At 73.3% G+C, this 914,453-nt stretch carries 788 protein-coding genes, 12 tRNA genes, 3 rRNA genes, 13 pseudogenes and 3 riboswitches (1 of these 819 only partly in view); of the genes and pseudogenes, 305 read left to right on the top strand and 511 right to left on the bottom strand.

The annotated features are described in order from the left end of the window. The 8 genes from OU787_RS22610 to OU787_RS22575 form a co-directional block, all read right to left on the bottom strand. Positions 1 to 1,224, bottom strand: the 5' portion of a protein-coding gene (locus OU787_RS22610) for a sensor histidine kinase (protein ID WP_268660382.1). Its footprint begins 141 nt before the window's first position; 1,224 of the gene's 1,365 nt are visible here — the first part of the coding sequence; it begins with the start codon at positions 1,222 to 1,224; its stop codon lies off the left edge, out of view. Between the two features lie 234 nt (positions 1,225 to 1,458). After that, positions 1,459 to 1,575 (bottom strand): 5S ribosomal RNA (gene rrf, locus OU787_RS22605). An 84-nt stretch (positions 1,576 to 1,659) separates the two neighbouring features. Beyond that, positions 1,660 to 4,766 (bottom strand): 23S ribosomal RNA (locus OU787_RS22600). 285 nt (positions 4,767 to 5,051) lie between these two features. Continuing rightward, positions 5,052 to 6,568: ribosomal RNA gene (locus tag OU787_RS22595) — 16S ribosomal RNA — on the bottom strand. Together the 16S, 23S and 5S rRNA genes form the textbook arrangement of a ribosomal RNA operon. 699 nt (positions 6,569 to 7,267) lie before the next feature. Further along, complete coding sequence (locus OU787_RS22590; RefSeq protein ID WP_123552600.1) at positions 7,268 to 8,794, bottom strand: CoA-acylating methylmalonate-semialdehyde dehydrogenase; 1,527 nt, start codon at positions 8,792 to 8,794, stop codon at positions 7,268 to 7,270. Positions 8,795 to 8,900: 106 nt separating this feature from the next. Further along, positions 8,901 to 9,650: a hypothetical protein gene (locus OU787_RS22585; protein ID WP_268660381.1), complete on the bottom strand. Its 750-nt coding sequence runs from the start codon at positions 9,648 to 9,650 to the stop codon at positions 8,901 to 8,903. Between the two features lie 135 nt (positions 9,651 to 9,785). Beyond that, a complete protein-coding gene (locus OU787_RS22580) occupies positions 9,786 to 10,232 on the bottom strand; it encodes a hypothetical protein (protein WP_268660380.1) in 447 nt (148 codons plus the stop codon). 135 nt (positions 10,233 to 10,367) lie between these two features. Continuing rightward, positions 10,368 to 11,882, bottom strand: coding sequence for a gamma-aminobutyraldehyde dehydrogenase (locus tag OU787_RS22575; RefSeq protein WP_268660379.1), 1,515 nt, complete (start codon positions 11,880 to 11,882; stop codon positions 10,368 to 10,370). Between the two features lie 185 nt (positions 11,883 to 12,067). On the opposite strand from OU787_RS22575, the gene OU787_RS22570 reads away from it, so the two are divergent. Then, positions 12,068 to 13,708 (top strand): PucR family transcriptional regulator, encoded by a 1,641-nt coding sequence (locus OU787_RS22570; protein WP_268660378.1) that lies wholly within the window; start codon positions 12,068 to 12,070, stop codon positions 13,706 to 13,708. 23 nt (positions 13,709 to 13,731) lie between these two features. Here OU787_RS22570 and OU787_RS22565 read toward each other — a convergent pair whose 3' ends face one another. The 5 genes from OU787_RS22565 to OU787_RS22545 all read right to left on the bottom strand — a co-directional run bounded on the left by OU787_RS22565 (position 13,732) and on the right by OU787_RS22545 (position 18,950). Continuing rightward, a complete protein-coding gene (locus OU787_RS22565; RefSeq protein ID WP_268660377.1) occupies positions 13,732 to 14,394 on the bottom strand; it encodes a hypothetical protein in 663 nt (220 codons plus the stop codon). Further along, entirely contained in the window at positions 14,391 to 15,410 is a 1,020-nt protein-coding gene (locus tag OU787_RS22560) for a WXG100 family type VII secretion target (RefSeq protein WP_268660376.1), read from the bottom strand. Before OU787_RS22560 ends, OU787_RS22565 begins: the two co-directional genes overlap by 4 nt. Continuing rightward, on the bottom strand, positions 15,407 to 15,721 hold the full coding sequence (locus OU787_RS22555) for a WXG100 family type VII secretion target (protein WP_268660375.1): 315 nt from the start codon (positions 15,719 to 15,721) through the stop codon (positions 15,407 to 15,409). Before OU787_RS22555 ends, OU787_RS22560 begins: the two co-directional genes overlap by 4 nt. Before the next feature lie 115 nt (positions 15,722 to 15,836). After that, complete coding sequence (locus OU787_RS22550) at positions 15,837 to 17,195, bottom strand: aspartate aminotransferase family protein (protein WP_268660374.1); 1,359 nt, start codon at positions 17,193 to 17,195, stop codon at positions 15,837 to 15,839. 309 nt (positions 17,196 to 17,504) lie between these two features. Next, positions 17,505 to 18,950, bottom strand: coding sequence for a gamma-aminobutyraldehyde dehydrogenase (locus tag OU787_RS22545; RefSeq protein WP_030458781.1), 1,446 nt, complete (start codon positions 18,948 to 18,950; stop codon positions 17,505 to 17,507). A gap of 266 nt (positions 18,951 to 19,216) precedes the next feature. Here OU787_RS22545 and OU787_RS22540 point away from each other — a divergent pair, with 266 nt between their 5' ends. From OU787_RS22540 to OU787_RS22525, 4 genes are all read left to right on the top strand, one after another. After that, positions 19,217 to 19,690, top strand: a complete 474-nt coding sequence (locus tag OU787_RS22540) for an Lrp/AsnC family transcriptional regulator (RefSeq protein WP_030458782.1) — start codon at positions 19,217 to 19,219, stop codon at positions 19,688 to 19,690. Next, on the top strand, positions 19,687 to 21,081 hold the full coding sequence (locus OU787_RS22535) for an aspartate aminotransferase family protein (RefSeq protein WP_030458783.1): 1,395 nt from the start codon (positions 19,687 to 19,689) through the stop codon (positions 21,079 to 21,081). Before OU787_RS22540 ends, OU787_RS22535 begins: the two co-directional genes overlap by 4 nt. Positions 21,082 to 21,321: 240 nt before the next feature. Then, complete coding sequence (locus OU787_RS22530; protein WP_030458784.1) at positions 21,322 to 22,029, top strand: ABC transporter ATP-binding protein; 708 nt, start codon at positions 21,322 to 21,324, stop codon at positions 22,027 to 22,029. 10 nt (positions 22,030 to 22,039) lie between these two features. Beyond that, positions 22,040 to 23,176, top strand: coding sequence for a hypothetical protein (locus tag OU787_RS22525; RefSeq protein ID WP_268660373.1), 1,137 nt, complete (start codon positions 22,040 to 22,042; stop codon positions 23,174 to 23,176). A 62-nt stretch (positions 23,177 to 23,238) separates the two neighbouring features. On the opposite strand, the gene rlmN is transcribed toward OU787_RS22525, so the two are convergent. The 6 genes from rlmN to rpsB form a co-directional block, all read right to left on the bottom strand. Then, positions 23,239 to 24,339 carry a 23S rRNA (adenine(2503)-C(2))-methyltransferase RlmN gene (gene rlmN / locus OU787_RS22520; protein ID WP_268660372.1) on the bottom strand — a complete coding sequence of 367 codons (1,101 nt, stop codon included), beginning with the start codon at positions 24,337 to 24,339 and terminating at the stop codon, positions 23,239 to 23,241. An 80-nt stretch (positions 24,340 to 24,419) separates the two neighbouring features. Continuing rightward, complete coding sequence (locus tag OU787_RS22515) at positions 24,420 to 25,286, bottom strand: phosphatidate cytidylyltransferase (protein ID WP_030458787.1); 867 nt, start codon at positions 25,284 to 25,286, stop codon at positions 24,420 to 24,422. Positions 25,287 to 25,469: 183 nt separating this feature from the next. Further along, positions 25,470 to 26,027 (bottom strand): ribosome recycling factor, encoded by a 558-nt coding sequence (gene frr / locus OU787_RS22510; protein ID WP_030458788.1) that lies wholly within the window; start codon positions 26,025 to 26,027, stop codon positions 25,470 to 25,472. An 80-nt stretch (positions 26,028 to 26,107) separates the two neighbouring features. Continuing rightward, the gene (gene pyrH, locus OU787_RS22505; protein WP_030458789.1) at positions 26,108 to 26,863 is read right to left on the bottom strand and encodes a UMP kinase; all 756 of its coding nucleotides are present in this window, start codon (positions 26,861 to 26,863) and stop codon (positions 26,108 to 26,110) included. A gap of 296 nt (positions 26,864 to 27,159) precedes the next feature. Continuing rightward, positions 27,160 to 27,999: a translation elongation factor Ts gene (gene tsf / locus OU787_RS22500; protein ID WP_030458790.1), complete on the bottom strand. Its 840-nt coding sequence runs from the start codon at positions 27,997 to 27,999 to the stop codon at positions 27,160 to 27,162. Positions 28,000 to 28,131: 132 nt separating this feature from the next. Further along, on the bottom strand, positions 28,132 to 29,001 hold the full coding sequence (rpsB, locus tag OU787_RS22495; protein ID WP_030458791.1) for a 30S ribosomal protein S2: 870 nt from the start codon (positions 28,999 to 29,001) through the stop codon (positions 28,132 to 28,134). An 801-nt stretch (positions 29,002 to 29,802) separates the two neighbouring features. Here rpsB and OU787_RS22490 point away from each other — a divergent pair. Further along, positions 29,803 to 30,210, top strand: a complete 408-nt coding sequence (locus tag OU787_RS22490; protein ID WP_268660371.1) for a M23 family metallopeptidase — start codon at positions 29,803 to 29,805, stop codon at positions 30,208 to 30,210. A 184-nt stretch (positions 30,211 to 30,394) separates the two neighbouring features. Here OU787_RS22490 and OU787_RS22485 read toward each other — a convergent pair. The 18 genes and pseudogenes from OU787_RS22485 to proS form a co-directional block, all read right to left on the bottom strand. Beyond that, a pseudogene (locus OU787_RS22485) lies at positions 30,395 to 30,967 on the bottom strand (TetR/AcrR family transcriptional regulator); the annotation flags it as partial. A 131-nt stretch (positions 30,968 to 31,098) separates the two neighbouring features. Further along, positions 31,099 to 32,892: an RNA polymerase sigma factor WhiG gene (gene whiG / locus OU787_RS34615; RefSeq protein ID WP_327059411.1), complete on the bottom strand. Its 1,794-nt coding sequence runs from the start codon at positions 32,890 to 32,892 to the stop codon at positions 31,099 to 31,101. 481 nt (positions 32,893 to 33,373) lie between these two features. After that, complete coding sequence (dprA, locus tag OU787_RS22475) at positions 33,374 to 34,615, bottom strand: DNA-processing protein DprA (protein ID WP_268660370.1); 1,242 nt, start codon at positions 34,613 to 34,615, stop codon at positions 33,374 to 33,376. A gap of 437 nt (positions 34,616 to 35,052) precedes the next feature. Beyond that, the gene (locus OU787_RS22470) at positions 35,053 to 36,720 is read right to left on the bottom strand and encodes a YifB family Mg chelatase-like AAA ATPase (protein ID WP_268660369.1); all 1,668 of its coding nucleotides are present in this window, start codon (positions 36,718 to 36,720) and stop codon (positions 35,053 to 35,055) included. Further along, a complete protein-coding gene (locus OU787_RS22465) occupies positions 36,721 to 37,191 on the bottom strand; it encodes a YraN family protein (RefSeq protein ID WP_369794916.1) in 471 nt (156 codons plus the stop codon). A 276-nt stretch (positions 37,192 to 37,467) separates the two neighbouring features. After that, positions 37,468 to 37,794, bottom strand: coding sequence for a DUF2469 domain-containing protein (locus OU787_RS22460; RefSeq protein ID WP_030458804.1), 327 nt, complete (start codon positions 37,792 to 37,794; stop codon positions 37,468 to 37,470). 56 nt (positions 37,795 to 37,850) lie between these two features. After that, entirely contained in the window at positions 37,851 to 38,324 is a 474-nt protein-coding gene (locus OU787_RS22455; RefSeq protein WP_268660368.1) for an NUDIX hydrolase, read from the bottom strand. An 82-nt stretch (positions 38,325 to 38,406) separates the two neighbouring features. Next, positions 38,407 to 39,147: a signal peptidase I gene (gene lepB, locus OU787_RS22450; protein WP_268660367.1), complete on the bottom strand. Its 741-nt coding sequence runs from the start codon at positions 39,145 to 39,147 to the stop codon at positions 38,407 to 38,409. A gap of 167 nt (positions 39,148 to 39,314) precedes the next feature. Further along, positions 39,315 to 40,229: a signal peptidase I gene (gene lepB, locus OU787_RS22445; protein ID WP_030458807.1), complete on the bottom strand. Its 915-nt coding sequence runs from the start codon at positions 40,227 to 40,229 to the stop codon at positions 39,315 to 39,317. Between the two features lie 204 nt (positions 40,230 to 40,433). Continuing rightward, positions 40,434 to 41,414 (bottom strand): signal peptidase I, encoded by a 981-nt coding sequence (gene lepB / locus OU787_RS22440; protein ID WP_051816674.1) that lies wholly within the window; start codon positions 41,412 to 41,414, stop codon positions 40,434 to 40,436. A 139-nt stretch (positions 41,415 to 41,553) separates the two neighbouring features. Next, positions 41,554 to 42,453 (bottom strand): signal peptidase I, encoded by a 900-nt coding sequence (gene lepB / locus OU787_RS22435; RefSeq protein WP_030458809.1) that lies wholly within the window; start codon positions 42,451 to 42,453, stop codon positions 41,554 to 41,556. A 65-nt stretch (positions 42,454 to 42,518) separates the two neighbouring features. Continuing rightward, complete coding sequence (rplS, locus tag OU787_RS22430; RefSeq protein WP_030458810.1) at positions 42,519 to 42,869, bottom strand: 50S ribosomal protein L19; 351 nt, start codon at positions 42,867 to 42,869, stop codon at positions 42,519 to 42,521. 156 nt (positions 42,870 to 43,025) lie between these two features. Continuing rightward, the gene (gene trmD, locus OU787_RS22425; protein ID WP_030458811.1) at positions 43,026 to 43,844 is read right to left on the bottom strand and encodes a tRNA (guanosine(37)-N1)-methyltransferase TrmD; all 819 of its coding nucleotides are present in this window, start codon (positions 43,842 to 43,844) and stop codon (positions 43,026 to 43,028) included. A gap of 5 nt (positions 43,845 to 43,849) precedes the next feature. Further along, positions 43,850 to 44,515 carry a ribosome maturation factor RimM gene (gene rimM / locus OU787_RS22420; protein ID WP_030458812.1) on the bottom strand — a complete coding sequence of 222 codons (666 nt, stop codon included), beginning with the start codon at positions 44,513 to 44,515 and terminating at the stop codon, positions 43,850 to 43,852. Positions 44,516 to 44,681: 166 nt separating this feature from the next. Continuing rightward, positions 44,682 to 44,921 carry an RNA-binding protein gene (locus OU787_RS22415; RefSeq protein ID WP_030458813.1) on the bottom strand — a complete coding sequence of 80 codons (240 nt, stop codon included), beginning with the start codon at positions 44,919 to 44,921 and terminating at the stop codon, positions 44,682 to 44,684. A 2-nt stretch (positions 44,922 to 44,923) separates the two neighbouring features. Further along, positions 44,924 to 45,352, bottom strand: coding sequence for a 30S ribosomal protein S16 (rpsP, locus tag OU787_RS22410; RefSeq protein ID WP_030458814.1), 429 nt, complete (start codon positions 45,350 to 45,352; stop codon positions 44,924 to 44,926). A 327-nt stretch (positions 45,353 to 45,679) separates the two neighbouring features. Further along, on the bottom strand, positions 45,680 to 46,258 hold the full coding sequence (locus OU787_RS22405) for a hypothetical protein (protein WP_030458815.1): 579 nt from the start codon (positions 46,256 to 46,258) through the stop codon (positions 45,680 to 45,682). Between the two features lie 423 nt (positions 46,259 to 46,681). Beyond that, positions 46,682 to 48,094, bottom strand: coding sequence for a proline--tRNA ligase (gene proS / locus OU787_RS22400; protein WP_030458816.1), 1,413 nt, complete (start codon positions 48,092 to 48,094; stop codon positions 46,682 to 46,684). Between the two features lie 299 nt (positions 48,095 to 48,393). On the opposite strand from proS, the gene OU787_RS22395 reads away from it, so the two are divergent. Further along, the gene (locus OU787_RS22395; protein WP_030458817.1) at positions 48,394 to 49,209 is read left to right on the top strand and encodes a class I SAM-dependent methyltransferase; all 816 of its coding nucleotides are present in this window, start codon (positions 48,394 to 48,396) and stop codon (positions 49,207 to 49,209) included. A gap of 89 nt (positions 49,210 to 49,298) precedes the next feature. Here OU787_RS22395 and ftsH read toward each other — a convergent pair whose 3' ends face one another. From ftsH to nsdA, 7 genes are all read right to left on the bottom strand, one after another. Then, on the bottom strand, positions 49,299 to 51,203 hold the full coding sequence (ftsH, locus tag OU787_RS22390) for an ATP-dependent zinc metalloprotease FtsH (RefSeq protein ID WP_030458818.1): 1,905 nt from the start codon (positions 51,201 to 51,203) through the stop codon (positions 49,299 to 49,301). 61 nt (positions 51,204 to 51,264) lie between these two features. Next, positions 51,265 to 51,789 carry a GNAT family N-acetyltransferase gene (locus tag OU787_RS22385; protein WP_232794866.1) on the bottom strand — a complete coding sequence of 175 codons (525 nt, stop codon included), beginning with the start codon at positions 51,787 to 51,789 and terminating at the stop codon, positions 51,265 to 51,267. A 63-nt stretch (positions 51,790 to 51,852) separates the two neighbouring features. After that, on the bottom strand, positions 51,853 to 53,412 hold the full coding sequence (gene ffh, locus OU787_RS22380; RefSeq protein WP_030458820.1) for a signal recognition particle protein: 1,560 nt from the start codon (positions 53,410 to 53,412) through the stop codon (positions 51,853 to 51,855). A gap of 103 nt (positions 53,413 to 53,515) precedes the next feature. Next, positions 53,516 to 55,945 (bottom strand): [protein-PII] uridylyltransferase, encoded by a 2,430-nt coding sequence (locus tag OU787_RS22375; RefSeq protein WP_030458821.1) that lies wholly within the window; start codon positions 55,943 to 55,945, stop codon positions 53,516 to 53,518. An 87-nt stretch (positions 55,946 to 56,032) separates the two neighbouring features. Beyond that, entirely contained in the window at positions 56,033 to 56,371 is a 339-nt protein-coding gene (locus OU787_RS22370) for a P-II family nitrogen regulator (RefSeq protein WP_030458822.1), read from the bottom strand. Next, the gene (locus OU787_RS22365; RefSeq protein WP_030458823.1) at positions 56,368 to 57,690 is read right to left on the bottom strand and encodes an ammonium transporter; all 1,323 of its coding nucleotides are present in this window, start codon (positions 57,688 to 57,690) and stop codon (positions 56,368 to 56,370) included. The genes OU787_RS22370 and OU787_RS22365 overlap by 4 nt, the downstream gene beginning before the upstream one ends. Positions 57,691 to 57,951: 261 nt before the next feature. Continuing rightward, the gene (nsdA, locus tag OU787_RS22360) at positions 57,952 to 59,409 is read right to left on the bottom strand and encodes a transcriptional repressor NsdA (RefSeq protein WP_030458824.1); all 1,458 of its coding nucleotides are present in this window, start codon (positions 59,407 to 59,409) and stop codon (positions 57,952 to 57,954) included. A 441-nt stretch (positions 59,410 to 59,850) separates the two neighbouring features. Between nsdA and OU787_RS22355 the strand changes: the two genes are divergently transcribed. Continuing rightward, on the top strand, positions 59,851 to 60,528 hold the full coding sequence (locus tag OU787_RS22355; protein WP_030458825.1) for a bifunctional DNA primase/polymerase: 678 nt from the start codon (positions 59,851 to 59,853) through the stop codon (positions 60,526 to 60,528). Between the two features lie 90 nt (positions 60,529 to 60,618). Here the strand turns inward: OU787_RS22355 and ftsY are convergent, their stop codons facing one another. From ftsY to OU787_RS22330, 5 genes are all read right to left on the bottom strand, one after another. Further along, on the bottom strand, positions 60,619 to 61,866 hold the full coding sequence (gene ftsY / locus OU787_RS22350) for a signal recognition particle-docking protein FtsY (RefSeq protein ID WP_030458826.1): 1,248 nt from the start codon (positions 61,864 to 61,866) through the stop codon (positions 60,619 to 60,621). Between the two features lie 24 nt (positions 61,867 to 61,890). Then, a complete protein-coding gene (gene smc, locus OU787_RS22345; protein ID WP_030458827.1) occupies positions 61,891 to 65,487 on the bottom strand; it encodes a chromosome segregation protein SMC in 3,597 nt (1,198 codons plus the stop codon). A gap of 246 nt (positions 65,488 to 65,733) precedes the next feature. Further along, the gene (locus tag OU787_RS22340) at positions 65,734 to 65,937 is read right to left on the bottom strand and encodes a hypothetical protein (RefSeq protein WP_030458828.1); all 204 of its coding nucleotides are present in this window, start codon (positions 65,935 to 65,937) and stop codon (positions 65,734 to 65,736) included. Positions 65,938 to 66,318: 381 nt separating this feature from the next. Further along, positions 66,319 to 66,612, bottom strand: coding sequence for an acylphosphatase (locus tag OU787_RS22335; protein ID WP_030458829.1), 294 nt, complete (start codon positions 66,610 to 66,612; stop codon positions 66,319 to 66,321). A 115-nt stretch (positions 66,613 to 66,727) separates the two neighbouring features. Beyond that, complete coding sequence (locus OU787_RS22330; RefSeq protein ID WP_030458830.1) at positions 66,728 to 67,540, bottom strand: hypothetical protein; 813 nt, start codon at positions 67,538 to 67,540, stop codon at positions 66,728 to 66,730. Positions 67,541 to 67,709: 169 nt separating this feature from the next. On the opposite strand from OU787_RS22330, the gene OU787_RS22325 reads away from it, so the two are divergent. Beyond that, positions 67,710 to 69,002, top strand: a complete 1,293-nt coding sequence (locus tag OU787_RS22325) for an MFS transporter (protein ID WP_035954417.1) — start codon at positions 67,710 to 67,712, stop codon at positions 69,000 to 69,002. 44 nt (positions 69,003 to 69,046) lie between these two features. Here OU787_RS22325 and OU787_RS22320 read toward each other — a convergent pair whose 3' ends face one another. Then, entirely contained in the window at positions 69,047 to 70,417 is a 1,371-nt protein-coding gene (locus tag OU787_RS22320) for a hypothetical protein (protein ID WP_268660366.1), read from the bottom strand. A gap of 203 nt (positions 70,418 to 70,620) precedes the next feature. Here OU787_RS22320 and OU787_RS22315 point away from each other — a divergent pair, with 203 nt between their 5' ends. Continuing rightward, the gene (locus tag OU787_RS22315) at positions 70,621 to 71,535 is read left to right on the top strand and encodes a hypothetical protein (RefSeq protein WP_035954420.1); all 915 of its coding nucleotides are present in this window, start codon (positions 70,621 to 70,623) and stop codon (positions 71,533 to 71,535) included. 223 nt (positions 71,536 to 71,758) lie between these two features. Next, positions 71,759 to 72,406, top strand: coding sequence for a hypothetical protein (locus OU787_RS22310; protein WP_268660365.1), 648 nt, complete (start codon positions 71,759 to 71,761; stop codon positions 72,404 to 72,406). Between the two features lie 13 nt (positions 72,407 to 72,419). On the opposite strand, the gene mutM is transcribed toward OU787_RS22310, so the two are convergent. The 10 genes from mutM to OU787_RS22260 form a co-directional block, all read right to left on the bottom strand. Further along, positions 72,420 to 73,277, bottom strand: a complete 858-nt coding sequence (mutM, locus tag OU787_RS22305) for a bifunctional DNA-formamidopyrimidine glycosylase/DNA-(apurinic or apyrimidinic site) lyase (protein WP_268660364.1) — start codon at positions 73,275 to 73,277, stop codon at positions 72,420 to 72,422. 12 nt (positions 73,278 to 73,289) lie between these two features. Further along, a complete protein-coding gene (gene rnc, locus OU787_RS22300) occupies positions 73,290 to 74,087 on the bottom strand; it encodes a ribonuclease III (RefSeq protein WP_030458836.1) in 798 nt (265 codons plus the stop codon). Between the two features lie 20 nt (positions 74,088 to 74,107). Beyond that, on the bottom strand, positions 74,108 to 74,281 hold the full coding sequence (gene rpmF, locus OU787_RS22295; protein ID WP_030275709.1) for a 50S ribosomal protein L32: 174 nt from the start codon (positions 74,279 to 74,281) through the stop codon (positions 74,108 to 74,110). 49 nt (positions 74,282 to 74,330) lie between these two features. Further along, positions 74,331 to 74,924, bottom strand: a complete 594-nt coding sequence (locus OU787_RS22290; protein WP_030458837.1) for a YceD family protein — start codon at positions 74,922 to 74,924, stop codon at positions 74,331 to 74,333. Positions 74,925 to 75,078: 154 nt separating this feature from the next. After that, positions 75,079 to 76,257 carry a cell division initiation protein gene (locus tag OU787_RS22285; RefSeq protein ID WP_268660363.1) on the bottom strand — a complete coding sequence of 393 codons (1,179 nt, stop codon included), beginning with the start codon at positions 76,255 to 76,257 and terminating at the stop codon, positions 75,079 to 75,081. 131 nt (positions 76,258 to 76,388) lie between these two features. Beyond that, the gene (gene coaD, locus OU787_RS22280) at positions 76,389 to 76,874 is read right to left on the bottom strand and encodes a pantetheine-phosphate adenylyltransferase (protein WP_030458839.1); all 486 of its coding nucleotides are present in this window, start codon (positions 76,872 to 76,874) and stop codon (positions 76,389 to 76,391) included. 32 nt (positions 76,875 to 76,906) lie between these two features. Further along, positions 76,907 to 77,491 carry a 16S rRNA (guanine(966)-N(2))-methyltransferase RsmD gene (gene rsmD, locus OU787_RS22275; protein ID WP_030458840.1) on the bottom strand — a complete coding sequence of 195 codons (585 nt, stop codon included), beginning with the start codon at positions 77,489 to 77,491 and terminating at the stop codon, positions 76,907 to 76,909. 98 nt (positions 77,492 to 77,589) lie between these two features. Continuing rightward, a complete protein-coding gene (locus OU787_RS22270; protein ID WP_030458841.1) occupies positions 77,590 to 78,099 on the bottom strand; it encodes a hypothetical protein in 510 nt (169 codons plus the stop codon). 106 nt (positions 78,100 to 78,205) lie between these two features. Then, a complete protein-coding gene (gene recG, locus OU787_RS22265) occupies positions 78,206 to 80,407 on the bottom strand; it encodes an ATP-dependent DNA helicase RecG (RefSeq protein WP_268660362.1) in 2,202 nt (733 codons plus the stop codon). A gap of 36 nt (positions 80,408 to 80,443) precedes the next feature. Next, on the bottom strand, positions 80,444 to 82,051 hold the full coding sequence (locus OU787_RS22260; protein ID WP_030458843.1) for a DAK2 domain-containing protein: 1,608 nt from the start codon (positions 82,049 to 82,051) through the stop codon (positions 80,444 to 80,446). A 242-nt stretch (positions 82,052 to 82,293) separates the two neighbouring features. Between OU787_RS22260 and rpmB the strand changes: the two genes are divergently transcribed. After that, a complete protein-coding gene (gene rpmB, locus OU787_RS22255; RefSeq protein WP_014138233.1) occupies positions 82,294 to 82,479 on the top strand; it encodes a 50S ribosomal protein L28 in 186 nt (61 codons plus the stop codon). A 242-nt stretch (positions 82,480 to 82,721) separates the two neighbouring features. Here rpmB and thiD read toward each other — a convergent pair whose 3' ends face one another. The 3 genes from thiD to OU787_RS22240 form a co-directional block, all read right to left on the bottom strand. After that, entirely contained in the window at positions 82,722 to 83,528 is an 807-nt protein-coding gene (gene thiD / locus OU787_RS22250) for a bifunctional hydroxymethylpyrimidine kinase/phosphomethylpyrimidine kinase (protein ID WP_268660361.1), read from the bottom strand. 31 nt (positions 83,529 to 83,559) lie between these two features. Further along, positions 83,560 to 84,585 (bottom strand): 6-phosphofructokinase, encoded by a 1,026-nt coding sequence (locus tag OU787_RS22245; protein WP_030458845.1) that lies wholly within the window; start codon positions 84,583 to 84,585, stop codon positions 83,560 to 83,562. A gap of 141 nt (positions 84,586 to 84,726) precedes the next feature. Beyond that, positions 84,727 to 85,695, bottom strand: coding sequence for a thiamine-phosphate kinase (locus tag OU787_RS22240; RefSeq protein WP_030458846.1), 969 nt, complete (start codon positions 85,693 to 85,695; stop codon positions 84,727 to 84,729). A 201-nt stretch (positions 85,696 to 85,896) separates the two neighbouring features. Between OU787_RS22240 and OU787_RS22235 the strand changes: the two genes are divergently transcribed. Beyond that, on the top strand, positions 85,897 to 86,130 hold the full coding sequence (locus OU787_RS22235) for an Lrp/AsnC ligand binding domain-containing protein (protein ID WP_030458847.1): 234 nt from the start codon (positions 85,897 to 85,899) through the stop codon (positions 86,128 to 86,130). A 44-nt stretch (positions 86,131 to 86,174) separates the two neighbouring features. Beyond that, positions 86,175 to 86,714, top strand: a complete 540-nt coding sequence (locus OU787_RS22230) for a DUF3515 domain-containing protein (protein ID WP_051816676.1) — start codon at positions 86,175 to 86,177, stop codon at positions 86,712 to 86,714. Positions 86,715 to 86,736: 22 nt separating this feature from the next. Here OU787_RS22230 and OU787_RS22225 read toward each other — a convergent pair whose 3' ends face one another. From OU787_RS22225 to OU787_RS22215, 3 genes are read right to left on the bottom strand one after another with little or no spacing between them, the layout of a single operon-like run. Then, entirely contained in the window at positions 86,737 to 87,879 is a 1,143-nt protein-coding gene (locus OU787_RS22225; protein ID WP_268660360.1) for a D-alanine--D-alanine ligase family protein, read from the bottom strand. A gap of 30 nt (positions 87,880 to 87,909) precedes the next feature. Next, positions 87,910 to 88,893, bottom strand: a complete 984-nt coding sequence (locus OU787_RS22220; protein ID WP_162870153.1) for an NAD(P)H-dependent glycerol-3-phosphate dehydrogenase — start codon at positions 88,891 to 88,893, stop codon at positions 87,910 to 87,912. Between the two features lie 14 nt (positions 88,894 to 88,907). Then, positions 88,908 to 89,708: a lysophospholipid acyltransferase family protein gene (locus OU787_RS22215; RefSeq protein WP_268660359.1), complete on the bottom strand. Its 801-nt coding sequence runs from the start codon at positions 89,706 to 89,708 to the stop codon at positions 88,908 to 88,910. A gap of 218 nt (positions 89,709 to 89,926) precedes the next feature. Between OU787_RS22215 and cofC the strand changes: the two are divergent. Then, positions 89,927 to 90,633: pseudogene (gene cofC / locus OU787_RS22210) on the top strand (2-phospho-L-lactate guanylyltransferase); the annotation flags it as partial. A 232-nt stretch (positions 90,634 to 90,865) separates the two neighbouring features. On the opposite strand, the gene OU787_RS22205 reads toward cofC, so the two are convergent. Both OU787_RS22205 and OU787_RS22200 read right to left on the bottom strand, forming a co-directional pair. Continuing rightward, positions 90,866 to 91,258, bottom strand: a complete 393-nt coding sequence (locus OU787_RS22205; RefSeq protein WP_268660358.1) for a hypothetical protein — start codon at positions 91,256 to 91,258, stop codon at positions 90,866 to 90,868. Beyond that, positions 91,255 to 91,500 (bottom strand): hypothetical protein, encoded by a 246-nt coding sequence (locus tag OU787_RS22200; RefSeq protein ID WP_157852197.1) that lies wholly within the window; start codon positions 91,498 to 91,500, stop codon positions 91,255 to 91,257. The genes OU787_RS22205 and OU787_RS22200 overlap by 4 nt, the downstream gene beginning before the upstream one ends. 141 nt (positions 91,501 to 91,641) lie before the next feature. Between OU787_RS22200 and OU787_RS22195 the strand changes: the two genes are divergently transcribed. Next, positions 91,642 to 92,385: a GntR family transcriptional regulator gene (locus OU787_RS22195; protein WP_268660357.1), complete on the top strand. Its 744-nt coding sequence runs from the start codon at positions 91,642 to 91,644 to the stop codon at positions 92,383 to 92,385. Between the two features lie 321 nt (positions 92,386 to 92,706). Here OU787_RS22195 and OU787_RS22190 read toward each other — a convergent pair whose 3' ends face one another. The 4 genes from OU787_RS22190 to leuC all read right to left on the bottom strand — a co-directional run bounded on the left by OU787_RS22190 (position 92,707) and on the right by leuC (position 95,985). After that, a complete protein-coding gene (locus OU787_RS22190; RefSeq protein ID WP_268660356.1) occupies positions 92,707 to 93,390 on the bottom strand; it encodes an HU family DNA-binding protein in 684 nt (227 codons plus the stop codon). A 133-nt stretch (positions 93,391 to 93,523) separates the two neighbouring features. Then, positions 93,524 to 93,814, bottom strand: a complete 291-nt coding sequence (locus tag OU787_RS22185; protein WP_380377054.1) for a hypothetical protein — start codon at positions 93,812 to 93,814, stop codon at positions 93,524 to 93,526. Between the two features lie 134 nt (positions 93,815 to 93,948). Continuing rightward, a complete protein-coding gene (gene leuD / locus OU787_RS22180) occupies positions 93,949 to 94,560 on the bottom strand; it encodes a 3-isopropylmalate dehydratase small subunit (RefSeq protein WP_030458858.1) in 612 nt (203 codons plus the stop codon). A 3-nt stretch (positions 94,561 to 94,563) separates the two neighbouring features. Next, on the bottom strand, positions 94,564 to 95,985 hold the full coding sequence (leuC, locus tag OU787_RS22175) for a 3-isopropylmalate dehydratase large subunit (RefSeq protein ID WP_030458859.1): 1,422 nt from the start codon (positions 95,983 to 95,985) through the stop codon (positions 94,564 to 94,566). Positions 95,986 to 96,217: 232 nt separating this feature from the next. Here leuC and OU787_RS22170 point away from each other — a divergent pair, with 232 nt between their 5' ends. Beyond that, positions 96,218 to 96,931 (top strand): IclR family transcriptional regulator, encoded by a 714-nt coding sequence (locus tag OU787_RS22170; protein WP_030458860.1) that lies wholly within the window; start codon positions 96,218 to 96,220, stop codon positions 96,929 to 96,931. Between the two features lie 144 nt (positions 96,932 to 97,075). Here OU787_RS22170 and OU787_RS22165 read toward each other — a convergent pair. From OU787_RS22165 to OU787_RS22130, 8 genes are all read right to left on the bottom strand, one after another. Beyond that, positions 97,076 to 97,150: transfer RNA gene (locus OU787_RS22165), tRNA-Gln, on the bottom strand. A 4-nt stretch (positions 97,151 to 97,154) separates the two neighbouring features. Then, positions 97,155 to 97,227 (bottom strand) — tRNA-Glu (locus tag OU787_RS22160). A 13-nt stretch (positions 97,228 to 97,240) separates the two neighbouring features. Continuing rightward, positions 97,241 to 97,313 (bottom strand) — tRNA-Glu (locus OU787_RS22155). Between the two features lie 35 nt (positions 97,314 to 97,348). Continuing rightward, a tRNA-Glu gene (locus OU787_RS22150) sits at positions 97,349 to 97,421 on the bottom strand. Positions 97,422 to 97,442: 21 nt separating this feature from the next. Next, positions 97,443 to 97,514 (bottom strand) — tRNA-Gln (locus OU787_RS22145). Between the two features lie 198 nt (positions 97,515 to 97,712). Beyond that, positions 97,713 to 99,236 (bottom strand): glutamate--tRNA ligase, encoded by a 1,524-nt coding sequence (gltX, locus tag OU787_RS22140; RefSeq protein WP_268660355.1) that lies wholly within the window; start codon positions 99,234 to 99,236, stop codon positions 97,713 to 97,715. Beyond that, on the bottom strand, positions 99,229 to 100,029 hold the full coding sequence (locus tag OU787_RS22135) for a fumarylacetoacetate hydrolase family protein (RefSeq protein WP_030458862.1): 801 nt from the start codon (positions 100,027 to 100,029) through the stop codon (positions 99,229 to 99,231). Before OU787_RS22135 ends, gltX begins: the two co-directional genes overlap by 8 nt. A 155-nt stretch (positions 100,030 to 100,184) precedes the next feature. Continuing rightward, on the bottom strand, positions 100,185 to 100,376 hold the full coding sequence (locus tag OU787_RS22130) for a hypothetical protein (RefSeq protein WP_030458863.1): 192 nt from the start codon (positions 100,374 to 100,376) through the stop codon (positions 100,185 to 100,187). Positions 100,377 to 100,900: 524 nt separating this feature from the next. On the opposite strand from OU787_RS22130, the gene OU787_RS22125 reads away from it, so the two are divergent. The 9 genes from OU787_RS22125 (at position 100,901) to OU787_RS22090 (ending at position 112,017) form a co-directional block, all read left to right on the top strand. Continuing rightward, entirely contained in the window at positions 100,901 to 104,437 is a 3,537-nt protein-coding gene (locus OU787_RS22125; RefSeq protein ID WP_327059410.1) for a sensor histidine kinase, read from the top strand. After that, positions 104,410 to 104,748, top strand: a complete 339-nt coding sequence (locus OU787_RS34610; RefSeq protein ID WP_327059409.1) for a hypothetical protein — start codon at positions 104,410 to 104,412, stop codon at positions 104,746 to 104,748. Before OU787_RS22125 ends, OU787_RS34610 begins: the two co-directional genes overlap by 28 nt. A gap of 10 nt (positions 104,749 to 104,758) precedes the next feature. After that, positions 104,759 to 105,172: a roadblock/LC7 domain-containing protein gene (locus OU787_RS22120; protein ID WP_097236138.1), complete on the top strand. Its 414-nt coding sequence runs from the start codon at positions 104,759 to 104,761 to the stop codon at positions 105,170 to 105,172. Between the two features lie 173 nt (positions 105,173 to 105,345). Next, the gene (locus OU787_RS22115; protein WP_030464762.1) at positions 105,346 to 105,792 is read left to right on the top strand and encodes a DUF742 domain-containing protein; all 447 of its coding nucleotides are present in this window, start codon (positions 105,346 to 105,348) and stop codon (positions 105,790 to 105,792) included. Beyond that, positions 105,773 to 106,360, top strand: a complete 588-nt coding sequence (locus OU787_RS22110; protein WP_014138206.1) for a GTP-binding protein — start codon at positions 105,773 to 105,775, stop codon at positions 106,358 to 106,360. The genes OU787_RS22115 and OU787_RS22110 overlap by 20 nt, the downstream gene beginning before the upstream one ends. Positions 106,361 to 106,679: 319 nt before the next feature. Further along, complete coding sequence (locus OU787_RS22105; RefSeq protein ID WP_268660354.1) at positions 106,680 to 110,222, top strand: sensor histidine kinase; 3,543 nt, start codon at positions 106,680 to 106,682, stop codon at positions 110,220 to 110,222. A 10-nt stretch (positions 110,223 to 110,232) separates the two neighbouring features. Beyond that, positions 110,233 to 110,646, top strand: coding sequence for a roadblock/LC7 domain-containing protein (locus tag OU787_RS22100; RefSeq protein ID WP_035873526.1), 414 nt, complete (start codon positions 110,233 to 110,235; stop codon positions 110,644 to 110,646). 167 nt (positions 110,647 to 110,813) lie between these two features. Then, positions 110,814 to 111,449: a DUF742 domain-containing protein gene (locus tag OU787_RS22095; protein ID WP_081967407.1), complete on the top strand. Its 636-nt coding sequence runs from the start codon at positions 110,814 to 110,816 to the stop codon at positions 111,447 to 111,449. After that, positions 111,430 to 112,017 (top strand): GTP-binding protein, encoded by a 588-nt coding sequence (locus tag OU787_RS22090; protein ID WP_014138206.1) that lies wholly within the window; start codon positions 111,430 to 111,432, stop codon positions 112,015 to 112,017. Before OU787_RS22095 ends, OU787_RS22090 begins: the two co-directional genes overlap by 20 nt. A 90-nt stretch (positions 112,018 to 112,107) precedes the next feature. Here the strand turns inward: OU787_RS22090 and cimA are convergent, their stop codons facing one another. From cimA to OU787_RS21965, 25 genes are all read right to left on the bottom strand, one after another. After that, positions 112,108 to 113,712, bottom strand: a complete 1,605-nt coding sequence (gene cimA, locus OU787_RS22085; protein ID WP_030464579.1) for a citramalate synthase — start codon at positions 113,710 to 113,712, stop codon at positions 112,108 to 112,110. A 332-nt stretch (positions 113,713 to 114,044) separates the two neighbouring features. Then, a complete protein-coding gene (locus tag OU787_RS22080; RefSeq protein WP_268660353.1) occupies positions 114,045 to 114,608 on the bottom strand; it encodes a Uma2 family endonuclease in 564 nt (187 codons plus the stop codon). A gap of 100 nt (positions 114,609 to 114,708) precedes the next feature. Next, complete coding sequence (locus tag OU787_RS22075; protein WP_268660352.1) at positions 114,709 to 115,821, bottom strand: branched-chain amino acid aminotransferase; 1,113 nt, start codon at positions 115,819 to 115,821, stop codon at positions 114,709 to 114,711. A gap of 173 nt (positions 115,822 to 115,994) precedes the next feature. Continuing rightward, positions 115,995 to 117,032, bottom strand: coding sequence for a 3-isopropylmalate dehydrogenase (locus OU787_RS22070; protein WP_030464577.1), 1,038 nt, complete (start codon positions 117,030 to 117,032; stop codon positions 115,995 to 115,997). Between the two features lie 62 nt (positions 117,033 to 117,094). Continuing rightward, positions 117,095 to 117,664, bottom strand: a complete 570-nt coding sequence (locus OU787_RS22065) for a Uma2 family endonuclease (protein ID WP_268660351.1) — start codon at positions 117,662 to 117,664, stop codon at positions 117,095 to 117,097. Between the two features lie 4 nt (positions 117,665 to 117,668). Then, positions 117,669 to 120,764, bottom strand: coding sequence for a S8 family serine peptidase (locus tag OU787_RS22060; protein WP_268660350.1), 3,096 nt, complete (start codon positions 120,762 to 120,764; stop codon positions 117,669 to 117,671). Between the two features lie 95 nt (positions 120,765 to 120,859). Continuing rightward, the gene (locus OU787_RS22055) at positions 120,860 to 121,027 is read right to left on the bottom strand and encodes a hypothetical protein (protein WP_268660349.1); all 168 of its coding nucleotides are present in this window, start codon (positions 121,025 to 121,027) and stop codon (positions 120,860 to 120,862) included. Between the two features lie 279 nt (positions 121,028 to 121,306). Next, positions 121,307 to 122,887, bottom strand: coding sequence for a phosphoglycerate dehydrogenase (gene serA, locus OU787_RS22050; protein WP_268660348.1), 1,581 nt, complete (start codon positions 122,885 to 122,887; stop codon positions 121,307 to 121,309). A gap of 214 nt (positions 122,888 to 123,101) precedes the next feature. Beyond that, positions 123,102 to 124,100 (bottom strand): ketol-acid reductoisomerase, encoded by a 999-nt coding sequence (gene ilvC, locus OU787_RS22045; RefSeq protein WP_030460833.1) that lies wholly within the window; start codon positions 124,098 to 124,100, stop codon positions 123,102 to 123,104. A 110-nt stretch (positions 124,101 to 124,210) separates the two neighbouring features. Next, entirely contained in the window at positions 124,211 to 124,735 is a 525-nt protein-coding gene (gene ilvN, locus OU787_RS22040; RefSeq protein ID WP_030460834.1) for an acetolactate synthase small subunit, read from the bottom strand. 31 nt (positions 124,736 to 124,766) lie between these two features. Next, entirely contained in the window at positions 124,767 to 126,617 is a 1,851-nt protein-coding gene (locus OU787_RS22035) for an acetolactate synthase large subunit (protein WP_030460835.1), read from the bottom strand. A 275-nt stretch (positions 126,618 to 126,892) separates the two neighbouring features. Then, positions 126,893 to 129,916, bottom strand: a complete 3,024-nt coding sequence (locus tag OU787_RS22030; protein WP_268660347.1) for a putative bifunctional diguanylate cyclase/phosphodiesterase — start codon at positions 129,914 to 129,916, stop codon at positions 126,893 to 126,895. A gap of 233 nt (positions 129,917 to 130,149) precedes the next feature. Then, positions 130,150 to 133,191, bottom strand: a complete 3,042-nt coding sequence (locus tag OU787_RS22025) for a helix-turn-helix transcriptional regulator (RefSeq protein WP_268660346.1) — start codon at positions 133,189 to 133,191, stop codon at positions 130,150 to 130,152. A gap of 74 nt (positions 133,192 to 133,265) precedes the next feature. Next, entirely contained in the window at positions 133,266 to 133,472 is a 207-nt protein-coding gene (locus tag OU787_RS22020; protein ID WP_268660345.1) for a hypothetical protein, read from the bottom strand. A gap of 193 nt (positions 133,473 to 133,665) precedes the next feature. Then, a complete protein-coding gene (gene gatB, locus OU787_RS22015; RefSeq protein WP_442788641.1) occupies positions 133,666 to 135,156 on the bottom strand; it encodes an Asp-tRNA(Asn)/Glu-tRNA(Gln) amidotransferase subunit GatB in 1,491 nt (496 codons plus the stop codon). Positions 135,157 to 135,161: 5 nt separating this feature from the next. Next, complete coding sequence (locus OU787_RS22010; protein ID WP_268660343.1) at positions 135,162 to 135,755, bottom strand: DUF4276 family protein; 594 nt, start codon at positions 135,753 to 135,755, stop codon at positions 135,162 to 135,164. Between the two features lie 35 nt (positions 135,756 to 135,790). Further along, the gene (locus OU787_RS22005) at positions 135,791 to 136,942 is read right to left on the bottom strand and encodes an AAA family ATPase (protein WP_268660342.1); all 1,152 of its coding nucleotides are present in this window, start codon (positions 136,940 to 136,942) and stop codon (positions 135,791 to 135,793) included. Positions 136,943 to 136,975: 33 nt separating this feature from the next. Next, a complete protein-coding gene (locus OU787_RS22000; protein WP_030919494.1) occupies positions 136,976 to 137,215 on the bottom strand; it encodes a hypothetical protein in 240 nt (79 codons plus the stop codon). Next, on the bottom strand, positions 137,212 to 138,705 hold the full coding sequence (gene gatA / locus OU787_RS21995; protein WP_030460840.1) for an Asp-tRNA(Asn)/Glu-tRNA(Gln) amidotransferase subunit GatA: 1,494 nt from the start codon (positions 138,703 to 138,705) through the stop codon (positions 137,212 to 137,214). Before gatA ends, OU787_RS22000 begins: the two co-directional genes overlap by 4 nt. A 5-nt stretch (positions 138,706 to 138,710) precedes the next feature. Next, the gene (gene gatC / locus OU787_RS21990) at positions 138,711 to 139,007 is read right to left on the bottom strand and encodes an Asp-tRNA(Asn)/Glu-tRNA(Gln) amidotransferase subunit GatC (RefSeq protein WP_030460841.1); all 297 of its coding nucleotides are present in this window, start codon (positions 139,005 to 139,007) and stop codon (positions 138,711 to 138,713) included. Positions 139,008 to 139,175: 168 nt separating this feature from the next. Beyond that, a complete protein-coding gene (locus OU787_RS21985; protein ID WP_081966980.1) occupies positions 139,176 to 140,765 on the bottom strand; it encodes a putative bifunctional diguanylate cyclase/phosphodiesterase in 1,590 nt (529 codons plus the stop codon). A gap of 302 nt (positions 140,766 to 141,067) precedes the next feature. Continuing rightward, entirely contained in the window at positions 141,068 to 143,425 is a 2,358-nt protein-coding gene (gene ligA, locus OU787_RS21980; protein WP_268660341.1) for an NAD-dependent DNA ligase LigA, read from the bottom strand. After that, a complete protein-coding gene (locus OU787_RS21975; protein ID WP_442788640.1) occupies positions 143,422 to 144,393 on the bottom strand; it encodes a methionine synthase in 972 nt (323 codons plus the stop codon). The genes ligA and OU787_RS21975 overlap by 4 nt, the downstream gene beginning before the upstream one ends. A gap of 120 nt (positions 144,394 to 144,513) precedes the next feature. Then, the gene (locus OU787_RS21970; RefSeq protein ID WP_268660340.1) at positions 144,514 to 145,203 is read right to left on the bottom strand and encodes an SDR family oxidoreductase; all 690 of its coding nucleotides are present in this window, start codon (positions 145,201 to 145,203) and stop codon (positions 144,514 to 144,516) included. 11 nt (positions 145,204 to 145,214) lie between these two features. Further along, positions 145,215 to 145,751 carry a TIGR00730 family Rossman fold protein gene (locus OU787_RS21965; protein WP_268660339.1) on the bottom strand — a complete coding sequence of 179 codons (537 nt, stop codon included), beginning with the start codon at positions 145,749 to 145,751 and terminating at the stop codon, positions 145,215 to 145,217. A gap of 254 nt (positions 145,752 to 146,005) precedes the next feature. Here OU787_RS21965 and OU787_RS21960 point away from each other — a divergent pair, with 254 nt between their 5' ends. After that, the gene (locus OU787_RS21960) at positions 146,006 to 147,628 is read left to right on the top strand and encodes a hypothetical protein (protein ID WP_268660338.1); all 1,623 of its coding nucleotides are present in this window, start codon (positions 146,006 to 146,008) and stop codon (positions 147,626 to 147,628) included. 25 nt (positions 147,629 to 147,653) lie between these two features. On the opposite strand, the gene mnmA is transcribed toward OU787_RS21960, so the two are convergent. The 4 genes from mnmA to OU787_RS21940 form a co-directional block, all read right to left on the bottom strand. Then, the gene (gene mnmA / locus OU787_RS21955; RefSeq protein WP_030460848.1) at positions 147,654 to 148,787 is read right to left on the bottom strand and encodes a tRNA 2-thiouridine(34) synthase MnmA; all 1,134 of its coding nucleotides are present in this window, start codon (positions 148,785 to 148,787) and stop codon (positions 147,654 to 147,656) included. Positions 148,788 to 148,856: 69 nt separating this feature from the next. Next, entirely contained in the window at positions 148,857 to 150,263 is a 1,407-nt protein-coding gene (locus tag OU787_RS21950) for an MFS transporter (protein WP_268660337.1), read from the bottom strand. Positions 150,264 to 150,357: 94 nt separating this feature from the next. Further along, positions 150,358 to 150,849: a MarR family winged helix-turn-helix transcriptional regulator gene (locus tag OU787_RS21945; RefSeq protein ID WP_268660336.1), complete on the bottom strand. Its 492-nt coding sequence runs from the start codon at positions 150,847 to 150,849 to the stop codon at positions 150,358 to 150,360. Between the two features lie 54 nt (positions 150,850 to 150,903). Further along, a complete protein-coding gene (locus OU787_RS21940; protein ID WP_268660335.1) occupies positions 150,904 to 152,085 on the bottom strand; it encodes a cysteine desulfurase family protein in 1,182 nt (393 codons plus the stop codon). Between the two features lie 103 nt (positions 152,086 to 152,188). Here OU787_RS21940 and OU787_RS21935 point away from each other — a divergent pair, with 103 nt between their 5' ends. Next, positions 152,189 to 153,010, top strand: a complete 822-nt coding sequence (locus OU787_RS21935) for an IclR family transcriptional regulator (protein ID WP_268660334.1) — start codon at positions 152,189 to 152,191, stop codon at positions 153,008 to 153,010. Here OU787_RS21935 and OU787_RS21930 read toward each other — a convergent pair. From OU787_RS21930 to OU787_RS21885, 10 genes are all read right to left on the bottom strand, one after another. Further along, complete coding sequence (locus tag OU787_RS21930) at positions 152,946 to 153,605, bottom strand: trimeric intracellular cation channel family protein (protein ID WP_030460853.1); 660 nt, start codon at positions 153,603 to 153,605, stop codon at positions 152,946 to 152,948. The genes OU787_RS21935 and OU787_RS21930 overlap by 65 nt on opposite strands. A gap of 45 nt (positions 153,606 to 153,650) precedes the next feature. Beyond that, on the bottom strand, positions 153,651 to 154,430 hold the full coding sequence (locus OU787_RS21925) for a ferritin-like domain-containing protein (protein ID WP_268660333.1): 780 nt from the start codon (positions 154,428 to 154,430) through the stop codon (positions 153,651 to 153,653). 164 nt (positions 154,431 to 154,594) lie between these two features. Next, positions 154,595 to 155,506, bottom strand: coding sequence for a DUF6891 domain-containing protein (locus OU787_RS21920; RefSeq protein ID WP_268660332.1), 912 nt, complete (start codon positions 155,504 to 155,506; stop codon positions 154,595 to 154,597). A gap of 122 nt (positions 155,507 to 155,628) precedes the next feature. Continuing rightward, the gene (locus tag OU787_RS21915) at positions 155,629 to 156,678 is read right to left on the bottom strand and encodes an ABC transporter ATP-binding protein (protein WP_030460856.1); all 1,050 of its coding nucleotides are present in this window, start codon (positions 156,676 to 156,678) and stop codon (positions 155,629 to 155,631) included. Between the two features lie 28 nt (positions 156,679 to 156,706). After that, positions 156,707 to 157,753, bottom strand: coding sequence for an ABC transporter ATP-binding protein (locus OU787_RS21910; RefSeq protein ID WP_268660331.1), 1,047 nt, complete (start codon positions 157,751 to 157,753; stop codon positions 156,707 to 156,709). Then, a complete protein-coding gene (locus tag OU787_RS21905; protein WP_030460858.1) occupies positions 157,750 to 158,748 on the bottom strand; it encodes an ABC transporter permease in 999 nt (332 codons plus the stop codon). Before OU787_RS21905 ends, OU787_RS21910 begins: the two co-directional genes overlap by 4 nt. Before the next feature lie 113 nt (positions 158,749 to 158,861). Further along, positions 158,862 to 160,637 (bottom strand): ABC transporter substrate-binding protein, encoded by a 1,776-nt coding sequence (locus OU787_RS21900; protein ID WP_268660330.1) that lies wholly within the window; start codon positions 160,635 to 160,637, stop codon positions 158,862 to 158,864. 28 nt (positions 160,638 to 160,665) lie between these two features. Next, complete coding sequence (locus tag OU787_RS21895) at positions 160,666 to 161,664, bottom strand: ABC transporter permease (protein ID WP_030460860.1); 999 nt, start codon at positions 161,662 to 161,664, stop codon at positions 160,666 to 160,668. Positions 161,665 to 162,253: 589 nt separating this feature from the next. Then, positions 162,254 to 163,078: an enhanced serine sensitivity protein SseB C-terminal domain-containing protein gene (locus OU787_RS21890; protein WP_030460861.1), complete on the bottom strand. Its 825-nt coding sequence runs from the start codon at positions 163,076 to 163,078 to the stop codon at positions 162,254 to 162,256. 117 nt (positions 163,079 to 163,195) lie between these two features. Continuing rightward, on the bottom strand, positions 163,196 to 163,963 hold the full coding sequence (locus OU787_RS21885) for an enhanced serine sensitivity protein SseB (protein WP_268660329.1): 768 nt from the start codon (positions 163,961 to 163,963) through the stop codon (positions 163,196 to 163,198). A gap of 139 nt (positions 163,964 to 164,102) precedes the next feature. Then, a riboswitch (glycine riboswitch) is annotated at positions 164,103 to 164,206 on the top strand. Between the two features lie 151 nt (positions 164,207 to 164,357). Here OU787_RS21885 and gcvT point away from each other — a divergent pair. The 4 genes from gcvT to OU787_RS21865 all read left to right on the top strand — a co-directional run bounded on the left by gcvT (position 164,358) and on the right by OU787_RS21865 (position 168,913). Then, positions 164,358 to 165,476 (top strand): glycine cleavage system aminomethyltransferase GcvT, encoded by a 1,119-nt coding sequence (gene gcvT / locus OU787_RS21880; RefSeq protein WP_268660328.1) that lies wholly within the window; start codon positions 164,358 to 164,360, stop codon positions 165,474 to 165,476. Between the two features lie 92 nt (positions 165,477 to 165,568). Further along, complete coding sequence (gcvH, locus tag OU787_RS21875) at positions 165,569 to 165,943, top strand: glycine cleavage system protein GcvH (RefSeq protein ID WP_268660327.1); 375 nt, start codon at positions 165,569 to 165,571, stop codon at positions 165,941 to 165,943. Positions 165,944 to 165,958: 15 nt separating this feature from the next. Beyond that, positions 165,959 to 167,227 carry a serine hydroxymethyltransferase gene (gene glyA / locus OU787_RS21870; protein ID WP_268660326.1) on the top strand — a complete coding sequence of 423 codons (1,269 nt, stop codon included), beginning with the start codon at positions 165,959 to 165,961 and terminating at the stop codon, positions 167,225 to 167,227. 318 nt (positions 167,228 to 167,545) lie between these two features. Further along, on the top strand, positions 167,546 to 168,913 hold the full coding sequence (locus OU787_RS21865; RefSeq protein ID WP_268660325.1) for an L-serine ammonia-lyase: 1,368 nt from the start codon (positions 167,546 to 167,548) through the stop codon (positions 168,911 to 168,913). A gap of 233 nt (positions 168,914 to 169,146) precedes the next feature. Here OU787_RS21865 and OU787_RS21860 read toward each other — a convergent pair whose 3' ends face one another. The 4 genes from OU787_RS21860 to OU787_RS21845 all read right to left on the bottom strand — a co-directional run bounded on the left by OU787_RS21860 (position 169,147) and on the right by OU787_RS21845 (position 174,007). After that, a complete protein-coding gene (locus tag OU787_RS21860; protein WP_369794973.1) occupies positions 169,147 to 169,632 on the bottom strand; it encodes an ATP-binding protein in 486 nt (161 codons plus the stop codon). Between the two features lie 187 nt (positions 169,633 to 169,819). Further along, on the bottom strand, positions 169,820 to 171,022 hold the full coding sequence (locus OU787_RS21855; protein ID WP_268660324.1) for a L,D-transpeptidase: 1,203 nt from the start codon (positions 171,020 to 171,022) through the stop codon (positions 169,820 to 169,822). A gap of 175 nt (positions 171,023 to 171,197) precedes the next feature. Continuing rightward, on the bottom strand, positions 171,198 to 172,451 hold the full coding sequence (locus tag OU787_RS21850) for a L,D-transpeptidase (protein WP_268660323.1): 1,254 nt from the start codon (positions 172,449 to 172,451) through the stop codon (positions 171,198 to 171,200). A 308-nt stretch (positions 172,452 to 172,759) separates the two neighbouring features. Beyond that, on the bottom strand, positions 172,760 to 174,007 hold the full coding sequence (locus OU787_RS21845; RefSeq protein WP_268660322.1) for a L,D-transpeptidase: 1,248 nt from the start codon (positions 174,005 to 174,007) through the stop codon (positions 172,760 to 172,762). Positions 174,008 to 174,221: 214 nt separating this feature from the next. Here OU787_RS21845 and glgX (OU787_RS21840) point away from each other — a divergent pair, with 214 nt between their 5' ends. Next, entirely contained in the window at positions 174,222 to 176,423 is a 2,202-nt protein-coding gene (gene glgX, locus OU787_RS21840; RefSeq protein ID WP_268660321.1) for a glycogen debranching protein GlgX, read from the top strand. A 47-nt stretch (positions 176,424 to 176,470) separates the two neighbouring features. On the opposite strand, the gene OU787_RS21835 is transcribed toward glgX (OU787_RS21840), so the two are convergent. Beyond that, positions 176,471 to 177,880 (bottom strand): family 2B encapsulin nanocompartment shell protein, encoded by a 1,410-nt coding sequence (locus OU787_RS21835; RefSeq protein ID WP_268660320.1) that lies wholly within the window; start codon positions 177,878 to 177,880, stop codon positions 176,471 to 176,473. A gap of 313 nt (positions 177,881 to 178,193) precedes the next feature. Between OU787_RS21835 and OU787_RS21830 the strand changes: the two genes are divergently transcribed. The 5 genes from OU787_RS21830 (at position 178,194) to OU787_RS21810 (ending at position 187,638) form a co-directional block, all read left to right on the top strand. Beyond that, on the top strand, positions 178,194 to 180,038 hold the full coding sequence (locus tag OU787_RS21830) for an ABC transporter ATP-binding protein (protein ID WP_030460873.1): 1,845 nt from the start codon (positions 178,194 to 178,196) through the stop codon (positions 180,036 to 180,038). Beyond that, positions 180,035 to 181,867, top strand: coding sequence for an ABC transporter ATP-binding protein (locus OU787_RS21825; RefSeq protein ID WP_268660319.1), 1,833 nt, complete (start codon positions 180,035 to 180,037; stop codon positions 181,865 to 181,867). Before OU787_RS21830 ends, OU787_RS21825 begins: the two co-directional genes overlap by 4 nt. A 146-nt stretch (positions 181,868 to 182,013) precedes the next feature. Next, positions 182,014 to 183,975 carry a discoidin domain-containing protein gene (locus OU787_RS21820; protein ID WP_268660318.1) on the top strand — a complete coding sequence of 654 codons (1,962 nt, stop codon included), beginning with the start codon at positions 182,014 to 182,016 and terminating at the stop codon, positions 183,973 to 183,975. A gap of 157 nt (positions 183,976 to 184,132) precedes the next feature. After that, on the top strand, positions 184,133 to 185,896 hold the full coding sequence (locus tag OU787_RS21815; RefSeq protein ID WP_051817068.1) for an ABC transporter transmembrane domain-containing protein: 1,764 nt from the start codon (positions 184,133 to 184,135) through the stop codon (positions 185,894 to 185,896). Beyond that, complete coding sequence (locus OU787_RS21810; RefSeq protein WP_030460877.1) at positions 185,893 to 187,638, top strand: ABC transporter ATP-binding protein; 1,746 nt, start codon at positions 185,893 to 185,895, stop codon at positions 187,636 to 187,638. The genes OU787_RS21815 and OU787_RS21810 overlap by 4 nt, the downstream gene beginning before the upstream one ends. 55 nt (positions 187,639 to 187,693) lie before the next feature. On the opposite strand, the gene glgP is transcribed toward OU787_RS21810, so the two are convergent. Next, a complete protein-coding gene (gene glgP, locus OU787_RS21805; RefSeq protein ID WP_030460878.1) occupies positions 187,694 to 190,378 on the bottom strand; it encodes an alpha-glucan family phosphorylase in 2,685 nt (894 codons plus the stop codon). 1,057 nt (positions 190,379 to 191,435) lie between these two features. Here glgP and OU787_RS21800 point away from each other — a divergent pair. From OU787_RS21800 to OU787_RS21780, 5 genes are all read left to right on the top strand, one after another. Then, positions 191,436 to 193,391, top strand: a complete 1,956-nt coding sequence (locus OU787_RS21800) for an alpha-1,4-glucan--maltose-1-phosphate maltosyltransferase (protein ID WP_030460879.1) — start codon at positions 191,436 to 191,438, stop codon at positions 193,389 to 193,391. Continuing rightward, on the top strand, positions 193,388 to 195,106 hold the full coding sequence (gene treS, locus OU787_RS21795; protein ID WP_030460880.1) for a maltose alpha-D-glucosyltransferase: 1,719 nt from the start codon (positions 193,388 to 193,390) through the stop codon (positions 195,104 to 195,106). The genes OU787_RS21800 and treS overlap by 4 nt, the downstream gene beginning before the upstream one ends. Positions 195,107 to 195,376: 270 nt before the next feature. After that, a complete protein-coding gene (locus OU787_RS21790) occupies positions 195,377 to 196,867 on the top strand; it encodes a maltokinase N-terminal cap-like domain-containing protein (protein WP_232795011.1) in 1,491 nt (496 codons plus the stop codon). 136 nt (positions 196,868 to 197,003) lie between these two features. Beyond that, on the top strand, positions 197,004 to 199,445 hold the full coding sequence (gene glgB, locus OU787_RS21785; protein ID WP_268660317.1) for a 1,4-alpha-glucan branching protein GlgB: 2,442 nt from the start codon (positions 197,004 to 197,006) through the stop codon (positions 199,443 to 199,445). A gap of 109 nt (positions 199,446 to 199,554) precedes the next feature. Next, positions 199,555 to 200,448, top strand: a complete 894-nt coding sequence (locus tag OU787_RS21780) for an undecaprenyl-diphosphate phosphatase (RefSeq protein ID WP_030457673.1) — start codon at positions 199,555 to 199,557, stop codon at positions 200,446 to 200,448. Between the two features lie 2 nt (positions 200,449 to 200,450). Here OU787_RS21780 and OU787_RS21775 read toward each other — a convergent pair whose 3' ends face one another. Continuing rightward, positions 200,451 to 201,479 carry a Fic family protein gene (locus tag OU787_RS21775; protein WP_255358032.1) on the bottom strand — a complete coding sequence of 343 codons (1,029 nt, stop codon included), beginning with the start codon at positions 201,477 to 201,479 and terminating at the stop codon, positions 200,451 to 200,453. A 382-nt stretch (positions 201,480 to 201,861) separates the two neighbouring features. On the opposite strand from OU787_RS21775, the gene pta reads away from it, so the two are divergent. The 3 genes from pta to pyk all read left to right on the top strand — a co-directional run bounded on the left by pta (position 201,862) and on the right by pyk (position 206,799). Beyond that, a complete protein-coding gene (pta, locus tag OU787_RS21770) occupies positions 201,862 to 204,054 on the top strand; it encodes a phosphate acetyltransferase (RefSeq protein ID WP_442788639.1) in 2,193 nt (730 codons plus the stop codon). Continuing rightward, on the top strand, positions 204,051 to 205,256 hold the full coding sequence (locus OU787_RS21765) for an acetate/propionate family kinase (protein ID WP_030457675.1): 1,206 nt from the start codon (positions 204,051 to 204,053) through the stop codon (positions 205,254 to 205,256). Before pta ends, OU787_RS21765 begins: the two co-directional genes overlap by 4 nt. Before the next feature lie 112 nt (positions 205,257 to 205,368). Then, positions 205,369 to 206,799 (top strand): pyruvate kinase, encoded by a 1,431-nt coding sequence (gene pyk, locus OU787_RS21760; protein ID WP_030457676.1) that lies wholly within the window; start codon positions 205,369 to 205,371, stop codon positions 206,797 to 206,799. Positions 206,800 to 206,881: 82 nt separating this feature from the next. On the opposite strand, the gene OU787_RS21755 is transcribed toward pyk, so the two are convergent. The 5 genes from OU787_RS21755 to trxA form a co-directional block, all read right to left on the bottom strand. Continuing rightward, positions 206,882 to 207,694, bottom strand: a complete 813-nt coding sequence (locus tag OU787_RS21755; protein WP_268660316.1) for a hypothetical protein — start codon at positions 207,692 to 207,694, stop codon at positions 206,882 to 206,884. A 10-nt stretch (positions 207,695 to 207,704) separates the two neighbouring features. After that, positions 207,705 to 208,124, bottom strand: a complete 420-nt coding sequence (locus OU787_RS21750; RefSeq protein WP_268660315.1) for a hypothetical protein — start codon at positions 208,122 to 208,124, stop codon at positions 207,705 to 207,707. Further along, positions 208,121 to 208,687, bottom strand: coding sequence for a DUF6114 domain-containing protein (locus tag OU787_RS21745; protein ID WP_268660314.1), 567 nt, complete (start codon positions 208,685 to 208,687; stop codon positions 208,121 to 208,123). Before OU787_RS21745 ends, OU787_RS21750 begins: the two co-directional genes overlap by 4 nt. Positions 208,688 to 208,834: 147 nt before the next feature. Then, entirely contained in the window at positions 208,835 to 209,488 is a 654-nt protein-coding gene (locus tag OU787_RS21740) for a DUF6230 family protein (protein ID WP_268660313.1), read from the bottom strand. Positions 209,489 to 210,079: 591 nt separating this feature from the next. Then, positions 210,080 to 211,060 (bottom strand): thioredoxin, encoded by a 981-nt coding sequence (gene trxA / locus OU787_RS21735; protein WP_268660312.1) that lies wholly within the window; start codon positions 211,058 to 211,060, stop codon positions 210,080 to 210,082. 338 nt (positions 211,061 to 211,398) lie between these two features. Here trxA and OU787_RS21730 point away from each other — a divergent pair, with 338 nt between their 5' ends. Continuing rightward, positions 211,399 to 212,091, top strand: a complete 693-nt coding sequence (locus OU787_RS21730; RefSeq protein WP_030457681.1) for a TetR/AcrR family transcriptional regulator — start codon at positions 211,399 to 211,401, stop codon at positions 212,089 to 212,091. A gap of 30 nt (positions 212,092 to 212,121) precedes the next feature. Here the strand turns inward: OU787_RS21730 and OU787_RS21725 are convergent, their stop codons facing one another. From OU787_RS21725 to OU787_RS21715, 3 genes are all read right to left on the bottom strand, one after another. Then, on the bottom strand, positions 212,122 to 213,807 hold the full coding sequence (locus tag OU787_RS21725) for an acyl-CoA mutase large subunit family protein (protein WP_030457682.1): 1,686 nt from the start codon (positions 213,805 to 213,807) through the stop codon (positions 212,122 to 212,124). Positions 213,808 to 213,982: 175 nt separating this feature from the next. Beyond that, positions 213,983 to 214,315, bottom strand: coding sequence for a DUF3817 domain-containing protein (locus OU787_RS21720; protein ID WP_030457683.1), 333 nt, complete (start codon positions 214,313 to 214,315; stop codon positions 213,983 to 213,985). Between the two features lie 20 nt (positions 214,316 to 214,335). Then, a complete protein-coding gene (locus OU787_RS21715) occupies positions 214,336 to 214,875 on the bottom strand; it encodes a MarR family winged helix-turn-helix transcriptional regulator (protein WP_030457684.1) in 540 nt (179 codons plus the stop codon). Between the two features lie 460 nt (positions 214,876 to 215,335). Here OU787_RS21715 and OU787_RS21710 point away from each other — a divergent pair, with 460 nt between their 5' ends. Further along, a complete protein-coding gene (locus tag OU787_RS21710) occupies positions 215,336 to 216,970 on the top strand; it encodes a M4 family metallopeptidase (RefSeq protein WP_268660311.1) in 1,635 nt (544 codons plus the stop codon). A gap of 79 nt (positions 216,971 to 217,049) precedes the next feature. Here OU787_RS21710 and OU787_RS21705 read toward each other — a convergent pair whose 3' ends face one another. Then, positions 217,050 to 217,379 (bottom strand): DUF3817 domain-containing protein, encoded by a 330-nt coding sequence (locus tag OU787_RS21705; RefSeq protein ID WP_035953674.1) that lies wholly within the window; start codon positions 217,377 to 217,379, stop codon positions 217,050 to 217,052. A 161-nt stretch (positions 217,380 to 217,540) separates the two neighbouring features. Between OU787_RS21705 and OU787_RS21700 the strand changes: the two genes are divergently transcribed. The 4 genes from OU787_RS21700 to OU787_RS21685 all read left to right on the top strand — a co-directional run bounded on the left by OU787_RS21700 (position 217,541) and on the right by OU787_RS21685 (position 220,735). Then, positions 217,541 to 218,314 carry a DUF2127 domain-containing protein gene (locus OU787_RS21700; RefSeq protein ID WP_268661904.1) on the top strand — a complete coding sequence of 258 codons (774 nt, stop codon included), beginning with the start codon at positions 217,541 to 217,543 and terminating at the stop codon, positions 218,312 to 218,314. A gap of 125 nt (positions 218,315 to 218,439) precedes the next feature. Beyond that, complete coding sequence (locus tag OU787_RS21695; protein WP_268660310.1) at positions 218,440 to 219,078, top strand: AIM24 family protein; 639 nt, start codon at positions 218,440 to 218,442, stop codon at positions 219,076 to 219,078. Next, entirely contained in the window at positions 219,078 to 219,728 is a 651-nt protein-coding gene (locus tag OU787_RS21690) for an AIM24 family protein (RefSeq protein WP_268660309.1), read from the top strand. Before OU787_RS21695 ends, OU787_RS21690 begins: the two co-directional genes overlap by 1 nt. Positions 219,729 to 219,886: 158 nt before the next feature. Then, positions 219,887 to 220,735, top strand: a complete 849-nt coding sequence (locus OU787_RS21685; protein WP_051816493.1) for an AIM24 family protein — start codon at positions 219,887 to 219,889, stop codon at positions 220,733 to 220,735. A 266-nt stretch (positions 220,736 to 221,001) separates the two neighbouring features. On the opposite strand, the gene OU787_RS21680 is transcribed toward OU787_RS21685, so the two are convergent. From OU787_RS21680 to OU787_RS21655, 6 genes are all read right to left on the bottom strand, one after another. Further along, entirely contained in the window at positions 221,002 to 222,180 is a 1,179-nt protein-coding gene (locus OU787_RS21680) for a cytochrome P450 (RefSeq protein ID WP_030457691.1), read from the bottom strand. Continuing rightward, the gene (locus OU787_RS21675) at positions 222,177 to 222,725 is read right to left on the bottom strand and encodes a GTP-binding protein (RefSeq protein WP_268661903.1); all 549 of its coding nucleotides are present in this window, start codon (positions 222,723 to 222,725) and stop codon (positions 222,177 to 222,179) included. Before OU787_RS21675 ends, OU787_RS21680 begins: the two co-directional genes overlap by 4 nt. Before the next feature lie 70 nt (positions 222,726 to 222,795). Beyond that, positions 222,796 to 223,164: a DUF742 domain-containing protein gene (locus OU787_RS21670; protein ID WP_030457693.1), complete on the bottom strand. Its 369-nt coding sequence runs from the start codon at positions 223,162 to 223,164 to the stop codon at positions 222,796 to 222,798. Next, a complete protein-coding gene (locus OU787_RS21665; RefSeq protein WP_268660308.1) occupies positions 223,161 to 223,580 on the bottom strand; it encodes a roadblock/LC7 domain-containing protein in 420 nt (139 codons plus the stop codon). Before OU787_RS21665 ends, OU787_RS21670 begins: the two co-directional genes overlap by 4 nt. Further along, on the bottom strand, positions 223,577 to 224,974 hold the full coding sequence (locus tag OU787_RS21660; RefSeq protein WP_268660307.1) for an ATP-binding protein: 1,398 nt from the start codon (positions 224,972 to 224,974) through the stop codon (positions 223,577 to 223,579). The genes OU787_RS21665 and OU787_RS21660 overlap by 4 nt, the downstream gene beginning before the upstream one ends. A 53-nt stretch (positions 224,975 to 225,027) precedes the next feature. After that, a complete protein-coding gene (locus OU787_RS21655; protein ID WP_268660306.1) occupies positions 225,028 to 226,008 on the bottom strand; it encodes an MBL fold metallo-hydrolase in 981 nt (326 codons plus the stop codon). Between the two features lie 190 nt (positions 226,009 to 226,198). Between OU787_RS21655 and OU787_RS21650 the strand changes: the two genes are divergently transcribed. Then, positions 226,199 to 226,720 (top strand): MarR family winged helix-turn-helix transcriptional regulator, encoded by a 522-nt coding sequence (locus OU787_RS21650; RefSeq protein ID WP_030457697.1) that lies wholly within the window; start codon positions 226,199 to 226,201, stop codon positions 226,718 to 226,720. Between the two features lie 9 nt (positions 226,721 to 226,729). On the opposite strand, the gene meaB is transcribed toward OU787_RS21650, so the two are convergent. Beyond that, complete coding sequence (gene meaB, locus OU787_RS21645; RefSeq protein ID WP_030457698.1) at positions 226,730 to 227,683, bottom strand: methylmalonyl Co-A mutase-associated GTPase MeaB; 954 nt, start codon at positions 227,681 to 227,683, stop codon at positions 226,730 to 226,732. A gap of 90 nt (positions 227,684 to 227,773) precedes the next feature. Next, positions 227,774 to 228,964: an acetyl-CoA C-acetyltransferase gene (locus OU787_RS21640; RefSeq protein ID WP_268660305.1), complete on the bottom strand. Its 1,191-nt coding sequence runs from the start codon at positions 228,962 to 228,964 to the stop codon at positions 227,774 to 227,776. Positions 228,965 to 229,207: 243 nt separating this feature from the next. Between OU787_RS21640 and mce the strand changes: the two genes are divergently transcribed. The 3 genes from mce to OU787_RS21625 all read left to right on the top strand — a co-directional run bounded on the left by mce (position 229,208) and on the right by OU787_RS21625 (position 235,444). Then, complete coding sequence (gene mce, locus OU787_RS21635; protein WP_030457700.1) at positions 229,208 to 229,642, top strand: methylmalonyl-CoA epimerase; 435 nt, start codon at positions 229,208 to 229,210, stop codon at positions 229,640 to 229,642. 348 nt (positions 229,643 to 229,990) lie between these two features. Beyond that, positions 229,991 to 234,406: a hypothetical protein gene (locus OU787_RS21630; protein WP_268660304.1), complete on the top strand. Its 4,416-nt coding sequence runs from the start codon at positions 229,991 to 229,993 to the stop codon at positions 234,404 to 234,406. Positions 234,407 to 234,514: 108 nt separating this feature from the next. Next, complete coding sequence (locus OU787_RS21625) at positions 234,515 to 235,444, top strand: cellulose-binding protein (protein WP_030457702.1); 930 nt, start codon at positions 234,515 to 234,517, stop codon at positions 235,442 to 235,444. Positions 235,445 to 235,538: 94 nt separating this feature from the next. Here the strand turns inward: OU787_RS21625 and OU787_RS21620 are convergent, their stop codons facing one another. Continuing rightward, positions 235,539 to 236,330 carry an alpha/beta fold hydrolase gene (locus OU787_RS21620; RefSeq protein ID WP_268660303.1) on the bottom strand — a complete coding sequence of 264 codons (792 nt, stop codon included), beginning with the start codon at positions 236,328 to 236,330 and terminating at the stop codon, positions 235,539 to 235,541. Positions 236,331 to 236,426: 96 nt separating this feature from the next. Between OU787_RS21620 and OU787_RS21615 the strand changes: the two genes are divergently transcribed. Next, a complete protein-coding gene (locus tag OU787_RS21615) occupies positions 236,427 to 237,404 on the top strand; it encodes an ABC transporter ATP-binding protein (RefSeq protein ID WP_030457704.1) in 978 nt (325 codons plus the stop codon). A 1-nt stretch (position 237,405) separates the two neighbouring features. Next, positions 237,406 to 238,173 carry an ABC transporter permease gene (locus OU787_RS21610; RefSeq protein ID WP_030457705.1) on the top strand — a complete coding sequence of 256 codons (768 nt, stop codon included), beginning with the start codon at positions 237,406 to 237,408 and terminating at the stop codon, positions 238,171 to 238,173. A 14-nt stretch (positions 238,174 to 238,187) separates the two neighbouring features. Here the strand turns inward: OU787_RS21610 and OU787_RS21605 are convergent, their stop codons facing one another. Continuing rightward, positions 238,188 to 238,502 carry a hypothetical protein gene (locus OU787_RS21605; RefSeq protein WP_030457706.1) on the bottom strand — a complete coding sequence of 105 codons (315 nt, stop codon included), beginning with the start codon at positions 238,500 to 238,502 and terminating at the stop codon, positions 238,188 to 238,190. Between the two features lie 425 nt (positions 238,503 to 238,927). Here OU787_RS21605 and OU787_RS21600 point away from each other — a divergent pair, with 425 nt between their 5' ends. Continuing rightward, positions 238,928 to 240,037: an LLM class flavin-dependent oxidoreductase gene (locus OU787_RS21600; RefSeq protein WP_268661902.1), complete on the top strand. Its 1,110-nt coding sequence runs from the start codon at positions 238,928 to 238,930 to the stop codon at positions 240,035 to 240,037. A gap of 183 nt (positions 240,038 to 240,220) precedes the next feature. Here OU787_RS21600 and OU787_RS21595 read toward each other — a convergent pair whose 3' ends face one another. Next, complete coding sequence (locus OU787_RS21595; protein ID WP_030457708.1) at positions 240,221 to 240,613, bottom strand: SCO5389 family protein; 393 nt, start codon at positions 240,611 to 240,613, stop codon at positions 240,221 to 240,223. A 581-nt stretch (positions 240,614 to 241,194) separates the two neighbouring features. On the opposite strand from OU787_RS21595, the gene nucS reads away from it, so the two are divergent. The 3 genes from nucS (at position 241,195) to OU787_RS21580 (ending at position 243,781) form a co-directional block, all read left to right on the top strand. Next, a complete protein-coding gene (nucS, locus tag OU787_RS21590; RefSeq protein ID WP_268660302.1) occupies positions 241,195 to 241,854 on the top strand; it encodes an endonuclease NucS in 660 nt (219 codons plus the stop codon). A 71-nt stretch (positions 241,855 to 241,925) separates the two neighbouring features. Further along, a complete protein-coding gene (locus OU787_RS21585; protein ID WP_268660301.1) occupies positions 241,926 to 242,582 on the top strand; it encodes a hypothetical protein in 657 nt (218 codons plus the stop codon). Then, the gene (locus tag OU787_RS21580) at positions 242,579 to 243,781 is read left to right on the top strand and encodes a nucleotidyl transferase AbiEii/AbiGii toxin family protein (RefSeq protein ID WP_268660300.1); all 1,203 of its coding nucleotides are present in this window, start codon (positions 242,579 to 242,581) and stop codon (positions 243,779 to 243,781) included. Before OU787_RS21585 ends, OU787_RS21580 begins: the two co-directional genes overlap by 4 nt. 2,657 nt (positions 243,782 to 246,438) lie before the next feature. Here OU787_RS21580 and OU787_RS21575 read toward each other — a convergent pair. From OU787_RS21575 to OU787_RS21565, 3 genes are all read right to left on the bottom strand, one after another. Next, a complete protein-coding gene (locus OU787_RS21575) occupies positions 246,439 to 246,774 on the bottom strand; it encodes an STAS domain-containing protein (protein ID WP_030457713.1) in 336 nt (111 codons plus the stop codon). A gap of 420 nt (positions 246,775 to 247,194) precedes the next feature. Further along, entirely contained in the window at positions 247,195 to 247,851 is a 657-nt protein-coding gene (locus OU787_RS21570) for a response regulator (protein WP_030457714.1), read from the bottom strand. Next, complete coding sequence (locus OU787_RS21565; RefSeq protein ID WP_268660299.1) at positions 247,848 to 249,038, bottom strand: sensor histidine kinase; 1,191 nt, start codon at positions 249,036 to 249,038, stop codon at positions 247,848 to 247,850. The genes OU787_RS21570 and OU787_RS21565 overlap by 4 nt, the downstream gene beginning before the upstream one ends. Positions 249,039 to 249,161: 123 nt before the next feature. Here OU787_RS21565 and OU787_RS21560 point away from each other — a divergent pair, with 123 nt between their 5' ends. Beyond that, positions 249,162 to 249,692: a hypothetical protein gene (locus tag OU787_RS21560; protein WP_268660298.1), complete on the top strand. Its 531-nt coding sequence runs from the start codon at positions 249,162 to 249,164 to the stop codon at positions 249,690 to 249,692. Between the two features lie 7 nt (positions 249,693 to 249,699). On the opposite strand, the gene OU787_RS21555 is transcribed toward OU787_RS21560, so the two are convergent. The 26 genes from OU787_RS21555 to OU787_RS21430 all read right to left on the bottom strand — a co-directional run bounded on the left by OU787_RS21555 (position 249,700) and on the right by OU787_RS21430 (position 277,403). Continuing rightward, positions 249,700 to 250,272, bottom strand: a complete 573-nt coding sequence (locus OU787_RS21555; protein WP_030457717.1) for a cob(I)yrinic acid a,c-diamide adenosyltransferase — start codon at positions 250,270 to 250,272, stop codon at positions 249,700 to 249,702. A gap of 57 nt (positions 250,273 to 250,329) precedes the next feature. Continuing rightward, positions 250,330 to 250,830, bottom strand: coding sequence for a DUF2550 domain-containing protein (locus OU787_RS21550; protein WP_030457718.1), 501 nt, complete (start codon positions 250,828 to 250,830; stop codon positions 250,330 to 250,332). Between the two features lie 123 nt (positions 250,831 to 250,953). Then, entirely contained in the window at positions 250,954 to 251,337 is a 384-nt protein-coding gene (locus tag OU787_RS21545) for a F0F1 ATP synthase subunit epsilon (protein WP_030457719.1), read from the bottom strand. A 215-nt stretch (positions 251,338 to 251,552) separates the two neighbouring features. After that, positions 251,553 to 252,998, bottom strand: a complete 1,446-nt coding sequence (gene atpD, locus OU787_RS21540) for a F0F1 ATP synthase subunit beta (protein ID WP_030457720.1) — start codon at positions 252,996 to 252,998, stop codon at positions 251,553 to 251,555. Positions 252,999 to 253,000: 2 nt separating this feature from the next. After that, entirely contained in the window at positions 253,001 to 253,915 is a 915-nt protein-coding gene (locus tag OU787_RS21535) for a F0F1 ATP synthase subunit gamma (RefSeq protein ID WP_268660297.1), read from the bottom strand. A gap of 33 nt (positions 253,916 to 253,948) precedes the next feature. Beyond that, complete coding sequence (gene atpA, locus OU787_RS21530; RefSeq protein ID WP_030457722.1) at positions 253,949 to 255,523, bottom strand: F0F1 ATP synthase subunit alpha; 1,575 nt, start codon at positions 255,521 to 255,523, stop codon at positions 253,949 to 253,951. Between the two features lie 154 nt (positions 255,524 to 255,677). Further along, positions 255,678 to 256,493: a F0F1 ATP synthase subunit delta gene (locus tag OU787_RS21525; RefSeq protein ID WP_268660296.1), complete on the bottom strand. Its 816-nt coding sequence runs from the start codon at positions 256,491 to 256,493 to the stop codon at positions 255,678 to 255,680. Further along, the gene (locus OU787_RS21520) at positions 256,490 to 257,047 is read right to left on the bottom strand and encodes a F0F1 ATP synthase subunit B (protein WP_030457724.1); all 558 of its coding nucleotides are present in this window, start codon (positions 257,045 to 257,047) and stop codon (positions 256,490 to 256,492) included. Before OU787_RS21520 ends, OU787_RS21525 begins: the two co-directional genes overlap by 4 nt. A gap of 41 nt (positions 257,048 to 257,088) precedes the next feature. Then, positions 257,089 to 257,316 carry an ATP synthase F0 subunit C gene (gene atpE / locus OU787_RS21515; protein WP_014138091.1) on the bottom strand — a complete coding sequence of 76 codons (228 nt, stop codon included), beginning with the start codon at positions 257,314 to 257,316 and terminating at the stop codon, positions 257,089 to 257,091. An 81-nt stretch (positions 257,317 to 257,397) separates the two neighbouring features. Further along, a complete protein-coding gene (gene atpB, locus OU787_RS21510) occupies positions 257,398 to 258,210 on the bottom strand; it encodes a F0F1 ATP synthase subunit A (RefSeq protein WP_369794882.1) in 813 nt (270 codons plus the stop codon). A 279-nt stretch (positions 258,211 to 258,489) separates the two neighbouring features. Then, entirely contained in the window at positions 258,490 to 258,843 is a 354-nt protein-coding gene (locus OU787_RS21505) for a hypothetical protein (RefSeq protein WP_268660295.1), read from the bottom strand. Between the two features lie 351 nt (positions 258,844 to 259,194). Then, complete coding sequence (locus OU787_RS21500; RefSeq protein ID WP_030457727.1) at positions 259,195 to 260,538, bottom strand: MraY family glycosyltransferase; 1,344 nt, start codon at positions 260,536 to 260,538, stop codon at positions 259,195 to 259,197. Between the two features lie 173 nt (positions 260,539 to 260,711). Continuing rightward, positions 260,712 to 261,974: a serine hydroxymethyltransferase gene (glyA, locus tag OU787_RS21495; protein ID WP_268660294.1), complete on the bottom strand. Its 1,263-nt coding sequence runs from the start codon at positions 261,972 to 261,974 to the stop codon at positions 260,712 to 260,714. Between the two features lie 165 nt (positions 261,975 to 262,139). Next, positions 262,140 to 262,775 (bottom strand): arsenate reductase/protein-tyrosine-phosphatase family protein, encoded by a 636-nt coding sequence (locus OU787_RS21490; RefSeq protein ID WP_051816494.1) that lies wholly within the window; start codon positions 262,773 to 262,775, stop codon positions 262,140 to 262,142. A 35-nt stretch (positions 262,776 to 262,810) separates the two neighbouring features. Next, a complete protein-coding gene (locus OU787_RS21485) occupies positions 262,811 to 263,458 on the bottom strand; it encodes an L-threonylcarbamoyladenylate synthase (RefSeq protein WP_030457730.1) in 648 nt (215 codons plus the stop codon). 36 nt (positions 263,459 to 263,494) lie between these two features. Further along, positions 263,495 to 264,361, bottom strand: coding sequence for a peptide chain release factor N(5)-glutamine methyltransferase (gene prmC, locus OU787_RS21480; RefSeq protein WP_030457731.1), 867 nt, complete (start codon positions 264,359 to 264,361; stop codon positions 263,495 to 263,497). 26 nt (positions 264,362 to 264,387) lie between these two features. After that, the gene (gene prfA / locus OU787_RS21475; protein ID WP_030457732.1) at positions 264,388 to 265,464 is read right to left on the bottom strand and encodes a peptide chain release factor 1; all 1,077 of its coding nucleotides are present in this window, start codon (positions 265,462 to 265,464) and stop codon (positions 264,388 to 264,390) included. Between the two features lie 123 nt (positions 265,465 to 265,587). Then, a complete protein-coding gene (gene rpmE, locus OU787_RS21470) occupies positions 265,588 to 265,812 on the bottom strand; it encodes a 50S ribosomal protein L31 (RefSeq protein ID WP_014138082.1) in 225 nt (74 codons plus the stop codon). 125 nt (positions 265,813 to 265,937) lie between these two features. Then, the gene (locus tag OU787_RS21465; protein ID WP_232794796.1) at positions 265,938 to 267,119 is read right to left on the bottom strand and encodes an LCP family glycopolymer transferase; all 1,182 of its coding nucleotides are present in this window, start codon (positions 267,117 to 267,119) and stop codon (positions 265,938 to 265,940) included. A gap of 148 nt (positions 267,120 to 267,267) precedes the next feature. Beyond that, a complete protein-coding gene (gene rho, locus OU787_RS21460; protein ID WP_268660293.1) occupies positions 267,268 to 269,388 on the bottom strand; it encodes a transcription termination factor Rho in 2,121 nt (706 codons plus the stop codon). A gap of 511 nt (positions 269,389 to 269,899) precedes the next feature. Next, positions 269,900 to 270,817: a homoserine kinase gene (gene thrB / locus OU787_RS21455; protein ID WP_030457735.1), complete on the bottom strand. Its 918-nt coding sequence runs from the start codon at positions 270,815 to 270,817 to the stop codon at positions 269,900 to 269,902. Between the two features lie 290 nt (positions 270,818 to 271,107). Continuing rightward, complete coding sequence (gene thrC / locus OU787_RS21450; RefSeq protein WP_051816477.1) at positions 271,108 to 272,205, bottom strand: threonine synthase; 1,098 nt, start codon at positions 272,203 to 272,205, stop codon at positions 271,108 to 271,110. Between the two features lie 10 nt (positions 272,206 to 272,215). Next, positions 272,216 to 273,508 (bottom strand): homoserine dehydrogenase, encoded by a 1,293-nt coding sequence (locus OU787_RS21445; RefSeq protein ID WP_030457737.1) that lies wholly within the window; start codon positions 273,506 to 273,508, stop codon positions 272,216 to 272,218. 133 nt (positions 273,509 to 273,641) lie between these two features. After that, a complete protein-coding gene (lysA, locus tag OU787_RS21440) occupies positions 273,642 to 275,033 on the bottom strand; it encodes a diaminopimelate decarboxylase (RefSeq protein WP_030457738.1) in 1,392 nt (463 codons plus the stop codon). 96 nt (positions 275,034 to 275,129) lie between these two features. Beyond that, positions 275,130 to 276,785 (bottom strand): arginine--tRNA ligase, encoded by a 1,656-nt coding sequence (argS, locus tag OU787_RS21435; RefSeq protein ID WP_030457739.1) that lies wholly within the window; start codon positions 276,783 to 276,785, stop codon positions 275,130 to 275,132. Positions 276,786 to 276,902: 117 nt separating this feature from the next. Beyond that, complete coding sequence (locus tag OU787_RS21430) at positions 276,903 to 277,403, bottom strand: response regulator (protein WP_051816478.1); 501 nt, start codon at positions 277,401 to 277,403, stop codon at positions 276,903 to 276,905. Between the two features lie 179 nt (positions 277,404 to 277,582). On the opposite strand from OU787_RS21430, the gene OU787_RS21425 reads away from it, so the two are divergent. The 3 genes from OU787_RS21425 to OU787_RS21415 all read left to right on the top strand — a co-directional run bounded on the left by OU787_RS21425 (position 277,583) and on the right by OU787_RS21415 (position 278,602). Then, a tRNA-Arg gene (locus OU787_RS21425) sits at positions 277,583 to 277,654 on the top strand. Positions 277,655 to 277,808: 154 nt separating this feature from the next. Further along, positions 277,809 to 278,156, top strand: a complete 348-nt coding sequence (locus OU787_RS21420; protein WP_030457741.1) for a hypothetical protein — start codon at positions 277,809 to 277,811, stop codon at positions 278,154 to 278,156. 65 nt (positions 278,157 to 278,221) lie between these two features. Next, positions 278,222 to 278,602 carry a hypothetical protein gene (locus OU787_RS21415; protein WP_227480354.1) on the top strand — a complete coding sequence of 127 codons (381 nt, stop codon included), beginning with the start codon at positions 278,222 to 278,224 and terminating at the stop codon, positions 278,600 to 278,602. A gap of 7 nt (positions 278,603 to 278,609) precedes the next feature. On the opposite strand, the gene OU787_RS21410 is transcribed toward OU787_RS21415, so the two are convergent. The 5 genes from OU787_RS21410 to OU787_RS21390 all read right to left on the bottom strand — a co-directional run bounded on the left by OU787_RS21410 (position 278,610) and on the right by OU787_RS21390 (position 284,770). Beyond that, positions 278,610 to 279,365, bottom strand: coding sequence for a hypothetical protein (locus OU787_RS21410; RefSeq protein ID WP_030457743.1), 756 nt, complete (start codon positions 279,363 to 279,365; stop codon positions 278,610 to 278,612). 79 nt (positions 279,366 to 279,444) lie between these two features. Then, positions 279,445 to 280,416 carry a trypsin-like serine peptidase gene (locus OU787_RS21405; RefSeq protein WP_051816480.1) on the bottom strand — a complete coding sequence of 324 codons (972 nt, stop codon included), beginning with the start codon at positions 280,414 to 280,416 and terminating at the stop codon, positions 279,445 to 279,447. A gap of 246 nt (positions 280,417 to 280,662) precedes the next feature. Continuing rightward, entirely contained in the window at positions 280,663 to 282,270 is a 1,608-nt protein-coding gene (locus OU787_RS21400) for an MFS transporter (protein WP_442788523.1), read from the bottom strand. 61 nt (positions 282,271 to 282,331) lie between these two features. Continuing rightward, entirely contained in the window at positions 282,332 to 284,044 is a 1,713-nt protein-coding gene (locus OU787_RS21395) for a DUF885 domain-containing protein (RefSeq protein ID WP_030457746.1), read from the bottom strand. Between the two features lie 75 nt (positions 284,045 to 284,119). After that, positions 284,120 to 284,770, bottom strand: coding sequence for a rhomboid-like protein (locus OU787_RS21390; RefSeq protein WP_268660292.1), 651 nt, complete (start codon positions 284,768 to 284,770; stop codon positions 284,120 to 284,122). A gap of 139 nt (positions 284,771 to 284,909) precedes the next feature. On the opposite strand from OU787_RS21390, the gene OU787_RS21385 reads away from it, so the two are divergent. After that, positions 284,910 to 285,668, top strand: a complete 759-nt coding sequence (locus OU787_RS21385) for a TetR/AcrR family transcriptional regulator (protein ID WP_030457748.1) — start codon at positions 284,910 to 284,912, stop codon at positions 285,666 to 285,668. 17 nt (positions 285,669 to 285,685) lie between these two features. Here OU787_RS21385 and OU787_RS21380 read toward each other — a convergent pair whose 3' ends face one another. From OU787_RS21380 to OU787_RS21370, 3 genes are all read right to left on the bottom strand, one after another. After that, a complete protein-coding gene (locus OU787_RS21380; RefSeq protein WP_030457749.1) occupies positions 285,686 to 286,525 on the bottom strand; it encodes a fumarylacetoacetate hydrolase family protein in 840 nt (279 codons plus the stop codon). Positions 286,526 to 286,708: 183 nt separating this feature from the next. Continuing rightward, positions 286,709 to 287,818, bottom strand: coding sequence for a DUF6745 domain-containing protein (locus tag OU787_RS21375; RefSeq protein WP_051816482.1), 1,110 nt, complete (start codon positions 287,816 to 287,818; stop codon positions 286,709 to 286,711). 44 nt (positions 287,819 to 287,862) lie between these two features. After that, positions 287,863 to 288,189: a hypothetical protein gene (locus OU787_RS21370; protein WP_030457751.1), complete on the bottom strand. Its 327-nt coding sequence runs from the start codon at positions 288,187 to 288,189 to the stop codon at positions 287,863 to 287,865. 213 nt (positions 288,190 to 288,402) lie between these two features. Between OU787_RS21370 and OU787_RS21365 the strand changes: the two genes are divergently transcribed. Genes OU787_RS21365 through OU787_RS21345 form a run of 5 tightly spaced genes read left to right on the top strand, consistent with a single transcriptional unit; the run spans position 288,403 to position 293,500 of the window. Further along, entirely contained in the window at positions 288,403 to 289,353 is a 951-nt protein-coding gene (locus OU787_RS21365) for an STM4015 family protein (RefSeq protein WP_030457752.1), read from the top strand. An 11-nt stretch (positions 289,354 to 289,364) separates the two neighbouring features. Continuing rightward, positions 289,365 to 290,504 (top strand): STM4014 family protein, encoded by a 1,140-nt coding sequence (locus tag OU787_RS21360; protein WP_051816483.1) that lies wholly within the window; start codon positions 289,365 to 289,367, stop codon positions 290,502 to 290,504. A 1-nt stretch (position 290,505) separates the two neighbouring features. Beyond that, entirely contained in the window at positions 290,506 to 291,330 is an 825-nt protein-coding gene (locus OU787_RS21355) for an STM4013/SEN3800 family hydrolase (RefSeq protein ID WP_030457754.1), read from the top strand. After that, positions 291,327 to 292,652: an STM4012 family radical SAM protein gene (locus OU787_RS21350; RefSeq protein ID WP_030457755.1), complete on the top strand. Its 1,326-nt coding sequence runs from the start codon at positions 291,327 to 291,329 to the stop codon at positions 292,650 to 292,652. The genes OU787_RS21355 and OU787_RS21350 overlap by 4 nt, the downstream gene beginning before the upstream one ends. After that, positions 292,649 to 293,500, top strand: coding sequence for an STM4011 family radical SAM protein (locus OU787_RS21345; protein WP_030457756.1), 852 nt, complete (start codon positions 292,649 to 292,651; stop codon positions 293,498 to 293,500). The genes OU787_RS21350 and OU787_RS21345 overlap by 4 nt, the downstream gene beginning before the upstream one ends. 29 nt (positions 293,501 to 293,529) lie before the next feature. Here OU787_RS21345 and OU787_RS21340 read toward each other — a convergent pair whose 3' ends face one another. The 6 genes and pseudogenes from OU787_RS21340 to OU787_RS21315 form a co-directional block, all read right to left on the bottom strand. Further along, positions 293,530 to 294,516: an ABC transporter substrate-binding protein gene (locus OU787_RS21340; protein WP_030457757.1), complete on the bottom strand. Its 987-nt coding sequence runs from the start codon at positions 294,514 to 294,516 to the stop codon at positions 293,530 to 293,532. 30 nt (positions 294,517 to 294,546) lie between these two features. Then, entirely contained in the window at positions 294,547 to 295,323 is a 777-nt protein-coding gene (locus OU787_RS21335) for an amino acid ABC transporter ATP-binding protein (protein ID WP_030457758.1), read from the bottom strand. Beyond that, positions 295,320 to 296,299: pseudogene (locus OU787_RS21330) on the bottom strand (amino acid ABC transporter permease). Before OU787_RS21330 ends, OU787_RS21335 begins: the two are co-directional and overlap by 4 nt. A 14-nt stretch (positions 296,300 to 296,313) precedes the next feature. Next, the gene (locus OU787_RS21325) at positions 296,314 to 297,240 is read right to left on the bottom strand and encodes an ABC transporter substrate-binding protein (RefSeq protein ID WP_030457760.1); all 927 of its coding nucleotides are present in this window, start codon (positions 297,238 to 297,240) and stop codon (positions 296,314 to 296,316) included. Next, entirely contained in the window at positions 297,237 to 297,755 is a 519-nt protein-coding gene (locus OU787_RS21320; protein ID WP_268660291.1) for a GNAT family N-acetyltransferase, read from the bottom strand. Before OU787_RS21320 ends, OU787_RS21325 begins: the two co-directional genes overlap by 4 nt. Next, positions 297,752 to 298,900: an LLM class flavin-dependent oxidoreductase gene (locus tag OU787_RS21315; RefSeq protein ID WP_268660290.1), complete on the bottom strand. Its 1,149-nt coding sequence runs from the start codon at positions 298,898 to 298,900 to the stop codon at positions 297,752 to 297,754. The genes OU787_RS21320 and OU787_RS21315 overlap by 4 nt, the downstream gene beginning before the upstream one ends. Positions 298,901 to 299,495: 595 nt before the next feature. On the opposite strand from OU787_RS21315, the gene OU787_RS21310 reads away from it, so the two are divergent. The 3 genes from OU787_RS21310 (at position 299,496) to OU787_RS21300 (ending at position 304,732) form a co-directional block, all read left to right on the top strand. Then, positions 299,496 to 300,497, top strand: coding sequence for an amino acid ABC transporter permease (locus OU787_RS21310; RefSeq protein WP_268660289.1), 1,002 nt, complete (start codon positions 299,496 to 299,498; stop codon positions 300,495 to 300,497). 5 nt (positions 300,498 to 300,502) lie between these two features. Beyond that, a complete protein-coding gene (locus OU787_RS21305) occupies positions 300,503 to 302,389 on the top strand; it encodes an FAD/NAD(P)-binding protein (RefSeq protein WP_268661901.1) in 1,887 nt (628 codons plus the stop codon). A gap of 66 nt (positions 302,390 to 302,455) precedes the next feature. After that, a complete protein-coding gene (locus OU787_RS21300; RefSeq protein WP_268660288.1) occupies positions 302,456 to 304,732 on the top strand; it encodes an FdhF/YdeP family oxidoreductase in 2,277 nt (758 codons plus the stop codon). Between the two features lie 79 nt (positions 304,733 to 304,811). Here the strand turns inward: OU787_RS21300 and OU787_RS21295 are convergent, their stop codons facing one another. After that, entirely contained in the window at positions 304,812 to 306,302 is a 1,491-nt protein-coding gene (locus tag OU787_RS21295) for a C40 family peptidase (protein WP_268660287.1), read from the bottom strand. A 334-nt stretch (positions 306,303 to 306,636) separates the two neighbouring features. Between OU787_RS21295 and OU787_RS21290 the strand changes: the two genes are divergently transcribed. Further along, positions 306,637 to 307,800, top strand: coding sequence for an inorganic phosphate transporter (locus OU787_RS21290; RefSeq protein WP_268660286.1), 1,164 nt, complete (start codon positions 306,637 to 306,639; stop codon positions 307,798 to 307,800). Between the two features lie 14 nt (positions 307,801 to 307,814). Next, positions 307,815 to 308,042 (top strand): hypothetical protein, encoded by a 228-nt coding sequence (locus OU787_RS21285; protein ID WP_030457768.1) that lies wholly within the window; start codon positions 307,815 to 307,817, stop codon positions 308,040 to 308,042. A 78-nt stretch (positions 308,043 to 308,120) separates the two neighbouring features. Here OU787_RS21285 and OU787_RS21280 read toward each other — a convergent pair whose 3' ends face one another. Next, entirely contained in the window at positions 308,121 to 309,701 is a 1,581-nt protein-coding gene (locus OU787_RS21280; protein ID WP_327059407.1) for an MDR family MFS transporter, read from the bottom strand. Positions 309,702 to 309,842: 141 nt separating this feature from the next. Further along, entirely contained in the window at positions 309,843 to 310,307 is a 465-nt protein-coding gene (locus OU787_RS21275) for a MarR family winged helix-turn-helix transcriptional regulator (protein ID WP_051816485.1), read from the bottom strand. 118 nt (positions 310,308 to 310,425) lie between these two features. Here OU787_RS21275 and OU787_RS21270 point away from each other — a divergent pair, with 118 nt between their 5' ends. Continuing rightward, on the top strand, positions 310,426 to 311,469 hold the full coding sequence (locus OU787_RS21270; RefSeq protein ID WP_030457771.1) for an ABC transporter permease: 1,044 nt from the start codon (positions 310,426 to 310,428) through the stop codon (positions 311,467 to 311,469). A gap of 58 nt (positions 311,470 to 311,527) precedes the next feature. On the opposite strand, the gene OU787_RS21265 is transcribed toward OU787_RS21270, so the two are convergent. The 3 genes and pseudogenes from OU787_RS21265 to OU787_RS34850 all read right to left on the bottom strand — a co-directional run. After that, positions 311,528 to 312,055, bottom strand: a complete 528-nt coding sequence (locus tag OU787_RS21265) for a GtrA family protein (RefSeq protein ID WP_030457772.1) — start codon at positions 312,053 to 312,055, stop codon at positions 311,528 to 311,530. 286 nt (positions 312,056 to 312,341) lie between these two features. After that, positions 312,342 to 314,735 (bottom strand): endopeptidase La, encoded by a 2,394-nt coding sequence (gene lon, locus OU787_RS21260; protein ID WP_030457773.1) that lies wholly within the window; start codon positions 314,733 to 314,735, stop codon positions 312,342 to 312,344. 494 nt (positions 314,736 to 315,229) lie between these two features. After that, positions 315,230 to 315,802, bottom strand: a pseudogene (locus OU787_RS34850) (rhomboid-like protein); the annotation flags it as partial. 303 nt (positions 315,803 to 316,105) lie between these two features. On the opposite strand from OU787_RS34850, the gene OU787_RS21250 reads away from it, so the two are divergent. From OU787_RS21250 to OU787_RS21220, 7 genes are all read left to right on the top strand, one after another. Beyond that, complete coding sequence (locus OU787_RS21250) at positions 316,106 to 316,840, top strand: response regulator transcription factor (protein WP_193588041.1); 735 nt, start codon at positions 316,106 to 316,108, stop codon at positions 316,838 to 316,840. An 80-nt stretch (positions 316,841 to 316,920) separates the two neighbouring features. Further along, a complete protein-coding gene (locus OU787_RS21245; RefSeq protein WP_030457776.1) occupies positions 316,921 to 318,069 on the top strand; it encodes a HAMP domain-containing sensor histidine kinase in 1,149 nt (382 codons plus the stop codon). A 300-nt stretch (positions 318,070 to 318,369) separates the two neighbouring features. After that, positions 318,370 to 322,116, top strand: coding sequence for a multifunctional oxoglutarate decarboxylase/oxoglutarate dehydrogenase thiamine pyrophosphate-binding subunit/dihydrolipoyllysine-residue succinyltransferase subunit (locus OU787_RS21240; protein ID WP_268660284.1), 3,747 nt, complete (start codon positions 318,370 to 318,372; stop codon positions 322,114 to 322,116). Between the two features lie 202 nt (positions 322,117 to 322,318). After that, on the top strand, positions 322,319 to 324,232 hold the full coding sequence (locus OU787_RS21235; protein WP_268660283.1) for a serine/threonine-protein kinase: 1,914 nt from the start codon (positions 322,319 to 322,321) through the stop codon (positions 324,230 to 324,232). A 63-nt stretch (positions 324,233 to 324,295) separates the two neighbouring features. Next, entirely contained in the window at positions 324,296 to 324,475 is a 180-nt protein-coding gene (locus tag OU787_RS21230) for a DUF6104 family protein (protein WP_030457779.1), read from the top strand. Positions 324,476 to 324,692: 217 nt separating this feature from the next. Then, on the top strand, positions 324,693 to 325,586 hold the full coding sequence (locus tag OU787_RS21225; protein ID WP_035953695.1) for a DUF4097 family beta strand repeat-containing protein: 894 nt from the start codon (positions 324,693 to 324,695) through the stop codon (positions 325,584 to 325,586). Further along, positions 325,586 to 326,569: a PadR family transcriptional regulator gene (locus OU787_RS21220; RefSeq protein ID WP_030457781.1), complete on the top strand. Its 984-nt coding sequence runs from the start codon at positions 325,586 to 325,588 to the stop codon at positions 326,567 to 326,569. The genes OU787_RS21225 and OU787_RS21220 overlap by 1 nt, the downstream gene beginning before the upstream one ends. Before the next feature lie 93 nt (positions 326,570 to 326,662). On the opposite strand, the gene OU787_RS21215 is transcribed toward OU787_RS21220, so the two are convergent. After that, the gene (locus tag OU787_RS21215; protein ID WP_268660282.1) at positions 326,663 to 327,625 is read right to left on the bottom strand and encodes a zinc-binding dehydrogenase; all 963 of its coding nucleotides are present in this window, start codon (positions 327,623 to 327,625) and stop codon (positions 326,663 to 326,665) included. A gap of 182 nt (positions 327,626 to 327,807) precedes the next feature. Beyond that, positions 327,808 to 329,001 (bottom strand): NAD(P)-dependent malic enzyme, encoded by a 1,194-nt coding sequence (locus OU787_RS21210; RefSeq protein WP_030457783.1) that lies wholly within the window; start codon positions 328,999 to 329,001, stop codon positions 327,808 to 327,810. A gap of 558 nt (positions 329,002 to 329,559) precedes the next feature. On the opposite strand from OU787_RS21210, the gene OU787_RS21205 reads away from it, so the two are divergent. The 5 genes from OU787_RS21205 (at position 329,560) to OU787_RS21185 (ending at position 334,183) form a co-directional block, all read left to right on the top strand. Further along, positions 329,560 to 330,501 (top strand): ABC transporter substrate-binding protein, encoded by a 942-nt coding sequence (locus OU787_RS21205; RefSeq protein ID WP_030457784.1) that lies wholly within the window; start codon positions 329,560 to 329,562, stop codon positions 330,499 to 330,501. Between the two features lie 291 nt (positions 330,502 to 330,792). Then, a complete protein-coding gene (locus tag OU787_RS21200; protein ID WP_268660281.1) occupies positions 330,793 to 331,695 on the top strand; it encodes an ABC transporter substrate-binding protein in 903 nt (300 codons plus the stop codon). A gap of 79 nt (positions 331,696 to 331,774) precedes the next feature. Next, positions 331,775 to 332,671, top strand: a complete 897-nt coding sequence (locus OU787_RS21195; RefSeq protein ID WP_268660280.1) for an amino acid ABC transporter permease — start codon at positions 331,775 to 331,777, stop codon at positions 332,669 to 332,671. Next, positions 332,668 to 333,456 (top strand): amino acid ABC transporter ATP-binding protein, encoded by a 789-nt coding sequence (locus OU787_RS21190; protein WP_051816489.1) that lies wholly within the window; start codon positions 332,668 to 332,670, stop codon positions 333,454 to 333,456. The genes OU787_RS21195 and OU787_RS21190 overlap by 4 nt, the downstream gene beginning before the upstream one ends. 139 nt (positions 333,457 to 333,595) lie before the next feature. Further along, on the top strand, positions 333,596 to 334,183 hold the full coding sequence (locus tag OU787_RS21185; protein ID WP_030909334.1) for a CGNR zinc finger domain-containing protein: 588 nt from the start codon (positions 333,596 to 333,598) through the stop codon (positions 334,181 to 334,183). Positions 334,184 to 334,190: 7 nt separating this feature from the next. Here OU787_RS21185 and sodX read toward each other — a convergent pair whose 3' ends face one another. Then, positions 334,191 to 334,565, bottom strand: coding sequence for a nickel-type superoxide dismutase maturation protease (sodX, locus tag OU787_RS21180; RefSeq protein WP_081966697.1), 375 nt, complete (start codon positions 334,563 to 334,565; stop codon positions 334,191 to 334,193). A gap of 152 nt (positions 334,566 to 334,717) precedes the next feature. Between sodX and sodN the strand changes: the two genes are divergently transcribed. From sodN to OU787_RS21150, 6 genes are all read left to right on the top strand, one after another. Further along, the gene (gene sodN / locus OU787_RS21175; protein ID WP_030457790.1) at positions 334,718 to 335,113 is read left to right on the top strand and encodes a superoxide dismutase, Ni; all 396 of its coding nucleotides are present in this window, start codon (positions 334,718 to 334,720) and stop codon (positions 335,111 to 335,113) included. 209 nt (positions 335,114 to 335,322) lie between these two features. Continuing rightward, complete coding sequence (locus OU787_RS21170) at positions 335,323 to 335,670, top strand: GntR family transcriptional regulator (protein WP_030457791.1); 348 nt, start codon at positions 335,323 to 335,325, stop codon at positions 335,668 to 335,670. Between the two features lie 475 nt (positions 335,671 to 336,145). Beyond that, the gene (locus OU787_RS21165) at positions 336,146 to 336,646 is read left to right on the top strand and encodes a hypothetical protein (protein WP_268660279.1); all 501 of its coding nucleotides are present in this window, start codon (positions 336,146 to 336,148) and stop codon (positions 336,644 to 336,646) included. 116 nt (positions 336,647 to 336,762) lie between these two features. Further along, positions 336,763 to 337,245 (top strand): GNAT family N-acetyltransferase, encoded by a 483-nt coding sequence (locus tag OU787_RS21160; RefSeq protein ID WP_268660278.1) that lies wholly within the window; start codon positions 336,763 to 336,765, stop codon positions 337,243 to 337,245. A 170-nt stretch (positions 337,246 to 337,415) separates the two neighbouring features. Next, the gene (locus OU787_RS21155; protein WP_030457794.1) at positions 337,416 to 337,829 is read left to right on the top strand and encodes an anti-sigma regulatory factor; all 414 of its coding nucleotides are present in this window, start codon (positions 337,416 to 337,418) and stop codon (positions 337,827 to 337,829) included. A gap of 136 nt (positions 337,830 to 337,965) precedes the next feature. Continuing rightward, positions 337,966 to 338,856 (top strand): RNA polymerase sigma factor SigF, encoded by an 891-nt coding sequence (locus tag OU787_RS21150; RefSeq protein WP_442788638.1) that lies wholly within the window; start codon positions 337,966 to 337,968, stop codon positions 338,854 to 338,856. 98 nt (positions 338,857 to 338,954) lie between these two features. Here OU787_RS21150 and OU787_RS21145 read toward each other — a convergent pair whose 3' ends face one another. Further along, positions 338,955 to 339,383, bottom strand: a complete 429-nt coding sequence (locus tag OU787_RS21145) for a hypothetical protein (protein ID WP_268660277.1) — start codon at positions 339,381 to 339,383, stop codon at positions 338,955 to 338,957. A 51-nt stretch (positions 339,384 to 339,434) separates the two neighbouring features. On the opposite strand from OU787_RS21145, the gene OU787_RS21140 reads away from it, so the two are divergent. Together OU787_RS21140 and OU787_RS21135 are read left to right on the top strand one after the other, a co-directional pair. Next, positions 339,435 to 340,406, top strand: a complete 972-nt coding sequence (locus OU787_RS21140) for a diacylglycerol/lipid kinase family protein (RefSeq protein WP_030457797.1) — start codon at positions 339,435 to 339,437, stop codon at positions 340,404 to 340,406. 342 nt (positions 340,407 to 340,748) lie between these two features. Further along, positions 340,749 to 341,000, top strand: coding sequence for a WhiB family transcriptional regulator (locus tag OU787_RS21135; RefSeq protein WP_014138019.1), 252 nt, complete (start codon positions 340,749 to 340,751; stop codon positions 340,998 to 341,000). 354 nt (positions 341,001 to 341,354) lie between these two features. Here OU787_RS21135 and OU787_RS21130 read toward each other — a convergent pair whose 3' ends face one another. From OU787_RS21130 to OU787_RS21120, 3 genes are all read right to left on the bottom strand, one after another. Further along, complete coding sequence (locus OU787_RS21130) at positions 341,355 to 342,875, bottom strand: sensor histidine kinase (RefSeq protein WP_030457798.1); 1,521 nt, start codon at positions 342,873 to 342,875, stop codon at positions 341,355 to 341,357. Between the two features lie 357 nt (positions 342,876 to 343,232). Next, positions 343,233 to 344,321, bottom strand: coding sequence for an SIS domain-containing protein (locus tag OU787_RS21125; protein ID WP_268660276.1), 1,089 nt, complete (start codon positions 344,319 to 344,321; stop codon positions 343,233 to 343,235). A gap of 220 nt (positions 344,322 to 344,541) precedes the next feature. Next, positions 344,542 to 345,846: an extracellular solute-binding protein gene (locus OU787_RS21120; protein ID WP_268660275.1), complete on the bottom strand. Its 1,305-nt coding sequence runs from the start codon at positions 345,844 to 345,846 to the stop codon at positions 344,542 to 344,544. Between the two features lie 1,184 nt (positions 345,847 to 347,030). Here OU787_RS21120 and OU787_RS21115 point away from each other — a divergent pair. From OU787_RS21115 to OU787_RS21080, 8 genes are all read left to right on the top strand, one after another. Then, the gene (locus OU787_RS21115; protein WP_268660274.1) at positions 347,031 to 348,323 is read left to right on the top strand and encodes an extracellular solute-binding protein; all 1,293 of its coding nucleotides are present in this window, start codon (positions 347,031 to 347,033) and stop codon (positions 348,321 to 348,323) included. A gap of 164 nt (positions 348,324 to 348,487) precedes the next feature. Beyond that, positions 348,488 to 349,477 (top strand): carbohydrate ABC transporter permease, encoded by a 990-nt coding sequence (locus OU787_RS21110; RefSeq protein WP_030457802.1) that lies wholly within the window; start codon positions 348,488 to 348,490, stop codon positions 349,475 to 349,477. Continuing rightward, a complete protein-coding gene (locus OU787_RS21105; RefSeq protein ID WP_030457803.1) occupies positions 349,474 to 350,394 on the top strand; it encodes a carbohydrate ABC transporter permease in 921 nt (306 codons plus the stop codon). Before OU787_RS21110 ends, OU787_RS21105 begins: the two co-directional genes overlap by 4 nt. 65 nt (positions 350,395 to 350,459) lie before the next feature. Beyond that, entirely contained in the window at positions 350,460 to 352,034 is a 1,575-nt protein-coding gene (locus OU787_RS21100; RefSeq protein ID WP_030457804.1) for a glycoside hydrolase family 3 protein, read from the top strand. Between the two features lie 195 nt (positions 352,035 to 352,229). Beyond that, positions 352,230 to 353,015: a GntR family transcriptional regulator gene (locus tag OU787_RS21095; protein ID WP_030457805.1), complete on the top strand. Its 786-nt coding sequence runs from the start codon at positions 352,230 to 352,232 to the stop codon at positions 353,013 to 353,015. Positions 353,016 to 353,271: 256 nt separating this feature from the next. Then, the gene (locus tag OU787_RS21090; protein ID WP_268660273.1) at positions 353,272 to 353,541 is read left to right on the top strand and encodes a DUF3311 domain-containing protein; all 270 of its coding nucleotides are present in this window, start codon (positions 353,272 to 353,274) and stop codon (positions 353,539 to 353,541) included. 20 nt (positions 353,542 to 353,561) lie between these two features. Then, positions 353,562 to 355,157 carry a monocarboxylate uptake permease MctP gene (gene mctP, locus OU787_RS21085; RefSeq protein ID WP_035953734.1) on the top strand — a complete coding sequence of 532 codons (1,596 nt, stop codon included), beginning with the start codon at positions 353,562 to 353,564 and terminating at the stop codon, positions 355,155 to 355,157. 166 nt (positions 355,158 to 355,323) lie between these two features. Beyond that, the gene (locus tag OU787_RS21080) at positions 355,324 to 356,082 is read left to right on the top strand and encodes a histidine phosphatase family protein (RefSeq protein WP_268660272.1); all 759 of its coding nucleotides are present in this window, start codon (positions 355,324 to 355,326) and stop codon (positions 356,080 to 356,082) included. A gap of 123 nt (positions 356,083 to 356,205) precedes the next feature. On the opposite strand, the gene OU787_RS21075 is transcribed toward OU787_RS21080, so the two are convergent. Further along, on the bottom strand, positions 356,206 to 357,186 hold the full coding sequence (locus OU787_RS21075; protein ID WP_030457809.1) for a helix-turn-helix domain-containing protein: 981 nt from the start codon (positions 357,184 to 357,186) through the stop codon (positions 356,206 to 356,208). A 275-nt stretch (positions 357,187 to 357,461) separates the two neighbouring features. On the opposite strand from OU787_RS21075, the gene OU787_RS21070 reads away from it, so the two are divergent. The 3 genes from OU787_RS21070 (at position 357,462) to OU787_RS21060 (ending at position 361,781) form a co-directional block, all read left to right on the top strand. Then, positions 357,462 to 357,956 (top strand): GNAT family N-acetyltransferase, encoded by a 495-nt coding sequence (locus tag OU787_RS21070; RefSeq protein WP_268660271.1) that lies wholly within the window; start codon positions 357,462 to 357,464, stop codon positions 357,954 to 357,956. A 91-nt stretch (positions 357,957 to 358,047) separates the two neighbouring features. Further along, a riboswitch (cobalamin riboswitch) is annotated at positions 358,048 to 358,174 on the top strand. Positions 358,175 to 358,347: 173 nt separating this feature from the next. Beyond that, positions 358,348 to 360,762, top strand: coding sequence for a ribonucleoside-diphosphate reductase subunit alpha (locus OU787_RS21065; RefSeq protein ID WP_268660270.1), 2,415 nt, complete (start codon positions 358,348 to 358,350; stop codon positions 360,760 to 360,762). Then, entirely contained in the window at positions 360,762 to 361,781 is a 1,020-nt protein-coding gene (locus tag OU787_RS21060) for a ribonucleotide-diphosphate reductase subunit beta (protein ID WP_268660269.1), read from the top strand. The genes OU787_RS21065 and OU787_RS21060 overlap by 1 nt, the downstream gene beginning before the upstream one ends. Positions 361,782 to 361,862: 81 nt before the next feature. Here the strand turns inward: OU787_RS21060 and def are convergent, their stop codons facing one another. The 8 genes and pseudogenes from def to OU787_RS21020 form a co-directional block, all read right to left on the bottom strand. Beyond that, positions 361,863 to 362,489, bottom strand: a complete 627-nt coding sequence (gene def / locus OU787_RS21055) for a peptide deformylase (protein ID WP_268660268.1) — start codon at positions 362,487 to 362,489, stop codon at positions 361,863 to 361,865. An 82-nt stretch (positions 362,490 to 362,571) separates the two neighbouring features. Further along, on the bottom strand, positions 362,572 to 363,555 hold the full coding sequence (locus tag OU787_RS21050; protein WP_268661899.1) for a tetratricopeptide repeat protein: 984 nt from the start codon (positions 363,553 to 363,555) through the stop codon (positions 362,572 to 362,574). Positions 363,556 to 363,662: 107 nt separating this feature from the next. Then, positions 363,663 to 365,000, bottom strand: a complete 1,338-nt coding sequence (locus OU787_RS21045) for an HD-GYP domain-containing protein (protein WP_268660267.1) — start codon at positions 364,998 to 365,000, stop codon at positions 363,663 to 363,665. 7 nt (positions 365,001 to 365,007) lie between these two features. Further along, a pseudogene (locus tag OU787_RS21040) lies at positions 365,008 to 366,279 on the bottom strand (HD-GYP domain-containing protein); the annotation flags it as partial. Positions 366,280 to 366,579: 300 nt separating this feature from the next. After that, a complete protein-coding gene (rsrA, locus tag OU787_RS21035) occupies positions 366,580 to 366,942 on the bottom strand; it encodes a mycothiol system anti-sigma-R factor (RefSeq protein ID WP_030462816.1) in 363 nt (120 codons plus the stop codon). Further along, on the bottom strand, positions 366,939 to 367,652 hold the full coding sequence (locus OU787_RS21030) for a sigma-70 family RNA polymerase sigma factor (protein ID WP_081967205.1): 714 nt from the start codon (positions 367,650 to 367,652) through the stop codon (positions 366,939 to 366,941). Before OU787_RS21030 ends, rsrA begins: the two co-directional genes overlap by 4 nt. Before the next feature lie 322 nt (positions 367,653 to 367,974). Then, a complete protein-coding gene (locus tag OU787_RS21025) occupies positions 367,975 to 368,598 on the bottom strand; it encodes an alpha/beta hydrolase family protein (RefSeq protein WP_268660266.1) in 624 nt (207 codons plus the stop codon). A 51-nt stretch (positions 368,599 to 368,649) separates the two neighbouring features. Continuing rightward, positions 368,650 to 369,387 carry an SOS response-associated peptidase gene (locus tag OU787_RS21020; RefSeq protein ID WP_268660265.1) on the bottom strand — a complete coding sequence of 246 codons (738 nt, stop codon included), beginning with the start codon at positions 369,385 to 369,387 and terminating at the stop codon, positions 368,650 to 368,652. A 116-nt stretch (positions 369,388 to 369,503) separates the two neighbouring features. Between OU787_RS21020 and OU787_RS21015 the strand changes: the two genes are divergently transcribed. The 5 genes from OU787_RS21015 (at position 369,504) to hisN (ending at position 373,860) form a co-directional block, all read left to right on the top strand. Next, positions 369,504 to 370,211 carry a M50 family metallopeptidase gene (locus tag OU787_RS21015; RefSeq protein ID WP_030462820.1) on the top strand — a complete coding sequence of 236 codons (708 nt, stop codon included), beginning with the start codon at positions 369,504 to 369,506 and terminating at the stop codon, positions 370,209 to 370,211. A 28-nt stretch (positions 370,212 to 370,239) separates the two neighbouring features. Beyond that, the gene (aroA, locus tag OU787_RS21010) at positions 370,240 to 371,559 is read left to right on the top strand and encodes a 3-phosphoshikimate 1-carboxyvinyltransferase (RefSeq protein ID WP_030462821.1); all 1,320 of its coding nucleotides are present in this window, start codon (positions 370,240 to 370,242) and stop codon (positions 371,557 to 371,559) included. A 15-nt stretch (positions 371,560 to 371,574) separates the two neighbouring features. Next, entirely contained in the window at positions 371,575 to 372,630 is a 1,056-nt protein-coding gene (rsgA, locus tag OU787_RS21005) for a ribosome small subunit-dependent GTPase A (protein WP_268660264.1), read from the top strand. An 89-nt stretch (positions 372,631 to 372,719) separates the two neighbouring features. Further along, positions 372,720 to 373,043 carry a DMT family transporter gene (locus OU787_RS21000; protein ID WP_030462823.1) on the top strand — a complete coding sequence of 108 codons (324 nt, stop codon included), beginning with the start codon at positions 372,720 to 372,722 and terminating at the stop codon, positions 373,041 to 373,043. A gap of 19 nt (positions 373,044 to 373,062) precedes the next feature. Continuing rightward, positions 373,063 to 373,860, top strand: a complete 798-nt coding sequence (gene hisN, locus OU787_RS20995; protein ID WP_030462824.1) for a histidinol-phosphatase — start codon at positions 373,063 to 373,065, stop codon at positions 373,858 to 373,860. Positions 373,861 to 374,040: 180 nt separating this feature from the next. Here the strand turns inward: hisN and OU787_RS20990 are convergent, their stop codons facing one another. The 4 genes from OU787_RS20990 to OU787_RS20975 all read right to left on the bottom strand — a co-directional run bounded on the left by OU787_RS20990 (position 374,041) and on the right by OU787_RS20975 (position 381,713). Then, the gene (locus tag OU787_RS20990; RefSeq protein ID WP_268660263.1) at positions 374,041 to 375,993 is read right to left on the bottom strand and encodes a tetratricopeptide repeat protein; all 1,953 of its coding nucleotides are present in this window, start codon (positions 375,991 to 375,993) and stop codon (positions 374,041 to 374,043) included. Between the two features lie 352 nt (positions 375,994 to 376,345). After that, positions 376,346 to 378,364 (bottom strand): glycosyl hydrolase family 18 protein, encoded by a 2,019-nt coding sequence (locus OU787_RS20985; protein ID WP_268660262.1) that lies wholly within the window; start codon positions 378,362 to 378,364, stop codon positions 376,346 to 376,348. A 272-nt stretch (positions 378,365 to 378,636) separates the two neighbouring features. After that, a tRNA-Met gene (locus tag OU787_RS20980) sits at positions 378,637 to 378,710 on the bottom strand. Between the two features lie 57 nt (positions 378,711 to 378,767). Further along, entirely contained in the window at positions 378,768 to 381,713 is a 2,946-nt protein-coding gene (locus OU787_RS20975; protein ID WP_268661898.1) for a UPF0182 family membrane protein, read from the bottom strand. Positions 381,714 to 381,879: 166 nt separating this feature from the next. On the opposite strand from OU787_RS20975, the gene OU787_RS20970 reads away from it, so the two are divergent. Next, positions 381,880 to 382,440, top strand: a complete 561-nt coding sequence (locus OU787_RS20970; protein ID WP_030462828.1) for a PPA1309 family protein — start codon at positions 381,880 to 381,882, stop codon at positions 382,438 to 382,440. Between the two features lie 46 nt (positions 382,441 to 382,486). Here the strand turns inward: OU787_RS20970 and OU787_RS20965 are convergent, their stop codons facing one another. From OU787_RS20965 to OU787_RS20950, 4 genes are all read right to left on the bottom strand, one after another. Further along, positions 382,487 to 383,569: a YlbL family protein gene (locus OU787_RS20965; protein WP_030462829.1), complete on the bottom strand. Its 1,083-nt coding sequence runs from the start codon at positions 383,567 to 383,569 to the stop codon at positions 382,487 to 382,489. An 85-nt stretch (positions 383,570 to 383,654) separates the two neighbouring features. Continuing rightward, a complete protein-coding gene (locus OU787_RS20960; RefSeq protein WP_268660261.1) occupies positions 383,655 to 383,822 on the bottom strand; it encodes a hypothetical protein in 168 nt (55 codons plus the stop codon). 160 nt (positions 383,823 to 383,982) lie between these two features. After that, positions 383,983 to 384,423 (bottom strand): molybdenum cofactor biosynthesis protein MoaE, encoded by a 441-nt coding sequence (locus OU787_RS20955; protein WP_081967204.1) that lies wholly within the window; start codon positions 384,421 to 384,423, stop codon positions 383,983 to 383,985. Positions 384,424 to 384,506: 83 nt separating this feature from the next. After that, the gene (locus tag OU787_RS20950; protein WP_030462831.1) at positions 384,507 to 385,655 is read right to left on the bottom strand and encodes an NAD-dependent epimerase/dehydratase family protein; all 1,149 of its coding nucleotides are present in this window, start codon (positions 385,653 to 385,655) and stop codon (positions 384,507 to 384,509) included. Positions 385,656 to 385,846: 191 nt separating this feature from the next. Between OU787_RS20950 and OU787_RS20945 the strand changes: the two genes are divergently transcribed. Continuing rightward, positions 385,847 to 387,430, top strand: a complete 1,584-nt coding sequence (locus OU787_RS20945; RefSeq protein ID WP_268660260.1) for a zinc-dependent metalloprotease — start codon at positions 385,847 to 385,849, stop codon at positions 387,428 to 387,430. Then, complete coding sequence (locus OU787_RS20940) at positions 387,427 to 387,990, top strand: NUDIX hydrolase (protein ID WP_268660259.1); 564 nt, start codon at positions 387,427 to 387,429, stop codon at positions 387,988 to 387,990. Before OU787_RS20945 ends, OU787_RS20940 begins: the two co-directional genes overlap by 4 nt. 102 nt (positions 387,991 to 388,092) lie before the next feature. Here the strand turns inward: OU787_RS20940 and OU787_RS20935 are convergent, their stop codons facing one another. Then, complete coding sequence (locus OU787_RS20935) at positions 388,093 to 388,620, bottom strand: M48 family metallopeptidase (RefSeq protein WP_107066653.1); 528 nt, start codon at positions 388,618 to 388,620, stop codon at positions 388,093 to 388,095. Positions 388,621 to 389,123: 503 nt separating this feature from the next. On the opposite strand from OU787_RS20935, the gene OU787_RS20930 reads away from it, so the two are divergent. The 3 genes from OU787_RS20930 to OU787_RS20920 all read left to right on the top strand — a co-directional run bounded on the left by OU787_RS20930 (position 389,124) and on the right by OU787_RS20920 (position 393,097). Then, complete coding sequence (locus tag OU787_RS20930) at positions 389,124 to 390,233, top strand: ThiF family adenylyltransferase (protein WP_268660258.1); 1,110 nt, start codon at positions 389,124 to 389,126, stop codon at positions 390,231 to 390,233. A 290-nt stretch (positions 390,234 to 390,523) separates the two neighbouring features. Then, positions 390,524 to 391,873 carry an ABC1 kinase family protein gene (locus OU787_RS20925; RefSeq protein WP_268660257.1) on the top strand — a complete coding sequence of 450 codons (1,350 nt, stop codon included), beginning with the start codon at positions 390,524 to 390,526 and terminating at the stop codon, positions 391,871 to 391,873. Between the two features lie 90 nt (positions 391,874 to 391,963). Next, positions 391,964 to 393,097 (top strand): barstar family protein, encoded by a 1,134-nt coding sequence (locus tag OU787_RS20920; RefSeq protein ID WP_051816900.1) that lies wholly within the window; start codon positions 391,964 to 391,966, stop codon positions 393,095 to 393,097. Between the two features lie 26 nt (positions 393,098 to 393,123). Here OU787_RS20920 and OU787_RS20915 read toward each other — a convergent pair whose 3' ends face one another. The 5 genes from OU787_RS20915 to OU787_RS20895 all read right to left on the bottom strand — a co-directional run bounded on the left by OU787_RS20915 (position 393,124) and on the right by OU787_RS20895 (position 398,230). Then, positions 393,124 to 394,194, bottom strand: a complete 1,071-nt coding sequence (locus OU787_RS20915; RefSeq protein ID WP_268660256.1) for an aminoglycoside phosphotransferase family protein — start codon at positions 394,192 to 394,194, stop codon at positions 393,124 to 393,126. A 234-nt stretch (positions 394,195 to 394,428) separates the two neighbouring features. Beyond that, a complete protein-coding gene (locus OU787_RS34845; protein WP_030459980.1) occupies positions 394,429 to 394,674 on the bottom strand; it encodes a hypothetical protein in 246 nt (81 codons plus the stop codon). Between the two features lie 164 nt (positions 394,675 to 394,838). Further along, a complete protein-coding gene (locus tag OU787_RS20905; RefSeq protein ID WP_030459979.1) occupies positions 394,839 to 395,207 on the bottom strand; it encodes a WhiB family transcriptional regulator in 369 nt (122 codons plus the stop codon). A gap of 171 nt (positions 395,208 to 395,378) precedes the next feature. Then, complete coding sequence (locus OU787_RS20900) at positions 395,379 to 395,795, bottom strand: hypothetical protein (RefSeq protein ID WP_030459978.1); 417 nt, start codon at positions 395,793 to 395,795, stop codon at positions 395,379 to 395,381. 158 nt (positions 395,796 to 395,953) lie between these two features. After that, positions 395,954 to 398,230, bottom strand: coding sequence for an ATP-dependent DNA helicase UvrD2 (locus OU787_RS20895; protein ID WP_369794947.1), 2,277 nt, complete (start codon positions 398,228 to 398,230; stop codon positions 395,954 to 395,956). Between the two features lie 169 nt (positions 398,231 to 398,399). Between OU787_RS20895 and OU787_RS20890 the strand changes: the two genes are divergently transcribed. Beyond that, positions 398,400 to 398,651, top strand: a complete 252-nt coding sequence (locus OU787_RS20890) for a mycoredoxin (RefSeq protein WP_030459976.1) — start codon at positions 398,400 to 398,402, stop codon at positions 398,649 to 398,651. Positions 398,652 to 398,902: 251 nt separating this feature from the next. Here the strand turns inward: OU787_RS20890 and OU787_RS20885 are convergent, their stop codons facing one another. From OU787_RS20885 to OU787_RS20860, 6 genes are all read right to left on the bottom strand, one after another. Beyond that, a complete protein-coding gene (locus tag OU787_RS20885; protein WP_268660255.1) occupies positions 398,903 to 399,700 on the bottom strand; it encodes a GntR family transcriptional regulator in 798 nt (265 codons plus the stop codon). Positions 399,701 to 399,913: 213 nt separating this feature from the next. Next, positions 399,914 to 400,855 (bottom strand): NAD(+) diphosphatase, encoded by a 942-nt coding sequence (gene nudC / locus OU787_RS20880; protein ID WP_030459974.1) that lies wholly within the window; start codon positions 400,853 to 400,855, stop codon positions 399,914 to 399,916. A 43-nt stretch (positions 400,856 to 400,898) separates the two neighbouring features. Further along, positions 400,899 to 402,296 carry a dipeptidase gene (locus tag OU787_RS20875; protein ID WP_268660254.1) on the bottom strand — a complete coding sequence of 466 codons (1,398 nt, stop codon included), beginning with the start codon at positions 402,294 to 402,296 and terminating at the stop codon, positions 400,899 to 400,901. An 88-nt stretch (positions 402,297 to 402,384) separates the two neighbouring features. Next, positions 402,385 to 405,210, bottom strand: coding sequence for an FtsX-like permease family protein (locus OU787_RS20870; protein WP_268660253.1), 2,826 nt, complete (start codon positions 405,208 to 405,210; stop codon positions 402,385 to 402,387). Further along, the gene (locus OU787_RS20865) at positions 405,207 to 405,971 is read right to left on the bottom strand and encodes an ABC transporter ATP-binding protein (RefSeq protein ID WP_030459971.1); all 765 of its coding nucleotides are present in this window, start codon (positions 405,969 to 405,971) and stop codon (positions 405,207 to 405,209) included. Before OU787_RS20865 ends, OU787_RS20870 begins: the two co-directional genes overlap by 4 nt. Before the next feature lie 16 nt (positions 405,972 to 405,987). Then, positions 405,988 to 406,602: a PadR family transcriptional regulator gene (locus OU787_RS20860; RefSeq protein WP_030459970.1), complete on the bottom strand. Its 615-nt coding sequence runs from the start codon at positions 406,600 to 406,602 to the stop codon at positions 405,988 to 405,990. Between the two features lie 77 nt (positions 406,603 to 406,679). Between OU787_RS20860 and OU787_RS20855 the strand changes: the two genes are divergently transcribed. Continuing rightward, a complete protein-coding gene (locus OU787_RS20855; RefSeq protein ID WP_268660252.1) occupies positions 406,680 to 407,588 on the top strand; it encodes an endonuclease/exonuclease/phosphatase family protein in 909 nt (302 codons plus the stop codon). On the opposite strand, the gene OU787_RS20850 is transcribed toward OU787_RS20855, so the two are convergent. The 5 genes from OU787_RS20850 to OU787_RS20830 form a co-directional block, all read right to left on the bottom strand. After that, entirely contained in the window at positions 407,585 to 408,694 is a 1,110-nt protein-coding gene (locus tag OU787_RS20850) for an IS630 family transposase (RefSeq protein ID WP_268658401.1), read from the bottom strand. The genes OU787_RS20855 and OU787_RS20850 overlap by 4 nt on opposite strands. Positions 408,695 to 408,891: 197 nt before the next feature. Then, entirely contained in the window at positions 408,892 to 410,091 is a 1,200-nt protein-coding gene (locus OU787_RS20845) for a PP2C family protein-serine/threonine phosphatase (protein ID WP_051816898.1), read from the bottom strand. Positions 410,092 to 410,289: 198 nt separating this feature from the next. Continuing rightward, positions 410,290 to 413,481 (bottom strand): ATP-dependent DNA helicase, encoded by a 3,192-nt coding sequence (locus OU787_RS20840; protein ID WP_030459965.1) that lies wholly within the window; start codon positions 413,479 to 413,481, stop codon positions 410,290 to 410,292. Further along, positions 413,468 to 416,740, bottom strand: coding sequence for an ATP-dependent helicase (locus tag OU787_RS20835; RefSeq protein WP_030459964.1), 3,273 nt, complete (start codon positions 416,738 to 416,740; stop codon positions 413,468 to 413,470). Before OU787_RS20835 ends, OU787_RS20840 begins: the two co-directional genes overlap by 14 nt. A 107-nt stretch (positions 416,741 to 416,847) precedes the next feature. Then, positions 416,848 to 417,177 (bottom strand): MGMT family protein, encoded by a 330-nt coding sequence (locus OU787_RS20830; protein WP_030459963.1) that lies wholly within the window; start codon positions 417,175 to 417,177, stop codon positions 416,848 to 416,850. 142 nt (positions 417,178 to 417,319) lie between these two features. On the opposite strand from OU787_RS20830, the gene OU787_RS20825 reads away from it, so the two are divergent. Further along, positions 417,320 to 420,022, top strand: coding sequence for a lysylphosphatidylglycerol synthase transmembrane domain-containing protein (locus OU787_RS20825; protein WP_081966894.1), 2,703 nt, complete (start codon positions 417,320 to 417,322; stop codon positions 420,020 to 420,022). A 9-nt stretch (positions 420,023 to 420,031) separates the two neighbouring features. Here the strand turns inward: OU787_RS20825 and OU787_RS20820 are convergent, their stop codons facing one another. Beyond that, positions 420,032 to 420,943, bottom strand: a complete 912-nt coding sequence (locus OU787_RS20820) for an NAD-dependent epimerase/dehydratase family protein (protein ID WP_030459961.1) — start codon at positions 420,941 to 420,943, stop codon at positions 420,032 to 420,034. A 114-nt stretch (positions 420,944 to 421,057) separates the two neighbouring features. Here OU787_RS20820 and OU787_RS20815 point away from each other — a divergent pair. After that, positions 421,058 to 421,492: pseudogene (locus OU787_RS20815) on the top strand (TetR/AcrR family transcriptional regulator); the annotation flags it as partial. Between the two features lie 155 nt (positions 421,493 to 421,647). Next, positions 421,648 to 421,815: a hypothetical protein gene (locus OU787_RS34840; RefSeq protein WP_442788519.1), complete on the top strand. Its 168-nt coding sequence runs from the start codon at positions 421,648 to 421,650 to the stop codon at positions 421,813 to 421,815. Positions 421,816 to 421,876: 61 nt separating this feature from the next. Here OU787_RS34840 and moeZ read toward each other — a convergent pair whose 3' ends face one another. From moeZ to OU787_RS20780, 5 genes are all read right to left on the bottom strand, one after another. Next, entirely contained in the window at positions 421,877 to 423,055 is a 1,179-nt protein-coding gene (moeZ, locus tag OU787_RS20805; protein WP_030459959.1) for an adenylyltransferase/sulfurtransferase MoeZ, read from the bottom strand. Positions 423,056 to 423,215: 160 nt separating this feature from the next. Beyond that, on the bottom strand, positions 423,216 to 424,160 hold the full coding sequence (locus tag OU787_RS20800) for an NAD-dependent epimerase/dehydratase family protein (protein ID WP_123553055.1): 945 nt from the start codon (positions 424,158 to 424,160) through the stop codon (positions 423,216 to 423,218). A gap of 313 nt (positions 424,161 to 424,473) precedes the next feature. Then, positions 424,474 to 424,794, bottom strand: coding sequence for a hypothetical protein (locus OU787_RS20795; protein ID WP_268661983.1), 321 nt, complete (start codon positions 424,792 to 424,794; stop codon positions 424,474 to 424,476). Positions 424,795 to 425,569: 775 nt separating this feature from the next. Continuing rightward, positions 425,570 to 427,216: a DUF3492 domain-containing protein gene (locus OU787_RS20785; protein ID WP_051816897.1), complete on the bottom strand. Its 1,647-nt coding sequence runs from the start codon at positions 427,214 to 427,216 to the stop codon at positions 425,570 to 425,572. A 309-nt stretch (positions 427,217 to 427,525) separates the two neighbouring features. After that, the gene (locus OU787_RS20780; RefSeq protein ID WP_030459955.1) at positions 427,526 to 428,440 is read right to left on the bottom strand and encodes an alpha/beta fold hydrolase; all 915 of its coding nucleotides are present in this window, start codon (positions 428,438 to 428,440) and stop codon (positions 427,526 to 427,528) included. A 240-nt stretch (positions 428,441 to 428,680) separates the two neighbouring features. Here OU787_RS20780 and OU787_RS20775 point away from each other — a divergent pair, with 240 nt between their 5' ends. Further along, complete coding sequence (locus tag OU787_RS20775) at positions 428,681 to 429,328, top strand: TetR/AcrR family transcriptional regulator (RefSeq protein WP_035955088.1); 648 nt, start codon at positions 428,681 to 428,683, stop codon at positions 429,326 to 429,328. 142 nt (positions 429,329 to 429,470) lie between these two features. Further along, complete coding sequence (locus tag OU787_RS20770) at positions 429,471 to 429,698, top strand: DUF3107 domain-containing protein (protein ID WP_030459953.1); 228 nt, start codon at positions 429,471 to 429,473, stop codon at positions 429,696 to 429,698. Positions 429,699 to 430,126: 428 nt separating this feature from the next. On the opposite strand, the gene OU787_RS20765 is transcribed toward OU787_RS20770, so the two are convergent. Then, positions 430,127 to 430,852 (bottom strand): ferritin-like fold-containing protein, encoded by a 726-nt coding sequence (locus OU787_RS20765; RefSeq protein WP_030459951.1) that lies wholly within the window; start codon positions 430,850 to 430,852, stop codon positions 430,127 to 430,129. A gap of 657 nt (positions 430,853 to 431,509) precedes the next feature. On the opposite strand from OU787_RS20765, the gene OU787_RS20760 reads away from it, so the two are divergent. From OU787_RS20760 to OU787_RS20740, 5 genes are all read left to right on the top strand, one after another. Further along, on the top strand, positions 431,510 to 434,242 hold the full coding sequence (locus tag OU787_RS20760; RefSeq protein ID WP_268660251.1) for a DEAD/DEAH box helicase: 2,733 nt from the start codon (positions 431,510 to 431,512) through the stop codon (positions 434,240 to 434,242). 169 nt (positions 434,243 to 434,411) lie between these two features. Continuing rightward, positions 434,412 to 435,254, top strand: coding sequence for an alpha/beta fold hydrolase (locus OU787_RS20755; protein ID WP_030459949.1), 843 nt, complete (start codon positions 434,412 to 434,414; stop codon positions 435,252 to 435,254). A 429-nt stretch (positions 435,255 to 435,683) separates the two neighbouring features. Beyond that, a complete protein-coding gene (locus OU787_RS20750; protein ID WP_162869915.1) occupies positions 435,684 to 435,827 on the top strand; it encodes a hypothetical protein in 144 nt (47 codons plus the stop codon). A gap of 248 nt (positions 435,828 to 436,075) precedes the next feature. Beyond that, positions 436,076 to 436,714, top strand: a complete 639-nt coding sequence (locus OU787_RS20745; RefSeq protein ID WP_014137947.1) for a DUF6758 family protein — start codon at positions 436,076 to 436,078, stop codon at positions 436,712 to 436,714. A gap of 94 nt (positions 436,715 to 436,808) precedes the next feature. Further along, positions 436,809 to 437,657 carry a PHP domain-containing protein gene (locus OU787_RS20740; protein WP_268660250.1) on the top strand — a complete coding sequence of 283 codons (849 nt, stop codon included), beginning with the start codon at positions 436,809 to 436,811 and terminating at the stop codon, positions 437,655 to 437,657. Positions 437,658 to 437,678: 21 nt separating this feature from the next. On the opposite strand, the gene OU787_RS20735 is transcribed toward OU787_RS20740, so the two are convergent. Then, positions 437,679 to 438,323 carry a suppressor of fused domain protein gene (locus OU787_RS20735; RefSeq protein ID WP_232794943.1) on the bottom strand — a complete coding sequence of 215 codons (645 nt, stop codon included), beginning with the start codon at positions 438,321 to 438,323 and terminating at the stop codon, positions 437,679 to 437,681. A 436-nt stretch (positions 438,324 to 438,759) separates the two neighbouring features. On the opposite strand from OU787_RS20735, the gene corA reads away from it, so the two are divergent. After that, on the top strand, positions 438,760 to 439,875 hold the full coding sequence (corA, locus tag OU787_RS20730; protein WP_030459946.1) for a magnesium/cobalt transporter CorA: 1,116 nt from the start codon (positions 438,760 to 438,762) through the stop codon (positions 439,873 to 439,875). Between the two features lie 61 nt (positions 439,876 to 439,936). On the opposite strand, the gene OU787_RS20725 is transcribed toward corA, so the two are convergent. Further along, positions 439,937 to 440,857, bottom strand: a complete 921-nt coding sequence (locus OU787_RS20725) for a DMT family transporter (RefSeq protein WP_030459945.1) — start codon at positions 440,855 to 440,857, stop codon at positions 439,937 to 439,939. A gap of 119 nt (positions 440,858 to 440,976) precedes the next feature. On the opposite strand from OU787_RS20725, the gene OU787_RS20720 reads away from it, so the two are divergent. The 4 genes from OU787_RS20720 (at position 440,977) to OU787_RS20705 (ending at position 444,786) form a co-directional block, all read left to right on the top strand. After that, entirely contained in the window at positions 440,977 to 441,510 is a 534-nt protein-coding gene (locus OU787_RS20720; RefSeq protein WP_030459944.1) for a hypothetical protein, read from the top strand. A 129-nt stretch (positions 441,511 to 441,639) separates the two neighbouring features. After that, complete coding sequence (locus OU787_RS20715) at positions 441,640 to 442,926, top strand: magnesium transporter MgtE N-terminal domain-containing protein (protein WP_030459943.1); 1,287 nt, start codon at positions 441,640 to 441,642, stop codon at positions 442,924 to 442,926. A 40-nt stretch (positions 442,927 to 442,966) separates the two neighbouring features. Then, complete coding sequence (locus OU787_RS20710) at positions 442,967 to 443,569, top strand: DUF1003 domain-containing protein (RefSeq protein WP_369794949.1); 603 nt, start codon at positions 442,967 to 442,969, stop codon at positions 443,567 to 443,569. A 56-nt stretch (positions 443,570 to 443,625) separates the two neighbouring features. Beyond that, positions 443,626 to 444,786: an Mrp/NBP35 family ATP-binding protein gene (locus OU787_RS20705; protein WP_030459941.1), complete on the top strand. Its 1,161-nt coding sequence runs from the start codon at positions 443,626 to 443,628 to the stop codon at positions 444,784 to 444,786. 57 nt (positions 444,787 to 444,843) lie between these two features. Here the strand turns inward: OU787_RS20705 and OU787_RS20700 are convergent, their stop codons facing one another. From OU787_RS20700 to sigE, 5 genes are all read right to left on the bottom strand, one after another. Next, positions 444,844 to 445,323 carry a hypothetical protein gene (locus tag OU787_RS20700; RefSeq protein WP_268660249.1) on the bottom strand — a complete coding sequence of 160 codons (480 nt, stop codon included), beginning with the start codon at positions 445,321 to 445,323 and terminating at the stop codon, positions 444,844 to 444,846. Between the two features lie 21 nt (positions 445,324 to 445,344). Next, a complete protein-coding gene (locus OU787_RS20695; protein WP_107066530.1) occupies positions 445,345 to 446,034 on the bottom strand; it encodes a hypothetical protein in 690 nt (229 codons plus the stop codon). A gap of 169 nt (positions 446,035 to 446,203) precedes the next feature. Continuing rightward, entirely contained in the window at positions 446,204 to 446,617 is a 414-nt protein-coding gene (locus OU787_RS20690) for a sec-independent translocase (protein WP_030459938.1), read from the bottom strand. Between the two features lie 132 nt (positions 446,618 to 446,749). After that, positions 446,750 to 447,619 carry a zf-HC2 domain-containing protein gene (locus OU787_RS20685; protein ID WP_051816896.1) on the bottom strand — a complete coding sequence of 290 codons (870 nt, stop codon included), beginning with the start codon at positions 447,617 to 447,619 and terminating at the stop codon, positions 446,750 to 446,752. Beyond that, on the bottom strand, positions 447,616 to 448,323 hold the full coding sequence (sigE, locus tag OU787_RS20680; protein ID WP_078914669.1) for an RNA polymerase sigma factor SigE: 708 nt from the start codon (positions 448,321 to 448,323) through the stop codon (positions 447,616 to 447,618). Before sigE ends, OU787_RS20685 begins: the two co-directional genes overlap by 4 nt. Before the next feature lie 247 nt (positions 448,324 to 448,570). Here sigE and OU787_RS20675 point away from each other — a divergent pair, with 247 nt between their 5' ends. Continuing rightward, a complete protein-coding gene (locus tag OU787_RS20675) occupies positions 448,571 to 449,245 on the top strand; it encodes an O-methyltransferase (RefSeq protein ID WP_369794946.1) in 675 nt (224 codons plus the stop codon). A gap of 145 nt (positions 449,246 to 449,390) precedes the next feature. On the opposite strand, the gene OU787_RS20670 is transcribed toward OU787_RS20675, so the two are convergent. Continuing rightward, positions 449,391 to 449,558, bottom strand: a complete 168-nt coding sequence (locus OU787_RS20670) for a DUF3117 domain-containing protein (RefSeq protein WP_014137929.1) — start codon at positions 449,556 to 449,558, stop codon at positions 449,391 to 449,393. Between the two features lie 292 nt (positions 449,559 to 449,850). On the opposite strand from OU787_RS20670, the gene OU787_RS20665 reads away from it, so the two are divergent. After that, positions 449,851 to 450,651, top strand: a complete 801-nt coding sequence (locus tag OU787_RS20665) for an enoyl-CoA hydratase/isomerase family protein (RefSeq protein ID WP_030459934.1) — start codon at positions 449,851 to 449,853, stop codon at positions 450,649 to 450,651. Positions 450,652 to 450,763: 112 nt separating this feature from the next. On the opposite strand, the gene OU787_RS20660 is transcribed toward OU787_RS20665, so the two are convergent. Both OU787_RS20660 and OU787_RS20655 read right to left on the bottom strand, forming a co-directional pair. Continuing rightward, a complete protein-coding gene (locus OU787_RS20660; protein WP_030459933.1) occupies positions 450,764 to 451,333 on the bottom strand; it encodes a DNA-3-methyladenine glycosylase I in 570 nt (189 codons plus the stop codon). Beyond that, on the bottom strand, positions 451,330 to 451,833 hold the full coding sequence (locus OU787_RS20655) for a DivIVA domain-containing protein (RefSeq protein ID WP_063759610.1): 504 nt from the start codon (positions 451,831 to 451,833) through the stop codon (positions 451,330 to 451,332). Before OU787_RS20655 ends, OU787_RS20660 begins: the two co-directional genes overlap by 4 nt. A 183-nt stretch (positions 451,834 to 452,016) precedes the next feature. On the opposite strand from OU787_RS20655, the gene folP reads away from it, so the two are divergent. Next, positions 452,017 to 452,829: a dihydropteroate synthase gene (folP, locus tag OU787_RS20650; RefSeq protein WP_051816906.1), complete on the top strand. Its 813-nt coding sequence runs from the start codon at positions 452,017 to 452,019 to the stop codon at positions 452,827 to 452,829. Between the two features lie 62 nt (positions 452,830 to 452,891). Here folP and OU787_RS20645 read toward each other — a convergent pair. Both OU787_RS20645 and dapE read right to left on the bottom strand, forming a co-directional pair. Beyond that, positions 452,892 to 453,653: pseudogene (locus tag OU787_RS20645) on the bottom strand (TIGR00730 family Rossman fold protein); the annotation flags it as partial. 136 nt (positions 453,654 to 453,789) lie between these two features. After that, a complete protein-coding gene (dapE, locus tag OU787_RS20640; RefSeq protein ID WP_030459929.1) occupies positions 453,790 to 454,863 on the bottom strand; it encodes a succinyl-diaminopimelate desuccinylase in 1,074 nt (357 codons plus the stop codon). A 194-nt stretch (positions 454,864 to 455,057) separates the two neighbouring features. Between dapE and OU787_RS20635 the strand changes: the two genes are divergently transcribed. Together OU787_RS20635 and OU787_RS34835 are read left to right on the top strand one after the other, a co-directional pair. Beyond that, positions 455,058 to 456,053: a hypothetical protein gene (locus OU787_RS20635; RefSeq protein ID WP_030459928.1), complete on the top strand. Its 996-nt coding sequence runs from the start codon at positions 455,058 to 455,060 to the stop codon at positions 456,051 to 456,053. Positions 456,054 to 456,397: 344 nt separating this feature from the next. Continuing rightward, positions 456,398 to 457,120, top strand: coding sequence for a hypothetical protein (locus tag OU787_RS34835; protein WP_051816895.1), 723 nt, complete (start codon positions 456,398 to 456,400; stop codon positions 457,118 to 457,120). Between the two features lie 92 nt (positions 457,121 to 457,212). Here the strand turns inward: OU787_RS34835 and dapC are convergent, their stop codons facing one another. After that, positions 457,213 to 458,358: a succinyldiaminopimelate transaminase gene (gene dapC / locus OU787_RS20625; protein WP_051816894.1), complete on the bottom strand. Its 1,146-nt coding sequence runs from the start codon at positions 458,356 to 458,358 to the stop codon at positions 457,213 to 457,215. A gap of 22 nt (positions 458,359 to 458,380) precedes the next feature. Continuing rightward, the gene (fdxA, locus tag OU787_RS20620) at positions 458,381 to 458,707 is read right to left on the bottom strand and encodes a ferredoxin (protein WP_030459925.1); all 327 of its coding nucleotides are present in this window, start codon (positions 458,705 to 458,707) and stop codon (positions 458,381 to 458,383) included. A 127-nt stretch (positions 458,708 to 458,834) separates the two neighbouring features. On the opposite strand from fdxA, the gene OU787_RS20615 reads away from it, so the two are divergent. Both OU787_RS20615 and OU787_RS20610 read left to right on the top strand, forming a co-directional pair. Further along, on the top strand, positions 458,835 to 459,842 hold the full coding sequence (locus tag OU787_RS20615; protein WP_030459924.1) for a GNAT family N-acetyltransferase: 1,008 nt from the start codon (positions 458,835 to 458,837) through the stop codon (positions 459,840 to 459,842). A gap of 49 nt (positions 459,843 to 459,891) precedes the next feature. Further along, a complete protein-coding gene (locus OU787_RS20610) occupies positions 459,892 to 460,761 on the top strand; it encodes a transglutaminase-like domain-containing protein (protein WP_030459923.1) in 870 nt (289 codons plus the stop codon). Between the two features lie 12 nt (positions 460,762 to 460,773). Here OU787_RS20610 and OU787_RS20605 read toward each other — a convergent pair whose 3' ends face one another. The 5 genes from OU787_RS20605 to OU787_RS20585 all read right to left on the bottom strand — a co-directional run bounded on the left by OU787_RS20605 (position 460,774) and on the right by OU787_RS20585 (position 466,583). Beyond that, entirely contained in the window at positions 460,774 to 461,403 is a 630-nt protein-coding gene (locus OU787_RS20605) for a response regulator transcription factor (protein WP_030459922.1), read from the bottom strand. A 10-nt stretch (positions 461,404 to 461,413) separates the two neighbouring features. Continuing rightward, positions 461,414 to 462,646, bottom strand: a complete 1,233-nt coding sequence (locus OU787_RS20600; protein ID WP_030459921.1) for a sensor histidine kinase — start codon at positions 462,644 to 462,646, stop codon at positions 461,414 to 461,416. 8 nt (positions 462,647 to 462,654) lie between these two features. After that, a complete protein-coding gene (locus OU787_RS20595; protein ID WP_030459920.1) occupies positions 462,655 to 463,377 on the bottom strand; it encodes an ABC transporter permease in 723 nt (240 codons plus the stop codon). Next, the gene (locus OU787_RS20590) at positions 463,374 to 464,333 is read right to left on the bottom strand and encodes an ABC transporter ATP-binding protein (RefSeq protein ID WP_035955108.1); all 960 of its coding nucleotides are present in this window, start codon (positions 464,331 to 464,333) and stop codon (positions 463,374 to 463,376) included. The genes OU787_RS20595 and OU787_RS20590 overlap by 4 nt, the downstream gene beginning before the upstream one ends. A 132-nt stretch (positions 464,334 to 464,465) precedes the next feature. Continuing rightward, positions 464,466 to 466,583 carry a S9 family peptidase gene (locus tag OU787_RS20585; RefSeq protein ID WP_030459918.1) on the bottom strand — a complete coding sequence of 706 codons (2,118 nt, stop codon included), beginning with the start codon at positions 466,581 to 466,583 and terminating at the stop codon, positions 464,466 to 464,468. Between the two features lie 243 nt (positions 466,584 to 466,826). Here OU787_RS20585 and OU787_RS20580 point away from each other — a divergent pair, with 243 nt between their 5' ends. The 10 genes from OU787_RS20580 (at position 466,827) to OU787_RS20535 (ending at position 479,562) form a co-directional block, all read left to right on the top strand. Continuing rightward, complete coding sequence (locus OU787_RS20580; protein WP_030459917.1) at positions 466,827 to 467,021, top strand: DUF2304 family protein; 195 nt, start codon at positions 466,827 to 466,829, stop codon at positions 467,019 to 467,021. 62 nt (positions 467,022 to 467,083) lie between these two features. Then, complete coding sequence (mshB, locus tag OU787_RS20575; RefSeq protein ID WP_030459916.1) at positions 467,084 to 467,971, top strand: N-acetyl-1-D-myo-inositol-2-amino-2-deoxy-alpha-D-glucopyranoside deacetylase; 888 nt, start codon at positions 467,084 to 467,086, stop codon at positions 467,969 to 467,971. Further along, positions 467,968 to 468,423: a DUF6113 family protein gene (locus OU787_RS20570; protein WP_063759609.1), complete on the top strand. Its 456-nt coding sequence runs from the start codon at positions 467,968 to 467,970 to the stop codon at positions 468,421 to 468,423. The genes mshB and OU787_RS20570 overlap by 4 nt, the downstream gene beginning before the upstream one ends. 295 nt (positions 468,424 to 468,718) lie before the next feature. Beyond that, entirely contained in the window at positions 468,719 to 470,983 is a 2,265-nt protein-coding gene (locus OU787_RS20565; protein WP_030459914.1) for a peptidoglycan binding domain-containing protein, read from the top strand. Between the two features lie 259 nt (positions 470,984 to 471,242). After that, positions 471,243 to 472,895 carry an ABC transporter family substrate-binding protein gene (locus OU787_RS20560; protein WP_268660248.1) on the top strand — a complete coding sequence of 551 codons (1,653 nt, stop codon included), beginning with the start codon at positions 471,243 to 471,245 and terminating at the stop codon, positions 472,893 to 472,895. Between the two features lie 497 nt (positions 472,896 to 473,392). After that, positions 473,393 to 474,436: an ABC transporter permease gene (locus OU787_RS20555; protein ID WP_030459912.1), complete on the top strand. Its 1,044-nt coding sequence runs from the start codon at positions 473,393 to 473,395 to the stop codon at positions 474,434 to 474,436. 89 nt (positions 474,437 to 474,525) lie between these two features. Continuing rightward, positions 474,526 to 476,292: an ABC transporter substrate-binding protein gene (locus OU787_RS20550; RefSeq protein ID WP_051816891.1), complete on the top strand. Its 1,767-nt coding sequence runs from the start codon at positions 474,526 to 474,528 to the stop codon at positions 476,290 to 476,292. An 82-nt stretch (positions 476,293 to 476,374) separates the two neighbouring features. Further along, on the top strand, positions 476,375 to 477,352 hold the full coding sequence (locus OU787_RS20545) for an ABC transporter permease (RefSeq protein ID WP_030459910.1): 978 nt from the start codon (positions 476,375 to 476,377) through the stop codon (positions 477,350 to 477,352). Positions 477,353 to 477,416: 64 nt separating this feature from the next. After that, positions 477,417 to 478,484 (top strand): ABC transporter ATP-binding protein, encoded by a 1,068-nt coding sequence (locus tag OU787_RS20540; protein ID WP_030459909.1) that lies wholly within the window; start codon positions 477,417 to 477,419, stop codon positions 478,482 to 478,484. A gap of 10 nt (positions 478,485 to 478,494) precedes the next feature. After that, complete coding sequence (locus tag OU787_RS20535; RefSeq protein ID WP_030459908.1) at positions 478,495 to 479,562, top strand: ABC transporter ATP-binding protein; 1,068 nt, start codon at positions 478,495 to 478,497, stop codon at positions 479,560 to 479,562. Between the two features lie 61 nt (positions 479,563 to 479,623). On the opposite strand, the gene OU787_RS20530 is transcribed toward OU787_RS20535, so the two are convergent. From OU787_RS20530 to OU787_RS20450, 17 genes are all read right to left on the bottom strand, one after another. Further along, entirely contained in the window at positions 479,624 to 480,643 is a 1,020-nt protein-coding gene (locus tag OU787_RS20530; protein WP_157852312.1) for an ABC transporter ATP-binding protein, read from the bottom strand. Between the two features lie 55 nt (positions 480,644 to 480,698). Then, on the bottom strand, positions 480,699 to 481,751 hold the full coding sequence (locus tag OU787_RS20525; RefSeq protein ID WP_268660247.1) for an ABC transporter ATP-binding protein: 1,053 nt from the start codon (positions 481,749 to 481,751) through the stop codon (positions 480,699 to 480,701). Between the two features lie 17 nt (positions 481,752 to 481,768). Further along, positions 481,769 to 482,683 (bottom strand): ABC transporter permease, encoded by a 915-nt coding sequence (locus OU787_RS20520; RefSeq protein WP_051816904.1) that lies wholly within the window; start codon positions 482,681 to 482,683, stop codon positions 481,769 to 481,771. Positions 482,684 to 482,774: 91 nt separating this feature from the next. After that, positions 482,775 to 483,701, bottom strand: coding sequence for an ABC transporter permease (locus OU787_RS20515; protein ID WP_030459905.1), 927 nt, complete (start codon positions 483,699 to 483,701; stop codon positions 482,775 to 482,777). A gap of 82 nt (positions 483,702 to 483,783) precedes the next feature. After that, positions 483,784 to 485,409 (bottom strand): peptide ABC transporter substrate-binding protein, encoded by a 1,626-nt coding sequence (locus OU787_RS20510; RefSeq protein WP_030459904.1) that lies wholly within the window; start codon positions 485,407 to 485,409, stop codon positions 483,784 to 483,786. Between the two features lie 151 nt (positions 485,410 to 485,560). After that, positions 485,561 to 486,580, bottom strand: coding sequence for an ABC transporter ATP-binding protein (locus OU787_RS20505; RefSeq protein ID WP_030459986.1), 1,020 nt, complete (start codon positions 486,578 to 486,580; stop codon positions 485,561 to 485,563). Continuing rightward, positions 486,573 to 487,625, bottom strand: coding sequence for an ABC transporter ATP-binding protein (locus OU787_RS20500; RefSeq protein WP_268660246.1), 1,053 nt, complete (start codon positions 487,623 to 487,625; stop codon positions 486,573 to 486,575). Before OU787_RS20500 ends, OU787_RS20505 begins: the two co-directional genes overlap by 8 nt. A 17-nt stretch (positions 487,626 to 487,642) precedes the next feature. After that, a complete protein-coding gene (locus OU787_RS20495) occupies positions 487,643 to 488,593 on the bottom strand; it encodes an ABC transporter permease (RefSeq protein ID WP_268660245.1) in 951 nt (316 codons plus the stop codon). Next, positions 488,586 to 489,515, bottom strand: a complete 930-nt coding sequence (locus OU787_RS20490; RefSeq protein WP_268660244.1) for an ABC transporter permease — start codon at positions 489,513 to 489,515, stop codon at positions 488,586 to 488,588. Before OU787_RS20490 ends, OU787_RS20495 begins: the two co-directional genes overlap by 8 nt. Positions 489,516 to 489,656: 141 nt before the next feature. Beyond that, positions 489,657 to 491,282 (bottom strand): peptide ABC transporter substrate-binding protein, encoded by a 1,626-nt coding sequence (locus OU787_RS20485; protein WP_268660243.1) that lies wholly within the window; start codon positions 491,280 to 491,282, stop codon positions 489,657 to 489,659. A gap of 355 nt (positions 491,283 to 491,637) precedes the next feature. Further along, positions 491,638 to 493,542: a translational GTPase TypA gene (typA, locus tag OU787_RS20480; RefSeq protein ID WP_030459900.1), complete on the bottom strand. Its 1,905-nt coding sequence runs from the start codon at positions 493,540 to 493,542 to the stop codon at positions 491,638 to 491,640. A gap of 229 nt (positions 493,543 to 493,771) precedes the next feature. Beyond that, positions 493,772 to 496,237, bottom strand: coding sequence for a SpoIIE family protein phosphatase (locus OU787_RS20475; RefSeq protein WP_442788636.1), 2,466 nt, complete (start codon positions 496,235 to 496,237; stop codon positions 493,772 to 493,774). 156 nt (positions 496,238 to 496,393) lie between these two features. Beyond that, the gene (locus tag OU787_RS20470) at positions 496,394 to 499,231 is read right to left on the bottom strand and encodes a SpoIIE family protein phosphatase (RefSeq protein WP_268660242.1); all 2,838 of its coding nucleotides are present in this window, start codon (positions 499,229 to 499,231) and stop codon (positions 496,394 to 496,396) included. A gap of 248 nt (positions 499,232 to 499,479) precedes the next feature. Then, complete coding sequence (locus OU787_RS20465) at positions 499,480 to 499,881, bottom strand: NUDIX hydrolase (RefSeq protein ID WP_030463759.1); 402 nt, start codon at positions 499,879 to 499,881, stop codon at positions 499,480 to 499,482. A 33-nt stretch (positions 499,882 to 499,914) separates the two neighbouring features. Then, positions 499,915 to 500,385, bottom strand: coding sequence for a CYTH domain-containing protein (locus tag OU787_RS20460; protein ID WP_051817922.1), 471 nt, complete (start codon positions 500,383 to 500,385; stop codon positions 499,915 to 499,917). Positions 500,386 to 500,467: 82 nt separating this feature from the next. Next, positions 500,468 to 500,689: an SPOR domain-containing protein gene (locus OU787_RS20455; RefSeq protein WP_268660241.1), complete on the bottom strand. Its 222-nt coding sequence runs from the start codon at positions 500,687 to 500,689 to the stop codon at positions 500,468 to 500,470. Positions 500,690 to 500,819: 130 nt separating this feature from the next. Next, positions 500,820 to 501,647: a methyltransferase domain-containing protein gene (locus OU787_RS20450; protein ID WP_268660240.1), complete on the bottom strand. Its 828-nt coding sequence runs from the start codon at positions 501,645 to 501,647 to the stop codon at positions 500,820 to 500,822. A 138-nt stretch (positions 501,648 to 501,785) separates the two neighbouring features. Between OU787_RS20450 and OU787_RS20445 the strand changes: the two genes are divergently transcribed. The 4 genes from OU787_RS20445 (at position 501,786) to OU787_RS20435 (ending at position 504,397) form a co-directional block, all read left to right on the top strand. Continuing rightward, a complete protein-coding gene (locus tag OU787_RS20445; protein WP_030463756.1) occupies positions 501,786 to 502,370 on the top strand; it encodes a pyridoxamine 5'-phosphate oxidase family protein in 585 nt (194 codons plus the stop codon). 95 nt (positions 502,371 to 502,465) lie between these two features. Further along, positions 502,466 to 503,161 (top strand): RibD family protein, encoded by a 696-nt coding sequence (locus tag OU787_RS34600; protein ID WP_327059404.1) that lies wholly within the window; start codon positions 502,466 to 502,468, stop codon positions 503,159 to 503,161. Next, on the top strand, positions 503,148 to 503,669 hold the full coding sequence (locus OU787_RS34595) for a deaminase (protein ID WP_327059403.1): 522 nt from the start codon (positions 503,148 to 503,150) through the stop codon (positions 503,667 to 503,669). The genes OU787_RS34600 and OU787_RS34595 overlap by 14 nt, the downstream gene beginning before the upstream one ends. A 71-nt stretch (positions 503,670 to 503,740) precedes the next feature. Then, positions 503,741 to 504,397: an HAD-IA family hydrolase gene (locus OU787_RS20435; RefSeq protein WP_030463753.1), complete on the top strand. Its 657-nt coding sequence runs from the start codon at positions 503,741 to 503,743 to the stop codon at positions 504,395 to 504,397. Positions 504,398 to 504,484: 87 nt separating this feature from the next. Here the strand turns inward: OU787_RS20435 and OU787_RS20430 are convergent, their stop codons facing one another. The 5 genes from OU787_RS20430 to OU787_RS20410 form a co-directional block, all read right to left on the bottom strand. Continuing rightward, positions 504,485 to 505,216: an alpha/beta hydrolase gene (locus tag OU787_RS20430; protein ID WP_268660239.1), complete on the bottom strand. Its 732-nt coding sequence runs from the start codon at positions 505,214 to 505,216 to the stop codon at positions 504,485 to 504,487. 92 nt (positions 505,217 to 505,308) lie between these two features. Then, positions 505,309 to 505,686: a VOC family protein gene (locus OU787_RS20425; protein WP_268660238.1), complete on the bottom strand. Its 378-nt coding sequence runs from the start codon at positions 505,684 to 505,686 to the stop codon at positions 505,309 to 505,311. A 12-nt stretch (positions 505,687 to 505,698) separates the two neighbouring features. Further along, positions 505,699 to 507,108 carry an MFS transporter gene (locus tag OU787_RS20420; RefSeq protein ID WP_268660237.1) on the bottom strand — a complete coding sequence of 470 codons (1,410 nt, stop codon included), beginning with the start codon at positions 507,106 to 507,108 and terminating at the stop codon, positions 505,699 to 505,701. After that, positions 507,105 to 507,692: a TetR/AcrR family transcriptional regulator gene (locus tag OU787_RS20415; protein WP_268660236.1), complete on the bottom strand. Its 588-nt coding sequence runs from the start codon at positions 507,690 to 507,692 to the stop codon at positions 507,105 to 507,107. The genes OU787_RS20420 and OU787_RS20415 overlap by 4 nt, the downstream gene beginning before the upstream one ends. 76 nt (positions 507,693 to 507,768) lie before the next feature. Beyond that, positions 507,769 to 508,458: a 2-phosphosulfolactate phosphatase gene (locus OU787_RS20410; protein WP_268660235.1), complete on the bottom strand. Its 690-nt coding sequence runs from the start codon at positions 508,456 to 508,458 to the stop codon at positions 507,769 to 507,771. Positions 508,459 to 508,698: 240 nt separating this feature from the next. Between OU787_RS20410 and OU787_RS20405 the strand changes: the two genes are divergently transcribed. Both OU787_RS20405 and OU787_RS20400 read left to right on the top strand, forming a co-directional pair. Continuing rightward, a complete protein-coding gene (locus OU787_RS20405) occupies positions 508,699 to 508,968 on the top strand; it encodes a type II toxin-antitoxin system Phd/YefM family antitoxin (RefSeq protein ID WP_007266282.1) in 270 nt (89 codons plus the stop codon). Next, positions 508,961 to 509,224, top strand: a complete 264-nt coding sequence (locus OU787_RS20400) for a type II toxin-antitoxin system RelE family toxin (RefSeq protein WP_268660234.1) — start codon at positions 508,961 to 508,963, stop codon at positions 509,222 to 509,224. Before OU787_RS20405 ends, OU787_RS20400 begins: the two co-directional genes overlap by 8 nt. Positions 509,225 to 509,469: 245 nt before the next feature. Here the strand turns inward: OU787_RS20400 and OU787_RS20395 are convergent, their stop codons facing one another. From OU787_RS20395 to ychF, 3 genes are all read right to left on the bottom strand, one after another. Further along, the gene (locus OU787_RS20395) at positions 509,470 to 509,724 is read right to left on the bottom strand and encodes a Txe/YoeB family addiction module toxin (protein WP_030463747.1); all 255 of its coding nucleotides are present in this window, start codon (positions 509,722 to 509,724) and stop codon (positions 509,470 to 509,472) included. After that, positions 509,721 to 510,002, bottom strand: a complete 282-nt coding sequence (locus tag OU787_RS20390; protein WP_030463746.1) for a type II toxin-antitoxin system Phd/YefM family antitoxin — start codon at positions 510,000 to 510,002, stop codon at positions 509,721 to 509,723. The genes OU787_RS20395 and OU787_RS20390 overlap by 4 nt, the downstream gene beginning before the upstream one ends. A gap of 198 nt (positions 510,003 to 510,200) precedes the next feature. After that, positions 510,201 to 511,274 (bottom strand): redox-regulated ATPase YchF, encoded by a 1,074-nt coding sequence (gene ychF, locus OU787_RS20385; RefSeq protein WP_030463745.1) that lies wholly within the window; start codon positions 511,272 to 511,274, stop codon positions 510,201 to 510,203. A gap of 180 nt (positions 511,275 to 511,454) precedes the next feature. On the opposite strand from ychF, the gene OU787_RS20380 reads away from it, so the two are divergent. Both OU787_RS20380 and OU787_RS20375 read left to right on the top strand, forming a co-directional pair. After that, the gene (locus tag OU787_RS20380) at positions 511,455 to 511,673 is read left to right on the top strand and encodes a hypothetical protein (protein WP_268660233.1); all 219 of its coding nucleotides are present in this window, start codon (positions 511,455 to 511,457) and stop codon (positions 511,671 to 511,673) included. Between the two features lie 5 nt (positions 511,674 to 511,678). Next, positions 511,679 to 512,035: a DUF6542 domain-containing protein gene (locus OU787_RS20375; RefSeq protein WP_268660232.1), complete on the top strand. Its 357-nt coding sequence runs from the start codon at positions 511,679 to 511,681 to the stop codon at positions 512,033 to 512,035. Positions 512,036 to 512,045: 10 nt separating this feature from the next. Here OU787_RS20375 and ppgK read toward each other — a convergent pair whose 3' ends face one another. Beyond that, the gene (gene ppgK, locus OU787_RS20370; protein ID WP_051817918.1) at positions 512,046 to 512,822 is read right to left on the bottom strand and encodes a polyphosphate--glucose phosphotransferase; all 777 of its coding nucleotides are present in this window, start codon (positions 512,820 to 512,822) and stop codon (positions 512,046 to 512,048) included. A 155-nt stretch (positions 512,823 to 512,977) separates the two neighbouring features. Beyond that, on the bottom strand, positions 512,978 to 513,952 hold the full coding sequence (locus tag OU787_RS20365; RefSeq protein WP_030463742.1) for a 4-hydroxy-3-methylbut-2-enyl diphosphate reductase: 975 nt from the start codon (positions 513,950 to 513,952) through the stop codon (positions 512,978 to 512,980). An 83-nt stretch (positions 513,953 to 514,035) separates the two neighbouring features. Between OU787_RS20365 and OU787_RS20360 the strand changes: the two genes are divergently transcribed. The 3 genes from OU787_RS20360 (at position 514,036) to OU787_RS20350 (ending at position 517,654) form a co-directional block, all read left to right on the top strand. Further along, on the top strand, positions 514,036 to 515,382 hold the full coding sequence (locus OU787_RS20360) for an APC family permease (RefSeq protein ID WP_268660231.1): 1,347 nt from the start codon (positions 514,036 to 514,038) through the stop codon (positions 515,380 to 515,382). A 163-nt stretch (positions 515,383 to 515,545) separates the two neighbouring features. Beyond that, a complete protein-coding gene (gene xseA, locus OU787_RS20355) occupies positions 515,546 to 516,784 on the top strand; it encodes an exodeoxyribonuclease VII large subunit (RefSeq protein ID WP_268660230.1) in 1,239 nt (412 codons plus the stop codon). A gap of 165 nt (positions 516,785 to 516,949) precedes the next feature. Beyond that, the gene (locus tag OU787_RS20350) at positions 516,950 to 517,654 is read left to right on the top strand and encodes an RNA polymerase sigma factor (RefSeq protein ID WP_268660229.1); all 705 of its coding nucleotides are present in this window, start codon (positions 516,950 to 516,952) and stop codon (positions 517,652 to 517,654) included. Here the strand turns inward: OU787_RS20350 and OU787_RS20345 are convergent. Further along, on the bottom strand, positions 517,585 to 518,067 hold the full coding sequence (locus tag OU787_RS20345) for a GNAT family N-acetyltransferase (RefSeq protein ID WP_268660228.1): 483 nt from the start codon (positions 518,065 to 518,067) through the stop codon (positions 517,585 to 517,587). The genes OU787_RS20350 and OU787_RS20345 overlap by 70 nt on opposite strands. A gap of 73 nt (positions 518,068 to 518,140) precedes the next feature. Between OU787_RS20345 and OU787_RS20340 the strand changes: the two genes are divergently transcribed. Beyond that, positions 518,141 to 518,380 (top strand): exodeoxyribonuclease VII small subunit, encoded by a 240-nt coding sequence (locus tag OU787_RS20340; RefSeq protein WP_030460545.1) that lies wholly within the window; start codon positions 518,141 to 518,143, stop codon positions 518,378 to 518,380. 135 nt (positions 518,381 to 518,515) lie between these two features. After that, the gene (locus tag OU787_RS20335) at positions 518,516 to 519,109 is read left to right on the top strand and encodes a malonic semialdehyde reductase (protein WP_030460546.1); all 594 of its coding nucleotides are present in this window, start codon (positions 518,516 to 518,518) and stop codon (positions 519,107 to 519,109) included. 110 nt (positions 519,110 to 519,219) lie between these two features. Here OU787_RS20335 and OU787_RS20330 read toward each other — a convergent pair whose 3' ends face one another. Continuing rightward, positions 519,220 to 519,747 carry a DUF4245 domain-containing protein gene (locus tag OU787_RS20330; protein ID WP_232794983.1) on the bottom strand — a complete coding sequence of 176 codons (528 nt, stop codon included), beginning with the start codon at positions 519,745 to 519,747 and terminating at the stop codon, positions 519,220 to 519,222. 192 nt (positions 519,748 to 519,939) lie between these two features. Between OU787_RS20330 and glpX the strand changes: the two genes are divergently transcribed. After that, positions 519,940 to 520,980, top strand: coding sequence for a class II fructose-bisphosphatase (gene glpX, locus OU787_RS20325; protein ID WP_030460548.1), 1,041 nt, complete (start codon positions 519,940 to 519,942; stop codon positions 520,978 to 520,980). A 213-nt stretch (positions 520,981 to 521,193) separates the two neighbouring features. Here the strand turns inward: glpX and OU787_RS20320 are convergent, their stop codons facing one another. Then, positions 521,194 to 521,544: a WhiB family transcriptional regulator gene (locus tag OU787_RS20320; protein ID WP_030460549.1), complete on the bottom strand. Its 351-nt coding sequence runs from the start codon at positions 521,542 to 521,544 to the stop codon at positions 521,194 to 521,196. Positions 521,545 to 521,787: 243 nt separating this feature from the next. Further along, positions 521,788 to 522,516 carry a DUF1707 SHOCT-like domain-containing protein gene (locus OU787_RS20315; protein WP_051817014.1) on the bottom strand — a complete coding sequence of 243 codons (729 nt, stop codon included), beginning with the start codon at positions 522,514 to 522,516 and terminating at the stop codon, positions 521,788 to 521,790. Between the two features lie 160 nt (positions 522,517 to 522,676). Here OU787_RS20315 and OU787_RS20310 point away from each other — a divergent pair, with 160 nt between their 5' ends. Beyond that, a complete protein-coding gene (locus tag OU787_RS20310; RefSeq protein WP_030460551.1) occupies positions 522,677 to 524,338 on the top strand; it encodes a fumarate hydratase in 1,662 nt (553 codons plus the stop codon). Positions 524,339 to 524,425: 87 nt separating this feature from the next. Here OU787_RS20310 and OU787_RS20305 read toward each other — a convergent pair whose 3' ends face one another. Further along, a complete protein-coding gene (locus tag OU787_RS20305; protein ID WP_268660227.1) occupies positions 524,426 to 524,638 on the bottom strand; it encodes a hypothetical protein in 213 nt (70 codons plus the stop codon). Between the two features lie 211 nt (positions 524,639 to 524,849). Here OU787_RS20305 and OU787_RS20300 point away from each other — a divergent pair, with 211 nt between their 5' ends. The 3 genes from OU787_RS20300 (at position 524,850) to OU787_RS20290 (ending at position 530,802) form a co-directional block, all read left to right on the top strand. After that, a complete protein-coding gene (locus OU787_RS20300) occupies positions 524,850 to 527,831 on the top strand; it encodes an AfsR/SARP family transcriptional regulator (RefSeq protein ID WP_268660226.1) in 2,982 nt (993 codons plus the stop codon). A gap of 426 nt (positions 527,832 to 528,257) precedes the next feature. Continuing rightward, positions 528,258 to 528,995 carry a class I SAM-dependent methyltransferase gene (locus tag OU787_RS20295; protein WP_232794984.1) on the top strand — a complete coding sequence of 246 codons (738 nt, stop codon included), beginning with the start codon at positions 528,258 to 528,260 and terminating at the stop codon, positions 528,993 to 528,995. 52 nt (positions 528,996 to 529,047) lie between these two features. Further along, positions 529,048 to 530,802: an ATP-binding SpoIIE family protein phosphatase gene (locus tag OU787_RS20290; RefSeq protein ID WP_268660225.1), complete on the top strand. Its 1,755-nt coding sequence runs from the start codon at positions 529,048 to 529,050 to the stop codon at positions 530,800 to 530,802. A gap of 52 nt (positions 530,803 to 530,854) precedes the next feature. Here the strand turns inward: OU787_RS20290 and OU787_RS20285 are convergent, their stop codons facing one another. The 3 genes from OU787_RS20285 to OU787_RS20275 all read right to left on the bottom strand — a co-directional run bounded on the left by OU787_RS20285 (position 530,855) and on the right by OU787_RS20275 (position 533,593). After that, entirely contained in the window at positions 530,855 to 531,580 is a 726-nt protein-coding gene (locus OU787_RS20285) for an HNH endonuclease (protein ID WP_268660224.1), read from the bottom strand. Further along, positions 531,577 to 532,554, bottom strand: a complete 978-nt coding sequence (locus OU787_RS20280) for an AAA family ATPase (RefSeq protein WP_268660223.1) — start codon at positions 532,552 to 532,554, stop codon at positions 531,577 to 531,579. The genes OU787_RS20285 and OU787_RS20280 overlap by 4 nt, the downstream gene beginning before the upstream one ends. A gap of 97 nt (positions 532,555 to 532,651) precedes the next feature. Then, entirely contained in the window at positions 532,652 to 533,593 is a 942-nt protein-coding gene (locus tag OU787_RS20275) for a LysR substrate-binding domain-containing protein (RefSeq protein WP_035955484.1), read from the bottom strand. A 173-nt stretch (positions 533,594 to 533,766) separates the two neighbouring features. Here OU787_RS20275 and OU787_RS20270 point away from each other — a divergent pair, with 173 nt between their 5' ends. Continuing rightward, on the top strand, positions 533,767 to 534,318 hold the full coding sequence (locus OU787_RS20270; protein ID WP_030460559.1) for a peroxiredoxin: 552 nt from the start codon (positions 533,767 to 533,769) through the stop codon (positions 534,316 to 534,318). A 5-nt stretch (positions 534,319 to 534,323) separates the two neighbouring features. Then, on the top strand, positions 534,324 to 534,857 hold the full coding sequence (locus OU787_RS20265) for an alkyl hydroperoxide reductase (RefSeq protein ID WP_268660222.1): 534 nt from the start codon (positions 534,324 to 534,326) through the stop codon (positions 534,855 to 534,857). 114 nt (positions 534,858 to 534,971) lie between these two features. Here the strand turns inward: OU787_RS20265 and OU787_RS20260 are convergent, their stop codons facing one another. From OU787_RS20260 to OU787_RS20245, 4 genes are all read right to left on the bottom strand, one after another. Next, the gene (locus OU787_RS20260; RefSeq protein WP_123553143.1) at positions 534,972 to 536,408 is read right to left on the bottom strand and encodes an AI-2E family transporter; all 1,437 of its coding nucleotides are present in this window, start codon (positions 536,406 to 536,408) and stop codon (positions 534,972 to 534,974) included. Between the two features lie 422 nt (positions 536,409 to 536,830). Next, entirely contained in the window at positions 536,831 to 537,505 is a 675-nt protein-coding gene (locus tag OU787_RS20255) for a transglycosylase SLT domain-containing protein (protein WP_030460562.1), read from the bottom strand. 407 nt (positions 537,506 to 537,912) lie between these two features. After that, on the bottom strand, positions 537,913 to 539,244 hold the full coding sequence (locus OU787_RS20250; protein ID WP_030460563.1) for a PhoH family protein: 1,332 nt from the start codon (positions 539,242 to 539,244) through the stop codon (positions 537,913 to 537,915). 191 nt (positions 539,245 to 539,435) lie between these two features. Further along, positions 539,436 to 540,230 carry an isoprenyl transferase gene (locus OU787_RS20245; protein ID WP_268660221.1) on the bottom strand — a complete coding sequence of 265 codons (795 nt, stop codon included), beginning with the start codon at positions 540,228 to 540,230 and terminating at the stop codon, positions 539,436 to 539,438. Positions 540,231 to 540,567: 337 nt separating this feature from the next. Here OU787_RS20245 and OU787_RS20240 point away from each other — a divergent pair, with 337 nt between their 5' ends. Continuing rightward, complete coding sequence (locus OU787_RS20240; RefSeq protein ID WP_268660220.1) at positions 540,568 to 542,187, top strand: chitinase; 1,620 nt, start codon at positions 540,568 to 540,570, stop codon at positions 542,185 to 542,187. A gap of 114 nt (positions 542,188 to 542,301) precedes the next feature. Here OU787_RS20240 and OU787_RS20235 read toward each other — a convergent pair whose 3' ends face one another. Beyond that, entirely contained in the window at positions 542,302 to 542,973 is a 672-nt protein-coding gene (locus tag OU787_RS20235; protein WP_268660219.1) for a prepilin peptidase, read from the bottom strand. A gap of 119 nt (positions 542,974 to 543,092) precedes the next feature. On the opposite strand from OU787_RS20235, the gene OU787_RS20230 reads away from it, so the two are divergent. Next, positions 543,093 to 544,307, top strand: coding sequence for a pyridoxal phosphate-dependent aminotransferase (locus OU787_RS20230; RefSeq protein ID WP_030460567.1), 1,215 nt, complete (start codon positions 543,093 to 543,095; stop codon positions 544,305 to 544,307). Positions 544,308 to 544,367: 60 nt separating this feature from the next. Here OU787_RS20230 and OU787_RS20225 read toward each other — a convergent pair whose 3' ends face one another. Beyond that, entirely contained in the window at positions 544,368 to 546,197 is a 1,830-nt protein-coding gene (locus OU787_RS20225; protein ID WP_268660218.1) for a phosphoenolpyruvate carboxykinase (GTP), read from the bottom strand. 264 nt (positions 546,198 to 546,461) lie between these two features. Between OU787_RS20225 and trhA the strand changes: the two genes are divergently transcribed. Beyond that, complete coding sequence (gene trhA / locus OU787_RS20220; RefSeq protein WP_369794967.1) at positions 546,462 to 547,130, top strand: PAQR family membrane homeostasis protein TrhA; 669 nt, start codon at positions 546,462 to 546,464, stop codon at positions 547,128 to 547,130. Positions 547,131 to 547,146: 16 nt separating this feature from the next. Here the strand turns inward: trhA and OU787_RS20215 are convergent, their stop codons facing one another. Then, a complete protein-coding gene (locus OU787_RS20215; protein WP_030460570.1) occupies positions 547,147 to 547,416 on the bottom strand; it encodes a hypothetical protein in 270 nt (89 codons plus the stop codon). Positions 547,417 to 547,630: 214 nt separating this feature from the next. On the opposite strand from OU787_RS20215, the gene OU787_RS20210 reads away from it, so the two are divergent. Beyond that, positions 547,631 to 549,346, top strand: a complete 1,716-nt coding sequence (locus tag OU787_RS20210) for an MFS transporter (protein ID WP_268660217.1) — start codon at positions 547,631 to 547,633, stop codon at positions 549,344 to 549,346. Beyond that, positions 549,343 to 550,011: a TetR family transcriptional regulator gene (locus OU787_RS20205; protein WP_030460572.1), complete on the top strand. Its 669-nt coding sequence runs from the start codon at positions 549,343 to 549,345 to the stop codon at positions 550,009 to 550,011. The genes OU787_RS20210 and OU787_RS20205 overlap by 4 nt, the downstream gene beginning before the upstream one ends. Positions 550,012 to 550,029: 18 nt before the next feature. Here OU787_RS20205 and OU787_RS20200 read toward each other — a convergent pair whose 3' ends face one another. Beyond that, positions 550,030 to 550,965, bottom strand: a complete 936-nt coding sequence (locus OU787_RS20200) for an NADP-dependent oxidoreductase (RefSeq protein WP_268660216.1) — start codon at positions 550,963 to 550,965, stop codon at positions 550,030 to 550,032. A 144-nt stretch (positions 550,966 to 551,109) separates the two neighbouring features. Here OU787_RS20200 and OU787_RS20195 point away from each other — a divergent pair, with 144 nt between their 5' ends. Beyond that, complete coding sequence (locus OU787_RS20195) at positions 551,110 to 552,075, top strand: GlxA family transcriptional regulator (RefSeq protein WP_268660215.1); 966 nt, start codon at positions 551,110 to 551,112, stop codon at positions 552,073 to 552,075. A gap of 84 nt (positions 552,076 to 552,159) precedes the next feature. On the opposite strand, the gene OU787_RS20190 is transcribed toward OU787_RS20195, so the two are convergent. Both OU787_RS20190 and OU787_RS20185 read right to left on the bottom strand, forming a co-directional pair. After that, on the bottom strand, positions 552,160 to 552,999 hold the full coding sequence (locus OU787_RS20190; protein WP_268660214.1) for a hypothetical protein: 840 nt from the start codon (positions 552,997 to 552,999) through the stop codon (positions 552,160 to 552,162). An 11-nt stretch (positions 553,000 to 553,010) separates the two neighbouring features. After that, positions 553,011 to 553,658 carry a papain-like cysteine protease family protein gene (locus OU787_RS20185; protein WP_268660213.1) on the bottom strand — a complete coding sequence of 216 codons (648 nt, stop codon included), beginning with the start codon at positions 553,656 to 553,658 and terminating at the stop codon, positions 553,011 to 553,013. 242 nt (positions 553,659 to 553,900) lie between these two features. Between OU787_RS20185 and OU787_RS20180 the strand changes: the two genes are divergently transcribed. Further along, positions 553,901 to 554,839 (top strand): hypothetical protein, encoded by a 939-nt coding sequence (locus tag OU787_RS20180; RefSeq protein ID WP_268660212.1) that lies wholly within the window; start codon positions 553,901 to 553,903, stop codon positions 554,837 to 554,839. Between the two features lie 19 nt (positions 554,840 to 554,858). Here the strand turns inward: OU787_RS20180 and OU787_RS20175 are convergent, their stop codons facing one another. The 6 genes and pseudogenes from OU787_RS20175 to OU787_RS20150 form a co-directional block, all read right to left on the bottom strand. Continuing rightward, positions 554,859 to 555,710: a GNAT family N-acetyltransferase gene (locus OU787_RS20175; protein WP_268660211.1), complete on the bottom strand. Its 852-nt coding sequence runs from the start codon at positions 555,708 to 555,710 to the stop codon at positions 554,859 to 554,861. Between the two features lie 54 nt (positions 555,711 to 555,764). Beyond that, on the bottom strand, positions 555,765 to 557,801 hold the full coding sequence (locus OU787_RS20170) for a thioredoxin domain-containing protein (protein ID WP_268660210.1): 2,037 nt from the start codon (positions 557,799 to 557,801) through the stop codon (positions 555,765 to 555,767). A 702-nt stretch (positions 557,802 to 558,503) separates the two neighbouring features. Beyond that, entirely contained in the window at positions 558,504 to 561,950 is a 3,447-nt protein-coding gene (locus OU787_RS20165) for an AAA domain-containing protein (RefSeq protein WP_157852505.1), read from the bottom strand. A gap of 564 nt (positions 561,951 to 562,514) precedes the next feature. After that, a complete protein-coding gene (locus OU787_RS20160) occupies positions 562,515 to 562,766 on the bottom strand; it encodes a hypothetical protein (protein ID WP_030462777.1) in 252 nt (83 codons plus the stop codon). Continuing rightward, on the bottom strand, positions 562,763 to 563,116 hold the full coding sequence (locus tag OU787_RS20155) for a hypothetical protein (RefSeq protein WP_030462776.1): 354 nt from the start codon (positions 563,114 to 563,116) through the stop codon (positions 562,763 to 562,765). The genes OU787_RS20160 and OU787_RS20155 overlap by 4 nt, the downstream gene beginning before the upstream one ends. A gap of 169 nt (positions 563,117 to 563,285) precedes the next feature. Then, positions 563,286 to 563,442, bottom strand: a pseudogene (locus OU787_RS20150) (DUF255 domain-containing protein); the annotation flags it as partial. A gap of 320 nt (positions 563,443 to 563,762) precedes the next feature. On the opposite strand from OU787_RS20150, the gene OU787_RS20145 reads away from it, so the two are divergent. Then, a complete protein-coding gene (locus OU787_RS20145) occupies positions 563,763 to 564,329 on the top strand; it encodes a Uma2 family endonuclease (RefSeq protein WP_030462775.1) in 567 nt (188 codons plus the stop codon). A 94-nt stretch (positions 564,330 to 564,423) separates the two neighbouring features. Here the strand turns inward: OU787_RS20145 and OU787_RS34830 are convergent, their stop codons facing one another. The 3 genes from OU787_RS34830 to mca are packed head-to-tail and all read right to left on the bottom strand — an operon-like array spanning position 564,424 to position 565,646. Next, entirely contained in the window at positions 564,424 to 564,528 is a 105-nt protein-coding gene (locus OU787_RS34830) for a DUF255 domain-containing protein (protein ID WP_369795010.1), read from the bottom strand. Continuing rightward, on the bottom strand, positions 564,525 to 564,716 hold the full coding sequence (locus OU787_RS20140) for a hypothetical protein (RefSeq protein ID WP_030462774.1): 192 nt from the start codon (positions 564,714 to 564,716) through the stop codon (positions 564,525 to 564,527). The genes OU787_RS34830 and OU787_RS20140 overlap by 4 nt, the downstream gene beginning before the upstream one ends. Before the next feature lie 60 nt (positions 564,717 to 564,776). Continuing rightward, positions 564,777 to 565,646: a mycothiol conjugate amidase Mca gene (mca, locus tag OU787_RS20135; protein WP_268660209.1), complete on the bottom strand. Its 870-nt coding sequence runs from the start codon at positions 565,644 to 565,646 to the stop codon at positions 564,777 to 564,779. A gap of 157 nt (positions 565,647 to 565,803) precedes the next feature. Between mca and OU787_RS20130 the strand changes: the two genes are divergently transcribed. Both OU787_RS20130 and greA read left to right on the top strand, forming a co-directional pair. Beyond that, positions 565,804 to 566,229, top strand: coding sequence for a DUF4307 domain-containing protein (locus tag OU787_RS20130; RefSeq protein WP_030462772.1), 426 nt, complete (start codon positions 565,804 to 565,806; stop codon positions 566,227 to 566,229). Positions 566,230 to 566,562: 333 nt separating this feature from the next. Continuing rightward, on the top strand, positions 566,563 to 567,060 hold the full coding sequence (gene greA / locus OU787_RS20125; protein ID WP_030462771.1) for a transcription elongation factor GreA: 498 nt from the start codon (positions 566,563 to 566,565) through the stop codon (positions 567,058 to 567,060). Positions 567,061 to 567,229: 169 nt separating this feature from the next. Here greA and OU787_RS20120 read toward each other — a convergent pair whose 3' ends face one another. The 3 genes from OU787_RS20120 to ilvA all read right to left on the bottom strand — a co-directional run bounded on the left by OU787_RS20120 (position 567,230) and on the right by ilvA (position 570,582). After that, positions 567,230 to 568,090, bottom strand: a complete 861-nt coding sequence (locus OU787_RS20120; protein WP_030462770.1) for an ABC transporter permease — start codon at positions 568,088 to 568,090, stop codon at positions 567,230 to 567,232. 1 nt (position 568,091) lies between these two features. Further along, complete coding sequence (locus tag OU787_RS20115; protein ID WP_030462769.1) at positions 568,092 to 569,123, bottom strand: daunorubicin resistance protein DrrA family ABC transporter ATP-binding protein; 1,032 nt, start codon at positions 569,121 to 569,123, stop codon at positions 568,092 to 568,094. 247 nt (positions 569,124 to 569,370) lie between these two features. Further along, positions 569,371 to 570,582, bottom strand: a complete 1,212-nt coding sequence (ilvA, locus tag OU787_RS20110) for a threonine ammonia-lyase (protein WP_030462768.1) — start codon at positions 570,580 to 570,582, stop codon at positions 569,371 to 569,373. Between the two features lie 127 nt (positions 570,583 to 570,709). Between ilvA and OU787_RS20105 the strand changes: the two genes are divergently transcribed. Further along, the gene (locus tag OU787_RS20105; protein WP_030462767.1) at positions 570,710 to 571,159 is read left to right on the top strand and encodes a MarR family winged helix-turn-helix transcriptional regulator; all 450 of its coding nucleotides are present in this window, start codon (positions 570,710 to 570,712) and stop codon (positions 571,157 to 571,159) included. Between the two features lie 35 nt (positions 571,160 to 571,194). Here OU787_RS20105 and OU787_RS20100 read toward each other — a convergent pair whose 3' ends face one another. Beyond that, positions 571,195 to 572,349, bottom strand: a complete 1,155-nt coding sequence (locus OU787_RS20100; RefSeq protein ID WP_030462766.1) for a cystathionine gamma-synthase — start codon at positions 572,347 to 572,349, stop codon at positions 571,195 to 571,197. Between the two features lie 209 nt (positions 572,350 to 572,558). On the opposite strand from OU787_RS20100, the gene OU787_RS20095 reads away from it, so the two are divergent. Then, entirely contained in the window at positions 572,559 to 572,927 is a 369-nt protein-coding gene (locus tag OU787_RS20095) for a cupin domain-containing protein (RefSeq protein ID WP_123553169.1), read from the top strand. Between the two features lie 7 nt (positions 572,928 to 572,934). On the opposite strand, the gene OU787_RS20090 is transcribed toward OU787_RS20095, so the two are convergent. The 5 genes from OU787_RS20090 to OU787_RS20070 form a co-directional block, all read right to left on the bottom strand. Beyond that, a complete protein-coding gene (locus OU787_RS20090) occupies positions 572,935 to 573,432 on the bottom strand; it encodes a DUF1203 domain-containing protein (protein ID WP_268660208.1) in 498 nt (165 codons plus the stop codon). A 123-nt stretch (positions 573,433 to 573,555) separates the two neighbouring features. Further along, a complete protein-coding gene (locus OU787_RS20085) occupies positions 573,556 to 574,563 on the bottom strand; it encodes a hypothetical protein (RefSeq protein ID WP_268660207.1) in 1,008 nt (335 codons plus the stop codon). A 466-nt stretch (positions 574,564 to 575,029) separates the two neighbouring features. Continuing rightward, complete coding sequence (locus OU787_RS20080) at positions 575,030 to 576,313, bottom strand: L,D-transpeptidase (protein ID WP_268660206.1); 1,284 nt, start codon at positions 576,311 to 576,313, stop codon at positions 575,030 to 575,032. A gap of 135 nt (positions 576,314 to 576,448) precedes the next feature. Then, positions 576,449 to 576,775 carry a hypothetical protein gene (locus OU787_RS20075; RefSeq protein ID WP_030462761.1) on the bottom strand — a complete coding sequence of 109 codons (327 nt, stop codon included), beginning with the start codon at positions 576,773 to 576,775 and terminating at the stop codon, positions 576,449 to 576,451. Positions 576,776 to 577,280: 505 nt separating this feature from the next. Next, entirely contained in the window at positions 577,281 to 578,705 is a 1,425-nt protein-coding gene (locus tag OU787_RS20070; protein ID WP_369795009.1) for a cystathionine beta-synthase, read from the bottom strand. Between the two features lie 229 nt (positions 578,706 to 578,934). Here OU787_RS20070 and OU787_RS20065 point away from each other — a divergent pair, with 229 nt between their 5' ends. The 3 genes from OU787_RS20065 (at position 578,935) to OU787_RS20055 (ending at position 582,550) form a co-directional block, all read left to right on the top strand. Next, positions 578,935 to 580,035, top strand: coding sequence for an SGNH/GDSL hydrolase family protein (locus tag OU787_RS20065; RefSeq protein ID WP_030464727.1), 1,101 nt, complete (start codon positions 578,935 to 578,937; stop codon positions 580,033 to 580,035). A 56-nt stretch (positions 580,036 to 580,091) separates the two neighbouring features. Next, entirely contained in the window at positions 580,092 to 581,312 is a 1,221-nt protein-coding gene (locus tag OU787_RS20060; protein ID WP_268660205.1) for an acetyl-CoA C-acetyltransferase, read from the top strand. Positions 581,313 to 581,590: 278 nt separating this feature from the next. After that, a complete protein-coding gene (locus OU787_RS20055; RefSeq protein ID WP_268660204.1) occupies positions 581,591 to 582,550 on the top strand; it encodes a hypothetical protein in 960 nt (319 codons plus the stop codon). 103 nt (positions 582,551 to 582,653) lie between these two features. On the opposite strand, the gene OU787_RS20050 is transcribed toward OU787_RS20055, so the two are convergent. Together OU787_RS20050 and OU787_RS20045 are read right to left on the bottom strand one after the other, a co-directional pair. Further along, on the bottom strand, positions 582,654 to 582,992 hold the full coding sequence (locus tag OU787_RS20050) for a hypothetical protein (protein WP_268660203.1): 339 nt from the start codon (positions 582,990 to 582,992) through the stop codon (positions 582,654 to 582,656). A gap of 97 nt (positions 582,993 to 583,089) precedes the next feature. Then, the gene (locus OU787_RS20045) at positions 583,090 to 583,959 is read right to left on the bottom strand and encodes a Bax inhibitor-1/YccA family protein (RefSeq protein WP_268660202.1); all 870 of its coding nucleotides are present in this window, start codon (positions 583,957 to 583,959) and stop codon (positions 583,090 to 583,092) included. Between the two features lie 169 nt (positions 583,960 to 584,128). Here OU787_RS20045 and OU787_RS20040 point away from each other — a divergent pair, with 169 nt between their 5' ends. Beyond that, a complete protein-coding gene (locus OU787_RS20040) occupies positions 584,129 to 584,653 on the top strand; it encodes a peptidylprolyl isomerase (RefSeq protein WP_268660201.1) in 525 nt (174 codons plus the stop codon). A 62-nt stretch (positions 584,654 to 584,715) separates the two neighbouring features. On the opposite strand, the gene OU787_RS20035 is transcribed toward OU787_RS20040, so the two are convergent. Further along, positions 584,716 to 587,280, bottom strand: a complete 2,565-nt coding sequence (locus OU787_RS20035; RefSeq protein WP_030462620.1) for an ABC transporter permease — start codon at positions 587,278 to 587,280, stop codon at positions 584,716 to 584,718. 61 nt (positions 587,281 to 587,341) lie between these two features. Beyond that, positions 587,342 to 588,115: an ABC transporter ATP-binding protein gene (locus tag OU787_RS20030; RefSeq protein ID WP_030462621.1), complete on the bottom strand. Its 774-nt coding sequence runs from the start codon at positions 588,113 to 588,115 to the stop codon at positions 587,342 to 587,344. A gap of 386 nt (positions 588,116 to 588,501) precedes the next feature. On the opposite strand from OU787_RS20030, the gene OU787_RS20025 reads away from it, so the two are divergent. Further along, a tRNA-Leu gene (locus OU787_RS20025) sits at positions 588,502 to 588,583 on the top strand. A 57-nt stretch (positions 588,584 to 588,640) separates the two neighbouring features. Here the strand turns inward: OU787_RS20025 and OU787_RS20020 are convergent. Together OU787_RS20020 and OU787_RS20015 are read right to left on the bottom strand one after the other, a co-directional pair. Continuing rightward, entirely contained in the window at positions 588,641 to 590,257 is a 1,617-nt protein-coding gene (locus OU787_RS20020) for an FAD-binding oxidoreductase (RefSeq protein WP_030462622.1), read from the bottom strand. A gap of 194 nt (positions 590,258 to 590,451) precedes the next feature. Beyond that, positions 590,452 to 590,868: a hypothetical protein gene (locus tag OU787_RS20015; protein ID WP_157852499.1), complete on the bottom strand. Its 417-nt coding sequence runs from the start codon at positions 590,866 to 590,868 to the stop codon at positions 590,452 to 590,454. Positions 590,869 to 591,185: 317 nt separating this feature from the next. On the opposite strand from OU787_RS20015, the gene OU787_RS20010 reads away from it, so the two are divergent. The 5 genes from OU787_RS20010 to OU787_RS19990 all read left to right on the top strand — a co-directional run bounded on the left by OU787_RS20010 (position 591,186) and on the right by OU787_RS19990 (position 598,998). Continuing rightward, positions 591,186 to 592,529, top strand: a complete 1,344-nt coding sequence (locus tag OU787_RS20010) for a sugar phosphate nucleotidyltransferase (RefSeq protein ID WP_030462624.1) — start codon at positions 591,186 to 591,188, stop codon at positions 592,527 to 592,529. A gap of 116 nt (positions 592,530 to 592,645) precedes the next feature. Next, complete coding sequence (locus OU787_RS20005) at positions 592,646 to 593,338, top strand: SDR family oxidoreductase (protein ID WP_030462625.1); 693 nt, start codon at positions 592,646 to 592,648, stop codon at positions 593,336 to 593,338. A 7-nt stretch (positions 593,339 to 593,345) separates the two neighbouring features. Then, positions 593,346 to 595,481: a glycogen debranching protein GlgX gene (gene glgX / locus OU787_RS20000; protein WP_051817423.1), complete on the top strand. Its 2,136-nt coding sequence runs from the start codon at positions 593,346 to 593,348 to the stop codon at positions 595,479 to 595,481. Beyond that, positions 595,478 to 597,652, top strand: a complete 2,175-nt coding sequence (locus OU787_RS19995) for an AGE family epimerase/isomerase (protein ID WP_030462627.1) — start codon at positions 595,478 to 595,480, stop codon at positions 597,650 to 597,652. The genes glgX (OU787_RS20000) and OU787_RS19995 overlap by 4 nt, the downstream gene beginning before the upstream one ends. A 95-nt stretch (positions 597,653 to 597,747) precedes the next feature. Beyond that, positions 597,748 to 598,998 carry an IS701 family transposase gene (locus tag OU787_RS19990; protein ID WP_051817424.1) on the top strand — a complete coding sequence of 417 codons (1,251 nt, stop codon included), beginning with the start codon at positions 597,748 to 597,750 and terminating at the stop codon, positions 598,996 to 598,998. A gap of 83 nt (positions 598,999 to 599,081) precedes the next feature. Here OU787_RS19990 and OU787_RS19985 read toward each other — a convergent pair whose 3' ends face one another. The 9 genes from OU787_RS19985 to OU787_RS19945 all read right to left on the bottom strand — a co-directional run bounded on the left by OU787_RS19985 (position 599,082) and on the right by OU787_RS19945 (position 606,707). Next, positions 599,082 to 599,909, bottom strand: coding sequence for an SDR family NAD(P)-dependent oxidoreductase (locus tag OU787_RS19985; protein ID WP_030462629.1), 828 nt, complete (start codon positions 599,907 to 599,909; stop codon positions 599,082 to 599,084). A gap of 72 nt (positions 599,910 to 599,981) precedes the next feature. Then, positions 599,982 to 600,356, bottom strand: coding sequence for a nuclear transport factor 2 family protein (locus tag OU787_RS19980; RefSeq protein WP_030462630.1), 375 nt, complete (start codon positions 600,354 to 600,356; stop codon positions 599,982 to 599,984). Between the two features lie 41 nt (positions 600,357 to 600,397). Then, a complete protein-coding gene (locus tag OU787_RS19975; RefSeq protein WP_030462631.1) occupies positions 600,398 to 601,606 on the bottom strand; it encodes an MFS transporter in 1,209 nt (402 codons plus the stop codon). A gap of 147 nt (positions 601,607 to 601,753) precedes the next feature. Next, the gene (locus OU787_RS19970) at positions 601,754 to 602,941 is read right to left on the bottom strand and encodes a low temperature requirement protein A (protein ID WP_051817425.1); all 1,188 of its coding nucleotides are present in this window, start codon (positions 602,939 to 602,941) and stop codon (positions 601,754 to 601,756) included. A gap of 94 nt (positions 602,942 to 603,035) precedes the next feature. Further along, positions 603,036 to 603,482: a VOC family protein gene (locus OU787_RS19965; protein WP_030462633.1), complete on the bottom strand. Its 447-nt coding sequence runs from the start codon at positions 603,480 to 603,482 to the stop codon at positions 603,036 to 603,038. A gap of 7 nt (positions 603,483 to 603,489) precedes the next feature. Beyond that, complete coding sequence (locus tag OU787_RS19960; protein WP_030462634.1) at positions 603,490 to 603,861, bottom strand: nuclear transport factor 2 family protein; 372 nt, start codon at positions 603,859 to 603,861, stop codon at positions 603,490 to 603,492. 48 nt (positions 603,862 to 603,909) lie between these two features. Next, positions 603,910 to 604,713, bottom strand: a complete 804-nt coding sequence (locus OU787_RS19955; protein ID WP_030462635.1) for an ester cyclase — start codon at positions 604,711 to 604,713, stop codon at positions 603,910 to 603,912. A 21-nt stretch (positions 604,714 to 604,734) separates the two neighbouring features. Continuing rightward, entirely contained in the window at positions 604,735 to 606,282 is a 1,548-nt protein-coding gene (locus tag OU787_RS19950; RefSeq protein WP_268660200.1) for a GMC family oxidoreductase, read from the bottom strand. Next, on the bottom strand, positions 606,282 to 606,707 hold the full coding sequence (locus OU787_RS19945) for a hypothetical protein (protein WP_268660199.1): 426 nt from the start codon (positions 606,705 to 606,707) through the stop codon (positions 606,282 to 606,284). Before OU787_RS19945 ends, OU787_RS19950 begins: the two co-directional genes overlap by 1 nt. Before the next feature lie 320 nt (positions 606,708 to 607,027). On the opposite strand from OU787_RS19945, the gene OU787_RS19940 reads away from it, so the two are divergent. From OU787_RS19940 to OU787_RS19910, 7 genes are all read left to right on the top strand, one after another. Further along, positions 607,028 to 607,864, top strand: coding sequence for a type 1 glutamine amidotransferase domain-containing protein (locus tag OU787_RS19940; protein ID WP_268660198.1), 837 nt, complete (start codon positions 607,028 to 607,030; stop codon positions 607,862 to 607,864). A gap of 100 nt (positions 607,865 to 607,964) precedes the next feature. Further along, positions 607,965 to 609,629 carry a thiamine pyrophosphate-binding protein gene (locus OU787_RS19935; RefSeq protein WP_268660197.1) on the top strand — a complete coding sequence of 555 codons (1,665 nt, stop codon included), beginning with the start codon at positions 607,965 to 607,967 and terminating at the stop codon, positions 609,627 to 609,629. Between the two features lie 53 nt (positions 609,630 to 609,682). Then, a complete protein-coding gene (locus tag OU787_RS19930; RefSeq protein WP_030462640.1) occupies positions 609,683 to 610,219 on the top strand; it encodes a DJ-1/PfpI family protein in 537 nt (178 codons plus the stop codon). Between the two features lie 43 nt (positions 610,220 to 610,262). Continuing rightward, complete coding sequence (locus OU787_RS19925; RefSeq protein ID WP_268660196.1) at positions 610,263 to 612,278, top strand: alpha-1,4-glucan--maltose-1-phosphate maltosyltransferase; 2,016 nt, start codon at positions 610,263 to 610,265, stop codon at positions 612,276 to 612,278. A gap of 1 nt (position 612,279) precedes the next feature. Beyond that, positions 612,280 to 613,740 carry a maltokinase N-terminal cap-like domain-containing protein gene (locus OU787_RS19920; protein ID WP_268660195.1) on the top strand — a complete coding sequence of 487 codons (1,461 nt, stop codon included), beginning with the start codon at positions 612,280 to 612,282 and terminating at the stop codon, positions 613,738 to 613,740. A 35-nt stretch (positions 613,741 to 613,775) separates the two neighbouring features. Continuing rightward, complete coding sequence (gene glgB / locus OU787_RS19915; protein ID WP_442788510.1) at positions 613,776 to 615,998, top strand: 1,4-alpha-glucan branching protein GlgB; 2,223 nt, start codon at positions 613,776 to 613,778, stop codon at positions 615,996 to 615,998. Beyond that, positions 615,988 to 617,343, top strand: coding sequence for a phosphomannomutase/phosphoglucomutase (locus tag OU787_RS19910; RefSeq protein ID WP_268660194.1), 1,356 nt, complete (start codon positions 615,988 to 615,990; stop codon positions 617,341 to 617,343). Before glgB (OU787_RS19915) ends, OU787_RS19910 begins: the two co-directional genes overlap by 11 nt. Positions 617,344 to 617,424: 81 nt before the next feature. On the opposite strand, the gene OU787_RS19905 is transcribed toward OU787_RS19910, so the two are convergent. Further along, the gene (locus tag OU787_RS19905) at positions 617,425 to 618,780 is read right to left on the bottom strand and encodes a helix-turn-helix domain-containing protein (protein WP_232795123.1); all 1,356 of its coding nucleotides are present in this window, start codon (positions 618,778 to 618,780) and stop codon (positions 617,425 to 617,427) included. Positions 618,781 to 619,009: 229 nt separating this feature from the next. Between OU787_RS19905 and OU787_RS19900 the strand changes: the two genes are divergently transcribed. Further along, positions 619,010 to 619,165, top strand: coding sequence for a hypothetical protein (locus OU787_RS19900; protein WP_268660193.1), 156 nt, complete (start codon positions 619,010 to 619,012; stop codon positions 619,163 to 619,165). 49 nt (positions 619,166 to 619,214) lie between these two features. Beyond that, positions 619,215 to 620,405, top strand: coding sequence for a glycogen synthase (glgA, locus tag OU787_RS19895; RefSeq protein ID WP_268660192.1), 1,191 nt, complete (start codon positions 619,215 to 619,217; stop codon positions 620,403 to 620,405). A 23-nt stretch (positions 620,406 to 620,428) separates the two neighbouring features. Here glgA and OU787_RS19890 read toward each other — a convergent pair whose 3' ends face one another. After that, entirely contained in the window at positions 620,429 to 621,688 is a 1,260-nt protein-coding gene (locus OU787_RS19890; RefSeq protein ID WP_268660191.1) for a cation:proton antiporter, read from the bottom strand. A gap of 185 nt (positions 621,689 to 621,873) precedes the next feature. Here OU787_RS19890 and OU787_RS19885 point away from each other — a divergent pair, with 185 nt between their 5' ends. Continuing rightward, complete coding sequence (locus OU787_RS19885) at positions 621,874 to 622,326, top strand: DNA-binding protein (RefSeq protein ID WP_268660190.1); 453 nt, start codon at positions 621,874 to 621,876, stop codon at positions 622,324 to 622,326. Between the two features lie 220 nt (positions 622,327 to 622,546). Here OU787_RS19885 and OU787_RS19880 read toward each other — a convergent pair whose 3' ends face one another. Both OU787_RS19880 and OU787_RS19875 read right to left on the bottom strand, forming a co-directional pair. Then, positions 622,547 to 623,914 carry an NAD(P)/FAD-dependent oxidoreductase gene (locus tag OU787_RS19880; RefSeq protein ID WP_268660189.1) on the bottom strand — a complete coding sequence of 456 codons (1,368 nt, stop codon included), beginning with the start codon at positions 623,912 to 623,914 and terminating at the stop codon, positions 622,547 to 622,549. Between the two features lie 412 nt (positions 623,915 to 624,326). Then, positions 624,327 to 624,869 carry an NUDIX hydrolase gene (locus OU787_RS19875; protein WP_268660188.1) on the bottom strand — a complete coding sequence of 181 codons (543 nt, stop codon included), beginning with the start codon at positions 624,867 to 624,869 and terminating at the stop codon, positions 624,327 to 624,329. A 168-nt stretch (positions 624,870 to 625,037) separates the two neighbouring features. Here OU787_RS19875 and OU787_RS19870 point away from each other — a divergent pair, with 168 nt between their 5' ends. After that, positions 625,038 to 625,568: an NUDIX hydrolase gene (locus OU787_RS19870; RefSeq protein WP_268660187.1), complete on the top strand. Its 531-nt coding sequence runs from the start codon at positions 625,038 to 625,040 to the stop codon at positions 625,566 to 625,568. A gap of 121 nt (positions 625,569 to 625,689) precedes the next feature. On the opposite strand, the gene OU787_RS19865 is transcribed toward OU787_RS19870, so the two are convergent. From OU787_RS19865 to OU787_RS19855, 3 genes are all read right to left on the bottom strand, one after another. Next, positions 625,690 to 626,112, bottom strand: coding sequence for a DUF732 domain-containing protein (locus tag OU787_RS19865; RefSeq protein WP_268660186.1), 423 nt, complete (start codon positions 626,110 to 626,112; stop codon positions 625,690 to 625,692). Positions 626,113 to 626,223: 111 nt separating this feature from the next. Next, a complete protein-coding gene (gene cyaB, locus OU787_RS19860; protein ID WP_268660185.1) occupies positions 626,224 to 626,787 on the bottom strand; it encodes a class IV adenylate cyclase in 564 nt (187 codons plus the stop codon). Positions 626,788 to 626,798: 11 nt separating this feature from the next. Next, positions 626,799 to 627,650, bottom strand: a complete 852-nt coding sequence (locus OU787_RS19855) for a helix-turn-helix domain-containing protein (protein ID WP_268660184.1) — start codon at positions 627,648 to 627,650, stop codon at positions 626,799 to 626,801. 332 nt (positions 627,651 to 627,982) lie between these two features. Here OU787_RS19855 and OU787_RS19850 point away from each other — a divergent pair, with 332 nt between their 5' ends. Both OU787_RS19850 and OU787_RS19845 read left to right on the top strand, forming a co-directional pair. Then, a complete protein-coding gene (locus OU787_RS19850) occupies positions 627,983 to 628,183 on the top strand; it encodes a hypothetical protein (protein ID WP_268660183.1) in 201 nt (66 codons plus the stop codon). Further along, positions 628,170 to 628,526 carry a hypothetical protein gene (locus OU787_RS19845; protein ID WP_268660182.1) on the top strand — a complete coding sequence of 119 codons (357 nt, stop codon included), beginning with the start codon at positions 628,170 to 628,172 and terminating at the stop codon, positions 628,524 to 628,526. The genes OU787_RS19850 and OU787_RS19845 overlap by 14 nt, the downstream gene beginning before the upstream one ends. A 51-nt stretch (positions 628,527 to 628,577) precedes the next feature. Here OU787_RS19845 and OU787_RS19840 read toward each other — a convergent pair whose 3' ends face one another. From OU787_RS19840 to OU787_RS19810, 6 genes and pseudogenes are all read right to left on the bottom strand, one after another. Then, positions 628,578 to 629,513, bottom strand: coding sequence for a Ppx/GppA phosphatase family protein (locus OU787_RS19840; RefSeq protein WP_268660181.1), 936 nt, complete (start codon positions 629,511 to 629,513; stop codon positions 628,578 to 628,580). A 155-nt stretch (positions 629,514 to 629,668) separates the two neighbouring features. Beyond that, positions 629,669 to 630,196: pseudogene (locus OU787_RS19835) on the bottom strand (DUF501 domain-containing protein); the annotation flags it as partial. Positions 630,197 to 630,237: 41 nt separating this feature from the next. Continuing rightward, a complete protein-coding gene (locus OU787_RS19830; protein WP_232795124.1) occupies positions 630,238 to 630,678 on the bottom strand; it encodes an FtsB family cell division protein in 441 nt (146 codons plus the stop codon). Positions 630,679 to 630,765: 87 nt separating this feature from the next. Next, positions 630,766 to 632,046, bottom strand: a complete 1,281-nt coding sequence (eno, locus tag OU787_RS19825; protein WP_030462652.1) for a phosphopyruvate hydratase — start codon at positions 632,044 to 632,046, stop codon at positions 630,766 to 630,768. A gap of 290 nt (positions 632,047 to 632,336) precedes the next feature. Then, a complete protein-coding gene (locus tag OU787_RS34590) occupies positions 632,337 to 633,002 on the bottom strand; it encodes a transglycosylase family protein (protein ID WP_030462653.1) in 666 nt (221 codons plus the stop codon). Between the two features lie 3 nt (positions 633,003 to 633,005). Beyond that, positions 633,006 to 633,204: riboswitch (cyclic di-AMP (ydaO/yuaA leader) on the bottom strand. Between the two features lie 232 nt (positions 633,205 to 633,436). Next, positions 633,437 to 634,681 (bottom strand): cytochrome P450 family protein, encoded by a 1,245-nt coding sequence (locus OU787_RS19810; RefSeq protein ID WP_268660180.1) that lies wholly within the window; start codon positions 634,679 to 634,681, stop codon positions 633,437 to 633,439. Between the two features lie 156 nt (positions 634,682 to 634,837). Between OU787_RS19810 and OU787_RS19805 the strand changes: the two genes are divergently transcribed. After that, entirely contained in the window at positions 634,838 to 635,257 is a 420-nt protein-coding gene (locus tag OU787_RS19805) for an SDR family NAD(P)-dependent oxidoreductase (protein WP_081967186.1), read from the top strand. Positions 635,258 to 635,272: 15 nt separating this feature from the next. Here OU787_RS19805 and OU787_RS19800 read toward each other — a convergent pair whose 3' ends face one another. The 7 genes from OU787_RS19800 to OU787_RS19770 form a co-directional block, all read right to left on the bottom strand. Further along, a complete protein-coding gene (locus OU787_RS19800; protein WP_030462656.1) occupies positions 635,273 to 636,268 on the bottom strand; it encodes a MazG family protein in 996 nt (331 codons plus the stop codon). Between the two features lie 74 nt (positions 636,269 to 636,342). After that, positions 636,343 to 637,218, bottom strand: a complete 876-nt coding sequence (locus tag OU787_RS19795; RefSeq protein WP_051817430.1) for a JmjC domain-containing protein — start codon at positions 637,216 to 637,218, stop codon at positions 636,343 to 636,345. 56 nt (positions 637,219 to 637,274) lie between these two features. Beyond that, complete coding sequence (locus OU787_RS19790) at positions 637,275 to 638,144, bottom strand: JmjC domain-containing protein (RefSeq protein ID WP_268660179.1); 870 nt, start codon at positions 638,142 to 638,144, stop codon at positions 637,275 to 637,277. 98 nt (positions 638,145 to 638,242) lie between these two features. After that, on the bottom strand, positions 638,243 to 638,446 hold the full coding sequence (locus OU787_RS19785; RefSeq protein ID WP_268660178.1) for a hypothetical protein: 204 nt from the start codon (positions 638,444 to 638,446) through the stop codon (positions 638,243 to 638,245). Between the two features lie 60 nt (positions 638,447 to 638,506). Then, positions 638,507 to 638,710: a hypothetical protein gene (locus tag OU787_RS19780; RefSeq protein WP_030462659.1), complete on the bottom strand. Its 204-nt coding sequence runs from the start codon at positions 638,708 to 638,710 to the stop codon at positions 638,507 to 638,509. 92 nt (positions 638,711 to 638,802) lie between these two features. Beyond that, entirely contained in the window at positions 638,803 to 639,213 is a 411-nt protein-coding gene (locus OU787_RS19775; RefSeq protein WP_030462660.1) for a hypothetical protein, read from the bottom strand. Positions 639,214 to 639,396: 183 nt separating this feature from the next. Next, positions 639,397 to 640,428: a helix-turn-helix transcriptional regulator gene (locus OU787_RS19770; RefSeq protein WP_268660177.1), complete on the bottom strand. Its 1,032-nt coding sequence runs from the start codon at positions 640,426 to 640,428 to the stop codon at positions 639,397 to 639,399. A gap of 161 nt (positions 640,429 to 640,589) precedes the next feature. On the opposite strand from OU787_RS19770, the gene OU787_RS19765 reads away from it, so the two are divergent. Beyond that, positions 640,590 to 640,769: a hypothetical protein gene (locus OU787_RS19765; RefSeq protein WP_030462662.1), complete on the top strand. Its 180-nt coding sequence runs from the start codon at positions 640,590 to 640,592 to the stop codon at positions 640,767 to 640,769. A gap of 45 nt (positions 640,770 to 640,814) precedes the next feature. Beyond that, positions 640,815 to 641,081 carry a response regulator transcription factor gene (locus tag OU787_RS19760; RefSeq protein WP_051817433.1) on the top strand — a complete coding sequence of 89 codons (267 nt, stop codon included), beginning with the start codon at positions 640,815 to 640,817 and terminating at the stop codon, positions 641,079 to 641,081. A 14-nt stretch (positions 641,082 to 641,095) separates the two neighbouring features. On the opposite strand, the gene OU787_RS19755 is transcribed toward OU787_RS19760, so the two are convergent. The 4 genes and pseudogenes from OU787_RS19755 to OU787_RS34825 form a co-directional block, all read right to left on the bottom strand. Then, positions 641,096 to 641,608: a hypothetical protein gene (locus OU787_RS19755; protein WP_268660176.1), complete on the bottom strand. Its 513-nt coding sequence runs from the start codon at positions 641,606 to 641,608 to the stop codon at positions 641,096 to 641,098. 246 nt (positions 641,609 to 641,854) lie between these two features. Beyond that, positions 641,855 to 643,429, bottom strand: a complete 1,575-nt coding sequence (locus OU787_RS19750) for a serine/threonine-protein kinase (RefSeq protein WP_268660175.1) — start codon at positions 643,427 to 643,429, stop codon at positions 641,855 to 641,857. Continuing rightward, a complete protein-coding gene (locus OU787_RS19745) occupies positions 643,426 to 644,034 on the bottom strand; it encodes a hypothetical protein (protein WP_268660174.1) in 609 nt (202 codons plus the stop codon). Before OU787_RS19745 ends, OU787_RS19750 begins: the two co-directional genes overlap by 4 nt. 126 nt (positions 644,035 to 644,160) lie before the next feature. Continuing rightward, positions 644,161 to 646,265 (bottom strand): annotated as a pseudogene (locus OU787_RS34825) (N-6 DNA methylase). A 266-nt stretch (positions 646,266 to 646,531) separates the two neighbouring features. Between OU787_RS34825 and OU787_RS19730 the strand changes: the two are divergent. After that, a complete protein-coding gene (locus OU787_RS19730) occupies positions 646,532 to 647,134 on the top strand; it encodes a DUF4352 domain-containing protein (protein WP_051818023.1) in 603 nt (200 codons plus the stop codon). A gap of 192 nt (positions 647,135 to 647,326) precedes the next feature. On the opposite strand, the gene mfd is transcribed toward OU787_RS19730, so the two are convergent. Beyond that, on the bottom strand, positions 647,327 to 650,935 hold the full coding sequence (gene mfd / locus OU787_RS19725; protein WP_030464016.1) for a transcription-repair coupling factor: 3,609 nt from the start codon (positions 650,933 to 650,935) through the stop codon (positions 647,327 to 647,329). Between the two features lie 541 nt (positions 650,936 to 651,476). Between mfd and OU787_RS19720 the strand changes: the two genes are divergently transcribed. From OU787_RS19720 to OU787_RS19695, 6 genes are all read left to right on the top strand, one after another. Next, positions 651,477 to 652,784, top strand: a complete 1,308-nt coding sequence (locus OU787_RS19720; RefSeq protein ID WP_030464015.1) for a nucleotide sugar dehydrogenase — start codon at positions 651,477 to 651,479, stop codon at positions 652,782 to 652,784. Between the two features lie 148 nt (positions 652,785 to 652,932). After that, positions 652,933 to 654,189 carry a helix-turn-helix domain-containing protein gene (locus OU787_RS19715; RefSeq protein ID WP_268660172.1) on the top strand — a complete coding sequence of 419 codons (1,257 nt, stop codon included), beginning with the start codon at positions 652,933 to 652,935 and terminating at the stop codon, positions 654,187 to 654,189. A 321-nt stretch (positions 654,190 to 654,510) separates the two neighbouring features. Continuing rightward, positions 654,511 to 654,642, top strand: a complete 132-nt coding sequence (locus OU787_RS19710) for a hypothetical protein (RefSeq protein WP_268660171.1) — start codon at positions 654,511 to 654,513, stop codon at positions 654,640 to 654,642. Positions 654,643 to 654,645: 3 nt separating this feature from the next. Beyond that, positions 654,646 to 655,623: an ATP-grasp ribosomal peptide maturase gene (tgmB, locus tag OU787_RS19705; protein ID WP_268660170.1), complete on the top strand. Its 978-nt coding sequence runs from the start codon at positions 654,646 to 654,648 to the stop codon at positions 655,621 to 655,623. Next, positions 655,620 to 656,717, top strand: coding sequence for a methyltransferase domain-containing protein (locus OU787_RS19700; RefSeq protein WP_268660169.1), 1,098 nt, complete (start codon positions 655,620 to 655,622; stop codon positions 656,715 to 656,717). Before tgmB ends, OU787_RS19700 begins: the two co-directional genes overlap by 4 nt. Before the next feature lie 58 nt (positions 656,718 to 656,775). After that, positions 656,776 to 657,069, top strand: coding sequence for a DUF6087 family protein (locus OU787_RS19695; RefSeq protein WP_268660168.1), 294 nt, complete (start codon positions 656,776 to 656,778; stop codon positions 657,067 to 657,069). A 49-nt stretch (positions 657,070 to 657,118) separates the two neighbouring features. On the opposite strand, the gene OU787_RS19690 is transcribed toward OU787_RS19695, so the two are convergent. The 7 genes from OU787_RS19690 to OU787_RS19660 form a co-directional block, all read right to left on the bottom strand. Continuing rightward, positions 657,119 to 658,384, bottom strand: coding sequence for a hypothetical protein (locus tag OU787_RS19690; RefSeq protein ID WP_268660167.1), 1,266 nt, complete (start codon positions 658,382 to 658,384; stop codon positions 657,119 to 657,121). A 161-nt stretch (positions 658,385 to 658,545) separates the two neighbouring features. After that, positions 658,546 to 660,933 (bottom strand): SUKH-4 family immunity protein, encoded by a 2,388-nt coding sequence (locus OU787_RS19685; protein ID WP_268660166.1) that lies wholly within the window; start codon positions 660,931 to 660,933, stop codon positions 658,546 to 658,548. 28 nt (positions 660,934 to 660,961) lie between these two features. After that, on the bottom strand, positions 660,962 to 661,963 hold the full coding sequence (locus OU787_RS19680) for an HNH endonuclease (RefSeq protein ID WP_030464034.1): 1,002 nt from the start codon (positions 661,961 to 661,963) through the stop codon (positions 660,962 to 660,964). Between the two features lie 120 nt (positions 661,964 to 662,083). Then, entirely contained in the window at positions 662,084 to 663,193 is a 1,110-nt protein-coding gene (locus OU787_RS19675; RefSeq protein ID WP_268660165.1) for a DegT/DnrJ/EryC1/StrS family aminotransferase, read from the bottom strand. Between the two features lie 148 nt (positions 663,194 to 663,341). Further along, complete coding sequence (locus tag OU787_RS19670) at positions 663,342 to 664,478, bottom strand: DegT/DnrJ/EryC1/StrS family aminotransferase (RefSeq protein WP_268660164.1); 1,137 nt, start codon at positions 664,476 to 664,478, stop codon at positions 663,342 to 663,344. A 255-nt stretch (positions 664,479 to 664,733) separates the two neighbouring features. Further along, the gene (locus OU787_RS19665; RefSeq protein WP_268660163.1) at positions 664,734 to 665,717 is read right to left on the bottom strand and encodes an NAD-dependent epimerase/dehydratase family protein; all 984 of its coding nucleotides are present in this window, start codon (positions 665,715 to 665,717) and stop codon (positions 664,734 to 664,736) included. Continuing rightward, positions 665,714 to 666,898 carry a Gfo/Idh/MocA family protein gene (locus OU787_RS19660; RefSeq protein ID WP_268660162.1) on the bottom strand — a complete coding sequence of 395 codons (1,185 nt, stop codon included), beginning with the start codon at positions 666,896 to 666,898 and terminating at the stop codon, positions 665,714 to 665,716. Before OU787_RS19660 ends, OU787_RS19665 begins: the two co-directional genes overlap by 4 nt. A gap of 306 nt (positions 666,899 to 667,204) precedes the next feature. Between OU787_RS19660 and OU787_RS19655 the strand changes: the two genes are divergently transcribed. Together OU787_RS19655 and OU787_RS19650 are read left to right on the top strand one after the other, a co-directional pair. Beyond that, positions 667,205 to 667,660 (top strand): YwqJ-related putative deaminase, encoded by a 456-nt coding sequence (locus OU787_RS19655; protein WP_268660161.1) that lies wholly within the window; start codon positions 667,205 to 667,207, stop codon positions 667,658 to 667,660. 41 nt (positions 667,661 to 667,701) lie between these two features. Further along, a complete protein-coding gene (locus OU787_RS19650) occupies positions 667,702 to 668,217 on the top strand; it encodes an SUKH-3 domain-containing protein (RefSeq protein ID WP_268660160.1) in 516 nt (171 codons plus the stop codon). 21 nt (positions 668,218 to 668,238) lie between these two features. Here the strand turns inward: OU787_RS19650 and OU787_RS19645 are convergent, their stop codons facing one another. Then, on the bottom strand, positions 668,239 to 669,504 hold the full coding sequence (locus OU787_RS19645; RefSeq protein ID WP_268660159.1) for a sensor histidine kinase: 1,266 nt from the start codon (positions 669,502 to 669,504) through the stop codon (positions 668,239 to 668,241). Between the two features lie 193 nt (positions 669,505 to 669,697). Here OU787_RS19645 and ppc point away from each other — a divergent pair, with 193 nt between their 5' ends. Continuing rightward, a complete protein-coding gene (gene ppc / locus OU787_RS19640) occupies positions 669,698 to 672,496 on the top strand; it encodes a phosphoenolpyruvate carboxylase (protein ID WP_442788507.1) in 2,799 nt (932 codons plus the stop codon). Positions 672,497 to 672,574: 78 nt separating this feature from the next. On the opposite strand, the gene OU787_RS19635 is transcribed toward ppc, so the two are convergent. The 6 genes from OU787_RS19635 to OU787_RS19610 form a co-directional block, all read right to left on the bottom strand. Further along, positions 672,575 to 672,799: a hypothetical protein gene (locus OU787_RS19635; protein WP_123817531.1), complete on the bottom strand. Its 225-nt coding sequence runs from the start codon at positions 672,797 to 672,799 to the stop codon at positions 672,575 to 672,577. A 197-nt stretch (positions 672,800 to 672,996) separates the two neighbouring features. Next, positions 672,997 to 673,572: an aminoacyl-tRNA hydrolase gene (gene pth, locus OU787_RS19630; RefSeq protein ID WP_030464043.1), complete on the bottom strand. Its 576-nt coding sequence runs from the start codon at positions 673,570 to 673,572 to the stop codon at positions 672,997 to 672,999. 112 nt (positions 673,573 to 673,684) lie between these two features. Next, entirely contained in the window at positions 673,685 to 674,293 is a 609-nt protein-coding gene (locus tag OU787_RS19625) for a 50S ribosomal protein L25/general stress protein Ctc (RefSeq protein ID WP_268660158.1), read from the bottom strand. Positions 674,294 to 674,537: 244 nt separating this feature from the next. Next, entirely contained in the window at positions 674,538 to 675,518 is a 981-nt protein-coding gene (locus OU787_RS19620; protein WP_176189726.1) for a ribose-phosphate diphosphokinase, read from the bottom strand. Positions 675,519 to 675,673: 155 nt separating this feature from the next. Beyond that, complete coding sequence (gene glmU, locus OU787_RS19615) at positions 675,674 to 677,119, bottom strand: bifunctional UDP-N-acetylglucosamine diphosphorylase/glucosamine-1-phosphate N-acetyltransferase GlmU (RefSeq protein ID WP_268660157.1); 1,446 nt, start codon at positions 677,117 to 677,119, stop codon at positions 675,674 to 675,676. Positions 677,120 to 677,232: 113 nt separating this feature from the next. Further along, positions 677,233 to 677,303 (bottom strand) — tRNA-Gln (locus OU787_RS19610). A 217-nt stretch (positions 677,304 to 677,520) separates the two neighbouring features. Here OU787_RS19610 and OU787_RS19605 point away from each other — a divergent pair. From OU787_RS19605 to OU787_RS19595, 3 genes are read left to right on the top strand one after another with little or no spacing between them, the layout of a single operon-like run. Then, a complete protein-coding gene (locus OU787_RS19605) occupies positions 677,521 to 678,489 on the top strand; it encodes an acyl-CoA desaturase (RefSeq protein WP_030464047.1) in 969 nt (322 codons plus the stop codon). Continuing rightward, positions 678,486 to 679,199 carry a TetR/AcrR family transcriptional regulator gene (locus OU787_RS19600; RefSeq protein WP_051818035.1) on the top strand — a complete coding sequence of 238 codons (714 nt, stop codon included), beginning with the start codon at positions 678,486 to 678,488 and terminating at the stop codon, positions 679,197 to 679,199. The genes OU787_RS19605 and OU787_RS19600 overlap by 4 nt, the downstream gene beginning before the upstream one ends. 55 nt (positions 679,200 to 679,254) lie before the next feature. Beyond that, entirely contained in the window at positions 679,255 to 680,106 is an 852-nt protein-coding gene (locus OU787_RS19595) for a DMT family transporter (protein ID WP_030464049.1), read from the top strand. A 7-nt stretch (positions 680,107 to 680,113) separates the two neighbouring features. Here the strand turns inward: OU787_RS19595 and OU787_RS19590 are convergent, their stop codons facing one another. Next, positions 680,114 to 680,911 carry a methyltransferase domain-containing protein gene (locus OU787_RS19590; protein ID WP_268660156.1) on the bottom strand — a complete coding sequence of 266 codons (798 nt, stop codon included), beginning with the start codon at positions 680,909 to 680,911 and terminating at the stop codon, positions 680,114 to 680,116. A gap of 118 nt (positions 680,912 to 681,029) precedes the next feature. Here OU787_RS19590 and OU787_RS19585 point away from each other — a divergent pair, with 118 nt between their 5' ends. Further along, positions 681,030 to 681,524: a MarR family winged helix-turn-helix transcriptional regulator gene (locus tag OU787_RS19585; RefSeq protein WP_030464051.1), complete on the top strand. Its 495-nt coding sequence runs from the start codon at positions 681,030 to 681,032 to the stop codon at positions 681,522 to 681,524. Positions 681,525 to 681,534: 10 nt separating this feature from the next. Here OU787_RS19585 and OU787_RS19580 read toward each other — a convergent pair whose 3' ends face one another. From OU787_RS19580 to OU787_RS19560, 5 genes and pseudogenes are all read right to left on the bottom strand, one after another. Next, positions 681,535 to 683,067, bottom strand: coding sequence for a polysaccharide biosynthesis protein (locus OU787_RS19580; RefSeq protein WP_030464052.1), 1,533 nt, complete (start codon positions 683,065 to 683,067; stop codon positions 681,535 to 681,537). 77 nt (positions 683,068 to 683,144) lie between these two features. Continuing rightward, positions 683,145 to 683,989: pseudogene (locus tag OU787_RS19575) on the bottom strand (LuxR C-terminal-related transcriptional regulator). Between the two features lie 142 nt (positions 683,990 to 684,131). Next, complete coding sequence (gene galE, locus OU787_RS19570; RefSeq protein WP_030464054.1) at positions 684,132 to 685,091, bottom strand: UDP-glucose 4-epimerase GalE; 960 nt, start codon at positions 685,089 to 685,091, stop codon at positions 684,132 to 684,134. Positions 685,092 to 685,211: 120 nt separating this feature from the next. Further along, positions 685,212 to 685,871 carry a LuxR C-terminal-related transcriptional regulator gene (locus tag OU787_RS19565; RefSeq protein WP_030464529.1) on the bottom strand — a complete coding sequence of 220 codons (660 nt, stop codon included), beginning with the start codon at positions 685,869 to 685,871 and terminating at the stop codon, positions 685,212 to 685,214. A 151-nt stretch (positions 685,872 to 686,022) separates the two neighbouring features. Beyond that, positions 686,023 to 686,095, bottom strand: a tRNA-Thr gene (locus OU787_RS19560). 276 nt (positions 686,096 to 686,371) lie between these two features. Here OU787_RS19560 and OU787_RS19555 point away from each other — a divergent pair. Continuing rightward, positions 686,372 to 688,189 carry an FUSC family protein gene (locus OU787_RS19555; protein WP_268661893.1) on the top strand — a complete coding sequence of 606 codons (1,818 nt, stop codon included), beginning with the start codon at positions 686,372 to 686,374 and terminating at the stop codon, positions 688,187 to 688,189. Positions 688,190 to 688,220: 31 nt separating this feature from the next. On the opposite strand, the gene OU787_RS19550 is transcribed toward OU787_RS19555, so the two are convergent. After that, on the bottom strand, positions 688,221 to 690,056 hold the full coding sequence (locus OU787_RS19550; RefSeq protein WP_268660155.1) for an ABC-F family ATP-binding cassette domain-containing protein: 1,836 nt from the start codon (positions 690,054 to 690,056) through the stop codon (positions 688,221 to 688,223). A 72-nt stretch (positions 690,057 to 690,128) separates the two neighbouring features. Then, complete coding sequence (locus OU787_RS19545) at positions 690,129 to 691,115, bottom strand: aldo/keto reductase (RefSeq protein ID WP_268660154.1); 987 nt, start codon at positions 691,113 to 691,115, stop codon at positions 690,129 to 690,131. A 169-nt stretch (positions 691,116 to 691,284) separates the two neighbouring features. Here OU787_RS19545 and OU787_RS19540 point away from each other — a divergent pair, with 169 nt between their 5' ends. Beyond that, positions 691,285 to 691,863, top strand: coding sequence for a Uma2 family endonuclease (locus OU787_RS19540; protein WP_442788506.1), 579 nt, complete (start codon positions 691,285 to 691,287; stop codon positions 691,861 to 691,863). Here the strand turns inward: OU787_RS19540 and OU787_RS19535 are convergent. The 6 genes from OU787_RS19535 to rsmI all read right to left on the bottom strand — a co-directional run bounded on the left by OU787_RS19535 (position 691,844) and on the right by rsmI (position 697,709). Further along, positions 691,844 to 692,773, bottom strand: a complete 930-nt coding sequence (locus OU787_RS19535) for a 4-(cytidine 5'-diphospho)-2-C-methyl-D-erythritol kinase (RefSeq protein WP_268660153.1) — start codon at positions 692,771 to 692,773, stop codon at positions 691,844 to 691,846. The genes OU787_RS19540 and OU787_RS19535 overlap by 20 nt on opposite strands. Positions 692,774 to 692,775: 2 nt before the next feature. Beyond that, positions 692,776 to 693,669, bottom strand: coding sequence for a 16S rRNA (adenine(1518)-N(6)/adenine(1519)-N(6))-dimethyltransferase RsmA (rsmA, locus tag OU787_RS19530; protein WP_268660152.1), 894 nt, complete (start codon positions 693,667 to 693,669; stop codon positions 692,776 to 692,778). 21 nt (positions 693,670 to 693,690) lie between these two features. Then, on the bottom strand, positions 693,691 to 694,572 hold the full coding sequence (locus OU787_RS19525; RefSeq protein WP_268660151.1) for a TatD family hydrolase: 882 nt from the start codon (positions 694,570 to 694,572) through the stop codon (positions 693,691 to 693,693). Continuing rightward, positions 694,572 to 696,164: a methionine--tRNA ligase gene (metG, locus tag OU787_RS19520; RefSeq protein ID WP_268660150.1), complete on the bottom strand. Its 1,593-nt coding sequence runs from the start codon at positions 696,162 to 696,164 to the stop codon at positions 694,572 to 694,574. The genes OU787_RS19525 and metG overlap by 1 nt, the downstream gene beginning before the upstream one ends. Positions 696,165 to 696,222: 58 nt before the next feature. After that, complete coding sequence (locus tag OU787_RS19515; RefSeq protein WP_051817650.1) at positions 696,223 to 696,642, bottom strand: hypothetical protein; 420 nt, start codon at positions 696,640 to 696,642, stop codon at positions 696,223 to 696,225. A 221-nt stretch (positions 696,643 to 696,863) separates the two neighbouring features. Further along, positions 696,864 to 697,709, bottom strand: coding sequence for a 16S rRNA (cytidine(1402)-2'-O)-methyltransferase (gene rsmI, locus OU787_RS19510; protein WP_030463182.1), 846 nt, complete (start codon positions 697,707 to 697,709; stop codon positions 696,864 to 696,866). A 137-nt stretch (positions 697,710 to 697,846) separates the two neighbouring features. Between rsmI and OU787_RS19505 the strand changes: the two genes are divergently transcribed. Together OU787_RS19505 and OU787_RS19500 are read left to right on the top strand one after the other, a co-directional pair. Continuing rightward, positions 697,847 to 699,628, top strand: a complete 1,782-nt coding sequence (locus OU787_RS19505) for a dolichyl-phosphate-mannose--protein mannosyltransferase (RefSeq protein WP_268660149.1) — start codon at positions 697,847 to 697,849, stop codon at positions 699,626 to 699,628. Between the two features lie 148 nt (positions 699,629 to 699,776). Next, a complete protein-coding gene (locus OU787_RS19500) occupies positions 699,777 to 701,489 on the top strand; it encodes a penicillin-binding transpeptidase domain-containing protein (RefSeq protein WP_268660148.1) in 1,713 nt (570 codons plus the stop codon). 81 nt (positions 701,490 to 701,570) lie between these two features. Here OU787_RS19500 and OU787_RS19495 read toward each other — a convergent pair whose 3' ends face one another. The 7 genes from OU787_RS19495 to OU787_RS19465 all read right to left on the bottom strand — a co-directional run bounded on the left by OU787_RS19495 (position 701,571) and on the right by OU787_RS19465 (position 709,728). Further along, the gene (locus tag OU787_RS19495) at positions 701,571 to 703,082 is read right to left on the bottom strand and encodes a N,N-dimethylformamidase beta subunit family domain-containing protein (RefSeq protein WP_387854776.1); all 1,512 of its coding nucleotides are present in this window, start codon (positions 703,080 to 703,082) and stop codon (positions 701,571 to 701,573) included. A 68-nt stretch (positions 703,083 to 703,150) separates the two neighbouring features. Beyond that, the gene (locus OU787_RS19490) at positions 703,151 to 704,593 is read right to left on the bottom strand and encodes an APC family permease (RefSeq protein WP_268660146.1); all 1,443 of its coding nucleotides are present in this window, start codon (positions 704,591 to 704,593) and stop codon (positions 703,151 to 703,153) included. A gap of 69 nt (positions 704,594 to 704,662) precedes the next feature. Beyond that, positions 704,663 to 706,087 (bottom strand): penicillin-binding transpeptidase domain-containing protein, encoded by a 1,425-nt coding sequence (locus OU787_RS19485; protein WP_268661891.1) that lies wholly within the window; start codon positions 706,085 to 706,087, stop codon positions 704,663 to 704,665. A gap of 86 nt (positions 706,088 to 706,173) precedes the next feature. Next, positions 706,174 to 707,523, bottom strand: a complete 1,350-nt coding sequence (locus tag OU787_RS19480) for an FtsW/RodA/SpoVE family cell cycle protein (protein ID WP_035956998.1) — start codon at positions 707,521 to 707,523, stop codon at positions 706,174 to 706,176. A gap of 92 nt (positions 707,524 to 707,615) precedes the next feature. Then, positions 707,616 to 708,119, bottom strand: coding sequence for a DUF1269 domain-containing protein (locus tag OU787_RS19475; RefSeq protein WP_030463175.1), 504 nt, complete (start codon positions 708,117 to 708,119; stop codon positions 707,616 to 707,618). A gap of 116 nt (positions 708,120 to 708,235) precedes the next feature. Further along, positions 708,236 to 708,883: an ABC transporter gene (locus OU787_RS19470; protein ID WP_268660145.1), complete on the bottom strand. Its 648-nt coding sequence runs from the start codon at positions 708,881 to 708,883 to the stop codon at positions 708,236 to 708,238. Further along, on the bottom strand, positions 708,880 to 709,728 hold the full coding sequence (locus OU787_RS19465) for an ABC transporter ATP-binding protein (protein ID WP_268660144.1): 849 nt from the start codon (positions 709,726 to 709,728) through the stop codon (positions 708,880 to 708,882). The genes OU787_RS19470 and OU787_RS19465 overlap by 4 nt, the downstream gene beginning before the upstream one ends. A gap of 88 nt (positions 709,729 to 709,816) precedes the next feature. Between OU787_RS19465 and OU787_RS19460 the strand changes: the two genes are divergently transcribed. Continuing rightward, positions 709,817 to 711,154 (top strand): VWA domain-containing protein, encoded by a 1,338-nt coding sequence (locus OU787_RS19460; RefSeq protein WP_268660143.1) that lies wholly within the window; start codon positions 709,817 to 709,819, stop codon positions 711,152 to 711,154. Positions 711,155 to 711,156: 2 nt separating this feature from the next. Further along, complete coding sequence (locus OU787_RS19455; RefSeq protein WP_268660142.1) at positions 711,157 to 712,083, top strand: peptidase; 927 nt, start codon at positions 711,157 to 711,159, stop codon at positions 712,081 to 712,083. A gap of 67 nt (positions 712,084 to 712,150) precedes the next feature. Here the strand turns inward: OU787_RS19455 and OU787_RS19450 are convergent, their stop codons facing one another. Continuing rightward, the gene (locus OU787_RS19450) at positions 712,151 to 714,343 is read right to left on the bottom strand and encodes a terpene synthase family protein (RefSeq protein ID WP_268660141.1); all 2,193 of its coding nucleotides are present in this window, start codon (positions 714,341 to 714,343) and stop codon (positions 712,151 to 712,153) included. Between the two features lie 392 nt (positions 714,344 to 714,735). Between OU787_RS19450 and OU787_RS34580 the strand changes: the two genes are divergently transcribed. The 6 genes from OU787_RS34580 (at position 714,736) to OU787_RS19420 (ending at position 719,410) form a co-directional block, all read left to right on the top strand. Continuing rightward, on the top strand, positions 714,736 to 714,882 hold the full coding sequence (locus OU787_RS34580) for a hypothetical protein (RefSeq protein ID WP_327059401.1): 147 nt from the start codon (positions 714,736 to 714,738) through the stop codon (positions 714,880 to 714,882). Between the two features lie 124 nt (positions 714,883 to 715,006). Beyond that, positions 715,007 to 715,789, top strand: a complete 783-nt coding sequence (locus tag OU787_RS19440) for a CPBP family intramembrane glutamic endopeptidase (RefSeq protein ID WP_268660140.1) — start codon at positions 715,007 to 715,009, stop codon at positions 715,787 to 715,789. Continuing rightward, on the top strand, positions 715,786 to 717,063 hold the full coding sequence (locus OU787_RS19435) for a sensor histidine kinase (RefSeq protein WP_268660139.1): 1,278 nt from the start codon (positions 715,786 to 715,788) through the stop codon (positions 717,061 to 717,063). Before OU787_RS19440 ends, OU787_RS19435 begins: the two co-directional genes overlap by 4 nt. Further along, positions 717,003 to 717,647, top strand: a complete 645-nt coding sequence (locus tag OU787_RS19430; RefSeq protein WP_030464072.1) for a response regulator transcription factor — start codon at positions 717,003 to 717,005, stop codon at positions 717,645 to 717,647. Before OU787_RS19435 ends, OU787_RS19430 begins: the two co-directional genes overlap by 61 nt. A 66-nt stretch (positions 717,648 to 717,713) precedes the next feature. Next, entirely contained in the window at positions 717,714 to 718,871 is a 1,158-nt protein-coding gene (locus tag OU787_RS19425) for an acyltransferase family protein (RefSeq protein WP_268660138.1), read from the top strand. 2 nt (positions 718,872 to 718,873) lie between these two features. Then, on the top strand, positions 718,874 to 719,410 hold the full coding sequence (locus OU787_RS19420; protein ID WP_268660137.1) for a hypothetical protein: 537 nt from the start codon (positions 718,874 to 718,876) through the stop codon (positions 719,408 to 719,410). A 66-nt stretch (positions 719,411 to 719,476) separates the two neighbouring features. Here OU787_RS19420 and OU787_RS19415 read toward each other — a convergent pair whose 3' ends face one another. The 3 genes from OU787_RS19415 to OU787_RS19405 all read right to left on the bottom strand — a co-directional run bounded on the left by OU787_RS19415 (position 719,477) and on the right by OU787_RS19405 (position 721,917). Beyond that, complete coding sequence (locus OU787_RS19415; protein ID WP_268661890.1) at positions 719,477 to 721,123, bottom strand: SulP family inorganic anion transporter; 1,647 nt, start codon at positions 721,121 to 721,123, stop codon at positions 719,477 to 719,479. 56 nt (positions 721,124 to 721,179) lie between these two features. Beyond that, positions 721,180 to 721,368, bottom strand: a complete 189-nt coding sequence (locus OU787_RS19410; protein WP_268660136.1) for a hypothetical protein — start codon at positions 721,366 to 721,368, stop codon at positions 721,180 to 721,182. Positions 721,369 to 721,557: 189 nt separating this feature from the next. Continuing rightward, positions 721,558 to 721,917 carry an ArsR/SmtB family transcription factor gene (locus OU787_RS19405; RefSeq protein WP_232795229.1) on the bottom strand — a complete coding sequence of 120 codons (360 nt, stop codon included), beginning with the start codon at positions 721,915 to 721,917 and terminating at the stop codon, positions 721,558 to 721,560. Positions 721,918 to 722,231: 314 nt separating this feature from the next. Here OU787_RS19405 and OU787_RS19400 point away from each other — a divergent pair, with 314 nt between their 5' ends. Next, positions 722,232 to 722,582, top strand: a complete 351-nt coding sequence (locus tag OU787_RS19400) for a zinc ribbon domain-containing protein YjdM (RefSeq protein ID WP_268660135.1) — start codon at positions 722,232 to 722,234, stop codon at positions 722,580 to 722,582. Positions 722,583 to 722,723: 141 nt separating this feature from the next. Here OU787_RS19400 and OU787_RS19395 read toward each other — a convergent pair. The 8 genes from OU787_RS19395 to OU787_RS19360 all read right to left on the bottom strand — a co-directional run bounded on the left by OU787_RS19395 (position 722,724) and on the right by OU787_RS19360 (position 728,933). Continuing rightward, positions 722,724 to 722,797, bottom strand: a tRNA-Ala gene (locus OU787_RS19395). Positions 722,798 to 722,924: 127 nt separating this feature from the next. Next, complete coding sequence (gene sepX / locus OU787_RS19390) at positions 722,925 to 723,899, bottom strand: divisome protein SepX/GlpR (protein WP_268660134.1); 975 nt, start codon at positions 723,897 to 723,899, stop codon at positions 722,925 to 722,927. Positions 723,900 to 724,113: 214 nt separating this feature from the next. Beyond that, the gene (locus OU787_RS19385; protein ID WP_081967308.1) at positions 724,114 to 724,740 is read right to left on the bottom strand and encodes a GNAT family N-acetyltransferase; all 627 of its coding nucleotides are present in this window, start codon (positions 724,738 to 724,740) and stop codon (positions 724,114 to 724,116) included. Beyond that, on the bottom strand, positions 724,737 to 725,228 hold the full coding sequence (locus OU787_RS19380; RefSeq protein WP_268660133.1) for a MogA/MoaB family molybdenum cofactor biosynthesis protein: 492 nt from the start codon (positions 725,226 to 725,228) through the stop codon (positions 724,737 to 724,739). The genes OU787_RS19385 and OU787_RS19380 overlap by 4 nt, the downstream gene beginning before the upstream one ends. Continuing rightward, on the bottom strand, positions 725,225 to 725,662 hold the full coding sequence (gene moaC / locus OU787_RS19375) for a cyclic pyranopterin monophosphate synthase MoaC (RefSeq protein WP_051817932.1): 438 nt from the start codon (positions 725,660 to 725,662) through the stop codon (positions 725,225 to 725,227). The genes OU787_RS19380 and moaC overlap by 4 nt, the downstream gene beginning before the upstream one ends. Positions 725,663 to 725,777: 115 nt before the next feature. Next, the gene (gene glp / locus OU787_RS19370; protein WP_268660132.1) at positions 725,778 to 727,091 is read right to left on the bottom strand and encodes a molybdotransferase-like divisome protein Glp; all 1,314 of its coding nucleotides are present in this window, start codon (positions 727,089 to 727,091) and stop codon (positions 725,778 to 725,780) included. A 24-nt stretch (positions 727,092 to 727,115) separates the two neighbouring features. Further along, entirely contained in the window at positions 727,116 to 728,036 is a 921-nt protein-coding gene (gene galU, locus OU787_RS19365; protein ID WP_030463766.1) for a UTP--glucose-1-phosphate uridylyltransferase GalU, read from the bottom strand. A 54-nt stretch (positions 728,037 to 728,090) separates the two neighbouring features. Further along, entirely contained in the window at positions 728,091 to 728,933 is an 843-nt protein-coding gene (locus OU787_RS19360; RefSeq protein ID WP_051817928.1) for a GGDEF domain-containing protein, read from the bottom strand. A gap of 64 nt (positions 728,934 to 728,997) precedes the next feature. Here OU787_RS19360 and OU787_RS19355 point away from each other — a divergent pair, with 64 nt between their 5' ends. Next, positions 728,998 to 729,591, top strand: a complete 594-nt coding sequence (locus tag OU787_RS19355; RefSeq protein ID WP_268660131.1) for a 5-formyltetrahydrofolate cyclo-ligase — start codon at positions 728,998 to 729,000, stop codon at positions 729,589 to 729,591. 40 nt (positions 729,592 to 729,631) lie between these two features. Here the strand turns inward: OU787_RS19355 and OU787_RS19350 are convergent, their stop codons facing one another. Beyond that, positions 729,632 to 732,376: a penicillin acylase family protein gene (locus OU787_RS19350; RefSeq protein WP_268660130.1), complete on the bottom strand. Its 2,745-nt coding sequence runs from the start codon at positions 732,374 to 732,376 to the stop codon at positions 729,632 to 729,634. A gap of 218 nt (positions 732,377 to 732,594) precedes the next feature. Here OU787_RS19350 and OU787_RS19345 point away from each other — a divergent pair, with 218 nt between their 5' ends. From OU787_RS19345 to OU787_RS19335, 3 genes are all read left to right on the top strand, one after another. After that, positions 732,595 to 734,136, top strand: coding sequence for a potassium/proton antiporter (locus OU787_RS19345; RefSeq protein ID WP_030463770.1), 1,542 nt, complete (start codon positions 732,595 to 732,597; stop codon positions 734,134 to 734,136). A 205-nt stretch (positions 734,137 to 734,341) separates the two neighbouring features. Next, positions 734,342 to 735,649: an MFS transporter gene (locus OU787_RS19340; protein ID WP_268660129.1), complete on the top strand. Its 1,308-nt coding sequence runs from the start codon at positions 734,342 to 734,344 to the stop codon at positions 735,647 to 735,649. Between the two features lie 95 nt (positions 735,650 to 735,744). After that, the gene (locus tag OU787_RS19335; RefSeq protein ID WP_268660128.1) at positions 735,745 to 736,086 is read left to right on the top strand and encodes an FmdB family zinc ribbon protein; all 342 of its coding nucleotides are present in this window, start codon (positions 735,745 to 735,747) and stop codon (positions 736,084 to 736,086) included. A 334-nt stretch (positions 736,087 to 736,420) separates the two neighbouring features. On the opposite strand, the gene OU787_RS19330 is transcribed toward OU787_RS19335, so the two are convergent. Both OU787_RS19330 and OU787_RS19325 read right to left on the bottom strand, forming a co-directional pair. Then, complete coding sequence (locus OU787_RS19330; protein WP_268660127.1) at positions 736,421 to 736,741, bottom strand: hypothetical protein; 321 nt, start codon at positions 736,739 to 736,741, stop codon at positions 736,421 to 736,423. A 38-nt stretch (positions 736,742 to 736,779) separates the two neighbouring features. Beyond that, positions 736,780 to 736,986, bottom strand: coding sequence for a hypothetical protein (locus OU787_RS19325; RefSeq protein WP_157852561.1), 207 nt, complete (start codon positions 736,984 to 736,986; stop codon positions 736,780 to 736,782). Between the two features lie 196 nt (positions 736,987 to 737,182). Here OU787_RS19325 and OU787_RS19320 point away from each other — a divergent pair, with 196 nt between their 5' ends. From OU787_RS19320 to mscL, 4 genes are all read left to right on the top strand, one after another. Then, complete coding sequence (locus tag OU787_RS19320; protein WP_268660126.1) at positions 737,183 to 738,013, top strand: helix-turn-helix domain-containing protein; 831 nt, start codon at positions 737,183 to 737,185, stop codon at positions 738,011 to 738,013. Next, on the top strand, positions 738,010 to 738,228 hold the full coding sequence (locus OU787_RS19315; protein ID WP_268660125.1) for a DUF397 domain-containing protein: 219 nt from the start codon (positions 738,010 to 738,012) through the stop codon (positions 738,226 to 738,228). Before OU787_RS19320 ends, OU787_RS19315 begins: the two co-directional genes overlap by 4 nt. A gap of 152 nt (positions 738,229 to 738,380) precedes the next feature. Further along, the gene (locus tag OU787_RS19310; protein WP_268660124.1) at positions 738,381 to 738,599 is read left to right on the top strand and encodes a DUF397 domain-containing protein; all 219 of its coding nucleotides are present in this window, start codon (positions 738,381 to 738,383) and stop codon (positions 738,597 to 738,599) included. Positions 738,600 to 739,158: 559 nt separating this feature from the next. Continuing rightward, a complete protein-coding gene (mscL, locus tag OU787_RS19305) occupies positions 739,159 to 739,575 on the top strand; it encodes a large conductance mechanosensitive channel protein MscL (protein ID WP_030459020.1) in 417 nt (138 codons plus the stop codon). Positions 739,576 to 739,585: 10 nt separating this feature from the next. Here mscL and OU787_RS19300 read toward each other — a convergent pair whose 3' ends face one another. Together OU787_RS19300 and OU787_RS19295 are read right to left on the bottom strand one after the other, a co-directional pair. Further along, positions 739,586 to 739,777, bottom strand: a complete 192-nt coding sequence (locus OU787_RS19300) for a hypothetical protein (RefSeq protein ID WP_030459021.1) — start codon at positions 739,775 to 739,777, stop codon at positions 739,586 to 739,588. Positions 739,778 to 739,821: 44 nt separating this feature from the next. Then, positions 739,822 to 740,793: a sigma-70 family RNA polymerase sigma factor gene (locus OU787_RS19295; RefSeq protein ID WP_030459022.1), complete on the bottom strand. Its 972-nt coding sequence runs from the start codon at positions 740,791 to 740,793 to the stop codon at positions 739,822 to 739,824. A 654-nt stretch (positions 740,794 to 741,447) separates the two neighbouring features. On the opposite strand from OU787_RS19295, the gene OU787_RS19290 reads away from it, so the two are divergent. The 3 genes from OU787_RS19290 (at position 741,448) to OU787_RS19280 (ending at position 747,929) form a co-directional block, all read left to right on the top strand. Beyond that, on the top strand, positions 741,448 to 741,927 hold the full coding sequence (locus OU787_RS19290) for a phosphatase PAP2 family protein (protein WP_268660123.1): 480 nt from the start codon (positions 741,448 to 741,450) through the stop codon (positions 741,925 to 741,927). Positions 741,928 to 742,263: 336 nt separating this feature from the next. Further along, on the top strand, positions 742,264 to 744,378 hold the full coding sequence (murJ, locus tag OU787_RS19285; RefSeq protein ID WP_063759582.1) for a murein biosynthesis integral membrane protein MurJ: 2,115 nt from the start codon (positions 742,264 to 742,266) through the stop codon (positions 744,376 to 744,378). A 167-nt stretch (positions 744,379 to 744,545) separates the two neighbouring features. Further along, positions 744,546 to 747,929 (top strand): N-acetylmuramoyl-L-alanine amidase, encoded by a 3,384-nt coding sequence (locus tag OU787_RS19280; RefSeq protein WP_268660122.1) that lies wholly within the window; start codon positions 744,546 to 744,548, stop codon positions 747,927 to 747,929. 71 nt (positions 747,930 to 748,000) lie between these two features. Here the strand turns inward: OU787_RS19280 and OU787_RS19275 are convergent, their stop codons facing one another. After that, positions 748,001 to 749,017, bottom strand: a complete 1,017-nt coding sequence (locus tag OU787_RS19275; protein ID WP_030459025.1) for a LuxR C-terminal-related transcriptional regulator — start codon at positions 749,015 to 749,017, stop codon at positions 748,001 to 748,003. A gap of 278 nt (positions 749,018 to 749,295) precedes the next feature. On the opposite strand from OU787_RS19275, the gene OU787_RS19270 reads away from it, so the two are divergent. From OU787_RS19270 to OU787_RS19260, 3 genes are all read left to right on the top strand, one after another. After that, the gene (locus tag OU787_RS19270) at positions 749,296 to 749,625 is read left to right on the top strand and encodes a hypothetical protein (RefSeq protein ID WP_268660121.1); all 330 of its coding nucleotides are present in this window, start codon (positions 749,296 to 749,298) and stop codon (positions 749,623 to 749,625) included. A 280-nt stretch (positions 749,626 to 749,905) separates the two neighbouring features. Continuing rightward, positions 749,906 to 750,151, top strand: a complete 246-nt coding sequence (locus OU787_RS19265) for a hypothetical protein (protein WP_268660120.1) — start codon at positions 749,906 to 749,908, stop codon at positions 750,149 to 750,151. Between the two features lie 31 nt (positions 750,152 to 750,182). Then, positions 750,183 to 750,875, top strand: coding sequence for a response regulator transcription factor (locus tag OU787_RS19260; RefSeq protein ID WP_268660119.1), 693 nt, complete (start codon positions 750,183 to 750,185; stop codon positions 750,873 to 750,875). A 79-nt stretch (positions 750,876 to 750,954) separates the two neighbouring features. On the opposite strand, the gene OU787_RS19255 is transcribed toward OU787_RS19260, so the two are convergent. From OU787_RS19255 to OU787_RS19220, 8 genes are all read right to left on the bottom strand, one after another. Continuing rightward, positions 750,955 to 752,481, bottom strand: coding sequence for a SagB family peptide dehydrogenase (locus OU787_RS19255; protein WP_268660118.1), 1,527 nt, complete (start codon positions 752,479 to 752,481; stop codon positions 750,955 to 750,957). A 53-nt stretch (positions 752,482 to 752,534) separates the two neighbouring features. Then, positions 752,535 to 754,796 (bottom strand): TOMM precursor leader peptide-binding protein, encoded by a 2,262-nt coding sequence (locus tag OU787_RS19250; RefSeq protein ID WP_268660117.1) that lies wholly within the window; start codon positions 754,794 to 754,796, stop codon positions 752,535 to 752,537. Positions 754,797 to 754,824: 28 nt separating this feature from the next. Further along, on the bottom strand, positions 754,825 to 758,073 hold the full coding sequence (locus tag OU787_RS19245; RefSeq protein WP_268660116.1) for a type 2 lanthipeptide synthetase LanM: 3,249 nt from the start codon (positions 758,071 to 758,073) through the stop codon (positions 754,825 to 754,827). A gap of 1 nt (position 758,074) precedes the next feature. Next, on the bottom strand, positions 758,075 to 760,324 hold the full coding sequence (locus OU787_RS19240) for an ATP-binding cassette domain-containing protein (RefSeq protein WP_268660115.1): 2,250 nt from the start codon (positions 760,322 to 760,324) through the stop codon (positions 758,075 to 758,077). Continuing rightward, on the bottom strand, positions 760,321 to 762,783 hold the full coding sequence (locus tag OU787_RS19235) for an ATP-binding cassette domain-containing protein (protein ID WP_268660114.1): 2,463 nt from the start codon (positions 762,781 to 762,783) through the stop codon (positions 760,321 to 760,323). The genes OU787_RS19240 and OU787_RS19235 overlap by 4 nt, the downstream gene beginning before the upstream one ends. Next, on the bottom strand, positions 762,780 to 763,661 hold the full coding sequence (locus OU787_RS19230; RefSeq protein WP_268660113.1) for a hypothetical protein: 882 nt from the start codon (positions 763,659 to 763,661) through the stop codon (positions 762,780 to 762,782). The genes OU787_RS19235 and OU787_RS19230 overlap by 4 nt, the downstream gene beginning before the upstream one ends. Next, positions 763,658 to 764,896 carry a cytochrome P450 gene (locus OU787_RS19225; RefSeq protein WP_268660112.1) on the bottom strand — a complete coding sequence of 413 codons (1,239 nt, stop codon included), beginning with the start codon at positions 764,894 to 764,896 and terminating at the stop codon, positions 763,658 to 763,660. Before OU787_RS19225 ends, OU787_RS19230 begins: the two co-directional genes overlap by 4 nt. A gap of 131 nt (positions 764,897 to 765,027) precedes the next feature. Further along, on the bottom strand, positions 765,028 to 765,192 hold the full coding sequence (locus OU787_RS19220; protein ID WP_157852240.1) for a hypothetical protein: 165 nt from the start codon (positions 765,190 to 765,192) through the stop codon (positions 765,028 to 765,030). 275 nt (positions 765,193 to 765,467) lie between these two features. Here OU787_RS19220 and OU787_RS19215 point away from each other — a divergent pair, with 275 nt between their 5' ends. From OU787_RS19215 to OU787_RS19190, 6 genes are all read left to right on the top strand, one after another. Beyond that, positions 765,468 to 766,418 carry an ABC transporter ATP-binding protein gene (locus OU787_RS19215; protein ID WP_268660111.1) on the top strand — a complete coding sequence of 317 codons (951 nt, stop codon included), beginning with the start codon at positions 765,468 to 765,470 and terminating at the stop codon, positions 766,416 to 766,418. Continuing rightward, positions 766,415 to 767,224: an ABC transporter permease gene (locus tag OU787_RS19210; RefSeq protein WP_268660110.1), complete on the top strand. Its 810-nt coding sequence runs from the start codon at positions 766,415 to 766,417 to the stop codon at positions 767,222 to 767,224. The genes OU787_RS19215 and OU787_RS19210 overlap by 4 nt, the downstream gene beginning before the upstream one ends. A gap of 176 nt (positions 767,225 to 767,400) precedes the next feature. Then, entirely contained in the window at positions 767,401 to 767,883 is a 483-nt protein-coding gene (locus OU787_RS19205) for an ATP-binding protein (protein ID WP_268660109.1), read from the top strand. Positions 767,884 to 768,197: 314 nt separating this feature from the next. After that, a complete protein-coding gene (locus OU787_RS19200; protein ID WP_268660108.1) occupies positions 768,198 to 768,539 on the top strand; it encodes a hypothetical protein in 342 nt (113 codons plus the stop codon). A gap of 76 nt (positions 768,540 to 768,615) precedes the next feature. Then, entirely contained in the window at positions 768,616 to 769,320 is a 705-nt protein-coding gene (locus tag OU787_RS19195; protein WP_268660107.1) for an ABC transporter ATP-binding protein, read from the top strand. A gap of 122 nt (positions 769,321 to 769,442) precedes the next feature. Next, complete coding sequence (locus OU787_RS19190; RefSeq protein WP_268660106.1) at positions 769,443 to 771,563, top strand: hypothetical protein; 2,121 nt, start codon at positions 769,443 to 769,445, stop codon at positions 771,561 to 771,563. A 41-nt stretch (positions 771,564 to 771,604) separates the two neighbouring features. Here the strand turns inward: OU787_RS19190 and OU787_RS19185 are convergent, their stop codons facing one another. Genes OU787_RS19185 through OU787_RS19175 form a run of 3 tightly spaced genes read right to left on the bottom strand, consistent with a single transcriptional unit; the run spans position 771,605 to position 772,169 of the window. Next, positions 771,605 to 771,844, bottom strand: coding sequence for a hypothetical protein (locus tag OU787_RS19185; protein WP_268660105.1), 240 nt, complete (start codon positions 771,842 to 771,844; stop codon positions 771,605 to 771,607). Then, positions 771,841 to 772,026, bottom strand: a complete 186-nt coding sequence (locus tag OU787_RS19180; protein WP_030459040.1) for a hypothetical protein — start codon at positions 772,024 to 772,026, stop codon at positions 771,841 to 771,843. Before OU787_RS19180 ends, OU787_RS19185 begins: the two co-directional genes overlap by 4 nt. Further along, complete coding sequence (locus OU787_RS19175; RefSeq protein WP_268660104.1) at positions 772,023 to 772,169, bottom strand: hypothetical protein; 147 nt, start codon at positions 772,167 to 772,169, stop codon at positions 772,023 to 772,025. Before OU787_RS19175 ends, OU787_RS19180 begins: the two co-directional genes overlap by 4 nt. 324 nt (positions 772,170 to 772,493) lie before the next feature. On the opposite strand from OU787_RS19175, the gene OU787_RS19170 reads away from it, so the two are divergent. The 4 genes from OU787_RS19170 to OU787_RS19155 all read left to right on the top strand — a co-directional run bounded on the left by OU787_RS19170 (position 772,494) and on the right by OU787_RS19155 (position 774,344). Then, complete coding sequence (locus tag OU787_RS19170) at positions 772,494 to 773,324, top strand: helix-turn-helix domain-containing protein (protein WP_268660103.1); 831 nt, start codon at positions 772,494 to 772,496, stop codon at positions 773,322 to 773,324. Continuing rightward, on the top strand, positions 773,317 to 773,526 hold the full coding sequence (locus OU787_RS19165; protein ID WP_268660102.1) for a DUF397 domain-containing protein: 210 nt from the start codon (positions 773,317 to 773,319) through the stop codon (positions 773,524 to 773,526). Before OU787_RS19170 ends, OU787_RS19165 begins: the two co-directional genes overlap by 8 nt. Before the next feature lie 107 nt (positions 773,527 to 773,633). Further along, complete coding sequence (locus OU787_RS19160; protein WP_268660101.1) at positions 773,634 to 774,044, top strand: hypothetical protein; 411 nt, start codon at positions 773,634 to 773,636, stop codon at positions 774,042 to 774,044. Positions 774,045 to 774,134: 90 nt separating this feature from the next. Further along, a complete protein-coding gene (locus OU787_RS19155) occupies positions 774,135 to 774,344 on the top strand; it encodes a DUF397 domain-containing protein (protein ID WP_268660100.1) in 210 nt (69 codons plus the stop codon). Positions 774,345 to 774,907: 563 nt separating this feature from the next. On the opposite strand, the gene OU787_RS19150 is transcribed toward OU787_RS19155, so the two are convergent. From OU787_RS19150 to OU787_RS19135, 4 genes are all read right to left on the bottom strand, one after another. Next, positions 774,908 to 775,141 (bottom strand): DUF397 domain-containing protein, encoded by a 234-nt coding sequence (locus tag OU787_RS19150; RefSeq protein WP_268660099.1) that lies wholly within the window; start codon positions 775,139 to 775,141, stop codon positions 774,908 to 774,910. Between the two features lie 148 nt (positions 775,142 to 775,289). Then, positions 775,290 to 776,129, bottom strand: coding sequence for a helix-turn-helix domain-containing protein (locus OU787_RS19145; RefSeq protein WP_268660098.1), 840 nt, complete (start codon positions 776,127 to 776,129; stop codon positions 775,290 to 775,292). Beyond that, positions 776,119 to 776,640 (bottom strand): DUF6879 family protein, encoded by a 522-nt coding sequence (locus OU787_RS19140; protein ID WP_268660097.1) that lies wholly within the window; start codon positions 776,638 to 776,640, stop codon positions 776,119 to 776,121. The genes OU787_RS19145 and OU787_RS19140 overlap by 11 nt, the downstream gene beginning before the upstream one ends. Continuing rightward, complete coding sequence (locus OU787_RS19135) at positions 776,624 to 776,839, bottom strand: hypothetical protein (protein ID WP_030459052.1); 216 nt, start codon at positions 776,837 to 776,839, stop codon at positions 776,624 to 776,626. Before OU787_RS19135 ends, OU787_RS19140 begins: the two co-directional genes overlap by 17 nt. A gap of 193 nt (positions 776,840 to 777,032) precedes the next feature. Between OU787_RS19135 and OU787_RS19130 the strand changes: the two genes are divergently transcribed. Next, the gene (locus OU787_RS19130; RefSeq protein ID WP_268660096.1) at positions 777,033 to 777,458 is read left to right on the top strand and encodes an NUDIX hydrolase; all 426 of its coding nucleotides are present in this window, start codon (positions 777,033 to 777,035) and stop codon (positions 777,456 to 777,458) included. Between the two features lie 136 nt (positions 777,459 to 777,594). On the opposite strand, the gene OU787_RS19125 is transcribed toward OU787_RS19130, so the two are convergent. Further along, positions 777,595 to 777,667: transfer RNA gene (locus OU787_RS19125), tRNA-Arg, on the bottom strand. A 671-nt stretch (positions 777,668 to 778,338) separates the two neighbouring features. Here OU787_RS19125 and OU787_RS19120 point away from each other — a divergent pair. Both OU787_RS19120 and pcaB read left to right on the top strand, forming a co-directional pair. Continuing rightward, positions 778,339 to 780,246 carry an FAD/NAD(P)-binding protein gene (locus OU787_RS19120; protein WP_268660095.1) on the top strand — a complete coding sequence of 636 codons (1,908 nt, stop codon included), beginning with the start codon at positions 778,339 to 778,341 and terminating at the stop codon, positions 780,244 to 780,246. Further along, positions 780,243 to 781,709, top strand: coding sequence for a 3-carboxy-cis,cis-muconate cycloisomerase (gene pcaB / locus OU787_RS19115; RefSeq protein WP_442788500.1), 1,467 nt, complete (start codon positions 780,243 to 780,245; stop codon positions 781,707 to 781,709). Before OU787_RS19120 ends, pcaB begins: the two co-directional genes overlap by 4 nt. Positions 781,710 to 781,842: 133 nt before the next feature. On the opposite strand, the gene OU787_RS19110 is transcribed toward pcaB, so the two are convergent. Continuing rightward, on the bottom strand, positions 781,843 to 782,292 hold the full coding sequence (locus tag OU787_RS19110) for a 4'-phosphopantetheinyl transferase family protein (protein ID WP_268660094.1): 450 nt from the start codon (positions 782,290 to 782,292) through the stop codon (positions 781,843 to 781,845). A gap of 289 nt (positions 782,293 to 782,581) precedes the next feature. Here OU787_RS19110 and OU787_RS19105 point away from each other — a divergent pair, with 289 nt between their 5' ends. From OU787_RS19105 to OU787_RS19090, 4 genes are all read left to right on the top strand, one after another. Next, positions 782,582 to 783,382 (top strand): ABC transporter ATP-binding protein, encoded by an 801-nt coding sequence (locus OU787_RS19105; protein ID WP_369794925.1) that lies wholly within the window; start codon positions 782,582 to 782,584, stop codon positions 783,380 to 783,382. Beyond that, positions 783,376 to 785,817, top strand: coding sequence for an FtsX-like permease family protein (locus OU787_RS19100; protein ID WP_268660093.1), 2,442 nt, complete (start codon positions 783,376 to 783,378; stop codon positions 785,815 to 785,817). The genes OU787_RS19105 and OU787_RS19100 overlap by 7 nt, the downstream gene beginning before the upstream one ends. Before the next feature lie 185 nt (positions 785,818 to 786,002). Beyond that, a complete protein-coding gene (locus tag OU787_RS19095) occupies positions 786,003 to 786,764 on the top strand; it encodes a polyprenol monophosphomannose synthase (RefSeq protein ID WP_268660092.1) in 762 nt (253 codons plus the stop codon). 73 nt (positions 786,765 to 786,837) lie between these two features. After that, entirely contained in the window at positions 786,838 to 787,743 is a 906-nt protein-coding gene (locus tag OU787_RS19090) for a YhjD/YihY/BrkB family envelope integrity protein (RefSeq protein WP_030459060.1), read from the top strand. 249 nt (positions 787,744 to 787,992) lie between these two features. Here the strand turns inward: OU787_RS19090 and OU787_RS19085 are convergent, their stop codons facing one another. Beyond that, positions 787,993 to 790,335: a D-alanyl-D-alanine carboxypeptidase family protein gene (locus OU787_RS19085; protein ID WP_268660091.1), complete on the bottom strand. Its 2,343-nt coding sequence runs from the start codon at positions 790,333 to 790,335 to the stop codon at positions 787,993 to 787,995. A gap of 300 nt (positions 790,336 to 790,635) precedes the next feature. Here OU787_RS19085 and OU787_RS19080 point away from each other — a divergent pair, with 300 nt between their 5' ends. The 3 genes from OU787_RS19080 (at position 790,636) to OU787_RS19070 (ending at position 792,747) form a co-directional block, all read left to right on the top strand. Then, positions 790,636 to 791,361, top strand: coding sequence for a GOLPH3/VPS74 family protein (locus OU787_RS19080; RefSeq protein ID WP_030459062.1), 726 nt, complete (start codon positions 790,636 to 790,638; stop codon positions 791,359 to 791,361). Between the two features lie 325 nt (positions 791,362 to 791,686). Continuing rightward, entirely contained in the window at positions 791,687 to 792,544 is an 858-nt protein-coding gene (locus OU787_RS19075; protein WP_030459063.1) for a helix-turn-helix domain-containing protein, read from the top strand. After that, on the top strand, positions 792,541 to 792,747 hold the full coding sequence (locus OU787_RS19070; RefSeq protein ID WP_030459064.1) for a DUF397 domain-containing protein: 207 nt from the start codon (positions 792,541 to 792,543) through the stop codon (positions 792,745 to 792,747). The genes OU787_RS19075 and OU787_RS19070 overlap by 4 nt, the downstream gene beginning before the upstream one ends. 111 nt (positions 792,748 to 792,858) lie before the next feature. Here OU787_RS19070 and OU787_RS19065 read toward each other — a convergent pair whose 3' ends face one another. Both OU787_RS19065 and OU787_RS19060 read right to left on the bottom strand, forming a co-directional pair. After that, positions 792,859 to 793,962, bottom strand: coding sequence for an ADP-ribosylglycohydrolase family protein (locus OU787_RS19065; RefSeq protein ID WP_030459065.1), 1,104 nt, complete (start codon positions 793,960 to 793,962; stop codon positions 792,859 to 792,861). Between the two features lie 229 nt (positions 793,963 to 794,191). Beyond that, positions 794,192 to 796,792 (bottom strand): bifunctional FO biosynthesis protein CofGH, encoded by a 2,601-nt coding sequence (locus OU787_RS19060; RefSeq protein ID WP_268660090.1) that lies wholly within the window; start codon positions 796,790 to 796,792, stop codon positions 794,192 to 794,194. 185 nt (positions 796,793 to 796,977) lie between these two features. Here OU787_RS19060 and OU787_RS19055 point away from each other — a divergent pair, with 185 nt between their 5' ends. Further along, positions 796,978 to 798,243: a LolA family protein gene (locus OU787_RS19055; protein ID WP_268660089.1), complete on the top strand. Its 1,266-nt coding sequence runs from the start codon at positions 796,978 to 796,980 to the stop codon at positions 798,241 to 798,243. Between the two features lie 34 nt (positions 798,244 to 798,277). On the opposite strand, the gene OU787_RS19050 is transcribed toward OU787_RS19055, so the two are convergent. Next, positions 798,278 to 798,628 (bottom strand): hypothetical protein, encoded by a 351-nt coding sequence (locus OU787_RS19050; protein WP_268660088.1) that lies wholly within the window; start codon positions 798,626 to 798,628, stop codon positions 798,278 to 798,280. Positions 798,629 to 798,853: 225 nt separating this feature from the next. Here OU787_RS19050 and OU787_RS19045 point away from each other — a divergent pair, with 225 nt between their 5' ends. Beyond that, complete coding sequence (locus OU787_RS19045) at positions 798,854 to 800,104, top strand: extracellular solute-binding protein (RefSeq protein WP_268660087.1); 1,251 nt, start codon at positions 798,854 to 798,856, stop codon at positions 800,102 to 800,104. Between the two features lie 35 nt (positions 800,105 to 800,139). Here the strand turns inward: OU787_RS19045 and rarD are convergent, their stop codons facing one another. The 21 genes from rarD to OU787_RS18940 all read right to left on the bottom strand — a co-directional run bounded on the left by rarD (position 800,140) and on the right by OU787_RS18940 (position 824,587). After that, positions 800,140 to 801,078 (bottom strand): EamA family transporter RarD, encoded by a 939-nt coding sequence (gene rarD, locus OU787_RS19040; RefSeq protein ID WP_030459070.1) that lies wholly within the window; start codon positions 801,076 to 801,078, stop codon positions 800,140 to 800,142. 152 nt (positions 801,079 to 801,230) lie between these two features. Beyond that, a complete protein-coding gene (locus OU787_RS19035; protein WP_030459071.1) occupies positions 801,231 to 802,268 on the bottom strand; it encodes a 2-oxoacid:ferredoxin oxidoreductase subunit beta in 1,038 nt (345 codons plus the stop codon). Next, positions 802,265 to 804,154, bottom strand: a complete 1,890-nt coding sequence (locus OU787_RS19030) for a 2-oxoacid:acceptor oxidoreductase subunit alpha (protein WP_380376157.1) — start codon at positions 804,152 to 804,154, stop codon at positions 802,265 to 802,267. Before OU787_RS19030 ends, OU787_RS19035 begins: the two co-directional genes overlap by 4 nt. Positions 804,155 to 804,357: 203 nt before the next feature. Next, complete coding sequence (locus OU787_RS19025; protein ID WP_304414204.1) at positions 804,358 to 805,017, bottom strand: response regulator transcription factor; 660 nt, start codon at positions 805,015 to 805,017, stop codon at positions 804,358 to 804,360. Between the two features lie 59 nt (positions 805,018 to 805,076). Continuing rightward, positions 805,077 to 806,090 carry a polyprenyl synthetase family protein gene (locus tag OU787_RS19020; RefSeq protein WP_030459074.1) on the bottom strand — a complete coding sequence of 338 codons (1,014 nt, stop codon included), beginning with the start codon at positions 806,088 to 806,090 and terminating at the stop codon, positions 805,077 to 805,079. Positions 806,091 to 806,308: 218 nt separating this feature from the next. Then, a complete protein-coding gene (gene nuoN, locus OU787_RS19015) occupies positions 806,309 to 807,943 on the bottom strand; it encodes an NADH-quinone oxidoreductase subunit NuoN (protein WP_030459075.1) in 1,635 nt (544 codons plus the stop codon). Continuing rightward, complete coding sequence (locus tag OU787_RS19010; RefSeq protein WP_030459076.1) at positions 807,943 to 809,556, bottom strand: NADH-quinone oxidoreductase subunit M; 1,614 nt, start codon at positions 809,554 to 809,556, stop codon at positions 807,943 to 807,945. Before OU787_RS19010 ends, nuoN begins: the two co-directional genes overlap by 1 nt. Next, complete coding sequence (nuoL, locus tag OU787_RS19005) at positions 809,556 to 811,454, bottom strand: NADH-quinone oxidoreductase subunit L (protein WP_268660086.1); 1,899 nt, start codon at positions 811,452 to 811,454, stop codon at positions 809,556 to 809,558. The genes OU787_RS19010 and nuoL overlap by 1 nt, the downstream gene beginning before the upstream one ends. 15 nt (positions 811,455 to 811,469) lie before the next feature. Further along, the gene (gene nuoK / locus OU787_RS19000) at positions 811,470 to 811,769 is read right to left on the bottom strand and encodes an NADH-quinone oxidoreductase subunit NuoK (RefSeq protein ID WP_030459078.1); all 300 of its coding nucleotides are present in this window, start codon (positions 811,767 to 811,769) and stop codon (positions 811,470 to 811,472) included. Continuing rightward, positions 811,766 to 812,617 (bottom strand): NADH-quinone oxidoreductase subunit J, encoded by an 852-nt coding sequence (locus tag OU787_RS18995; protein WP_035954565.1) that lies wholly within the window; start codon positions 812,615 to 812,617, stop codon positions 811,766 to 811,768. Before OU787_RS18995 ends, nuoK begins: the two co-directional genes overlap by 4 nt. Next, positions 812,614 to 813,195, bottom strand: coding sequence for an NADH-quinone oxidoreductase subunit NuoI (nuoI, locus tag OU787_RS18990; RefSeq protein WP_030459080.1), 582 nt, complete (start codon positions 813,193 to 813,195; stop codon positions 812,614 to 812,616). Before nuoI ends, OU787_RS18995 begins: the two co-directional genes overlap by 4 nt. Positions 813,196 to 813,201: 6 nt before the next feature. Continuing rightward, entirely contained in the window at positions 813,202 to 814,527 is a 1,326-nt protein-coding gene (nuoH, locus tag OU787_RS18985) for an NADH-quinone oxidoreductase subunit NuoH (protein WP_030459081.1), read from the bottom strand. Next, complete coding sequence (locus OU787_RS18980) at positions 814,524 to 816,968, bottom strand: NADH-quinone oxidoreductase subunit G (RefSeq protein WP_268660085.1); 2,445 nt, start codon at positions 816,966 to 816,968, stop codon at positions 814,524 to 814,526. Before OU787_RS18980 ends, nuoH begins: the two co-directional genes overlap by 4 nt. Then, positions 816,965 to 818,323, bottom strand: a complete 1,359-nt coding sequence (gene nuoF, locus OU787_RS18975) for an NADH-quinone oxidoreductase subunit NuoF (protein ID WP_030459083.1) — start codon at positions 818,321 to 818,323, stop codon at positions 816,965 to 816,967. The genes OU787_RS18980 and nuoF overlap by 4 nt, the downstream gene beginning before the upstream one ends. After that, positions 818,323 to 819,042 carry an NADH-quinone oxidoreductase subunit NuoE gene (nuoE, locus tag OU787_RS18970; RefSeq protein WP_268661887.1) on the bottom strand — a complete coding sequence of 240 codons (720 nt, stop codon included), beginning with the start codon at positions 819,040 to 819,042 and terminating at the stop codon, positions 818,323 to 818,325. The genes nuoF and nuoE overlap by 1 nt, the downstream gene beginning before the upstream one ends. Before the next feature lie 17 nt (positions 819,043 to 819,059). Further along, positions 819,060 to 820,388: an NADH-quinone oxidoreductase subunit D gene (locus OU787_RS18965; protein WP_268660084.1), complete on the bottom strand. Its 1,329-nt coding sequence runs from the start codon at positions 820,386 to 820,388 to the stop codon at positions 819,060 to 819,062. After that, positions 820,388 to 821,110, bottom strand: coding sequence for an NADH-quinone oxidoreductase subunit C (locus OU787_RS18960; protein ID WP_030459086.1), 723 nt, complete (start codon positions 821,108 to 821,110; stop codon positions 820,388 to 820,390). Before OU787_RS18960 ends, OU787_RS18965 begins: the two co-directional genes overlap by 1 nt. Then, positions 821,107 to 821,661, bottom strand: a complete 555-nt coding sequence (locus OU787_RS18955) for a NuoB/complex I 20 kDa subunit family protein (RefSeq protein WP_030459087.1) — start codon at positions 821,659 to 821,661, stop codon at positions 821,107 to 821,109. Before OU787_RS18955 ends, OU787_RS18960 begins: the two co-directional genes overlap by 4 nt. A gap of 87 nt (positions 821,662 to 821,748) precedes the next feature. Further along, a complete protein-coding gene (locus tag OU787_RS18950) occupies positions 821,749 to 822,108 on the bottom strand; it encodes an NADH-quinone oxidoreductase subunit A (RefSeq protein ID WP_014137597.1) in 360 nt (119 codons plus the stop codon). 424 nt (positions 822,109 to 822,532) lie between these two features. Next, positions 822,533 to 823,435, bottom strand: coding sequence for a DMT family transporter (locus OU787_RS18945; protein ID WP_268660083.1), 903 nt, complete (start codon positions 823,433 to 823,435; stop codon positions 822,533 to 822,535). 189 nt (positions 823,436 to 823,624) lie between these two features. Next, the gene (locus tag OU787_RS18940; protein ID WP_268660082.1) at positions 823,625 to 824,587 is read right to left on the bottom strand and encodes a helix-turn-helix domain-containing protein; all 963 of its coding nucleotides are present in this window, start codon (positions 824,585 to 824,587) and stop codon (positions 823,625 to 823,627) included. 177 nt (positions 824,588 to 824,764) lie between these two features. On the opposite strand from OU787_RS18940, the gene OU787_RS18935 reads away from it, so the two are divergent. Next, positions 824,765 to 824,998, top strand: coding sequence for a type II toxin-antitoxin system VapB family antitoxin (locus tag OU787_RS18935; RefSeq protein ID WP_123817621.1), 234 nt, complete (start codon positions 824,765 to 824,767; stop codon positions 824,996 to 824,998). After that, entirely contained in the window at positions 824,995 to 825,402 is a 408-nt protein-coding gene (locus OU787_RS18930; RefSeq protein ID WP_268660081.1) for a PIN domain-containing protein, read from the top strand. The genes OU787_RS18935 and OU787_RS18930 overlap by 4 nt, the downstream gene beginning before the upstream one ends. A 71-nt stretch (positions 825,403 to 825,473) precedes the next feature. On the opposite strand, the gene OU787_RS18925 is transcribed toward OU787_RS18930, so the two are convergent. Next, on the bottom strand, positions 825,474 to 826,751 hold the full coding sequence (locus OU787_RS18925; protein WP_268660080.1) for a geranylgeranyl reductase family protein: 1,278 nt from the start codon (positions 826,749 to 826,751) through the stop codon (positions 825,474 to 825,476). Positions 826,752 to 826,909: 158 nt separating this feature from the next. Between OU787_RS18925 and OU787_RS18920 the strand changes: the two genes are divergently transcribed. Then, entirely contained in the window at positions 826,910 to 828,130 is a 1,221-nt protein-coding gene (locus OU787_RS18920; RefSeq protein ID WP_268660079.1) for an RNA-guided endonuclease InsQ/TnpB family protein, read from the top strand. Between the two features lie 133 nt (positions 828,131 to 828,263). Here the strand turns inward: OU787_RS18920 and OU787_RS18915 are convergent, their stop codons facing one another. From OU787_RS18915 to OU787_RS18890, 6 genes are all read right to left on the bottom strand, one after another. Then, positions 828,264 to 828,959 carry a demethylmenaquinone methyltransferase gene (locus OU787_RS18915; RefSeq protein WP_030459091.1) on the bottom strand — a complete coding sequence of 232 codons (696 nt, stop codon included), beginning with the start codon at positions 828,957 to 828,959 and terminating at the stop codon, positions 828,264 to 828,266. A gap of 44 nt (positions 828,960 to 829,003) precedes the next feature. Continuing rightward, a complete protein-coding gene (locus tag OU787_RS18910) occupies positions 829,004 to 829,507 on the bottom strand; it encodes a hypothetical protein (RefSeq protein ID WP_157852244.1) in 504 nt (167 codons plus the stop codon). Between the two features lie 338 nt (positions 829,508 to 829,845). Beyond that, a complete protein-coding gene (locus tag OU787_RS18905) occupies positions 829,846 to 830,445 on the bottom strand; it encodes a hypothetical protein (RefSeq protein WP_268660078.1) in 600 nt (199 codons plus the stop codon). A 25-nt stretch (positions 830,446 to 830,470) separates the two neighbouring features. Next, positions 830,471 to 831,679 carry a cyclic dehypoxanthinyl futalosine synthase gene (gene mqnC / locus OU787_RS18900; protein ID WP_268660077.1) on the bottom strand — a complete coding sequence of 403 codons (1,209 nt, stop codon included), beginning with the start codon at positions 831,677 to 831,679 and terminating at the stop codon, positions 830,471 to 830,473. Positions 831,680 to 831,723: 44 nt separating this feature from the next. Continuing rightward, positions 831,724 to 833,415, bottom strand: a complete 1,692-nt coding sequence (locus tag OU787_RS18895; protein WP_268660076.1) for a serine/threonine-protein kinase — start codon at positions 833,413 to 833,415, stop codon at positions 831,724 to 831,726. 148 nt (positions 833,416 to 833,563) lie between these two features. Continuing rightward, complete coding sequence (locus OU787_RS18890) at positions 833,564 to 834,451, bottom strand: menaquinone biosynthetic enzyme MqnA/MqnD family protein (RefSeq protein WP_030459096.1); 888 nt, start codon at positions 834,449 to 834,451, stop codon at positions 833,564 to 833,566. Positions 834,452 to 834,805: 354 nt separating this feature from the next. Between OU787_RS18890 and OU787_RS18885 the strand changes: the two genes are divergently transcribed. Continuing rightward, positions 834,806 to 835,009 (top strand): cold-shock protein, encoded by a 204-nt coding sequence (locus tag OU787_RS18885; RefSeq protein WP_003998944.1) that lies wholly within the window; start codon positions 834,806 to 834,808, stop codon positions 835,007 to 835,009. 243 nt (positions 835,010 to 835,252) lie between these two features. Next, positions 835,253 to 836,251 carry a bile acid:sodium symporter family protein gene (locus OU787_RS18880; RefSeq protein WP_268660075.1) on the top strand — a complete coding sequence of 333 codons (999 nt, stop codon included), beginning with the start codon at positions 835,253 to 835,255 and terminating at the stop codon, positions 836,249 to 836,251. Between the two features lie 171 nt (positions 836,252 to 836,422). Here the strand turns inward: OU787_RS18880 and OU787_RS18875 are convergent, their stop codons facing one another. Both OU787_RS18875 and OU787_RS18870 read right to left on the bottom strand, forming a co-directional pair. Next, positions 836,423 to 836,986, bottom strand: a complete 564-nt coding sequence (locus OU787_RS18875) for a TetR/AcrR family transcriptional regulator (protein WP_030459098.1) — start codon at positions 836,984 to 836,986, stop codon at positions 836,423 to 836,425. Next, positions 836,983 to 837,345 (bottom strand): DUF1304 domain-containing protein, encoded by a 363-nt coding sequence (locus OU787_RS18870; protein ID WP_030459099.1) that lies wholly within the window; start codon positions 837,343 to 837,345, stop codon positions 836,983 to 836,985. Before OU787_RS18870 ends, OU787_RS18875 begins: the two co-directional genes overlap by 4 nt. Positions 837,346 to 837,445: 100 nt before the next feature. On the opposite strand from OU787_RS18870, the gene OU787_RS18865 reads away from it, so the two are divergent. Continuing rightward, positions 837,446 to 837,994, top strand: a complete 549-nt coding sequence (locus OU787_RS18865) for a DUF1707 SHOCT-like domain-containing protein (protein ID WP_268660074.1) — start codon at positions 837,446 to 837,448, stop codon at positions 837,992 to 837,994. Positions 837,995 to 838,137: 143 nt separating this feature from the next. Here the strand turns inward: OU787_RS18865 and OU787_RS18860 are convergent, their stop codons facing one another. Further along, the gene (locus OU787_RS18860; protein ID WP_030458058.1) at positions 838,138 to 839,472 is read right to left on the bottom strand and encodes a dicarboxylate/amino acid:cation symporter; all 1,335 of its coding nucleotides are present in this window, start codon (positions 839,470 to 839,472) and stop codon (positions 838,138 to 838,140) included. A 417-nt stretch (positions 839,473 to 839,889) separates the two neighbouring features. Between OU787_RS18860 and OU787_RS34820 the strand changes: the two are divergent. The 3 genes and pseudogenes from OU787_RS34820 to OU787_RS18850 all read left to right on the top strand — a co-directional run. Then, positions 839,890 to 840,423 (top strand): annotated as a pseudogene (locus OU787_RS34820) (MFS transporter); the annotation flags it as partial. Positions 840,424 to 840,575: 152 nt separating this feature from the next. Further along, on the top strand, positions 840,576 to 841,091 hold the full coding sequence (locus OU787_RS18855) for a hypothetical protein (RefSeq protein ID WP_268660073.1): 516 nt from the start codon (positions 840,576 to 840,578) through the stop codon (positions 841,089 to 841,091). Between the two features lie 68 nt (positions 841,092 to 841,159). Beyond that, a complete protein-coding gene (locus tag OU787_RS18850) occupies positions 841,160 to 841,594 on the top strand; it encodes a GNAT family N-acetyltransferase (protein WP_268660072.1) in 435 nt (144 codons plus the stop codon). Between the two features lie 88 nt (positions 841,595 to 841,682). Here OU787_RS18850 and OU787_RS18845 read toward each other — a convergent pair whose 3' ends face one another. From OU787_RS18845 to OU787_RS18810, 8 genes are all read right to left on the bottom strand, one after another. Then, positions 841,683 to 842,693, bottom strand: coding sequence for a LacI family DNA-binding transcriptional regulator (locus OU787_RS18845; protein ID WP_268660071.1), 1,011 nt, complete (start codon positions 842,691 to 842,693; stop codon positions 841,683 to 841,685). A 5-nt stretch (positions 842,694 to 842,698) separates the two neighbouring features. Continuing rightward, the gene (locus OU787_RS18840; RefSeq protein WP_268660070.1) at positions 842,699 to 843,028 is read right to left on the bottom strand and encodes a DUF4229 domain-containing protein; all 330 of its coding nucleotides are present in this window, start codon (positions 843,026 to 843,028) and stop codon (positions 842,699 to 842,701) included. An 83-nt stretch (positions 843,029 to 843,111) separates the two neighbouring features. Then, positions 843,112 to 843,630 carry a GNAT family N-acetyltransferase gene (locus OU787_RS18835; RefSeq protein WP_030458063.1) on the bottom strand — a complete coding sequence of 173 codons (519 nt, stop codon included), beginning with the start codon at positions 843,628 to 843,630 and terminating at the stop codon, positions 843,112 to 843,114. A 9-nt stretch (positions 843,631 to 843,639) separates the two neighbouring features. Continuing rightward, a complete protein-coding gene (locus tag OU787_RS18830) occupies positions 843,640 to 844,962 on the bottom strand; it encodes an MFS transporter (RefSeq protein WP_268660069.1) in 1,323 nt (440 codons plus the stop codon). A gap of 84 nt (positions 844,963 to 845,046) precedes the next feature. Continuing rightward, positions 845,047 to 846,315: an MFS transporter gene (locus tag OU787_RS18825; RefSeq protein ID WP_268660068.1), complete on the bottom strand. Its 1,269-nt coding sequence runs from the start codon at positions 846,313 to 846,315 to the stop codon at positions 845,047 to 845,049. A 380-nt stretch (positions 846,316 to 846,695) separates the two neighbouring features. Next, the gene (locus tag OU787_RS18820; RefSeq protein WP_268660067.1) at positions 846,696 to 847,166 is read right to left on the bottom strand and encodes an ATP-binding protein; all 471 of its coding nucleotides are present in this window, start codon (positions 847,164 to 847,166) and stop codon (positions 846,696 to 846,698) included. Positions 847,167 to 847,555: 389 nt separating this feature from the next. After that, the gene (gene purU / locus OU787_RS18815; protein ID WP_030458067.1) at positions 847,556 to 848,419 is read right to left on the bottom strand and encodes a formyltetrahydrofolate deformylase; all 864 of its coding nucleotides are present in this window, start codon (positions 848,417 to 848,419) and stop codon (positions 847,556 to 847,558) included. Positions 848,420 to 848,534: 115 nt separating this feature from the next. Further along, positions 848,535 to 848,972, bottom strand: coding sequence for an SCO4402 family protein (locus OU787_RS18810; protein ID WP_232794820.1), 438 nt, complete (start codon positions 848,970 to 848,972; stop codon positions 848,535 to 848,537). Between the two features lie 296 nt (positions 848,973 to 849,268). Between OU787_RS18810 and OU787_RS18805 the strand changes: the two genes are divergently transcribed. Further along, positions 849,269 to 850,558 (top strand): ABC transporter substrate-binding protein, encoded by a 1,290-nt coding sequence (locus tag OU787_RS18805; RefSeq protein ID WP_268660066.1) that lies wholly within the window; start codon positions 849,269 to 849,271, stop codon positions 850,556 to 850,558. 321 nt (positions 850,559 to 850,879) lie between these two features. Here OU787_RS18805 and OU787_RS18800 read toward each other — a convergent pair whose 3' ends face one another. Beyond that, positions 850,880 to 852,034 (bottom strand): hypothetical protein, encoded by a 1,155-nt coding sequence (locus OU787_RS18800; protein ID WP_268660065.1) that lies wholly within the window; start codon positions 852,032 to 852,034, stop codon positions 850,880 to 850,882. 189 nt (positions 852,035 to 852,223) lie between these two features. Further along, positions 852,224 to 853,600, bottom strand: coding sequence for a hypothetical protein (locus tag OU787_RS18795; protein ID WP_030458071.1), 1,377 nt, complete (start codon positions 853,598 to 853,600; stop codon positions 852,224 to 852,226). Positions 853,601 to 853,855: 255 nt separating this feature from the next. On the opposite strand from OU787_RS18795, the gene OU787_RS18790 reads away from it, so the two are divergent. Further along, entirely contained in the window at positions 853,856 to 854,560 is a 705-nt protein-coding gene (locus tag OU787_RS18790) for a bifunctional DNA primase/polymerase (RefSeq protein ID WP_268660064.1), read from the top strand. Positions 854,561 to 855,141: 581 nt separating this feature from the next. Here the strand turns inward: OU787_RS18790 and OU787_RS18785 are convergent. Continuing rightward, positions 855,142 to 855,831, bottom strand: a complete 690-nt coding sequence (locus OU787_RS18785; protein ID WP_268660063.1) for a metal-dependent transcriptional regulator — start codon at positions 855,829 to 855,831, stop codon at positions 855,142 to 855,144. 197 nt (positions 855,832 to 856,028) lie between these two features. Here OU787_RS18785 and OU787_RS18780 point away from each other — a divergent pair, with 197 nt between their 5' ends. The 3 genes from OU787_RS18780 (at position 856,029) to OU787_RS18770 (ending at position 858,736) form a co-directional block, all read left to right on the top strand. Further along, the gene (locus OU787_RS18780; protein WP_030458074.1) at positions 856,029 to 856,778 is read left to right on the top strand and encodes a sugar isomerase domain-containing protein; all 750 of its coding nucleotides are present in this window, start codon (positions 856,029 to 856,031) and stop codon (positions 856,776 to 856,778) included. 109 nt (positions 856,779 to 856,887) lie between these two features. Then, positions 856,888 to 857,850: a DUF4231 domain-containing protein gene (locus OU787_RS18775; protein ID WP_268660062.1), complete on the top strand. Its 963-nt coding sequence runs from the start codon at positions 856,888 to 856,890 to the stop codon at positions 857,848 to 857,850. Between the two features lie 16 nt (positions 857,851 to 857,866). After that, positions 857,867 to 858,736 carry an alpha/beta fold hydrolase gene (locus OU787_RS18770; protein WP_268660061.1) on the top strand — a complete coding sequence of 290 codons (870 nt, stop codon included), beginning with the start codon at positions 857,867 to 857,869 and terminating at the stop codon, positions 858,734 to 858,736. A gap of 161 nt (positions 858,737 to 858,897) precedes the next feature. Here OU787_RS18770 and fxsT read toward each other — a convergent pair whose 3' ends face one another. The 11 genes from fxsT to pdxH all read right to left on the bottom strand — a co-directional run bounded on the left by fxsT (position 858,898) and on the right by pdxH (position 875,285). Then, complete coding sequence (gene fxsT, locus OU787_RS18765) at positions 858,898 to 862,899, bottom strand: FxSxx-COOH system tetratricopeptide repeat protein (protein WP_268660060.1); 4,002 nt, start codon at positions 862,897 to 862,899, stop codon at positions 858,898 to 858,900. Positions 862,900 to 863,010: 111 nt separating this feature from the next. Beyond that, positions 863,011 to 864,261, bottom strand: a complete 1,251-nt coding sequence (locus tag OU787_RS18760; protein ID WP_051816552.1) for a TIR-like protein FxsC — start codon at positions 864,259 to 864,261, stop codon at positions 863,011 to 863,013. 102 nt (positions 864,262 to 864,363) lie between these two features. Continuing rightward, positions 864,364 to 865,206, bottom strand: a complete 843-nt coding sequence (locus OU787_RS18755) for an aminoglycoside N(3)-acetyltransferase (protein WP_268660059.1) — start codon at positions 865,204 to 865,206, stop codon at positions 864,364 to 864,366. Beyond that, positions 865,203 to 867,587 carry an FxsB family cyclophane-forming radical SAM/SPASM peptide maturase gene (locus OU787_RS18750; protein WP_268660058.1) on the bottom strand — a complete coding sequence of 795 codons (2,385 nt, stop codon included), beginning with the start codon at positions 867,585 to 867,587 and terminating at the stop codon, positions 865,203 to 865,205. The genes OU787_RS18755 and OU787_RS18750 overlap by 4 nt, the downstream gene beginning before the upstream one ends. Before the next feature lie 34 nt (positions 867,588 to 867,621). After that, positions 867,622 to 867,795, bottom strand: coding sequence for an FxSxx-COOH cyclophane-containing RiPP peptide (fxsA, locus tag OU787_RS18745; RefSeq protein ID WP_268660057.1), 174 nt, complete (start codon positions 867,793 to 867,795; stop codon positions 867,622 to 867,624). 248 nt (positions 867,796 to 868,043) lie between these two features. Beyond that, complete coding sequence (locus OU787_RS18740; RefSeq protein ID WP_268660056.1) at positions 868,044 to 870,668, bottom strand: SAV_2336 N-terminal domain-related protein; 2,625 nt, start codon at positions 870,666 to 870,668, stop codon at positions 868,044 to 868,046. Then, positions 870,665 to 871,627, bottom strand: a complete 963-nt coding sequence (locus OU787_RS18735) for an AAA family ATPase (RefSeq protein ID WP_268660055.1) — start codon at positions 871,625 to 871,627, stop codon at positions 870,665 to 870,667. The genes OU787_RS18740 and OU787_RS18735 overlap by 4 nt, the downstream gene beginning before the upstream one ends. Positions 871,628 to 871,671: 44 nt before the next feature. Further along, positions 871,672 to 873,738: a VMAP-C domain-containing protein gene (locus OU787_RS18730; protein ID WP_268660054.1), complete on the bottom strand. Its 2,067-nt coding sequence runs from the start codon at positions 873,736 to 873,738 to the stop codon at positions 871,672 to 871,674. 33 nt (positions 873,739 to 873,771) lie between these two features. After that, the gene (locus OU787_RS18725; protein WP_268660053.1) at positions 873,772 to 874,200 is read right to left on the bottom strand and encodes a CU044_2847 family protein; all 429 of its coding nucleotides are present in this window, start codon (positions 874,198 to 874,200) and stop codon (positions 873,772 to 873,774) included. A 129-nt stretch (positions 874,201 to 874,329) separates the two neighbouring features. Next, a complete protein-coding gene (locus tag OU787_RS18720) occupies positions 874,330 to 874,500 on the bottom strand; it encodes a hypothetical protein (protein WP_268660052.1) in 171 nt (56 codons plus the stop codon). 161 nt (positions 874,501 to 874,661) lie between these two features. Next, positions 874,662 to 875,285 (bottom strand): pyridoxamine 5'-phosphate oxidase, encoded by a 624-nt coding sequence (gene pdxH, locus OU787_RS18715; RefSeq protein ID WP_030458081.1) that lies wholly within the window; start codon positions 875,283 to 875,285, stop codon positions 874,662 to 874,664. A gap of 418 nt (positions 875,286 to 875,703) precedes the next feature. On the opposite strand from pdxH, the gene OU787_RS18710 reads away from it, so the two are divergent. The 3 genes from OU787_RS18710 (at position 875,704) to OU787_RS18700 (ending at position 880,290) form a co-directional block, all read left to right on the top strand. After that, a complete protein-coding gene (locus tag OU787_RS18710) occupies positions 875,704 to 876,804 on the top strand; it encodes a citrate synthase 2 (protein ID WP_030458082.1) in 1,101 nt (366 codons plus the stop codon). Between the two features lie 180 nt (positions 876,805 to 876,984). Beyond that, positions 876,985 to 878,109, top strand: a complete 1,125-nt coding sequence (gene serC / locus OU787_RS18705) for a phosphoserine transaminase (protein WP_030458083.1) — start codon at positions 876,985 to 876,987, stop codon at positions 878,107 to 878,109. Positions 878,110 to 878,523: 414 nt separating this feature from the next. Continuing rightward, positions 878,524 to 880,290 (top strand): glycoside hydrolase family 35 protein, encoded by a 1,767-nt coding sequence (locus OU787_RS18700; protein WP_268660051.1) that lies wholly within the window; start codon positions 878,524 to 878,526, stop codon positions 880,288 to 880,290. Positions 880,291 to 880,534: 244 nt separating this feature from the next. Here OU787_RS18700 and thpR read toward each other — a convergent pair whose 3' ends face one another. After that, positions 880,535 to 881,095 carry an RNA 2',3'-cyclic phosphodiesterase gene (gene thpR, locus OU787_RS18695; protein WP_268660050.1) on the bottom strand — a complete coding sequence of 187 codons (561 nt, stop codon included), beginning with the start codon at positions 881,093 to 881,095 and terminating at the stop codon, positions 880,535 to 880,537. Positions 881,096 to 881,147: 52 nt separating this feature from the next. Between thpR and OU787_RS18690 the strand changes: the two genes are divergently transcribed. Beyond that, positions 881,148 to 881,678 carry a GNAT family N-acetyltransferase gene (locus OU787_RS18690; RefSeq protein WP_268660049.1) on the top strand — a complete coding sequence of 177 codons (531 nt, stop codon included), beginning with the start codon at positions 881,148 to 881,150 and terminating at the stop codon, positions 881,676 to 881,678. Here OU787_RS18690 and OU787_RS18685 read toward each other — a convergent pair. From OU787_RS18685 to OU787_RS18675, 3 genes are all read right to left on the bottom strand, one after another. Continuing rightward, positions 881,675 to 883,240: an MFS transporter gene (locus tag OU787_RS18685; RefSeq protein ID WP_268660048.1), complete on the bottom strand. Its 1,566-nt coding sequence runs from the start codon at positions 883,238 to 883,240 to the stop codon at positions 881,675 to 881,677. The genes OU787_RS18690 and OU787_RS18685 overlap by 4 nt on opposite strands. 116 nt (positions 883,241 to 883,356) lie before the next feature. Further along, entirely contained in the window at positions 883,357 to 883,791 is a 435-nt protein-coding gene (locus OU787_RS18680) for a MarR family winged helix-turn-helix transcriptional regulator (protein WP_268660047.1), read from the bottom strand. A 110-nt stretch (positions 883,792 to 883,901) separates the two neighbouring features. Next, positions 883,902 to 884,447 carry a DUF1707 and FHA domain-containing protein gene (locus OU787_RS18675; RefSeq protein WP_030458089.1) on the bottom strand — a complete coding sequence of 182 codons (546 nt, stop codon included), beginning with the start codon at positions 884,445 to 884,447 and terminating at the stop codon, positions 883,902 to 883,904. Positions 884,448 to 884,723: 276 nt separating this feature from the next. Here OU787_RS18675 and OU787_RS18670 point away from each other — a divergent pair, with 276 nt between their 5' ends. Then, positions 884,724 to 885,215 (top strand): hypothetical protein, encoded by a 492-nt coding sequence (locus tag OU787_RS18670; RefSeq protein WP_030458090.1) that lies wholly within the window; start codon positions 884,724 to 884,726, stop codon positions 885,213 to 885,215. A 6-nt stretch (positions 885,216 to 885,221) separates the two neighbouring features. Here the strand turns inward: OU787_RS18670 and aspS are convergent, their stop codons facing one another. Continuing rightward, positions 885,222 to 886,538 carry an aspartate--tRNA(Asn) ligase gene (aspS, locus tag OU787_RS18665; protein ID WP_030458091.1) on the bottom strand — a complete coding sequence of 439 codons (1,317 nt, stop codon included), beginning with the start codon at positions 886,536 to 886,538 and terminating at the stop codon, positions 885,222 to 885,224. Positions 886,539 to 886,841: 303 nt separating this feature from the next. Here aspS and OU787_RS18660 point away from each other — a divergent pair, with 303 nt between their 5' ends. Continuing rightward, on the top strand, positions 886,842 to 888,500 hold the full coding sequence (locus OU787_RS18660; RefSeq protein ID WP_268660046.1) for a hypothetical protein: 1,659 nt from the start codon (positions 886,842 to 886,844) through the stop codon (positions 888,498 to 888,500). Between the two features lie 309 nt (positions 888,501 to 888,809). Then, positions 888,810 to 890,144, top strand: coding sequence for a diaminopimelate decarboxylase (locus OU787_RS18655; RefSeq protein ID WP_268660045.1), 1,335 nt, complete (start codon positions 888,810 to 888,812; stop codon positions 890,142 to 890,144). A 21-nt stretch (positions 890,145 to 890,165) separates the two neighbouring features. On the opposite strand, the gene OU787_RS18650 is transcribed toward OU787_RS18655, so the two are convergent. The 5 genes from OU787_RS18650 to OU787_RS18630 all read right to left on the bottom strand — a co-directional run bounded on the left by OU787_RS18650 (position 890,166) and on the right by OU787_RS18630 (position 893,586). After that, entirely contained in the window at positions 890,166 to 890,609 is a 444-nt protein-coding gene (locus OU787_RS18650) for a hypothetical protein (RefSeq protein WP_268660044.1), read from the bottom strand. A gap of 13 nt (positions 890,610 to 890,622) precedes the next feature. Next, positions 890,623 to 891,252: a tetratricopeptide repeat protein gene (locus OU787_RS18645; protein WP_268660043.1), complete on the bottom strand. Its 630-nt coding sequence runs from the start codon at positions 891,250 to 891,252 to the stop codon at positions 890,623 to 890,625. A gap of 96 nt (positions 891,253 to 891,348) precedes the next feature. Next, a complete protein-coding gene (locus OU787_RS18640) occupies positions 891,349 to 892,443 on the bottom strand; it encodes a radical SAM protein (protein ID WP_268660042.1) in 1,095 nt (364 codons plus the stop codon). 11 nt (positions 892,444 to 892,454) lie between these two features. Then, positions 892,455 to 892,988, bottom strand: a complete 534-nt coding sequence (locus OU787_RS18635) for a class IV adenylate cyclase (RefSeq protein WP_268660041.1) — start codon at positions 892,986 to 892,988, stop codon at positions 892,455 to 892,457. Then, the gene (locus OU787_RS18630; protein WP_268660040.1) at positions 892,975 to 893,586 is read right to left on the bottom strand and encodes a dTMP kinase; all 612 of its coding nucleotides are present in this window, start codon (positions 893,584 to 893,586) and stop codon (positions 892,975 to 892,977) included. The genes OU787_RS18635 and OU787_RS18630 overlap by 14 nt, the downstream gene beginning before the upstream one ends. A 1,004-nt stretch (positions 893,587 to 894,590) precedes the next feature. On the opposite strand from OU787_RS18630, the gene OU787_RS18625 reads away from it, so the two are divergent. Together OU787_RS18625 and OU787_RS18620 are read left to right on the top strand one after the other, a co-directional pair. After that, the gene (locus tag OU787_RS18625; protein ID WP_327059398.1) at positions 894,591 to 896,018 is read left to right on the top strand and encodes a hypothetical protein; all 1,428 of its coding nucleotides are present in this window, start codon (positions 894,591 to 894,593) and stop codon (positions 896,016 to 896,018) included. Between the two features lie 15 nt (positions 896,019 to 896,033). Further along, positions 896,034 to 896,522, top strand: a complete 489-nt coding sequence (locus OU787_RS18620) for a hypothetical protein (RefSeq protein ID WP_268660038.1) — start codon at positions 896,034 to 896,036, stop codon at positions 896,520 to 896,522. 70 nt (positions 896,523 to 896,592) lie between these two features. Here OU787_RS18620 and OU787_RS18615 read toward each other — a convergent pair. Continuing rightward, positions 896,593 to 896,748, bottom strand: a pseudogene (locus OU787_RS18615) (NCS2 family permease); the annotation flags it as partial. A 17-nt stretch (positions 896,749 to 896,765) separates the two neighbouring features. After that, positions 896,766 to 896,921, bottom strand: coding sequence for a hypothetical protein (locus OU787_RS18610; RefSeq protein ID WP_268660037.1), 156 nt, complete (start codon positions 896,919 to 896,921; stop codon positions 896,766 to 896,768). 141 nt (positions 896,922 to 897,062) lie between these two features. Between OU787_RS18610 and OU787_RS18605 the strand changes: the two genes are divergently transcribed. Continuing rightward, entirely contained in the window at positions 897,063 to 898,667 is a 1,605-nt protein-coding gene (locus tag OU787_RS18605) for a hypothetical protein (RefSeq protein WP_268660036.1), read from the top strand. Positions 898,668 to 898,721: 54 nt separating this feature from the next. Here the strand turns inward: OU787_RS18605 and OU787_RS18600 are convergent, their stop codons facing one another. The 3 genes from OU787_RS18600 to OU787_RS18590 form a co-directional block, all read right to left on the bottom strand. Next, a complete protein-coding gene (locus OU787_RS18600; protein ID WP_268660035.1) occupies positions 898,722 to 899,141 on the bottom strand; it encodes a PIN domain nuclease in 420 nt (139 codons plus the stop codon). Then, positions 899,138 to 899,338, bottom strand: a complete 201-nt coding sequence (locus OU787_RS18595; RefSeq protein WP_268660034.1) for a type II toxin-antitoxin system VapB family antitoxin — start codon at positions 899,336 to 899,338, stop codon at positions 899,138 to 899,140. The genes OU787_RS18600 and OU787_RS18595 overlap by 4 nt, the downstream gene beginning before the upstream one ends. Positions 899,339 to 899,450: 112 nt before the next feature. After that, positions 899,451 to 900,914 carry an NCS2 family permease gene (locus OU787_RS18590; protein WP_030458096.1) on the bottom strand — a complete coding sequence of 488 codons (1,464 nt, stop codon included), beginning with the start codon at positions 900,912 to 900,914 and terminating at the stop codon, positions 899,451 to 899,453. Between the two features lie 236 nt (positions 900,915 to 901,150). Between OU787_RS18590 and OU787_RS18585 the strand changes: the two genes are divergently transcribed. Together OU787_RS18585 and OU787_RS18580 are read left to right on the top strand one after the other, a co-directional pair. Further along, positions 901,151 to 901,438 (top strand): DUF2530 domain-containing protein, encoded by a 288-nt coding sequence (locus OU787_RS18585; RefSeq protein ID WP_030458097.1) that lies wholly within the window; start codon positions 901,151 to 901,153, stop codon positions 901,436 to 901,438. 151 nt (positions 901,439 to 901,589) lie between these two features. Then, a complete protein-coding gene (locus OU787_RS18580; RefSeq protein ID WP_268660033.1) occupies positions 901,590 to 904,028 on the top strand; it encodes an HAD-IC family P-type ATPase in 2,439 nt (812 codons plus the stop codon). A 13-nt stretch (positions 904,029 to 904,041) separates the two neighbouring features. Here OU787_RS18580 and OU787_RS18575 read toward each other — a convergent pair whose 3' ends face one another. Both OU787_RS18575 and OU787_RS18570 read right to left on the bottom strand, forming a co-directional pair. Beyond that, positions 904,042 to 907,329, bottom strand: coding sequence for a sacsin N-terminal ATP-binding-like domain-containing protein (locus OU787_RS18575; protein WP_442788494.1), 3,288 nt, complete (start codon positions 907,327 to 907,329; stop codon positions 904,042 to 904,044). Between the two features lie 204 nt (positions 907,330 to 907,533). Next, positions 907,534 to 908,412, bottom strand: coding sequence for a DUF3027 domain-containing protein (locus OU787_RS18570; protein WP_030458100.1), 879 nt, complete (start codon positions 908,410 to 908,412; stop codon positions 907,534 to 907,536). A gap of 559 nt (positions 908,413 to 908,971) precedes the next feature. On the opposite strand from OU787_RS18570, the gene OU787_RS18565 reads away from it, so the two are divergent. From OU787_RS18565 to OU787_RS18550, 4 genes are all read left to right on the top strand, one after another. Then, positions 908,972 to 910,312 (top strand): MFS transporter, encoded by a 1,341-nt coding sequence (locus OU787_RS18565; protein ID WP_051816565.1) that lies wholly within the window; start codon positions 908,972 to 908,974, stop codon positions 910,310 to 910,312. Positions 910,313 to 910,419: 107 nt separating this feature from the next. Further along, a complete protein-coding gene (locus OU787_RS18560) occupies positions 910,420 to 910,956 on the top strand; it encodes a DUF2771 family protein (RefSeq protein ID WP_030458102.1) in 537 nt (178 codons plus the stop codon). A gap of 11 nt (positions 910,957 to 910,967) precedes the next feature. Beyond that, entirely contained in the window at positions 910,968 to 911,648 is a 681-nt protein-coding gene (locus tag OU787_RS18555) for a futalosine hydrolase (RefSeq protein WP_268660031.1), read from the top strand. A 1-nt stretch (position 911,649) separates the two neighbouring features. Further along, positions 911,650 to 912,501: a 1,4-dihydroxy-6-naphthoate synthase gene (locus OU787_RS18550; protein WP_030458104.1), complete on the top strand. Its 852-nt coding sequence runs from the start codon at positions 911,650 to 911,652 to the stop codon at positions 912,499 to 912,501. Positions 912,502 to 912,508: 7 nt separating this feature from the next. On the opposite strand, the gene OU787_RS18545 is transcribed toward OU787_RS18550, so the two are convergent. After that, positions 912,509 to 912,892, bottom strand: coding sequence for a cold-shock protein (locus tag OU787_RS18545; RefSeq protein WP_030458105.1), 384 nt, complete (start codon positions 912,890 to 912,892; stop codon positions 912,509 to 912,511). 324 nt (positions 912,893 to 913,216) lie between these two features. After that, positions 913,217 to 914,350, bottom strand: a complete 1,134-nt coding sequence (locus tag OU787_RS18540; RefSeq protein WP_030458106.1) for an alpha/beta hydrolase — start codon at positions 914,348 to 914,350, stop codon at positions 913,217 to 913,219. Positions 914,351 to 914,453: the final 103 nt, after the last annotated feature.

The raw sequence follows: 914,453 nt of genomic DNA, 5'->3' as shown, positions 1-914,453 counted from the left end.
CAGCCCGCCGTCCGCCTCCATCCGCGCACCCCCGTGCCCGTCGTCCGTCACCACCACCCGCAGCCGGCCCGCCCGGTACAGCACGTCCACCCAGGTGTGCCGGGCCCGGGCGTGCTTCGCCGCGTTCGCCAGCAACTCGCTCACGCTGAAGTACACCGCCGTCTCCAGCGCCGCCTCCGGACGCCCCGGCAGACTCACCGTCACCTCCGCCGGCACCACCGCCGTCAGCGCCAACTCGCGCACCGCGTCCGGCAGCCCGCGCTCCGCCAGCACCGGCGGATGGATGCCCCGCACCAGGTCACGCAACTCCTGCAGGGCCTTCGCCGACGACTCCCGGGCCTCCGCCAGCAGCTCCCTGGCCGCCTCCTGGTCCGTCCTCATCAGGTGCTCGATCGTCCCCAGCGTCAACCCGATCGACACCAGCCGTGCCTGCGCCCCGTCGTGCAGATCCCGCTCGATCCGCCGCAACTCCGCAGCCTGCGCGTCCACCGCATCCGCGCGTGTCTCCGTCAGGTGCGCCACCCGCTCGGTCAACTGCGCCCGGCTCGGCTGCGGCCCACCGCCCAGCACCCGGCACGCGAACGCCCCGTGCGCCCGCACCGCCCACGGCATCGCCAGCAGCCCCGCCACCACCAGCGCCCCGCCGAGCACCACGGAGAAGAGCAGGTTCACCCGGTGGTTCTCCACCCCGAAGAAGTGCCGCGAATCCACCGCCGCAGTCCCCATGAACACCAGCCCGCCCCACACCAGCCCCATCGGCACTCCCAGCAGCGCCAGCACCCCCACCGGATTGGCCACCCACCACAGCCCCTCCCGTTGCACCTGACGGTCCCGCACCACCCACCGCACGAACTGCACCAACCGCGCTACCTCCGCCCGCCGGTGGTACGACACCCCCGTCCACCAGAACCCCCGCGCGTCCTGCTCCAACGCCTCCCGCCGCGAATACACCACCCCCCACGGCTCCCCCGCCTCCCGTGCCACCCGCCGCCGCGTCCACACCGCACCCCGCCGCACGAACCAGTACAGCGAAGACACCCCCGCCAGAACCGCACCGGGCACCGCCACGTACGGCGCCAGCGGCCCCTGGTCGAACAGCTGCACCGCCACGAACGCCGCACACACCGTCGCCAACAGCGGCCCCACCACCCCCGCTCCCGCCGCCACCGTCATCACCACGGCCTGCCCGCCGGCCCGCACCGCCACCCGCACCCGCTCACCCACCGCAGACCGAGCAGCCCCACCACCGAACCACGCTGTCGTCGCCAAAACCCACTCCCCGAGAAGTCGAACGCCGTCCCCAACAACGCTCTCAGTCTCCCTCTCCCCCCAGGCCGGCACATTGGCCGTGCCACCCGTCTTTGAGGTGGACCTAGCACCACCCCCTTGGTGGCACTTGCTCCCGGGAACGCGAGAAAGCCCCCTGACTTCCCGTCAGGGGGCTTTCTCTGAATGATTGTTCGGCGGCGTCCTACTCTCCCACAGGGTCCCCCCTGCAGTACCATCGGCGCTGTGAGGCTTAGCTTCCGGGTTCGGAATGTAACCGGGCGTTTCCCTCACGCTATGACCACCGAAACACGATGAAACCGTGCACCGCCCGGCCGGGTCTCCCCGGCGGGGGGTCGTTGTTTCAGAACAACACAGTGGACGCGAGCAACTGAGGACAAGCCCTCGGCCTATTAGTACCGGTCAACTCCACCCCTCACAGGGCTTCCATATCCGGCCTATCAACCCAGTCGTCTACTGGGAGCCTTACCCTCTCAAAGGAGGTGGGAGTGCTCATCTCGAAGCAGGCTTCCCGCTTAGATGCTTTCAGCGGTTATCCCTCCCGAACGTAGCCAACCAGCCATGCCCTTGGCAGGACAACTGGCACACCAGAGGTTCGTCCGTCCCGGTCCTCTCGTACTAGGGACAGCCCTTCTCAACACTCCTACGCGCACAGCGGATAGGGACCGAACTGTCTCACGACGTTCTAAACCCAGCTCGCGTACCGCTTTAATGGGCGAACAGCCCAACCCTTGGGACCTACTCCAGCCCCAGGATGCGACGAGCCGACATCGAGGTGCCAAACCATCCCGTCGATATGGACTCTTGGGGAAGATCAGCCTGTTATCCCCGGGGTACCTTTTATCCGTTGAGCGACGGCGCTTCCACAAGCCACCGCCGGATCACTAGTCCCTACTTTCGTACCTGCTCGACCCGTCAGTCTCACAGTCAAGCTCCCTTGTGCACTTACACTCAACACCTGATTGCCAACCAGGCTGAGGGAACCTTTGGGCGCCTCCGTTACCCTTTAGGAGGCAACCGCCCCAGTTAAACTACCCACCAGACACTGTCCCTGATCCGGATCACGGACCCAGGTTAGACATCCAGCACGACCAGAGTGGTATTTCAACGACGACTCCACGACAACTGGCGTTGCCGCTTCACAGTCTCCCACCTATCCTACACAAGCCGAACCGAACACCAATATCAAGCTATAGTAAAGGTCCCGGGGTCTTTCCGTCCTGCTGCGCGAAACGAGCATCTTTACTCGTAATGCAATTTCACCGGGCCTGTGGTTGAGACAGTCGAGAAGTCGTTACGCCATTCGTGCAGGTCGGAACTTACCCGACAAGGAATTTCGCTACCTTAGGATGGTTATAGTTACCACCGCCGTTTACTGGCGCTTAAGTTCTCAGCTTCGCCCGACCGAAATCGGACTAACCGGTCCCCTTAACGTTCCAGCACCGGGCAGGCGTCAGTCCGTATACATCGCCTTACGGCTTCGCACGGACCTGTGTTTTTAGTAAACAGTCGCTTCTCGCTGGTCTCTGCGGCCACCACCAGCTCAGGGAGCAAGTCCCGTCACCAGCAATGGCCCCCCTTCTCCCGAAGTTACGGGGGCATTTTGCCGAGTTCCTTAACCACAGTTCACCCGAACGCCTCGGTATTCTCTACCTGACCACCTGAGTCGGTTTGGGGTACGGGCCGCCATGAAACTCGCTAGAGGCTTTTCTCGACAGCATAGGATCATCCACTTCACCACAATCGGCTCGGCATCAGGTCTCAGACTTCGTGTTGCGCGGATTTGCCTACGCAACGTCCTACACCCTTACCCCGGGACTACCACCGCCCGGGCTGGACTACCTTCCTGCGTCACCCCATCGCTCACCTACTACCCCGTTGGGTCACCGGCTCCACCACGTCCCATTGTCCGAAGACTCCGGGCGGCTTCACGGGCTTAGCATCAAGAGGTTTGACGTTGGCGCTTCAAAGCGGGTACGGGAATATCAACCCGTTGTCCATCGACTACGCCTGTCGGCCTCGCCTTAGGTCCCGACTTACCCTGGGCAGATCAGCTTGACCCAGGAACCCTTGGTCAATCGGCGCAAGAGTTTCCCACTCTTGTATCGCTACTCATGCCTGCATTCTCACTCGTGAACCGTCCACAACTCGATTCCTCGGCTGCTTCACCCGGCACACGACGCTCCCCTACCCATCACAGCCTCCGTTGGGAGTATTGCTGCAATGACACGACTTCGGTGGTGTGCTTGAGCCCCGCTACATTGTCGGCGCGGAATCACTTGACCAGTGAGCTATTACGCACTCTTTCAAGGGTGGCTGCTTCTAAGCCAACCTCCTGGTTGTCTCTGCGACTCCACATCCTTTCCCACTTAGCACACGCTTAGGGACCTTAGTCGGTGTTCTGGGCTGTTTCCCTCTCGACCATGGAGCTTATCCCCCACAGTCTCACTGCCGCGCTCTCACTTACCGGCATTCGGAGTTTGGCTAAGGTCAGTAACCCGGTAAGGCCCATCGCCTATCCAGTGCTCTACCTCCGGCAAGAAACACGCGACGCTGCACCTAAATGCATTTCGGGGAGAACCAGCTATCACGGAGTTTGATTGGCCTTTCACCCCTAACCACAGGTCATCCCCCAGGTTTTCAACCCTGGTGGGTTCGGTCCTCCACACGGTCTTACCCGCGCTTCAACCTGCCCATGGCTAGATCACTCCGCTTCGGGTCTTGGGCATGCAACTCAGGGCGCCCTATTCGGACTCGCTTTCGCTACGGCTACCCCACACGGGTTAACCTCGCTACACACCGCAAACTCGCAGGCTCATTCTTCAAAAGGCACGCAGTCACAGCCCGAAGGCTGCCCCCACGGCTTGTAGGCACACGGTTTCAGGTACTATTTCACTCCGCTCCCGCGGTACTTTTCACCATTCCCTCACGGTACTATCCGCTATCGGTCACCAGGGAATATTTAGGCTTAGCGGGTGGTCCCGCCAGATTCACACGGGATTTCTCGGGCCCCGTGCTACTTGGGAGAAGCTCAAGCGAGCCGTACAGATTTCGTCTACGGGGGTCTTACCCTCTACGCCGGACCTTTCGCATGTCCTTCGACTACCCATACGGTTTCTGACTCGCCCAGCCGCCGGCAGACGACTGAAGAACCTTCCCACAACCCCGTCGTGGCAACCCCTGCCGGGTCTCACACCACAACGGTTTGGCCTCATCCGGTTTCGCTCGCCACTACTCCCGGAATCACGGTTGTTTTCTCTTCCTGCGGGTACTGAGATGTTTCACTTCCCCGCGTTCCCTCCACACTGCCTATGTGTTCAGCAGCGGGTGACAGCCCATGACGACTGCCGGGTTTCCCCATTCGGACACCCCCGGATCAAAGCTCGGTTGACAGCTCCCCGGGGCCTATCGCGGCCTCCCACGTCCTTCATCGGTTCCTGGTGCCAAGGCATCCACCGTGCGCCCTTAAAAACTTGGCCACAGATGCTCGCGTCCACTGTGCAGTTCTCAAACAACGACCAGACACCCAAACCCGACACCCTGTTACGGGGCGCCCGGCATGAGGCCGGCATCCATGAGAAAACGATCACTCGTTCCCTCAGGACCCAACAACGTGCCCGGCACAGTCACTCCCAGAGAACCGCGTTCCACGCCCCGGAGGGGCAGTACTGGCGACCTGTTCGCTTCCTGTGCCGAATAGTCAACGTTCCACCCATGAGCAACCGTGCGAGACATGCGCTCGCATTCGGCCATGTGCTCCTTAGAAAGGAGGTGATCCAGCCGCACCTTCCGGTACGGCTACCTTGTTACGACTTCGTCCCAATCGCTGGTCCCACCTTCGACGGCTCCTCCCCTTACGGGTTAGGCCACCGGCTTCGGGTGTTACCGACTTTCGTGACGTGACGGGCGGTGTGTACAAGGCCCGGGAACGTATTCACCGCAGCATGCTGATCTGCGATTACTAGCAACTCCAACTTCATGGGGTCGAGTTGCAGACCCCAATCCGAACTGAGACCGGCTTTTTGGGATTCGCTCCGCCTCGCGGCATCGCAGCCCTTTGTACCGGCCATTGTAGCACGTGTGCAGCCCAAGACATAAGGGGCATGATGATTTGACGTCGTCCCCACCTTCCTCCGAGTTGACCCCGGCAGTCTCCTGTGAGTCCCCGACATTACTCGCTGGCAACACAGAACAAGGGTTGCGCTCGTTGCGGGACTTAACCCAACATCTCACGACACGAGCTGACGACAACCATGCACCACCTGTACACCGACCACAAGGGGGCGCCCATCTCTGGACGTTTCCGGTGTATGTCAAGCCTTGGTAAGGTTCTTCGCGTTGCGTCGAATTAAGCCACATGCTCCGCTGCTTGTGCGGGCCCCCGTCAATTCCTTTGAGTTTTAGCCTTGCGGCCGTACTCCCCAGGCGGGGAACTTAATGCGTTAGCTGCGGCACCGACGACGTGGAATGTCGCCAACACCTAGTTCCCAACGTTTACGGCGTGGACTACCAGGGTATCTAATCCTGTTCGCTCCCCACGCTTTCGCTCCTCAGCGTCAGTAATGGCCCAGAGATCCGCCTTCGCCACCGGTGTTCCTCCTGATATCTGCGCATTTCACCGCTACACCAGGAATTCCGATCTCCCCTACCACACTCCAGCCTGCCCGTATCGAATGCAGACCCGGGGTTGAGCCCCGGGCTTTCACATCCGACGCGACAGGCCGCCTACGAGCTCTTTACGCCCAATAATTCCGGACAACGCTCGCACCCTACGTATTACCGCGGCTGCTGGCACGTAGTTAGCCGGTGCTTCTTCTGCAGGTACCGTCACTTGCGCTTCTTCCCTGCTGAAAGAGGTTTACAACCCGAAGGCCGTCATCCCTCACGCGGCGTCGCTGCATCAGGCTTTCGCCCATTGTGCAATATTCCCCACTGCTGCCTCCCGTAGGAGTCTGGGCCGTGTCTCAGTCCCAGTGTGGCCGGTCGCCCTCTCAGGCCGGCTACCCGTCGTCGCCTTGGTGGGCCGTTACCCCACCAACAAGCTGATAGGCCGCGGGATCATCCTGAACCGCCGGAGCTTTCCACCGACCCCCATGCGGGAGACGGTCGTATCCGGTATTAGACCTCGTTTCCAAGGCTTGTCCCAGAGTTCAGGGCAGATTCCCCACGTGTTACTCACCCGTTCGCCACTGATCCACCCCGAAGGGCTTCACCGTTCGACTTGCATGTGTTAAGCACGCCGCCAGCGTTCGTCCTGAGCCAGGATCAAACTCTCCGTGAATGTCTCCACGGGGAGCGGCACGGCAACCACCGGAATAAGGCGGCCCCGCGCACTGCGTCCTCGCTAGTGTTTTACTTCAAAAGGAATCTCCAACCAACCGGAACCGGTTGGCCGGGGATGTCAACATATCTGGCGTTGACTTTTGGCACGCTGTTGAGTTCTCAAGGAACGGACACTTCCTTCGGACCGCATTCCTGCGGACCCTCCGGGCGCTTCGTTCTTTCGTGTTTCCAGCTTATCAGATCCGAGCTTGTGCTCTTTCCCGACTCGCTTTCGTCTTCTGCGGCTTGACGCCCCGTCCGACGTTTCAAACTCTAGCCGATCCCCGCTCCTGAAAGCGAATCGGCCGCAATCTCCGAAAAAAGCGCACGCCGAAAATACGAACGGGGACGCGAAAGAGACGCGACCCGTCACGGATCATCGAGCTGGTTTCTCAAGGGATTGGCCGCCCCGGGACCGTCCACACAGATGCGTGTCCGGTGCTCCCTGCCGAGCGACCAGTGAACACTACGCCCGATCCGACCTGGGTGCAAATGGGGTGACGGAGCCGGTTCGCCTTCGGCTCGGCGTGGTCGCCGTTGCAAGACGGCGCACGGTCCCGAACGGCCGGAAGGCCGGCCCCTGGTGGGGGCCGGCCTTCCGTCGCGCTGGGATGCGCCGGGACACGGTGGTGCGCGGTGGTGCGCGGTGGGCTGCTGCTCAGCTGTTGGTGGGGAAGCCCAGGTTGATGCCGCCGTGCGAGGGGTCGAGCCAGCGCTGGGTGACGGCCTTGCCGCGGGTGAAGAACTGGACGCCGTCGGCACCGTAGGCGTGGGAGTCGCCGAACAGCGAGGCCTTCCAGCCGCCGAAGGAGTAGTAGGCGACGGGGACGGGGATCGGCACGTTGATGCCGACCATGCCGACCTCGACCTCGTTCTGAAAGCGCCGGGCCGCGCCGCCGTCGTTGGTGAAGATGGCGGTGCCGTTGCCGTAGGGGTTGGCGTTGATGAGTTCCAGGCCCTCGTCGTAGGAGGGGACCCGGACGACCGACAGGATCGGGCCGAAGATCTCGTCGTTGTAGACGGACATGCCCGGCTTGACGTGGTCGAACAGGGTGGGGCCGAGCCAGAAGCCGTCGGCGGTGGGGGCGCCGTTGGCGTCCTCGGCGGTGATGGCGTGCTTGCGGCCGTCGACGGCCAGCTCGGCGCCGTCGGCGACGCCGGACTCGACGTAGGAGGTGACCTTGTCGCGGTGTGCGCCGGTGACCAGCGGGCCCATCTCGGAGTCGCCGTTGCAGCCGGGGCCGACCTTGAGGGTGGCCATCCGCTCCTTGATCTTGGCGACCAGCTCGTCGCCGATCGGGTCGACGGCGACCAGGACGGAGACGGCCATGCAGCGCTCGCCGGCCGCACCGAAGCCGGCGTTGATGGCGGCGTCGGCGGCCAGGTCGAGGTCGGCGTCGGGGAGCACCAGCATGTGGTTCTTGGCGCCGCCGAGGGCCTGCACGCGCTTGCCGTAGCGGGTGCCGGTCTCGTACACGTAGCGGGCGATGGGGGTGGAGCCGACGAAGGAGACCGACTTGACGTCGGGGTGCTCCAGCAGGCGGTCGACGGAGACCTTGTCGCCGTGGACGACGTTGAAGACGCCGTCGGGGAGGCCGGCCTCCTTCCACAGCTCGGCGATGAAGTTGGCGGCGGACGGGTCCTTCTCGGACGGCTTGAGGATGACCGTGTTGCCGGCCGCGATGGCGATCGGGAAGAACCACATCGGCACCATGGCCGGGAAGTTGAACGGAGAGATGATGGCGACCGGGCCGAGCGGCTGGCGGATCGAGTAGACGTCGACGCCGGTGGAGGCCTGCTCGGTGAAGCCGCCCTTGATCAGCTGCGGGATGCCGCAGGCGTACTCGACGACCTCCTGGCCGCGGGCCAGCTCGCCGAGGGCGTCGGAGTGCACCTTGCCGTGCTCGGAGACGATGATCGCGGCGAGTTCGTCCTTGCGGGCGTTGAACAGCTCGCGGAAGTTGAACAGCACCTGGGTGCGCTTGGCGATCGAGGTGTGGCGCCAGGAGGCGAACGCCTGGGCGGCGGCGGCGACCGCCTGGTCGACCTCCGCGATCTCGGCGAAGTCGACCTGGCCGGTCACCTGGCCGGTGGCCGGGTCGTGGAGGTCGCCGCGGCGGGGCGCGGTTCCGGCGGTGGCGACGTTCTGGCCGCCGATCCAGTGGGTGATGTGCTTGCTGCTCAAGGGTCTCTGCCTCCGATGTCCACGGATGTCCCGCGCTCGTTCTCCAGTCTGCGCGGGACGGCGGGCCCGCTCAACGAGCACCCTGACGGGGAAGCGCGATTCACCCTTACAGGTCGTCGGGAGGGCTGTCGGGAGAGCAGGCCGGACCGGTGGCCGGATCGGATTCGGCAGGTTCCAGCTGTTCCAGGTAGGGGTCGTGCAGGCCGTCGGCGAGCGCAGTGGTCTCCAGCAGGTCGAGGCGCAGGTCCTGGGCCCAGGCTTCGGCCCACCGCCGGGTGCCGGGGTCCTCGGGCGGCAGCAGCCCGGCGGCGGTCTCGAGCCGGTCGGCGAGCGTGCGGGCGGTGGTGTCCTCGTCGGGGCCGGAGTCGAACGCGTCGGCCAGCGCCAGGAGTTCGCCCTCCCGTCGGCGGGCGGTGAGGGCGTGCAGGACGTACAGGTCGGCGGGCAGGGCGCGTTCGCAGAGGGTGCGGACGGCGAGCACGGCAGCGTCGTCCAGTGCGGCGACGGGGACGGTGGCGCCGGCGGGGAGAACGGGCGGGTGGCGCAGCGGTTCCCGGCGCAGTTCGACGGCGAGCGTCAACTGCCGGACGGTGACGGCGAGTTGGCAGCGGCGTGCGGTGCCGGGCGGTTCCTGGACGCGGTGGCCGGCCGCCCGCAGGGTCTCGGCGAGTCCGGTGGCGAGGTCGGCGAGCGGCGGGCCCTCGCCGGTGACCAGCAGCAGGTCGGTGCCGTGGACGGGGGCGGCCAGGCCGTGCAGGCGCAGCGCGTCGGCTCCGGCCAGTACGAGGTCGTGCCGCAGGCAGTACGGCTGGGCGTCGGCGAGCAGCGCGGCCCGCTCGTCGGCGCCCGGGCCCATCTCACCGGCCGATCCCGCACCCGCACCCGAGCCCACTGCCCCCGCACCCGAGTCCGAGCCCACCGCCCCCACACTCACACCCGCACCCGCCGCTCCCGCGCCACCCGTGTCGTCCATGGGAACAGTCTGGTCCGTCTAGCGCGGCCCGCGCAGGTGTGCGGCGGCGTCGTGCAGGGCGAGTTCGAGGGCGCGGGGGTCGACGAGCCGTCCGTCGGGGTGCGGGGGGATCAGCCAGTGCGGGCCGCGGGTGGGGCGGGTGGGGTGCGGGACGGCGATCCAGGTGCCGTCGCCGGAGGCGCGGATGCCGGTGCCGGTCCAGCGTTCGGCGGTGCCGACGGGGACCAGGAAGCCGACGGTGTCGCCGTCGGGGTCCTCCAGGACGGGGCCGCCGCCGAGCCGGTCGAGCAGGGCGGCGGCGGGGCGGCCGAGCGGGCCGGGGGCGTGCAGGACGTCCCAGCGGCGGCCAGCGGGCAGCAGGGCGAGGCCGGAACGGGTGCGTTCCCAGGTGCGGCGGCAGTGGTCGGGGTCGGCGGCGGCCTCGGCCAGCCAGTGCAGGGCGCTGGGGCGGCGGGTGGTGCTCACGTGCGGTTCCTCGTCTCTCCGGGGTGACGCGCGGCGGGCGGGGTGCCTGCTGTCGTCATCCGGGAGAGCGGGGTACCGGGGATCTCTTACACGGATCCCCGGCGGGCGGACGGGTGGGGCGGGCGGGTGGGGCGGTCAGCGGTCGCCGAAGATCGTCCGGTGCCAGTCCTTGCGGGCGACCGCGGTGGTGTCGAACATGACGTGCTTGACCTGGGTGTACTCGTCGAGCGAGTACTGCGACATGTCCTTGCCGTAGCCGGAGGCCTTGTACCCGCCGTGCGGCATCTCGCTGATGATCGGGATGTGGTCGTTCACCCAGACGCAGCCGGCCGCGATCTCGCGGGTGGCGCGCAGCGAGCGGTGGACGTCGCGGGTCCAGGCGGAGGCGGCCAGGCCGTAGGGGGTGTCGTTGGCGAGGCGCAGGCCCTCCTCGTCGCTGTCGAAGGGCAGGACGACGAGCACCGGGCCGAAGATCTCGCCCTGGACGACCTCGCTGTCCTGGGCGGCGCCGGTGATCAGGGTGGGGCGGTGGTAGGCGCCGAGGGAGAGGTCGGTGCCGTCGTGGCCCTTGCCGGTGGCGGGGCCGCCGGTGACGACGGTGGCGTAGGCGCGGGCGCGCTCGACGAAGCCGGCGACGCGGTCGCGGTGGGCGAAGGAGACCAGCGGGCCGAGGTCGGTCTGCGGGTTCAGCGGGTCGCCGAGCCGGATGCCCTCGTACAGGTCGGCGACGCCGGCCACGAAGGCGTCGTAGAGCGGGCGCTGGACGTAGGCGCGGGTGGCGGCGGTGCAGTCCTGGCCGCTGTTGATCAGGGAGGCGGCGACGGCGCCGTGCACGGCGGCGTCGAGGTCGGCGTCGTCGAAGACCACGAAGGGGGCCTTGCCGCCGAGTTCGAGGTGGGTGCGCTTGACGGTGGCGGTGGCGATCTCGGCGACCCGCTTGCCGACGGCGGTGGAGCCGGTGAAGGAGACCATGGCGACGTCGGGGTGGCCGATCAGGTGTTCGCCGGCGGTGCGTCCGGCGCCGGTGACGACGTTGACGACGCCGTCGGGGATGCCGGCCGCGGTGCAGGCGCGGGCGAACATCAGCGAGGTCAGCGGGGTGATCTCGGCGGGCTTGAGGACGATGGTGTTGCCCGCGGCAATGGCCGGGAGGATCTTCCAGGCGGCCATCTGCAGCGGGTAGTTCCAGGGCGCGATGCTGCCGACCACGCCGACGGCCTCGCGGCGCACGTACGAGGTGTGGTCGCCGCTGTACTCGCCGGCCGCCTTGCCCTCCAGGTTGCGGGCGGCACCGGCGAAGAACGCGGTGTTGTCGACGGTGCCGGGGACGTCGAACTCGGTGGAGAGCTTGATCGGCTTGCCGGTCTGCGCGGTCTCGACCCGGGCGAAGTCGTCGGCGTGCTCGGCGAGGATCCCGGCCAGGCGGTTGAGCGCCTCGGAGCGGGTGCCGGGGGTGGCGCCGGACCACTCGGGGAGGGCGGCGCGGGCGGCGGCGACGGCGGTGTCGACGTCGGCGGGGGTGGCGAGCTCGACCTGCTGGACGGTGGCGCCGTTCGCGGGGTTGACCACGGCGAAGGGTTCGCCGCCGGAGCCCCGGGTCGGGCGGCCCGCGATGTGCTGCGCGCCGTCGTTGAAGCTGGTCAGGTCCATGAGTTGCCTCCATTGCCTACTCGACCAGGCCGACGATGCCTCGGTTCGGGTGCCGGGGGCAAGCGTCACTCAGCAACGGCGCGCCCGAAGGGCCTTACAGGCTGCAAGGGCGGGTCCGGGCGACAGGGCGTCGCCGTCGCGCATGATTGTCCTGACACCCTGAGAACCCCCTGGAGGTATCCGCGATGCTCCCCACCGTCGCCCGCGTGCTCGACCTGGACGTGATGCGGCGCGGTCTGCCCCAGGTGGTGGCGGGTGCGGCCGCGCTGGAGCGCCCGGTGCGCTGGGTGCACGTCAGCGAGCTGCCGGACGTGGCGGGGGTGCTGCGGGGCGGCGAGCTGGTGCTGTCGACGGGCATCGCGCTGCCGGAGGACCGGGACGGGCTGGCCCGGTACGTGCGGGAGCTGGCCGAGGTGGGGGTGGCGGGGCTGGTGATCGAGTTCGGCCGCCGGTACTTCGACTCGCTGCCGCGGGCGCTGGTGGCAGCGGCGGAGCGGCACTGGCTGCCGCTGGTGGCGCTGCGCCGGGAGCTGAAGTTCGTCGCGGTGACCGAGGCGGTGCACGCGCTGGTGGTGAACGCGCAGCTGGAGCAGTTGCGGGTGTCGGAGGCGGTGCACCAGGTGTTCAACGAGCTGGCCACCGAGGGCGCGGAGCCGGCCGAGGTGGTGCGGCAGGTGGCCCGGATGGCGGGGGCGCCGGTGGTGCTGGAGAACCTGGCGCACCAGGTGCTGGCGCACGATCCGGCGGGGCGCGGCGAGCAGGAGCTGCTGGAGAACTGGGAGCACCGTTCGCGCGGTGTGCACCCGGCGGGCCGCACCGGGTACGACCCGCGGTCGGGCTGGCTGGTGACCACGGTGGGCGCGCGCGGCCAGGACTGGGGGCGGCTGGTGCTGGTGGACGAGCCGGTGCCGCTCCCCCAGGACGTGCCGCACCCGCACGCGATGCTGCTGGAGCGCGGCGCGGCGACGCTGGCGCTGAACCGGCTGGTGGTGCGCGACCGGGAGTCGCTGGAGCGGCAGACCCACCGCACCCTGCTGTCGGGCATCCTGACGCACGCGCTGACGGTCTCCGAGGTGGCGCTGCGGGCGCAGGCGCTGGGCGTGCCGCTGGAGGGCCGCCGGTTGGTGGGCGTGGTGCTGCGGCAGCGGCAGGGCCCGCTGCCGGCGGCGCTGGAGGCGCAGGCCCGGCTGCGGGACTTCACCGAGCTGGCGGCGACCGCGATCCGCACCTCGCGGCTGTCGGCGCTGGTGGGCGCGCTGGACGACGAGGGGGTGGGCCTGCTGGTGGCACTGGGTTCGCAGCAGGACGAGCACGCCGCGCTGGAGTCGTTCGCTGCGGCGCTGCGCCGGCTGTCCGCGGAGGCGGGCCGGGACGGGGCCGAGCCGGTGATAGCGGTGGGTTCCTCGGTGGGCTCGGTCCGGGACGCCCGGCGCACCCTGCTGGAGGCGACCCAGGTCGCGGACGCGGCGCTGCACGACGCGCCGGGCGGCCGGGCGGCGTACTACCGGCTGCCGGACGTCCGGCTGCGCGGCCTGCTGCACCTGCTGCGCGACGACGAGCGCCTGCAGACGTACGTGGAGCGCGAGTTGGGCCCGCTGCTGGCGTACGACGCGGAGCACGGCGGCCAGTTGGTGCAGATGCTGCGGATCTACCTGGAACAGGGCCGCAACAAGTCGGCGGCGGCGGACGCCGCGCACCTGTCGCGGCCGTCCTTCTACGACCGGCTGCACAAGGTGGAGCGGATCCTGGGCATCGATCTGGACCAGGTGGAGTCCTGCCTGTCGCTGCACGTGGCGCTGCTGGCGCTGGACGCGGTCCGCCGCTGACCGGTGGACCGCGTCCGGCGCGGTCAGCGGGCGGGCTTGGGCGGCGGGACCTGGCCGCGGACCAGCAGGTCCAGGGCCTGGGCGTCGTGCCGGTCGCGGGCTTCGAGGGCGACCCGGGAGCCGTCCGCGAAGTGCGCCTCGACCCGGCTGGACCAGGAGCCCATCCGCGGTTCGATCCTGGCCAGCTGCCCGCGCGGGACCTCGCCGTACGGGTGGTAGCCGTCGGAGAGGGCGCTGCCGAGCAGGATCCGGTGGTCGGTGAAGACCAGCATGACGCCGCGGTTCTCGTAGGTGCGGTCGCCGCGGCCGCCGGTCAGCACCTGGACGGCGAACCGGCCGGCCTGGCTGTCCCAGCCGCCGGACAGGCCGCGGCCGCGGAAGATCCGCCGGAGGTTGCGGAAGAAGCCGCCGATGGCCTCCTCGACCGCGTCGACGAGTGCGCCGGCCAGGTCGAGCAGGAAGCCGACGGCCTGGAACAGGCCGTCGCGTTCCTTGCGGTAGCGGCGCGGGACGCGGCGGAGCAGGTCGCTGAGCTCGATGTCGACGACGGCGTGCACCCGTTCGCCGGGTGCCAGGTGCGGCGCCACCAGCGGCAGGTGGGAGCCGCCGCCGAGCCGGTGCGGCTCGTACACCTGCGGTGCGGCGGTCGGCGGGTACCCGGGCGCGCCGTAGGGGCCGGCCGTCATCCGAACGCCTCCGTGACGCGGTTGCCCGGCACCCGGTAGGGCTCGCCGCCGGGCGGGCCGTCCAGGGCGCCGGCGATGGTGTCCAGGCCCTGGTCGCTGAGCAGGTTGTCGGTGAGGACGCCGGGGAAGTCGCCGGCGCCGGTGACCGCGCCCAGGCCGCCCTTGATGCCGCCCTTGACCGCGCCGAAGCCCTTGCCCAGGGCCTGGGCGGTGGCGAACTCGCCGAGGTTGGCCATCGACGGGTTGCGGACCAGGTCGAGGCCGGACTTCCAGCGGTTGCCCTTGCCGCCGAGCTTGCGGACGGCCTTGGCGGCCTTGCGGGCCTTGTTGAACTTGCCCAGGGTGCGCGCCGCCTTCATCGCCTTGATGGCTTCGTGCAGTTCCTTGAGCGCCTTCTCCAGCTTGAGCGAGACCTGGCCCACCCGGGCGATGTAGATGGCGATCTCGCCCTCGACGATGAGCGCCTCGGCGGCGGTGGCCAGGCCCAGGGTGAGGATGTCGATCGCCACCGAGGCGGCCAGGGTGATGATCAGGGTCTCGATGGCCTCGCGGATGATCTCGATGATCAGCTGCTCGGCGAGCTGGCACTGGGCGGCGGCCTGGCTGATGATCTGCGCGACCTGGGCCATGTCGGCGGCGGTGGCGTCGACGGCCTCGACGACGGTGGCCATGTGGCCGCCGAAGGCCGCGGAGGCCGCGCCCTCCCAGCCGCCCTCGACCCGGGTGCCGGCGGCCCGCAGCTCGTCGGCGACCTCCTGCATCGCCTTCGCCTGGGCCTGCCACTCGTGCGACGCGGCGGTCAGCGCCTGCAGGTCGCCGGTGACCTTCTCCAGCACGTCCATCAGCCCGGTGGCGTCCAGCGCCGCCTTGACGATGGAGTCGAGGCCCGCGTCGAGGCCCTCGCTGACCGGGTTGTCGAAGCTGGGCAGTGACGGCAGCTGGTCGGCGGCCCGGTCGCGGGTCCACCGGTAGGCGTCGACCGCGTCGCCGAAGGAGCCGGGGGCCAGGGTGCTCACCGGCCACCCCCGTAGACCTCGGCGGTGTCCTGCTCGTTGCTCTCGTAGTTGTCCACCGTGAACCGGACGCCCTCGCCGGTGGCGTCGAGCAGTTCGATCAGGTCGGCGAAGTTCTCCTGTTCCGCTTCGGCGTGCTCCTGGTAGGAGCCGTGCAGCTCGCCCGAGCCCGGCAGCTTGCCGAAGGCCTCGGACGAGAGCTGGACACCCGCCAGGGCCGAGCGGATCTGCGCGATCCGTTCGGCCTGGGTGTCGAGCACGGACGCGTATCCGGTGAGTACTTCGGGCTCGACCCGAAACCCCGTGTCCCCCATGACATTTCCTTTGCTCTCAGGTCAGGCGAATCATCGTACTGATCTGATGAGCAAAGACATCAAGGGGCCCCGGGCGGTTTTCCCGGAGCCCCTATGAAGAAAAGATGAAGGATCGTCAGATCACGTGTGCGTCGGTGAGGGTGAGCACCTCGTCCAGCACGGCGAGGCCCGCCTTGGCCTCCTCCTCGCTGACGTTGCACGGCGGCACCACGTGGAAGCGGTTCATGTTGGTGAACGGCCACAGGCCGCGCTGCTTGCAGGCCGCCGCGAGCTGCGCCATCGGCGCGTTGTCGGCGCCGGCCGCGTTGTACGGCACCAGCGGCTCGCGGGTCTCCCGGTCCTTCACCAGGTCCAGCGCCCAGAACACGCCCAGGCCGCGCACCTCGCCGATCGAGGAGTGCCGCTCGGCCAGCTCGCGCAGGCCGGGGCCGAGCACGCTCTCGCCGATCAGCCTGGCGTTCTCCACGATGCCCTCCTCGGCCATCGTGTTGATCGTCGCCACCGCGGAGGCGCAGGCCAGCGGGTGCCCCGAGTAGGTCAGGCCGCCCGGGAACGCCTTCTGCGCGAAGGTCTCCGCGATCGCCCCGGAGATCGCCACGCCGCCCAGCGGCAGGTAGCCGGAGTTGACGCCCTTGGCGAAGGTCAGCAGGTCCGGGGTGATGCCCCAGTGGTCGGCGGCGAACCACGCGCCGGTGCGGCCGAACCCGGCCATCACCTCGTCCAGGATGAACACGATCCCGTACCGGTCGCAGATCTCCCGCACGCCCGCCAGGTACCCGGCCGGCGGCACCAGGATGCCCGCGGTGCCGACCACCGTCTCCAGGATGATCGCCGCGACGGTGCCCGGGCCCTCGAACGCGATGGTCTGCTCCAGGTGCGCCAGCGCGCGCTCGCACTCCTGCGCCTCGTTCTCCGCGTGGAAGTTCGAGCGGTACGGGTACGGGCCCCAGAAGTGCACGATGCCCGAGACGCCCGCCTCGTTCGCCCAGCGGCGCGGGTCGCCGGTCAGGGCGATCGCGTTGGCGGTGGCGCCGTGGTACGAGCGGTAGGTGGAGAGCACCTTGTGCCGGCCGGTGTGCAGCCGGGCCATCCGGATCGCGTTCTCGTTCGCCTCGGCGCCGCCGTTGGTGAAGAAGATCTTGTCCAGGTCGCCGGGGGTGCGCTCGGCGATCAGCCGGGCGGCCTCGCTGCGCGACTCCTCGGCGAAGCCCGGGGCGATGGTGCACAGCTGGGCGGCCTTCGCCTGGATCGCGGCGACCACCTTCGGGTGCTGGTGCCCGATGTTGGTGTTCACCAGCTGCGAGGAGAAGTCCAGGTAGCGGTTGCCCTCGTAGTCCCAGAAGTAGGAGCCCTCGGCACCGGCCACCGCGAGGGGGTCGATCAGCGCCTGGGCGGACCACGAGTGGAAGACGTGCGCGCGGTCGGCGGCCTTGACGGCCTGCCCGGCGACCGAGTCAGCGGTGGGAGTGCTCATGCGACCAGCGTAGGGAGCAGCCCCGGCCGGGGGCAGCTTCATCGTGTCACGCGCGTCGCGCCGCACCCTGACACATTGACGGCCGCAAGCGCCAGGGGCGCGAGGAACTGCGCGCCCGGCCACCCACTCACGTGGAGCGATGGCCTACGGCCCGGTTCCTCGCGCCCCTGCCCTCGGCGCTGCGCTGCGCGATCAGATCGCGGTCATGCTGCGCCTGATGGTCACGACCCGCTAAATCGCGGTCATACTGCGCCCGACGGTCATGACCCGCTAGATCGCGGTCATACTGCGCCCGACGGTCATGACCCGCTAGATCGCGGTCATGACGTGCTTGATCCGGGTGTAGTCCTCGAACCCGTACGACGACAGGTCCTTGCCGTAGCCGGACTTCTTGAACCCGCCGTGCGGCATCTCGGCGACCAGCGGGATGTGGGTGTTGATCCACACGCAGCCGAAGTCCAGCCGGCGGGACATCCGCATCGCGCGGGCGTGGTCCTTGGTCCACACCGAGGAGGCGAGCGCGTACTCGACGCCGTTGGCGTACGCGACGGCCTGGTCCTCGTCGGTGAACTTCTGCACGGTGATGACCGGGCCGAAGACCTCGTTCTGGATGATCTCGTCGTCCTGCTGGAGGCCGGAGACCACGGTCGCCGCCCAGAAGTAGCCCTTGTCGCCGACCCGGTGGCCGCCGGCCTCGACCTTGGCGTGCGCGGGGAGGCGCTCGATGAAGCCGGCCACCTGCTGGAGCTGGTTGGCGTTGTTGAGCGGGCCGTAGAGGACGTCCTCGTCGTCCACGCCGCCGGTCTTGGTGTCGGCGGCGGCCTTGGCGAGGGCCTCGACGAAGGCGTCGTGGATCGACTCGTGCACCAGGACGCGGGTGGCGGCGGTGCAGTCCTGGCCGGCGTTGAAGTAGCCGGCCACCGAGATGCCCTCGACGGCCTCGTCGATGTCGGCGTCCTCGAAGACCACGACCGGGGCCTTGCCGCCGAGCTCCAGGTGGACCCGCTTGACGTCCTTCGCGGCGGACTCGGCGACCTGCATGCCGGCCCGGACCGAGCCGGTGATGGAGGCCATCGCCGGGGTGCGGTGCTCGACCATCAGGCGGCCGGTCTCGCGGTCGCCGCAGATCACGTTGAAGACGCCGGCCGGCAGCTCCAGCTCCTTGAGCACACCGCCGATGATCTCGGCGAGCAGCACGGTGGAGGCGGGGGTGGTGTCGGAGGGCTTGAGCACCACGGCGTTGCCGGCGGCGATCGCCGGGGCGAACTTCCACACCGCCATCATCATCGGGTAGTTCCACGGGGCGACCTGCGCGCAGACGCCGACCGGCTCGCGGCGGACGATCGAGGTCATGCCGTCCATGTACTCGCCCGCGGCCTTGCCCTCCAGCAGGCGGGCGGCACCGGCGAAGAAGCGCAGCTGGTCGACCATCGGGCCGATCTCCTCGGAGAGGGTCAGCCCGCGCGGCTTGCCGGTGTTGCGGACCTCGGCGTCGACGATCTCGTCGGCCCGGGCCTCGACCGCGTCGGCGATCTTGAGCAGCAGCTTCTGCCGGGTGGACGGGGTGGAGTCCCGCCAGACCGGGAAGGCCGCGGCCGCGGCTGCCATCGCGGCGTCCACGTCGGCCGCGCCGGAGAGCGGGGAGGTCGCGTAGACCTCGCCCGTGGTCGGGTCGACGACGTCGAGCGTGCGGCCGTCCGCAGCGTCGACGAACTCGCCGTTGATGTAGTTGCGCAGCGTACGAAGCTCGCTCACGGTCTCTCCTCGGTCTGGGCCTGCGTCGTTGCAGCCCCGGGCGCCAGGTTACCCCTGGGCCGGGATGGGCACGGCATGTCAGCGACAAGCCACGATCGGCGGTGTGCAGGCTCGCGCGTGTACGTAGCCAGGGTACCCATGTCACTGCCGTTATCGACAGGGTTCGTCGCCAGAGGCCACGCTTTCCGCGCCCGATCTTCGAATGGGCAACGAAATCAGCAGCTCGGGAGCTTGCGGTTCCGCCGCCCGTCAGGCACAGTGGCGGCGTGGCCAACCGTGACCGGAACGCCAGCGTTCCCCTCGACGCCGCCTCCAAGGCGATCATCGAGCAGCTCCAGGAGGACGGGCGCCGTCCGTACGCCGCCATCGGCAAGGCCGTGGGCCTGTCCGAGGCGGCCGTCCGGCAGCGCGTCCAGAAGCTGCTCGACCAGGGCGTGATGCAGATCGTCGCCGTGACCGATCCGCTCACCGTCGGATTCACCCGCCAGGCGATGGTGGGCATCCGGGTGGAGGGCGACATCGAGCCGGTGGCCGACGCGCTGGCCGCCTTCGACGAGGTCGACTACGTGGTGTGCACCGCGGGTTCGTTCGACCTCCTCGCCGAGCTGGTGTGCGAGGACGACGAGCACCTGCTCGAACTGATCAACAAGCGCATCCGCGCGCTTCCCGGCGTGCGGAGCACCGAGAGCTTCGTTTACCTGAAACTCCGGAAACAGACCTACACCTGGGGCACCCGATGACAGCCGACCCGGCGCAGAAGGACCTTTCCAAGACCGCCTACGACCACCTGTGGATGCACTTCACCCGCATGTCGTCGTACGAGAACTCCCCCGTGCCGACGATCGTCAAGGGCGAGGGCACCTACGTCTGGGACGACAAGGGCCGCAAGTACCTCGACGGCCTGGCCGGCCTGTTCGTGGTGCAGGCGGGCCACGGCCGCGAGGAGCTGGCCGAGGCCGCCGCCAAGCAGGCCAAGGAGCTGGCCTTCTTCCCGGTGTGGAGCTACGCCCACCCGAAGGCCGTCGAGCTGGCCGAGCGCCTGGCCAACTACGCCCCGGGCGACCTGAACAAGGTGTTCTTCTCCACCGGTGGCGGCGAGGCCGTCGAGACCGCGTGGAAGCTGGCCAAGCAGTACTTCAAGCTGACCGGCAAGCCGACCAAGTACAAGGTCATCTCCCGCGCCGTCGCCTACCACGGCACCCCGCAGGGTGCGCTGTCGATCACCGGCCTGCCGGGCCTGAAGGCCCCGTTCGAGCCGCTGGTGCCGGGCACCCACAAGGCCCCGAACACCAACATCTACCGCGCCCCGGCCTTCCTGGCCGGCCCCGACGGCACCGTCGACCCGGAGGCCTACGGCCGCTGGGCCGCCGACGAGGTCGAGCAGGCCATCCTCTTCGAGGGCCCCGAGACCGTCGCCGCCGTCTTCGTCGAGCCGGTGCAGAACGCCGGCGGCTGCTTCCCGCCGCCGCCCGGGTACTTCCAGCGCCTGCGCGAGATCTGCGACCGCCACGACGTGCTGCTGGTCTCGGACGAGGTCATCTGCGCCTTCGGCCGCCTCGGCACCATGTTCGGCGCCGACAAGTTCGGCTACCAGCCCGACATGATCACCTGCGCCAAGGGCATGACCTCGGGCTACTCCCCGATCGGCGCCACGATCATCTCGGACCGCCTCGCCGAGCCGTTCTACAAGGGCGACAACACCTTCCTGCACGGCTACACCTTCGGCGGCCACCCGGTCTCCTCCGCGGTGGCGCTGGCCAACCTCGACATCTTCGAGCGCGAGGGCCTGAACCAGCACGTCCTCGACAACGAGTCGAAGTTCCTGGCCACCCTGAACAAGCTGCGCGACCTGCCGATCGTCGGCGACGTCCGCGGCAACGGGTACTTCTACGGCATCGAGCTCGTCAAGGACAAGGTCACCAAGGAGTCGTTCAACGACGACGAGGTCGAGCGCGTCCTGTACGGCTTCCTGTCCAAGGCCCTGTTCGACAACGGCCTGTACTGCCGCGCCGACGACCGCGGCGACCCGGTCGTCCAGCTGGCCCCGCCGCTGATCTCCGACCAGTCGACCTTCGACGAGATCGAGCAGATCCTGCGGACCAGCCTCTCCGACGCGTGGCAGAAGATCTGATCCTCCTTCCCCACCCTCCACCGAAGGGCGGTCCCGGCTCCTCACGCCGGGACCGCCCTTCGGCGCGTCCGCACCCGCGGGCGCCCGCGATCCGGCCCGCCGCCGGGGTGAATCTGCCGCCCGACACGCCGCGTTCGAGGTGATTCGTCCCGGATCGGCCCCGTGCGGCGCGCCCGCGGCACCGCCCGATCGTTCTAATCTGACGACTGTCATATCCCCGTCGGCACCTGGATGGATCTCATGTCAGCGGCCCCGCCCGACAACGACGTGCTCTGGGCCCGGGGGATCGTCAAGTCCCACCAGGGCACCCCCGCCCTGCGCGGCGTCTCCCTGGGCGTCCGCGAGGGCGAGATCCTCGCCGTCACCGGCCCGCGCGGCTCCGGCAAGTCCACCCTGCTCGGCTGCCTGTCCGCGCAACTCCCGGTCGACGAGGGCGAGGTCTGGTTCCACAGCGCCCCCGTGCACACCCTGGGCCGGGCCGGCCGCGAGAAGCTCCGCCGCGAGCGCTTCGGCTACGTCGGCCCCGAGCCGCACCTGGTCCCGGAACTGACCGCCCGGGAGAACGTCGCCCTCCCGCTGCTGCTGGCCGGCGCCGGCCACCGGGCCGCCCACCGGGCCGCCGCCGAGTGGCTGGAGCGCCTCGACGTCGCCGACTGCGCCAAGCTGCGCCCCGCCGACCTCCAGCAGGACCGGCGCCAGCGGATCGCCGTCGCCCGCGCCCTCGCCGCCCAGCCCCCGGTCGTCTTCGCCGACGACCCCACCGCGCCGCTGCACCGCGACGCCCGCGAACAGGTCACCCGGATACTGGCCAGCGCCGCCCGCTCGCACCGCCTGACGCTGGTGCTGGCCACCCACGACCCGGCGCTCGCCCGGTTCGCCGACCGCACCGTCCAACTGGTCGACGGCCGGATCGCGGCCGAACCCGCCGCCGTCGCCGCCGGGAACTGAGGGGGACGCCGTGTACTACCTCAGGCTCGCCCGCGGCTACCGCGCCCTCGACCTCGCCCGCTGGCTGCTCACCGCGACCGCCGCCGCCGTGGTCGCCGCCTTCCTGCTGCGCGCCCTCGGCCGCGCCCTGAACGGCACCGGGGGCAACCTCGAACGGCTGCTCTGGTGCCTGCCGCCGCTCGCCGCCGTCGCCTGGTTCGCCGCCGTCGCCGCCCGGGCCGTCCCCGCCCAGCACCCCGAGCGGATCACCGGCCTCACCGCGGCCGGCGCCGGACCCACCCGGATCCGGCTGCTGGTCGCCGGCGAGATCGCGCTCGCCTGCGCGCTCGGCTCCGCCGTCACCCTGCTGCTGTTCCTGATCCTGCGCAACGACATCGCCGGGCCCGCGCTCGCCCCCGACATCGGCATGGGCGTCCCGCTGCCCGCCGCCGCCCCGGTCGCCCTGCTCGCGGTCCTCCCGCTGGTCGCCGGGGTCTCCGCGGCCTGCGCGATCCGCTTCCCCGAGGGCCTCCCCGGCCGGCCGGCCGCACCCGCCCGCTCCCGCCACACCCCGCTGCGGCTGCTGCTGCCCGCCCCCGTCCTGCTCGCCGGACTCGGCCTCGAACTGTACGGGCTGCGCCCCGACGCCACCGACGCCGACCGCACCCTCGCGCTGCCCGCCGGGCTCCCCGACACCAGCCCCGCCCTGCTCACCGGCTGGACGCTCACCGCGCTCGCCCTCGCGCTGTGGACCGGGCCGCTGCTCGCCCTCACCGGACGGCTGCTCGCCCTGCGCCTGCCCACCCCGCTCCGGCTGCTGGCCGGCCGGGCGCTCACCGCCCAGGCCCGCCGCCTCGGCACCCCGCTGGCCGTCCTCACCGCGGTCGTCGCGCTGCTGCTGGTCGCCTGGCGCAGCTGGGCCCGGACCGGAGCCGAGGTCCCCGGCCTGACCCTGGTCGAGGGCGCCCTGGTGCTCGCCTGCGCGGTCGCGGCCCTCGCCGCCCGCCTGCACGAACTGCGCGCCGACCGCGGCCCCACCCTCGACGCCCTCGACCGCCTCGGCACCCCGCCCGGCCTGCTCACCGGCACGGTCGCCCTGCGCACCCTCGCCACCGGCACCGTCCTGCTGCTGACCGGCGGGCTGACGGTGCTGCTCTGCCCGCTGTAGGACCGCGGACACGACCGGGGCCCGGAAGGACGTCGTCCTTCCGGGCCCCGCCGCATCCGGGCTCAGCCCGCGGCGGCGAGCTGGCCGCAGGCCCCGTCGATCTCCTGGCCGCGGGTGTCGCGGACGGTGGTGGGCACGCCGTGGGCCTGCAGGCGACGGACGAACTCGCGCTCGTCCTCGGGCCGGGAGGCCGTCCACTTCGAACCCGGGGTCGGGTTGAGCGGGATCAGGTTCACGTGCACCCGGCGGTTCTTGATCAGGCGGCCGAGCAGGTCCGCCCGCCACGCCTGGTCGTTGATGTCCTTGATCAGCGCGTACTCGATGGACACCCGGCGGCCGGACTTCTCCGCGTAGTTCCACGCGGCGTCCAGCACCTCGTCGACCTTCCAGCGGGTGTTGACCGGCACCAGCTCGTCGCGCAGCTCGTCGTCCGGCGCGTGCAGCGACAGCGCGAGGCGGCAGCTCAGGCCCTCGTCCGCGAAGCGGTGCATGGCCGGGACCAGGCCGACGGTGGAGACGGTGATGCCGCGCTGCGAGAGGCCGAAGCCGTCCGGCGCCGGGTCGGTGAGGCGGCGGATCGCCGACAGCACCCGGTTGTAGTTGGCCAGCGGCTCGCCCATGCCCATGAACACCACGTTCGACAGCCGGGCCTCGCCGCCGGGGACCGCCCCGGACTTGAGGTCGCGCATGCCGGACGCGATCTGCTCGACGATCTCTGCGGTGGACAGGTTCCGGGTCAGCCCGGCCTGGCCGGTCGCGCAGAACGGGCAGTTCATGCCGCAGCCGGCCTGCGAACTGATGCACATCGTGACGCGGTCCGGGTAGCGCATCAGCACCGACTCGACCAGCGTGCCGTCGAACAGCTTCCACAGCGTCTTGCGGGTGGCGTCGTCGTCGCAGGAGACGTGCCGCACCACGGACATCAGCTCGGGCAGCAGCGCCTCGGTCAGCTTCGTCCGGCTCGCCGCCGGGATGTCCGTCCAGCTCTCCGGGTCGGCGGACATCCGGCCGAAGTAGTGGTTCGACAACTGCTTCGCGCGGAACGGCTGTTCGCCCAGCTCGGCGACGGCCTCCTTGCGCCCGGCAGGGCTGAGGTCGGCGAGGTGTCGCGGGGGCTTGGCGCCGCGCGGCGCGACAAAGGTCAGTTCTCCGGGCTTAGGCATGGTCCGTCCAGTGTCGCAGATGCCGAACGGCCCCCGGACGCGGTGGCGTCGCGGGGGCCGTGGAGGGCGAGGGGCCGGGTTCAGCTGCCGACGAAGGCGGCGAGCAGCAGCCAGACCACCGGGGCGGTGGGCAGCAGGGAGTCCAGCCGGTCCATGATGCCGCCGTGGCCGGGCAGCAGGGTGCCCATGTCCTTGATCCCGAGGTCGCGCTTGATCATCGACTCGGCGAGGTCGCCGAGGGTCGCGGTGACCGCCGCGCAGCCGCCCAGGATCAGGCCCTGCCACCAGGTGCCGCCGTCGATCAGGAAGTGCATCAGCAGCGCGCCCGCGATCATCGACAGGCCGATGCCGCCCGCCAGGCCCTCGCGGGTCTTGCCGGGGCTGATGGTCGGTGCCAGCTTGGTGCGGCCGAACTTGTAGCCCACGGCGTACGCGCCGGTGTCGGAGCAGATCGTGACGACCAGGAACAGCAGGATCCGCCAGGCGCCGTCGTCCGCGGCCAGGATCAGGGCGACGAAGGTGGCCAGGAACGGCACGTAGAAGGCGGTGAAGACGCCGGCCGTTATGTCGCGCAGGTAGTTCTCCGGCGGGGTGGCCATCCGGGCCACCATCATCGCCAGCCCGGTCACCGCGAGGATCGCCGCGGCCCACTGGCCACCCTCGAAGTAGCCGGTGACGACCATGCCCACGCCGCCGACCAGCAGCGGGACCTGCGGGACGCGGACGTCCTTGCGCTCGGCGAGCCGGCTGGTGAGCTCCCAGATGCCGACGGCGACGGCAGCCGCGACGACCACCATGAAGACCGCCTTGACCACGAACAGCGAGGCCGCGATCACCGCCCCGAGTCCGACGCCCACGCCTATCGCGGCGGGCAGGTTGCGGCCGCCGCGCGGCTTGCGGGGCTGCTGGTCGGTCTGGGCCACGGAGGTCTCCTGGGCGGGGGGCATGAACTGAGTCTGTGCCGGGCCGCCCCCTCGTCATGCCGGAGGCCGCCGCGCGTGACCCGTTTGGTGTCGGCCGGGCCGGGCCGTCGGGGCGGCCCCGGCCGGAGCGGGGCGGGCCCGGGTGGAGCCGCGCCCCGGGCCGGGCGGTCGGGCCGCCGGTCCGGGGCGCTGCGGGCGGGGTCCGGATCAGACCTCCAGCAGCTCGGCTTCCTTGTGCTTGAGCAGCTCGTCGATCTGCGCCACGAACTTGGCGGTCAGGTCGTCGAGCTCCTTCTCGCCGCGGCGGCCGTCGTCCTCGCCGATCTCCTTGTCCTTGACCAGCTTGTCGATCGCGTCCTTGGCCTTGCGGCGGATCGAGCGGACCGAGACCTTGGCGTCCTCGCCCTTGCCGCGGGCCTGCTTGATGTACTCGCGGCGGCGCTCCTCGGTGAGCTGGGGCAGCACCACCCGGATGACGGAGCCGTCGTTCGACGGGTTGACGCCCAGGTCCGAGTCCCGGATCGCGGTCTCGATGGCCTTCAGCGCGGTCTTGTCGAACGGGGTGACCATCGCCATCCGCGGCTCCGGCACGGAGAACGAGGCCAGCTGGTTGATCGGCGTCAGGGCACCGTAGTACTCCGCGACAATCTTGGCGAACATCGCCGGGTGCGCGCGCCCGGTGCGGATGGCGGCGAGGTCGTCCTTGGCGACGGCGACGGCCTTCTCCATCTTCTCCTCGGCCTCGAGGAGGGTCTCATCGATCACTGTGTGCTCCCTGTCCGGTTCATCTGCTGTTGTCCCGTACCGGTGCCCCGGACGGCTGTTGCTGCTCGGAACCCCGACGGCTAGGCCCGGGCGGAATCCTCGCTGATGAGTGTGCCGATCTTCTCACCCTTGACCGCGCGGGCGATATTGCCCTCGGCGAGCAGCTCGAAGACCAGGATCGGCAGGCCGTTGTCCTTGCACAGGGTGATCGCGGTCAGGTCGGCGACCTTGAGGTCGCGGGAGATCACCTCGGTGTAGTCCAGCGCGTCGAACCGGACCGCGGCCGCGTTGGTGCGCGGGTCGGAGTCGTACACGCCGTCCACGCCGTTCTTGCCCATCAGCAGGACGTCGGCGTGGATCTCCAGCGCGCGCTGGACGGCGGTGGTGTCGGTGGAGAAGTAGGGCATGCCCATACCGGCGCCGAAGATCACCACGCGGCCCTTCTCCAGGTGCCGGATGGCGCGCAGCGGCAGGTACGGCTCGGCGACCTGGCCCATCGTGATGGCGGTCTGCACCCGGGTCTCCATGCCCTCCTTGATCAGGAAGTCCTGGAGCGCCAGGCAGTTCATCACGGTGCCGAGCATGCCCATGTAGTCGGAGCGGGCCCGGTCCATGCCGCGCTGCTGGAGCTCGGCGCCGCGGAAGAAGTTGCCGCCGCCGATCACGATGGCGACCTCCGTCCCGGCCCGGACCACCGTGGCGATCTCACGCGCGATGGCGTGCACCACGTCCGGGTCGACGCCGAGGCCGCCTCCGCCGGCGAACGCCTCGCCGGACAGCTTGAGCAGTACCCGGCGGCGTGCACCGCCCGGAGCGGTCTCCTGCGTCTCCTGCATGGACTTTCTCCTTCTCCGCCTGCTGGTCAGCAGATCTGCAAAGTGCTGGTCACGGTGCCGGGTGCGCGGACCCGGTGCCGTGCCCGTGTACACGAGAGGAGGCCACTGCCGCGGGAACCGGTACGGTCTCCTGCACGGCAATGGCCTCCTCGTCGTTCATGGTGCCGGCGCCGCTCCCCCGGGGGTGCTGGGGGGCTCGTCGGCTCGCTCCTCCGTCCTCGCGGACGGGGGCGGTCCTCCTACTTTATGTCCGGCACGGAGCCTGGAGGGGCGGGACGGACCGCGGGGAACGGGTCTCAGGCGCCGACGCGGAAGCGGACGAAGCGCTTGAGGGTGACGCCGGCCTCGTCGAGGACCTTGGCGACGGTCTTCTTGTTGTCCTTGGCGAACGCCTGCTCGAGAACGGCGTTCTCCTTGACGAAGCCGGTGACCCGGCCCTCGACGATCTTCGGCAGGGCGGCCTCGGGCTTGCCCTCCTCGCGGGCGGTGGCCTCGGCGACGCGGCGCTCGTTCTCGAGCTCCTCGGCCGGGATCTCCTCGCGGGAGAGGTACTTCGGCGCGAAGGCGGCGATGTGCTGGGCGACGTCCTTGGCGGTGTCGGCGTTCTCCTGGTCGAGCTCGACGAGGACACCGATGGTCGGCGGGAGGTCCGGGTCCGACTTGTGCATGTAGACGCCGACGAAGCCGTCGTTGTCGAACTGCGCGAAGCGGCGGAACACGATCTTCTCACCGAGGGTCGCGTTGGCCTCGTCCACGAACTGCTGGACGGTCTGGCCCGGGGCGATCTCGGAGGCCAGGGCGGCCTCCAGGTCGGCCGGGGAGGTGGCGGCCACGTGGGCGGCGATCGCGTTGGCGACCTCGACGAACTTGCCGCCCTTGGCGACGAAGTCGGTCTCGCAGTTCAGCTCGACCAGGACGCCGGACTTCTTGTCCTCGGCGATCAGCGCGGCGACGGCGCCGTTGGAGGCGTCGCGGCCCTCGCGCTTGGCAACGCCCTTCTGGCCCTTGATGCGCAGGAGCTCGACGGCCTTCTGGACGTCGCCCTCGGCCTCGTCCAGGGCCTTCTTGCAGTCCATCATGCCGGCGCCGGTGAGCTCACGGAGCTTCTTGACGTCCGCGGCGGTGAAGTTCGCCATGGTTGTGATCTCTTCTCACGTCTCGCGTGTCTGCGTGGGAAAGTGCCGGGGCCCGGGGTGCGGACCCCCGGCACGGGAGAGAGGGGCACCCACCGGCTCAGCCCGGCCGGTGCCCCTCACCCTGGTGGTGCGTCAGGCCTGCTCGGCCTCGGCGGCCGGAGCCTCGGCAGCGGCCTCGGCCGGGGCCTCGGTGGCGGCAGCCTCAGCGGCGGGGGCCTCGGCGGCCTTCTCGCCCTCGAGGATCTCCTTCTCCCAGGCGGCCAGCGGCTGGTCGGCGCCCGGCTCGGCCTTGGTGTCGCCCTTGGCGACACCGGCGCGGGACTTCAGGCCCTCGGCGACGGCGTCGGCGATCACGCGGGTCAGCAGGGTGACGGAGCGGATGGCGTCGTCGTTGCCCGGGATCTTGTAGTCGACCTCGTCCGGGTCGCAGTTGGTGTCGAGGATGGCGACGACCGGGATGTTGAGCTTCCGGGCCTCGCCGACCGCGATGTGCTCCTTCTTGGTGTCCACGATCCAGACGGCGCTGGGCACGCGCTGCATGTCGCGGATACCGCCGAGGGTCTTCTCCAGCTTGTCGTACTCGCGCTGGAGGACCAGGAGCTCCTTCTTGGTGAGGCCGGAGCCGGCCACGTCCGTGAAGTCGATCTCGCCGAGCTCCTTGAGGCGCTGCAGGCGCTTGTAGACGGTCGAGAAGTTGGTCAGCATGCCGCCCAGCCAGCGCTGGTTGACGTACGGCATGCCCACGCGGGTCGCCTGCTCGGCGATGGCCTCCTGGGCCTGCTTCTTGGTGCCGACGAAGAGGACGCTGCCGCCGTGGGCAACGGTCTCCTTGACGAACTCGAAGGCGCGGTCGATGTAGTTCAGCGACTGCAGGAGGTCGATGATGTAGATGCCGTTGCGCTCCGTGAAGATGAAGCGCTTCATCTTCGGGTTCCAACGACGGGTCTGGTGACCGAAGTGGACGCCGCTCTCCAGCAGCTCCCGCATCGTGACGACGGCCATGTGCCGTGCTCCTCGTGTGTTGCCCGGCGCGCCGTGGGGGCAGTCGCGCCCTGCGGGGTGCCGGGGTACTCGGTTTTGTCCGTGCCGGTCGGGCGACCGTCACGCCTGACGCCCCGACGTGCCAAGCCGCCCGGCCTGCGCGAGGCTTGCGGCCTCGGCGGGCTCGGCGGACCGAGCGGCACTCGCACCGTCACGGCCGCTCCCCCGAGGGGGGCGGGCCGCCGGTGGCGGGGCGTGCGAAGTCGACCCGGCAGACCGGGTCGCGTGTGAAGTGTACGGGAAGCCCCGAGCGGCGGGCGACTCCCGGCGCTCCCGCCACCCTGTTCAGCGCCGTCCCGCCCGGCCCGCCGCCCACCGTTCACTCCTGCGGGGGACGGCAGTTGTCCACAGCCCCCGGTCTGTCCACAGGCCCCGAATCCGACGCGCGCGACGGACCGCGCCGGCCCCACCCTGGTGACCCGCCCCGGCGGACGGGGCGGCGCGACGGCGTGCGGGCTGCGGCCGTGCTGCGGGTCTCGACGGGTTCGGAGGTGCGGTGTGTACGGGCGGGATGGCTCGACGGGGTGGCGGTGCCGGTGGAGGCCGGGGCTGGTGCCGGGGCTGGCGTTGGCGTTGGCGCTGGCGTTCGCGTTGGTATCGGTGGTGGCGCTCGGTGGGTTGGCGCCGGCGTCGGCCGGGGCCCTTCCGACCGGGGCCCTTGCGACCGGGGCTCTTCCGGTCGATGCCCTTGCGATGAGGGCCGCCCCGGTGGTGCGTTCCCTCGCCGTGGAACCGGGGCCCGGGCGGGGGCGGGTGTGGCCGGTGGGCGGCCGGGCTGGGCTGCTGCGGCGGTTCGACCCACCGCCCTCGCGCTGGGCCGCGGGGCACCGCGGCGTGGACCTGGCGGCCGCGCCGGGCACGGTGGTGCGGGCGGCGGCGCCCGGGGTGGTGACCTTCGCCGGGCAGGTGGCCGGACGCCCGGTGGTCGTGGTGACCCACCCGGGTTCGGGCACTCCCCCGCTGCGGACCACCTACCTGCCGGTGGCGGGCTCCGCTCCGGTCGGCACGGGCGTCGCGGCGGGCGACCCGATCGGGGCGGTGACCGCCGACTCCGGACACTGCCCGGTCCACTGCCTGCACTGGGGCCTGCTCCGCGGCGACCGCTACCTCGACCCACTCGCCCTGCTCGGCTCCGGCCGGGCCCGGCTGCTACCGCTCGGCCCGCCCTGACGCCCGGTCAGCTCCCGTCCGGCTCCGGCTGCTCGTCCGCACCGTTGGCGCGGTCCGTACCGCCGGGACGGTCGGTGCCGCCGGGGCGGTCGGTGCCGCTGGAACGGTGGGGGTCGCCTGGCCGGTCGGGGCGGTCGTCCGCCTGCGTCTGCGCCTGCGACTGCCCCGGCTGGGGGCCGCCCTGGCGCAGGCCGTCGAGGGCGAAGCGCACCGCGGCGTCGGCGATCTCCCGGACGGCCGCGACTCCGGCGGTACCGTCCTCGCCGCGGGCCCGTTCGATCTGGCGGACCGCCGCTTCCACCACGCCCTGGAGCAGCGCCGCCGCGACACCGGGCCGGCCGTGGCCGAGTTCCTCCAGGGTGCGCACCACCATCGCGGTCAGTCCGGAGTGGGCCGCCCGGATCCTGGACCGCGCGGCGTCGTCGAGTTCGTACTCGGCGACGGCCACCACGGCGCGGTGCACCGGGTCGGTGGCCAGCGCCACCTGGCCGCGGACGTACGCCTCGATCCGCTCGGCCGCACTGTCGCAGACCGCCATGCCGGCCTCGATCTCGGCCGCCCAGAGCGGGAGGTCGACCGTGCAGAGCGCTTCCACCAGTTCGGACTTGGAGCGGAAGTACTCGTACACCGAGGAGCGCGCGAGACCGGCGCGCGCCGCGAGCGCGCCGAAGCTCAGCGCCTCCCGGCCGCCCTCGGCCAGCAGGACGCGCGCGGCCTGCAGCAGCGCTGCCCGCTGCAACTGTCGATGCTCGGCCACCGTGGCCGCCCGGATTTTCGGCACTCCCCAACTGTACGGACGCTGACGGCAGGTGGACACGACATCACGCGTCCACCAGCCACCACGCGCCGCGCTGCACCTGTCCTCCGGTCGCCCGCACCTGCCGCCGCTCACCGGGCATCGGACATCTTCGCCCGCAGCTGCAGCACCGATTTGGTGTGGATCTGGCTGACCCGGCTCTCCGTCACCCCGAGCACCTGGCCGATCTCCGCCAGCGTCAGGCCTTCGTAGTAGTAGAGCGTCACGACGGTCTTCTCCCGTTCGGGCAGGGTGTTGACCGCCGAGGCGAGCAACCGCCGGAGTTCGCGGTCCTCGGCGATCTCGACCGGGTTGTCCGCACCGCTGTCCGGCAGCGTCTCCATCAGGGTGAGCCGGTCGCCGCCCTCACCCGCCGAGTGCAGCAGTTCGTCCAGCGCCACCACGTTGGCGAGCGACAACTGGCTGAAAATGGTGTGCAGGTCGTCGAGCGGGATGCCCATCTCGGCCGCCACCTCGGGGTCGTGCGGAGTCCGCCGCAGCCGGGCCTCCAACGTGGCGTAGGCCCGCTCGACCGCCTTGGCCTTCTGGCGCACCGACCTGGGGATCCAGTCCAGCGCCCGCAGTTCGTCGATGATCGCACCGCGGATCCGGCTGATCGCATAGGTCTCGAACTTGATCGCCCGGTCGATGTCGAACTTCTCGATGGCGTCGATCAGCCCGAACACCCCGGAGGAGACGAAGTCCGCCTGCTCCACATTGGCCGGCAGCCCGACCCCGACCCGGCCCGCCACGTACTTCACCAGCGGCGAGTAGTGCAGGATCAACTGGTCCCGGAGCCCGTGGTCCCCGGTCTCCTTGTACGAGCGCCACAGCGCCTGCAGCGCGGACTGGTCGGTGTCCTTCGCCCGGTCGCCGCCCTTTCCGCCCTCGTCCGCCGCACCGCTGCGCGCACCTGGTGCGGGGGACGGCGCGGGCACCGTCGCTCCGGCTCGCGCACCCGCCTCCGCGCCGTCATCCGCGCCGGTCCGTCCGCTCGACGGACCCGACGCATCCGATGAGCCCGATGCACCGGAGGTACCCGGCGCGCCCCGCCGGCCATCGGTCCTCACGGACGCCTTCTCGCCCTGCTTCGCCACCACCGGGGCTTCGGCTCCGCCAGGAACCTCCGTCCCGGTCGGCGCCGCGGCGCCGACCGACGTCTCCGCCGCGGTGGGAGCCGAGGCCGGGCCCGGAACGGTGGCCGGGGCGGGCACCGGCACCGACGGTGGTGCACCTGGCCCGGCGCTCGGGCCCTCACCGGGGTTCCGGACCGAAGGCTCCGGCGAGCGCGCGGGCGGCGGGCCGCCCGCCTGCCTGCGGAGTTGGGCGCTCCGGGCGGAGGACTCCTTCGCCTTCGCCCGGGCCCCCCGCTTGGCCTGACCTCGTACCGGGCGCCCGGCGGAGGGCGGAGTCGAGGCCGGGGACGGAGCCGGGGGCTCGGCGGTGGCCGGACCGGGCCGCGGCCGGTCACCGCCCGACCCACCGCTGCTCCGATCGCCGTTGCCGGCCTGACCGGCCCCGCCCTGGCCACCGACCTTGGCCCCACCGGCCTTGGTACCGACCGCACCGGTACCGCCGATTCGAGCGCCGCCGGCTCTGGCCGGCCCGGCCGGCCGAACGCCCGTGCCGGTGTTCGTACCGGTGTCCTCTTCTCCGCGCGGCCGCGATGTCGCCACCGCGACGGGCTGTGTCGCCTGTGGGCAGGGCAGCACCTGACCGGTCCGGTCGGCCGGTGGACGTGCCGGAGTCGGCCGGGCGGTGGGCCCCGGCGGGGCCGACCGGGCTGCGGGCCCGGGCGGAGCCGGTGGACGCGGGAGGGGCGAGGACGGGACGGGACGGGTCTGGGACTGTGGGGCCGCGGTCGGGGTGTTGCCCGGCCTCGTCATTCCCACGACTCCCGAGGACCTGACCCGCAGTTCCGCGGCGTTGTGGGTCTCGGCCCCCGTCCCGTCCGGGGACCGACCGTCACCGGTCATCCTGTGTCCGGGAATGTGAGTGGGCATGCGTTGGTCTGCGCCGTTCTGCCGAGTCATGTGCTGATAGGGACGCCATACGCGAGCGTAGCGTGACCGAGTCGCTGCACAGTGCTACCGCCACTCGGGCGTCGCCCGATCCGGTGGCAGCAAAGGGCACCATCGGCGCGTCGCGGACAGCCCCCGACCCGTCCCGGGTGCTCCCGCCTGACCGACCCGCCGACCAGCACGGACCTGCGCGCCGACTCCGAGCGCCCCGGGCCCGGACCTTCGTCGCGGCGCCCGACCGATTCTTCCGCCCTGTCATCGTCCCCCAACTCGCCCTGCACCACCTCCTGTTGACCGGTTGACCCGTTCGGAACCCTTCAGCCTGTCCGGCTCTGACCGAATGCGATCACTTGCGGCGCACCAGCCTCCAGTGCGCTCCGTGCCGCTCGACGAAACCGAGCGAACTCAGTTCGTGGAGGTGTTGGACGGTCGCGGCCTCTGAGAGCGCCGCGTAGTGGGCGAGCCGTTGGACCGGCGCGCCGTCCGCGCTCGCCGGCACGGCTTCCAGCACTCGGGCCACCGGCGGCTCCAGCGCGTCCCTCGGCAGGATCGGCCCGACCCGCTCCGGCGCTAGGTCGGCTCCGATCGCGCCGATCAACTCGCCCACCTCGGCACCACTGGTGACCATGGTGGCCGCCCCGCTCCTGATCAGGGTGTGCACGCCCGCCGAGAGTTCGGAGGTGATCGGGCCGGGGATGCCCATGGTGTGCCGGTTGAGGTCCCGGGCCCGCCGGGCGGTGCTGAGTGCGCCGCTGCGCGGCGCGGCCTCGACCACCACCGTGCCGCGGGTGAGCGCCGCTATCACCCGGTTCCGCAGCACGAACCTGAACCGGGTCGGGTTCATCCCGAGTGCCAGTTCGCTCACCAGCAGCCCGTCCCGGCCGATCCGCTCGATCAGTGACTCGTTCCCGCGCGGGTAGCAGATGTCGACGCCGCTGGCGAGCACGGCGATCGTCATTCCGTTGACCGCGAGCGCCCCGAGGTGCGCGGCGGTGTCCACCCCGTAGGCCGCGCCGGACACCACCACCCAGCCGCGCTCGGCCAGTTCGGAGCCGAGCTGACCGGCGACGTGCCGCCCGTACGCGGTGCAGGCCCTCGCTCCGACGACGGCCACGGACCGCAGAGCGAGCAGGCGGAGGGACGGCAGCCGCTGCGTCGGCAGGCCCCGGATCCACAGCCCGATCGGGCGGCTGTCGCCGAGGTCGTCGAGCTGAGAGGGCCACTCGCTGTCGCCCGGAATGATGAACTTCCCACCGAGCTTGGTGATCCGCTCCAGGTCGGTGGCCGGGTTGAACTTTCGCAGCCTCTCCTGGTAGGCGGTGATCCGGTCGGTCCCGAGCCCCAGCCTGCTCGCTGGCGCCCCCTCGTAGAACCCCTGCAACAGCCCGACCACGCCCAGCCGTTGGACCGCTCGGCCGATCGCGGCGTCGCCCGGCTCGATCAGCCTGGTGAGCGCCGCCCGGGCGATCCGCTCGGGCTCGGGCGGATCTGGCGGGGCCACCGGCGCGGCCCAGCCCGTGGGCCGGATCGTCCGGTGCTCGACCCGTGCCGCCCCGGTCGGGAGGAGGCGGTCGGGAGCCGCGGCCACCGTCGCGCGGTGTACCGCCGGTGGCCCGCCGCCCTGGATCAGGTGTCGGAGCCGCTCGTTTCCGCCGCGCGCCACCCGAGTGTCAGCCTGGTCGGCCGCATCGGGCGGACGTGGCGGGCACGACCGGCCCGGTGGGCCGGACGGCTCCGGACCGTCCGGGAGTTGGCAGCGATCGCCCCCGCCCGGCCGTACGGTGCCAGGCCTGCGCGTGCCGGTACACGGCACGCGCCGGTCGGTTGCCGGTGCCTGCGGTGGGGCGGCGGGAAGGCCGGTGCGGTTGAGAGGCGCGGGGTACCAGGTCATTGACGCTCCTTCTGCTACTGCGGCCTGCCCGTCCGGCGGTGGAGGGGATGTCTCCCACCTGGACCGCGACCAGGTCGAACAGGGCTGGGCCATTCAGCCGTTGGGCTGTTGAGGGTGTCGGGAGGTGGGGGCGGTCAGAACTCGCCGCCCGAGTCGGTGTCCCTGTCGGCGTCCTCGTACGGGTAGCGCGGGGCGTTCCTGCGGTCCGTCGGGCGGAGGACGCGCCGCACCCCGGTGCGGAGGGTGAGCGCGGTCTGGATGTCGGACCGGTTCGGGCAGTTCCGGCCGGCCAGGTCGGCGACCGTCCAGGCCACCCGTAGGACGCGGTCGAGGCCGCGTGCGGTGAGCAGGCCCCGGTCGAGGTCACGTTCGGCGTCGGCCAGCGATCCGGGTGCGAGCTGCCAGCGCGTGCGCAGTTCGTGCCCGGGCACTTCGGCGTTGGTCCGCCACGGGGTGTCGGCGAGGCGAGCGGCGGCCCGTGCCCGGGCCTCCCGCACGCGTGCGGCGACCGTCGCCGTGCTCTCGGCCTTTCCGCCTTGCTGCATCAGTTCGGCCTTGGTGACCCCGGCAACCTGCACCTGGAGGTCCACCCGGTCCAGCAGCGGGCCGGACAGCCGTGCTTGGTAGCGGTTGACCATGACGGGTGTGCATTCGCACCCTTCTCCTCTCAGTGAATAGCGGCCGCAGGGGCAGGGGTTGGCGGCCAGGCAGAGCAGGAAGCGGGCGGGCAGCCGCATCGAGCCTGCGGCTCTGGCGATCATCACCTCCCCCGATTCCAGGGGTTGGCGCAGTGCGTCGAGGACCCGGACCGGGAATTCGGGTGCCTCGTCGAGGAACAGCACGCCGCGGTGGGCGAGGGAGACGGCTCCGGGCCTGGGCAGTCCCGTTCCGCCGCCGACGATGGCGGGCATGGTCGTCGAGTGGTGCGGCGCGCAGTAGGGCGGGGTGTCGATCAGCGGGCGGTCGGGTGGGAGCAGGCCGGCCACGGAGTGGATCGCGGTCACTTCGAGGGCTTCGCTGGGGGTGAGCGGGGGGAGCAGGGCCGGGAGCCGTTCGGCCAGCATCGTCTTGCCGGCGCCCGGCGGGCCCTTCAGGTAGAGGTGGTGTCCGCCTGCTGCAGCGATCTCCAGGGCTTGGCGGGCCTCGTCCTGCCCGGCCACGTCGGCGAGGTCGGGTCGGACGGCCTGGTCCGAGGTGAGGTCGCGGACGCCGAGGCCGGGGAGCAGCAGCCCAGCGAAGGAGGAGTCGGGACGGCCGGTGGACGGGTCCGGTGGCTCGTCGGGGACGGGTGCGTTGGTGAGGATCGCGATGAGCTGGCGCAGGCTGCGCACTCCGAGGACGGAGACGCCGGGCACCAGTTTCGCTTCGGCGGCGGTCTGCTCGGCGACCACGATCTGCCGGTAGCCGGCGTCGGCCGCCGCCAGGACCGCGGGCAGGACTCCGCGCACCGGGCGTACGCGACCGTCCAGTCCGAGCTCTCCGATGATCAGCATGCCGTCGATCGACGCGGGGTCGAGCCGTTCGGCGGCCGCCAGGACGGCGCAGGCCACGGCCAGGTCGTACCCGCTGCCGCTCTTGGGTACGGAGGCCGGGGTGAGGCCCACGGTGAGTTTTCGCAGCGGCCACTTCTCCCCGCTGTTGGAGACGGCGGCGCGGACCCGGTCGCGGGCTTCCAGGAGGGCCTTGTCGGCGAGGCCCACCAGGCTGAAGGCGGCGAGTCCGGGTTCGAGGTCGGCTTGGACCTCGACCACGACGCCGTCCACGCCGACCAGGGCGACCGAGCAGGTGCGGGCGAATGCCATTCAGACCGCCCCGCGCAGGTGCTCGACCGCGGCGGCGCCCCGGCGGGGGTTGACCACGGCGACCAGGTCGATGCGGACGCCGCCGGGCGGCGGCGGGGCCGGCCCGCCGCTCTCCGCGTCGGGTTGCGGATCGACGCCCCCGGCCCGTTCGGCGGCGAGCACGAGTTGGGAGAAGTGCACCGGCCAGCGTTCGGCGAGCCACCGTTCGGCGAGGTGGCGCAGCCGGTCGGCCTTGGTCTGGTCGATCGCCTCGGCGGGCTGCTGGAAGCCCCACTCGGAGCGGGTCTTCACTTCGCAGATCGCCAGGGTGTCCCCGTCGAGCGCGACGATGTCGAGCTCGCCGTCGGCGCAGCGCCAGTTGCGTTCCAAAATGCACAGGCCGCCCTCCGTGAGTCGGCGGGCGGCGACCTCCTCGCCGTAGCGTCCGAGGCCGTTGGTGGAAATCTTGTTGGGGTTCTGCACGGCAATCACCTCCGGTCGGAAGGTTGCCGTCAGGCGCCGAGGGCGGGCCAGCGGAATCGTCAGGCCTGTGGATAACCCGGACCTGTGGATAACTTGGTTCACCCGTTCGAGCGACAAATCGAAAAATGCGCTGGACAGTGCTCGATCAGCGCAGTCAATCTCGGTGGCCCGGGCACCGTCGCAGCTCACGGAGGTGCGGCAGCCCCGGCAGGAGGGCACGGTCGGCCGTGCCGTTCCCGCCGGGCACCCGGCCCGCCGGAAACCGATCGCCCGGTCGCGGGGCGGTCAGTTACCGAAGGCGGAGTCGTCCGAGGGCAGCTCGAGGTCGCTCTTGGCCAGCTCCTCGATGTTCACGTCCTTGAACGTCAGCACGCGGACCTTCCGAACGAACCGGGCCGGTCGGTACATGTCCCAGACCCACGCATCCGCCATCGACACTTCGAAGAACACCTCGCCCTGCACCGAGTGCACCTGGAGGTCGTAGTCGTTCGTCAGATAGAAGCGCCGCTCGGTCTCAATCACGTACTTGAACAGGCCGACGACATCCCGGTACTCCCGGTAGAGCTTGAGCTCCATCTCGGTCTCGTACTTCTCGAGGTCTTCGGCACTCATTCCAAGCGTCCCCTCACTCGTCACGTCCACCCCATTGTGGACCACCGGGCCCGTGCTCAGAGCCTTACTGGCCGTTCTGGCGGTCCTTCCGTCAGAACCCGTGCCACCAGTTCGACCAGTCCGCGGGGGTGGACGGTCTCCCCCGTGGTCCTCAACTCCCCCACCGTCCACCAGCGGACGGCCAGCAGCAGCGCGTGTTCGTCCGCTCCGCCCTCCGTCAGTGACACCGCGGTCCTGGTGGTGCGGGCCAGTCGGAACCACTGCTCCTGTCGATACTCCCTGCCCCGGAAGGAGAACTCCGCCGTGCCGTACGCGACCAGCGGTCCCCAGTCCACGTCCGTCAGCCCGATCTCCTCGGCCAGCTCGCGCCGGGCCGCCTCGGCCGGGCTCTCGCCCGGTTCGATGCCGCCGCCGGGTGTGATCCACCAGGTGGTCCCGGGTTCGGCCGGGTCCGTCCCGTGCAGCAGCAGGACGCGGTCGTCCGGGTCCAACAGCAGCACCCGGACGGCCCGGCGATGCTCGACCACCATCTGGTTCAGCTCCGTCCTGAAGCGCTGGGCTCGTCTCCTGGCCAGTGCCGATGCCGGGGGCGGTGCGCCTCCGGCCCCGGGATCAGGCCCTCCGCCGCCGCAGCCGCCCGGCCAGCGAGACCACCCAGCCGACTGCGGAGGCGACCACGATCAGCACCGCGCCGACGACCGCCGTCCACGCGGCGGGCACCAGCGGGCCGGGGTGGTGCGCACCCGGTGCGCCCAGTTCGTCGAAGGCCGTGGTGCGCTGCTTCAGCCCGGCCTGGGACAGCGGCTGGATCACCGCTTCGACCTTCGCCTTCACCTCGGAGGCTGGCACCGAGCCGAACGCCACGTCGAGGTGGCTGCGCGAGTCCAGGGAGTTCCCCCGGAAGTCGCCGAGCAGGAACAACCGCCCCTCGGGCACGGTGATCGAGAACTCGGTCGTGTTCATCGCCGCAGGGGTCAGGTAGGGCTCGGACACCTGGTGCCCGTTGACGGCGATCCGCCCGTCGCGGCCGCCGGAGACGGTGTCGCCGCCGACCGCGACCACGCGCTTGACCAAGGTCGCGCTGCCCCAGTCCGGGTCCTGGAAGACCACGATGTCACCGCGGCCGGCGGATCCGCCGGTCCGGGCCAGGACGGTGTCGCCGACCCTCAGGGTCGGGCTCATCGAACCGGTCGGGATCTTGTAGGGCCGGTACTGGAGGGCCAGCGTCCCGAAGCCGCCGACCAGCATCACGAAGCCGAGCGCGATCACCACGCCCTGCGCGATCGACCCGGCGCTCCGGCGGCGGGCCGGCCCGGCCTCGGTGCGCGGGGTCTGCTCCGCGACGCTGCTCATCGGCTCCGCCCTCTCCTGGTGCTCGGGCGCTCCGGACGAGCGCTCGCGGCCGGTGCGCCGCCGGCCGTCCTGGTCCGGACAGCACTGCGGGCCGCGGCACGTGCGAGCAGATTACTCGCCAGTACCACGGCCCGCGCAAGAGGTCTTCCCGGCCGGCCGGTGTCCGGTCAGCGGCGGCGCCTGCGCACCCACCACACGGCGGGGACGGCGAGCGCCGTACCGGCCATCGCCGGAGCGAGCGGTCCGGCGGCCAGCCCCTTCTGGTCGAAGGTGTCCGGGACGGGCAGCGTCGCCCAGTCGCCGATCGGCCAGGCCACCACGAACGCGCGGCCCACCACGTTGCCGACCGGGACGGTTCCGCCGCCGGGCTGGTCCATGTGGTACCGCGAGTCCAGCGAGTTGCCGCGGTGGTCGCCCATCACCCAGATGGTGCCCTTGGGCACGTTCACCGGGCCGAAGGGCTTCTCCCCGCACGGGGTGTTGCCGGGGAAGATGTACGGCTCGTCGAGCGCGACGCCGTTCACCTTGACCGGGCCGGAGCCCTGGCACTCCACGGTGTCGCCGCCGACCGCGATGACCCGCTTGATCAGATCCTTCTCGTCGCTGGACGGCATCAGCCCGATGAAGCTGAACACGTCCTGCACGCCGCGGACGAAGGAGTTGTCGCTGCGCTGGGTCGGCTCGTCGTTCAGCCAGCCGCCCGGGTCCTTGAAGACCACCACCTCGCCGCGCTCCGGCTCCGAGCCGAACCAGGGAGTGAGCTTGTCGACCAGGACGCGGTCGCCGACCTGCAGCGTGTTCTCCATCGACCCCGAGGGAATCGAGAACGCCTGGACGAAGAAGGTCTTGATCACCAGGGCCAGGATCAGCGCGATGCCGATCAGGATCGGCAGTTCCTTCCAGAAGGAACGCTGCTTCGGTGCCTTCCTGGACGTCGCCGCCGAATCCCCGGTGGCTTCCGCCCCGTCCTCGGTGTCCCGGAGCTCCTCGCCGTCACCGGCGGGCAGCCCCTCCTGGTTGCCCACGGGTTCCCCGTCGGGCTCCGGAGCACCTGAGCGGGCACCGATCACCAGATCCCCCACGACATCTCCTCCCTGCTGTGCGGACGCCTGCGCGCCCGCGCTCACGAGTGCCGCACAGCGGGCACCACACTCTGCGATCGACCGAAAGCCCGCCTCTGGCTTGCCCTACTGGGGCAGGCCCGACACCAGGCCGGAACCGAGCACTTCACACTTCTCTATCACTACCGGTCGACGTGCCCGTGCTCCCACGCGCCGACCCGGATGTCAGTCGGCCACCGGCCCGCCCCTCCGGCGCGTTCTGCGGTGCCGGGTGAGGAGCGGAAGGACGCCCAACACACCCATAACGAGTGGGGGTTCCGCAGGAACCGGCTCAACGGCCGCCGATCCTGCTGTCCGCCCCGGAAGGGAGGAGAGTGAATCGGGAACGTCGAGTTGACCGAAGTGGGAGAGCGGCCAGGCCACCACGAACGCGCGTCCGACCACGTTCTCCACCGGGATCGTCCCGGAGCCCGGATTGCCCATGTGGTAGCGGGAGTCGGCGGACAGGTCGCGGTGGTCGCCCATCACCCAGAGCCGCCCCTGAGGGACCGTCACCTTGAAGGTGATCCGCGAGGGCGAGTTGCCGGCCGCGATGTACGGCTCGTCCAGCGGGGTGCCGTTCACGCTCACCCGGCCGTGCTCGTCGCAGCACTCCACGGTGTCGCCGCCGACGCCGATCACCCGCTTGATCAAGTCCCGCTCGTCGTCGGAGGGGAGCAGCCCCACCGCAGAGAACACCGACTTCACGTTCCGCAGCACGGGCCCGTCCGTGGACCGCTTGTGGTCGTTCTCCAGCCAGCCGCCCGGGTCCTTGAAGACCACCACCTCGCCGCGCTCCGGCTCGGCGCCGAACCACGGGGTCAGCTTGTCCACGACGACCCGGTCGCCGATCCGCAGGGTCTGTTCCATCGAACCGGAGGGGATCACGAACACCTGGATCAGGAACGTCTTCATCACCAGCGCGATGACCAGGGCCACCAGCACGATCACCGGCAGCTCGCGCAGGAACGAGCGCCGGCTGCGGCGCGCGGCGCGCTTGGCGCTGCGGCGGCGCTCGGCGCGGCCCCGGGCGGAGCGGCCACCCGCGTCGTCCGCACCGTTCCCGCCGCCGTCACCACCACTGCCCCCGGAGCGGCTGCCGCCGTGCTCCTCGCCGTCCACGTCCTCCGCTCCGTCCGCGGGGGGCGTTGCGGGGATCAGGTACACGGACCCGGGGTCGGCACCGGTTGCGAAGTCCGGTCCGAAACCAGGTCCGGAGCCGGGCTCGGAGTCAGGGCCGGAGGCGGTGCAGGAGGTGCGGCCCGGGTCCGCGGAGTCGGACGGGCCGTCGGCGGCGGTCCTGGGTCTACCTCTGCTCCCCATGGCCACCAGTCCCCTCAATCGCGGCGAACGCCGCCGGTCGGTCGAGGGAGGTGGCCCGGCCGAGGGGGAACATCACCCAGTCGGCGCGGCCGATCACCTTGTCCTCGGGCACGGCGCCTCCGCCGGGCTCGCCGAGGTGGTCACGGGAGTCGCGGGAGGCGCTGCGGTGGTCGCCCATCATCCACAACTTGCCGTCAGGAACCACGATGTCGAACGGTACCGCCGACGGGGCGTCGCCGGGGAGCAGATACGCGCTCTCGTCCAGCGGCACCCCGTTGACCTTGAGCCGGCCGTCGGTGCCGCAGCAGGTGATCCGGTCCCCGCCGACGCCGATCACCCGCTTCACGTAGACCGTGTCACCGGCCGGGGCGAGGCCCGCGCCGGTCAACAGCCGCTTCAGGCCGGACGGTTCGTCCTGGTACGGCAGGAAGGAGCCGATGCCGTCGAAGACCACTACGTCGCCCCGCTGCGGGTGCCCGCCGAAGGCGTACGCGAGCTGGTTGACCAGCACCCGGTCGCCCGGTCGCAGCGTCCCCTCCATCGAACCGGAGGGCACCGCGAACGGCCGGACCACGAAGGCGTTCACCACCAGCAGGACGACCACGCACACCGCCGCGATCCACAGCAGGTCGCGCGACCACCGCCGCCCGCCGCCGTGGTCGTCGTCAGCACCCGCCTCGCCCTCGGCGCCCCGGTCTCCCTCGGCGCCGACCTCACCGTCCGGGCTCGGGCTCGGGCCGGAAACGGCGACGGTGGCCGTTCCGGGGGCTCCAGGAGCTCCCGGGGTTCCGGAGGCGGAAACGGCGGCGGACCGCGACGGCGAGTCCGCACCCGTGGGTGCGGGACTGCCGTCGCGGTCCGTCGGTGGCTCGTGCGTGCTCATCGGGGGTGAGCTTATCCCCCCGGTCTACACCGGTTGGAGGGCCAACCCCGATTGAGCCTGCGCGATCACGCGTCGCGCTTCTCCTTGATCTTCGCGGCCTTGCCGCGGAGGTCGCGCAGGTAGTACAGCTTGGCGCGGCGGACCGCACCGCGGGTCACGACCTCGATCTTCTCGACGACCGGGGTGTGCACCGGGAAGGTGCGCTCGACGCCGACGTTGAAGCTGACCTTGCGGACGGTGAAGGTCTCACCGATGCCCGCACCGTGGCGGCGGATGACGACGCCCTGGAAGACCTGGACGCGCGAGCGGTTGCCTTCGATGACTCGGACGTGCACCTTGAGGGTGTCGCCGGGGCGGAAGGCGGGGATGTCGGTGCGCAGCGAGGCCGCGTCGACAGCAGCGAGCTTGTTGCTCATCGTTGCTCTCCATCGCAGGCGCCACGGGCCGCCCACGGAAGTTCGATTCGACTGGGTGGTGTTGCGGGCCGCTTCGGCTGGCGGTGATCCCCCCGTGGCGGGGGCACCGGTCCACTGGCTCCCCGTGAGGAGATCCGGGCGGCAGACAACAGTCGCCTATTGTTCCACAGGCTCGGCCACGGACCGAAATCGGCCGGCGGCCTCGTCCCAGGCCAGGCCGAGCACGCTGAGCGCCTCGCGCTCCTTCTTGGTGAACGCCTCGCGCTGCCAGCGGGCCACCAGGTCGGGCCGGTTGGCCAGGGTGCGGGCGAACGCCTGCTCGCGCCGCCACTGGGCGATCTTCCCGTGGTGGCCGCTGAGCAGGATCTCCGGCACCTCCCGGCCGCGCCACTCGGCGGGCTTGGTGTACACCGGGCCCTCCAGCAGGTCGGCCATGGCGCCGGGGGCGAAGGAGTCGTCGCGGTGCGACTCGGCGTTGCCCAGCACACCGGGCAGCAGCCGGGCGATCGCCTCGACCATCACCAGCACCGCGACCTCGCCGCCGGCCAGCACGTAGTCACCGATCGAGGTCTCGACCACCGGCATCCGGGTCGCGGCCTCCTCGATGACCCGCCGGTCGATGCCCTCGTAGCGGGCGGGCGCGAAGGCCAACCAGGGGCGGGCGGCGAGTTCCTGGGCCAGTTCCTGGGTGAAGGAGCGTCCGCTGGGGGTGGGCACCACCAGGGTCGGCACCTCGCCCTCGGGCCCGGCGGCCAGCACGGCGTCCAGCGCGGCGCCCCACGGCTCCGGCTTCATCACCATGCCGGGCCCGCCGCCGTAGGGCGTGTCGTCCACGGTGCGGTGGATGTCCGTGGTCCAGGAGCGCAGGTCGTGCAGGTGCACGTCCAACTGCCCGCGGGCGCGCGCCTTGCCGACCAGCGAGACGTTCAGCGGCTCCAGGTACTCGGGGAAGATCGTGACGACGTCGATCCGCATGTCGCTCACGCGCCACCACCGTTCTCGCCCGAACCCGAGCCCGGACCCGAACCCAAGCCCGAGCCGGCATCCGAGTCCGCGCCCTCGCCCGCGTCTCCGTCCGAACCCGCGTCTCCATCCGAACCCGCGCCCGAGCCCGAGCCCGCGCCCGAACCCGCGTCGACCGGGTCGATCAGGCCGGGCGGCGGAGTGATGACGACGCGCTGCTCGTCCAGGTCGATGGTGGGGACGATCTGCTCGACGAACGGGATCAGCACCTCGGTGCCGTCTGGGCGCTCGACGGTGAGCAGGTCCTGGTACGGGAGGTGGACCACCTCGGTGAGCTCGCCGACCGGGGTGCCGTCGGCCAGCACCACGTCCAGGCCGATGAGTTGGTGGTCGTAGTACTCGTCCGGGTCCTCGGGGGTCTCGTCCGGGTCGATCTCGGCGATCAGCATGGTGCCGCGCAGGGCCTCGGCGGCGGTGCGGTCCTTGACCCCGGCGAAGCGCAGCAGCAGGCGTCCGCTGTGCACCCGGCCGCTCTCGACGGTCAGCGGTCCGGTGGCGGCGGGGTCGGTGAGGAGGACCGCGCCGGGCCCGAGCCGCAGCTCCGGCTCGTCGGTGCGGACTTCGACGCTGACGTCCCCCCGGATGCCGTGGGCGCGGCCGATCTTGCCGACGACGAGCTGCACGGTGATCGTTCTCCTGGAAGGTGATGGAGCTGAAGGGTACTTGCGGCGGGAGGGACGGCGGTGGTCCCGGAAACGAGGAAGGACCGGCCGGGACGGATGCGTCCCGGCCGGTCCTGAAACCCGGTGGCCGACCTCGCGGTCGGTGCCCTCGGCGGTCGAGCGGAGGTCAGCGGAGGCTGTCCGCGTCGACCAGGTCGACCCGGACGTTGCGGCCGCCCAGGGCGCCGACCACGGTGCGCAGTGCGCGAGCCGTACGGCCGCCCCGGCCGATCACCTTGCCGAGGTCGTCGGGGTGCACGCGCACCTCGATGGTGTGGCCGCGGCGCAGGTTGCGCGAGCGGACCTGCACCTCGTCGGGGTGCTCGACGATGCCCTTCACCAGGTGGTCGAGGGCTTCCTCGATCATGCTCAGGCCTCGGTGGAAGCGGCCTCGGCCTCGTCAGCCTTGTCCGACTTCTTGGCCTTCGGGGTGATGGCGACACCGGTGGTGGCGTCCTCGAAGCCGGCGACGGCCTTGGCGAACAGGTGCGAGAAGTCCTCGACCTTGGGCTCGGCCACCTTCAGCGGCTCCGGAGCCGGCAGGCCCTTGAACTTCTGCCAGTCGCCGGTCAGCTTGAGGATGGCGAGCACCGGCTCGGTCGGCTGGGCGCCGACGGACAGCCAGTACTGGGCGCGCTCGCCGTCGACCTCGATCTTCGAGGGGTTGTAGGTCGGCTGGTAGAGGCCGATCTCCTCGATCGCGCGGCCGTCGCGCTTGGTGCGCGAGTCGGCGACGACGATGCGGTAGTGCGGGGAGCGGATCTTGCCCAGACGCTTCAGCTTGATCTTGACAGCCACGGGTGTGGATTCTCCTGGTTTTGACGTGGGTGAGCAGCGCTCCGCCGCGTGGGGCTGCGGCGCGAGGTGCCGTTCAAGGGACACGCCAGCCGTTAGGAGAGAGGGTCCTGTCTTGGCTGCCGAGTACTCAGCCATCCATTCTGCCACACCGCAGAGGTCCCCCCGGACCGCGCCCCCGCGCGGAACGGCAGGACCTCAGGGCGTCACTCGGGTCGTGCGTCACCCGGACCGGGCGTCGTGCGTCACTCGGACCGGGCGTCGTGCAGTGATGCGGATCGTGCGTGATGCGGATCGTGCGTGATGCGGATCGCGCGCCGTGCGACGGGTTCAGGCGATCTTGAACGGCTGCTGGCAGGCGCCGCAGACGATCGAGGCCTGCGCCAGCACGGACGGGACGACGCGGACGTTGCGACCGCAGCCGCACACCGCCTTGACCCGGACGCCGCCGCCCGAGGAGCCGTGCCGGGCGGCGGGGCCGCGGAAGGCGCGGTGGTTGCCCTCGCCGGCGACGGCGAGCTGGTGCGCCCCGAGCGCGCGGTCGAGACGCTCGATGGTCTCGGCGTAGCGGTCGCGGGTCTCGTGCCCCATCGTCACCTGGGAGAAGCCGCTGCTGGCGTGCGGCTCGACCGGGTGGGCCAGGCCCAGCTCGGAGGCGAGCAGCAGGAAGCGGCGGTTGTGGTAGCGCCCGGCCCGCGAGGTGTCGCGGATCTCCCGCGCGGCGGCCAGGCCGTGGGCGGCCTCGTGCAGCAGCCGCTCGAAGTTGAGCTGGGTGCCGCAGGCGGACGAGGACTCGCCGATCAGCGCCTCGGGCGACGCCAGGTCGGGCAGGTCCCGGTGGTGGGCCTGGATGTCGCTCCAGGCGGCGGCCAGTTCGGCCGCAAGGACGAGGGGCTGTGTCGTGCTCACGCTGTACCAACGACGGGGAGAGCGGTGGTGTTCCGGCGGACGCCCCGGTTCGGGAATTCCCAGCGGACTCTCAGAAATGCACTTCCGCGCGCGAATTGCGCGGCTCCGGACTGACGCAAGACCAACCCCCTGCACGTATGGAGCCGGCGGGTTTCGCCGGGCTCTCGGCACCCGCCGCGGAGCCCAACATCCCCACGACGGACGGCCCGCGTCCTGTCCGAAAATTGACAGGGCCACGGGCCGTACACCGTACCGCTTGTGGAGTACCTCGGGGAGTTGACTGGTGAGTAGTCTCAACTGCCAGCACCCGGGCCGGGGTTCGGGAATTCACCGGGAAAGCGGCCGGCCGCGCAGTTCACGGGAGCGGGGTCGGCCGGAGGCCGGTCCGCGGCCGCCCCGGAAAGGCGGCCGCGGCGGGGCGGCTCAGTAGGCGCGGGCGACCAGGGCGAGGTTGCCGGGCTGGTCGTCGGCGGCCGGCACCGAGCCGTCCTCGGCGATCAGGCAGCGCACCGAAACACCCTGCTCGGCCAACTTGGCCTCGCCCTCGGGGCCGAGGTCGGCCCAGGAGATCCGGCCCCAGCCGGTGGTGGCGGCCTCGGCGGCCTCCTCGATGGTCTTGACGTCCACGGTGCGGGCCTCGCGGCGCTCGCGGGACTCGCGCAGCAGCTGCGCCTGGTCCTCCTCCAGGATGCCGGGGACGATCGCGGCCAGGGAGTCGACCGCGACCGGCTCCTTGCCGCCGGCGATCCGGCGGACCAGCATCGCGGTGCCGGCCTCCAGGTCGCGCGGGCCGACCTCGATCCGCAGCGGGACGCCCTTGAGCTCCCAGTCCACGGCGCGGCGGCCGAACGGGGTGTCGGTGCGGTCGTCGACGACCACCCGCACGCCCGCCGCCTCCAGCTGGGCGCCGATCTCGCGGACCTTCGCCAGCACCGCGTCCTCGCCCTTGATGGCGAGCACCACGGCCTGCACGGCGGCCAGCCGCGGCGGCACCCGCAGGCCGTTGTCGTCGCCGTGGGACATGATCAGGCCGCCGACCATGCGGGTGGAGACGCCCCAGGAGGTCTGCCAGACGTGCTCGCGCTCGGCGCCCTGCAGCTGGTAGGTGGTGTTGAACGCCTTGGCGAAGTTCTGGCCCAGCTCGTGGCTGGTGCCCATCTGCAGCGCCTTGCCGTCGCCCATCATCCCTTCGAGGGTGAGGGTGTTGATGGCGCCGGCGAAGCGCTCCTTGGCGGTCTTGCGGCCGAGCACCACGTCGATGCCCAGCACGTTGGTCATGAAGTCGCCGTAGACGTCGGTGTGGATCCGCGAGGCGTACGCGCGGGCGTCCTCGTAGGTGGCGTGGGCGGTGTGGCCCTCCTGCCAGAGGAACTCGGTGGTGCGCAGGAAGACGCGCGGGCGCAGCTCCCAGCGGACCACGTTGGCCCACTGGTTGATCAGCAGGGGCAGGTCCCGGTGGCTCTGCACCCACTTGGAGAAGTACTCGTTGATGATGGTCTCGGAGGTGGGCCGGACGACGACCGGCTCCTCCAGCTCCTTGCCGCCGCCGTGGGTGACCACCGCGAGCTCGGGGGCGAAGCCCTCGACGTGCTCGGCCTCCTTGGTCAGGTAGGACTGCGGGATGAACATCGGGAAGTAGGCGTTCTGGGCGCCCGCCTTCTTGATCCGCGCGTCCATCTCCTGCTGCATCCGCTCCCACAGGCCGTAGCCGTACGGTCGGATGACCATGGTGCCGCGCACCGGACCGTTGTCGGCCAGCTCGGCCTTGTTGATGAGGTCCTGGTACCAGCGGGGGAAGTCTTCCGCCTGGGGAGTGAGAACGGGTGCCTTAGCCATGGGCCGAATGGTACGGAAAACCGGGGCCCGACCGTGAATCGGTTTCGCCCCGCCCGCGAACCCCGCCTGCGGACCCCGCCCACGAACCCCGGACGCGGACCCCGCCCGCAAACCCCGGACGGCCGACCGGTCGGAACGCGCCGCGCCCGCGCACACCCCGGGGCGCACACCCGCGGCGCACGGATACCTGCTCGCACCCCTCTGGACGGCGGACGCGGCCCGCTGTTCGCTGGGAGGGGGGCCGGGGGGCCGGGCTGCGGGGACCGCAGCCGATTCCGAGGACCGAATGGGAGGCCGCGATGGCTTCAGCGCAGGTGACCGGCAGCACCGTGGACCGGGTCCGGACGGACTCCCCGGCGGGGCGCAGCGGTCGGGCGCGGGACTGGGCGGAGATCCAGGAGCGCATGCTCGTCCCCCTCTACCAGGACGTTTACCGGCGGTTGGAGGTCGGCGCGGCCACCAGTCTGCTGGGCGTCGGCTGCCGGTCGGGGCTGGCGCTGCTGCTCGCCGCGGGGCGCGGCGCGCAGGTCGCGGGGGTGGAGGCGGACGCCGGGCTGCGGGAGCTGGCGGCGGCCCGCGGGCTGCAGGTGTCGCCCGGCGGCCGGGCGGAGGCGGTCGCCCGTTCGGCGCACCCCGTCCCCCGCCCGGCGCACTCCCTGGTGACGGTTTTCGAGCAGCCGCCGGTGCCCGCGCTGGTCGCCCGGTCGGCGGAGCGCACGCTGCCGGGCGGGCACCTGGTGGTGGCCGCCTGGGGTCCGGCGGAGCGCTGCGAGAGCGCGGCGGTGCTGGAGGTGGCCCGCCGGCACGCCCCGCTGGACGCGCCGGACCCGTTCGCCGCGTCCGGCCCCGGCGCCCTGGAGTCGCTGCTGGCCGCGGCGGGGACGCGCCCGTCCGGGAGCGGCCGGGTGGCCTGCCCGTTCGCCTACGCGGGCCTGGACTCGGCGGTCCGCGGCCTGCTGTCGACCGGCCTGTTCGACCGGGCCGAGGAGGCCGCCGGGGCGGCGCTGGTGGCCAAGGAGCTGGCGGAGGCGCTGCACCCGTACCTGCGCCCGGACGGTTCGGTGCGGATGGCGAACGAGTTCCGCTGGGCGGTGGGGACGAAGCCCCGCGGGTAGCGGCAGAGCCCCTGGGCGGGAACCGCCAAGAATGCCAGGAACGCCAGGGCGCCAGGGCGCCAGGGCGCCAGGACCGGCTGAGCCCGGCGTCAGGACCGGCTGAGCCCGGCGGCAGCGTACGCGGCGTCCTCGTCGAGGGTCTCGGCCTCCAGCAGGGCGGCGGCCAGCGCGTCGAGCCGGTCGCGGTGCCGGTGCAGCAGGGCGACGGCCTCCTCCCAGCACTCGGCGACGATCCGCCGGGCCTCCTCGTCGACCGCGTCCAGCGTGGTGGGGGCGGCGGCCAGGCCGTACGGGGACTGGCTGTCGTTGGGGATGGCGGTGACCCGGCCGACCCGGTCGCTCATGCCCCAACGGCCGGCCATCGAGCGGGCGATGGTGGTGAGTTGTTCGAGGTCGCTCTCGGCGCCGGTGGTGACCACCCCGTAGACCACCTGTTCGGCGGCCATCCCGCCGAGCGCGCCGACGATCCGGCCGCGCAGGTAGGGCTCGGTGTAGGAGTAGCGGTCGGTGTCGGGGGTGGAGAGGGTGACGCCGAGGGCGCGGCCGCGCGGCACGATGGTGACCTTGCGGACCGGGTCGGCGCCGGGTTGCAGCATGCCGAGCAGGGCGTGGCCGGATTCGTGGAAGGCGGTCCGCTCGCGTTCCTGCTGGGGCATCACCAGCGGGCGGACCGCGCCGAGCTGGACCTTCTCCAGTGCCTCGGAGAGGTCCTCCTGGCCGACCGCGTCCTGCTTGCGCTTGACGGCGAGCAGCGCGGCCTCGTTGACCAGGTTGGCCAGGTCGGCGCCGGTCATGCCGGGCGTGGTGCGGGCGACGGTGTCCAGGTCGGTGCCCTTCGCCAGCGGCACCTCGCGGGTGTGGATCCGCAGGATCTGCTCGCGGCCGGCCCGGTCGGGCGGGCTGACGGTGATCCGGCGGTCGAACCGGCCGGGGCGCAGCAGGGCCGGGTCGAGGACCTCGGCGCGGTTGGTCGCGGCGATCACGATCACGCCCTCGGAGCCGGAGAAGCCGTCCATCTCGGTGAGGATCTGGTTGAGCGTCTGCTCGCGCTCGTCGTGGCCGCCCATGCCGCCACCGCCGCCGCGCTGCCGGCCGATGGTGTCGATCTCGTCGATGAAGACGATCGCCGGGGCGACCTTGCGGGCCTCGGAGAACAGGTCGCGGACCCGGCCGGCGCCGACGCCGACGATCATCTCGATGAACTCGGACGCCGAGGCGGAGAAGAACGGCACGTCCGCCTCCCCGGCGACGGCCCGGGCCAGCAGCGTCTTGCCGGTGCCGGGCGGGCCGGAGAGCAGGACGCCGCGCGGCATCTTGGCGCCGAGCCGGCGGTACTCCTGCGGGTTCTTCAGGAAGTCGACCACCTCGCTGAGCTCGGCCTCGACCTCGTCGATGCCGGCCACGTCCTTGAAGGTGGTGCGCTTGCCCTGGCTGGTGTCCACCGGCTTCGGCGGGGCCTTGCGGCCGAGCGCGCCGGTGCCCATCCCGCCGGCCATCCGGCGGGCGATCAGCACCCAGACCCCGATCAGCAGCAGCATCGGCGCCAGCGAGATCAGCAGGTTGGCCAGGAAGCTGCGCTGCTGCACCACCGGCCGGGCGGTCACCTCGACGTTCTGCGACTGCAGGGTGCCCCACAGGTTGTCGCCCGCGAACGCCGGGCGCTGGGTGGTGAACTCCGTGTAGTCGCCCTTCTCCCCGTCCGGCTTGGGCTGCTTGTTCTTGAGGTTGCCCTCGATCGCGTCGCCCTTGGCGTAGATCTTGGTGATGTTGCCGCTGTTCAGCTGCTTGTTGAACTCGGTGTACGAGATCGTGGTCGACCCGCCGTTGCCGAAGAAGCTCAGCAGGACGTCCGAGAGCAGGAAGACCACCAGCGCGGTGAGGATCAGGCCGGTCCAGCCGCCCGGCATCTTCTTCTTCGGCGGCGGCGGGGGCGGCGCCCCCTCGGAGCGCCAGGGCTGGTCGGGGGTCTGGCGCGGCGGCACGGGGTTGCTCACCCGTCGGACAATACGGACACGGCGCCCGCCGGGCGGCGCGCAACGCCGCGACCGGGCCCGGTCAGCGCACCGGCGTCGGCCACTCCTCCGCGGTCAGCGCGAAGCGCTCGTGGTCGCGCCAGGCCTCCTGGAGGAACAGCATCCGCGGGGTGAGGCCCTCGTGCCGGAAGCCCAGCCGGCGGGCCATGGCGATCGACCGCTCGTTGTCCGGCTGCACGTTGATCTCCAGCCGGTGCAGTCCCAGCCCGCCCCGCTCGGCCGGGGTGAAGCAGCGCTCCACCACCAGCCGCATGCCCTCCGACATCCGGCCCGTCCCGACGAACGGCTCGTACGAGTCGTAGCCCAGCACCCCGTTGCAGAACCGCGCCATCACGATGTTCGCCACGTTGCACTTGCCGACCAGGCCGCCGGTCTCGACGTCGACGATCAGGAACGTCCGCAGGCCCGCGCCCTGACGGCTCAGCAGGTCCGGCAGGCCGTCCGGCTCCACCGGGTTCCACCGCCCGATGTGGGCGGCGGAGCGGCGCACCGCCTCGGCGTAGGGGACGACGTCATCGGGGCGGGGGGATCGGATCGTCACGCGCATACGGGACATCATGGCGCAACGGGGGACGGAAGCAGGGGCGCGGGTGCACCCGCGCCCCGCCGCCTACAGCAGGTCCTTGAACTCCTTGGGGAGGTCGAAGTCGGCCGGGCCCTTGCCCGGCTGGAGGCCGAACGCGCCGCCCGGCTGGGCGCCCTGGCCGGGGCCGAGCGCCTTGCGCTCGGCGGCCGCGGCCTCCTCCTGGGCGCGCTTGAGCGGGTTGCCGCTCTTGCGCTTGCCCTTGGCGACCGGGGCCTTCTTGGCGGACTTCTTGCCGCCGCCGCCCATCCCGGGGATGCCCGGCATGCCGGGGATGCCCTTGCCGGAGGCCATCGCGGACATCATCTTGCGGGCCTCGAAGAACCGCTCGACCAGGCCGGAGACCTCGCCGACCTGGACGCCGGAGCCCTTGGCGATGCGCAGCCGGCGCGAGCCGTTGATCAGCTTGGGGTCGGAGCGCTCGGCCGGGGTCATCGACTTGATGATCGCGCCGACCCGGTTGACGTCCTTGTCGTCCAGGTTGTTGATCTGGTCGCGGATCTGGCCCATGCCGGGGAGCATGCCGAGCAGCTTGGAGATGGAGCCCATCTTCTGGACCTGCTCCAGCTGCGACAGGAAGTCGTCGAGCGTGAAGTCCTTGCCGCCGCCCTGGAGCTTGGCGGCCATCTTCTCGGCCTCGGCCTGGGAGAAGGTCTGCTCGGCCTTCTCGATCAGCGAGAGGACGTCGCCCATGCCGAGGATGCGCGAGGCCATCCGGTCGGGGTGGAAGGCGTCGAAGTCGTCGACCTTCTCGCCGTTGGAGGCGAACATGATCTGACGGCCGGTCACGTGGGCGACCGAGAGCGCGGCGCCGCCGCGGGCGTCGCCGTCGAGCTTGGAGAGCACGACGCCGGTGAAGTCGACGCCCTCCAGGAAGGCCTGGGCGGTGGTGACCGCGTCCTGGCCGACCATGGCGTCGACCACGAACAGGACCTCGTCCGGGTCGACCGCGGCGCGGATGTCGGCGGCCTGCTGCATCAGTTCGGCGTCGATGCCGAGGCGGCCGGCGGTGTCGACGATGACGACGTCGTACTGCTTCTGCTTGGCGTACTCGATGGAGTCGCGGGCGACCTGCACCGGGTCGCCGACGCCGTTGCCGGGCTGCGGGCCGTAGAAGGCGACGCCGGCCCGCTCGGCGACCACGCCGAGCTGGGTGACGGCGTTGGGGCGCTGGAGGTCGCAGGCGACCAGCAGCGGGGTGTGCTTCTGGCTCTTGAGCCAGTGGCCGAGCTTTCCGGCCAGCGTGGTCTTGCCCGCGCCCTGGAGGCCGGCCAGCATGATCACGGTCGGTCCGGTCTTGGCGAACCGCAGGCGGCGGGTCTCGCCGCCGAGGATGCTGATCAGCTCCTCGTTGACGATCTTGATGATCTGCTGGGCCGGGTTCAGCGCGCCGGAGACCTCGGAGCCCAGGGCCCGGTCCTTGACCTGCTTGATGAAGGCGCGGACCACGGGGAGCGCGACGTCCGCCTCCAGCAGGGCGATCCGGATCTCGCGCGCGGTGGCGTCGATGTCCGCCTCGCTGAGACGGCCCTTGCCCCGGAGGTTCTTGAACGTCGCTGCGAGGCGGTCGGAGAGAGTGTCGAACACGTCGGTCGCGGGTCCCTTGCGGCATCGAGTACGGGTACTGTCGTCGCCCCCAAGGGTAGCCGTACCCCCGGCGAGCGGTCTGCGCCCCTGCGGGAACCGGCGTTCAGCGCGCCTCCAGGGCCTTCCGGACGGCCCCGGCGACCCGTTCGGCGTGCTCCGGTTCCAGCGGCCGGCCGTCGGCCGAGGTCAGGTAGAAGGCGTCGACGGCCTCCGCGCCGAGGGTGGAGACGTGCGCGGTGCGGACCCGTACCCCGGCGCCGTCCAGGGCGAGGCCGATCCGGTGCAGCAGGCCGGGCGCGTCGTGCGCGCGGACCTCCAGCACGGTGGCCGAGCGCGAGGCGGCGTGCGGGGCGACGGCGACCACCGGCGGCGGGGTGCTGATGCCGCGGCGGCGCGGCGCGGCGGCGTCGCGCTCGGCGAGCTTGCGGGCGACGTCCAGCGAGCCGTCCAGGGCGCGGCGCAGGTCGGCCCGGAGCCGGGCGGCCTCGGGCAGGTCGCCGTACTCGGCGGCGACCGTCCAGGACAGCAGCAGGACGGGGCCGGCGCCGATCGGGTCGAGTTCGCGCAGGCCGGCCTTGCGGACGGTGAGGCGGTGCACCGCGAGCACCCCGGCGACGGTGCCGAGCAGGCCGGGGCGGTCGGGGATGGCCAGGGTGAGCTCGACGCCCATCGGCTCGCCGCCGTCCGACGGGGTCTCGGCGTGGGCGGTGAGGGCGAGCGCGGGGGCGCCGGTGCGGGCGGCCTCGACGGCGAGGCGTTCCTGGTCGGCGGTGACCTCGGCGTCGGCGGCGGGCGGGCGGGCGTCGCCGGCCAGCCGGGCGGCGGTGCGCTCGACCAGGGTGGCGACCAGCGAGGCCCGCCAGCTCGACCAGGCGGCGGGGCCGGTGGCGGTGGCGTCGGCCTCGGTGAGGGCGTGCAGCAGTTCCAGGTGGGTCTGGGTGCCGACGGTCTTGGCGATCAGGTCGGCGGTGGCCGGGTCGTCGGGGTCGCGGCGGGTGGCGGTGTCGACCAGCGTCAGGTGGTGGCGCACCAGCAGCGCCAGGGTGTCGGTGTCGTGCTTGTCGAAGCCCATCCGGACCGCGACGTCGCGGACGATCACCTCGCCGGCCTCGGAGTGGTCGCCGGGCCAGCCCTTGCCGAGGTCGTGCAGCAGCGCGGCGACCAGCAGCAGGTCGGGGCGGGCGGTGCGGCGGGTCATCGCGGCGGCCCGGACGGCGGTCTCGATCAGGTGCCGGTCGACGGTCCAGCGGTGCACGGCGTTGCGCTGCGGGCGGCAGCGGACGCGTTCCCAGTCCGGCAGCATCCGGCTGATCAGCCCCTCGGCCTCCAGCGCCTCCCAGACCGGCAGGCAGGCCTCGCCGGCGCCGAGCAGGGTGACCAGTTGCTCGCGGGCCTCGTCGGGCCAGGGCACCGGCAGCGGTCCGGTCTCGGCGGCCAGCCGGCGCACGGTGGCGTAGCCGACGGCCAGTCCGGCCTGGGCGGCCGCGGCGGCGGCGCGCAGCGGCAGCACCGGGTCGGTGGCGGGCCGGGCCGCCTGGGCGAGCACCGCCTCGCCGTCCTGCTCGACCACGCCCTCGGCGAGCGGGCGGCGCTCGGGGGCGGCGGGGCCGAGCGGGGCGCGCCGGGCGCCGTTGAACGGGAAGCCGAACCGGGCGACGCGGCGCGGCGCCGGGCGGCGGGCGGCGAGGACGCGGTCGACGGAGCGCCAGGTGACGTCCGAGGCGTAGGCGACGGTGCGGGCGGCCCGGTAGACCTGCCGCAGCAGGGTGTCGGCGTCGAGCACGCCGAGGCGTTCGGCGACCTGGTCCTGGTCCTGGAGGGAGAGCCGTTCGGTGGCCCGGCCGGTGGTCAGGTGCAGCGCGTCGCGGACGTCGGCGAGGGTGCGGGCGGCGGCGTCCAGGCCGTCCCGGGGGGCGTCGGCGAGCCAGGTGGCGGCCACCGCGTCGAGGGCGACCAGGTCGCGCAGGCCGCCGCGGGCCTCCTTGAGGTCGGGTTCGAGCAGGAAGGACAGCTCGCCGTGGCGTTCGGCCCGGGCGCGGCCGAGCTCGCGCAGCTCGGGGAGCCGCTCGGGGGCGGCGGCGCGCCAGTCGGCGAGGACGGCGGAGCGCAGGTCGGCGGTGAGCTGCGGGTCGCCGGCCAGGTGGCGGGCGTCGAGCAGGCCGAGCTGGGCCTTGAGGTCCTCGGCGGCGACCTCGCGGGCCTCGCCGGGGGTGCGGACGGCGTGGTCGAGGGCGACGCCGCTGTCCCAGACCGGGTACCAGATCCGTTCGGCGAGGTCGGCGGCGAGCGGGCCCTCGTGCAGCAGCAGCACGTCCAGGTCGCTGCGCGGGGAGAGTTCGGCCCGGCCGTAGCCGCCGACGGCGACCAGCGCGGTGCGGGCGGGGCCGCCGGCGGCCCGGTGCAGGGCGGCCAGCCAGTCGTCGGTGAGCCGGGCCAGGGCGGCGCGGCGCTGCGGGCCGGTGGTGTCCGGGTCGGCCAGCAGGCGGGCGCGCTCGGCGCTGTAGCCGTGCTCGGCGGGGTCGGTGCTGCTCACGTCTGCTCCCGGTGCGTACTGGTGCCGGATGCGCCTTCGGCGGACCTGCCGCACGGGCAGGTCCGCCAGGAGGGTCTCAGCGGTGGTTCAGAGGGCGTCGGGTCCGCGTTCGCCGGTGCGGACCCGGACGGCGGTCTCGACCGGGATCGACCAGACCTTGCCGTCGCCGATCTTCCCGGTGCGGGCGGCCTTGACGACCACGTCGATCAGCTGCTCGGCGTCCTCGTCCTCGACCAGTATCTCGATCCGGACCTTCGGGACCAGGTCCACCGTGTACTCGGCGCCGCGGTAGACCTCGGTGTGGCCGCGCTGGCGGCCGTAGCCGTTGGCCTCGGTGACGGTCAGGCCGTGCACCCCGAACGCCTGCAGGGCGTCCTTGACCTCGTCCAGGCGGTGCGGCTTGATGACGGCGGTGATCAGCTTCATCGGGCGTCGACCTCGGTCTTCTCGGCGGGGACGGCCACCGGAGTGGCCGGGGTGCGGGCGAGGCTGGCGCCGACGGCGGTGAAGTCGTAGGCGGACTCGGCGTGCTCGGCCTGGTCGATGCCGGAGACCTCGACCTCCTCGGCGACCCGGAAGCCGATGGTCTTCTGGATCGCCTGGCCCAGCAGCCAGGAGAGCACGAAGGAGTAGACCAGGACGACGACCACGCCGAGCGCCTGCTTGCCGAGCTGGCCCAGGCCGCCGCCGTAGAACAGGCCGGACGCGGTCTGGCCGACGTGGCCGGTGGCGAAGAGGCCGATCAGCAGCGAGCCGACGATGCCGCCGACCAGGTGGACGCCGACCACGTCGAGCGAGTCGTCGAAGCCGAACTTGTACTTCAGGCTGATCGCGGCGGCGCACAGCGCGCCGGCGATCAGGCCGATGGCGATCGAGCCGAGCGGGGAGACCGAGCCGCAGGCCGGGGTGATGGCGACCAGGCCGGCCACCGCGCCGGAGGCGGCGCCGAGCGTGGTGAACGCGCCGTGCCGGATCTTCTCGTAGGCCAGCCAGCCGAGGACGGCGGCGGCGGTGGCGACCTGGGTGTTGACGAAGGCCATGCCCGCCACGCCGTTGGCGGCCAGCGCCGAGCCCGCGTTGAAGCCGAACCAGCCGAACCACAGCAGGCCGGAGCCGAGCATCACCAGCGGCAGGTTGTGCGGGCGCATCGGGTCCTTCTTGAAGCCGATCCGCTTGCCCAGCACCAGGGCCAGGGCCAGGCCGGCCGCACCGGCGTTGATGTGCACCGCGGTGCCGCCGGCGAAGTCGATCACGCCGTTGCGGTCGCCGAGCCAGCCGCCGTTGCCGCCGTCGAAGAAGAACACCCAGTGCGCGACCGGGAAGTACACGACGGTCACCCAGAGCGCCACGAACAGGCTCCAGGCCGCGAACTTCGCCCGGTCCGCGATGGCGCCGCTGATCAGCGCCGGGGTGATGATCGCGAACATCAGCTGGAAGGCGGCGAAGCCGGTCACCGGGATCGTCCCGGTCAGGGCGTTCAGGTCGATGCCGCGCATGCCCAGGTAGTCGAGGTTGCCGATCAGGCCCGCCCCCGCGTCCGGCCCGAAGGCCAGCGTGTAGCCGTACAGGACCCAGAGCACCGTGACGATGGCCAGTGAGATGAAGCTCATCACCAGCATGTTGAGGGTGCTCTTGACCCTGACCATGCCTCCGTAGAAGAAGGCCAGACCCGGGGTCATCAACATGACCAGGGCCGCACAGATGAACACAAAGGCGGTATCGCCCGCGCTGAAGCCGTCCGGCATCGGCGTCTCCTCCGAAATCAGAGCCGCACCACGACCGGAACACCTGTCCCGTGCCATTCCGGCGTGTCGGCGATGAGAGGAGAGTGCCGAAGTCGGGTTTCGGCCGATGCGGCTCGGTGTTTCGCCGCAGTGACGCGGTCGACGCGCCCGTTACGGGCAGGTGAACCACGGCAGGTGACGCGTACTGGACAGCGCGTGCTATACGCCGACGGCCGTCCGGACGGGGGGCGGACGGCCGTGGGCGACGGAGCGGCGGAGGGGTCAGACCACCGAGACGAACTCCGGGATGTCGTGCACCACCCGCTCGGCCAGCCGGTCCACCCCGGGGGCGCCGCGGAAGTCCCGGCTGGCGGCCTCGGAGGTCTTGCGGACCCGGGTGTTCAGCCGCTCGGAGCGCACCTTCTTGGCGATGTCGACCGCTTCCTCGCAGTACTTCGCGGCCTCCTCCGGCTCGCGCTGCAGCAGCCGCACCGAGGCCATCCCGACCAGGTTGAACGCGTAGGTGCGGACGTGGTCGCCGTCCTCCCGGAACCGGTCGACCGCCTCGGTGATCAGCGGCTCGGCGGCCTTGGCCATCGCCACCCCGCGGTCCGAGGTGTACGCCAGGTCCCGGTAGGAGTGGCCGTTCTCCGCGCACAGCTCGGCGTACGAGAAGAACCGCAGCCAGTTCGGCGAGTCCTCGTTGGTCTCCCGGATCTCGCTGAAGGTGTCCTCGGACAGCCGCACCGCCCGGGCGCACCGGTTGACCTCGCCGATGGTGGAGTACGCCCGCGCCTCCATCGCGTACAGCAGCGACTGCTGGCGGGCGGTGGCGGTGTCCCGGCTGCCGTACTGGGCGAGGTGGATCAGCTCCAGCGCGTCCTCGCCGCGGTTGAGGTGGATCATCTGCCGGCTCATGTCGGTCAGCACGTGCGCCCCGAACGGGCGGTCGCCGGCCTCCTTGGCCGCGTGCAGCGCCAGCACGTAGTACTTCTGCGCGCTCGGGTGCATGCCCACGTCGTACGACATGAAGCCGGCCAGGTGGGCGAGTTCGGCGGTGATCCGGAACAGCCGCTTGGTGGTCGTCTCGGGGTAGGTCTCCTGCAACAGGTCGGTGACCTCGTGGAGTTGGCCGACCACCGCCTTGCGGCGCAGGCCGCCGCCGTTCTGCGCGTCCCACTTCCGGAACATCTCGGTGGTCTGCTCCAGCAGTTGCATCTCCGGCTCGGACAGCCGTCCGGAGAACTGCTGGCCGCCGTTGGCCGCCGCCAGGATCGGGGTCGGCGCGCCGTTCGGGCCGGGCGTCAGCCAGCGCTGCATCGGCTCGATCAGCGCCGCGCCGGCCGTCAGCGCCAGCGAAGTGCCCAGGAAGCCGCGGCGGTTGAGCATCAGGTCGCTGCGCGAGTACTCGCTGATCGCCTGCACGGTCTGCTGCGGGCTCCACGGCAGGTCGACCCCGCTGCCGACGGTGGTCACCTGGACCACCGTGCGCAGGCCCAGGTCCTCGACCGAGACCACCGAGCCGAAGCGCTCCGAGAACAGCTCCGACATGATCTTCGGGATCGGCTCGCGCGGCTGTTCGCCGTCCAGCCACCGGCGCACCCGCGAGGTGTCGGTGGAGACGTGGTGCGCGCCGATCTGCCGCGCCCTGCGGTTCACTTGACGCGCCAGCTCGCCCTTCGACCAGCCGCTGCGCGTGAACCAGGAGCCCAGCTTCTCGTTCGGCTGCTTCTCACCCATGGGACCGTCCCCATCCCGCCCCGAACCCGGGGCCCCGCTTCGCCCTGACTCGTGTTCATCGCCGCCCGCGTGACCGGTCGGCTGCGTTCCGTATCCCGAACGTAGCGCGCCTCCGCCATCCGGGGGAGCAACGTCGGAGAAACGCCACCTTTCGCCACCCCCAAGAGTGAACTACCGGGCCGGCTACCGCGCTTCACTGGGAGTCAGCTCTGCATGACCCCGGCACATGCCCGGACCCGACGGAACCCGACGGAGGCACGCGTGCGGCAACGACGATCCGGCATCCGAAGCGCTGGTGCAAGGCGCCTGCTCGCCCGCGCCACCCGGATCGGTGTGCGCCGGTCCGCGCGCGCCTCCGGTGCACCACGCACCACGCGCCCATCGGACGACGCCCTGTCACCGTCCCGTAACCAGCGGCGACCGGAACCGGTTGGGGGTGGCATGGACAAGCTGTTCGGCACCCTGCGGCTCACCCCCCTCGGCGCCCGCCGCCGCACCCGGCCCACCGCGCTGCAGGCCGCCGCCGAGTACTCCGGGCGCTGGGGCTGGACGCTGGCCGTCGGCAGCCCGGCCCGGCTCGCCGCCCCGGCCGCCCCGACGGCCTGCGACTGCGGCGTCCCGCACTGCGCCGCGCCCAACCTGCACCACCTGGTCGGGCCGGTCATCGCCCCCGGCGCGACGGCCGCCGAGCTCGCCGCCCGATGTCCGGCCGACGCCCCGCTGCTGCTCCCGACCGGCCACCGGTTCGACGTCCTGGACGTGCCGGCCCAGCCCGGCCTGCAGGCCCTGGTCCGGCTCGAACGGATGGGCACCCAGGTCGGCCCGGTGCTGGCCTCCCCCGCCGGCCGGCTGCTGCTCTTCGTCGCCCCCGGCACCGCCGAACGCCTGCCCGACCTGCTCTACCGGATGGGCTGGGACGACGCCTCGCTCGACCTCGCCTGCCACGGCCTCGGTTCCTACCTGGCCGCCCCGCCGACCCCGCTCGGCCCACTCGGCCCGATGCGCTGGCTGCGCCGCCCCACCCCGGACAGCGCCCCGCCCGAGGCCCGCCTGCTGCTCGGCACCCTCGCCTACGCCTGCCACCGCACCCGCGCCCGCACCGCGGAGCTGGCCAGCTAGGCCCTGCGCACGGACGCACGACGAGGCCCGTCCGAGAGGGCGGTTCCCTCCCGGACGGGCCTCATCGAGGTGCGCCGGTGCGGCGGTACGTCAGCCCAGCAGCGCGTCCACGAACGCCCCCGGCTCGAACGGCGCGAGGTCGTCCGCGCCCTCGCCGAGGCCGATCAGCTTGACCGGCACGCCGAGTTCGCGCTGCACCGAGATGACGATGCCGCCCTTCGCGGTGCCGTCCAGCTTGGTGAGCACGATGCCGGTGATGTCGACCACCTCGGCGAACACCCGGGCCTGGACCAGGCCGTTCTGTCCGGTGGTGGCGTCCAGCACCAGCAGCACCTCGTCGACCGGGCCGTGCTTCTCGACCACCCGCTTGACCTTGCCGAGCTCGTCCATCAGGCCGGTCTTGGTGTGCAGCCGGCCGGCGGTGTCGATCAGGACGGTGTCGACGCCGTCGGCGATGCCCTGCTTGACGGCGTCGAAGGCGACGGACGCCGGGTCGCCGCCCTCGGGGCCGCGGACGGTGTGCGCGCCGACCCGTTCGCCCCAGGTCTGGAGCTGGTCGGCGGCGGCGGCGCGGAAGGTGTCGGCGGCGCCGAGCACGACCTTGCGCCCGTCGGCGACCAGGACGCGGGCGAGCTTGCCGGTGGTGGTGGTCTTGCCGACGCCGTTGACGCCGACCACCAGCACCACGGCCGGGCCCTCCTCGTGCTTGACCGAGCGGACGGTGCGGTCGGCCTCGGTGCCGATCAGCTTGACCAGTTCCTCGCGGAGCAGGCCGCGCAGCTCGTCGGGGGTGCGGGTGCCGAGCACCTTGACCCGGGTGCGCAGGTTGTCGACCAGCTCCTGGGTGGCGCCGACGCCGACGTCGGCGGTGAGGAGGGTCTCCTCGATCTCCTCCCAGGTGTCCTCGTCGAGGCGGTCCCGGGAGAGCAGGGTGAGCAGGCCCTTGCCGAGGGTGGACTGCGAGCGGGAGAGCCGGGAGCGCAGCCGCACCAGGCGCCCGGCGGTGGGCTCGGGCACCTCGATCGCGGGTGCGGCCTCGGCCTCTTCGGCGGTCGGCTCCCCGACGGCCGGCTCCTCGGCCGGCTCCTCGGCGACCGGGGCTTCCGGGGCCTGGGTGGCGCCGGTGGCGGCGGGCGGCGCGGTGGGTTCGGCGGCGCCCTCCGCGGGCTTCGCCGGGGCGGTCGCGGTGGTTCCCGGCTCCGGCTTCGCGGGCGCGGTGATGGTCGGCGGTCGGCTCGACCGGTCCAGTTCTCTGCGTCGTTTGCCGGAGACGACGAGTCCGGTGATCGCGCCGATGGCGACCACCGCAATGACAACGGCAAGGATCACGTATTCCATAACCCGTCCAGTATCACGTAGCGCCTATGCCGGGCCCGGCTGCGCGGGTTCCAGCGCTGTCCTGTGCTCCTGCTGCGGTGCCGCCGCCCGCGCCGGCGGCCGCAGCCGCTGGCTGATCACCTGGGAGATGCCGTCGCCCTTCATGGTGACGCCGTACAGGGCGTCGGCGGACTCCATGGTGAGCTTCTGGTGGGTGATGACGATCAGTTGGGAGCTCTCCCGCAGCTCCTCCATGATCCCGACCAGCCGCCGCAGGTTGGTCTCGTCGAGCGCGGCCTCGACCTCGTCCATCACGTAGAACGGGCTGGGCCGGGCCTTGAAGATCGACACCAGCAGGGCGACGGCGGTGAGCGAGCGTTCGCCGCCGGAGAGCAGCGAGAGCCGCTTGACCTTCTTGCCGGGCGGCCGGGCCTCGACCTCGACGCCGGTGGTGAGCATGTTCTCCGGGTCGGTGAGCAGCAGCCGGCCCTCGCCGCCGGGGAACAGCCGGGCGAAGACGCCCTCGAACTGGGCGGCGGTGTCGTGGTAGGCGGCGGTGAACAGCTGCTCGACCCGGGTGTCGACGTCGCGGACGATGTCCATCAGGTCGCGGCGGCTCCTGCGCAGGTCGTCGAGCTGTTCGCCGAGGAAGCGGTGCCGGGCCTCCAGCGCGGCGAACTCCTCCAGCGCGAGCGGGTTGACCTTGCCGAGCTGCTGGTGGGCGCGCTCGGCGGCCTTGAGCCGCCGTTCGACCTCGGCGCGGACGTAGGGGCGGGGCTCGCCGGGTTCCTGGCCGTCCTCGGGCGGCGGGGCGGGGACGGGCTGGTCGGGGCCGTAGCCGGCGAGCAGGTCGCCGCCCTCGATGCCGAACTCCTCCAGGGCCCGGGCCTCCAGCTGTTCGATCCGCAGCCGCTTCTCGGCGCGCAGCACCTCGTCGCGATGCCCGGCGTCGACCAGCCGGTCGAGTTCGGCCTTGAGGGTGCGGCCGTGCTCGCGGAACTGCCGCAGTTCGGCCTCGCGGGCGGCCCGGTCGGCCTCGACGGCGGCGCGTTCGGCCTCGGCGGCGGCGAGGGTCTCCTCGATCCGGCCGAGCAGGTGCCGGGCGCCGGTGGCGACGGCGGTGGCGACGGCGGACTCCCGGCGGGCGCGTTCGCGCCGTTCGGCGGCGCGGGCGCGGGCCTCGCGCTCGGCGCGGGCGGCCCGGTCGAGCTGGTCGGCGCGTCCGGCGAGGCCGCGCACCCGCTCCTCGTGGGTGCGGACGGCGAGCCGGGACTCCAGCTCGGTCTGCCGGGCGGCGGAGGCGGCGGCGGCGAGCCGGTCGCGTTCGGCGGGGTCGGGTTCGTCCTCGCCGCCGTCGGCGAGTTCCTCGGCGGTGGCGAGGCGTTCGGCGAGTTCCTCGGCGGCGGCCCGGGCCTCGGCGAGGCCGCTGTCGGCCTTGGCGGCGGCGGTGGCGGCGCGGTCGGCCTCGTCCCGGGCGGCCCGGGCGGCGCCGCCGGAGCGGCCGAGGGCGCCGGCGCGTTCGGCCCGGCGCTGCTCGTCCCGGCGACGCAGCGCGGCCAGTTGTTCGACCTCGGCGGCGCGGGTCTCGCGTTCGGCCCGGGCGGCGGCGAGTTCCTCGGCGGCCCGGGCGCAGCGGGTGTCGAGTTCCTCGATGCGGCGGGCGGCTTCGGCGACGGCGGCGCGGGTCTCCAGCGGGCTGGGCGCGCCGGGTGAGCCGCCGTGGGCGAGGGTGGCGGAGAGCAGGTCGCCGTCGCGGGTGACCGCGGTCCAGTCGGGGTGGCGGTCGATCAGCTGCCGGGCGGCGTCGAGGTCGTCGACCACGGCGGTGCGGGCCAGGATCCGCCGGGCGGCGGCGGCCACCTCGTCCGGTCCGCCGATCAGTTCCGCGGCCCGGCGCACGTCCGCGGGCGGGTCCACGGCGTCGTCCGCGGTCCGGTCGGCGATCAGCAGGGCGGCCCGGCCGCCGTCCCCGGCGCGCAGCCAGGCCAGTGCGTCGGCGGCGCGGGCGGGGTCGGTGGCGGCGAGGGCTTCGGCGGCGGGGCCGAGTCCGGCGGCCACCGCGAGCTCGAACCCGGGTGCGACGGTGAGGAGTTCGGCGGCGGGGCCGAGCACGCCGGGGCGGCCGAGCAGGGCGGCGCTGCCGTCCTTGCGGCGCAGGCCGAGGGCGAGGGCGTCGTGCCGGGCGGTGAGCGCGGCGCGTTCCTTCTCGGCGGCGGTGAGCGCCTCGCGGGCGGCGGAGAGCGCGCGTTCGGCGTCCCGGAGGGCTTCGCGGGCCTGCTGGTGGTGCTGTTCGGCCTGCTCCTCGCCCGCTTCGGACTCCTCCTCCTGTTCGCGGAGCCGCTGGTGCTCCCGGTCGGCGGCGTCGGCGCGCAGCCGGGCCTCGTCGCGGGCGGTGGCGAGCCGTTCGGTCTCGGCCCCGGCGGCGGTGGCGCGGGTGCGGGCGGCGGCGGCCCGGCCCTGCAGGCGGGCGAGTCCTTCGCGCCGGTCGGCGATGGTCCGGGCGGCCGCTCTGAGCCGCAACTCCTCGTCGGCGAGGGCGCGTTCGAGTCCGGTGCGGTCCTCGACGGCTTCGTCGAGGGCGTCCTGGGCCTGTTCCAGGGCGGCTTCGAGGGCGGCTTCCTCCGCGCGGACCCGTTCGGCCTCGCGTTCGAGGTCCTCCGGGTCGCGGCCGCGGCGCTCCTCCAGCTGTCCGGCGGTGGCGGCGGCCCGGATCCGGGCCTCGGCGAGCCCGGTGGTGCCGCGGGTGCGTTCGGCGAGCGAGGAGAGCCGGTACCAGGTCTGCCGGGCGGCTTCGAGGGCCGGTCCGAGCTGCTCGACCTGGGCCTCCAGGACGGCTTCGCGCTGGAGGGCGGCGGCGAGTTGCTGTTCGACGGTGGTGCGGCGGAGTTTGAGCGCGAGTTCGTCGGCGACCTCGGCCTCGACGGCGCGGCGCAGGGTGAGCAGGTCGTCGGCGAGCAGCCGCAGCCGGGCGTCGCGCAGTTCGGCCTGGATGCCGGCGGCGCGCCGGGCGATCTTCGCCTGGCGGCCCAACGGGCCGAGCTGGCGGCGCAGTTCGGCGACCAGGTCCTGGACCCGGTTGAGGTTGGTCTGCATCGCGTCGAGCTTCCGCAGCGCCTTCTCCTTGCGCTTGCGGTGCTTGAGGACGCCGGCCGCCTCCTCGATGAAGGCGCGCCGCCCCATCGGGTCGGCGTGCAGCACGGAGTCGAGCTGGCCCTGGCCGACGATGACGTGCATCTCGCGGCCGATGCCGGAGTCGGAGAGCAGTTCCTGGATGTCGAGCAGCCGGCAGACGGTGCCGTTGAGCGCGTACTCGCTGCCGCCGTTGCGGAACATCGTCCGGGTGATGGTGACTTCGGTGTAGTCGATCGGCAGGGCGCCGTCGGTGTTGTCGATGGTGAGGCTGACCTCGGCGCGGCCGAGCGGGGGGCGCCCGCTGGTGCCGGCGAAGATGACGTCCTCCATCTTGCCGCCGCGCAGCGACTTGGCGCCCTGTTCGCCCATCACCCAGGAGAGCGCGTCGACGACGTTGGACTTGCCGGAGCCGTTGGGGCCGACCACGCAGGTGATGCCGGGTTCGAAGCGCAGGGTGGTCGCCGAGGCGAAGGACTTGAACCCGCGCAGGGTCAGGCTCTTGAGGTGCACCCGACCGTCCTCCTCGCCGTACCGCCGGCCGCCGCCGCGGCCCACCGCTGGCGACTGTATCCGGCCGGGGTGCCGACGGGCCCTCAGGCGGTGGTTTGGGCACGCCGCGGGTCGGGCAATGTCCCAGCGACAGGACCGTCGTGGACACGACGAAGGGACGTCCGCCTCGGACGTCCCTTGCAGGCTGCCATCCCCTCGCGGGGAAGCTCAGCGCACGACTGCGTCGCTCACGAGGACCACGAGCGATCAGGTCAGGGCCGGCTCGCGCTGGTCCAGGTCGATGCTGCTGAGCAGCGAGTGCTCATCGGCGACGGCGGACAGCGCGTCGTTCTCGGCCTGGAGCTTGACCAGCTCGTTCTCCAGGTCCTGGACGCGCTGCTGCAGCCGTCGCATCTCGGAGAGCATTCGCGGGTCGGGGCCGCCGACGTACCCGAGAAGCGCCTTTGCCATGATGTGTGGTCCTCCACGCTGAGTGACCGAACCGTGTACGGTGGGTCTTGGGGGAAGGGATACGCACGCGCCTGCGCGCCGGACGTGCTGGCTGGGCACTACGAGGGCATCCGCTGGTGAGTGGCACACTCACAGGCGTGGCCCCGCCGGTTAAACGCAAACCTGTGCGCGGGTTTCCAGCGTCTCACCAAAGACCGTACGGGTCAACACGATCACCGCACGCTACCGCGCCCCTGTCACCTGCATGGCGGGAACCTCACACCATCGGCCGGGCTAGTGGATCACTACGTCTGCGGAGTCAACCACGAGTCTGCCCCGAAGGCAACCCTGTGACACCGGCAGTTGCCGGGGGCTCTCCTCCCACCGGCAACTGCGGTGTGCTCATCGGATCACGAAGCCCTGGTACCCGTCGCCCACGGCGGTCCAGATCTCGGTGACTCCACTGACCTGACCAGGCGTTCCGGGCCCGCGCAGCGCGGCGAGCAGCCGCTCGCAGTCGGCGCGCGACCCCTCGGCGACCACCTGGACGCGGCCGTCCCCGAGGTTGCTCGTGTAGCCCGTCAGCCCGATCTCCAGGGCCCTGGCCCTGGTCCACCAGCGGAACCCCACCTGCTGGACGCGGCCGCGCACCCAGATGGTGGCGCGGACGGACCGGCGGCTGTCGTGACCTTGCATGTGTCGACCATAGTCGGGCACTTCGGGGGCGCTCGGAACGGGCTTCACGCCCCTTCCACCGACCCTCCCCACCGGTGCGGCGCCGCGCTCCCCACGGACACAGGAGCCGGCGGCGCTACCGGCGCGGCTCGGCCAGCGCGTGCAGCGTCCAGCCCCGGCCGGCCGGGTCCAGCGGGGCGGTGGCGGCGGTGAACAGTTCGGCCGCCCGCCGGTAGGAGAGCCGTCCGCGCCCGGTGAGCGGGCAGCGGTCGCGCTCCGGGACACCGGCCGGGGCGCGCCGGCCGGTGAGGAACAGCGGGCCGGCGGTGCGGCCGGCCACCAGCAGCGGCAGCAGCCGGGCGGTGCCGCCGCGCCAGCGCAGCGGGCGCTCGCCGGCGGCGGTGCGGGCCTGACGGTTCGCCAGGTCGAGCCGGTCCACGTCCAGCGCCAGCAGCCGCTCGATCGGGGCGCCGCTCTCCCGCACCAGGTGCCACAGCACCTTCTCGCGCAGCGGCACCCGCAGCGCCAACACGGCCCGCACCCGATCCTCGCCGAGGCCGCCGGCCGGGCCCGCGGCGGTCGGGGCGGCGGTCGGCAGCGGGCGCAGCCCGGCGGCGGGGTCGGCGGACAGCCAGCCACGGGCGCACCACCAGCGCAGGGCCGCCCGCAGCGCGGAGAGTTCGCGGTTGGCGGTGCGCGCGCCCACCGCCGCGGCCCGCTCGGCGAACGCGGCGGCCACCCGGTCCGGTGCGTCCGGCCCGTCCAGCAGGGCGAGCGGCAGCACCGGCGGGGCGGCCCCCCGCCGGTGGGCGCCGGACGGCGGGGTGCGGACGACCAGCAGCCAGGCCCAGGTGTGCAGGGCGATCCGGTAGACCCGCCGGGAGCCGTCCGCGAGCGGGGCCCCCGCCAGGTAGTGCTCGGCCGCGACGGCGAACTCCACGGGTGTCATACCCGCAGTAAATCCTCTGGCGGACAGGCCGTCAACACTCGCTCCAACTGCGGTAAATCGCCGATTTACTGCGGGGGATCACGACCCTCCAAAAATTGATGCTGTCTCGCTCAACTTTTTCGCCGGAAGCCCTTGCCGGGCGGCCCGGCGGCGGGGCAGCCTGCCGGTCATGAAGTCGATTCCACGGCGGCTCGCCGTCCTGCGCGGGCGGGAGTTCCGCCTCTTCTTCACCGGGTACGCCGTCTCGCTGTTCGGCTCCTCGATGGCCTCGGTGGCGGTGGCCTTCGCGGTGCTGGACGGCGGGGGCGGCGGCTCCGGGCTCGGGGTGGTGATGACCGCCCGGATCGTGCCGATCGTGCTGCTGCTGGTGCTCGGCGGGGCGGCCGCGGACCGGCTGGGGCCGCGCCGGGTGATGCTCGGCTCGGACGCGCTGCGCTGCGCGACCCAGGCGGCCGCCGCGGCGCTGCTGTTCGCCGGGCACGGCACGGTGTGGGCGCTGGCCGCGCTGGCGGCGCTGTGGGGGCTGGGCGAGGCGGTGTTCCTGCCCGCGCTGGACGCGCTGCTGCCGCGGCTGGTCCCGGCCGCCGACCTGGCCGACGCCAACGCGCTGACCGGCATCGCCCGCAACGGCGCCGCGGTGGCCGGCCCGGCCCTGGCCGGGCTGCTGACCGCCACCGCCGGGTCGGGCTGGGTGCTGCTGATCGACGCCGCCTCGTACGCGGTGGGCCTGACCGCGCTGGCCCTGCTCCGCGTCCCGGTGCTGCCCGCCGGGGCCGGCGGCCCCGGGCTGGTCGCCGAACTCCGCGACGGCTGGGACGAGTTCCGCACCCGGCGGTGGCTGTGGGTGAGCGTGCTGCAGGGCTGCCTGTTCAACCTGCTGGTGTGGGCGCCGTTCCTGGTGCTGGGCCCGGTGCTGGCCCGCGAGCGGCTCGGCGGGGCGAGCGGCTGGGGCGCGGTGATGGGCGCCTACGGGGCGGGCGCGGTGCTGGGCGGGCTGGCGCTGCTGGGGCGGCGGACCCGGCGGCCGCTGCGCACGACCCTGGCGGTGACCGCGGGCTGGGCGCTGCCCTCGGGGACGCTCGCGCTGGGCGGGCCGCTGCCACTGGTGGTGCTGGCGGCGGCCGGGGCGGGGGTCACCTCGATCGTCTCCGGCACCCTGTTCTCCACCCTGGTGCAGCGCCACGTCCCGCCGCAGGCGCTGGGCCGGGTCGGCGGGTACGTGACGCTGGGGGCGTTCGCGTTCGGGCCGGTCGGGCTGGCGCTGGCCGGGCCGCTGGCCTCGGCGGTCGGGGCGGGGACGGTGCTGGGCTGGGGCGCGGCCTGGCAGTTGGTGTCCTGCGCGGCGGTGCTGGCGGTGCTGGGCCGCCGGGAGCCGGCCGCCGCCGAGGCGCCCCCGGAGGTGCGAACGGCCCCCGTCCCGGACGGGACGGGGGCCGGGGGCCGGGGGCCGTCGGAGCGCTGAGCGCTCAGCGCGGCCGGGGCGACGGAGCGCCGGGGTGTCGGCCGTCAGTCGCCGAAGCTCCCGAAGTCGCTGCCGCCGCCGAAGTCCCCGCCGCCACCGAAGTCCCCGCCGGAATCACTGCCGAAGTCGTTGCCGAAGTCGGCGGAGTTGAAGTCGGAGCCCGAGTACTCGCCGGCGTCCGCGCCGTCGTTGTAGTCGTACCCGCCGCCGTCGTGGTCGCCCGCGTAGGCGTAGCCGGGGGTGGAGAGCATCGAGCCGAGCATGGTGCCGACCAGCAGGCCGGGCAGCAGGCCGCCGCCGAAGTAGCCGCCCGCCCAGGGGCTGTAGGCCGGGCCGGCGTTCCAGTACGGCTGGTGGCCGTGCTCGGTCTCCACGGTGCGGATCGCCGGGTCCTGGCCGGCCGAGAGCCGGGCCGCGTCGTCGGCGCAGGCCGGGACGGAGCGCGGGGCGCCGCCCGGCGGGGCCCACTGCACGTCGGCGGTGGACGGGCCGTGCCGCGGGTCGAAGAAGCACGGGACGCGGCGCTCGGGCAGCGGGCGGCCCTCGCGGCGGGCGGCCAGGGTGGCCAGCGCGAACCGGCCCTGCTCCAGCGCCTCGGTCACCGGGCGGACGTCCTCGGGCTTCTTCGCCTCGTCCATGGTGCGCTTGGCGAGGTCGTAGGAGTCCAGCGCGCCGGTGTAGTCGGCGCGCTGGGCGTCGTCCGCGCCGGGGGCGCCGGGGTCGAAGTCGAGCCGGTCGAGCTCCTCGCCGAACGCGGTGATGTCCTCGTCCACCACGGTGCGCAGCTGGGCGAGTTCGGCCCGGACCTGCTCCTCCTTGCGCTTCCTGGCGCGGCGGAACAGCAGGAACACGCCGACGCCGAGCAGCGCGACCAGCAGCACCGGGACGAGGATCCAGGCGATCGAGGTGCTGTGCTGCGGGCCGTCGCCCTCGGTCTGCTTCGCCGCCCCGTCGACGAACTCGGTCAGGGTGGCGTTGATGTCCTTGGGGTTCGAGCGGAAGGCGGCGCCCGCGATCCGGTCGGTGGCGGCCCTGCCCAGCGCCTTGGCGTCGGAGTTGGCCTGGAACTGGTCGCCGCGCCAGATGCCGTAGACGCCGACGATGCCGACCTTGGTGCGCAGGTCGCCGAACAGGTTCTTCGTCGGGTAGGCGTCGCTGGCGGGCAGCACCGCGATGAAGATCGGCTTGTCCGCGTCCTTCAGCTTCTCGGCCAGCTTGTCCGCCTGGTCCTTGGAGAACCGGTCGTTCATCGCCGGGTCGACGTAGACCTGGACCTTCTTCAGGGAATCGGCCGCGTCGTTCAGCCCGGACGCCGAGGCGGGCGCGGACAGCCCGAGCACCATCAGCAGGCCGAGCAGCGCCGCCAGGACGGCGGCGGGCCCGGTGGCGCGGGAGCGGCGGAGCACAGTTCTCATGCTCCAGACCGTACCGGTCCACCGGTACGGTCCACGCCCTCCCCGAGTACTGTTCCCACCCCTGGGGCGCCCCCTACTCCAGGCCGAGACCGGCCCTCCGAACCCCCGCCGACCGGCCGGAGTTGGGACCGCGCGTGCCGCCCGGGGCGCCGGACCGGGCATAGTGGGGACGATCTTCCGCACCACCTGACAGGAGACCCCTGGTGATCCTCGGCCTCGTCACCGCCGTCGCGGCGTCCGCCTGCTACGGCACCGGGTCGGTCCTGCAGGCCCTCGGCGCCCGCCGCTCCGCCCGGCAGGAGGCGGCGGCCGGCACCGTCACCGAGCACGGCGGGCCGAGCCTGTCCTCGACCGCGAAGGCCGCCGTCACCTGGGAGTTCATCCTCGGCACGGTGCTGGACTTCATCGGCTTCGGCCTCGGCGCGCTGGCCGCCCGGCTGCTGCCGCTGTTCCTGTCGCAGACCATCATCAGCGCCAACCTGGTGATCACCGCGGTGCTCTCGGTCAAGCTGCTGGGCCTGCGGCTGCGCCAGTTGGAGTGGCTGTCGATCGGCGTCCTGTGCGGCGCGCTGGTGCTGCTCGCGGTGGCCGCCGGCCCGGAGGGCGGGCACGAGGCGGCCCGGGCCTTCCACTGGGCGCTGCTGATCGGCTCCGCGGTGCTGATCGCGGGCGGTTCGCTGATCGTCCGCCGGCTCGGTTCGAGCGGGGCGATCGTCGCGGGCCTGCTCTCCGGCCTGGGCTTCGGCGCCCTCGGCATCGGCGTGCGGATCCTGGACGGCGTGCAGCCGTTCGCCCTCGGCGCGCTGCTCGCCGACCCGGCCCTGTACGCCGTCCTGGTCGGCGGCCTCGGCGGCATGTACCTGCACACCGTCGCCCTGCAGATCGGCTCGGTCAACGGCGCGACCGCCGCCCTGGTCGTCGGCGAGACGGTCGTCCCCGGCGCCGTCGGCGTCCTCTGGCTCGGCGACTCCTCCCGGGCCGGCCTGGGCTGGCTGGCCGCCTCCGGCTTCGTCCTCGCCGTGGTCAGCGCCGTCGGCGTCGCCTACTTCGGCGAGGAGGGCGGCGCCCTGCACGCGGCCGCCGAGGAGGAGAAGACCTCCGCCGGGAAGGCCCGCTGACCGGGCGTGCTAGTGCCGCGTCAGGCAACCTTCGCCGGGAAGGAGCGGTGTCCGGTGCGTGCTCTCGGCGTGCCGGCCGGAAGCCCTCGTACTGGATGTACTCGGGTTTTCGGCCGGTGCGGCGAGAGGGCGTGCCGGGCGCCGCGACGGGCGAAGGTTGCCTGACGCGGCACTAGCGCCGTTCCCTCCCCGGGCGCCGGGTGAGGTCCCCCGGCAGGCCGCCATGACCGAACTGCTCGACGCGCTCGCCCGTGTGGACGCCGTCTTCGCCCCGTACGCCGCACGGCCCTTCGCCCTCGACGGCTGCGGGTACTGCTACACCGCGGCCGACCTCGCGCTGCTGGCGGGTCCGCCGGCCCTGGTGCCCGACCGGCTGCTGCACGAGGCGGCCACCGAGGTGCCCGACCACTGGAGCGACTTCCCCGGCCTCTACCGCCGCCTGCTCCCCCGCGTCCTGCGCCGCGTCGCGCTGGACGGCGCCGGGCCCGATCCCGCGACGGTCGCCTCCCGGCTGCTGGCCGCCGGCTGGGGCGGGTGGCCCGAGCGCCCGGCCGTGGAACGGTTCCTGCGGGCCTGGTGGGAGCGCCTCGTGGAGCGGCCGTCCGAGCGGCGTCCGACGGAGGCGCTGGAGCTGCTCGTTCCGCTGACCGGCAGCCCCGTCCCGTGGCTGGAGCGGTGGACCGCCCACCCGGACGAGCGGCTCTCGCGGACCGTCGACCGCTGGCTGGAGCGCCGGCTGGAGGTGCGCTCCGGCCTCCACGACGAGGCCGGTGCCGCCCCGGCGGAGCTGGCGCAGGTGCTGCTCGCCCTCGGCCCGGACTTCCTGGGCGCCCACCGGCTGCGGGAGGTCGAGCGGATCGCCTGGAGTTGAGCGCGTGGCGGGTTCAGGCCCGGGGCGGGCGCTGGCACGTGGGGCAGGAGTAGCTGGAGCGGTTCATCCAGGGGTCGCGGCGCATCGGGGTGCCGCAGCGGCGGCAGGGTCGGCCCTCGCGGCCGTAGGCGTCGAGGTCGCGGGAGAAGTAGCCGCTCTCGCCGTTGACGTTGACGTACATCGAGTCGAAGCTGGTGCCGCCGACCGCCAGGGCCGCCGTCATGACGTCCCGGGCGTGGCCGAGGAGTTCGAGGGCGGCGGGGCGGGTCAGGGTGGCGGTGGGGCGGTCGTAGTGCAGGCGGCTGCGCCAGAGCGCCTCGTCGGCGTAGATGTTGCCGACGCCGCTGATCAGGGTCTGGTCGAGCAGGGCGCGCTTGACGGTGGTGCGCTTGGCGCGCAGGGCGCGGGCGAAGGCGTCGTCGTCGAAGCGGGCGTCGAGCGGGTCGCGGGCGATGTGGGCGAGCGAGAGCGGGGTGGACTCGGGGTCGTCGGCCTCGGCCTCCTCGACGGCCAGACCGCCGAAGGTGCGCTGGTCGACGAAGCGCAGCTCGGTGCCGCCGTCGGCGAACCGGAGCCGGGCCCGCAGGTGCACGGAGTCGGCCATCTCCGGTTCCTGGACGAGGAGTTGGCCGCTCATGCCGAGGTGCCCGACCATGGACAGGCCGTCGCCGAGCGGCACCCACAGGTACTTGCCGCGGCGCTGCGGGGTGCCGAGGGTGCGGCCGCGCAGCAGCGCGGTGAACTCGTCGGCGCCGCCCGCCTGGCGGCGGACGGCGCGCGGGTGCAGCACCTGGACGTCGGCGACGGTGCGTCCGGCGGCCCAGCGGGCCAGGCCGCGGCGGACCACCTCGACCTCGGGCAGTTCGGGCACGGCGGCCGCCGGTCAGCCGAGGGCCGCGGCGGGGTCGCCGTCGGGCCGGCCGGCCTCGTGCTTGGCCTTGATGGCGCGCCAGGCGGACTCGGCGGCCTTCTGCTCGGCTTCCTTCTTCGAGCGGCCGCTGCCGGAGCCGTAGTCCTCGCCGGCCACCCGGGCGGCGGCGGTGAAGGTCTTCTCGTGGTCGGGGCCGGATTCGGTGACCACGTACTCGGGGACGCCGATGCCGACGGCGGCGGTGAGCTCCTGGAGGCTGGTCTTCCAGTCGAGCCCGGCGCCGAGCTGCGCGGACTCCGCGATCAGCGGGTCGAACAGCCGGTGGACGAAGTCCGTGGCGGAGTCCAGGCCCTGGTCGAGGTAGATCGCGCCGATCACGGCTTCGACGGTGTCGGCGAGGATCGACGACTTGTCGCGGCCGCCGGTGCCCTCCTCGCCCTTGCCGAGCCGGATGAAGGCTCCGAGGTCGAGGCCGCGGCCGACCTCGGCGAGCGCGCGGGAGTTGACCACCGCGGCGCGGAGTTTGGCGAGCGTGCCCTCGGCGACCTCCGGGTGGAGGCGGTAGAGGGTGTCGGTCACCACGAGGCCCAGCACCGAGTCGCCGAGGAACTCCAGGCGCTCGTTGGTGGGCAGCCCGCCGTTCTCGTACGCGTACGAGCGGTGGGTCAGGGCGCGTACCAGAAGGGCGCGCTCGAGCGAGTAGCCGAGGCGCCCTTCCAGGACGTCGTATTCGGTCGAAGCCGGCCCACCGCCCTTGCCCCCGTTGGTCCCGGGGTTCGGCTTGCGGGTGGAACTGCCACTGTCCGACATCGATCCGTGCACCCCGCCGATCAGACCGAGAGGACCTGGCGACGGTTGTACGTGCCGCAGCTCGGGCACGCGATGTGCGCGAGCTTCGGCTCGTGGCAGCGGTCGCACGCCACGAGCGCGGGCGCGACGGCCTTCCAGTTGGAACGGCGGTGACGCGTGTTGCTGCGCGACATCTTCCGCTTCGGAACAGCCACGGTAAATCTCCTGGTTCTACGGCGAGGCCCTCACGGGCAGCGCTGTGTCTTATTCCTCGTCACCCTCGTCGCCGGGGGCGGCGGAGAGTCCCTGCAGGGCCGCCCACCTGGGGTCGGCGGCGTCGTGGTGGTGCGACGGGTCGTCGCTCAGGCGGGCCCCGCACTCGGAGCACAGACCCAGGCAGTCGTCCTGGCACACCGGCTGCAGCGGCAGTGCGAGCACCACCGCGTCACGCAGCACCGGCTGGAGGTCGAACAGGTCGCCCTCCAGGCGGTAAGTCTCGTCCTCGGACTCCTCGTCGAAGTCGTCCCCCGCAACCGCGCGGTGACGCTCCTCGGACTCCGGGTAGTAGTACAGCTCCTGGAAGTCGACCTCCAGGTCGTCCTCCACCGGCTCCAGGCAGCGGGAGCACTCGCCGGTGACGTGGGCCTCGGCGGTGCCGGTGACCAGCACGCCCTCGACCACCGACTCCAGGCGGAGCTCCAGCGTGATCTCGCTCTTCTCGGGAACGCCGATCACGTCCGCGACGCCCAGCTCCGCCGGAGCCTCCAGGGTGCGGGAGACCTTGCGCAGCGAACCGGGGCGACGGCCGAGCTCATGCGTGTCGAACACGAGCGGGTCGCGGTGGTCGAGGCGGTTCAAGGTGTCCTGACTTCCTGGTGGCGGCGCGCATTCCTGCGCGGCGCGGAGTTTCGGTTTCTGCGGCGGCCCGGCGAGCGGGCGCACGGCGAACCCGGCGCGAACAGGCCGGAGTGGTCAGACTACCGGAGAGTCCGCGCCGAACCCAACTCGCCCCTCAGCGGCCGCCGAGCTCCCGCAGCCGGGTCATGTCGATCATGCTGGTGTCGAAGAAGCTGGTCTCGTCCAGCCCGGCCTGCTGCTGCGGCAGTTGCGCCTGCTGCTGGGGCTGCTGCTGGTAGCCGTACGGGTCGACGGGCAGCGGGTTGCCCCACTGGTCGAAGCCCTGCGGCTGCTGGTACTGCGGCTGCTGCTGGTAGTACGGGTCGACCGGCTGCTGCTGCCCGTAGGGCTGGCCGTACGGGTCGGCCTGCGGGGCCGCCGCCGGGTCGTAGCCGCCGCCGTACGCCTCGGCGTACTGCGGGGCCTGCTGCTGTCCGTACGGGTCCTCGCCGGCCTGCTGCTGTCCGTACGGGTCCTCGCCGGGCTGCTGCCAGCCGGCCGCGGCCGGGGTCTGCTCGGGCCAGCTCTGCTGCTGCGGGACGTCCGCGTACCAGTTCTGCGGGTCCTCGGGGGCGGCGCCGTCGGCGAAGCCGGCGGCCACCGCCTCGGCCCGGTCCTTGAGCTGCTGGGCCTCGTCGGCGGCGGCCAGGTAGGCGCCCAGCTCGTCGATCGGGGCCTTGCCGAGCAGCTTGTCGCGGCCCTTGCCGACCGCCTCCAGGGTGGCCGAGAGCACCGCCTCCAGGGTGGCCAGCTTCACGTCGACGTACTCGTCGGCCTCCGGGCTGGGGCTGGTCCGCGGCCGGAACTCCTCGCCGTCCTCGGCGCCGTCCTGCTCCGGCTCGTAGACGCCGGAGTCGCCGCGCAGCTTCTGCCGGCCGCGACCGACCGCGCCGAGCGTCTTGGTGAGGACCACCTCGAAGTTGGCCAGCTTGGAGTCGACGTAGTCGTCGGCCTCGGCGAGCTTGGTCTGCACCTCGGTGCGGGCCTCGGCGAGCACCCGGTCCGCCTCGGCCTGGGCCTGCCGGACCACCTCGGTGTCGGAGATCAGCGAGCCGCGCTCGTCGTGCGCGCCGCGGATGATGTGGTCGGCCTGCGCCTGGGCGTCGGCCACCATCTGCTGATGGTCCGCCACCACCGACTGCGCCTGGGCGAGTTCGGCGGGCATCGCCTCCCGCAGGTCGCGGAGCAGGCCGGTCAGCTCGGCGCGGTTGACCACGCAGGACGACGACATCGGCATCGCCTTCGCCTTCTCGACCACGGCGATGATCTCGTCGAGTTTCTGCTGCACGTCCACGGGCGTCTTCAGTCTTTCCGTGTGCCGCCGAGGTGCGGCGGAGGCAGTGCTCCGGGGGTCGCTGGCTGCGGCCCCGGGGCCGGGAGTATCAAGACTGTACGGCCACCTGCCCCACCGCTCACAACGCCCGGTCAGTTGCGGCGTTCGGCGATCCGCTCGACCAGTCGCCGGTGCACCGCCCCGGGCAGCAGGTGCGAGACGTCGCCGCCGAGCGAGGCGACCTCCTTGACCAGGCTGGAGGACAGGAAGCTGTACGTCGGCGAGGTCGGCACGAACAGCGTCTCGACGCCGGTGAGCCCGTGGTTCATCTGGGCCATCTGGAGTTCGTAGTCGAAGTCGCCGGCCGCCCGCAGGCCCTTGATGATCGCCGGGATGCCGCGCTCGCGGCAGAAGTCCACCAGCAGGCCGCTGTGCGACTCGACCTTGATGTTGCCCAGGTGGGCGGTGGTCTCCTCGATCAGGGCGATCCGCTCGTCGATCGAGAACATGCCCTGCTTGTTGCGGTTGATCAGCACCGCCACGTGCACCACGTCGTACAGCTTGGAGGCCCGCTCGATGATGTCGAGGTGTCCGTTGGTGATGGGGTCGAAGGACCCCGGACAGACGGCGCGGCGCATGCGTGTGCTCCCTTGTGGGGCGGGATGTTCTGCTACGAGTCTTGATCAGCCCCGGTAGCGGCGCGACCGTACCAGAGCGTGCCCTCGCCGTACTTGCGCGAGCGCAGCCCCTCGAAGCCGTCCGGCCAGCCGAACTCGCCGCCCCGGGTGCTGCGTTCCACGGTGACGAGAACGTGCTCGGACAGCCAGCCCCCCGAGCGGAGTGTGACCAGCATCTCGCGCAGCGCGGCGTCCTCCACCGCGTACGGCGGGTCCAGGAACACCAGGTCGTACGGCTCGGCCGGCGGCGGCCCCGCGACCACCTTCTCGGCCTTGTCGGCCCGCACCTCCGCGCCGGGCAGCCCCAGCGTGCGGACGTTCTCCCGGACGGTGCGCACCGCGCTCGCGTCCGCCTCCACCAGCAGGGCGTGCGCGGCCCCGCGGGAGAGCGCCTCCAGCCCGACCGCGCCGCTGCCCGCGAACAGGTCGAGCATCCGGGCCCCGGCGACCGGCCCGAACAGCGCCTCGACGGTGGAGAACATCGCCTCCCGCGCCTTGTCGGACGTCGGGCGGGTGTTCCGGCCGGGCGGCGCGGCGAGACGGCGGCCTCCGGCACGGCCGGCGATCACGCGAGGCATGGCGTTGGGTCCTTTGCGGGTGGGAGGGACTGCGCGCCCGACCCTAGCCGACGGATCGGCCCGGGCCGGGCGCGCGCCCGCTCACTCCCCCGCGGCGGTCACTCGTTCGCGGCGGCGCCCAGCAGCGTCGGCGACGCGTAGCGCGACCAGGACAGGCAGCCGTCGGGCGGGCAGTACTCGGGGCGGCGCGGGTCGTGCCCGAGCTCGCGCAGCTTGGTGCGGACGGAGTCGGGCGTGCGGCCGTAGCGGGCGGCGATCCGGGCGATGGTCTCGCCCTCGTGGAAGCGCCGGACCAGCTCCTCCTCGTGCTGCGGCACCCAGGGGGCGCCGTGGCCGGGGTAGAGCTCGCGCAGCACGTCCCGGTCGGGGATCGGCTCGGAGACGTCGGCGACGATGGCCAGCGCGCGCAGGGCGCGGTTGAGTGCGATGCGCAGGGAGGCGACGTCCTCGACCGGGAGGCGGAGCTTCCCGGAGGCGACCGGGTTGGCGGAGTTGCCCTCGCGCCAGCCGGTCAGGGTGAGGGTGACTTCGCGGTCGTCCTCGCTGGCGACCTCGATCCGGAAGACCTTGTCGCCGAGCGGGAGCTCGTTGAGGTGACGGAATGCCATGCAATGACCCCCAATTCTCGCGCCGGGGACGCGACTTGGAGTGCGCCCCGAACAACTACATTCTCTCCCGGGGCACTGACAACCACAGGTGTCCGAACGACCCGCCTCAGCCCTTCTCCAGGTACTCCGCGCGGTCCTCGTCGAGCAGGCTCTCCAGCGCGGTGCGCAGCTCGGGGTGGGCCGCCAGCGCGGGGTCGGCGGCGACCAGCCGGGTGGCCTCGGCCCGGGCGGTGGCGATGACGTCCTCGTCCTCCAGCACCGAGAGCACCTTGAGCGAGGACTTCACGCCGGACTGGGCCTGGCCGAGCACGTCGCCCTCGCGGCGCTGTTCGAGGTCGATCCGGGAGAGCGCGAAGCCGTCCAGGGTGCCGGCCACCGCGTCCAGCCGGGCCCGGGCGGCGCTGGCCGCGGGCATGTCGCTGACCAGCAGGCAGAGCCCGGCGGCGGAGCCGCGGCCGACCCGGCCGCGCAGCTGGTGCAGCTGGGAGACTCCGAACCGGTCCGCGTCCATGATCACCATGACGGTGGAGTTCGGGACGTTGACGCCGACCTCGATCACGGTGGTGGCGACCAGCACGTCCACCTCGCCGGCCGCGAACCGGCGCATCACGTCGTCCTTGGCCTCCGGGGCGAGCCGCCCGTGCAGGACCTCGATCCGCAGCCCGGCCAGCGGCCCCTCGGCGAGCTTCTCCGCGGTCTCCACCACGGCCAGCGGCGGCCTGCGCTCCTCGCCGTCCGCCCCTCCCACTTCCTCGGGCTCCTCCTTGCGCTTCTTCTTCCCCTTCGCCGGCTCCTCCTCGTCCCCGATCCGCGGGCAGACCACGTACGCCTGGTGCCCCTTGCCGACCTCCTCGCGGACCCGCTCCCAGGCCCGGGTGAGGAAGTTGGGCTTCTCCAGGGCCGGGACGACGTGGGTGGAGATCGGCGAGCGGCCGGCGGGCAGCTGGTCGAGGACGGAGGTCTCCAGGTCGCCGAAGACCGTCATGGCGACGGTGCGCGGGATCGGCGTGGCGGTCATCACCAGCAGGTGCGGGGGCTGCTCGCCCTTGGCCCGCAGCGCGTCGCGCTGCTCGACGCCGAAGCGGTGCTGCTCGTCGACGACGACCAGGCCGAGGTCGGCGAACTGCACCTTGTCCTCGATCAGGGCGTGCGTGCCGATCGCGATGCCGGCCTTGCCGGAGGCCATGTCGAGCAGCGCGCCGCGGCGGGCGGCGGCGCCCATCGAGCCGGTGAGCAGGGCGACCCGGGTGCCGATCTCGGAGCCGCCGATCATGCCGGCCTCGGCGAGGTCGCCCATCATCTCGACGATCGACCGGTGGTGCTGCTGGGCCAGCACCTCGGTCGGGGCCAGCAGCACGGCCTGCCCGCCGGTGTCGACCACGGCGAGCATGGCGCGCAGCGCGACCAGCGTCTTGCCGGAGCCGACCTCGCCCTGCAGCAGCCGGTGCATGGGGTGTTCGGTGGCCAGGTCGGCGAAGATCTCGGCGCAGACCTTGCGCTGGCCGTCGGTGAGGGTGAACGGGAGCCGGGCGTCGAAGGCGTCCAGCACCCGGCCGGGGACGGGACGACGGGGGACGGCGGGGAGGGCGGAGTCGGCGGCCCGGCGCTGGGCGAGGGCGACCTGGAGGACGAACGCCTCGTCCCAGCGCAGCCGGTTCTGGGCGCGCTCCTTCTCGGCCTGGCTGTGCGGGCGGTGGATCAGCTCCAGCGCCTCGGGCAGCGGGATCAGGTCGTGCTCGGCGCGCAGGTCGGCGGGCAGCGGTTCGCCGACGTCGGCGAGGTGCTTGGTGAGGGCCATCTCGACGCAGAGCGAGAGCTTCCAGCTGGGCAGCTGGGCGCTGGCCGGGTAGACCGGGATGAGCCGGCCGGCGAACTGCTCCGCCGCCGAGGTGCCCTCCTCGCTGTCGATCAACTGGTAGTCGGGCGAGGCGAGTTGGCGGGTGCGGTTGAACAGGCCGACCTTGCCGGCGAACAGGCCCTGCAGGCCGGGCTTCAGGTCCTTCTGCCGCCAGCCCTGGTTGAAGAACACCAGCGAGAGCCGGGAGCGGCCGTCGGTGACCACCACCTCCAGCCGGTCGCCCTTGCGGCCGCGGAACGGGATCAGCGTGACCTTCTCGATCCGGGCCAGCACCGTGACGTGCTCGTCCACCTCCAGCTCGTCCAGGCTGGTGAGCTGCCCGCGCTCGACGTACCGGCGCGGGTAGTGGTGCAGCAGGTCGCCGACCGTGCGCAGCTTGAGACTGTCGGCCAGCGCCTTCGCGGTGCGGTCGCCGACCAGTTCCTTCAGCGGTTCATCGAGAGCGCCCATCGCACCATTCCACACCACCGGACCGACGCTCCGGTCTCACTCCACCCCGATGAGCAGCGGTGCGGCCTCCCGGCCGCCCGGGTAGGCGACGGTGTCGACCTCGGGGCGGGTGCGCCGGGCGTGCGCGATCAGCCGGTCGGCGAGTTCCTCGGGGGCCTCCTCGCCGAGCACCAGGGTGACCAGTTCGCCGCCGGCCGCGAGCATCCGGTCGAGCACGCCCAGGGCCGTCCCGGTGAGGTCGGCGCCGATCACCGCGACGTCGCCGTCGATCAGGCCGAGCACGTCGCCGGCCTGGCAGACGCCCGCCATGGTCCAGGACTCGCCCTCGGCGACGGCCAGTTCGGCGTACCGGGTGGCGCCGGCCGCGGAGGTCATCGCCACCACGTCCTCGTCGAAGCGCCGCCCGGCGTCGTGCACGGCCAGCGCGGCCAGGCCCTGCACCGGGGAGCGGGTGGGCAGCACGGCGATCCGGACGCCCTCCTCGCGCAGCTGGTCGGCGGCGGCGCCGGCGGCGGCGCGCAGTTCGGGGTCGTTGAGCAGCAGCACCACCTCGCGGGCGCCGCAGCGGTGCACGGCGGCGACCAGTTCGGCGCTGGCGGGCGGGCGGTCGGGGTCGGCGGCGAGCACCACCGAGCCGGCCTGCTCGCACAGCTGGGCCAGTCCGCTGCCGGTCACCACGCTGAGCACGGCCCGGCCGTGCGAGACGGTCTCCTCGCGTTCCCCGGACCGGGCCGCGGCCTCGGCGAAGTGGGTGATCCTGATCCGGTGCGGCCGCCCGGCCTCGACGCCCGCCTCGACGGCGGCGCCCGCGTCGTCCACGTGCACGTGGACGTTCCACAGGCCGTCGCCGCCGCCGATCACCAGCGAGTCGCCGAGCCGTCCCAGGCGTTCGCGCAGCAGCGGGAGCTGCCCGTCCTCGGCCTCCAGCAGGTAGATCACCTCGAACGCCGGGTGGCCGGAGCCGGGCGGGCGCTCGTAGCTCTCGCAGCCGTCCACCACCAGCGGGTCGATCTCGCGGCGCAGCGCGACCGGGCCCATCGGCTGCTGCCCGGAGACGGCGTCCACCAGCGCGCCCAGCACGGCGACCAGGCCGCGGCCGCCCGCGTCCACCACGCCCGCCTCGGCCAGCGCGGACAGCTGGTCGGGGGTGAGCAGCAGCGCCTGCCGGGCCGCCCGGTACGCCTCCCGGGCCTGTCCGGTCAGGCCGTCGGCGCCGGTGGCGGCGTCCGCGGCGGCGGCGGCGACGGTCAGCAGGGTGCCCTCGACCGGCTGGGCGACCGCCCGGTACGCGGAGCGGGCGCCGTGGTCGAGCGCGGCGGCCAGCTCGCCGCCGTCGGAGAGCACTTCGGCCAGGCCGCGCAGCCACTGGGCGAGGATCACGCCGGAGTTCCCGCGCGCGCCGATCAGCGCGCCGCGGGCGGCGGCGGCCGCGGCGACGGCCAGTTCGGGTTCCTCGGTGGCGGCGAACACCGCGTCCAGCGCCTCGGCGGCGGACTCCACGGTCAGGTAGAGGTTGGTCCCGGTGTCCCCGTCCGGAACCGGGTACACGTTCAGCGCGTCGATCTCCTCGCGGGCCTGGCCGAGGGCGGCCAGCGCGAGCCGGCACCAGGTGCGGACGGCCGGGGCGTCGAGGGTGTCCAGCACCAGGTCTCCTCCGGATGAACGCCACGGGAACGCGAAAGGACGCGGTGGCGAGGGGCGATGCTGGCAGGTTATCGGCCCGCGCGGGGGTGCCGGTCGCAGGCTCGTGCCCAGCTCGGGGGAACGATCACCCCCGCGATCGTGGTAGTTTCGTTGAGCGGGAGTCACCGTTGTATGCTCTCCCGGTTGCCTGGAGCACCCCGGGCTAGTTCAAGTACCTGATCTGAAGTCTTGGAGTGACTCCTGTGGCTGCCAACTGTGACGTCTGCGGCAAGGGCCCGGGCTTCGGCAACAGCATCTCCCACTCGCACCGCCGCACCCCCCGTCGTTGGAACCCCAACATTCAGACGGTGCGCGCTGTGATCGGGCGGACGCCGAAGCGGCTCAACGTCTGCACCTCGTGCATCAAGGCCGGTAAGGTCTCGCGCTGACGCGCAGACCGGTACGCCGGTCACCAGCTTTCCCCGAAAGCCGACCACACCCCTCCGGGGCCGTGGTCGGCTTTCGGCTTTTGCTTCCAGGGGCCCGGGGAACGGCGGGCTCGTGCTGCTGACGGCCGGAGCCCGTCGGAGTGTCCGTGCTGCTGCGTGCCGTGAACAGAACCGGAAGCCGATGCGCGCAACGGCAGTGAACCGTCAGCAGCCACGGCCTCGCCGTTCCCCGAGCCCCTGATTTACTTCCTGGCCTGCCAGAAGTGGTCCACCGGCCCGATGCCGGCGCCGAGCGCGAAGCCGTGCGCGATGGCGCCGGTGACGTACGCCTTGGCGCCGGCGACGGCTTGCGGCATCGGGTCCCCGAGGGCGAGCCGCGCGGCGATCGCGCTGGCGAGGGTGCAACCGGTGCCGTGGGTGTGCCGGTTGTCGTGGCGGGGGGCCCGGTACCAGTGGGCCTCGCCGTCGGGGGCGAGCAGCAGGTCGGCGGCCTCGCCCTCCAGGTGGCCGCCCTTGACCAGCACCCAGTCGGGGCCGAGGTCGCGCAGCGCCTTCGCGGCGTCGAGCATGTCGGCCTCGCCGGTGACGGTGCGCCCGGTGAGCTGGGTCACCTCGTGCAGGTTGGGGGTGGCGAGGGTGGCGACCGGCAGCAGCCGGGTCCGGAGGGTGTCGACGGCGTTCGCGGCGAGCAGCGCGTCGCCGTGCTTGGAGACGCCGACCGGGTCGACCACGACGGGGGCGGGGGCGTCGGCGAGCAGCGCGGAGACGGTCTCGACGAGTTCGACCGAGGCGAGCATGCCGGTCTTGACGGCCTGCACGCCGATGTCGTCGACGACGCTGCGGTACTGGGCGCGGACGGCTTCGGCGGGCAGTTCCCAGTAGCCCTGGACGCCGAGCGAGTTCTGCGCGGTGACGGCGGTGATGACGCTCATGCCGTGGACGCCGAGGGCGAGCATGGCCTTGAGGTCGGCCTGGATGCCCGCACCGCCGCCGCTGTCGGAGCCGGCGACGGTGAGGACTCGGGGCGGGGCGGCGGCGAAGGTGCTCATGCGCCCCAACCTACCGACCCGCCGTCGGCGTTCAGAGCACGGCCTCGGATTCGGTCCAGCGGTCCTGCGGGACGGTCTTGAGCTGGACGACCGCGTCGGCGATCGGGGTGAGGTGGATCTCGGTGCCGCGCAGCGCGGTGAAGTGCCCGAACGCGCCCTTGTGGACGGCCTCGACGGCGTGCCAGCCGAAGCGGGTGGCGAGCACCCGGTCGAGCGCGGTGGGGGTGCCGCCGCGCTGGGTGTGGCCGAGGATGACCGGCCGGGCCTCCTTGCCGAGCAGGTTCTCCAGTTCGATGGCGAGCCGGGTGCCGATGCCGCCGAAGGTCTGGTGGCCGAACTGGTCGACCCGGCCGTGCTCGAAGCGCAGCGTGCCGGGCAGCGGCTGGGCGCCCTCGGCGACGGCGATGATGGCGAACTTCTTGCCGCGCCGGAAGCGGTCCTCGATCATCCGGGCGACCGCCTCGATGTCGAAGGGCTTCTCGGGGATGAGGATGCCGTGGGCGCCGCCGGCCATGCCCGCGGTGAGGGTGATCCAGCCGGTGTGGCGGCCCATCAACTCGACCACCATGACGCGCTGGTGGGACTCGGCGGTGGTCTTGAGCCGGTCGATGGCCTCGGTGGCGACGTGCACGGCGGTGTCGAAGCCGAAGGTGACGTCGGTGGCGTCGATGTCGTTGTCGATGGTCTTGGGGACGGCGACGACGGGCAGCCCGGCGTCGCTGAACAGCTTGGCCGCGGTGAGGGTGCCCTCGCCGCCGATGGCGATCAGCGCGTCGATGCCGAGGCCGGCGGCGAGTTCGCGGGAGTTCTCGACGGCCCAGCGGATCTTCTCGCGCTGGACCCGGGCGGAGCCGAGGATGGTGCCGCCCAGGGTGAGCAGTCCGGTGACGTCCTCGTGCGAGATCGGCCGGGCCCGGCCCTCGATCAGGCCGAGGAAGCCGTCCTCGATGCCGAGGATCTCGTCGCCGTGCACGTCGGTGCCGCGGTGCACGATCGAGCGGATGACCGCGTTCAGGCCGGGGCAGTCGCCGCCGCTGGTGAGAACGCCGATTCGCATGGTGGCTGTGCTCCTGCTCCGGGGGGCGCGCCCCCGCGTCCGTAGGTGGACCGGACCGTCGACGCTGCCGGTCCGCCCGACAGTCGCCACCCTACGCGCTCGGGGGCGTACCGCCGGGTAGCCACCAGGGCGGGCCGCGGCCTACTCCTCGGCGAAGTGGTCCCAGCCCGCGGTGCGGTCCCAGGGGGCGCCGTCGACGGTGACGGTGCCGCCGCGGCCGGGCCGGGCGGTCCGGACCACCTCGCCGATCACCCGCCAACGGGCGGGCAGCGGCGCGGACTTGGGGAAGGTGGCGACGATCGCGTGGTCCTCGCCGCCGGAGAGCACCCACACCAGCGGGTCGACGCCGACGGCCTGCCCGATGTCGGCCATCTGCGCGGGGACGTCGAAGTCCGCGGCCCGCAGGTCGATGTCGACCTCGCTGGCCCGGGCGACGTGGCCGAGGTCGGCGACCAGGCCGTCGGAGACGTCGACCATGGCGGTCGCGCCGAGCTCGCTGGCGGCGGGGCCGGCGTGGTACGGCGGTTCGGGGCGGCGGTGCGCCTCGACGAAGGCCCGCGGGGAGCGGAAGCCGCGCTGCAGGACGGTCAGCCCGGCGGCGGACCAGCCGAGCCAGCCGGTCACCGCGACCACGTCGCCGACCTGGGCGCCGGAGCGCACCACCGGGCGGCGGCCCTGCAGGTCGCCGAGCGCGGTGATGGCCAGCGTGATGGTGTCGCCGCGCACCACGTCGCCGCCGACCACGGTGGCACCGGCCACCTGGCACTCGTCGCGCAGGCCGTCCATCAGCTCGGTGGCCCAGGTGGTGGGCAGGTCGGCGGGGGTGACCAGGCCGAGCAGCAGCGCGGTCGGGACGGCGCCCATCGCGGCGATGTCGGCGAGGTTCTGCGCGGCGCACTTGCGGCCGACGTCGTACGCGGTGGACCAGTCGCGGCGGAAGTGCCGGCCCTCGATCAGCACGTCGGTGGTGGCCACCACCCGCCCGTCGGGCGCCTTGACCACGGCCGCGTCGTCGCCGGGCCCGAGCTCCACCGCCGGGGTCATCGGCAGCCGTGCGGTCAGCTCCCGGATGAGCCCGAACTCGCCGAGTTCGCCCACGGTCCCCTGCATTCAGCCCGTCCTTCCGCGTTCCCCGTTGTCCGATTGTCGTCCTGCTCCCCCGCCTGCGGAGGCGGCGGCACCGCCGCCCCCGCGCGCAGCGTACGCCTTTCGGGCCCCGCGGGGTCTCCCCCGTCCGTGCCGTCGCGCGGTAGCGTGGTGATCAGACTGCCGGTCAGCAACTCCCCCCACCCAGCCGCCTGGAGGTCCCCCGTGGTGCAGGCGTACATCCTGATCCAGACCGAGGTGGGCAAGGCCACCTCGGTGGCCGAGTCCATCGCCGGGATCACCGGAGTGATCACCGCCGAGGACGTGACCGGCCCGTACGACGTGATCGTCCGGGCGGAGGCGGAGTCGATCGACGAGCTGGGCCGCCTGGTGGTGGCGAACGTGCAGCGGGTGGAGGGCATCACCCGCACCCTGACCTGTCCGGTGGTGCGGCTGTAAGCCCTCCGTCCACCGGGCGGGATAAGCCCGCTTACCATCGTGCGGTGGCTTCCCGTGACCTGCTGAACCGCCTGCCCGCCCCGGTGCGCTGGCTGGCGCTGCCCGCCGCGCTGCTCGGCTGCACGGCCTGGATGGTGGTCTCCTGGGGCGGCGATCCGGACGTCCCCGCGCCCTCGCAGGACGCGGAGACCGCCCGGTACTGCGCGGCGCTGCACGCGGCGCTGCCCGCCGAGGTGCTCGGCCGCCCGCGCAGGGACCCGTCCCCGGCCTCGCCGTACACCGCGGCCTGGGGCTCCTCCCCGCGCACCGTGATGACCTGCGGCGCCGACCGGCCGGACCTGCTGAACGACACCGAGCGCAAGGGCCCGTGCGTCGACGAGGTCGGCTGGGGCCTGACCGAGGACGGCGCCGGCGGCTACCGGTTCGCCACCGGGATGCGCAAGGCGTACGTGGTGGTGGAGGTCCCGGCGGGCGCGTACCCGAACTACGCGGACCCGCTGGGGTCGTTCTCCGACGCCATCCGGGCGACCGTCCCGCGGATCGACGGGACGGCCGACTCGGACTGCCTGGACGACGCCTCCTGAGCGGCGGCCGCCCGGCCGGGGCCTAGCGCAGGCCGGTGGAGCGGCGCAGCGCGGCGGCCAGCAGGCGGTCGATCAGCTCGGCGTAGGGCACGCCGGTGGCCTCCCACATCTTCGGGTAGGCCGAGATCGGGGTGAAGCCGGGCATGGTGTTGACCTCGTTGACCATCCACCGGCCGTCGGCCAGCAGGAAGAAGTCGACCCGGGCCAGGCCCTCGCAGCCGAGGCCCTCGAACACCTCGACGGCCTGCCGGCGGATCTCCGCCCGCTCGGCGTCGGTGAGGTCGGCGGGGATGCGCACCTCGGAGGAGTCGATGTACTTGGCCTCGAAGTCGTAGAACTCGAAGTCCCCGTCGACCAGCACCTCGGCGGGCACCGAGGCGCGCGGGCCGTCCTCGAACTCCAGCACGCCGCACTCGATCTCGCGGCCCTCGACGCCCTTCTCCACGATCACCTTCGGGTCGTGGCGGCGGGCCTCCTCGACCGCGGCGTCCAGGTCGGCGAGGTCCTTGACCTTGGTGATGCCGATCGAGGAGCCGGCCCGGCAGGGCTTGACGAACAGCGGCAGGCCGAGCGCGGCGATCCGCTCGCGGGCGGCGGCCCGGCCTGCCTCGGACTCCCACTCGCGCGGCTTGAGCACCGTGTACTCGCCCGCGTACAGGCCGAGCGACTCGATGATCCGCTTGGTGAACTCCTTGTCCATGCCGACCGCGGAGGCCAGCACGCCGGAGCCCACGTACGGGACGCCGGAGAGCTCCAGCAGGCCCTGCAGGGTGCCGTCCTCGCCCCACGGGCCGTGCAGCAGCGGGAGCACCACGTCGACCTCGCCGAGGACCTTCGGCGCGGCGCCGGGCTCGCTCCACACCACCTCGCGGTCGCCGGGGGCGGCGGGCAGCACGACCTGGCCCTCGGTGGACTCGGCGACCTGGTCGACGTCCGGCATCCGGCCGTCGGTGATGGCCATCCGGGCCGGTTCGTCGCCGACCAGGGCCCAGCGGCCCTCGTGGGTGATGCCGATCGGCAGCACCTCGTACTTGCTGCGGTCGATCGAGCGCAGCACGCTGGCGGCCGTGACCACGGACACGCCGTGCTCGGAGCTGCGGCCGCCGAAGACGATCGCCACGCGCGGCTTGGCCGCCTGGTTCGGGGAGGTCTGTTCGATGCTCATAACGGCGTTGAGACTACCGTCCGATTCCGGTCACCGGCGCTCAGGCTTGGCCGAACGGGCCATCAGCCCCTTCAGCACCTCCTGGGTCGGCCGGCCCTTGTGCACCACGTCGACCACGGCCTCCACGATCGGCATCTCCACCCCGTTGCGCCGGGCCAGGTCGAGCACCGACTCGCAGGACTTCACGCCCTCCGCGGTCTGGCTGGTGGCGGCGATCGTCTCGGCCAGCGTCATGCCGCGGCCCAGGTTGGTGCCGAAGGTGTTGTTCCGGGACAGCGGCGAGGAGCAGGTCGCCACCAGGTCGCCCATCCCGGCCAGGCCGGCGAAGGTGTGCGGGTCGGCGCCGAGCACCAGGCCCAGCCGGGTGGTCTCGGCCAGGCCCCGGGTGATCAGCGTCGCCTTGGTGTTGTCGCCCAGCCCCATGCCGTTGGCCATGCCGACCGCCAGGCCGATCACGTTCTTCACCGCGCCGCCCAGCTCGCAGCCCACCACGTCGGTGTTGGTGTACGGGCGGAAGTACGGGGTGTGGCAGGCCTTCTGGAAGCGCTTGGCGACCTCCTCGTCGGCGCACGCCACCACCGTCGCGGCGGGCTGCCGGTTGGCGATCTCGCCGGCCAGGTTCGGCCCCGACACCACCACGACCCGCTCCGGGCCGACCCCGGCGACCTCCGCGATCACCTCGCTCATCCGCTTCACGGTGCCCAGCTCGACGCCCTTCATCAGGCTGACCAGGGCGGTCTGCGGCTCGATCAGCGGCGCCCAGAGCGCGAGGTTGTCGCGCAGCGTCTGGGACGGCACCGAGAGCACCGCGAAGTCCGCGCCGGCCAGCGCCGCGGCGGCGTCGGTGGTGGCCCGGATGCCCGCGGGCAGGGTCAGTTCCGGCAGGTAGTCCCGGTTGACGTGGTCCCGGTCGATCGCGTCGACCAGTTCCTGCCGGCGGCCCCACAGGGTCACCTCGCAGCCCGCGTCGGCCAGGATCATCGCGAAGACGGTGCCCCAGGAGCCCGTCCCCATCACCGCGCAGCGGGTCACCGGCCGCCCTCCTCGGCGGCGCGCTCGCGCTTGGCCTGGGCGGCCGCGGCCCGGTCCTTGGCGGCCTTGCGCATGTCGTACCGCTCCTTCGGGGCCTGCTCGCCGCGGATGTCCTCCAGCACGGCGGTGATCGCCGCCATGATGTCGTCGGTGGCCTCCCTGAGCACCTGGGCGGTGAGCTCCTGCCCCTGGTACTTGCTCAGGTCGACCGCCGGGCCCGCCGCGACGACCACCTTGTGCCGCGGGAACAGGCGGTACTTGCCCTTGCCCTTGCCGTACGGCGGGATGATCTCGTGCGCGCCCCAGTGCGCCACCGGGATCACCGGCGCGCCCGTCATCAGCGCGACCCGGGCCGCGCCGCTCTTGCCGGTCATCGGCCACAGCTCCGGGTCCCGGGTGAGGGTGCCCTCCGGGTAGAACTGCACGCACTGGCCGCCGTTCACCGCGTCGATCGCGGCCCGGAACGCCTCGGCCGCGTCGGTGGACTCCCGGAACACCGGGATCTGGCCGGTCTTGCGCAGCATGAAGCCGATGAACGGTACCGAGAACAGCGAGGACTTGGCGAGGATCCGCGGCGGACGGCCCGAGTTGTACTGCCAGTGCGCGTAGAACACCGGGTCGATCACCGAGTTGTGGTTCACCGCGGCGATGAACCCGGACTTCTCGGGCAGGTGCTCCCAGCCGCGCCAGTCCGCCTGTGCCAGGGCGTTGGTCACCGGCTTCACGAGCACCGCCGCGAAGCGGTACCAGATCCCGTAGTCGGCGTTTCCGAACCTGGCGTTAGAGCGGCGGGCCACCCCAGCTCCTCCTCATTCGTGCGGCGCCCCGTACTGCGCCGCGCTCTCTCTGCTCGCCGGGTCCGGCCAGCGGCTCCGGGGCGCCGACCAGTCTCACCCGCGGGCCGAGCCTGTGTCGAGCAGCCACCACCGCCACCAGCCGCCAGGCACCCGCCCGCCGCCCCGGGGCCCCCGGAACCGCTGGCCAGGGCTCCCCGGCCGACGCCACAATGGCGCCGATGACAGAGGACACCGTACGCCCCGCCGCCGTCGGGCCCACCGCCCCGGGGCAGCCGCACGCCGACCGGGAGGCGCTGCGGCTCGGCTGGTCGGTGGTCGTCCCGGTCAAGGCGCTCGCCGGTGCGAAGAGCCGGCTGGCCGCGTTCGGCCCGCTGCGGCCCCGGCTCGCCCTGGCGTTCGCGCTCGACACCGTCGCCGCCGCGCTCGCCTGCCCCGCGGTCGGCCGCGTCCTGGTGGTCACCCGGGACGCGCGCGCCGCCGGGCGCTGCGCGCGCTGGGGGCCGACGTGCTGGCCGACGAGCTGGAGCCCGGCGGCCTCAACCCGGCGCTCGCGCACGGCGCGGCGGCCGCCCTGCGGCGCCACCCCCGCTCCCCCGTCACCACGCTCTCCGCGGACCTGCCGGCGCTGCGGCCCGCCGAACTCGCCCGCGTCCTCGCCGCGGTGCCCGCGCGCGGCCGGGCCTTCCTCGCCGACACCCCGGGCACCGGCACCGTGCTGCTCGCCGGGGCCGGCCGCGAACCGCTCCGCCCGGCGTTCGGCCCCGGCTCCCGGGACGCCCACCTGGCCGGCGGCGCGACCGAACTGCTGCTGCCCGACGCGCCCTCCGTCCGCCGCGACGTCGACACCCCGGCGGACCTCGCCGAGGCCCGGCTGCTCGGCCTCGGCCCGGCCACCGCGGCGCTGCTCCGAAGCCCTATGCTGGCTCCCATGCAGGCCACCGCGTTCACGTACGACCCCACGACCCGCTCCGGCTCGGTCCTGCTCGACGACGGCACTCCCGTCCCCTTCGACGCCCCCGCCTTCGACGCCGGCGGCCTGCGCCTGCTGCGCCCCGGCCAGCGCGTCCGGATCCGCACCACCGGCGAGGGCCCCGACCGCCGGGTGGTCTTCCTCACCCTCCAGACCTTCCCGGACCCCGAGGGAGACTGACCGGCCGTCAGGCGCTCCGCCGGTAGCGCGGGCCCGGCGGCGGGAGGGTTCCCGAGCCGTTCAGCCGCAGCGAGGCGACGTCCGGGCTGTCGAGCAACCTGAGGGCGGTGGGCACCAGTTGGAACGGGCCGTGGCCGGTCGGGCGGACGCTGATCAGCCGGGTGCGGCCGAGCAGGGCGAAGCCGAGCTGCAGTTGGCCGTCCCGCTGCAGGAACGCCTCGGTGCGCTCGACGGCGCCCGGGCCGAAGAAGTAGCGGTAGGCCTCGAACTGCGTCCAGCCGAGCGGCAGGGCGTGCAGGGTCTGCCAGAGCGAGGCGAGCGCGGGGGCCAGCGCGAGGAACGAGGTCGGTTCGGTGATCTCCTCGATGCCGACGGTGTAGCCGGGCGGCGCGTTCTTCACGGCGGCTCCTGGGGTGGGTCGAATTCGGCCCAGACGGTGTGGATGCGGGCGCGGTAGCGGTGTCCGTAGCGGTCGGCGCGGGTCAGGACGTCGAGGACCGTGAGGTGGTCCCGCGGGTCCGGGTCTCCGGGGAGCTCCGCCTCCACGCGGTAACCGCCGTCGGGCAACTGGATGATCCTGGCTTCGGCTCCGGTGGCCGCGGCGAGCCTGGAGGCCAGGTCGAACACCCTCGTGCTTGGCACGCCACCGCTCTCCCCGAAGTCGGCCGATCACACATAGTGAAGCTGAGTCATTAGATTCCACCTGATGCATTAGGTTGTCAAGCTGAATCACCCGTCCTGCCGCCAACCGGCAGGTCCCCGCCCTCCGCAGGGAGATGCCAGATGCCCTCACAGGACCCGCCGTACCTCCGCATCGCGGACCACCTGCGCCGCCGGGTGACGGCCGGGGAGTGGGCGGTCGGCGAACGGCTGCCGTCCCGGGCGCGGCTGGCCGAGAGCTACGGCGTGGGGCCGAACGTGCTGCAGCGCGCGCAGGAAGTGCTCATCGGCGAAGGGCTGTTGGAGGGTCGGACCGGCTCCGACACGTACGTCCGGGAGCCGGTGGACCGGCTGCCGATGCTGCGCTCGCGGACGGCCGGCGCCTTCCCGGCCGCCCTGGTGCCGAACGGCGGCTGGGAGTGCGACTCGTACGGCCGCACGCCGGCCCCGGCCCACGTCGCCCGGCGGCTGCGGATCGAGCCGGGCGCGCTGACGATGCACACCCGCTACGAGTTCACCGCGGACGGCCTGGTGGTCCAACTGGCCGACTCCTGGGAGCCGATGGACCTCACCGAGAACACCCCGGCCCAGCTGCCCGAGTACGGACCGCACCACGGCCGGGGCGTGACCGCCCGGATGGACTCGATCGGGGTCCGGGTGGTGCGCGCGGTGGAGCGGCTGCGCCCGGCCCGGGCGACCGCGGAGCAGGCCGCGCTGCTGCCGGGCGTCAGCGCGGGCGACCCGGTGACGCTGCTGGAGCGGACGTACCTGGACGACACCGGGCGGCCGGTGGAGACCGCGGACCTGGTCATTCCGGATTCCCGCTGGGAGATCTGCTACGAGCTGCCGGTGGAAGTGCCGGAGTAGGACCGGCGGCGAATGGCGGCCGGCGGAAGCCGACCGGGCCGGAGAAGCCGTCCGGGCGGGAGCGCCCGGCCCGCGGCGGCGCCCGCCATTCACCGGCCGGCGCAATTCCCGGCCGGTTTTCCGGCCCGCCGGGAAGCCGCCGCCGGGGAACTGACGCCGCGTCGCGCCGACGCCCGTTCAGGACGGCGGCGGCGGAAGGCGGGTGCGCCCGGCGCCGGGCAGCGGAAAGGCCGTGCCGGTCCGGGCCCGGGGCGGAACCCGGGCCGGACCGGCACGGCCGGTGCTCCCGGTGCCGGTCGGGCCGGCGCCGGGGGCGGGCGACTACTTGGCGGTGGACTTGCGCGCGGTGGTCTTCCGCGTGGCGGTCTTCTTCGCCGGAGCGGTCTTCTTGGCGGTGGCGGCGGTCTTCTTGGCGGCCGCGGCGGTGGTGGTCTTCTTGGCCGCCGTGGTGGCCTTCTTGGCCGCCGCGGCGCTGGTCTTCTTCGCCACGGCGGTCTTGGCGGTGGTGGCCTTCTTCACCGCGGTCTTCGCCGGGGCCGCCTTCTTGGCCACCGCGGTCTTGGCGGTGGTGGCCTTCTTGGCGGCGGTCTTCTTGGCGGCGGTGCCGGCCGCGGCGGCGCGCTTGGTCGCGGCGCGCTTGGCGGCCGGGGTCGCGGCCACACCGGACTTGCCCGGGGTGAGCGAGCCCTTGGGGGCCTTCTTGACCGACGGACCCTCCTTCGGCAGCTTCTTGCTGCCGGAGACGAGGTCCTTGAAGCCCTGGCCGGGGCGGAACCGCGGGACCGCGGTCTTCTTGACCTTGACCCGCTCGCCGGTCTGCGGGTTGCGGGCGAAGCGCGCCGAGCGCTCCACCTTCTCGAAGGTGCCGAAACCGGTGACCGAGACGCGGTCACCCGCCACGACGGCACGCACCATGGTGTCGAGCACTGCGTCGACGGCCTCTGCGGCAGCCTTGCGACCGCCCAGCTGCTCGGCCACCGCTTCGACAAGCTGAGCCTTGTTCACGTCTTCCCCTTCGGAAACGGGCGCCGGATGATTCCATCCGTTCTTTTCGCACGTTAGGTATGTATCTGCGGACTTTCAATTACCAAACGCGTGAATCACCCTAGTGTCGCAATGGATTTGCGCATGGCGGTGCTCACCGGGGAGGCATCCGCCCCTCGTCGAGGTCCTGCACAAAGCGACTCAACCGCCGTGCCGCCTCCGGAAGATCGCGCTTCGCGGTCTCGGTGACGATCAGCAGTTGTCGGGTGAGAGCGGTCTTTGCGTCCGTCGACACGTTCAGCGCGTGAACGCGGGCGTGGGCTTGCTTCAACCGCTCGGCCACCAGTGCGTAGAGCAGGGTGACTTCCGAGTCGGCAGCACCGTCCTGACCGTCCCCGGACGCGGGTTCGCCGTCCTGGTACGGGGGTTCGGGACTGTGGTGCATGCAACGATTGTGCCATCTGTGCGGAGTTGCGCTACACCAGGGTCTATTCCCGGCTGACGAACTCCCCTGTGAACAACGAAGACCCGCCCCGGAGGGGGGCGGGTCTTGTTGTCGGTCCGTCAGAAAGCGGTGCCTCAGGCGACCGGCTGGGTGCGCGGCTTGAAGGACGGGCGCTTCGCCTCGAACGCGGCGACATCGGCTTCGTTCTGCAGGGTGATGCTGATGTCGTCCAGGCCGTTCAGCAGCCGCCAGCGCACGTTGTCGTCCAGCTCGAACGGGGCGGCCAGGGGGGTTCCGTCGAGCCCCTCGGCCCGGACCTCGCGGGCCTCCAGGTCGACGGTGATCTCGGCGGTCGGGTCGGCCTCGGTCAACTCCCAGAGCCGCTCCACCGTCTCCTGCGGCAGGACCACCGTGAGCAGGCCGTTCTTCAGCGAGTTGCCGCGGAAGATGTCGGCGAACCGGGAGGAGATGACGGCCTGGAAGCCGTAGTTCTGCAGCGCCCAGACGGCGTGCTCGCGGGACGAGCCGGTGCCGAACTCGGGGCCGGCCACCAGGACGGACGCGCCCTGGCGCTCGGGCAGGTTCAGGACGAAGGACTCGTCCTTGCGCCAGGCCTCGAACAGGCCGTCCTCGAAGCCGGAGCGGGTGACCTTCTTCAGCCAGTGCGCCGGGATGATCTGGTCGGTGTCCACGTTGGAGCGGCGCAGCGGGACGGCGCGACCGGTGTGGGTGGTGAACTTCTCCATGGCTCAGACCTCCACAGCCACGTTGTCGGTCAGGTCGGCGGGTGCGGCCAGACGGCCCACCAGCGCGGTGGCGGCGGCCACCTGGGGGGAGACCAGGTGGGTGCGTCCGCCCTTGCCCTGGCGGCCCTCGAAGTTGCGGTTCGAGGTGGAGGCGCAGCGCTCGCCCGGGGCCAGCTGGTCCGGGTTCATGCCCAGGCACATCGAGCAGCCGGCGTGCCGCCACTCGGCGCCCGCGGCGGTGAAGACCTTGTCCAGGCCCTCCTCGACGGCCTGCAGGGCGACCCGGACCGAGCCCGGGACGACCAGCATCCGCACGCCCTCGGCGATCTGACGGCCCTCCAGGATGGCCGCGGCGGCCCGCAGGTCCTCGATCCGGCCGTTGGTGCAGGAGCCGACGAAGACGGCGTCGACCTTGACCTCGCGCAGCGGGGTGCCGGCCTCCAGGCCCATGTACTTCAGGGCGTTCTCGGCGGCGATCCGCTCCTGCGGGTCCGCGAAGTCCGCCGGGTTCGGGACGTCCGCGCCCAGCGGCGCGCCCTGGCCCGGGTTGGTGCCCCAGGTGACGAACGGGGTCAGCTCGGCGGCGTCGATGAACACCTCGGCGTCGAAGACCGCGTCCTCGTCGGTGGCCAGCGTCTCCCAGTAGGCGACCGCGGCGTCCCAGTCCTCGCCCTGCGGGGCGTGCGGGCGGCCCTGCAGGTAGTCGAAGGTGGTGCGGTCCGGGGCGATCATGCCGGCCCGGGCGCCCGCCTCGATGGACATGTTGCAGATCGTCATCCGGGCCTCCATGGAGAGGCTGCGGATCGCCGAGCCGCGGTACTCCAGGACGTAGCCCTGGCCGCCGCCGGTGCCGATCTTGGTGATCACGGCCAGGATCAGGTCCTTGGCGGTGACGCCCTCGGGCAGCTCGCCCTCGACGGTGATCGCCATGGTCTTGAACGGGGCCAGCGGCAGCGTCTGGGTGGCCAGCACGTGCTCGACCTGGCTGGTGCCGATGCCGAAGGCCAGCGCGCCGAAGGCGCCGTGGGTGGAGGTGTGCGAGTCGCCGCAGACCACGGTCATGCCGGGCTGGGTCAGGCCCAGCTGCGGGCCGACCACGTGCACCACGCCCTGCTCGACGTCGCCCAGCGAGTGGATGCGCACGCCGAACTCCTCGGCGTTCTTGCGCAGCGTCTCCAGCTGGACCCGGGAGACCGGGTCGGCGATCGGCTTGTCGATGTCCAGGGTCGGGGTGTTGTGGTCCTCGGTGGCGATCGTCAGATCGGTCCGGCGGACCGGGCGGCCGGCCAGCCGGAGGCCGTCGAACGCCTGCGGGCTGGTCACCTCGTGCAGCAGGTGCAGGTCGATGTAGAGCAGGTCGGGCTCGCCCTCGGCGCGCCGGACGACGTGGTCGTCCCAGACCTTCTCTGCGAGTGTCCGTCCCATCGGATTCCCTCCAGCCGGCCGCTCTGCCGGCCTTCTCTTGATCGTCGAGGTCTTGTCCCGTGCTGCCCTGTGAGGCCCGCTTGAGTCGCGCCCTGCACGCCGGACCGTCCAGGATGCGGACACCCTGGTGGGGTGCCGTCCTGGGTGTCTCCCGGGCTGCTGACTCCAAGAGTGGCGCTTTTCTCGGAAGATTGAACTTGCGTCTCGCTGATTGAGACTGCAGTATCGAGACATGGACAACACTAGCGGCGTCGGCGTTCTCGACAAGGCCGCTCTGGTGCTCAGCGCACTGGAGTCGGGCCCCGCCACGTTGGCGGGGCTGGTCGCCGCCACCGGTCTGGCACGGCCCACGGCCCACCGACTCGCCGTCGCACTCGAACACCACCGCCTGGTCACCCGTGACATGCAGGGCCGTTTCATCCTCGGCCCCCGCCTCTCCGAACTCTCCGCCGCCGCCGGCGAGGACCGCCTGCTGGCCGCCGCCGGACCGGTCCTCACCCACCTGCGCGACGTGACGGGCGAGAGCGCCCAGCTCTACCGCCGCCAGGGCGAGATGCGGATCTGCGTGGCCGCCGCCGAGCGCCTGTCGGGCCTGCGCGACACCGTGCCGGTCGGCTCCACGCTGCCGATGAAGGCCGGCTCCGCCGCCCAGGTCCTGCTCGCCTGGGAGGAGCCCGAGCGCCTGCACCGCGGCCTCCAGGGCGCCCGGTTCACCGCCACCGCGCTCAGCGGCGTCCGCCGCCGCGGCTGGGCCCAGTCCATCGGCGAGCGCGAGCCCGGCGTCGCCTCCGTCTCGGCCCCCGTCCGCGGCCCCTCCAACCGGGTCGTCGCCGCCGTCTCGGTCTCCGGCCCCATCGAGCGCCTCACCCGCCACCCCGGCCGGATGCACGCCCAGGCCATCATCGAAGCCGCCAACCGCCTCACCGAGGCCCTCCGCCGCAACTGACCGCCCGCGCGCGGACACGACGACGATGCCCTCCCGGCCGGTGGCCGGGAGGGCATCGTCGCGCTGGAGGGCCCGGGCGGGTCGGCGCGGGCCGGGCATGCAAAAAAGCTCCGGTTTCCCGGAGCTCGTTCGTGGAGCTTTTCTTGGCTGGGGTACCAGGACTCGAACCTAGACTAAATGAACCAGAATCACTCGTGCTGCCAATTACACCATACCCCATAAGTACCCCCGACCGGATTCGAACCGGCGCTACCGCCTTGAGAGGGCGGCGTGCTAGGCCACTACACAACGGGGGCCTGAATGAGCGAGTACCCCCGACCGGATTCGAACCGGCGCTACCGCCTTGAGAGGGCGGCGTGCTAGGCCACTACACAACGGGGGCGGGACTCATTCGTTCTGCAATTGTCAAGAATTGCGTACCCCCGACCGGATTCGAACCGGCGCTACCGCCTTGAGAGGGCGGCGTGCTAGGCCACTACACAACGGGGGCTTACTGCAGTGATGTGCTGCGCTGGGGTACCAGGACTCGAACCTAGACTAACTGAACCAGAATCAGTCGTGCTGCCAATTACACCATACCCCACCAGAGTTCAACCCCTCTGCGGGGTCTTCCTCGGTGTCTTGCGCCTCCCTGCCCGGGCGGCGCAGAAAGAACATTACCCGACGCCCCGCCCCGCTCCAAAATCGATAACCGCAGGCAGCGCGCCGGACACCTGCGGGCCAGGTCAGCGACACGGTCCGCGGGTGTCCGGCGGGTGTCCGGCGGGGTGCCGGAACCGGCTCAGGAGGCCGGCAGGAGCTCCAGGGCGGAGAGCAGGCGGCGCAGCGTCTCCTCGCGGCCGAGCAGTTCCATCGACTCGAACAGCGGCGGGGAGACCCGGCGTCCGGTGACCGCGACCCGCAGCGGGGTGAAGGCGAACTTCGGCTTGATGCCGAGGCCGTCGACCAGGGCCTCGCGCAGCACGGCCTGGATCGGCTCGGGGGTGAAGTCGGGCAGCTCGGTGAGCGCCTTGACGGCGGCCTCGAGGACCGGGCGGGCGTCGGCGGTGAGGACCTTGGCGGCGTCCTCGGGGTCGACGGCGAAGTCCGCGGGGGCGACGAAGAGGAAGCCGGCCATGGTGACGATCTCGGAGAGGACCACCATCCGCTCCTGGGTGAGCGGGGCGACCGCGGCGAGCAGGGCGAGCTGCTCGGCGGTGGGCTCGGCGGGGAGCAGGTCGGCGGCCTGGAGGTAGGGGACCAGGCGGTCGACGAACTCCTCGGGGGCGAGGCGGCGGACGTGCTCGGCGTTGATGTGCTCGGCCTTCTTGAGGTCGAAGCGGGCCGGGTTGCCGTTGACGTCGTCGATGTCGAAGGCGGCGACCATCTCGTCGATGTCGAAGATGTCGCGGTCCTCGGCGAGCGACCAGCCCAGCAGGGCCAGGTAGTTGAGCAGGCCCTCGGGGAGGAAGCCGCGCTCGCGGTAGAGGTTGAGCGAGGCCTGCGGGTCGCGCTTGGAGAGCTTCTTGTTGCCCTCGCCCATCACGTACGGCAGGTGGCCGAACTGCGGGGTGGTGCCGTTGCCGACGCCGATCTCCGCCAGGGCGGCGTAGAGGGCGATCTGACGGGGCGTCGAGGAGAGCAGGTCCTCGCCGCGCAGGACGTGGGTGATCTCCATCAGGGCGTCGTCGACCGGGTTGACCAGGGTGTACAGCGGGGCGCCGTTGGCCCGGACGATGCCGTAGTCGGGGACGTCCTTCGGGTCGAAGGAGATCGGGCCGCGGACCAGGTCGTCGAAGGCGAGCGCGGTGTCGGGCATCCGGAAGCGGAGGATCGGCTGCCGGCCCTCCTGCTCGTAGACGGCGACCTGGTCGGCCGTCAGGTCGCGGCAGTGGCCGTCGTAGCCGGAGGGCTTGCCGGCCGCGCGGGCGGCCTCGCGGCGGGCGTCGAGCTCCTCGGTGGTGCAGTAGCAGGGGTAGGCGTGGCCGGCCGCGCGCAGGCGCTCGGCGACGTCGGCGTAGGTGTCCATCCGCTGCGACTGGCGGTAGGGAGCGTGCGGGCCGCCGACCTCGGGGCCCTCGTCCCAGTCGAAGCCGAGCCAGCGCATGGCGCCGAGCAGCTGCTCGTACGACTCCTCGGAGTCCCGGGCCGCGTCGGTGTCCTCGATGCGGAAGACCAGGGTGCCGCCGTTGTGCCGGGCGTAGGCCCAGTTGAACAGGGCGGTGCGGACCAGGCCGACGTGCGGGTTGCCGGTCGGGGAGGGACAGAAGCGGACCCGGACGGCGGGGTTCACCGCGGCGGAGCCGCTGTTGTCTGCGTTAGCCACGCTTGATCACCTTGTTGGAGAGGGTGCCGATGCCTTCGACGGAGACGGCGACCTCGTCGCCGATGTTCAGGGGGCCGACACCCGCGGGGGTGCCGGTGAGGATGACGTCGCCGGGGAGCAGGGTCATCGCCTCGGAGACGTGCACGATCAGCTCGGCGACCGAGCGGACCATCTGGGAGGTGCGGCCGGCCTGGCGGAGCTCGCCGTTGACGGTGCAGGTGACGGCCAGGTCGGCGGGGTCGAGGTCGGTCTCGATCCACGGGCCGAGCGGGCAGGAGGTGTCGAAGCCCTTGGCGCGGGCCCACTGGCCCTCGCGCTGCTGCACGTCGCGGGCGGTGACGTCGTTGGCGCAGGTGTAGCCGAAGACCACCTCGGGGACGCGCTCCAACGGCACCTCGCGGCACATCCGGCCGATCACCACGGCGAGTTCGGCCTCGTACTGCACGTCCGAGGAGAACGGCGGGTAGGCGACGGACTCGGTGGGGCCGATGACGGCGGTGGAGGGCTTGAAGAACGTCAGCGGGACGGCGGGGACCTCGTTGCCCAGCTCGGCGGCGTGCGCGGCGTAGTTGCGGCCGACCGCGACGATCTTGCTGGGGAGCATCGGGGCCAGCAGCCGGACGTCCTGCAGGCGGTGGGTCTCGCCGGTCGGCTGCGGCGTCCCGAAGGGGTGGCCGGCCAGGGTGTGCACCACCAGCGAGTCGGGTTGCGCGGCGTCCCCCTCGATGATTCCGAAGGAGACCGAGCCCGCCGCGGGGCTCCCTTCGCGGACGGAGAACCTGGCGATACGCACAGCCCTGCAACCTCTCGGTTCGTCGGCCGCCCGGACGCTCCCGGACGGTGACCGGGCCCGCAGTACCGGGCCCGGCTCGTGCCACCAAGGTTAGACCGGCCGGCGGATGGGGGGTGGGAGAAGGAGCGGGGCGAGGGCCGGGGTCGCGGCCGGGGTCAGCGGACGGTGCGGCGCGGGTTGGCCGTGCTGGCCGGGAGCTGGGCGGTGTACGTCCGGGCGGTGCGGGGGGCGGCGAAGCCGGGGAGCTCGGAGAAGTCCGCGACGGAGGCCAGGGTGGTGCGGCGCGGGTTGGCCGTGGAGCCGGCGCTCGGGGTGGTTCCGGTGGCCTGCTCGGTCGTCTCGGACATTTGCGTCAGCACCCTTGTTTCGCTCGAACGGACTTTTGCGCGGGCCCGCCGCTGGGCAGGCTCCGATCAACCCTGCCAGGTTAGGGAGCCCATTCCACAGCGGCCGTGACCAAAGCTACACATCGGGCTGTGAGTTTGCTCACAATTCCGGTCGCAAAGGGGCGGAGGTGGTGATTCCGGACCAATGCCGGAATCCGTCATTAGGGATATCCCGGACATTCGGCGCACAAATCGATCTTCACCATCGTTGACCCGCTCGCGTCAAGTGTCCGAAAAGGACCGTATTCCACGTCCGTTGCACCACAGAACGTGAGACGCCGCGCGCGGAGGGTGGCCCAGGACACCGTGTCGTAACGGCCCTTGTTGGACTTCCCCCGCTGTGCTGGAATGCCACGGAAAAACTCGACACCGCCCTATCTCCGCACCGGCGGGGAAGGGCGCCCGGTCCAGAGGTTGCGACGCCAGTGCAGGGACGTTTCAAGAGGGGCAGCGGCGCCGCGGGTGACCCGGAGGCGCGGGAGCCCGTGGCCGGCCCCCACCAGGCGGCACCGGCGACGACCGGCCAAGGCGAGCGGCCCTTCGGCGCCCCCGCCGAAGCCGCCGCCGACAGCGGTGCGCCGGGCGCGAACAGCGCGCCCCAGGAACAGGGCGGCGACACGCCGGCCGACAAGAAGAGCCGCCGTGCGCGACTGCGCGGCACGCTGAACCGCCGCCGGGCCACCGGTCTGAGCCGCTTCGCCATGCGCAACTGGCGCATCCGGACCCGCCTGATCGCGCTGCTCTTCCTCCCCGTGATCGTGGCGCTGGTCTTCGGCGGCCTGCGGGTCCAGGGCTCGATGGAGAACTCCCGCGAGCTCTCCCAGATGAGCGACCTGGCCGAGCTCGCCCGGACCGCCACCGACCTCGCCGACGCCCTGCAGAACGAGCGCGACATCGCGGCCGGCCCGGTCTCCCGCGGCGGCGACGCGGACACCGACAAGGACATCCAGCAGGCGTACAGCGAGAGCACCGCGCTGTCGAAGAAGTTCAACGCGGCCGCCGACAAGTTCGACAACCTCGACCTGGCCGGCTCCAAGACCCTGCTGCTGCAGGTCCGCAAGGACCTCAACTCGCTCCCCCGGGCCCGCAAGGGCGCGTTCAAGGACGCGAACAACATCCAGGCCACGATCACCAACTACAACGTGATCATCAATGACCTGATCGGTGCCGCGCAGGACATCGCCATCACCTCGAACTCCGCCGAGCTGGTGAAGTCCACCCGCACCCTGTACCAGTTCTCGCTGGCCAAGGAGGCCAGCTCGATGCAGCGCGCGCTGATCTCCGCCGCGCTGGCCCAGAACCCGCCGAACTTCTCCGCCTCCGACGAGACCTTCGGCGTCCGGCTGCGCGCCGCCGAGGACAACGCGATGGAGAACTTCACCGCGCTGTACGGCGAGGGCCCGGCCCGGGTGCTGCGCTCCTCGATGAGCTACAACAAGGTGGTCGCCGAGGCCGACCGGTTCTCCCAGGCCGTCCTCAACCCCAACGGCATCAAGCAGACCGACGGCGTCAGCTACCAGCAGTGGTACGAGGAGTCGACCGCCAAGATCACCGCCGAGCGGACCATCGAGAAGAAGCTCCTCGAGGACCTCAACGGCAAGGCCCAGCAGCTGCAGTCCGACGCCGACACCCAGTCGGTCATCAACGCCTCGCTGGTCGCCCTGGTACTCGTCGTCGCCATCGCCGGCGCCGCCCTGGTGGCCCGCTCGATGGTGCGCTCGCTGACCCGCCTGCAGACCTCCGCCGAGGACGTCGCCGAGCGCCGCCTGCCGGAGCTGGTCAAGATCCTCTCCGAGAGCGACCCGCACGACGTCGACGTCACCGTCGAACCGGTCGGCGTCGACTCCGCCGACGAGATCGGCCACGTGGCGCACGCCTTCGACATGGTGCACCGCGAGGCGGTCCGACTGGCCGCCGAGCAGGCGCTGCTGCGAGGCAACATCAACGCCATGTTCACCAACCTCTCGCGCCGCAGCCAGGGCCTGATCCAGCGCCAGCTGTCGCTGATCTCCGAGCTGGAGAGCCGCGAGGCGGACCCGGACCAGCTGGCCTCGCTGTTCAAGCTCGACCACCTGGCGACCCGCATGCGCCGCAACGGCGAGAACCTCCTCGTCCTCGCGGGCGAGGACCCGGGCCGCCGCTGGACCCGCCCCGTCCCGCTGGTCGACGTGCTGCGCGCCGCGGCCTCCGAGGTGGAGCAGTACGAGCGCGTCGAGCTGGCCTCGGTGCCCACCGCCGAGGTGGCCGGCCGGGTCGTCAACGACCTCGTCCACCTGCTCGCCGAGCTGTTGGAGAACGCCACCTCGTTCTCCTCCCCGCAGACCCGGGTCCGGGTCACCGGCCACGCCCTGCCGGACGGCCGGGTGCTGATCGAGATCCACGACACCGGCATCGGCCTGTCCCCCGACGACCTGGCCGACATCAACGAGCGCCTCGCCAACCCGCCGGTCGTGGACGTCTCCGTCTCCCGCCGGATGGGCCTGTTCGTGGTCGGCCGGCTGTCCCTGCGGCACGGCATCCGGATCCAGCTCCGCCCGTCCGACTCCGGCGGCACCACCGCGCTGGTCATGCTGCCGGTGGACGTCACCAACTCCGCCGAGCGACGCGGCAACCGGCCCGGGGCCGGCCAGCCGGGCCAGGGCCCCCAGGGCGGCGGCCGGCAGCAGCGCGGCCTGGCGCCGACGCCGCGCCAGCAGGGCCGCCCCGCGGGCGACCTGCCCGGCGGGCGCACCGCGCTCGGCCAGTCCGCCCCGAACGACCCCGCGGGCCGTCCGCAGCTGGGCCAGGGCCCGGCCGGCGGCAGCCCCGACCTGTTCTCCCCCGCCGCCCCGTCCGGCGGTCCGGGCGCGCCGCGGCGCGCGCCGGGCGGTCCCGGCGGGTCCGGCGGCCAGCCGGGCGACGGCGGGTTCGGCCCGGGCGGCGCGTTCGGCACCGGCCCGGCCCAGGGCAACCGCTCCGGCGGCCTGCCGACCCGTTCGGTCGGCCAGTCGCTGCGCGAGAACCCGGCGCCGGGCGGGTCGGGCCCGGCGGCTCCGGCCGGTCCGGGCGCGGGTGCGCCCGCCGGTGGCGGGCTGCCGCCGCGCCGGGTGCCGGGCGCCTCGGGTGCCCCGGGCCTGCAGGGCGGTCCGGGCGGCGGGCTGCCGCCGCGCCGTCCGCAGCCGGGCCAGGGCGGTCCGCAGGGCCAGCCGGGCCGGCCGCCGCAGGGCGGTCCGCAGGGGCCGCGCCGTCCGCAGGCGCCGCAGGGCCCGCAGGGCGGTCCGCAGCAGGGCCAGCCGCGTCCGGGCGGCGAGCCGACCCAGCACGGGCGGCCCGAGCAGCCGCAGCGGCGTCCGCTGCCGCAGCAGCCGGCCGCGCCGATCGAGGCCGCGCCGGCCGAGCAGTCCGGTGCGTTCGCCCGGCCGCGGTTCGAGGCGTCCGACATCGACCCGCGCGACCCGCTGGGCCTCGGCCTGGTGGAGCCTGTGCTGCCGGACCCGGTGGGCCAGGGCGTCCCGCCGCTGCCGCCGCAGTCCCAGCAGCCGCCGCAGCAGCCGCAGTTCGCGGAGCGTCCGCAGCCGATGGCGCTGCCGACCGCCGGTGACCGGCCGGCCGGGCCGGGTGCCCAGGACGGTCCGGAGCAGTTCCGGTCGCGTCCGTCGTACCAGCCGCAGCGTCCGGGCACCTCGGCGCCGGGCTTCGCCCAGCAGGCGCCGGACCGGGCGCCGCAGGAGCGGGCGCCGCGGCCGCCGGCCGGGCCGGCCGAGCGGCAGCGTCCGCAGGCGCCGGGTCCGCAGTCCCAGGGCCTGCCGCAGCGTCCGGCGCCGGCTGCCGGGCCGCGTCCGGCCGGGCCGCAGGGCCAGCCGGGCCAGGGCGGCCAGCCGGGCCAGGGCGGCCGCAGCCGCAGGGGCCGTTCGGCGGTGCTCCGGCGGGCGGTCCGGCGGTGGAACCGCAGGGCGACCCGGAGGCGCCGTGGCGTCCGTCGGCGAACGACGAGCGCTGGCGGCGGGCCGAGCAGATGCGCGAGCCGCAGACCAACGGCCTGACCACCTCGGGGCTGCCGCGCCGCACCCCGCAGGCCAACCTGGTCTCCGGCAGCGCCGAGGCCAGCCCGCTGACCGGGCCCCAGGTCTCGCGCAGCCCGGAGGAGGTGCGCGGCCGGCTGACCAACCTGCGCCGCGGCATCCAGCAGGGCCGCCAGGCGGGGACCCAGCAGCCGGGCGCCGGCGGTCCCGGGTCGCAGCAGCGGCCGGGCTTCGACTTCGGCGGAGCGTCCGAGGGCTACCGGGGAGCCCGTGGCGGGCGGTCCGACGTCGATGGCAACAGCGGCTTCGGCCCCGAGCACCAGGAGCGTTGAGTTGATCCAGATGAGCCAGGCCGCACAGAACCTGAACTGGCTGATCACCAATTTCGTGGACAACACCCCCGGGGTGTCCCACACCGTGGTGGTCTCCGCCGACGGTCTGCTGCTGTGCATGTCCGAGGGCTTCCCCCGGGACCGCGCCGACCAGCTGGCCGCCGTCGCCTCCGGACTGACCTCGCTGACCTCGGGTGCCAGCCGCATCTTCGAGGGCGGCGAGGTCAACCAGACCGTGGTGGAGATGGAGCGCGGGTTCCTGTTCCTGATGGCGATCAGCGACGGCTCCGCGCTCGCGGTCCTCGCCTCGCCGGACTCCGACATCGGTCTCGTCGGCTACGAGATGGCCCTGCTGGTGGACCGCGCCGGCGCGGTGCTCACGCCCGCGCTGCGGGCCGAGCTCCAGGGCAGCCTGCTGCACTGACGTCCGGCCCCCACCCGATCCCGACTCCTTCGCACCACCCTCACCGTGCCGGACCCAACCCGACCCCGGGTCCGGCACTCCCACCCCAGGTCTTCGCCGTACGGTGACTGGCAGCCCGTCAGTCAACGGCCCCGCGGGCTCCGGCCGCGACGACTGCAGCACAAGGAGGACGCATGACCCCGCCCCCGACACCCGCCGGCGCGTACGGCAACGGGTACGGAAACGGCTACGGCGGCCAGCAGGCCGGTGGGTACGGCGGCCAGCAGTCGGACGGCTACGAGCAGCAGCCGCTGGTCCGCCCGTACGCCATGACCGGTGGACGCACCCGCCCCCGCTACCAGCTGGCCATCGAGGCGCTGATCTCGACCACCGCCACCGCCGCCCCGGGCGGGCTGCTCCCCGAGCACGCCCGGATCGTGTCGCTGTGCCGCGAGGTCAAGTCGGTCGCCGAGATCTCCGCGCTGGCAGGTGTCCCGCTCGGGGTCGCCCGCATCCTCGTCGCAGACCTGGCCGAGGCCGGCCTGGTCGCCATCCACCAGCCCGCCGCCGCGGGCGAGTCGGGCGGTACGCCTGACGTCACGCTGCTCGAAAGGGTCCTCAGTGGACTTCGCAAGCTCTAACGCGGCCGCCGCCCCCAGCCGCGCCACCACCTCCGCCAAGATCGTCGTCGCGGGCGGATTCGGCGTGGGCAAGACCACCCTCGTCGGCGCGGTCTCCGAGATCAACCCCCTGCGCACCGAAGCCGTCATGACCTCGGCCTCCGCCGGCATCGACGACCTCAGCCACGTCTCCGGCAAGACCACCACCACCGTCGCCATGGACTTCGGCCGCATCACCCTCGACGAAGACCTCATCCTCTACCTCTTCGGCACCCCCGGACAGGACCGCTTCTGGTTCATGTGGGACGACCTCGTCCGCGGCGCCATCGGCGCCGTCGTCCTCGTCGACACCCGCCGCCTCGCCGACTGCTTCCCCGCCCTCGACTACTTCGAGAACAGCGGCCTCCCCTTCGTCGTCGCCCTCAACGGCTTCGACGGACAACAGGCCCACACCCCCGAAGAAGTCCGCGAAGCACTCCAACTCAACACCGAAATCCCCATCATCACCCTCGACGCCCGACGACGCGACAGCGCCAAGAGCGCCCTCATCACCCTCGTCGAACACGCCCTCCTCGCCCGACTCCGGTGAGCCCCGACCTGGCCGGGGGGCGCGTACCAGGAATGGTTCGCGCCCCCCGGTAACAGTTCGGTAGGCATTTGCCGGGCTCGTTTGACAGTGCGTAGCCAGTCGAACCCGGTGTGCGCCAATGACCTTGAACTTTGCGGGAGTTCAACGCCATATGTCCGTTTTCCACCCCTGGTGCACGGGGCGGAGGGGCCGTTTGTCCGGTCCACCGGCTCGTGTTGGAATTCCAGCTACCCCGTAGGACCCACGCGGGCCGCGGCCCGTCGGGGGGTAGCCGCCGGATAGATCCATGGCCGCCAGTCGGTCGAGAGGTTGTTGTCGAGTGAGGCGTAAGCAGCCAGTCACCCCTCAGCGGCGCTCCGAGCCCCGCCAGCAGGACCCGGGTAGCGGCCCGACCACCGGTCAGTTCTCCGCGTTCACCGCGACCGAGGACCGTCCCGAGCCGAGCCGCCCCGCCGCCGAGCCGGCCCCGCGTCCCGCGACCGCCGAGGAGGCCCCGCGCCGCGGCGGCAGCCGGTACGACTTCCTGTCCCCGCTGAACTGGCGCGTGCCGACCCGCCTGGTGGCCATCCTGGTCATCCCGGTCGTCATCGCCCTCGTCTTCGGCGGCCTGCGCGTCAACACCTCGCTGGACGACTACAACCAGGCCGACCGCGCGGTGCGCATCGCCAACGTGGCCAGCTCGGCCACCAAGCTGGCCGACGCCCTGGAGCAGGAGCGCGACGAGACCCTGGTGCCGCTGCTCACCGGGCAGGGCGACCAGGGCGAGGTGAAGAAGCTCCGGGACCGGACCGACCAGGCGCTGGCCGACTACCGCGCGACCGTCGCCAAGGCCAAGGACGACCCGACCACGGTGCGCCGCAACGCCCAGTTCGAGGGCCTGGTCCAGTCCCTGCCGCACCTGCGCGCCAACGCCTACAAGCCCGAGCTGTTCGCCACCGCGACCTCCAACGCCTACTCGCTGCTGTTCGCGCCGCTGCTGGCGATGGACAACTCGGTCGGCTTCGGCTCCACCAACGTCACCTCCAAGGGCCGCGCGATCTACGCGATGTCGCTGGCCAAGGCGTCCGCCTCGACCCAGCGCGCGCTGATGCTCAACCTGCTGGTCGGCCTCGGCGTCGGCGGCGTGGACGGCCACGAGGGCCAGGACCTGATCCAGGCCCTGAGCGTCGCCGCCAAGCTGGAGCAGACCGCGCTCGACGAGTTCAACACCGCGTCCAGCTCGGACGAGGTCAAGGTCTACTCGGACGCGCTGGTCGACCAGGCCACCGCCGACCAGCGCCTGCCGCTGCGGATGCCCGACGGCCACAACCTGCCCGTCATGAGCACCCTGCTGATGATCGGCATGTCCTACTCCGGGCAGCTGTCCGACGCCGCGGCCAACAAGGACGCCGCCGCCCGGATCATCACCTCGGCCGGCAACGACGGCCTGACCCGCCCGCTGTGGGACCAGGCCACCAAGAGCCACATGAGCGCGCTGCGCGCCGCCGAGACCGACCTGCTCGACCAGGTCGTCGCCGACGCCCAGGGCATCAAGGACCGGGCGTTCACCGACTGGGTGCTCAACTCGCTGATCGTGGTCGCCTCGCTGGTGCTGGCCGGCCTGCTCACCGGCTACATCGCCCGCTCGATGATCCTCGGCATGCGGACCCTGAACACCGCCGCGCTCGACATCGCCAACCACCGCCTGCCGGAGCTGGTCGACAAGCTCTCCAAGACCGACCCGGAGCGGGTCGACACCTCGGTCAGCCCGATCCCGCTGCACGGCCGGGACGAGATCGGCGAGGTCGCCCGCGCCTTCGACCAGGTCCACCAGCAGGCCGTCTCGCTGGCCGCCGAGCAGGCGCTGCTGCGGGGCAACGTCAACGCGATCTTCACCAACCTGTCGCGCCGCAGCCAGGGCCTGATCCAGCGCCAGCTGGCGCTGATCACCGACCTGGAGAACAACGAGGCCGACCCGGACCAGCTGGAGAACCTCTTCAAGCTGGACCACCTGGCCACCCGCATGCGCCGCAACGGCGAGAACCTCCTGGTCCTCGCGGGCGAGGAGCCCGGCCGCCGCTGGAACACCCCGGTGCCGCTGGTCGACGTGCTGCGCGCCGCCGCCTCCGAGGTGGAGCACTACGAGCGGATCGAACTGGCCGGCATCCCCGAGGCCGACGTGGTCGGCCCCGCCGTGACCGACCTCGTCCACCTGCTCGCCGAGCTGCTGGAGAACGCCACCTCGTTCTCCTCCCCGCAGACCCGGGTGCTGGTCAACGCGACCCGGCTGCCCGACAGCCGGGTGCTGGTCGAGATCCACGACAAGGGCATCGGCCTGACCGCCGAGGACTTCGCCGAGATCAACGAGAAGCTGGCCGAGCCGCCCACCGTGGACGCCACCATCTCCCGCCGGATGGGCCTGTTCGTGGTCGGCCGGCTGTCCCAGCGGCACGACATCCGCGTGCAGCTGCGCCCGTCCGGTGAGTCGGCCGGCACCACCTCGCTGGTCATGCTGCCGCAGCAGCTGACCCACCTGGGCGCGATGGCGCCGGAGCCGCAGGCCGAGGAGTTCACGGTCTCCCGGATCTTCGCCGAGCAGGAGCCGGCCGCCGAGTGGGCGTTCGAGGGCCAGGACCGCACCGCGGCCGAACTCGGCTTCGACGACCACCTGCCCGCCCGCGGCGCGGTGGCCGGCAACGGCTTCTCCCCCGCGCTGGAGTCCATGCAGCGCTCCCAGCGGATCGAGGAGCGCCGCCGGGCCGCCCTGGAGGCCGGCCCGGGCGCCGCCGCCGAGGAGCCGGTGGAGGCGGAGGTCCTGGAGTCGCCCTACGGCGAGCCGGGCCACCCCGAGGACGGCTACCGCGGCGGCTACCCGGCCCCGCAGGCGGCCGGCTACGAGAGCCCCCAGGACGACCCGTACCGCCGCCCCGAGGCGGACGCCTACGGCCGCCCCTTCGAGCCGCAGCAGGCCCCCCGGGGCGACGCCTACGGCTACCGCGAGGACCTGTACGCCCCGGCCGGCTACGCCGACGACCCGTACGCCCCCGCCGGCTACCCGCAGCAGGCCCCCTACGGTGACGGGCAGCAGTACGCCGAGGCGTACCAGCAGCAGCCGTACGAGGACGGCCAGTACGCCGAGGGCCAGTACGCCGACGGCCAGTACGAGTACGCCGAGGAGCAGTACCCGCAGCAGGCCCCGTACGCCGGCGAGCAGTACGCCGACGGGTACCAGCAGCAGGACTACGGCTACGAGGAGCCCGCCGGGCACCCGTACCCCGCGGAGGAGCTGCCGGCCCTGCCGCCGGCCCGTCCGGCCGCGGAGCGGCAGCAGCCGGGCGGTGCGCTGCCGCAGCGCCGGCCGGGCCAGCAGCCGGCGGGCGGCGGCGCGGCGGCCCGGTCCGCGGGCGGCGGCGCCGAGACCCCGAACTGGTTCACCGGCGCGAAGGACACCTCGGCGCAGGACGAGCCGCGCGGCCACGACGTGTCGGCGCTGGGCGGCTACGGGCCGACCGGTCCGACCACGGCGGCCGGCGAGTGGGAGTCGCCGAACGACGGCGACTGGCAGCGCGCGGAGAAGCTGCGCGAGCCCTCCTCGGCGGGCACCACCCCCTCGGGCCTCCCGCGCCGGGTCCCGCGCCAGAACCTGGTGCCGGGCAACGCCCGCACCACCCCGCAGGAAGGCCCGCAGGTCTCCCGCGACCCGAGCGAGGTCCGCGGCCGCCTGACCAACCTGCGCCGCGGCGTCGAGCAGGGCCGCCAGGCCGGCGGCGACCCCGGTGCCACCGGCAGCTTCCGGATCGACCCCGACCAGGGGGCGTACGGTGATGGACCGCACAACAGCAGCACCGATCTCTTCGGCGGCTCGAACCAGCAGGAGCGTTGAGTTGACCCAGATGAGCCAGGCCGCACAGAACCTGAACTGGCTGATCACCAATTTCGTGGACAACACCCCCGGGGTGTCCCACACCGTGGTGGTCTCCGCCGACGGTCTGCTGCTGTGCATGTCCGAGGGCTTCCCCCGGGACCGCGCCGACCAGCTGGCCGCCGTCGCCTCCGGCCTCACCTCGCTGACCTCGGGTGCCAGCCGCATCTTCGAGGGCGGCGACGTGACCCAGACCGTGGTCGAGATGGAGCGCGGGTTCCTGTTCCTGATGGCGATCAGCGACGGCTCCGCGCTCGCGGTCCTCGCCTCGCCGGACTCCGACATCGGTCTCGTCGGCTACGAGATGGCCCTGCTGGTGGACCGCGCCGGCGCGGTCCTGACGCCCGCGCTGCGGGCCGAACTCCAGGGCAGTCTCCTGCACTGACGGTTCGTCGGATACCGTCCTGGTATTCGAAAGACCTCAATTGCCCGTCCCGAGGTCGCTTCGGCGGCCTCGGGACCGGGCGTTGTACGGCCTTCGCACCACCGGCCACGGCGCTCCCCGGCGACGCGGCCAGCAACGCACCGCCGCACCCTTTGAGGAGATGAACCGTGACACCGCCCGACCACAGTGGCCAGTACGGCGTCCCGTACGCGGGCTCCGGCCACGACGCTTTCGGGGCTCCCGGCGTCGGCCACGGTCAGCAGCCGCAGTACGCGCCGCAGTTCAACGGCGGCCAGCCGTACCTGCCTCCGCAGTCCGACCCGCGCTGGTACCAGCAGCCGGACGGATACGGCCAGGCCCACCCCGGCCACGAGGCGTTCGCCGACCCCGGCCTGCCGCACCGCTACGAGGAGCAGCAGCCCGGCCACGTCGAGGAGTACCTCGACGAGGAGGAGGACGCCGAGCCGCTGATCCGGCCCTTCGCCATGACCGGCGGACGCACCCGGCCGCGCTACGAACTCGCGCTGGAGGCCCTGGTCTCCGCCGCGGTCGACCCGGCCCGGATGGCCACCCTGCTCCCCGAGCACCAGCGGATCTGCGCGCTGTGCGCCACCGACGTGAAGTCGGTCGCCGAGATCTCCGCGCTGCTCGGCCTCCCGCTGGGCGTGGCCCGCATCCTCGTGGCGGACCTGGCCGAGGCCGGCCTGGTCGCCATCCACCAGCCCGCAGCCGGCGGCGAATCCGGCAACCAGCCCGACGTCACGCTGCTCGAAAGGGTCCTCAGTGGACTTCGCAAGCTCTAACGCGGCCGCCGCCCCCAGCCGCGCCACCACCTCCGCCAAGATCGTCGTCGCCGGCGGATTCGGCGTGGGCAAGACCACCCTCGTCGGCGCGGTCTCCGAGATCAACCCCCTGCGCACCGAAGCCGTCATGACCTCGGCCTCCGCCGGCATCGACGACCTCAGCCACGTCTCCGGCAAGACCACCACCACCGTCGCCATGGACTTCGGCCGCATCACCCTCGACGAAGACCTCATCCTCTACCTCTTCGGCACCCCCGGACAGGACCGCTTCTGGTTCATGTGGGACGACCTCGTCCGCGGCGCCATCGGCGCCGTCGTCCTCGTCGACACCCGCCGCCTCGCCGACTGCTTCCCCGCCCTCGACTACTTCGAGAACAGCGGCCTCCCCTTCGTCGTCGCCCTCAACGGCTTCGACGGACAACAGGCCCACACCCCCGAAGAAGTCCGCGAAGCACTCCAACTCAACACCGAAATCCCCATCATCACCCTCGACGCCCGACGACGCGACAGCGCCAAGAGCGCCCTCATCACCCTCGTCGAACACGCCCTCCTCGCCCGACTCCGGTGACGGGGCGTCAAAAGGGGTAATGGACACGCCAGAAGGGGGCGTGCGGAGCCTTCCGCACGCCCCCTGGGCACTTCCTCGCACCCGCCGCCGTTACGGCTGCTGACCGGCCCTCAGCAGCCCGTAGGTGTACGCGTCCTCCAGCGCCACCCAGGACGCGCCGATCACGTTGTCCGCGACGCCGACCGTCGACCAGGTCGCGGTGCCGTCGGTGGACTCGATCAGCACCCGGGTCTTCGAACCGGTGCCGTGCTGGCCCTCCAGGATCCGGACCTTGTAGTCCACCAGCTCCAGCTTCGCCAGCGCCGGGTAGATCGGCTCCAGCGCCGTCCGCAGCGCCCGGTCCAGCGCGTCCACCGGGCCGTTGCCCTCGCCGGTGGCGACCTTCCGCTCGCCCTTCGCCCACAGCTTCACGGTCGCCTCGTTGCCCGCGAAACCGTTCGGGCCCTGCTCGCTGATGGTCCGCCAGGACTCCAGCTCGAAGTACCGCTGCCGCTCGCCGCCGTTCACCTCGTCGCGCAGCAGCAGCTCGAACGAGGCGTCCGCCGCCTCGTAGGTGTAGCCGAGGTTCTCCTGCGCCTTCACCCGGGCCACCACCCGGCCCGCCAGGTCGCGGTCCCCGGTCAGGTCGTAGCCCAGCTCCTTGCCCTTCAGCTCGATCGACGCCCGCCCCGCCATGTCGGACACCAGCATCCGCATGGTGTTGCCGACCAGCTCCGGGTCGATGTGCTGGTACAGGTCCGGGTCGACCTTGATCGCGGAGGCGTGCAGGCCCGCCTTGTGCGCGAACGCCGAGAAGCCCACGTACGGCTGGTGGGTGGACGGCGCCAGGTTCACCACCTCGGCGATCGCGTGCGAGATCCGGGTCATCTCGGCCAGCGCGCCGGCCGGGAGCACCCGGCGGTCGTACTTGAGCTCCAGCGCCGCCGCGACCGGGAACAGGTTCGCGTTGCCGACCCGCTCGCCGTAGCCGTTGGCCGTGCACTGCACGTGGGTGGCCCCGGCGTCCACCGCGGCCAGCGTGTTGGCCACCGCGCAGCCGGTGTCGTCCTGGGCGTGGATGCCGAGGCGGGCACCGGTCTCCGCGAGCACGGTGGCGACGATCTCGCGCACCCCGGACGGCAGCATGCCGCCGTTGGTGTCGCACAGCACCACCACGTCCGCCCCCGCCTCGTGCGCGGTGCGCACCACGGCCAGGGCGTACTCCGGGTTCGCCTTGTAGCCGTCGAAGAAGTGCTCGCAGTCGATGAACACCCGGCGGTCCCGGGCGCGCAGGTACTCCACGCTGTCCCGGACCATCTCCAGGTTCTCCTCCAGCGTGGTGCGCAGCGCCAGCTCCACGTGCCGGTCGTGCGACTTCGCCACCAGCGTCACCACCGGCGCGCCGGACGCCACCAGCGCGGCCAGCTGCGGGTCCTCGGCGGCCTTCCCGCCGGCCCGGCGGGTGGCGCCGAACGCGACCAGCTGCGCGTGCTTGAACTCCAGCTCGGCCTGGGCGCGGGCGAAGAACTCGGTGTCCCGGGGGTTGGCGCCGGGCCAGCCGCCCTCGATGAAGCCGACCCCGAACTCGTCCAGGTGGCGCGCGATCGCCAGCTTGTCCGCCACCGTGAGGTTGATGCCCTCGCGCTGGGCGCCGTCGCGGAGCGTGGTGTCGAAGACGTGGAAGCCGTCGCTGGGGCGGCTGTTGGCCTCGGTCATGGCCCTGGGTTCTCCGTTCGGTGGAGTTACTGCTGTTTGCCGGGATCGGAATCCGGCTCCACTGTCCAGCATCCCGCGCGCGTCCCCGGTGTCTCCGTCCCCTTGTGGGGTCAGGTGCCGGTCCGGGGGCAAAACAAAAGACCCCTCGCGGGTGCGAGAGGTCTGCGCGCGGGTCTGGACGCTGGTGGTCGCTCCGCGGTCAGGGTGTTGCCGTGGAAGCGGTCACTGCGGACCGGCGCGCCTGCTGCTAATAATCAGCGAAAGCGAGGACACCCTCGCAGTCTTGCACACGCCCGGCGGGACGGGAGGGGCGTCTCGCCATCCGGAACGGGTCAGGAGAGCCCGTCCGTCGCCAGGTCGAAGCCGAACGGCTTCGGCAGCGGCAGCGGGTCGCCGAACGGGACGGAGGTGGTCGCGGTGTACTCGCCGCCTTCCGGGTGGCTGTGCAGCACGACCTGTCCGGCCTTCCGGTCCACCAGGAGGTACAGCGGAATCCCTGCTGCGGCGTAGCCCTTCCGCTTGTCCCAGCGGTCCTTGGCGGGATTGCTGGAGGTGACCTCCAGGACCATCAGGAGCCGGTCCGGCTTCATCCATGAGGGCTGACCGTCGAACGCTCCCTCGTCGGCGAACGTCCCGTCGGGGATGAACCTGCCGCCGGGGACGATCAGCCCCTTGTTGCCGGCGAACGTGATATCCGCGTCGCACAGCCGGAACACCTGGCGGACGATCCGACCGATGGCCCCCTCGTGGTCACCGTCCGGCGGTGGCGTCACGATGATCTCCCCCTCCACAAGCTCGGCCTTGAACCCCTCCGGGGTGTTCAGGGTGAGGAAGGCGTCCAGGAGGACATCCTCCGGGCTGCGGTAGACGTCGGCGTCGTACATCTCGGCGGTCATGGTCCCTCCCTCCTATCCGAGCCGTTCAACGAGTGGAGTTTTTCCGAGGTTATCGGGCCCGGGCATTCCGCCATGAAATGCCCGGGCCGGGGGTCCGGCGTCAGGCGATCTTGTGCATCCAGCCGTGGGTGTCCGGGGTCTGGCCGCCCTGGATGGCGAGGAGGGACTGGCGGAGCTTCATGGTGACGGGGCCGGGCTCGCCGGTGGCGACGGTCCAGTCGGCGGTGGCGGACTTGACGTGGCCGACGGGGGTGATGACGGCGGCGGTGCCGCAGGCGAAGACCTCGGTGATGGTGCCGTCGGCGTTGCCCTGCTTCCACTCGTCGGTGGAGATCTTCCGCTCCTCGGTGCCGTGGCCGAGGTCGGCGGCGAGGGTGAGCAGGGAGTCGCGGGTGATGCCGGGGAGCAGCGAGCCGGAGAGTTCGGGGGTGACGACGGTGGCGTTCTCGCCCTCGCCGAGGACGAAGTAGAGGTTCATGCCGCCCATCTCCTCGACCCACTTGTGCTCGGTGGCGTCGAGCCAGACCACCTGGTCGCAGCCCTTGGCGGCGGCCTCGGCCTGGGCGACCAGGGAGGCCGCGTAGTTGCCGGCGCACTTGGCGGCGCCGGTGCCGCCGGGCGCGGCGCGGACGTAGTCCTCGGAGAGCCAGACCGAGACGGGCTTGACGCCGCCGGAGAAGTAGGCGCCGGCCGGCGAGGCGATGATCATGAAGAGGTAGGAGTTGGCGGGGCGCACGCCCAGGCCGACCTCGGTGGCGAACATGAAGGGCCGCAGGTAGAGGCTCTGCTCGGGCTGGCTGGGCACCCAGGCGCGGTCCTGCTGGACGAGCAGTTCGACGGCCTCGACGAAGGTCTCGACCGGCAGTTCGGGCATCGCCAGCCGGCGGGCGGAGGCCTGGAAGCGGGCCGCATTGGCCTCCGGGCGGAAGGTGGCGATGGAGCCGTCGGCCTGCCGGTACGCCTTGAGGCCCTCGAAGATCGACTGGCCGTAGTGCAGCGTCATGTTGGCCGGGTCGATCTCCAGCGGCGCGTACGGCGTGAGCTGGGCGTCGTGCCAGCCGAGGCCCTCGGTCCAGCGGATGGTCACCATGTGGTCGGTGAAGACCCGGCCGAAGCCGGGATTGGCCAGTCGGGCCTCGCGCTCCTGGTCGGACAGCGGGTGCGCGGAGGGCTTGAGGTCGAACGTGATGGGCGCCGGGGTGGGCGTGCTCATGGCTGTCTGTCCTTCACCGTGGGGTTGGGCTGGGCCTTCAACCGTCGGGCGGGGGAAACGCATGACGGCACGGCCCACTGTCGATACTCGCATCCAGAGGGCCGTGCCGAACAGCCGGGAGGCTGTTGCTCGCTGTGAACCGGCCCACCGGCCGGAGGTTGTCGTCCGGCCGGTCAGCCGGATACTCGGGCAGCGAGCGCGTCGCCGACCTCGGAGGTGGACCGGGCGCCGGAGCGCTCGGTGAGGTCCGCGGCGACCGCGGCCTCGACGGCGGCGGCCTCGGCGGGGAAGCCGAGGTGCTCCAGCAGCATGGCGACGGACAGCACGGTGGCGGTCGGGTCGGCCTTGCCCTGGCCGGCGATGTCCGGGGCCGAGCCGTGCACCGGCTCGAACATCGACGGGAAGTCGCCGCTGGGGTTGATGTTGCCGGAGGCGGCCAGGCCGATGCCGCCGGTGACGGCCGCGGCGAGGTCGGTGAGGATGTCGCCGAACAGGTTGTCGGTGACGATCACGTCGAAGCGCTCGGGCTGGGTGACGAAGAAGATCGTCGCCGCGTCGACGTGCAGGTAGTCGGTGGTGACCTCGGGGAACTCCCGGCCGACCTGCTCGAAGATCCGGGTCCACAGGTGGCCGGCGTGCACCAGCACGTTGTTCTTGTGGACCAGGGTGAGCTTCTTGCGCGGGCGGGCCTGGGCGCGGCGGTAGGCGTCCCGGACGACCCGCTCGATGCCGAACGCGGTGTTCAGCGAGACCTCGGTGGCGACCTCCTGCGGGGTGCCGGTGCGCAGCGTGCCGCCGTTGCCGACGTACGGGCCCTCGGTGCCCTCGCGGACCACCACGAAGTCGATCTGCGGGTCGCCGGCGAGCGGCGACTTCACGTTCGGGAAGAGCTTGCCCGGGCGCAGGTTGATGTGGTGGTCGAAGGCGAACCGCAGCTTGAGCAGCAGCCCGCGCTCCAGCACCCCGGACGGCACGCTCGGGTCGCCGATGGCGCCGAGCAGGATCGCGTCCTGGCCCTTGAGCTCCTCCAGCACCGCGTCCGGGAGGGTCTCCCCGGTGCGGTGGTACAGCCGTGCACCGAGGTCGTACTCGGTGGTCTCCAGCTTGGTGTCGGTGGGCAGGGCGGCGCGGAGCACCTTGAGGCCCTCGGCGACGACCTCCTGGCCGATGCCGTCACCCGGGATCACTGCGAGACGAATGGTGCGAGACATACTCGGACAGTACAACCCGTCCCACGGCCTGGGCACGGACCGTCCACCATCCGGACGGGGTGTCAGACCAGCTCGACCTCGACCGGGAACGGGTGCTCGACCTTGAGGCGGTCGTGGAAGATCCCGGTGGGCGTGTAGCGGTCGGTCGCGGGGTCCAACTCGTAGGTGGAGACGACGGGTCGGCCGTCGACGTTCTCTACCCGCCAGAAGTAGCGGATGCCGGCGGCGGCGTACCGGGGAGGCTTGGTCAGGCGGTCACGGATCTGCGACTCCTCCGACACCACCTCCACGACGAGCAGGACGCTGTCGGCACGGCAGTAGGTGTCATGCGGGCCCCAGTCCGCGCGCGCGTCGACCACCATCAGATCGGGCTCCGGACGGTTCCGGGCGTCGAGAACGACGGTCATCGAGCGCCAGACCTCCCAGCCGGCCGGCGCGGCCTCCAGCGCGCCGTGCACCAAGCCCGTGGTCCGGATCTCCCACCTGGTGCGCGGGGCGGTGAAGACCAGGCTCCCGGCAATCAGCTCGGTGTGCGGTGGAGCGTCCGGGAGCCGGTCCAGGTCCTCTGCCCGGTAGCCGCCCACAGGCGGTCGGATCCAGTCCGGGTACGGCGTGAGCCCTTCGTCGTCCACTTGGTCAGCCGCCGTTCGGACCGAGCGACTGGACGCGCTCCCCCACCGGGTTGAGGTGGTGGATCAGCAGGGTGTGCGGGAGCGGGGTGTGCAGGACCTGGCCGGGGTGGACGGGGGTGAGGACGGGGGTGGGGAGGGCGGGGTCGAACGGGAAGGGGCCGAGGGTGGCGAGGGCTTCGGCGGGGTCGTCGGAGGCGCCGGTCCAGACGGTGTAGCGGGGGTGGGTGAGCGGTGGCAGGGCGGCGAGGCGGACGGGGAGCAGCAGGGTGTCGGAGTCGAGGAGCGCGGTGTCGGTGTCGCCCCAGCGGCCGTTGAGCGGCTGGACGTCGAGTTCGGCGCCGGTGCGGGCGTCCAGGGTGCGGGCGATCAGCACGTCGCTGCCCTTGAGGCGGTCGGCGACCACGGTGGCGTCGGGGGTGCCGTCGCCGTCGGTGTCGAGCGAGGCGCGCACGCCGAGGGCGCCGGCGGGGGTGGCGGCGGGGGCCCACAGGACGGCGGCGAGGTAGAGCGTGCCGTGGCCGTCGACGGCGGCGGCCGCGTAGTGGAGGTTCGCGGAGCGTTCGGCGGGGTCGTCGACGCAGAGGTCGGTGTCGGCGGCGGGGCAGTCGGGCCAGCGCGGTCCTTCGCCGCCCGGCTGGAGGGCGGTGAGCAGGCCGGGGCGGGGGTCGCCGGAGACGGCGAAGGTGGCGGCGGTGCCGAGCGCGGTGGCGGCGGTGGCGGCGCGCGGGGCGGCGAACAGCGGGACGCGCAGCGGCGGGAGGGTGCCGTCGTCGGGGGTGAGGGTGAGCCGGCCGGAGAGTTCGCCGCGGTAGCTGCGGGCGTGGCCGGCCTGGAGCAGGTCGAGGGTGGGGTCGGGGGCGCGGCCGAGGTCGGGGCCGAGCCGGAGGGTGACGGTGACGGTGGCGCTGCCGTGCGGGGGCAGGTCGACCCGGGCGGGTGAGATCCCGAAGGCGGCGCCGGGCAGCGTGGTGGCGGGCGCGTAGCCGGTGGCGTAGCTCAGCGGGCGGTCGCCGAGGTTGCGGACGGTCACCTCGCGGGTGGCGGTGGCCGCGCCGGTGGCCTCGACCACGCCGAAGGAGACGCCGACCGCGCCCTCGGTCTGCGTCCCGTACGCGAGGACGGGGGTGCGGACGGCGGCGTCGACCCTGGCCCGGCCGCTGCCGGTGCGTTCGGGGCCGTAGACCGGGCCGGTGCGGCCGTCGTGCAGGTAGGTGTCGGTGGCGGTGTCCATCAGCGCGGCCTTGACCTCGGCGGCGTCGTAGTCGGGGTGCGCGGAGCGGACGAGGGCTGCCAGGCCGGACAGGTGCGGGGTGGCCATCGAGGTGCCGTCCTCGCGCATGCCGCCGGTGCCGGTGCCGGCCTTGGCGGACCAGATGGTCTCGCCGGGGGCGGCCAGGTCGGGTTTGACGATGCCGTCGACGCCGATGCCGCGGGAGGTGAAGGAGGTCAGGGTGTCGGTGCGCTGCGGCTGGTCCTGCGGGACGGCGCCGTGCAGCGGGTTGCCGGGGGTGGCGAGCCGGACGGTGACCGGGCCGCCGCCGAGGGCGGACAGCAGGCGCTCGCCGTCGGCGCGGGCCAGGATCGCGGCCGGGATCCGGTCGTCCCCGGCGATCTCGCCGAGGTTGTCGCCGTCGGCGGCGTAGAGCGCGCCGACGGCTCCGGCATCGGCGGCGTGGTCGGCGCGCGGGGCGGAGCCGCAGGCCCGGTCCGGGTCCTTGGTGGTCCAGCGCAGCACGGCGACCTTGCCGCGCAGCCGGTCGGCGTCGGCGGGGGTGAAGGGCTTGCAGCCGTCCGACTGGTCGGCGGGGACGGCGAGTTGGCCGCTGACCTCGGTGTCGGCCCAGTGGGTGTACTTGCTGCTCCAGTGCGCGGGCACTTCGCCGGCCAGGTTCGCGGGGGCGAGCACGGTGATGCCGTCGGCGTCGCCGTGCGGGTCGACCGAGGCGGCGGCGGTGAGGACCCGGGCGGCGGTGCCGGGGCTGCCGCCGACGCCGTACACGTCGCCCTCGTTGCCGGAGGCGGCGACCACCACGGTGCCGAGCGCGGCGAGCCGGTCGGCGGCGAGCGCGTCGGCGTCGCCGGGGCGGCCGTAGGGGCTGCCGAGCGAGAGGTTGACCACGTCGAGGCGGTCGGAGAGGTCGCCGTCGCCGTTCGGGTCGGCGGCCAGGTCGAGGGCGGCGGCGAGCTGGTCGGTGGAGCCCTCGCAGCCGAACACCTTGATCGCGTAGAGCTGGGCGCCGGGGGCCGCGCCGGGGGCGACCGCGAAGCCGGCCGGGTCCAGGCCGGGCCGGTAGGGGCCGCGGTAGGGCTTGCCGTCGGCGGTGACGCCGTACCCGGCGGCGGTGCCGGCCACGTGGGTGCCGTGGCCGTTGGCGGCGCAGTCGAGCGGGTTGTCGTCGGGGTGCGGGTCGGGCTGGTAGTGGTCGGCGGCCGGGTCGGGGTCGTAGTCGTCGCCGACCAGGTCCTTGCCGCCGATCACCTTGGCGTTGGGGAACAGGGCGGCGGGGGCGGGCTTGGCGCCGTCGACCGCGCGGTAGGCCTCGACGGTGCCGGGGCCGCCGAAGTCGGCGTGGGTGTAGTCGATGCCGGAGTCGACGATGCCGATCCGGACGCCCTCGCCGGTGTGGCCCTCGGGGCCGTCCCAGACCTGCGGGGCGCCGGTGAGCGGCACCGAGTAGCCGTTGGCGCGCCGCTTGGGCGTGACGGGGCGCACCGAGCGGACGCCGGGCAGGGCGGCCAGCCGCGGCACTTCGGCGGCGGGCAGCCGCAGCGCGAGGCCGCTGGCCAGGGTGCGGGTGCGGTAGAGCGGGCGGGCGTCGGGGGCGGCGCGCCGCAGGGCCGCGGTGAGCGCGTCCAACGAGCGGTCGGCGACGGCCCGTTGGCTGCTTCCGGCGGCGGCCGCGGCGCGCCGGGTCTGGTCGGGGGTGCGCAGTTGTCGGCGGGCGTCGTCCCGGGCCCGCTGCCAGGCGGTGGCGGCGGGCTCGGTGGCGAGCTCGACGAACACGGTGGTGCTCGGGCCCCGGGCCGGCCGGGCGGCGGCCGCCGGGGCGGCCGGGACGAGCAGGGCGAGGGCGGCGAGGAGGCCGAGGGGGGTGCGCACGGCCCCAAGGTAGGAGCCGCCGACCGGCCGGGCGAGGAGGTTCACCCCTCGGGTGACGCTCCGTCACCCGTCCGGCGCAGCAGGGGGGTTGGCGGTCAGTCGGCGGCCGGGGCGCCGTTGTCGCGCCGGTCGAGGGCGCGCTGCAGGGCGGCGGCGGTGCGCGGGTCGGCCGGGAGGGCGCGGCGGCGGCGCGGGGCGGCGGCGCGGGCGGCAGCGGCGGAGGGGGTGGTGGTGGCGGTGGTGCGGTCTGCGACGAACGGCATACCGGGCTCCTTGGTGCGGGGGCGCAGCGGCGCGCGGGAGGGGTGAGGGGGTACGCCGAGCAGGGATCGCCTGCCGCACCGCGTACGGGTCCGTACGGGCCACGCTCCCCGTAGTTGTGGGGGTGGCGCACCGTAGGACTACTCCACGGTACGACGGGGAGGCCGCGAGGTCAGCAGATTTACTTGGATTTCCTAGTATCTGAGACGGGGTTCACTCCCGGGTACGCGAACGGCCCTTCCGCCTCAAGGTCGGAAGGGCCGTTCGGAGTCGCCGGCGGGTCAGCCGAGGTTGACCGAGCGGGAGAACTTGGCGCCGATCGCGGTGGCGATCTCGGCCAGCACCTCCTGGGAGACCTCGCTGTCCACGGTGATCGAGGCGAGCGCGCTGTCGCCGTCCCGGGCGACCTGCATGCCGGCGATGTTGATGCCCGCGTCGCCGAGGATCCGGCCGAGGGTGCCGACCACGCCGGGGCGGTCCTGGTAGTGGAAGAACGCCATGTGGTCGGTGAGCGCCACGTCGACGTCGAAGCCGTCCACGCCGACGATCTTCTGGGTCTGCTTCGGGCCGGAGAGCGTGCCGGAGATCGACACCTCGCCGCCGTCGGCCAGGGTGCCGCGGACGGTGATCACGTTGCGGTGCTCGGGCGACTCGCTGGAGGTGGTCAGCCGGACCTCGACGCCGCGCTCCTGGGCGAACAGCGGGGCGTTGACGTACGACACCGTCTCGGCCACCACGTCCTCGAACACGCCCTTCAGCGCGGAGAGTTCGAGCACCTTGACGTCGTGCTGGGTGATCTCGCCGCGGACCTCGACGTCGAGCCGGACGGCGACCTCGCCGGCCAGCGCGGTGAAGATCCGGCCGAGCTTCTCGGCCAGCGGCAGGCCCGGGCGGACGTCCTCGGCGATGACGCCGCCCTGGACGTTGACCGCGTCCGGCACCAGCTCGCCGGCCAGCGCGAGGCGCACCGACTTGGCGACCGCGATGCCGGCCTTCTCCTGTGCCTCGTCGGTGGAGGCGCCCAGGTGCGGGGTGGCGACCACGTTGTCGAAGGCGAACAGCGGGGAGTCGGTGCACGGCTCCTTGGAGTAGACGTCCAGGCCGGCGCCGGCCACCCGGCCCTCCTGGAGCGCCCGGACGAGCGCCTCCTCGTCGACGATGCCGCCGCGGGCGGCGTTGACGATCCGCACGCTCGGCTTGACCTTGTGCAGGGCCTCGTCGCCGATCAGGCCGATGGTCTCCGGGGTCTTCGGGAGGTGGACGGTGATGAAGTCCGCGACCTCCAGCAGCTCCTCCAGGGAGAGCAGCTTGACGCCCATCTGGGCCGCGCGGGCGGCCTGGATGTAGGGGTCGTAGGCGACGATCTTCATGCCGAACGCGGACATCCGCTGCGCGACCAGCACGCCGATCCGGCCGAGGCCGACCACGCCGAGCACCTTCTCGCTCAGCTCGACGCCGGTGTACTTGTTGCGCTTCCACTCGCCGCCCTTGAGCGCGGCGTTGGCGGGGGCGATGTTGCGGGCGACCGAGATCAGCAGGCCGCAGGCCAGCTCGGCGGCGGTGACGATGTTCGAGGTCGGCGCGTTGACGACCATCACGCCGGCCTTGGTGGAGGCGGCCACGTCCACGTTGTCCAGGCCGACGCCGGCCCGGGCGACGACCTTGAGCTTCTTGGCGGCGGCCAGCGCCTCGGCATCCACCTTGGTGGCGGAGCGGATCAGGACGGCGTCCACGTCGGCGATCGCGGTCAGCAGCTCGGTGCGGTCGGCGCCGTTGCAGTGCCGGATCTCGAAGTCGGGGCCCAGCGCGTCGACGGTGGCGGGCGACAGCTCTTCGGCGATCAGTACGACAGATTTGCTCACGACAGTGTGTCCTTAACTGTCCGGTTCACCCCGCCGCACGGAGGTGGCGCGCACAGGGCGGGGGGAAGGTGGCATGTCGCGTAGCTAGACGCACGACGCTGTGGGCCTGACGCGTGGTTCGGAGTCTATCGGCGGGGTCCTACCGGGACTGCTCCCGTCCGGCGAAATCACCCGGACGGGAACAGCCTTGTTGTACAACCGGGACGGGCGGAGATCAGGCCTCCTGGTCCACCCAGCTCATCAGCTTGCGGAGCTTCTTGCCGGTGGTCTCCAGCAGGTGCTCGCTGTCCGCGTTCTTGTACTCGTTGTACTTCGGCAGACCGGCCTTGTACTCGGCGATCCAGGTGTTGGCGAAGGTGCCGTCCTGGATCTCGGTGAGGACCTTCTTCATCTCGGCCTTGGTGTCGGCGGTGATGATGCGGGGGCCGGTCACGTAGTCGCCCCACTCGGCGGTCTCGGAGACCGACCAGCGCATCTTCTCCAGGCCGCCCTCGTACATCAGGTCGACGATGAGCTTCAGCTCGTGCAGGCACTCGAAGTAGGCGATCTCGGGCTGGTAGCCCGCCTCGACCAGGGTCTCGAAGCCGGCCTTCACCAGGGCGGCGGTGCCGCCGCAGAGGACGGCCTGCTCGCCGAACAGGTCGGTCTCGGTCTCCTCGGTGAAGGTGGTCTTGATGACGCCGGCCTTGGTGCCGCCGATGCCCTTGGCGTACGACAGCGCCAGGTCGAAGGCCTTGCCGGTGGCGTCCTGCTCGACGGCCACGATGCACGGGACGCCGCGGCCCTCCTGGTACTGGCGGCGGACCAGGTGGCCCGGGCCCTTCGGGGCGACCATGCAGACGTCGACGTCGGCCGGCGGCTGGATGAAGCCGAACCGGATGTTCAGGCCGTGGCCGAAGAACAGGGCGTCGCCCGCCTTCAGGTTCGGCTCGATCGCGTCCTTGTAGACGTCGGCCTGGATCGGGTCCGGCACCAGGATCATGATGACGTCGGCCTCGGCCGCGGCCTCGGACGGGGTCACCACGCGCAGGCCGGCCTCGGCGGCGGCGGCACGGGACTTGGAGCCCTCCAGCAGGCCGACCCGGACGTCCACGCCCGAGTCGCGCAGCGACAGCGCGTGGGCGTGGCCCTGGCTGCCGTAGCCGATGACCGCGACCTTGCGGCCCTGGATGATGGACAGGTCGGCGTCGTCTTCGTAGAACAGCTCGGCCACGGGGGCACATCTCCTTGCGTGATGGTGGTGCCGGGGGTTCCTACCGTAGGCGCACCCGGCGGACTTCGATGGCAGTGCTCAGGTTGTGGGACGGGTCGCGGCGGCGCGCGTCAGGCGGAGCGCTCCAGCGCGCGCAGCGAGCGGTCGGTGATGGAGCGGGCGCCCCGGCCGATGGCGACCAGGCCGGACTGCACCAACTCCTTGATGCCGTACGGCTCCAGCATCCGCAGCATGGCCTCCAGCTTGTCCGAGGAGCCGGTGGCCTCGATGGTCACCGCGTCGGGCGACACGTCGACGGTCTTGGCGCGGAACAGCTGGACGATCTCGGTGACCTGCGAGCGGGTCTCCGCGTCGGCCCGGACCTTGACCAGGACCAGCTCGCGCTGGACCGCCTGGGACTGGTCCAGCTCGACGATCTTGATCACGTTGACCAGCTTGTTGAGCTGCTTGGTGACCTGCTCCAGCGGCAGTTCCTCGACGTTCACCACGATGGTCATCCGGGAGATGTCGGGGTGCTCGGTCGGGCCGACCGCGAGCGAGTCGATGTTGAAGCCGCGGCGGGAGAACAGCGCGGCGATCCGGGCGAGCACGCCGGGCTTGTTCTCGACCAGGACGGACAGGGTGTGCTTGGACATGGTGGTCATCGCTTTCGGGTCCGTGGGTCCGTCAGTCCAGGTCGTCGCCGAAGTCGGGGCGCACGCCCCGGGCGAACTGGATCTCGTCGTTGCTGGTGCCGGCCGCGACCATCGGCCAGACCATCGCGTCCTGGTGGACGATGAAGTCGATGACCACCGGGCGGTCGTTGATCTCCATCGCCTGCTTGATCACCGCGTCCAGGTCCTCGGGGCGCTCGCAGCGCAAGCCGACCGCGCCCATCGCCTCGGAGAGCAGCACGAAGTCCGGGACGCGGGTGCCCTGGGCGGGCGGCTCGATGCCGTCGTGGCCGGGGCCGGAGTGCAGCACGGTGTTGGAGTAGCGCTGGTTGTAGAACAGCGTCTGCCACTGGCGGACCATGCCCAGCGAACCGTTGTTGATGACCGCGACCTTGATCGGGATGTCGTTCAGGGTGCAGGTGGTCAGTTCCTGGTTGGTCATCTGGAAGCAGCCGTCGCCGTCGATCGCCCAGACCGGGACGTCCGGCCTGCCGGCCTTGGCGCCCATCGCGGCGGGGACGGCGTAGCCCATCGTCCCGGCGCCGCCGGAGTTCAGCCAGGTGGCCGGCTTCTCGAACTGGATGAACTGGCTGGCCCACATCTGGTGCTGGCCGACGCCCGCGGCGTAGATCGCGTCCGGGCCGACCAGCTGGCCGATCCGCTCGATCACCTGCTGGGGCGACAACCGGCCCTCGGGGGCGGGCTCGTAGCCGACCGGGTAGGTCTTCTTCCACTCGTTGAGCCGGGTCCACCACTCGGTGTAGTCGCCGCGGTGGCCGGCGTCGAACTCGGCCTGGACGGCGACGATCAGGTCGGCCAGCACCTCGCGGGCGTCGCCGACGATCGGGACGTCCGCCGGGCGGTTCTTGCCGATCTCGGCGGGGTCGATGTCGGCGTGCACGACCTTGGCGTTCGGGGCGAAGGAGTCGAGCTTGCCGGTGACCCGGTCGTCGAAGCGGGCGCCCAGGGTGAACAGCAGGTCGCTCTTCTGCAGGGCGGTGACCGCGGGGACGGAGCCGTGCATGCCGGGCATGCCCAGGTGCTGCGGGTGGCTGTCCGGGAAGACGCCGATCGCCATCAGGGTGGTGACCACGGGCGCGCCGGTCAGCTCGGCCAGGATGCGCAGTTCGGCGCCCGCGTTGGCCTTGAGCACGCCGCCGCCGACGTACAGCACCGGGCGCTTGGCGTTCACCAGCAGCTTGGCGGCCTCGCGGATCTGCTTGGCGTGCGGCTTGGTGACCGGGCGGTAGCCGGGCAGCGCGGTCTCGACCGGCCAGCGGAAGACGGTCTGCGCCTGCAGGGCGTCCTTGGCGATGTCGACCAGGACCGGGCCGGGGCGGCCGGTGGCGGCGATGTGGAACGCCTCGGCGATCACCCGGGGGATCTCGGCCGGGTCGGTCACCAGGTAGTTGTGCTTGGTGATCGGCATGGTGATGCCGCAGATGTCCGCCTCCTGGAAGGCGTCCGTGCCGATCGCCTTGGAGGCGACCTGGCCGGTGATCGCGACGATCGGCACCGAGTCCATGTACGCGTCGGCGATCGGGGTGACCAGGTTGGTCGCGCCCGGGCCGGAGGTGGCCATGCAGACGCCGACCCGGCCGGTGGCCTGCGCGTAGCCGGTCGCGGCGTGGCCGGCGCCCTGCTCGTGGCGGACCAGGATGTGCCGGACCTTGGTGGAGTCCATCAGCGGGTCGTACGCGGGGAGGATCGCCCCACCGGGGATGCCGAACACGGTGTCGGCGCCCACGGCTTCGAGCGAGCGGATGAGCGACTGCGCGCCGGTCATGGTCTCGGTGGTCTGGGGACCCGGAGCGTGGGCGGCCGGGTGGTCCCCGCGGCGGGGGGTTGCGGCGTGCTCAGTCATCTGCCTGTCTCTTCTCGGGTTCTGCTCGGGGGGCGCCGGCCCGGGCGGCGGAGGGGTTCGGGCCGGTCTCCGGCCCTGCCTCAATCGTCCGGATTTCAGGTGGTTGAGGCCAGTGGTGGTGCGGTGGCCAACCAGCATTCGTGCAACAAAAAACCCCTCGTGCCCAGGGCATGCGAGGGGGAGGCGCGTCGGGCTGCGATTCAGCCGACGCGCCCGCCAAGTACGAGAATTCGGGTGGTCATGGCACCGACCTTCCTCCCACGCAGTGGCGGGTGTCAAGCTGGTGGGACCGCCGTCTCACCATGCGGGCCACCGCTCGGACCGCCCACCGCGTGCCGTTGCGGCAGGTCGAGGCCGGGGTGCGGGGCTCCGGGGCGGGCCCCGGCGGCCTCGGCCAGACCACCCGTTCGCGGGTCGGGAGTGAGCAGCGGACGGCGGCCCGGGCCGCCCTGCGGCTGCCGCGGCACCGGGTAGCCGCGGCGCAGCAGCGCCCGGCGCAGCCGCAGTTCGTCCAGCGGCCGGTCGAAGGCCAGGCCCTGGCCGCGGCGGCAGCCGAGCTCCTGCAGGGCGGCGACCTGCCGGGGGTGGTCGACCCCGTCGGCGCCGGTGGCCAGGCCGAGGTCGCGGGCCAGCCGCAGCGCGTGGCCGGCCAGCGCCCGGGTCAGGGTGGACTCGGCGACGTCCTGGACCAGGCTGCGGTCGAGCTTGAGGGCGTCGAACGGCAGCCGGGCCAGCGCGCCCAGCGAGCCGCCGCCGGCGCCGAACCCGGCGAGCGCGGTGGACACCCCGAGGCGGCGCAGCGCGGCCAGCCGGCGGCCGAGTTCGTCGGCCAGCGCGTCCGGCCCGGTCCGGGCTACCTCCAGCACCAGCAGTTCGGGCGGCAGCCCGGTGTCGCGCAGCGCGGCGGCCAGCGTCTCGTACATGCCGGGGGCGCAGAGCCGTTCGGCGGCGAGCCGGACGGTGACCGGGACGGGCGGGGCGGCCGGGCCGTCGGCGCGGCGGCGGGCGGCCGCGGCGACGGCCTCGGTGAGCAGCCAGCGGGCGAACCGGGTGGCGGCGTCGCCGGAGTCGGCGGTGCGCAGGAACTCGGCAGGGGTGAGCAGCAGTCCGCCGGCCGAGCGCCAGCGGGCCTGCGCCTCGACGCCGGTGAGCCGGCCGCCCGCGAGCTCGACCACGGGCTGGTGCAGCAGCGTGAAGGAGCCCTCCCGGACGGCGGCCCGCAGCCGCTCCTCCAGTTCGCTGCGGCGGTCGAGTTCGGCCCGCATCGCCGGGGTGTAGAGCACCACCCGGCCCTTGCCGCGGGACTTGGCCTGGTACATCGCCAGGTCGGCGTTGCGCAGCAGTTCGTCGGCGGCCGAGGCGGCGGGCCCGGCGGCGCCGTCGCGGTCCTTGCGGGAGCCGTCCTTGCGGGGACCGTTCCCGGCGCTCCCCGGCCCGCCGGGGGCGGCGGGCGCGGCGGGCGCGGGTTCGGGCACCGGCAGCGGGGCGTCGGGGCCGAACGCGATGCCGATCGAGGCGGCGACGCCGAGTTCGGCCCCGCCGATCCAGTACGGCTCGGAGAGCGCGCCGCGGATCCGTTCGGCCAGGTCGCGGACCTGCGGGTGGCCGAGCCGGCCGCGCACCAGCACCGCGAACTCGTCGCCGCCGAACCGGGCCACGGTGTCCTCGCTGCGGACGGCGGCCTGCAGCCGGCGGGCGGCCTGCACCAGCAGTTCGTCGCCGACCTGGTGCCCGGCGGTGTCGTTGACGGCCTTGAAGCCGTCCAGGTCGAGGAAGAGCACCGCGACGGCGGTGCCGACCGGCCCCTGCGCGGAGAGCGCGGCCCGGACCCGCTGGGCGAACAGCGCCCGGTTGGGCAGGTCGGTGAGCGGGTCGTGGAACGCGTTGTGCTGCAACTGGGCCTGCAGCCGGACCCGTTCGGTGATGTCCCGGCTGTTGAGGATCAGGCCGTCCCGGTACGGGTTGACGGTGGACTCCACGTGCAGCCACTCCCCCTCGCCGGAGCGGATCCGGCACTCGACCCGGGCCGAGGGCTCGCCGATGCCGAACCGGGCGCCCCTGGTGCGGGCCAGGATCCGGCGGACCTCGGCCAGCACCCGGTCGACGTCCTCGGGGTGGACCAGGTTGAGCAGGTTGCCGCCGACCAGGTCCTCCGGGTCCCGGTTGTAGACCCGCAGCGCGGCGGGGCTGACGTAGGACAGCGCCCCGGACGGCCCGGCGATCATGATGACGTCGCTGGAGCCCTGCACCAGGGAGCGGAAGTGCGCCTCCTTGGTGGCGAGTTCCTGGGCCAGCGAGAGGTTGTCCAGCAGCATCACGCCCTGCCGGACGATCAGCGCCAGGCCCACCGTGCTGGCGGCGGCCAGCATCACCCGGTCCAGCGGGCGGCCGCCGAGCGCGTTGTAGAGGATGCCGGCGGTGCAGACGGCGGCGGCCGCGTACGGGGTGAGCGCGCTGAAGGTGGAGGCCACCCGGCGACGCGGCGAGCCCTGCGCGGACGGGTGCTCGCGGGACGGGTGGCGGCCGTGCTGCCAGGGGGCCCAGGCGAGCAGCAGCGAGCCCGCGAACCAGCCCGCGTCCAGCAGTTCGCCGGAGTGGTAGTCGCTGTGGAACTGCGGGGTGGTGAACAGCGCGTCGCAGACCACGGTCAGCGCCAGGCCGATCATCGCGGTGTGCACGGCGGCCCGGTTGCCGTCCCGGCCCCGGAAGCGCAGCCCGACCACCAGGCTGACCAGCAGGATGTCCAGCACCGGGTAGCCGAGGCCGAGGGCGAGCTTCAGCGGGTCGTCGCCGTCGCCGGCCGCGACCCGGCCGAGCGCCAGGCTCCAGCTGAGCGTGAACAGCGAACCGGCCACCAGCCAGCCGTCCAGCAGCAGGCAGAGCCAGCCGGCCGGGGTGCGCGGGCGCTGGGCCAGCACCAGCAGGCCGATGATGGCCAGCGGGGCGAACAGCAGGAAGGCGTAGTCGGCCAGCGAGTCCGGCGGCAGCGGCTGCCGGAGCACCACCTCGTACCAGCCCCAGGCGCCGTTGCCGAAGGCCACCATCGCCGAGGAGAGCCCGAACAGCAGCCAGGCCGGCCGGGTGTGGCCGCCCACCGCGACGCCGTGCGCCAGACAGGACAGGGCGGCCACGAGGGCCGCCCCGGCGAGACCGAAGTCCCCCATCACCAGTGCGAGTTCACTCGACCCCCAGCCGACGGCGGCGCCGGCGGCGTACCCGGCGCAGAGCACCGCGAGCAGCGCGGCCGTCAGCCGGCTGAGCGGGGTACGGGCAGGCAGCACCGACTCGGTGGAGTTCAATCGACATCTCCCCCTCCGGCCCGTGGCCGTACCGGTGTTCCCGCTTCGGACCCTACACCACTGCGGTCACGCACTGGCACGTCCGCTCAACTTAGAGTAATGAACCGCAGGTGGCGTGAAGCCGGTTGGGACCGGGATCGCCCGTTCGGCGCAGGCGGACGGGCGGCGGAGGACCCCCGCGGGAACGGCGGCGCGGGGACGGCGGGGGTTGCGGCGCGGGGTCCGACGGGGCGTCAGGAGCCGCTGGTGGCGGGCTCCTCGTCCGGGAACAGCCGCAGCCGGTGGGCCAGCGCGGCGGCCTCGCCGCGGCCGGTGACGGCGAGCTTGGCCAGGATGTTGGAGACGTGCACGCTGGCGGTCTTCGGCGAGATGAACAGCTGTTCGGCGATCTGCCGGTTGCTCCGGCCGAGGGCGAGCTGGCGCAGCACGTCCCGCTCGCGCGGAGTGAGGCCGAGGCCGGGGCCCGAGCCGGGCTCGGGGTCGGCGGCGGCCCGGCGGGCCGGGCCGAGCCGGGCGGCCAGCAGGTCGGCGTCCCGGCGGGTGGTCAGGTCGCCGCGGCGGCGGGCGAGTTCGGCGGCCTCGTGGAGCTGGGCGGCGGCGGTCTCCCGGTCTCCGGCGGCGGCGCTGTCCTCGGCGGCGCGCAGCAGGGCCAGCGCGAGCGGGCCGGGCAGGGCGGCGGCGCGCAGCGCGGTGACGGCGCGCTGCCGGTGCTCGGCGGTGGGGCGGCCGGCGGCGCGGGCGAGTTCGCCGGCCAGCAGGGCGGCCCAGCCGCGGTCGAGGTCGCAGCGCGGGGTGATCCGGGCGGCCTCGGCGGCGATCCGGGCCAGCGCGGCCTCGCCCTCGGGGGTGCGCGGGTGCTGGTCGGCCTCGGCCTCGGCGGCGTGGGTGAGCAGCGGGAGCAGGTGGCCGCCCTGCCGGGTGAGGACGGTGCCGTCGAGGGCTTCGGCGAGCCGGGCGCGGGCCTGTTCGGGGCGGCCGAGCCGGATGGCGAGCCGGACGCCGAGCGAGGCGGTGGGCAGCACGTGCTGGGGCTGGGCGCCGCCGCCGCCGCTGGCGTGGGCGTTGTTCCAGTGGGTCTCGGCCGCGGCCAGGTCGCCGCGGAGCAGGGCGAGTTCGCCGCGCAGCCGGTCCATGAACTCGCCGTGGGTGTCGGCCTCGGGCTTGTCGTCCCAGTCGGCGAGGACGGCGGCGGCCTCCTCGGTGCGGCCGGTGGCGAGCAGCGCCTCGGCGAGGTTGCCGGTGAGGATCGGGCCGGTGTTGAGCATCAGCCCGCTGCCGCGGGCGGCCTCCAGGCCCTGGCGGGCGGCGGTGGCGGCCTCCTCGGCGCGGCCGACCGAGAGCAGCAGGCTGGCCAGGTTGTTCAGGCCGCGGGTGTGGACGTCGCCGTTGCCGAGCGGGCGGGCCAGTTCGACGGCCTCGGCGAGCAGGGCGACGGCCCGTTCGGCGTCCTCGAAGTCGCCGAGCAGTCCGGCCAGGGTGACCCGGGCGTGCACCTCGACGGAGGGTTCGCCGGCCCGGCGGGCGACGTCGACGGCGCGTTCGGCGGTGGCGACGGCGTCCGGGCCGGGGTTGCGGAGCAGGCCGTGCGCGGCCTCCAGGGCGAGCGCCTCGGCCTGCACGGCGGACGGGCCGAGGCCCCGGACCAGGCGGTGGGCGTACTGGATCTCCTCCAGGCCGCCGCTGCGCTTGAGCTGGTCGAGCATCTTGGCGCGCTGGAGCCGGAACCAGGCGGCGCGCAGCGGGTTGCCGGTCTCGTCGACCAGGGCGAGGGCGCGGCGGGCCAGGCCCTGGCCGCGGTCGCGGTCGCCGGCCCGGCGGGCGGCGACCACCGCTTCGGCCAGCACGTCGACGAGTTGCAGGCGCTCGCAGTCGTGGTGCTCGCCGTCGTCGCAGGCGCAGGGCGGGTAGGTCTCGGCCCAGTCGTAGGGGCGCAGGGTGGTGGCGAGGACCTGTTCGGAGACGGTGTCCCAGAGCTCGATGGCGCGTTCGAGCATGGTGAGCTGCTCGGCGAAGGCGTTGCGGCGGCGGGCGGCGCGGGCGGCGTCGAGGGCGGCGGGCAGCGCCCGGGCGGGCTGGTGGGCGTGGTACCAGTAGTCGGCGAGCCGGGCGGTGCGCTGTTCGGCCCGGACCAGCGACGGGTCGGCCTCCAGGACGGTGGCGAACCGCCGGTTGATGCCCTGCCGTTCGCCGGGCAGCAGGTCGTCGGAGACCGCCTCGCGGACCAGCGCGTGCCGGAACCGGTAGCCCTCGCCGTCGGTGTCGGGGCGCAGGATGTTGGCGCCGACGGCGGTGCGCAGGGCGGCGATCAGCTGGTCCTCGCCGGTGCGGGAGCCGTCGGGGCCGTGCTCGGCGACGACGGCGGCGAGCAGGGCGTGCTCGATCCGGGAGCCGCCCTCGGCGGCGATCCGGACGATCCGCTGGGTCTCCTCGGGGAGCGCCTCGACCCGGACCAGCAGGATGTCGCGCAGCGACTCGGTGACGCAGGCCAGGCAGCCGTCGCGGTAGGCGGCGGCGAGTTCCTCGACGAAGAACGGGTTGCCCTCGGAGCGGCGGTGGATCCGGTCCACCACGTCCCGGCCGAGCGGCTCGGGGCCGAGGATGCCGGCCAGTTGGGCGGCCACCTCGGGCCGGTCCAGGCGGTCCAGTTCGATCCGCTGGACGGTGCGCAGCCGCTCGAGTTCGGCCAGGAACGGGCGCAGCGGGTGGCGGCGGTGCAGGTCGTCGGTGCGGTAGGTGGCGACGATCAGCACCCGGGAGCGGTGCAGGGTGCGGACCAGGTAGGCGAGCAGTTCCCGGGTGGAGCGGTCCGACCAGTGCAGGTCCTCGATGGCCAGCACCACCGTCCGATGCTCGGCCAGCCGCTCGAACAGCCGGGTGGTGTGCTCGAACAGCCGGGCCCGGCCGTACTCGTCGTTGCCCTCGCCGTCGGCCTCGCCGAAGTCCGGCAGCAGCCGGGCGAGGTGGCCCTCCAGCCCGGCGGCGGCCCGCTCCAGCTCCGGGCCGAGCCGCCGGTGCAGGCGGCGCAGCGCGGCCGAGAGCGGCCCGTACGGCAGGCCCTCGGCGCCGACCTCCAGGCAGGCGCCCAGCGCGGTGACCGCGCCGTCCGCCTCGGCCCGGGCCAGGAACTCCTCCAGCAGCCGGGTCTTGCCGACCCCCGCCTCGCCGCCGACCAGCACGGCCTTGGGCTCCCCCGCCCCCGCCCGGTCCAGGCCGGCCCCGAGCACACCGCTCTCCCGGCCGCGTCCGACGAAGACCGGGCTGACTGTCTGCTCCATGCCCGTGAGCATGCCACAGCCCTCGAACAGGGCCGAGCGGTTATCCCACCCGCCGGACCGGCCGGGCCCGGCGGTCATCCGGCACAGCCCGCCACGGCGCTCGAACGGCCCTGCTCCGCACCGGAGTTGACCCGCGGCGCGGCCGCCTCCCGGCGGACCGCCCGCACCACCCGCCCGACCAGCCCGGTGCGCGGACCGGCCGCCTCCCGGGCCAGCCGCTCGGCGGCGGCCCGGTCGTGCAGTTCGCGTTCCCGTACCTTGAACAACTCGTACTCGTACACGGTGTTTTCCCCTCGTTGCGTGCTGGTGTCCAGCCTCCGCCCCCAGGGGGGTGCGCCACATCGGGAGCCTGCCCGATCTCCGCGGGCGGCCGGGTGGGGAAAACGCCGGTGCCCGCCCCCTCCCGGGGACGGGCACCGTGCTCGGCGGGCCTAAGCAGCCTCCTTAGACCCCGCCGTCTCGTCTAGGCACTGCTCAGGCGAGCTTCTCCAGGATGAGGTCCTTGACCCGGGCCGCGTCGGCCTGGCCGCGGGTGGTCTTCATCACCGCGCCGACCAGCGCGCCGACCGCCTGCACCTTGCCGTCGCGGATCTTCGCGGCGACGTCCGGGTTGTCGGCGATCGCCTGGTCGACGGCCGCGCCGAGCGCGGAGTCGTCCGAGACCACGGCGAGGCCGCGCTCGGCGACCACCTCGTCCGGCTCGCCCTCGCCCGCGAGGACGCCCTCGATGACCTGGCGGGCCAGCTTGTCGTTGAGCTTGCCCTCGGCGACCAGCGCGCACACCCGGGCCACCTGGGCCGGGGTGATCGGCTGCTCGGACAGCTCGGTGCCGGTCTCGTTGGCGCGCCGCGCCAGCTCGCCCATCCACCACTTGCGGGCCTGGTCGGCGGGGGCGCCGGCCGCGATGGTCTCCGAGATCGGCTCCACCGCACCGGCGTTGAGCACCGACTGCATGTCCTTGTCGGACAGGTTCCACTCGGCCTGCAGCCGGGCCCGGCGGACCCGGGGCAGCTCCGGCAGCGAAGCCCGCAGCTCCTCGACCCACTCCCGGGCCGGGGCGACCGGCACCAGGTCGGGCTCGGGGAAGTACCGGTAGTCCTCGGCGTTGTCCTTGATCCGGCCGGCCGTGGTGGAGCCGTCCTCCTCGTGGAAGTGCCGGGTCTCCTGGACGATCGTCCCGCCGTCGCCGAGCACCGTGGCGTGCCGCTGGATCTCGAACCGGGCGGCCCGCTCGACGCTGCGCAGCGAGTTGACGTTCTTCGTCTCGCTGCGGGTGCCGAAGGTCTCGGTGCCGTTGGGGCGCAGCGACAGGTTGACGTCGCAGCGCATCTGGCCCTTGTCCATCCGGGCCTCGGAGACGCCCAGCGCCCGGATCAGCTCGCGCAGTTCGGCGACGTACGCCCTGGCGACCTCGGGGGCCCGGTGGCCCGCGCCCTCGATCGGCTTGGTGACGATCTCGATCAGCGGGATGCCGGCCCGGTTGTAGTCCAGCAGCGAGTACTCCGCGCCGTGGATCCGGCCGGTGGCGCCGCCGACGTGGGTGGACTTGCCGGTGTCCTCCTCCATGTGGGCGCGCTCGATCTCCACCCGGAAGACCTCGCCGTCCTCCAGCTGCACGTCGAGGTAGCCGTTGAAGGCGATCGGCTCGTCGTACTGGCTGGTCTGGAAGTTCTTCGGCATGTCCGGGTAGAAGTAGTTCTTCCGGGCGAACCGGCACCACTCGGCGATCTCGCAGTTCAGCGCGAGCCCGATCCGGATCGCGGACTCCACGCCGACCGCGTTGACCACCGGCAGCGAACCGGGCAGGCCGAGGCAGGTCGGGCAGGTCTGCGAGTTGGGCTCCGCACCGAGTTCGGTGGAGCAGCCGCAGAACATCTTGGTCTTGGTACCCAGCTCGACGTGGACCTCAAGGCCCATCACCGGGTCGTACGAGGCCAGTGCGTCGTCATAGGACACCAGGCTCATGGTGCTCACAGGAATCCCTTCAATTTCAATGCGTCTTCGGTGTCCGCGAGCCATCGCTGGTACGACGGCAGCCGTCCGAGAATTTCAAGATCAATGTGCTGTGCCAGTAGTTCCATGCTGTCGTCCAGCGCCCCGCCGTGGCCCTTCCCGGCGATCGCCTGCCAAACACGCTTCGCGTAGGCGGGGTGGTCCGGGCTGTTGTGCGCCTTCTCCACGTCCGCCGGGTGCTTGTACGGGTAGGCACCGAGGTCCGCCCCACCGACCGTCCTCGTGATCGCTTCCCGATCGGCAAGCATCCACGACTCGGTCATCTGCACCGGGATCAGGACCACCGGCTCGGCAACCTTCGCCTCCCGCGCCCACTCGCGCAGTTCGGCCGCGAGGCCGTCCGCCTTGGCGCGTTCCTTCCGGTCACTGTGCAGGAAGAGCAACCCGTGTTCGGCCGCCATCCTCCTGGCCGCTTCCGATGCGCCCCAGTCAGTGATCCGCACGACCGAGACCTCGCACGGCTGCACGTCCACCGGGCCGGGCGCCTTGGCCAGCAGCAGGTCTTCCACCTGACGGGTAATCAGCGTCCGCAGGAACGGCTCGTCGCTCACCCCTTCCGCCATCAGCCCGAGGGACAGCCACCGGCTCACCTCGCCCCCCGTCCGAGGCCGTGCAGCAACCGCTCGACCGCTTCCGGCGACTTAACGGTGCCGGGCTCGGTGTCCGGAGTGTGCGGCAGTAGCGGAAGGGGCACCGTGATCCTGGAGATCGTGCCGCGCCCCGGGTCAACGTGGTTGGCCTGTTCCAGGAACACCACGCTCCCGGACAGGTCGTTCCGCAGCGCGGTCAGCAGCGCGGACGAGTGCGTGGTGGCCAGCAGTTGACCCTCCCCGCGCCCGAGCCGACGCACCAACTCGGCCACCTGCGAGAGGTGCATCCCGTTCTCGATCTCCTCGACCGCGAGGAGCCCCCGTCCTCGGTCCCAGTGCGCGGCGAGCAACGCGAGCGCCCGCAGCGTACCGTCCGAGAGCGAGGCGGGCGAGACCCACCCGGTGTACTGGAACTCCACCTCGAAGTCGAACTCGCCGCGCGTGCGCAGTACTTCGGTCCGGATGCCCCGCACTCCCGGCACCAGCGCCGCCAGATCGGCCACCAGCCGGATGAACCGGTCGGGAGCGGCCGCCTCGATCCGGTTCACCACGGTCGCCAGGTTGCTGCCGCGCGGCTCCAGTGGACCGTCCGCCTCCGGCCGCCCCAGTTCCCGCAGCGCGTCGGGTTCCAAGGTGTACGGCTGCCAGGTGGCGCACTCTGCGAGCAGCCAGAACGCCGCCTCCGCCACATCGGTACGTTCGATCGTTCCGTGCGCGAACCTGTTCCTGGTGTCCTGGACCTCGGTCAGCGGAACGCGTTCCCCGGGCCGACCCGCCGAGTCCAGTATCCGGACCCAACTGCCGTCCTGATCGAGAATGGCGCTGCCAGACCCGTTCCGGAGCGCGGACAACTGTACTTCTACAACCCGCGGGCTGCTCAGCGGAACGGTCATCCTGACCGCGATCGTGAACTCGTCCCGCAGTGCCCCTGTGCCGTTCCGGTGGAACAGGTCACGCGCGGCCAGCCGCCGGTCCGCCGCCAGGGTCTCCTTGAAACCCCGGCGGACCGTCCCGGCGACCAGCCGCAGCGCGTCGAACAGGTTGGACTTGCCGGCCCCGTTGACGCCGAGAAGAACGGTCACCGGATGCACATCCAGCTCGAAGCCGACGAACGACTTGAAGCCGTCGATGCGGATCTGCGTGATCATTTCTTCTTCCCGACCTCTTCGAGACCAGCGCTACTAGCCGAGCAGGACGTCGTCGTCGCCGAGACGCTTGAGCTCGCGGACGAGGAGCGCGGTGCCGGTGATCAGGGCGGCGGCGCCGACCACGGCGTTGATCAGCTTGAGGGTGTCGTTGTCGGCGCGGGCGCCGCGGATGTCCTTGGCGATGGAGACGGCGCCGAAGGCGCTGGTGCCGATGGACAGCCACAGGCCGGGCTTCGAGTGCTTCCAGCCCTTGGCCTTCTCGATCTTGCTCATAGTGCCGGTGCCTCCTCCAGCAGGGCGTGGCCCCACTTGTCGTTGAGCGCGGCCTCGACGGCGCCGCCCACGCGGTAGAGGCGGTCGTCCGCCATCGCGGGGGCGATGATCTGCAGGCCGACCGGGAGATTGTCCTCCGGGGCGAGCCCGCAGGGCAGCGACATGGCCGCGTTGCCCGCGAGGTTCGAGGGAATGGTGCACAGGTCGGCGAGGTACATCGCCATCGGGTCGTCTGCCCGCTCGCCGATCGGGAATGCCGTGGTCGGGGTGGTCGGGGAGACCAGCACGTCCACGCCCGCGAAGGCGGCGTCGAAGTCCCGGGAGATCAGGGTGCGGACCTTCTGCGCGGAGCCGTAGTAGGCGTCGTAGTAGCCGGACGACAGCGCGTAGGTGCCCAGGATGATGCGGCGCTTGACCTCGGAGCCGAAGCCGGCCTCGCGGGTGAGCGCGGTGACCTGCTCGGCGGAGCGGGTGCCGTCGTCGCCGACCCGCAGGCCGTAGCGCATGGCGTCGAACCGGGCGAGGTTCGAGGACGCCTCGGACGGGGCGATCAGGTAGTACGCGGGCAGCGCCAGCGTGAACGACGGGCAGGAGACCTCGACGACCTCGGCGCCCAGTTCGCGCAGCAGCTCGACGGACTCCTCGAAGCGCTGCATGACGCCGGCCTGGTAGCCCTCGCCGGCGAACTCCTTGACCACGCCGATCCGCATGCCGCGCACGTCGCGCATCCGGGCGGCGGCGACCACGTCGGGGACGGGGGCGTCGACGGAGGTGGAGTCGAGCGGGTCGTGCCCGGCGATGGCCTCGTGCAGCAGCGCCGTGTCGAGCACGGTGCGGGCGCACGGGCCGCCCTGGTCGAGCGAGGAGGAGAAGGCGACCAGGCCGTAGCGGGACACCGAGCCGTAGGTGGGCTTGACGCCGACGGTGCCGGTGACGGCGCCGGGCTGGCGGATCGAGCCGCCGGTGTCGGTGCCGATGGCGAGCGGCGCCTCGAAGGCGGCCAGCGCGGCCGCCGAGCCGCCGCCGGAGCCGCCGGGGATCCGGGTGAGGTCCCAGGGGTTGCCGGTGGGGCCGTAGGCGGAGTTCTCGGTGGAGGAGCCCATCGCGAACTCGTCCATGTTGGTCTTGCCGAGGATGACGACGTCGGCGTCCTTCAGGCGCTTCGTCAGGGTGGCGTCGTAGGGCGGGATCCAGCCCTCGAGCATCTTCGACCCGCAGGTGGTCGGCATGCCCTTGGTGGTGAACACGTCCTTGAGCGCCAGCGGCACGCCGGCCAGCGGGCCGAGTTCGGCGCCGGCCGCGCGCTTGTCGTCGACGGCGCGGGCCGCGGCCAGCGCGCCCTCGCGGTCGACGTGCAGGAAGGCGTTGACCTTCTTGTCGACGGCGTCGATCCGGTCCAGGTGGGCCTGGGCGACCTCGACCGCCGAGACCTCGCCCTTGGCGATCGCGGTGGCCGTCTCGGCCGCCGTGTACTTGATCAGCTCGGTCATCTCGGTCAGTCCTCCCCGAGGATCTGCGGCACGCGGAAACGCTGGTCCTCGCTGGCCGGGGCGCCGGACAGCGCCTGCTCCGGGGTCAGCGACTGTCGCACCTCGTCCGCGCGCATCACGTTGGTGAGCGGGAGCGGGTGGGAGGTCGGCGGGACGTCCTGCCCCGCGACCTCGGAAACGCGGGCGACCGCGCCGATGATCACGTCGAGCTGCTCGGCGAAGTGGTCCAACTCCTCCGCCTGCAACTCCAGACGCGACAGCCGGGCGAGGTGGGCGACCTCCTCGCGCGTGATGCCAGGCATGCAGCGATCCTCAAGGGTGAGTTCTGGTGGGCCGGGCCTCTGCCCGCTGGGCACGCCCGGTCCTTTCGGTCCTAAGGGGCCATCCTATGGGCAGAAGGGGGACGCCCGACCGGCCGCACGCGCGGGGCCCGCCCGGGGACGTCCCGGACGGGCCCCGCGCGGGTGCGCTCAGCGCGGCAGCGACTCCACCGGCGGTGCGTCGTTGCGCCGCACCAGCAGCCAGGCGGTGGCCTGGTCGGCGGGCAGCGCGGCCGAGACCAGCCAGCCCTGGACGGCGTCGACACCCATGTCGTGCAGCCGCTCCCAGGTCTCGTCGTCCTCGACGCCCTCGGCGACCACGGTGAGCCCCAGCGAGTGGGCGAGCTCGACCGAGCAGCGCACCACGGCGGCGTCGTGGTCGTCGGCGACCATCCGGGAGACGAAGGAGCGGTCGATCTTGAGCTCGCCGACCGGCAGGCTGCGCAGCCGCACCAGCGAGGAGTGCCCGGTGCCGAAGTCGTCCAGCGACATCCGCACGCCGTAGCGGCGCAGTTCGGCGAGGGTGTCGGCGGCGCGCCGGCTGTCGTCGAGCAGCAGCCGTTCGGTGATCTCGAGTTGGAGGGCGGCGGCGGGCACCTGGTGCCGGGTGAGGTGTCCGGCGACCCGGGCGGCGAAGCCGGGGTTGAGGACGTCGCGCGGCGAGACGTTGACGGCGACGGGCACCATCAGGCCCTGGTGGCGCCAGCGGGCGATCTGTCCGACGGCGCTCTCCAGCACGTAGTCGGTGAGCCGGGGCATCAGCCCGGAGGACTCGGCGAGGGCGATGAACTCGTCCGGCGCGACCCGTCCCTGTCCTGGCCGGTCCCAGCGCACCAGCGCCTCCAGGCCGACCACGCTGCCGTCGAAGGCCACCTTGGGCTGGTAGTGCAGTTGCACCTCGTTCATCTCGATGGCCCGCCGCAGGTCGCCGAGCAGGCCGATCCGGTAGGGGGTGTCGAGGTCGCGGGCCTCGTCGTAGCGCTCGACGCCGCTGCGGCTGTGCTGGGCGTGGCCCATCGCCACGTCCGCGCGTCGCAGAAGCGATTCTGCGTCCTGGGCGTGAGTGGGGTAGACGCAGACCCCGGCGCTGGCCTCCAGCACCAGCAGCAGGCCGTCCAGCCGGATCGGCGCGGCGAGTTCGGCGATCAGCGCCTTCGCGGTGCGCTCCAGCACCTCGGGGCTGCCCACCCCCGGCAGCAGCACGGCGAACTCGTCGCCGCCCATCCGGGCCACCACCGGCCGTTCGCCGCGGCGCAGCGGCGGGGGCAGCGCGGTGCCGTCCTCGCCGTCCCGGGGGTGGCCGGTACCGGTGCGCAGGGCGCGGTGCAGCCGGCGGGCGATGTGCACCAGCAGCCGGTCGCCCGCAGTGTGGCCGAGGGCGTCGTTGAGCGAGCGGAAGCGGTCCAGGTCGAGCAGGATCAGGCCGACGCTGTACCCGGGTTCGGCCTCGTGCCGGGCCAGCGCCTCCTGGGTGGCGATCAGCAGGGCCTGCCGGTTGGGCAGGTCGGTGAGCGGGTCGGTGAGCTGGTCCCGGGCCCGGTCGCGGGCGATCCGCCAGGCGGCGACCAGCACGGCCAGGGGAACCGCGAACAGCGGGAGCAGCTCGGGTTCGTAGCGGTACACCAGGACGGCCAGCGGGATGAGCGGCGCGGCCCCGGCCAGCAGCACGCCGAGCAGCAGGACCGCCCCTGCCACCCCCTGCGGCGGGCGTGTGGGCGCGCCGCCGGTCGTACGATCCATAAGCCCAGTCCTCCGTCGGGCCCACCCCCCGGCGGGGCCGCCTCACGGTGAGGCACCCCTCTCCTCAGAGGTGCCGGTGGACGTCAGACGAGGGCGTGTCCCCGGGGCTCCGGCGGGAAGGCCGGCGCCACACACTCCTGCTGACAGTTCGTAGCGCCCAGGGTAAGCCGGGGTGCACCGCCTGGGCGCACTTTCGGGCCACCTCTGAGCGCAACGTCATATCCGCGCGTTGTTCAGTGACACAATGCCCGATTTCCTTCTCGAACACCCGGCTGACGCGGCATCAGGACGATAACGACCCGTCAGGAAACCTTCTCCGCCGTGTCTTCTCCGGCATTCTCCCCCACCGCGCCGGCTCCGTCCGGATCGCCGCCGGCGGCCGCCGGCGCGTCCGCGGGTTCGAGCCCGAGGTGTGCCCGGGCGGCGTCCGCGCCCTGCTCCAGCAGGACGGCGAAGCCCGCGTCGTCCAGGACCGGGACGCCCAGTTGGACCGCCTTGTCGTACTTGGAGCCGGGGTTGTCGCCGACCACCACGAAGTGCGTCTTCTTCGAGACCGAGCCGGTGACCTTGGCTCCGCGCGAGGTCAGCGCCTCCTTGGCGCCGTCCCGGGTGTGCCCGGCGAGGGTGCCGGTGACCACCACGGTCAGGCCCTCCAGCGGGCGTTCGCCCTGCTCCTCGGCGCCCTGCTCGGTGAAGACGACGCCGGCCTCCCGCCACTTGCGGAGGATCTCCCGGTGCCAGTCCTCGGCGTGCCACTCCTTGACGGCGCGGGCGATGGTCGGCCCGACGCCCTCGACGGCGGCCAGTTCGGTCTCGTCGGCGGCGAAGATCCGGTCCAGGTCGCGGAACTCGCGGGCCAGCGCCTGCGCGGCGACCGGGCCGACGTGCCGGATCGACAGGCCGTTCAGGAAGCGCCACAGCGGGCGGTCCTTGGCGGCGGCCAGGTTCTCCAGCAGGACGCCGGTGTTCTTCTTCGGCGCGCCGGAGGTGGTGGCGAAGAAGGAAACTTTCTTTTCCAGGCCGGTCTTGTCGTCCGGCTTGGGCATGCCGGTCTTCGGGTCGCGCACCAGGACCTTGATCGGCAGCAGCTGCTCCTCGGTGAGGCCGAAGATGTCGCCCTCGTCGCCGACCGGCGGGTCGGCGGGCTCCAGCGGCTGGGTGAGCGCGGTGGCGGCGACGTAGCCGAGGCCCTCGACGTCCAGGCACTGGCGGCCGCCGAGGAAGGCGATCCGCTCGCGGACCTGGGCCGGGCAGTGCTGGGCGTTGGGGCAGCGCAGGTCGATGTCGCCCTCGGACATCGGGCGCAGGTCGCTGCCGCACTCCGGACACTGCGCGGGCATCACGAACTCCCGCTCGCTGCCGTCGCGCAGGTCGTAGACCGGGCCGAGGATCTCCGGGATCACGTCGCCGGCCTTGCGCAGCACCACGGTGTCGCCGAGCAGCACGTCCTTGGCCTTGACCACCTGCTGGTTGTGCAGGGTGGCGTACTGCACCATCGAGCCGGCCACCTTCACCGGCGCGGCCAGCACCGCGTACGGGGTGGCCCGGCCGGTGCGGCCGATGCCGATCTTGATCTCGGCGAGCTTGCCGGTGACCTCCTCCGGCGGGTACTTCCAGGCGATCGCCCAGCGCGGCGACTTGGAGGTGGAGCCGAGCCGGCCCTGCAGGGCGATCTCGTCGACCTTGACCACCACGCCGTCGATCTCGTGCTCGACGGAGTGCCGCTGCTCGCCGAAGCGCTTGATGAACGCCCGCACCTCCTCCAGGCTGCCGACCACCTCGTTGTGCTTGGCGGTGGGCAGGCCCCAGTCGTGCAGCAGCTGGTAGGCGTGCGACTGGCAGTCGATGTCGAAGCCGACCCGGGCGCCGATGCCGTGCACCACCATCCGCAGCGGGCGGGACGCGGTGACGTGCGGGTCCTTCTGGCGCAGCGAACCGGCGGCGGCGTTGCGCGGGTTCATGAACAGCCGGATCATCGCCCGGGGCCGCTTGCCCTCCTTGGCGCGCTCCTCGTTCTCCTGCCGGCGGCGCTCGTTCTCCTCGGCGAAGGAGGCGTTCAGCGCGTCGAACTCCTCGGTGGGGAAGTACACCTCGCCGCGGATCTCGACCAGTTCCGGGACGTCCTCGCCGTGCAGCCGGTGCGGGATGCCCGCGATGGTGCGGACGTTGGCGGTGATGTCGTCGCCGACCACGCCGGTGCCGCGGGTGGCGGCCAGCACCAGCTCGCCGCGCTCGTACGTCAGGTTGACGGCCAGGCCGTCGACCTTCAGCTCGCACAGGTAGTGGTAGTCGATGCCGGACAGTTCGGTGGCGACCCGCTCGGCCCAGGCGGCCAGCTCCTCGTCGTCCATCGCGTTGTCCAGGCTGAGCAGCCGCTCCCGGTGCACCACCGGGGCGAACTGCCCGGTCGACCCGCCGCCGACCTTCTGGCTCGGCGAGTCGGGCGTCACCAGCGCCGGGTGCGCGGCCTCCAGCGCCTCCAACTCCCGCATCAGGACGTCGAACTCGGCGTCGCTGATGACCGGGGCGTCCTGGTCGTAGTACCGGGCCCGGTGCTCCTCGATCTCGGTCGCCAGCTCGGCGTGCCGCGTCCGCACCTCCGCCGGGATCTCCTCCCAGCCCTCCACAGCCGCCACCGCGCCGTCCTCCTCGCTCGTCACTCCGGGTCGTCCACCAGGCTCCGGGCGGCCCGGACCGCCACGGCCAGTGCCCGTCGCGCGTACGCCGGGGACGCCCCCGCCAACCCGCACGTCGGCGTCACCACCACTCGGCGGCCCAGCAGTTCGGGGGCCAGCCCCAGCCTGCGCCACAACGTCCTGACACCCTGGACACTACCGGCCGGGTCCGACACCGCTTTTGATTCGGCGGGTGTGGCGTCAGTGGACGGCACCACACCGGCGAGCAGCAGGGTGCCGCCCTCGACCGCCTCGCCCAGGTCGTCGTCGTCACGCTCCGTCAGCAGGCCGAAGTCCAGGCTGATCCCGGCGGCCCCGGCCCGGCGCAGCAGCGGGATCGGCACCCCGGGCGCGCAACTGTGCACCAGCACGGGCGCGTCCAGGCCGCCGATCAGCTCGCGCAGCGCCTGCTCGGCGAGTTGGCGGTCGACCGCGCGCAGCCGCTGGAAGCCGCTGGCGGTCTTCACCGACCCGGCCAGCACGGCGGGCAGCAGCGGCTCGTCGAGCTGCAGGACGACGGTGGCGCCGGGGACCCGGCGGCGGACGTCGGCGAGGTGGCGGCGCAGGCCCTCGGTGAGCGAGCCCGCGATGTCGCGGCAGGCGCCGGGGTCGCTGAGCGCCTTCTCGCCGTGCCGGAGCTCGATCGAGCCGGCCAGCGTCCACGGCCCGACCGCCTGCACCTTGAGCGGCCCGGCGTAGCCCTGGGTGTACTCCTCCAGCGCGTCCAGGTCCTCGCCGAGCCAGGACACCGCCCGCTTGGTGTCCCGCCCGGGGCGGTCGGTGAAGCGCCACCCGCTGGGCTCGGTCTGCACGAACAGCTCGGTCAGCAGCCCGGCTCCGCGCCCGATCATGTCGGCGCCCGGCCCGCGCGCGGGCAGTTCGGGCAGGTGCGGCAGCTGCTCCAGTTCGGCCATCACGCCGCGGGCCACCTCCCGCACGTCCGTGCCGGGCATGGACCCGACCCCGGTCGCCGCGCCGGCCAGCTCCGCGAAAACGTCCACGTCAGTCACGGGGGAGAGCCTACGAGGCGCGCGCGGGGCGCGGGAAACGGCCCGCGCCCCTCGGCGTCCCGGCTACTTGCCCGGCCGGACGGTGATCTCGGTGATCTCGGCGTCCCGCGGCAGGTCGATCGCGGTGAGGACGGCGGTGGCGACCGACTCCGGCGCGATCCAGCGCTCCGGGTCGTACGCGGCGCCCTCCTGCTGGTGGACCTTCTGCTGCATCGGGGTGGCCGTCCGGCCCGGGTAGACGCTGGTCACCCGGACGCCGTTGGCGTGCTCCTCCTGCCGCAGCGCGTCCGCCAGCGCGCGCACCGCGAACTTGCTGGCCGCGTACGAGCCCCAGGTCGGGTCGGCCCGCAGCCCGGCGCCGGAGTTGACGAACACCACGTGGCCGCGGGCCAGCCGCAGCGAGGGCAGCAGCAGCCGGGTGAGCTCGGCGGGCGCGACCGCGTTGACGTTCAGCTGGTGCTGCCAGGCCTTGACCGGGGTCTCCGCGACGGTGCCGAGTTCGACCACGCCCGCGACGTGCAGCAGCGAGTCGAGCTCGACCGGGAGCGCCTGGTGCCCGAACGCCCAGGACAGCTTGGCCGGATCGTCCAGGTCGCCGACCAGGGTCCTCGCCTCGGGGTACCGCTCGCGCAGCTGGGCGGCCCGGCGGGCGTCGCGGACGAGCAGCCAGAGCTCCTCGCCGCGGGCGGTGAGCTTGTCGGCGACGGCGGCGCCGATGCCGGAGCCGGCTCCGGTGATCAGGTGGACACCCACGACGGTCTTCCTTACTGGGACTGGTGCGCGGACAGGTGGGCGAGGGCCTCGGCGGGGGTCTGCGCGAAGGCCACCAGCTCGGCGAGCGGACGGGGCAGGAAGCCCTCGGCGTCCATCCGCTCCAGCTGGAGGCGCAGGCCGGTGTAGAAGCCCTCGCTGTCCAGGACGACCACCGGCTTGTCGTGCATGCCGTGCTTCTTCAGCTCCAGCACCTCGGTGATCTCGTCCAGCGTCCCGACCCCGCCGACCAGCACCACCAGCGCGTCCCCGTGGGCCAGCAGCTCGGCCTTCCGGCTCGGCAGGTCGGGCATCGTCACCAGCTCGTCCGCACCCTCGTACGCCTTGTGCCGCAGGAACTCCACCGAGATCCCCACCAGCCGCCCGCCGGCGGCCTTGACCCCGTCCGCGAGCTGCCCCATCAGCCCGGCGTGCGACCCTCCCCACACCAGCGTGTGCCCGGCCTCACCGAGCAACCGGGCGAACTCGGCCGCCGGGGCGGTGTACTTGGCGTCGAGGGAGTTGGCGGAGCAGAAGACCGTGATGTTCATAGTGCTCCCAGTCCTATCACCGCCCGGCGCGCCCGGGTCAAACCGATAACCGGCCGAACCGGTCGAACCGGTGACCGGACCGGACCGACCGAACCGCTCCGGCTCGGAGCAGCAGCCGCATCAGGATCGTCGGGGCGGCGGCGACCGACCACACCGAATCGACGACGTCGTCGGACCCGCCCGCCCGGCGGCCCTCCGGCCCACCCCGGAAAACCCTTGGCCCACCGGGCCCCCGGCCTGCCAGCATGCCGCGCGTGACGACGGTGGACGAGGCGTGGCGGCAGTTGACGGTGTGGGCCCGCGAACCGGTGCTGGAGCAGCTGCGGCAGGCCGCCCGGGGCGAACCGGTCGTCCCGTCCCTGTACCACTGGCGCACGGGCATGGACCCGGCCGCGCCCGCCGCGCTGCCGTTCCTGATCGCCCTGGTCCGCGAACCGGACCGGCCGAACCGGGAGGAGCTGCTGGACGCCTTGGCACAACTGGTCGTCGTCGGCCGCTCGGAGGCGGCCGAGCGCCGCGCACCCGGTTGGGCCGCCGCCTGGCAGGAGCACCACACCGCCCTGGAACCGCTGCTCGCCGACCCGGACCCGGAGGTGCGCCTGACCGCCCTGAGCCTGACCGAGCGGGCCCGACCGCTGCTGGCGCGGATCCCGGTGGAAACCGAGCCCTGGCTGTGGGCGCTGCAACTGGCGTGCCTGGGCGCGGTGGCCGACCCGGCCGACCCGGCGGCCCGTGCCCTGCTCACTGACACCCTGCACAGCGCCACCGGCCCCGATGCCCCGGCCCGCCGACTGGCCGCGCTGCGGGGGCTGACCGCGCTGGACGCCGCCGAACCGGAGCGGTGGGCCGACCGGTGGGTGACGGCTGTCCTCGATCCGGCGGCACCGGCCGCGGTCGACCGGCTGTGGACCCGGCCCGACGACGGCTACCGGGCCGAGCTGGAACGGGAGGTCGCCGGCACCAGCCGATCACTGCCGCCGCGCGCGGCCGCGCAGCTCGCCGTCCGGCTGGCCCGCGCCGCCCGGGACGCCGACCGGCCCGAGCTGTGCGCGGCCGCGCTGGAGGCGGCGTGGCACCCGCTGCTGGACCTCCCGTCGACCGGCCCGCTCTGGCTCACCACCGCCGGTGAGCTGCTCTCCTCGCCCGACCCCCGGATCCGACACTGGGCGGCGGCCTTCCTCGCCGTGCTGGGCCGCGCGGCCGCCCCGTACGCCGACGCGCTGCACGCCCGGCTGGCGGACACCGACGGCGACGAGTTCCTCGACGGCACCACCGCCGACCAGGCGCGCTGGGCGCTGGCCCGGATCGGCGACCCGCGCGTCCTGCCCGACCTGGTACGGCAGTTGACGGCGGTGGAGCGGGAGAACGGCCGGGGCTTCGTACGCGGCGACCCGCGCCGCCCCGAACCGTACGACGCGCTGCTCCCGCTGCACGAGCACGCGGCGGTGCTGCGCCCGCAGGTCGCGGAGTGGGCCCGGGAGGGCGAGTCGCACGCCTGGCCGTGGAACCATCCGGGCGCCCGGCTGCTGGCGGCCTGGGACGGCCCGGCCGACGGCCCCGCACCACCGCCGGACCTGGAGGCGGCGGCGCGCGGGCTGCTCCGGACGCCGCCGCACCGGCGGTACAAGGAGGACCGGGACCTGTACCTGGACGCCGTCGCGGCCGTCGCCGAGCTCTCCCGGCGCGGCCCGCTCTCTCCCGGGGTCCGGGCCGCCGTGGAGCACGCGCTGTCCCTGGACCGCCGGCTCTCCCCGCTCGGCGACTACCGGGCGGTGCTGGACGACGAACGGCTGCGCGAGGTCCTGCGCCGGGCGCTGGACGGCGAGGCGGTCACGGTGCCGCCGCTGTCGCACTGGGATCAGGTCGACTTCGAATGAGCCCACCGGACCGGACCGGCGGCCGTCAGACCCCCACGGCCCGCTCGGTGCTCGCGATGGTGGCCGAGCCGACCACCCGGGTGCCGTCGTACAGCACCACGGCCTGGCCGGGGGCGATGCCGCGGGCGGGGCTGTCGAGCCGGACGTGCAGTTCGTCCTCGCCCAGCACGGCGGTGACCGGCACCTCCTCGCCGTGGGCCCGCAGTTGGGCGGTGTAGCGGCCCTCGCCGACGGCGGGGGTCCCGCACCAGCGGGGGCGGATGGCGGTCAGGGCGTGCACGTCGAGTCCTTCGACCGGTCCGACGGTGACGGTGTTGTTCACCGGCGAGATGTCGAGCACGTAGCGGGGCTTGCCGTCGGCGGCGGGGCGGCCGAGCCGCAGGCCCTTGCGCTGGCCGATGGTGAAGCCGTACGCGCCGTCGTGCTCGCCGAGCTTGGTGCCGTCGGCGTCGAGGATGTCGCCGGGGGCGGTGCCGAGGCGTTCGGCCAGGAAGCCCTGGGTGTCGCCGTCGGTGATGAAGCAGATGTCGTGGCTGTCGGGCTTCTTGGCGACGGCCAGGCCGCGCCGCTCGGCCTCCGCGCGGATGACGTCCTTGGTGGTGTCGCCGAGCGGGAAGAGCGAGTGGGCGAGCTGTTCGGCGTCGAGCACGCCGAGGACGTACGACTGGTCCTTGGCGGCGTCGACGGCGCGGTGCAGTTCGCGGGTGCCGTCGGCGTGGTCGACGATCCGGGCGTAGTGGCCGGTGCAGACGGCGTCGAAGCCGAGCGCGATCGCCTTGTCGAGCAGCGCGGCGAACTTGATCTTCTCGTTGCAGCGCAGGCACGGGTTGGGGGTGCGTCCGGCGGCGTACTCGGCGACGAAGTCCTCGATCACGTCCTCGCGGAAGCGTTCGGCCAAGTCCCAGACGTAGAACGGGATGCCGATCACGTCGGCGGCGCGGCGGGCGTCCCGGGAGTCCTCCAGGGTGCAGCAGCCGCGGGCGCCGGTGCGGAAGGACTGCGGGTTGCTGGCGAGCGCCAGGTGGACGCCGGTCACCTCGTGGCCCGCTTCGACGGCCCGGGCGGCGGCGACGGCGGAGTCGACGCCGCCGGACATCGCGGCGAGCACGCGCAGGCGGCCGGTGGACGGGGTGGTCGGGGCGCCGGGGAAGTCAGTCATGGTGCCTCCAAGCGTAACGGGGGCCCGGCGGGCGTCGGGGACGCGGCCGGGCCCCCGGGGGCTGGCGGATCAGCCGTGCACCAGGACGGGCGGTTCGGCCTCGGCGGGCGCGGCCGGGCGGCCGGGCCGGGGCAGCGCGAGGGCCAGCAGGAACGCGGCGAACAGCAGCGCGGCGCCGGTGCCGAAGGCGAGGTGGAAGCCGCCGGTGCCGCGTCCGGCGGCCAGCGCGGTGAGGACGGCGACGCCGAGCGCGGCGCCGACCTGCTGGGTGGTGTTGAGCAGGCCGGAGAGCAGTCCGGCGTCCTCGGGGCGGGCGTCGGCCATGCCGAGGGCGGTGAGGGCGGTGGCGGCGAGGCCGAACCCGGCGGCGCCGAGCAGGGTGGGCAGCACGTCGGCGGCGTAGTTGAGGTGTCCGGCCGGGAGCCGGGTGAGCAGGGCGATGCCGACGGTGAGCAGGGCCAGGCCGAGCAGCAGGGTGCGGCGTTCGCCGAGCCGGGCGATGGTGCGGGCGGCGAGCAGCAGCGAGACGGCGGCGATGGTGAGGGCGGCGGGCAGCATGGCCAGGCCGGTGGCCAGCGCGCCGTAGTGCTGGACCTGCTGGAGGTACAGGGCGAGCAGGATCTGGAAGCCGAACAGCGCGGCCAGCATGAGGATCTGGACCAGGTTGGCGAGGGCGGTGGTGCGCCGGGCGAGGATCCGCAGCGGGAGCAACGGGGTGGCGGTGCGGGCCTGTCGGCGCAGGAAGGCGGCGAGCAGGACGAGCGCGGCGGCGCCGGTGGCCAGGGTGCGGGCGGAGGTCCAGCCGGCCGGGCCGCCCTCGACGATGGTGTAGACGCCGAGCATCAGTCCGCCGGTGACCAGGGCGGCGCCGGGGGCGTCGGCACCGGCCCCGAGGCCGGGGCCGCGGTCGTCGGCCAGCAGGCGGCGTCCGGCCAGGACGGCGGCGGCGCCGATCGGCAGGTTGATGAGGAAGATCCAGTGCCAGCCGAGGCCCGCGGTGAGGACGCCGCCGAGCACCTGGCCGAGCGAGGCGCCCGCGGCGCCGGTGAAGCCGACCACACCGAACGCCTTGGCCCGCTCGGCGGGGTCGGGGAACAGCGCGACCACCATGCCGAGGCCGACGGCGGAGGCCGTCGCGCCACCGACGCCCTGCAGGAAGCGGGCGGCGATCAGCGTCGCGGGGCCGGTGGCGAGGCCGCAGAGCACGGAGGCGGCGGTGAAGGCGGCGATCCCGGCGAGGTAGACCCGGCGGCGGCCGAGCAGGTCGCCGAGGCGTCCGGCGAGCAGCAGCAGTCCGCCGAAGGCGACCACGTAGGCGTCCACCACCCAGGCGAGTCCGGCCGTTCCGATGTGCAGGTCGGCCTGGATGGCGGGCAGCGCGACGGTGGTGATCGACCCGTCGAGGATCACCATCAGCATTCCGGCGCACACCACCGCGAGGGCCGGCCAGCGGGTGCGTGACGAGTTCTCGGGCATGGTCTCTCCCCTCCGTGGGGACGCGTGGGCGCGCTCCCCCGATAAGAGAGACCGTAGCAGATAGTTTTGTAGTAGACGATCCTGAACGGGACGGCTACCCCTGCCGGGCCCGCCGCGGCTTGCGCACCCCGCCGGCCTCGCCCGCCGCCGGGAGCTCCGCCGACCGCTGCAGCCGGTCCAGCGCGTCCACGAACACCTGCCGCTCCCCCGCCGACAGCTCGCCCAGCGCCTCCCCGTGCACCCGGTCGACGATCACCTCGCCGCGCCGCACCAGCTCGGCGCCCGCGGGCGTGACGTGGATGACCTTCACCCGCCGGTCGGTCGCGGACGGGTGGCGCTCGGCCAGGCCGTCCCGCTCCAGCTCGTCGGCGGTGACCACCATGGTGGTCTTGTCCAGCCCGGCGATCGCGGCCAGCTGCGACTGGGTGCGCCCGCCCTCCAGGGCGTGCAGCAGCACGCAGTGCTTGCGCGGGGAGCTGTCGATCTCGGCCAGGGCCAGCGACAGCCGGGTGTTCATCGCGTGCGCGGCCTGCACCAGCATCCCGGTGAGGTCGCGGACGGTGCGCTCGGGCAGGGGGGCGTCCATGCCCCCAGAATACGTCCGGTAACAGAAGGTTCCGCCCGGGAGGAAAACCCGGCCTCAGCGGGCGGCGCGCACCAGCCCGGCCCGGCGGGCCCGTTCCACCGCACCGGGCAGCGCGGCGGCCAGCGCCGCCACGTCGGCGGCGGTGGAGGTGTGGCCGAGCGAGAAGCGCAGCGAGGCCCGGGCGAGTTCCGGGTCGACGCCCATCGCCAGCAGCACGTGGCTGGGCTGCGGGACGCCGGCCGAGCAGGCCGAGCCGGTGGAGCACTCCACACCGGCCGCGTCCAGCAGCATCAGCAGCGCGTCGCCCTCGCAGCCGGGGAAGGAGAAGTGCGCGTTGGCGGGCAGCCGCCCGTCGGCGCCGGGGTCGCCGTTGAGCACCGCGTCGGGCGCGGCCGCGCGGACCACCGCGAGCAGTTCGTCGCGCAGCGCGCCGACCGCGGCCGCGTACCCGGGCTGCCGCTCGACGGCCAGCGCGGCGGCCACCGCGAACCCGGCCGCGCCGGGCACGTCCAGCGTCCCGGAGCGCACGTCGCGCTCCTGGCCGCCGCCGTGCAGCAGCGGGACGGGCTTGGCGGAGCGGGCCAGCAGCAGCGCGCCGACCCCGTACGGGCCGCCGACCTTGTGGCCGGTGACGGTGAGCGCGGTCAGCCCGGAGTCGGCGAAGGAGACCGGCACCTGGCCGAGCGCCTGCACCGCGTCGGAGTGCATCGGCACGTCGAACTCGGCGGCGACGGCCGCGAGTTCGCGGATCGGCTGGACGGTGCCGACCTCGTTGTTGGCCCACATCACGGTGACCAGCGCGACCGTCTCCGGGGCCCGCTCGATCGCCTCCCGCAGCGCCTCGGGGTGCACCCGGCCGAGCGCGTCCACCGGCAGGTACTCGACCTCGGCGCCCTCGTGCTCGGCCAGCCAGTGCACCGCGTCCAGCACCGCGTGGTGCTCGACCGGGCTGCTGAGCACCCGGCGGCGAGCCGGGTCGGCGTCGTGCCGGGCCCAGTACAGGCCCTTGACCGCCAGGTTGTCGGACTCGGTGCCGCCGCCGGTGAGCACGATCTCGCTGGGGCGGGCGCCCAGCGACTCGCCGAGCGACTCCCGGGACTCCTCGACCACTCTGCGGGCCCGCCGTCCGGCGGCGTGCAGCGAGGAGGCGTTGCCGACGACGCCGAACTGCGCCGTCATCGCGGCGACCGACTCGGGCAGCATCGGGGTGGTGGCGGCGTGGTCGAGGTATGCCATAGCGGGAACCAGTGTAGGCGGCGGAAGAGTCACGATTTGGCCATTGCACCCTCTGCAACGCGCCGTTAGCCTTCCGGCCACGCCGATGTGAGAGGGAGGGGCCGTGTCCCAGACGGTCGACCGCGCGCTGACCATCCTGGCGTCGCTCGGCGAGGGCCCGGCGTCGCTGGAGCAGGCCGCCGCGAAGATCGGGGTGCACAAGTCCACCGCGCTGCGGCTGCTGCGCACCCTGCAGGAGCACGGGTTCGTCCACCGGCAGTCCGACCAGCGCTACCGGCTCGGCGGCCGGCTGTTCGCGCTCGCCCACCAGGCGCTGGAGGGCATCGACATCCGGCAGGTCGCCGCCCCGTACCTGGCGGTGCTGAACGAGCGCTACGGGCACACCGTGCACCTGTCGGTGCTGGAGGAGGACGAGGTGCTGTACCTCGACAAGGTCGAGGCCAAGTACCCGGACCACGGCCGCAGCTGGCTCGGCGAGGCCAGCCGGATCGGCAAGCGGGCGCCCGCGGTGGCGACCGCGGCGGGCAAGGTGCTGCTCGCGGACCTGCCCGCCGAGAAGCTCGCCGCCTTCCTGGAGGGCGCCGACTTCCCGGCCCGCACCCCGCAGTCGATCCGCGGCCCGGAGGAGTTCCGGGCCGAGCTGGCCGAGGTGCGCCGCCGCGGCTGGGCGGTGGACCAGGCCGAGTACCAGGAGTCGGTGAACTGCATCGCCGCCCCGATCGCCGGCACCGAGGGCACCGCGATCGCCGCCTGCTCGATCTCCGCCCCGGTCCGGATCGCCTCGGTGACCGAGCTCAGCAAGCTGCTGCCGGAGCTGCTCTGCACGGTCGAGGCGATCTCGCTGGCGTACGGCGGCTCGCCTACTCCTCGCTGGTGCGAGAACCGTTGCGGTGCCAAGCACGAGGTGCGCGCCAGCCGTACTTGAGCGCCAGCATCCGCATGGTGAACGCGACCACGGCGGCCAGCGCGGCGTTCAGCGGGGTCAGCTGCCCGGCCGCGATCAGCACCGCCACCACGGCGGAGCCGACCAGCGCCGGGACGGCGTAGATCTCGCGGTCCCAGCGCAGCAGCGAGGGCGGCTCCATCGCCAGCAGGTCGCGGATCACGCCGCCGCCCGCGGCGGTCAGCATGCCGCAGGCCACCGAGGCGATCGCGCCCAGGCCGTAGGTATGCGCCTTGATGGTGCCGGTGACGCAGAACAGGCCCAGGCCCGCGGCGTCCAGCACCATCACCGCCCGGGTGATCCGCTCCACCTCGGGGTGCAGGAAGAACACCACCACTCCCGCCACCAGCGGGGTGGGGAAGTACCCGAAGCTGGTGAACGCGGCCACCGGCAGCGCCCCGATCACCAGGTCCCGCAGGATGCCGCCGCCCAGCGCGGTGGCCTCGGCCAGCACGCAGATGCCGAAGATGTCCATGTTCTTGCGGACCGCCATCAGGCCGCCGGACAGCGCGAACACGAAGATGCCCACCAGGTCGAGGGTCTGCTGGACGTTGTGCGGGAAGATCTCGGAGGTCACCTGGTCAGTGTGCACACCGGCCTCCCGCCGCCCGCCGCCGGGCGGTCAGGCGAACTGCTCGTGCGGCACGGGCCCGCCCAGCGCGTTCAGCCGGGTCGGCATCCTCAGCGTGGTCATCCGCCGCCAGCCGCCCGCCCGCTCGTACGCGTACACCGCGTGGATGCCCGCCGCCAGCGCCGCCGACTTCGCCCGCGGCCAGCGCAGCAGCTCCCCGAGGTGCGCCATCACGGCCAGGCTGACGTCCCGGTAGGTGCGGATCTCGGCCCGGGCGGTGGACTGCAGGGTGTCCAGGATTGTCCGGCCGTGCCCGTGGTACGCCAGCCGCAGCAGCTCCTCGTGGCAGAACGCCAGGTGGTTGTCCTCGTCGTTGGAGATCATCCGCACCGCCCGGCCCAGCTCCGGGTGGTCGCCGAAGATCCGCTTCAGCATCAGCATCTGCTCGGACGCCCGCTGTTCGGTGACCCGGCTGTGCGCCAGGTACGTGATCACGTCCTGCTCGGTCAGCGGCTCGTCGCGGCGCAGCCGGGTGTGCGCCAGGCCGATGCCCTGCCGCTCCAGGATCATCGTGTAGTCGGTGTCGTCCGGGACGTCCCGCTCGGTCAGGCCGCGCTTGTGCATCAGCGCCTTGAAGATCCGGCCGTGCTTGTCCTCGTCGGCGCCGTGCCGGGCCACCTTGGGCGCCAGCTCCGGGTCGGGCACCAGCCGGGCGATCCGGCCGTTCTCCCAGCCGCCCTGGTCCTCGCCCTTCGCGGCGATCGAGCAGAACAGCCGGAACGCCTGGTCGTCGTCGTGGATCTCCTGGAACAGACTGCTGGCCGACAGCATGGTGACCTACCCTCGCACGGGAGCCGGGACATTCCGCTCCAGTCAAGGCACCGCCCCCGCCCCCGGCAACAGCTCCGGCCGGGGGCTGCGCCGGACGAAGGACAGCCTGCCCTGCGGAGGCCGGTGCCGCGTCCGGCGGCCTCCGCCCGCCGCAACCCCCGGTACTAGCCGACCAGCCGGCGCCGCCAGTCCAGGCCGGTCACCTCGACGGCCCGCGACGGGTCGCCGTCCCAGCGGACCGTCAGGCCGACGGCGCGCAGGGCGGCCGCCACCTCGTGGCCGACCGCGGCGGTGGTCCCGGACGAGCCGTCGAAGCCGCCGTAGTGCAGCGACAGGCCGTGGCCCTCGGCGGCGTGGCCGGTGCTCTGGGAGTGGAAGTAGACGAAGCCGCGGGCCTCCGGGTTCTCCGCCCCGATCTCGCTGTTGCCGCAGCTGCTGCAGCAGGTGAAGTTCTCCCGGGCGGTGATCCCGGCCGCTTCCAGCGCGCCGAACGCCCGGGCCAGCCGCTCCGGGTCGGTCTCGCCGGTCCAGGTGCGCTGCTCGGCGACCCGCTCCAGCCAGAGCCGGTCGGCCAGCTGCTTGGCCTGCTCCTCGCCGACCGGCCGGTGCCCGTCCCGGACGAGGTACTCCTGCGCGGTCTCGGCCAGCCCGTCCAACGTGGCGTACCCGCCCGCGAGTTGGCGCCGCAGCTCCTCCAGCAGGCTCGCCTCGTCCTCCTCCGGCAGGTCGAGCGGCGCAGGCTCCGGGTCGGGCCCGAAGTCGATCCGCTCCCACTCCTCCCCCGCCGCCCAGTCCGGGTCCTGCCGGGCCCAGCCGAGCAGCAGTTCGGCGACCCGCTCCAGTTCGGTCACCCGCGCCCCGAAGTGCCGCGACTGCGCGCCGTCCCGGTACTCGACCGTCCAGGCGCCGTGCTCCGGGCACGCCTGCGCGTAGGTGTCGGGCAGGTCGGGGACCCGCTGGAGCACCAGGAAGGCGCCCTTCCACTGCCCCATGTCCCGTACCAGGTCCCGGAGTTCGTCCTCCGAGACCCGGACGCCGACCCGCCCCGACCTGTCCTGCACCGCGATCTCCAGCATGCCCCTCACCCTGCCACCCGCCACCGTCAGTCCCGCCGGCCCGCACGAACGACGGAGTCCGCCCGGCGGGGGAACCCCCTCGCCGGACGGACTCTCGAACCCTCGAACCCTCGAACGACGAGCTACTCGCCCGCGTTCTCCGGGAAGTGGCAGGCCACCTGGTGCCCGGTCGACACCGTGGCCAGCGGCGGCTGCTCGCTCGCGCAGACGTCCTGGGCCTTCCAGCAGCGGGTGCGGAAGCGGCAGCCGGACGGCGGGTTGAGCGGGGAGGGCACGTCGCCGGTGAGCAGGATGCGCTCGCGGCGCTCCTTGCGGCGCGGGTCGGGCACCGGCACCGCGGACATCAGGGCGTTGGTGTAGGGGTGCATCGGCCGGGCGTAGAGGGCGTCCCGGTCGGCGATCTCCACCACCTTGCCGAGGTACATCACCGCGACCCGGTCGGAGACGTGCCGGACCACCGAGAGGTCGTGCGCGATGATCAGGTAGGTGAGGCCGAGCTCCTTCTGGAGGTCGTCCAGCAGGTTGACCACCTGGGCCTGGATGGAGACGTCCAGCGCGGAGACCGGCTCGTCGGCCACGATCATCTTGGGGCGCAGCGCCAGGGCGCGGGCGATGCCGATGCGCTGGCGCTGGCCGCCGGAGAACTCGTGCGGGTAGCGGTTGTAGTGCTCGGGGCTGAGGCCGCAGAGCTCCAGCAGGTCCTGGACGGCCCGCTTGACGCCGTGTTCGGTGCTGATCTTCTGCAGTCGGAAGGGCGCGCCGACGATGGTGCCGATGGTGTGCCGGGGGTTCAGCGAGGAGTACGGGTCCTGGAAGATCATCTGGATGTCGCGGCGGTACGGGCGCATCGCCGCGACGCCCAGGTGGGTGATGTCGCTGCCGTCGAACTCGATCTTCCCGCCGGTGGGTTCGTCGAGCCGGGTGACCAGGCGCCCCATGGTGGACTTGCCGCAGCCGGACTCGCCGACCACGCCGAGGGTCTCGCCGGCGTTGACCGTGAAGTCGATGCCGTCGACCGCCCGCACCGCGCCGACCTGGCGCTTCAGCAGGCCCTTGGTGACCGGGAAGTGCCGGGTCAGTCCGGTGACCCTCAGCAGGGGTTCGCGGTCGGGCCCGGGCGCCTGGGCCGGCACCTTCTCGAGCTGCGGCACCGCCGCCTGACTGTCCGTCATCGCTGCTCTCCAAATGGGTGGTACGTGCTCACAGCCGGGGCGCGATCTCTTCGGTGAAGATCCGGTGGCGTTCGGCGATCGGCAGGTGGCAGGCGGCGTGGTGCCGGGGCGCGGCCTCGGCGAGCACGGGCACCTCGCTGGTGGAGCGGCCGCCGGTGAGCTCGGCGTACGGGCAGCGCGGGTGGAAGGCGCAGCCGGACGGCACGTTGATCAGGCTCGGCGGGGTGCCCTTGACCGGGATCAGCCGGTCCTGGAGCTCCCGGTCGAGGCGGGGCATCGAGCCGAGCAGGCCCCAGGTGTAGGGGTGCTCGGGGGATTCGAAGATGGTCGCGGCGGGGCCGCGCTCGACGGGCTTGCCGCCGTACATGACCAGGATGTCGTCGGCGAGTTCGGCGACCACGCCCAGGTCGTGGGTGATGATGACGACCGCCGAGCCGAACTCCTTCTGCAGGTCGCGGATCAGGTCGAGGATCTGCGCCTGGACGGTGACGTCGAGGGCGGTGGTCGGCTCGTCGGCGATCAGCAGCGAGGGGTCGTTGACCAGCGCCATCGCGATCATGGCGCGCTGGCGCATGCCGCCGGAGAACTCGTGCGGGTAGTTGTCGACCCGCTTGTCGGGCTGCGGGATGCCGACCCGGTCGAGCATCTCGACCGCCCGGGTGCGGGCCTCCTTCTTGGAGGCGCCGGGGTGGTGGGCCCGGTAGCCCTCGACGATCTGGGCGCCGACCGTGAAGTACGGGTGCATCGCGGTCAGCGGGTCCTGGAAGATCATCGCCATCTTCTGGCCGCGCAGCTTGCGCACCCGGTCGGGGCCGGCCGCGATCAGCTCCTCGCCGTCGAGCCAGATCTCGCCGGTGATCTGCGGGGCGCCGCGCTTGGTGCCGGTGCGGTGCAGTCCCATGATCGACAGCGAGGTGACGGACTTCCCGGAGCCGGACTCGCCGACGATGCCGAGGGTCTTGCCGCGCTCCAGGTCGAAGCTGAGCCCGTTGACGGACTTGACCAGTCCGTCGTCGGTCGGGAAGTGCACCTTCAGGTCGCGGACGGACAGGAAAGGCTTCTCGGTGTTGCTCATGTCAGCCTCACCCGGGGGTCGACGACGGCGTACAGCATGTCCACCACGAGGTTGGCCATGATGATGAAGAACGCGGCGAACAGGGTCACGCCCATGATCACCGGGAGGTCGCTGGACTGGATCGAGGTGACCGCCTCGTAGCCGAGTCCGCGCAGGTTGAAGGTCTTCTCGGTGAGCACCGCGCCGCCCAGCAGGCCGCCGAGGTCCATGCCGAAGATGGTCAGGATCGGGGTCAGCGTGGAGCGCATGGCGTGCTTGCCGATGACCACCGGTTCCTTGAGGCCCTTGGCCCGCGCGGTGCGGATGTAGTCCTCGCCGAGGACGTCCAGCAGGGTCGCCCGACTGAGTCGGGCGTAGGTCGCGGCGAACAGGAACGCCAGGGTCACCCATGGCAGCACCAGCCCCTGGAACCAGGAGACCGGATCGTCCGCGAAGTCGGTGTAGCTGTTGGGGAACCAGCCGAGCTGGTTGACGAACAGCGCGAGCGCGACCAGGCCGGTGAAGTACATCGGCAGCGAGACGCCGGCCAGCGCGACGGTCATGGTGATGCGGTCCAGCGCCGTGCCGCGGCGCAGCGCCGAGATGACGCCGGTGGCGGTGCCGAAAACTAGCCAGAGCACGGAGGCCCCGACCGCGAGCGAGACGTCGACGCCGACCCGGTTGAGCAGGAGCGGCCAGACCGCCTGCTCGGTCTTGAACGAGTAGCCCAGGCAGGGGGCCGCGCAGTGGGTCATGTCGGTGCCGGCGTTGTAGTCGCGGCCGGCGAACACCCCGCGCAGGAAGAGCCAGAACTGTTCGATGATCGACTTGTCGAGGCCCATCTTGTGGCGGATTCCCTCGACCGCCGCCTTGTCCGCGATCTTGCCCACGTAGAGCATCGCGGGATCGGTTCCGGTGAGTTTCGGCACCATGAAGAAGATGCCGAAGGTCACCGCGGCGACCACCAACAGCATGAAGGCGACGTTGATCAGTCGCCTGACGAGATACACGAGCACTGCGGTCGGCCCTGCCGCGGGCGGCCGGACGCCCCGGTGGGGGCGCCGCGGCCGGCCCGGGCAGGGCCTTCACCTGCCCTTCGGACTAGCGGTGCGAACTAGGGGAGGTCAGGTCACTTGCCGTCGGAGACGCCGAGCGCCTGGAAGTCCACCTCGCCGAAGGCGTCGGAGATGTAGACGTTGGTCAGGCGCGGGTTGCGCCAGTTCAGGGCCTTGTCGGCGACCATCGGCAGGTAGTAGGCGCCGTCGACCACCTTGTGGTTGATCTTCTTGTACAGGTCGGCGGCCTTGGCCGGGTCGGTCTCCTGGGCGGCCTGGTCGAACCAGCCGTTGATCTCCGGGTCGTTGATCTCGGCGTAGTTGTTGTTGCCGTTCTGGGCGATGAAGCGGCCGTCGACCAGCGGCTGCAGGTAGCCGGAGCCGGTCGGGTAGTCGGCGCCCCAGCCCATCACGATCAGGCCGTAGCCCTTGGACTTGACCACGTCGGGCGCGCCGATCACCGAGGAGATCAGCTTGCCGTCGTACTGGTCGACGGTGACGTCGATGTTGACGGCCTTCAGCGCGGTCTGCAGCGCCACCGCGGAGTTGACCTCCTTCGGCTTGTTGCCGCGCACCGCGATGGTGGTCTTGAAGCCGTCCGGCTTGCCGCAGGCCTTCAGCTCCTCCTTGGCCTTGTCCAGGTTCGGCTTGCCCTTGGTCAGGCCGAACGGGTCGTATTCGTCGGAGCCGAGGATGTTCGGGGGCAGCATCGAGCCGTACAGCGAACCGGCCACCGAGCCGCCGCGGGCGGTCTGCAGGGCGGTGGTGTCGGCCGCGTACAGCACCGCGTTGCGGCAGTGCTGGTTGTCGAACGGGGCGACCGACGGGGCCATCGTGATGTACCGGATGAAGCCGTTGTACGGGTCGTCGGTGTTGGCCTTGAGCGACTGGTCCTGGAGCACCTTGACCTGGGCGGCCTGCGACAGGCCGGTCTGGGCCCAGTCGAGGTCGGCGGTGCCGGCCAGCAGGCGGGAGTCCATGTCGTCCGCGTTGGTGGTGACGGTCAGCTTGACGGTGTCCGGCAGCGCCTTGCGGAACGGGTCGGAGGCCGGGTCCCAGTTCTCGTTGCGGACGAGCTCGTACTCCTTGCCCGGCTCGACCGACTTGAACTTGTACGGGCCGGAGGAGACCGGCTTCTGGCCGTACTGGGCACCGGTGTCCAGCTTCTGCGGGACCGGGGCGGCGGAGCCCATGGCCAGCAGGTACGGGAAGTCGGAGTTCGGCTTGGCCAGCGTGAAGACGATGGTGGTGTCGTCCGGGGTCTGCACCGACTTCAGGCCGAGCTTGTTCGGGTCGCTGTCGGTGTAGGGGCCCTTGTAGCCCTGGCCCTGGTCCAGCTCGTTGACCAGGTAGGTCGGGCCGCCGGAGATGACGTCCTGCGCGAAGATGCGCTCGATGCCGTACTTGATGTCCTTCGAGGTGATGACCGAGCCGTCCTCGAACTTCAGGCCCGGCTTCAGCTTGAAGGTGTAGGTCTTGCCGTCGGCGGAGATCTCCGGCTTGGCCGAGGCCAGGTCGGGGACGAGCTGCAGGCCGTCCTTGCCCGGCTTGCCGTCGAAGGCGAGCAGGGTGCGGGTGTAGAAGCGCTCGTAGTTCCACACCGAGGCGTAGTAGGCGCGACCGGGGTCGAGCGAGTCCACGTCGGTGGTGGTCCAGAGGTTGAGGGTGCCGCCCTTCTTGTCGGACGGGTTCACCACCTTCTCGGCCGCCGCGTTGAAGCCCGCCGCACCGGCCTTGCCGGAGGCGTTGTCGCCGCCCGTGCCGCCGCCCTTGCTGCCGCCGCACGCGGCGGTGGTGAGGGCGAGGGTGACCACCAGCGCGGCGGCCGCGAGCGTCCTGTTTCGCTTCATGGGTTGGGGAACCTCCAGAATTGCGGGCTCAGTTGCCCTTGGGGTCGAGAGCGTCACGCAGGCCGTCACCGAAGAGGTTGAAGGCGAGCACGGTGATGAAGATGGCGAGACCGGGGATCACCATGTAGGTGGGATCCGCCTGGTAGATCCCCACCGCGTCCGAGAGCATCTGCCCCCAGGACGGGGTGGGCGGCCGGACGCCGGCCCCGAGGAAGCTGAGCGCCGCCTCGTTCAGGATGTTGGTGGGGATGATCAGGGTCGTGTAGACCAGGATCGGCGCCACCAGGTTGGGCAGCAGTTCGCGGAACAGGATGTGCGCGCGGCCGGCACCGAGGCTGCGGGCAGCGTCGACGAACTCGCGTTCGCGCAGCGACATCGCCTGGCCTCTGACGATGCGTCCGATGTACGGCCAGCCGAAGAAGCCGATCACCGTCATCAGAACCATCACGCGCACGGTCGTGTCGCCCAGCCCCAGCACCGAGTTGGGGATCACCGACACCAGGGCGATGCTGAACAGCAGCTGCGGGAAGGCCAGCAGGACGTCCATCACCCGGCTGATCACCGAGTCCACCCAGCCGCCGAAGTAGCCGGCCATGATGCCCAGCACCACGCCGATGGTGATCGCCACCACGGCCGCGCCGAGCGCGACCAGCAGCGAGATCCGGGCGCCGTAGAGGATCCGGGAGAACACGTCGCGGCCGAAGGTCGGGTCGACACCGAGCAGGTAGTCGCCGCTGATGCCGCCGAACGAGCCCTTGGGCAGGCCCAGGTCGGGGTTGATCTGGTCCGGGTGCGGCTCGTCGACCGGGTGTCCGAACAGCGCGGTGAGCACCGGTGCCAGGACGGCCGCCAGGATCAGCAGGATCACCACGGCGCCGCCGGCCAGGGCGACCTTGTCGCGCTTGAGGCGCTCCCAGGCGATGCGGCCGGGTGAGCGTCCCTCGATCTTCTTGGGCGGCTCGGTGGTTGACGAGCCGTCAGGCTGCGCGCCGGCCGCCGGACCCGAGGTCTCGGTGGGTGTGGTCATGAGTCAGTTCGTTCCCCTCGCCGACGGTGGCCGGCCCACGGAGTCGCGTGCGGTGCGGAAGTGCAGAGCGGTTCGGTGGTGCCGGACGCCGATGCGGCGGTGCAGAAGTGCGTTGAGCAAGCAGGGCGTTGCTGGTGGTGCGGGTTCCCCCGGGTCGCCTCCGGGTCGGAGGTCGCCGAGCGGGGCCGCTCCCCGGCGGGGAGGGGCTCCGAAGTGCACGGTGCTGCCGCACGGAGAAACGCGTCGTGCGGTTCATGCTCTGGCGGGGGCGCGTTCACCTTCGTGAGGTTCGGCTCGCGCTCCGCATTGCGCAGCACTCTCTGTCATGGGACGTACCCGGCGGAAGACCCCCATGCCGAAGGATGCCTAACTGTGATCTGTCCGCATGCACTTCCGTTGCGCGCGCATATCGCTCTTCACACAGCTGTTACGTGTCCGTCAAGGGGCGCACTGACGACACCCCGCCACTGGCGGGAAAACGCCAGGTGGCACAAGGGATGGCGCGCGTAGATCATGAGGTGGCAAAAAACCCCCGCCGACCGGGGAAAAGGTCGGGGCGGGGGTTTTTCGACGGAGCGTCAGGGTAGGTTCAACGGCCCGGATAACCCGGCCAGGGCGCCTGCGGCCACCCCTGGGTGGGCCCGGCCGGTGGTTGCGCTGCGTAACCGAAGCCGGTGGGCTGGGCCTGCGGGGCGCCCTGCCGGTCGAAGAACGGCCGGGCGTTGGCCCACATCCACATCGCCACCGGGTCGTACTCGTCCGCCATCATCACGGTGGACACCCCGGGCCCGTCGGGCGCCTGCGCGGCGGCCCGCTGCACCAGCGCCCGGGCCGCCTCCACGGAGGGCGGCGAGGCGTCGTACAGGTCCAGCCCGATCGCCAGGTAGCCCTCGCCCAGCACCGGCTGCACCCAGGCCCGGCGCAGCGAGCGCAGCGGCCGCACCTCGCCCGCCTGCTGCTCCAGCACGGAGAAGAACGGCGAGCCCTGCACCGGGGGTTCGGAGATCCGCAGCGGGCCGGCCGGCAGCCGGTCCAGGCCGAGCGCGATCCGCCGCAGGTCGGCCCAGGGCACGCCGACGCCGCCGCCGGGGCGGTGCGGGTCGAGCCACAGGCCCCAGCGCGAGCGGTACAGCGAGGCGGCGATCTCCGGCCCGGAGACCACCTCGTGGGCGCGCGTCCAGCCGCTGGCGGCGAGCTGCCCGGGGGAGGTCGCGCAGGGCGCGTAGCCGTGCCCGCCGACGTCCATGTTCCCGTACTGGGCGTCCGGGCTGCCGGGGCTGCCGTGCCACAGCAGCATCCAGACCTGCCCGCCGGCCAGGGCGCGCAGCAGCCCCTCGTACGCCTCCCAGCGTTCCGGTGCGACTGCTGCGAGGGCGCGCTCGACCGCCCCCGGGTCGCCGACCGCTCCCGTCACGTCGCCGCCCTACTCTCTGTCGTCCGTTCCGCCGTGCTCCGGTGTACCGGGCAACCCTATGGGGCGGACCCGGCGGCCGTCATGCCGCCGGCCCCGCGCGCCGGACCGGATCCGCCGTCACGGCCGCACGTAGAAGGGCTGCACCCGCCCCAGCATCCACTCCACCACCGGGTCGGCCACCAGGTCGAGCAGCACCAGGTGGACGCCCCAGCTGGGCGGCGCGGTTCCGAGCGCCCGGCCCAGCGCGGTGTTCACCTCGGCCGGGTCGGCGGGGGCCGCCGGGTCCAGCTGCACGCCGACGTACAGCAGGGTCGGCTCGCCCTCCACCCGGGCCAGCGCCCGACGGGCCGTCAGGACGCCCGGCAGCGCGACGAGTTCGCCGGTCGCGGCGGCCAGGAAGGCGTACGGCTCCTGGTGCGCCTCGGGCTCCTTGAGCGCCACCCGGGCGCCCTCGGCCACCCCCTGCGCCTCCCACTGCTCGCCGCGCGGCCCGCGCCGCAGCTCGCCGACGCCCTCCGGCGGCACCGGGATGCCCACCGGCGCCTCCGGGTTGACCGCGATGCCGATGCCCAGCGGCAGCCCGCGGGCGAACTCCCACATCGGGGCGATGGCGAACGGGATGCCCGGGCAGTGCTGCAGGTACTGCTCCTGCGAGGAGTACACCGGGACGTACGGCGCGCCGGCCAGCTCCAGCGTCGGCAGGTCCAGCGAGTCGGCGTCCGGCGCGGTGCCGGACGGCAGCGGGATCCACACCTGGCTGCGGGCCAGCACCTCGATCACCCGGGGCGTCGCCCCGGGGTCGCCGAGCGCGGCCGTCAGCACCTGCTCCAGCTCGTTGGCCGGCCAGGCCCCGCCCTCCAGCGCCCCGTCCAGCGGGAACCCCATCTCGCCCCTCCACATCCGCGGTTGCGATCAGGTTAGCGGCGCGCGGGCGCCCCCCGTGCGCGGGTGTGACCGGGCCCCTCTCCCACCGGGGGCCCCCGGCATGCCATGATGGGCCCGCCCAAACTTCATACCGGCCGCTCGAACCCGCGCGGGAGAGCCGGAACGGCCTGATCAGGCCGCGACCGGCGCCGAAGGAGCAAGTCCTCCCCGGAATCTCTCAGGCACCCCTACCGCCCGGGCTAGGCAGATCTGGAAAGTGGACACGGCCGCGCCGTGCGCCCACCCACGGTGCAAGCCGCCATCCTTGTCAGGAGGCGGCGAAGCTCTCAGGTTCGACGACAGATGGGGGAGATTCGCCCCAGCCTGCCCGTTTCCAGATCCCGGGAGTCCTGTCGTGTCCCTCCGCCTGACCGCGCTCGACGCGCTGCACCGCTCGCTCGGCGCCACCATGACCGACTTCGCGGGCTGGGACATGCCGCTGCGCTACGGCAGCGAGCGCGAGGAGCACCTCGCGGTCCGCACCCGGGCCGGCCTCTTCGACCTCTCGCACATGGGCGAGATCACCGTCTCCGGCCCGCAGGCCGGCGAGCTGCTCGACCACGCGCTGGTCGGCTTCATCTCGGCGCTCGGCGTGCTGCGCGCCCGCTACACCATGATCTGCCGCGAGGACGGCGGCATCCTGGACGACCTGATCGTCTACCGCACCGCCGAGGACGAGTACCTGGTGGTCGCCAACGCCTCCAACGCCCAGGTGGTGCTGGACGCGCTGACCGAGCGCGCAGCCGGCTTCGACGCCGTCGTCCGCGACGACCGGGACGCCTACGCGCTGCTCGCCGTCCAGGGCCCGGAGGCGGGCGGCATCCTGGCCAAGCTGACCGACGCCGACCTGCCCGGCCTCAAGTACTACGCCCTGCTGCCCGCCACCGTGGCCGGCCGCCAGGTCTGGCTGGCCCGCACCGGCTACACCGGCGAGGACGGCTTCGAGGTGTTCTGCGCCCCCGCCGACGCCGAGCACCTGTGGACCGCGCTGACCGAGGCCGGCACCGCCGAGGGCCTGGTCCCGTGCGGCCTGTCCTGCCGCGACACGCTGCGCCTGGAGGCCGGCATGCCGCTGTACGGGCACGAGCTGTCCACCGAGCTGACCCCGTTCGACGCGGGCCTCGGCCGGGTGGTGCGCTTCGACAAGACCACCAACGACGGCGCCTTCGTCGGCCGCAAGGCCCTGGAGGAGGCCGCGGCGCAGGCCGAGGCCAAGGCGCCGCGCAAGCTGGTCGGCCTGGTCTCCGAGGGCAAGCGCGTCCCGCGCGCCGAGTACTCCGTGGTGGACGCCGAGGGCGCCGTGATCGGCCGGATCACCTCCGGCTCGCCGTCCCCGACCCTGGGCAAGCCGATCGCCATCGCGTACGTGGACGCCGCGCACGCCGAGCCGGGCACCGCCGTCGCGGTGGACGTGCGCGGCAAGGCCGAGCCGGTCGAGGTCGTCGCGCTGCCGTTCTACAAGCGCGCCCGCTGACCCCCGCGCCCCCTTCGGAACAGTCCTTTTCCGGTTCGTCCGCCCAGCGGACGGCCGCGCCCTCCCCTCCCGCGATCCTGGAGAATGACGTCATGAGCAACCCCACGCACCTGCAGTACACCAAGGAGCACGAGTGGCTGACCGCCGCCGTGGACGGGGTGTCGGCGGTCGGCATCACCGCGCACGCGGCCGACGCCCTCGGCGACATCGTCTACGTCCAGCTCCCTGCGGTGGGTGACACCGTCACCGCGGGTGAGACCTGTGGCGAGCTTGAGTCCACCAAGTCGGTCAGCGACCTCTACTCCCCCGCCACCGGCGAGGTCACCGAGGTCAACCAGGCCGTCATCGACGAGCCGGCCCTGGTCAACTCGGAGCCCTTCGAGGGCGGTTGGCTGTTCAAGGTCCGGGTCGAGGCGACCGACGAGCTGCTCGACGCCGACGGCTACACCGCCTTCACCGGCGCCTGACCGGGAGACCCCCTCATGACGGTCCTGAACCAGTCCCTCCACGCGCTCGACCCGGAGATCGCCGCCGCGGTCGACGCCGAGCTGCACCGCCAGCAGACCACCCTGGAAATGATCGCCTCCGAGAACTTCGCCCCGGTGGCGGTCATGGAGGCCCAGGGCTCGGTGCTCACCAACAAGTACGCCGAGGGCTACCCCGGCCGCCGGTACTACGGCGGCTGCGAGCACGTCGACGTGGTCGAGCAGATCGCCATCGACCGGATCAAGGAGCTGTTCGGCGCCGAGCACGCCAACGTGCAGCCGCACTCCGGCGCGCAGGCGAACGCCGCGGCGATGTTCGCGCTGATCCAGCCGGGCGACACCATCCTGGGCCTGAACCTGGCCCACGGCGGTCACCTGACCCACGGCATGAAGATCAACTTCTCCGGCAAGCTCTACAACGTGGCCGCGTACCACGTGGACGAGAAGACCGGCCAGGTCGACATGGCCGAGGTCGAGCGCCTCGCCAAGGAGCACCAGCCCAAGCTGATCATCGCCGGCTGGTCCGCCTACCCGCGCCAGCTGGACTTCGCCGAGTTCCGCCGGGTCGCGGACGAGGTCGGCGCCCTGCTGATGGTCGACATGGCGCACTTCGCCGGCCTGGTCGCCGCCGGGCTGCACCCCTCCCCGGTGCCGTACGCGGACGTGGTCACCACCACCACCCACAAGACCCTGGGCGGCCCGCGCGGCGGCGTCATCCTCTCCAAGGCCGAGTGGGCCAAGAAGATCAACTCCGCGGTCTTCCCCGGCCAGCAGGGCGGCCCGCTGGAGCACGTGATCGCCGCCAAGGCCGTCGCGTTCAAGGTCGCGGCCTCCGAGGAGTTCAAGGAGCGCCAGCAGCGCACCCTGGAAGGCGCGAAGATCCTCGCCGAGCGCCTGCTCCAGGACGACGTCACCGCCTCCGGCGTCTCCGTGCTGTCCGGCGGCACCGACGTGCACCTGGTCCTGGTCGACCTGCGCAACAGCGAGCTCAACGGCCAGGACGCCGAGGACCGCCTGCACGAGGTCGGCATCACGGTCAACCGCAACGCCGTCCCGAACGACCCGCGCCCGCCGATGGTCACCTCCGGCCTGCGCATCGGCACCCCGGCGCTGGCCACCCGCGGCTTCGGCGCCGAGGACTTCCGCGAGGTCGCCGACGTCATCGCCGAGGCCCTCAAGCCGGGCTTCGACGCGGCCAAGGCCGAGGCCCTCAAGGCCCGGGTGAGCGCGCTCGCCGCCAAGCACCCGCTCTACCCGGAGCTGTAAGACCGACCGGCGAACGGAGGGCGGGAGAAGGAGCGGGTCGAGGGCCGAGTCCGGGCGGTGCCGACGAGGGAGCCGTGGCGGAGCCACGGCGACCGAGGAGAAGCCGTCCGGGCGACAGCCATCGGCCCGCGACGCCGCCCTCCGTTCGCCGGTCGGTCCCACCCCGCTCGTCCGGCCGCCGACCGGCGGTCCACCGAGCTTTCCCGGGGCACCGCGCACACTGGAAGACGTGCGCGCGGTGCCCCGTTCCATGCCGCGCCCCGTCCACGAGACGGGACCCAGCACCACCACCACGAGACCGGACAAGGACGTCACCCCGTGGCCATCAGCGTCTTCGACCTCTTCTCCATCGGCATCGGCCCCTCCTCCTCGCACACCGTGGGCCCGATGCGCGCGGCCCGGATGTTCGCCCGCCGCCTCAACTCCGAGGGCCTGCTGGAGCGGGTCGCCACCGTCCGCGCCGAGCTGTACGGCTCGCTCGGCGCCACCGGGCACGGCCACGGCACCCCCAAGGCCGTCCTGCTCGGCCTGGAGAACCACTCCCCCCGCACGGTCGACGTCGACCGCGCCGACCTCGACGTCGAGCGGATCCGCACCGAGAAGCGGCTCAGCCTGCTCGGCCGCCACGAGATCCCGTTCGACCCGGACCACGACCTGGTCCTGCACCGCCGCAAGGCCCTCCCCTACCACGCCAACGGCATGGCCCTTTGGGCCTACGACGCCTCCGGCGAGACGCTGCTGGAGAAGACCTACTACTCGGTCGGCGGCGGCTTCGTGGTCGACGAGGACGCCATCGGCGAGGCCCGGGTCAAGCCCGACGACACCGCCCTGCGCCACCCCTTCCGCACCGGCGAGGAACTGCTGCGCCTGACCCGGGAGACCGGCCTGTCCATCTCCGGCCTGATGCTGGAGAACGAGAAGGCCTGGCGCACCGAGGCCGAGATCCGGGCCGGGCTGCTGGAGATCTGGGCCGTCATGAAGGAGTGCGTCGCGGCCGGCATGTCCCGCGAGGGCATCCTCCCCGGCGGGCTCAAGGTCCGCCGCCGCGCCGCGAGCGCGGCCCGCGCGCTGCGCGCCGAGGGCATCGGGCCGGGCAACGCGATGGAGTGGGTCACCCTCTACGCGATGGCCGTCAACGAGGAGAACGCCTCCGGCCGCCGGGTCGTCACCGCCCCCACCAACGGCGCCGCCGGCATCATCCCGGCCGTCCTGCACTACTACCTGAACTTCATCCCGGGCGCCGACGAGGACGGGATCGTCCGCTTCCTGCTCGCGGCGGGCGCGATCGGCATGCTCTTCAAGGAGAACGCCTCCATCTCCGGCGCCGAGGTCGGCTGCCAGGGCGAGGTCGGCTCCGCCTGCTCGATGGCCGCCGGCGGCCTCGCCGAGGTCCTCGGCGGCAGCCCGGAGCAGGTCGAGAACGCCGCCGAGATCGGCATCGAGCACAACCTCGGCCTCACCTGCGACCCGGTCGGCGGCCTGGTCCAGATCCCCTGCATCGAACGCAACGGCATGGCCTCCGTGAAGGCCGTCACCGCCGCCCGGATGGCCCTGCGCGGCGACGGCCGGCACCACGTCTCGCTCGACAAGGCGATCAAGACCATGAAGGAGACCGGCGCCGACATGAAGATCAAGTACAAGGAGACCTCGCGCGGCGGCCTCGCCGTGAACGTCATCGAGTGCTGAGCCGCTGATCGCCCCCGGAAACGGTACGGGGCCCCTGTCCGCGGTTGTTCGCGGTCCGGGGCCCCTGTGCGTCCTCCGGCGGCCAAGGGGGTGCGTGCCGGCGGAGGGAGGGTGTCGGGTTGTTCTGCCCGACTTGCATGACTATCGCACGCTATGAACCGGCGAACAAAATCGAAACCAAGGCGTGTGGCTGAGTTCACCTTCACATGCCAGGCGGCGGGCCGGGCGGGGGTTCAGCGGGTGGCAGCGGCGACGGCGGCGGCCCGTTCGCGGATCTTCATCTCGAACCAGACGCCCTTGCCGCGCGGCAGCAGGTCGGCGCCCCAGCGGTCGGCGAGCGACTCCACCAGGCGCAGGCCGTTGCCGTTCTGGTAGCCGACCTCGGGGGCGACGATCAGGCAGGGCAGGGCGCGCGAGGAGTCCCGGACCTCGACCCGGAGCCAGCCGGGGCGACGGGTCACCTTCAGTCCGATCATCCGACCGCCGGTGTGCCGGATGGCGTTGGCCACCAGTTCACCCGTGAGCAACTCCCCCGCCTCCAGCAGCTGGTGGAGTTTCCACGTCCGTAACACCGAGAGCACCAGCCGCCGGGCCACCCCGGCCGACTCCGGGCGGGAGGGCAGCCGGACTTCCTCCGCGGCGTCGGGATCGCTGAGCACGCCGAAGAAGAGGTGCTCCATCTCCTCCGGCGTCAGCCGCTCCAGGTCGGCCAGCACCACGCCGGCGCCGATCCCTGACGGATCGTCACCACGGGTGCCGGCCGGTGGAAGTGATGACCGGTCTGCTTCGCCCCATGCCGCCATGCGCCCCATCATTGCGGAACGCGAGCAGGTGCGTACGGACAATGAGCAAACGATCACTATTCATTTGGCATATGCCGTCAGCAACCGAACGGGCGCCCGAGCGTCACCACTGGGCCCAGGGGGTGTTCCAGCCGCTCAGGCCGTTGGACGGGTCGACCGTCTTGCCCTTGGAGTTGACCACCTTGAACACGTCCCCGACCAGGCTGGAGTCGTACAGCTTGCCCGCCGGGGCGCTCGCGCTGCCGGACTTGGTGTCGGTCACGCCGATGCAGCCGTGGCTGCCGTTGGAGTGCCCGATCACGCCCGCGCTCCACGAGTTGCCGTGCACGTAGGTGCCGGAGTCCGTCAACCTCATGGCGTGCGGAACCACCAGGTCGTACTCGTCGCCGGAGCCCTCCTTGGTGACGCCGGCCGAGGTCATCCGGGTGGTGCCCTCCTTGGCCTCCACCACCATGACGCCGTTCCAGGTGTCGTAGCCGGGCTTGCCGGCGGTGAACTCGACGGTGTCGACCTGCTGGCCGTCCCGGACGACCGCCATCTTGTGGGTGTTGACGTCGACGGTGGAGATCTGCGAGCGGCCGATGGTGAACGGCTCGTCCTTGTCCACGTCGCCGTAGACGCCGGGCGAGGTCTCCACGTTCTTCAGCTTGTAGTGGATGGTGACCTTGGTGCCGGGCTTCCAGTAGTTCTCCGGCCGGAAGTCGACCCGCTTGTCGCCGAACCAGTGGCCCTTGACCGTCGTGCCGTCGGAGGCCTCGAAGGTGATGCCGCCCAGCACCGCGTCCTTGTTCTTGACCGCCCGCTTGAAGGTCACCGAGACGATCATGCCGACGCCGTACTCCCCGTTGTCGGCGATGTTGTCGCTGGTGCCGGCCTCCTTGTCGGGGGTGAGGGTGGTGAAGCCGGAGCGCGCGTTGGCGACCGCGCCCTTGGCGTCCTCGGCGAGCGCGTCCACGGTGTAGGCGGTGGCCACCTGGAGGGCGCCGGTGGGGGCCCAGCTGCCGTCGGCGCCGATCTGGCCGGGCACCTCGACGCCGTCCGGGCCGGTGACCTTGACCGAGGTGAGCTTGCCGTTGCCGGCCGTCACCTTGACCTCGCCGGTCGGCTTCACCCCGGTGGTGCCGTCGGCGGGGGCGATGGCGATGGTCGCGGTCGACGCGGCCGGCTTGGTGTCACCGGCCGTCGCGCCGGAGCTGGCCGAGGCGCCCTTCGCGTCGTCCGACTTGGTCGCGCCGGAGCTGCAGCCGGCCGTGGCCATCAGCACCAGGGCGCCCGCGAGCGCCCCCACCACGTATCCCCCGCGCATCGCCTTCACGTTCCGTTCTCCCCACGCACCCGCCTGTCGGCTGACAGGGCTTTCGTTTGATATGACGGGCCGGGACGGTCAAACGTTGCGGGGGAAGTGTCCCGGTACGGTCACGAACGGACCACGGCCCGGCGGTCGGGTGACCACCGGGCCGTCACGGCGCGCGCACCGGTGCCTACCACTTGCTCCACGGGATGGTCCAACCGCTCCAGCCGTTGTCGCCGGAGACGGTCTGGCCCTTGGAGTTCTTGATCCGCACCACGTCCCCGACGATCGAGGAGTTGAAGAACTTGCCCGCCGCCGAGCTGTCGCTGCCGCCCTTGGCATCGGCCACGCCGATGCAGCCGTGGCTGGCGTTGGACTTGCCGAAGGCGCTGCTCCAGTAGTTGCCGTGCACGTAGGTGCCGCTGGTGGTCAGGCGCATCGCGTGCGGCACGTCCGGGACGTCGTACTCGTCGCCCTTGACGTTGGAGACGGTCGCCGAGTTCATCCGGGTGACCTTCTCCTTGGAGGAGATCACCATGGTGCCGTTCCAGGAGGCGTTCTGGTCGTTGCCCGCGGTGATCGGGACGGTCTCGGTCTTGCCGCTGCCCCGGTCCACCGTCATGGTGTGGGCCGCCGCGTCCACCGTGGAGACCTGGTAGCGGCCGATGGTGAACGGCTCGTCCTTGTCGATGTCGCCGTACACGCCGGGCGCCACCTCGACGTTCTTCAAGCGGTACTTGACCGTCACCTTGGTGCCCGGCGTCCAGAAGTTCTCCGGCCGGAAGTCCAGCCGGCTGTCGCCGAACCAGTGGCCCTTGGCCACCGTGCCGTCGGAGCCGGTGACGGTGACGCCGCCCAGCACCGCGTCCTTGTTCTTGATCGCCTTGCCGAACCGGACCGAGACGATCATGCCGACGCCGTAGTTGCCGTTGTCGGCGATGTTGTCGTTGGTCGAGGCGGTCTTCGCCGGGGTCAGCGTGGTGAAGCTGGTGGTCGAGGCGGCCACCAGGCCCGCCGGGTCGACCGCCTGCGCGGCGACGGTGTAGGTGGTGCCGACGGTCAGCTGGCCGGCCGGCTTCCAGCTCAGGCCGTCGGCGGAGATGCTGCCGTCCACCGCCTTGCCGTTCTTGTCGGTCACCTCGACCGTGGTGAGCTTGCCGCCGGCCACCGCGACCTGCAGGCCGTCCTTGGGCTGCACGTCGGTGGCCCCGTCGGCCGGGGTGACGGTCAGCTGGGCGGCCGAGACCTTCGGCGCGGCGTCGGTCGAGGACGAACTCCCGGCGCTCGCCGACCCCTTGGCGTCGGTCGAACCGGTGGCGCCGCCACCGTCGTTGCAGGCCGCGGTGCCCAGCAGCAGCGCACCACCGACCAGCAGGGCCGCCGCCGACCGCCCGGCCCGGCGCCCCTGCCCCGCCACCGCCCAGGACTTGCCAACCGTCTCCACCGCGCTGCTCCCCTCCCGGTACCACCGGCGAATACCCGTGCTGCGCCCGGGATCCGTCGCCCCGGGCCGATCGCGGCCCGGGCGCTTGGTCGCCTCGGCCCCGGTCGCGCGCGGTCAGGATAACGGGCGAATCTGAGTGAATCTTCGGCGGGAGCCGAGTGCCGGTTCAGTGAACTCGGACCGGCCGGCATCCGGAGGGCGGCGTCGCGGGCCGATGGCTGTCGCCCGGACGGCTTCTCCTCAGTCGCCGTGGCTCCGCCACGGCTCCCTCGTCGGCACCGCCCGGACTCGGCCCTCACCCCGCTCCTTCACCCACCCTCCGGATGCCGGTCGGTCCGCAGCGCACTCCCCGCCGTCCACTGCGACCAGCGCAGGTTCCAGTCGGAGAGGCCGTTGTCGGGGGCGACCCGCTCGCCGCGGGAGCCGCGGACCTCCACCACGTCCCCGGTGATGGTGTGCCGGTAGAGCCAGCCGGCCGGGGAGTCGGCGGAGCCGCCCTTGGTGTCGGGCAGGCCGATGCAGCCGTGGCTGGTGTTGGCGGCGCCGAACACCGCGGGGTCGCTCCAGTAGTTGCCGTGCACGAAGGTGCCGGAGGCGGTCAGCCGGAGCGCGTGCGGGACGTCCTTGATGTCGTACTCGTCGCCGAGGCCGACGGTCTGCGAGTTCATCCGGGTCACCTCGTGGCGCTCGGAGACCACCATGGTGCCCAGGTAGGTGCCGTGCTCGGGGCTGCCGGCGCTGACCGGCAGCACCCGCAGCACCTCGCCGTCCCGGCGGACGGTCATGGTGTGCGCGTCCAGGTCGACGACGGCCACCAGCGCGCGGCCGACGGTGAAGTGCACGTCCTTGTCCTGGGTGCCGAGGTAGCCGGGCGTGCCCTCGACGTCCTTGAGCCGCAGCAGCAGGGTGACCTTCGTCCCGGCCGGCCAGTACTCCTCGGGGCGGAAGTCCAGCCGCTGGTCGCCGAACCAGTGCGCGGCGATCTCCAGCGGCGGGTCGGCGACCACCACGACGGCCTTCTCGACCGCGGCCCGGTCGGCGATCGGGTGCGAGAAGCGCAGCGAGACCGGTATGCCGACGCCGACGGTGGAGCCGTCCTCGGGGGTGAAGAAGCCGGCGAAGGTGTGCGCGGGGGCGGCGGTGGCGAAGGCGGCGTGCTGGGCGGCGCGCAGGCCGGCGGCGTCCTCGGCGACCGCGTCCAGGGTGTAGGCGGTGGCGGTGGCCAGCCGGCGGTCGGGCGTCCAGCGGGCGCCGTCGGCGCTGAGCGTGCCGGGGACGGCGGTGCCGCGGTCGTCGGCGAGCCGGACGGCCAGCAGTCGGCCCTCGGCGACCGCGACCTCCACCGGGCCGTCGGCCGGGACGTCCTGCGCGCCGTCGCCGGGCCGCACCGAGAGCCGGGCCCGGGAGACCGGCGGGGCGGCCGCCGCGTCGCCCGGCGGCCGGTCGGCCCCGCCGCCCCCGCCCCCGCCCCCGCCCCCGCCGGAGCAGCCCGCCAGCAGCACCAGGCCGGCCACCGCCGCCGTCCGCCGCACCCAGAGCCGTACCGCGGCGCGCATGCCGTCCTCCCGCGTTCCTCCGCCACCACCCGTCGTCCGGCACAACGAGCGGTTCCGCCGGTCGGACACGACCGAATGGTTTCCGCACCCGGCTCCGCTGGGCACATGATCGATCACGGTGCGTCACGCCGCCCGACCTGGGGTGACGAGGGCCGTCGAACAGGGAACAACCGGAAGAACGGGGACGGGCCCCCGGATTGCTGGGAGGGTCGCCATGACGGCGTGGCAGGAGCTGGGTGCGGGCGCGGGCCGTCAGGAGCGGCCGGCGGCCCGGTGGAACGGCTCGGCGCCCCGGCCCGACGCCGATCCGCCGTGGCCGGGCAGCTGGCAGCCGCTGGGCGCCCGGTTCCGCACCGACCCGGAGGGCGGCCGGGGCACCAACTTCGCGCTCTGGGCGCCGAACGCCGAGGCCGTCGACCTGTGCCTGTTCGACGAGCGCGGCCGGGAGAGCCGGCACCGGCTGGCCGAGCAGACGTACCAGACCTGGCACGGCTACCTGCCCGGCGTGCTGCCCGGCACCCGCTACGGCTTCCGGGTCCACGGCCGGTGGGACCCGTGGACCGGCGCCCGGCACAATCCCGCCAAGCTGCTGCTCGACCCGTACGCCCGGGCCATCGACGGCGCCTACACCGCGCACGACGCGACCTGCGCGGCCGTCCGCAACTGGCCCGAGCGGGACGTGGCGGACACCGTCCGGGACGACCGGGACTCCGCGCCGTACGTGCCCAAGGCCGTGGTGGTGGACGACGCCGACGACTGGTACGACGACCAGCGGCCGAAGACCCCGTGGGCCGAGACGGTGCTGTACGAGCTGCACGTGCGCGGCTTCACCATGCGCCACCCGGAGGTGCCGCCGGAGCTGCGCGGCACCTACGCGGGGCTGGCGCACCCGGCGGCGGTCGGGCACCTGGTGCGGCTGGGGGTGACGGCGGTGGAGCTGCTGCCGGTGCACCACCACGTCAGCGAGGACCACCTGCAGGCCCGCGGGCTGGTCAACTACTGGGGCTACAACACGCTCGGCTACTTCGCCCCGCACGCGGGCTACGCGGCCACCGGCAGCCGGGGCCAGCAGGTCGGCGAGTTCAAGCGGATGGTGCGGGCGCTGCACGCGGCGGGCATCGAGGTGATCCTCGACGTGGTCTACAACCACACCGCCGAGCAGGGCGTGATGGGCCCGATGCTGTCCTTCCGCGGCATCGACAACGCGGGCTACTACCGGCCGGACCGCTCGCGCCGCGGCTACGCCGACTACACCGGCTGCGGCAACACGCTGGACACCCGGCGCCCGCAGGTGATCCGGCTGATCACCGACTCGCTGCGGTACTGGGTCGCCGAGATGGGCGTGGACGGCTTCCGGTTCGACCTGGCGGCCGCGCTGGCCCGCGGCGGGGACGGCGTGGAGATGGAGCACCCGTTCCTGGCCGCGGTCTCGCAGGACCCGCTGCTCAGCCGGGTCAAGCTGATCGCCGAGCCGTGGGACGTCGGCCCGGGCGGCTACCAGGTGGGCGGCTTCCCGCCGCTGTGGGGCGAGTGGAACGACCACTACCGGGACACCGTCCGGGACTTCTGGCGCGGCGCCCGGCCGGACGTCCGCGAGCTGGCGACCAGGCTGTCCGGCTCCTCCGACCTGTACCAGCGCGGCGGGCGCCGCCCGTACGCCTCGGTCAACTTCGTCACCGCGCACGACGGCTTCACGCTGCGCGACCTGGTCAGCTACGACCGCAAGCACAACGGGGCCAACGGCGAGGACGACCGGGACGGCACCGACGACAACCGGTCCTGGAACCACGGCGCGGAGGGCGAGAGCGACGACCCGGCGGTCCGCGCGCTGCGGCTGCGCCAGCTGCGCAACCTGCTGACCACGCTGCTGCTCTCCAGCGGGGTGCCGATGCTGACCGCGGGCGACGAGATGGGGCGCACCCAGGGCGGCAACAACAACGCGTACTGCCAGGACAACGAGACGAGCTGGCTGGACTGGTCGCTGCTGGACGACCCCGGCTGGCGCTCGCTGGCCGAGCTGACCGCCAAGCTGGTGCACCTGCGCCGGGCGCACCCGGTGCTGCGGCAGCGGGCGTTCTTCTCCGGCCGTCCGGCCGGGCCGGACGGGCAGCGGGACCTGGCCTGGCTGACCCCGGCGGGCCGGGAGATGACCGACGCGGACTGGTTCTCGCCGGGGCAGGCGCTGGCGGTGCGGCTGTCCGGCAGCGCGATGTCCGAGCGCGACCAGCGGGGGCGGGAGCTGCGCGACGCGAGCTTCCTGCTGCTGCTGAACGCCGCCCCCGAGCCGCGGCGCTTCACCCTGCCCGCCCCGCACGTCCCGCTGCTGGACACCGCGCTGGCCGGGGACCCGGAGCCGGCCGAGGTGACGCAGGTGCTGCTGACGGGCCGTTCGGCGGTGCTGCTGACGGCCCGCTGAACGCGTCGGGGCCCGGGGCCGCGCGGCCCGGGCCCCGGCGGCCGGTCTCAGGACATCGGGTGGTTGACCTCGACGTTCTCCAGCACGCCCAGCGCGTCCGGGACCAGGACCGCGGCCGAGTAGTACGCCGAGACCAGGTAGTTGACCACGGCCTTCTCGTCGATGCCCATGAAGCGGGCGTTCAGGCCGGGTTCGACCTCGTCGGGGAGGCCGACCTGGGTGAGGCCGACCACGCCCTGGTTCTCCTCGCCGGTGCGCACGGCGATGATCGAGGTGGCGCCGGAGCGGACCGGGATCTTGCCGCAGGGCAGCAGCGGCACGCCGCGCCAGGCCGGGACGCGGTGGCCGCCGAACTCCGCGGTGGAGAAGTAGACGCCGCGCCGGTTGGCCTCCCGGCCGAACGCGGCGATCGCCTTGGGGTGGGCGAACAGGTAGTCGGTGTCGCGGCGCATCGCCAGCAGCTCGTCCAGGTCGTCCGGGGTGGGCGCGCCGGAGCGGGTGTGGATCCGCTGGTCGAAGGCGCAGTTGGCGAGCAGGCCGAACTCCGGGTTGTTGACGATCTCGTGCTCCTGGCGCTCGCGCAGCGCCTCGATGGTGAGCCGGAGCTGGTGCTCGGTCTGGTCCATCGGCTTGCTGTAGAGGTCGGCGACCCGGCTGTGGACCCGCAGCACCGTCTGGGCGACGCTCAACTCGTACTCGCGGGGCGCGAGTTCGTAGTCGACGAAGGCGGTGGGCAGGTCGTACTCGCCCTCGTGGCCGGCCGACATGCCGATCTCGGCCTCGCCGTGCTGGTTCTGCGCGGCGGCGTGCCCGGCCAGGTGGGCGGCGATCTGCGCCCGCAGGGCCGGGGAGCGGTCCAGCACCTCCTGGAAGGCGGGCCGGGGCAGCGACATCGCGGTGCCCGCGGTGGCGGCCTTGACCCCGTAGGGCCAGCGGCCGTCGGGGACGGTGAGCGCCTCGTCGCCGACGTGGTCGCCGTCGGCGTGCACGGCCAGCACGGTGGGGTCGCCGTACTTGCCGGTGCCGATCCGCTCGACCTTGCCGTGCGCGATCAGGAACACCTCGGCGATCGGGTCGCCCTCGCGCACCAGCACCTCGCCGGCGGTGAACTCGCGCCGCACGAAGCGCTCGGCGAGCTGCTCCAGCACCGCGTCGTCCTCGAAGCCGCGCAGCACCGGGACCTCGCGCAGGGTCGGCGGCACCACCCGGACGTCCGAGCCGGTCTGCGCGAAGCCGACCCGGCCGCGGCCGACCGCGTACGACAGGCGCCGGTTGAGCCGGTAGGTGCCGCCGGAGACGTGCACCCACGGGAGCTTGCGCAGCAGCCAGCGGGAGCTGATCTCCTGCATCTGCGGCTTGGACTTGGTCGTGGTGGCGAGGTTGCGCGCGGCCGTGGTGCTCAGGCTCTGCTGCGGCGCGGCCTGGGCTTCGGGGGCGGGCTCGGTCTCGACCGACATGCGGGTCTCCTGCTGCTCTCCGGTGATCCGGCTGAGATCCGGCTGATCCGGCGCGATCACTCACCGGAGATCAGACACCTCCGGCACGGGGGGCCTGCAAGGCTCGGAAGGGCGCGCGACATTCGGATGTTTATGCCCGGGCGCGCCCCGCGCGTCCGGCGCGCGCCCCGGGCCGGCGGCGGGCCCGGGCGGACCGGGGGCGCACCCGGCCGGGCGGGTGGGCGGACGCGCCCCCTCCGGCCTGGCCGGTTCTCGCTGACAGGGGCAAAAAACCGGATGAGAAATGTCGGCGGACCGGCCTACCCTCTCGGCGATGGCCGAGAACCAGAACCCCGCTCCGCCCACCCCCGCGGATTCGAACACCCCGTCAACCGACGGCGCATCAGGTTCGCCCGGACCGGTACCCCGGTCCGCGGTGCGCTCGCTGCTGCGCCTGTGGCCCTACGCGCGCGAGGCCCGCTGGCGGATCTTCGGCTCGATGGCCGCCGCCGGGCTCGCCTCGCTCAGCGTGCTGGCCGTCCCGATCGTGCTGCGCCGGATCGTCGACGGCCCGGTCGCCCACCGCAGCATGTCCGGCCTGTGGCCGCTGGCCGGCGCCCTGCTGCTGCTCGGCGTCGCCGAGGCCGTGCTGTTCGGCGTCCGCCGGGTGATCGTGGCCCGCCCGCTGGCGAAGGTGGAGACCCGACTGCGCGGCGAGCTGTTCGCCAAGCTGCAGCGGCTGCCGATCTCCTTCCACGACCGCTGGCCGTCCGGGCAGCTGCTCTCCCGGGCCACCTCGGACCTGTTCGTGCTGCGGCTGTTCCTGGCCTTCCCGCTGGTCTTCCTGGTCGTCAACTCCACCGTCTTCCTGACCGGCACCGCACTGATGTTCGTGCTGGACTGGCGGCTCGCCCTGATCACCCTGCTCCCGGCGATCCCGCTGATGTTCTTCACCCGCCGCTTCGAGGCCGGGTACTCGGCCGCCTCCCGGCTCGCCCAGGACCAGAACGGGGACCTCGCCACCGTGGTCGAGGAGTCGGTGCTCGGCATCCGGATCCTCAAGGCGTTCGGCCGGCACCGCACCATGGCCGAGGAGTTCCGCCGCCACAGCGCCGACCTGCGCGAGACCGAGCTGCGCAAGGCCGGCCTGCTCGGCAACCTGTGGGCGGTCATCGTCGGCCTGCCCGAGCTCGCCCTCGGCGGCGCCCTGGCCGTCGGCGCCGTCCTGGTCGCCCACGACCAGCTCTCGGTCGGCACCCTGGTCGCCTTCCTGTCCACCGCGCTGGCCCTGCGCTGGCCGGTCGAGTCGATCGGCTGGCTGCTCGGCTTCGCCGCCGAGGCCGCCAGCGCCGCCAACCGCTACTTCGAGGTGATGGACGAGCCGGAGCCGGCCGACCCGCCGTCCGGCACCGCCCCGGCCGACGACCGCGGCATCCGCTTCACCGGCGTCCGCTTCCGCTACCCCGACGCGCCCGCCGGCACCCCCGACCTACTGGCCGGCGTCGACCTGCACGTCCGCCCCGGCGAGACGCTCGCCCTGGTCGGCGCCACCGGCAGCGGCAAGACCACCCTCACCGCGCTGCTCCCCCGGCTGTACGAGCCCACCGCCGGCTCGATCACCCTGGACGGCACCGACCTCCGCGACCTCGACCGCGCCGAGCTGCGCCGCCAGGTCGCCGTCGCGTTCGAGGAGCCGACGCTGTTCTCCGCCACCGTCCGGGAGAACGTCCTGATGGGCGCCCCCGGCGCCGGCCCCGGGCAGGTCGCCGCCGCCCTGGCCACCGCGCAGGCCGGCTTCGTCGACAAGCTCCCCGCGGGCCTGGACACCGAGGTCGGCGAGCAGGGCCTGAGCCTGTCCGGCGGCCAGCGCCAGCGCCTGGCGCTGGCCCGCGCCGTGGTCGGCGAGCCCCGCTTCCTGGTCCTGGACGACCCGCTGTCCGCGCTCGACGTGCACACCGAGGCGCTGGTCGAGCGCGCCCTGCGGCAGGTCCTGGCCGACACCACCGCCCTGGTCGTCGCGCACCGCCCGTCCACGGTGCTGCTCGCCGACCGGGTCGCGCTGCTCGCCGACGGCCGGATCGCCGCCGTCGGCACCCACCAGGAGCTGCTGCGCTCCTGTCCCGCCTACCGGGCCCTGATGTCCGGCGAGCCCGAGCTGGAAGGGGCGCTGGCCCGATGACCACCGCCGTCGCCGAACCCGCCGCCGACGAGGACGACCTGCTCCCGGAGGCCGCCGACGACCAGGACATCCCCGTCCCGCCCGGTGCCCCGCGCGCCCTGCTCGGCTCGCTGCTCGCCCCGCACCGCCGCCGGATCGCCGTCGCGGTGCTCGCCGTGCTGCTCCAGCAGGCCGCCCTGCAGGCCGGACCGCTGCTGGTCGCCTACGCCATCGACCGCGGCATCCCGGCGCTGCGCGGCCACGACGCCGGCCCGCTGATCGCCGTCACCGCCTCGTACCTGGGCTGCGCGCTGCTCGCCACCCTGCTGCAGCGGGCGTTCATCCGGGTCGCCGCCCGGATCAACCAGGACGTCCTGCTGGACCTGCGCGGCCGGATCTTCCGGCACGCCCAGCGGCTCAGCCTCGACTTCCACGAGCGCTACACCTCCGGCCGGATCATCTCGCGCGCCACCAGCGACGTGGACACCCTGCGCGAGCTGCTCGCCGAGGGCCTGCAGGAACTGCTGATGGTCTGCCTGTCGGTCGGCTACATCACGGTCGTGCTGCTGGTGGTGGACTGGCGCCTGGGCCTGGTCGCGCTGGTCTCCTTCCTGCCGATGTACCTGGTCGTCCGGTCCTTCCGGCGCCGCTCCCAGCAGGTCTACCGGCGCTCCCGCACCGCCGTCGCCTCGCTGATCGTCCGCTTCACCGAGACCATGAACGGCATCCGCCCGGTGCAGGCGTTCCGCCGGGAGGCCGCCAACGACAGGGCGTTCGCCACCGTCAACCGGCAGTCCGCCACCGCCACCGCGGACGGCCTGCTGGAGATGGCCCGGTACGTCTTCCTGTCCCGGCTGACGGCCAACGTCTGGATCACCGGCGTGGTCGTGCTCGGTGCCTTCCTGGTCACCGACGGCAGCCTCGAACTCGGCGTGCTGACCGCCTTCGTGCTGTACCTGCGCCGCCTGTACGACCCGATCGACCAGCTGGCGATGTTCCTCAACAGCTACCAGTCCGCGGCCGCCGCGCTGGAGAAGATGGCCGGCCTGCTCGCCCACGAGCCGTCCGTCCCCGAGCCCGCCGAGCCCGCCGAGCTGCCCGCCGCCGCGGGCAAGGGCCGCGAGGTCGCCTTCCGCTCGGTCTCCTTCGCCTACGCCAACGGCAAGCAGGTGCTCCCGCCGTTCGACCTGGTGCTCCCCGCCGGGCGGACCACCGCCGTGGTCGGCGCCACCGGCGCGGGCAAGTCCACCCTGGCCAAGCTGCTCGCCCGCTTCTACGACCCCACCTCCGGCGCCGTCGCCCTCGACGGCGTCGACCTGCGCGAGCTGTCCACCGACGAGCTGCGCGCCAACGTCGTGATGGTGACCCAGGAGTCCTTCCTGTTCTCCGGGACGGTCGCCGAGAACATCGCCGTCGGCAAGCCGGACGCCACCCGCGCCGAGGTCGAGGCCGCGGCCCGGGCGATCGGCGCCCACGCCTTCATCGCCGCCCTGCCCGACGGCTACGACACCGACGTCCGCAAGCGCGGCGGCCGGATCTCGGCCGGCCAGCGCCAGCTGGTCGCCTTCGCCCGCGCCCTGCTCGCCGACCCGGCCGTGCTGATCCTGGACGAGGCCACCTCCTCGCTGGACGTCCCCGGCGAGCAGGCCGTCCAGCACGCCATGCGCACGGTGCTGGCCGGGCGCACCGCGGTGATCATCGCCCACCGCCTGTCCACCGTCGAGATCGCCGACCGGGTCCTGGTGATGGACCAGGGCCGGGTGATCGAGGACGGCACCCCCACCGCCCTGATCGCGGGCGAGGGCCGCTTCGCGACCTTGCACCGGACCTGGAAGGACAGCCTGGTCTGAGCCCTCCGCACCGCCCTTCCAAGCAGACGTCAGTTTTTTGCAATGAACGTCGAACATATTGCCGCCCGGTGTCAACGCCGTTACGCTCCCGGTCCGTTGGGTCGAGGACCTGACAAGGTGTCGGTCAACCGGGCGGAGGCAACGGCATGGTGGTATCCCGACGGACGTTCCTGCAGGCGGCGACGGCGGCCGGCGCGCTCGGGGCGACGGGCCTGGGCCTCGGCCCCGGCGCGGGCACGGCGCACGCCGCGAGCGCGCCGGGCGACGTGGTCGGCAAGGTGACGGTCGGCTACCAGGGCTGGTTCGCCTGCCCGGGCGACGGCGCGCCGATCAACGGCTGGTGGCACTGGGCCCGGAACTGGGGCGCCGCCCCCTCCCCGTCGAACAGCTCGATCGTCGCCTGGCCGGACGTCCGCGACTACCCGAAGGCGTACGCCACCGCCTTCCCGAACCTGAACAACGGTCAGCAGGCTTCCCTGTTCTCGTCCTACGACCAGTCCACGGTCGACGTGCACTTCCGCTGGATGAAGCAGTACGGCATCGACACCGCCGCCCTGCAGCGCTTCAACCCGACCGGCGGCGAGGGCCCGACCCGGGACGCGATGGCGGCCAAGGTGCGCAGCGCGGCGGAGTCGCAGGGCGTCAAGTTCTACGTCATGTACGACGTCTCGGACTGGACGACCATGCAGTCCGACATCAAGGCCGACTGGACGGGCAAGATGCGCGCCCACACCGCCTCGTCCGCGTACGCCCGGCAGAACGGCAGGCCGGTGGTGTGCATCTGGGGCTTCGGCTTCAACGACAACCAGCGCCCGTTCACCCCGGACCAGTGCCTGGACGTGCTCAACTGGTTCAAGGCGCAGGGCTGCTACGTGATCGGCGGGGTGCCGACCTGGTGGCGCACCGGCGACCGGGACTCCCGGGCCGGCTTCTCGGACGTCTACCACGCCTTCGACATGCTCTCGCCGTGGCTGGTCGGCCGGATCGGCAGCGCGGCGGACGCCGACAACTTCTACACCGTGGCGACCGTCCCGGACCTGGCGGAGTGCACCGCGCACGGCATCGACTACCAGCCGTGCGTGCTGCCCGGCGGGGTGGGCGACCGGCAGCGGGCGCACGGCGACTTCATGTGGCGGCAGTTCTACAACATGGCCCGGGCCGGGGTGGCGTCCGCCTACGTCTCGATGTTCGACGAGTACAACGAGGGCAACCAGATCGCCAAGACCGCCGAGTCCCAGGCCTGGGTCCCGGCCGGGTCCGGGTTCCTGGCGCTGGACGAGGACGGCACGGCCTGCTCCTCGGACTACTACCTGCGGCTGACCGGCGACGGCGGCCGGATGCTCAAGGGGCAGCTGCCGGTGACGGCGGCCCGCCCGACCCCGCCGCTCCCGACCGCCCCGGACACCACCGCCCCGAGCGCGCCGGGCGGCCTGCGGGTGACCGGGCAGAGCGACAGCACGGTCTCGCTGGCCTGGAACGCCGCCACCGACGACGTGGGCGTCACCGGCTACCGGGTCCTGCTCGGCGACGCGGTCGCGGCCACCACCGCCGCGACCTCGCTCACCGTCACCGGCCTGTCCCCCTCGACCGCGTACAACTTCACCGTCCGGGCCCTGGACGCGGCGGGCAACGTCTCCGCCCCCTCCGGCCAGGTCAGCGCGACCACCTCCGCCGCCACCGTCCCCACCGGCAACCTGGCGCTGCACCGGCCCGCCGCGGAGAGCAGCCACACCCAGGGCTATGCCGCGGGCAACGCGGTGGACGGCGACCCGAACAGCTACTGGGAGAGCGCCAACAACGCCTTCCCGCAGTGGCTGCAGACCGACCTGGGCTCGGCCCTGCCGGTGCGCCGGGTCGTCCTCTCCGTCCCGCCCGCCGCCGCCTGGACCGCCCGCACCCAGACCGTGGAACTCCAGGGCAGCGCCGACGGAACCGCCTTCACCCGCCTGCTGCCGCCCACCGGCTACCTCTTCGACCCGGCGAGCGGCAACACCGCGACGCTCACCCTCCCCTCCGGGACGAGCACCCGCCACCTGCGCCTGGTGTTCACCGCGAACACCGGCTGGCCGGCCGGCCAGGTCGCCGAACTCCAGGTCTACGCCGCGTAGTCCGGCTCGACGCGGCGCCGCCCCGCCCCCCATTGGCGTCACCATGACGCCAATGGGGGGCGGGCGGTTCCGCGGAGCCCCCGGCGCGGCCGGAACGGTCCCACCGGCGGCGAATTCGATCGCCCGCCCCCGCACCGGGCCGCTAGCCTCCCCCTCCGTGAACGATCCGACGGCCGGCGACCCCGGCGAACCCGACGTCCGCAGTCCGTTGCGCTTCCTGGTGTGGCTGGCCACCAGCCAGCTGCGCCGCTCGCTGGCCGGCACCTGCTACGGCACCGCCTGGATGCTCGGCCTGACCGTCCAGCCCTACCTGCTCTCCCGCGCGGTGGACGACGGCCTGCGCACCGGGCGGACCGGCCCGGCCCTCGGCTGGGCCGCCGCGATGCTCGCCTTCGGCCTGCTCAGCGCCGCGCTCGCCTGGCACCGCCACCGCGTGATGACGCTGATCCGCAACGACGCCACCTTCCGCACCGTCGCCGTGGTGCTGCGGCACAGCACCCGCCTGGGCGCGGCACTGCCCCGGCAGGTGACCGCGGGCGAGGTGGTCACCATCGGCATCTCCGACGTGGTCCGGATGTCCCTGGCGCTGACCTTCGTCGGGCCGGGCGTCGGCGCGGCGGTCTGCTACCTGACGATCGCCGTGCTGCTGTTCGCGCTCTCCCCGCTGCCGGCCCTGATCGTCCTGCTCGGCCTGCCGCTGCTCGTCCTGGCGCTGCGCCCGCTGCTCTCCCGCCAGCAGCACGTCGAGGACGCCTACCGCGACCACCAGGCCCGCCTGACCGCCCGCTTCGAGGACCTGGCGGGCGGGCTGCGGGTGCTCAACGGCCTCGGCGGCAAGGACGCGTACGCGGCCCGCTACCGGGAGGACTCCCGGCGGCTGCGCGCCGCGGGCTACCGGGTCGGCGCCGTCACCAGCTGGATCCAGGCCCTCGGCACCGGCCTGCCCGTGCTGCTGCTGGCCGCCGTGACCTGGCTCGGCGCCCGGCTCGCCGTCGCCGGCGAGCTGACCCCCGGCCAGCTCGCCGCGGTCTTCGGGTACACCGCGGTGCTGATCGTCCCGGTCTACTTCCTGCTGGAGAACACCCAGGAGATCGGCCGCGCCCTGGTGAGCGCCCGCCGGGTGGTGGCCTTCCTCACCCTCGCCCCGGAACCGGACCTCGGCACCACCGAACCGCCTTCCGGGCAGGCCGAGTTGGCCGACCCCGAGTCCGGCGTCCGGCTGGCCCCCGGCACCCTGAACGTGCTCGCCTGCGCCCGCCCGGCCGAGAGCGCCGCCGTCGCCGAACGGCTCGCCCGGCTCACCCCCGGCACCGCCGCCGAGTGGGGCGGCACCCCGCTCACCGACCTGCCGCTGACCGCCGTCCGCGACCGGATCGCCCTGGCCGAGAACGAGGCCGCCCTGTTCGCGGGCACCCTGCGCGAGACCGTCCGGGGCCGCACCGGGGCCGGTGACGCCGTCCTGCTGGCCGCGATCGACGCGGCCGCCGCCCGCGACGTGCACGACGCGCTGCCCGGCGGCCTGGACGCCCCGCTGGCCGCCGACGGCCGCAACCTCTCCGGCGGCCAGCGCCAACGCCTGCGCCTGGCACGGGCGTTGACCGCCGACCCGGAGGTGCTGCTGGCCGTCGAGCCGACCTCCGCGGTGGACGCCCACACCGAGGCCGCGATGGCCGCCGGGCTGCGCACCGCCCGCACCGGCCGGACCACCCTGCTCACCTCCACCTCCCCGCTGCTGCTCGACCGCGCCGACGCCGTGCACTACCTGGTCGACGGCAAGGTCGCCGCCACCAGCACCCACCGCGAGCTGCTCCGCACCCAGTCCGGCTACCGCGCCCTGGTCAGCCGCGACACCGGCGCCCGTCCCGAGCCCACCGCCGGCCCCGCCGCCCGCCCCGAAACCCCCGCCGAGGAAGCCAGTTGAGCACCCTGCCGATCGCCTCCCCCCGCCAGGTCCGGCGGGCCGCCGCCGCCCTGGTCCGCTCCGACGGCCGGGCCTTCGCCGCCGTGCTGGCCCTCAACGCCGCGGCCGCCCTGCTCGGCCTGGCCGGGCCCTGGCTGCTGGGCCGGATCATCGACCGGGTCCGGGCCGGGGCCACCACCGGCGACGTCGACCGGATCGGCCTGCTGCTGCTCGGCTGCGCCCTGGCCCAGATCCTGCTGAGCCGCCAGGCCCGCTACCTGGGACACCGGTTCGGCGAGCGCTGCGCCGCCAAGGTCCGCGAGCAGCTGCTCGACCGGGTCCTCGCCCTGCCCGCGGGCACCGCCGAGCGCGCGGGCACCGGCGACCTCACCTCCCGCGGCACCGCCGACTCCACCGCCGTCGGCGAGACCCTGCGGGACGCCGCGCCCGAACTGCTGGTGGCCTGCGCGCAGATCCTGTTCATCCTCGGCGCGATCCTCGTCGTCAGCCCGCTGCTGGGCGGCTGCGGCCTGCTCGGCGTCGTCGGCATCGCGCTCGCCTCCCGCTGGTACCTGCGCCGCTCCCGCCCGGCCTACCTCGCCGACCGGGCGGCGACCGCGGGCCTGGCCGAGACCCTCTCCGCGACCGCGCACGGCGCCCGCACCGTGGACGCCCTCGGCCTGGGCCCGGTGCGCCTGGCCGCCGGGCGGGCGGCCGTCGCCGAGGCGCACCGGGCCCGGATGCGCACCCTGTACCTGCGGCTGCGGTTCTTCGCCGCCGTCAACGTCTCGTACGCCGTCCCGGCCGCGCTGGTCCTCCCGCTGGGCGCCGTGCTGGTCGCCCACGGCGCCGTCACCCCGGGCGCCGCCGTCGCCACCGCGCTGTACCTGCAGCGCATCGTGGACCCGCTGGACACCGTGGTCATCCTGCTGGAGGGCCTGCAGAACAGCACCGCCGCGTACGCCCGGGTCGAGGGCCTGGCCCCGGCGCCCGCGTCCGTCCCCGCGCAGGGCGGTGGCCCGGCCCCCGCGCAGGAACCCGCCGACGACCGGATCCGGGTCAGCGGCGTCCACTACGCCTACCCGGACGGGCCGGACGTCCTGCACGGCCTGGACCTCGACCTGACCCCGGGCGAGCGGCTGGCCGTGGTCGGCCCCTCCGGCTCCGGCAAGACCACCCTCGGCCGCCTGCTGGCCGGCATCGAGCGCCCCCGGGCCGGCCGCGTCACCGTCGGCGGCGTCCCGCTCGCCGACCTCGCGCCGGAGCGGCTGCGCCGCCAGGTCGTGCTGGTCACCCAGGAGCACCACGTCTTCCTCGGCACCGTGCGCGACAACCTGCGGATCGCCGCCCCCGGGGCCGGGGACGCGGCGCTCACCGCCGCGCTGGACGCGGTCGGCTGGCAGCACGACCTGCCCGACGGCCTGGACACCGAGCTCGGCCCCGCCGCGACCCGGCTCGACGGCGCCCGGGCCCAGCAGCTCGCCCTGGCCCGGGTCATCCTCGCCGACCCGCACACCCTGGTCCTGGACGAGGCCACCGCCCTGCTCGACCCGGCCACCGCCCGCCACACCGAGCGGGCGCTGGCCGCCGCGCTGGCCGGCCGCACCGTGATCGCCATCGCGCACCGGCTGCACACCGCGCACGACGCCGACCGGGTGGCCGTCCTGGCCGGGGGCCGGCTCACCGCGCTGGGCCCGCACGAGGACCTGCTCGCCGAACGGGGCCCGTACGCCGACCTCTGGCACACCTGGCGCACGCCATGACGGCGGGACGCCGGGGGCGTGCGGCCCCCGGCGTCCCCGCTCGTGCGCCGGACGGCTACCTGAGCACCCCCGCGTCCATCCCGCCGGCCTCCACCGGGACGGCCAGCAGGCCGAGCTCGGCGACCGAGGCGAGCCGGGGGTGGGTGGGCAGGATCCGGACGGTGTAGCCGAACGGGCCGGTGCGGGAGAGTTCGAGGTGGCCCTCGTAGCGGATCCGGCCGTCCAGGTCGGTGCCGCCGCCCGCGGGCTTGAGGGCGAGCGTGCCGGCCTCGGAGATCCGGTCGCTCTCGTCGACCCGCCCGGAGACCACCTGCACCTCGACGTCCTCGGGCCGCAGCCGGCCGAGGTTGACCTGGACCCGCAGGGCCAGCGTCGCGCCGAGCTCCTGCGCCTCGCCCGCCCCGTCCGCCTCGACGTGCTCGACCCGCACCGCGGGCCACGCCTCCCGGACGCCGGCCTTCCAGCCCGCCAGCGCCTTCGCGGCGGCGTAGTCGCCCGCGTCGCCCGCGAGCCGCCGCCGGGCCGCGGCGGCCGGCGCGTACAGCCGCTCGACGTACTCGCGGACCATCCGCCCGGCCAGCACCTTCGGGCCGAGGGTGACCAGGGTGTGCCGGACCATGGAGATCCACCGGTGCGGGAGGGCGTCCGCGCCGCGGTCGTAGAACCGGGCGGCGACCTGGTGCTCGATCAGGTCGTAGAGCGCGGCGGCCTCGATGTCGTCGCGCCGCTCGGCCTCCTTGCTCTCCGGGTCGACCACGCCCTCCCCGGTGCCGCCGTCGGCGGTGGGGATGGCCCAGCCGTTCTGGCCGTCGTACCACTCGTCCCACCACCCGTCGAGGATGGACAGGTTGAGGCAGCCGTTCAGCGCGGCCTTCATCCCGGAGGTGCCGCAGGCCTCCAGCGGGCGCAGCGGGTTGTTCAGCCAGACGTCGCAGCCGGGGTACAGCGTCTTGGCCATCGCCATGTCGTAGTCGGGCAGGAAGACGATCCGGTGCCGCACCGCGGGGTCGTCGGCGAACGCGACCAGTTGCTGGATCAGCCGCTTGCCGCCGTCGTCGGCCGGGTGCGCCTTGCCCGCGATGACGATCTGCACCGGCCGCTCGGGGTCGAGCAGCAGCGCCCGCAGCCGGGCCGGGTCGCGCAGCATCAGGGTGAGCCGCTTGTACGAGGGGACCCGGCGGGCGAAGCCGATGGTCAGCACGTCGGGGTCGAGGACGCTGTTCGTCCAGCCCAACTCGGCCTCCCCGGCGCCGCGTTGGCGCCAGGAGGCGCGCAGCCGGCGGCGGGCCTCGTCGACCAGCTGGGCGCGCAGCGAGCGGCGCAGCTCCCAGACCTCGGCGTTGCCGATCCGCTCCAGGCCGGTCCACTGCTCGGCGGTGCCGACGGCCATCGCGTGCTCGGCGCGCTCCTGGCCGATCTCGGTGGCGCCGAGCCGGACGACGGCGGGGTCGATCCAGGTGGGGGCGTGCACGCCGTTGGTGATCGAGGTGATCGGGACCTCGGGCGCGTCGAAGCCGGGCCACAGGCCGCGGAACATCTCCCGGCTGACGGCGCCGTGCAGGGTGGAGACGCCGTTGGCGCGCTGGGCCAGCCGCAGGCCCATCGCGGCCATGTTGAACAGCTTGGGGTCGCCGCCGCTCCAGCTCTCCGCGCCGAGCGCGAGCACCCGGTCGACCGGGACGCCGGGCAGCGCGGCGTCGCCGCCGAAGTGCCGGGCGACCAGCTCGCGGTCGAAGCGGTCGATGCCGGCGGGCACCGGGGTGTGGGTGGTGAACACGGTGCCGGCCCGGACGGCCTCCAGCGCGTCGGCGAAGCCGAGCCCGGGGTGGGCGGCGGTGAGTTCGGCGATCCGTTCCAGGCCGAGGAAGCCGGCGTGGCCCTCGTTGGTGTGGAAGACCTCGGGTTCGGGGTGGCCGGTGAGCCGGCAGTAGGTGCGGACGGCGCGGACGCCGCCGATGCCCAGCAGTATTTCCTGCAGCAGCCGGTGCTCACTGCCGCCGCCGTAGAGCCGGTCGGTGACGTCGCGTTCGGCGGGGCTGTTGGCCTCGACGTCGGAGTCGAGCAGCAGCAGCGGGACCCGGCCGACCTGGGCCCGCCAGACCTGGGCGGCCAGGGTGCGGCCGCCGGGCAGGGCGAGGTCGATCCGGCAGGGGGTGCCGTCGGGCTCGCGGAGCAGGGTGACGGCGAGCGCGTCGGGGTCGAGCAGCGGGTAGCGCTCCTGCTGCCAGCCGTCCCGGTCGAGGGACTGCCGGAAGTAGCCGTGCCGGTAGAACAGGCCGACGCCGACGAGCGGCACGCCGAGGTCGGAGGCCGCCTTGAGGTGGTCGCCGGCCAGGATGCCGAGGCCGCCGGAGTACTGCGGCAGGGCCGCGGCGATGCCGTACTCGGGGGAGAAGTAGGCGACGGCGGCGGGCAGCTCGCCGTCCGGACCTGCGGGGTCGCTCGCGCCCTGGTACCAGCGCGGGGCGGTGAGGTAGTCGCGCAGTTCGTCGGACAGGTCGCCGAGGCGGCGCAGGAAGCGCCGGTCGCCGGCCAGCGCGGCGAGTCTGGCGGCGGGGACTTCGCCGAGCAGTCGGACCGGGTCCTCTCCGACGGCGGCCCAGACGTCCGGGTCGACGGAGCGGAACAGCTCCCTCGTCTCGGGGTGCCAGGACCAGCGGAGGTTCAGCGCGAGCTCGTGCAGTGGCTGCAGTTGTTCGGGCAGGACAGTGCGGACGGTGAACCTGCGGATTGCCTTCACGGCATGGAGCGTAGCCCCGGTCGTGCGCCTGACGGGGCGTCAACTGGCGGGCGGCACACCCGTTCGGAGCAGCGTTGAGATCGTTCCGGGCGCGTGGTGGCAAATCCCGGCGCGCGGGGGGCGCACGCTGGGAAAAGACGCGCCGTCAGGTGTGAACTTCTGGGAACGGAGGTGTTGCGGGTGGCTTCCGCACTGCGACATAGCGGCTTAAAGAGCGCGCCAACCCGCGCACAGCCCTTGCCGGTGGTGCGAGGATGCAACAAGGTCGTGAGTGCCGCTGGTGCGCGATCGGGTGGTCGCCCCTGCTGCCTCGGCCGCTGCATGTCCTGTTCGACGAACCCTCACACTCCTTAGCCCATTCGGCCCCAGTCGCCGCTACTTCGCGTGTCCTTGTTCCCTGCCGGGTCGTTTTTCCGATGGGTTGGGTCACGCAGGGGGCGTGCATCGAGCGACGCGCGCCGGGACACGTGCGTCCGGCTCGGCGCGCCGCCGGGTGGCCGCGGCCGGTGGGCGGAGTTGCCGGGTCCGTCCGTACGGACAGGCTCCGACCGCACGTCCTTCCTCACCCAGTAGTCCTCCCGGCACTCCCCCGGCGCCTCCGCCGCGGGAGCTGCCGCCGATCTCGGGCAGGAGCATTGGCATGCACGGCGACACGCGGGACCAGTCCACGGTGCCGACGGACCACACACCCGACACTCCGTCGGCCGGGGAGCCCCCGGTACCGGCCCCGCGCATCGGCGCGGCCCGCCGGAAGGCCGCCGAACCGGCCGTGAAGCGGGCCGCGGGCACCCCCCGCAAGGCCGCGGCGAAACGGACCACCACCGTCCGGTCCACCGGCACCGCGGCCGCCGGACCGGCTGCCGCGGAAGCCGTCGCGGAAGCCGTCGCCGCGACGGCCGCTGACGGCCCGTCGGCCGGGCCCGCCCGGAAGAGGACCACCCGGAAGACCACCGGTTCCACCGGACCCACCGCCGAGACCGGCACCGAACCCCCCGCGCGTCCGGCCGCCAAGCGCGCCGCCGCCCGTCCCGCCCGCAAGACGACAGAGAGCGACACCGTGATCGGCCGCATCCCCGTGCTTGACGTGTCCCCCCTGGTCGACGCCGGCCGGCGGCCGGCCAAGGCCGTGGAGGGGGAGCGCTTCCTGGTCTCGGCCACGGTGTTCCGCGAGGGCCACGACGCGGTCGGCGCCAACGTGGTACTGCGCGACCCGCGCGGGCGCTCCGGCCCGTGGACGCCGATGCGCGAGCTGTCCGAGGGCAGCGACCGCTGGGGCGCGTACGTCACGCCGACCGCCCCGGGCCGCTGGTCGTACCTGGTGGAGGCGTGGTCCGACCCGGTGGCGACCTGGCGCAAGCACGCGGCGGTGAAGCTCCCGGCCGGGATCGACACCGCGCTGGTGCTGGAGGAGGGCGCGCAGCTGCTGGAGCGGGCGGCCGCCGGGGTGCCGAAGAAGGACGGCCGGGCCCAGGTGCTGGCGGCGGTGGACGCGCTGCGCGACACCGGCCTGCCGCCGCTGAGCCGCTACGCGGCGGCGCTGGACCCGGAGGTGACGGCGCTGCTGGCCCGCCACCCGCTGCGGGAGCTGGTTTCGGCCACCCGTTCGCAGCCGCTGCAGGTGGACCGCAAGCGGGCGCTGTTCGGCTCCTGGTACGAGTTCTTCCCGCGCTCGGAGGGCGCGGTGGTCGACCCGTCGGGCGTCGAGCCGCCGGTGTCGGGCACCTTCCGCACCGCCGCCGAGCGGCTGCCCGCGGTGGCCGCGATGGGCTTCGACGTGGTCTACCTGCCGCCGGTCCACCCGATCGGCCGGGCCCACCGCAAGGGCCCGGACAACGCGCTGACGGCCGGTCCGCGGGACGTCGGCTCGCCGTGGGCGATCGGCTCCCCCGAGGGCGGGCACGACGCCGTCCACCCGGACCTGGGCACCATCGAGGACTTCGACCACTTCGTGGCCGAGGCGGGCGCGCTGGGCCTGGAGGTGGCGCTGGACTTCGCGCTGCAGTGCTCGCCGGACCACCCGTGGGTGCACAAGCACCCGGAGTGGTTCAGCCACCGCGCGGACGGCACCATCGCGTACGCGGAGAACCCGCCGAAGAAGTACCAGGACATCTACCCGGTCAACTTCGACCAGGACTTCGACGGGATCGTCCGCGAGACGGTGCGGATCCTGCGGTTCTGGATGGGCCACGGGGTGCGGATCTTCCGGGTCGACAACCCGCACACCAAGCCGGTCAACTTCTGGGAGAAGGTCCTCGCGGACATCGCCCGCACCGACCCCGACGTGCTGTTCCTGGCCGAGGCGTTCACCCGCCCGGCGATGATGCACACCCTGGGCAAGATCGGCTTCCACCAGTCCTACACCTACTTCACCTGGCGCAACACCAAGGCCGAACTCACCGAGTACCTCACCGAGCTGACCGGCGAGGCCGCCGCGTACATGCGGCCGAACTTCTTCGCCAACACCCCGGACATCCTGCCCGAGTACCTGCAGCACGGCGGCCCGGCCGCGTTCGCGGTGCGCGCCGTGCTGGCGGCCGCGCTGTCGCCGACCTTCGGGGTGTACGCGGGCTTCGAGCTGTTCGAGGGCGAGGCCGCGGCGCCCGGCTCGGAGGAGTACCTGCACTCGGAGAAGTACGAGCTGCGCCCGCGCGACTGGTCCCGGCAGGACTCGCTCGCGCCGCTGCTGACCGCCCTGAACCGGCTGCGCCGCCGCCACCCCGCGCTCCAGCAGCTGCGGGACCTGCGCTTCCACCCCGTGGACAACGAGCGGATCATCGCGTTCTCCAAGACCGCCGTCACCGAGGACGGCCTGGAGGACCGGGTGATCTGCGTGGTCAACCTGGACCCGCACCACGTCCAGGAGGCCACGGTGACGCTCGACGCGCCGGGGCCGCTGACGGTGCACGACGAGCTGACCGGCGCCACCTACGCCTGGGGCCGTCACAACTACGTCCGGCTCGATCCCTCTTCCGGGCCGGCCCACCTCCTCACGGTTCGGAGGAACCCGCAGTGACAGTCAACGAGCCCGTCCCCGACACCTTCGCCGACACCCCCGCCCGGGACCGCGACCCCGAGTGGTTCAAACGCGCGGTCTTCTACGAAGTGCTGGTGCGCTCGTTCCAGGACAGCAACGGCGACGGCGTGGGCGACCTCAAGGGGCTCACCTCGCGGCTCGACTACCTCCAGTGGCTGGGGGTGGACTGCCTCTGGCTGCCCCCGTTCATGAACTCCCCGCTGCGGGACGGCGGTTACGACGTCTCGGACTACCAGTCGGTGCTCCCCGAGTTCGGCAACCTGGCCGACTTCGTGGAGTTCGTCGACGCGGCGCACGCCCGCGGCATGCGGGTGATCATCGACTTCGTGGTCAACCACACCAGCGACCAGCACGCGTGGTTCCAGGCGTCCCGCAACGACCCGGACGGCCCGTACGGCGACTTCTACATGTGGGCCGACGACGACAAGCAGTACCCGGACGCCCGGATCATCTTCGTCGACACCGAGTCCTCGAACTGGACGTTCGACCCGGTCCGCAAGCAGTACTACTGGCACCGCTTCTTCAGCCACCAGCCGGACCTGAACTACGACAACCCGCAGGTGCAGGAGGAGGTGATGGCCGCGCTGAAGTTCTGGCTGGACCTCGGCATCGACGGCTTCCGCCTCGACGCGGTGCCGTACCTGTACGCCCGCGAGGGCACCAACTGCGAGAACCTTCCGGAGACCCACGACTTCCTGCGGCGGGTCCGCAAGGAGATCGACGCCAACTACCCGGACACCGTGCTGCTGGCCGAGGCCAACCAGTGGCCGGAGGACGTGGTCGACTACTTCGGCGACTTCGGCTCCGGCGGCGACGAGTGCCACATGGCGTTCCACTTCCCGGTGATGCCGCGGATCTTCATGGCGGTCCGCCGGGAGTCCCGCTACCCGGTCTCCGAGATCCTGGCGAAGACCCCGGAGATCCCCTCGGGCTGCCAGTGGGGCATCTTCCTGCGCAACCACGACGAGCTGACCCTGGAGATGGTCACCGACGAGGAGCGCGACTACATGTACGCGGAGTACGCGAAGGACCCGCGGATGCGGGCCAACGTGGGCATCCGCCGCCGGCTCTCCCCGCTGCTGGAGAACGACCGCAACCAGGTCGAGCTGTTCACCGCGCTGCTGCTCTCGCTGCCCGGCTCGCCGGTGCTGTACTACGGCGACGAGATCGGCATGGGCGACAACATCTGGCTCGGCGACCGGGACGGCGTGCGCACCCCGATGCAGTGGACGCCGGACCGCAACGCGGGTTTCTCGTCCGCCGACCCGGGCAGGCTCAGTCTGCCGCCCATCATGGATCCGGTGTACGGCTTTCAGGTGACCAACGTCGAGGCGCAGCAGAGCAGTTCGAGTTCGCTGCTGCACTGGACGCGTCGCATGATCGAGATCCGAAAGCTCAATCCCGCGTTCGGCCTCGGCAGCTACACCGAGCTGCCCTCCAGCAACCCCGCGGTGCTGGCCTTCGTGCGCGAGTACGAGGGCGACCTGGTCATGTGCGTGAACAACTTCTCGCGGTTCGCGCAGCCGACCGAACTCGACCTGCGGCAGTTCGGGGGGCGGTACCCGGTCGAGCTGATCGGCGGCGTGCGCTTCCCCACCATCGGCGAATGGCCGTACCTGCTGACGCTGGCCGGCCACGGGTTCTACTGGTTCCAGTTGCGCCAGTCCCGGACGAAGCCGTCCGGGTCCCGGTAGCGGCCGGACCGCCTCAGCACGTCCACGAAGTAACGATCCCTCAGGCCCCGAACGGGACGTCTCCCTCCGCCGGGCGCGCGGGAATTCCCGCGCGCCCCCGGAGGTCTTCGCACCACCGCGTACGGAGAACAGCCCAACGGCCACCCACACGAAGGCGTGACACCGAGTCGCTGCTCGCGTGCCGTCGCCGCCGCGCCGCCGAAATCCGGAAGACTGCTGGGCCCGGCCACGATTCGTCGGGCGTCCGCCCGCTTCCGGGGAAAGGGAGTCATGTCCGAACCCTCCCGTTCTCAAGCCCACGTGCACCGTGAGCCCTCCGACGCCGCCACCGGGCCGGTCGGAACGCGCACACCGGGGGTCCGGAGAACCGCCGCCGGAGTCGGCGAACTGGTCCAGGCGGCGCTGCCGCTGATCGCCGAGTGGCTTCCCACCCAGCGCTGGTACGCCGGCAAGGGCCGGCCGATCGCCGCGCTCACCCCGGTGGTCGGCACCCCGCTGCAGGTCGGCGACCCCGCCCTGCTGCACCTGCTGCTGCGGGTCGAGCACGGCGGCTCCTCCGCCGGCCCGGGGGACGTCTACCAGCTGCTGCTGGGCATCCGCTCCGAGCAGCCCGCCTCGGTCGGCCCGATGGCGGTGCTGGGCCGGCTGACCGGCGGCACCTACGACGGGGCGACGCTGTACGACGCGGTGCACGACCCGGAGCTGACCGGCCGACTGCTGGAGCACCTGGCCACCGGCGACCGGTTCGGCTCGCTGTCCTTCCGCCGCACCCCCGGCCCCGGCCTGCCGGGCAACCTGCCGGGGCGGGCGTCGACCGCCGAGCAGTCCAACTCCTCGGTGATCTACGACACCGCGTTCATCCTCAAGCTGTTCCGCCGGATCAGTCCGGGCACCAACCCCGACCTGGAACTGTCCCTGGCGCTGTCCCGGGCCGGCTCGACCCGCATCCCCCGGGTCGCCGCCTGGTTCGAGTGCCGGCTGGAGCGCTCCGAGCCCGCCACCCTGGGCCTGCTGCAGCGCTACCTGGCCGACGCCGAGGACGGCTGGGAGCTGGCCCTCGACCAGGTCGCCCGGCTCAAGGGCGACCCCTCGCCCGGCAACTTCGCCATCGAGGCGCACCGGCTCGGCCGGGCCACCGCCGAGGTGCACCGGGTGCTGGCCCGCACCATGCCGACCACCCGGCTGGACCGGGCCCGGATCGCCGAACTGGCCGACGCGATGTCCGGCCGGCTGGACTCCGCGGTCGCCGCCGTGCCCGGCCTGATGCGCTACCGCCCGGCGCTGCGCGCCGCGTTCCAGCAGCTCACCGAGGCCCACCTGGACGGCCTGCTGGTCCAGCGGATCCACGGTGACCTGCACCTGGGCCAGGCGATGCGCACCCCGCAGGGCTGGGTGCTGCTGGACTTCGAGGGCGAGCCGGCCAAGCCGCTGGCCGAGCGCCGCCTGCCGCAGCCCGCGCTGCGGGACGTCGCCGCGATGCTCCGCTCCTTCGACTACGCGGCCGCCCACCTGCTGGCCGGCGCCCCCGGCCAGGACCCGGAGCTCGCCCTGCTGGCCTCCGCCTGGGCCTCCCGCAACCGGGCCGCGTACTGCGCGGGCTACACCGCGGGCGGCGGCGTCGACCCGACCGGCGCGCCGGAGCTGATGCGCGCGCTGGAGATCGACAAGGCGGTGTACGAGGTGGTGTACGAGGCCCGGCACCGGCCGAGCTGGCTGCCGATCCCGCTGGCCGCGATCAACCGCCTGGCCGACTCCGTCTGACCCGCGCCCGGCCGCCCCTCCGGCGGCCGGGCGAGCCGCCCCTCCCCCGCACCCGTCGCACCTCCAACTCACTTACCCAGCAAGCCAGTTCCCCCGCGTCCCCGCGCAAGGCACCCCGATCCTGGAGGATTCCGCCGTGACCCCGCTCGGTCCGCTCGACCCGTCCGCCGACCGCCAACCGGCCGTCCCGGCCACGTTCCGGAGCGGTCCGCGCAGCAAGGCCACCGCCGGGCGGCCCGCTGCGAAGTCCGCCGCGAAGGCCCCGGCCAAGGCGCCCGCGAAGGCGCCCGCGAAGTCCGCCGCGGCGAAGCAGCCGGCCGCCCGGGCGGGTGCGGCGGGTGCCGCCCCGGCCACGGCGCGGCCGGCGGGCGCCGGGGGCGCGCTGCGGCTGCCGGAGGCCCCGCTGCCACCGGCCGAGGTGGAGCGGCTGGTGTCCGGCGCGCACCACGACCCGCACGCCCTGCTGGGCGCGCACGAGCTGCCGACGGGCACCGCGATCCGGGTGCTGCGGCCGTTCGCGGAGCGGGTGGTGGTGGAGACCGAACTGGGCCCGGCGGAGCTGACGCACCAGCAGGGCGGCCTGTTCACCGGCCTGCTGACCGGGCAGAGCTTCCCGCGCTACACCCTGCGGGTGACGTATCCGGGCGGTGAGCCGCTGGTGCAGGAGGACGGCTACCGGCTGGCCCCGACGCTGGGCGAGCTGGACCTGCACCTGATCCGCGAGGGCCGCCACGAGCAGCTGTGGACCGTGCTGGGCTCGCACCTGCGCACCGTGGACGGCGTGACCGGTACGGCGTTCGCGGTGTGGGCGCCGAACGCGGTCGGGGTGCGGGTGATCGGCTCGTTCAACCACTGGGACGGCACCGCGCACCCGATGCGCTCGCTGGGCTCCTCGGGCGTCTGGGAGGTGTTCCTGCCCGACGTCGGCGAGGGCGACCGCTACAAGTACCAGATCCTCACCCGCCACGGACACCGCCTGGAGAAGGCCGATCCGCTGGCCCGCGCCACCCAGTGCCCCCCCGACACCGCCTCCGTCGTCACCACCTCCCGCCACACCTGGCAGGACGCCGAGTGGATGGAGCAGCGCGCCCGCACCGTGCACCACCGCGCCCCGATGTCGGTCTACGAAATGCACCTCGCGTCCTGGCGGCCGGAGTTGACGTCCTATCGGGAGATCGCCGAGGTCCTGCCCGGGTATCTGGTCGAACTCGGTTTCACCCACGTCGAGTTCATGCCGGTGATGGAGCACCCGTTCGGCGGCTCCTGGGGCTACCAGGTCTCCGGTTTCTATGCTCCCACGGCTCGGCTCGGCACTCCGGACGACTTCCGTTTCCTGGTCGACGCTCTGCACCGGCACGGCATCGGTGTGCTGGTCGACTGGGTGCCCGCGCACTTCCCGAAGGACGACTTCGCCCTGGCCCGCTTCGACGGCGAGCCGCTGTACGAGCCGGCCGACCCGCTGCGCGCCGAACACCCGGACTGGGGGACGCTGGAGTTCGACTACGGCCGCACGGAGGTGCGCAACTTCCTGGTCGCCAACGCGGTGTACTGGTGCGAGGAGTTCCACGTCGACGGCCTGCGGGTGGACGCGGTGGCCTCGATGCTCTACCTGGACTACTCGCGCGAGGGCGGTGCCTGGACGCCCAACCAGTACGGCGGCCGGGAGAACCTGGACGCGGCTTCCTTCCTCCAGGAGATGAACGCCACCGTCTACCGGCGCTGCCCGGGTGTGCTGACGGTGGCCGAGGAGTCCACCGCGTGGGACGGGGTGACCCGGCCGACCGACAGCGGCGGCCTGGGCTTCGGTCTGAAGTGGAACATGGGCTGGATGCACGACTCGCTGGTGTACATCGCCAAGGAGCCGGTGCACCGCAAGTACCACCACAACGAGATGACCTTCTCGATGGTGTACGCCTACTCCGAGAACTACATCCTGCCGATCTCGCACGACGAAGTCGTCCACGGCAAGCAGGCGCTGGTCTCCAAGATGCCCGGCGACTGGTGGCAGCAGCGTGCCAACCACCGTGCCTACCTGGGCTTCATGTGGGCCCACCCCGGCAAGCAACTCCTGTTCATGGGACAGGAGTTCGCCCAGGGCGCCGAATGGGACCACGAGCACGGCCCGCAGTGGTGGGTGCTGGACGAGGGCTGGCCGGCGCACGGCGACCACCGCGGCGTGCAGCGGCTGGTCGGCGCGCTGAACCGGGTCTACCGCGCCACCCCGGCGCTGTGGGAGCAGGACACCGTCCCCGACGGCTTCCGCTGGCTGGACGGCGGGGCGGCCGAGGACAACGTGCTGTCCTTCGTCCGGTTCGCCGCCGACGGCAGCCCGCTGGTCGCGGTCTCCAACTTCTCCCCGGTGGTGCGGCACGGCTTCCGGGTCGGCCTGCCCCGGCTGGAGGGCGCGGAGCAGGTCTGGGAGGAGGTGCTGAACACCGACGCCGAGGAGTACGGCGGCAGCGGGGTCGGCAACCCGGGCCCGGTGAAGTCGGAGGCCGAGCCGTGGGACGCCCAGCCGCGCTCGGTCGAGCTGGTGCTGCCGCCGCTGGCCACGGTCTGGCTGCGGCCGGCCCGCTGACCGTGCTGAACATCAGGTAAAAGGTCGACTTCCGGCATCGCACTCGTCTACAACGCTGTAGTAGGTTCGCGCTCGCCCGCCGCCCGCCGCAGCCGCCGAGAAGAGTGCGATGTCGCCGTCCCTGACCTACCCCGAATCCATCGGCATCGGCCTGCTCCAGGGCGTCACCGAGCTCTTCCCGGTCTCCAGCCTCGGCCACGCCATCCTGATACCGGCGCTGATCGGCGGCCGGACCCGGCACGACCTGGACGTCACCGCCGACGGCTCCCCCTACCTGGCCGTCCTGGTCGGCCTGCACCTGGCCACCGCCCTGGCCCTGGTCGTCTACTTCCGCCGCGACTGGATCCGGATCGTCGGCGGCCTGTTCTCCTCGCTCACCCGGCGCGAGATCGCCACCCCCGAGCAGAAGCTCGCCTGGCTGCTCGTGCTGTCCACCATCCCGGTCGGCATCGCCGGACTGGCCCTGGACCACCTGCTGCGCGACGCCCTCGGCAAGCCGAACCCGGCCGCGTTCTTCCTCGCCCTCAACGGCCTGGTCCTCTACACCGCCGAGCGCCTCAAGCGCGGCGGCACCGGCCGCCGCCGGGCCGGCGACGGCCCCGCCGCGGACTCCGACCGCCGGCTGGCCCGGCTGACCTTCCGCCAGGGCGCCTGGATCGGCTCCGCGCAGATCCTCGCCCTGCTCCCCGGCATCTCCCGCTCCGGCACCACCATGAGCGCCGGCGTCCTGCGCGGCCTCAACCACGAGGACGCCGCCCGGTTCTCCTTCCTGCTCGCCACCCCCGTCATCCTGGCCGCCTCCGCCCTCAAGCTCCCCGAACTCCTCTCCCCCGCCAACGCCCCCGTCCGCGGCCCCCTGCTGGCCGGCTCGCTGGCCGCCTTCCTGGCCGGCTACGTCTCCGTCCGCTTCCTCACCAAGTACTTCGAGACCCGCAGCCTCACCCCCTTCGCCGCCTACTGCACCCTGGCCGGCCTCGGCTGCCTGGTCTACCTGAACGTCTGAATTCAGAGCGCCTGGACCAGAGCTTCCAGCACCTCGTCGCAGACGAACACCCGGTCGTAGTTGCCCTCGGAGAACTGACGGAGATACCCGAGGTCCACCAGGCGGCGAACAGCCGTGTTCGCCGCCTGGTAGGTCACGCCGTGCCGGTCCTTCATCGCGTTCACCGTGAGCATCGGATACCCGATCAGCTCGCGGGCGATCTCCATCGGCGTGCCCTTGGCCTTGTGTCCCTTCAGCTCTTCGAGCATGCGGTTCCGGATGTCGACGAGCTTCCCGACCCGGCGGACCGCGGCCACGGCCTGCGCCTCGATCGCCTGGCAGACGAAGACGATCCAGGGCTCGAAGTCACCCGTGACACTCACCTGGTAGAGGTGGTCCTGGTACTCCCTCCGGTTCGCCTCCAGCCACGGCGACAGGGCGATGCTCGGCAACCGCAGTTCCTCGGCGGCGATCAGCTGAAGCAGCATCACCAGCCGCCCGAGCCTGCCGTTGCCGTCGTTGAAGGGGTGCAGGGTCTCGAACTGGTAGTGGCCGAGCGCCAGTCGGGCGAGCAGCGGCAGGTCGCCGGGACGGTTGATCCACGCCTCCCAGTCCAGTAGTCCGTCCCTCAGCTGCTGCCCGGGCGGGCACGGGATGAACCGGGCGTCCTCGATCCGATGGCCCGGGACGCCGATGAAGACCTGGACCTCCCGCACCCGGCCGGCCTGCGGGCCGTCGCTGGTGGTGCCGGTGACGAGCTGCTTCTGGAGGTACTCCAGCAGATGGACGCTGATCAGCCGCAGCTCCTTGATCCAGTCGACCGCGGCCTCGGCCGCCAGGACGTAGTTGTAGACCTCGGCGACATCACCGCTGTATTCGGACGAGGTGAGGAAGTCCGCCTGGAGCACCTCCTCCATCTGCACGTACGTGCCCTCGATGGCCGAGGTGCTGACGGCCTCCTGCCTGATCACCAGCCGGGCCAGGAGTTCGGGGTTGGGGAGCTGGAGCATGGCCTGGTCCGCCCGGGCCACTTTGCTCATCGCCCTGGTGATGGCGTTGTGGGTCGCACCGGACAGCGCGAGGTCGCCGGGGAGCTGGTTCGGCAGCTAGGCCGACGCCGAGTAGTCGGCACCGCGACGCGGGTCGTAACCGCCCACCGGCACCAGCAGGCCGATCGGGGAGTTCGCCAGAGGAGAGACAGACATGACTCGAGGCTAGCCAACCTTGAAAAGTGAGGGAGCCTTCTCAAGCAACCTTGCATTCCCTCCGACCCCACATGCGTCCAGCTCAGAGCGGTTCGACACGTTCAGGTGAGGAGCTCATGGTTGCTTGATATCCACCGTCGAAATTCAAGGTTGGGCGCTTGGGCCGCTCCTGCCATCCGCCCGGCATGAACGCTGGTGCCGCAGCGCGGTGCCCGTGTTGTACGACGGTATGGTCGGTGTGACCGCAGCCTGGGACGACCGGACGGAGAGCTCCACCGTGGCGCGCAGCGTGTACGTGACCGGGATCGACCGGGGGGACGGCCGGCAGGCCGTGGAGCTCGGGGTCATGGAACTGCTCACCCGCCAGGTGGACCGGGTGGGCGTGTTCCGTCCGCTGGTGCACGCCGCGGACGGCGGCGGGGCGGCCGGCGACCACGTGGTGGAGCTGCTGCGCGGCCGGTACCGGCTGGACCTGCCGGTCTCCGAGCTGTACGGGCTGACGTACGACGAGGCGGCGGCGCTGCAGGCGGCCAGCGGGCAGGACGAGCTGGTCTCGGCGCTGGTGGAGCGGTTCCACCAGCTGGAGCGGCGCTGCCAGGCGGTGCTGGTGCTGGGCACCGACTTCTCGGACACCAACATCCCGGACGAGCTGGCCTTCAACGCCCGGCTGGCGAACGAGTTCGGGGCGGGCGTGCTGCCGGTGGTCGGCGGCCGGCACGAGGACCCGCAGGCGGTGGTCGCGGAGGTGCGCAACGCGCACCGGGCGTACCGGGACCTGGGGTGCTCGATCCTGGCGATGGTGGCCAACCGGGTCCGGCCGGGGGCCAAGCAGCAGGTGCAGCGGGCGCTGACCGAGAAGCTGCCGGTGCCGGTGTACGTGATCCCGGAGGAGCCCGCGCTGGCCGCGCCGACGGTGGCGCAGCTGGTGGAGGCGACCGGCGCGACGGTGCTGCTGGGCGACGCGGCGGGGCTCTCCCGGGACGTGCGGAACTTCGTGTTCGGCGGGGCGATGCTGCCGACCTTCCTGGACGCGCTGACCGAGGGCGCGCTGGTGGTCACCCCGGGCGACCGGGCGGACCTGGTGATCGGGTCGCTGGCGGCGCACGCGGCGGGCTCCCCGCCGATCGCCGGCGTGCTGCTGACGCTCGGTCAGCACCCGGGCCCGAACGTGATGGCGCTGGCCTCCCGGCTGGCCCCGGGCACCCCGGTGGCCGAGGTGACCGAGGGCTCCTGGCTGACCGCGGCGGCCCTGACCCACCTGGAGGGCCGGATCGGCCCGAACAGCCCGCGGAAGGCCGAGATCGCCCTCGGCCTGTTCGAACTGCACGTGGACACCGCCGAGTTGACCAGCCGGATCGAGCTGAGCCGGTCCGAGCGGGTCACCCCGATGATGTTCGAGCACGCGCTGCTGGAGCGGGCCCGCGCGGACCGCCGGCACATCGTCCTGCCGGAGGGCACCGAGGACCGGGTGCTGCGCGCCGCCGAAGTGCTGCTGCGCCGCAACATCTGCGACCTGACCCTGCTCGGCGCCCCGGACGAGGTGCACCGCAAGCTGGCCGCGCTCGGCATCGAGCTCCCGCAGGCCGGCGACGCGGGCGCGCAGCTGCGGATCGTCGACCCGGCGGCCAGCCCGCTGCGCCAGCAGTTCGCCGAGCTGTACGCGAAGGCCCGGGCGCACAAGGGCATGACGGTGGAGCGGGCGCTGGACGTGGTCACCGACGTCTCGTACTTCGGCACCCTGATGGTGCAGGAGGGCATCGCGGACGGCATGGTCTCGGGCGCGGTGCACTCGACGGCGGCGACCATCCGCCCGGCCTTCGAGGTGATCAAGACCTCGCCGGGGGCGGCGATCGTCTCCTCGGTGTTCTTCATGTGCCTGGCCGACAAGGTGCTGGTGTACGGCGACTGCGCGGTCAACCCGGACCCGGACGCCCAGCAACTGGCCGACATCGCGATCCAGTCGGCGGAGACCGCGGCCCAGTTCGGGGTGGAGCCGCGGGTGGCGATGCTGTCGTACTCGACCGGCGCCTCGGGCTCGGGCGCGGACGTGGACAAGGTCCGCAAGGCCACCGAGCTGGTCCGCGAGCTGCGCCCGGACCTGCTGGTGGAGGGGCCGATCCAGTACGACGCGGCGGTGGACGCGCGCGTCGCGGCGACCAAGCTGCCGGGCTCGGCGGTGGCCGGCCGGGCCACCGTGCTGGTCTTCCCGGACCTGAACACCGGCAACAACACGTACAAGGCGGTGCAGCGCTCGGCCGGGGCGATCGCGGTCGGGCCGGTGCTGCAGGGCCTGAACAAGCCGGTGAACGACCTGTCCCGGGGCGCCCTGGTGGAGGACATCGTCTCCACCGTGGCGATCACCGCGATCCAGTCCCAGCCCGCCGCCGAGACCGAGACCCCCGCCGCAGGAGGCGCGCTGTGACCGCCGGTACCCGTGTCCTGGTGCTGAACGCCGGGTCGTCCTCGGTGAAGTACCAGCTGATCGACATGCTGGACGGCTCCCGGCTGGCCTCCGGCCTGGTGGAGCGGATCGGCGAGGAGGCCGGCCGGCTGCTGCACCTGCCGCTGACCGGGGAGCCGCGCGAGACGCTGCGGCGCTTCGACGGGCACGACGTGGCGCTGCGGGCGGTGGCCGACGAGCTGGCGAAGGACCTGATGGGCCTGGACTCGCCGGAGCTGGCGGCGATCGGCCACCGGGTGGTGCACGGCGGGCTGCGCTTCACCCGGCCGACGCTGGTCACCGACGCGGTGCTGGCCGAGATCCGCCGGCTGATCCCGGTCGCGCCGCTGCACAACCCGGCGAACATCACCGGCATCGAGGTGGCCCGGGCGCTGCGCCCGGACCTGCCGCAGGTCGCGGTGTTCGACACCGCGTTCCACGCCACGCTGCCCGAGCACGCGGCCCGCTACGCGATCGACCGGAGGACGGCCGACGAGCACCGGGTGCGCCGCTACGGCTTCCACGGCACCTCGCACCAGTACGTCTCGCGGGCCACCGCCCGGCTGCTCGGCCGGGACCCGGCGGAGCTGAACGTGATCGTGCTGCACCTGGGCAACGGCGCCTCGGCCTCGGCGGTGGCGGGCGGGGTGTGCGTGGAGACCTCGATGGGGCTGACCCCGCTGGAGGGCCTGGTGATGGGCACCCGCTCCGGCGACGTGGACCCGGGCCTGGTGTTCCACCTGCACCGGGTCGGCGGGATGAGCATCGACCAGATCGACGACCTGCTGAACCGGCGCAGCGGCCTGCTGGGCCTGTGCGGGGACAACGACATGCGCGAGGTGGTCCGCCGGGCCCAGGAGGGCGAGGAGGACGCCAAGCTGGCCTTCGACTCGTACGTGCACCGGATCCGGCGCTACCTGGGCGGCTACTACGCGGTGCTGGGGCGGGTGGACGCGGTGGCGTTCACCGCGGGTGTCGGGGAGAACTCCGCCGAGGTGCGGGCCGCGGTCTGTGCCAATCTGGAGGAGCTGGGCATTTCGGTCGATCCGGAGCTGAACGCGGTGCGTTCCCGGGACGCCCGGACGGTCTCGCCGTCCTACTCGCGGGTCACCGTCGCGGTGGTGCCGACCGACGAGGAGCTGGAGATCGCCCAGCAGACGTTCGCGCTGGTCCACGAGGTGTAGGCCCGGCGCGGGATGACTACCCGTCAGTATCCCACCCCTCGGAATGTTCGTTGGCGATATCTGACGATTCGAGCTGAATGTACCGATAACACGAACGGATAGACTGACGGATATGCGCCGAGCGAAAATTGTCTGCACCCTGGGTCCCGCGACGGACTCCTACGAACAGCTGAAGGCCATCGTCGAAGCGGGCATGAACGTCGCCCGCCTCAACATGAGCCACGGCTCCCACGCCGAGCACGAGGACCGGTACCGCCGCGTCCGCCAGGTCTCGGAGGACACCGGCCGCACCATCGGCGTGCTGGCCGACCTGCAGGGCCCCAAGATCCGTCTGGCGACCTTCGCCAACGGCCCGGTGACCGTTGACAACGGCGACACGTTCACCATCACCACCGAGGACGTCCCCGGTGACCAGCACATCTGCGGCACCACCTACAAGGGCCTGCCCGGCGACGTGAAGCCCGGCGACCCGATCCTGATCAACGACGGCGTCATCGCCCTGGAGGTCGTCAGCGTCGACGGCCCGCGGGTGAAGACCGTGGTGGTCGAGGGCGGTGTGCTCTCCAACAACAAGGGCATCAACCTGCCCGGCGCGGCGGTCAACGTCCCCGCGCTGTCCGAGAAGGACAAGGACGACCTGCGCTTCGCCCTGCAGCTGGGCGTCGACATGGTCGCGCTGTCCTTCGTCCGCAACGCCGCGGACATCGACGACGTGCACAAGGTCATGGACGAGGTCGGCATCCGGGTGCCGGTCATCGCCAAGATCGAGAAGCCGCAGGCCGTCGAGGCGATGGAGGAGATCGTCCTCGCCTTCGACGCGATCATGGTGGCCCGCGGCGACCTCGCGGTCGAGTACCCGCTGGAGAAGGTGCCGCTGGTCCAGAAGCAGCTGGTCACCCTGGCCCGCCGCAACGCCAAGCCGGTCATCGTCGCCACCCAGATGATGGAGTCGATGATCCACGCCTCGCGCCCGACCCGCGCCGAGGTCTCCGACGTCGCCAACGCCATCCTGGACGGCACGGACGCGGTCATGCTGTCCGCCGAGTCGAGCGTCGGCAAGTACCCGGTCGAGACCGTCAAGACCATGAGCCGGATCGCCGAGAAGGCCGAGGAGGAGCTGCTCTCGCAGGGCCTCCAGCCGCTCAACCCGGGCCGCAAGCCGCGCACCCAGGGCGGCTCGGTCGCCCGCGCCGCGTGCGAGCTGGGCGACTTCCTCGACGGCAAGGCGCTGGTCGCGTTCACCAAGTCCGGTGACACCGCGCGCCGGCTGTCCCGCTACCGCTCGCCGATCCCGGTGATCGCCTTCACCCCGGACGTCGCCACCCGCAACCAGCTCTCGCTGAGCTGGGGCGTCGAGGCGTACGTCTCGGAGCAGGTGGCCACCACCGACGAGATGGTCGAGCAGGTCGACCGCGAGCTGCTCAAGATGAACCGCCTCGCCGAGGGCGACACCGTGATCGTCACGGCCGGCGTGCCGGTCGGCATCCCCGGCACCACCAACATGGTGCAGGTGCACCACCTGGGCGCTCGCTCGGAGGGCTGAGCGCCGCGCACGGACGCCTGAACGCCGCAGGGGCGGGACCCGAGGACCGGGTCCCGCCCCTGCGGCGTTCGGTGGCGGCGGGTCAGCCGTCGTACGGCGTCTTGTCGTTGAACAGCCGCATGCCGGGGATGGTCAGGTCGCCGCCGAACTGGCCCGCCTGCACCGCCTTGGCGTTGGTCAGGGTCAGGTCCAGCGGGATCGGCACCGCGCCCAGCAGGTCCCACAGCCACTTCGGCAGGGTGTCCGGGGTGAGCGTGATCTGCCCCAGGTCGATCAGGATCGGCAGGCCGTAGACCGCCGCCAGGTTGCCCGACAGGCTCTCCACGTACATGGTGACCGGGCCGTTGCGCATGGTCGAGGTCGACCCCTCGCGGCTCTTCACGTGGAAGGTCAGCCCGGGGATCTGGATGGTCGACATGTCGAGGTTCTCGATGTCGACGCTGTCGGTGGTGAACTTCAGCACCCGCTTGGTGCCGCTCTCCGTGGTGACGTCGTAGACGCCGTTGAACACCGAGCCGTGCAGCGCCAGCCGGGTCGAGTGCAGCACCCAGTTCTGGTCCGGCACCACGTGCCCCGACGGGGCCGCCTTCGCGGCCAGGCCCCTGGTGCTCACCAGGCAGTTCGGGCCCACCGGGGCGGAGGCGGACGGCGAGGGCGAGGCGGACGGCGCGGCGGAGGGCTTGGCCGCGGCGCCCTTGGACGCGGTGGCGCCGGCCGAGGGGTCGGCGCGGGCGTCGTGGCGGGCGCGGCGGTGGCGGAGCGCGGGGCCCCGGAGGGGGCGGGGGTGGCCGCGGGGGTCGGCGTCGGCGCGGCGGTGCCGGACTTCGCGGTCGGCGCGGGCGTGGGCGTCGGGGACGGCGAGGCGCTCGCGCCCGGGTGGATCAGGTTGTTCCACCAGTCGTCGATCACCCCGGCCTGCTGCACCGTGCCGCCGGGCGCGGCGGCCGCCTTCGGCACCGTGTACACGGCGGACTGCGCGGCGGCGCCCCGGTGTACACGGCGGGCACCGCGGCCGCGCTGCCCGCGGGCGCCTGCCCGGTCCCGGGCTGCCGGAGCGCCGCGGCCTGCTGGACCGAGGAGTCCGGCAGCACCTTGATCTCGCTCTTCGGGACGGGCGTCTCCTTCAGCACCGTGTCCGGAGCGCAGTTCCCGGCCTGCTGCGGGTCGGCGGCCGCCGCCAGCGTCGGCGTGTAGGCCGCGCCGACCAGCAGCGCGGTCGGCACCGCGGCGATCGCCAGCGCCCGGCCGCGCAGCCGGGAGCGCACCCCTTCCCGGGGCACGGCGTGCCGCGGGCCGGGGACGGTCGGTTTCTCGGATCCGGTCACCGCTGCTCCTCCTCGGCGGGTGTGTGCGGGGCGGTGCCGTGCTCCAGCGGCGGCTCGGCCGCGGCCTGGGCGGGCAGCTGCGCGGTGGGCGCGCCGTCCGGTGCGGCGACGGACTCGGCGGTGCCCGCGTCGGCGCCCTCGGCGGCCGGCTTCGGCGGCAGCGGGGCCCAGGAGACCAGCAGGCCGCCGGCGACCAGGCCGGTCACCAGGCCCATGCCGAATCCGCCGAGGTTGGAGACCGGGATCGAGATCAGCGCCAGGATGGTGGTCGCCACGCCGCAGAAGACCCGCACCATCGGCTGGAACCAGGCGGTCAGCCCGAGCGCGATCATCAGCAGTCCGATGATCATCGAGCCGGCGCCGGCGGTGGTGGCCATCGCCACCGTCAGGCCGCCCAGGCTGAGGTGCGCGTAGGGGAAGTACAGGATCGGGACGCCCGCGATCATCGCAATCAGCCCACCCCAGAACGGCCGGGTGCGCCGCCAGGTGCGGAACCCCCGCCGGACTCGGCTGGCGAAGCCGACCTGGCCCTCGGGCCAGGCCTCGACGGTTGCGCTGGACATGGTGCGACTCCTCGATGGTGGGTCCGAGGGGAAAGACGGATGGCCCCGGGTGGGCCGGGGTGCGGTCCGGGGAGACGGCGCTCGGCCGCCTCCCCGGACCCGTGGTCCGCTGGCGGGCCCGACCTGCGGGCCCGCACTAGCCGCGGACTAGTAGCACTCGACGCCGTCGCCGGAGCCCTTGTTGATGTTGAGCTTCAGGCCGTTGAGCGTGAAGGTGCCGGCCGAGGTGGCCCACGCGGTCTGCTGGACGTGCTGCAGGTGCGCGGAATCGGCGGCCTGGGCGAAGCCCTGGGCGCCGCTCGGCAGCTTGCCGCCGTCGTGCTGGAGCTTGTCGACCGCGGAGCCCTTGAGGGTGCTCGCGTCCTGGCCGATGTTGATGTTCTTGAACTCGGCGTCCGCGTTCAGCTGGTTGAGGTCGATCAGCAGCTGCTGGGCGTCGACCTGCTTGGCCGCGTCGTCGCTCTGGCCGGCCCGCAGGACCAGGGTCCACTTGCCGAGCCCGACACCGGAGAGGTCGGTGACGACCGACTGGCACAGGTTCTTCAGCTTCGCGTGGTCGAAGGCCGAGACCGCCACCGGGTGCAGGGTGCCGTTCGTCTCGGCGTCCACGCTGCCGAACTGCGAGAAGCCCTCGCCCTGCAGGTCGTCGACGGTGACCTTGAACTGCTGGCCGGAGACCGAGAACGAGGCCGCCAGCGCGGAGTTGGCCAGCGAGACGCCGATCGCGGCGGTGGCCGCGATGCTGGGCACCATCACCAGGGCGAAGCGCTTCCAGCGGGTCTTGCCGTAGGACTGGGACATGCGTGGTCCTCCTTCTAGGACGTACATCTCCGGCCGTTCCGGTGCGTCCCGCACGTGGTCCGGCCCGGGATGGGAGAGAGCTACGTCCTCGGTAGCGGAGAGCGCCTGCTGCCGTGGGGACGGCGCCGGCGATCACCCCCGAGCGACAACCAGGCGGCCGCGCGGGCTGCGCGACCGTTTCGAGGTCAGGAACCGCCGCGTGGGATCTGCGGTTACCCCCCTGTCCTCACCCGGTGGGGACCCCTCGTCGCCGAGGGACCGGGCGTCGCCGATCGTTGTCCAAACCGGAGCGGAGCACAAGAGGTCCGTTACTGACGGGTAATCCAACAGTGAACGGGGTCGATCATGGAATCGAAGGCTCCGCAACGGAGTGTGACCGAAATCGCGCGCACGGCCGATTCCGACCCGTGGAAACACCGACGAAACACCCCTCCGCGGTCACGAACCGTGACTACGGAGGGGTGTTATCAAGATTTGGTAAACGCGCCGGAACGGCACCCGAAAGTCGTCAAATCGCCGACGACACCGCAGGTCACCCGAGGTGTCACCGGGTGCCGCCGGGACGCCGCCCGGTGACACCCCGACCGCCCGTCAGAACAGCACCCGGGCCAGCGCCTGACGGGCCGCCACCGTGCGCGGGTCCTCCGGACCGATCACCTCGAACAGCTCCAGCAGCCGCACCCGGGCCGCGTCCCGGTCGTCGCCGAACGTCCGGGCGACGGTGTCGACCAGGCGTCCGAAGGCGTCCTCCACGTGCCCGCCGACCAGGTCCAGGTCGGCGGCCCGCAGCTGGGCCGGCACGTCCTTCGGGTCGCCCGCCGCGTCGGCCCGCACCTGCTGCGGGTCGAGCTGCTCCACCCGCTGCAGCAGCTGCGCCTGGGCCAGGCCCAGCTTGGCCTCGACGTGCCCGGGCCGGTCGCTCAGCACGTTCTGGTACGCCCGCACCGCGCCGGCCAGGTCACCCCGGTCCAGCGCCTCGTGCGCCGCCTCCAGCGCCGGGTCGGCCGGCACCCGCGGCTCGGCCGCCGCGTCCTCGCCGCCGCCCGCGCGGGTGCCGACGATGCCGAAGCGCTGCTCGGCCACCGCGATCAGCTGGTCCAGGATCTTGCGGACGTTGGCCTCGTTCTCGGCGCCCTGGAACAGCGGCACCAGCTGGCCCGCCACCACGGCCATCACGGCCGGGATGCCCTGGATGCCGAACTGCTGGGCGATCAGCTGGTTGGCGTCCACGTCGATCTTGGCGAGCACGATCCGGCCCGCGTACTCCTCGGCCAGGCGCTCGAGGATCGGGCTGAGCTGCTTGCACGGGCCGCACCACTCGGCCCAGAAGTCCACCACCACCGGGACCTCGGCCGAGCGCTGGACCACCTCGGACTCGAAGGTCTCCTCGGTGACGTCCAGCACCAGGGGGTGGTCCGCGAGCGCCGGGCCGTCGCCCGTCGCCGCCTGCCGGGCCCGCTCGGCCCGGGTCTGCTCGGCCTTCTGGGCGGCCTCTCCGGCCGCCTTCACCGCGGCGAGGTCCACCGCACCGCGCAGGGCGGAGCTGTTGAGACGCGAATTCCGTGACTGCATGGCTCTATCCTCCCCCGTCGGAGCCGGTGCCGGGCGCCAACCGCCCGGAAAAACCCGGAGCGGGCCGTCCGCCTCCCCGGCGGGGCCCGGACCGTCCGGTGCGGGTCCCCACCCGCACCGCGCGCCCGCCCGATCCCAGGGGCCGGGCGCGATTGGTCGTCGCTCTTTCGCTACTGGTCGTAGCGTATCTGCCCCCCGGGCTCCCCCCGCAAGCCCCGCACCCCCTCCCGGAGCGTGAGCTGCCCCACTTTCCACCGCGCGGCGGGTGCCGGTCACCACGGCATGTCGCTACCGTGGAACCACCAAGTTACTTCTGAGTAAACAAGCCAGGAGGCGCGGTGGCCCCCACCACCCGGCAGCCCGCCGAGCACCAGGACCCGCCCGCCGCGGACGCCCCGGCCTCCCCCGCCGCCCGCGGCAAGGGCCGCCCGCGCAGCGCCGCCGCCGACCAGGCCATCCTCGACGCCACCCGCGAGGCGCTCGCCGAACTCGGCTGGGGCGGGCTCACCATGGGCGACGTCGCCCAGCGGGCCGGCGTCGCCAAGACCACCCTCTACCGGCGCTGGCCGTCCAAGAGCGAGCTGGTCGTCGACGCCATCGCCAGCCTCTTCGACCAGTTGGAGTGCGCCGACCGCGGCAGCCTGCAGGCCGACATCGAGGCCGTGGTCGCCCGCTTCGCCGAACTGCTCACCCTCCCCGAGACCCAGGCCGCGCTGCTCGCCCTGTTCGCCGAGGGCTCCCGCGACCCGCAGCTGCGCCGGCGGATCCGGGAGCGGATCGTCCAGCCGCAGAAGGTGCTGGTCGAGCTCGGCCGGGCCAACGCCCAGGCCCGCGGCGAGATGGACCCGGACCGGGACCCGGCCGCCGCCGACGAGGAGATCGGCATCATCTTCGACACCATCGCCGGCACCGTCGAGCACCGGCTGCTGGTGAGCGGCGAACCCGTCACCCCCGAGTGGATCCGCCGCTTCACCACCCTGCTGCTGGGCCCCTTCCCGGGGCTGCTGCACCGCCCGGCCGCCGGGGCCTGACCGGCCCGCCGGGCCGGAAGGCCGGCGGGGTCAGAAGCTGGCGTTCTCCCGGTAGGTGCCCCACTCCTCGCGCAGGGCGTGGCAGATCTCGCCCAGGGTGGCCTCGGCGCGGACCGCGCGGAGCATCGGCTCGATCATGTTGGTGCCGGAGCGGGCGGCTTCGAGCATCGCGTCCAGGCCGGCCCGGACGGCGGCCTCGTCGCGGTGCGACTTGCGCTCGCGCAGGACCCGGACCTGCTCGCGTTCGACCTCGTGGCTGACCCGGAGGATCTCCAGTTCGGGGGTGACGCTGCGGGGGTGGCAGTTGACGCCGACCACCCGCTTGTCGCCCTTCTCGACGCCCTGCTGGTAGCGGAACGCGGCCTCGGCGATCTCGCCGGTGAACCAGCCCTCCTCGATGCCGCGCAGGATGCCGGAGGTCATCGGGCCGATCGGGTGCTCGGCGCTGCCCTTGTCGAGGATCTTCCGGAAGATCTCCTCGGTCTGGGCCTCGATCCGGTCGGTGAGCGCCTCGACGTACCAGGAGCCGCCGAGCGGGTCGGCGACGTTGGTGACGCCGGTCTCCTCCATGATCACCTGCTGGGTGCGCAGGGCGATCTCGGCGGCCTGCTCGCTGGGGAGGGCGAGGGTCTCGTCGAGGGCGTTGGTGTGCAGCGAGTTGGTGCCGCCGAGGACGGCGGACAGCGCCTCGACCGCGGTGCGCACCACGTTGTTGTACGGCTGCTGGGCGGTCAGCGAGACGCCCGCGGTCTGGGTGTGGAAGCGCAGCCACTGCGCCTTCTCGGTCTTCGCGCCGAAGTGGTCGCGCATCCAGCGGGCCCAGATCCGGCGGGCGGCGCGGAACTTGGCGATCTCCTCGAAGAAGTCGAGGTGGGCGTCGAAGAAGAAGGACAGGCCGGGGGCGAACACGTCGACGTCCAGGCCGCGGGAGAGGCCGAGTTCGACGTAGGCCAGGCCGTCGGCCAGCGTGTAGGCGAGCTCCTGGGCGGCCGTGGCCCCGGCCTCGCGGATGTGGTAGCCGGAGACCGAGAGCGGCTTGTAGGCGGGGATGCCCGCGGCGCAGTGCTCCATCAGGTCGCCGATCAGGCGCAGGTGCGGCTCGGGGGCGAACAGCCACTCCTTCTGCGCGATGTACTCCTTGAAGATGTCGGTCTGCAGGGTGCCGTTGAGCACGCCGGGGTCGACGCCCTGGCGCTCGGCGGCCACCAGGTACATGCAGAAGACCGGGACGGCCGGGCCGCTGATGGTCATCGAGGTGGTGACCTCGCCGAGCGGGATGCCGCGGAACAGCACCTCCATGTCTGCGGCGGAGTCGATGGCGACGCCGCAGTGGCCGACCTCGCCGAGCGAGCGGGCGTCGTCGGAGTCGTAGCCCATCAGGGTCGGCATGTCGAAGGCCACCGAGAGGCCGCCGCCGCCGGCCTCCAGGATCATCCGGTAGCGCTCGTTGGTCTGCTCGGCGTTGCCGAAGCCGGCGAACTGGCGGATGGTCCAGGCCCGGCCGCGGTAGCCGGTGGGGTGCAGGCCCCGGGTGTAGGGGTACTCGCCGGGCCAGCCGATCCGCTCGAAGCCCTCGACGTCCTGGCCGGCGGGCGGGCCGTAGACCGGGTCGACGTCCTCGCCGCTCAGCGTGGTGAAGTCCGCGTCGCGCTTGCGCGCCTTGTCGTACCGCTGCTGCCAGCGCTGCCGGCCGGCCTCGATCTGCTCGGCGTCCATCGGCTCCGACTCCCGCTCCGTACGGCCGCTCCGGTGGGGGCGGCGGAAGAACTGCTTGGATGTCCTAGTAATTTACTCGGACGTCCTAGTACCTGTCGATGGCGGCCCCCGGACACGCGGAGGGCGCCCCTTCCGGCGGAAGGGGCGCCCCGGCAGAGCGCTGGTGCGGGCGCGGTCAGGCGGCGACCGGCTCCGGCGTGACGATCAGCGGTGCGACCTCGCGGGTGACCCGGCGCTCGACGAAGAACACGGCGGTGGGGACGGTGCCGGCCAGCAGCGTCCAGGCGAGCTTGCCCATCGGCCACTTGGCCTTGGTGCCCAGGTCGAAGGCGAACGCCAGGTAGACCACGTACAGCCAGCCGTGCGCGATGCCGACCGCGGTGGTGAAGCCCGCCGCGCCCGAGATGTCGAGGACGTACTTGGCGATCACCCCGAGGGTGAGCAGGATCAGGAGCACACCGGTGAGGTAGGCCATGGCGCGGTAGCGGGTCAGCACACTCTGCTTCATGCAGTCGAGGGTAACCGCCCCTACGCGTCGCCCCGGTCGGGGCCCTCCTCGGCGGGGGGCTCGAAGTCGCCGGCGGCGACCCGCAGCGGGCGGAGCAGTTCGAACACCTCGTGGCAGGCGTCGGCGTCGTAGCCGTCCAGGCCGAACTCGACGGCGACGAGTTCGCGGGTGGCCTGCTCGACGACCTGGCGGCCGCGGTCGGTGATGGCGGCCAGCACGCCGCGGCCGTCGAGCGGGTTGGGGCGGCGGGTGACCAGGCCGGAGCGCTCCAGGCGGTCGACGGTGTTGGTGACGCTGGTGGGGTGGACCATCAGGCGCTCGCCGATCTTGGAGAGCGGGAGTTCGCCGGAGCGGCTGAAGGTGAGCAGCACCAGGGCCTCGTAGCGGGCGAAGGTGAGGCCGTAGGGCTTGACCACGGCGTCGACCCGGCCGAGCAGGATCTGGTGGGCGCGCATCACCGAGGTGATCGCCGCCATGGACGGCACCTTGCCCCAGCGGCGGGTCCAGAGCTCGTCGGCGCGGGCGATCGGGTCGAAGTCGAGGGCGAGGGGCTTGGGCACGCCCCCACCGTACCCGCGGGGCCCGGCAGGGGTAGCAGGTGTCCACGATGGTGGACAACCCGACCCCCTTGGCGGGATCACGCCAAACAGGCGAGGGCAGCCCGTTGGCTGCCCTTTACCGTGCATATTCCGGCAATATTCAGTGTTTTCAACGGAGTTGGGCCTTCGCCCAGCCCGCACCGCATGGTTCGCAGCGAAACCTCCGATTTCCCGGCACCCCCATTGCCGGTCCGCTGGCGAGAGTTTGCCAATAGTTGCCGAACCGCTGTTCCGGGATTCTCCGCGTCGTCATGCTTCTGGCCAGCCCCGTTCGACACCGCCGGCCCACCCCACCGGCGCCTGTCATCTGACCGCACGGAGCTGCACGTCAGCACCCGTTCCGCCCCAGCAGGCACTGACCTCGGTGCCCCGGAGCGCGGTGCGACCGCACAGACGCGGTTGATCCGGAAGGAACCCGTACGTGAAGCGAAAGCTCGCTGTCGGCGCCGTTCTCTCTGCCTCGGCCCTGCTGGCCGGCGCGATCCAGGTGAGCGCCGGCATGGCGTACGCCGCACCCAACCCCGCCTCCCTCAACCGCGGCGACCAGCTCGCGCTGGCCGCCGCCCAGGCCCCCGCCGCCGCCAAGGCCCTGGGCCTCGGCGCCCAGGAGAAGCTGGTCGTCAAGGACGTCGTCGTCGACGCCGACGGCACCCGCCACTTCCGCTACGAGCGCACCTACAACGGGCTGCCGGTGCTCGGCGGCGACCTGGTCGTGCACCAGGCCGCCAACGGCAAGCTGAAGTCCACCGACAAGGCCGTCGCCGGCAGCCTGGCCCCCGCCTCGCTGAGCCCGAAGCTGACGGCCGGCCAGGCCGCCGCCAAGGCGACCGGCGCGGTGCAGGCCACCGTCGGCATCACCAAGGACGCCGACGAGGCTGCCCTCACCTCGGTCTCCGGCTCGGGCAGCGACGCCCAGCTGGTGGTCTGGGCCGCCGACGGCGCCCCGCGGCTGGCCTACCGCACCACCGTGGAGGGCCTGCGGGCGGACGGCACCCCGAGCCGCCAGCTGCTGGTCACCGACGCGGACACCGGCGCGGTGCTCTCCACCCACGAGGAGATCCAGACCGCCAACGCGACCGGCTCCGGCAACGGCGTCTTCGTCGGCAACGTCTCGCTGACCACCAACTACACCGGTTCCGCATACCAGTTGAAGGACGCCACCCGCGGCGGCCAGTACACCACCACGCTGGCCAACAAGACCTCGGGCAAGGGCACCCTCTACTCGAAGTCCACCAACACCTGGGGCAACGGCCTGGCCTCCAACGGCGAGTCCGCGGCCGTCGACGCCCAGTACGGCGCGGCCGTCACCTGGGACTTCTACAAGAACACCTTCGGCCGGGCCGGCATCCGCGGCGACGGCGTCGGCGCGTACAGCCGGGTCCACTACGGGCGCAACTACGTCAACGCGTTCTGGGACGACAGCTGCTTCTGCATGACCTACGGCGACGGCGCCTCCAACAGCCACCCGCTGACCGAGCTCGACGTCTCCGGCCACGAGATGAGCCACGGTGTGACCTCCAACACCGCGAACCTCAACTACTCGGGCGAGTCCGGCGGCCTGAACGAGGCCACCTCCGACATCTTCGGCACCATGGTCGAGTTCTACGCGAACCTGCCGAAGGACAACCCGGACTACCTGATCGGCGAGCTGATCAACATCAACGGCGACGGCACGCCGCTGCGCTACATGGACAAGCCCTCCAAGGACGGCGCGTCCGCCGACTACTGGTCCTCCACCGTCGGCAGCAAGGACGTCCACTACTCCTCGGGCGTCGCCAACCACTTCTTCTACCTGCTGGCCGAGGGCAGCGGCGCCAAGACCATCAACGGCGTCAGCTACAACTCGCCCACCTACAGCGGCTCCTCGGTCACCGGCATCGGCCGGGACAAGGCCGCCCAGGTCTGGTACCGGGCGCTGAGCGTCTACATGACCTCGACCACCAACTACAAGGGCGCGCGCACCGCGACCCTGAGCGCGGCGAAGGACCTGTACGGCTCCGGCTCGGCCGAGTACAACGCGGTCGCGGCCGCGTGGACCGCGGTGAACGTCAGCTGACGCCGACCCGGTAGCAGAAAAGCCCGCGGCGGCCGGGCCTCCCACGAAGAGGCCCGGCCGCCGCGCACCACGTCCGGGGTCAGGCGGCGGCCGGCGCCGCCCCGTCCAGCTCGCCGCGCTCCTCCTTGGCCAGCATCCGCTCGGCGAAGAAGCCGCCGGTCGGCAGCACCGACAGCACGAACAGCAGCAGGCCGCGCTTCGGCTCCCAGCGGCGGGCCTGGTACGCCTGGACCAGGAACACCAGGTAGAGGATGAACAGCACGCCGTGCACCGTGCCCATCACCGGGACGGCGTTGAAGCTCGTGGTGCGCTTCAGCACCGAGCAGACCAGCAGCAGCAGGAACGACAGGCCCTCGGGGCCGGAGACCAGGCGCAGGCGGTGGACGGCGGCGACGCTCTTCACGGGGATTCCTCACGGGGGCAGGACGGGCGGCGGGTTTGTGAACGGATGCACAAGCCAGGCCTATTATCACCGACCCGACGCCGCGCCCGACCGCGGACCCCCTATTCTGCTGTGCTGCGCGCGACCCGACCGCCGGGCCGCGCAGACCCACGGGGGAACGCACCATGCTGAAACGGGACTGGAACCGGCACACCTGCGCCAAGCGCGGCCACATCACCTACGCGCCCGACGAGCCCGACCTGCGGACGCGCCTGCACACCGCCACCGCCGTCGGCACCGCCTGGCGCTGCCTGCGCTGCGGCGACTTCGCCCTCGGCGCCCCGCACGGCTCCGGCCCGGCCGAGGACGCGCCGCTGGTGCCCCGCGGCAAGGCGCTGCGCGACCTGTTCATCCTGCGCTTCCTGGCCGTCGAGCGGCTGCTGCGCGGCCTGCTGATCGTGGTCGTCGCCTGGGGCGTGTGGAAGTTCTCCAACAGCCAGGACGCGGTGCGCCGGATCTTCGACGAGAACCTGACCGTCTTCAAGCCGGTCACCGACCACTTCCACTTCGACCTGGAGCACTCGCCGATCGTCGACACCATCCGCAAGACCTTCGAGTACAAGCACTCCACCCTGGTCTACGTGGCCGCGGCGCTGGTGGTGTACGCGCTGATCGAGATCGTCGAGGCGTTCGGCCTGTGGTGGGGCCACCGCTGGGCCGAGTACCTGACCGTGGTCGCCACCGCCGCGTTCCTGCCGCTGGAGGGCTACGAACTCACCGAGCACGTCAGCGCGCTGAAGATCTGCACGCTGCTGCTGAACATCGCCGCGGTGCTCTGGATCATGCTCTCCAAGCGCCTGTTCGGCCTGCGCGGCGGCCGCGCCGCGTTCGAGGCCGAGCGGCACTCGGCCTCGCTGCTGGAGGTCGAGGTCTCCGCGGGGGCGCTGCCGCAGGCGGCCTGACCGCCGGGGATTCGTCCGGTATGTCCGCCTGACGGTATGTCCGATGTACGGGTTTCGTACCGAACGGGTACCAGCCCTCCCGGTTCCCCTCCCCAGCCGGGGAGGGGGCCGCTAGATTCCCGGACGTGGCACAGTTCCGACTCCAGGGGTCCAGAGTCCTCGCCGTCGATCTCGCCGGGGACACCGTCAAGGCACGCAACGGCTCGATGGTCGCCTACACCGGGCAGATGGGCTTCAAGAAGCTCACCGGCGGCGGCGACGGCCTGCGCGGCATGGTCACCCGCCGGCTCACCGGCGAACGCATGGAGGTCATGGAGGTGAAGGGGCAGGGCACCTGCTACTTCGCCGACAAGGCCACCGAGATCAACCTGGTCCGGCTGAACGGCGAGACGCTGTTCGTCGAGTCCGACAACCTGCTCGCCACCGAGGCGACGCTGCGCACCGGCACCTCCTTCACCGGCCTGAACGGCATGGCCAGCGGCAACGGCCTGTTCACCACCAAGGTCGAGGGCCAGGGCTGGGCCGCGGTCACCTCGGACGGCCCCGCGGTGGTCCTCCGGGTCTCCCAGGGCCTGCCGCTGCGGGTCGACCCGGGCGCGTACATCGCCCACACCGGCAACCTGCAGCGGGCGCTCAAGTCCGGGGCCGGCTGGACCACCCTGATCGGCGAGGGCGGCGGCGAGGCCATGCAGGTCGAGTTCACCGGCGAGGGCCTGGTCTACGTCCAGCCCTCCGAGCGCAGGACGCTGGGAGGCGAGGTCTGATGGCCTTCACCCGGATCAACAGCAAGATGATCTCCGCGCAGATCCTGCCCGGCCAGCGGGTCCTCTCCCAGCGCGGCTCGATGCTCGGCTACACCGGCGAGGTCTCCTTCCAGCCCAACCTGATGGGCGGCCAGGGCGGCGTGATGTCGATGATCGGCCGCCGGGTCGCCAACGAGGACACCCCGCTGATGACCGTCGAGGGCCACGGCACCGTGATGTTCGGCCACGGCGGCCACCACGTGCACGTGGTCGACCTCGTCGGCGACACCCTGTACGTGGAGGCCGACCGGCTGCTCGCCTTCGAGGGCAGCCTGCAGCAGTCCACCATGTTCATGGGCCAGCAGGGCGGCCTGATGGGCGTGGTCCGCGGCCAGGTGACCGGCCAGGGCCTGTTCACCACCAAGCTCACCGGCAAGGGCGCGGTCGCCGTGATGGCCCACGGCGGGGTGATCGAACTCCCGATCTTCCCCGGCCAGTCCGTCCACGTCGACCCGCAGGCCTACGTCGCGCACCGCGGCGAGGTCACCAACAAGCTCTCCACCGCCCTCGGCTGGCGCGACATGGTCGGCCGCGGCTCCGGCGAGGCGTTCCAGCTCGAACTGTCCGGGCAGGGCACGGTGTACGTGCAGGCCAGCGAGGTGAAGCTCTGATGTCCTACCCCCCGCAGCCCCCGCAGTCGCCCTACGGCCAGCAGCCGTACGGGCAGCAGCCGTACGGCCAGCAGCCCCCGCCGTACCCGCCGCAGGGCCCCCCGCCCGGGTACTCCCAGCAGCAGTACGAGCAGTCCCACCAGGCCACCCAGGCCGGGATGCACGTCCCGGTGCCGCCGCCCCACCAGGCGCCCCCCGCCGGGCAGTTCGGCGCGCCGGTGTTCCAGCCGCCCGGCGGCGACGGCCCGCAGGTCTGGGACGCCGGCACGCTGCCCGCCAACGACAACGTCAACCCGTACTGCTTCTCGGTCGACCTGAACGGCGCGTACTACCTGCAGAAGGGCAAGATGATCGCCTACTACGGCGAGATGCGCTTCTCCGGGATCGGCCGCGGCGCGCTCGACCAGCTCCTCGAACGGAACTTCAACTCCCCGCTGCACGCCGCCGACTGGGTGGTCGCCGAAGGGCGGGGCAAGCTGCTGCTCGCCGACCGCTCGTACGACCTCAACTCGTACGACCTGGAGGACGGCAACCTGACGGTGCGCTCGGGCAACCTGCTCGCCTTCGAGCCCACTCTGCAGCTCAAGCAGTCGATCATCCCCGGGTTCCTGACCCTGATCGGCACCGGCAAGTTCGTCGCCGCCTCCAACGGGCCGGTGCACTTCGTCGAGCCCCCGATCCGGGTCGACCCGCAGGCCCTGGTCGGCTGGGCCGACTGCCCCGCGCCCTGCCACCACTACGACCACGGCTACCTGCACGGCGTCCTCGGCGGCCTGCGGCACCTGACCGGGATCGGCGGCGCCAGCGGCGAGGAGCACCAGTTCGAGTTCATCGGGGCCGGGCAGGTGCTGATGCAGTCCTCCGAGACGCTGATGGCCGAGAGGTCCGTCGGCGTGGTCGGCGCGGAGCCGGGCATTCCCGGCGCGAACGTCCCGCAGCAGCACGGCGGCGGCGGGGCGGCGGGGCTCGGCAACCTGGGGGACCTGGGGCGGCGCTTCGGGCTCTGACGGGGGGTCCAGGGGGGCGCGAAGCCTGGTGAGCGCGAAACCAGGGGCGCGGGGAACTGCGCGCGGCGGAGGAGCACGTCAGCGAGTTCGCGGGATAGTGCAACACACTGTCCTACGAGGCGATCTGGCTGTGCGTGCTCGCTCGGCCGCGCAGTTCCCCGCGCCCCTGCTTGCGCAGGGCCTGGCGCGGCAGTTCTCCCCGTACCCCTGCTTTCGCAACGTCTGGCGCGGCAGTTCTCCCCTCGCCCCTGCTGGCATGGCTGGTCTCACACGGGTGTGAACTCCACCGGGAGGGAGACCAGGGCCCGGTGGATGGGGCCCGGGCGCCAGAGGACGTCCGGGGTGGGGACGGCTAGGCGGAGGTCGGTGAGGCGGCTGATCAGGTACTCGATGGCGGTGACGGCCATCAGGACGGCGGGTTGGCGGGCCGGGCAGCGGTGCGGGCCGGCGCCCCAGGCGAGGTGGGCGTAGGAGCCGCCGAGGGACTCGCTCTCGGCGGGGGTGAGCACGGCCTGCGCGTTGGCGGAGGCGTAGGAGACCAGCACCGGCTGCTCGGGGGTGAGCGGGGTGCCGTGGAAGACGATCTCGTGCCGGGGGTAGTGCGGGGAGAAGTTGGACAGCGGGGGGTCGTTCCAGAGCACTTCGTTGACCGCGTCGTGGGCGGTCATCGCGCCGCTGTGCAGCGAGCCGGCGTAGCGGTCGTCGGAGAGCATCCGCAGCAGCGCGTTGGCGATCAGGTTGGCGGTGGGCTCGTGGCCGGCCATCAGGGTGAGGGTGATGTGCCGGACGACCTCGTCGTCGGCGAGCTGGGCGGGGTGGCCGAGGAAGGCGGAGATCAGGTCGTGCCGGGGGGCGGTGCGGCGGTCGGCGACCTGTTCGGTGATGACGGCGACCAGGTCGGCGTACGCGGCGGCGGCGCCGGTGGAGGTTTCGAAGGAGCGGTTCATCGCGGTGCTGATCCGGTCGATGTCCGGGTCGGGGACGCCGTACCAGGAGGTGAGGATGAGCAGCGGGAGCCGGTAGGCGTACTGGGCGAGCAGGTCGGCCTTGCCGCCGCCGGCGAACTCGGCGATGAGCTGTTCGGCGACGGCGGTGGTGTCGCGTTGCAGCAGGTGGGGTTCGAGGATGCCGACGCTGTCGGTGATGACCTGGCGGTAGCGGGTGTGGGCGGGGCCGTCGGAGAAGAGGGCGGTGGGGCGCCAGCCGAACAGCGGGAGCAGCGGGGAGTCGGCGGGCTGGGTGGCCTGCCAGCGGCGCGGGTCGCGGGTCCAGGTGTCGGTGTCGCGGAGGACTTCGAGGGCGACGTGGTAGTCGGTGACCAGCCAGGCGTCGACGCCGGGGGCGAGTTCGACGGGGGCGAGCGGTCCGCGGTCGCGCAGCCGGGCGTAGTGGGCGTGCGGGTCGGCGGCGAACTGGGGCCCGTAGAGGGCGGTGCGGGGGGTCACGGGGCGGTCTCCTGGGGGAGGCGGTCCAGGACGTGTTCGGTGAGGGCGATCAGGGCGTCGACGCAGCCTTCGCGTTCGCGGGCGTCGACTTCGACCAGCGGGGTGGCGGGGTCGAGGTCGAGGGCGGCGCGGATCGCGTCGAGGGCGATCGGCGGGGTGTCGGGGAAGCGGTTGACGGCGACGGCGTAGGGCAGGCCGGCTTCCTCGATCAGGTCCATGGCGTCGAAGGCGTCGGCGAGCCGGCGGGTGTCGGCCAGCACGAGGGCGCCGAGGGCGCCGCGGGCGAGGTCCTCCCAGAGCGGGAGGAAGCGGCGCTGGCCGGGGGTGCCGAACAGGTAGAGGACGAACTCGCCCCCGGAGAGGGTGAGTCGGCCGAAGTCGACGGCGACGGTGGTGGCGGTCTTGCCGGGGGTGCGGCTGAGGTCGTCGACCGGGAGGCTGGCCGCGGTCATGGTCTCCTCGGTGTGCAGCGTCGGGATCTCCGACAGGGTGCGCACGAAGGTGGTCTTGCCGACCCCGAAGGGCCCGGTGACCATGAGTTTCATCAGGATCGGGTCGGTGGGGGGCAGGTAGGCCGGGGCCCCCGAGGGTCCGTCACCGGGCAGGGTGGCGGTGCTACTTGAGGGCGCGAAGTCCACTGAGGAGCCTTTCGGCGAGGTCCCGGTTGACCGGCTGGGCGGAGGGGATCGGCGCGCGGACCGCCAGGGCGCCGCGTTCGGCCAGGTCGGCGGCGATGAAGACGGTCGCGCTGACGGGCAGCCGCAGGTGGGCGGCGGCCTCGGCGACGGTCAGGGCGCCGGGGCGGACGAGTTCCCATAACTGGCGGTGTTCGCCGCCGAGTCCGGCCGGGAGGTCGGCGGCGGCGTGCAGCACGCTGAGCCGTTCCAGGCGGTGGGTGCCGGCCGCGGCGGTGCGGCCCTGGGTGGCGAGGTAGGCGGGCACCAGGCGGCGGTGGGGGCCCTGCGGGCGGGGGGAGGCGGTCATGTGCGGCTCGCTTCCCGGGCGGGGCTGGCCAGGGCCCGGGCGAGCGCGGCGACCTGGACCTGCATCTGGTAGGCGATGGTGCCGAGGTCGGCGCCGGGGAGGGCGAAGACGGCCAGCGAGGAGTTCTCGCCGGCCGGGGTGACCACGGCGTAGCCGTGCTCGGACTCGACCACGGTCTGGTTGAGCTTGACCTTCTCGGCGCCGGTGAAGGCGGTGGTGAAGGCGCGGGCGGCGGCGTGCAGCGAGGCGGTCATGGCGGCGACCCGGTCGGCGCCGTCCCGGCCGAGGTCGGCGGAGTGGCCGGTGACCAGGCCGTCGCCGGTGGCGATGACGGCGTTCTGGACGCCGGGCAGGTCGAGCAGCGGGGTGAGGACCCAGGAGAGGTCCTCGGTGTGGCGGCGGAGCTGGGCGGTCACGGGGTTTCGACTCCTTCGGGTGCGGCGGGTCCTGCGGGGCGCGCCGGCCGGTCGGCGGCGCTGCGTCCGGCGGCGGTGCCGGACTGGAGGGCCGACCACGCGCTGCGGGCCCGGTCGGGGGTGGTGCCCGCCGGGGCGGGGAGGGGGGACGGCGCGTCCTGGTGCGGGACGCGGGGGGCGCGGCGCTTGCGGGTGGGCAGGGCGTCGCCCGCGTCGAACACCGGGGCGGTCTGGGTGATCGGGCGGGGGGCCAGGGCGGAGAGCGGGGCGGCCGGGTCGGTGAGGGTGAGCAGGTCGGCGGGCAGCCGCAGGATGGCGCGGACGCCGCCGTACGGGGAGGGTTCGACCCGGCAGCCGAAGCCGAACTGGCGGCAGAGCAGGCCGATCACCGCGAAGCCGGCCTGCGGCGGGTCGCCGAGTTCGGTGAGCAGCACCTCGGCCTGGCCGTCGAGCAGGTCGCGGGCCCGTTCGAGCTGGTCGGGCTCCATGCCGACGCCCATGTCGTCGACCACGACCAGGGCGCCGGAGCTGCCCTGTTCGACGGAGACCACGACCCGGGTCTCGGGGTGCGAGTAGGCGGTGGCGTTGCCGAGGATCTCGGCGAGCGCGATGGCGACGGGTTCGGCGGCCCGGGCGGCCACCGCGAGCCGGGGTTCGCGCAGGTGGTTGGTGATCTCGACGCGGGCGTAGCCGGCCACCCGGGACTGCGCGCCGACGCAGAGTTCGGCGAGCGGGGAGTCCTCCCGGGTCATGCCGGGCCAGGCGCCGGAGAGCACGGCGAGGGACTGGACCCGGCGCAGGGTGAGTTCGTTGCGGAAGTCGAGGGCGAGCATCCGGGGGTCGTCGACGGTGAGCTGGATCTCCTCCAGCAGCGAGCGGACCTGGATCAGCAGCGCCTGGATCTTGGAGGCGGCGCCGCGCAGGGCGGCCCGGGCGGCGGCGTCGGTGCGTTCGCGTTCGGCGAGCGCGGCGCGGACGGCGGTGCCCAGGACGGCGTCCAGGGCGCGGTGCAGTTCCTCGTGGCCGGTGCCGGTGTCGAGCGGGCCGGGGACGGGGGTGCGGGGGTGGGTGAGCGCGGTGGCGGCGGCGGGCAGGCGTTCGTGCGCGAGGTGGGTGAGTTCGCGGACGGCGGTGGCCAGCCGGGCTTCGGCGAGGGTGTGCCGGGCCTCGGCGGCGTGGGCCCGGCCGTCGGCCGTGCGGGCGCGTTCCTCGCCGGTGCGGGCGCGGTCCTCGGCGGCCCGGGCGCGGACTTCGGCGCCCTGGGCGCGGGTCTCGGCCTCGGTGGCGCGCTGGGTGGCGACCCGGGCGGTGCGGGTGGCCCGCCGGGCCGACCAGAGCAGGGGTCCTGCGGTCAGCGCGGCACCGGCCAGCAGGGCGAGCACGATCTCGACCATGGGGTCCTCGGGGAAGTCGTCGCTGGGGTCGGAGGGGGGGTGCTGGGGTCGGTTCAGGCGGTGCGGGCGGCGCGCTGCCGGGCCAGGCCGGCCATCCGGCCGACGACCTCGAGCATGGCGGGGGGTTCGGCGCCGTCGAGGTGCCGGTACTCGGTGCCGATGGTGACCAGCAGCCGTTCGGGGAGGCCGAGTTCGGGGTAGCGGGCCTCGTCGATGACGGCCCGGGCGGCTTCGGCGGCGGTGCGGCCGGCGGCGTGCAGGGCGTGCGCGCGGTCGCGGACGTAGCGCAGGTAGCCGGCGTGGGCGCGCAGGTCGGCGCGGGTGAGCAGCGGGCCGTGGCCGGGGACGACGGTCTCGGCGCCGGTGTCGAGCAGCCGTTCGACGGCGTCGATGACGTTGCCGAGCGGGCCGGCCCAGTGCACGGGGTGGTCGCCGGGGCGCTCGGCGGTGGAGCCGAAGACGATGTCGCCGGTGAAGACGGTGGAGCGGGTGGGCAGGTGGACGATCAGGTCGCCGCTGGTGTGGGCCGGCGGGAGGCTGCTGATCTGCACCGGGATGTCGCCGACGCGCAGGTCGAGTTCGCCGGTGAAGACGGTGTCGGGGACGACCGGCGGGGTGTCGGCCCAGTCGAAGCAGCCGAAGTGCTCGTGCAGGTAGGCGCCGGTGTCGTCGTCCTTGTCGAGGTTCTGCAGCAGGGCGTGCTGCTGCTCGGGGGTCGGCTCGTAGGCGATGTGGTGCAGGGCCTCGCGGGTGGTGATGACCTCGGCGTCGGGCAGGACGCCGGCGCCCCAGAGGTGGTCGCCGTTGGCGTGGGTGACCACGATCCGGCCGACCTCGGTGCCGGGGGCGAGGACGGCGCGGGTGCGCTCCAGGAACTCGCCGGCCAGGGTGCGGTCGTAGGGGGTGTCGATCCACAGCGCGGAGCCGCCGGCGGTGACCAGGCCGCAGTTGGCCAGTCCCCAACCACGTTGCTGCGGCTGCCATGCGTATATACCGTCGGCTATCGAATGGAAGTGCGCGCTCCGCGTCGTCATGGGCGCGATTATGCCCAACTCTGTGTCACCGTTTGACTCCGGGCCGGGAATTGGCCACGAGCGGCCGGATCCGGCCGGGTGGGGCGGCGGTGGTGCGTGGGCGGAGCACTCGGTCCGGACCGCGGTCGGGCGCGGCGGTCCGGGTGGTGAATTCGTACAACATTGAACAACTTCGGCTATACTCGGCCGCATGGACAACCCTGTGACCGAAGCGCCCGCGGTCCCCGCCTCCCGCCGGGACGGCGAGGCGGACACCCCGTGGCTCGACGCCCGCGAGCAGCGGTTCTGGCGCGCCCACCTGGAGGTCGGCAAGCTGCTCGACCACCAGCTGAGCCGGGAGCTGCAGGCGCACAACCTCGCCATCAACGACTACGAGATCCTGGTGGTGCTCTCCGAGTCCCCGGACCGCCGGATGCGGATGACCGACCTGGCCACCGCCACCCTGCAGTCCAAGAGCCGGCTCTCGCACCAGATCACCCGGATGGAGACGGCCGGCCTGGTGCTGCGCCAGGAGTGCCCGGGCGACCGCCGCGGCCTGTACGCGCACCTGACCGAGCACGGCTGGGAGACGCTCCGCAAGGTCGCCCCGGACCACGTCCGCAGCGTCCGCGAGCACTTCATCGACCGGCTCACCGACGAGCAGCTGGACGCGCTGTACGCGGCCCTGGCCCCGATCGCCGAGCACCTGCGCGGGCTCCGCGGCCGGGGCTGACCGGCAGCCTCAGGAGGTCAGTTCGGCCACCAGCCGGTCGGCCGCCGCGTACGGGTCGAGCTCGCCCGCCGCGACCTGCCCGGCCAGCGCGTCAAGGTGCCGGTCGCCGCGCAGGTCGCCGATCCGGGCGCGCAGCGCGGCCAGCGTGATCGCCTCGACCTCCTGGGCGGCCCGGCGCCGGCGGCGGGCGTCCAGCTCGCCGGTCTCGGCCAGCCAGCCGCGGTGCTTCTCCAGCGCCTCGACGAGCTCGTCCACGCCCTCGCCGCGGGCCGCCACGGTCTTGACGATCGGCGGCCGCCAGTCGCCCGCCTGCCGGGACTCCCCCAGGCCGAGCATGTGGTTGAGCTCGCGGGCGGTGGCGTCCGCGCCGTCCCGGTCGGCCTTGTTGACCACGAACACGTCGCCGATCTCCAGGATGCCCGCCTTGGCGGCCTGGATGCCGTCGCCCATGCCGGGGGCCAGCAGCACCACCGAGGTGTCGGCCTGCGCGGCGACCTCCACCTCGGACTGCCCGACGCCGACGGTCTCCACCAGGATCACGTCGCAGCCGGCCCCGTCCAGCACCCGCAGCGCCTGCGGGGCGGCCCAGGCCAGGCCGCCGAGGTGGCCGCGGGTGGCCATCGAGCGGATGAACACCTCCGGGTCGGTGGCGTGCTCCTGCATCCGCACCCGGTCGCCGAGCAGCGCCCCGCCGGAGAACGGCGAGGACGGGTCGACGGCCAGCACCCCGACCCGCTTGCCGAGCCGGCGGTAGGCGCTCACCAGCGCCGAGGTGGAGGTGGACTTGCCCACCCCCGGCGAGCCGGTCAGGCCCACCGTGTAGGCCCGCCCGCTGTACGGGGCGAGCGCCGCCATCACCTCGCGCAGTTCGGGCGCGGCGTTCTCCACCAGCGTGATCAGCCGGGCCACCGCCCGGGGACGGCCCTGCCGGGCCTGCTCGACCAGCGTCGCCACATCGGCCATCGAAAATCGCTCCTCGCAGCAGAAAGACGGACGCCCCGCCGGGCCGCACGCGCGGCCCGACGGGGGTCCTGGGGTTTCCCGGGATTCAGGTCAGCCCTGCGCGGGGACCTTGACGATCAGCGCGTCGCCCTGGCCGCCGCCGCCGCACAGCGCGGCCGCGCCGACCCCGCCGCCGCGGCGCTGCAGCTCCAGCGCCAGGTGCAGCACCACGCGGGCGCCGGACATGCCGATCGGGTGGCCGAGCGCGATCGCGCCGCCGTTGACGTTGACGATCGAGTCGTCCACGCCGAGGTCCTTCATCGACTGGTGGGCGACGGCGGCGAACGCCTCGTTGATCTCGATCAGGTCGAGGTCGGCGACCTCCAGGCCCTCCTTGGCGAGGGCGTGCTTGATCGCGTTGGACGGCTGCGACTGCAGCGAGTTGTCCGGGCCCGCGACGTTGCCGTGCGCGCCGATCTCGGCGATCCAGCTCAGGCCCAGCTCCTCGGCCTTGGCCTTGCTCATCACCACGACCGCGGCGGCGCCGTCGGAGATCTGCGAGGAGGTGCCGGCCGTGATCGTGCCGTCCTTGGCGAAGGCGGGGCGCAGCTTGGCCAGGCCCTCGACGGTGGTGTCGGCGCGGATGCCCTCGTCCTGGCTGAACAGCACCGGCTCGCCCTTGCGCTGCGGGATCGGCACCGGGGTGATCTCGGCCTCGAACACGCCGTCGGCCTGGGCCTTGGCGGCGCGCTGGTGCGAGGCGGCCGCGATCGCGTCCTGCACGTCGCGGGTGATGCCCAGGCGGGTGTTGTGCTTCTCGGTGGACTCGCCCATCGGGATGTTCTCGTAGGCGTCGGTCAGGCCGTCGTGGGCCATCGAGTCGAGCATGCCGATCGCGCCGTACTTGAAGCCCTCGCGGGACTTCGGCAGCAGGTGCGGGGCGTTGGTCATCGACTCCTGGCCGCCGGCCACCACGATGTCGAACTCGCCGGCCCGGATCAGCTGGTCGGCCAGCGCGATCGCGTCCAGCCCGGAGAGGCAGACCTTGTTGATGCTCAGCGCCGGGACGCTCATCGGGATGCCGGCCTTGACCGCCGCCTGCCGCGCCGGGATCTGCCCCGCGCCGGCCTGCAGCACCTGTCCCATGATCACGTACTGCACCTGCCCGCCGGTGATCCCGGCCCGCTCCAGCGCGGCCTTGATGGCGAAGCCGCCCAGCTCGGCGCCGGAGAATCCCTTGAGCGAGCCGAGCAGCCGCCCCATCGGGGTGCGGGCACCTGCGACGATCACAGAAGTAGTCATGGACGAGCCCCTTCGCGCGTCGGACCAGAGGGTACGGGGGATGCGGTCAATGTACTGATCGGTCACCTCTGCGTCACCGCCGGGACGATGTGATCAGCGCTACTGGCACTTCCCAGTGAACACCGTGCCGGAACCGGGCGGGGACGTGTGAGCAGGCTCGCAGCGCGGCCCGCTGGCGTCCGGTCGGCGCGATGCGCTGCACTGGGTGCCATCCCTCACCGTCCGCACCCTCCGGAGGACACCGTGCTGACCCGCATCGACCACATCGGCATCGCCTGCTTCGACCTGGACCGGACGGTCGAGTTCTACCGCTCCGCGTACGGCTTCGAGGTGTTCCACAGCGAGGTCAACGAGGAGCAGGGGGTGCGCGAGGCGATGCTGAAGATCAACGACACCGGGGACGGCGGGGCCTCCTACCTGCAGCTGCTGGAGCCGACCCGGGAGGACTCCACGGTGGCCAAGTGGCTGGCCAAGAACGGCGAGGGCGTGCACCACATCGCGTTCGGCACCGCCGACGTGGACGCCGACGCAGCCGCGATCGCGGGCAAGGGCGTGCGGGTGCTGTACGACGAGCCGCGGCGGGGGTCGATGGGCTCCCGGATCACCTTCCTGCACCCCAAGGACTGCGGCGGCGTGCTGACCGAACTGGTCACCAGCGCGGAGCCGTCCGAGCACTGACCGGAGCCGGTCGAGAGCGGGTACGCACCGGGTACGGGGCGGGTACGGGGGCCGTCCGGCCGGTAACGAACCGGTCGGTAACTTCCGAAAAGCACCTCGCCCCCATTCCCCCGGGAGCGGCTCCCACTACAATGCCCAGGTGCGCTGGTACCTCCGGTCCGCGCACCGCAGGGGAGTCCACGACGCGGGCACGGCCGGACGGTCGCCGTTCGGATCTGTCACCATTCTCCAGAGGCAACATTTCGCTCCCGGGTCCACCCGGACGGCGGAGCGACGGCAAGGACCAACCGATCCGCCCGTGGACCACGGGGGCGGAGCGGCCCGGTCGAGGACGCGACCAGGAGATGGATGGACCGCGGAGTGCGGGGCTACGACCGCTACGAGGCTGAGGATCACCTCTCCAAGTTCGAGGCCGAGCTGGAGAAGGCCCGCAAGGAGCGGGACAAGACCATCGAGCACGCCGACGACCTCGCCTACCAGGTGGAGGTCCTCCGGGCCAAGCTGCACGAGGCCCGCCGGCAGCTCGCCCAGCCGCGCGCCTTCGACTCCGTCTCCGGCCAGGCCGAACAGGTCCTGCGCAACGCCGAGATGCAGGCCGAGGCGCTGCGCGCGGACGCCGAGCGCGCCGTGCGCGAGTCGCAGGCCGCCACCCAGCGGATGCTGGCCGAGGCCGCCGAGCGCACCGCCCAGCTGGAGGCCGAGTTCAACGCCCGGCGCCGCCGGCTGGAGGAGGAGCTCGCCGAGTTCCGGGCCGCCGCCGAGCGCCACGTCAACGAGAACGTCAGCTGGGCGGAGCAGACCCGCGCCGGCACCGAGCAGGAGGCCCAGCGCCTGCTGCAGGAGGCCCGCGCCGAGGCCGACCGGATGATGGCCGCCGTCCGCGCCGAGGCCGCCGCCCTCGCCGACCAGGCCCGCGCCCAGACCGCCGCCGACGTCGACGCCGCCCGCGGCGAGGCCCAGGCCCAGGCCGAGGCCGCCCTGCTGCGCGCCCAGACCGACGCCGAGCGCCTGCTGCGCGCCGCCTCCGAGCAGGCCCAGCAGACCGGCGCCCAGGCCGAGGAGCACCGCGCCGCCGCCCTCGGCGCCGCCCAGCAGCAGCTCGCCGACGCGCACGCCGCCGCCGAGCAGAAGCTCGCCGCCGCCGAGGCCGAGATCACCACCCTCAAGCAGCAGGCCCGCGCCGACCAGGAGCGCGCCGCGGCCGCCCTGGCCGGCGCCCAGGCCGAGATAGAGCGGCTGCGCGCCGAGGCCCTGGCCGAGACCGAGCGGGCCCGCGCCGAGGCCGCCCGGATGCGCGAGGAGGCCACCGCCGCCGCCCAGCGCCTGCAGGCCGAGGCCACCAGCGAGGCCGAGCGCAAGGTCGCCGACGGCGCCGCCGCCAGCGAGCAGCGCTCCGCCACCGCCCGCGCCGAGATCGCCAAGATGGTGGCCGCCGCCACCCGCGAGGCCGACCTGATCCGCTCCGCCGCCGCCACCGTGCAGGCCGAGGCGGACGCCGCCAAGGCCGCCGCCCGCGAGGAGAGCGAGCGCCTGCGCGGCGCCGCCGAGTCGGTCGCCAACGAGCTGCGCGCCGAGGCCGAGGCGGAGATCGCCGAGCGCCGGGCCGCCACCGAGGCCGAGGCCGCCCGGCTGCGCGAGGAGGCCGCCGCCGAGGCCGAACGGATCCGCACCGAGGCCGAGGAGGCCGGCCGGGCCGAGGGCGCCAAGGACGCCGCGCTGCGGCTGGCCCGGGCCGCCAAGCAGGCCGAGGAGGTGCTCGCCCGGGCGGGCAACGACGCCGAGTCCACCCGCAGCGAGGCCGCCGCCGAGGCCGAACGGCTGGTCGAGCACGCCAAGTCCGAGGCCGGCACCCTGCTGGAGCAGGCCCGCGAGGCCGTCGAGCAGGCGCAGAACGCCGCCATGGAGGACGCCGCCTCGATCCGCGAGCAGCTGGAGCGGATGCAGGCCGACGCCGCCCGGGCCCGCGAGCAGGCCGAGGAGCAGCGCTCCACCGCCGAGGCCGAGGCCGAACGGGTCCGGGCCGAGGCCCGCCGGCAGGCCGCGGTGCAGATCGAGGAGTCCGCGAAGCAGGCCGAGGAGCTGCTGACCAGCGCCAAGTCCGATGCGGACGCGCTGCGTTCGGGCGTCGGCGAGGAGGTCGAGCGGCTGCGCGCGGAGGCCCGCGAGCAGGCCGCCGCCGTCCAGGGCCGGGCCGAGCAGACCCTGGCCCGGGCCCGCGCCGAGGGCGAGAAGATCACCGCCGCCGCCGAGCAGGCCCGCGCCGAGAAGCTGGCCGCGGCCGAGGCCGCCGCCGAGGAGACCCGGGCCGCCGCCGAACGGCACGGCGCCGAGCTGCGCGAGCAGGCCGCCGCCGCGGCCGCCACCGTCCGGGCCGAGGCCGACGCCGCCGCCGAGGCGCTGCGGGCCGACACCGCCCAGTGGGCCGAGCAGCACCGCGCCGAGGCCGAGGAGGCCGGCCGGATCCTCCGCGCCGACGCCGAGGACGCCGCCCGCGCCGTCGCCCAGCGGGCCGAGGCCGCCGCCGAGGCGCTGCGCGAGGAGGCCGCCGCCGCCCGCGAGGCCGCCCGCGCCGACCTGGAGCGCGACCAGGCGCAGACCGCCGAGAAGCTGGCCGAGGCCGCCGCCGTCCGGGAGGCCGCCGACGGCGAGGCCGAGCAGGTCCGCGAGGCCGCCCGCACCGAGGCCGCCGCGCTGCGCGAGAGCGCCGCCACCGACGCCGCCCGGGCCCGCGCCGACGCCGAGCAGGACGCCGAGCGGCTGCGCACCGAGGCCGAGCAGGCCCTGGCCGCCGCCCGCACGGACGCCGCCGCCCTGGGCACCGAGGCCGCCGCCGACCGGGCCGAGGCGGCCCGGCTGCGCGAGGAGGCCGAGGGCTACGACCGCGAACTGCGGGCCGCCGCCGACCGCGAGACCGCCGAACTGCGCGAGACCGCCGAGCGCGAGACCGCCGAGCTGCGCGCCGCCGCCGAGCGCGAGAGCGCCGAACTGCGCGAGCGGGCCGAGCGGGAGACCACCGAGCAGCGCACCGCCGCCGAGGCGTACGACCGCGAACTGCGCGCCGCCGCCGAGCGGGAGACCGCCGAGCTGCGCGCCACCGCCGAGCGCGAGAGCACCGAACTGCGGGAGAGCGCCGAGGCGTACGACCGCGAGCTGCGGGCGACCGCCGAGCGGGAGACCGCGGAGCTGCGCGAGCGGGCCGAGCACGCCGCCGAGCAGCCGCGGGCGAACGGCGAGGCGCGGGCCGCCGAGCTGGTCGCGGCGGCCGAGCAGGAGGCCGCCGAGGTCCGCCAGTCGGTGGCCGGCATGCACGAGAAGGCCACCGGGCAGATCGCCGAGCTGCGGGCCGCGGCCGAGCGGGAGAGCACCGAGCTGCGCGAGAGCGCCGAGGCGTACGACCGCGAGCTGCGGGCCACCGCGGAGCGGGAGAGCGCCGAACTGCGGGCCGCGGTCGCGGAGTTCGTGCAGCAGCAGCGGGCCGAGGCGGAGGCCGCCGGGCAGCGCGTGCTGGCCGAGGCGGAGGAGTTGGCGGCGGCGGCGCTGGCGGAGGCCGAGGAGCGGTCGGCCGCGCTGCGCTCGGACGCCGAGGAGTACGCGCTGGCGACCCGGACGCTGGCGGAGGACTTCGACGCGGACATCCGCGGCCGGGCCGAGTCCTTCGACCGGGAGACCCGGGAGGCCGCCGAGGCGTACGACAAGGCGACCCGCGAGCAGGCGAAGTCGGTGCTGGAGAAGGCGTTCGCGGACGCCGAGCAGCTCGGCGAGGAGGCCCAGGCGGAGGCGCTGGCGGTGGCCGCGGCCGCCGAGGAGCAGTCCGACGCGATGGTGTCGGCGGCCCGCCAGGAGGCGGAGCGGCTGCGCGCCGAGGCCGAGGCGCAGGGCAAGGCCGAGGTGGAGAAGGCCCGTTCGGACGCGGACGCGCTGCTCTCGGAGGCCCGGCGGGACTCCACGGCGATCCGCGAGCGGGCCGAGGAGCTGCGCGAGCGCACCGACGCCGAGATCGAGGCGCTGCACGAGCGGGCCCGCAAGGAGAACGCGCAGGCGATGAAGTCCGCCGGCGAGCGGGTGGACGCGCTGGTGACGGCGGCCCAGGAGCAGCTGACCGAGGCCGAGGAGCAGGCGCAGGCGCAGGTCGCGGAGGCCGAGGAGCGGGCCGCGGAGCTGATCGCGGCGGCCGAGTCCCGGGTGTCCGAGCTGACGTCGGAGGCGTCCGCGGAGGCGGGCCGGGTGCGGATCGCCGCGGTGCGCAAGGCCGAGACGCTGCTCAAGGAGGCCGAGAACAAGCTGGCCGACTCCACCACCCGGGCCGAGGCGCTGATCATCAAGGCGGAGGCGAAGCTCAAGGCCGCCGAGATGGAGTCCGAGGAGCAGTTGGAGGCGGCGGCCGACGAGGCCGCGTCCCGGCTCAAGCGCGCCGACGAGGAGGCCGAGAAGCGGATCCGCCGGGCCGGTTCGGACGCCGAGGAGCAGCTGCGGCTGGCCGCGGAGGAGAGCGAGCGGATCCTCGCCGAGGCGAAGTCCGAGGCCAAGCGCGTGACCGACGAGGGCCAGCGGGAGTTGGACGAGCTGGTCCGTCGGCGCAAGGACATCAACACCGAGATCTCTCGGGTCCAGGACGTGCTGTCGGCGTTGGAGGCGTTCGAGGCGCCCGCCGCGTCGGCCCACGGCAACGGGGGAAGCAAGAAGGACGGAGGGCCCAAGGCAGGTGCCGGAGTGGGCTCTCCGCGGTCGGGAGGCAATCGCTCCGGGGGCGCGCCACCCGATTGAGCGGACATTGTCCGCGAACCGACGGCGTTTCGCCGTTGACACTCCGGTACCGTGTCAGGATTCCCTCAACCATCTCAGCGGTTTGACGACAGGAAGCCCAGAAATCCCATGAGCGACAGTCACTCCCCGCACGGCTTCGACCTGGTACGCCGTGGGTACGAGCGCGCCCAGGTCGACGAGCGGATCGCCAAGCTGGTGGCCGACCGAGACAGCGCGCTCTCCCGGATCAGCGCGCTGGAGAAGCGCATCGAGGAACTCCACCTGGAGACCCAGACGGCCCAGGCCGCGGTCACCGACGCGGAGCCCTCGTACGCCGGCCTCGGTGCCCGCGTCGAGAAGATCCTCCGCCTCGCCGAGGAGGAGGCCAAGGACCTGCGCGACGAGGCGCACCGCGCCGCCGAGCAGCACCGCGAGCTGGCCGAGGCCGCCGCGCAGCAGGTCCGCACCGAGGCCGAGAACTACGCCAAGGACCGCAAGGCCAAGGCGGAGGACGAGGGCCTGCGGATCGTCGACAAGGCCAAGTCGGACGCGGCGCAGCTGCGGGCCGAGGCCAACAAGGACGCGCAGAACAAGCGCGAGGAGGCGGACGCCCTCTTCGAGGAGACCCGCACCAAGGCCGCCCAGGCCGCCCTGGAGTTCGAGACCAACCTGGCCAAGCGCCGGGAGCAGTCCGAGCGCGACCTGGCGGCCCGTCAGGCCAAGGCGGAGAAGCGCCTGGCCGAGATCGAGCACCGGGCGGAGCAGCTGCGCCTGGAGGCCGAGAAGCTGCGCACCGACGCGGAGCGCCGCTCCCGGCAGACCATCGAGACGGCGCAGCGCCAGGCCGAGGACATCGTGGCCGACGCCAACGCGAAGGCCGACCGGGTCCGCAGCGAGTCGGAGCGCGAGCTGGCGGCGCTCACCAACCGCCGCGACTCGATCAACGCCCAGCTGACCAACGTGCGCGAGATGCTGGCCACGCTGACCGGTGCGGCGGTCGCGGCGGCCTCCCAGCCGACCGACGACTCGCTGGGCGTGCCGGCGCAGCAGTCGCGCTGACACCCTGTCCGGACACCGCTGAAGTCCAGAACGGCCCGAGGGGGCCCGGAGCTCGTGCTCCGGGCCCCCTCGGCGCGTTCCGGCGGCCGTCCGGCTACTTGACCCGCTTGAGCAGGGCCCGGACGGCGGTGTTGAAGGTCTCGGGGGCCTCCAGCGAGGAGAGGTGGCCGACCGCCGGGATGACGGTCAGTTCGGCGTCGGAGAGCGCCTCGGCCATCATCCGGGCCTCGCTGAGCGGGGTGACGGTGTCGAGTTCGCCGACGATGACCGCGGCGGGGACGTCCAGGGCGGCCAGTTCGTCCAGCGAGTCGGGGCGGGCGGCCATCGCGCGCTGCGCCCAGGCGACCGCGGCCGGGTCGGCCTCGGCGATCATCCGCCGTACCGCGTCGGTGAGTTCGGGGTCGGTGCCGGGGGCGAGCAGCTTCTCCGCCATCTGCTCCTCGATGAGCAGCTCGACGTTGCCGCGCTCCAGGACGGCGGCGGCGATCCGCTCCCGGTTGGCGCGGGCGGCGTCGGTGTCGGTGGTGGCCTTGGTGTCGGCGAGGACGAGTCCGGCCAGCCGGCCGGGGTGGCGGCGGGCGAAGGCCATCGCCACGTAGCCGCCCATCGACAGGCCGGCCAGGACGGCCCGTTCGACGCCGAGCGCGTCCAGCAGGTCGGCCAGGTCGTCGGCGGCGGTGTCCAGCGACGGGGGCAGGTCGCCGAGCGGGGCGGTGCCGAAGCCGCGCTGGTCCGGCGCGATCACCCGGGCGTCGTCCCCGGCCGGGCCGGGGACGCGCTCCAGTTGGACCTCCCACATCCGCGCGGGGAGCGGGAAGGCGTGCAGCAGGACGAGCGGGGTGCCGGTGCCGTTCTCGCGGACGGCCGGCGCGCTGGACGAGGTCATGGTTCCACCGTAGGGCCCGCCGGGCACGCCCCGGACGCAGGTTGTCCGATTCATCCGCTTTTTGCCATAACCTGGCTCCAGACCAAGGAGCGGCAGATGATCGAGTTGCACCACCTGACGAAGCGTTATGGCGACAAGTTGGCCGTCGACGATCTGAGCTTCCGGATCCCGGAGGGCGTGGTGACCGGTTTCCTCGGACCGAACGGCGCCGGCAAGTCCACCACCATGCGCATGATCCTCGACCTCGACCACCCGACCGGCGGCGAGGTCACCATCAACGGCAGGCACTACTCCGGGATCCAGGACCCGCTGCGGCAGATCGGCGCCCTGCTGGAGGCCAAGGCCGTCCACCCCGGCCGCACCGCGTACGACCACCTGCTCTGGCTGGCCCAGTCCAACCGGGTGCCGCGCGGCCGGGTCGACGAGGTGCTCGACCTGGTCGGCCTGACCGCGGTGGCCAGGAAGCGCGCCCGCGGCTTCTCGCTCGGCATGGGCCAGCGCCTGGGCATCGCCTCCGCACTGCTGGCCGACCCGCAGACCCTGATGTTCGACGAGCCGGTGAACGGCCTCGACCCCGAGGGCATCCTGTGGATCCGCAACCTGATGAAGCGCCTGGCCTCCGAGGGCCGCACCGTCTTCGTCTCCTCCCACCTGATGAGCGAGATGGCGCTGACCGCCGACCACCTGGTGGTGATCGGCCGCGGCCGGCTGCTCGCCGACCTCCCGATGGCCGAGTTCATCAAGCGCAACTCCCGCTCCGCGGTCCGCCTGCGCACCCCCCACCAGGAACAGCTACTGAACGCCCTGCACGGCGCCGGCCTGCGGGCCGAGAGCGGCCCCGACGGCTCCTGGGAGGTCGTCGACGGCGACCCGGCCTTCCTCGGCGACCTGGCCGCCGCGCACGGCGTCACCCTGCACGAGCTGAGCCCGCAGCAGGCGTCGCTGGAGGAGGCGTTCATGCAGATGACCGCGAGTTCGGTGGAGTACCACATGGGGGCCGGGGCGACCCCCGAGCAGCCGCCCGCCGCCTGGGGCGAGGGCTGGAACGGGCGCAAGTCCGGAAAGGAGAGCTGAGATGGCCGCGTTCCCCGCCGTCGCCCAGTCCGAGTGGACCAAGATCCGCAGCGTCCGCTCCACCGTCTGGTCGCTGGTCTCGGTCTTCCTGATCACCGCCGCGCTGGGCCTGGCGATCAGCCTGGTCGCCCGGAACAACGCGTCGGACTTCACCCGGGACGGCGTGCCCTTCGACGCCACCGCCGTCTCGTTCATCGGCGTCGGCTTCGGCCGGCTCGCCATCGTGGTGTTCGGCGTGCTGGCCGTCGGCAACGAGTACAGCAGCGGCATGATCCGGGTCTCGCTGGCCGCCGTCCCGCAGCGCGGCACCCTGCTGGCCGCCAAGACCGCCGTACTGGGCGCCCTGGCGCTGGCCGCCTCGCTGGTGACGGTGTTCATCACCTTCTTCCTCGGCCAGGCCGCGCTCGGCAGCGGGCTGTCCACCTCGCTGGGCTCGGACAACGTGCTGCGGGCGGTGTTCGGCACCGCGCTCTACCTGACCCTGCTGTGCCTGCTCTCGGCCGGCGTCACGGTGATGGTGCGCCACCAGATCCTGGCGCTGGCGATCCTGGTGCCGTTCATCCTGCTGGTCTCGCCGATCCTGTCGATCGTCCCCGTGGTGAAGAACGCCGTCCACTACTTCCCGGACCAGGCGGGCTCGGCCGTCACCCAGGTCTTCCCGACCGACGACCTGCCGTACGGGCCGTGGGCCGGCCTGCTGATCTGCGCGGCCTGGACGGTCGCGGCCCTGCTCGGCGGCTACCTGGTGCTGAGGAAGCGCGACGCCTGAGGGCCCGTCAGCCGTCAGTACTTCGGAGCGCCGCGGCCCCGCAGCACGTTGGAGCCGCGGCGCTCCCGCGCTCCCCAGCAGGCCCGGTGCCAGTGCCGCCGGTCGTCGACGCCGCCGCCGTGGTCGGGCCAGGCCACCACGTGGCCGACGCCGGGCGGGATCTCCTGGTCGCAGCCGGGGCACCGGTAGTACCGCCCGGCGGTGCCGGCCACGGTCTGCACCACCCAGTCCTCGCCCCGGTACTCCTCCACCCGGCGCAGCGAACTCCCCATCGGCGCACCGCTGCCGCGGTCCTCGGGCTTGTCGATCCGGTTGCGGCGGGGTGACACGGGACTCCCTCTCTCGGCACGGTGTCCCTCCAGGGTACGGGCCGCGCCGGGCCCGCGGGGCGGGAGCGCCCCGCCGTCCGGCGGTGACCGGCGGGCCCCGTGCCGCGTTGTACCCCGGGGGCCGCCGGCCGTCCCGCGGGCCCCGTCCGCCCCATTAGCACGGGCGGTGGGCGGTCGCCGGCGTTTCGGCGGTAATCCACCCTTTCCCCGGGGAAATCGCGGGTTCGGCGTGCCATTGGCACATGACATGGGTTACTCACGTGGTGACACGGCGGGGCCGCGACCCTGCGCGGTACCGATGGAGGCACCCGATGACGAAGACCACCGCCCGGCCCGAGGCCCGTTCCGCCGCCCCGCGGACGGTTGGCGCCGGGGTGGTGCCCGCGGAGCGGCCCGAGCAGTCGCCGGGCGCCGGCACGGACGCGATCCGGGTCGGCGCCTTCCTGCTGTCCGCGCAGTTCCCGGGCCAGGACCACGGCGAGGCGCTGGAGCGGACGCTCTCGGCCGCGACGGCCGCCGAGCGGGCGGGCCTGGACGCGGTGTGGCTGGCCGAGCACCACTTCGTGCCGTACGGGGTCTGCCCGGACGCGGCGACGCTGGCCGCGATGCTGCTGGGCCGCACCCGGCGGATCGGGGTGGGCACCGCGGTGAGCGTGCTGAGCACCCGTCACCCGGTGGCGCTGGGCGAGCAGGCGGCGCTGCTGCACCTGACCTCGGGCGGCCGGTTCACCCTGGGCGTGGGGCGCGGCGGGCCGTGGATCGACCTGGCGGTGTTCGGCAGCGGCCTGGAGGCGTACGAGCAGGGCTTCCCGGAGCGGCTGGACCTGCTGCTGCGCTGGCTGCGCGGGGCCCGGGTGGGCGCGGCGGGGCCGCAGTTCGCGTTCCCGGAGGTGGCGGTGGTGCCGCGGGCCGCCGAGCCGGGCCGGCGGGCGGACCTGGCGGGCTGGCTGGGCCTGGAGGGCGCGGTGATCCCGCGCCAGCGCCAGGACGAGGCGGCGCCGGCCCGGTCGGGCCCGCCGGTGGTGGTGGCCTGCACCTCGCCGGGCGGGGTCCGGACGGCCGCCGAGCGGGGCCTGCCGATGCTGCTGGGCATGCACTCGGGCGACGAGGACAAGCGGGAGATGCTGGCCGCGTACCGGGCGGCCTGGCGGGCGGCGGGACGCGGCGAGGAGCAGCTGGCCCGGGTGGAGCGGGAGCACGTGGCGGCGGGCGTGGCGCAGGTCGACGACCGGGCGGGGGCGGCCCGGGCCAGCCTGCTGCGGGCGATGCCGGACTTCTTCGCGCACGGGCTGGGCGCGCACCGCACGGTGGACGGCCGGGAGCGCTCGATGCGCGACCCGCGGGCGTACACCGAGCTGCTGTGCGACCTGCACGCGGTGGGCACGCCCCGGCAGTGCGCGGACCGGCTGCTGGCGACCGCGGAGCGCACCGGCATCCGGCGCTTCGCGCTGCTGGCGGAGGGCTCGGGCGACACCGCGGCGACGCTGCACAACCTGGACCGGCTGGGCGCGGAGGTGCTGCCGCAGCCGCCCTGAGGGCCGCCGCCGGTCCCGGGGGCGCCGCGGAGGCACTGCGGCCGCGCCGCGGAGGCGCTGCGCGGGCCCGTGGCGCGGCCGCGGGCCGCCCCGGGTCCGGGAGGACCGGGGGCCCGCGTTCGGCTGCCGTGCGGCCGCCGGGCGTGCGTCGGCGGGCGGACGGCGCCGGGCCGTGACGTCGGATCAGCAGTCGCGCAGTTCCGGCGACTGGTTGAGCAGCTGGCCCCGGATCGAGGTGAAGCGGGCGAGCCGCGCCTCGGTGTCGGGGCCGGGGGCGAAGACCGCGACCCGGTGGCAGTTCTGGAACGCCAGCTGGACGCCGAAGTGCCGCTGCAGGGCGCCCCGGATCGCGTCGCTGGCCAGCGCGCGGAGCAGTTGCCCGCGCTCCTGCTCGCTCGGCGGGGGGACTTCGTTGTCGGCGAAGTCGGTTCCGTCGACCTCCAGTTGGGCGACCAGCGAGCTGATCATGTCCCAGGCGTAGGGCAGCGAGGTGCGGACACAGTCGACGAACTCCCGCTCGTCGACCTCGCCTCGTTCGGCCTTCTCCAGCAGGGCCGGTGAGACGTCGAGCGACATGGGTTCTCCTCTCGTGGTCCGCTCCGACGTGGTCGCCGGGGCGGTGGTGCCGGTGCGGTGCGGTGGTGCGGCGGTGCGGTGGTGCGGTCGGCGCCGGGGGTGGGGCGCCGGGACGCCGGGACTGACGTGCGGTGAACCCCGCGCGTCGTTCGAGTGGTGACGGCGCGACGACCCGGTGGACGCCGCGCGTCGGGGGGTTCGGGCCGGGGGTCAGACCAGCGTGGCAGGCCCCCTCTCACCCGGGCTGGTGAATCAACGGATTGCCGCCCGAAACACCCCTCCCGAGGGGAGATTGGCCGGAATCCGCCGTGTCCCAACCCTGTGCGCCGAGCTGCGGCCCCTCACCGCACGTGCTCGTGCGGTCACCATGTTTCGCCGCTCCCGCCCGGCCGACACCCGCCGCGCGCACACTCGCTTCAAACGGCTCCCGGGCCCGCTCCGCCCGGACCGGCTGTCTCGGGATTCCGCCGCCTCGGCCCCACCGGCCCGCCCGCCGCCGGCCGGCCGCTCCCCCGTCCGCCCCGCCCCTCCGGAATCGAACACGGACCGGGGCACTCCCGGCGGGCCTTAGGCTTGTCCCCATGCGTCTTGTCATCGCCAAGTGCACCGTGGACTACGCGGGCCGCCTCGCTGCACATCTGCCCTCCGCCGTGCGCCTGGTGATCGTGAAGGCCGACGGGAGCGTCAGCATCCACGCCGACGACCGGGCCTACAAGCCGCTGAACTGGATGTCGCCGCCGTGCTCCCTCAAGGAGGCCGACGGCGTGTGGACGGTCACCAACAAGGCCGGCGAGAAGCTGATCATCACGCTGGAGGACGTCCACCACGACTCCTCGCACGAACTCGGCGTCGACCCCGGCCTGATCAAGGACGGCGTGGAGGCCCACCTCCAGGAACTGCTCGCCGACCGGATGGAGGTGCTCGGCTCCGGCTGGCAGCTGATCCGCCGCGAGTACCCCACCCCGATCGGCCCGGTCGACATCCTCTGCCGCGACTCCGACGGCGCCACCGTCGCCATCGAGATCAAGCGCCGCGGCGAGATCGACGGCGTCGAGCAGCTCACCCGCTACCTCGAACTCCTCAACCGGGACCCGCTGCTGGCCCCCGTCAAGGGCGTCTTCGCGGCCCAGGAGATCAAGCCGCAGGCCCGGGTGCTGGCCACCGACCGCGGCATCGGCTGCGTCGTCCTCGACTACGACGAGCTGCGCGGCATCGACGACGACAAGCTCAAGCTCTTCTAGCCCCTCCCTGGCCGGTCCCGCCTCCCGCCCCCGCCAGGGGCGCCGTCCGACCCGGCTGCCACAATCCCGGCATGCCCGTTCGCAGCACCGCCGGGGCCGGCCCGTACGAGACGCACCTGACGCTGGCACCGGCCGAGGCCGGCGCGCTGGCGGGCTGGGCCGCCGCGCACGGCCTGGAGTTCACCCACATCCTGCTGGCCCGCGGCCGGCACCCCTCGCAGCCGATGCTGTCCTGGCGCGCCGAGGGCACGCTGGCCGCGCAGCACCGCCGGGCCGTCGCCGAGACGGCCCGGCTGCGGGCGGCCGGGTTCACCCCGGTCCGGGTCAAGATCGAGGCCGCGCCCTGGGTGCCGGGCGTCCCGGGCACCGACGCCGAGGCCGAACGCGCCGACCCCGCCCACTACTTCGAACACCACGTGAAGATCCGGCTGGCCCCCGGCACCCCCCGCGCGGCCCTGGCCCGCGCCGCGTCCGGCCACGGCGCGCACGTCTCCTGGAACGCCCGCCGCACCGAACCCGACGGCCACCGCCAGTACTTCGTCACCCAGCGCTGCCACCGGGTCGGCCTGGCCACCGCCACCGCCCGCCTGGACCGCCTGACCGCCGCCCTCACCGCCGCCGGCTTCCCGCCGCTGAAGGCCGAGCGCGAGTACGTGGTGCACGACTCGGCGCTCGCCCTGGACGACGGCTGGCTCGACGACGACACCCCGACCGAGGAGCTGCCGTGAGCGCCGCCCACGACGCCGACGACCTGGCCCGCCGCTTCCCCGAGGAGCTTCCGCTGACGTTCCGTCCGATCGGGGACGGGCGGGCCCGGCAGAGTGCGCTCTTCGACCCGTCGCTCAAGCAGTACTCCCGCGCCTACCGGACCTCCGACCCGCGCTACGCCGACCCGGCGTTGGCCACCGCCTGGTTGGCCGCCCGCCGCACCGCGATGGACGCCGTGCTGTCCGCCGTCGCCGCCTCCCGCTGGGCCGAGCACCTGGTGCTGCGCGGCTCGGTCGTGCTGCGCGCCTGGTTCGGCGCCGCCGCCCGCGAACCCGGCGACCTGGACTTCGTCCTCACCCCCGCCGACTGGACGCCCGACGACCCGCGCACCGCCGAGCTGCTGCACGACCTGACCGCCGCCGTCCCCACCACCGGGCCGGTCCGCTTCCTGCCCGACGAGGCCGTCCACGAGGAGATCTGGACGTACGAGCGCGTCCCGGGCCGCCGCCTGCTGCTGCCCTGGACGGCCGACGGGCTGCCCGGCGGCGGCATCCAGCTGGACTTCGTCTTCACCGAGCACCTGCCGCTGCCGCCCGAGCCGCTGGAGGCCGCCCCGGGCGCGGTGCTGCGCGTCGCCGGACGGGAGCTCTCGCTGGCCTGGAAACTCCTCTGGCTGGCCACCGACCACTACCCGCAGCCCAAGGACCTGTACGACGCGGTGCTGCTCGCCGAGTCCGCCCCGCTGCGGTACGGGGTGCTGCGCGAGGTGTTCACCGGCGGCGAGGCGTGGCTGGCCGAGGCCCCGCCCGGGCCGGACGCCGTCCCCGGCGCCGAACCGGACACCGCCGCCGCCGACTGGGCGCACTTCCGCGAGGAGTACCCGGAGCTGACCACCTCCGGCGAGGAGCTGTCCCGCCGCCTGGCCGCCGCGCTGGCCCCCGCCTTCGCCGAAGTCCCGGACGCCGAACGCGCCGACTGGTGGGCCGAGGGCTGGGCGGCCCGCCTGCGCGCGGAACACGCCGCCGGGGGCCTGGACGCCGCCGAGGACTGGCTCCGCGCCCGGAACGCCTCCCTGGGCGTCGCCCGCCGCCTCCTGCAACGCGCCCTCGGCCCGGACGCCCCCGACCCCCTGGACGCCCTGCTCTCCCGCCCGGCCTGGGCCTGGTACGCCCGCATCCTCGCCCGCGGGCACATCAGCCTGGAGCAACTGCTGAACTGACGCCCCGCCACCGTCAGGGCGTGGTCCCGCCGGTGGTCGTGCCGCCCGCGGTCGTCCCGCCGGTGCTCCCCCCGGTGGTGGTGCCGCCGGTGGTCGTCCCGCCCGTCGTGCCGGTGCCGCCGGTCGTCGTGCCCCCGGTGGTGCCCGTGCCGCCGGTCGTCGTGCCGGTGCCGCCCGTGGTCGTGCCGCCCGTGCCGGTGGTGCCACCGGTGGTCGTGCCGCCCGTGGTGGTCCCGCCGGTGCTGCCCCCGGTGGTGGTGCCGCCCGTGCTGCCGCCGGTGGTCCCTCCGGTGCTGCCGCCGCTCGTGCTGCCGCCGGCGGTGCTGCCCCCGGTGGTCCCTCCGGTGCTGCTGCCGCCCGTGCTGCCGCCGGTGGTGCCCCCGGTGCTGCCGCCCGTGCCCGGCTTCGTGGTGGTGGCCGTGGTGGTCGGGGCGGTGGTGGTCTTGTGGGTGGCCGTGGGGCTGGTGCTCGCCGGGCCGGTGGCGGAGGCCGTCGGGCTGTCGCTGCCGCCGGGGCTGTCCGTCGCGGTGGGGCTGCCGCTGTCGGAGGGCGTGGAGGTGGGTGAGGTGCTGGGGCGGGGGTGGTGGTGGGGTCGAGCGGGGGAGGTCGTCCGCAGAGTTGCCGGTGCGGTCGCCGCCGGGGTGGTCGTCGCCGCCGGCGGCGACGCCTATCGCGGTGCCGAACACGCCGAGCGCCATCACGGCCGCGCCCGCGAGCAGGACGGTCTTGCGGGCCCCGCGCGGGGCGCGCTTGCGCAGCCGGCCGGGGACGACCTGGGCGATCGCCCGGATGGAGCGGCGGCGGCGGGCGGGTGCGGCGCCGGAGCCGGCGGTGAGCGCGGCGGTCTCCTCCAGCCGGATCACGTCGAGCATCCGGCGGGCTCCGGCGGCGCCGCGCTGCTCTCCGGCGGCGGCGCGCAGCGCGACCGCGGCCTCGAGTTCGGCGACGGCCCGCTGCGGGCTGCCGGAGCAGAGCGCGTGCACGCCCAACTCGTGGTGGAACCAGCCCTGTTCGGCGGTGGCGCCGAGCATCCTGGCGGCTTCCAGGCCGAGTTGCAGGGCGCGTTCCCAGGCGCCCCAGCGCAGCGACAGCGCGAGGGCGGGGGCGGCGGCCCGGGCCAGGCGGAGGACCTCGGCGGGGCGGTCGGCGTCCCGTTCGGCGAGCAGCACGGCGAGGATGACCTCGGCTTCGGCGGCGACCTGCCGGGTGGTGACCGAGGCGTGGCCGACCCACCAGGCGAGGTGCTCTGCGGCGCCGTGCGCGATCCCGCCGGGGGCGAACGGCGCGGGCAGGCCGTTGCTGTCGTCCTCGACCTCGGGGAGCAGCGCGTCGAGCACGCCCTCGGTGAGGCGGTGGTGGCCGCCGACGGAGACCGCCAGTCCGGTGTCGACGAGTTCCTGCAGGGCGCTCTCGCCGAGGCCGACGTCGACCAGGGCGGGCAGGTGCGGGGCGGTCGGGCACTCGCCGCCGAGGGCGAGGGCCAGGCGCAGCACCAGCCGGGCCGACTCGCTGAGGCCCTGGACCAGGCGGCGGGCGGGCGCGGCGCTCTCGCCGACCGAGGGCAGCGGCACCTGGCGGCGCAGTTCCCGTTCCAACTCGGCCGGGTCGCGGGGCGGTTCGTACTCCTGGACGGAGCCGAACATGCTCCGCCGGTCCTCCTGGGCGGCGACCAGCGCGTCGACCGTGACGTCCCGCTGGCGCAGCAGGGCGGCGGCCCGGACGAAGCGCAGCGGCAGGCCCTCGGACTCGAACCAGAGGTCGACCGCCCAGGCCCGTTCGGTGTCGTCCAGCTGGCGGCCGGCCAGCCGGGCGGCGAGGGTCAGGCAGGCGGGACGGGACAGGCCGGCGACCAGGTGGTCGCGCAGCCGCGAGCCGGGGGCCGAGGGCGGGCTGTCGGGGACGGTGGCCAGCAGGAACGCGCACTCGGGGGCGAGCGCGAGCAGGTCCTCCAGTTCCTCGCCGAACGGTTCGACGTCGTCGATCACCACCACCGCGGCGACGCCGGCCAGCAGTTCGGCCAACTGTTCGCGGTCGGGGCGGAAGTCGGGGGCCTGGTGGGTGACGGCGAACAGGTCCTGGAGCAGGTCGGCGGCGGTGCGCCGGTAGCCGCTGAGCCGCACCACGCCGTCGGGGGCGAGTTCCGCGGCGGCTTCGGCGACGGCGGCGAGCAGGGCGGAGCGGCCGGAGCCGGCCTGGCCGAGCAGCCGGACCGAGCGGCCGGCCCGGAGCTGTTCGAGCAGCGCGGCGATGTCGCCCTCGCGGTCCAGCAGCCGCAGGTCGGCGGGGCCGGTGCCCAGGGCGAGCGGTCCGACGGCGGGGCTGGGGCCGAGTTCCGGCCGGGCCTGCACCAGGCCGCGGATCCGGCGGGGCTGCGGCATCCACTCGTCCGGGCAGTGCCGGGCCTCGGAGCCCTCCGGCCCGCCGACCACCACCAGCCGCTCGCCGCTGACCAGTTCCCCGCTCCGCGGGCGCACCCCGTCCCCCCGGAACTCCCCGCTCGGCTGACCCACGTCGCTGCTCCCCGCCACTCGGACACCTGAGCGGAGACTTTCCCACACGGGCACAGCGGGTCACCACACAGGGGTGGTTCCGGCCCCGGGCCGGTCGGCGCACGAACCTCCGCGCGCGCCCCGCGGGCGGGGGTTCGACGACAGGGCCTAGCCGAGTGCGGGGAGGGTCGTCCCGCAGGGGTCCTGGACCGATCCCTCGACCGCCAGGATCCGGTGCAGCCGGGTGGCCACCAGCAGGCGCTGCAGCTGGACGGGCACTTCCCGGAGCACCAGGCGCCGGCCGGCCCGGCCGGCCCGGCGGTGGGTGCCCATGATGACGCCGAGCCCGGTGGCGTCCCAGAACTCCAGGTGGCCGAGGTCGAGGACGAGGTCTCCTTCGCCGCCGTCGACGGCGGCGTGCAGCAGCGCCCGGGCGTCGGCGGCGCTGCGCACGTCGAGCCGCCCTTCGATGGCCAGTCCGGTGTGGTCGCCGGTGATGCGCACGCTGTCCTCCTCCTCGGCCGTCCGCCGTACGTTCGTTCCACGGTGCCGCCCGCACCTCGGGGAACGTCCGTGCTCCGCTGGGCCGGGTCCGCGCACCGGCCCTTCCTGAATCTGACGGTGAACCAGTTCCGCAGGTTGCTGTCACCCGCCGGACTGTCCCTCAACTTCACCCGTCCGAGGGAATATACGCAGGATCACCTCACACCTACGCTCGATTACCGCCCAAATCACCCGTCTGCGGGGCGGACGGTGAGCAAACTCACCCAACCGCCCGGAACGCCCCGCAACCCGGGCAGCACGGACCACCTGCGGGAGCGGCATCGCTCTCGCCGGACTCTAGTGGGAGCGCGCCCGCCGTGGTGCGTTCCGGCAGTGTGATCTGCGCCGGAGCGGGTGTGATCTGCGCCCCCTCCCCCGCCGCTACTCCCCCTCGGGGACGGGCACTCCCAGCTCCTGGGCGAGGATCGCCGCCTGGACCCGGCTGCGCAGGCCGAGCTTGGCCAGGATCCGGCTGACGTGCGTCTTGGTGGTGGCCTCGGCGGTGCGCAGCCGGGCGGCGATCTCCGCGTTGGACAGGCCCGCACCGAGGCAGCCCAGCACCTCGCGCTCCTTGGGGGTGAGTTCGGCGAGCGCGTCGGCGCCCGCGGGGGCGGCGGCGCCGGTGCGGGCGAAGGAGGAGATCAGCCGGCGGGTGACGGACGGCGCGAGCATCCCGTCGCCGCGGGCGACCGTCCGGATGCCGTCGACCAGGGTCTCGGCCTCCAGGTCCTTGAGCAGGAACCCGGCGGCGCCGGCCCGCAGCGCGCCCCACACGTACTCGTCGAGGTCGAAGGTGGTGAGCACCAGCACCTGTCCGGCCCCGGCGGCGACCACCTGCCGGGTCGCGGCGACGCCGTCCAGCCGGGGCATCTGGACGTCCATCAGCACCACGTCGGGCCGCAGTTCCAGCGCCAGCCGGACGGCCTGCTCGCCGTCGGCGGCCTCGCCGACCACCTCCAGGTCGTCCTCGGCCCGCAGGATCATCACCAGCGCGGCCCGCACCGCCGCCTGGTCCTCGGCCACCAGTACCCGGATCATGCCCGCTCCCCGCCCGCCGTCCGCGGCAGCACCGCCCGCACCGTCCACGTCTCCCCCTGCGGCCCGGCGGTGAACTCCCCGCCGAGCAGTTGGGCCCGCTCGCCCATGCCGACCAGCCCGGCCTTCGCCCCGGGCACCGGCCGGCCCTCGCCGGCCCGGTACGCGGACTCCACCGAGATCGCCAACTCGCCCTCCCCGTACCGGATCCGCAGCCGCACCGGGCCGGGCGCGGCGTGCTTGACGGCGTTGGTCAGCGACTCCTGGACGATCCGGTACGCGGCGAGCTCCAGCGGCGCGGACAGCTCGCCGCGCTCGCCGCTCTCCTCGGCCTCGAACCGCAGCCCGGCGTCCCGCCCGGCCGCCCGGGCCTGGTCGAGCAGCACGTCCACGGCGGCCAACCGCGGTGCGGCGTACGGCTCTTCGGGGACGCTCTCGCGCAGCAGGCCGATCATCCGGCGCATCTCGGCCAGGCCCTGCACGCTGTTCTCCCGGATCACCGCGAGCGCCTCCACCAGCGGCTCGTCCGGCGCCCGGTGCTGGCGGCGGGCCACCGCCTGGGCGCCGGTGGCGTGGATGGCGATCGCCGACAGGTGGTTGGCGATCACGTCGTGCAGTTCCCGGGCCATCCGGGCGCGCTCCGCGACCACCGCCCCGCGCCGGTCCAGCTCGGCGAGCAGCGCGGTCTGCTCGGCCCGCAGCCGCTCGGTCTCGGCCCGGTCCCGGTGCCGGCGCAGCAGGTCGGCCGTCCAGACCGGGGCGAGGAAGATCAGCCCGCAGAACACCGCGACCAGCAGCGCCCCGGGCACCGACCCGTAGCGCCAGGTCAGCGCGGAGAGCACCAGGGTGGCGGCGGCGCCGGTCAGTTGCAGCACCTTGCTCATCCGGGCCGGCCCGTACAGGGTGGCCGCGTACAGCAGGTCGGTGTACATCAGCAGGGTGGCCGTCAGCGAGCCCAGGTACACGGCGGCGCCGAACAGCGCGCCGCCCAGGCAGACCGTCCACACCGTCCACCGGCGGCGCACCGTCTCCAGTGCGGCCATCGCCACCAGCGGCAGCGCCACCGCCCACACCGGCAGCCCGGGCCGGGCGTCGTAGGCGCGGAACGCGAGCAGCAGCAGGCCGCCGAGCAGCCCGGCGGCGGCGATGGCCAGGTCCTCCTGGCGGGCGGTGAGCCTCACGGGCCCCATCCCAGCACTCCTTCCGACCTGCGGGAACGACCGGCCGGACGACCCGCCGTCCGACGAAAGTCGCACGCCCCGCTCGACTCGCCGGACGATGACCCGGCCCCGCCCGCGCGGCATGCTCGAAGCATGGTTTCCCTGATCGTCGCCGGTGAGATCGGCTTCTGGGTGGTGCTGACCGCCGGGCTGCTGGCCCGGTACGGGCTGCGCCTGCGCCGCACGGGCGCGGTGCTGCTGGCGCTGCTCCCGGTGGTCGACCTGGTGATCCTCGGTGCGACCGTCGCCGACCTGCGCGGCGGCGCCACCGCCGACTGGACGCACGGCCTGGCGGCCTCGTACGTCGGCTTCTCGCTCGCCTACGGCCACCGCCTGGTCCGCTGGGCGGACGGCCACGCCGCGCACCGCCTGGCCGGCGGCCCGAAGCCCGCCGGGATGCCCGAGTACGGTGCGCCGCGGGCCCGTTACGAGTGGGGCGTGTTCGCGCTGACGCTGCTCGCCTCGGCGGTCACGGTGGCGCTGGTGGCGGCCGTGCAGTGGCTGGTCGGCGACAGCGCCCGGACGGCGGCGCTGGACTCCTGGTACCCGCGGATGGGCCTGGTGGTCGGCATCAACCTGCTGATCGCCGCCAGCTACACGGTCTTCCCCAAGCGGGAGAAGTGACCGGGCGTCAGCGGTTCTCGCCGGGCACCCAGAGCACGTCGCCGCGCTCCTTGTTGGCGGTGCGGGCCAGGATGAACAGCAGGTCGGACAGCCGGTTCAGGTACTTCGCGGTCAGCGGGTTGATGCCCTCGCCGTGCGCCTCGATCGCCGCCCAGGTCGCCCGCTCGGCCCGCCGCACCACCGTGCACGCCAGGTGCAGGTACGCGGCGCCGGGCGTCCCGCCGGGGAGGATGAAGCTGCGCAGCTTCTCCAGGTCGGCCAGGAACCGGTCGCAGTCGCCCTCCAGCCGGTCGACGTACGACTGCTCGACCCGCAGCGGCGGGTACTTCGGGTCCTCGACGATCGGGGTGGCCAGGTCCGCGCCGACGTCGAACAGGTCGTTCTGGACCCGGGTCAGCACCGCGACGAGCTCCTCGTCCAGCTGCCCGGCGGCCAGCGCCACGCCGAGCGCCGCGTTGGCCTCGTTGGTGTCCGCGTACGCGATCAGCCGGGGGTCGGTCTTCGTCGTCCGGCTCATGTCACCGAGCGCGGTCGTGCCGTCGTCCCCGGTCCGGGTGTAGATGCGCGTGAGGTTCACCATGCCCGCAGCCTAGCGGGCACGCCGAACCGTGTTAACGGCGGCTCACTGAGCCGAACATCACGCGACGTTGACCCTCTGCCCGGGCGGCGCCGCCTCCAGCCAGGCCAGGAAGCCGGTCAGCGCGTCGTCGCTCATCGCCAGCTCCAGCGGGGCGCCCTTGTGCAGGCAGCGCAGCACCACGGAGCCGGACAGCAGGGCGAGTTCCTCCTGCCCCTGCGGGTAGCGGCGGCCCAGCACCTCGATCTCGGTGCGCGGCAGCACCCGCCGCGGCCGGGGCGCGTAGGAGAAGACCCGGAACCACTCGATCGAGTCGCCGCTGTAGCGGCCGATACCAAAAACCCACCCCTTGCCGTCGGTCTGCGGGACCGGGGCTGAGGTGGGTCGGCCGTTCTCGTCGAGATCCGGCTGGATGGAGGCGTCGGCCGGCATTTTCAACCGGTAGGAGCAGTCGAAGGTGCCGCCCACCCGCTGGATGAGGCGGCGGCGTACCGCGAAGCCGACCAGCCCGGCAATGGCCAGGACCACCACCGTCGCGCACACCACAAGGGCGAGGACCATGCTCACCTACCTCCTCGCTGCTTCCCCGTGGCGGTCGGCCTGCGACCGCTCATTCCTACCAACTGATACGACAGTCCCGGGGTCACGCTCCAGGCGTCCCCGGGACCGTCGCTGAGTCCAGGCTCAGTGGTGCGCCTTCAACCCGCCGGCGGCGAGCAGGCGGACCTCGGCACGACGCTCGGCGTGCGAGTCGAGGTCGGTCTTGGCGTTCTCCAGCGCCCGCTCGGCCCGGGCGACGTCGATCTCGTCGGCCAGCTCGGCGATCTCGGCGAGGATCGACAGCTTGTTGTCGGCGAACGAGATGAAGCCGCCGTGCACCGCGGCGACGATCGTGCCCTGGTCGGTGGTGCGGATGGTGACCGGTCCGGTCTCCAGCACGCTCAGCACCGGGGTGTGGCCGGGCATGATGCCGGTGTCACCGGAGGCCGTGCGGGCGACAACGATGGTGGCCGCACCGGACCACACCTTGCGGTCGGCTGCGACCAGCTCGACGTGCAGCTCAGCCAACGTGGGCTCCTTGGCTCTTGCCGGTCCTCGGGCACCCGGGCGAACGGGCGGCGATCTCGGCAGTTTCGGTAAGAATAACGGTCGCGCGGCCCCGGAACGAAACCAAGACCTCGTAAATGACCGGGATCACAGCAGATCCAGCGGTGAGGGGTGGCCCCCGACGAGAGCCGGGGACCACCCCTCAACGGTTCGGTCTGCCTGCAACCGGCCTGCGGTTACTTCTTGAGCAGCTCGGCGGCGTTGCGCTCGAGGTCCTCGATGCCACCGCACATGAAGAAGGCCTGCTCCGGGACGTGGTCGTACTTGCCGTCCGCGATCGCGTTGAAGGCCTCGATGGTCTCCGACAGCGGCACGGTCGAACCGTCGACACCGGTGAACTGCTTCGCCACGTAGGTGTTCTGCGAGAGGAAGCGCTCGATGCGGCGGGCCCGCTGCACCGTGACCTTGTCCTCCTCGGACAGCTCGTCGATGCCGAGGATCGCGATGATGTCCTGGAGGTCCTTGTACTTCTGCAGGATCCCCTTGATACGGACGGCCGTGTCGTAGTGGAGCTGCGTGATGTACCGCGGGTCGAGGATGCGGGACGTGGAGTCCAGCGGGTCGACGGCCGGGTAGATGCCCTTCTCCGAGATCGGGCGCGACAGAACGGTGGTCGCGTCCAGGTGGGCGAAGGTGGTGGCCGGCGCCGGGTCGGTCAGGTCGTCCGCGGGGACGTAGATCGCCTGCATCGAGGTGATCGAGTGACCGCGGGTCGAGGTGATGCGCTCCTGCAGGAGGCCCATCTCGTCGGCCAGGTTCGGCTGGTAGCCCACCGCGGAGGGCATGCGGCCGAGCAGGGTCGACACCTCGGAACCGGCCTGGGTGAACCGGAAGATGTTGTCGATGAAGAGGAGCACGTCCTGCTTCTCGACGTCGCGGAAGTACTCCGCCATGGTCAGCGCGGAGAGCGCGACCCGGAGGCGGGTGCCCGGCGGCTCGTCCATCTGGCCGAAGACCAGCGCGGTCTTGTCCAGGACGCCCGAGTCGACCATCTCGTCGATGAGGTCGTTGCCCTCACGGGTGCGCTCGCCGACACCGGCGAACACCGACACACCACCGAAGTTCTCGGCGACGCGGTAGATCATCTCCTGGATCAGAACGGTCTTGCCGACACCGGCACCACCGAACAGACCGATCTTGCCACCCTGCACGTACGGGGTGAGGAGGTCGATGACCTTGATACCGGTCTCGAACATCTCGGTCTTCGACTCGAGCTCGGAGAAGTTCGGGGCCTTGCGGTGGATCGGCCACTTGACCTGCACCTGGGACTCGAACTCGGCCTTGTCGACGTTCAGCACCTCACCGAGGGCGTTGAACACCTTGCCCTTGGTGATCTGGCCGACCGGGACGGAGATCGCCGCGCCGGTGTCGGTGACCTGCGAACCGCGGACCAGGCCGTCGGTCGGCTGCATCGAGATGCCGCGGACCAGGCCGTCGCCGAGGTGCTGGGCGACCTCGAGGGTCAGGGTCTTCTTGCCCGAGCCGTCGGGGTTGTCCACCTCGACGTGCAGGGCGTTGAACATGTCCGGGATGGCGTCGACGGGGAACTCCACGTCGACGACCGGGCCGATGACCCGCGCGACGCGGCCCGTCGCCGTGGTCGGCTCAACAGTGGTGGTCATACTCATTCGCTCCCCGCGCTAGCGTCGGCCAGCGCGTTCGCGCCGCCCACGATCTCGCTGATTTCCTGGGTGATCTCGGCCTGACGGGCCGAGTTGGCAAGCCGCGTCAGCGACTTGATGAGCTCGCCGGCGTTGTCCGTCGCGCTCTTCATCGCGCGGCGGCGGGCGGCGTGCTCGGAAGCGGCCGACTGCAGCAGCGCGTTGTAGATCCGGCTCTCGACGTACCGCGGCAGCAGCGCGTCCAGGACGCCCTCCGCCGACGGCTCGAAGTCGTACAGCGGGAAGATCTGGTTCTTGGCCGGCGCGCCGTCGCTCAGCTCGACCTCGTCGAGCTTCAGCGGCAGCAGCCGGGCGTCCACGGCGTTCTGCGTCAGCATCGACACGAACTCGGTCGACACCAGGTGCAGCTCGTCCACGCCGCCGGTCTCCGCCGTGAAGGCCTCGATCAGGTCCGCCGCGACCGTCTTGGCGTCCCCGTAGGTCGGCTTGTCGGAGAAGCCGGTCCAGGAGTTCGCCACCGCCAGGTTGCGGAAGCCGTAGTAGCCCACGCCCTTGCGGCCGACGATGTACGTGACCACTTCCTTGCCCTCTTCGCGGAGGCGGGCGGCGAGCGCCAGCGACTGCTTGATGGCGTTGGTCGAGTAGCCGCCCGCCAGGCCGCGGTCCGCCGTGATCAGCAGGACGGCGGCGCGCTTGGCGTTCGGGTTCTCGGTGGTCAGCGGGTGCTTGGCGGTGGACCGGGTGGCCACCGCGGTCACCGCGCGGGTGAGCTCGTCGGCGTACGGAGTGGAGGCGGCCACCGCGCGCTGCGCCTTGACGATGCGCGACGCGGAGATCATCTCCATCGCCTTGGTGATCTTCTTCGTCGCGGTGACGGAGCGGATGCGGCGCTTGTAGACCCGAAGCTGTGCTCCCATTGGGTCGTTACGTCCTTTCCCTCGCTACCGGACTCAGGCCTGCTCGGAGAGCAGCTTGCCGTCAGCCGTGGTGAAGCCCTGCTTGAAGGACGTGATCGCGGCGGTCAGCGCGTCGATCGTGCCCTGCTCCAGCAGACCGGTCTCGACGATGCCGGCCAGGATGCCCTTGTGCTCCAGGCGGACGTTGTCCAGGAACTCGCGCTCGAAGCGGCGGATGTCCGCCACCGGGACGTCGTCCAGCTGACCGGTGGTGCCGGCCCAGATCGAGACGACCTGCTCCTCGACCGGGAACGGCTGGTACTGGCCCTGCTTCAGCAGCTCGACCATGCGCGCACCGCGCTCCAGCTGGGCCTTGGAGGCCGCGTCCAGGTCGGAACCGAAGGCGGCGAACGCCTCCAGCTCGCGGTACTGGGCGAGGTCGAGGCGCAGACGGCCGGCGACCGAGCGCATGGCCTTGATCTGGGCGGAGCCACCGACGCGGGAGACCGAGATGCCGACGTTCACGGCCGGGCGGATGCCGGCGTTGAACAGGTCGGACTCCAGGAAGCACTGGCCGTCGGTGATGGAGATGACGTTGGTCGGGATGTACGCCGAGACGTCGTTGGCCTTGGTCTCGATGATCGGCAGACCGGTCATCGAGCCGCCGCCGAGGGCGTCGTTCAGCTTGGCGCAGCGCTCCAGCAGGCGGGAGTGCAGGTAGAAGACGTCACCCGGGTACGCCTCGCGGCCCGGCGGGCGGCGCAGCAGCAGGGAGACGGAGCGGTAGGCCTCGGCCTGCTTCGACAGGTCGTCGAAGACGATGAGGACGTGCTTGCCGTCGTACATCCACTCCTGGCCGATGGCCGAACCGGTGTACGGGGCGAGGTACTTGAAGCCGGCCGGGTCGGAGGCGGGAGCGGCCACGATGGTGGTGTACTCCAGCGCGCCGGCCTCCTCCAGGGCGCCGCGGACGGACGCGATGGTGGAGCCCTTCTGGCCCACGGCGACGTAGATGCAGCGGACCTGCTTCTCCGGGTCGCCCGAGCGCCAGTTGTCGCGCTGGTTGATGATCGTGTCGACGGCGACGGCGGTCTTGCCGGTCTGGCGGTCACCGATGATCAGCTGGCGCTGGCCGCGGCCGATCGGGGTCATCGCGTCGATCGCCTTGATGCCGGTCTGCAGCGGCTGCTTGACCGACTTGCGGGCCATGACGCCGGGGGCCTGCAGCTCCAGGGCGCGGCGGCCGGTGGCCGCGATCTCGCCCAGGCCGTCGATCGGGTTGCCCAGCGGGTCCACGACGCGGCCGAGGTAGCCGTCGCCGACCGGGACGGAGAGGACCTCGCCGGTGCGCTGCACCGTCTGGCCCTCTTCGATGCCCGAGAACTCACCGAGGACGACGACACCGATCTCGCGGGTGTCGAGGTTCAGCGCGAGGCCGAGGGTGCCGTCCTCGAACTTCAGCAGCTCGTTGGCCATGACCGAGGGCAGACCCTCGACCTTGGCGATACCGTCCATGGCCTCGGTGACCGTGCCGACCTCTTCACGCGAGGCCGCGTCCGGCTGGTACGACTGGACAAAGTCGGCCAGCGCGTCCCGGATCTCCTCCGGACGGATCGTAAGCTCCGCCATCAGGCTTCCCTGCTCTCCTAGTTTGCGATCCTCGGCCCGCCATTGAGGGCCGCAAGTGCTCGACTCTCGGCCGGGTCGGGTGAACCGGCCGTACGTTTTGCCGGCCCACCTGGTGTGGACCGACGCCCGACCGAGGGTCGGATAGTGCTGGTGCTCAGCCTTCGAGGCCCTGGCGAGCGCCTTCGAGGCGGCTCGCGACGGTGCCGTCGATGATCTCGTCGCCGATCTGGACCCGGACACCGCCCTGGACCGCGGGGTCCACGTCGATGTTCAGGTGCACCGAACGGCCGTACAGACCGGCCAGGGCGGCGGCGAGGCGCTGCTTCTGGACGTCCGACAGCGGGATCGCGCTGGTGACCAGGGCCACCACGCGGCCCCGCCGGGAGGCGGCGAGCTTGGAGTAGGACTCCAGGCCACCCTCCAGGCTACGACCACGCGGGTTGGTGACCAGGCTGGTGACCAGGCGGACGGTGCCGGCGTTGGCGCGGCCGCCGAGGAGCCCCAGCACCAGCGCGGCCTTGGCGGCGGCGTCGGCCTTCGGCTCGGTCAGCGCGGCGCGCAGCTCGTGCGAGCCCGCCACCACCCGGCCGAAGCGGAACAGCTCGTCCTCGACGTCGTCCAGCGCGCCCGCCTTGTCGGCGGCGATGACCTCGGCGTACGCGGCGAGCTCCTCGACCGCGTCGACCAGGTCGCGCGGGCCGGACCAGCGCGAGCGGACCAGGCCGGAGACCAGGTCGACGGTCTCGCCGGAGACCTGGCCGTTCAGCAGCGAGGCGACCAGCCGGGCCTTGTCCTGACCGGACCGCGCGGGGTCGGTCAGGACGCGGCGCAGCGAGACCTCGCGGTCCAGCAGCGCGGTGACGGCGGCGAGTTCCTCGGCGAGCTTGGCCGCGTCCACCGAGGTGTTGTCGGTCAGGCTCTCGAGGTTCTCGCGGCCGGCGGCGAGTGCCTCACGGCTCGCGCCGATCACTTGGACGCACCCTGGGCGGCGGCGGCCTTGGACTCCAGCTCGTCCAGGAAGCGGTCGATGACACCGCTCTGGCGGGCGTGGTCCTCCAGCGACTCACCGACGATGCGGGAGGCCAGCTGGGAGGCCAGCGAGCCGACGTCCTGGCGCAGGACGGCGGTCGCCTGCTTCTTGTCGGCCTCGATCTGGGCGTGGCCGGCGGCGACGATGGCCTCGCGCTGGCGCTGGCCCTCCTCGCGCATCTCGTTGATCAGGACAGCGCCCTGCTCACGGGCGTGCTCGGTGATCCGAGCAGCCTCGTGGCGCGCCTCGGCGAGCTCGGCGCGGTACTGCTCCAGCAGGGCCTGGGCCTCGGCCTGAGCGGTCTCCGCGCGCTTCATGCCGCCTTCGATGGCGTCACGGCGCTCCCCCAGCACCTTCTCGATGCTGGGGAGGAGCTTCTTGCCGAGGATGCCGAAGACGATGAAGAAGCAGAGCAGGCCGATGATGACCTCGGGCCACGCGGGGAGAAGAGGGTTCATCTTCTCTTCTGCCGCGAGGAGAACCTCGGGGGCCATATCAGAACCTTTCGTCGGAAGTGACTACCGGTGCGCCTGGCTCACTGGCCGTAGACGAACGGCATGACGATGCCGATCAGGGCGAGGGCCTCGGTCAGGGCGAAGCCGATGAACATGTTCGAGCGGATCAGGCCGGCAGCCTCGGGCTGACGGGCCATCGCCTGCACGCCGTTACCGAAGATCAGACCGACGCCGATGCCGGGGCCGATGGCGGCGAGGCCGTAGCCGATGGAAGCGACGGAACCGGAAACCTCAGCGAGAGCGGACATCTCAGCTAATCCTTTGCGGGGATGGGATACCGGTGGGTGTTGGCCACCGGGAGTTCGTGGGCGCGGCCGGGGCCGCGGGAATCAGTGCGCCTCTTCCAGGGCACCGGCGATGTAGCTGCTGGCGAGCATCACGAAGATGTACGCCTGCAGGAACTGCACCAGCAGCTCGAAGGCGGTCAGACCGACGGCCACCACGAAGGACACCGAGCCGTACAGGGCGCCGATGGTGGGGCTGAGCAGGTACCACGAGGCCACCGAGAAGACGACGATCAGCAGGTGACCGGCGAACATGTTGGCGAAGGCTCGGACCGCGAGGGTGAAGGGGCGCACGAAGATGTTCGAGAAGAACTCGATCGGCACCAGGATGAACATGACCCAGCCCGGGATGCCCGACGGCCAGCAGAGGTTCTTCATGCCGCCGACGAAGCCGTGCTTCTTGAAGGTCAGCGCCATGTACGTGATCCAGACGACCAGCGCGAGTCCGGCGGGGTACGCGATGCGCGACATCACCGGGAACTGGGCGAACGGGATGATGGACATGATGTTCATGATCCACACGAAGAAGAACATCGAGACCAGCATCGGGACGTACTTCTCGCCCTTTTTGCCGATGGTCTCCAGCACGATGCTCCGCTTGACGAAGTCGTACCCGATCTCGCCGACCAGCTGGAGCTTGCCCGGGAGCAGCTTCGGCTTGGCGAACGCGGCCCAGAAGAACCCGACCACCAGCAGGGCGCAGATGATCGACAGCAGCATCGGCTTGGTGAAGTCGACCCCGCCCACCGAGAAGATCGGCTTGAAGTCGAACTCACCGAGGCCGGGGGCCGGGAAGCCGCAGCCGGAGTCGAAGTGGCAACCGGCCTCGGAGGCGAGCTGAACGTCAGCACCCACCACAGACTCCTTCGTTCTGACGCATGGTTACGGCAACCTCGGTGTGTCGGCGTGGCCGTCGGCCACGGTGCGGCACTGGAACTAGTTGGATTTCTCGCTGACCCGGCGCGGCGCATATCCCCACCGCGGGATCTTCGAAAGCTTCGTGGAGCCGGGGGGCGATCCGTCCGATTCTCGGAGGGACCTGGCCGCTTCCCGTACTCCGCCGTTGGGACGGACGATAGCAGCCCGTCAGGAGGGCATAAGCACCGCCCCCCTCGTGAGGGGGACGGTGTGCCCCGCTCACGATTGACGCCCTGATTTCGGCTTGCCGTCGGGTTCCACGTAGAAGGTCTTGGCCTTGAGCCAGCCCCGCACCTGGAAGCCCATCCAGATGATCACCAGGCCGAGCAGCGAGAGCCCGAAGACCTTGTGGTCGAAGAAGGTGAGGTGCTTGGCCACCGCGAGCAGGACGCCGATCACCAGGATCTGCGTGGTGTAGACCAGCATGGCGATCGGCATCAGCATCTGCGGGTTGTTCCGGCCCAGCCGGTCGAGCGCGGTCTGGCCGGCACCGAAGAAGAGGATCACGACCACCGTGGCGAGCAGGGCGCCGAGCAGACCCTTCCCCTGCGCGACGACGAAGGCGATCGCCATGGCGACCACTCCGGCGACCGCAGTGGGAATTGCGGCGCCTCGGAGGATCCGGGCGTCGTGGGACGGCATGTCGGCAACTCCGGCGGCATGTCGGAAACGGGGGGCAGGTACACGGGGTGCGAGGACGCCGCCGCGGACGGCCGCCTGGGGGCGGGCCCGACGAGGGAGACCGACCGGGGACGGAAGTCCTCCACCTGTCAGGTCTTTCGGCGTGTTCTCGGTACTCGTGAACGGTATCACAAACTATTTGATGAGAGCTTTACCATGAACGTGTGGTACCTGTCACACGGTAGGCCCACGAGTGCCTCCGAACGGGTGCCGCCGAACGGCCCAGCGGGAGTTGACGTCCGGTCAGGAACGCCGCTCGCCATGCTGGCCGGCCGCCGTCGCGCCCGTCCCGAGCCGTCCCAGCAGGGCCTTGTCCTCGGCCGACAGCTCGGCCATCGCGGGCGCGTCCCCGCCCGCGTCCGCGGCGGTCGGGGCGTCCTCCCCGGCGGTCGCCGGAGCGCCCGCCGCGGCACCCGGTTCGCCGTCCCGGTAGCGGGGCGGCACGAAGGACTGGACGGCCTTCGGCGCGCGCGGCCGGAACCGCGGCATCAGCAGCACCGCGAGGCCGACCAGGCACAGGCCCGCCATGGTGAGGACCACCGTGCGGCCGGTGTGGGTGATCGACACCGCGACGGTGCCGAAGGCGATCAGCGCGGCCCAGAAGTACATGATCAGCACGGCCCGGCTGTGCGAGTGCCCGACCTCCAGCAGCCGGTGGTGCAGGTGCTGCTTGTCCGCCGCGAACGGCGACTTGCCCGCCCAGGTGCGGCGCACCACGGCCAGCAGCAGGTCGGCCAGCGGCAGCGCGATCACCGTCAGCGGCAGGATCAGCGGGATGTAGATCGGCACCAGGGCGTGCACGGCGGTGGTCTGCGAGCCGACCTGCTCGGTGATCAGGTCGGGGTCGACCCGGCCGGTGATGGAGATCGCCGCGACGGCCAGCATCAGGCCGAGCATCATCGAGCCGGAGTCGCCCATGAAGATCCGCGCCGGGTGCAGGTTGTGCGGCAGGAAGCCCAGGCACATGCCGATCAGCACGGCGGTGAACAGCGCGGCGGGCGCGGCGTCGTTGATCCCGTAGCCGAGCCAGAGCCGGTACGAGTACAGGAAGAAGGCCATCGCGGCGATGCAGACCATGCCGGCCGCCAGGCCGTCCAGGCCGTCGATGAAGTTCACCGCGTTGACCATGACGACCACCAGCACGACCGAGATCAGCATGCCCTGGGTCGGCGTGACCGGGACGGAGCCGTAGCCGGGCACCGGGATGGCGATCACCGTGATGCCCTGCCAGACCATCACGCCGGCGGCGATCATCTGCCCGCCGAGCTTCACCAGCGCGTCCACGCCCCACTTGTCGTCCAGGACGCCCAGCACGAACATGATCCCGGCCCCGGAGAGCAGCGCCTTGATGTCCGCGCTCTGCACGAACAGCCGCCCGAGGTTGGTCAGTTGGGACGCCGCCAGCAGGCCGGCCAGCAGGCCGCCGAACATGGCGATGCCGCCCAGCCGCGGGGTCGGTTCGCGGTGCACGTCGCGGGCCCGGACGGCGGGCATCGCGCCGGCCGCGATGGCGAACTTCCGCACCGGGCTGACCAGCAGGTAGGTGACCGCCGCCGAGACGAACATCACCAGCAGATACTCACGCACCACTGGCCTCCAGGGTCACGCTCGGACGGACGAGTACGCAGGGTACTCCCGTGCTGGTTCGGGGTTCGGGGTGCGTCGCCACGGACCACACCTTATTGACTCCGACGCCCGGCTCCCGCATCGCGGTTCTCCCGGAGCCGCCCGGACCCCGCGCCGACCCCGCACCGGACCGCTCAGCGCCGCCCGGCGAAGGTCCGGGCCAGCTCCCGCACCCGCCCGCGCACCGGCTCGACCGCCTCGCCGCGGAGCACCCGGCCGAGCAGTTCACCGACCTCGCCGAGCTCCGCCTCGCCCATCCCCTGGGCCGCGCACGTCCCGGTGCCCAGCCGGATCCCGGAGGTCTCGGCGGGCGGCGCCGGGTCGTACGGGACGGCGCACCGGCCGAGCATCAACCCGGCCGCGGCGCACCGGCGTTCGGCCTCCACGCCGGTCAGGCCGAGGGCCCGGACCGAGGCCGACACCAGGTGGGTGTCGGTGCCGCCGGTGAGCGGCGGCGCCCCGGCGGCGCCCAGCGCGGCGGCCACCGCCCGGGCCCCGGAGACCGCCCGGCGGACGTAGCCGGTGTACTCCGGGGTGGCGGCCTGGGCCAGCGCCACCGCCTTGGCGGCCACCTCGTGCACGGCCGCCCCGCCCTGGCTGAACGGGAACACCGCCCGGTCGATCCGGTCGGCCAGTTCGGCGGTGCACAGCAGCAGCCCGCCGCGCGGGCCGCGCAGCAGCTTGTGGGTGGTGGCGACGGTGACGTCGGCGTGCGGCACCGGGGAGGGGGCGGCGCCGGCCGCGACCAGTCCGGCGGTCTGCCCGGCGGCGGCGATCAGGTAGGCGTCCACCTCGTCGGCGATCTCCCGGAAGGCGGCCCAGTCGACGTGCCGCGGGTAGGAGATGCCGCCCGCCACGATCGCCTTCGGGCGGTGCTCGCGGGCCAGTTCGCGGACCTGGTCGAGGTCGATCAGGCCGTCGTCGGCGCGCACCCCGTAGCCGTGGAAGCGGAACCAGCGGCCGGAGAAGTTGGCCCGCGAGCCGGCGCTCAGGTGGCCGCCGTGCTCCAGCGACATGGCGAGCACCGCGTCGTCCGGCCGCAGCAGCGCCGCGTAGGCCGCCAGCATGGCCGAAGTCCCGGACCGGGGCTGGACGTTGGCGTGCGGGGCGGCGAACAGTTCGCGGGCCCGGTCGATCGCCAGCAGCTCCACGGTGTCGGCGGGCGCGCAGCCGGTGTGGTGGCGGCGGCCCGGGTAGCCGTCGGCGTACTTGTCGACCAGCGGGCCGGTCAGCGCGGCCAGCACGGCGGGGGTGGCCAGGCTCTCCCCGGCGAGCAGTTGCAGGCTCCCGGCCCGGCGTTCGTCCTCGGCGGCCAGCAGGTCGGCGATCAGCGGGTCGGCCGCGCGCAGGGCCTCGGCGGCCTCCCAGTGGGCGGGGCGGGCATCGGCGACCGTCATGGTGCGGCTCCAGGCTGCGGTGCGGGCAGATTTTTCCAGCGTAGGTCGGCCTCCGCCGCCCGGCCCGCCCGCGCGCGCGGGCTTGCGCCTTTCCGGTTGCCGCCACCGCCTGCGCACGCAGTCTCCACGAATCCCCCACGGAAACTTTAGTGGAGGGCGCTCAACTCAGCGGGCCACACCCGTCAGTGCGGTCACCACCGGGTCCAGCGCGTCGAATATCTCCTCGCCGCAGTTGCGGAACATCCCGATCGGGGCCCCGTACGGGTCCCTCAGCTCGTCGAACTCGGGCGCGGAGGCCAGCAGCCAGCCGCGCAGGGCGGCGGCCGAGCGGACCAGTGCGCGGGCGCGCTCGGTCAGCCGCGCGCCGTCCCTGGGGTCCGGCAGGGTGCGCGGGTCGACCCTTTGCACCAGACGGGTGAACTCCTTGATGGTGAAGGTGCGCAGACCCGCCGCGTGCCCCATCGAGATGACCTGCGCCCGGTGGTCCAGGGTCGCGGTCAGCACCAGGTCGGCGTCTATCACGTGCTCGTCCAGCAGCTCCCGGCCCGCGAAGCCGGCGCTGTCCGCGCCGTACTCGCCGAGCACCGTCGCCGCGTGCGCCTCCATCGGGGCGCCCTCGTGGCCCCAGGTGCCGGCGCTCTCCACCACGATCCGGCGGCCGGTCCCGGCGCCGAGCCGGGAGTCCAGCTCCAGCCGGGCCAGGCGCTCGGCGATCGGGGAGCGGCAGATGTTCCCGGTGCAGACGAACAGGATGCGGAAGGTGTCCAGCGCGGGCGGCCCCGGCTCCGCGAAGGGTGCCAGGGCGCCGCCCGCTCCGTACAGGGGGGCAGCGGCGGTCAACTGCCGGCCTCCACGTCCGGAACGACCTCCCTCAGCTGCTCGACGCTGATCGCGCCCGACCGCAGCACCACCGGCACCTTGCCGGTGACGTCGACGATGGTCGAGGGCGTGCCGTAGTCCGCCGTCCCGCCGTCCAGGTAGATCGACACCGCGTCGCCGAGCTGGGCCTCGGCCTCGTCGCAGGTGGACGGGGACGGGCCGCCGGTCTTGTTGCCGGAGGAGACCGCGAGCGGGCCGGTGGCGTTCAGCAGCTCCAGCACGACCGGGTGCAGCGGCATCCGGACCGCGACGGTGCCCCGGGTCTCGCCCAGGTCCCAGCGCAGCGAGGGCTGGTGCCGGGCCACCAGGGTCAGGCCGCCCGGCCAGAACGCGTCCACCAGCTCCCAGGCCTGCTCGGAGAAGTCGGTGACCAGCCCGTGCAGCGTGGTCGGCGAGCCGACCAGCACCGGCGAGGGCATGTTCCGGCCCCGGCCCTTGGCCTCCAGCAGCGCGCCGACCGCCTCCGGCGAGAAGGCGTCCGCGGCGATCCCGTACACCGTGTCGGTCGGCACCACCACCAGCTCCCCGCGGCGGATCGCCGTGGCGGCCTCACGCAGCCCGCTCGCGCGGTCCTGGGCGTCGGAGCAGTCGTATCGGCGGCTCATCGGAGCAATCCCCTTCCGGTGGAAGTCAGTGGTGGTCTACAGCGAAGCGCGTCGCGCGGTAGTAAAGCGCGGGCGGTTGTTGAGGTCCCGGTGGTCGGCGGCGTCCGTCCAGCCGCCCTCCTCGCGGAAGATCCACGGGACCTGCCCGCCCTGGGTGTCCGCGTGCTCGATCACCACCGCGCCGCCGGGCCGCAGCAGCCGGGCCGCGACGCGTTCGATGCCGCGGATGGTCTCCAGTCCGTCCTCGCCGGAGAACAGCGACATCTGCGGGTCGTGGTCGCGGGCCTCGGGGGCGACGTACTCCCACTCGGTGAGCGGGATGTACGGCGGGTTGCTGATCACCAGGTCGAACCGGCCGTCCCAGCCGCGGTCGTCGACGAAGGCCCGGGTGGCGTCGCCCTGGTGCAGGTGGACCCGGGCGCGGTCGGGGCTGGCCTCGACGTTGCGGCGGGTGTAGGCGAGGGCGCCCTCGTCGAGTTCGAAGGCGTGCACGGTGGAGCGGGGCAGTTCCTGGGCGAGGGCCAGCGCGATCGCCCCGGAGCCGGTGCACAGGTCGACCACCAGCGGTTCGGCCACGTCCATCGCGCGGACCGCGTCTATCGCCCACTCGACCACCGACTCGGTCTCCGGCCGGGGAACGAACACCCCGGGCCCGACCTCCAGTTCGAGGTAGCGGAAGAACGCCCGGCCGGTGATGTGCTGCAGCGGCTCGCGCTGCTCGCGGCGGGAGACCGCTTCCCAGTACCGGGCGTCGAAGTCCCCGTCCGGCACGGTGTGCAGCTGGCTGCGCTTCACCCCGTGGGTGTGCGCCGCCAGCTCCTCGGCGTCGAAGCGCGGCGAGGGCACGCCGGCCGCGGCCAGGCGCTGGGTGGCCTGGGCCACCTCGGCGAGCAGCAGGTTCATACCCTCGGGCCCCTTAGCTCCTAGGCTCAGTTCTCCTGCGCGGCGGCCAGCTTGGCCGCGGCGTCGGCGTCCACGCAGGACTGGATGACCGCGTTGAGGTCGCCGTCCAGCACCTGGTCCAGGTTGTACGACTTGAACCCGGTGCGGTGGTCGGAGATCCGGTTCTCCGGGAAGTTGTACGTCCGGATCCGCTCGGAGCGGTCCACGGTGCGCACCTGGCTGCGGCGGGCGTCGGACGCCTCCCGCTCGGCCTCCTCCTGCGCGGCGGCCAGCAGCCGCGAACGCAGGATGCGCATCGCCTGCTCCTTGTTCTGCAGCTGGCTCTTCTCGTTCTGGCAGGACGCCACGATACCGGTCGGCAGGTGGGTGATCCGGACCGCGGAGTCGGTGGTGTTCACCGACTGCCCGCCGGGGCCGGAGGAGCGGTAGACGTCGATCCGCAGGTCGTTGGCGTGGATCTCCACCTCGACCTCCTCGGCCTCCGGGGTGACCAGCACGCCCGCGGCGGAGGTGTGGATCCGGCCCTGCGACTCGGTCGCGGGCACCCGCTGCACCCGGTGCACGCCGCCCTCGTACTTCAGCTGCGCCCAGACGCCGTGGCCCGGCTCGGGGTTGCCCTTGGTCTTGACCGCCACCGAGACGTCCTTGTAGCCGCCGAGGTCGGACTCGTTGGCGTCGATGATCTCGGTCTTCCAGCCGAGCCGCTCCGCGTAGCGCAGGTACATCCGCAGCAGGTCGCCGGCGAACAGCGCGGACTCCTCGCCGCCCTCGCCCGCCTTGACCTCCAGGATGACGTCCTTGTCGTCGTTGGGGTCGCGCGGCACCAGCAGCAGCCGCAGCTCCTCGGTCAGCTCCTCCTGCCGGGCCTCGGACGCCTTCGCCTCGGCGATGAAGTCCGGGTCCTCGGCGGCGAGTTCGCGCGCGGCGACGATGTCCTCGCCGGCCTGCTTCCAGGCCAGGTACGTCCGGGTGATCGGGGTCAGCTCGGCGTACCGCTTGGCCAGCTTGCGGGCGTTCGCCTGGTCGGCGTGCACCGACGGGTCGGCCAGCCTCTTCTCGAGGTCGGCGTGCTCGACGAGGAGCTCTTCGACTGCCTCGAACATCGGTCTGTCCTACTTCCGTGAGTGTGCCGCGGGGGGAGCTTGGGGGGAGGGACGCGAACGGCGCCGGCCCGGACGCCTCCGTGCACGAGCACGGGGACGTCCGAGACCGGCGCCGTGGAAGCGCTAGGCCTTGCCGCCGGAGAGCTTCTTGCCGAAGCGCGCCTCGAAGCGGGCCACGCGGCCACCGGTGTCCAGAATCTTCTGCTTGCCGGTGTAGAACGGGTGGCAGTTCGAGCAGACCTCGGCGCGGATCTCGCCGCTGGTCTCGGTCGAACGAGTGGTGAACTCGTTGCCGCAGGTGCAGGTCACCTTGGTGAGGACGTAGTCCGGGTGAACGTTGGACTTCAAGGGATTCTCCTAGCTGATCGGGAGGGCACCGGGTCGGCGGACATCGACTGCCGCTCGTGAACCGGGACCGACGGACCAGTGTGCCAGCACTGCCCGCATCTTCCCAAACCGGGAGGCGGATCCGGCTATTCCGCTCCCCCGCCCGCCACCGCCGGCCGGGACGCCCGGGCCGTCGCGGGGACGGAGACCGAGGCCGAGGCCGACGCGGGGGCCGATCCGGAGGCGGATCCGGGGGCCGATCCGGAGGCGGACGGCGAGGCCATCGCCGGGTTGGCCGGCTGCTGCTGGAGCACCTGCTGCGGCACCGCCTGGTCGGTCCGCAGCGCCGTCCACAGCTGCTGGGCGTCCGGGGTCTTCGGGACCACCCGGTTGGGGTCGCTGACCGCGTACGCCACCGGCAGGGTGACCATGGTGAGCTGGTCCGGCCCGATCTTCTTGACCGTCTGCGCCATGCCGACCAGCGAGCTCACCGAGGCCAGGTCGGAGTCGGTGGTCAGCGAGCTGGTCAGCTTGTCGCCGAGATTCCACATCGCCACCGGGTTGGAGGTCAGGCCGAGCGAGCCGATCTGCCCGAGCATCGCCTTGACCATCTCCTTCTGCAGCTCGATCCGGCCCAGGTCGCTGCCGTCGCCGACGCCGTGCCTGGTCCGGACGAAGGCCAGCGCCTGCGCGCCGCCCAGGTGGTGGGTGCCGGGGTCGAGGTGCAGCCCGCTGTCCTTGTCGTCGATCGCCACCGTGGTGGTGACGTCCACCCCGCCGATCGCGTCGATCAGCGCGGCGAAGCCGGTGAAGTCGACCTCGACGAAGTGGTCCATCCGCATCCCGGTGAGCTGCTCGGCGGTCTTCACCGCGCAGGCCGGGCCGCCGACCTCGTACGCGGAGTTGAACATCGCGCTGCGGACCGCGGCGACCTGCGTGCCGTCGGGGGCGGTGCAGGCCGGGCGGGACACCAGGGTGTCGCGCGGTATGGAGACCACCGAGGCGGCGGTGTGCGCCTGGTTGACGTGCACGACCATCGCGGTGTCCGAGCGGGCGGTGTCCCCGGTGTCGCCGCCCGCCAGGCTGCCGTTGGCGCCGGAGCGCGAGTCGGAGCCCAGCACCAGCACGTTGAACGCCCCGCCGGTGGAGGCGGGCGGCCGGGCGGTGCCCAGCTGGCCGGAGATGTCGACGCTGTGGATGTTCCCGTTGAGCTTCCAGTAGGCGATCCCGCCCAGTCCGGCACCGACCAGGACGAGGCCGGCCAGCGCGAACAGGGCGATCCGGAGCCCGCGGCGACGCGGGGGGCGCTGCTCGGTGTTCTCGGCCATATCGCCTCATTTCGCCCTCAGTGCGACCTTTCGAGCATAAGTGACGCGCCGGTACGGCGGGCGGTTTCCGGTCCCCGCCCGGGAAAGCCCGGGACCCCGCACCGCCGGGCGGCGGTGCGGGGTCCCGAGGAAGGCGGTGCTACCGGCGTCAGTCGCCCGAGCCGGGGGTGTTCTTGGCGATCTGCATCAGGAACTCGGCGTTCGACTTGGTCTGCTTCATCTTGTCCAACAGCAGCTCGATCGCCTGCTGCGAGTCGAGCGCGTGCAGGACCCGGCGGAGCTTCCAGGTGATGGCCAGCTCCTCGTGGCCGAGCAGGATCTCCTCCTTGCGGGTGCCGGAGGCGTCCACGTCGACGGAGGGGAAGATGCGCTTGTCGGAGAGCTTCCGGTCGAGCTTGAGCTCCATGTTGCCGGTGCCCTTGAACTCCTCGAAGATCACCTCGTCCATCCGCGAGCCGGTGTCGACCAGCGCGGTGGCGAGGATGGTCAGCGAGCCGCCGTTCTCGATGTTGCGCGCGGCGCCGAAGAACTTCTTCGGCGGGTACAGCGCGGTCGAGTCGACACCACCGGACAGGATGCGGCCGGAGGCGGGCGCGGCCAGGTTGTAGGCGCGGCCCAGGCGGGTGATGGAGTCGAGCAGGATCACCACGTCGTGGCCCAGCTCCACCAGGCGCTTGGCGCGCTCGATGGCGAGCTCGGCGACGGTGGTGTGGTCCTCGGCCGGGCGGTCGAAGGTCGAGGAGATGACCTCGCCCTTCACCGACCGCTGCATGTCGGTGACCTCTTCCGGACGCTCGTCGACCAGGACGACCATCAGGTGGCACTCGGGGTTGTTGTGGGTGATCGCGTTGGCGATCGCCTGCATGATCATGGTCTTGCCGGTCTTCGGCGGGGCCACGATCAGACCGCGCTGGCCCTTGCCGATCGGCGACACCAGGTCGATGATCCGGGTGGTCAGCACGCCCGGGTCGGTCTCCAGGCGCAGCCGCTCCTGCGGGTACAGCGGGGTCAGCTTGCCGAACTCGGGGCGGCCGCGGCCGCTGTCCGGGTCCATGCCGTTGACGGAGTCCAGCCGCACCATGGCGTTGAACTTCTCGCGGCGCTCGCCGTCCTTGGGCTGGCGGACCGCGCCGGTGATGGCGTCGCCCTTGCGCAGGCCGTGCTTGCGGACCTGGGCCAGCGAGACGTAGACGTCGTTCTGGCCGGGCAGGTAGCCCGAGGTCCGGACGAAGGCGTAGTTGTCGAGGATGTCCAGGATGCCCGCGACGGGGATCAGGACGTCGTCGTCGCTCAGCGGGACCTCGGGGCCGGTGGTGCCCTCGAAGCCCTCGCGGCGACGGCCCCGGCGGTCGCGGTAGCGGCCGCGGCGGCCGCGCCGGCCGTCGCCGAACTCGTCGTCGTCGTAGCCGCCCTGCTGCTGGTGGGCGTTGCCGCCGCCCTGCTGCTGGGTGCCGCCCTGCTGCTGGTTCTGCTGCTGGTTCTGCTGCTGGCGGCCCTGGCCGCCGTCCTGCTGGCGGTCGGTGCGGTCGCGCTCGCGGCGGTTGCGGCGGTCCCGGCGGGACTCGCGGACCTCGTTGTCGCCGTCGGCCGCGGGGGCCTCGGTGCGCTCGGTGCGCTCGCCGCGCTCGCGGCGGTCCCGGCGCTCGCGGCGCTCGGGACGGCCCTCGCCCTCGGCGGCGGCCGGGCGCTGCGCCTCGGTCCTGGCCTCGGCGGGGGCCTGCTCGGCGGTGGCGGTGGCGGTGCCGGCCTCGGCGGTCGGGGCGCCGGCCGCGGCGGTGGCCCGGCGGCGCGGGCGCTCGGCCCGGGCGGTGGCGGCCGCGGTCTCGGCGGCGGCCTGCACCGGGATCTCGATCTGCGCCTGCGGCTGCGGCTCGGTGGCGGCAGCGGCGGCACGGGTGCGGCGGGCCGCCCGGGCCGGAGCCGCTGCTTCGGCCTGCTCCTCGGCCGGGGCGGCCGGAGCGGCCTCGGCGGCGGCGGGCGCGGCGGCCTTGGCGGCCTTCTTGGCGGCCGGAGCGGTGGCGCCGGAGGCGCCGGCGAGCAGCGGGTCCCCGCCGCTCTTCTCCTTGATGGCCTCGATCAGCTGGCTCTTGCGCAGCCGTCCGGTACCGCTGATCCCGAGGGACGAGGCGAGCTTCTGGAGCTCGGCCAGCACCAGGCCGTCCAGGCCGGCGGCAGCGGTACGGCGGCGCCGCGCCGGAGCCGCAGGGGCGGCTGCGTCCGACGCCTCGGCGTCCGGGCGCGCGCCCATCAGATCGGTGGTGTCGCTCACTAAGGGTCCTTCCCTGGAGCGGACGTCGGCCTGTCTGGCACGGCGACCGGTTGTGCTGTCCTGCCCAGCGTCTCTTTGCGCCGGCCAGGGGCTGGATTCCCGCGGAAGGCTGGTCCTTCCGGGGAGCTGCGAAGTGCGGTGCACTGTGGTGCGAAGCGGCGCGGACGGCCGGTTCTGGTGCCGACCTCGCTGCGCCTGTTGATGCCCGGGCCCCCGCCGCGCGGCGGCAGTGCGGGCCCCGCCCGGCCGAGCCTCAGTCAGGAGGCTGGGGGTGGGAGTCCGGTGCCGTCACGGCTTCGGGATGGGCCCCACTTGCGCAGGCAGGCTGCGTACGCGGTGTGGCGAGCTCCCGGAGAATCGTGCTCCCGAGCTTCCGGCCCCCGTGCGGACGGGGGAACGGGATCGGGATGCGTCGCACCGGCGCCCGGAGGGCATCTGGTGCAGCAATGAGGTTAACACTACCTACCCCCTGACACATTCCCCAGCCCTTTGGTTGTCAATCGTGTCCGTCTCACATGTCGAGCGGCAGGACGGTGGCGCCGGCGCGGTCCAGCTCCAGCCGGTGCGCCGCGAACTGCGCCCCCGCGAAGTTGAGCACCTTGCCGGCACCGGCCTCGTCGGTGAGGGCGAGCACGGTCGGTCCGGCACCCGAGATGACGGCGGGGACGCCCTCGGCGCGCAGGGCGGCGACCAAGGCCGCGCTGTCCGGCATCGCGGAGGCCCGGTAGTCCTGGTGCAGGCGGTCCTCGGTGGCGGTGAGCAGCAGCTCCGGGCGGCGGGTGAGCGCCTCGACCAGCAGGGCGGCGCGGCCCGCGTTGAGCGCGGCGTCGGAGAGCGGGACGGTCTTGGGGAGCAGGCCGCGCGCGGTCTCGGTGAGCACCTCGGTGGACGGGATGAACACGACCGGCACGACCCGGTCGGAGGGGTCCAGGGTGATGGTGCGGGCGCCGTCGTCCTCGGTCCAGGCGACGGTGAAGTTGCCGCGCAGGCAGGCCGCGACGTTGTCCGGGTGGCCCTCCAGCTCGGAGGCGAGGGCGAGCAGCGCGTCGTCGCCGAGCGCGGAGGCGCCGCCGATGGTGACGGCGCGGGCGGCGACGATGCCGGCGCAGATCGCGGCGGACGAGGAGCCCAGGCCGCGGCCGTGCGGTATCCGGTTGGCGCAGACCACTTCGAGGCCGCGGGGCTGGCCGCCGAGCCGGTCGAAGGCGGCGCGCATCGAGCGGACCACCAGGTGGCGCTCGTCGCGGGCCAGGTTCTCGGCGCCCTCGCCGGCGATGTCCACGGCCAGGCCGGAGTCGGAGACCCGGACCACCACGTCGTCGTAGAGCCCCAGGGCGAGGCCGAAGGCGTCGAAGCCGGGGCCGAGGTTGGCGCTGGTCGCGGGGACGCGGACCCGGACGGCGGCGGCGCGGAACGCGGGACCGGCCATGCGGTGGACACACTCCTGAAAGGTGGGGGGATCCAGGCCCGGGCGATCCGGACGACGGGGCCTGCGGTGGTACGTGGCGGCGGGGTGCCGAAGGGGGCGCGCAGCATGGCGCGGCCCGCGGGGTCAAGCGTATCGAAGAGAGGTTCCGGAGCGGTACACCCCGCCCGGCTCGGATCTTCCGTGTTGCCGCAACCAGCGGAAAAGCACCGGTGGGTTGACCGGAAAGCGGCGGCGAGCGGTCCGCTCCGTGGGGGCGGGCCGCTCGCCGGGTCGACGCTCGGTCGGACGGGTCAGTCGAGCAGGCCGAGGCGGCGGGCGGCCGTCTCGGGGTCGATCGGGACGATCTGCGGCTGCGGGGCGCCGGCCACCGCCCAGTCCGGGTCCTTGAGGCCGTTGCCGGTGACGGTGCAGACGATCCGCTGGCCGGGGTCGACCAGGCCGGCCTCGGCCTTGGCGAGCAGGCCGGCCACCGAGGCGGCCGAGGCGGGCTCGACGAAGACGCCCTCCTGGGAGGCCAACAGCCGGTAGGCGGACAGGATCTGGCGGTCCGTCACCTTGTCGATGAGGCCGCCGGAGTCGTCCCGGGCGGCGAGCGCGTAGTCCCAGGAGGCGGGGTTGCCGATCCGGATCGCGGTGGCGATGGTCTGCGGCTTGAGCACCGGGGCGCCGTCCACGATGGGGGCCGAGCCGGACGCCTGGAAGCCCCACATCCGCGGGGTGCGGGTGGCGAGGCCGTCCGCGGCGTACTCGCGGTAGCCCTTCCAGTAGGCGGTGATGTTGCCCGCGTTGCCGACCGGCAGGACGTGGATGTCGGGGGCGTCGCCGAGCATGTCGACGATCTCGAAGGCGGCGGTCTTCTGGCCCTCGATGCGCACCGGGTTGACCGAGTTGACCAGGGCGACCGGGTACTTCTCGGAGAGCTCGCGGGCCAGCGTCAGGCAGTCGTCGAAGTTGCCGTCGACCTGCAGGATCTTGGCGCCGTGCACCAGCGCCTGGCCCATCTTGCCGAGGGCGATCTTGCCCTGCGGGACGAGCACGGCGGAGACCATGCCGGCCCGCACCGCGTAGGCGGCGGCGGAGGCGGAGGTGTTGCCGGTGGACGCGCAGATGACGGCCTGGGCGCCGTCCTCCTTGGCCTTGGAGATGGCCATGGTCATCCCGCGGTCCTTGAAGGAGCCGGTCGGGTTGGCGCCCTCGACCTTGAGGTAGACGTCGCAGCCGGTGCGCTCGGAGAGCACCTGGGCGGGGACGAGCGGCGTGCCGCCCTCCAGCAGGGTCACCACGGGGGTGGAGGCGGAGACCGGGAGGCGGTCGCGGTACTCCTCGATGAGGCCGCGCCACTGGTGGGTGTGGCTGCCTCGGGCGGTGCTTTCGGCAATGGCGTTCATACCGGTTTTCCTATTCCCCTTCGACCCGCATGATGCTGGCCACGTCGCGCACGCTGTCCAGTGCGCGGAGCTTGTCGACCGTCGCCGACAGGGCGGCGTCGGTGGCGCGGTGGGTGACCACGACGAGCGCGGCGTCGCCGTCGCGGCCCTGCTGGCGCACGGTGTCGATGGAGACGCCGTGCTCGGCGAAGACCGAGGCGACCTGGGCGAGCACGCCCGCGCGGTCGTCCACGTCCAGGCTGACGTGGTAGCGGGTGACCACCTCGTCCATCGGCTTGGCGGGCAGCGCGGCGTACACCGAGTCGCCGGGGCCGGTGGAGCCGTTCAGCTTGTTGCGGCAGACCGCGACCAGGTCGCCGAGGACCGCGGAGGCGGTCGGCGAGCCGCCCGCGCCGGGGCCGTAGAACATCAGCCGGCCGGCCGCCTCGGCCTCCACGAAGACCGCGTTGTACGCCTCGCGGACCGAGGCCAGCGGGTGGCTGAGCGGGATCATCGCCGGGTGCACCCGGGCGGTGACCGAGGCGCCGTCGGCGGCGCGCTCGCAGATCGCCAGCAGCTTGACCACGCAGCCCATCTGCTTGGCGGAGGCGATGTCGGCGGCGGTGACCTCGGTGATGCCCTCGCGGTAGACGTCCGCGGCGGTGACCTTGGTGTGGAAGGCGATCCCGGCCAGGATGGCGGCCTTGGCGGCGGCGTCGAAGCCCTCCACGTCGGCGGTCGGGTCGGCCTCGGCGTAGCCGAGCGCGGTGGCCTCCTCCAGCGCCTCGGAGTACCCGGCGCCGGTGGAGTCCATCTTGTCGAGGATGAAGTTGGTGGTGCCGTTGACGATGCCCAGCACCCGGTTCACCTTGTCGCCGGCCAGCGACTCGCGCAGCGGGCGCAGCAGCGGGATCGCCCCGGCGACGGCGGCCTCGTAGTAGAGGTCGACGCCGGCCGCGGCGGCCTTCTCGTGCAGTTCGGCGCCGTCCTTGGCGAGCAGCGCCTTGTTGGCGGAGACCACCGAGGCGCCGCCCTCGAAGGCTTTCAGGATCAGCGATTTGGACGGCTCGATGCCGCCCACCACCTCGACCACCACGTCGATGTCGCCGCGGCCGACCAGGGCCTCGGCGTCGGTGGTGAGCAGGTGCTCGGGCACCCCGGGGCGGGGGCGCCCGGCCCGGCGGACCGCGATGCCGGCGAGCTCGACCGGGGCGCCGATGCGCGCGGCGAGGTCGTCGGCCGTCGTCGTCATGATGCGCGCCACCTCGGAGCCCACCACACCACAGCCCAGCAACGCCACCTTCAGCGGGCGCGTACGCATCATCCGACTCCGCTCTGCATTCTTCGGTCCCCGTCGGGGTGTTCCGTCGCCCCCGGGGGCTTGCCTGTTTCCCACCAGTCTCCGGGACTTTCCGCACGGATCTACGGCTGGTCCACGTTCTGAGACGAAAATTTCGTCAGCCGATATCGAGCCGCAGGAGATCCTCCTCCGTCTCGCGGCGGACGATCACCCGGGCCGCGCCGTCCGCGACGGCCAGCACGGGGGGCTTGAGGGCGTGGTTGTAGTTGCTCGCCATCGAGCGGCAGTAGGCGCCGGTCGCGGGCACCGCGATCAGGTCGCCGGGGGCCAGGTCGGCGGGCAGGAAGGCGTCCTTGACCACGATGTCGCCGGACTCGCAGTGCTTGCCGACCACCCGGGCCAGCATCGGCTCGGCCTCGCTGGTGCGGGAGACCAGCGCCACCGAGTACTCGGCGTCGTACAGCGCGGTGCGGATGTTGTCGGACATGCCGCCGTCCACGCTGACGTAGGTGCGCAGGCCCTCCAGCGGCTTGACGGTGCCGACCTCGTAGAGGGTGAACGCGGTCGGGCCGACGATCGCCCGGCCCGGCTCGACCGAGATCCGAGGGGCCGTCAACTCGGCGGCGGCGCACTCGCGTCGGACGATCTCGCGGAGCGAGGCGGCGATCTCGGCGGGCTCGCGCGGGTCGTCGTCGGCGGTGTAGGCGATGCCCAGGCCGCCGCCCAGGTCGATCTCCGGCAGCTCGACGCCGTGCTCGTCGCGGACCTCGGCGAGCAGGCCGACCACCCGGCGGGCGGCGACCTCGAAGCCGGCGAAGTCGAAGATCTGCGAGCCGATGTGCGAGTGGATGCCGCGCAGTTCCAGGGCCGGCTCGGCCAGCACCCGGCGGACCGCCTCGGCGGCCAGGCCCCCGGAGAGCGAGAGGCCGAACTTCTGGTCCTCGTGCGCGGTGGCGATGAACTCGTGGGTGTGCGCCTCGACGCCGACGGTGATCCGGATCAGCACCGGCTGCCGGACGCCCTGGGCGTCGGCGATCCGGGCCAGCCGCTCGATCTCCTGGAAGGAGTCGACCACGATGTGCCCGACCCCGGCCTTCACCGCCTGCTCCAGCTCCGGCACCGACTTGTTGTTGCCGTGCAGCGCGATCCGCTCCCCCGGCATGCCGGCCGCCAGCGCCACGTGCAGCTCGCCCGAGGAGCAGACGTCGACGTTCAGGCCCTCCTCGTGCAGCCAGCGCACCACGGCCTTGGACAGGAACGCCTTGCCCGCGTAGTACACGTCGGCGCTCTCGCCGAAGGCGTCCCGCCAGGCCCGGGCCCGGGCCCGGAAGTCGGCCTCGTCCAGCACGTAGGCGGGGGTGCCGAACTCGGCGGCCAGGGTGCGCACGTCGACGCCGCCGACGGTGGCGACGCCCTCGGCGTTCCGGGCCACGGTGCGCGACCAGACCTTGGGGTCGAGCGCGTTGAGGTCGGCCGGCGGGGCCTGGTAGTGGCCCTCGGGCAGCACGTCGCCGTGGCGGGGGCCTGCGGGGTGGGCGGAGCGGCTCATCTGATGAAACTTCCTCGACCTATGGCGAGGGGCGGCCACCGGTCTCCGTCGACCGGTCGCCGCCCCCTGCTGTGCTGCGCTTCGGGGGTGTGGTGCTTACATCCGCTCGGGCGCCGAGACGCCGAGCAGGCCGAGGCCGTTGGCCAGCGTCGTCCGCGTCGCGTCGGCCAGCCAGAGGCGGGCGTGCGTGAGGTCGGTGACCTCCTCGTCGCCCTTCGGCAGGATCTGGCAGTTGTCGTAGAACCGGTGGTAGGCGCGGGCCAGTTCCTCCAGGTACGTGGCCACGTGGTGCGGCTCGCGCAGCTCGCCGGCCTTGGCCAGCACCCGCGGGAACTCGCCGAGCTGGCCGAGCAGGTCGTTCTCCCACTCGCTGCTCAGCAGCTCCGGTTTGAAGTCCGCGCTGCGGGTGATGCCCTTCTCCACCGCGTTGCGCTGCACCGAGCACATCCGGGCGTGCGCGTACTGCACGTAGTAGACCGGGTTCTCCCGGGAGGTGCTGGTCACCAGGTCGATGTCGATGGTGATGGTGGAGTCGGTGGACTGCCGCACCAGCATGTAGCGGGCGGCGTCCACGCCGATCCAGTCGATCACGTCGTCGATCGTGATGATGTTGCCCGCGCGCTTGGAGAGCCGGACCTCCTTGCCGTCGCGCAGCATCTTCACGAACTGGCCGATCATCACCTCGATGTTGCGGTCCATGTCGTCGCCGGCGCAGGCCGCGATGGCCTTGAGGCGGTTGACGTAGCCGTGGTGGTCGGCGCCGAGCATGTAGACCGAGACCTCCGCGCCGCGGTCCCGCTTGCTCAGGTAGTAGGCGGCGTCGGCGGCGAAGTAGGTGGTCTCGCCGTCGGCCTTGATCAGGACGCGGTCCTTGTCGTCGCCGAAGTCGGTGGTGCGCAGCCAGATCGCACCCTCCCGGTCGAAGACGTGGCCCTGCTCGCGCAGCCGCTCGATGGCCTTCTCGACGGCGCCGGAGTCGTGCAGGGTCTGCTCGGAGAACCAGGTGTCGAAGTGCACCCCGAACTCGGCCATCGAGCGCTGGATCTCGGCGACCATCAGTTTGAGGCCCTCGGTGCGGAACGCCTGGAGCTGCTCGTCCTCGGGCAGGTCGAGCACGCCGGGCAGGCCGTCGGTGACGGCCTTGGCGATGTCGGAGATGTACTCGCCGACGTAGCCGTCCTCGGGGACGGGCTGCCCGTTGGCGGCGGCCTTCAGCGACTTGGCGAACTTGGTGATCTGCACGCCGGCGTCGTTCAGGTAGTACTCGGTGGACACCTCGGCGCCGGTCGCCTTGAGCACCCGGGCCAGCGAGTCGCCGACGGCGGCCCAGCGGACGCCGCCGATGTGGATCGGGCCGGTCGGGTTCGCCGAGACGAACTCCAGGTTGATCTTCAGGCCCTTGAGCGCCTCGTTGCGGCCGTACGCCTCGCCCGCCTCGACGATGGTGCGCGCCAGCCCGCCCTGGGTGGCGGCGTCCAGCGTGATGTTCAGGAAGCCCGGCCCGGCGATGTCGACCTTCGCCACGCCGGTGATCTCTCGCAGGCGCCCGGCCAGGATCTCCGCGACGGCTCGCGGCGGCTTGCCGGCCGGCTTCGCGAGCTGGAGGGCCACGTTGGTGGCGTAGTCGCCGTGGTCCCTGTTCTTGGGCCGCTCGACCGTCACGTGCGCGGGCACGTCGACGGTCAGCTCGTCCGCCTCGACGGCGGCGCTGACGGCGGCCTGGACTGCCTGGGAGAGTTCTGCGGGTGTCACGGTGCCAAGCCTAGGCGAGACGGGGTACCGGGCCGCCACTCGGTTTGTCCGCCGCGGGCCGCGTCGCGCCGTCCGGCGTGCTTCGTGTCGTCGGACGTCCCCGCTGGCGGGCACATCTCACGGGTGGGGCTCGTCCGGCCGGACGAGTTCCTGCGGCTGTTCGCCCAGGGCTGAATCCCGGGAGGTTTGCCCGACCGCCGGCGGCTGGCCCCCGAAGTCGTAGGCGAACCGGCGCCCGCCCGCCGCCGACACCCGCAGCCGCCGCACCAGCGCGACCAGCTCCGCCGGGTCGAAGGGCTTCGCCAGGTAGCCGTCCACCCCCACCGACTCGCCGCGCTCCAGGTCGGCCGGCGTGCAGGCGCTCACGATCGCTATCGGCAGGTGCGCGGTCTCCCGCGCCGCGCGCAGCCGGGCCGCCGTCCGCAGACCGTCCAGCCGGGGCATCACCACGTCCAGCGTGACCACGTCCGGGGCGACCCGGCCGACCACCTCCAGGCACTCGGCACCGTCGGCGGCGGTCACCACCTCGAAGCCCTCCAGCTCCAGGTTGACCCTGATCAGTTGGCGGATCACCTCGCTGTCGTCCACCACGAGGACCCGCCCCGACGTCGCCGCCACCTCACCGAGGGTAGCCGCGCCCCGTCCCGCTGTCCGGCCTTTCGGCTACTTGCCGGTCACCTGCTGACGGGGCGTCGGGGCGGCACCGCGCCGGGCCGCGGAAACCCGTGCACGGAGCACGGAGTTTCCCTGGTAGTGTTTTCCCCGTCAGGCCGGGCAGCACCGCGAGGTCAGCCCAGGCCCCCGTAGCTCAGGGGATAGAGCACCGCCCTCCGGAGGCGGGTGCGTAGGTTCGAATCCTACCGGGGGCACTTCGCTTCGAAGTGCAACAGAGGCCCAGGTCAGTGGAGTTGCTCCACGGATCTGGGCCTTCGTCGTTCCCGGGAGCACCGGGCCGAAACCGCTTCCTCCGGCCGCGGGCCGGTCGCTACTGTTCGCCCCACGACTTTCCTTGGGGGTGGCGCGATGACCAGGACGGAACCCGTCCCGAACCTGCCGGACGACCGGCTGTGCTGGCTGGCGGTCCGGGACCAGGTGGGGCGGCGGGCGGCCCGGCCGGGGGCGTTCGGGTGGCTGACGGCGCTGTTCGCGGCCCGGGGCGGCCGGGCCGGGCGGCAGGCGGCCGGGCTGGCGGGCGACCTGCGGCGCGACCGGACGTCGGGGCGGCTGCACGAGTACGCCTTCGCCGTGGACGGTGCGGCCGAGACGCTCACCGCCGAGGAGCGGGCGCACCTGCGGGCCACCGGCGAGGTGCCGGAGCGGTTCCTGGCCGAGGTCGAGCGGCGGGTCGCCGAGCGGCGCGCGAAGCGCTGAACTCCCGGGCCGGGCAAGGGTTCCGGCGGGGGCGGGGGGCCGGGGTGTGGCAGGGTACCGGGGTGATGATCTCTGCTGAGCAGGTCCGATTCGTGTCCGGGGCGTCCGCGCCGATCCTGTTGCTGGGCGGCGCCCCGGTGCACGGGGCGCTGCCGGTGCTGCGGGTCGCGGACGGGGCGGTGCCCGGACTGGACGGCTGGTCGGTGTTCGCCAGCCTCACCATGTGCGTGCTGGACGGGCCCGGCGACGCCGGCTGCCTCTTCCCCACCCTGGGCGGCTCGTTCGCCGCCGACGGCGTGGCCGGCTGGTGCGCCGAGGTCGAGCGGGCCGGCGGCGCGCTGGTGGTCTCGCTGCCCGATCCGGCCGCGCTGGCCGGGCCGCTCGACTGGACCGCGCTGCTCGACGGGGGCTCGCACGGCGGGTTCGCCCCGGCCGTCGCCGCCTGACGGTCCGTCAGCGCTTGGCGTTGCGGCGGTGCTCGCCGCTCAGCACCAGGGCCGGGGTGCCCTGGTCGTAGGCGCCGCAGGCGGTCGTCGACCAGGGCGACCACTGGCGGGGCACCGCGAAGTACGGCACCAGCACCGGCCCCTTGCGGCCCGGTGCGGCCTTCGCCGGCAGCAGGGCGGGCAGCACGTCCGGCGTCTGGCCGGCCAGGATCGCGGTCCGGCAGGAGCGGCAGGTGGGGCGGCGCTCGGCGGCGGCCTCCCGGGGCGTCAGGTGCCGGCGCTGCCGGGCCTTGCGGCCCCGGCCGGGGGCGAGAACGATGTCGGCGGGCCCGTGCAGCGGGTTCCAGTAGCAGCGGACCTGCAGCGGCCCGGGGCGCTTCCCGGCGTGCAGCAGGTGGGCGGCGGCGAGCCGTTCGACGGCCTGCTCGGCCATGACGACGGCCGCCGCCAGGTCCGGCAGGTCGGTGTCCTCGTCCCCGGCGTGGTCGAGCAGCCGGCCGGCCGCCTCGTACGCCTCCAGGGCCCACTGGTAGGCCACCCGGGCGGCCGACTCCTCGCTCTGCAGGTGCAGTTCGGCGGCCCGGAAGACCGCCCCGGCCGCGGTGACCCGCTCGGCGGCGACCCCGCGCAGGTGCTCCCGCAGCGCCTCCCACTCCCCCAGCACCAGCGCCTGGCGGGCCCGTGCCTCGCGCCGGGTGGGCGGCGCGGCGGGATCCGCCGGGACCGAACCCGCGACCTTGAGAAACCACCAGCGCCGGAACACCGCGCCTCCCCCGTGCCTGTGCGTCGAGTCCCCATTGTGGACCTCCGGACGGGGCGGCGGGCAGGGGGGCGGGGCCGGTTCAGCCCGCCGCGGCCAGGAGTTCGGCGACGGTGTGGTCGAAGGCGGCGCTGTAGGAGGTGTCGTCGCTGTCCCCGCCCTGCTGGTAGCCGCCGATGACGCCGATGACCTGGCCGGTGGCGGTGTCGACGAAGGGGCCGCCGCTGGTGCCGCCGGGGAAGGACGGGCAGTCGATCCGGCGCTGGTAGGTGTCCTGGCGGCTGGTGGTGTTGGTGCAGAGGACCGGCAGTTCGCTCCCGGCGGGGTAGCCGTAGAGCCGGGCCTCGGCGGTCCAGGAGGCGGCGGTGCCGAGCGGGTTGCCGCCGAGGGCGTCCTCGATCTGCTGCCCGTCGTTCGGGGCGACGGCGAGGACGGCGAAGTCCTCGTCGGGGTCGCCGCCGTTGCGCCAGCCGTCCGCGGTGTAGACCTTGGTGACCCGCCAACTGCCGTACGGGGCCCGGCCGTCGCGGTAGCCGGGGACGAAGGTGGTGCCGGCCGCGCCGGACAGGCAGTGCGCGGCGGTGAGGATCAGGTTGCGGCCGGGGCTGTCGATGACGCTGGCGGTGCAGAAGTGGTTGCCGGGGCCGGTCGGTCCGGCGAAGAGGGCGCCGACCCGGCGGGACTCGGCGTTGTCGGGGGCGGTGGCGGTGGTGCCGGGGACGGCGTCGGGCGGCGCGCTGGGCGGGGCCTGCAGGGTGGGGGCGGTGACGGGGTCGTCCTGCCGCACCGCGGCGGGGGCGGACGCCGGCGCCGAGGTCGGGGTGGGGGCCGCCGTCGGGCTCGGGGTGGGCGAAGGCGTCGGCGAAGGCGTCGGCGTGGGCGTCGCGGGGGCGGCCAGGGCCACCGGGCGGGTGCGGGGCCGTCCGGGGTCGCGGAGTTGGACGGTGAGCACTCCGGCGGTCGCTATCGCGCCGACCACGCCGACGGCGAGGACCGAGGTGAGGGCGGCCGACCGCAGCGGGCGGTGTCCGTCCTGGCTGGTGTTGCGTCCCATCCGCTGCCCCGTTCCGGCCGGTCCTGGTCGTGGCGGTGCCCACGGCGCGGATCCGACGCGGGCACGTGTCGATCGGTTGCCCGATCGGCTCCCCAATATCCGTCGTGGAGCTGGGAAAGCCGTCATGACTGCCTGGGAGGCTCGTGAGATTTCCGACGGCGTCGAGCAGCGTCCCACGGCCGGGGGCGGGTGTCCGGGTCCGACACCCGCGGGGCGGGTGTCGGACTCCGGTGCGGGGCGGGGCCGTCAGACCGCGGCGCGGGCCTCGGCGGCGGCGTCCTCGCCCCGGGCCTCGCCGGGGGCCGGGCGGTGGTTGATCATCAGGAAGGCGACCAGGGCGGCGCCCAGCAGGATGGCCATGGCGACGGTGGTGGCGACGGCGTAGCCGTGCACCGCGCCCTGGGCCTGGACCAGCGGGTCGGTGGGGTTGCGGGCGGCCAGATAGGTGGCGGTGGCGCTGGCGGCGATGGTGTTGAGCAGCGCGGTGCCGATCGAACCGCCGACCTGCTGGGCGCTGTTGATGATGGCGGAGGCGGCGCCGGTCTCCTGCGGGGGGACGTTCAGGGTGGCCAGGCTCATGGTGGGCATGAAGACCAGGCCCATGCCGAAGCCGAGCAGCAGTTCGGCGGGCAGCACCATCGTGGCGTAGGGGCTGTCGACCTTGATCTGGGTGAGCCAGGCCATGCCGGCCGCGCCGAGCAGCAGGCCGGGGACGACCAGGTTGCGGGTGGGGATCCGGGTCATCAGCCGGGAGGCGATGCCGGCCGCGCTGATCACGATGGCGGCGGTCATCGGCAGGAAGGAGACGCCGGCCTTGATCGGCGAGTAGCCCTTGATCACCTGGAGGTAGTAGGTGAGGAAGAGGAACAGGCCGAACATGCCGATCACGGCGAGTCCGACCGAGAGCGCGCCGCCGGCCCGGTTGCGGTTGCCGATCAGGTGCATCGGCAGCAGGGCGTGCTCGGTGCGCCGTTCGACCAGCGCGAAGACCGCGAGCAGGGCGACGCCGGCGCACAGCGCGGTGAGCACCACCCAGTCGTCCCAGCCGCGGGAGACCGCCTCGGAGGTGCCGTACACGATGGCCAGCAGGCCGCCGCAGCCGAGCACCGCGCCGGGCAGGTCGAGCCGGACCCGGCGGGCGCGGTCGACGTGGTCGCGGACCAGCAGGTAGTACGCGCCGATGCCGGTGACGACCGCGATCGGGATGTTGACGTACAGGCACCAGCGCCAGGACAGGTACTCGGTGAGCAGTCCGCCGGTGATCAGGCCGATCGCGGCGCCGCCGCCGGCCAGGGCGCCGAAGATGCCGAAGGCGGTGGCGCGTTCGCGCGGGTCGCGGAAGGTGACGGAGAGCAGGGAGAGCGCGGACGGGGCGAGCAGCGCGCCGAAGGCGCCCTGCAGGGCGCGGGCGGCGAAGAGCATGCCGCCGGTGGTGGCGAAGCCGCCGAGGCCGGAGGCGAGGGCGAAGCCGAGCAGTCCGACCAGGAAGGTCCGTTTGCGGCCGAAGAGGTCGCCGATCCGGCCGCCGAGCAGCAGGAGTCCGCCGAAGGCCAGCGTGTAGGCGGTGATCACCCACTGGCGGTTGGCGTCGGAGATGTCGAGCGCCTTCTGCGCGGAGGGCAGGGCGATGTTCACGATCGTCGCGTCGAGGACGATCATCAGCTGGGCGATGGCGATGACCGCCAGGGCCCACCAGCGGCGCGGATCCGCCGCGGGGGTGTCGGGGGCTTGCTGGGGGGTCACCGTGAGGCCGCCTTCCGCCGATCGGGAGTGGGGCTGGGCGCGTACGGCGCTCTTCCCAGGGAAACCCCCGGACGGACCAGCGGCAAGGCGAATTGTCCAGTTTGTCAACATGTGGGACGGGGTCCCGGGTGCCCGGCCGCATCGGCCACCCGGAACGCGGTGCCCGTCGTCGTTACAGCGCGCCCAGTTCGGTGACCAGGTCGTCCAGGCCGAGCGAGCCCTGGGAGAGCGCCGCCATGTGCCACGCCTTGAGGTCGAACTCCGCGCCGCGCGCCTCGGCCGCCGCCCGGGCCTCGGCCCGGCCGCGCAGCCAGGCCCGCTCGCCCAGCTTGTAGCCGATCGCCTGGCCGGGCAGGCCCAGGTAGCGCACCAGCTCGCTGTCCAGGAAGTCCGCGGACAGGCCGCAGTAGGCGCCGAAGAACTCCCGGGCCCGCTCGGGCCGCATCGGCTCGCCGGGGGCGAACGGCGAGTCGGCCGGGAAGTCCAGCTCGGCGTGCATGCCGATGTCGACGATCACCCGCAGCGCCCGCATCATCTGGGCGTTCAGGTAGCCGAGGCGGTGGCCCGGGTCGGTCAGGTAGCCGAGCTCGTCCATCAGGCGCTCGGCGTACAGCGCCCAGCCCTCCATGTTGGCGCTGACCCCGCCCAGGGTGACCTGGTAGGTGGAGAGCCGGTCGGCGACGTACGTCCACTGCGCGAGCTGCAGGTGGTGGCCCGGGACGCCCTCGTGGTACCAGGTGGAGACCAGGTCCCACTCGGGGAACGCCTCCCGGCCCAGGGTGGGCAGCCAGGTCCGGCCGGGGCGGGAGAAGTCCAGCGAGGGCTGGGTGTAGTAGGGGGCGGCGGCACTGCCGGGCGGGGCGATCCGGGACTCCACCTTCAGCAGCGGCTCGGCCAGGTCGAAGTGCACGCCCTGGAGGTCGTCGATCGCCCGGTCCATCAGGCCCTGCAGGTACTCCTGCACCTGCTGCTCGCCGCGGATCGCCGGGCCGTCGGTCTCCAGCCACTTCATGGCCTGCATCGGGGTCGCGCCCGGGCGGACCTTCTCCGCCTCGGCCCGCATCTGGGCGTCCAGTTCGTGGAACTGCTCCCAGGCCCAGCGGTACGCCTCGTCCAGGTCGAGTTCGGCGCCCGTCCAGTACCGCACCCAGCGGGTGTAGCGCTCGCGGCCGACCGCGTCCGGGGTGCCCTTCGCGGCGGGGGCGTACGCGTCGCGCATCCAGTCGCGCAGGTCGGCGAGGGCGGCGGTGGCCTCGACCGCGGTGGCGGTCAGCTGCTCGCGCAGGTGCGCGGGGGCGGCGGCGACCAGTTCGCCGAACCAGCCGCCGGGGGTCTCGCCGTCGATCCACTCGCCGAACTGGCCGACCACCGTCTCCACCTGGCGCGGCGCCGACAGCAGGCCGCGGCGGACGCCCTCCTCCAGGCTCTGCCGGTACTGGGCCGTCACCAGCGGGAAGCGGGCCAGCCGGCGGCCCAGCCGCTGCCAGTCCTCGTCGGTGTCGGTGGGCAGCAGGGTGAACATCTCGCGGGTGTTGTGCACCGGCGAGCCCAGGTTGCGGACGCTGCGGTAGCCCTCGCCCGCGTCGTGCACGGCCAGTTCGGCGGTCAGCCGCTCGCGCAGCAGCCGGGCGCAGCGGCGTTCGGCCTCGTCCTCGACCGGGCCGGCGGCCTCCAGCTCGTCGAGCGCGGCGAGGGTGCGGCGGGCCAGGTCGGCGGTGGCTTCGATGCCTTCGGAGGAGAGGTCGGGCAGCCGGTCGTCCTCCGGGTTGAGGCCGAGGTACACCGCGGTCAGCGGGTCGGCGTCGGCGAGCGCGTGGACGTAGGAGTCGGCGAGTCGGCGCGGGGTGGGGCCGCTCGGGTGAGGGTCGTTCAGTTCATGAGCCATCCGGCCATCCTGTCGTAGCCGCAGGCGAATTCAACCCCTGTCAGGTATTGGCGTCGTCACCCCCGGGCCGGTCCGTCACCCCCGCACCGGGGCGAGCCGCCGGACGCTGCGCCACGGGTCCCAGGTCGGCCGGCCCCGGGTGATCGGGTAGAACGCCAGGCCGATCAGCACCGAGCAGAAGTGCCCCAGGTCGGTGAACGTGTGCGAGACCAGCAGCGGCACCAGGTAGAAGGCGACCAGCCCGCAGCCGTACACCCAGCGCCACGCCCCGGCCAGCGCGTACGTCAGCACGCCCTCGACCCCGGCCAGCGCGTAGGACACCCCGACGTCCACCGTGGTCGTCATGTTGAACGGCAGCACGTGGTGGCGGACGCCCCAGGCGACCACGCCCTCGCTGACGAACGTGGCCAGCACGTGCGCGGTCAGCGCGACCGTCAGCCAGCGGCGGGTGCCCAGCCAGCGCTCGGCCGGGACGTGGAAGACGTGGAACACCGCGAAGTAGAACAGGAAGTTCGCCTGCTCGGTCCAGATCAGGCTGGCCAGCAGGGCGTGCACCGGGTGCGAGGAGAGCTGGTGGAGGTTGGTGGAGCGCTTCTCCAGGAAGTAGTCCAGCGCCGCCGGGTCCGTCCGGGCCACCACGAAGCTGGTCAGCGCCAGCAGCAGCAGCCACATGTACGTCCCCGGGGACTTCCCGATCCACCGCCCCACCGCCCGCACCCACCGCACCGGCCGCTCCTCGCCGCGACGTGACCCGAGACCTGTTCCCAGTCTGCGACCCCGTCCGGGGCCCCGCCCGGCGGGAACCCGCCGGTCGCGGGCGTGCGGAGGGGGTGCGCGGGGCCGCCCGAGGTCTACCCTGGCACGCATGGCAGCGACCCCCTCCCCCGTCGAGGAGCCCGTCGACGACTCCCCCGCCGCGGAGCGCCCCCGCCGCGCCGCCTACCGGCGACTGCCCGTCCAGCAACGGCGCGAGCAGCTCATCGCCGTCGCCCTCGAACTCTTCGCCGCCCGGCCGCCCGAGGAGGTCTCGCTCGACGACGTCGCCGAGGCCGCGGGGGCCTCCCGGCCGCTGGTCTACCGCTACTTCGCGGGCGGCAAGCAGCAGTTGTACGAGGCGGCGCTGCGCAGCGCCGCGTCCGAGCTCACCACCCGGTTCACCGTCCGGACCACCGACGGCACCCCGACCCAGCAGCTCGGCGCCGTCCTGCACGGCTACTTCGACTTCGTCGGCGAGCACGCCGCCGGGTACGGCGCGCTGCTGCGCGGCGGCTCGGTCGTCGAGACCGCGCGCACCTCGGCGATCGTCGACGACGTCCGCCGGGCGGCGCTCCGGCGCACCCTGCGCCACCTCGGCGTCCGGGAGGCCGGACCGCGGCTGACCCTGCTGGTGCGCTCCTGGATCTCGGTGGTCGAGGCGTCCGCGATCAGCTGGCTGGACGAGGGGCGGCAGATCCCGGCCGACTCGCTCTGCGCCTGGCTGGTCGACCAGTTCGTGGTGATGGCGGCGGCCACCGCCGTCCGCGACGCCCAGACCGCGCAGGCGCTGCACGGCTGGCTCCAGCTGGAGACGGCCGACAGCCCGGCGGGGGTGCTCATCTCGCGTCTGCGCGACCTGGGGCTCTAGCCGGAACCAGGGACTCCCTAGGCCTGGCCGAGGGTGGTCTCCTGGCGGCCGAGGCCGGTGACTTCCAGGGCCACCTTGTCGCCGGCCCGGAGGAACGGGGTGCCGGGGCGGCCGAGGGTGACGCCGGCGGGGGTGCCGGTGATGACGATGTCGCCGGGGTCGAGGCGCATGAAGTGGGTGAGGTAGCGGACGGTCTCGTGCACCGGGAAGATCATCTCCGCGGTGGTGCCGTCCTGGCGGAGCTCGCCGTTGACCCACAGCCGCAGGTCGAGGGCCTGCGGGTCGCCGAGTTCGTCGGGGGTGACCAGCCAGGGGCCGAGCGGGGTGAAGGTCTCGGCGGACTTGCCCTTGTCCCACTGGCCGCCGCGGTCGAACTGGAAGGCGCGCTCGGTGACGTCGTTGACGGCGGCGTAGCCCGCGATGATCGCGGCGGCGTCGGCCGGGGTGTCCAGGTAGCGGCCGGTGCGGCCGATGACGACGGCGAGTTCGACCTCGTAGTCGGTCTTCTCGCTGCCGCGCGGGACGAGCACCTGGTCGTTCGGGCCGACCAGGGTGTTGACGGGCTTGAGGAAGACCACCGGCTCGGCCGGGATCGCGGCGCCCGCCTCGGCCGCGTGGTCGCGGTAGTTGAGGCCGATGCCGACGATCTTGCCGGGGCGGGCGACCGGCGGGCCGATCCGCTCGCCGGTGAGGTCGGTGACCGGGAGCGCGGCGAGGTCGAGCGCCGCCGGGTCGAGGGCCGCGAGGAAGGCGCCGTCCAGGTCGGGGGTGAGCGGGCGGAGGTCGCGGGCGGTGCCGTCGGGGGCGAGTACGACCGGTCGTTCTGCGCCCGCAGGGCCCACGCGGAGGAGCTTCACTGCCTGTCACCACCTGTTTCGTCTCGGGGGCGGGTCGTCCCCTGCCCCGGGACATCGAGGTATACCAGGGGTGATCGCCTGCGGAACAGTGGTGCCGGTTCGGCGAATTCCTCCCAATCGGAGGAATCCGGGCGCGGGGCGAATCGGTGCCCCGCACCCTTGACAGCCGCCGCCGGCCTGCGGTCAGGTCTCCTGCTGCGGGTGGTACTCGGCCTCCTCGACCCCGAACGTCCAGGCGACGCCGGCCCGCGCGGTGCGGGTGCCGGGCGGGACCCGCAGGTAGTAGGTGCGGTGGGTGCCGTCCGGCTCGGGGGTGGAGTTGAGCACCTCGACCATCACCACCGGCTCGTCGTTCGGGAGCTGGATCCGCCAGAGCGTGCCGGTCCCGTCGCGGTGCAGCGGTTCGGCGCCGGACTCGGCGAGGTAGCGGTCGTAGCCGAAGTGCTCCAGCATGACGCGGCGCAGTTCGGCGTTCTCCTCGCCGCGGATCCGCTCGGGGGTGAGGCCGGTGAGCCGGTCGAGGAAGTCGGCCGGGACGGGCATGCCGCGCCTGGCGTGCAGCGCGAAGCCGTCGGCGTAGGCGAGCGCGGGGCCGTCGGCGCGGTCGAGCCGGCCGGCCTCGTCGCGGTGCAGGGCGGTGGGGCGCTCGCTGAGCAGCACGGTGCGCTCGTAGGGCCACCACCAGCCGGTCTGCCGGGCGGCGCCGGCCAGGGCGGCGAGGGCCGCGTCGCCGGTGCCGGCGGTGTCGAAGGCGGCCAGCCAGGCGGCGTCGTGCTGGCCGGCCACCGCGTCCAGCAGGAGCAGGCGGATCCGGCCGCGCCGTTCGGCGGCGGCCTGCCGGACCGCCCGGTTCTCGGGCTTGCGGGCCTCCTGCCAGTCGTCGATCGGCTCGGGCTCGGGGGCGAAGTGGTCGAGCAGCGCGGCGCGGACCCGCTCGGCGGGCAGCGCGGTGGTGGTGGCGAGTTCGGCGCCGGTGACGGCCCACAGGGCGGCCCAGCCGGCCGGGCCGAGGGTGGCGAGGGCTGCGGTGCGGGCCCGTTCCCAGGCGGCGGTGCGCACCTGCTCGCGCACGCTCGCCCCGAACCCGTCGCGGTGCGCGAGGAGTTCGTCGAGGGCGGCGCGCGGCGAGGGGCACCAGCGGAACTCGGCGGGCTCGGCGAGCCCGGCGGCCCGGTAGGCGTCCCGGACGGCCTGTTCGGCGGTGGCCCGGTCGGCGGGGCCGGTGGCGGCGGCGACGGCCCGCCAGTGGGCCACCGAGAGGTCGGCCGGACGGCCCGTCAGCTGGCTGCTCATCAGTTCTCCGTAGTGCTGGGTCTCGGACGGGTGGCGGCGGGGGATCAGTCGGCGACGACGCGGACCGCGCCCGGCGTGTACTCGCGCTGGCGGACCACCCGGTACCAGCCGCCGGGCAGGGCGATCGCGGCGTGCTCCTCGTGGACGACCCGGCCGCCCTCCGGCAGGTGCAGCCAGGCGGCGCCGAACGGGCCGCCCTCGCGGACGAGTTCGCCCGGTCCGACCACCGCGTGGGCGTGGCCGGTGACCTCGCCGAGGGCCAGCACCAGCCGCCCGCGGGCGTCCCGGGGCTGCCGGGCGGCCTGCTCCAGGGCGGCCGGGACGGCGCTCTGCGCGACCGGAACGATCAGTACGTCACCCTGGCGGTACACGGGGCCTCCCGGCGTCGGGTCCGGCCCGCTGCCGGACGCCACGCCCCGAAAACTAGGCCGCCCCACCGACAACTCCGCGTCCCCGGGGTCCTTCGTGCGGGTGAACGTCACGGGCGGCTGGTAGACAGGTCTCGGCCCACTGCGGGCAGCAGCGACACCGAACCACCGCGGCATGAGCACGGCACCACGATCCGGAGCAACGAGGAGCAGCGCATGACCATCAACGACCACGTCGAGGAGTTCCACGGCCTCCCGGTGACCGACTTCCGGGAGGCCGAGAAGGAGGGGAAGCTCCCGGCGGCGGACGCCACCGCCTGGCGGATCGGCCTGGACTGGGACGACGAGCAGGGGTTCGCCGAGCTCTGGCAGAAGTTCCTGGACACCGTGGAGCCGGAGCGGGTCACCGCGCTGGTGCTGGGCCGCTGGTTCCCGGAGGAGCCGGAGTCGCTGTCCGAGGCGCTGCCGCTGATCCTCGCCGCCGCCGACCGGCTGCCCGCGCTGCGCGCGCTGTTCCTCGGCGACATCACCTTCGAGGAGTGCGAGATCTCCTGGATCCAGATGTGCGACATCACGCCGGTGTTCGCCGCGTTCCCGCGGCTGGAGGAGCTGGTGGTGCGCGGCGCCAGCGAGGACTACGACGACAAGGAGCGGCTCGGCCTCAAGCCGGTGCGGCACGAGAGGCTGAAGGCGCTGCGGTTCGAGTCCGGCGGCCTGCCCGCCGAGATCGTCCGCGCGGTCGGCGCCTGCGACTTCCCGGCGCTGGAGAAGCTGGAGCTGTGGCTGGGCGTCGACAACTACGGCGGCAACTGGACGATGGACGACCTGGCGCCGTTCCTGTCCGGCGCCAAGCTGCCCGCGCTGACCCACCTGGGCCTGCAGGACTCGGTGTTCCAGGACCAGATCGCCGCGCTGGTCGCCCGGGCCCCGGTGGTGCCCCGGCTGACCGGGCTGTCGCTGTCCATGGGGGCGTTCACCGACGAGGGCGCGGCCGCGCTGCTGGAGGGCCAGCCGCTGACCCACCTGAAGACCCTGGACCTGCACCACCACTACCTCACCGAGGGCATGCAGCAGCGCCTGCGGGACGCCCTGCCGGGCGTCGCGGTCGACCTCTCCGGCGCCGAGGACCCGGGCGACAACTGGCGCTACGTCGCCATCTCCGAGTAGGCGGGGCCGACGTGACGCCGCACCAGCTGGTCGTCCTGGGCTGCCCGGGGCACCGCCGGGCCGCCCTGTTCGCCGCCGCGGCCCGGGCCGCCGGCCGGCCGGAGCCCGCCGTGCTGCCCTGGTCCGCGGTGCTGCGCGGGCGGTACGGGCTGCCGCCCGGCGCGGTGGTCCGGGTCGACTCGCCCGGCGAGGACCCGGAGGCGGACCGGCTGCTGCGCGGGCCCGTCCTCGGCGCGGGCTACGCGCCGACCCGGGTCGAGGGCGGCCCGGCCTGGTACGCGGGCGTCATGGCGGCGCTGCGCGCGCTGGCCGCCCGGCCCGGGGTGCGGCTGCTCGGCGACCCGGACGAGATCGCCGCCATGTTCGACAAGCGGGCCGCGCACGCCCGGCTGGCCGCCGCCGGGGTGCCGGTGCCGCCCGCGCTGCCCGGCGGACTGCCGTCCGGGTTCGAGGAGTTGAAGGAGCGGCTGGCCGGGGCCGGGATGCGCCGGGTGTTCCTCAAGCCGGTGCACGGCTCGTCCGCGTCCGGCGTGGTGGCGCTGGAGTTCGGGCCGGGCGGGCGGGTGCAGGCCACCACCTCGGTGGAGCTCGCCCCGGACGGGCTGCACAACTCGCTCGCGGTGCGCCGCTACCGCTCCGCGGCGGAGGTCGCCGAGCTGGTCGACCGGCTCGCCCCGGAGGGGCTGCACGTCGAGCGCTGGGTCCCGAAGTCCGACCAGGGCGGCCGGGCGGCGGACCTGCGGGTGGTGGTGGTCGGCGGCCGGGCCACCCACCTGGTGGTCCGCACCAGCCGGCACCCGATGACCAACCTGCACCTCGGCGGCGGCCGCGGCCGGACCGACCTGGTCCGGGCGGCGGCCGGCCCGCACTGGCCGGAGCTGCTGGCCACCGCGGAGGCCGCCGCCCGCTGCTTCCCGCGCTCCCCGATGGTCGGCGTCGACCTGCTCCCGCACGCCCGCTGGCGGCGCGCCCTGGTCGGCGAGGTCAACGCCTTCGGCGACCTGCTCCCGAACCTGCCCGGACTGCCCGACGGGCCGGCCCCGGGCCTCGACACCTATGCCGCCCAACTGGCTTCGCCCGCCTACGCGTTGGACTCCCGCACGGCGGACGCCGTGCCGGACGCCCGGAGGACCGCCCGCTGTGATGCCTGACATGAACCGGGTCGTCGGTTCGCACGACCTGCTGCTGGTCACCCTCGACACGCTGCGCTTCGACGTCGCCGCGGAGCTGCTCGCGGCCGGCCGGCTGCCGAACCTGGCGAAGGTGCTGCCGCCCGACGGCTGGGAGCGGCGGCACTCGCCGGGCAGCTTCACGTACGCCGCGCACCAGGCGATCCTGGCCGGGTTCCTGCCGACGCCCGCCACCCCGGACGGGCCGCACCCGCGGCTGTTCGCGGCCCGGTTCGCGGGGTCGGAGACCACCGAGTCGCGGACCTGGGTGTTCGACGCGCCGGACCTGCCGACGGCGCTGGCCGCGGCCGGGTACCGGACGGTGTGCATCGGCGGGGTGGGGTTCTTCAACAAGCAGGGCCCGCTCGGCTCGGTGCTGCCGGGCCTGTTCCAGGAGAGCCACTGGGCGCCGGAGCTGGGCGTGCCGTCGCCGACCTCCTTCGAGTCGCAGGTGGCGGTGGCCGAGCGGGTGGCGGCCGAGCAGCCGCCCGGGCAGCCGCTGTTCCTGTTCGTCAACGTCTCGGCGCTGCACCAGCCGAACTGGTTCCACCTGCCGGGCGCGACCCGCGCGGACGGGGACAGCCGGGCCACCCACGCCGCCGCGCTGGAGTACGTGGACGCGCACGTGGGGCGGCTGTTCGCGGCGATGAGCGCCCGGCGGCCGTGCTTCGCGATCGTCTGCTCGGACCACGGCACCGCGTACGGCGAGGACGGGTACACCGGGCACCGGATCGGCCACGAGGTGGTCTGGACCGTCCCCTACGCGCACTTCACCCTTCCCGCCGGCCTGCCGCAGGAGTCCCGATGAGCACCGCCACCGCCGAGTCCCCGTACCAGAGCTACGTCTACGCGTACCCGCACAAGACCGCCTACCGCCCGCTGCCGGAGCGGCCGCGGCTGGCGGAGCTGTGGGAGGGCGAGAAGCAGGACGCGCTCTCGCTGTACCTGCACGTGCCGTTCTGCGAGGTGCGGTGCGGGTTCTGCAACCTGTTCACCCGGATCGGCAGCCCGGAGGGGCTGACCACCGCCTACCTGGACGCGCTGGAGCGGCAGGCCCGGCAGGTGCGGGAGGCGCTGGCGCCGGACGCCCGGTTCGCGCTGGCGGCGTTCGGCGGCGGGACGCCCACCTACCTGAGCGCGGCCGAGCTGGAACGGCTGTGCGACATCGCCGAGTTGCGGATGGGGGCGGACCTGCGGGCGGTCCCGCTCTCGGTGGAGGCCTCGCCGGACACCGCGACGGCGGACCGGCTGCGGGTGCTGGCCGAGCGCGGCACGACCCGGCTGAGCCTGGGCGTGCAGTCCTTCCTGGACGGGGAGGCGAAGGCGGCGGTGCGCCCGCAGAAGCGGGCCGCGGTGGAGGCGGCGCTGGGCCGGGTGCGGGACGCCGGGTTCCCGGTGCTGAACATCGACCTGATCTACGGCATCGACGGCCAGACGCCCGCCAGCTGGGTCGAGTCCCTGGACGCGGCGCTGGTGTGGCAGCCGGAGGAGCTGTACCTGTACCCGCTGTACGTCCGCCCGCTGACCGGCCTCGGGCGGCACGGGACCGGCCCTTCCCCGGAGTGGGACGCCCAGCGGCTGGCGCTGTACCGGGCGGGCCGCGACCACCTGCTGGCCGAGGGGTACGAGCAGGTGTCGATGCGGATGTTCCGCCGGGTCGGCGCGGCGCGCGCGAGCGCGGGCGAGTACGCCTGCCAGACCGACGGCATGGTGGGCCTGGGCTGCGGGGCCCGCTCGTACACCTCGCGGCTGCACTACTCCTTCGACTACGCGGTGGACGCCCGCGAGGTGCGCCGGATCATCGACGACTACGTGGCCGCGCCGGACTTCTCCCGGGCCGAGCTGGGCTGGGCGATGACGGCGGAGGAGACCCGGCGCCGCCACCTGGTGCAGTCGCTGCTGCAGGGCGAGGGCGTCGACCTGGCGGCCTATCGGGAGCGCTTCGGCAGCACCCCGGAGCTGGACTTCCCGACCGAGCTGGCCGGGTTCGCCGCCCGCGGCTGGCTGTCGGCGCAGGACCCGGCCCGGCTGCTGCTGAGCGCGGAGGGCCTGGCCTGGTCGGACGCGGTGGGGCCGCGGCTGTTCTCGGCCGCGGTGCGCGCCAACATGGCGGAGTACGCGGCCAAGTGAGCGAGCACCTGACCCTGCTCTACCGAGGCCCGCTGTCCTCCTGCGACTACGACTGCCCGTACTGCCCGTTCGCCAAGCGGCGCGACTCCCCGGAGCTGCTGCGGGCCGACCGGGCGGCGCTGGAGCGGTTCACCGCCTGGGCGGCCGCGTACGAGCACGGGCGGCTGTCGGTGCTGTTCACGCCGTGGGGCGAGGGGCTGGTGCGCAGCTGGTACCGGCGGGCGATGGTGGAGCTGAGCCGGCTGCCGCACCTGGAGCGGGTGGCGATCCAGACCAACGCGAGCTGCCGGACGGCCTGGCTGGCGGAGGCGGACCGCGCGAAGCTGGCGCTCTGGGTGACGTACCACCCGGGGCAGGTGACCGAAGCGCGCTTCCTCGCCAAGTGCGCCGAACTGACCGCGCTGGGCGTGCGGTTCAGCGTCGGCGTGGTCGGGCAGCCGGAGCACCTGGTGGCGGCCCGGCGGCTGCGGGCGGCGCTGCCGGCGGAGGTGTACCTGTGGGTGAACGCGGCCGACGGGCTGACGTACACCGACGCCGAGGCGGCGCGGTGGACGGAGCTGGACCCGCTGTTCGGCTACAGCCGGCACCCGCACCGCAGCGCCGGGCTGCCGTGCCGGACGGGCGAGAGCGTGGTGTCGGTGGACGGGGACGGGACGGTGCGCCGCTGCCACTTCGTCCGGCCGCCGCTGGGCAACCTGTACGACGACTCGTACCGGGCCCAACTGCGGCCGCGGGCCTGCCCGTTGGGGAGCTGCGACTGCCACATCGGGTACGTGCACCTGGAGTCGCTGCCGCTGTACGACGTGTTCGCGGGCGGCGTGCTGGAGCGCATCCCGCACGGGTGGTGAGGGATGCGCTCCGGCGGCCGCGGCGGGGGTCAGTCGGTCTTGGGCAGGCCGGGCGGGTTGATCTCGGAGGTCGGCACGGCCTCGTTGTCCAGGCCCCAGCGCTTGAGGACCTGGCTGTAGGTGCCGTTCTTGATGGCCTCGTTGATCGCCCCGTTGAGCGCCTTGACCAGGCCGTTGTCCTTCTTGGTGGTGGCGGCGATCTTGCCGAGGACGGTGTCCCCGGCGCCGGAGTAGGTGCCGATCACCTCGGTCTCGCCGGTCTGCGCGGAGTGGAAGGCGGTGGCCGGGTTGGGGCCGAGCCAGGCGTCGATCCGGCCGGAGCCGAGGGCGAGGTAGTAGTCGGAGGAGTTCTGGTAGTACTTCACGTCGACCGGCTTGAGGCCGTTCTTGACGTCCTGCTCGCTCCAGGCCAGCAGCAGCTTCTCCTGGTTGGTGCCGGAGGAGACGCCGATGGTGTGCCCGGCGACGTCGGCCGGGCCCTTGACCTTCCAGCTGCCGCCCTTCTTGGCCTCGAAGCCGAGGATGTCGAGCCGGTAGGTGGCGAAGTCGTACTTCTCCTTGCGGGCCTCGGTGACGGTGACGTTGGTGATGCCCGCGTCGTACTTGCCGCTGTCCAGGCCGACGAAGACGTTCTCCCAGGAGACCGGGTCGATCTCGACCTTCAGGCCGAGCACGTCGCCGATCAGGTACGCCAGGTCGGGCTCGGTGCCGATGACGGTCTTGTCGTCGGTGGCGTAGAACCCGAGCGGCGGGACGGTGCCGACGTTCGCCGCGACCCGGAGGGTGCCTCTTCGGCGGACCTCGTCGGGGACGAGGGCGGCGATCGCGTCGACCTTCGGGGTGGTGATCCGGTTCTGGTCCGGGGTCAGGTTGATCTTCACGCCGTTGGGCGCGGTGCCCTCCTTCTTGGCGCCGAGGTCGGCGGAGGCGTTGCCCGAGGAGCCGCAGGAGGAGAGCAGCAGGGCGGCGACGAGGGCGGCGGCGGCCGCGGCGTTGGTGCGGCGGTACACGGACATGCGGGCAACTCCTTTGATCTGGAAGGGGGTTCAGAGCACCTTGGCGAGGAAGGCGCGGGTGCGTTCGTGCTGCGGGTCGTCCAGCACCTGGGCGGGCGGGCCCTGTTCGACCACCACGCCGCCGTCCATGAACACCACGGTGTCGGCGACCTCGCGGGCGAAGCCGATCTCGTGGGTGACCACGATCATGGTGGTGCCGGTGCGGGCCAGGTCCTTGATCACGTCGAGCACCTCGCCGACCAGTTCGGGGTCGAGCGCGGAGGTCGGCTCGTCGAACAGCAGCACCTTGGGCTCCAGGGCGAGCGCCCGGGCGATGGCGACCCGCTGCTGCTGGCCGCCGGAGAGCCGGCGCGGGTACTCGTCGGCCTTGTCGGCGAGGCCGACCCGCTCCAGCAGGTCGCGGGCCCGGGCCCGGGCCTCGGCCTTGGGGACGCCGAGCGCGCCGACCGGGGCCTCGACCAGGTTCTCCAGCACGGTCAGGTGCGGGAACAGGTTGAAGTTCTGGAACACGAAGCCGAGCCGGGTGCGCTGCCTGAGCACCTCCCGCTCGGGCAGTTCGCGCAGCTTGTCGCCGACCCGCCGGTAGCCGATCAGCTCGCCGTCCACCCGGACGTGGCCCCGGTCGAGCTTCTCCAGGTGGTTGACCGCCCGCAGCAGGGTGGACTTGCCGGAGCCGGACGGGCCGAGCACCACCGTGACGGTGCCGGGCCGCACGTCCAGGTCGATGCCGCGCAGCACCTCCAGCCGCCCGAACCGCTTGTGCACGCCGCGCACTTCGACCATGGCCGTCGCGCCTTCGCCGCTCATGCCCGCTCCTCCTCGTTCTCGGTGGCGGCGGCCCGCAGCCGCTGCCAGGGGGTGGGCGGCGCGCCGCGCCCGCTGCCGCGGGCGAAGTAGCGCTCGACCCAGTACTGGACCAGCGAGAGCGCGGTGGTCAGCAGCACGTACCAGACGGTGGCGACCATCAGCAGCGGCACCACCCGGCCGGTGCGGCCGTAGATCACCTGCACCTGGTAGAAGAGCTCGCCGATCGCCATCACGTAGACGATCGAGGTGCCCTTGAACAGCGAGATCACCTCGTTGGCGGCGTTCGGCAGGATGCCGCGCATGGCCTGCGGCAGCACGATCCTCCCTCCTTGCCCGCCCTCGGGCAGGAGGGGCCCTTGGCCTGCCGGAAGCGCGGGATGCCGAGCGCGGCAGCGGCTTCGAGCTGCCCGGCGTCCACCGCGAGCACCCCGCCGCGGATGATCTCGGCGGCGTACGCGGCCTGGTGCAGGGCCAGGCCGAGGACGGCCGCGCCGAGCGCGCCGAGCAGGTCCATGGTGCCGAAGGAGGCGAAGGTCGGGCCGAACGGGACGCCGATCCCGATCCGCTTGTACAGGTAGGCCAGGTTGAACCAGAACACCAGCTGCACGATCAGCGGGATCGAGCGGAACGCCCACACGTACGTCCAGGCGATGGTGCGCAGGATCGGGCTGCCGGACAGCCGCAGCGCGGCGATCACCGCGCCCAGCGCGAAGCCCAGGACGGTGCCGTAGGCGGTGAGTTGGAGGGTGGTGCCGACCGCGCGCAGGATGCTGTCGGAGAACACGAAGGCGCGGAAGGTCGGCCAGTCCCAGCCGGGGTTGACGGCCAGCCCGTGGACGAACTGGGCGGCCAGCACCAGGGCGGCCAGGCCGGCCGCCAGCCGCCACGGGCGGCGGTGCGGGACGATCGTCAACTCCGGCCCGTCGTCGGCGGGTTGTCGTAGCGGAAGGGTCTTCTCGGGGGTCACGGCGGTCATCGGGGGCTCCGTGGTCAGGGGTGCTCGGGCGGGTTGATCAGGGATTCGGTGATCGCCGAGTCGGCGGTGCCCCACTTGGCCAGGATCTTCCGGTAGCTGCCGTCCTTGATCAGCTCGTTGACGGCGGCCTGGAAGGCGGGGGTGAGCGGCGAGCCCTTCTTGAACGCGAAGCCGACGTCGAGGCGGTGGTACTCGCCCAGGAAGCGGGTCTTCGCACCGGGCTGGTTCGCCTGGTAGCGCAGGCCGTTGATGGTGGACATCACCGCGTCCAGCCGGCCCTGCTGGAGGCCGGTGACCACGGCGCCGTTCTCGGAGAACACCTTGACCTCGTACGGCTTCCGGCCGGCCTGCGCGCAGACGTCCTTCTTGGCGTTCAGGGTGGCCTCGAAGGTGGTGCCGGCGCCGGTGCCGATGGTCAGGCCGCACAGCTGGGCCAGGTCGGTGACGGTGGTCAGCGCGGTGTTGTCGGCGCGCACCGCGAAGCCCTGGCCGTCGTCGATGTAGGTGACGAAGTCGACGGTCTTCAACCGGGCCGTGGTGACGCCGAAGTTGCCGGTGCCGACGTCGTACTTGCCGCTGCCGAGCGCGGGCAGGATGGTCTCGAACGCGGCGTCCTCGCGCTGCACCTTCACCCCGAGCACCGCGGCGACGGCGTTGACCAGGTCGACGTCCAGGCCGGTGAGCTCCTTCTTGCCCTCCGGGTAGTACGCCCCGGGCGGGGTGCCGACCGCGCCGCCGAGCTTGATCGTGCCGGCGGCCCGCACCTCGGCGGGCAGCAGCGCGGCGGCCGCCTCGCTCTTGCGCACGTCCGACAGCACGTCCTGGCCGGGCTGGACGCCGACCGGCGCGGCCTTCGGGGCGGCCGCCGGATCGGAGCCGCAGCCCGCCAGTGCCAGGGCGGCGACGGTGGCCAGCGCGAGGGCGGGGAGGTGGCGCTTCATCGGGTCGGTGCCTTTCCGGCCGCCGCGGCGGCCGTGCCAGTGGTGGGCAGGTGCTTCTCGAACGGGAGCGGCCGGAACTCCTCCGGGGCCGCGTCGGGATCGAACAGGGGGGTGTAGCCGGCCGCCAGGTAGAGGCCCTTGGCCTCGGGCTGGCGCGGGCCGGTGGTCAGGAAGACCCGGCGGTAGCCGGCCTCCCGGGCGGCGGACTCCAGTTCGGCCAGCACCCGGCGGCCCAGGCCCTGGCGGCGGTGCGCGGCGGCGGTCCACATCCGCTTCACCTCGGCGGTGCGCGGGTCGCGGTGGCGGCGGTAGGCGCCGCCCGCCACCGGCACGCCGTCGCGCAGCAGCAGGAGCAGCAGCCCGTCGGGCGGGGTGAACTCCTCGGCGCCGTAGCGGGCCATCTCCTCGTGGCCGCCGGGCCCGTAGCGGGTGACGTACTCGTGGGTGAGCTCGCGGATCAGCGGCTCGGTGAGGGGGTCGCCGAGGACGGCCCGCTCGACGGTCAGGGCGCTCATGCGGCAGCGGCCCCGGCCGCGGCGGTCCCGGCCTTGGTCGTGTCGGCCGCCTTGGCGGCGTCCCGCTTGGCGACCTCCTCGCGGACGATCGGGATGACGTGGCGGCCGAAGTCGATCGCGTCGCCGACGTGGTCGTAGCCGCGGGCGGAGAGGATGTCCACGCCGAGGTCGTAGTAGTCGAGCAGCGCCTGGGCGACCGTCTCGGGCGTGCCGACCAGGGCGTTGGAGTTGCCGGCGCCGCCGGTGGCGGCCGCGGTCGGGGTCCACAGCGCGCGGTCGTAGCGCTCGCCGGCCTCGGCGATCTCCACCAGCCGCTGCGAGCCGGCGTTCTCCGGCCCGGCGCCGCTGGTCAGCCGGCGGCGGACCAGGTCGTTCGCCTCCCGGCGGTCCTTGATCGCGGCGACCGTGCGGTGCGCCTTCTCCCAGGCGAGTTCCTCGGTGGGCGCGATGATCGGCCGGAAGGCGACCTGGATCCGCGGGGTGTCGGTGCGCCCGGCGGCCCGGGCGGCGGCCTTCACCAGCTCGATCTGCTCGGCGGTGCGGGCCAGCGGTTCGCCCCACAGCGCGTAGATGTCGGCCTCGGCGCCGCCGGCCGCGAACGCGGCGGGCGAGGAGCCGCCGAAGGAGACGTCCGGCCGGGGCTGCTGGACCGGGAAGACGTCCGAGACGAAGTCGTTGAAGCGGTAGAACTCGCCCTCGTGGTCGAAGGGTTCGCGGCTGGTCCAGGCCCGCTTGACGATGCCGATGTACTCGCGGGTGCGGTCGTAGCGGCGGTCCTTGGGCAGGAAGTCGCCCTCGCGCTGCTGCTCGTGGTCGTTGCCGCCGGTGATGAAGTGCACGGTGAGCCGGCCGTCGCTGATCCGGTCCAGGGTGGCGAAGGTCTTGGCGGCGAAGGTCGGGTACGAGACGTTCGGGCGGTGCGCGAGCAGGATCTGCAGCTTGTCGAGCTTGGCGGCGAGGTACGCGGCGGCGGCCGCGGGCTCGGGCGAGCCGGCGCCGTAGGCGAACAGCACCCGGTCCCAGCCGTGGTCCTCGTGGGCACGGGCCAGGCGCAGCGTGTAGTCGCGGTCGAAGGCGTGGGTGGTGCGGGCGGTGGTCTCCGAACCGTCGCCGGTGGCGGCGATTCCGAGGAACTCGACGGGCATGGCTGGCCTCTTCCGGTCGGGTGGGGCCGCGTCCGGGCAGGCCGGGGGACGCCCCGGCGGGCGGGTGCGGACGCGGGTGGGAAGAACGGGGGAAGGACGGGGAAAGCGGGCGTACGGCGCGTGACGGGGCGCCGGCTCAGGAGCGAGCGGGAACGCTAGGGGGGCGGCAGCGTACGCCTGGTGGTCCGTCCGGACGGACGGCGTCCCGGCCCGCGACAGGGCGACCGAGGGAGGGCTCCCGGAAGGGAGAAGGGCCGGTCAGGCGGCCCGCTGCCGGGTCAGCCGCGACACGCGGCGGACCACACCCGACCGAAGTCGATGTGGCCGCGCGTCACCAGGGCGGGCTGTCCGGCTGTCATGCCGAACAGTTGAACAGTGCCGCCGAGGGTCCGTCAACCTCTCCCCCGCGGACGAAACACCGACGTCACACCCGCGTCCTTGACAGGGCGCGCCCGTCCGCCCGTACGATCGCGGTGGAGCGAGTACTGCCCCGGGCCCGGCCGAACTGCCGCCGGTCCCAGCCGCGTTGAGGGACGCGGCGCGCATGGGTGACGGCATGCGGACACCGCCTGCCCGCCGCCCGAGGGAGCCGTCCATGGCCTCGCCCGCCGTCCCGTCCGCCCGCGCCCGGTCCACCGCGCCGCCGACCCCGCCCGGCCCCGCCTCCGTGCCCGCCGCACCCGCCGCGCCCGTGCTCGAAGCCGTTCCGGCCGGGCTGGCGATCGTGCCCCGCCGCCGCCCCGGGCGGTACGTCAGCGGCGGGCTGGCGCTGCTCGCCACGGCCCTGCTGGTGCGTTCGCTGGCCGGCAATCCGGCCTTCGAGTGGCCGGTGGTCGGCGCCTACCTGACCTCGGCGTCGATCCTGCGCGGCCTGCTGCTGACGCTGTGGCTGACCGGCGCGGTGACGGCCCTCGGCTTCGCTCTGGGCACCGTGCTGGCGGTGGCCAGGCTCTCCGGCAACCCGGTGCTGCAGAGCCTGAGTTGGGGCTTCGTGTGGATCTTCCGGGCCACTCCGCTGCTGGTCCAGCTGCTGTTCTGGTTCAACATCGGCGCGCTGTACCCGGAGCTGTCGCTGCGCCTGCCGTTCGGCGGCGAGCTGTTCGCGGTGCGGACCGTCGACCTGCTCGGCCCGGCGCTCACCGCGGTGATCGGGCTGACCCTGCACGAGGCCGCGTTCGCCGCCGAGGTGGTGCGCTCCGGCGTCCAGTCGGTCGACCAGGGCCAGTTGGAGGCGGCCGCCTCGCTGGGCCTGGGCCGCGGCCGGGTGCTGCGCCGGATCGTGCTGCCGCAGGCGATGCGGGCGATCCTGCCGCCGGCCGGGAACATGCTGATCGGCACCCTCAAGGGCACCTCGGTGATCAGCGTGCTGGCCGTCCACGACCTGTTGTTCTCCGCCCAGCTGGTCTACAACCAGACGTACCAGGTGATCCCGCTGCTGCTGGTGGCGACCCTCTGGTACGTGGCGGTGACCAGCGTGCTGTCGGTCGGCCAGTACTACCTGGAGCGGCACTTCGCCCGCGGCGCCACCCGCGCCGGGCTGCCGCCGACCCCGTGGCAGCGGGCCCGGGCGGCCGTCCGGCGCGCGGTCGGGCGGTGAGCGCGGTGCCCGTCCTGGTCGTGGTCGGGGCCGGTCCGCGGGGCACCGGCCTGCTGGAGCGGATCGCCGCCAACGCCCCCGAACTGCTCGGCCCCGGCGTGGAGTTGGACGTCCACCTGGTCGACCCGCACCCGCCCGGCGGGGGCCGGATCTGGCGGCGCGCGCAGTCCCCGCTGCTGCGGATGAACTCGATGGCCGAGGACGTCACCATGTTCACCGACGAGCGCACCACCATGGACGGCCCGGTCCGCCCCGGCCCCTCGCTCGCCGAATGGGCCGCCGACCCGGCCGCCCACCCCCCGCACCTGCCGGTCGAGGACCCGGAGGTGGCCGCGGAGCTGCGCACCCTGGCCCCCACCGACTTCCCGACCCGGCGGGTCCAGTCCGCCTACCTGGACTGGACGCTGCGCCGGGCCGCCGCCGAACTCCCGGACAACGTACGGCTGTTCGTCCACCGGGACACCGCCCTGCGGATCACCGGCGACCCGGCCGGCCCGCAGCGCGTCCACCTCTCCGACACCGTGCTGCTCGCCGATCGGGTGGTGCTCGCCCTCGGCCACCTGGACTCCGCGCCCGGCCCCGACACCGCCGCCGCCCGCGCCTTCGCCGCCCGGCACGGCCGCGGCTACCTGCCACCCGCGTTCACCGCCGACGCCGACCTGTCCGGCCTGGCCCCCGGCGAGCAGGTGATCGTCCGCGGCCTCGGCCTGGCCTTCGTCGACCTGGTCGCGCTGCTCACCGAGGGCCGCGGCGGCCGCTTCACCCCGCGCCCCGGCGGCGGCCTGCGCTACCACCCGTCCGGCCGCGAACCGGTGCTGCACGCGGGCTCCCGGCGCGGCGTCCCGTACCACGCCAAGACCGGCTACCGGCTCCAGGGCCCGCCCCCGCCGCTGCCCCGCTACTTCGGCCCCGACCTCGAACTCCCGGACGGGACCATCGAGTTCAAGCGCGACCTGTGGCCCGCCATGGCCAAGGAGATCGGCTTCGGCTACTACCACGAGCTGTTCCACGGCCACCCCGAACGCACCGCCCTGCCCTGGGCCGAGTTCCTCGCCGCCTACGACCGCCTCCCCTGGTACGGCCCCGAGCGCGCCGCCCTGGTCGCCGCCGCCGTCCCCGACCCCGAGGACCGGCTCGACCTGGAGCGCCTGGACCGCCCGCTGGCCGGCCTGCGGGTCGGCAGCCCCGCCGAGCTCCAGCAGCACCTGCGCGCCCACCTGCGCGCCGACCTGGCCCGCCGCTCCGACCTGCGGCACAGCGCCGACCTCGGCGCCTTCCACGCCCTGCTCTCGCTCTACGGCCAGCTCGTCCGCCTGCTGCCCGTCCACCCGCTCACCGCCCGCTCCACCGCCGCCGAACTCGACGGCTGGTGGCAGGGCTTCTTCTCCTTCTACGCCTCCGGCCCGCCCGGCTTCCGGCTGGAGCAGCTGCTGGCCCTCTCCGACGCCGGACTGCTGCACTTCCTCGGCCCCGACCTGCGGGTCGACCTCGACGAGCAGCACGGCACCTTCCGCGCCTCCTCCCCCGCCCTGCCCGGCCACCACGTCCACGGCACCGCCCTGGTCGACGCCTTCCTGCCCCGGCACGACCTCGGCCGCACCGGCGACCCGCTGCTGCGCCACCTGCTGCGCGAGGGCCGGATCGACGAGGAGGAGCTGACCGACCCGGACGGCCACCGCTACCGCTCCGGCCTGGTCCGCACCGACCCCGACGCCCGCCTGCTCGACCCCGCCCTCGGCGGCCGCCCGCACCCGCGCCGCACCGCCCTGGGCGCCCCCACCACCACCCGCGCCCCGGCCGCCTTCGCCCGCCCGCGCACCGACGCCCCGTCCTTCCGGCAGAACGACGCCGTCGCCCGCCGCCTGCTCACCGAACTCCAGAAGGAGGACTGAGGGCCCGGCCCGCGCCGCACCCGCACCGGATACGCTCCAAGCACCCGAGCCCTCCGGAGAACCGCCATGGCCAAGCAGCCCCCGCACCGCGACCCCGCCCAGGACGCCCCGCACGTCGGGCCCCCGGCCCACGCCGCCGCCGGGCTGCCCGCGATCGGGCACACCCTGCGGATGGCCGCCGAGCAGATGTCCCCGGGCCGGACGCTGGCCACCCTGCGCCGGATCAACCAGCCCGGCGGCTTCGACTGCCCGGGCTGCGCCTGGCCCGAGCCGGACAAGCCGCACCTGGCCGAGTTCTGCGAGAACGGCGCCAAGGCCGTCGCCGAGGAGGCCACCGAGCGCCGGATCACCCCGGCCTTCTTCGCCGAGCACCCGGTCGCCGACCTCGCCGAGCGCTCCGGCTACTGGCTCGGCCAGCAGGGCCGGCTCACCACCCCGATGCTGCTGGACGAGGGCGCCACCCACTACGCGCCGATCGGCTGGGACGACGCCTTCGCGCTGGTCGCCGAGGAGCTGGCGGCGCTCGACTCCCCGGACGGGGCCGCGTTCTACACCTCCGGCCGGACCTCCAACGAGGCCGCCTTCGCGTACCAGCTGTTCGCCCGCCGGTTCGGCACCAACAACCTGCCGGACTGCTCCAACATGTGCCACGAGTCCTCGGGTTCGGCGCTCACCGAAACGCTCGGCGTCGGCAAGGGCAGCGTCTCGCTCAAGGACCTGTACCAGGCCGACCTGATCATCGTGGCGGGCCAGAACCCGGGCACCAACCACCCCCGGATGCTCTCCGCCCTGGAGCGCGCCAAGCGGGCCGGCGCGAAGATCGTCAGCGTCAACCCGCTGCCCGAGGCCGGGCTGGAGCGGTTCAAGAACCCGCAGACCCCGCGCGGCCTGGTCGGCGGCGGCACGAAGCTCACCGACCTGTTCCTGCAGATCCGGCTCGGCGGCGACCTGGCCCTGTTCCGCGCCCTCAACCACCTGCTGCTCACCACCCCCGGCGCCGTCGACGAGGCGTTCGTCGCCGAACACTGCGCCGGCTACGACGAGTTCGCCGCCCAGGCCGCCGAGCTGGACCGGGCGGCCGTGCTGCGCGCCACCGGCCTGCCCTGGGCGCAGATCGAGGAGCTGCACCGCCTGGTGCTCGGCTCGCAGAAGGTCATCGTCTGCTGGGCGATGGGCCTCACCCAGCACAAGCACTCCGTCCCCACCATCCGCGAGGTGGTCAACTTCCTGCTGCTGCGCGGCAACGTGGGCCGCCCGGGCGCCGGGGTCTGCCCCGTCCGCGGGCACAGCAACGTGCAGGGCGACCGCACCATGGGCATCTTCGAACGCCCCTCCACCGCCTTCCTGGACGCCCTGGGCAAGGAGTTCGCCTTCGAGCCGCCGCGCGCGCACGGCCACGACACCGTGGACACCATCCGGGCGATGCGCGACGGCCGGGTGAAGGTGTTCTTCGCGATGGGCGGCAACTTCGTCTCGGCGAGCCCCGACACCGACGCCACCGAGGCCGCGATGCGCAACTGCCGCCTCACCGTGCACGTCTCCACCAAGCTCAACCGCTCGCACCTGGTCACCGGCGCCCGCGCCCTGATCCTGCCCACCCTGGGCCGCACCGACCGCGACCTGACCGCCGCCGGGCAGCAGTTCGTCAGCGTCGAGGACTCCATGGGCATGGTGCACTCCTCCCGCGGCGGCCTGCGCCCGCCCGCGCCCGGCCTGCTCTCCGAGGTCGCCATCGTCACCCGCCTCGCCCGCGCCGTCCTCGGCCCCCAGGACCCCACCCCCTGGGAGGAGTTCGCCCTCGACTACGACCGGATCCGCGAGCGGATCGCCCGGGTCGTGCCCGGCTTCGACGACTACAACGCCAGGGTCCGCCGCCCCGGCGGCTTCGCCCTCCCGCACGCCCCGCGCGACAGCCGCACCTTCCCCACCGCCACCGGGAAGGCCAACTTCACCGTCAACCCGCTGACCGCCCCCGAGGTCCCCGCGGGCCGCCTGCTGCTCCAGACGCTCCGCTCGCACGACCAGTACAACACCACCGTCTACGGCCTGGACGACCGCTACCGCGGCATCACCGGCGGCCGCCGGGTGGTCCTGGTCAACCCCGCCGACGCCGCCGAACTCGGCCTCGCCGACGGGCAGTTCGTCGACCTGGTCGGCGAGTGGAGCGACGGCGCCGAACGCCGCGCCCCGCACTTCCGGGTCGTCCACTACCCCGTCGCCCGCGGCGGCGCCGCCGCCTACTACCCCGAGACCAACGTCCTGGTCCCGCTGGACTCCACGGCCGACATCAGCAACACCCCGACCTCCAAGTCGGTCCTGGTCCGGCTGGAACCGGCCGGCTGACCGCGGGCCCGGCGGGCGGACGGCGGAGACGGCGAGGGGCCGACGGCGCAGCAGCGCCGCCGGCCCCTCCCGTCCGTCCTCAGCCCGCCGACCGGCTCCCCGAGGGCGTCACCGAATCGGCCGCGCTCGGCGAGCCCCCGGTGCCGGACGCCGTGACGCTGCTCGGCGCCGTGACGCTGCTCGGCGTCGTACCGGCACCGGGCGTCCCCGTGCCGCTCGGCGTGCCCGTCCCGGTGCCGCTGGGCGGGGCGGAGGCGGAGCCCGAACCGCTGGGCGTGGCCGAACCGCTGGGCGATCCCGAACCGCTCGGCGAGCCCGACCCGGAGGGGTCCGTCGGCGTCCCGGTCGGCGTCCCGGGCGCGGTCGGGGTCGGCGTCGGGGTCGGCGTCGCGGGCGGGGTCGGCAGCGTCGAGGGCTTGGCGGGCTGGATCTTCACCGCGCCCAGCGGCACGTCCGGCACCTTCCACTCGCCGCCCGCGACGTCCGGCGCGTCGTCCCCGTCCGGCCGGACCGCGCCCAGGATCGGCATCGCGCCCATCTGCGAGACCTTCACCACGTCGCCGGTGTGCGGGGCCTGCACGATCAGGCCGCCGCCGATGTACATCCCGATGTGGGTGGCGCCGCCGAAGTAGACGATCAGGTCACCGGGCCGGACCTGGTTCAGCGGGACGTGCTTGAGCTGCGCCCACTGCTCCTGGCTGGTGCGCGGGATGGCCTGCCCGGCGTGCAGCCAGGCCTGCGAGGTGAGGCCGGAGCAGTCGAACACGTCCGGCCCGGCGCCGCCCCACACGTAGTCCTTGCCGAGCTGCTGCAGCGCCCAGGCGACCGCCTTGCGGCCCATCGCCGACGGCGTCCGCTCGCCCTTGCCGATCGCCCCGGAGGCCAGGAAGGCCAGCTGGGCCTCGTTGGCCTCCTGCTTCTCCAGCTCGGCCAGCTCGTCGCGCTGGGCGCCGGTGAGCGAGCCGACCAGCTGCTCGACCTCGGCCAGCTTCTGCGCGACGTCGTTCTTCGCCTTCTCCTGCTCGGCGGCCAGCGCCTGCGACTGGGCGACGGCCTGCTCGGCGGCGGTCCGCAGCGCGGCCAGGGTGTCCCGGTCCGACTTGAGCCGGTCCAGGAAGTCCTTCTGCGAGCGCCCGGCGGAGTTCAGCAGTTCGGCGATGACCACGGCCTCGTACGGGTTCTCGGCCATCAGCAGCTCGGCGTACCCGGAGACCTGGTTGTTGCGGTACTGCGCGGCGGCGAGTTGCGAGGCCAGGTCGCTGCCGGCGTCGACGGCCTCCTGCTGCCGGGCGGCCCGGTTCTTCAGGTCCTCGACGGTGGTCTGCTGCTCGGTGAGCTTGGCGACGGTGCCGTTGTACTGCTCGGTGGCGGTCTCGGCCTGCTGGTACAGGGCGTGCAGCTGGTCGAGCAGCGGCCCGAGGGTGCGCTTGGCGTCGGCCAGCGGATCGGACCCGGCGGAGACCTTCGGCGCACCGCCCGGTTCGGGTATCGCGTACGCCGCGGAACCGAAGAACGGCAGGGTGAGCGCGGCGGCGGCGAGGACCGCCCCGCAGCGCAGCGCGGCGCGCACCCAAGGCCGCAGTCCCGTCGATTCGGTCCGCTGCCCAGCCCCCATCGGCCGGCCCTCCCCTGGTTGTCCGTCGGCGATCGGACCGATCCTGCCACGTGGAGGGCGGTTCGGGGCAGGCCCTTTCCGGACCGCCGGGTGAATTCTCATCCGGTCCGGGGTGTGAGAACGGTCTCACCGCAGGGCCCTGACCTCCATGGGAATCCGACAGTCCGGCAACTCCCGGGCCACTAACGGAACCCCGACTCCGCATCCAGTTAACCTCCCGTTCACCGAGGCTTCCTACCTTCACCGAGGACAGCAACGTCAGTCCGACCACTACGACGATTGTTTGGGTATGGAACACATCACGTTCCTGGTGGCCGTTGTGATCATCACGGCGCTCGCCTTCGACTTCACCAACGGCTTCCACGACACCGCCAACGCGATGGCCACCTCCATCGCCACCGGCGCGCTCAAGCCCAAGGTCGCCGTCGCCATCGCGGCGGTGCTGAACTTCGCCGGTGCCTTCCTCTCCGTGAAGGTCGCCACCACCATCTCGGGCGGCCTCGTCAACGAGAAGGCCGGACTGCAGCCCTCGATCATCTTCGCCGCCCTGGTCGGCGCGATCCTGTGGAACCTGCTGACCTGGCTCAAGGGCCTGCCCTCGTCCTCCTCGCACGCCCTGTACGGCGGCCTGATCGGCGCCACCGTGGTCGGGGTCGGCCTGCACGGCGTGAACTTCTCCACCGTGATCTCCAAGATCCTGATCCCGGCGGTCGCCTCCCCGATCATCGCGGGCCTGGCCTCCTGGGGCGCCACCAAGCTGGCCTACCTGATCACCCGGGGCGCGCCGAAGGAGGGCACCGAGAAGGGCTTCCGCCGGGGGCAGGTCTTCTCGTCCTCGCTGATCTCGCTCGCGCACGGCACCAACGACGCGCAGAAGACCATGGGCATCATCACGCTGACCCTGATCTCGACCGGCGCCCTGCACAAGGGCGACAACCCGCCGGTCTGGGTGATCGTCAGCGCCGGTCTGGCCATCGCGCTCGGCACCTACATGGGCGGCTGGCGGATCATCCGCTCGATGGGCTCCGGCCTGGCCGACATCCGGCCGCCGCAGGGCTTCGCCTCGGAGACCGCGGCCGCGACGGTGATCCTGACCTCCTCGCACATGGGCTACGGCCTGTCCACCACCCAGGTCTGCTCCGGCGGCATCATGGGCGCGGGCCTGGGCGGCCCGTCCGGCAAGCTGCGCTGGGGCATGGTCCGCCGGATGGCCTACACCTGGGGCCTGACCCTGCCGGCCGCCGCCGTGGTCTCCGGCGTGGCCGCGCTGGTCGCCGACCGCGGCAACTGGGGCGTGGCCCTGGTGGGCCTGGCGCTGGTGGTGGGTGCCGGTTCGATGTGGCTGGTCTCGCGCCGCCAGCCGGTGCACGCGGACAACGTCAACGAGGTGGACGCGACCCCCGCGGCCGTCGAACTGCCCACCACCGCCGCCCCGACCACCCTCGCGGCCTGAGAGGAACCCCCGCCATGAACATCAAGTGGGCCGCACTGGCCGAGACCGCGGGCGTCAGCCTGCTCGTCACCGTCGCCGTGGTCGCCGTCTTCGCGCTCGGCAACCTCGCACTGTCCCGCCGGGAGGCCGCCGTCGCGGCGGGCACCGGCAGGGGCGTCCCGGCCCTGGTCGCCGCGGGCGTCTGCTTCGCGGCCTGCACGGCCGTGGTGCTGTACGGCATCTCACTGATCGCCGCCAAGTAACGCGCCGCGCACGACGAAGGGCCCCCGCCGCACGGCGGGGGCCCTTCTCGCATGTCGTCGTCGGCGGGCGGCCGCCGGTCAGTCGGCGACCAGCTCCGCCTGCTTGGCCCCGGCGGGGGCGGTCGGCCGCTCCTCGTTGGAGGTGCGCAGCGGCACCTCGCGGATGAACAGCACCAGCAGGAAGCCGACCACCGCGAACGGCGCGGCGATCAGGAACACCGTGCCGACGCCGTGCCCGTACGCGTCGGTGATCAGCGGGACGATCTGCGCGGGCAGCTTCTTGAGGTCCGGGATGCCGTCGCCGCCCGCCCCGGCAGCGGGGATCCCGGCCTTGGCGAAGTTCTCCGCCGCGTAGCTGGCCACCTTGTGGCCGAGCAGCGCGCCGAGCGCGGAGACGCCCATCGCGCCGCCCATGGTGCGGAAGAAGGTGACCACCGAGCTGGCCGCGCCGAGCTCGTTGCGCGGCACCGTGTTCTGCACCGCGAGCACCAGGTTCTGGCTGGTCAGGCCGAGGCCGATGCCGGCCAGCAGCATGTAGAGGGCGAGCAGCGGGTACGCGGTGTCGGCCCGGGCGGTGCCCATCAGGCCGAGGCCGGCGGCGAGCAGCACGGTGCCGGCGACCAGGAAGCCCTTCCACTTGCCGTACTTGGTGATCAGCTTGCCGGCCACGGTGGAGGAGACCGCCAGACCGAGGATCATCGGCAGGGTGAGCAGGCCGGCCTGGGTGGGCGACTTCTCCTTGGCGAGCTGGAAGTACTGGCCGAGGAAGGTGGTGGTGCCGTACATCCCGACGCCGACGAAGGCGCTGGCCAGCGCGGCGAGCGCGACGGTGCGGTGGCGGAACAGGTCGAGCGGGATCAGCGGTTCGGCGGCGCGCTTCTCGACCGCGACGAACAGGCCGGCCAGCGCCAGGCCGCCGAGCACCATGACGGCGGTCTGCCAGGAGACCCAGTCGTAGTTCTTGCCGGCCAGCGAGATCCAGATCATCAGCAGGCTGACGGCGGCGGTGATCAGCGTCGCGCCCAGGTAGTCGATCTTCGGCTTGCGGGCGGCGGCCTCGGGGAGCTTGAGGGTGCGCTGCAGCACCAGGATGGCGACCAGCGCGAACGGGACGCCGACGTAGAAGCACCAGCGCCAGCCGAGCCAGGAGGTGTCCACGATGACGCCGCCGATCAGCGGGCCGCCGATGGTGGCGAGTGCGAAGACCGCGCCGAAGTAGCCGCTGTAGCGGCCGCGTTCGCGCGGCGGGACCATCGCGGCCAGGCAGATCTGGCCGAGCGCGATCACGCCGCCGGCGCCGATGCCCTGGAGCACCCGGCAGAAGATCAGCATGCCGATGCTCTGCGACAGGCCGGCCAGCGCCGAGGAGAGCACGTAGATCACCATGGCGATCTGGACCAGCAGCTTCTTGCTGACCAGGTCGGAGAGCTTGCCCCAGAGCGGGGTGGCGGCGGTGATCGACAGCAGGGCGGCGGTGACCACCCAGGTGTACGCGGACTCGCCGCCGTGCAGGTCGGTGAGGATCCGCGGGAGCGCGTTGGAGACGACCGTGGAGGAGAGCACGGCCACGAACAGGCCGAGGAGCAGGCCCGAGAGGGCTTCGAGGACTTGGCGGTGGGACATCTGGACCTGCGGTGGTGCCTTGAGGGTCGTCGACATGCGCTTCCTTCGACTAAAAATTCGTTGCCTCAAGCAACTATACGCGGATAGTTGACTGAGGCAACTTTCTTCAAGTCCAAGTAAAGGCGCGCCCGGTCGAGGAGCGCTCGGGATCCGCTGCCGCCGGGCCGGACGCCCCGGTCAGACCCCCTCGGTCAGCTCGTTGAACCGCTCCAGCAGCCGGGCGAACTGCTCCAGCTCGGTCGGCTCCCACCCGGCCAGCGAGGCCCGGAACCGGTCCATCCGCTGCTCCCGGGCCGCCGCGAACCGCCGCTCGCCCTCCTCGGTCAGCGACACCAGCGAGGCCCGCCGGTCCAGCGGGTCGGTCTCCCGCCGCAGCAGCCCCAGCTCCTCGATCGCCCGGATCTGCCGGCTCACGGTGGCCTTGCCCACCCCGAAGTGCAGCCCGACGTCGGTCACCCGGGCCCGCCCGGACTCCCGGATGAACCCGAGCAGCACGTACGCCCCGGCCTCCAGCTCGGGGTGCACCAGCCGGGAGATCTCGGCGGCCCGCGCCCGGCTGCGCCGGAACAGGGTCGCCACCTCGCGCTCGACCGCGAGGAACGCCAGTTCGGCGGGGCTCCGCCGGTCCGAGGGGTCACTCATGGCGCTCAGTATCGCGCAGCTCGCGCCTCCCCCGGCACGCAACTGTTTCATGATATGAAGTATCCGTTTTGCCTCTTTTGAACCACTCGCCCCCTCTACCCCAAGGAGACGCCCCGCCATGGCCCACACGGCAGAGCCGGCCAAGGGATTCCTCGGCGAACTCCGGGACGCGGTCACCCCGCGCGCGTTCTTCCTGGTCGTCGCCGTCCTGCTGCTCCAGCTCGGCTTCATCACCTCCTACGTGGGCGCCCTGCACCACCCGACGCCGCACGAGCTGTCCATCGCGGTGGTCGCCCCGCCCGAGGTCGCGCCCAAGCTGGTCGGCGCGCTGGAGTCCGTCCCGGACGACGCGGTGCGCGCCTCCGTCCTGCCGGACGGGGACACCGCGCGGGCCCGGATCAAGGACCAGAAGATCTACGCGGCCTGGGTGGTCGACCCGACCGGCACCGAGGACGCGCTGCTGGTCGCCGAGGCCCGCGGCCCGGCCGCCTCCACCGCCGCGGAGGGCATCGTGACGAAGCTGGCCGCGAGCCAGGGCCGCACCGTCGTGGTGGACGACACCGTCCCGCTGGCCAAGGGCGACGCCGAGGGGCTGTCCGCCTTCTACCTGGTGGTCGGCTGGTGCGTGGGCGGCTACCTGGTCGCCTCGATCCTCGGGATCAGCGCCGGCTCCCGCCCGGCCAACACCGCCCGGGCGGTGCTGCGGCTGGGCACCCTGGCGCTGTACTCGGTCGCGGCGGGCCTGGGCGGCGCGCTGATCATCGGCCCGATCCTGCACGCGCTGCCCGGCTCGATCGCCGCGCTCACCGGCCTGGGCACCCTGGTGGTGTTCTCGGTCGGCGCCGTCACCATGGCCCTGGAGTGCCTGTTCGACGTGGTCGGCATCGGGCTGGCGGTGCTGCTCTTCGTGGTGCTGGGCAACCCCAGTGCGGGCGGCGTCTTCCCGCCGCCGCTGCTGCCCGCGTTCTGGCGGGCGATCGGCGAGTGGATCCCGAACGGGGCCGGCACCTCCGCGGCCCGCTCGATCGCCTACCTGGACTCCACCAACCTCACCGTGCCGTTCCTGGTGCTGGCGCTCTGGGCGGTGCTCGGCATCGCGGTGACCTTCCTGGCGGTGGCCCGCCGCCCGCAGTTCGGCCGCCCCATCCCGCCCGAGGGCTGATCCGTCCCGCCCGAGGACTGATCCGTCCCGGCCGGGGACCGGCCCGGCCCGGGCGGGGTCAGACCCGCTCGGGCGCCCGCCCCGGCTGCTGGTGGCCGGCCGCCCGCTCGGACAGCTCGGTGAACACGAAGCGGTTCATCGCCCAGAACCGGAACGCCATCGCCAGCAGGGTGCCGATGATCATCCCGCTGAAGAAGTCGGCGAGCTCCTGGGTGAAGTGGCTCACGTCCGGCGTCCGGAAGTCGAACAGGTACCGGGACGCCACCAGCGGGAGGTCGTTCACCCCCACCGCCAGCGCGCTGACCACGAAGAACCCGGCCGCCTCCCGCTTGCGCCCGGCCGCGCGGAACGACCACTGCCGGTTCAGCACGTACGAGATCACCGTGGTCACCACGGTGGCGATGGTGAGCGCCAGCACCGGCTTGCTGTCCAGCACGGTGGTCTTCAGCCCGAAGTTGATCAGCATGGTCAGGACGAAGCAGGTCCCTCCGACCACGAGGAACTTCACCAGCTTGCGGTGCTTCACCAGGACCGGACGGAGGCGCTGGGGCACCAGGGCCAGCGCGCGCTGCGTAGGGGACGGCATGCGGGAAGTGTCCCATCGGCGCGGAACGGAGACCAGCAGGGGCCTGCCTCCGAACCCCCGTCGTCGGCCGGAGGCCGGCCTCGCGGCGTCTGGCGCGTGCTCTCGGCGTGCCGGCCGGAAGCCCTTGTACTGGGTGTACTCGGGTTTTCGGCCGGTGCGGCGAGCGGGCCCCTCCTGCCCGATGGCGGGCAAGGAGGGCGCGTGCCAGGCGTCGTGGGGCAGGCGGGGGTTCGGAGGCAGGCCCCCGGCCCCGTGGAACGTGTCCACGGGGCCCCTGCTCCGGGCGTCAGGCCGCCGCCACCAGCACCTCGGCCGGCTCCAGGGCCAGCCGCAGCACCTCGCGGACGTCCGACACCGGGTGGACCGTCAGGCGCTCCAGCACCTCGGCGGGGACGTCGTCCAGGTCCGCCTCGTTGCGCTTGGGGATGATCACCGTGGTGACCCCGGAGCGGTCCGCGGCCAGCAGCTTCTGCTTGACGCCGCCGATCGGCAGCACCCGCCCGGTCAGCGACACCTCGCCGGTCATCGCCACGTCGGTGCGCACCTTGCGGCCGGACAGCAGCGAGGCCAGCGCCGTGGTCATGGTGATGCCCGCGCTCGGGCCGTCCTTCGGCACCGCCCCGGCCGGCACGTGCAGGTGGATGCCCCGCTCGCGCAGCCCGGTCACCGGCAGCTCCAACTCGGCGCCGCGCGAGCGCAGGTAGGAGAGCGCGATGTGCGCGGACTCCTTCATCACGTCGCCCAGCTGGCCGGTCAGGACCAGCCCGGTCGCTCCGGTCTCGGCGTCCGCCAGCGAGGCCTCGATGTAGAGGACGTCGCCGCCGGCCCCGGTGACCGCCAGCCCGGTGGCCACGCCCGGCACCGCGGTGCGCCGCTCGGCCGGTTCCTGCGCCGCCTCCGGCACGTGGTGCGGCCGGCCCAGCAGGGCCCGCAGGTCGTCCGCGCCGACCGCGGCGGGCAGCTCGCGCTCGCCCAGCTCGGTCTGCGCGGCGACCTTGCGCAGGATCCGCGCGATCGACCGCTCCAGGTTCCGGACGCCCGCCTCCCGGGTGTACTCGGCGGCCAGCTTGCGCAGCGCCGCCTCGTCCACCGTCAGCTCGTCCCCGCCGAGGCCGGCCTTGGCCAGCTGGCGCGGCAGCAGGTGGTCGCGGGCGATGGCGACCTTCTCGTCCTCGGTGTAGCCGTCGAGCCGGACCAGGTCCATCCGGTCCAGCAGCGGCTCCGGGATGGCCTCCAGCACGTTCGCCGTGGCCAGGAACACCACGTCGGAGAGGTCGAGTTCGACCTCCAGGTAGTGGTCCCGGAAGGTGTGGTTCTGCGCCGGGTCGAGGACCTCCAGCAGGGCCGCCGCCGGGTCGCCCCGGTAGTCCGAACCGACCTTGTCGATCTCGTCCAGCAGCACCACCGGGTTCATCGTCCCGGCCTCCTTGACCGCCCGGACGATCCGGCCGGGGATCGAGCCCACGTACGTCCTGCGGTGGCCGCGGATCTCCGCCTCGTCCCGCACGCCGCCGAGCGCGACCCGGACGAACGAGCGGCCCATCGCCTTGGCCACGCTCTCACCCAGCGAGGTCTTGCCGACCCCGGGCGGCCCGACCAGCGCCAGCACCGCGCCTCCCCGGCGCCCGCCGATCTGGCCGAGGCCCTGGTCGGCCCGGCGCTTGCGCACCGCCAGGTACTCGACGATCCGGTCCTTCACGTCCGCCAGCCCGGTGTGGTCCGCGTCCAGCACGGCGCGGGCCCCGGCGATGTCGTACGCGTCCTCCGAGCGCTCGTTCCACGGCAGTTCGAGGACGGTGTCCAGCCAGGTGCGGATCCACGAGCCCTCGGGCGACTGGTCGCTGGCGCGCTCCAGCTTGTCGACCTCCTTGAGCGCCGCCTCGCGCACCTTCTCGGGCAGCGCGGCCGCCTCGACCCGGGCCCGGTAGTCGTCCTCCTCGGAGTCGCTCTCGCCGTTCAGCTCGGCCAGCTCCTTGCGCACCGCCTCCAGCTGGCGGCGCAGCAGGAACTCCTTCTGCTGCTTGGCCACGCCCTCCTCGACGTCCTTGCGGATGGTGTCGTTGACCTCCTCCTCCGCGAGGTGCTCGCGCAGCAGGCTCAGCGCGTACTCCAGCCGGGCCGGGCGGTCCGCCTCCAGCAGCACCTTCAGCTTCTGCTCGGCGGTCGCGAACGGCGCGTACCCGATGTTGTCGGCCAGCTCGCCGACGTCCTCGATCGCGGCCACCCGGTCGACGATCTGCCAGGCCCCGCGACGGCGCAGCCACTGCGTCGACAGCGCCTTGTACTCCTTGACCAGCTCGGCCGCCCGCCCCGCCACCGGCAGCCCCTGGTCCGACTCCTTGAACGGCGTGGTCTCCACCCACAGCGCGGCCCCGGGCCCGGTCGTCCCGGCCCCGATCCGCACCCGCCGCACCGCCCGCACCAGCGCCGCCGGATCCCCGTCCGCCAGCCGCCCCACCTGCTCGACCGTCGCCAGCGCCCCCACCGCCGCGTACGACCCGTCCAGCCGCGGCACCAGCAGCACCTGCGGCTTCCCCCCTCCGCTCCCGGCCCGCGCCGCCTCCACGGCGGCCCGCACCTCGGGATTCGAAAGCTCCAGCGGAACCACCATGCCAGGGAGCACCACCTCGTCGTCGAGCGGCAGCACCGGCAGAGTGAGCGGAGCGGACATCGATGCCATGATCTCTCCCCAGTCAGTGAACTTGAGCTGACCTGACTAAGGTCTGGCGCCCCCCGATTGTTCCCCACCCCGCGTTCACCCCCAGTGAACACACCCCGGCACAGCGGAAACCCCGCGTCGGCGGAAGGCGGGGAACCGCACGGAGCCGAGAAAAGAGGGGCCCGGAAGACTGCGGAACAGCACGGGCAGCGCGCGAAGCCGGCCGGCCCGAGGAATCCCGGCACAGCGAAAACCCCGCGCCCCGTCAGGGGCGCGGGGAACTGCGCGGGGCGGCAGGCGCGGGCCGGAAAGGTCGTGGCACGGGCGGCCCGCCCGCGTGCCGGTGCGACTGCGCGGTCACCCTTCCGCCGGGGCCGCCTTCGGCCGCCCTGCGCGCCCCACACCGGCACCGGTCGCGCCGTCCGCGCCCGCCGCGTCCGCCACGGGCCGCGGGGCCCGCGCCCGCGCAGGAGCGGCCAGAGCGCGACGCCCACCCCCAGCGCGGCGGGGTGGCCGACCGAGGTGATCAGGTCGGGGTCGGTCAGCAGCTGGTGTCCGATCAGCGCGAGCCCGGCGCCGAGCGCGACCTTCCGCCCGGTCGGGCCGAGCAGTCCGGCGAGCGCGCCGAGCGAGGTGAGGACGCCGTAGGAGACGCCGATGTCCATCGCGTCGAGCAGCTCGGTCTCGGCTCCGCCGGCCGCCACCGCGGCCACCACGACGGCCTGCGAGAGCAGGGTCGCGGCGATGTGGCCGGCGCCGAAGACGCCGAGGGCACGAAGGCCGCCGATGCGTCGTTCCAAGGGTGCGACGGTGAGGGCGAAGGCCCAGAAGTAGGGCATCCAGACCGGTCCGGCGACCCACAGGCCGCTGCCGACCAGGGAGAGCGCGGGGTGGACGAGCAGGTTGTGCGCGTCGGTGGAGGAGAGCGACTGGAGCCGGTGCACGGTGTCCTGGTCGCCGAAGCGCGCGTAGAGGGTGGTGCCGAGCAGCAGGGCGAGGTAACCGAGGGCGAACGGGTTGGCCCGCGGCGTGGGCACGGCCCGGAGTCCGGGCCGGATCAGTCGTCGGCGCAGTTCCGCGCTGGTCATGGTGCCTCCAGGACGCTTCGTCGTGCCCACGATACGGGTGACGGGTGAGAGGTGTCTGAGGAACTTCTGTGAAGACCTCTGCCCGGGCACGTGCCGCTCGCACACGTACCGTTACAGCTCGCAAGTGCTGCGGGTAAGGTATCGGCCCGTGCCCGTCCGAGCGGGGACCTGCCAAACCTGCCCCGACCGCGGGCGGGGGCACTCAGCGCCGGAACGGCGCGACGGAAACAAGACGACTACGAGCGGAAGCCCGCCGTCCCCCCGGACGGCCGGCCCGCGAGCCCTGGGGGCGGTGGCGTGACCGTGACAGAGATTCAGCAAGAGCCGATCAGCAGTGGACCGGTGGGCACCCAGCGACGGGTGCTCGTCGTGGAGGACGAGCCGACCATCGCGGAGTCGATCGCGGCGCGGCTGGGAGCCGAGGGCTTCAAGGTGGCGGTGGCCCACGACGGGCCGGGCGCGGTGGACGGGTTCCACACCTGGCAGCCGGACCTGGTGGTGCTGGACATCATGCTGCCGGGCTTCGACGGCCTGGAGGTGTGCCGCCGGATCCAGGCGCAGCGCCCGGTGCCGGTGCTGATGCTGACCGCGCGGGACGACGAGACGGACCTGCTGGTGGGCCTGGGCGTCGGTGCGGACGACTACATGACCAAGCCGTTCTCGATGCGCGAGCTGGCGGCCCGGGTGAACGTGCTGCTGCGCCGGGTGGAGCGGGCCCAGCAGGCGGCCCGGACGCCCGCGCTGGGGTCCCTGCGGTTCGGCGAGCTGGAGATCGACCACGTGCAGCGCCGGGTCCGGCTGGGCAGCGGCGACGTGCACCTGACGCCGACCGAGTTCGACCTGCTGGCCTGCCTGGCGGCGCAGCCGCGCGCGGTGCTGACCCGCGAGCAGCTGCTGGCCGAGGTGTGGGACTGGACCGACGCGTCCGGCACCCGCACGGTGGACAGCCACGTGAAGGCGCTGCGCCGGAAGATCGGCGCGAGCTGGATCCGCACGGTGCACGGCGTGGGGTACGCGCTGGAGGCCCCGCTGTCCTGACCGGACGCCGCCGGTCCGGGCCCGCGGGCCCGTCCGCGGCGCGTCCGGCCCCCTCACCGAGGACAAGTCGCAGGGACACCATGACCTTTCCGCAGCAACGCAACGGGGAAGCCGAACCGGCTCCCCCCCGGCCCCGGCCCTCGCTCGCGGCGCGCGCCGCGCACCGGGTGTGGACGGACATCCGTCCGTTCGACCCGGTCCGCTCGATCAAGGGCAAGTTGGCGGTGCTGGTGGTCGTCTCGGTGGTGCTGGCCACCGGGATGGTGGTGGTGGCGATCCGGTCGGAGACCCAGATCCGGATCATCATGATCTTCTCGCTGATCGCCTCGCTGCTGTTCATGCAGTTCCTGGCGAACGGGCTGACGGCGCCGCTGCGCGACATGACGGCGGCGGCGCGGTCGATGGCGGAGGGCGACTACAGCGCCCGGGTCGAGGTGTCCTCGCGGGACGAGATCGGCGAGCTGGCCGACACCTTCAACCGGATGGCGGGCGACCTGGAGGCCGCCGACCGGCACCGCCGCGAGCTGATCGCCAACGTCTCGCACGAGCTGCGCACGCCGATCGCGGCGCTGCGCGGCCTGCTGGAGAACGTGGTGGACGGCGTGGTGAAGCCCGACCCGAAGAACCTGGGCACCGCGCTGGAGCAGACCGAGCGGCTGGGCCGGCTGGTGACCCACCTGCTGGACCTGTCGAAGCTGGACGACGGCGTGGTCCCGCTGGACTCCCGCCCGTTCCCGGTCCGCCCGTTCCTGGACGGGGTGCTGCGCGGGGTGACGGTGGACGGGGCGACGGCGGGCGGCGCGTACGCCCGGCGCGGGGACGTCCGGCTGGAGGTGGAGGTGGAGCCGGCCGGGCTGTCCGCGGTGGCGGACGAGGAGCGGCTGCACCAGGTGGTGGCCAACCTGGTGGACAACGCCTGCAAGCACTCGCCGGCCGGCGGCACGGTGACGGTGCGGGCCCGGGCGGCCGAGGGCGGCGGGCTGCTGCTGGAGGTGGAGGACCAGGGTCCGGGCATCCCGGCGGCGGACCGCGAGCGGGTCTTCGAGCGGTTCGGCCGGAGCGGTTCGCCGACCGCGCTGGGGCCGGGCAGCGACGGCGGGACGGGCCTCGGGCTGGCGATCGCGCGCTGGGCGGTGGACCTGCACGGCGGCCGGATCCGGGTGGCGGAGGCGGCCGCGGGCTGCCGGATCGAGGTCACCCTGCCGGGTGAGACGCCGGCGCCGGTCTGAGACTGTGGCGGAATCGGTACAAACCGGGGACGGGCTGCTCGGCACCGGCCCCCGCTCCGGACCGCCAACTGGTCCAGACCACTACTTCGTCCGATTTTCTGCCAGTATGACCACGACCGATCAGGGGCCTTTTCCCTGATTTCCGGCATCCCTAACGCTCGGATCCGGCCAAAAACCCGCTCGGCGGTGTGATCTGGGTGACGCCTGACCACCGGGGACTGCGCGATCACTGGTCGGAGGCGTAGCCTTAATCCCCGCTGTCCACCATCCCAAAAGGAAGCGGAAGAGGGCGGTTGCCCCGTGTCGCCACACCAAGAAACCCCCAGCTCGGCAAGCTCCACTGGCTTCGGCCCCAATGAGTGGCTCGTCGACGAGATCTACCAGCAGTACCTCCAGGACCCGGCCTCGGTCGACCGTGCCTGGTGGGACTTTTTCGCCGACTACAAGCCCGGTACCGAGGTGACTCCAGTGACCCAGGCCGCAACTCCGGTCGGCGCCCAGCCGACCCCCGTTGCCGCTCCCGTTGCCGCAGCTCCGGCCGCGCCCGCCGCCCCCGCGCCCGTCGCGTCGGCGCCCGCGCAGCCGGTGGCCGCCCCCGCGCCGCTCCCGGCCGCCCCCGCCGCGCCGCCCGCGCCGAAGGCGGCGGCCCCGGCCGCCGCCGCGCCCGCGAAGGCCGCCGCCGAGGGCCCCGAGCTGGTCCAGCTGCGCGGCCCGGCCAAGGCCGTGGCGTCCAACATGGACGCCTCGCTGGAGGTTCCGACCGCCACCTCGGTGCGCGCCGTCCCGGCGAAGCTGCTGATCGACAACCGCATCGTCATCAACAACCACCTGCAGCGCGCCCGCGGCGGCAAGGTGTCCTTCACCCACCTGATCGGCTACGCGCTGGTCCAGGCCGTGAAGGCCAACCCCGCGATGAACTACAGCTACAAGGTGGAGGACGGCAAGTCCTACCTGGTGAAGCCCGAGCACGTGAACCTGGGCCTCGCCATCGACCTGGTCAAGCCGAACGGCGACCGCCAGCTGGTCGTCGCGGCCATCAAGAAGGCCGAGACGCTCGACTTCTTCGGCTTCTGGCAGGCCTACGAGGACATCGTCCGCCGGGCCCGCGCCAACAAGCTGACCATGGACGACTTCACCGGCGTCACGGTCTCGCTGACCAACCCCGGCGGCATCGGCACCGTGCACTCCGTGCCGCGCCTGATGCAGAACCAGGGCACCATCGTCGGCGTCGGCGCGATGGAGTACCCGGCCGAGTTCCAGGGCTCCTCCCAGGAGACGCTGGCCCGCCTGGGCATCTCCAAGATCATGACCCTGACCTCGACCTACGACCACCGGGTCATCCAGGGCGCGGCCTCGGGCGAGTTCCTCCGCTCGATCCACCAGCTGCTGCTGGGCGCGAACAACTTCTACGACGAGGTGTTCGAGTCCCTGCGGATCCCGTACGAGCCGGTGCGCTGGGCGACCGACGTGGCGACCACCCACGACGACGAGGTCAACAAGACCGCCCGGGTCATCGAGCTGATCCACTCCTACCGGGTCCGCGGCCACCTGATGGCCGACACCGACCCGCTGGAGTACATGCAGCGCAAGCACCCCGACCTGGACGTCGTCTCGCACGGCCTCACCCTGTGGGACCTGGAGCGCGAGTTCGCGGTCGGCGGCTTCGGCGGCCAGAAGATGATGAAGCTCCGCGACATCCTCGGCCTGCTGCGCAACACCTACTGCCGCACCGTCGGCATCGAGTACATGCACATCCAGGACCCGGCGCAGCGCAAGTGGCTGCAGGAGCGCCTGGAGAAGCCGTACACCAAGCCGGAGCGCGAGGAGCAGCTGCGCATCCTGCGCCGGCTGAACTCGGCCGAGGCGTTCGAGACCTTCCTGCAGACCAAGTACGTCGGGCAGAAGCGGTTCTCGCTGGAGGGCGGCGAGTCGCTCATCCCGCTGCTGGACGCCACCATCGACGCCGCCGCCGAGCACCGCCTCGACGAGGCCGTCATCGGCATGGCGCACCGCGGCCGGCTGAACGTGCTGGCGAACATCGTCGGCAAGCCGTTCGGCAAGATCTTCGGCGAGTTCGAGGGCAACCTCGACCCGAAGTCGATGCACGGCTCCGGCGACGTCAAGTACCACCTGGGCTCCGAGGGCACCTTCACCGGCCTGGACGGCGAGACCATCAAGGTGTCGCTGGCCGCCAACCCCTCGCACCTGGAGACCGTCGACCCGGTCGTCGAGGGCATCGCCCGCGCCAAGCAGGACATCCTGGACTTCGGCGGCACCACCTTCCCGGTGCTCCCGATCCAGATCCACGGCGACGCGGCCTTCGCGGGCCAGGGCGTGGTCGCGGAGACCCTGAACATGTCGCAGCTGCGCGGCTACCGCACCGGCGGCACCGTGCACATCGTGGTCAACAACCAGGTCGGCTTCACCGCCGCCCCGGCCTCCTCGCGCTCCTCGATGTACTGCACCGACGTGGCCCGGATGATCGAGGCGCCGATCTTCCACGTGAACGGCGACGACCCGGAGGCCGTGGTCCGCGTCGCGCGGCTGGCCTTCGAGTTCCGCCAGCAGTTCCACAAGGACGTCGTGATCGACCTCATCTGCTACCGCCGCCGCGGTCACAACGAGGCCGACAACCCGTCGTTCACCCAGCCGCTGATGTACGACCTGATCGACAAGAAGCGCTCGGTGCGCAAGCTCTACACCGAGGCGCTGATCGGTCGCGGCGACATCACCATGGAAGAGGCCGAGCAGGCGCTGCAGGACTTCCAGGGCCAGCTGGAGAAGGTGTTCTCCGAGGTCCGCGAGGCCGTCGCCGCCCCGGCCCCGGCCGAGGCCGGCCGCCCGGTCGCGGACTTCCCGGTGTCGATCCAGACCGGCATCTCCGCCGAGATGGTCAAGCGGATCGCCGCCTCGCAGGTCAACCTGCCGGACTGGCTGACCGTGCACCCGCGCCTGCTGCCGCAGCTGCAGCGCCGCGCCGCCTCGGTCGAGGACAACACCATCGACTGGGCCACCGGCGAGGCGCTCGCCATCGGCTCGCTGCTGATGGAGGGCCACCCGGTCCGGCTGGCCGGCCAGGACTCCCGCCGCGGCACCTTCGGCCAGCGCCACGCGGTGCTGATCGACCGGAACACCGGCGAGGACTACACCCCGCTGATGTACCTGACCGAGGACCAGGCCCGGTTCACCGTCTACGACTCGCTGCTCAGCGAGTACGCGGCGATGGGCTTCGAGTACGGCTACTCGCTGACCCGCCCGAACGCGCTGGTCATGTGGGAGGCGCAGTTCGGCGACTTCGTCAACGGCGCGCAGACCATGGTCGACGAGTACATCGCGTCCGCCGAGCAGAAGTGGGGCCAGCACTCCGGCGTCACCCTGCTGCTGCCGCACGGCATGGAGGGCCAGGGCCCGGACCACTCGTCCGCCCGCCCGGAGCGCTTCCTGGCGCTGTGCGCGCAGGACAACATGACGGTCGCCATGCCGACCCTGCCGTCGAACTACTTCCACCTGCTGCGCTGGCAGGCGCACAACCCGCACCACAAGCCGCTCATCGTCTTCACCCCGAAGTCGATGCTGCGCCTGAAGGCCGCGGCGTCCGCCACCTCCGAGTTCCTCAGCGGCTCGTTCCGCCCGGTGATCGGGGACAGCACGGTCGACCCGGCGCAGGTCCGCAAGGTGGTGATCACCTCCGGCAAGTTCTACTACGACCTGGAGGCGGCCCGGACCGCGCGCGGCACCACCGACACCGCGATCGTCCGCGTCGAGCGCCTGTACCCGCTGCCGGTGGCCGAGCTCCAGGAGGAGCTCAGCCGCTACGGCGACGACGTGCAGTTCGTCTGGGCGCAGGAGGAGCCGGCCAACCAGGGCGCCTGGCCGTTCATCGCCATGAACCTGGTCGACCACCTGCAGGTCGTGATCGGCCGCTCCGGTGGCAACGCCCGGCTGCGCCGGGTCGCCCGCACGGCCTCCTCGGCCCCCGCGGTCGGCTCCGCCAAGCGGCACGCGGCCGAGCAGCAGGCGCTGATCGAAGAGGTGTTCTCGCTCTGACCCGCTGAGGCGCGGCACCGCACCGACCGCCCCCGTCCCCGGTTCTCCGGGGGCGGGGGCGGTTCCGTTTCCGGACCGTGATGCGCTGCGGACCGCCGCGGGCTGCACGGGTTCTGACGGATCGATAGGTTATGGGGCGCCGTCCGGTGGAGCCGCCCGGACGGCCGTCTTCCGGCACCGTCGTCCAAGGGGGAACCGCCGCATGGCAGCCGACACTCCGCAGAACGCCGTCCCACTCCCACCGGTCTTCCAGCCGCTGCTGCCGGACGACCCCCGGGAGGTCGGCGGGTACCGGCTGTTCGCCCGCCTCGGCGCCGGCGGCATGGGCCGGGTCTACCTGTCGTACACGCCGGGCGGCCGGCCGGTGGCGCTCAAGGTGGTCCGGCCGGAGTTCGCCGAGGACGGGGAGTTCCGCCGCCGCTTCGCGCAGGAGGTGAGCAGCGCCCAGCGCATCCACGGGCTGTACACGGCGCAGGTGATCGACTCCGGCGGCCTGGAGTCGGGCGCGCCGTGGCTGGTCACCTCGTACGTGCCCGGGCCGTCGCTGCAGCAGGTGGTGCGCGAGCACGGGGCGCTGCCGGTGCGCACGGTGCTGCTGCTGGTGGGCGGGATCGCGGAGGCGCTGCAGGCGATCCACAGCGTGCGGGTGGTGCACCGGGACCTCAAGCCGGCCAACGTGCTGGTGGCCGCGGACGGGCCGCGGGTGATCGACTTCGGCATCGCCCGGGCCGCCGACGCGACGGCGCTGACCGGCACCGGTTACCGGATCGGCTCGCCCGCCTTCATGTCGCCGGAGCAGGCCCAGGGCCGGCCGGTCACCGCGGCCACCGACGTGTTCGCGCTGGGCGCGCTGGCCGCGTACGTGGCGGGCGGCGCGCCGCCGTTCGGCGACGGACCGGACACCGCGGTGCTGTACCGGGTGGTGCACGAGGAGCCGGAGCTGGGCACCGTGCCGGCGCCGCTGCGCGAGCTGATCGGGCGCTGCCTGGCCAAGGACCCTGAGGACCGGCCGACGCCCGCCGAGATCATCGAGGCGGCCCGGGAGCACCCGGTGGTGGGCGGGCAGCTGCGGTTCGGCGAGGACTGGCTGCCGGGGCAGGTGAACACCGAGATCACCCGGCGCTCCGACCTGCCGAGGACCCCGCCGACGCCGCTGCCGGCCGCGCCGCCGACCCTGCCGGCCACTCCCCCGCTGCCGCTCGCCCCGCCGGCCCAGCCGCCCGCGCAGGCGCACACCCCGGCGCCGCACGCCCCGGCACCGCACGCCCCGCTGCCGCCGGCCGGGGCGTTCGGGCCGCCCGTGCCCGTCTCGGAGGCGGTCACCGGCCCGGTGGCGCCGGCCGATCCGACGGTGCGGCTGACCGAGCAGCACACCCCGCCGCCCGGCCCGGCCGTCCCGTTCGCCGCCGGGCCCGTCCCGGTGGCAGCCCCCGCTCCGGCCGCCGGGCGGGAGGAGCGCCGCCGCGGGGTGTCCTGGAAGACCCTGCTGGTGGTCGCGCTGGTGACGCTGCTGGCGGGCACCGCGGGCGGGCTGGTGCTGATGAAGCAGCTCGGCAAGAACGACAGGAAGGACGACCGGCCGGTCGCCACCCAGACCGTCACGGTGGGCCCGAGCCCGGCGGGCGGCGGGGTGGGCGGCGACGGCGGCAGCCAGGACCGGGTGTCGGCCCCGCCGTCGGCGTCCGGGTCCGCCGGTGCGAAGTCCTCGGCCTCCGCGTCGGCCCACCAGAGCGGGGCGCCGGCCGGGTTCACCGCGGTCTACACCGACCGCGCGCTGTCCGCGCCCAGCAACGACTACGGCTTCGACCTGCTCAACGGCAAGGTGGTGCCGACCTCGATCAGCGACACCCTGGTGCGGCCCAGCTACGACAAGCTGTACGTGCCGGACGACTTCGACCGCTACCTCAGCAAGTCGGACTCGCTCAGCCCGCAGGAGTGCTCGGACGCCATCGACAAGAACCCGAGCGCCGCGTTCCCGTACGGCGACCTGCCGCCGGGCCGGCTGATCTGCGTGCGCAACCGGCAGAGCTGGGGCGTGGCGATCATGAAGATCACCAACGTCGGCAACGACGGCGCGGTGTCGCTCTCGCTCAGCTACTACCGGTACAACGGCTGATCGCGGCGCCACTATCCTGGGGTGCGACGGACCTGGAACCACCCACCCCCGGAGCGAACCACCGTGTACTTCACCGACCGCGGCATCGAGGAGTTGGAGAGCCGGCGTGGCGAGGAGGAGGTCACTTTCGAGTGGCTGGCCGAGCGCCTGCGGGAGTTCGTGGACCTGAACCCGGACTTCGAGGTGCCGGTGGAGCGGCTGGCCACCTGGCTGGCCCGGCTGGACGACGAGGACGACGAGTGACCGGCTGACGCACCGTCAGCAGCACGGCCCGGGAGGCGAGTTCGCCTCCCGGGCCGTCCGCGTTCCCGGGGTTCCCCCGGAGGGCGGGTCGGGGCCGGGTCGGGGTGCGCTCCGGGTCGGGATCCGGGTCGGGCCTCCTTGACTTCCCAGTCACGCGATATATCGTGAATAGCAGAAGAACGCGATACATCGCGTATGGGCGGACGGGGAGCCGGAAATGACCCAGTGGACGGTAGACAGCACCGAGCAGATCGCCTTCGACGAGAGCGTGCACACCCTGCACGTCCGGGTCGTCGACGGCGCCGTGAACGTGGTCCCCACCGAGGGGCCCGCCCGGCTGGAGGTGGCCAGGCTGGAGGGCGAGCCGCTCCAGGTCACCCTGGAGGACGGCGTGCTCACGGTCACCTACAAGGACCTCAGCTGGGGCGAGTTCGGCGAGGCCGTGAAGTCCGTGCAGACGGTGAAGTCCTTCTTCTCCGGGCTGCGCCGCAAGCGCAGCGCCGACCTGACGGTCGCGGTGCCGGCCGCCGCCGTGGTCCGGGTCGGCACCGTCTCCGCCGACGCCACCGTCTCCGGCATCGCCGGCGAGGTCGGCGTGCACGGGGCCAGCGGCGCCACCACGCTGGCCGGGCTGACCGGCCTGGTCAGCGCCAACACCGTCTCGGGGGACGTGGACGCCGAGGGCCTGTCCGGCGAGCTGAAGGTCAACACGGTGTCCGGCGCCGTCACCCTGGTGGCCGGCTCGGCGACCAGGATCCGCGCCCACTCGGTCTCCGGCGCCGTCACCCTGGACCTGGACGCCGCCACCCCCACCGACATCGGCGTCAACACCGTCTCCGGCCCGGTCGGCGTCCGGCTGCCCGCCCTCGCCGACGCCAAGGTCGAGGCCGGCACCACCAGCGGGACGCTCTCCAGCGCCTTCGCCGAGCTGAGCGTCGGCGGCGGCTGGGGCTCCAAGAAGCTCTCCGGCCAGCTCGGCACCGGCCGCGGCCGCCTCGCGGTGACCACGGTGACCGGCGCGGTCACCGTCCAGCGCCGCCCCGAGGCCGAGGAGGACCGCCCGCTCAAGGAGCTGTCGGCCTCCCCGCTCGACCTGACCAAGGAGTCCTGATGACACCGGTGTTCGGCCACGGGCGGCTGCGCCTCTACCTGCTGAAGCTGCTCGACGAGAGCCCCCGGCACGGCTACGAGGTGATCCGGCTGCTGGAGGAGCGCTTCCACGGCCTGTACGCGCCCTCCGCGGGCACCGTCTACCCCCGGCTGGCCAAGCTGGAGGCCGAGGGCCTGGTCAGCCACACCACCGAGGGCGGCCGCAAGGTCTACCGGCTGACCGACGCCGGGCGGAGCGAACTCGCCTCCCGGGCCGCCGAGTTGACCGACCTGGAGGTCGAGATCCACGACTCGGTCGGCCAGCTCGCCGGGGCCATCCGGCAGGACGTCCGGGACAACGCCAAGGACCTGCGCGCCGAGCTGTGGAACCAGGCCGCCGCCGACCCCGCCGCGTCCTCGGCCGGGACGCCCTGGCGCGACCAGGAGTCCTGGCAGCGGGCCAAGGAGGAGTTCGCCCGGCTCAAGGCCGAGACCAAGGAGCAGGCCCGGCGCGCCAAGGAGCAGGAGAAGGCCGCCCGGCAGCAGACCAAGGCCGCCGAGGCGGAGGCCCGGAAGCTGCGCGAGCAGTCCAAGGCCGCCCGCACCGCCGCCCAGCAGGAGGCGCTGCGGCTCAAGCGCCGGGTCGAGGAGCAGGTCAGGGCGCACGCCGCGGGCGGCGACTGGTCGGCCGGCCTGGCCGAGGGCCTGGCCGAACTCACCCGCGGCCTGGGCTCGTTGGCGGACGCCGCGCGCTGGGGCGCGCCCGAGGAGCCGGCCGTCCGGATCGACCTCGACAAGGACGCCCCGGCGCCCGAGGCCGCCGACCTGCCGGACTGGGCCCGCACCGACCCGGACGGCGACCCGGCCCGCGAGCTGGAGCGGCTGCTCGACCGGTTCCGCGACCACGTCCGGGACACCGCCCGCGACCGCGGCGTCGACGCCGCCCGGCTGGCCCGCGCCCAGCAGGCGCTGGCCGCCGCCGCCCGCGCCCTGTACGGACGCTGACGGCGCGTCAGAGACCCGGAGCGCCCCCGAGGACGGGTCGGGGGCGCTCCGCCCGTTGCGCGGGGCTTGGCCGCGGCAGGGCGGCGGGGGCCGTCAGGGGGTGAGCACCAGCTTGCCGAACACGTCCCCGCGCTCCAGCCGGGCGAACGCCTCCCGGGCCTCCGTCAGCGGCAGCACCGAGTCGATCACCGGCCGCACCCCGGCGTTGGCGCACAGCGCCAGCAGGCCGGCCAGCTCCTCCTTGGAGCCCATCGTCGAGCCGACCACCTTCAGCTCCAGGAAGAAGATCCGGTTCAGCTCGGCGGCCTTCGGGTTCGGCCCGCTGGTGGCCCCCGAGATCACGATCGTGCCGCCCGGGCGCAGCGACTTCACCGAGTGCGACCAGGTCGCCGCGCCGACCGTCTCCAGCACCGCGTCCACCCGCTCGGGCAGCCGGGCCCCGCTCTCGAACGCGGCGTCCGCACCGAGCTCCACCGCCCGGGCCCGCTTCGCCTCGTCCCGCCCGGTGACCCACACCCGCAGCCCGGCCGCCTTGGCCAGCACCACCAGCGCGGTCGACACCCCGCCGCCGGCGCCCTGCACCAGCACGGTGTCGCCGGGCTTCACCCCGGCGTTGGTGAACAGCATCCGGTACGCGGTCAGCCAGGCGGTGGGCAGGCAGGCGGCCTGCTCGAAGCTCAGTTCGGCGGGCTTGGGCAGCAGGTTCCAGGTCGGCACCGCGACGCGCTGGGCGAAGGTGCCCTGGTAGCGCTCGGTCAGGATCGAGCGCGGCTCGTGCGGGCCGACGCCGTGGCCGCTCTGGCCGACCACCGAGTGGATCACCACCTCGTTGCCGTCCTGGTCCACGCCCGCCGCGTCGCAGCCGAGCACCATCGGCAGCCGCTCGGCGGGCAGGCCCACCCCGCGCAGCGACCACAGGTCGTGGTGGTTGAGCGTGGCGGCCTTCACCGTCACCACGCTCCAGCCCGGCCGCGCCTCCGGTTCGGGCAGCTCGCCCAGCTCCAGCGCGCTCAAGGGGTCGTCGGGACTGATACGGGCGGCGTAGGCAGCGAACATGCCCGGACCATAGCCCCGCGGGGCCCGGCCCGTTAACCGCGACGCACTGTGAACGTCCCCATATTGCTTTTCCCGCACCGCCGTTCCGCGCCCCGCGCCCCGTGCCGGGGGAAACGGACGGCGGGGTCCGCCCCGGACGGTGTCCCGTCCCCGGGCGGACCCCGCGGTACCGCGGCTGCGCGTCAGATCCGGGCGATGCCCTCCGCCTTCGCCGCCTCCGCGACCGCGCGGGTGACCGCCGGGGCGACCCGCTCGTCAAAGGGCGACGGGATGACCTTCTGCGGGGTCAGCTCGTCGGCGACGACGCCCGCCAGGGCCTTCGCCGCGGCGAGCTTCATGCCCTCGGAGATCCGGCCGGCCCGGACCGAGAGCGCGCCGGCGAAGATGCCCGGGAAGGCCAGCACGTTGTTGATCTGGTTCGGGAAGTCGGAGCGCCCGGTGGCGACGACCGCCGCGTACCGGTGGGCCACCTCGGGGTGGATCTCCGGGGTGGGGTTGGCCATGGCGAAGACGAAGCAGCCCGGCGCCATGGTGGCGACGACCTCCTCCGGGACGGTGCCGCCGGAGACGCCGATGAACACGTCCGCGCCCGCCAGCGCGTCGGCCAGGGTGCCCGTGCGGCCGGTCCGGTTGGTGAGCGCCGCGATCTCGGCCTTGGCGTCGGTGAGGTCCTCGCGGCCCTGGTGGACCACGCCCCGGCGGTCGCAGACCGCGACGTCGCCGATGCCGGCGGCCAGCAGCATCTTGGCGATGGCGATGCCGGCCGCGCCCGCGCCGGAGATGACCGCGCGCAGGTCGCCGACCTGACGGCCGGTCACCTTGGCGGCGTTCCACAGCGCGGCGGTGGTGACGATCGCGGTGCCGTGCTGGTCGTCGTGGAAGACCGGGATGTCGAGCCGCTCCTGGAGCTGCTTCTCGATCTCGAAGCAGCGCGGGGCGGAGATGTCCTCCAGGTTGACGCCGCCGAAGGACGGGGCGAGCCGGACGACGGTCTCGACGATCTCGTCGACGCCGGTGCAGTCCAGCGCGATCGGCACCGCGTCGACGCCGCCGAACTGCTTGAACAGGATGGCCTTGCCCTCCATCACGGGCAGCGAGGCCCGCGGGCCGATGTCGCCGAGGCCGAGCACCGCGGTGCCGTCGGTGACGACGGCCACGGTGTTGGACTTCCAGGTGTAGTCGTCGACCAGTTCGGGCTGTTCGGCGATGGCGGTGCAGACCCGGGCCACGCCCGGGGTGTAGGCGAGCGACAGGTCCTCGGCGTCGCGCACCGGGACGGTCGCCCGGATCTCCATCTTGCCGCCGCGGTGGAGCGCGAAGACGGCGTCCACCGGGTCGTCGGTGCTCTGGGTGTCGGTGATGATCTCCGCTGCCACAATGACCTCTTCGTCATATCAGCGAAGGCGCGCGTCCGACGGACTATCGGCCCGGCCACGCGGGAACGCGTGAGTCCGAGTCCGCCGCTCGAGGCGGACTCGGGTCCGGGTCGGGCGCTGCCGTCGGCGGCGCCCTCGGGTGAGGGTATAGGTGTTCTGCGCTGTTTCGTCCGGATCCGGCACCGCACCTGTGCCGGGTCCTTCTTGTCCGCGTGGCCCCCGAAGCGAGGGGTCCGCAGGGCACTCGCAGGAGTGAACGCAGACACGGAGGGGAGCTGGCGCCTTCGGATACGGAGCCGGTGACGGCTTCCGTTCCTGGGCACCCCGGCCCTGTGGCGAACCGGCGGTCTGAGTTCTGCGTCGGGGGTCACCCGATACCAGATTCTGACACACCCGCTACCCGATCCATCAGGTCGGGATGGCAGTATCCGGTGTTCGACCACCGTTGTCCGGACGTTCCCGCGCCTGTCGGGCCGCGTCCTGCCCCGTCGCACCCGGCCGCGCCCACCGGCGCGCAGCGGCGGGGGCCCGCCCCACCTCTCCCACAGGAGGACCCAGATGTCGACGGACACTCCCCCCGCCAGATCCGGCGCCGTTCCCCGCCCCGCCGCCCTCGCCGCCGCCGCGGTGGCCGGCTCGCTGCTGCTGGCGGGCTGCGGCTCCGGCACCCCGTCCGGCGGCAGCGCCCCGGACACCGACCTGCACGCCCAACTGCCCGCGCAGGTGCGGTCCGCGGGGGTGCTGCGGATCGGCTCGGACCTGACCTACGCTCCGATCGGATTCAAGGGCGAGGGCGGCAAGCCGGACGGGCTGGACGTCGACCTGGCCCACGCGCTGGGCGACGCGCTGGGCGTGCAGGTGCAGTTCGTCGACGCGCCGTTCGACCGGCTGCGGCTGGGGCTGCAGGCGCACGAGTACGACCTGCTGATGTCCGGGATGACCGACAACCCGCAGCGCCGGGACGGCACCGACGACCAGGCCCGCAAGATCAACGAGGGCCTGGACTTCGTCGACTACTTCGTCACCGGCACCTCGATCGTGGTGGCCAAGGGCAACCCGCAGAAGATCGCCACCCTGGACGACCTGTGCGGGCGGACGGTCGCGCTGCAGCGCGGCACCGTCCAGTCGGTGCTGATGGAGCGCCAGGTCGGGGCCTGCCAGAAGGCCGGCAAGAAGCTGACGGTGACCGAGACCGACACCGACGACCAGGCGCTGGCGCTGGTGGCCCAGGGCCGGGCGGCGGCCGACCTGAACGACTCCCCGGTCGCGGCGCACGCGGTCAAGAACGGCCGGGCCGGGGCGCAGTTCCAGCTGGCCGGCGAGCAGTTGCAGGTGGCGCCGTACGGGATCGCGTTCGCCAAGGAGGACACCGCGCTGCGGGACGCCGTGGCGAAGGCGCTGAACCGGCTGATCCGGGACGGGGTGTACGACAAGGTGCTGGCCAAGTGGGGCCTGGGCGACGGCGCGGTGCAGAGCGCCGTGGTGAACGGCAGCTTCTGACCGGACGGGCGGGCCGGGGCCGGGCGGACCGGGTCCGGAGTGTCACCCGGTGCATGGGCATGCACCGGGTGGCATGGTCGGGGAAAAGCTCCGCATACCGGACAGTCATCCGTCCTGTTATCCGATTTTGATCTGGGAGGGGGTCCGATTTCCCACCCACAGTGGCAGGATTCCCCCCACATCGGATCCACCTGTCACCTCGGCGGAGGGTGGCGAGCACCGAACTGCTGTACCGCTCGGCACTACCGGCGGCGCGGCGCCCCGTCCGATTCCCCCAGGAGGAGATCCCCCATGCCCGCTGCCCGTAACCCGCGTCTCCGGCCGATCACCGCAGCCGCCGTCCTCGCGGCCGGCTCCCTGCTCCTCACCGCGTGCGGAAGCGGCGGAGGCGGCTCCGCCGGCGGCGTCGACACCTCGGCACCGCTCTACGGCAAGCTTCCCGCCGAGATCCAGAAGGCCGGCGTCATCAAGGTCGGCTCCGAGGTCGCCTACGCCCCCGTGGAGTACAAGCAGGGCGAGAAGATCGTCGGCATCGACCCCGACCTGGCGGACGCGCTCGGCAAGCAGCTGGGGGTCAAGTTCCAGATCCAGGACGCCGGGTTCGACACCCTGATCACCTCCCTCGGCACCAAGCGGATCGACCTGATCATGTCCGCGATGACGGACAACAAGGACCGCCAGGGCAAGGGCGTCGAGTTCGTCGACTACTTCCGGGCCGGCACCTCGATCCTGACCCAGAAGGGCAACCCGAAGGGCATCCACTCGCTCGACGACCTGTGCGGCCAGACGGTCGCCCTGCAGAAGGCGACCGTCAACGAGGACGCCGCGAAGACCCAGTCCGACAAGTGCACCGCGGCGGGCAAGGGCGCGATCACCATCCAGGGGTACGAGCACGACGGCGAGGCCCTGCTCAAGCTGAAGTCCGGCGCCGCCGTCGCCGACCTCAACGACTACCCGGTCGCCGCCTACAACGCGCAGACGTCCGGCGGCGGCAAGGACTTCGAGGTCGTCGGCGAGCAGATCGACCCGGGCCTCTACGGAATCGGCGTGGCCAAGGACAACACCCAGCTCCGCGACGCCGTCAAGGCCGGCGTGGAGGCCCTCATCGCCAACGGCGAGTACGCCAAGATCCTCGACAAGTACAACGTGAAGCTCGGTGCGGTCAGTTCCGTGACCGTCAACGGCGGTTCCTGACCCGCACCCGGGTGGGCACGCGACGGTGTCCACCCGGCGGGCCCCCGCAAACCGCCGTCCGCCCGAGAGGCTCTTTCCCATGACATCCGTCAACACCGGTGCCGGCGAGGTCCCTGCCGAGCACACGATCAAGGCGATCCCGGTGCGCCACTACGGCCGGTGGGTATCGGCCGTCGCCGTGCTCCTCCTCCTGGCCGCGCTGATCGCGGCGTTCGCCGGGGCCGACATCCAGTGGTCCATCACCGGCGACAACCTCTTCACCTCGGCATCGGTCTCGGGGGCGTGGCACACCCTGCTGATCAGTGTCTGCGCGATGGCCCTGGGCCTGCTCCTCGGCGTGGTCGCCGCAGTGATGCGGCTGTCGCAGAACCCCGTCACCTCGTCGGTGGCCTGGGGGTACATCTGGCTCTTCCGCGGCACCCCGGTGCTGGTCCAGCTGTTGATCTGGTGGAACCTCGCGCTGGTCTTCCCCACCGTGTTCGGCGTCTCGACGAACACCCTCGTCACGCCCTTCGTCGCCGCGCTCCTCGGCCTCGGCATCAACGAGGGCGCGTACATGGCCGAGATCGTCCGGGCGGGGATCCAGTCCGTGGACGAGGGCCAGGCCGAAGCCGCGCACGCGCTCGGCCTCTCCAGGGCCAAGACCATGCGGCGCATCATCCTCCCCCAGGCCATGCGCGTCATCGTCCCCCCCACGGGCAACGAGTTCATCAACATGCTGAAGACCTCGTCGCTCGCGTACGTGGTGACCTACGGCGAGCTCATGACCAAGGCCAAGGACGTCTACACCAACAACCTCGCGGTCATGGAACTGCTCTTCGTCACCTGCTTCTGGTACCTGGTGCTCACCACGGTCTTCAGCGTCGGCCAGTACTACCTGGAGCGCTACTACGCGAAGGGCGCCACCCGTACGTTGCCACCTACTCCCCTGCAGAAGATCAAGGCGAACCTGCTCTCCCTTGGGCGTGCGCGATGACCGATTTCCAGAAGCCCGCTTCCGGCCAGGTCCTGGTCAAGGCCGAAGGGGTCCGCAAGTCCTACGGCCCGCTCGAAGTCCTCAAGGGCATCGACCTGGAGGTCCGCGCCGGTGAGGTGTTCTGCCTCGTCGGCCCGTCCGGCTCCGGCAAGTCGACGTTCCTCCGGTGCATCAACCACCTGGAGAAGATCAACGCCGGCCGGCTGTCGGTCGACGGCAACCTGGTCGGGTACCGCGAGAAGGGCGGCCGGCTCTACGAGTTGAAGGACAGCGAGGTCGCGCTCCAGCGCCGCGACATCGGCATGGTCTTCCAGCGCTTCAACCTCTTCCCGCACATGACGGTGGTGGAGAACATCATCGAGGCCCCCGTCCAGGTCAAGGGAACGGGGAAGGCGGCGGCGAAGGAGAAGGCCCGCGAACTGCTGGCCCGGGTCGGACTGGCCGACAAGGCCGACAACTACCCCGCGCAGCTCTCGGGCGGCCAGCAGCAGCGCGTCGCCATCGCCCGCGCCCTCGCGATGGAGCCCAAGCTCATGCTCTTCGACGAGCCGACCTCCGCGCTCGACCCGGAGCTGGTGGGCGACGTGCTGGACGTCATGCGGCAGCTCGCCCGGGACGGGATGACCATGATCGTGGTCACCCACGAGATGGCGTTCGCCCGCGAGGTCGGTGACGCCCTGGTCTTCATGGACGGCGGCGTGGTCGTGGAGTCCGGCCACCCCCGCGACGTGCTCACGAACCCGCAGCACGACCGCACGAAGGCGTTCCTGTCCAGGGTCCTCTGAGACGCACGGCGAGGTCCCGCTCCGAGGTCCCGGAGCGGGACCTCGCCGCGTCCCCGGTCGGTCGCCCGAGCCGGGTCCCAGCCGGACGTAATACCCTGGAGTGGCTCGACCCATTACACCTGCCCCGGAAGGACCTCCCGTGGAGCTCGCCTCGTACGCCGACTTCGCCGTCCGGCTGGTCAACAGCGAGGAGCCCGACCGCGGCACCGACACCCTCACCACGGTGGACGCCGTCCGGGACCTGTTCGGCGAGCCGTCCCGGGCCTCCGCGCTGGCCGACGAGACCGACCTGCCCCGGCTGCGCGCCGTCCGGACCAGGCTCCGCGGGGTGTTCGAGGCCGCCGCCGCGGGCGAGGACGTCCGGGCCGTCGACCTGCTCAACAGCCTGATGGTGGAGTACCCGGTCAGCCCGCTGGTCTCCGGCCACGACGACCTGGACGACACCGGCCGCCCCAACTGGCACCTGCACCTGGCCGACAACGCGCCCACCGCGGCCGCCAACTACGCCGCCGTCTCCTGCATGGGCCTGGCCATCCACCTCACCGGCCTCGGCGTCGACCGGCTCGGCATCTGCCAGGCCGCCCCCTGCCGCAACGCCTACCTGGACACCTCCACCAACCGCTCCCGCCGCTACTGCTCCGACCGCTGCGCCACCCGCGCCAACGTGGCCGCCTACCGGGCCCGCAAGCGCCAGGAGGCCCAGCGCGCGCTGTCCGTGCCCGGCTGAGCACCCGTCACAACCGGTCCTCGAACGGGGTGCTGACGCCCAGCCGCTCCGCCAGCCGCGGCACCCGCCCGCCCAGCGGACGCCCGCGCAGCGCCCGCTCCAGCCGCCGCCCCGGCGCCAGCCAGGCCGGCCGCGGGGCCAGCCGCAGCAGCACCCGGCCGAGCACCAGCCCGTCCGGCACCGGCCCGTACTCGCGGCTGTCGGTGCGCACCAGCGGGTTGTCCGAGAGCATCCACCAGCCGCCCGGCCGCCGCTCCGCCGCCCGCTTGACCACCAGCAGGTCCTGCTGCAGCGGGTGCCGGAACAGCGCGATCGCCCCGGGCCGCAGCGGCGCGCCGTAGCGCACCAGCACCCGGTCGCCGTCGGAGAGCAGTCGGCGCATCGACGGGCCGGCGACGTCGACGACGCCGAGCGGTGCCCCATATCGCACGATTCGAACTCCTTCTTTTGCCCTAGGCCCCCGGGGCGGCCGCGATTTCGGCCTGCCGTGAGGGTAATGTCGGGCGCGGGAAGACGATCTAAGGAAGGACCCCCATGTTCTCTCGTCTGTTTGCTCCGCGAGTCACCGCCCACGCCCACTGCGACCTGCCCTGCGGCGTGTACGACCCGGCCCAGGCCCGCATCGAGGCCGAGTCGGTGAAGGCCACTCAGGAGAAGTACCAGGCCAACGAGGACGCCGAGTTCCGGGCTCGCGCCATCGTCATCAAGGAGGAGCGCGCCGAGCTGGTCAAGCACCACCTCTCGGTGCTGCACACCGACTACTTCAAGGCCCCGCACTTCGAGGCCTACCCGGGCCTGCACGACCTGTTCAACCGGGCCGGCAAGGCCGCCTCGGCCGCCAAGGCGTCCACCGACCCGGCCACCGGCCAGGCCCTGCTGGACCTGATCGCCGAGATCGACGCGATCTTCTGGGAGACCAAGAAGGCCTGACCCCGCGTCAGCCCTCGCCGGACACCCGGCTGCCACCGCCCCTCCCGGGGCCCGGCAGCCGGGTGTTCGGCGTTTCCGGCCCCGTCCGGCCCCTCCCCGGCCCGCTCTCGATCCGCTCTCGATCCGCTTTCGACCCGTCCTCGCCCCGTCCTCGACCCGCCCCCCGGCACTTCACCCGAGAACATAATGGTGCTAGTTTCATTAGCACCATGTTGCTGAGACTGGACACCAAGGACACCCGGCCCCTGCACGAGCAGGTCGCCGCCGCCGTCCGCCGCGCCGTCGCCGAGGGCGAGTTCCGCCCCGGCGACCGGCTGCCCTCCGCGCGCGACCTCGCGCAGGCCCTCGACGTGAACGTCAACACCGTGCTGCGCGGTCTGCGCGACCTGCGCGACAACGGGGTGCTGGAGTTCCGCCGGGGCCGGGGCGTGACGGTCGCGGACGGTGCCGAGCGGCGCTCGGGGCTGCTGGAGCAGGCCCGCGCGCTGGTCGCGGAGGCCGCCAGGGCCGGGTACGGCAGGGACGAACTCATCGAAATGATCAGGGGGATACCGTGAGCGAGCAGGAGAACGGCGGACGGGGCGGCCTGTGGTGGCCGACGCTCTGGGTGGCGGGCAGCGCCGTGCTGACCGCCCTGCTGCCGCTGACCGTCGGCGACCGGCTGCCCGACCGGCTGGCCACCCACTGGCGCGGCAGCACCGCGAACGGCTCGATGCCGCTGTGGGCGGCCTGCCTGGTCCCGGCGCTGATCTGGGCGGTGCCGGGCGCCGCGGGCCTGCTGGCGCTGCGCCGGACCGACCCGCTGCTGCGGGTCTGGACCCTGGCCGGCCTGCTGTCGGGCGGCGTGCTGTTCCTCGGCCTGCAGACCGCCGCGGTCCGCGCCAACCTCGACCGCGCCGACTGGCACGGGGCCCGGCTCCCGCTGGGCTGGTTCCTCGGCGCACTGGCCGCCGCGCTGCTGACCGGCCTGGCGGTGCGGCTGCTGGGCGGGCGCGGGCTGTCGGCCGCCGCTCCCCGGCGCCCGCCGGCCCGGTGCTGGACCTCCCCGAGGGCGAGCGCCTGGCGTGGTTCTCCCGGGCCGCCAACCCCGCGCTGCGGGTGCTCGCGGCGGTCAGCGGCCCGCCGGCCGCGGTGGCCCTGCTGGGCAGCGCGACCGGCCTGTTCGGGGCGGAGTGGGGCTGGCCGCTGGCCGCCGTGCTCGCGGTGCTCTGCCTGGCCTCCGCGTCCTGCTGCTCGGTGCGGGTGCGGGTCTCCGACACCGGCCTGGAGGTGGCGCTGGGCCCGCTCGGCCTGCCGACCCGCCGCTGGGCGCTGGCCGAGCTGGAGTCGGCCCGGGTCGAACGCCGGCTGCCCTCCCAAGTCGGCGGCTGGGGCTACCGGTTGAACGGGCTCGGCACCACCGTGATGCTGCGCGCCGGCGAGTGCCTGGTGGTCCGGATCCGCGCCACCGGCCACGACTTCGCGGTCAGCGTCGACGACGCCGAGCGCGGCGCCGCCCTGCTGAACGCGCTGCGCGCCCGGCAGTCCGCCTGAGCGCCCGCCCCGCCCTCCCCCCACCGGCAGCACCGCCCGGAGACCGTTTCCGGCGGTGCTGCCCCGGGCATAAAGCCCATTCCGGATGAAGGGGTGAGATGAGTACGCTCGACCGTATGATCCGCACCGCGACTCCCGCCGACGTCCCCTTCGTCCACACCATGATCCGCGAACTCGCCGAGTACGAGCGGGCGCTGCCCGAGGCGAAGGCCACCCAGGAGCAGCTGCACGACGCGCTGTTCGGCGAGCACCCGGCGGTGTTCGGCCTGATCGCCGAGGAGGAGGGCTCGGGCGAGCCGGTCGGCTTCGCGCTCTGGTTCCGCAACTTCTCGACCTGGCGCGGCACCCACGGCATCTACCTGGAAGACCTGTACGTCCGCCCGGAGAAGCGCGGCGGCGGCCACGGCAAGGCGCTGCTGACCGAGCTGGCCCGGATCTGCGTGGAGCGCGGCTACCAGCGCCTGGAGTGGTCGGTGCTGGACTGGAACGAGCCCTCGATCGGCTTCTACAAGTCGCTCGGCGCGGTGCCGATGGACGAGTGGACGGTCTTCCGGCTGACCGACGGCGCGCTCGCCGAGCTCGGCTCCCGGCCGCGCTGAGCGCGCCCCCGTTCGAACGGTGATCCCTCGTTCCCGTGACGGTGCGGCGAGATCACGACAGACCACCCCCGGGCGCGGTAACGTCTCGGGGCACAAGGCAGTTGAACCGAGCCAGTGGTGTTGGCAGCTTCCCCCGGCCGCAAGCACCGTGCGTCACCCAGGAGGTGAGGGTGTCCCAGATCGACGGCGAGCCCGGAGTGAAGGACTTCGTTGAGGTCCGGCTGCCCGCGGCGGGCGCCTATCTCTCGGTGCTGCGAACGGCGACGGCCGGTCTCGCGGCACGACTCGACTTCACCCTGGACGAGATCGAGGACCTCCGCATCGCGGTGGACGAGGCCTGCGCGATCCTGCTCCAACAGGCCGTTCCCGGCTCGATCCTGAGCTGCGAGTTCCGACTGGTGGACGACGCGCTGCGGGTGACCGTCTCCGCCCCGACCACCGACGGCCGGGCCCCGGAGCGGGACACCTTCGCCTGGACGGTGCTCTCCGCGCTGGCCGGCGAGGTGGACTCCGCGGTCGGGTCGGACAACACGGTCTCGATCAGCCTGAACAAGAAGCGCGGCGGGTCGCCGGGCCAGCCGTAGCCAGTGACGTGTTCTCGGAACGGAACGGGTGATCGCCGTGAGTGATCTGGACCGCACAGTTGCCGTCGTACCGCCGCAGGCGAGCGCCGCCCGCACCGCCGCCCCTGACGAAGCCTTCCCGAAGGACTCCCACCGGATGAGCCAGCCGACCGACCCGAAGCCCGAGCGGCCCGAGACGGCGCCCGCGGCCGAGCCCGCGGAGGGCGGCGGCCCGGCGGCCGCCGCCGAGGCCGTGCGCTCGACCGTCCCGGCGCAGGGGCACCGCAGCGGTGCCCCGGACCGCGAGGCGGCCCGGGCGCTGTTCGTGCGGCTGTCCCAGCTGCCGGAGGGGTCGGCGGAGCGGGTGGAGATCCGCAACCAGCTGGTCCGGATGCACATCCCGCTGGTGGAGCACCTGGCCCGCCGCTTCCGCAACCGCGGCGAGCCGCTGGACGACCTGACCCAGGTCGCCACCATCGGCCTGATCAAGTCGGTGGACCGGTTCGACCACGAGCGCGGGGTGGAGTTCTCCACGTACGCGACGCCGACCATCGTCGGCGAGATCAAGCGGCACTTCCGGGACAAGGGCTGGGCGGTGCGGGTGCCGCGCCGGCTGCAGGAGCTGCGGCTGTCGCTGACCACGGCGACCAGCGAGCTCTCCCAGCGGCACGGCCGGTCGCCGACGGTGCACGAGCTGGCCGAGCACCTGGGCATCTCGGAGGAGGACGTGCTGGAGGGCCTGGAGTCCGCCAACGCGTACTCCACGCTCTCGCTGGACGTGCCGGACAGCGACGACGAGTCGCCGGCCGTGGCGGACACCCTGGGCGCCACCGACGAGGCGCTGGAGGGCGTCGAGTACCGCGAGTCGCTGAAGCCGCTGCTGGCCCAACTCCCGCCCCGGGAGCAGAAGATCCTGGTGCTGCGGTTCTTCCGGAACATGACCCAGTCGCAGATCGCGGCCGAGGTGGGCATCTCCCAGATGCACGTCTCCCGGCTGCTGGCCCGCACCCTGGCACAGCTGCGCGAGAAGCTGCTGGTCGAGGAGTAGCCCCCTGCACGGCAGCACCGCACGACGGCACCGCACGACGCCGCAGGGCCCGCCCCCACCCGGGGACGGGCCCTGCGGCGTACCGGCGCGGCGGGCGGCTACTGCTCGTCGGGGGCGCCGTAGAGCACGGCGGTGACCTTCGGGTTGAGCAGCGCGACGATGCCGGCCAGGCCGATCGCCGCGACGGCGACGCCGAGCGCGACCATCGCCGCGCCGCCGGGCTGCCACATGTAGTAGGCGACGGGCAGGCAGATGGAGTTGGTGAGCACCGCGGGGCTGCGGCCCCAGCGCTGCCCGCGCAGCAGCGCGCGGGCGGCCAGCAGCGGCAGCAGGCCCATCAGCAGCAGGACGGCGCCGCCCAGCTCGGCGCGGCCGAAGTCGGCGTCCGCGCCGGTGAAGCCGGACAGCAGGTTGTAGACGCCCCAGCCGGCCATGGCCGCGCCCTCCAGCGCGGTGGTCGCCGCGCCGACGAGCAGCGGAACGGGCCGGGCGGCGGGGGCGGGGGCGGGGGCGGATTCAGCGGTCACCGGGCCAGGGTAGCGGTGGGCTTATGTCGGGCGGGTCGTAGGCTGATCACCATGCGCGCTCTCCTGGTCGTGAACCCGAAGGCGACCACCACCAGTGGCCGGACCCGGGACGTGCTGATCCACGCCCTGCGCAGCGACCTGAAGCTGGACGTCGCGCAGACCCAGTACCGCGGCCACGCCCGGGACCTGGCCCAGCAGGCGGCCGAGGACGGCTCGGTGGACCTGGTGGTGGCGCTGGGGGGCGACGGCACGGTCAACGAGGTGGTGAACGGCCTGCTGACGCACGGGCCGGGCGAGCGGGTGCCGCGGCTGGCGGTGGTGCCGGGCGGTTCGACCAACGTGTTCGCCCGCGCGCTGGGCCTGCCGAACGACCCGGTGGAGGCGACCGGCGCGCTGCTGGACGCGCTGGCGGGCCGCCGGGAGCGGGCGATCGGCCTGGGCAAGGCGCTGACCGACGGGCTGCCGGACCGCTGGTTCACCTTCACCGCGGGCCTGGGTTTCGACGCGGGCGTGGTGGGCCGGGTGGAGCGCCAGCGCCGGGCGGGGCGCAAATCCACCCACGCGCTCTACCTGGTGGAGGCGCTCCGGCACTACATCACCGAGCGTGAACACCGCCGTTCGGGGCCGATCTCCCTGGAGATCAATGGCGGGGACCCGGTGCCGGGCATGGTGATGGCCATAGTGTCGAACACTTCACCGTGGACGTTCCTGGGTTCCCGTCCGGTCTTCCCCTCGCCGTCGGCGTCCTTCGAAACCGATCTGGACATCTTCGGCATCACTCGAATGACCGCGTTCCGGACCGCCCGAACGGTCCGTCAGATCCTCCGTCCGCTGCCCGCCGCGGAGGGGGGAGAACGCCCGCCCGGCCCGTCCGGCAAGCACCTCGTCTCCTATCACGACGTTCGGCACTTCACCTTGGTTTCAGAGGAACCGGCCCCGTTTCAGGTCGACGGGGACCACCTTGGAGACAGGAGTCGCGTCAGTTTCACAGGCGTACGGCGGGCACTGCGTGTGATTGTGTGACCAGAAGGGGGGCCTTGCCTTGCACTCGAACGTTCGAGCCCCTTCACCCCATAGAAGTACCGCCTGTGAGGTAGGCGACACCGAAGAATCAAAAATTTCTTGCCGAAGGGGGTTGTATCCGGCTTCGAGGTTTGCGAACCTCTACATGGCGATCGGGACACACCGCAGCGGGACACCGCGGGAGAGCCCCTCGAATCGCCGAACCCCCTCAGCACAGACCGCCCGGGCCCGATGGGCCTTAGGTCCCTTTTGCTGTTGCGGGATTCGTGAAAGCGTTCACATTCACAAGCCATTCGAGTGAGTCGCGGGCCACAGCCCGTCGACCGGAGGAGTTGGACGACCATGGACTGGCGCCACCGCGCTGTCTGCCGCGAAGAGGACCCGGAGCTGTTCTTCCCGATCGGGAACACCGGCCCTGCTCTGCTGCAGATCGAGGAAGCCAAGGCCGTGTGCCGCCGTTGTCCCGTGATGGAGCAGTGCCTGCAGTGGGCGCTGGAGACCGGCCAGGACGCCGGCGTCTGGGGCGGCATGAGCGAGGACGAGCGTCGCGCGATGAAGCGCCGCGCTGCCCGCAACCGCGCCCGCACCGCCTGACACACCCGCTGACGCACCGTCAGCAGTAGTACGGATCAACCCACGATCAAGGGTTCGGCCGCGACTGGCCGGCCGAGCCTTCCCGAACGGGCCCCGCTCGATCCGCGGGACCGACGACGCGAGCCGTCCGGGCACTTGATACTGTTCACGCAGAGCAATATCGTTGGCCCGTGGCGCTCACCGTGTGCAATGCGCGGAGGCGAACGTCGCGCCACACCAGAAGCCCCCGTTCCGGCCGACTCCCCCCGACGGCCGGACCGGGTCGAGAGGCCCTGCCGACCCACCCCCCCCGGTCGGCAGGGCCTCGTTTCTGTCTCCACGGCCCTGACAGGGAGGCCCCGCCGGGCGGCCCCGTCAGCGGACGGGGATCTCCAGCACCACCTTGGTGCCGCCCTCGGGCGCGGCCACCATGTCGAAGCTGCCGCCGAGTTCGCCGGTGGCCAGGGTGCGGACGATCTGCAGGCCGAGGTTGCCGGCCTGCTGCGGGTCGAAGCCCTCGGGCATGCCGCGGCCGTCGTCCTGCACGGTGATCAGCAGGTACTCCTCGGCCTTCACGCCGTTGTTCCAGGTGTCCGACCAGCCCTTGCCGCCGGCCGGGGCGCGGCCGCGCAGCGCGCTGACCTCCAGGTTGCCGGAGGCGCTGGGCCCGAAGGCGTGTTCCAGGGCGTTCTGGGTCAGTTCGGTGAGGATCATCGCCAGCGGGGTGGCGACCTCGGCGGACAGGATGCCGAAGGAGCCGCTGCGGCGGGCCACCACCCGGCCGTCCTGGGAGAGTTCCATCACCATGGCCAGCACCCGGTCGGCGATCTCGTCGAACGCCACCGACTCGTCCAGGGCCTGGGAGAGCGTCTCGTGCACGATGGCGATCGAGCCGACCCGGCGGACGGCCTCGTCCAGGGCGGCCCGGCCGGCCGGCGAGTCCATCCGGCGGGACTGCAGCCGCAGCAGCGCGGCGACGGTCTGCAGGTTGTTCTTCACCCGGTGGTGGATCTCCCGGATGGTGGCGTCCTTGGTCATCAATTCGCGGTCGCGGCGCCGCAGTTCGGTGACGTCCCGGCAGAGCACCAGGGAGCCGGTGGGGGTGCCCTTGGGCTTGAGCGGGATGGTCCGCAGGGTCACCACGCCGCCCTGGGCCTCGATCTCGGTCTGCCGGGGCGCCCAGCCGCTGGCCATCTTCACCAGCGCCTCGTGCACCGCGCCGCGGCTGGGCGGCACCAGTTCGGCGGTGGTCTGGCCGAGGTGACTGCCCACCAGGTCGGTGGTCAGGCCGAGCCGGTGGTAGGCGGAGAGCGCGTTGGGGCTGGCGTACGTCACCACGCCCTCCACGTCGAGCCGGATCAGGCCGTCGCCGACCCGGGGCGCGGCGTCCATGTCGGCCTGTTCGGCGCCCGGGAAGGGGAAGCTGCCGGCGGCGATCATCTGGGCCAGGTCGGAGGCGCTCTGCAGGTAGGTGAGCTCCAGCCGGCTGGGGGTGCGGACGGTCAGCAGGTTGGTGTTGCGGGCGATCACGCCGAGCACCTTGCCGTCCCGTCGCACCGGGATGGACTCCACCCGCACCGGCACCTCCTCCCGCCACTCCGGGTCGCCCTCGCGGACGATCCGCCCCTCGTCGTAGGCGGCGTCCAGCAGCGGGCGGCGGCCGCGCGGCACCAGGTGGCCGACCATGTCGTCCTGGTACGAGGTGGGGCCGGTGTTGGGCCGCATCTGGGCCACCGAGACGTAGCGGATGCCGTCCCAGGTGGGGATCCACAGCACCAGGTCGGCGAAGGACAGGTCGGAGAGCAGCTGCCACTCCGAGACCAGGAGGTGCAGCCACTCCACGTCGGCACCGGTGAGGGTGGTGTGGCGGCGGACGAGTTCGTTCAGCGAGGGCACACGGTGAGGGTATCGCCGTCCACCTCGGCCCACGTTGTCCAGACCAATTGCGGGTCGCCTCTGGACAACCACAATTGGTCTAGTCCACAATGAACATGCACCAAGGAGAGGCCCTCCGCGCAACTGCCCTGACCGCGCGAGGCCCCTCCTCGGTCGGAGGCGTCGTTCGAGGGTCCCGCACAACTCTCGGACGGTCCCCGCCTCCGGCATACAGCTCCGGGCTACGGTGCCGCACGGGTTGAGGGTCCTGTGTCGGCGCCGTGGCCCGTAGTGTTTTCCGGCCCCGGGCCGGATGCCCCGGACAGCACGACGGCCGCCCCGCGAGGATCTCGCGGGGCGGCCGTCGGCGTTGCGCCGTCAGTGCGTCTCGGTGACCTTGGCGAGGGCGCGCGGGGCGTCCGGGTCCTGGCCGCGGGCGATGGTGACCTCGTAGGCCAGCAGCTGCAGCGGCAGGATCTCCAGGATCGGCTGGACCTCCTCGGGCACGCCGGCCGGCAGCGCGAAGCCCGCGCTGGCGGCCTCCACCTGCGCCTGCTGGCCGATCACGACCAGGTCGGCGCCGCGGCCGCGCAGGCGGTCCAGGACGGGCTGCAGGGCCTCGCCGCCCTTGCCGTCCGGGACGATGGCGATGACCGGCGAGACGTTGTCGACCATGGCCAGCGGGCCGTGCAGCAGGTCGGCGCCGGAGAACGGGGAGGCCGGGATGTAGGTGGTCTCCATCAGCTTCAGCGCCGCCTCGCGGGCGGTCGGGTAGCCGTAGCCGCGCGAGGTGATGACCAGGCGCTGGGCGAAGCGGTAGCGCTCGGCCAGGTCCTTGACCTCGCCCTGCCGGGCCAGGATGCCGGCCGCCAGCTCCGGCAGCACCTTCGCCGCGGAGCCTCCCCCAGCCCTAGCGGGCTGGGAGGTGCCCCCTTCGCCGCGCAGGCCCTCGACGAACAGGTACAGCGCCAGCAGTTCGGCGGTGTAGGTCTTGGTGGCGGGCAGCGCCTTCTCCGGCCCGGCCAGCACGTCGATGTGGAACTCGGAGACCTCGGCCAGCGGCGAGGCGGCGTTGTTGGTGACCGCCAGGGTGATCGCGCCGGCCTCGCGGGCCGCCTTGGTGGAGGCCACCAGGTCGGGCGAGCCGCCGGACTGGCTGACGGTGATGACCAGGCAGTCCGCGAGGTCCGGCTTGGCGCCGTACGCGGTGGTGGTGGACATCGAGGTGAGGCCGGCCGGCTTGCCGAGCAGCACCTCGATCAGGTACTTGGCGTACAGCGCGGCGTTGTCGGAGGTGCCGCGGGCGGTGAGCAGGACGAAGCGCGGGTTGCGGGCGGCGATCTGCGCGGCGATCTCACGGATCGCGGGCGCACCCTCGTCGAGGATGCGCTGCAGGACGGCCGGCTGCTCGGCCATCTCCGCCGACATGATCCTGCCGGGTACGGAAACAGTCTGCGGGTCGGACATCGGGGTGTGCCTCCGTGGAGAGATGGTTCTACCCCGTGGGGCGGGACGCCCGACGGGGACCTCTGAACGGCGGCGAGTCCGCACCCTCGCTGCATGGAACTGTTCTGTGCCGATCCTACGTGCGACCGGGCCCCGCAGCACACTCCGTGACGGTGCGTCGGGGCCCGGTCTCAAGGACCGGGACGCCGGCCGGCGGGCCGGCGCTCCGGTCGCGCGCCGGTCAGCCCGGGTTGTTGATCAGCTCGTCGATCTGCGCGTCGGCCTCCTTGGTGGCCTCGTCGATGCTCTTGCCCGCGAAGACCGCGTTCAGCATGTTGACCAGGACGTTCTGCTTCTCGACCGCGCCCCAGCCGGGGGCGAGCGGGGTGAACCAGGCGTCCTGGACGGCGTTGGCGGCCGCGGCGGTGGCCGGCTTGCTCTTCAGCGGGGCCAGCTGGACCAGGTTGTTCGGCAGGGTGTCCTTGTCGGCCAGCACCTGCTCGGACTTGGTGCTGGTGAACATCCGCACCCAGTCGGTGGCGATCTTCGCGCTCTGCGACTTGGCGGTGACCGCCAGGTCGGAGCCGCCGATGAAGGACGGCAGCGGCTTCCCGCCCGGGCCGGGCATCGCGGCGAGCCGCAGCGAGTCCTTGAGCGCCGGGGTGCCGGTGATCGGCGCGATCGCGGTGCCCAGCTCCCAGCCGTTGGCGTAGATCAGGCCGGCCTTCTCGTGGCCGAGCACGTTGGCCTGCTCGGCCTCGTTGACCTTGTAGTCGCCGCTCTTGTTGTACTTCTTCACCAGCTCGACGAAGTGCTGCAGGCCCTGCTGCGACTTGGCGTCGTGCAGGGTGCCGTGCCAGTTGCCGGTCTGGTCGAACTTGGCGATCGAGCCGCCGTACGCCATGACGTAGGACATCGCGGCGTACCAGTAGGGGCCGGGCAGGTACAGCGAGGAGTAGCCGGTCGTGCCCTTGAACTTGCTCTGCACCTTGTCGAGGGCGGCGGTCAGGTCGTCCTCGTTCTGCGGCAGGTCGGCGGAGCCGGTGGCGTCCAGGAACATCTTCGAGTTGTAGACGCCGACCCGGGCGCCCGCGTAGTAGGGCACGCAGTAGAGCGTGTCCTTGTAGGTGCAGGTGTCGGAGAGGCCCTTGATCCAGTTGTCCGCGTTGTCGAAGCTGGAGCGGTCCACGGCCAGCAGCGAGCCGTTGACGATGTACTTCAGCGTCTCGGTGTTGCCCAGCTCGACCACGTCCGGGGCCTGGCCGGCGGCGATCGCGGCGTCCAGTTCGGAGACCTTGGTCTGCCAGTCGTGGTAGCTGAGCTTGATCTGGACCTTCGGGTACTTCTGGGCGAACTCGTCGTTGACCTGCTGGACCAGCTCGGGCCAGCTCTTCTGGGCGTCGTTCATCAGCCACACGGTCACGGTGCCGGTCATGTTCTTCGTGTCGGCGTTCGACGCCGAAGACGACGGGCTACCGGACGAGCAGCCCGCGGCGGTGGCCAGCAGGGCGGCGGTGCTGAGCGTGGCCAGTACCTGACGCTTCACGCAATCCTCCGGATGGGAGCGGGGAGGTCTGCGCGGTGGTACAGACCAGATTTCCGGATCTTGGCCTAGACCAATTTGGGGCGTCAATGCGGGTGCGGTTTCGCACCCTGCTCGTTGTCAATCCGTTGCCTTCCTTGGCCCGGCCACGTCAACCATCGGCGGAGAAGTGCCCTGTGCATGACTTTAGGCTCACTTAAGGTGACCCAGGGTGAGAGGAATGGATCAAGCGCAATTCCGGAAATCCCCGGCCGCCCGATTTCCCGGCCCCGGCGGCCGGGGTTTCCCCACCGGCCGCGGCACCGGCGGGCCCGGCCCGGGGCGCCGGGGGCACCGGGCGGACGGGCGGGGCGGGCCGCCGTCCGTCGAGTACGCACGAGTTCCCCGGCGCCCGGGATCGGCGCCGCCCCGGGCCGGCCGCCGGGGGCCGGACCTGCGGCGGGCGGCCCGAGGCGGTGCGCGGACGGACGGGCGGGCGGCACCCGGCGCCGGGGCGGCGCCCGGACGGCAGGGGGCAAAACACCGGGGCCCGCGGCGGGCGGGCCGCCGGTCCGGGGAAATCGGCGGAACTCCCGGCGGTGATTACCGGCCGGTTTTCCGCGGCCGCGACGGGAAAAGCCGGGCGTGGCCGGGGCCCGGTATTCGGCCCGCGCCATTCGGCCGGGAAACCCCGCCGCTTTCGACCCGGCCCGGGGCCCGCGGGCCCGCGCGGGGGCGCCTCCCACTCGGGGACGCCTCGCACGCGGGCGCGCGGGGCGGGCACGGGGGCTGCGGGTGCCGGGTCAACGGCCGGGCCCGAACCCGCCCTTGACATGACCGCACAAATATGCGGTCCCGGACCACCCGCTCCGCCGCCGCGACGGCAAGGTGTCCCGATAGGTCCTATTTCCTCCCGGGGTTGGTCCAGTCCAACACGGCCGAGTCAAGCGTTGATAACGGCTTGTGCAACCGCTCTTTGAACCCTTGACGCTCGTCATTGGTCCATGCCAACCTCCAGGCGTTGGTCTAAACCAATGGTCTACTCCACCTCACGGATCGGCCCGCCGGCCCCGGCAGTTCGTATCCGTGTCACCCGGTGACGTTCCCCACATACGGCACAACGCAGCTCCAGGCCAGTCGGCCCAGCAGCCCGGTGCCCTACCTTGCTCATCCCTCTGGAGGATGGTTTGAACCGCAAGATCGCAGCCGTGGCCGCTATCGCCACCGTGCTCGTCGCCTCGGCCTGCTCGTCGTCTTCGTCCGGCAGCAAGTCGAGCGGTGATGTCCTGAGCACGGACGGCAAGGGCAAGAAGATCACCGTCTGGCTGATGGACGACGCCCAGAAGGGCTGGAACGAGGTCGTCGAGGCGGCGAAGGCCGAGTTCAAGCAGAAGACCGGCGCCGACGTCGACATCCAGTGGCAGACCTGGACCAACTACACCACCAAGCTCGACACCGCCCTGCTCTCGGGCAACGCCCCCGACGCGATCGAGGTCGGCAACACCCAGGCCGCCAAGTACATCGACGCCGACTCGTTCGTCGACCTCACCTCGGCCAAGAGCAAGTTCGACAACTCGGACAAGTGGCTGGACTCGCTGGCCGCCTCCGGCCAGTCCGCCGACGGCTCCAAGACCTACGCCGTCCCGTACTACGCCGGCGCCCGCGTCGTGATCTACCGCAAGGACCTCTTCGAGGCCGCCGGTGTCACCCAGGCCCCGACCACCCTGGCCGAGCTGAAGGACGCCCTGACCAAGGTCAAGGCCGCCAACGCCAACACCCCGGGCTTCTCCGCGATGTACCTGCCGGGCCAGAACTGGTACACCGCCGTCTCCTTCGGCGCCGGCACCTACGGCGTGAAGAACGTCATCGCCAAGAAGGACGGCGACAAGTGGGCCAGCACCCTGGCCGACCCGAAGTTCATCGAGGGCATCTCGACCTGGAACGACCTGCAGAAGAACTTCTCCACCGGTGGCACCACCTCCGACGAGGCCACCCAGGACGCCCTGATGGCCAAGGGCAACATCGCCTCCATCGTCGGCAACGGCTGGGAGCTCTCCTCCGTGGCCGACCCGAAGACCGGCGACCCGTCCCTGAAGGACAAGCTCGCCACCTTCGCCCTCCCGGGCGCTGCGGCCGGCAGCACCACCCCGGCCTTCCTGGGCGGCTCCGACCTGGCCGTCCCGACCAACGCCAAGAACCCCGGCCTGGGCGCGACCTTCCTGCAGATCTTCACCAACACCGCGCAGCAGACCCTGCTCGCCAAGCACGCCATCCCGAACGCCAAGAACCTGGTCGACGCCTACAAGGCCGCCGACCCGGCGAACAAGGCGACCGGTGACGCGGCCCAGGGCGAGACCTGGTTCATCCCGAACACCCCGCTGTGGTCCGGCACCAACGAGACCGCGCTGAAGACCGCCTTCGGTGCGATCGCCGCCGGTGGCGACCCGGCCACCGAGCTGAAGAAGGCGAACGACGACCTTCTGAAGACCCTGAACGGCTGATCCAGCTCCAGCTGAACCGCAGGTCGGCCCGGGGAGTCCAACGGTGCTCCCCGGACGGACCACCGCACTGAGCGCCGGATAAGGGGGTGGGCAGTCCGCGATACCGCGGACTGCCCACCCGTGCGCCAGGACCGACCAGATCCGCGGGCCCGGGAAGGACCCTGATGAGTGTGACCACCAACGAGACCGTGACCCGGTCCGAGAACCAGGGGCCTGCCCCGACGGGGAAGCCGCAGCGGCGCGGGTTCTTCGCGGCCGGCCATTACATCCCCTACACCCTGCTGCTGCCCGCGGTCGTCGTACTGGCGGGCGTTCTGGCGTACCCGCTGTACCGGCTGGTCGACCTGGCGTTCCAGAACGTCAACAAGTACGCGCTGCTGGTCCACCCGGAGCGGGCGAAGTACATCGGCTTCGACGGCTTCTCCCGGGTCTTCGGCGACAGCGAGTTCTGGCAGGTCGTGCTCCGCTCGATCTACTTCACCGCGGAGCTGGTCATCCTCTCCATGGTGCTGTCGATGGCGCTGGCACTGCTGCTCAACCGGGTCTCCAACTGGGTCCGGGTCACCGTGATCACGGTGATGATGTTCGTCTGGTCGATCCCGGCACTGGTCAACGGCCAGGTGTTCCGCTGGCTGTTCTCCCCGCAGGGCGGCGTCGTCGACTACATCGCGTACCTGGTCACCGGCGACGAGAGCTGGAAGAACTACGACTGGTTCGCGGACCCGCACGTCGGCCTCTACGTGGTCGGCGCCGCGGTCGTCATCTGGGGCGCGCTGCCCTTCCTGGTCCTGGGCCTGTACGCCGCGCTGACCCAGGTGCCCAAGGAGCTGATGGAGGCCGCCAAGCTGGACGGCGCCAACAGCTTCCAGGCGTTCCGCAACGTCACCCTGCCGGTCATCCGGCCGTTCCTGATGATCTCCACCGCGCTGAGCTTCATCTGGGACTTCCAGGTCTTCGCGCAGATCTTCGCGCTGCGCAACACCTCGCCCGAACCCGGCTACCGGACCATCGGCACCTACCTGTACATGCAGGGCATCGTCGCCTCCCGGTACAGCGAAGCCTCGGTGATCTCGATCGCCATGATCCTCATGATGCTGGCGGTCCTCGTGTACTACATCCGCCAGATGCTCAAGATCGGAGCCAACGAGCGATGACCACGGACGTCTCCACCACCGCTCCGAAGACCCCGCTTCCGCTCGCCCCGGCCAAGCGGAAGAAGTCCAAGGAGACCGAGGTCGGCCGCAGCGGCGCCATGACCTGGGTCTGGAACACCGTCGCCCTGGTCGTGGCGGTCGTGATGGCCTTCCCGATCTACTGGATGGTCATCACCACGTTCAAGACGAACCGGGACCTGATCTCCAAGGACCCGACCTTCTGGCCCTCCTCGTTCTCGCTCGACAGCTACCGGACGATCTTCGACGACGACCAGTTCCTGCCCAGCCTCGGCCACACCCTGGTGCTGACCCTCGGCGCGGTCGTGCTGGGCGTCGCGGTCGGCTTCCTGGCGGCGGTCGGCGTGGCCCGGTTCAACTTCCGCGGCCGCAACTTCTTCATCGTCACCATGCTGGTGGTCCAGATGGTGCCGCTGCTGGCGATCATCATCCCGCTGTTCGTGGTGATGAACAGCCTCAACATGACCGGCGGCCTGTTCGGCGTCATCCTCGCCTACCTGGTCTTCACCGTCCCGTACGTGATCTGGACGCTGCGCTCCTTCATCGTGAACATCCCGGCGGAGCTGGACGAGGCCGCGATGGTCGACGGCTGCACCCAGTGGGGCGCGTTCTTCCGCGTCATCCTGCCGCTCACCCTGCCCGGCCTGATCACCACCTCGGTCTACAGCTGGATCCAGGCCTGGAACGAGTTCATCGTCGCCAAGACCCTGCTGGGCACCAGCGGCATGAACACCTCGATGACCTGGCTGACGTTCTACTCGACCACTCCCACCCGCGGCGCGGACTACGGCGCGCAGATGGCCGGCGGCCTGCTGGTCTCGCTGCCCGTGATCATCCTGTTCGTGTTCTTCCAGAAGAAGGTGTCGGCGGGTCTCACCGCCGGTGCGGTCAAGGGCTAAGCCCCCTCCCCCACCCCCACTGCACCTGAAACACCTCTCTCACCTCCAGGGAAGGAACCAAGGCGATGCCCGGTACGGAAAGCGCCGATCTCCTCCGCGACGCCGGAGCGGTCCTGCAGCCCGGCTTCGCCGGTCTGACCGCGCCGGAGTGGCTGCGCCGCAGACTGGGCGACGGCGAACTCGGCGGCGTCGCCCTGTTCGGCCGCAACATCCGCACCCCGCAGCAGGTCGCCGCGCTGACCTCGGAGCTGTACGCGCTCAACGGCGACCTGCTGGTCGCCACCGACGAGGAGGGCGGCGACGTCACCCGCCTCGAGGTGGTCAGCGGTTCCTCCTACCCGGGCAACCTGGCGCTCGGCGAGGTCGACGACACCGACCTCACCGAGCGGGTCGCCCGCTCCATCGGCTTCGACCTGTCCAGCGTCGGCGTGAACCTCAACTACGCGCCCGACGCGGACGTCAACTCCAACCCGGACAACCCGGTGATCGGCGTCCGCTCCTTCGGCGGCGACGGCGAGCTGGCCGCCCGGCACACCGCCGCGTACGTCCGCGGCCTGCAGTCCGCGGGCGTCGCGGCCTGCGCCAAGCACTTCCCCGGCCACGGCGACACGGCCGGCGACTCGCACCTCGGGCTGCCCCGGATCGACCTGGCCCTGGACCAGTTCGCCGCGCACCTGCTGCCCTTCCGCGCCGCCATCGCGGCCGGCGTGAAGAGCATCATGACCGCGCACATCCTGTTCGACGCCTACGACGCCCAGCTGCCCGCGACCATGTCGCAGCGCATCCTCACCGGCCTGCTCCGCGAGGAGCTCGGCTTCGACGGGCTGATCGTCACCGACGGCATCGAGATGGGCGCCATCTCCGGCACCCACGGCGTCGCGGCCGGCTCGGTCCGGGCCGTCGCGGCCGGCGCCGACACCATCTGCGTCGGCGGCGGCCTGCAGGACGAGGACGCCTTCGTCTACCTGCGCGACGCGCTGGTCTGGGCGGTCCGCGAGGGCCGGCTGTCCGCCGAGCGGCTGCACGAGGCCGCCGAGCGCAACCGGGCCGTCGCCCGCTGGTCGGCCGGCGTCCGGGCCTCGCTGGTCGGTCAGCAGGCCGAGGTCGGCGTCGGCCTGGCCGCCGCCCGCCGGGCGCTGCGGGTCACCGGCGAGCTGCGCCCGCTGGGCGGCGTCCCGCACGTGGTCGAATTCTCCCCCGGCGCGAACATCGCGGCCGGCGACGAGACCCCGTGGGGCGTGGCCGGCCCGCTGGCCGAACTGGTGCCCGGCACCACCTCCAGCCGGGTCGCCCCGCCCGCGACCGTGACCGAGGGCTCCGGCCTGCTGCACGTCGCGGTGGCCGCCGAGGACGCCGAGATCGACACCGCCCCGCTGCTCGGCGCGGCGGTCGGCCGCCCGCTGGTGCTGGTGGTGCGCGACGCGCACCGGCACGGCTGGATGCGCCGGGCCGCGCTGGCCCTGGTCGAGCACCGGCCGGACGCGGTCGTGGTGGAGATCGGCACCGCCCACGGGACGGCCGAGCTGTTCGCCCCGAGCGGCGTGACCACGCTGGCCACCTACGGCGGTTCCCGGGTCTGCGCGATCGCCGCCGCGGAGGCCCTGGCGGGGCTCGCGGTGACGGCCGCCAAGGCCGGCTGAGACACTCGGGACGGGCCCGGGGCGGGCGCCAGGCGCCCGTTCCGGGCCCGTCGCGTACCCGCCCGCGGACCCGCCGCGGGCGCGCGAATGCGGCCGGGGGCTCACGTTCGATCTCCCGTGCGTGCAAACATGTGCTGTTACATAGGACTTAGGGGTCCGTTAAGGGACCGCCTCCAACGAGGAGTGAGAGCTGCCATGAGTGGCGACAGGGACACGGCGGCGCTCGCCGAGGGCTCCACCGTGCCGACCCAGACCGGCCCTGCCACCGCCACGGCCCGGGTCCCCAAGTACTACGGGCTCAAGCGGCACCTGCTGCAGCTGACCGAGACCCAGCCGGCCGGCACGCCGGTCCCGCCGGAGCGCGCGCTGGCCGCCCAGTTCGACACCTCGCGCACCACCGTCCGGCAGGCCCTGCAGGAGCTGGTCGTCGAGGGCCGGCTGGAGCGCATCCAGGGCAAGGGCACCTTCGTGGCCAAGCCGAAGGTCGCCCAGGCCCTCCAGCTCACCTCGTACACCGAGGACATGCGGGCCCAGGGCCTGGAGCCGACCTCCCGGCTGGTCGAGGTCGCCTACATCTCGGCCGACGACCGGCTCGCCCCGCTGCTGGACATCAAGCCCGGCGGCCGGGTGCTGCGGATCGAGCGCCTGCGGCTGGCCAACGGCGACCCGATGGCGATCGAGGTGGCGCACCTGTCCGCCAAGCGCTTCCCCGCGCTCCGGCGCAACCTGGCCAAGCACAACTCGCTGTACACCGCGCTGCGCGAGGTCTACGGGGTGACGGTCGCGGAGGCCGAGGAGACCATCGAGACCACCCTGGCCAACCCGCGCGAGGCCGGCCTGCTCGGCTCCGACCTGGGCCTGCCGATGCTGCAGCTGTCCCGGCACTCCTTCGACGCGGACGGCGCGCCGGTCGAGTGGGTGCGCTCGATCTACCGGGGCGACCGCTACAAGTTCATCACCCGGCTGAACCGGCCGTCCTGAACCGGCCGTCCTGAACGGGCGGTCCGAGCGACCGGCCCGGCGGCCTGACCTGTTCGGGGTACCGGGGCGATCCGGGTTGACAGGGTAGTGACACGGGTCGCTCCGCTGCCCTAGCCTCTCGGGGACCTTTCGATCACCGAGGGTGCTGCTCGGCGGGCGCACAGGCATGTGCGTTGCGGTGCCACTGAGGTGACTCCTCGTCATCCGGGAGCCGCTCGTGTCGTCGTCGCAAGTCCCTGCCCCGGGCGCACCGCCCGTGGTCTCCCCCGCCCGGGTGCTGGCGGGCCTGTGCCTGCTGGTGCCGATCGTGGTGGTGCTGTGGGTGCCGTCCTACAGCAAGACCTCCCCCGAGTTCGGCGGCCTGCCGTTCTTCTACTGGTACCAGCTGATGTGGGTGCCGGTGTCGGCGCTGTTCACCGGTGCCGCGTACCTGCTGATCCGGCGCGACGAGGCGGCCCGCAAGGCCGCCTCCGCCGTCTCCGGACCGGTCCTGCCCGCCCAGCCGTCGGACGGGGGCAAGTCGTGAAGCACGTGGACTGGACCGCGATGACGGTCTTCCTGCTGTTCTTCGCCGCGGTGACGGTGATGGGCTTCCTGGCCTCCCGCTGGCGCCGGGCCGCGGACGCCGAGCACCTGCACGAGTGGGGGCTGGGCGGCCGGAGCTTCGGCACCTGGATCACCTGGTTCCTGCTGGGCGGCGACCTGTACACCGCGTACACGTTCATCGCGGTGCCGGCGGCGATCTACGCGGCGGGCGCGGCGGGCTTCTTCGCGGTGCCGTACACGATCATCGCGTACCCGCTGGTGTTCCTGTTCCTGCCCCGGCTGTGGTCGGTCTCGCGGGTGCACGGGTACGTGACGCCGGCGGACTTCGTGCGCGGCCGGTACGGCTCGCGCGGGCTGTCGGTGGCGGTGGCGCTGACCGGCATCCTGGCGACCATGCCGTACGTGGCGCTGCAGCTGGTGGGCATCCAGGCGGTGCTGGACGTGCTGGGCGTGGGCGGCAGCGGCAACTGGTTCCTGAAGGACCTGCCGCTGTTCATCGCGTTCGGCGTGCTGGCCGCGTACACGTACTCCTCGGGGCTGCGGGCGCCGGCGCTGATCGCGTTCGTCAAGGACGCGCTGATCTACGTCGTGATCATCGTGGCGGTGGTCTACATCCCGATGCGGCTGGGCGGCTACGGGCACGTGTTCGACGCGGCGCAGCACAAGTTCGCCACGCCGGGGCCGACCGGGAAGCCGAGCGGGGCGCTGGTGGTCGGGCCGTCCGGGCAGTGGGCGTACGCGACGCTGGCGTTCGGGTCGGCGCTGGCGCTGTTCATGTACCCGCACTCGGTGACGGGCGTGCTGGCGTCGAAGTCGCGCAACACGGTGCGCCGGAACATGGCGATCATGCCGGCGTACTCGCTGATGCTGGGGCTGCTGGCGCTGCTGGGCTTCCTGGCGATCGCGGCCGGGGTGGGCAAGGGCGTGAAGGGCTACAACAGCCAACTGGCGGTGCCGCAGCTGTTCGCGGACATGTTCCCGTCCTGGTTCGCCGGGGTGGCGTTCGCGGCGATCGGGATCGGCGCGCTGGTGCCGGCCGCGATCATGTCGATCGCGGCGGCGAACCTGTTCACCCGCAACGTGTACAAGGAGTTCCTGAAGCCGGACGCGACGCCGGCCGAGGAGACCCGGGTGGCGAAGATCGCCTCGCTGCTGGTGAAGGTCGGCGCGCTGGTGTTCGTGCTGCTGATGGACAAGCAGGTGGCGATCAACTTCCAGCTGCTGGGCGGCCTGTGGATCCTGCAGACCGCGGTGGCGCTGGTGGCGGGCCTGTTCACCCGGTGGTTCCACCGCTGGGCGCTGCTGGCGGGCTGGGCGGTCGGCATGGTGTACGGCACCTGGATGGCGTGGGGGGTGTCCTCGGCGGCCACCAAGCACTTCGGCGGCAGCAACGCGAAGATCCCGGGCATCGGGGAGACCGGCTACATCGGTCTGACCGCGTTCGTGCTGAACCTGGCGGTGGCGGTGGTCCTGACGCTGGTGCTGCGGGCCCTGAAGGCCCCCGAGGGGGCCGACGAGACCTCGAAGGCCGACTACTCCGCGGAGGCCGGTGACGAGGCCGTGGAGCGCGCTCCACAGCCCGCGGCGGCGCACTGACGCACCGGGGGCGCAGACCTCCCCACCGTGCGCCCTGTGGTCGCGCCGTTGCCCCGATCGACACTGGGGTGACGGCGCGACCATCTGTTATGACTGCCCGTTCACGGGAGAGACCCGGGAGAGACGGGCGCACCGCACGCGCCACCGACCACGGGGAGCCACCGCCATGACCGACCTCACCACGGTACGCAACGGGCACCGACCGGAGGCACCGCAGCCGGACGGGGGGCCGAGACTGCCCTCGGTCCTGATCGCCACCCGGCACGGCGAGTCCACCGCCAACGTGGAGTTCCGGCACGCGGACGCCAGCGGCGCGCTCTCCGTCCCGATCACCTGCCGGGACGCCGACATCCCGCTCTCCCTGCACGGCCAGGACCAGGCCCGCGACCTGGGCCGCTGGTGGGCCGGGCGGCCGCCCGCCGACCGGCCCCGCTCGGTGTGGTGCTCGCCGTACGTGCGCACCGCGGAGACCGCCCGGATCGCGCTGGCCCAGGCGTCCGGGCTGGGCGCCGTCCCGGTCGGGCTGCCGGTGCGCTACGACGAGCGGCTGCGGGACCGCGAGCTGGGCGTGCTGGAGATGCTGACCAAGGCCGCGATCGAGCGCGACCACCCGGCGGAGGCCGAGCGGCGGCGCCGGATGGGCGAGCTGTACTACCGGCCGCCGGGCGGCGAGTCCTGGCTGGACGTGGCGCTGCGGGTGCGCGACCTGCTGCGCGACCTGGGCGAGGAGGAGGCGGGCCGGCCGGTGCTGGTGGTGGCGCACGACTGCACGGTGCTGATGCTGCGGCACGTGCTGGAGCGGCCGGCCGAGGAGGATCTGCTGGCGCTGCCGCCGGTGGCGAACTGCTCGACCAGCCTGTGGCGGGCCCGCGAGGGGCGGCTGCGCCCGGCCGGGTGGAACCGGACCGAGCACCTGTCGGCCTGAGACCGGCCCGCCGCCGCCTCGCTCCGCCCCGGCCCGCCGCCGCCACCGCCACCGCCACCGCCCTGCGGGCTGCCGCAGCGTCCCGCCCCGGCCCGCCCCGCGGGCTGCCGCGGCGCCCCGCGCTCAGGCGTCCTGGTGCTGCGGCCCGGTGACCCGGCGCGGGCCGCCGAAGGCCCGCCGGTAGGCCTGCGGGGTGGTGCCGAGCCGGCGGCCGAAGTGGTGCCGCAGGGTGGCGGCGTTGCCGAAGCCGCAGCGGGCGGCGATCGCGTCCACGCCCTCCCCGGTGGACTCCAGCAGGCGCTGCGCGAACAGCACCCGCTGGCCGGTGAGCCAGCGGTGCGGGGTGGTGCCGGTCTCCTCGCGGAAGCGGCGGGCGAAGGTGCGCGGCGACATGTGGGCGAGCCGGGCGAGCTGGTCGACGCCGGTCTCCCGGTCGAGGTGGCGACGCATCCACTCCAGCACCCCGGCCAGCGACTCGCCGCCGCCCTCGGGCACCGGGCGGTTGATGAACTGGGCCTGCCCGCCGTCCCGGTGCGGGGCGACCACCATCCGGCGGGCGATCTCCCGGGCCACCTCGGCGCCCTGCACCTTGCGGACCAGGTGCAGGCAGGCGTCGATGCCGGCGGCGGTGCCGGCCGAGGTGATCACCGGGTGGTCGTCGACGTACAGCACGCCGGGTTCGACGGTGGTCAGCGGGAAGCGCTCGGCCATCAGGTCGGCGTAGCGCCAGTGGGTGGTGCAGCGGCGGCCGTCGAGCAGGCCGGCCGCGCCGAGCAGGAAGCTGCCGGAGCAGATCGACAGCAGGTGGGCGCCGCGGTCGTGGGCGGCCCGCAGCGCCGCGCAGAGCGCCTCGGGGTAGTGGGTGCGGATGCCGGTGGCGGTGGCGATCACCAGGTCGGCCTCGGCGATCCGTTCGGGGCCGTGCGGGACGTCGACGGTGAAGCCGGCGTGGGTGCGCATCGGGCCGGGGCGGTCGCCGACCAGGGCGAAGTCGTAGACCGGCAGGCCGGACTCGCTCCGGTCCAGGCCGAACACCTCGCAGGCCACCCCGAGTTCGAAGGGGTGGATCTCTTCCAGCACGACGACGGCGACGTTGTTCAGCATCCGCATCGGGCCAGGATGGCAGTGGCAGGATTTCGTGGCAATGGTGCGTTCCTGCCACTCGTGGCGGCCCCGGCCCGCCGGGACAGTGGAGGCATGACCACCGCGCTCGCCCTGCTGGGCCTCATCGGCAGTTTCGGACTCCTCGGCGTCCTGGTCGGCCGCGACCTGGACCGCAACGGCCGGACCGGCCGCGACGCCGTGCACCGGCCGACCGGCTACCCCTTCGACCCGGACCTGGCCGATCCCCGCCGGAGGCCGTCCGGCACACTGTCCGGATGCACTCCCCGACCGTCCGCCGCGCCCTGGAGCGCGACCTCGCCGGAGCCGGGGAGGTCAGCGTCGAGGCCTTCGTCGGCGACGGCCACACCCGCCCCGACTCCCCGTACGTCGGCCTCCTGCGCGACACCGCCCGCCGCGACCGGGAGGCCGAGCTCCTGGTCGCCGTCGACGACGCGGGAGCCGTGCTCGGCTGCGTGACCTTCGCGCCCGGCGGCACCGCGTGGGCGGACGTCGCCGGGCCCGGCGAGGGCGAGATCCGGATGCTCGCGGTCGGCGCGGCGGCCCGCGGCCGCGGCGTCGGCCGGGCGCTGGTGGCGGCGGCGATCGGGCGCAGCCGGGAACTCGGACTGGCCGGGATGGCGTTCTCCACCCGGCCGTCGATGACCGCCGCGCACCGGATCTACGACGCGCTGGGCTTCGTCCGCACCCCCGGGCGGGACTGGTCGGCGGCGCCCGGAATGGACCTGTGGGTCTACACGATGCGGTTCTGAGGCGGTTCCCGGGCAGTTTCGTTGTCTACGCGCGGCGCCGCCGACGCGACACGCGCTACTACATCTGGTGCTTCCAGATCCAGCCACCACAACATGTATGCTCACTCTCGCTGTCGACGCAGGGGAACCCGGTGGAAGTCCGGGACTGCCCCGCAACGGTGAGCGGGCTGCAGCGACGCCCGCGCAGTCCGAGGACCTGCCGACGGTGTGCGACACGGCATCCCCGCAGACGCCATGCAGCACAGCTTTGCCGTCCGGTCTCGCGGGCGGACCGGGGGTGGTCTTCGGCGCGCCGGAACGCGTTCTCGTTCCTTCGTGCTGCCCTCCCCTGGCCGCGTGCGGTCCCGGACACCCGAGCCACGTCCGCCGCCGCCACAGGAGAGAGTGCGCCTTGACCGTCGCCGCCTCAGTCACCCTGCCGTCCCAGGGATCCGCCGACGCCTTCACCGATCCCGGTGCGGCGCTGCTCCGGCTGCTCACCGACCGCAGCACCGACCTCCCCCAGGTGGACCCCGGCCACGTCGCCGCCGCCGCGCTGCGCGGCCGCCACGCCGGTTCGGACTTCGCCGAGCTGCGCGGGCTGGCCGTGGAGGCCGCCGCGTCGATGATCGCCGAGGACCCGCAGTACTCGAAGCTGGCCGCCCGCCTGCTGGCGCTGGAGATCCGCGACGAGGCCGCGACCCAGCAGGTCACCTCGTTCTCCTCCTCGGTGGCCGTGGGCCACGCCGAGGGCCTGATCGGCGACGCCACCGCCGCGTTCGTCGCGCAGCACGCCGACCTGTTCGACTCGCTGGTGGACGAGGCGGGCGACGACCGCTTCGAGTACTTCGGCCTGCGCACCGTGCAGTCCCGCTACCTGCTGCGCCACCCGATCACCCGCAAGGTGGTCGAGACCCCGCAGCACTTCCTGCTCCGCGTGGCGGCGGGCCTGGCGGTCGGGACGACCGAGGAGTCGGTGCGCGAGGTCGCCGAGCTGTACACCCTGATGAGCCGGCTGGAGTACCTGACCAGCTCCCCGACGCTGTTCAACTCCGGCACCCGGCACCCGCAGATGTCCTCCTGCTACCTGCTGGACTCGCCGCTGGACAACCTGGACTCGATCTACAACCGGTACGCGCAGATCGCCCGGCTGTCCAAGCACGCCGGCGGCATCGGCCTGTCCTACTCGCGGATCCGCTCCCGCGGCTCGCTGATCCGCGGCACCAACGGCCAGTCGAACGGCATCGTGCCGTTCCTGCGCACCCTGGACTCCTCCGTGGCGGCGGTCAACCAGGGCGGCCGGCGCAAGGGCGCGGCCTGCGTGTACCTGGAGACCTGGCACGCCGACATCGAGGAGTTCCTGGAGCTCCGCGACAACACCGGCGAGGAGGCCCGCCGGACCCACAACCTGAACCTGGCGCACTGGATCCCGGACGAGTTCATGCGCCGGGTCAACGCCAACGCCGACTGGTCGCTGTTCTCCCCGGCGGACGTGCCGGAGCTGGTCGACCTGTGGGGCGCCGAGTTCGACGAGGCGTACGTGAAGGCCGAGCTGGCGGGCAAGGCCGTGCGCACCATCCCCGCGCAGACCCTGTACGCCCGGATGATGCGCACCCTGGCGCAGACCGGCAACGGCTGGATGACCTTCAAGGACGCCTCCAACCGGGCCGCCAACCAGACCGCGCTGCCGGGCCGCACGGTGCACTCCTCGAACCTGTGCACCGAGATCCTGGAGGTCACCGACGACTCGGAGACCGCGGTCTGCAACCTCGGCTCGGTCAACCTGGGCGCGCACGTCGCCCCCGGCGCCACCGCCGCCGACCTGCTGAACGCGATGGACTGGGACCGCCTGGACGCCACCGTCCGCACCGCGGTGACCTTCCTGGACCGCGTGATCGACATCAACTTCTACCCGACCACCGAGGCCGGGACGTCCAACTCCCGCTGGCGCCCGGTCGGCCTGGGCGTGATGGGCCTGCAGGACGTCTTCTTCCAGCTGCGGATCGACTTCGACTCCGCCGAGGCGGTCGCCCTCTCCACCCTGATCGCCGAGCGCATCATGCTCACCGCGTACGAGCGCTCCGCCGACCTGGCCGAGCAGTTCGGCCGGCACGAGGCGTACGGCGAGACCCGGGCCGCCCGCGGCCAGCTGCACGTCGACCACTTCGAGTCCGCGAACCCGCAGTGGGCCGAGCGCTGGGACGCCCTGCGCGCCCGGATCGCCGAGGTCGGCCTGCGCAACTCGCTGCTGCTCGCCATCGCCCCGACCGCGACCATCGCGTCCATCGCCGGCGTATACGAGTGCATCGAGCCGCAGGTCTCCAACCTGTTCAAGCGCGAGACCCTGTCCGGCGAGTTCCTCCAGGTCAACCCGTACCTGGTGCGCGAGCTCAAGGAGCTGGGCGTCTGGGACCAGACCACCCGGGACGCGCTGCGCGACGCCAACGGCTCCATCCAGGAGTTCAACTGGCTGCCGCAGGAGGTCCGTTCGCTGTACCGCACGGCGTGGGAGCTGCCGCAGCGCGCGCTGATCGACCTGGCCGCAGCCCGGCAGCCGTACATCGACCAGAGCCAGTCGCTGAACCTGTTCATGGCGGCGCCGACCATCGGCAAGCTCTCCTCGATGTACTCCTACGCCTGGAAGGTCGGGCTGAAGACCACCTACTACCTGCGCTCCCGCCCGGCGACCCGGATCGCCCAGGCCGCGTCCGGAGCCGCCCGCACCGCCGCCCCCGTCCCGGTGCAGACCCCCTCCCTCTCCCAGGCCGAGCAGGACGCCATCGCCTGCTCGCTGGAGAACCCCGAGTCCTGCGAGGCCTGCCAGTAATGAGCTCCGAAGACCAGAAGAAGATGCTGCTCGACCCGGGCTTCGAGCTGACGCTGCGTCCGATGCGCTACCCGTCGTTCTACGACCGGTACCGGGACGCGATCAAGAACACCTGGACCGTGGAGGAGGTGGACCTGCACTCCGACGTCGCCGACCTCGCCAAGCTCTCCGAGGGCGAGCGGCACATGATCGGCCGGCTGGTCGCGTTCTTCGCCACCGGTGACTCGATCGTCTCCAACAACGTGGTGCTGAGCCTCTACAAGCACATCAACTCCCCCGAGGCCCGCCTCTACCTGTCGCGGCAGCTGTTCGAGGAGGCCGTGCACGTCCAGTTCTACCTGACGCTGCTGGACACCTACCTGCCCGACCCGGAGGACCGCAACGCCGCCTTCGCCGCGGTGGAGAACATCCCCTCCATCGCGCAGAAGGCCCAGTTCTGCTTCAAGTACATGAACGCGGTCGACCACATCGACTCGCTGCGGTCCAAGGACGACCGCCGGGCCTTCCTGCTCAACCTGATCTGCTTCGCGGCCTGCGTCGAGGGCCTGTTCTTCTACGGCGCCTTCGCCTACGTGTACTGGTTCCGCAGCCGCGGCCTGCTGCACGGCCTGGCCACCGGCACCAACTGGGTGTTCCGCGACGAGTCGATGCACATGGACTTCGCGTTCTCCGTGGTCGACACCGTCCGCGAGGAGGAGCCCGACCTCTTCGACGACAAGATGGCCCAGCAGGTCACCGAGATGCTGGAGGAGGCCGTCGAGGCCGAGCTCCAGTTCGCCCGCGACCTGTGCGGCGAGGGCCTGCCCGGCATGAACACCGAGTCGATGCGCGAGTACCTCCAGGCGGTCGCCGACCAGCGCCTGGCCCGCCTCGGCCTGCCGGTCCGGTACGGCTCCACCAACCCGTTCGGCTTCATGGAGCTGCAGAACGTCCAGGAGCTGACCAACTTCTTCGAACGCCGGGTCTCCGCCTACCAGATCGCCGTCGAGGGCTCGGTCTCCTTCGACGACGACTTCTAGGCCGCCACCGGCCCGGAGAACAGCACGCAGAACAGCACGGAGGGCCGCACCCCCGCGGGGGTGCGGCCCTCCGCCGTACCGTCAGTCGTTGGGGACGGTGGCGTACTTGGGGGTGCCGTCGGCCATCTGCCGCAGCGCGTCCTTGCGGTCCCGCTTGGAGAGCCGGTCGATGTACAGGTACCCGTACAGGTGGTCGGTCTCGTGCTGCAGGCAGCGGGCGAAGAAGCCGGTGCCCTCGACCCGGACGAGGTTGCCGTCCTTGTCCTGGCCGGTGACGGCCGCGTAGTCGGGGCGGGCCAGCTCCTGGTAGGCGGTGGGGACGGACAGGCAGCCCTCCTGGCCGTCGTCCAGCGCCCGGCGGCCGGCCGGCAGCTCCTCCAGCACCGGGTTGACCACGTGCCCGATGTGCCGGACGCCCTCGTCGTCGGGGCAGTCGTAGACGAAGACCTTCAGGTCGACGCCGATCTGGTTGGCGGCCAGGCCGACGCCCTCCGCCGCGTACATCGACTGGAACATGTCGTCGATCAGCGCGGACAGCTCGCCGTCGAACGCGGTGACGGTCTTCACCTCGCGGTGCAGCACCGGGTTGCCGACCACGGTGATCGGACGCGCGGTGCCCTTGGACAGGTCCGGCTCCTCGCCGACCACCCGCTGGGGCTCGCCGTCCTCGTGGTCGTGGTCGTGCTCGTGGTCGTGCTGCTCGGCCATCGCTCGGTTCCGCTTTCGTCCGCATCCGCCTGGTGTACCGGTCCAGGGTACGGGGCGCGCTCCGGCCGCGGGCGGCCCCGGGTCAGCAGACCTCTTCGAGGTCCCGGTAGGCGCGGGTGGCCGGGGAGGCCGCGGCCCAGCGCTCCAGCAGGGCCCGGACCAGGCCGGCGGGCGCGGCGATCCCGCACTCGCGCTCGACCTGCCAGGGGCCGCCGGCCGCGCCCTGGCTGAGGTGGCTGAGGTGGCCGGGGTGCAGCGGGTCGCCGTCGTCGTGCGGGTCGTGGTGCGCGGTGTGGCCGTCGTCGATGGCCATCCGGGACTCCGAGCAGGTGCGGCACAGCAGCCGCACCGAGGACGTCCAGTCCTCGGCGGCGTACCCGGCGTCGGCCACCGTCTTCTCCAGCGCGTCCCGGTCGGCGGCGGTGGCGGCCTGCAGCAGCACCACCCAGGTCGGCACGGGCGAGGGCGCCCACAGCTCGATCTCGTCGAAGACCGGGTAGGCGACGTCGTCGGCGACCCGCTCGCCGTGCGGGGCGCCGTCGTGCAGCACCACCTCGCCCCAGCGGCGGCCGGAGGACGGCAGCGGGATGGACAGCACCTCGATCCGGGCCGGGTCGAGCCGCCGCCCCCACACCACCTCGGACTCGCCGTCCGGGGACAGCCGCACCGGGGTGGTGCCCAGGTCCAGCTCGATCGGCCCGTCCAGTCCGGGCCCGCCGGGCAGCCGCAGCCCGTACGCCTGCCAGGCGCGGCGGGCCAGCGGCCAGTCCTGCAGGGCGGTGGCGGTGATGCCGAGGTTCCACCAGTCCGGGGCGCCGTGCTGGCGGTCGAGCAGCGCGACGGCGCGCAGGCCGGCCGAGCGGGCCTGCTCCCAGTCGCGGCGGAACTTGTGCAGCAGGGCCAGGTTGAACCAGGAGTCGGACAGCCACGGTTCCAGGTCGGCGGCCATCACCAGCAACGCCCCGGCGTCCTCGTAGCGGCCGTCTCCGATCAGGGTGAACGCACGGTCGGTGGTCTGCCGCCAGGTCGCCGACGGACGGTGCCGTGCGCGGTGGAAGATCCTCACGTTGGTCCCTTGCCGTCGGTCGTCACCGGGTCGCCCCGCCTCCGGGTCTTCCCGCCACGACCGCATCCAACCACGCCCGCCCCCGGCCGCGCGCCCCGCGCGGCCATTCAGGCCGCCGGGCGGCAGCGGCGGTCCGGGCCGCGGGCGGCGCGGTGACCGCGGCGGCCGAGCCGGGCCAGCGCGTCCAGCACCACCGGGTCGTAGCCGTGCCCGGCGTCCAGGCGCAGGTGTTCCAGCGGGTCGAGCAGCCCGGCCCGGGGACGGTCGGCGGCGGCGGTGCGCAGGTCGTCGTGGGCGTTGGCGACCCGGATGATCCGGGAGGCCAGCGGCAGGGTGGGGTCGTGCCGGCCGTCGGCGAGGCGGCACGGGTCGGCCAGCCTGGCGACCTGCTGCCACACCTGCCGGGGCACCCCGGTGCGCTGGATCACCTCGCTGCCGAGCCGGGCGATCCGCTGCTGCTCGCCGTCCGGCAGCAGCGCGGTGGCCCCGCCCGGGACGGGCTCGACCAGCGACAGCTGCCCGATGTCGTGCATCAGCGCGGCGTACTCGAGCAGCGTCAGTTCCCGGCTGCCGAGGCCGAGTTCGCGCCCCAGCGCGCACGCCGTGTCGGCGACCCGGCGGGCGTGCCCGGGGGTGGTGTACCCGGCGATCTCGGTGGCCCGGGCCAGCGTCTCGATGGTCTGCCCGGTGGTGGCCCGCACCGCGACGGCCCGCCGGAACGACGCCTGGGCGAGGATCAGCGGCAGGCAGAACACCGGCAGCGCCCACAGCCCGGCCTCCCCGGCGAGCAGGCTCAGCAGCAGTCCGGTGGCGACCTGCGCGGAGCCGATGCCGAGCAGCGCGTGCAGCTGGTCGTCCAGCGCGGCGGCGTACCGCAGCCCGGTGCGGGCGCACTGCTGGGCGGCGGCCAGCACCGCGTCGCCGAGCGCGGTCAGCGCGGCGACCCCGGCGAGCAGCGCCCCGTAGGCGGGTCCGGGCATCCGGTCGGTGACGCCGGAGTTGTACAGCGGCTGGAACAGCAGGGCGGCGAACGCGACGGTGACCAGTCGGCGGGCGGCGGCGTCCAGGCCGGCCAGCGGGGCGCGCGGCCGGTGCCGGACGGCGGCCAGCGCCCACTGCCCGGCGAGCTGGGTGCCCAGCCCGAGCAGGGTGCCGACCGCGGTGACGCCCGCGACCTGCAGCATCCCGTGCGTGGTGGGCAGCCCGTGCAGCGGCCCGAGCAGCGCGTACGCGAGGGCGACGGCGGTGGCGACGGGCGCGGGTTCGCGGTCGCCGGGCAGCGCGGGCCCGGCGCACTGGCCGAGGCCGATCAGCCCGGCGAAGGCCAGGGCGACGCCGCGCTGGGCGACGCCGTCGGCCAGCGCGTGCAGGACGGCGGCGGCCCCGAGCGTGACGGCCGCGGCGAGCAGCAGGTCGGCCGGGGCCGGGCGGCGGCGGGTGTTCACGCCGCTCCCCGGCCGGCAGGCCGGTGCCGGACTGCTGGGGCAGCCGGGCCGGCTCGGGCACGCCGAGCGGGATGTCCGGCACCTCGCCGTCCCAGCCGCCGGGCGGCGGCGGTTCGGGCTGCCAGCCGTGCTCGGCGACGGCCTCGACCAGCGCGCCGACCATCACCGGGTCGAACTGGCTGCCGGCGCACCGCTCCAGTTCGGCGACCGCCTCGGGGACGGGGCGCCCGCGCCGGTAGGAGCGGGTCGAGGTCATCGAGTCGAAGGCGTCGGCGACCGAGATGATCCGGGCGAACTCGGGGATCCGCTCCCCGGTCAGCCCGTGCGGGTAGCCGCGGCCGTCCATCCGCTCGTGGTGGTGCAGGATGCCGTCGCGGCCCTCGCCGAGGAAGTCCAGCTGCCGCACCAGCTCGTGCCCGAACACCGGGTGCACCTCGACGGCGCGCCGCTCGGCGTCGGTCAGCGGCCCGTTGCGGCGCAGCAGTTCGGTGGCGACGGCGAGCTTGCCGACGTCGTGCAGCGTCCCGGCGAAGTGCAGGGTGCGGATCCGGTCCTCGGCCAGGCCGAGCTGGCGGGCGATCAGCACCGAGGCCCGGCCGACCCGTTCGCTGTGGCCGCGGGTGTAGGCGTCCTTGATCTCCACGGCCTGCACCAGGGCCTGCACGGTGGCCCGGTGCGCGGTCCGCTCGCGGTGGCCCTGCGCGGACAGCCAGGCGGTGATGGTCAGCGGCAGCAGCCCGAGCACGGCGGCGAACGCCCCGTACGGGCCCTGCCACAGCACCGCGATCATCAGGCCGCCCGCGCCGTGCAGCAGCGCGGCGGGCGCGGCCCGGCGCAGCGCCCGGGCCGCGCCGGGCCCGGCGGCGCCGCAGGTCAGCCGGACCATGCCGGCCACCAGCACGCCGTTGACCAGGCAGAACGTCAGGATCGCGGCCAGCGCGCCCAGCGCGGCGCCGGGGAAGCGGGTGCCGAGCAGCAGCCGGACCCCGCCGAGCAGCCGGAACACCTCGGCGGCGGCGGCCGCGGCCAGGGCCAGTTGGGCGGCGTTCCACACCCGGCGCAGCCCGCGCGGGTGGACGGCCGGGCCGAGCAGCGCCCCGGGCAGGGCGACCAGGGCGGCCGCGGCGGGCGGCAGCATCAGCACGCCCGCGAACAGCACCGGGAAGAAGCCGCTGCCCCGCGGGTCGGCCGGGGCCTCGTCGGCGGGGCGGCCGCGCAGCCGGCGCCAGACCCGGGCGCACGGGGTGCGGGCGCCCTGTGCCAGCGACTCCAGGCACATGTGCAGCAGGGCCAGCAGGCCGATCCGGGGCCAGTCGGGCCGGGGGCCGGCCGCGGCCAGCGGCAGCAGCACCGCGAACGCGGCCGCCAGGACGGCGGCCAGGTAGCCCACGGCCCGCCCCGGCAGGGCGGCGGCGCTCCGCTCGCGTTCGCTTCCGCTGGCGATCTCGGCCTCCCCAGCCCGTTCCGGGCCCTCCGACGTGAGGACTCGTCAGAGAATAGGGCCCGCCCGCGCGGGTGCGGCGCACGATCGCGTATTGCCGCAGCCGGAGCAGCGACAGCTCACCCGATCGAGTGAGTGCTACTCGGCGGTCGCCACCGCGGAGCCGTGTCCGGCCGTCCCGTCGACCGTCACCTCGACGCTCACCGCGGACACCTCGATCACCGAGGTGTCCACCTCTCCCGAGCGCTGGGTGCGGATCGAGTCGATCCGGGCCAGCACCTTGGCCCGCAGGTCGGTCGGGGGCGCGTCGCACCCGCAGGAGCGCTTGATCAGCGCCTTGATCGCCTGTTCCAGGCCGTACTTCTCCAAGCACGGCGAGCACTCGTCGAAGTGCACCCGCAGCTTGGCGCAGTCGCCCTCGGGCATCTCGTTGTCGAGGAATTCGTAGAGGTGGTCGAGCACCTCTCCGCACTCGGTCTCGTGCGGATCGCCGCAGCTCATGAGCCCGCGCCCTTCGCTTCCTGCCCTGCACCGGTACCGGCCGGGACCAGCCCCCGCTCGCGGGCGTAGTCCTCCAGCATGCCGCGCAACTGACGGCGGCCACGGTGCAGTCGGGACATCACCGTACCGATGGGTGTACCCATGATGTCCGCGATCTCCTTGTACGCAAAGCCCTCGACGTCCGCGAGGTACACCGCGATCCGGAATTCCTCCGGGATGGCCTGGAGCGCGTCCTTCACGTCGCTGTCCGGCAGGTGGTCGAGCGCCTGCGTCTCGGCCGAGCGCAGCCCGGTCGACATGTGCGACTCGGCGCGCGCCAGCTGCCAGTCCTCGATCTCCTCGGCCGCGGTGCGCTGGGGTTCGCGCTGCTTCTTGCGGTACGAGTTGATGAAGGTGTTGGTGAGGATGCGGTACAGCCAGGCCTTGAGGTTGGTGCCCTCGCGGAACTGGTGGAACGACGCGTACGCCTTGGCGAACGCCTCCTGGAGCAGGTCCTCCGCGTCGGCCGGGTTGCGGGTCATCCGCAGCGCCGCCGAGTACATCGGGTCCAGGTAGCCGAGCGCGTCGCGCTCGAAGCGTGCGCGCCTGGCCTGCTCGCTCTCGTTCTCGGACACCCGGAAGGTGTCCTCGCCGATCGCCTCGGCCAGTTCGTCGCCGGTGAGCTGTTCGCCCTCCGGTCGGCCCTGGTCGGCGCCAGCAGCGCCCGACACGGCCGCGTCATCGGTCCCGACGACCGGACCCACCTCCTCGGAAACCCGCACACGGCCCACCTCGGGCCGACCCGCAAGCGAGGATATCGGGCTGACCGGCTTCTCGCCCGCGACAACCCACTCCGACCAGTCCGGCAGGAGCGCGGACTGCGCGGCCCGCTCTTCCGGCCGCTCGCGGCACGCGATCGAACCCATGGACCCTGCCTTTCCACCGGGGGCATGTTCTGACGACTCGTGCAACCCCGTCGACCGCCGCCGCATTCCCGGCCCCGCGCACCGAGGCGCAACTCACGTCCGCCACCGCGGCCTTGCCGCCGCGGGCTCAGCGGAGCCAGTCGGTGACCGCCGCGGTGACCAGGTCCAGCGCCTCGTCCTGGGTCAGCGGGGCCTTCTTCGGGACCTTGAAGCCGTGCGCGGCGTGCGGGACCCCGGCCAGGCGGTGGGTGGCGGGCAGTTCCGGGAACTCGCCGGGGGTGCCGAAGGTGTCCGCGCCGCCCTGCACGACCAGCGTGGGCAGGCCGGTGGCGAGCAGCTCGTCCGCCCGGCTCTTCTCCGGCCTGCCGGGCGGGTGCAGCGGGAAGGCCAGCGCGAGGACGCCCGCGGCGCCGAGGGCGGCGGAGGTGCGGCAGGCGACCCGGGCGCCGGCGCTGCGGCCGCCCGCGTACACCGGCAGCCCTTCCCCGGCCGCGGCGGCGAACTGCGCGGGCCAGCCGGCGTCGAGGGCGGCCGGGGCCGGGGCGAGCTTGCGCCCGGCCACCCGCCAGGGCTGCTCGGCGAGCACCACGGTGACGCCGCGCCGCGGCAGCGCGGCGGCCAGCGCCTGCAGGTCGGGCGCCTCGACGCCGCCGCCCGCCCCGTGCCCCAGGAGCAGGACGGCCCGCGCCCCGGCGGCCCGGAACCAGTGGAGCCGGGCGTCCCCGGCCGGGGTCTCGACGATCTGCTGCACGGCGCCGAGCGTACCCGGGCCCGGCTCCCCCGCCGCGGCGGCCGGGCGGGCTCAGAACAGCGTGGTGAGGTCGTCCTCGGTGAGCGGGCGGGTCAGGCCGGGGTGGTTGTTGCGGATCCTGCCGACCTCGTCGGGGACGGCGTGGATGCGCAGGTCGCCGGGCGGGGGCGGGGTGAGGTCGGCGGTCTCGGCGTGCGGGTCGAGCCAGGCGTCCCAGCGGTCGGGGCCGAGGTAGAGCGGCATCCGCTCGTGGACGGGGGCGAGCAGCGGTTCGGCGGCGGTGGTGACGACGGTGCAGGTGACCAGCCAGGCGTCGGGGTGGTCGCCGGGGCGCTCGCGGTCGCGCCAGAACTCGTACAGCCCGGCGAGGGCGAGCGGCGCGCCGTCGGCGCGGTGCACGAAGTAGGGGCGGCGGGGCGGGCGGGAGACGTCGTCGGTGGGGGCGGTCTGCCACTCGTAGTAGCCGTCGACGGGTATCAGGCAGCGCCGGGAGGCGTACGCCTGCCGGTAGGCGGGCTTCTCGTGGACGGTCTCCGCCCGGGCGTTGATCATCTTGACCGCGGTCTCGGGGCTGCTCGCCCAGCCGGGCACCAGGCCCCAGCGCAGGGTGTGCAGTTGGCGCACGGGGCGGCGCTGTCCGCGCGGGGCGCGGTCGAGGACGGCATAGGTCCGCGCGGTGGGGGCGACGTTCCAGCTGGGGGCGATCGTCTCGGTCGGGTCCCACTGCTCGACGCCGAACAGGCGGACCAGTTCGGCGGGTTCGGTGGAGGAGGCGAAGCGTCCGCACATGGCGTCCAGCTTGCCAGAGCGGGAGGGGGCAGAACCAGCGGCTACCGGCGGCCCGTCCTTCCGTGGGAGGCTGCCCGCCCCGGGCTGGGGAGACGACGGTGATCGGAGGTCGGCGGATGGACTTCGCACAACTGTGGGACCGGGTGACGGCCGTGCAGCCGGACCCTCCGCACTGGCTGGTGTGGGGCACCGCGGCGGTGGCGCTGCTGGCGGTGGCGGTGCGCCCGGTGTGGATGTGGACCCGCACCGTGGTGACGATCGCGCACGAGGGCGGGCACGGGCTCACCGCGCTGCTGACCCGGCGGCGGCTGTCGGGCATCCGGCTGCACTCGGACACCTCGGGGCTGACGGTCTCCTCCGGGAAGCCGACCGGCCCGGGCATGGTGCTGACCGCGGCGGCGGGCTACCCGGCGCCCTCGCTGCTGGGCCTGGGCGGGGCGGCGCTGCTGGCCGCGGGGCGGACCACCGCGCTGCTGTGGATCGGCATCGCGCTGCTGGCGGCGATGCTGCTGACGCTGCGCAACCTGTTCGGGGTGCTGGCGGTGCTGGTGACGGGCGGGGCGTTCGTCGCGGTGTCCTGGTACGGGACGGCCGAATGGCAGGGGGCGTTCGCCTACCTGGGGGTGTGGTTCCTGCTGCTGGCGGGGGTGCGCCCGATGCTGGAGCTGTGGGTGACCCGGCGGCGGCGCGGCGGCGCGCCCGGCTCGGACGCCGACCAGTTGGCGCGGCTGACGGGGGTGCCGGGGGCGCTGTGGGTGGTGGCGTTCCTGGCGGTGGCGCTGGCCTGCCTGGGGCTCGGAGCGGCCTGGCTGCTGCCCCGGTAGCGGCACGGCGCCTCATAGACTTGACGCCATGACCGACTCCCTGTGGCCCGCTCCCGTCGCCACCGCCGCCGTGGACGCGACCGTGACGATCCCCGGCTCGAAGTCCGCGACCAACCGCGCGCTGGTGCTGGCCGCCCTCGCCGACGGCCCGGGCTGGGTGCGCCGCCCGCTGCGCAGCCGCGACTCGCAGCTGATGGCGGACGGCCTGCGGGCGCTGGGCGTGACGGTCGAGGAGACGGTGAACGCGGCGTCCGGCGGCACCGGCGGCGGCGAGGCGTGGCGGGTCATCCCGGCCGAGCGGCTGCGCGGCCCGGCGCACGTGGACGTGGGCAACGCCGGGACGGTGATGCGCTTCCTGCCGCCGCTGGCCACCCTGGCCGACGGCCCGGTGCACTTCGACGGCGACCCGCGCAGCCACGAGCGCCCGCAGCACGGCGTGATCGACGCGCTGCGCGCGCTGGGCGCCCGGATCGAGGACGGCGGCCGCGGCGGCTTCCCGCTGACCGTGCACGGCACCGGCGCGCTGGACGGCGGCGCGGTGGAGGTGGACGCCTCGTCCTCCTCGCAGTTCGTCTCGGCGCTGCTGCTGTCCGGGGCGCGCTTCAACCACGGCGTGGAGATCCGCAACACCGGCGGGCCGGTGCCCTCGCTGCCGCACATCCGGATGACCGTCGACATGGTCCGCAAGGCCGGCGGCCAGGTGGACGCGCCGGAGGACGGCGGCGAGAAGGACGTCTGGCGGGTCACCCCGGGCGCGCTGATCGGCCGCGACCTGGTGGTCGAGCCGGACCTGTCGAACGCGGCCCCGTTCTTCGCGGCGGCGCTGGCCACCGGCGGCCGGGTGACCGTCCGGGACTGGCCGAAGCACACGTACCAGCCGGGCGACCAGCTGCGCGAGATCTACACCGCGATGGGCGGCTCCTGCGCATTCGTGGACGACGGGCTGCAGTTCACCGGCACCGGCAAGATCCACGGCATCGAGGCCGACCTGCACGACGTCGGCGAGCTGACCCCGGTGATCGCCGCGGTGGCGGCGCTGGCCGACTCCGAGTCGCACCTGTACGGCATCGCGCACCTGCGGCTGCACGAGACCGACCGGTTGGCCGCGCTGGCCAAGGAGATCAACTCCCTGGGCGGCGACGTCACCGAGACGGAGGACGGGTTGCGGATCCGGCCCCGCCCGCTGCACGGCGGCGTCTTCCACACCTACGAGGACCACCGGCTGGCCACCGCCGCCGCCGTCCTGGGCCTGGCCGTGGAGGGCGTGCTGGTGGAGGACGTGGCGACCACCGCCAAGACCCTGCCGGACTTCCCGCAGATGTGGGCCGACCTCCTCGGCCAGGGCTGACGGGGGATCACCAGCATGCGCCGCTACGACAAGAACGCCGACGAGGACGACATCCGCAGCCGCCCGGGACGCCGGGGCTCCCGCCCCCGCACCCGGATCCGGCCCAAGCACGAGGACGCCGCCGAGGCGATGATCCTCACCGTGGACCGGGGCCGGATGACCTGCCTGGTCGACAGCGGCACCGAGGACGAGCGCCAGGTCGTCGCCATGAAGGCCCGCGAGCTGGGCCGCAAGGGCGTCGTCGTCGGCGACACCGTCAGCGTGGTCGGCGACCTGTCCGGCGAGCCGGACACGCTGGCCCGGATCGTCCGGGTCGAGGAGCGCAGCTCGGTGCTGCGCCGCACCGCGGACGACGACGACCCGTACGAGCGGATCGTGGTCGCCAACGCCGAGCAGATGGCCATCGTCACCGCGCTGGCCAACCCCGAGCCCCGCCCCCGGCTGATCGACCGCTGCCTGGTGGCCGCGTTCGACGCCGGGATGGAGCCGCTGCTGGTGCTCACCAAGGCCGACCTGGCCTCCGCCGACGAGCTGCTGGAGTCGTACGCGCCGTTGGGCATCCGCTACGTGGTGACCCGGGCCGACGAGTTGGAGAGCGCCGGGGCGGAGGCCGTCCGCGAGCACCTGCGCGGGCGGACCACGGTGTTCATCGGGCACTCCGGCGTCGGCAAGACCACCCTGGTCAACGCGCTCGTCCCGGAGCGGCAGCGGACCACCGGCCGGGTCAACTCCGTCACCGGCCGGGGCCGGCACACCACCGTCTCGGCGCTGGCGCTGCGGCTGCCCCCGCCGCCCGGCGCCAAGCCGGGCTCGAAGAAGGCGCTGGACCCGGGCTGGGTGATCGACACCCCCGGCTTCCGCTCCTTCGGCCTGTCCCACATCGACCCGTCCCGGGTCATCCACGCCTTCCCCGACCTGGAGCCCGGCACCGCCGACTGCCCGCGCGCCTGCTCGCACGACGAACCGGACTGCGCGCTGGACGCCTGGGTCGCCGACGGCCACGCCGACCCGGCCCGGCTGTACTCGCTGCGCCGGCTGCTGGCCACCCGCGAGGCGCACGAAGGGGACTGAGAATTCACGGTGATCACGAGTCGCTGGGGCCGCTGCGCTGGGTAACGATAGGAAGGTCACACCGTCCTATCTGACAGGGAGTCAACCCGATGGCATGGGCCATGGTGATCCTCGCCGGTCTGCTGGAAACGGGATTCGCGGTCAACCTCAAGCTCAGCCACGGCTTCACCAGGCTCTGGCCCACCATCAGCTTCGCGCTCTTCGCGCTGGGCTCCTTCGGCCTGCTCACCCTCTCCCTGAAGACCCTCCCGGTCGGCAGCGCCTACGCGGTGTGGACCGGCATCGGCGCGGCCGGCACCGCGGTGTACGGGATGGTCTTCCTCGGCGAGTCCTCCTCCACCCTCAAGCTCGTCTCCATCTCCCTGGTCATCGCGGGCGTGATCGGCCTGCAGCTCAGCGGCTCGGGACACTGAGTCCGCTAGGGTTCCGTGCATGGCCGACTACCACGACGACCTCCGACTCGCCCACGTCCTCGCCGACTCGGCCGACTCGATCACCATGGAGCGGTTCAAGGCGCTCGACCTGAAGATCGAGACCAAGCCCGACCTGACCCCGGTCAGCGACGCCGACAAGGCCGCCGAGGAACTCGTCCGCTCCGTCCTGCAGCGGGCCCGTCCGCGCGACGCCGTGCTCGGCGAGGAGTACGGCCTGCAGGGCTCCGGCCCGCGCCGCTGGGTGATCGACCCGATCGACGGCACCAAGAACTACGTCCGCGGCGTCCCGGTCTGGGCCACCCTGGTCGCCCTGCTGGAGGAGCAGCCCGACGGCGAGCACGTCCCGGTGGTCGGCATCGTCTCCGCCCCCGCGCTCGGCCGCCGCTGGTGGGCCGCCAAGGGCCTCGGCGCGTTCGCCGGCCGCAGCCTCGCCAAGTCCCAGCGCATCCACGTCTCCAAGGTCTCCCGCCTCGCCGACGCCTCGCTCTCCTTCTCCTCGCTCAGCGGCTGGGAGGAGCGGGCCCGCCTCGACGCCTTCCTCGACCTCACCCGGATCTGCTGGCGCACCCGCGCCTTCGGCGACTTCTGGTCCTACATGATGGTCGCCGAGGGCGCCGTCGACATCGCCGCCGAACCCGAGCTCTCCCTCTGGGACATGGCCGCCCCCTGCATCATCGTCCAGGAGGCCGGCGGCCGCTTCACCGGCCTCGACGGCATCGACGGCCCCACCGGCGCGGACGCGGTCGCCACCAACGGCATCCTCCACGAGGCGGCGCTGCGCTCGCTCAGCGTCTGACCGAGAGCTGCGAACGCCAGGAAGCGCACCACCAGGGGCGCGGGGAACTGCGCGGCCAACCGAGCACTCACAGCCAGATCGCGAACCAGGACGAGAGCTTGCACTGTCCCGCGATCTCACTGACGTGCGACTCCCGCTTCGCGCAGTTCCCCGCGCCCCCGGTTTCGCCTCAGCGCAGCGCTACGCCGAGAGCTCCGCGTTGAGCGCCCCCAGCAGCCGTCCCGCCCGTTCCGCGACCTCGGCCGGGCCGTACTCCGCCGCGCGCTTGCACCAGTTCTCCGCCTGGACGGCCTCGCCGCGCCGCAGCGCCAGCAGGGCGAGCCGGAGGGCCGCGCGGCCGTGGCCGGCGTCCGCGGCGCGGGTGTACCAGAGCATGGCCTCGGCCTCGCTGTCCTGCCGGGCCAGCAGCAGGCCGAGGTTGAAGGCGGCGCTGCGGCTGCCGCCCTCGGCGGCGCGGCGGTACCAGCTCTCGGCGATCTGGAGGGCGCCGCGCTCGGCCGCGCGGACGCCCATCCGGACCTGGGCGCGGCGGTGTCCGGCGTCGGCGGCGATCGCGTACCAGTGTTCGGCCTCGGCGTCGGCGTCGCCGCGGCGGTCGAGCAGCGAGGCGAGCCGGAAGGCGCCCTCCGCGGAGCCGCCGTCGGCGGCCTGCCGGTAGCGTTCGAGCGCGCCGGTGAAGTTGCCGCGCTGTTCCTGGGCGACGGCGAGTTGCAGGGCGGCCTCGCCGTGGCCCTCGGCGGCGGCGCGGGCGTACCACTCCTGGGCCTGCCGGGTCTCGCCTCGGCCGGCGTGCAGGACGCCGAGGTTGAAGGCGCCGTCGACGGAGCCGGCTTCGGCGGCCTTGGAGAACCAGGGTTCGGCGCCGGACTCGTCGCCGCGCTGGAGCAGCACGACGGCGAGCGCGTTGCAGGCCTCGCGGTGTCCGGCGTAGGCGGCGCGGCGGTACCACTGCTCGGCCTGGGCCTCGCGGCCGGCGCCGGCGCAGAGCAGGCCGAGGTTGAAGGCGCCGTTGTGGTCGCCGGCGTCGAGGGCGGCGCGGTACCAGCGTTCGGCGACGGTGTTCTCGCCGCGGCCGGCGTGCAGGGCGCCGAGGGCGTTGGCGGCGGTGCCGTCGCCGGCTTCGGCGGCCTCCTGCCACCATTCGGCGGCGGCGGCGAGGTCGCCGGTGTCGCGGAGCAGGAAGCCGAGGGCGCAGGCGGCGCGGGCCTCGCCGTTCTGGGCGGACTGCCGGTACCAGCGGGCGGCCTCGTCGAGGTCGGCGCGGGCTTCGAGCAGGACGCCGAGGCGCAGCGCGGCGCGGGCGTGGCTGCGGGCGGCGGCGGTGCGGTACCAGGTCTCGGCGGTGTCCTTGTCCCCGGCGGCCTCGCGCATCCGGGCGAGGCGGTAGGCGGCCTCGCGGTGGCCGGAGTCGGCGGCGGCCTTGAACCAGCGTTCGGCGCGGACGTCGCGGCGGTGCTCCATGAGGTCGCCGAGGGCGTAGGCGCCGAGCGGGTGGCCCTGTTCGGCGGCGTAGTGCAGCCAGTACTCGGCGGCCTCCTCCTCGCCCTGGTCGCGCAGTTGCAGGCCGAGGGCGTGGGCGGCGGGGGCGGATCCGGCGACGGCGGCCTGCCGCCACCACTGGGCGGCCTCGGTGCGGTGGCCCTGCTGGTGGAGCAGGACGCCGAGGTTGTTGGCGGCGGCGCGCAGGCCCGCGGCGGCGGCGGAGCGCAGGTACGGTTCGGCGTCGCGCAGGTCGCCGCGGCGCAGCAGGAGGGCGCCGAGCTGGCTGGCGGCGTTCGGGTCCCCGGCGTCGGCGGAGCCGCGGTGGCGGGCTTCGAGGGCGGCCTGTTCGCGGGCGGCGAGGGCGGTCTCGAAGCTGTCGGCGGCGTCGTCGTCGGGGTCGACGAGGTCGCGGACGGAGGCGGCGGCGACCTGCTCGGCCGTCAGGTGGACGAGGCTCTCGGGGCCGTAGCCGGTCACGTCGATGCCGCCCGCGGTGCCGCGCTGGGCGGGCAGGCTGCCGGTGGACGGGCCGGCGGGCCGGTCGGCGGCCCGGGTGCCGGTGCCGCTACCGGTCTCGGTGTCGGTCCCGGTGTCCGGGGTGGTGCCGGCCGCCTGTCGTTCTCCCGTCCCGCTGTTGCCGATGAGCTTCATGCCGACTCCCGCTCCCCCCGAGTGTCGCGGCATCCGCCCGGGGCCGTCGACCCCGGGCGCCTCCCCCAGGGGGCGCGCCGGACCGGACGGCCCGTCAGCGGCCGTGCCGCGTCCCCCTCGTGGTTCATCGTCGCATCACCCGCACACCGCGTACACCTGCTCCGTCCGTTTTGGCGGAGCGGGGCCGAAGCCCGGCGAGATCGCTTCGGCTCTTTGTCGATTTCCCGACACTGAGCCCCACAAACCCCGGCCACGCATCGTACCGGAGTCGATCAACTCTCCGCGCGCGCAAGGGGGAAGGCCCGGAGGACGAAATCCTCCGGGCCTTCCGTGAAGGGTTCTTGACGGGGCCTCAGCTCACGCTGAAGTCGTCGGCCTGGTAAGCACCCTGTCCGTACCAACCGTGCACCCAGACGGTGACCGAGGTCACCGAGGCACCGGTGGTGAACTTGGTGGACAGCTGCGTCCACGCGCTCCCGCCGGGGGTCCAGGTCGAGCTGTCCGCGCCGGAGCCGGTGACGCCCAGGTAGGTGTAGTTGCCCTTGACCCAGGCGGACAGCGTGTAGGTGGTGTTCGGCTTGACCGTGACGGTCTGCTGGCACTGCGCGGTGTCACCGGCGCTCGCGTTGCCCTGCAGGGCGTACGAGCCGGTGTGGCCGCCGCTGACCACCGCGCCGCCGCTGCCCGCGCAGGTCCACGGGCTGAGCGCGCCGGACTCCAGGCCGGGGTTGGCCACGATCCCACCGCTGGGCGAGGTCGGCGAGGAGGACGGGCTGGTGGTCGGGCCGGTCGGCGAGGTCGAGGGGCTGCTGGAGGGCGGGGCCGACGGCGAGGTGCTGGCGGTCGGCGACGCGCTGGTGGAGGTGGAGGCGCTGGCGCTGGGCGAACCGGTCGGCGGGGCCGGGCAGGAGGCGGCCGAGCCGTTGGTGGCGTTCATCAGCGGGTTGAGCAGCGCCGCGTTCGGGTCGTCGTACAGCGAGAACACGAACGATCCGCCGAGGCCGTTGCAGTGCGCGTAGTCCATCTTGGCCTGGATGGACTTGGCGTTCTCGCCGGACCAGAAGTTGGTGCCGTCGTAGAAGTACGCCGCCTGCGCGGCCGGGTCCCAGTAGGTGTAGCTGGGGTTGTCCACCGTCCCGAGCAGTTCCTTGTACATCCGCACGCCGTTGACGTTGCCGGAGTTCGGCGCGCCCTGGGCCGGTCCGCTGGCGGGCTGGAACAGCCCGTGGTTGGCGCCGGCCGCGACGCCGGTCCAGCCGCGGTAGTACAGCGGGACGCCCATGTTGAGCTTGTTCGCCGGGAACCCGCCGGGGATGCCGTACGAGGAGTCGCCGACCGTGTACGCCTTGATCGCCTCGTCGATCGAGTACTTGGCGTTGCCCGGCGGCACGTTGTTCATCGGGTCGTTCGGGTTCTGGTAGACCGGCGTCTGGTGGTTGGTCGGGCCCTGGGCCTCCCAGCCGCCGTGCATGTCGTACGTCATCGGGTCCGCGAAGGTCAGGTACTGCCCGATCTTGTCGGTCTCGACGTTCTGGATCTTGTCCTGGCCGGCCGGCAGCGCCGCGCTCAGCGCGTAGGTCTTGCCGTCCGCGGCGCCCTGGGTGTTGAGCTCGCTGCGGAACTCGGCGAGCAGCGCGGTGAAGTTCTGCTTGTCGTTGGGCGAGGAGTGGTTGCCGGTGTGGCCGCCGCCGCCCGGGTACTCCCAGTCGATGTCGAAGCCGTCGAAGATGCCCTTGCCGGTGCCGGCGCCGCCGTAGCCGCCCTGCGCGGGCAGGTTGCCCTTGATGAACATGTCGACGCACGAGGAGACGAGCTTCTTGCGCGAGGCGTCGGTGGCCGCCGCGTCGGAGAAGTACTTGGAGTACGTCCAACCGCCGATCGACAGCAGCACCTTGAGCTTCGGGTACTTCGCCTTCAGCTCCTGGAGCTGGTGGAAGTTGCCGGCCAGCGGCTGGTTCCAGGTGTCGGTGGAGTTGTCGACGCTGTTGCCGTTGGCGAAGGTCTTGGCGTAGTCGGCGTAGTAGTCGCCCGCGCCGTCGCCGGCGTTCGGGTTGTTCTCGTCCTGCGAGGCCGCCGAGTTGGCCTCGAAGCAGGTCAGGTTGGTCGGGTCGATGTTGGCGAAGTCGTACAGCAGGTAGTCGAGCTTCCCGGCCATGCCGTTGGTGTCGACGTTCTTCAGGTAGTAGGCGTTCTGGTAGATCGACCACTGGTCGAAGTACGCGACCTTCATGCCGCCGCTGGTGGCGGGGGCCCCGGTCGTGTTGCCCGGCCCGGCGGTCGCGCTGGGGGCTCCCAGCAGCGAGACCGCTCCGGCGAGCAGCGTGGCGGCCGCGGCCGTGACGGCCCAGGCCCTGCGGTTGTTGCGATGCATGCGGATGTGCCTCTCTCCTGTCACGTGGGGATGCAGGAACGCCGTCCGACACCCGGTCGGGGAGAGCGGCAGACGGAACCAGAACGTGATCAATTCCCGTTGCTGGTAAAGGAGTTGCAACGCATCAGGACGGGCGGTGGGGGCCGCCCGTCATGGGCATGACCCAGATTGGACTGGACCACATGGGGTGTCAATCGACCGGACACCCAAGGAATGGCAAAGGGAACGACGAAGGCCCGGAGGCTGATGCCTCCGGGCCTTTCGCTACTGAGTAGCGGGGACAGGATTTGAACCTGCGACCTCTGGGTTATGAGCCCAGCGAGCTACCGAGCTGCTCCACCCCGCGTCGGTGAAACCACTGTATCACGATCACGGGGTGGACCAACAAACCGGTTCCCGCAGCTCAGCCGGTGGGCGAGGCGGTCGGCGAAGCCGTGGGCGAAACGCTGCCGCCGGCCTTCTGCTCGGCGGCCATCGCGTCGCCGATGGCCTTCTTCAGCGCCTCCTGGGCCTTGCCGTACGCCGCCCAGTCGCCGTTCTTCATCGCCGCCTGGCCGTCGTCGAAGGCCTTCTGCGCCTCGGTGAGCGCCTTCTGCACCTCCGGGCTGTCCGGCGCGGTCGGCGTCGTGGGCGTCGTGGGCGTGGTCGGCGTGGTCGGCGTGGTCGGCGTCCCGGTGCCCGGGTTCTGCGGCTCGGCCGGGGCGGTCGGGGTGGTGGCCCCGTTGGCCGCGCCGCCGAGCACCTTGGCCAGCGCCTGGTCCAGGGTGTCCTCGAGCGCCACGTTGTGGTCGCCGTACACCGCCAGCACCTTCTTCAGCACCGGCACCTTGGCGCCGCGGGCCACCAGGTACACCGGCTCCACGTTGAGGATGCCGCCGCCGACCGGCAGGGTCAGCAGGTTGCCGTACACCACGTCGGAGTCGGTGCCGCTGCGCAGCAGCGTCAGCTGGCGGGCCACCTCGGAGTCGGAGTTGAACTTCGCCTGGGTCAGCGCCGGGCCGAGCGCGCCCGAACCGGACGGCATCCGCAGGATCCGCAGCTTGCCGTAGCCCGGGCCCGGGTCGGCGTCCGCGGTCATGAACGCGGCCAGGTTCTTGCGGCCCGAGGGCACGAAGGAGGTGGTCAGCGAGAAGCTGGCCGCCTTGGCGTCCGGCATCCGCAGCGTCAGGTAGTACGGCGGCTGCACCTCGTGGGTGTTGACCGTCGGGTCCTCCGGCACCTCCCAGATGTCGGTGCCGTTGAAGAACGCCGTGGCGTCGGTCATGTGGTACTGCCCGAGCAGGTCGCGCTGCACCTTGAACAGGTCCTGCGGGTAGCGCAGGTGCGGCAGCAGGGTGGCCGGGACGTCCGCCTTCGGCTTCACCGTGCCCGGGAACGCCTTCATCCAGGTCTTCAGCACCGGATCGGCCTCGTCCCACTGGTAGAGCGTCACCTCGCCGGTGTACGCGTCCACGGTGGCCTTCACCGAGTTGCGGATGTAGTTGACCTGGTTGACGGCGGTCAGGGTGCGGCCGCGCTGGTCGGTCAGCGAGTCCTTGGTGGCGTCGCCGAAGGTGGTCTTGGACGAGAACGGGTACCCGTCCGAGGTGGTGTAGCCGTCCAGCACCCACACCAGCCGGCCGTTCTCCACCACCGGGTACGGGTCGGCGTCGATCGACAGCCACGGCGCGACCTTCTCGACCCGCTCCTTGGGGGTGCGGTCGTACAGGATCTTCGCGTCGTCCTTGATCGCCCCCGAGTAGAAAAGCTGCGGCTCGGCGAACTTCACCGCGTACGCGGCCCGGGTCAGCGGGTTGTTCAGCGAGACGCCGCTGCCGCCGCTGTACTGGGAGGTCTGGTCCGGCTGTCCGTCCCGGGTGTAGTCGATCTCGTCCATGCCGGGCCCGACGACGGAGTACATCGTCGTCTTCTCGCCGTAGTACACCCGCTGCTCGTACGCGCCCAGGTCGCCCTCGGCGGGCAGCGCGTGCTCGGTGTAGACCGGGTTGCCGTTGGCGTCGACCTGGTTGCCCTTGGCGGCGACCACGCCGTACCCGTGGGTGTACTTGAAGTGGTCGTTGATGAAGTTGCGCTGCTGCACGCCGGTCAGGTCCAGCTCGCGCACGCCCAGCACGGTGTCCTGGTCGCCGTAGCGGTCCACGTCCAGCGTCTTGGGGAACGCGTAGTAGTTGCGCAGCGCCTGGTTCTGCTGGAACGTCGGCGAGACCACGTTCGGGTCCAGCAGCCGGATGTCCGAGACGGTCTGCGCGTCCTGCTTGAGCTTGTCGGCGTCGGTCGAGTCGGTCGGCGTGTACTGCTGCTCGGCCGCGTCCGCGATGCCGTACGCCTGCCTGGTCGCGTCGATGTTCTTCTGGATGTACGCGGTCTCCTTGGCCTGCTCGTTCGGCTTGACCTGGAACTGCTGCACCAGCGCCGGGTAGAGGCCGCCGACCAGCAGCGCGGACAGCGCCATCAGCCCGAAGCCGATCAGCGCCGGCGCCCAGGTCCGCCTGATCGGGGTCAGGAAGAACAGCAGCGCGCAGATGATCGCCACGAAGAACAGGATCGTCTTGGCCGGCAGGAACGCGTTGGCGTCCACGTAGCGCAGGCCGGTCCAGCCGTCGACGTTCTTGTACGACTCGCTCTTCACCGCCAGCGCGTACCGGTCCAGCCAGTACGCCACCGCCTTCAGCAGCACGAACACGCCCAGCAGCACGGCCAGGTGGCCCTGCGCCCCGGCGCTCGCCCGCCGCCCGGGCCCCTGCAGCCGCAGGCCCCCGTACAGGTAGTGCACGGCGGTCGCCGCCAGCAGCGAGACGATCACCGCGCTGAACGCGAAGCCCAGCACGAACTGGTACCAGGGCAGGTCGAACGCGTAGTACGAGACGTCCTGGTGGAACTGGCTGTCCTTCACGCCGAACGAGGTGCCGTTGACCCACAGCATCCACGTCCGCCACTGCGCGCCCGCCGCGGCGCCGGCCGCCAGGCCGACCAGCAGCGACAGGCCGACCAGCAGCCACTTGCGGAACGGCGCGATGCCCGTCCGGTAGCGGTCCAGGCTCTGCTGCTCCACCGACATCGCGGCCAGCGGCGGCCGCAGCCGGTGCGCCAGCCACAGGTTGAACCCGACGACCAGGGCCATCAGCAGCCCGAAGACCGCGAACAGGCCCGCCTTGGCGCCCAGTTGGGAGGTGAACACCGAGCCGTAGCGCACCGAGTCGAACCACAGCCAGTCGGTCCACAGGCCCGCCAACATCACGAACAGCAGGAACAGCGCCGCCAGGACGCCCACCGTCAGCAGCAGCACCTTCGCCCGGCGCGACGGCGGCCCGACTCTCGCTCGGAAACCCGGACCGGAGCGGTCCGGCATCTGGAAGGTCAAGGCGCCACCTCAGCTGTCGTCGTCATCGGGAATGCCACCGCCGCACCGGTCGCGGACGGCGGTCTCCCCATGCAACTTAATTCGTCTTTACCTGAGTTCCCGGCGGCTGCGTCGGAGTTGGAGCGGGCACCCCCGGGCATGTGAGGATGACCCCATGTCCGACTCCCCTGACCTGACCGCCGCCGCCTCCGGCCTCCCCGCGGCCACTCCCCTCACCCGGGCCGCCCTGGAGATCGACGAGCACGCCGCGACCCTCGGCTGGGACCTCCCGGCCCGCCTGTTCGCCCTGGTCGACAACGCCCAGATGCGCAAGGCCAACCCGCGGCTCGCCTCGCAGCTCGGCCTGGACGACAACCCGACCGGCCTCACCCCGGTCGAGCAGGAGGAGATCCCCCCGGGCACCGAGCTCGACCGCTTCCTCGGCACCATCGCCTGGCCGGACGGCGTGGTCGGCTGCGCCCTGGTCGTCGAGCGCCTGATGCTCCCGCCCGGCGCCGAGTCCTCCCGGCCGAAGAACGCCGGCGAGAAGGAGATCAACGACTGGGTGGCCACCCACCCGCAGCGCCAGGAGGTCCGGATCACCGCGGCCGTCCTGCGCGACGGCTCCAAGGAGGTCGCGCTGCGCCTGCGCGAGAAGGACCTCGCCCGCGAGGTGCTCACCGGCCCCGAGCTGGTCCCCAACCTGACGGACGCCCTGCTCTCCACCTTCTCCTAGCGCTCCCGGCGGGCCCCTCCCCGGGGCCCGGCCGCTCGGCCGCGGCTCAGCCGCAGCTCGGCAGCGCCGCCTTGTCGCCGCCGCGGATGCTGTCCAGGGCCTTCACCGCGCCGTCCAGGTTCTCGACCTTGACCAGGGTCAGCCCGGACGGGGTGCCCTTGACCGCCTCGGAGCAGTTGTCGGCGGGGGTGAAGAAGTACTCGGCGCCCTTGTCCCGGGCCGCGATCAGCTTCATCTGGATGCCGCCGATCGGGCCGACCGCGCCGTCGTCGTCGATGGTGCCGGTGCCCGCCACGAACTTGCCGCCGGTGAGGTCGGTGGGGGTGAGCTTGTCGACGATGCCGAGGGCGAACATCAGGCCGGCGCTGGGGCCGCCGACGTCCTGCAGGCCGATGTCGATCTTGAACGGGTAGACGTGGTCGACGCCGGGCGTGATGCCGACGACCGCCCGCTCCGGGCCGCTGTCCGCGGACTTGCCGGTCACGATCGGCACCTCGACCCGGTCCGCCGGGTCCGGCGAGGCGCCGGCCTTGGCGTGCGGGACAACGGTGAAGACCACGGTCTCGCCCGGCTTGTGCTTGGTCACCTGCGCGGCCACCTGGGTCTGGCTGGTGATGGCCGTGCCGTCCACCGCGACGATCTGGTCGCCCGCGTGCAGCTTGCCCTCGGAGGGCCCGCCGGCGGCCACCGAGGAGACGATGATCTCGGTGCTGACCGGGATGCCCAGCTCCTTGAGCGCCGCGGTCTTGGCGCTGTCCTCGGAGGAGGCGAACTGCTCGGCGTTCTCCTGCTGGGCCTCCTGGTCGGTCTGGCCCTTCGGGTAGACGTTGTCGTGCGGGACGACCAGCACGTCGTCCCGCATCCAGCCGACCAGCGCCGAGACCAGGCTCGGCTGGTAGTTCGCCCCGGTGACCTGGACCGTGGTCATGTTGAGGTGGCCGCTGGTCGGGTAGGTCTCGTGGCCGGTGATGGTGATCACCGGCGTGCCGGTCTTGTCCTGCGTGCCGAGGGTGTTGTACGTCGGCCCCGGGCTCATCTCGGTGAACGGCACCTTGAACAGGACCGAGGCACAGAGCAGGCCTATCAGCAGCAGGGTGGCGGCGAGCATCGTCGCCGATCGGCGTGGCATGCCACGACAGTACGGGAAGTGCCGGGCGGGGTGTACCGCCGGTCCGCGCCCCGCACCGCCGATCGGGGACGGGGGGCGGCGGCGGTCAGTCCCGGGTGCCGGTACTGCGCTCCATCGCGGCGCGGAAGCGCTCGTGCTCGGCGAGCGAGGACGGATCGGTCATGGCGCGGGGCGGGCGGGCCGCCCAGGTCGCCCAGACCGCGGCCAGCACCCCGGCCACCACAGGAATGCTCAACCAGGCGAGCACAGCCATTTTCGGACTCCCCACAGGCTCGTCATGCGTATCAGCAGATTAACCGCCTACTGGGGGAACGGCGCGAGCGGCATCCGGGTTACGGGACGCGGTCCGCTCTTCACCACAAGGTGTACCGCCGAACGGGCAACGAGCGCCGCCCGGACCGGACACGGGGGCGTCAGCAGGAGCCGGCGCCGACCCACTCCTCCTCGCCGTCGGCGAAGACCTGGTGCTTCCAGATCGGCACCTCGTGCTTGAGGTCGTCGATCAGCCGCCGGGAGGCCGCGAACGCCTCGCCGCGGTGCGGGCAGGACACCGCGACGATCACCGCGACGTCGCCGATCTCCAGCCGGCCGGTGCGGTGCACCGCGGCCAGCGCCCGGACCGGGAAGTCCGCGCAGACCTTCTCGGCGATCCGGCGCAGCTCGCGCAGGGCGGTCGGGTGGGCGCTGTACTCCAGCGCGGCGACCGGCTTGCCGCCGTCGTGGTCGCGCACCGTGCCGACGAACAGGGTGGTGCCGCCGGCCGCGTCGTCGCCGACCGCGGCGTGGACCTCGTCGAGCGAGAGCGCGCTCTCGCGGACGTCGAGCAGGCGGATCGGGTCGTGGTTCTCGGACATGGGCCCATCATTCCGCATCCCCGCCGACGGACCGCAAGGATTTTCGTATCACGATGCGGTAATTCCGCCATGTGAAAAGAAGATCAGATCCGGCGGTGCTTGCGGGCCCGCCGGACCAGCGCGGCGGTGCCGATCAGCGCCACCGTCGCCCCGGCCGCGCCCAGGCTGGTGGCGGCCTCCTTGCCGCCCAGCCGCCGCCCGGCCACCGCGTGCTTGCCGGACACCTGGGCGAGCAGCTCGGCCAGCACCTCCTCGTTGGTGTGCCGCGGCCGCCAGCCCGCCTCGTGCAGCCGGCTGCCGGACACCACCCACGGGTACATGGTGTACGCCAGGTCCCCGGCCGGGGCCGGGGTCAGGCCGAGCCGGTGCAGCCGGGCCGCGGTGCCCAGGGCCAGCGAGGCGGGCAGCTCCATCCGCCGGATCCCGGACAGCTCCTCCACGTCCTCCTGCTCCAGCCAGCCGTCGCAGCCGACCGTCACCTCGCCCTCGACCAGACCGAGCGCCGCGTACTCCAGCGCCGCGGCCAGGTCGTCCAGGTGGCAGAACTGCCAGCACGGGCGGGAGCCGGCCACCACCAGCAGCCGGGGCGCCTCGAAGTGCCGGGTCAGCACGGTGTCGATGCCCGGGCCGACCACCACGGCCGGGCGCAGCACGGTGATCTGCAGCCCGGGGTGGGCGCGCGGGGCGCGCCGGGCCAGCCGCTCGATCTCCAGCAGGTCGCCGACCAGCGACGCCTCCTCGGTGGCCCGCAGCTCGGAGTCCTCGGCCAGCGGGACCTCGTTGTCGGGCAGCGCGCCGTAGACCATCGCGGAGGTGCACAGCACCACCCGGTGCACCCCGGCGGCCGCGGCGGCGGTCACCACCGTCTGCGCGCCGCGCACGTTGTAGGCGCTGCGGGTGCGCGGGTCGGACTCCATGCCGAGGTCCATCGCCAGGTGCACCACCACGTCGACGCCGGCCAGCCGCTCGGCCACCGCCGGGTCGCGCACGTCCAGCACCCGCCACTGCACGCCGGGCACCTCGCCGCGGCGGTCGTCCACCGCGAGCACCCGCCGCACGTGCGGGGAGTCGACCAGCCGCTGCGCGACGCGCTCGCCGAGCACGCCCGCCGCGCCGGTGACGGCCACGGTCAGCGGTCTGCCGCCGTAGGCTGGAGTCGGCGAACCGGCATCGGCCGGCGCACCCTCGCCCTCGGTCAGCCCAGAGCGAACGTCCGAAGGCGGGGAACTCACCGGCCATCCTCCACGGTTAGCTTAAGTGCGGACGTACGAGTGTCACGCACTTGACCATCCTGCCCGAGGCTCGGCCCCGGCGGTGCACCCGGCGCGGTCGCCGCGAGACCATTCAAACCGCTCGGAGCCCCCGGGCGGCAGACTTTCCCGCCACACCACCCGCGTGACGGCCGATCAGATCGAGGACCCCCGTGAGCGACCTCCCCTTCGGATTCGGCGTTCCCCCCGAGGAGCCCGAGGACGGCAAGAACAAGGGCAAGAAGGACGGCGAGCAGGGCGACTCGACCCCGCAGCAGCCGTTCGGCTTCGGCAACGGCAACCCCTTCGGGGCGCTGTTCGGCATGGGCGGCCCCGGCGGCGGGCAGGGCGGGGACAACCCGTTCGCCGCGATGATGGGCGGCTTCAACCCCAACGACCTCGGCGCGGCGTTCCAGCAGCTCGGGCAGATGCTCTCGTTCGAGGGCGGCCCGGTGAACTGGGACCTGGCCAAGAACATCGCCCGGCAGACCGTGGTCGCCGAGCAGCCCGAGGGGAAGACCAAGGACCGCTCGGTCGGCGCGGCCGAGCGCACCGCCGTCACCGAGGCCGTCCGGCTGGCCGACCTGTGGCTGGACTCGGCGACCGAGTTCCCCTCCACCTCCTCCGCGGCGGTGGCGTGGAGCCGCGCCGAGTGGATCGAGGCCACCCTGCCGGTCTGGAAGGACCTGGTCGACCCGGTCGCCGAGCGGGTCGGCAACGCCATGGGCGGCGTGCTGCCCGAGGAGATGCAGGCGATGGCCGGGCCGCTGATGGGCATGATGCGCTCGATGGGCGGCGCCATGTTCGGCACCCAGATCGGGCAGGCGCTCGGCGCGCTGGCCGCCGAGGTGCTCGGCTCCACCGACGTCGGCCTGCCGCTCGCCCCCGCCGGGAAGGCCGCGCTGCTGCCGCAGAACATCGCCGAGTTCGGCGAGGGCCTGAACGTGCCCGCCGAGGAGGTCCGGCTCTACCTGGCCCTGCGCGAGGCCGCCCACCAGCGCCTGTTCGCGCACGTGCCGTGGCTGCGGGCGCACCTGTTCGGCGCGGTCGAGGCGTACGCGCGCGGCATCAAGGTCGACACCTCGCGGATGGAGGAGCTGGTCGGCCAGCTCGACCCGGCCAACCCCGAGGCGCTCCAGGACGCGCTGGCCGGCGGCCTGCTGCAGCCCGAGGACACCCCCGCGCAGAAGGCCGCGCTGGCCCGGCTGGAGACCGCGCTGGCCCTGGTCGAGGGCTGGGTCGACGCCGTGGTGCACACCGCCGCCGCCCCGCACCTGCCGCAGGCCGCCGCGCTGCGCGAGACGCTCCGCCGCCGCCGCGCCTCCGGCGGCCCCGCCGAGCAGACCTTCGCCACCCTGGTCGGCCTCGAACTGCGCCCGCGCCGCCTGCGCGACGCCTCCCGCCTGTGGGCCTCGCTCGCCGACGCCCGCGGCGTCGAGGGCCGGGACGCGCTGTGGAGCCACCCCGACATGCTCCCCACCGCCGCCGACCTGGACGACCCGGACGGCTTCGTGCACCGGGACACCGCGGCGGTCGCCGAGGGCGGCTTCGACTTCGACGCGCTGGACAAGCTGCTCGGCGAGGCCGCGGGCGGCGGCGCCGCCGGGACGGGGAAGGCCAACCTGACCAAGGACGCCGGGGGCGCCTCGTCGGACGACGCCCCGAAGGCCGCCCCGGACGGGGAGGGCAAGGGCCAGGACGCCCCGGGCGAGGGCGACGAGGACGGCGAGCAGGGTCCGGAGGGCACCGCCAAGTGACCTCGCTGCACGCGGACGCCGTTCGCGTCCTCACCGACTGGGCGCCCGACGCCGCCGGGCAGGACGGGCTGCGCCGCGACTACCTGGCCCACCTGGCCGAGCGCCCCGACGGCATGTGGCGGGCCTGCCTGCCCGGGCACATCACGGCCAGCGCGCTGGTCGTCGACCCCGAGGGCGGGCGGGTGCTGCTCACCCTGCACCCGAAGGTCGGGCGGTGGCTGCAGATGGGCGGCCACTGCGAGCCCGGCGACGACACGCTGGCCGCGGCCGCGCTGCGCGAGGCGGTCGAGGAGTCCGGCATCGCCGACCTGGCGCTGCTCGCCGTCGACGGCCGCACCGCGCCGGTGAAACTGGACCGGCACCAGGTGCGCTGCACCGGGAAGGACCGGCCGGAGAACACCCACCTCGACGTGCAGTACGTGGCCCTGGCCCCGGCCGGGGCGCGCGAGCTGATCAGCGAGGAGTCGCTGGACCTGCGCTGGTTCGGCTGGGACGAGCTGCCCGCCGACACCGACCGCTCGGTGCGCGAGCTGGTGGCGATGGCCCGCGGACTGGTCTGACCCCGCGACTCCCCCGGTGTGCCGCGAGGCCCCCGGTCGCCCCTGGCGGGCGGCCGGGGGCCTCGTGTCGTGCGTGGTCGCGCCGTCCGGACGTCCGCCGGGTCAGGTGAGGCGGGCGGGCGGGATGTGCGGCAGGCGGGCGGCGGAGGCGACGCCCTCCAGGTAGCCGCGGGCCCGCTCGGTGCGCGGGTAGGCGTCCAGCAGGGCCCAGAACCCGGGGCCGTGGTCGGGGACCAGCAGGTGCGCCAGCTCGTGCAGCAGGACGTAGTCGACCACGTACTCGGGCATGCCCTGCAGGCGGTGGGAGAGCCGGATGGTGCGCTCGCTCGGGGTGCAGGAGCCCCAGCGGGAGTTCTGGTTGGTGACCCAGCGGACCTGCTCGGGGACGGCCCGGCCGCCCAGGTAGAGCCGGGAGAGCTCGTGGGCGCGGGACTGCAGGGCCTCGTCGCCGAGCGTCCGGCGGCTCTCCTGCGCGGCCAGCTTGTCGAGCATCTGGGCCACCCAGCGCTGCTCCTCGGCGTGCGACATCCGGGCCGGGATCAGCACCACGGTCCGGTCGCCCTCGCGGTAGGCGGAGACGGTGCGGCTGCGGCGGGCGCTGCGGCGGACCTCGACCTTGCTGCGGTCCACGGCGGGCCGCTCGGCGGCGGTGCGCTCGGCGGCGGCGTGCCCGGCGGCGGCGTGCCCGGTGCCGGTGCGTCCGGCGCGCTCCGGGGCGGGCCGCTCGGGGGCGCTCCGGGCGGGGGCGCCGCGGCCGCCGGGGCGGTGCGGGTCGGGGGTGTGCTCGCGGTCGGTTGCGTACTCACGATCGGCCCCGGCGCTGGCATGCGCGCCGGGCGCCGCGGTCGTCGTCCCGGAGGCTGCCCGGGCACGCCGATGCGACGCCGACCGATGGGAGTCCCGTTCGGCTGCCATGGCACAGGACGTTACCCCGTCCCCGTGACAGAAGTCCGGCACCGGGTCGGCGCGGCCCCGGGGACCACCCGGGTGCGTTGTCCACAGGCCGTGCGCGGCGATGAACCGATCGTCCTACCGGGGCTGTGGACAACGGATTTCCGCCGATCCGGACCGCCGGGCAAGCTGCGGTGACCAGAGATCCCGACGCCGGGATCCCGACCGTGGGAGGTACCCGCATGCGCCCCGTGATCAAGCCCGCCCTGGCCCGGCTCTGGCGGGAGAAGCAGGCCCTGCAGTTCGGCACCGTGCGGCGGCACGCCCGGCTGATCGAGGGCGTCGACCGCAGGCTGGCCGGCTTCCTGGAGCTGATCGACGGCACCCGGGACGGCCCCGCCCTGGTCGCCGCCGGGCAGCGGCTCGGGCTGAGCGCCGAGTACTGCCGGGCGGTGCTCGACTCGCTCGCCGGCAGCGAACTGCTGGACGACGCCCAGGCCCTGCGGGACGTGCTGGAGCTGTACCCACCCGCCCGGCGGGAGCTGATCGGCCCCGACCTGGCCTCGCTCTCCCTGGTGCACCCGGCGCCCGGCGAGGCCGCCGCGGTGCTGCACGGCCGGATCCGGGCCCGGGTCGAGGTGCGCGGCGCCGGGCGGATCGGGGCCGCCGTCGGGGCCGCGCTGGCGGCCGGCGGGATCGGCGAGGTCGCGGTGCTGGACCGCGGCCGGGTCGCCGCCCGGGACTGCGCGCCCGGCGGGCTGCCGCCGGGCGACATCGGGCGGCTGCGCTCCACCGCCGCCCGCGAGCTGGTGCACCGCGTCACCGGCGCCCCGGTCGGCGAGCGGTACCGGCGCCCGCCCGCCGCTCCCCCGCCGCCCACCCTGGTGGTGCTCGCCCCGCGGGACGGCTCCGCCGCGTACACCGGGGCCGCCGTGGACGCCCAGGAGCTGATGCGGGCCGGCATCCCGCACCTGTACACCGGGGTGCTCGAACACCTCGGCGTGGTCGGCCCGCTGGTCGTCCCCGGCGCCTCCGCCTGCGGCAGTTGCGCCACCCTGGCCCGGCGGGACGAGGACGAGGCGTGGCCCCGGCTGCTGGCCCAGCTGATCGACGAGGGCCCCGGCCGGGCCCGCGTCCCGGCCTGCGACGGCGCGGTCGCCACCTCGGTCGCCGGGCTCGCCGCGCTGCACACCCAGCTGTACCTGGACGGGGTGCTGCCACCGAGCGTGGACGGCTGGTGCGAGCTGTCCGCCGCCGACGGCATGGTGCGGCGGCTGCGGCTGCGCAGCCACCCGGATTGCGGTTGCCTCTGGCAGTCCGCCGCACCGGGGCGAACGGGCACAATGGCCTAGGACGACCCCTGGGGCCCGTTCGGCAGCCCGCGCCCGATCCGTCGCCACCCGCCCGGTGCACCGCTTCCGGGGGCGGGCGGCGGCCCGTCGGGTCCGGGGCTCGCCGGGCGGGTGCCGGGAGTGCCGCTGTACCGACCGCCGGCGGGGCGCCGGTCGGTCCGGAGGATCAGGAGGTCCGGTGAGCGATCTACCGCGCAAGGCAAGGACCGGCACGGCCCGGCCGGTCGCCCGACCGCGTGCCGGGGCGGCCCCGGCCGCCACCGGCCGCGCCGTCCGGACGGGGGCGGCGGATGTCTGAGATGCCGCGCAAGGCGGTCTCCCGGACGGCCCGGCTGGCGGCCCTGCCGCTGAGCTTCGCCGGGCGGGCCACCCTCGGCCTGGGCAAGCGCCTGGGCGGGCGGCCGGCGGAGGAGGTGGCAGCCGAGCTCCAGGCCCAGACCGCGGAGCAACTCTTCGCCACCCTCGGCAAGTTGAAGGGCGGTGCGATGAAGTTCGGGCAGGCCATGTCGGTCTTCGAGTCCGCCCTCCCGGAGGACGTCGCGGGCCCCTACCGGGCCGCGCTCACCAAGCTCCAGGAGTCCGCCCCGGCGATGCCGACCCGCACCGTGCACGCGGTGCTCTCGGCCGACCTCGGCGAGGGCTGGGCGGAGAACTTCCGCTCCTTCTCCGACCAGCCGTCCGCCGCCGCCTCGATCGGCCAGGTGCACCGCGCCGTCTGGAAGGACGGACGGGACGTCGCGGTCAAGATCCAGTACCCGGGCGCGGGCGACGCCCTGCTCAGCGACCTCAGCCAGCTCTCCCGGCTGGCCCGGATGCTGGGCCCGCTGATCCCGGGCGTGGACATCAAGCCGCTGATCGCCGAACTGCGCGAGCGGGTCACCGAGGAGCTCGACTACCGGCTGGAGGCGGAGTCCCAGCAGCTGCACGCCCGGGAGTTCGCCGGGGACGCCGACATCCTGGTGCCCCGGGTGGTCGCCCAGTCCGGGCGGGTGCTGGTCACCGAGTGGCTGGAGGGCAAGCCGCTCTCCCAGGTCGTCTCGGACGGCACCCGCGCCGAGCGCGACCGGGCCGGCCAGCTCCTGGCCCGCTTCCTGTTCGCCGGCCCGAGCCGCACCGGCCTGCTGCACGCCGACCCGCACCCGGGCAACTTCCGGCTCGTCAAGACCGGCCGCAGCGCCGCGAGTTGGAAGCTCGGCGTGCTCGACTTCGGCACCGTCGACCGCCTCCCCGGCGGCCTGCCCCGCCCGATCGGCACCTCCCTGCGCCTGGCCCTGGCCGGGGACGCCGGGGCGGTGTACGACCTGCTCCGGCAGGAGAACTTCGTCCGCCCCGGCATCTCGCTCGACCCGGACGCGGTGCTCGACTACCTGCTCCCGATCATCGAGCCCACCCGCGCCGAGCAGTTCACCTTCAGCCGCCCCTGGATGCGCACCCAGGCCGCCCGGATCGCCGACCCGCGCTCCCCCGCCTACAACCTCGGCAAGCAGCTCAACCTCCCGCCCTCCTACCTGCTGATCCACCGCGTCACCCTCTCCACCATCGGCGTCCTGTGCCAACTCGGCGCCACCGTCCGCCTGCACGAGGAACTCCTCCGCTGGCTCCCCGGCTTCGCCGAGCCGGAGGCCGACCTGGCCGACTGAGCCGACCGCCCCGCGCGCCCCGGCCCGCAAAACGCTTTGCCCCGGCCGGGGCGCGCGCTGCACGCTGGGCGCGGACGAAGGAGGACGGGCGTGCAGCCGGTGGGCCATCGAGAGTGGGAGCGGCCGTTCCCGGTGCGGTACCTGATCGTCGGCGAGGACGAGAACGGCGAGGAACTGCTACTGGGCCGGTGCGCCGCCGTCGAGGGCCTGTTCACCGACCCGGCCCCGCCACCGCGCGAGGTCCTGGTCCTGCGCGGCTGCGCGCCGGGGGCGGCGGTCGGGTGGCTCGGACCCGCCCTGATCACCGGCCGGTCGGCCTCCGGGCGGGAGTACTGGTGGGATCTGCTGGACGCCGAGGTGCTCGCGGTCGTACCGCACGCCGCCGGTCCGGCGCTGGTCGACGTGGTGGTCGGGGCAGCCGTCGGCGCGGTGGAGGACTTCCGGTTCGCACGGGATCCTGGTGAGCGCTTCGAACTGACGGCGAGCAGGTCCGGACCGGAGCCGCTCGCGGTGGGCGCGGAGGTCACCGGGTTGCTGGTGGAACGTGAGGGGCCCGGGCGGTTGCCGGTGCAGTTGGTCGGCTGCGAGCTGACCGGTCCGCTGCGGGCACGGTTTGACAGCGGTTACCGGGGCTGGCCCGCGTACACCGAGCTGTGGGCGCTGGACGACACCGGCCGGGTGCTGTGCCGGGTCCCGACCGGGCTGGCCGTCGGCCGAACCTGGCCGTCGGTACTCGGCGGCGGCCTACTAGACGTGCTGCTGTCGGTCTCCCCCGACCAGCTGCCCGGTTCGGCGGCCCGCACGGTCTGGCGGCAGTGGCAGGCCGGGCCGCCGCGGCAGGCGGGCAGTTGGCGCGGGTTGGGCACTGCCGCCAAGGAGACCTGGCAGACGCTGGCGCTGTACCTCCGCGAGCCCGGGCCGGACCGCTCCGGCGGCGAGTACCACCTGGACGGCAGGGAGGTGGAGGACGTCACGGGCCTGCACTGCGCGATCGGTGAGGCGGTGAACGGGCCGGGCGGCTACTACGGGCGGGAGTGGAACGGTCTGCGCGACTGTCTGGGCGGCGGCTTCGGGTTGGTCCCGCCGTTCACCCTGGTCTGGCACGACTTCGCCGCCACCGAGGAGGAGTTGGCCGCGGACCGCGACCCGGCGACCGGGCTCGGCTACCCGGAGGAGCTGGCCCGCGAGCTGGAGCGGGACGGGGTGACGGTCGTCCGGGCCTGACCGGTGTCGGGGCCGGGGCCGGGGCGTCAGGTCCGTTCGACGGGGAGCGGGCCCGCGGTGGGCCAGGCGGTGCGGGCGCGGGTGGCGAGGGTGGCGCAGAAGCGGCCGAAGACCGGGAGGGCGGTGTCGGGGCCGGCGAGTTCGGCGACCGCCCGCAGGCGGTGCAGGAGGCGGCGGCGGGCGGTGGCGTTGCCCCAGGTCCAGTCGCCGTGGTGGAGGCGGGACAGGTGGTCGGCGGTGCCGCGTTCGGCCTTGGGGACGAGGGCGTCGCCGCGCAGCAGCCAGCCGGCGCAGGCGTCGGCGAGTTCGGCGGGGGTGGCGGCCTCGGTGCCGGTGGCCGCGCGCCAGGCGGTGCGGTAGGCGGCTTCGGCCTCGGCCAGTGCGGGGGCGGGCGGGGCGGTGGAGCACCAGCAGGTGGGGAAGCCGATCCGCAGGTAGGCGAACTCGACCGCGCCGGGGCCGAGCGAGGCCTGCTCGAAGTCGACGAACCGGACGCCGTCGGCGGTGTGCAGGTCGTTGCCGGGGCAGGGGTCGCCGTGCAGCAGGGCGTGCCGGACGGGGGTGGCGGAGAGCCGGTCGAGCAGGGCTTCGGCCTCGGCGCGGGCGCCGGGCGGGGCGGGGACGTCGAGGATCCGGGCCAGGGCGATGAAGCAGCCGAGGTCGCGTCCGGTCGGGCCGGTCCAGGCGGGCAGGTCGGTGCCGGGGGCCGTCCCGGCGAGGTCCTGGAGGTCGGCGGGGGCGCTGGCGTGCAGCCCGGCCAGCGCGGTGGCGTAGTCCTGCTGCCAGCCGGGGCCCGGGGTGCGGTCCTCCAGGCGTTCCAGCACCAGCAGGCGGGCGGCCGGGTCGGTGCCGAGCAGGGCGGGCACCACCGGGCGGCCGGGTCGGCCGGGCCGGGCGGCGAGGGAGAGCGCGGCCGCCTCGCGGGCGTAGCGGTCGGCGGCCCCGGGCGAGTCGACCAGCTGCTTGACCACCACCGGGCGGCCGGCGAACTCGGCCCGCCAGACCCGGGAGCGCGGGCTGCTGACCAGGCGGCGGACCTTGCGGGGCGGGCCGAGTTCGGTGCGCAGCCGCTCGCCGAGCGGGAGGGAGGACCACATGGGGGCCATCCTTGCACGACCCGTTCGAGCGGCGAACAGCAGTGCGGAGCGGTGGAGTTGGGCCGGGCGGGCCCGGACGGGCATGAATGCGGCGGAACCGGGCAGGCGGGGTCGGACGGCAGGCACCGGGACGCGCCGACGGCCGGCTCCCCGGGGGTGGGGAGTCGGCCGTCGGCGTTCAGGGGTGTGTCACCGGCGGGGCCTCGCGGCCGGCCGGCGGGGGTGGAGCATCCGTCACATCAGGGCGACGGCGAGGGCCTTGCGGGCGCGCAGCGAGGCACGTTCGGCCCGGCGGCGCAGTCGCGCCGCGCGCAGCACCCGCAGGCCGAGGCGTTGCTCCTCGGCCTCGTGGAGGCGTTGCTGCATATGCGCGCGCGCCAGGGATTCTTGGAGGAGATTCATTTCGAGCGTCCTGTTCTGGATCTGGAGTTCGGTGGTCTGCTCGGAGCGGACGGTGGGATCGATGCCGGCGGGGTTCATGTGGTGGTCCTGCTCGTGGTGCGTCGTCGGGAAGGGGCGGGTGAGTGCTGCGTCGGCCTTGGCGGCCGCGATGCGTACCGAGTGGCGCAGAGCGGTGTCCAGCGGGGGCTGCTCTCCCCTGCGGACGGCTCCGGTGCCGCTGCGGTCGGTCCTGGCTGCGGGGTTCACGCCATGACCTCGGTCTTGCGCGGACGGCCACGCGGGCGCTTCCGGGCGACGACGACGCCCTGCACGAAGAGCTCGCCGCCCCAGACGCCCCACGGCTCGCGGCGCTCGAGGGCACCGGTGAGACAGGCGGCCTTGACGGGGCAGGTGCCACACAGCGACTTGGCGTACTCGACGTCCGCGGGGGTCTCCGCGAAGAAGACCTCCGGGTCGAAGGCCCGGCACGGGATGGGGAGCCCGAGCGAGTCAGCCTCGTCGATGGCGGTGAGCTGCATGAGTGTTACCTCCGGGGGGTCGGCCTGGTTGGCCTTGACGGTCTTGTCGGTCGGTACGGACGGGAGGGGCGGCGGTGTGATGACCGTGGACACTGTGGGCGTCTTCCTCGTCTTCGATGTGGATCCGGCCGTTCCGTGGTGCGGAGCGGTCCGGAGGCCCCGTGGGGCCTGGGTGGGTCTTGCGTACCGGACAAAACAGAAGGGCCGCGGAACCCGGTGGCTGGGTTTCCGCGGCCCTGGAGGCACCGCCCGTGACTGTTTCAGTCAGGGTCGTTCGCTCCAGGGTCCAGGCCCGCGGAAAGCCTGCTGCCGGCCGGCCTCGGCGCCGCGGACGGCGGCTTCGGCCAGGGAGATCTGCTGGTCCTGCTTCTTGCTTCCGGCACCGACGGCGGCCGCATAGCGCCCATGCAGGGCTTCTGCCGCTACTGCCTTCGATGCCTTGGTCGGTCGCTCGTCGGACAGCGAAATGCCGCCGCCGAACGTCGCCCAGTCACGGGAGAGACCTGCCTCGACACGGGTGCCCACAGCATTGCCCAGATCACTGACAAGGCAGTGCTCGGACAGCAGGCGCTCGGCGTTGCCGCCGGCCGTGCCAAGACCCAGAACCGAAGCGCTGACGCGCGAGGGCATGGCGAGGGTGGTCATCAGGTCGGTCACTTTGGTGATCATCTTGGTCTCCACTGAACTCGCCTCCTCTCGGCGTCTCGCGGTGTCCGGTCGCCCGGACTCCGATATCTGGTTGATGGTCGCGCACGCAGAAACAAGCCCTCTGCGAGCTTTGCGGTCTCGTCCCCTTGACCGCTCCGGCAGGCTATTGCGCCGTCCATGCGGCGCGCAAACTATTTTTCCGGCGAGTTCTCGGCCTCGTTGTCGGCTTCGCCCTCGGACGGGGCGGACTCCGCTTCCCGGTCGGTCTCCCCGACCGGTTCCGGACTCTCCCCCGCACACAACAAGAGCACGTCGGCGCCGTACTTGTCCAGCTTCATGGCGCCCACTCCGGAGATCCTGGACAGCTCGGCGAGGCTGCCCGGCACGTCCTCCGCGATGGCCGTCAGGGTGGCGTCGGTGAACACCACGTAGGCCGGGGCGCCCTGTTCCCTGGCCTTGACCGAGCGCCACTCGCGCAGCCGCTCGTACAGCGCCTCGTCCATCGTGGACGGGCAGCCCTCGCAGCGGCGGAGCTTGCGCTCGACGGCGTCGGTCAGGGTGCGGTCGCAGACCCGGCACTTGACCGGGCCGCGCACCCGGCGCGCGGCGGAGCGCTCCGCGCCCGGCTCGACGCCCCCGCGCCCGCCGCGGGTGCGCGCGCCGGGGCTGCCGGAGCCGGGGCGCAGGCCGTCCAGGAAGCGGGTGGGCTTGCGGGAGGCGCGGCCGCCCGGGGAGCGGGAGAGCGACCAGGAGAGGGTGAGGAAGCGGCGGGCCCGGGTGACGCCGACGTACAGCAGCCGGCGCTCCTCCTCGATCTGCTCGTCGGTCTTGGCGTAGATGATCGGCAGCGTGCCCTCGGTCAGGCCGACCAGGAACACCGCGTCCCACTCCAGGCCCTTGGCGGCGTGCAGCGAGGCCAGCGTGACGCCCTCGACGGCGGGGGCGTGCTGGGCGGCGGCCCGGGCGTCCAGCTCGGCGACGTAGGCGGCGAGGTCGGCGCGCTCGCCGGCCGCGGTGCGGGCGGCCTCGAACTCCCCGGCGAGCCGGACCAGCGCGTTCAGCGACTCCCAGCGCTCGCGGACCGCGCCGGAGCCGGCCGGCGGGGTGGCCGCGAAGCCGCGGGTGGCGAGTACCGCGCGGACCTGGGCGGCGAGGTCGGGCGCCCCGGCCGTCAGCGGGTCGTCGGCGGCCCGGGCGGCGCCCTTGAGCAGCACGCCGGCCTCGCGGACCTCGGGGCGCTCGAAGAACCGCTCGGCGCCCTTGAGCTGGTAGGCGATGCCGAGGTCGGCCAGGGCCTGCTCGTACACCTCGGACTGGCTGTTGGTGCGGAACAGCACGGCGACCTCACTGGCCCGCACGCCGGTGCCGAGCAGGTCGCGGATCAGGCGGGCGGTGGACTCGGCCTCGGTGGGCTCGTCCTGGTACTCGCGGTAGACCGGCTCGGGGCCGGCCTCGCGCTGGGAGACCAGCTCCAGCCGGTGCTGGGCGGCCTGGCCGCGGGCCTGCGAGAGCAGCCCGTTGGCCAGGTGGACCACCTGCGGGGTGGAGCGGTAGTCCCGGACCAACTTGACCACGGTGGCACCGGGGTGCCGGTGCCGGAAGCCGAGCAGGTGGTCGGGGGTGGCGCCGGTGAAGGAGTAGATGGTCTGGCTGGCGTCGCCGACGACGCAGAGGCTGGCGCCGCCGTCGCCGCCCGTCCACTGCTCCAGCAGGCGCTGCTGGAGCGGGGAGACGTCCTGGTACTCGTCGACGGTGAAGTGCCGGTACTGGGAGCGGACCCGGTCGGCGATCTCCGGGCGGTCCTCCAGGATGGCGGCGGTGAGCAGCAGCACGTCCTCGAAGTCGATCAGGCCGCGCTGGCGCTTGGCGTCCTCGTAGGCGGCGTAGACCCGGGCGGTCTCCGCCGGGTCCCGCGGGGCCTCGCGGCCGGACTTGGCGAGGGCGGCGGGGTAGTCGTCGGGGACGACCTGGGTGACCTTGGCCCACTCGATCTCGGCCGTCAGGTCGCGCAGTTCGGTGCGCTGGACGCGCAGGCCGCTGCGGCCGGCCGCCTCGGCGACCAGCTGGACCTTGCGCTCCAGCAGCCGGGGCAGCTCGCCGCCGACGGCGCGCGGCCAGAAGTACTGGAGCTGGCGCAGCGCCGCGGAGTGGAAGGTGCGGGCCTGCACGCCGTCCGCGCCGAGCTGGCGCAGCCGGCCGCGCATCTCGCCGGCCGCGCGGGCGGTGAAGGTGACGGCGAGGACCTGCGAGGGGTGGTAGACGCCGCTGCGCACGCCGTAGGCGATCCGGTGGGTGATGGCGCGGGTCTTGCCGGTGCCGGCACCGGCCAGCACGCAGACCGGGCCGTGCAGGGCGGTGGCCACGGCGCGCTGCTCGGGGTCGAGCCCGGCCAGCACCGCGTCCGCTCCGGTGGGGGCGGGGCCGTACTGCGCGTGGGGGTCGTCGAACCCCAGGAGGTCTTCCTGCATGCCCTCCATCCTCGCAGGCGCTCCGGACAGTTCGGACGGGGTTGTCCACAGGCGGCCGGTGGTGGTCGGATCGTCACACCGTTGTCCGTCCCGGAATGGGTCCGGGCCGCCGGGCGTTGCACCGGGCGGCCGTCCGGCCACCGTCCGTCGACCGAAGGAGTCCCTCGCCATGTCCGGCACCGTCACGATGTACAGCACGACCTGGTGCGGCTACTGCAACCGCCTCAAGAGCCAGCTGGACCGCGAGGGCATCGCCTACAGCGAGGTCAACATCGAGCAGGACCCGGCCTCGGCGTCCTACGTGGAGTCGGTGAACGACGGCAACCAGACGGTGCCGACGGTCGTGGTGGTCTCCGCCTCCGGCGAGCAGAGCGTGATGACCAACCCGAGCCTGCGCCAGGTCCAGGCCGCGCTGGTCTGACCCGGATCCGCGTCGCCGCGGTCCCGTCCGGTCCGGCGCGGTCCGAATCCGCTCGAATTCCGGTCGCATTCCGTCCGGGGTCCGATCGGTTCCGGTCCGAATTCCGCCCCGGCCGATCGGGGGGCCGGTCCGCGGGGCCGGAAATCCGCCGGTCCGCATTCCGCCGCCGCCCGGCCCCGTTTCCCGCGGGCCGGGCGGCGGCGTTTCCCCCGCGGCCCGCGGCTGTCCGGCCCGCTCGGCCCTCCGACCCTTCAGCCGTTGGCCGTGCCGTCGCCGAGTTCGTAGAGCAGCCGGGCCCGGTCGGCGGCGTAGCGGGTCTCCACCACCCGGATCGGGCCGCGCCGGTCGCTGCTGATCCGGGTGTTGACCAGCAGCGGCACGCCGGGGCCGAGGCCGAACCAGGCGGCCTCGGCGGGGGCGGGCATCCGGGCGGTGAGGTGGTCGGTGGCGGCGGTCTCGGTGCGGCCGAGCTGCACCAGTATCCGCTCGTCGCCGCCGGGGACGGGCCGGTCGTTCATCAGCGGGGTGCCCGCGGCGAGCCCGGCCCGGTAGTGGCTCTCCTCGATGGCGTAGGGCTCCTGGTCGACCCGGCAGAGCTGACGGCGCATCATGACGGTCTCCTCGGGGCGCAGTCCGAGCCAGGCGGCGATGTCGCGGCGGGCCCGGATGACGGCCACCTCGAAGTCCACGGTGAGCCGCCGCCCGGCGGCCGCCGCCTCGGCCGCGTACACCTCGCCGCTGGGGGCGAGCGGTTCGCGGCGGGCCGGGCGGGCGGGGCGGGCGGGGCGGGCGTACACCCGGTGGTCGTGCCGGGAGGGCTCGCGCAGGTAGGTGCCCTTGCCCTGGACGCGCGCCACCCGGCCCTCGTTGACCAGCACGTCCACCGCGAGCCGGACGGTGTTGCGGGCCACCCCGTAGTGCTCCTCCAGCTCGGTCTCGACCGGGAGCCGTCCGCCGCCCGCCCACTCGCCGGCCTCGATGCGCCGGCGCAGGTCGGCGGCGAGCTGCTGGTACTTGGGCGAAGGGGCGGTGCCGCGCGGGATCGTCACGCGAGTGAATGTAGCCAGTGGGCTCGGGCGGTTTCAGCGGAATGCGCCAACCGTGCCCGGAACCCGGGTCCGGGAAACCCCGGCGGAACGTTCCGGGCGGACCCGAACCTTTCCGGTGGCCCGGCTCCGGGCCTCCGGCGGATGCACAACGGGGGCGTACGGATCACTCCGTACGCCCCCGTCGCGGAAATCACCGGGCGGCCGGCCCGGGCGTCACCAGCGGGCCGCGGCCGGCATCGGTTCGCCGTACCAGAGCTCGACCAGGTACCGGGCGATCGAGATGCCGGACGGCGGCAGGATCTCCCCGGCGGCCATCCCGGCCCGCAGTTCCTCCCGGGTGAACCAGCGGGCCTCGGACAGCTCCTCGCCGTCCACGGTGATCTCGGTGCCGTCGGGGTGCGCCCGGCCGAGGAAGCCGAGCATCAGGCTGGACGGGAACGGCCAGGGCTGGCTGGCCACGTACTCGACCTCGCTGACCTTGACGCCGGCCTCCTCCTGCACCTCGCGGACGACCGTCCGCTCGATCGACTCGCCGGGCTCGACGAACCCGGCCAGCGTGGACCAGCGGCCCTCCGGCCAGAGCGCCTGGCGGCCCAGCAGGCAGCGGTCCTCGGCGTCGGTGATCAGCATGATCACCGCCGGGTCGGTGCGCGGGTAGTGCTCGGCCGCGCAGGAGGTGCAGCGGCGCAGGTGGCCGGCCCCGGCCTTCTCGGTGGGGTGGCCGCAGCGGGAGCAGAAGGAGTGCAGCCGGTGCCAGTGCTGCAGGGCGACGGCGTGCACCAGCAGCCCGGAGTCCCGGTCGGAGAGGTTGCCGCCGACCTCGCGCAGGCCGGCCGGGCGGGCGTCGCCGTCGAGCCGGCCGGGCAGCGACTCGCAGTCCAGGGCGAAGTAGTGGGTGCCGTCCTCGTCGGTGCCCAGGAAGTACCGGTGGCCGGTCTCGGGCGCCTCGAAGGAGGGCAGCAGCACCAGTTGGGTGCCCTCCGCGGTGTCCACCACGAACGCCTCGCCGCCGGAGATCGGCAGCACCCGGGTGGTGGGGTGGCTCCAGGCCGCGGCCAGCCAGGGTTCGTCCAGCCGGCGGTGCGCCGCCCGGTCCACCCCGGCCTGGGCCAGCGCCAGCTGCTTGGTGTCGGGTCCGCTGCTCAACTCGTCCATCCCCGTTCGCTTCGCTTCAGTACGGCAGGTGCGGGGCTCGTCGTCACGGTCGGAAGTTCTCCGCGAGGTCGCCCCACAGGTAGGCGGAGGTCTCGACGCCCTTGCGCAGCAGGTCGAGCTCCACCTTCTCGTTGATCGAGTGCCAGCCGTCCGAGGGCACCGAGATCCCGAGGAACAGCACCGGCGCCCCCAGCACGTCCTGGAGGTCGGCGGCCGGTCCGGAGCCTCCCTCGCGGGTGAACAGGACCTTCTGCTCGAAGGCCCGCTCCATGGCCCGGACGGTGGACCGGAGCGCGGGGTGGTCCAGCGGCGTCAGGCAGGGGCGGGTCGCGCCGGGGAAGACGATCTCGTACCGGATGCCCTCCGGGACGCGGGCGGAAACCCAGGCGGCCACCGCCTCCCGGACCTTCTCCACCTCCTGTCCGGCGACCAGCCGGAAGGAGAGCTTGAGGTGCGCCTCGGCCGGGACGATGGTCTTGCCGCCGGGGCCGGTGTAGCCGCCCCAGATGCCGTTGACCTCGGCGGTCGGCCGGGCCCAGACCCGCTCCAGGGTGGTGTGGCCGGCCTCGCCCCGGGTGCCGTGCGACTTGGCGACCTCCAGCCACCGCTGCTCGTCGAAGGGCAGTTCGGCGAAGAGCGCCCGCTCCTCGTCGGTGAGTTCGACGACGCCGTCGTAGAAGCCGGGCACCGCGACCTTCCGGTCGGCGTCGTGCAGGCCGGCGGCGAGTTCGGCGGCCACCCCGGCCGGGTTGGGGACGGCGCCGCCGAAGGAGCCGGAGTGGATGTCGCTGTCCGGGCCGTACAGGTCGATCTGGCAGTCCGCCAGGCCGCGCATGCCGGTGCACACGGTCGGGGTGGTCTCGGACCACATGCCGGTGTCGGAGATGAACACCGCGTCGGCGGCGAGGCGTTCGGCCTCGCGGCGCACCAGGGCGGCGAAGTTCGGCGAGCCGGACTCCTCCTCGCCCTCGACCAGCAGCTTGAGGTTGACGGCGGGCGCGGTGCGGCCGGTGGCGGCGAGGTGGGCGCGCACGCCCAGGGTGTGGAAGAGGACCTGGCCCTTGTCGTCGGCGGCGCCGCGCGCGTACAGCCGGCGGCCGACCACGGTGGGCTCGAACGGGTCGGTGTCCCAGCCGTCCTCGCGGGCGGCGGGCTGCACGTCGTGGTGGCCGTAGACCAGCACGGTCGGCGCGCCCTCGTCGCCGGAGGGCCACTCGGCGAACACCGCCGGCAGCCCGTCCGTCTCCCACACCTCGGCGACCGGGAAGCCGGTCGCGCGCAGCCGGTCGGCCAGCCACTCGGCGGAGCGGCGGACCTCCCCCGCCCGGCCGGGGTCGGCGGAGACGGAGGGGATGCGCAGCCAGTCGGCGAGCTCGGCCAGGAAGGCGTCCTCGTGCTGGTCGATGAAGGAGCGGACGGCGCTGTCCGGCGTTTTCGTCATACGGACGACTTTAGTTCGCCCGGACGGGTGCGTGCCCACGGCCTCCCCCGGCCGTGAGCACGGTCACCCGTCCCGTCCCTCCCCGCCGTCAGCCGGCCCGGCGGGTCAGGCCGATCCGGGAGCGGGTGAGCAGCGCGGCCAGCAGCACCGCGACCAGCGGCAGGCCGACCAGCAGGCCGCCGAGGTTCAGCCACGGGACGGCGATGACCGCCTTCTCGTGGCCGGCCGGCACGCCGTTGATCCAGACCGTGGCGTTGCGGGCCTCCAGCAGCCGCAGCGCCACCGCCGGGACGGTCCCGCAGAGCAGGCCGAGCACCGAGCCCATCGCGGCGATCACCCCGCACTGGAAGCCGGACAGCCGCCGCCGGATGCCGCCGGACGCGCCGACCGCGGCCAGCGTGGCCAGGTCCTGCTGGGAGTCGGCGGCGGCCAGGCCGGTGGCGATGCCGGCCGCGCCGAGCGCGACCAGGGCGGCGAAGGCGGTCAGGCCGACCGTGACGACGTCGCGCTGCGGCTTGAAGCCCTGCTCGACATCCAGGTAGACGGTGTCGTCGAGCTTGGAGAGGTGGTCGGTGGCCTTCTGGACCCGGCCGTCGGACGGCGCCGCGGCGGGCTTCCACAGCGTCCCCTCCGAGCGGACGCCCAGCCCGGCCCGCTGGGCGGCCTGCCGGCTCAGCACGACGGTGGCGAACGGGAGCGGCGAGTGCACCTCGACGGCGTCCACGGTGACGTCCCGGGTCTTGCCCCGGTAGTCGTTGGCGTCGATCTGCGCCTGGGTGGGCTGCTCCTCGGCGCGCAGCGCGACCTTCCCGTCGGCGACGTGGTCGGGGCGGAACACCAGGGCCTTGCCCGCGGCCAGGGCCTGTTCGGCGGCCGGGTCGCGGACGTCGAGCAGGTTGCGCAGCAGTACCCCGTCGCCGATCAGGACGTCGCCGAACATGCTGGTCAGGTCGGTGGGCAGTGCCCGCATGCCGACGCACCGGGGGTCGGCCATCGCCTGCCGGCGCTGCTCGTCGGTGGTGGCGTCCTGGGCCGGGCAGCGCTTGTCCGGGGTCTTCAGCGCCTGGACGAACCCGCACTTGTAGCTGACCCGGCAGTCGCCGGGGACGGCGGTGGGGCTCAGCACGTCGGCGTGCTCGCCGAGGGCGCCGAGGTCCTTCTCGACCGCCGCGCGCAGGGCGGCGTACCGGCTCGCGTCGCCGTCCGCGCGGCCGCCCTCCAGCAGCGCGACCGCGCCGGCCGGCAGGCTGGGCCGGTAGTCCTGGCGCTGCCGTTCGACGTCGCTGGCGTGGTAGATGCCCACCGCGACGGCGCCGGCCACGGCGGCCATCACGGCGGCCACGGCGGGGGCGGTGCGGCCGCGGTTGCGCACCGAGTCGCGCAGCGCGAGCCGCGGGCTGAGCGGCAGGTGGCGGCCGAGCCGCCCGAACAGGCCGATCAGCAGCGGGGTGCACAGCAGCATGCCGAGTTCGGCGATCACCGAGCCGCCGAGCAGGCCCGGCACGGGGGCGGTGTTGGTGACCGCGCAGAGCAGGGCCAGTCCGGTGCCGCCGGCCACCATCACGGCGCCGAGCACCGCGATGATCCGGTTGGCGGGCTTGCTGCCGCCGCGGCCGGTGAGCGCCTCGACCACGTCCTGCCGGGAGGCCTGGACGGCGGGGACCACGGCCGCGAGCAGGCCGGTGACCAGGCCGACCAGGGCGACGCCGAGCAGGTCGAGGGGCTGGACGTCGAAGTGGCCGAAGCGCTGCCCGCCGTAGCCCTCCAGCTGCTCGCGCAGCACCGCGACCAGGCCCACGCCGCCGACCAGGCCGAGCACGGCGCCGGCGGCGCCGAGCACCGCGCCGCCGGCCAGCACCACGGCCCGGACGTGCGAGCGGTCGCCGCCGCCGGCCGCGAGCAGGCCGAGCTGGCGGCGCGAGCGGCGGGCGCCGACCGCGAACGCCGGTCCGGCGAGCAGCACGATCTCCAGCAGGGCCATGCCGGGCACCAGCGCGGCGACGGCCAGCACGCTCTTGTTCACGTAGGAGGGGTACTGGGACTGCTCCGCGTAGTAGGGCACCTCGGCGCGGGCCGGCGGGTGCAGCAGGACGTCCCGGGAGACCGCCGTGAAGCCGTAGTCGTTGAGCCGCTTGACCCCGGCCCAGTCGATCCGGGCCCCGCCGGGCAGCGTGACCAGCCAGCTGTCCCCGTTGCGCGGCTCGCTGTCGGCGCCGCCGGTGTCGGCCTGCACCAGCGGCTGGACCACCGCGCCGGGGCGGCCGTACAGCATGACCTGGTCCAGTCGGGCGGGGTCCTCGGCGACGGCGGTGATGGTGTAGGGCCTGGCCTCCAGGCCGCGGAAGGCGGTGCGGTCGCCGATCCGCAGGCCGGAGCGCTTCAGGAAGCCGCGGGTGGCGGCGATCTGGTCGGGCTGGGTGGGGGCGGTGCCGTCCACCACGTTCAGCTTGCCGTGCCAGACCGGGTCGGTGAGGTCGGCCTCGCCGGCCATCACCGTCATCCGGCCCTCGGCGGTGGTGGCCGAGGTGCTCTTGTACATGCCGTCCGGCACCAGCACGGCGCCGGGCAGGAGTTCGGTGAGCAGCTGCGCGGGGTCGGTGTCGGCGCTGCGCTGCTGCTCGGGGGTCTTGGCCTGGCCCTCCGCGGGCGTCCGGGCGGTGTTCTCGCTGCCGTCGGGGGTCTGCAGTTCGGTGGCGCCGCGGGAGGACATGGTGACGGCGGCCGTGGCGGTGCCCATCGCGCGGGCGGCCTTCTCCGCGGGCTCCAGCTGGGCGCTGCGGGCGATCACGTCCACGCCGGCCACGCCGAGCACCGGCAGCGCGATCATCGCCAGCACCAGGGCGCTGCGGCCCTTGGCCCGGGCGGCGTCGCGGCGGGCGATCCGCAGGGCGGCGCGCCAGGCGGTCGGCTTCACGGCTGGCCGTCCTTCCGCGCGTTGGCGGCGGCGGTGACCAGCAGGCTGCCGGCGTCCTGCCGGGTGGTCTCGTCGACCAGCAGGCCGTCGCGCAGGAACACCACCCGGTCCGCCCAGGCGGCGTGCCGGGCCTCGTGGGTGACCATCATGGCGGCGGCGCCGGCGTCGCAGCGGGCGCGCAGCACGGAGAGCACGGACTCGCCGGTGGTGGAGTCGAGGGCGCCGGTGGGTTCGTCGGCGAGCACCAGGCGGCGGTCGCCGATCAGGGCGCGGGCGATGGCGACGCGCTGCTGCTGGCCGCCCGACATATCGTCGGGGAAGCGGTCGGCGAGTTCGGCGATGTTCAGTTCCTCGAGCGCGGCGAGCGCCTCCCGGCGGGCGGCCCGGGCGGAGACGCCGTCGAGCTCCCGGGGCAGCGCGATGTTCTCGGCGGCGGTGAGCGCGGGTATCAGGTTGTAGTCCTGGAACACGTAGCCCACCGAGCGGCGGCGGACGGCGGCCAGCTTCTTGCGGTCCAGCTCGCCCAGGACGGTGCCCTCGACGACGACCCGGCCGCCGGTGGGGCTGTCCAGGCCGCCGGCCAGGGTCAGCAGGGTCGACTTGCCGGAGCCGGAGGGCCCCATCACGGCGACCAGTTCGCCGGGGTGGACCCGCAGGTCGACGGCGCGCAGCGCGTGCACCTCGGCCGCGCCGTGGCCGTGCGTGCGGCTCACCTGGTCGAGGTGCAGCACGGGCTCGGCCGGCTTGAGTTGTTCGGTCATCGCTCCCCCAGGAGGTTCAGATGCGGCCGCGGTCGCGGCTCTTGGCGGCGCGCCGGGCGGGCGGCGCGGCGGCGGGTTCGGACGGGGTGGCGGCGGTGCGTTCGGCGTGCTGGGCGAGCCGGGACTCGCAGTGGTCCAGCCAGCGGATCTCCGCCTCGGTCTGGAAGATCAGCTGTTCCAGCACCAGCAGCCAGGCCAGGTCCTTGCCGGAGCCGTCGTCCGCGGCCAGCGCCCGGCCCTTGAGCCGGGTGTAGTCCTGGAGCGCCTGCATGCTGTGCCGGCGCTGGCCGTGCACCACCGCGGCCACGTCCACCCCCGGGATGGCCACCGCCATCGCCAGCTTGATCGCCAGTTCGTCGCGCGGCGGGTTGGTGCGCGGCACCGGGGTGTCGAACCAGCGGCGCAGTTCCGCGCGTCCCTCGTCGGTGACGGAGTAGAACTGGTGGCCCTCGTCGTCCTCGCCGGCGGCCTCCACCAGCCCGTCGCGCTCCAGGCGACCCAGCGTGGTGTAGACCTGCCCGACGTTCAGCGGCCAGGTCGCCCCCGTCCTGGCCTCGAACTCGGATCGCAGCTGGTAGCCGTAGCGCGGGCCCTGGTCGAGCAGGGCGAGCAGGCCGTGACGGATCGACATACTCAGTATGTATACCCGGTATGGTTCCCCGGCTCAAGCCGCCGTCGCGTTCACCTCGGCCCGGTACGGTCGACGGCGTGACCACACTGCGGATCGCCACGTACAACCTGCTGCACGGCCAACCGCTCGCCCCCGACGGCAGCCCCGCGCCCCTCCCGGCCGAGCCGGGCGCCCCGCTGGCCGAGGCCGTCGCCTCGCTCGACGCCGACGTGCTGGCCCTCCAGGAGGTCGACCGGTACCAGGAGCGCTCCGGCCGCACCGACCAGGCGGCCCTCGCCGCGAAGGCCGCGGGCGCCACCGACTGGCGCTTCGCCGCCGCCCTGCACGGCACCCCCGCCCCCTCGGCGGGCTGGATCGCCGATCCGGAGCGGCCCGGCCTCGCCGTCTACGGGCCGGCCGACCTGGCCGACGACTCCCGCCCCTCGTACGGCACCGCGCTGCTCACCCGGCTGCCGGTGCTGCACTGGCGGGCCCGCCGGTTCGCCCCGGCGCCGTTCGGGCTGCCGCTGCGGGTGGCCGGGCGGCGCGGGCTGACGCCGGTGCCGGACGAGCCGCGGGCCGCGCTCGCCGCGGTGCTGGCCGGGCCGGGCGGGGAGTTCACGGTGGTGGCCGCGCACCTGTCCTTCGTGCCGGGCTGGAACGTCGGGCAGCTGGCCGCGATCCGGCGCTGGATCGCCGACCTGCCGCAGCCCTACCTGGTGCTCGGCGACTTCAACCTGATCGGCGCGGTGCCGCGCACCGTGCTCGGCTCGGCGCACGCGATCCAGCGCACCGCCAAGCGCGAGCGCGTGCGCACCGCCCGGCGGACCAGGCTGCAGGGCTGGTACGACCTCGCCCGCACCCCGACGTACCCCTCGCACCGGCCGACCGTGCAGTTCGACCACATCCTGGGCATCGGCGTCCCGCGCAGCGCGGTCGGCTCGGTCTCGGCGCCCCGCACGGGGGTGTCCGACCACCGGCCGCTGGTGGTCGAGATCGAGGTCTAGTGTCCTGAGTCCTTGATCCGTCGGATGTATCCGGCGAGGGACTCGAGGATCTGGTCGGCGGTCTTGGTCCAGATGTAGGGGCGGGGGTTGTCGTTCCAGTCGGCGACCCAGGCGCGGATGTCGCGTTCGAGGGCCTGGACGGAGCGGTGGACGCCGCGGCGGAGCTTCTTGTTCGTCAGCTCGGCGAACCACCGCTCGACCAGGTTGAGCCAGGAGGATCCGGTCGGCGTGAAGTGCAGCTGGAAACGGGGATGGGCCAGCAGCCACTTCTTGATCGTCTCGGTCTTGTGGGTGGCGTAGTTGTCCAGGATCAGGTGTACTTCCAGGCCGGCCGGGATCTCCCGGTCGAGTTTGGCGAGGAACCTCTTGAACTCGGCGGTGCGGTGGCGCCGGTGCAGGGAGCCGATGACCTTCCCGGTGACCGCGTCGAGGGCCGCGAACAACGTCGTGGTGCCTGCCCGGACGTAGTCGTGGCTGGCCCGTTCCGGGACGCCGGGCATCATCGGCAGCACCGGCTGGGAGCGGTCCAGAGCCTGGATCTGGGACTTCTCGTCGACGCAGAGCACCAGGGCGCGTTCGGGTGGATCGAGGTAGAGGCCGACCACGTCGTGGACCTTGTCGACGAAGAACGGGTCGGTGGACAGCTTGAACGACTCGGCGCGGTGCGGCTGCAGACCGAACGCCCGCCACACGCGTGAGACCGTGGACTGAGACAGGCCCACCCGTCCGGCCATCGAGCGGGTGGACCAGTGCGTGGCGTTCTTCGGTTTCGTCTCCAGCGTGAGCCGGACCAACTCGGCGACCTGCTCGTCGGTGACCGTCCGCTCGCGACCCGGGCGTGGTGCGTCGCCCAGGCCGTCCAGGCGGTCCCGCAGGAATCGCCCACGCCACTTGGAGACCGTCTCCGTGGTCACTCCGGTGGCAGCGGCCACAGATCTGGCCGATCGGGGCAGCCCGTCCGTCTCCGTCTCGCCGCAGGCCAGCACGATCCGCGCTCTCAATGCCAGCGCCTGCGGGGCTGATTGGCTCCGCACCCACGCACCGAGCACCTGCCGCTCGTGATCCGACAACACCAGTTCGGCCAGCTTCGGCCCAGGACGTCCCACGTGCTGAAAAACGACGGATCAAGGACTCAGGACACTAGTGCCGCACCAGGCAACCTTTGCCGGGAAGGAGCGGCGTCCGGTGCGTGCTCTCGGCGTGCCGGCCGGAAGCCTTCGTACTGGGTGTACTTGGGTTTTCGGCCGGTGCGGCGAGAGGGCGTGCCGGGCGCCGCGACGGGCGAAGGTTGCCTGGTGCGGCACTAGCCTTCCAGGCGCCCGGGGACGGCGGCCTCGTCACGCGGGGCGGCCTGCGCGGGCAGCACGACCGGGTCGAACTGGAGCAGCAGCATCGCCGCGTCGTCGCCGAGCTTGTGGCCGACGTGCCGGACCACGTCGTCGTGCAGGCGCTGCAGGACGTCGCCGGGGCCGTCGTCGGCGAGCAGCGGGAGGCGGTCGGTGAGGGGGTAGAAGGCGCCGCCGTGGTCGCGGGCCTCGATGACGCCGTCGGTGTAGAGCAGGATCCGGTCGCCGGGCTCGACCGGGACGAGCTGGAGCGGCGGGCAGACGTCCTCGGGGTCGAGGACGCCCAGCGGGGGGACGGTCTCGTCGGCGGCGAGCAGCCGCGGGGCGTCCTCGCCGCGGAGCAGGACGGGCGGCGGGTGGCCGCAGTTGGCGATCTCCAGGGCGCCGTCGGGGCGGACGCCGACCAGCACCAGGGTGACGAACTCCTCCTCCACGCCGGGGTGGTCGTTCTCGTGCAGGGCCCGGTCGAGGCTGACGGCGAGCCAGCCGGCCACCTTCTCCAGCGCGGGCTCCTGGTGGGCGGCCTCGCGGAACGCGCCGAGCACCGCGGCGGCGGTCTCGACGGCGGCCAGCCCCTTGCCGCGGACGTCGCCCATCACGGCGCGCACCCCGTGCCGGGTGTTGACCACCTCGTAGAGGTCGCCGCCGATCGAGGCGTGCGCCGCGGCGGCGGCGTAGCGGACGGCGGCGCGGACCGGCCCGACCCGTTCGGGGATCGGGCGCAGCAGCACCCGGCGGGCGATCTCGGCGACCAACTGGGCTTCGGCGAGCGCGAGTTCCTGGCGCAGCCGGAGGTTGACGCTGAGGTGGCCGATGCCGGCGATGATGATGATCGCGGCGACGGTGGCGGTGTGCACGGACTGGCCCAGCACCTCGTTGTACCAGGCCATGCCGAACGCGCAGGCCTCGGCCAGCGCGCCGGTCAGCAGCGGGTACCAGGCCCGGCGGGAGACCACGGCGGCGAGGGCGGGGACGGCGGTCAGGGCGGGCTCGACGGTGACCTGGCTGTTGGTCAGCAGGTCGAGGGAGACGATCAGCAGCATGCCGATCAGCGGCAGGGCGTGCGAGGTCCTGGGCCAGGTGCCGGTGACGGTGCCCGGTACCGGGCCTGGGGTGGGGCCGTGGAGGACGTCCCTGATCCATCCGGTCGCGCTCAACGTCGGTCTCTCCAGCGGAAGGTGCGGGTGCTGCTCGGCACCTGCGGGTCTGACGGGAGGTCAGGGGGTCGGGAGCCCTGACGGCGGCCGGAGTACGAGGGATGACCGGTTACCGACCCCACAATAGGCACGAAACGTGCAGGGCGCACAGGTTTCGCGTGATCTCGTGACGGGTTGGATGCTCTGAGTGACTCTTTTCTACCTATTCCCGATCAGAAGATCGCTCAACTCCTTTCGGCCGGGAAGTCCTGACGGGGTTTCGATCCGGCCCGAGCGCACGTAGCAGAACGAGGCGGTGACCTGCTCCACCGGAACGCCCGCCTGCTCGGCCCAGGCCAGCCGGTAGACCGCGAGCTGCAGCGGGTCGCCGGAGTCCTCCCGGCCGGTCTTCCAGTCGACCACCTCGTAGCGCGGTGACCCTGCGCCACCGCCCGCGTCCCGGTAGACCGCGTCGATCCGGCCGCGCACCACCCGTCCCGCGAGCACCAGTTGGAACGGCGCCTCGACCCGGTGCGGGGTGCGGCGGGCGTAGGGGCCGCGCAGGAACGCCTCCTTGAGCCGCTCCAGGTCGCGCTCGTCCTCGATCTCCTCGGCGTCCAGGCCGGGCAGCGCGTCGGGGCCGAGCAGCAGCGGCTGGTCGTAGCGGGACTGCACCCAGGCGTGGAAGCGGGTGCCGCGACGGGCGGCGGGCGCGGGCGGGCGGGGCATCGGACGGGCCAGGTCGCGGGCGAAGCCGTCCGGGTCGGCGGCCAGCCGCATCAGCTGGGTGGCGGACAGCGAGGCGGGCAGGGCGACGTCCCGGGTGGTGCGCCGGGATCGCTCCAACTCGCCGAGCAGGGCGGTCAGGTCGCGGTCCCAGGAGGCCACCAGCCGCTGGTCCTCGACGGCCATCGGCTCGGCCTCCGGCGCGGGGGCGCCGGCCAGCCGCTGCCGCACCACCCGGGCGACCCGGCGGCGGGCGTGCTGCGCGGCCGGGTCGAGCGGCAGCGGCCAGGGGGTCTCCACCGAGACGTCGAACGCCGGGTTCTGCTCCTCCGGCCCGGGCTCGGCCGCCCAGCGCTCGATCTCGCCGCCGCCGTCGGGGCGTTCGCAGTGCGCGCGCAGCTGCAGCAGGAAGTCGGACGGCCCGCGGCGGCGCTTCTGGGACGGCCCCCACCAGTGCCCGGAGGCCAGCAGCAGCGAGCGCGGCCGGGTGAACGCGACGTAGCCGAGCCGGAGTTCCTCGACCTCGCCGTGCTGCGCCATCTCCTTCTTGAACGCGCCGATGCCCTTGGCGTTCCAGGCCGGTTCGCCGGGCAGCGTGGCGGCGTCGCCGCGCAGGGCGTGCGGCAGCACCCGGCGGGTGGAGGTCCAGCGCTCGCGCCCCTGGCCGGACGGGAACCCGCCCTTGACCAGGCCGGGGACGGCGACCACGTCCCACTCCAGGCCCTTGGACTTGTGCGCGGTCAGCACCTTGACGGTGTCCTCGCCGCCGGGCAGTCCGGCGTCCAGGCCGCGCTCGTACTCCTGGGCGGCCCGCAGGAAGCCCAGGAAGGCGGCCAGGCCGGGGTCGCCGTCCAGGTCGGCGAAGGAGGCGGCGATGTCCAGGAAGGAGTGCAGCGTCTCGCGGCGGCGGGCGGCCAGCGCCAGCGGGGAGGCGGAGAGTTCGACCTCCAGGCCGGTGACGGTGAGCACCCGGTGCAGGACGTCCATCAGCGGTTCGGCCAGCGCCCGGCGCAGTTCGCGGATCTCCCGGGCGAACCGGGCGAACCGCACCCGGGCCTCGGGCGAGAACGGCAGGTCGTCGGGCTGCTCGGCGTCGACGAAGGTCTCCAGCGCGTCGGCCAGCGAGACCACCTCGGTCGGGTCGGTCTCGGCGACGGCGGCGCTCAGCGCGTCCTGCTCGCCGGAGCGGGCGGTGCGGACGAGTTCGGCGGCCCGGCGGCCGAGCAGGGCCAGGTCGCGCGGGCCGGTGCGCCAGCGCGGGCCGATCAGCAGCCGGACCAGGGCGGCGTTGGCGGTCGGGTCCTGGAGCACCTCGCAGAGCGCCACCAGGTCGGCCACCTCGGGGAGTTGGAGCAGCCCGCCGAGTCCGACCACCTCGACCGGGACCTGCCGGGCGACCAGCGCGGCGTGGATGTCGGGGAAGGAGCTGCCGGCCCGGCAGAGCACGGCGATCCGGCCGGGCGCGGTGCCGGTGCGCACCTGGTGGGCGATCGAGTCGGCCAGCCAGTCGACCTCCTCGGCGTGGGTGGGCAGCAGCGCGATCCGGGCGTAGCCGTCGCGTTCGGCGCCGGGGGCGGGGCGCAGCGCCTCGACGCCCTCGTGCATGGCGCGCAGCGGGGCGGCGAGGCGGTTGGCGAAGTCGAGCAGCCGGCCGCCGCTGCGGCGGTTCTCGCTGAGCGCGAAGCGGTGCGCACCGCTGCCGTCGGCGCGCGGGAAGTGCCGGGGGAAGTCGTCCAGGTTGGCGACCGAGGCGCCGCGCCAGCCGTAGATCGCCTGGCAGGGGTCGCCGACCGCGGTGACCGGGTGGCCCGCGCCCCGGGAACCGCCGAACAGGCCCGCCAGCATGAGGCGTTGGGCCACCGAGGTGTCCTGGTACTCGTCCAGCAGCACCACCCGGTACTGCTCGCGCAGCAGTGTGCCGACCTCGGGGCGCTGGGTGGCGAGCCGGGCGGAGGCGGCGATCTGGTCGCCGAAGTCGAGCAGGCCGAGCTTCTGCTTGCGGGCCCGGTAGTCCTCGACCAGGTGCAGCAGTTCCTGCCGGCCGCGGGCGGCCTTCGGGACGGCCCGCAGGTCCTCGTTGGTGAGCTTGACGGTGGCCAGCCGGTCGAGCAACTCCTCGTCGTACGAGCGCAGTTGCGAGGGTTCGACCAGGTGCTCGGCGAGTTCGGAGTCCAGCGCGACGATCTCGGCGACCAGCGAGCTGAAGGTGCCGGTGAGCGCCGGGAACGGGCCGCGGGCCTGGCGCAGGACCCGGGCGGCGAGCTGGAAGCGGGTGGCGTCGGCGAGCAGCCGCACGTCGGGCTCTATGCCCAGGCGCAGGCCGTGCTCCTTGAGCAGCGTCCCGGCGAAGGCGTGGTAGGTGGAGATCTGCGGCTCGCCGAGGGCGTCCTCGTCCTGCTCGCGGACCTCGGCGCGCAGCAGGGCGGCCCGGACGCGTTCGGCGAGCTCCCCGGCCGCCTTGTTGGTGAAGGTCAGGCCGAGCACCTGCTCGGGGCGCACGGCGCCGGAGCCGACCAGCCAGACCACCCGGGCGGCCATCACGGTGGTCTTGCCGGAGCCCGCGCCGGCCACGATCACGCCGGGTTCCATGGGTGCGCCGATGGCCGCCAACTGCTCGTCGTTGAACGGGATGTCGAGCAGTTCGCGGAGCTGGGCCGGGTGCTGCAGCGGCTCAGTCGACGACATGCCGGCCGTCCCGCTGCGCGGAGCAGCTGCCGCGGAACGCGCAGCGGCCGCAGCGCTCGCCCGCGGTGGGGGTGAACTTCTCGGCGAGCACCTTGCCCGCGGTCTCCACCAGCAGGCCCTCGATCCAGGGGGTGCTCTCCTCGGGCAGCTGCCGCTGCACCTTGGGCGCCTCGGGGTCCTTCCGGTCCGGCTCGCGCAGGTGCACCAGTTCGGCCCCGCCGGGGGTGGCGCCGTCCTCGAAGCCGGGCAGCCCGTCGAGCGCGCCGCGGCTCACCGCGAGCTGGTAGACGGCGAGTTGGCGGTTCTCGGGCAGCGAGCTGTTGGGCGGCGGGGTCTTGCCGGTCTTGAAGTCGACGACGTACGCCCGGCCCGCGGCGTCGGCCTCGACCCGGTCCATCGAGCCGCGCAGGCGCACCGCGACGCCGCCGACGTCCAGGGTCAGGTCGAAGCCGTGCTCGGTGGCGACGGTGGCGCGTTCGCGCTCCAGCACGTGCCAGCGCAGGAAGCGCTCCAGGGCGTCGCGGGCCTCGCCCTTCTCCTGGGTGGACTTCCACGGCGCGTCGAAGGCGAGGGCGTCCCAGACGGTGTCCAGGCGCTCCATCAGCACGGCCAGGTCGGCGGGGGTGCGGCCGGAGCCGACCTCGTCGGCGAGGGCGTGCACCACGTTGCCGAAGCCCTGGGCGGCGGAGGCGGTGGTGCCGGCCCTGACGTCCTTCTCCAGGAACCACTGCAGCGCGCAGGACTCCAGCTGCTCCAGGCCGCTGCCGGAGAGCCGGACGGGCTGCTCGGGCTCGCGCAGCGGCTGCGGGGCGGCGGTCGGGTCGTCCAGGCCCCACCACTGGTCGGGGTGGGCGGCGGGGACCAGCGGGCGGCCGTCCTCGTCGAGCGCGGCGGCCAGGGTGGCGAGGCGTTCGGCGGCGGCCCGGCGCAGCTGCGGGGAGCGGTCCGGGTCGACGGTGACGGCGCGCAGTTCGGCGACCAGCGCGGGCACCGACAGCGGGCGGCGCGGCCGGGAGGTGACGTCAGCGACCTTGACCCGGGGGACGCGTTCCAGCACCCGGCCGGTGCGCGGGTCGACGGTCTCCCGGTAGAGCTCGCGCAGGAAGCGGGAGGGCTCGTCGCCGTCCTCGGCGGGCGCCTTGACGGCGGTGACCACCAGCCGGTCCTTGGCCCGGGTCGCGGCGACGTAGAACAGCCGGCGCTCCTCGGCGAGCAGCGCGGCCGCCGACAGCGGCTCGGCGAGGCCGTCGCGGCCGATCCGGTCGGCCTCCAGCAGCGAGCCGCGGCGGCGCAGGTCGGGCCAGAGTCCCTCCTGGACGCCGGTGACGACGACCAGGCGCCACTCCAGGCCCTTGGAGCGGTGCGCGGTCATCAGCCGGACGGCGTCGGGGCGCACGGCGCGCACGTGCAGGGTGTCGGCGGCGATGTCCTGGGCCTCGACCTCGGCGAGCAGGTCGAGCGCGCCGCGGTGGCCGGTGACCCGTTCCTCGGCGCGGGCGGCGGTCTCGAACAGCGCGCACAGCGCGTCCAGGTCCCGGTCGGCGTTGCGCCCGGCGGGCCCGCCGCGCAGCGCGGCCCGCTCCAGGCGTTCGCGCCAGCGCCGGGAGCCGTCCCACAGCTCCCACAGCGCGTCCTCGGCGCTCGCCCCGCCGGCCAGCAGTTCGCGGACCTTGCGCAGCAGCATGCCCAGTTCGTGGGCGCGGCGGGCGTAGGGAGCGTCCACCAGGGCGAGCTGGTCGGGCTGCTCCAGGGCCTCGCGGATCAGCTCCTCGGCGGGCCGGACCACGCCGGGGGCGCCGTCGGCGGCCAGGGCCCGGCGCTCCTCCTCGCGCAGGGTGCGGCCCAGGCGGCGCAGGTCGGAGCCGTCGAGGGCGGCGAGCGGGCCGGTGAGCAGGGTGTGGGCGAGGTCGGCGGTGAGCGCGCCGGGGCCCTCGGCGCAGACCCGCAGGGCGAGCAGCAGCGGGACGACGGCGCTCTCCTCGCGCAGCGGCAGGTCGTCGCCGTCGATCTCCAGCGGGACGCCGGCGGCGGCCAGCGCGCGGCGCACCGCCGGTATGGTCCGGGAGCCGGCCCGGACCAGCACGGCCATCTCGCCCCAGGGGACGCCGTCCTCCAGGTGGGCGCGGCGCAGCAGGTCGGCGACCGAGTCGAGTTCGGCACCGGGCGTCGGGTAGGTGTACACCTCGACGGCGCCGCCCTCGCGGGAGGGGAGCAGGGCGCGGTGCGCGGCGAGCTTGTCGGCGGGCAGCCGGCCCATCGGCATCCGGCGGGCCAGTTCGCGGGAGGCGGCCAGCAGCACCGCGCCGGAGCGCCGGGAGACCCGCAGCACCTTGACCTCGGCGGGCCGGCCGTCGGCGTGCCGGAAGGCGTCGGGGAACTCCAGGATGCCGTTCACGTCGGCGCCGCGGAACGCGTAGATCGACTGGTCCGGGTCGCCGACCGCGACCAGGTCCCGGCCGCCGCCGGCCAGCCGCTGCAGCAGCCGGACCTGGGCGGGGTCGGTGTCCTGGTACTCGTCGACGAACACCACGTCGTAGCGCTCGCGCAGCCCCGCGGCGACGTCGGCCCGCTCGGCGAGCAGCACGGCGCGGTGGACGAGTTCGGCGTAGTCGAGGACGCCGCGCAGGTCCAGCACGTCCAGGTACTCGGCCAGGAAGTGCGCGGCGGCGGCCCAGTCGGGCCGGTCCACGCCCGCCGCGAAGCGCTCCAGCTCGGCCTCGCCGAGGCCGAGCTCGCGGCTGCGGGCGAGCACGGCGCGCACCTCGTCGGCGAACCCGCGGGTGGTCAGGCAGGCCCGCAGGTCGAGCGGCCAGCTGATGGTGCCGACGCCCGCCTTCGCGTCCTCGGCGCCGCCCGCGAGCAGTTCGCGGACCATCACGTCCTGCTCGGGGCCGGAGAGCAGGCGCAGCGGCTCGGCGTACTCCTCGGGCGGCTGGTGGGCGCGCAGCAGGGCGTAGCAGAACGAGTGGAAGGTGGTGGCCTGCGGGGCGGTGGCGCCGATCCGGGCGGTCATCCGGTCGCGCAGTTCCATCGCGGCCTTGCGGCTGAAGGTCAGCACCAGGACGCGGTCGGGCGCGGTGCCGTCGGCGACCCGCCGGGCGACCGCCTCGACCAGGGTGGTGGTCTTGCCCGTCCCGGGCCCGGCGAGCACCAGCAGCGGCCCCGAGGCGTGCTCGACGACCGCCTGCTGGAAGGCGTCCAGCTGGGGCGGGTCGGGCTGGGCGAGGGGGCTGCGCACCAGGCGGAACGGTGAGGTCACTGCGGTCCATGGTCGTACGGCGGTTCAGCGGCGGGCCGAGGGGGGTGGCTCGCCGCGACGAGCCTACGATCCTGCACCCACAGACCCCTCCGGCGCACCTGCCCTGGTCAGGGGGTGCCGTCCCAGCGGGCGGCCCGCAGGTCGACCCGGGGCTCGCCGCCGACGGTGCGCAGCGGGGTGCCCTCGGAACGGTACTCGGGCAGCGCCCGGTGCTCGTGGCCGGGCAGCGGCCGCCCGTCCGCCCGGATCACCCGCCACCAGGGCACCGGCGCCCCGTACAGCGCCATCACCCGGCCGACCTGCCGAGGTCCGCCGCGGCCCAGGTACTCGGCGACGTCCCCGTACGTCATGACCTTGCCGGGCGGGATGCGTTCGGCGAGGTCGAGCACGGCCTCGGCGTACGGCGGGATCTCGGCGGCGTCCTCGGGCTCGGTCATCCGACGCATTCTTCCCCATCCGGTCGATTTCCAGCACCCCGTGCGGGCGACCCGGCGCGCGGGATGCCGCCCCTGGACCGCACCCGGGTGGCGGGCATGGCAGCATCTTCGGGGCAGTGCGACACACGAGGACGAAGACCAGATGACCGGGACGGCCGAATTGAGCGTGGACGAGGGCTCCGAGCAGCCCGCCACCGACGGTTTCGCCGAACGGCCGGTCGACCTGCGCCACCGGGCGCGGGACGCGCACCACACGGGGGAGGAAGCGGTGGCCGCACAGCTGCCGCCGGACGGCGGGCCGGACCGGCCCCCGGACGGACCTGACGGGCCCTACGGGCCGGACGACGCGCAGCCCGAGGAGCCGGCCGGCGAGTACCTGGCCGTCGACGAGCCGCTGCTCGCCCCGCGCGCGCACCGGCCGTCCGACCTGCTGCGGTTCCTGGCCGGGCTGTTCGGCATCATCGCGGTGTTCGTGCTGGCGCAGGTCGCGGTCTCCACCACCACCGGCATCGAGAACGACATCACGGTCAACGCCAACCGGATCCCCGGCGTGCTGTCCAAGATCTCCGCCCTGGTCTCCTCGATCGCGGTGCTGACCGTGCCGCTGGCCTTCGCGGTCGAGCGGCTGATCAAGCGCGACGGCCTGCGGGTCGCCGACGGCGTGCTGGCCTCGGTGCTGGCGTACGGCGTCTCGCTGGGCGTCGACTGGTGGGTGGCCGCCGCCGCGCCCGAGGAGATCCGCAACGCGCTGACCCAGAGCTCGCCCGGCAGCGACACCCTCACCGACCCGGTGCACGGCTACCTGGCCCCGGTGATCGCCTACATGACGGCGGTCGGCATGTCGAGCCGCCCGCGCTGGCGGGTCGCCCTGTGGGTGGTGGTGATCCTCTCCGGCACCGCCGAGCTGATCAACGGCAACACCACCCCGCTCTCGCTGGTCCTCACCGTGCTGATCGGCTGGTCGGTGGCGTACGGCACGCTGTACGCGATCGGCTCGCCGAACATCCGCCCCACCGGGCAGCACCTGATGATCGGCCTGCGCAAGGTCGGCTTCGTCCCGTCCGCCGCCCACCTGGCCCCGGCCGCGCCCGGCGGCACCCGCCGCTACCTGGTCACCCAGCAGACCGGGCCGCTGCTGGACGTGCACATCATCGACCGCGAGCAGCAGGCGTCCGGCTTCTTCTACCGCGCCTGGCGGCGGCTGCGGCTGCGCTCGGTCGCGGTCCGCCGCAGCCCCCAGTCGCTGCGCCAGGCCCTGGAGCAGGAGGCGCTGATCGCGTACGCGGCCGCCGCCTCCGGGGCCCGCGCCCCGCAGCTGGTGGCCACCTCCGAGCTCGGCCCGGACGCGGCGATCCTGGTCTACGAGAACGTGGCCGGCCGGACCCTGGACGACCTCGCCGACGAGGAGGTCACCGACGCGGTGATGGCCTCGTTCTGGAAGTCCGTCTCCACCCTGCACGAGCGCCGGATCGCGCACCGCCGGCTCACCGGCGAGTCCCTGCTGGTGGTCGACGAGCAGACCGGCTGCCTGGTCAACCTCTCCGGCGGCGACATCGCGGCCGGCGACCTGACCCTGCGCATCGACGTCGCCCAGCTGCTCACCACCTTCGCCCTGCGCACCGGCCCGGAGCGCGCGGTGGCCGTCGCCACCGCCGTGCTCGGCCCGACCCGGATCGCCGAGGCGCTGCCGCTGCTGCAGCCGGTCGGCCTGAGCCGGCAGACCCGCGGCGACCTGCAGCGGATGACCAAGGAGCGGAAGACCGCCGCGCAGGCGCTGGCGCTCAAGCAGGTCGCCGCCGGGGAGCGCACCCAGCAGCAGGCCGAGGAGGACATCGCCCGGGCCGGCGAGGACCTGCTGGCCCGGATCCGGGCGCAGATCCTGCAGATCGCCCCCGAGGCGCCGCTGGCCCCGGCCAAGCTGGAGCGGCTCAAGCCCAAGACGCTGATCATGGTGGTGGCGCTGGCCTTCGCCGCCTACCTGGCGCTGACCACCATCCGGCCGGACCAGTTCAAGGTCTCCCAGATGAACTGGGCCTGGGCCTCGGTCGCGCTGGCCGCCTCGGCGTTCTCGTACGTGGCCGCCGCGATGAGCCTGACCGGCTTCGTCCCGGAGAAGCTCCCGTTCTGGCGCACGGTGGCCGCCCAGCTGGCCGGCTCCTTCGTGAAGCTGGTCGCCCCGGCGGCGGTCGGCGGCATCGCGCTGAACACCCGCTACCTGCAGAAGGCCGGCATCCGCCCGGTGCAGGCCGTCGCCTCGGTCGGCGCCTCCCAGCTGGCCGGCCTCGGCGGGCACCTGCTGCTGCTGTTCGCCTTCGGCCTGATCACCGGCTCGCAGACCAACGGCGACCTCGGCGCGTCCCGGGCCGTCATCATCGGCGTCCTCACCGCGGCGGTCCTCGCCCTGGTGGTGGCCGCGGTCGCCCCGCTGCGCCGCTTCGTGGTGACCCGGGTCCGCTCGCTGCTGTTCGGCGTGATCCCGCGGATGCTCGACCTGATGCAGACCCCGCGCAAGCTGGTCACCGGCTTCGGCGGCATCCTCCTGCTGACGCTGTCCTTCACCGCCTGCCTGGACGCCTCGGTCCACGCGTTCGGCGGCGGCGCCAACGTCACCTACGCGGCCGTCGCGGTGGTCTTCCTCACCGCGAACGCGGCCGGCTCGGCGATCCCCACCCCCGGCGGCATCGGCCCGGTCGAGATCGCCCTGATCACCGCCCTGACGGTGGCCGGCGTCCCGGCCACCGCCGCCACCCCCGCCGTCTTCCTCTACCGCCTGCTCACCTTCTGGCTCCCGGTCGTCCCGGGCTGGGTCGCCTACAACGTGCTCCAGCGCAAGGGCGCCCTCTGACCGGGGGTGCTACGGGAGCAGTTCGGCGACGATCCGCTCCCACGGCCGCGGCTCCAGTCCGAACGCCTCCCGGGTGGCGGTGTCGTCGATGACGAACGGCCGCTCGAACTGGTAGGCCGTCTCGCGGACGGCGCGGACCGTCGGGTTGACCAGCCCGAGCAGGGCCAGCACCGGGCCGGGGATCGCGGTGACCTTCGGGGCGGGGCGGCCCGCCGCCGCGCACAGGTCGGCGACGACCTGGCGCTGGCTGCGCGGCGGGTTGCTCGGCACGTGCCAGGCCCGGCCCCAGGCGCGTTCCTCGGCGGCGGCGGTGACCAGCAGGCGGGCGGCGTCCGCGGGGGAGGTCCAGCTGTGCGGGGCGTCCGGGTCGCCGAGGACCTGGACGGTGCGGCCGGCCAGCGCGCGGCCGAACGCCCGGCCGTCCAGGGCGGCGGTGACGCCGGGGCCGAGGTAGTCGGAGCCGCGGACCTCGGTGGCCCGGACCCTGCCGTCCCGGTGCGCGGCGAGCGCCTCGCGCCACATCGCGGCCCGGACCCCGCCCTTGACCGAGTTGGGCCGCAGCGGGCTGTCGGGCCCCATCGGGCCGTCCACCGCGCCGTAGCCGTACAGGTTGGAGACGGTGGCGAGCACCGCGCCGGTCCGTTCGGCGGCGGTCAGCAGGGACGCGGCGAGCGGCGGCCAGACCTCGGCCCAGCGGTGGTAGGGCGGGTTCGCGCAGTTGTAGAGCGCGGTGGCGCCCTCGGCGGCGGCGGTGAGCGCCGCGGTGTCGGCGGCGTCCAGGTGCAGGCGGCGGACGCCGTCGAGCGGGCCGGCGGCGGCTCCGGTGCGGGTGACGACCACGACCTCCTCGCCGCGGTCGGCGAGCAGGCGGGCGGCGGCCGAACCGACCGGGCCGGCGCCGACGATCAGGTGCTTGCTCATGGGAACGCTCCGCTCGGAGTCGGGGAGAACCGTGTTCTCGCTCGCTCCACAGCCTGGCGCCTCGCCGCACCCACTGTCAAGAACACTGTTCTCGAATGAGAACGACGTACTCGAATGTTGCGCCCGTTCTCGCCCGCTGGGAGGATGGCCGGCATGCCGAAGGCCCCCACCCCCCGCGAGCGGGTCCGCGCCGAGTTCACCCGCGAGATCAAGGACGCCGCCCGCCGCCACCTGGCCGAGCACGGGCCCGCCGGCCTCTCCATGCGGACGCTGGCCAAGGACGTGGGCCTGGTCTCCGCCTCCGCGCTCTACCGCTACTACCCGGGCCGCGACGCCCTGCTGACCGCGCTGATCGCGGACGCCTACGACGCGCTGGGCGGGGCCGCGGACGCCGCCGCCGACCCGTTCGACGGCACCGACCACGCGGGCCGCTGGCTGGCCGTCTGCCGGGCCGTCCGCGACTGGGCCCTGGCCCACCCGCACGAGTTCGCGCTGGTCCACGGCTCCCCCGTGCCCGGCTACACCGCCCCCGAGGACACCACCGGGCCCGGCACCCGGCTGCCGCTGCTGATCGGCCGGCTCTTCCAGGAGGCCGCCGCCGCGGCGCCTACCGCCCGCTCGGCGACCCGGCCGTCCCCGCCCCGGCCCGGGCCGCGCTCGCCCCGCTGCTGGACCGGCTGCCCCCCGGCACCCCCGCGCACCTGGTGGTCTCCGCCCTGGCCGCCTGGAGCGACCTGCTGGGCGCGCTCGCCCTGGAGCTGTTCGGCCACCTCGCCCGGATCACCACCGACCCGGGGGCGTACTTCGACCACCTGATGCACCGCACCGGCGCCCTGCTCGGCCTCGCCTCCCCCGCCGCCTCCTCCCCCTGAACGCACGAGACCGCCCGGTCGGGGAGCTCCCCGACCGGGCGGTCTCGACCGCAGGCATCCGTCAGTAGACGGGCTTCTCCGGCTCGATCTGGTTGACCCAGCCGATCACGCCGCCGCCCAGGTGCACCGCGTCCGCGAAGCCCGCGGACTTGAGCACCGCGAGGACCTCGGCGGAGCGCACGCCGGTCTTGCAGTGCAGCACGATGCGCTTGTCCTGCGGCAGGTCCTGCAGGGCGTTGCCCATCAGGAACTCGTTCTTCGGGATCAGGCGGGCGCCCGGGATCGAGACGATCTCGTACTCGTTGACCTCGCGGACGTCGATGATGTCGATCGCCTCGCCGTTGTCGATCCACTCCTTGAGCTGCTTGGAGGTGATCGTGGAGCCGACGGCGGCCGCGCTGGCCTCCTCCGAGACGACGCCGCAGAACGACTCGTAGTCGATCAGGCCGGTGACGGTCGGGTTCTCGCCGCAGAGGGCGCAGTTCGGGTCCTTGCGGACCTTCACCGAGCGGTACTGCATCTCCAGGGCGTCGTAGATCATCAGCCGGCCGACCAGCGGCTCGCCGATGCCGGCCAGCAGCTTGATCGCCTCGTTGACCTGGATCGAGCCGATCGAGGCGCACAGCACGCCGAGCACGCCGCCCTCGGCGCAGGACGGGACCATGCCCGGCGGCGGGGCCTCCGGGTAGAGGCAGCGGTAGCAGGGGCCGTGCTCGGCCCAGAACACGCTGGCCTGGCCGTCGAAGCGGTAGATCGAACCCCACACGTACGGCTTGCCGAGCAGCACCGCGGCGTCGTTCACCAGGTACCGGGTGGCGAAGTTGTCGGTGCCGTCGACGATCAGGTCGTAGCCGGAGAAGATCTCCATCACGTTGTCGTTGTCCAGGCGCTCCTCGTGCAGGATCACCTCGACCAGCGGGTTGATCTCCTTGACCGAGTCCCGCGCGGACTGGGCCTTGGAGCGGCCGATGTCGGACTGGCCGTGGATGATCTGGCGCTGCAGGTTCGACTCGTCGACCGTGTCGAACTCGATGATGCCGAGCGTGCCGACACCGGCGGCGGCCATGTACATCAGGGCCGGGGACCCGAGGCCGCCGGCGCCGACGCACAGCACCTTGGCGTTCTTCAGCCGCTTCTGCCCGTCCATGCCCACGTCGGGGATGATCAGGTGGCGGGAGTACCGGCGGACCTCTTCGACGGTGAGCTCGGCGGCGGGCTCGACCAGGGGTGGCAGCGACACGGGGACTCCGATGGTCGTCAGGTTCTGTTCGACTACGCCAACAGTGTCACGCGCCCGGGGTATTCCAAGACAGCGGGTCCAGTGGGTGAGATGCGCGACACCGGATGCCGAGACCCCCGCCGTCCGGGCCAACCCCCTGGTCAGGCCCGGCCGTTCCGGATCACACCCGGCAGGCGGTCTCCAGCCAGACGTCCCCCAGCGACTCCTCCAGCGGCACCTGCGTCCGCCATCCGAGACGGTCCCGGGCGGTCCGGACGTCGGCCTGCCGCCACTGCACCGGCTCCACCACCGTCCGGGCCTCCGCCGCCCGCAGCCCCTCCGCGCCCGCCTGCTGCGCGGGCAGCACCACCTGCCGGGCGTCCTCGGTGACGGTGCCCTCGAAGCCGGACGCCCGCACCAGCAGGTGCGCCGCGTCCCGGGCCCGGACGGCGTGGCCGGAGCCGATGTTGATCACCCCGGTGGCGGCCGAGACCGCCGCCGCCTGGATCGCCCGCGCCACGTCCCGGACGTCCACGAAGTCCCGGTAGCCGGACAGGTCGGGCATCCGCACCTGGCTCTCGTCCTGCTCCAGCGCCCGCCGCAGGCCCTCCGCCAGCCGCCCGAACAGCGAGGCCGTCGGCGCGCCCGGCCCCACCACGTCGAACACCCGCAGCACCAGCGCGTCCAGCCCGGAGTTCAGCACCAGCTCGGTGCCCGCCAGCTTCGACACCCCGTACGGGCCCACCGGCCGCGGCTCCGCGCTCTCCGGGATCGGCCCGCCGGGCTGCGCCGGCCCGTACTCGGCCGCCGAGCCCACGTGCACCAGCCGCGCGGGCTCCCGGCTGCGCCGGATCGCCTCGCAGACCGTGGCCACCGCGAGCGTGTTGGACCGGATCAGGGTCCGTGACGTCCCGTACGTGGCGCCCGCGCAGTTGATCACCACCTGGGCGGCAACCGCGTCCAGGAACCGGGCCAGCGCGCCCGGGCTCCCCGCGGCCAGGTCGAACCGGATGTCGGCGGAATCGCCCCGGCCCAGCACGGTCACCTGGAGCCCCTCCTCCGCCAGCAGCCGGTCGGCCACCCGCCGGCCGATGAACCCGTCGGCCCCCAGCAGCAGCACCCTCATCGGGTCCAAGTCCTTCCCTCAGGCCCGGCACCCGCCGGGCGGAACGAAATCTGATCGACACACCGGAACACCCGCGCCACCCGCCCACCGGCAGCCCGCCGACCCGGCCCCGACGACGGACCGACCCTGCGGCCAACAGCAGCCCACCGGACGGGGCCGGGCGACGGACCGACCCGACGGCCGACAGCAGCCCGCCGGACGGAGCCGGGCGACGGACCGACCCGGCGGCCGACAGCAGCGACCCGCCGAACGGAACCCCGCGGCGAGCAGGCCCGGCGGCGAGCAGCCGCCCCGCCCGCCGCCGGCCCGGCCCTCACCGGTACGCCCCCGGCCGGGTGGACGGCGGCCAGCCGCAGCCCGCCAGCAGCAGGGCGGGCCCGAGGGCCGCCGCCGCCAGCCCGCCGGACGGCGAGGCGTCCAGCCAGCGCGCCGGGCCGGGCAGGGCCAGCAGCGCGGCGCCCGCGGCCGCGGTGAGGACCGCGACCGCGGCGGTGCCCGGGCGGCCCGCGTCGCGGACCACCCCGGCCAGCAGCGGCAGGGTGCCGAGCACCAGCAGCGCGGCCCACCCGGTGGCGGACGTGCCGCCGGCCACGGCCCGGCCGAGTCCGGCGAGGACGGCCAGCCGCGCCAGCACGGCCAGCGGCAGCGCGAACCGCAGCCGGGAGCGGAACTCCCCAGCGTGGCGGCCGCACCCTGCCGTTGACCGAACCGGCGCAGCCAGGCCGCCGCCCAGCCCGCGGCGGCCCCGCCGAGCCCGGCGGCCGGCGCCGCGCCCGGAGCGGCGGCGGCGAGCAGCGCCAGCAGCAGGCCGGTCCCGGCCCCCTGCCCCAGCGCGGCCCACGGGAACGGCCCCCGCCCGGACGCCCGCCCCACCGCCCCGCCGTCCGTCCCGGGGTCGTCCGGGGCCCGGCTCTCCGCCGTGCACGTCCCGCCGTCCGGGGCCCGGCTTTCCGCGTTCCAGCCGTCCGTCCCCCAGCCGTCCAGGGCCCGGCTTTCCGCGTTCCAGCCGTCCGTCCCCCAGCCGTCCAGGGCCCGGCCGCCGCGGGCCGTCAGCAGGCCCGCGCCCGCACCGGCCAGCACCGCGAGCGCCCCGCCGGCCAGTCCGCCGGGGACGGTCGCGGGCAGCAGCGGCAGCAGGTGGGCGCCGGCGCCGCGCAGGGCGGCGAGCGGCAGGGCGCGCAGCGGTTCGGCGGGCGGCAGCGGTTCGCGGACCGGCGGGCGGCGCGGGACCCGGGCGTACAGCTCCTCGGCGAGGCCGAAGACGTCGGCGTGCCGGTAGCGGGCGGCGCCGTCGGTGGCCAGGCCGGAGTCCTCCAGGGCGGCGGCGATCTCCAGCGGGTCGACCGCCTGCTCGCACAAGTCCCGGTTGGCGTCCAGGAGTTCGCGGACGGGGTCGGCGGGCGTGCCGGTCACAGCGCCTCCGCGAGGGCCGGCCCGGCGGCGGCCCGCACGGTCCGTTCGGGCCGCCCGGTCTGCCCGGTCTGCCTGGTCTGCCCGGTCCGCTCGGCCGGGGTCTCGGCGACCGGCACCGGGGTCTCCCCGCCGGCCGCGCCGGCCGTCCCGGCCACCCAGTACTCGGCGGGGCGGGCGAACGGCCGGACCGGCGCGCCGGGGCGGGCCGGGAAGGCGGGGTAGCGGGAGACCAGGTCGAGGTAGATCTCGCGGAAGGCGCCGACCACGGGTTCCACGGCGAAGCGTTCCTGCGCCCGCAGCCGGCCGGCCAGGCCGAGCCGGGAGCGCCGCTCGTGGTCGGTGAGCAGGGCCAGGCAGGCCGCGGCCAGGGCGCGCGGGCTGCGCGGCGGCACCAGCAGCCCGGTGGGGCCGAGCACCTCGCGGGCGACGCCGACCTCGGTGGCGACCACCGCCCGGCCGCTGAGCATCGCGTCGGCGAGCGGCCGGGGGCTGCGCTGGGCGAGCGCGCTGAACACCACGGCGCTGCCGGCCGCCCAGGCCGCGGCGGTGGAGGCGGGCCGCCCGGCGAACTCGACGGCCTCCGCGACGCCGAGCCGTTCGGCGATCGCGGTGCAGTGCGCGAGGTAGCCGGGCGCGCCCTCCTCGCCGTACATCCGCAGCCGGGCGGCGGGCAGTTCGGCCCGGACCCGGGCGAAGGCGTGCAGCATCAGCTCGGGGTCGCGGCCGGGCTCCAGCGCGCCGGCCCAGACCAGGGTGGGCGCGGCGGGCTCCGGTCCGGCGGCGGGCCGTCCGGTGGCGGTGGTGCCCTCGTGGACGATCCGGGTGCGGGCCGGGTCGCCGCCGCAGCGCTGCTGCCACTGCCGGTCGTAGTCGCTGCCGGGGGTGAGCACCGCGGCCCGCCGGTAGGTCTCCTCGGTGAGCTGCCGGAAGAAGGACAGCAGCAGCGCGCGCACCGGCCAGCGGTAGGGGGCGCTGCGGTAGCCGCGGTACTGCTCGCGCAGGTGCAGGCCGTGCTCGGTGACCACGAACGGCACGCCGTGCAGTTCGCGGGCGGCCAGCGCGGGCAGCGCGGCCGGGCCGCCGCCGACCACGTGGCACAGGTCGGCGCCGCCGAGCCCGGCCGGGCCGGTGCCGTACCAGGGCGCGGAGAGCGGCCGCAGGCACTGCTCCAGCAGGTCGGCGGCGACCAGCACGTCGCAGACCAGCGGCTGGCCGCCCGCGGTGTCGGCGCCGGGCATCCGCCAGATCCGCTCCAGCGCGCGGTGCGCGTGGCCGGAGGCGAGGAACGCGGGCAGCGCCTCGTCCTCCCGCCCGAGCGCGGCCAGCCGGTACAGCGCGGGCCCGAACCCGGCCCGCTCGCCGGGCGTCACCAGGGCGCGGACCAGTTCCTCGTACGCCTTGAGGTAGGCCCGGCGGCGCAGCGCGGTCGGCCCGCGCCCGCCGGGGCGGCGGCCCCACATGGGCAGTTCGTGGACGCCGTGCAGGCCGCGGACGCCGCTGGGCGGGGCCGGGCGGTCGGCGGGCAGCAGCCGGTAGAGCCGGAACTCGTGCTCGGGCAGGCCGTCGACCAGGCGGCCGCACCAGCCCCCTTCGCCACGCTGCGCGGTGGTGAGGGTGCCCTCGGTGAGCAGAGCGATGCGCACGACGCCTCCAGGACAGAGCGTTTCGACTGGGTTCACGGCCCTACGACACAGGGGAGTGCGTCCGTGCTCGACGGCCGTCCGGCCGGCGCCCGCTCCCCGCGGCCGCCGCCCTCGCCGTCTCGCCCCCCACACCTGTTCGGTCCGACAACACGAAGGTAGAGCGCCGGGCCGAGCCCCCTAGGGGCCCGGCCCGGCTTGCCACACCATCGAGTGAACGCCCGTGACCTCGCGCGTCCCCGTTCCGTTTTCCGCCTTCGCGCCCCGTGCGCCCCGCGTGCGCCCGGTCGGGCCCGTTCCCGGGCCCGCCGCTCAGCCCCGCCCGTCGACCTCCGCGAGCAGCTCCCGCACCGCGCGGGCCACCGGCTCGGGGTGCTCCAGCATCGCCACGTGCCCGGAGTCGGGCAGCACCAGCAGCCGGGCGTCCCGGAACGCGGCGCAGGCCCGCCGGGCGGAGCGGTAGGAGACCAGCTTGTCCTTGAGCCCGTAGACCAGCAGCACCGGCACCGGCACCTGCTCGGCCTGCCGCCACAGCGACTGCTCGCCGCGCTCGGTGTACGCGCTGACGATCCCGCGCGCGGAGGCGGCCAGCACGCCCAGCGCGTACGGGAGCGCGGTGCGGCGGCGGTACTCGTCGACCGCGCGGGCCCGGCGGTGGGCGGGGATGCCGGTCGGGTCGGCGTAGACCAGCCGCAGCAGGTCGGCGGTGGCGCTCTCCGGGTCGGCCCCGTGGCCGCGGCGGCGGACCAGCTCGGCCACCCCGGGCACCGCCAGCAGCCCGGTGGGCCAGGCGGTGCGCTGCGGGGGCAGTTCGGGCAGCGCCGGGGAGATCAGGGTGAGGCTGCGCACCAGGTCGGGCCGGAGCGCCGCGAGCCGGACGGCGACGGCGCCGCCGAGCGAGTTGCCGAACAGGTGCACCGGCCCCCGGTCGGTCTCCTCCAGGTACCCGATGACGGCCCTCACGTGCCCGGAGAGCGACAGGTTGCCGTCCAGCGGCGGGGCGGAGTGGCCGAAGCCGGGCAGGTCCACGGCCTCGCCGTCGACGTCGTCCGCGAGCTGGTCGAGGAGTTCCAGCCAGTTGTCGGCGGAGCCGCCGAGCCCGTGCACGAACAGCGCGGGCGGCAGGTCGGCCCGGGGTTCGCGGTGGCGGCTGACGGCCAGCGCCGCTCCGGGCACCTCGACGGTGCGGTGCGGCTCCAGGGCGGCGAGGGGGTACTGGGCGCTCATGGAGCACGATGGTAGTGAGGGGGCCGGGCCGCCGGGCCTGGTCACGGGGCCGTGGTGGTGCTGTCACGGGCCCGTCTCGACCTGTGGACAGGGGAGGCCCGGGTCGTATTGTGGGGTCCCGACAAGGGCGGTTGTGCGCTTTACTCGGCTTCACCCGCGCACGCACGGGTTACCGAAAAGTAGAATCAATCACCGTGCCAGTCCACCGCAGATCGTGAAGTGAGGAGCGCCGTGACGGCCATGCAAGAGGCGCAGGAGCGTCCGCGCGGCGCCCGCCTGCCGCGAAGCGCCCGCCGTGAGCAACTGCTCGGAGCCGCCCAGGAGGTGTTCGTCGCCCAGGGCTACCACGCCGCGGCGATGGACGACATCGCCGAGCGCGCCGGGGTCAGCAAGCCGGTGCTGTACCAGCACTTCCCGGGCAAGCTCGAGCTCTACCTCGCGCTGCTCGACAAGCACTGCGACGCCCTGGTCGACGGCACCCGGGCCGCGCTGGAGGCGACCAACGACAACAAGCAGCGGGTCGCCGCCACCATGGAGGCGTACTTCCACTACGTCTCCAGCGAGTCCGGCGCGTTCCGGCTGGTCTTCGAATCGGACCTGACCAACGACCCGGCGGTGCGCGAGCGGGTCGACCGGGCCACCGACCTGAGCGCCACCCTGGTCTCCAAGGTGATCGCCGAGGACACCGACCTGCCCGAGGCCGAGGCGAAGCTGCTCGCGGTCGGCGTCTGCGGCCTGGCCCAGATCACCGCCCGGTACTGGCTCACCCAGGACGGCGAGATCCCGCGCGACGAGGCCGTCCGGCTGGTCGCCAGCCTGGCCTGGCGCGGCCTGAAGGGCTTCCCGATGCACCCGGCCCAGGAGGGCTCGGCCGAGCAGGCCGACTGACCGGCGGATTCGGCCCTGAGCGGACCGGACCCCGACCTTCGCCTCCCGGCCCGGTCGCTGCCTTAAGGTGATGCCCGTACGGCGCGCCCACCGCGAACCGCGGTCGGGGCGCGCGCGGCCAGCTACCGGAGGGACGGAAGCCGTGGAGGTCAAGATCGGCGTGCAGAACGCGAACCGGGAGATCGTCCTGGAGAGCGCGCAATCTGCCGAAGAGGTCGCGGACGCGGTCGCCAAGGCCCTGGACGGCACCTCGAAGCTGTTCACCCTGGTCGACGAGCACGGCCGCCGGGTGCTGGTGCCGGCCGAGCGGCTGGCGTACGTCGAGATCGGCGAGCCGTCCGTCCGCAAGGTCGGTTTCGGCACGCTCTGAGCCCGTGCCGCGGCGCCCCGTCCCCCGCCCGGGGGGCGGGGCGCCGCGCTGTGCGTACCGGCGGGCCCGGGCGGGTAGGCGGACTGCTGTCGCAGCAGCGCACGCCCCGGGAGGCAGCCGTGTGGGAGACGACCGCGTTCGTGCTGATCGGGCTGGCCGTCGGGTTCGGCGCCCTGCTGGCCCGGCCGGAGCTGTTCCCCGGCCCGCGGTCGCTGCCGGTGGGCACCGCCCTGGTGGCGGCGGTGCTGGCGGGCCGGATCAGCCGCTACGTGCTGGACGGGCAGCTGCCGCCGGTGCAGCTGGCGGTCTCCGTGGTGGCGGCGGTCCTGCTGGTGACGGTGCCGCCCGGCCCGACCTGCTGCCGCGCGGGCGGCACCGGCACGGCTGAGCGGCCGGGCCGGCGCGGCCCGGCCGGGGCGCCGGCGGCCTCAGGAGGCCAGGCCCAGCGCCGCCATCCGCTTGGTGTGGGTCTCGGTGATCCGGTTGAACATCTTGCCGACCTCGACCAGGTCGAAGCCCTGCACCTCGGCCCCGCCGACCAGCAGGTTGGACAGCGCGTCGCGCTCGGCGACCACCCGCTGCGCCTGGCTGAGCGCCTCGCCCATCAGCCGCCGCCCCCACAGCGCCAGCCGCCCGCCGACCCGCGGGTCCTCGGCGATCGCCTGCCGCACCCGTTCGACCGCGAACTCGGCGTGCCCGGTGTCGGACATCACCCGCAGCACCAGGTCCCGGGTGTCGTCGTCGAGCCGGACGGCCACCTCGCGGTAGAAGTCGGTGGCGATCGCGTCGCCGACGTACGCCTTGACCAGGCCCTCCAGCCAGTCGGCCGGGGCGGTCATCCGGTGGAAGTTCTCCAGCGGCTCGACGAACGGCTCCATCACCGCGACCGGGTCGGCGCCGACCTCGACCAGCCGGTCGTGCAGCAGCTGGAAGTGCTGGTACTCGGCGGAGGCCATCCGGGCCAGCGCGGCCTTCTCCGTGAGGCCGGGCGCGAACTTGGCGTCCTCGGCCAGCCGCTCGAAGGCGCTCAGTTCGCCGTACGCGAGGGCGCCGAGCAGGTCCAGCACGGCCGCCCGGTACTGCGGGTCGGCGGCCCGGGCCGTCCAGGGCCCGATCGAGTCGGTGCGGCCGTCGGTGGGTTCCTGAGTCTCCATGCCGACGACCTTAGACCGACCGGCGAACGGAGGACGGGAGAAGGAGCGGGCGAGAGCCGTCGGCACGCGGCGCCGACCTCCGTCCGCCGGCCGGTCCGAGCTCCCGTCCGCCCGCCGGATCCGCCCTCCGGGCGCCCCGCCACCCGGGCGCGGCCGGTCGGAGTAGCCGCCGTCACGTGTTCGAGTCGTCGCTTGACTGTATGGTAGGTAGTGAGGCCAGGTGTGAACCCGCGCGGCCCGTCCTTCCAACGGCAGGCCGCGCAGTCGTGCCCGGCGGCGTTCGGCCGCCCGGTGCGGCACCCGGCGCTCACGTACGCGGATGCCCGGTCGGAGACCCGATCGGCTCCGACCTGGCCCGAGCCTCGGGCCCAGGCACCGCATCAGGCCGAGCGAGGGCCGCCGCGGACCGCGCCGACAGCGCGCCGCACGACCCGTCAACGGGACGCCCTCCCCCGCGCCGCCCGCCCGACACGCCCCCCACGGGGCTGCCCGGGCACGGCAGGACGCGTTCACTCGGCCCCTCCACACGGAAGAGGCAGCACCCTGTCCACCACCGCCGAACCCCTCAAGACGACCTTCCGCGAACTCGGGATCCTCGCGGAGACCGCCGAGGCCCTGGAGGCCGTCGGCATCGTCCACCCGTTCCCGATCCAGGAGATGACCCTGCCGGTCGCACTGACCGGCCACGACGTCATCGGCCAGGCCAAGACCGGCACCGGCAAGACCCTCGGCTTCGGCCTCCCGCTGATCGAGCGGGTCGTGGTCCAGGCCGACGTCGCCGCCGGCCGGGCCACCGCCGAGCAGCTCTCCGAGAGCCCGCAGGCACTGATCGTCGTCCCCACCCGCGAGCTGTGCACCCAGGTCACCAACGACCTGCAGACCGCCGGCAAGGTCCGCAACGTGCGGGTGCTGGCCGTCTACGGCGGCCGCGCGTACGAGCCGCAGGTCGAGGCCCTGAAGAAGGGCGTCGACATCGTGGTCGGCACCCCCGGCCGCCTGCTCGACCTGGCCGGGCAGCGCAAGCTCGACCTGTCCAAGGTCCGCGCGCTGGTCCTGGACGAGGCCGACGAGATGCTCGACCTGGGCTTCCTGCCGGACGTCGAGAAGATCATCACCATGCTGCCCGCCAAGCGGCAGACCCTGCTCTTCTCCGCCACCATGCCCGGCCAGGTCATCTCGCTGGCCCGCCGGTACATGAGCCAGCCCACCCACATCCGCGCCGCCGCCCCGGACGACACCGGCACCACCGTCGCCAACATCGAGCAGCACATCTTCCGTGCGCACTCGCTCGACAAGGTCGAGATGGTCTCCCGGATCCTGCAGGCCGAGGGCCGCGGCCTGGCGATGATCTTCTGCCGCACCAAGCGCACCACCGCCGACGTCGCCGAACAGCTCACCAAGCGCGGCTTCGCGGCCGGCGCGGTGCACGGCGACCTCGGCCAGGGCGCCCGCGAGCAGGCGCTGCGCGCCTTCCGCAACGGCAAGGTCGACGTCCTGGTCTGCACCGACGTCGCCGCCCGCGGCATCGACGTCGAGGGCGTCACGCACGTCATCAACTACCAGTGCACCGACGACGAGAAGACCTACCTGCACCGGATCGGCCGCACCGGCCGGGCCGGCGCCTCGGGCACCGCCGTCACCCTGGTCGACTGGGACGACATCCCGCGCTGGCAGCTCATCAACAAGGCGCTGGACCTGCCGTTCAACGACCCGGAGGAGACCTACTCCAGCTCGCCGCACCTCTACGAGCTGCTGCGGATCGCCCCCGGCACCAAGGGCGTCCTGCCCCGCTCCGAGCGCACCCGGGCCGGCCTGGCCGCCGAAGAGGTCGAGGACCTCGGCGAGACCGGCGGCCGCGGCCAGCGCGGGCGCGGCGGCCGGGACGGTCGGGACAGCCGGGACGGTCGGGACAGCCGCGGTGGACGGGGCGTCGCCCCCGAGACCCCGGCTCCCGCCGAGCGTCCGTCCCGCCGCTCCCGCGAGCGCCGCCGCACCCGTGGCGGCAGCAGCGCGGTCGGCACGGCGGGCACCGTCGCCCCCGAGACCCGGACCCCGGCCGTCGAGCAGCAGCCCGCCGCCACCGGTACCGGCCCCGCGGCCGCCCCGGTGGAGGGCCGCAGCTCGCGCCGCCGCAACCGCAACCGCCGGGGCGGCGCCGCCGCCGCGGTGGAGGCCGTGGAGACGGTCGAGGCCGCCGCGGCCGTGGTGGAGGCCCCGGTCACCGAGGCTCCGACCGCCGAGGCCCCCGCCCGCACCCCGCGCAAGCGCACCCGCAAGGCGGCCGCCCCGGCCGTGGAGACGGTCGCCGAGCCGGTGACCGAGCCGATGGCCGAGGCTGCTGCCCCCGTGGCGGCCGTCGCGGAGCCGGTGGTGGACGCCGCCGAGCCGGTGATCCGCTCCCGGACGCCGCAGCGACGGGCCGTCCGCAAGCCGGTGCTGTCCCTGGTGGCCCCGGTCGAGGAGGCCCCGGCCGCGCCGGCGCCGCGCAAGCGGACCACCAAGAAGGCTGCCGCCGTCGCCGCCGAGGCCCCGGCTGTCGTGGAGGCCCCGGTCGCTGCCAAGGCTCCGGCCGTCGTCGAGGCTCCGGCCGCCGCCGTCGAAGCCCCGGCCACCGTCGAGGAGACCGCTGCCACCCCGGCACCGCGTCGGCGGGTCGTCAGGAAGGCCGCCACCACCGTCGAGACCCCGGCCGCCGCCGTCGAAGCCCCGGCCACCGTCGAGGAGACCGCTGCCACCCCGGCACCGCGTCGGCGGGTCGTCAGGAAGGCCGCCACCACCGTCGAGACCCCGGCCGCCGCCGTCGAAGCCCCGGCCACCGTCGAGGAGACCGCTGCCACCCCGGCACCGCGTCGGCGGGTCGTCAGGAAGGCCGCCACCACCGTCGAGACCCCGGCCGCCGCCGTCGAGACCCCCGCCGCCGTCGAGGAGACCGCTGCCGCCCCGGCACCGCGCAAGCGGGCCACCAAGAAGGCCGCCGCCGTCGCCGTCGAGGCGCCCGCTGCCGAGGAGGCCCCGGCCCCCCGTAAGCGGGTCACCAAGAAGGCTGCCGCTGCCGCCGAGGCCCCGGCCGTCGAGGAGGCGACCGCCCCGGCGCCGCGCAAGCGGGCCGTCAAGAAGGCCACGGCCGCCACGGCCGAGGAGGCCCCGGCTCCGCGCAAGCGGGCCACCAAGAAGGCCGTCGCCGCCGAGGCGCCCGCCGTCGAGGAGGCCGCCACCGCTCCGGCGCCGCGCAAGCGGGTCACCAAGAAGGCTGCCGCTGCCGCCGAGGCCCCGGCCGTCGAGGAGGCGACCGCCCCGGCGCCGCGCAAGCGGGCCGTCAAGAAGGCCACGGCCGCCACGGCCGAGGAGATCCCGGCCCCGCGCCGGACCCGCAAGGCCGTCGAGAAGTAACCCGCACCGCCCCGCAGGGGAGGGACGACCGCACGCGTCGTCCCTCCCCTGCGGCGTTCGGGCGGCTCTCCGGGCGGCCCGCTTCGCGCGTCGGCGCCGGTGCCCGTGCCGCGGCCGTAGGCTGAGCGCCGGTGTCGGGTCGACCTGGAGAGACGAGGGGCCGCAGCGGATGAGTACGCCGCCGTTCTTGAAGTTGCCGTCGTGCGTGCGGACGGTCCGGGTGGCGGGGCTGGCCGCGCTGTGCGGGGAGCCCGCGGGGGCGGTGCGGGGGACGGCGGTGCTGGTGCCGGGGTTCACCGGCAGCAAGGAGGACTTCATCGCGCTGCTGGAGCCGCTCGCGGAGGCCGGTTTCCGGACTGTCGCGGTGGACCAGCGCGGCCAGTACGAGTCCGACGGCCCGGACGACCCGGCCGCGTACGCGGTGGCGGCGCTGGGGGCGGACGTGCGGGCGGTGACGGCCGGGCTGGGGGCGTCCGGGCCGGTGCACCTGCTGGGGCACTCGTTCGGGGGGCAGGTGGCGCGCGAGGCGGTCCTCGCGGACCCGGACGACCTGCCGTGGGAGTCGTTGACGCTGATGTCGACCGGCCCGGGGGCGATCGACCCGGCGGAGGCGGCCCGGACGGCGCTGCTGCTGGAGGCGCTGGACTCGATGGACCTGGAGTCGATCTGGCAGGTGATGCGGCAGATGGAGGGCGAGCGGGTGCCGCCGCTGGACCCGGAGGTCGCGGACTTCCTGCACCGCCGCTGGCTGGCGAACCACCCGCTGGCGCTGAAGGCGATGGCCGCGCACCTGGTGTCGGCGCCGGACCGGGTGGACGAGCTGGCGGCGGTCGGCCTGCCGAAGCTGGTGCTGTCCGGCGAGCGGGACTACGCCTGGCCGGTCCCGGAGCAGTCACTGATGGCGGAGCGGCTGGGCGCGGTGCGGCGGACGGTGGCCGGTGCGGGCCACTCCCCGAACGCGGAGCGGCCGGCCGAGACGGCGGCGGCGCTGGCCGCGTTCTGGTCCGCCTGAGCGGCCCGGCCGGGGCCGGCGGGAGTTTCCGGCCGGATCCGGGCCACGGGCGGGTCTCCTGACGTCCATTCAGAAGTCGGCCCCGGTTTTCACGCGACAAGAATCGTTAGCTCGGGTAATATTTGATTTCGTCCGGGATCAACACCCTCCGGCGGCCGCACCCTCCTCCGGCTGCCGAAACCACGGATTTACCCGCGGGCAACCGCCGGGTAGCAGCGTCGCGGCACGGTGGGTCAACGGGGCACTACAGCCCCCCTCCAGTGCCGCTAGGGAAAGTGCCGCTGAACTAGTCCTGCTTGAGAGTGGGGGGAACGACGGGTGACTGCACCTGCCGGACGTCCGACCCAGTCAACGCCGACGAGCCACCTGCCGGTGGCCGACCGTCGGCCGAGTCCGCCTCGGAGCCCGAGGACGGGAAGGGAGAGGCCCATGCGTTTCGAGATCCTCCGCCTGGATCACGCGGGAACGGAGACCGACCGGCTGATCGCCGACGCGGAGACCGTCTCCGAGTACCTGAAGGCCGCCGCACAGACCGGCGAACGCCTGTACATCCGGCCGTGCAAGGCCGTGTGAGCGGACGCGGACCGACCTCCGAGTCGTCCGACGTTCCGATACCCGGCTGACGCCCCGTCACCACAGGAGACCCCTGGGAGGACGGGGCGTCAGTGTGTTCGGGCACCCCGACCTGCGGGGGTTTGACGGTGCTCCGCCCGGGACATCACCTCTGCCGGACCCGGGCCGTTGCCGGGGCGACTCGTGACGCACTCCTTACGGGTGATCGTCCTTGACGCAGCAGTCCGGAGGGAGGACCGTTGTCGGTTATGAGGGGCGAGCCAAGCTGCCCGAGGTGCGCCGGTCGGGTCCGCGCCCCCGGTCTCTTCTCCGACACCTGGCAGTGCGACCTGCACGGTGCCGTGCACCCGATGCAGCCGGTGCTGCCCCCCAGCATCGAGGCGCTGAACGTCGCGGTGAACCGCTCCCAGGTGCCGGTCTGGCTGCCCTGGCCGCTGCCGGTGGGCTGGCTGTTCACCGGCATCGCGCACGCGGGGGACGACCTGTCCGGCGCCCGGGCCACCGCCGTCGCCTGCTCCGGTCCGGCCCCGCTCGGCGGGTTCGGCGAACTGGTGCTGGTGGCCGAGGAGCTGGGCATCGGCCTGGGCGCCCGCTACGCCGGGCTGGACGGGCCGGACCCGGGCGACTCGGTGGCGCTGTACAAGCCGGCCGACGCCAAACTGATGGCGGCGGGCCGCCCCACCCCGATGTTCCACGTGCCGGGCGCGCCGGACGACCGCGCGGTGTACGTCGGCGAGGCGCGCGGCCTGTGGCTGTGGGCGATCGCCTGGCCCGAGCAGTCGGCGCTGCTGATGCACGACGAACTGGTGCTGACCGACCTGCGGGACGCGGGCGCCGAACTCGGCCTGCTGCCCTGCGGGGCGCTCACTCCCCGCCTGCTGGGCTGAACTCCCCCGTCCCGCAGTCGAGTTCGCCGGCCGCGGGCCCGCCCTGACGGGCCGTCCGGCGCCCCGGACGCGGCGGCTCCCTATCCTTGGCGGCATGCGCATCGATCTGCACGCCCACAGCAATGCCTCGGACGGCACCGACTCCCCCGCCGAACTGGTGGCCAACGCGGTGGCCGCCGGGCTGGACGTGGTGGCGCTGACCGACCACGACACGGTGGCCGGGTACGGGGAGGCGGCGGCCGCGGTGGCCGGGACGGGGCTGGTGCTGGTGCCGGGCGCGGAGCTGTCCTGCCAGGTGGACGGCATCAGCATGCACCTGCTGGCGTACCTGTTCGACCCGGCGGAGCCGGCCTTCGCGGCCGAGCGGGAGCTGGTGCGCACCGACCGGTTCCGGCGCGGGCGGGCGATCGTGGAGCGCTGCCGGGAGCTTGGCGCGCCGATCAGCTGGGAGCAGGTGGAGCGGATCGCGGGCGACGGTTCGGTGGGCCGTCCGCACATCGCCTCGGCGCTGGTGGAGGCGGGCGTGGTGGCGAGCGTCTCGGACGCGTTCACGCCCGAGTGGCTGGCCAACGGCGGGCGGGCGGACGTCCGCAAGCACGAGACCGATCCGGCGGTGGCGGTGCGGCTGGTCCGGGCGGCGGGCGGGGTGCCGGTGTTCGCGCACCCGGCGGCGGACAAGCGCGGGCGGACGGTGCCGGACGCGGTGATCGCCGAGCTGGCGGCGGCCGGGCTGGGCGGCCTGGAGGTCGACCACGTCGACCACGACGACCGGGCGCGGGCCCGACTGCGCGGCCTGGCGGCCGAGTTGGGGCTGTTCACCACCGGCTCCAGCGACTACCACGGCAGCCGCAAGACCGTCCGGCTGGGCGAGCACACCACCGACCCGGCCGCGTACGAGGAGCTGCTGGCGCAGGCGACGGGGGCGGCGCCGGTCACCGGCTGACCCCCGCCGCCCGGCGGGCGGTCAGTCCAGCGGGACGCCGCGGCGACCGGGGTCGCGCAGGTCGGTGCCGTGCTGGAGCCAGCGCTCCTGGAGGGCCTCGGCGCCCTGGACGCGCTTGAAGGCGGCCTCGTTGGGGGTCATCGGCAGCAGCGGCAGGAAGCGCACCGGGTCGGCGGGCTCGGGGAGTTCGAGGTCCTCGACCAGGCCGCCGGGCTCGGCGGCCAGCACCGAGGTGAACGGGGCGCCGGTCCACAGCGGGGAGCCCAGGTCGAGCGAGCCGCCGGGGGCCACCACCAGGCCCTCGACCTGCGGGCTGGCGGCGAACACCGCGAGCGCCTTGTGCGCCTCGTCGCGGCCGCCGCGGACGGTCAGCACCAGTTCGGCGCGCGGGCCGCGCACCGGGTCGACGACCGCGGAGGTCGGGTCGGCCATCGGGGCGGCCGCCATGCCGAGCGTCGCGTACCGGACCAGGCCGTCGGCGTCGGGGCCGAACCGCAGCACCTCGATCCGGTCCGCGCCGACGAAGGTGACGGCGGCCCGGCCGGTGGGTTCGCCGAAGGTGCCGGTCAGCCGGGCCTCGACCAGGGTGAGGACGGTCTGCCGGGTCGGGCCCGGGTCGCCGCCCGGTTGCGAGAAGTCGCCGAAGTGAGGGAAGTCGTGCGCCATGCCGCGACCTTAGCGCGGGCGCGCCGCGTCGAACCTTGGCGCGAGCTTTACCCGGCGGACGGCGAATGCCGGGCACAGCACCGGGAAGAGCTGTTAATGTGAGCGGTCGGCCTTGTGGATGCGAACCAGGGCCGCCACGGCCCCAGCGCGGGCCCCGGCGTGGAGGAGGTGGTCACGATGGACAGCAGTCGACCATGCAGTACCGGCAGCTCTCTCCGGCCCACCCTCGCCCGCCGCCCTCGCGGCTGACCAGGACCACCCCGCAGCGTCGCGCGCGGCCGAGAGAGCACCTTCCCCGGGGCCGATCCGATGAAACCCGCCCAGCGAACGGCTTTCTGACACTTCCTCAGCCCCGGCGTGTCCACCGGTGTTTTCCGCCGTCGTGTCCCCCGGTACGCCCCGGGGCGCGCCGGTCCGGCCCTAGGGAGCCCGTGCCATGTCGATGATGCACAACCTGCGCGCCGCCGTCGTCCGTCCAGCCCGCCGCCGGGTCGGCGACGCGTTCGAGTCGAAGCCCGGCGACACCCCGTCCGCCGTGGTGGACTGCGCCGTCTACCAGCAGGGCAAGCGCACGGGCGAGACGTGCAGCCCGCGCGAGGCGGCCCGGCAGGTGAAGGCGGCGCACCAGACGGGGCCCGGCTCGTTCAGCTGGATCGGGCTGCACGAGCCCACCGAGGCCGAGTTCGAGGGCATCGCACAGCGCTTCGGCCTGCACCCGCTGGCCGTCGAGGACGCGGTGCACGCGCACCAGCGCCCGAAGGTCGAGCGGTACGACGGCATGCTGTTCGCGGTCTTCAAGACCGTCCGCTACGTCGAGCACGAGCAGCTCACCCCGACCAGCGAGGTGGTCGAGACCGGCGAGCTGATGGTCTTCGCCGGCCAGGACTTCGTGATCACCGTCCGGCACGGCGCGCACTCCTCGCTGCGCGCCCTGCGGCACCGCCTGGAGGCCGACGCCGAGGGCACCGGCCTGCTCGCCAAGGGCCCGGCCGCCGTGCTGCACGCCATCGCCGACCACGTGGTGGACAACTACCTGCTGGTCGCCGAGCGGCTGCAGAACGACGTCGACGAGATCGAGTACGACGTGTTCGCCAACAAGGGCGGCCGCGGCGCGGACGTCGGCCGGGTCTACCAACTCAAGCGCGAGGTGCTGGAGTTCAAGCGCGCCGTGACCCCGCTGCTGCGGCCGATGCAGCAACTGTCCGAACCCACCGCGCGGCTGGTCGACCTCGACATGCAGAAGTACTTCCGGGACGTCGCCGACCACCTGGCCCGGGTCAGCGAGCAGGTGCACGGCTTCGACGAACTGCTCAACTCGCTGCTGCAGGCCAACCTGGCGCAGGTCTCGGTCGCCCAGAACGAGGACATGCGCAAGATCACCGCCTGGGCCGCGATCTTCGCCGTGCCGACCATGATCACCGGCGTGTACGGGATGAACTTCGACAACATGCCCGAGCTGAAGTGGACGTACGGCTACCCGAGCGTGCTCGGCGCGATCGCGCTGATCTGCGTGGGCATGTACCGGGGCTTCCGCCGCAACGGCTGGCTGTGACCGGCCCGGCGGGGAGCCCGCAGCGGGCGGGGCGCGCGCCGGGCCCGGGGCGGGCGGGGCGTCAGCGGCGCTCCGCCCGGGCCACCAGCACCAGGCCCAGCAGGATCAGCCCCACCGCCGGGTAGGCCGCGGCCGGCGGCCACTGGCCCAGCCACACCGCGGCGATCAGCGCCGCGCCCGGGGTCTCCAGCAGGATCGCCGTCGAGGTGATCGACGGGCCCAGGGTGCGCACCACCCGGTTGCTCAGCGAGTGCCCGAGCAGCTGCGCCGCCACCATCAGCAGGAAGATCTGCCACCACGCGCCCGCCGACCAGCCGCCCATCCGGACGCCGGTCAGCAGGCAGAGGGCCAGCAGCACGAGGGCGCAGGTCGCGTAGCAGACCAGGGTGTACGCGGTGGTCGACACGGTGCGCCGCACCTCCGCGCCCAGCAGCATGTACCCGGCCGCCGCCGCGCCCGCCGCCAGCGCCAGGCCGTCGCCCAGCAGGGCCCGCGTCGAGACCGCCAGGTCGACGCCGGTCAGCACCAGCACGCCCGCGAACGCCAGGCCCGTGCCCAGCCACACCAGCCGCGGCGCCCGCACCCCGAACAGCCGCATCAGCAGGATCGTCCACAGCGGGGTCGTGGTCACCAGCGCGGTCGCCGAGGCCACCGAGGTCATCCGCAGGCTGGGCATCCACAGCGCGAAGTGCAGCGCCAGCAGCGCGCCCGCCGCCACCGCCAGCAGCAGCGCCCGCCGCGGGATGCCGCGCAGCTCGGCCCGGTGCCGCCACAGCGCGTACGGGCCGAGCACCGCCACCGACATGCCGTTGCGCCAGAACGCGATCGCCAGCGCGGGCGCGGCCGTCGCGCTGATCAGCGGCGCGGACAGCGAGATGCCCGCGATCGACACCGCCAGCAGCAGCAGGTCGGTGCGCGGCAGGTGCCGTCGTTCCCCGAGCGCCGGGGGTGCGGCGGGGGCGGTGGTGCTGACGGCGGTCACGGCGCTCCTTCGGGCAGTGGGGTGGACGGCCTATACGGTAAGGGCTGTCCGGCAGTTACGGCACTGTCGTCCGGGGGATGGGACCGGCCGCGGACACCCCAGGCCGTACGCTGTGCGGCATGGAGCGTACGACGACCGCGAGCCCGACGGACTTCCTCGACCGGGCCCTGGTGGAGGAAGCCGCCAAGAAGTCCGGCCTGCTCTGGGTCCAGGCCGCCGGCCAGCCGCACGCCCGCCCGCTCTGGCACGCCTGGCACGACGGCGCGATCGTCGTCGTCGGCGACGGCTCCGAACAGCCCCTGCACGGGCTCGCCGCCAGTTCCTCCGCCGTGGTCACGCTGCGCAGCAAGGACAAGTGGGGCCGGCTGGCCGCCCTCACCGCCGCCGTCACCCGCCTCGAACCCGGCACCCCCGCCTGGGACGGCGCCGTCGAGGAGCTCAAGGGCAAGCGCCTCAACGCCCCCGACACCGACACCATCGGCGACCGCTGGGCCCGCGAGTGCCACGTCCTGCGCCTCACCCCCGGCGACGGCCCGCTCGCCCCGCTCCCCGACGACGCCCTCGCCGCCGCGCCGCTGCCCACCGCCGCGACCACCCGGCAGCCGGCCCCGGCGGGGCTGCCCAAGCTGCTCCTCAAGAAGCGCAAGCGCTGACGCCGACGCGGCGCCGTCCCGCGTCCCCCTCCCCGCGGCTTCGCGCCCGCCCGCTCGTGCCGACGCGTCACCCTCCCCGGCTGCGGCTAGATTTGGGGGGTTGTGTCCGTTTCCCGGAGGGAGTCTCGTATGGCGGGGCCTGGCGGGCGGGTCTTCATCTCCCACCTCTCCGGGGTCGCGGTCTTCGACCCGAACGGGGACCAGGTGGGCCGGGTCCGGGACGTCGTGGTCTCGCTGCGGCTGGGCGGGCGCCCGCCGCGGGTGCTCGGGCTGGTGGTGGAGGTGATCGGGCGGCGGCGGATCTTCCTGCCGATGACCCGGGTGACCAGCCTGGAGTCCGGCCAGGTGCTGTCCACCGGGCTGCTGAACATGCGCCGGTTCGAGCAGCGCCCGTCCGAGACGCTGGTGCTGGCCGAACTGCTGGACCGCACCGTGACCCGGACCAAGACCGCCGCCGAGGTGACCGTCCTGGACGTGGCGATGGTGCAGACCCGGCTGCGCGAGTGGGAGATCGACAAGGTGTTCGTGCAGGTCGGGCGCCCGAGCCGGCTCCGGAAGGCGAAGGGCGAGCAGCTGCTGCTCGACTGGTCGGCGGTGACCGGGTTCTCGCTGACCGAGGAGGGCCAGGGCGCGGCCAACCTGCTGGCCACCTTCGAACAGCTCCGGCCGGCCGACCTGGCCAACGTCATGCACCACCTGTCGGCGAAGCGCCGGGCCGAGGTCGCCGCCGCGCTCGACGACGACCGGCTGGCCGACGTCTTGGAGGAGCTGCCGGAGGACGACCAGGTGGAGATCATCGGCAAGCTGAAGGAGGAACGCGCCGCCGACATCCTGGAGACCATGGACCCGGACGACGCCGCCGACCTGCTCTCCGAACTCCCGGAGGCCGACGCCGAACGCCTGCTGCGGCTGATGGAACCGGCCGAGGCCGAGGAGATGCGCCGCCTGCTCTCCTACGAGGAGGACACCGCGGGCGGGCTGATGACCACCGAGCCGATCGTGCTGGAGCCGGACGCCTCGGTGGCCGAGGCGCTGGCCCGGGTCCGGGTCTCCGACACCAAGCCGGCCCTGGCCGCCCAGGTGTACGTGTGCCGCCCGCCGAACGAGACCCCGACCGGGACGTACCTGGGCACCGTGCACTTCCAGCGGCTGCTGCGCGAACCCCCGTACACCCTGGTCGGCTCGCTGGTCGACGACGACCTGGACCCGCTGCCGCCGAACACCCCGCTGCCGCTCATCACCTCCTACCTGGCCACGTACAACCTGGTGGCGGCGCCGGTGGTGGACGAGGACGACCACCTGCTGGGCGCCGTCACGGTGGACGACGTGCTGGACCACCTGCTGCCCGAGGACTGGCGCGAGGGCACCGCGCACGGCATCGGAACGGAGACGGACGAGGTGCACAGTGGACGGTGACCGCAAGCGGCGCGACGAGAACAGCGGCCCGGGCCAGCGGATCCAGGGCGAGCTGCGCGAACTGCGGCAGCTGCGCGAGCTGCGGGCCCGGGAGCAGCGCGGCCGCCGCGAGGAGCGGCCGGCGGCCGGCGGCCCGCGCTCCCGGCTGGACCAGCCGCGCACCGGCCGCCCCGGGCTGATCCGGCTGCCGGCCTGGGACCCGGAGGCGTTCGGCAAGCTGTCCGAGCGGATCGCTCGCTTCCTGGGCACCGGGCGGTTCATCGTCTGGATGACGGTGGTGATCGTCGTCTGGGTGGTGTGGAACACCCTGCTGCCGACGGCCGTCCACTTCGACGGCTACCCGTTCATCTTCCTCACCCTGGTGCTCTCCCTGCAGGCCTCGTACGCGGCCCCGCTGATCCTGCTCGCGCAGAACCGCCAGGACGACCGGGACCGGGTCAACATGGAGCAGGACCGGGCCCGCAGCGACCGCAACATCGCCGACACCGAGTACCTGACCCGCGAGGTCGCGGCGCTGCGCCAGGGGCTCGGCGAGGTCGCCACCCGCGCCTTCATCACCTCCGAACTGGGCGGCGTCCGCGCCGAACTGCAGGCCCTGCTCAAGGAACTGGACGACCGCCGGGAGTCCGCCGACACGTTGTGACCGGCGGCACGCCCGCAGCGAGTCGGACGCGAGGTGCCGCGCCGTACCATCAACACATGGCCAACGAGACAGAGGTGGCGGCCGGGGTGACGGAGCAGTCCGTCCAGGAAGCCCTGGCGACCGTCCACGACCCGGAGATCAACCGTCCGATCACCGAGATCGGCATGGTGAAATCCGTCGAGATCGGCGACGGCGGCGCGGTGAAGGTCGCGGTGTACCTCACCGTCTCCGGCTGTCCGATGCGCGAGACGATCACCCAGCGGGTCACCGACGCGGTCTCCGCGGTGCCGGGGGTCTCCTCCGTCTCCGTCGAGCTCGACGTGATGAGCGAGGAGCAGCGCCGCGAGCTGTCGCAGCTGCTGCGCGGCGGCGCCCCCGAGCGGGAGATCCCGTTCGCCAAGCCCGGCACCCTGACCCGGGTGTACGCGGTGGCCTCCGGCAAGGGCGGCGTCGGCAAGTCCTCGGTGACGGTCAACCTGGCGGCGGCGCTGGCCGCGGACGGGCTGAAGGTCGCCGTGGTGGACGCCGACATCTACGGCCACAGCGTGCCCCGGATGCTGGGCGTCGAGGGCCGGCCGACCCAGGTCCAGGACATGATCATGCCGCCGTCGGCGAACGGCGTGAAGGTCATCTCGATCGGCATGTTCACCCCGGGCAACGCCCCGGTGGTGTGGCGCGGCCCGATGCTGCACCGCGCCCTCCAGCAGTTCCTCGCCGACGTCTACTGGGGCGACCTCGACGTCCTCCTCCTCGACCTGCCGCCCGGCACCGGCGACATCGCCATCTCGGTCGCCCAGCTCGTCCCGAACGCCGAGATCCTGATCGTCACCACCCCGCAGATGGCCGCCGCCGAGGTCGCCGAGCGGGCCGGCACCATCGCCCTGCAGACCCACCAGAAGATCGTCGGCGTCATCGAGAACATGTCGGGCATGCCCTGCCCGCACTGCGACGAGATGATCGACGTCTTCGGCACCGGCGGCGGCCAGACCGTCGCCGACGCCCTCACCCGCACCGTCGGCGCCACCGTCCCCGTCCTCGGCTCCATCCCGATCGACGTCCGCCTCCGCGAGGGCGGCGACGACGGCCGCCCGGTCGTCCTCTCCAACCCCGAGTCCCCGGCCGGCGCCGCCCTGCGCACCATCGCCGGCAAGCTCTCCGGCCGCCAGCGCGGCCTCTCGGGCCTCTCGCTGGGCCTGACCCCGAAGAACAAGTTCTGACGGTCCTTCCGGCCGCGACCGGCTCCGGGCGAGTGTCCCGGGGCCGGTTCCGGCGTTTCAGGGGCGGAGCAGGGCGGCGGTGGCGTCGTCGTGGGTCTTGGTGCGGGGCCAGCGGGTGTGGTGGGGGTCGGTGCGTTCCAGGGCGCGGGTGTGGTCGATGAGGGATTGCGGGCCGGTGTCCCGGAGGAGGGTGAGGAGGCCGGGCCAGTCGGTGGTGGCGAAGTCGTCGACGGGGCGGGCGGCGCCGTCGGTGAGCAGGGCGGCGCCGCGCAGGGCGGTCCAGGGGGCGGTGCCGGTGAGGGCGTGCCGGGCGGCGGCGGGGTCGGGGCCGGCCACCCAGTAGCCGTCGGGGGTGCGGTGGAGCAGTTCGGCGCCGAGGGTGCGGACGAACCAGGGCACGCCGTGCGCGCAGCCGGTCGCGGTGCCGTCGGGCAGGCCCGCGCCGTCGAGGACCAGGACGGTGTCGGGGCCGGCCAGGACGAGGTCCTCGTTCGGGCGGTCGGGGTGGCCGGGGGCGGTGGCGAAGGAGATCTGCACGGGGGTCGGTTCCGCCGGGCCTCAGCGGCCGTCGTAGCTGCCCAGGTCGGTGACGGCGGTGAAGCCGACGCCGTACGCGGAGACCGAGCGGCCGTAGGCGCCGATCAGCACGCCGGGGGCCTCGCCGGCCAGGACCCAGCCGTGTTCGGACTCGCGGTAGCGGAAGGGCTGCGGGAGGCCGTTGACCGGGAGGGTGAGCGAGGTCCAGGCGGGGCCGTCGAGGTCGTCGGCCAGGTCCCAGGCGAGGGCGGACTGCTGGTCGAGCCAGTTCTGCCGCAGGGTGCGGTCGAGGTTGCCGGGCCAGGTCGCGGCGAGCAGGCCGGAGCCGGCCAGCCAGGCGGCGGAGGAGGCGGAGGTCGCTTCGAGGGTGCCGGTGTTGTCGGCGCTGCGGCGCACCTCGCGGCGGGCGACGGTGACCACCACGGCGAACCGGCGGGTGTCGCGGGGTTCGGGGCCGCGGGCGGGTTCGTCGCCGTGGCCGAGGGTGCCGTAGTCGGGGGCGCCGGTGTCGGCGCCGCGCTGGCCGGTGCCGACCTGGCCGAGCCAGCGGCGGCCGGTCCAGCCCTCGTCGAGCCCGTACCAGGGGAAGTCGGCGGCGTGGTAGCCGGCCAGCGGGTCGGTGGCGCGGCGGGCGGCGGCGGCAGTGCCTCCGGTACGGTGCGTGGCGTCCACTGCGGGCCTCTCCTCAGCTGTGCTCCCCGGGCGTCCCATGGTCGCGCACCCGGGCCCTCCCGTCCGGGGAACCGGGCCGGTGCGCGGCCCGGCGTGACGGAGCCCACGGGTCCGCCGTCCGGGGAGGGTAGTGACACCCTAGCGGCGCGGACGACGATGCCCCGCCTTGCCGGAGCAGGACGGGGCGTCGCGGGGAGGAGGGGCGTCCTCAGGTGGCGTCGGGGTCGAACGGGGGGCGCTCGCCGGCGGCCAGGGCCGGGCCGGGGCTGGCGCTCTTGCTGAAGTCGACCGAGGCGGTGGGCGTCGGGGCGGGGTCGCCGTTCAGCGCGGACTTGAGGTCGACGCTGTCCTTGAGGTCCTTGAGGCCCAGCGGGTCGTCGCCGTCGCCGAGCAGCTGCTTGCGGACGAAGGTCTTCGGGTTGAGGTCCTCGAAGTCGAAGTTCTGGAACTCCGGCCCGAGTTCGCTCCGGATGTCCTCCTTCGCGCTGTCCGCGAAGGAGCGGATCTTGCGGATGAAGCCCATCGTGTCCTGGATCAGCTTGGGGAGCTTGTCCGGGCCGAAGATCACGATGGCCATGACGACGATCGTCACGACCTCCAGTCCGCCTATGTCTCCGAACACCTGAACTCCCAGCACCCGACAACGCTGAACCAAGGGTAAACGCGGTCGGCCGTTCCCCCGGCCCCCGGAGGATGAAACCGTGGTAAAGACCACCCGGGTGACCGGCGTCGACGGCGTGCCGGTGAAGGCAGGCTAGCGCAGGAGCTGGCGCGGGTCACCGGTGGGCGTGGGCGGACTGAGCTGGTACCGGGCGCGCAGCGGGTACTCGTCGACCTGCTGCGGGGGGTTGACCGGCTGCTGGGCGTTGACCGGGACGATCGAGCCGCCGACCGGGGTGACGCTGCTGGGCTGCCGGCTCGGGCTCTGCCCGGCGGTGACGCCGCCGACCCCGCCGAGGGTGACCGCGGCGACCGAGAACGCCCCGGCGGCGGCGAACACCAGCCGGCGCCCGCGCGCGGGCGGCCGGGAGACCGGCAGCTCGCCGAGGCCGGCGGCCAGCGGGCGGACGTCCGCGTCCGGTTCGCGGCGCGGCAGGGCGGACGGGCGGGCGCCGAACAGGCCGGCCCGCGGGTCGATCCCGGGTATCGGGGCGTCCGCGCCGAGCGCGCCGCCGCCGAAGCCCGATCCGCGGCCGAACGAGCCGCCGGTGAGCCGGCTGGCGCCGAACACGCCGCCGCCGGGGCCCGGCGGGCCGTCCTGGCCGGGCTCGTCCTCGGGCAGCGCGGCGACGGCCAGCAGCCGGGCCATCAGGGCCGACGACGGGCCGGGCGGGGCGGACTCGCTCAGCGCGCGCTTGACCGACCGGGCCTGCTCGGCCTCGGCCAGGCAGTCCGGGCAGGTCGCCAGGTGGGCCTGGACCCGCTCGCGGGCGTCGTGGCCCAACTCGCCGTCCAGGTACCCGGACAGCCGGTCGCCCAGGTGGTGCTCCTCGGCGGCCGGTTCGACCGGACGGACCGCCAGCGGACGCAACTCGGGCCCCGCCGCCGCCTGCTCGGCGCGGCGCAGCGGCGCCCAGCGCGGGCGGCCGGTGGTGTCCGCGCGCTCGGGGGCGCGATCGCTCATGACCCCCTCCGGTCGCTGACGGCCTGCTCGGCGCCGACCGGCACGGGCTCGGCGGAACCGCCCCGGCGCGAACGGCCCGCGGCGGCGTTCGGCGCCCGGTGCTTGAGGGCCGCGCGCAGGTGCGAGCGGCCGCGGTGGATCCGGCTGCGGACGGTGCCGAGCTTCACCCCGAGGGTGGCGGCGATCTCCTCATACGAGAGGCCCTCGATGTCGCAGAGCACCACGGCGGCCCGGAACTCCGGGGCGAGGGTGTCCAGCGCCTGCTGGACGTCCGCGTCGAAGTGGGTGTCGCTGAAGTGCTGGGCGGGGCTGGGCTCGCGGCTGGCCAGGCGCTCCGCCGCGTCCTCGGCGAGGGCGTCGAAGCGGATCCGCTGGCGGCGGCGGACCATGTCCAGGAACAGGTTGGTGGTGATCCGGTGCAGCCAGCCCTCGAAGGTGCCGGGGGTGTACGTGGACAGCGAGCGGAACACCCGGACGAAGACCTCCTGGGTGAGGTCCTCGGCGTCGTGCTGGTTGCCCGTCAGCCGGTAGGCCAGGCGGTAGACCCGGGCGCTGTGCGCCTCGACGATCTCTTCCCAGCTGGGCGGCGTCCAGCTCTGCGCGTCGGGCCCCTCCGCGAAGGACGCGAGCGTGCCGGCGGCCCCGGCCACCGAGTCGTCGGCTGCGGTCGACTTGTCCAGGGGGGAGTGCACAGACTGGTTCATCACGGGCTTCGGCGTACGGATCGACGTGAGGCCGCGGGGGTGCCGCTGCACAGGGACGTCGCCCTCGGCCACACCTCCTCGGTCGGCTCTTCTGCCCAGCAGAGCCACCACCATATCCACCTCACCCGTCAAGCCCGGATAAGAGCCGTCGAACAGCGACCGCCCCGGACGGTCCGGCCGCCCGTAGCAGTTCAACGGCCAGCCGTCGAACGCGGTTCCCGGGCGGCCAGTAGTCTGTCGCTGGAATTTGTCGACTTGGGTCGGCACCGGCGCTCCGGAAGAGGCAGCCATCACCGAGTTCGGGCCCCAGCGAGCGGCCCTCGCCGACACCTACGTCGGCGAGGACGCGGTGCTGACCTACGCCCGGGCCCAGTCGGCCCGCACCGGCATACGCGCGATCGGCCCCAGCGGCGGCGCCGCGCTGCGGCTGCTGGCCGCCGCGCTGGACGCCAAGGCGGTGGTCGAGATCGGCACCGGCACCGGCGTCTCCGGCGTCTACCTGCTGCGCGGCATGCGCCCCGACGGGGTGCTCACCACCGTCGACGCCGAGCCGGTCCGCCAGCAGTACGCCCGCGAGGCGTACCGGGCCGCCGGGTTCGCCGGCAACCGGGCCCGCTGCATCCCCGGCCGGGCCCGGGACGTGCTGCCCCGGCTCGCCGACGGCCAGTACGACCTGGTGTTCTGCGACGGCGACCCGGCCGACTCCGGCTTCCACCTCACCGAGGCGGTGCGGCTGCTGCGCCCGCGCGGCGTGGTCTGCTTCGAGGGCGTCTTCCAGGAGGGCCGGCTCGCCGAGCCCGAGGCCGACGACCCGCAGACCCGGGCCGTGCGCGACCTGGTCGCCGACATCCGGGAGAGCGACACCCTGCTGCCCGCCCTGCTCCCGGTCTCGGACGGGCTGCTCTGCGCCGTCAAGCGCTGACCGCCCCGGGCCGGACACGCGGAACGGGGCCGGACACGCGGAACGAGCCCGGACACGCGGAACGGGCCCGGCCCCCGCAGCGGGGAGCCGGGCCCGTCGAGCACCTCGCCGATCGCCGGGGAGGTGCGGGGTCACCACCTGCAGATCAGCCGCAGGCCTTCTTGAGGGCCTCGCCCAGAGCGTCCGCCTCGTCCGGCGTCAGCTCCACCACCAGGCGCCCGCCCCCTTCGAGCGGAACTCGCATGATGATGCCCCGCCCCTCTTTGGTGACCTCCAGCGGGCCGTCACCCGTCCGCGGCTTCATGGCCGCCATGCTCGTTCCCCTTCCTGCAACCGTTCAGGTACGCACCGGACAGTCCGTCCACCGCCGGTATCGAACGCATTGATCGGAAGCCATTATCCCGCATGCAACCGCTGGATGACCAACATCACTCTCTGCGCCAACCTTCGCCAACCAGCCGAAAAGCGCCGATTACCTGCCGAAAGCCGCATCGCGCCGCACTCCGACACGCCCTCCGGAGGTGCGGCACCTCACACTCCCCCGCCCGGCCGCGAACCGGCATGCTGGCCCACGACAGCCACCGCGACCCGGGGAGCCCTCACCCATGTCCGACACCGTCCGCTACGAGCGCGACGGCGCCCTCGCCGTCCTCACCATCGACCGCGCCGCCGCCATGAACGCCCTCGACGTCCCCACCAAGGTCGCCCTCCGGGACGCCGTCACCACCGCCGCCACCGACCCCGACGTCCGGGCCGTGCTGCTCACCGGCGCCGGCGACAAGGCCTTCTGCGTCGGCCAGGACCTCAAGGAGCACGTCGGCCTGCTCCAGCGCCAGCGCGAGACCGGCGAGGGCGCGCTGCGCACCGTCGGCGAGCACTACAACCCGCTGGTCCGCGCCCTGGCCGGGATGCGCAAGCCCACCGTCGCCGCCGTCAACGGCATCGCCGCCGGCGCCGGGGCCTCGCTCGCCTTCGCCTGCGACTTCCGGCTGCTGGCCGACACCGCGGGCTTCAACACCTCCTTCGCGGGGGTCGCCCTCACCGCCGACTCCGGCGCCTCCTGGACCCTCCCCCGGCTGGTCGGCCACGCGAGGGCCACCGAGCTCCTGATGCTCCCCCGCACCGTCCGCGCCGACGAGGCCCTCACCCTCGGCCTCGCCACCCGCGTCCTCCCCGCTGCCGAACTCGCCGCCGCCGCCCGCGAGTTCGCCCTCACCCTGGCCAACGGCCCCACCGTCGCCTACGGCGCGATCAAGGCCTCCCTCGCCTACGCCGCCTCGCACTCCCTCGACGAACTCCTCGACAAGGAGGACGAACTCCAGACCCTCGCCGGCAACAGCGCGGACCACACCATCGCCGTCGACGCCTTCCTCGCCAAGGAGAAGCCCGCCTTCACCGGCCGCTAGCCCTCCCCGGGCCCCTGCTCCCCGCCCGGCCCCCGCCTGCCAGGGGCGCAGGGAACTGCGCGCGGCGGGAGGGGGCCGGGCAAGGTCCGTGGTCGGCCGGGCGGCCGCGGGGCTACCGGGCGTGGCAGTCGGCGAGGTGGTCGTTCACCAGTCCGCAGGCCTGCATCAGCGCGTACGCGGTGGTCGGTCCGACGAAGCGGAAGCCGGCCCGTTTGAGGTCCTTCGCCAGCGCCGTCGACCCGGGGGTCACCGCGGGCACGTCCGCGAGGGTGCGGGGGGCGGGGCGGGCGGGGTCGCCGGCGTGGCTCCAGACCAGGGTGTCGAGTTCGCCGTCGGCCAGCGCCCGGGCCGCCTTCGCGTTGGCCACGGTGGCCAGGATCTTGGCGCGGTTGCGGATGATCCCGGTGTCCGCGAGCAGCCGTTCGACGTCGGCGTCGTCGAACTCGGCGACCGCCGCCGGGTCGAAGCCCCGGAAGGCCGTCCGGAAGCCCTCGCGGCGGCGCAGGATGGTGATCCAGGACAGCCCGGACTGGAACGCCTCCAGGGTGATCCGCTCGAACAGGGCCCGGTCGCCGTGGACCGGGCGGCCCCATTCGGTGTCGTGGTAGGCCCGGTAGTCCTCGGCCGAGTCCCCCCAGCCGCAGCGCCGCAGCCCGTCGGCCCCGAGGACCGCACCGGTCACGCCCGGTCGCCCTTCCGCTCGGTGGCGGCCGGGCCCGCGGCGGTGTCCGCGTCCTGGTCCGCGACCAGGTCGGTGGCCTCGGTGACGCCGCCCTCCGCGTCCGCGGTGACCTCGCCGGTCGCCGGGCCCTGCGGCGCCTTCTCCAGGACGGCGGTGAAGGACTCCAGCCCGGGCAGCGGTTCGCCGGTCGCGCCCTCGGTGGCGGCCACCGAGCCGCGGACCGCGCCGACGGCCTCGAGTTCGGCGATCCGCGCGTCGCGGAGGGAGAGTTCGGCGCCGAGGCGGTCGAGCAGGTCGTCGACCTCGTCCATCCGGTAGCCGCGCAGCGCCATCGGGAGGCGGAGCTCGTCGACGTCGGTGCGGCTGAGCGCGCGGTCCTGCGGGAGGCGCACGGCGAGCCGGTCGTGTTCGGCCTCGGGCAGCGTTCCGCCGCCGCCCAGCGCCACCACTGCGGCGCCGCCGACCACCAGGGCCATCGCGATCACGATCACCACGAACACGAGCTGTCCTCCGTCAGTTCCCGGCAGTTCCCGGTCGGCTTCGGCCCGCCCGCGAGGGCTACGGTGGGATCATGGTCCCTGTACAGGCCGGGGCCCATCATTGCACCCGGGAGCGCTGAGGAGGAGACACCGGTGGCACTACGCCTCGGCACGCGGGAGTTCGGCCCGGACGAGCTGGTCGTCATGGCGATCGTGAACCGCACCCCGGACTCGTTCTTCGACCGGGGGGCGACCTTCGCGGACGAGGCGGCGTTCGCGGCCGCGGACCGGGCGGTGGCCGAGGGCGCGGCGATCCTGGACATCGGCGGGGTGAAGGCCGGTCCGGGCGAAGAGGTCACGGTGGAGGAGGAGTTGCGCCGCACGGTGCCGTTCGTGGCGGAGCTGCGCAAGCGCCACCCGGACGCGGTGATCAGCGTGGACACCTGGCGGCACGAGGTCGGCGAGGCGGTCTGCGAGGTCGGCGCGGACCTGCTGAACGACGCCTGGGGCGGCTTCGACCCGAAGCTGGCGGAGGTCGCGGCCCGGTACGGCGCGGGCCTGGTGTGCACGCACGCGGGCGGCGCCGAGCCGCGCACCCGTCCGCACCGGGTGGGGTACGAGGACGTGATGGCGGACATCCTGGCGGTGACCGTCGGCCTGGCCGAGCGGGCGCTCGAACTGGGCGTGCGGCGCGACGGGTTGATCATCGACCCGGGGCACGACTTCGGGAAGAACACCCGGCACTCGCTGGAGGCGACCCGGCGGCTGCCGGAGATGACCGCGACCGGCTTCCCGGTGCTGGTCTCGCTCTCCAACAAGGACTTCGTCGGCGAGACCCTGGACAAGCCGGTGGACGAGCGGCTGCTCGGCACCCTGGCCACCACGGCGGTCTCGGCCTGGCTGGGCGCGCAGGTCTACCGGGTGCACCAGGTCGCCGAGACCCGCCAGGTGCTGGACATGGTGGCCTCGATCCGCGGCACCCGCCCCCCGGCGGCGGCCCGCCGGGGGCTGGCCTGACGGCCCGTCACCGCGCGCCGCGGCGGCCCGCCGCCACCCGCGCTACGCGGGGTGCCCTTCGGGCCGCGCGCGGCGTCCAGGATCTTCAGCACCTCGGTCACGTCGTCGGTGACGTGGAACAGTTCGAGGTCGGCCGGGTTGGCCTTGCCCTGGGCGACCAGGGTGGAGGTGAGCCACTCCACCAGCCCGCCCCAGTAGGCGCTGCCGAACAGGATGACCGGGAACCGGGTGACCTTCTTCGTCTGCACCAGGGTGAGCGCCTCGAACAGCTCGTCCAGGGTGCCGAGCCCGCCGGGGAGGACCACGAAGCCCTGGGCGTACTTCACGAACATCGTCTTGCGGACGAAGAAGTAGCGGAAGTTCAGGCCCAGGTCGACGTACTCGTTCAGGCCCTGCTCGAAGGGCAGCTCGATGCCCAGGCCGACGCTCAGCCCGCCGGCCTCGGTGGCGCCCTTGTTGGCGGCCTCCATCGCGCCGGGGCCGCCGCCGGTGATCACCGCGTAGCCGGCCTCGGCCAGGGCCCGGCCGATCTCCACCCCGGCCTCGTACTCGGGCGAGCCGACCGGCGTCCGGGCCGAGCCGAACACGCTGATGGCGGTGGGGAGTTCGGCGAGCGCGCCGAAGCCCTCGACGAATTCCGAGGTGATCCGCAGCACCCGCCACGGGTCGGTGTGCAACCAGTCGGTGGGCCCGGTGGTGTCCAGCAGCCGCTGGTCCGTCGTACTCGTCTCGACCTGGTCGCGCCGCAGCAGCACGGGGCCCTTGCGCTTCTCGGGCCACGGCTTCTTCTGCCGGCGGACGGGTTCATCTCCGTTGGCTGTCATGACGAAACCCTACGCCTGACGAGGCGCGATCCGAGGTAAATAACAGCCGTCGCCCAGGCGGGAGTCGGGCGAACCCCGCCCGACTCCACCGCCCGACTCCACCGGCCCTCCGGCCCGGCCGGAGGGCCCCGCCGCGCTACGCGGTGAGCCAGTCCCGCAGCCGCTGCTCGACCTCGGCGATCGCGGCGAGCGAGCAGTGCTCCTCGCGCTTGTGGGCCAGGTTCGGGTCGCCGGGGCCGTAGTTGACGGCGGGGACGCCGTGCGCGGAGAACCGGGCCACGTCGGTCCAGCCGAACTTGGCCCGGGGCTCGCCGCCGACGGCGGCCAGGAAGTCCCGCGCGGCGGGCAGGCCGAGGCCGGGCAGCGCGGCGGGCGAGGCGTCCACGATCTCCAGCTGGTAGCCCTCGAAGACCGACCGCAGGTGCTCCTCGGCCTGCTCCAGGGTGCGGTCGGGGGCGAACCGGAAGGCGACGTGGATCCGGCACTCGTCGGGGATGACGTTCCCGGCGACGCCGCCGTCGATCCGGGTGGCGTTCAGGCCCTCGCGGTACTCCAGGCCGTCGATCTCCACCCGGCGCGGCTGGTACTCGGCGAGCCGGCGCAGCACCTCGGCGGCCTTGTGGATGGCGTTGTCGCCGAGCCAGCTGCGGGCGGCGTGGGCCCGGACGCCGGTGAGCGTGATGTCGGCGCGCAGGCTGCCCTGGCAGCCGCCCTCGACGACGGCGCCGCTGGGCTCCATCAGGACGGCGAAGTCCCCGGCCAGCCAGTCGGGGTGGACGGCGAACAGGTGGCCGAGGCCGTTGCGGTCGGCCTCCACCTCCTCGCAGTCGTAGAAGACGTAGCTGACGTCCCGGTTGGCCGCGGTGAGGGTGGCGGCGAGCCGCAGCTGCACGGCGACGCCGGACTTCATGTCGGAGGTGCCGCAGCCGTAGAGCAGGTCGCCCTCGACGTGCGAGGGCACGTTGTCGGCGATCGGCACGGTGTCCAGGTGCCCGGCGAGCACCACCCGCTCGTCCCGGCCGAAGTGGGTGCGGGCCACCACGTTGTTGCCGTAGCGGTCGACGGTGAGGTGCGGGAAGGCCCGGAGCGCGGTCTCGACGGCGTCCGCGAGGGCGGTCTCCTCACCGCTGACGGACGGGAAGTCGACGAGGCGGGCGGTCAGGGCGCCGCCGTCGAGGGTCAGGTCGAGGGGCTCGTTCGGGCTGCTCATGGCGGCCACCCTATCGATACGGCGCGGCCCGATCGGTAAGGTTGCCGGTCCTGTCCGCCGCCGCCGGCCCCCGCCGCGGGCGGCCGCGCAACCGCGCGGACCCGTACGGCCGTCCGAGCGGTTACGGTGTCCGCGAACAGCGCGCGCCGGGCCGGGACCGCTGCGACCGCACCAACCAGGGAAGGGGGCCACCCGTGGCCGAGGACGCCGACTACGACGCGCAGGACGCCGACTACGACCCGGCGGACGCCGCGTACGAGGCGCCGCGCCGGCGGCCGTGGCGGCGGGTGCTGGTCGGGGTGCTGGCGCTGGCGGTGGTCGGCGGCCTGATCGTGTGGCTGAACCGGGACAAGATCTCGCCCCCGGACGAGGGCTGCACCATCACCACCGCGGCCGGCTCGGGGACGCTGGAGCTCACGGCGGCGGCGAACGCGGCCACCATCACGGCGGTGGCGATGTCCCGCGGCCTGCCGGAGCGGGCGGTGACCATCTCGCTGGCGACGGCCATCCAGGAGTCGAAGCTGCGCAACCTGGAGGGCGGCGACCGGGACTCGGTGGGCCTGTTCCAGCAGCGCCCCTCGCAGGGCTGGGGCACCGTCGAGCAGATCATGAACCCGGTGTACGCGACCAACAAGTTCCTGGACGCGCTGGTGAAGGTGGACGGGTACGCGCAGATGCCGCTGACCGACGCCGCCCAGCAGGTGCAGCGCAGCGGCTACCCGCAGGCGTACGCCAAGCACGAGAACGACGCGACGCTGCTGTCCTCGGTGCTGACCGGCCGCGAGCCGGCCTCGCTGGACTGCGTGGTGCACGCGCTGCCCGCGCCGAGCCCGACCGACCCGGCCGAGCAGGCGCCGACGGCGGCGAACCTCTCGGAGCGGGTGCGCCGGGAGTTCGGCAAGGCGGTGTCGGTGGCGGGCGCCCAGAAGGCGGCCAAGGACCCGCGCGAGGTGCTGGCGTTCACCCCGCAGCCGACCGCGAGCACGGCGGGCGCCGGCGGGCCCGGGCAGACCGGCTGGGCGCTGGCGCACTGGTCGGTGGCGCAGGCCGCCGAGCTGGGCATCGGCCAGGTCGCGTACGACGGCAAGGTGTGGCGGGTGGACCGGCCCGGGCAGGGCTGGAAGCCGCTGGCGGACGCGCCCTCGGACCGGGTGCTGGTGACGCTGGGCGAGCCGGTCAAGAAGAAGTGACGCCCCGGCGGTGCGTTGACGCACTGGTGCGCGGGTGACCGCCCACCGGGTGATTCGCGTCAACTCCCGCTGACGGCGGGCCGGTCGGCGGGCGGTCCGCGGGCCGGTGCGCCGCCGTCCGCCGCAGGGCGCGGCCCGCAAGGGAAGTGACGGTTCTGCGCGGTCCGCCGCCCGGGCGGTCCGCCCGCCGGACCCGAAAAAGGATCGTCCGATCTTTGCCAACCCTTGACCTTGACCGGCCGAAACCTTCCCGGTGCTCTTGCGGTCATACACGTCGCCCGCCGGACGGGTCGGCCCCGCGCCGGCCGCCCGGCGGACCGTCGACCTCACTTCTTAGGAGCACCATGTCCCTCCCCCTCACGCGCCGGATCGCCCAGGCCGCGCTGCTCGTCGCCGCCACCGCGGCGCCGTTCGCGGCCGCGGGCGCCGCCTCCGCCACCGAGGTGGTGCCGCAGACCGACCTGGGCGCCGGCGTGACCAAGCTGGCCGACGTCCCCAACTCGGGTGACACGGTGCAGGGGGCCACCCACGAGCTGGGCCACGTGGTCGGCACCACCGGCGCCGCGACCCTGGCGGCGGGCGGCCCGGCGGCCGCCGACGCGGCGGGCAGCACCGTCGCGCACAACCTGCCGTCCACCGACGACGCGCTCGGCAAGCTCGGCCCGGTCGGCAAGGCCGGGCAGCTGACCGGCTCGCTCGACACGCTCACCGGCAAGGTCGCCCCGGCGGTCGAGGAGAAGGTCGGCCCGGCGGTCACCGACAAGGTCGTCCCGGCCGGCCAGAAGGCCGCCGCCAGCCCGCTGGCCACCGTGGCCAAGGCGCTGCCCGCGGACAAGCTCACCCAGAGCCTGCCGGCCGCCGACAAGCTCGGCCCGGTCACCGGCGCCGTCCAGTCGCTGCCGGTCGGGGGCGCCGTCGCGGGCCTGACCGAGCACGAGTCCGCCAACCGCCTGGGCGGCGTGCCCGCGCTGGGCGGCGGCAGCCCGCTGGGCGGCCTGACCGGCGCGCTGGGCCCGGTCGGCGGCCTGCTCGGCGGCGTGGGCGGCGGCGGCCTGCCGATCGGCTGACCCGCGGCGCCCGGCGCGGCGCGCGATGCACGACGACGGGAGGGGCGGAGCCGGCCGGCTCCGCCCCTCCCGTCGTCGTGCGCCGCGCGCGCTCAGCGCTTGAGCCGCTCCACGGCCGAGGCCACCCGCTCGTCGGTGGCGGTGAACGCCACCCGCACGAACCGGTCGCCGGCCGGGCCGTAGAAGTCGCCGGGGGCCACCAGGATGCCCAGCTCGGCGAGTTCGGCCACGCTCTCCCAGCACGGCTTGTCCTGGGTCGCCCACAGGTACAGGCTCGCCTCGGAGTGCTCGATCCGGAACCCGTACGCCTCCAGCGCGGCCCGCAGCGCGCTGCGCCGCTGGGCGTACCGGGCCCGCTGCTCGGCGACGTGCGCGTCGTCGGCGAGGGCGGCCGCGGTGGCGGCCTGCACCGGCGCGGGCACGATCATGCCGCCGTGCTTGCGGATCTCCAGCAGCTCGGCGACCACCACCGGGTCGCCGGCCACGAAGGACGCCCGGTAGCCGGCCAGGTTGGAGCGCTTGGACAGCGAGTGCACGGCCAGCAGGCCCTCGTGCGAGCCGTCGCAGACCGACGGGTGCAGCACCGACACCGGCTCGGCCTCCCAGCCGAGTTCGAGGTAGCACTCGTCGCTGACCAGCAGCACCCGGTGCTCCCGGGCCCAGGCGACGGCGCGGCGCAGCTCGGCCGCGTCCAGCACCCGCCCGGTGGGGTTGGACGGCGAGTTCAGCCACAGCAGCCGGACCTTGGAGCCGTCCAGCTCCGCGACGTCCTCGTAGGCGACCGGCTCGGCGCCGCACAGCAGCGCGCCGACCTCGTAGGTGGGGTAGGCGAGCTTCGGGTAGGCGACCTGGTCGCCGGGGCCGAGGCCGAGCTGGCCGGGCAGCCAGGCCACCAGCTCCTTGGAGCCGACGGTGGGCAGGACGGCCTCGGGGCCGATCTCGGCGCCGCAGCGGCGGCCCAGCCAGCCGGCGATCGCGTCGCGCAGCGACAGCGGGCCCCACACGGTGGGGTAGCCGGGCGTGTCGGTGTGCGCGGCCAGGGCCTGCTGGATCAGCTCGGGCACCGGGTCCACGGGGGTGCCGACGGAGAAGTCGCAGAGTCCGTCCGGGTGGGCCAGGGCGGTGCGCTTGTACGGTTCGAGCTTGTCCCACGGGAAGACCGGCAGGCGGTCGGAGACGCGGCGCGCCGCCCCCGGGTGTCCCGGGAGCGGCGCGTGCGCGCTGTCGTTGGTGCTCACAGCGTGGATGCCACCGATCGGTTCAGTGTTCGGCGTTCTGCGGGGGCAGCGCCGCGATGAACGGGTGGTCGCGCTCGATCAGGCCGAGCTTGGAGGCGCCGCCGGGCGAGCCCAGGTCGTCGAAGAACTCGACGTTCGCCTTGTAGTAGTCCTTCCACTCCTCCGGGGTGTCGTCCTCGTAGAAGATCGCCTCGACCGGGCAGACCGGCTCGCAGGCTCCGCAGTCCACGCACTCGTCCGGGTGGATGTAGAGGGACCGCTCGCCCTCGTAGATGCAGTCCACGGGGCACTCTTCGATGCACGCCTTGTCCTTGACGTCGACACAAGGCTGCGCGATGACGTAGGTCACGCTGTCGTTCCTCCTCGGAAGGGCTGCCGCCCTACTGTTTACTCGGTCGCGCGGTGCGCGCGGCGCCGTCGATGCCCGCCCCTAGTATCGCGGGTCGGGGGACGCAAATGCACAGGAGGTGCGGTTGATGGTCGGCCCAGTGCCGCTGGAGGCCCGTCCGGAGGTCCGGATAGACCCGTCTGACGTGGGACGACGCGTCTCGGTCCGGCGTGTCGACGGCGTGGCGGACGGACGTCCGGTGTTCCGCGATGTGATCGGCGTGCTCACCTCGTGGGACGGCGCGGGGTTGACGGTCGAGCCGCGCACCGGCGCGCCGGTGCGCTTCGCGGCCGAGCTGCTGGTGGCCGGCAAGCCCGTCCCGGCGTTCCCGGCCCGGCGGCTGGCGGCCCCCGCGGCCACCCCGCTGGAGCTGCAGCGCACCGCCGCCCGCGGCTGGCCCGCCGTCGAGCAGGAGCCGCTGGGCGAGTGGACGCTGCGCGCCTCGTCCGGGTTCACCCGGCGGGCCAACTCGGTGCAGGCGCTGGGCGATCCGGGCCTGCCGCTGGACGAGGCGCTGGACCGGGTGCGCGACTGGTACGCGGCCCGTTCGCTGCCCGCGTACGTCGAGGTGGTCTCCCCCGGCGCGCCGCCCGCGCTGGCCGCCGAGCTGGACCGGCTCGGCGCGGCCCTCGCCCCGACCCTGGTGCGCACCGCCCCGCTCGGCGAGCTGGCCCGGGCCGGGCGCCCGGCGGACGTCCGCCTCGCCCGCACCGCCGGGCCGGAGTGGCTCGCGCTGTACCGCCGGGTGGGCGGCGACCCGGCCCTGGAGGCGGCCGCCACCGCGGTGGTGCACGGCGGGCCCTCGGTCTGGTTCGCCCGCGTCCCCGGCCCGGACGGCGCCCCGCTGGCCATCGGCCGGCTGGTGGTGGACGGCGCCTGGGCCTGCTTCGGCGCGGTCGAGGTCGCCCCGGCCGCCCGCCGCCGCGGCCTGGCCACCGCCGTGATGGCCGCGCTGGCCGCCCGGGCCGCCGAGGAGGGCGCCACCGGCGGATACCTGCAGGTGGAGGCCGACAACGACGGCGCGATCGCGCTCTACGACCGGCTGGGCTTCACGACCAGTCACACTTACCACTACGCCCGCCTTCCCCAGCGGTAGCGTGCACCACCTGAAGTGAGCCACGACCGCTGCTGAACCGAAGGCCGCAGTGACCGAGCAGAGCAGAACCCGCTTCCGCACCGAAGCCCGGGGCGAGAACCCCGACCCGGTGCTGCTGTGCCTGCTCGCCGCCGCCGAGCACACCCTCGGCGACCCCGGCGACAGCGCCGAACAGCCGTCCCTGGACGCCCTCCTGACCGCTTGTCAGGCCGCCCTGGACCGGCACGCCGCCGCGATCCGGGAGGCGGTCGCCGAGCGCCGCCCGCGCGGGCCGGAGGAGACCGCCGCGCTGCTCGCGGCGGTCCTCGGCGGCCGCGAGCGCTTCCACGGCCGGCAGTCCGACTACCTGCGGCTGGAGTCCTCGCTGCTGCCGGAGGTGCTGCGGCGCCGCCGCGGGCTGCCGATCATGCTCTCGCTGGTCTGGTCGGCGGTGGCCGCCCGGGCCGGGCTGACGGTGCACGGCATCGCGCTGCCGGGGCACTTCATCGTCGCGGTGGGCGACCCGGGCGGCGGTGACGAGTACGTGCTGGCCGACCCGTTCCACGGCGGCCGGCTGCTCGACATCCCGGACGTGGAGCGGCTGTCCGCGGCCTCCGGCCACCCGTTCTCGCCCGAACTGCTGACCCCGGCGCAGCCGTTGGACACCGTGCTGCGCGTGCTGGGCAACATCCGGCGCTGGGCCGCCGACCGCCCCGAGCACGCCCGGACCCAGCTCTGGGCGGCCGAGCTCGCCCTGCTGCTGCCCCGCCACCCCGCCCAACTCCGGCTGGAGCGGGCCGAGTTGCTGGTCAAGACCGGCGACTTCCTGTCCGGTGCCGCCGAGATGGACGCCTACGCGGAGATCCTGGACGCCTTCGACCCGGAGAGCGCGGCGAAGGTCCGGCTGGAGGCGAGGTCGGCCCGGCACCGCCTCAACTGACCGCCGGCTCCCCTACAGCCAGCCCTTCTCCCGGGCGACCCGGACCGCCTCGGCCCGGTTGCGGGCGGCGGTCTTCTGGATCGCCATCGACAGGTAGTTGCGCACCGTCCCCTCGGACAGGTGCAGCCGGGCCGCGATGTCGGCGTTGACCGCGCCGTCCGCGGCGGCGGCGAGGACGTCGCGCTCGCGGCCGGTGAGCGGGTTGGCGCCCTCCGAGAGGGCGGCGGCGGCCAGCGTGGGGTCGATGACCTTCTCGCCGCGCAGCACCCGCCGGATGGCTTCGGCGAGTTCGGCCGCGGGGGCGTCCTTGACCAGGAAGGCGTCCGCCCCGGACTCCATCGCCCGGCGCAGGTAGCCGGGCCGGCCGAAGGTGGTGGCGATGACGACCTTCGTCCCGGGGCGGACCCTGCGGACCTCCGCGCAGGCGTCGATGCCGGTCATGCCGGGCATCTCGATGTCCAGGACGGCGACGTCGACCCGGTGTTCGGTCACCGCCGCGGCCACTTCGTCGCCGCGCGCCACCTGGGCGACCACCTCCAGGTCGCCCTCCAGCGAGAGCAGGGCGGCGAGCGCCTCCCGCACCATGCCCTGGTCCTCGGCGAGCAGCACCCGCACCGGTCGTGCATCCGTTCCGTCCGTCACGCCGGGCAGCCTATTCCCCGCTGGGTCCGGGCCGCAGCGGCACCAGGGCGCGCAGCCGGAAGCCCTTGCCGCGGTTGGCGGCGGCGGTCTCCAGCCGGCCGCCGACCTGGGCCAGCCGTTCGCCGAGGCCGCTGAGGCCGTTGCCGGCGGCGGACTTGCCGGGGCCGGCGCCGTTGTCGACGACCTCCAGGACGGCGTAGCGGCCGTCCTCCTCCCAGGTCTCGTCGAGGTGGACGGCGCACCGGGTGGCCCCGGCGCCGTGCCGGACGACGTTGGTGACGGCCTCGCGCAGCGCCCAGGCGAGCACGCCGGACTCCTCGGTGCCGAGGCCGGGGCGGTCCTCGGCGAGCCGGGGGTCGGCGTCGAGTTCGATCTGGCTGGCGGCCAGGGCGGTGCGGGCGGCGGCGAGTTCGACCGGCAGGGTGGGGCGGCGGAAGCCGCTGACGGCGCTGCGGACGTCGGCCAGGGACTGCCGGGCGACCTGTTCGATGTCGGCGACCTGGGCGCGGGCGGCCTCGGCCTTCCCGGCATCCATCAGGCGTCCGGTGAGTTCGCCCTTGATGGCGATCAGCGAGAGCGAGTGGCCGAGCAGGTCGTGCAGGTCGCGGGCGAGCCGCAGCCGCTCCTCGGAGGCGGCGAGGTGCGCGACGGCGGCCCGGGCCTCGCGCAGCTCCCGCATGGTGGCGACCAGGCGCTGCATGGCGAGCATGGCGAGTCCGGCCATCAGGCAGGGCAGGCCGATGCTGACCAGGGTCTCGGTGTCGGAGCGGCTGGTGAGCCCGACGACGGCGAAGACGCCGGTGGTGGCGAGCACGCCGACCAGCCCGAGCCGGCCGGGCAGGATCACCGCGGCGCACACCGAGGTGTACGTGAACAGGGTCAGCCAGGCCTCGCCGAGGGTGTACGAGGTGGTGACGGCGATCACGGCCATCGCGGCGAGCGGCAGGTACCGCCTGGCCTGCCGGAAGCCCGGGTGGTTGCGGATCACGATCAGCGACAGGTAGCAGGCCAGGAAGACGGCCAGCGCGACCGCTCCGGCCACGCTCGCCGCCGGGGTGTGCTGACCGGTGGTCAGGTCCTGGACGGGGTAGGCCAGGTAGAGCGCCCAGATGGAGGTCCAGGCGAGCTTGGCCAGCAGCTGCCGCCGGGTGTCCACCGGCACGCCGGGGTAGGTGGTCCAACGGCCCTCCGGCCCGTCCTCCCCGGTCTGGTCGGGGTGGCGGGCCGGTGCGGACGTCTGCATGCGGGACATCATGCCTGCCGGGCGTCCTTGCGGTACAGGTAGGCCGCGGCGGCGGTGAACAGCGCCAGGAAGGCGGCGAGCGCGGCGATCGGGAGGCCGGCCACGCCCTGGCCGTGGATGAACGAGGCCAGCTGGTTGTAGTCGTAGACCGGGTTGAACCGGGCGTAGGCCTTCAGCGAGTCGCTGACCGGGAACCAGGTGCCGCCGAACAGCGCCATCAGCATGTAGACGATCATCACCACGGGCTGGACGGCGTCCGGCTCGGCGGCGTAGCCGAGGGCGACGCCGAGCGCGGCGAAGACGAAGCTGCCGAGCCAGAGCGCGGCGCCCAGGCCGAGCCACTGGGCGGCGGTGAGGTCGACGCCCTCGATCGCGCCGATCACGAAGACCACCAGGATCGCGGGCAGCGTGGTGACCGCGCAGGCGGCGATCTTGCCGAGGGTGTAGGCCCGGCCGGGCAGGGCGGTGAGCCGCAGCTGGCGGGTCCAGCCGCTCTTGCGCTCCAGCGAGATCCGCTGCGCGGAGCCGGTCAGGACGGCGCCGACCGCGCCGAAGGTGGCCATCGAGACCATGAAGTACGACTTGACGGAGACTCCGCCGGCCACCGTGCCGCCGCTGCCGTAGGCGCTGATGAAGAACACGTACAGCAGCGCCGGGTAGAGCACGGTGAACATCAGGTACCGCTTGTTGCGCAGGGTGCGCAGGATCTCCAGCCGGACCAGGGTGGTCATCGCGCGTTCTCCTCTTCGTTCTCGGCCCGGTCCTGCTCGCCGGTGATGGTCAGGAAGGCCTGTTCCAGGCCGAGGCTGGTGACTTCCAGTCCGCGCGGGTACAGGCCCGCCTTGTAGAGCGCGGCGACGCCGGCGTCGGCGTCGGCGGAGCGGATCCGGACGGTGCTCACGCCGTCGGCGCGGGTGCTGACGTCCAGGCCGACGGTGCCGGGCAGGGCGCGCAGCAGGGCCTCGTCGAAGCCGCCGCCGTCGGAGGGGTGGAGTTCGAAGCCGATCCGGCGGGCGCCGGCCCGGGCCTTGATCTCGGCGGAGGAGCCGTCGGCGATCAGCCGGCCCTTGTGCAGGACCAGGACCCGGTCGGCGATGGAGTCGGCCTCCTCCAGGTAGTGGGTGGCGAACAGCACGGTGCGTCCGGCGTCGGCCTGGGCGCGCATGGCGTCCCAGAACTGGCGGCGGACCGAGACGTCCATGCCGGTGGTGGGCTCGTCCAGGACGATCAGGTCGTTGGCGCCGGCCACCGCGAGGGCGAACCGGACCCGCTGCTCCTGGCCGCCGGAGAGCTTGTCGACCCGCCGGTCGGCGATCTCGGTGATCCCGGCGGTGGTGAGCACCTCGTCGACGCCGTGGCCGCGGGGGTGGACCTTGCAGGCCAGTTCGACGATCTCGCGGACCTTGACGTCGGTCATCAGGCCGCCGCTCTGCAGCATCGCCCCGACCCGGCCGGCGGCGATCGCCGCCCGCGGGGTGCCGCCGAACAGCTCGACCGTGCCGCTGTCCGGCTCGCGCAGGCCCAGCAGCAGGTCGAGGCTGCTGGACTTGCCCGCGCCGTTGGGGCCGAGCAGGGCGACCGTCTCGCCCGGTCGCAGCACCAGGTCGAGGCCGTTCACCGCCTTCACCCGGCCGTAGCTCTTGCTGACGTTCCGGAAGGCCGCGACCTCCCCCGTTCCCGTCGCCATCTGCACCAAGTCCCTTCGAGGGCCGTCTCTCTCCGACTCCTCCAGGTTCCCCGGGACGGGGGTGGCCGCGGCAGTGCCCGCCGTCGTGACGTCCGCATGACGGATGTCACGGGCGGGGCCGTGACAGGGCCGTCACAGCAGGCCGAGCGCCTCCTTCAGGAACCGCACCTGGAGCAGCAGCAGGTTCTCCGCGACCTGCTCCTGCGGGGTCATGTGGGTCACCCCGGACAGCGGCAGCACGGTGTGCGGGCGCCCGGCCGCGAGCAGCGCGGTGGACAGCCGCAGGCTGTGCGCGACCACCACGTTGTCGTCGGCCAGACCGTGCACGATCATCAGCGGCCGGCGCAGCGAAGGGGCCATCTCCACCAGCGAGTTGGCGGCGTACGACTCGGGTTCGGTGTTCGGGTCGCCGTAGTAGCGCTCGCTGTAGTGGGTGTCGTACAGGTCGTGCTCGGTGACGGGCGCGCCGGCCACCGCGGCGTGGAAGACGTCCGGTGCGCGGAGCACCGCGGCGGCGGCCAGGTAGCCGCCGTACGACCAGCCGCGGACGGCGACCCTGGCCAGGTCGAGCGGGAACTCCTCGGCGAGCGCGTGCAGCGCGTCGACCTGGTCCTCGACGGAGACCTCGGCGGTGCGCCGGCTGATCGACTTCTCCCAGCCGGGGCTGTGCCCGGGGGTGCCGCGCCCGTCCGCGACGATCACCGCGAAGCCCTGGTCGGCGAACCACTGCGACACCAGGTGCGGGTTGTGCGCCTGCACCACCCGCTGCCCGTGCGGGCCGCCGTACGGGTCCATCAGGACGGGCAGTTCCCCGTCGACGTCGGGGTCGTAGCCGGTGGGCAGCAGCACCGCGCAGGGGATCCGCCGCTCGCCCGCGAACCGGAACACCGGCCGGGCGGCGATCAGCGGGGTGGCCGCGTGCGAGGCGACCACCAGCGGTTCGGCGCCCGCGCGGTGCACGGTGACGGTGGTGCCGGGGCGCATCGGGTCGGCGGTGGTGAGCACGGTGGTGCCCCCGCCGCGCACCGCGCCGAGCGCGCCCTCGCCGACCTCCCGCACGCCGTCCGGGCCGGCCTCGAAGACGCCCAGCCAGCCGGGCGGGCGGCGCTCGAACTCGGCGGCCCCGGCGGAGGCGGTGAACAGCACCCGCTCGCCGTCCGTGCCGAGCACCGAGCGGACGTGCAGCCCGGCGTCGGTGAGCGCCTTCTCGCCGACGGTCAGCACCCGGACGCCGTCCCGGTCGGTGATCCGCACCAGTTCCCCGTCGGCCCGGCGCACCGGCACCCCGCCGAACAGCTCCAGCCAGTCCGCGTCCCGCTCGGTGACCAGCACCGAGGTCTCCCCGGTGGCCGGGTCGGCCGCCAGCACCAGCTGTTCGCGCTGGTCGCGGGCCTGCACCTGGAGCAGCGGCGGCCCGCCGGCCGACCAGTGCACCCGGGCCAGGTACGGGTGCGCGGCGCGGTCCCAGCGGATCTCGGTGCGCTCCCCGTCCAGGCCGAGTCGCCACAGCCCGACCTCGGCGTTGGGCGTGCCGGCCGCCGGGTAGGCGATCTCGGCCGGCGTGCGGCCGGGGTTGGCCGGGTCGGCGATCCACCAGCGGCGCACCGGGGTGTCGTCGACCCGGGCGGCCAGCAGCGCGCTGCCGTCGGGGGCCCACCAGTAACCGCGGGTGCGGCCCATCTCCTCCTGGGCGATGAACTCGGCCTGGCCCCAGCTGATCCCGTCGCCCTCGGGCCCGGCCAGCAGCCGGTCGCCGCTGCCGTCGGCGGCGGTCACCCGCAGCTCGCCGCCGGGGGTGGCGTAGGCGACCTGCGTGCCGTCGGGGCTCGGCCGCGGGTCCAGCAGCGGGGCGGCGGCGGGCAGTTCGCGGGCCGCGCCGGTGGTGGTGTCGACCACGAACAGCCGTCCGGAGAGCGCGAAGACGGCGGTGCGCCCGGCCGCGTCCAGGGCGTAGCCGACGATGCCGGCGGAGGTCTCCCGGCTGCGCTCGCGGCGGGCCCGCTCGGCGTCGGACAGCTCCTCGGTGCCGCCGCCGAGCAGCACCTCGGGGTCGGCGAGCACGCTCTCGGCGCCGGTGGAGACGTCCAGCCGCCACAGCAGGTTGCCGTGCCGGCCCTCGGGGCGGGCCCGCAGGAACAGCACCCGGGCGCCGTCCGGGGAGACGCTGAACGAGCGGGGCGCCCCCGCGGTGAACCGCCCGGTGCGGGCGTACTGCCGGGGGAAGGTGTCGTGCGGCTTCTCGGTCGTCATGCGGTCGACCCTACGGCCCCGCCCGCCGGTGATCACCCGGACGGCGCAGCCCGCCCGGACGGCCGGGTACGGCCGTTCGGAGGGCCGCTGACCGGGGGCGCAGCGGGCCGCGCCCGGGGCGCGACACCCCGGGCGGGCTCACGGAACGTCACCTCGGCGTCACCGATCGGGTATCAGTGGACCATCGTTCCGCCCGCTGCCCCGTCCCCGGGGCCGCGCACCCGAGGAAGGGTGTGAGCCGTCATGGCTTTGTCCGTCTCCGCCGTCGTGCTGATGCTGGTCGTGGTCGTGGTCCTGGTCCGCCGGTCGAGCCTGAAGGTGAGCCACGCGCTGGTGTGCGCGCTGCTCGGCTTCTACCTGGCGTCCAGCTCGATCGCGCCGTCGATCCAGCAGGTGACGGCCAACCTGGCCGGGATGCTCAACGGCCTGAACCTCTAGTCCGCGGTGCGCGTGGGCCTGCCTGGGGAGTCCCCTCCGGGCGGGCCGTTAAGCTGCCGGACATGACCTCCGTACCTCCGGCCGACGCGCGCGGGCTGCTGCTGGTGCACGCCCATCCCGACGACGAGTCGATCAACAACGGCTCCACGATGGCCCGGTACGCGGCCGAGGGCGTCCGGGTCACCCTGGTGACCTGCACGCTGGGCGAGGGCGGCGAGGTGATCCCGCCGGAGCTGGCCCACCTGGAGCAGGGCCGCGACAACACCCTGGGCGAGCACCGGATCGGCGAACTGGCCGCCGCGATGCGCGAGTTGGGCGTCACCGACCACCGCTTCCTGGGCGGCCCGGGCCGCTGGCGGGACTCCGGGATGATGGGCGTCGCGGACAACGACGACCCGTCCTGCTTCTGGCGGGCGGACGTGGACGAGGCGGCCGGCCTGCTGGCCGCGGTGATCCGCGAGGTCCGGCCGCAGGTGCTGGTGACGTACGACGAGAACGGCGGCTACGGCCACCCCGACCACATCCAGGCGCACCGGGTGGCGCTGCGCGGCTACGAGCTGGCCGCCGACCCGGCCTTCGGCCCGGAGCTGGGCGCGCCCTGGCGGATCGCCAAGGTCTACTACAACCGGATGCCCCGCTCGGTGATCGAGGCCGCGCTGGCCACCACCGCCGCCGAGGCGCCGTTCGAGGGCACCGCCCCGGTCGACCAGATCCCGGGCGTGGTGGACGACCGGACGGTCACCACCGTCCTGGACAACGCCGCGCACGCCGGGGCGAAGGCCGCCGCGATGCGCGCGCACGCCACCCAGATCACCGTGGCCGGGCGGCACTTCGCGCTCAGCAACCACCTCGGGCAGCCGCTGCTGGCCACCGAGCACTACGAACTGGTGCGCGGCGCGCTCGGCCCCGGCGCCCCGGAGACCGACCTGTTCGCGGGGGTGGAGCTGTGAGGTTCCTGCACGCCCTGCTCGGCACCCGCGAGCAGCGCCTGGCCGAGCGGATGCCGCCGCGCGGCGTCCGGGTCGCCGTGTACGTGCTGCTGTTCCTGCTCGGCGCCGCGGTGTCGGTGTGCGGAGCTTTCGTGCAGACCCTGTGGGGCGGCTTCGGCGTGGTGCTGGCGCTGGCGGCCTGCGCCGGGCTGTTCTACGGCGGGCTGCGGGCGACCGGCACCAAGCTCGGCGCGGGGTGCGCGCTGGGCGGCTGGTTCCTGGTGCTGGCGGTGCTGCTGGCGCCCCGCCCGGAGGGTGACCTGGTGCTCTCCGCGACGCCGTCCGCGTACCTGTACCTGTTCGGCGGCGCGGTGCTCGGCGTGGTCTGCGCGACCCTGCCGACCCGCTCCGGCTTCCTGTTCGGCGTACCGGCGCCGGAGCCCCGACGGACCGTCAGGGGCGGCGACCGCTAGCGCATACCGGGGTGATCCGGACCAAGGGGATCCCCCGGTCGTCCTCCGGCCCGGAACCCTTGTCGGTAAGGTGGTGCCCCGGCGGGCCACCCCACCGTCCGGCCCGGCCGGGTCGGACGGTAGCTTCGGCACCACTCGCGTGGCGGGGGCGCTCGCCGCAGCCGACACGTGAACAGCTGATGTCCCCGGGGCCGGTAGCCCGCCGCACGGCCGCACGCCGTCGTCCGGTGGTCACCCGCCCCATACGCAGCGGACGGCCCGGCCGGCCCGGCCGCGAACCCGGAGCAGAGCAGCATTGAGCAGCCGCGAATCTGACAACGCCCAACCGCAGCCCCGCCGCGGCGGCCCCGACGCGTACCCGTCGGGCACCCCGCCGTACGGCACCGGTGTGCCCGGTGGGCTCGGCGCGGACCCGGCCGCCGGACGGACCGCTCCCGGTCCGCGCGCCGACGAGGCCGACGCGCCGAAGACGACGGAGACCACGCTGACCACCCGGGTGCGGATCAACATCCCCGGTTCCCGGCCGATCCCGCCGGTCGTGGTGCAGAGCAAGGTCAAGGACGAGCAGCCCGCCGAGCCGTCCGGGCCGCGCCACCGCGGCGGCGCCGGCGACCCGGTGCTCGGCGTGATGGACAGCGGGGGCCGCACCGGCACCCCGCCGACCCTGCCGCCGGAGTGGCAGGAGCCGGCCGCGCCCAAGGCCGCGGCGAAGGCGTCCGAGTCGGATTCCACCGGCGAGTGGTTCAAGCCGCGCCAGAAGGGCCGTCCGGAGCCCGCCCCGGCCGCCGCCCCGGCGGGGCCGGCCCAGCCCGCCGCGGGGGCCCCGCAGGCCGCCCAGCAGCCTGCGCCGCGCCCGTCCGGCGCGCCCGCCTCGCCGTTCGCCCCGGCCGACCCGGCGGTGTCCTCGCGCACCGGCGGCCACCCGCTGCCGCAGCAGGGCGACCCGTTCCAGGCCGCCGCCGCGCAGGACCCGTTCGCCCAGGACCCGTTCGGGCAGCAGCCGGGCCGGCCGGGCCGGGCCCAGCAGCAGCCGATGGCCGCGCCCGGCCCGCAGGACCCGTTCGCGCAGGACCCGTTCGCCCAGCAGCCGGGCCGGCAGGCCCAGGCCCAGCACCCGCAGGACGCTGCTCGCCGCGCGAACCGGGCGGCGGCCGCCGCCGACGACCCGTTCACCGCCCCGCGCCCCGGCCAGGGCCAGGCCCAGGCCGGCCCGTTCGCCGCCGGTCCCGGTCCGCGCGGCGAGCAGCGCCCCGGGGCGACGGGGGCCGCCGGGGAGCCGGAGGACACCCAGATCGGCGGTTTCGACCCGGTCACCGGCGAGGAGCCCGCCCCGGGCGCCGCCATATCGGACCCGCCGACCACCCAGCTGTTCCTGAAGTCCCCGAACGGCGGCGACCCGTTCGCCGAGGAGCCGAAGTCCCAGTCCCCGGCGCAGGCCCAGTCCCGCCCGGCCGGCGACGGCAGCGGCGGCCGGTTCGCCGACCTGCCCGCGGCGCAGCCGTTCCCGGGCGGTTCGCGGGCCGCGACGCCCAAGCGCGAGCCGTCGCCCGAGGCGGCGGCCGCGGCGGCTGCGGCCCGGGAGGCCGCCGAGGAGGAGGAGCCCGCGGCCCGGAAGAAGGGCGGCCGGGGCCGGAAGCTGGTCGTGACCGGTCTCGGCGGCGTGCTGTTCCTCGGCGCGGCCGTGTACGGCGCGGGCCTGATGATGAACCAGTCGGACATCCCCAAGGGCACCACGGTGCTGGGCACCGACATCGGCGGCGACTCCCGCGACCAGGCGGTGACCGCGCTGGACGGCTCGGTCGGCAAGGCCGGGCAGCAGCCGATCCGGGTGAAGATCGGCGACCAGTCGGCCACCCTGGACCCGGCCAGCGCCGGGCTGAGCTTCGACACCACGGCGACGGTGGACGCGCTGACCAAGCACAGCTACAACCCGGTCGAGGTGCTGGGTTCGCTGACCGGCAGCGCCAAGGCCGTCGAGCCGCAGGTCCGGGTCGACCGGGCGAAGCTGAAGGCCGCGCTGGACGACCTGGGCGCCAAGTCCGGGCAGAGCCTCCAGGAGGGCTACGTCCGGTTCACCAAGAGCGGCGGCACCGAGGTGGTCCCGGGCGCGGGCGGCAAGGCGCTGGACTCGGCGGCCGCCGCCGACCTGGTCGAGCAGGCGTACCGCGGCCGGGCGGCCGGCCAGGCGGACACCGAGGTGGCGCTGCCGGTGGCCGACGCGCAGCCGAAGGTCGGCCAGGACGCGCTCCAGGCCGCCGCCGACGACCTGGGCAAGCAGGTGCTGAACGGCAACGTCACGGTCACCGCGGGCGGCAAGCAGTTCGCCTTCGGCCGCAACACCGCCGCCGACGCGCTGGTGCTGGCCCCGGACGCGTCCGGCACCGTGGTCCTCAAGTGGGACCTGGACAAGCTGGCCGCCGCCGTCGGCACCGTCTTCGACAAGGTGAAGACGACCCACAACGGCCAGCAGGGGCCGATCACCGCGCAGGACGTCGCGGACGCCATCGGCCAGGGCGTCTCGAAGACCGGCAAGGACCGCACGGTCAAGATCCCGGCCTGACGCTCCGTCACCGCACCGGCGCGGCCGGGGTGCCCCACCGGGCGCCCCGGCCGCGCTGGCGAATCCTCGCCACTGGCGTCACGGAACGGGACGAAACGGACGCCGCAACCGGGCGGCCACGTCGCGTTACCAATACTTGATCCGCCGCAGGTCGACAAGTCAGTTCACCGGTACGCAAGATGTGCCGCGTGCCGAGACCCCGCTTCCTCCCGCTCGCCCTGACCGCCACGGTGGCGGCGCTGTCCGTCGCGCTCTGCTCGTGCAGCTCCACCGCGGGCTCCGCCGCCGGCGCTCCCCGGCCGCCGCGGCCGGGGCGGGCGGCGACGCGCCGCGGATGACCCAGCAGGAGATGAACGCCCGGCCGCGCGCCGAGCTGCGCCAGGGCGGCACCCTGACCTGGGCGATCGACCAGTACTCCACCCAGTGGAACCCGGTCCAGGCGGACGGCTCCGAGGCGTCCACCAACGACGTGGTCAAGGCGCTGCTGCCGACCTTCTGGCGCTCCGACGCCGGCGGCGTGCAGACCCCGAACCCGGCGTACCTCACCGACGTGAGGAGCGAGCTGCAGCAGGGCAAGCAGGTCGTGGTGTGGACGCTGAACCCGAAGGCGCACTGGTCCGACGGCACCCCGATCACCTGGCGCGACCTGCGCGCGAACTGGCAGGCGCTGGGCGGCCAGGACCCGGCGTACAAGACCGCCACCACCAACGGCTTCGACCAGGTGGAGAGCGTGGTCCGCGGCCAGGACGACTACCAGGCCGTGATGACCTTCAAGGAGCCGTACTCGGAGTGGCAGGCGATGTTCAACAACGCCGGCAACGCCCCGCTGCTGCCCGAGCGGTACGTCTCCACCCCCGAGCTGTTCAACACCTCCTTCAAGAACCGCATCCCGGTCACCGCGGGCCCCTTCAAGGTGGGCTCGATGGACCCGAAGACCCGCACCGTCACCGCGGTCGCCGACCCGGGCTGGTGGGGTGACAAGCCGCTGCTGGACAAGATCGTCTTCAGGGCGTACGACACCGGCGCGATGCCGGAGGCGTTCGCCAAGGGCGAGGTCGACTTCTACAACAACGGCCCCAACACCGAGGGCTACAAGCTGATCCGGTCCACCGCGGGCGGCGAGGTCCGCCGGGCGGGCGGCCCCAACCTGCGCCAGCTGGTGCTGAACGGCAGGAGCCCGCTGCTGGAGGACGCCCGGGTGCGCCAGGCGCTGATCCAGGCGATCGACCGGGCCGAGATCACCCGCACCGACCTGGCCGGCCTGGACTGGCCGTACGTGCCGATGAACAACCACTTCCTGGTGCCCTCCCAGCACGGCTACCAGGACAACTCGAACGGCCTGAGCCGCTTCGACCCGGACACCGCCCGGGCCACCCTCGACTCGCTGGGCTGGAAGGCCGGCCCGAACGGCGTGCGCGGCAAGGACGGCAAGGAGCTGGTGCTGCGCTACGTGGCGCCGGCCGCGAACAACCTGGCCGCCAACGAGAGCGAGGAGGTCACCCGGATGCTGGCCGCGGTCGGGGTGACCGTGCAGGTGCAGACCGTGCCGGCCGGCGAGTACTTCGACGGCTACATCTACAAGCACGACTTCGACCTGACCTCCTTCTCCCTGCTGGGCACGCCCTTCCCGGTCTCCAACTCGATCAGCACCTTCCAGCAGGACTCCGGCTCCAACTGGGCCCAGGTCGGCAGCAAGACGCTGGACAAGGCGATGGCGGACGCCGCGAAGGCCGACACGGTGGACGACGAGACGGCGGCGCTCAACCGCGCCGACACCGAGGCCTGGCAGGTCGCCGGACTGGTCCCGCTGTACCAGCGGCCGGCCATCTACGGGGTGCGCAAGGAGCTGGCCAACATCGGCGCCACCGGGCTCGGCGATGTGGTCTACGAGAACATCGGGCTGATGAAGTAACAACCGCGGCAGTAACGGCCGCGGCGAAGTCTCGCCAATGGCGAGAAAATGCCAGTCGGGCGACTCCCCCCGGGCCGCCCGAATTGGGTGACCCCTACCCATGAATTCGCCCCGCCATGCCCGAAAACAGCGATGTCCGATAATCGGACACTCAATTGCGACTGCCATTTGCCCTGAAGGCCGCCAAAACGGACACTTGATCTACGCGCGTCAAGTGATCACGGGTTCGAACTCGGCGTCCAGATAACGGAGCTGACCGTGCATCGTTACGGACATGTGAACGCCACATGCTCGGGTTTGTCCGGTTTTGACCGTCTCGCTGAGTCGATGTCAAGAGTCCGAGAACTACGAAGTGGTTGACATTCCAGCACGAAGGAGGAAATGGGCCCCCGACAACTGGGGAACTCTTGACGTTCGATAAACGACTTGCAAGAGTCCATTCATCCAAGTTCTTACTCCTTGCTTCTGCACGGACCACGGTCGGGAGCTTTAGCACCATGACGACGCCTACTGGGGCCACGACGGACGGGAACACCTCCCGTCCCGGGTCGACGTCGGACCACGCGGACAACGCCACGGCCGACACGCCCGCCGATCCGGGCTTCCGCGGCCTCTCGCCCGGGAAGCTGATGTGGCGCCGCTTCCTCCGTGACCGCACCGGGGTGGTGAGCGCCTGCATCGTGCTGTTCTTCGTCGCGGTGGCGATCCTCGCCCCGGTCATCTCCATGCTGTACGGCAAGAACCCGGAGACGCACTACGGCCAGGACGACGTGTCCCTGCTGACCGACTCGGGCCTGCCCACCGGCCCCAACGGCGGCATGAGCGGCGACTTCTGGTTCGGCCTCGAGCCGGGCCTCGGCCGTGACGTCCTCACCCTGCTGATCTACGGCATCCGCACCTCGCTGATCATCGCGGTCGCCACCTCGCTGCTGACCACCGTGATCGGTGTCGCGCTCGGCATCGCGGCCGGCTACCTGGGCGGGAAGGTCGACTACTTCATCGGCCGGGTGATCGACGTCCTGATGTCGTTCCCGTCGCAGATCTTCCTGATCGCCTGCATGCCGGTGGTCACCAGCCTGCTGGTCAGCCCGAACGAGAAGAACCCGGGCTGGCTGCCCTTCGTGGCGGTCACCACCGTGCTGTCGCTGCTCGGCTGGATGGGCCTGGCCCGCATCCTGCGCGGTGTGTCGCTGTCGCTCCGCGAGCGGGAGTTCATCGAGGCCGCCAAGGTCACCGGCGCCTCCCCGATGCGGATCATCTTCAAGGAGATCCTGCCCAACCTGTGGACCCCGATCCTGGTGCAGTCCACCCTCGCGCTGCCGGCGTTCGTCACCGCCGAGGCCGGCCTCTCCTACCTCGGCGTGGGTGTCTCCGAGCCGACCCCGGACTGGGGCCGCATGATCGCCGACGCCGCCAACTACCTCCGGACCGACGTCACCTTCCTGCTCTTCCCGGGCCTCGCCATGGTGGTGTTCGTTCTGGCCTTCAACCTGCTCGGCGACTCCGTCCGGGACGCGTTCGACCCGAAGACCAACCGCTGACAGGTCCTCAAGACTCCGGGGGGACGGGTAAGCCAGGCCCCGGGCACACCCACGAAGATTTCCGCACAACTATCCCAGGCAGGATGAAGATGAGCTCTCGCAAGACGCGGCTCGCGGCCGCCATTCTCGTGGCCGGGGCCCTGACCGTCACCACGGCGTGCTCCAGCGGCCACAGCAACAGCGACGGCACCAAGGCCGGCGCCTCCAAGGCCCCGGTCAAGACCACCACGATCTCGGTCGGCACCGCCGACGACTCGAAGGGTCCGGCCGTCGCCGAGCCGGGTGCGAAGAAGGGCGGCACGGTCAACATGATCGACCGCGACGACTTCTCGCACCTCGACCCGGCCCAGATCTACATGAACTACAACAGCGAGGTCTCGCTGCTGTTCACCCGTCAGCTGACGGGCTACAAGACCGCCGCGGACGGCTCGCAGAAGCTGGTCGGCGACCTCGCCACCGACACCGGCACCACCACCGACGGCGGCAAGACCTGGAAGTTCACGCTGAAGGACGGCGTGAAGTGGCAGGACGGCACCCCGATCACCTCGGCGGACGTCAAGTACTCGATCGAGCGCACCTACGCCTCGTTCATCAAGTCCGGCCCGACCTACATCCAGACCTGGCTGTCGGGCGACAAGTACCGCGAGGCGTACGAGGGCCCCTACGGCGGCAAGAGCCTGGACTCGGTGCAGACCCCGGACGACAAGACCGTGGTGATCACCTTCCCCGAGGCCCACACCGACGCCAACTTCACCCTGGCGATGACCGGTTACGGCATCGTGCCGCGGGCCAACGACACCAAGGAGGAGTACGACAAGAAGCCGTTCTCCTCGGGCCCGTACCAGATCGTCGAGCACGTCACCGACCGCTCGCTCGACCTCGAGCGCAACCCCAACTGGGACCCGGCCACCGACCCGATCCGGAACGCCTACCCGGACAAGTGGCACATGACCTTCGGTGTCCAGGCCCAGCAGTCCACCGAGCGCTTCATGGCGGACAACGGCGACGACAAGAACGCCTTCTCGTTCCACAACCAGGTCCACACGACCTACATCGACCAGGTCAAGGCCGACGAGAAGCTCAAGCCCCGCACCCTCGAGGGCCTGACCCCGTACGTCGACTACTACTACATCAACAACACCCGGGTGAAGGACCAGAAGGTCCGCGAGGCGCTCATCAAGGCGTTCCCGCACCAGCAGACCCGCCAGCTGCAGGGCGGCACCTCCTACGGTGACTACGCCACCGCGTACATGAGCCCGACCGTCCTGGGCTACGAGTCCTACGACCCGTACGGCATCCTCAAGAAGCCGCAGGGCGACCCGGACGCCGCCAAGCAGCTGCTGACCGAGGCGAACGCGGTGGGCACCCCCATCGTCTACGCGTACAACAACACCCCGGTGCAGCAGAAGGTCACCGAGGCGATCCGCGACGCGCTGGAGAAGGCCGGCTTCAAGTTCGTCCCGAAGCCGCTGGACTCGAAGACCTACTACGACGCCATCGGCCTGACCAACAACGAGTACGACCTGTACTGGGGTGGCTGGGGCGCCGACTGGCCGACCGGTTACACCTCGCTGCAGCCGGTCTGGGACGGCCGCGCCATCGCCGACGGTGCCTCCAACTACGCCCACCTGAACGACCCGGAGATCAACTCGGCGATCGACGCCGCGGTGAAGGTCGCCGACCCGGTGGAGCAGGGCAAGGCCTGGGCCGCGATCGACAAGAAGCTGCAGGACAAGGCGGTCTCGATCCCGGACGTCTACCAGCGTTCGCTGAGCCTCTACGGCTCGGGCCTGGGCGGCGTCAAGTTCGACACCCTGGCCGGCCTGCAGTCCCCGCTCAACATCTACGTCAAGTAGTAGTCGTCACCGAGCAGTAGCTCACGGCGGGGCACCGGCACGATCTGCCGGTGTCCCGCCCCGATCAGGAGAGCCCCGTCCGATGCTCCGATTCCTCGTCCGCCGAACCCTCGGCGCTCTCGTCATCCTGCTGATCGTCTCGATGGTCACGTATGCGCTGTTCTTCGCGATCCCGGCGGACCCGGCGCGGCTCTACTGCGGCAAGACCTGCACGCCCGAGAACCTCGCCCTGATCAGGCACGACATGGGCTTCGACCACTCGTGGCCGGTCCAGTACTGGAACTGGCTGAGCACCATCTTCACCGGCGGCACCTTCAACGGCGTGCACTGCGGCGCCCCGTGCTTCGGTTACTCCTTCGACAAGAAGGAGCTGGTCGGCGGCATCCTCGCGGACCGCTTCCCGACCACCCTGTCGCTGACCGTCGGCTCCGCCGTGATCTTCCTGGTCTTCGGCATCGGCACCGGCATGCTGGCCGCGCACAAGCAGGGCAAGGCCGCCGACAAGATCGCCAGCTCCTTCTCGCTGCTGGCCTCCTCGATGCAGATCTACGTGGCCGGCCCGCTCGCGCTCTGGGTGCTCTGCTACAGCACGGACCTGCTGGACCTGCCGACCTACGTCCCGTTCACCAAGGACCCGATCGGCTGGGCCGGCGGCCTGCTGGTGCCGTGGATCGTGCTGTCGCTGATCTGGACCGCCAACTACACCCGCATGACCCGCTCCTCGATGGTCGAGCAGCTGTCCGAGGACTACGTGCGGACCGCCCGGGCCAAGGGCATGTCCGGCACCTCGGTCTTCATGCGCTACGCCTGGCGCGGCGCGATGGGCACCATCGTCACCGTCTTCGGCATCGACCTGGGCGTGCTGCTCGGCGGCGCCATCATCACCGAGACGACCTTCAGCCTGCACGGCCTGGGCCAGCTGGCGATCCAGTCCTTCAACGACTCCGACCTGTCGCTGCTGGTCGGCGTCACCGTGGTGGCCGCCACCCTGATCGTCTTCTTCAACATCATCGTCGACGCCGCCTACGCCCTGATCGACCCGCGCATCCGCCTGGCCTGACGGCCACACCCCGGCCGACCAGCAGCAGTCCCGACCTCACGTACCGCACCGAGGAGCCCAGTCCATGACCACCCTGGCCAAGCCCGAGGAGGCATCCGCCGGCAGCGGCGGCACGCCGTTCCTCTCAGTCCGCGACCTCTCGGTCCGCTTCAGCACCGAGGACGGCGTGGTCCGGGCCGTGGACAACCTCTCCTTCGACGTCGCCCCGGGCTCCACGCTCGGCATCGTCGGCGAGTCCGGCTCCGGCAAGTCGGTGACCAACCTGGCCGTGCTGGGCCTGCACAACCCGGACCGGACCGAGATCACCGGCTCGATCAAGCTGGACGGCCAGGAGCTGATCGGCACCTCGAACCGCGAGCTGGAGAAGCTCCGCGGCAAGAAGATGTCGATGATCTTCCAGGACCCGCTGACCGCGCTGTCGCCGTTCCACACCATCGGCAAGCAGATCGGCGAGACCTTCCGCAAGCACACCGGCGCCTCCAAGCAGGAGGCCCGGGACCGGGCGATCGAGATGCTGACCAAGGTCGGCATCCCGCAGCCCACCCTGCGGGTCGACGACTACCCGCACCAGTTCTCCGGCGGCATGCGCCAGCGCGCGATGATCGCCATGTCGCTGGTCTGCGACCCGAAGCTGGTCATCGCGGACGAGCCGACCACCGCGCTGGACGTCACCGTGCAGGCCCAGATCCTGGACCTGCTCAAGGACCTCCAGCAGGAGATGGGCACCGCGATCATCCTGATCACCCACGACCTGGGCGTGGTCGCCCGGACCGCCCAGGACATCATGGTGATGTACGCGGGCCGGGCCGTGGAGCGCGGCACCGTCCGCGAGGTGCTGAAGGCCCCTCAGCACCCGTACACATGGGGCCTGCTGGCCTCGATGCCGAGCCTGACCGGCGACGTGGACGTGCCGCTGCGGCCGGTCCGCGGCACCCCGCCGAGCCTGATCAACCTGCCGTCCGGCTGCCCGTTCAACCCGCGCTGCGACTACCGCGAGCAGGTCATCGGCGGCGGCTGCACCTCGGAGCGCCCGGCGCTCTCCCCGGCCACCGGGCACGCCGCCGCCTGCCACCTGAACGCGGCGCAGCGGCAGGACATCTTCATCGACCAGATCAAGCCCCGGCTCGGCTGAGAGGGACACCATGAGCAACGAACTGACCCTCAAGCCGGCCTCCCCGGCCGCCGTCGCCCCCGGCGACCCGCTGCTGTCGCTCAAGGGCCTGCAGAAGCACTTCCCGGTGATGGACGGCTTCCTGTTCAAGCGCCAGGTCGGCGCGGTGCACGCGGTGGACGGCCTGGACCTGGACGTCTTCCCCGGCGAGTCGGTGGGCCTGGTCGGCGAGTCCGGCTGCGGCAAGTCGACCACCGGCCGCCTGGTGACCCGGCTGCTGGAGCCGACCGGCGGCGAGATCCGCTACGCCGGCCAGGACATCACGCACGCCGACCGCAAGGCGCTGGCGCCGATCCGGTCCGAGATCCAGATGATCTTCCAGGACCCGTACTCCTCGCTGAACCCGCGGCACACCGTCGGCTCGATCATCGGCGCGCCGATGGAGATCAACGGCATCAACCCGAAGGGCGGCGTGCAGCGCCGGGTGCAGGAGCTGCTGGAGACGGTCGGCCTCAACCCGGAGCACTACAACCGCTTCCCGCACGAGTTCTCCGGCGGCCAGCGCCAGCGCATCGGCGTGGCCCGCGCGCTGTCGCTGAGCCCGAAGCTGATCGTCGCGGACGAGCCGGTCTCGGCGCTGGACGTGTCGATCCAGGCGCAGGTGGTCAACCTGCTCCAGGAGCTGCAGCGCGAGCTGGGCATCGCCTTCCTGTTCATCGCCCACGACCTGTCGGTGGTGCGGCACTTCTCGCAGCGCGTCGCGGTGATGTACCTCGGCAAGATCGTCGAGATCGCCGACCGCAAGTCGCTGTACGAGTCCCCCCGGCACCCGTACACCCACGCGCTGCTGTCCGCCGTCCCGGAGGCCGACCCGGACGACGACCGCGAGCGCATCCGCCTGACCGGCGACGTGCCCTCCCCGGTCAACCCGCCGTCGGGCTGCCGCTTCCGCACCCGCTGCTGGAAGGCGCAGGAGAAGTGCTCGGTGGAGGAGCCGCCGCTGATCCAGCTCTCCGGCAACGCCGGCGGCCACCTGACGGCCTGCCACTTCCCCGAGGAGGCCGCGCCGGCCGTCCCCGCGCAGCGCGCCGAGGTCTGAGCCCCCGGCCGCGTACGGCGAAGGGCCCCACCGCTCCGCGGTGGGGCCCTTCGCCGTTGCCTCAGACCAGGTTCTCCCGCTCGCCGGCGAAGTGGCAGGCCGAGTCGTGCCGGGCCCGCCCCTCCAGCCAGTCCCGCACGGTCAGCGCCGGGTCCTCCTTCGCGCACTTCTCCTGCGCCTTCCAGCACCTGGTCCGGAACCGGCACCCGGAGGGCGGGTTGGCCGGGGAGGGCACGTCGCCGGTCAGCACGATCCGGTCCCGGTGCTCCCGCGCGCTCGGGTCGGGCACCGGCACCGCGGAGAGCAGCGCCTGGGTGTACGGGTGGGTGGCGTGGTCGTAGATCTCCAGGTCGGTGCCGATCTCGACCATCCGCCCGAGGTACATCACGCCGACCCGGTCGGAGATGTGCCGGACGATCGAGAGGTCGTGCGCGATGAACATGTACGACAGGTTGAACTCGCTCTGCAGCTGCTCCAGCAGGTTGATCACCTGCGCCTGCACCGACACGTCCAGTGCCGAGACCGGCTCGTCGCAGATGATGATCTCCGGCTTGAGCGCGAGGCCGCGGGCGATGCCGATGCGCTGGCGCTGGCCGCCGGAGAACTGGTGCGGGTACCGGTTGATGTACTCCGGGTTCAGCCCGACCACGTCCAGCAGGTCCTGGACCGCCTTGCGGCGGTCGCCCTTGGGCGCCACCTCGGGGTGGATCTCGTACGGCTCTCCGATGATGTCGCCCACCGTCATGCGGGGGTTCAGCGAGGTGTACGGGTCCTGGAAGACCATCTGGATGTTGCGCCGCACCGCCTTGAGCGCGGAGCCGCTCAGGTGCGAGATCTCCTCGCCCTTGTACTTCACCGACCCGGCGGTGGCGGGTTCCAGGTTCATCAGCACCTTGGCGAGCGTGGACTTGCCGCAGCCGGACTCGCCGACGATGCCGAGCGTCTCGCCCTGCATCAGGTCGAAGGAGACGCCGTCGACGGCCTTGACCGCGCCGACCTGCTTCTTGAACAGGATGCCCTTGGTGAGCGGGAAGTGCTTGAGCAGGTCGCGCACTTCCAGGATGGGTTCGCCGCGCGGCACGTCCTGGGCGAACGCGACCTCCTCGGGGGTGGTCGCCCCGAGCGGAGTGGCACCGTTAACCGTCACGGAGGGTCTCCTTCCAGAAGAAGCACGCGCTGCGCCGCCCGGCCACCGGCGTCCCGCCGTCGTCGGTCACCTGCGCCAGCGGCGGCACCTCCTGCCGGCAGATGTCCTGGGCCCGCGGGCAGCGCGGGTTGAACGCGCAGCCCGGCGGGATCCGCAGCAGGTTGGGCGGCAGGCCCTTGATGGCGAAGAGCTCCTGGCCCTTCTGGTCGAGCCGCGGGATGGAGTCCAGCAGCCCCCGGGTGTACGGGTGGGCGGGCTTGGCGTACAGGTCGTGGACGGGGGCGGTCTCGACGATCCGGCCCGCGTACATGACGGCGATCTTGTCCGCGACGTCGGCGACCACGCCGAGGTCGTGGGTGATCAGGATCAGGCCCATGTGGTACTCGGCCTGCAGTTCGGCGAGCAGGTCCATCACCTGGGCCTGGACGGTGACGTCCAGCGCGGTGGTGGGCTCGTCCGCGATGATCAGGTCCGGCTCCAGGGCCAGCGCCATGGCGATCATGATGCGCTGGCGCATGCCGCCGGAGAACTGGTGCGGGTAGTCGTTGACCCGTTCCTTGGCGGCGGGGATCCGGACCCGGTCCATCAGCTCGATGGCCTTGGCCTTGGCGTCCTTGCGGTTGTCGCCGCGGTGCTTGCGGAACATCTCGCCGAGCTGGTACCCGACGGTGAGCACCGGGTTGAGCGAGGAGAGCGCGTCCTGGAAGATCATGGCGATCTTCTGCCCGCGGATCTTCCGGCGCTCGTCCTTCGGCATCTTGAGCATGTCCCGGCCGCGGAACAGGATCTCCCCCTGCGGGATGCTGGCCGGCGGCATGTCCAGGATGCCCATGATGGCCTGCGCGGTGACGGACTTGCCGGAGCCCGACTCGCCCAGCACGGCGAGCGTCTCGCCCGCGCTGACGGTGTAGTTGACGCCGTTGACGGCCCTGGCGACGCCGTCCCGGGTCTTGAACTCGACGTGCAGGTCCCGCACGTCCAACAGCGGCCCGGTGAAGGGTTCCTCGCGGGCCGTGCGGGCCTGGTCGGCGGCGGTGGTCATGTGCCTTGTCCCCTCGCTCAACGCAGCTTCGGATCGAGGGCGTCGCGCACCGCGTCGCCCAGCATGATGAAGGCCAGCACGGTGACGGAGAGCGCGGCGGCCGGGAAGAACAGGGCGAACGGCGCCTGCCGGATCACCTTCTGCGCGGACGAGATGTCCACGCCCCAGGAGATGGTCGGGTCCTGCAGGCCGATGCCGAGGAAGCTCAGCGTGGCCTCCGCCGTGATGTAGCCGCCCAGCGCGATGGTCGCCACCACGATCACCGGGGCGATCGCGTTCGGCAGGATGTGCCGGAACATCAGCCGCCCGGTGCCGGCGCCCAGCGCCCGCCCGGCGACCACGTAGTCGGACTGCTTGACGGTGATCACCGAGCCGCGCATCACGCGGGCCAGCTGCGTCCAGCCGAGCACGGCCAGCGCGATGACCACCGACCACACGTTGCGGGTGGCGAACGCGTTCAGCAGCACCAGGGCGCCGAGCAGCAGCGGGATGCCGAAGAAGATGTCGGTGAGCCGGGAGAGCACCGCGTCGACCCAGCCGCCGAAGTACCCGGCGGTCATCCCGGTCAGCCCGCCGAGGACGGTCACCGCCAGGGTGACGCAGATGCCGACGGTGATCGAGGCCCGCGCCCCGTAGAGCACCCGGGCGTAGATGGAGCGGCCCTGCCCGTCGTAGCCGAACCAGCCGGCCCCGAAGAAGTCGGTGTAGTCGGGCTTGCGCAGGTAGTTGTTGGTCAGGTCGGCGGCCCGGGGGTCGGTGTCGGTGAACAGCCCCGGGAAGACGGCGATCACGATCAGCAGCAGGATCAGCACCGCCGAGATGATGAAGGTCGGCCGCTTGCGCAGGTCCCGCCAGGCGTCGCCCCACAGGCTGCGGGCCTGTTCCCGCTTGGCCGGGTCGGGCTCGATCAGCGTCTGCTGCTCGACGGCCATCCCCTGCTGCCCCACGTAGTCCAGGTGGTCGCTGTCGGTCGGCTGGATGTTCCGCAGCGGGTCGTGGTCGTCGGGGATGTCCCCGTTCCGGTCAGGCATAGCGGATCCTCGGGTCCAGGACGGCGTACAGCAGGTCGACGACCAGGCTGGCGACCAGGTAGACCAGCACCAGCACGGTGACGATGCCGACGACCGTCGGTCCTTCCTTCTGGCTGATCGCCTTGTAGAGGACGTTGCCGACGCCGGCGATGTTGAAGATGCCCTCGGTGACGATCGCGCCGCCCATCAGCGCTCCCAGGTCGGTGCCCAGGAAGGTCACCACCGGGATCAGCGAGTTGCGCAGCAGGTGCCGCCCGATGATGGTGTGCCGCGGCAGGCCCTTGGCCACCGCGGTGCGCATGTAGTCGGCGCGCAGGTTCTCGCCGATCGAGGTGCGGGTGAGCCGGGCCACGTACGCCAGCGACAGGGACGCCAGCACCAGGCCCGGCAGGATCAACTGGCTGATGTCCCGCGAGTCCTGGACGGTCGCCGTCACCCAGCCCAGGTTGATGGCGAAGATCGTCTGGGCGATGTAGCCGAGCACGAAGACCGGGATCGAGATGACGATCAGGGTCAGCAGCAGCACCAGGGTGTCGGCGACGCTGCCGCGGTAGAGGCCCGCGATCAGGCCCAGCGGCAGGCCGATGAAGATCTCGAAGAAGAAGGCGACCAGGGCCAGCCGGATGGTCACCGGGAAGGCGTCCGCCATGATCTCCGAGACCGGGCGGCCGGTGAAGCTGGTGCCGAAGTCCAGGTGGAAGATGTTGTTCATGTAGTGCAGGTACTGCTTCCACAGCGGCTGGTCGAGGTAGTACTTGTGCTGCAGGTTGGCCACCTGTGCCGGGTCGGCCGCCTTGTCGCCGAACATCGCGGCGATCGGGTCGCCCGGCAGGCTGTACACCATCAGGAAGATCAGCAGCGTGGCCCCGAAGAACACCGGGATCATCTGGAGCACGCGGCGTAGCACGTAACGGCCCATGGGAGCCCTCCCTCCGAAGGGGTGACGTAGTACCGGAGCCCCGCCCTCCGTGCGGGGAGGACGGGGCCGGCGCCGGGCACGGTCAGCCCTTGACCTCGACCTGGGTCCAGGCCGGGTTGCCGAAGGAGTCGAACGTGACGTTCTGCACCTTGGTGGAGAAGCCGGAGTTGGTCCGGTAGTACCAGAGCGGGATGGCCGGCATGTCGATCGCCAGCTGGGCCTCGGCCTTCTGGTAGCCGGTCGCGGTGTCCTGGATCGACGCCGCCTGGTCGGCCTCGTTGGCGAGCTTGTCGAACTCCGGGCTGGAGTAGCCGGTGTCGTTCGAGGCCGCGCCGGTGCGGTAGACGTCCGCCAGGAAGTTGGCGTTCAGCGGGTAGTCCTGCACCCAGCCGGTGCGGAACAGGCCGTTGATCTGGTGCCCGGTGATCGCCGCGCGGGCGGTCTTGAAGTCGGTCTTCGGGTCGCCGCTGCAGTTCACCCCGGTCGCCTGCCGGATCGAGTTGCAGACCGCGTCCACCCACTCCTTGTGGCCGCCGTCCGCGTTGTACGTGATCTTGATGGCGTTGCCGGGGACGCCGCCGCCCTCGGCGATCAGCTGCTTCGCCTTGTCGGCGTTGTAGGTGCAGAAGTCGCCGCAGGTACCGGACTTGTAGCCCTCGACGCCCTCGGCGACCCAGGCGGTGGCCGGCTTGCGCGAACCCTGGAGCACCGTCTTGGTGATGGTGTCGCGGTCGATCGCCATCGACAGGCCCTGCCGGACCTTGGCCTTGTCCTGGCCCTGCCAGTCGGCCTGGTAGAGGGTGAAGCCGATGTTCTGGATCGCGCCCTGCGGGGCGTCGATCGCCCGGTCGCCGAGGTCGTTCTTGTAGTTCGCCAGCGCCGACGGCGGCACCTGGTCCATCACGTCCAGGTTGTTCGACTGCAGGTCCGCGTAGGCGGCCTCGGCGGTGGTGTACATCTTGAAGACGACGCCGCCGTTCTTCGGCTTGTCCACGCCCTGGTAGTTGGCGAACGTCTTGGTGACCACCTGCGAGTTGTGGTCCCAGCTCACGAACTCGTACGGCCCGTTGCCGACCGGCTTCTGCCCGTAGCCCGCCGGGTCCTTGAAGAAGCCCTCCGGCAGCGGCGAGAAGGCCACGTACCCCAGCTTGTACGGGAAGTACGAGACCTTGTTGTTCAGCTTGATCGTGAAGTGCGTGTCGTCCTGGACGGTCAGGCCGGACATCTTGTCGGCGGTCGGCGAGCCGCTCTCCGGGTGGACGTCCTTGTAGCCCTCGATGTCGGAGAACCAGGAGCTGTTGATCTGGTTGTTGTTGGTGTTGGCCGCCCAGTTCCAGGCGTCCACGAAGCTCTTCGCGGTCACTGGCGTGCCGTCGTGGAAGGTCCAGCCCGACTTCAGCGTCACGTTGTAGGTCTGCGAGTCGCTGGTGTCGATCTTGTCCGCGACCTGCATCCGCAGCTTGCCGTTGGACGGGTCGTAGTCGGCCAGGCCCTTGAACAGGTTCTGCACGATGCGTCCGCCACCGGTCTCGTTGGCATTGGCCGGCTGCAGCGGGTTCTGCGGCTCACTGCTCTGGTAGGTGAAGGTCTTGCTGGTGTCGGACGAGCCGCCGCCGGAACCGCCGCCGCTGCTGCCACAGCCCGTGGCCACCAGGGCCACGGACGTCGCACTGACAACGGCCCAGCGCACACGGGTGCCTGCAGGCATGGAGCTTCCTCCTCGAGGGTGTATGACGCATCTCACCTCATGAGAAGGGCCGTGCAGTTGCGACGCGACCGCAGTAGGGCCGGACGGGGGAGGAACGCCGAGGGGGCACCGGGCGTGTCTCCCGGTGCCCCCTCGGCGCTGCTCGGCGGTGTCACGCCGCCGCGGCGGACTCCCGCTCGGCCGCGAAGTGGCAGGCCGACTCGTGCTTGGCGCCGCCGGCCAGCAGCTCGGGGACGGCCAGCAGCGGGAGCTCGGTGGAGCAGCGCTCCTCCGCCTTCCAGCAGCGGGTGCGGAAGCGGCAGCCCGACGGCGGGTTGGCCGGGGAGGGGATGTCGCCGGAGAGGATGATCCGCTCGCGCTTCTCCCGGTCCGCCGGGTCCGGCACCGGCACCGCGGAGAGCAGCGCCTGGGTGTACGGGTGGGTGGCGTGGTCGTAGATCTCCAGGTCGGTGCCGATCTCGACCATCTTGCCGAGGTACATCACGCCGACCCGGTCCGAGATGTGCCGGACGATCGAGAGGTCGTGCGCGATGAACATGTAGGAGAGCTCGAAGTCCGTCTGGAGCTGCTCCAGCAGGTTGATCACCTGGGCCTGCACCGACACGTCGAGCGCGGAGACCGGCTCGTCGCAGATGATGACCTCCGGCTTGAGCGCGAGGCCGCGGGCGATGCCGATGCGCTGGCGCTGGCCGCCGGAGAACTGGTGCGGGTAGCGGTTGATGTACTCGGGGTTCAGGCCGACCACGTCCAGCAGGTCCTGCACCGCCTTGCGGCGGTCGCCCTTGGGCGCGACCTCGGGGTGGATCTCGTACGGCTCGCCGATGATGTCGCCCACCGTCATGCGGGGGTTCAGCGAGGTGTACGGGTCCTGGAAGACCATCTGGATGTTGCGGCGCACCGCCTTGAGCGCGGAGCCGGAGAGCCGGGAGATGTCCTCGCCCTTGTAGAAGACCTGGCCGGCGGTGGCCCGCTCCAGGTTCATCAGGACCTTGGCCAGCGTGGACTTGCCGCAGCCGGACTCGCCGACGATCCCGAGCGTCTCGCCCTTGTGCAGGGTGAAGGAGATGCCGTCGACGGCCTTGACCGCGCCGACCTGCTTCTTGAAGAGGATGCCCTGGGTCAGCGGGTAGTGCTTGACCAGGTCGCGGACCTCCAGGATGGGCTCAGCCATGGAGGGTCTCCTTCCAGAGGTGGCAGGCGCTCTTGCGCCCGGCGAGCTCCGCACCCTCCCGGTCGGTGACCTGGTGCAGGGCGGGGATCTCGGTGCGGCACAGGTCGGTGGCGACGTCGCAGCGCGGGTTGAACGCGCAGCCGGCCGGGACCTTGTAGAGGTTGGGCGGCAGGCCCTTGATCGCGTACAGCTCCTCGCCCTTCTGGTCCAGTCGCGGGATCGACCGGAGCAGGCCCTCGGTGTAGGGGTGGGCGGGCTTGGCGTACAGGTCGTGGACGGGGGCGGTCTCGACGATCCGGCCCGCGTACATGACGGCGATCTTGTCCGCGACGTCGGCGACCACGCCGAGGTCGTGGGTGATCAGGATCAGGCCCATGTGGTACTCGGCCTGGAGCTCGGCGAGCAGGTCCATCACCTGGGCCTGGACGGTGACGTCCAGCGCGGTGGTGGGCTCGTCCGCGATGATCAGGTCCGGCTCCAGGGCCAGCGCCATGGCGATCATGATGCGCTGGCGCATGCCGCCGGAGAACTGGTGCGGGAAGTCGCCGACCCGCTGGGCGGCGGCCGGGATCCGGACCCGGTCCATCAGCTCGATGGCCTTGGCCTTGGCCTCCTTCTTGGAGGCGCCCTCGTGCACGCGGAACATCTCGCCGAGCTGGTAGCCGACCGAGAGCACCGGGTTGAGCGAGGACAGCGCGTCCTGGAAGATCATGGCGATCTTCCGGCCGCGAATCTTCCGGCGCTCCTCGCCCGACATCTTCAGCATGTCCTGGCCGCGGAACAGGATCTCCCCCGCGGTGACCCGGCCGGGCGGCATGTCGAGGATGCCCATGATGGTCTGCGCGGTGACGGACTTGCCGGAGCCGGACTCGCCGAGCACGGCCAGCGTCTCGCCGGCCGCGACCGAGTAGTTGACGCCGTTGACGGCCTTGGCGACGCCGTCCCGGGTCTTGAACTCGACGTGCAGGTCGCGGACTTCGAGCAGCGGGGTGCCGGGGGCCGGACGGTCCTTGGCAGCGGTGGTCTTCTCAAGTGCGGTGGTCATGATGCGGGCCGCCTCTCTCAGCGCAGCTTCGGGTCGAGGGCGTCGCGCACCGCGTCGCCGAGCATGATGAACGCCAGCACGGTGACGCTGAGCATGCCGGCCGGGAAGAACAGTGCGAACGGTGCCTGGCGGATGACCTTCTGGGCCGAGTTGATGTCGATGCCCCAGGAGATGGTCGGGTCCTGCAGGCCGATGCCGAGGAAGCTCAGCGTGGCCTCGGTGGCGATGTAGCCGCCCAGGGCGATGGTCGCCACCACGATCACCGGGGCGATCGCGTTCGGCAGGATGTGCTTGAACATGATCCGGCCGGTGCCGGCGCCCAGCGCCTTGGCCGCGGTCACGTAGTCGGACTGCTTGACGGTGATCACCGAGCCGCGCATCACGCGGGTCATCTGCGTCCAGCCGAGGATGACCAGGGCGAAGACCACCGACCAGACCGTGCGGACGTGGAAGGCGTTCAGGATGACCAGGGCGCCGAGCAGCAGCGGGATGCCGAAGACCATGTCGGTGAAGCGGGAGACGATCGTGTCGACCCAGCCGCCGTAGTAGCCGGCGATCATGCCCAGCAGGCCGCCGAGGAGCGTGACGCCGGCGGTGACGCAGATGCCGACGACCACCGAGGCGCGGGCGCCGTAGATCATCCGGGCGTAGATGGAGCGGCCCTGGCCGTCGTAGCCGAACCAGTCCGCCTGGAAGAGGTGCAGGTAGTTCGGCTTGGCCAGGTAGTGGTTGCGCAGGTCGCCGGCGCGCGGGTCCACCGAGGTGAACAGGCTGGGGGCGATGGCGAACAGCACCAGCAGGACGATCAGCACCGCGGAGATGATGAAGACCGGGCGCTTGCGCAGGTCGTGCCAGGCGTCCAGGCCGAGGCTGCGGGGCTTCTCCCGCTCGGCCTCGGGAGCGACGACCCGCTCGGCGGGGGTCTCTCCGTCCCCGGCGGGGGCGTTCTTCTCGATCAGGTCAGGCATACCGGATCCTCGGGTCCAGGACCGCGTAGAGCAGGTCGACGAGCAGGCTGGCGAAGAGGAAGACCAGCACCAGCACCACGACGAAGCCGGAGACGGTCGCGCCCTCGCTGCGGCCGATGGCGTGGTACAGCGCGTTACCGACGCCCTGGACGTTGAAGATGCCCTCGGTGACGATCGCGCCGCCCATCAGGGCGCCCAGGTCCGTGCCCAGGAAGGTGACCACCGGGATCATCGAGTTGCGCAGCAGGTGGGTGCCGATCACCTTGCGCCTGGGCAGGCCCTTGGCGATGGCGGTGCGCATGTAGTCGGCCTTCAGGTTCTCCGCGACGGAGGTCCGGGTGAGGCGGGCGACGTACGCGAGCGAGATCGAGCCGAGCACGACGGCGGGCAGGATCAGCTGGTCCAGGGTCATGTGCTGCGCCTGCACCGTCGGGGTGACCCAGCCGAGCTGGATCGCGAAGATGTTCTGGAAGATGAAGCCGAGCACCGGAACGGGGATCGAGATCAGCAGCAGGGTCAGCACCAGCGTCGACTTGTCGAACGCCTTGCCGCGGCGCAGGCCGGCGAGCAGGCCGATGGCGACGCCGACGACCAGCTCGAAGACGAAGGCCATCAGGGCGAGCCGGATGGTGACCGGGAACGCCTCGCCGATCACGTCGGTGACCTTGCGGCCGCTCATGGTCATGCCGAAGTCGCCGGTGAACAGGTCCCCCATGTAGTTGAGGTACTGCTGCCACTTGGAGACGTCGAGTCCCATCTGGTGCCTGAACGCGGCGAGCTGGGCCGGGTCGGCCGCCTTGTCGCCCCACATCGCTGCCGCGGGGTCGCCGGGCAGCAGACGGGTCATGAAGAAGATGATCGTGACCGTGCCCAGGAACACCGGGATCATCTGGAGCAGTCGCCTTGCGACATAGCGCCCCATCGTGCCTCCAATTCACTGCTCTGACGGGCTGACTGTCCCGGTGTCAGAGTTCTGGACGTGACAACGGCCGGTGCCGGGCCGCCCGGTGGGGCGGGGCACGGCACCGGCCGTGTCTGTTCGAGCCGTGCGGTGCCGGCTCGTTTACTTCTGCTTGACCTCGACCTGGGTGAAGACCGGGTCACCGAAGGAGTCGTACTTCACGTTCTGCACGTTCTTCGAGTAACCGGCGGTGGTCTTGTAGTACCAGAGCGGGATGGCCGGCATGTCCTTGGCCAGCTGGGCCTCGGCCTGCTGGTACAGCTCGGCGGTCTTCTCCACCGAGGTGGCCTTGTCCGCCTCGGCGGCCAGCTTGTCGAACTCCGGGCTGGAGTAGCCGGCGTCGTTGGCCGCGGCGCCGGTGCCGAACACGTCGCGCAGGAAGTTGGCGTTCAGCGGGTAGTCCTGCACCCAGCCGGTGCGCATCAGGCCGTCGACCTTCTTGTTCTTGATCAGGTCGCGGGAGGACTTGAAGTCCGGCTTGGCGTCGCCGGTGCACTCCACGCCGGTGGCCTGGCGGATGGAGTTGCAGACCGCGTCCACCCACTCCTTGTGGCCGCCGTCGGCGTTGTACAGGACGGTGATCTTGTTGCCGGGGACGCCGCCGCCCTCGGTGATCAGCTGCTTGGCCTTCTCCGGGTTGTACGAGCAGTACTCGCCGCAGGTGTTGTCCTTGTAGCCCATCGCGCCCGGGGCGACCCAGGAGTTGGCGGGCTGGCGGGAGCCGTTGAGCACCGTCTTGGTGATGGTGTCGCGGTCGATCGCCATCGACAGGCCCTGGCGGACCTTCGCCAGGTTCTCCGGCTTCCAGTCGGCCGCGTACAGCGAGAAGGAGATCGACTGGATGGCGCCCTGGGCCTGGTCGACGGCGCGGTCGCCCAGGTCGTTCTTGTACGAGGACAGGTCGGTCGGGTCGACCTGGTCCAGCACGTCCAGGTTGTCCGAGATCAGGTCCTTGTACGCGGCGTCGGCCTGCGCGTAGTTCTTGAAGACGATGCCGCCGTTCTTCGGCTTGTCGGCGCCCGCGTACTTGTCGTAGGCGGCGACGGTGATCGCCTTGTTGTGCTCCCACGAGACGAACTTGTAGGGGCCGTTGCCGATCGGCGACTGGCCGTACTTGGCCGGGTCGGTGAAGAAGACCTCGGGCAGCGGCGAGAAGGCGGTGTAGCCGAGCTTGTACTCGAAGTACGAGACCGGGCCGGTCAGCGCGATGGTGAAGTGGGTGTCGTCGACGACCTTGAGGCCGGACATGGTGGCGGCGGTGGGGTCGCCCGCGTCCGGGTGGACGTCCGTGTAGCCCTGGATGTCGGAGAACCAGTCGGAGTTGATCTGGTTGTTCTTGACGTTGGCGGACCAGTTCCAGGCGTCCACGAAGGACTTGGCGGTCACCGGGGTGCCGTCGTGGAAGGTCCAGCCCGACTTCAGGGTGACGGTGTAGTTCTGCGCGTCGGTGGTCTCGATCTTGTCGGCGACCTGGTTGCGCAGCTGGCCGTTGCTGGGGTCGTAGTCCACCAGGCCCTTGAACAGGGTCTTGATCACGCGGCCGCCGCCGACCTCCATGGCGTTCGCCGGCTGGAGCGGGTTCTGCGGCTCGGTGCTCTGGTAGCTGAACGTGCCCTGGGCGTTGGACGCCCCGGTGCTGGAGCTGCCCGAAGAGCTGCCGCAAGCGGTAGCGGCGAGGGCGACCGCGACGGCTGCGACAACCCACTTGGCCTGGCTGGCACCGCGCATGGGTGTGCCTCCTGAAATCGTGTTGCAGATCGCTCGCGGCCTGGCGCGCACCCCTGCGCAGGAGCCTCGACCCGAGCTCGACTGCACCCACTATCGGTCACTCACGGATACGGAAATGACCAATACGGATTTCAATTTGGTCACATGAACGACGGATGAATCCCGGAAAACGGACATTCAAGACATACGCAGACACGGGCGAAACGGACAGTTGTCACGGATGACGATCAGTGACGTCCGATTAACGAACGCCCCGCGTCCGGAGATCCATGACGGAGCGTCACCGAAAACGCGACCGGCCGGCGTCCGCGAGGACGCCGGCCGGTCGGCCGAACGGGGTGGAACCGGGCGGGTGTCAGCCCTTCTTGGCGCGCGAGGCGGTGCGGCCGCGCTCCTTGGCGTCCAGGACGACCTTGCGGATGCGCACGGTCTCCGGGGTCACCTCGATGCACTCGTCCTCGCGGCAGAACTCCAGCGACTGCTCCAGCGAGAGCTTGCGCGGCGGCACGATGGACTCGGCCACGTCCGCGTTGGAGGAGCGCATGTTGGTGAGCTTCTTCTCCTTGGTGATGTTCACGTCCATGTCGTCGGAGCGGGAGTTCTCGCCGACGATCATGCCCTCGTACACCTCGGTGCCGGGGTCGGTGAACAGCACGCCGCGCTCCTGCAGGTTGGTCATCGCGAAGGCGGTGACCACGCCGGAGCGGTCGGCGACCAGGGAGCCGTTGTTGCGGGTGGTCAGGGTGCCGAACCACGGCTCGTAGCCCTCGTGGATCGAGTGCGCGATGCCGGTGCCGCGGGTGTTGGTGAGGAACTCGGTGCGGAAGCCGATCAGGCCGCGGGACGGCACCACGAACTCCATCCGGACCCAGCCCGAGCCGTGGTTGGACATGTTGTCCATCCGGCCCTTGCGGATGCCCATGAGCTGCGTGACGGCGCCCATGTGCTCCTCGGGGACGTCCACGGTGAGGCGCTCGACCGGCTCGTGGGTCTTGCCGTTGACCTCGCGGGTGACCACCTGCGGCTTGCCGACGGTCAGCTCGAAGCCCTCGCGGCGCATGGTCTCGATCAGGATGGCCAGCGCCAGCTCGCCGCGGCCCTGCACCTCCCAGGCGTCCGGGCGCTCGGTGTCCAGCACGCGCAGCGACACGTTGCCGATGAGCTCGCGGTCCAGGCGGTCCTTCACCTGACGGGCCGTCACCTTGCGGTCCACCTTGGCGCCGGACTTGGCGTCGGCGCCCTTGCCGGAGCCGCCCTTGCCGACCAGCGGCGAGGTGTTGGTGCCGATGGTCATCGAGATGGCGGGCTCGTCGACGGTGATCAGCGGCAGCGCGATCGGGTTCTCGGTGTCGGCGAGGGTCTCGCCGATCATGATGTCGCCGATGCCGGCGACGGCGCAGATGTCACCGGGGCCCGCCACCTCGGCGGGCTTGCGGGTGAGCGCCTCGGTCATCAGCAGCTCGGAGATCCGGACGTTCTGGATCGAGCCGTCGCGCTTGATCCAGGCCACCGTCTGGCCCTTGCGCAGCTCGCCCTGCTCGACCCGGAGGAGGGCGATGCGGCCGAGGAAGTTGTCGGCGTCCAGGTTGGTGACGTGCGCCTGCAGCGGGGCGTCGGCGTCGTAGGTCGGGGCCGGGACGTGCTCCAGGATGGTGGAGAAGAACGGCTCCAGGTTGTCGGAGTCGGCCGGCACGGTGCCGTTCTCCGGCTTGGTCAGCGAGGCCACGCCGTCGCGGGCGCAGGCGTAGACGATCGGGAACTCGATCTGGTCCTCGTCCGCGTCCAGGTCCAGGAACAGGTCGTAGGTCTCGTTGATGACCTCGTCGATCCGGGCGTCCGGGCGGTCGGTCTTGTTGATGCACAGGATGACGGGCAGCCGGGCGGTGAGCGCCTTGCGCAGCACGAAGCGGGTCTGCGGCAGCGGGCCCTCGGAGGCGTCGACCAGCAGGACGACCGCGTCCACCATCGACAGGCCGCGCTCGACCTCGCCGCCGAAGTCGGCGTGGCCGGGGGTGTCGATGATGTTGATGGTGATCGGCGCGCCACCGTCCTTGGGGTGGTACTTGACCGCGGTGTTCTTGGCGAGAATGGTGATGCCCTTCTCGCGCTCGAGGTCGTTCGAGTCCATCATCCGGTCGTCGAGGTGCTGGTGGGCGGCGAAGGCGCCGGCCTGCTTCAGCATGGCGTCGACCAGGGTGGTCTTGCCGTGGTCGACGTGGGCGACGATGGCGACGTTGCGGATGTCGTTGCGCGTGGGCATGCGGCGCTGATTCTCCCGGAATCGTGGGTCACGGTGCCCGGCCCGCGTCAGCATTCACCGGTCCACCCACCGGGCACGGCACATGCCCCGGCTTCTCCCCATCGTACGGGGAACGGCCCAATGGAGCCGAAACGGGCGGCCGCGGAGCGGTGGAGATCACCTTCCGGCGGCGGTGCTTCCGGTACGCACCGCGGTGGCGGCGGCCGTCGCCGGGCCGCCGCCGGGCGGGTCAGAGGGCCAGTTCGAACCAGACGATCTTGCCCTTGGGGGTGCGGCGGCTGCCCCAGCGCTCGGCCAGCAGCGAGACGAGCTGCAGGCCGCGGCCGCCCTCGTCGGTCTCCTGGGCGCGGCGCTGGCGGGGCTGGGCGTAGGCGTCGTCCCAGACCTCGCAGACCATGGTCTTGTCGCGCAGCAGGCGCAGCCGGATCTCGCCGCGGCCGTGCCGCAGCGCGTTGGTGACCAGCTCGCTGACCAGCAGTTCCGAGGTGTCGACCAGCTCGTCCAGACCGCGTTCCAGCAGCCAGCCGCAGGCGGCCTCGCGGGCCTTGGCGACCGAGGTCGGCTCGGAGGGGAACCGCCAGTCGCCGACCGAGCCCTTGGGCAGGCCCTTGACCTTGGCCATCAGCAGGGCGATGTCGTCCTCGCCGTGGTGCGGGTTGAGCTCGTCCAGCACCTGGTCGCAGAGTTCCTCGATCCGCTCGGAGCCGGCCTCCAGGGCGGCCCGGAAGGCGTCGATGCCCTCGTCGAGCTGGTGCTTGCGGGACTCCACCAGGCCGTCGGTGTAGAGGGCCAGCACGGCGCCCTCCGGCAGGTCGACGGTGACCTCCTCGAACGGCTCGCCGCCGACGCCGAGCGGCAGGCCGGGCGGCACGGTGATGGTGCGGGCGCCCTGGCCGGGGGCGAGCAGGACCGGCGGGAGGTGGCCGGCGTTGGCGAAGGTGCAGCGCTGCTTGACGGCGTCGTACACGGCGTAGACGCAGGTGGCGAGGTAGACCTCGGCGCTGGAGCGGTCCGGGTCCTCGTCGTTGCCGAGGCCGCGGGCGATCTCGTCGAGGGCGGAGAGCACCTCTTCGGGGTCGAGGTCGAGCATGGCCAGGGTGCGGACGGCGGTGCGCAGTTGGCCCATCGCGACGGCGGCGCGCAGGCCGCGGCCCATCACGTCGCCGATCACCAGGGCGGTGCGGCTGCCGGGCAGCGGGATGACGTCGAACCAGTCGCCGCCGACCTCGGTGTTGTTGTTGCTGGGCAGGTAGCGGCGGGCGATCTCCAGGCCGGAGGCGGCCGGGTTGCCGGGGGGCAGCAGGCTGCGCTGCAGGATCAGCGCGCGCTCGTGCTCGCGGCGGTAGAGCCGGGCGTTGTCGACGCAGACGGCGGCGCGGGCGACGAGCTCCTCGGCGATCGCCACCTCGCGGGCGTCGAACGGCTCGCTGCCGATCGCCCGGGAGAGCTGGACCAGGCCGAGCACCTGGTCGCGGGCGACCAGCGGCACCACCAGGGTGGAGCGCAGCAGCGGGTCGGGCCCGGGCTGCGGGACGACGCTGCGGCCGGTGCGCAGGGCGCGGGCGTGCGGGGAGCGCGGCGGGTAGCAGAGCGTGCCGCCGGCCTCGGCGACCCGGACGCCGCCGGCCCGCTCGCTGCCGAGCACGGACGGGGCATTGCCGACCACGCTGGAGACGGCGACCCGGCGCAGTTCGCCGCTCTCCGGGTTGGCGGTGAGCGGGGCGGAGTCGCCGGTGAGCAGCGCGGTGTACAGGTCGACGGTGGCGACGTCGCAGAACTGCGGGACGATCACGTCGAGCAGTTCCTTGGCGGTGGTCTCCAGGTCGAGGGTGGAGCCGATGTGGGTGGACGCCTCGTTCAGCAGGGCGAGGCTGCGGCGCACGCCGGCCGCCTCGCGTTCGGCGATGTGCCGGCTGGTGACGTCCTGGACCTGGCCGGCCACGCCGATCGGACGGCCGCCGGCGGCGGTGAGCCGGTACAGCGAGACGGCCCAGGTGCGCTGGTCCTCGTCGCGGCCGGCGCTGGGGCGGGCGGCCCGGACCGGGCCGGACAGCCGCAGGTCGAGGACGGGCTCCTGGCCGGTGAGGACCTTGCGCAGGGCGAGCAGCAGCCGGTCCGCGTCGGAGGGGCGGAACACGTCGCCGGGGGCGAGGCCCTGGAGGGCGGCGGGGCTGCGGCCGACGCCGGCCGCGAAGGCGGCGTTGACCCGCTGCAGCTTGAGGTCGGTGTCGAACAGGAAGAACCCGGTGGGGGTCTGGCCGATGACGGCCTCGGAGGCGGCCAGGTCGGTCTCGATGGCGCGCAGCCGGCCGAGGTCGACGGCCAGGCAGGTCGCGGAGCCGTCGGCGCTGGCGGGCATCGCGTAGACCTCGGCGAGGCTCTCGGCGCCGGCCTGGTCCCGGTAGGGGGCGGTGCCGACCCACTCCTCGCCGGACAGGATGCGTTCCAACCGGGCCCGGCCGCGCTGCCACATCTCGCGCGGGATGAACGCGGTGATCGGGTCGGCGCCGACCGCCTCGGCGGCGGGGACGCCGAAGAACTCGGCGGCCCGGTCGCTCCACTGCGCGATCCGGCCGTCCGGGCCGATGGCGAAGGTCGCCACCCGGATGTAGTCGTAGATGGTGCCCGAGGTGCCCTGTCCCCAGCCGAGCGGCAGCGGGACGGGGGTCGTCGGGGCACCCGGCTGCTCCGGCACCGCGGCATGGCTGCCGCTGCCGTGCGTCACGTTCCGTGCCGGGAAGCTGTTCAACGGACCGACCCCTCCAACCCGCGCCCATCCGGTGTCGAGAAGACCGAGTATTCGCTGTCCGAGTATTCATCATCCGGGCGTGGGCGCACACGCCCTTCAACGTCACAACATCGAATCGGGTGGTTGAACCCCGGTGTTCGACAGCTCGAACCAGACGACCTTGCCCAGCCCTTCGGCCCTGGTGCCCCAGCGCAGGGCGAGCCGGCGGACCAGTTCGAGGCCGCGCCCGCCCTCGTCGCCGGCCCCGGCGTGGCGCTCCCGGGGCGGGTCGGGCAGCGGGTCGGAGATCTCCACCAGCAGCAGGTCACCGAGGGTGAGCCGGACGCCGATCGGGGCGCTGGCGTACCGGACGGCGTTGGTGACGAGCTCGCTGACCAGCAGTTCGGCGGTGTCGGTGAGCTCCTCGGCGCCCCAGTCCGCCAGGGTGCCGCGGACCAGCCGGCGGGCCCGGGAGACGGCGGTCGGCTCGGCGGGCAGCGTCCAGCCGGCGGTGGGCTCCTCGGCCCGGCCCTCACCGAGCCGGGCCAGCAGCAGGGCCACGTCGTCGGGCTCGCGGCCCTGCTCCATGGTGCCGAGGACGGCCTCGCACGCCTGCTGGATCGAGGCGTACGGCTGTTCGAGCACGCTGATCAACCTCCCCAGTCCCACGTCCAGGTCCTTGTCCCGGGACTCCACCAGCCCGTCGGTGCACAGGGCGAGCAGGCTGCCGTCCGGGATCCGCATCTCGACGGACTCGAACGGCACCCCGCCGACGCCGAGCGGCGCGCCGGAGGGCAGGTCGAGGACCCGGCCGGCGCCGCCGGGCAGCGGGCCGCCGGAGCGGGCCGGCTCGGCGCCGGCGCCGGGCACCACCAGGACCGGCGGGATGTGGCCGGCCTTGGTGACGGTCAGGCTGCGCCGGGCGGGGTCGAAGACCGCGTAGACGCAGGTGGCGAGCAGGGCCTCGTCGGGGCCCTGGGCGAGGTCGTCGGCGAGTTCGTGGACGTGCCGCAGGACCACCTCGGGGGGCAGGTCGAGGGCGGCCAGCACCCGGACCGCGGTGCGCAGCCGTCCCATCGTGGCGGCGGCCCGCAGGCCGTGGCCCATCACGTCGCCGACCACCAGGGCGGTGCGCTCGCCGGGCAGCGGGATGACGTCGAACCAGTCGCCGCCGACCTCGGTGCCGCTGGAGCCTGGCACGTACCGGTAGGCGACCTCGACGCCGGGCGGCTGCGGGACCTGCTGGGGCAGCAGGGTGCGCTGCAGGGTGAGCGCGGCGGTGCGCTCGCGGGCGTACAGCCGGGCGTTGTCCAGCGAGCTGCCGGCCCGGTCGGCGAGCTCGACGGTGAAGGCCAGGTCGTCGCGGTCGAAGCCCTCGCGGTAGCCAGCCCGGCTGACCACCAGCAGGCCGATCACGATGCCGCGGGCCCGCAGCGGGACCACCAGCCGGGAGTGCACGCCGAGCTCGCGGGCGGCCTCGACCTTGGGGTCGCCGGGGAAGGACAGCTCCTCGGGCCCGTTGCCGCCGGAGAGCATCTCGGGGACGCCGCTGCGCAGCACCCGGCCGAAGACCGAGTCCTCCTCGAAGGTGATCCGGGCGCCGTGCCGCAGCATGGTCTCCACCGCGGGGCTGTGCTGGATCGCGGCGACGCCGAGCTGCAGCAGCGAGGTGTGCCGGTCGTGGCCGTGCCGGGGCAGGTCGTCACCGTGCGCGACGGCCTGCAGCAGGATCACCCCGGCGTAGTCGGCGAGCCGGGGGACCACCGCGCCGGCCAGCTCCTGGGCGATCATCGAGGCGTCCAGCAGGTCGCCGACCCGGGAGCCGAACTCGTTGAGCAGCGACAGCCGCCGCCGGGCGCCCTCGACCTTGGCGACCGCCCGGTAGCGCTCGGTGACGTCCATGACGGTGCCGGAGATGCCCAGCACCCGGCCGGAGCGGTCGGTCATCCGGCTGTAGGAGATCGACCGGTACCCGGAGCCGGCGGTGGCCGGGGAGGCCAGCGTGACGTCGATGACCGGCTCGCCGGTGGCCAGCACCTGGCGCTGGACGGCGGTGATCTCGTCGGCGGAGCGCTCGGGCAGCGTCTCGCCGGTGGTGCGGCCGATGTGCTCCTCGGCGGGCAGGCCGTTCATGTCGGCCAGGGTGCGGTTGACGGCGGTGTAGCGCAGGTCGGTGTCGAGCACCGCGATGCCCAGCGGGGACTGCTCGAACAGCGCGTCGCGGACCGCGAGGTCGCGCTCGACGGCGCGCAGCGCGGCGGCCTCGGTGAGCGCGGCCTGCACGTACGGGGCGCCGTCGCCGTCGACCAGCAGCGAGAGCCGGGCCTCCACCTCGACCGGCAGGCCGTCCCGGTCGGCGATCTCGGTGAAGCCGTGCCAGGAGCCGCGGCGCAGCGTCTCCTGGAGGGCGGAGCGGGTGCGCTGCGCCTGGTCCGGGTCCGGGATCAGCTCGTCGACGGCGCGGCCGACCAGCACCTCGCTGGGCCAGCCGAGCATCTCCTCGGCGGCCGGGCTCCACAGCACCACCCGGCCCGAGGTGTCCAGGATGACGATGGCCACCCGCACCACGTCCAGCAGGCTGCCGCCCTCGGTGCGGCGGCTGGGGTGCAGGGGGTCGGGCCGCTGTCGGAGCGGGCCCCCGGCGGCGGCTCCGCCCCGCCGGGGAAGGCCCGGGCGGGGCGGCCGCGGGCCGGGGGCCGGCGGTGTCTGCGGCGGGGGCGGTCGGCGGCTGGGGGCGGCGCCCGCCGTCGGGGCGCTGCCGGGGCGGGGCCCGCCGGGCCGGGAGCGGAAGCGCTCGCCGGGGCCGGGGCGGCCGCGGCGCAGCCGGGCCCGGGCGGCCGCCCGGCCGGTGGCGGTGCGGGCGGGCAGTGCGGCGCCGCCGCTGCCGGGCCGCCGCGAACCGCGCGCGGGCAGACCGGACGCCTCGCGTTCTCCCTCACCGTCACCCGGCTTCGCCACCACCTACCGGGCCTCCCGCCACCGCATGGGACGCCCCCGGCCGGTCGCCGGGCGCGGGCCGCCGCCACGCCGTGCCACCGCGGTCTCACGGATCGTGACGAATGCTGCCGAACTCTGCCATACCCAGGGAATCGCGCCGCTATCCCGGCATACGGCTCGTCTGTCCGATTGGCGTACAGAACGGACACCGGGGTGCGGGCGGGCCGGGGCGGGCGGGGCCGGGGTGCGGGCGGGGCCGGGGTGCCGGCGGATCAGTGCAGGCGGCCGTCGCGGTGCAGGTCGTCGAAGAGGACCTGGTCGACCGGGGGGACGCGGTCGCGGTCGGCGTAGCCGAACCAGTCGACCTCCTCGATCTCGCTGCTGGCGGCGAGGGTGCCGGTGTAGTCGGCGGCGTAGCAGGCCATCCTGACCACGGCGCCGGGGGCCTGGCCGTGGGCCTCGGCGTGGTAGGTGCCGACGTGGGTGACGGTGTCGGGGCGGATGGCGACGGTGAGTTCCTCGGCGACCTCGCGGACCAGGGTCTGCAGGTCGGTCTCGGCGCCCTCGCGCTTGCCGCCGGGGATGTAGAAGACGTCCTTGCCGCGGGGGCGGGCGCAGAGGATCCTGCCGCCCTCCAGCCGGACCCACGCCACCGTGTCGATCAGGTCTGCCATCGCCGTCCTCGCGCTCGTCGTACCCGCCCGACCCTACGTCAGGGGCGGGGCGTCGGCGGTGGCCAGGTGCCGGTTCTTGAGGTCGGGGCGGTCGGTGACCTCGGGGCCGAACCAGGGCGGCGGGGTGAACGCGGCGGCGGCGTCCGGGTCGGTGAACTCGACCTCCGCGGTGCGCAGTCCGGCCAGTCGGCCGCGGTAGGTGTCGACCACGGCCTCGTGCGGGCCGAGCGGGACGACCCGGCGGGTCTTGTCGATCCGGGCGTGCTCGGTGGCGGGCCACAGGTCGGCGAACTGCTCGGCGCTCAGCGGGGTCTCCCATTCGCCGCGGACCAGCCCGGTGCCGCGCTTGACGGTCAGCGAGCACTCCTCGCCCTGCCGGCGCACCCGCGCCTCGGCCCCCTCGGGCCCGAGGACCAGGTACCCCTGCCGGACCTCGAACTCCCGTCCGTCCGGGACGTGTTCACCCTCCGGGACGAGGAACTTGCGCTCGATCTCGACGCCCACCCGGCCTCCTCGGCATCCGTTCCCGGGGCGGCGCGCGCCGCCCCGGGGCCACGGTACGCGGACGGGGCCGGGCAGTGGGGGATCAGCCGGGACCGGCGGGGTCCTCGGCGGCCTGGGGGTCCTCGGAGACCTGGGCGTCCTCGGGTTCGACCCAGTAGAGCTGCTTGTGGCCGCGGGCCTCGAACTCGGCGGCCAGCGCCTCGGCTCCGGCCCGGTCGAGGCCGCGGGCGAGCAGGAAGCGGTTGCCGTTGTCGTCCTGGCGCATCACCCGGTGGGTGGTGCCGGTGCGCTGCTCGCCGTCCATGCGCACACGGTAGCGGTCCGACCCGGTGGGGGGCGGGTCGGACCGCCCGTCCGGCCGTCGGGCCGGGCGGTGGGCACTACCGGGCGGTACGCGGCCGGTCAACGTCACGTCAACGCGGGGGCGTGCCCAACTAGCTTACGCGATACAGGAGTTCGCCGTGCAGTACGGCGAACCAGGCGTCCGGGTCGGCGCCCCAGCGGGCCCAGCCGGCGGCGATCCGCTCCAGGTCGGCGGGGGTGGCCAGGCCCTCGGCGACCGCGGTGGCGGCGGTCTTCGAGCGCACCGTGCGCTCGGCCCAGCTCTCCGACCACCAGGCCCGCTCGGCATCGGTGGCGAAGGTCCAACTGCTGGACGAGCAGCGCGGGTTGGCGTCCGGGGCGGCCGGATCGCCGGTCAAGCCCGCCGCGCGCGCCCAGGCCAGCAGGCGGCGGCCGGCGTCGGGTTCGCCGCCGTTGGCCCGGGCGACCTTCCGGTACAGGCTCAACCACTCGTCCAGCTCGGGCAGTTCGGGATACCAGGTCATCGCGGCGTAGTCCGAGTCGCGGACCGCGATCACCCCGCCGGGGGCGGTGACCCGGCGCATCTCGCGCAGGGCGGCGACCGGGTCGGGCAGGTGCTGCAGCACCTGGTGGGCGTGCACCACGTCGAACGAGGCGTCGGCGTAGGGCAGTCGGTAGACGTCGGCGACCTCGTAGGACAGGTTCGCCAGGCCGCGTTCGGCGGCCAGCGCGGCGGCCTCGGCCAGCACCTCGGGGACCGGCTCGATGCCGACCACCCGGCCGCTCGGGCCGACCAGTCCGGCCAGGTCGGCGGTGATCGTGCCCGGGCCGCAGCCGACGTCCAACACCCGCTGGCCGGGGCGCAGTTCGGGCAGCAGGTAGGCGGCGGAGTTGGCGGCGGTGCGGCTGCGGTGCGAGCGCAGGACGGCGGCGTGGTGGCCGTGGGTGTAGGCGGGCATGGCGGGTTCCCTCTCCCTCGAAGGCGACCCCTCCAGGATAGGAAGACGTTCCACTGTTCGGACAATCCCGTATCGAATGGCGAGACGAAGGGGAAACCTCCTGGCTCTCCGCCGCCCGCCGGGAGCAGAATCGTCCGCATGGGAAAGACCTATGAGCGCATCGATGCCAGGCTGCGCGCGTTCATCGAGAAACAGCCCGTCTACTTCGTCGGCACCGCCCCGCTGGCCGCCGACGGCTACCTCAACCTGTCCCCCAAGGGCCGGGCCGGCACCCTCGTCGTGCTGGACGAACTGACCGTCGCCTACCTGGACTTCGGCGGTTCGCACGCCGAGACCATCGCCCACCTGCGGGAGAACGGGCGGATCGTCCTGATGTGGTGCGCCTTCGAGGGGCCGCCGACCGTGCTGCGGGTGCACGGGCACGGCGAGCCGGTGTTCCGCGACGACCCGCGGTTCGCCGAACTGCTCGGCCGCTTCGACCCGACCGCGGACGGCACCGCGCTGCGCGCGATCATCCTGGTGCGGGCCGAACGGGTCAGCGACTCCTGCGGGTTCGCCGTCCCGTTCATGGAGTACCGGTCCGACCGGACGCTGCTCGCCGAGTTCTTCGACCGCAAGGGCGAGGACCGGTTCAGCGAGTACTGCGAGGGCAAGGAGAACGTCGGCGTCAGCATCAACGGGCTGCCCGCCCTGCCGCTGCCGGTGCCGCCCCGGCCGTCCTGAGCCGACCGCGGGCCGCAGGCGGTGGGCGCACGGGCGGCGGCCGGGCGCGGCGTACGGTGGGACTCCGCCCGTCCGCCGACCCTGGAGCCCCGACCGTGCCCCGCCCCCACGTCCTGCTGAGCGCCGCGGTGTCGATCGACGGCCACCTCGACGACGCCTCTCCCGACCGGCTGCTGCTCTCCAACGCCGAGGACTTCGACCGGGTCGACGCGCTGCGCGCCGACAGCGACGCGGTGCTGGTCGGCGGCGGGACGCTGCGCGCCGACAACCCGCGGTTGCTGGTCAACTCGCCGCAGCGACGCGCCTCCCGGGAGGCCGCCGGGCGGCCCGGGTACCCGCTGAAGGTCACCCTGAGCGCGAGCGGCCGGCTGGACCCGGGCCTGAACTTCTGGCACACCGGCGGCGCCAAGCTCGCCTACACCACCGACGCCGCCGCGCCCGCGCTGCGCGCCGCGCTGGCCGGGGCGCCCGGCACCGAGGTGGTCGGCCTGGGCGGGGCGGTGCCGCTCGGCGCGGTGCTCGACGACCTGGGCGCGCGCGGGGTGCGCCGGCTGATGGTCGAGGGCGGCGGCAGCGTGCACACCCAGTTCCTCGCCGAGGGGCTGGCCGACGAACTGCAACTGGCCGTCGCCCCCCTGCTGGTCGGCCAGGCCGCCGCACCCCGCTTCCTCTCCCCCGCCGCGTACCCCGGCGGCCCGGCCCGCCGGATGCGGCTGCTGGAGGCACGTACGGTGGGGGACGTCGTCCTGCTGCGGTACGCCCCGAAGGAGTCCTCCGATGACCACCAGTGACCGTGCGCCCGAGAGCCGGAACGAGCCCGGGCAGGCGGGCGGGCCCGGGGACGCGGCCGGCCGCGAGCGCGACCTCGGGTGGATGCGCCGCGCGATCGAGCTGTCCCGGCGCTGCCCGCCGTCCGGCACGGCCTTCTCGGTCGGCGCGGTGGTGGTCGGCGCGGACGGCGAGGTGCTGGCCGAGGGCTACAGCCGCGAGGTGGACGCCGTGAACCACGCCGAGGAGGCCGCGCTCGGCAAGCTGCCGGCCGGCGACCCGCGGCTGCGCACCGCCACCGTCTACTCGACCCTGGAGCCGTGCGGGCAGCGCGCCTCCCGGCCGCACCCGTGCGCGGAGCTGATCGTGGCGGCCGGGGTGCCGCGGGTGGTGGTGGCCTGGCGGGAGCCCGCGCTGTTCGTCGAGGCGTGCCAGGGCACCGCGCTGCTGACCGGCGCGGGCATCGAGGTGGTGGAGCTGCCGGAGCTCGCCGAGGAGGCCCGGGCGGTCAACGCGCACCTGGTGGGGTGAGCGGCCCGCCCTCCGGGAGTTTTGTACGCTTGAGGAACAAACACCCGTACGAGGCCTCCCGAGGAGCCCCGATGCCCGTCCTCACCCCGCCGGTCCGGGCCGTCCTGCTCGACATGGACGGCACCCTGGTCAACTCCGACGCCGTGGTCGAACGCTGCTGGCGCCGCTGGGCCGAGCGCAACGGTCTGGACGGCGACGAGGTGATGCGGGTCGCGCACGGGCGGCAGGGCCACCTGACCATGGGCCTGCTGCTGCCCGACCGCCCGGTCGAGCAGAACCTCGCCGAGAACGCGGTGATGCTCGACGAGGAGTCCTCCGACATCGACGGCGTGGTCGAAGTCCCGGGCGCCGCACGGCTGGTGGCCTCGCTGGCCGGACTGCCGCACGCGCTGGTGACCTCCGCCGACGACCGGCTCGCCCGGGTCCGGATGGCCGCCGCCGGTGTCCCGCTGCCGCCGCTGGTGATCACCGCCGAGCACGTCGGCGCCAGCAAGCCCGACCCGGAGGGCTTCCTGAAGGCCGCCGCCGAGTTGGGCGTCGCCCCCGCCGAGTGCCTGGTGCTGGAGGACTCCGAGGCGGGCATCGCCGCCGCCCGGGCCGCCGGCATGCCGGTGCTCGGCATCGGCCCGCGCGCCGCCGCCCACCGGCCCGACCACCACGTGGACGACCTGTCCGGCGTCCGGGTCAGCGGGGCGGCGGACGGCGGGCTGGTCGTCGAACTTCCCTGATGTGCAGGGCAGTTCGGCGCTCCGGCGCTTCGACGGCCCCGCGGTCCAGCCGGTGCGGTTCAGCCGGTGCGGTTCAGCCGGTGCGGTTCAGCCGGTGCGGTCCAGCAGGGCCGCGGCCACCCGGGCGCACTCCTGCGGGTGCTCGCCCAGCCAGCGGCCGAGCAGGTGGTCCGCGCCCGGCAGGGTGAGCCTGGCGTACGGGGCCGTCGACGCCGGGCGGGCCCGCAGGGCGGCGTCCAGCGCCTCGGTCACCTCGGCCGGGATCACCCCGTCGGTCTCCGGCAGCACCAGCACCGCCCGGCCGCCGAACGCCGTGAGGGTGTCGAAGGCCCGGCTGCTGCGCCAACTCCCCTCGGTGCGCAGGGTGTTGGTGAACTCCGGCGCGGTGAACGGGAGTTCGTGGATCTCGCGGGCGTAGGCGGCGGGTGCGCCGAGGGCGATCGCCGTGGTCCGGACGGCGAGTTCGGGCATCCGCAGCAGGTCCGCGACGGTCTGGCCGCTCATCGAGAAGCCGACCAGCAGCAGCGGCCCGGTCGGGGCGTGCCGGTCCAGCACCGCGCGGGCCTGGCGGGCCCGGCGGGCCAGCGAGAGCTCGCCGAGGACGCCGGTGCTCGCGCCGTGCCCGGCGAAGTCGAACACCACGGCTCGGCACCCGGCGGCCGCCAACTCCCTTGCCAGCGGCAGGCAGCGGTGCCGGTCGCCGCTGCCCGCGCCGTGCATCAGCAGCGCGGTGAGCGGGCCGGCCGGCGGCTCCGGCTCGATCACGGTGCAGGCCAGGCGCTCGCCGTCGGCCTCGACGGTCGACTCGACGAAGTCCATGCGGTTCCTCCCGGGCGGGTGGTTGAACGGGTGGCGTTCGTTCCGGCCACCGTGCGGTGTCGTGCGGGCGGTCAGCCCGGGCGGGCGGGCGGTCAGTCCGGGACGGCGAGGCAGAACGGGTGCCCGGCCGGGTCCAGCAGCGTCACCCCGCGCTCGCCGTCGGCCTGCTGCTCGGGCCGGGACGCCCCGGCCGCCAGCAGCGCCGCCACCGCCGGGCCCAACTCCAGGACGGTGAAGTCGAGACGGGCCCGCGAACCGGCCTCCGGCCAGTGCGGCGGCCGGTACCCGCCGACCCGCTGGAAGCCGATCCGCACCGGGCCCTCGCCGATGAACACGTAGCTCTCGCTGCGGTACGTCACCGGCCAGCCCGTCACCTGCTGGTAGAAGGCCGCCAGTTGCTCGGGGTCGGCGCAGTCCAGCACCACTGAGCCGAGCGTGCCCACGGCCCGCGCCGCCTGTCGTCCTGTCACCGGCCCAGCCTGTCACGCACCGCCGACAGCGGCTTCGTCGTGCGGGGCGTGTCGGGCGGCGGGCGAGACGTCGCCGGGCAGCGCGGCAGCGGGCGGAACGGCGCCAGGCAGTGCGGCAGCGGGCAGCGCGGCGGCGGGCAGCAGACCGACGGCGGCGAGGGTGGCCAGGACCGGCAGCGGGCCGTGCGTCCCGGTGCCGGACGCGAACGCGGACGCGGCCGCGATGCCCAGGGTCGGGCCGATGTTCATCGCGGTCTGCTTCAACCCGCCGACCGCGCCCGCGTACCCCGCCGGGGCGTCGCCGACCACGGTGCCGGTCGCCGTCACCATCACCGCCGCGAACCCCGCGCCCAGCAGCGCCGACGCCACCGCCGTGGCCGGCACCGACGCGCCCCCGCCGCCCGGCCCGGCCAGCCCCGCGATGCCCGCCACCAGCAGCGCCACCCCCGCCAGCGCCGTCCGCCGGGGTCCCTGCGCGCGCAGCGCCCGCTCGGCCGCCGGGGCGCCCAGCACCATCAGCGCGGTCAGCGGCAACATCCGCAGTGCGGTGCCCGACGGGCCGACCCGCAGCGCGTCCTGGAGCCGGAAGGTGGTGCTGAACAGCGTCCCGAACAGCCCCGCCGAGGCGGTCAGCAGCAGCACCAGCGAGGCCGCGACCGGCCGCGACGCCGCCACCGGGCGCGGCACCACCGGGCTGGCGGCCCGCCGCTCGTGCGCCACCAGCACGGCGAACAGGCCCGTGGCGCCCGCCAGTTCGGCGGAGGTCCCGGCCCAGCCGCGCTCCGGGACCCGGGAGAGCGCGTGCACCAGGACGGCCAGGGCCGCCGCGAGCAGGGCGGCGCCCGCCAGGTCGAGCCGCTGCCCGTCCGCGTCCGCCCGGTCGGGGCGCAGGCCGAGGGTCATCGCGGCGAGCACCGCGGCCACCGGGACGTTGATCCAGAACACCGCGCGCCAGCCGAACCCGTCGACCAGCACCCCGCCGAGCAGCGGGCCCGCGCCCGCCGCCACCGCGATCGCCCCCGTCCGGACGGCGATCGCCCGGCCGAGCCGCTCCGGCGGGCAGCACAGCCGCAGCAGCGCGAGCGTCCCGGGCTGCAGCAGCGCGCCGAACACGCCCTGCGCGACCCGCAGTCCGACCACCCAGCCGACGGTCGGGGCCAGCCCGATCCCGGCCGAGGCCGCACCGAAGCCGAGCACGCCCGCCAGCAGCGTCCGGCGGTGGCCGTACCGGTCGCCGAGCCGGCCCGCGAGCACCAGCAGGGCCGCGACGGCAACCAGGTAGCCGGTGCTCGTCCACTGCAACTGGGCGGTCGTGCAGCCGAGTTCGCGCCGCATGCCGGGCTGCGCCATCAGCAGCACCGTGCCGTCCAGGGCCACCAGCATGGCCGCGCCCGCGCTGACCGGCAGCGCGAGGCGGCTCACGGCCGGGCCCCGAGGTGCGCCGCCAGCACCGCCGCCAGCAACTCCTCCTCGCGTCCCTCCCCCAGCATCAGCCCCGTGCTCCCCCAGCCCTGCAGCTGCGCCAGCCCGTGCAGGTTCGCCCACAGCGCGGCCGTCACCACCGGTGCCCGCTCCGCGTCCCCCGTGCACTCCCCCACCAGCCGTGCCAGCTCCCCGAACAGCGGCACCGTCGCCTCCCGCAGCCGCGGCCCGTCCGGCTCCGACCCGTCGCTGCTCAGCAGGTCGTGCCGGAACATCAGCTCGAACATCCCGCGCCGCTCGGCGGCGTAGCCCAGGTACACCCGCGCCATCCCCGCCACCCGCACCCGCGCGTCCCCCGCCGGCACCGCCGCGAACCGGCCCGCCAACTCCTCGAACCCGCGCCGCGCGACCGCCGACAGCAGCGCCCGGTGCGTCGGGAAGTACCGCCGCGGAGCCCCGTGCGACACCCCGGCCCGCCGCGCGATCTCCCGCAGCCCGACCGCCCCCGACCCCTCCGCCAGCACCAACTCGACCCCGGCGTCCACCAGTCGCTCCCGCAGGGGGGCCTGCTCATCGCTGTCCATGGACAGTGTCTACCAGCACCGCGTAGACACTGTCTACCTGCCGTGGCGCCGCACAGCGCCACAGCGCCGTTCGACGTCACGACCGGCTCGGGCCGGCCCCTTCCCCGTACGGGCGCAGCACCATGAGTCCGTCCTCCGGGGCGGCGGCCATGGCGAAGGGGAAGCGGTCGAGCTCCAGGCACAGGCGGACGTCGTCCTCGTGGACGCCCTCCCGGACGCCCCCGGCCAGTTCGGCGGCGGCGGTGGAGTCGGCGGCGCGGCGCAGGTAGGGGGCCGGGTCGGGAGCGGGACCGGCGGCGCGGCGGGCGATGTACCGGGCGCAGGCGAGGTCCTCCTCGGCGCGGCCGTCCTCGCCGGTGACGACGAAGGTGACGTCGGGACGGCCGCGCAGGGCGCGGGCGGTGGCCCCGGCGACCACGAAGCTCGCACACAGCACCAGGTCGGCGCCCCGGACGGCCAGTGCGCCGACCGTTCCGGCGGTGGTCTTCTGCACGACGGTGCGCCCCGCGAGGTCCGTGCCGCGGATCCGGCCGGGCGAGTTGACGGCGTCGAACCCGGACGCGGGCGCCCCGTCCTTGAGCGCCACCCAGCCCGGGTGACGGGCCTTCAACTCCAGCGCCTCGTCCAGCGACCCGGCCAGCACGATCCGCTCCGCCCCCCGCGCGAACGCCCAGGCGGCGGTGGTGAAGGCGCGCATCACGTCGATGACGACGGCGACGGGCGGGGTGTCGGCGAGCTCGCCGATGGCGAGGAAGCTGGTCTCCATGCCGGTCATGATCACCGGACCGCCGGACCGGGCACCAAGGGTTTTCCCCGCCCGCACTATCCCGGAGGGTGCGGGCGGGTCAGACGTTGAAGCGAAACGTTCAATACAGAGCCTTGACCTGCGAAAACTCGATTCTGGAAGTGGTTGTCCAGCACGAATCCAGCACGCGCGTCCGCGGCGAGGGAAGTCCGCCCGCTCGCGACGTTGTGTACACATGGGACACTCGGTACGCTTGAGCGCATGACGCAGCCTCTGCCCATAGAGTCCATTCGAGACGTGCGCGCACACCTCGCCGAGGTCGTGGAGCGCGCCGACCGCGACGACGTACCCACGGTGATCACGCGCCGCGGCAAGGAGGTCGCCGCCGTCGTCTCCATCGAGGTACTGCGCAAGTACCAGGAGTGGGAAGAGCGCGAGATCAATCGCATCATCGACGAGCGCATGGCCAACCCGGCACCCGGAATCCCGATCGAGGACATCATGAGGGAGACGCTGGCGCGCAGTGAGTGAGTACCGAACCGTCTTCCACCCCGAGGCGCAGGCCGAACTTCGGAAGATCCCTCGCGACATGGCGCTGCGCATCCTGGCCAAGCTGGCCGAGTTGGAGACCGACCCTCTCGGCTTCAACACCACCGCACTCGTGTCCCAGCCCGAACGTCGCCGCTTGCGCGTCGGCGACTACCGCGTCGTCTACACGATCGACAACGGGGAACTGGTGGTCTGGGTTGTTCACGTGGGGCACCGGTCCACGGTTTACGAGACCTGATTGCCGCTGACCTCACGTCAGAATATCCAGCACCCATCCAGCACGGTGACGACGAAGGGGTCGGACTCCACGGAGTCCGACCCCTTCTGACCTGCACGTTTGACACACTGGATAACGTGCAGCATGCGTACGACTACACGTTGAAGCGGAACTCCCACCGCAACGCCGCGACCTGCGGAATCGTTGATTCCGAGGGCCCAGGTCAGCACGGAGTCAGCACCATGACGGCACGCCAGGACCGGGCATCAATAGTGATAGCGGGCGGCCAGGATGATGATTTCCCGGTCGGTGACCAGATAGACGAGGCGATGCTCGTCATCGATCCGCCGCGACCAGGCCCCGGGCAGGTGGTACTTCAGCGGCTCGGGCTTGCCGATCCCGGTGAACGGATCGCGCAGGACATCCTCGATGAGCTTGTTGATCCTCGCGAGCATCTTGCGATCGCTCTTGAGCCAGGACGTGTAGTCCTCCCAGCCCTGCTCTTCGAATACGAGCCTCACTCGACACCCCGCCCGGCATCAGCCGAGTCGGGGTCGATGAGCGTGCGCTCGGAGAGCTCTATGCCGTTCAGCGCATTGTCGTACGCCCTCAGCAGGCGACGCGCGTTCGCCGGCGAACGCAAGAGATAGGAGCCCTCGCGCAACGAGGCGTAATCCTCGGCGGAGACGAGCACCGCATTTCCGTGCTTGGACACGATCTCGATGGCGTCATGATCCTCGTTGACCTTCTTGATCAACGGGAAGAGATCCCTGCGTGCCTCGCTCGCGGTGATGGACATGGCCGTACCCCCTTCGGCGAGTGGTACCGAATAACGTACCACTCGAGCGAGGATTCCGGGTGACTCGACGACCGATGCGGGTTCCCGCAAGTCAGCACCAAGTCAGCACGGAGACGAGAAGAGGGTCGGACTCCATGGAGTCCGACCCTCTCCGACCTGCAGGCTTGCTAAATCACATGACATTCAGTACCGACACGATCACACATTGAAGCGGAACTCGACGACGTCGCCGTCCTGCATGACGTAGTCCTTGCCCTCGATGCGGGCCTTGCCCTTGGCGCGGGCCTCGGCGAGGGAGCCGGTGGCGACGAGGTCCTCGAAGGAGGTGACCTCGGCCTTGATGAAGCCCTTCTGGAAGTCGGTGTGGATGACTCCGGCGGCTTCGGGGGCGGTGGCGCCCTGCTTGATGGTCCAGGCCCGGGCTTCCTTGGGGCCGGCGGTGAGGTAGGTCTGCAGGCCGAGGGTGGCGAAGCCGACGCGGGCGAGGGTGGCGAGGCCGGGCTCGTCCTGGCCCATGGACTGGAGGAGTTCGAGGGCCTCGTCGTCGTCGAGTTCGATCAGCTCGGACTCGATCTTGGCGTTGAGGAAGATGGCCTCGGCGGGGGCGACCAGGGCGCGCTGGGTGTTCTTGAAGTCCTCGTCGGAGAGGGCGTCCTCGTCGACGTTGAAGACGTAGAGGAACGGCTTCGAGGTCATCAGGTGCAGGTCGCGGACGGCGGTGGTGTCGAAGCCGGCCTCGAAGAGGGTCTTGCCGGTCTCCAGGACGGCCTGGGCGGCCTCGGCGGCGGCCAGGACGGGGGCCGTCTCCTTCTTGAGGCGGGCCTCCTTCTGGAGCCGGGGCAGCGCCTTCTCGATGGTCTGCAGGTCGGCCAGGATCAGCTCGGTGTGGATGGTCTCGATGTCGTCCTTGGGCGAGACCTTGCCGTCGACGTGGACCACGTCGGGGTCGGTGAAGGCCCGGACGACCTGGCAGATCGCGTTGGCCTCGCGGATGTTGGCGAGGAACTTGTTGCCCAGGCCCTCGCCCTCGCTGGCGCCGCGGACGATGCCGGCGATGTCGACGAAGTCGACGGTGGCCGGGAGGATGCGCTGCGAGCCGAAGATCTCGGCGAGCTTGTCCAGCCGCGGGTCGGGGACACCGACGACGCCGACGTTCGGCTCGATGGTGGCGAACGGGTAGTTGGCCGCCAGCACGTCGTTCTTGGTCAGGGCGTTGAACAGGGTCGACTTGCCGACGTTCGGCAGGCCGACGATTCCGATCGTGAGCGACATGGAGAGTGGTGTCCCGGGGCTTGGAGGGCGTCGAGGTGGCCCGCTGCGGGCCGGTCCCCCAGTCTACGGGGCGCGCGGAGGGTGGTCGGAAGCGCGGTGGGGGCGTGCACCGGCCGGACACGGACAATTGGCGGGGGGCCATTACACACGGTGTCGATGATCGGACCGTACGTTGGTCGGGTGGAGCAGAGCATCCGTACCCAGCCGCCAGGGCCGAGAAGGCGACCGCCCGGACGCGGCACCGCCGAGGCCGCCGTCCCGGGCCAGAGCGGGCCCCCCGAGTCGCGGTTGCGGTCGGCGTCCGGCGCCCGGACCGGCCCGCTGGTGCTGAAGCGCGCGGTGCAGCGGGTGCTGGCGGCCCGGCAGCGGCGCGGCGGGAGCGGGCGGCGGCCCGGCTGACGGCGGTGGGCACCGGGGTCGCGGCGGTGGCCGGGACGCTGGCGCTGGCCGGGGTGGACCGGCTGCTGTTCGGCGGGCTCGGGGTGCTGTTCGGGCTCGGCTACCTGGTGGTGTGCTTCCAGTTGGCCGTGCGGGTGCGGTACTCGGACCTGCCCGCGGCGCCGATCTGCGGGCCGATCGCCTTCGCGGCGGCGCTGGTGCTGCTGCAGCCGGGCCCGGCCCAGGGCATCACCGGCGAGGTGGTGGCGCTGGCCGGCGGGCTGGCGCTGCGGGCGGGCTGGCTGTTCGCCGGCACCGCCCTGGCCGCCGCGATCGTCACCGCGCGTTACGTGGCCCAGCGGCGCCGGCACCGCACCCGGTAGTCCGGCCGCGTCACCCGCCGACCGGGGGCTCGGGGGCGGGCACCGTGGGCTTCAGGCTGGCGGCCATCGCCGCGCCGACGATGCCCGCGTCGTTGCGCAGTTCGGCGGGGACGACCTCGGCGCGCCGGTCCTTGAGCAGCGGCAGGAACTTCTCGTGCTTGCGGCTGACCCCGCCGCCGACGATCACCAGCTGCGGGGAGAACAGCATCTCGACCAGGTCGAGGTACTCGTCGACCCGCTCGGCCCACTGCGGCCAGCTGAGGTCGTGGCGCTCCTTGGCGGCGGAGGAGGCGCGCCGTTCGGCGTCCTTGCCGCGCAGTTCGAGGTGGCCGAGCTCGGTGTTGGGGACGAGCACGCCGTCGGAGAACAGGGCGCTGCCGATGCCGGTGCCGAAGGTGAGCAGCAGGACCACGCCGGCCCGGCCGCGGCCGGCGCCGTAGGTGACCTCGGCGATGCCGGCCGCGTCGGCGTCGTTGACCACGGTGGCGGGCAGGCCGAGCGCGTCGCTGAACCGGGCGGCGGCGTCCAGGCCGATCCAGCCCTTGTCGACGTTGGCCGCGGTCCTGGTGCGCCCGTCGACGACCACGCCGGGGAAGGTGAGGCCGACCGGCCCGCGGTGGTCGAAGTGCCGGACCACCTCGCAGACCGCGCCGACCACCGCGTCCGGGCCGGACGGGTGGGGGGTGAGCACCTTGTGGCGCTCCTGGGTGAGCGCGCCCTTGTCCAGGTCGACCGGTGCACCCTTGATGCCGGAGCCGCCGATGTCCACGCCGAAGACCGTCGTCACTGCCGTTGCCTCCCGTACCGCCGGGGGCGTCCGCTGCCCGCCGGCCCTCGGACCAACGTACGGGCGGACGGGGGCGGGCGCAGCCGTTCGGACGGACGGTGCCCGGTCCCGGCGGGCGGGACCGGGCACCTGGAGGGGGCTCGGGGCGGGGCGGGTCAGAGCTTGCCGGCGGCCTCGGCGCGCAGGTCGCGGCGGAGCTCCTTGGGGAGCGAGAAGGTGAGGTGCTCCTCGGCGGTCTTGACGATCCGCACGTCCTCGAAGCCGTGGCCGGCCAGGAGTTCGAGCACGCCGTCGACCAGGATCTCCGGCACCGAGGCGCCGCTGGTCAGGCCGACCGTGGTGACGCCCTCGAACCAGGCCGGGTCGATCTCCTCGGCGAAGTCGACCAGGTGGGCGGCCTTGGCGCCGTACTCGAGGCCGACCTCGACCAGCCGGACCGAGTTGGAGGAGTTCTTGGAGCCGACCACGATCAGCAGGTCGGCCTCGGGGGCGAGCTGCTTGACCGCGACCTGGCGGTTCTGGGTGGCGTAGCAGATGTCGTCGCTGGGCGGCGAGACCAGCAGCGGGAAGCGCTGCTTGAGGGCGCCGACGGTCTCCATGGTCTCGTCCACCGAGAGGGTGGTCTGGGAGAGCCAGACCAGCTTCGACTCGTCGCGGATCCTGACGTTGGCGACGTCCTCGGCGCCGTCCACCAGGTGGATCCGGTCCGGGGCCTCGCCCATGGTGCCGACCACCTCCTCGTGGCCCTCGTGGCCGATCAGCAGGATGTCGTAGTCCTCGTCGGCGAACCGGCGGGCCTCCTTGTGCACCTTGGTGACCAGCGGGCAGGTCGCGTCGATGGTGGCGAGCTTGCCGGTCTCGGCCTCGTCGTGCACGGACGGGGCCACGCCGTGCGCCGAGAAGACCACGATCGAGCCCTCGGGCACCTCCTCCGTCTCGTCGACGAAGATCGCGCCCTGCTTCTCCAGGGTCTGCACGACGTACTTGTTGTGGACGATCTGCTTGCGGACGTAGATCGGTGCCCCGTACTGCTCCAGGGCCTTCTCCACGGCGATCACGGCGCGGTCCACGCCCGCGCAGTAGCCACGGGGGGCGGCGAGCAGGACACGGCGCTGAGCGGTGGTCGACATGGCTCCATCGTACGGGCGAGTCCCGCGGGCCCTCGCGCGCGTCGCCGTGGTCATCGCGGCGGCGGCGGACCGGATCGGGTGGAATGGCCAGGGTGAGCACACAGGTACGGACGGCTGAGCTGCGGCGCACCCTCGGGGTGCGGGATCTGATGGTGTACGGGCTGCTGTTCATCGCCCCGATGGCGCCGGTCGGCGTGTTCGGCGTGCTGGACGCGAAGAGCCACGGCGCGGTGGCGGCGGTGTACCTGGTGGCGACGGTGGCGATGGGGTTCACCGCGCTGTCGTACGCCGAGATGGTGCGGGCGGTGCCGCGGACCGGGTCGGTGTTCGCGTACGCCCGGGCCGGGTTGGGCGAGGGGGCAGGGTTCGTCGCCGGGTGGATGGCGATGCTGGACTACCTGCTGATTCCCGCGGTGGCCTACCTGTTCTCCGGGATCGCGCTGAACTCGCTGGTGCCGGACGTCTCGCGCTGGGTGTGGACGGTGCTGGCGGTGCTGGTCACCACGGCGCTGAACCTGGTCGGGGTGCGGACGGCGGCGGTGGTCGGGTTCGCGGTGCTGGCGATGGAGATCCTGGTGCTGGCGGTGTTCGTGGTGGCGGCGGTGGTGGTGCTGGCCCGGGACGGGGCGGCCCGGGACTGGGGCTCCCCGTTCGGAGGGGTCGGCGCGTTCTCGTTGACGGCGGTGCTGTCGGCGGTGTCGGTGGCGGTGCTCTCGTACCTCGGCTTCGACGCGATCGCCTCGTTCGTCGAGGAGGCGGTCGGCGCGTCGGCCGCGGTGGCCCGGGCGGTGCTGTGGTGCCTGGCCCTGGCCGGGCTGCTGTTCGTGCTGCAGACCTACCTGGCGGCGGTGCTGGAACCGACGACGCCGCAGCAGCTGGCGGCCGACCCGGCCGCCCAGGGCTCGGCGTTCTACGACACCGTGGAGTCCGCGGTCGGGCACTGGCTGCACGTGCTGATCGCCGCGTCCAAGGCGATCGGGGCGGCGTTCGCGGCACTGGCCGGGCAGGCGGCGGCCGGGCGGCTGGTCTTCGCCATGGGCCGGGAGGGGCGGCTGCCGCGCGTCCTGGGCGTGGTCGACGGGCGGACGGCGGTGCCCCGGCGGGCGCTGCTGACCGCGGCCGTGATCACGCTGGTGGCGGCGGTCTGGGCGGCCCGTCGGGACGACGGGCTGGACCAGCTGACCTCGGTGGTCAACGTCGGCGCGCTCACCGCGTTCGTGCTGCTGCACGCCTCGGTGGTCGGCTGGTACGTGGTGCGCGGCGGCTCGCGGGACTGGCTGCGGCACGGGGTGGTGCCGCTGCTGGGGATCGCGGTGCTGGTGGCGGTGCTGGTGGAGGCCTCGCACACGGCGCAGGTGGTGGGGGCGGTGTGGCTGGCGGTGGGGTTGGCGGTGCTGGTCGCTCAGCGCGGGCGGGAACGCGAGGCGTGAGGCCAGGGGCGCGGGGAACTGCGCGAAGCGGGAGGTGAACGTCAGCAAGGTCGCGGGACGGTGCAAGTGATGGTCCTGCTTCGCGATCTGGCTGTGGGTACTCGGGTGGCCGCGCAGTTCCCCGCGCCCCCGGTTTGTCGCGGTCGGCGGTTAGCCTCGGGGGATGGCCAATGCGAGCAGTGCGGAAGCGCCCCTGCCGGTGGGGAAGGTCTCGGCGTTGATCGGGGGGTGGGTCGATCGGCTGGGCGAGGTGTGGGTGGAGGGGCAGATCGCGCAGCTGAACCGGCGGCCGGGGGCGGGGATGGTGTTCCTGACGCTGCGGGACCCGGAGCGGGACGTCTCGTTGACGGTGACCTGCTTCCGGCAGGTGTTCGAGCAGGTCGCGGACGCGGTGCAGGAAGGGGCCCGGGTGATCGTCCGGGCGAAGCCGGAGTGGTACACGGCGCGCGGGACGCTGTCGCTCCGGGCGTCGGAGTTGCGGCTGGTCGGGCTGGGTGAACTGCTGGCGCGGCTGGAGCAGTTGAAGCGGCGGCTGTTCGCCGAGGGGCTGTTCGAGGAGGACCGGAAGAAGCCGCTGCCGTTCCTGCCGGGCTGCGTGGGGCTGGTGACCGGCCGGGGTTCGGCGGCCGAGCGGGACGTGCTGGAGAACGCCCGGCGGCGCTGGCCGGCGGTGCGTTTCGAGGTGCGCAACGTGCTGGTGCAGGGGCCGCAGGCGGTGGGGCAGGTGTGTGCGGCGGTGCGGGAGTTGGACGCGCTGCCGGAGGTCGAGGTGATCGTGGTGGCCCGTGGCGGCGGCAGCGTGGAGGATCTGCTGCCGTTCTCCGACGAGGAGTTGGTGCGGACGGTGGCGGCGGCCCGGACGCCGGTGGTGAGTGCGATCGGGCACGAGCCGGACCGGCCGCTGCTGGACTTCGTCGCGGACTTCCGGGCGTCCACGCCGACCGACGCGGCGAAGCGGGTGGTGCCGGACGTGGGCGAGGAGCTGGCCCGGGTGCGGCAGTTGCGGGACCGGGCGCGGCGGCACGTGCTGAACCGGGTGGAGCGGGAGTCGGCGGGGCTGGCCTCGGTGCGCAGCCGGCCGGTGCTGGCGGCGCCGACCGAGGCGGTGGCGGCCCGCGGTGCGGAGGTGGACGCGCTGGTGGAGCGGGCCCGGCGGGTGCTCGGCCACCGGCTGGACCACGCCCAGACCGACCTGGGGCACGCGCTGGCCCGGGTGGTGGCGCTCTCCCCGCTGGCCACCCTGGAGCGCGGGTACGCGGTGCTGCAGAAGGCGGACGGCACGGTGCTGACCGATCCCGGGCAGGCCGGGGCCGGGGAGGCGCTGCGGGCCCGGGTGGCGGGCGGGGCGTTCGAGGTGCGGGTGGCCGGGGACGGGTCGGGGGCGGGGGCGGCGGGGGACTGACGGCCCGTCGGCCGTTCGGAACCGGCTCGCGGAATTGCCCGCGAGCCCCCCTCCGCGCGGAAATCGGCCGGGGTTCCCGGTGCTTTTCCGTGAACTGGTTGCACCGGGTCGGAGCGGGTCCTAGTGTGACGGCCTTCCCATTTCCGGCATTTCCGGAGGTTTGGCATGGACGTCCCCCCGGCGGAGCGACCGGCGGTGACGCCCGCGCTGATCGAGGCCGCGAAGTCCGGGAACCGCGAGGCCTGGGCGGACATCTACCGCTGCCACCACGGCGCGGTGCTGGCGTTCCTGCTGCGCCGGACCGGGAACCGCCCGCTGGCCGAGGACCTGGCCCAGGACACTTTCGTCCGCGCGATGGCGGGAATCCGCGGTTTCCACTGGACGGGTACGGATCTCGGCGCGTGGGTGTTCACCATCGCCCGCAACGTGCTGCTGGACCACGAGAAACGGCGCTCCACCCGGCGCGAGTCGGCGGTGGCGGTGTTCGCCGACCTGGATTCGGGGGTGCGGGTGGAGGAAGCGGTGATCGCGGCGGCGGAGGCCGAGCGGGTGGGCGTGGCGCTGGCGGTGCTGAACGAGCGTCAGCGGGCGGTGCTGCGGCTGCGCTACTGGGACGGGTTGAGCTCGGTGGAGATCGCGGACCGGATCGGGCTGCGGGTCGGCGCCGTGAAGACCCTGACCTACCGGGCCCGGCTGAACCTGCGCCGCTCGCTGGCCGCGGACGCCCCGCTGCCGGTCCGGCCCGCGCCGACGGGGGCGGACCGACGGCGGGCGGTCGGGGCGGCGGGTCCGGCGGTGGGTCAGGCGGTGGCCGGCGGGCGCTGGCGGGAGAGCGCGGTGGAGTGCTCCTGGAAGCCGAGGCTGCGGTAGAGCGCCTCGCCGCCCTCGGTGGCGTGCAGGTCGATCCGGGTGGCGCCGGCGGCGTCGAACCAGGCGAGCAGCGCCTCGGTGCAGGCCCGGGCGTGGCCGCGGCCGCGGTGCTCGGGGCGGGTGCAGATGTTGAAGACGAAGCCGAACCGGCCCTCGGGGTGGCCGGGGGCGGGCAGCCGCTGCTCCAGGGTGCCGACGGCGCAGCTGAGCAGCCGTCCGGGACGCTCCGGGTCGTCGATCACGTAGGCCTGCAACCGCCGTTCCGGGGCGGCGAGTTGGGCGGTCAGCAGGTCGGCGGCGGTGCGCTGCCAGGGGCCGGGGCGGGCCTCGCCCTGCATGGACTCGAACATCAGCGCGCGGAGTTCGACCAGTTCTTCCGCGTCCGCGGGGACGGCCGGGCGTGGGGTGCTCATGCCGGGCAGGGTAGGGCGGGGCGGGGGGCGGGGCGCAACGGGTTTGTCGGGGGCAGCGCCTACCCTGGGCGGCATGGCAGATCAGCAGGGGCAGCGGGAAGCCGGTCCGGAGCAGGCGCTCGGGTACGAGCAGGCGCGGGACGAGCTGCTGGAGGTGGTCCGGCGGCTGGAGACCGGCGGGACGACGCTGGAGGAGTCGCTGGCGCTGTGGGAGCGCGGTGAGCAGTTGGCGAAGGTCTGCCAGCGCTGGCTGGACGGCGCCCGGGCCCGGCTGGACGCGGCGCTGGCCGCCGAGGAGCCCGCCGCCGAGTGACGGACCCGGCGCGATTGTGAGGCACGTCACCCCGGCGTCCGGGAATCGTTTAAGTTTCATCGAAGTTGGACCTCAGCGTGCGGCACCCCGCCGCCAGCCGGACCCCCGTCCCCAGCTCTGAGGTAGGACACCGACATGACCCTGGCACTCGACGCCGCCGCCCAGGACCTGCTCTTCCGCGAGGCCCGCACCGCCAACACCTTCTCGGACGAGCCGGTCAGCGACGAGCAGGTCCAGGCGATCTACGACCTGGTGAAGTTCGGCCCGACCGCCTTCAACCAGCAGCCGCTGCGCATCGTCCTGGTCCGCTCCGAGGAGGGCCGCGCCCGCCTCGTCCAGCACATGGCGGACGGCAACAAGGCCAAGACCTCCACCGCCCCGCTGGTCGCCATCCTGGCCGCCGACAACGAGTTCCACGAGGAGCTCCCCTCGCAGCTGCCGCACTTCCCGCAGGCGAAGGACCTCTTCTTCTCCGAGCGCCCGGTCCGCGAGTCCTCCGCCGCGCTGAACGCCGCGCTGCAGGCCGCCTACTTCATCATCGGCGTCCGCGCCGCCGGCCTGGCCGCCGGCCCGATGACCGGCTTCGACGCCGAGGGCCTGAACAAGGAGTTCTTCGGCGACGGCGAGCACACCGTGCTGACCGTGGTCAACATCGGCAAGCCCGGCGAGGAGGCCTGGTTCCCGCGCGGCCCGCGCCTGGAGTACGACCAGGTCGTCACCACCATCTGAACCGTCCGACCCGCGTCCCGGGCCCGGTGACAGCGAAGGCCCCCGCCGTTCCCCGGCGGGGGCCTTCCGCGTGCTCGTTCCCGCTCCGGCGGTTTCCAGGGGTCGGGGGCTCAGCCCAGGGTCTCGGCGAGCCGGGCGAGCTCCTCGTACGAGGCGGTGCCGGTGAGCACCGTGGTGCCGGTGTCGCCGGCCGGGCGGACCAGCGCCCGGTAGCGGTCGCCCTGCACCCGCTGCCACTCCTGGCCGGCCACCGTGGCGGTGCCGTCCGGCTTGGCGCCCGGCACGTTCTGCGCCACCACGTCCTCGGACCTGCCGTTGCTCTGCTCGATCGCCGCGTACTGGCCGGAGGCGGTGCTCAGGCCCAGGTGCCAGGCGGCGTGGCCCTTGTCGTTCGGGCTGTAGCTCACCGAGGTGGCCTTCCAGCCGTCCGGGAGCTGCTGCGGCCCGAGCAGCGGGTACGGCGCGGCCCGCTTCGCCGACGCCAGTTCGACCTGGTACGGCACCGCGTGGGCGCCGCCCTTGCCGTCCGCGCTGGGGATCGAGAAGTACGCGACCACCACCACGACGCCGACCGCCGCCATCGACAGGACCATGTCCCGTACCGTCTGACGGCCCCTCTTGCTGCTGTTGCCTGCCACCCGCCCATGGTAGGCGGCGCTTACGCGGACGCCGCGCACCGGTACCGGACGGGGGCGGGCGGGGGCGGGCGAGGAGTGCGCCACAGACACCCGTTCCACCTGCCGATACGATCGCAGCAACCCTCATCGCAGCGCCGGTGCCACTCCGTGTCCCGGTGCTGACTGGCCGTCGCGTACAGAGAGGTAACGACGATGACCACGCAGTACCCGCACCACCTCCCCTCCGCCCTGGAGGTCGCTCCGGAGGCGCCCGACCGCAACCTCGCCCTCGAACTGGTCCGGGTCACCGAGGCCGCCGCGATGGCCGCCGGCCGCTGGGTCGGCCGGGGCGACAAGAACGGCGCCGACGGCGCGGCCGTGAAGGCCATGCGCACCCTCGTCTCCACCGTCTCGATGAACGGCATCGTCGTCATCGGCGAGGGCGAGAAGGACGAGGCCCCGATGCTCTACAACGGCGAACGGGTCGGCGACGGCACCGGCGCCGAGTGCGACGTCGCGGTCGACCCGGTGGACGGCACCACCCTCACCGCCAAGGGCATGAACAACGCCGTCGCCGTCCTCGCGGTCGCCGACCGCGGCACCATGTTCGACCCCAGCGCGGTCTTCTACATGGACAAGCTGGTCTGCGGCCCCGAGGCCGCCGACTACGTCGACATCACCGCCCCGCCCGCGGTCAACATCCGCCGGGTCGCCAAGGCCAAGGGCTCCGCCGTCGAGGACGTCACCGTCGTGGTCCTGGACCGGCCCCGGCACGACGGCCTGGTCCGGGAGATCCGCGAGGCCGGCGCCCGGATCAAGTTCATCTCGGACGGCGACGTGGCCGGCGCGATCATGGCCGCCCGCGAGGAGACCGGCGTCGACCTGCTGATGGGCGTCGGCGGCACCCCCGAGGGCATCATCGCCGCCTGCGCGATGAAGTGCATGGGCGGCGTCATCCAGGGCCGGCTGTGGCCCAAGGACGCGGCCGAGCGGCAGAAGGCGCTGGACGCCGGGCACGACCTGGACCGCGTCCTCACCACCGACGACCTGGTCAGCGGCGAGAACGTGTTCTTCGTCGCGACCGGCATCACCGACGGCGAACTGCTGCGCGGCGTCCACTACCGCCAGGAGACCGCCACCACCTCGTCGCTGGTCATGCGCTCCAAGAGCGGGACGATCCGGCGGATCGACTCCACGCACAAGCTGGCGAAGCTGCGGGCGTACAGCGCGATCGACTTCGACCGGGCGAACTAGCGCGAAGCAGGGGCGCGGGGGACTGCGCGCGGAGGGAGTCGCACGTCGGTGCGGTCGCGGGACGGTGCAACTGGCTGTCCTGCGAGGCGATCTGGCGGTGCGTGCTCGGTTGGCCGCGCAGTTCCCCGCGCCCCTGCTTTCGCAGGGCCTGGCGCGGCAGTTCTTTCCGCGCCCCTGTCGGTGCGCTTCCTGCTTTCGTGCGCTCGCGGGCTTTCAGCCCGCTATGCGGGCCGGGACGCGGATCTCCGTGTCGCGGCGGCGTCGGCGGGTGAGGACGACGCGGCGTTCGGCGGCGGTGAGGCCGCCCCAGACGCCGTAGGGCTCGGGTTGGGCGAGGGCGTGTTCGCGGCATTCGAGCAGGACCGGGCAGCGGGCGCAGACGCGCTTGGCCTGTTCCTCGCGGGCGAGGCGGGCGGCGGTCGGCTCCTTGGAGGGGGCGAAGAACAGCCCGGCCTCGTCGCTGCGGCAGGCGGCCGAGGTGTGCCAGGGGTTGTCGTCCACGTCCGGCTGGGCCGCCGGGCGGCGGGCGGCGGCGGTGGCGCTGGACTCGATCGGATGCAGCACGGTAACTCCTGACCAGGCTCAAGGCTCGGGGACAATCTCGCCTCCTGTCCGACTGCCCCGTGCTCCCTCGCCGTGGCACCGTCGCCGACCCGCGGGGTCACAGCCGTACAGGAACGATGTGCGAGGGGAACTACCCCGCCGCCCCGGGATTCATGCACACCGCACGCAATCGACTACACCCTGCACTCGGAGCAACGGCGAGTGCCGCCGGGCGAGTTGACGCCCCGACGGCGATCCCGCAGGTCAGCCGTCGAGCTGTCGGCGCACCCATTCCTTGAGCTTCTTGCCGCGCCGCGGCTTGGCCTCGACGCCGCCGAACACCGCGGCGCCCTTGACCCGGACCACCGGCGCGTACGGGTCGGCGGAGGTCTGCTCGCGGACCTCGAAGCCACCGAACACCCCGGCGCCGCCGCCGTGCAGGCTGACGTTCTCGGGGACCCGGATCTCGACGCCGCCGAACACCGAGACCACCTCGATGACCACCTCGGGGGACTCGAAGACCGCGTCGGTGAGGTCGATCTCGATGCCGCCGAACACGGCGACCGCCTTGAGGTGCGAGCCGACCCGCCAGCGGCCCTTGCGGGCGGCGCCGCCGAACACCGCGACCATGGTGGGGGCCTCGGCCCGGGCCGGGGGGAGCGGGGGCTGCGGGGCGGGGGCCGGGGCGTCCAGCGGGGCCTTGGTGAGGTTGTGCCGGATCGGCCCGGGGTGGCTGGGCAGGTCGCGGGTGAGGGGCTCCAACTCGCCGAAGGTGCGCGCGTTGTAGACGGCCTCGATGCGTTCGGCGTGCTCGTCGACGGTGAGCCGGCCCTCGGCGTACGCGTCGCGGAGCAGTTCGGCGACGCGCTCGCGGTCGGCGTCGGAGGCGCGCAGTTCGGCGGCCAGGTCGGTGCCGGGGGCCTGGGCGGGCTCGTTCTTCGGCAGCGGGGCGGGCGACTTGCCCCGCGGGTCCTGCTCGGGAGAGTTGTCCACGTCACAAGCCTAGCGAGCCCGCCCGCGAACCGAACGGCGGTTCGACGCAATGGGCGTGACGCCGGTCACGCAGGCGAACCTGGGCGCCGGGGCCGCGACGGGTGCGCCTAACCTGGAGGGTGCCTCGTCGACGAAGCCGAAAGAACCGAAGGATCTCCTCATGGCCCCAGAGTTCGCCTACCGCGACCTGCTCCCGCTCGGCACGGACTCCACTCCGTACCGCAAGCTCACCTCCGAGGGGGTCTCGACGTTCGAGGCCGGCGGTCGCACCTTCCTGCAGGTCGAGCCGGAGGCGCTGCGGCTGCTGACCGCCGAGGCGATGCACGACATCTCGCACTACCTGCGCCCGGCGCACCTGGCGCAGCTGCGCCGGATCCTGGACGACCCGGAGGCCAGCCCGAACGACCGGTTCGTGGCGCTGGACCTGCTGAAGAACGTCAACATCTCGGCCGGCGGCATCCTGCCGATGTGCCAGGACACCGGCACCGCGATCGTGATGGGCAAGCGCGGCCAGCACGTGCTGACCTCCGGCGAGGACGAGTCGGCGATCGCCCGCGGCGTGTTCGACGCGTACACCAAGCTGAACCTGCGGTACTCGCAGATGGCGCCGGTGACCATGTGGGACGAGAAGAACACCGGCAACAACCTGCCGGCCCAGATCGAGCTGTACGCCACCGACGGGGACGCCTACAAGTTCCTGTTCATGGCGAAGGGCGGCGGCTCGGCCAACAAGTCGTACCTGTACCAGGAGACCAAGGCGATCCTCAACGAGGCGTCGATGCTCAACTTCCTGGAGCAGAAGATCCGTTCGCTGGGCACCGCGGCCTGCCCGCCGTACCACCTGGCGATCGTGGTCGGCGGCACCAGCGCCGAGTTCGCCCTCAAGACCGCGAAGTACGCCTCCGCGCACTACCTGGACAACCTGCCCACCGGCGGCGACGCGAGGACCGGGCACGGCTTCCGCGACCTGGAGCTGGAGCAGAAGGTCTTCGAGCTGACCCAGAAGATCGGCATCGGCGCCCAGTTCGGTGGCAAGTACTTCTGCCACGACGTCCGCGTCATCCGGCTGCCGCGGCACGGCGCCTCGCTGCCCGTCGCTATGGCGGTGTCCTGCTCGGCCGACCGCCAGGCGCTCGGCAAGATCACCGCCGAGGGCGTGTTCCTGGAGCAGCTGGAGACCGACCCGGCGAAGTACCTGCCGGAGACCACCGACGAGCACCTGAACGACGACGTGGTGCGGATCGACCTGAACCGCCCGATGTCCGAGGTCCGCGCCGAGCTGTCCAAGTACCCGGTGAAGACCCGGCTCTCGCTCACCGGCACGCTGGTGGTGGCCCGCGACATCGCGCACGCCAAGATCAAGGAGCGCCTCGACGCCGGCCAGGGCATGCCGCAGTACCTGAAGGACCACCCGGTGTACTACGCGGGCCCGGCGAAGACCCCCGAGGGCTTCGCGTCCGGCTCGTTCGGCCCGACCACGGCCGGCCGGATGGACTCCTACGTCGACCAGTTCCAGGCGGCGGGCGGCTCGATGGTGATGCTGGCCAAGGGCAACCGCTCCAAGCAGGTCACCAAGGCGTGCAACGAGCACGGCGGCTTCTACCTGGGCTCGATCGGCGGCCCGGCGGCCCGGCTCGCGCAGGACTGCATCAAGAAGGTCGAGGTGCTGGAGTACCCGGAGCTCGGCATGGAGGCGGTCTGGCGGATCGAGGTGGAGGACTTCCCGGCGTTCATCGTGGTGGACGACAAGGGCAACGACTTCTTCGCCGAGGTCACCGACGGCCCGCTGATCACCAACCTGCGGGTGCGCTCGGCGCAGTGACGCCGGCGGTGCGCTGAAACGGGACGAGCCCCGGCCGGTGAGGGTCGGGGCTCGTTCTGGCGGTGCGGACAGCGGTGCGGGCAGCGGTCACGGGCAGTTGCCGATGACGCCGAGCGGTTCGAAGGTCTCGTCGTCCCCGGGCTCGATGCTCTTCACCACAGGTGCGGCGGGCTGTCCCTCGGCCAGCACCTCCAGGGCGTGCTCGATCGCGTTCGGGTCGGCGGCGGCGGCGATGTGCTCGACCGGGGCCGGGGTCTGCTCGGCCTCGGGAACAGCGGCGGTGGTGGTCTCGTCGGCCATGGGGCGGGCCGCCTTTCAGCTGAGGGGTTCGATCACCCGGACGACTGTCGTTGGGCGCGCGGACAGTATCGTAGGCACCGCTAAATGTCTTATAAACGTCGCACCGCGCATCCGCTTGGTGGACGTTTGCGCGCTTCCTCATAAGCTGTCGCCCCCCACACGACCGGGGACAGTGCGGGGAACAGACGGTTCATCGGCCACAGGGGAGGACATGGAGCATCAGGACACGCGCTCCGCCGAGGCGTTGCGCTTCCAAGTGCTCGGCCCTGTCCAGGCGTGGCGCGGCGGCGTGCCCCTCGCGCTCGGCTCACCGCAGCAACAGGCCGTCCTGGTGGCCCTGTTGCTCGGCGAGGGCCGACCGGTGACCACCGACGACCTGGTGGACGGCATCTGGGGGGAGCGCACCCCACCGCAGGCGGTGGCCGCACTGCGCACCTACGTCTCCCGGCTGCGCTCGGTGCTGGAGCCCAACCGCACCGCCCGCAAGCCCTCCGAGGTCCTGGTCTCGATGACCGACGGCTACGCGCTGCGGATCCCGGCCGACGCCCTCGACCTGGCCGTCTTCGAGCGGCGCGTCGCCGAGGCGTCCGCCGCCCGGGCCGACGGCGGCCTGCGCCCGGCCCACGACACCCTGGTGGCCGCGCTCGACCTGTGGCGCGGCCGTCCGCTGCCCGGCGTGCCCGGACCGTACGCCGACGCCCAGCGCACCCGGCTGGCCGAGCGGCAGCTCGCGGTGGCCGAGGAGCGCTGCGCGCTGGCCCTGGAGATCGGCCTGCACGCCGACGTGGTGGCCGAGTTGAACTCGCTGTCCGCCGCGTACCCGCTGCGCGAACGGCTGCGCGAACTGCTGATGCTGGCGCTGTACCGCAGCGGCCGGCAGGCCGAGTCGCTGGGCGTGTACGCGGACACCCGGAAGCTGCTGATCGACGAGCTCGGGGTGGAGCCGGGCGGCGGGCTGTCCACGATGCACGCCCGGATCCTGGCCGGCGACCCGGAGCTGCTGGCGCCCCCGGCCGCCCCGCCGAAGGCCGCCGAGGAATCGCCCGCGTTCGTCCCCCCCGCCCAACTCCCGGCCGACGTCTCGGACTTCAGCGGCCGCAGCAAGATGGTGGGCGAGCTGCGGGACGTCCTGAGGGCGGGTTCCGGCCAAGCCGTCGTGGTGACCTCGCTGGCCGGCATCGGCGGCGTCGGCAAGACCACCCTCGCGGTGCACGTGGCGCACTCGCTGCGGCCGGACTTCCCGGACGGGCAGCTGTACGTGGACCTGCGCGGCGCGGGCGCGTCCCCGGCCGACCCGGCCGTGGTGCTCGGCGACTTCCTGCACGCGCTCGGCGCGCCCGACGCCCCCGACTCGCTGGACCAGCGCGCCGCGCTGTACCGCTCGCTGCTGGCCGACAAGCGGATGCTGATCCTGCTCGACAACGCCCGCGACGCCGGGCAGTTGCGGCCGCTGATCCCCGGCGTCTCCGGCAACGCGGTGATGGTGACCAGCCGCTCCCGGCTGGCCGAACTGCCCGGCGCGCACCTGGTCGACATCGAGGAGCTGACCCCGGACGAGGCGCTGGCGCTGTTCTCGGCGATCGTCGGCGCCGAGCGGGTCGGCGCCGAACCGGAGGCCGCGCTGCAGGTGGTGACCTCCTGCGGGTTCCTGCCGCTGGCGGTCCGGATCGCCGCCGCCCGGCTGGCCAGCCGTCCGCGCTGGAGCGTCTCCGACCTGGCCCGCCGGTTAGCGGACCAGCGCAACCGGCTCCAGGAGCTCCAGCTCGGCAACCTCGCCGTGGAGACCACCCTGGGGCTCGGTTACGCCCAGCTCCGGCCGGAAGAGGCCCGGGCGTTCCGGCTGCTCGCCCTGGTGGACTCCCCCGACCTGCCGCTGTCCGCCGTCGCCGCGCTGCTCGGCACCGCCGAGCAGGAGGCCGAGGACCTGGCGGAGGCCCTGGTCGAGGCCAACATGCTGGAGTGCTTCACCCCCGGCCGCTACCGCTACCACGACCTGCTGCGCCTGTACGCGCAGCGGCAGAACGCCAAGCTGGGGGACGTCGAGCAGCAGCGGGAGGCGCTGCTGCGGCTGCTGGACCTGCTGCACGCCACCATCCGCAACGTCCAGGGGGTGGTCGAGCCGGACGACCTGGCCGTCGAGCCGCTGCACCGGGCCGACTCGACCGGCCGGCCGTTCGCCGACGGACACACGGCCCGCGACTGGCTCCGGTCCGAGATCGGCGTCCTGCTGGGTGCCGTGGAGGCCGCCGCCGACGCCCCCCTCGCCCTGCTGCAGCCCGCCGTGGACATCCTGCAGACCCTGACGTTCGTGAGCGAGGATCCGACGCTCGCACCGCGGGTCCGCGCGATGCTCCAGGCTGCCGCGGCGAGCCCGGTGGCCCTGCAGGACCCGGAGACCCTGGCCTCGGTGCACCACGCGCTCGGCCAGATCCACCGGACGGCCTCCGAACTCGCCGAGTCGGAGGAATCGCTGGCCCGCAGCCTGGCGCTGCAACCCGCCGACCGGGCCACCACGCTCCGCCTGTCCACCGCCAACGGCCTGGCCATCACGCTGATCCTGGCCGGCCGGCCCGCCGAGGCGCTGTCCCTCTACCAGCAGGCCCTGGACGTGATCCGCCAGCTGGGCTCCCCGATCAGCGAGGCCCGGCTGCTCGCCAACACCGCCCGCGCCCACGTCGGCCTGGACCGGCACGCGGAGGCGGAGGAGTCGGCGCGCGCCGCGGTGGCGGCGGCCCGGACGTCCGGGAACGTGCCGTGCCTGGCCGACACCCTCTACCAGTTGGGCGTGGTGCTGCGGGCGACCGGCTCCCCCGGCGAGGCGGCGGTGCACCTGCGGGAGGCGCACCAGCTGTACCGGCAGCAGCAGCACCCGATCTGGGAGGGCTACTCGCTGGCCCGGCTGGCGGCCTGCCTGCTCGCCGACGGCCGGTTCGCGGCGGCGGCGGAGGCGGCCGAGGAGTCGTTGTCGATCGCCCAGGAGATCGAGGCCGCGTACTGCCAGGGGATGGCGAACGCGGCGCTGGGCGAGGCGCTCCTGGAGCTGGGGCAGCCCTCGCGCGGGCTGGCGTGTCTCCAGGAGGCGCTCACGGTGTTCACGCGGCTCGGTGTGCCCGAGGCCCAGCCCGTGCAGGACCTCATCGCTTCTCGGCACACCGAGCCTTCCCCTCCCCCTCTTCCCCCGGTCGCGCCGTAGGCTTCCGCTCCCCCGTGGTACCCCCCTGGTCCCCCCTGGCGGAAGCCCGTTCCCCCCGGAGCGTCGGCGTCCCCGCAGCCCCCCGGCTGCGGGAACGCCTTGACGCTTCCCCGGCGCTGAGAAGACTCTGACAGGTGGCGATTGACGTTCGATAAACGTCCGCGGCAAGGGCGTTGACCGGGCGTCGGCGCAGGTCACGGCGGTGGCGGGGGTGCGCCATGCGGCGTGCGGTGCGGTGGCGCGCTCCGTCGCGGGCCCCGGTGTGCTTCCCCTGGCGGGCGATAAGCACCCAACGGCACCCGAGTTGGCCGGAAACGGACTCCACGGTGCGGTGATCGCGTTTATTCTCGAAGGCCAGGGTCGGGAGTGGAGTGCGAGCCACGACGGGCAGGGCAGGACGCGCGCGGGAGAGGTGCCCAGATCATCGTGACGGACGAACAGACCGCTGCCGCCGCCGACGCCGACCGGGCGTCCGCGGCGGGTGTGCGCCGGGCCGAGCGGGCCCGGCAGGCCGCCGTGTTCGACACGGTCGGGGCCCGCTACCAGGAGGTGTTTCCGGCCAGGGCCGGGCAGTTGGCGTGCGGCGACTGGCTGCTGGCCGAACTCCCGGCCGGTGCCCGGGTGCTGGACGTGGGCTGCGGGGCCGGTGAGCCGACCGCCCGCCAGCTGGCCGGGGGCGGGCTGCGGGTGACCGGCGTCGACCTGTCCGAGGGCATGCTGGCGCAGGCCCGGGCGGCCGTCCCGGGGGCCGGCTTCCACCGGATGGACGTCCTGGACCTGGGCCTGGAGAGCGCCGGATCCCTGTGGGGCGTACCGGAGTTGGGCCCGGACGGGAACGGTTCGCTGGACGCCGCGACGGCGTTCTTCTCGCTGCTGATGCTGCCCCGGGCCGAGATCGCCGAGACCCTCGGCCGGATCCGCGGGCTGCTGCGTCCGGGCGGCCTGCTGGCGCTGGGCATGGTCGAGGCGGACCTGGACGACGCGCCGCTGCCGTTCCTGGAGCAGGAGATCCGGGTCAGCGGCTACCTGCGCGAGGAGCTGTCCGGCCTGCTGGAGCGGGGCGGCTTCGCGGTGGAGGCGGTGGACAGCCAGTCGTACGCGCCCGCCGGGTCGGCGCAGCCGCCGGAGACCCAGCTGTACCTGCGCTGTCGGCGCACCGGCTGACGAGGCGTCGGCTTCCGTCCCCGAGACCACATCTGCACAGATCGGGCAGCCCGTGCGCGACCACCTGGAGCCCCTGGCGGGGCAGCCGCCCGCCGTTCCCGTCCAGCGGCACCCGCCGCCCGGCGGGGACGGGCCGGACGGGGCGGGCCCCGGCGTGCCCGGGCGGCTGGCGGAGCGGCTGGCGGCGCTGGACCGGGCGGCCCGCCGGATCAACAGCTCGCTGGACCTGGGCGCGACGCTGCGCAACCTGGGCCGGGTGCTCGTCCCGGCGCTCGCGGACGCCCTGGTGGTGCTGGTGCGCGACCCGCTGCCGGACGTCGAGCGCGACCCGGGCCCGCCGCGGGCGCTGCGGGTGCGGCACACCTGCGGGACGAGGCTGGGCCGCCGGGCCGGGGTGCGCCCGGTGCCGCCCGGCGGCGACCTGGAGCGTGCCCTGGCCCGCCGCGCCCCGGGCTCCCCGACCGTGCTGGACGCCCGCCGGGGCGGGCTGGCCGCCGAACTGCTGGGGGCCCGGGCACTGGGCCGGCTGGCGGCGGGGACGGCGCTGCTGGCGCTGCCGCTGCACGGGCGGCAGGCCGCGCTCGGCATGCTGCTGCTGGTGCGCCGCCCGCGTCCGGACGGCGCCCCGGCCTGTTTCGACCCGGCCGACGCGGCGACCGCCGCGCACCTGGCCACTCACGGCGGCCTGGCGGTGGACACCGCGCTGCGCTACACCCGCGAGTGGGAGATCGCCGACGAGCTGCAGCGCTCGATGCTGCCCGCGCACCTGCCGCAGCCGCACGGCGTCCGGCTGGCGCACCGCTACCTGCCGGGCGAGCGGGGCGCGCAGGTCGGCGGCGACTGGTACGACTCGATCCCGCTGCCGGGCAACCGGGTCGCGCTGATCACCGGCGACGTGATGGGCCACTCGCTGACCTCGGCGGCCGTGATGGGCCAGCTGCGGACGTCGGCGCAGACCCTGGCGGGCCTGGACCTGCCGCCGCACGAGGTGCTGTACCACCTCGACGAGCAGGCCCAACGGCTGGGCCGCGAACACCACTTGGCGACCTGCGTGTACGCGGTGTACGACCCGATCGCGGGCCGGGTGCGGATCGCCAACGCCGGGCACGTGCCGCCGGTGCTGATCGGCCCGGACGGCACCAGCGAGCTGCTGGACCTGCCGCCGGGCGCGCCGATCGGCGTCGGCGGGGTGGACTTCTCCTCGGTGGAGCTGCCCGCGCCGCCCGGTTCGGCGCTGCTGCTGTTCACCGACGGCCTGGTGGAGACCAGGCGCCGCCCGCTGGGCACCGGCCTGGAGCTGCTGCGGGCCAGGCTGGCGGGCGGCAACCGGCTCACCCCGGAGCAGCTGTGCCAGGAGGCGCTGCGGATCCTGCCGCCGGGCGACCGGGCGGACGACATCGCGCTGCTGGCGGCGGCGTTCGACGGCATCCCGGCCGAGGACGTGGCGCACTGGCACCTGCAGCCGCGGCACGAGACGCCGGGCCGGGCGCGCCGGCTGGCGGGGCACGCGCTGCGCCGGTGGGGGCTGGAACACCTGGCGGAGAGCTGCGAGTTGATGGTCAGCGAGCTGGTCACCAACGCGATCCAGCACGCCACCCGGCCGGTGACGCTGCGGCTGGTGCGCACCTCGCTGCTGCGCTGCGAGGTCGGCGACGACTCGCCGGCGCTGCCGCGCACCCGCCGGGCCGGGCCGGAGGAGGAGCGCGGGCGGGGCCTGCAGATAGTGGCCCGGTGCGCGGACCGCTGGGGGGCGACCCGGCTGGGGACGGGCAAGGTGGTCTGGTTCGAGCAGCGGCTGACCCGTTAGACCCTGCCGCCCGGCAAGACCCGCCGGACAGGGCCTGGCCGTCGGGCTCCCGTCAGCCGTCTGGCTCCCGTTCGGCGGTGGTGAGTCCGTCGAGGGCGGCGAGCACGTCGGGGCCGAGCACGGCGAGCGCGAGCGAGCGGCTGCGGCGCAGGGCGAGGACGGTGCGCAGCACGTCGGCGTGGTGGATCTCGCGCAGGGCGGCGGCGTACTCGGCGGCCTCGGCGGGCGGGGCGTCCCGCCAGGCCAGCAGCAGGGCCTTGACCACGGCGAACATCATCCGGCGGCCGCGGACGAGTTCGGGCCGTTCGTTGAGGCCGAACACCTCGATGGTGGCCTCGCCGCGGGCGGTCAGCGGGTCGTACGCGCCGGAGTCGAGGTAGAGCCGCAGGTGGTCGGCGGGGTCCTCGCGGCAGGGGTCGATCAGCAGGCCGTCGCCGGTGGCGGGGTCGCGTGGGAAGCGGTCGCGCTTGCGGTTGCTGTTGCAGTGCGCGCAGGCCAGCAGGTGGTTCTGCCAGTCGAAGGTGCGCAGCGGGGCCTGGGCGATCGGTTCGAAGTGGTCGATGTCGGTGCCGAGGTTGTCGCCGCAGTACATGCAGCGTTCCAGGCCGGGGGCCATCTGCCGGAGCATCAGCCGCAGTTGGGCCTTGGGGCGGACGGCGCGGCGCCAGGCGGCGCGTCCGGTGGCGGTGGTGGGGCCTTCGGTGCGTATCCGGTCGGTGGCGCGGGCGAGTTCGGCGGCCAGCCGGGGTTGCAGGGGCGGCCGCTGGAGCGGGATCACCCGTCCCTGCCGAGCAGCCGGGCGGTGACCTCGTCGACCCGGGCGGTCAGCGAGCTGTTGAGCTTGGCGCCGAGTTCGCGGTACGCGGCGAGTTCGGCGTCGGTGGCCTGTCCGGCGTACATCTTGCGTTCCAGGCGCACCAGCAGCCGGCGTTCGGCCTCGGCGGCGGGCGAGTAGGCGCTGGGCAGGGCGAACAGTTCGGAGAGCGCGGTGTCCTCGCCGCTGCCGTACAGCACCCGCTGGTGCAGTTCCTCGTCGAGCCGGTAGGGGGCGCGGTCCTCGTCGGGGCCGGGCAGCCGGATCAGGGCGCCGGGGTCGGCGGCCTGGCAGACGTAGGGGCTGTGGGTGGCGACCAGGAACTGGGTGTGCGGGAAGCGTTCGGTGAGCCAGGGGCCGATCCGCTGCTGCCAGTGCGGGTGCAGGTGCCGGTCGACGTCGTCCAGCAGGACCGGTCCGGGGGTGGCGGTGGCGGTGGCGAGTTGGCTGACCAGGCGGGCCAACTGCGCGGTGCCGTCGCCGAGTTCGTCCAGCGGGAGTTCCAGGCCGCCGCGGGCGACGTGCTGCCGCTCCGGGTCGCTGACCCGCCAGCCGGCGGGCAGCACCTCGGCCGCCAGCTCGGCGTCCAGCGGGACGCGGCGGCCCGGGGCGGGCAGCGGGTAGTGGGCGCGCGGGGTGCCCGGCGGGTCGCCGACCCGCCAGCGCGGGGCCGGGTCGGCCTGGGCCCAGCCGTCGGTGCCCCAGCGGGCGGCGGGGCCGCCGGGCAGCGCGCCGAGCGCCATGGCGAGCACCCGCAGCAGGGTGGTCTTGCCGCTGCCGTTCGGTCCGGCGAACACCGTCCAGCCGGGGCCCGGCGGGACCGCCAGGTCGACCTCGCGCGCGCCGGTGAAGCACTTCACTCCGGACACCCTGATCCGCGACACGTACACCGGACCACCCCCTCGGAGCGATTCATGCCCACGCCCCGGCCCGCCCATCCCCCCGCGGGGGCGGCCGGGAGGTGAACGGACGCGCCGTCAACTCCGCGCCCCGGGAGGCGGGTCGCCCGTCCGGGTGGAACCGGGTGAGGCGCCGTCAGGAGGCGGGCCGGATCGGGAGGCCGCGCAGGGCCTCCCGGAGCGCCGCCGCGAAGCGGCCGTACTCGGTGGTGCGGGCGGAGCCGGGGCGGTGGGCGAGGCCGATCCGGCGGCCGGGAGCGGGCTGGGCGAAGCGGACGGCGGCGAGCCGGTCGGTGCGTCCGGTCTCGACGTCGAGCGCGGTGGCGGGGAGCAGGGTGACGCCGAGTCCGCCGGCGACCAGTTGGACCAGGGTGGAGAGCCCGGCGGCCCGGGTGCTGCCGCCGGCCGGGTCGGCGCCGACCTCGCGGCAGATGTCGAGCGCCTGGTCGCGCAGGCAGTGGCCCTCCTCCAGCAGCAGCACGTCGAGGTCGAGCAGGGCGTCCCGGGGGACGTCGGCGCGGCCGGCGAGTTCGTGCTCGGGCGGCACGACCAGCACGAAGTCCTCGTCGAACAGCGGGATCTCGGCCACCGGCTGGCTCCCGCCGGCGGGCAGGGCGAGCAGCAGCAGGTCGAGCCGCCCGTCGGCCAGGCCGCCGAGCAGCGAGGGGGTGCGCTCCTCGTGGACGTGCAGTTCGAGGTCGGGGTAGGCGTCCCGGACCAGGCGCAGCACGGCGGGCAGCAGGTACGGTGCGACGGTCGGGATCACCCCGAGGTGCAGCGGCCCGGTGAACGGGCGGCGGGCGGCCTCGGCCTCCTCGGTGAGCGCGTGCAGCGCGGCCAGCACCCGGCGGGAGTGCGCGGCGATCCGCTCCCCGAGCGGGGTGATCACGACCCGCCGGGTGGTCCGTTCGACCAGCTGGGCGCCGAGCGACTCCTCCAGCGCGGCGACCGCCCCGGACAGCGCGGACTGGCTGGTGCCGATCGCGGACGCGGCCTCCCGGAAGTGCCGGTGCTCGGCGACCGCGGCGAAGGCCCGCAGCTGGGAGACGGTGGGGGTGCGGGGGGCGCTGGGCTTCACTGGGGGGTGCTTCCTGCCGGCCGACGGGGGTGCTCCCCTCCAGTCTGCCGCACTGATCGGACTTGCCTATCGCACCGCACGCCAGAACCGATTTCACTGATCAGTTGCTCTGTGCAAGGCTGGGGAGTGTCCGCAATCCGGACATCCCTCGTCCCAAACCCTGGAGAAGCGACGTGCTGACGATCGGCGACAAGTTCCCCGAGTACGAACTCAACGCCTGCGTGGACCTCGACGCCGCGAGCGCCTTCGCCGAGATCAACCACAAGTCCTACGAGGGCAAGTGGCGCGTCGTCTTCTTCTGGCCGATGGACTTCACCTTCGTCTGCCCGACCGAGATCGCCGCGTTCGGCAAGCTGAACGAGGAGTTCGCCGACCGCGACGCCCAGATCCTCGGCGTCTCCGGCGACTCCGAGTACGTGCACCACGCCTGGCGCAAGGACCACAAGGACCTGCGCGACCTGCCCTTCCCGATGCTCGCCGACATCAAGCACGACCTGATGCGCGCCTGCGGCGTCGAGGGCGCGGACGGCACCGCCCAGCGCGCGGTGTTCATCGTCGACCCGAACAACGAGATCCAGTTCGTCATGGTGACCGCCGGCTCCGTCGGCCGTAACCCCAAGGAGGTGCTGCGGGTCCTCGACGCCCTGCAGACCGACGAGCTGTGCCCGTGCAACTGGAACAAGGGCGAGGACACCCTCGACGCCCAGTCCCTGCTGGCCGGCTGACCCCGATGGCGCTCGACGAACTCAAGGCCGCCCTGCCGGACTACGCCAAGGACCTCAAGCTCAACCTCGGCTCCGTGATCGGCAACTCCGACCTGCCCGAGCAGCAGCTCTGGGGCACCGTGCTGGCCTGCGCGATGGCCACCGGCTCGGCGAGCGTGCTGCGCGAGCTGGAGCCCGAGGCCAAGGCCAACCTGAAGCCCGAGGCCTACGAGGCCGCCAAGGGCGCGGCCGCGATCATGGCGATGAACAACGTCTACTACCGGACGCTGCACCTGCTCTCCGACAAGGAGTACGGGACGATGCGGGCCGGCCTGCGGATGAACATCATCGGCAACCCGGGCGTCGACAAGGTCGACTTCGAGCTGTGGTCCTTCGCCGTCTCGGCGATCAACGGCTGCGGCCAGTGCCTCGACTCGCACGAGGGCGTGCTGCGCAAGGCCGGGGTCGACCGCGAGGTGATCCAGGCCGCGATCAAGATCGCCGCCACCGTCCAGGCCGTCGCCGCGGTGCTGGACGCGGAGGCCCAGCTGCTCCGCTGAGCCCGCTGGACGAAAGGTCCGCCCAGGGAGAGGGTTTCTCTCCTCGGGCGGACCTTCTGCGTCACCGGGCTTGCCCGCGCAGTTCCCCGCACCCCTGGCGGGGCGCGCGGGACTTCACTGCTTCCGGGCGGCTTCGATGGCCTGGAAGACCTCCTGCCCCGCGGCGTTGCGCTGGCGGAGGTGGCCGGTGACGGTGTTGGTGACGGCGATCAGCGGGACGGCGACGATCGCGCCGGGGATGCCGCCGAGGATGGAGCCGGCGGCGACGCCGAGGACCACGGCGAGCGGGTGGACCCGGACGGCGCGGCCGAGGATGAGCGGCTGGAGGATGTGGCCCTCCAACTGCTGGACGCCGATCAGGATGGCCAGCGCGATCAGCGCCTTCGCCGGGCCGACCGTGACCACCGCGATCAGCACCGCGATGGTGCCGGTGACCAGCGCGCCGACCAGCGGGACGAACGCGCCCAGGAAGATGATCACCGCGAGCGGGATGGCCATCGGCACGCCGAGCATGAAGAGCCCGATGCCGATGCAGAGCGCGTCGATGAAGGCGACGGTGACGGTGCCGCGGACGTACGCGGTGAGGGTGGCCCAGGCCTTGGGACCGGCGCCGGCCAGCGCGTAGCGGGAGTGCCGGGGCAGTCCGCGCAGCACCCAGCTCCAGATCCGGGCGCCGTCGTAGAGCAGGAAGAAGGTGGTGAAGGCGGTGAGCACCACGCCGGTGAGCAGTTCGACGGCGATGGTGACGCCGGTGAAGCCGGCCGAGGTGAGCTGCTCGGAGTTCTTGCCGATGGCGGTGGTGATCTGGTTGGTGACGTTGTTGAGCTGGTCCGGGGTGAGGTGGAACGGGCCGGTGAGCAGCCAGTCGCGCAGCTGCCGGACGCCGTTCTGGACCTGGATGGTGACCGGGTCGAGGTTGCTGGAGACCTGCCAGAACACGAACCAGCCGACCAGGCCGATGCTGGCCAGGCCGGCCAGGAAGGTGATGGCGGCGGCCACCGAGCGGGGGACGCCGTACCGGCGCAGCCAGGAGACGGTGGGTTCGAGCAGCGCGGAGATGAGCAGGGCGGCGACCGCGGCGAAGGCGACGAGCTTGAGGGTGTCGACGACCCGGAGGACCACGTAGAGGGCGACGCCGAGCAGCAGCAGCCGCCAGGTGGACTCGGCGGCGACCCGCAGCGACCAGGGCACCGCGTCCACCGGGTTGGCGGGCCGGCCGAGCGGGGCGGTGCCGAGCGGGTGTTCGGCGGCCGGGGCTTCGGCGGGCGGCGCGGTGCGCGGGGCGGGGACGGTGTCGTCGGTGCGCACGACCGCTCCTTCGGGGTCGGCCGGTGCGCCGTGGCCGGCGAGTTGACGGGCCGTCTGCTCGGCGGTGCGCAGGGCGGCCCGTTCGGCGGCGAGTTCGACGGCCTGCTCGGTGGCGAGGACGTGCGCCTCGGCGGAGATGGCCGCGCGGCGGCGGCGTTCGGCGGCCGCGAACAGTCCGGCGGCGACCGCTCCGATCTTGGCGATGCCGCGCCAGCGGCCGCCGCCCGGCTCTTCTTCCGTCACTGCCCGGTCTCCCCCGTGTCGGTTCCTCTCGGCCGCGGGTCGCGCGGTCGTCGGTGAGGAACGCTACCCGGCGTCGAGGGGCCCGGTCTCGGGGGTATCTCGGCCGACTGCCGGTGGAATCGGGCAAATCATCGGCTTTCCGGATGTTTCGACCGGCGGGTCCGGGGAACGGGAGAGGTACCGAACGGACCTTCTGTCGGCGGACCGGCCGGGAGCGGAGAGAAACCAGGACCCGCTCCGCTTCCCCGCGTCCGCACCGAGCCGTCACCGCCCGCGGCGCACTGGTCAGCGTCGCCCGGGCGGGGCGGCCCGCGCCGTGGCGGCTGTCTCGCGGCAGCAGCACGGAGGGCCCCGGCGCGTCCTCGCGGGACGCGCCGGGGCCCTCCGTCACGTGCGGGGCCGGTCCGGTACCAGGGGCCGGCCTAGTACCAGCTGTGGGCCTGCCAGAACGACCAGGCGCCGCAGGGGCTGCCGTAGCGGCTGTTCATGTAGTTGAGGCCCCACTTGATCTGGGTCTCGGGGTTGGTCCGCCAGTCCGCGCCGGCCGAGGCCATCTTGGAGCCCGGCAGCGCCTGGACCAGGCCGTAGGCACCGGAGGAGGCGTTGGTGGCGGTGTAGTTCCAGCCGCTCTCGCGCTTCACGATCTGGCTGAAGCACTGGAACTGGGTGGGGTCGCCGACGATCTGCAGCGCCATGTCCTGGACCGAGCCGGGGCTGACGGTGGCGAGCACGCTGCGGGCGGCGGCGCGGTTGGCCTCCTCCTTGGCGCGCTTGGCCTCGGCCTCCTTGGCGGCCTTGTCCGCGTCGGCCTTGGCCTGGGCGTCGACCGCGGCCTTCTGCCGGGCGGCCTCGGCGGCGGCCTTCTTGGCGGCCGTGTCGGCGGAGACCTGCTGGGCGTTCGCCTGGCGGCTGATGCCGTCGCTGACGTTCTGGGCCTGCGCACCGGTGGGCGCGTCGGCGAGCAGGGTGGCGCTCGCGACGTCGACCGTCTGGACGGTCTTGCCCTCACTGCCAGAGGCCGCACCCACGACGGCACCGACGGCGGTCACCGCGGTGGCGGAGGCGACAGCGACTCCCCGGACCGAGATCCGAGTCACATGGTTTCCTTCCAGCGTCGCCCGTCCTGTGACCGTACGGGCGCGTATCTGCCCCTGGCACTGGCCTCCGTCGAACGCTGGTCACGGGAGGCACGGGCTCGGCCGTACCTCCGGGCGGAGCCCGGGAGTTCGGTTGGATCGAGCGGCGTACGGCCTTGCGGTGTTCAATTGTCCGTCCGCCGACCGGGGTCGTCGGGCGTGCTTTTGCCGTACGCGGGGCCTGACAGAACCCACACCATGCCGCACGCGGGTGTGTCTACGCAATTCCCTTGGCCGTGGCGGATCTCACAAACTTTTCCACCTGCGGCTTTGGCGGCGGGGCCGCCGAGGGGACGTCAGTTCGACTGACAGCGAAGGGGCCTGACGCTATGCGCCAGACCCCTTTGCCCCGTTGTGTCCGGTTATGGCTACGGCTGGATGTCCTCCAGCATCTCGGTCACCAGTGCGGCGATCGGCGAGCGCTCCGAACGCGTGAGCGTGATGTGGGCGAACAGCGGGTGGCCCTTCAGCTTCTCGACCACCGCGACCACCCCGTCGTACCGGCCGACCCGCAGGTTGTCCCGCTGGGCGACGTCGTGGGTGAGCACCACCCGGGAGTTCTGGCCGATCCGGGAGAGCACCGTGAGCAGCACGTTGCGCTCCAGCGACTGCGCCTCGTCGACGATCACGAAGGCGTCGTGCAGCGAGCGGCCGCGGATGTGGGTGAGCGGCAGGACCTCCAGCATCCCGCGGGAGATGACCTCCTCGATCACGTCCGGCGTGGTGACGGCGGAGAGGGTGTCGAAGACCGCCTGCGCCCAGGGGCCCATCTTCTCGGCCTCGCTGCCGGGCAGGTAGCCGAGTTCCTGGCCGCCGACCGCGTACAGCGGGCGGAACACCATCACCTTGCGGTGCTGGCGGCGCTCCAGGACGGCTTCGAGCCCGGCGCACAGGGCGAGCGCGGACTTGCCGGTGCCGGCCCGGCCGCCCATCGAGATGATCCCGATCTCCGGGTCGAGCAGCAGGTCGAGGGCGATCCGCTGCTCGGCGCTGCGGCCGCGCAGGCCGAACGCCTCGCGGTCGCCGCGCACCAGCTGCACCCGGCCGTCGGGGGCCACCCGGCCCAGGGCCCGGCCGCGCTCGGAGTGCAGCACCAGGCCGGTGTGGACCGGGAGTTGCTCGGCGCCCTCGACCTCCAGCGCGTGCTCCTGCCCGGCGAACAGCCGGTCCACCTGGTCGGCGGGGACGTGCAGTTCGGTCATGCCCGTCCAGCCGGAGGTGATCGCCAGCTCGGCGCGGTACTCCTCGGCCAGCAGGCCGACCGAGCTGGCCTTGATCCGCAGCGGCAGGTCCTTGGAGACGACGGTGACGTCGTAGCCCTCGGCCTGCAGGTTGCGGGCGACCGCGAGGATCCGGGTGTCCGCCTCGCCGCCGCCGGCCCGGTAGCCGGCCGGGAGGATCGAGGTGTCGGAGTGGTTCAGTTCGACCCGGATGGTGCCGCCGAGCTCGCCGACCGGGATCGGTTCGTCCAACCGCCCGTGCCGGACCCGGTAGTCGTCCAGCATCCGCAGCGCCTGGCGGGCGAAGTAGCCCAGCTCCGGGTGGTGCCGTTTGCCCTCCAGCTCCGTCACCACGACGACCGGGAGGACCACCTCGTGCTCCTCGAACCGCGTCATCGCGAGGGGGTCGGCCAGGAGCACGCTGGTGTCGAGGACGTACGTGCGCCGGTCAGGTGTCCGGCGGCTCTTGGAACTGACCACTAGCCCTCCAGAGCGGGTGACCCGACGTCACCCGCGGCCCACCGGTCCCCGCGGCCCCGCTGGCCGGGGGGACGGTCTGAGGGGAGTATTCCCAGGCGAGGGGCACCGCATTCGCGCCGGAGCGAATGGCGGGATCACAGCAGGTGAACGTTTTCCCACCCGTCCCACGGGTAGAGGCGTCTGACCCGGGGTCAGCGCCCCATCCGCCGGTTGCGCAACTGGTAGTCGCGCAGCGCCCGCAGGAAGTCGACCTTCCGGAAGGCCGGCCAGTACGCCTCGCAGAAGTAGAACTCGCTGTGCGCGGACTGCCAGAGCAGGAAACCGGACAACCGCTGCTCGCCGGAGGTGCGGATCACCAGGTCCGGGTCGGGCTGGCCCTTGGTGTAGAGGTGCTCGGCGATGTGCTCGACGTCGAGGATCTCGGCGAGCTCCTCGATCGAGGTGCCGCGCCCGGCGTGCTCCTGCAGCAGCGAGCGGACGGCGTCGGCGATCTCCTGGCGGCCGCCGTAGCCGATCGCCACGTTCACGGTCAGCCCGTCGACGTGCTCGGTCTCCTGGGCGGCCTGCTTGAGCACCCCGGAGGTGCGGGCGGGCAGCAGGTCGAGCGCGCCCACCGGGTGGACCTTCCAGCGGCCTGCTGCGACCAGGCCCTGCACGGTGTCCTCGATGATGCCCAGCAGCGGGACGAGCTCCTCGGCGGGGCGGGCCAGGTTGTCGGTGGAGAGCATCCAGAGGGTGACCACCCGGACCTCGGTCTCCGCGCACCAGCCCAGGAACTCGCTGATCTTGTCGGCGCCGCGCTGGTGGCCGTAGGCGGTGCTGCCGCCGGTGGCCTTGGCCCAGCGGCGGTTGCCGTCCAGGATCACGCCGATGTGGTGCGGGGTGTTGGCCAGGTGCACCTCGACCCGGCGGCCGTACAGCCGGTAGGCCCGGTCCAGCAGGCTGCGCAGCCCCGGCGTGCGTTCCACCACATCGCGCAGACCCATCGTGAACGGCCCCTCCGTGCTGATTGCTCCGGGTGCGAAATCCCTGCGGCAGCCTACTCCGCCCGGGTTTGCGCGCGGCAAAACCGCAGGTACCGGTCTTGTCACAGTGCGCGCACGGGGACGGCTACGGAACGGTCTCCGAATCCTTAAACACCCCCTAAACCGGATTCCGGGTCTTGACGCTTGCCATTGGTCTAGTCCAGCGTGTGGTCAGCACCACATCGGACCCTCCCCCACAGCGGAGCCGCCGCGCCCCCCACCGCGGCGGCTCTCCTCCGACCTTCCCAGCGTGCCTCCCCACACCCCACACCCCCACTCCCCTGCACTGGAGCCTGCCATGGCCCGTACCCTGCAGCAGCCGTCCCACCGGCGCCGCAACAAGATCCCGGCGGTGCTCGCCACCGCGACCGCGCTGGCCCTGGCCGGCACCGGCCTGGCCCTGTCGGCCGGCGGCGCGAACGCCGCGGTCGGCAACCTGGTCACCAACGGCGGTTTCGACTCCGGCCTGTCCGGCTGGACCTGCGCCGGCACCGCCACCACGGTCTCCACCCCGGTGCACTCGGGCACCGGCGCACTGGCCGCCACCCCCGGCGCCGGCGACACCGCGGAGTGCACCCAGACCGTCTCGGTGCTCCCCAACACGGCCTACACGCTGAACGGTTGGGTCCAGGGCCAGTACGTCTACCTGGGCGCCCGCGGCACCGGCGGCACCGACCCGTCCACCTGGTCGGCGCAGAGCGCCTGGAACCAGCTGAACACCACCTTCACCACCGGCGCCAGCACCACCAGCGTCACCCTCTACGTGCACGGCTGGTACGGCCAGCCCACCTACTACGCGGACGACATCCAGCTGATCGGCCCGGGCGGCACCGCCTCCCCGACCCCGTCGGCCTCCGCCACCTCGGCCTCGCCGTCGGCCTCCGCCTCGCCGACCAAGAGCGCCTCGCCGTCCGCGTCGGCCTCCCCGACCAAGAGCTCCTCCCCGTCGGCCTCGGCCTCGGCCTCCTCCTCGCCGTCGCCGTCCGCCTCGTCGAGCACCAGCAACCCGCCGTCGAACAGCAGCCTGCCGAAGCACGTGCTGACCGGCTACTGGCAGAACTTCGACAACGGCTCGACCGTGCAGAAGCTCTCCGACGTGCAGTCCGCGTACGACATCATCGCGGTCTCCTTCGCCGACGCGACCACCACCCAGGGCGGCATCTCCTTCACCCTGGACCCGGCGCTGGCCACCAAGCTCGGCGGCTACACCGACGCCCAGTTCAAGGCCGACATCGCCGCCAAGCACGCGGCCGGCAAGAAGGTCGTCCTCTCCATCGGCGGCCAGAACGGCGCCATCTCGGTCGGCAACGCCACCGCGGCCGCCAACTTCGCCAACTCGGCGTACAGCCTGATCCAGCAGTACGGCTTCGACGGCATCGACGTCGACCTGGAGAACGGCGTCGACCCGACCTACATGTCGCAGGCGCTGCACACCCTGCAGTCCAAGGTCGGCCCCAACTTCATCCTGACCATGGCGCCCGAGACCATCGGCATGTACTCCACCGCCGGTGCGTACTTCCAGCTCGCGCTGAACACCAAGGACATCCTGACCGTCGTCAACACCCAGTTCTACAACTCGGGCGGCATGAACGGCTGCGACGGCAAGGTGTACACCCAGGGCACCATCGACTTCATCACCGCGCAGGTCTGCACCCACATCCAGGGCGGCCTGCGTCCGGACCAGGTCGGCATCGGCGTCCCGGCCTCCACCAAGGCGGCGGGCGGCGGCTACGTCAACTCCACCGTGGTGAACAACGCGCTGGACTGCCTGGCCACCGGCAACCACTGCGGCAGCTTCGTCCCGCCGGCCAAGTGGCCGACCATCCGCGGCGCGATGACCTGGTCGACCAACTGGGACGCCAACAACGGCAACGACTTCTCCAACAACGTCGGCGCCTTCGCCCACAACATGCAGTAGCACCCGGAGACCAGTGCGCCGCTCCTTGAGGGTGGGGCAGGTGCACTCACAGGGGCCCGTCGTACCGCTGGGGTACGGCGGGCCCCGCCCGTGTCCCGGACGGGGCACCGCCGGTCAGCGGTGGGCGGCCGCCAGCAGCGCCGCCAGGGTGCCGAGCAGCATCGCCGGGCCGAAGGCCAGTTCGGTGCGGCGGCCCGCGCGGCGCAGCACCAGCAGCGCCACCGCCCAGAGCCCGGCGACCAGCCACATGGAGAAGAGGCCCCCGTACACCGCGCGCCAGCCGCCGAGCGCCAGGGCGGCGCCCAGCGACGGGGCCAGCTTGGCGTCGCCCAGGCCCATCGGGGCGAGCAGCGCCAGCAGCAGGAACAGCAGTCCGAGGACGCCCGCGGCCAGCGCGCAGCGCAGCCAGACCGCCGGACGGTGGTCGGTGAGCGGGACGAGCACGGCGGTGCCGAGGAACAGCGGCAGGGTCAGCGCGTCGGGCAGCCGCTTGACCGCGGCGTCCACGAAGCCCAGCACGGTGCCGAACAGCGCCAGCCACACCAGCAGCGGCAGCCAGCGGCCCGGCGCCCAGCCGCCCAGGGCCGCGCCGAGCGCGGCGGCGACCGCCTCGACGGCCAGCGGCGGGGGCCCGGTCCGTTCGCCGTGCCGGACGCACCGGCCGAGCGGGGTGGGCAGGCAGCCGCCCCACGGCTCGCCGGGCGGCACCGCGTAGCGCGCCACCGCGGGGCGCAGCAGCGCGCCCGCGAAGAGTCCCAGTACGGCTCCGACCACTGCCCCGGTCATCCGGCCCCTCCCCTGACGGTCCGCCGCGACCCTACCGCCGCGGGGCGGTTCGCCCGTCCGTGTCCAGGTGGCGAACAGCACTCGGTGATCGGCGTAACGCGGCCGTAAAGTAAGCGGGTATGCAGGTGATCCAGTCCAGCAAGCTCGCCAATGTCTGCTACGACATCCGCGGCCCGGTGCTCGACGAGGCGATGCGGCTGGAGGAGCAGGGCCACCGCATCCTGAAGCTCAACACGGGCAACCCCGCCGCGTTCGGGTTCGAGGCGCCGCCCGAGATCCTCCAGGACATCCTCCGCAACCTCAACTCGGCGCACGGGTACGGCGATTCGAAGGGCCTGCTGTCGGCCCGGCGGGCCGTGGTGATGCACTACGAGGAGCGCGGGCTGCACGGCCTGTCGGTCGAGGACGTCTACCTGGGCAACGGCGTCTCCGAGTTGATCCAGCTCGCCATGACCGCGCTGCTCGACGACGGCGACGAGGTCCTCGTGCCGGCCCCCGACTACCCGCTGTGGACGGCCTCGGTCTCGCTGGCCGGCGGCACCGCCGTGCACTACCGCTGCGACGAGCAGGCCGAGTGGTACCCGGACCTGGCCGACATCGCCGCGAAGGTCACCGACCGGACCCGGGCGATCGTGGTGATCAACCCGAACAACCCGACCGGCGCGGTCTACCCGCGCGAGCTGCTGGAGGGGATCGCCGAACTCGCCCGCCGGCACAAGCTGGTGGTCTACGCGGACGAGATCTACGACAAGATCCTGTACGACGGCGTGGAGCACACCCCGCTGGCCACCCTGGCGCCCGACCTGTTCTGCGTCACCTTCAACGGCATGTCCAAGTCCTACCGGGTGGCGGGGTTCCGCTCCGGCTGGATGGTGCTGTCCGGCGACCGGCACCGGGCCCGCTCCTACATCGAGGGCCTCAACGTGCTGGCCTCGATGCGGCTGTGCGCCAACATGCCCGCCCAGCACGCGGTCGCCGCCGCGCTCGGCGGCCGGCAGTCGATCCGCGACCTGATCCTGCCCGGCGGCCGGCTGCTCGCTTCCCGGGACGCGGCGTACAAGCTGCTGAACGAGATCCCGGGCGTCTCCTGCGTGAAGCCGAAGGGCGCGCTGTACGCCTTCCCGCGGCTGGACCCGCAGGTCTACAAGATCAAGGACGACGCGCAGATGGTGCTGGACCTGCTGCGCTCCCAGCGGATCCTGATCGTCCAGGGCACCGGCTTCAACTGGCCCGACCCGGACCACTTCCGGCTGGTCACCCTGCCGCGCCCGGAGGACATCACGGACGCGGTCACCCGGATCGGCGACTTCCTGTCCGGCTACGCGCAGCCCTGACGCGGGTGCGCCCCGCGCCCCTTCCGGGACGCGGGGCGAACGTTTCGCCGCTCGCGCGGGTCAGTCGCCGAGGCGCTTGACCAGCGCCCGGTACTCGTCCCACAGCTCGCTCGGCGTGTGCGCGCCGAACATCTCCAGGTGGGCCGGGACGAGCGCGGCCTCCTGCTTCCAGATTTCCTTGTCGACCGTGAACAGCAGCTCGCGGTCGGCGTCGGCGAGCTCCAGCCCGTCCAGGTCGAAGCCGTCGACCTCGGGGAGCACGCCGATCGGGGTCTCGACGCCCGCCGCGGTGCCCTCCAGGCGCTCGACGATCCACTTCAGGACGCGGCTGTTCTCGCCGTAGCCGGGCCAGACGAACTGGCCGTCGGCGTTCTTCCGGAACCAGTTGACGTAGTAGATCTTCGGCAGCTTGGCGGCGTCCGCCTCGGCGCCGATCTTGAGCCAGTGCGCGAAGTAGTCGCCCATGTTGTAGCCGCAGAACGGCAGCATGGCGAACGGGTCGCGGCGCAGCTCGCCGACGGTGCCCTCGGCGGCGGCGGTCTTCTCGGAGGCGATGTTGGCGCCGAGGAAGACGCCGTGCTGCCAGTCGAAGGACTCGGTGACCAGCGGGACGGCGGTGGCCCGGCGGCCGCCGAACAGGATGGCCGAGATCGGGACGCCGGCCTGGTCCTCCCACTCGGGGGCGATGGTCGGGCACTGCGCGGCGGGGACGGCGAACCGCGCGTTGGGGTGGGCGGCGGGGGTGCCGGACGCGGGCGTCCAGTCGTTGCCGCGCCAGTCGGTGAGGTGCGCGGGCGGCTCCTCGGTGAGGCCCTCCCACCACACGTCGCCGTCGTCGGTGAGCGCGACGTTGGTGAAGACGGTGTTGCCCCAGAGGGTCTTGATGGCGTTGGCGTTGGTGTCCTCGCCGGTGCCGGGGGCGACGCCGAAGAAGCCCGCCTCCGGGTTGATCGCGTAGAGCCGGCCGTCGGCGCCGAACCGCATCCAGGCGATGTCGTCGCCGATGGTCTCGACCTTCCAGCCCGGGATCGTCGGCTGGAGCATGGCGAGGTTGGTCTTGCCGCAGGCGGACGGGAACGCGGCGGCGACGTACTTCACCTCACCGGACGGCGGGGTGAGCTTGAGGATCAGCATGTGCTCGGCCAGCCAGCCCTCGTCGCGGGCCATGGTGGAGGCGATCCGCAGCGCGTAGCACTTCTTGCCGAGCAGCGCGTTGCCGCCGTAGCCGGAGCCGTAGGACCAGATCTCCCGGGTCTCCGGGAAGTGCGAGATGTACTTGGTGCTGTTGCACGGCCACGGCACGTCGGCCTCGCCCTCGGCGAGCGGGGCGCCCACCGTGTGCACGGCCTTGACGAACTCGCCGTCCTCGCCGAGCTGGTCGAGCACGGCCTGCCCCATCCGGGTCATCACGCGCATCGAGACCGCGACGTACGCGGAGTCGGTGATCTCGACGCCGTACGCGGCCAGCGGGGAGCCGACCGGGCCCATCGAGAACGGCACCACGTACATGGTCCGGCCGCGCATCGCACCGCGGAACAGGCCGTCCTCGCCGCTGAAGACCTCGCGCATCTCGGCGGGGGCCTTCCAGTGGTTGGTCGGGCCGGCGTCCTTCTCCTGCTCGGAGCAGATGAAGGTGCGGTCCTCGACGCGGGCGACGTCGGACGGGTCGGAGGCCGCGTAGTAGGAGTTCGGGCGCTTGGTCCCGTCGAGCTTGGTGAAGGTGCCCTGGGCGACGAGCTGCTCGGCGAGGCGGTGGTACTCCTCCTCCGAGCCGTCGCACCACACGACGCGGTCCGGCTGGGTGAGGTCGGCAATCTCGTTCACCCAGTCCACCAGGCGCTGGTGGCGGGTGGGCGCGGACTCGGCGAGCGCAGAGATCTGAGGCGGCACGATCGCTCCGTTTCACACCATCTCGGCCAGGAGACGGCTTCGCGGGGGTTGAGGGTGGTTACACGGTAGCCCCGGGAGGAGCCCCCTTCTTCGTCGAATTGGCGTCATTGACGAGATTTTTACTACATAGTGTCTGATTCGGGGGCCCGGGACCACCTCTCGGATGCCCGAGGGAGACCTTGATCACTCACCCCTATTGCTCCAGAACGTACAAGAGTGAGGATCGCCACTTCACTACGCGCCAGTAACCTACGGTTCCGTAAGATGCTGCCCATGACCGCGGAAGCGCTGGAGCTCGTGAAGCCCAAGTGGCGCGGCTGGCTGCATGCCGGGATGTTCCCGGCCGCGCTGGCCGCCGGAATCGTGTTGATCTGCCTGGCCGACTCGACGGCGGCGCGGGTCGCCTGCGTCGTCTACTCGGTGAGCGCCTGGATGCTGTTCGGGGTGAGCGCGGTCTACCACCGCTTCACCTGGGGGCCGCGCGGCGAGGCGGTGCTGCGCCGGCTCGACCACGCCAACATCTTCCTGATCATCGCCGGGACGTACACCCCGTTCACCATGCTGCTGCTGGACGGCGCGCGGCAGCAGGTGCTGCTGTGGCTGGTGTGGGGCGGGGCGCTTGCCGGGATCGCGTTCCGGGTGTTCTGGGTCGGCGCGCCGCGCTGGCTGTACACCCCGTGCTACCTGGCCCTCGGCTGGGCGGCGGTGTTCTTCCTGCCGGACTTCCTGCACAAGGGCGGCGCGGCCGTGCTGACGCTGATCATCGTCGGCGGCGCGCTCTACACCGTCGGCGGCGTGGTCTACGGCCTCAAGCGGCCGAACCCGTCACCGCGCTGGTTCGGCTTCCACGAGGTGTTCCACGCCTTCACCCTGGGCGCGTTCATCGTGCAGTACGTGGGGGTCTCGCTGGTGGCGTACACCGTCACCTCCTGACCCCCCCGCGGCAGTCTCAGTAGCGAACCGGCTGGGCCTTGGCCTCCAGCCGCTCCCGGGCCCGACGGCAGCGCTCGCAGTGCGCCGCGTCGGGCCCTTCGCCTGCCGCCCGCTGGTGGGCCCGGCCGCGGAAGCGGTACCCGACCCAGGCCATCACCGCCAGCACCTCCACCGCGGAGACGCCCCAGACCATGCGGGCGCCGCCCGCCAGGTACCCGGCTATGACGGCCAGCGCGGCCAGCACACCGACCACACCGCTCCAGAACCGCGCCGCACCGTACTCCATCGGCAAACCTCCCGCCGGCCGACAGGTCTTCTGACACATCGTCAGAGAACTCCCCACCTACGGTGACATGTTCAGCACGCTCCGGGGGCGAACGGGGGATCAACAACGCATCAATTCCAGAGGTGGGAATCCCGCAGACCGCTCTTCGCTTGACGGTGGCCATCTTTTGAGAGTTACTCTCATTTGAGAGAAACTCTCCGATGGAGGCTCCGCCATGCCCGTGTCCCAAGCACCGCCCGCCCCTCCGCACCCGCGCCGCTGGATCGCCCTGGTGGCGGTCGCGCTCAGCGCGCTCGTCATCGGCTTCGACACGACCGTGCTGAACGTCGCCCTGCCCGACCTGGCCCGGCAGTTGGCGGCGAGCACCGGGCAGCAGCAGTGGATCGTCGACGCCTACACGGTGCTGTTCGCCGCCGCCCTGCTGCCCGCCGGACTGCTCGGCGACCGGTTCGGCCGCCGCCGCACCCTGGTCCTCGGCCTCGGCCTGTTCGGCGCCGCCTCGCTGCTCGGCACGCTCGCCTCCGGCCCCGGGCAGCTGATCGCCGCCCGCGCCGCGATGGGACTGGCCGCCGCGCTCGTGATGCCGATGTCGATGGCGGTCGTCCCGGCCGTCTTCCCGCCCGCCGAACAGCGCCGCGCCACCGCCCTGTTGACCACCATGACCGCGATCGGCGTCCCGCTCGGCCCGATCGTCGGCGGCCTGCTGCTGCGCCACTACTGGTGGGGCTCGATCTTCCTGATCAACGTGCCGCTGGTGCTGCTCGCCGCCGCCGCCTGCCTGCTGCTGCTCCCGGAGTCCGCCGACCCGGCCTCACCCCGGATCGACCTGCCCGCCGCCGCCCTCGCCGCCACCGGCCTGTCCGCGCTGACCTGGGGCGTCATCGAGGGCGGCGACCTGGGCTGGGGCGACGCCCGGGTGTCGGCCGCGCTGGCCGGCGCCGTGCTCGCACTGACCTGGCTGGTGCGGCGCAGCCGCCGCGCCGAGCACCCGATGCTCGACCTGCGGCTGCTCGCCGAACCGGTGTTCCGCTGGTGCGCGATCGCCGTCACCCTGGTGTCGGTGGCCCTGCTCGGCGGCTTCTTCGTCCTCCCCGCCTACTTCCAGAGCGTGCTGGGCACCGACGCGCTCGGCAGCGGGCTGCGCCTGATGCCGATGATGGGCGGCCTGCTGGTCGCCTCCCGGCTCGGCGAACCGCTGGTGCGCCGCTTCGCCCCGCGCGGCGTGATCACCGCCGGGCTGGCGCTGACCGGCCTGGCCCTGCTGCTCGGCAGCCGCACCTCCGCCGGGGACGGCTACGGCTGGACGGCGCTGTGGCTGCCGCTGTTCGGCGCCGGACTCGGTCTGGTGCTGATCACCGCGACCGCCTCCGCGCTGCTCCTGCTGCCGCCCGCCAAGGCCGGCGTCGGCTCCGGCCTGCTCCAGACGCTCCGCCAGGTCGGCGGCGCGCTCGGCGTCGCCGCCTTCGGCGCCCTGCTGGCCGCCGGGTACCGCTCCCGCCTGGACACCACCGGGCTGCCCGGCCCGGCCGCGCAGCCGGCCCGCGGTTCGGTGACCGCCGCCGACACGGTCGCCGAGCGGCTCGGCGACCCGGCGCTGGCCGCGTCCGCGCACGGCGCCTACCTGCACGGCATGACGCTGGTGCTGCTGGTCGCCGGGATCCTCGCGGTGCTCTCCGCCGTCCTGGTCGCGGCCCGGATGCCCGGCACCGACCCCGCGGCGGCGCCCGGCGCGGGCCCCGGGCCCGTACCCGCCGCCCTCCCGGAACCGGGCGGGCCGGGCGGGCCGGTGCCGGGCGGTGGGGTGTCCGGTGCTCCGGTGTCCAGTGCTCCGGTGTCCGGTGCTTCGGAGCAGCCGGACGGTGCGGTGCCGGGCGGGCCGGTGCGGCCGGTGGCCGCGGCGGCGGGCGATCACGGAGAATCGTCGGCATGACCACCCCGCGCAGCGCCCGGCCCCGACCGTCCGACTCCTCCCCCGGCGCGCCCGGTTCGCTGGAGGAACTCGTCGAGGCCCCGCTGTCGCTGCGCGAGCGCAAGAAGCTGAAGACCCGTCAGGCGCTGCGCCGGGAGGCCCTGCGGCTCTTCGCCGAACAGGGCTGGGAGGCCACCACCGTCGACCAGATCGCGGCCGCGGCGGAGGTCTCCCCGTCCACCTTCTTCCGGTACTTCCCGGTCAAGGAGGACCTGCTGCTCACCGACGAGTACGACCCGCTGATGGCCGACGCGATCCGGGCCCGACCGGCGGACGAGCCCTTCCTGACCTCGGCGCGCGAGGTGCTGGTCGGGCTGGTCCGGCGGATGCTCGCCGAGCACGAGCGCGCCGAGCTGTACGAGCGGATGCGGCTGGCCGCCTCCGTCCCGTCGGTCCGGGTCCGGATGCTGGAGGGCTCCGGCCAGCCGCGCGGCATGCTGCTCGACCTGCTCACCGAACGGGCCGCCCCGGACGCCTCCCCCCTCGAACTGCGGGTCACCGCCGCCGCGATCTCCGCCGCGCTCACCGAGACCTCCCTGTACTGGGCCGAGCACGAGGGCCGGGACGACCTCGCCGACCTGCTCGACCAGGCCCTGCGGCACCTCCAGGAACTCGGCACCCGCTGACCGGGGCCGGCGCCGGGCTCAGTCCGTCGGCAGCAGCACCAGCTTGCCCGCGACCCGCCCGCCGTCGCCCAGCTCGTGCGCCTTCGCGGCCTCGGCGAGCGGGAACGTCCCGGCGATCTCGGCCCGCAGCAGGCCGCGTTCGGCGAGGTCGGCGACGGCGGTCATGCCCGCGTGGTCGGCCTCCACCAGCAGCAGCGCGGTCCGCACCCCGAGCCGGGCCGCCTCCTCGGCCAGTCCCTCGGCCGGGACCGGCAGGATCGACACCAGCAGCCCGCCCCGGCGCAGCGTGCGCAGCGAACGCAGCTGGTAGTCGCCGCCGATGGTGTCGAGCACGACGTCGACGTCGCGCACCGCCTCGGCGAAGTCGACCGCCCGGTAGTCGACCGGCTCGTCCACCCCGATCCGGCGCAGGAAGTCGTGCTTGCCCGCGCTGGCGGTGCCGATCACGTGCGCGCCGCGGGACTTGGCGATCTGCACCGCCAGGTGTCCGACCCCGCCGGCCGCGGCGTGCACCAGCACCCGGTCCCCGGCCCGGACCTGCGCGGTGTCCACCAGTGCCTGCCAGGCCGTCAGCGCGGCCAGCGGCAGCGCGCCCGCCTGCACCACGTCCAGCGAGGCGGGGCGGCGGACGAAGGCCCGGGCCGGGCCGGTCACGTACTCGGCGTGCGCGCCGACCCCGTGCGGGTAGGGCAGCATGCCGAACACCTCGTCGCCCGGCGCGAACAGCGTGACGCCGAGGCCGACCGCCTCGACCGTGCCCGCCACGTCCCAGCCGAGCACGAACGGCGGCGCGCCGAGGAAGATCCCGGCCGCCCGGTGCTTCCAGTCGGTCGGGTTCAGGCCCGCCGCCCGGACCCGTACCAGCACCTCGCTCGCCCCCGGGCGCGGGCGGGGGCGCTCCACCACCCGCAGCACCTCGGGGCCGCCGAGGACGTCCTGGCTGACTGCGCGCATCGTGTCCGCGCCCGCGCTCGTGTTCGTGTTCGTGTTCGTGTTCGTCCGGTCCGTCGTCATGTGCTCCAGCCTCGCGGCGGCGGGCGGCCGGACGTGAGTGGCATGATGGTCACCATCCGATGGGATCCTGCCAGGAGGTCCGCCATGGCCACCGCCCCCGCTCCGGCGCCGCACCGGGTCGCCGTGCTCGCCCTGGACGGCGTGTACCCGTTCGAACTGGGCATCCCCAAGCGGGTGTTCGGCAGCACCGACGGCCTCTACCGGCTGTCCACCTGCACCGTCGACGGCCGGCCGGTCCGCGCCGACGCCGACTTCGCCGTCGTCCCCGACCACGGGCCCGAGGTCCTCGCCGAGGCCGACACCGTGGTGATCCCGCCGTTCGCGCCCGTCCCCGAGACCGCCGCGCTCGACCCGGCGACCGCCGCCGCGCTCGACCTGGTCCGGCCCGGCACCCGGCTGATCTCCATCTGCACCGGCGCCTTCGTCCTCGCCGCCGCCGGACTCCTCGACGGCCGCCCCGCCACCACCCACTGGGCCCTCGCCGACCGCTTCCGCGCGCTCTTCCCGCGCGTCCGGCTCGACCCCGACGTGCTGTTCGTCGACGACGGCGACGTCCTCACCTCGGCGGGCGCCGCCTCCGGCATCGACCTCTTCCTGCACGTCCTGCGCAGCGACCACGGCACCGCCGCCGCCAACCGGGCCGCCCGGATCTGCGTCGTCCCGCCCTGGCGCGAGGGCGGCCAGGCCCAGTACGTCGTGCGGCCCGTCCCCACCACCGGCAGCGCCGGCACCGCCCCCACCCGCGAGTGGGCGCTCACCCGGCTCCACCGGCCGCTGACCCTCGCCGAACTCGCCGCCCACGCCGCCATGAGCACCCGCACCTTCGCCCGCCGCTTCCAGGAGGAGACCGGCCAGAGCCCCGGCCGCTGGCTCACCCAGCAGCGCATCGCCCTGGCCCGCCACCTCCTGGAGGCCACCGACCTCACCATCGACCAGATCGCCACCCGCGTCGGCTTCGCCAACCCCGTCTCGCTGCGCCAGCACCTGCACAGCGCGATCGGCGTCTCCCCCCTCGCCTACCGCCGCACCTTCGCCGGCACCGCCCGCTAGGGCCTGCCTTCACACCCGCACGGCGGACGCCCGCCGTCTCCGACGGCGGGCGTCCTGGTGCAGGTCCGGTGCTCGATGTGCGCGTCAGTACTTGATGCGGGCCTTGCGGCGCCGCAGGCCCAGCGCCGTGCCGGCCAGGGCGGTCAGCCCGATCGCGCTGCCCGCGGTGAGCAGCGGCGCCGTCCGGTCGGGTTGCGGTTCGGCGTTCTCCGCGGTGAAGCCGCCGGCCTTGCCGGAGGCGTCGTACGCGGAGCCGGGCAGCTTGTCCCCGTAGCGCTGCCGCACCAGCCGCTGGTAGGCGGCGACGGTGCTGCCGCGGGCGCCGACCGAGCGGCGGGCCTCGTCGTCGAGCGGCAGGACGCGGCCGTCCTTGAGCTCGTACCAGGCGTTGATCTGGGGTTCGCGGAAGGCGGTGCCGCCGTCGGCCGCGGCCTTGGCGGCGTAGTCGGCCTCGTCGCTGCCGGAGGCGATGTTGACGACCCGCCAGCTTCCGTTCTGCCGGGCGGTCCAGACCGAGGCGCGCTGTCCGTCCGCGGCGACGGCGGTCGTCGCGGTGAACCCGGCCTCGGCGACCTCGGCCCCGGCCCGGCCGGAGACGAAGGCGGCGGAGAGGGTGTAGACGGGCACGGTGTCCCCGGTGAGCCGGGGTGCGGCGGCGGTCGCGGCCTTGGCCTCGTCGGCCGCGCTGATCCCGAGCTGCTGGGTGGGCGGCACGCCCTTGCGGGCGAAGAAGTGCCCCAACTTGTCGAGAACGGCGGGCTGTTGGGTCGCGGTGCGGGCGGCGGCGAGTTCGCCGGCGCCGGGTGCGGCGGGGGCCCCGGGGGCGTCGGCGGCGTGGGCCGCGGGCGCGAGGACGAGGGCGAGCGCGACGGCGGTGAGGGCGGTCGCGGTGCGGGCGGTGCGGACGCGGTGGTGGCTGTTCATGGCGGGGCTCCTCACGCGCCGATCCGGTACAGGGAATGGGTCCAGGAGAAGGAGCCGTTGCTCACGTAGTAGTTGTAGTCGCCCCAGTTGTAGCGGTAGTCGGACGGCCACGGGTCGCCCCAGTACAGCCAGTTGCTGCCGGTGTCGTAGCCGTAGAGGACGTTCATGTGGCCGCCGCCGGAGCTCCACTGGATCCGGGTCTCGACGGGCCGGCCGGCGTCGATCTCGCCCTGCACGGTGGTGTAGCGCAGGTAGCCGTTGACGTACGAGCCGGTGCTGATGCCGATCCGGTACAGCGCGTTCTGCACCTCGGCCAGGCTGGCCTGGCTGTTGGGGCAGGAGGAGTTGACGGAGCGTCCGAAGGCGAGGTTGCAGAACTGGTTCTGGCTGTAGGTGTAGCCGTAGTACGTGGCGATGGTGTTGCCGCTGGCCGCCCAGCACCAGTTGCTCTGCTGCTGGGCCTGCATGGTGAGGTTGAGGATGCGCGAGGTGCCGGCCAGCGCCGGGGCCTGGGGCGCGACGGGCGCGGCGGCCGTCGTCGTGGGGGCGGTGGCCGCCTGGGCGGGGGTGGCGGTGGCGGCCGTGCCCAGCACCGGGGCGAGGACGCCCAGGGCGAGTGCGGCGGCCGTCCGGCGCAGCCGGATCGGGAGGTGTGGCATGGGGGTTCGGCCTCCTGGCAGGGGCGAGGAGTGGATGTGGGGGGCGGCGTCCGGACGGCGCGGGACGAGCATCCGGCCGGGCCGGGGCGCGGGTCAACGGCCGCGGCCCGCCCGGCGGCCGGGGTGTGAACGGGGTCGGCGGCGGTGTGAACGCGGCGGACCTGGGCAGCGCGGATATCGTCCGGCCCGATGACAAGGCGGCCGCGAGGTGTGAATATTCACGGTCGATCGAGGAGGTGGCCATGCAGCAGCCGACCGCACCGTCCGACCTGGCCCTCGCCCTGCGCACCGGGCCGTTCCACCTCGCGCTGCGGGCCGCGATCGCCGCCCGCGGGCTGGCTCTGCACCGGCTGCGCGAACGGCTCGCACAGCGCGGCGTGCGGGTCGGGGTGACCAGCCTCAGCTACTGGCAGCAGGGGCTGCGGCGGCCCGAGCGGGCCGAGTCGCTGCGCGCCGTCGCGGTGCTGGAGGAGCTGCTGGACCTGCCCGAACACTCGCTGACCCGGCTGCTCGGCCCCCGCCGCAGCGTCCCCGACCCCGCGCCGGCCGGCCCGGCGGTCCGCCCCTACCGGGACCTGATCAGCCCCGCCGAGGCCGTCGACGGGCTGCTCGCCGTCCTGTCCGGACCGCCCGACACCGGCCTGCACACCATCACCCACATCGAGCGGATCCGGGTCGGCGCGGACCGGCAGCTGCTGCGCCGCGACTCCCAGCACGTGCTGCGCGCGCACCGCGACGGCATCGACCGCTACCTGGCCATCTACCAGGGCGACCCGGGCTGCGACATCGAACGCGTCCGGGTCCGGGCCGAGGAGAACTGCCGGCCCGGCCGGATCCGCCGCGACCCCGCCGCCAACCTGCTGGTCGCCGAGCTCCTCCTCGACCGCCGCCTGCGCACCGGCGACACCCACCTGCTGGGCTACGGCTTCGACGAGGCCCCGTCGGCCGGGCCCAGCCACGAGTACGTCCGCGGCTTCAACGCGGGCGCCGGCCAGTACGTCCTGCAGGTCACCTTCTCCGCCGCCGCCCTCCCGGTCCGCTGCGACCGCTTCACCCTGCGCACCCCCGGCCAGTCCCCGCTGGAGACCGAGGAGTTGACCCTCGACGGCCACCACTGCGCCCACCTGGTCGCCGCCGACCTGCCGCCCTGCCTGCTCGGCCTGCGCTGGGACTGGGAGTAGCGCGCCGCGGTCCTCCGGTTCAGCGGAAGACGACGTTCGCCGCGTCGCCGACCGGGACGTAGCCGATGCGCTGGTAGATCGCGTTGCTGGTGGGGTTGGCGAGGTCGGTGTAGAGCAGCACCTCGGCCGCGCCGCCGGCCCGGGCGCGGGCGGAGGCCGCCGCCGTCAGGGCGCTCGCGTAGCCGTGGCCGCGGTGCTCGGGCGGGGTGTAGACGGGGCCGATCCGGGACATGCCGGCGACGGCCGGGCTCGCTCCGGCCAGGGCGGTGGTGCGGCCGTCGCCGGCCTCCCAGAGCAGCAGGGTGCCGGCGGCGATCCGCTGGTCGGCGTCGGCCCGCACGTCGCCGGGGGCGCTGATCCCGGCCTCGGTGCAGAACGCGGCGAGCCAGTGCGCGACCAGCTCCCGGTCCGCGGGCGCGGCGGGGCGGGGGCGCCCGGCGGGCGGGGCCGGCGGCGGGGTCAACTCGCCGAGCCGGTACAGCCGTTCGTCGGAGGCGACGGCCCAGTCGAGGCCGGTGCGCCGGGCCCATTCGGCGGCGAAGGCGAACACCGTCTCCCGGCCGCCGCCCGCGTCCTCGGGCCGCTGCGGCCGGTCGGCGAGCGCCCGGGCGAGCTCCTCGGCGGCGGCGGTGCCCATCCGGCCGAGGCGCTGCCCGTACGGCGGGGTGCGCAGGGTGGCGCCGGTGACGGTGCCGTCCGGTTCGCACCACCAGCCGTACTCGGGCGGCGTTTCGCCGTAGGCCCGCGGTCCGTCCCGGTCGATGCGGTCGAGGATGGTGAGCAGCACGGTGTTCTCGACGGGATCGGCCGCGAGGAAGGCCCCGGCTGCGGTGCGGAACGCGTCCAGTGACGTGGTGAGTGTCCAGCCCATGGCCGCATCCTCCCCCGCCGCGGCCGTCCGTGACCAGCGGGTTTTTCCGGTCCGCTACTTCCCCCGCAGGCGGGCGGCGAGTTCGGCGGCGTCCGCCGTGGGGCGCTCGCAGGCGAAGTGCCGGCACACGTACGCGGCGGGCCGGCCGTCCAGCAGCGGCCGGTCGGCGAGCAGCGGCACCTCGGTGTCGCCGGGTTCGCCGACGGCGACGGCCGCGCCGGGCGCGGTGGAGCGCAGCGCGGCCAGGTGCAGCGCGGTCCGGTCCGGGTCGCCGGCCGGGCCGACCACGGCGACCTCGCGGGGCCCGTCGAGCAACGCCTCGGCGACGGCCAGGCCCCAGCCGGTGAACCGGGGGGCGCGGGTGCCGAGGGTGGAGACGATGCCCAACGCCCGTTCGGCGGCGGTGCGGTGGCGCGCCGAGCCGGTGTACGCGGCGTACGTGAGCAGGGCGCCGGCGGCGGCGGTCCAACCGGACGGGGTGGCGTTGTCGGTGGGGTCCTGCGGGCGGCGGATCAACTGCTCGGCGTCGTCGGCGGTGTCGTACAGCGCGCCGGACGCCTCGTCGGTGAAGTGCAGCAGCACCAGGTCGAGGAGCTCCCCGGCCAGTTGCAGCCAGGAGCTCTCCCCGGTGACGGCGTACAGCGCGAGGAAGCCCTCGGCGGTGTCCGCGTAGTCCTCCAGCACGCCCGCGTTGGCGCCCGCCCGCCCGTCCCGGGAGGTGCGCAGCAGCCGCCCCTCGGCCGTGAGGTGGACGGCGATCAGCAGGTCGGCGGCGCGCTCGGCGGCCTCGACCAGGTCGGGGCGCTCCAGCAGCGCGCCGGCCTCGGCGAGCGCGGCGATCGCCAGGCCGTTCCAGGCCGCCACCACCTTGTCGTCCCGCGCGGGGGCCGGGCGCCCGGCCCGCGCCTCGAACAGCTTCGCCCGGATCTCCCGGTACTTCTCCTCGTCCTGCGGGTCCTCGACCAGCCGCAGCACCGAACTGCCGTGCTCGAACGTCCCGGTGACGTCGAACAGCCCGACCGCCACGGCGGCGTCCGCCGCCCCCAGCACCTGCTCCAGCTGTTCGGGCGTCCAGGCGTAGTACGCGCCCTCGGCGTTCTTCCCGCTCGCCGCGTCCAGCGAGTCGGCGTCCAGCGCGGAGGCGAACCCGCCCTCGGGGGTGCGCAGTTCGCGCAGCAGGAAGTCGGCGGTCTCCAGCGCGACCCGGCGCGCCCGCTCCTCGCCGGTGGCCCGCCACAGGTGCAGGTACACCCGCAGCAGCAGCGCGTTGTCGTAGAGCATCTTCTCGAAGTGCGGCACCGTCCAGGTCGCGTCCACCGCGTACCGGGCGAAGCCGCCGCCCAGCTGGTCGTAGATCCCGCCGCGCGCCATCGCCTCGCAGGTGCGCTCCACCATCTGCAGCGCCGCCTCGGACCCGGTCCGCGCGTGGTGCCGCAGCAGGAACTCCAGCACCATCGACGGCGGGAACTTCGGCGCCCCGCCGAACCCGCCCCGCCGCTCGTCGAACGACCGCGTCAACTCCACGACCGCCCCGTGCAGTTCACCCTCCCCCGGCAGCTCCGCCACCCCGCTGCCCACCGCGTACACCGAGGCCCGCTCCGCCAGGCCCCGCCCGATCCGCGCCGCGACCTCCGCCACCTCCTCGCGCCGCCCCGTCCACGCCTTGTCCACCCCCTCCAGCACCTGCCGGAACGAGGGCATCCCGTGCCGCGGCTCCGGCGGGAAGTACGTCCCGAAGTAGAACGGCTCCTTCCCCGGCGTCAGGAACACCGTCATCGGCCACCCGCCCTGCCCCGTGGCCGCCTGCACCGCCTCCATGTACACCGCGTCGACGTCCGGCCGCTCCTCCCGGTCGACCTTCACCGCCACGAACCGCTCGTTCAGGAACCCCGCCGTCACCTCGTCCTCGAACGACTCGTGCGCCATCACGTGACACCAGTGGCAGGCGGCATAACCGACACTCAGCAGCACCGGCACCCCCCGCCGCTCCGCCTCCGCGAACGCCTCGGGGCCCCACTCCCACCAGTCGACGGGGTTCTCGGCGTGCTGCTGCAGGTACGGGGACGTGGCATCGGCCAGGCGGTTCACCATGCGGACAAGTATCCAACGACCTGGCGTCGTGCGAAGCCCCTCCGTCGAGGATCTGCCCCCTCCCGACCTGCGCCGACGCTTCGCAGCAGCACAGTCTCAGGGCATCGATCGGCTCTCCGGCACTGCCGGATCGCTCCCCGGGCCAAGCAGGCACCGGCCGCAGCCTGTCAGTGCCATGAGGCCGTCAGGTAGTCCGCTCTGCGCACCGGCCGGGGCTGGGCAATCGGCCCACCCGGTCACATCGCGACCGCTTCATGGCCACTGTCCTGGCCCAAGTGCGCGCCCTGACAGGAGCGCTCGTGAGCTCAGGTCAGCCAGAGTCTTCCGAACAGCCATAGTGTGCAGTGAAGGTGCGCCCGACCAAAATCACGAGGACGGACGTCAAGGACTTCCGTTTCCATGTCTCTTGCTCGCACTCAAGAGAACCCCGCTCTGGTCTTCACCACAGAGCCCCCGAGGAAGCTCTCAAGGCCATGGTGGAGGAACGGGTCGGTCCGACCGGCATCGTTGCGGTCGGTTACTCCCCTGATGGCACGCCTCGGATCGACCGTCCGGGCGATGCCGACCCCGGGGCCTCCCGATGAGAGGCTTCTTCTCGAAGCCCGAAGAGAGAAGGCCGTCGGCCGACAGACGACGGGAACCACGGCCCCGAACGACGTGTCCGGAAACGGAGCCCCCCGAGGGCGAGCACGAGCCTGACGGCTACAGCGACGGCTGCTTTCCGAGGTACCCGGCCTCCTCCGGGCGCAGAGCCTTGCGTCTGTCGCAGCCGACGGTGCCGGTGGTGCCGTCGGGTTTGGTCACGGCCATGCGGGTGGGACAGGCCCAGACGAAGTAGCGCTGGGCCGGGTGGTTGGTCGTATGCGGTGACCTTGCGGGGCGCTGCTTGGACGGGATCGTGTACTTGCGCAGCTCGGCCTGGTCTCCGTGGTCGGGGCAGACGGGCGGGTGGAGCAAGAATTCGGCGTCCTCGTGATCGAGGATGTGGCGGGCGAAGCGGCGCCCCCGGAACGGGACCATGATCTCGCGGCGCCCCTGCCCGCCGGGCGCATGGGACAAGGTGTTGAGGCTGCCGAGGAAACAGAGTTGCTCGTCGATCACCAGGATCTTCTGGTGCATGTCCTTGATCTCCACCACCGTGTCGGCCACCGCCTTGAGTTCCGGCAGTCGGCGGGCGGCGTCGGCCGCGGTGTCCGGCTTCGCCAGCTGGCCCTGCAGCAGGCTGTCGCTCTCATTGGTGACGAAGAGGTGGATCCGCACACCGCGGCGGCGCGCGTCGTGCAGGTGCGGGAGTACCTCCCACATGCGCTTGGTGTACCAGGGCGACCAGAGCCAAATGCTGTGGCGGGCCTGGTCAATGGCGTCAAGGGCATCGGGGTAGTAAGTGTCCTCGTCGTGGATGGCGGTGTACCGGACATGACCTTCGAAGGCCCGCCAGATCTCCTGTTGCAGCGAGTTCAACCCCGGCGACTCAGCAGCCGGCAGGCCGAGGAGCTGATCGGAGCGGACTCCGCGCACCAGTGCCTCGGGCTCCGCTCTCGCCATGTCCCGTAGCTGGGCCAGGACCGTCCCGTTCTCCGCCCTTGCGACGGCGTCCCAGGCCGCGAGCACGTAGACACGCTGACGAGCCCGCGTCGCACCCACGTTGAAGAGCCTGGCACCGTCCCTCGGGTACGACCGCGCGTCCTTGAAGTCGCCGACAGCTGCCCATCCCGCAAGCACACCGTCCTCCACCAGATCCAGGACGACCACGTCGAACTCCCGGCCCTGGAACCGGTGCGCGGTGCCCACCTCCACCTCGGGGCTCCGGAAGAGGCGGCCCTGGTCGTGGAGCCAGTCGTGCGTCACCTGGGCCTGCAGTTTGTACGGCGTGACGATGCCGACGCTCTCGCCCTCATCGTGGTGGCGCTCGGCCAGTGCGGTGGCCAGCAGGCTGCCGGCCACCCACCAGCGGCCCTTCTCACCCGGCACCCGCCTCACGGAAGCGATTCCGTCGTCTTCCTCACCGAGCCCGTCGGTCGTGACCAGGACGATCTCCGGATCGAGACCCCGGTCCCGCACCGGGCGGGCCGACCTGAGCATGCCGCCGTAGACGATCCGGTTGACCAGATCGGTGGTGTCGGGTCCGAACCGGTGCGTGGTGAGCAGCGCCGCGCAGCCAGGGTGCGCCAATGCGTCGGCGGGCGTGCGGATGCCCACCAGCTCGAAGCAGTCCGTACGAATCCACCGCTCCAGCTCCGGCTGCTTCGGCACGCGCTTGGGCATGACCGGGCCGAGCTGGCAGAAATCGCCGAACAGGACGACGGTCTCCCGGGCCTTGGCGACCGCGACGATCAGTTCGGGCAACAGCGCGGCCCCGGCCTCGTCGACCAGGACAACGTCATAAGGCCCTTCGGCCACGGTCCGGTTGAGCCGCAGCCGGGCGAGCGTGGTGGCGACCACGTTCGCCCTGCGGATCAGCTCGGGTTCGGCTTGGGAGCGTCGGCGTGCCAGCTCCCGCACGAGCCGCTCGTGCTCGCGCTCCAGCTCGCCTTGCCTGGCCAGCAGTCCGGCGCAGGAGGCCTGCAGTTCCCGAAGCCGGACAGTCAGCCGGGGAAGGCCGGCGTTGTCGGAGACGGCCACCAGATCGGCGTCCCCGGGCTGAGGGTGGTGATCCTGCTGGGCCGCACGCAGTCGGTGTCCGGCGGTCTGCGCCGTCTGCCGGGCGAGGGCGAAATCTTGGTCCACCTTGGCCTGGTCGGCGGCGGTCGAATCGATCAATGCCAGTTGCAGGCGCAGCGCGGTGTCATCGACGGGGTGGGCTGCCGCCCGTGCCTGAGCGATGTGGCGGCGCAGCACGTCGTGGTGGGCGGCGTAGGTCCCGGCGGCTTGGACGACCTGCTGGTGGAGGGCGTCACGGCGTCGGCCCTGCTCGGCTCGTTCGCGCTGGATCTCGCCACGTCGCCGTCTGGTCCGCAAGCGACTTCGTCCGTCGAGTTCGCGTTGCTCCGTGTCCAGAGCGGCAAGAGCGGCCTCGGCGTCGAGCAGGGCCGCCCTCAATTGCCGCTGGCTCTGCTCGCCCTTCCCGATCTCGGCCCGCCACTTCGCCACCTGTTCCAGCAGAGCCCGCTGAGGTGCCCAACTTTCCCAGCGCGTCAGCGCCTCCCGGTGATCGACGGCAGCCCGCTCACTCCGGGATCGGGCGCCGGCCTCGCCCATTTCGGCCGCCTCCAGTTCGGTGGCGAGGCGCTCCACCAGGCGGCCGTGGGCAAGGCGTCCCTTTGCCCGCTCGTACGTGTCGGGATCAAAACCGGCGAGTCGGGCCTCCGCATCGCGCAGTTCGGTCAGCTCGGGTTCGCCGGCCAGGGCGGCGAGTTGCTCGGTGACGTCTTCCACCGCTCGCTCGGCTTCTGCCACCTTGGCGCGCACCAGCAGGGGTAGCGAGACTCGCGGGTCCTCGGCCACGTGGCGGAGCGCGGGAGAACCGACTCGGACCATCAGGCCAGGTGGCAGCGAGGAGCGGTCCTTGAGCACCCCCTCCAATGCGTTGTCCACCGCCACGTTGGTGCCGGAGACCAGCAGAACCCGTTTGCCCCGCAGAGCCAGGTCGCTCAACGCCCGGGTCAGCACAGTCGTCTTACCGGTCCCAGGTGGCCCCCAGACCAACCGCAGGCCTGGCGAAGTGCAGGCCAGGTACGCCTGTGCCTGACCGTCCTTCAACACACCGTCGCAGGCCGAGGCATCCGACGGTGCGACCGCGTCGATCCGGCCCCCGACCAGTCGCTCCGTGAGTCCGTTGACCGGCAGGGTCGCCAACGCTTCCCGCAGCGAGCGCACCAGGAAGTCGAGCGGTCGCCGCACCGCCCACAGCGACATTCCGCTCCGGGGCGCGTGGGTCGCCACCTGAAGTCGCACCCGCTCCGACTCGACCCGCCAGCCGAGTACGGTGAAGGACCGCCCCCGCTGATCGTCGGGCCCGGCCCCGGTGGCCAGCCGCATGTCCTGGAGGTCGTCGGGGTCGATCCGGCTCGCATAGGTGGGCAGTCCGTACCAGCCGTCCTCCAGATAGTGGACGTCCCCGACCTTCGTGTGCCTGGGAGACTCCGCACGGCCACCGGAACGGCCCTCACCAGCCAGCACCTGGTCCACGGCCTGGACCAACTGCTCCATCCACTGCGCCAATGTCCCCCCACCTGGACACGACAACGCCACGTGCGCAAATCATCCCACGCCGGTCACTCCACGTGTGCGCTTGTTATACAAATCACCGCACCCACTGCGACGAGGGGCGAGGAAGGGCGCGATCAGCAGTGCGGCCAGAAAATGCCCTGTCCCCTACCTCTGATCGACCGCCGCTGGGCTACGGGCACACGGCCCTCAGCGACGTGGATCCAGCCGCCGTACATGGCCCGGTCGAGGACCTTTTCGAAAACATGCCAATCTGCCTGATGCCCACACGCGTCACACCGGTTCGGATGGAAGCTGCGACCTCGCTGCCATGCCGGCCGGTCCCTCAGCTGTCCACGGAGACCGATCTCGCTGCCGGACGCCGACAGGATGGTGCGAGCCGTCTCAACGGCTTCGGGAAAGTCCGTGGTCGTGAATTCGTCGCCGCCCGGCTGGTGGGAAGGTAGCAGCGCGAATACCCACCGGAACGAGAATGAGCACCGCTCACAGGGTGCGTCGTAGGCCAATACCTCCACTCGCAGCAGCACAGACGGGTGTCCTTACGACCTATAGGTACGTGACCTGGACGATGTAGATCTGCTCGTGTCGTACGACGGTCAGGTACTCGAACATGCCGCCGGGGACGTCGGCTGTCTTGCTCTTGGGGTTCTCACCCCGGTACGAGGTCCCGTCGAGGTAGAGGACTTCCGCAGCTCGAACCAGCTCGTCAGCCTTCCTCTCGACTTCGGCGACGAAGGCCGGCGGCGCTCCGCCGATCACGTATTCCTCACTGGGGAGGTACTCCCAGGACCACGTCATTCGCCCAGTACCTGGTAAGCGGCTCGGATGATCTCGGCAGCGGTGAGAGCATGACGCCGGGAGTCATCAGGATCCTCCGCCACTTGCATGAGGTACTCGGCCCTGCGGAGCTTGGAGGCTGTCACTGGATGCCGTTCGATCTCAACCACGACAGCCCACCGCAGAAGGAACCCCCGGAGAGGATCGAGGGTGTCGGAGTCGATGGCCTTGGTGATCGCTTCAGCCTGCTCGGTCTGCATCTCCAACAGACGGTCCGGGGCCACGACGGCAAGGGCAGCCTTGAGGGCGGTGATGGTCCGCTCCGGGCGCGGGATCAGCTCTTCGGCGCGGTGCTCCGGCTGTGCGGTCACGTCTCCTCCGTGCAGGTAGGCCGATACCACGCTACAACGCGGCAGGCCCGCTGATCCGCCGATTCGGTGACACGACGGCCTCCGCCTTCCAGGCCATCACCATTCATGTCCGTCTCAGTACTGTTCGACAACGCTCCAGGTCAGAACTGCCGGTTGTCTTCAGCTACTGGCACCAGTGACACGCCGCGTACCCCACGCTCAACAACACCGGCACCCCTGCCGCTCCGCCTCCGCGAACGCCTCGGGCCCCGCTCCCACCAGTCGACGGGGTTCTCGACGCGCTGCTGCAGGTACGGGGAGGTCGCGTGGGCCAGCCGGTTCGCCATGGCGGCGGCATCCCAGCCGACCGCTCCCGGGCGAGGGCGCCCCTCCCGCACGCCGGCCTTCCGTCAGAGCAGGGGTCCGCTGCGGGCCGTCCTCCTGCATCGACCTGAGTGCTGGAGGGTTCCGTGCTCCGTGGTGTCGTGATCGCCTTCCCGTCGATACGCCGAAAAGGCCGCGTACCCCGCGGGGAACTCGGTGCGCATGGCCGCGTCGACGCGCTGCCACGGGTGGGCCGTCCGATCCGTGGAGCGGATCCAAGGGCCGCAGAACAGTACGCTGAGCCCAGCAGCACCGGGCCCGTCGAGCCAGAGGAGGTACGCCGATGGCCGCCGAGATGGTCACTCCCGAGTGGATGCACCACCAGATCACCGCTGACGAGTACGACTCCTGGTCCGAGGAGCAGTGCACGGGTATCGAGATCGTGGACGGGATGGTCGTCGTGAGCCCGAGTGCGTCCAAGCGGCACAACCGCTTGGCCCGGATCCTGGCGAACGCCCTGGATGCGGCCGCCGGTCCGGACTGGAACGCCGACACGGACTTCGATGTCCGGTTGCAGGACGTGCCGCTCACCAACCGGCGACCCGACGTCGCGGTCTACCGAGCTGAGACCATCGACATCACACCTACCCGCCCGGAGCACGTCCTCCTGGTCGTCGAGGTCGTATTACCGGGCTCGGAGACCACGGACCGCATCGTGAAGGCGGATCAGTACGCCCAGGCCGGCATCGCCTTCTACTGGCGGATCGAGCAGACCGCCAACGGCGTCCCCATCGTCTACACCTACCTCCTCGACCCCGCGAGCCGGTCCTACCGCGACGCGGACGTGTTCACGGGCACGGTCAGGGCAACCGCTCCGTTCGCGGTCGAGGTCGACCTCAGCGAGATCTGACCCGCCCTCCGAGCGCATGACCGGTCAGCCTCGGGCGAGGCGGCAGCCGGTCTTCAGCTCAGGCGACGACATCCCGAGCCGCTCACCGTACGTGTCAATGCCGGCACCCCCGCAGCTCCGCCTCCGCGAACGCCTCGGGCCCCCACTCCCACCAGTCGACGGGGTTCCCGGCGTGCTGCTGGAGGTACCGGGAGGTCAGTCGTCCTTCGGGTCCGGTTGCTCGGTGAAGTCGATCTTCTTGAAGCGGGCGTTCATGGACTTGAGGAGGAACCAGGTGGCGATGCCGAGGGCGGCGAAGACGACGAAGCCGAGGAGGCCGGGGGTGACCTTGGTTTCGTCGAGGGCCAGGGCGGTGGCGAGCTGGGTGGGGTTCACGGGGGTGCTCATTCCTCCATGGTGACCCGGCCTTAAGGCGGCCGGGTCACCGGGGGGTGGTACGGGGTGGGGTTACTTGCGGAGGCCGGCGAAGAGGTCGGTCTCGGGGAGGTCGGTGTCGACCAGGGACTTGGCGAGTTCGTAGTCCTCGGTGGGCCAGACCTCGCGCTGGACGTCGAGCGGGACGCGGAACCAGGGCCCGTCGGGGTCGATCTGGGTGGCGTGGGCGATCAGGGCCTTGTCGCGGATCTCGAAGAAGTCCCCGCACTCGACCCGGGTGGTGATCTCCCGCTCGGCGCGGCCGGACTTCTCCCAGCCCTCGATCCACTCGCCGTAGGGGGACTCGTGGCCGTTGGCGCTGAGGTAGGCGTGCAGGGCGCGGATCCGGCCCATCGGGAAGCCGTGGTTGTAGTAGAGCTTGGAGGGCTGCCAGGGCTCGCCCGCCTCGGGGTAGGCCGCCGGGTCCCCGGCGGCGTCGAAGGCGGCCATGGTGATCTTGTGGGTCATGATGTGGTCGGGGTGCGGGTAGCCGCCGTTCTCGTCGTACGTGGTGATCACGTGCGGGCGGAACTCGCGGATCAGCTTGACCAGGGCCCCGGCCGCGACCTCCACCTCCTCGAGGGCGAAGCAGCCCTCGGGCAGCGGGGGCAGCGGGTCGCCCTCGGGCAGGCCCGAGTCGACGTAGCCGAGCCAGGCCTGCTGGACGCCGAGGATCTCCCGGGCGGCGTCCATCTCCTTGCGGCGGACCTCGTGGATGTTCTCCTCGACCCACGGGTCGCCCTGGAGCTTGGGGTTGAGGATCGAGCCGCGCTCTCCCCCGGTGCACGTGGCGACCAGGACCTCCACCCCCTGTGACACGTACATCGCCATGGTGGCGGCGCCCTTGCTGGACTCGTCGTCCGGGTGCGCGTGCACCGCCATCAAACGCAACTGCTCGCTCAACGCCTGGTCCCCTTCAGGTACAGGTATGTCCGGTTCGTCGGGCCGGCTCCCCCGCCGCCTCTGGCGCGGACGTGCCCCTCCTATAGTGACGGACTGAAGGGCCGGTCCATTCCCACCGAAGGACGAACGCCCCTCAGCGAAAGGACCGAGCCCCGCCATGGACCACAGCCCTACGCCCCGGACCCCGGCCGCCCCGCCGGCCGGCCGCTACAGCCGGACCGACGACCGGGCCGCCGACCGCAAGCTGCGGATCGCCGCGGTGGTCTGCGGCGTGCTGTTCCTCGGGCTGATCGCCTGGCTGGGCGGCTCGTACCTGCTGCGGGAGACCAAGCTGAACGGGACGGTGCCGACCTTCCAGGCGGTGTCGGACACTGAGCTGCAGCTGCAGCTCTCGGTGCGCAAGAGCGACGGCACCGCGGGCGTCTGCACGGTCCGCTCGCAGGGCGCGGACGGCGCGGTGGTCGGCCAGTCGGACTTCCAGGTCCCGGCGGCGGGCAGCAGCTACGTCGAGGTGGTGACGCTGCGCACCACCGCCCGCGGCACCACGGCGGAGCTGCTCGGCTGCACCCCCGGCAAGAAGTAGCACCGCCTCCGGCAGGAAGTAGCGCCGCCCGCGACGAGAAGCAGCGCCGCCCCCAGCGAGGAGCAGCGTCCCGCCCGTAACGGCGGGGGTGACGCCCCGCCCGGCCCGCTCGCTCACCCTTTCGGAGGGGTCGCCGCGCGCGGCGGCCCCGGGCCCGGCGGGCGGGCTGCCCGGAGACCTCCCGTCCAGGCCGGGAACTTGTTAGGCTCGTGATTTCGCCCCTTCCACGCCGGTCGGCACGGGAGCGGGCGTTGCTTTGCATCTGCCCAGAAAATCGACCCACCGCCACCGGTCCACCCCCGGGGCGGCGCCAGCACCGACGAGGAGCACCCTGTGACCCAGACCAACGATGACGTGACCTGGCTCACTCAGGACCACTACAACAAGCTCAAGGCCGAGCTTGACCAGTTGACCGGGCCCTGGCGCATCGAGATCGCGAAGAAGATCGAGGCCGCACGCGAGGAGGGCGATCTCAAGGAGAACGCCGGCTACCACGCGGCCAAGGACGAGCAGGGCAAGACCGAGGCGCGGATCCGCCAGCTGTCCCAGCTGCTGGAGCGCGCGAAGGTCGGCGAGGCCCCGGCCGACTCGGGCGTGGTGGCCCCGGGCATGCTGGTGAAGGTCGCCTTCGACGGCGACCTGGACGACACCATGGAGTTCCTGCTGGCCTCCCGCGAGGTCACCGACGGCGACATCGACGTGTACTCCCCGCAGTCGCCGCTGGGCCGGGGCATCATCGGCAAGTCGGTGGGCGAGGACGCCCAGTACGAGCTGCCGAACGGCAAGAAGGCCAGCGTGAAGATCGTCGACGCCAAGCCGTTCTCCGGCTGACCGCCCCGCAAGGCACGCGCGGTCCGCAAGGCACGCGCGGTCCGCAGGACCCGCAGGGCCCGCACGCACGACGACGGCCGCTCCCCCGGGTGGGGGGAGCGGCCGTCGTGCGTCCGGCGGGCGGCCGGACGGCCTGGCGGACGGACGGCCGGATGCTCGGACGCCCGGTTCAGCCCGCGGCGCGGCGGTACTTGCGCACCGACAGCCAGGAGAACACCGCCAGGATGACCAGCGACCAGCCCACCGACACCGGCACCGGGTGGTGCATCGGCCAGTAGTCCGGCACCGGGCCGAGCGGGTTGCCGAACAGGCTGCGGCAGGCCTGGACGGTGGCGGAGAACGGGTTCCAGCAGGCGATCGGCTGCAGCCAGCTCGGCATCGAGCTGACCGGTACGAACGCGTTGGAGACGAAGGTCAGCGGGAACAGCCAGATCAGGCCGGCCGAGGTGGCCGCCTCGGGGCTGCGCACCGACAGGCCGATCAGCGCGCCGATCCAGGAGAAGGCGTAGCCGAGCAGCAGCAGCAGGCCGAACGCGGCGAGCGCCTTGGGGAAGCCCTCGTGGATCCGCCAGCCGACCAGCAGCGCGACCAGGGCCAGTACGACCACGGTGAACGCGGTCTGCACCAGGTCGGCCAGGGTGCGGCCGGTGAGCACGGCGGCCCGGGACATCGGCAGCGAGCGGAACCGGTCGACCAGGCCCTTGGTCATGTCCTCCGCGATGCCGGCCGAGGCGCCGGCCACCGCGAAGGTGACGGTCTGGGCGAAGATGCCGGCCATCAGGTACTCGATGTACGTCTGGTGGTTGGTCGGGGCGCCGGGGATGGCGATCGCGCCGCCCATGACGTACGAGAACAGCAGCACGAACATGACCGGCTGCATGAGGCCGAAGACCACGATCTCGGGGATCCGGGTCATCCGGCGCAGGTTCCGCTTCGCCACCACCCAGGAGTCGTGGGCGGTGGCGGCGACGCCGCGGCGCGGGGTGACGGGGGCGCCGCCGATGGCGCCCCGGGTGTCGGCGAGTGTCATCTCAGGCGTCCTTCCCCTGGCCGCGGCGGCCCTTCCCGGCCGCCACGGGCGTGTCGTCCCCGTCTCCGGCCGCGGCGTCCGGGCCCGTCCCGTCCTCGGTGGCGTGGCCGGTGAGGGAGAGGAAGACGTCGTCGAGGGTGGGGCGGCGCAGGCCGATGTCGTCGATCTCGATGGAGCGGGCGTCCAGTTCGCGGATGGCGTCGGCGAGCACCCGGGCGCCGCCGCTGACCGGGACGGTGATCCGGCGGGTGTTGCGCTCCACCGTGGGGTCGCCCTTGGCGTAGGGGGTGAGCGCGGCAACCGCCTCGGGGACGAGGTCGGCGGCGCGGACGACCACCTCGATGCGTTCGCCGCCGATCTGGGCCTTGAGCTCGTCGGCGGTGCCGCGGGCGATCACCCGGCCGTGGTCGACCACCGCGATGTCGTGGGCGAGGCGGTCGGCCTCCTCCAGGTACTGGGTGGTGAGCAGCAGGGTGGTGCCCTGTTCGACCAGGGTCTCGATGACCTCCCAGAGGGCGAGCCGGTTGCGCGGGTCGAGGCCGGTGGTGGGTTCGTCGAGGAACATCACCGGGGGCCGGACGACCAGGGCGGCGGCCAGGTCGAGGCGGCGGCGCATGCCGCCGGAGTAGGTCTTGGCGGTGCGGTCCATGGCCTCGGAGAGGTTGAACCACTCGAGCAGTTCGAGGGCCCGGCGCTTCGCGTCGCGGGCGCTCATCTGGTAGAGCTCGCCGACCATCTGGAGGTTCTCGCGGCCGGTGAGGTACTCGTCGACGGCGGCGTACTGGCCGGACAGGCCGATCAGGCTGCGCACCTTGTTGGGGTGCTTGAGGACGTCGACGCCGGCCACGGTGGCCCGGCCGGAGTCGGGTTGGAGCAGGGTGGTCAGGACGCGGACGGTGGTGGTCTTGCCCGCGCCGTTGGGGCCGAGCAGCCCGAGCACGGTGCCCTCGGGGACGTCCAGGCTCACGCCGTCCAGGGCGCGGACGTCACCGAACGTCTTGACCAGGTTCTCGGCTTCGATGGCTGCCGCCATGGGGCTGCCTCATCTCCTGATGCGAGTCGGTTCTGGAAGGAAATCATCCGATTTGTTACCCGGGCCCGCCTGCGGCAAGCTCGCGATACATCGCAAGATGCTTCCACTCGCGATATATCGCGTCAAGCGTCGCAGGTGAGACAGGTCACAGCCTGGCAGCCCCCACTGACAATCCCTCCGAAGAGCGCCGGCACCGGCACCGGCGCGGTACCGACGCGGCACCGGCACCACGCCGGCGCCCGCCGGCTCAGCGGCTGACCACGTACCCGTCCTCGCGCAGCTCGCCGATCACCGCCGCGCAGTGCTCGGGGCCCTTGGTCTCCAGGTGCAGGTCCACCTCGACCTCGGCCAGGCCCAGCTGCGGGTCGATCCGCACGTGCGCGACGTCCAGCACGTTGGCGTCCACCCTGGTCAGCACGCCCAGCAGGTCGGCCAGCGCGCCCGGCTTGTCGGCGAGGCGGACCCGCAGCGACAGGTAGCGGCCCGCCGCGGCCAGGCCGTGCCGCAGCACCCGCTGCATCAGCTGCGGGTCGATGTTGCCGCCGGAGAGCACCGCCACCACCGGGCCCTCGAACCGGCCGGGCTCCGCCATCAACGCGGCGATCGGCGCCGCCCCGGCGGGCTCGACCACCAGCTTGAGCCGCTCCAGACCGACCAACAAGGCCCGGGAGAGGGCGTCCTCGGAGACCGTCAGCACCCCGTCGGCGAGGGCGTTCACCACCTCGAACGGGATGTCGCCGGGGCGGCCGACCATGATGCCGTCCGCCATGGTGGCGAACCGCTCCAGCGCGACCGGACGCCCCGCCGCCAGCGAGGGCGGGTACGCGGCCGCCGCCGCGGCCTGCACGCCGATCACCCGGACGTCCGGGCGCAGCGCCTTGACCGCGATCGCCACGCCCGCCAGCAGCCCGCCGCCGCCGGTGCCGACCAGCACGGTGCGCACCTCGGGGCACTGCTCCAGGATCTCCAGGCCGACGGTGGCCTGACCGGTGATCACGTCCCAGTGGTCGAAGGGGTGGATGAAGACCGCGCCGGTCGCCTCGGCGTACTCGCGGGCGGCCCGCAGCGCCTGGTCGACGTTGGCGCCGTGCAGCCGGACCTCGGCGCCGTACTCGCGGGTGGCGGCGACCTTCGGCAGCGGGGCGGCGACCGGCATGAAGACGGTGGAGCGCACCCCCAGCAGCGCGGCCGCCAGCGCGACGCCCTGCGCGTGGTTGCCGGCGCTGGCGGCGACCACCCCGGCGGCCCGCTCGACCGGGGAGAGCCCGGCGATCCGCACGTACGCGCCGCGCAGCTTGAACGAGCCGGTGCGCTGCAGGTTCTCGCACTTGAGGTGGACGGGGGTGCCGGCCGTCCCGGAGAGGTGGCGGCTGGTCTGCATCGGGGTCACCCGGGCCACCCCCGCCAGCATCTTCTGCGCGCCCCGGACGTCGTCCACCGTGATCGGCCACCTGTGCATGGGGGCCAGCGTAGGGCCCGGGCGGCGGGGATCCCCGGACCAAGCCCCGGGGCGCGCGTGGTTCCGGTGTCCGTCCGGCGCGCGTACGCTGCTGGTCACGAGTCGCCCGCACCCCCCGTGAGCCGCGATGAGCCAGTCTGCGCCCGATCAGCCCTCCGACCCCGACTGTCCGGACCCGGACGGCCAACTCCCCTACCAGGTCGCGGTGTTCGCCCGGCGGATCAGTGTCGCCGGGGAGCTGGACCGGGCCTCGTTCCTGCTGCTGGAGCAGCTCGCCGCCACTGGCCCGGCCAAGGTGAAGACGCTGGCGGCGGCGCTCGGGGTGGACTCCTCGACGGTGACCCGGCAGGCCGCGCCGCTGCTGCGGGAGCGGCTGGTGACGCGGCTGCCGTACCCGGCGGACCGGCGGGCGGTGCAACTGGCGCTGACCCCGCTGGGGGCCGGCCGGCTGGCCCAGGTACGACGTCGGCGGCGGGAGTTGATCGGCGAGCTGACGGCGGGCTGGACGGCCCGTGAGCGGGCGGTGTTCTGCGCGCTGCTGGCCCGGTTCAACGACGGCCTGCTGGGCCGCCGTTGAACCGGTGACCGGCCCTGCCGGGCCTTGACGGGCCGTCAGCCGAGGGCCTGCTCCAGGTCGGCCAGCAGGTCGGCGGCGGACTCGATGCCGACCGAGATCCGCACCAGGTCGGCGGGCACCTCCAGCGGGGAGCCGGCCGCGGAGGCGTGGGTCATCCGGCCGGGGTGCTCGATCAGCGACTCCACGCCGCCCAGCGACTCGCCCAGGGTGAACAGCTGCGCCCGGTTGCAGACCTCGACGGCGGCCTGCTCGCCGCCCGCGACCCGGAACGACACCATGCCGCCGAACGCCTTCATCTGCTTGGCGGCGACGTCGTGCCCGGCGTGGGTCGGCAGCCCGGGGTAGAGCACCTGCGTCACCTTCGGGTGGCCCGCGAGCAGTTCGGCGACCTTCTCGGCGTTCTCCGAGTGCCGGTCCATCCGGACGCCGAGCGTCTTGATGCCGCGCAGCACCAGCCAGGCGTCGAACGGCCCGGCCACCGCGCCCATCGCGTTCTGGTGGTAGGCGACCTCCTCGGCCAGGCCCGGGTCGGCCACCACCAGGGCGCCGCCGACCACGTCGGAGTGCCCGCCCATGTACTTGGTGGTGGAGTGCACCACGACGTCCGCGCCGAACGAGATCGGCTGCTGCAGGTAGGGGCTGGCGAAGGTGTTGTCGACCACCAGCTTCGCGCCGGCGGCGTGCGCGATCTCGGCGACCGCGGCGAGGTCGGTGATGCCGAGCAGCGGGTTGGACGGGGTCTCCACCCACACCGCGCGGGTGGTCGGACGGATCGCCTCGCGCACCTTCTCGGGGTGGTGGGTGTCGGCGACGGAGAACTCGACGCCCCAGCGGGTCAGCACCTTGGCGAACAGCCGGAAGGTGCCGCCGTAGGCGTCGTTCGGGATGACGATGTGGTCGCCGGGCTTGAGCAGGGTGCGCAGCAGGGTGTCCTCGGCGGCCAGCCCGGAGGCGAAGGCGAGGCCGCGCGCGCCGCCCTCGATCGCGGCCAGGCACTCCTCCAGCGCGGTGCGGGTCGGGTTCGCGGAGCGGCTGTACTCGTAGCCCTCGCGCAGTCCGCCGACGCCGTCCTGCTTGTAGGTGGACACCTGGTAGATCGGCGTCACGACTGCCCCGGTCCGGGGGTCCGCTTCCTGGCCCGCGTGGATGGCGAGGGTCTCGAAGCCGTGGGAAAGCTGGTGCTCGGTCATGCCGCCGAGCCTAGTGCGACGGGTGGGCTTCCCGGCGCGCGACGCGGGACGCGGGCACCGGGGCACGGCACGCGACGCGGGACGGAGGCGGTCCGGCGGCCGGGGTGGCCGTCCCGCGTCGCGCCCGGACCGCCGGGTGCCGAGGATGGAGGGATGGGCCGCGCTCCGGCGGCGGAGCGCGGGACGTTCTCGGCCGGAGGTGAACGGTGATGGCCGGGTTGGTGCGGATGAGTCTCGACGAGCCGGAGGAGGTCCGCCCGTTCGAGGGCGGCAAGGGACAGCTGGCGCTGGTGAACCTGGCGGCCGGCGGCGTCGGCCGGGCGGTGTTCGAGCCGGGCTGGCGCTGGTCGGAGCACGTGAAGCCGATCGCCGGCACCGACAGCTGCCGGGCCTCGCACACCGGGTACGTGATCTCCGGCCGGATCCGGGTGGAGATGGACGACGGCGAGGCGGCGGAGTTCGGCGCGGGCGACTTCATGCTCTGCCCGCCCGGCCACGACGCCTGGGTGCTCGGCGACGTGCCCTGCGTGATGCTCGACTGGCAGGGCTACGCCGACTACGCCAGGCCGCGCGCCTGAACAACGGCTACGCGCGCCGGACTTCGTGCAGGAAGCAGCCGAACTCGACGGCCCGCACGTGCAGCACGGCGGTCGCCGGGTCGGCCAGCAGTTCGGCGGCGAGGGACGGGAGTTCGCCGGGTTCGCCGAGCCGGCCGCCGAGGATCCGGCCGTCCGCCGAGTAGGCGCGCAGCACCCGGTGGCTGCCGTGGAAGCCCTCCGGCCAGCCGCCGGGGTGGCCGGCGCACGGTTCGGCGTGCACAAAGACCGGCCCGGTCTCCAGGTACGGCCCGGGGTCGCAGCCGGTCTCGGCGGCCCAGCGCAGCAGCGGCGCGTAGGACAGCAGGATGATCCGCTCGCCGGGCCGGGCCCTGGTCAGGCAGCAGCGCAGCGGTTCGCCGCCCTCTTCGGTGACGGTGGCGGTCCGGGCCTGCCCGGCGTCGTCGGTGCGGCGCAGCGCGTCCAGGACGGGGGCGGGCACGGCCCTGGTCTCGATCCCGGCCGCGGTGTCGGTGGTGGTGTGCATGCCTCCAGCCTGCGCGGGGGCGGGGCCGCGGTCCGGCGGCTTTTGGACGTCGCGCTGCGCCGCGGCCCGCCGCGGGGGTGTTCCTCGCGGCGGGCCGGGGTGGTGCGGGTGGTTGACGAGGCGTCAGGTCAGCTGGGGAGCGAGGCCCTTGATCTCGTCGAAGGCGAAGCCGCTGTGGTTCATCGACTCGGCGGTGTCCCGGTCGATGCCGAGCCGCTGGAGTTCGGCGTACTGCGACTCGGTGAGCGGGGCGGCGGAGCCCTGGTCGAAGCCGGAGCCGGTGGCACCGTCCCCGAGGTCTCCGCCGGACATCGAGGAGAACGCCTTCTGGAGTCCGTTCAGGTCGAGTTCGGTGGCGCCGGTGGGGGCGCTCTGCGCGGCGCCGTCGGTGGAGATGCCGATCCGCAGCGGGAGGTGCGCCGACCAGTCCGACGTGTCGGCGAACTGGGCGATGTCGAAGGTGATCGCCTGCGGGCGGCCGTCCTTGAGCTGCACGTCGGCGGAGAGCTTGCGGTCCGGCACGTCGCTGAAGTCGCCCTTGGCCGGGAGCTTCGGGTAGCCGGGGATGCCCTTGGCGACGCCGGTGACCGACGTGTACAGCGCCTCGACCAGCGGGCGGGCGGGCGCGGAGACCCGGATCACGTCGTCCGCGTCGCCGCTCTTGCCCAGGTCGGCGAGCGTGACGTTGTCGGAGAGGGCCTCGGTGAGCGAGTTGCAGAAGCCGTTGAGCACGGACGGGTCGAGGCTGGGGGCGGCCTTCGGGGTGGCTCCCTTGCCGGCGGAGCCGGACATCTGCCGGGAGAACTCCTCGAACTTGTCGGTGTCCACCGAGATCCACTTGCCGCCGACCAGGTCCTTGAGCGGGGCGGCCGCGGGCGGCAGCTGGTCGAGGGCCGACTCGAACTCCGAGCTGTCCTCGCCCGCGAGCTGCGCGATGCCGCGGACGTCGACCTTGAGGTAGGCCTTCTTGCCGATCAGCCGGATGTCGGCGTAGGTCCTGCCGTCCTTCTTGCCGTTCAGCGCGTAGCCGACCGAGGCGCCCTGGAGGCCGTCGGTCCCGGTGCCCGCGGTGTCGCAGCCGCCCTTGGCGCCCTGGACGTCCTTGAGCGGCTTGTCGTAGCCGACCGACACGGACAGCTTCAGGTCGGAGAGCAGGTCGGCGGCCTGCTTCTCGATCGGGTCGCCGGTCGCCTTGCCGAACTCGACCAGCTGGGAGGAGGTGGCGTCGAGCGAGAGGTCGACCGTGACGGTCCTGGCGTCACCGAGCTTGTCGAACGCCTTGCCCAGCTTCTGACCGGCGCTCAGCTGCTCGACGGTGCCGCAGGCGGCGAGCCCGCCGCCGAGCAGGACGGCTCCGGTGGTGACGGCTATGCCCGCGCGGACGGTGCGGCGGCGGATGACGGTGTTGATGGCTTGACTCCTGCTACTGGAGACGGTTCGGGCCCGGTCGGCCCTGCCGCGGAGGCAAGCTCAGCACGATGACGCGTCCCCCCGCACGCGAATATTTTTACCATTCATTTAGGACATTCTCAGACGGCCCCCACCGTCCGTGCCCGGACCCCGTCCGTGCCCGAACCCCCGTCCCCGTGCGGACCCGTCAGACCGCGCTTCCGGCCACCCAGTCCGCCCAGGCCATGTTCCAGCCGTTCAGGCCGTTTCCGGGATTCACCGTGCGGTCGCCGGAATTGACCACCTCGACCACGTCGCCGATCATCGAACTCGCGTAGAAGGCGGCCGCGTTGGTGCTCGGGTCGTTGCCGCCCTGGACGTCCTGCAGCGCGATGCAGCCGTGGCTGGTGTTGTCGTTGCCGAACTGCGAGGCGGGCGACCAGTAGTTGCCGTGGATGAAGGTGCCCGAGGTGGTCAGCCGCTGGGCGTGCGGCACGTCCGGGATGTCGTACTCGCTGCCCAGGCCCACCGTGCTGGAGTTCATCCGGGTCTGCTGGTACTTCTCCGAGATCACCAGCTTGCCGCCCCAGGTGCGGTGTTCGGGCGCGCCGCCGATCACCGGGTAGGTGGCGGTGACCTGGCCGTCGGTGCGGACGGTGAGGGTGTCGGCCTTCAGGTCGGCGGTGGAGACCTGGCTGCGGCCGACGGTGAAGGTGACGTCCTTGGACTGCGTCCCGTACACGCCCCTGGCTCCGGCGACGTCCTTGAGCCGCAGCTTGAGGGTGACCTTGGTGCCCTTCGCCCAGTACTCCTGCGGGCGGAAGTCGAGCCGGGTGGAGTCGAACCAGTGGCCGACGATCTCCACCGGCGGGTCGGCGACCACGGTGATCGCCTGCTGGACGGCCTTCCGGTCGGTGATCGACTTGTTGAAGTTGATCGACACCGGCATGCCGACGCCGACGGTGGAGCCGTCCTCGGGGGTGAAGTAGCCGACGAAGGTGTTGGCCGGGGAGGCGGTCGAGAAGCTCGCGTTGGCGTCGGCCGGGCGCTGGTCCTTGTCCACCGCGGCGGCCGCGACGGTGTACGTGCTGCCGCTGGACAGCTTGGCGGTGGAGGTCCAGCTCGCGCCGTCCGCGGCGAGCTGCCCCGCTATCGCCCGGCCCGCCCCGTCCGTGACGGTCACCGAGGTCAGGGTGCCGTCCAGCACGGTGACGGTGACCGGCTCGGTGAACGGCGCGGCGGTGGCGCCGTCCGCGGGCTTGACGGTGATCTGCGCCACCGAGGCCTTCGGGCTGGTGGACGGGCTCTCCGTGACCGCCCCGCCCCCGGCCGGAGCCGAGCCGGAAGCACCCGCCGCACCGGACTTCCCGCCGCCCCCCGAACAGGCCGCGACCAGCAGCACGGGGGCTCCCAGCAGCCCGGAGAGCACCCCGCGCCGGCTCCAGTTGCCGCCGCGCGGCCGGTCCTGCTTCTCCGGTGCGGTCACGTCCATGCTCCTCGGTCCAAGATCACGCATTTATGTGCAGATCGTACGAGAGTACCCAAGGGTTAGGCAGAACGGACAAAAGCCCGGTCCGGGGATACCGGACCGGGCTCTCGCACGGGGTGGAACGCGGTGGGACGGGTGTCACTGCACCTCGTACTCGTCCCAGCTCTCGTCGTCGGGGTCGTAGTCGGTGCTGGCGGACTCCCAGGTCGCGGAGGCGAGCTCCACGCCGGGGACGTCGCCGAGCAGGGCCACCGGGTCGACGAAGTGGGCGAGCGAACCGGTCGGGTCCACCTCGATCGCCTCGACGGCCTGGGCCCGCTCGTCGTCCTCCAGGTACTCGTCCTCGGCGACCTGGGTGAGCGCGGCGGCCTTGAGGGCCCCCTCGTCGGTGATCTCGGCGATCAGCTCGATGGTGAGGCGAACGTAGCGCGGGGCGTCCTGCTCGGGCAGGTCGGTGCTGGTCATGTCAGCGAGCCTAGGGCCTCGCACAGCCTTCCGGAAACGAGGCCGGGGCGGAGCCGGAAGCAGAGCCCCGGGCGGGCGGTGAACGGCGGCGGAACGGGGCCGGAACGGCCGCGGGCACGAGGAAGGGCCGGCCCGGGCGAACCCGGACCGGCCCTTCCTCCTCCGCTCGGACTCCCCCACCCGGGAGCTCGCGGAGCCGCGCCTCGCGGCGCGATCTCTTGCCGCGGGAGCCGCCGCACCCTGGTGAACAGGGGCGGGACGACGGCGCCTCCCGCGGTCCGGACACAGTGGGCCGGGTCAGGCCGACCGGTCGTGTCCCTGGCGGCCGCGGGGGACGGGGAGCCGCTCCCGTCCTTCCGCTGCCACCGCTTTCGGCGTTCTTGCCGTGCTTCAAAGATGCCGTGCCCGTGTTAACCCGGTGATGCGCAGTTGTGACGTCCGAGTACCAACTGTTCCGGGGCCCGGGATCCCACCCGGACGGCGGGCGCGGCCGGCTGAGCGGGCGTCAGTGGCCGGCCCGGGCGGTCAGGAAGGCCAGCAGGTCCTGCCGGGTCACGATGCCCTGCGGCTTGCCCTCGACCAGCACCACCACCGCGTCGGCCTTCTCCAGCACCGCCATCAGGTTGGTCACCGACTCGCCGGAGCCGACCACCGGCAGCGGCTTCGACATCACCCCGTCGAGGGTGTCGGTCAGCTGGATCCGCCCGCTGAACAGGCCCTCCAGCAGCTCCCGTTCGACCACCGAGCCGACCACCTCGCCGGCCATGATGTCCGGGTGCCCGGCGCCCGCGGAGACCACCGGCATCTGCGAGACGCCGAAGTCCCGCAGCACCCGGACCGCCTCGGCGACCGTCTCGCCCGGGTGCATGTGCACGAACTGCGGGATGCCCTCGTGCTCGATGGCGTCCTTGCGGGCCAGCACCTCGCCGATGTGCGCCTCGTCGGTGGCGGTCGGCAGGAAGCCGTAGTCGGCCATCCAGTCGTCGTTGAAGATCTTCGACAGGTAGCCGCGGCCGCCGTCCGGCAGCAGCACCACCACGACGTCGTCCGGCCCCAGCTCGCGGGCCACCTCCAGCGCCGCCACCACGGCCATCCCGCAGGAGCCGCCGACCAGCAGGCCCTCCTCCTTGGCGAGGCGGCGGGTCATCTGGAACGAGTCCTTGTCGGAGACCGCGACGATCCGGTCCGCGACCTGCCGGTCGTACGCGGTCGGCCAGAAGTCCTCGCCGACGCCCTCCACCAGGTACGGCCGCCCGGTGCCGCCCGAGTACACCGAGCCCTCCGGGTCGGCGCCGACCACCTGCACCTTCCCGCCGGAGACCTCCTTCAGGTAGTTGCCGGTGCCGGAGATCGTCCCGCCGGTGCCGACGCCCGCCACGAAGTGGGTGATCCGCCCCTCGGTCTGCTCCCACAGCTCCGGTCCGGTGGAGTGGTAGTGCGAGGCCGGGTTCTCCGGGTTGGAGTACTGGTCCGGCTTCCACGCGTTCGGGGTCTCCCGGACCAGCCGGTCCGAGACGTTGTAGTACGAGTCCGGGTGCTCCGGCGCGACCGCGGTCGGGCAGACCACGACCTCCGCGCCGTACGCCCGCAGGGTGTTGATCTTGTCCGTGGACACCTTGTCCGGGCAGACGAAGATGCACTTGTAGCCCTTCTGCTGGGCCACGATCGCCAGCCCCACCCCGGTGTTGCCGCTGGTGGGCTCGACGATGGTGCCGCCGGGCTTGAGCGCCCCGGAAGCCTCCGCCGCCTCGATCATCCGCATGGCGATCCGGTCCTTCACCGAACCGCCCGGATTGAAGTACTCGACCTTCGCCAGCACGGTGGCGCTGATCCCCTCGGTGACCTTGTTGAGCTTCACCAACGGGGTGTCGCCGACCAGCTCGATGATCGAATTGTGGTACCGCACGGGGGTCCTCCCGGTCGATGGCATCACTGATTTACCCGAAACCCCCAGCCTAGGGCCCGCCCCGCCCCCGCACCGCCAGCCTGCCCCGCCGATCCGCCGATCCCGCCGATCCCGCCGCGGCCGGGCGCCGCCGCACGCCCGGGGCGGCCGGGGTCCGGCGGGCGGGTGGTTCTGCGGGGGCGGGCCGGTAGGGCGGGGCGGTCGGGGGGTAGCAGTGGGGTACCGGTGTGCGGAGCGGAGGAGGGGGTGGGCCATGACCGGCTCGCAGGCGTCGAGGGCCCGGGTGGCGCGACGGATCGCCACGGCGGCGGCCTACGGAGGCGGTGGGCTGGGGCTGCTGGGGGTGGGGCTGGCGGGGGTGCTGCTGACCGAGAGCCGGATGGCGATCCGGGCGATCGGGGTGCTGGACGGCGATCCGCCGTTCGCGGACGGGGTGTACGGCGAGGCCTTCGCCGACCCGGAGGACTCCCGGCCGCCCCTGCTGCTGGCGTTCCTGGGCGATTCGACGGCGGCCGGGCTGGGGGTGCAGCGCCCGCAGGAGACGCCGGGTGCGCTGCTGGCGTCGGGCCTGGCCTCGGTCGCGGAGCGCCGGGTGCGGCTGGTGAACGCGGCGCGGACGGGGGCCCGTTCGTCGGACCTGGCCCGGCAGTTGGAGTCGGCGCTGCCGCAGCGGCCGGACGTCGCGGTGCTGATGATCGGTGCGAACGACGTGACCCGGCACGCCCCGGCGGCCCGCAGCGTGCGCGAACTGGGCGAGGCGGTGGGCGCGTTGGTCTCGGCGGGGTGCCACGTGGTGGTGGGCACCTGTCCGGACCTGGGCACCATCAAGCCGGTCCGGCCGCCGTTGCGCTGGGTGGCGCGGCGGTTGAGCCGGCAGCTCGCGGCGGCGCAGACCATCGCGGTGGTGGAGGCGGGCGGGCGGACGGTCTCGCTGGGTTCGCTGCTGGGGCCGGAGTTCGCCACCCGCCCGGAGCTGTTCGCCGCGGACCGCTACCACCCGTCGGCGCAGGGTTACGCGACGGCGTCGATGGCGCTGCTGCCTTCGCTGTGCGCGGCGCTGGACTTGTGGCCGCAGGAGTCGCCGGAGGCGGGGGGTGCGGTGGAGCCGCAGGCGGTGCTGCCGGTGGCGGTGGCGGCCGCGGCGGCGGCGGGGCGGTCGGGCACCGAGGTGTCGGCGGCCGGTCCGGCGAACGGCACCTGGCGGTGGGCGACGTTGAAGCAGCGTTTCCGGCTGGCCCTGCCGGGCGGGGAGGAGGCCGGTGCGGTCGAGCCGGACGCCGACCGCCCGCCGCGGGGGGACGCGTCGGCGAACTCACATCCGGAGGCGGATGACGCCGGAGCTACCAAGCGGTAACTTTCCCGGGAGATCCGCCGGATCGCGTCCCGAGGTCACTCAGCGAGGAGCCCGCCATGCCCGAAGCCGTCATCGTCAGCGCCGCCCGTTCGCCGATCGGCCGGGCGTTCAAGGGCTCGCTGAAGGACGTCCGCCCGGACGATCTGACCGCGCAGATCATCGGCGCCGCGCTCGCCAAGGTCCCGGAGCTGGACCCGCGGCAGATCGACGACCTGATGCTGGGCTGCGGCCTGCCCGGCGGCGAGCAGGGCCACAACCTGGCCCGGATCGTGGCCGTGCAGATGGGCATGGACTACCTGCCGGGCGCGACCATCACCCGCTACTGCTCCTCGTCGCTGCAGACGACCCGGATGGCGCTGCACGCGATCAAGGCGGGCGAGGGCGACGTCTTCATCTCGGCGGGCGTCGAGACCGTCTCGCGCTCGATCAACGGCACCTCGGACGGCATGCCGGGCACCACGAACCCGCTGTTCGACGAGGCGCAGGCGCGCACCAAGCACCGGGCGGAGACGGGCGGCGGTGAGTGGCACGACCCGCGCGAGGACGGCCTGGTGCCGGACGCGTACATCGCGATGGGGCAGACCGCGGAGAACCTGGCCGCGCTCAAGGGCATCACCCGGGCCGAGCAGGACGAGTTCGGCGTCCGCTCGCAGAACCTCGCCGAGGCCGCGATCAAGGCCGGCTTCTGGCAGCGCGAGATCACTCCGGTGACGCTGCCGGACGGCAGCACGGTCAGTGCGGACGACGGCCCGCGCGCGGGGGTGACGGTGGAGGGCGTGTCCGGGCTGAAGCCGGTGTTCCGCCCCGACGGCACCGTGACGGCCGGTAACTGCTGCCCGCTCAACGACGGCGCCGCCGCCCTGGTCGTCATGTCCGACACCAAGGCCCGCGAACTGGGCATCACCCCGCTCGCCCGCGTCGTCTCCACGGGCGTCTCCGCCCTCTCCCCCGAGATCATGGGCTACGGCCCGGTCGAGGCGTCCAAGCAGGCCCTGCGCCGGGCCGGGCTGTCGATCGGCGACATCGACCTGGTCGAGATCAACGAAGCCTTCGCCGCCCAGGTCATCCCCTCCTACCGGGACCTCGGCATCGACCTCGACCGGCTGAACGTCAACGGCGGCGCCATCGCCGTCGGGCACCCCTTCGGCATGACCGGCGCCCGCATCACCACCACCCTGATCAACTCCCTCCAGTGGCACGACAAGCAGTTCGGCCTGGAGACCATGTGCGTCGGCGGCGGACAGGGCATGGCCATGGTCATCGAGCGCCTGAGCTGAGCGGAGTGACGCGCGTCTCATCCATTCGGAGTGACACTGCGTGATTGAGGGCCGGATCACACCGAGGGTGCGATCCGGCCCGTTTTTCGGCCTTCCGGGGCCGAATTGTCGACGCACCGGATTGGATCAACTCCGCAGCGTAGAAAGGTATTACCTAACAATTTGAGGACAAGTAGGAAAGTCCATAACAAATCCGACATCAGCCACTGCAGTAACGGCCGCCGATACGGCAGTGTGGAGACGTAACCCCGTTCCGCTCCTCGTTGGGAGTACGTTCCGTGAGCGCCGTCTTCCTCTCCCTGCTGCTGGTACTGATCGTCCTGACCACCGCCGTCCTGCTCCACCTCCGCACGCTGGCACGGAAGTTGGACGCCCGGCAGCCAGCCCCGCAGGTGGACGAGGCGCTGATACGCCGCGCCGTCGCCGAGGCCCTGGCCGCCGACCGGGAGCGGGAGATCACCGAGGCCCGGGCGTTCTGGGCCGAGCAGGAGGCGCGTGCCGCCGAGGACTCCCCGCTGTTCGACACCCCGTTCACCACCATCGGCGAGGACTGGCCGATCTTCTTCCCGCGCCCGACCGGGCCGCAGGAGGCCGCCGACAACAACGGCGTGATGGACCCGGAGTTCGGCGAGGCGCTGCGGCACGCGCTGGAGGACCTGATCAAGGACGGCCCGGCGGACGGCGGCCCGGCCGGCGGCGCCCTCGGCGGCCACCCCGCGCACCCTGTCCACCCCGCCCATCCCGCGCACCCCGCCCACCCCGCGCAGGGCGGCGGCTTCCCGGCCCCCGGCGACAACGGCGACGTGCAGGCCCGCCGGGAGGCCGACCTGCTGGCCACCGGCCTGGAGGCCGGGCTGCTGGACGCCGAGGCGGAGCCCGCGACCGCGCCCGACCCGCGCCGGCACCCCTCGCACCCCGACTTCGTGCCCAGCCCGACCCCGTCCCGCGAGTGGACCGACGACCGGCTGGCCGCGCTCGCCGAGGAGCGGATCGGACTGACCGACGTCCGCCCCGGCCCGCTGGGCACCCTGGACGTGTACGCCTTCGCCGACGGCACCACGCTGTGCGTCGCCCCCGGCGACCGGGAGGCCGCCTACCGGCTGATCGACGCCGTCCGGGCCGGCGAGGACGTCCGGCTGCTGGGCGGGTCCCGGTTCTCCGGCTCGTACTCGCTGACCTTCTCCACCGACGACGAGACGGTCTACGTGCTCGCCGACCGGGTGGTCGCCTCGATCTGAGGCCGCCCACGCGCCCGCGACGGGGCGCCGGAGCGCACGGCAAGGGGTTGCCCGTGCCGCTCCGGCGCCCCGTCGGCGTTCTGACGGGCCGTCAGGGGGCGCGTCAGGCGGTGAGCCGGTCGGTGTGCTCGACGTCGGCCAGCGCGGCGGCCAGTTCCTGCGGGTGGCCGTCGCCCGCGGCGAGCGCCAGGTCGTGCCCGGTGACGGCGAGTTGGTCGCCGACCGCGAACGCCCCGCTGTCGGGCACCTCCAGCGCGGGCAGGCCCTCCAGCGCGCGGGCCCGGTCGGCCAGCCGGCGGGCCAGCGCGAGCCCGGCGGCGGCCCGGGAGGGGTGGCCGGGGACGGCGTTCAGCAGGCGGCTCTGCGGCATCGCCCGGAAGCGGTCGGCGAGCCGGTCGACGGCGTCGGTCAGCCGCGCGGCGGCGGGGAGGTGCTCGGACATGCCCCGAGCGTAGGGCCTGCCGGGCCCCGCAACGGCCGCGGCGGGCCCCGGAGGATCGTTCCTCCGGGGCCCGCCGCGGGTGCGCGCCGGGGCGCGGTCAGTCGTCGCCGCGCAGGATGGCGATCAGGCGCAGCATCTCCAGGTAGATCCAGACCAGCGAGAGGGTCAGGCCGAAGGCGGCCCGCCAGGCCTCCTTCTCGGGGGCGCCCTGCCGGATGCCCTCCTCGATCTCGGCGTAGTCGAGGGTGAGGAAGAAGGCGCCGAGCGCGATGCCGACCAGGCCGACCACGATGCCCAGCGGGCCGGAGCGCAGGCCGAAGTCGGCGCCGAAGAGCACGGCGACCATGTTGACCAGCATCAGCAGCACGAAGCCCATGGCGATCGTGAGGCCGATCCGGGTGTACCGGGGGGTGACCCGGATCCGGCCGCTCTTGTAGGCGATCAGCGTGGCCGCGAACACCGCGGCGGTGCCCAGTACGGCCTGGATGGCGATGCCCGGCAGGAAGGTCTCCAGGGCCATGCTGATCGCGCCGAGGAAGAAGCCCTCGAGCGCCGCGTAGGCCAGGATCAGCCCCGGGTTGACGCTGCGCTTGAAGCTCACCACCAGGCCGATGACCATGGCGACCAGCGCGGCGCCGATGGCCGGCGCGAAGTTGTCGACCGGCACGGTGAACCAGGCCAGCGCGCCGAAGGCGACCAGGGTGAGCAGCGTCATGGCCGTCCGGGCCACCACGTCGTCCATCGTCATCCGGCCGGTCTGGGCCGGTCCCGCGGACGGTGCGCCGTACATCGCGGCGAGCTGGTCGTCCGTCAGCGGCGGCTGCTGGCCGGCGTACGGGCCGCCCGCGTACGGGGAGCCGTACGCGGGTTGGCCGGGCTGAGCGGCCGTCTGCGTGCCGAATCCCGCGTACTGGTTGTCGCGGGTGAAGGACCCCTCCCGCGAGAAGACCGGGTTCCTGCTTCTCATCACATTCCCTCCGGGGCGGCACGGCACCACCCACACAGGGGACAAGAGTAATGGTTTGGCAAAGTATTCCGCGTCGGTCGTGAGGATGATCCCGTGTCGCCTGCGCGGGGGGCCGCCGAGCGGGCAGGGTGGGGGGCGCAACTGACGCTTACCCAGAAAGGCGGCCCCGATGGCCGAGGAGCTGTACGCCGTCCTGAAGACCAACAAGGGCGACATCGAGATCCGGCTGCTGCCGAACCACGCCCCCAAGACGGTCAAGAACTTCGTGGAGCTGGCGACGGGCGAGCGCCAGTGGATCGACCCGAACACCGGGCAGCCGAGCAACGCGCCGCTGTACGACGGCACGGTCTTCCACCGGGTCATCGAGGGCTTCATGATCCAGGGCGGCGACCCGCTGGGCAACGGCACCGGCGGCCCGGGCTACAAGTTCGCCGACGAGTTCCACCCGGACCTGGCCTTCACCAAGCCGTACCTGCTGGCGATGGCCAACGCGGGCCCGGGCACCAACGGTTCGCAGTTCTTCATCACGGTCGGGCCGACCACCTGGCTGACCGGCAAGCACAGCATCTTCGGCGAGGTCACCGACCCGGCCAGCCAGAAGGTCGTGGACGCGATCGTCGGTGTGGAGACCGGGCGCAACGACCGCCCGGTCGAGGACGTGGTGATCGAGAAGGTCGTCATCGAGACCCGCTGACCGGCCGGCACGCGGAAGCCGCCCGTCCCCGCGGAGGGGACGGGCGGCTTCCTGACGCCGGGTCAGTCGGTCTTGATGCTGGTCAGGATGTCCATCCGGGAGGCCCGGCGGGCCGGCCAGAGGGCGGCGACCATGCCGACCAGGGCGGCGAGGCCGAGGAAGAGCAGCACGCTGCCGTACGGGATCACGGTGGTCAGTCCCTTCAGTTCGGAGGCGAGGGTCCGGGTGGCGGCCCAGGCCAGGAAGCAGCCGAGCAGGACGCCGACGAAGGCGCCGAAGACCGAGATCACCACGGACTCCAGGCGGATCATCCGCTTGATGCCGCGCCGCTCCAGGCCGATCGCCCGCAGCATGCCGATCTCGCGCTTGCGCTCGAACACCGACATGGCGAGCGTGTTGATCACGCCGAGGACGGCGACGATCACCGCCATGCCGAGCAGGCCGTACATCAGGTTGAGCATGGTCGAGATGATCCGGCTGAACTCGTCGACCATGTCCTTCATGGTCCGGACCTCCATCACCGGGTTGCGGCCGGTGGCGTCCTTGATCGACTGCTTCAGCTCGGCGCTCGGGCCGTCGGTGCCCTTCACCAGGATCTGCTGGACCAGCGGGTGGGCGTCGTGGCGCTCGATCAGCTGGTTGGGGGCCACCACCGGGGAGACGCCGTCGTTGCGCTCGAAGACGCCGCCGACGGTGAGCGTGACGGCCTCGCCCTTGCCCGTGGTGGCGGCCAGGGTGGAGCCGGCCGAGAGGTGGTGGGTGGTGGCGAACTCGTCGTTCACCAGCACCTGGCCCTGCTTGAGCGCGCCGGTGGAGCCGGAGGCCATGGTCAGGTTGACCAACTGGTCGAAGGCGTCTGCGTCGTAGCCCTCGATCGCCTTGGCCTGGTCGGAGCCGTCCAGGTGCCACCAGACGTTGTCGACCTGGCTGACCGCCTTGACGCCCTTCGCCCCGGCGACCAGGCCGGTCAGGTCGGGGGACAGCTCGCGGCCGTTGGCCATGCCGACCACGTAGTCGGCCTTCATCGAGCCGGCGACCATCGAGGTGACGGCGCTGGTGACCGAACTGCCGATCACGGTCAGCGCGGTGACCAGGGTCAGGCCGATGGTCAGCGCGGCCGCGGTGCTGGCGGTGCGGCGCGGGTTGCGCACCGCGTTCAGCCGGGCCAGCTTGCCGGGGGTGCCGAACAGCTTGGCCAGCACCGGGCCGACCAGCGCGATCACCGGCCGCGACAGCAGCGGCAGCAGCACGAACACGCCGATCAGGGTGAGCGGGGCGCCGAGCTCCAGCAGGTGCTGGGCGCCCGAGCCGCTGCCGTTCGCCCCGGCCAGGATCAGGCCCAGGCCGGCGCCGGCCAGCAGCACGCCGATGCTGTTGCGGATCAGCAGGCCGCGCTGGGTGCTGGGCTGCTCGCCGCTGCTCATCGCCGCCACCGGGGGGATCCGGGAGGCCCGGACGGCCGGCAGCAGCGCCGACAGCACGGTGACCACCACGCCGACCACCAGGGTGGCGACCACCGTCACCGGGGCGACCACCAGCGAGCCGGTGGGCATGCCCTCGTCGAAGGCGTGCAGCAGGGACTGCAGGCCCGCGCCGATGCCGATGCCCGCGAGCAGGCCGCCGACCGAGGCGATCACGCCGATGGCGAGCGCCTCCACCAGCACCGACTTGGTGACCTGGCCGCGGCTGGCGCCGACCGCCCGCAGCAGCGCCAGTTCCTTGAGCCGCTGGGCGATCAGCATGGTGAAGGTGTTGACGATGATGAAGATGCCGACGAACAGCGAGATGCCGGCGAACACCAGCAGCATGGTCTTGGTGTTGGCGACCGAGGAGGCGACCATCTTGGTCTGCTCGTCCTTGAGCTCCTGCCCGGTCTGCAGCTCGACGCCGTCGGTGCCGGTCTTCGCCCGGGCCTGCTCCAGCAGTGCCTGCTCGGAGGTGCCGGCCTTGGCGGTCAGCACCACCGAGCTGAACCGGCCCGGTTCGAGCAGTTCCCGCTGGGCGGTGGCGGTGTCCATCAGCACCAGGGTGCCGCCGGAGGTGACCTTGGGGTCGTCGGTGGTGAAGACGCCGGTCAGCACCGCGTCCCGGGCGGCGCCGTTGCCGGCCACCCGGACGGTGTCGCCCACGTGGTAGCCGGCCTTCTCGGCGGCCTGCCGGTTCAGCGCGACCTCGTTCTCGGCGCGCGGGCCGCGGCCCTCGGCCATCGGGTAGCGGGTGTCCGCACCGGCGGCGTCCGGGACGAAGTTGGCGCCGCGGGCGCTCCAGGCCTCGCCGACCAGGTTGCCGTTCTTGTCGGCGACGCCGGTGAAGCCGGAGACCACGCCGCGGGCCCGCTCGGTGCCGGGCAGCGCGGCCAGCTGCTTGACGGTGTCCGGGGTCAGCGAGGTGCGGTCCTCGGGCTGCGCGTCGCCGTCGGCGGGGCCGCCGTCGTCCGCGCCGGAGGCGGAGACCAGCACCGAGACGTCCGAGAAGCTGGTGGAGTAGCTGTTGCGCATGGCCTGGCCCATGGTGTCGGAGAACACCAGGGTGCCGGCCACGAAGGCGGTGCCGAGCAGCACGGCCAGTACCGTCATCAGCAGGCGGCCCTTGTGGGCCAGCACGTTGCGCAGTGCGGTGCGATACATGGGGTCAGTCCTGGGGAGTGGGTGCGGTCGGTTCGACGTGGCTGACGGGTCTGACGGGGCGTCAGCTGGTGCGGCCCTTGGCGTCGAAGCGACGCATCCGGTCCAGGACGGTGTCGGCGGTCGGCCCGAACAGCTCGTCGACGATCCGGCCGTCGGCCAGGAACACCACCCGGTCCGCGTACGAGGCGGCCACCGGGTCGTGGGTCACCATCACCACGGTCTGGCCGAGTTCGCGCACCGAGTTGCGCAGGAAGGAGAGGATCTCCGCGCCGGAGCGGGAGTCCAGGTTGCCGGTGGGCTCGTCGGCGAAGATGATCTCCGGCTTGGAGGCCAGCGCCCGGGCGCAGGCGACGCGCTGCTGCTGGCCGCCGGAGAGCTGGGCCGGGCGGTGCGAGAGCCGGCCGGACAGGCCGACGGTCTCCACCACCCGGTCCAGCCAGGCCCGGTCGACCTTGCTGCCGGCGATGTCCATCGGCAGCGTGATGTTCTCCAGCGCGGTCAGCGTGGGCAGCAGGTTGAACGCCTGGAAGATGAAGCCGATCTTGTCCCGGCGCAGCCGGGTCAGCTGCTTGTCCTTCAGCCCGACCAGCTCGGTGTCGCCGATGGTGGCCGACCCCGAAGTGACTTTGTCCAGCCCGGCCATGCAGTGCATCAGCGTCGACTTGCCGGAGCCGGAGGGACCCATGATCGCGGTGAACTCGCCCCGCCCGAAGGAGACCGAGACGTCGTCGAGCGCCACGACGCGGGTCTCGCCCTCGCCGTAGACCTTGTTCAGGCCGGTGGCGCGGGCCGCCGCCAGGCCGGTGTGGGCTGCGTACGCGGTCGAGGTGCTCACGGTGGGGACTCCTGTCCGGAGGGTCGGTGTTCGGCACGGCGCGACCGGACCGGAAGACTCCTCCGACCGCTACTCCATCCTCACGGCCGCCCGGCCCCGCCCACGTCGCTCCGCCGAACGGTTGCCCCACCACCGCCAGGCGTACGGCCTCCGCCGCCGTCTCCTCCTGCGGTATGACCCCGCCCCCGACCCCCGCCCCGGGCCCCGCGCCGGGGGCGGTCCGGGGGCGGTCCGGGGCCCGGGGTGGCCGAGAACCGCCGCCCGGTGGCCGAAATGCCGGACGCTTCGTCAGATGGCATGGAAGCATGACAACTTCCGCGCCGGGAAATATGCGAAACACTCGCCCGGCCGACTAGGCTCAGTGCCTGAGTTCGCCGCGCTCCCAGGCCCAGATGGTGGAACGCAGACACGGGCAGCTTAAAACTGCTTGGCCGCGAGGCCGTGCCGGTTCGAATCCGGCTCTGGGCACTCTCCTGCCCGTCCTCCGTCACTCCTGGTGACCGGAGGAGTGCGGACCTCCCCCGGTCAGCCGGCCGTGATCGACAGGGCGTGGTGGAAGGCGCCGGTCGGATCCCAGGTGGCCTTCACCCGCTGCAGCCGGGGGTAGTTGTCCTTGTAGTAGAGCGTCTGCCAGGGCACGCCCGAGGTGTTCCACTGCGGGTCGGTGAGGTCGACGTCCGGGTAGTTGATGTAGGAGCCGTCGTTGGCCGCGTTGCTGACCGGCACGCCGCCGGTGGCGGCGTACACGTCCCGGTAGAGCGAGCCCATCCAGGCCAGGTGGCGGGCGTCCTGGGCGGGGTCGGGCCAGTAGGTGGTGAAGTTGGCCTTCAGGATCGAGTCGCGCTGCGGCATCGCGGTGGCGTCGGGGGCGACGGTGTTGGCCCGGCCGCCGTAGGAGTAGAGCAGGATCGAGCTGTGCCCGTCGTAGCCGGGGTCGGAGAGGTAGCGGTACAGGGTGGCGATCTGGCCGTCGTCCCAACCCCGGCGCAGGTAGGCGCCCTTGGACTTGGTGCGGTTGAACGCGCCGGTGTCGTACGGGTCCTTGAGGGTGGCCTTCAGCCACGGCGAGGTGGACTGGCTGCGGGCGGCGGGTGCCCGGACGCCGGCCGCGACCGCGTCGAGGTAGCGGGTCATCAGGTCGGCCGCGTCGGGGAGGGTGTTGTCGATCTGGGCGCTGAGGGTCACGGTGCCGACGGCGGCGTTGCCGAGGATCAGCACGCTGTGCAGGCCGGCGTAGGGCGAGCCGTCGGCGCTGTTGGCGGCGTGCCAGGCGCCGTGGTTGCGGACGACGGCGGCGAAGTCGGCCGCGTCCAGGTCGCTCCACTTCCACACCGCGGCGGCCTTCAGCAGGGTGGCCGGGGGCTTGGGCAGCAGTCCGGACGGGTCGGTGCCGGTGGCGCCGGGGGTGCGGAACCAGTAGCGGGTGACCACGCCGAAGTTGCCGCCGCCGCCACCGGTGTGCGCCCACCACAGTTCGCGGTTGGGGTCGCCCTGGTCGCTGGTGGCGACCACCGCGCGGGCGGTGCCGGAGGCGTCCACCACGACCACCTCCACCGCGTACAGGTGGTCGACGATCGCGCCGTGGGCGCGGCAGAGCGCGCCGTAGCCGCCGCCGGTGACGTGGCCGCCGACCCCGACGGTCGGGCAGGTGCCGCCGGGGACGGTGACGCCGTGGTCGAGGTAGAGGGTGCGGTAGACGTGGCCGAGGGTGGCGCCGGCCTCGACCATGAAGGCGCGGCGGGCCGGGTCGTAGCCGACCGCGGTCATCTCGGATATGTCGATGAGCGTGCGCACCGCGGGGTCGTCGACCAGCCCGTCCAGGCAGTGGCCGCCGCTGCGGACGGCGATCCGCCGCCCGTTCTGCACCGCCTCGGTCACCACCGCGACCACCTGCGCGGTGGTGTACACCACCCGCACCGAGTCGGGCTGTCCGACGAAGCGGCCGTTGTAGCTGCGCGAGGTGAGGTCGAGGTAGCGCGGGTCGCCGGGCGAGACGGTGCGGGCGGCCGGGGTCGGCACCGCGACCGAATCGACAGCGCTGTTGACAGAGTCGGCGGCATAGCTGTCAATCACGGGGAGCGCCACGGTGCCGCCGAGTGCGGCGGCCACTCCGAGGAACCCGCGACGGGTCGTTTCAGCCAAGGTCAACACCAAGCCCTTTCCCGTTGTCGCGGCCGTCCCGCCGAATGGCCGGAATGCGCGCGATCGGACCGAATACCGGGCACGATACGCAGCCCCGCAGACGGGATGTCGCCCACCGCGTACCGGGTGCGGTACTGCGTCACGTGCGGTGGGCGACTATCGAATACCGGGATTTTCGGAGGTGCGAGTTCCGGTCAGTACTGCGCGGTGTGCAGGATGGGCCAGCCGCGGTCGCGGGCCAGTTCGGTCATCAGCGGGTCGCGGCCGACCACCCGCGGGTTGCCGACCACCCGCAGGATGGTGAGGCCCTCGCGGCGGTCGCCGTAGGCGAAGCACTGGGCGGCGTCCAGCCCGAGCCGGGCCATCGCCTCCACCACCACCTCGGAGCCCGCGGCGTCGGGCGAGTCGGCGTACAGCACCAGATCGGCGGCGAATCCGGTGCCCGAGGTGGTCGGGCGGCCGGCGGCCGGCCAGTCGGCCGCATCGCCGGGCGGGTCGCCGGGCGGCGGTCCGCCGGCGATGCAGACCAGCAGGTCGCCGGCCGAGCGGTGGCGGGCCGCCGCCTCCAGCACGGTGAGTACCGAGCCGGCCGACAGCAGGTTGTGTCTCACGTCGAAGAATGCCGCGCGGCGGCCGCTCCGGTTGATCACGCTCCCCCGTTCCCGTACTGCTCTCGCTCTGTTCGCGCGCGGAGCGCGACCGACCGGGATAATCATGCCGCAAGCATTTGCAGTCGTGAAGTCTCAACTTTGCCGACGACCGAATTCCTATTCCCGAAAGAATAATATTCCTTTCGGAATCGATCCACCCCCGACCACCGCCCCGGTAGATGACATGTGCACGTCCATTAACTTTACAGCTCCCTTGACACGATTTGACACCTGGTGTTGTATCTGCTTCGACAAGGTCGCCTAGCAGGGGAAGCGAGATGGCCGAGCGAGACGGCGGGACGGTCGGGATCATCCTGGCCGGCGGACGGGGAGAACGCGCGAAGCCCATCACCCTCGAGTCCGCGGACTACATCCGGAGCAAGGCGCTGATCCCGTTCGCGGGCCGACGGCTGATCGAGTGGGTCGTCGACGCCTGCCGGGACCAAGGCATCCGCCGCTTCTACGTGGTGGCGCAGGGCCTGGAGAACCGCAGCCAGATCAAACTGCTGCTGGGCCACGGCGAGCAGTACGGGGTGGAGGTGCGCTACTCGCGCTCCAGCTTCGACCGCTACAACGTCGGGTCCGGCGCCGCCACCCTGCACAACCTGGAGCAGTGGGACCTCACCGGGCGGGCGCTGGTGCTCCCGGTCGACTCGGTCTTCGACTTCTCCCTGGCCGAGCTGGAGGCCACCCACGAGGAGAGCAACGCCGTGGTCACCGTGGCCGCGGTGGCCCGCAGCCCGCTCGAGGTGGCCGGCAAGTACGGCGCGATGCGCACCGGGGCCGACGGCCTGGTCTCCGGCTTCGTCGAGAAGCCCAGCCTGGCCCGGGTGCACGAGGTCTTCCCGGAGGCGACCAGCGACAACTGCGCCCTGGTGCCCACCAACGCGGGCATGTACCTGGTGGACTGCCGCCGGCTGCGGCTGGCCGCCCGGGAGCCGCAGCTGATGCGGCAGGCCCAGCAGCGCCTGGACTGGGGCGGCGACCTGCTGCCCTGGCTGGTCGGGCACGGCCGCACGGTGGCCGCGCACCACATCGCCCGGCTCGGCGACCTCGGCAACGTCGAGGACTACCTGGCGACGCTGCGCCAGGTGCTGTCCGGCGACTTCCACCAGATGAACCGGCTGATGCCCGAACCGCACAACGACCGCCCGCGGTACTGGATCCACGAGAGCAGCCTGCACACCAAGGACGACGCCTCCGGCACCACCCTCGCCGACAAGATCGCCAGCGGCGACGTGGTGATCGGCCCGGGCGTCCGGATCGGCCGGCACGTCACCGTCGGCTCCGGCGTCCGGCTGGAGCACGCCGACATCGGCGACGGCGCCGAACTGCGCGAGGGCGCCCGGCTGAGCGGGACCTCGCTCGGCGACTCCTCGCTGGTCGGCCCGTACGCCCGGATCAGCGACTCCTACATCGGCCCGATGGCCGACATCCGCTCCACCCGGGACGACCCGGTCCGGATGGACGGCTACTGCGCGGTCGGCGACGGCGTGCACGTCCGGCAGGGCACCCGGCTCACCGGCGTGAGCATCTACCCGCGGCTGCGGGTGCCGGCCCTGGCCAACCTGCCCTCGGGCACCCGACTGACCAGCTCCGACGACATCCTGCGCTGGATCTGAGCGCACCCCGACGGTCCGGCGCGGCCCGAGCACCCCGAGCACCCCCGAGCACCCCGAGCACCCCCGAGCGGACCCGGGCAGGACCCGGGAAGCCCCCCAGAGACGAGGAGCAAGCGATGGACAACCCCGTGGCGGTGATCGGCGGCTCGGGACGGCTGGGCCGCCTGGTCGCCCAACGACTGCTGGACCGCGGCGCGCCGGTCCGCGCGATCGGCCGCAGCGTGCAGCACGCCCGGCGCAGCCTGCCGCCCGGCGCGCTCTTCTTCGAGGGCGACGTCCGCCGGCCGGAGACCCTGCGCGAACCGCTGGCCGGCGCCTCGGCCCTGGTCTACTGCGTCGACCCGGGCACCGCCGACAGCGGCCCGGACCGGCCGGAGACCACCGCCTACCAGGGCGTGCGCAACGCCCTGGCGGCCGTCGCGGAGGGCGGCCACCGCCCCCGGGTGGTGCTGGTCAGCCAGATCCACGCCACCCACCTGGCCCACCCGCTGAACGCCTACGGCCGGGTGCTGGAGTGGCGGCTGGCCGGCGAGAACGCGGTCCGCGACTCCGGCCTGCCGTACACCGTGATCCGGCCGGGCTGGCTCACCGACACCCGGGAGGCCGGCGAGCGGGTCCGGCTGGAGCAGGGCGACCTGGGCTCCGGCCAGGTCTCCCGGCCGGACCTGGCCGAGGCCTGCGTCCAGGCGCTGCTCCACCCGGCCGCGGACGGCGTCACCTTCGAGATCTTCAACGAGCCCGGCAGCGCCTCCCCGGCGTGGAGCGAGGCGTTCGCCGGGCTCCAGGGCGACCGGACGCCGGTGGGCTGACGACGACATGAGCCAACACCACGAGGCCCGCAGGGCCGCGATCGAGGCGGCCGCGATCGGACCCGGCCGCGCCCAGCCGCTCGGTGCCACCCTGGACGCCGACGGGGTCAACTTCTCGCTCTACTCCGAGCACGCCACCCGGGTCGACCTGCTGCTCTTCGCCCACCACGAGGACCTGGCCCCGGCCCGGGTGGTCCCGCTCGACCCGGAACGGCACCGCAGCTACCACTTCTGGCACTGCCACCTCTCCGGCCTGACCGAGGGCCAGGTGTACGCGTACCGGGTCGACGGCCCGCGCCGCACCAGGGAGTCCGGCACCTTCTTCAACCCGCGCAAGGTGCTGATCGACCCGTACGCCCGGGCCAACGTCAACTCGCTGTGGGACCGCACCCGGGCGGTCGGCACCGAGGACAACTGCGCGTACTCGATGCGCAGCATGGTGGTCGACCTGGACGGCTACGACTGGGAGGGCGACGAGCCGCTGCGCACCCCGCTGGCGGACACCGTGATCTACGAGCTGCACGTCGGCGGGCTCACCGCCTCGCCGTCCTCGGGGGTGGCCCATCCCGGCACCTTCAACGGGGTGGTGGAGAAGATCCCGTACCTGAAGGAGCTCGGCGTCACCGCGGTCGAGTTGCTGCCGGTCTTCGACTTCGACGAGCGGCAGGTGCTGCGGATCGGGCCGAACGGCGCGCCGCTGCACAACTACTGGGGCTACGACCCGTTCGGGTTCTTCGCGCCGCACACCGGCTACTGCTCGGACCCGTGCGAGTGCACCCACATCACCGAGTTCCGCGACATGGTGAAGGCGCTGCACCGGGCCGGCATCGAGGTGATCCTCGACGTGGTCTTCAACCACACCTCGGAGGGCAACGAGAACGGCCCGGTGATCAGCTTCCGCGGCCAGGCCAACGAGGTGTACTACCACCTGTGGCCGCAGGACCGCCGGCACTACATGGACTTCACCGGCTGCGGCAACGCGATCAACGCCAACCACCCGGCGGTGGCCAAGTTCGTCATCGAGTGCCTCGAGTACTGGGTGACCGAGCACCACGTGGACGGCTTCCGGTTCGACCTGGCCTCGGAGCTCTCGCGCGGGGCCGGCGGCTACGAGATGGACGTACCGCCGGTGCTGTGGGGGATCGAGCTGTCCGGGATCCTCTCCGAGTCGAAGATCATCGCCGAGCCGTGGGACGGCGGCGGCCTCTACCAGGTCGGCCGCTTCCCGGGGAAGCGCTGGGCCCAGTGGAACGGCCCCTACCGGGACGACGTCCGGCGCTTCGTGCGCGGCGACGCCGGCCTGGTCGGCACGGTGGCGACCCGGCTCGGCGGCTCGCCCGACCTGTTCGGCAAGGACGGCGAACTGCCCACCAACAGCATCAACTTCATCACCTGCCACGACGGCTTCACGCTCAACGACCTGGTCAGCTACGACGAGAAGCACAACTGGGCCAACGGCGAGGCCGACGCGGACGGCGCCCACGAGAACTTCAGCTGGAACTGCGGCGTGGAGGGCCCCAGCGACTCGGCGGACGTCGAGCGGCTGCGGGTGCGGCAGATCAAGAACCACGCCGCCGTGCTGCTGCTCAGCCGGGGCGTGCCGATGCTGCTGGCCGGCGACGAGTTCCGCAACAGCCAGGGCGGCAACAACAACGCGTACTGCCAGCACAACGAGACCGCGTGGCTGGACTGGAACCAGGCCGAGAAGGAGACCGAGGTCCGGGACTTCTTCCGGAACATGACCGCGCTGCGCCGGCGCTTCCGCGCGGTGCGCGAGGCCCGGTTCTTCTCCGGCCGCACCAACGCCCGCGGCCTGCCCGACGTCACCTGGCACGGCACCCGGCTGGAGCAGCCGGGCTGGGACGACCCGCAGGCCCGGGTGCTGGCGCTGACCCTGGCCGGCTTCGAGGGCGACCCGGACCTGCACGTCATCCTCAACATGTTCCACCTGGGCCTGGACTTCGAGCTGCCGCCGGTCGACGGCCACCGGTGGGCCCGCCTGGTGGACACCGCGCGGGGCCCCGGCGAGGACGTCCTCGCCCCCGGCGCCGAGGAGCCCGTCCACGGTCACGGCTTCCACGCCCAGGGCCGCAGCGTCGTCGTCCTGGTGGCGCTGCCCGACGAGGGAGGAACGCACCGATGAACGCACCCGACACCCGGCGGATGTACTCCGACAGCATCGCCGGCTACGTCACCAGTTACGACCCCGCCCACGACCGGTTCGGCCTGCGGACCTCGGACGGGCGCGAGTTCACCATCCACCTGGACGGCTTCCTGGGCTCGGAGATCGTCCGCAACCTCGGCGACGGCCCGCGCGACACCGGCGCGGCCACCCGCGACATGCTGGCCGAGGGCCGGTACGTCTTCGTCTACGGCCTGTTCTACCGCTGGGACGGCGGCGAGCGGATCGAGGCCCGGCAGATCACCTTCCCGGAGACCAGCCGCGGCAACTACGTCTTCGAGCACCCCAAGTGGTGGGTGCAGCAGGCCGCCGAGATCGCCGACTTCTACCTGCGCGGCCACTTCCCGGACGGCCCCGGCAAGGACGGCCGGTACGACTGGCGCAGCTTCCGCACCCGGCTCACCCTGAGCGGCACCCACGTCCCGGACTTCACCGGCGCGGACGTGCGGCAGGAGACCGACACCATCTCCCGGCTGGTCTACGGCCTGGCCACCGCCTTCATGCTCACCGGCGAGGAGCGGTTCCTGAACGCCGCCGAGTCCGGCACCGAGTACCTGCGCGAGCACATGCGGGTCGTCGACGACGCGGAGGGCGTCGTCTACTGGTACCACGGCATCGACATCGGCGGGGCCGGCCAGCGCAAGGTCTACGCCTCGGAGTTCGGCGACGACTTCGACGCCATCCCGATGTACGAGCAGATCTACGCGCTGGCCGGGCCGACCCAGACCTACCGGATCACCGGCGACCCGCGGATCCTCGACGACATCGACCGCACGGTCGCCCTGTTCGAGCGCTTCTTCCGGGACGAGGAGCAGGGCGGCTTCTTCTCCCACCTCGACCCGATCACCATGGACCCGCGGGCCGACTCGCTCGGCCCCAACCGGTCCCGGAAGAACTGGAACTCGATCGGCGACCACGCCCCGGCGTACCTGGTCAACGCCTACCTCGCCACCGGCCGGGAGGACTTCTCGAAGCTGCTGGAGGAGACCGCCGACACCATCGCCGAGCGCTTCCCGGACGAGCCGGCCAGCCCGTTCGTCCAGGAGCGCTTCCACGGCGACTGGAGCCCCGACCGCTCCTGGGGCTGGCAGCAGAACCGCGCGGTGGTCGGCCACAACCTCAAGATCGCCTGGAACCTGACCCGGATCCGCGCCCTGCACGACAAGCCCCGCTACTCCGAACTGGCCGAGCGGATCGCCGAGTTGATGCCGCCGGTCGGCAGCGACCAGCAGCGCGGCGGCTGGTACGACGTGGTGGAGCGGGTGGCCGACCCGGACACCGGCGCCCACCACCTGGTCTGGCACGACCGCAAGGCCTGGTGGCAGCAGGAGCAGGCGATCCTCGCCTACCTGATCCTGGCCGGCGTCTCCGGCGACCCGGAGCACCGCCGGCTGGCCCGCGAGTCGGCCGCCTTCTACAACGCCTTCTTCCTCGACTACGACGACGGCGGCGTCTACTTCAACGTGCTGGCCAACGGCATCCCGTACCTGGTCGGCACCGAGCGGCTCAAGGGCAGCCACTCGATGGCCGGCTACCACGCGCTGGAGCTGTGCTACCTGGCCGCCGCCTACACCGGCCTGCTGATCACCTCGGCGCCGCTCACCCTGCACTTCCGGCCGCAGCCCGGGGCCTTCCCGGACCGCCTGCTGCGGGTGGCGCCGGACCTGCTGCCGGCCGGCTCGGTCCAGCTCTCCCGGGTGTGGGTCGACGACGAGCCGTACCAGGACTTCGACCCCAAGCAGCTGACCGTCCGGCTGCCGCTGAGCAGCCGCCCGCTGAAGGTCCGGGTGGAGGTCGAGCCGGCCGACATGCGGCTGCGGGTCTCCAGCGACTTCGACGGCAAGACCGCGCACATCCACTGCGAGGGCGTGATCGACCGCGAGGAGCTGGAGAAGTTCCGCCGCTGCCTGGCCGAGGCGCTGTCGGTGGAGCCCCGCCGGGTGGAGTTCCACCTCTGCAAGGTGACCGAGATCGGCCGCCCGGCCATCAACGAACTGCTGTTCCAGCGCGCCAAGATGGGCCTCGAGGTCGACTTCGTGATCGTCGGCTGCAGTCTCCCCGAGGTCACCCAGGCCCTGCTGGCCACCGACGCCTTCCTGGTCGACGAGGACCGGACCTGCGTCACGGACTGACCCGCCGCCCCGCCCCCGCCGTGCCCCACCCGGCGGGGGCGGGGCCCGGCCCGACCGCCATCGCGCCAGAACCTCACCCAAGGATCGATGTGTCCATGATTTCGAACCTCCGTGCACCGCACGCCGGCCTGCGGCAGGACGGAATCTCCGCGTACTGCCACGAACTCTTCAGCTGCTTCGCCCGCTCCGACCAGCGGCGCTGGGGCGAGGTCTACCTCCGCGGCCTGCGCCAGGCGGACGGCCGCAAGACTCCCGCCAACATCTCCGAGCAGGTGCTCGGCCGACGCACGGTGCAGCCCATCCAGCAGTTCGTCAACCAGTCCACCTGGGAGGTGGGCGACGTCCGCCGCCGGCTCGCCGAGCTGGTCGCCGCGGCCGCCGCCCCGCTCGCCTGGGCCGTCGACGACGTGGTGTTCGCCAAGAACGGCACCCGCTCGGCCGGCGTCGCCCGCCAGTTCGTCCCCGCCGAGGGCCGCACCATGAACTGCCAGCTGGCCCTGGCCACTTCGCTGGTCCTGCCGCACGGCGCCCAGCCGGTCGCCTGGCAGCTGGCGCTGCCCCGGCACTGGGACACCGACCGGGCGCTGCGCACCCAGGCCCACCTCCCCGAGGAGGCCCGGCACCTGCCGCGCTGGCGGCTGCTGCTCGACTCGGTCGACGAGATGCTGGGCTGGGACGTGCCCGGTGCCCCCGTGCTCGCCGACTGGAGCAGCGAGAAGGAGGTCGAGCCGCTGCTGCTCGGCCTGGAGGAGCGCGGCCTCGGCTACCTGGTCCAGGTCGGCGCCGGCACCGTGCTGCCCGCCTGCGCCACCGGCGCCCAGCGGGCCCTGCCGGTCACCCACGGCGCCCAGCCGGTGCGCCGGGCGCCCGCCACCGTCCGCCGGCGGGCCGCCGAGCTCGCCGACGAGCCGGTCCCGCAGGGCGACCGCGCGGTGCTGGCCTGGCGGGAGGGGCCGGCCGCCCGGGTGCGGCACTCGCAGTTCCTGGTGGTGCCGCTCTCCGACGGGCGCGGCGCCCGCCGCGGCCGCTTCGCCGAGCTGGCGCCCGCCGCCCCCCGCCACCTGGTGGTCGAGTGGCCGTTCGGGCGCTCCCAGCCGCGCACCTACTGGGTGACCGACCTGCCGGTGCACCGGCTGCCCGAGCTGGTCGCCCTCGCCGAGCTGCGCGGCCGCTCCGCCGACACCGTCGAGCGGCTGCACCGCGACTACGGCCTCGGCGACTTCGAGGGCCGGTCCTACCGCGGCTGGCACCACCACGTCACGCTGGTCGCCGCCGCGCACGGCTACGACCTGCTGGGCCGGCTGGCCGGCCTGGAGGCCGCCCACGAGTCCTCGGCCACCGGCTGACCGGCGCCGCCGGCACCTCGGGGGCGGCCCGGCGGGCCGCCCCCGAGCGCCGGGTCCGGGGCGGACGCCCACCGGGCCCCGGCTCAGCGCGCCGCGTCGAACGGCACGCCGGTCAGCTGCTCGCTCAGCGCCCGCAGCCGCGCCCGCGCGCCGCTCTCGTACGCCTGGTTGCTGGCCCGGGCCTCGGTCGAGCGGTTGAAGTACCGCCCGGTGACGCCGTCCAGGGCCGGGTCGGTGACCAGCCGCAGGGTGTGCCGCACGCCCTCGGCGACGGTGCTCTGCGGGGTGTAGAGGTTGACCACCATCTTGGTCGGCATGTACGACGCCGGGTGCAGCGCGTTGACCGTCACGCCGGTGCCGGCCAGTGCCTCGGCCAGGTCGAAGGTCAGCATGATCTGGGCCAGCTTGGCCTGGCAGTACGCCTGGACGCCGTCCCAGCCGCGGCGCAGCATCACGTCGTCGAAGTTGACCGGCGCCTGGCCGGCCGAGGTGACGTTGACGATCCGGGCCGGGGCGGAGCGGGCCAGCAGCGGGGCGAGGCGCACCGACAGCACGTACGCGGCCAGGTAGTCGACCTGGAAGGTCAGCTCGTGGCCGTCCCAGCTCTCCTGGCGGTCGAGTTCGACGCCGATGCCGGCGTTGTTGACCAGCGCGTCGAGCCGTTCCAGGCCGGCCGCCCGCTCGGCGAGCTTGTGGATGTCGGAGAGCCGGGCGAAGTCCGCCAGCAGGTAGCTGATCCGGTCGTTGCCGGTCTCGGCGCGCAGTTCGGCGAGCAGGGCCTCGCCCCGCTCCCGGCTGCGGCCGTGCAGCACCAGGGTGGCGCCGCGGGCGGCGAGTTCGCGGGCCATGGCGCGGCCGAGGCCGTCGGTGGCGCCGGTGATGAGGACGGTCTGTTCTTCGATGGGGGTCACAGCAGCCTCCGTGGTCTGGAGAAGGGCGCTGCCCGGAAGCGCCGTCGGTGCTTCCGGGCAGCGGATGGTCGATCAGACGATCGGGTGGCCACTGGCGGTGGTCTCCGGGACGTTCTCCTTGACGTCCCAGTGCTCCGCGATCAGGCCGTCGGCGATGCGGAAGACGTCCACCACGGCCATGCCGCGGTCGCCGTCCTGCGCGGTGAAGTGGCTGTGCACGAAGACCAGGTCCTGGTCGGCGGCGATCCGCCGGATCGTGAACCGGCCCTGCGGGACCTGGGTCTTGAACCCGGCGACGAACTCGACCACCGGCTTGCGGCCGTCGGGCAGGTTGGGGTTGTGCTGGACGAGGTCCTCGGCGAGGAAGCGGTCGGCCTCGTCGGTCTCGCCGTCGTTCCAGACGGTGGTGAGGTACTGGGTCACCAGCTGCTTGTTGTGCTCGGACATCTCGGACTCTCCCGTTCGTGGGTTTCGGTGGTGCCTGGTGGTCAGGAGGTGGATGGTGCGGGGACCGGCTGCTCGGCCGGAGCCGGGGCCGCCGGGGTCTTGGTGCCGCGGCCGGACAGCACGTGCGCGCCGGCTGCCGCGATCAGCATCAGCAGGGCGAGCCCGGGCATCAGGGTCGCGCCGACCGAGGGCAGGAAGGTGGAGCCGATCAGGCTGCCCAGGCTCATGCCCAGGTACAGCGCGGAGGCGTTCAGCGCCAGGATCAGCGCCGGGTGGGCGGGCAGCACGGCGATCAGCCGGGCCTGCTGCGGGGCCTGGTACATCTGGCTGAAGAAGGCCCAGACCGCGAACAGCAGCAGGCCGGCGACCGCCGCCTTCGGGGTGACGACCAGCAGGGCCAGGGCCGCGCCCAGGCCGACCAGCGACACCGTGATGGTGCGGGTGCCGCCGAGCTTCTCGCTGATCCGCGGCGCCAGCCCGTTGCCGATCACGCCGACGACGCCGAAGGCCATCAGGGTGCCGGAGACCATGCCGGCGGTGGCGTCGAAGCGGGCCGCCAGGTAGGCGCCGGCCACGCCGTACACGGTGAACTGGGCGGCCATGAACAGCAGGGTGGTGGTGACGGTGGGCAGCGCGCCGGGGGTGCGCAGCGCGGCCCGGTACGCCTGGGCGGTCGGCGGTTCGCCGGCCGGCAGGTCCGGGACCAGCACCGCCACCAGCACCAGGGCCAGCGCGGAGAGCGCGCTGACGCCCAGCAGGGCCGGGCGCCAGCTCATGGTGGAGCCCAGGAAGGAGGCGAGCGGGACGCCGAGCACGGAGGCGGCGGTCATGCCGGCGAACACCGTGGCCAGCGCCCGGTGGCGCCGCTCCGGTCCGACGATGGCCGCGCCGGCCGCCGAGGAGGCCGGTCCGAAGATCGCCGCGCCGATCGCGCCGAGCACCCGGGTGAGCGTCATGGTGGTGTAGTCGGGGGCGACGGCGCTGAGGCCGCCGCCGACGGTGAGCAGCGCCAGGCCGAGCAGCAGGACCTTCTTGCGGTCCATCCGGCGCAGCAGGGCCGGTGCCGTCGGCGCGCCCACCGCGAAGGTGAGGGCGAACACGGTGACCAGCAGGCCGACGCTGGCCGGGGCGACCTCCAGGCTCTTGCCGATCGGGGCGTTGAGGCCGACGACGGCGAGCGAGATGGTGCCCAGGCTGAAGTAGCCGAGTGCCAGCGCGAGCAGGGCAGGGGTGGGGTTTCGAGGATTCACGGGACCTCGTTTCGCAGGTGGATTCCGGTGCGCGGTGAGCAGGTTCGGGTGACGGCATCGGCCGGGCGTGCCCGCGTTCAAAACGCTAGCCAGGCGGCCCGGGCCGGGTGCTCGGACCGCGCCCCCGCGGGGCACTGTGAAAGGTCGTCAGCGGTACTGCGTCAACTCGTGACCGGTGGGAACGGGACGGTGGAACAGCAGCGGCACCGGGCGCCCGGTGGCCACCAGCCAGTGCTCCAGGCCGCTGACGGCGACCAGCAGGACGGCGGTCGCCCCCAGGGTGGCGATCGCGGGCAGGAACGGGGCCCCGGCGGCCAGGCCGAGCAGGCACAGTCCGGCCCCGATCCGGGTCGCCGAGGCGGCGCCGAACATCCGCCAGCGGGTGTAGCCGAAGGTCAGGGCGAAGATCGCGGCGCCGATCGGGAGCAGGGCCGCGCTCGGGTCGTGCGGGACGCCGGTGGGGTGGGCGACGGTGTTGCCGGTGCCGACCGCGACCAGCAGCAGGCCGAGCACCAGCACCAGGTGGCCGTAGCTGAGCACGTCGCGCACCACGGTGGCCGGGGTGCGGTGGGTGCGCATCGCGTGCTCGACGGCGGGCGCGGCGAGGTGGAAGTACAGCCACCACAGCGCGCCGCCGATCACGAAGCTGAGCACCAGGGCGGCGATCAGCGCGGCGGTGAGCGCCCCGGCCGAGGCCCGGGCGCCGACCGCGAGGATGTTCTCGCCGAGCGCGATGATGATGAACAGGCCGAAGCGCTCCGGCAGGTGGGCCGCGCTGTAGGTCATGGCGTGCAGCCGGCGGCTCATCACCGCGGGCAGCACGGCCTCGGCCAGGATGGCGCCGGCCCAGATCGCGGCCCGGGCCGGGCCGCTGGCGAAGGCCCCGGCGGTCAGCGCCAGCGCGAACACCACGCCGACCGAGTACGGGTGGATGGTGCGGGCGAAGGGGCGGTCGCGCCGGGTGGCCTCGCCCATCAGCAGCCGCAGCACCAGGTACGAGCCGGCGAACAGCGCCGCGCCGGCGTGCCCGGACATCGCGCGCGGCGCGGCCACGCCCATGCCGTAGGTGGCCAGGCCGGCGGCGAGCAGCAGCAGCCGTTCGACGTGGGTCTCCTCGACCATGGTGACGGCCAGCGCGACGTCCACCCAGGCCCACCACAGCGGGGTGAGCATCAGCAGGGCCTGGCCGAACGTCGCCCAGCTGGGCGCGTGGCCGAGGATGTGGGTGGTCTGGCTGACGCCGAAGGCGAGCACGATGTCGTAGAACAGTTCCGCCCAGGTGGCCCGGGAGCGGGTGCCGTCGGCGGCGTGCTCGTGGGGGTGGTGGTGGAACATCTCCTCACCCTCTCTGCCCGGGCGGGGACGTCCGGGCGGTACGGGCAGTGGCCGGCCCGGCCGCCGCGGGGGCGGGCGGGCCGGCCGGTGGGGGTCAGGCGTCGTACCGGGCCAGCTCCTCGGGGCTCTGGTCGGTGTAGCCCTGGCTGACCTCGATGACGACGCCGTCCGGGTCGGTGACCCAGACCGTGCGCCAGCCGGGGATGTACTCGTCGAAGCCGAGCGGGCCGAGCGAGACGCTCAACCCGCCGTCGGCGCCGGCCAGGAAGGCGTCCACGTCGTCCACCTGGAAGGCCAGGTGGCGGACCGTGCCGGGGTTGGCCGGGCCGTCCTCCTTGGCGGCGGGGGCGGGCTCGGCGTCGCTGGCGAACAGCTCCAGCCAGGCCTCGCCGCGGCGCAGGAAGACCACCTGCCAGCCGTCGCCGGCCACCACCCGGGCCCGGCGGAAGCCGAACCAGCGGGTGTAGAACTCCTCGGTGGCCGCCTGGTCGCGGCAGTTGAGGCCGACGTGCGCCCAGCGCAGTGCGGCGGGTGCGGTCATCGCGGCCTCACTTCCCGAGCACGGGGGCGAACGGCGCGCTGTCGTGGAAGTTCGCCATGTAGACGATCTCGCCGCCGACGACGCGGAAGTAGTTGCACACCCCGGCCTCGACCTCCACGCCGGCGTGGGTGCGCCCGGTGATCCGCGAGACCACGGCCGCCTGCTCGCCGTCGATCACCACGTGCACCGGCTTGTTGGCGAACTCGGCGTAGGTCTGCGGGAATCCGCGCATCATCTCGCGCAGCGTCTCCCGGCCCTCGACGTGTCCGGCGAGCTGCTCGTCCATCACCGTGTCGGCGGCGAACAGGTCGCACCACGGGTTCCAGTCGCCCGCGTTGGCGAGCTCGTAGTAGCGGTCCACGACACCCCTGGTGTCCATGGGTCTCCTCCTGGGTCTGGGGGTGAACTCGGTGGGTGGGGGCGGGTGTTACGGGAGCTCGACGCCGAGCTGGGCCATCAGGCCGGCGGTGTCGGCCTGCACCCAGCGCTCGACGACCTTGCCGTGCTCCAGCCGGTAGACCTCCAGGCTGGTCCAGCTGACCTCCTTGCCGGTCGGCTCGATCCCGAAGAACGGGCCGACGTGCCGGCCGGTGAAGGTGATGTGCATGATCACCTTGTCCGGGTCGGCCGGGTAGAGGGCGTCCAGGTGGGCGTGGAAGTCGAGCGCCCGGTGGGCGCCGATGATGATGCCCTTGAGCTCCTCCAGGCTGGTCACGCTCCAGGCCGGGTTGTTGTCCCGGAACTCGGGGCCGAACAGCTCGTCCAGGTCGTCGTATCGGTGCGCGTTGACCGCGTCGCTGACCCGCTGCACCACGGCGGTGTTCTCGGCGCCGCGGGCCAGCTGCTCCTTCAGGCCGAGCAGGTCGTCCTGCGCCCAGCGCTCGGCGAGCAGGCCGTCCTCGGCGCGCCAGATCTCGGTGGTGGTCCACTCGACCGGCCGGCCGGTGGCGGGGATGCCGAGCAGCTCGCCGCGGTGGGTGCCGGTGAGCTTGACCCGGGTGACCACGCGGTCCCCGGCGGTGAACGCCTCCTGCAGTTCGCCGCGCAGGTCGAGCGCGTCGTGCGCGGCCTTGAGGGCCTGCTGGTAGCTCTCCAGGCTGCTGATGTCGAAGCCCGGGTGGTGGTCCCGGAACGCGGGGTCGATCACGGCGGCGATGCCGTCGGGGTCGTTGCGGTTCAGCGCGTCCAGGAAGCGCCGGTACAGGTCGAGGTTGTCCTGCTGGTCTGCCATCGTCGGCCTCCGGTCGGGGGGTCAGGGACGGTTGAGGATCAGGTCGGCGGCCTTCTCGCCGATCATCACGCTGGGGGCGTTGGTGTTGCCGGCCACCACGGTCGGCATCACCGAGGCGTCGGCGACCCGCAGGCCGTCGATGCCGTGCACTCGCAGGTCCGGGCCGACCACGGCGTCGGGTCCGGGGCCCATCCGGCAGGTGCCGGCGGGGTGCCAGAGCGTCGTGGCGTTGGCGCGGACGTACGCGCGCAGCTCCGCGGTGCCGACGGCTCCCTTGCCGGGGCCGTACTCCTCCCCGCGGAAGTCGTCGAAGGCCGCGGTGCGGGCCAGTTCCCGGGCCAGTCGGACGCCTTCGACCAGGACGTCCAGGTCGGCCGGGTCGCTGAGGTAGCCGGGCCGGACCACCGCGGTGGAGCGCGGGTCGGTGTCGCGCAGGGTCACCGTGCCGCGGCTCGCGGGCAGCAGCGCGATGGGCGCGAAGGTGAAGCCGGGGCCGGCCCGCAGTGCGGCGGGGGCGTCGGCGGGCAGGAACTTCACCGGCCCGAAGGTGAACTGCAGGTCCGGTCCGCGCGCGGGGTCGGCGGCGGCGGTCCGGGTGAACAGGCCCGCCTCGGAGAGCGGCGCCCCGGGCGGCAGTTCGCGCAGCGACTCGTAGCAGACCGGCGCGAACAGGTGGTCCTGCAGGTTGCGGCCCACCCCGGGCAGGTCGAGGAGCACCTCGACGCCCGCGGCGCGCAGCTGGTCGGCCGGGCCGATGCCGGACAGCAGCAGCAGTTTGGGGCTCTCGAACGCGCCCGCGCAGACGACGACTTCGCGTGTCGCCCGCAGGGTGTGCGTCCGGTCGCCCTGGAGGTACTCGACGCCGACCGCGCGGCCGTCCTCGACCAGGATCCGGGTCGCCTGGGCGCCGGTCTGCACGGTGAGGTTGGGGCGGGCCAGGGCCGGCCGCAGGTACCCGGTGGCGGTGCTGGAGCGGCGGCCCCGCGGGGTCCGGGTGTGCTGGTAGTGGAACCCGAAGCCCTCCTGGTGCTCGGCGTTGTAGTCGCCGTCGCCGCCGTGGCCGGTCTCCCGGGCCGCGGCGACGAACGCCTCGGCCAGCGGGGTGGGTTCGGCCGGCGCGGCGACCTGCACCGGGCCGCCCGCGCCGCGCCAGGCGGAGGCGCCGCCGGCGTAGTCCTCCGAGCGCCGGAAGTGCGGCAGCACGTCCCGGTACCCCCAGCCGGGGTTGCCCAGGTCGCGCCAGCCGTCGTAGTCGCGGCGGCTGCCGCGCACCCACATCAGCGCGTTGACCGCGCTGCAGCCGCCGGCCAGGCGGCCGCGGGCGACCGGGATCCGGCGCCCGTCGACGCCGGGTTCCGGCTCGGTGGCGTAGCCCCAGTCGACGGCCGTGCTCCAGTCGGCGGTGAGCAGTTCCAGCAGGGCGCCGGCGTCGGTGCGGTGCAGTTCCTCGCGCCCGGGCCAGCCGCCGGCCTCCAGCAGGACGACGTCCGCGGAGCCGTCCTCGCTGAGCCGGGCGGCCACCGCGGCGCCGGCCGAGCCGGCGCCGACCACCACGTAGTCGGCTGCCATCAGCCGGCGTCCCCGACCGGGGTGAGGGTGCCGACCCGGTAGCGGACGATCCGCGGCGCGCCGGTGGCCGGGTCGCGGGCCAGCTGCCAGCTCTGCTGCACCCGGAACACCTTCCGGTGGCCCTCGGCCAGGTGCTCGGCGGCCCAGACCACGGTCAGCTCGATGCCGACCAGGCCGTCCGCCTCGGTGGCGGTGAACTCCTCCAGGGTGTGGCTCTGGTCGGCGAAGGCCCCGCCGACCGCGGCGTACCAGTCCCGGAAGTCGGCGTGCGAGCGGAGCGTGCGCTCCGGGAACGCCATCTCCAGGCCCTCGTCCGCCACCAGCGGCAGGAGTTCCTCCACCGGCTTGTGGCTGCTCAGCAGGTCGAACCAGTTCTGTGCGAATTCCCTGATTTCCGGGTTCTTCCCGGAGTTCGTCTCGGGCATTTCCGATTCCCCTTTCCGCAATTCGTGAGCGCGGCTGACAGGGACGCTAGAATCCGGCCCGCCGGAGCGTCAACGGCCCGCCGCGCCCTTCCCCGCACTGTGCGAAGTCCCCTCCCGTCCTTCGGCAACTCGGCTGCTCGAAGGCGTCCCGGCCGGCCCGGGGGCCGGACCGCGGGACATGCCGAAGTGCTTTCGCCGACTTCGCAGTGTCCCGGCGGACGGGGCCCCGGCCCTGGTGCGAATTCCGCGGCGACTGTTAGACAGAACCGCCGCCGACTTCCGGCGGGAATTCGCAAGGCAATCGAAGGAGAACACCGCCGATGGCGAAGAAGCGAATCCTCATCGTGCTCTCCGAGTACGGGTACTGGGGTGAGGAGCTGGTCGGGCCGCTGGAGACCTTCGACCGGGCCGGCTACGAGGTCACCTTCGCGACCCCGACCGGCAAGCGCCCCGCGGCCCTGCCGCCGAGCATGGACCCCGAGTACATCGACCCGCCGCTGGGCCGCTCGGTGACCAGCACCGAGATGGCCGAGAAGGTCAAGGTCCTGGACCGCTCCAGCCGGCTGGACGAGCCGCTGGACCTGGCCTCCTGGCTGCCGGACCGCCCGTACCGCAGCCGCAGCGACTTCCTGCGCGCCTGGGAGGGCTACCACACCCGCCGCGAGCAGGTGCGGGCGCAGATCGCCGAGCGCTACGACGCGCTGCTGATCGTCGGCGGCAGCGGCCCGATCGTCGACCTCGCCAACAACTGGCGGATCCACGACCTGATCCTGGCCTTCCACGCCCTGGACCTGCCGATCGCCGCCGAGTGCTACGGCATCGCGGCGCTGGCCTTCGCCCGCGAGCAGGACGACCGGGTCAGCATCCTGCGCAACAAGCACGTCACCGGGCACTGCATCGAGTACGACTACAAGGACGGCACCGGCTTCATGGGCACCGACTTCGTGATCGGCCCGCCGCCGTACCCGCTGGAGTACATCCTGCGCGACGCGACCCTCCCCGACGGGGCCTTCCACGGCAACTTCGGCAAGGAGACCTCGGTGATCGTCGACTACCCGTTCATCACCGGGCGGTCCACCCCGGACTCCTACCTCACCGGCCAGAAGCTGGTCGAGGTGCTGGAGCACGGGCTGCGCCAGTGGGGCTTCACGGCCTGACCCGCGCCGGCCGCGGGGAGCGGGGCGGGCGCCCGCCCCGCTCCCCGCGGCCCCACTCCCCCCGCACCGGAAGACCCAGCGCACACGAGGAGGAACAGCCATGGCCAGCAGGCCCGCACGGGTGGCGATGCTCGAACAGTTCGAGGCCGACGGCGTCACCCACATGTTCGGCAACCCCGGCACGGTCGAGCAGGGGTTCCTGGACGAGCTCCGCAACTTCCCCGGCATCCAGTACGTGCTGGCCCTCCAGGAGGCCGCCGTGGTCGGCCTGGCCGACGGCTACGCCCGGGCCACCCGCCGCCCGGCCCTGCTCCAACTGCACTCCGGCGTCGGCCTCGGCAACGGCATCGGCATGCTGTACCAGGCCATGCGCGGCCACGCCCCGCTGGTCGTCCTGGTCGGCGAGGCCGGGCTGGCGTACGACGCCATGGAGGCCCAGATGGCCGCCGACCTGGTCGCCATGGGCGAGCCGGTCACCAAGTGGGCGACCCGGGTGGTCGACCCCCGCTCCACCCTGCGGGTGCTGCGCCGCGCCTTCAAGGTCGCCGCCACCCCGCCGTACGGCCCGGTGCTGGTGGTGCTGCCGGCCGACGTGCTGGACGCCGAGACCGACGAGCCGGTGGTGCCCACCTCCTACCTGGAGACCGCGGCCGTCCCCGCCCCGGAGACCGTCGAGCGCGCCGCCGACCTGCTGGCCGGCGCCGAGCGGCCGCTGGTGGTGGCCGGCGACGGCGTGCACTTCTCCGGCGCCCAGGCCGAACTGGCCCGCCTCGCCGAGGTGTGGGGCGCCGAGGTGTGGGGCGCGGACTGGTCCGAGGTCAACCTGCCCGCCGAACACCCGGCCTACCGCGGCCAGTTGGGCCACATGTTCGGCGCGTCGAGCCGCCGGGTCACCTCGGCCGCCGACGCGGTGCTGATCGCCGGCACCTACGCCCTGCCGGAGGTCTACCCGGCCCTGGACGGGGTGTTCGCCCCCGGCGCGCCGGTGGTCCACGTCGACCTGGACAGCGGCGCCATCGCCAAGAACTTCCCGGTCGACCTCGGCATCCTCGCCGACCCCCGCCAGTCGCTCGGCCGGATCGCCGACGCCCTCGACGCCCGGCTGACCCCCGATCAGCACCGCCGGGCCGCCGGCCGACTGCGCGACTGGGGCGCCGAGCAGGCCGCCGCCCGCGCCGAGGCCGACGAGCGCGACGAGCGCGAGGCCGCCGGCACGCTCACCGCCGCCGGCTTCGGCCGCGAGCTCGCCGCACGGCTCCCCGCCGACGCGATCCTCTTCGACGAGGCCCTGACCTGCTCGCCCGGCCTCTTCCGCCACCTGCCGCCGAACACCCCCGGGGAGTGGTTCCAGACCCGCGGCGGCTCGCTCGGCGTCGGCATCCCCGGCGCGCTCGGCGCCAAGCTCGCCCACCCGGAGCGGACCGTGGTCGGCTTCACCGGCGACGGCGGCTCGATGTACACCTTCCAGGCCCTGTGGACCGCCGCCCGCTACGGCATCGGCGCCGTCTTCGTCATCTGCAACAACGGCCGCTACAAGCTGCTCGACCAGAACATCGCCCAGTACTGGGACAGCCAGGACATCGAACCGCACGCCCTGCCCGACCTGTTCGACCTGACCCGCCCGGAGATCGACTTCGCCGCGCTCTCCCGCTCGCTGGGCGTCCCCGCCGTCCGGGTCGACAAGCCCGACCAGGCCGGCCCCGCGATCGCCGAGGCGCTGGCGAGCGGCGGACCGTTCCTGATCGACCTGGTGGTGGGCCGGTGAGCACCGCCGCCGAGCCCGGCGGCCGGCTGGCCGGCCGGAGGATCGCCGTGCTGATGGAGAGCGACTTCTACGAGCCCGAGATCCTCTACTACCAGCGCCGGTTCGCCGAGGAGGGCGCCACCGTCCACTTCCTCACCCGGCTGTGGGGCAACGACCGGCTGGTCTTCCGCGGCCACGAGCACGGCATGCCGTTCGAGGTCAGCGAGTCCTTCGAGGACGTCGACGAGTTCGGGCTGCGCCAGTACGCGGCGGTGATCGTCCCCTCCGGGATCGTCGCCGACCGGCTGCGCTACACCGAGGACGTCGACCGGCTGCCGCCCGCCGCGCTGTTCCTGCGCCGCGCCTTCGCCGACCCGGCGATCGTCAAGGGGATCATCTGCCACGGCATGTGGCTGGCCGCCCCGGTGCCCTCGGTGATCCGCGGCCGGCAGGCCGTCGTCCACAACAACCTGCTGGGCGACCTGCGGAACATGGGCGGCGTCTTCGTCGACCGGGACGTGGTGGTCGACGACGACCTGGTGACCGCCCGCACCGGCAACCACTGCCACCTGTTCGCCCGCACCATCATCGACCGGATCGGCCACCGCTGATCCCGCTCCCCCCGCGCGTCCCGCCACCGAGAGGAGTTCCGCCATGCCCGCCCGTACCGCCGTGTTGTCCCCCCGTGCCGCCTCAGCAGTCCGCCACCGGCCGGAGCCAGTCGGGCGGATCCCGGTGCTCGACGTCAGACCGGCCGTCGACGGCGGCCGCCGGCCCGCCAAGGCGGTCGAGGGCGAGACCTTCGAGGTGTCCGCCACCGTGTTCCGCGAGGGCCGGGAGGCGGTCGCCGCCAACGTGGTGCTGCGCGGTCCCGGCGGCCGCCGCGGGCCGTGGACGCCGATGCGCGAGCAGGCCCCCGGCACCGACCGATGGAGCGCCCGGGTCACCCCCGCCGTCCCCGGCCGCTGGACCTACACCGTGGAGGCCTGGAGCGACCCGGTCACCTGCTGGCGGCGCACCGCCGCGGTCAAGGTCCCGGCCGGCGTCGACGTCGAGGTCACCCTGGTCGAGGGCGCCGAACTGCTGGAGCGGGCCGCCGGGAACGTCCCGCAGGGCCGCGGCCGCGGCGTCCTGCGCGGCGCCGCCGCCGCGCTCCGCGACCCGGCCCGCTCCCCGCTGGAGCGGCTGCTGATCGCCCGCCGCCCCCGGGTCACCGCCGTCCTGGAGCGCTACCCGCTGCGCGAACTGGTCAGCAGCTCACCGGAGTTCGAGCTGGTGGTCAGCCGCAAGCGGGCGCTGTTCGGCTCCTGGTACGAGTTCTTCCCGCGCTCGGAGGGCGCGGTAGTGGACCCTTCCGGGGTCGCGCCGCCGGTGTCGGGCACCTTCCGCACCGCCGCCGAGCGGCTGCCCGCGGTGGCCGCGATGGGCTTCGACGTGGTCTACCTGCCGCCGGTCCACCCGATCGGCCGCTCCTACCGCAAGGGCCCGAACAACAGCCTGGCCGCGGGCCCGCACGACGTCGGCTCGCCGTGGGCGATCGGCGCGCCGGAGGGCGGGCACGACGCCGTCCACCCGGACCTGGGCACCATCGAGGACTTCGACCACTTCGTGGCCGAAGCCACCGCGCTGGGCCTGGAGGTCGCCCTCGACTTCGCCCTGCAGTGCTCGCCGGACCACCCCTGGGTGCGCGAGCACCCGGAGTGGTTCACCCACCGCCCGGACGGCACCATCGCCTTCGCCGAGAACCCGCCGAAGAAGTACCAGGACATCTACCCGGTCAACTTCGACCGGGACTTCGACGGGATCGTCCGCGAGACCCTGCGCGTCCTGCGGTTCTGGATGGGCCACGGGGTGCGGATCTTCCGGGTCGACAACCCGCACACCAAGCCGGTCAACTTCTGGGAGAAGGTCCTCGCGGACATCGCCCGCACCGACCCGGACGTGCTGTTCCTGGCCGAGGCGTTCACCCGGCCCGCGATGATGCACACCCTGGGCAAGATCGGCTTCCACCAGTCCTACACGTACTTCACCTGGCGCAACACCAAGGCCGAACTCACCGAGTACCTCACCGAGTTGACCGGCGAATCCGCCGCCTGGATGCGCCCCAACCTCTTCCCCACCACCCCCGACATCCTCCCCGAACAGCTCCAGACCGGCGGCCCCGCCGCGTTCGCCCTGCGCGCCGTCCTCGCCGCCACCCTCTCCCCCAGCTACGGCATCTACGCCGGCTACGAGCACTGCGAGGACCGGGCCGCCCACCCGGGCTCGGAGGAGTACCTCGACTCCGAGAAGTACCAGCTGCGCCCCCGCGACTGGACCCGCACCGACACCCTCGCCCCGCTGCTCACCGCGCTCAACCGGCTGCGCCGCCGCCACCCCGCCCTCCAGCAGCTGCGCGACCTGCACTTCCACCCCACCGACAACGACCGGATCCTCGCGTTCTCCAAGACCGCCCGCACCGAGGACGGCACCGAGGACCGGGTCGTCGCCGTGGTCAACCTCGACCCGCACCACGTCCAGGAGGCCACCGTCACCCTGGACCTGCCCGAGGACACCAAGGTCCGGGACGAGCTGACCGGCGAGCTCTACCTCTGGGGCCGGCGCAACTACGTCCGGCTCGACCCGGCCGTCGCCCCCGCCCACCTGCTCACCCTGCGTCAGGACGGCTGAGATGACCACCGCCGTCTGCGAGTCCTGCCTGGCCACCGAACCCGGTCCGGCCCTCCGGGGCGACGCGCTGCTCCGCCCGATGCTGCCCGCGCTGCTGCCCTGGCTGGTCACCCGCCGCTGGTTCACCCACGAGAGCGGCTGCCTGCAGGACCTCGTCCCGGTCACCGACACCGTGCTGGAACGGCCCGGCGGCGAAGCCGTCCTGGTGCACGCCCTGCTCACCGCCGTCCACACCTCCGGCGCCGCCCGCCGCTACCAGCTGCTGCTGGGGCTGCGCCCCCGGCTCGCCCCGCGCCTGAACGCGGCGGTGGTCGGGCAGGCGGTCGGCGGCCGCTGGGACGGCTGGTGGATCTACGAGGCCACCGACGACCCCGAGCTGATGTCCCTGCTGCTGGAGCGCACCCGGACCGCCCGCCCCGGCGAACCCCGCCTCACCCTGACCCGCCCCGGCTCCCTGCCCGACGGCCTCACCCCCCGCCCGCTGAAGGCCGAACAGACCAACAGCGCCGTGGTGTTCGGCAACCGGCTGATGCTCAAGCTGTTCCGCCAGCCGCAGCCCGGCCCGCACCCGGAGGCCGAGGTGCTCACCGCCCTCACCGCCGCCGGCAGCCGCAGCACCCCCGGCCTGCTCGGCCGCCTCACCGTCGACGACCACGTGCTCGGCGTGCTCCAGGAGTTCCTGCCCGCCGACGGCGACGGCTGGGAGCTGGCCGTCCGGCACGCCACCGACAGCCTGCGCGGCCGCGAGGGCGCCGCCGGCCTCGGCGGATTCGGCGCCGACGCCTACGCCATGGGCGAGTCCGTCGCCCGCACCCACCGCCTGCTCGCCGAGACCTTCCCCCGCCGCCACCTGACCGAGAAGCAGGTCTGCGGCATCGTCGGCCGGCTCGACGACCGGCTGCGCGACGCCGCCTGCCGGGTCCCCGAGATCGTCCCGCACACCGGGCGGATCACCGAGATCTACCGGGACTTCGCCCGCGCCGCCTGCCAGGGCCGCGGCCTCGACGGCCAGCGGATCCACGGCGACCTCCACCTCGGCCAGGTGCTGCGCACCCAGACCGGCTGGAAGGTCATCGACTTCGAGGGCGAACCCGGCGGCGCCGCCGACGACCAGGGCCGCCCGCAGCCCGTCCTGCGCGACGTCGCGGGCATGCTGCGCTCCTTCGAGTACGCCGCCGAGCACGCGCTCGCCGCCCTGCTCGCCGAGGACGCCGAACTCCTCGACCCCGCCGACCGGCTCCGCCACACCCGCCGCGCCCGGGCCTGGTCGCTGCGCGGCCGCCGCGCCTTCATCGCCGGCTACGCCGCCGGCGGCCCGGTCGACCCCTACTGCCACCCGGCGGTGCTGCGCGCCTTCGAGATCGACAAGGCCGTCTACGAGGCCGTGTACGAGACCCGCTACCGCCCCGACAAGCGGTTCATCCCGCTCAACGCGATCCAGCGGCTGGCCGCCGGCCGCTGAACCGCCCGCCCGAACCCCGAGAGGACGCCACTCCCGTGACCGTGCAGCTGACGGCCCCGCTCCTGCTCCCCGAGGCCCCGCCGCCGCCCGACGACGCCGAACGGCTGCTCGCCGGCGCCCACCACGACCCGCACGCCGTCCTCGGCGCGCACCCGGTCGGGGACGGCGTGGCCGTCCGGGCGCTGCGGCCCGGCGCGGAGAGCGTGGTGCTGGAGACCCCGCTCGGCGAGGTCGCCCTGGTGCCCGGCCCGGACGGCCTGTTCACCGCCCTGCTCCCGATCACCCAGCTGCCCGACTACCGGCTGCGGGTGACGTATCCGGGCGGTGAGCCGCTGGTGCAGGAGGACGGCTACCGGCTGGCCCCGACGATGGGCGAGCTGGACCTGCACCTGATCCGCGAGGGCCGCCACGAACAGCTGTGGACCGTCCTGGGCTCGCACCTGCGCACCGTGGACGGCGTGACCGGTACGGCGTTCGCGGTGTGGGCGCCGAACGCGGTCGGGGTGCGGGTGATCGGCTCGTTCAACCACTGGGACGGCACCGCGCACCCGATGCGCTCACTGGGCTCCTCGGGCGTCTGGGAGGTGTTCCTGCCCGACGTCGGCGAGGGCGACCGCTACAAGTACCAGATCCTCACCCGCCACGGACACCGCCTGGAGAAGGCCGACCCGCTGGCCCGCGCCACCCAGTGCCCCCCCGACACCGCCTCCGTCGTCACCACCTCCCGCTACGAGTGGCAGGACGCCGAGTGGATGGAGCAGCGCGCCCGTACCGTGCACCACCGCGCCCCGATGTCGGTCTACGAAATGCACCTCGCGTCCTGGCGCCCCGACCTGACCACCTACCGCCAGATCGCCGAGGCCCTCCCCCGCTACCTGACCGAACTCGGCTTCACCCACGTCGAGTTCATGCCCGTCATGGAGCACCCGTTCGGCGGATCCTGGGGCTACCAGGTCTCCGGCTTCTACGCCCCCACCGCCCGCCTCGGCACCCCCGACGACTTCCGTTTCCTGGTCGACACCCTCCACCAGGCAGGCATCGGCGTACTCGTCGACTGGGTGCCCGCGCACTTCCCCAAGGACGACTTCGCCCTGGCCCGCTTCGACGGCGAACCCCTCTACGAGCCCGCCGACCCGCTGCGCGCCGAACACCCGGACTGGGGGACGCTGGAGTTCGACTACGGCCGCACCGAGGTCCGCAACTTCCTGGTCGCCAACGCGGTGTACTGGTGCGAGGAGTTCCACGTCGACGGCCTGCGCGTCGACGCCGTCGCCTCGATGCTCTACCTCGACTACTCCCGCGAGAACGGCGCCTGGACCCCCAACCAGTACGGCGGCCGCGAGAACTGGGACGCCGCCTCCTTCCTCCAGGAGATGAACGCCACCGTCTACCGCCGCTGCCCCGGCATCCTGACCATCGCCGAGGAGTCCACCGCCTGGGAAGGCGTCACCCGCCCCACCGACACCGGCGGCCTGGGCTTCGGCCTGAAGTGGAACATGGGCTGGATGCACGACTCCCTGGCGTACATCGGCAAGGAACCCGTGCACCGCAAGTACCACCACAACGAGATGACCTTCTCGATGGTGTACGCCTACTCCGAGAACTACATCCTCCCCATCTCCCACGACGAGGTCGTCCACGGCAAACGAGCCCTGGTCTCCAAGATGCCCGGCGACTGGTGGCAGCAGCGCGCCGACCACCGCGCCTACCTGGGCTTCATGTGGGCCCACCCCGGCAAGCAACTCCTGTTCATGGGACAGGAGTTCGCCCAGGGCGCCGAATGGGACCACGAACACGGCCCGCAGTGGTGGGTGCTGGACGAGGGCTGGCCGGCGCACGGCGACCACCGCGGCCTCCAACGCCTGGTCGCCGACCTCAACCACACCTACCGCGCCACCCCGGCGCTGTGGGAGCAGGACACCGTCCCCGACGGCTTCCGCTGGCTGGACGGCGACGCCGCCGACGAGAACGTCATCGCGTTCGTGCGCCGTGCGGCGGACGGCAGCCCGCTGGTGGCCGTCAGCAACTTCTCGCCGGTCGTCCGGCACGGCCGGCGGGTCGGGCTGCCGCTGCCGGGCCGTTGGCGGACCGTGCTGGACACCGACGACGCCCGGTACGGCGGCAGCGACGCCGCCGCCGGGAACCGCCGGCCCGAGGCCGAACCCGTCCCGTGGCACGGCCAGGACCACAGCGCCCGGCTGACCCTTCCCCCGCTGGCCACCGTCTGGCTGACACCCGAGGAGCATCATGGAGCCTGAACTCGCCCGCCGCCTGGTCAAGGCCTACGACATCCGCGGCCTGGTGCCGCAGGAGCTGGACGAGGCCGCCGCGTACCGGATCGGCGCCGCCTTCACCGAGCTGACCGGGGCCGCCGAGATCGCGGTCGCCCACGACATGCGCGACTCCTCGCCCGCCCTGGCCGCGGCCTTCACCCGGGGCGTGCTGGAGCAGGGCGTGGACGTCCTGGACGCCGGCCTCGGCTCCACCGACTACCTGTACTTCGTGTCCGGGCGGCTCGGCGTGCCCGGTGCGATGTTCACGGCCAGCCACAACCCGGCGGCGTACAACGGGATCAAGCTGTGCCGGGCGGGGGCCGTGCCGATCGGCGAGGGCAGCGGCCTGGAGCGGATCCGGGCCGCGCTGGTCGACCCGGCGCCGGTCGCCGCCGATCCGCTCCCGGGGGTCCGGCGGGCCGAGAGCCTGCTCGACGAGTACGCCGCGCACCTGCGTTCGCTGGTCGACCTCTCGGGGCTGCGGCCGCTGAAGGTGGTGGTGGACGCGGGCAACGGCATGGCCGGGCTGACCGTGCCGCTGGTGCTGGACCACCCGCTGCTCGAAGTCGTCCCGATGTACTTCGAGCTCGACGGCAGCTTCCCGCACCACGAGGCCGACCCGATGAAGCCGGCCAACGTCGCGGACCTGAAGGCCCGGGTCCGGGCGGAGGGCGCCGACCTGGGGCTGGCCTTCGACGGGGACGCCGACCGCTGCTTCGCGGTCGACGAGCGCGGCGAGGCGGTGCCCGCCTCCTCGGTGGTCGCGCTGGTCGCCGCCCGGCTGCTGGCCGGCGAGCCCGGGGCCCGGGTGGTGCACAACCTGATCACCTCGCGGTCCGCGATCGAGGTGATCGAGGAGAACGGCGGCGTGCCGGTCCGCTCCCGGGTCGGGCACTCCTTCGTCAAGGCGCTGATGGCCGAGCACCGGGCGGTGTTCGGCGGCGAGCACTCCGGGCACTACTACTTCCGGGACTTCTGGTTCGCCGACACCGGCATGCTGGCCGCCCTGCACGTCCTGGCCGAACTGTCGGCCGCGGACCGGCCGTTGTCGAAGCTGGTCGCGGGCTTCACCCGGTACGCCACCGCGGCGGAGACCAACCTGGAGGTCGCCGACCCGGCCGCCGCGCTGGCCGCGGTGGAGCGCTCGCTCGGCGACAGCGCCGTCCTGGACCGGCTGGACGGCCTGACCGCCGCCTTCTCCGACGGCGCCTGGTTCAACCTGCGCGCCTCCAACACCGAGCCGGTGCTGCGGCTGAACGCCGAGGCCCCCGACGGCGGCCGCCTCGACGACCTCCGCGACCGGGTGCTGCGGATCGTCGCCGGCGCCTGAACCGGCGGTCCGGTCCCGGAGGCATCCGCGCCGGGACCGGACCGCCCGCGGACCCGCCGCACCCGGCGGGTCCGCGGGCGGCTACTGGCTGAGCTGCCGCGGCGAGGACGCCTCGGCCGTGCTGGGCAGCGCCCGCAGGCCGACGCTGGTCAGCGCCCGCTGGTAGGCGCTCATCGCCTCGTCCGGCCGGCCGAACCGCTGCCAGAGGTCGCCGGCCTGCCGCCAGACCTCGGCCGCGCCACGGTTGGCGGCGAGCTGGCCGAGCTGCCGCTCGACCGCGCGCAGCGTGGCCACGCCGCTGTCCGGGTCGCCGCCGAAGAACTGGGCCTCGGCCAGCAGCACCCGGGCCTTGGCGGCGTCGAACCGCGGCTCGGCCCGCAGCAGCCCGAGCGCCCGGTTGGCGTGCGCCGCCGCCTCGTCGAACCGCCGCAGCTGGATGTCCAGTTGGGCCAGGCTGGTCTCGCTCCAGGCCTGCTCGGTGGCGGTGCCGGCCTCCAGCAGCCCGAGCTGGGACTCGTCCAGCAGGGTGCGGGCCCGCTCCAGGTCGGGCGGCTCCGTCTCCAGGATGAGGCGCCCGTACACGCCCTTGAGCAGGGCCAGGTGCCGGACGTTGTCGGTCTCGGCCATCATCATCAGCGCCCGCTCGGTGAGGCCGAGCGCCTCGTCCACCCGCCCGCGCGACTTGGCGACCAGCGCGGCGTTCCAGTACACCGAGCCGCGGGCGACCCGCGAGCCGGTCTGCTCGGCGACCACCAGCAGCCGGGCCGCGACCAGGTTGGCCTGGCCCAGGTCGCCGCGCTCGCGGTAGCAGCCGATCAGGGTGGCGCCGAGCTGGATGTGGTCGTCGGTGACGTCCAGGCCGAGCGAGTCGAGCTTGCGCATCGCCCGCTCGCCCACCTCGACGCTCATGACGTGGTCGCCGGACTCCCGGTAGCAGCGGCACAGCGCCACCGCGAGCTGGGCCCACTGGGCCGAGCCGGCCACCATGACCGGGTCCTCGAAGAGCGTGGTGAGCAGTTGGATCGCGGCCTCCAGCCGGCCCAGCTTCTCGAACGCCAGCGCCTGGCCGAGCCGGGCCCGGTGGACCATCGCGTCGCTGAGCAGCGGCGCCGAGGCCAGCGCCTCGCTGAAGGACTGCAGCGCCTCACCGTTGGAGCCGTTGCGCAGCGCCATGTCGCCGAAGGCCACCTTGAGCTCGAGCTCCTTGATGGTGGCGTCGTCGTGCCCGGTGCGCAGGTACTCCACCGAGCAGCCGACCCGCTCGGCGAGGCTCTTCAGCACGGCCTCCGACGGGGCCCGCTTGCCGGTCTCGATCAGGGACACGTAACTGACCGAGATGTCCTCGGAGGCGAGGTCCTGCTGGTTGAGCCCGCGCTTGAGCCGGAGCTCGCGCAGGCGCTGACCGATTCCACCCGCCACGCTCTGAGTCTGGTCCACGTCGTCCACCTCCAGAGTGCCATTTGACTGCCATTTTTACAGGACGGCGAGCGGGCCGCCAAGGAGTTGTCGATGCCTTCGTTCTCGGCTGTTCTCGGACTGACCTGACGTTGTACCGGGTGTCGAGGCCTCCCCGGAGGCGGTCTATTGACAGCTTCTGTCAATCCGGATTGACTCTAGGTGTCAATTCTAAGCGGCCCACGGAGGGCCTGCCCAGGAAGGCACTGCCATGTCCAAGAGCCTGATCGCCCGCCTCGCCGCCGTGCTCGCCGCGACCGGCCTCGTCCTGGCCCTCGGCCCGCTCGGCGTCGGCCACCCCTCCGTCCCGGCCAAGGCCGTCCCCGCGGCCGCCGCCACCCCCGACGGGGACGGCGACTGCTGCTGACCCGCGCCCGGCCCCCGGAACCAGCGCACCAGCCCAGAAGGGATCCGCCATGCGCGTCTCCGTCCTGACCAGGGAGTACCCGCCCGAGGTGTACGGCGGTGCCGGCGTCCACGTCACCGAGCTGACCCGGGCGCTGCGCCGCCGCGTCGAGGTGGACGTCCACTGCTTCGGCGAGCCCCGCCACGAGGAGGGCACCCGCGCCCACGCCGTCCCCGAGGCGCTGCGCGGCGCCAACCCCGCGCTCGGCTTCCTCGGCGCCGGCCTCGGCGCCGCGGCCGCCTGCGCCGGCGCCGACCTGGTGCACAGCCACACCTGGTACGCCAACGGCGCCGGCCAGGTCGCCGGGGTGCTGCACGGCGTCCCGCACGTGATGACCGCGCACAGCCTGGAGCCGCTGCGGCCGTGGAAGGCCGAGCAGCTCGGCGGCGGCTACGCGCTCTCCTCCTGGCTGGAGCGCACCGCCGCGCTGTCCGCGGACGCCGTCATCGCGGTCTCCCGCGCGATGCGCGCGGACGTGCTGGCGGCCTACCCGGAGATCGCGCCCGAGCGGGTCCACGTGATCCACAACGGCATCGACGCCGACGCCTACCGGCCCGACCGCTCCCCCGCGGTGCTGGAGTGGTTCGGCCTCGACCCGGACCGGCCGATCGTGCTGTTCGTCGGCCGGGTCACCCGCCAGAAGGGCCTGCAGCACCTGCTCCGGGCGGCCTTCGAACTGCGCCCGGAGGCCCAGTTGGTGCTGTGCTGCGGGCAGCCGGACACCCCGGAGATCGCCGCCGAGGTGGACGCCCTGGTGGCCGGCCTGGTCCGGCGGCGCGACGGCGTGGTCCGGATCGACGGGATGCTCGACCCGCTGAGCCTGCGCCGGCTGCTCAGCTGCGCGGCGGTGTTCGTCTGCCCCTCGCTGTACGAGCCGATGGGCATCGTCAACCTGGAGGCGATGGCCTGCGGGACCGCCGTGGTGGCCACCGCGGTCGGCGGTATCCCCGAGGTGGTCGAGCACGGCCGCACCGGCCTGCTGGTGCCGTACGAGCCGCGGAACGACGCGACCGGGGAGCCGGCCGACCCGGCCGCCCTGGCCCGCGGCCTGGCCGCGGCCGTCAACGCGCTGCTGGAGTCCCCGGGGACGGCGGAGAAGTTCGGCCTGGCCGGGCGGGAGCGGGCGTTCCGGGAGTTCTCCTGGGACCGGGTCGCCGAGCGCACCCTCGACGTCTACGGCAAGGTGCTGGCCGCCCGCTGACCGCCGCCCGGCGGGGCCGGCGCTCAGCCCGCCGGGGCGGGCACCGGCTCCGCCGCGGCCCGCGGCCGCTCGCGCAGCAGCAGGAGCGCGGGCCCGGCCAGCACGGTGGCGGCGACCGCGACCAGCAGCAGCGCCGCGTACGGCCGGGGGCCGATCAGGCCGGCCTGCCGGCCGGCGGTGAGCAGGACGAGTTCGGTCAGCCCCTTGGTGTTCATCAGGACGCCGAGCCGCAGGCTGTCCCGCCAGGGCAGCCCGCCGCGCCGTCCGACCGCGGCGGCGGGCAGCACCTTGGCCGCGGTCGAGGCGGCGAGCACCGCCCCGGCCAGGGCGAGGAAGCCGGGGTCGGCCAGGTCGGCGCCGAGGTCGACCTGCTGGCCGGCGCCGAGGAAGAAGCAGGGCAGCAGCACGGTGGCCAGGGTGCCGAGCCCGGCGGCGGCGGTGGCGGGCAGTTCGCCGTGCGGGCCGCGGGCGGGCGGCCAGAGCAGGCCGAGCACCAGGCCGCCGAACAGCGTGTGCAGGCCGAGCCCGGAGGAGAGCGCGGCGGCCAGGCAGACCGCGCCGAGCAGCGGGGCGGCGCCGGGGCGGGTGCCGGGCGGGGTGCGGTCCGCGGTGCGGGCGCGGCGGCGGGCGAGCAGTCCGGCGCCCGCGACCCCGGCCAGGGCGAGGGCCAGGCGGCCGGCCGGCAGGGTGCCGGCCAGCCAGAGGGCGAGGGCGAGCAGCGCCCAGCAGGCGCCGTCGCCGACGGCCGCGGCGGCCAGGCCGAGCCGGCCCTCGGGGGTGTCGTCCAGGCCGCGGTCGTGCAGCAGCCGGGCCAGCACGGGCACGGCGGTGACGCCGAGCGCGGCGGCCAGGAAGACCGCGAAGGAGCCGGGTGAGCCGTGCGGTCCGACCCCGCCCGAGCGGACCAGCCAGGGGGCGAGCACCAGCCCGGTCGCGGCCGGCACCGACACCGACACCGCGGCCAGCGGCAGCGGCGAGCGGCCTCCGGCGTCCCGGCGGGTCCGGGTCTCCGCCGCGAGTCGCGCGCCGATCTCGAAGGCGTAGAGGGAGAGGGCGAGTTGGGCCAGGCCGTCGAGGACGGTCAGCGGCGCGCCGGTGAACAGCTGTCGGTGCAGGTCGGGCAGGACGCGTCCGAGCAGGGACGGTCCGAGCGCGATCCCGAGCGCGATCTCGCCGATCACCGCCGGCTGGCCGAACCGCCGGGCGAGCCGGGCGGCGCCGAGGCCGAGGGCCAGGACGGCGGCGAAGGCGAGGAGGAACCGGGTGGTGGGATCCAAGGACATCTGCAGCCCCCAATATTTACTTAAGAATTGACAGCCAGAAATCTAGGTTGTCACATCCGGGCCGTCGACGGGACGCCACCGACCGGGACGCACTGTGGAAAGTCGGCCGGGACACCCCCGCACTTGAACGGAATGTTCACAACGAATCCTTGACCACACCGCGTTCGCGGGCGCATCCTGGGGCCATGGCCGACACCACTCCCCGATCCCCGTCCCCCGCCGACCCGTTCGCGCCGCCCGACCCCGCCGCCGCGCGGGCCGGGCGGGTGTACGCCGCGCTGTTCCGGATCGCCGAGCGGCACGCCGCCGGGGACGGGCAGCGGCAGCGGCAGGTCAACCCGGCGGTGCTCGCCCCGCACGAGGCGGTGCGGCTGGTGGCGTTCCTGCTCAGCGGGGCGGCGCTGGCCGAGGAGGGCGAGCCGGAGGTCGACCGGGACGACATCACGGCCGCGCTGACCCTGCTGCCCCTGGTCCGGGCCGAACTCGACGAGCTGGAGGCCGGGTTGCTCACCATGGCCCGCGGCCGCGGGATGACCTGGCAGGACATCGCCTTCGGCCTCGGCCTGGGGACGCCGCAGGCGGCCCGCCAGCGGCACGAGCGGCTCACCGACCGGACGGCGCCCGACGGGGCGTCCTGACGGATCGCCGGGAGGCGTGCGGCGCCCCGGGAACGCCCGAAGGCCCCCACCCGGTGGAGGGTGGGGGCCTTCGGGACTGCTGTGCTGTACTCCGCCCGGTGGCGGGGCCGGCTGAGCACCACGGAGGTCGTGGTCCGGCGGCGCTGCCGGGCGGAGGGCCTCCGACTCGAACCCGACCTGTGTCGGGTCTGGTCGCTTCCTGCTTACTTGCTCGTCCTGCTTACTTGCTCGCGGCGAGTTCCTTCTCGGGCGCGGCCGCGGCAGCGGGCTTCGGCGCGGGGGCGGTCGCCTCCTGGAAGGCGTCGAAGGGCTTCTCCATCTCGGAGAGGCCGACCGTCTCGCGCTTGAGGAACATCGCCAGGGTCCAGTCGGTGAAGACCCGGACCTTGCGGTTCACGGTCGGGACCATCGCACCGTGGTAGCCGCGGTGGAACCACCAGGCCAGGCGGCCCTTCAGCTTGATCTTGCCGAAGAGGATCGCCACGCCCTTGTGCAGGCCGAGGCCGGCCACCGCGCCGAGGTTCTTGTGCTTGTACTCGGCCTGCGGGAAGCCGCGCATGCCCGCGATGACGTTGTCACCGAGGACGGCGGCCTGGCGCACCGCGTGCTGCGCGTTCGGCGGGCACCAGGCGCCCTCGCCCGAGGCGAGGTCGGGGACCTGGGCGTTGTCGCCGGCCGCCCACACGTAGTCGAAGCCCTGGACCTGGAGGGTCGCCGCGGTGTCCACGTGGCCGCGCGGGCCGAGCGGGAGGCCGAAGCGGTTGACGACCGGGTTGGGCTTGACGCCGGCGGTCCACACGATGGTGGAGGCGTCGAACTCCATGCCGTTCTTCAGCACCACGTGCTGGTCGACGCAGGAGTCCATCGAGGTCTCGATGTAGACCTCGATGTTGCGCTCCTCCAGGCGGCCCTTGGTCCACAGACCGAGGTCGGGGCCCATCTCGGGGAGGATGCGGTTGGCCGCCTCCACCACCACGAAGCGCATGTCGTCACGGCTGACGGTCTTGTAGATCTTGGCGGCGTCGCGCGCCATGTCCTCGATCTCGGCGACGGTCTCGATGCCGGCGAAGCCACCGCCGATGACCACGAAGGTCAGGGCCTTGCGCCGGACGTCCTCGTCCGTGGTGGACTCGGCCTTGTCGAGCTGCGCCATGACGTGGTTGCGGAGGCTGATCGCCTCCTCGACCGTCTTCATGCCGATGCCGTGCTCCGCCAGACCCGGGATCGGGAAGGTGCGGGACACCGAGCCGGTCGCCACGACCAGGTACTCGAAGGGCAGTTCGTAGGAGTCGCCGGCCGCGGGCTGGATGGTGGCGACCTTGCGGGCGTGGTCCACCTCGGTCACGTGACCGGTGAGCACCTCCGCCTTCTTCAGGGCGCTGCGCAGCGGTGCGACGAGGTTGCGGGGCGCGACGTTGCCGCCGGCCGCCTCGGGAAGGAAGGGCAGGTACGTCATGTACGACCGCGGGTCGACGACCGTGACGGTCGCTTCGCCGTAGCGCATCTTTTTGAGGATGCGCATCGCGGCATACAGGCCGACGTAACCACCGCCGACAATGAGGATGCGAGGACGCTCCGTGGTGCTCATATCCGAAAGTATCCACCCCCGCCTGACGGGCCGTTCGTGAGGCCCGTCACAAGCTCCTGGACACCTGGTGCTACACTACGCGCCCGCACTTCGCCCCCCGGAGGCCCGTTCCGGGCCCGCCGACCGCCCTCCGCGACCGGGACGGCACTCAGTGCCGCGCTGAGCAGCAACGATCCCGGTGCCGCACGGGTTCCCGAGCGGGGTTTCGATTTCTCCGGGATGAACGCCAGGTTGCCTGCGATCCCATGAACAACCCGCCAGCGGCACCTTCGGTCCCACATTTCGGACGGAGCGGACACCCAGGTGGGTCGAAAGGCTGGATTGCCATGTGAAGAAATTCACGAAGGTTCTTCGGCCGACACGCCGCAAGCCCCCCGAAGGGCCCCGGGAGGCGGTTTCGAGCGTCCGGGACCTACCGGCGGGCGGACCGATAGGGGCCGAGGTAATAGGACAGCGCGGCGTGCGACGGCCCGTCCGAAACCCGGCCGGACGTCAGCAGCTCGACCACGTCCGCCTCGGAGTGCCACTCGACCCGGGCCGCCTCCGAGACGTCCTCCGGCTCGCCGATCCGCACGCACCCGGTGACGTGGTAGCTCCGAAAGTGCGCGTCCGAGATCCCGGCCATGGCGTCGTACTCGGTCATCAACTCGACCCGGCCCGGCCGCCAGCCGGTCTCCTCCTCGACCTCCCTGGCGATCGCGCGTGCCGGCTCCTCTCCGGGCTCGGCCCACCCGGCCGGCACCTCCCAGCCCCATCGGCCGGTGATGAACCGGTGCCGCCAGATCAGCAGGACCCGGCCCTGATCGTCGGTGACGACGGAGGTGGTCGAGGCCCGCGGGTAGCGGACGACGTGGTGCTCGACCCGGCCGGTGCCGGGGATGTCGACATCGTCCAGCCAGACTTCCACCCAGGGACTGCCGTAGACCTGCCGACGTCCGAACGTCCGCCACTCCACGGTCGGCCTCCTGTCACACGGACCAGTTGCGTCCCCGACTCTCTCACGCGCTCCATCGGCATCTGCACAGGGCGTTCTCCTCGCCGCGGGCCGAGCCGACCGCTGGAACGCCTTCACGCGGAGCATGATGGGCTGGACGCGCAACAGCCCCGTGGGATGATCACCGCCATGAGCGAGTGGACCGTGCACGGCAGTCGCACCATCTACACCAGCCACTGGGTCAAGCTCGACCTCGTCGACATCGAACCCCCCGGTCACGCCCGATACGAGCACCACCTCGTGAGGTTCGCCCCGGTCGCCGCCGTCGTGGTCCTCAACGGCCGCGACGAGGTGTTGATGATGTGGCGCCACCGATTCGCCACCGACACCTGGAACTGGGAGATCCCCTCGGGCATCGTCGAGGCCGGGGAGACTCCGGAGCAAGCCGCGATCCGGGAGGTGGAGGAGGAGACCGGCTGGCGCGTCGCCGCGGTCGAGCCTCTCGCCTACAACCAGCCCATCGGCGGGATGTCGAACGCCGAGCACCACACTTTCCTGGCCCGCGGCGCCGAGTACATCGCACCGCCCGTCGACACCCACGAGGCCGACCGGATCGAGTGGATCGCCCTCGACCACATCCAGGGCATGATCGACCGCCGGGAGATCGTGGCCGGTGTCGCCGTGGTCGGGCTCCTGCAGCTTCTCGCCCGCCGCCCTTAGCCTGCGGACTCCGGCCCGGCAGACGGTCGGAGCAGCTTGCGCAGTTCGGCGACGGCCACGCTCCGGCCGGCCCCGGCCGGAACCCCGCCAGCACCTCGCGGATCGTCGCTCTCCGGGCGGGTCAGAACGTGGGGCAGATGTTCTCGTGCACGACCTGGACGATCTTCGCGGCCTTCTCCGGGCCGAAGCCCTGCGGGTGGTCCGGGCTCGTGAACCGCGCGATGGCGAGCTTGACCAGCTCGTCCTGGGCCTTGCCCTGGCCGATCGACGAACACTCGTCCCGGCCGCGGCTGACGGCGGTTTCCGCCTTGCCGTGCACGATGTCCTTGTCGATGGCATCGAGGGCCGCGATGTACTTCGTGACCGTGGCCTGGTCCGGCTTCGGCGGCAGGCCACCGGCACCGGCACCGGCCGGGGCGGCCGTCGACTGCTGCGGGCTGGCGGCCGCGGATGACGGCGCCGACGTGGTGCCGGTAGTGCTCGAGGAGCTGCACGCGGTAGCGGCGGCGAGCAGCAGGACGGCAGCAGCAGTGCGGACCCGCATCACAGATCTCCCAAGGACAGGCAAAGGAACACCTGGACGGTAGTCGGGTGTGGCGGCCCTTTGCCTGCGGTGTAGCGGAGTTGTGACATCAGCCGCCAGACCCCGGGGCTGCTACGGCCGGGCGGCCGCGACGGCGTCGGTGTACAGCTCGGTGGTGAAGTCGTCTTCGGTGATGCCGAGCTCGCCCAGCACGCCGCGCACCACCGCGAGCGCGGCCGGCAGCTCGGCCTCGTCCGCCGCGGCCGTCTCGACCTCGAGGAAGGTGCCGTCGATCTCGGGCACCCGAACGAGCGTGGCGAGCACTTGGCGACCGTCCTGCTCGAACTCGTAGTTGCGGCACCGCTTCTCGAACGCGATCCGAGGTACGTAGCCGAGCCCGCGGAAGATGGCGTGTCCGGCGTCCGGGTCGTCAAGGCGGGTCTCGAACTCCGGCTTCGACCCGGATTCCTCGTCCACGCGAGCGCCCTTGTAGGTGAGCACGGTGCGGGTCGAGTCGGGGCCGTGAACGGTGCGGATCCGCAGTTCGCGGTCGGCATCCATCAGGCCGCCGGTGGGGTCGTCGTAGTAGGTGTCGTGGTACACCTCGACCCGGCCGGGGCCGGTCGTTTTCTCCAGCGCAGCCAGCACGCTCTCGGGGTCGCGTACGTGGGCCTTCAGCTCGGCTTCGATGGCCACCTGGTCCTCCGTCAGATGATGCGGATGCTGTCCTCGGCCATCGCATCAAACAACCTGCGGAACCCCGCCCACAAGGGGCCGCTCGGAGTGCGGACCAGCTTGTACGTGGCAGATTCGTGCCCCTCCCACCCGGCATCGAACGCCCCGACGTACAGCACTGTCCCGATCCTGATGACCCGCCAGACTGGCAAGGTGCGGTATCGGTAGACCTCGACCCCACCGCCGGCCGCCAGCTCGCGCAACCGGGCCTCGGCCAGCCGGATGCCGCCCGCAAGGGACTCGGCGGACTCGCCGATCTCGGCGGCCCGGTGCGCAACGGCCGGGGAGCCCGGGTCGAGCAGGAGTACGCGGAGACGGGGCGGGACGTCGCCGTCGCGGTCGAGGTGGGGCCGCAACAGCGAGGAGTTCAGCCCGAGCAGGCCGAGGCCGCGGACGGCCAGGACGTCGATCTCGCCAGCGGATCGGGCAGCGCGCTGGATCTCGGCGGCCGCGGCGTCCTGGGAGTCGTACACACGGACGATCTCCGGCCACGCAGCCAGGTCGAAGGCGACGCCGCCGAGTGCCCGGCGCTTCGCGGCGAGGCCGAGAACCTGCCGGGCCGCATCCGGCATGGACAGGCCGTCGGCGATCCGCTCGAACACGTCGAGCCTGCTGACTTCGCGGCGGCCGTTGATGATCTCGTTGACCCGGGACTGGGTCACGCCGATCGCCATGGACAGCCTGGTCTGGCTGGCTCCGGTGTGGTGCTGCACCCAGCGCAGCACGGTGCCCATCTGCCGATCGCGGAGCGCCTGGCGAACATCGGAGTGCTGCCAGGCGGCCTCGGGCAGGGAGAGCGGCATCAAAGCGGGCGGGCTGCCCATGTCGGACCTCCTGCGAGGGATCTCACTGTGAGATTACCGAGGTGGTATCGCTCTCCGTGGCAATACGGCCGATTCTGATGATGAGGCAGATCAGTGGCCATTCCTTGGCTCTCAATGCCTGCTCGCATTCGCATACGACAGGGGAGCACCATGGCCAAGAAGAGGTGTGCCGAGCGGCCTGCAGCCCGTAGCGCTGATGCGTACCGGCGGTGCCGCACTTGCTCCCGTTGCACGACCGGCGTCGGGCGCGACCACGACCCTGGCGCCAGCGACTGCTGGACCGACTACCTCGACCGAGCCACGCTCGCTCTTCGCGCTGCCCGGTGGACGGCATGAGCGACCAGCAGCACCTGTACCGAGTCGAGATGCTGGACCGGGCGCCGGACGGAGCTCCGCTGTGGGGTGTACGGCGCCCGGACGGCAGTTGGTGCCGGTCGATGGCCAAGCCGGCGTGGTACATCGGGCGTCGCACTGCCGAGCACGACGCCGCCGACCTCAACCGTTACCACGGGTTGACCAGTGACGGCAGCTGAGGACAACCCGCCCGGCGGCAGTGCAGCACTGACGTACGGCGAAGTCGTCTTCGGCCACGCTGACGTACTCGGGACCCTCCTAGGTTCAGAGATCGCGATCAGGCAACTCGGGTGCGGCTGCTACTGGCTGCACGCCCCCGTCCCCGACCCGGCCTCGTACGAGGCCGTGGAAGCCGCGGCGCACCTCAACCGGATACCGGTGCCCTACCTCGCCCACCGCGGGGCGAACGGAAGCTACCTGCGGGCAGCGATCCACCGATCTACTTGTCCGGACCCGGTCGACCCGTTCCCCGACGGCCTCGCCGACCGCAGGCAACCCTTGCCCGGCGTCCCACTGCTCTGACGCTCCCCAGGCGGGAAGGGCCCAGAAGACCCTCCCGCCCGGGGTGCCGGGTCAGGCGATGGACCAGGCGATCCCGTCGAGGATGTCGTGCTCGGAGACCAGCAGTTCGGCGGCCCCGGTGCGCTCCATGATCTCCAGCAGCACCAGCGCGCCCGCCGCGATCACGTCCACCCGGCCGGGGTGCATGACCGGGACGGCGGCCCGCTCGGCGTGCGAGGAGTGCAGCAGCCACTGGGCGGTCTCCCGGACCTGCGCGACGTCCAGCACCGCGTGGTGGATCCGCTCGGAGTCGTACCCGGGCAGTTCGAGGGCGATCCCGGCCACCGTGGTGACGGTGCCGGCCAGGCCGACCAGGGTGGCGCCGGAGTCCAGCGGGACGGTCTGCGCGACGGTGTCCAGCGCGGCCCGGATGTCGGCCCGGGCGGCCGCGATCTGCGCCTCGGTGGGCTGCCCGCCCGCGAAGTGGCGCTCCGTCATCCGCACGCAGCCGATGTCCATCGAGTACCCGGCCCGCACGTCCCGCTCGCCGAGCACGAACTCGGTGGAGCCGCCGCCCAGGTCGAACACCAGGTAGGGCGGGCGGTGCGGGCCGCCGAGCAGTTCCCGGGTGGCGCCGGTGAAGGAGAGCCGGGCCTCCTCGTCGCCGCTGACCACGCTCGGCGTGACGCCCAGGATCTCCTTGACCCCGGCGGTGAACTCGGCGGCGTTCTCGGCGTCCCGGGACGCGGAGGTGGCGACCATCCGGATCCGGTCCGGGGCGACCCCGTGCGCGTCGATGACCTCGGCGTACTCGCGGCAGGCCGCGAAGGTGCGGGCCAGCGCCTCGGGGTGCAGCCGGCCGGTGCGGTCGACGTCCTGGCCGAGCCGGACGATCAGCATCCGCCGGTCCAGGTCGGCGATCTCCCCGGTGGCGGGGTCGAGGTCGGCGATCAGCAGGCGGATCGAGTTGGTGCCGCAGTCGATCGCGGCGACCCGGGTCGGGCTCACGACTCGTCCTCCTGTTCGGCCCGTTCGGCCTGTCCGGCCTCGGCGGCGGCCTTGCGGGCCGCCCGCTCGGCACTCAGTGCCTCCTTGGCGGCGATCACCGCGTCGTGGTCCTGCGCCGCGGCCTTGGCCCGGTTGCGGGCGACCCGGGCGCCGGCCGCCTCGACCTCGGCGTCGCTGACGCACGGGCCCTTGGCCCACCACTGCTCCAGCATCCCGATCGCCTCGTCGCCGAGCGGGTTGACGCCCTCCCCGGCGGCCAGCGAGTGGCCGACCAGCACGTGCAGGCACTTGACCCGGTCGGGCATGCCGCCGGCGCTGGGGAAGCCCTCCAGCACCTCGATGGCGTCCCGGCGGGCGATGTAGTCCTCGTGCGCCCGCCGGTAGGCGGCGGCGAGCTCCGGGTCCTCGGCGAGCCGGGCGGTCTGCTCCTTCATCACGCCGTCCGCCTCCAGGGTGCCGATCAGCGAGGCGGCCTTGGGGCAGGTCAGGTAGTAGAGCGTCGGGAACGGCGTGCCGTCGGGCAGCCGGGGCGCGGTCTCCACCACGTCCGGGTTGCCGCACGGGCAGCGGTGGGCGACGCCGCGCAGCCCGCGCGGGACCCGGCCGAGCTGGGCGGCGATGGCGGCGACGTCGCGCTCGGACACCTCGGGGGCGTCGGACGCGGGAGGGTTCTGGTTGCTCATCAGGTCAGGAGTCTGTTCGTCCGGGGGTGGGTGAGGGGTCGTCAGGGGGCCGGCTGCGGCGCGGGCGCCGCGGCGTCGGCGGCGTCCACCGAGTCCCAGAGGGCGGCGTACCAGGGCTTGGCGGCCTTCGGCGGGCCGGCCGCGGCGTCCGCCGAGGAGGGCTTGGCACCGGGCGCGGGCGGCGGGGAGACCGAGACGAACGGGGTCTCGCCGGGCAGCGCGTAGTGCAGCCGCTCGCGGGCCTGCGCCTTGACGTACTCCGGGTCCTGCCAGCGGGCCTTCTCCCGGCGCAGCTCGTCGACCTGCTGGCGGGCGTGCTCGGCCTTGGCCCGCTGGTCGGCGATCTCGCCGCGCTGGGCGATGTACTGCCGGGCGGGGTAGGCGAGTATCGCCACCAGCGAGCACAGCACGAGGACCAGCACGGTGGCCCGGCTGGTGAAGCGCGGTCGCGCCGCCAACCCGGGAATCCTCCACTTGGCCATCTGCTCGCCCCTCCTGCGCATGCCGGTGCCCCGGCCCCACCCTACGCGGTGGGAGCCGGGGCACCGGTCACAACAGGCTCAGTGCCTTCAGCCCTTGAAGCGGGGGAAGGAGGAGCGGCCCGCGTACTCGGCGGCGTCGTCGAGGATCTCCTCGATGCGCAGCAGCTGGTTGTACTTGGCGACGCGCTCGGAGCGGGCCGGGGCGCCGGTCTTGATCTGGCCGCAGTTGGTGGCGACGGCGAGGTCGGCGATGGTGACGTCCTCGGTCTCGCCGGAGCGGTGCGACATCATGCAGCGGTAGCCGTTGCGCTGGGCGAGCTCGACGGCGTCCAGGGTCTCGGTGAGCGAGCCGATCTGGTTGACCTTGACCAGCAGCGCGTTGGCGGTGCCGGTCTCGATGCCCTTGCGCAGGCGCTCCGGGTTGGTGACGAACAGGTCGTCGCCGACCAGCTGGACCTTGTCGCCGATCGCGTCGGTGATGGCCTTCCAGCCGTCCCAGTCCGACTCGTCCAGCGGGTCCTCGATGGAGACCAGCGGGTAGTCGGCGACCAGCTCGGCGTAGTACGCGATCAGGTCGGCGGAGGAGAGCGCCTTGCCCTCGAACTGGTAGGCGCCGTCCTCGAAGAACTCGGAGGCGGCGACGTCCAGGGCGAGCGCGACGTCCTTGCCCGGGGTGTAGCCGGCCTTCTTGATGGCCTCGGTGATGAGGTCGAGGGCCTCGCGGTTGGAGTCCAGGTTCGGGGCGAAGCCGCCCTCGTCGCCCAGGCCGGTGGAGAGCCCGCGCTCCTTCAGCACGCCCTTGAGGGTGTGGTAGACCTCGACGCCCCAGCGGACGGCCTCGGAGAAGGACTCCGCGCCGATCGGGGCGATCATGAACTCCTGGATGTCGACGTTGGAGTCCGCGTGCGAGCCGCCGTTGAGGATGTTCATCATCGGGACGGGCAGCACGTGGGCGTTCGGGCCGCCCAGGTAGCGGAACAGCGGCAGGTCGCTGGCCTCGGAGGCGGCGTGCGCCACGGCGAGCGAGACGCCGAGGATGGCGTTGGCGCCGAGCGAGGACTTGTCCGGGGTGGCGTCCAGGTCGAGCATGGCCTGGTCGATGAGGCGCTGCTCGGTGGCGTCGTAGCCGACCAGCTCGGGGCCGATCTGCTCGATCACGGCGAGGACGGCCTTCTCGACGCCCTTGCCGAAGTAGCGGTTCTTGTCGCCGTCGCGGAGCTCCAGGGCCTCGAAGGCGCCGGTGGAGGCACCCGACGGGACGGCCGCGCGACCGGTGCTGCCGTCGTCGAGACCGACCTCGACCTCGACCGTGGGGTTGCCGCGGGAGTCGAGGATCTCACGGGCTACGACGACATCAATGGACGGCACGAGGCATCTCCTAGCGGAAGCGGATGTGTGGTCGTTACGACCAGAGCCTAGCCGCACAGCGCCCCGCGGCCACGCCCGGCCGGGCCCCGTCTCACGGTGTGGCCCGGCTACTCACTGGTAGTTCACCTGTTTGACGGCCGTTCCACCGCTCCCGGTGGCGCGAACTGCTCGGCGCGCGCCGGGAGCGGACGGAGCGTCAGGGGACGCGGCCCTCGTCAGGGCGGCGGCGGAGCCTCGTCAGGCTCCGGTCCTCGCGTCCCGGATGCCGGACCCGGAACGGGTCGGCGGCGTCAGAGCGCGAGCACCTGGCCGGGCACGATCAGGTCGGGGTCGGCGCCGATCAGCTGCTGGTTGGCCCGGTAGATCCGCTCCCAGCCGCCGGAGACCCGCTGCGCGACGGCGATGCCGGAGAGGGTGTCGCCGTCCTGGACGGTGTAGCCGCCGGCGGCGTTCTGCGGGGCGTCGTCCCGGGGGGCCGCCTGGGGCCGGGCGGCGGGCTTCCTCGCGGGCTCGCGGGGTGCGGTGGGGCGCTCCTCGGAGCGCGAGGCGGTGTCGGCGGAGACGTCGGCGGGGGCGCCGCCCTTGGCGAGTCCGGCCCGCTTGGAGCAGACCGGCCAGGCGCCGGGGCCCTGGGAGGCGAGCACCCGCTCGGCCACCGCGATCTGCTGGGAGCGGCTGGCCTGGTCGGCGCGGGCCGCGTACTGGCCGCCGCCGAAGGCGCGCCAGGTGGAGGAGGTGAACTGCAGGCCGCCGTAGAAGCTGTTTCCGGTGTTGGTGCTCCAGTTGCCGCCGCTCTCGCACTGGGCCACGCGGTCCCAGGTGTCGGCGGAGGCGGCTGCCGCTCCGGTGGCGGCGAGCAGTGGCAGTGCCAGGCCGATCGAGGCCGCGCCGGCGGCGACGACGACCTTCTCGGCCTTGGTACTACGGCGGTGGCGAGCAGTGTTGGTGAACAGCACGGGACATCCTCTCCGCACGCCTGCGAGGTGAGCTGTCGGGTTCGGACCGGGAGGCTGGCCCGGCCGCCGGACGGTTCGGACGCGGTTGCGCCCGCTGCCCGGCGGCTTCACCCCAAGCCGTTGGGACCACGGCGTTCACACTGGTTCCCCCACTCCTGTCCGGTACCTGGTCGGTGGCCCGAGGACGCGGCGGACAGGACTCGGCGTGCCGCGATCGGGGCCCGCAGCTGCGGGCATGTCGGAGAGTAAGCAAAGCTGACGAGCAATCACAAGCTCATATCACCATGATCACGCCGAAATCACGGATGATTTCTCCACGTGCACGAACGATCCAGGTATGTCCGGGTTCGTCCCGGACGGGCGTGCGACGCGCGCCCCCGCCCCGGCGCGTCGTCGGCCCTGCGCGGCGGCGTGTCGCGGGTGCTGAAACGGCGTCAGCGGGGCGTGAAGGAGACCGGGAGGTCGCGCAGACCGCGCATGATCAGCCCGCCCCGCCAGCGCAGCTCGGCCGGATCGGCGGCCAGTCGAACGTCCGGCAGCCTGGTCAGTAGGCTGCCGATCGCGCGCTGCCCCTCAAGCCGGGCCAGCGGGGCGCCGATGCAGTAGTGGATGCCGTGTCCGAAACCCAGGTGCGGATTGTCCTGGCGGGCCAGGTCGAGGGTGTTCTCGGCGGCGAACCGGGCCGGGTCGCGGTCCGCCGCGGCCAGCACCACCAGCACCGGGTCGCCGACCGGGACGTCCACCCCGCCGATGGTCAGCGGCGCGGTGGCGAACCGCCAGGTCGCCAGCTCCACCGGGCCGTCGTAGCGCAGCAGTTCCTCGATCCCGGTCTCCAGCAGGGCCGACTCGCCGCGCTCCAACGACTGCTGGAGCAGCGCGCGCTGGTCCGGGTTGCGCAGCAGCGCGTACATGCCGTTGCCGATCAGGTTGATGGTGGTCTCGAACCCGGCGAAGAGCAGGATGAAGGCCATCGCCGCGGCCTCGTTCTCGGTCAGGTGCTCGCCGTGGTCACTGGCCCGGATCAGGCCGGAGATCAGGTCGTCGCCGAGGTCGGCGCGCTTGCGGTGGATCAGGTCGGCCAGGTAGCCGCGGATCTGCTTGACGGCCCGGCCCACCCCTCCCCTCTTACCGCCGGTGTGGCGGATCATCATCCCGGCCCAGTCGCGCAGGTCGTCCTGGTCCTCGGCCGGGACGCCGAGCAGGTCGCAGATCGCGTAGATGGGGAGCGGGAAGGCGAACTCGTGGATCAGGTCGGCCTCGCCGCGGGCCGCGAAGGAGTCGATCAGCCGGTCGGTGATCTCCCGCACCCGCGGCTCGAACTCGGCCACCCGGCGCGGGGTGAACGCCTTGGAGACCAGCCGGCGCAGCCGGGTGTGGTCGGGCGGGTCGATGTTCAGCAGGTGGGTCATCAGGTCGGCCTGCCGCTCGCCGGGGATGCCCACCCGGCCGCTGCGGTGGGCCTGTTCGCTGTGGTGCGCCGGGTTCTTGGAGAGCCGGGCGTCCGCCAGCGCCTGCCGGGCGTCCGCGTAGCGGGTGACCAGCCAGGCGTCCACCCCGCTCGGCAGGGTGGTGCGGTGCACCGGGGCGTGTTCCCGCAGCCAGGCGTACGCCGGGTAGGGGTCGGCCGCGAACTCCCAGGTGAAGAGTTGCGGGTGGGCGGCGTGGGGCTGGTCTGGCATGTCTTGACCGTATCTGGAAGGACCACCGCGTGAGTCTGGTCACCTGGTGGGTAATCCCTGTTGCGGAGCGTCGGGGCGAGCCTACGATCCTCCGATAACCACAGTGGGCGGCGTGCGGGCCGGCCCCGGGTTCGCCCTCGGAAAGGGGAGCAGGCCATGCGAGTAGCCGGTGCAGTGGTGGTCATCGCGGTGCTCGACGGAGGTTCGGGGGCCGACCTGGCCCGCCGGTTCTCCGCCGCCGGCGCCGCCGGGCTGCTCATCGCCGACCTGCGCCCCGGCATCGCCGAGGACCTGGCCGCCGAACTCGACCGCCCCGGCTGCCCGGTGGTCGGCGTCTCCGGCGACGTCCACCACCCCGCGGACCTCGCCGCGCTGGTCGACACCGCCGTCAAGCACCTCGGCCCGATCGACCTGTTCGCGGTGGCCGGCCCGGACGGCGAGCGGATCGTCCAGCTCGCCGACCTGCCCGGCCACCTCGACCCGCTGGCCGAACTGCTCACCCTGGTCGGCGAGGCCATCGGCGAGGTCGTCCCGCCCCAGCGCCGCCCGGTCGCGGACGTCCCGCTGGCCGGCTAGGCGCCGTCCCCTTCCTCACTCCTCGGGCAGGCCCTCCGCGGAGCGGACCGCCGCGCGGTAGCGGCGGGCCGCCGCGCGCAGCGCCGCGTCCACGTCCACGCCCCGGTCGTAGCCGCGCTGCGCGATCGCCAGCAGCAGTTGCCCGGCCGACTCCGCGGTCAGTTCGGCGGGCAGCTCGTACGGCGCGTCCGGCACGCCGGTGAACTCCGCCCGGCGCACCCGCGACACCAGCTTCGCCGCGTACGCCAGCGCGGGCAGGCCGGCCGGGACGCCGTCCAGCACCGATTCGCGCTGCTTCTCGGCGGCCTTCAGCTGCTCCCAGTTGGCCTCGGTCTCGGCCGAGCCGGAGACGCTCACGTCGCCGAACACGTGCGGGTGGCGGTACATCAGCTTGTCGACCAGGTCGCCCGCGACGTCGTCGATCGAGAACGGGTCCGCGGCGTCCTCCTCGGCGATCCGGGAGTGGAAGAACACCTGGAGCAGCACGTCGCCGAGCTCCTCCCGGAGCGTCTCCCGGTCGTCCTCCTCGATCGCCTCGACCAGCTCGAACGCCTCCTCCACCAGGTACTTCACCAGGCTCCGGTGGGTCTGCTCGGCGTCCCAGGGGCAGCCGCCGGGCGAGCGCAGCCGGTCCATCACCGCGACCAGGTCGAGCAGCCGGGCCCCCGGCAGGTCGTACGAGCCCGGCAGCACCTCGATCTCCGGGTGCTCGCCGGCCTCCTCCACCGCGATCCGGGCCAGCGCGTCGGTCAGCCCCGGGTCGCCGTCCGGGCTCTCCAGCCAGAGTGCCGGGGCCTCGGCCAGCAGCCGGCGGGCCAGCGCCGGGGCCGAGCCGCGCTCGACCACCTGCGGTTCGACGCCCGCCGCGCGCAACGCGGCCAGCTGCGGGTGGTCCGCGACACCGGCCAGCACCTTCGGGGCGGACCGGAGGGCCTCCCAGGCGGGCCAGGACAGCAGGCCGGGGGCGATGCGGTGGGTGGTGGTCAGCAGGGTCAACTTCGGAGTCTCCACGGGGTCGAACCTACCGGGCCGGGCCCGCCGCGCGGGGCGCCACCGGGCACCTGCCCGCGGCCGGCTCCGGCCGGTCAGGCCGCGGGCTGGAGCATGACCTGCCGGGTGACGGCCAGCAGGTCGGCCGGGGTCAGTTCGGCCAGCAGCTGTGCGGCGTGGTCGAGCAGCCGGGCGGCGGCCCCGGTGAGCGCGGCGTCGTCCAGCGGGCGGCCGGGCAGCTCGCAGCTGTCGGCGAGCAGGCTCTGCGCGACGGTGTACAGGTTGGCGCTGGCGACCTCCCGGACGGTCAGCGACAGGTGGGCGGACGGCGCGCCCTCCTCGGCGCGGGCCCGGTGCGCGAAGCCGCGCGGCACGTACAGCACCTCGCCGGGCCGCAGGACGGTGTCCAGCAGCACCTCGCCCGGGTCGCCGTCCTCCCGCTCCGGCACCCAGTTGCCGTCCGCCGGGCCGCCGTGCACCCACCAGCGCTTGGCGCCGGAGAGCTGCACCACGAACACGTCCGCGTCGTCCCGGTGCACCGGGCGGCCCTGGGTGCCGGGCGGGGTCAGGAAGTAGAACGCCTCGACCTGGCGCCCGAGTTCGGCGGCCAGGCCGCGGCACAGGGTGCGCACCCCGTCGTGCCACTGGTCGACGTAGCGCAGCAGCAGGGTGGCCTGCTCGTCGCGGATCAGGGCGCGCACGGCCCGGCCGTCGGCGTAGCCGCCGACCAGTTCGCCGAGCACCACCCGGGGCGGGCAGAACCGGGCGTCGGGCAGGTGGGTGTCGCGCTGCACCAGGCCCAGGTAGGGGGCCTTCAGCAGGCCGTGGTCGAGCAGCCGGTCGAGTTCGGCGGCGGGCAGCACGTCCACCGGCGGGTGCGCGGGGCGCAGCACGGCCGGGGCGGTGCGCCACAGCGCGGTGCGGAACTGCTCCTCGTCGGCCACGAAGCGGCTCAGCCAGGTGTCGGTCACGGTCGGTTCTCCTCGTGGTGCGGACGGGCCCTCGGGGCGGGTGGGCTGACGGCTGGTCAGGCGGTGGGGCGGCTGCTGTAGGCGGCCTGCCGGGCGGCGGCGACCAGGTCCTCGGGGGTGGCGGTGGCCAGCCGGGCCCGCAGGTGCTCCAGCAGGTCGGCGCCGGTCTGCAGCAGGGTGTCCTCGTCGATCGGGCGGGCGGGCAGCTCCAGGCCCTCGGAGAGCAGGCTGCGCAGCTGGGTGCGCAGGTGGACGGCGCACGCCTCGCGCAGCGCGACGGTCAGGTGCAGGGACGGGCCGGCCTCGGTGGCGCGGGCGGTGTGGGCGTACCCGTTGGGCACGTACAGCACCTCGCCGGGGTGCACCTCGGTCTCCAGCAGGCACGGGCCCGGGTCGTCCTCGCGGACGGGCTGCCAGCCCGGGTGGGTGGGGCCGCCGTACACCTGCCAGTGCTTGGTGCCGCTGAGCTGGATGACCAGGATGTCGCCCTCGTCGCGGTGCACGGGGCCGTGCTGGCCGGGCTGCGAGTAGAACAGGAACGCCTCGGTGAGCCGGCCCAGTCCCTCGGACAGGCCGGCGGTCAGGGCGCGGACGCCCGGGTGCCAGTGGTTGAGGTAGCGCAGTTGCAGGGTGGCGTCGCGGTCGCGGATCAGGGCGCGGACCCGCTCCGGGTCGAGGCAGCCGTCCAGGGTGCGGCCGGCGATGATCCGGGGCGGGCAGTAGTCGGCCTCGGAGACGGTGCCGTCGGCGGTGAACAGGCCGGCGTACGGGTTGCGCAGGGTGCCCTCGTCGATGATGTCGAACAGGCCCTGGACGGTGAGCAGTTCGGTGGGCGGGTCGGCGGGGCGGAGCAGGACCGGGCCTTGGCGCCAGTGCGTGCGCAGGAAGGTCTCGGGGTCGTCGACGCAGCGGGCCAGCCAGTCCATGGCCGTGGTTCCTCTCCGGTACGGGGGTGGGTGGTGCGGGGCGCTCGGGGCGCCGGCGGCGTGACGGCCGCCGGCGGCCCCGGGAGGTGGAGCGGTGGTCAGATGACGTCCGGGTAGCACTCGCCGCAGCCGTTCGGGGTGGCGTGGCCCGTGGCGGTGACGGTCCCGGCCTCGGCGGCCTGCGCGGCGGCGGCCGGCGCGAACACCGCACCGCCCACCGCGGCGGCCACCGCCACCGACAGCGCGGCCTGACGGGCCAGCGCGGCGAACTTCGAGGTCGACTCAGAGGTGGTGATGCCCATGACGGAACTCCATTCGGAAGAGAGGGGAACGAGAGGGGGGTGGAGCGGGACGGGCGGTGGTCAGATGACGTCCGGGTAGCACTCGCCGCAGCCGTTCGGGGTGGCGTGGCCCGCGGCCGTGACGGTCCCGGCCTCGGCGGCCTGCGCGGCGGCGGCCGGCGCGAACACCGCACCGCCCACCGCGGCGGCCACCGCCACCGACAGCGCGGCCTGACGGGCCAGCGCGGCGAACTTCGAGGTCGACTCGGAGGTGGTGACGCCCATGACGGAACTCCATTCGGGAAAGGGGTGAAAGGGATTTTTCGGTCGGCTCGGGGCAGTCGTCGCCCCGGCGCGGGCCCGGGAGGGTGGTGCGGTCAGGCGGTCGGGATGCGGAGCGCCAGCGGTTCGGCGCCGGGGCGGCACTTGAGGTGGCAGCCGCAGCCCGGGGGCAGCAGCAGCCACTGGCCGGGGCGCAGGCGCAGGCCCTGGTCGCTTCCCGGGGTGGGCCGGACCTGGCAGGCGCCGTGGTGCTGGAAGAGCAGCAGGGCGCTGCCCTCGCCCGGGGTGAGTTCACCCGCGGGTTCCACGGCCCGGCCCAGGAGCCGGCGCAGGGTGTCGGCCCAGCGGGCCGCCCGGTGCGCCGGGGCGGCACCGGACGGTTCGCCGTCCGGGGGGTCGCCCTCGGTCCACAGCAGGGCCGGGCCGCTGCCGAGCCGGCGGTGGAGGAAGGCGGCGACTTCGCGGGCCGGGTCGGCCGGCCTGGCCTCTTCCGGTCCCCACTGCATCGCGTTCGCCTCCGTTCCGCCGTCCCGGTGGGGCCCGGTGTGCCCCGCTGAGAACAATGGTGCGGCGCGGCGCGGTCGGCGGACAGTCACGGGAAAGCGGTCCCGGAGGTCAGGTCCCGGGGGTCAGGTCCCGGGACCGCGTGACACGGCGGGGCGGCGGTTCAACGGACGTCCGGCGGCGGTTCAGTCGTCGAGCAGGCCGGCCCGGGCCGCGGCGACCCCGGCCTGGAAGCGGCTCTCGGCGCCCAACTCGTCCATGATGTCGGCGATGTGGCGGCGGGCGGTGCGCAGCGACATGCCGAGGCGGCGGGCGATCGCCTCGTCCTTGAGCCCGGCGGCGAGCATCCGGACGATGGTGCGGTCGAGTTCCTGGGAGACCTGTTCGAGGCCGTCCTCGGCGGCGGCGGCGAACGGGCGGGCCAGCGTCCAGGCCTGCTCGAAGATGTCGCAGAGGTAGGCCAGCAGCGCTTCCTGACGGACCACCAGGGCGCCCGGGGAGCCGTCGCTGAGCGGCAGGAAGGCGAGTTCGCGGTCGAAGGCGATCAGCCGGCCGAACAGCTCGTGCGCGGTGCGGTACTCGGCGCCGAGCGCGGTGGCGGCCTCGACGTAGGCCTGGCTGGGGCCGTGGAAGCGCGCGGTGTGGTGGTAGAGGGTGCGGATCCGCACGCCGCGGCCCAGCAGGGCGCGGTCCCGGCGCAGTCCCGCCTCCATCGCGGCGGGGACCCGGGAGCTGCCGCCGGGCTGGATGGTGAGCACCTCGCTGCGGCAGGCCGCGGAGGCCCGTTCGAGGGCGGCCTGGACGCCGGGGAGGTCGGCGATCACCTCGATCGCGCCGGTGCCGTCCACGGCGCCCCGGTCGGCCTGCCGGTGGTGCGGCAGGAACGCGGACACCAGGGCCTGGCGGTGGGCGAGTTCGGCCCGGCTGCGCTGGATCTCGGCCTCGACCGGGGCGGCCAGGGCGGCGATCGCGCTCTGCGGGGGCAGCGCGTGGCCGCGGGCGGGGTCGGCCGGGTCGGGGTGGATCAGCCGCCAGTCGGCGAGGCGGCGCAGCGCGGCGGCGGCGCCGGCCGGGTCCAGCCCCTGGCGTTCGAGGTGCGCGGCGAGGGCGGCCGGGTCGAGCCGGCCGTGCTCCTGCACCCAGGAGTAGGCCGCGACGTCGGCCGGATCGGGGACGAAACCGGCCTCCGGTGCGGGGGTTCGGGGTATTAGGTCCATTTCTGTCCCCAGGTCATCTTGCTGCCAGAGCAGTTGGTGAGGTGTCCGGACAATGGTTCGGACGCGGGCGGGTGGCCATGCTGGTTCCCGGGCGCCGGTGCTCCGATCGGGAACCGGACCGCCGAGAGATCCCCCCTTCCACATCCCAGGAGGACCCTGCCATGAAGCGGTTCGCTCGCACTGTCGCGTTCGCCGGTCTGCTCGCCGCCCTGCTCGGTGCCGCGCCCGTGCTGGCCTCGGCCGCTTCGGCCGCCTCGCCCGCCCCGGTCACCGCGGTGGCCTCCGACGGCGACACCTCCTGGGGCGGCTGCGACCTGCCGCTGTGCAAGCCGCTGAGCTGAGCCGCGCCGCTCCCCCGCCGACCCGCCCCGACGAAGGGACCGCAGATGTCGACCGTTCCGCCCCTCCCCGCCCCGGACCTCACCGACGGCCTCAGCCGGCGCGAGCACCAGGTCCTGGAACTGCTCACCCACGGCGCCACCTACTCGGCGATCGCCCGCCGGCTCCAGCTCAGCCCGCACACCGTCGACACCTACCTGCGCCGGATCCGGGCCAAGACCGGCGCCACCAACCGGGTCCAGCTGGCGCTGCTGGCCCACGACGCCCGGCACCGCGCCCCGGCGGCGGGGGGCGCGGCGGTCCGGGCGCACTGAACGGGCCGGAGCGGTCAGGACGTCCGGACGGTCTTCGGCAGCCAGTCCTCGGTGCTGTCGGCGAGGCCGATCCGGGCGGTGTCCCAGCTGCCGTAGCGCGGGTTGACCTCGATGTGCAGCGCGGTGCCGGCGTCGACCAGCGCCTTGCGGATCGCGGCGTCCCCGTCGGCGCCGCTCGGGTCCTGGCCGCCGGCCAGCTTCATCAGGCCGATCTGCTGGCGGTAGAAGCCGTCGATGTCGCCGGCCGGGACGCCCTGCTTGGCGCGCAGCAGTTCGGCGAGCTTGGCCTCGCCGCCGACGGTCTTGGCGTCCGCGGCCCGGGCCCGGTCGATCTCGCTCTGGCTGACGTCCAGTTGACGATCGGTCAGGGCGCGGGCGACGACCTTGCCGAGCACCAGGTCGGAGACGGCGTGCCGGGCCAGGCCGGGCTGCTCCTCGGCGGCGGCCCCGCTCTGCGCCGCGCCCGCCCGCACCGCGGCGACCCGGGCGTCGACCTGGGCGATGCTGATCCGGTCGCCGCCGACCACGGCGGCGGCCCCTGGTGCGCCGGTGCGCCGCCGCAGGCGGTGAGCGCGGCGGCGGCGACCACGGCGCCGAGGGCGGCGAGCGGTCGGCGGGGGGAGCTGGTGCGGATCACTGGGGCCTCCTGGGCGGTGGAGCGCGGTCCGGTGGTGCTTCTGCGTACGGCTGGGACGAACAATATTGAGCCCCGCCCCCGGGTGCCAGACCCCCGCGGCCCTCCGGCGCGCCGGAGGGCCCTGACCGGTGTGGCGTCAGGTCGCGTAGGGGTTGTCGGTCGTGGTGCGGTGGCGGCCGAGGTGTTCGAGGTGGGTGCGCAGGCGGCGGACGTCGGGGTGGTGCGGGCCGTGCAGGCGTTCGGTCTCCAGCAGGAGTTCGAGCAGGCCGTGCCAGCCGGTCTCGGGGTGGCCGGTGGCGGCGAGGAGCAGGCCGGTGCGTTCGCGGACCTCGACGGTGTGCGGGGAGTCGGGCGGGAGGGCGGCCAGCACGGCGCGGTACTCGGCGAGCGCCTCGTCGGGGCGGCCGAGGTGTTCGAGGCAGCGGGCGGTGTGCCGGCGGTGGTCGAGGACGGCGGGGTCGCCGGGGGCGGCGGTGGCGGTGAGCTGGCGCAGTTCGGGGAGGGCTTCGGCCCAGCGCTGTCCGGCGAGCAGGGTGCGGGCCCGGATGGCGCGGACGGTGCGGACCAGCGGTGCGCCCTCGCCCTGTTCGGCGGCGGCCCGGGGCAGCAGGCGGGCGGACAGTTCGAGCACCTCGGTGTGCCGGCCCGCGTCGACCAGGTCGGAGAGCCGGGCGCAGGCCGCGCCGAGGGTCTCCGTCCCGGGGTGGGCGGGCGGCGCGGGCGGCAGCGGCGGGGCGGGGGGCGGGGGTGTCGGCGGGGCCGGGGGCGGGACGAGCAGCGGGGTGGGCTGCGGGTGGTGGGGGTAGCGGTAGGGGTCGCCGGGGTCGGGGACGGCGGGCAGCCGGGTGCGGATCCGGCCGGTGGGGGCGGGCAGCATCGGCAGCAGGACGGCGTGCACCTCGGCGGCGTCGGCGGGCCGTTCCTCGGGGCGCTTGGCGAGCAGCCGCAGGACCAGCGCCTCCAGTGCGGCGGGCACCTCGGCGCGCAGCCGGCGCAGCGGGACGGGCGGGTCGTCGACCTGGCGGCGCAGCACGGCGAGCGCGGTGGGGGCGGGGAACGGCGGGTCGCCGGCCAGCATCTCGTGCAGCATGCAGCCGAGCGCGTACAGGTCGCTGCGGCGGTCGGCGAGGGCGGCCATGGCCTGTTCGGGGGCCATGTAGGCGGGGCTGCCGATCGGGCTGCCGGTGAGGGTGAGGCGGGTGGCGCCGGGGTCGAGGGCGGTGGCGATGCCGAGGTCGAGCAGGATCGCCCGGCCGTCGGGCCGGATCATCACGTTGCTGGGCTTGAGGTCGCGGTGGACCACCTGCGCGCTGTGCACGGCGGCCAGCGCGGCGCACAGCTGCCCGGCGACGGCGACGGCCCGCTCGACCGGCAGCGGGCCCTCCTCGGCGACCAGGTCGGCCAGGCTGAGGCCGGGGACGCACTGCATCACCAGGTACAGCTCCTCCCCGTCGGTGCCCGCGTCGTAGACGGTGACCAGTCCGGGGTGGTCGAGCCCGGCGCCGATCCGGCACTCGCGCAGGAAGCGGCGGCGCAGCAGGTCGACCTGGCTGTCGCCGCGCCCGGCGGGGTTCGGCAGCGCGTCGGTGCGCAGCAGCTTCACCGCGACCCGGCGTTCCAGCCGCTGGTCGCGGGCGGCCCAGACCTGGCCCATCCCGCCGTGCCCGATCTTCTCGTCGAGCAGGTAGCGCCCGCCGACGACCCGGCTCACGGCTGCCCGTTCCCGGCCTGCCGGCGCAGCAGTTCGCCGAGTTCGCGCAGCTCGGCGGCGCCGGTCGGCGCGGCGGGCGCGGGGACGGCGGGGGCGGGCGGCACGGCCGGCGCGGCGGGCGGGTACGGGGTCGCGTACGGGTTGGCCGGGTGGGGCTCGGTGACCGCGTACGGCGGCGCGGGCCGCATCGTCGGACCGGACTTCACCATCGGACCGGGCGGCACCGTCGGCCCGGGCTGCGGCAGGTAGCCGACCGGCGGGTAGGCGTACCCGTACGGGGCGGGTACCGGGGCGGCGCCGGCGGGCCACCGGTCGCGCCGGTTCATCAGCAGGAAGTGCACGGGGGTGCCGAGGAAGAGCGGGAACAGGAGCAGCCCGGTGGTGAGGTTGTCGATCGGCTCGCCCTCGGGGGTCAGCGCGGCCGCGACGAACAGGCCCACCTCCATCAGGCCGATGACGGCCGCGCCGACGATGTCGGCCCGGCGCCGCCGGTCGACGGCGAGCACCATCGACGGCACCATGCCGAGCAGGCCGAGGCTCAGCACCGGTATCAGCGCGAGCAGCGCCGTCAGCCCTTTCCGGTACGGGACGGCGCGGGCGGGCATGGTGGCTCCTCGGCGACGGCGGGACGTGCTGCGCACACGGTACCGTCACGGGTCGGCGCGCCGGGAGCCCGTTGCGTTCCCGTTGCCGGACGGCCGGACGGCGGGGGTTCGGCGGCCGACGGTCCGTCAGGCCGGTTCGGCGGTCCCGGAGGCGAGGGTGTCGGTGAGCGCCCTGGTCAGTGCGCGGGCCTCGGCGGTGGCGGCGGCGAGCGCGTCCTCGTACCCGGCGATCCGCCGGAACGCCTCGCCCAGGCGGCGCTGGCGCTCGATCGGCAGCCGGGGCAGTTCGACCCGGCGGATGTCGAGGCGGCTGGTGGTGGAGGCGTAGCTGCTGGCCCGGCGTCCGGCGCCGGTGGCGCGCAGCTGGCCGGCCAGGAAGTCGGGGTCGAGCAGGTCGGGGTCGGGGCGCAGCAGGTGCAGCCGGGGGCCGAGGGCGGCGCCGTCCCAGGGGCCGCCGGGGTGCACGGCCCGTGCGCCCTCGCCGCCCAGCACCGGGACCAGGACGTCACCCTGACGGGCCGTCAGGGCGTCGGCGGCGTCGGTGGCGGCGCTCGGCGGGGTGCCGTTCTGCAGGTCCTGGTCGGTGAGCAGCGGGGTGCGGCCGCCGGGCCGGGCGGGGGCGCCCTGGCCGGAGGAGTGCACCTGGAGGGCGCCGGAGCGGGCGAGTTCGCCGATGCTGACCTGCGGCGGTCCGGCGGCGGTGGCGGGGGCGACGGCGGGCAGCGCGGTGTCGAGGTCGGCGAGCCGGGCGAGTTCGGCGCCCAGCCGTCCGCGCAGGGCGGTGAGCAGGTCGGGGGCGGCCGCGGCGGGGGCGGCGGGCAGGTGGCGGGCGGGGGTGAGGTCGGTCTCGTCGTCGAGCAGGTCGAGCGCGGGGACGGCCCGGGAGCGGCCGGGCCGGTCGGCGGGCAGCGGGGCGCCGGTGCGAGCCGCGGTGTCGAACTCCCGCCAGGCGGCCAGGACGGCGGCGGGCAGCCCGGCCCGGTCCTCGTCGGCGCCGGTGGCGGCGTCCAGCAGCAGGACGTGCCGGAACTCGTCGCCGGGCTGCGGCCCGCGCAGCACCCACACGTGCAGCGGCACCCCGTACGGCGGGGCGGCGCCGGCCGGCAGCGCGACCACGGCGCGCAGGGCGCCGGAGCGGACGAGTTCGGCCCGCACCCGGCGGCCGGCCCGGCGGGAGGCGACGGTGGGCGGGAGCAGCAGCACGGCGGTGCCGCCGGGGCGGGTGTGCGCCAGGCAGTGCAGCACCCAGGCGAGTTCGGACTCGCCGCGCGGCGGGACGAGCCGGCCGGGCCAGCGCGAGTCGTACTGCAACTGGTCGTGGCCCCAGTCGCGTTCGTTGTACGGGGGCGGCAGAGCACCGCGTCGGCGGCGTGCCCGGCGAAGGCGTCGGCGCGCAGCGCGTCGCCGGGGCGGACGTCCAGCGGCAGCGGGCCGGGGGCGTCGGCGGGGGCGGCCAGCGCGAGCCGGAGCAGGGCGACGCCGGCCAGCGCGGGGTCGGCCTCCTGGCCGAGCCGGGCGGCGGGGGCGGCGGCCAGCAGCACGCCGCCGGTGCCGCAGGCCGGGTCGAGCACCGTCCGGCCGGTCTCCCCGCTACCGGTCTCCCCGCCGCCGGGGGCCGGGTCGTCGGGCCGGGCGAGGGCGGCGAGCAGGGCGGCGGTGTCGGCCGGGATGGGCGGGGAGAGCCGGGGGTTGGCCTCGGCGTAGCGGGTGAGCAGGTGGCCGTAGGCGGTGGCGGGGGCGGTGTCGGCGGTGAGGTCGGCGAGCAGCCGGGCCAGGTCGAGGTGGGTGGCGCCGGCGATCAGCGGCAGGGCGAGGGTGGCGGGGGCGTCCGGGCCGAGGGTGGCGGCGGCGGTGCGGCGCAGCGCCTTGGGCAGGGCGGTGGCGAGCCGGGTGTCGGACTGGGTGGCGAGGTCGGTGCGGGCGGCCGGGTCGCGGTGCAGCAGCAGCAGGACGGCGCCGGCGGTGACCAGCGGGGCGGCGGCGGGGCCGTCGGGGTCGCGGAGGGTCTCCAGTTGCCGCCAGACCCGTTCCAGCAGCGGGAGTTCGGCGAGCTTGCCCTGGGCGCGGAGCCACTGTTCGACCTGGTCGAGGCGGAAGGCGGGGCTGGCCTCGGTGCCGCCGGAGGGCTTCGGGAAGTCGGGGTGGCGGCGGCGCCAGTTGGAGACCGCGGCCCGGCCGACTCCGGCGAGCCGGGCGATCTCGGCGGCCGTCACCTCGGGACGGTCCGGCATCGGCGGTCTCCTTCGCGGCAGCGGTCGGCGGTCGGCGATCAGCACTCGACGGCCGGCACCCGGCGGTCGCCACTCGGCAACGGGCGCTCGGCACCCGGCGCTCGGGTGTGGCCCCGCAGCATAGCAACCCCGCCATCCCCCCAACCGTTCACACGTGAACGGAGACGTTTCGTAAATCGCGATTGACACTGTTCACAGGAGAGTGGTTCAGTGGTGCCACGCCGGAACCACCGGCCCACCGCAGACCTCCCTGGGGGGAACCCGCCATGTCCGTCCGCCTCCGCACCCGCCGCACCGCCGCCGTCCTGCTCGGCGCCGCCCTGCTCGCCGCCGCGACCACCGCCTGCGGCCCGACCGACAGCAGCGTGTCCACCTCCCCCAAGAGCCCCGCCGCGGCCCCGGCCGCCGGCGGGGGGAGCTCCGCCCCGGCCGCGGACGCGCCGAAGAACGCGGTGGCGAAGACCGGTGACACGATCGCCCTCAAGGGCACCGAGAAGAGCAACAGCGCGGACGTCACGCTGGTGAAGGTGGTCGACAACGCGAAGGGCGCGGACGAGTACACCGAGCCCGCCGCCGGGAAGCGCTACGTCACCGCCCAGTTCCGGATCAAGGCGACCGGCAGCGCCGCCTACTCCGACGCCCCGCACAACAGCGCGAAGCTGATCGACGCCCAGGGCCAGAACTACGAGGCGACCATCGCCGAGACCGTGGCCGGCCCGGAGTTCCCCGTCCCGCTGTCGGTCGCCCCGGGCGAGAGCGCGCTGGGCTGCATCACCTTCGAGGTGCCGGCCGACGCCAAGCTCGACAAGGTGCAGTTCGCCCTGGACAGCGGCTTCGCCCAGCAGTCGGGCCAGTGGAAGCTCGCCTGACCCCGGGCACCGGGGGCCGCGACGCACGAGCCGCACGAGCCGGACGAGCCGCACGAGCTGGGCCGCGGCGGACGAGCCGGGGGCGCCGGAACGCGGACGGGGGCGCCGGGGGCGCCGTCCTGCCGCCCTCCGGCGCCCCCGCTCCGACGGGTGCGCGGCCGTTGTTCCGCCGCCGCTCGGGCGGCCGTCCCGCTACCGCTTGAGGTCGTCGAACATGGTGCTCAGGAACTCGGCGCACCAGGACAGCAGCTCCCGCCCGACCAGCGGCTTCCCGCCGATCCGGCCGCCGCTGCCGGGCCGCGGCACCAGCAGCTGCCGGGCCGCGGACTTGACCTGGGTGCGCGGGTAGAGCCGGTTCAGCCGCAGCTCCTGCGACTCCCGCAGCTCGACCGGCCCGAACCGGACGAAGTTGCCCTGCAGGGTGATGTCGCCGATGCCGCAGCGCCGGGCGAACAGCCGCAGGCCCGCCACCAGCAGCAGGTTCTCCACCGGCTCGGGCAGCTTGCCGTAGCGGTCGGTCAGCTCCTCGCGGACCTGCGCGATGTCGGCCTCCGAGTTGACCGCCGCGATCGAGCGGTACGCCTGCAGCCGCAGCCGCTCGCCCGGCGCGTAGTCGTGCGGGACGTGCGCGTCCACCGGCAGCTCGATCTTCACCTCCAGCGGCTCCTCCTCCGGCTCGCCGCCGCCCGCCTCCAGCGAGTCCCGGAACTCGGCGACCGCCTCGCCGACCATCCGCATGTAGAGGTCGAAGCCGACGCCCGCGATGTGCCCGGACTGCTCGCCGCCGAGCAGGTTGCCCGCGCCGCGGATCTCCAGGTCCTTCATCGCGACGTACATGCCCGCGCCCATCTCGGTGTGCTGGGCGATGGTGGCCAGGCGCTCGTGCGCGGTCTCGGTGAGCGGCTTCTCCGGCGGGTACAGCATGTACGCGTAGCCGCGCTCGCGGCCGCGGCCGACCCGGCCGCGCAGCTGGTGCAGCTGGGACAGGCCGAAGGTGTCGCCGCGCTCGACGATCAGGGTGTTGGCGTTGGAGATGTCGATGCCGGACTCCACGATCGTGGTGGAGACCAGGACGTCGAACTCCTTCTCCCAGAAGTCGACCACGACCTTCTCCAGCTGGGTCTCCCCCATCTGCCCGTGCGCGGTCGCCACCCGGGCCTCCGGCACCAGGTCCTTCAGCCGGGCGGCCGCCTTGTCGATCGACTCGACCCGGTTGTGGATGTAGAACACCTGGCCCTCGCGCAGGAGTTCACGCCGGATCGCGGCCGAGATCTGCTTCTCGTCGTACGGGCCGACGAAGGTCAGCACCGGGTGCCGCTCCTCCGGCGGGGTGGTGATGGTGGACATCTCGCGGATGCCGGTGACCGCCATCTCCAGGGTGCGCGGGATCGGGGTCGCCGACATGGTCAGCACGTCCACGTTGGCCCGCAGCTTCTTCAGCTGCTCCTTGTGCTCGACGCCGAAGCGCTGCTCCTCGTCGACGATGACCAGGCCGAGGTCCTTGAACCTGGTCTCCGAGGAGAACAGCCGGTGGGTGCCGATCACCACGTCCACCGAGCCCTCGAACAGGCCCTCCAGCACCGCCTTCGCCTCGGTGTCGGTCTGGAACCGGGACAGCGCCTTCACGTTCACCGGGAAGTTCGCGTACCGCTCGGCGAAGGTCGAGAAGTGCTGCTGCACCAGCAACGTGGTCGGCACCAGCACCGCCACCTGCTTGCCGTCCTGCACCGCCTTGAAGGCCGCCCGCACGGCGATCTCGGTCTTGCCGTAGCCGACGTCGCCGCAGATCAGCCGGTCCATCGGGACGGACTTCTCCATGTCGGCCTTGACCTCGCCGATGGTGGTCAGCTGGTCGGGCGTCTCCGCGTACGGGAAGGCGTCCTCCAGTTCGCGCTGCCACGGGGTGTCCGGGCCGAAGGCGTGGCCGGGGGCCGCCATCCGGGCCGAGTACAGCTTGATCAGGTCGGCGGCGATCTCCTTGACCGCCTTCTTGGCCCGCTGCTTGGTCTTCGCCCAGTCCGCGCCGCCGAGCCGGTGCAGCGTCGGGGCCTCGCCGCCCACGTACTTGGTGACCTGGTCGAGCTGGTCGGTGGGCACGAACAGCCGGTCGCCGGGGTGGCCGCGCTTGGCGGGCGCGTACTCCAGCACCAGGTACTCGCGGGTGGCGCCCTGCACGGTGCGCTGCAGCATCTCCACGTACCGGCCGACGCCGTGCTGCTCGTGCACCACGTAGTCGCCGGCCGCCAGCGCCAGCGGGTCGATCGCGTTGCGGCGGCGCGACGGCATCCGGCGCATGTCCTTGGTGGACGACTTCTGGCCGGACAGGTCGGTCTCGGTGATGACGGTCAGCTTCAGCTCGTCGTCCACGAAGCCGTGCTCGATCGAGCCGCAGGACACGTACACCACGTCCCGGGTCGGGGCCTCGGCGAGGTCGGCGACCAGCCGGGCCGCGATGCCCTCGTTGCCGAGCACCTCGGCCAGCCGGGAGGCCGGGCCGTGGCCCTCGGTCACCATCACCACCCGCCAGTCGGCGGCCAGCCGCTCCCGGGCGTCGGCGATCGCCCGCGCGGTGTCGCCGCGGTACGCCTCGACGGCGCGCATGCCCAGGGTCAGGGTGTCGGCATCGAATTCCAGGATGCCGCTGACCGTCGAGTCGCTGGTCGCGAACGGGCTGACCGACCACCACGGCAGGCCGATCCCGGCCGCGTGCTCGCGGACGTCCGCCAGCGACCACAGCGAGGCGGCCGAGACGTCGATCGCCTCCAGGTCGATCGGGCGGTCGGCGCCCGCCGCCGCGGCCACCCAGGACGCGGCCAGGAACTCCTGGCTGGTGGCCACCAGGTCGGCGGCCCGGGTGCGGACCCGCTCCGGGTCGCACACCACGGCGACCGAACCGGCTGGCAGCACGTCCAGCAGCAGCTCCATGTCGTCCACCAGCACCGGGGCCAGCGACTCCATCCCCTCGACCGCGATGCCCTGCGCGATCTTGTCCAGGATCTCGCCCAACTCCGGGTGCTCGGCGGCCAGTTCGGCCGCCCTCGCGCGCACCTGGTCGGTCAGCAGCAGCTCCCGGCAGGGCGGCGCCCACAGGCCGTGCTCGGCGATCTCCAGCGAGCGCTGGTCGGCGACCTTGAAGTAGCGGATCTCCTCGACCTCGTCGCCCCAGAACTCCACCCGCAGCGGGTGCTCCTCGGTCGGCGGGAAGACGTCCAGGATGCCGCCGCGCACCGCGAACTCGCCGCGCTTCTCGACCAGTTCGACCCGGGCGTAGGCGGCCGCGGCCAGCCCGCGGGCCACCTCCCCCAGGTCGTGCTGCTCGCCGCGGCGCAGCGCCACCGGCTCCAGCTCTGCCAGCCCCTTCACCTGCGGCTGCAGCACGCTGCGCACCGGCGCCACCACCACCTGCACCGGCCCGGCCGCCGGGTCGTCCGCCCGCGGGTGGACGATCCGGCGCAGCACGGCGAGGCGGCGGCCGACGGTGTCCGAGCGCGGGGAGAGCCGCTCGTGCGGCAGCGTCTCCCAGGCCGGGAACTCCGCCACCGCGTCGGGCGGCAGCAGCGAGCGCAGCGACGCCGCGAGGTCCTCGGCCTCCCGGCCGGTGGCGGTCACGGCCAGCACCGGCCGGCCGCGCTCACCGCCCCGGGCGGCCAGCGAACGGGCCAGCGCGGCGACGGCGAACGGCCGGGCGGCGGGCGGGCCGACCAGGTCGAGGTGCTGCCTGTGCCCCGTGGCCGCCGCCTCGATCGCCTCGGCGAGGGCGGCGTCCCGTACGACGACATCGAGCAGTCCGGACAGGCTCATACGTCAGTTTCTCCACGACGGGGAGTGGCCCGGCACAGCGGACGGCCGGGCAGCGCGACAGCCCGGAACGCGGTGCGCCCCGGGGGGTGTCCAGCCTACGCCGCACCGGAGCCGCACACGCGGCGCGGCACCTCGAAGGCCGCCCCGGGCCGACTCACCGGTATCCGGCACGGCTTGTCCAGAGATCATGCAGCCGACACATTGCTGTCACTGCGCGTCCATGGTCGCCGCGCACCATGGATGTCAGCGCAGGCCGCATCCAACCGTGGGGGATGGCTGCGGAAGCGCGATCGCACCTCGATGGGGGTCGGGAGTGCGAAGGCCGGGCGACCCTGGGTGGGGGCGCCCGTGCCACTCACGCCGGGACTCGCGGCGTCCGCTCCCGGGCGGGCGCCGCGGCTCTCGGCGTCCTGTCGTCCGGGCCCCGTCCGCCCCGCCCGCACCACTTCCGGCGAAGCCGCCCGCACGGCGGGCGGCGCTCCGTACCCTCGTGTGAAGAAGGTGTGGGGACACCGGTCGTTTCCAGGGGGTTTGCTTCGTCATGCGCGTGGTCATCGCAGGTCAGGGCTATGTCGGACTCCCACTCGCGGTGCGCGCCGCCGAGGTGGGCCACCGGGTCGTCGGGTACGACGTGGACGAACGCCGGATCAAGCGGCTCGCGGTCGGCGAGTCCTACGTCGAGGACATCCCCGGGGAGCGGCTGCGCCCGCTGCTCGACACCGGGGCGTACCTGCCCTCCGCGGCGCCCGCCGACGTCGCGGGCTTCGACGTCGCGGTGATCACCGTGCCGACGCCGCTGCGCGACGGCGTCCCCGACCTGTCCTACATCGAGGCGTCGGCGAAGCTGCTGGGCCGGCACCTGCGGCCGGGCGCGACGGTGGTGCTGGAGTCCACCACCTACCCGGGCACCACCGAGGAACTGCTCGCCCCGCTGCTGGAGGCCGGCTCGGGGCTGCGGGCCGGCGCCGACTTCCACCTCGGCTACAGCCCCGAGCGGATCGACCCCGGCAACCCGGTGTGGAAGCTGGAGAACACCCCCAAGGTGGTCTCCGGCACCACCCCCGAGGGCCTGGCCGCCGTCGCCGGCTTCTACGGGCAGCTGGTCGAGCGGACCGTCCCGGTCTCCTCCTGCAAGGAGGCCGAACTGACCAAGCTGCTGGAGAACACCTTCCGGCACGTGAACATCGCCCTGGTCAACGAGCTGGCGATGTTCGCCCACGACCTCGGCATCGACGTCTGGGAGGCCATCGACGCGGCCTCCACCAAGCCCTTCGGCTTCCTCCGCTTCACCCCCGGCCCGGGGGTCGGCGGCCACTGCCTGCCGATCGACCCCTCCTACCTGTCCTGGCGGGTGGAGCGCGCCCTCGGGCAGTCCTTCCGGTTCGTCGAGCTCGCCAACGACGTCAACAGCCACATGCCCGACTACGTGGTGCGCCGGCTCACCGAGGCCCTCAACCAGCGCCGCCGCAGCGTCAACGGCTCGCGCGTCCTGGTGCTCGGCCTCGCCTACAAGGCCAACACCGGCGACGCCCGGGAGACCCCGGCGGCCCGGATCGTCGAACTCCTCACCCGCCAGGGCGCCGAGGTCCGCGCCGCCGACCCGCACGTCGTCGCGGGCGTCCACGTCGCCGAACCCCACGTCCCCGGCCAGCGCACCCCCGCCCACGAGGGCGGCCCGCTCGCCACCGTCCACCGCGTCGAGGCCACCCCCGAAGAACTCGCCGCCGCCGACGCCGTCCTCCTCCTCGCCGACCACGACGAGTTCGACTACACCGCCGTCACCACCCACGCCCGCTACGTCCTCGACTGCCGCCGCCGCCTCACGGGCACGGCCGTCGAAGTGCTGTAGGCCCCCGGCGGTGCACCGGGACCGCAGGCCACCGGTACGGTCACCGCCACGCTCGCCGCACTTCGGCAGTGCCCGGAACCCCTGATGCGCCGTTACCCCAGCAGGTACCGTCCCGTACACCACTGGCCGACGACGCAGGGGGCACACCATGGGCGAGCACAGCGGTGGGGAGCGGATCGGCGAGCTGATCGCCGAGCGCCGGAAATACCTCGGGCTCTCCGAGGAGGACGTGGCGCGCAAGCTCTCCGACGCCACCGGGTACACCCCGAGCCGCACCGACGTGTGGCGCTGGGAGACCGAGTACGAAGGCCGCACGCCCGGCCCGCAGTACCTGCCGCACCTGGCCGAGGTACTGGAGCTGGACGAATCCCGCCTGCGTCGGGCCCGTGCCGCCACGAAGGCCGCCCGCCGCTTCAAGATGACCTCGTCCCCCGCCGAGGTGATCGCGCGGCTGCTCCCCGATGACACCGTGTTCTCCCCTCTGGGCACCAGCACCGGCAACACCGTCGGCGCCGCTGACGCGCAGGCCCTGCTGCGACGCGTCCACGGCCTGCGGCTGGCGGACGACGTACTTGCCGGCGGGGACTTGGTGGAGACCGTCGTCCGCGAGCTGTGCTCTGCCGTCCGCCTGCACAACGACACCAGTCACACCGAAGCCGTCGGCCGACGCCTGCTGACCGGCATCGGCGAACTCGCGCAGCTCGCCGGGTGGGTCGCCACCGACTCCGGAGGCAGAGCCGATCCGGTCCCGCTGTTCCGCCTCGGTGTCGCTGCCGCCCAGCAGGCCGACGACGGCCCGCTCGCCTCGTACCTGCTGGGCTCCTGGGGGTACTGGGAGGCCAACCGCGGCAACGTCCAGCGCGGCATCGACCTCGTCCGCGCCGCCGAGCACGAGGTCGCCGCAGGGCCCGTACGCGCCCGCTCCCTCACCTCCGCCCGCCTCGCGTGGGTCGCCACCCTCGCCGGGGACCAGCGCACCGCCCTGACCGCGATCGGCACCGCGATGGACCAGGTGGACGCCGCCGACGAGGAGATGGCCGCCCTCGCCGATCCCCGCCGATGGCTGTACTGGGTGAACCGCGACGAACAGGAGGTCATGCAGGCCCGCGTCCACACCCAGCTGCACCGTCCCCTACGAGCCGTTCCCCTGCTCCGGAAGGTGCTCACCACCTACGACGCCAGTCACGCCCGCGAGTACGCCCTGTACGCCTCCTGGCTCGCCGTCGCTCTGGCCGACGCCAACGAACCGGAGGAGGCCGCCAAAACCGCGCACAGCATGTTCGAAGTGCTGGCCGGCATCCCGTCTTCTCGCGCGCAGGACCGGTCGAAGGCCGTGGTCACCGCGCTGCGCCGCTACCGGGATGTACCCGAGATCGCCGAAGTCCTCGCTCAGTGGGTGGCCTGACACCGGTTCTGGAAGACGGATTGGAAGACGCTTCGGCACTGTGACCGATGCCTGACGGTGCGTAACTTCGTGGTCATGTCGCCCGGCACGAGGAACCACCGGCATCCCCCGGCGCCCCGGGCAGCGTCACCCGCCCCCCTGGGGTCGCCGTGACCGCCGCCACGCCGGTCCGTCCGACACAGCGGAAGGAGCACCACCCATGAGCATGATGTCCGAAGAGCGTCAGGCCGTGCCGTTCGGCGCCCGGGGCGTCCGGCCCCGTACACGGTCCGCATCGACCCGTCCGGGTTCGCGTTCGACCCGGGCCGCCAGGTCAACGTCATGAGGGCCGACGGCTCCCTGTGGACCGAGACCCCGGTGGCCGCGTCCAGCACTGGCACGAACAACGACTCGACCGGCCCGGCCGACGAGACCAGCGACCCGTACGCCTTTCCCGGCGACGAGGTGGCGTAGCCGATGACGACCGCACCGCACGGGCACGTCCTCATCGTCGCCGAGGACCTGGACCCGTCCGCCGACCTGGTGGTGCACGCCCTCGCCGAACGCGGGGTCCCGGTGATGCGGTTCGACCTGGCCCGGTTCCCCCGGCATCTCGACCTGGCCGCCGAACACGGCAGCAGCCGACCGGGGTGGTTCGGGGAACTGGCCGCCAGCGCCCGCTCGGTGCGGTTGGAGGAGGTCCGGGCCGTCTACTACCGGCGGCCCGGCCTGCCCGAGACCAGCCCCGCGGTCGACCCCGCGTACCGCGAGTGGGCCCAGGGCCAGGCCCTGGTCGGCATGGTGCAAGTACTCGGGTCGCTTCCGGTGGTGTGGATGCACCACCCCGACGTGTACCGGGCTTCTGCACACAAACCCGGCCAGCTCGTCACCGCCACTGCCGCGGGCCTTCGAGTACCCCGGACCCTCGTGACGAACAGCCTGCCGCGTGCCGAGCGATGGGCGGACTCGGTGGGCGGCCCGCTGATCGTCAAACCGGTCACCGCGGGCGCGATCACGCTGGACGGACGCTCGATGATGCTGCCCACCCGCAGGTTCGATCCGTCCGAGCTGGACGAGTCGTTGGAGCTGACCGCACACCTGCTCCAGGAGTGGGTGCCCAAAGCGTTCGAGGTGCGGCTGACCGTGGTCGGCGACCAGATGTTCCCCGTGGCCATCCACTCGGGCAGCAGCGCCGCAGAGGTCGACTGGCGCAGCGACTACGACGCGCTGGAGTACGAGCCCGTCGCCATCCCCGACCGGGTGGCCGACGGTGTGCGCCGTTTCCTGGCCCACTACCGGCTGAACTACGGCGCCCTGGACTTCGCCGTGACCTCGGCCGGCGAGTGGGTGTTCTTCGAGTGCAATCCGGCCGGACAGTGGCAGTTCATCGCCGCCGCCACGAAACTCCCCATCGCCGAGGCGCACGCCGCCCTGCTGCAAGGGGCTGTCGCATGACCGTCGCCACCGACACCGCAGCAGCCCGCGCCCTGAGGCACTCCCTCGCCGACCGTCTGGCCGCCGCCGGACATGGGCAGAGGTGGGTGGACGCCGTCCGCGCCGTGCCCCGGCACCTCTTCGTCCCGCTCTTCCACCAGCAGGACGGCGCCGGCCACTGGAGCACCGTCACCGCCGAGCACAGTGGCTACCTGGAGGGTGCCTACGCCGACCGGGCGCTGACGACGCAGCTCACCGACGGCACCCCCACGTCCTCCTCCAGCGAACCGGGCCTGATGCTCACGATGCTGGACGCCCTGGCTGTCCGGGCCGGCCTGCGGGTGCTCGAAGTCGGCACCGGCACCGGCTACAACGCCGCGTTGCTCGCGCACGTCCTTGGCGACACCAATGTGACCACGGTGGATGTCGACCCCGAGCTGACCTCGCTCGCCGGGCGGCGCCTGGCTGCCACCGGATACCGTCCGCACGTGCACACCGGAGACGGCGCCGTCGGAGTTGCTGATCGTGCGCCGTTCGATCGGGTCATCGCCACCTGCGGCATGCGGTCGATTCCCTGGCCGTGGATCGAGCAGGCCGCCGACGGTGCGGTGGTGGTCGCCCCGCTCGGCTGGGGACTGGCCAGGATCACCGTTCACGACGGACACGCACACGGCCGGTTCCTGCCGCAGGGCACGTACTTCATGGCCCGGCGCACTCCGGACGCCAAGCCCCGCTTCGCAGAACTGGAGAGGACTGCGGCGACCACCACCGAAGTCGCTGCGGTCGAAGCCGTGGAACGCCTTCAGTTCCCGCTCGCCCTTGCACTGCCCGGCTACCGCTCGGTCTCCTGGGCGGACGAGAAGACGGGCGGGACCGGCCGGGTGGGGATCTGGACGGCTGACGGCTCGACCGCCACCGCTGACAGCGATGGCCGTGTCCGGCAGATCGGCCCCCGTCGGCTGTGGGATGTGGTGGAGGAGTTGCACGAGCAGTTCCCCACCTCCCCGGCCCGCGAGGACTTCGGACTCACGCTCACCGCCGGGAAACAGCGCGTCTGGTGGGGAACCGAGGACGGACCCGGCTGGGACCTGCCGGCCACCCCCTTCGCCGATTGACCGGTTCCGGGCACCTCGCGGACTAGTCTCGGGCCGACTGCGACGACAGGAGCATGACGTGCCCGATGACGAGGAACCGCTGGGGCAGTGGCTCGAGCGCCGTGATGCCCGGCGGCGTCGGCCGGGCACCCGCAAGGCCGTCCCGCTGGACGGCAGCAGGGCAACGCATCTCGACCCGCAAGCCCCGCGGATGGTCCTGGAATGGGACGGATACGCCTGGCAGCCGATCGCCGTCGCCGACGGCTACGCCGCCGCTCAGCGCCAAGTCCATCGGATCGAGGGCGACGGGGTGATCCGTGGCACCGTGCCGCGGCCCTCGGAGAAGCCGACCGGGCGGCACCGGAAGCCGTAGGCCGCCGCCTGTGCCGGGGCACCGACGGCGACGGCCACGGCGGCCGGGGTCAGCCCCTGCGCTGGATGCGGTTGCGGTTGGGGCGGGTGTCGTGGTCGATGCCGTCGTCGACGATGACGATCTTGGGGACGATCCGCTCCTCGGCCTTGGCCTCCGGCTCGGGCTTCGCCGCGGGCGCCGCCCCGGGCTCGGGTGCGGCCTCGGGTGCGGCCGGGGCGGTCGCGGGCTTCGGGGGCAGCGGGTCCTTGGCGAAGCTCGCGGGCTTGACCGGCGGGGCCGGGGGCTCGGCGGGCTCGGGGGCGGTGTACGGCCGGCGCGGGTCCGCCTTGGGCTTGACCGGGCCGAGGACGGCGGTGGGCCGGTCGGTGACCGGGGGCTTGCCGAGGTCGGCCTTCTTGGCCTCGACGGCCTGCGCCGCGTCCTCGGGGTCCTCGATGGCGCCGACGGCGGCGCCGGTGAGCGAGGCGAGGGTGCCCTTGATGTGGTCGAGGTGGGTCTGGACCTTGTCGAGGCGCTTGGTGAAGTCGGCCTGCTCGCGGTCGCTGGCGGCCTTGATCCGGTCGGCCTTCTCCCGGGCGGCGGCGAGGGCCGCGTCGGCCTTGGCCTGGGCGTCGGTGTCGAGGCGGCGGGCCTCTTCGAGCATCGCCTCGCGGTGCTGCTCGGCCTCCTTGACCCGGGCGTCGGCCGCGGCGGTGACCTTGGCCACGGCGGCGTCGGCGGCGGTCTCGGCGGCGGCGAAGTCCTCGTCGGCCTTGCGGCGGCGCTCGGCGAGGGCGGCCTCGGACTGCTCGGAGGCGTTCGCGGCGGAGACCCGGACCCGGGCGGCGTGGCCGGTCGCGGCGTGCACCAGGGCGCGGGCCTCGGCGTCGGCCTCGGCGCGCAGGCGCTCGGCCTCGGCGCGGCTGCGCTCGTCGGTGCGGCGGACGAACTGGTCGGTCTCCTCGCGCAGCTTGGCGGCGAACTCCTTCGCGGCCTGGGCGGCGGCCTCGCCGGCCTCGTGGGCGGCGTCCCGGGCGTCCTCGCCGGAGCGCTTGGCCTTGGCGTGGACGGCGTCGGCCTCGTTGAGGGCGATGCCGAGCAGGGCGGCGGCCTGGTCGCTGAGTTCGGCGAAGTCGGGGTCGGGGGCGTCCTCGGCGGCCTGCTTGATGTCGGCGAGGCGCTTCTCCATCTCGCGCAGGCCGCCGCCGAGGACGCTGAGCCGCTCCCATGCCTCGTCGCGTTCGCGGCTGAGCGCGGTGACCGCCGCGTCGACCTGGTCGGGCGCGTAGCCGCGCCGGGACGGGGTGAAGCCGTACTGGGACACGGCGTCGCTCATTTCGGCTGTTCTCCTCGTGCTCGCGGGCTGCGCGGCCCCGCCGGGTGCGTGGTTCTGGCGGGACGGGCGAACCGTCCCATTGACCTATTTTGCGCAGATACGAACGCAAACCAAACAGGGCGTCCTCGCGCGGCCGGGCGAACCGGCCGCGCGAGGCCCGGTCACAGCAGCCCGTCCCAGAGCTGCTCGACCAGGACCGCCCACCAGCTCTCGGGGGTGTGCACGGCGGCCGGGTCGACGGCCAGCAGCTGGGCCTGGAGGTCGGTGGTCCAGCGGGCCGCCTGCTCGTGGGTGAGGCCGTGCCGCAGGTGCCACATCCGGGCCAGCACCGACAGGCAGGCGACGAACTCCGGGACCCCGGAGTTGACGAAGCGCGGCGGCTCGGCCGGGTTCTCCAGGTCGACGGCGACCACCGCGGCGGTGCCGTACTGGACGCACAGCTGGCGGCCGTAGTCGTTGCCGAGCACCAGGTAGCCGCCGAAGTCCGGGCCGGGCGGCAGGCCGCGTTCGGCGGCGAGCTCGGCCAGCGTCGGGATGGGGCGGCCCTCCTGGGCCTGGGCCCAGAAGAACGGCGCGAACTCGCGCGGCAGGCCGACCCACATCAGGGTCTGGGCGACCGCCTCCGGCACGCCCTGGCGGGCCACCGCGCGCTGCTCGAACCGGAACATCGACGGGCCGAACATCGCGCCGAGCTCCGCCGCGAGCTGCTGCGGCGGCGGGGGCGGCAGCTGCGGGACGGTGCCGGGCGGGGGCAGCGGCACCCGGACGGTGCGCGCCCGGTGCGGGGCCGAGACCAGCTGGTGCAGCTGCTCGACGTGCTCCTGCAGCACGTTCATGCCGGCCTGCCGGGCGGCGGCGTCGCGGCCGTACGGGGCGGTGTGGCTGATCCGGGCGTTCGGCCAGGACGCCTTGACCATCCGGGCGCAGTAGCCGCCGGGCAGGTCGCACAGCTCCAGCTCGGTGTGCACCTCCAGCACCTGGTCGGCGGGCACGCCGAGGCGGCGCAGCTCCTGGAGGGCCCGCCACTCCGGGTGCGGGGCGCCCAGCTCGGAGGTCATCACCAGGCTCAGCTCGGAGCCGTCCGGGCCCCGGTAGTTGACCACGGCGGTGGTGCCGGGGCCGACCGTGGGCGCGCCGGACGGCGGCGGCACGGGCGCGGCCGGCGGCGGCACCGGGCCGGGGGCGCCGGGCGGGAAGCCGTGGCCCTGCGGCCCGCCCGGGAACGGCGGCGGCGGGGGCGCCTGGAACGGCGGCGCGCCCTGCGGCGCCCCGGGGAACGGCGGGGGCTGCTGGCCGGGCAGCGGGAACGGCGGGGTCGCGCCCGGCGGCAGCTCGATCGCCGGGGCCAGCCGGGTGGCCTGGTAGGCGACCGCGGCGGCCTCGGGGGCGGCCGGGGCGGCGGGCGCGGCCGGAGCCGCCGGGGCGCTATCGGCGCGCAGCGCGTCGGGGGCGGGCGGCGGCGGGGCGCCGGGGCCTCCGCGGCCGCCGGAGTGCTGGGCGGGGCCGCCGCTGGACGGCAGCAGGTCGTTCGGCGGGGGCGGCGGGGGCGCGCCCGGGCCGCTGCGGCCACCGGTGTGCTGGACGGGGCCGCCGCTGGAGGGCAGCAGGTCGTTCGGCGGGGGCGGCGGCGGGGCGCCGGGGCCGCCGCGGCCGAGCGGGGCGGCGCCGCCGGGCAGCGGGGCGCCGGGGCCGGGGGCGCCGGGCAGGCCCATCAGGCCGGGCGGGCCGTCGGTGGCGAGCATGGTCGCCGCGTAGTTGACCGCGTTCGCGGGCGGGCCCGGTGGTACGGGAGCGGCGGGCGGCACCGGGGCGGCGGGCGGCGCGGGCGTGCCGGGTGCCGGGGTGCCGGGGCCGCCGACCGGGTACGGCGGGGTGGCGCCGGGCGGGACGGGCGGGACGGGCGCGTCGGGCCGGCCGGGGGCGAGCACGGTGGCGGCCTCGGAGCCGGGCGGCGGCGGGACGGGCGCCCCGGGGGCGGGCGCGCCGGTGAAGTAGCTGGGGCCCTCCTCGCCGGACTCCGCGACCGGCGCGGCCTGCGGAACGGGCTGCGGCGCGGACGGCGCGACCGGCGGGGTCGGCGCGGCGGGGGCGGCCGGGGCAGCCGGGGCAGCCGGAGCGGCCGGGGCAGCCGGAGCGGCCGGAGCCGCGGGCGCGCCGAGCCGGTCGGCCTCGGCGGCGATCGCGGCGGCCCCGGCCTCCTGCAGCCACTGCGGGGGGCTGAGCAGGAAGGAGGTCGCCTCGACGGCGCCGCGCACCGGCTTGGCCGCGCCGGCCGGGTTGGGGGCGCCGCCGGTGCCGTACAGCTCCTCGAACTGCCGGACCACCTCGTTGACCGGCAGCGGCGGCCAGAGCGTGCTGGCGCCGCTGTCGCGGGCGATCACCAGGCGCAGCGAGGTGCCGGGGCCGCCGGTGTGCTCGCTGCCGTCGACGGCCCAGCAGACGTAGCCGAGGTCGAACTCGCGGACCTTCACCTCGCGGTGCTGCGAGCGCGGCACCCCGGCGTTGATCCAGTCCTCGGCGGTCTCCTGCGCCTGCGCGTACGTGGTCACCACGTCTCGTCCCACCCCTGTCGTTCGTTCAGTTCACCGGGACGGCGCGGGCGAAGCCGCCGTCCACCATGAGTTCGGCGACGGTCTCCAGCTCCGCGGGCCCGCCGGCGAGGCGCAGCAGGAAGGCGTCGAAGCTGTCGCCGCAGGGCAGCAGGAGGCGCTGCACGCGCTGCTCGACGGGTTCGTCGGAGCCGTCGTCGCGGGCGTCGTCGTAGGGCAGGAAGCCGACCGAGCCGGTGCCCTCGCCGCGGACCCTGACGGTCAGCAGGCCGCCCTGCAGGTAGGCGACGGCGAGGTGGTCCTTGGTGAGGTGGTCGCGCAGGCACTTGTTGGCGTACACCAGGTCGTGGGTGCCGTACTCCTCGCTGAGGGTGAGGAACGGCTGGTCGACCAGCAGGCCGAGGTCCACGTCGAGGGCGACGCCGGCCGGGCCGCGGCCGCCGGTGAGCTTCAGGAAGTCCCGGTAGGCGGTCGGCAGCGGGTGGCCGAGGCGCTGTTCGGCGCGCTGGACCAGGTCCTCGGTGACGGCGACCGGGTCGCTGCCGTCCTTGGCCAGCGAGAAGTGCGCGGGGCGGCGGTCCTGGAGCGGGCGGGTGCCGCGCCGGGTGTGGTCGGCGGTGGAGCGGGCCAGGCCGCCGTGGTGCCGCAGCAGGGCCTTGACCTCGACCGGGACGAGTTCCATCCGCCGCCAGCCGGGGGCGGCCCGGCCGACCACGTGGTGCCAGGTCCAGCCGGGCGGGGTGGCGACGGCGCTGTCCAGGTCGGCCCAGAGCTCGTGGCCCTGGGTGTAGAGCGCGGCGTTGGCCGACACGTAGTCGGTCAGGCGCAGTTCGTCGACGCCGAAGCCGGCCGGCGGGTCGGCGACCTCGGCGGCGGCGGCCGCGTACGGCGAGAAGTCCGGGTAGCCGTTCTCGTCGACGCGCACGCCCCCGGGGTGCCGCTGGGCCCGGACCGGGTCCGGGAACTGCACCACCTGGCCCGCGTACGCCGCGTTGGGCACGGCGGCGGTGCCGGGCCGACCTGTCGTCATCTGTGGTCCCCCACTGGCAGAAGCCGATGTCCTCGGGGACCAGCGTAGGGCAACGGCCGTTCGCGTTCAGGGGCACGGGGGTACCCGGCGGGGCATCGGGGCCCGGGCACCGGCGGCGGGTCAGCGGCGGCGCAGCGCGGCGGCCAGCGCCTCGGCGACCCGGTGCTGCTGGGCCTCGGTGAGCTGGGGGAACAGCGGCAGGGTGAGCAGTTGCCCGGCGGCCCGCTCGGTGACCGGGAACGCGCCCGCGCCGTGCCCGAGGTGCCGGAACGCGGGCTGCAGGTGGACCGGGACGGGGTAGTGCACGCCGGCGCCGATCCCGGCCTGCTGGAGGGCGGCGAGCACGCCGTCCCGGCCGCGGTCGACCCGGACCGCGTACAGGTGCCAGACGTGCGCGTTGCCGGGCAGGGTGCGCGGCAGGGTGATCCCGTCCAGGCCGCCGAGCAGCTTGTCGTAGCGTGCGGCGGCGGCCCGGCGGGCCTCGTTCCAGGCGGGCAGGCGGCGGAGCTTGGCGCGCAGCACGACGGCCTGCAGGGCGTCCATCCGGGAGTTGAAGCCGAACCGCTCGTGGACGTACTTGCGGGCCGAGCCGTGGTCGCCGAGCAGCCGGACCGCCTCGGCGAGGGCGGCGTCGTCGGTGACCACCGCGCCGGCGTCGCCGTACGCGCCGAGGTTCTTGCCCGGGTAGAAGCTGGTCGCCGAGATCCGCCCCCAGCTGCCGGACGGCCGCCCGTGCCGGGTGGCGCCCTGCGACTGGGCGCCGTCCTCGACCACCGGCAGCCCGTCGGCGGCCTCCAGCAGGTGTTCCATCGGGGCGAGTTGGCCGTTCAGGTGGACGGGCAGCAGCGCGACGGACGCCGGCACCCGGTCGGCGGCCTGCGCGACGTCGATCAGCAGGTGCTCCTCGTCCACGTCCACCAGGACCGGCCGCAGCCCGGCCCGGACCACCGCCTCGGCGGTCGCCACGAAGGTGTTCGCGGGCAGCACCACCCCGCCGCCCGGCGCCAACTCCAGGGCCCGCAGCGCCATTTCGAGCGCATCGGTGCCGTTGGCCGTCCCCACCGCGTGCCCGGCCCCGGAGAACGCCGCGTACTCCCGCTCGAACGCGGCCACCTCGGGGCCCTTCACGTAGGCCCCGCTCGCCAGCACCGCGTCGAAGCCCGCCCGGACCTCCTCGGCGATCTCGGCGTGCGCGGCGTGCAGGTCGACCAGGGGGATGCTGTTCGTCACGGGAACCTCTCAGATCATGGGCGCGGGTCACCTGCGCGGAAGCGTTCAACCAGGGGCGCGGGGAACTGCGCGAAGCGGAAGACGGACGACGGACGACGGAAAGATCGCGGCAAGGAGGGGAGGCTCCACGTGGGCGCGCCCCCGGGGTCTAACGCCCCAGCGCGGCCTTGAGCGCCGCGACGACGTGCTCCTGCTGCCCGTGCGTGAGCGAGTGGTACAGCGGCAGGATCAGCGTCCGCGCCGTGAGCGTCTCGGTCACCGGGAGCGGCACCCGGGCGGTGCCCTTGTACGGGGCCTCCAGGTGCGCGGCCATGATGCCGCGCCGCGCGGAGACGCCGTCCGCGGCGAGCCGGGCGAGGACCTCGCCGCGGTCGGGGGCTCCGGCGGGGAGCAGCAGCCACAGCGACTGGAAGTTGGTGCTGCCGTGCGCCGGGTCGCCGACCAGCCCGGCGGCCAGCTCCGCCCCGAGCAACTCCCGGTAGCGGGCGGCGAGTTCGCGCCGCCGGGCGGTCATCGCGGGGAGCTTGCCGAGCTGGACCAGGCCGATCGCGGCCTGGACGTCGGTCATCCGGTGGTTGTAGCCGATCTCGTCGTAGGTCTCGACGGCGCCCGCGCCGCCCGCCCCGGCGTGCCGGTCGGCGGCCGAGACGCTCATGCCGTGCTCGCGCAGCCGCCGCAGCCGGGCGGCGAGTTCGCCGTCCCGGCAGGTGACCATGCCGCCCTCGCCGGTGGTGAGGAGCTTGCGCGGGTGGAAGGAGTACGCGGCGAGTTCGGCGCCCGCGCCGGCCGGGCGGCCGCGGTAGACGGAGCCGGCGGCGCACGCGGCGTCCTGGACCACGGTGATGCCGCGCGGTTCGACCAGCGCCGCGATCGCGTCCAGGTCGACCGGGACGCCGCCCTGGTCGACCGCGACGACGGCCCGGGTGCGCTCGGTGAGCAGCGGGGCGACGGTGTCGGGGGTGAGGTTGCCGGTGGCCGGGTCGACGTCGGCGAAGACCGGGGTGGCGCCGACGTAGGTGACGGCGTTGGCGGTGGCGATGAAGGACAGCGAGGGGACGACGACCTCGTCGCCGGGGCCGACGCCGGCGCCGATCATCGCCAGGTGCAGGGCGGTGGTGCAGGAGGAGACCGCGACGGCGTGCGGCACCCCGAGGTGTTCGGCGAAGGCCCGTTCGAAGGCGGCCACCCGGGGGCCCTGGGCGACCCAGCCGGAGCGGACGGCCGCGGCGGCGGCCTCGGCCTCCTCCTCGCCGAGCCAGGGGATCATGACGGGAATGGTGGACATGGCGGTGGGCTCCTTCGGTTCACGCACGGCCGCGGTCGCGCCCGCGTACGGCTCCCCGTCCCCGCCGCGGCGCGTCCCGGCCGGCGGGGGCCTTCGATCCGCGCGGTCGCCCGCGCCCTTGCACCTCCCGGGTGCACTGCATCTCCCGTGCGCGCCGCACTTCCCGTGCGCGCTACACCTCCCGTGCGCGCTACACCTCCCGTGCGCGCTACACCTCCCGTGCGCGCTACACCTCCCGTGCGCGCTGCGGCGGGCCTAGTCCTGCGCGCGCCACCAGGCGACGAGTCTGCGCAGCCCGTCGTCGAGGCCGAGTTCGGGCTTCCAGCCGAGGTCGCGTTCGGCGGCGGAGATGTCGGCCAGCCGCCGGACCACGCCGCCGGCGGTGTCCCGGGCCGGGCCGTGCTCGACGTCGAGGTCGGAGCCCATGGCGGCGAGCAGCGCGTCGGCGAGGCCGCGCAGCGAGACCTCGGTGCCGGAGGCGATGTTGTAGACCCGGTCGGTGACGGGGGCGGCGGCGGCCAGCAGGTTGGCCCGGGCGATGTCCTCGGTGTAGACGAAGTCCATGGTCTGGGCGCCGTCGCCGAAGATCAGCGGGGGCCGTCCGGCGGCGATCCGCTCCATCCAGCGGATGAACACCTCGGTGTAGCGGCCGTGCACGTCCATCCGGGGGCCGTACACGTTGAAGTACCGCAGGGCGACGTAGTCGAGGCCGTGCATGGCGTGGAAGCTGCGCAGCAGGCCCTCGTTGAAGACCTTGGCGGCGCCGTACAGGGTGTCGTTGCGGTAGGGGTGCTGGGTCTCGGGCGTCGGGAAGGTGTCGGCGAGGCCGTACACCGAGGCGGTGGAGGAGGCGATCACCTTGCGCACGCCCGTCTCCGCCGCGGCCTCGACCACGTCGAAGGTGCCGTCGACCATGACCTCCAGGGCGAGCCGGGGTTCGGCGGCGCACTGGGTGATCCGGATCGCGGCGAGGTGGAACAGCGCGTCGGTGCCGGGCGCGAGCAGTTCGCGCAGCAGGGCCCGGTCGCGGATGTCGCCGTCGACGACCTTCAGCTGTCCGGGGGCGGCGAGTTCCCGGGCCCGGTCCAGGTTGGCGGCCCGGCCGCGGACGAAGTTGTCGAGGACGACGACCTCGCGGGCGCCGGCCTCGACCAGCTGGTCGACGACGGCGGAGCCGATGGTGCCGGCGCCGCCGGTGACCAGGCAGCGGGAGCCTTCGAGCGGGACGGCGGCGTTCATCGGGCGGCGGCCTCCTGCTGGGCGGGGAGTCGGCGGGTGAGCAGCGCGGTGTCGTCGGCGGTGCCGGTGCCGGCGTCCACCGGGACGGTCGCGCCGCCGAGTTGGAGGCTGCGGGAGGCGGCGTGCAGCAGGCGCAGCACGCGCAGTCCGGCCCGGCCGTCGGTGAGCGGGGCGCGGCCCTCGGTGATGGCGGCGGCGAACTCGGCCATCACGTTGCGCAGCGCCTCCTGTTCGACCAGGGCGGGGGCGACCACGTCGCCGACCCGGTAGGAGATCAGGGCGCGGTGCCGGATGGCGTCGGTGAGTTCGTCGGGCGGGGTGAGGTCGACGCCGCGGTCGTGGATCGCCAGCCGGGCCTGCGGGTTGAGGTCGTCCCAGACCAGGGTGCGGCGGGAGCCGCCGATCAGCGTGGTACGGACCTTGGTCGGGGAGAGCCAGTTGACGTGGCAGTGGGCGAGCGCGCCGTTGGACAAGTGCAGCGTCAGGTAGGCGACGCAGGCCCGGCCGGCGCCGATCGGATCGGCGGCCTGGGCGCTGACGCCGACGGGTTCGACGCCCGGCGGGAGGACGAAGTCGAGGATGGACAGGTCGTGCGGGGCGAGGTCCCACAGCACGTCGACGTCGGGCTGGACCAGTCCGAGGTTGATCCGCACCGAGTCGAAGAACTGGACGTCGCCGATCTCGCCGCCGTGCACGAGTTCGCGGATCCGGCGCACCACCGGCGTGTAGCAGAAGGTGTGGTCGCACATCAGGACCAGGCCGCGCTCCTCGGCGAGGGCGACCAGGTCGGCGGCCTCGGCGACGGTGGTGGTGATCGGCTTCTCGACCAGGACGTGCTTGCCGGCCTCCAGGGCGGCCCGGGCCAGCGCGTGGTGGGCGCCGGCCGGGGTGGCGATGGCCACCGCCCGGACCCGCTCGTCGGCGAGCACCTGCTCGTACGAGGTGGTGGAGGCGACGGTGGAGTACTCGCCGAGGACCGTGCGGGAGCGCTGTTCGTCGAGGTCGCAGAGCCAGTGCAGCCGCAGGGCGGCGGTCTGCTGGGCGTTGCGGACCAGGTTCGGGCCCCAGTAGCCGGCGCCGACCACGGCCAGGCCGATCCGCCGGTCGGGTTTCCGTTCGGTGCTGCCCGGTGTGGGCACGTGTTCCCCGGGCGCCTCGTGCGCCACGACGTCCGACCCCATCGCAAGACCCCCCTTGCCGCCGCGTCGCTCGAACCGTACCGGCCCGGCCCGGCCCGTCGGGGCACAATCGGCAAAACCGGTGGCGGCCACCCGGGGCGCGGGCGGCGGCAGTTCGGCCCTCCGTACACCTCCGCGCGCCCCGTGTCCGCACCCCGGCGCGGCGTGCGCCGGATCGGTTTGGCAGGCTGGATGCTCTGGGGTGAGGATTCACTGTCTGTGGGTCCCGCTACCCTGCGTGATCCACCGCCCGCCGGCCGACCACCGGCAGCGGCGGAGCCGTGCCGCGTACGACGCCGAGGAGCAGCCATGGACCAGTCGGGCCCGCCGCCCGTGTTGCGCCACCAGCGCGACAGCCTGCTGCCCGCGGTCGCGGCGGCGCTGTCGCTGCGCGGCGGCACGGTGCACACCCTGGCCGGGGACAAGTCGGAGCTGGCGCCGGTGCTGCACCCGCTGGTCGGCGAGTTCCTGGCGGGGCTGCCGGTGGAGAAGCGCGAGCGCTTCGTCGGCCGCTGCCCGGAGGCGGCGCTGCTCTCCCAGTACCTGGGGCAGGTGGACGCGTCGCGCTCGAAGCGGGCCGCGCGCAAGCCGATGACCGTGCAGGAGGCCCGCAAGTCGCTCAAGGGGGCCCGGATGACCACGCTGCGGATCCGCGAGGAGGGCGACCCGCTGCACGGCACGCACGCGCCGCCGTGCCGCTCCTGCGGCCCGCTGCTGGACCACCTGAACGTGGCCAGCGTCGCGGTCGGCCCGCCCGGCCGCTGAACCCGCGCCACCGAGCGCCCCGTCCCCCCGTCCCCGAGCCCGTGGAGCCCACCCTGAACGCCGGCACCGTCCGCACCCAGCCCCGCTTCCCGGCCGACGTGGCCGCCGCCCTGAAGCAGGCCGGCTGGCACCCCGGCCGCTGGGAGATCCGGCAGGCCGAACTGTGGGCCGACGCCCTGGTCGCGTACGGCGGCCCGCTGGAGCCGCAGCACGCGGTGTTCCCGGCCGCGATCGAGGCCTGGGCCGAGTTCGGCGGCCTGGCCTTCGACGTCCCGGGCCCGGGCGACACCCTGGCCCGCACCCCGTTCCTGCTGGACCCGCGCTGCGGCCTGCACGCCCCGCGCACCCTCACCGACCTCGGCCGGGCCCTGGACACCCGGCTCGCCCCGCTCGGCGAGGAGCTGTACGGGCAGGCCCTGCTGGCCATCGACGAGCAGGGCCGGGTCTACAGCCTCGACCACACCGGCGAGTGGTTCCTGGGCGACAGCGTCGACCGGGCGATCGGCACCCTGGTGCTGGGCCGCGCCCCGCACCGGCTGCGCACCGCCCAGGACTGACCGCCCCGGCCGGACGGACCGTCAGGCCGGCGCGGCCGGGCGCCGCAGCCGGGACGGCAGCACCGCCTCGACCCGGAACCCGCCGCCGTCCTCCCGCCCGGCGTGGAAGGCCCCGCCGAGCGCCACCACCCGCTCGCGCATCCCGACCAGCCCGTTGCCGCCGCTCGGCAGCGCCACCGGCGCCACCCCGCCCGGGCACTCGTTCACCACCGACACCCGCACCCCGTTCGGCACGTACGCCAGCAGCACCGCGACCCGCGCCCCGCCCGCGTACTTGTGCGCGTTGGTCAGGCCCTCCTGCACGACCCGGTACGCGGTCTGCTCGGCCTCCGCGACGTACTCCAGGCGCTCGCCGCTGACCGTCAGGGTCACCGCCATGCCCGCCACCCGGGACTGCTCGACCAGCTCCGGCAGTTCGGCCAGGCCGCCCACCGGGGCCTCCACCTGCTCCTGCGGCTCGGTCATCCGCAGCACCCCGAGGATCTCCCGCAGCTCGTCCAGCGCCTGCCGGCCGGTCTCGCCGATCAGCCGCGCCGACTGCTGGGCCCTGGCCGGGTCCTTGGGGACGATCCGCTCCACCGCGGCGGCGTGCACCACCATCAGGCTGACCCGGTGCGCGACCACGTCGTGCATCTCCCGAGCGATCCTGGTGCGCTCCTCGACCCGGGCCCGCCAGGCCCGCTCGCGGGCCTGGTCGGCCAGCAGGCTCAACTCCCCCTCCAGGCCCTGCGCCCGGTCCTTGAGCGACTCCACCAGGCGCCGCCGGGCCCCCACGTACAGGCCGGTGACCATCGGGGCCACCGCCATGCCGACCGCGACGAACGCCGAGATCACCACGAACACCCAGGTGGGCGGCAGCGGTTCGGCGGGCGGCGCCTTGCTGGGCGCGGTGGTGGCGAACAGCACCATGCCGAAGGTCTCGGCCATCGCCACCGCCGACAGCACCAGCACCCGGGCCCGCCGCGACGGCCACTCCCAGGTCGCCGCCAGCGTGTACAGCGACACCACCAGCAGCACCACGCCGAAGAAGCCCGGCACGAACACCAGCGCCACCACCACCGGCACCACCGGCCAGCGCCGCCGCACCACCAGCGACGCCCCCGCGAGCGCCCCCAGCGCCACGCACACCGCGGTCGCGGGCAGCCCCCAGCCGAGCCGGTCCCGGACCAGCCCGTACGCCCCCGCGGCGCACTCCGCCGCCGACACCGCCGCCAGCGCCACGTCCAGCGCCGCGCCGCGCCGCCGCGCCCACCACCACGGGCCGTCCCCCGACGGCTTCTCACTCATGCCGCCACCATACGCAGTGCCGACGGCGGGCCGACGGCGCCCGGGCACCTGTCCGCCATCCGGCCACCTCTCCGTTCTGGCACCCCGTGCCACCTATGCTGTTGCCCGTCGGACAGCGCGGTCCGCCACCGTCACCCGCACCGCGGTGATGTCAGAGCCGTTGCCGAAACCCCACCACCACAGGGAGACAGCCGTGACCGCTCCGGTCCCCACTCCGGCGGACAACCCTTCCGTGATCGCCGACGCGGACGACAACGCCGCGCTGCGTGCGGACATCCGCCGCCTCGGCGATCTGCTCGGGGAGACCCTGGTCCGCCAGGAGGGCCCCGAACTGCTGGGCCTGGTCGAGCAGGTGCGCCTGCTGAGCCGCACCGACGGCGAGGCGACCGCGCAGCTGCTGGCGGAGATCGACCTGGAGACCGCCGCGAAGCTGGTGCGCGCCTTCTCCACCTACTTCCACCTGGCGAACGTCACCGAGCAGGTGCACCGCGGCCGGGAGTTCGCCGACCGCCGGGCCCGGGAGGGCTCGCTGCTGTCGCAGACCGTGGACCAGCTGAAGGAGGCGGACCCGAAGCACCTGGAGGACACCCTGGCCAACCTCGCGGTGCGCCCGGTGTTCACCGCGCACCCGACCGAGGCCGCCCGCCGCTCGGTGCTGAACAAGCTGCGCCGGGTCGGCGAGCTGCTGGAGCGCATCCACCGCGAGCAGGCCGCCACCGGCCGGGTCGACAGCGCCCGGCAGACCTCGGCCCGCCGCCAGGCCGACCGCCGCCTCGCCGAGGTGATCGACCTGCTCTGGCAGACCGACGAGCTGCGGATCGCCCGCCCGGAGCCCACCGACGAGGCCCGCAACGCCGTCTACTACCTGGACGAGCTGTACCGCGACGCCGTCCCGGAGGTGCTGGAGGAGCTGCACGAGGAGCTGGCCCGGGTCGGCCTGGAGCTGCCCGAGGGCGTGCGCCCGCTGACCTTCGGCACCTGGATCGGCGGCGACCGCGACGGCAACCCGAACGTCACCCCGCGGGTCACCTGGGACGTACTCAACCTGCAGCACGAGTACGGCATCAAGGACGCCCTGGAGGCGGTCGACGACCTGCGCGCCGCGCTCTCCACCTCGGTCCGCCTGGCCGGGGCCTCCGAGGAGCTGCTGGCCTCGCTGGACGCCGACCTGGCGCACCTGCCGGAGCTCAGCCCGCGCTACAAGCGGATGAACGCCGAGGAGCCGTACCGGCTGAAGGCCACCTGCATCCGGATCAAGCTGGAGAACACCCGCGACCGGCTGGCCGCCGGCACCGCGCCCACCCCGGGCCGGGACTACGTCGGCACCCGCGACCTGCTGGCCGACCTGCGCCTGATCCAGGACTCGCTGCGGGCCCACCGCGGCGGCCTGATCGCCGACGGCCGCCTCGCCCGGGCGATCCGCACCATCGAGGCGTTCGGCCTCCAGCTGGCCACCATGGACGTGCGCGAGCACGCCGAGGCGCACCACCACGCGCTGGGCCAGCTCTTCGACCGGCTCGGCGAGGAGGCGTGGCGCTACACCGACATGCCGCGCGAGTACCGCCAGCGCCTGCTGTCCAAGGAGATGCGCTCGCGACGCCCGCTGGCCCCGACCCCGGCGCCGCTGGACGCCGCCGGCGCCAAGACGCTGGGCGTGTTCACCACCATCCGCGAGGGCTTCGAGCGCTTCGGCGACGAGATCGTCGAGTCGTACATCATCTCGATGTGCCAGGGCGCGGACGACGTGTTCGCGGCCGCCGTGCTGGCCCGCGAGGCCGGCCTGATCGACCTGCACGCGGGCATCGCCAAGATCGGCATCGTGCCGCTGCTGGAGACCACCGACGAGCTCCAGGAGGCCGACCGGATCCTGGACGAGATGCTCTCCGACCCCTCCTACCGGCTGCTGGTGTCGCTGCGCGGCGACGTCCAGGAGGTCATGCTCGGCTACTCGGACTCCTCGAAGTTCGGCGGCATCACCACCTCCCAGTGGGAGATCCACCGCGCCCAGCGCCGGCTGCGCGACGTCGCGCACCGCTACGGCATCCGGCTGCGGCTCTTCCACGGCCGCGGCGGCACCGTCGGCCGCGGCGGCGGCCCCTCGCACGAGGCGATCCTGGCCCAGCCCTGGGGCACCCTGGAGGGCGAGATCAAGGTCACCGAGCAGGGCGAGGTGATCAGCGACAAGTACCTGCTGCCCTCGCTGGCCCGGGAGAACCTGGAGCTGACCCTCTCCGCCACGCTGGCCGCCTCCGCGCTGCACACCGCGCCCCGCCAGGCCCCGGAGGAGCTGGCCCGCTGGGACGCCGCGATGGACCGGGTCTCGGCCGCCGCGCACACCTCCTACCGGGCCCTGGTCGAGCAGGAGGACCTGCCGAAGTACTTCTTCGCCGCCACCCCGGTCGACCAGCTGGCCTCGCTGCACCTGGGCTCCCGCCCGTCCCGCCGCCCCGACAGCGGCGCGGGCCTGGACGGCCTGCGGGCCATCCCGTGGGTGTTCGGCTGGACGCAGTCCCGGCAGATCGTGCCCGGCTGGTACGGCGTGGGCTCCGGCCTGGCGGCGGCCCGCGAGGCCGGCCTGTCGGACGTGCTCGACGAGATGCACGGCAACTGGCACTTCTTCCGCAACTTCCTGTCCAACGTCGCCATGACGCTGGCCAAGACCGACCTGCGGATCGCCCGCCACTACGTCGAGCAGCTGGTCCCGGCCGAGCTGCACCACGTCTTCGACCAGATCGTCGCCGAGCACGACCTGACCCTGCGCGAGGTGCTGCGGCTGACCGGCGAGTCGGAGCTGCTGGAGCACGACGAGGTCCTCAAGCAGACCTTCACCGTGCGCGACGCCTACCTCGACCCGATCTCCTACCTGCAGGTCGCGCTGCTGCGCCGGCAGCGCGAGGAGGTCGCGGCCGGCCGCCCCGAGGACCCGCTGCGGGCCCGGGCGCTGCTGCTCACCGTGAACGGCATCGCGGCGGGCCTGCGCAACACCGGCTGATCCGCCCCTCGCAACGCAACGGCGGCCCGCCCCCTCGTCACCGAGGGGCGGGCCGCCGCCGTTCGCCGTGCCTGCCGTTCAGGCCTTCTTGCGCTTGCGCAGCCAGGCCGCGGCTCCGCCGGCCACCACCACCAGGCCGCCGCCGACCGCGTACAGGCCGGCCGAGCCGACCGAGCCGGGCGGCGGGGCGATCCGGGCCGCGGCGGGCTCCGGGACGGTGGTGGGCTCGGCCGCGGCGGCGGGCCCGACGGCCCACCCCCCGGCGGCCAGGCACAGGACGGTGCCTCCGACGACCTTGCCCACGCGCTGTGACCGGATCACGGTCGATACCCCCATAGACGGCACTTCAATCCTTGCTGCACCGAATCCGACGGTATCCGATCGCACGGCGTTTCTGACCCCCGGTCAGCTTCCACCGGGCAAGCGTTGCATGAACGTTGTGTACGGAGGGTGGTCGAATCCGGTGCCGCCAGCACCGGGTGTCAACGGGGCTGCGGAGGTCAGGAGTTGTAGTTCTGCTGGGCCCGCTCCAGGCCGTCCGCCAGCAGCGCCTCGACGGCGTCGGCGGCCCGGTCGACGAACCAGTCGAGGTCCTTGCGCTCGGTGGAGGAGAAGTCCTTGAGCACGAAGTCGGCGACCTCCATCCGGCCCGGCGGGCGGCCGATCCCGCAGCGGACCCGGTGGTAGTCGGGGCCGAGCGACTTGGTGATCGACTTGAGGCCGTTGTGGCCGTTGTCGCCGCCGCCGGTCTTCAGCCGCAGCGCCGCGTAGTCGAGGTCCAGTTCGTCGTGGACGGCGACGATCGCCGGGGTGGGCACCTTGTAGAAGTCGCGCAGCGCGGTGACCGGCCCGCCCGAGAGGTTCATGAAGCTCATCGGCTCGGCCAGCACGACCCGCTTCCCGGCCAGCCGCCCCTCGGCGACCTGGGCGCGGCTCTTGTGGGCCTTGAACTTCGCCCCCATCCGCTGGGCCAGCAGCTCGACCACCATGAAGCCGATGTTGTGCCGGTTGCGGGCGTACTCCTTGCCGGGGTTGCCGAGGCCCACCACCAGCCAGGGGCCGTCGTACTCGCTCATGCCGCTCCTCACGCGGGTGTTCTCCGTACGGTCACATCATCCCGGACACGCCGCTGCCCCGGCCGTCCGCGCACGGGGCGGGACGGCCGGGGCAGCGAAGCGGGGGGGGTGATCAGGCCTCGACGGCCTCGTCAGCGGCAGCGCCCTCGGCGGCGTCCTCCTCGGTCTCACTGGCCTCGGGGGCCTGGGCGCCGATGACCTGCAGCACGACGGCGTCGGCCTCGACGGCCAGCGAGACGCCGGACGGCAGGGTGATGTCGCCGGCGGTGATGGCGGCGCCGGCCTCCAGGCCCTCGACCGAGACGGTGACCGACTCGGGCAGGTGGGTGGCCTCGGCCTCGATCGGGAGGGCGTTGAGCACGTTCTCGATCAGGTTGCCGCCGGGGGCCAGCTCGCCCTCGGTGTGGACCGGGATCTCGACGGTGACCTTCTCGCCGCGCTTGACCAGCAGCAGGTCGACGTGCTCGATGGAGCGCTTGATGGCCTCGCGCTGCACGGCCTTCGGCAGCACGTACTCGTCCTTGCCCTCGATCGGGACGACCAGCAGGGCGTTCGGGGTCTTGAGCGCCATCATCAGGTCGTGGCCGGGCAGGTTCAGGTGCACCGGGGCGTGGCCGTGGCCGTAGACGACACCGGGGACGAAGCCGGCGCGACGGGCACGACGGGCGGCACCCTTGCCGAACTCGGTGCGGGACTCGGCGGCGATGCGGATCTCGGACACGACTGCACTCCTCGTGAAGCGAAGGGGTGCAGGAACGACAGAACCGCCGGGCCACACCCTCAAGTGTTGGGGGGACGCTCGGCGGTTCGATCAAGGCGCATCGTTCTCGCGCGTCGATCACGGAGCACCGAAGCGGGCATCCCTCGCCGAGCAGTCTCCCAAGACTAACCGGGCGGTGGCGCGGACGTGAAATCGGCCCCCGGCTCCGTGCGGAGCCGGGGGCCGGGAAGGGTCTGACGAGGGGTCAGTGCACGCCCTCGAAGAGGCTGGTGACCGATCCGTCCTCGAACACCTCGCGCACCGCGGCGGCGATCGACGGGGCGATCGACAGCGTGGTGATCTTGTCCAGCTGGAGCTGGGCCGGGGTCGGCAGGGTGTTGGTGAAGACGAACTCGCTGACCCGGGAGTTCTTGAGCCGGTCCGCGGCGGGGCCGGAGAGCACGCCGTGGGTGGCGGCCACGATGACGTCGGCGGCGCCGGCGTCGAACAGCGCGTCGGCGGCGGCGCAGATGGTGCCGGCGGTGTCGATCATGTCGTCGACCAGGACGCAGACCCGGTCCTTGACGTCACCGACCACCTCGGCGGAGAGGATGGTGTTGGCCTGCGACATGTCGCGGCGCTTGTGGATGATCGCCAGCGGGGCGCCGAGCCGGTCGCACCACTGGTCGGCGACCTTCACGCGCCCGGCGTCCGGCGAGACGATGGTCAGCTTGGAGCGGTCCGGGACGCGGTCGCCCACGTAGTCGGCGAGCATCGGCAGCGCGAACAGGTGGTCCACCGGGCCGTCGAAGAAGCCCTGGATCTGCGCGGTGTGCAGGTCCACGGCCATCAGCCGGTCGGCGCCGGCCTGGCGCAGCAGGTCGGCGACCAGGCGGGCCGAGATGGGCTCGCGGCCGAGGTGCTTCTTGTCCTGCCGGGCGTAGCCGTAGAACGGGAGGATCGCGGTGATGCTGCGGGCCGACGCGCGCTTGAGCGCGTCGATCATGATCAGCTGCTCCATGATCCACTGGTTGATCGGAGCCGTGTGGCTCTGGATCACGAAGCAGTCCGCGCCGCGGGCGGACTCCAGGAAGCGGACGTAGATCTCGCCGTTGGCGAAGTCCAGGGCCTTGGTCGGGACGAGTTCGGTGCCCAGTTCGCGGGCGACCTCCTCGGCAAGTCCGTGGTGGGCACGGCCGGAAAAGAGTTTGAGCTTCTTCTCACCGGAGGTCGTGATCCCGCTCACTGCACCGTCTCCTCGATGTATTGCCACTCTGGGTGAGTACGCCGAGGCACGGCCGAACAGGCCCGATGGCGCACGTGTGTACTTCAGGTTACGCGCCCCGCCACCGGTCCGGCGGCCGGGGACCACTCCTCAAGATCCCCGGCCGCCCCGTCCGACTACTCCGTCCCGTTGGCCTCCGCGGCCGCCCGGGCGGAGGCCGAACCGGGCCGCTTCCGCTCAACCCAGCCCGCGATGTTGCGCTGCTGGGCCCGCGCGACGGCCAGCGAACCGGCCGGCACGTCGTTGGTGATCACCGAGCCGGCCGCCGTGTAGGAGCCGTCACCGACCGTCACCGGGGCGATGAACATGTTGTCGGAACCCGTGCGGCAGTGGGCCCCGATGACCGTCCGGTGCTTGTTCACCCCGTCGTAGTTGACTGTGACCGACGCCGCACCCACGTTGGTGCCCTCGCCGATGGTGGCGTCCCCGATGTACGACAGGTGCGGGACCTTCGCCCCCTCGCCGAGCTCCGAGTTCTTGATCTCGACGTAGGTGCCGACCTTCGCCTTCCGGGCCAGCCGGGTGCCCGGCCGCAGGTACGCGTACGGGCCGACCGAGGTCTCCGGCCCGATCTCGGCGCGCTCGGCCGTGGTGTTGCTCACACGGGCGCCCGCGCCGACCGCGGTGTCGGTCAGCGTGCTGTTCGGGCCGACCTCGCAGCCCTCGCCGAGGTGGCTGGCGCCGCGCAGCTGGGTGTTGGGGTGCACCAGCGCGTCCGGCTCGTAGGTCACCTGGACGTCGAGCCAGGTGGAGGCCGGGTCGACCACGGTGACGCCGGCCCGCATGGCGTCCTCCAGCAGCCGGTCGTTGAGCAGCCGGCGGGCCGCGGCCAGCTGTACCCGGTCGTTGATGCCGACGATCTCCCGGTGGTCGGCGGCGACCACCGCGCCGACCCGGTGGCCCTCCCGGCGGAGGATCTCCAGGGTGTCGGTCAGGTACTCCTCGCCCTGCACGTTGTCGGTGCCGACCAGCGAGAGCGCGAGCGCCAGCAGCTTGGCGTCGAAGGCGAACACCCCGGAGTTGATCTCGTTGACGGCCAGCTGCTCGGCGGTGGCGTCCTTGTGCTCGACGATCGCGGAGACCGCGCCGTCCGGGCCGCGCAGGATCCGGCCGTAGCCGGTGGCGTCGGGGACCTCGGCGGTCAGCACGGTGACGCCGTTGCCCTGCTCGGCGTGCGCGGCGGCCAGCGCCCGCAGGGTGGCGCCGGTGAGCAGCGGGGCGTCGCCGGTGGTGACCAGCACGGTGCCGTCCAGCTGCACGCCGTCGGCGGCCAGCGCCTCCAGCGCGGTGCGCACGGCGTGGCCGGTGCCGTTCTGCTCGGTCTGGACGACCGGGCGGGCGGCCGGGTAGTGCTCGGCCAGGTGCGCCTGGACCAGCTCGCGCAGGTGGCCGATCACCACGACCAGCTGACCGGGCGTCAGCTCCTGGGCGGCGGAGACCGCGTGGCCCACCAGGGAGCGCCCGCAGATCTCGTGCAGCACCTTCGGCAGCGCCTTGGACTTCATTCGGGTACCGCCCCCGGCGGCGAGCACGATCACGGCGGCGGGCTGGTTGGCACTCACGCGGGGAGACTCCTCGGTCGATGCGGGTTGAGGGCGCACCGAACAATACCGAGAGAAAACGAACGGAAACCGTCCGAAACGGTCGGGCCGGGACGCTGCCGGGCCGGAAGGGGCTCCGCCGCTAGGATTCGAACCCAGACAAAGGCCTCCAAAGGGCCCTGTGCTGCCATTACACCACGGCGGAAAGGGCGCGCTGCGCGCCCAGCACAGCCTAAGGGCTGACGGCCCGTAGCTCCACCACCTTCCGCGAAGGCGCCCCGTCGACGGGGCGGAATCCGCCGGGCGAACAGTGCGACACGTCCGCGCACGGGCCTTCCGCGCTCCCCGGCCCGGTACTTACGATGCCGTAAGTTACGGATACGTAGGTATTCTGCCGGACCCCTCTCTCCCCGGGAAGCGCCATGACCATCCAGGCCGGGCAGGCGCCGCCGCGCGCCGCCGAGGACGAACAGACCGCCACCGCACTGTCCGCCACCAGGGGCGGCGAGAAACAGGGCGCGCTGGAGCGCGCCACCCTGGCCCTGTTCATCGCGGTGCCGTTCCTGGGCCTGCTCGCCGCCGTCCCGGTGGCCTGGGGCCGGGGCCTGTCCTGGCTGGACGCCGGCCTGGCCGTCGGCATGTACTTCCTCACCTGCCACGGCATCACCGTCGGCTACCACCGCTACTTCACCCACGGCGCGTTCAAGGCCAACCGCCCGCTGCGGCTGGGCCTGGCGGTGCTCGGCTCGCTGGCCGTCGAGGGCCCGCTGGTGCGCTGGGTCGCCGACCACCGCAAGCACCACCGGTACTCCGACAAGGACGGCGACCCGCACTCGCCGTGGCGCTACGGCGAGAGCCTGCCCGCGCTGCTCAAGGGCCTGTGGTGGGCGCACATGGGCTGGATGTTCGACGAGGAGCAGACCTCGCAGCTCACCTACGCACCCGACCTGGTCCGCGATCCGGCCATAAGGCGGATCTCCCGGCTGTTCTGGCTGTGGACGCTGATCTCGCTCGGCCTGCCCGCGCTGGTCGGCGGCCTGGCCACCTGGAGCTGGCAGGGCGCGCTGACCGCCTTCTTCTGGGGCTCGCTGGTCCGGGTCGCGCTGCTGCACCACGTCACCTGGTCGATCAACTCGATCTGCCACGCGGTGGGTTCGCGCCCCTTCAAGTCGCGCGACCGGTCCGGCAACGTGTGGTGGCTGGCGGTGCTCTCCTGCGGCGAGTCCTGGCACAACCTGCACCACGCCGACCCCACCTCGGCCCGGCACGGCGTGCTGCGCGGCCAGGTCGACTCCTCCGCCCGGGTCATCCGCTGGTTCGAGCGGGCGGGCTGGGCGCACGACGTCCGCTGGCCCGGCGCGGAGCGGATCGCCGCCCGCCGCGCCGCATGAGTCAGCGCCTACAGCATGATGGAGGGGTGAACGGGACCAACGGAGACAGCGCCGGCCATCGGCAGCCCTCGCGCCGCAGCGGGGGCAAGGGCGCCGGCCGGGTGCGGATGACCGGCAAGCAGCGCCGCGAGCAGCTGCTGGAGATCGGCCGGGCGGTCTTCGCCGAACGCGGCTACGACGGCACCTCGGTCGAGGAGATCGCCGAGCGCGCCGGGGTCTCCAAGCCCGTCGTGTACGAGCACTTCGGCGGCAAGGAGGGCCTGTACGCGGTGGTGGTCGACCGCGAGATGCAGCTGCTGCTCGACATGGTCACCGGCGCGCTCACCGGCGGGCACTCCCGCGAGCTGCTGGAGCAGGCCGCGTTCGCGTTGATGGACTACATCGACACCTCCACCGACGGCTTCAAGATCCTGGTCCGGGACTCGCCGGTGGCCCAGTCCACCGGCTCGTTCGCCTCGCTGATCGGCGACATCGCCACCCAGGTCGAGGACATCCTCGGCCTGGAGTTCAAGTCCCGGGGCTTCGACGCCCGGCTGGCGCCGATGTACTCGCAGATGCTGGTCGGCATGGTGGCGCTGACCGGCCAGTGGTGGCTGGAAGTGCGCAAGCCCGCCAAGGCGGAGGTCGCCGCCCACCTGGTCAACCTCGCCTGGCACGGCCTGGAGGGCCTGGAGCGGCACCCCAAGCTGGTGGGCGACCGCAAGAACTGACGACCGGCCCGGGGCCGCATCGGGATCCCGGGCCGCCCTCGCGACAGGAGCACCCGTGGCGGTCTTCCTGCTGGCCCTCGGCGCGGCCTGCTGCCTGGGCGCCGGATTCGTCCTGCAGCAGCACGCCGCCCAGCGCGCGCCCAGCGGCGACCTGCTGCGCTGGCGGCTGCTGCTGGACCTGATGCGGATGCCCGACTGGCTGCTCGGCATCGCCTTCATGATCGGCGGCCAGGTGCTCTCCGCGCTCGCCCTCAGCCAGGGCGAGGTGGCGCTGGTCGAGCCGCTGCTGGCCACCAACCTGGTCTGGGCGATGCTGCTGGCCGGCCGGATCACCGGGACCCGGCTGGGCCGCTCCGGCTGGGTCGGGGTGGCCCTGATCGCGCTCGGCGTGACCGCGTTCATCGCCGCCGGGCAGCCCGGGGGCGGCGGCCCGGCCGCCGGGCCGCTGCGCTACTGGCTGGTGTTCGGGGTGGTCTCCGGGCTGGCCCTGCTGCTGGTCGCGGTGGCCCGCCGGCTGCCGCTGTTCGAGGAGGCGACGCTGCTGGCGCTGGCCGCCGGGCTGCTCTACGGCCTGCAGGACGCGCTCACCCGCACCACCTTCGACCGGATCGACCGGGACGGGGCGGCGGCCGCGCTGCTCTCCTGGCCGCCGTACACCGTGCTCGGCCTGGGCGTGGTCGGGCTGCTGCTGGTGCAGTCCGCGTTCGAGGCGGCGCCGCTGCGGATGTCGCTGCCCGCGCTGACCGCCGCCCAGCCGCTGGCCGGGATCGCCTGCGCGGTCGGCTTCCTCGGCGACCGGCTGCGGGTCACCCCCGGGGCGCTGGCCTGGCAGAGCGCCGGGCTGGCCGCGATCGTGGTCGGCGTGGTGGTGCTGGGCCGCCACCCGGCGCTGCCCGGCGCGAAGTGACGGGCCGTCAGCGCTTCACGGCGACGGCGAAGACCCGGCGGAACGGGAACAGCGTGCCGTGCCAGGTGGCCGGGTACGCCTCGCGCAGCAGCGCCCCGTACTCGGCCAGGAACTCCGCCCGCTCCCCCGCCTCCGGCAGCAGGTCCAGCACCGGGCGCAGGGTGGAGCCCTTGACCCACTCCAGCACCGGGTCGGGCCCCGGCAGCACCATCGTGTACGTGCTCTCCCAGACGTCCGCGGTGCAGCCCGCCGCCAGCAGGGTCCGCGCGTAGCGGTCCGGTGCGTGGCAGGAGGCGTCCGGGCGGGCGGTGGCCAGCCGGTCGCGCCAGCGCGGGGTGCGGCGCAGGTCGGCGAGCAGGGTGTGGCTGGGGGCGGCGAAGTTGCCGGGCAGCTGGAAGGCGATCACCCCGCCGGGGCGCAGCGCGGCCGCCCAGCGGGGCAGCAGTTCCAGGTGGTCGGCGGTGTCGGTGTCCATCCAGTGCAGGGCGGCGTTGGAGGCGATCAGGTCGGGCCGCTCGGGGGCCGGGTCGTACGCCGCGACGTCCTGCTCGCGGTACTCGGCGGTGGGTTCGCCGTGCGCGCCGCGGGCCTCGGCGAGCAGGTCGGGCGAGGTGTCCAGGCCGAGCAGCCGGGCGTCGGGCCAGCGGCGGCGCAGTGCGGCGGTGGAGTTGCCGGGGCCGCAGCCGAGGTCGAGCACGGTGGGGGCGGGCGGCAGGTCGGGGACGCGGGCGAGCAGGTCGGCGAAGGGGCGGCCGCGCAGGTCGGCGTAGCGCAGGTACTGGTCGGCGTCCCAGTGGGCGGGCATGGCGCGGCTCCCGAAAGTATCTCGACATCAAGATATCCGTGTAACGCCGAGACTTCCTTTGTTATCTCTTGATGTCAAGAGACTTCACATCGACACACCCCCCGATACACTGATCGACATGGAGGACGAGGTCGACCGCCTGGTCGCAGCATGGCGCCGAGAGCGCCCCGACCTCGACGTGGAACCGCTTGAGGTCCTCAGTCGGGTGAGCCGCCTCGCCCGCCACCTGGACCGCGCCCGCCGCACCGCCTTCGCCGAGCACGGCCTCGAACCCTGGGAGTTCGACGTCCTCACCGCGCTGCGCCGGGCCGGCTCCCCCTACCAGCTCTCCCCCGGCCAGCTGCTCACCCAGACCCTGGTCACCTCCGGCACCATGACCAACCGGATCGACCGCCTCACCGCCAAGGGCCTGGTCGTCCGCCTCCCCGACCCGGACGACCGCCGCGGCGTCCTGGTCCGCCTCACCGAGGCCGGACGCGACCAGGCCGACCAGGCGCTGGCCGGCCTGCTCACCCACGAGCGCGAGATCCTCGCCCGGCTCGCCCCCGCCCAGCAGGCCGAACTCGCCGCCCTGCTGCGCAGCCTGGTCACCCCCTTCGACCGCAGCAGCTGAGCGGCCCGCCCTAGAAGCCGTCCGGGTACGGGGTGGCCAGGGCCGGGGCCTTGGCGTGCGCGCTCTGGTAGCCGGGGAGCAGGGCCGCCAGCCGGGTGCGGACCTCGGGGTCGGTGTTGGTGGTGGCGGCGGCGTAGAGGCCGGTGAGGCCGCCGGCCAGGTCCTCGGGGGCGGCGGCCCGGTCGGTGGTGGTGGCGAAGATCCGCGGGTGGGCGGTGGGCAGGCGCTCCTCGGTGTCGGAGAACAGCGCCTCGTTGAGCTTCTCGCCGGCCCGCAGGCCGGTGTAGCGGATCTCCACCTCGTCGGCGCCGAGCTGGACCTGCTCGGCGAAGTTGTGCACCAGGTCGACGATCCGCACCGGCTCGCCCATGTCGAGGACGAACACCTCGCCGCCCTCGGCCATCCGCCCGGCCTCCAGCACCAGGCCGACCGCCTCCTCGATGGTCATGAAGAAGCGGGTGACGTCGGGGTGGGTGACCGTCACCGGGCCGCCGCTGCGCAACTGCTCCTCCAGCACCGACAGCAGCGAGCCGCGCGAACCCAGCACGTTGCCGAAGCGGACGGCGGCGAAGACGCCGGTGCCGAGGTTGCGGGCGTCCCGGGCGTTGGCCTGGACGATCAGCTCGGCCAGCCGCTTGCTCGCGCCGAGCACCGAGGTCGGGTCGGCGGCCTTGTCGGTGGAGATCAGCACGAAGCGCTCCACGCCGGTGGCCAGCGCCGCCTCCACCAGGTGGTCGGTGCCCAGCACGTTGGACTTGACCGCCTCGCTGGGGTGGCGCTCCAGCAGCGGCAGGTGCTTGTGCGCGGCGGCGTGGAAGACCACCTCGGGGCGCAGGTCGCGGAAGATCTGCTGGATCCGGGGGCGGTCCCGGATGTCGGCGATCACCAGCGCCTCGTCGGTGAGCAGCGCCTCGCCCCAGATGTCGAGCTGCAGCCGGTGCAGGTTGGACTCGTCGTGGTCGAGCATGTAGAGCGCGGCCGGCCCGAACGCCTGGACCTGGCGGCACAGTTCGCTGCCGATCGAGCCGCCCGCGCCGGTGACCAGCACCCGGCGGCCCTCGATCACGGTGCGGACGTCCGGGGAGACCACGTGCACCTCGTGCCGGCCGATCAGCCGGTTGACGTCCAGGGTGCGCAGGTCGGAGCCGACCACCTCGCGGCGCAGCGCGGCCAGGAAGGACGGCAGGTAGCGGACGGCCGCGCCGGCGGCGGCCGCGGCGGTGGCCAGGGCGCGCACCCGCTGGTGCGGCAGGCCCGGGATGGCGAGCACGACGACCTGGGCGCCGTGGCCGAGGGCCAGCGCGGTGAGGTCGGCGAGCGGGCCCAGCACGGGGACGCCGGAGACGTCCCGGCCGGCCTTGCCGGGGTCGTCGTCCAGCACGCCGACCGGGTCGAGGCCGAACTCGGGGGTCCGGCCCAGGTCGCGGACCAGGGCGGTACCGGCGGAGCCGGCTCCGACGACCAGGGTGCGCAGTCCGGCGGGACCGTCCGGCAGGCGGGTCCGGTCCCCGTGCGGGCGTGCGGCAGTGCGGTGCGGCAACATCTGACCTCCGGTTTCCCTGAATCACGGAGTGGAACGTGCGGGGAGGCGGGGCCCGGTCGGCCCGCGCCGGTGCGCGCTCAGCCCGCGCCGGGGCCCGGGACGGCGGCGACGGTCGGCGGGGGGACGGGGACGGGCGGTTCGGAGGGCGCGATCCCGGCCCGGCGGGCGACCGCGACCGCCGCGAGCGTGGAGTGCACCCCCAGCTTGCCCAGGACGTTCTGCATGTGGGTGCGGACGGTGTGCGGGGAGAGGAACAGCCGCTCGGCGACGGCCTGCCGGCCGAGCCCGGCGACCATGCAGCGCAGCACCTCCTCCTCGCGGGGGGTGAGCGCGGCGACCAGGCGCTCGCTCTCCGAGCGGTCCCGGCGGGCCGAGGTCAGCTCGCGGACCACGCCGGTGAGCAGCGCGGGCGGCAGGTGGGTCTCGTCGCGGCGCACGCCGCGCACCACGGTCATCAGCGCGCCGAGCGAACTCCCGCGCGCCACCCAGCCGTTGGCCCCGGCCTGGAGGGCGCGGGCGGCGCGCTGCGGGTCGTCGGCGGCGGCCAGCAGGACGGCCCGCAGCTCCGGGTGGGCCCGCCGGACCCGGGCCACCAGGGCGATCCCGTCGCTCAGCGGCCGGGCCTCCTGAGGCGGCGTCAACTGCACCGGCGCGGGCCGCTGTTGCGGCAACGAGGGGTGCGCCGGGGCCCGGCCGGGGCCGCCTGGGCGCGGGCCGGCGGCGGGGCGGCGCCCAGGTCGACGTCGACCAGCACCACGTCGTACGGGCGGTGTTCGGCCACCGCCCGCTCCAGTGCCCGTTCGGCCGCCGCCGCGCTGCCCGCCGCCCCGACGTCCACGTCGGGTTCGGCGGCCAGTGCCGTGGCGAGCGCCTCGGCGAAGATCCGGTGGCCGTCGACCACCAGGACGCGCATACGCCCCATCGTCCTTGCCCCCCTGCTCGTGGCCCGACCCCCACCGGTGCCTCACTCAGCCTACGGGCGCGCGCCGCCGCGGCGTGGGGGTTTGGTGAAGTTCCTGTACACAGGGTCTTCGGGGTGGTGGCCGGCCCGGGGAGCGGGCAGGTCAGGCGCGGTGAGTGAGGGTGAACTCCCAGGCGTCGGCGACGATTTGGTCGAGTTCGGGGCGCTTGGGGGTCCAGCCGAGGGTCTGGCGGGCGCGGTCGGCGGCGGCGACCAGGACGGCGGGGTCGCCGGGGCGGCGGTCGGCGACCTGCACCGGGATCTCCCGGCCGGTGACGCGCTTGACGGACTCGATCACCTCGCGCACCGAGAAGCCGGTCCCGTTGCCCAGGTTGCACACCAGGTGCTCACCCGGCTTCGCGGCGTCCAGCGCCAGCAGGTGCGCCTCGGCCAGGTCCGCGATGTGGATGTAGTCGCGGATGCAGGTCCCGTCCGGCGTCGGGTAGTCCTCCCCGAACACCGCGATGTGCGGACGCTGCCCCAGCGCCGCCTGGAACACCAGCGGGATCAGGTGCGACTCCGGCTCGTGCCGCTCACCGTAACGCCCGTACGCCCCCGCCACGTTGAAGTACCGCAGGCTCACCGCCGCCAGCCCGTGCGCGGCCGCCTCCGAGGTGATCAGGTGGTCCACCGCCAGCTTCGTCGCCCCGTAGGTGTTCGTCGGGGAGGTGCGCGCACTCTCCTCGATCGGCACCCGCTCCGGCTCCCCGTACACCGCCGCCGTCGAGGAGAACACCAGCGTGCCCACCCCCGCCTTGCGCATCGCCGACACCAGCTCCAGCGAACCCGCCACGTTGTTGCGCCAGTACTTCTCCGGATCCGCCACCGACTCACCCACCTGCGAGGACGCCGCGAAGTGCAGCACCCCGTCGAAGGAGGAGTCCAGCACCTGCCCCGCCTCCTGGATCCGCCCCCGCACGAACTCCGCACCCTCCGGCACACCCTCCGCGAACCCGGTCGACAGGTCGTCCAGCACCGTCACCCGGTGACCCGCCTCCAACAGGTGCGCCGCCACCACGCTCCCCACGTAGCCGGCTCCGCCCGTGACCAGGTACTTGCTCATGCCCTCAGACCTCCGCGACATTTCGGGTGTTCCTGGTCCGGAGCATAGGGCACCCGTCTGAACCCCCGGCCCCGTCCGCGCCACCCCCGGACCGGCCCCCGCCGCCACCGGGCCCGGCCCTCAGGCCAGTTGGTCCAGCAGCCCGGTCCGGGCGGCCAGCGCCGCGGCCTCCAGCCGGGACCGCGCCCCCAGCTTGGTCAGCACCCGCTGGACGTGGGTGCGGGCGGTGGACGGGGCGATCCGCATCGCGGCGGCGATCGCCGCGGTGTCCTCGCCGTCCGCGATCCGGGCCAGCACCTGGACCTCCCGCCGGGTCAGCAGCCGCAGCAGCCGCAGCGCCTCGTCGTCCGGCTCCGCCACCGGCCACAGCAGGTGCTCGAACGCGGCCCGCAGCACGTCGACCGCCACCGCCGCCTCACCCGCCCGCACCCGCGCGATCGCCCGGTCCACCACCTCGATCCGCTCGTCGCTGCGGACGTACCCGGCCGCCCCCGCCGCGAACGCCGCCGCGACCCGCCCCGGCGCCCCCAGCGGGCCCAGCACCACCACCGCGATCTCCGGCCGCTCCCGCCGCAGCCGCCGCAGCGGCTCGAACGGGTCCTCCGGCCCGCCCGCCGTCCCCAGCAGGCACACCTCCGGCCGCCGCCCCGCCACCAGTTCCAGCACCGCCCCGCACGGCGACCCGATCCCCAGCACCCGGTGCCCGCGCTGCTGCAGGGCCGCCCCCAGCGCCTCGGCCATCAGCCGGTGGTCGTCCGCCACCACGAGCCGTGCGCTCATCCGCGCCTCCCCCTCCCGGGCCCGACAGACGCACCATCACAGCGCACAATCGCCCGGCCCGCCAGAGGCCCTCCGCCACCGGCCCCGGACGGCGCGCAGGACCTCGGACAACGCGAAAGGCCCCGCCTCCCGGCGGGGCCTTCCCGATCTGAGCCCCCATGCGGAATCGAACCGCAGACCTTCTCCTTACCATGGAGACGCTCTACCGACTGAGCTATAGGGGCTTGTTGCTCCGGGCGCCTCGCGGCTCCCCTTGCGACGAGGAAAACACTACATGCTCCGCCGACCGGTTGGGAAATCCGCTTCCCCCAGGTCGGAGGGCTAAACTGCCCGAGAAGACCCGATCTGCCGTGCAATGTCGCCCAGCAGCCGCGAACTCCCGTGCAGCGAAGGCGCGTGATCCTGTGTCAGCCCCCGGCCGCAGCCGTGCTTCCGGCGACCCCTCCGCGTGGTGGGCGCGGGCCCTGCGACCGAGCCGGCCGGTGGTGCCGCGGGTGCTGATGGTGCGGGCCGCGGTGGGGATGGCGGTGCCGCTGCTGCTGGGGCTGCTGTGCGACCGGATGGCGCTGGGGGTGTTCGCGGCGCTGGGGGCGATGCACGCCACGATGAACGACCGGGTGGAGCCGCTGCGGCTGCGGGCGCCGCGGATCGCGCTGGCGCTGGCCGCGTCGACCGGCGGGATGCTGATCGGGGCGGAGCTGCAGTACCGGGGAGCGGGCGGGCTGGAGATCGGACTGGCACTGACCCTGCTGGGGTTCGCGGGCGGGGCGCTGTCCGCGACCGGGCCCCGCGGGTCGGCGGCCGGGATGCTGCTGCTGGTGTCGGCCTCGCTGGGCGGCGGGATGGCGCTGCCGCACCCGTGGTGGGCGGCGCCCGCGATGATGCCGTGCGGGGCGGCGCTGGTGCTGCTGATGGGCGTGCGCTACCGCACCGACGTCCGCGCCGATCCGCGGGCCCGGGCGCTGGCGGACGTCTACCTGGCGCTCGGCGGCCTGCTCGCCGCCCTCGGCACCCCGGACGGCGCGGCGGCCCGCCGCCTGCTCACCGGCCGGCTCAACCAGCTGCAGGACCTGCTGCCGCCGCCCCGCCCCGGCCGGCCCGAGTCGGCGCGGCTGCGCTGGCTGCGCCGCTCGTACGAGGCCGCGCTGGGCGCCACCGAGGCGGCGGCCGGGCTGCTGTGGGCCTGGCGCCCGGTGCCGCCGGAGGTCGCGGGGCTGCCCGCCCGGCTGGCCGCGCAGATCACCGGCGGCCCCGAGCCGGACTATCCCGAGTGGCGGCCGGACACCCCGTCCCGGACGGCGTTCGACACCGCGCTGCGGGCCGCCGCCGACACCGTCGCGGGCCGCTGGGCGCCGCTGGACACCGCCGCCCCGCCGCCGCCCGACCCGTGGCGGCTGCGGGTGCGGCTGCTGTCCCGGGGCTCGGTGCGCTACGGGCTGCGGGTGGCGCTGTGCGTGGCGGTCGCCGAGGCCGCGGTCAACCTGCTGCCGCTGGACCGCAGTTACTGGGTGCCGATGACGGTGGCGTTCGTCCTGAAGCCGGACCTCGGCTCGGTGTTCCAGCGAGCGGTCAGCCGGGCGCTGGGCACCGTGCTGGGCATCGCGGTCACCGCGGTGCTGCTGGCGCTGACCACCGACCCCTGGGTGCTGAGCCTGGTCATCTCGCTGTGCGTGGCGCTGCTGCCGTACTCGACGGCCGCGCACTACGGGCTGAACACCGTCGTGATGACGCCGGTCGCGCTGCTGCTGGTGCAGCTGGGCGGGGAGAGCGGGGCCGCCGAGTTCTGGCCGCGGGTCCTGGACACCGCGCTGGCCAGCGGCATCGTGCTGGTCTTCGGCTACCTGCTGTGGCCCGACCGGCCGCCGCACCGGATCGAGCCGAGCGTCGTCACCGCCGCGGCCACGCTGCGCCGCTACCTGGCCGCGGTGGTCGCCGGGCGCACCGAGCCGGTCGCCGAGGTGTGGCTGCGCCGCACCGCGTACCGGGCGCTGGCCGACGCCCGGCAGCAGGTCGCCCTCGGCCTGGCCGAGCCCCCGCCGGCCGGCCGGCTCGCCGAGCTGTGGCTGCCGACCACCGCCGCGCTGGAACGGCTCTCCGGCGCGGTCGCCGCGTACGCCGCCCAGCTGCGCTACGGCGGGCAGCAGCCCGAGCCGGAGGTGATCGCCCGGGTGCTGCACTCGTTGGAGCGGATCACCGACGCCGCCCGCACCCACCGCCCGCCGACCGGCCGGACCGACCGCCCGACCGGCCCGCACGACCCGGAGCGCAGCGCGCTGGCCCGGGCCGCGGACGAGCTCGACCAGCTGCTGGCGGCGTGACCGCTCCCCGCGCGCGGCGGGCGCGGCGGCGTCAGACCTGCTCGGCCAGTTCCAGCCAGGACATCTCCAGCTCCTCCTTGTCCTCGCGGACCTTGCGCAGCTTCGCGTCCAGCTCGGCGACCTTGGAGAAGTCGGCGGCATGTTCGGCGAGTTGGGCGTGCAGCTTGGACTCCTGCTCGTCCAGCTTGGCGATCTGCCGCTCGATCTTCTGCAGCTCCTTCTTGGCGGCGCGCAGGTCGCCCGCCGACAGGCCGGTGGACTCCGCGGCGGCCGGGACCTGGGCGGCGGCAGCCTGGGCGGCGGCCTCGGCCATCGCGGTGCGGCGCTCCAGGTACTCGTCGACGCCGCCGGGCAGCATCCGCATCCGGCGGTCGCCGAGCAGGGCGTACGCGGTGTCGGTGGTGCGCTCGATGAAGAACCGGTCGTGGCTGATCACGACCATCGAGCCGGGCCAGCCGTCGAGCAGGTCCTCCAGCTGGTTGAGGGTCTCGATGTCGAGGTCGTTGGTGGGCTCGTCGAGGAACAGCACGTTCGGCTCGTCCATCAGCAGCCGCAGCAGCTGCAGCCGGCGGCGCTCGCCGCCGGAGAGGTCGCCGACCGGCGTCCACTGCTTGTCCTTGCCGAAGCCGAACTGCTCGCACAGCTGCCCGGCGCTCATCTCCCGGCCCTTGCCGAGGTCGACCCGGCCGCGGACCTGCTCGACGGCCTGGAGGACCCGGGTGGTCGGGTCCAGCTCGGCGACCTCCTGGGAGAGGTACGCGAGGCGGACGGTCTTGCCGACCTTGATCACGCCGCCGGCCGGCTGCACGTCGCCCTCGGTGGCGTACGCGGCCTGCATCGCCCGCAGCAGCGAGGTCTTGCCGGCGCCGTTGACGCCGAGCAGGCCGATCCGGTCGCCCGGGCCGAGCTGCCAGGTCAGGCGCTCCAGCAGGACCCGCGGCGGAGCCGCTGATGTACCCCGCTCGCCCGCCTTGACGGTCACGTCCTCCAGGTCGAAGACGGTCCGGCCGAGGCGGGCGTTGGCGAACTTCATCAGCTCGGACTTGTCGCGCGGCTCCGGCACGTCCGCGATCAGCGCGTTGGCGGCCTCGATCCGGTAGCGCGGCTTGGAGGTGCGGGCGGGGGCGCCGCGGCGCAGCCAGGCCAGCTCCTTGCGGGCCAGGTTCTGCCGCTTCTGCTCCTCGGTGGCCTCGATCCGGGAGCGCTCGGCGCGGGCGAACACGTAGTCCGAGTAGCCGCCCTCGTACTCGCGGACCTCGCCGCGCTGGACGTCCCACATCCGGGTGCAGACCTGGTCCAGGAACCACCGGTCGTGGGTGACGCAGACCAGCGCGGAGCGGCGGTTCTGCAGGTGCTTGGCGAGCCAGGCGATGCCCTCGACGTCGAGGTGGTTGGTGGGCTCGTCCAGCACGATCAGGTCGGGCTCGCCGAGCAGCAGCTTGGCGAGCGCGATGCGGCGGCGCTCGCCGCCGGAGAGCGGGCCGATCACGGTGTCCAGGCCGTCGGCGAAGCCGGGGAGGTCGAGGCCGCCGAACAGGCCCTGGACGATGTCGCGGATCCGGGCGTCGCCGAGCCACTCGTGGTCGGCCCGGTCCGCGATCACCTCGTGCCGGATGGTGGCCTTCGGGTCCAGCGAGTCGTGCTGGGTCAGCACCGCCATCTGCAGGCCGCCGGAGTGGGTGATCCGGCCGGTGTCCGGCTCCTCCAGCTTCGCCAGCATCCGGATCAGCGTCGTCTTGCCGTCGCCGTTGCGGCCCACCACGCCGATCCGGTCGCCCTCGCTGACGCCGAGGCTCACCCCGTCCAGCAGGGCCCTGGTGCCGTACACCTTGGTGACGGACTCGATGGTGGCGAGGTTGACGGCCACGAAGCTGCACTCCTGAGGAAGGGGCTGGAACGAGCCTCCAGCCTAGTGCCGCGCCCGCCCGTGCTCTCCGCCTCAGCGGGCGGCGTCCAGCAGGGCCCGCTGCTCGGCGGTCAGTTCCAGGTCGAGCGCCGCCAGGCTCTCGTCCAGCTGGGCCACCGAGGACGCGCCGACCAGCGGGATCACCGGGAGTTCGCCGCCGAGCAGCCAGGCCAGCACGACCTGGTTGCGGGTGGCGCCGGTCTGCCGGGCCACCGCGTCGAGGGCGGCGAGGCGGGTGGGGGTGCCGGCGTGGTCGAAGGACGGGCCGAGCGGCTTGTCGGCGCGGACGTAGCCGCCGCCGAGCAGCGGGGAGTAGGCGACCAGGGTGAGCTCGGGGCTCTCCTTCAGGTACGTGACCAGGTCGCCCTGGACGGCGGCCTGGTCGCCGTCCGCGCAGGTCAGGCCGGGCAGGTCGGCGCGGCGGCGCAGGTAGGTGTGGCCGTACTGGAGCACCTCGTAGCCCGGCAGCCCCGCCTGCGCGGCGAGGTTGCGGGCCCGCTCGACCCGCCAGGACCAGTGGTTGGAGACGCCGAGCAGCCCGACCGTCCCCTCCTGCACCAGCTCGCCGAAGGCGCGCACCGTCTCGGCGAGCGGCACCTTCGTGTCCTCGACGTGCGCGTACAGCAGGTCGAGCTTCTCGACGCCCAGCCGCTTGCGGCTGGCCTCCGACGAGGCCCTGACCACCTCCGCCGACAGGCCCTCGCCGTTCTCGACGAACCCGGTGCCGGGCGCCTTCGGCCGGGCCCCGAGCTTGGTGGCGATCACCACCTCGTCGGTGATCCCCCGGCTGGCCCGCCACCGCCCGAGCACCTCCTCGCTGGCGCCGCCCTGGCTGTCGTCCTGCCAGTACGCGTAGTTGTTCGCGGTGTCGACGAACGTCCCGCCCGCCTCGACGTACCGGTCCAGCACCGCGAAGGAGGTCGCCTCGTCGGTGAGCGTGCCGAACAGCATCGCCCCCAGGCTCAGCACGCTGACCTCACGGCGGGTACGCGGATCGGTTCCGATGGTGCGCTTGCGCATGGCCGGGATTCCCCTCGTCTCCGCGGCCCGCCCGGTGCGGGCCGCGGTCACGAGTCTGGAACCCGGAGCGCGCTCCAGGTCAAGCAGCGGCGTGGACCACCCGCTCGGGGGGCGAGCCCGCTCCCGTCACGCGGTACCGTGCGAAAACCGCAACGGCGAAAAGTACCCGGTGACGGCAGTGGAGAACCGACCGCAGATGCTGGCCGAGGAGTTCGAGCGCATCGCGCTGGCAGCTGAACACGAGGACGTGCGGCTGGAGTTCGTCCACGGGCGGCTCGGGGTCAAGACGGCGCCCGACGGCAATCACTCCGAGGCCGTCCGCTGGCTGACGGAGCAGTGCATGCGGCAGCGCCCCGGCTGGTGGCTGTACCCCACGTGCGGACTGCGGGTGGAGACCCACCGGCAAGGCCGGGCCGGGCCGGACGGCGTGCTCGCCCCGGAGGGAAGCTTCGCCGGCCAGGGCGAGTGGGCCGACGCCGACCAGGTCGTCATGGTGGTCGAGGTGACCTCGTACGACAGCGACACCGACCGCCGCGACCGGGACGAGAAGCCGCGGGCCTACGCCGAGACCGGCATCCCGGTCTACCTGCTGGTCGACCGGGACAGCTGCGAGGTGCTGGTCCACAGCGAGCCCGAGGACGGCCGGTACGTGAGCCTGGTGCGGCGTCCCTTCGGCAAGCCCGCCGTCCTGCCCGATCCGGTCGGGATCACCCTGGACACCGAGGCGTTCAAGGCCTGGGTGCGCTGACCACCCGCGCGCCCGGGACGGGGCCGTGGGTCGCGTGGGCGGTGCGGCAGGTGCCGGAGGTGCGCAGGGCGGTGGCGATGTGGGCGGCGGCGTCGGCGTCCTTGGCGAGGAAGGCGCAGGTGGGGCCGGAGCCGGAGACCAGGGCGGCCAGGGCGCCGGCCTCGGTGCCGGCGTGCAGGGTGTCGGCGAGGGCGGGGCGCAGCGAGACGGCGGCGGCCTGCAGGTCGTTGCCGAGGGCGGCGGCCAGCGCGACGGGGTCGCCCTCGGCGAGGGCGGCGAGCAGGGCGGGGTCGGCGTCGGGGGTGGGGACGTCGGCGATCGAGGAGCCGAGGCCGGACTCCTCGCGCAGGCGGTCGCACTCGCGGAAGACCGCCGGGGTGGAGAGCCCGCCGTCGGCGACCGCGAACACCCAGTGGAAGGTGCCGGCCACCGGCAGCGGTTCCAGCAGTTCGCCGCGGCCGCGGCCCAGGGCGACGCCGCCGAGCAGGGCGAACGGGACGTCGGAGCCGAGTTCGGCGGCGAGTTCCAGCAGGACGGGCAGCGGGGTGTCCAGGCCCCACAGGGCGTCGCAGGCGAGCAGGGCGGCGGCGCCGTCCGCGCTGCCGCCGGCCATGCCGCCGGCGACCGGGATGGCCTTGTCGATGTGCAGGTGGACGCCGGGGTCGGCGAGGCCGTGGTGGGCGGCGAGCAGCCGGGCGGCGCGGGCGGCCAGGTTGCCGTCGTCGAGCGGGACGGCGTCGGCGTCGGGGCCGTCGCAGCTGAGCGTGACGCCCGCGCCGGGAGTGGCGGTGACCTGGTCGCCGAGGGCGACGGCGAAGAAGACGTTCGCCAGGTCGTGGTAGCCGTCGGGGCGGACCCCGCCGACGCCGAGCTGGACGTTGACCTTGGCGGGGACCCGGACCGTGACCATGTTCAGTGTTCCTCTGCTGCCTCTGTGGCCTTGGGCTTGTGCTCGGCGATCGCGGCGAACTGCTCGACCGTGAGCATCTCGCCGCGCAGCGTGTGGTCGATCCCGGCGCCGCGCAGCGCCTCCTCGGCGGCGGCGGGCGACCCGGCCCAGCCCGCCAGCGCGGCCCGCAGGGTCTTGCGGCGCTGGGCGAACGCGGCGTCGACGACGGCGAACACCTCGCGGCGGGTGGCGGTGGTGGCGGGCGGGTCGCGGCGGATCAGCGAGACCAGTCCGGAGTCGACGTTCGGCGCGGGCCAGAACACGTTCCGCCCGATCGCCCCGGCGCGCTTCACGTCCGCGTACCAGTTGGCCTTGACGGAGGGCACGCCGTACACCTTGTTGCCGGGCTTGGCGGCGAGCCGGTCGGCGACCTCGCTCTGCACCATCACCAGGGTGCGCTCGATGCTGGGGAAGGTCTCCAGCATGTGCAGCAGCACCGGCACGGCGACGTTGTACGGCAGATTGGCCACCAGCGCGGTCGGCGCGGGGCCGGGCAGCTCGGTGACGTCCATCGCGTCGCTGAGCACCAGGTCGAAGCCGTCGGCCTTGGCGGGCATCCGGCCCTTCACGGTGTCCGGCAGGTGCCGGGCCAGCACCGGGTCGATCTCCACCGCCGTGACGTGCCGCGCCACCTCCAGCAGCGCCAGCGTCAGCGACCCGAGCCCCGGCCCGACCTCGACCACCGCGTCCTCGTCCGTCACCCCCGCCGCCCGGACGATCCGCCGCACGGTGTTCCCGTCGATGACGAAGTTCTGCCCGCGCTGCTTGGTCGGCTTCACGCCGAACGCCTCGGCCAGCGCACGGATGTCGGCGGCTCCCAGCAGGTGGCCGTCGGAGGTGGGTTCGGTGGTGCTCACCCGCCAAGGATACGGGGCCGGTCAGTAGCCGAAGGCGCGTGCGGTGTTGGCGGAGATCGCGGTGGCGAGTTCGTCCTCGCCCAGGGCCAGGTGGGCCGCCATCGCCCGCAGGGTGACCGGGATCAGGTAGGGGGCGTTGGGGCGGCCGCGGTAGGGGTGGGGGGTGAGGAAGGGGGCGTCGGTCTCGATCAGGACGCGGTCGAGGGGGGTGGCGGTGAGGGCTTCGCGCAGGGGGTGGTTGGCCTTGTAGGTGACGGGGCCGGCGAAGGAGAGGTACCAGCCGTGTTCGGCGCAGGTCTTGGCCATGGCGGCGTCGCCGGAGTAGCAGTGGAAGACGGTGCGTTCGGGGGCGCCCTCTTCGAGGAGGAGGTCGATGACGTCCTGGTGGGCGTCGCGGTCGTGGATGACCAGGGCCTTGCCGTGGCGCTTGGCGATCTCGATGTGGCGGCGGAAGGACTCCTTCTGCAGGTCGACGCCCTCGGGGCCGGTGCGGAAGTAGTCGAGTCCGGTCTCGCCGACGGCGAGGACGTGCGGGAGGGCGGCGAGGCGGTCGATCTCGGCGAGGGCTTCGTCGAGGGCGGCCTGCCCGCCGGGCTTCCGCCGCTGGCCGGACCAGCCGTCGGGGTCGCCGAGGAAGATCCGGGGGGCCTCGTTGGGGTGCAGGGCGACGGCGGCGTGCACCTGTTCGTGCTCTTCGGCCAGCGAGGCGGCCCACCGCGAGCCGGGGACGTCGCAGCCGACCTGGACGACGGTGGTGACGCCGACCGAGGCGGCCCGGGCCAGGCCCTCGGCGGGGGTGCCGGACTGCATGTCGAGGTGGGTGTGCGAGTCGGCGACCGGGACGGCCAGCGGCTCGGGGAGCGGCGGCGGGGTGGAGCGGTCGTCGTTCTTCTTCGCGGCCATCAGGAGGTGGTCTTCTCTTCGAGTCGGGGGAACAGGGGGTCGCCCTTGGTGACGGTGGCGCCGGCGGGCAGGCGTGCGGGGTCGGCGAGGCGCTGGTCGGCGAGCGGGCCGAGGGCCGGTCCGGCGCCGAGGGAGTCCCAGAGCGCGGACGCGGCGGTCGGCATCACGGGGTTGAGCAGGACGGCGGTGGCCCGCAGCGCGTCGGCGGCGGTGTACAGGACGGTGGCGAGCCGGTCCGCGTCCGCGGGGGACTTGGCGAGCTTCCAGGGCTCCTGCTCGGTGAGGTAGCCGTTGACGGTCTTGATGAACTCGAAGACCGCGGCGATGCCGCCCGCGAAGTCGAGTTCCTCGCCGATCCTCCGGTCGGCCTCCTCGACGGCCTTCGCCAGCGCGTCGGCGACGGCCTGTTCGGCCCGGCCGGGGGCGGCGGCCACGGGCAGCACCCCGTCGTGGTACCTGCCGATCATCGCGGTGACCCGGGAGGCCAGGTTGCCGAAGTCGTTGGCGAGTTCGGAGGTGTAGCGGGCGGTGAAGTCCTCCCAGGAGAACGAGCCGTCGGTGCCGAACGGGACGGCCCGCAGGAAGTAGTAGCGGTAGGCGTCGACGCCGAAGTGCGAGGTGAGGTCGGTGGGGGCGATGCCGGTGAGGTTGGACTTGCTCATCTTCTCGCCGCCGACCATCAGCCAGCCGTTGGCGACGATCCGGCGGGGCAGCGGCAGTCCGGCGGCCATCAGCATGGCGGGCCAGATGACGGCGTGGAAGCGCAGGATGTCCTTGCCGACCAGGTGCACGGAGGCGGGCCAGAGCCGGGCGAAGCGCTCGGGGTCGGCGCCGTACCCGGCGGCGGTGATGTAGTTCTGCAGGGCGTCGACCCACACGTACAGGACGTGCTGGTCGTCCCAGGGCAGCGGGATGCCCCAGTCGAAGGTGGAGCGGGAGATCGACAGGTCCTTGAGGTCCTGTTCGACGAAGCGGAGCACCTCGTTGCGGGCGGCGGCGGGCTGGATGAAGTCCGGGTGGGCGGCGTAGAACTCCAGCAGCTTCGGGCCGTAGGCGGAGAGCCGGAAGAAGTAGTTCTCCTCCTCCAGCCACTCGACGGGGCGCCGGTGGATCGGGCAGAGCTTCTCGTCCTCGGTGGCGCCGGGCAGCAGTTCGCCGGGGAGCTTGTACTCCTCGCAGCCGACGCAGTAGGGGCCGGTGTAGCTGCCCCGGTAGATCTCGCCCTTGTCGTACAGGTCCTGGACGAACTCCTGGACCCGGTCGGTGTGCCGGGCCTGGGTGGTGCGGATGAAGTCGTCGTTGGCGATCCGCAGGTGCTCCCAGAGCGGTTTCCAGGCTTCCTCGACCAGCCGGTCGCACCACTCCTGCGGGGTGGTGCCGTGGGCCTCGGCGGTGCGCAGGATCTTCTGGCCGTGCTCGTCGGTGCCGGTGAGGTACCAGACGTCCTCGCCGCGCTGGCGGTGCCAGCGGGTCAGCACGTCGCCCGCGACGGTGGTGTACGCGTGGCCCAGGTGGGGCCGGTCGTTGACGTAGTAGATCGGGGTGGTGACGTAGTACGCGCCGCCGCCGGGGTGCTCTGCCATGGCCGCCATAGCCCGGGATCCTAGTCGGGCGCGGCCCCGCCCCGGGCGGGGGCGGGGCCGGGCGGGGTCAGCCGGTGCGGCGGGAGCCGAACGGCCAGCGGCGGCGCCGGGCCCGCAGTCCGGGCGGTTCCGGCGGGCCCTCGGGTTCGGCGGTGGGGGCGTAGCCGGAGCCCTTCTCCATGACGGCGGCCACGCCGGCCACCCGCCCGGCCCGCATGATCCGGACCCGTTCGCCGCCGCAGCCGGGGCAGACCAGTTCGCGCAGCGGGGAGGGGACCCGGACGCCGTTGGCCGTGTACTCGACGACGGTGTGGCCGTCCTTGGCCGTGTGGTGCTCGATGTCGTACGCCTGCTCCCAGCCGTAGCCGCAGTTGAGGCAGGCGAAGGAGTACGCCTCGTGGACCGTCTGCACGGGGGCGGGACGGCTGGTCGTGCCGAGGCCGCTGGGTGCTCCGCCGTTCCGGGGGCTGTCGATCGTGTCGCTCATGCGCCACCTCGCTTCGCTCGGAGCCCGTCGCCCGGTCCTTCCGGCCGGGTGCGGGTTGTTCCATCCCAGGGAATGCCCGGGAGGCTCCTTCCGATGCCCGGCTTGCCAAGTCTTGGTCCCGAATTGGCCCTCCGCTGGGGTGCTCATTCCAACGTACGCGCGATTCCGGCCATTGCCATACAAACTGACCGGCGGGGCGGCGGGGCGGGGCGGCCGGCCGGTCAGGGGGCGTGCTTGGCGGCCACCACGGCGTCGAACACCACCGACTTGCGCAGGCCCAGGTCGGCCGCGACCGCCGCGATCGCCTCCTTGCGGCGCTCCCCGGCCTCCTCCCGGACGGCCACCCGGCGGGCCAGCTCGGCCGGGCCGACCTCCTCCGGCGCGGCCGGCGGGGCGCCGGCCACCACCACGGTGATCTCGCCCCGGACGCCGTCCGCGGCCCAGGCGGCCAGCTCGCCGAGCGGGCCGCGCTTGACCTCCTCGTAGGTCTTGGTCAGCTCCCGGCAGACCGCGGCCGGGCGGTCGGCGCCGAACGCGGCGGCCATCGCCTCCAGCGTCTCGGCGATCCGGTGCGGGGCCTCGAAGAACACCATGGTGCGCGGCTCGGCGGCGACCTGGGCGAGCTGCCGGGAGCGGTCGCCGGCCTTGCGCGGCAGGAAGCCCTCGAAGGTGAACCGGTCCACCGGCAGCGCGGAGAGCGCCAGCGCGGTCAGCACCGCGGACGGGCCGGGCACCGCGGTCACCTTGATCCCGGCGGCCACGGCGGCGTCCACCAGCCGGTAGCCGGGATCGGAGACCGAGGGCATCCCGGCGTCGGTGACCAGCAGCACCCGGGCGCCGCCCTGCAGCGCGGCCACCAGCTCGGGGGTGCGGGCCACCTCGTTGCCCTCGAAGTACGAGACCACCCGGCCCGCCGGGGCGACGCCCAGCGCCTGGGTCAGCCGGCGCAGCCGCCGGGTGTCCTCGGCCGCGATGACGTCCGCGCCGGTCAGTTCGGCGCGCAGTCGGGGCGGCGCGTCCTCGACGTCGCCGATGGGGGTACCTGCCAGTACGAGAACACCAGTCACGGCACCATCCTCCCCTACCGGAGGGCGGCCCGTGGCTGGTGAGCGGGGCGCGGGTGGGAAGCGAGGGTCGGGGACCCCTTGTGACTTCCGCCATTGCCCCTACGATGTGGCCCGTGAACGGCGACATGGAGAGTGGTATGGACCACCCCGAGCGGGGCGGCGTGACCGTGCTGGAACCGGCCGACCCGGCCGCCGTTCCGGCGCCGCGCGCGGAGCCCGGACCGACCTCCCGTTGGGCCCGCGCGCTGGCCGGCGCCGGCTACCGGGCGCCCCGACGGGCGTCCGCGGCCGAGCAGTTGGTGCCGCCGATGCCGGACGGGCCGGGGGTCACCCCCGCGGTGGTCGAGCCCTCGCCGCTGCTCGCCCGGCTCGGCGTCCGGCTGCCCGACCCGCTGTGGTCCTGGCTGTGCCGGTGGGCCGGCTGGCTCGGCCCGCTCGCCGTCGCGCTGTTCGCCGGGGTGCTGCGCTTCACCAACCTCGGCAGCCCGCACGCGCTGATCTTCGACGAGACGTACTACGCCAAGGACGCGTACGCGCTCTGGCACCTCGGCTACGAGAGCAGCTGGCCCGACGACGCCAACGGCCTGATCACCGCGCCCAACCCGGCCGTCCCGCTGCAGCACCAGGCCGCGTTCGTGGTCCACCCGCCGGTCGGCAAGTGGATCATCGCCCTGGGCGAGCAGCTCTACGGGATGTCCCCGCTGGGCTGGCGGTTCATGGTGGCGGTGCTCGGCACCCTCTCGGTGCTGATGCTGGCCCGGATCGGCCGCCGGATGTTCCGCTCCACCCTGCTGGGCTGCGTGGCGGGCCTGCTGCTGTCCGTGGACGGCCTGCACTTCGTGCTCAGCCGCACCGCCATCCTCGACCTGCTGGTGATGTTCTGGTTCCTGGCCGCGTTCGGCCTGCTGCTGGTCGACCGGGACCGGACCCGGGCCCGGATCGCCGAGCGGATCGAGCAGGGCCTGCCCGCCGACTGGTGGCACCTGGGCTGGCGCCCCTACCGGCTGGCCGCGGGCGTCTGCCTGGGCCTGATGACCGGGACCAAGTGGAGCGGCGCCCCGGCGATCCTGGCCCTGGTGCTGCTCGCCGCGTTCTGGGACTCCTCGGCCCGCCGGCTGGCCGCGGTCCGCCGCGTCCCCGGCAGCCTGCCGCTGATCGTCCGCCAGCTCTGGGACTTCTGCTGGTCCGGCCTGAGCATCGGCCTGGCCGCGGGCGCCACCTACCTGGCGAGCTGGACCAGTTGGATCCTCTCCTCCCCCGAGCCCGGCAAGGGCGGCTACCTGCGCGACTGGGCGGCCCAGCACCCCGGCGGCTCCTGGACCTGGATGCCGGACTGGGCCCGCAGCCTGTGGCACTACCACCACGAGATCTGGCACTTCAACGTCAACCTGACCAGCCCGCACACCTACCAGTCCAACCCGTGGAGCTGGCTGCTGCTCGGCCGCCCGGTCTCCTTCTTCTACGAGTCCCCGAAGAACGGCCAGTCCGGCTGCACCACCGCCGAGTGCGCCCGCGAGGTGCTCGCCATCGGCACCCCGCTGCTGTGGTGGGCGGGCATCGTCGCGCTGGCGTACTGCCTGTACCGCTGGGCGATGCGCCGCGACTGGCGGGCCGGGGCGATCCTGTGCGCGCTGGCCGCCGGCTACCTGCCCTGGTTCAACTACCAGGCCCGGACGATCTTCCTGTTCTACGCGGTGTGCTTCGTCCCGTTCCTGGTGCTCGCGGTGACCATGATGATCGGCGCGATGCTGGGCCGGGCCGACGCCTCGCCCGACCGCAGGCTCGCCGGGGGCACCGGCGCCGGGCTGCTGGTGGTCGCCGTCATGTGGAACTTCCTGTACTTCTACCCGATCTACACCGGGCAGACGATCCCGATGGACGACTGGCGGGCCCGGATGTGGCTCGACACCTGGATCTGACCGGCCCGGCCGGACGGCCACGACACCTGCACACGTGTACCGGAACTGTCACAAACCACCGGCGTGTCGTGAGTGCACGGAAGAGGTCTGCCTATGGTGTCGTGGCCGCTGAACTCCGACGGCCACGACACACCCTGGGGGACACGACGTGAACAAGGGCGCGAAGATCGGCGTCTCGGTGATCGCAGCCGCGGTGCTCGTCGGCGGCGGGTACGGGGCCTACGCCCTGGTCTCCGGCGACGGCTCGGGCGGGGCCGAGGCGAAGAAGCCGCGCACGGTGGTCGCCGAGCCCCCCAGCCAGGAACTCGCCGCCTCCGGCGCCAAGGCCTTCCTCGACGCCTGGGGCAAGGGCGACCTGTTCGCCGCCGCCAAGCTCACCGACGACCCGGACAAGGCCCAGGCCGCGCTGGAGGCCTTCCAGTCGGGCGTCAAGCCCAGCGCCGTCCACCTCACCGTCGGCGGGCCCACCACCGCGCCCAGCCCGGCCGCGTCCAAGTCGGCGTCCGCCCCGGCCTCGTCCGCGGCCTCCGCGTCGGCCTCCGCCACCGGGAGCCCCGCACCCACCGGCGTGCTGGAGAGCTTCAAGGCGTCCCTGGAGTTCGCCGACACCGGCACCCCCTGGAACTACGACGGCGTGCTCGGCGTGGTCAAGATGAGCGACGGCACCGCCGCCGTGCACTGGGCCCCCAGCGTCATCCACCCCAAGCTGGACGCCAACGAGACCATCTCGATCAAGCCGCTGTACGCCGCGCCCTCCACCGTCACCGACCGCAAGGGCCGGCCGCTGGCCGCCTACGCCTCGCTCGCCGGCCTGCTCAACAAGCTCAAGAGCGCGGCCCCGCAGGGCGGCGACCCGGCGGACGCGGGCAGCGGGGTGGTGATCTCCGCCGCGAACGCCTCCGGCAACAAGGGCGCGGACGAGAAGCTGTTCACCATCAAGGACCCCAGGCCCGTCCCCAACCTCAAGCTCACCATCGACGCCGACCTGCAGGCCGCCGCCGAGCAGGAGGTCGCCGCCACCGGCAAGCCGTCCTCGCTGGTGGCCGTCGAGCCCAGCAGCGGCAACATCCTGGCCTACGCCTTCTCGCCCTCGACCGGCCAGAACCGCGCCTTCTCCGGCGCGACCGCGCCCGGCTCCACCATGAAGGTGATCACCTCGGCGGCCCTGCTGGAGGCCGGCCTGACGCCCACCTCGCCGATGCCCTGCCCGGAGACCACCATGGTCACCGGCAAGTCCATCTCCAACGACGAGCCCGGCGCGCACCCCGACTACACGCTCACGGACGCGTTCGTGAACTCCTGCAACACCTCCTTCATCGAGAAGGGCAAGGACGTCCTCAAGCCGGGCAGCCTGCCCGCCATCGCCAAGGACGTCTTCGGGCTCGGCCTGGTCTGGCAGACCGGCCTGTCGAACTTCGACACCGACATCCCGACCGAGGGCAACATGGCGGGCGCGGCCAGCGAGTTCATCGGCCAGGGCAAGGTGCGCACCAACCCGCTCGCCATGGCCTCGGTCGCCGCGACCGTGCAGTCCGGGGTGTTCCGGCAGCCGATCCTGGTGCCCGGCATGGCGCAGGCGAAGGCGGCCCGCAACCTCTCCCCCGAGGTGCTCGGCAGCCTGCAGTCGCTGATGGTGCAGACCGTCCGCTCCGGCACCGCCGCCGCCGTCAAGCCCGCGCTGCCGGCCGGCTCCGGCGCGAAGACCGGCACCGCCGAGGTCGACAACAGCACCGACGCGAACTCCTGGTTCACCGCCTACTCCGGCAACCTGGCGGTCGCCGCCGAGGTCCAGGGCGGCGGCCACGGCGCCACCGCGGCCGGGCCGGCGGTCTCCAAGGTGCTGCGGGTCGGCAACAAGTAAGCAGCGCCGCGACGGAGGACAGGGGCCCTCTCCGGGGGCCCCTGTTCCGCGTTCCGGGCCCCTGCTCTCCGTGTTCCGGGCCTAGTGGTCGGTGCCGGCGAACCTGCGCAGCAGGTTCTCGGTGACCTTGCGGGTGAAGTCCCCGGCCCGGCCGTCGATGCCGTGGATGGCGCTGCCGCCCGCCGGGCCGGTCGCGTCCAGGGACTCCACCCAGCGCATGGTGCCGGTGGCGAAGACCAGCGCCCCGCTGCCCGCCGTGTAGAGCGCGGTGTCCGCGTAGGAGTGCCGGCCCTCGCAGACCACCGGGGAGTGCGCGATCGTCTCGATGCCGGCCGGGGTCGGGAAGGACGGGTCGACCCGGTCGTACTCGACGCCGACCAGGTGCGGGAAGCTGTCGCCGCTCTTCGCCCCGGTGCCCGCCAGCAGCCAGTGGCCGGGGTTGGTGACCACGTACGGGGCGTCGACCGGGTAGCCGTCGTAGATCACGCCGAGCAGCGAGGACTCGGGGTCGGCGCCGGGCGGGGAGCGGAAGTCGGTGGTGGCCGGGTGGCCCGCCCTGTAACCCGGGTCGTCCTTCCAGGCGCCCTTCCAGCAGACCACGGTGCGGTCCGGCCCGGTCGGCGAGGGTTCGTAACGGACGCGCCGGTAGCAGCAGTTGGCGCCGAGGAAGGCCAGGTGGGTGCCGGCGTCCCGGGCGGCGGTGACGTGCGCGCGCTGCTCCGGGGACCAGTACTCGTCGTGGCCGAGCGAGAGCACCGCCCTGGCGCCGTGCAGCAGTTCGGGGTCGGCGGCCAGGTCGATGCCGGTGGTGTAGGAGAGCGGGATGCCGAGCTTCTCGGCGAGCGCGATCAGCGGGGCCTCGTAGACCAGGAACAGCCCGGCGCCGTCGTCGTACCGGTAGGGCCGGTCGAAGCCGACCTGCAGCGAGCGGGTGGGCAGGCCGCCGGTGGGGCCGTTGTACAGGTTGTAGCCGCCCCACTCGTTGTACGCCTGCCAGGTGGTGACGGCGTTGACCACGACGGTCGTCCCGGCGGTGGTGCGCGAGCGCACCGTCAGCGGGACGTACTGCTGTCCGGCGCCGCCGTCGGCGTCCAGGCGCAGCAGGTAGCAGCCCTCGGGCCAGCCGGTGGTGTCGACGGTGGTGGTGCGGGGCCAGGCGGTGCTGACCGCGCGGGTGGTCCGGTCGACGGTGAACGGCGCCTGCTTGCCGCCCGGCAGCGGCCCCGACGTCCAGACCCGGCGGCCGCGCGCGCCGCCGTACCAGCCCATCCGGTAGGCGGTGACGGTGAAGCCGGGGGCGGTGGTGGAGACGTGCAGGCCGACCTGTTCGCCGGGCAGGGCGCTGACCCGGTCCGCCCAGCCCTCGATCGTCCCGGCCGGGCCGGCGTTGCCGATCCGCCAGTCCGCGTCGCCCGGGCGGGCGTTCTCGGCGGCGGTGGCGGACGGGCTCGGGGCCGGGGTCGGCGCGGCGGTGCCGCTGCCGGGGGCCGGGGCGGGCCCGGCGGGGCGGCTCGGGCCGCAGGCGGTGAGGCCGGCCGCGGCGCCCGCGGCCAGTCCGAGGAATCGACGGCGTCCGGTGGCGCCCAAGCTCACTCCCGTGTTCGAACGTGCTGCGGACACGATAGGCAGGGCCCGGGTCCGGCGGGGCGCCGCCGGTCCGGTCATGACCGGTTCTTGGGCGGTTCGGGGTGTTCGGAGCCGTCGCGGTCGGCGAGGCGGGAGTGCTTGGCGCTGTAGGTGAAGTAGAGCACCGCGGCGAGGGCGAGGACGACCGCGAAGGCCAGGAAGGTGTCGGCGTGCAGCTTGGTGATGAGGTAGACGCAGAACGCGGCGCTGAGCAGCGGGGTGACGGGGTAGAGCGGGACCTTGAAGCCGCGCGGCAGGTCGGGGCGGGTGCGGCGGAGCACGATGATGCCGAGGGAGACCGCGGTGAAGGCGACCAGGGTGCCCATCGAGGTCATGTCGGCCAGCAGTTTGAGCGGGAAGACCGCGGCGAGGACGGCGACCGCGGCGCCGACCGCCAGGGTGTTCCAGACCGGGGTGCCGGTGCGGGCGGAGACCCGGGTGAAGGGGGAGGGCAGCAGGCCGTCGCGGCCCATCGCGTACAGGATCCGGGTCTGGCCGTAGATCACCACCAGGGTGATCGAGAAGATCGAGACGATCGCGCCGGCCGCGAAGACCAGGGCGGGCCAACTGTGCCCGGTGACGTCCTGCAGGATCTGCGCGAGCCCGGCCTCCTGGCCGTCGAACCGCTGCCAGGGCTGGGCGCCGATCGCGGTGACGGCGACGGCGAGGTACAGCGTGGTGACGACGACCAGCGAGATCAGGATGGCCAGCGGGAGGGTGCGCCGCGGGTCGCGGACCTCCTCGCCCGCGGTGGAGACGGCGTCGAGGCCGATGAAGGAGAAGAAGATGGTGGAGGCGGCGGTCTGGACGCCGTCCCAGCCGTTGGGCGCGAACGGGGTGAAGTTGCCCGCGCTGAAGCCGGTCAGGCCGACCGCGACGAACAGCACCAGGATGACCAGCTTGATCGCCACCATGACGGCGTTGACCTTGGCGGACTCGCCGACGCCGCGGATCAGCAGGACGGTGACCAGCAGCACCAGGACGACCGCGGGGAGGTTGAAGACCCCGCCCGCGCCGGGCGGGGCGGTGAGCGCGGCCGGGAGGTGCAGGCCGAAGGCCAGGTCGGAGAACTGGTTGAGGTACTGGCCCCAGGTGACGGCGATCGCCGAGGCGGAGACGCCGTACTCCATCAGCAGGCAGACGCCGACGCCGAACGCGACGAGTTCGCCCATGGTCGCGTAGGCGTACGAGTAGGAGGAGCCCGCGACCGGGATGGCGGAGGCGAGTTCGGCGTAGCAGAGCGCGGTGAGGCCCGCCGTGACGGCGGCGATCACGAAGGAGAGCACGACGGCGGGGCCGGCCTCGGGCACCGAGGTGGTGAGGACGAAGAAGATGCCGGTGCCGACGGTGGCGCCGATGCCGATCGCGGAGAGCTGCCAGAGTCCGATGGAGCGGCGCAGGTGCCCGGCTCCGGTGCCGCCCGCTTCGGCGATCAGGGTGTCCACGGGCTTGCGCCGCAGCAGGCGGGTGGTGCTCATCGGTGTCCTTCTGGTGGGGAATCAGCCCGGTGACAGTACCAAAGGGTGGTTTTCCACCGATTGGACCCGCTAGCGGTTGAGCACGGTCTGCATGACGGACCTGGCGATGGGCGCGGCGAGCCCACCGCCGGTGACGTCGTCGGCCTGGCTGTCGGCGACGACCACGGCGACGGCGACCGGCGGGACGGCGGTGGAGCCGGCCGGGCGGGCCCAGGCGATGAACCAGGCGTAGGGGGTGCCGGAGTTGTCGACGCCGTGCTGGGCGGTGCCGGTCTTGCCGCCGACCTCGGCGCCGGGGATCCGGGCGTTGCGGCCGGTGCCGTTCTCGACCACGTCGACCATCAACTGCCGCAGCTGCTGGGCGACCGCGGCCCCGAACGCCTGGTGGTAGAGGCTCGGGTGCATCAGCTGGACCTGGCTGCCGTCGGCCTTGGTCAGCTTGTCCACAAGCTGTGGATACATCACCTGGCCGTCGGCGGCGGCCCCGGCGGCGACCATGGCCATCGCCAGCGGGGTGGCGGCGGTGTCGTACTGGCCGATCGAGGAGAGAGCCAGCTGGGACTTGTTCATCTCGGTGTCGAAGTTGGAGCGGGCGGCGCGCACCGGGGTGTCGAGCCGGGCGTCGTTGAAGCCGAAGTTCTTCGCCATCGCGGTCATCCGGTCGAGGCCGGTCTGCACGCCGAGGTAGCCCATCACGCTGTTGCAGGAGAGCGTCATCGCCTCGTCGAGCGAGAGCCCGGCCCGGTCGCAGGCGCTGGTGTCGTTGTTGAGCGGGGTGGTGGTGCCGGGCATGACGTACGGGTAGGGGGCGTCGGTGGGCGCCTCGATGTCGGTGACCACGCCGTTGGCCAGCGCGGCGGCGGCGGTGACCACCTTGAAGGTGGAGCCGGGCGGGTAGATCTGGCGCAGCGCCCGGTTGAGCATCGGCTGGTCGGGGTCGTCCTGGAGCTTCTTCCAGGCGTTCTGGTCGGCGGCGGAGGTCCCGGCGAAGGTGCCGGGGTCGTAGCCGGGGGTGGAGGCGAGGGCGAGGATCCGGCCGGTGGCGGGTTCGATCGCGGCGACGGCGCCCTTCTGGTTGCCGAGGCCCTGCATGGCGGCGCGCTGGGCGGCCGGGTCGATGGTGGTGACCACGTCGCCGCCGGGCTGCTGCTGCCGGGTGACCGCGTCCCAGACCGCCCAGCCGGCCAGCCGGGGGTCGGTGCCGGAGAGCAGGTCGTCGTAGACGCCTTCGAGCTGGGTGTTGCCGTAGGTCTGGGAGGAGTAGCCGGTGACGGGGGCGTACAGCGCGCCGTCGGTGTAGGTGCGCTTGTAGGCGTAGCGGCCGCCGGTGGGGGCGGAGCCGGTGACGGGCTGTCCGGCGACCAGCAGGTTGCCGCGGGGCTGGGCGTAGCGCTGGATGGTGGCGCGCTGGTTGGCGCTGTTGTGGTCGAGGTCGTGCTTCTGGAAGACCTGGACCCGGGTGGCCTGGACGGCGAGGGCGACGATCAGCAGCATGCAGAAGGTGCCGGCCCGGCGGCCGGTGGTGGAGATGCCCGGCAGGCCCTGCGGCCCGCCGTTGGTGCCCTCGGGCCGGGTGGGCCTCACGCGTCCTCCTCGGGGACGGGGCGCCGGGCGAGGTCGCTCATCCGCACCAGCAGCGCCACGATGATCCAGTTGGTGACCACGGACGAGCCGCCCTGGGCGATGAACGGCAGCGTCATGCCGGTCAGCGGGATCAGGTCGAGGACGCCGCCCGCGACCACGAACACCTGGATGGCGACCAGCGCGGCCAGGCCGATGGCGAGCAGCCGCCCGAACGGGTCGCGCAGCGCGATGCCGGTCCTGAAGCCGCGGGCCACCAGCAGGGCGTACAGCAGGAGGACCGCGAACAGGCCGGTCAGGCCGAGTTCCTCGCCGACGGTGGCCAGGATGAAGTCGGACTTGGTGGCGAAGCCGATCAGCGCGGAGTGGCCCAGGCCCAGGCCGGTGCCGAGCTGGCCGCCCCAGGCGAAGGCGAACAGCGACTGGGCGATCTGGTTGGCGCCCTGCCCGGCCTCGATCGAGGCCAGCGGGTGCAGCCACTCGGTGACCCGGCTGTGCACGTGCGGGGAGAGCCAGCCGACGCCGACCGCGGCCAGCGCGGACAGCAGCAGGCCGATCACGATCCAGCCGGTGCGGGCGGTGGCCACGTACAGCATCACCACGAACAGGCCGAAGAACAGCAGCGAGGTGCCGAGGTCGGTCTCCAGCACCAGCACGCCGACGAACGCGGCCCAGATCAGCAGCACCGGGCCGAGCACCCGGCCCAGCGGCAGCCGGAACCAGAGCACCTTGCGGCCGGTCAGCGCCAGCGCGTCCCGGTGCGCGGCCAGGTAGGCGGCGAAGAAGACCGCCAGCAGGACCTTGGCGAACTCGCCGGGCTGGAAGGAGAGCGGGCCCAGCGTGATCCAGATCCGCGAGCCGTACACCGGCGGGAAGAACACCGGCAGCACCAGCAGGACGAGGGCGACGAACGCGCCGACGTAGGCGTAGCGCTGGAGCCGGCGGTGGTCGCGCAGCAGGAGCAGCACCGCGATGAACAGGCCCACCCCGAGGGTGGACCAGAGCAGTTGGGTGGGGGCGGCGGCGCTGCCGGGGTTGCGGTCGAGCCGGTAGATGACGACCAGTCCGATGCCGTTGAGCAGCACCGCGATCGGCAGCAGCAGCGGGTCGGCCCACCGGGCGCGCCAGCGCACCGCGCCGTGCGCCAGCAGGGCGAGCACGCCGAGCGCGGCGCCGTACTGGGCGGCGTCCGGCGGGGCCTTGCCGTCGAGGTTGACCCCGACCTCGACGTAGCCGAACACCGCGAGGCCCACCGCGGCCAGCACCAGCACCAGTTCGGTCCAGCGCCCCGTCCCGGCCCGCCGCGCGCGGGGCACCCGGGCCGCCCGGGCCGCGGAGTCAGTCGCCACCACCAGCCGTCCTCGCCAGCTCGAAGGGGCACGGACGGCGGGGTGCCGGGCGTCGCGCGCCCGGCACCCCGCCGGAGGAGTCCGTGGATGCGTCAGAGCGTCGAGGCCGGGTACGCCGCCTTGGCGATCTCCCGGAGGTGCTCCTCCTCGTCGTGGCTGAGCGAGGTCTGGATCAGCTCGCCGCCGAACTGGGCGACCGCCGGGATCACCTTGTCCTGCGTCGCCGAGCGGACCAGGGCGAACACCGCGGCCTTGCCGGGTTCCAGCTTCTCGCCGACCTGGCGCATGAAGTTGTCGTCCACGCCGGTGTCGGTGGAGGCGCCGACCGCCGCGCCGGTCGCGCCGCCGATCGCGGCGCCCAGGAACGGCATGAAGAACAGCAGGCCGATCACGCCGCCCCACAGGGCGCCGGAGGCCGCGCCCATGCCGGTGTTGGACATGGCCTGGTGCAGCTTGATCTTCCCGTCCTCGCGGCGCTCGACCACCACGACGTCCTCGAGGTCGACCAGCTTCTGCTTCTGCAGGCCGACCAGTTCGTCACGGACCTTCTGCGCGGTGGGGACATCCGGGTAGGCGATCGCGAACAGGTTGCTCACGGCGGGCTTCCTTCCGACAGGCGTTGGGCACGTCCCCCAGCACCCTAGCCACCACCTGCCGCGTTCGACCCGATCCGACCCGGTGTGTCCGTTTCCGGCCCCGGCGCGGGGGCCGCTCAGTCGCCGCGCCGCACCGCGGCGGCCACCGCCGCCCAGCAGCACCCGGCCGCCAGCGCCGCCGCGGCCGGCAGCGTCCACCACGGCAGGTCCGGCCCCTGCTGCCGGGCGCCCAGCACCAGCGTCCGCACCACCGCGTTCGCCGGGGACCCGGGCACCAGCAGCACCGCCACCACCCCGCCCAGCCCCAGCGGCACCGCGTACGCGCCCGCCACCACCGGCCGGTTGCACACCGCGCCCACCGCCGCGCCCGACAGCGCGCACACCAGCGTCGCCAGCCCGCCCCCGGCGGCCATCGGGCCGGACACCTTGCTGCCCAGCAGCAGCACCGCCAGCAGCCCGAGCGCCCCCAGCGCCAGGCCCGCGAGGGCCGCCGCGAGCAGCGCCGACAGGTGCACCCGGGCCCAGCCCGCCGCCGCCACCAGGCAGGCCCGCGACTGGGCCGGCTCGGCGCCCACCGCGCCGCGCACCAGCCAGCCGGTCACCGGCACCAGCAGCCCGGCCGAGAAGGCGGCCGCCGAGGAGGCGTTGTCCCCGGCCGACAGGCCGAGGCCCAGCACCACCAGGTACGCCAGGCCCGGGGGCAGCCAGCGCTGCGAGCGCACCAGCAGTGCCAGGTGGTAGCGGGTCAGCGCGCGCAGCGTCACGGCCGGACTCCTTCGGGGTGCTCGGGCCCGGCCACGCTGTGGACGTGCACCGGCGGCGTCGAGTCGAGCAGTCGGCGCAGCAGGGTGTCGGAGTGGGCGGCGGCCACGTCGAGGCGGACGGTGCCGTCGGCGAGCGGCTTGCGCTCGGGGTTCCCGGGGAGGTGCTCGGGCAGGCGCTCGGCGCGGACCACCACCACCGCGCGGGGGCCGTCCTCGTCGGCCCGGACGGGCGGGACCGCGTGCAGGGTGCCGTTCCTGACGAGGTGTCCGGCGGTGGTGAGGCCGGCCAGCCGGGCCGGGTCGTGGTCGACGAACACCACCAGCCCGCCGCGGTGGGCCCGTTCGGCGACGGCGGCGTCGAGTTCGCCGCGGGCGGCCCGGTCGAGGCCGGTCCACGCCTCGTCCAGCAGCAGCAGGTCCGCCTCGGCGAGCAGGGCCTGGGCGACCGCGACCTTCTGGCAGGTGCCCTTGGAGAGCCGGCCGATCGGGGTGCCCGCGTAGCCGGTGATGCCGAAGCGCTCCAGCCAGTGGTCGGCGCGCCGGCGCCCCTGGTCGGCGCTCAGGCCGCGGACCCGGGCGAGGTGGCACAGGTAGTCGCGGGCGTCGAACGGCAGTGCGGGCGGGAAGCGTTCGGGCACGTAGGCCCGGCTGCCGGGGGCGCGCACCGTGCCCCGCTCGGCCCGCTCGATGCCCGCCAGGACCTTCAACAGGGTCGACTTCCCACTGCCGTTGGCCCCCTCGACCCGGACGATCCCGCCCGGCTCCAGCACCAGGTCGACGCCCCGCAGGATCCACGGCCCGCCGCGCCCGTAGCGCTTCCCCACCCCGGCCAGACGCACCGTCATGCGCTCTCCTCGCCTGCTCCGTCCGTCCGTTCAGGGTAGGCGGCCGCCCACCACCCGCGTTGGGTGATTCGAACTGACGGTCCCTAGGATGCGGCGGGTGATCACCACCACCACACCACGACGGACGGCCCGCGCGGCCGCCCTGTTCGGGGCCCTGACGATAGTCGTCGGCACCGTGCTGGGCACCTTCCCCGCGTACGCCGACGAGCCCGGGGCCCCGCCCGCCGCGACCGAGGCGCCCAAGGTCGACCTGGTCCTGGACGGATCCGGGTCGATGCGCACCATGGACATCCAGGGCAAGAGCCGGATGGAGGTCGCCCAGCAGTCGATCAAGGAGGTCATCGACGCGCTGCCGGACGAGACCGAGTTCGGCATCCGCACCCTGGGCGCGACCTACCCGGGCAACGACCAGAAGGAGGGCTGCAAGGACACCCAGCAGCTCTACCCGGTCGGGAAGACGAACAAGGTGGAGGCCAAGACGGCCGTCGCCACCGTCCGCCCCACCGGCTGGACCCCGATCGGCATCGCGCTGCGGGCCGCCGCCCAGGACCTGGGCACCGGGCCGACCACCCGCCGGATCGTGCTGATCACCGACGGCGAGGACACCTGCGCCCCGCCCGACCCGTGCGACGTGGCGCGCGAACTGGCCAGCCAGGGCATCCACCTGGTGGTCGACACGCTGGGCCTGGCGCACGACGACAAGACCCGCCAGCAGCTGATCTGCATCGCCAACGCGACCGGCGGCACCTTCACCGACGTCCGCACCCAGGAGCAGCTGACCAAGCGCGTCAAGCAGCTGGTCAACCGCGCCCAGGACACCCACACCATCGCCCCCGCCAAGGTGGCCGGCTCCGAGAAGTGCGCGGACGCCCCGATCCTGACGCCCGGCGTGTACACCGACCGGGAGAAGTTCTCCGAGCACCGGGTGTACCGGGTGCCGGTGAAGGCGGGCGAGGAGCTGCGCGCCTCGGTCAGCGTCACCCCGGACCGGGCGGTCGCCCGGGACTACGGGGTGCTGCTGCAGGCCACCGACAGCGGCGGCCAGGAGCTGGTGCGCGGCAGCGACGCCGGTTCGGGCCGCACCGACGTCGCCTCGACCGGCGTGCGCTGGTCCGCCGCCGGGGACGACTCGTCCTCGGCCCCGGCCTCCCCGTCGAAGGGCGCCGGCTCCGCCGCGAACGTCCGGACGGTCTGCCTGGTGGTCAGCAACTCGTTCGCCGCGCAGGCGGGCGTGCAGGCCGACCCGGGCCTGCCGCTGGAGCTGACGGTGGACGTCGCCGCGGCCTCCCCGGCCCCGGACGGCCCCGCGATGGGCCTGGGCCGCGGCTGGATCCTGCTCGGTGTCCTGACCCTGGCCGGCCTGCTCGCCGGTCTGATCTTCGGCTGGCTGGCACGCTGGCGGATCGCCGTCTGGCGGGAGAACTGACGATGCGCAAGCTCCTCACCGCCGCGGCCTCGGCCGCCGCGTTCACCGGCCTGCTGCTGCTGGCCCCGGCGACGGCCTCGGCCGCGTCCCCGTCCGCCTCGGCCTCGCCGTCCGCCTCGGCGTCCGGCACCGCCAAGCCGGTGCTGAACTCGGTCGGCACCAGCTTCCTGACCGCGACCACGCTGGCCGCCGGCCAGGACGCGGACGTCCCGGTCTCCACCGGCGACTACCTGTACTGGGCGTTCCCGGCCTCCGAGGGCCAGACCCCGACCGTCCAGGTCAAGGTCACCCTGCCGGACGCCGCGGACCGGCACGGCCCGCAGACCTGGTCGCTGGAGCTGTTCGACGGCCTGCGCCGCCGGCAGTCCTGCACCGCGGGCCCGCAGGAGGGCGCCGGCGAGCAGAGCGCCGCCACCCTGCAGCTGAGCTGCACGCTGCGGCAGATCCGCTCCTGGGCCGAGCCGTGGTCCGGCGACCCGCTGCCCGGCACGTACTACGTCCGGCTGTCCACCACGGACATCCCGCAGACCGACCTCGGCCTGGCCGCCACCGTCCACGTGCACGTCGCCGCCAAGGGCGGCGCGGACGACGCCCAGCCCGAGGGCGGCTCGCTGAAGGCCCCGCTGGTGCCGCCGGTGAACGCCGGCGCGACGGCCGCCGCCGCGGCGGCCACCCCGGCGCCGAGCGCGAGCGCGACGTACGCGGCGGCGCCCGTCGCGGAAGAGTCCCACTGGTACTCGGACCTCTTCTCCGGCTGGAACACCCGCTGGTGGTGGACCGTCGCGGGCGGCGTGCTGGCCGCCCTCGCCGGCGTCCTCGGCTACACCCTCACCCGGCACCCGCGCGGCCACCACCACCCGCACCGCCCGGCCCCGGTCCCGCACCAGGCGCCGCCGGTGCAGCCGCAGCAGAACAGCAACTGGCAGTAACGGCACGGGCCGAGGGTGCACGAGCAGGGGCGCGGGGAACCGCGCCCCTGCTCGTGCTCCGCGCGCCTCAGCGGCCGATCGCCTGCAGGATCCGCATCGCCGAGGTGCCCAGCTCCGCCGGGACGGCCGTCTTCGGGGCGAAGTGCCGGCGCAGCACGTCGTCGGTGTAGCGGTCGCACCGCTGGTGCCAGTTGAGGACGGCGGCCATCCAGTCCTCCAGCTCGCGGACGTACCCGTCGAGGGCCTGCTCGGCCTCACCGTCGAGGGCGAAGTCCTGCTTGAGCAGCGGGAGTTCGCCCTTGACCACGTGCGCGAACTGGTCGAGCCGGGAGGCCGTCAGGTCGGCCACGATGTCGACGGCGACGGCGGGCTCGCAGGAGAAGAAGTTCTCCACCACCCGGACCAGGTTGTGGAACTCGCCCTCGTACTCGACCTCCTTGCGGTACGAGTGCAGGTCGTTGACCAGGCAGCCGTAGTCCGCGGCGGAGTTCTCGATCGCCCGCAGGGTGCCGCTCGCGTAGACCTCCTCGGGGATCACCTCGCCGCGGCCGAGCCGGGCCAGGCCCATCGTCAGGTCGGAGCCGAAGGTGGCGCGGCGCATCTCGATGTAGTCGACCGGGTCGGGGATGCGGTTCTGGGCGGTGTTGGCGAGCTCCCAGAGCCAGCTGTCGAGCATGTCCCCCACCGCCTTGCGGAACTTGGCCCGGGCGCCCTGCTCGAACGGCGCGCTGGTGCGCTGCCAGAGGTCGGCGAGGCCGGACTCCAGGGCGTTGCGCGGCGCGAACGGGAGGCTGCCGTCGAGCGTCATCAGCGCGTGCAGCCGCTCGTTGGCGGCCTTCGCGCCGAGCAGGTCGCGGGGGTGGCCGAAGACGGCGGGGTAGTAGTCGTCGGCGTAGGTGCCCCAGGTCAGCCAGGCGGAGGAGAGGTCGAGCTCGGCGGGGGTGGCGTCGGGGTCGATGCCCGCGGCGCACAGCGCGAAGTCGTAGTCGCGGAGCTTGCGTTCGTCCCAGACGTCGGAGCCCAGGACGCCGGGCTCCGGGTCGAGCAGGCCGAACTCGCGGGCCCAGCGGACCACGTACTCCCGGGAGCCGTCCAGGTGCGGGTTGAGCGAGAGGGGGTACGGCATCGGGAGGTCGGGCAGCGGCACCGGGCCGGTCCGGCGGTGCGGGGTGTGGACGAAGCTGCGCAGGCCGCGGATGCCCGCCGCGAGCCGGAGGTTGGCGGCGGAGGTGCCCAGGCCCCTGGGGCCGTGGGCTGGCGCGGCCGCACCGCCGCCGTTCATGTAGCGGCTGGAGCGCAGGTGCCACTCGTGGCCGCCGGACTGCCAGTCCTGCATGCCCTTGACGTAGGCCACCACCCGGGCGACCTCGGCCGGGCTCAGCGCGTGCTCGGCGCACAGCGGGCCCAGTTCGGTGAGCGCGGTGTTCTCGAACTGCTGGAGCCGGGAGGTGAGCAGGTCGTTGACGGCGTCCGCGGCCTGCTGGGTGGAGCAGCCGAGGAAGGTCTCCAGCACCAGGACGCCGTTGGACAGTTCGCCCTCCTCGCCGATCTCGCGCTCGTACGAGAACAGGTCGTTGCGCAGGTGCACGCCGTCCGAGAAGGCGTCCCGCAGGACCCGCAGCGGCCGGGAGTGCGCCACCGGCTCGGGCACCTCGGCGTCGGCCGCGTACTCGATCAGCCCGGCGGACCAGGGCGCGCCGCCGACCTTGCGGCGCATCTCGATGTACTCGACCGGGTTGGAGACCCGGCCCTCGTTGATGTTCGACAGCTCCCAGAGCGACTCGTTCAGCAGGTTCCTGGTCGACTCGGCGAACCGGGCCCGCCAGTGCGGCGACATGTGCGGGACGGTGCGCTGCCACAGGTCGGCCAGGCCGGCCTCGACCGGGTTGGTGGCCTCCGGGTAGCCGTCCGCGAGGTCCATCGGCATGAACGCGGGCAGCCGGTCCAGGTACGCCTTGCCGCCCTCGCGGTCGAGGGTCCGCTTGAAGATCTCCAGGAAGTGGTCGTCGAAGAAGAACACCCAGGTGTACCAGTCCGTGACGAGGTTCAACGCCTCGCTGCCGCAGTCGGGGTGGGTGTAGGAGCAGAGCAGCGCGTAGTCGTGCGAGTCGAGGTCGTGCTCCTCCCAGACGCCCGACCCCTCCAGCATGCCGAAGCCCCGCGCCCACTCCTTGGTGTGGACCCGCGCCTCCTCGTAGTGCGGGTTGATCCGGGCCGGGTACGGCACGTAGAAGTCCGGCAGTTCGAACGGCTGAGCCACTGGGTCCCGCCCCTGGGTGTGCGTCTGGATTGGTGTGTCGTCGACGAAGTGGTGTGTCGTCGACGAAGATCGGCGCGCTGCCTAACGAGCCCACGGGCCCGCGGTCACCGGTACCCCGCTGGGCCGCCCGGATTCCCGAATCCACCCGTACGAGTGAAGCACCGGCGCGCGCGCCTGACACCGGACGGTGTCCGACCCCCGCGGCAGACTGACCGGATGACCCTGTTCACCGAAGAGACCTGGCACCTGCTGCGCGGCACCGAACCGGTCGGCGAGATCCGGATCGACGAGGCGGACTTCCCTTGGCTGCGGGGCGAGTTCGTCCCGGGCCCGGGCTGGGCGGAGGCCGCGCCGCGGTTCGCCGAGACGCTCCGCCTGGTCCGGGAGGAGGAGTGGGGGAGTTCGACCGCGCCTACACCGCCGTCGAACGGGACTACGCCCTGCACTCCCCCGACGGCCCGGTCGCCGAGTTCCTGCTGCACATCGACCCGCCCCGGGCCTGGTTCCGGTTCAGCGAGGAGCCCTTCGAGGACGGCTGACCGCCCGTCAGGGCTCCCGGGGGTGCAGGTAGCTGCACCCCCGTCGGGCAGGTGGGTGCAGTGGATCGGGGCGTCGCGCGCGGGATCGTCGGGGGAGGGGATTCCGAGCGAGGGGTGGAGTGCGGTGCGCGGGAAGTGGATCGGGCCGACCGGGGTGTTCCTGGTGGTGGCGTTCGTGGCGGCGGGGGCGCTGGGGGCGGTGCAGCCCGCGACGGGGCTGCCCGAGGAGGTGCTGCAACTGACGCAGTTCGGGCCCGCGTTGGGGGTGGCGGCGGTCGCCGGGTGGCGGCCGGGGCAGGTGCGGCGGCTGCTGGCCGGGCACGGCGGGCGCGGGGCGGGCCCGGCCGGGCTCGCGGTGCTGCTGTCCGCGGTGGCGGTCACGGCGGTCGCGGTGGCCGGGGCGGCGCTGTGCGGCGTGCCGGTGGCGGTGCGCGACCCGGGGTCGCTGGCCGCGCCGTTCGGGGTGGTCGCGGCGGCCCAACTGCTGGGCGCCTGCGGGGAGGAGATCGGCTGGCGGTGCCTGCTGCAGCCGCTGCTGCGGGAGCGGTTCGGGCCGTGGGCCTCGTCGGTGGCGGTCGGCCTGGCCTGGGGGTGCTGGCACGTCGGGGTGTTCACCCGGTCCCCCGCGTACGCGGCGGGGTTCCTGGCGGCGACGGTGGCGATGTCGGTGCTGCTGGGCTTCGCCTGGGAGCGGGTGGGCCGGTGGCGGCTGCCGGTCGCGGGCGGTTTCCACGCGCTGGTGAACCTGGGCCTGCTGCTGTTCCTGGACCAGGAGTCGGGGGCGACCGGCCCGGTGCTGCTGTTCGGCGCGGCCTGCGTCCTGGTGGCGCTGCCCTGGGTGCTGACGGCCCGTCGGACCGGGCCTGCGGAGCGCGCCGGGCACCCGGATAGCATCGCGCTGATATGACGATGCGACCGCAGTCCGTCCGGGTCCGGGCCGCCCTGCTCGCCCTCGGCCGCTGCCACCTGGCCTCGTGGCGCTCCCTGACGACGTCCCTGCGCGGCCTGGCCGCGGGCGGCGCGCTCACCCTGCTGCCGGTCGGCCTCGGCCTGCCGCTGCTGCCGCCCGCCGCCCGGCTGCTGCGCCGCGGCGCCGACCGCGAGCGCGCGCTGCTCGCCCGCTGGACGGGCCGCGCGCCCGCCGCCCCCGAACCGCTGCCCGCGGGCGTGGTGGCGCTGCTCGGCGCGCCCGGCTTCCGCCGCGAACTGGCCTGGTCCTGGCTGGCCCCGTGGAGCAGCTGCCTGCTGGTGGCCGTCCCGCCCACCCTGGTCGGCTACGGCCTGGCCGGGGCGCTGGTGCAGCCGTTCCTGTGGCAGCTGCTCGGCCCGGGCAACTGGTACGCCTTCGTCCCGGTCGACTCGACCGTCAACGCGCTCGCCGCGGCCCTGCTCGGCCTGGGCTTCGCCGCCGCCGGCCTGTGGCTCGCCCCGCCCGTGCTGGCCCGGTACGCGGCCTGGACGGCCCGGCTGCTGGACGGCCCGGCGCAGGCCCGGCTGGAGCAGCGGATCGACCAGCTGACCGACAGCCGGGCCGAGGTCCTCGACGTCCAGGCGGCCGAACTGCGCCGGATCGAACGGGACCTGCACGACGGCGCGCAGGCCCGGCTGGTCTCCCTCGGGCTGGCCCTGGACCGGGCCGAGCAGCTGCTCGACGAGGACCCCGGCACGGCCCGCCGGCTGCTCGGCGAGGTCCGGACGAGTTCCGAGCGGGCCCTGCAGGAGCTGCGCGACCTGGTGCACGGCGTGCTGCCGCCGGTGCTGGCCGACCGGGGCCTGGCCGACGCCGTCCGCTCGCTCGCCCTGGACTGCTTCCTGGACGTCGAGGTCTCCGCCGACCTGCCCGGCCGGCTGCCCGCCCCGGTCGAGGGCGCCGCGTACTTCGCCGTCGCCGAGCTGCTCGCCAACGCGGGCAAGCACTCCGGCGGCCACCGGGTGGACGTCGAACTCCGCTGCGCGGACGGCCGGTTGCGGGCGGTCGTGCGCGACGACGGCCGCGGCGGCGCCGACCCCGACCGCGGCAGCGGGCTCGCCGGGGTCCGCCGCCGGCTGGCCGCCCTCGACGGCACCCTCGCCCTGGACAGCCCGCCGGGCGGCCCGACCACCGCGACCCTGGAGATCCCGTGCGCGTCGTCCTCGCCGAAGACCTCTTCCTCCTCCGCGACGGCCTCGCCCGCACCCTGACCGACCACGGCTTCGAGGTCGCCGCCGCGGTCGACAACGGCCCCGAACTCCTGCGCGCCCTGCGGGAGTCGGCGCCGGACGTGGCCGTGGTCGACATCCGGCTGCCGCCCACCCACACCGACGAGGGCCTGCAGGCCGCCCTGACCGTCCGCCGGGAGCGGCCGGGGCTGCCGGTGCTGGTGCTCTCCCAGTACGTGGAGCAGCTGTACGCCCAGGAGCTGCTCGCCGACGGGCGCGGCGCGGTCGGCTACCTGCTCAAGGACCGGGTCACCCGCACCGCCCAGTTCGTCGACGCGGTCCGCACCGTGGCCGCGGGCGGCACCGTGATGGACCCGCAGGTGATCGCCCGGCTGATGGCCCGCTCCACCGCCCGCGGCACCACCGCCGACCTCAGCGCGCGCGAACTCGACGTGCTGCGCCTGATGGCCGGGGGCCGCTCCAACGCCGCGATCATGGCCGAGCTGCATATCGGCGAGAGCGCGGTCGCCAAGCACACGGCCGCGATCTTCGCCAAGCTCCGGATCGACCACACCCCCGACTCGAACCGCCGCGTGCTGGCCGTCCTCGCCTACCTCCGCCGCTGACCCGGCCGGCCCGGCCCGGTCCCGTAGAGTCGTGCGGTCCGCCAGCGCTCCGACCGGGGGAAACCCGTGCTCACCGACTCCCGGGCCGCCCGCCCCGCCCCCGCGGCCACCGCGGCCCCCGCCCGCGACCCGTTCTTCGACCGCGCGAGGCTGCTGGCGACGGTGCTGGTGGTGTGCGGGCACTTCTGGGAGCCGCTGGCGCGGATGCCCGGCCACCGGGTGCTGCACGCCGCCTACCTGCTGGTGTACGCCTTCCACATGCCGGTGTTCGTGTTCCTCTCCGGCTGGTTCTCGCGCTCGTTCGCGGCCCGCCCGGAGCAGCTCGACCGGCTGCTGGGCGGCGTGCTGGCCCCGTACCTGCTGTGGACCACCCTGCTGGGCTGGTACTCGGCCCGGCTGGCCGGGGCCCCGTTCGCGCCGGACCTGATCACCCCGGTCTGGGTGACCTGGTTCCTGCTGTCGCTGTTCCTGTGGCGGCTGAGCGCCCCGCTCTGGCACCGGCTGCGGGCCCCGCTGGCCACCGCGGTCGCCGTCTCGCTGCTGGCGGGGGCGCTGCCGCTGACGCCGCAGCTGTCGATCGGGCGGACGCTGCAGCTGCTGCCGTTCTTCGTCGCGGGGCTGGTCCTGGACCGCCGCCGGGTGCTGGCGCTGCGCGGCCACCGGTGGCTGCGGGCGGCGGCGCTTCCGGTGTTCGGGGCGGCGGCGCTGCTCGCGTACTGGCTGGTGCCGCGGCTGGACGCGGCCTGGTTCTACCGGAGCGCGGGCGCGGCGGGGCTGCACGCGGGGCTGCCCCGCTGGCTGGTGCTGTCGGCGGCGGTCAACCTGGCGGGCGCGGTGCTGGGCGCCTGCTTCCTGGCCCTGGTGCCGGTCCGGGCCCGCTGGTACGACGGGCTGGGCGCGACCGGGACGGCGGCGTTCCTGCTGCACCCGTTCGCCCAGCTGGCGCTGGTCCGGGCGGGCGGCTACCGGACGGCGTTCCTCGGCTCGGCGGCCGGGCAGGCCGTGCTGACCGCCGCCGCCTGCGCGCTGGCCCTGCTGCTGTCCACCCGGCCGGTGGCCCGGCTGCTGCGGCCGCTGCTGGCGCCCCGGCTGCGGCTGCTGCTGCGGGCCCGGCAGCCGTCCCCCGCCCCGGCGCCGGCGCCGGCGCCGACTATGATCCCGGGGAACTGCCGCCCGCCCGGGCCCGACGACGGACGGCGCGGCGGACGGAACACCGGGGGGTAGGGATGTCCGCTGTCCGCGCCTGGCACCGCAGACCGCTGACCTGGGTGCTGGTGGTGCTGCTCGTCCTCGGCGGCGGCCTGCTCGGCGCCCGCCGCGCCTGGGGCGGCTGCTGGCCGCTGCACCCGCACGACGCCCGCGCCTACCGGCAGTACGACTGCGCCAACCTCGGCGGCCCGCGCAACCTGCCCACCCTGCTGCGCTACTACGGCGTCACCCTGCCCCCGGACGCCACCGGGGTCCGCTACTACAGCGACGACAACTCGGAGAGCGGCCCGGACGTCCTCTTCCTCCGCTTCACCGTCCCCACCGCGACCGCCGCCGCCTACCTCGCCGCCCTGCACGCCACCGCGGCCCCCACCGGCCCCGACACCGCCCTGCACGACACCGCCGTCCTGCGCCGCCGCGACCACGTCGACTGGGCCTTCCCCCCGGGCCTCCCCCACCAGGTCCACACCTTCGGCCCCGCCCCGGTCGGCACCGTCGTCAGCACCCCGACCGGCGACACCACCGTCCTGCACCTGACCGCCCTCAAGCCCTGAGGCCGACCGGTCCCAGGGCCGGCCGCCGACGGCGGACAGGCGGGTGCCGGCGCCGCCGGCGGCCGATCACCGGGCGACCCCCGGCCCCGCCGCGCCCGCCGCCAGTTCCGTCCCGTCCGGGTCCAGGTGCTGCCGCGCGCAGGCGATCGCCTCGGGGGTGGTGTCGAACACCCGCCCCTGCGCGCGCAGCCGGTCCAGGACGCCGAGCGCGTCCAGCGGGCGGTGGTGCTCGGCGCGCAGGCCGGAGACCAGCACCAGGGTGCCGCGGCGTTCGAGTTCGGCGATGGCGTCGCCCAGCACCACCGCGCCGCTGGCGTCGATCGCGCTGACCCGCGACATCCGCAGGATCGCCACCCGGACCCGGGCCGCGCCGGTCAGTTCGAGCAGGAAGCGGTGCGCGGCGGCGAACAGCAGCGGCCCGTCCATCCGGTAGGCGACGATGTGCTCGGCGAGCAGCGCCTGCTCCTCGTCGTGGTGGTCGGCCGGCGGCAGTTCCCCGTGCAGCGGCACCTGTTCGACCCGGGCCGCCCGGGCCACCTCGGCCAGCGCCAGCGCCCCGGACACCAGCAGGCCCACCACGACGGCCGTCACCAGGTCGAACGCCAGGGTCGCGGCGGCGGTCAGCACCAGCACCGCGGCCTCGCCGCGGCCGCTGCGGGCCAGCGCCCGCAGCGAGCCGACCTGGATCATCCGGACCGCGGTGGCGACCAGCACACCGGCCAGCGCGGCCAGCGGGATGCCGGAGACCAGCGGCGCGGCGGCGAACACGATCACCGCGAGCACCACGGCGTGCACCAGCGACGCCAGCCGGGAGGCCGCGCCGGAACGGACGTTGACGGCGGTCCGGGCGATCGCCCCGGTCGCGGCCACGCCGCCGAACAGCGGGGCCGCCAGGTTGGCCAGGCCCTGGCCGAACAACTCCCGGTCGCTGTCGTGCCGTTCGCTCACGCTCATGGCGTCGGCGGCGGTCGCCGACATCAGCGACTCCAGGGCGGCGAGCGCCGCGACCGCCAGCGCGGAGGGCAGCAGCGCGGGCACGTCCGCGGCCTCGAAGAAGCCGAACGAGGGCGCCGGGAGCCCGGCGGGCAGGTGGCCGATGGTCGCCACCGGCAGGTCCGCGAACCGGGCCAGCAGGGTGGCCGCGACCACCGCGAGCAGCGAGAACGGGACGGCGGGCCGCAGCCGGGCGCCGACCAGCATCACGGCGGCCGTGCCGAGCGCCAGGCCGGGCGCCGCCCAGTGCGGGGCGTCCAGGAAGGCGCCGGCCGCCCGGGCGGCGACCGCCGCCGGGTTGTCGCCGCCCGGTTTGGGCACGCCGAGCGCGCCGGGCACCTGCTGGAGCGCGATCACCCCGGCAATGCCGACGGTGAAGCCCTCCACCACCGGCACCGGCACGTACGCCATCCAGCGCCCGGCCCGGGCCAGCGCGAGCGCCACCAGCACCAGCCCGGCCAGCAGACCGACCGTCAGCACCCCGTCCGCGCCGTAGCGGTGGACGATCGGCACCAGTACCACCGTCATCGCGCCGGTCGGGCCGGACACCTGGAGGTTCGAGCCGCCGAACACCGCGGCCAGCGCGCCCGCCACCACGGCGGTGGCCAGCCCGGCCTCGGCGCCCGCGCCGGAGGAGATGCCGAAGCCGAGGGCGAGCGGCAGCGCGACGACGGCGACGGTCAGTCCGGCCAGCAGGTCCTTGCGCGGGGAGCGGCCCATGGTGGCGAGGGTCCGCCGGTCGGGCAGGACGGCCGCCAGCCGGCGCCGGACGGTGTTCACGCCCGGTCCGCCGGGGCCTCCGGCGGGAGCTCGATCCCGTGCTGTCCGGCGATCCGCAGCAGTTCGGCGGCCCGCCCGGCGTAGGCCGACGCGCCGTCCTCGTCCCCGGCGTCGCGGGCCTCGGCCTCGGCCCGCCTGGCCCGGGTGAGTTGTTCGCGCAGTTCCCCGTCGAAGCTCCCGGTCACCGTCGCCCTCCTCGGCCGTTCCCGGCCCGGCCCGTTCGGGCGTGCCGGCTGCCGGTCCCACAGCAGGCATCATGTATGGACTTTACGAATTTCGCAAATCACTGTTTTCGCACACCAGAAGCCGCAAGGCACCCAGGGCGCGGAGCGGAGGGTGCGCCCGGTCGGGCGCGGAGCGGAGGACGCGTCCGGTCAGGCGCGGGGCTGCGCCCCGGTGGGCGCGCGCAGGCCGTCCAGCAGCTCGGCCTGCCCGGTGATCACGCCGCCCAGGATCTCCCGGGCCACCGCGAGCAGTTCGGCCACCTGCGGGCTGGTGAGGCTGTAGTGCACGGTGCTGCCCTCCCGCCGGGCGACCACCAGGTTGGCCCGGCGCAGCACGGCGAGCTGCTGGGACAGGTGCGCGGCCTCCACCCCGGTCTCGGGGAGCAGTTCGGCCACGGCGTGCTCGCGCTCGCTGAGCAGCTCCAGGACCCGGATCCGGACCGGGTGGCCGAGCGTCTTGAAGAACTCGGCCTTCACCTGGTACAGCGGCGTGCTGACCACGGGAGCCACGCGGGAGGTGTCGGCGCCCACATCCTCACCCCATCTCCGTCGGATCCTGGACGTTGCCGTCGAGCACGACCTTAGCAACCGCGCGGCGCCACCGAGAGTGCGCGCGGTCCGCTCCCGCCGGGCGCCCCGGTCCGCCGTCCCGCCCTCCGGCCCGAGGTGACATCGCGGCCTTCGCAGTTGCTAACATTCGCAACTGCGAGGCGACCGGGTCGGGGACGCGTCTCGGCGGGCCGCCGCACACCTGCGGCCCGAGCGTCCCCGCCCTTCCCCGGCACGGCAGTTCGGCCGCCGTCCGGCTCGGCTAGGGTGGCGAAATGAGTGAGAACCTGCCGCCCTGCCCGAAATGTTCCAGCGAGTACACCTACGCGATGGACGCGCTGATGGTCTGCCCCGAGTGCGGCAACGAGTGGTCCCCCACCGAGGCCCCGGCCGACTCCCCCGCCGAACGCGCCGTCCGGGACGCGGTCGGCAACGTGCTGGCCGACGGCGACACCGTGACGGTCGTCAAGGCGCTCAAGGTGAAGGGCAGCCCCTCGGGCATCAAGGCCGGCACCAAGGTCCGCAACATCCGCCTGATCGACGGCGTCGACGGCCACGACATCGACTGCCGGATCGAGGGCTTCGGCGCCATGCAGCTCAAGTCGAGCGTCGTCAAGAAGTCCTGACCCCCGGCCCGGCGGCGGGCCGCCCGCCCGCCCCGGGCCGCCGCCGCCTTTCCCACGGCACTGACGCACCGCCATGCCGCCGAACCGGCCCCGGACATACTCAAAGGCCCTCCCGGATTACCCGGGAGGGCCTTTGTCGGGTGGAGCTGAGGGGATTCGAACCCCTGACCCCCTCGATGCGAACGAGGTGCGCTACCGGACTGCGCCACAGCCCCAACAAGAAAGAACTCTATCACCTCCGCGGAGGTGCCGGTGACCATGGTCGGAACGGTCCGGCGGCGGGCGTGCCGGGGGACGCGAACGCCCCGGCGCAGGTGGGGGGTTGCGGCCGGGGCGGGGCGGTTACTCGTTGGCGGCGCGGGGGCGGGTCGACCAGTCCGCGGCGGCGGGGGGCTGGGCCGGCTCGGCGCCGTACTGGTCGAACAGCGGGGTGGCGGGGCGGCCGGAGTCCCAGGTGTTGGGGGCGGAGAGGTCGAGCCCGCGGGTGGTGCGGGGGGCCACGGGGGCGGTGACGTAGGTGGGGAGGGGGACGGGGACGGGCTCCCAGGAGTCCGGCCCGGCGGCGGCCCGGGAGCGGACGCCGTCGGCCCACTCCTCGTGCTCGGTGGCCTCGGCCAGCACGGTGGCCCGGGTGGTGCTCGGGTCCGTGGTGGCGGTCGGCTCGGGGGCGGGCGCCGGGCGGGTCGCGGCCGGCTCGGCGGCCGGTCGGGCGGCCCGCTCGCGTTCGCGTTCGCGCAGCCGCTCGGCGGCCTGCGCGGCCCGGGTCCGGTCGAACTTGACCTCGTAGCGCTGCCGTTCCAGGCGGCGCAGGTGGCCGATGTAGAGGGTGAGCAGCAGGCCGGGGACGGCGGGCACCCAGAGGAAGGCGAAGCCGGTCACGGCGGCGACCACGGCGCCCAGCGCGAAGGCCAGGAACAGCATGGTGACCATCCGCCGCCGCCGGGCGAGCAGCCGGGCCCGCCGCTCGGCGGAGCGCCGGTCGCCGATCTCCCGCTCGCGCTCGCGTTCCCGCTCGCCCCGGCCCTCGGCGGCGGCCGCGGGCCCAACCACCGGCTCGGCGGCCGGCTCGCCGACCGGTTCGGCGGCGGCGGCCCGGGTGGGCACGTCGGCGGGGTCGGGCGCCACGGCGGGCGCGGGGTCGGCGAGGGCCCCGTCCGGGTCCTCCCCGGCGGGGTGCTGCTGGTCGGCGGTCTGGTCGCCGAGGGCTCGGGCCGCGCGCCGCTCCATGGCCGATCGACCGGCCAGCAGGCGGATCGCGGTACTGAAGCGTTCCGTCGGACGCGACTCGTTGAGCTCGTCCTGCCTGCGGAGCCACATCGGCACCAGATAGGCAGCCCAGGCCCCTACGATGACCGCGTAGATAAGGCCGCTACTGCTCACGTTTCACACGGTACGGGCGCGGGGGAAGGCACTGCAGCAATTTGGCGCGGCGTGTCGTGTGATCAAGCTGATTCTCAGACTATTTTGCCGGTATTTGTGACGGGTCGACACGACCCCGATGCCATATCGATATCTACATTCGAACACACATTCAATTCTCTTGTGGCGGCCGGTTCCTGAGTTCCCGCCAGCGCCGCAGCAGCCCGTCGGTGGCCTCGTCGGCGGTGAGCGCGTACACCAGGTGGTCGCGCCAGTCGCCGTCGATGTGGAGGTAGCGGGGGCGCATTCCCTCCGAGCGGAAGCCGAGTTTCTCCACCACCCGGCGGCTGGGCCGGTTCTCGGGACGGATGCACACCTCGACCCGGTGCAGGCCCAGGTCGCGGAAGCAGTGGTCGACGGCGAGCGCGACGGCGGTGGGCATGATGCCGCGGCCGGCCACCGCCTCGTCCACCCAGTAGCCGACGTTGGCGGAGCACATCGAGCCCCAGGTGATCCCGCCGACCGTCAACTGGCCGACCAGGCGGCCCTGGTGGAGCACCACGAAGGGCAGCATCCGGCCGGCCGCGGCCTCGGCCCGCAGGTAGCGGACCATCTGCCGGTAGGTGGGGCGGGGCAGCGGGGCGCGGCCGGGCGGGGCGGGCGGGACGGTGGCCTCCCAGCGGCGCAGCCAGTCCCGGTTGCGGCGGCTGACCTCCTGCCACTCGGCCTGGTCGCGGCGGCGGATGGGCCGCAGCACGAGGTCCCCCTCGGCCAGTTCGACCGGCCAGGGCGCGTTCAGTGCGCACCGCCCGCGGGCCGCGGGTGGTCGCCGCCGGCCAACTGGTCGACGGCGTGCGGCAGCAGCGGGGCGAGCACGGCCAGGCCGTCGCGGACGCCGCCGGTGGAGCCGGGCAGGTTGACCACCAGGGTGCGTCCGGCCAGGCCGGCCAGGCCGCGGGAGAGCGCCGAGGTGGGCACCTGCTCCCGGCCGTGGGCGCGGATCGCCTCGGGGATGCCGGGGATCTGCCGGTCGATCACCCGGGCGGTCATCTCGGGAGTGAGGTCCTGCGGGGAGATGCCGGTGCCGCCGGTGGTGAGCACCACGTCGTACCCGGCGGCGACGGCCGCGCGCAGCGCCGCCTCGACCGGTTCGCCGTCCGGGACGACCTGCGGGCCGTCGGTCTCGAAGCCCATCGCGCGCAAGCCGTCGACCAGCAGCGGGCCGCCCCGGTCCTCGTACACGCCGGCCGAGGCCCGGTTGGAGACGGTGACGGCGAGCGCCCTCACTGCTCCTCCCCCCTGGACCAGTCGCCGCTCTTGCCGCCGGTCTTGCTGAGCACCCGGACGTCCTCGATGGCGGCGGCCTTGTCGACCGCCTTGACCATGTCGATGACGGTGAGCGCGGCGGTGGCGACGGCGGTGAGCGCCTCCATCTCGACGCCGGTGCGGTCGGCGGTGCGGACGGTGGCGGTGATCTCGACGGCGGTGTCGGTGACGGCCAGGTCGACGGTGGTGCCGGTGAGCGCGATCGGGTGGCAGAGCGGGATCAGTTCGGGCGTCCGCTTGGCGCCCATGATCCCGGCGATCCGGGCCACCGCGAGGGCGTCGCCCTTGGGGACGCCCTCGCCGCGCAGCAGTTCCACCACCCGGGGGGCGATCCGGACCCGGCCGGCCGCCACCGCGACGCGGGTGGTGGCGGCCTTCTCGGAGACGTCGACCATCCGGGCGGCGCCGGTGCGGTCGACGTGGGTGAGGCGGTCGCCGGGGGGTGTGTCGGTCACGAGTGGCTCCAGTGGCACGGTGCGAATCTCGCGCTACCGTACAACCCCGCCCCGGTCAGTCCGTGAGAAGGACCACATCGACGGCGCTCCCGGCGGGCAGCGCGGTCGTGTCCTCGGGCACGGCGATCAGGCAGTCGGCCTTCGCCAGCGCCCCGACCAGGTGCGATCCCTCGCCGCCGACCGGGGAGACGGTGCCGTCCGCCGGGCGGTACCGGCCGCGCAGGAACTGCCGCCGCCCGGCCGGGGAGCGCAGCGCGGCGGTGGTCGCGGCGCGCACCACGGGGCGGTGCACGTCGGGGGCGCCGAGCATGGTGCGGATCACCGGGCGGACGAACAGCTCGAAGGAGATGTACGCGCTGACCGGGTTGCCGGGCAGGGCGAGCAGCGGCACCCCGGCGCCCGCGCCGATCCGGCCGAAGCCCTGCGGCTTGCCGGGCTGCATCCGCAGCCGGCGGAAGTCGACGCCGCCGTAGTCCGCGAACACCTCCTTGACCACGTCGTACGCGCCGACCGAGACGCCGCCGCTGGTGACGATCAGGTCGGCCCGGCCGAGCTGGTCCTCCAGCACGGCGCGCAGCGTGGCGGCCTCGTCGGGGACGCCGCCGACCCGGTAGGCGACGGCGCCGGCGGCGATCGCGGCGGCGGTCAGGGTGAAGGAGTTGGAGTCGTGGATCCGGCCCGGTCCGGCGGCCTCGCCGGGCTGGACGAGTTCGCTGCCGGTGGAGAGCACCACCACCCGGGGGCGGGGGGCGACCTTGACGGCGGCGCGGCCGATCGCGGCGAGCAGGCCGAGCTGGGTGGGGCCGAGCACGGTGCCGGCCTCCAGCACGGTGTCGCCCGCGGTGACGTCGCTGCCCCGGCGGCGGATGTGCGCGCCCTCGGCGACCGGGCGCAGCACCCGGACCTCCTCGCCGGCGACGGGTGCGCCCATCGCGTCGGCCGCCCGCCCGGTGCCGGTGCCGCCGTCGGTCCACTCGACCGGGGCGACGGCCTCGGCGCCGGGCGGGACGGGGGCGCCGGTCATGATCCGGGCGGCCTGGCCGGGGCCGACCTTGGGCAGGTCGGCGGCGCCGGCCGCGATGTCGCCGACCACGGCGAGCACCGACGGGTACTGCCCGGTGGCGCGCACGGTGTCGGCGGTGCGCAGCGCGTAGCCGTCCATCGAGCTGTTGTCGAAGGGCGGCAGGTCGTCGGCGGCCCGCACGTCCTCGGCGAGCCGGCAGCCCTGGGCGTCCAGCAGTTGCAGCTCGATGGGGGGCAGCGGGGCGACCGCGGCGAGGACGTCGGCGAGGTGCTCGTCGACGCTCCACGAGCGCGGCGAGGCCGGGGAGTCGGCTCCCTCGCAGCAGGGGTCGTGCTTCCCGGTCATCGCCTCACGCTCCTTCGTGGTGGGTCAGCCCTGCATCTCGGTGGCCACGAACTGCCGCAGCCAGGTGCGGAACTCGGGGCCGAGGTCGTCGCGCTCGGCGGCCAGCCGGACGATCGCCCGCAGGTAGTCGGCACGGTCGCCGGTGTCGTAGCGGCGGCCCTTGAACAGCACGCCGTGCACCGGGCCGCCGTTGGTCTCGTCGCGGGTGGCCAGCTCGCGCAGCGCGTCGGTCAGCTGGATCTCGCCGCCGCGGCCGGGCGGGGTCTCGCGCAGCACGTCGAAGACGGCCGGGTCGAGGACGTAGCGGCCGATGACGGCGTAGTTGGACGGGGCGTCGGCGGTGTCGGGCTTCTCCACCAGGTCGGTCACCTGGAAGACGTCCTCGCCGAAGCCGTTGGCCTTGACGGCGGCGCAGCCGTACAGGTGGATCTGCGCGGGGTCGACCTCCATCAACGCGACGACGGAGCCGCCGAGTTCCTGCTGGACCTCGATCATCCGGGCCAGCAGCGGGTCGCGCGGGTCGATCAGGTCGTCGCCCAGCAGGACGGCGAACGGCTGCCCGGCGACGTGCTGTTCGGCGACCGAGACGGCGTGGCCGAGGCCCTTGGGGTCGCCCTGGCGGACGTAGTGCATGCTGGCGAGCTGCACGGACTCCTGCACCCGGCGCAGCCGCTCCTGGTCGCCCTTGCGGCTGAGCAGTTCCTCCAGCTCGTAGGCGCGGTCGAAGTGGTCTTCCAGAGCACGCTTGTTGCGACCGGTGACCATCAGTATGTCGGACAGGCCCGCGGCGGCGGCCTCCTCGACGACGTACTGGATGGCCGGCTTGTCGACGACCGGGAGCATCTCCTTGGGCGTGGCCTTGGTGGCGGGGAGGAACCTGGTGCCGAGGCCGGCGGCCGGGACGACGGCTTTGGTGACCGGCTGGCGGGCGTGCGTGTTCGTCATGCGTCGACCTTACTGAGGCTGGCGTTTCGCTCCGCTGAGAGCGGGGTGAAACGATTATTGGGGCCTGTCACCTGTCGGGCCCGGGCCGACGGTGGTCGCATGCGGGGTGAGGGTTGTCCCGCCGGGGCCGGAAGACACCATACCGGGCGTCGACGAAGCGTTCGGACCGGCCGGTCCGCTCGTGAGCTGCTCGGTGGAGCGCCAGCAGTCGCCGCCCGCGGCGCGGGCGGCGGCCAGGGCGCGGTCGGCGGCCCGCAGCAGCAGCGCGGCGTGCGCGCCGTCGCGGGGCAGCACGGCCAGGCCGACGGCGGCGGTGAGGCCGCTGCGGGCGTCCGGGGCGGCGCTCTCGCCGGGGTGGCGGTCCGTCAGCCGGTGGCGGCGCACCGACCAGCAGAGCCGCTCGGCGACCTGCGCGGCGCCCTCCGGGCCGGTGTCCGGCAGCAGGGCGAGGAACTCCTCGCCGCCGTAACGTCCCAGGGTGTCGCAGCCGCGGATCTCCATGGCCAGGCGCTGGGCGAGGTCGCGGAGCATCGCGTTGGCGCGGGTCCGGCCGTGCTCGGCGACCACCGCGTCGAAGCCGTCGACCTCCAGCAGCAGCACGGCCAGCGGGCGGGGGTCGATCGCGGTGGCCTCGGCCCGGCGGGCGCGTTCGATCTCGCGGTCCAGGGTGAGCTGGAGGTGGCGGTAGTTCCACACGCCGGTCAGCGGGTCGCAGGAGGCGGTCCGCACCAGTTCGTCCCGTTCCTCCGCCAGTTCCGCGATCTTCGCCAGAAGTTCCGCCTCCCGGCCGCCCTGTTCGACCCGGTCCCGGCGGCGGCGCAGCGCGAGGACGCCGGCGGCGGCCGGGGCGGCCGCGCCGAGCGCGGCCAGGGCCTGGAGCAGGAGCGGGGTGGGCATGCGGCGGCCTCGGGCGTGTCAGGCTCGTGTCACTGCACGGGACAGAGCTGAGAGGAATCGAACGGTGACTGCGGATCGGTTGTCCAACGACAAGGCGGCGTTGAGGTCACGCCTGCTCGCCGAACGGCGGGCGCTCGGCGGCCCGGAGCGCGCCGCCGCGGCCGCGGCCCTGGCCGGGCACGCCGCCGCGCTGGTCCCGCCGGGCGGCACCGTCGCCGCGTACGTCTCGGTCGGCGCGGAGCCGGGCACCCGCCCGCTGCTGCGCGCCCTCGCCGGCGCCGGCGTCCGGGTGCTGCTGCCGGTGCTGCTGCCGGACAACGACCTGGACTGGGCCCGGTACGAGGACGACGACCGGCTCGCCCCCGCCGCCCGCGGCCTGCTCGAACCCACCGGCCCCCGGCTCGGCCCCGACGCCGTCCTCGGCGCGGACGTCGTCCTGCTCCCCGGCCTGGCCGTCGACCTCCGCGGCACCCGGCTGGGCCGCGGCGGCGGCTCCTACGACCGGGTCCTGGCCCGCCTCACCCGGGCCGGTGCCCGCCCGCTGCTGGCCACCCTGCTCTACCCGGCCGAACTGCTGCCCGCGGTCCCGGCCGAGCCGCACGACCTGCCGGTCCACGCGGTGGTGACCCCGGACGGGGTGACGCGCTTCGGGGAGTGAGAACGGGGCCCGGGGAGCGTCGCTCGCCGGGCCCCCGGTCCTAGTTGGTCAGGGTCAGGGTGTTCTTGCCCGCCTTGGCGACCGCGTCCTTGCTGTAGGCCCAGGGCAGGAGTTGGCCGGAGGCCCAGAGCGAGGTCTGGTCGTTGTAGTTGGGGTGGAAGGCGTGGCCGGAGGCGCCGCCGACGTTGATCCAGCGGGAGGAGTCGAAGTTGCTGAGGTCGACGACCATCCGCATGGAGGGGATCCAGTCGACGTCGTAGCCGGCGGCGGCGTTCCAGCCGGTGGCGTCGACGGCGGCGCTGCCGCCGGAGAGCTTGTAGGGGCCCCGGTTGAGCAGCTTGTGGACGAGGCCGGAGGCGATCGAGGAGTTGTCGGTGCCGAGGGTCTGCTCCTGCAGGGTGAGCTGGTGCAGGCGGCCCCAGCTCCAGGTGGAGATGTCCTTGCTGAGGCGCGAGGTGAGGTCCTGGCGGGCGTCCTTGAGCGCTTCGGCGAGCAGGCTGTCGAGCCCGTGCTGCTGCTGGTGGTCGGAGTCGATGTAGTCCCACCAGGGCGACTTGGGGTCGGCGAGCAGCTTGCGGACGACCTCGGTCCAGCGGTCGCCGCCGTCCGGCTGGGCCTGGGCGGCCTTGCGGGTGCCGCACTCGGTGACGGCCTGCGCGGCACCGCCGAGGGCGTCGTCGGGCAGGGTGTTGTCGCGCTTCTGGCGGACCAGCAGGCAGTCGCCCTCGACCCGGAGGTCGGCGGGGAACTTCTGGCCGAAGGCCAGGGTGAGCAGGGCCCGCCAGACGCCGTTGTAGTAGGCGGCGGCGGCGGAGTCGGCGTCCTGGTGGTAGTTCCAGTTCTTGAGCAGGTCCTGGGCCTCGCGCACGTAGGGGTCGTCGATCTTGACCTTGAGCAGCAGCGGGACGAGTTCCTTGGCCATCACGCTGGTGTTGTCGAGCTGCATGGACTGCATGTCGTCCAGCGAGATCTTGCCGCCGTTCTTGAGCTTGGCCTGGATCAGGTCGCCGATCTCCTTGGCCCGGGTGCCGTACTCCCAGTCGGTGGTGAGGACCGGCTTGTAGCTCTGGTCGACGACGGCCTGGTTGGCCGTGACGATGTAGCCCTCGGGCGGGTTGTACGCGTAGGGCAGCGACTTGAACGGCAGGTAGGCGGTGTTCCAGGCGTAGGCCGGGTCCCAGCCGGGGGCGGGGTAGCGGCCGTCGCCCTTCTTGCCGCGGACCGGGATCAGGCCGGGGGCCTGGTAGCCGATGTTGCCCTTGGTGTCGGCGTAGATCAGGTTCTGCGCGGGGACGGCGAAGTCCTTGGCGGCGGCCCGGAAGGAGGTGAAGTCGGTGGCCCGGTCGAGCTCGAAGACGGCGTCCATGGTCTTGCCGGGGACGAGCGCGGTCCAGCGCAGGGCGACGGCGTAGCCGGCCGCCCGGTCGGGGGCGGCGTTGCCGGCGGGGGCGTACTGGCCGACCTTCTGCTCCTCGGAGGACTGGTCGGAGATCAGCGGCATGCCGTCCTGGGTGGTGCGGACGGTGATGGTGCGGTCGTCGCCGCCGGCCACCTTGATGGTCTCCTTGCGGACGGTGAACTTGGTGTCCTTGCCGTCGTAGAGGTAGGTGTCCGGGCCGGTGACCTTCTCCAGGTACAGGTCGGTGACGTCGGCGCCGAGGTTGGTGAAGCCCCAGGCGATGTCCTTGTTGTGGCCGATGACGACGCCGGGCATGCCGGCGAAGGTGTAGCCGGCGGTGTCGTAGCCGCAGGTGGCGGAGACGGTGCGGCAGTGCAGGCCCATCTGGTACCAGATGGACGGCATGCCGGGGCCGAGGTGCGGGTCGTTGGCCAGCATCGGCAGGCCGGTGGTGGTGTTGGTCCCGGCCACCACCCAGGAGTTGGAGCCGATGCCCTGGCCCTGCGGGCCGAGCAGTTGGGGCAGCGCGGAGACCTGCTGGGACAGGTCGCCCATCAGGGCCTGGCTGGCGGCGCGGGCCTGCGAGCTGTCGACCGCGGCGGCGGAGCCGGGCAGCTGGGGCACGGTGACGCCCTCGCCGGGGGTGTAGGTGCCGTCGGCGGAGAGCTTGCCGGTCTTCACGATGGTGCCGTTGCGGTCGTACGGGTACGCCGGGTAGAGCTGCTCGATCTGCTCGGTGCTGAAGTCCTGGGTGAGCAGCGAGCGGTCGATCTCCTCCTGCATGTTGCCGGACAGGCTCCAGGCCATCGCCTTGAGCCAGGCCACCGAGTCGATCGGGTCCCACTTCTCGGGCTGGTAGCCGGAGTTGACCGTGCCGAGCAGCGCGTACTCGAGCGAGGCGCCGGCCCCGCCGGGGTGTTCGGCGAGCCAGGCGTTGACGCCCTCGGTGTAGGCGGTCAGGTTGCGCTTGGTCTCGTCGGAGAGCTGGTTGTTCCACTCCTTCTCGGCGACCTGGCGCCAGCCCATGGTCCGCAGGAAGGTGTCCTGCTCGACCGTGGAGGAGCCGAACATCTCGGAGAGCCGGCCGGAGGTGATGTGCCGTCGGACGTCCATCTCCCAGAACCGGTCCTGGGCCTGCACGTAGCCCTGGGCGCGGAACAGGTCGGCGTCGGTGTCGGCGTAGAGCTGCGGGATGCCCTTGTCGTCGCGGACCACGTCCACCGGGGCGGACATGCCGGCCACCTTGACGGTGCCGCTGACCTGCGGGAAGGAGGAGCGGACGGTGTCCACTGCCCACCAGCCGCCGCCGACCAGGCCCGCGATCAGCAGCACGGCGAGCAGGATCATGATCAGACGTGCGCGCCGGAACTTCTTCGAGCGGGGCATCCGAGTCCTTGTATGAGGGAGCGTGCGGCCGTGACAGGTCACCACATTAGGGCGAGGGCACCGGCAGCCGTGCACGGGGGACACCGCGGCGGTTCTACGGCACGCAGGGGACCTTACCCGGCCCGGGCGGAAGAAGGGACTAGCGTAAAGATCAAGTAAAATGTTAGGATGGGTAACGATCTGTCAGTAGCTCCCCTCCCTGCCCGAGGTGCCCCTGCGTGACCGTTGACCACCTGAACACCCTGCTGCTCGAGTCCGCCGTGGTCCTGCTGTTCGCCGTCGTGGCGGTGCGGATCTCCACCCGCTCGGGGCTGCCCTCGCTGCTGATCTACCTCGGGATCGGCGTCGCGCTGGGCCAGAACGGCCTCGGCATGAGCTTCAACAACGCCGAGCTCACCCAGGTGATGGGCTACGCCGCCCTGGTGGTCATCCTCGCCGAGGGCGGGCTCAAGACCAGCTGGCAGGCCATCAGGCCGGTGGTCCCGGCCGCCGCCGTGCTGGCCACCCTCGGCGTCGCGGTCTCGGTGTTCGTCACCGCCGCCGGCGCGCACTGGCTGGTCGGCCTGGAGTGGCGCACCGCGCTGCTGCTCGGCGCGATCGTCTCCTCCACCGACGCCGCGGCGGTCTTCTCGGTGCTGCGGATGGTGCCGCTGCCCAAGCGGCTGACCGGCCTGCTGGAGGCCGAGTCCGGCTTCAACGACGCGCCCGTGGTGATCCTGGTGGTCGCCTTCGCCACCACCGGCGAGCTCGACCCCTGGTACGTGCTGGTCGGCACCATCGTCGTCGAGCTGGCGATCGGCGCGGCCGTCGGCTACGCGGTCGGCCGGCTCGGCGCGTACGCGGTGCGCCGGGTCGCGCTGCCCTCCTCCGGCCTGTACCCGATCGCGGTGCTGGCGCTGATCGTGCTCGCCTACGCGGGCGGCGCGCTGCTGCACGCCTCCGGCTTCCTGGCCGCGTACATCGCCTCGGTGATCCTCGGGAACTCCAAGCTGCCGCACGGCCCCGCGGTGCGCGGCTTCGCCGACGGGCTGGCCTGGATCGGGCAGATCGGCATGTTCGTACTGCTCGGCCTGCTGGTGACGCCCGCCTCCATGGGCTCGGCGATAGTGCCGGGCCTGGTGGCCGGGGCGGTGCTGGTGTTCGTCGCCCGGCCGCTGTCGGTGCTGCTGACCATGACGCCGTTCCGGGTGCCCTGGCAGGAGCAGGCGCTGCTGTCCTGGGCCGGGCTGCGCGGCGCGGTGCCGATCGTGCTCGCCACCATCCCGCTGGTGTCCGGCGCCACCGACGCCCAGCAGCTGTTCAACGTGGTCTTCATCCTGGTCGTGGTCTTCACCCTGCTCCAGGGCCCGACCCTGCCGCTGGTCGCCAAGTGGCTGAGGATCGGCGAGGGCGACATCGGCCAGGACCTGGGCATCGAGTCCGCGCCACTGGAGAAGCTGCACGGCCACCTGCTCTCCGTCCAGCTCTCCCCCGGCTCCCGGATGTCCGGCGTCGAGGTCTCCGAACTGCGGCTGCCCAAGGGCGCCGCCGTCACCCTGGTGGTCCGCGAGGGCGCCAGCTTCGTCCCGGACAAGATGACGGTGCTGCGCGAGGGCGACGAACTGCTGGTGGTCACCACCGAGGAGGTCTCCGAGGCCGCCGAACGCCGGCTGCGCGCCGTCGACCGCGGCGGCAAGCTCGCCGGGTGGCTGCACAACGCGGAGGCGCTGCCCGCAAGCATCCGGAGGACGCCTTCCAACGGAAGGAAGAAGAACGGCTGAACTTCCGAACCGAAGGCGTAACGCCCTGATATACGCTTGTACATTCTGATCCACCCTGATTTCCATCCGGATCTCCACCCGGATTTTCCACATCTGCCTGATGCAGAGTCGGCGCGACGGCCCCGGTCGGCGCGCGAGAGGACGACCCTCGGCGCCCGGCCGGTCCCACCCGCGCGGCGCTACCAGGCAGCAGAGAGGACCGACCGTGGCGGCGCGCCGACCGGTCGACGACACCACCTCCCACGGCCCCCGCGGCACCGGCTACGGAGCGCTGCTGCGCACCCCCCGGGCCTGGACCTTCCTGCTCCCCGCCCTGGTCGCCCGGCTGCCGTACGCCATGCTCAGCCTCGGCATCGTGCTGCTGGTGCACGACACCACCGGCTCCTACGGCCTGGCCGGCGCGGTCGCCGCGGCCGCCGCCGTCTCGCAGGCCCTGATCGGCCCGCAGACCGGACGGCTCGCCGACCGGTACGGCCAGGCCGCCGTGCTGGTCCCGGCCGTCCTGGTGCACGGCGGCGCGGTCGCCGCCCTGATCGTGCTGGCCCGCGCCGGCGCCCCCGACTGGACGCTGTTCCTGGCCGCCGCCCCGGCCGGCGCCGCGGTGCCCCAGGTCGGCGCGATGGTCCGGGCCCGCTGGGTGCACCGGCTGGGCGAGCGGCCCGCCCTGATGAACACCGCCTTCGCCTTCGAGTCCGTCACCGACGAGTTCACCTTCGTCATCGGCCCGATGCTGGCCACCGGCATCGCCACCCTGGTCGACCCGTCCGCCGGACTCGCCGCCGAAGCCGCCCTGACCCTGCTGGGCGGCCTGGCCTTCGCCGCCCGCCGGGACACCGCCCCCGCGCCCACCGGCCCCGCCGCCCCCGGCGACCGGCGCGCCTCCGCCCTCTCCTCCCCCGGCGTCCGGCTGCTGGCCGGAGCCTTCCTCGGCCTGGGCACCGTCTTCGGCACCCTGCAGGTCTCGATCACCGCTTTCGCCGAGGACGCCGGCTCCGGCGGGCTCAGCGGCCTGGTCTACGGGCTGTTCGCCACCGGCTCGATGGTGGCGGGCGTGCTCTACGGCCTGGTCCCGTGGCGCAGCAGCGCCCGGCAGCGGATGGTCGCCTGCTACGCGCTGCTGGTGCTCGGCTGCTCCACCCTGTGGGCGATGCCCAACCTGGTCGCGCTGACCGTGGCGGGCCTGTTCTGCGGCCTGGCCATCGCCCCCACCCTGATCACCGGCTTCACCCTGGTGGAGACCCTGGTCGCGGACGGCGCCAAGACCGAGGCGTTCACCTGGCTGACCGGCTCGATCGGCCTCGGCCTGGCCCTCGGCTCCACCGCCGCCGGACAGCTGATCGACCGCTCCGGGCCCTCGCTCGGCTTCACCGTCGCCCTGGTCGGCTCCGGTCTCGGCCTGGTGGCGCTCGTCACGATGCGCCGCCTGCTGCTGGTTCCGGCCCCCGCGACCCGTACCGTGGCACGGGGAGGCGCGGTCCGCGAGGAGGCGGCACCGGCCGCCCGACGCGGCTGAGCGGCTGGACTCCACCAGCGGAATGCCGCATCATGGACCGTCGTTAGCACTCATGGCGTGAGAGTGCCAGGGGGAGTGACAGGAGGAAGCGGAAAGTGCCCACGTACCAGTACCAGTGCACCGAGTGCGGCAACGGCCTCGAGGCGGTGCAGAAGTTCAGCGACGACGCGCTGACCACGTGCCCCGACTGCCAGGGGAAGCTCCGCAAGGTCTTCTCGGCCGTGGGCGTGGTCTTCAAGGGCTCCGGCTTCTACCGCACCGACAGCCGCTCCAGCTCCAGCAGCTCGGTGGGCTCGTCGTCGGCCTCCTCGACGTCCTCGACGTCCTCGTCCTCCACCTCTTCCTCGTCGGGCTCGTCGAGCTCCTCGGGTTCTTCCGGCTCCTCCGCCGCCTCGACGGCGAAGAGCAGCTCCGGCTCCGCGTCCACCGCGAGCTGACCCGCTCTCCGCGGAGCCCCGTCCGGCCGCGCCGGACGGGGCTCCGTGCTGCCCGGGGCCGGTCGGCCGTCGGGCGGCGGCAGGCGGACCTCGCTCCACACGCTCTCCTTCGCCACCCCGCCGTTGCGCTCCGGCGGCGAGTAGCGGTGGCCCCAGCGGTCACCCAGCGCGATCGCGGCCACCACCCCGGCCTCGTCCGGCGCCCGGGCGGTGAAGTGCAGTTCGATCCGGTAGCCGTCCGGAAGCGTGATCACCCGGGCCTCCCCGCCGCTGGCTCCCGCCAGCCGGTCGGCGATCACCCAGGCCCGCGCCCGGAGTTCCTCCTGCCCGTCGGTCACGGGGCCGCCCCCAGCACCGGACGGACCCCGGCACCGGGCCGGGCGGGGTGCAGGTCGCCGCGCAGGAAGGCGAGTTCGAGCAGCGCCTCGGCCAGCCGCTGCACCCACGGCAGGCCCGCGCACCCCAGCGCGACGCCCCCGTACTGCGCCGGCACGTCGCTCCGGTAGACCGGCGAGAGCCCCGGCGGCGGCTCCAGCCGGGCCATCCGGAACGCCCGCTCCAACAGGTCGGCGGCCTGCTCGGAGTCGGCGAACCCGTCACGCAGGAAGCGCCGGAGGGCATCGACCACCTCCAACGGCTGTCCGGTGTACAACACGTGCGTCCTTTCGTTCGGGTGTCGGGGGAGGCAGGGGGTCAGGCCGCGTCCGGCGCGCGGACCGCGTCGCGGCCGCCGCAGCGCGGGCACCGGCAGGCCGGCCAGATCAGCGCGGAGACCAGCGGCGGGAAGCAGTCCTCGTCGGACGTGCAGGACGAGACCTGCACCCGGGCCCCGTCGGCCCGCACGGTGTAGACCCGGATCGTCAACTTCGCTGTCGGCTCCGGGGGTTGGCGGTTCGGCATGACGATCGACCTCATGGGAGTGGTTGCGCTGCGCAAGGAGGGTTTCGAGAAGCGTTCACGCGCCCGGACCGAGCTCCCGCACGCCGGTCACCGTCCGCTTCCTTCTGCGTTCTGTGCGTCACAAGCATCGGCGGGAACGGCTACGCTCGCCAGGGCTTGACCGTTGACTGTTCCGGCCTGTTGAAGGGGAGCAACCATGGAAACCGACAACGAAGTTGATGTTGTGTCATCCCCTGCCCTGCGCTTCGGCCGGGAACTCGCCAGGTCACGGGCGGCCCGTGGCTGGTCGCAAGTCAGGCTCTCCAAACAGATGGGCTACACGAACGGCTACATCTCGCTCATCGAACGAGGTAAGCGGGCACTGACTTATACATTCGCTGTCAAGGCCGACGAAGTGTTCGGTACCGGCTCGCGCTTCCAGGAACTCTGGCGGCTCTACTCGAACGCGAGCCTGGTGGAGGGGTTCTCTGAGTACGTCGAGGCCGAGGCCAGGTGCCGGGTGCTCCGCACCTTCCAGTTGGGTGTCGTTCCGAGCCAGTTCCAGACTCCCGCCTACGCCTCGGCCTTGGCGATGGCAGCAGCACGGCGCGGGGACATCACCGAGGCCCAGGCGGAGGCCCGGGTGTCCTTCTTGGAGAACCGGCAGCAGACCTTTCGACGCCCCACCGCACCCCTCGTCCACGCGGTGCTGGATGAAGGGTGCATCCGTCGCATCGTGGGCGGCCCCGAAGTCATGGCGGAGCAACTCGCCCACCTCGAAGCCCTGGCTGCGAGCCCTCAAGTGGTGTTGCAGATCGCCCCGTTCGACCTCGGAGAGCGGGTACCGTTCAGGATGCCGGTGGTCCTGCTCACCCTCCCCGACCGGTCGGTGCTCGGCTATGCGGAATCCCTGGCCCGAGGCTATATGGAGCGGGGTCGGGAGACCGTTGCGTCCTGGTCCAAGCGCTACGATCTGCTCCTGGTGGAGTCCCTCTCAACGGTAGCTTCACTCGCCATGATCCGAACTGCTCGGGAGGAACTCGCATGACCCACATCGACCTGCCCAACACCCGCTGGGTGAAGAGCAGTTACAGCACCGACGGCGGAGACTGCGTCGAGTTCGCGCCCGAGTTCGCCGCCACCCATGGCCTCGTCCCGGTCCGCGACTCCAAGGACCCCCACGGACCCGCCCTGCTCTTCACCGAGACCGCCTTCACCGCCTTCGTCACCGCGGTCAAGTCCGGCCGCTTCGACGCGAACTGACCTACCACCAGCACCACCCGGCCCCGCAGACCAACCATCTGGGCGCGCGGGGCTTCTTCATGCCCAAAACCGGGAAACCCCACCCGGGCGGCTTCACCCGGAACGTACGATCGGCCGCCGAGAACGCCGCATCCGCCGTGGGAGGAACGCACATGACCCGCATCGACCTGTCCGGTGCCCGCTGGACGAAGAGCAGCCACAGCACCGACGGCGGCAACTGCGTCGAGTTCGCGCCCGAGTTCACCGCCACCCACGGCCTCGTCCCGGTCCGCGACTCCAAGGACCCCCACGGACCCGGCCTGCTCTTCACCGAGGCCGCCTTCACCGCCTTCGTCACGGCGGTCAAGTCCGGCCGCTTCGACATGGGCTAGCCCCCACCGAGCGGTCGGGCTGCGGGGTTCCTGTTGCGGTGGGGGCGGGTTACGCGGGTTCCTTCGGACGGTGGGGCGGGGGTGTTGACGGGGGTGGGCCGGGTGGCGTAGTGGTTCACTCGGGCGGGTGGGGTCGGTTTTCCACAGGGGCGGGGTTGTCCACAGGGTGGGGAAATGCCGGGGCGGGGTGGCGGGGCGGGGCGCAGGATGGCCGGCGCGGCCCTGTTCGGGGCCGCGGGGTCCGGTCGGGAAGGGTCTGTGATGACGTCCTCTGTGTTGCCGCCGCTGCCTGCGGTGCTGGTTCCGCCGCGCCGTGAGGTGCCTGATTTTCCGCCGATCCGGGGGGTGGCGTCGGGTCGCCACCGGTTGCGGGGGGTGGTGCGGCGGCGGGGCGGGGTGGTGGCGGTGGGGTGCCTGGTGCTGGCTGCGGGGTTGCTGTGCGGGCCGCCGCGCGGGGCTCCGCCGTCGGTCGGCGGGGCGGGCGGGTGCCCCCTGGCGTCAACCCGGTGACGTCGGATTTCACCCGTGACCTTCGGGGGCGTCCGCCGTTCGACGCGGCATGAAAGGCTTCAAGGAATTCCTGCTCCGCGGAAACGTGGTGGACCTGGCCGTCGCCGTCGTCATCGGCGCGGCCTTCACCACCGTCATCAACGCGTTCGTCAAGGGCGTGATCAACCCGCTGGTCGGCGTGTTCGGCACCAAGGACCTGTCCGTCTACAAGTCCTGCCTCAAGGGCCCCTGCGAGGTGGACGCCGCCGGGAACGTCACCTCGGGCGTCTACATCCTCTGGGGTTCGGTGCTGAGCGCCGCGCTCACCTTCCTGATCACCGCCGCCGTCGTGTACTTCCTGCTGATCCTGCCGATGAACCACTTCATGCGGAAGCGCAGGTCGTTGGAGGAGGAGGCCCTGGAGGCCGAGGAGAAGGAGGTCGTCCTGCTCACCGAGATCCGCGACGCGCTGGTGCGCCGCGGCTGATCCCGTTACGTCACTTCTCCCCGTGGTGCGGGGGCCGCTGGCTGCGGTACCAGTCCAGCCCCCGCTCCCCCGACGCGTCGCCCCAGCCGCGGTCGGTGTCGTCGGAGGTCTGCTGCTCGAACGGGTCCGTGAAGACCAGTCGGGGCCTGGGGGCGGGGGCGGGCCGGGGCTCGGGCTGCGGTGCGTCGTCCGGGGAGGTCATGTCCTCCACTGTAGGGCGGCCGCGGGCCCCGGCGGGGCGGCCGGTCAGGCGGCCTCGAAGCCCGCGTGGTCGGCGATCTTCTTGAGTTCGGCGAGGGCGTGCTTCTCGATCTGGCGGATCCGCTCGCGGGTCAGGCCGTGCTGCTTGCCGACCTCGGTCAGCGTGCGCTCGCGGCCGTCCTCCATGCCGTAGCGGCTGCGGATGATGGAGGCGGTGCGGTCGTCGAGGCGGCCGATCAGGTCGTCCAGCTCCTCGCGGCGCAGCATCACCATCACCGCGTCCTCCGGGGAGACCGCGCCGGTGTCCTCCACCAGGTCTCCGAACTGGGTCTCGCCCTCGTCGTCGACCGACATGTTGAGGCTGACCGGGTCCCGGGCCCAGTCCAGCACGTCCTTGACGCGCTGCTCGGTGGTGTCCAGCTCGGCGGCGATCTCGGCGGGCTCGGGCTCGCGGCCCAGCTCCTTGGCCTTCTCGCGCTGGACCCGGCGGATCCGGCCGAGCTCCTCGACCAGGTGGACGGGGAGGCGGATGGTGCGGGACTGGTCGGCGATGGAACGGGTGATCGCCTGGCGGATCCACCACGTCGCGTAGGTGGAGAACTTGAAGCCCTTGGAGTAGTCGAACTTCTCCACGGCGCGGACCAAGCCGGCGTTGCCCTCCTGGATCAGGTCGAGCAGCGGGAGGCCGCTGCGCGGGTAGCGGCGGGCCACCGCGACGACCAGGCGGAGGTTGGAGCGGATGAAGACGTCCTTGGCGCGCTCGGCGTCGTCCGCTATCGCCTGCAGCTCCTCGGTGGTGACGCCGTCGAGGGACTCCTCCTCGTCGAGCAGGTGCTGGGCGAAGACCCCGGCCTCGATCCGCAGGGACAGCTCGACCTCCTCCGCGGCATCGAGCAGGGGCGTCCTGGCGATCTCGTCGAGGTACATGCCGACCAGGTCACGGTCGGCTTCGAGGTTGGTCGGGCGGGCGGTGCGAGTCCGATCGGCCCTGTCGCGTACGACGGCACGGGTGGCCATGCTTGCTCCCTCACTGACGCTGCCGGTGGCGCTCCGTTCCGCCGCTCGGCACAACCGTGTGGGCCGTTCGTGGCTCACACGTAACGATCCAACGCACAGAAATCGGACAACATTCCCAAGTGGCTCAGTTTTTCGCCGGGGATGCAGTATCCTGCCGATTTTCATCCGATCGGTACACGCAGCGTGACCGGCTCCGGACGCCGCGCACGCGCCGCGCCGGGCCTGCGGCGGGCACCGGACCGGCGCGAACCCTTCGCGGAGCCTTCGCGCGGCGTCCGCACAACCGATGCCGAATCGCGATCGGGTCAGCGCCGGTTCGCCTCCTGGCGCTGGGAAGGTGTCTGTCATGCACCAGTCCACCGACCCCGGCTCCCGGGCGCCCGCCGGGCGCTCCGCGGCCCGTCCCCGGGTACAACGCCCGAGGGTGCTCCGTTGTGCCTGGCCGGCGCTCGCGGGTGCGCTGGTGTTCACCGTGCTGCTGGTGCTGGTGAAGACCGGCTGGGGGCCGCTGGCCCGGCTGGACCAGGGCTGGGTGTCGGTGCTGCACCGGTACGCGCTGCGCCACCCGGTGTGGACGGCCGCCATGCAGACGCTGGCCGACCTGGGCGCGCCCTGGGTGATGCGGGCGCTGCTCGGGGCGGTCGCGGTGTGGCTGTGGGCGCTGGGCGCCCGGGTGCTGGCGGGCTGGGCGGTGGCGGCGACGCTGCTGGGCTGGGCGGCGGCCGGGGCGGCCGGGCGCTGGCCGGGCGGCCCCGGCCGCACTTCGCCGACCCGGTGGCGGTCGGCTCCGGCCTGTCCTTCCCGTCCGGGCACGCGCTGGCCTCGGCGGTCACCTGCGGGGCGCTGCTGGTGCTGGCGTGGCCGCGGGCGGAGCGGCCGGTGCGGGTGGCGGCGGCCGGCGCGGCGGCGCTGGCGGTGCTGGCGGTGGGCTGGACCAGGATCGCGCTGGGCGTGCACTGGCCGAGCGACGTGCCGGCCGGCTGGGCGGCGGCGGTGGTCGCGCTGGCCGGCCCGGCGCTGGCGGTGGAGCTGTGGCTGCCGGGCCGGTTCGGCCGGGACGTCCGGCTGCTGCGCCGGCGGGCCCGGCCCCGGGTGCAGCGGGTGCTGGCCCCGCCGCTGCCGCCGGTGGAGTAGGCCACGGAGCGCGATCCGGGCCGCTCCTGACGGATCGTGAGCAACGTCACACCGCGTTTCCGGCCTCCTCCGGGCGGGGGAACGGCGCGGGCAGCATTCCGCGTGTTTCCGGGCGCAAACGGCGCTCCCCGGCCGGTGCCGCAAGGCCCCCGGACACCGGTGCGACCGGCTCGAACACCCCGCCGGTCGGCACCCGACTCCCCATCGGGTGCCGAAGTGGGGCAGACTTCTGCGGCTGGTGCACCCTGCAACCGGCAGGCGGAGTCCGGACCAGGGCCGAATCTCCCGCACTCATCCCACGCAGCGCCGGACGGGCACCGATCGACGGGGGGTCCGATGACCATGCACACCGCGGACGGCTCCGGCGACCCGTACCAGGCACAGGCCCAGGGCGCCCCCTACCCGCCGCAGGGCGATCCGTACCACCCGGACGGCGCCCGCCCGCAGCACGACCCGTACCGGCAGCAGGGCGTTCCGTCCTACCCGCCGCAGGGGCAGCCGTACCCCGGGCAGGACCAGCCGACCATGCAGCTGGGCCGGATCCCCGCCCAGGCCTTCGAGCAGTTCGGGCAGCCCCCGCTGCCGCCGCGGCCGGTGGAGCGGCCGGTGCCGCCGCCGCGGTCCGGCGAGGAGCCGGCCGCCCCGAAGCCCCCGGCCGCGAAGCCCGCCGCCTCCACCGGCCGCAACGGCCTGATCATGGCGATGGGTTCGCTGGCCTCCCGGGCGCTGGGCTTCGTGCGCAGCGCGGTGATCGTGGCGGCGCTGGCCACCGGCCCGGCCGGTGACGCGTTCAGCGTGGCGAACTCGCTGCCGAACATCGTCTACATGATGCTGCTCGGCGGCGTGCTGGCCTCGGTGTTCGTGCCGGAGCTGGTGCACGCGATGCAGACCCACCAGGACGGCGGCCAGGCCTACAGCGACCGGCTGCTCACCCTGTGCGGGGTGATCCTGGTGGTGCTGACGGTCGGCGCCTGGCTGTTCGCCCCGCAGATCGTCGACTTCTACTCGGGGTTCGACGACCCCGTGCAGCGCGAACTGGCGATCACCTTCGCCCGGTACTGCCTGCCGCAGATCCTCTTCTACGGCGTCTTCACCCTGCTCGGGCAGGTGCTGAACGCCCGCGACCGGTTCGGCGCCATGATGTGGACGCCGGTGCTGAACAACGTGGTCGCGATCGCCGTGTTCGGCGGCTACCTGGCGATGGGCCGGCACGCCTACGAGGCGAACGAGGTGAGCGGCGGGGACGCCATGCTGCTGGGCCTCGGCTCGACGCTGGGCATCGTGGTGCAGGCCGCCGCGCTGCTGCCCTCGCTGCGCTCGGCCCGCTTCACCTACCGCCCGCGCTTCGACTGGCGCGGCGCGGGCCTGACCCGGCCGCTGCGCGCGGCGGGCTGGGCGCTGGCCCTGGTGGTGGCCACCCAGCTGTCCTTCGCGGTGATCACCAGCCTGAGCACCAGCGCGGGCACCGCGGCGAAGGACGCGGGCATCCTGGGCGGCCGCGGCTTCACGGCCTACAACAACGCCTACGCGCTGTTCGTGGTCCCGCAGGGCGTGATCACGGTGTCGCTGGTGACGGCGCTGCTGCCGGGCATGGCCCGGGCCGCGACGGCGGGCGACTACCGGAAGATCGGCGAGGACCTGGCGGGCGTGCTGCGCTCCTCGGCGGCGATGGTGGTCACCGCGGCGGTGCTGTTCTTCGCGCTGGGCTCGCAGATCGCGATGGCCGCGTACGGCTACGGCTCCGGGTCGCACGTGCACGACGACGCGATGGTGGTCGGCCTGCTGCTGATGGCCTTCGCGGTCGGCCTGCCCGCGTTCTGCGCCCAGTACGGCCTGGCCCGCGGCTTCTACGCGATGGGCGACGCCCGGACGCCGTTCTGGCTGACCCTGATCTCCACCGGCACCAACGCGGCGCTGTGCTGGGTGGCGTACGAGACGCTGCCGCTGCGCTACAAGGTGATCGGCATGGCGGTGGCGCACACCGTGGCGGCCACCCTGTCGGCGGTGGTGACCGGCGTGGCGCTGGGCCGCCGGCTGGCGAAGGGCGCTCCCCCGGCGGCGGTGCCCGCGCAGCAGCGGGCGGGCGGGGGCGCGGACGAGACGATGGTGCTGCGCACCGACGCCTTCGCGCCGGGGGCGAACGCCACGGTGGACCTGGGGGTGCGGCGGCGCGGCAGCGGGCTGGAGGGCGGCCGGCTGGTGGTGCTGCACCTGGGCCTGGTGGTGGCCTGCCTGCCGGGTGCGCTGGCCGCGCACTGGCTGGCGGGGCGGTTCGGCGCGGGCCTGTTCGGCAGTCTGACCGGCCTGGCGGCGGGTGCGCTGGCGGTGCTGGTCTCGCTGTTCGTGCTGGCCCGTCCGCTGGGCGTGGGCGCCTCGGTGGCGCCGTTCGCCCGCAAGCTGCGGATCCCGTACCCGGCCCCGGCGCCGACCAGCGGCAAGCACCGGCGGTAGGTTCTGTCCGGCCGGCGCGCCGGGCCTGAGCAGGGCCGGAGCGGCCTTCACCGGACCTTCACCGGAAGCGGGCAACCTCCGGTCGTCCGGGTGCGTATCGATCGGTGCTAGCGTCAGCGCTCGCCCCGGCGCCGCTTCGTCGTGCGCACCGGGTCCGTTTCCCGCCCGTGCCGGCCACCGCGGCCGGACTCGTCCGGAAGGCCCGCTCCTCCTTGACCGCCCACCAGGACCCGCCGGCCGGCAACGGACGGCACCGCCGCACCCACCGCCTGCGGATACCGCTGGCCCTGACGGCCGCCGTGGCCGTCACCGCGACCACCCTGTCCCTGCTCGCCTCGGCCGACGACCGGGCCGCCGCCGCGGCGCCCGGCGACCGGCTGCGCAGCGCCTTCACGGCGGCCGCCGGCGAGTTCCACGTCCCGCAGAGCGTGCTGCTGGCGCTCTCCTACCAGCAGAGCCGCTGGGAGCAGCACGACGGACAGCCGAGCACCACCGGCAACTACAACGTGATGGGCCTGACCGAGGTCGACCCGGCCGCGGTCGCCAAGGCGCTCGCCCAGGGCCCGGGCCCGGAGACGGACGGGCGGGGCGACGGCACCGCGCCGGCCGCGGAGCCCGCGCCGGTGCCGGTGGTGGACTCCCCCGCGCTGCACACGCTGGAGCGCGCCGCGCAGCTGATCAAGCGCCCGTCCGCGCAGCTGAAGTCGGACCCGGCGCAGTCGATCCGCGGTGCGGCGGCGCTGCTGGTGAAGTACCAGAAGGACGCGGGCCGGCCGGTCTCCGGCGACCCCGCCGCCTGGTACGAGTCGGTGGCCCGGTTCAGCGAGGCGACCGACGACGCGAGCGGCCACGCCTTCGCCGACCGGGTGTACAACACCATCCGGATCGGCGCGGCCCGGACCACCTCGGACGGCGAGCGGGTCGAACTGCCCGCCGACACCGGGGTCGCGCAGGGCTCCGCGAGCACCGAGGGCGCGCCGCGCAGCTCCGCCGACGGCCAGGGCTCGCTGCCCGCGCTGCCGGTGGCCGCCGCCGCCCCGACCAAGGGCAAGGACCGGGCCGTCCGCGGCAAGGACGCGCCGAAGGCCGCCGACGGGACGGCCGCCGCGGGCACCGCCGACGGCCGGACCGGGACGGCCGCCGCCTCGCGCGGCACGGCGCGCCCGGCGCTGGCCCCGCTGTCGTCGAACCCCGAGCCGCACCCGGTCGAGTGCCCGACCGCGCTGAACTGCGACTTCCAGGAGGCGGCGTACGACTTGACGAACGCCGCCGACCCGACCTCGTACGGCAACTACACGATCGCCAACCGGCCCGACGACGGGGACCGGATCGAGTACATCGTGATCCACGACACCGAGGGCGGGTACGCCGGGTCGATCCAGACCTTCCAGAACCCGAAGTCGCAGGCCAGCGCGCACTACATCGTGCGGGCGAGCGACGGCCACGTCACCCAGCTGGTGAACAACAAGAACATCGCCTGGCAGGCCGGCAACAAGACGGTCAACATGCACAGCATCGGCGTCGAGCACGAGGGCTACGCGTTCCCGACCGGGACCCAGCCCTGGTACTCGGAGCAGCTGTACCAGTCCTCGGCGACCCTGGTGCGCTACCTGGCGGCGAAGTACGGGGTGCCGCTGGACCGCGAGCACATCATCGGCCACGACGACGTGCCGGGGCCGACCCAGGCGACGATCTCGGGCATGCACTGGGACCCGGGCACGTTCTGGGACTGGAACCACTACATGGACCTGCTCGGCGCGCCGGTGCGGGCCAACGCGGGCGGCGTGCTGCTGCCGGGCGGCAAGGTGACCATCGCCCCGGCCTTCGACGCGACCAACACCCCGCCGGTGGACGGGATCCCGGCGCGGCCGGAGAACTTCGTCTACCTGTACACCGGTCCGAACAGCGGCACCCTGATCAACGGCGGCACCACCCAGGCCGCGGACGTCCGGGCCAAGGCGGTGGCCGGCACCAGCTTCGTGGTGGCCGAGCAGCAGGGCGACTGGACGGCGGTCTGGTACGGCGGGAAGAAGGCCTGGTTCGCCAACCCGGGCTTCACCGCGGGCGTGGCGGACGACCGTCCCGGCCAGGTGGTGCTGGCCGCGAAGCCGGGGGCCGCCTCGATCCCGGTCTACGGGCGCACCTACCCGGAGCTGTCGGCGTACCCGGCGGAGATCAGCACCGCCAACCTGGAGCCGGTGGCGTACACCGCGACCGTCCCGGCCGGCCAGGGCTACCTGGCGGGCAGCCCGGTGGCGCTGGACAGCGACTTCTACTACGCGCAGAACATCAACGGCGACGCGCCCAAGGACCGCACCCGGGTGGTCGGCACCGACACCTACTACCCGATCCGGTTCGACCACCGGCTGGCGTACCTGAAGTCCTCCGACGTCCAGGTGGTCGCCAACAGCGCGCCCGCGCCCAGCGGTTACACCCCGGCGGGCCCGTACCGGCTGCTGGACACCCGGGACGGCACCGGTGCGACGAAGGCCAAGGTCGGTCCGACCCGGTCGATCACCCTGCAGGTCGCGGGCGCGAGCCTGGGCAACGGCACCACCGTCCCGAACGACATCACCGCGGTGGTGCTGAACGTGACGGCCACCAACCCGACCAGCCCGAGCTTCGTCGCGGTCTACCCGGACGGGCAGCCCCGCTCGTCCGCGTCGAACCTCAACTTCACCCCGGGGCAGACCGTCCCCAACCTGGTGATCGTCCCCGTGGTGAACGGCAAGGTCGACCTGTACAACAACGACGGCACCGTGGACCTGATCGCCGACATCACCGGGTACTACTCGCCGTCGGGCGCCTCGAAGCTGTCCACCGCGGGCCCGTACCGGCTGCTGGACACCCGGGACGGCACCGGTGCGGCGAAGGCCAAGGTCGGTCCGACCCGGTCGATCACCCTCCAGGTCGCGGGCGCGAGCCTGGGCAACGGCACCACCGTCCCGAACGACATCACCGCGGTGGTGCTGAACGTGACGGCCACCAACCCGACCAGCCCGAGCTTCGTCGCGGTCTACCCGGACGGGCAGCCCCGCTCGTCCGCGTCGAACCTCAACTTCACCCCCGGGCAGACCGTCCCCAACCTGGTCGTCGTCCCCGTGGTGAACGGCAAGGTCGACCTGTACAACAACGACGGCACCGTGGACCTGATCGCCGACATCTCCGGGTACTACACCCGGGGCGGCGGCGCGTCGTTCGTCAGCGCGGGCCCGGCCTGGCTGATGGACACCCGCACCGGCCTGGGCGCCCCGCAGGCCAAGGTCGGCGCGGGCCGGACGGTCACCCTGCGGGTGGCGGGGCCGGCCGGGGTGCCGGCGGACGCGAAGGCCGTGGTGCTGAACGTGACGGCGACCAACCCGACCAGCCCGAGCTTCGTCGCGGTCTACCCGAACGGGACGCAGCGGACCTCCGCCTCGAACCTCAACTTCACCCCCGGGCAGACCGTCCCCAACCTGGTCGTCGTCCCGGTCGTGAACGGCAAGGTCGACCTGTACAACAACGACGGCACCGTGGACCTGATCGCCGACATCACCGGCTACTACCGGTAAGTCCGCCGGGTCCGTGCGCGCGGCCCCCGTCCCCTTCCGCGGGGGCGGGGGCCGCGCGTCGTGACGGGGCCTCAGGCGGAGGCGTCCTCGGCGGCCTCCAGCCAGCCGAGGGCGGCGACCTGGATGCCGGCCTGGAAGCGGCTGCGGGCGTCCATCCGGACCATCAGGTCGGCCATCATGCGGCGGACGGTGCGCAGGGAGACGCCCAGGCGCTGGCCGGCCCGTTCGTCGGTGAGGCCCTCGGCGAGCAGGCGGAGGAGTTCGCGCTCCTGGCCGGTGAGGCCGTGCGGGTCGCGCTGGGTGCTCTCGCCGAGCGGGCGGGCGTGTTCCCAGACCTGGTCGAAGAGGGCGCGCAGGGCGGTGACGACGCCGGGGCTCTGCAGCAGGACGGCGCCCTTGCGGGGGTCGTCGGGGTCGATCGGGACGATGGCGGTGGCGTTGTCGACCACGATCATGCGCAGCGGGAGGGTGGGGGTGGTCCGGACGGCGCCGCCGAGGCCGTGCAGCCAGCGGGCGTACTGGACGGTGGCGGGGTCGTTGCGGACGCTGTCCTGGTAGACGGTGCGCATCCGGACGCCGCGTTCCAGGGTCTCCTGGTCGAGGGTGCGGCTGGCTTCCATGACGGGGGCGGGCTGCGGGCCGCCGGGGGCGAAGGAGAGCACCTCGGCGGTGGCGTCGGAGGCGAGCTGGATCAGCCGGTCGCGGACCTGGTCGAGGCTGGAGAGCATCTCGATGCCGCGCTGCCCGCCCGCGCCGGGGGCGTGGATGCTGGCGTACTCGGCGATCAGGCCGGCCATCGCGGCGCGGCTGCGTTCGGCCTCGCGCTGGCGGCGGGCCTCCTCGGCCTCCTGGTGGGCGAGCAGGGCGGCGAGGCCGCGTTCGGGGTTGACGGCGCGCCAGCGGGTGCCGCAGCTGGCGGGGCGGGTGAGGGCGAGGTCGGCGAGCCGGTCGAGGGCGTCGCCGATCTCGGCCTCGGTGGAGTCGAGGTGCCCGGCCAGGCCGCCGGTGTCGAGGTCGGGGTGCAGCAGCATGGCGCGGTACACCGCCTCGCCGAACGCGTCGAGCCCGATCGGGCCGCCGGCGGTCAACGGCCGGTCTTCCGCGTGCTCCGGCCCGTGCCCGTCCGCGTGGTTCTGCCCATGTCGACCTCCAGCGCGCCGTGGTGCGGCGCGCCCCCCGGATTCGTGCTGACCGGCGCCCGGCTGGTGCCGACGACAGGTCAGTGTGAAGAAATGGCTTGCGGAGATTCTGTCGCACGGGTGGGCGAGGCGTGAAGACCACCAGACAACTGTCATCTTCGTGCCAGGCGGGGATGTGACACCCGCCGTACCGCGCGGATCGGTTCGGGATTTGCCACGCTGGACGGATGTACGCGATCCGCCTGGAGTTGGTCCCGCCGTCCGCCGCGGGGCGGTGCGCGGAGTCCGCCGGGGCCGGTCCGGTGCGGGCCGCGCTGCTGCGGCTGCCGCTGGACCGGGCCCGGGTGTGCCACGCCCGGGTGCGGGAGGGGGCGGACGGGCTGGCGGCGGTCTGCTTCCTGACGGCCGCTTCGCTGCTGGCCGCGGAGTGGGCGCTGCGGGCGGGCGCTGCGGCGCTGGTGGGGCCGGACGGGCCGCTGGCGGGCTGGTCGGTGGCGCACTGCGAGGCGGATCCGTGGTTCGCGCTGGGCCTGTGGCAGGACCGCGCCCACAGCTGACGGTGCATCAACAAGCAGGTCGGGGAGCTGTCCTCACAGTGTCACGGCACTCTGGTGCCAGCTCCGGCTACTGACACGGAGGGGCTCCGGGGAGCACTCTCGTTGTTGTCGGCAGGACGACGGAGCGAGGACGCGGCAGCAGCCCCCGGCGGGGGACGCGGACCGCACCGGGCACCTGGCGGCGGATCGCACCACACCCCCGGTGGCAGCCCGGGGTCAGCCGAACGCGAGAGGATCGGGCACTCCCATGTCGCTGAACATCCGTATTGTCACGATTGCCATGATTGGCGCACTGGCCGTGGGCGGCGTCGCCACCGCCGCCGAACTGGCCGGCCCGGCCCGGCCGGGCGCCGTGGTCGCGGCCGACGCGGCGGTCGCGGACGGCCCGCAGCGGCCGGACGACGCGGCGCAGGCGAGCGTGGTCGGCCCCGGCGTGACGGACCCGAGCCCGGTGCCGTCCGGCAGCCCGACCCCGTCCCCGACCACCAGCGCCCCGCAGCAGTCCGGGACCTGGGGCTGGGGCTGATCGGGCCGGAGCGGACCGGGGAGGCGCGCGGATGACGACCGCACTGGAACGCCCGCTGGGGCAGCGGGACTTGGCGCACCGGTTCCCGATCGGCGGGACCGCGGCGCAGCCGGCGGCGCAGGTGCTGCTGGCCGACGGGCACCACCTGTTCCGTTCGGGGCTGGGGGCCCTGCTGGACCGGGAGGAGGACCTCGCGGTGGTCGCCGAGGCGGCCGGCGGCGAGGAGGCCGTCGCGGCGGCGGCCCGGGTGCGGCCCGCGGTGGCGGTGCTGGGGCTGGACCCGGAGCAGGCGGACGGGCCGGTGCTGGCCCGGCTGGTGCAGCAGGCGGCGCCGGGCGCGGCGGTGCTGCTGCTGGTGCCGGCCCTGCCGCGGACGGCGGAGTCGCGGCGGGCGCTGGTGGAGGGCGCGGCCGGGGTCCTGCTGAAGGACGTGCAGGCGCCGGCGCTGATCGCGGCGGTGCGCGAACTGGCCCGCGGCGGCCGGGTGTACGACCCGCGGCTGGTGCTGGACGTGGTGCGCACCGGGCAGGCCGGGCCGCTGAGCCGCCGGGAGCTGGCGGTGCTGGGCGAGATCGCCGAGGGCAGCACGGTGCGGGAGGCGGCCGCGGCGCTGTCGCTCTCGCCGGGGACGGTGCGCAACTACGTCTCGGCGGCGATCGCCAAGACCAGGGCCCGCAACCGCTGCGACGCGATCCGGATCGCCCGCGAGTGCGGCTGGCTGTAGGTGGAAGGGGCAGGGCTCGCCGACGACCCGTCAGATTCCCGCTGACGGGTCGCAGGCGTGCGTGCGTCCGGACGGGTCGTCAGAAGTTCTCGCCGAAGCCCTCCCCGGCGCGGGCGGCGGCCACCACGTCCGCGAAGCCGTGCGCGGTGCGCGGCACGCCGGCCGGGCGGCTGCCGATCAGGAACTCGCCGACCGAGGACTCCGCCGTCCAGTCCAGGCCGAGGGCGCGGGCGGCGGCGTCGGTGTCGCCGGAGCCGAGGCCGCAGGGGGCCAGGCCCATGGCGGTGGCCACCAGGTAGAGCGTCTGGTAGAGCACGCCGACGTGCTTGAGGGTCAGCGCGTAGGCGATCTGGCTGTACTTCCAGGAGAGCCGGCCGAACCGGCTGGTGACGGTGAGCAGCACCTGCGGGTCGACGGTGCAGGCGGTGGCGCGCCAGGCGGCGGTGACGAGTTCGCTGAACGCGGCCTCCTCGCCGGGGTGCTGGAACGGGCGGGGGCGCAGCCGGTGGGCGGCGGCGTCGTAGCGGTAGACGCCGGGCTCCAGGCCGACGCACTTGACCACCGAGAGGTAGACCTCGAGTTCGCCGGTGGCGCCGCCGGCCGGGTAGGGGCGTTCGACGCCGTCGTAGCCGTGCGGGTCGGCGGGGTCGCCGGGGATGACCCGGCGGACCCGGGCCACCCGGTAGAGCAGTTCGGCGAGTTGGTCGAGGGTGACGGGGGTGTCGGCGTAGCTGCGCACCGAGCGGCGGCCTTCCAGGACCTCGCTGAGCGCGGGGTCGCGGGCGACCACGGTGTCCCAGTCGGGGACGGGCAGGTCGATGCCCTCGCCCTCCTCGCGGGAGCCGGGGGCGGAGACCGCGGGCAGCTGCGGGACGTCCTGGTGGGCGAAGACGCCGCCGGTGGGGTAGTCGTGCCGACCGGGGCGGCTGCGGGCGTGGAACAGCAGGTCGTGGAAGTCCCAGAGCGGGGCCTCGGCGCCCTTGCCCGCGTCCAGGAATCCGCCGCCCGCGAGCAGTCCGGCCAGCGCCTCGCCCTCGCCGGGGCTCATCCCGGCCAGCAGGGCGGCCTCCTCGGCGGTCCGGGAGGCGCTGAGCGCGGCGACGAAGGCGCCCGCGGCGGCCTGGTGCAGGGTGAGGCGGAACGGGGCCATCGGCGATTCGAGGACGCAGCTCTCGCCGTCCTGGCCCTGGCCGTCCGGCAGGCGGCGCAGGTAGGCGAACCGGGAGAGCACCAACTCGCCGGTGGGGCGGGCGAATCCGGGCAGGGCGGCGGAGCGGGCGATCGGCACGGCGGTGGCCAGCGGGGTGCCGAGCGGGTCGGCGACGGTGGTGGTGACCAGGTACGGGAAGCGTTCGAGCAGTTTGAGCAGCCGGACGTGGTCGAGGGCGAGCAGGTCGAGGTCGGCGTCGGTGCGGGTGAGGTCGAGCAGCGCGGCGACGGTGCGCTCGCCGAGGGCGTGGACGCGCTGGCGGCCCCACGGGTGGGCGAGTTCGACGTCGGCGCCCTGGGCGGTGACCTCGACCTCGGGGCGCAGCCGCAGCAGGCGGCGCAGCGGGTGGTGGCCCCCGGTGGCGGGGGCGGGTGGCAGGGTGTCGATGACGGTCATGGTGTACCTCCCCGGAGGGGCGGGGCAGCCGGGCCCGGCTGCCCCGCGTGCGGTCAGATGAAGATGGGGATCGGGTTGAGCTCGCTCTCCGGGGTCGGGGTGTCCAGCCAGCCGAGCCGGACCGGGACGTCGTAGAGCCGGCCGGGCGCGAACCTGGCCCAGAAGTGCCGCATGCCGGGGACGATCACCCGGGCGACGGGCAGCCCCACGTCGGGGCGGGTCTGGTCGGCGACCAGGAACTCCATGCCGCGGTCCTCGACGATCTTCTGGACGAGCGCGAGGTCGTCGGCGAGGTCGGGGCCCGCGAGCGGGAGCCAGCTGGCGGGGGTGGAGCGCGGGGCGTGCGGGTCGGGCAGCAGGTAGGGCTGGTTGGCGACGGTGGCGGTGGTCCACCAGGCCTTCTGCTCGGGGTCGGCGCCCGCGTAGCTGACCCTGCCGTGCTCGTCGCCGGCGACCGGGCCGAGGAACTGGTTCATCTCGGTCAGGGCGCGGGTGAGCGCGATGTGCGGGTCCAGGTGGGCGCCGAAGGCGATCAGCACGTCCTCGTTGGTGCCGTTGCCCGCGTCAACCCTCCGGGAGAACGCGCCGACCACGGGGATGCCGAAGTCGGCGGTCAGGTCGAGTGCCCAGATCTCCCGGCGCAGGCCGCGGTAGACCTCGCGGAGCTGGTCGACGTACGGGTCGCCGAAGGCGTCCAGGTCGACGGCGGGGCGCTGGACGCGGTTGTACCACCACAGGGCGACGGCGTCCCGTTCGACGAGTTCCAGGAAGCCCTGGAGGACGGCGTCCTCGAAGGAGGTGCCGGCCGCGCAGCCGTTGGAGTCGCCCGCGGCGTAGAACCGGCCGCTGTGCCGGTAGCCGTAGTACATCGCCTGGGTGGGCAGCCAGCGGTGGCGCTGCTCGGTCAGCGACCAGGCCGGGGACCACTCGATCGGGTCGTCCGCGCGGAACGGGACGGGGACGATGTTGAACATCGACTGCTTGACGTTCCAGCGGTCGCGCTCGGCGTACTGCTTCGCGGAGTACAGCAGGGTGCGCTCGGGGTGGATCGCGGCGTCGCCGAGTTCGGCGAAGGTCGCGGTGCGGCGGGCCTCGTCGCCCTGGAAGACGCCGGAGAAGCGCTCCATCGCCTCGCCGAGCGCGGAGGCCCGGGCCTGGACGTCGGTGCGGCCCTTGCCGCAGGAGACCGAGCGCAGGCCGGTGCGCAGCTGCTTGAGGTCGCCGCTCTGCCGGGACAGGTTCTGCCCGGAGACGTAGACCCGCAGGCCGGTGGGGGTGCGGGCGGCGGGGACCAGGGTGGTGACCACGCCGGTGACCGGGCTGAGCTGGGGGCGGTACTTCTCCAGCATGTCCTCGGGCGAGGCGGAGCGGTGGCCGCCGTCGGCGGTGAACGCCTTGGGGCGGGACTCGAAGGCGACGGGGGCGAGTTGGCGCCTGGAGACCATCGCGTCGTCGCCGCAGGACGGGCACTGCGGGCGGCGCACCAGGACGTGCTTCTCGCTCTCCAGCAGCACGGTGTCCAGGGTGGTGACGGCGGGCTGCGGCGGGCGGGCGCCGGCCAGCCACTTGGCGGTCTCCAGGGCGGCGAGCTGGGTGCCGAGCGCCAGGGTGGCGGGCAGGTGGGCGCCGGCGGTGGAGATCGGCTGGTCCTGGCCGAGGCGGTGCTGCAGGTAGCTGAGCGACTGCCGGTTGGCGGACAGCCGGTGCGCCAGGCACTCCCAGCAGCCCGAGCCGTCGGTGTCCTCGGCGTCCGGGCTGAACACCGGGCCGACCCAGACGATCGAGCCGACCGGGCGGGCCAGCAGCCAGGGGCGGCCGTCGGCGAGGGCCTGCCGGTTGCGTGCGGCCAGGCCGGGGTGCAGGTAGTCGTCGGTGAGGGCGACGGTGAACTCGGCGTCCTGGTCGACGGTGACGCCCGCGGCGGCCAGGGCGGCCAGGAACGGGGCCGGGTCGAGTTCGCCGTGCACCTCGACCCTGACGGTGGCGGTGCGCAGCGCGGTCATCGCGGTGTCGCCGTCCTGCCCGGCCATCTCGAAGAAGGCCGCGCCGGGGCGGTCGGTGGCCGGGTCGGCTGCGGTGACCCAGCCACCCGCCCGGAGCTTGTCGACGCCGGCGCGGAGCTTGTCGACGGGGACGACGCCGTCCAGGGCGGCGCCGATCTGCTCGGCGGTGCGGGTGCCGTCCAGCAGCGGGGCGAGGGCCTGGGCGAGCCGGCCGTCGACCACCGAGACGCCGCGCTCGGAGACCAGGTAGACGGCCTCGCCGTCGACCACGTACGGGGTGAAGTGGCGTTTGAAGCCGATGAGTTCGGACATGGCGGGTACTCCTCGAAGCGGCGCGCGGTCAGCGCAGGGTGGCGAGCGGGGCGGCGGAGGCGTCGTGCAGGCGCAGCAGCAGCAGGCCGACGGCGACGGTGCCGTCCAGCGCACCGAGGTTGACGGCGTCGTGCGCGGCCCGGTCCGGGAACCAGGTGCCGTGCAGGCGGTGGCGGGTGAGCAGTTCGCGGACCATCAGGGCGGCGGCCTCGCGGCCGTCGTAGAACGGGCCGGGCAGCAGCGCCTCGGTGGCGTCCTCGGGCAGCGTGTGCACCAGGCCCGCCTCGGCGGCGGTGAGCGCCTCGGTGGCGGCGGAGAGCAGGGCGCGGCCGGTCAGGGCGGCGAGTTCGGGGCCGGTGACGGGCGGGGCGAGGGCGCCGAGGTCGGCCCCGTCGACGGCGTCGGCGCCGAGCGAGACGGCGGTGTCCAGGCAGGCGAGCCGGCCGGCCCGGGTGCCGGTGGCGAAGCGGTGGGCGTGCAGCCGGGCCCGGACGTCCTCGGGGTCGGCGAGCAGCGCGGGGGCCTCGGCGAGGGTGCGGGCGAGCGCGGCGGCGATCGAGTCGGTGCCGCCGGGGACGAGCTCCAGGAAGTCGAACGCGGTTGTCTCGTCGGCGAGTTGGCCGAGGGCGGTGTCGGCGAGCTGCCGGATCGCCTGGTCGGTGTCGGCGTGGCCGGCGCCCGCGGCGCGGCGCAGCCGCAGCAGGTTGAGCAGCAGGCCGGCGGTGCCGAGCGGCACGTCGGCGTGCGGGGTCCGGACCGGGCGGCCGGGGCGGCTGGAGGCGGACTCGGCGACCGACATCGCGCCGGGGACCAGGGCCTGCGCGGCGGTGAGGAAGTCGGCCTCGCCGAGCAGCAGTCCGCCGCGGGCCAGGCCGTGGATGATCGCGCCGGGGCCGAAGAGGCCGCCGGGGACGGGCGCGCCGGAGGCCAGCCGGGAGTCCCCGGCGAAGGCGAACGCCTTGGGTTCGGCCGGGTCGATCAGCGCGGCGGCCTCGGCGAGCAGGGCGTGGGCGGCCCGGTGGAAGCGCGGTTCGCCGGTGGCGGACCAGAGTTCGGCGAGGAACAGGGCGATGCCGAGGGTGCCGGAGGCCAGGTCGGGGCCGAGCACCTCGACCTGGCGCAGGCCGGTGCCCGGGTACCAGCCCTGGGCGACCCAGCCGGTGCCGCGCCGGGCGGCCAGGATCCGGTCGCCGACGGCGACGGCCTCGCTCAACAGCTCGCCGGGGGACGGGGGTTCGGCGGCGGCCAGCGGCTTCATCGGCTTGGCGGGGGGCTCCTCGGTGCCGGCCCGGGCGGCGTCCACGCAGCCGGAGAGCACGGCGACGTGGGTGTCCAGGTCGAAGCCGTCGAGTTCGGCGACCCGCTGCTGCAGGCGCTGCCAGCCGGTGGAGCGGAAGTGGCCGGGGATCTCGCGGCCGTCGGCGGTGAACACCGAGGAGGAGGTGGTCAGCGAGCGGAAGAACGGGATGTCCAGGGTGCGGAAGGAGTCGAGCTCGGCGAGCACCACCTCCAGCAGGTCGCCGCGGTCCGGGTCGCCGGAGCGGGCGGTGACGGCGCCGCGCAGGGCGCCCGCGATGACGGTCTCCCGGGTCGCGCCGTCGTCCAGGGCGAGCGGGCTGGTGGAGGCGCGCAGGATCTTGTAGCCGTCCCAGGTGTGCCGCCAGATGTAGCGCACCCAGACGCCCCGGAAGCCGCTCAACGGCCCTTCGGCGTCGGCGAGTTCGCCGCGGATCCGGTACAGCGCGGCCTGCATCTCGCGGTAGCCGTCGACCACCTCGTCGCTGTACTGCCACGGGTCGGCGGGCTGTCCGTCGTGCACCGGCCGGTAGGCGGTGATGGGCAGCGCGGGCACGCCGGGGACGACCTCCAGGCTGCCGACCCGGGACAGGCAGCCGATGTCCAGGGCGTCGGTGCGCCCGGCCGGGGTCCACGCCTGGAAGGCCATCGCGGTGCGCACCACGGTGGTCTCCAGCTCGTCCAGCAGGGCGTGCTGGGCCTCCTTGAGCACCGGCGGGTTCTGCACGCGCGGGTAGAGCAGGCACTCCAGGTCGATCAGGACGGGGTGCTCGCCGTCTGCCAGCAGGTTGTCGGCCCACATGTCGCGGCCCTCCAGCAGCTGCACCAGCCGGATGGTCATGCCGAGGCGGCGGTAGAACCGGGCGAAGCCCGCGCGGTCGGCGCAGGGGCGGGACGGGACGAGCTCCTCCCAGCCGTAGTCGCCGGAGCAGTCGGTGCTGAGCGAGGCGCCGTGGCCGTCGTCGCCGCGGTCGGAGCGGACCAGCACGGTGCGCAGCGGCAGGTCGAGGCTCAGTTCGCGGTTGAGGCGCTCGACCAGGCCGAGGAAGGCGGTGGCGTGCCGCATGTCCTTGGGCTTGTAGACCACGCCCGCGCCGCTCTCGAAGCGCAGCAGCGCCACCGAGCGGCCCTGGGCGTGCCGGTCGCCCGCGTCGCCGTGCACCGAGTCCAGCGCGCCCGGGTCGGTGCCGCCCCACATCTGCTCGACCAGGCCGGCCCGGTCGGCGGAGAGCCGGGCGAACATCTCGGTGTACATCTCCTGCCACTGCCGGCAGACGGTGCCGATCAGGTAGGCCAGCGCGGGCAGCCGCTCCAGCCGGGCCAGCCAGCCCGCGGCGGAGGCGTCCGGGCCGCCCTCGGCGTCCCAACTCGTGGCGCGGGGACGGCCGGTGGCGAGCTGGAACTCCTGGCAGAGGGTGAGGTTGGCGACCTCGACCAGCCGTCCGGTCAGGGTGCCGACCACGTCGGCGCGGCCCTTCGCGGTGACCGGGACGCCCAGCACCGAGCCCTCCCCGGCGGGCAGCAGGGCGTCGGCGGCGGCCCGGAAGCCGGCCGCGACCGCGCCCGGGCCGGTGGCGGGCGCCTGGCTCTGGGCGCGCAGGAACACGGCCAGCGGGTACGCCCAACTCGGCAGCTTGGCCGGGTCGGTGAGGCGGACCCGGCGCAGGCCGTCGCCGAGCGGGCGGCCGGTCTCGGCGAGGTGGTCGAGCAGCACCCCGGCGGAGCGCTGGTCGCCCGCGGCGCGGCGCAGCCAGGTCTCGACGGCGGCGGTGCGGCTGCGCCGGTCCTCGGCCGGGTCGGGGGCGAACAGCGCCTGCCCGTCGTCGCGGGCCGCGGCGCGTTCCTCGAAGCTGGCGGCGGCGGCGATCACGGCGTGCAGCCGCTCGTCGGCACCGGGCAGGCCGGGCAGCAGGGCGGTCGTCGGGGCCGCGTGGCCCGGGGTTCCGGCGGTGCGGAGCCAGGTCTGAACGTCGAGCGACATCTCACATCTCCTGGAAGCGGGCGAGGCGGGTGAACAGCGGTTCGGTGCCGAGCAGTTCGCGGTAGGTGCCCTCGGCGGACACCCGGCCCCCGTCCAGCACGTAGATCCGGTCGGCGGTGCGGATGGTGCTCAGTCGGTGGGCGATCACCAGGCGGGTGCGGTCGAGTCCGGCGACGGCCTCGGCGACCCGCTGCTGGGTGGCGTTGTCGAGCGCGGAGGTGGCCTCGTCGAGCAGCAGCACGGCCGGGTCGCGGACCAGGGCGCGGGCCAGCAGCAGGCGCTGCACCTGGCCGCCGGAGAAGCCCTGGGCGTCCTCACCGACCCTGGTGCCCAGGCCCATCGGCAGGGCGCGCAACTCGTCGGCGATGCCCGCGAGTTCGGCGGCGTGCCAGATCCGCTCCTCGTCGATGTCGGGGTCGGCGCCGGCCAGGTTCTCCAGCAGCGAGCCGCGCAGCATCCGGCCGTGCTGGAGCACCGAGCCGAGCTGGCGGCGCACCAACCGGGCGTCCAGCGAGGTGAGTTCGCGCCCGTCGTAGCGGACCGCGCCGGACTCGGGCCGCTCGAAGCCGAGCAGCAGCCGGACCAGGGTGGACTTCCCGGCGCCGGACGGGCCGACCACCGCGACGAACTCGCCGGGCTCGGCGTGCAGCGACACCCCGTCCAGGGTCGGCAGCGCACTGCCCGGGTAGCGGAACACCACGTCCTCCAGGGCGAGTTGCCCCTTCAGGCGGCCGGGGTCGGCGAGCTGCCCGGCCCGTTCGGCGGCGTTCACGGCCGGCTCGGCGAGGATCGGCCGCAGCCGCTCCAGCACCGGGGCGACGCCGTACGCGCCGGCCGCGGCGTGGGTGACCTGGCCGAGCGCCAGGGCGACCTGTCCGGCGGCCACCCCGGCCGCCATCAGGTGCCCGGCCTCGGCGGCCGGGCCGAACGTCGCCCCGGCCAGCAGCACGGCCAGCAGCAGGGGCTGCAACGCGGTGGTGAGGGCACCGGAGAGCGCCTCGGTGCGCATCGCGGCGGCGTCGGCGCGCTTCTGCCCGGCGAACGGGACGGCCCAGCGGGCGAACGCCTGGATCTCCCGGCCGGCGGTCTGCACCTTGTCGATGCCCAGCAGCAGCCCGTACAGCACCCCTTGGAGCTGCCCGTGCGCCGCGTACACCTTCGACTCGTGCTCCTGGCGGCGACGGCCGAGCAGCAGCAGCGCGGCCGTCACCGCCAGCACGGCGAGCAGCAGCAGCCCGCCGAGCCGCCAGTCCACCAGCAGCAGGACGGTCAGCCCGGTGACGGCGAACACCGCGCCCAGCACGGCGCCCACCAGCACCTCCGAGAGGGCCTGCCGGGCCTGCGCCACCGCGTTCGCCCGGTGCACCAGGTCGCCCGTGGTGTAGTCGCGGAAGAACCTGGCGTCCTGGGCCAGCAACCGGTCCCAGACGGCGGGTTCGAGCGCGTGCTGCACCCGGCTGGTGAGCCGGACGGCCGCGGTGTTGCGGACCAGCGTGAGCAGCCAGGACGCCACCACCGCGGAGCCCAGCAGCACGGCCAGCCAGCGCACCGGGTGCCGTTCGGCCAGCAGCAGGCCGGGCAGCAGCACTCCGGTGGACAGCGGGACGAGCAGGCCGAGCAGCGCCGACACCAGACCCGCCGCGCTCAGCACCCCGAGGTCCCGGCGGGCACCGGGCACGGCGAGGGCGAAGCGCAGCAGGTCGGCCGGGGTCGGGCACCCCGGCGGCAGCGGCGGGTACAGCAGCAGCGCCTGGCGGCTCAACCCGGAACGGGTGGCAGCCCGTTCCGGGTCCGGGTCGTGGCGGCGGTGCCGCCCGGCCCGGGGTATCAGGGCGATCGGCCGGCCGTCCTCGGCGGCGAACGCCACCATCGGCCCGGCCGTGCCGCTCTCGTCCCCGCCGGCCAGGGTGACCGGACGCCAGCGCACCCCGGCCCGGCGCAGCAGCGCCGTCACCGGATCGGCGGCGTCCCGCACCGCGGCGGGGACCTCCTTCGGCACCGCGACGCCCAGCGCCCGCAGCACCTCCCGCGCCTGGTCCGCGCGGTGGCGCGGCGCTGCCGGCGAGGTGCCGCCGGGGCGCGGGGAGGTGTGCGGACGGCTGTCGGCGGTGCCCAACTCGGCCAACACGTCCGCGAGCGCGGTCCGGTTGGCCGCCACGGTGGCGTCGATCCGGGTCGCCGGATCGCGCTCCTCGTCCCCCGCGGCGGTCTGCGACCCGCCCCGACGGGCGGCGGTGATGGTGGTGCTCATGCCTGCTCCTCCGTCCGGGCGGGGCGGTTCTGGGTGGGCCGGGTGGTCTGGGCTGTCTGGGTTGTCTGGGTGGGGTCGGGGGTCTGGGTGGGGTCGGGGGTCCGGGTGGGCTCGGAGGTCCGGGTGGGCTCGGAGGTCCGGGTGGGCTCGGCGATCCCAGCCCGCCCGGCAGGAGCCGACTCGCGGAGCAACTCCCGGTAGGGGCCGTCTTGTTCGGCGAGTTCGGCGGGTGGGCCCTGCTGGACGATCCGGCCCTCGCGGATCACCACGACCCGGTCGGCGGCCTGGATGGTGCTGAGGCGGTGGGCCAGGACCAGGCAGCTGGTGCCGCGGCGGCGCAGGTGGGCGTTGACGGCGGCCTCGGTGTGGGCGTCGAGGGCGCTGGTGGCCTCGTCGAGCACGATCAGGGCCGGGTCGAGGGCCAGTGCCCTGGCGATCTCCAGGCGCTGGCGTTCGCCGCCGGACCAGTTGCGGGCGTCCTCGTCGATCGGCGCGTCCAGTCCGCCGCGGCGGCGGACCAGTTCGGCGGCTTCGGCGTCGGCGAGGGCGCGGTGCAGGGTGTCCTCGTCGGCCGACGGGTCCCAGAGCGTCAGGTTCTCTCGGACGGTGCCCTCGAAGAGCCGCAACTGCTGTTCCACGTAGGCGACCTGGCCGGTGACGACGCCGCGGTGCCAGTCATCGCGGGGGCGCCCGTCGAGCAGCACCTCGCCCTTCCAGGGGCGCAGCACGCCGGCCGCGAGCCGGGCCAGGGTGGACTTGCCGCTGCCGCTGCCGCCGACCACGGCGACCCACTCGCCGGGGGCGATCCGCAGCGAGATGCCGGCGAGGGCGGGCGGCCGGTTCGGGTCGTAGCCGAACTCCAGGTCGCGCAGTTCGAGTTCGCCGCGCAGCCGGACCGGCTCGGCGGGGGTGTCGAGGACCGGGGCGAGGTACGGGTCGACCTCGCTGGTCTCGATGTCCTCCAGGAGGGCGTTCTGGGCCCGGGCGACGGTGAACTCGGCTCCGGTACCGACGAGTTGGGAGACCGGCAGGAGGAAGCCGTTGAGCAGCAGCAGGAAGGCCAGCAGGGTGCCGAAGGAGAGCGAGCCGGCCAGCAGCAGGGCGGTTCCGGCGATCACCGCGGCGGCCGCGGCGGCCGAGTTGAGGGCGCCGGGCAGCGAGAGCGGCACCAGGACGGTCTCGGCGACCCGCTGCCCGGTGTGGGCGGCGCGGGCCTGCCAGCCGGCCCAGGAGCGGAACAGCGCGTCCTCGGCGCCCTCGGCCTTGACGGTCTCGATCGCCGAGACCCCGGCGAACGCGACGCCGTCGCGCTTGTGGCCCTCGGCGTGCAGCCGGTGGATCATGCCGCCGCGCCGCCGGTCGGCGGAGCGCAGCGCGAGCGCGTCCAGGGCGGCGACGGCGAGCGGGATCGCGGCGAGCTTCGGGGCGAGCCAGAGCAGCGCGGTGAGGTGCACGGCGGCGGCGGCCAGTGAGGAGGCGGCGCCCGCCACCCGGTAGGAGAGCAGGTTGGCCAGGCCGTCGTTGAGCTGCACCCGGGTGACCAGGCCGCCGAGCTGGCGGCGGTGGAAGAACGCCCCGGGCAGCCGCAGCATCCGCCACAGGAAGGCCGCCGAGGAGCGGGCGGCCATCGCCTCCAGCACCCGGTTGACCATCGCGGAGCGCAGCCAGTTCCCGGCCAGGACCAGTCCGGTGACGGTCAGGCCGGCCAGCGTGAGCGGCACCGCCCAGCCGCTCGCGCCGCCGTTGACCACGGCGGACAGGTAGGTGCGCAGCAGGAACGCGGAGGCCACGCCGGGCACCGTCATCAGCATGCCGACCAGCACCGCGGCCAGCATCGGCCAGGCGTAGGGCCGCAGCCGGGCGCCGAGCGAGCGCAGCAGCGGGAAGCGGCGGCCGCCGCGTTCGAAGTCGGGGCCGGGTTCGAAGCCGACGGCGATGCCCGCGAACGACTCCCAGAACTCGGCCGGGGTGGTCGAGTAGGAGCCCAGCGAGGGGTCGTTGACGTGCACCCGGCCGCGCTTGACGCCCTCGAAGACGGCGAAGTGCGGGCCGGTGACCAGCACCATCGACGGCACCGGCACCGCGTCGAGGCCCTCCAGCCGCTCGCCCTCGCGGCGCACCACCCGGCGGCCGCGGGCCAGCAGCCCGTACCGCCCGGCGGCGCGGGCGACGGCGGCGGCGCTGACCCCGTCCCGGCTGACCCCGCAGGCCCGGGACGCCTCGTTGAGCGTCACCCGCCGCCCGAACGCGCCGAGCACCACGGCGAGGCAGGCCGCCCCGCAGTCCTGCTCCTCCATCTGCGGCACCACGGGCGTGCGCAGGTAACTGCGCGGCTTCTTGCACCTGGGGGCGGTCGTCGGCTTCGGCTTCGGTGCTGCGGGTCCGGGGGTGCCGCTGCCGGCGGTGCGCGGTTCGGTGCCGGCGGGCGGTTCGACGGTGGCGCTCTGCGCGGGCTTCATCGCTTGGCCTCCTGTCCGAGCACCGCCTGGTACGGGTGCCGGCTGCCGAGGTCGACCCGGACGTCCAGCGCCAGCGGCCCGTTCAGCGCGACGCCCTGCGGGAGCCGGGCGTACGCCACCCAGACGGGGGCCGGGCCGGCGGGCAGGCCGGGGACGGCGACCGGCAGGGTGCCGTCGAGCGAGTCCGCGCGGACGGGCAGCGGCTCGACCCGGTCGACGACGGCGCGGACCGCGCCCCCGCCCGGGGCCGGGACGAGCACGGGCAGGCCGGGGGTGAGCTTCGCGGCGTCCTTCGGGTTGTCCAGCAGCAGCCGGACGGTGGGCGGCGCGGCGGCCGCGTCCAGCGTCAACACGGGTGCTCCGGGCGCGAGTTGGTCACCTGGCGCGGCCAGCAGGGCGCTGACGGTGCCGGCCGCGGGGGCGGTCAGCCCGGCGTCGCCGACCAGGGCGAGCACCTGGCCGGCGACCACCCGCTCGCCCGGCCGGACCTCGAACTCGACCAGGCTGCCCGCGCGTTCGGCGGCCACCCGGACGGGCGCGTCCCCGTGCGCGGCGACCGCGTGCACGGTCAGGGTGTGCGGCAGGCGCCCCCACACCGTCCAGCTCGCGCCCGCGCCGACGGCCAGCACCAGCGCGGCACCGGCCAGCCACAGCCGGGCCCCGACCAGCCGCACCGGCTGGTCGAGCCCGGGTTCGAGCACGGCGGCGGCCCGGGCGGCGGCGACCGCGGCCGTCTGCGAGCGCGCCTGCGGCGCGGCTGCCGTAGCGGCTTGCGGCCCGGCTGCTGGAGCGGCCTGTGCCCCGGCCGTCGGCTCGGCTGCCGGTACGACCGCCGACTCGGCCGTCGGCTCGGCTGTCGACTCCGTCGCGGTGCTCATGCCGCCACCTCCATCAGTTCGGTGCGCGGCGGGCAGGCCACCGGCAGTTCGCGCACTCCGCCGAAGGCGAACTGTTCGTTCCGGCGGGCGGTGGCGTCGGTCAGCGTGGTGCTCAACTCCCTTACGGCGTCGGCCTCGGCGAGGCCGCGCAGGACGGCGGAGCCGGCGATCAGGGAGAGCGGGGCGCCCAGGCAGTGGTGCGGGCCGTGGCCGAAGGCGAGGTGTCCGCGTTCGGGGCGGTCGGGGTCGAAGCGGTCGGGGTCGGCGAAGCGGCGCGGGTCCCGGTTGGCGGCGGCGTACAGCAGCATGGCGACGCTGCCGGCCGGGACGGTGGTGTCGCCGAGCGCGACCTCGCGGGTCAGGGCGCGGGCGCTGGCGCGGACGGGGCTGCCGAGTCGCTGGGCCTCGTCGAACACGGCGGCGGCCAGCGCGGGTTCGGTGCGCACCCGGGCGGTCAGGCCGGGGGTGCGGATCAACTCCCAGGCGGCGACGGCCAGTCCGGAGGTGAGCGTCTCCAGGCCGTTGGCCAGCAGCATCACCACGAAGGCGAGCAGTTCCTCGGTGTCGAGCCGGCCCTCGCCGCGCGCGGTGGTCAGCCGGCTGATCAGGTCGTCACCGGGGGCGGCGGCCCGGGCGGCGCACAACTCCTCGACGTAGGCGTGGAATTCGGCGAACTCGGCGTCGATCTCGGCGGCCTCGGGGCCGTCGCCGAAGGGGTCGAGCATCGCGCGGGCGACCAGGCTCGCCCAGCCGGTGATCCGGTCCTGCTCGGAGTCGGGGACGTCGAGGATGGCGCAGGAGACGGCGACCGGCAGCGGGACGGCCAGGTCGGCGACGAGGTCGAAGGAGCCGGCGGCGATCAGCGGGGCGAGCAGCCGGGCGGCGGTGCCCTCGATCCGCTCGCGCATCTGCTCCAGCCTGCGGTGGCTGAACGCGGCGGTGGCCAGCCGCTTGAGCCGGGTGTGGTCGGCGCCGTCGCGCATCGGCAGCATCCGGTTGACCACCCGCAGCAGCGCGGTGTTGCCCGCCCGGGGCAGGCCGACGGTGGTCGGGTCGACGTTGGTGCCGGGGTTCATCAGGACGGTGAGGATCTCCTGGTGGCCGGAGACCACGTACAGCGGGCCGAGGTCCAGCACGGGCGCCTCGGTCAGCAGCCGGCGGTAGAGCGCGGGTGGGTCCTGCTGAGCGGCGGGCTGCTGGATGAACCGCGTCAGCTCGTGCCGGAGGCTGTCCATGCCCGGCTCTCCTTCAATCTGGCGGTGGGGCTGGGTCGTTGGTGCCGGGCCTCGGGGGTGGGCCCCCGGTGCCGGAGCGGGGTGCGGGGGTGGGCCGCCGGAGAGCGGACCACCCCCGCACAGGTCCCGAATTACTCGGCCGCGACCTCGGCGACGGAGTTCGACACCGAGCTGAAGCTCGACACCGGGCAGGCGGCGGAGAGCAGGGAGGAGACGGAGACGCCGCCGTTGACGGTGTCCAGCTCCTCGACCTCGATGTCGAACTGCTCGTCCTTGTTGATCTCGTTCTGCGCCATGGGAATCTCCCTCGGTTTCGCGGCGCCGGCCCGCTTCTCGGACCGGCCGCCCCGGTTTACCCTTTTCTCGCCGCCCGCTTTCCCGGTTTCGCTTTTCTCCGGTTCCGCTCTCGGCGATGTCTCAACTATGACCGAGTTCCGAAAGTCCGTGCAGTAGGAGATGTCAGATTCCGCAGGGCGTAAATGTCACCGCCCGAGATGACATTTTGCACATGTTCTGACCTGCATCGATGCGCTACTTGCCGTTCCCCGTCCGCACCCGTCACGCTGCATGCATGACACCTCTTTCCGAGAATTCCCCGGCCGTGGAGGTAGTGGATCTGCGGCGCAGTTACGGCGATTACGAGGCGGTGCGCGGCATCTCCTTCTCGATCGCCCGCGGCGAACTCTTCGCCCTGCTCGGCACCAACGGTGCGGGCAAGACCACCACCCTGGAGGTGCTGGAGGGCTACCACCCGCCGACCTCCGGCCGGGTCCGGGTGCTCGGCCTGGACCCGTTCACGGCGGGCCCGCAGGTGCGCCGGCGCACCGGGACGATGCTCCAGGAGGGCGGGTTCTTCAAGGAGTTGACGGTCAAGGAGACCGTCGACTGCTGGCGCGCCTTCACCAGCGGGGCCCGGCCGACCGCCGAGGTGCTGGCGAGGGTCGCGCTGGAGCCGAAGGCCGGCACCCGGGTCTCCCAGCTGTCCGGCGGCGAGCGCCGCCGCCTGGACCTGGCGCTGGCCGTGCTGAACGACCCGGAGCTGCTGTTCCTGGACGAGCCGACCACCGGCATGGACCCGGAGGCCCGGCGCTCCACCTGGCGCCTGGTCGAGGAGCTGCGGGCGGCCGGCACCACGGTGGTGCTGACCACCCACTACCTGGAGGAGGCCCAGCAGTTGGCCGACCGGGTCGCCATCATGGACCGCGGCACGATCGCCGCCGCGGGCACCGTCGCCGAGGTGCTGTCCGGCCGCGGCGACCTGATCAGCCTGCCGCTGCCGCCCGGCCGCGAACTCGCCGCGCTGCCCGAACTGCTCGGCGCCGCACCGTCGTTGACCGGCGGCCGGGCGGTCTACCGGGTGCCCCGCTCGGCGCCCGCGCTGGCCGCGCTGCACGCCTGGGCGGCGGACCGGGGCGTCGAACTGGACGGCCTGGAGGTGCGCACCGGCTCGCTGGAGGACGTCTTCCTCGACCTCGCCACCGCCGCTGTCCCCTCCCCCACCCCCCTGGGAGCGTCCCGATGAGCTGGTTCACGTACGCCAAGGGCCAGTTCGCGCTGGACTGGAAGGTGTTCTGGCGCAACCGGCGCTCCACCTTCATCGGGTTCCTGCTGCCGGTGCTGCTCAACCTGGTGATCGCGGCGCCGCTGCGCGACAAGGAGATCGGCGGGGTGAACGCCGCCGGGTACGTGGCGGTCGGGCTGCTCGGGCTGGCCCTGGTGACCTCGTTCGTCAACCTGCTGGGCAGCGTGGTGTCGCGCCGCGAGGAGCTGGTGCTCAAGCGGCTGCGCGGCACCGAGTGCCCGCCGAGCGCGATCTTCGCCGGGCAACTGGGCGCGGGCGGCGTGGTGGTGCTGATCCAGGCGCTGGTGCTGGGCGGCGTCGCGGTGGTCTGGTTCGGCGCGCCGCTGCCGGCCGACCCGGTGCTGCTGCTGCTCACCCTGCTCGGCGGCTACCTGCTGTTCTCGGTGCTGGCGGTGGCCCTGTCGGGAGTGACGCCGTCCGCCGAGTCGGCGCCGCTGGTGGCCACGCCCGTCCTGGTGCTGTGCATGTTCGGCGCGGGCGTGTTCACCCCCGTCGCCGGCCTGCCCGGCTGGCTGCAGGGACCGGCCGGGGCCCTGCCGCTCTCCCCCGTGATCCGGGGGCTGCGCACCGCCTGGTTCGGCCGCGAGTTCGGCGCCGAGACCTGGGCCGGCGGCCCGCTCCGGGAACTCGACCTGCTGCACGGCTGGGCGGCGGCCGGCCCCTCGCTGCTGCTGCTCGCCGCCTGGCTGGCCGCCGCCGCGATGCTCTCCCGCCGCCTGCTGCGCTGGGAGCCCCGCCGCGGCTGACCCCGGCCGTCCTCCCCTCACCTCCGACCGGCCCGCCACGGCCGAAAGTGCCCTCCGCCAGGGGACTTCCGACCGTGGCGGGCCGGTGGCGCACCGTCGGAGTCTGGACCGTGCGGGCCGTCTCCTGTCGTCGGCGGGTGCCCGTGCCCGTGCCACAGCCCCCCCGGAGGTCCGCGATGCCCCGCAGCCGTCCACAGCTCAGCCTGCTGACGCTCGACAGCACCCCGGAGTCGGTCTCCGGGGCCCGCCGCCACACCGCCCAGGTCCTGCACTGCTGGCACGCCCGGGTCGAACTCTCCGACGCCGCCCGGCTGGTGGTCTCCGAACTCGCCACCAACGCGGTCCGGGCCCGCGGCGGCCCGCACGGCTTCACCCTCTCCCTGGTCCTCGACCGCGACCACCTCCTGGTCCAGGTCGGCGACCGGGACCCGCACCCGCCCCGCCCCCGCGAAGCCGGCCCCGACGCCACCGGCGGCCGCGGCCTCCACCTGGTCGACACCCTCTCCTCCCGCTGGGGCTACTACCGCACCGCCCCCGACGGCAAGGTCGTCTGGGCCGAACTCCCCGCCGGTGCCGCCGAAGACCTGCTCCCCACGGAGTGGCCCTACGCAGCGGTGGAGTCGAAAGCCCCCTCGGCAACGACTGCGTGCAGCCGCTGAGGAACCGCCCGCCCGCGCCGTCGGTGCCGCCCGAACTGCCGCCGGAGCCGGGTCCGAGCGGCGGCGCTGTCCCGGAAGCCGCCGCCCGGGATCACATCTGCAAGGACTTTTCCATGGCTTGAATTATTTTTTGCATGACTTAAATGGTGCTGCGAAAACCGCTGGAGCGATGGCAGGATCATCACGCCACGGGATCGCACACAGACGCTACGCACTGTGACGGCGACCCGGCGGCACTCATCTGGGGGGTGGGTGCGGCGCGCCAACGCCGCACCCTGCGCTCCCGCAGGCCACAACCTAGCGATGGAGAAGCAATGCGAAAGCGGGCAGCCATAGTAGCCGCCGTTGTCCTCGGCGGAACAGTCCTCATCGGCGCGCCGAGCGCGTCCGCCAAGGTCTGCGCGTCCAACAGCTGTTCAACGGCCATCGACAGCTGGAACGGCGTGCAGATCTGCGACGGCGACGCGGACGGCAATGCCGTGGAGAGCAACTTCTACCGCGACAACGGATCGCATCAGACGATCAAGGAATCGCGGGGCAACGGCAACTGCACCGGTAGCGGCAGCGACAGCGGCAACAAGGTGTACCGTCACCAGGCGCACCAGTTCCGCGACTGGGCACCGGACCTCTGGTCCAGCTTCGAGTACCGGTACTGACCAGTAGATACCGGGGGCGGCGCCGATCGGCGCCGCCCCGGCACTGTGTGCACCTAGCAATCGATGGGGAGCGGACATGGACCCGAGCGAATCCGCGCTCGGCGGGGTCGAGACGAGCGACCTCCACTACGGGATCGCCAACCGGACGCTGTTGAAGTCGGTGGACCTGAGCGTCGGAGCCGGGCGGAGCGTTGCGATCACCGGTCCGAGCGGATGCGGCAAGAGCACGTTGCTGGGTCTGCTCGCCGGTTTACTGAAGCCCACCCGAGGGACCGTCAGGATCGCGGGTGAAGACATCACCTCCCTCGCTCCCGGACGTCGGGCCGCCCTGCGCCTTCGCAGCATCGGCATGATCTATCAGTTCGGTGAACTCCTTCCCGAGCTGAGCCCGTTGGAGAACACGGCGCTGCCCGCGCTCCTCGCCGGAGTAGCCAGGGAAGAGGCGTACGCCCGCGGGACCGACCTGCTTGAGGGGCTCGGAGTGAAGAACGTCCTGGGCACGGACACCGGCGCACTGTCCGGCGGCGAGCGCCAACGCGTCGCCGTGGCCCGGGCGCTGATCGGGCAGCCCCAGGTGGTTCTCGCGGACGAGCCGACCGGCGCCCTGGACGGGAAGGCCTCGACGGCCGTCGCGGACCTCCTCTTCTCGTTGCCGGCACGGTACGGCTGTGCCCTGGTCGTCGTCACACACAACCCGCAGGTCGCGGCCCGGGCCGATCAGGTGCTGACGATGGCCGACGGCCGCCTCGCGCCGGCGGACAGTGCCGGAGTCCCCCGATGAGCGGGGCGCTCGGTCCAGCCGGGGGAGGTTCCACCCGTCCGGGGCCGGGGCGGCTCCGGATCGCCCTGGCCATCGGGCACCGGGCCGGCCGGGGCCGGGCTGGCAACGTACACCGGGCCTCGTTGTTCTTCGCCGCCCTGATCGTCTTCGTCACTTGCTGGGCCACGGTGAGTTCCACCGTGCTGCACGAGCAGCGTGAGCTGCGCATGACGGCCAGGAACCCCGTCCCCGTCACCGAAGCGGAGCGCGGGTCCGCTGCAGCCCGTTGGTGGGAGCGGCCGGACACCCTGGACGGCCGCGGCATCTCCGTCGTCTTCGTCCAACCCCTGCGCCAGGATGCCCCACCACCCCCCGGGCTGCCCCGCTGGCCCCAGCCGGGAGAGGCGTACCTCTCACCCGCGTTGCTCGCGGCGGACGGCGCCATGGCCGACCGCTACGGGAAGTTCGCCGGGACCATCGCGCACGAGGGCCTCGCCGACGGCGCCGAACTGGTCGTCTACACCACCCCGGCCCGGCCGGGGTTCTTCGACGAGGTCGACGAACGCACCTCCTACATCAGCCGGTTCGGCAACCCCGACCGCGTCTTCTTCTTCATCAGCAGCCACCAGTTCGACCGGGGCGTGGGCGAACTGCTGCTCCTGCTCCTGCTCATGGCCGGCCTCCCGTGCGCGGCCCTCGTCCTGGTCGCGGTCCGCAGCCAGTCCGAGTCCCGCGACCAGCGCCTGTCCGTGCTGGACGCACTCGGGGCACCGACCCGGCTGCGGGCGCTGGTTCTCGCGGGAGAGGCCGCACTGCCGCTCGCGGCCGGCGTCGGGGTCGGCACCGGCCTGGCCGCCGCCGTATCCTTCACGTCCCCGGAGCTGCCGTTCACCGGCTACCGGGTCTGGTCGGAGGACCTTCGCGCGGCCCTGCCCGAACTACCGCTCCTCGCGGTCGGCGTGCTCGCGGTGCTGCTCGCGCTGGTCGTGGCCGCAGGAATCCGCAGGCCGGTGCGTACCGGCACCAGGCCGACCAGGGTGCCGCCCAAGCCCGCCCGCTGGGCGCCGCTGGTCTTCGCAGCCGGACTTGCCGTGGCTGTCTGGGGATCGAGCCACCGCGGAGTCGACGGCCGCGCCGCATTCGTCATCGGAGCGGCGATCACGCTGGTCTCCCTCCCCCACACCGCCTCACAGGTGGCCCGCCGCCTGGGCCGCAGGCTCGCCGACCGCGGAGCCTCCAAGGGGGACGCCGGTCGGCTGATCGCGGGGCGGTGGCTGGCGGCCCGCCCCGCCACCCTGGCCCGTCTCAGTGCGGCCCTGCTCGTCGGCCTGGGCATCGTCACCATCGGCCAAGTCCTGACCACGCAGTTCACCGGCCCCGCGGAGCAGGCCAGGCAACGGTACGAACAGTCGGGTGCTTCCCTCGTCCAAATCCGCTCACGCAACATCCCGGCGACAGCGGACGGCTTCATCGCGGCCGTCGGCCCGTCCCGCACCTTGCTCTACGCACCGCAGCGGGAATCTACCCAGGACATGCCCGAAGTCGCCCTCACCGCCCAGTGCGCGGCACTGGCCGAACTGGGACGGCTTCGGTCCTGCCCGGCGCAGCCCGTTCGCCCAGAAGAGGCGTTCGAGGCCCTCACCCCGCTCGGGCGTCAGGTCTTTCTCGGCGACGAGATGGTCAGCGCGCCGGTGACAACGGTCTGCGGCTGCACCTCCACAGCGACCGGCGGTGACCTCGCGCTCTACGGCTTCCTCGTCCTCAACCACGAGGGTGAAGCTGGTGTCCCCGCGATCGAGCAGGCCGCGTACACCCACCTCATCGGCCCCATGACCTACCGGCCGGGGCAGTCCTGGTTCCTCGGCACCGCCGCACAGGCCGCACAGATCCGTTGGCTGCTCGACGTCGCGCTGCTCGGCCTCCTCGCTCTGGCCCTGGCGGGATCGCTCGGCGCTGCCGGGATCTTCCTGGAGCAGGCCCGGGCACTCGGCCCGCTGGCCTCCTTCCGTGCCGACACCCGGTTCTACCGCGGCATCGCGTTCTGGAACCTCGCTCTCCCCCTGAGTGTCGTGGGGGTGGCCGGGACACTGGTCGCGGCCCTGCTCGGCCGGTTGCTCATCAACCTCGGCAAGGGCGGGACGATGTCCCTGCCCATCCTCTTCCTGGGACTGGCCGTTGTCGCCGCTTCCGGAGCCGTTGTCGCGCTCACCTGCGGCAAGGTCGCAGCGCGGCAGGCAGCCACCTGGCGCCCACGAGCGGACTGAGCAGGTGTCAGGGCCGGGGAAGCACGGAGTTCCCCGGCCCGTCAGGGGAAGCTCCGGTAGACGGCCCACAGCTGCTCCTGGCCGGACCTCCGGCGGTGGCCGAAGCGGTCGGCGGCCTGCAGGACCGAGAGCACTTCGAGGTGGTTGGTCTCCCTGCGGTGGGGCGGCAGTTCGAGGAAGATGCGGATGCCCTCGCCCTCCTCCGCCATCCTGACCTCCACGTCGAGCAGTTCCACCAGCCGGGAGGCCGCCTCCCAGGCCCGGACGGCAGGCTCCGTCACGACTCCTCCGCCACCCGCTCCGGCGGAACGAGTTCGCCCAGCGTGGTGACGCTCTCCCGCCCGTCCCGCAGACTCCGGACGAACACCCCGCAGGCGTGCACCGCCATCACCCGCACGTCCTCGCCCGAACGCCGATCGTGCGCCGACTGCCCCTCCCGGGGCTCCCACCGCTCGCCGCTCACGCGGTCAGCCCCTTCGCCACCACGTACACCCCGTCGCCCGACGACACCGGCCGCACCCCGCAGTCGGCGAACACCCGGGCCAGCACCCGCCGCGACCGCCCGTCGACCAACCGCCCCGTCAGCCGGGCGTACTCCGTGAGCACCTCGGCCAGCACCCGGGCCGTGGCCGCGCTGCACCCCCCCGAGCGAGACGTGGGCCCCCGCGACCAGCCCGCTCCCCCTCGTCACCGGCATCACCCCGGGCTCGGACGGCAGCCCCGCGAGCCGCCACGCCGTCTCCACGGCATCCGCCGCCTCCTCCGCCTCCGCCCGGTGGGCACGCCACCGTGCCGTCTCCTGCTCCAGCTCCGCCATCGTCGCTCCGTACTGTCGACTGCCCGGTTCTCCCCATCAGCGTCGGCATCCGTCGCTACCCTGAACAGGGGCCGCATCCCAGCAAGGGCACTGCCGGAACGGGGACATGACGGATGGTCAGCGGAAAGAACCTCGACCCTGCCTCCTCCCCCAGCGCCTTCTACGGGGCGGAGGTCCGCAGGCTCCGCGAGGAGAAGGGGCTGTCCCAGAGCGGGCTGGGCGAACTGGTCTTCTGCTCGGGCGCGTACATCGGCCAGATCGAGGTCGCGGTCCGGAAACCGCAGGCGGACCTCTCGAAACGACTCGACGCCGCCTTGGAGACGGGTGGCTACTTCGCCCGCCTCTACCCGATGGTGGCCCGCACCCGGCACGCTGCCCACTTCGCGCGGACGGCCGAGCTGGAAGCCCGGGCCGAGACGATCTCCGAGTACGCCCCGACATTGGTCCCGGGGCTGTTGCAAACGCCCGAGTACGCGCGTGCCGTCATCCGTACCGGTCAGCCGTTCGCTCCAGTAGCCGAGGTAGACGACAAAGTAGCGGCCCGACTCGAACGGGCTCGCATCCTGGCCGCCCCAACAGCGCCCTTGTTGTGGATGATCCTCCACGAAGCAGTACTCCGGACACCTGTCGCCGATGGGCCCGTGATGGCCAATCAGCTGCATCACCTCCTGGCACTGGCAGAAGCGGGAAAGCTCCTCGTCCAGGTCATGCCGTTCAGTGCCGGAGCGCACGCCATGGCAGCGGGTTCGATCATCCTGATGACATTCGCGGAAGACCCGCCCGTGGCATACGTCGAGGGCCCGTACTCAGGCCAGTTGCTTGACGATCCGGCCATAGTTGTCCGTTGCCAGAGGTCATACGATCTAGCCAGGGCCGTCGCGCTGTCGCCGGAGGCGTCCCTGGCCCTGATCGAATCGGCGGCGGAGGAATACGCACATGAGTGAAGCGACCGATCTCAGCACCTCCACCTGGCGCAAGTCGTCCTACAGCGGCAGCGACGGCGGAAACTGCATCGAGGTGGACGACGCCAACCCCGGCACCGTCCGCGACTCCAAGGACCCCGACGGCCCCCGCCTCACCTTCACCGCCCACACCTGGCAGACCTTCGTCGCCAGCGTCAAGGCAGGCCACTACCGCCACGCATGATGTCCCATCAGCTCCAACAAGGCCCCGGCTGAGTTCCCGCCGGGGCCTTCACGTCACGGCCCCGGCTGTGATCGAGTTGCCGGGCGTGTTCGAGTGAGGACGGCGCAGTGGACGAAGACGAGTGGCTGCAGCGGTACGGGCTGCACCCCGACACCGGGCAGCTCGACGAAGTCCGTCAGCTCCTGCGGGAGCAGACCGACGCCGAACGCCGCGCCCAGGGCCGGGGCGACACGGCGCTGATGAAACTGTGCTGCGTCCAGCTCTTCACCGCCGCCGTACCCGACGACGTCCTGCTCATCTGGCAGGCCAAGACCGCAAGCATGGACGCCGACGCGTCGATCGAGATCCACCTGCTCTGCGGCGGCGGACTGGCCGCCACCAAGGACCACTTGGCAGCCGACCGGTCCGCACCGGCTCGGGCCGCGCTCCGACGCCTGCTCGCGTGCGAGGAGGCGGGCGACTTCGAGGACTTCTCGGTGGCCCGGCAGACCGCCGCCTACGCCTCCTACTACGCGTAGCTCGCGCGGCGCGGTGGATCCAACCATCGGAGAACCGGGTAGACGACCAGCACGAGTCCGACTCTCCACCAGCACCGGAGGAACACGCACATGAGCCGCCCCCTCGCCCCCGGCACCTCCACCTGGCGCAAGTCGTCCTACAGCGGTAACGACGGCGGAAACTGCATCGAGGTGGACGACGCCAACCCCGGCACCGTCCGCGACTCCAAGGACCCCGACGGCCCCCGCCTCGCCTTCACCGCCCGTACCTGGCAGACCTTCATCGCCAGCGTCAAGGCGGGCCACTACCCGAGCGTGTGACGTCCCGCCAGGTCCGGCAACGCCCCTTCCCTTCCCTCAGGTGAGTGCAACCGGACAGGGCATGGTGGGGGTGTTTCGCTGGTGGGGCCGGCGGGGGTGCGGGGGCAGGAGACGGCGGCCACGGTGCGGAGTTGTCGGCCCGGGGTCCAGTAGGTCCAGATCGTGTCGTGGGGGTGGGCGGCGAGGAAGGTCCGGGCGTGTTGCAGTCGGACGGCCGGGGGGAGGTCGGTGTCCAGGGCGGGGGTGTCGGCGAGTTGCCGGCCGAGCCAGTCCAGGACTTCGGCCGGGTCGTGGGTCGTGAGCCTGATGTGGTCCGCCGGTTTGGCCAGCCAGTGCACGACCTCCAGCGGCGGGACGGGGCTCGGCCGCACCGGCCGCCGGCCGTTCTGCGGTTCGGGGGGCCGCCGGTCCCTGTCCTCGGGGCGTTTGCTGCCCGTCCACGTGTAGCCGTGCCAGTGCGGTGCGGGCCTTACCCGGTGGTCCATGCGCGCCTACCCTGATCGGGGGCGGGTCCTCGCTCCCGGTTGCGTCGGGAACGAAGGCCCGCCCGTCCGCTGCGTGTGTCAGACGGCGGTGTCGAAGCGGTCCGGGTCGATGCCGGCTGCCGCCAACTCGGCGGTGCTGAACCTCAGTTGCAGGCCGGGCCGCTTGGTGTCGCCCATCACCCACAGGCCCCCGGCCACCCCGGGCACCTCCGTCAGCGTCGGGCACGTCTCGTGGTCCGACTGCTGGTTGCCGCCGCACGCCTTGAAGGCGGTCAGCCCGGGCGGGATCTCCAGCTCGTACAGGTCGCTCACGGTGCTGCCTTCCCGTTCGATCCTGCGGGGAAGCCGTCCCCGCACGGCGGTGCGCCGGGACTGGGTCATCAGGTCCGGTACCGGCGTCCGAACGGCAGTCAGGCTAGGAGAATTCCGGCGCGGTAATCAACGACATTCCCGCCCGCGACTAAAGATCTCCACGGCACATGTCCGACCACTCGGACAGCCTGGCCCTTGCCTCGTCGCCGAACAGTGCGCAGCGCTCGTAACCGGTAAATTCGTCGAGATAACTCCGCACATCGCGTGGATCCCGAAACACCATGGCGCCGGTCGAAACCTCCACCGTGGCCATCCTGCTGTCATAGACCGTGAAAGTGTTCAGCGGGCAACTGGGAAGGTACCCGCCGATCGGGATCACACCGAGCCGGACACTCGGCAGACGGCTCAGCGACGCCAGGTGGTCGATCTGGACCGCCATGGCGGCCGGTCGGAGGATCGGCCACCTGACGGCCTGCTCGGTCAGGACGAACGTGAAGGATTTCGACCGGTCGTAAAGGACCGCCTGCCGGTCCAGTTTCCTGGCAATGGCTCTGCTGTGGTCGCCGGGGATATGGGCCAGCGTGGCCTTGACGTAGTCAGGGGTCGAGAGCAGGCCCGTGATCATCGAGAGCAGAAAGAACCTGAATTCACGTGCTGACTTCTCGAGTTCCGCCAGTTCGGCCTGCTTCTTGTCCAGTCCCTTCCGGCGGAGGTTTCGGGCGTCCTGCCATTCGGTGTTCGCGATCCTCGCCAGCGCCACGATCTCCGCCACCAGCGATGACGGCGCGTTCAGCGCGCGCAGGATGCGCTCCACGTCGACCGGTGAGGGCGTTGCCCTGCCGGTCTCGATCTTGCTGATTTTCGACTGCGACATGCCGCAGCGCAGAGCGAGCCGGTCGCCGCTCAGACCGGCCTGCCTCCGCAGTGTTCGCAGTGTCTCTGCCAGGTCCGCCTTGCTCCGACCCAGATCCGTCGGCTCAAATGTCAAGCCCGCTCACGTACTCCACGAACGGAACCGATTCGGCGACCGCGATCCGCTGGTACTCGACGAACGGCGCGAGGTCGCCCTCGTAGACCTCGCGGCTGATCTGTCGTCCGTCCGACTCGTAGTTCATCAGGACCACGGCCTCCCGGTCGAAGAACCAGTAGTCCTGGACCCCTTCGAGCGGATTCTCCCGTCCCGTCACGTCGAGGATGCGGATCTCTTCGCCGGCTCGGGCGCTGTGCGCGTAGTAGCGCTGGAATTCGAACCGCAGGTAGTCCGACAGGGGGCGGGAGACGACGTGGACCCGCCCGAGCGTCCTCCCGTTCTCCCGGTGGCCGCGGATCAGCCCCGTCCAGTAGTCCTCGAAGGGGCCGGCGAAGCGCTCACCCGAGAGGAATCGCTGGAATTCTTCGGCTTCTTGCGGCATTCGGTACTCGGGCAGGGTCTCAAGCCGCCACGCCTCCGAACGGAAGTCGCGGAACTTGGCCTGCCACTCCTCACCATCCAAGAACACGAACGGCCTCCCGCAGCACGCTCTCGGGGATTTCGACCAGGCCCTCTCCCTCGGGCGGCGCGAAGCCGTCGAACACGTCCCCCTGCACGACGAACGAACCCCGGTCCGTGGCGTAGACGTTCGGGCAGTCGTTCTGGCCGCACTCACCGGACCCGCTGCCCGTGGTGGTGAGCCGCGTGAGCCCAGGCTTGTCCGCCATGGTGAACCCCCTTGCGCGTGGCCCTGGTTGGGCCGGACATGATCGACGCTACGCAGCTCGGGCGGCCCGGTCCACGGAGGCGCGGAAATATTCCTGTCCGCGAATAAACGATCTCCGCAGGCGGCGGCCGTCCGCCGGACGTTGGTCGGTACGATCTTCCGGCCCGTCCTGGCCGCCGTGGAGGAGCCGCAGCATGGCCGAGCAGACCGACAGACCAGGTATTGCCGCCGCCGTCATCGTGCGGGACGGTCGCGTCCTGATGGTGCAGCGCCGGGTGGAGGAAGGCGAGTTGTCGTGGCAGTTCCCGGCCGGTGAGATCGAGGCCGGCGAATCGCCGGAGGCGGCTGCTGTCCGCGAGACCGCGGAAGAGGTCGGCCTGACGGTGCAGGCCACCCGGGTGCTCGGGGAGCGCGTGCATCCGAAGACCGGGCGCCGGATGTCGTACGCCGCCTGCGAGGTGGTGGAAGGCACCGCCGCGGTGGTCGACACCGAGGAGCTGGCCGAGCTGGCGTGGATCACTCACGGGCAGATCGCCGCGTTCGTGCCGTACGGCTTGTTCCCGCCGGTGCAGGCGTACTTGGACACCGAGATGCGGCGGGGGAAGGACCGCTCGGGCTGAACTCGTGAGGGCGTCGGGCGGGGCGGGGACGGCGGGCTCCGGCTCGGACGGCGGGAAAGGCGCCGCCGACGGCGAACGGACGCCGGACGCGCAGAAGCCCCCCGGCCGGGTGGGCGGGGGGCTTCTGGGCTCGCTGTGCCCCAGACAGGAATCGAACCTGCGACACCGGCTTTAGGAGAGCCGTGCTCTATCCCCTGAGCTACTGAGGCGGGGCCTGCCGAGAATGTTGCCAGAAAACCGGAACAGAAGTCTCTGGTGACAAGGGCAGACCGATGACAGCCTAGCGGATGCGGCCAGTGCCCTGCCGTACTCCTCGGCCGGCCTCCCGGGCACGGCTGCGACCTGCAGGTACGCCGTGCAGACCGTCGGTCCGAGGACTGCGGTCGACGCCGAGCTCGTGACAGCACCGACCGGCGCCCCCGCGACCCGGCCCGACCTGCCCCGGCCCGCCCCGGTCCGGTCCGTGGTGTCTCGGCCTGTGGTTCCCCCTTGCCGCAGCGACCCCCCGCACCCGCGGTGGCGCTGCGTCGGCCGCGTTGCCCCAACGGGCTGCGGCTCGGCGGCCGCCTACCGTTCGAGCACGTCAAATACCCTTTCGGGCAAGGGAGTTCGAGGCCACATTGACGGAGGAGCAGCCCGCTGGCCATACTCCAAAAGGTCTGGACCAAGCACGGTTGACGGCACACCCTCTCCACCCGCACCTTGCAAGATTTCCGCAGCAGGTACACAAGGACAAGAGGGAGCCCCTGATGGGGAACATCTGCACGACTCCGGCGGAGCCGGAAGTCCACCCGGATCGCCGGACGGTCCTCGGAGCGCCCCGCACCGGACCCGCGGCGGACCGCGCCGTACCGGCCGGCCGGGCGTGGTGACGCCGGACATGACGAGGACCCGTATGCGAGTGGCCCTGGTGGGCGCCGGCCCCCGCGCCCTGTCCGTGCTGGAACGGCTCTGCGCCAACGAGCGGGCCGCCCCGTCCCGGCGCCCGCTGACCGTGCACCTGATCGACCCGGACCCGCCGGGGGCGGGCGCGGTCTGGCGCACCGACCAGTCACGGCACCTGCTGATGAACACCGTGGCCTCCCAGGTCAGCGTGTTCACCGACGACAGCGTGCGGATCGACGGCCCGGTCGAACCCGGACCGAGCCTGTACGAGTGGGCCCGGTCGCTCTCCGGGGCCGAGCCCGAAGTGCTCGCCGAGGCAGCCGCGTTGGGCCCGGACTCCTACCCCACCCGGGCCTTCTACGGCGCCTACCTGCGGGCCGTGTTCCAGCGGCTGGTCGAGCGCGCCCCGCGGCACGTCGCGGTCCGGGTGCACCGCTCCCGGGCCGTCGCCCTCACCGGTGGGGAGGAGACGCAGCAGGTCCGGCTGGCGGACGGCAGCACGGTCGGCGCCCTGGACGCGGTGGTGCTGGCCACGGGGCACGTACAAACCGTGCTCGGCCCGGAGGAGCGGCGGCTGGCCGACTCGGCGGCGGCGCTGGGGCTGGGCTACTTCCCGCCGGGCAACCCGGCCGACGCCGACCTGAGCACCGTGCGGCCGGGTGAGCACGTCCTGCTGCGCGGCCTCGGGCTGAACTTCTTCGACCACCTCGCGCTGCTGACCGAGGGCCGGGGCGGCGCCTTCACCCGTGAGGACGGCCGCCTCGTCTACCGCGCCTGCGGCAAGGAGCCGGTGCTGTACGCGAGTTCGCGGCGCGGCGTGCCCTACCAGGCCCGCGGCGAGAACCAGAAGGGCCCCTACGGACGCCACTTCCCCCAGTTGCTCACCGCCGAGCACGTCAACGAGCTCCGCCGGCGCGGCATCCCGCTCGACTTCCGCCGCGACCTGTGGCCGCTGATCGCCCGCGAGGTGGAGGGCGTGTACTACGGGGCGCTGCTGGACGCCCGCGACCGCGCGGCCGACCGGGAGCCGTTCACCGAGCTCTACCTGGCGGCCGAACTGCCGGAGCGGCGGGCCGAACTGCTGCACGCGTACGGCATCGACCGGGCGGACCACTGGGACTGGGAGCGGCTGTCCCAGCCGTACGCGGACCGGGAGTTCGGCGACCGGGCGGAGTTCCGGTCCTGGCTGCTGGAGTACCTCTCCCAGGACCTGTCGGAGGCCCGGACGGGCAACCTCCGGGGCCCGCTGAAGGCGGCGCTGGACGTGCTGCGCGACCTGCGCAACGAGATCCGGATCGCCGTCGACCACGGCGGCCTGGACGGCGACTCGCACCGCGACGACCTGGAGCGCTGGTACACCCCGCTCAACGCGTTCCTGTCGATCGGCCCGCCGGCCTCCCGGATCGAGCAGATGATCGCGCTGATCGAGGCGGGCGTGCTCGAACTCACCGGCCCCGGGACCACGGTGAGCATCGACGCCGGCCGGCGGGCCTTCGTCGCCCGCTCCGGCCGGGTGCCGGGGCCGCCGGTCCTGGCCACGGTGCTGATCGAGGCCAGGCTGCCCGAACCCGACCTGCGCCGGACCGCCGACCCGCTGCTGCGGCACCTGCTGGACACCGGCCAGGCCGCCCCCTACCGGGTGCCGGGCACCGGCGGCCACGAGACCGGGGGGCTGCACGTGACCGCCCGCCCGTACCGGGTGGTCGACGCCGGAGGACGGGTGCACCCGCGCCGGTTCGCCTACGGCGTGCCCACCGAGGGCGTGCACTGGGTCACGGCCGCCGGCATCCGTCCCGGGGTGGACTCCGTGACCCTGGGCGACTCGGACGCGATCGCCCGCGCCATACTTGCGCTCCGGCCCGCGGGGCACCGGGAAGCCGACAGGATAGGAGCCAGCGCGTGACATCCGAGACCGTGCCGTCCGAGGCGGGAACGGAGGCCGAGGCGGAAGCGGAGGCCCGGGCGGGAGCGGAGGCCGAGGCGGAAGCGGATACCGGACTGCTCTCGCCGGTCCGGGCCGGCACCCCGGTGGAGGCCGCCGTCGGCGACCGCGCCTGGCTCCAGGCGATGCTGGACGCCGAGGCCGCGCTGGCCCGGACGCAGGCCGGACTCGGCGTGGTGCCGGGCCCGGCGGCCGAAGCGATCACCGCCCTCGCCCGGGTCGAGAACTTCGACGTCCGGGCGCTCGCCCTGGCCTCCCGGGAGACCGCCAACCCCGTGGTCGGCCTGGTCCGGGCGCTGACCGAGCTGGTGGCGGCCGAGCACCCGGAGGCGGCGGAGTACGTCCACTCCGGCTCGACCAGCCAGGACATCCTGGACACCGGGGCGATGCTGGTCGCGTCCCGCGCGCTGCGGATCATCCGGGCGGACCTGGGCCGGGTGGCCGAGTCGCTCGCCGCCCTGGCCGCGGCGCACCGTTCCACCCCGATGGCGGGGCGCACCCTCGCCCTCCAGGCCGTGCCGACCACCTTCGGCCTGAAGGCCGCCGGATGGCGGCAGTTGGTGCTGGACGCCGACCACCGGCTGGCGCTGGTCGAGCGGAGCGGCCTGCCGGTCTCGCTGGGCGGCGCGGCCGGCACCCTGGCCGGGTACCTGGAGAACGCCCTCGCGGCCGACCCGGCGACCGCCGACGACCCGGCCGCCTACCTGGAGCGCCTGGTCGACGCCTTCGCCGCCGAGACCGGCCTGGCCCGGCCGGTCCTGCCCTGGCACGCGCTGCGGACCCCGCTCGCCGACCTGGCCGCCGCGCTCGCCTTCACCACCGGGGCGCTCGGGAAGATCGCGGTCGACGTGCAGGTCCTGACCCGGACCGAGATCGGCGAGGTCGGCGAGCGGCCGGTGGCCGGGCGCGGCGCCTCCTCGGCCATGCCGCACAAGCAGAACCCGGTGCACTCGACGCTGATCCGCAGCGCCGCGCTCCAGGTCCCGGTCATCGCGGCCGGTCTGACGCAGTGCCTGGTCACCGAGGACGAGCGCTCCGGCGGCGTCTGGCACGCCGAGTGGCAGCTGCTGCGCGAGGCCCTCCGGCTGACCGGCGGCGCCGCGCACACCGCCGTGGAGCTCGCCGACGGCCTGCAGGTGCGGCCCGAACGGATGGCGGCGAACCTCGCCCTGACCGGTAGTCAGATCGTCTCCGAACGCGTCTCCGCCGTCCTCGCCCCCCTGCTCGGCCGGGCGGCCGCCCGCGCGCTGTCCTCCCGGGCCGCCGCGACCGCCGCGGACACCGGCCGGGAGCTCGCCGACGTCCTCGCCGGACTCCCCGAACTGAAGGAGCTGTTCACCCCGGAAGCACTGGCGGCGCTCTGCCGCCCCGAGGACTACCTCGGCGCGGCCGGACCCCTGGTCGACCGGGCCCTGCGCCCCTGACCCGTCGCCGGCCCGCCGCGCCCCCGCCTCCGCCCCCGCCCCCGGGCCGCCGACCGGCGGGGGCGGAGCAACGGGCGCGGCCCCCGGAGGGGGTTCCCGGGGGCCGCGGTGTTTCCGGTGGTGGTGCGGGGGGTCAGCTCCAGTCGTGGGTGTTCGGGGAGGCGACGGCGGTGACGGTCGGGGCGGTCAGCTCGGGGTCGATCCGGGGCTCGGCCTCCAGGTCGACGCCGAGCGGGCGGTCCTCGCTCACGCCGAGCAGCCAGAAGCCGTCCGCGCGGGAGAGGTTGAAGGTCAGCCGGGTGGCGGGCCAGACCACGGCGGGCGGGCCGTGGGCCGGGTCGGCGCACTCCGGGCAGAGGGTGCGGCCCGGCCGCACCTCCCCGGCCTCGACGCCGAGGTAGCCGCCCAGGATCCGCCGCAGCCCGACGTGGGCGGCCGCGCAGGAGGCCGCGGCCCGGTCGCGCAGCAGGCGGACCCGGTTGCGCTCGGCGCTCGACAGCACGGCCGGGCCGCGCTCGTCGACGTCCTCCGGAACGCCCAGCCAGATGTCGGCGGCCCCGGCCGGGAAACGCTGTTGGCTCACTTCCTCACCCCTGTCCAGCGAGGGCGGTGCCTCGGCGGCCCACCGGTCTCGCAAGCCGGTTCGAACAGCGGCCAGCCTGGTGAGCGGGGCTATACGGGCGCTATCGGGCACCCATCGCACCGGGGGCCGCGGGGGCCGGCCCGGGGGACGGGCGCGAAGCGGCCGGATCCATGGATGCGGTATAGCCCGGTGCCGTAGAAGTAGGAGCCGCGTGCTTTCCGGTCAGGTCCGGGGTACGCCGGCCCGGAGCGCCCCAGCGGGCTGACGCACTTCTACCAAAGGCGGAAATGTGTTCGACAAGAAGAGCGGCGGGCCCGACGCCCCGCTGACCGGCTCCGCCGTCGTCAGCCTGTCCGCGGCACGCAAGAGCTACGGCACCGGCGACAGCCGGGTCACCGCACTGGACGACGTCACCCTGGACTTCCCGGCCGGGACCTTCACCGCGATCATGGGCCCCTCCGGCTCCGGCAAGTCCACCCTGCTGCAGTGCGCGGCCGGCCTGGACCGGGTCGACTCCGGGCGGGTCTCGCTGGCCGGCGCGGACCCGGCCGGCATGTCCGAGAACGCCCTCACCAAGCTCCGCCGGGACCGGATCGGCTTCATCTTCCAGTCGTTCAACCTGATCCCGGCGCTGACCGCCCGGCAGAACGTCGAGCTGCCGCTCAAGCTGGCCGGCGTGCGCCCCGACCCTGCCGAGGTCGAGAAGGTCCTCGCCGGGGTCAACCTGACCGGCCGCGCCGGGCACCTGCCCAGCGAGCTGTCCGGCGGCCAGCAGCAGCGGGTGGCGATCGCCCGCGCCCTGGTGACCCGCCCCGAGGTGCTGTTCGCCGACGAGCCCACCGGCGCCCTGGACACCCGCACCTCGCGCGACGTGCTGGCCCTGCTGCGCCGGATCGTCACCGAGAACGGGCAGACCATCATCATGGTCACCCACGACCCGGTCGCCGCCTCCTACGCGGACCAGGTGGTCTTCCTCGCCGACGGCCGGGTGGTCGACAAGATCACCGGCCCGACCGTGGAGGCCGTGGCGAACCGGATGGCGCACCTGGAGCCCGAGGACGCGACCGACCTGGAGGGCACCCCGTGCTGAGCATCGCCCTCGCCACCGTCCGCACCCGCTGGGTGAGCTTCGTCGGCGCGTTCATCGCGCTGGCGCTCGGCACCGGCATGATCGCCATGATGGCGCTCGCCCTGACCGCCACCATCGGCACCCCGCACGAGGGCCCGCAGCGCTTCGCCAAGGCGCAGACCGTGGTGGTCCCCGCCGACCCGCGCGGCGACCCGATGGAACTGCCCGCCGCGCTCCCCGACACCGCCGCCGCCAAGGCCGCCGCGGCCGGCGCAGTGGTCGAGGACCGCACCTTCGACGCCCCGTGGAAGGGCGGCCCGTCCGACGCGGTCGGCCACGGCTGGTCGTCCGCCGCGCTCACCCCCTACGCGCTGAGCGCCGGCCGGGCCCCGGCCGCCCCGGACGAGGTGGTGCTGACCGGCGCCGCCGCCGACCGGGTCGGCGGCACCGTGCTGGTCTCCACCCCGGCCGGCCCGCACCCGTACACCGTCACCGGCGTCGCCCCGGCGACCTGGTTCGAGGACGCGGTGTTCTTCACCGACACCGAGGCCGCCCGGCTCTCCCCCGCCGTCAACGCGCTCGCCGTGGACGGCGGCGCCGCCGCCGTGCGCTCGGCCCTCGGCGCGGGCCCGCTGGTGCTGTCCGGCGCCGACCGCCAGCAGGCCGACCCGGACCCGTCCGGCGGCGCGGACGCCCTGATCAACGCCCAGTCGATGGCCGCGACCACCGGCGGCATCGCGGTCTCGGTCGCGGTGTTCATCGTGATCGCCACCTTCGCCTTCGTGGTCGAGCAGCGCAGCCGCGAACTGGCGCTGCTGCGGCTGGTCGGCGCCACCCCGAAGCAGGTCCGCCGGATGGTGGTCGCCGAGGCCGGGCTGGTCGGCGTGGCCGCCGCCCTGGTCGGCTGTGTGCTGGGCCCGATCGGCGCCGGCCGGCTGAACAGCTGGATGCTGGACAACGACGTCGCCCCGAGCTGGTTCCACATCGGCCTCAACCCGGTCCCGCTGGTGATCGCCTTCCTGATGGGCGTCGGCTCGGCGCTGCTCGGCGCGGCCGCCGTCGCGGTGCGCGCCTCCCGGGTCCGCCCGGTCGCCGCGCTGCGCGACGCCGCCGCCTCCAGCCGGGCGATGACCCGGGTCCGCTGGGTGCTCGGCGTCGGCCTGCTGGTCGCCGCCGTCGCCACCGGCTGGAGCATCGCGGGCGACAGCCCCACCTACGCGGTCAACCCGCGCAAGTACGGCATGGTCCCGCTGCTGTACGTCGGCGGCCTGGCGCTGCTCGCCCCGGTGCTGCTGCGGCCGGTCGCCCGGATCGCCACCTGGCCGCTGTCCCGGTTCGGCGCGGGCCCGCTGATCGTCCGGCAGAACACCCTGAACGGGCGCCGCCGCACCGCCGCCACCGTCACCCCGATCGTGGTCGCGGTCGGCCTGACCGCCGCGATGATCTGCATGCAGGCGGCCGGCGACCACACCAAGATCGACCAGGTCCGGCAGCAGACCCGGGCCGACTACCTGGTGCTGCCCGCCGCGGGCAAGACCCTGGACCGCTCGGCGACCGCGGCCCTGGCCGACCTGCCGGGCGTGCGGGCCGACGTGGTCTCCTCCGCGCACGTCTACATCGGCACCGAGGACGGCCAGGTCGTCGACTCGCTGAACGGCCAGGCCGTCGCCCCGTCCTCGCTCGGCGCGAACGGCGTCCTGCACCCCCGGGTGCTGGAGGGCTCGGTCGACGACCTCGGCGACGACTTCATCGTGGTCGACCGGAAGACCGCCGACGGCAACGACCTGGTGCTCGGCCAGACCCTCACGGTGTGGATGCCCGACGACACCTCCACCAAGCTGCGGATCGCCGCGATCGTCCAGACCGGCCTGGCCGGCGACGACACCTACCTGTCCGCCGCCAAGGCCTCCGGCGCCCGCCCCGCCCGCGCCTGGCTGCGCTTCGACGCCGGCGCCACCCCCGACTCGGTGGCCGCCGCGCTCAAGAACCAGGCCGTCCGGGTCGCCCCCGTCCCGGTCTACTACGACACCCTGAAGGCCAAGCTCAAGGAGGACACCAGGACCGCCGCCACCGTCATCCTCGGCATCTCGGTCGGCTACTCGCTGATCTCGGTGGCCAACACCCTGGTGATGGCCGCCGCCGGCCGCCGCCGCGAACTCGCCTCGCTCAACCTGGCCGGCGCCACCCGCGGCCAGATCCTGCGGGTGATCGCCGCCGAGGCGCTGCTGGCCACCGTGATCGGCACCATCCTGGCCGCGGTGGCCGGCGCGGCCGTGATCCTCACCCAGCGGCTGTCGCTGACCAAGCTGGTCGACGGGGCGGCGACCGTGCTGCCCTGGGGCTCGACCTGGCAGGTCGTGGTGCTGTGCGCGGTGACCGCGGTGACCGCCGCCGTGCTGTCCGCCCGGCACACCACCCGCGGCCGGGCCGTCGAACTGGCCGGCACCCGCGACTGACCGCCCGCCCGGCCCGGCACCCCCGGACGCCGCCGCCCGCACCGCGCCCGCCGCGGTCCGGGCGGCGGCGTCCGCCGCTGCGGCCCCACGACCGGTGGCCCGGAGCACCCCGCGCGGTGCCCTACCGTGGGAGGTGGCGCCCCCGGGCGCCGCCCCGGCCAGCCGCTCCAGAAAGGCACCCCCCTGTGAGCTCCTCCCCGGAGACCCCGTTCGCCGGACTCGGCAGCATCCTGGTGATCGTCCCGACCTACAACGAGGCCGAGAACGTCGAACGGATCGTGTCCCGCGTCCGCGCCGCCGTCCCCGAGGCGCACGTGCTGGTCGCGGACGACAACAGCCCGGACGGCACCGGCAAGCTCGCCGACGCCCTCGCCGCCGACGACGACCACGTCAAGGTGCTGCACCGCAAGGGCAAGGAGGGCCTCGGCGCCGCCTACCTGGCCGGCTTCCGCCTGGGCATCGACGAGGGCTACGACGTGCTGGTCGAGATGGACGCGGACGGCTCGCACCAGCCCGAGGAGCTGCCCCGGCTGCTGACCGCGCTGCGCAGTGCGGACCTGGTGCTGGGCTCCCGCTGGGTGCCCGGCGGCGCGGTGGTGAACTGGCCGAAGTCCCGGCTGCTGCTCTCCAAGGGCGGCTCCACCTACTCCCGGCTGATGCTGAACGTGCCGATCCGGGACGTCACCGGCGGATACCGGGCCTTCCGCAAGGAGACCCTGCTCGGCCTCGGCATGGAGCAGGTCGCCTCGCAGGGCTACTGCTTCCAGGTCGACCTGGCCTGGCGCGCGGTCAGGGCCGGCTTCAAGGTCGCCGAGGTGCCGATCACCTTCGTGGAGCGCGAGCACGGCGCCTCGAAGATGAACCGCGGCATCGTGGTCGAGGCGCTGTGGCGGGTCACCGCCTGGGGCGTGGGCTCCCGGGTCGCCGGGCTCACCCGGAAGAAGTAGGCGGCCGCCCTCCCCCTCCGCCGGCCGGTGACGATGGAAGTTCCCGTCCGGCGGAGCATGCGGAGGTTGCGGCGTGACCGAATCACTGCGACGGGCGGAGCAGGACCCCGCCCCCCGGCGCCGGGAGTCCGCCCGGGAACGGGCGGCCCGGTACGCCGAGTCCGCCAAGGGCGCCCCCGAACGGATCCCGCTGATCGGCCGGGCCGTCAGCAACCTGATCCGGGTCAACCTGCTGGACAACGCCACCCGGCTGGCCGCCCAGGCGTTCCTCTCCGCGCTGCCCGCCCTGCTGGTGGTCGCGGTGTTCGCCCCCGCGTCGCTCAAGCACAGCATCACCGGCTCGCTGCGCGAGCAGCTCGGCCTGCAGGGCCCCGCCCAGCAGCAGATCCAGCAGCTGATGAACGCCCCGCACGACGACGGCGCCAGCCAGAGCTTCGGCGTGCTCGGCGTGCTGGTCACCCTGGCGTCCGCGACCGCGATGAGCCGGGCCCTGCAGCGGGTCTGCGAACGGGCCTGGGAGATGCCGAAGAACAGCGCCCGGCTGGCGCTGTGGCGCTGGGTGGTGTGGCTGCTGGTCTGGCTGGTGTTCCTGGTCGTCCAGGTCCCGCTGCGCAAGGGCTTCGGCGCCGGCCTGTGGCTGGGCGTCCCGCTGACCTTCCTGGTCTCCTCCGCCGTCTGGTGGTGGACCCAGCACCTGCTGCTCGGCGGCCGGATCCGCTGGTACCCGCTGCTGCCCGGCGCCCTGCTGTGCGGCGTCGGCGAGGTCGCCCTCGGCATCGCCTCCAAGGTGTGGCTGCCGCACGCGATGAGCTCCTCGGTCGGCAAGTTCGGCCCCTACGGCGTGGTGTTCACCGTCCTGTCCTGGCTGATCACCCTGTTCGCCGCCGTCACCCTCGCCCTGGTCCTGGGCCGGGTCGTCGCCGAGGAGCCCTCCGTCACCCGCTACCTCGGCACCCGCACCGAACCCGGCCGCTGGTAGCGCCCTCCCCCGCCGCGAACGCCGGAGCGGCCCGGACTCCCCGTCCGGGCCGCTCCGCCGTTCCGTTCCACTGCCGCCGGGTCCTAGGGCCCTGTCCGGTCGATCTTGTCGGATCAGCGCGCGGCGTCGGGCGCCCGGCTGGGAGTGCCGGCCCGACGCCCTCGTACTGGATGTACTCGGGTGTTGGGCCGGTGCTTCCAGGCGGGATGATCCGGCGTCGCGCGCCCGGCAAGATCGGCCGGACAGGGCCTAGCCCAGGCGCAGCAGCCGGGAGCCGATGGACGCCGGGGCCAGGTCCGACTTCAGGGTGACCGGCACCTCGACCCGGCCGTCCCCGTCGCCCGCCGACAGCGTGCCGACCTGGGTGCCGGCCGGCAGGGTGTGGGCGATCTTCCCGACCGGGGTCAGGGTCAGGTGCGCGGTGATGCCGTTCCAGCCCGCGACGGTCAGCGCCTTGGCCGCGACCACCGGCACCTTCCCGCCCACGCCGTCGTCCACGTAGCCGACCACCTGGCCCTGCTCGGCCAGGGTCTGCCCGGCCAGCGCGGCCTGCGCGGCCACGTTGATCCGCTGGCTCGGCGGCTGCGCGGCCCGCACCAGGCTCATCTCCTCCTTGGTCTGCGGCTGGCCCAGCGTCACGCCGACGATCATCCGCTGCACGCCGCCGACCTCCTTCACCGCCGCCCACATCAGGCAGGACTGCGCGGGCGTCGAGGAGCCGGTCTTGCCGCCGATGATGCCGTTCTTGCCCAGCAGCGCGTTGGTGTTGAAGATCCGCTGGCCGTTGAACCGGGTGTCCGGCTCCGCGACGACCTGCTTGAAGATCTCCAGCTGCATGGCCTTCTCGGCCACCTTCAGCTGGTCCTTCGCGGTCGACTTGGTGTCGTTGTTGTACCCGGCCGCGTCCGCGTAGGTGGTGTTGGTCATGCCGAGCTGCGCGGCGGTGGCGTTCATCTTCTTCACGAACTCCTCCTCACTGCCGGAGTCCCAACGCGCCAGCAGCCGGGCCACGTTGTTGGCCGACGGCAGCATCAGCATCTCCAACGCCTCGTACTCGGTGAGCTGCTGGCCCTCCGTCAGCGTCACCGTCGACTCGTCGTTGTTGCCCGACTCCTGGGCGGCCGCCTTGTCCACCGTCAGCACCGGGCCGCTCTCCCCCTTCTTCAAGGGGTGCGCCTGCAGGATCAGGTACGCGTTCATCACCTTGGTGACGGACGCGATCGGCACCGGCTTCTCCTCCCCCGACGACCCCAGGCTGCCCACGCCCACCACCTCGGCGGCCGCCTGCCCCTTCGCCGGCCACGGGATGTTCGGCTGCTCGCCCCCGAAGGTGAACGAGTCCGCCAGCGACAGCTTCGCCTTCGGCGCCGGTAGCGGACGCAGCAACTGCGCCGCGACCAGCACGCCCAGCACCACCGCCAGGAAGACGCCCCAGATCGTGATCCGCTTCACCGCCCGCCGCAACGGCGTCATCGGACGGGCACTCAGCGCCTTCAGCACCTCCAGCGCCTCGATGGTGCTCTCCGGCCCCGGCGGGGGCGCGACCGGCAGCGGCGGAGGCGGCGGCGGAGCGGCGGGCGCGGCAGCGGCGGCGGGAACGGGCCCCGGAGCGGGCTTCGCGGCCGGCACGGGGACGGGCTTCGGCTCCGCGGCCGCCTCGGGCTTCGGCACGGCCACGGGCTTCGTGGGTGCCTCGGACTTCGCAGCCGTCTCGGCCTGGGGCTCGGGCTTCGGCTCGGGCTTCGGCTCGGCCTTGGACTCGGCCTTGGGCTCGACCGCGGGCTTCGCGGGTGCCTCGGACTTCGCAGCCGCCTCGGGCTTCGGCTCGGCCTTGGGCTCGGCCTCCGTGGCCTCCTTGGGCAGCCGGAGCATCACGGTCCGCTCGGGACGGTCCTTGTCGACCCGCAGCGTCATCGTCGGCTCGGGCTTCGCGGCCGCCTCGGACTCGGCACCGTCCTCGGCCTCGGCGTCGTCCTCGCCATCGCCCTCAGCCTCGGCCTCGGCTTCTGTTTCCGCCTCGCCCTTCTCCGCCGCCGCAGCGGACTTCGCCAGGTCCGCCATCCGCAGCGTCATCGTGGGCTGCGGCCCGGCCGGAGCGTCCGCAGCCTCACCCTCCTCGGCCTTGGCGTCTCCCTCGTCCTCAGCCTCGTCCTCTTCTTCTTCCGCCGGCAGCTCCGGCACCCGCAGCATCATCGTCGGCTCAGGCTTCGCCGCAGCCCCCGACTCCGCCTTGCCCTCGTCCGCCTCTTCTTCCGCCGACGGCTCGGGCTCCGCCTCGTCCGTCTCCTCTTCCTCCGGCAGCTCCGGCGCGCGCAGCGTCATGGTCGGCTGCGGGCCCTTCGGGGCGGATTCCGTCTCGGATTCGGGGGTGTCCTCGTCCCGAGGGGTGGGACGGGGGTCGGTGAGGGCGGCGCTGGATTCGGGGAGGTCGGCGGGGAGGCGGAGGGTCGTGGTGCGGGTGTCCGCATCGCGGACGCGCAGGTGGACGGTGCTGTTGCCCGTGGCGCGCTCGCCGGGTTCGCGCGGGGTCTCCTCGGTCTCGGCCGACCGCTCCTCGCCGTCGTGCCGCTCGCTCTGCGGGGACTCGCCCACGTAACCCACTCCTCCTCGTCCGCCCGGCACCGCCGGTCCGATCACACAAGCTGGTTTTTTTCGGGCGGGTTCTCGACCCGGCCCAGCACCTGTACAGTCTCCGGCACCGAACCCGCAAGGGCCCGCCGCACCCCGCCCGACCGGCGGTTTTTCCTGCCCGTACGGGCCGCTGCCCGGTCAGACGCGGAGCCGTCGGACGGTGGTTCCAGCCTGCCCGGGCAAGGTCACGATTCGGAGGCGTACTCGACAAGCCTGTGTGAGAGGCGTCACCCTGTCATTCATCCACGCGGGGAGGCTTGGATGGGCAGAGGCCGTCGAACCATTCCCGAGGAGCTGCTGTTGCTCGCGCTGGACCCGGCCACGGGTACCACCGCGCAGCCGCAGACCCTCGACCTCGGACTTGCCGGGGCGCAGCTCGTCGAGCTGTCCCTGGCCGGAAGGATAGTCCCGGACGGGGACCGGATCGCCGTGGTGGTGCCACGGCCGACCGGTGACCCGACCCTTGACCACGCACTGGAGCTGTTGCGCCGGCGCGGCAGTCCGGTGCGCGCCGCGCACTGGATCGGTGGCCCGCGCCTGGGCCTCCGGCAGACGTACCTGGCGCACCTGGAACGGTGCGGCATGGTGACGGCTGTGGCCGGGCAGGTCTGCGGGGTGCTGCCGACGACGCGCTACCAGGCGTCGGACGACTGCACCAACGCGGCGATCAAGCAGCGGCTGGACACGGCGATCCGCACCGGCGTGCCGCCGGACCCGCGGACGGCGGCGCTGGCGGCGCTGGCGCACGCGGTCGGCCTGGGCAAGCACCTGTACCCGGGCAACGAGGGGCGGTCCTCGCGCTCCCGGCTGCGGGACCTGATCAGGTACGACCCGCTGGGCGGGATGGTGGCCCACGCGGTGATGGACGTGCAGAACGGTCTGCCCGCCCAGCAGCAGGGCAGGTCGGCGCCAGCGGGTTCGCGCGGTCCGGCCGGTCGTCCGGCGGCCGCGGGGCGCGGGGTGGCCAGCAGGGTGGGCGCGCGATGAGCGGCGCACGCCGTTAGCGTTCGGTTCGGCAGGAGGGCGGGTGGCCCGGTGCGATGCACCGGGCCACCCGCCCTCCGGCGTTTCCGGCGTCCGCGCGGTGTCCCGACGGTCCGTCAGGGGCCTTGGCGGGCGCGGGAGTCCCTTTAGCGGGTGGGGGCGCCGAGCGCAAGGGCTCGGATCCATATTGAGCTATTTTCCGATGATCTGTTCTACTGCGGTACTTCGATTCCTGGACACGGACCGCAGTTGAGGTGGCATGCTGCTCAGCGTCAGGGGGTTGGTACCAATTACCGCACTGTTGCCAGAAGTCCGGCCGGAGGTCGATGTGTCCGCCAGCGTGAATCCGACGGTCCGCCGCCGCAGGCTCGGCGCCGAACTGCGGCGCCTGCGCGAGCTCAAGGGCATGACCGCCGAAGAGGTGGCCGGCCGCCTGATGGTCTCCCAGTCGAAGATCAGCCGACTGGAGAACGGCCGCCGCTCGATCAGCCAGCGCGACGTGCGCGACCTGTGCGACGTCTACGAGGTCGAGGACGAGCGGGTCCGCGCCGGGCTGATGGAGATGGCCAAGGAGTCGCGGCAGCGCGGCTGGTGGCACGAGTTCGGGGACATCCCGTACAGCGTGTACATCGGGCTGGAGGCGGAGGCGTCCTCGATCCGGGCGTACGAGTCCTCGTTTGTGCCGGGGCTGCTGCAGACCCGCGAGTACGCCGAGGCGGTGGTGGCCGGGACGCAGCCGGACACCGACCCGACCGCGATCCGCCGCCGGGTGGACGTCCGGCTCAAGCGGCAGCACCGGATCCACGGCGCGGACCAGCTGGGCAGCCTGTGGGTGGTGATAGACGAGGCCGTGCTGCGCCGCCAGGTCGGCGGGAAGGCGGTGATGGCCGAGCAGTTGTACCAGCTCGTCGAACTGGGCGAGCGGGCCAACATCAACCTCCAGGTCATCCCGTTCAGCCACGGCTCCCACCCCGGCATGACCGGGACATTCTCCCTGCTGGAGTTCCCCGAGTCGGCGGATTCCACGGTCGTCTACTTCGAAGGAGTGACGAGCGATCTCTACCTGGAGAAGGACGCCGACGTCCGCCGCTATACCAATCTGTACGACCACTTGAGGGCCGCGGCGCTGAGCGTCGCGGAGAGCCGGTCGATGATCGCCACCATCGCAGAGGAGTTCATGAAATGAGCAAGGCCACCGAGAGCCTGACCTGGCGCAAGAGCAGCTACAGCGGGGGCAACGGCGCCTGCGTGGAGATCGCCGTGCCGGGTTCGGCCTCGATCGCGGTCCGCGACTCCAAGGACCCGCAGGGCCCGCAGCTGCGCTTCTCCGAGGCGGCCTGGGCGGCGTTCGCCGCGGCGGCCGGGGCGGGCCGCTTCGGCGAGCTCTGAGCCCTTGGCCACAGGTGCGAAGGTGCCCGCCGCTTCCCGCGCGGCGGGCACCTTCGCGTCCGGGGCCGGACTGTCAGGCGGCCGGACGGGCGGCCTGGCGGCCGGGCGGGGTCAGGCGTCCGCGGCCGGGTAGCGGACCGACCAGGCCTCGGTGCCGTGCAGTTCGGGGCCGTGCAGCAGTTCCAGCACCAGGTCGTCGGCGAGTTCCAGGACGGTGCCGCGGCCCTCCAACTCGGCCAGCAGGTCCGGCGGGAGGGCGGTCTCGCCGTGCAGGGCGCCCAGCAGGTTGCCGCAGATCGAGCCGGTGGAGTCGCTGTCGCCGGAGTGGTTGACGGCCAGCAGCAGGCCGCTGCGGACGTCCTCGGCGACCAGCGCGCAGTACAGGCCGATGGCGAGCGCCTCCTCGGCCACCCAGCCCTCGCCGAGCTCCTCGACCCGCTCGGGGGACGGCGCCCCGGCCCGCACCGCGTCCAGGGCGGCGCGCAGCGCGGCGGTGGTCTCCTCGTGGCCGGTGCGCTCGGAGAGCAGGGCCAGCGCCAGGTGCACGCCCTCCTCCAGGGTGCCGCCGCGGGCCACCGCGTGGACGACCACCGCGAACGCCCCGGCGGACAGGTAGCCGGTGGGGTGGCCGTGGGTCAGCACCGAGCACTCGACGGCGAGTTGGAAGACCAGCGCCGGGTCCCAGGCGGTGAGCAGCCCGAACGGGGCGGCCCGCATCACGGTGCCGCAGCCCTTGGAGCCCGGGTTGCGCGGCTCCTCGACGGTCGGCAGCGGGCCGCTCTCGGTGCCGGCCAGCCCGGACAGGCAGGCCTGGCCGGGAGCCCGGCGGGCGTACAGCCACTCCTCGCGGCCGAGCCAGCCCAGGTCCTTGCGGCGCTCGTCCGGGCCCCAGTCCTGCTGGGTGGCGTACCAGCGCAGGTAGGCGCGGTGCACGTCGGACGGCGGGTGCCAGGAGCCGGCGTCGCGGCTGATGTGGGAGCGGATCAGGCCGTCGACGGTGAACAGCGTCATCTGGGTGTCGTCGGTGATCGCGCCGCGCCGCCCGTACGCGGGGACGTAGCCGGCCACGCCCGCCTCGCCGTGGGCCGCGCGGATCTGCTCCAGTTGCTCGAACTCGATGCCGCCGCCGAGCGCGTCCCCGATCGCCCCGCCGAGCAGGCAGCCCCGGACCCGGCTGCGGAAGTCCTGCTGCTGGGCGCGTGACCACAGAGGCATCACGGGGCGGAACCCTTTCGTCGACGGCACGGTCGGGAGCCCGGAGCAGGCGCACGGGCAGTAGACGCACCTTATTCGAAGAGCAGCGCGAAAAGGCCCCCGGGACCGAACATCGGTGCGCCCGCTCACCCGTCACCGCCCGGACACCCGCAGGTCACCGGGCGGAGAGCCGGGCGTCGGACGCGGGAGTCGGGCGCGGGCGGCGGGCGCGGGCGGCGGGCGCGGGCCGCTAGTCGAGGACCGGCAGCAGCTGCGGCAGGTGCCCGTCGGAGGCCAGGGCGGCGGCGCGGCGTTCGGCGGGCACCTCGCCGTAGAGGGTGGTGCGCTGGCGGGACGGGCGGCCGGCCAGGGCGGCGATCGCCTCCAGGTCGCGGACCGACTTGTAGGAGCCCCAACCGGAGCCCGCCATCCGGGAGATGGTCTCCTCCATCAGGGTGCCGCCGAGGTCGTTGGCGCCGCTGCGGAGCATCTCGGCGGCACCCTCCGCGCCGAGCTTGACCCAGCTGGTCTGGATGTTGGGGATGTGCGGGTGCAGCAGCAGCCGGGCCATCGCGGTGACCGCCCGGTTGTCGCGGGCGGTCGGGCCGGGCCGGGCGATGCCCGCCAGGTAGACCGGCGCGTTGGTGTGCACGAACGGCAGGGTGACGAACTCGGTGAAGCCGCCGGTGCGCTGCTGGACCTGCGCGAGCAGCCGCAGGTGGCCCAGCCAGTGCCTGGGGGTGTCGACGTGGCCGTACATCATCGTCGAGGAGGAGCGCAGGCCCAGCTCGTGCGCGGCGGTGACCACCTCGACCCAGGTCGCGGCGGGCAGCTTGCCCTTGGTGAGCACCCAGCGGACCTCGTCGTCGAGGATCTCGGCGGCCGTGCCGGGGATGGAGTCCAGCCCGGCGTCCTTCGCGGCGGCCAGCCAGTCGCGGACCGACAGGCCGGTGCGGGTGGCGCCGTTGACCACCTCCATCGGCGAGAAGGCGTGCACGTGGATGCCCGGCACCCGCTCCTTCACGGCCCGGGCGATGTCGAAGTACGCGGTGCCGGGCAGGTCCGGGTGGATGCCGCCCTGCATGCACACCTCGGTCGCGCCGACCTGCCAGGCCTGCTCGGCCCGTTCGGCGACCTGGTCCAGCGAGAGGGTGTAGGCGTCGGCGTCGGTGCGGCGCTGGGCGAAGGCGCAGAACCGGCAGCCGGTGTAGCAGACGTTGGTGAAGTTGATGTTCCGGGTGACGCAGTAGGTGACGTCCTCGCCGACGGTGTCGCGGCGCAGCTCGTCGGCGATCCGGGTCAGCGCGTCCAGCGCGTCGCCGTCGGCCTGGAACAGGGCCAGGGCCTGGTCGTCGGTGAGCCGCTCCGGGTCGTCGGCGGCGGTGGACAGCGCGGCCCGCAGGTCGGCGTCGATCCGGCGGGGGGCGGGCAGCGCGGCCTGTTCGCGCAGCGCCTCCCAGTCGCCGTACACGTCGTCGAAGTCGGAGCGGCGGTCGCCGGTGCGGCCCTCGGTGTCGACGGTGCGGAACAGGTCGGTGCGGCCGCCGCCGGTCATCGGCGCGTCCGGCTCCTGCCAGGGCAGGCCGACCGGGCGGGCGCCCTCGACGGCCAGGCCGGTGGCCGGGTCGGCGAGCGCCCGGACGTGCGGGAGCAGCCGCGGGTCCAGCCAGGGCTCGCCGCGCTTGAGGTACTCGGGGTAGATCGTCAACCGCTCGCGCAGGGTGAACCCGGCGGCGGCGGTCCGTTCGGCCAGCTCTTCGACGTGCGGCCAGGGGCGCTCCGGGTTGACGTGGTCGGGCGTCAGCGGGGAGACGCCGCCCCAGTCGTCGATGCCCGCGCCGATCAGCAGCGCGTACTCGGCGTCCACCAGGTTCGGCGGGGCCTGGATCCGGGCGGCGGGGCCGAGCAGCAGCCGGGCCACCGCCACCGCGGCGGCCAGCTCGGACAGTTCGGCGTCCGGCATGGCGCGCATCGCGGTGTCCGGCTTGGCCCGGAAGTTCTGCACGATCACCTCCTGCACGCCCTGGTAGGCGCGGGCCACCTTGCGGATCGCCAGCAGCGACTCGGCCCGCTCCTCGAAGCTCTCGCCGATGCCGATCAGCACGCCGGTGGTGAACGGCACCGCGCTGCGCCCGGCGTCCTCCAGCACCCGCAGCCGGACGGCCGGTTCCTTGTCGGGCGAGCCGTGGTGCGGGCCGCCGGGCTCCGACCAGAGGCGGACGGCGGTGGTCTCCAGCATCATGCCCATCGACGGGGCGACCGGCTTGAGCCGCTGGAAGTCCGTCCAGGACAGCACGCCCGGGTTGAGGTGCGGCAGCAGCCCGGTCTCCTCCAGCACCCGCACGGCCATCGCCCGCACGTACGCGAGGGTGTCGTCGTAGCCGTGCGCGTCCAGCCACTCGCGGGCCTCGGGCCAGCGGTCCTCGGGGCGGTCGCCGAGCGTGAACAGGGCTTCCTTGCAGCCGAGTTCGGCGCCCTTGCGGGCGATGTCCAGCACCTCGTCCGGGGACAGGTACAGGCCGTGGCCGTCCTTGCGGAGCTTGCCGGGCACGGTGACGAAGGTGCAGTAGTGGCAGCGGTCCCGGCACAGCCGGGTGAGCGGGACGAACACCTTGCGGGAGTAGGTGATGACGCCGGGGCGCCCGGCCTGCTCCAGCCCGGCGTCGCGGAGCCGGGCGGCGACCGCGCACAGCTGCCGCAGGTCCTCGCCGCGGGCCTGCAGCAGCACCGCCGCCTCCGCCGCGTCCAGCGCCACCCCGTCCCGGGCCCGGCGCAGCGCCCGCCGCATCGCGGTCGCGGTCGGGGCCTGGGCGGGGACGGCAGCGGGCACGGGCGGGCGCTGAGGGCTCATGGGGCCGACCCTACGCGAGAGGTAGCCCTGCGGGACTACACGACCCTGACGGCGTCTCAGGGTCGCAACACCCCGGATACAACGGGAGGCGTACCCGGATCTGCTGCCGCCGGGCGACGCCCCCGGGCGGACGGCGGTGGTCTCATGGACGGTGACAGCGCACAGGCACTCGGAAGGGGGCTGCCATGGACCAGGACTCCACCGCAGAACAGGGCATGACACCGATCCGGATCGCACCGGTCGAACGGCCGGAGCGTCCCGCCCGGCCCGCGAAGCGGCGCACCGCCGTCCGGATCGGCGTACCGGTGGCCGTGGCCGCCGTCGTCGCCACCGGCATCGGCCTGGTGCCCGCGCTCGCCAGCGACGAGGCGCCGGACCTGCCCGCGATCAGTGCCCAGGACCTCGTCGCCAAGGCCCTGGGTTCGACCACCGACACCTTCTCCGGCACCGTCCGGGTCAGCGCCGACCTGGGCCTGCCCACCGCCCTCACCGACGCCGTGACCGGCTCCGGCGCCATCGGCGACCTGGCCCGCAGCGCCGGCGCGTCGGTCGGCGGGGCCGACCCGCAGCTGAAGGCCGTCGAACTCCTGGGCGGCTCGCACACCCTGAGCGTCGCCGCGGACGGGCCCGAGCGGCAGCGGCTCACCCTGTCCGGCGAGAAGTCCGGCTACGAGCTGGTCCACAACGGCGACCAGGTCTGGGCCTACGACCGCGACTCCCGGCAGGCCCTGCACTTCACCGGCGCCGGCCGGGCCGACGGGCAGCACGACGCGGGCCGGGCCGGCATCGGCTCGCTGACCCCGCAGGACGTCGCCAAGCAGCTCCTCGACGGCTCCGCCGAGACCACCTCGGTCACCGTCTCCGGCACCGAGCGGGTCGCCGGGCACGCCGCGTACCGGCTCAGCGTCAAGCCGAAGCAGTCCGGTTCGACGATCGACGAGATCCGGGTCTCGGTCGACGCCGAGAAGGGCTTCCCGCTCGCCGTGCAGGTCCGCACCACCGACGGCGCGACCGCGCTCGACGTCCGCTTCGGCACCCTGTCCTACGCGAAGCCGGACGCCAAGACCTTCGACTTCGCCGCCCCCAAGGGCGCCAAGGTCGTCGAGCGGTCCGCCGACGCGCTCCCGGGCAGCCCGCTCCCGTCCGTGCTGCCCACCCCGGGGGCCGGGCACGACACTGCGGACGCCGGGCACGACGCCGCGGTCGCCGGGCACGACGCCGCGGTCGCCGGGCACGACGCGGGCGTGATCGGCAAGGGCTGGACCGCCGTCGCGCACGGCAACGCGGGCGCCGAGGCCGCCAAGGGCCTGGCCAAGTTCACCGGCCGCCAGGTCGACGGCGGCACCCTGGTCTCCACCCGCATCGTCAACGCCCTGGTCACCAAGGACGGCCGGGTCTACGTCGGCGCGGTCACCCCGGAGACCCTGCAGGCGGCGGCGAAGCAGTCCTGAACCCGCCCGGGCGGCCCCGCCCGGTGACGCGGCCTCAGCAGGCCGTCCGCCGGGTGGAGGCCGCCGCCAGGGCCAGGGCCGGCAGGTCGGCGGGAGCGACCAGGAAGAGCGGGGACCAGCCCGCGGTGACCAGCCGGACGCCGGCGGTCAGGCCGTGCAGGCGGGCCCGGTGGGAGTGGCGCAGTTCGACCCGCTCCAGGCGGTAGGGCGGCAGCAGTTCGACCGGCTCGCCGGTGCCGGGGTGCCAGCGGATCTCGGCGGGGAACCCGGTGCGGCGGGTGATGCGCAGCTCGCCGCCCTGCGCGCCGCCCGCTTCCCGCCGGACCGCCGGAACGCGGCGGAGCACGGGAACGTGGCGGGGCACGGGCCGGGCGAGGTGCACCATCGGAGTTCCTCCCGCGCGCCGGGACTGCTGGCGGCCGGGTCGCGCAGCACGGACGTTAGCAGCCCGGGAGTCCGGTTGAGGAGATCCCGCGGAGGCGTTCTTCACGACCGCCCGTCCCGGCCCGGCCCTTGACGCGGACTCGGGCCGGACGGTGGGATGGTGGGCCGCCCCGGACCGCCCGTCCGTCGGGCGCCCGCCCGCCTGTTCGACCCCGCTGGGAGTGCCGTGCCGATCCGCCGCCGCCAGGTCCTGCTCGGCGGGCTGGCCGCCCTGGCCGGGACGGCGCTGGCCAGGTACGGCTCCGCGGCGGCGAGTTCGGCGAACGGGCCGTCGGGGCTGCTGGAGGTCACCACCGGCTGGACGTCCGGCCCGGAGCAGAACGGCCTGCAGGCCATGCTGGCCGCGCTGAAGGGCCGCGCCCCGGACGTCACCTTCGTGGCCGGGGACAGCTCCGCCCCGTCCGACACCGACCTCGCCCGGCGGCTGGCCGACGGGCTGCCGCCGGACAGCTTCCGCTGCTGCGGCGGCGCCGAACTCGCCGAGCTGGCAGCCCACTTGGAGCCGCTGGACGGCCCCGCCCGGGCCCGCGGCTGGCTGGCCGGGCTGCCCGCGGCGGTCCTGCCCCGGCTGCGCGTGCGCGGGGCGCTGTACGCCGTCCCGGCCGGGGTGCGGCGCACCAACCTGCTGTGGACCAACCCGCCGCTGCTGGCGGCCGCCGGCGCGGCCGGGCCCCCGGCGGACCCGGAGGCGCTGCTGGCCCGGCTGCGGCAGGCCGCCGGCACCGTCGCCGCCCCGCTGGCGGTCGGCGGCCCCACCGAGGTGCTGCACCTGGCCGAGACCGTCCTGCTGGCCGCGCACGGCCCGGACGCGTTCGCCGCGCTCTGGCAACCCGGCGGCCCCTGGGGCTCCCCCGCCACCACCGGCGCCCTGCGCACCCTGGACGCCCTGCTGGAGCTGGCCGCCCCGCCCGCCGCCGACGCCGACTGGACCGACGCCGCCCGCCTGCTCGGCACCGGCCGGGCCGGGTTCCTGCTCACCGGCGACTGGGCCGACACCTGGCTGCGCGACACCCTCGACCTGCGCCCGGGCACCGACTACGGCTGGACGGCCGCCCCCGGCACCGGCGGCCTGTTCCAGTCCCGCCTGGACGCCTTCGCGCTGCCCCGCGCGGCCCGCCACCGCCCCGCCGCGCTCGCCTGGCTCGACGTCTGCGCCGACCTCGACGGCCAGATCGCCCTGAACGGCGCCCGCGCCGCCGTCCCCGCCCGCACCGACCTGCCCGGCTCCACCCCGGCCCTGTTCGGCCCGTACGCCCGCTGGTCGCTGGAGGAGTGGCGCACCCGCCGCCCGGTCGACTCGCTGGCCCACGGCGGCCTGCTGCCGGCCGGCCGGCGGGCCGCGGCCCGGGCCGCGGCGGCCGCGTTCACCGGGCACCGCGACAGCACCCGGCTGGCCCGCGACCTCGCCGCGACCTGAGTCGGCGTCAGGAACCCGCCGTCAGGAACCCGCCGTCAGGACGCGGCGGCCGGCACCGGCGGGGCGGTGGCGGCGGCGCGCCGCCGCTCGACCCGGATCCGCCGCAGCGCGTCCCCGCTCAGCACCACCAGCGCCACCCACACCAGGGCGAAGCCCGCCCAGCGGGCCGGCTCCATCGTCTCGTGGAACACCGCCACGCCGATCAGGAACTGCGACACCGGCGCCAGGTACTGCAGCAGCCCCAGCGTGGTCAGCGGCACCCGCAGCGCCGCCGCGCCGAAGCACATCAGCGGCACCGCCGTGATCACCCCGCTGGCCAGCAGCAGCGCGGTGTGGCCCCAACCGTGGTGCCCCAGGGTGCCCTGGCCGCGCACCTCCAGGTAGACCAGGAACGCCACCGCGAACGGGAACATCACCGCGCTCTCCACCGCGAGGCTCTCCGCCCCGCCCAGGCCGACCTTCTTCTTCAGCAGCCCGTAGGTGGCGAACGAGAACGCCAGCGCCAGCGCGATCCACGGCGGCCGGCCGTACGCCACCGTCAGCACCAGGACCGCCGCGGTGCCGACGCCGACCGCCGCCCACTGCGCCGGGCGCAGCCGCTCGCGCAGCACCAGCACGCCGAAGGCGATCGTCACCAGCGGGTTGATGAAGTACCCGAGGCTGGTCTCCACCACGTGCCCGGAGTTCACGCCCCAGATGTACACGCCCCAGTTCACCGAGACGGTGGCCGCGGCCAGCGCCAGCATGCCCAGCCGCCGGGGCTGGCGCAGCAGCGGGCGGATCCACGCCCAGCGGCGGCGCACCAGCAGCATCGCGGTGACCGCCACCAGCGACCACGTCATCCGGTTGGCCAGGATGTCGGCCGCCCCGGCGGGCTCCAGCAGCGGCCAGAACAGCGGGAACAGGCCCCACATCCCGTACGCCGCGAAGCCGTTCCACAATCCGACCCTGGCCTCCCGCGAACCCTCCGCCATGGCCTGCCCTTCACCCGCGCGCCGTCGTGTCACCCGAAAGGTAACGGCCCGCGCGCCGGAATGTCATCCCCGTAATCCTGGGACGGTGCTGACGACGGCGGCCGGGGCCCGGGAAACGCCTGCTCCCCGGGCCCCGGCCGTCACCGCTCGGCCTACGCGTCCACCGTCCAGGTGCTGGAGCCCGCCAGCAGGGCGGCGAGGCCGCCGCGGCCCTGCTGCTCCTCGGCCCGGGTCAGCTGCTCGGCCATCAGGGTGTCGTAGACCGGCCGGGCGACGTCGCGCAGGACGCCGATCGGGGTGTGGTGCAGGGTGTCGGCGTCGGCCAGCCTGGTCAGCGCGAAGGCGGTGGCCGGGCTGGCGGCGTGGGCGTCGTGGACCAGCGCGGTGCCCTCGCCGAGCGGGGCGATCCGCAGTTCGCCGTCGCCGTCCCGGACCACCTGGTGCCCGGCGCCGACCAGGACCGGCTGCCCGTGCTCCAGGCGGATCAGCGCCTCGTCGCGGGTGCCCGGCTCCTTGAGGACCTCGAAGGCACCGTCGTTGAAGATGTTGCAGTTCTGGTAGATCTCCACCAGCGCGGTGCCCTCGTGCTGCGCGGCGGCCCGCAGCACCGACTGCAGGTGCTGGCGGTCGGAGTCGATGGTGCGGGCCACGAAGGTGGCCTCGGCGCCGATCGCCAGCGAGAGCGGGTTGAACGGGGTGTCCAGCGAGCCCATCGGCGTCGACTTGGTGATCTTGCCGACCTCGCTGGTGGGCGAGTACTGCCCCTTGGTCAGGCCGTAGATCCGGTTGTTGAACAGCAGGATCTTCAGGTTGACGTTGCGGCGCAGCGCGTGGATCAGGTGGTTGCCGCCGATCGACAGCGCGTCGCCGTCGCCGGTCACCACCCACACCGACAGGTCGGGGCGGGAGGCGGCCAGGCCGGTGGCGATCGCCGGGGCGCGGCCGTGGATCGAGTGCATCCCGTAGGTGTTCATGTAGTACGGGAAGCGCGAGGAGCAGCCGATGCCGGAGACGAAGACGGTGTTCTCGCGCCGGATGCCCAGCTCGGGCATGAAGGACTGGACGGCGGCCAGGACGGCGTAGTCCCCGCAGCCGGGGCACCAGCGCACCTCCTGGTCGGTCTTGAACTCCTTCGCGGTCTGCGGGCCGTCCGCCTTGGGGACCAGGCGCAGGGCGGGGAAGTCGGTCATCGGGTCTCCTCCGCGTCGAGGCCGCCGAGCGCGGCGTGCAGCACGTCGGCGAGTTGGGCGGCCTTGAACGGCAGGCCGCGGACCTGGTTGTAGGACTGGGCGTCGACGAGGTACTTGGCGCGCAGCAGCAGGGCGAGCTGGCCGAGGTTCATCTCGGGGACGATCACCCGCTGGTAGCCGCGCAGGACGGCGCCGAGGTTGGCCGGGAACGGGTTGAGGTGGCGCAGGTGGGCCTGGGCGACGTGGCCGCCGTCGGCCCGCACCCGGCGCACCGCGGCGGTGATCGGGCCGTAGGTGGAGCCCCAGCCGAGCACCAGGACCCGGGCCTCGCCGCTCGGGTCGTCGACCTCGACGTCGGGCACCGCGATGCCGTCGACCTTGGCCTGCCGGGTGCGGACCATGAAGTCGTGGTTGGCCGGGTCGTAGGAGATGTTGCCGGTGCCGTCCTGCTTCTCGATGCCGCCGATCCGGTGCTCCAGGCCGGCGGTGCCGGGGACCGCCCACGGGCGGGCCAGCGTGTGCGGGTCGCGCTGGTAGGGGCGGAAGCTGCCGTCGGGGCCGTTCGGCTCGGTGGCGAACTCGACGCGCAGGTCCGGGAGTTCGTCGACGTCCGGGAGCTTCCACGGCTCGGAGCCGTTGGCCAGGTAGCCGTCCGAGAGCAGGAACACCGGGGTGCGGTAGGTGAGCGCGATCCGGGCCGCCTCCAGCGCGGCCGTGAAGCACTCGGCGGGCGTGGCGGGCGCCACGATCGGCACCGGGGCCTCGCCGTTGCGGCCGAACATCGCCTGCAGCAGGTCGGCCTGCTCGGTCTTGGTGGGCAGGCCGGTGGACGGGCCGCCGCGCTGGATGTCGACCACCACCAGCGGCAGTTCCAGCGACACCGCGAGGCCGATGGTCTCGCTCTTGAGCGCCACGCCGGGCCCGGAGGTCGTGGTCACGCCCAGCGCGCCGCCGAACGCCGCGCCCAGCGCGGCGCCGATCCCGGCGATCTCGTCCTCGGCCTGGAAGGTGCGCACGCCGAAGTTCTTGTGCCGGGACAGCTCGTGCAGGATGTCCGAGGCCGGGGTGATCGGGTACGAGCCGAGGAACACCGGCAGCCCGGAGCGCTCCCCCGCCGCGACCAGGCCGTAGGACAGCGCCAGGTTGCCGGAGATGTTGCGGTAGGTGCCGGGTTCGAGCTTGGCGGGCGGCACCTCGTAGGAGACCGCGAAGCTCTCGGTGGTCTCGCCGAAGTTCCAGCCGGCCCGGAACGCCGTCACGTTGGCCTCGGCGATCTGCGGCTTCTTGGCGAACTTCTGCCGCAGGAACAGCTCGGTGCTGTGGGTGGGCCGGTGGTACATCCAGGACAGCAGGCCGAGCGCGAACATGTTCTTCGCCCGCTCGGCGTCCTTGCGGGCCAGTCCGCTGTCCTTGAGCGCCTCCAGGGTGAGCGTGGTCAGCCCCACCGGGTGCAGCCGGAACGCCTCCAGCGAGCCGTCCTCCAGCGGGTCCCGCTGGTAGCCGACCTTGGCCAGCGCCCGCTTGGTGAACTCGTCGGTGTTGACGATGATCTCGGCGCCGGCCGGCAGGTCCGGCAGGTTGGCCTTCAGCGCCGCCGGGTTCATCGCCACCAGGACGTCGGGCGCGTCGCCCGGCGTCAGGATGTCGTGGTCGGCGAAGTGCAGCTGGAAGCTGGAGACGCCGGGCAGGGTGCCTGCGGGTGCGCGGATCTCGGCCGGGAAGTTCGGCAGCGTGGAGAGGTCGTTGCCGAACGCCGCCGTCTCCGAGGTGAACCGGTCGCCGGTGAGCTGCATGCCGTCGCCGGAGTCACCCGCGAAACGGATGATCACCCGGTCCAGCCGCCTGATCGGCTTGGCCGTCCGTCCGGGCGCTGAACGCTCCGACACGGCCGGGCCGTCGCCGTCCGAACCGTCCACTGCTTCTGACTGATCGACCTGACTGGTCACTGCCGCGGACCTCCTCGTCGGGGGAGCCAGCAGCGGGCGTGAGCCGTGTGCCCCGTCCGCCTGGCGCACCACAGCGAATCCTAAGCGGGCGGAGCACCGCTGGAAGGGAACTCGCACAGACGGCTGCGGCGGGTCCCGCCAGGTCAGGACTCCAGGTAGGCGAGCACCGCGAGAACCCGCCGGTGGTCCTCCTGGCTCTGTCCCAAACCCAGCTTCTGGAAGATGTTCGACACGTGCTTCTCCACCGCGCCGTCCGACACCACCAGCTGCTTGGCGATCGCCGCGTTGGTCCGGCCCTCGGCCATCAGGCCCAGCACCTCGCGCTCACGGGGCGTCAGCGCGGCCAGCGTGTCGACCTGGCGGCTGCGGCTGAGCAGCTGCTGCACCACCTCCGGGTCCAGCGCGGTGCCGCCCTCGGCGACCCGGGCCACCGCGTCGACGAACTCGCGGACCTCGGCCACCCGGTCCTTCAGCAGGTAGCCCACGCCCCGGGTGGAGCCCGCCAGCAGCTCGCTCGCGTACTGCTCCTCGACGTGCTGGGAGAGCACCAGCACCCCCAGCCCGGGGTGCCGCCCGCGCAGCTCCACGCAGGCCCGCACGCCCTCGTCGGTGTGCGTCGGGGGCATCCGGACGTCCGCCACCACGACGTCGGGCAGGGCGCCCTCCGCGTGCAGGGCGTCGATCGTGCGCACCAGGGCCTCGCCGTCGCCGACCCCGGCCACGACCTCCATCCCACGGTCCGTCAGCAGTCGTGTCAGCCCCTCCCGGAGCAGCACGGAGTCCTCGGCGATCACCACGCGCAACATGGGCACGACCCTATCGGGGACCGGGCGGGCCGCGGGCCGCGGCGGCCGGACCGGGCCTACATGGTGCGGATCGCCACCGTGTCGCACAGCTCCTGCAGGGCGGCCTTGGCCGGACAGTCCGGCAGCGGGTCGAGCAGCGCCCGGGCCTCCTCGGCGTAGCGCAGCGTCTCGCGGCGGGCCCGCTCCAGCGCCGGGTGGCGGCGCAGCAGGCGCAGCGCCTCGGCGTGCGCGGCGTCGTCGGCGGCCAGGTCGGTGTCGAGCAGCTCGCGCAGCCGGGCGTCCTCGGGGTCGGCCGGGTCGGCGGGCATCTGGCGCAGCAGCAGCACCGGCAGGGTCGGCACGCCCTCGCGCAGGTCGGTGCCGGGGGTCTTGCCGGACTCGTGGCCGTCGCTGGCGATGTCGAGGACGTCGTCGGCGAGTTGGAAGGCGGTGCCGATCCGCTCGCCGTACTGGGTGAGCAGGTCGACGATCCAGCGCTCGGCGCCGGCCATCAGGGAGCCGAAGCGGCAGGCCACCGCGATCAGCGAGCCGGTCTTGCCGGACAGCACGTCCAGGTAGTGCCGCAGCGGGTCGTCCTCGGGGCGCGGCCCGGCGGTCTCCAGGATCTGGCCGGTGACCAGCCGCTCGAAGGCGTCGGACTGGATCCGGACCGCCTCGGTGCCCAGGTCGGAGAGCACCTGGGAGGCGCGGGAGAACAGGAAGTCGCCGGTGAGGATGGCCACCGAGTTGTCCCAGCGGCTGTTGGCGCTGGGGGCGCCGCGGCGCACCGGGGCCTCGTCCATCACGTCGTCGTGGTACAGCGTGGCGAGGTGGGTCAGCTCGACCACCACCGCGGACGGCACCACGCCGGGCGCCGTCGGGTCGCCGAACTGGGCGGCCAGCATCACCAGCAGCGGGCGGAAGCGCTTGCCGCCGGCCTCGATCAGGTGGCTGGCGGTCACCGTGATGAAGGGCACGTCGCTCTTGACGGCCTCGGCCAGGGCTGCCTCCACGGCCTCCATCCCGGCCTGGACGTCCCGGGTCAGATCGCGGTCCTGCACGCTCAGCCCGAAGGGCCCCACGACGGTCACGCTGACCACTCCTGTCCCTGGTCGATCCAGCGGGCCGGTCCCTCAGCGCCGCCGATGCACATACAAGGCAGCGTATCCGGTCCGGAGTGGATCACTGCACGGGCATGGGCCCGACTTCCCTGGTGGCGGGAGGCGGGCCCCGGACGGGCCGGCCGGGGCCGGTCAGCGCTCCGGCCCCCGCCCGGTGCGGGCGGGGGCCGGGGGCCGGCCGGGGCCGGTCAGCGGACGAACAGCGAGGCCTTGGAGGCCAGGTCGAGGAAGTACTGCGGGAGCAGGCCCAGGCCGAGGGTGACCAACACGCCGACGCCGATGGCGGTGGCGGTGAACGCGCTGGGCACCGCCACGGCGGGGCCGGAGGGCTGCGGGTCGGAGAAGAACATCAGCACGATGACCCGGATGTAGAAGAACGCGGCGACCGCGGAGGACAGCACGCCGACGATGACCAGCGGGGTGGCCCCGCCCTGGGCCGCGGCCTGGAAGACCGCGAACTTGCCGGTGAAGCCGGAGGTCAGCGGAATGCCCGCGAAGGCCAGCAGGAACAGTGCGAACACCGCCGCCAGCAGCGGCGAACGGCGGCCCAGTCCGGCCCAGTTGGACAGGTGGGTGGCCTCGCCCTTGGAGTCCCGCACCAGGGTGACCACGGCGAACGCGCCGAGCGTCACGAAGGAGTACGCCAGCAGGTAGAACAGCACCGCGGAGACGCCGCGCCGGTCGGTGGCGATCAGGCCGGTGAGGATGAACCCGGCGTGCGCGATCGAGGAGTAGGCGAGCAGCCGCTTCACGTCCTGCTGGGTGACCGCGAGGATCGAGCCGACCACCATGGTGAGGATCGCCACGCCCCACATCACCGGCCGCCAGTCCCAGCGCAGGCCGGGGAAGGCTACGTAGAACAGCCGCAGCAGGGCGCCGAACGCGGCGGTCTTGGTGGCGGCCGCCATGAACCCGGTGACGGGCGTCGGGGCGCCCTGGTAGACGTCCGGGGTCCAGGAGTGGAACGGCACCGCGCCGACCTTGAACAGCAGGCCGACGGCCAGCATGGCCAGGCCGATCAGCAGCAGCGCGTCGTTCTGGGTGGTGACGGCCAGCGCCGGGGTGACCGGGGCGACACCGGAGACCGCGTCGGCGATCCCGCCGAGCTGCACCGTGCCCGCGTAGCCGTACAGCAGGGCCGTGCCGAACAGGAAGAACGCCGAGGCGAACGCGCCCAGCAGGAAGTACTTGACGGCCGCCTCCTGGGAGATCAGCCGGCGGCGCCGGGCCAGCGCGCACATCAGGTAGAGCGGCAGCGAGAGCACTTCGAGGGCCACGAACATGGTCAGCAGGTCGTTGGCGGCCGGGAAGAGCAGCATGCCGCCGACCGCGAACAGGGTCAGCGGGTAGATCTCGGTGGTGCGCATCCCCTCGCGGGTGGCGTCGCGCTCCTGCTCGCCGCCGGGGACGGCCGCGGCCTGGGCGGCGAACGCGTCGACCCGGTGGCCGTTGATCCGCGGCTCCAGCCGGCCCTCGGCGTAGCCGAGCACGGTCAGCACCGCGGTCAGCAGGATCACGCCCTGCAGGAACAGCGCGGGGCCGTCGATGGCGACCGCGCCCATCGCCAGCAGGCCCGCCTTGGTGGTGGCGTGGCCCTGCGCGGCGAGCACCACCACGGCGGCGAAGGCGCCGCCGAGGCCGAGCAGCGAGACGCCCAGCTGGGCGGAGGCCCGCAGCCGGCGCGGCAGGAACGCCTCGACCAGGATGCCGAGCACCGCGGCGCCGAACACCACCAGCATCGGGGAGAGCTGGCCGTACTCGATGTGCGGGGCGGGGATGCTCGGGCTGTTGCCGCCGGCGGCGGCCAGCGCGTGGACGGGCATCACTTCTGCTCACCTCCGTTGGCGGCGACGGCCGGGTGGGCCGGCGCCGGGTCGGTGCGGTGGACCTGGCTGAGGGTGTCGTTGACGGCCGGGTTCACCAGGTCGGTGAGCGGCTTCGGGTAGACGCCGAGCAGCAGGGTCAGGGCCACCAGCGGGGCCACGACGGCCAGTTCACGGGCCTTCAGGTCGGGCATGCCCTCGACCGGGGCCTTCACCGGGCCGGTCATGGTGCGCTGGTACAGCAGCAGCGCGTACAGCGCGGCCAGCACGATGCCGAAGGTGGCGACGATGCCGAGCGCCGGGTACCGGCTGAAGGTGCCGACCAGGACCAGGAACTCGCTGACGAACGGGGCCATCCCGGGCAGCGACAGCGTCGCCAGGCCGCCGATCAGGAAGGTGCCGGCCAGCACCGGGGCGACCTTCTGCACGCCGCCGTAGTCGGCGATCAGGCGGGAGCCGCGGCGGGAGATCAGGAAGCCCGCCACCAGCATCCAGACGGCGGTGGAGATGCCGTGGTTGACCATGTAGAGCGTGGCGCCGGACTGGCCCTGGCTGGTCATCGCGAAGATGCCCAGGATGATGAACCCGAAGTGCGAGATCGACGCGTAGGCGACCAGGCGCTTGATGTCCTTCTGGCCGATCGCCACCAGCGCGCCGTAGACGATGCCGACCAGCGCCAGCACCATGATCACCGGGGCGAAGGTCTTCGACGCGTCCGGGAACAGGCCCAGGCAGAACCGCAGCATGGCGAAGGTGCCGACCTTGTCGACCACCGCGGTGATCAGCACGGCCGTCCCGGCGGTGGACTCGCCCATCGCGTTCGGCAGCCAGGTGTGCAGCGGCCACAGCGGGGCCTTCACCGCGAAGGCGAAGAAGAAGCCGAGGAACAGCGCCCGCTGCGCGTTGGGGTCGATCACCAGCTTGCCGGAGGAGATGGCGTCGGTCAGCCCGGTGAGGCTGAACGTCGCCTGCCCCTGGTCGGCGGCCACCACGTACAGGCCGATCACGGCGGCCAGCATGACCAGGCCGCCGAGCAGGTTGTACAGCAGGAACTTGACGGCCGCGTAGGAGCGCTGCCGGTCCGCGTCCGGGCCGCCGGCCTTGTCGCCGAAGCCGCCGATCAGGAAGTACATCGGGATCAGCATGGCTTCGAAGAACACGTAGAACACGAAGACGTCGGTGGCCAGGAAGGACACCAGCACCATCGCCTCGACGGCCAGGATCAGCGCGAAGAACGCCTGGGTGCGCCGCTTGGACTCGAACGAGCCCTCCGGGGCCGCAGGGTCCGCGTCGTGCCAGCCGGCCAGCATCACCACCGGCACCAGGACGGCGGTGAGCAGCGCCAGCGCGGTGCCGATGCCGTCCGCGCCGAGCGAGAAGCTGATCCCGAAGGAGCGGATCCAGGAGTAGGACTCGGTCAACTGGTAGCGGGCGCCCCCGGGTTCGTAGGACGCCGCGATCGCGGCGGCCAGGCCCAGGGTGAGGACGGAGACCGCCAGCGCCACGGTCTTGGTGGTGCGCCGCCGGGCCTCGCTGGTCCCGGCCGGGAGGGCGGCGGTGAGCACCGCTCCGGCGGCCGGGACGGCACAGGTGGCGGAGAGGAGGTAGCTCATCAGACCGACCTCATCAGGAGAGTGGAGGCGACCAGCACCAGCGTGCCGCCGAACATGGAGAGCGCGTACGTGCGGACGTAGCCGGTCTGGATCCGGCGCAGCCGGCTGGAGATCCCGCCGATCGCGGCGGCCAGGCCGTTGACGAAGCCGTCCAGGCCCCGGCTGTCGAACCAGACCAGGGTGGCGGCCAGCGCGGTGCCGGGACGGACCAGGACGGCGTGGTTGAAGTCGTCCTGGAGCAGGTCGCGGCGGGCGGCCCGGGTGAGCGGCGAGCCGATCGGCGGCTTGACCGGGACGGGGCTGCGGCCGTACATCTGCCAGGCCAGGCCCGCGCCCGCCAGCATGCAGACGGTGGCGATCAGGCTGACCACGAGCGGGGACAGCGGCGAGTCGCCCTCGGCGTGGCCGGTGACCGGCTCCAGCCAGTGGACGAAGGAGCTGCCGTAGGCGAACAGGCCGCCGGCGAACACCGAGCCGAAGGCCAGCACGACCATCGGGGCGGTCATCGTCCTCGGGGACTCGTGCGGGTGCGGCGCCTCGCCGGTCTCCGGGTCGGGCTGCCAGCGCTTCTCGCCGAAGAAGGTCAGCACCATCACCCGGGTCATGTAGAACGCGGTGACCGCGGCGCCGATCAGGGCGCACAGGCCGAGGATCCAGCCCTCGGTGCCGCCCTTGGCGAACGCCGCCTCGATGATCTTGTCCTTGGAGAAGAAGCCGGACAGGCCCGGGAAGCCGATGATCGCCAGGTAGCCGAGGCCGAAGGTGGCGAAGGTGACCGGCATGTACGTGCGCAGGCCGCCGTAGTGCCGCATGTTCACCTCGTCGTTCATGCCGTGCATGACCGACCCGGCGCCGAGGAACATCCCGGCCTTGAAGAAGCCGTGGGTGACCAGGTGCATGATGGCGAAGGCGTAGCCGATCGGGCCCAGCCCCGCCGCCATGATCATGTAGCCGATCTGCGACATGGTCGAGCCGGCCAGCGCCTTCTTGATGTCGTCCTTGGCGCAACCGACGATCGCACCGAACAGCAGCGTCACCGCGCCGACCACCACCACGGCGGTCTGCGCGTCCGGCGCCAGGTCGAAGATCGCCCCGGAGCGGACGATCAGGTAGACGCCGGCGGTGACCATGGTGGCCGCGTGGATGAGGGCGGAGACCGGGGTCGGGCCCTCCATCGCGTCGCCCAGCCAGGACTGCAGCGGCACCTGCGCGGACTTGCCGCAGGCGGCCAGCAGCAGCATCAGGCCGATCGCGGTGAGCTTGCCCTCGCTCGCGTCGCCCGCGGTGGCGAACACCGGCTGGAAGGCGAAGGAGCCGAACTCGACGAACATCAGCATGATCGCGATGGACAGGCCCATGTCGCCGACCCGGTTGACGATGAACGCCTTCTTGGCGGCCGTCGCGGCGCTCGGCTTGTGCTGCCAGAACCCGATCAGCAGGTAGGACGCCAGGCCGACGCCCTCCCAACCCACGTACAGCAGCAGGTAGTTGTCGGCGAGAACCAGCACCAGCATGGCGGCCAGGAACAGGTTCAGGTAGGCGAAGAAGCGGCGGCGGCGCTCGTCGTGCGCCATGTAGCCCACCGAGTACAGGTGGATCAGGGTGCCGACGCCGGTGATCAGCAGGACGAAGGTGATCGAGAGTTGGTCGAGCTGGAAGGAGACGTCGGCCTGGAAGCCGTCGACCGGGATCCAGCTGAACAGCCGCTCGGTGACGGCGCGGTGCTCGGCGTCCCGGCCGAGCATGTCCGCGAACAGGGCCAGTCCGAAGGCGAAGGAGAGCGCGGCCAGCAGGACCGCGATCCAGTGCCCGAACCGGTCCAGGGCCCGTCCGCCGAGCAGCAGCAGGGCAGCGCCGGCCAGCGGCGCCGCGACCAGCAGCGGAATGAGAGAGTTCACTGAGGGGCCCTCCGCCTACAGCTTCATCAGGTTGCTGTCGTCGACCGAAGCGGAGTGCCTGGTCCGGAAGATGGAGACGATGATGGCGAGGCCGACCACGACCTCGGCCGCCGCGACCACCATGGTGAAGAACGCGATGATCTGGCCGTCCAGGTTGCCGTGCAGCCGGGAGAAGGTGACCAGCGCCAGGTTCGAGGCGTTCAGCATCAGCTCCACGCACATGAACAGCACGATCGCGTTGCGCCGCACCAGCACGCCCGAGGCGCCGATGGTGAACAGCAGCGCGGCGAGGTACAGGTAGTTGGCCGGGTTCACTCCGCCTCCTCCTTGTCCTTGGTCGGCACGGTCTCCAGCGCCTGGCGCGGCCCGGCGACCTGCGGGCGGGCCGAGGACGGGCGGCCCAGCCAGTCGGCCGTGGTCTCCTCCAGCTCGGCCATCCGCCGCAGCATCTCCTGGCTGACGTCGCGGACCTGGCCGCGCTCGCGCAGGGTGCCCATCACCGAGTCCTCGGCGACGGTGCCGTCCGGCAGCAGCGCCGGGACGTCCACCGCGTTGTGCCGGGCGTACACGCCGGGGGCGGGCAGCGGCGGCACCTGGATGTTGTCCGCGACCCGGCGGGCCGCCAGCTGGCGCTGGGTCGGCGGCGCCTTGACCTTCTCGCGGTGGGTCAGCACCATCGCGCCGATCGCCGCGGTGATCAGCAGCGCGCCGGTCACCTCGAACGCCCACACGTACTTGGTGAAGATCAGCCGGGCCAGGCCCTGCACGTTGCCCTCGGCGTTCGCCGCGGACAGGCCGGTGAAGTTCCGCAGGTGCGCGTTGGCCAGGCCGGCGATCAGCAGCACGCCGAAGCCCAGGCCGCAGAGCACCGCGGCGACCCGCTGGCCCTTCAGCTGCTCCTTGAGCGAGTCCGCCGAGGAGACGCCGACCAGCATCACCACGAACAGGAACAGCATCATGATCGCGCCGGTGTAGACCACGATCTGCACCACGCCGAGGAACACCGCGCCCTGCGCCATGTAGCAGACCGCCAGCGACAGCATGGTCGCCGCCAGGCAGAGCGCCGAGTGCACGGCCTTCTTCATCAGCAGCATGCCGAGCGCCCCGCCGACCGCGATCACGGCCAGCACCCAGAACTGCACGGCCTCGCCGGTGGAGGTCATGACTGCTCCTCCTTCTCCCGCTCGTGCCGCTCCTGCCGGACGGTGCCGGGCGCCGCGCCGGTGATCTCGCCCCGGTAGTAGGCGCCCTCGTCGGCGCCGGGGAAGATCGAGTGCGGGGAGTCGACCATGCCCTCGGACAGCCCGACCAGCAACTGCTCCTTGGTGAAGATCAGGTCCTGCCGACTGGAGTCCGCGAGCTCGTACTCGTTGGTCATGGTCAGCGCCCGGGTCGGGCACGCCTCGACGCACAGCCCGCACAGGATGCAGCGGGCGTAGTTGATCTGGTAGACCGCGCCGTACCGCTCGCCGGGCGAGTAGCGCTCCTCGTCCCGGTTGTCGGCGCCCTCGACGTAGATCGCGTCGGCCGGACAGGCCCAGGCGCACAGCTCGCAGCCGACGCACTTCTCCAGGCCGTCCGGGTGCCGGTTCAGCTGGTGGCGGCCGTGGAAGCGCGGAGCGGTGGGCTTCTTGTACTCCGGGTACTGCTCGGTGAGCCGCTTCTTGAACATGGCCTTGAAGGTCACGCCGAAGCCGGCGGCCGGCCCGAGGATCGACTTCTCTGACGGTTCGTCAGGCATCTCGGATCAGCTCCCTTCGGAATGGTCGGCCCCGTTGAGGGCGTCCTGGAGTTGCGGGGTCCGGCGGCGGCGGCGCGGCACGGGCGGCAGTTCCTGCCCGGGCAGCGGCGGGACGGGGTAGCCCCCGGCCATCGGGTCGAAGGCCGGGGCGGCCTCCGGCACCGGCTCGGGCTTCTTGCGCAGCAGGTCGACCACCAGCGCGATCAGCAGGACCACCGCCAGCGGCGCCCCCACGTACAGCACCACGTTGGCGAAGCCGTAGCCCTCGTTGCGCAGCGCCCGCACCGTGGAGACCATCACCAGCCACACCAGCGAGACCGGGATGAGCACCTTCCAGCCGAGCTTCATGAACTGGTCGTAGCGCAGCCGGGGCAGGGTGCCGCGCAGCCAGATGAAGAAGAACAGCAGCAGCTGGATCTTCAGCACGATCCACAGCATCGGCCACCAGCCGTGGTTGGCGCCCTCCCAGAAGGCGGACACCGGCCACGGGGCGCGCCAGCCGCCCAGGAACAGCGTCGAGGCGACCGCCGAGACGGTGACCATGTTGACGTACTCGGCCAGCATGAACATCGCGAACTTCAGCGAGGAGTACTCGGTGTTGAAGCCGCCGACCAGCTCGCCCTCGGCCTCCGGGAGGTCGAACGGCGCCCGGTTGGTCTCGCCGACCATGGCGATGATGTAGACGATGAACGACACCGGCAGCAGCACCGCGAACCAGGTCGGCTGCTGCGAGGAGACGATCTCCGAGGTCGACATCGAGCCCGAGTAGATGAACACCGCCGCGAACGACAGGCCCATCGCGATCTCGTAGCTGATCATCTGCGCGGACGAGCGGATGCCGCCCAGCAGCGGGTACGTCGAACCGGACGACCAGCCGGCCAGCACGATGCCGTAGATGCCCACCGAGGCGGTGGCCAGGATGTACAGCAATGCGATCGGCAGGTCGGTCAGCTGCAGCGGGGTGCGGGTGCCGAAGATCGACACCTCGTTGTCCGCCGGGCCGAACGGGATCACCGCGAACGCCATGAACGCGGGGATCGCCGCGACGATCGGCGCCAGCACGTAGACCGCCTTGTCGGCGCCCTTGACCACCAGGTCTTCCTTCAGCGCCAGCTTCACGCCGTCGGCCAGCGACTGCAGCATGCCCCACGGGCCGTGCCGGTTCGGGCCGATCCGCAGCTGCATCCAGGCGACCACCTTGCGCTCCCAGACGATGGCGATCAGCACCGTCAGGACCAGGAACGCGAAGCAGAACACCGCCTTCAGCAGCACCAGCCACCACGGGTCGCGGCCGAAGAAGCCGAGCGTGTCGGCAGCAGCAAGGACCCTCATGACTCCTCCGCCGGGGCGATGGTGACCAGGTGGCCGACCGTGGTGCCGAGCGCGCGGTACGCGCCGCCGTCCGGCGTCGAGTTGAGCGGCAGCCAGACCGTGCGGTCCGGCATCGCGTCGGTGATCTCCAGCGGCAGGGTCAGCGACCCGGCCGGGCCGGTGACCCGCAGCGCCGCCGTCGCGCCGACCTCGGCGGCGGTGGCGGCGGACAGCCGGGCCACCGCGGCGTGCCGGGTGCCGGCCAGGTGCTCGTCGCCCTCCTGGAGGGTGCCGTGGTCCAGCAGCATCCGGTGCCCGGCCAGCACGGCCTGCCCGGTGGCCGGGCGGGGCAGCACCGCGGGGTGCGCGGCGGGCGCCGCCGGGCGGTCGCCCGTCCACGGGGCGAAACGGTCCAGCTCCAGGCGGGCCGCCCGGACGTCGGGCAGGCCGATCGGCCGGTCCAGCGCGTCCGCGACCATGTTCAGCACCCGGACGTCGGCGTGCAGGTGGCGCTGCATCAACTGGTCGGGCTTGAGCGCCGGTTCGAACATCCGGACCCGGCCCTCCCAGTCCAGGAAGGTGCCGGCCTTCTCGGCGACCGCCGCGACCGGCAGCACCACGTCGGCGTGCGCGGTGACCGCGGACGGGCGCAGCTCCAGCGAGAGCACGAAGTCGGCCCGGGCCAGGGCCTCGTCGGCCAGCGCCGGGTCCGGCAGGTCGTCCAGGCCGACGCCGCCGACCACCAGCGCGTCCAACTCGCCCGCCGCCGCGGCGGCCAGGATCTGGCCGGTGTCGCGGCCGGGGCGGGACGGCAGTTCGGCGACGCCCCAGTGCGCGGCCGCCTCGGCCCGGGCGGCGGGCACCGCGACGGACCGGCCGCCGGGCAGCAGCCCGGGCAGCGCGCCCGCCTCGACGGCGCCGCGCTCACCGGCCCGGCGCGGCACCCAGGCGAGCTTCGCCCCGGTGGTGTGCGCCAGGCGCAGCGCGGCGCTCAGGCCGCCCGCGGTCTGCGCGAGCCGCTCGCCGACCAGCACCACCGCGCCCGGCGAGCGCAGCGCGTCCGCGCAGCGCCCGGCGTCGTCGGCGAGTACCTCCTCGCCGGCCAGCGCGCCCAGCCACTCGACCTCGGTGCCGGGGGCGGCGGGCAGCAGCGCGCCGCGCAGCTTGGCCAGGCCGCGGGTGGCGTGCGAGGCGATCGAGAACACCCGCAGCCCGGAGGCCCGGTTGGCCTTGCGCAGCCGCAGGAAGACGATCGGCGCCTCCTCCTCGGCCTCCAGCCCGACCAGCAGCACGGCGGGGGCGGCTTCGAGTTGACGGTACGTCAGGCCGTTGCCGTCCAGGTCGACGCCGGTGCCCGCGACGGCCGCGGCCAGGAAGTCGGCCTCCTCGCCGCTGTGCGGCCGGGCGCGGAAGTCGACGTCGTTGGTGCCGAGCGCGAGGCGGGCGAACTTGCCGTAGCCGTACGCGTCCTCGACGGTCACCCGGCCGCCCGCGAGCACCCCGGCGCGGGCGCCGCGCAGCCCCTCGGCGGCCCGGGTCAGCGCCTCCGGCCAGGAGGCGGCGACGAGTTCGCCGTCCTCGCCGCGGACCATCGGCGTGGTGAACCGGTCGCGCTGCTGGGCGTAGCGGAACGCGAACCGGCCCTTGTCGCAGTTCCACTCCTCGTTGACCTCCGGCTCGTTGCCGGCCAGGCGCCGCAGCACCTTGCCGCGCCGGTGGTCGGTGCGCTGCCCGCAGCCGGCCGAGCAGTGCTCGCACACCGACGGGGAGGACACCAGGTCGAACGGGCGGGAGCGGAACCGGTAGGCGGCGGAGGTGAGCGCGCCGACCGGGCAGATCTGGATGGTGTTGCCGGAGAAGTACGAGTCCAGCGGCTGGTCCGCGCCGGTGCCGACCTGCTGGAGCGCGCCGCGCTCGACCAGGTCGATGAACGGGTCGCCGGCGATCTGCTGCGAGAACCGGGTGCAGCGGGCGCACAGCACGCAGCGCTCGCGGTCCAGCAGCACCTGGGTGGAGAGCGGGAGCGGCTTCTCGTACGTCCGCTTGGCGCCGTCGAACCGGGAGTCGGGGTCGCCGGTGGACATCGCCTGGTTCTGCAGCGGACACTCGCCGCCCTTGTCGCAGACCGGGCAGTCCAGCGGGTGGTTGATCAGCAGCAGCTCCATCACGCCGCGCTGCGCCTTCTCGGCGACCGCGGAGGACAGCTGGGTGCGCACCACCATGCCCTCGGTGACCGGGATGGTGCAGGAGGCGACCGGCTTGCGCTGCCCCTCGATCTCCACGATGCACTGGCGGCACGCCCCGACGGGGTCGAGCAGCGGGTGGTCGCAGAAGCGCGGGACCTGGGTGCCGATCTGCTCGGCGGCGCGGATCACCAGCGTGCCCTTGGGGACGCTGACTTCGACGCCGTCGATGGTGAGCGTGACCAGCTCGGTCTGGGTGGAAGGCTCCGTGACCGTCACGCGTGCACCTCCCTCTCGGTGGCGGACTCGTGGACGGGGGCCCGGTCGGCCCAGACGGTGGAGGCCGCCGGGTCGAACGGGCAGCGGTGTTCGTTGATGTGCTGCTCGTACTCGGCGCGGAAGTGCTGCAGCGAGGAGACGATCGGGCTGGCCGCGCCGTCGCCCAGGGCGCAGAACGACTTGCCGTTGATGTTGTCGGCGATGTCGAGGAGCTTCTCCAGGTCCCCGGCCTCGCCCTGTCCGGCCTCGATCCGCTTGAGCAGCTGGACCAGCCAGTAGGTGCCCTCGCGGCACGGGGTGCACTTGCCGCAGGACTCGTGGGCGTAGAACTCGGTCCACCGGGTGACGGCCCGCACCACGCAGGTGGTCTCGTCGAAGACCTGCAGCGCCTTGGTGCCGAGCATCGACCCGGCCGCGCCGACGCCCTCGTAGTCCAGCGGGACGTCGAGGTGCTCGTCGGTGAACATCGGGGTCGAGGAGCCGCCCGGCGTCCAGAACTTGAGCCGGTGCCCGGCCCGGACGCCGCCGGTGATCTCCAGCAGCTGGCGCAGCGTGATGCCGAGCGGCGCCTCGTACTGGCCGGGGTTGGTGACGTGCCCGGAGAGCGAGTACAGCGTGAAGCCGGGCGACTTCTCGGTGCCCAGCGACTTGAACCAGTCCTTGCCGCGGGCCAGGATCGGCGGCACCGAGGCGATCGACTCGACGTTGTTCACCACCGTCGGGCAGGCGTACAGGCCGGCGATCGCCGGGAACGGCGGGCGCAGCCGGGGCTGGCCGCGGCGGCCCTCCAGCGAGTCGAGCAGCGCGGTCTCCTCGCCGCAGATGTACGCACCGGCGCCGGCGTGCACGGTGATGTCCAGGTTGATGCCGGAGCCCTGGACGTCCTTGCCGAGGTACCCGGCCTCGTACGCCTCGGCGACCGCCGCCTGGAGGCGGCGCAGCACCGGGACGACCTCGCCGCGCAGGTAGACGAAGGCGTGCTCGCAGCGGATCGCGTACGAGGCGATGACCATGCCCTCGATCAGCGCGTGCGGGTTGGCGAACAGCAGCGGGATGTCCTTGCAGGTGCCCGGCTCGGACTCGTCGGCGTTGACCACCAGGTAGTGCGGCTTGCCGTCGTTCTGCGGGATGAACTGCCACTTCATGCCGGTGGGGAAGCCGGCGCCGCCGCGGCCGCGCAGGCCCGCGTCCTTGACCAGGGCGATCACCTCGTCCGGGGCCATCGCGAGGGCGGCGCGCAGGCCGTCGTAGCCGCCGTGCCGGCGGTAGGTCTCCAGCGTCCAGGGGCGCTGGTCGTCCCAGGAGGCGGACAGGACCGGGGAGAGGAGCTTCTCGGCCGGTTCGGCGGAGGTCATCACGCTTCCGTCCCTTCGTGCCGCGGGGAGACCACCTTGGCGCCCGGGGTGCCGGGCAGCGCCTCGCCCCTGGCGAGGCGCAGGCCGGCCAGCGAGGGCGCGCCGCCCGCGCCGGACTCGTCGTTGGCGCCGGGGCGCCCGTCGGCGAAGCCGGCCAGGATCCGGGAGGTCTCCTTGAACGAGCAGAGCTTGGCGCCGCGGGTGGGGCGGACCTCCTGCCCGGCGCGCAGCTGGTCGACCAGCTGCTTGGCGCTGTCCGGGTTCTGGTTGTCGAAGAACTCCCAGTTGACCATCACCACGGGGGCGTAGTCGCAGGCCGCGTTGCACTCGATGTGCTCGATCGAGACCGAGCCGTCCTCGGTGGTCTGGTTGTTCTCGATCCCGAGGTGCTGCTTGAGCTCGTCGAAGATCTGGTCGCCGCCGAGCACCGCGCACAGCGTGTTGGTGCACACGCCGACGTGGTACTCGCCGGCCGGGCGCCGCCGGTACATCGTGTAGAAGGTGGCGACCGCGGTGACCTCGGCGGTGGTCAGCTCCAACTGCTCGGCGCAGAACCGGATCCCGGTCGGGGTGACGCAGCCGTCCTCGGCCTGCACCAGGTGCAGCAGCGGCAGCAGCGCGGACCGGGACTGCGGGTAGCGGTCGATCAACTCCCGGGCGTCGGCCGCGAGTCGGGCCGCCACCTCCGGCGGGTAGGGCTTGGCCGGCAGCGCCGGCAGGCCGAGTTCTGTGCTGCTCACCGGTCCACGCCTCCCATCACCGGGTCGATCCCGGCCACCGCCACGATCACGTCGGCCAGCGGGCCGCCCTCGCACATCGCGGCCATCGTCTGCAGGTTGGTGAAGGACGGGTCGCGGAAGTGCACCCGGTAGGGCCGGGTGCCGCCGTCGCTGACCACGTGCACGCCGAGTTCGCCCTTGGGCGACTCCACCGCGGCGTAGGCCTGTCCGACCGGGACCTTGAAGCCCTCGGTGACCAGCTTGAAGTGGTGGATCAGGGCCTCCATCGAGGTGCCCATGATCTTCCGGATGTGGTCCAGCGAGTTGCCCATGCCGTCGGGGCCGACGGCCAGTTGGGACGGCCAGGCGATCTTCTTGTCCGCCACCATGACCGGTCCGGGCTTCAGCCGCTCCAGGCACTGCTCGACGATCCGCAGCGACTGCTTCATCTCCTCCAGGCGGATCAGGAACCGCCCGTAGGAGTCCGCGCTGTCGGCCACCGCGACGTCGAAGTCGTAGGTCTCGTAGCCGCAGTACGGGTCGGACTTGCGCAGGTCGTGCGGCAGGCCGGTGGCCCGCAGGATCGGGCCGGTGGCGCCGAGCGCCAGGCAGCCGGGCAGGTCGAGGAAGCCGACGTCGACCAGCCGGGCCTTGAACACCGGGTTGTCGGTGGCCAGCTTGTCGTACTCGTGCATCCGCGAGCGCAGCAGGTTGACGCCCTCGCGGATCTTGTCGACCGCGCCGGGCGGCAGGTCCTGGGCCAGGCCGCCGGGGCGGACGTAGGCGTGGTTCATCCGCAGGCCGGTGACCAGCTCGAAGATGTCCAGCACGACTTCGCGGTCCCGGAAGCCGTAGATCATCAGGGTGGTGGAGCCGATCTCCATGCCGCCGGTGGCCAGCGCCACCAGGTGCGAGGAGATCCGGTTGAGCTCCATCATCAGCACCCGGATCACGGTGGCCCGCTCGGGCACGTCCGCGGTGATCCCGAGCAGCTTCTCCACGGCCAGGCAGTAGGCGGTCTCGTTGTACAGCGGAGTGAGGTAGTCCATCCGCGTCACGAACGTGGTGCCCTGCACCCAGTTGCGGAACTCCATGTTCTTCTCGATGCCGGTGTGCAGGTAGCCGATGCCGCAGCGGGCCTCGGTGACCGTCTCGCCGTCGATCTCCAGGATCAGCCGCAGCACGCCGTGGGTGGACGGGTGCTGCGGGCCCATGTTGACGATGATCCGCTCGTCGTCGGCGCCGGCCACCGCCTCGGCGACCTCGCCCCAGTCGCCGCCGGTGACGGTGAACACCCGTCCCTCGGTGGTCTCCCGGGCTCCTGCTTCGTAGTGGGTGCTGCTCATCAGCTGTACGACCTCCGCTGGTCGGGAGCCGGGATCTGGGCGCCCTTGTACTCGACGGGGATGCCGCCGAGCGGGTAGTCCTTGCGCTGCGGGTGCCCCAGCCAGTCGTCCGGCATCATGATCCGGGTGAGCGCCGGGTGGCCCTCGAAGACCAGGCCGAAGAAGTCGTAGGTCTCCCGCTCGTGCCAGTCGTTGGTCGGGTAGACGCTCACCACGGACGGGATCCGCGGGTCCGCGTCGGGCGCGGTGACCTCCAGCCGGATCAGCCGGGTGTGGGTGATCGAGCGCAGGTGGTAGACCGCGTGCAGCTCCCGGCCCTTGTCCTGCGGGTAGTGCACGCCGCTGACGCCCAGGCACAGTTCGAACCGCAGCGCCGGGTCGTCGCGCAGGATCCGCACCGCCTTCAGCAGGTGCGCGCGGTCCAGGTGGAAGGTCAGCTCGCCGCGGTCGACGACGGTCTTCTCGATCACGTCGGCCACGTCGAGGCCCTGCTCCTCCAGCGCGCCCTCGAACTCGTCGGCCACCTCGTCGAAGTAGCCCCCGTACGGGCGCTCGCTCGGGCCGGGCAGCACGATCGGCGCGGTCAGGCCGCCGAAGCCGGAGGTGTCGCCGGTGCCGTGGGCGCCGAACATGCCCTGCCGGCGGCCGACCACCTCGACCGGGATCTCCCGCCGGGTCGCGGGCACGTCGGGCTTCTGCTCGGACTTCTGCTCGTCGCTCATCGCAGCAGCCCCCGCATCTCGCTGGTCGGGACGGCCTGCAGCGCGAGGCGCTCGGCCTCCTCCTCGGCCCGGCGGCGGTTCACGCCGAGCTTCTCGTGCTGGATCTTCTCGTGCAGCTTGACGATCGCGTCCAGCAGCATCTCCGGGCGGGGCGGGCAGCCCGGCAGGTAGATGTCGACGGGGACGATGTGGTCGACGCCCTGGACGATCGCGTAGTTGTTGAACATGCCGCCGGAGGAGGCGCACACGCCCATCGAGATGACCCACTTCGGGTTCGGCATCTGGTCGTAGACCTGCCGCAGCACCGGCGCCATCTTCTGGCTGACCCGGCCGGCCACGATCATCAGGTCGGCCTGCCGGGGCGAGCCCCGGAAGACCTCCATGCCGAACCGGGCCAGGTCGTAGCGGCCCGCGCCGGTGGTCATCATCTCGATCGCGCAGCAGGCCAGACCGAAGGTGGCCGGGAAGACCGAAGCCTTCCGCACCCAGCCCGCGGCGGCCTCCACGCTGGTGAGTAGGAAGCCGCTCGGCAGCTTCTCCTCGATCCCCATCAGTTCCCTCTCAATGCCCTCGAGTCCGGTGGCTTGTCCGCCCGTTCACAAACGTCCGCGCGTCCCGTGCGCGGCGGCAGCCGGTGGTCAGTCCCACTCCAGGCCGCCGCGGCGCCAGACGTAGGCGTAGGCGACGAACACGGTGGCGATGAACAGGAGCATCTCGACCAGCCCGAAGATCCCCAGGGCGTCGAAGCTGACCGCCCAGGGGTAGAGGAAGACGATCTCGATGTCGAAGACGATGAACAGCATCGCCGTCAGGTAGTACTTGATCGGGAACCGACCGCCGCCCACCGGCTGCGGGGTCGGTTCGATACCGCACTCGTACGCCTCCAACTTGGCCCGGTTGTAGCGCTTCGGGCCGGTGAGCGAGGCCATCACGACGGAGCCGACCGCGAACGCCGCCGCGATGGCACCGAGTACGAGGATCGGCGCGTAGGCATTCATAGCCCCCGCTCCCTCCGTCCAGTCGTCCTTGACTGCAGATCGGAACCACCAGGTCACCAAGGGTGAAATGATGATCCACTTCGTGGGATCCGGCTCCATGTGAGGCAGTTCACAAAGCCAGGTTGGAGCGCATCCTATGCCTGTCCGCTTGTGATCTGCGACACGCAGTTCCCGACGATCTTTGTGACCTTCGCCACCCGACGAAGCCCGCGAAGGCGGATCGATCACCACCGTTCCACCCGATGTGGGCAATTGGCCACATACAGTCGCAAACCGGGGGCAAACGGCTGCCGTTCGGCCACGCCCTATATCAATTCTGCGGCGGTCAGGGCAAATTTCGGAGTGATCCGGTTTACGTGGTAGTGGATCTCACTCGCCCGGTGGACCCGGAGTGACGACCGCTTGACCCTTCGTTCACAAGCTCTCAGCCGGCCGCCGGGAACCGCGGCGCCCGCCGCCGCCCCCACTCGGTGCCCGCCAGCACCGCCACCGCCCCCAGCAGCGCCAGCCGCCCCGGCCGGTCCCCCGCCAGCAGCACCCCGCACAGCGCCGCCCACAGCGGCTCGGTGCCCAGCAGCAGGCTCACCCGCGACGGCGAGGTCGCCCGCACCGCCCACAGCTGCACGAAGAACGCGAACAGCGTGCACAGCAGCGACAGGTACAGCAGCAGCCCCCAGCGGGCCGCGTCGAAGGACGCCGCCACCGCCAGCGGCGAGGGCCCCGCGAACGGCGCCGCCAGGGCGAACACCGCCGTGGCGAACGCCAGTTGGACCCAGGTCAGGGCCAGCGCGTCCGCCCCGCGCACCGACCGCAACCGGGCCGTCGCCAACACGTTCACCGTCCGCGCCACCGCCGCCCCCAGCACCAGCAGGTCACCCACCGACGGCGCCCGCAGCCCCGTCAGCAGCGCCACCCCCAGCACCGACACCCCCACCGCCGCCAGGAACCCCGCCGGCGGCGCCGACCGCCGCAGCACCGCCTCCGCGAGCGGCGTGAACACCATCGTCAGACTGATCACCAGCCCCGCATTGGTCGCCGACGTGTGCACCACCCCGTACGTCTCCAGCAGGAACACCGCCCCCAGCACCACCCCCAGCACCGCCCCGCCACCCCACTGCGCGAACGACAACCCCCGCAACCGCCGCCACGCCACCAACCCCAGCACCGGCAGCACCACCCCGAACCGCAACACCAGCACCGCCACCACCGTCCGGTCCTCCGCCACCTCCCGCACGGCCCAGAAACTCGACCCCCACACCACCGCCACCGCCAACAACGGCAGATCCCGCAACAGTTGCGGACGGGCTTCGATCGACACAACGGCCACGGCACGGCTCCCGGAACACTCGACGGGGGCCCGTGCACCATCGGACGGGACACTCGGAAACCGCCACTGTCCCGCACCCGCAAGGCGGCGGGCAACCGCTTTCCGCCCCCGCCGAAGCCGAGAGGCCCCCGCAGCGCAGGGGCTCCCCGACACTCCTCAGCCCGCCCGACCGGCCGGGGCGGGCGTCGTTCACCTCGCCGCAGTTCCCGTTGTTGCCGCCGCTGTAGCTGCTCTTGCGCCACGGTGGCGGTCACCCCTGCCCTGTGCGTACTCCTCCGCCACCGATTCGATCAGGTCCAGGGACTCCTCCGGCGGCATCGCGGCGACGCGCGTGAAGTCGTAGGACAGCACGCACTCGGCGACGGTGGACGAGTCGTCGATCAGCTGACCGGCGTGGGGTCCTTCGACGTACGCCGCCGGTGGGGCGTCGGCGAAGGTCAGGAGGCACAGTTCGCCCTCCATCAGCGCGTGGGCGCCGGCGGAGAACGGGAGCACCTGGACGACGATCCGGTTCTTTCGGGCCAGTTCCACGATGGAGAGAAGCTGTTCGGCCATCGTTGCCGCGCCACCGACCGGCCGCCGGATCACGCTCTCGTCCAGGACGGCCCAGTACAACGGACTCGTCGGGCGGTCGAAGATCCGCGCGCGGTCCATCCGCAGGCGGACCCGGTCGGCGATGTCCGCCGCCGGACGCAGGGGCTGGGCGGCCCGGAAGACGGCCCGCGCGTACTCCGGCGTCTGGAGCAGCCCCGGTACGAGGGTCGGGGAGAACGAGCTGATCGTCCGGGCCACGGACTGGAGTTCGGCGACAGTGGTGAAGTACTCGGCGAAACGCATGCGGGTGACCGGCTCGGGCTCGGCCCGAGGCTCGGCGGCAACGACGGAGTACTTGGCCGGAATCGTGCGGGTGACCAGCGGGTACAGCCGGGCGAGGTGGCCGCCCGTTTCGAGCACGCTGTCGAAGCGTTCGGACATGTCCTCCTGCGGCCGGCGGGTCGCGGCCTCGATCTGGCCGACGTACGCGCCGGAGCAGAAGACCAGCTCGCCCAGCCGTTCCTGGGACAGCCCCCGGTCCTCGCGCAACCGGCGCAGCTCCGAACCGTAGAACGACCTGGGCGACTCGTAGGGGTCCAGTGGCTTCGGGTGCGCCATGCGTCAAATCCCTTCCCCTACCGTCCTGTTGCCGCCGTCAGCGTACGGCCGGAGGTCGGCGCTCAGCCCGGGAACGGACCAACTGCACCCGTCCGGGGCCCGCGTCCCGTACCGGCCCGAGCGATGTTGATGACATATGCTGGGTATCAACATTGCCCACAGCCCCGGAGGCGCGGAGTGAGCATCACGCAGATCGACATCGACGACGAGGCCCTCGCCGCGGCGATGAAGCTGATGGGCACCACCACCAAGAAGGACACCGTCAACACCGCCCTCCGCGAGTACACAGCGCGCATGAAGCGGTTGGAGGCGGCGGAACGGCTCGCCGCCAGGGGCGCCCGGGGCGAGTTCGACGCGGCCGCGGCCGCCCGGGCCGCCGCCAAGCGGGCCCGCCAGGAGGGCCTCGATTGATCGGCTACCTGGTCGACGCCTCGGCCTTGTGGCACCTGTTCCGCACCCCGGGGGCGCTGGGCGCCTGGGAGGGGCACATCGCCGCCGGGGCGCTGCACGTCTGCGAGCCCACCCGCGCCGAGTTCCTGTACTCCGCCACGAGTCCGGCGCACCGCGACGAGCTGGCCGACGAGCTGGACACCCTGTGCGGCACCGCCGCGGTGCCCAAGTCGGCCTGGCGGTGGGTGGATTCCGCCCAGTACCGGCTGACGCAGCGGAGTCTGCACCGCTCGGCCGGTGCGATCGACCTGCTGGTCTGTGCCACCGCCGCCCACCACGACCTCACGGTGCTGCACGTCGACAACGACTTCACCACCGTCGCGTCCGTCGTGCCCGACCTCCGCGAGCGGGACGCCCGGCGCTGAGCACCGCCCACGCGAACGGCGGCGGGCCGGCGCTCCCGCGCCCGCCCGCCGCCGTCCCGGCGTGCCCGTGGTCAGGCCCGCGGTGCCACCTTGGCCAGGCCGTTGATGATGCGGTCGGCGGCGTCGCCGCCGGTCGGGTCGGTCAGGTTGGCGAGCAGCTTGAGGACGAACTTCATCAGCACGGGGTGGGTCAGGCCGCGTTCGGCGGCGATCCGCATGACCCGGTCGTTGCCGATCAGCTTCACGAAGGCGCGGCCGAGCGTGTAGTAGCCGCCGTAGGTGTCCTTGAGCAGCTGCGGGTAGCGGGCCAGGGCGCGTTCCCGGCCCTCGGGGGTGATCCGGGCCATCGCCTGGACGATGACGCCCGCCGCGAGTTGGCCGGATTCCATCGCATAGGCGATGCCCTCGCCGTTGAACGGGTTGACCATGCCGCCCGCGTCGCCGACCAGCAGCAGGCCGCGGGTGTAGTGCGGCTGCCGGTTGAAGGCCATCGGCAGCGCGGCGCCGCGGATCGGTTCGGTCATGTTCTCCGGCGTGTAGCCCCACTCCTCGGGCATGCCGGCGCACCAGCTCTTCAGCACCTCGCGCCAGTTCAGGTCGCCGAAGGCGGGCGAGGAGTTGAGGATGCCGAGGCCGACGTTGGAGGTGCCGTCGCCCATGCCGAAGATCCAGCCGTAGCCGGGCAGCAGCTTCTTCTGCCCGCCGCGGGTGTCCCACAGCTCCAGCCAGGACTCCAGGTAGTCGTCGTCGTGCCGGGGCGAGGTGAAGTACGTCCGGTAGGCGACGCCCATCGGCCGGGACTCCAGCCGGTGCAGGCCCATGGCCAGCGACAGCCGGGTCGAGTTGCCGTCCGCGGCGACCACCAGCGGGGCGTGGAACTCGATCTCCCGCTTGTCCGGTCCGAGCTTCGCCGTCACGCCGGTGATCCGGCCGGTCCGGTCCTGCACGGGCCCGCTGACGTTGCAGTTCTCGTACAGCCGGGCGCCGGCCTTCTGCGCCTGCCGGGCGAGCAGTTCGTCGAAGTCGGCGCGCTTGCGCACCAGCCCGTAGTCGGGGAAGGAGGCGAGGTCCGGCCAGTCCAGTTCCAGCCGGACGCCACCGCCGATGATCCGCAGGCCCTTGTTGCGCAGCCAGCCCTCGGCGGACACGTCGATGCCCATGTCGACCAGCTGCTTGACGGCGCGCGGGGTCAGGCCGTCCCCGCACACCTTCTCGCGCGGGAACTCGGTCTTCTCCAGCAGCAGCACGTCCAGGCCCGCCTGGGCCAGCCAGTACGCGGTGCTGGAGCCGGCCGGACCGGCGCCGACCACGATGACGTCGGCGGTGGACTCGACGGCGGTCTCGGTCATCGGATCTCCTTCGTGGATACCCCCGGCCTCGGCCGGGGAGGAAACAGAGCTCCCGCGTAGCGGGGCAGGGGAAGCCGAACAGCCGCCAAAGCGGTACGGCGTACCGGTAGTTGATGATGCTTCATGTGGTCACACGCGGGGGTGGTAGCGTGTGAGAAATGGCGGCCACCCGCGTGAAGCGGGCTTTCAAGTTCCGCTTCTATCCGACGGATGCGCAGGCGGCTGAGCTGTCGCGCACCTTCGGGTGCGTGCGGAAGGTCTACAACATGGCGTTGCAGGCCCGGACCGAGGCGTGGAGCCTCCGTCAGGAGCGGATCAACTACAACACCACCTCCGCGATGTTGACGGCGTGGAAGAAGACCGAGGAGCTGGCCTACCTCTCCGAGGTGTCGTCCGTCCCGTTGCAGCAGACCCTCCGGCACTTGCAGGGGGCGTTCACCAACTTCTTCGCGAAGCGGGCGAAGTACCCGACGTTCAAGTCGAAGCGGAAGTCCCGCCGCTCCGCCGAGTACACGTCGTCCGCGTTCCGGTTCCGGAACGGCGCTCTGACGCTGGCGAAGATGGCGGAGCCGCTGGACATCGTGTGGTCCCGTCCGCTTCCGGAGGGTGCGGTTCCGTCCACGGTGACCGTGTCGCAGGACGCGGCAGGCCGGTGGTTCGTCTCGGTGCTGTGCGAGGACCGGCCCACGATGCCCGACCCGGTCAACGCGGCTGTCGGTGTCGACGCGGGGATCACCAGCCTGGTGACGCTCTCCACCGGCGAGAAGGTCGCCAACCCGAAGTTCGAGCGCGCCGACCGGCTCGCGCTGGCCAGGGCCCAGCGGGAACTGGCCCGCAAGGCCAAGGGCAGCAACAACCGGGCCAAGGCCCGTCTCAAGGTCGCCCGGGTGCACGCCCGCATCGCCGACCGCAGGCGTGACTTCCTGCACAAGCTCACCACTCGACTCGTCCGCGAAAACCAAACGGTCGTGATCGAGGACCTGGCGGTCCGCAACATGCTGGGAAACCACAGCCTCGCCCGGGCGATCTCGGACGCCTCGTGGACCGAGCTGCGGTCCATGCTGGAGTACAAGGCCCAGTGGTACGGCCGCGAGCTGATCACCGTCGACCGGTGGTTCCCCAGCTCCAAGCTGTGCTCGGACTGCGGGACCATCCGCAACGCGATGCCGCTGAACGTCCGCGCATGGGAGTGCGACTGCGGTGCGGTCCACGACCGGGACGTCAACGCGGCCCGCAACATCCTGGCCGCCGGGCTGGCGGCAGCAGCCTGTGGAGACGGTGTAAGACCTCAACGGAGCACTCCGGGCGGGCAGTCGTCGATGAAGCAGGAAGTCGTCCCACCGCCGCGCCCACGCGCGGCGGCTCAGCCGCGAGGCTGAGGGGAACCCCCGCCCCTCCGGGCGGGGAGGAAGTCAAACGGGGCTCTCTCCTGAGCGCGTCGGGGTCACGGAGTCGGGGGGCCGACGCCCCGTCAACGCCTCGGCGGCGGACGGAGTGCCGAACCACCGCAGTCTACGGCGCCTTGAAGCCGCGGTGGAGGGCGACGATGCCGCCGGTCAGGTTGCGCCACGCCACCTTCGTCCAGCCCGCCTGCTGCAACTCGGCGGCCAGCGCGGGCTGGTCCGGCCAGGCCCGGATCGACTCGGCGAGGTACACGTACGCCTCCGGGTTGGAGGACACCTTGGTCGCCACCGGCGGCAGCGCCCGCATCAGGTACTCGGTGTACACCGTCCGCAGCGGCGTCCAGGTCGGGGTGGAGAACTCGCAGATCACCAGCTTCCCGCCGGGCTTGGTCACCCGCAGCATCTCGCGCATCGCCACCTCGTGCTCCTGCACGTTGCGCAGCGCGAACGAGATCGTCACGGCGTCGAACGACTCGTCGGCGAACGGCAGCCGGGTCGCGTCGCCCGCGGTCAGCGCCAGCTCGGGGTGCCGGTCCTTGCCCTCGGTCAGCATCCCGATCGAGAAGTCGCACGGCACCACGTCGGCGCCCGCCTCCAGGAACGGCAGCGAGGACGTCCCGGTGCCCGCACCGAGGTCCAGGATGCGCTGGCCCGCGACGGCACCCACCGCGTCGGCCACCGCCCGGCGCCACAGCCGGGCCTGGCCCAGCGAGAGCACGTCATTGGTGCGGTCGTACTTGGCCGCGACGTCGTCGAACATGGCGGCGACGTCCTGCGGCTGCTTGTCCAGATGGGCTCGGGTCACGCCCCCATTGTTCACCTTGCGGTGCCGCGGACCTCCACCAGGGCTCACCGCAGGGCGCGGCGGCCCCCCTTGCGGCGGCGCCGGGAGCGCTTCCCCTGGGTCAGCGCGGGCATCCCCTCCGCCGCGAACGCCACCGCGAAACCGGCCTGCGCCCGCTCCTCCCCCGCCTGATGCCGCCGGAACCGCCGGATCCGCCACACGCACAGCGCGCACAGCAGCACCGCCGCCGGCACGCTCGTCTGCGCCAGCCCGACCCCGACCGGCTGCGGGTAGGTCTTCCCGCACACCCGTACCGCGGACGGGTCGTCCGCCGCCCGCTCCAGGCAGATCGGGTCCCCCACCCGGGCCCCCTCCGGCAGCCACAGGTCCGCCGCGGTCAACCGCCGCCCGTCCACCGGGTACGTGATCTGGCTGTACGTTCCGCTGCCGCCCGGCAGTTGAGTGACCGTCCCCTCGACCCGCACCGGGTGCGCGTCGATCCGGTCGGCCTGGTCCGCCTGGCGCCACCCCAGCAGGCACATCGCCACCGCCACCACGGCACTCAGCACGGCCCCGACGTACCAGCCCCGAGCCGGTCTGGTCCGCACACGTTCGGGGGTCGCGGCGCGCATACGTCCTGTTCCTGGGCTCGGCAGAGGTCTGACCGGGATGGTAGCCGCAAAAACCGCCCCGGGTCACGGCCAGTCAGAAAACCCCCGCCCCACCGGGACCCCGCCCGCGGCCCCGTCAGGACCCCGTCAGGGGCCCGGGGAACGGCGGGTCGATGCCGCACGGCGGCCCCGTCAGGGGCCCGGGGAACGGCGGGTCGATGCTGCTGCCGGCCGGAGCCCACCGAAGAGTCCGTGCTGCTGAGGGCCTGTGAAAAACAGCACCCCGAACTCGCCCCCTACCGCCGCCGGTACAGCAACCGCCCGTCCAGCACCGTCCCCAGGCAGACCGCCCCGCCCCCGTCGAGCTCCTGGACCGCCCCCGCCGCGAACACCGCGAAGTCCGCCACCCCGCCGACCACCAGCGGCCGGTGCAGGGCAGCCGTCAACGCCCGCTCCGCGAGCGGGTCGAGGCCGCCCGGGGCGGGGTCCCCGCCGGGAGGCCGTCGCAGGCCGGACCGCCCGACCGCCGTCCGGACCGCGGGCCGGGCGAACGTCCCGGCGAGGGCCGTCACCCCGTGCCCGAGCAGCCGTTGCAGCCCGCGCCGGGCGCTGCCGCCCCACTGCTCGTCGCTCAGCCCGGCCGGGGGCGCCAGCGGCCGTTCCCCGAGCCCTTCCCGCGGGTCGGGGTGGTAGGCGTGCTCCAGCAGCCACGTCCCGTGCCGGTTGAGCAGCCCGGGCACCAGCACCCCGGGCCACTCCCGGAGCCGCGCCGGGCCGCCCGGCAGCTCCGCGGCGGGCCCGATCGCGGTGACGGTCGCGCCGTCGACCAGTACCGCCCCGTCCTCGATCAGCGCGGTGCCGGTGAACAGCAGCTCCGCCCGGTGCAGCGTCAGCATCCGATTCGGACCCGGGCCGGGGCCGTCAGTTGGCGGCCAGGATGGTGAGTTCGGGGTGCGCGGTGCCGCCCTCGATCGCGGTGGAGGCGATGTGCGAGGCGACCCGCGGGTCGACCGGGTCGTTGGCCGGGTCGTCGAGGACCCGCAGGTGCTCGTACGTGGTGGCGCGCTGGGCGGGCACCCGGCCGGCGGTGCGGATCAGGTGGATCAGTTCGTGCAGGTTGGAGCGGTGCTTGGCGCCGGCCGCGGAGACGACGTTCTCCTCCAGCATGACCGAGCCGAGGTCGTCCGCGCCGTAGTGCAGGGAGAGTTGGCCGGCCTCCTTGCCGGTGGTGAGCCAGGAGCCCTGGATGTGGGCGACGTTGTCGAGGAAGAGCCGGGCGACGGCGATCATCCGCAGGTACTCGAAGACCGTGGCCTGGGTCGAGCCCTTCAGGTGGTTGTTCTGCGGCTGGTAGGTGTAGGGGATGAACGCCCGGAAGCCGCCGGTGCGGTCCTGCACGTCGCGGATCATCCGCAGGTGCTCGATCCGCTCGGCGTTGGTCTCGCCGGTGCCCATCAGCATGGTGGAGGTGGACTCGACACCGAGCCGGTGCGCGGTCTCCATGATCTCCAGCCAGCGCTCGCCGGACTCCTTGAGCGGCGCGATCGCCTTCCGCGGCCGCTCGGGCAGCAGTTCGGCACCGGCGCCCGCGAACGAGTCGAGGCCCGCCGCGTGGATCCGGGTGATCGCCTCCTCGATCGTGACGCCCGAGATCCTCGCCATGTGCTCGACCTCGGAGGCGCCCAGCGAGTGGATCACCAGCTGCGGGAACCCGGCCTTGATCGCGGCGAAGTTCTCCTCGTAGTACTCGACGCCGTAGTCGGGGTGGTGGCCGCCCTGGAACATGATCTGGGTGCCGCCGAGCTCGACGGTCTCCGCGCACCGGCGCAGGATCTCGTCCAGGTCCCGCGACCAGCCCTTCTCGCTCTTCGGCGGCACGTAGAACGCGCAGAACTTGCACGCGGTCACGCAGACGTTGGTGTAGTTGATGTTCCGCTCGATGATGTACGTGGCGATGTGCTCGACACCCGCGTACCGCCGCCGCCGCACCGCGTCCGCGGCCGCGCCGAGCGCGTGCAGCGGGGCCGACCGGTACAGCTCCAGCGCCTCCTCGGCGGTGATCCGGCCGCCCTCGGCCGCCCGGTCCAGCACGGCCTGCAACTGGGTCGCGGAAAGGTTCTGCTCGGACACCTGGCGGGCCTGCTTTCTTCGTCGAAGGGGCGGACCCGCTCAGCCTACGCCAGCACGTTTCCCGGCCGCCGCAGCCCTCTTCCCGTGCCGCCCGCCGCCTGACCAGGCCGCCTACTGCTTGGCCAGGTCGCCCTCGGGGTCGCTGCCGAGCGGGGCCCCGCTGACCGCCAGGTGCAGGCCGCCGGTGCCGAGCAGGGTGTAGCGCTGCTTCTCGGGGACGCCGGTGCAGGCGCTGTCGTTGCCGTCCGGGCGTTCCTGGAGCAGCACTTCGGCGTCGGTGACGGAGAGCAGGGTGAGCACGCCCCGGCAGACGGTGCTGCTGAGTTGGGAGGCGTTGCTGGTGCGGCCGACCTCCTCGCCGACCCGGCCGGCGGTGAAGGTGACGGTGAAGGTGGACGCCAGCGGGACGATCTTGGTGGTGATGTCGCCCCTGAAGGTGCCGAGGAAGGCGTCGGGCAGCGCCTTGCCCGATCCGCTCGCGCCCGCACCCACGCTCCCGCTCGCACTCGTGCTCGCGCTCGCACTGCCGCCCGGGCTCGCCGCTCCGCTCGGCCGCGGGGTGCGGCTGCCGCTCGCGGCGGCGCCGGGGCTCGGGGGCCGGTGACGGCGTCCTGACCGGGTGAGGGGCTGCTGCCGGGGTCGGCCCGGTTCCAGGGCAGGTGGCCGCCGGCGGCCAGCCCGCCGTACCCGGCGGCCAGCACCGCCACGGCCACCAGCACGGCCCACAGCGTCCGGCGGCGGCGCCCCGGCCCGGGGACCGGCTCCGGCCGCGGGGCCCGGCGCGGTCCGCCGTCGAGCACGGTGGGCTGCCGGTCGACGGGGGCGGTGCCGGTCGGGCCGCTGTCGCCCTCCAGGTCGAGGAGTTCGACGGCGGCCCGGCCGACCGCGGCGGCCAGCGGGCCGGGCAGCCAGCCCTCGGGGCCGTCCGCGGCGGCCGGGGCGAGCCGGGCGCGCAGCGCGGCGGGGGTGGGGCGGCGGGCCGGGTCCTTGGCCAGGCAGGCGGTCACGGTGTCCAGCAACTCGCCTTCCAGACCGCCGAGTTCCGGCTCCTCGCGGAGCACCCGGTAGAGCAGGACGGGGGCGCTGACGCCTTCGCCGAACGGGGCGGTGCCGGTGGCGGCGTAGGCGAGCAGGGCGCCGAGCGAGAAGACGTCGCCGGCCGGCCCGGTGGGCGAGCCGGCGGCCTGTTCGGGCGACATGAAGCCGGGCGAGCCGACCACGTAGCCGCTGTGGGTGTAGGTGGAGGCGGCGTCCAGTGCGCGGGCGACGCCGAAGTCGATCAGCCGGGGCCCGTCCAGGGTGAGCAGCACGTTGGACGGCTTGACGTCCCGGTGCACCAGGCCGAGCGCGTGCACCTGTTCGAGGGCTTCGGCGAGCCGGGCGCCGAGGGCGTGCACCGAGCGGACCGGGAGCGGGCCGGCGGTGCGGACGGCCTCGCCGAGCGCGGGGCCGGCCACGTAGCCGGTGGCGACCCAGGGGCGGGGGCCCTCGGTGTCGGCGTCCAGCACGGGGGCGGTCCAGCGGCCGCCGACCCGGCGGGCCGCGGACACCTCCTGGCGGAACCTGGCCCGGAACTCGGGGTCGTCGGCGAGTTCGGGGCGCACCACCTTGACCGCGACGGTCCGCCCGCCCGCGGTGCGGCCCAGGTAGACCCGGCCCATGCCGCCGGCGCCGAGCCGGCGCAGCAGCCGGTAGTCGCCGATCGCCGACGGGTCGTCAGCCGTCAGCAGTTCCATGCCCGTCCCCCTCGCACCGCGGGTCGCCGCCGGGTGCCGTACCGCCCCGGGCGCTCCGATCATCCCAGGGCGCCGGGCCGGTCGGGAACGCGCCGCGGGCCCGGACCACCGCGGGCTCGGACCACCTCAGGCTCGGACCACCGCGGGCTCAGACCACCGCGGGCACGGCCTCCAGCAGCCGGATCGGCACGTCGGGGGCGAAGCCGCTGTCGGGGGCGACCCGGCGGGCGAACTCGGCGAGGCCGGCGAGCTGGCGCTCGCCGAGCGAGAAGTCGAGCGCCTCGGAGAAGTAGGTCTCCAGCAGCGGGGCGTCGAACTCCTCCCAGCGGGCGGCCTGTTCGGCGACCTTGGCGGCCTCGGCCAGCGAGAGGTCGCGGGACTCCAGGAAGGCCCGGTGGACGGCGGCGGTCAGCGCGGGGTGCTGCTCGGCGTACTCGCGGCGGGCGGCCCAGACCGCGAAGACGAACGGCAGCCCGGTCCAGTCCTTCCACATCGCGCCGAGGTCGTGCACGGCCAGCCCCTGCCGGGGGGCCTGTTCCAGCGAGGCGCGCAGCGCGGGGTCGCCGATCAGGACGGCGGCGTCGGCCTCGGCCAGCATCGCGTCCAGGTCGGGCGGGCAGGAGAAGTACTCGGGGTGCACGCCCTCGCGCTCCTCCAGCAGCAGCCGGGCCAGCCGGACGGAGGTGCGGCTGGTCGAGCCGAGGGCGACCCGGCGGCCGTCGAGTTCGGCCAGCGGGACCTTGCTGACGATCACGCAGGACATCACCGGGCCGTCGCTGCCCACCGCGATGTCGGGGAGCACCACCAGCCGGTCGGCGTGCCGCAGGTACTCCACGCAGGTGATCGGGCCGATGTCGAGGGCGCCGGACACCAGCCGGTCGCTGAGCTTCTCCGGGGTGTCCTTGCTGAGGTCGAGGTCGAGCAGGTTGCCCGTGCGCGCGAGGCCCCAGTAGAGGGGAAGACAGTTGAGGAACTGGATGTGCCCGACCCGCGGCCTGACCGCGGTCTCCGACCGTCCGGCATCGCTACTGCTCACCGTGTGCTCCCTTGCCGTTGGTGCTCTCCCGGCAGGGTATGCCCGCTGATTGGGACGGCCCGCACCCGGTGCCCGACACACCGTTCGACACCGTTGTTCACCCCTGGTCGGGGCAGCCACCGCGTGCTACCGTTCCCCTCAGTTGCAGTTTGATTCCCCTTGCAGTACTTGGAGCCTGCGGAGCATGTAACCGCAGGCTTTTTGTAATTTTTCAGCAGTATCAGGCGTCAATTGAGCATTGATTGAAGCACTGTGCGAAAAACTCCGGACTCGTCCGGAGGCGGGGCGATCAGCGCAGCGGACCCGGGCGCCACAAGGTGTGGCGTCCACAACGTCCCTCGCAAGGAGAACGGTATGGCGACCGGAACCGTCAAGTGGTTCAACGCCGAGAAGGGCTTCGGCTTCATCGCCCAGGAGGGCGGCGGCCCCGACGTCTTCGTCCACTACTCCGCCATCAACGCGAGCGGCTTCCGCTCGCTGGAGGAGAACCAGGCGGTCAGCTTCGACGTCACCCAGGGCCCGAAGGGCCCGCAGGCGGAGAACGTCACCCCCGTCTGAGACGGGATCTCCCATTGATCGCTCACGGCCCCTCGGGTCCGTACGAGTAGCAGTTCCCAAGGAGGCCCGCCGTCGGCGGGCCTCCTGCCTTTTCCCGTTTCCCCCGCATTTCCCGATTCCGCCCGCATTTCCCGCCCGGTCCCGTTCCGGACGCCGCGGTCCCGTTCCGGACGCCCCGCGCCCGCTCCCCGCCCCCGGGCCCCCGCCCGTTCCGGCCGGTCCCCGCCGGGAGATCATCGGTGCATGCACCGCCTCCGGTCCGCCCGCCGCGCCCTCGACCGCTCCCTCGGCCGGATCGGCATCGACACCTACCTCCTGCTGCTGCTCGGCACCGTCCTGCTGGCCTCCCTGCTGCCCGCCCGCGGCCCCGCCGCCACCGCCGTCACCGACGCGGTCCGACTCGCCGTCGCCCTGCTCTTCTTCCTGTACGGCGCCCGGCTCTCCCCGCAGGAGGCGCTGGCCGGCGCCCGGCACTGGCGGCTGCACCTGCTGATCCTGGGCTGCACCTTCGTGCTGTTCCCGCTGCTCGGCGAGGCCACCCGGCTGCTGCCGGACGCGGTGCTGCCCCCGCAGCTGTTCACCGGCGTGCTCTTCCTCACCCTGCTGCCGTCCACCGTGCAGTCCTCGATCGCGTTCACCTCGGTCGCGGGCGGCAACGTCGCGGCGGCGATCTGCGCCGCCACCTTCTCCAGCCTGCTCGGCATCGTCCTCACCCCGCTGCTGGCGGCCTGGCTGCTCACCGGCGCCTCCGGCGTCGGCGTGGACGGCGGCCAGGTGCTCGACATCGTCCTGCAGCTGCTCGTCCCGTTCGTCCTCGGCCAGCTGCTGCGCCGCCGGGTCGGCCCGTGGATCACCCGGCACCGGCTGGTCACCATGCTGGTGGACCGCGGCTCGATCCTGCTGATCGTCTACAGCGCGTTCGGCGAGGGCGTCCGCGAAGGGATCTGGAGCCGGGTCACCACCGGCCAGCTGCTCTGGCTGGTGGCGGTCTCGCTGGCCCTGCTCTCCGCCGTCCTGGCCTTCACCCACCTCGTCTCCCGGCGGCTCGGCTTCTCCCGCCCGGACCGGATCACCATCCAGTTCTGCGGCTCCAAGAAGTCGCTGGCCAACGGCCTCCCGCTGGCCACCGTCCTGTTCCCGGCCTCCGCCGTCGGCCTCGCCGTCCTCCCGCTGATGCTCTTCCACCAGCTCCAGCTGATGGTCTGCACCGTCCTCGCCCAGCGCTGGGCCCGCCGGACCTGACGCCCTGCACCCCAGCACCCCCCGGCGCAGCCGAGCCACCCCGGCTCCCGCCCGTCTCCCTCCCCCACACCACCGGTCCCGACCGGACCGCGCCCGGCCCCACCACCACCCGCTCGCCTTCTCCCCCTCTCCTCTCCTTTTCCCTCCCCTCCCCCTCCCCCGCCCCCGCCGTCACCCCAGCGGCGTGCGGTGCAGTCCGATCAGCAGCCGCCACACCCGTCCCGCGACGGCCGCCGGCGGTTCGTCGACCAGTCCGTGCAGCCAGTCCGCCAGTACGCCGGTGAACGCGCCCGCGACGGCCGCGGCGATCAGCGGTGCGTCCGGGGCGCCCGCCAACTCCCGCTCCGTCCGGCTGCGTTCCCGCAGCTCCCGGTGGAGCACCGGCCCGAGCGGGCCGCCGCCGCCCGGTGCCAGCAGTTCCCGGTACAGGCCGCGGTGGGTGTCCGCCCGGTCGAAGAACCCGACCAGCGCGGGCGGCGGCGCCGCCGGGTCCGCGACGCCCCGCCAGGCGTGCAGCGCCTCCACCGCGTCCCGGACCACGCCCGCACAGGCGTCCACGGCCAGCGCCGACAGGTCCGGGTAGTGCAGGTAGAACGTCGCCCGGCCGACCCCCGCCCGGCGCACCACCGCCGCCACGGCCAGGTCGGCCAGCGGGCGGTCCGCGCACTCGGCCAGCAGCGCGGCCCGCAGCTTCGCCCTGGTCCGCTCCGCCCTCGGGTCGCCCGCCGCGCTCACCCCGCCACCAGCACCGCGGTCAGCGCCACCGCCCCGGGCAGCGCCTGGGCCAGCAGGATCCGCCGGTTCGCGGTCAGGCCGCCGTACAGGCCCGCGACCAGCACGCAGGCCAGGAAGAACACCCGCACCCGGAAGCCCGTCGGGTCGTCCGCCAGCAGGCCCCAGACCAGGCCCGCCGCCAGGAACCCGTTGTACAGGCCCTGGTTGGCCGCCAACGGGGCCGTCCGCCGGGCCAGTTCCGCGTCGAACCCGGACAGCGCCCGCCCCGGCGCCTTCTCCCACAGGAACATCTCCAGCACCAGGATGTACCCGTGCAACAGGGCCACCGCCCCGACCAGCACCGCCGCCGCGACCTCCATGACCACTCCCCTTTCCTGGACAGATGTCCAGAATAACCGGACGCTTGTCCAGGAACCAGCCCGCTCCCCCCGCACCCCGCCCGCCCACTACGCTGCCCGGGTGACCTCCTCCCTGCCGGACCAGCCGCAGACCCGGATCGCCGCCGCCGACCGGGACGCCGCCGTCGAACGCCTCCAACGCGCCTACGCCGAGGAGCGGATCACCCAGGACGAACTCGACCAGCGGGTCCACGCGGCCCTCACCGCCACCGTCCGCGCCGACCTCGACGCCGTCCTGCACGACCTGCCCGCCGAGGCCCCCGGCAGCTCCGTCACGCTCAGCGCGATGAACGGCCGCCTGGTCCGCCGCGGCCCCTGGCGCGTCCCGCGCACCCTGACCGTCGCCTCCGCCTTCGCCAAGGTCCACCTCGACCTGAGCGCCGCGATCATCGACCACCCCGTCGTCGACATCGAACTCGGCGCCGGCTTCGGCCGCACCACCATCACCGTCCCGCGCGACGCCACCGTCGACCTCGACGGCCTCCAGCAGTCCTGGAAGACCGTCCGCTACCGCCCCCCGCGCACCCCCTCCCCCACCCCCGGCCCCACCATCCGCATCACCGGCACCCCGGGCTTCGGCCGCCTCAAGATCCGCCACGCCCGCCGCTGACCGGCTCCCGCCGCACCGGCCGCCCGGCTGACCCCGGTACCGACGGTGCGGCATCCGGCACGAGTTCCGGGGCTGAGCGCACGGCGAAGGCCCGCCACCCTCCCGGGGTGCGGGCCTTCGTGTGAGCGGAGAGCGGGCCGATGTCAGGCGGCGACGGGCTCGTCGGTGGTCCTGGGGGCCGGGACGGTGGCCGGGCGGTCCTCGGCGAGGAGGTCGCCGGTGGGGGCGTTGTAGGCGGCGAGGTCGAGGGTCTTCTCGCGGGCGGAGACCAGGATCGGGACGACGACCTGACCGGCCACGTTGGTGGCGGTGCGCATCATGTCGAGGATCGGGTCGATCGCCAGCAGCAGGCCGACGCCCTCCAGCGGGAGGCCCAGGGTGGAGAGGGTCAGGGTGAGCATCACGATCGCGCCGGTGAGGCCGGCGGTGGCCGCGGAGCCGATCACCGAGACGAAGGCGATCAGCAGGTAGTCCTTGATGCCGAGGTCGATGCCGTACACCTGGGCGACGAAGATCGCGGCGAGCGACGGGTAGATCGCGGCGCAGCCGTCCATCTTGGTGGTGGCGCCGAACGGCACGGCGAACGAGGCGTACTCGGACGGGACGCCCAGGCGCTCGGTGACGCGGCGGGTGACCGGCAGGGTGCCGACCGAGGAGCGGGAGACGAAGGCGAGCTGGATCGCGGGCCAGGCGCCCTTGAAGAAGTTCAGCGGGTTGAGGCCGCCGACGAAGCGCAGCAGCAGCGAGTAGACGCCGAACAGGACGATCGCGCAGCCGACGTAGACGTCGACGGTGAGGGTGGAGAAGGGCTTGAGCAGGTCCCAGCCGTAGACGGCGACGGACTTGCCGATCAGGCCGAGGGTGCCGAGCGGGGCGAGCCGGATGACCCACCACAGGGCGGTCTGGACGAGTTCGAGGACGGCCTCGGAGATCTTGCGGACCGGCTCGGCCTTCTCGCCGAGCTTGAGGACGGCCGCGCCGACGACCACGCCGAGGAAGACGATCTGCAGGACGTTCACCTTGAGGAAGGCGTCGGCGATGTTGGTCGGGATGATGCCGGTCAGGAAGTCGACCCAGGTGCCGCCCTTCTCCACGCCCTTGACCCCGGCGGTGGAGAGGTTGGCGCCCTTGCCGGGGTCGGTGAGCAGGCCGAGGCCGAGGCCGACGGCCACCGCGATCAGCGAGGTGGCGAGGAACCAGAACAGGGTGCGGACGGCGAGCCGGGCGGCGTTGGTGACGTTCCGCAGGTTGGCGACCGAGACGATGATCGCGGTGAAGACCAGCGGCGGGACGGCCAGCTTGAGCAGCTGGACGAAGGTCTTGCCGATGGTGTCCAGGGTGGTGGTCAGCCAGCTGACGTCGCCGGCGCGGGCGATCCAGCCGAGCAGCAGGCCGAGGACGAGGCCGCCGACGATCTGGACCCAGAAGGGGGTGCGGCGGAGGCGTCCCAGCAGGGTGGGCGCGGGCGCGGTGGACATGGGTGTGCGTCTCCGGGGGCTGGTGGAGCGGGGGGAGGGGTGGGGCGGAGGCGGCGGCACGACGGACGCGGGGGCCGGGCGGGGAGACCCGGGGGGACCGACGGGGTCGGTGGCGTCAGGAGTGGCGTGCCGCCCGCATACAGCCGCCGGAGCGACAGCGGCGCGGGCCGTCCACGGCACCGGGCAGACGCGGGCAACGCGGCACGAGCGGGGTGCTCGTCCCGGCCTGGCGCGCGGCGTCTGCGGTGGTCATGACCGGCACACTAGCAACAAACCTTTGAGATGTTCAAAGTACTTGTTTGAGATCGTTACCGAACCACCCTTTCCTGACGGGCCGTCAGCCTGACCAGGCAGTTTTGACGCCTTTCCGGTTATACGTATAACTTGAAGGGACACCACGCCGCCGGAAGGACACCCATGGGCTACGCCGCCCTGCTCCGCGCCCCGCACGTCACCCGGCTGCTGCTCGGCACCCTGCTCGGCCGGCTCCCCGCCGGCATGACCGCCCTGGTGATCGCGCTCGCCCTGCGCGAGGCCGGCGCCCCGTACAGCCGGATCGGCCTGGCCACCGCCGCGTACGCGATCGCCGCCGCCGTCGGCGGGCCCGTCCTCGGCCGGCTGGTCGACCTCACCGGGCAGCCCCGCGTCCTGCTCGCCTCCGCCGCGCTGGCCGGCACCGGCTACGCGCTGCTCGCCCTCGCCCCCGGCTCCGCCCTGGCCGCCCCGCTCGGCGCCGCGGTCGCCGGACTCTGCATGCCCCCGCTGGAACCCTGCCTGCGCTCGCTGTGGCCCGACGTCGTCGAACCCGAACAGCTCGACACCGCCTACGCCTTCGACTCCGCCTCCCAGCAGGTGCTGTACGTCGCCGGACCGCTCGCCGTCGCCGGGATCGCCGGCGCCCTCTCCCCCACCGCCGCGCTCTGGACGGCCGCCGTGCTCGGCCTGCTCGGCGCCCTGGTGGTGGCCGGGTCCGCGCCCGCCCGGGCCTGGCAGGCCCCGCCGCGCGCGGCCTCCGCCGGACTGCTCGGCCCGCTGCGCTCCCCGGACTGGTCCTGCTGCTGCTCGGCCTGGCCGGCGCCGGCTGGGCGGTCGGCGCGCAGAACGTGCTGTTCATCGCGTACGCCGAGCAGCACCCCGGCGGCCTGCCCGGCGGCGCCGGGACGCTGCTCGCGCTGGCCGCGCTGGCCGGACTGCTCGGCGCGCTGGCCTACGGCACCGCCCGCTGGCGGGCCGGGACCGCGACCCGCACCTGGGTGCTCGCCCTCGGCATGGCCGCCTGCTACCTGCCGCTGCTGCTCCTGCCCGGCCCCTGGCCGATGGCCGCGCTGGCCTTCGTCTCCGGCCTGGGCCTGGCCCCGCTGCTGGCCGCCGCGTTCGTGCTGGTCGCCGAGCTCGCCCCGACCGGCACCGTCACCGAGGCGTTCGCCTGGCTGGTCACCCTGTTCGCCACCGGCAACGCGGCCGGCTACGCGGTCTCCGGCGCCCTGGTCGACACCTCGCTGCACGCCGTCGCCCTGTGCTCGGTCGGCGGCATCACCCTCGGCGGCCTGCTGCTGCTCGCCACCCGCACCCGGCTGCGCCCCGCCGACGCCCCGGCCCCCGCCCCCGCCCTGGTCTGAGCGCCCGAACCCGCGGCCCCGCCGCAAACCGCTCGCCCGATCCGCGCCGTCCTGCTTGGATGCGCGGCATGACGAGTCACCAGCTGCCCGCCGGCCACAGCCTCTCCACCGACCCCGCCCGCCTCGACCGGGAGGCCGTGCACCGCTGGCTCTCCGAGGACGCCTACTGGGCGCTCGGCCGTCCCCGCGACAAGCAGGACCGGGCCATCGACAACTCGCTCAACTTCGGCCTGTACGAGGACGCTTCGGGCACCCAGGTCGGCTACGCCCGGGTGGTCACCGACCACGCCACCTTCGCCTGGCTGTGCGACGTCTACATCGCCCCCGAGGCCCGCGGCCGGGGCCTGGGCACCGCCCTGGCCGCCGCCGTCCGCGACGAGCTCGCCGACCGCGGCCTGCGCCGCCTGGTGCTCGCCACCCGGGACGCGCACGAGGTGTACGCCAAGGTCGGCTTCGCGCCGATGGCGGTGCCGGAGAAGTGGATGATCCTCGGCGAGCAGTAGCCCCGCCGCCGGAGCGCCGGGCCGCAGACCCGGCCTCCGCTCGGGCCGCCGCTCCGGCCTCCGCTCGGGCCGCCGACCCGGCCGCCGCTCAGGCCGCCGCGGTGGACCCGCGGACCACCAGCGTGGTCGCCAGCGGGCCCGCCGGCGGCGGCAGTTCGCCCTCCAGCAGGGACACCAGCGCGGCCAGCCCGGCCCGGCCCAGCTCCTCGCCCGGCAGGTCCACCGTGGTCAGCGGCGGGCTGAGCAGCTCCGCCACCGGGATGTTGTCCATCCCGACGACCGACAGGTCCTGCGGGATCCGCAGCCCCAGCTGCCCCGCCGCCCGGTACAGCCCGGACGCCACCACGTCGTCGTCGCACACCACCGCGCGCGGCCGCCCCGGCCCGTCCAGCAGCTCCCGGGCCGCCCGCTCCGCCTCCCGGCTGCCCTCGTTCAGGCTGACCGCCAGCTCCCGCACCTCCAGCCGCGCCGAGGCCGCCGCGAACGCCGCCTGCCGGACCCGGAAGGTGTGCGCCGAGTGCACCGAGCGCAGGTAGCCGATCCGCCGGTGCCCCAGCCCCGCCAGGTGGTCGACCGCCGCCCGCATGCCCGCCGCCAGGTCCAGCTCCAGCGTCGGGCGGCCCGGGTGGGCCGCCGGGTCGGCGTCCAGGAACACCGCCGCGGTGTCCGCGGGCAGCGGGCCCAGCTGCTTGTCGTCCGGCGAGCAGACCAGCAGCCCGTCGAACCGCCCGGCCGCGGCCGCCTCGGCCAGCACCGCCGCGTCCCAGCCGCTGGAGACCACCACGGCCAGCCCGTGCCGGGCCGCCTCCTCGTGGACGCCGGTCAGCACCCGGCCGAAGAACGGCCCCAGCAGGTTCGGCACCGCCAGCAGCACCATCCCGCTGCGCCCCAGCCGCAACTGCCGGCCGGCCGCCTGCGGGCGGTAGCCCAACTCCCGGGCCGCGGCGTGGATCCGCTCGCTGGTCGCCGCCGAGACCCGGTGCCCGGCGCTGCCGGAGAACACCAGCGAGACCGTCGCCTGCGACACCCCCGCCAGCCGGGCCACGTCACGGCCGGTCGGACGGCGGCGCGCGCCCTCGCCGGGCGGGCGCTCCGCCAACGCCGTCAGCCGGCCTGCGCCTGCCGGGACGCGGCCGCCCGGGCCGCGTCGTCCGCCGCGTCCTCGGCCGCGTCCCGCGCCGCCGCCCGGGACTTGCGGGACTCGATCCGGGCCGCGATCTGCGCCGACATCTCGTCGCGCTGCTTGCTCAGCACCACGTAGCTGACCGCCGACGAGGCCACCGCGGCCAGCACGAACAGCAGCAGCACGCCCATCGCGCCGACCACCGGGATCACCTTGAAGTGGCCCAGCAGCAGGGCGACCAGCAGGCAGGCCAGGAAGATGCTCACCCGCAGGGAGGTGTAGCGGAGCGTGGCGTGGTTCTTGCTGCTCACCGGGGTTCGTCCTTCGCTGCCGGGTCGCGCCGCGGGGCGCGCGGGGGTAATGGCCCTCCCAGTGAAGCACGACCTCACACCGCTCAGGCGCGCAGGTCGAGCCACATCGTCACGTCGTCCCGGTCGTCCCCGGGGGCCACCCGGATCGCCCCCGGCACCCGGCCCACCTCCTGGTACCCGCTGCGCCCGTAGAACTTCTCCAGCCCGTGCCCGCCGCGCAGCGTCAGCCGCAGCCCGGCCAGCCCCCACTCCCGGGCCACCCGCTCCGCCTCCGCCAGCAGCTGCGCGCCGTAGCCGCGGCCCTGGAAGTCGGGGTGCACCATCACCCGCTTCAGCATCCGCCAGTGGTCCATCAGGTCGAAGCGCATGTCCTCGAAGAACACCACCGCGGCGACCCGCCCGCCCGGCTCGTAGCCGACCAGCAGCCGGTCCGGCCCCAGCGCCCCGAACTGCCGCTCCGCGACCGGCCGGACCTGCGCCGCCGCCACCGGCGGCACGAACCCCACCGCGCCCCCGGCGTTGGACACGTCCGTCCACAGCGCCGTGATCTCCTCGCGCAACGCGGGCGTCGGGTCCGGATCCAGCACGAATCGCAAGGTCATGCGGCCAGCCTAGACGGGCGCGCCCACACCCCCCGTGCCCGCTCGGCGCAGCGCCAGGCAGCAGCCCACCGCCACCGCGCACAGCGCGCCCGCCGCGTACCAGGTGCTGTCGTAGTCGCCGAAGCTGTCGCGGGCCAGCCCCGCCAGGCCGGCCACCGCGGCGGCGCCGACCTGGTGGGCGGCCAGCACCCAGCCGAAGACGATCGGGGCGTCCGGGCCGAAGTGGCGGCGGCAGAGCGCGACGGTGGGCGGGACGGTGGCCACCCAGTCGAGGCCGTAGAAGATCACGAAGGCCAGGATCGGCGGCCGCAGGCTCTCGCCGAACAGGGCGGGCAGGCAGGCCAGCGAGAGCCCGCGCAGCGCGTAGTAGACGACCAGCAGCCGGACCGGCTCGAAGCGGTCGGTGAACCAGCCGCTGGCTATCGTCCCGGCGACGTCGAAGACGCCGATCAGGGCGAGCAGCGAGGCGCCGGTGGTGACCGGCATGCCGTGGTCGTGGGCGGCCGGGATGAAGTGGGTGCCGACCAGGCCGACGGTGGTGGCGCCGCAGATGGCGAAGGAGCCGGCCAGCAGCCAGAACGCCCGCACCCGCAGCGCCCCGCGCAGCACCCGCAGCGAGCGGGCGACCGCCGACCCGTCGGTGGCCGGCGGCGGCGGGGCCGAGGTCGCGCCGTAGGGCAACTGCCCGACGTCGGACGGGTGTTCGCGCATCAGCAGCAGGACGGGGACGGCCACCGCGGTGGCGCAGAGCGAGACCACCACGACGGCCGTCCGCCAGCCGTGCCGCTCGACGAGCGCGGCGAGCACCGGCATGAAGACCAGGTTCCCGGCCGCGCCGGCCGCGGTGAGGACGCCGGTGACCAGGCCCTGCCGGGCCTCGAACCAGCGGCCGGAGATGGTGGTGGCGAAGGCCCCGGCCATCGAGCCGCTGCCGAGGCCGACCAGCACGCCCCAGCAGAGGATCAGCTGCCAGGGGTGGGTCATCAGCATGGTGAGCCCGGCGCCGGTGGAGATGGTCAGCAGCGCGCAGACCACCACCGGCCGGACGCCGAAGCGGTCCATCAGGGCGGCGGCGAACGGCGCGGTGAGGCCGTAGAGGGCGAGGTTGACCGAGACGGCGCTGGAGATGGTGGCGCGGGACCAGCCGAACTCGTCGTGCAGGGCGTCCATCATCAGGCTGGGCGTGGAGCGGAACCCGGCCGAGCCGATCAGCACGACCAGCGAGACGGCGACCACGATCCAGCCGTAGTGGACCCGGGGGGTGCGGCGGGGGCGGGGCGGGTCCCCGCCGCGGTCGGCGGCGGGGGCGGGGGTGAGTTCCAGTTCCTTCACCCGTCCGAGTCTCCCGGTCCGGCCCCGCCGCCACGACGGCTCCGGCTGCCACGAATGCCCGAATTACTGACAGCGGGCGGCCGTTCAGTGCCCGGAGGCCACCGTCCCGCCGTCGGGCACCCGGCGCAGGCCGCGGATCGGCGGGCTGAGCAGCAGCGTCGCGGCGACGGCCAGGGTGACGACGCCGCCGATCAGGTACACCCGGGTCGCGCCCAGGGCCTCGACGGCGGGCCCGGCCAGCGCGGAGCCGATCGGGAACATGCAGACGGAGCCCGCCACTTCGTACGCGTGGATCCGGTTGAGCACCTCGCCGGGCACCTGGGTCTGCACGCTGGTGGCCCACATGACGCCCCAGAAGCTGATGCCGATGCCGGAGACCAGCTGGGCGGTGCCGAGCAGCGGCCAGGGCAGTCCGGCGGCGAACGCGAACTGCTGGACGGCGAAGGTGAACAGGGCCACCGCGCCGGCCGCGAGCGGGCGGGCCGGCTTGACCCGGATCGCCAGCAGGCCGCCGATCACGGTGCCCGCGCCGAACATGCCGTTGATCAGGCCGTAGACGGTGCCGCCCTCGCGCGCGATGACCTGACCGGCCACCACCGGGCCGAGCGGGCCCCAGGAGAGCACGGTGAAGGCCATCCAGATCAGGATGACGCCCCACATCCAGCTGCGGGACCAGAACTCGTGCCAGCCGCCGACCAGGTTGCGCCACAGGCTGTCGCCGGGCGGCGGGGCGGGGACCGGGCCGAGCCGCAGCGCGAGCAGGCAGCAGGCGCTGATCGCGTACATCACGGCGGCGATCACCATCACCCAGCCGGTGGAGGCGGCGGCCAGCAGGCCGGCCAGCGGCGGGCCGACCAGGGTGGTGAGCGCCTCGGAGATCCGCAGCACGCCGTTGGCGCCCTGCACGTCGGTGGAGACCAGCGGGACGGTGGAGGCCGCGCCGGGCTGGAACATCGCGGCGGCGGTCCCGGCCAGGGCGAGCAGCAGGTAGAGCTGCCAGAGCTGGTCGACGCCGCGGAAGAAGAGCAGCGCGAGCAGGACCCGGGTGGTGAGGTTGAGCAGGTCGGCGAAGATCATCAGCCGCCGGGCGGTGAACCGGTCGGCCAGCACGCCGCCGAACAGCACCAGTCCGGCGAACGGGCCGAGCAGGAAGGCCATGGCGAACCCGACCGTGGAGGTCGAGTGGTGGGCGGCGATCAGGCCGGCCGAGACGGCGACGGGGAGCATCGCGTCGCTCAGCAGTCCGGCCGAGCGGGCGGTGAAGTAGAGGCGGAAGTTGCCCGACCAGATCGCGGGCGGTTTCACTGCGCTGACCTGCGGGGTGGGGGCGGCGTGTAGTTCGGGTGCGGTCACCTGGACAGTTTTGGTGTAGACCACTGCCGGTTTCCAGTGATTTCGGGTCACGATGCGGCGTCTGCGCGCCGGGTGACCGCACGGCGGCCCGCCGTGCGCACCCCGAGCACGGCACGGCGGACCGCCGTGCGGTCGGCGTCCGGGCCCTGAAGCCGTGACGCCCGGGCGGCCCGATTTCGCCGAGGTTCCGGACGGGGTCGGCCAACGACCCCCTGAGTGTCGGCACCGCCCGGTCTCCCTCGGCGTCCCCTCGCAACGGGCGCCGCACCCAAGAGTGATCAGTCGGATACGTCACGTCAATGGGTTGTCCGAAATTCAGACGGGGTTGTCCGAGGCGTGGGCCGCGCGCAACCGGCGCACGGCGCCGGGGCCGTCCCCGCTCAGCGGGCCGAGGCCACCGGGGCCGCCGGCTGCGCGGCCGCCGCGCAGGGCGCCCCGTCCGGGCCGCCGATCTCGCACCACACCCGCTTGCCGGAGCCGTCCGGGTACCAGCCCCAGCGCTCGCAGAGCAGCTCGACCAGCTCCAGGCCGCGGCCGTTGGTGGCGTCCTCGTCGGCCCCGGCGTGCCGCGGCGCGGGGGCGGTGCGGCTGGCGTCGGCGACCTCCACCCGGACGACCGGCGCGGGCGCGGCGGCGGGGCCGACCGGCAGCAGCAGTCTGAGCACCGCCGGGTGGCCGGTGTGCACCACCGCGTTGGTGACCAGTTCGGAGACCACCAGCACCAGGGTCTCGGCCACCGGGGAGTCCTGGTCGATCCCGCCGGCCCGCAGCCGGTCGCGGACCCACCGCCTGGCCCGTGACACCTCCGCCGGGTCCGCCTGGACCGCCAGCTGTACCTGGAGTACCTGCACCGTTCCACCACCCGCACTAGGTATTCGGCCCGCTTGATCCCGCCGGTCCGGTCGGCCGCACGGAGCGGAGGTCACCGACCGGGACTGCCCATGGCATCGACACGAATACGCCCCAGAATGATTCCGCGACCGGGTCGCAGCAAGAGCTTCGGGCATATTCCAGCGTTCGGGGGACGGCTCGGTGCATACTGTCCCGCTCACCCTGCCGGGGTTCGCACGACCGGTCGGCGGCACCGCCCTCGCGGGTACCCCCGACCGTACCGCCGGGGGGCGCCCCGGCACCGTCCCGCCACGGGCGAACCACCCTTCCTACAAATGTCCGACGGGCCTCGAACGTCCGGGCCCCGTACGGGGGAAGGGTGCTGAACGGGCGTCGGGCGGGCCCGCCGTCAGGCGAACACCACCGTGCGGGTGCCGTTCAGCAGCACCCGGCGCTCGCTGTGCCACTTCACCGCGCGGGCCAGCGCCTGGCACTCGACGTCCCGGCCGAGCGCCACCAGCTGCTCGGGGGTGACGTCGTGGGTGACCCGGGCGACCTCCTGCTCGATGATCGGGCCCTCGTCCAGGTCCGCGGTGACGTAGTGCGCGGTGGCGCCGATCAGCTTCACGCCCCGGGCGTGCGCCTGGTGGTACGGCTTGGCGCCCTTGAAGCTCGGCAGGAAGGAGTGGTGGATGTTGATGACCCGTCCGGACAGCGCCTTGCACAGGTCGTCCGAGAGCACCTGCATGTAGCGGGCCAGCACCACCAGGTCGATCCGCTGCTCGGCGACCAGGTCGAGCAGCTTCTGCTCGGCGTCCGCCTTGGTGTCCTTGGTCACCGGCAGGTGGTGGAACGGGATGCCGTACGACTCGGTCAGCTCGCGGAAGTCGGTGTGGTTGGAGACCACGCCGGCGATCTCCACCGGCAGCGCCCCGATCCGGGTGCGGAACAGCAGGTCGTTCAGGCAGTGCCCGAACTTGGAGACCATCAGCAGCACCCGCATCCGCTCCGCGGACTCGTGGATCTGCCACTCCATCCGGAACGAGGCGCCGACCGCCGCGAAGCTCGCCCGGAGCTTCTCCGCGGTCACCGGCTGCTCGGCCGAGAAGTGCACCCGCATGAAGAACAGGCCGGTGCCGCCGTCGCCGAACTGCTGGCTGTCGATGATGTTGCAGCCCGTCATGAACAGGTAGCTGGAGACCGCGTGCACGATGCCCTGCTTGTCGGGACAGGACAGCGTCAGGACGTACTGGGAGCGGACGGTCTCTTCCATCGTGCGGGGCCCCGTTTCTCGGCTCGGGTGGGTGGACGGCAACGGCCCAGCCTGGCACAGATCGCCCCGCCGCGGAGCCGCCGACCGCCACCCGAGACTCCCCCGGCGCCGCCGGTCAGCCGCGCGCGGTCAGCCGCGCCAGCTCCGCCGGCGAGCAGGGCGGCAGGTCCGGGTCGTCACCGTCGGCCACCGCCAGCCGGTAGTGCGCCTCGCGGGCCGCCCGCACCGCCTCCGGCCAGTCCGGGTGGCCCAGGTACGCGGCGGCCGGGGCGTCCGCGCCGACCTGGTGCACGATCCGCAGCACCCGCAGCACCGCGCCGTCCACCGCGACCGCCTCCGCGGAGTCCCGGAACACCGAGCCGACGTACTTCTCCGCCGACCAGCGGTCCAGCCAGCTGTCCTCCACCAGCCGGTACACGGCGTCGGTGAGGTCGCCGTACCCGCCGGGGCCGTCCAGCCAGGCCGCCCGCTGGAAACCGGGGTCGGAGAACATGTGCAGCGCCGAGCGGATCCGGGCCCGCCAGCGCCACCAGGGCAGATCGCTCAGGGGCATGCCGCCCATCGTGCTGGAGCGGCCGCCCGTTCGAGAAGTGCTTCGGGCAGACCGGTACGCGGAATCCATGCTGTCTGACACGGGAGTCGATCGTACGTTCCCGGCCCCGCCTGCTCCACACCCCTCCCTCTACACGCGTCACGCACCGGTGGCGCTCCGTGTTACTCCCCCGTTGGCGATCCGTTCACATCACGTCCCTCTCGGCGTGCCCGGTGGCCACCACCCTTGATCCGCCGAGCCTGCGCAACGGAGCACGGGACAGCCCGCAGCAGCACGTCCAGGAGGAAGAGAGCGCCATGACGCGGAACGGAACCCCCCAGCCGCCCCCCGCCGTCAGCGGACGCCGCCGCGCCACCGCCGCCCTCGCGGCCTCGGCCGCGCTGCTGCCCGCCCTGCTCTCCGCCGCCGCCTGCGGAGGGCCCGCCGCCGCCGACGCCGCCGGCAAGGACGTCACCGTGATGACCTGGGCCCCGTCCGGCACCGGCGCCGCCGACCGCCCCGGCATGACCGCCCTCGCCGAGGCCATCGGCCGCGAACTCAACGACCACGACGGCCTGGCCGGCCGCAAGGTCCGGATCCTGACCTGCAACGAGCACGACACCACCGACGGCGCCACCGCCTGCGCCAGCCAGGCCGTCAACGCCCACGCGGTGGCCGTGGTCGGCTCCGCCAGCCAGTACGGCAGCAACTTCATGCCGATCCTCGAACAGGCCGGCATCCCCTTCGTCGGCGGCTACGGCCTCTCCGGCCCCGAGTTCAGCAGCCCGCTCTCCTACCCGGTCAACGGCGGCCTGCCCGCCCTGGTCGCGGGCAGCGGACGCCAGCTGGTCGAGGCCGGCTGCAAGCAGATCGCCCTGATCCGCCCCGACACCCGGGCCGGCGACGCCCTGGTCAACTACCTCGGCGGCGCCGTCAAGCAGACCGGGATCAAGGTCGTCGACATCAAGGCCCCCGAGAAGTCCAACGACTACTCGCAGGAGGCCCGCCGGGCCATCGGCGACGACCGGACCGGCAACTGCCTGCTCTCCGCCCTCGGCGCCGAACCCACCGCCAACCTGCTCGACCCGTACCGCCGCGCCAACCCGAAGAACACCCAACTCGCCTCCGTCATCGGCTCCTTCCAGCAGTCCGTGGTCGACTCCACCGGCGGCGACAACGGCCCGCTGCGCGGCGCGTACGCCACCGGCTGGTTCCCCGCCGAATCCTCCCCCGTCTGGGACGCCCTGCGCACCACCGCCCGCAGCTACGGCAACGGCGCCACCATCGACGTCTCCGACCCCGGCGTGCAGACCACCTGGGTCGCCTACCAGGTGCTCCGCCAGGCCGCCGGCCGGATCGACCGCAGCAAGCCGATCACCCCCAAGGCCCTCCAGGTGATCCTCGACAGCGGCGACCCCATCGACACCGCCGGCACCACCCCGCCCCTCGGCTGGGGCATCGCCAACATGCTCCCCAGCGCCGACTCCCCCCGCCTGGTCAACACCTCGGTGACCTTCCAACGCGTCCAGAACGGCCGCCTCACCGAACAGCACCAAGGCTTCACCGACGTCCGCTGGGTCCTCACCGGCGACACACCCCCGGCCTGACCCGCAAGAGCGCCAGACCCTGCGCAAGCAGGGGCGCGGGGAAGAACTGCCGCGCCAGACCCTGCGAAACCAGGGGCGCGGGGAGGACTGCAGCAGGCCCACCCGAGCGAAACCAGGGGCGCGGGGAACTGCGCGGCCAACCGAGCACCCACAGCCAGATCGCCTCGCAGGACAGTGGGTTGCACTATCCCGCGACCGCACCGACGTGCTCCTCCGCTGCGCGCAGTTCCCCGCGCCCCCGGTTCCGCACCATCCCGTCGGCGCAGCAGTCCCCCCGTCCGCGCCCTCCCGCCCGCGCAGCAGCAGCCCCCGCCGGGAGGCTCAGAGTTCGCCCGCGCCCTTGTCCGGCAGCCCCGTCTTCGAGGCGATCGCGCCCCACAGCTCCGCCGCCTGCTTCTTCGCCGTGGTGGCCGTGCCACTCGCGGCGTCGCCCTTGCGGAGGTGGTCGTTGTCCTTGGCCTTGCCCGGGTCGCAGCCGCCCGCCAGGTCTCCCGCCCACTGGGCGTACTCGGAGTCGGCGGTGGCGGACGCCTGCCAGGCCTGCTGGAGCTGGTCGACCAGCTTGCTGCCGTCGGCCAGCTTGTCGACCTTGAGGGCGCCGAGCTTGGTGAGCAGGTCCTGCCGCTGGCCCGCGGCGGCGGTGAGCGCGTTCTGCGCGTCCGGCAGGTTCTGGCACTTGCCGGCCGCGGCGACCGCGTTGACCACCGAGGTGCGGCTGGCGCTGGCGGTGCCGAGCAGGTCGGACATGGCCTGGGCCTGGGCCTTGGTCTCGGGGGTGACGGCGGCGTTGCCGCTGTTCGCGCTGGGGGCGTTGGCGCTCTGGCTGGCGGAGGTCCCGCCCTTCCCCTTGGCGGTGTCGTTGCTCTTGTCCCCGCCGCTGGACAGCACGCCGATCAGCACCGCGATCACCGCGACGCCGGCCACGCCCGCGCCGATCAGGATCTTCGGGTCGGGCTTGCGGCGGCCGCCGTCCGGCTGCTGGTGGCCGTTCCCGGCGTACCCGCCGTCCCCGGCGTACGCCGGCTGCTGCTGCGGGGCGCCGTAGCCGCCGCCGTAGGTGGGCTGGGCGGGCTGGGGGGCGTACCCGGGCTGCGGCTGCTGCACCGCCTGCTGTCCGCCGAAGGTCGGGTCGCCGTAGCTGGGCTGGGGGCCGCCGATGGACGGGCCGCCGCCGGGCGGGCCGCCGGCCGGGTAGGGCGGCAGGTACTGGGTGGCGCCCTCGTCGCCCGTGGGGGCTGCAGGGGCCTGCTGCGGGGGCGCGCCCCAGTACTCGGGGCTGCCGCTCTGGCCGAGCGGCGGCGCGGACTGCTGCTGCGGGACGGGTGCCTGCGGGGGTGCGGGCGGCTGGGGCTGGGCGTACGGGGGCTGCGCGGCGGCCTGCGCCGGACTGCCCTGGCCGTCTGCGGCGGGCTCCGGCCGGAACAGGTCGTCCAGATTGAATTCGCCGGAGTTGGGATACGAGCGGCGCTGGCTCAACGCGATTCCTCACCTGTGCACGGCACCGGGATCCCGGGCCTTTCGGTTGCCCCGCCGGATTGCTGACGGCGGACCACAACTGCGAGGCCACGGTACCGGTTCACCGGCACAGGTGACTACGTGGGCTGCTGTTCTGTGCTATTGCTTCACGTCCGGGGGCCCGCCGCGGCGGGCCCCGGACGCCGGGCGCTACGCGGCCTCGCCGTCCATCCGGGCGTGGAACTCCCGCACCGCCCGGTGGCCGCGGTACGGCTCCAGCCGGGTGCGGAAGTCGTCCAGGTACTCGACGCCGCGGTTGGAGCGCAGCCCGCTGAGCAGCCGGACCGCCTCGGTGCCGGTCTCGCAGGCGCGCTCCAGGTCGCGCTGCTGGAGCTGGGCGGTGGCGAGCAGGACCAGGTCGACGGCGCGCCGGCGGACCCGGTGCGCGGGGTGCAGTTCGAGCGCGGTGCGGGCGTAGTGCTCGGCCCGCTCGCCCTGCTGGAGGTCCCGGTGGCAGTGCGCCAACTCGTCGGCCAGGTACGCCTCGTCGAAGTGCACGATCCAGTCGGGGTCGTCGACGGGGTTGCGCCGCTCCATCGCGGCCAGTGCCTTGGCCGCGACGCTCTCGCAGGCGTACGCGTCGCCGAGCAGGGCGTGGCCGCGGGCCTCGGCGGCGTAGAACATCGCCATCGCGGTGGGCGTGGCCACGCTGCGGGCGCCCTCCTGGGCGGCGCGGGCGAGTTGGGCGATCTCCCGGGGGTTGCCGAGGGTCGCGGCGAGGTGGCTCATCGAGGCGGCCAGCACGTAGCCGCCGTAGCCGCGGTCGTCGGCGGCCTGGGCGAGGCGCAGCGCCTGGATGTAGTACCGCTGGGCGAGGCCGGGCTGGCCGGTGTCGACCGCCATGTAGCCGGCCAGTTCGGTCAGCCGGGCGACGGCGCCGAAGAGTTGACGTCCCGTCTCGTCGCGGTAGGAGCCGCCGAGGAAGCCGGAGACCACGCTGTTGAGGTAGTGCACCACGACCGGGCGGACGTGGCCGCTGCCGAAGCGGTGGTCGAGGTCGACCAGCATCTGGGTGGTCGCCCGGATCGCCGCGACGTCGGCCAGGCCGACCCGGGTGCCGCCGGTGCGGGCGACCACCGGGTCCGGCGGGGTGATCAGCCAGTCCCGGCTGGGTTCGACCAGCGCGGAGGCGGCGACGGTGGTGCCGGCCAGGAAGTCCCGCTTGCCGACGTCGCTGCGCCACAGCTCGCAGATCTGCTCCAGCGCGGCGCCCAGGCTGGGCGCGAACTGCAGTCCGACGGCGGAGCTGAGGCTCTTGCCGTCGGCCATGCCGATCTCGTCCACGGTCACGCCGCGGCCGAGTTTGCGGCCCAGCGCCTCGGCGATCACCGCGGGCGCCTGCCCGCGTGGTTGTTGCCCGCGCAGCCAGCGGGCGACGGAGGTCTTGTCGTAGCGAAGGTCCAGTCCGTGCTCCGCGCCGCAGAGGTTGACCCGGCGGGCCAGGCCCGCGTTGGAGCAGCCCGCCTCCTGGATCAGCTGCTGCAGGCGCTCGTTCGGCTCTCGTGCGACGAGTGGTCTCGCGGCCATGGGATTTTTCCGCCTCCCCAACGCCGTCCGGACCCGACCGGAGGGCGACGACTGTGCAACACCATGCGGAATACCCACGGTGACGTACCCACTCCCCACGCGCCCGGGTGAATGCCCCTGTGCGCCCCCACTGCGCCCGTTACCGCCCCTGCTCAGCCGACCGGTTCCGACCAGGATCACCGTCCCGGGTGACAAGCCCCGTTCCGTTCGAGGCGTTCGGCCCCGGGCCGTAACCCGCACTCACGGACGGTAGTTGTGCAGCACGTGGACAACACCCCGGGAGCCCCCGAACAGAACCTGCCGCCGCTGCTGCTCGAAGCCGTCCGCTACGCCGAGGACCGGCACTGGGAGGTCGTGCCCGGCGCCTGGCTGCTCGACGGCGACGCCCCGGCCCGCTGCTCCTGCGGCGAGGAGCGCTGCGAGCTCCCCGGCGCGCACCCCCTCGGCGCGGACTGGCGGAGCCGGGCGAGCTCCGGGCCCGGGGTGGTCCGCACCTGGTGGACGGAGAACCCGGAGGCCTCGATCCTGCTGCCCACCGGCCGGACGTTCGACGTGCTGGACGTGCCGGAGGTGGCGGGCTGCCTGGCGCTGGCCCGGATGGAGCGGATGGGGCTGCAGCTGGGCCCGGTGGTGGCGGTGCCGGCCGCGCCGGGGCGCAGCGGGCGGCGGCTGCACTTCCTGGTGCTGCCCGGCGTGGTCGACAAGCTGCCGGACATGCTCCGGCAGATCGGCTGGTCGCCGGAGCGCCTGGACCTGGTGGCGCGCGGCGAGGGCGACTGGGTGGTGGCTCCGCCGTCCCGGGTCGGCGGGTACGCGTCCGCGCAGTGGGCCCGGCCGCCGTCCGCGCTGAACCGCTGGCTGCCGGACGCGCTGGAGCTGGTCAGCCCGCTCGCGTACGCCTGCGGGCGCGAGGCCGGGGCGCCGCGCCCCGTGCAGCGCGCGGCGGCCGCCGCGCGCTGACCTCCCGAGCGTGCCCCCGGCCGATCCGGTGGGGGCAGTCCGCGCGACACCCCGCGCGGCCGTGGCGGGCCCGGCCTCCCGATCCGGAGGCTCGGGCCCGCCGTTCGCCTGCTCGGGGCGCCCGCCACGGGCCGTCCCGGGCCGCCGCGGGGCCTTTGCCGAGCCGTCCGGAGCACGATCTTCCGGAACCGGTCGTCATACCCGCAGGTCAACGCGGGAAGCCCACCGATCGGGTGACATCGCTCAAGGATTGGCCCCGGTTGCCGAGGGGATCATCCTCAGCGTCGGCACGGAACCGGTGGAGCGGAAGGAGAGCGGACGGACCGAGAGCGCGGGGGGCTGCCGGGAGGGCGTTCGGACGGGGAAGCCGAATGCGGCAGCGGGAGGGAGCAGGGAGGGAGCAGGGTACGGCCGGGCGCGGCCGGGGAGCCGCGCACGACCGGCCCGCAGCGGGTGGGGACAAGGAGGGGAGCGGGGTGGGGAACGGCGCAGGGCCCGGTGTGGGGACACCGGGCCCTGCGCCGTTCTGCCGCTCGTTCTGCCGCTCGGCCCGCGTTCTGCCGCTCGACCCGCTCCGCGGGCTACGCGTGGGCGACGAAGACGTGCGCGGCGATCTCCTTGCCGAGCTCGGCCGCGCTCTCGCCGCTGCCGACCAGCACGCCGCCGGAGGCCGGGGAGACCCGCACCGTCGCCCCCGGGCGGACGCCCGCCCGGCGCAGGGTGCGCATCAGCTCGCCGTCGGTCTGGATCGGCTCGCCGATCCGGCGGACCACCACGTCCACCCCGTCCTTGCCCGCGACGGCCTCCAGCGTCACCAGCCCGGCGTCGTAGCCCTCGCCCTCGGCCTTGGTGTCGCCGAGCTCGTCCAGGCCCGGGATCGGGTTGCCGTACGGGGACTGGGTGGGGTGGCCGAGCATGGCGAGCACCTTGCGCTCGACCGTCTCGCTCATCACGTGCTCCCAGCGGCAGGCCTCCTCGTGGACCTGCTCCCACTCCAGGCCGATCACGTCCACGAGCAGGCACTCGGCGATCCGGTGCTTGCGCATCACCCGGACGGCCAACTTGCGCCCCTCGCCGGTCAGTTCGAGGTGCCGGTCCTCGGCGACCTGGAGCAGGCCGTCCCGCTCCATCCGGCCCACCGTCTGGCTCACCGTGGGGCCGGACTGCTCCAGCCGCTCGGCGATCCGGGCGCGCATCGGGGTGATGCCCTCCTCCTCCAGCTCCAGGATGGTGCGGAGGTACATCTCAGTGGTGTCGATCAGCCCTGACATCGCCCCTGGCTCCGTTCTTCGGTGTCCTCACCGCCAATTCTGACGCATGGGGATGACAACCGGCTGCGGCCGCCCGCTATGCCCGGGCCTTTTCGTCGTGGTTGACAGCCGGGTCCGGCGCGGGCCACCGTGCACGCCGTAGCTTTCTCCAGAGCGGTCTGGACCACCCGGCCGCCCCGAACGCGGACGGAGCAGAGATGAGCGAACTGGTCGGCCGGTACCTGGACGCCGCCGTGGCCCACCTGGAGCGGATCCGCGCCGAGGAGGGGGAGAACATCGAGGCCGCCGCGGAACTGCTGGCCGAGGCCGTCGAGCACGGCCGGCGGATCTTCACCTACGGCGCCGGGCACTCCTCGCTGGCCGCCCAGGACGTGGTCTACCGGGCCGGCGGCCTGGTCGTGATGAACCTGCTGAACGTCCCCGGGATGACCGGCGTCAACGTGATGCCCGCCCACCTGGGCAGCGCCCTGGAGCGGGTGTCCGGCCTGGCCACCACCACGCTCGACCTCACCCCGGCCCGCAGCGGCGACCTGCTGTTCGTGATCTCGCTCTCCGGCCGCCAGGTGATGCCGGTCGAGCTGGCCCGGCACGCCCGCGACCGCGGCCTGAAGGTGATCGGCGTGACCTCGCTGGCCTACCCGGGCGCGGTGAGCTCCAACGACCCGTCCGGCACCTACCTCAAGGACAACTGCGACGTCGTCCTGGACAGCAAGATCGGCCTCGGCGACGGCGAGCTCGACCACCCCGGCGCCGGCGCCCCGTTCGGCTCGGTCTCCACCATCACCACCAGCGCCCTGATGCAGTCCGTGACGGCCGCCGCGATCGGCAAGCTGGCCGACCGGGGCATCACCCCGCCGCTGTTCCGCTCCGGGAACGTGGACGGCGGCACCGAGTGGAACAACAAGGTGATCGCCGACAACGCGGACCGGATCTTCTACGCCTGGTAGCCCTCGCGGCGACCCGCCCCATTCGGCCAACTCCGGCCGTGCTCGCGTAAGTTCACCCGGCGCTGGGAAGGACTCACGGGACCGGTGAGACTGCGCTGCGGGGGCGGGGATGGCGGCTGGGACGGGGCGTTCGATCGGCTTCGTGCGGGAGCAGGACCTGCTCCCGCGCGTCTTCTGGGCCGCCGACGGCGCGTCCCTGCAGGGCCAGGCCCGGGCGGTGGCGCTCTCCCGCTGGGAGCTGCTGCTGCTGGTGGGCGCCGCCTTCGCGGGCTCCGCGGACGGCCCGGTCTGGGCCTGGGCCGCCGCCGTGGCGTACCTCGGCGCGCTGTTCATCGCCGTCACCGTCGCCCGGCAGAACCCGCAGCGGCTCTGGTACGACGGCCGGGCGGTCGCCGAATCGGTGAAGACCCTGGTGTGGAAGTACGCGGTGCGCGCCGACTCCTACCAGCCGCCGCCGCGCAAGCTGCCCGACGCCGAGCGCCTCTACGACGTCCAGCTCTCGGGCATCCTCGGCGAGTTCGACACCGACCTGGTCTCCCCCGGGGTCACCGAGGAGCTGAGCACCTGGCGCGCCCCGGCCCGCCACCCGCAGATCACCGACACCATGGAGAAGCTGCGCGAGCAGCCGCTGCCGGTGCGCCGCGAGGTCTACCTGCGCGAACGGGTGCAGAGCCAGCGCCAGTGGTACCAGGCCAAGGCCGTCCAGTGCCGCAACGCCACCCGCCGGGTCGGCCGGCTGGCCGTCGTGCTGCCCGCGGCCGGCCTGCTGCTGGCGGTGCTGCGCGCGCTCGGCGAGTTCGGCTTCGACGCGCTCGGCGCGATCTCCGCCGTCGCCGCCTCCGTCTCCGCCTGGGCCCAGCTGCGCCAGTACCGCCCGCAGGCCGCCGCCTACACCCTGGCCGCCGCCGAACTCTCCAAGGTGGAAGCCCAGTTGGCCTCCGTCGACCTGAGCGCCGCGGACTCCGAGGAGACCTGGGCCCGGCTCGCCCGGGACGCCGAGGACGCCATCTCCCGCGAGCACACCACCTGGCAGGCGCGCCGCGAGGTGCGCAGCCTCGACATCCCCGGCTGAGCAGGAGGACCACCGCGTGGCGACACGGAGGATCGAGACGCCGGACGGCGGCGTCCTCGCCGTCGAGACGTCCGGGGACCCGTCCGGCCACCCGGTGTTCCTGCTGCACGGGACGCCGGGCAGCAGGGTCGGCCCGGCCCCGCGCGGCGCCGTGCTGGCCCGGATGCGGGTCCGGCTGATCTCCTTCGACCGGCCCGGCTACGGCGACTCCACCCGGCTGCCCGGCCGCGACGTGGCCGCCGCGGCGACCGACGTCACCGTCATCGCCGACGCGCTCGGCCTCGACCGCTTCTCCGTGGTCGGCCGCTCCGGCGGCGGCCCGCACGCGCTGGCCTGCGCCGCGCTGCTGCCCGACCGGGTCCGCCGGGCGGCCACCCAGGTCTCGCTGGCCCCGCGCCACGCGGACGGCCTGGACTGGTTCGAGGGCATGACCCCGTCCAACGAACACGCCTACCGGCAGGCCGAGTTGGGCCAGCCGCGGATCGCCGGCCAGTTCCAGGTCCGGTCCCGGGTGATCCGCCGCGACCCGGCCCAGCTGATCCGCAACCTGGTCCCCGAACTGACCCCGCCGGACCGCACCGTGGTCGCCGACATCGGCATCCGCCGGATCCTGCACTCCACCTACCGGCAGGCGTTCCGCTACGGCGCCGACGGCTGGATCGACGACGTGCTGGCCTTCATCGCCGACTGGGGCTTCGCCGTGGAGAGCATCCGCGCCCCGGTCCGGCTCTGGCACGGCGCCGAGGACCGGTTCTCCCCGGTCGGCCACTCCGCCTGGCTGGCCGACCACATCCCCGGCGCCCAGCTCTACCTCGAACCGGGCGCCGCCCACTTCGGCGCCCTCAAGGAGATGACCGACGCCATCCGCTGGGCCGCCCACGCCTAGCGCGCTGCGCGCGCGGCGCGAGGGCGGGGGCGCGAGGAACGGCGCGACCGGCCGCGCACCCCCGGCAGGACCGCGGAACGGGACGAGCCGCCGTCCTGCCTCGCGGTCCTGCGGGAAGCGCCCGACCGGCCCCCGCTCCCCCTCCCCCTCCCGTCCTCACCTCACAGCGGCTGCGGCTCCAGGTCCCGGTTGCTGCGCTGCCAGCCGCGGGCGGCGACCACCGACGGGTGCTCCTCGCCGAAGAGTTCGACCAGTCCGGCGACCGCCTGCATCCGCAGCGCCTCCGCCTCGCTGCGGCGGCCCGCGTCGCGCAGCGTGACGGCGAGGTTGGCCTGGCAGACCAGCGCGTCCGGGTGGGTGGCGCCGTACCGGTGGGAGAGGCCCTCGTACGCGGTGCGGCCGAGCGCCTCGGCCTCCCGGTGCTCGCCGTTCTCGGCGAGCGCGTTGGCCAGGTTGATGGCGGCGTTGAGGACGAACGGGTGGTCGTCGCCGAGGACCCGGGCCAGGCCGGCCGCCGCGGTGCGGCCGTGGGTGATGGCGCCCTCCAGGTCGCCGGAGCCGCGCAGGTAGATGGCGAGGTTGTTCTCGCAGGCGAAGGTGAACGGGTGGTCGTCGCCGAACAGCCGCCGGTGGCCCTCGTAGGCGTCGGTGGCGATGTCGCGGGCGGTCTCCTTGTCGCCGGCGGCGCTGTGGTCGGCGGCCAGGTTGAGCCGGCAGGCCAGCGCGTCGGCGAAGTCGGGGCCGAACAGGTCGACGTAGCGCTCGTAGGTGCGCTCGGTGAGTTCCCGGGCCTCGGTGTACTGGCCGGCCCGGCGCAGCGAGACGGCCAGCGACTTGGCGTTGCGCAGCTCCTCCGGCAGGTCGGACTGCTGGAGGTCGGCGAAGGCCTCGGTGACCTCCCGCAGCAGTTCCACCGAGCCCTTGTAGTCGCCCATCTCGCGCAGGTCGCGGGCCAGGTTGGACTTGGTGCCCAGGGTGTAGGGGTGGTGCGGGCCGCGGACGGCGGCGTTGCGCTCGACGGTGTCCTGGTCGAGGTCGCGGGCGGCGAGGCTGTTGCCGACCAGGCGGTGGTCGATGGCGAGGTTGTTGGCGACGGTGAGGGTGCGTGGGTCGTCCTCGCCGAAGAGCTCGACGAACTGGTCGTAGGTGTCCTGGTCGAGGGCGAGCGCCTCCTGGAACCGGTTGAGGTAGCGCAGGTCGGCGGCCATCGAGTTGGCGGTCATCAGGGTGTACGGGTGGTGCTCGCCGAGGAGTTCGCGCTGGCCGAGCAGGGTGGCCTGGTTGAGCGCCAGGGACTCGCCGTAGGAGCCCTTGGAGCGCAGCACGTTGGCGATCTGCAGGCGCAGGCTGAGGATCTGCCGGCGCCAGATCTTCTGCTCGGCCTGGTCGGGTTCGTTCTCGGAGCGGACGGTCCAGGCGGTGTCGAGCTGGCGGCCGAGCTGCAGGGCCTGGTCGAGGTCGACGCGCTTCCACAGGTAGCGGACCCGGTCGATGAGCAGTTCGCGCACCTCGCGCTCGTCGCAGTCCTGGGCCCGGGACGGCGTGAGGTGGGGCCAGATCTTCTCCAGGGTGGGCCAGTTGGCGGGGTCGTCGGTGTCGCCGCGGGAGGGCCGGGCGTTGACCAGGATGCGGTGCACCTGGTGCATGGCGAGGTTGCGCTCGTTCTCGCTCATGCCGCTGCGGACGACGGCCTGGACCAGCCGGTGGACCTGGAAGGAGTCGGAGCCGGCGTCGGTCTTGGCCAGCGCGTAGCGGCTGACGGCGCGCAGCACCTTGCCGAGCAGGAAGGTGTCGGTGAGTTCCTCGTCGTACGGGAACAGCGCGATCCGCATCTGCTCGGAGAAGAAGAACTGCCGCAGCGAGATCGGCTCGGGCGCGAAGAACGCGCACAGTTCGAGCAGCCGCACGGCGGCCGGGGACTGCTCGCGCAGCCGGGCGATCGAGACGTTCCAGGTGAGGCCGACCGGGGTGGGGTAGTCGACGGGGGTCTCGCCGGCCGCGAGGACCTTGGTGGCCTCGGCCTTGAGCTGGTTGACGTAGGTCTCCACCGGGGTGCGGGTGGTCTCCAGCCAGGCGGCGGCGACCTCGACGGCCAGCGGCAGGTCGCCGACCGCCTCGGCGACCCGGTCGGCGTCGGCGCGGGCCAGGCCGCGGACCCGGCGGGTGAGGTGGTCGACGGACTCGGTGCGGTCGAAGACGTCGACGTTGAGCACGCCGGCCTGCCCGGACCAGCCCTGGTTGCGGGAGGTGACCAGGATGTGGCCGGGGCCGTCGGGGAAGAACCGGCGGATCTCGCCCGGCTCGTCCGCGTTGTCGAAGATCAGCAGCCAGTTGGGGGTCGGGATGCCCTGCCGGAGCGCGTCGCGGGTGGCCTGGGCGGCCTCGCTGACGTTGTCGCCGACCCGCAGTCCGAGCCGCCCGGCGAGGTCGGCGAGGTCGGAGACCACGTTCTCGCTCTGCTCGGCGTCGATCCACCACACCAGGTCGTAGTGCGACATGTAGCGGTGCGCGTACTCCAGCGCGACCTGGGTCTTGCCGACGCCGCCGAGGCCGTACAGGGTCTGCGGCGGCGGCAGCACCGCGGTGGTGCCGCCGGCCAGTTGGGCCCGCAGGTCGTCGAGGACCTTGACCCGGCCGGTGAACGAGTGGTTGCGCTGCGGCACCTCCCAGTAGGTGGGCTTGGTGCCGGGGAAGCGCGGTGCGCCGGGGCTGCGCTCGGGCAGTTCGGTCTCGGTGCGGCCGAGCGCCCGCAGCAGCGCGGTGGCGGCGGCGGCCTCGTCGCGGCCGATCAGGTCGACCGGGTTGCGGTTGTTGTACGGCGCGTTGAGGCGGACGTCGGAGACCCGGACCGGGATCAGCTGGCGGCGGGCCCCGGCCGGGTCGGCCAGCACGGTGCGGTCCCACAGCGCCTGGGCCTGCGGGGACTGCAGGTAGGAGGCGGACAGCAGGGCGACGGTGCGGTACGCGGAGTCGATGCCGCGGCCGGTGGCCTCGCGCGGGTTGGCCCCGGCGCCGAGGTCGCGCGGGACGACCCGGTAGCCGGCGTCGGCGAGCAGCGCGGAGATCCAGTCCGCCCAGGCCCGGTCCTCGGGGACGTAGCTGAGGTACAGGTCGGCGGGCGCGGTGGGGCGGCGGCGGGCGAAGCCGTCGAGGAAGCGCAGCCGCAGGTCCTCGGGCATCGGCGGCAGCCCGGCGACCCCGCCCCGGGTGACCTCCCGGGTGAGGCGCTCGTTGGCGGCGAGCATCGAGCCGGGCAGTCCGGTCTGGTCGCCGAACGGGGAGAGGATCTCCTCGTAGGCGTAGAACGGCCGGTAGGGGATCTCCACGCCGGCCCAGTAGCGGGCCAGTTCGGCCTCGCCGCGGCCGGCGGGCAGGCCGGCGAACTTGATCCGGGCCAGCGCCCGGCCGGCGTCGGCCTTCTCCTTCTCGCCCTCGTCGATGCGCATCGGGACGGGCAGGATCCGGATCTCCCGGTCGCCGTAGCGGTCCTCGATCACCCGGGCGATCCGGGAGGCGCCGTCGATCGACTGGTCGCTGAGGGTGAAGCAGACCACCAGGTCGTCGGGCATCTCGACGGTGCAGATGTCGGCGGTGTCGGTGAGGCCGGTGCGGCTGTCGATCAGCACGTAGTCGTAGCGGCGCTTCATGTCGGCGCGCAGCGACTGGATGAACCGGCGGCCCTCGTAGCGCTCGTAGAGCAGGTCCCAGTCGAGCCGGGCGACGGAGTAGTCGCGGTTCTGCTGCCCGGCGGGGACGAGGTCGATCCGTCCGGTGCCGGGGAAGTGCGGCCAGGCCAGCGAGAGGGCGTGCGGGTGGATCCGGGCGAAGTCCTCGATCCACTGCGGGTGGCGGTCGACCGGGCGGCGGGCCTCCTCCAGGTACTCGCCGAACAGGTCCATGATGCCGGTGGTGGCGGCGACCACCTCGGGGTTGAGGAAGGGCCGGAAGAACTGGGCGAGTCCGGGGGCCTCCAGGTCCCAGTCGACGACCAGCACCCGGTGCCCGTTGGCGGCCAGGATCCAGGCGGTGTTGGCCAGCGCCATGGTGCGGCCGGTGCCGCCCTTGTAGGAGTAGAAGGTGACGATCCGGCCCTGCCGGTCCTCGGTGGCGGTGTCGCGGCGGGGCGACTGGTGCTGCGGGCCCTTCGTCGGCCTCTCGGTCATGAGATTCCCTCCCCCGGGCCCTTGGTGCCCGTCGTGGTGCCGCACGCCGTGCTCACCGGTCGGAGTCCCGACCGTCCGGTGCCTTGCTGGCTGGTGCCGTCCGGGCCCGGTTCAGGGCCCGATGCTGGGTCTGCGGTCGACCGGGCCGTCCTCGGGGCGGTCCGGGTACTGCTGCTGCTCGTGGGCGGTGCAGGCGCGCATCACGGCGCGCTCCATCTCGCCCCGGAACTCCTCGATGCTGCCGGGGGCGCCCACCGCGGGCTCCTCGCGCAGGGTGGGCCGGCGCCGGGAGCCGCGGCTGACGGTCAGCACGCTGTCGCCGAGTTCGTCGAGCATCCGCTCGTGGTCGAGGTTCTGCTGGTCGGCGCGGTTCCAGGGCTCGATGACGGCGACCGCGCCGTGGTTGCGCCGGTCGAGCCGGCGCACCGCCTCGGAGCGCCGCCCGTCCAGGAACGCCCACCGGTCGACCAGCAGCACGCAGGGCGCGTTCGGCCGCTCCCCGGTCAGCAACTGTTCGGACTCCTCCTCGAACTCCCCGACGGTGGGGTGGAAGCCCATCCCGCGGGCGATGTCGGCGGCGTCCTGGGCCAGCGGCCGGGCGGAGTCCGGGCGGTAGGGCTGCCAGTCGGTGCGCCGCTCGCCGTAGCAGAGCGGGCTGCGCTGGGGCGGCAGTTCGCGCTCCCGGTAGGAGAACACCGCGATCCGCACCTGGTCGGCGGCGTCGGGCGGGTCGAAGGCGGACGGCTGGGACTCGAAGTCGAGCACCTGCCCGGCCGGGATGACGGTCTGTTCGGCGACGTCGACGATCCGCCGGGCCAGCCGCCACACCGCGGTGTGGTACTCGGAGCTGAACGCGGCGATCTTCATCAGCGCGTACAGGCCCTCGTTGGCGTACTCGGCGCCGAAGCTGTCGTGGTTGAACTGGAGTTCACCGGCCACCCGGGGCAGCTGGTAGTGCTCCATCGACACCCACAGCGCCGGGACGATGCCGGTCATCCGCTCGGCGGTGGGCCGCCGCTGGTAGACCGAGCGGCGGGTGAACAGGTGCCACTCCCGGCCGCACGCCTCGGACTTGAAGTAGCGGGGCGAGTACAGCGGCACGAACACCCGGCAGCTGGCCAGCTCCCGCGACAGCCGCTCGGCCCACTTCTGCCCCTGGTGCATCGAGCGGTCCATGAACCCGACCGGGTGGCCGGACGGCGCGTCGGTGATCTGCAGGATCGCCTCGCACAGGTCCTGGTAGAGCTTGGCCACCCACAGGTTGGGGTCGGCCGCGCCCCGGGAGTTGATCCGCGGGGTGTGTGCGTAGCTGAGGAAGAAGTACGGCCTGGGAGCGTCCTTCCGCTGGCCCCCGCTGCTCACACGCGCCTCCCCCGAGCCCGCCTGTCACTGTCTCCCCGAAAGGGACTCAAGTGTAGGAAGACCGGAGGTCCGAATGGAATAGGGCCTTGATCTGATGGCGACTCAACTTCTGCGTTGCACAAACCACTTGTATGCGAGATCGACCGCGTCCGGGATCGGCATCAGGATACTCTCGGCCCCGCCGACCCGGCCCCGCCTCAGGCTCCCCAGCTCACGGATCAGCATCTCGCCCATCTCCTCGAAGTGCGCGATCTGCAGCCGGAGGCCGGTGAACTCCTCGACCTTGTGCGGGTCCTCCGGGGTCCACCGGACACAGGTGTAGTCCTGTTCCGGCCGGTTCGGCTGCCAGTACTCCAGCAGGTGGAGGGGCGTGCAGCAGGCCATCGGCGCTCCCAGCAGCAGGCTCTGCGCCCCGTTCCGGTACAGCTGGCCGTTGGGAGAATCGTCGCCCAGGTGACAGGAGAACGGGTGCTCCGCGGTCAGGCTCTCGGCGGCGGGCCCGAGCGCGGCGAACGAGGTCTGCGGGTGCGCGCTGCGGACCGCTCCCGGCCACTTCCGGACCACCTCGGAGAGCCGGCCCATGGTCGGCGAAGCGGCGGTGTCCTCGCGGTTCCAGCCGGGCATCTGCCGGTGGTATTCGGCCAGTTGGGCGGGGGTTTTCCCGGAGATCACGGCCAGGTAGTCCGGGGAGGTCCGGGAGTTCTCGGGTGTAGCGGTGTACACGACCAGCGTGCCGCGCGCCCCCAGCGCCGCCAGGAGCGCCTCCACCACCCCGTTCGCGCCCCCCTCCACCGGTCCGATCGCACGCAGCGAGGACTGCACCAGTAGAATCCCGCCCTCCTGGACGCCCAGCTCCCGTAGCTGCTCGGCCAGTTGGTCGACCGTCCAGGGCCGGTACCGCCCGGTGCGCACCGAGAGGCCCGGACGCACCACCGTGCCGGTCATCCTCGGCCCGCCGCTTCCTGCCAGACCGCCCGGTCAGCAGCCACGGCCTCCTTCGCGGCCCGCTCGGCCGCCGCGCCGACCGGCAGCTCGAACGAAGCCGCGAGCGTCGCGCGCATTCCTTCGGCGAAGCGCTGCCCGAGCGGGGTGAGCGAGCCGGACCCAGCCAGCGTTCCGACCGCGTCCGCGGTGTGCGTACGCCAAGTGGCCAGTTGCAGTCGGGCCGCAGCGGCGGCCTCGCTCCGGACCCCGTCGAAGGCCCGCACCCGGCTCGCCCAGTACGCGGCAACCGCGAGATGCGCGTACGTGCCCTGCAACAATCCCTCCAGCGGGCGCGGGTCGGGCCGCCACGGCGCGTAGTAGAGCCGGCCGTCCTCCTGGTCGTACAGGTCGAACAGGTCGAGCACCGCGCCGAGCTTGACGTGCTGGAACTCGTGGGCGAGCAGCAGCGCCAGCACCGGTGCGGTGCTCGGCCGGGCAATGCCGACCGCGCCGTACGCCTGCCGGGCGGCGGCACTGACGTCCCGCCCGTTCGGGCCGGGGGCCAGCGGGGTGACGGTGCCGAGGCCCGCCGCGATCCCGGCCGCGTACTCGGGCAGGTCCCGGCCGAGTAGTTCCCAGGCCTCGCGCAACCCGCCGGTCCAGTCGAGGAGTTCGGCTTCGGAGAGGCGTCCGGCGACGGGCCACTGATGGCTGTCGCGCTGCGGGTCGGTGTCCTCCAGGGCGAGCGTCCAGCCGGGCAGGGCGGCCCGGCGGACCGGCTGCCACAGGTGGTCGCCGGGCCGATCCCAGCGGACAGTGTGCTCCTCGCAGGACAGCCCGTCGGCGTCCCCACGCAGCACCGCCTCGGTCCGGCCGTCCATCCGCAGCCGCCCCAGGGTCGGTAGGTGCAGCCACCCGTCCCGGACCGGTAGCAGCAGTTCGAACCCGGCCCGCCCGCGGGCCGCCGCGGCGGCAGCCAACTCGGCCAACCCTCCCAGGTCGCCACGCGGGTCGCCGCCCAGGCAGCGCACCGCCCAAACCCGGACGTACGGGTGGGCGAGCACCCCGTCGAGCGCGCCCGGCGCGCTCCGGTCGGTCTCGGCCAGCAGTTGCCAGGCGGCGCTGTTCCCGGCCGCCCCGACGGCTGTCACCAGCCGCCGGGAGAGCTCCAGTTGGGCCTTGCCGAGAGCGTTGACCGTCTCGGCGCCGCCGAACCCGCGGGCCAGCTCGTCGAGGTGTCGGTCAGTCACCGGCTGCCGCTGCTGGGCGGGCACGGCCGCCGGGGCGGCGGCGGTCCGGTCGCGGATGGTGGTGATGAGCTTCAAGAGGTCCCCGCAGTACACCGACGGGTGGTCGAAGCCCCCGCCGGTCCGGTATCGGTGGGCGTAGAGGCCGCCGCCGCAGCTGCGCACCACCGGGCAGGCCCGGCACTGCGCGGCCAGTCCGGCCAGTCCGGACTGTCGCTCGCGCAACCCGGGGTGCCGGGCGACCTCGTCCAGGCTGTGCGCGAACACGTCGAAGCCGGTGGCGGGCGCGCCGTCGTAGGCGGTCTTGAGGCTGTCGGCCTGCTCCAGCGTCCCGTCGGTCTCGACGACCACCAGGTCGGCCGGGTCCAGGCCGAGCGACTCGGTGAGGCTGGAGCGGCCGCGCAGGGTGCGGTGCACCGAGTCGAAGATCCGCACCGGCACCGGGCGACCTTGCGCGGTCCAGTGCCGGTGGATCGCCAGCAGCCAGTCCGCGTAGGGCGTCGGCCCCGACCCCTCGGGGCGGACCGGCGGGTGGTCCCAGGTGGCGTGTGGCAGCAGGAAGTCGATCCGGGGCGGCTGCTCGGCGACCAGCGCCTCGTAGACAGCGATCGGATCGTTGGCGACGTCGACGGTGCACAGCAGTCCGGCGTACAGGTGCCGGAACTCCGGCTCGCGCAACAACGCCAGCGCGGCCAGCACCTTGGCGTGGCTGGAGCGGCCATCCGGAAAGAGCCGGTGCCGGTCGTTGGCAAGCCGGTCGCCGTCCAGCGAGATACCGACCTTGATGCCCTGCGCGGCGAAGAGTTCGCAGAACCGGCGGCTCAGCAGCACGCCGTTGGTGTGGATCCGCAGGTCCAGCACGCAGCCCTCGGGCAGCGCGCCCCGAAGCAGTTCGGCGGCCCGCCGCAGGGTCGTCGCCCCCGCCAACAGGGGCTCACCGCCATGCAGCACGACGTGCACGGCGGGGAGCCGGTGAGCCCTGGCGTGCTCCGCGATCCGCGCCGCGGTCCGGGCCAGTACCTGTTCGGTCGTGGCTCGCGCTTTGCGGCTCCAACTCGTGTCGGAGTGCTCGTACACGTAACAGTGATCACAGGCAAGGTCGCACCGGCTGTGGACCTTGATCACGAACTGACTGAAAGGTACTGTCGCGGACATTTCGGGCGAACCGATTCGGCGCTTCCCGCCCGATTCAGATGGACGACTGGAACGCGGCCACCGCCACCTGACGCGCCGCTGCGGTCGGCAGCACCCGCTCGATCTGCGCGGTGAGATCCTCGGCATCCAGTGCGGCGAGGTCGGCCAGGGCGGCGCGCTCGAAAGCGACCTGGGGCTCGGACAGGTCTGTGGCGAGTGCAGTGGTCATCGGCGTTGCCTTTTCACTGGAGGCGTGCGGACGGGGAAGTGGCCGCAGCCAAGCGGCCAACTCAAAAGCATAGCCCTCGCGCGTTCCCCACGGCACCCAATCGAAAACCTGTCACGTGCGGCTTCCCCCCTTCCACCGAAAGGAAGTTGACGGCTAGTCGGCAATTCAGCAATCACCCTTGTGGCGGTACCTTCGTTCGACCGGCCGTGTTAGCGAGGATCGAACTGGCGGGCCGTCCGGAGCCGGGTTCAACCACTCCGCTCCAACTCCTCCAGCTCCTCCAGCGCCGACCGGGCGGCCCGCGCGTACAGGTTCCCGGCCCCGAGCAGACCCTCGATCTCGGGCAGCAGTTCGCGCAGCTGCCGCGACCCGGCCGGCAGGTCGCCCGCCATCGCTGTCCAGTAGGCGTGCTCGGCGCGGGTGGCCAGGAACTCGCCGTGGTCCGGGGGGACCCACCGGCTGAGGTCCACGAGCAGCTCCCGCAGCAGCCGAACCGCACCCTCCACGTCGCCCAGTTCGCCGGTCGCGACGGCCATCCGGCGGCGGTGGGCGTACAACGACGGGTGGCTCGGCCCGAAACCTTCGGTGAGGCGCGGGAGCAGCGGTGCGATCCGCCGCACCGCCTCGCCGGGGTCACCGGTCACCACGGCGCCCCAGTGGGCGATCTCCGCCTCGGTGACCAGGGACAGCAGCTCGTCCGGGCCGAGCACCCGCCGCAGGTCCGGCAGCAGCGCCCGCCACAGCTCCAGCGCCTCGGCGGGATGGCCGGTCAGCCCGGTGTGAGAAGCGATGTTGGCCCGGGTCCGCAGGGTCTCCCGGTGTTCCGCACCGAGCGTCGTGAGCTGCCGGGGCAGCAGATCGCGGTACCGCTCCAGCGCCTTCTCCGACTCACCGCCGTACGACAGCCAGAAAGCCCACTGGTGTCGGGAGTAGAGGCAGTCCGGGTGCTCGGGCCCGAACAGCCGCTCCTGCTCGGGCAGCACCTCCCGGTAGCCGGCCACCGCACCCACCGGATCGCCCGACCGGCCAGTCCAGTGCGCGGCGCCGACCCGCAGCGCCAGCACCCGCGGGTGGTCCGCGCCGAGCCGGGCCGTGCACTCGGCGAGCAGTTCCCGGGTCAGCCGCAGCGCGGTCTGCGGGGAGCCCGCCTCGCCGATCCACCCGGCCAGGTCGTAGCGGCCTCCGAGCACCGCAGGGTGGCCCGGGCCGAGGGTGTTCAGGAGTTCCTCCAGCACCTGCTCGCCGCGCTCGACCGCCCGCTGCCACTGCCGGGCCGCGACGAGTTCGGCCAGCGCCTGGTCGGCGGCGGCGAGCGTACCGATCTCCACGTCCTCGATCGCTCCTCCAGCCGCCGCGACCGGCGCGAAGTGCCGGAACAGCGGGGTGTCGGAGCCCGCGAAGGCGGTCGCCCCGGGCGGCAGCGCCAGGGTGCCGGCCGTGGCGGCCCGCAGCACCGGCACGTACCGGCTGGTCTGCCCACCGTCCCGCAGCAGGCCGGTGACCAGCGCGGCAGTGCCGATCGCGGCCCGGGCGGGCAGCGTCTCCAGCATCAGCTCGCGCAGCCCCGGCCGGAAGTCGTAGCGCTCCGGGCCCACCGGCCCGGGCTCGCGCCGCAGCAGCCCGCCGAGCAGCACCTCGGCCAACTGCGCGGGACTGCTCCGGCCGCGCAGCACCGCGCGCTGCACCAGCCGCATCACCGGCAGGGTGAGCGGGCGGACCGCTGCCAGGTGCGAGGCCAGCAGGAACGCCTCCGGCGAGGCTGCGGCGCGGAACCCGGCCAGCCGGGAGCGCATGTCGAGCGCCGGGACACCGGGCGCCGGAGCGGCCGGAACCCCGACCGGGCCGGGCACCTCGGCCGCCCGGACCGCCAGTTCGCCCCCGTCCGCCAGGAAGGACGCCCAGCCCGCGAGTGCGGCCGGGCTCAGTTCCAGCACCGGCACGGGCAGCCCGTCGAACGGGGCCAGGCCGGCTGGCAGCAGCGGATCGATCACCCGCCAGGACGCATTGGGCCCGCCCGGTACGACCGCCCGCAGGACCTTGGCCTCGGTGCGCAGCCCAGCGCCCGCCCACAACCGCTGCGGCAGCGGCTGGAGGACGGCAGTCGGACAGTGCCTGGCCCAGTCGGCCAGCAGTCGCCCCACCCCACCGCCGCGCCAGTGCGCGCCGACGGTATCCGACAGGACCAGCACCAGACCGCGGTCGCCCGACGGGCGGACCGCGGCGGACGGCACGGTGGGCGCGTCGGCCGCGAACGGGCGGGAGCGCAGCCGCGGGCTGTCCGGGTGCCGACTGTCCAGGCCGTGGCAGCGCAGCCGCCGGAACGCCCCTGACCTGGCCAGCACCGCCCGCAGTTCGGCGGCGAGTTCGCGCCACAGCTGCATGGACAGGCCGTCGTCGACGACCAGGACGAGTTCGTGGCGGCGTTCCGGGCGCGGGCGCAGCACCGGGTCGAGCAGTCCGGTCTCGGCGGCCAGGTCGGCGGTGGCCCGCTCGTCCAGGTCGCCGTCCCGGCGGGAGAGCTCCGTGCGGCGCAGCGGCCGCAGGGCCCGGATGAGTGCGGCGTGGCCGGGCAGGGCCTGGCCGTCGGGCACCAGGACCGGCAACGCGGCGGTCCCGTCGGGGGCCCCGCCGGCCGAGGTGTAGACGTCGGTGCCCCGGTAGGGCGCGGGCGGCAGCGGGTTCGGGTCGGTGTCGGCGGCCCGGGGTTCTGAGCGGTCGGACATTCCGGTCGCAGGTTCCGGTCCGTCGGCCGGACCGGCTGGGGGCAGGCGGTCGGCGAGCCAGACCGCCTCAGCGAGTTCACGAGCCGTCAGATCGGTTCCGGCGGCGGCCAGGGCCTGCTGCAGCAGTTCCAGCGGCCGCGCGCCGGTCACTGCGGTTGTCCGGCGTCGATCGAGCGCAGCACCTCGTCGAGCAGGCGGTCGTCGGGACCGGTCCCGGACAGCAGGTGGACGGCGTTGAGGAGTTGGTCGGTGGCGAGGACGGCCTGACCGGTGTCGCGGCGGGCCAGGAAGCGCTCGATCAGTGCCTCGGTGTGCGGGCCGCCGTCGCCCAGGTGGGCGCGGACGATCTCGCGCAGTTGGTCGCCGGTCGGCGGCTTGAGGTCGAGGCGCAGGCAACGGCGCAGGAAGGCGGGCGGGAAGTCGCGTTCGCCGTTGCTGGTGAGGACGACGACCGGGAACTCGGCGCAGCGGACCAGCCCGTGCCGGATGGTGTGGCGTCCGCCGCCGCCCTCGACCATCACGTCGACCTCGGGGCGGCGTTCGCCGAGCCGGGCCAGTTCCGGAATCCGGAACTGGCCCTCCTCCAGGACGACCAGCAGGTCGTTGGGCAGGTCGGTGTCGCCCTTGTCGAGTTCGTCGACCAGCAGAACCCGCGGACGGTCGGGTCGACTGGTGGCCAACGCCGTTCCGAGCGGGCCGAGTTGAAGGTATCCCCCGATGTCGGACTCGACGTCGGGCGCGGCCGCTCCGCCGAGTCCGGCGTCCCGGAGCCGGCCGACCGCGTCGTAGCGGTAGAGGCCGTCGGCGAGCACGGTACGGCTGTTGACGTCCCAGCGGAGCGGTTCACCGAGGCCGAGTTCGTGGGCGATGGAGTAGGCCAGCGAGGACTTGCCGGTGCCGGGCGGGCCGGTGACCAGCAGGGGACGGCGCAGGTGCAGCGCGGCGTTGACGATCCGCACGTCGTCGGGGGCGATCCGGTAAGTGCGGGCGCGCCGTTCGAGCCCCTGGGCGGGGAAGCGGCGCCACGGTGGCGGCTCGGGCATCGACGGGACGGGGTGCGGTTCCCCGTCGCCGCGGTACAGCTGCCAGTCGCTCGGTCCGTCGGTCACTGCGGGAGACGTCCTTCCGTAGGGTCGGCCTCGGGCCGGTGGGGTCAGGCGGGGTCGGCGAGGGGCAGCGCCGCGGGTATGCCGTCGGGGCCGTCGTAGACCAGGGCCAAGTGCCGGCCCAGGGCGTCGTCGTCCTGCCCGACCCTGGTCCGGTACACCATCCGGGGCAGTTGGGCGGGGGTGAGCCCGTCGGTGAGCGCGCGCAAGCGAGCGGGGGCGTCGCGGGCGGCGGCGGGCCGGGCCCACACCACGCCGGGCACGCCGACCGCCATGGCTATCGCGCGCAGCACGTCGGCGTCGGCGGGCGGACAGCACAGGGTGACGCCGCCGATCGGACGGGGGCGACCGCGTTCCTGGACGGCCGGGTCGCGGCGGTCCAGGGCCAGCACCTGGGCGCTGTGCCGGGTCTGCCAGCGGTAGCGCAGTTCGGGCAGGTACTCGGGGCGGCGCAGTTCGGGGCAGCGCAGCACGACCATGAAGTCCTCGCCGAGCACACCGGGGAACAACGGATCAGGGCGGTGCACCCACTGGTCGACGTCGAGGTTGAGCTCGTCCCGGGGGACGAAGAACTCGATCCGGGGGAGCGCGCCGGCCGGACTCTCCCGGGCGGTCCTGGCCAACAGGTCGGCGAGTTGGGCCAGCAGGTCCTCGCGGGCGGCCGGGGCATCCTGGGTACTACGGTGGAAAACCGTGCCGTCGGCGGCGGCGGCCTCCAGGGTCCAGCCGAACAGCCCGGTGCGGCCGGACCTCCAGAGCTGCACCTGCACCAGGGGCGCTCCGTCGCCGTCCTGGCTGCGGGCCGCGGCGGCCTCGGCGGCCTGGGCGCGGTGCTCGACCAGTCCGGCGGCCACGCCGAGCCGTTCGGCTACGGCATCGGACCAGGCCCGCAGGGCGGTGCCGAGGGCTGGCGGGTCAGCGTCCTGGGCGGCGAACTCGACGGTGCGCAGCAGGGCCGGGACCCGGCCCTGGCGGGACCGGTGGCCTTCCAGGAAGCCGACCAGCGCAGGCCAGTCGGCATCATCGGGGAGCGGCAGCAGCGGCAGGGCGCGGGCGGCCACACCACCCGGGCGGTCGGGCCGGTGCGCGAGCAGGGCGAGCAGCTCGCGGTGCTCGGCCGCGGTGAGCAGTTCGTCAGGGGCCGCGTACACGGCCTCGGTCTGCAGGTCGAGGCGCTGCCGGGGGGTGGCTGCGAGGTCGGCGAGCAGAGCCAGCAGGGTGGCGGTCCCGTGGTCGGCGGTGAGCGCAGTGTGGGCGAACCATTCGGGCGGGGCGTCGTCGGGGGGCTGGGCGGCGCCGAGTTCACGGGCCAACTGCCGAGCGGGGCCGACCCGGTGGGCAGCATCAGGCAGGGTGCGGCGAACGGCGTCGACGAGTTGCGGCCAGGCCTGGACGGGTTCGCCGGCCGGGGCGGAGCCGGTCGCGTCGGTGTCGGCAAGTTGCGGGAAGTGCCCGACGATCACCCGGGTGGGGATGGCGAAGGCCCGACGGTCGCGGCGGCCGACCACCAGGCCGACCATCCGGCGCTGCTCCCGGTCCCACAGCGGGGAACCGCTGTACCCCTCGACCAGGCCCTGGGCGGAACCGGGGGTGTCCAGGACCAGCCAGTGGTCGGTGACGCCCTGGACGGTGACAGCGGCGACGGTGCTGGCGTTTCCACTGCCGAACCAGGCGAACGCGGACGGTCCGATCCGGTGGTGGCCGAGCGGCACCGGCCGGGCGGGTTCGGGCAGCGGCCCGAGCAGCGCGAGCAGGGCCAGGTCGGCGGTCCACTCCCGGTCGTCGGCGCGGGCCGGCCGGCCGGTGCCGTGGCCGGGTGGCAGCCAGTGTTCCAGGGCGGCCCGCCAACGCCGCCCGGGTGCCAGGTTGGGCAGGCCGAACTGCAGGCCATCGACTGCGCCGTCGCGCTCGCCGGGCCCGCTCTGTTCGTGCGGGTGACGGTCGAGGGCCTGGTTGACGACGTGGGCGCAGGTCAGCACCCGCCCGCCGGGCAGCAGCAGCCCGCCGCCGAAGGCCCGCGGGTCGCCTTCCCGGTAGACGGAGACGTGGACGGCCTTGGCCGCCGCGTCCAGGTCCTCCCCCGGCTGCGGCCCGGGCTGCCACCGGGTGTCCACTGCTTGTCCCAAAACCGTCCCCGCTGCCCGGTCTCAGTGCGTTTCCGCGGCGACCCGAGGTTCCGCCTCGACGTCGGCCTGGGCCGGAATCCGAGCATCCTGGCCAAGCCGCCACTTGGCCCGGACGACGAGCGCCGCCTCGGCCCCGGCCGCGACGATGCCCAGGCGGAGGTCCTTGGAAAGTTTGACGCCGAACTCGACCTCCACTTCATCGGGCGGGCGGACGGCGGAACGGACCCCCTCGTGCACCAGGTCGAGCATGCCTCCGAGCGGCCGGAGGGCGTCCCGGAGCGCTTCCCCGGTGGTACTGGCGGCGTCCCGGAACCGGCCCACCGCGACCAGCTCACCGCTGCCGTCGGGCAGGTCGGGGTCACTCGATGCCCGGTCGGCCGGTCGCAGTTCGGAGAGCTCAAGCAGAACGGATGTGCCATCAGCCAGTGTCACGTCGGTGAATGCCGTCATGCCGTCACTCTGGCACCGCGGGAATGACAGTGTCTGCCTCAACCCGCCATCCGAGGAACATTTTTCGGCCAACCTGCGACAACGATATGACTCCCCGTCACCTCTGCCGGTAGCGCCCGCTCCGCCGGTTCAGATGGCGGAGAAGAAGGCCGCCACGGGCACCTGCCCGAGTTCACCGCCGGGGAGCACCCGCCGCAGTCCGGCGACCAGTTCCTCGCGGTCGAGCCCGGCCAAGGCCGTCAACGAGGGAGCGGGCCCCTCAGGTCGCACACTGTCGTCGGGCTCGGCTTCGGCAGCCATGGCGACTCGCCTTTCTGCACCCGCGGGCGCGAGACGGACCCCGGCTTCCGACGCCGGGGATTCACCCGTCTTCGAGCATCGCCCACCCCGCCCGCTCCCAACAGCCCTCGGCGCCGATTTTCGGCCCGAATCACCTGCCCGGGACGGAGATTGACGGTCCGTCACGGGCAGAGCCGCTCCACCTGCCAACCTTCCTCGGAGGCGACGAAGCGCAGGCGGTCGTGCAGCCGGTTCTCCCGGCCCTGCCAGAACTCGACGGAGCGCGGGACGACCCGGTAGCCGCCCCAGAACGGCGGGACCGGAACGCCCTCGCCCTCCGGGTACCTGGCGGCCAGGTCGGCGTAGCGCCGCTCCAGCACCGCGCGATCCGCGACCGGGCTGGACTGCTCGCTGGCCCAGGCGCCGAGCTGGGAGCCGTGCGGGCGGGTGCGGAAGTAGGCGGCGGTCTCGTCCCGGCCGACCTTCTCCACCCGGCCGGCCACGATCACTTGGCGGGCCAGCGTGATCCACGGGAAGAGCAGCGCCGCGTTCGGGTTGGCGGCCAGGTCGGTGCCCTTGCGGGAGCCGTAGTTGGTGAAGAAGACGAAGCCGCGCCGGTCGTAGCCCTTGAGCAGGACGGTGCGCGCGGAGGGCACCCCGTGGGCGTCGGCGGTGGAGAGCACCATCGCGTTGGGCTCGGCCACCCCCGCCTCGCCCGCCTCGTGGAACCAGCGGCCGAACTGCTGGTAGGGGTCGTCGGCGAGCTGCTCCTCGGCCAGCCCCGCGTGCCGGTAGTGCTCGCGCATCGCGGACAGGTCAGGCCGGGGGAGCTCCCCGGCGGGCTCGACGGGCAGGGACGGGGCGCTCGGCTCGGCGTTCGGGTGGCGTTCCGCGGTAGGCACGTCCCCATCATCCCGTACGACAAGCGCCGGGCGCCGCTACGTCCGGGGAAACGGCTGGGGATAGGGTGGCTCGCCACCGCTTCACCACCCACTGCGCGGGAATTCGTCCGGCTGTCGCCCGGGACGTCCCGAAAAATCCGCCGAGGACGCCGGAGACGACAGGGGTTCGAGCGGACCTCGGGGGAAACATCACCGTCGTGGTGTATGGCGCAATGCACTCCGTGCCTGACAATCTGACACCGAGTGCCAATCACCATCGGCCACCGGCGTGCCGCCCCACCACGGCCGCGTGCCGCACCGGATCACTGAAGGAGCCGTTCTGATGTCGGATTTCGTACCCGGCCTTGAGGGTGTAGTCGCCTTCGAGAGCGAGATCGCCGAACCCGACCGCGAGGGCGGGGCGCTGCGCTACCGCGGGGTGGACATCGAGGACCTGGTCGGCCAGGTCTCCTTCGGGCACGTCTGGGGCCTGCTGGTGGACGGCAAGTTCGCCCCCGGCCTGCCGGCCGCCGAGCCGTTCCCGATCCCGGTCCACTCCGGCGACATCCGGGTCGACGTGCAGTCCGCCCTCGCCATGCTCGCCCCGGTCTGGGGCCTCAAGCCGCTGCTGGACATCTCCGCCGAGCAGGCCCGCGACGACCTCGCCCGGGCCGCCGTGATGGCGCTGTCGTACGTGGCCCAGTCGGCCCGCGGCCAGGGCCGGCCGATGGTGCCGCAGCGCGAGATCGACAAGGCCGAGACCATCGTCGAGCGGTTCATGATCCGCTGGCGCGGCGAGCCGGACCCGAAGCACGTCAAGGCCGTCGACGCGTACTGGACCTCGGCCGCCGAGCACGGCATGAACGCCTCCACCTTCACCGCCCGGGTGATCGCCTCCACCGGCGCGGACGTGGCGGCGGCGCTGTCCGGCGCGGTCGGCGCGATGTCCGGCCCGCTGCACGGCGGCGCGCCGTCCCGCGTGCTCGGCATGATCGAGGAGATCGAGCGCACCGGCGACGCGGCCGGCTACGTGAAGAACGCCCTGGACAAGGGCGAGCGCCTGATGGGCTTCGGCCACCGGGTCTACCGCGCCGAGGACCCGCGCGCCCGGGTGCTGCGCCGCACCGCCAAGGAGCTCGGCGCGCCGCGCTTCGAGATCGCCGAGGCGCTGGAGAAGGCCGCCCTGGAGGAGCTGCACAACCGCCGCCCCGACCGCGTGCTGGCCACCAACGTCGAGTTCTGGGCCGCCATCATGCTGGACTTCGCCGAGGTCCCGGCGCACATGTTCACCTCGATGTTCACCTGCGCCCGCACGGCCGGCTGGTCGGCGCACATCCTGGAGCAGAAGCGCACCGGCCGGCTGGTCCGCCCGGCCGCCCGCTACATCGGCCCGGGCTCGCGCGGGCCGCAGGAGATCGAGGGCTGGGACCAGATCGCCGGCTGACCCACTTCCGGGTGAAAAGCTGACCGGCCGTCAGCACCGGCACGGCCGCCACCGGGCGCGTGCACACCCCCTGACCAGGGGTCACGCGCCCCGGTGCGGGCTGTCCGGGGCGGCCAAGATCACGTCTCACCGACCGGACGGGCGTACCGCCGCCGCAGCGCCGGGCGATAGGCTGCGGCCGTGGCTCAGATTCAGATCCCCGCCGACAATCTGCCCAACGACGGCCGCTTCGGCTGCGGCCCCTCCAAGGTGCGCCCCGAGGCCCTGAGTGCCCTCGCCGCCACCGGAACCTCCCTGCTGGGCACCTCCCACCGCCAGGCCCCGGTCAAGAACATCGTCAAGCGCGTCCGCCAGGGCGTCGCCGAGCTGTTCTCGCTGCCGGAGGGCTACGAGGTCGTGCTCGGCAACGGCGGCTCCACCGCGTTCTGGGACATCGCCGCGTTCGGCCTGGTGCGCGAGAAGTCGCAGCACCTGGACTTCGGCGAGTTCTCCTCCAAGTTCGCCTCCTCCGTGAAGGCCGCCCCGTGGCTGGCCGAGCCGACGGTGATCAAGACCGCCCCGGGCACCCACCCGCTGCCGGTCGCCGAGGCGGGTGTGGACGTCTACGGCCTCACCCACAACGAGACCTCCACCGGTGTCGCCATGCCGATCCGCCGCCCCGAGGGCGCGGACGCCGGCTCGCTGGTCCTGGTCGACGCCACCTCCGGCGCCGGCGGCCTGCCGGTCGACATCCGCGAGACGGACGTCTACTACTTCGGCCCGCAGAAGTGCCTCGCCGCCGAGGGCGGCATCTGGCTGGCCGCCTTCTCGCCGGCCGCGCTGGAGCGCGCCGCGGAGATCGCCGGCTCCGGCCGGTACATCCCGCCGTTCTTCGACCTGCCGACCGCGATCGACAACTCCTCGAAGGACCAGACGTACAACACCCCGGCCATCTCCACCCTCTTCCTGCTGGCCGACCAGCTGGAGTGGCTGAACGGCCAGGGCGGCCTGGACTGGGCGGTGGCCCGCACCGCGGAGTCCTCCTCGATCCTGTACTCGTGGGCCGAGAAGTCCTCCTTCGCGCAGCCCTTCGTGGCCAAGCCGGAGGAGCGCTCGCAGGTCGTCGGCACCATCGACTTCGACGACGCGGTGGACGCCGCCGCGATCGCCAAGGCACTGCGTGCCAACGGCATCGTCGACACCGAGCCGTACCGCAAGCTGGGCCGCAACCAGCTGCGCGTCGCCATGTTCCCGGCGATCGACCCGGCGGACGTCGAGAAGCTCACCGGCGCCATCGACTACGTGGTCGAGCACCTGAACGACTGATCCACCGCGCCTTCCCCGGAGGCCCCGGTCCGCTCGCGCGGGCCGGGGCCTTCCGCGTTCCCGCCCGACGGGGCCGACGGGGCCTCAGTCCGCGTCCGGGCCGAACCGGTCGAGGATGCGGATGCTCCTGCCCGGCCTCGCCGCCCCCGGCACGATCGGCCGGCTGCGCACCACCCCGCCGCCGCCGGACGGGGCCGCCGCCGCTACTTCTGCACGATCGCGCTGATGATCACCACGACCAGCAGCAGGACGAACGCGCCGGTGACGATCCGCATACGAGTCTTCGGGTCCACCCTCCGAGGGTAATCGGTCGAACGCCCCGCCCCGCACACAGGGCGCTCGTCCCGACCGCCTCCCCCGCCCGCCGTGCATGTCCCCGGGGCTGACACCCGCACCGTTGGGCAGGCTAGGGACATGCTCACCTACGACTCGAACGGCTTCCGCCTCGACGGCCGACCGCTGCGCATCCTGTCCGGTGCGGTGCACTACTTCCGCAGCCGCCCCGAGCAGTGGCCCGACCGGCTGGCCGCGGTGCGCGCGATGGGGCTGAACACCGTCGAGACGTACGTGCCGTGGAACCTGCACGAACCCGCGCCCGGCCGCTTCACCCGGCTCGACGAACTCGGCGCGTTCCTCGACGAGGCGCACCGCCAGGGCCTGTGGACGATCGTCCGCCCCGGCCCGTACATCTGCGCCGAGTGGGACAACGGCGGCCTGCCCGGCTGGCTCACCGCCCGGGTCGGCCGCCGGGCCCGCACCGGCGACCCGGACTTCCTCGCCGCCGTCGACGCGTTCTTCGACGCCCTGCTGCCCCAGGTGGTGGAGCGCCAGTGGGGCCGGCCCGGCGGCACCGTGCTGATGGTGCAGGTCGAGAACGAGTACGGGGCCCACGGCAGCGACGCCGACTACCTCGCCCACCTGGCCCGCGGACTGCGCGAACGCGGGATCACCGTCCCGCTGTTCACCTCCGACGGCCCCGAGGACCACATGCTCGCGGCCGGCACCGTCCCCGGCGTGCTGGCCACCGTCAACTTCGGCTCCGACCCCGAAGGCGCCTTCGCCGCGCTGCGCCGCCACCGCCCCGAGGACCCGCCGTTCTGCATGGAGTACTGGAACGGCTGGTTCGACCACTGGGGCGGGCCGCACCACACCCGGGACGCCGGCGACGCCGCCGACACCCTGCGCCGCATCCTCGCCGCCGGCGGCTCCGTCAACCTCTACATGGCCCACGGCGGCACCAACTTCGGCACCACCGCCGGCGCCAACCACGCCGACCCGCCGTTCAACTCCACCGACTGGACGCACTCCCCCTACCAGCCGATCACCACCTCCTACGACTACGACGCCCCGCTCGACGAACGCGGCCTGCCCACCGCCAAGTTCGACGCCTTCCGGCAGGTCATCGCCGACTTCGCCGCCGAACACCCCGAACTCGCCCGGTACCTGGACCACCGCGAACCCCGACTCCCCGCCCCGGCACCCGTCCTGGACGCCCGCGAGGTCCTCCTCGACGAGTGCGCCGAGCTGCCGTTCGGGCCCGCCGTGCACTCCCCCGTACCGCCGCTGTTCGAGGAACTCGGCCTGGAGCACGGCCTGGTCCGCTACACCACCACGGTGCCCGACCGCAGCCCCGACCTCCCGCTCACCGTCGAAGGGCTCCACGACCGGGCCACCCTCCACCTCGACGGCAAACCCGCCGCCACCCTCGAACGCGGCGTCGCCCCCGAACCCGTCACCGCCGGCGGCGGCACCCGGATCCGGCTCCTGGTCGAATCGCTCGGCCGGGTCAACTACGGGCCGCAGGTCGGCGAGACCAAGGGCCTCACCGGCGTCCGCCACGAACGCCAGTACCTGCACGGCTGGCAGGCCGAACCCCTCCCCCTCGACCCGCTCCCCACCCCCGCCTGGACCCCCGGCACCCCCGCCCCGGAACTCCTCGCCCGCGGCACCCTCCACCTCGACGCCCCCGGCGACACCTTCCTCACCGTCCCCGAGGGCGAACACGGCTACCTCTGGGTCAACGACTTCCTCCTCGGCCGCTACGACACCCGCGGCCCCCAGCACACCCTCTACTGCCCCTGGCCCCTCCTCCACCCCGGCCCCAACACCCTCACCCTCCTGGAACTCGGCCCCACCGCCCCGTCCCGCATCCACCTCCACCCGTCCCCCGACCTCGGCTGACCGCACCAACACGCGGGGAGAACGACCTGCGAAAGCAGGGGCGCGGGGAACTGCTGCGCCAGACATTGCGAAAGCAGGGGCGCGGGGAACTGCGCGGCCAACCGAGCACCCACAGCCAGATCGCCCCGCAGGACAGCCACTTGCACTATCCCGCGACCGCACCGACGTGCGACTCCCGCTGCGCGCAGTTCCCCGCGCCCCCGGTTCCGCACCGTCCCGCTCACGCAGCAGCAGTCCCCCACGTTCACGTGCCGAGCGGCCAGCCCTCCACCGCCGTGTAGCGGGCCGACCCGTAGCCCGTCTCGCTGCGCATCAGCTGGATCCGCCCGGCCGGCCATTCGGTGCCACGGAACTCCCGCAGCGCGCCGGCCATCGCCCGCAGGCCGCCCGGGCCGCCCGGGCCGCGGCGGCGGGTGGTGCCGGCCCGGGCGAGGGTCAGGTGCGGGTGGAAGCCGTGCTCCTCGTCGGTGGCGCCGAGCGCGTGCTGCACGGCGGCGGCCAGCTCGCGCAGGGCCCGGACGTCCCCCTCGACGCCCGCCCACAGGGCCCGTTGGCCGAAGGTGCCGCCGCCGGCCAGTCGCAGCCGGTGGGCCGGGTGCTCGCCCGCGACCCGGGCCAGCGCGTGTTCGAGCGCGGGCACCTCGTCGGCCGGTACTTCGCCGAGGAACGCCAGGGTGAGGTGCCACCCGGCGGGTTCGGTCCAGCGCAGCCCGCCCGCCCCGGGGAGTTCGCGCAGCGGCGCGGCGGCGTCGGTGAGTTCGAGCTTGGCGAGGGGCGGAGGGTTCACCGCGACGAAGAGCCTCATCCCGTCATCCTGCCGCACCGCCCCGGTCCTGCCATCGGATAAAAAGGCAGTCATGCACATCCGTACCGGAGGCCCCGATTCCACCCAGGACCTGCTCGCCCTGCTCGACGGCGCCGTCGCCTGGCTGGCCGCGCGCGGCCGCACCGGCCAGTGGGGCACCGTCCCGTGGTCGCAGCGGCCGGAGTCGGTGGCCCGGGCCGAGCGTTCCTGCCGCGAGCAGTTCGTCCGGATCGCCGAGCCCGACGGCGGGGGCGCCCCGCTCGGCATCTGCGTCATGTCGCAGCAGGCCCCCGCGTACGCGGGGACGGCCGACCGGCCCGAGCTGTACGTCCACTGGCTGGTGACCGACCGCGCGCACCGCGGTTCCGGCGTCGGTGCGGCCCTGGTCGCGGACGCCCGCCGCGAGGCCCGCGAGCGCGGCCTCGGCCTGCTGCGGGTGGACTGCTACGCGGGCGGGGACGGCCGGCTGGTCGAGCAGTACGAGCGGCTCGGGTTCACCCGCACCACCGCGTTCACCGCCGACCGGCCGGACGGCCCCTGGCCCGGGCAGGTCCTGGAGCAGCGCGTCCCCGCCCAGGGTTAGCAGGCGGTCGCCAGGTCGCCCTTCTGCACCACCGAGAACACCCGGCCCCTGGTCCGCACCGGGTGCAGGTCCAGGCGCAGGCGCAGGCCGCTGATCCGGCCGAGGACCAGCGCGACCACGCCGGCCGCCGCGGCGGAGACCAGGCCGCAGGCGAGCAGGCCGAAGCGCGGGCCGTACTGCGCGGTGATCCAGCCGACCAGCGGGGCGCCGATCGGGGTGCCGCCGGTGAAGACCAGGACCAGCAGGCCCATCACCCGGCCGCGCATCTCGGGGTCGGTGCCGAGCTGCAGCGCCGAGTTGACCGAGGTGTTGAAGGTCAGGCCGAACACGCCGATCAGGGTGAGCAGCAGCGCGAAGGTCCAGTAGCCGGGCGCGAGCGCGGCCAGCACCTCCAGCGCGCCGAAGGCGAGCGCCGCGAACACCAGCCGGCGCAGCCGGGGCGCGCCGCGGCGGGCGGCGAGCAGGGCGCCGGTCAGCGAGCCGACCGCCATCGCGGTGTTGAGCAGGCCGTACGCGCCCGCGCCGACGTGGAAGGTGTCGTGCGCGAAGCCGGCGAGCAGGGTCGGGAAGTTGAACCCGAAGGTGCCGATGAACCCGGCGAGCACCATCGGCCACAGCAGTTCGGGGCGTTCCCGGACGTACCGCAGGCCCTCGCGGAGCTGGCCGCGCTCGCGGGCGATCCGCTCGACGGGGCGCAGTTCGCTGCTGCGCATGGCGAGCAGGCCGCCGATGACCGCGACGAAGGAGAGCGCGTTGACGGCGAACGCCCAGCCGCTGCCGACCGCGGCGATCAACGCGCCGGCGACGGCGGGGCCGACCAGGCGGGCGGTCTGGAAGTTGGCGGCGTTCAGACTGACCGCGTTGGCCAGGTCCTTGGCGGGCACCATCTCGCTGACGAAGGCCTGCCGGGTCGGGTTGTCGACCACCGTGACCAGGCCGAGCAGCAACGCGAACAGGTAGACCACGACGGGTGTGACGGCGCCGGTGATGGTGAGCAGAGCGAGGACGGCGGCGAGCAGGCCCATCGCGCCCTGGGTGGCGACCAGCAGGCGGCGCTTGGGCAGCCGGTCGGCGAGGACGCCGCCCCACAGGCCGAGCAGCAGCATCGGCAGGAACTGCATGGCGGTGGTGATGCCGACCGCAAACGGGCTGCCGGTGAGGCTGAGCACCAGCCAGTCCTGGGCGATGCGCTGCATCCAGGTGCCGGTGTTGGAGACGACCTGGCCGGCGAAGTAGTACCGGTAGTTGCGGATGCGCAGGGACGAGAACATCCCTCCCGGGCGGGTGAACCGGCCCGGCGAAGCGGCGGGGGTCTCCGCCGCGGTGGGATGCTCGGGGTCGTCGTCGCCGCTGCCCGGCAGGCCCGTGGGGGCGGGTGCCTGGCTCTGCGCGGCGGGGGCGCCGGTGGGCGCGGTTCCGGTGGTGGCGGCCGCTTCGTCGGTGAGCGGTTCTTCGTGGCGCGGGCCCGCGGGGCGGGTGATCGGGCGCCGGGTGTCGGTGCGGAGGTCGGTGCGGATGGTCGCGGTGCGGATCGCGGCGGCGCGGGCGGCCGGCGGTGTCAAGGTGGTCTCCCCTCGGCGCGCCGCGACCGGTTCGGCGGTCGCGGCGCGGTGTGCGGTGCTGGTGGGTGCTGCGGTGATGCGGTTCTCCTTCGTACGCCCGGGACGGGACGGACCGGCTACAGGTTGGCCAGCTTGTAGAGCACGGGTGCGGCGGCCTTCAGCCGCTCCCACTCCTCCGCGTCGAGGTTCTCGGCGAGGACCGCCAGCCAGGCGTTGCGCCGGCGGCGGGACTCGTTGAGGATCTCCTCGGCCTGCTCCGTACTGCTGACCACCACCTGTCGGCGGTCCTCCGGGTGCGGTTCGCGCCGCACCAGGCCCTTCTCCTCCAACATGGCGATGATCCTGGTCATCGACGGCGGCTGGACGTGCTCCTTGCGGGCCAGCTCGCCCGGTGTCGCCCTGCCGCAGCGGGCGAGGGTGCCGAGCACCCCCATCTCGGTGGGGCTCAGCGACTCTTCGACCCGCTGGTGTCGCAACCGTCGGGCCAGGCGCATCGCGGACGACCGCAGCTGGCTGACCGCCAGCAGGTCGTCCTCGGACATCTCGGGCATGTCATTAGCCTACGTCATTACCGAGTCTAAGGAAAATTGATTTCGCCCGGCCCGCGGTACGGGCCGGCACGGGCCCGGTCCCCGGTACGGGCCCGGTCCGCGGTACGGGCTCAGTCCGCGGTGAGGTGGAAGCCCAGCCGCCCGAAGCGCAGCCGGTCGCCGGCCCGGACCACGGTGCCGCCGGCCACCCGGCGGTCGTTGACGAAGGTCCCGTTGCTGGAGCCCAGGTCGTACAGCACCCAGTCGCCGGCCTCGAAGCGCAGTTCGGCGTGGCGCCGGGAGACGGTCGAGTCGCCCAGCCGGAGGTCGCAGCCGGTCATCCGGCCGATCCGCAGCAGCCGGACGGCCGGGTCGGGCAGTTGCAGCCTGGTCAGCTGCTCGGCGTGCCAGGTCTGCCGGAGCCGGACCTGGAGCGCGGAGACCTTGGCGACGGTGCGCAGCAGCACCCGGGAGACCGGGCCGTAGGTGCGCAGGTCGCCGACCACCTCGGCGAGCTCGGCGCGGCTGCGGGCGGTCAGCACCAGTTCCATCCGGCGGATGAAGGTGTCGTGCGAGAGCCGGCCGCTGCCGACCCCGTCCCGCAGCACCGCCAGGGCGTCGTCCCGCTCGGCCTGCGAGGGGCGGGCGAGCTGGGTGCTGAACTCCTGAGCGGCCATAGCGTGATTGTCGGGTGACCGGCCCGCACTGTCCAGCACGCCGCCGGGACCGGTCCGCCGACCCGTCCGACTCCGGCCCGGGGCACGGCTTTTCGGTCCGGTCCCGGTCAACTCCCCCGCGCCGGGCCGCCGTCCTGGCAGGATCCGTCCCGCCCAGCACCGACGACCGCCCCGCCGCCCAGCACCGACGACCGCCCTGCCGACCCACCCGACGACCGCCCTGACGCCCCACCCGACGACCCATCCACCCGACGACCAGCCCGGGGAGCGCCCGCCATGCCCGTGATCGCCGTGACCGGGCACCTCGACCTCGCCCCGGACACCGCCCGCGCCGTCCGCGCCGCCCTGGACGCGTTCCTCGCGCCGTACCCGGCAGGCGAGTTGACGGGGGTGTCCTGTCTCGCGCCGGGCGCCGACACGCTGTTCGCGGACGCCGTGCTGGCCCGCGGCGCCCGCCTGGTCGCCGTGCTGCCCGGCCCGTCCGCGCCGGGCCCGCACGCCGGTGCCGCCGAGCGCGCCGACTTCGACCGCCTGCGGGCCGCCGCGCACCGGGTGCTGGTGCTGCCCGCCGCCCGGCTCGACCCGGCCGCGTACGTCGCCGCCAACGACCGGCTGCTGCTGCTCGCCGACCGCGTGGTCGCGGTCTGGGACGGCGGGCCGGGCAACGGCCGGGGCGGGACGGCCGACATGGTCGCCGCCGCCCGGGCCGCCGGGCTGCCGGTGGACGTCCTGTGGCCACCCGGCTCGACCCGCACCGGAAGGCCCTGAACGGGCTTACGGCTCCAGCCGGTTCGGGCCGCGGAACAGGAACACCGCGTCCCGGATCGAGGGCAGCCCGAGCGCCAGCATCAGCACCCGGCCCAGGCCCAGGCCGAACCCGCCGTGCGGCGGCATGCCGTACCGGAAGCAGTCCAGGTACCGGCCGAGCGGGCCCTCGGGGCTGGCGTCCATGCCCTTCTCCCGGGCCTGCGCGACCAGCCGGCCGTAGCGGTGCTCGCGTTGCGCGCCGGTGGTGATCTCCACGCCCTTCCAGAGCAGGTCGAAGGACTCGGTGACGGCCGGGTCGTCGGCCGACCGCAGGTGGTAGAACGGCCGCACCGAGGCCGGGAACCCGGTGACGAACACGAACTCGTGCCCGGTCTCCCGCTCCACCAGCGCGCTGAGCAGCCGCTCGCCCTCCGGGTCGAGGTCCTCCCGGACGCCCTCCGGGTCCCATCCGGCGTCCCGCAGCTTCTTCACCGCCTCGGCCATCGTCAGCCGGGGGAAGGGCAGTTCGGGCACCACGACCCGTACGCCCCAGTGCCGCTCGATCTGCTCGCCGTGCCGCTCGGCGACCAGCTCCAGCGCCCGGCGCAGCATCCGCTCCTCGAAGGACATCACGTCCTCCACCCCGTCGATCCACGCCAACTCGACGTCCACGCCGGTGAACTCGGTCGCATGGCGGGACGTGAAAGAAGGCTCCGCGCGGAACACCGGACCGATCTCGAAGACCCGGTCGATGCCGCCCGCGATCGCCATCTGCTTGTAGAACTGCGGGGACTGCGCCAGGTACGCCTTCCGTTCGAAGTACCCGACCTCGAACACCTCCGCGCCGGACTCCGAGGCGGTGCCCATCAGCTTCGGCGTGTGCAGCTCGGTGCACCCCTGCTCGGCGGCGACCTCCCGCATCGCCTGCTCGACGGTGGTCTGCACCTCGAACACCAGCCGCCGCTCCGGACGCCGGAGGTCCAGGAACCGCCAGTTCAGCCGCTGTTCGGGGCCGGTCTCCGGGCCGATCGGCAGCCCCGGCTCGGCGGCCGACACCACCTCGACCCGCTCCGGGACGATCTCCAGCCCACCGAGCTTCACCACCGGGTTCGCCACCACCCGCCCGGTCACCACCACCGCCGACTCCACCGTCAGCCCCCGCAGCAGCTCCCCGAGCGCGTCCCCCTCACCCCCGCGCCGGTGCGTGACCTGCACCATCCCGGTGTGGTCGCGCACCACCACGAACTGCACCTTGCTCTGCAGCCGCAGCGTGTTGACCCACCCCTTGACCGTCACCGTCCGACCGACCGCGGCCGGCAGCTCACCGACGAGGACACGCACCATGCCGAAGCAACTCCCTGGGTTGCGGGCGCGTTGTTCGCGCCACGAGAAGAGCGGTAGACAGCCGCTCGAGGACACGCCCACGCTAACCCGCCCACCCCGACCGCCACCTCCGGTTTTTCCCCCGCGCACCCGGCCCGCCACCGGCCACCCGCCACCACGACGGCAACCCGATACGCCCCCTCCCTCTCACCACTCCCTCTCCTCGCCACCCCTCCACCACCACTACGATGACCCGACTCGGCAGCGCCCGAGCAGAAGTGACCGACCGTCAGCCATGCGCGCGTTTCCTGGGGAGGACGTCCGGTGGACGAGGATGCGTGGGACAGTTCCGCCCTGCGGGCGAAGACCCTGGCGGGGCTGCTGGCCCTGGTCGGCCCGCTGGTCGAGACCGCGGCCCTGCCGCAGCCGCAGGCCCCCGTCCGGCGGCTGGAGGTGTTCGACCCGCTCGACCGGCCCACCGGGGCCCGGGACGGGACGGTGCTGGTGGCCGTCGGCGTCGACCCGCACGCGGCGGCCGCCGAGGAGTTGCTGCGCGCGGCGGGGGACGGCCGGGCGGCGGCCGTGGTGCTGCGGGAGGTCGGCGACGGCGCGCGCAAGGATGCGCTGCGGGAGGCCGCCCGGCAGGCCGGCACGGCGCTGCTGCTGCGGGCGGCCTGGGCGGGCTGGCCGGAGCTGATCACCGCGCTGCGGGCCGCCGTCGAGAGCCCCGCCCCCGGCAGCACCGACGTGCCGCTCGGCGACCTCGGCGGCCTGGCCCGCCGGATCGCCCTGCAGGTCGGCGGGGCGGTGACCATCGAGGACCCGGACTCCCGGGTCCTCGCGCACCACGCGGAGAGCGCCGACCTGGACGGCATCCGGCTCCGGACGGTCCTGACCGGCGCCGTCCCCGAGGAGCGGCGCCGGGCGATGGACCGGGACGGCTTCCTCCGGGAGCTGTGGTCCTCCCACCGGGTCCTGCACCGCCGGGCCGGCCCGGACGCCCCGGAGCGGATGGCGGTGGCGGTGCAGGCCGGCGGCGAGCGCCTCGGCTCGATCTGGGTGGCCGCGATCACCGGCCGGCCGCTCCAGGAGAGCGCCGTCGAGGTGCTCCAGGACGCCGCCCGGGCCGCCGCCGTCCACCTGCTGCACCACCACTCCCGCCGCGACGCCCGGCAAGCCCTGCTGCTCGACGCCGCCCGCGCGGTGCTCGACGGCCCGGGCTCGGGCGCCCTGCTCGCCGGGTACAGCGGCATCCCGGCCGACGCGCCCTGCGCCGTGCTGGCCGTCGGCACGCCCGGCCCGGTCGACGACGGCCGGCGCGTCCGGCTGGAGCGGCAGGTGCGCCTGCACCAGCCCCGCCCCGGCCGGGGCTCCCTGGTGCTGCCCGCCGACCGCGGCGTCCTGGTCCTGCTCGGCGGCCTCGCCGACCGGCCCGCCACCGCCACCGCCCAGGCCGCCGACTTCGGCCACCGGCTGGCCGCCGAGCTCTCGCACCGCTCCGACGCCCCGGTCCTGGTCGGCCTCGGCCCGGTCCGAACCCGGCTGGACGACGCCGCCCGCTCCCGCCACCACGCCGAACTCGCCCTGGGCGGACTGCTGTTCGGCCGTCCAGGCCCCGAAGGCCGGTGCGCCACCGTCGAACAGGTCGCCGACGCGGTGGCCCTGCGTCACCTGCTCGAAGCCCTGCACGACCTGCCCCTGCCGGTACGGACCTCGGTCTCCCGCCTGATCGAACAGTCCGGACCGCCGGACGAACCGCGCAAGGACGAACCCGACCCGCCGGCCATGCTGTACGCCTACCTCCGCCGCTCCGGCGCCCTGGGCCCGGCCGCCGACGACCTCGGCCTCGCCCGCACCACCTTCGCGGCCCGCTTCCAGGCCCGGGTCCTCAAACCCTCCGGCCTGGACGTGAACGACCCCGACGCCCGCCTGCTCGCCCACCTCCAACTCCGCGCCCTGCGCCACCGCGCCGAGGAGCGCTGACCACCCGGACCCGTGCCCGGACACCGGTTCCGCCCGCCGACCCGGTGCCCGCGCACCGCCCCCACCCGCCGGACGCCCCGCCCGGGCCGCCCGCACCGTCCGACCCGCTCCGCACCGGCGCCCCCGCACCGGACCGCCACGCACCGGGGCCGACGCCGCGCACGGCGCCCGGCCCGACGCCCGGAACCCGGCCCGGCCGCTGCTGCCCGCGGCCCGCCCCGGCCGCCATCCTGGGAGGCACGGCCCCGGCCCGCGTCCGGGCCCGGCCCCTTCCGGTTCCTGCCGACCGACCCGTGCGGAGCGTGCCCCATGCCCGAGAACCGTCCCCCGTCCGAGCAGCTCCCCTTCTCCCTGATCGGCGCCGAGCGGCGCGAACTCCTGCTGCGCGAGGCCGTCCGCCAGGGCCTGCTCGACCCGGAGGAGACCCCGCTCGCCGCCTTCCTCGACCTGGACGCCGTCACCGAAACGGTCGCCGCCCTGCACGCCGCGTTCCCCGCCGCGCTGGACGTCCGGCACGCCTTCGCCGCCAAGGCCAACCCGCTCGGACCGGTGCTGCGCCGGCTGCGCGCCCTGGGCATGGGCTGCGAGGTGGCCAGCCCGGGCGAGTTCGCGCAGGCCCTGGCCGCAGGCTTCCCGCCGGAGCTGATCGTGCTGGACTCCCCCGCCAAGACCCGCCGCGAACTGGCCCTCGCCCTGGACCTCGGCGTCACCGTCAACATCGACAACTGGCAGGAACTGGCCCGGATCGACGCCCTGCTGACCGGACGCCGCTCCGCCGCCCGGATCGGCGTCCGGATCAACCCGCAGGTCGGCGGCGGCAGCATCGCCGCGATGAGCACCGCCACCGCCACCTCCAAGTTCGGCATCCCGCTCGCCGACGCGGGCAACGCCACCCGCCTGATCGAGGCGTTCCGGGCCCGCCCCTGGCTCACCGAACTGCACTGCCACGTCGGCTCCCAGGGCGTCGACCTCGACCTGATGGCCACCGGCGTCGCCGCCACCGCCGCCTTCGCCGAACGGATCAACCGGGAACTGGGCCGCCGCCAGGTCACCGGCCTCGACATCGGCGGCGGCCTGCCCGTCAACTTCGCCGACGACCGGATCGCCCCCGGCTGGGACGCCTACGTGGACCGGCTGCGCACCCACGCCCCCGTCCTGTTCGACGGCCGCTACCGGCTGACCACCGAGTTCGGCCGCTCGGTGCTCGCCAAGTCCGGCTTCATCGCCTCCTACATCGAGTACACCAAGGAGGCCGGCGGCCGCCCCATCGCCATCGGCCACGCCGGCGCCCAGGTCGCCACCCGCACCGTCTTCATGCCCGACAGCTGGCCCCTGCGGATCAGCGCCCACCACCCCTCCGGCCGCACCAAGCACGGCACCCCCGTCCCCCAGGACGTGGCCGGCCCCTGCTGCTTCGCCGGCGACCTCATCGCCCGCGCCCGCCCCCTCCCCCGCCTCGCCCCCGGCGACCTGATCTGCCTCCTCGACTGCGGCGCCTACTACCCCTCCAACCACTTCTCCTACAACTCCCTCCCCGAACCCCCCGTCCACGGCGCCACCACCACCCCCACCGGCACCGTCCACTTCACCCCCCTCCGCCCCGCCCAACCCCTCGAAGCCCTCCTCACCCCCACCCCCGCCTGACCGTCCGGGGGCCGGACAGCCCTACGCCGGAACCGGCGGGAGGTTCGTGAGGACGCGCCGCTCCCGGTCCCGTGCCCGGAAGCCGAGGCCGACGCCGATGAAGACAGTGGTGCCGACCTTGGCCCTCCTGGGACGGCGGGTGTGCTGGAGGCAGATGATCGGGTCGGCTTCGCCGAACCCGGCCTCGTCCAGGTGAAAGTCGAGGAACTGCCCTTCCGTGTAGCCGATGTAGACGCCGACGTGCGGTTGCTCGACGTCCAGGCCGGTGGACCGGGCCACGAACGCGGCCAGGTCGGCCTGGGTGGCGAAGCGGTGCGCGGCCGCACCGACGGGCGCGTTGCGCTTGCCGTTGCGCTGGTAGCCGTCGGCGGCGAGGGCCTGCTCGGCTTCCGCCGCCATGACGGCGACCGGTTCGGCGAGGAACGGCCGGTCCCACAGGTGCCGGGGCTGCACCCGCTGGTGCACGGCATGGCTCCACTCACCCGGTGCCGCCGGTGTTGCCGATCAGCACGTCGACCCGGTCGAGTGCGGCCTGCGTGGATCCGACCAGTTCGGTGTTCCCCTTGGCGATCCGCAGCCGCAGTGCCTCTTGCAGGTGTGCGTGGGCGCCGGTGAGGTCGCCGCGTTCCATGAGGTGCTTGCCGAAATGCTGGAGCGCGAAGTCGAGGAGTTCCGGGCACTTGCTCCGCGCGGCGTCCAGGGCGCTGCGGTAGAACGTCTCCGCGGTCTCGACATCACCGGCGTAGCGGTGGGCATCGCCGAAGTTGAGTTCGGTGGCGACGACGGCCCGGACGTTCCCGCTGGTGACAGCTAGTTCGAGCGACCGGCGGAGAAACGTGCGGGCCTCGTCGTGGTCCCCCAGGCTCATCCGGGCGATGCCGATCCACCGGGCCAGGACCCGGGCTCGGTCGGGGCCAGGGCCGGTGGACAGTTCCTCCCGGAGCCGGTCGACCGCGGCGGTCAGTTCGGCCTGGTCGGTGGGAACCATCCGCAGGCCGGAGTCCTGGGTGATGAGGTGCTGGAGCACTGGACCTTCCCTCGTTCGGTTCTGCTCGACGTTCCGCTCCAACTGGTCGATCTGCCGGCGCAGGCCGGTCGGCAGTCCCACCCGTGCGAAGTGAAGTGCCCCTCCAGCAGAGGTGGTTGCCCCGCAGCCGCACAGAACACCGGGGGCCGCCACCAAATCATTCCGCGTCCGTGTCGGTCAGGCGGCAGTGCCGTACTGGTCCGTCAAACGCCGGACCTCGGCGTCCTTGAACGCGCGCACCTCTTCGACGATCCCGCTCTTCGACAGCTCCGCCACGGGCACGCAGAGGTCCATGCGCTGGATGCAGACGCCGACCATGTACTCACCCTGCTCGGTGAGGTACAACCGGACGCCGTAGTAGCCCTCCTGGCAGTCCGTGTCGTTGTTGAACCGGCACGACGCGCAGGTGTCCGGGAGCCGCACCGGCAGCAGCCGCTTGACGTAGACGGCACGGCCGCCGAGCGCCCGGTAGAGGGTGCGTTCGTCGGACGTGCCGGCGGTGAACGTCCGGAGCACCGGTTCCGCGCCGACACGGGTCAGCACCTCGGATATCGCGGCGGTGGACTCCGGGCCGTCCTGGATGCTGGTGAGCATCCGCACGTCCGCGAACTGGCCGTGCGACTCGATCAGGTTGACGACCCGGTCCACGTGGGCCATGCCCGGGACAACGATGTTCACGGAGACCTTCACCCCGTTGGACACGGCGGCCCGGATGGTCTGGACGGCGCCCCGGATCTTCGTCTCGGCCAGCCCCGCCGATTTGAAGCGCTCGGACTGAACAGCCTGGAGTTCCTCGGCGGTGGTGCCGAAGACCGAGACGTTGACCCGGTTGAGGCCCGCCGCAGAGCAGTCCGGCATGACCTGCCGACCGCGCTCGCCGTTGCTGGTCATTCCGACGGTCAAGCCCATGCCGGTGAGAGCCGAGACCAGCGAGGACACCTCCGTATGGAGAGTGGGTTCGCCGCCGGTCAGGTGCACCTCGCTCGCGTCGAACGCCCGCGCAACGGTTCGCACCGCCCGCCGGAACGGGAGGTCCGGGGTCATCTTCGCGGCGAGGAAGTTCACGCCGTTGGACTCGGTGTAGATCGACACGCGCCCGGTCCCGCCCGGCCCCGACACGAAGGGCAGCAGGGTACGACCCTTGTTGTCGGCGGTGACGGGCGTTCCCTCGTTGTGGCAGAACGTGCAGGCCAACCCGCAGTCGTCGATCACCTTGATGCGGATGGTCCTGTCCCGGACGATCCGGATTGCCGGGCCCTGGGTGGCAGTCAAGACGCCTCCATTCACTCGAATGTGAGCCGGGAGATCGCCTCGATGTCGATCCCGTACCGGCGGTAGACCTTGGTCGTGTTCTCGCTCGTCAGCTCGGCCAGAGGAAGTCCGAGCGCCTGCACCGTCGCGTAGACGTGTTCGGCGTCGTCCCCCTCGATCTCCATGTACGGCGGGATCAGCGGCCACTCGTCGATCTCGACGGCCGCTCCGCCCAGCGACCAGGACGACCGGCGGTTCTCCTGGTACGCCTTCGGCTGGTAGCCGAGCTTGCCGAGCAGCAGGTTGGCGGTGTCGAAGTCACCGACGCTGGTCTCCGTCTCGGAGACGCCGTCGATCGCGTCGGAGTGGATCTCCTTGATGCACAGCGTGATGCCGCTGCCGGTGTCGCGAAGGCGGACCCACGTGCCGGGCCGGCCGGGAATGTCGTAGACGTAACGGCGCTGGAAGCGGTCGCCCAGGTGCTCGGCCCCGGCCTCGACCAGCAGCGCGCGGATCTTCGCCGGCTCGATGTTGAGGATCTTCACTTCGAACTCAGTTGCGGTCATGATGAGTTGACCTTTCCAGTCGGGGTCTCGGGACTTGCGAGCGGACGATATCGACTATCGCGCGGGCCACTTCCTGCGGCGTGCGGCCGGTGCCGTCCACACGGACGAGCCCGAATGCCCGGTACACGCGGGAGCTTTCGGCGACGTTCGGCTCCTCGCGCTGGTGCCAGTAGCTCAGCGTCCCCTGCTCGGCCCGCTGTCGGATGCGTTCCTGGCGGACGCGCTCGTCCACCTCCAACAGCACTGCCACGTCCGGGACGAAGGCCCCGTTCGGATACTCCGGGGAGCAGTCGTGTCCCATGGCTCTGTGCGTGGCGATGGTGCGCGGGAAGTAGGAGTCGACCACCACCGGGCGGCCGCTCTGGCTGAGCGCCCTGGCACTCTCCGACTTGACGTGGTTGGCCATCATCCACCAGTGGAATCGGACCGAGAGGATGCCGGTGGCATCCACCTCCGCCCGCATTCGCGGGAAGGTCGGCAACACCTCGTCCGTCAGGTGAACACCGTTGAGCAGGGCGGCAACCAGCGGGGCGACGGTGGTCTTGCCACTCGCGCTGAGACCGTCGAGGGTGACGAAAGGCCCACGGCCTATGTCCATCTGAACTCCATTCTGCGGTCGTCATGTCTGCGATGCCGCGAGACCCGCCTCAGCCATCGGGGATAGCTGGTCCGGGTGGGAATCTTGAGGAACTTCCCCGGCCAGGCCAGCGGCGCGGCGTCCGGAGCAGACCGGGCAGCCTGCGGCGAGCCGAGGTGGTCCGAGTCCAGTTGGTGGACGATGGAGCCCCCGAGGAGAAGCACGGTGACCACGTGCCCGAGCGCCCAGATTCCGGCCAGCACCGCGCCGACCGGATCGCGGTGTTGCCCTCGATGACGGCTGCCGGCGGAGTACTGAGCACTCACGATGCTTCCAACCTCAACTCGAACCAGACCCATTTGCCGTGCGGCTCGCACGTCACGCCCCAGCGCTGGGAGAACGCAGCGACCAAGCCGAGGCCGTAGCCGGACTCCGCTTCGCGCGCCGGAGCCATCAGCACGGGCAGTTCGCCCGACGAGTCCCCCACCCCGCCCCAGAGGGACGAGGGCTTACGGCGCGCCGCAACCGCGATCCGCCAACAACCGGTGGCTTCACCGCGTTGGCCACCAACTCCGTCACCAGCAGCTTCCCGGTGTCGGCCAACCTGCCACCGGACCAAGCGCCGAACGCCGACGCAACCATTTGCCGTGCAGGCGAGGCGGCCTCCGGAACACACGGCAGCACCATGTGGCAACCGACGTCATCCGCTTGGACGGAGACCACCTCGAAGTGCTCACTCCAGAAGGCCCGACGAGCCGGGCGGTAGCGCTTCCGGACATTCGACCTCCAGTCCCGATCAGTCAGGCAGTGTCTCCACCAGCCAGCTTTCGGGCGGTGGAGACACTGCGTTGTGCGCAGCAGGCACACAAGAAGGATCGGCCCCGTACAGGCGCCAGACGATGGCCATGAAGTGTTACCTAGGCGGTAATACTCTTCTGCAGAGCGGTTTTTGATGATCCGTATCCCGCTATGCTCCCCAGCGAAGGCAGCGCCCGATGACGCATCCAGGCCGGACCCGAGGCCGCTTGCTGTCTGCTGAGCTACTGGCGCGCGAAGACCTCCGTCTGGCGCTCGCCGAGCACGACTTCGCCGCAGCCTTCGGGCTGGTCAAGAAGTACGGCGGGTACTCGCAGAACAAGATCGCGGCGGCCTGCCAGCTCACCCCGGGCAAGGTTTCCACGATCATGTCCGACCGGGCGAAGAGGATCACGTCCTACGAGGTGATCGCCCGAATCGCCGATGGCTTGGGGATCCCGGGCCACTACCTCGGACTGTCACCGCGCGCGTGGGAATCCGACACCGGACAGTCCCAGCGACCAGCCGAGACCAGCCTTCCGGACGACGGCTTCCCCTGGCGGCCGGAGGTGACAACAGCACTCGCCGCCCGCCTCACGAGAACTGATCTCGCTATGGACAGACGCACCGCCGCACGCCTGCTGACCGCAGCCGCGATCACCGGAACAGCTCTGCTGGACCCGCTCGAAGGGTGGCTCGCCACACCCGCAGCTGCAGCCGAACGGCACCGACCCGGACGACTCGGCCGACACGACGTGGCCCAGCTCGAACACTCCGCCGTGGCCTTCCGCCAGTGGGACCACCGGTACGGAGGTGGCCTGCGAGCCAAGGCCGTCCTCGGCCAGCTCAACGACACCGCCGCCGCACTCGAAGACCGCCAACTCCCAGAGATCGAACGGCGATTGCACGGCGTCATGGCCCAACTCGCGGGCACCGCCGCCACGATGATGTGGGACTCCGGCTACCAGCGACGCGCCCAGGACTACTACCGGTTGGCCCTCCGGTCCGCCCACGAGGCAGGAGACCGGGCGTTCGGTGCCAATGTCCTCGCCGGCATGGCACGCCAGATGCTCTACACCGACCGACCGGGTGACGCGCTTGAACTGGTCAGGCTGGCCCAGGACGGCAGCCAGGGCCACACCGGCCCCAGAGTCCGGGCCATGCTACGGACCCGCGAGGCGTGGGCCTATGCAGCGATGGGACGAGTCGCAGCCTTCCGCCGCGCGACCGGCCAGGCCGAAGACGAACTGTCCGCCGCCCGATCGACCGACGACGAACCCCACTGGATCGCCTACTTCAACCGCGCCGAGATCTCCGGCGTGACCGGTGGGCGGCTGCTCGACCTGGCCCGCACCGACCCTCACACCCATGCCGACTCCGCCGCCGAGCACATCAGGGCAGCGCTGGCCGAGCGGGGAACCGAGGCGAGCCGATCCCATGCACTCGACCGGATCGGTCTCGCCGAGACCCGTTTCCTGGCGGGCGACATCTCCACCGCGGTCGAAGAGACCAGGCAGGCCGTGGCAGCCGCCGCGCGCACCAAGTCCGACCGCGTACGGACCCAACTCGGCGGGCTCTACCAATACACCGTCGGCCATTCGACCAACCCGGCCGTGCGAGAGGCCCGCGATAGCATCCGCGAGCTACTGGCGAACTGACCGAAGGGGAACGGCATGACCGTCATCGCGGTAACCGGGCACATGGACCTCACCGAGGACAGCGTCACTCTGGTCCGCGACACCCTGACCGCCCTGCTCGCCGACCACGCCGACAACGGCCTCACCGGAGTCTCCTGCATCGCCAAGGGGGCCGACGCGATCTTCGCCAACGCCGTGCTGTCGGCCGGCGGACAGCTGGTCGTCGTCGTACCGTCCGCCGACTACCGGCAGACCAAGGTCAAGCCCGACTACGCCGAGGAGTTCGACCGGCTCCACCAGGCCGCGACCGAAGTCGTCGTGATGCCGCACGCCGAGGCCAACCGCGAGGCGTACGAAGCCGCCAACGAGGAACTCCTCCGCCGCGCCGACCTCCTCTTCGCCGTCTGGGACGGCCGGCCCGGCAACGGACGCGGAGGCACCGCCGACACGGTCGCCGGAGCACGCGCCGCCGGTCTGCCGGTCACGATCGTCTGGCCCGACGGCGCAGCCCGCAAGAGCCACTGAGCTCTCACGCAAAAGTGGCCCCGCACTCGGTCAGGAGTGCGGGGCCACTGCCATAGCCAGGAGGCTCAGGTCAGAGCAGGCCGAGGGCCGGCATCAGGTAGTAGAAGGCGAAGACCGCGGCGACGCCGTACATGGCGATCGGGACGGTGCGGGCGCGGCCGGCGACGATGTGCAGGAGGCAGAAGGTGATGAAGCCGAAGCCGATGCCGTTGGTGATGGAAGCCACCATCGGCTTTGGCAGGATCACCGAGCGACGATGCCGAGGACGCAAGTCGCCAACAGCGTCACGCCGGTGATGGCGACCGTGAGCGGCACAGCAAGCGATGGCTGGGTGCGCGCCAAGTGGAACAACGCCCCGCCAAGCAGGGTGGCAAGCAGTGCAAGCATCAGGGCGATCAACGCAGTCGTCGTAGTCATAGAGATCCCCTCTGTCGGTTCAGCAGCGACAGCACTGATCATGGAAGGCGAAGCCTCGTTGCGGCACGCGCACACTGTTGCGAACGCTCGCAACAGTGTGGAAAGCCCGACGAAGGAGCACGGATGCCGCGACCCGAACTGGTTCCGAAGGAACCGCAAAGGATTGTCTTCCAGAAGGACGTAAACCAGGCAATCGGCCCTGAACGCTACGAACTCGCCCTGGCACTACGCGAATTGTCCCAACGCCTCGGTGTAACTCTGAGCCGCTACGCCATCCGCTCGTTCTGGGACCGTTCGACGGTCTCACGGTTTCTCAGCGGCGTCCTGGTACCGCCCGCCGATTTCGTCGATCAGCTGATCGACGACGGTGACCGGGCAACGGGCACCACCCTGACCCCTGACGCCCGCGCCCTGGTACGCAAATTGCACCGGACCGCCCTACGGGCAACAAGCCCGGAGGCGGCGGACCTGCAGGATCTGCGGGACAAGTTGGCGGCGGCGGACAAGGAGAGCCGCCTTCTCCTCCAGGAAGCCAACCTGCTGCGCAACATGGTTCGCCACGTCCATGAACAGCTCGATGAGCAGCAGGCCCGGTTTCGAAAGTTGGAACAGACCGGCACCGCCGACCGGATCCTGCACCGCGCCGAACTGGACCGACGTTCCTCTGCCTTCGAGGCCCTGCGGGAAGAACGGGACGAACTGAACGAGATGCTCGCCCGCCTGGCTGCGGAATTGGCGGACGCTGAGCGACGCGCCCGCGAGGCCGAAGAACGGTGCTCCGCCCTGGAACAGGAACTGGAGCACGCTGAACACCGAGCCGAGGAACGGGAAACCGAACGGGAGGAACATAAGGAGCGGGAGGACCTGGCTGGAACGGCCACCCCGGAGAAGCGCTTCGCCAACAGGATGACCAGCAAGAGCTCCGACGCCGGCGGCACCCTCAACCTGGGCTTTGACCCAGAACTCGGTGCCCGGATCTCCCGCACTCTCGATGAACAGCAACCTCTGCCGCTATCCGAGGACGGATGGCGAAAGCTGGACAACCGCCCCGGGCTTTTCCAACTGGTCCACATCGAATCTGCCGAGTCGCTGGACCGGATGTACCTCGGCAAGGCCAGCCACTCCCTGCTCCACCGGTTGCAGAGCGCCGAACAGAAGATCCGCGGCCGGAAGAACACCTCTCCGGACAGGATGTTCTTCACCTACGCGTATGTGGAGGACGACCTGGCCGCGTTTGCCCCCGAACAACTTGCCCTCGGGCACTTGGAGGAGGCTTACGGTCTCACACTGCCCTGGAACTTCAACGGATTCGGCAACAAGGACGCAGGACGCCAGCGCGATACGACGGTTCTCTCCCCCAGCCACTTCGACATGGCCTACCCGATCGACCTGGACTGGCCCATCATTCACGGCACGAGCCAACTGACGTCCCCGCGCGACTTCCTCAGACGACTCAAGGAAAACCTGCCCTACAACTTCAGGTACGACCGAGTGCTTGAAGGGTCGGAACAGACCTCCTTGGAAGTCCCGCCAGGCCATTTGACCGCCGACGCAGCCTTCCGCTTCCTGGCTCAAAGTCTCGGAGACTCCTGGCAGATCAGCGCTCTGAAGGGCCATGTCATCCTCTACCGCGAGCGCACCACCTATCCCACCGCCATCCGCTACTACTCCGGCGAGCGGGTGGAAGACGTCAGGGACGGCGCGGGCGCGGCCAAGGCCGGTGAGTAGGGACACAGGAGGCGAGAAGCCGAAGCAATTGCCACCAATATTCCGTGCGGGATCTCAGTCGGCTGTGCCCGGCGGAACGACCCAGCGGGTGGGCTGCCCGGTGATGGCCGCGATCATGTCGTAGTCGCCGTCGTAGTGCAGGACGGTGACGCCGTGCCGTTCGGCGGTGGCGGCGATCAACATGTCGGCCATCGACAGCGCACGGTGGTTGCCCCGGAACAGGGCGCGGCGCTGAATATCCTTTGCCCGATCCCAGACCTCGTCCGGGCTTGGCAGGTAGTCGAAGCCTCTGAGCAGGTGGCTCAACCGGTCCGCCTCCGCCGCGCTGCGGGCGCTGTGCAAGACCTCCATCTCGACTGCCGCGCTCACTGCCAGCAGCGCACGCTGCGACAGGTCGTCGAGAACGGGCCGCACCGCCGACTTTCCCCAGCGGGCCAGGGCCGACTTGTCGATCAGAAAGCGCTCTCGGCTCACGCCGTCGCCGACTTGCCCGACTCGTCGAGGAGGTCGAACTCCCCACTGGCGATGGCGTCGGCAAGCTCTATCCGCCTGGCCAGCTTCACGGCCTCCAACAGCGCCGCATTGACCGTGGCGACCTTGGTGGTCGTGCCGAACAGGAGCTGGGCCTCGGCCAGAAGGTCGTCGTCGATGTCGATCACAGTCCGGGCCATGGCCGTTCCTTCCGCAGGCAGCAACAAGATAACGATATCGACCCAGGGCCATGCCCGATATCAAAAACGGCCCCGCGCTCCGAGGAGCACGGGGCCGTCGGACGATCTGAGGTCAGAGCAGGCCGAGGGCCGGCATCAGGTAGTAGAAGGCGAAGACCGCGGCGACGCCGTACATGGCGATCGGGACGGTGCGGGCGCGGCCGGCGACGATGCGCAGGAGGCAGAAGGTGATGAAGCCGAAGCCGATGCCGTTGGTGATGGAGTAGGTGAACGGCATCATCACGATGGTGAGGAAGGCCGGCATGGCGATGGTGAAGTCGGACCAGTCGATCTCCTTGATGGAGTTCGCCAGGATCAGGAAGCCGACGGTGACCAGCGCGGGGGTGGCGGCCTGGGCGGGGACCATGGTCGCCAGGGGGGTGAGGAAGAGGGCGAGCATGAAGAGCGCGCCGGTGACGATGGAGGCGAAGCCGGTGCGGGCGCCCTCGCCGACGCCGGCGGTGGACTCGACGAAGCAGGTGTTGGCGGAGGCGGAGGTGGCGCCGCCCGCGGCGGTGGCGATGCCGTCGACCATCAGGATCTTGTTGATGCCGGGGAGGTCGCCCTTCTCGTCGAGCAGGTGGGCCTCGTCGGCGACGCCGAGGATGGTGCCCATCGCGTCGAAGAAGCAGCTCATCAGCACGGTGAAGACGAACAGGATGCCGGTGAGGACACCGACGTGCGAGAAGCCGCCGAACAGGCTGAAGTGGCCGACCAGGCCGAAGTCGGGGGTGGCGACGGGGTTGCCGGGCCAGGTGGGGACGGTGAGGCCCCAGGTCTCGGGGGCGAGGTCGGCGGCCTGCTGGATGACCACGGCGACGGCGGTCATGACGGCGATCGAGATCAGGATCGCGCCGGGGACCTTGCGGATGACCAGGGCCATGGTGAGCAGCAGGCCGAGGATGAAGATCAGCACGGGCCAGCCGTGCAGGTGCCCGCCGGCGCCGAGCTGGAGCGGGACGGTGGTGTGGGCGGCGTCCGGGACGCGGGTGACGAAGCCGGAGTCGACCAGGCCGACCAGGGTGATGAACAGGCCGATGCCGATGGCGATGGCCTTGCGCAGGCCGAGCGGGACGGCGTTCATGACGCGTTCGCGCAGGCCGGTGGCGACCAGCAGCATGATGGCGAAGCCGGCCAGGACGACCATGCCCATGGCGTCGGGCCAGGTCATCTTGGGTGCGAGCTGGAGCGCCACGATGGTGTTGACGCCGAGGCCGGCGGCGAGGCCGATCGGCACGTTGCCGATGACGCCCATCAGCAGGGTGGTCAGGCCCGCGGTGAGCGCGGTCGCGGTGACCAGCTGCCCGCCGGCGAGGTGGGTGCCGTTCATGTCCGTGGCCGAGGCCAGGATGATCGGGTTGAGCACCAGGATGTACGCCATCGTGAAGAAGGTGGCGACACCACCGCGGATCTCGCGGGGCAGGGTGGAGCCCCGCTGCGAGATCTTGAAGAAGCGGTCCAGGGCGCCGGACGGGGGCTGCGGCGCGTTCTGGGAGGGCTCGGGCGACGCGGTGGTCGACTGGGCCTGCGGAGACATGTCGGGGGTCCTCGATCGGAAGGGGCCGGGGGAGACCGGGAGTCAAGGCGGGGGACATTTCAGTATGTCGATTCCGGTCGTGCACGCGCCATCTTCGCGCGTAGAGCGAGCCCATTACGGTCACACTCGATCACCATCGCTCACGTTCGGCCGCCCGAGAGGAGCGGCCGACCGCCTCTCCCCGACGGTCGACCACCTCTCCCGGGCGGCCCGGGCCGCCCCGTAGGCTAGGGCCCATGCCCAAGACCGCGCTGCGCTCCGCTCCCCCGCCCCTCGAGGGGAACGACGTCGCCATCGTCGGCACCGGCACGGTGCTGTGGTTCGTCGGCTTCGTGGCGCTGGTGCCGTTCCAGGGGTGGCTGTCCGACCACGACCACGGCACCTGGCCGTGGATCTGCCTGTCCGGCGGCCTGCTCGGCCTGATCGGCCTCAAGTACTGCACCGCCCGCCGCGCCGCGATCCGCCGGGCCCGCGCCGCCGAGGCGGCCGAGGCCGCCGGAGAACCCGGGGAAGCCGCGCTCTAGCGCACCGCCGCAGCACGTCGCCGTAACACACCGCCGCAGCACGCCGCCGTAACACGCCGTCGCAGCACGCCACCGCCCCCGCCACCCGTCCGGCCGGAATCCGGCCCGAGGCGGGACGCACCGGGCAAATCGCCCACCTAGAGTCGGTGCCATGACGCACTCAGCGGAAGGCACCGCCGCGCCCGGCCCGGGCCCCGGTCCGGGCCCCGGCGCGCACCCCACCGGCGCGGGCGGCGCGTACCAGCCCGGGCTGAGCGGTGCCGAGGTCGCCGAGCGGGTCGCCCGCGGGCAGCTGAACGACGTCCCGGTGCGTTCCAGCCGCTCGGTGCGGGAGATCGTCCGGGCGAACGTGTTCACCCGGTTCAACGCGATCATCGGGGTGATGTTCGGCATCATCCTGGTGGTCGGCCCGATCCAGGACGGCCTGTTCGGCCTGGTCATCGTCGCCAACACGGCGATCGGCATCGTCCAGGAGATGCGCGCCAAGAAGACCCTGGACAGCCTCGCGCTGATCGGCGAGGCCCGCCCGCAGGTCCGCCGGGACGGCGCCGCGGTGCAGGTCTCCGCCGGCGAGATCGTGCTGGACGACACCGTGCTGCTCGGCGTCGGCGACAAGGTCGTGGTGGACGGCACCGTCACCGAGGCGGACGCCCTGGAGGTCGACGAGTCGCTGCTGACCGGCGAGCCGGACCCCGTCCACAAGCGCCCCGGCGACCACGTGATGTCCGGCTCCTTCGTGGTAGCCGGCGCGGGCGCGTTCACCGCCACCAAGGTCGGCCGGGAGGCGTACGCCGCGAAGCTCGCCGAGGAGGCCAGCCGGTTCACCCTGGTCAAGTCCGAGCTGCGCACCGGCATCGACCAGATCCTGCGGTTCATCACCTACCTGCTGGTCCCCACCGCGATCGGCCTGGTGATCAGCCAGCTCGCGGTGCAGCGCAACGACTGGAAGGAGGCCGTCCGCCGGATGGTGGCCGGCATCGTGCCGATGGTCCCCGAGGGCCTGGTGCTGCTCACCTCGGTGGCCTTCGCCATCGGCGTGATCCGGCTCGGCCGCAAGCAGTGCCTGGTCCAGGAGCTGCCCGCGATCGAGGGCCTGGCCCGGGTCGACACCGTCTGCCTCGACAAGACCGGCACCCTCACCGAGGGCGGCATGGACCTGGTCGACCTCCGCCCGCTCGCCGACCCGGCGCGGACCCCGCAGGCCGACAAGGCCGTGCTGGCCGAGGCGCTGGGCGCGATCGGCGCCGCCGACACCCGGCCCAACCCCAGCATGCAGGCCGTCATCGACGCGTACGGGCCCCCGCCGGAGGGACGCTGGCGGCTGCTGGAGGCGATCCCGTTCTCCTCCGCCCGCAAGTGGAGCGGCGTCCAGCTGCTGGAGCCCGGCGGCACCGAGGGCAGCTGGCTGCTCGGCGCCCCCGACGTACTGCTCCCGCCTGGCTCCCCCGCGCTGGCCGAGGTCGACGAGCTGGGCGCGCAGGGCCTGCGGGTCCTGCTGCTGGGCCGCAGCCCGCTGCCGCTGGACGACCCGGACCCGGCCGCCCGGCTGGAGCCGCTGGCCCTGCTGGTGCTGCAGCAGCGGCTGCGCGAGGACGCCGCGGACACCCTGCGCTACTTCCGCTCCCAGGGCGTCCGGGCCAAGGTCATCTCCGGCGACAGCGCCGTCTCGGTCGGTGCGGTCGCCGCCCACCTCGGCCTGCCCGGCGCCGACACCGCGACCGACGCCCGCACCCTGCCCGCCGACCCCGAGCAGCTCGCCGAGGCCGCCGACCGCACCGCCGTCTTCGGCCGGGTCACCCCGCAGCAGAAGCGCGCCCTGGTCGGCGCCCTGCAGTCGAAGGGCCACACCGTGGCGATGACCGGCGACGGCGTCAACGACGTGCTCGCCCTCAAGGACGCCGACATCGGCGTGGCGATGGGCACCGGCTCGGACGCGACCCGGGCCGTCGCCCAGATCGTGCTGCTGGACGACCGCTTCGCCACCCTGCCCTCGGTGGTCGCCGAGGGCCGCCGGGTGATCGGCAACATCGAGCGGGTCGCCGGGCTGTTCCTGGTCAAGACGGTCTACTCGGTGCTGCTGGCCCTGCTGGTGGTGTTCACCCAGGTCCCGTACCCGTTCCTGCCCCGGCACTCGACGGTGCTGTCCTCGCTGACCATCGGCATCCCGGCGTTCTTCCTCGCCCTCGCCCCCAACAACGAGCGGGCCCGCACCGGCTTCGTCCGCCGGGTGCTGCGGCTGGCCGTCCCCGGCGGCGTCATCTGCGGCGCGGCGACCTTCACCGCCTACGCGCTGGCCCGCGGCGACGACGAGACCACCCTGAAGGCCGACACCTCGGTCGCCACCCTGACCCTGTTCATCGTGGCCGTCTGGGTGCTCGCCATCGTCGCCCGCCCCTACACCTGGTGGCGCCTGCTGCTGATCGGCGCCATGTCCGGCGCGTTCGCGCTGGTCCTGGTGGTGCCCTGGCTCGCCGACTTCTTCCAGCTCCAACTCGTCGGCTGGCGCGACCCGTTGACGGGCGTGGCGATCGCCCTGGTGGCGGGCTGCCTGCTGGAGGTCAGCGCCCGGGTGTTCGCGGAGCGGAAGTAGCCGCCGGGGCCCGCTACTCGTAGTCGCGGGCCGCCAGCAGTTCGTACGCCCGGTCGGGTTCGGTGAGGGCGGCGAGGATCTCGAAGCGGCGGTGCCACTGGTGCACGGACCAGGCCAGGCCGGCCGCGAGGCCCTCGGGGGTGGCGGCGTGCAGCAGGCCGGGGACGGGCGGGACGTCGAACTCGTCGTCCTCGTCGGCGGCTTCGGCCTCCTCCGGGTCGTAGGGCAGTTCGGGGGCGGTCGCGGCGGTGTCCCAGCGCCAGGCGACGTGCGCCTCCTCGCCGTCGGGGCCGACCACCAGGAGTTCCTCGTGCTCCTCGTAGACGGCGGGGCAGCCGGGCAGCAGCTCGCGGACCACCGCGGGGGTGCGGTGCAGGGTGCCCTCGGACAGGACGCGGCCGCCGGCCACCTCGCTGGCCAGCGAGACGTGCAGGCGCTCGGCGAGGGCCGGGGCGAGCAGCGGGTGGACGGGCAGCACGGCGTGGTCGTGGAGGAGTTCGACCAGGTCGGGGGCGTCGGCGGCGACCGCGCTCGCGGCGTCCACGATGACGGTGCGGTCGTCCCGGCGGCCGGACTCGGAGTCCAGTGGGGCCAGGGCCCGGACCACGTCCAGGGCTTCGACGCGTTCGGCCGGGAGGGCGGCCAACAGGCTGTAGATGCCGTGCAGTTGGCGGTGGCTGACCTCGGAGAGCGGGTCGGTGAGCCGGTCGACCAGCTCGTCCGGGCCGTGCGGTTCGGCGAGCAGCGCGTTCAGCGTGGTGCGGACGCCGAGCGCGTGCAGGAACTGCGGGTCGAGCGTGGTGCGGGCCTCGTCGTAGAGGCCGCGCAGCAGCGGGTCGGCCCCGGCGGCGCGCAGGCCGGCCGGTTCGCGGCCGTCCAGCACCGGGTGGTCGCGCAGCCACCAGGCGGTGTAGGAGGGCAGGTCGGTGTAGCTGCCGTCGGGCAGCAGGGTGCGCACCGGCGTCACCACGGCGTCCCGGTAGGGGGGCTGGGCGAGCAGGGCGAGGGCCTCGGGCCAGGCGTCGTCGGCGACCAGGTCGAGGTCGCGGACGGCGAGCAGTTCGGCGGCGACCGGCGGGACGCCCAACTCCCCGGCGTCGTCGGCGTGCAGGGCCTCCAGGGCGTCCTCGCACCACTCGGCGAGGCCGTCGGGGGCCTCGTCGATCAGGCCGGTGGGGGCGCCGCCGGCCGCCCGGTCGGCGGGGGCGGTGGGGTCGAGGCGCTCCAGGTCGTCCGGGTCGAGGACGACGTCCTCGGCGCGCACCAGCGTGAAGGCGGTGAGCGCGCCGGCCGCGGCCAGCACCTCGGGGCCCCAGCGCTCGAACAGGTCGTCGTCGACGAAGGCGGCCTCGTCCTCGTCCACCAGGAGGGCCAACGGGCTTTCGGGGAGCAGGAGTTCACCGGCGCGGGCGAGTTCGCCCTCGTCGTCGGGCAGGGCGAGGCGGGCCAGCCAGGGGTGTTCGCCGGGGGCCGGGGCGGCGGCCTTGACCAGGGCGAGGACGGCGTCGGCGAGGTCGACGGCGGCGTCGTAGTCGTCCTCGCCGAGCTCCAGCGAGCGGGCGACGGCGGCGCGGACCTCTGGGGTGTCCAGGACGCCGGCGGGGGTGGCGGTGGCGGCGCCGAGCTTGGCCAGCAGCGGGTGGGCGGCGTCGGGGTGGGCCAGCCGCAGGTCGAGCAGGTCGAGGGACTCGGCGAGCGTCTCGGGGTAGCCCTCGTAGCCGGCCCAGTCGGCCGGGTCGGAGGGCAGCAGGACCCGGCGCGGGCCGGTGATCGTGCGGCCGTCGGCGAGCGGGACGGGCAGCGCGCCGAGCGCCTCCGGGTCGGCGCCGGCCAGGGCCGCGTACAGGCCGCGCCACCAGGCGGGTTCGCGTTCCAGGCCGCCGAGCTGGTCGACCACCTCGGCGAGCGGGGTGCGGCGCACGCCCAGGGTGCGCAGTTCGGTGCGGCGCTCCAGGCCGGCCGGGAGCAGGCCGGGGAAGATCGGGGCGAGCGCCTCGACCACCGAGTGGTCGGCGCCCTCCAGCACGACGGCGTCGCGCGGGCGCAGCGCGGGGGTGCCCTCCTCGGCGCCCTTCGGGTGCGGCAGGAAGGGCGTCTCGGGCAGCCGGGCCAGCACGGCGGTGCGCAGCGCGTTGTCGAGGGCGCCCTGGCCGAGCGGGGCGGGGACGAGGTCCAGCGAGTGGAGGTCGGCGCCGCGGGCGCGCAGCAGGTCGGCGTAGGCGTCGGCGGCGCGCTCGGTGAGGAAGTCGGTGAGCGGGCCGGGCGCGACGTGCCGCCGGGTCGGGTCGAGCGGGTAGGAGGCGATCAGCAGCGCGGGCACGCCGAGCGGCTCGTCGCTGGGCGTGGGGGCGTGCACCACGGCGGCGGTGCGCGGGCGCTGCGGGCGGCCCTGCCCGTCGACCGGGACGGCCCAGGTGAGCGTCCAGTACGGGCGGGCGCGCTCCTCGGTGGTCCGGTCGGCCAGCAGTTCGGGGGCGGCGGTGCCGGCGGCGCTGACGGTCTGCCAGGTAGTGCTGCGCTCCCCGTCGGTGATGGTGATGGCGGGCAGCTGCTCGGGGCGCGGCGGGTGCGCGGTGCGGGTCAGGGTGCGCACGCCCTCGGGGGTGTCGACGACCACCTCGGCCAGGCCGGGCAGGGTCAGCAGCAGGGCGTCGTCGACCTCGGCGAGCAGGCGGCGGGTGAGGTCCTCGGCGGCGGCGTCGCGCAGCGGCAGGACGACCACCGTGTGGTAGCCCTCGGGGGCCTCGCCCTCGGCCGGGAACGGCACCCGGAGCACCGGCAGGTGGCCTTCGCGCCGGGTCAACTCCCCGGCGAGCTGCGGGATTTCGGCGACCAGCGCGCGGGCGTCGGTGAGCGACCAGCGCACCCCGCCGGTGTGGCCGAGCACGGCGGGCTCGTCGCTGACGGCCAGCACCGCGGCGAAGCCGACACCGAACCGGCCGACCACGTCCCGCTCGTCCTCGCGCTTGGCGGAGGCCCGCAGCGTGGAGAGCGACTCGACGCCCGCCGCGTCCAGCGGGGCGCCGGTGTTGGCGGCCGCCAGCACGCCGTCCCGCAGGGTCAGCCGGAGCCGGCCGGCGGTGCCCGCCCGGGCGGCCGCGTCGGCGGCGTTCTGGGCGAGTTCGACGATCAGCCGGTCCCGGTAGCCCCCGAGCGCGAGCTCCTCCTCGGCGTTGGCGTCCTCCCGGAATCTGGCGGGCGCGGCCGTCCAGGCGGTGAGCACGGTGTGCCGCAGCCGGGCCGTGTCGAAGACGTCCGACCCCTGGGGGGACGCCGCGCTGCCGATGATCCGAGACTCCACGTGCCGAGCCGCCCTTCGCGTGGTCTGCGTACGAGTCGGCATTCTGCCAGGGGTCCGGGACGGGCCACGCCGGCTGTGCGCGGGAGCAGGGGCGCGGGGAACTGCGCGCTTCGGGAGGCACGCGTCGGCCAGGACCGCGACGGGGACGGTGACTTGCCGCCCCCTCGCGGTCCTGCTGCGCGCACGCCGGCCGGAGCGCGGCGCTTACGCGTGGCCGAGTTCCTCGACCGGCGCGTCCGGTTCGACCGAGCCGGAGGTGCGGTCGGGGTGCAGCGGGAGGGGTTCGACGACCGTCTCGTCGAGGATCAGTTCGCTGGGGACGGGCGGGGCGGGCAGGACGGCGGCCTCGGAGTGCGCGCCGCAGCCGTAGGCGAGCGAGACGACCTGGCCGTCGGCGGGGCCGAACTCGTTGCCGCAGACGCCGAACGCCTGGCCGAGCGAGCCGCCGATCGGGACCAGGAAGCCGCAGGTGTCGCAGGAGGCCGGGGCGGACTGTGCCATCGGGGTCTGCGGGCCGTACGCGTTCTCCCAGCGCTCGGCGGCTTGGTGCAGGCCGCGCCGGGACAGGACGCGGGGGCGGCCGAGGCCGAGCTCCTCGGCGATCGCGCCGATCTCGGCGCGGGCGGGCGCCTGCTGGACGTCCTCGACGGTGGCGATCTCGTCCTCGGCGGCCTCGGCGAGCGCCGAGTTGGGGGCGATCTCGTCCTCGCCGGTCCAGCCGGGCTCCAGGCGCAGGTCGTCGGCACCGGTGGGCAGCAGGTCGCCGGGGCCGAGGTCGCCGGGCCGCAGGCGCTCGCTCCACGGCACCCACTGCGGGGCGAGGACGGCGCCCGCGCCGGGCAGCAGCGCGATCTCGTCGAGGGTGACGTTCTTGGCGCGCGGGGCGCGGGCGACGGTCACCGCCCAGTGCCAGCCCCGGTAGGCCGGGTCGAGGCACTCGAAGGTGTGGGTGACGACGCGTTCGGCATCCGCGCCCGCCTTCACGTGGGGGCCGACGACGGCCTCCCCGACGCTGTCCACCACGGCCTGGCGGGCGAGGTCGACGGCTTCTGCACAGAGCCGGTCAGGGGTACGGCTTCGCATCGCAGCACTCACGGCGTCGGTTCTCTCCCAGTCCTGTCATCCTGCGGCCTTGCGGTGGCCGCCGTCGGGCGGGCGCACCGGCTGCCGCTGCCACGTCTCCGGGGCGGCCCCCGCGAGCACGGGGCCGGTCCATTCTGCTAGACCCGGGGCCGCTCCGGGGCCGGGCCGCGCCGCCCAGGTCGGCCACCCCCCTGCGGGAGGCCGGGCATGCGCGTAGTGCAGGCTACCCGCCGGTCGGTGGTGCAGCACAGTCCGGGCCGTGGGGGCGGGCGCGCCGACGCCCGGACAATCACTCGTTAGGTCGGCGATTCTCGGGCAGGATGGGTGTGTGGCGGAGGAGATTCCGCCGCGGCACGAGCCGGGTCCCGAGCAGGCCGAAGGCCGTTCGGGAGCGTCCGCCGTGTCGCGGCAGCATCCGGTGGCCCCCGGCGAGCCGGAGGCAGATGCCACCTGTCCGACGCCCCGTCAGCCGGGCCCGGACCTCTCCAAGCACCCGGCCCCGGACTCCCCCACCGACCCCACCGACCCCACCGACCCCGCCGACCCGGACGCGCCGACGGTGCGGGCCCGGGGCCTCTGGGCGCGCGGCGCGTCGGCGGCGGGGGTGCGCACCGGCCGGGTGGTGCACGGCACGGGCCGGCGGATCCGGCGGGCGACGTCGGCGGAGGGCGCGGGCGAGTCCGGCCTGGCGAAGCTGATCGAGCTGCACGCGCTGAACTCGTTCGGCGACATGCTGATCACGGTGGCGCTGGCGTCCACCATCTTCTTCTCGGTGCCGACCGGCGAGGCCCGCGGCCGGGTCGCGCTGTACCTGCTGATCACGATGGCGCCGTTCGCGGTGCTGGCCCCGGTGATCGGCCCGCTGCTGGACCGGCTGCCGAACGGCCGCCGCTCGGCGATGGCGATGTCGATGCTGGCCCGGGCGGCGCTGGCCTGGGTGATGGCGGGGGTGGTGACCGGCGGCGGGCTGGCGCTGTACCCGGAGGCGCTGGGCGTGCTGGTGGCGTCGAAGGCGTACGGGGTGGTGCGCAGCGTGGTGGTGCCGCGGCTGCTGCCCGCCCAGTTGTCGCTGGTGAAGGCGAACTCGCGGGTGACGCTGGCGGGTCTGCTGACCACGCTGGTGGCGGGCGGGGTGGGCGGGCTGCTGCACCTGATCGGGCCGGGGTGGCCGCTGCGCGGGGCGTTCGTGGTGTTCGTGATCGGCACGCTGATGGCCTTCCACCTGCCGCACCAGGTGGATTCGGCGAAGGGCGAGCAGCGGGCGGAGCTGCACGCCGAGCCGCACGAGGTGCGGCCCAAGGGGGTGCTGCGGGCGGTCGGCCCGTCGGTGGTGATGGCGCTGCGCGGGGTGGCGTCGCTGCGCTGGCTGGTCGGGTTCCTGGTGATGTTCCTGGCGTTCCTGATCCGCCGGGACCCGCCGGGCGGCCTGCCGGGGACGGTGGCGCTGGGCCTGGTCGCGGCGGCGGCGGGGCTGGGCAACGCGCTGGGGTCGGTGCTGGGCTCGTGGCTGCGCACCCGCGGCTCGGAGGTGACGGTGACGGCGGTGCTGGCGCTGGCGACGGCGGCGGCGGGCGCGGCGGCGCTCTGGTACGGGGTGGTGACGGTGACGGTGGTGGCGGGCGTCGCGGGGATGGCGGCGTCGCTGGGCAAGCTGGCGCTGGACGCGCTGATCCAGCGGGACGTGCCGGAGGCGGTGCGGACCTCGGCGTTCGCCCGGTCGGAGACGGTGCTGCAGCTGAGCTGGGTGGCGGGCGGCGCGGTGGGCATCGCGCTGCCGCTGAACGCGGTGCTGGGGCTGACGGTGGCGGCGTCGGTGATGACGGTGATGCTGCTGTGGACGTTCCGCTCGCTGCTGCGGGTCGGGCCGCGCCGGTCGGCCGCGCGGCCCCGGGTGGCCTGAGCGGCGGGCCGGGCCGGGGTGCGCGGCGCGCCCGCGCTCGGCGTAACCTCGGGCGACTCGGGCACCCCGGCGTCGTGTGATCACGGAAGGCGAGTAGCCTCTTGCGCATGAGCCTCAGCACCCGTGCCATCGCCGGTATCGCCGGCGTCGTCGTCGTCGGCGCCGCCTCCCTCGGTACCGGTATCTACTGGGCGAACGACGCCGGCAAGCCCCGTGAGAACGTGGCGACGATGGTCGTCGGCACCTCGACCACCACCGCCGCCCCCTTCTGCTACAACGACGGCAAGCCGCTCGACGAGGACTACCTCACCAAGTGCCTGTCGGACATCAAGCAGGCCCGCAAGGACGCCAAGCTCCCGAAGCTGGACGTCCGCGCCAGTGACCAGATCGGCGTCGGCGTGCCGAAGGACCTGGCCGACAAGGGCTGGTTCGCGCTGACCAACGGCGGCTCCAACGGCCAGGTGCCGCTGGCCGGCGGCGCCGACGGCTCGGTCGTCACCGGGGTGACCTACTCCGGTTCGAAGAGCGCCGGCGCCCTGATGTCGAGCAACGACGTGACGTCGGTGACGGTGGTCTCGCAGGACAAGAAGTCCCAGGAGTACTACGCGGTCTGGGCCTTCGACCTGGACAACAAGAGCAGCTGAACCTCCGGTCGATGACCGCTGAGCGCACCGACGAGCAGCCCGGCCCCGCCGCCGGGCTGCTCGTCGTCGTCGCCGTGGAGGCGGAGGCCGGGGCGGTGCGGCGCGGGCTGGGCGCGGGTTCGGGCGCCGTGGTGCTGGCGGCCGGGGTCGGCCCGGCGGCCGCGGCGGCGGGCACGGCGGCGGCGCTGGCCGGCGGCCGGTACCGGCTGGTGCTGTCGGCGGGCATCGCGGGCGGGTTCGCGCCCGCGGCGCCGCTCGGGTCGCTGGTGGTGGCGGACGCCGTGCTGGCGGCCGACCTGGGCGCCGAGACGCCGGACGGCTTCGCGGACGTCACCGAGCTGGGCTTCGGCACGGTGCGGCACCCGGTGCCGCCGGGCCTGGTGGCGGCGCTCGCGGGGGCCACCGGCGGGGCGGTCGGCGAGGTGCTGACGGTGTCCACGGTGACCGGGTCGGCGGAGCGCGCCGCGCTGCTGAGGGGGCGTCACCCGCGGGCGCTGGCCGAGGCGATGGAGGGTTTCGGGGTGGCCGAGGCGGCCGCCCGCTGCGGTCTCGCGGCCGGTGAGCTGCGGGCCGTGTCCAATGCCGTCGGGCCGCGCGACCGCGCGTCCTGGCGGATCGGCGACGCGCTGGCGGCCCTGGAGCGGGCCTTCGCGGCGCTGCCGCCGGTGTCCGTCCTGCTCAAGGAGGTCTGAGATGGCCGAGCCGCTCAGCGTCGCGTACTCGCCCTGCCCGAACGACACCTTCGTGTTCCACGCCTGGGCGCACGGCCTGGTGCCGGGCGCGGACGCCCCCGCGGTCAGGTTCGCGGACATCGACGTCACCAACGGGCTGGCCGAGCGCGGCGAGCTGGACGTGCTGAAGATCTCCTACGGCCAACTGCCCTGGGTGCTGGACGAGTACGCGCTGCTGCCGTGCGGCGGGGCGCTGGGCCGGGGCTGCGGGCCGCTGGTGCTGACGGCCGGCCCGCGGGAGGCCGCGGAGCTGGCCGGGCGGCGGGTCGCGGTGCCCAGCGAGCGCTCGACGGCGTACCTGCTGTTCCGGCTGTGGGCGGCCGAGGCGGTGCCGGGCGGGTTCGGCGAGATCGTGGTGCTGCCGTTCCACGAGATCATGCCGGCCGTCCGGGACGGGAAGGTGGACGCCGGGCTGGTGATCCACGAGGCCCGGTTCACGTACCAGGAGTACGGGCTGCACTGCCTGGCCGACATGGGCGAGGCGTGGGAGGCGGCGACCGGGCTGCCGATCCCGCTGGGCGCGATCGTGGCCCGGCGCTCGCTGGGCGCCGAGCGGCTGCGCGAACTGGCCGACACCGTACGGGCGTCGGTGCGCGCGGCCTGGGCGGACCCGGCGGCCTCCCGGGAGTACGTGCTGGCGCACGCCCAGGAGATGGACCCGGCCGTCGCCGAGCAGCACATCGGGCTGTACGTCAACGAGTTCACCGAGGACCTCGGCGAGGCCGGCTACGCGGCGGTGCGCGGCCTGCTCGCCCGGGCCGCCGAGCGGGGACTCGTCCCCGCCGTCGACCCGGGCGCGCTGGCGTTCGCCTGACGGCCGGTCAGACGTCGAACTGGTCGGCGATGGCGCGCAGCACCATGGCGATCTTCTGGCCCTCCGGCTTGCCCGGGTAGCGGCCGCGCTGCAGGCCCGGCAGCACGCTGTCCAGCTTGGTGATCAGGTCCTGGACGATCGGGGCCATGTCGTCGGCGCTCTTGCGCTGGGCGGCGGCCACCGAGGGCAGCGCGTCCAGCAGTTGGACGCTCATCGCCTGGTCGCCGCGGTGGCCCGCGGCGATCCCGAACTCGACCCGCTGGCCCGGCCTCAGCGTGGTGACGCCCGCGGGCAGCGCCTTGGTGTGGACGAAGACCTCGCCCCCGTCGTCGCGCGACAGGAAGCCGTAGCCCTTCGTCTCGTTGAACCACTTGACCTGGCCGGTGGGCATCTCGAACAGTCCTCGGTATCGGGTGCGTGCGGCCTCGTCGGGCCGCGGGTGGATGTGCGGGTGGGCGCCCCGGTCGGGCGGCCGGTCTCGCTCAGTGGAGCAATGATCCCTCAGCGTTCACCGGAACGGCGAAGGGATTCCGGACCGGGGCGCGGCCGTGCCCCGCGCTCGCTGCGCCCTCCACTGGCTCACACCCCCGATCGGTGCCGGGCGGGCGTTCGTGGACCATCGGCAGGTCCGCCCGCGCGATGGCTGCATACCCGGGGGCGGCGCGGGTCGAAACTCCTTGCGCGCACGGAGTTGCGCGCTGTGACGCCGGGCCGGTCAGGAGGGGTCGGCGAGGTGGCCGCCGAGCCAGCCCAGCGAGGCCGGGAGCATCCGGGACCAGGTGGTGAAGTTGTGGCCGCCGCTGTCCAGGGTGATCGCCGAGACCTTGGTCGGGGTGCCCTTGGCGGCGGCCCGGAACCGCTCGGTCTGGTCGTAGTAGTCGCCGTCGCCCTCCCGGCTGCCGCCGACCAGCAGCGCGGTGGCCGGGGCCGGCAGGTGGGCGAGGCGCCACTCCAGGTCGGCCTGGTCGCGGCGGGCCCCGTCGCCGCCGAACAGGTCCCCGGTGGTCGGGTCCTCGGCGGCCTTGTAGTAGCCGGACAGCGACACCGCGGCCGCGAACACGTCGGGGTGACGCATCGCCAGCTTCAACGCGCAGTAGCCGCCGGTGGAGTTGCCGATCACGCCCAGGCTGCCCGGCCCCTCCGCGATCCGGTAGGAGGTGCGCAGCGCGGCGGGCACGTCGGCGCTGAAGTACCGGTCGGCCTGCGGGCCGCCCGGCACGTCCTCGCACTCGGTGTCCCGGGGCATCGCCGGGGAGGGGCGCATCAGCACCAGCACGGTGGGTTTGGCCCGGCCCTGCTCGGCCAGTTTGAACTGCACGGACGGGTAGTTGAGTTTGGTGACCAGGTTCTTGGCGTCGCCGGGGAAGCCGGTGATGGCGATCACCGCGGGGAAGCGCTTGGCCCGGTACTCGGGGCGGAAGTACTGCGGCGGCAGGTAGACGTAGCCCTCGGTGGTCAGGCCGGTGCTCGCCCCGGGCAGCCGGACCCGCTCCAGCCGGCCGACCTGCTCGGGGGCCCGGCCGGCCGCGCCGGTGTCGCGGACGTTCTCGGCGGCCAGCGTCTGGACGGCGGGGGCGCGGCCGAGCAGCTGGTTCTGGATGGTCACCGGGCCGTCGTCGCCGGTGCCCAGCAGGTCGTCCCAACTGCTGTAGAAGGCGAAGGAGTTGTTGGCCATCAGGGCCAGCGTGCAGAGCACCGCCAGCTGGGTGCCGACGATGGTGCCGAGCCGGCCCAGCACCGCCCGCCAGCCGCGCCCGGCCAGCCGGGGCCAGAGCCAGACCGTGCCCCCCACCGCCAGCACCGACAGCAGCGCGGACAGTGCCAGCACCTTGTGACTGGTCAGACCCATGTGCCCGTACGCCCCGCTCGCCCGTCGCCGTTCCCGCTGCCGCCCTTCAGCATGCCTGAGGGATTCCTGGGAATCCTGAGCGTTCAGTCGGAACGTGTGTCGC

Source organism: Kitasatospora sp. YST-16 (assembly GCF_026802215.1).
Classification (GTDB): domain Bacteria; phylum Actinomycetota; class Actinomycetes; order Streptomycetales; family Streptomycetaceae; genus Kitasatospora; species Kitasatospora cineracea.
Note: the sequence above shows the minus strand (reverse complement) of the source record. Positions and strands in the feature narration are given on the sequence as shown.

What these genes read in the sequence shown, in the direction of transcription:
- OU787_RS21290 (WP_268660286.1), top strand. Translation starts at nt 306,637, where the DNA reads ATGGAACACATCACGTTCCTGGTGGCCGTTGTGATCATCACGGCGCTC.
- OU787_RS21140 (WP_030457797.1), top strand. Translation starts at nt 339,435, where the DNA reads ATGCGCGCTCTCCTGGTCGTGAACCCGAAGGCGACCACCACCAGTGGC.
- OU787_RS21885 (WP_268660329.1), bottom strand. Translation starts at nt 163,963, where the DNA reads ATGGGGTTCCCGCTGGACGGGGCGCTGGAGGGCGGGGCCTGGCCGGCC.
- OU787_RS20960 (WP_268660261.1), bottom strand. Translation starts at nt 383,822, where the DNA reads ATGGCTGTGCTCGCCTGGTTGAGCATTCCTGTGGTGGCCGGGGTGCTG.
- OU787_RS20985 (WP_268660262.1), bottom strand. Translation starts at nt 378,364, where the DNA reads ATGCATCGCAACAACCGCAGGGCCTGGGCCGTCACGGCCGCGGCCGCC.
- OU787_RS19555 (WP_268661893.1), top strand. Translation starts at nt 686,372, where the DNA reads ATGGTGCGGGCCGCGGTGGGGATGGCGGTGCCGCTGCTGCTGGGGCTG.
- OU787_RS22550 (WP_268660374.1), bottom strand. Translation starts at nt 17,195, where the DNA reads ATGAGCACTCCCACCGCTGACTCGGTCGCCGGGCAGGCCGTCAAGGCC.
- rarD (WP_030459070.1), bottom strand. Translation starts at nt 801,078, where the DNA reads ATGGCGGAGGGTTCGCGGGAGGCCAGGGTCGGATTGTGGAACGGCTTC.
- OU787_RS21920 (WP_268660332.1), bottom strand. Translation starts at nt 155,506, where the DNA reads ATGCTGGAGATCGCGGTGCAGGACAGGTCGGGGCGGGTCGGCGTCCGG.
- galE (WP_030464054.1), bottom strand. Translation starts at nt 685,091, where the DNA reads ATGAGCAAGTACCTGGTCACGGGCGGAGCCGGCTACGTGGGGAGCGTG.
- ftsY (WP_030458826.1), bottom strand. Translation starts at nt 61,866, where the DNA reads ATGGAATACGTGATCCTTGCCGTTGTCATTGCGGTGGTCGCCATCGGC.
- OU787_RS21595 (WP_030457708.1), bottom strand. Translation starts at nt 240,613, where the DNA reads ATGTCGCTCGACGTCTCACCGGCCCTGCTGGAGAAGGCCGAACGAGGC.
- OU787_RS21780 (WP_030457673.1), top strand. Translation starts at nt 199,555, where the DNA reads ATGTCGCCGTCCCTGACCTACCCCGAATCCATCGGCATCGGCCTGCTC.
- OU787_RS21350 (WP_030457755.1), top strand. Translation starts at nt 291,327, where the DNA reads ATGAGCACCGCCACCGCCGAGTCCCCGTACCAGAGCTACGTCTACGCG.
- OU787_RS19855 (WP_268660184.1), bottom strand. Translation starts at nt 627,650, where the DNA reads ATGGGCAGCCCGCCCGCTTTGATGCCGCTCTCCCTGCCCGAGGCCGCC.
- OU787_RS18670 (WP_030458090.1), top strand. Translation starts at nt 884,724, where the DNA reads ATGCCCGTGATCGCCGTGACCGGGCACCTCGACCTCGCCCCGGACACC.
- OU787_RS21105 (WP_030457803.1), top strand. Translation starts at nt 349,474, where the DNA reads ATGACCACGGACGTCTCCACCACCGCTCCGAAGACCCCGCTTCCGCTC.
- OU787_RS20450 (WP_268660240.1), bottom strand. Translation starts at nt 501,647, where the DNA reads ATGCCCGCCTACACCCACGGCCACCACGCCGCCGTCCTGCGCTCGCAC.
- OU787_RS21725 (WP_030457682.1), bottom strand. Translation starts at nt 213,807, where the DNA reads ATGGACGCCGAGCAGATCGAGGCCGGCCGGCAGCGCTGGCAGCAGCGG.
- trmD (WP_030458811.1), bottom strand. Translation starts at nt 43,844, where the DNA reads ATGCGGATCGACGTCGTCACGATCTTCCCCGAGTACCTGGAGCCGCTG.
- folP (WP_051816906.1), top strand. Translation starts at nt 452,017, where the DNA reads ATGGCGATCGTGAACCGCACCCCGGACTCGTTCTTCGACCGGGGGGCG.
- OU787_RS20525 (WP_268660247.1), bottom strand. Translation starts at nt 481,751, where the DNA reads ATGACCACCGCCGCCGACCAGGCCCGCACGGCCCGCGAGGAACCCTTC.
- OU787_RS20160 (WP_030462777.1), bottom strand. Translation starts at nt 562,766, where the DNA reads ATGACGTGGTCCTGGGAGTACCTCCCCAGTGAGGAATACGTGATCGGC.
- OU787_RS21640 (WP_268660305.1), bottom strand. Translation starts at nt 228,964, where the DNA reads ATGACTACTTCTGTGATCGTCGCAGGTGCCCGCACCCCGATGGGGCGG.
- OU787_RS20585 (WP_030459918.1), bottom strand. Translation starts at nt 466,583, where the DNA reads ATGACGACCGAGAAGCCGCACGACACCTTCCCCCGGCAGTACGCCCGC.
- OU787_RS21570 (WP_030457714.1), bottom strand. Translation starts at nt 247,851, where the DNA reads ATGATCCGGGTACTGGTGGCCGAGGACCAGGCGGCGGTGCGGGCCGCG.
- OU787_RS19215 (WP_268660111.1), top strand. Translation starts at nt 765,468, where the DNA reads ATGACACCTCTTTCCGAGAATTCCCCGGCCGTGGAGGTAGTGGATCTG.
- OU787_RS18630 (WP_268660040.1), bottom strand. Translation starts at nt 893,586, where the DNA reads ATGGACATAGGCCGTGGGCCTTTCGTCACCCTCGACGGTCTCAGCGCG.
- OU787_RS22570 (WP_268660378.1), top strand. Translation starts at nt 12,068, where the DNA reads ATGCTCCCCACCGTCGCCCGCGTGCTCGACCTGGACGTGATGCGGCGC.
- OU787_RS21300 (WP_268660288.1), top strand. Translation starts at nt 302,456, where the DNA reads ATGGCCAAGCAGCCCCCGCACCGCGACCCCGCCCAGGACGCCCCGCAC.
- nudC (WP_030459974.1), bottom strand. Translation starts at nt 400,855, where the DNA reads ATGGACGAGTTGAGCAGCGGACCCGACACCAAGCAGCTGGCGCTGGCC.
- OU787_RS21720 (WP_030457683.1), bottom strand. Translation starts at nt 214,315, where the DNA reads ATGAAGCAGAGTGTGCTGACCCGCTACCGCGCCATGGCCTACCTCACC.
- OU787_RS18620 (WP_268660038.1), top strand. Translation starts at nt 896,034, where the DNA reads ATGACCGTCATCGCGGTAACCGGGCACATGGACCTCACCGAGGACAGC.
- OU787_RS20240 (WP_268660220.1), top strand. Translation starts at nt 540,568, where the DNA reads ATGGCCCGTACCCTGCAGCAGCCGTCCCACCGGCGCCGCAACAAGATC.
- OU787_RS22470 (WP_268660369.1), bottom strand. Translation starts at nt 36,720, where the DNA reads ATGGCATTCGCCCGCACCTGCTCGGTCGCCCTGGTCGGCGTGGACGGC.
- OU787_RS19485 (WP_268661891.1), bottom strand. Translation starts at nt 706,087, where the DNA reads ATGCTGCTGATCGTCGCCCTCGCCGTCCAGGCCACCCGGGTCCAGGTC.
- thpR (WP_268660050.1), bottom strand. Translation starts at nt 881,095, where the DNA reads ATGAGGCTCTTCGTCGCGGTGAACCCTCCGCCCCTCGCCAAGCTCGAA.
- OU787_RS19055 (WP_268660089.1), top strand. Translation starts at nt 796,978, where the DNA reads ATGGACCAGGACTCCACCGCAGAACAGGGCATGACACCGATCCGGATC.
- OU787_RS20170 (WP_268660210.1), bottom strand. Translation starts at nt 557,801, where the DNA reads ATGGTGAACCGCCTGGCCGATGCCACGTCCCCGTACCTGCAGCAGCAC.
- OU787_RS20340 (WP_030460545.1), top strand. Translation starts at nt 518,141, where the DNA reads ATGGCAGATCAGCAGGGGCAGCGGGAAGCCGGTCCGGAGCAGGCGCTC.
- OU787_RS20545 (WP_030459910.1), top strand. Translation starts at nt 476,375, where the DNA reads ATGCTCCGATTCCTCGTCCGCCGAACCCTCGGCGCTCTCGTCATCCTG.
- OU787_RS19315 (WP_268660125.1), top strand. Translation starts at nt 738,010, where the DNA reads ATGACCCACATCGACCTGCCCAACACCCGCTGGGTGAAGAGCAGTTAC.
- OU787_RS19995 (WP_030462627.1), top strand. Translation starts at nt 595,478, where the DNA reads ATGAACGCACCCGACACCCGGCGGATGTACTCCGACAGCATCGCCGGC.
- OU787_RS19655 (WP_268660161.1), top strand. Translation starts at nt 667,205, where the DNA reads ATGGACCAGTCGGGCCCGCCGCCCGTGTTGCGCCACCAGCGCGACAGC.
- OU787_RS18885 (WP_003998944.1), top strand. Translation starts at nt 834,806, where the DNA reads ATGGCGACCGGAACCGTCAAGTGGTTCAACGCCGAGAAGGGCTTCGGC.
- tsf (WP_030458790.1), bottom strand. Translation starts at nt 27,999, where the DNA reads ATGGCGAACTTCACCGCCGCGGACGTCAAGAAGCTCCGTGAGCTCACC.
- OU787_RS22415 (WP_030458813.1), bottom strand. Translation starts at nt 44,921, where the DNA reads ATGATCGAGGAAGCCCTCGACCACCTGGTGAAGGGCATCGTCGAGCAC.
- OU787_RS18805 (WP_268660066.1), top strand. Translation starts at nt 849,269, where the DNA reads ATGACGCGGAACGGAACCCCCCAGCCGCCCCCCGCCGTCAGCGGACGC.
- OU787_RS22335 (WP_030458829.1), bottom strand. Translation starts at nt 66,612, where the DNA reads ATGCAAGGTCACGACAGCCGCCGGTCCGTCCGCGCCACCATCTGGGTG.
- OU787_RS20430 (WP_268660239.1), bottom strand. Translation starts at nt 505,216, where the DNA reads ATGGACTTCGTCGAGTCGACCGTCGAGGCCGACGGCGAGCGCCTGGCC.
- OU787_RS19515 (WP_051817650.1), bottom strand. Translation starts at nt 696,642, where the DNA reads ATGAGCGACACGATCGACAGCCCCCGGAACGGCGGAGCACCCAGCGGC.
- OU787_RS19135 (WP_030459052.1), bottom strand. Translation starts at nt 776,839, where the DNA reads ATGGCGGACAAGCCTGGGCTCACGCGGCTCACCACCACGGGCAGCGGG.
- OU787_RS19945 (WP_268660199.1), bottom strand. Translation starts at nt 606,707, where the DNA reads ATGCCCGAGACGAACTCCGGGAAGAACCCGGAAATCAGGGAATTCGCA.
- OU787_RS19065 (WP_030459065.1), bottom strand. Translation starts at nt 793,962, where the DNA reads ATGCCTCTGTGGTCACGCGCCCAGCAGCAGGACTTCCGCAGCCGGGTC.
- OU787_RS21275 (WP_051816485.1), bottom strand. Translation starts at nt 310,307, where the DNA reads ATGAGTGACCCCTCGGACCGGCGGAGCCCCGCCGAACTGGCGTTCCTC.
- OU787_RS20065 (WP_030464727.1), top strand. Translation starts at nt 578,935, where the DNA reads ATGACCGGCTCGCAGGCGTCGAGGGCCCGGGTGGCGCGACGGATCGCC.
- OU787_RS20080 (WP_268660206.1), bottom strand. Translation starts at nt 576,313, where the DNA reads ATGGACGTGACCGCACCGGAGAAGCAGGACCGGCCGCGCGGCGGCAAC.
- OU787_RS21235 (WP_268660283.1), top strand. Translation starts at nt 322,319, where the DNA reads ATGGCAGCCGACACTCCGCAGAACGCCGTCCCACTCCCACCGGTCTTC.
- tgmB (WP_268660170.1), top strand. Translation starts at nt 654,646, where the DNA reads ATGACGACCGCACCGCACGGGCACGTCCTCATCGTCGCCGAGGACCTG.
- OU787_RS21310 (WP_268660289.1), top strand. Translation starts at nt 299,496, where the DNA reads ATGGCCTCGCCCGCCGTCCCGTCCGCCCGCGCCCGGTCCACCGCGCCG.
- xseA (WP_268660230.1), top strand. Translation starts at nt 515,546, where the DNA reads ATGGCCAATGCGAGCAGTGCGGAAGCGCCCCTGCCGGTGGGGAAGGTC.
- OU787_RS18950 (WP_014137597.1), bottom strand. Translation starts at nt 822,108, where the DNA reads ATGAATGCCTACGCGCCGATCCTCGTACTCGGTGCCATCGCGGCGGCG.
- OU787_RS20005 (WP_030462625.1), top strand. Translation starts at nt 592,646, where the DNA reads ATGGACAACCCCGTGGCGGTGATCGGCGGCTCGGGACGGCTGGGCCGC.
- gcvH (WP_268660327.1), top strand. Translation starts at nt 165,569, where the DNA reads ATGAGCAACCCCACGCACCTGCAGTACACCAAGGAGCACGAGTGGCTG.
- OU787_RS22340 (WP_030458828.1), bottom strand. Translation starts at nt 65,937, where the DNA reads ATGGCAAAGGCGCTTCTCGGGTACGTCGGCGGCCCCGACCCGCGAATG.
- OU787_RS22195 (WP_268660357.1), top strand. Translation starts at nt 91,642, where the DNA reads ATGCCCTCACAGGACCCGCCGTACCTCCGCATCGCGGACCACCTGCGC.
- OU787_RS22170 (WP_030458860.1), top strand. Translation starts at nt 96,218, where the DNA reads ATGGACAACACTAGCGGCGTCGGCGTTCTCGACAAGGCCGCTCTGGTG.
- OU787_RS20555 (WP_030459912.1), top strand. Translation starts at nt 473,393, where the DNA reads ATGACGACGCCTACTGGGGCCACGACGGACGGGAACACCTCCCGTCCC.
- OU787_RS19260 (WP_268660119.1), top strand. Translation starts at nt 750,183, where the DNA reads ATGACGACCGCACTGGAACGCCCGCTGGGGCAGCGGGACTTGGCGCAC.
- OU787_RS19195 (WP_268660107.1), top strand. Translation starts at nt 768,616, where the DNA reads ATGGACCCGAGCGAATCCGCGCTCGGCGGGGTCGAGACGAGCGACCTC.
- OU787_RS19925 (WP_268660196.1), top strand. Translation starts at nt 610,263, where the DNA reads ATGCCCGCCCGTACCGCCGTGTTGTCCCCCCGTGCCGCCTCAGCAGTC.
- atpE (WP_014138091.1), bottom strand. Translation starts at nt 257,316, where the DNA reads ATGTCCGCTCTCGCTGAGGTTTCCGGTTCCGTCGCTTCCATCGGCTAC.
- OU787_RS19850 (WP_268660183.1), top strand. Translation starts at nt 627,983, where the DNA reads ATGAGCGACCAGCAGCACCTGTACCGAGTCGAGATGCTGGACCGGGCG.
- OU787_RS20300 (WP_268660226.1), top strand. Translation starts at nt 524,850, where the DNA reads ATGGAGCATCAGGACACGCGCTCCGCCGAGGCGTTGCGCTTCCAAGTG.
- OU787_RS19950 (WP_268660200.1), bottom strand. Translation starts at nt 606,282, where the DNA reads ATGGCAGCCGACTACGTGGTGGTCGGCGCCGGCTCGGCCGGCGCCGCG.
- OU787_RS21485 (WP_030457730.1), bottom strand. Translation starts at nt 263,458, where the DNA reads ATGAGCCGCCGATACGACTGCTCCGACGCCCAGGACCGCGCGAGCGGG.
- OU787_RS22585 (WP_268660381.1), bottom strand. Translation starts at nt 9,650, where the DNA reads ATGGGCCCGGGCGCCGACGAGCGGGCCGCGCTGCTCGCCGACGCCCAG.
- OU787_RS21690 (WP_268660309.1), top strand. Translation starts at nt 219,078, where the DNA reads ATGGCCTTCACCCGGATCAACAGCAAGATGATCTCCGCGCAGATCCTG.
- cimA (WP_030464579.1), bottom strand. Translation starts at nt 113,712, where the DNA reads ATGACCGAGGCCAACAGCCGCCCCAGCGACGGCTTCCACGTCTTCGAC.
- OU787_RS20410 (WP_268660235.1), bottom strand. Translation starts at nt 508,458, where the DNA reads ATGGAGACCAGCTTCCTCGCCATCGGCGAGCTCGCCGACACCCCGCCC.
- OU787_RS20095 (WP_123553169.1), top strand. Translation starts at nt 572,559, where the DNA reads ATGGCCGGGTTGGTGCGGATGAGTCTCGACGAGCCGGAGGAGGTCCGC.
- OU787_RS20140 (WP_030462774.1), bottom strand. Translation starts at nt 564,716, where the DNA reads ATGAGCACCCCCGTGAACCCCACCCAGCTCGCCACCGCCCTGGCCCTC.
- OU787_RS20360 (WP_268660231.1), top strand. Translation starts at nt 514,036, where the DNA reads ATGGCCAGGGTGAGCACACAGGTACGGACGGCTGAGCTGCGGCGCACC.
- OU787_RS22075 (WP_268660352.1), bottom strand. Translation starts at nt 115,821, where the DNA reads ATGAGCACGCCCACCCCGGCGCCCATCACGTTCGACCTCAAGCCCTCC.
- OU787_RS21190 (WP_051816489.1), top strand. Translation starts at nt 332,668, where the DNA reads ATGACCGATTTCCAGAAGCCCGCTTCCGGCCAGGTCCTGGTCAAGGCC.
- OU787_RS22535 (WP_030458783.1), top strand. Translation starts at nt 19,687, where the DNA reads ATGACAGCCGACCCGGCGCAGAAGGACCTTTCCAAGACCGCCTACGAC.
- glgA (WP_268660192.1), top strand. Translation starts at nt 619,215, where the DNA reads ATGCGCGTCTCCGTCCTGACCAGGGAGTACCCGCCCGAGGTGTACGGC.
- OU787_RS20715 (WP_030459943.1), top strand. Translation starts at nt 441,640, where the DNA reads ATGGCGGGGCCTGGCGGGCGGGTCTTCATCTCCCACCTCTCCGGGGTC.
- OU787_RS18605 (WP_268660036.1), top strand. Translation starts at nt 897,063, where the DNA reads ATGCCGCGACCCGAACTGGTTCCGAAGGAACCGCAAAGGATTGTCTTC.
- OU787_RS21555 (WP_030457717.1), bottom strand. Translation starts at nt 250,272, where the DNA reads ATGGTGAACCTCACGCGCATCTACACCCGGACCGGGGACGACGGCACG.
- OU787_RS20490 (WP_268660244.1), bottom strand. Translation starts at nt 489,515, where the DNA reads ATGGGGCGCTATGTCGCAAGGCGACTGCTCCAGATGATCCCGGTGTTC.
- sodN (WP_030457790.1), top strand. Translation starts at nt 334,718, where the DNA reads ATGTTCTCTCGTCTGTTTGCTCCGCGAGTCACCGCCCACGCCCACTGC.
- lysA (WP_030457738.1), bottom strand. Translation starts at nt 275,033, where the DNA reads ATGAGCCGCTCCGCCCACCCCGCAGGCCCCCGCCACGGCGACGTGCTG.
- OU787_RS22310 (WP_268660365.1), top strand. Translation starts at nt 71,759, where the DNA reads ATGACCGAACTGCTCGACGCGCTCGCCCGTGTGGACGCCGTCTTCGCC.
- OU787_RS22320 (WP_268660366.1), bottom strand. Translation starts at nt 70,417, where the DNA reads ATGAGAACTGTGCTCCGCCGCTCCCGCGCCACCGGGCCCGCCGCCGTC.
- OU787_RS19255 (WP_268660118.1), bottom strand. Translation starts at nt 752,481, where the DNA reads ATGACCGTCATCGACACCCTGCCACCCGCCCCCGCCACCGGGGGCCAC.
- lepB (WP_030458809.1), bottom strand. Translation starts at nt 42,453, where the DNA reads ATGAGCACGCACGAGCCACCGACGGACCGCGACGGCAGTCCCGCACCC.
- thrB (WP_030457735.1), bottom strand. Translation starts at nt 270,817, where the DNA reads ATGGCCGGTCCCGCGTTCCGCGCCGCCGCCGTCCGGGTCCGCGTCCCC.
- OU787_RS19790 (WP_268660179.1), bottom strand. Translation starts at nt 638,144, where the DNA reads ATGGACTGGCTGGCCCGCTGCGTCGACGACCCCGAGACCTTCCTGCGC.
- OU787_RS20485 (WP_268660243.1), bottom strand. Translation starts at nt 491,282, where the DNA reads ATGCGCGGTGCCAGCCAGGCCAAGTGGGTTGTCGCAGCCGTCGCGGTC.
- OU787_RS18690 (WP_268660049.1), top strand. Translation starts at nt 881,148, where the DNA reads ATGCACATCCGTACCGGAGGCCCCGATTCCACCCAGGACCTGCTCGCC.
- OU787_RS18595 (WP_268660034.1), bottom strand. Translation starts at nt 899,338, where the DNA reads ATGGCCCGGACTGTGATCGACATCGACGACGACCTTCTGGCCGAGGCC.
- glgX (WP_051817423.1), top strand. Translation starts at nt 593,346, where the DNA reads ATGAGCCAACACCACGAGGCCCGCAGGGCCGCGATCGAGGCGGCCGCG.
- OU787_RS19455 (WP_268660142.1), top strand. Translation starts at nt 711,157, where the DNA reads ATGCGCAAGCTCCTCACCGCCGCGGCCTCGGCCGCCGCGTTCACCGGC.
- OU787_RS19235 (WP_268660114.1), bottom strand. Translation starts at nt 762,783, where the DNA reads ATGAAGCCCGCGCAGAGCGCCACCGTCGAACCGCCCGCCGGCACCGAA.
- OU787_RS18905 (WP_268660078.1), bottom strand. Translation starts at nt 830,445, where the DNA reads ATGCTGACGCTGCACCGGGCGGAGCTGCTGTTCACCGGCACCGCGCTG.
- OU787_RS19935 (WP_268660197.1), top strand. Translation starts at nt 607,965, where the DNA reads ATGGCCAGCAGGCCCGCACGGGTGGCGATGCTCGAACAGTTCGAGGCC.
- OU787_RS21965 (WP_268660339.1), bottom strand. Translation starts at nt 145,751, where the DNA reads ATGAACATCACGGTCTTCTGCTCCGCCAACTCCCTCGACGCCAAGTAC.
- OU787_RS21790 (WP_232795011.1), top strand. Translation starts at nt 195,377, where the DNA reads ATGTCCGAACCCTCCCGTTCTCAAGCCCACGTGCACCGTGAGCCCTCC.
- OU787_RS19700 (WP_268660169.1), top strand. Translation starts at nt 655,620, where the DNA reads ATGACCGTCGCCACCGACACCGCAGCAGCCCGCGCCCTGAGGCACTCC.
- OU787_RS22220 (WP_162870153.1), bottom strand. Translation starts at nt 88,893, where the DNA reads ATGGGGACGGGCTCCTGGGGCACCGTCTTCGCGATGATCCTGGCCGAC.
- OU787_RS21660 (WP_268660307.1), bottom strand. Translation starts at nt 224,974, where the DNA reads ATGGTCGAGATCGTGCTCGCCCTGCTGGCCGGTGCCGCGCTGACCGCA.
- OU787_RS21505 (WP_268660295.1), bottom strand. Translation starts at nt 258,843, where the DNA reads ATGGCGATCGCCTTCGTCGTCGCGCAGGGGAAGGGTCTGCTCGGCGCC.
- OU787_RS19310 (WP_268660124.1), top strand. Translation starts at nt 738,381, where the DNA reads ATGACCCGCATCGACCTGTCCGGTGCCCGCTGGACGAAGAGCAGCCAC.
- mctP (WP_035953734.1), top strand. Translation starts at nt 353,562, where the DNA reads ATGACGGTCTTCCTGCTGTTCTTCGCCGCGGTGACGGTGATGGGCTTC.
- OU787_RS19360 (WP_051817928.1), bottom strand. Translation starts at nt 728,933, where the DNA reads ATGCCCACCCCGCTCCTGCTCCAGGCCCTGGCCGCGCTCGGCGCGGCC.
- OU787_RS20345 (WP_268660228.1), bottom strand. Translation starts at nt 518,067, where the DNA reads ATGAGCACCCCACGCCCGGCCGTCCCCGCGGACGCGGAAGAACTGGTC.
- OU787_RS21285 (WP_030457768.1), top strand. Translation starts at nt 307,815, where the DNA reads ATGAACATCAAGTGGGCCGCACTGGCCGAGACCGCGGGCGTCAGCCTG.
- nucS (WP_268660302.1), top strand. Translation starts at nt 241,195, where the DNA reads ATGCGTCTTGTCATCGCCAAGTGCACCGTGGACTACGCGGGCCGCCTC.
- OU787_RS21375 (WP_051816482.1), bottom strand. Translation starts at nt 287,818, where the DNA reads ATGAGCAGCCAGCTGACGGGCCGTCCGGCCGACCTCTCGGTGGCCCAC.
- OU787_RS19220 (WP_157852240.1), bottom strand. Translation starts at nt 765,192, where the DNA reads ATGGCGCAGAACGAGATCAACAAGGACGAGCAGTTCGACATCGAGGTC.
- OU787_RS18895 (WP_268660076.1), bottom strand. Translation starts at nt 833,415, where the DNA reads ATGGAACTGCTGACGGCTGACGACCCGTCGGCGATCGGCGACTACCGG.
- glgX (WP_268660321.1), top strand. Translation starts at nt 174,222, where the DNA reads ATGACGGCGTGGCAGGAGCTGGGTGCGGGCGCGGGCCGTCAGGAGCGG.
- OU787_RS18675 (WP_030458089.1), bottom strand. Translation starts at nt 884,447, where the DNA reads ATGGCCGCTCAGGAGTTCAGCACCCAGCTCGCCCGCCCCTCGCAGGCC.
- OU787_RS22080 (WP_268660353.1), bottom strand. Translation starts at nt 114,608, where the DNA reads ATGACCGCCGAGATGTACGACGCCGACGTCTACCGCAGCCCGGAGGAT.
- OU787_RS21900 (WP_268660330.1), bottom strand. Translation starts at nt 160,637, where the DNA reads ATGAAGCGAAACAGGACGCTCGCGGCCGCCGCGCTGGTGGTCACCCTC.
- OU787_RS19810 (WP_268660180.1), bottom strand. Translation starts at nt 634,681, where the DNA reads ATGCCAGACCAGCCCCACGCCGCCCACCCGCAACTCTTCACCTGGGAG.
- OU787_RS20670 (WP_014137929.1), bottom strand. Translation starts at nt 449,558, where the DNA reads ATGGCGGCCATGAAGCCGCGGACGGGTGACGGCCCGCTGGAGGTCACC.
- galU (WP_030463766.1), bottom strand. Translation starts at nt 728,036, where the DNA reads ATGACGAACACGCACGCCCGCCAGCCGGTCACCAAAGCCGTCGTCCCG.
- trhA (WP_369794967.1), top strand. Translation starts at nt 546,462, where the DNA reads ATGCTGCCCATGACCGCGGAAGCGCTGGAGCTCGTGAAGCCCAAGTGG.
- OU787_RS22270 (WP_030458841.1), bottom strand. Translation starts at nt 78,099, where the DNA reads ATGGCATTCCGTCACCTCAACGAGCTCCCGCTCGGCGACAAGGTCTTC.
- aroA (WP_030462821.1), top strand. Translation starts at nt 370,240, where the DNA reads ATGACCGACTCCCTGTGGCCCGCTCCCGTCGCCACCGCCGCCGTGGAC.
- OU787_RS20105 (WP_030462767.1), top strand. Translation starts at nt 570,710, where the DNA reads ATGAGCCAGTCTGCGCCCGATCAGCCCTCCGACCCCGACTGTCCGGAC.
- OU787_RS21745 (WP_268660314.1), bottom strand. Translation starts at nt 208,687, where the DNA reads ATGTCCAGCGCAACCGTCGAGGCCTGGCCCGAGGGCCAGGTCGGCTTC.
- OU787_RS20130 (WP_030462772.1), top strand. Translation starts at nt 565,804, where the DNA reads ATGGACCACAGCCCTACGCCCCGGACCCCGGCCGCCCCGCCGGCCGGC.
- OU787_RS20175 (WP_268660211.1), bottom strand. Translation starts at nt 555,710, where the DNA reads ATGGGCTGGACACTCACCACGTCACTGGACGCGTTCCGCACCGCAGCC.
- OU787_RS21950 (WP_268660337.1), bottom strand. Translation starts at nt 150,263, where the DNA reads ATGCCCGAGAACTCGTCACGCACCCGCTGGCCGGCCCTCGCGGTGGTG.
- thrC (WP_051816477.1), bottom strand. Translation starts at nt 272,205, where the DNA reads ATGAACGCCATTGCCGAAAGCACCGCCCGAGGCAGCCACACCCACCAG.
- OU787_RS21650 (WP_030457697.1), top strand. Translation starts at nt 226,199, where the DNA reads ATGGACAACCCTGTGACCGAAGCGCCCGCGGTCCCCGCCTCCCGCCGG.
- OU787_RS19320 (WP_268660126.1), top strand. Translation starts at nt 737,183, where the DNA reads ATGGAAACCGACAACGAAGTTGATGTTGTGTCATCCCCTGCCCTGCGC.
- ilvN (WP_030460834.1), bottom strand. Translation starts at nt 124,735, where the DNA reads ATGTCCAAGCACACCCTGTCCGTCCTGGTCGAGAACAAGCCCGGCGTG.
- sepX (WP_268660134.1), bottom strand. Translation starts at nt 723,899, where the DNA reads ATGTGGCTCCGCAGGCAGGACGAGCTCAACGAGTCGCGTCCGACGGAA.
- corA (WP_030459946.1), top strand. Translation starts at nt 438,760, where the DNA reads ATGTCGATGATGCACAACCTGCGCGCCGCCGTCGTCCGTCCAGCCCGC.
- murJ (WP_063759582.1), top strand. Translation starts at nt 742,264, where the DNA reads ATGACCATGCACACCGCGGACGGCTCCGGCGACCCGTACCAGGCACAG.
- OU787_RS18995 (WP_035954565.1), bottom strand. Translation starts at nt 812,617, where the DNA reads ATGACCTCCACCGGCGAGGCCGTGCAGTTCTGGGTGCTGGCCGTGATC.
- OU787_RS19745 (WP_268660174.1), bottom strand. Translation starts at nt 644,034, where the DNA reads ATGCCCGCCCGCGCCGTCCCGTACCGGAAAGGGCTGACGGCGCTGCTC.
- OU787_RS18880 (WP_268660075.1), top strand. Translation starts at nt 835,253, where the DNA reads ATGCACCGCCTCCGGTCCGCCCGCCGCGCCCTCGACCGCTCCCTCGGC.
- OU787_RS22365 (WP_030458823.1), bottom strand. Translation starts at nt 57,690, where the DNA reads ATGCCGGACGGCTTCAGCGCGGGCGATACCGCCTTTGTGTTCATCTGT.
- OU787_RS18920 (WP_268660079.1), top strand. Translation starts at nt 826,910, where the DNA reads ATGGCGGCCACCCGCGTGAAGCGGGCTTTCAAGTTCCGCTTCTATCCG.
- OU787_RS21610 (WP_030457705.1), top strand. Translation starts at nt 237,406, where the DNA reads ATGGCCGCGTTCCCCGCCGTCGCCCAGTCCGAGTGGACCAAGATCCGC.
- rsrA (WP_030462816.1), bottom strand. Translation starts at nt 366,942, where the DNA reads ATGAGCTGCGGCGATCCGCACGAGACCGAGTGCGGAGAGGTGCTCGAC.
- OU787_RS20050 (WP_268660203.1), bottom strand. Translation starts at nt 582,992, where the DNA reads ATGTCCGAGCACCTCCCCGCCGCCGCGCGGCTGACCGACGCCGTCGAC.
- OU787_RS20965 (WP_030462829.1), bottom strand. Translation starts at nt 383,569, where the DNA reads ATGCCACGCCGATCGGCGACGATGCTCGCCGCCACCCTGCTGCTGATA.
- OU787_RS21400 (WP_442788523.1), bottom strand. Translation starts at nt 282,270, where the DNA reads ATGTTGACAAACTGGACAATTCGCCTTGCCGCTGGTCCGTCCGGGGGT.
- OU787_RS34835 (WP_051816895.1), top strand. Translation starts at nt 456,398, where the DNA reads ATGTCCCTCCCCCTCACGCGCCGGATCGCCCAGGCCGCGCTGCTCGTC.
- OU787_RS19545 (WP_268660154.1), bottom strand. Translation starts at nt 691,115, where the DNA reads ATGCGCAAGCGCACCATCGGAACCGATCCGCGTACCCGCCGTGAGGTC.
- OU787_RS18795 (WP_030458071.1), bottom strand. Translation starts at nt 853,600, where the DNA reads ATGGCCGCGAGACCACTCGTCGCACGAGAGCCGAACGAGCGCCTGCAG.
- OU787_RS19295 (WP_030459022.1), bottom strand. Translation starts at nt 740,793, where the DNA reads ATGGCCACCCGTGCCGTCGTACGCGACAGGGCCGATCGGACTCGCACC.
- OU787_RS20800 (WP_123553055.1), bottom strand. Translation starts at nt 424,160, where the DNA reads ATGAGGGTGCTGCTGCTGGGGGCCGACGGGTTCATCGGCCGGCGGGTG.
- OU787_RS19645 (WP_268660159.1), bottom strand. Translation starts at nt 669,504, where the DNA reads ATGAGTGAGAAGCCGTCGGGGGACGGCCCGTGGTGGTGGGCGCGGCGG.
- OU787_RS21465 (WP_232794796.1), bottom strand. Translation starts at nt 267,119, where the DNA reads ATGGCCGAGAACACCGAGCAGCGCCCCCCGCGTCGCCGCGGGCTCCGG.
- OU787_RS20210 (WP_268660217.1), top strand. Translation starts at nt 547,631, where the DNA reads ATGCCCGTGTCCCAAGCACCGCCCGCCCCTCCGCACCCGCGCCGCTGG.
- OU787_RS22385 (WP_232794866.1), bottom strand. Translation starts at nt 51,789, where the DNA reads ATGCGCGTGACGATCCGATCCCCCCGCCCCGATGACGTCGTCCCCTAC.
- OU787_RS20305 (WP_268660227.1), bottom strand. Translation starts at nt 524,638, where the DNA reads ATGGCCGACGAGACCACCACCGCCGCTGTTCCCGAGGCCGAGCAGACC.
- purU (WP_030458067.1), bottom strand. Translation starts at nt 848,419, where the DNA reads ATGGAAGAGACCGTCCGCTCCCAGTACGTCCTGACGCTGTCCTGTCCC.
- OU787_RS19785 (WP_268660178.1), bottom strand. Translation starts at nt 638,446, where the DNA reads ATGGGCATCACCACCTCTGAGTCGACCTCGAAGTTCGCCGCGCTGGCC.
- OU787_RS22100 (WP_035873526.1), top strand. Translation starts at nt 110,233, where the DNA reads ATGAGCCAGGCCGCACAGAACCTGAACTGGCTGATCACCAATTTCGTG.
- OU787_RS18940 (WP_268660082.1), bottom strand. Translation starts at nt 824,587, where the DNA reads ATGGCGCACCCGAAGCCACTGGACCCCTACGAGTCGCCCAGGTCGTTC.
- OU787_RS19230 (WP_268660113.1), bottom strand. Translation starts at nt 763,661, where the DNA reads ATGAGCACCGCGACGGAGTCGACAGCCGAGCCGACGGCCGAGTCGGCG.
- OU787_RS21355 (WP_030457754.1), top strand. Translation starts at nt 290,506, where the DNA reads ATGAACCGGGTCGTCGGTTCGCACGACCTGCTGCTGGTCACCCTCGAC.
- OU787_RS21135 (WP_014138019.1), top strand. Translation starts at nt 340,749, where the DNA reads ATGGACTGGCGCCACCGCGCTGTCTGCCGCGAAGAGGACCCGGAGCTG.
- leuD (WP_030458858.1), bottom strand. Translation starts at nt 94,560, where the DNA reads ATGGAGAAGTTCACCACCCACACCGGTCGCGCCGTCCCGCTGCGCCGC.
- pta (WP_442788639.1), top strand. Translation starts at nt 201,862, where the DNA reads ATGGTCGGTGTGACCGCAGCCTGGGACGACCGGACGGAGAGCTCCACC.
- OU787_RS20405 (WP_007266282.1), top strand. Translation starts at nt 508,699, where the DNA reads ATGACGCAGCCTCTGCCCATAGAGTCCATTCGAGACGTGCGCGCACAC.
- OU787_RS34845 (WP_030459980.1), bottom strand. Translation starts at nt 394,674, where the DNA reads ATGAACCCCGCCGGCATCGATCCCACCGTCCGCTCCGAGCAGACCACC.
- OU787_RS21200 (WP_268660281.1), top strand. Translation starts at nt 330,793, where the DNA reads ATGCCCGCTGCCCGTAACCCGCGTCTCCGGCCGATCACCGCAGCCGCC.
- OU787_RS20390 (WP_030463746.1), bottom strand. Translation starts at nt 510,002, where the DNA reads ATGTCCATCACCGCGAGCGAGGCACGCAGGGATCTCTTCCCGTTGATC.
- OU787_RS19245 (WP_268660116.1), bottom strand. Translation starts at nt 758,073, where the DNA reads ATGTCGCTCGACGTTCAGACCTGGCTCCGCACCGCCGGAACCCCGGGC.
- OU787_RS22245 (WP_030458845.1), bottom strand. Translation starts at nt 84,585, where the DNA reads ATGCGAATCGGCGTTCTCACCAGCGGCGGCGACTGCCCCGGCCTGAAC.
- OU787_RS20245 (WP_268660221.1), bottom strand. Translation starts at nt 540,230, where the DNA reads ATGGGTCTGCGCGATGTGGTGGAACGCACGCCGGGGCTGCGCAGCCTG.
- OU787_RS19035 (WP_030459071.1), bottom strand. Translation starts at nt 802,268, where the DNA reads ATGACCGACTTCCCCGCCCTGCGCCTGGTCCCCAAGGCGGACGGCCCG.
- OU787_RS21625 (WP_030457702.1), top strand. Translation starts at nt 234,515, where the DNA reads ATGAGCGACAGTCACTCCCCGCACGGCTTCGACCTGGTACGCCGTGGG.
- OU787_RS20705 (WP_030459941.1), top strand. Translation starts at nt 443,626, where the DNA reads ATGGCCAACGAGACAGAGGTGGCGGCCGGGGTGACGGAGCAGTCCGTC.
- prfA (WP_030457732.1), bottom strand. Translation starts at nt 265,464, where the DNA reads ATGTTCGAGGCAGTCGAAGAGCTCCTCGTCGAGCACGCCGACCTCGAG.
- OU787_RS19775 (WP_030462660.1), bottom strand. Translation starts at nt 639,213, where the DNA reads ATGCAGTGGGGACCGGAAGAGGCCAGGCCGGCCGACCCGGCCCGCGAA.
- OU787_RS18560 (WP_030458102.1), top strand. Translation starts at nt 910,420, where the DNA reads ATGAGCCTCAGCACCCGTGCCATCGCCGGTATCGCCGGCGTCGTCGTC.
- OU787_RS20465 (WP_030463759.1), bottom strand. Translation starts at nt 499,881, where the DNA reads ATGGCAGACCTGATCGACACGGTGGCGTGGGTCCGGCTGGAGGGCGGC.
- rlmN (WP_268660372.1), bottom strand. Translation starts at nt 24,339, where the DNA reads ATGCCTAAGCCCGGAGAACTGACCTTTGTCGCGCCGCGCGGCGCCAAG.
- OU787_RS18750 (WP_268660058.1), bottom strand. Translation starts at nt 867,587, where the DNA reads ATGTCCGCGACAGTACCTTTCAGTCAGTTCGTGATCAAGGTCCACAGC.
- OU787_RS20230 (WP_030460567.1), top strand. Translation starts at nt 543,093, where the DNA reads ATGCAGGTGATCCAGTCCAGCAAGCTCGCCAATGTCTGCTACGACATC.
- OU787_RS20190 (WP_268660214.1), bottom strand. Translation starts at nt 552,999, where the DNA reads ATGAACAGCCACCACCGCGTCCGCACCGCCCGCACCGCGACCGCCCTC.
- OU787_RS18870 (WP_030459099.1), bottom strand. Translation starts at nt 837,345, where the DNA reads ATGGAGGTCGCGGCGGCGGTGCTGGTCGGGGCGGTGGCCCTGTTGCAC.
- OU787_RS20415 (WP_268660236.1), bottom strand. Translation starts at nt 507,692, where the DNA reads ATGGACAGCGATGAGCAGGCCCCCCTGCGGGAGCGACTGGTGGACGCC.
- OU787_RS18860 (WP_030458058.1), bottom strand. Translation starts at nt 839,472, where the DNA reads ATGTCCACCGCGCCCGCGCCCACCCTGCTGGGACGCCTCCGCCGCACC.
- OU787_RS22515 (WP_030458787.1), bottom strand. Translation starts at nt 25,286, where the DNA reads ATGCCCCCCGCCCAGGAGACCTCCGTGGCCCAGACCGACCAGCAGCCC.
- OU787_RS20205 (WP_030460572.1), top strand. Translation starts at nt 549,343, where the DNA reads ATGACCACCCCGCGCAGCGCCCGGCCCCGACCGTCCGACTCCTCCCCC.
- OU787_RS19870 (WP_268660187.1), top strand. Translation starts at nt 625,038, where the DNA reads ATGAGCGAGTGGACCGTGCACGGCAGTCGCACCATCTACACCAGCCAC.
- OU787_RS20035 (WP_030462620.1), bottom strand. Translation starts at nt 587,280, where the DNA reads ATGTATCGCACCGCACTGCGCAACGTGCTGGCCCACAAGGGCCGCCTG.
- nsdA (WP_030458824.1), bottom strand. Translation starts at nt 59,409, where the DNA reads ATGGGTGAGAAGCAGCCGAACGAGAAGCTGGGCTCCTGGTTCACGCGC.
- OU787_RS19965 (WP_030462633.1), bottom strand. Translation starts at nt 603,482, where the DNA reads ATGACCGCACCCGCCGCACTGCGCTGGGCGCACGTCGGCCTCAACTGC.
- OU787_RS21320 (WP_268660291.1), bottom strand. Translation starts at nt 297,755, where the DNA reads ATGAGCGCCCTGACCGTCGAGCGGGCCGTCCTCGGCGACCCCCTCACC.
- OU787_RS20235 (WP_268660219.1), bottom strand. Translation starts at nt 542,973, where the DNA reads ATGACCGGGGCAGTGGTCGGAGCCGTACTGGGACTCTTCGCGGGCGCG.
- OU787_RS22120 (WP_097236138.1), top strand. Translation starts at nt 104,759, where the DNA reads ATGAGCCAGGCCGCACAGAACCTGAACTGGCTGATCACCAATTTCGTG.
- OU787_RS22240 (WP_030458846.1), bottom strand. Translation starts at nt 85,695, where the DNA reads ATGCAGGGGACCGTGGGCGAACTCGGCGAGTTCGGGCTCATCCGGGAG.
- OU787_RS22330 (WP_030458830.1), bottom strand. Translation starts at nt 67,540, where the DNA reads ATGACACCCGTGGAGTTCGCCGTCGCGGCCGAGCACTACCTGGCGGGG.
- prmC (WP_030457731.1), bottom strand. Translation starts at nt 264,361, where the DNA reads ATGAACCTGCTGCTCGCCGAGGTGGCCCAGGCCACCCAGCGCCTGGCC.
- OU787_RS21365 (WP_030457752.1), top strand. Translation starts at nt 288,403, where the DNA reads ATGACCATCAACGACCACGTCGAGGAGTTCCACGGCCTCCCGGTGACC.
- OU787_RS22225 (WP_268660360.1), bottom strand. Translation starts at nt 87,879, where the DNA reads ATGAGCATCGAACAGACCTCCCCGAACCAGGCGGCCAAGCCGCGCGTG.
- OU787_RS20045 (WP_268660202.1), bottom strand. Translation starts at nt 583,959, where the DNA reads ATGAGAAGCAGGAACCCGGTCTTCTCGCGGGAGGGGTCCTTCACCCGC.
- OU787_RS18785 (WP_268660063.1), bottom strand. Translation starts at nt 855,831, where the DNA reads ATGTCAGGGCTGATCGACACCACTGAGATGTACCTCCGCACCATCCTG.
- OU787_RS21075 (WP_030457809.1), bottom strand. Translation starts at nt 357,186, where the DNA reads ATGCTGAACAACGTCGCCGTCGTCGTGCTGGAAGAGATCCACCCCTTC.
- OU787_RS21095 (WP_030457805.1), top strand. Translation starts at nt 352,230, where the DNA reads ATGAGTGGCGACAGGGACACGGCGGCGCTCGCCGAGGGCTCCACCGTG.
- OU787_RS19265 (WP_268660120.1), top strand. Translation starts at nt 749,906, where the DNA reads ATGATTGGCGCACTGGCCGTGGGCGGCGTCGCCACCGCCGCCGAACTG.
- OU787_RS19205 (WP_268660109.1), top strand. Translation starts at nt 767,401, where the DNA reads ATGCCCCGCAGCCGTCCACAGCTCAGCCTGCTGACGCTCGACAGCACC.
- OU787_RS19460 (WP_268660143.1), top strand. Translation starts at nt 709,817, where the DNA reads ATGCGGCGGGTGATCACCACCACCACACCACGACGGACGGCCCGCGCG.
- OU787_RS22070 (WP_030464577.1), bottom strand. Translation starts at nt 117,032, where the DNA reads ATGTCTCGCACCATTCGTCTCGCAGTGATCCCGGGTGACGGCATCGGC.
- OU787_RS19210 (WP_268660110.1), top strand. Translation starts at nt 766,415, where the DNA reads ATGAGCTGGTTCACGTACGCCAAGGGCCAGTTCGCGCTGGACTGGAAG.
- OU787_RS21395 (WP_030457746.1), bottom strand. Translation starts at nt 284,044, where the DNA reads ATGGCTCATGAACTGAACGACCCTCACCCGAGCGGCCCCACCCCGCGC.
- OU787_RS21845 (WP_268660322.1), bottom strand. Translation starts at nt 174,007, where the DNA reads ATGCGCGCCGCGGTACGGCTCTGGGTGCGGCGGACGGCGGCGGTGGCC.
- pyk (WP_030457676.1), top strand. Translation starts at nt 205,369, where the DNA reads ATGCGCCGAGCGAAAATTGTCTGCACCCTGGGTCCCGCGACGGACTCC.
- gatC (WP_030460841.1), bottom strand. Translation starts at nt 139,007, where the DNA reads ATGCCTGGCATCACGCGCGAGGAGGTCGCCCACCTCGCCCGGCTGTCG.
- OU787_RS19770 (WP_268660177.1), bottom strand. Translation starts at nt 640,428, where the DNA reads ATGGACCTAATACCCCGAACCCCCGCACCGGAGGCCGGTTTCGTCCCC.
- OU787_RS19420 (WP_268660137.1), top strand. Translation starts at nt 718,874, where the DNA reads ATGTCCGCTGTCCGCGCCTGGCACCGCAGACCGCTGACCTGGGTGCTG.
- OU787_RS21520 (WP_030457724.1), bottom strand. Translation starts at nt 257,047, where the DNA reads ATGGCCCCCGAGGTTCTCCTCGCGGCAGAAGAGAAGATGAACCCTCTT.
- OU787_RS19400 (WP_268660135.1), top strand. Translation starts at nt 722,232, where the DNA reads ATGAGTGAGAACCTGCCGCCCTGCCCGAAATGTTCCAGCGAGTACACC.
- OU787_RS19880 (WP_268660189.1), bottom strand. Translation starts at nt 623,914, where the DNA reads ATGAGCACCACGGAGCGTCCTCGCATCCTCATTGTCGGCGGTGGTTAC.
- OU787_RS20265 (WP_268660222.1), top strand. Translation starts at nt 534,324, where the DNA reads ATGGCGCTCGACGAACTCAAGGCCGCCCTGCCGGACTACGCCAAGGAC.
- OU787_RS21315 (WP_268660290.1), bottom strand. Translation starts at nt 298,900, where the DNA reads ATGCCCGTCGAGTTCCTCGGAATCGCCGCCACCGGCGACGGTTCGGAG.
- OU787_RS20535 (WP_030459908.1), top strand. Translation starts at nt 478,495, where the DNA reads ATGAGCAACGAACTGACCCTCAAGCCGGCCTCCCCGGCCGCCGTCGCC.
- glyA (WP_268660326.1), top strand. Translation starts at nt 165,959, where the DNA reads ATGACGGTCCTGAACCAGTCCCTCCACGCGCTCGACCCGGAGATCGCC.
- OU787_RS22355 (WP_030458825.1), top strand. Translation starts at nt 59,851, where the DNA reads ATGGACAAGCTGTTCGGCACCCTGCGGCTCACCCCCCTCGGCGCCCGC.
- OU787_RS20600 (WP_030459921.1), bottom strand. Translation starts at nt 462,646, where the DNA reads ATGCAGACGTCCGCACCGGCCCGCCACCCCGACCAGACCGGGGAGGAC.
- OU787_RS19435 (WP_268660139.1), top strand. Translation starts at nt 715,786, where the DNA reads ATGACGATGCGACCGCAGTCCGTCCGGGTCCGGGCCGCCCTGCTCGCC.
- OU787_RS20495 (WP_268660245.1), bottom strand. Translation starts at nt 488,593, where the DNA reads ATGCCTGACCTGATCGAGAAGAACGCCCCCGCCGGGGACGGAGAGACC.
- OU787_RS18545 (WP_030458105.1), bottom strand. Translation starts at nt 912,892, where the DNA reads ATGCCCACCGGCCAGGTCAAGTGGTTCAACGAGACGAAGGGCTACGGC.
- OU787_RS20505 (WP_030459986.1), bottom strand. Translation starts at nt 486,580, where the DNA reads ATGGCTGAGCCCATCCTGGAGGTCCGCGACCTGGTCAAGCACTACCCG.
- OU787_RS19240 (WP_268660115.1), bottom strand. Translation starts at nt 760,324, where the DNA reads ATGAGCACCACCATCACCGCCGCCCGTCGGGGCGGGTCGCAGACCGCC.
- OU787_RS21670 (WP_030457693.1), bottom strand. Translation starts at nt 223,164, where the DNA reads ATGACCGCCTCCCCCCGCCCGCAGGGCCCCCACCGCCGCCTGGTGCCC.
- fxsT (WP_268660060.1), bottom strand. Translation starts at nt 862,899, where the DNA reads ATGACCGAGAGGCCGACGAAGGGCCCGCAGCACCAGTCGCCCCGCCGC.
- OU787_RS22055 (WP_268660349.1), bottom strand. Translation starts at nt 121,027, where the DNA reads ATGCCGTTCGTCGCAGACCGCACCACCGCCACCACCACCCCCTCCGCC.
- OU787_RS20455 (WP_268660241.1), bottom strand. Translation starts at nt 500,689, where the DNA reads ATGGACGGCGAGCAGCGCACCGGCACCACCCACCGGGTGATGCGCCAG.
- OU787_RS20865 (WP_030459971.1), bottom strand. Translation starts at nt 405,971, where the DNA reads ATGACCGAACAACTCAAGCCGGCCGAGCCCGTGCTGCACCTCGACCAG.
- OU787_RS19080 (WP_030459062.1), top strand. Translation starts at nt 790,636, where the DNA reads ATGGGCAGAGGCCGTCGAACCATTCCCGAGGAGCTGCTGTTGCTCGCG.
- OU787_RS19710 (WP_268660171.1), top strand. Translation starts at nt 654,511, where the DNA reads ATGAGGGCCGACGGCTCCCTGTGGACCGAGACCCCGGTGGCCGCGTCC.
- OU787_RS20755 (WP_030459949.1), top strand. Translation starts at nt 434,412, where the DNA reads ATGAGTACGCCGCCGTTCTTGAAGTTGCCGTCGTGCGTGCGGACGGTC.
- OU787_RS19990 (WP_051817424.1), top strand. Translation starts at nt 597,748, where the DNA reads ATGATTTCGAACCTCCGTGCACCGCACGCCGGCCTGCGGCAGGACGGA.
- OU787_RS21910 (WP_268660331.1), bottom strand. Translation starts at nt 157,753, where the DNA reads ATGAGCAACACCGAGAAGCCTTTCCTGTCCGTCCGCGACCTGAAGGTG.
- OU787_RS19715 (WP_268660172.1), top strand. Translation starts at nt 652,933, where the DNA reads ATGGGCGAGCACAGCGGTGGGGAGCGGATCGGCGAGCTGATCGCCGAG.
- OU787_RS22035 (WP_030460835.1), bottom strand. Translation starts at nt 126,617, where the DNA reads ATGACTGAGCACGCCGCAACCCCCCGCCGCGGGGACCACCCGGCCGCC.
- OU787_RS18555 (WP_268660031.1), top strand. Translation starts at nt 910,968, where the DNA reads ATGACCGCTGAGCGCACCGACGAGCAGCCCGGCCCCGCCGCCGGGCTG.
- OU787_RS19830 (WP_232795124.1), bottom strand. Translation starts at nt 630,678, where the DNA reads ATGGCCAAGTGGAGGATTCCCGGGTTGGCGGCGCGACCGCGCTTCACC.
- OU787_RS20280 (WP_268660223.1), bottom strand. Translation starts at nt 532,554, where the DNA reads ATGGGCGGGCCGGGGCGTGGGCATGAATCGCTCCGAGGGGGTGGTCCG.
- OU787_RS20590 (WP_035955108.1), bottom strand. Translation starts at nt 464,333, where the DNA reads ATGGCGACGGGAACGGGGGAGGTCGCGGCCTTCCGGAACGTCAGCAAG.
- nuoF (WP_030459083.1), bottom strand. Translation starts at nt 818,323, where the DNA reads ATGACCTCCGCCGAACCGGCCGAGAAGCTCCTCTCCCCGGTCCTGTCC.
- OU787_RS18965 (WP_268660084.1), bottom strand. Translation starts at nt 820,388, where the DNA reads ATGAGCAGCACCCACTACGAAGCAGGAGCCCGGGAGACCACCGAGGGA.
- OU787_RS20775 (WP_035955088.1), top strand. Translation starts at nt 428,681, where the DNA reads ATGCAAGAGGCGCAGGAGCGTCCGCGCGGCGCCCGCCTGCCGCGAAGC.
- OU787_RS21060 (WP_268660269.1), top strand. Translation starts at nt 360,762, where the DNA reads ATGAGCTCCGAAGACCAGAAGAAGATGCTGCTCGACCCGGGCTTCGAG.
- OU787_RS20955 (WP_081967204.1), bottom strand. Translation starts at nt 384,423, where the DNA reads ATGTCCGAGAACCACGACCCGATCCGCCTGCTCGACGTCCGCGAGAGC.
- OU787_RS20990 (WP_268660263.1), bottom strand. Translation starts at nt 375,993, where the DNA reads ATGAAGCTCATCGGCAACAGCGGGACGGGAGAACGACAGGCGGCCGGC.
- OU787_RS19465 (WP_268660144.1), bottom strand. Translation starts at nt 709,728, where the DNA reads ATGACGGTGCGTCTGGCCGGGGTGGGGAAGCGCTACGGGCGCGGCGGG.
- OU787_RS20070 (WP_369795009.1), bottom strand. Translation starts at nt 578,705, where the DNA reads ATGCCATCGACCGGGAGGACCCCCGTGCGGTACCACAATTCGATCATC.
- OU787_RS20185 (WP_268660213.1), bottom strand. Translation starts at nt 553,658, where the DNA reads ATGCCACACCTCCCGATCCGGCTGCGCCGGACGGCCGCCGCACTCGCC.
- thiD (WP_268660361.1), bottom strand. Translation starts at nt 83,528, where the DNA reads ATGAGCACCTTCGCCGCCGCCCCGCCCCGAGTCCTCACCGTCGCCGGC.
- OU787_RS20840 (WP_030459965.1), bottom strand. Translation starts at nt 413,481, where the DNA reads ATGTCGTCGACTGAGCCGCTGCAGCACCCGGCCCAGCTCCGCGAACTG.
- OU787_RS22565 (WP_268660377.1), bottom strand. Translation starts at nt 14,394, where the DNA reads ATGACGGCCGGCCCCTACGGCGCGCCCGGGTACCCGCCGACCGCCGCA.
- OU787_RS20665 (WP_030459934.1), top strand. Translation starts at nt 449,851, where the DNA reads ATGTCCGACACCGTCCGCTACGAGCGCGACGGCGCCCTCGCCGTCCTC.
- OU787_RS22115 (WP_030464762.1), top strand. Translation starts at nt 105,346, where the DNA reads ATGACCCCGCCCCCGACACCCGCCGGCGCGTACGGCAACGGGTACGGA.
- OU787_RS19270 (WP_268660121.1), top strand. Translation starts at nt 749,296, where the DNA reads ATGTACGCGATCCGCCTGGAGTTGGTCCCGCCGTCCGCCGCGGGGCGG.
- OU787_RS20120 (WP_030462770.1), bottom strand. Translation starts at nt 568,090, where the DNA reads ATGACACTCGCCGACACCCGGGGCGCCATCGGCGGCGCCCCCGTCACC.
- OU787_RS21015 (WP_030462820.1), top strand. Translation starts at nt 369,504, where the DNA reads ATGGACTTCGCACAACTGTGGGACCGGGTGACGGCCGTGCAGCCGGAC.
- OU787_RS21000 (WP_030462823.1), top strand. Translation starts at nt 372,720, where the DNA reads ATGGCATGGGCCATGGTGATCCTCGCCGGTCTGCTGGAAACGGGATTC.
- OU787_RS22460 (WP_030458804.1), bottom strand. Translation starts at nt 37,794, where the DNA reads ATGAGTGCCGAAGACCTCGAGAAGTACGAGACCGAGATGGAGCTCAAG.
- OU787_RS20925 (WP_268660257.1), top strand. Translation starts at nt 390,524, where the DNA reads ATGTCTGAGATGCCGCGCAAGGCGGTCTCCCGGACGGCCCGGCTGGCG.
- OU787_RS22530 (WP_030458784.1), top strand. Translation starts at nt 21,322, where the DNA reads ATGTCAGCGGCCCCGCCCGACAACGACGTGCTCTGGGCCCGGGGGATC.
- OU787_RS21420 (WP_030457741.1), top strand. Translation starts at nt 277,809, where the DNA reads ATGACCAGGACGGAACCCGTCCCGAACCTGCCGGACGACCGGCTGTGC.
- OU787_RS21100 (WP_030457804.1), top strand. Translation starts at nt 350,460, where the DNA reads ATGCCCGGTACGGAAAGCGCCGATCTCCTCCGCGACGCCGGAGCGGTC.
- OU787_RS20930 (WP_268660258.1), top strand. Translation starts at nt 389,124, where the DNA reads ATGCGCCCCGTGATCAAGCCCGCCCTGGCCCGGCTCTGGCGGGAGAAG.
- OU787_RS20100 (WP_030462766.1), bottom strand. Translation starts at nt 572,349, where the DNA reads ATGACCGAGCACCAGCTTTCCCACGGCTTCGAGACCCTCGCCATCCAC.
- OU787_RS22005 (WP_268660342.1), bottom strand. Translation starts at nt 136,942, where the DNA reads ATGATCACGCAGATCCGCATCGACGGCTTCAAGTCGTTCGTCGGCTTC.
- OU787_RS19070 (WP_030459064.1), top strand. Translation starts at nt 792,541, where the DNA reads ATGAGCAAGGCCACCGAGAGCCTGACCTGGCGCAAGAGCAGCTACAGC.
- OU787_RS21925 (WP_268660333.1), bottom strand. Translation starts at nt 154,430, where the DNA reads ATGCTGTCGGCCAGCAGTCTGTTCCAGGAGATCCACGACGACGACCAG.
- glp (WP_268660132.1), bottom strand. Translation starts at nt 727,091, where the DNA reads ATGACCGGGAAGCACGACCCCTGCTGCGAGGGAGCCGACTCCCCGGCC.
- OU787_RS19680 (WP_030464034.1), bottom strand. Translation starts at nt 661,963, where the DNA reads ATGACGACAGGTCGGCCCGGCACCGCCGCCGTGCCCAACGCGGCGTAC.
- whiG (WP_327059411.1), bottom strand. Translation starts at nt 32,892, where the DNA reads ATGACGAGGCCGGGCAACACCCCGACCGCGGCCCCACAGTCCCAGACC.
- aspS (WP_030458091.1), bottom strand. Translation starts at nt 886,538, where the DNA reads ATGGTGCGTGTCCTCGTCGGTGAGCTGCCGGCCGCGGTCGGTCGGACG.
- OU787_RS21335 (WP_030457758.1), bottom strand. Translation starts at nt 295,323, where the DNA reads ATGAGCGGCGAAGGCGCGACGGCCATGGTCGAAGTGCGCGGCGTGCAC.
- OU787_RS18925 (WP_268660080.1), bottom strand. Translation starts at nt 826,751, where the DNA reads ATGACCGAGACCGCCGTCGAGTCCACCGCCGACGTCATCGTGGTCGGC.
- OU787_RS21835 (WP_268660320.1), bottom strand. Translation starts at nt 177,880, where the DNA reads ATGTCGGTCGAGACCGAGCCCGCCCCCGAAGCCCAGGCCGCGCCGCAG.
- OU787_RS21160 (WP_268660278.1), top strand. Translation starts at nt 336,763, where the DNA reads ATGATCCGCACCGCGACTCCCGCCGACGTCCCCTTCGTCCACACCATG.
- trxA (WP_268660312.1), bottom strand. Translation starts at nt 211,060, where the DNA reads ATGCAGTCACGGAATTCGCGTCTCAACAGCTCCGCCCTGCGCGGTGCG.
- OU787_RS20820 (WP_030459961.1), bottom strand. Translation starts at nt 420,943, where the DNA reads ATGAGCAAGCACCTGATCGTCGGCGCCGGCCCGGTCGGTTCGGCCGCC.
- meaB (WP_030457698.1), bottom strand. Translation starts at nt 227,683, where the DNA reads ATGGCCGATGTGGCGACGCTGGTCGAGCAGGCCCGGCAGGGCCGTCCC.
- OU787_RS18635 (WP_268660041.1), bottom strand. Translation starts at nt 892,988, where the DNA reads ATGACCGCAACTGAGTTCGAAGTGAAGATCCTCAACATCGAGCCGGCG.
- OU787_RS21195 (WP_268660280.1), top strand. Translation starts at nt 331,775, where the DNA reads ATGACATCCGTCAACACCGGTGCCGGCGAGGTCCCTGCCGAGCACACG.
- nuoH (WP_030459081.1), bottom strand. Translation starts at nt 814,527, where the DNA reads ATGAGGGTCCTTGCTGCTGCCGACACGCTCGGCTTCTTCGGCCGCGAC.
- ilvA (WP_030462768.1), bottom strand. Translation starts at nt 570,582, where the DNA reads ATGCACAGGTGGCCGATCACGGTGGACGACGTCCGGGGCGCGCAGAAG.
- OU787_RS19350 (WP_268660130.1), bottom strand. Translation starts at nt 732,376, where the DNA reads ATGCCCCGCTCGAAGAAGTTCCGGCGCGCACGTCTGATCATGATCCTG.
- OU787_RS20165 (WP_157852505.1), bottom strand. Translation starts at nt 561,950, where the DNA reads ATGGAGCAGTTGGTCCAGGCCGTGGACCAGGTGCTGGCTGGTGAGGGC.
- OU787_RS18655 (WP_268660045.1), top strand. Translation starts at nt 888,810, where the DNA reads ATGCCCGAGAACCGTCCCCCGTCCGAGCAGCTCCCCTTCTCCCTGATC.
- OU787_RS21630 (WP_268660304.1), top strand. Translation starts at nt 229,991, where the DNA reads ATGGACCGCGGAGTGCGGGGCTACGACCGCTACGAGGCTGAGGATCAC.
- rsmD (WP_030458840.1), bottom strand. Translation starts at nt 77,491, where the DNA reads ATGCCTCGCGTGATCGCCGGCCGTGCCGGAGGCCGCCGTCTCGCCGCG.
- OU787_RS19415 (WP_268661890.1), bottom strand. Translation starts at nt 721,123, where the DNA reads ATGGGCCGCTCCCCGCGCAAGGACCTGCTGGCCGGACTGACCGTCGCC.
- OU787_RS21585 (WP_268660301.1), top strand. Translation starts at nt 241,926, where the DNA reads ATGCCCGTTCGCAGCACCGCCGGGGCCGGCCCGTACGAGACGCACCTG.
- gatA (WP_030460840.1), bottom strand. Translation starts at nt 138,705, where the DNA reads ATGACCGAGCTGATCAAGTACACGGCGGCCGAGACGGCCACCGCGATC.
- OU787_RS19580 (WP_030464052.1), bottom strand. Translation starts at nt 683,067, where the DNA reads ATGTTGCCGCACCGCACTGCCGCACGCCCGCACGGGGACCGGACCCGC.
- OU787_RS20550 (WP_051816891.1), top strand. Translation starts at nt 474,526, where the DNA reads ATGAGCTCTCGCAAGACGCGGCTCGCGGCCGCCATTCTCGTGGCCGGG.
- OU787_RS19505 (WP_268660149.1), top strand. Translation starts at nt 697,847, where the DNA reads ATGGACCACCCCGAGCGGGGCGGCGTGACCGTGCTGGAACCGGCCGAC.
- OU787_RS20895 (WP_369794947.1), bottom strand. Translation starts at nt 398,230, where the DNA reads ATGCAGGAAGACCTCCTGGGGTTCGACGACCCCCACGCGCAGTACGGC.
- OU787_RS21405 (WP_051816480.1), bottom strand. Translation starts at nt 280,416, where the DNA reads ATGGGACGCAACACCAGCCAGGACGGACACCGCCCGCTGCGGTCGGCC.
- OU787_RS21265 (WP_030457772.1), bottom strand. Translation starts at nt 312,055, where the DNA reads ATGCCGTCCCCTACGCAGCGCGCGCTGGCCCTGGTGCCCCAGCGCCTC.
- pdxH (WP_030458081.1), bottom strand. Translation starts at nt 875,285, where the DNA reads ATGCGCGAGCACTACCGGCACGCGGGGCTGGCCGAGGAGCAGCTCGCC.
- OU787_RS20875 (WP_268660254.1), bottom strand. Translation starts at nt 402,296, where the DNA reads ATGACGAAAACGCCGGACAGCGCCGTCCGCTCCTTCATCGACCAGCAC.
- OU787_RS20200 (WP_268660216.1), bottom strand. Translation starts at nt 550,965, where the DNA reads ATGCGCGCAGTCAGCCAGGACGTCCTCGGCGGCCCCGAGGTGCTGCGG.
- OU787_RS19300 (WP_030459021.1), bottom strand. Translation starts at nt 739,777, where the DNA reads ATGACCTCCCCGGACGACGCACCGCAGCCCGAGCCCCGGCCCGCCCCC.
- def (WP_268660268.1), bottom strand. Translation starts at nt 362,489, where the DNA reads ATGGCCGAGCAGCACGACCACGAGCACGACCACGACCACGAGGACGGC.
- mshB (WP_030459916.1), top strand. Translation starts at nt 467,084, where the DNA reads ATGACCTCCGTACCTCCGGCCGACGCGCGCGGGCTGCTGCTGGTGCAC.
- OU787_RS19665 (WP_268660163.1), bottom strand. Translation starts at nt 665,717, where the DNA reads ATGAACGCCGCCGTCCCGCTCGAAGGCTCCCGCTGCCTGGTCACCGGC.
- OU787_RS19910 (WP_268660194.1), top strand. Translation starts at nt 615,988, where the DNA reads ATGGAGCCTGAACTCGCCCGCCGCCTGGTCAAGGCCTACGACATCCGC.
- OU787_RS20435 (WP_030463753.1), top strand. Translation starts at nt 503,741, where the DNA reads ATGCCCGTCCTCACCCCGCCGGTCCGGGCCGTCCTGCTCGACATGGAC.
- OU787_RS18550 (WP_030458104.1), top strand. Translation starts at nt 911,650, where the DNA reads ATGGCCGAGCCGCTCAGCGTCGCGTACTCGCCCTGCCCGAACGACACC.
- OU787_RS18540 (WP_030458106.1), bottom strand. Translation starts at nt 914,350, where the DNA reads ATGGGTCTGACCAGTCACAAGGTGCTGGCACTGTCCGCGCTGCTGTCG.
- fxsA (WP_268660057.1), bottom strand. Translation starts at nt 867,795, where the DNA reads ATGACCACTGCACTCGCCACAGACCTGTCCGAGCCCCAGGTCGCTTTC.
- OU787_RS18580 (WP_268660033.1), top strand. Translation starts at nt 901,590, where the DNA reads ATGACGCACTCAGCGGAAGGCACCGCCGCGCCCGGCCCGGGCCCCGGT.
- OU787_RS21415 (WP_227480354.1), top strand. Translation starts at nt 278,222, where the DNA reads ATGATCTCTGCTGAGCAGGTCCGATTCGTGTCCGGGGCGTCCGCGCCG.
- OU787_RS21685 (WP_051816493.1), top strand. Translation starts at nt 219,887, where the DNA reads ATGCACGTCCCGGTGCCGCCGCCCCACCAGGCGCCCCCCGCCGGGCAG.
- OU787_RS20115 (WP_030462769.1), bottom strand. Translation starts at nt 569,123, where the DNA reads ATGGCGGCAGCCATCGAAGCCGAGAACCTGGTCAAGACGTTCGGTGAC.
- OU787_RS21560 (WP_268660298.1), top strand. Translation starts at nt 249,162, where the DNA reads ATGGTTTCCCTGATCGTCGCCGGTGAGATCGGCTTCTGGGTGGTGCTG.
- OU787_RS19670 (WP_268660164.1), bottom strand. Translation starts at nt 664,478, where the DNA reads ATGTCCACCATTCCCGTCATGATCCCCTGGCTCGGCGAGGAGGAGGCC.
- mnmA (WP_030460848.1), bottom strand. Translation starts at nt 148,787, where the DNA reads ATGACTGACTTCCCCGGCGCCCCGACCACCCCGTCCACCGGCCGCCTG.
- OU787_RS21205 (WP_030457784.1), top strand. Translation starts at nt 329,560, where the DNA reads ATGTCGACGGACACTCCCCCCGCCAGATCCGGCGCCGTTCCCCGCCCC.
- OU787_RS20860 (WP_030459970.1), bottom strand. Translation starts at nt 406,602, where the DNA reads ATGTCGATCCGTCACGGCCTGCTCGCCCTGCTCGACCAGGGCCCGCGC.
- OU787_RS18590 (WP_030458096.1), bottom strand. Translation starts at nt 900,914, where the DNA reads ATGTCTCCGCAGGCCCAGTCGACCACCGCGTCGCCCGAGCCCTCCCAG.
- OU787_RS19050 (WP_268660088.1), bottom strand. Translation starts at nt 798,628, where the DNA reads ATGGTGCACCTCGCCCGGCCCGTGCCCCGCCACGTTCCCGTGCTCCGC.
- OU787_RS21975 (WP_442788640.1), bottom strand. Translation starts at nt 144,393, where the DNA reads ATGCCCGGCACGGACGTGCGGGAGGTGGCCCGCGGCGTGATGGCCGAA.
- ychF (WP_030463745.1), bottom strand. Translation starts at nt 511,274, where the DNA reads ATGTCGCTCACGATCGGAATCGTCGGCCTGCCGAACGTCGGCAAGTCG.
- OU787_RS19955 (WP_030462635.1), bottom strand. Translation starts at nt 604,713, where the DNA reads ATGGCAGACCAGCAGGACAACCTCGACCTGTACCGGCGCTTCCTGGAC.
- recG (WP_268660362.1), bottom strand. Translation starts at nt 80,407, where the DNA reads ATGGGCGCTCTCGATGAACCGCTGAAGGAACTGGTCGGCGACCGCACC.
- OU787_RS19780 (WP_030462659.1), bottom strand. Translation starts at nt 638,710, where the DNA reads ATGGGCGTCACCACCTCCGAGTCGACCTCGAAGTTCGCCGCGCTGGCC.
- OU787_RS20060 (WP_268660205.1), top strand. Translation starts at nt 580,092, where the DNA reads ATGCCCGAAGCCGTCATCGTCAGCGCCGCCCGTTCGCCGATCGGCCGG.
- OU787_RS21945 (WP_268660336.1), bottom strand. Translation starts at nt 150,849, where the DNA reads ATGGACGCCCCCCTGCCCGAGCGCACCGTCCGCGACCTCACCGGGATG.
- rplS (WP_030458810.1), bottom strand. Translation starts at nt 42,869, where the DNA reads ATGAGCAACAAGCTCGCTGCTGTCGACGCGGCCTCGCTGCGCACCGAC.
- OU787_RS20760 (WP_268660251.1), top strand. Translation starts at nt 431,510, where the DNA reads ATGACCCTGCCGGTCGCACTGACCGGCCACGACGTCATCGGCCAGGCC.
- OU787_RS18700 (WP_268660051.1), top strand. Translation starts at nt 878,524, where the DNA reads ATGCTCACCTACGACTCGAACGGCTTCCGCCTCGACGGCCGACCGCTG.
- OU787_RS22025 (WP_268660346.1), bottom strand. Translation starts at nt 133,191, where the DNA reads ATGGAGCAGACAGTCAGCCCGGTCTTCGTCGGACGCGGCCGGGAGAGC.
- OU787_RS21855 (WP_268660324.1), bottom strand. Translation starts at nt 171,022, where the DNA reads ATGCGCGGGGGATACGTGGTGGGGGCGCTCGCGGGCGCCCTGGTGCTG.
- OU787_RS20890 (WP_030459976.1), top strand. Translation starts at nt 398,400, where the DNA reads ATGTCCGGCACCGTCACGATGTACAGCACGACCTGGTGCGGCTACTGC.
- OU787_RS20215 (WP_030460570.1), bottom strand. Translation starts at nt 547,416, where the DNA reads ATGGAGTACGGTGCGGCGCGGTTCTGGAGCGGTGTGGTCGGTGTGCTG.
- OU787_RS19525 (WP_268660151.1), bottom strand. Translation starts at nt 694,572, where the DNA reads ATGGCCGCGAAGAAGAACGACGACCGCTCCACCCCGCCGCCGCTCCCC.
- OU787_RS21445 (WP_030457737.1), bottom strand. Translation starts at nt 273,508, where the DNA reads ATGATGCGTACGCGCCCGCTGAAGGTGGCGTTGCTGGGCTGTGGTGTG.
- OU787_RS19765 (WP_030462662.1), top strand. Translation starts at nt 640,590, where the DNA reads ATGAAGCGGTTCGCTCGCACTGTCGCGTTCGCCGGTCTGCTCGCCGCC.
- OU787_RS21110 (WP_030457802.1), top strand. Translation starts at nt 348,488, where the DNA reads ATGAGTGTGACCACCAACGAGACCGTGACCCGGTCCGAGAACCAGGGG.
- atpA (WP_030457722.1), bottom strand. Translation starts at nt 255,523, where the DNA reads ATGGCGGAGCTTACGATCCGTCCGGAGGAGATCCGGGACGCGCTGGCC.
- OU787_RS20615 (WP_030459924.1), top strand. Translation starts at nt 458,835, where the DNA reads ATGGTCGGCCCAGTGCCGCTGGAGGCCCGTCCGGAGGTCCGGATAGAC.
- OU787_RS19155 (WP_268660100.1), top strand. Translation starts at nt 774,135, where the DNA reads ATGAGCCGCCCCCTCGCCCCCGGCACCTCCACCTGGCGCAAGTCGTCC.
- OU787_RS20365 (WP_030463742.1), bottom strand. Translation starts at nt 513,952, where the DNA reads ATGTCGACCACCGCTCAGCGCCGTGTCCTGCTCGCCGCCCCCCGTGGC.
- OU787_RS21740 (WP_268660313.1), bottom strand. Translation starts at nt 209,488, where the DNA reads ATGTCCCAGTCCTACGGCAAGACCCGCTGGAAGCGCTTCGCCCTGGTG.
- OU787_RS19865 (WP_268660186.1), bottom strand. Translation starts at nt 626,112, where the DNA reads ATGCGGGTCCGCACTGCTGCTGCCGTCCTGCTGCTCGCCGCCGCTACC.
- typA (WP_030459900.1), bottom strand. Translation starts at nt 493,542, where the DNA reads ATGCCCACGCGCAACGACATCCGCAACGTCGCCATCGTCGCCCACGTC.
- OU787_RS18810 (WP_232794820.1), bottom strand. Translation starts at nt 848,972, where the DNA reads ATGCCCCTGAGCGATCTGCCCTGGTGGCGCTGGCGGGCCCGGATCCGC.
- OU787_RS21985 (WP_081966980.1), bottom strand. Translation starts at nt 140,765, where the DNA reads ATGGATCGTACGACCGGCGGCGCGCCCACACGCCCGCCGCAGGGGGTG.
- OU787_RS21385 (WP_030457748.1), top strand. Translation starts at nt 284,910, where the DNA reads ATGGCAGCGACCCCCTCCCCCGTCGAGGAGCCCGTCGACGACTCCCCC.
- OU787_RS20745 (WP_014137947.1), top strand. Translation starts at nt 436,076, where the DNA reads ATGAGGGGCGAGCCAAGCTGCCCGAGGTGCGCCGGTCGGGTCCGCGCC.
- OU787_RS21895 (WP_030460860.1), bottom strand. Translation starts at nt 161,664, where the DNA reads ATGACCACACCCACCGAGACCTCGGGTCCGGCGGCCGGCGCGCAGCCT.
- OU787_RS21825 (WP_268660319.1), top strand. Translation starts at nt 180,035, where the DNA reads ATGACCACCGCCGTCGCCGAACCCGCCGCCGACGAGGACGACCTGCTC.
- OU787_RS21220 (WP_030457781.1), top strand. Translation starts at nt 325,586, where the DNA reads ATGACACCGGTGTTCGGCCACGGGCGGCTGCGCCTCTACCTGCTGAAG.
- OU787_RS18835 (WP_030458063.1), bottom strand. Translation starts at nt 843,630, where the DNA reads ATGACCTTGCGATTCGTGCTGGATCCGGACCCGACGCCCGCGTTGCGC.
- OU787_RS20090 (WP_268660208.1), bottom strand. Translation starts at nt 573,432, where the DNA reads ATGCACACCACCACCGACACCGCGGCCGGGATCGAGACCAGGGCCGTG.
- OU787_RS19890 (WP_268660191.1), bottom strand. Translation starts at nt 621,688, where the DNA reads ATGTCCTTGGATCCCACCACCCGGTTCCTCCTCGCCTTCGCCGCCGTC.
- OU787_RS19930 (WP_030462640.1), top strand. Translation starts at nt 609,683, where the DNA reads ATGGAGAGCGACTTCTACGAGCCCGAGATCCTCTACTACCAGCGCCGG.
- OU787_RS20195 (WP_268660215.1), top strand. Translation starts at nt 551,110, where the DNA reads ATGGCCACCGCCCCCGCTCCGGCGCCGCACCGGGTCGCCGTGCTCGCC.
- OU787_RS21615 (WP_030457704.1), top strand. Translation starts at nt 236,427, where the DNA reads ATGATCGAGTTGCACCACCTGACGAAGCGTTATGGCGACAAGTTGGCC.
- hisN (WP_030462824.1), top strand. Translation starts at nt 373,063, where the DNA reads ATGGCCGACTACCACGACGACCTCCGACTCGCCCACGTCCTCGCCGAC.
- OU787_RS20515 (WP_030459905.1), bottom strand. Translation starts at nt 483,701, where the DNA reads ATGGGCCGTTACGTGCTACGCCGCGTGCTCCAGATGATCCCGGTGTTC.
- OU787_RS21915 (WP_030460856.1), bottom strand. Translation starts at nt 156,678, where the DNA reads ATGACGGACAGTCAGGCGGCGGTGCCGCAGCTCGAGAAGGTGCCGGCC.
- dapE (WP_030459929.1), bottom strand. Translation starts at nt 454,863, where the DNA reads ATGAGCAGCCCGAACGAGCCCCTCGACCTGACCCTCGACGGCGGCGCC.
- OU787_RS22555 (WP_268660375.1), bottom strand. Translation starts at nt 15,721, where the DNA reads ATGGGGGACACGGGGTTTCGGGTCGAGCCCGAAGTACTCACCGGATAC.
- OU787_RS20750 (WP_162869915.1), top strand. Translation starts at nt 435,684, where the DNA reads ATGCGTTTCGAGATCCTCCGCCTGGATCACGCGGGAACGGAGACCGAC.
- OU787_RS20825 (WP_081966894.1), top strand. Translation starts at nt 417,320, where the DNA reads ATGACCGGGACGGCCGAATTGAGCGTGGACGAGGGCTCCGAGCAGCCC.
- OU787_RS20830 (WP_030459963.1), bottom strand. Translation starts at nt 417,177, where the DNA reads ATGACCGAGCCCGAGGACGCCGCCGAGATCCCGCCGTACGCCGAGGCC.
- OU787_RS20720 (WP_030459944.1), top strand. Translation starts at nt 440,977, where the DNA reads ATGGAGCGTACGACGACCGCGAGCCCGACGGACTTCCTCGACCGGGCC.
- OU787_RS22325 (WP_035954417.1), top strand. Translation starts at nt 67,710, where the DNA reads ATGAAGTCGATTCCACGGCGGCTCGCCGTCCTGCGCGGGCGGGAGTTC.
- OU787_RS18680 (WP_268660047.1), bottom strand. Translation starts at nt 883,791, where the DNA reads ATGCCCGAGATGTCCGAGGACGACCTGCTGGCGGTCAGCCAGCTGCGG.
- OU787_RS20780 (WP_030459955.1), bottom strand. Translation starts at nt 428,440, where the DNA reads ATGAGCGCCCAGTACCCCCTCGCCGCCCTGGAGCCGCACCGCACCGTC.
- OU787_RS21830 (WP_030460873.1), top strand. Translation starts at nt 178,194, where the DNA reads ATGGCCGAGAACCAGAACCCCGCTCCGCCCACCCCCGCGGATTCGAAC.
- OU787_RS18755 (WP_268660059.1), bottom strand. Translation starts at nt 865,206, where the DNA reads ATGACCGGCACGGTGGTGCGTCCGGGCCTCTCGGTGCGCACCGGGCGG.
- OU787_RS22395 (WP_030458817.1), top strand. Translation starts at nt 48,394, where the DNA reads ATGGCTTCAGCGCAGGTGACCGGCAGCACCGTGGACCGGGTCCGGACG.
- OU787_RS20445 (WP_030463756.1), top strand. Translation starts at nt 501,786, where the DNA reads ATGGGAAAGACCTATGAGCGCATCGATGCCAGGCTGCGCGCGTTCATC.
- OU787_RS19565 (WP_030464529.1), bottom strand. Translation starts at nt 685,871, where the DNA reads ATGAGCGCACGGCTCGTGGTGGCGGACGACCACCGGCTGATGGCCGAG.
- OU787_RS21565 (WP_268660299.1), bottom strand. Translation starts at nt 249,038, where the DNA reads ATGGGGCCCGTGAGGCTCACCGCCCGCCAGGAGGACCTGGCCATCGCC.
- OU787_RS19885 (WP_268660190.1), top strand. Translation starts at nt 621,874, where the DNA reads ATGGCCGACACCACTCCCCGATCCCCGTCCCCCGCCGACCCGTTCGCG.
- OU787_RS21535 (WP_268660297.1), bottom strand. Translation starts at nt 253,915, where the DNA reads ATGGGAGCACAGCTTCGGGTCTACAAGCGCCGCATCCGCTCCGTCACC.
- OU787_RS20500 (WP_268660246.1), bottom strand. Translation starts at nt 487,625, where the DNA reads ATGACCACCGCACTTGAGAAGACCACCGCTGCCAAGGACCGTCCGGCC.
- OU787_RS21820 (WP_268660318.1), top strand. Translation starts at nt 182,014, where the DNA reads ATGGTGGTATCCCGACGGACGTTCCTGCAGGCGGCGACGGCGGCCGGC.
- mfd (WP_030464016.1), bottom strand. Translation starts at nt 650,935, where the DNA reads ATGAGCCTGTCCGGACTGCTCGATGTCGTCGTACGGGACGCCGCCCTC.
- OU787_RS20145 (WP_030462775.1), top strand. Translation starts at nt 563,763, where the DNA reads ATGGCCGCCGAGATGGTCACTCCCGAGTGGATGCACCACCAGATCACC.
- leuC (WP_030458859.1), bottom strand. Translation starts at nt 95,985, where the DNA reads ATGGGACGGACACTCGCAGAGAAGGTCTGGGACGACCACGTCGTCCGG.
- OU787_RS18955 (WP_030459087.1), bottom strand. Translation starts at nt 821,661, where the DNA reads ATGGGGATCGAGGAGAAGCTGCCGAGCGGCTTCCTACTCACCAGCGTG.
- OU787_RS19690 (WP_268660167.1), bottom strand. Translation starts at nt 658,384, where the DNA reads ATGAGCGACGCCGTGTCCCAGTACGGCTTCACCCCGTCCCGGCGCGGC.
- OU787_RS20765 (WP_030459951.1), bottom strand. Translation starts at nt 430,852, where the DNA reads ATGGAGACTCAGGAACCCACCGACGGCCGCACCGACTCGATCGGGCCC.
- glpX (WP_030460548.1), top strand. Translation starts at nt 519,940, where the DNA reads ATGACCACGCAGTACCCGCACCACCTCCCCTCCGCCCTGGAGGTCGCT.
- lepB (WP_268660367.1), bottom strand. Translation starts at nt 39,147, where the DNA reads ATGAGCAGCGTCGCGGAGCAGACCCCGCGCACCGAGGCCGGGCCGGCC.
- OU787_RS18720 (WP_268660052.1), bottom strand. Translation starts at nt 874,500, where the DNA reads ATGGCTGCCGAAGCCGAGCCCGACGACAGTGTGCGACCTGAGGGGCCC.
- OU787_RS18570 (WP_030458100.1), bottom strand. Translation starts at nt 908,412, where the DNA reads ATGCGAAGCCGTACCCCTGACCGGCTCTGTGCAGAAGCCGTCGACCTC.
- nuoI (WP_030459080.1), bottom strand. Translation starts at nt 813,195, where the DNA reads ATGCCTGACGAACCGTCAGAGAAGTCGATCCTCGGGCCGGCCGCCGGC.
- OU787_RS20740 (WP_268660250.1), top strand. Translation starts at nt 436,809, where the DNA reads ATGCGCATCGATCTGCACGCCCACAGCAATGCCTCGGACGGCACCGAC.
- pyrH (WP_030458789.1), bottom strand. Translation starts at nt 26,863, where the DNA reads ATGCAGGAGACGCAGGAGACCGCTCCGGGCGGTGCACGCCGCCGGGTA.
- OU787_RS20975 (WP_268661898.1), bottom strand. Translation starts at nt 381,713, where the DNA reads ATGCCGGACCGCTCCGGTCCGGGTTTCCGAGCGAGAGTCGGGCCGCCG.
- OU787_RS19605 (WP_030464047.1), top strand. Translation starts at nt 677,521, where the DNA reads ATGACCATCCAGGCCGGGCAGGCGCCGCCGCGCGCCGCCGAGGACGAA.
- OU787_RS19130 (WP_268660096.1), top strand. Translation starts at nt 777,033, where the DNA reads ATGGCCGAGCAGACCGACAGACCAGGTATTGCCGCCGCCGTCATCGTG.
- OU787_RS19225 (WP_268660112.1), bottom strand. Translation starts at nt 764,896, where the DNA reads ATGGACAGCCTCCGGCACGAGCTGACGCGGTTCATCCAGCAGCCCGCC.
- rnc (WP_030458836.1), bottom strand. Translation starts at nt 74,087, where the DNA reads ATGTCGGACAGTGGCAGTTCCACCCGCAAGCCGAACCCCGGGACCAAC.
- OU787_RS19165 (WP_268660102.1), top strand. Translation starts at nt 773,317, where the DNA reads ATGAGTGAAGCGACCGATCTCAGCACCTCCACCTGGCGCAAGTCGTCC.
- OU787_RS18850 (WP_268660072.1), top strand. Translation starts at nt 841,160, where the DNA reads ATGACGAGTCACCAGCTGCCCGCCGGCCACAGCCTCTCCACCGACCCC.
- pth (WP_030464043.1), bottom strand. Translation starts at nt 673,572, where the DNA reads ATGAGCGAGTACGACGGCCCCTGGCTGGTGGTGGGCCTCGGCAACCCC.
- OU787_RS20510 (WP_030459904.1), bottom strand. Translation starts at nt 485,409, where the DNA reads ATGCCTGCAGGCACCCGTGTGCGCTGGGCCGTTGTCAGTGCGACGTCC.
- glyA (WP_268660294.1), bottom strand. Translation starts at nt 261,974, where the DNA reads ATGACGGTCGCCGATGCCCGCCCCGCCCACTGGGAGGCCGCCGAGGCC.
- rpsB (WP_030458791.1), bottom strand. Translation starts at nt 29,001, where the DNA reads ATGGCCGTCGTCACGATGCGGGAGCTGCTGGAGAGCGGCGTCCACTTC.
- OU787_RS20915 (WP_268660256.1), bottom strand. Translation starts at nt 394,194, where the DNA reads ATGTGGTCCTCCCTCCCGCTCGGCGAGCGGCTGCGCACCGAACTCGGC.
- moaC (WP_051817932.1), bottom strand. Translation starts at nt 725,662, where the DNA reads ATGGTCGACGTCTCCGAGAAGGCCGCCACCACCCGCGTCGCGGTGGCG.
- OU787_RS19730 (WP_051818023.1), top strand. Translation starts at nt 646,532, where the DNA reads ATGTCCGTCCGCCTCCGCACCCGCCGCACCGCCGCCGTCCTGCTCGGC.
- OU787_RS19490 (WP_268660146.1), bottom strand. Translation starts at nt 704,593, where the DNA reads ATGAGCACCACCCGCCTGCTGCGGCGCAAGCCCGTGGACACCCTGATC.
- OU787_RS34610 (WP_327059409.1), top strand. Translation starts at nt 104,410, where the DNA reads ATGCGCGAGCCGCAGACCAACGGCCTGACCACCTCGGGGCTGCCGCGC.
- OU787_RS21125 (WP_268660276.1), bottom strand. Translation starts at nt 344,321, where the DNA reads ATGTCCGACCCGCAGACTGTTTCCGTACCCGGCAGGATCATGTCGGCG.
- OU787_RS21620 (WP_268660303.1), bottom strand. Translation starts at nt 236,330, where the DNA reads ATGACCTCGTCCAGCGCGCCGGCCGTCCGCGAGAACGGCACCGGCACC.
- OU787_RS20970 (WP_030462828.1), top strand. Translation starts at nt 381,880, where the DNA reads ATGTCCGACTCCCCTGACCTGACCGCCGCCGCCTCCGGCCTCCCCGCG.
- OU787_RS22130 (WP_030458863.1), bottom strand. Translation starts at nt 100,376, where the DNA reads ATGTCCGAGACGACCGAGCAGGCCACCGGAACCACCCCGAGCGCCGGC.
- OU787_RS21170 (WP_030457791.1), top strand. Translation starts at nt 335,323, where the DNA reads ATGTTGCTGAGACTGGACACCAAGGACACCCGGCCCCTGCACGAGCAG.
- OU787_RS19900 (WP_268660193.1), top strand. Translation starts at nt 619,010, where the DNA reads ATGTCCAAGAGCCTGATCGCCCGCCTCGCCGCCGTGCTCGCCGCGACC.
- OU787_RS22185 (WP_380377054.1), bottom strand. Translation starts at nt 93,814, where the DNA reads ATGCACCACAGTCCCGAACCCCCGTACCAGGACGGCGAACCCGCGTCC.
- OU787_RS21080 (WP_268660272.1), top strand. Translation starts at nt 355,324, where the DNA reads ATGACCGACCTCACCACGGTACGCAACGGGCACCGACCGGAGGCACCG.
- gatB (WP_442788641.1), bottom strand. Translation starts at nt 135,156, where the DNA reads ATGAGCCTGGTGTCCTATGACGACGCACTGGCCTCGTACGACCCGGTG.
- OU787_RS19960 (WP_030462634.1), bottom strand. Translation starts at nt 603,861, where the DNA reads ATGGACACCAGGGGTGTCGTGGACCGCTACTACGAGCTCGCCAACGCG.
- OU787_RS19060 (WP_268660090.1), bottom strand. Translation starts at nt 796,792, where the DNA reads ATGAGCCCTCAGCGCCCGCCCGTGCCCGCTGCCGTCCCCGCCCAGGCC.
- OU787_RS20520 (WP_051816904.1), bottom strand. Translation starts at nt 482,683, where the DNA reads ATGGCCGTCGAGCAGCAGACGCTGATCGAGCCCGACCCGGCCAAGCGG.
- metG (WP_268660150.1), bottom strand. Translation starts at nt 696,164, where the DNA reads ATGGCGGCCATGGCAGAGCACCCCGGCGGCGGCGCGTACTACGTCACC.
- OU787_RS20180 (WP_268660212.1), top strand. Translation starts at nt 553,901, where the DNA reads ATGCAGCAGCCGACCGCACCGTCCGACCTGGCCCTCGCCCTGCGCACC.
- OU787_RS20595 (WP_030459920.1), bottom strand. Translation starts at nt 463,377, where the DNA reads ATGACCACCCTGGTCCGGCTGGAGATCCTGCGCACCCTGCGCAACAAG.
- OU787_RS21150 (WP_442788638.1), top strand. Translation starts at nt 337,966, where the DNA reads ATGAGCCAGCCGACCGACCCGAAGCCCGAGCGGCCCGAGACGGCGCCC.
- OU787_RS22000 (WP_030919494.1), bottom strand. Translation starts at nt 137,215, where the DNA reads ATGAGCAAGATCGAGAAGGCCAAGGGCTGGAAGCACTCGAAGCCCGGC.
- nuoN (WP_030459075.1), bottom strand. Translation starts at nt 807,943, where the DNA reads ATGCCCGTCCACGCGCTGGCCGCCGCCGGCGGCAACAGCCCGAGCATC.
- OU787_RS21020 (WP_268660265.1), bottom strand. Translation starts at nt 369,387, where the DNA reads ATGTGCGGACGCTTCGCCTCCTCCACCGAACCCGCCGAACTGGTCCGC.
- OU787_RS20010 (WP_030462624.1), top strand. Translation starts at nt 591,186, where the DNA reads ATGGCCGAGCGAGACGGCGGGACGGTCGGGATCATCCTGGCCGGCGGA.
- coaD (WP_030458839.1), bottom strand. Translation starts at nt 76,874, where the DNA reads ATGCGCCGCGCCGTCTGTCCGGGGTCCTTCGACCCCATCACCAACGGA.
- OU787_RS19325 (WP_157852561.1), bottom strand. Translation starts at nt 736,986, where the DNA reads ATGCCGAACCGCCAACCCCCGGAGCCGACAGCGAAGTTGACGATCCGG.
- OU787_RS22455 (WP_268660368.1), bottom strand. Translation starts at nt 38,324, where the DNA reads ATGGTGGTCGAGCATCGCCGGGCCGTCCGGGTGCTGCTGTTGGACCCG.
- OU787_RS18775 (WP_268660062.1), top strand. Translation starts at nt 856,888, where the DNA reads ATGGCGGCTGGGACGGGGCGTTCGATCGGCTTCGTGCGGGAGCAGGAC.
- OU787_RS21655 (WP_268660306.1), bottom strand. Translation starts at nt 226,008, where the DNA reads ATGACGACGCGGAGCGCGCACTTCCATTCGATAGCCGACGGTATATAC.
- OU787_RS20695 (WP_107066530.1), bottom strand. Translation starts at nt 446,034, where the DNA reads ATGGGACGCCCGGGGAGCACAGCTGAGGAGAGGCCCGCAGTGGACGCC.
- atpD (WP_030457720.1), bottom strand. Translation starts at nt 252,998, where the DNA reads ATGACCACCACTGTTGAGCCGACCACGGCGACGGGCCGCGTCGCGCGG.
- OU787_RS19660 (WP_268660162.1), bottom strand. Translation starts at nt 666,898, where the DNA reads ATGGGGTCGGACGTCGTGGCGCACGAGGCGCCCGGGGAACACGTGCCC.
- OU787_RS19535 (WP_268660153.1), bottom strand. Translation starts at nt 692,773, where the DNA reads ATGGTCACGGTCCGGGTCCCCGCCAAGGTCAACGTCCAGCTCGGCGTC.
- OU787_RS20540 (WP_030459909.1), top strand. Translation starts at nt 477,417, where the DNA reads ATGACCACCCTGGCCAAGCCCGAGGAGGCATCCGCCGGCAGCGGCGGC.
- OU787_RS21675 (WP_268661903.1), bottom strand. Translation starts at nt 222,725, where the DNA reads ATGAAACTCATGGTCACCGGGCCCTTCGGGGTCGGCAAGACCACCTTC.
- OU787_RS20335 (WP_030460546.1), top strand. Translation starts at nt 518,516, where the DNA reads ATGACCCTGGCACTCGACGCCGCCGCCCAGGACCTGCTCTTCCGCGAG.
- OU787_RS19170 (WP_268660103.1), top strand. Translation starts at nt 772,494, where the DNA reads ATGGTCAGCGGAAAGAACCTCGACCCTGCCTCCTCCCCCAGCGCCTTC.
- OU787_RS19760 (WP_051817433.1), top strand. Translation starts at nt 640,815, where the DNA reads ATGTCGACCGTTCCGCCCCTCCCCGCCCCGGACCTCACCGACGGCCTC.
- OU787_RS21225 (WP_035953695.1), top strand. Translation starts at nt 324,693, where the DNA reads ATGACCCAGTGGACGGTAGACAGCACCGAGCAGATCGCCTTCGACGAG.
- OU787_RS18585 (WP_030458097.1), top strand. Translation starts at nt 901,151, where the DNA reads ATGCCCAAGACCGCGCTGCGCTCCGCTCCCCCGCCCCTCGAGGGGAAC.
- OU787_RS19980 (WP_030462630.1), bottom strand. Translation starts at nt 600,356, where the DNA reads ATGTCCGAGCACAACAAGCAGCTGGTGACCCAGTACCTCACCACCGTC.
- OU787_RS20685 (WP_051816896.1), bottom strand. Translation starts at nt 447,619, where the DNA reads ATGAGCGATCGCGCCCCCGAGCGCGCGGACACCACCGGCCGCCCGCGC.
- OU787_RS19200 (WP_268660108.1), top strand. Translation starts at nt 768,198, where the DNA reads ATGCGAAAGCGGGCAGCCATAGTAGCCGCCGTTGTCCTCGGCGGAACA.
- sodX (WP_081966697.1), bottom strand. Translation starts at nt 334,565, where the DNA reads ATGCGCCGACTGCTCTCCGACGGCGACCGGGTGCTGGTGCGCTACGGC.
- OU787_RS21940 (WP_268660335.1), bottom strand. Translation starts at nt 152,085, where the DNA reads ATGGCATACCTCGACCACGCCGCCACCACCCCGATGCTGCCCGAGTCG.
- OU787_RS18710 (WP_030458082.1), top strand. Translation starts at nt 875,704, where the DNA reads ATGTCGGATTTCGTACCCGGCCTTGAGGGTGTAGTCGCCTTCGAGAGC.
- OU787_RS21340 (WP_030457757.1), bottom strand. Translation starts at nt 294,516, where the DNA reads ATGTCCGTGTACCGCCGCACCAACGCCGCGGCCGCCGCCGCCCTCGTC.
- OU787_RS20350 (WP_268660229.1), top strand. Translation starts at nt 516,950, where the DNA reads ATGGACGTCCCCCCGGCGGAGCGACCGGCGGTGACGCCCGCGCTGATC.
- OU787_RS19920 (WP_268660195.1), top strand. Translation starts at nt 612,280, where the DNA reads ATGACCACCGCCGTCTGCGAGTCCTGCCTGGCCACCGAACCCGGTCCG.
- OU787_RS19720 (WP_030464015.1), top strand. Translation starts at nt 651,477, where the DNA reads ATGCGCGTGGTCATCGCAGGTCAGGGCTATGTCGGACTCCCACTCGCG.
- OU787_RS19120 (WP_268660095.1), top strand. Translation starts at nt 778,339, where the DNA reads ATGACGAGGACCCGTATGCGAGTGGCCCTGGTGGGCGCCGGCCCCCGC.
- mscL (WP_030459020.1), top strand. Translation starts at nt 739,159, where the DNA reads ATGAAAGGCTTCAAGGAATTCCTGCTCCGCGGAAACGTGGTGGACCTG.
- OU787_RS18960 (WP_030459086.1), bottom strand. Translation starts at nt 821,110, where the DNA reads ATGAGCGACGAGCAGAAGTCCGAGCAGAAGCCCGACGTGCCCGCGACC.
- OU787_RS34595 (WP_327059403.1), top strand. Translation starts at nt 503,148, where the DNA reads ATGACCACCAGTGACCGTGCGCCCGAGAGCCGGAACGAGCCCGGGCAG.
- OU787_RS18780 (WP_030458074.1), top strand. Translation starts at nt 856,029, where the DNA reads ATGAGCGAACTGGTCGGCCGGTACCTGGACGCCGCCGTGGCCCACCTG.
- OU787_RS19805 (WP_081967186.1), top strand. Translation starts at nt 634,838, where the DNA reads ATGCGAGTAGCCGGTGCAGTGGTGGTCATCGCGGTGCTCGACGGAGGT.
- OU787_RS21070 (WP_268660271.1), top strand. Translation starts at nt 357,462, where the DNA reads ATGCACTCCCCGACCGTCCGCCGCGCCCTGGAGCGCGACCTCGCCGGA.
- rsgA (WP_268660264.1), top strand. Translation starts at nt 371,575, where the DNA reads ATGCGCCGCTACGACAAGAACGCCGACGAGGACGACATCCGCAGCCGC.
- OU787_RS21270 (WP_030457771.1), top strand. Translation starts at nt 310,426, where the DNA reads ATGGCCCACACGGCAGAGCCGGCCAAGGGATTCCTCGGCGAACTCCGG.
- OU787_RS20310 (WP_030460551.1), top strand. Translation starts at nt 522,677, where the DNA reads ATGGCCCCAGAGTTCGCCTACCGCGACCTGCTCCCGCTCGGCACGGAC.
- OU787_RS19010 (WP_030459076.1), bottom strand. Translation starts at nt 809,556, where the DNA reads ATGAGCTACCTCCTCTCCGCCACCTGTGCCGTCCCGGCCGCCGGAGCG.
- OU787_RS21215 (WP_268660282.1), bottom strand. Translation starts at nt 327,625, where the DNA reads ATGTTCGCTGCCTACGCCGCCCGTATCAGTCCCGACGACCCCTTGAGC.
- OU787_RS22370 (WP_030458822.1), bottom strand. Translation starts at nt 56,371, where the DNA reads ATGAAGCTGATCACCGCCGTCATCAAGCCGCACCGCCTGGACGAGGTC.
- lon (WP_030457773.1), bottom strand. Translation starts at nt 314,735, where the DNA reads ATGGCATCGATGTCCGCTCCGCTCACTCTGCCGGTGCTGCCGCTCGAC.
- OU787_RS19250 (WP_268660117.1), bottom strand. Translation starts at nt 754,796, where the DNA reads ATGTCCGAACTCATCGGCTTCAAACGCCACTTCACCCCGTACGTGGTC.
- OU787_RS20580 (WP_030459917.1), top strand. Translation starts at nt 466,827, where the DNA reads ATGGCTTTGTCCGTCTCCGCCGTCGTGCTGATGCTGGTCGTGGTCGTG.
- OU787_RS21245 (WP_030457776.1), top strand. Translation starts at nt 316,921, where the DNA reads ATGACCTTTCCGCAGCAACGCAACGGGGAAGCCGAACCGGCTCCCCCC.
- OU787_RS19585 (WP_030464051.1), top strand. Translation starts at nt 681,030, where the DNA reads ATGGAGGACGAGGTCGACCGCCTGGTCGCAGCATGGCGCCGAGAGCGC.
- OU787_RS19970 (WP_051817425.1), bottom strand. Translation starts at nt 602,941, where the DNA reads ATGTTCCACCACCACCCCCACGAGCACGCCGCCGACGGCACCCGCTCC.
- OU787_RS19600 (WP_051818035.1), top strand. Translation starts at nt 678,486, where the DNA reads ATGAGTCAGCGCCTACAGCATGATGGAGGGGTGAACGGGACCAACGGA.
- OU787_RS20735 (WP_232794943.1), bottom strand. Translation starts at nt 438,323, where the DNA reads ATGGCGCACGACTTCCCTCACTTCGGCGACTTCTCGCAACCGGGCGGC.
- OU787_RS19940 (WP_268660198.1), top strand. Translation starts at nt 607,028, where the DNA reads ATGGCGAAGAAGCGAATCCTCATCGTGCTCTCCGAGTACGGGTACTGG.
- proS (WP_030458816.1), bottom strand. Translation starts at nt 48,094, where the DNA reads ATGGCTAAGGCACCCGTTCTCACTCCCCAGGCGGAAGACTTCCCCCGC.
- OU787_RS21550 (WP_030457718.1), bottom strand. Translation starts at nt 250,830, where the DNA reads ATGGTCCTCGCCCTTGTGGTGTGCGCGACGGTGGTGGTCCTGGCCATT.
- sigE (WP_078914669.1), bottom strand. Translation starts at nt 448,323, where the DNA reads ATGAACCAGTCTGTGCACTCCCCCCTGGACAAGTCGACCGCAGCCGAC.
- OU787_RS22575 (WP_268660379.1), bottom strand. Translation starts at nt 11,882, where the DNA reads ATGGACCTGACCAGCTTCAACGACGGCGCGCAGCACATCGCGGGCCGC.
- OU787_RS20075 (WP_030462761.1), bottom strand. Translation starts at nt 576,775, where the DNA reads ATGACCAGCACCGACCTGCCCGAGCAGGACGCCCCGCGCTACGTTCGC.
- OU787_RS19590 (WP_268660156.1), bottom strand. Translation starts at nt 680,911, where the DNA reads ATGCCCGCCCACTGGGACGCCGACCAGTACCTGCGCTACGCCGACCTG.
- OU787_RS21325 (WP_030457760.1), bottom strand. Translation starts at nt 297,240, where the DNA reads ATGAAGCGCCACCTCCCCGCCCTCGCGCTGGCCACCGTCGCCGCCCTG.
- OU787_RS20040 (WP_268660201.1), top strand. Translation starts at nt 584,129, where the DNA reads ATGGCCGAGGAGCTGTACGCCGTCCTGAAGACCAACAAGGGCGACATC.
- OU787_RS21280 (WP_327059407.1), bottom strand. Translation starts at nt 309,701, where the DNA reads ATGTCGACGACCCTCAAGGCACCACCGCAGGTCCAGATGTCCCACCGC.
- OU787_RS18725 (WP_268660053.1), bottom strand. Translation starts at nt 874,200, where the DNA reads ATGACGGCATTCACCGACGTGACACTGGCTGATGGCACATCCGTTCTG.